At 70.1% G+C, this 922,746-nt stretch carries 750 protein-coding genes, 3 tRNA genes, 8 pseudogenes, 2 CRISPR repeat arrays and 2 riboswitches (2 of these 765 cut by a window edge); of the genes and pseudogenes, 281 read left to right on the top strand and 480 right to left on the bottom strand.

Annotated elements, in window-relative coordinates:
* The 3 genes in view from JQS43_RS12150 to JQS43_RS12140 are tightly spaced (at most 7 nt apart) and all read right to left on the bottom strand, a layout consistent with a single transcriptional unit that may run on beyond the window.
* Positions 1-90, bottom strand: the start of a protein-coding gene (locus tag JQS43_RS12150; RefSeq protein WP_239679187.1) for a serine/threonine-protein kinase. 1,368 nt of this gene lie to the left of the window's left edge; only the first 90 of its 1,458 coding nucleotides appear in the window; its start codon is at positions 88-90; its stop codon lies off the left edge, out of view.
* A complete protein-coding gene (gene hisS, locus JQS43_RS12145) occupies positions 87-1,409 on the bottom strand; it encodes a histidine--tRNA ligase (RefSeq protein ID WP_239679186.1) in 1,323 nt (440 codons plus the stop codon). Before hisS ends, JQS43_RS12150 begins: the two co-directional genes overlap by 4 nt.
* 7 nt (positions 1,410-1,416) lie before the next feature.
* A complete protein-coding gene (locus tag JQS43_RS12140) occupies positions 1,417-2,145 on the bottom strand; it encodes an MBL fold metallo-hydrolase (RefSeq protein WP_239679185.1) in 729 nt (242 codons plus the stop codon).
* Positions 2,146-2,295: 150 nt separating this feature from the next.
* Between JQS43_RS12140 and JQS43_RS12135 the strand changes: the two genes are divergently transcribed.
* The 3 genes from JQS43_RS12135 to JQS43_RS12125 all read left to right on the top strand — a co-directional run bounded on the left by JQS43_RS12135 (position 2,296) and on the right by JQS43_RS12125 (position 4,437).
* A complete protein-coding gene (locus JQS43_RS12135) occupies positions 2,296-3,114 on the top strand; it encodes a peptidylprolyl isomerase (RefSeq protein ID WP_239679184.1) in 819 nt (272 codons plus the stop codon).
* Positions 3,115-3,180: 66 nt separating this feature from the next.
* Complete coding sequence (locus tag JQS43_RS12130) at positions 3,181-4,002, top strand: peptidylprolyl isomerase (RefSeq protein ID WP_239679183.1); 822 nt, start codon at positions 3,181-3,183, stop codon at positions 4,000-4,002.
* 81 nt (positions 4,003-4,083) lie between these two features.
* Positions 4,084-4,437: a VOC family protein gene (locus JQS43_RS12125; RefSeq protein ID WP_239679182.1), complete on the top strand. Its 354-nt coding sequence runs from the start codon at positions 4,084-4,086 to the stop codon at positions 4,435-4,437.
* A 364-nt stretch (positions 4,438-4,801) separates the two neighbouring features.
* Here the strand turns inward: JQS43_RS12125 and JQS43_RS12120 are convergent, their stop codons facing one another.
* The 10 genes from JQS43_RS12120 to JQS43_RS12075 all read right to left on the bottom strand — a co-directional run bounded on the left by JQS43_RS12120 (position 4,802) and on the right by JQS43_RS12075 (position 16,368).
* Entirely contained in the window at positions 4,802-7,309 is a 2,508-nt protein-coding gene (locus tag JQS43_RS12120) for a RelA/SpoT family protein (protein WP_275581069.1), read from the bottom strand.
* Between the two features lie 126 nt (positions 7,310-7,435).
* Positions 7,436-7,993: an adenine phosphoribosyltransferase gene (locus JQS43_RS12115; RefSeq protein ID WP_239679181.1), complete on the bottom strand. Its 558-nt coding sequence runs from the start codon at positions 7,991-7,993 to the stop codon at positions 7,436-7,438.
* A complete protein-coding gene (gene secF / locus JQS43_RS12110) occupies positions 7,986-9,254 on the bottom strand; it encodes a protein translocase subunit SecF (RefSeq protein WP_239679180.1) in 1,269 nt (422 codons plus the stop codon). Before secF ends, JQS43_RS12115 begins: the two co-directional genes overlap by 8 nt.
* Position 9,255: 1 nt before the next feature.
* Positions 9,256-11,223: a protein translocase subunit SecD gene (secD, locus tag JQS43_RS12105; protein ID WP_420847696.1), complete on the bottom strand. Its 1,968-nt coding sequence runs from the start codon at positions 11,221-11,223 to the stop codon at positions 9,256-9,258.
* A gap of 87 nt (positions 11,224-11,310) precedes the next feature.
* Positions 11,311-11,703 carry a preprotein translocase subunit YajC gene (yajC, locus tag JQS43_RS12100; RefSeq protein WP_239679178.1) on the bottom strand — a complete coding sequence of 131 codons (393 nt, stop codon included), beginning with the start codon at positions 11,701-11,703 and terminating at the stop codon, positions 11,311-11,313.
* A gap of 227 nt (positions 11,704-11,930) precedes the next feature.
* Entirely contained in the window at positions 11,931-12,932 is a 1,002-nt protein-coding gene (gene ruvB / locus JQS43_RS12095; RefSeq protein ID WP_239679400.1) for a Holliday junction branch migration DNA helicase RuvB, read from the bottom strand.
* A 46-nt stretch (positions 12,933-12,978) separates the two neighbouring features.
* Positions 12,979-13,578 carry a Holliday junction branch migration protein RuvA gene (gene ruvA, locus JQS43_RS12090; protein ID WP_239679177.1) on the bottom strand — a complete coding sequence of 200 codons (600 nt, stop codon included), beginning with the start codon at positions 13,576-13,578 and terminating at the stop codon, positions 12,979-12,981.
* Positions 13,575-14,096, bottom strand: coding sequence for a crossover junction endodeoxyribonuclease RuvC (ruvC, locus tag JQS43_RS12085; protein WP_239679176.1), 522 nt, complete (start codon positions 14,094-14,096; stop codon positions 13,575-13,577). Before ruvC ends, ruvA begins: the two co-directional genes overlap by 4 nt.
* 81 nt (positions 14,097-14,177) lie before the next feature.
* A complete protein-coding gene (locus tag JQS43_RS12080) occupies positions 14,178-14,777 on the bottom strand; it encodes a TetR/AcrR family transcriptional regulator (protein ID WP_239679175.1) in 600 nt (199 codons plus the stop codon).
* Positions 14,778-14,784: 7 nt separating this feature from the next.
* Entirely contained in the window at positions 14,785-16,368 is a 1,584-nt protein-coding gene (locus JQS43_RS12075; protein ID WP_239679399.1) for an MFS transporter, read from the bottom strand.
* 207 nt (positions 16,369-16,575) lie between these two features.
* On the opposite strand from JQS43_RS12075, the gene JQS43_RS12070 reads away from it, so the two are divergent.
* Positions 16,576-16,839: a DUF4190 domain-containing protein gene (locus JQS43_RS12070; protein ID WP_338037169.1), complete on the top strand. Its 264-nt coding sequence runs from the start codon at positions 16,576-16,578 to the stop codon at positions 16,837-16,839.
* A 20-nt stretch (positions 16,840-16,859) separates the two neighbouring features.
* Here JQS43_RS12070 and JQS43_RS12065 read toward each other — a convergent pair whose 3' ends face one another.
* Positions 16,860-17,897: an aminotransferase class V-fold PLP-dependent enzyme gene (locus tag JQS43_RS12065; RefSeq protein ID WP_239679398.1), complete on the bottom strand. Its 1,038-nt coding sequence runs from the start codon at positions 17,895-17,897 to the stop codon at positions 16,860-16,862.
* Positions 17,898-18,023: 126 nt separating this feature from the next.
* On the opposite strand from JQS43_RS12065, the gene JQS43_RS12060 reads away from it, so the two are divergent.
* Positions 18,024-18,791, top strand: a complete 768-nt coding sequence (locus JQS43_RS12060) for an SIR2 family NAD-dependent protein deacylase (protein ID WP_239679174.1) — start codon at positions 18,024-18,026, stop codon at positions 18,789-18,791.
* Between the two features lie 160 nt (positions 18,792-18,951).
* Positions 18,952-20,337, top strand: coding sequence for an amidohydrolase family protein (locus tag JQS43_RS12055; RefSeq protein ID WP_239679173.1), 1,386 nt, complete (start codon positions 18,952-18,954; stop codon positions 20,335-20,337).
* Positions 20,338-20,358: 21 nt separating this feature from the next.
* Here the strand turns inward: JQS43_RS12055 and JQS43_RS12050 are convergent, their stop codons facing one another.
* The 8 genes from JQS43_RS12050 to pgsA form a co-directional block, all read right to left on the bottom strand.
* Entirely contained in the window at positions 20,359-21,243 is an 885-nt protein-coding gene (locus JQS43_RS12050) for a DUF72 domain-containing protein (RefSeq protein WP_239679172.1), read from the bottom strand.
* A gap of 41 nt (positions 21,244-21,284) precedes the next feature.
* Positions 21,285-22,034 carry a YebC/PmpR family DNA-binding transcriptional regulator gene (locus JQS43_RS12045; RefSeq protein WP_239679171.1) on the bottom strand — a complete coding sequence of 250 codons (750 nt, stop codon included), beginning with the start codon at positions 22,032-22,034 and terminating at the stop codon, positions 21,285-21,287.
* The gene (pdxT, locus tag JQS43_RS12040) at positions 22,034-22,633 is read right to left on the bottom strand and encodes a pyridoxal 5'-phosphate synthase glutaminase subunit PdxT (protein ID WP_239679170.1); all 600 of its coding nucleotides are present in this window, start codon (positions 22,631-22,633) and stop codon (positions 22,034-22,036) included. Before pdxT ends, JQS43_RS12045 begins: the two co-directional genes overlap by 1 nt.
* A gap of 1 nt (position 22,634) precedes the next feature.
* Positions 22,635-23,567 carry a pyridoxal 5'-phosphate synthase lyase subunit PdxS gene (gene pdxS, locus JQS43_RS12035; RefSeq protein WP_275581068.1) on the bottom strand — a complete coding sequence of 311 codons (933 nt, stop codon included), beginning with the start codon at positions 23,565-23,567 and terminating at the stop codon, positions 22,635-22,637.
* An 87-nt stretch (positions 23,568-23,654) separates the two neighbouring features.
* Positions 23,655-24,206 (bottom strand): hypothetical protein, encoded by a 552-nt coding sequence (locus JQS43_RS12030; protein ID WP_239679396.1) that lies wholly within the window; start codon positions 24,204-24,206, stop codon positions 23,655-23,657.
* A 22-nt stretch (positions 24,207-24,228) separates the two neighbouring features.
* Positions 24,229-25,392 (bottom strand): glycosyltransferase family 4 protein, encoded by a 1,164-nt coding sequence (locus tag JQS43_RS12025; protein ID WP_239679169.1) that lies wholly within the window; start codon positions 25,390-25,392, stop codon positions 24,229-24,231.
* A 12-nt stretch (positions 25,393-25,404) separates the two neighbouring features.
* A complete protein-coding gene (locus tag JQS43_RS12020) occupies positions 25,405-26,334 on the bottom strand; it encodes a phosphatidylinositol mannoside acyltransferase (RefSeq protein WP_275581067.1) in 930 nt (309 codons plus the stop codon).
* Positions 26,331-26,978, bottom strand: a complete 648-nt coding sequence (gene pgsA, locus JQS43_RS12015) for a phosphatidylinositol phosphate synthase (protein ID WP_239679168.1) — start codon at positions 26,976-26,978, stop codon at positions 26,331-26,333. The genes JQS43_RS12020 and pgsA overlap by 4 nt, the downstream gene beginning before the upstream one ends.
* A gap of 180 nt (positions 26,979-27,158) precedes the next feature.
* Here pgsA and JQS43_RS12010 point away from each other — a divergent pair, with 180 nt between their 5' ends.
* A complete protein-coding gene (locus JQS43_RS12010; RefSeq protein WP_239679167.1) occupies positions 27,159-29,318 on the top strand; it encodes an elongation factor G-like protein EF-G2 in 2,160 nt (719 codons plus the stop codon).
* 118 nt (positions 29,319-29,436) lie between these two features.
* On the opposite strand, the gene JQS43_RS12005 is transcribed toward JQS43_RS12010, so the two are convergent.
* From JQS43_RS12005 to JQS43_RS11995, 3 genes are read right to left on the bottom strand one after another with little or no spacing between them, the layout of a single operon-like run.
* Complete coding sequence (locus JQS43_RS12005; protein ID WP_239679166.1) at positions 29,437-29,703, bottom strand: DUF4235 domain-containing protein; 267 nt, start codon at positions 29,701-29,703, stop codon at positions 29,437-29,439.
* Positions 29,703-29,999, bottom strand: a complete 297-nt coding sequence (locus JQS43_RS12000; protein ID WP_239679165.1) for a DUF3618 domain-containing protein — start codon at positions 29,997-29,999, stop codon at positions 29,703-29,705. The genes JQS43_RS12005 and JQS43_RS12000 overlap by 1 nt, the downstream gene beginning before the upstream one ends.
* Entirely contained in the window at positions 29,996-30,493 is a 498-nt protein-coding gene (locus tag JQS43_RS11995) for a phage holin family protein (RefSeq protein WP_239679164.1), read from the bottom strand. Before JQS43_RS11995 ends, JQS43_RS12000 begins: the two co-directional genes overlap by 4 nt.
* On the opposite strand from JQS43_RS11995, the gene JQS43_RS11990 reads away from it, so the two are divergent.
* On the top strand, positions 30,485-31,012 hold the full coding sequence (locus tag JQS43_RS11990) for a prolipoprotein diacylglyceryl transferase (RefSeq protein WP_239679163.1): 528 nt from the start codon (positions 30,485-30,487) through the stop codon (positions 31,010-31,012). The genes JQS43_RS11995 and JQS43_RS11990 overlap by 9 nt on opposite strands.
* Positions 31,009-31,911 (top strand): YihY/virulence factor BrkB family protein, encoded by a 903-nt coding sequence (locus JQS43_RS11985; RefSeq protein WP_239679162.1) that lies wholly within the window; start codon positions 31,009-31,011, stop codon positions 31,909-31,911. The genes JQS43_RS11990 and JQS43_RS11985 overlap by 4 nt, the downstream gene beginning before the upstream one ends.
* On the opposite strand, the gene JQS43_RS11980 is transcribed toward JQS43_RS11985, so the two are convergent.
* Both JQS43_RS11980 and JQS43_RS11975 read right to left on the bottom strand, forming a co-directional pair.
* Complete coding sequence (locus JQS43_RS11980) at positions 31,908-32,423, bottom strand: HIT family protein (protein ID WP_239679161.1); 516 nt, start codon at positions 32,421-32,423, stop codon at positions 31,908-31,910. The two genes, JQS43_RS11985 and JQS43_RS11980, sit on opposite strands and share 4 nt — an antisense overlap.
* A gap of 40 nt (positions 32,424-32,463) precedes the next feature.
* On the bottom strand, positions 32,464-35,094 hold the full coding sequence (locus tag JQS43_RS11975) for a bifunctional diguanylate cyclase/phosphodiesterase (protein WP_239679160.1): 2,631 nt from the start codon (positions 35,092-35,094) through the stop codon (positions 32,464-32,466).
* A gap of 903 nt (positions 35,095-35,997) precedes the next feature.
* On the opposite strand from JQS43_RS11975, the gene JQS43_RS11970 reads away from it, so the two are divergent.
* A complete protein-coding gene (locus JQS43_RS11970) occupies positions 35,998-36,888 on the top strand; it encodes a carbohydrate-binding protein (RefSeq protein WP_239679159.1) in 891 nt (296 codons plus the stop codon).
* A 47-nt stretch (positions 36,889-36,935) separates the two neighbouring features.
* Here the strand turns inward: JQS43_RS11970 and thrS (JQS43_RS11965) are convergent, their stop codons facing one another.
* The 3 genes from thrS (JQS43_RS11965) to JQS43_RS11955 all read right to left on the bottom strand — a co-directional run bounded on the left by thrS (JQS43_RS11965) (position 36,936) and on the right by JQS43_RS11955 (position 41,040).
* Positions 36,936-38,957: a threonine--tRNA ligase gene (gene thrS, locus JQS43_RS11965; RefSeq protein ID WP_239679158.1), complete on the bottom strand. Its 2,022-nt coding sequence runs from the start codon at positions 38,955-38,957 to the stop codon at positions 36,936-36,938.
* A gap of 182 nt (positions 38,958-39,139) precedes the next feature.
* Complete coding sequence (locus JQS43_RS11960) at positions 39,140-40,489, bottom strand: MGH1-like glycoside hydrolase domain-containing protein (protein WP_239679157.1); 1,350 nt, start codon at positions 40,487-40,489, stop codon at positions 39,140-39,142.
* Entirely contained in the window at positions 40,486-41,040 is a 555-nt protein-coding gene (locus JQS43_RS11955) for a hypothetical protein (RefSeq protein WP_239679156.1), read from the bottom strand. The genes JQS43_RS11960 and JQS43_RS11955 overlap by 4 nt, the downstream gene beginning before the upstream one ends.
* Positions 41,041-41,075: 35 nt before the next feature.
* Between JQS43_RS11955 and JQS43_RS11950 the strand changes: the two genes are divergently transcribed.
* Entirely contained in the window at positions 41,076-41,762 is a 687-nt protein-coding gene (locus tag JQS43_RS11950; protein WP_239679155.1) for a response regulator transcription factor, read from the top strand.
* 56 nt (positions 41,763-41,818) lie between these two features.
* Positions 41,819-43,231, top strand: coding sequence for a HAMP domain-containing sensor histidine kinase (locus tag JQS43_RS11945; RefSeq protein WP_239679154.1), 1,413 nt, complete (start codon positions 41,819-41,821; stop codon positions 43,229-43,231).
* A gap of 294 nt (positions 43,232-43,525) precedes the next feature.
* On the opposite strand, the gene JQS43_RS11940 is transcribed toward JQS43_RS11945, so the two are convergent.
* The 4 genes from JQS43_RS11940 to JQS43_RS11925 are packed head-to-tail and all read right to left on the bottom strand — an operon-like array spanning position 43,526 to position 47,768.
* The gene (locus JQS43_RS11940; protein WP_239679153.1) at positions 43,526-44,404 is read right to left on the bottom strand and encodes an SMP-30/gluconolactonase/LRE family protein; all 879 of its coding nucleotides are present in this window, start codon (positions 44,402-44,404) and stop codon (positions 43,526-43,528) included.
* A 21-nt stretch (positions 44,405-44,425) separates the two neighbouring features.
* A complete protein-coding gene (locus tag JQS43_RS11935) occupies positions 44,426-45,976 on the bottom strand; it encodes an MFS transporter (protein WP_239679152.1) in 1,551 nt (516 codons plus the stop codon).
* A complete protein-coding gene (locus JQS43_RS11930; RefSeq protein ID WP_239679151.1) occupies positions 45,963-46,640 on the bottom strand; it encodes an LppX_LprAFG lipoprotein in 678 nt (225 codons plus the stop codon). Before JQS43_RS11930 ends, JQS43_RS11935 begins: the two co-directional genes overlap by 14 nt.
* A 39-nt stretch (positions 46,641-46,679) precedes the next feature.
* Positions 46,680-47,768 carry a mechanosensitive ion channel family protein gene (locus tag JQS43_RS11925; protein WP_239679150.1) on the bottom strand — a complete coding sequence of 363 codons (1,089 nt, stop codon included), beginning with the start codon at positions 47,766-47,768 and terminating at the stop codon, positions 46,680-46,682.
* Between the two features lie 85 nt (positions 47,769-47,853).
* Between JQS43_RS11925 and JQS43_RS11920 the strand changes: the two genes are divergently transcribed.
* On the top strand, positions 47,854-48,489 hold the full coding sequence (locus JQS43_RS11920) for a GNAT family N-acetyltransferase (RefSeq protein WP_239679149.1): 636 nt from the start codon (positions 47,854-47,856) through the stop codon (positions 48,487-48,489).
* Here the strand turns inward: JQS43_RS11920 and JQS43_RS11915 are convergent.
* Both JQS43_RS11915 and JQS43_RS11910 read right to left on the bottom strand, forming a co-directional pair.
* On the bottom strand, positions 48,391-49,920 hold the full coding sequence (locus JQS43_RS11915) for an MFS transporter (RefSeq protein ID WP_239679148.1): 1,530 nt from the start codon (positions 49,918-49,920) through the stop codon (positions 48,391-48,393). The two genes, JQS43_RS11920 and JQS43_RS11915, sit on opposite strands and share 99 nt — an antisense overlap.
* Positions 49,921-49,974: 54 nt before the next feature.
* The gene (locus JQS43_RS11910) at positions 49,975-50,406 is read right to left on the bottom strand and encodes an SsgA family sporulation/cell division regulator (RefSeq protein WP_239679147.1); all 432 of its coding nucleotides are present in this window, start codon (positions 50,404-50,406) and stop codon (positions 49,975-49,977) included.
* A 381-nt stretch (positions 50,407-50,787) separates the two neighbouring features.
* Between JQS43_RS11910 and JQS43_RS11905 the strand changes: the two genes are divergently transcribed.
* Positions 50,788-50,859: transfer RNA gene (locus JQS43_RS11905), tRNA-Val, on the top strand.
* A gap of 75 nt (positions 50,860-50,934) precedes the next feature.
* Here the strand turns inward: JQS43_RS11905 and JQS43_RS11900 are convergent.
* A complete protein-coding gene (locus JQS43_RS11900; RefSeq protein ID WP_239679146.1) occupies positions 50,935-52,203 on the bottom strand; it encodes an ATP-binding protein in 1,269 nt (422 codons plus the stop codon).
* A 267-nt stretch (positions 52,204-52,470) separates the two neighbouring features.
* Here JQS43_RS11900 and JQS43_RS11895 point away from each other — a divergent pair, with 267 nt between their 5' ends.
* The 4 genes from JQS43_RS11895 to JQS43_RS11880 all read left to right on the top strand — a co-directional run bounded on the left by JQS43_RS11895 (position 52,471) and on the right by JQS43_RS11880 (position 53,774).
* Entirely contained in the window at positions 52,471-52,674 is a 204-nt protein-coding gene (locus tag JQS43_RS11895) for a DUF6290 family protein (protein WP_239679145.1), read from the top strand.
* On the top strand, positions 52,671-53,051 hold the full coding sequence (locus JQS43_RS11890) for a type II toxin-antitoxin system death-on-curing family toxin (RefSeq protein ID WP_239679144.1): 381 nt from the start codon (positions 52,671-52,673) through the stop codon (positions 53,049-53,051). The genes JQS43_RS11895 and JQS43_RS11890 overlap by 4 nt, the downstream gene beginning before the upstream one ends.
* 157 nt (positions 53,052-53,208) lie before the next feature.
* Positions 53,209-53,493: a type II toxin-antitoxin system Phd/YefM family antitoxin gene (locus tag JQS43_RS11885; protein ID WP_239679143.1), complete on the top strand. Its 285-nt coding sequence runs from the start codon at positions 53,209-53,211 to the stop codon at positions 53,491-53,493.
* Positions 53,494-53,588: 95 nt separating this feature from the next.
* Positions 53,589-53,774, top strand: a complete 186-nt coding sequence (locus JQS43_RS11880) for a hypothetical protein (protein ID WP_239679142.1) — start codon at positions 53,589-53,591, stop codon at positions 53,772-53,774.
* Positions 53,775-53,823: 49 nt separating this feature from the next.
* Here the strand turns inward: JQS43_RS11880 and JQS43_RS11875 are convergent, their stop codons facing one another.
* The 5 genes from JQS43_RS11875 to JQS43_RS11855 form a co-directional block, all read right to left on the bottom strand.
* Positions 53,824-54,855, bottom strand: a complete 1,032-nt coding sequence (locus tag JQS43_RS11875) for a LacI family DNA-binding transcriptional regulator (RefSeq protein WP_239679141.1) — start codon at positions 54,853-54,855, stop codon at positions 53,824-53,826.
* A gap of 112 nt (positions 54,856-54,967) precedes the next feature.
* Positions 54,968-56,005 (bottom strand): ABC transporter permease subunit, encoded by a 1,038-nt coding sequence (locus JQS43_RS11870; RefSeq protein ID WP_239679140.1) that lies wholly within the window; start codon positions 56,003-56,005, stop codon positions 54,968-54,970.
* Positions 56,002-57,093, bottom strand: coding sequence for an ABC transporter permease (locus tag JQS43_RS11865; RefSeq protein ID WP_239679139.1), 1,092 nt, complete (start codon positions 57,091-57,093; stop codon positions 56,002-56,004). Before JQS43_RS11865 ends, JQS43_RS11870 begins: the two co-directional genes overlap by 4 nt.
* On the bottom strand, positions 57,090-58,628 hold the full coding sequence (locus JQS43_RS11860) for a sugar ABC transporter ATP-binding protein (RefSeq protein WP_239679138.1): 1,539 nt from the start codon (positions 58,626-58,628) through the stop codon (positions 57,090-57,092). The genes JQS43_RS11865 and JQS43_RS11860 overlap by 4 nt, the downstream gene beginning before the upstream one ends.
* A 31-nt stretch (positions 58,629-58,659) precedes the next feature.
* A complete protein-coding gene (locus tag JQS43_RS11855; protein WP_239679137.1) occupies positions 58,660-59,643 on the bottom strand; it encodes an ABC transporter substrate-binding protein in 984 nt (327 codons plus the stop codon).
* A 528-nt stretch (positions 59,644-60,171) separates the two neighbouring features.
* Between JQS43_RS11855 and JQS43_RS11850 the strand changes: the two genes are divergently transcribed.
* Both JQS43_RS11850 and JQS43_RS11845 read left to right on the top strand, forming a co-directional pair.
* On the top strand, positions 60,172-61,605 hold the full coding sequence (locus tag JQS43_RS11850; RefSeq protein WP_239679136.1) for a non-reducing end alpha-L-arabinofuranosidase family hydrolase: 1,434 nt from the start codon (positions 60,172-60,174) through the stop codon (positions 61,603-61,605).
* A gap of 93 nt (positions 61,606-61,698) precedes the next feature.
* Entirely contained in the window at positions 61,699-62,094 is a 396-nt protein-coding gene (locus tag JQS43_RS11845) for a dihydrofolate reductase family protein (RefSeq protein ID WP_239679135.1), read from the top strand.
* Here the strand turns inward: JQS43_RS11845 and JQS43_RS11840 are convergent.
* Both JQS43_RS11840 and JQS43_RS11835 read right to left on the bottom strand, forming a co-directional pair.
* On the bottom strand, positions 62,091-62,456 hold the full coding sequence (locus JQS43_RS11840) for a DUF4180 domain-containing protein (RefSeq protein WP_239679134.1): 366 nt from the start codon (positions 62,454-62,456) through the stop codon (positions 62,091-62,093). The genes JQS43_RS11845 and JQS43_RS11840 overlap by 4 nt on opposite strands.
* Positions 62,449-62,901, bottom strand: coding sequence for a helix-turn-helix domain-containing protein (locus JQS43_RS11835; RefSeq protein ID WP_338037168.1), 453 nt, complete (start codon positions 62,899-62,901; stop codon positions 62,449-62,451). Before JQS43_RS11835 ends, JQS43_RS11840 begins: the two co-directional genes overlap by 8 nt.
* A gap of 163 nt (positions 62,902-63,064) precedes the next feature.
* Here JQS43_RS11835 and JQS43_RS11830 point away from each other — a divergent pair, with 163 nt between their 5' ends.
* Positions 63,065-63,739 (top strand): DUF998 domain-containing protein, encoded by a 675-nt coding sequence (locus JQS43_RS11830; RefSeq protein WP_239679133.1) that lies wholly within the window; start codon positions 63,065-63,067, stop codon positions 63,737-63,739.
* Here JQS43_RS11830 and JQS43_RS11825 read toward each other — a convergent pair.
* Positions 63,703-72,900 carry a WXG100-like domain-containing protein gene (locus JQS43_RS11825; protein WP_239679602.1) on the bottom strand — a complete coding sequence of 3,066 codons (9,198 nt, stop codon included), beginning with the start codon at positions 72,898-72,900 and terminating at the stop codon, positions 63,703-63,705. The two genes, JQS43_RS11830 and JQS43_RS11825, sit on opposite strands and share 37 nt — an antisense overlap.
* Before the next feature lie 212 nt (positions 72,901-73,112).
* Between JQS43_RS11825 and JQS43_RS11820 the strand changes: the two genes are divergently transcribed.
* The 5 genes from JQS43_RS11820 to JQS43_RS11800 all read left to right on the top strand — a co-directional run bounded on the left by JQS43_RS11820 (position 73,113) and on the right by JQS43_RS11800 (position 79,579).
* Complete coding sequence (locus tag JQS43_RS11820) at positions 73,113-75,764, top strand: bifunctional acetate--CoA ligase family protein/GNAT family N-acetyltransferase (RefSeq protein ID WP_239679132.1); 2,652 nt, start codon at positions 73,113-73,115, stop codon at positions 75,762-75,764.
* 45 nt (positions 75,765-75,809) lie between these two features.
* Entirely contained in the window at positions 75,810-76,847 is a 1,038-nt protein-coding gene (locus tag JQS43_RS11815) for an Acg family FMN-binding oxidoreductase (RefSeq protein WP_239679131.1), read from the top strand.
* Positions 76,848-76,924: 77 nt separating this feature from the next.
* Positions 76,925-77,581 carry an adenylate kinase family protein gene (locus JQS43_RS11810; protein WP_239679130.1) on the top strand — a complete coding sequence of 219 codons (657 nt, stop codon included), beginning with the start codon at positions 76,925-76,927 and terminating at the stop codon, positions 77,579-77,581.
* Between the two features lie 67 nt (positions 77,582-77,648).
* Entirely contained in the window at positions 77,649-78,638 is a 990-nt protein-coding gene (locus tag JQS43_RS11805; protein ID WP_239679129.1) for an Acg family FMN-binding oxidoreductase, read from the top strand.
* Positions 78,635-79,579 carry a universal stress protein gene (locus JQS43_RS11800; protein WP_239679128.1) on the top strand — a complete coding sequence of 315 codons (945 nt, stop codon included), beginning with the start codon at positions 78,635-78,637 and terminating at the stop codon, positions 79,577-79,579. Before JQS43_RS11805 ends, JQS43_RS11800 begins: the two co-directional genes overlap by 4 nt.
* Positions 79,580-79,602: 23 nt before the next feature.
* Here the strand turns inward: JQS43_RS11800 and JQS43_RS11795 are convergent, their stop codons facing one another.
* The 6 genes from JQS43_RS11795 to JQS43_RS11770 are packed head-to-tail and all read right to left on the bottom strand — an operon-like array spanning position 79,603 to position 84,940.
* On the bottom strand, positions 79,603-80,238 hold the full coding sequence (locus tag JQS43_RS11795) for a response regulator (RefSeq protein ID WP_239679127.1): 636 nt from the start codon (positions 80,236-80,238) through the stop codon (positions 79,603-79,605).
* A gap of 45 nt (positions 80,239-80,283) precedes the next feature.
* Positions 80,284-81,282 (bottom strand): glycoside hydrolase family 130 protein, encoded by a 999-nt coding sequence (locus JQS43_RS11790; protein WP_239679126.1) that lies wholly within the window; start codon positions 81,280-81,282, stop codon positions 80,284-80,286.
* Entirely contained in the window at positions 81,234-82,556 is a 1,323-nt protein-coding gene (locus JQS43_RS11785) for a glycosyltransferase (RefSeq protein WP_239679125.1), read from the bottom strand. The genes JQS43_RS11790 and JQS43_RS11785 overlap by 49 nt, the downstream gene beginning before the upstream one ends.
* Before the next feature lie 32 nt (positions 82,557-82,588).
* Positions 82,589-83,020: a DUF2795 domain-containing protein gene (locus JQS43_RS11780; RefSeq protein WP_239679124.1), complete on the bottom strand. Its 432-nt coding sequence runs from the start codon at positions 83,018-83,020 to the stop codon at positions 82,589-82,591.
* Positions 83,021-83,069: 49 nt separating this feature from the next.
* Positions 83,070-84,506: a GuaB1 family IMP dehydrogenase-related protein gene (locus tag JQS43_RS11775; RefSeq protein WP_239679123.1), complete on the bottom strand. Its 1,437-nt coding sequence runs from the start codon at positions 84,504-84,506 to the stop codon at positions 83,070-83,072.
* A gap of 56 nt (positions 84,507-84,562) precedes the next feature.
* Complete coding sequence (locus JQS43_RS11770) at positions 84,563-84,940, bottom strand: PIN domain-containing protein (RefSeq protein WP_239679393.1); 378 nt, start codon at positions 84,938-84,940, stop codon at positions 84,563-84,565.
* A gap of 225 nt (positions 84,941-85,165) precedes the next feature.
* On the opposite strand from JQS43_RS11770, the gene JQS43_RS11765 reads away from it, so the two are divergent.
* On the top strand, positions 85,166-86,323 hold the full coding sequence (locus tag JQS43_RS11765; RefSeq protein WP_239679122.1) for a VLRF1 family aeRF1-type release factor: 1,158 nt from the start codon (positions 85,166-85,168) through the stop codon (positions 86,321-86,323).
* A gap of 52 nt (positions 86,324-86,375) precedes the next feature.
* Here the strand turns inward: JQS43_RS11765 and JQS43_RS11760 are convergent, their stop codons facing one another.
* The gene (locus JQS43_RS11760; protein ID WP_239679121.1) at positions 86,376-88,517 is read right to left on the bottom strand and encodes an alpha-galactosidase; all 2,142 of its coding nucleotides are present in this window, start codon (positions 88,515-88,517) and stop codon (positions 86,376-86,378) included.
* 94 nt (positions 88,518-88,611) lie between these two features.
* Here JQS43_RS11760 and JQS43_RS11755 point away from each other — a divergent pair, with 94 nt between their 5' ends.
* The 3 genes from JQS43_RS11755 (at position 88,612) to JQS43_RS11745 (ending at position 90,552) form a co-directional block, all read left to right on the top strand.
* Entirely contained in the window at positions 88,612-89,808 is a 1,197-nt protein-coding gene (locus JQS43_RS11755) for a cation:proton antiporter (RefSeq protein WP_239679120.1), read from the top strand.
* 160 nt (positions 89,809-89,968) lie between these two features.
* Positions 89,969-90,052 (top strand) — tRNA-Leu (locus JQS43_RS11750).
* A gap of 104 nt (positions 90,053-90,156) precedes the next feature.
* Positions 90,157-90,552, top strand: a complete 396-nt coding sequence (locus JQS43_RS11745; protein WP_239679119.1) for a hypothetical protein — start codon at positions 90,157-90,159, stop codon at positions 90,550-90,552.
* Between the two features lie 474 nt (positions 90,553-91,026).
* Here the strand turns inward: JQS43_RS11745 and JQS43_RS11740 are convergent, their stop codons facing one another.
* A complete protein-coding gene (locus JQS43_RS11740; protein WP_239679118.1) occupies positions 91,027-92,124 on the bottom strand; it encodes a DNA cytosine methyltransferase in 1,098 nt (365 codons plus the stop codon).
* 301 nt (positions 92,125-92,425) lie between these two features.
* On the opposite strand from JQS43_RS11740, the gene JQS43_RS11735 reads away from it, so the two are divergent.
* From JQS43_RS11735 to JQS43_RS11720, 4 genes are all read left to right on the top strand, one after another.
* Positions 92,426-93,787, top strand: coding sequence for a sigma-70 family RNA polymerase sigma factor (locus JQS43_RS11735; RefSeq protein ID WP_239679117.1), 1,362 nt, complete (start codon positions 92,426-92,428; stop codon positions 93,785-93,787).
* The gene (locus JQS43_RS11730) at positions 93,784-96,852 is read left to right on the top strand and encodes a helicase-related protein (RefSeq protein WP_239679116.1); all 3,069 of its coding nucleotides are present in this window, start codon (positions 93,784-93,786) and stop codon (positions 96,850-96,852) included. Before JQS43_RS11735 ends, JQS43_RS11730 begins: the two co-directional genes overlap by 4 nt.
* Positions 96,853-96,864: 12 nt before the next feature.
* Positions 96,865-98,598: a hypothetical protein gene (locus JQS43_RS11725; protein WP_239679115.1), complete on the top strand. Its 1,734-nt coding sequence runs from the start codon at positions 96,865-96,867 to the stop codon at positions 98,596-98,598.
* 227 nt (positions 98,599-98,825) lie between these two features.
* Complete coding sequence (locus JQS43_RS11720; protein WP_239679114.1) at positions 98,826-101,741, top strand: SNF2-related protein; 2,916 nt, start codon at positions 98,826-98,828, stop codon at positions 101,739-101,741.
* A gap of 26 nt (positions 101,742-101,767) precedes the next feature.
* Here JQS43_RS11720 and JQS43_RS11715 read toward each other — a convergent pair whose 3' ends face one another.
* Complete coding sequence (locus tag JQS43_RS11715; RefSeq protein WP_239679113.1) at positions 101,768-102,052, bottom strand: type II toxin-antitoxin system RelE family toxin; 285 nt, start codon at positions 102,050-102,052, stop codon at positions 101,768-101,770.
* The gene (locus JQS43_RS11710) at positions 102,049-102,333 is read right to left on the bottom strand and encodes a type II toxin-antitoxin system Phd/YefM family antitoxin (RefSeq protein WP_239679112.1); all 285 of its coding nucleotides are present in this window, start codon (positions 102,331-102,333) and stop codon (positions 102,049-102,051) included. Before JQS43_RS11710 ends, JQS43_RS11715 begins: the two co-directional genes overlap by 4 nt.
* 95 nt (positions 102,334-102,428) lie before the next feature.
* Here JQS43_RS11710 and JQS43_RS11705 point away from each other — a divergent pair, with 95 nt between their 5' ends.
* The 7 genes from JQS43_RS11705 to JQS43_RS11675 all read left to right on the top strand — a co-directional run bounded on the left by JQS43_RS11705 (position 102,429) and on the right by JQS43_RS11675 (position 120,660).
* Positions 102,429-107,141 (top strand): class I SAM-dependent DNA methyltransferase, encoded by a 4,713-nt coding sequence (locus JQS43_RS11705; RefSeq protein WP_239679111.1) that lies wholly within the window; start codon positions 102,429-102,431, stop codon positions 107,139-107,141.
* Between the two features lie 54 nt (positions 107,142-107,195).
* Positions 107,196-113,546 carry a DEAD/DEAH box helicase gene (locus tag JQS43_RS11700; protein ID WP_239679110.1) on the top strand — a complete coding sequence of 2,117 codons (6,351 nt, stop codon included), beginning with the start codon at positions 107,196-107,198 and terminating at the stop codon, positions 113,544-113,546.
* Positions 113,546-115,681 carry a UvrD-helicase domain-containing protein gene (locus JQS43_RS11695; protein WP_239679109.1) on the top strand — a complete coding sequence of 712 codons (2,136 nt, stop codon included), beginning with the start codon at positions 113,546-113,548 and terminating at the stop codon, positions 115,679-115,681. The genes JQS43_RS11700 and JQS43_RS11695 overlap by 1 nt, the downstream gene beginning before the upstream one ends.
* Before the next feature lie 38 nt (positions 115,682-115,719).
* The gene (locus JQS43_RS11690; protein WP_239679108.1) at positions 115,720-117,048 is read left to right on the top strand and encodes a restriction endonuclease; all 1,329 of its coding nucleotides are present in this window, start codon (positions 115,720-115,722) and stop codon (positions 117,046-117,048) included.
* 176 nt (positions 117,049-117,224) lie between these two features.
* Entirely contained in the window at positions 117,225-117,755 is a 531-nt protein-coding gene (locus JQS43_RS11685; protein WP_239679107.1) for a DUF4365 domain-containing protein, read from the top strand.
* A complete protein-coding gene (locus JQS43_RS11680; protein WP_239679106.1) occupies positions 117,752-118,879 on the top strand; it encodes a hypothetical protein in 1,128 nt (375 codons plus the stop codon). Before JQS43_RS11685 ends, JQS43_RS11680 begins: the two co-directional genes overlap by 4 nt.
* A gap of 425 nt (positions 118,880-119,304) precedes the next feature.
* Positions 119,305-120,660, top strand: coding sequence for a CBS domain-containing protein (locus JQS43_RS11675; RefSeq protein ID WP_239679105.1), 1,356 nt, complete (start codon positions 119,305-119,307; stop codon positions 120,658-120,660).
* A gap of 298 nt (positions 120,661-120,958) precedes the next feature.
* On the opposite strand, the gene JQS43_RS11670 is transcribed toward JQS43_RS11675, so the two are convergent.
* A complete protein-coding gene (locus tag JQS43_RS11670; RefSeq protein ID WP_239679104.1) occupies positions 120,959-122,272 on the bottom strand; it encodes an ISL3 family transposase in 1,314 nt (437 codons plus the stop codon).
* A gap of 85 nt (positions 122,273-122,357) precedes the next feature.
* Entirely contained in the window at positions 122,358-123,395 is a 1,038-nt protein-coding gene (locus JQS43_RS11665; RefSeq protein ID WP_239679103.1) for a LysR family transcriptional regulator, read from the bottom strand.
* Positions 123,396-123,685: 290 nt separating this feature from the next.
* On the opposite strand from JQS43_RS11665, the gene JQS43_RS11660 reads away from it, so the two are divergent.
* Entirely contained in the window at positions 123,686-124,594 is a 909-nt protein-coding gene (locus tag JQS43_RS11660; protein WP_239679102.1) for a DMT family transporter, read from the top strand.
* 147 nt (positions 124,595-124,741) lie between these two features.
* Here JQS43_RS11660 and JQS43_RS11655 read toward each other — a convergent pair whose 3' ends face one another.
* From JQS43_RS11655 to JQS43_RS11635, 5 genes are all read right to left on the bottom strand, one after another.
* On the bottom strand, positions 124,742-125,086 hold the full coding sequence (locus tag JQS43_RS11655; RefSeq protein ID WP_239679101.1) for a phospholipase D-like domain-containing protein: 345 nt from the start codon (positions 125,084-125,086) through the stop codon (positions 124,742-124,744).
* Positions 125,087-125,233: 147 nt separating this feature from the next.
* Complete coding sequence (locus JQS43_RS11650) at positions 125,234-127,618, bottom strand: DEAD/DEAH box helicase (protein WP_239679100.1); 2,385 nt, start codon at positions 127,616-127,618, stop codon at positions 125,234-125,236.
* Positions 127,619-128,102: 484 nt separating this feature from the next.
* On the bottom strand, positions 128,103-128,678 hold the full coding sequence (locus JQS43_RS11645; RefSeq protein ID WP_239679099.1) for a hypothetical protein: 576 nt from the start codon (positions 128,676-128,678) through the stop codon (positions 128,103-128,105).
* A gap of 236 nt (positions 128,679-128,914) precedes the next feature.
* Entirely contained in the window at positions 128,915-129,724 is an 810-nt protein-coding gene (locus tag JQS43_RS11640) for a class I SAM-dependent methyltransferase (RefSeq protein ID WP_239679098.1), read from the bottom strand.
* Between the two features lie 91 nt (positions 129,725-129,815).
* Positions 129,816-130,988 (bottom strand): S1 family peptidase, encoded by a 1,173-nt coding sequence (locus JQS43_RS11635; RefSeq protein WP_239679097.1) that lies wholly within the window; start codon positions 130,986-130,988, stop codon positions 129,816-129,818.
* A 104-nt stretch (positions 130,989-131,092) separates the two neighbouring features.
* On the opposite strand from JQS43_RS11635, the gene JQS43_RS11630 reads away from it, so the two are divergent.
* Both JQS43_RS11630 and JQS43_RS11625 read left to right on the top strand, forming a co-directional pair.
* Complete coding sequence (locus tag JQS43_RS11630) at positions 131,093-131,779, top strand: response regulator transcription factor (protein ID WP_239679392.1); 687 nt, start codon at positions 131,093-131,095, stop codon at positions 131,777-131,779.
* A complete protein-coding gene (locus JQS43_RS11625) occupies positions 131,776-132,852 on the top strand; it encodes a sensor histidine kinase (RefSeq protein ID WP_239679096.1) in 1,077 nt (358 codons plus the stop codon). Before JQS43_RS11630 ends, JQS43_RS11625 begins: the two co-directional genes overlap by 4 nt.
* A 219-nt stretch (positions 132,853-133,071) precedes the next feature.
* Here the strand turns inward: JQS43_RS11625 and JQS43_RS11620 are convergent, their stop codons facing one another.
* Positions 133,072-133,758 carry an SAM-dependent methyltransferase gene (locus JQS43_RS11620; protein ID WP_239679095.1) on the bottom strand — a complete coding sequence of 229 codons (687 nt, stop codon included), beginning with the start codon at positions 133,756-133,758 and terminating at the stop codon, positions 133,072-133,074.
* Positions 133,759-134,016: 258 nt separating this feature from the next.
* On the opposite strand from JQS43_RS11620, the gene JQS43_RS26055 reads away from it, so the two are divergent.
* The 3 genes from JQS43_RS26055 to JQS43_RS11610 all read left to right on the top strand — a co-directional run bounded on the left by JQS43_RS26055 (position 134,017) and on the right by JQS43_RS11610 (position 135,590).
* A complete protein-coding gene (locus JQS43_RS26055; RefSeq protein WP_275581066.1) occupies positions 134,017-134,139 on the top strand; it encodes a hypothetical protein in 123 nt (40 codons plus the stop codon).
* Positions 134,140-134,340: 201 nt separating this feature from the next.
* Complete coding sequence (locus JQS43_RS11615; protein ID WP_239679094.1) at positions 134,341-135,186, top strand: HipA family kinase; 846 nt, start codon at positions 134,341-134,343, stop codon at positions 135,184-135,186.
* Complete coding sequence (locus JQS43_RS11610) at positions 135,183-135,590, top strand: DUF3037 domain-containing protein (protein WP_239679093.1); 408 nt, start codon at positions 135,183-135,185, stop codon at positions 135,588-135,590. Before JQS43_RS11615 ends, JQS43_RS11610 begins: the two co-directional genes overlap by 4 nt.
* A 35-nt stretch (positions 135,591-135,625) precedes the next feature.
* Here JQS43_RS11610 and JQS43_RS11605 read toward each other — a convergent pair whose 3' ends face one another.
* The 6 genes from JQS43_RS11605 to JQS43_RS11580 form a co-directional block, all read right to left on the bottom strand.
* Entirely contained in the window at positions 135,626-136,663 is a 1,038-nt protein-coding gene (locus tag JQS43_RS11605; RefSeq protein WP_239679092.1) for an alpha/beta fold hydrolase, read from the bottom strand.
* Positions 136,664-136,853: 190 nt separating this feature from the next.
* Positions 136,854-137,228, bottom strand: a complete 375-nt coding sequence (locus JQS43_RS11600) for a hypothetical protein (protein WP_239679091.1) — start codon at positions 137,226-137,228, stop codon at positions 136,854-136,856.
* 126 nt (positions 137,229-137,354) lie between these two features.
* On the bottom strand, positions 137,355-137,567 hold the full coding sequence (locus tag JQS43_RS11595) for a VOC family protein (RefSeq protein ID WP_239679090.1): 213 nt from the start codon (positions 137,565-137,567) through the stop codon (positions 137,355-137,357).
* Between the two features lie 11 nt (positions 137,568-137,578).
* Positions 137,579-138,211, bottom strand: coding sequence for a nucleotidyl transferase AbiEii/AbiGii toxin family protein (locus tag JQS43_RS11590; protein ID WP_239679089.1), 633 nt, complete (start codon positions 138,209-138,211; stop codon positions 137,579-137,581).
* Positions 138,211-138,534, bottom strand: coding sequence for a hypothetical protein (locus tag JQS43_RS11585; RefSeq protein ID WP_239679088.1), 324 nt, complete (start codon positions 138,532-138,534; stop codon positions 138,211-138,213). The genes JQS43_RS11590 and JQS43_RS11585 overlap by 1 nt, the downstream gene beginning before the upstream one ends.
* Positions 138,535-138,770: 236 nt before the next feature.
* Positions 138,771-139,568 carry an Rpn family recombination-promoting nuclease/putative transposase gene (locus JQS43_RS11580; protein WP_338037178.1) on the bottom strand — a complete coding sequence of 266 codons (798 nt, stop codon included), beginning with the start codon at positions 139,566-139,568 and terminating at the stop codon, positions 138,771-138,773.
* A 416-nt stretch (positions 139,569-139,984) separates the two neighbouring features.
* Between JQS43_RS11580 and JQS43_RS11575 the strand changes: the two genes are divergently transcribed.
* A complete protein-coding gene (locus JQS43_RS11575) occupies positions 139,985-140,362 on the top strand; it encodes a hypothetical protein (protein ID WP_239679086.1) in 378 nt (125 codons plus the stop codon).
* Positions 140,363-140,389: 27 nt separating this feature from the next.
* Here the strand turns inward: JQS43_RS11575 and JQS43_RS11570 are convergent, their stop codons facing one another.
* A complete protein-coding gene (locus tag JQS43_RS11570; RefSeq protein WP_239679085.1) occupies positions 140,390-140,794 on the bottom strand; it encodes a PNPOx family protein in 405 nt (134 codons plus the stop codon).
* 289 nt (positions 140,795-141,083) lie between these two features.
* Between JQS43_RS11570 and JQS43_RS11565 the strand changes: the two genes are divergently transcribed.
* From JQS43_RS11565 to JQS43_RS11555, 3 genes are read left to right on the top strand one after another with little or no spacing between them, the layout of a single operon-like run.
* Entirely contained in the window at positions 141,084-141,581 is a 498-nt protein-coding gene (locus JQS43_RS11565) for a peptidylprolyl isomerase (protein WP_239679084.1), read from the top strand.
* Between the two features lie 21 nt (positions 141,582-141,602).
* Positions 141,603-144,287 (top strand): hypothetical protein, encoded by a 2,685-nt coding sequence (locus JQS43_RS26050; RefSeq protein WP_275581065.1) that lies wholly within the window; start codon positions 141,603-141,605, stop codon positions 144,285-144,287.
* Positions 144,288-144,293: 6 nt separating this feature from the next.
* Positions 144,294-145,796 (top strand): hypothetical protein, encoded by a 1,503-nt coding sequence (locus tag JQS43_RS11555; RefSeq protein WP_239679083.1) that lies wholly within the window; start codon positions 144,294-144,296, stop codon positions 145,794-145,796.
* Here JQS43_RS11555 and JQS43_RS11550 read toward each other — a convergent pair.
* Entirely contained in the window at positions 145,770-147,485 is a 1,716-nt protein-coding gene (locus tag JQS43_RS11550) for an ABC-F family ATP-binding cassette domain-containing protein (protein ID WP_239679082.1), read from the bottom strand. The genes JQS43_RS11555 and JQS43_RS11550 overlap by 27 nt on opposite strands.
* Before the next feature lie 262 nt (positions 147,486-147,747).
* Entirely contained in the window at positions 147,748-150,483 is a 2,736-nt protein-coding gene (locus JQS43_RS11545) for a tetratricopeptide repeat protein (RefSeq protein WP_239679081.1), read from the bottom strand.
* A 209-nt stretch (positions 150,484-150,692) separates the two neighbouring features.
* Here JQS43_RS11545 and JQS43_RS11540 point away from each other — a divergent pair, with 209 nt between their 5' ends.
* Both JQS43_RS11540 and JQS43_RS11535 read left to right on the top strand, forming a co-directional pair.
* Positions 150,693-150,929 (top strand): hypothetical protein, encoded by a 237-nt coding sequence (locus tag JQS43_RS11540; RefSeq protein WP_239679080.1) that lies wholly within the window; start codon positions 150,693-150,695, stop codon positions 150,927-150,929.
* Complete coding sequence (locus JQS43_RS11535; protein WP_239679079.1) at positions 150,926-151,342, top strand: type II toxin-antitoxin system VapC family toxin; 417 nt, start codon at positions 150,926-150,928, stop codon at positions 151,340-151,342. The genes JQS43_RS11540 and JQS43_RS11535 overlap by 4 nt, the downstream gene beginning before the upstream one ends.
* 34 nt (positions 151,343-151,376) lie before the next feature.
* Here JQS43_RS11535 and JQS43_RS11530 read toward each other — a convergent pair whose 3' ends face one another.
* The gene (locus JQS43_RS11530) at positions 151,377-152,024 is read right to left on the bottom strand and encodes a class I SAM-dependent methyltransferase (RefSeq protein WP_239679078.1); all 648 of its coding nucleotides are present in this window, start codon (positions 152,022-152,024) and stop codon (positions 151,377-151,379) included.
* A 152-nt stretch (positions 152,025-152,176) separates the two neighbouring features.
* Here JQS43_RS11530 and JQS43_RS11525 point away from each other — a divergent pair, with 152 nt between their 5' ends.
* From JQS43_RS11525 to JQS43_RS26295, 5 genes and pseudogenes are all read left to right on the top strand, one after another.
* The gene (locus JQS43_RS11525; RefSeq protein ID WP_239679391.1) at positions 152,177-153,091 is read left to right on the top strand and encodes a helix-turn-helix transcriptional regulator; all 915 of its coding nucleotides are present in this window, start codon (positions 152,177-152,179) and stop codon (positions 153,089-153,091) included.
* A 31-nt stretch (positions 153,092-153,122) separates the two neighbouring features.
* Positions 153,123-153,413 carry a type II toxin-antitoxin system Phd/YefM family antitoxin gene (locus JQS43_RS11520; RefSeq protein ID WP_239679077.1) on the top strand — a complete coding sequence of 97 codons (291 nt, stop codon included), beginning with the start codon at positions 153,123-153,125 and terminating at the stop codon, positions 153,411-153,413.
* The gene (locus JQS43_RS11515; protein ID WP_239679076.1) at positions 153,410-153,811 is read left to right on the top strand and encodes a type II toxin-antitoxin system VapC family toxin; all 402 of its coding nucleotides are present in this window, start codon (positions 153,410-153,412) and stop codon (positions 153,809-153,811) included. Before JQS43_RS11520 ends, JQS43_RS11515 begins: the two co-directional genes overlap by 4 nt.
* 76 nt (positions 153,812-153,887) lie before the next feature.
* Positions 153,888-155,138: an NAD(P)/FAD-dependent oxidoreductase gene (locus JQS43_RS11510; protein ID WP_239679390.1), complete on the top strand. Its 1,251-nt coding sequence runs from the start codon at positions 153,888-153,890 to the stop codon at positions 155,136-155,138.
* A pseudogene (locus tag JQS43_RS26295) lies at positions 155,065-155,364 on the top strand (P-loop NTPase); the annotation flags it as partial. The gene JQS43_RS11510 and the pseudogene JQS43_RS26295, both read left to right, overlap by 74 nt.
* Positions 155,365-155,408: 44 nt before the next feature.
* Here the strand turns inward: JQS43_RS26295 and JQS43_RS11505 are convergent.
* Positions 155,409-156,050: a DUF998 domain-containing protein gene (locus JQS43_RS11505; protein ID WP_239679075.1), complete on the bottom strand. Its 642-nt coding sequence runs from the start codon at positions 156,048-156,050 to the stop codon at positions 155,409-155,411.
* A 23-nt stretch (positions 156,051-156,073) separates the two neighbouring features.
* Positions 156,074-156,580 (bottom strand): hypothetical protein, encoded by a 507-nt coding sequence (locus tag JQS43_RS11500; protein WP_239679074.1) that lies wholly within the window; start codon positions 156,578-156,580, stop codon positions 156,074-156,076.
* Positions 156,581-156,818: 238 nt separating this feature from the next.
* Here JQS43_RS11500 and JQS43_RS11495 point away from each other — a divergent pair, with 238 nt between their 5' ends.
* A complete protein-coding gene (locus JQS43_RS11495) occupies positions 156,819-159,641 on the top strand; it encodes an AfsR/SARP family transcriptional regulator (protein ID WP_239679073.1) in 2,823 nt (940 codons plus the stop codon).
* 91 nt (positions 159,642-159,732) lie between these two features.
* On the opposite strand, the gene JQS43_RS11490 is transcribed toward JQS43_RS11495, so the two are convergent.
* Both JQS43_RS11490 and JQS43_RS11485 read right to left on the bottom strand, forming a co-directional pair.
* Complete coding sequence (locus JQS43_RS11490; protein WP_239679072.1) at positions 159,733-160,548, bottom strand: helix-turn-helix transcriptional regulator; 816 nt, start codon at positions 160,546-160,548, stop codon at positions 159,733-159,735.
* Positions 160,549-160,552: 4 nt separating this feature from the next.
* Positions 160,553-161,467, bottom strand: a complete 915-nt coding sequence (locus JQS43_RS11485; RefSeq protein ID WP_239679071.1) for an SDR family oxidoreductase — start codon at positions 161,465-161,467, stop codon at positions 160,553-160,555.
* A 130-nt stretch (positions 161,468-161,597) separates the two neighbouring features.
* On the opposite strand from JQS43_RS11485, the gene JQS43_RS11480 reads away from it, so the two are divergent.
* Entirely contained in the window at positions 161,598-162,773 is a 1,176-nt protein-coding gene (locus JQS43_RS11480) for a hypothetical protein (protein ID WP_239679070.1), read from the top strand.
* 102 nt (positions 162,774-162,875) lie between these two features.
* Positions 162,876-163,742, top strand: a complete 867-nt coding sequence (locus tag JQS43_RS11475; RefSeq protein WP_239679069.1) for a hypothetical protein — start codon at positions 162,876-162,878, stop codon at positions 163,740-163,742.
* A gap of 105 nt (positions 163,743-163,847) precedes the next feature.
* Here the strand turns inward: JQS43_RS11475 and JQS43_RS11470 are convergent, their stop codons facing one another.
* From JQS43_RS11470 to JQS43_RS11450, 5 genes are all read right to left on the bottom strand, one after another.
* A complete protein-coding gene (locus JQS43_RS11470; protein WP_239679068.1) occupies positions 163,848-165,257 on the bottom strand; it encodes an NAD-dependent malic enzyme in 1,410 nt (469 codons plus the stop codon).
* Positions 165,258-165,424: 167 nt separating this feature from the next.
* Positions 165,425-166,864 carry an endo-1,4-beta-xylanase gene (locus JQS43_RS11465; RefSeq protein ID WP_239679067.1) on the bottom strand — a complete coding sequence of 480 codons (1,440 nt, stop codon included), beginning with the start codon at positions 166,862-166,864 and terminating at the stop codon, positions 165,425-165,427.
* Between the two features lie 198 nt (positions 166,865-167,062).
* Complete coding sequence (locus JQS43_RS11460) at positions 167,063-170,170, bottom strand: C-terminal helicase domain-containing protein (protein ID WP_239679066.1); 3,108 nt, start codon at positions 170,168-170,170, stop codon at positions 167,063-167,065.
* On the bottom strand, positions 170,167-171,918 hold the full coding sequence (locus tag JQS43_RS11455) for a phospholipase D family protein (RefSeq protein WP_239679065.1): 1,752 nt from the start codon (positions 171,916-171,918) through the stop codon (positions 170,167-170,169). The genes JQS43_RS11460 and JQS43_RS11455 overlap by 4 nt, the downstream gene beginning before the upstream one ends.
* On the bottom strand, positions 171,905-173,143 hold the full coding sequence (locus JQS43_RS11450; RefSeq protein ID WP_239679064.1) for a DUF6361 family protein: 1,239 nt from the start codon (positions 173,141-173,143) through the stop codon (positions 171,905-171,907). Before JQS43_RS11450 ends, JQS43_RS11455 begins: the two co-directional genes overlap by 14 nt.
* 290 nt (positions 173,144-173,433) lie before the next feature.
* On the opposite strand from JQS43_RS11450, the gene coaD reads away from it, so the two are divergent.
* Positions 173,434-173,886 carry a pantetheine-phosphate adenylyltransferase gene (gene coaD / locus JQS43_RS11445; protein ID WP_239679063.1) on the top strand — a complete coding sequence of 151 codons (453 nt, stop codon included), beginning with the start codon at positions 173,434-173,436 and terminating at the stop codon, positions 173,884-173,886.
* A gap of 127 nt (positions 173,887-174,013) precedes the next feature.
* Positions 174,014-175,435, top strand: coding sequence for an endo-1,4-beta-xylanase (locus tag JQS43_RS11440; RefSeq protein ID WP_239679062.1), 1,422 nt, complete (start codon positions 174,014-174,016; stop codon positions 175,433-175,435).
* 56 nt (positions 175,436-175,491) lie between these two features.
* Here JQS43_RS11440 and JQS43_RS11435 read toward each other — a convergent pair whose 3' ends face one another.
* Complete coding sequence (locus JQS43_RS11435) at positions 175,492-176,151, bottom strand: acVLRF1 family peptidyl-tRNA hydrolase (protein WP_239679061.1); 660 nt, start codon at positions 176,149-176,151, stop codon at positions 175,492-175,494.
* Positions 176,152-176,267: 116 nt separating this feature from the next.
* Positions 176,268-177,692, bottom strand: a complete 1,425-nt coding sequence (locus JQS43_RS11430) for an MATE family efflux transporter (RefSeq protein WP_239679060.1) — start codon at positions 177,690-177,692, stop codon at positions 176,268-176,270.
* Between the two features lie 180 nt (positions 177,693-177,872).
* On the opposite strand from JQS43_RS11430, the gene JQS43_RS11425 reads away from it, so the two are divergent.
* Positions 177,873-178,706, top strand: a complete 834-nt coding sequence (locus JQS43_RS11425; RefSeq protein ID WP_239679389.1) for an SDR family NAD(P)-dependent oxidoreductase — start codon at positions 177,873-177,875, stop codon at positions 178,704-178,706.
* A gap of 10 nt (positions 178,707-178,716) precedes the next feature.
* On the opposite strand, the gene JQS43_RS11420 is transcribed toward JQS43_RS11425, so the two are convergent.
* From JQS43_RS11420 to JQS43_RS11365, 12 genes are all read right to left on the bottom strand, one after another.
* A complete protein-coding gene (locus JQS43_RS11420; RefSeq protein WP_239679059.1) occupies positions 178,717-180,474 on the bottom strand; it encodes an ABC transporter ATP-binding protein in 1,758 nt (585 codons plus the stop codon).
* Positions 180,471-182,195, bottom strand: coding sequence for an ABC transporter ATP-binding protein/permease (locus JQS43_RS11415; protein ID WP_239679058.1), 1,725 nt, complete (start codon positions 182,193-182,195; stop codon positions 180,471-180,473). The genes JQS43_RS11420 and JQS43_RS11415 overlap by 4 nt, the downstream gene beginning before the upstream one ends.
* A 9-nt stretch (positions 182,196-182,204) precedes the next feature.
* Entirely contained in the window at positions 182,205-182,594 is a 390-nt protein-coding gene (locus tag JQS43_RS11410; protein ID WP_239679057.1) for a VOC family protein, read from the bottom strand.
* Positions 182,591-182,764 carry a ribbon-helix-helix domain-containing protein gene (locus JQS43_RS11405; protein WP_239679056.1) on the bottom strand — a complete coding sequence of 58 codons (174 nt, stop codon included), beginning with the start codon at positions 182,762-182,764 and terminating at the stop codon, positions 182,591-182,593. Before JQS43_RS11405 ends, JQS43_RS11410 begins: the two co-directional genes overlap by 4 nt.
* 17 nt (positions 182,765-182,781) lie before the next feature.
* Entirely contained in the window at positions 182,782-184,209 is a 1,428-nt protein-coding gene (locus JQS43_RS11400; RefSeq protein ID WP_239679055.1) for an ABC transporter substrate-binding protein, read from the bottom strand.
* 148 nt (positions 184,210-184,357) lie between these two features.
* A complete protein-coding gene (locus JQS43_RS11395) occupies positions 184,358-185,065 on the bottom strand; it encodes an ABC transporter ATP-binding protein (protein ID WP_239679054.1) in 708 nt (235 codons plus the stop codon).
* On the bottom strand, positions 185,058-185,978 hold the full coding sequence (locus tag JQS43_RS11390) for an ABC transporter ATP-binding protein (RefSeq protein WP_239679053.1): 921 nt from the start codon (positions 185,976-185,978) through the stop codon (positions 185,058-185,060). The genes JQS43_RS11395 and JQS43_RS11390 overlap by 8 nt, the downstream gene beginning before the upstream one ends.
* Complete coding sequence (locus JQS43_RS11385) at positions 185,978-186,832, bottom strand: ABC transporter permease (RefSeq protein WP_239679052.1); 855 nt, start codon at positions 186,830-186,832, stop codon at positions 185,978-185,980. Before JQS43_RS11385 ends, JQS43_RS11390 begins: the two co-directional genes overlap by 1 nt.
* The gene (locus JQS43_RS11380) at positions 186,829-187,860 is read right to left on the bottom strand and encodes an ABC transporter permease (protein ID WP_239679051.1); all 1,032 of its coding nucleotides are present in this window, start codon (positions 187,858-187,860) and stop codon (positions 186,829-186,831) included. The genes JQS43_RS11385 and JQS43_RS11380 overlap by 4 nt, the downstream gene beginning before the upstream one ends.
* Positions 187,857-189,428, bottom strand: coding sequence for an ABC transporter substrate-binding protein (locus JQS43_RS11375; protein WP_239679050.1), 1,572 nt, complete (start codon positions 189,426-189,428; stop codon positions 187,857-187,859). Before JQS43_RS11375 ends, JQS43_RS11380 begins: the two co-directional genes overlap by 4 nt.
* A 77-nt stretch (positions 189,429-189,505) precedes the next feature.
* On the bottom strand, positions 189,506-191,773 hold the full coding sequence (locus JQS43_RS11370; RefSeq protein ID WP_239679049.1) for a YcaO-like family protein: 2,268 nt from the start codon (positions 191,771-191,773) through the stop codon (positions 189,506-189,508).
* A gap of 335 nt (positions 191,774-192,108) precedes the next feature.
* Positions 192,109-192,804, bottom strand: a complete 696-nt coding sequence (locus JQS43_RS11365; protein WP_239679048.1) for a response regulator transcription factor — start codon at positions 192,802-192,804, stop codon at positions 192,109-192,111.
* A 276-nt stretch (positions 192,805-193,080) separates the two neighbouring features.
* Here JQS43_RS11365 and JQS43_RS11360 point away from each other — a divergent pair, with 276 nt between their 5' ends.
* The gene (locus tag JQS43_RS11360) at positions 193,081-193,662 is read left to right on the top strand and encodes a class I SAM-dependent methyltransferase (protein ID WP_239679388.1); all 582 of its coding nucleotides are present in this window, start codon (positions 193,081-193,083) and stop codon (positions 193,660-193,662) included.
* Between the two features lie 19 nt (positions 193,663-193,681).
* Here the strand turns inward: JQS43_RS11360 and JQS43_RS11355 are convergent, their stop codons facing one another.
* Complete coding sequence (locus JQS43_RS11355; RefSeq protein ID WP_239679047.1) at positions 193,682-195,121, bottom strand: RNA polymerase sigma factor; 1,440 nt, start codon at positions 195,119-195,121, stop codon at positions 193,682-193,684.
* Positions 195,122-195,165: 44 nt separating this feature from the next.
* Positions 195,166-195,879: a hypothetical protein gene (locus JQS43_RS11350; RefSeq protein ID WP_239679046.1), complete on the bottom strand. Its 714-nt coding sequence runs from the start codon at positions 195,877-195,879 to the stop codon at positions 195,166-195,168.
* Positions 195,880-195,980: 101 nt separating this feature from the next.
* On the opposite strand from JQS43_RS11350, the gene JQS43_RS11345 reads away from it, so the two are divergent.
* Positions 195,981-196,175: a hypothetical protein gene (locus tag JQS43_RS11345; RefSeq protein ID WP_239679045.1), complete on the top strand. Its 195-nt coding sequence runs from the start codon at positions 195,981-195,983 to the stop codon at positions 196,173-196,175.
* 65 nt (positions 196,176-196,240) lie between these two features.
* Here the strand turns inward: JQS43_RS11345 and JQS43_RS11340 are convergent, their stop codons facing one another.
* The 5 genes from JQS43_RS11340 to JQS43_RS11320 form a co-directional block, all read right to left on the bottom strand.
* On the bottom strand, positions 196,241-196,477 hold the full coding sequence (locus JQS43_RS11340) for a hypothetical protein (RefSeq protein WP_239679044.1): 237 nt from the start codon (positions 196,475-196,477) through the stop codon (positions 196,241-196,243).
* A 39-nt stretch (positions 196,478-196,516) separates the two neighbouring features.
* The gene (locus tag JQS43_RS11335; RefSeq protein ID WP_239679043.1) at positions 196,517-197,344 is read right to left on the bottom strand and encodes an SseB family protein; all 828 of its coding nucleotides are present in this window, start codon (positions 197,342-197,344) and stop codon (positions 196,517-196,519) included.
* 181 nt (positions 197,345-197,525) lie between these two features.
* On the bottom strand, positions 197,526-198,548 hold the full coding sequence (locus JQS43_RS11330) for a hypothetical protein (protein WP_239679042.1): 1,023 nt from the start codon (positions 198,546-198,548) through the stop codon (positions 197,526-197,528).
* Positions 198,549-198,667: 119 nt separating this feature from the next.
* Complete coding sequence (locus JQS43_RS11325; protein ID WP_239679041.1) at positions 198,668-198,901, bottom strand: hypothetical protein; 234 nt, start codon at positions 198,899-198,901, stop codon at positions 198,668-198,670.
* A gap of 328 nt (positions 198,902-199,229) precedes the next feature.
* The gene (locus JQS43_RS11320) at positions 199,230-199,802 is read right to left on the bottom strand and encodes a CGNR zinc finger domain-containing protein (protein ID WP_239679040.1); all 573 of its coding nucleotides are present in this window, start codon (positions 199,800-199,802) and stop codon (positions 199,230-199,232) included.
* 80 nt (positions 199,803-199,882) lie between these two features.
* On the opposite strand from JQS43_RS11320, the gene JQS43_RS11315 reads away from it, so the two are divergent.
* Together JQS43_RS11315 and JQS43_RS11310 are read left to right on the top strand one after the other, a co-directional pair.
* The gene (locus JQS43_RS11315) at positions 199,883-200,578 is read left to right on the top strand and encodes a haloacid dehalogenase type II (protein ID WP_239679039.1); all 696 of its coding nucleotides are present in this window, start codon (positions 199,883-199,885) and stop codon (positions 200,576-200,578) included.
* A gap of 205 nt (positions 200,579-200,783) precedes the next feature.
* Positions 200,784-201,146, top strand: coding sequence for a DUF1622 domain-containing protein (locus tag JQS43_RS11310; RefSeq protein WP_239679038.1), 363 nt, complete (start codon positions 200,784-200,786; stop codon positions 201,144-201,146).
* A 30-nt stretch (positions 201,147-201,176) separates the two neighbouring features.
* On the opposite strand, the gene JQS43_RS11305 is transcribed toward JQS43_RS11310, so the two are convergent.
* The gene (locus JQS43_RS11305) at positions 201,177-201,884 is read right to left on the bottom strand and encodes a DUF4190 domain-containing protein (RefSeq protein ID WP_239679037.1); all 708 of its coding nucleotides are present in this window, start codon (positions 201,882-201,884) and stop codon (positions 201,177-201,179) included.
* Between the two features lie 144 nt (positions 201,885-202,028).
* On the opposite strand from JQS43_RS11305, the gene JQS43_RS11300 reads away from it, so the two are divergent.
* Complete coding sequence (locus JQS43_RS11300) at positions 202,029-203,021, top strand: Acg family FMN-binding oxidoreductase (protein WP_239679036.1); 993 nt, start codon at positions 202,029-202,031, stop codon at positions 203,019-203,021.
* Positions 203,022-203,085: 64 nt separating this feature from the next.
* Here JQS43_RS11300 and JQS43_RS11295 read toward each other — a convergent pair whose 3' ends face one another.
* Positions 203,086-205,506, bottom strand: a complete 2,421-nt coding sequence (locus tag JQS43_RS11295) for a glycoside hydrolase family 65 protein (protein ID WP_239679035.1) — start codon at positions 205,504-205,506, stop codon at positions 203,086-203,088.
* A gap of 249 nt (positions 205,507-205,755) precedes the next feature.
* On the opposite strand from JQS43_RS11295, the gene JQS43_RS11290 reads away from it, so the two are divergent.
* The 3 genes from JQS43_RS11290 (at position 205,756) to JQS43_RS11280 (ending at position 208,158) form a co-directional block, all read left to right on the top strand.
* Positions 205,756-206,586, top strand: coding sequence for a Rossmann-fold NAD(P)-binding domain-containing protein (locus JQS43_RS11290; RefSeq protein WP_239679034.1), 831 nt, complete (start codon positions 205,756-205,758; stop codon positions 206,584-206,586).
* Between the two features lie 37 nt (positions 206,587-206,623).
* A complete protein-coding gene (locus JQS43_RS11285) occupies positions 206,624-207,280 on the top strand; it encodes a hemerythrin domain-containing protein (protein ID WP_239679033.1) in 657 nt (218 codons plus the stop codon).
* 206 nt (positions 207,281-207,486) lie between these two features.
* Positions 207,487-208,158 (top strand): ATP-binding cassette domain-containing protein, encoded by a 672-nt coding sequence (locus JQS43_RS11280; protein WP_239679032.1) that lies wholly within the window; start codon positions 207,487-207,489, stop codon positions 208,156-208,158.
* A gap of 23 nt (positions 208,159-208,181) precedes the next feature.
* Here the strand turns inward: JQS43_RS11280 and JQS43_RS11275 are convergent, their stop codons facing one another.
* Together JQS43_RS11275 and JQS43_RS11270 are read right to left on the bottom strand one after the other, a co-directional pair.
* Positions 208,182-208,925 carry a 4'-phosphopantetheinyl transferase family protein gene (locus JQS43_RS11275; protein ID WP_239679031.1) on the bottom strand — a complete coding sequence of 248 codons (744 nt, stop codon included), beginning with the start codon at positions 208,923-208,925 and terminating at the stop codon, positions 208,182-208,184.
* Positions 208,922-209,392, bottom strand: a complete 471-nt coding sequence (locus JQS43_RS11270) for an anthrone oxygenase family protein (RefSeq protein ID WP_239679030.1) — start codon at positions 209,390-209,392, stop codon at positions 208,922-208,924. Before JQS43_RS11270 ends, JQS43_RS11275 begins: the two co-directional genes overlap by 4 nt.
* Before the next feature lie 136 nt (positions 209,393-209,528).
* Here JQS43_RS11270 and JQS43_RS11265 point away from each other — a divergent pair, with 136 nt between their 5' ends.
* Positions 209,529-210,518, top strand: a complete 990-nt coding sequence (locus tag JQS43_RS11265) for an AraC family transcriptional regulator (RefSeq protein WP_239679029.1) — start codon at positions 209,529-209,531, stop codon at positions 210,516-210,518.
* On the opposite strand, the gene JQS43_RS11260 is transcribed toward JQS43_RS11265, so the two are convergent.
* The 11 genes from JQS43_RS11260 to JQS43_RS11210 form a co-directional block, all read right to left on the bottom strand.
* Positions 210,494-211,207, bottom strand: a complete 714-nt coding sequence (locus JQS43_RS11260; protein ID WP_239679028.1) for a beta/alpha barrel domain-containing protein — start codon at positions 211,205-211,207, stop codon at positions 210,494-210,496. The genes JQS43_RS11265 and JQS43_RS11260 overlap by 25 nt on opposite strands.
* Positions 211,200-211,868 (bottom strand): phosphoribosylanthranilate isomerase, encoded by a 669-nt coding sequence (locus tag JQS43_RS11255; RefSeq protein ID WP_239679027.1) that lies wholly within the window; start codon positions 211,866-211,868, stop codon positions 211,200-211,202. The genes JQS43_RS11260 and JQS43_RS11255 overlap by 8 nt, the downstream gene beginning before the upstream one ends.
* Before the next feature lie 77 nt (positions 211,869-211,945).
* Positions 211,946-213,082, bottom strand: coding sequence for an acyl-CoA dehydrogenase family protein (locus JQS43_RS11250; protein WP_239679026.1), 1,137 nt, complete (start codon positions 213,080-213,082; stop codon positions 211,946-211,948).
* A 32-nt stretch (positions 213,083-213,114) separates the two neighbouring features.
* Positions 213,115-213,489 (bottom strand): ectoine synthase, encoded by a 375-nt coding sequence (locus tag JQS43_RS11245; RefSeq protein WP_239679025.1) that lies wholly within the window; start codon positions 213,487-213,489, stop codon positions 213,115-213,117.
* A gap of 10 nt (positions 213,490-213,499) precedes the next feature.
* On the bottom strand, positions 213,500-214,312 hold the full coding sequence (gene trpA / locus JQS43_RS11240; protein ID WP_239679024.1) for a tryptophan synthase subunit alpha: 813 nt from the start codon (positions 214,310-214,312) through the stop codon (positions 213,500-213,502).
* Positions 214,305-215,345, bottom strand: a complete 1,041-nt coding sequence (locus JQS43_RS11235) for an anthranilate phosphoribosyltransferase (RefSeq protein ID WP_239679023.1) — start codon at positions 215,343-215,345, stop codon at positions 214,305-214,307. Before JQS43_RS11235 ends, trpA (JQS43_RS11240) begins: the two co-directional genes overlap by 8 nt.
* A 1-nt stretch (position 215,346) precedes the next feature.
* Entirely contained in the window at positions 215,347-215,607 is a 261-nt protein-coding gene (locus JQS43_RS11230; RefSeq protein WP_239679022.1) for an acyl carrier protein, read from the bottom strand.
* Positions 215,604-217,145, bottom strand: coding sequence for an AMP-binding protein (locus JQS43_RS11225; protein WP_239679021.1), 1,542 nt, complete (start codon positions 217,143-217,145; stop codon positions 215,604-215,606). The genes JQS43_RS11230 and JQS43_RS11225 overlap by 4 nt, the downstream gene beginning before the upstream one ends.
* Positions 217,142-217,987 carry a MaoC/PaaZ C-terminal domain-containing protein gene (locus JQS43_RS11220; RefSeq protein ID WP_239679020.1) on the bottom strand — a complete coding sequence of 282 codons (846 nt, stop codon included), beginning with the start codon at positions 217,985-217,987 and terminating at the stop codon, positions 217,142-217,144. Before JQS43_RS11220 ends, JQS43_RS11225 begins: the two co-directional genes overlap by 4 nt.
* Positions 217,984-219,216, bottom strand: coding sequence for a beta-ketoacyl-[acyl-carrier-protein] synthase family protein (locus tag JQS43_RS11215; RefSeq protein ID WP_239679019.1), 1,233 nt, complete (start codon positions 219,214-219,216; stop codon positions 217,984-217,986). Before JQS43_RS11215 ends, JQS43_RS11220 begins: the two co-directional genes overlap by 4 nt.
* Positions 219,217-219,220: 4 nt before the next feature.
* Entirely contained in the window at positions 219,221-220,441 is a 1,221-nt protein-coding gene (locus JQS43_RS11210) for an aminotransferase class I/II-fold pyridoxal phosphate-dependent enzyme (RefSeq protein WP_239679018.1), read from the bottom strand.
* A 324-nt stretch (positions 220,442-220,765) separates the two neighbouring features.
* Between JQS43_RS11210 and JQS43_RS11205 the strand changes: the two genes are divergently transcribed.
* A complete protein-coding gene (locus tag JQS43_RS11205; RefSeq protein WP_239679387.1) occupies positions 220,766-224,221 on the top strand; it encodes an ATP-binding protein in 3,456 nt (1,151 codons plus the stop codon).
* An 8-nt stretch (positions 224,222-224,229) separates the two neighbouring features.
* Here JQS43_RS11205 and JQS43_RS11200 read toward each other — a convergent pair whose 3' ends face one another.
* The 4 genes from JQS43_RS11200 to JQS43_RS11185 all read right to left on the bottom strand — a co-directional run bounded on the left by JQS43_RS11200 (position 224,230) and on the right by JQS43_RS11185 (position 227,599).
* The gene (locus JQS43_RS11200; RefSeq protein ID WP_239679601.1) at positions 224,230-225,450 is read right to left on the bottom strand and encodes a hypothetical protein; all 1,221 of its coding nucleotides are present in this window, start codon (positions 225,448-225,450) and stop codon (positions 224,230-224,232) included.
* A 143-nt stretch (positions 225,451-225,593) separates the two neighbouring features.
* Positions 225,594-226,352 (bottom strand): 3-oxoacyl-ACP reductase family protein, encoded by a 759-nt coding sequence (locus tag JQS43_RS11195; RefSeq protein ID WP_239679017.1) that lies wholly within the window; start codon positions 226,350-226,352, stop codon positions 225,594-225,596.
* Positions 226,349-227,335 (bottom strand): 3-oxoacyl-ACP synthase III family protein, encoded by a 987-nt coding sequence (locus JQS43_RS11190; RefSeq protein ID WP_239679016.1) that lies wholly within the window; start codon positions 227,333-227,335, stop codon positions 226,349-226,351. Before JQS43_RS11190 ends, JQS43_RS11195 begins: the two co-directional genes overlap by 4 nt.
* Before the next feature lie 3 nt (positions 227,336-227,338).
* A complete protein-coding gene (locus tag JQS43_RS11185) occupies positions 227,339-227,599 on the bottom strand; it encodes a hypothetical protein (RefSeq protein ID WP_239679015.1) in 261 nt (86 codons plus the stop codon).
* A gap of 255 nt (positions 227,600-227,854) precedes the next feature.
* On the opposite strand from JQS43_RS11185, the gene JQS43_RS11180 reads away from it, so the two are divergent.
* The 15 genes from JQS43_RS11180 to JQS43_RS11110 all read left to right on the top strand — a co-directional run bounded on the left by JQS43_RS11180 (position 227,855) and on the right by JQS43_RS11110 (position 243,648).
* Complete coding sequence (locus JQS43_RS11180) at positions 227,855-228,736, top strand: class I SAM-dependent methyltransferase (RefSeq protein WP_239679014.1); 882 nt, start codon at positions 227,855-227,857, stop codon at positions 228,734-228,736.
* Between the two features lie 11 nt (positions 228,737-228,747).
* Positions 228,748-230,286, top strand: coding sequence for a flavin-containing monooxygenase (locus JQS43_RS11175; RefSeq protein WP_239679013.1), 1,539 nt, complete (start codon positions 228,748-228,750; stop codon positions 230,284-230,286).
* A 27-nt stretch (positions 230,287-230,313) separates the two neighbouring features.
* Positions 230,314-231,804: an FAD-binding protein gene (locus JQS43_RS11170; RefSeq protein ID WP_239679012.1), complete on the top strand. Its 1,491-nt coding sequence runs from the start codon at positions 230,314-230,316 to the stop codon at positions 231,802-231,804.
* Positions 231,805-231,893: 89 nt separating this feature from the next.
* Positions 231,894-232,400 carry an SRPBCC family protein gene (locus JQS43_RS11165; protein WP_239679011.1) on the top strand — a complete coding sequence of 169 codons (507 nt, stop codon included), beginning with the start codon at positions 231,894-231,896 and terminating at the stop codon, positions 232,398-232,400.
* Positions 232,397-233,251 (top strand): alpha/beta fold hydrolase, encoded by an 855-nt coding sequence (locus JQS43_RS11160; protein ID WP_239679010.1) that lies wholly within the window; start codon positions 232,397-232,399, stop codon positions 233,249-233,251. Before JQS43_RS11165 ends, JQS43_RS11160 begins: the two co-directional genes overlap by 4 nt.
* Positions 233,244-234,011: a thioesterase II family protein gene (locus JQS43_RS11155; protein WP_239679009.1), complete on the top strand. Its 768-nt coding sequence runs from the start codon at positions 233,244-233,246 to the stop codon at positions 234,009-234,011. Before JQS43_RS11160 ends, JQS43_RS11155 begins: the two co-directional genes overlap by 8 nt.
* 4 nt (positions 234,012-234,015) lie before the next feature.
* Entirely contained in the window at positions 234,016-234,420 is a 405-nt protein-coding gene (locus JQS43_RS11150; RefSeq protein WP_239679008.1) for an MmcQ/YjbR family DNA-binding protein, read from the top strand.
* A gap of 186 nt (positions 234,421-234,606) precedes the next feature.
* Entirely contained in the window at positions 234,607-235,644 is a 1,038-nt protein-coding gene (locus tag JQS43_RS11145) for a LacI family DNA-binding transcriptional regulator (protein WP_239679007.1), read from the top strand.
* Positions 235,637-236,572, top strand: coding sequence for a ribokinase (locus JQS43_RS11140; protein ID WP_239679006.1), 936 nt, complete (start codon positions 235,637-235,639; stop codon positions 236,570-236,572). The genes JQS43_RS11145 and JQS43_RS11140 overlap by 8 nt, the downstream gene beginning before the upstream one ends.
* A complete protein-coding gene (rbsD, locus tag JQS43_RS11135) occupies positions 236,572-236,964 on the top strand; it encodes a D-ribose pyranase (protein WP_239679005.1) in 393 nt (130 codons plus the stop codon). The genes JQS43_RS11140 and rbsD overlap by 1 nt, the downstream gene beginning before the upstream one ends.
* A 13-nt stretch (positions 236,965-236,977) precedes the next feature.
* The gene (locus tag JQS43_RS11130) at positions 236,978-238,252 is read left to right on the top strand and encodes an extracellular solute-binding protein (RefSeq protein WP_239679004.1); all 1,275 of its coding nucleotides are present in this window, start codon (positions 236,978-236,980) and stop codon (positions 238,250-238,252) included.
* Positions 238,253-238,272: 20 nt separating this feature from the next.
* Positions 238,273-239,247: a carbohydrate ABC transporter permease gene (locus tag JQS43_RS11125; RefSeq protein WP_239679003.1), complete on the top strand. Its 975-nt coding sequence runs from the start codon at positions 238,273-238,275 to the stop codon at positions 239,245-239,247.
* A complete protein-coding gene (locus tag JQS43_RS11120) occupies positions 239,244-240,083 on the top strand; it encodes a carbohydrate ABC transporter permease (protein WP_239679002.1) in 840 nt (279 codons plus the stop codon). Before JQS43_RS11125 ends, JQS43_RS11120 begins: the two co-directional genes overlap by 4 nt.
* Positions 240,080-242,506, top strand: a complete 2,427-nt coding sequence (locus JQS43_RS11115; RefSeq protein ID WP_239679001.1) for a glycoside hydrolase family 38 N-terminal domain-containing protein — start codon at positions 240,080-240,082, stop codon at positions 242,504-242,506. The genes JQS43_RS11120 and JQS43_RS11115 overlap by 4 nt, the downstream gene beginning before the upstream one ends.
* A 2-nt stretch (positions 242,507-242,508) precedes the next feature.
* Positions 242,509-243,648, top strand: a complete 1,140-nt coding sequence (locus JQS43_RS11110) for a Gfo/Idh/MocA family protein (protein ID WP_239679000.1) — start codon at positions 242,509-242,511, stop codon at positions 243,646-243,648.
* A gap of 49 nt (positions 243,649-243,697) precedes the next feature.
* Positions 243,698-244,547: direct repeats of the CRISPR family, unit length 37 nt; unit sequence GCCTCAATGAAGGGCAGCTCCCGGTAGGAGCTGCGGC.
* A 263-nt stretch (positions 244,548-244,810) separates the two neighbouring features.
* Positions 244,811-247,558: direct repeats of the CRISPR family, unit length 37 nt; unit sequence GCCTCAATGAAGGGCAGCTCCCGGTAGGAGCTGCGGC.
* A 186-nt stretch (positions 247,559-247,744) separates the two neighbouring features.
* Here JQS43_RS11110 and cas2 read toward each other — a convergent pair.
* The 18 genes from cas2 to JQS43_RS11020 form a co-directional block, all read right to left on the bottom strand.
* Complete coding sequence (gene cas2 / locus JQS43_RS11105) at positions 247,745-248,047, bottom strand: CRISPR-associated endonuclease Cas2 (protein WP_239678999.1); 303 nt, start codon at positions 248,045-248,047, stop codon at positions 247,745-247,747.
* Positions 248,044-249,636 carry a CRISPR-associated endonuclease Cas1 gene (gene cas1, locus JQS43_RS11100; RefSeq protein WP_239678998.1) on the bottom strand — a complete coding sequence of 531 codons (1,593 nt, stop codon included), beginning with the start codon at positions 249,634-249,636 and terminating at the stop codon, positions 248,044-248,046. Before cas1 ends, cas2 begins: the two co-directional genes overlap by 4 nt.
* Complete coding sequence (locus tag JQS43_RS11095; RefSeq protein WP_239678997.1) at positions 249,636-250,685, bottom strand: hypothetical protein; 1,050 nt, start codon at positions 250,683-250,685, stop codon at positions 249,636-249,638. The genes cas1 and JQS43_RS11095 overlap by 1 nt, the downstream gene beginning before the upstream one ends.
* On the bottom strand, positions 250,682-253,432 hold the full coding sequence (gene cas3g / locus JQS43_RS11090) for a type I-G CRISPR-associated helicase/endonuclease Cas3g (RefSeq protein WP_239678996.1): 2,751 nt from the start codon (positions 253,430-253,432) through the stop codon (positions 250,682-250,684). The genes JQS43_RS11095 and cas3g overlap by 4 nt, the downstream gene beginning before the upstream one ends.
* On the bottom strand, positions 253,429-254,946 hold the full coding sequence (gene csb2 / locus JQS43_RS11085; protein ID WP_239678995.1) for a type I-G CRISPR-associated protein Csb2: 1,518 nt from the start codon (positions 254,944-254,946) through the stop codon (positions 253,429-253,431). Before csb2 ends, cas3g begins: the two co-directional genes overlap by 4 nt.
* Positions 254,943-256,181: a type I-G CRISPR-associated RAMP protein Csb1/Cas7g gene (gene cas7g, locus JQS43_RS11080; RefSeq protein WP_239678994.1), complete on the bottom strand. Its 1,239-nt coding sequence runs from the start codon at positions 256,179-256,181 to the stop codon at positions 254,943-254,945. Before cas7g ends, csb2 begins: the two co-directional genes overlap by 4 nt.
* Positions 256,182-256,272: 91 nt before the next feature.
* Positions 256,273-257,571: a type III-B CRISPR module RAMP protein Cmr1 gene (gene cmr1, locus JQS43_RS11075; protein WP_239678993.1), complete on the bottom strand. Its 1,299-nt coding sequence runs from the start codon at positions 257,569-257,571 to the stop codon at positions 256,273-256,275.
* A gap of 37 nt (positions 257,572-257,608) precedes the next feature.
* On the bottom strand, positions 257,609-258,775 hold the full coding sequence (locus JQS43_RS11070) for a hypothetical protein (protein WP_239678992.1): 1,167 nt from the start codon (positions 258,773-258,775) through the stop codon (positions 257,609-257,611).
* A gap of 344 nt (positions 258,776-259,119) precedes the next feature.
* Positions 259,120-260,043, bottom strand: a complete 924-nt coding sequence (locus JQS43_RS11065; RefSeq protein ID WP_239678991.1) for a hypothetical protein — start codon at positions 260,041-260,043, stop codon at positions 259,120-259,122.
* On the bottom strand, positions 260,040-261,005 hold the full coding sequence (gene cmr6, locus JQS43_RS11060) for a type III-B CRISPR module RAMP protein Cmr6 (protein ID WP_239678990.1): 966 nt from the start codon (positions 261,003-261,005) through the stop codon (positions 260,040-260,042). Before cmr6 ends, JQS43_RS11065 begins: the two co-directional genes overlap by 4 nt.
* Complete coding sequence (cmr5, locus tag JQS43_RS11055; RefSeq protein ID WP_239678989.1) at positions 261,002-261,427, bottom strand: type III-B CRISPR module-associated protein Cmr5; 426 nt, start codon at positions 261,425-261,427, stop codon at positions 261,002-261,004. The genes cmr6 and cmr5 overlap by 4 nt, the downstream gene beginning before the upstream one ends.
* A complete protein-coding gene (gene cmr4, locus JQS43_RS11050; RefSeq protein WP_239678988.1) occupies positions 261,424-262,392 on the bottom strand; it encodes a type III-B CRISPR module RAMP protein Cmr4 in 969 nt (322 codons plus the stop codon). Before cmr4 ends, cmr5 begins: the two co-directional genes overlap by 4 nt.
* On the bottom strand, positions 262,389-263,486 hold the full coding sequence (locus JQS43_RS11045; RefSeq protein WP_239678987.1) for a type III-B CRISPR module-associated protein Cmr3: 1,098 nt from the start codon (positions 263,484-263,486) through the stop codon (positions 262,389-262,391). The genes cmr4 and JQS43_RS11045 overlap by 4 nt, the downstream gene beginning before the upstream one ends.
* A complete protein-coding gene (locus tag JQS43_RS11040; protein ID WP_239678986.1) occupies positions 263,483-265,387 on the bottom strand; it encodes a Cas10/Cmr2 second palm domain-containing protein in 1,905 nt (634 codons plus the stop codon). Before JQS43_RS11040 ends, JQS43_RS11045 begins: the two co-directional genes overlap by 4 nt.
* Positions 265,388-265,491: 104 nt before the next feature.
* Positions 265,492-268,731, bottom strand: coding sequence for an ATP-binding protein (locus JQS43_RS11035; RefSeq protein ID WP_239678985.1), 3,240 nt, complete (start codon positions 268,729-268,731; stop codon positions 265,492-265,494).
* On the bottom strand, positions 268,728-269,402 hold the full coding sequence (locus JQS43_RS11030) for a hypothetical protein (RefSeq protein WP_239678984.1): 675 nt from the start codon (positions 269,400-269,402) through the stop codon (positions 268,728-268,730). The genes JQS43_RS11035 and JQS43_RS11030 overlap by 4 nt, the downstream gene beginning before the upstream one ends.
* Position 269,403: 1 nt before the next feature.
* Positions 269,404-270,411 carry an endonuclease domain-containing protein gene (locus tag JQS43_RS11025; RefSeq protein WP_239678983.1) on the bottom strand — a complete coding sequence of 336 codons (1,008 nt, stop codon included), beginning with the start codon at positions 270,409-270,411 and terminating at the stop codon, positions 269,404-269,406.
* A gap of 232 nt (positions 270,412-270,643) precedes the next feature.
* On the bottom strand, positions 270,644-271,873 hold the full coding sequence (locus JQS43_RS11020; RefSeq protein ID WP_239678982.1) for an FAD-dependent monooxygenase: 1,230 nt from the start codon (positions 271,871-271,873) through the stop codon (positions 270,644-270,646).
* Between the two features lie 220 nt (positions 271,874-272,093).
* Between JQS43_RS11020 and JQS43_RS11015 the strand changes: the two genes are divergently transcribed.
* A complete protein-coding gene (locus tag JQS43_RS11015) occupies positions 272,094-273,056 on the top strand; it encodes a TetR/AcrR family transcriptional regulator (RefSeq protein WP_239678981.1) in 963 nt (320 codons plus the stop codon).
* A gap of 8 nt (positions 273,057-273,064) precedes the next feature.
* Here JQS43_RS11015 and JQS43_RS11010 read toward each other — a convergent pair whose 3' ends face one another.
* The 11 genes from JQS43_RS11010 to JQS43_RS10960 form a co-directional block, all read right to left on the bottom strand.
* Complete coding sequence (locus JQS43_RS11010; RefSeq protein WP_239678980.1) at positions 273,065-274,888, bottom strand: HSP90 family protein; 1,824 nt, start codon at positions 274,886-274,888, stop codon at positions 273,065-273,067.
* The gene (locus tag JQS43_RS11005) at positions 274,885-276,465 is read right to left on the bottom strand and encodes a type III secretion system chaperone family protein (RefSeq protein ID WP_239678979.1); all 1,581 of its coding nucleotides are present in this window, start codon (positions 276,463-276,465) and stop codon (positions 274,885-274,887) included. The genes JQS43_RS11010 and JQS43_RS11005 overlap by 4 nt, the downstream gene beginning before the upstream one ends.
* Positions 276,466-276,656: 191 nt before the next feature.
* Positions 276,657-277,058 carry a type II toxin-antitoxin system VapC family toxin gene (locus JQS43_RS11000; protein ID WP_239678978.1) on the bottom strand — a complete coding sequence of 134 codons (402 nt, stop codon included), beginning with the start codon at positions 277,056-277,058 and terminating at the stop codon, positions 276,657-276,659.
* 1 nt (position 277,059) lies between these two features.
* Entirely contained in the window at positions 277,060-277,320 is a 261-nt protein-coding gene (locus JQS43_RS10995) for a type II toxin-antitoxin system Phd/YefM family antitoxin (protein ID WP_239678977.1), read from the bottom strand.
* 104 nt (positions 277,321-277,424) lie between these two features.
* Complete coding sequence (locus tag JQS43_RS10990; RefSeq protein ID WP_239678976.1) at positions 277,425-279,374, bottom strand: glycerophosphodiester phosphodiesterase family protein; 1,950 nt, start codon at positions 279,372-279,374, stop codon at positions 277,425-277,427.
* Positions 279,375-279,501: 127 nt separating this feature from the next.
* Entirely contained in the window at positions 279,502-279,735 is a 234-nt protein-coding gene (locus JQS43_RS10985) for a hypothetical protein (RefSeq protein ID WP_239678975.1), read from the bottom strand.
* Between the two features lie 338 nt (positions 279,736-280,073).
* Positions 280,074-280,625 (bottom strand): MBL fold metallo-hydrolase, encoded by a 552-nt coding sequence (locus tag JQS43_RS10980; RefSeq protein ID WP_239678974.1) that lies wholly within the window; start codon positions 280,623-280,625, stop codon positions 280,074-280,076.
* A 44-nt stretch (positions 280,626-280,669) separates the two neighbouring features.
* The gene (locus JQS43_RS10975) at positions 280,670-282,448 is read right to left on the bottom strand and encodes an alpha/beta hydrolase family protein (RefSeq protein ID WP_239678973.1); all 1,779 of its coding nucleotides are present in this window, start codon (positions 282,446-282,448) and stop codon (positions 280,670-280,672) included.
* A gap of 169 nt (positions 282,449-282,617) precedes the next feature.
* The gene (locus JQS43_RS10970) at positions 282,618-283,394 is read right to left on the bottom strand and encodes an ABC transporter permease (RefSeq protein ID WP_338037167.1); all 777 of its coding nucleotides are present in this window, start codon (positions 283,392-283,394) and stop codon (positions 282,618-282,620) included.
* Positions 283,395-284,165, bottom strand: a complete 771-nt coding sequence (locus JQS43_RS10965) for an ABC transporter permease (protein ID WP_239678971.1) — start codon at positions 284,163-284,165, stop codon at positions 283,395-283,397.
* 1 nt (position 284,166) lies between these two features.
* On the bottom strand, positions 284,167-285,138 hold the full coding sequence (locus JQS43_RS10960; RefSeq protein ID WP_239678970.1) for an ABC transporter ATP-binding protein: 972 nt from the start codon (positions 285,136-285,138) through the stop codon (positions 284,167-284,169).
* A 184-nt stretch (positions 285,139-285,322) separates the two neighbouring features.
* On the opposite strand from JQS43_RS10960, the gene JQS43_RS10955 reads away from it, so the two are divergent.
* The 5 genes and pseudogenes from JQS43_RS10955 (at position 285,323) to JQS43_RS10940 (ending at position 288,820) form a co-directional block, all read left to right on the top strand.
* The gene (locus JQS43_RS10955; RefSeq protein WP_239678969.1) at positions 285,323-285,535 is read left to right on the top strand and encodes a hypothetical protein; all 213 of its coding nucleotides are present in this window, start codon (positions 285,323-285,325) and stop codon (positions 285,533-285,535) included.
* A gap of 45 nt (positions 285,536-285,580) precedes the next feature.
* A complete protein-coding gene (locus tag JQS43_RS10950) occupies positions 285,581-285,868 on the top strand; it encodes a hypothetical protein (protein WP_239678968.1) in 288 nt (95 codons plus the stop codon).
* Positions 285,817-285,954, top strand: a pseudogene (locus JQS43_RS26290) (hypothetical protein); the annotation flags it as partial. The gene JQS43_RS10950 and the pseudogene JQS43_RS26290, both read left to right, overlap by 52 nt.
* Positions 285,955-286,584, top strand: a complete 630-nt coding sequence (locus JQS43_RS10945; RefSeq protein WP_239678967.1) for a RiPP maturation radical SAM C-methyltransferase — start codon at positions 285,955-285,957, stop codon at positions 286,582-286,584. It abuts the pseudogene before it with no gap.
* 1 nt (position 286,585) lies between these two features.
* On the top strand, positions 286,586-288,820 hold the full coding sequence (locus JQS43_RS10940; RefSeq protein ID WP_239678966.1) for a peptidylprolyl isomerase: 2,235 nt from the start codon (positions 286,586-286,588) through the stop codon (positions 288,818-288,820).
* A gap of 21 nt (positions 288,821-288,841) precedes the next feature.
* Here the strand turns inward: JQS43_RS10940 and JQS43_RS10935 are convergent, their stop codons facing one another.
* Complete coding sequence (locus JQS43_RS10935) at positions 288,842-290,344, bottom strand: carboxylesterase/lipase family protein (RefSeq protein WP_239678965.1); 1,503 nt, start codon at positions 290,342-290,344, stop codon at positions 288,842-288,844.
* Between the two features lie 590 nt (positions 290,345-290,934).
* Between JQS43_RS10935 and JQS43_RS10930 the strand changes: the two genes are divergently transcribed.
* Positions 290,935-293,013, top strand: coding sequence for a cellulase family glycosylhydrolase (locus tag JQS43_RS10930; RefSeq protein ID WP_239678964.1), 2,079 nt, complete (start codon positions 290,935-290,937; stop codon positions 293,011-293,013).
* Positions 293,014-293,059: 46 nt separating this feature from the next.
* On the opposite strand, the gene JQS43_RS10925 is transcribed toward JQS43_RS10930, so the two are convergent.
* Positions 293,060-294,121: a LacI family DNA-binding transcriptional regulator gene (locus tag JQS43_RS10925; RefSeq protein WP_239678963.1), complete on the bottom strand. Its 1,062-nt coding sequence runs from the start codon at positions 294,119-294,121 to the stop codon at positions 293,060-293,062.
* 27 nt (positions 294,122-294,148) lie between these two features.
* A complete protein-coding gene (bla, locus tag JQS43_RS10920; protein WP_239678962.1) occupies positions 294,149-295,132 on the bottom strand; it encodes a class A beta-lactamase in 984 nt (327 codons plus the stop codon).
* 358 nt (positions 295,133-295,490) lie between these two features.
* Between bla and JQS43_RS10915 the strand changes: the two genes are divergently transcribed.
* A complete protein-coding gene (locus JQS43_RS10915; RefSeq protein WP_239678961.1) occupies positions 295,491-296,693 on the top strand; it encodes an ATP-binding protein in 1,203 nt (400 codons plus the stop codon).
* Positions 296,690-297,703, top strand: a complete 1,014-nt coding sequence (locus JQS43_RS10910; RefSeq protein ID WP_239678960.1) for a ParA family protein — start codon at positions 296,690-296,692, stop codon at positions 297,701-297,703. The genes JQS43_RS10915 and JQS43_RS10910 overlap by 4 nt, the downstream gene beginning before the upstream one ends.
* Before the next feature lie 64 nt (positions 297,704-297,767).
* Here the strand turns inward: JQS43_RS10910 and JQS43_RS10905 are convergent, their stop codons facing one another.
* The 5 genes from JQS43_RS10905 to JQS43_RS10885 all read right to left on the bottom strand — a co-directional run bounded on the left by JQS43_RS10905 (position 297,768) and on the right by JQS43_RS10885 (position 302,096).
* Positions 297,768-298,490, bottom strand: coding sequence for an IclR family transcriptional regulator (locus JQS43_RS10905; RefSeq protein ID WP_239678959.1), 723 nt, complete (start codon positions 298,488-298,490; stop codon positions 297,768-297,770).
* Positions 298,491-298,539: 49 nt separating this feature from the next.
* Positions 298,540-299,478 (bottom strand): PDR/VanB family oxidoreductase, encoded by a 939-nt coding sequence (locus JQS43_RS10900; RefSeq protein ID WP_239678958.1) that lies wholly within the window; start codon positions 299,476-299,478, stop codon positions 298,540-298,542.
* The gene (locus JQS43_RS10895; RefSeq protein ID WP_239678957.1) at positions 299,475-299,699 is read right to left on the bottom strand and encodes a hypothetical protein; all 225 of its coding nucleotides are present in this window, start codon (positions 299,697-299,699) and stop codon (positions 299,475-299,477) included. Before JQS43_RS10895 ends, JQS43_RS10900 begins: the two co-directional genes overlap by 4 nt.
* Positions 299,696-300,751 (bottom strand): aromatic ring-hydroxylating dioxygenase subunit alpha, encoded by a 1,056-nt coding sequence (locus JQS43_RS10890; RefSeq protein ID WP_239678956.1) that lies wholly within the window; start codon positions 300,749-300,751, stop codon positions 299,696-299,698. Before JQS43_RS10890 ends, JQS43_RS10895 begins: the two co-directional genes overlap by 4 nt.
* A 547-nt stretch (positions 300,752-301,298) precedes the next feature.
* Positions 301,299-302,096, bottom strand: a complete 798-nt coding sequence (locus JQS43_RS10885) for an SAM-dependent methyltransferase (protein ID WP_239678955.1) — start codon at positions 302,094-302,096, stop codon at positions 301,299-301,301.
* A 507-nt stretch (positions 302,097-302,603) separates the two neighbouring features.
* On the opposite strand from JQS43_RS10885, the gene JQS43_RS10875 reads away from it, so the two are divergent.
* The 5 genes from JQS43_RS10875 to JQS43_RS10855 all read left to right on the top strand — a co-directional run bounded on the left by JQS43_RS10875 (position 302,604) and on the right by JQS43_RS10855 (position 307,136).
* Positions 302,604-303,128 carry an Arc family DNA-binding protein gene (locus JQS43_RS10875; RefSeq protein ID WP_239678954.1) on the top strand — a complete coding sequence of 175 codons (525 nt, stop codon included), beginning with the start codon at positions 302,604-302,606 and terminating at the stop codon, positions 303,126-303,128.
* An 80-nt stretch (positions 303,129-303,208) separates the two neighbouring features.
* A complete protein-coding gene (locus tag JQS43_RS10870; protein ID WP_239678953.1) occupies positions 303,209-304,048 on the top strand; it encodes a DUF4097 family beta strand repeat-containing protein in 840 nt (279 codons plus the stop codon).
* 29 nt (positions 304,049-304,077) lie between these two features.
* On the top strand, positions 304,078-305,037 hold the full coding sequence (locus JQS43_RS10865; protein ID WP_239678952.1) for an ATP-binding cassette domain-containing protein: 960 nt from the start codon (positions 304,078-304,080) through the stop codon (positions 305,035-305,037).
* Positions 305,034-305,861 (top strand): ABC transporter permease, encoded by an 828-nt coding sequence (locus JQS43_RS10860; RefSeq protein WP_239678951.1) that lies wholly within the window; start codon positions 305,034-305,036, stop codon positions 305,859-305,861. The genes JQS43_RS10865 and JQS43_RS10860 overlap by 4 nt, the downstream gene beginning before the upstream one ends.
* A 60-nt stretch (positions 305,862-305,921) precedes the next feature.
* Complete coding sequence (locus tag JQS43_RS10855; protein ID WP_239678950.1) at positions 305,922-307,136, top strand: M20 metallopeptidase family protein; 1,215 nt, start codon at positions 305,922-305,924, stop codon at positions 307,134-307,136.
* Here JQS43_RS10855 and JQS43_RS10850 read toward each other — a convergent pair.
* Complete coding sequence (locus JQS43_RS10850; protein ID WP_239678949.1) at positions 307,114-307,308, bottom strand: hypothetical protein; 195 nt, start codon at positions 307,306-307,308, stop codon at positions 307,114-307,116. The genes JQS43_RS10855 and JQS43_RS10850 overlap by 23 nt on opposite strands.
* Positions 307,309-307,507: 199 nt before the next feature.
* On the opposite strand from JQS43_RS10850, the gene JQS43_RS10845 reads away from it, so the two are divergent.
* Complete coding sequence (locus JQS43_RS10845) at positions 307,508-307,945, top strand: VOC family protein (RefSeq protein WP_239678948.1); 438 nt, start codon at positions 307,508-307,510, stop codon at positions 307,943-307,945.
* Between the two features lie 751 nt (positions 307,946-308,696).
* Here the strand turns inward: JQS43_RS10845 and JQS43_RS10840 are convergent.
* From JQS43_RS10840 to JQS43_RS10815, 6 genes are all read right to left on the bottom strand, one after another.
* Complete coding sequence (locus JQS43_RS10840; RefSeq protein WP_239678947.1) at positions 308,697-309,563, bottom strand: septum formation family protein; 867 nt, start codon at positions 309,561-309,563, stop codon at positions 308,697-308,699.
* A gap of 69 nt (positions 309,564-309,632) precedes the next feature.
* On the bottom strand, positions 309,633-310,475 hold the full coding sequence (locus JQS43_RS10835) for a carbohydrate ABC transporter permease (RefSeq protein ID WP_239678946.1): 843 nt from the start codon (positions 310,473-310,475) through the stop codon (positions 309,633-309,635).
* A gap of 6 nt (positions 310,476-310,481) precedes the next feature.
* Positions 310,482-311,432 carry a carbohydrate ABC transporter permease gene (locus JQS43_RS10830; protein WP_239678945.1) on the bottom strand — a complete coding sequence of 317 codons (951 nt, stop codon included), beginning with the start codon at positions 311,430-311,432 and terminating at the stop codon, positions 310,482-310,484.
* 7 nt (positions 311,433-311,439) lie between these two features.
* Complete coding sequence (locus JQS43_RS10825) at positions 311,440-312,729, bottom strand: ABC transporter substrate-binding protein (RefSeq protein WP_239678944.1); 1,290 nt, start codon at positions 312,727-312,729, stop codon at positions 311,440-311,442.
* 12 nt (positions 312,730-312,741) lie between these two features.
* Positions 312,742-314,337, bottom strand: a complete 1,596-nt coding sequence (locus tag JQS43_RS10820) for an FAD-dependent oxidoreductase (protein ID WP_239678943.1) — start codon at positions 314,335-314,337, stop codon at positions 312,742-312,744.
* A gap of 24 nt (positions 314,338-314,361) precedes the next feature.
* Positions 314,362-315,408, bottom strand: coding sequence for a LacI family DNA-binding transcriptional regulator (locus tag JQS43_RS10815; RefSeq protein ID WP_239678942.1), 1,047 nt, complete (start codon positions 315,406-315,408; stop codon positions 314,362-314,364).
* Positions 315,409-315,668: 260 nt separating this feature from the next.
* Between JQS43_RS10815 and JQS43_RS10810 the strand changes: the two genes are divergently transcribed.
* Positions 315,669-317,111, top strand: a complete 1,443-nt coding sequence (locus JQS43_RS10810; protein WP_239678941.1) for a glycoside hydrolase family protein — start codon at positions 315,669-315,671, stop codon at positions 317,109-317,111.
* Entirely contained in the window at positions 317,036-317,911 is an 876-nt protein-coding gene (locus JQS43_RS10805; protein WP_239678940.1) for a chitinase N-terminal domain-containing protein, read from the top strand. Before JQS43_RS10810 ends, JQS43_RS10805 begins: the two co-directional genes overlap by 76 nt.
* Before the next feature lie 57 nt (positions 317,912-317,968).
* Here the strand turns inward: JQS43_RS10805 and katG are convergent, their stop codons facing one another.
* Entirely contained in the window at positions 317,969-320,230 is a 2,262-nt protein-coding gene (gene katG / locus JQS43_RS10800) for a catalase/peroxidase HPI (protein ID WP_239678939.1), read from the bottom strand.
* A gap of 275 nt (positions 320,231-320,505) precedes the next feature.
* Here katG and JQS43_RS10795 point away from each other — a divergent pair, with 275 nt between their 5' ends.
* Both JQS43_RS10795 and JQS43_RS10790 read left to right on the top strand, forming a co-directional pair.
* The gene (locus JQS43_RS10795; protein WP_239678938.1) at positions 320,506-321,783 is read left to right on the top strand and encodes a metal-dependent hydrolase family protein; all 1,278 of its coding nucleotides are present in this window, start codon (positions 320,506-320,508) and stop codon (positions 321,781-321,783) included.
* Between the two features lie 144 nt (positions 321,784-321,927).
* The gene (locus JQS43_RS10790; RefSeq protein ID WP_239678937.1) at positions 321,928-322,497 is read left to right on the top strand and encodes an RICIN domain-containing protein; all 570 of its coding nucleotides are present in this window, start codon (positions 321,928-321,930) and stop codon (positions 322,495-322,497) included.
* 76 nt (positions 322,498-322,573) lie between these two features.
* On the opposite strand, the gene JQS43_RS10785 is transcribed toward JQS43_RS10790, so the two are convergent.
* Positions 322,574-323,908: a BNR-4 repeat-containing protein gene (locus JQS43_RS10785; protein ID WP_239678936.1), complete on the bottom strand. Its 1,335-nt coding sequence runs from the start codon at positions 323,906-323,908 to the stop codon at positions 322,574-322,576.
* 163 nt (positions 323,909-324,071) lie between these two features.
* Positions 324,072-324,263, top strand: a riboswitch (cobalamin riboswitch).
* Between the two features lie 29 nt (positions 324,264-324,292).
* Here JQS43_RS10785 and JQS43_RS10780 point away from each other — a divergent pair.
* Genes JQS43_RS10780 through JQS43_RS10760 form a run of 5 tightly spaced genes read left to right on the top strand, consistent with a single transcriptional unit; the run spans position 324,293 to position 328,991 of the window.
* Positions 324,293-325,360, top strand: coding sequence for an ABC transporter substrate-binding protein (locus tag JQS43_RS10780; protein WP_239678935.1), 1,068 nt, complete (start codon positions 324,293-324,295; stop codon positions 325,358-325,360).
* An 11-nt stretch (positions 325,361-325,371) separates the two neighbouring features.
* Positions 325,372-326,466, top strand: a complete 1,095-nt coding sequence (locus JQS43_RS10775; protein WP_239678934.1) for a FecCD family ABC transporter permease — start codon at positions 325,372-325,374, stop codon at positions 326,464-326,466.
* Entirely contained in the window at positions 326,463-327,518 is a 1,056-nt protein-coding gene (locus JQS43_RS10770) for a FecCD family ABC transporter permease (RefSeq protein WP_239678933.1), read from the top strand. Before JQS43_RS10775 ends, JQS43_RS10770 begins: the two co-directional genes overlap by 4 nt.
* The gene (locus JQS43_RS10765; protein ID WP_239678932.1) at positions 327,515-328,348 is read left to right on the top strand and encodes an ABC transporter ATP-binding protein; all 834 of its coding nucleotides are present in this window, start codon (positions 327,515-327,517) and stop codon (positions 328,346-328,348) included. Before JQS43_RS10770 ends, JQS43_RS10765 begins: the two co-directional genes overlap by 4 nt.
* A gap of 34 nt (positions 328,349-328,382) precedes the next feature.
* Positions 328,383-328,991, top strand: a complete 609-nt coding sequence (locus tag JQS43_RS10760) for a sulfotransferase family protein (RefSeq protein ID WP_239678931.1) — start codon at positions 328,383-328,385, stop codon at positions 328,989-328,991.
* 584 nt (positions 328,992-329,575) lie between these two features.
* On the opposite strand, the gene JQS43_RS10755 is transcribed toward JQS43_RS10760, so the two are convergent.
* The 4 genes from JQS43_RS10755 to JQS43_RS10740 are packed head-to-tail and all read right to left on the bottom strand — an operon-like array spanning position 329,576 to position 334,796.
* Entirely contained in the window at positions 329,576-330,835 is a 1,260-nt protein-coding gene (locus JQS43_RS10755; protein WP_239678930.1) for an ABC transporter permease, read from the bottom strand.
* A 1-nt stretch (position 330,836) separates the two neighbouring features.
* Positions 330,837-332,165, bottom strand: coding sequence for an ABC transporter permease (locus JQS43_RS10750; protein ID WP_239678929.1), 1,329 nt, complete (start codon positions 332,163-332,165; stop codon positions 330,837-330,839).
* Complete coding sequence (locus tag JQS43_RS10745) at positions 332,162-333,664, bottom strand: ABC transporter ATP-binding protein (RefSeq protein WP_275581064.1); 1,503 nt, start codon at positions 333,662-333,664, stop codon at positions 332,162-332,164. Before JQS43_RS10745 ends, JQS43_RS10750 begins: the two co-directional genes overlap by 4 nt.
* A 55-nt stretch (positions 333,665-333,719) precedes the next feature.
* Positions 333,720-334,796: a BMP family lipoprotein gene (locus JQS43_RS10740; protein ID WP_239678928.1), complete on the bottom strand. Its 1,077-nt coding sequence runs from the start codon at positions 334,794-334,796 to the stop codon at positions 333,720-333,722.
* 230 nt (positions 334,797-335,026) lie between these two features.
* Between JQS43_RS10740 and JQS43_RS10735 the strand changes: the two genes are divergently transcribed.
* A complete protein-coding gene (locus JQS43_RS10735; RefSeq protein ID WP_239678927.1) occupies positions 335,027-336,664 on the top strand; it encodes a GH39 family glycosyl hydrolase in 1,638 nt (545 codons plus the stop codon).
* Between the two features lie 28 nt (positions 336,665-336,692).
* Positions 336,693-337,643 (top strand): FAD-dependent oxidoreductase, encoded by a 951-nt coding sequence (locus JQS43_RS10730; protein WP_239678926.1) that lies wholly within the window; start codon positions 336,693-336,695, stop codon positions 337,641-337,643.
* Positions 337,644-337,889: 246 nt separating this feature from the next.
* On the opposite strand, the pseudogene JQS43_RS26285 reads toward JQS43_RS10730, so the two are convergent.
* From JQS43_RS26285 to drmA, 9 genes and pseudogenes are all read right to left on the bottom strand, one after another.
* Positions 337,890-338,396 (bottom strand): annotated as a pseudogene (locus tag JQS43_RS26285) (DUF3322 domain-containing protein); the annotation flags it as partial.
* Between the two features lie 61 nt (positions 338,397-338,457).
* Positions 338,458-338,670: a DUF3375 family protein gene (locus JQS43_RS10720; protein ID WP_239678924.1), complete on the bottom strand. Its 213-nt coding sequence runs from the start codon at positions 338,668-338,670 to the stop codon at positions 338,458-338,460.
* A 171-nt stretch (positions 338,671-338,841) separates the two neighbouring features.
* Positions 338,842-339,393 (bottom strand): PIN domain-containing protein, encoded by a 552-nt coding sequence (locus JQS43_RS10715; RefSeq protein WP_239678923.1) that lies wholly within the window; start codon positions 339,391-339,393, stop codon positions 338,842-338,844.
* Positions 339,390-340,487: a helix-turn-helix domain-containing protein gene (locus JQS43_RS10710; protein ID WP_239678922.1), complete on the bottom strand. Its 1,098-nt coding sequence runs from the start codon at positions 340,485-340,487 to the stop codon at positions 339,390-339,392. The genes JQS43_RS10715 and JQS43_RS10710 overlap by 4 nt, the downstream gene beginning before the upstream one ends.
* 86 nt (positions 340,488-340,573) lie before the next feature.
* Positions 340,574-342,235: an AIPR family protein gene (locus JQS43_RS10705; protein ID WP_239678921.1), complete on the bottom strand. Its 1,662-nt coding sequence runs from the start codon at positions 342,233-342,235 to the stop codon at positions 340,574-340,576.
* On the bottom strand, positions 342,232-344,373 hold the full coding sequence (locus JQS43_RS10700; RefSeq protein WP_239679385.1) for a UvrD-helicase domain-containing protein: 2,142 nt from the start codon (positions 344,371-344,373) through the stop codon (positions 342,232-342,234). The genes JQS43_RS10705 and JQS43_RS10700 overlap by 4 nt, the downstream gene beginning before the upstream one ends.
* A gap of 69 nt (positions 344,374-344,442) precedes the next feature.
* On the bottom strand, positions 344,443-345,180 hold the full coding sequence (drmC, locus tag JQS43_RS10695) for a DISARM system phospholipase D-like protein DrmC (RefSeq protein WP_239678920.1): 738 nt from the start codon (positions 345,178-345,180) through the stop codon (positions 344,443-344,445).
* A complete protein-coding gene (gene drmB, locus JQS43_RS10690; protein WP_239678919.1) occupies positions 345,177-347,069 on the bottom strand; it encodes a DUF1998 domain-containing protein in 1,893 nt (630 codons plus the stop codon). The genes drmC and drmB overlap by 4 nt, the downstream gene beginning before the upstream one ends.
* Positions 347,066-350,857, bottom strand: coding sequence for a DISARM system helicase DrmA (gene drmA / locus JQS43_RS10685; protein WP_239678918.1), 3,792 nt, complete (start codon positions 350,855-350,857; stop codon positions 347,066-347,068). Before drmA ends, drmB begins: the two co-directional genes overlap by 4 nt.
* Positions 350,858-350,996: 139 nt before the next feature.
* Between drmA and JQS43_RS10680 the strand changes: the two genes are divergently transcribed.
* Both JQS43_RS10680 and JQS43_RS10675 read left to right on the top strand, forming a co-directional pair.
* Complete coding sequence (locus JQS43_RS10680; protein ID WP_239678917.1) at positions 350,997-351,815, top strand: Rpn family recombination-promoting nuclease/putative transposase; 819 nt, start codon at positions 350,997-350,999, stop codon at positions 351,813-351,815.
* A complete protein-coding gene (locus JQS43_RS10675) occupies positions 351,751-351,954 on the top strand; it encodes a hypothetical protein (RefSeq protein WP_239678916.1) in 204 nt (67 codons plus the stop codon). The genes JQS43_RS10680 and JQS43_RS10675 overlap by 65 nt, the downstream gene beginning before the upstream one ends.
* Positions 351,955-351,974: 20 nt before the next feature.
* Here JQS43_RS10675 and JQS43_RS10670 read toward each other — a convergent pair whose 3' ends face one another.
* The gene (locus tag JQS43_RS10670; RefSeq protein WP_239678915.1) at positions 351,975-356,078 is read right to left on the bottom strand and encodes an Eco57I restriction-modification methylase domain-containing protein; all 4,104 of its coding nucleotides are present in this window, start codon (positions 356,076-356,078) and stop codon (positions 351,975-351,977) included.
* Positions 356,075-359,272 (bottom strand): DISARM system SNF2-like helicase DrmD, encoded by a 3,198-nt coding sequence (drmD, locus tag JQS43_RS10665; protein WP_239678914.1) that lies wholly within the window; start codon positions 359,270-359,272, stop codon positions 356,075-356,077. The genes JQS43_RS10670 and drmD overlap by 4 nt, the downstream gene beginning before the upstream one ends.
* Positions 359,273-359,503: 231 nt before the next feature.
* Between drmD and JQS43_RS10660 the strand changes: the two genes are divergently transcribed.
* Positions 359,504-360,439, top strand: coding sequence for an HNH endonuclease (locus tag JQS43_RS10660; RefSeq protein ID WP_239678913.1), 936 nt, complete (start codon positions 359,504-359,506; stop codon positions 360,437-360,439).
* Positions 360,440-360,743: 304 nt separating this feature from the next.
* Positions 360,744-361,865, top strand: a complete 1,122-nt coding sequence (locus tag JQS43_RS10655) for an ISAs1 family transposase (protein ID WP_275581063.1) — start codon at positions 360,744-360,746, stop codon at positions 361,863-361,865.
* Here the strand turns inward: JQS43_RS10655 and tnpC are convergent.
* The 4 genes from tnpC to pglW all read right to left on the bottom strand — a co-directional run bounded on the left by tnpC (position 361,852) and on the right by pglW (position 373,236).
* Positions 361,852-363,285 carry an IS66 family transposase gene (gene tnpC, locus JQS43_RS10650; protein WP_239678911.1) on the bottom strand — a complete coding sequence of 478 codons (1,434 nt, stop codon included), beginning with the start codon at positions 363,283-363,285 and terminating at the stop codon, positions 361,852-361,854. The genes JQS43_RS10655 and tnpC overlap by 14 nt on opposite strands.
* Positions 363,286-363,467: 182 nt before the next feature.
* On the bottom strand, positions 363,468-363,992 hold the full coding sequence (locus JQS43_RS10645; protein ID WP_239678910.1) for a hypothetical protein: 525 nt from the start codon (positions 363,990-363,992) through the stop codon (positions 363,468-363,470).
* 14 nt (positions 363,993-364,006) lie between these two features.
* Positions 364,007-368,911 (bottom strand): RHS repeat-associated core domain-containing protein, encoded by a 4,905-nt coding sequence (locus JQS43_RS10640; protein WP_239678909.1) that lies wholly within the window; start codon positions 368,909-368,911, stop codon positions 364,007-364,009.
* Positions 368,912-369,051: 140 nt separating this feature from the next.
* Positions 369,052-373,236 (bottom strand): BREX system serine/threonine kinase PglW, encoded by a 4,185-nt coding sequence (pglW, locus tag JQS43_RS10635; protein WP_239678908.1) that lies wholly within the window; start codon positions 373,234-373,236, stop codon positions 369,052-369,054.
* 472 nt (positions 373,237-373,708) lie between these two features.
* Between pglW and JQS43_RS10630 the strand changes: the two genes are divergently transcribed.
* Positions 373,709-374,431: an Rpn family recombination-promoting nuclease/putative transposase gene (locus JQS43_RS10630; protein WP_239678907.1), complete on the top strand. Its 723-nt coding sequence runs from the start codon at positions 373,709-373,711 to the stop codon at positions 374,429-374,431.
* 164 nt (positions 374,432-374,595) lie between these two features.
* Here the strand turns inward: JQS43_RS10630 and JQS43_RS10625 are convergent, their stop codons facing one another.
* The 4 genes from JQS43_RS10625 to JQS43_RS10610 all read right to left on the bottom strand — a co-directional run bounded on the left by JQS43_RS10625 (position 374,596) and on the right by JQS43_RS10610 (position 378,296).
* Complete coding sequence (locus tag JQS43_RS10625; protein WP_239678906.1) at positions 374,596-375,081, bottom strand: hypothetical protein; 486 nt, start codon at positions 375,079-375,081, stop codon at positions 374,596-374,598.
* A 456-nt stretch (positions 375,082-375,537) separates the two neighbouring features.
* Positions 375,538-377,214, bottom strand: coding sequence for an FAD-dependent oxidoreductase (locus tag JQS43_RS10620; RefSeq protein WP_239678905.1), 1,677 nt, complete (start codon positions 377,212-377,214; stop codon positions 375,538-375,540).
* On the bottom strand, positions 377,211-377,663 hold the full coding sequence (trxA, locus tag JQS43_RS10615; protein ID WP_239678904.1) for a thioredoxin: 453 nt from the start codon (positions 377,661-377,663) through the stop codon (positions 377,211-377,213). The genes JQS43_RS10620 and trxA overlap by 4 nt, the downstream gene beginning before the upstream one ends.
* A gap of 132 nt (positions 377,664-377,795) precedes the next feature.
* On the bottom strand, positions 377,796-378,296 hold the full coding sequence (locus JQS43_RS10610) for a DUF1931 family protein (protein ID WP_239678903.1): 501 nt from the start codon (positions 378,294-378,296) through the stop codon (positions 377,796-377,798).
* A 660-nt stretch (positions 378,297-378,956) separates the two neighbouring features.
* Here JQS43_RS10610 and JQS43_RS10605 point away from each other — a divergent pair.
* The 5 genes from JQS43_RS10605 to JQS43_RS10585 all read left to right on the top strand — a co-directional run bounded on the left by JQS43_RS10605 (position 378,957) and on the right by JQS43_RS10585 (position 383,338).
* A complete protein-coding gene (locus JQS43_RS10605) occupies positions 378,957-381,257 on the top strand; it encodes a winged helix-turn-helix domain-containing protein (protein ID WP_239678902.1) in 2,301 nt (766 codons plus the stop codon).
* 215 nt (positions 381,258-381,472) lie between these two features.
* Complete coding sequence (locus JQS43_RS10600) at positions 381,473-381,817, top strand: Hsp20/alpha crystallin family protein (RefSeq protein WP_239678901.1); 345 nt, start codon at positions 381,473-381,475, stop codon at positions 381,815-381,817.
* Positions 381,818-382,001: 184 nt separating this feature from the next.
* Positions 382,002-382,607 carry an NAD(P)H:quinone oxidoreductase gene (gene wrbA / locus JQS43_RS10595; RefSeq protein ID WP_239678900.1) on the top strand — a complete coding sequence of 202 codons (606 nt, stop codon included), beginning with the start codon at positions 382,002-382,004 and terminating at the stop codon, positions 382,605-382,607.
* Positions 382,608-382,640: 33 nt separating this feature from the next.
* Positions 382,641-382,949, top strand: coding sequence for an ArsR/SmtB family transcription factor (locus tag JQS43_RS10590; RefSeq protein WP_239678899.1), 309 nt, complete (start codon positions 382,641-382,643; stop codon positions 382,947-382,949).
* Complete coding sequence (locus tag JQS43_RS10585) at positions 382,946-383,338, top strand: VOC family protein (RefSeq protein WP_239678898.1); 393 nt, start codon at positions 382,946-382,948, stop codon at positions 383,336-383,338. Before JQS43_RS10590 ends, JQS43_RS10585 begins: the two co-directional genes overlap by 4 nt.
* A 42-nt stretch (positions 383,339-383,380) precedes the next feature.
* Here JQS43_RS10585 and JQS43_RS10580 read toward each other — a convergent pair whose 3' ends face one another.
* From JQS43_RS10580 to JQS43_RS10545, 8 genes are all read right to left on the bottom strand, one after another.
* Entirely contained in the window at positions 383,381-383,524 is a 144-nt protein-coding gene (locus JQS43_RS10580; RefSeq protein WP_239678897.1) for a hypothetical protein, read from the bottom strand.
* Between the two features lie 51 nt (positions 383,525-383,575).
* Positions 383,576-384,058 (bottom strand): DUF1795 domain-containing protein, encoded by a 483-nt coding sequence (locus JQS43_RS10575; protein WP_239678896.1) that lies wholly within the window; start codon positions 384,056-384,058, stop codon positions 383,576-383,578.
* A 572-nt stretch (positions 384,059-384,630) separates the two neighbouring features.
* A complete protein-coding gene (locus JQS43_RS10570) occupies positions 384,631-384,852 on the bottom strand; it encodes a hypothetical protein (protein WP_239678895.1) in 222 nt (73 codons plus the stop codon).
* 140 nt (positions 384,853-384,992) lie between these two features.
* Positions 384,993-385,457, bottom strand: coding sequence for a hypothetical protein (locus JQS43_RS10565; RefSeq protein ID WP_239678894.1), 465 nt, complete (start codon positions 385,455-385,457; stop codon positions 384,993-384,995).
* A 461-nt stretch (positions 385,458-385,918) separates the two neighbouring features.
* Positions 385,919-386,941 (bottom strand): Kelch repeat-containing protein, encoded by a 1,023-nt coding sequence (locus tag JQS43_RS10560; protein WP_239678893.1) that lies wholly within the window; start codon positions 386,939-386,941, stop codon positions 385,919-385,921.
* Between the two features lie 291 nt (positions 386,942-387,232).
* Positions 387,233-387,982 carry a class I SAM-dependent methyltransferase gene (locus JQS43_RS10555; RefSeq protein WP_239678892.1) on the bottom strand — a complete coding sequence of 250 codons (750 nt, stop codon included), beginning with the start codon at positions 387,980-387,982 and terminating at the stop codon, positions 387,233-387,235.
* A 31-nt stretch (positions 387,983-388,013) separates the two neighbouring features.
* Positions 388,014-388,892, bottom strand: a complete 879-nt coding sequence (locus tag JQS43_RS10550) for an RNA polymerase sigma-70 factor (RefSeq protein ID WP_239678891.1) — start codon at positions 388,890-388,892, stop codon at positions 388,014-388,016.
* The gene (locus JQS43_RS10545; protein ID WP_239678890.1) at positions 388,889-390,052 is read right to left on the bottom strand and encodes an FAD-dependent oxidoreductase; all 1,164 of its coding nucleotides are present in this window, start codon (positions 390,050-390,052) and stop codon (positions 388,889-388,891) included. The genes JQS43_RS10550 and JQS43_RS10545 overlap by 4 nt, the downstream gene beginning before the upstream one ends.
* Positions 390,053-390,156: 104 nt before the next feature.
* On the opposite strand from JQS43_RS10545, the gene JQS43_RS10540 reads away from it, so the two are divergent.
* Positions 390,157-390,831 (top strand): DUF998 domain-containing protein, encoded by a 675-nt coding sequence (locus JQS43_RS10540; RefSeq protein WP_239678889.1) that lies wholly within the window; start codon positions 390,157-390,159, stop codon positions 390,829-390,831.
* 16 nt (positions 390,832-390,847) lie between these two features.
* Here the strand turns inward: JQS43_RS10540 and JQS43_RS10535 are convergent, their stop codons facing one another.
* From JQS43_RS10535 to JQS43_RS10510, 6 genes are read right to left on the bottom strand one after another with little or no spacing between them, the layout of a single operon-like run.
* A complete protein-coding gene (locus tag JQS43_RS10535) occupies positions 390,848-392,575 on the bottom strand; it encodes an ABC transporter ATP-binding protein (RefSeq protein ID WP_239678888.1) in 1,728 nt (575 codons plus the stop codon).
* 9 nt (positions 392,576-392,584) lie between these two features.
* Entirely contained in the window at positions 392,585-394,300 is a 1,716-nt protein-coding gene (locus tag JQS43_RS10530; protein WP_239678887.1) for an ABC transporter ATP-binding protein, read from the bottom strand.
* Positions 394,297-395,718: an ABC transporter ATP-binding protein gene (locus JQS43_RS10525; protein WP_239678886.1), complete on the bottom strand. Its 1,422-nt coding sequence runs from the start codon at positions 395,716-395,718 to the stop codon at positions 394,297-394,299. The genes JQS43_RS10530 and JQS43_RS10525 overlap by 4 nt, the downstream gene beginning before the upstream one ends.
* Positions 395,715-396,575 carry an ABC transporter permease gene (locus tag JQS43_RS10520; RefSeq protein ID WP_239678885.1) on the bottom strand — a complete coding sequence of 287 codons (861 nt, stop codon included), beginning with the start codon at positions 396,573-396,575 and terminating at the stop codon, positions 395,715-395,717. Before JQS43_RS10520 ends, JQS43_RS10525 begins: the two co-directional genes overlap by 4 nt.
* Positions 396,572-397,531, bottom strand: coding sequence for an ABC transporter permease (locus tag JQS43_RS10515; protein ID WP_239678884.1), 960 nt, complete (start codon positions 397,529-397,531; stop codon positions 396,572-396,574). The genes JQS43_RS10520 and JQS43_RS10515 overlap by 4 nt, the downstream gene beginning before the upstream one ends.
* A 3-nt stretch (positions 397,532-397,534) precedes the next feature.
* A complete protein-coding gene (locus tag JQS43_RS10510; RefSeq protein ID WP_239678883.1) occupies positions 397,535-399,034 on the bottom strand; it encodes an ABC transporter substrate-binding protein in 1,500 nt (499 codons plus the stop codon).
* 118 nt (positions 399,035-399,152) lie between these two features.
* Between JQS43_RS10510 and JQS43_RS10505 the strand changes: the two genes are divergently transcribed.
* Positions 399,153-399,848, top strand: coding sequence for a TetR/AcrR family transcriptional regulator (locus JQS43_RS10505; protein WP_239678882.1), 696 nt, complete (start codon positions 399,153-399,155; stop codon positions 399,846-399,848).
* A gap of 14 nt (positions 399,849-399,862) precedes the next feature.
* Here JQS43_RS10505 and JQS43_RS10500 read toward each other — a convergent pair whose 3' ends face one another.
* Together JQS43_RS10500 and JQS43_RS10495 are read right to left on the bottom strand one after the other, a co-directional pair.
* Positions 399,863-400,726, bottom strand: coding sequence for an oxidoreductase (locus JQS43_RS10500; RefSeq protein WP_239678881.1), 864 nt, complete (start codon positions 400,724-400,726; stop codon positions 399,863-399,865).
* Between the two features lie 13 nt (positions 400,727-400,739).
* The gene (locus JQS43_RS10495; protein ID WP_239678880.1) at positions 400,740-401,558 is read right to left on the bottom strand and encodes an SDR family NAD(P)-dependent oxidoreductase; all 819 of its coding nucleotides are present in this window, start codon (positions 401,556-401,558) and stop codon (positions 400,740-400,742) included.
* Between the two features lie 134 nt (positions 401,559-401,692).
* Between JQS43_RS10495 and JQS43_RS10490 the strand changes: the two genes are divergently transcribed.
* Positions 401,693-402,286: a TetR/AcrR family transcriptional regulator gene (locus JQS43_RS10490; RefSeq protein ID WP_239678879.1), complete on the top strand. Its 594-nt coding sequence runs from the start codon at positions 401,693-401,695 to the stop codon at positions 402,284-402,286.
* Here the strand turns inward: JQS43_RS10490 and JQS43_RS10485 are convergent.
* From JQS43_RS10485 to JQS43_RS10460, 6 genes are all read right to left on the bottom strand, one after another.
* Complete coding sequence (locus tag JQS43_RS10485) at positions 402,276-402,611, bottom strand: GNAT family N-acetyltransferase (RefSeq protein ID WP_239678878.1); 336 nt, start codon at positions 402,609-402,611, stop codon at positions 402,276-402,278. The genes JQS43_RS10490 and JQS43_RS10485 overlap by 11 nt on opposite strands.
* Positions 402,612-402,675: 64 nt before the next feature.
* Positions 402,676-403,617: a DUF5996 family protein gene (locus tag JQS43_RS10480; protein WP_239678877.1), complete on the bottom strand. Its 942-nt coding sequence runs from the start codon at positions 403,615-403,617 to the stop codon at positions 402,676-402,678.
* 105 nt (positions 403,618-403,722) lie between these two features.
* A complete protein-coding gene (locus JQS43_RS10475; protein WP_239678876.1) occupies positions 403,723-404,442 on the bottom strand; it encodes a flavodoxin family protein in 720 nt (239 codons plus the stop codon).
* 388 nt (positions 404,443-404,830) lie between these two features.
* The gene (locus JQS43_RS10470; protein ID WP_239678875.1) at positions 404,831-406,123 is read right to left on the bottom strand and encodes a glutaminase; all 1,293 of its coding nucleotides are present in this window, start codon (positions 406,121-406,123) and stop codon (positions 404,831-404,833) included.
* A 58-nt stretch (positions 406,124-406,181) separates the two neighbouring features.
* A complete protein-coding gene (locus JQS43_RS10465) occupies positions 406,182-406,853 on the bottom strand; it encodes an NADPH-dependent F420 reductase (RefSeq protein ID WP_239678874.1) in 672 nt (223 codons plus the stop codon).
* Positions 406,850-407,911, bottom strand: coding sequence for an LLM class flavin-dependent oxidoreductase (locus JQS43_RS10460; protein ID WP_239678873.1), 1,062 nt, complete (start codon positions 407,909-407,911; stop codon positions 406,850-406,852). Before JQS43_RS10460 ends, JQS43_RS10465 begins: the two co-directional genes overlap by 4 nt.
* Positions 407,912-408,041: 130 nt before the next feature.
* Between JQS43_RS10460 and JQS43_RS10455 the strand changes: the two genes are divergently transcribed.
* Genes JQS43_RS10455 through JQS43_RS10440 form a run of 4 tightly spaced genes read left to right on the top strand, consistent with a single transcriptional unit; the run spans position 408,042 to position 411,628 of the window.
* Positions 408,042-408,506, top strand: a complete 465-nt coding sequence (locus JQS43_RS10455) for a MarR family winged helix-turn-helix transcriptional regulator (protein ID WP_239678872.1) — start codon at positions 408,042-408,044, stop codon at positions 408,504-408,506.
* Between the two features lie 37 nt (positions 408,507-408,543).
* The gene (locus JQS43_RS10450) at positions 408,544-409,500 is read left to right on the top strand and encodes an NmrA family NAD(P)-binding protein (RefSeq protein WP_239678871.1); all 957 of its coding nucleotides are present in this window, start codon (positions 408,544-408,546) and stop codon (positions 409,498-409,500) included.
* A 60-nt stretch (positions 409,501-409,560) separates the two neighbouring features.
* A complete protein-coding gene (locus JQS43_RS10445) occupies positions 409,561-410,694 on the top strand; it encodes an NAD(P)-binding domain-containing protein (protein WP_239678870.1) in 1,134 nt (377 codons plus the stop codon).
* Between the two features lie 55 nt (positions 410,695-410,749).
* Positions 410,750-411,628, top strand: coding sequence for a hypothetical protein (locus tag JQS43_RS10440; RefSeq protein WP_239678869.1), 879 nt, complete (start codon positions 410,750-410,752; stop codon positions 411,626-411,628).
* Positions 411,629-411,670: 42 nt separating this feature from the next.
* On the opposite strand, the gene JQS43_RS10435 is transcribed toward JQS43_RS10440, so the two are convergent.
* Positions 411,671-412,576, bottom strand: coding sequence for a cyclase family protein (locus tag JQS43_RS10435; protein WP_239678868.1), 906 nt, complete (start codon positions 412,574-412,576; stop codon positions 411,671-411,673).
* A gap of 43 nt (positions 412,577-412,619) precedes the next feature.
* The gene (locus tag JQS43_RS10430; protein WP_239678867.1) at positions 412,620-413,555 is read right to left on the bottom strand and encodes a DMT family transporter; all 936 of its coding nucleotides are present in this window, start codon (positions 413,553-413,555) and stop codon (positions 412,620-412,622) included.
* Between the two features lie 82 nt (positions 413,556-413,637).
* Here JQS43_RS10430 and JQS43_RS10425 point away from each other — a divergent pair, with 82 nt between their 5' ends.
* The gene (locus tag JQS43_RS10425; protein WP_239678866.1) at positions 413,638-414,546 is read left to right on the top strand and encodes a LysR family transcriptional regulator; all 909 of its coding nucleotides are present in this window, start codon (positions 413,638-413,640) and stop codon (positions 414,544-414,546) included.
* An 11-nt stretch (positions 414,547-414,557) separates the two neighbouring features.
* On the opposite strand, the gene JQS43_RS10420 is transcribed toward JQS43_RS10425, so the two are convergent.
* The 5 genes from JQS43_RS10420 to JQS43_RS10400 form a co-directional block, all read right to left on the bottom strand.
* A complete protein-coding gene (locus tag JQS43_RS10420; RefSeq protein ID WP_239678865.1) occupies positions 414,558-415,475 on the bottom strand; it encodes an ROK family protein in 918 nt (305 codons plus the stop codon).
* Between the two features lie 49 nt (positions 415,476-415,524).
* On the bottom strand, positions 415,525-416,433 hold the full coding sequence (locus tag JQS43_RS10415) for a carbohydrate ABC transporter permease (protein ID WP_239678864.1): 909 nt from the start codon (positions 416,431-416,433) through the stop codon (positions 415,525-415,527).
* Positions 416,423-417,370, bottom strand: coding sequence for a carbohydrate ABC transporter permease (locus JQS43_RS10410; protein ID WP_239678863.1), 948 nt, complete (start codon positions 417,368-417,370; stop codon positions 416,423-416,425). Before JQS43_RS10410 ends, JQS43_RS10415 begins: the two co-directional genes overlap by 11 nt.
* Complete coding sequence (locus tag JQS43_RS10405) at positions 417,367-418,611, bottom strand: ABC transporter substrate-binding protein (RefSeq protein ID WP_239678862.1); 1,245 nt, start codon at positions 418,609-418,611, stop codon at positions 417,367-417,369. The genes JQS43_RS10410 and JQS43_RS10405 overlap by 4 nt, the downstream gene beginning before the upstream one ends.
* A 64-nt stretch (positions 418,612-418,675) precedes the next feature.
* The gene (locus JQS43_RS10400; RefSeq protein WP_275581088.1) at positions 418,676-419,953 is read right to left on the bottom strand and encodes an alpha-L-fucosidase; all 1,278 of its coding nucleotides are present in this window, start codon (positions 419,951-419,953) and stop codon (positions 418,676-418,678) included.
* Positions 419,954-420,181: 228 nt separating this feature from the next.
* Here JQS43_RS10400 and JQS43_RS10395 point away from each other — a divergent pair, with 228 nt between their 5' ends.
* Genes JQS43_RS10395 through JQS43_RS10380 form a run of 4 tightly spaced genes read left to right on the top strand, consistent with a single transcriptional unit; the run spans position 420,182 to position 424,513 of the window.
* A complete protein-coding gene (locus JQS43_RS10395) occupies positions 420,182-421,315 on the top strand; it encodes an ROK family transcriptional regulator (protein ID WP_239678860.1) in 1,134 nt (377 codons plus the stop codon).
* On the top strand, positions 421,312-422,835 hold the full coding sequence (locus JQS43_RS10390; protein WP_239678859.1) for a M81 family metallopeptidase: 1,524 nt from the start codon (positions 421,312-421,314) through the stop codon (positions 422,833-422,835). The genes JQS43_RS10395 and JQS43_RS10390 overlap by 4 nt, the downstream gene beginning before the upstream one ends.
* Before the next feature lie 8 nt (positions 422,836-422,843).
* Positions 422,844-424,181: an enolase C-terminal domain-like protein gene (locus tag JQS43_RS10385; protein ID WP_239678858.1), complete on the top strand. Its 1,338-nt coding sequence runs from the start codon at positions 422,844-422,846 to the stop codon at positions 424,179-424,181.
* 2 nt (positions 424,182-424,183) lie between these two features.
* On the top strand, positions 424,184-424,513 hold the full coding sequence (locus JQS43_RS10380) for an L-rhamnose mutarotase (protein WP_239678857.1): 330 nt from the start codon (positions 424,184-424,186) through the stop codon (positions 424,511-424,513).
* A 41-nt stretch (positions 424,514-424,554) separates the two neighbouring features.
* On the opposite strand, the gene JQS43_RS10375 is transcribed toward JQS43_RS10380, so the two are convergent.
* Positions 424,555-425,274: a copper homeostasis protein CutC gene (locus JQS43_RS10375; protein ID WP_239678856.1), complete on the bottom strand. Its 720-nt coding sequence runs from the start codon at positions 425,272-425,274 to the stop codon at positions 424,555-424,557.
* A gap of 163 nt (positions 425,275-425,437) precedes the next feature.
* On the opposite strand from JQS43_RS10375, the gene lanL reads away from it, so the two are divergent.
* The 3 genes from lanL (at position 425,438) to JQS43_RS10360 (ending at position 431,721) form a co-directional block, all read left to right on the top strand.
* Positions 425,438-428,161, top strand: a complete 2,724-nt coding sequence (lanL, locus tag JQS43_RS10370) for a class IV lanthionine synthetase LanL (protein WP_239678855.1) — start codon at positions 425,438-425,440, stop codon at positions 428,159-428,161.
* On the top strand, positions 428,158-430,083 hold the full coding sequence (locus JQS43_RS10365; protein ID WP_239678854.1) for a S9 family peptidase: 1,926 nt from the start codon (positions 428,158-428,160) through the stop codon (positions 430,081-430,083). The genes lanL and JQS43_RS10365 overlap by 4 nt, the downstream gene beginning before the upstream one ends.
* A 147-nt stretch (positions 430,084-430,230) precedes the next feature.
* Positions 430,231-431,721, top strand: a complete 1,491-nt coding sequence (locus JQS43_RS10360; protein WP_239678853.1) for an FAD-binding oxidoreductase — start codon at positions 430,231-430,233, stop codon at positions 431,719-431,721.
* On the opposite strand, the gene JQS43_RS10355 is transcribed toward JQS43_RS10360, so the two are convergent.
* The 5 genes from JQS43_RS10355 to JQS43_RS10335 form a co-directional block, all read right to left on the bottom strand.
* Complete coding sequence (locus tag JQS43_RS10355; protein WP_239678852.1) at positions 431,642-432,199, bottom strand: DinB family protein; 558 nt, start codon at positions 432,197-432,199, stop codon at positions 431,642-431,644. The two genes, JQS43_RS10360 and JQS43_RS10355, sit on opposite strands and share 80 nt — an antisense overlap.
* Positions 432,200-432,316: 117 nt before the next feature.
* Entirely contained in the window at positions 432,317-432,682 is a 366-nt protein-coding gene (locus JQS43_RS10350) for a nuclear transport factor 2 family protein (protein ID WP_239678851.1), read from the bottom strand.
* Positions 432,679-433,932: a metal-dependent hydrolase family protein gene (locus JQS43_RS10345; protein ID WP_239678850.1), complete on the bottom strand. Its 1,254-nt coding sequence runs from the start codon at positions 433,930-433,932 to the stop codon at positions 432,679-432,681. The genes JQS43_RS10350 and JQS43_RS10345 overlap by 4 nt, the downstream gene beginning before the upstream one ends.
* 117 nt (positions 433,933-434,049) lie before the next feature.
* The gene (locus JQS43_RS10340; RefSeq protein ID WP_239678849.1) at positions 434,050-435,117 is read right to left on the bottom strand and encodes an IS30 family transposase; all 1,068 of its coding nucleotides are present in this window, start codon (positions 435,115-435,117) and stop codon (positions 434,050-434,052) included.
* A gap of 117 nt (positions 435,118-435,234) precedes the next feature.
* Positions 435,235-435,840: an NADPH-dependent FMN reductase gene (locus tag JQS43_RS10335; RefSeq protein WP_239678848.1), complete on the bottom strand. Its 606-nt coding sequence runs from the start codon at positions 435,838-435,840 to the stop codon at positions 435,235-435,237.
* 265 nt (positions 435,841-436,105) lie between these two features.
* Between JQS43_RS10335 and JQS43_RS10330 the strand changes: the two genes are divergently transcribed.
* Positions 436,106-437,215 carry an erythromycin esterase family protein gene (locus JQS43_RS10330; RefSeq protein WP_239678847.1) on the top strand — a complete coding sequence of 370 codons (1,110 nt, stop codon included), beginning with the start codon at positions 436,106-436,108 and terminating at the stop codon, positions 437,213-437,215.
* 587 nt (positions 437,216-437,802) lie between these two features.
* Here JQS43_RS10330 and JQS43_RS10325 read toward each other — a convergent pair.
* Complete coding sequence (locus JQS43_RS10325) at positions 437,803-438,972, bottom strand: DDE-type integrase/transposase/recombinase (protein WP_239678289.1); 1,170 nt, start codon at positions 438,970-438,972, stop codon at positions 437,803-437,805.
* Between the two features lie 426 nt (positions 438,973-439,398).
* On the opposite strand from JQS43_RS10325, the gene JQS43_RS10320 reads away from it, so the two are divergent.
* Entirely contained in the window at positions 439,399-440,289 is an 891-nt protein-coding gene (locus JQS43_RS10320; RefSeq protein ID WP_239678846.1) for a PaaX family transcriptional regulator, read from the top strand.
* Here JQS43_RS10320 and JQS43_RS10315 read toward each other — a convergent pair.
* The 8 genes from JQS43_RS10315 to JQS43_RS10280 all read right to left on the bottom strand — a co-directional run bounded on the left by JQS43_RS10315 (position 440,286) and on the right by JQS43_RS10280 (position 448,663).
* Positions 440,286-441,806: an acyl-CoA synthetase gene (locus JQS43_RS10315; protein ID WP_239678845.1), complete on the bottom strand. Its 1,521-nt coding sequence runs from the start codon at positions 441,804-441,806 to the stop codon at positions 440,286-440,288. The genes JQS43_RS10320 and JQS43_RS10315 overlap by 4 nt on opposite strands.
* 6 nt (positions 441,807-441,812) lie before the next feature.
* Positions 441,813-442,730, bottom strand: coding sequence for an amidohydrolase family protein (locus tag JQS43_RS10310; protein ID WP_420847674.1), 918 nt, complete (start codon positions 442,728-442,730; stop codon positions 441,813-441,815).
* Complete coding sequence (locus JQS43_RS10305; RefSeq protein ID WP_239678844.1) at positions 442,727-443,188, bottom strand: MaoC family dehydratase; 462 nt, start codon at positions 443,186-443,188, stop codon at positions 442,727-442,729. Before JQS43_RS10305 ends, JQS43_RS10310 begins: the two co-directional genes overlap by 4 nt.
* 67 nt (positions 443,189-443,255) lie before the next feature.
* Positions 443,256-444,146: an SDR family NAD(P)-dependent oxidoreductase gene (locus JQS43_RS10300; protein WP_239678843.1), complete on the bottom strand. Its 891-nt coding sequence runs from the start codon at positions 444,144-444,146 to the stop codon at positions 443,256-443,258.
* Positions 444,147-444,218: 72 nt separating this feature from the next.
* Positions 444,219-445,517 (bottom strand): TRAP transporter large permease, encoded by a 1,299-nt coding sequence (locus JQS43_RS10295; protein WP_239678842.1) that lies wholly within the window; start codon positions 445,515-445,517, stop codon positions 444,219-444,221.
* Entirely contained in the window at positions 445,507-445,944 is a 438-nt protein-coding gene (locus tag JQS43_RS10290) for a TRAP transporter small permease (protein WP_239679383.1), read from the bottom strand. The genes JQS43_RS10295 and JQS43_RS10290 overlap by 11 nt, the downstream gene beginning before the upstream one ends.
* A gap of 130 nt (positions 445,945-446,074) precedes the next feature.
* The gene (locus tag JQS43_RS10285; protein ID WP_239678841.1) at positions 446,075-447,148 is read right to left on the bottom strand and encodes a TRAP transporter substrate-binding protein; all 1,074 of its coding nucleotides are present in this window, start codon (positions 447,146-447,148) and stop codon (positions 446,075-446,077) included.
* Between the two features lie 225 nt (positions 447,149-447,373).
* Positions 447,374-448,663 (bottom strand): ABC transporter substrate-binding protein, encoded by a 1,290-nt coding sequence (locus JQS43_RS10280; RefSeq protein ID WP_239678840.1) that lies wholly within the window; start codon positions 448,661-448,663, stop codon positions 447,374-447,376.
* A gap of 530 nt (positions 448,664-449,193) precedes the next feature.
* On the opposite strand from JQS43_RS10280, the gene JQS43_RS10275 reads away from it, so the two are divergent.
* Positions 449,194-449,874, top strand: a complete 681-nt coding sequence (locus JQS43_RS10275) for a class I SAM-dependent methyltransferase (protein WP_239678839.1) — start codon at positions 449,194-449,196, stop codon at positions 449,872-449,874.
* Here JQS43_RS10275 and JQS43_RS10270 read toward each other — a convergent pair.
* From JQS43_RS10270 to JQS43_RS10240, 7 genes are all read right to left on the bottom strand, one after another.
* Positions 449,867-450,247, bottom strand: a complete 381-nt coding sequence (locus JQS43_RS10270) for a YccF domain-containing protein (protein ID WP_239678838.1) — start codon at positions 450,245-450,247, stop codon at positions 449,867-449,869. The genes JQS43_RS10275 and JQS43_RS10270 overlap by 8 nt on opposite strands.
* A gap of 47 nt (positions 450,248-450,294) precedes the next feature.
* Positions 450,295-451,869 carry an ATP-binding protein gene (locus JQS43_RS10265; protein ID WP_239678837.1) on the bottom strand — a complete coding sequence of 525 codons (1,575 nt, stop codon included), beginning with the start codon at positions 451,867-451,869 and terminating at the stop codon, positions 450,295-450,297.
* A gap of 61 nt (positions 451,870-451,930) precedes the next feature.
* Positions 451,931-454,033, bottom strand: coding sequence for a 1,4-alpha-glucan branching protein GlgB (gene glgB / locus JQS43_RS10260; protein WP_239678836.1), 2,103 nt, complete (start codon positions 454,031-454,033; stop codon positions 451,931-451,933).
* On the bottom strand, positions 454,021-455,376 hold the full coding sequence (locus tag JQS43_RS10255; RefSeq protein WP_239678835.1) for a maltokinase N-terminal cap-like domain-containing protein: 1,356 nt from the start codon (positions 455,374-455,376) through the stop codon (positions 454,021-454,023). The genes glgB and JQS43_RS10255 overlap by 13 nt, the downstream gene beginning before the upstream one ends.
* A complete protein-coding gene (gene treS / locus JQS43_RS10250) occupies positions 455,373-457,214 on the bottom strand; it encodes a maltose alpha-D-glucosyltransferase (RefSeq protein WP_239678834.1) in 1,842 nt (613 codons plus the stop codon). The genes JQS43_RS10255 and treS overlap by 4 nt, the downstream gene beginning before the upstream one ends.
* 18 nt (positions 457,215-457,232) lie before the next feature.
* Entirely contained in the window at positions 457,233-459,197 is a 1,965-nt protein-coding gene (locus tag JQS43_RS10245; protein ID WP_239678833.1) for an alpha-1,4-glucan--maltose-1-phosphate maltosyltransferase, read from the bottom strand.
* Positions 459,194-461,848, bottom strand: coding sequence for an MGH1-like glycoside hydrolase domain-containing protein (locus JQS43_RS10240; protein ID WP_239678832.1), 2,655 nt, complete (start codon positions 461,846-461,848; stop codon positions 459,194-459,196). The genes JQS43_RS10245 and JQS43_RS10240 overlap by 4 nt, the downstream gene beginning before the upstream one ends.
* A 154-nt stretch (positions 461,849-462,002) precedes the next feature.
* Here JQS43_RS10240 and JQS43_RS10235 point away from each other — a divergent pair, with 154 nt between their 5' ends.
* Together JQS43_RS10235 and JQS43_RS10230 are read left to right on the top strand one after the other, a co-directional pair.
* Positions 462,003-462,590, top strand: a complete 588-nt coding sequence (locus JQS43_RS10235) for a histidine phosphatase family protein (protein WP_239678831.1) — start codon at positions 462,003-462,005, stop codon at positions 462,588-462,590.
* Between the two features lie 90 nt (positions 462,591-462,680).
* Positions 462,681-463,973 (top strand): NAD(P)/FAD-dependent oxidoreductase, encoded by a 1,293-nt coding sequence (locus JQS43_RS10230; protein WP_239678830.1) that lies wholly within the window; start codon positions 462,681-462,683, stop codon positions 463,971-463,973.
* A gap of 4 nt (positions 463,974-463,977) precedes the next feature.
* Here the strand turns inward: JQS43_RS10230 and JQS43_RS10225 are convergent, their stop codons facing one another.
* Positions 463,978-464,472 (bottom strand): general stress protein, encoded by a 495-nt coding sequence (locus JQS43_RS10225; protein WP_239678829.1) that lies wholly within the window; start codon positions 464,470-464,472, stop codon positions 463,978-463,980.
* A 197-nt stretch (positions 464,473-464,669) separates the two neighbouring features.
* Positions 464,670-465,107, bottom strand: a complete 438-nt coding sequence (locus tag JQS43_RS10220; protein ID WP_239678828.1) for a pyridoxamine 5'-phosphate oxidase family protein — start codon at positions 465,105-465,107, stop codon at positions 464,670-464,672.
* Positions 465,108-465,178: 71 nt separating this feature from the next.
* Here JQS43_RS10220 and JQS43_RS10215 point away from each other — a divergent pair, with 71 nt between their 5' ends.
* The 4 genes from JQS43_RS10215 to JQS43_RS10200 all read left to right on the top strand — a co-directional run bounded on the left by JQS43_RS10215 (position 465,179) and on the right by JQS43_RS10200 (position 466,901).
* Positions 465,179-465,346: a helix-turn-helix domain-containing protein gene (locus JQS43_RS10215; RefSeq protein ID WP_239678827.1), complete on the top strand. Its 168-nt coding sequence runs from the start codon at positions 465,179-465,181 to the stop codon at positions 465,344-465,346.
* A 42-nt stretch (positions 465,347-465,388) separates the two neighbouring features.
* Positions 465,389-465,814: a VOC family protein gene (locus JQS43_RS10210; RefSeq protein ID WP_239678826.1), complete on the top strand. Its 426-nt coding sequence runs from the start codon at positions 465,389-465,391 to the stop codon at positions 465,812-465,814.
* A gap of 466 nt (positions 465,815-466,280) precedes the next feature.
* Positions 466,281-466,448 (top strand): hypothetical protein, encoded by a 168-nt coding sequence (locus tag JQS43_RS10205; RefSeq protein ID WP_239678825.1) that lies wholly within the window; start codon positions 466,281-466,283, stop codon positions 466,446-466,448.
* Positions 466,449-466,649: 201 nt separating this feature from the next.
* Positions 466,650-466,901 carry a hypothetical protein gene (locus JQS43_RS10200; RefSeq protein WP_239678824.1) on the top strand — a complete coding sequence of 84 codons (252 nt, stop codon included), beginning with the start codon at positions 466,650-466,652 and terminating at the stop codon, positions 466,899-466,901.
* 59 nt (positions 466,902-466,960) lie between these two features.
* Here JQS43_RS10200 and JQS43_RS10195 read toward each other — a convergent pair whose 3' ends face one another.
* The 5 genes from JQS43_RS10195 to JQS43_RS10175 all read right to left on the bottom strand — a co-directional run bounded on the left by JQS43_RS10195 (position 466,961) and on the right by JQS43_RS10175 (position 476,546).
* Complete coding sequence (locus JQS43_RS10195) at positions 466,961-467,959, bottom strand: glycoside hydrolase family 16 protein (protein WP_239678823.1); 999 nt, start codon at positions 467,957-467,959, stop codon at positions 466,961-466,963.
* 102 nt (positions 467,960-468,061) lie between these two features.
* A complete protein-coding gene (locus JQS43_RS10190) occupies positions 468,062-469,273 on the bottom strand; it encodes a TIGR02679 family protein (RefSeq protein ID WP_239678822.1) in 1,212 nt (403 codons plus the stop codon).
* Positions 469,270-473,445, bottom strand: a complete 4,176-nt coding sequence (locus tag JQS43_RS10185; protein ID WP_239678821.1) for a TIGR02680 family protein — start codon at positions 473,443-473,445, stop codon at positions 469,270-469,272. Before JQS43_RS10185 ends, JQS43_RS10190 begins: the two co-directional genes overlap by 4 nt.
* A gap of 36 nt (positions 473,446-473,481) precedes the next feature.
* Positions 473,482-474,900, bottom strand: a complete 1,419-nt coding sequence (locus JQS43_RS10180; protein WP_239678820.1) for a DUF2398 family protein — start codon at positions 474,898-474,900, stop codon at positions 473,482-473,484.
* Entirely contained in the window at positions 474,897-476,546 is a 1,650-nt protein-coding gene (locus tag JQS43_RS10175) for a TIGR02677 family protein (RefSeq protein WP_239678819.1), read from the bottom strand. The genes JQS43_RS10180 and JQS43_RS10175 overlap by 4 nt, the downstream gene beginning before the upstream one ends.
* 236 nt (positions 476,547-476,782) lie before the next feature.
* Here JQS43_RS10175 and JQS43_RS10170 point away from each other — a divergent pair, with 236 nt between their 5' ends.
* From JQS43_RS10170 to JQS43_RS10160, 3 genes are all read left to right on the top strand, one after another.
* A complete protein-coding gene (locus JQS43_RS10170; protein WP_239678818.1) occupies positions 476,783-477,313 on the top strand; it encodes a DUF6790 family protein in 531 nt (176 codons plus the stop codon).
* A 112-nt stretch (positions 477,314-477,425) separates the two neighbouring features.
* Positions 477,426-479,522, top strand: a complete 2,097-nt coding sequence (locus JQS43_RS10165) for a cellulase family glycosylhydrolase (RefSeq protein ID WP_239678817.1) — start codon at positions 477,426-477,428, stop codon at positions 479,520-479,522.
* 107 nt (positions 479,523-479,629) lie between these two features.
* Positions 479,630-480,613, top strand: a complete 984-nt coding sequence (locus tag JQS43_RS10160) for an aldo/keto reductase (RefSeq protein ID WP_239678816.1) — start codon at positions 479,630-479,632, stop codon at positions 480,611-480,613.
* 67 nt (positions 480,614-480,680) lie between these two features.
* Here the strand turns inward: JQS43_RS10160 and JQS43_RS10155 are convergent, their stop codons facing one another.
* The 4 genes from JQS43_RS10155 to JQS43_RS10140 all read right to left on the bottom strand — a co-directional run bounded on the left by JQS43_RS10155 (position 480,681) and on the right by JQS43_RS10140 (position 485,143).
* On the bottom strand, positions 480,681-481,508 hold the full coding sequence (locus JQS43_RS10155) for a class I SAM-dependent methyltransferase (protein WP_239678815.1): 828 nt from the start codon (positions 481,506-481,508) through the stop codon (positions 480,681-480,683).
* A gap of 120 nt (positions 481,509-481,628) precedes the next feature.
* Positions 481,629-482,051: a hypothetical protein gene (locus JQS43_RS10150; RefSeq protein WP_239678814.1), complete on the bottom strand. Its 423-nt coding sequence runs from the start codon at positions 482,049-482,051 to the stop codon at positions 481,629-481,631.
* Between the two features lie 649 nt (positions 482,052-482,700).
* Complete coding sequence (locus JQS43_RS10145; RefSeq protein WP_239678813.1) at positions 482,701-484,041, bottom strand: hypothetical protein; 1,341 nt, start codon at positions 484,039-484,041, stop codon at positions 482,701-482,703.
* 124 nt (positions 484,042-484,165) lie between these two features.
* Entirely contained in the window at positions 484,166-485,143 is a 978-nt protein-coding gene (locus JQS43_RS10140) for a helix-turn-helix transcriptional regulator (RefSeq protein ID WP_239678812.1), read from the bottom strand.
* Between the two features lie 60 nt (positions 485,144-485,203).
* Between JQS43_RS10140 and JQS43_RS10135 the strand changes: the two genes are divergently transcribed.
* A complete protein-coding gene (locus JQS43_RS10135; RefSeq protein ID WP_476739035.1) occupies positions 485,204-486,187 on the top strand; it encodes an epoxide hydrolase family protein in 984 nt (327 codons plus the stop codon).
* On the opposite strand, the gene JQS43_RS10130 is transcribed toward JQS43_RS10135, so the two are convergent.
* The 5 genes and pseudogenes from JQS43_RS10130 to JQS43_RS10115 all read right to left on the bottom strand — a co-directional run bounded on the left by JQS43_RS10130 (position 486,170) and on the right by JQS43_RS10115 (position 490,030).
* Complete coding sequence (locus tag JQS43_RS10130; protein ID WP_239678811.1) at positions 486,170-486,628, bottom strand: class I SAM-dependent methyltransferase; 459 nt, start codon at positions 486,626-486,628, stop codon at positions 486,170-486,172. The genes JQS43_RS10135 and JQS43_RS10130 overlap by 18 nt on opposite strands.
* A 43-nt stretch (positions 486,629-486,671) precedes the next feature.
* A pseudogene (locus tag JQS43_RS26275) lies at positions 486,672-487,376 on the bottom strand (glycosyltransferase); the annotation flags it as partial.
* Positions 487,376-488,563: a glycosyltransferase family 4 protein gene (locus JQS43_RS10125; RefSeq protein WP_239678810.1), complete on the bottom strand. Its 1,188-nt coding sequence runs from the start codon at positions 488,561-488,563 to the stop codon at positions 487,376-487,378. The gene JQS43_RS10125 and the pseudogene JQS43_RS26275, both read right to left, overlap by 1 nt.
* Positions 488,553-488,735: a hypothetical protein gene (locus tag JQS43_RS10120; RefSeq protein ID WP_239678809.1), complete on the bottom strand. Its 183-nt coding sequence runs from the start codon at positions 488,733-488,735 to the stop codon at positions 488,553-488,555. Before JQS43_RS10120 ends, JQS43_RS10125 begins: the two co-directional genes overlap by 11 nt.
* Positions 488,736-488,797: 62 nt before the next feature.
* A complete protein-coding gene (locus JQS43_RS10115) occupies positions 488,798-490,030 on the bottom strand; it encodes a condensation domain-containing protein (protein ID WP_239678808.1) in 1,233 nt (410 codons plus the stop codon).
* Positions 490,031-490,356: 326 nt separating this feature from the next.
* Here JQS43_RS10115 and JQS43_RS10110 point away from each other — a divergent pair, with 326 nt between their 5' ends.
* The 8 genes and pseudogenes from JQS43_RS10110 (at position 490,357) to JQS43_RS10075 (ending at position 498,519) form a co-directional block, all read left to right on the top strand.
* The gene (locus tag JQS43_RS10110) at positions 490,357-491,547 is read left to right on the top strand and encodes an IS110 family RNA-guided transposase (RefSeq protein ID WP_239678807.1); all 1,191 of its coding nucleotides are present in this window, start codon (positions 490,357-490,359) and stop codon (positions 491,545-491,547) included.
* 78 nt (positions 491,548-491,625) lie between these two features.
* On the top strand, positions 491,626-492,552 hold the full coding sequence (locus JQS43_RS10105; RefSeq protein WP_239678806.1) for an ABC transporter ATP-binding protein: 927 nt from the start codon (positions 491,626-491,628) through the stop codon (positions 492,550-492,552).
* Positions 492,552-493,289 carry an ABC transporter permease gene (locus tag JQS43_RS10100; RefSeq protein ID WP_239678805.1) on the top strand — a complete coding sequence of 246 codons (738 nt, stop codon included), beginning with the start codon at positions 492,552-492,554 and terminating at the stop codon, positions 493,287-493,289. Before JQS43_RS10105 ends, JQS43_RS10100 begins: the two co-directional genes overlap by 1 nt.
* Before the next feature lie 22 nt (positions 493,290-493,311).
* A pseudogene (locus JQS43_RS10095) lies at positions 493,312-493,434 on the top strand (IS5/IS1182 family transposase); the annotation flags it as partial.
* Between the two features lie 680 nt (positions 493,435-494,114).
* A complete protein-coding gene (locus JQS43_RS10090; protein ID WP_239678804.1) occupies positions 494,115-494,375 on the top strand; it encodes a hypothetical protein in 261 nt (86 codons plus the stop codon).
* 331 nt (positions 494,376-494,706) lie between these two features.
* Positions 494,707-495,654: an alpha/beta hydrolase gene (locus tag JQS43_RS10085; protein WP_338037177.1), complete on the top strand. Its 948-nt coding sequence runs from the start codon at positions 494,707-494,709 to the stop codon at positions 495,652-495,654.
* 48 nt (positions 495,655-495,702) lie between these two features.
* The gene (locus JQS43_RS10080) at positions 495,703-496,692 is read left to right on the top strand and encodes an alpha/beta hydrolase family protein (RefSeq protein ID WP_239678802.1); all 990 of its coding nucleotides are present in this window, start codon (positions 495,703-495,705) and stop codon (positions 496,690-496,692) included.
* A 99-nt stretch (positions 496,693-496,791) separates the two neighbouring features.
* Complete coding sequence (locus JQS43_RS10075; protein ID WP_239678801.1) at positions 496,792-498,519, top strand: HNH endonuclease signature motif containing protein; 1,728 nt, start codon at positions 496,792-496,794, stop codon at positions 498,517-498,519.
* 309 nt (positions 498,520-498,828) lie between these two features.
* Here the strand turns inward: JQS43_RS10075 and JQS43_RS10070 are convergent, their stop codons facing one another.
* The 3 genes from JQS43_RS10070 to JQS43_RS10060 form a co-directional block, all read right to left on the bottom strand.
* Positions 498,829-500,130 (bottom strand): coiled-coil domain-containing protein, encoded by a 1,302-nt coding sequence (locus tag JQS43_RS10070; RefSeq protein WP_239678800.1) that lies wholly within the window; start codon positions 500,128-500,130, stop codon positions 498,829-498,831.
* Positions 500,131-500,416: 286 nt separating this feature from the next.
* Positions 500,417-501,172: a hypothetical protein gene (locus tag JQS43_RS10065; protein ID WP_239678799.1), complete on the bottom strand. Its 756-nt coding sequence runs from the start codon at positions 501,170-501,172 to the stop codon at positions 500,417-500,419.
* Positions 501,173-501,188: 16 nt separating this feature from the next.
* Positions 501,189-501,797, bottom strand: a complete 609-nt coding sequence (locus JQS43_RS10060) for a hypothetical protein (RefSeq protein WP_239678798.1) — start codon at positions 501,795-501,797, stop codon at positions 501,189-501,191.
* 236 nt (positions 501,798-502,033) lie between these two features.
* Here JQS43_RS10060 and JQS43_RS10055 point away from each other — a divergent pair, with 236 nt between their 5' ends.
* On the top strand, positions 502,034-502,810 hold the full coding sequence (locus JQS43_RS10055) for a hypothetical protein (RefSeq protein ID WP_239678797.1): 777 nt from the start codon (positions 502,034-502,036) through the stop codon (positions 502,808-502,810).
* Between the two features lie 63 nt (positions 502,811-502,873).
* On the opposite strand, the gene JQS43_RS10050 is transcribed toward JQS43_RS10055, so the two are convergent.
* On the bottom strand, positions 502,874-504,028 hold the full coding sequence (locus JQS43_RS10050; protein WP_239678796.1) for a geranylgeranyl reductase family protein: 1,155 nt from the start codon (positions 504,026-504,028) through the stop codon (positions 502,874-502,876).
* Between the two features lie 106 nt (positions 504,029-504,134).
* Between JQS43_RS10050 and JQS43_RS10045 the strand changes: the two genes are divergently transcribed.
* Genes JQS43_RS10045 through JQS43_RS10035 form a run of 3 tightly spaced genes read left to right on the top strand, consistent with a single transcriptional unit; the run spans position 504,135 to position 505,808 of the window.
* Positions 504,135-504,725 (top strand): molybdopterin-dependent oxidoreductase, encoded by a 591-nt coding sequence (locus JQS43_RS10045; protein WP_239679381.1) that lies wholly within the window; start codon positions 504,135-504,137, stop codon positions 504,723-504,725.
* Positions 504,695-505,492 (top strand): ferredoxin reductase, encoded by a 798-nt coding sequence (locus JQS43_RS10040; protein WP_239678795.1) that lies wholly within the window; start codon positions 504,695-504,697, stop codon positions 505,490-505,492. The genes JQS43_RS10045 and JQS43_RS10040 overlap by 31 nt, the downstream gene beginning before the upstream one ends.
* A gap of 4 nt (positions 505,493-505,496) precedes the next feature.
* On the top strand, positions 505,497-505,808 hold the full coding sequence (locus JQS43_RS10035) for a DUF6510 family protein (protein ID WP_239678794.1): 312 nt from the start codon (positions 505,497-505,499) through the stop codon (positions 505,806-505,808).
* Between the two features lie 22 nt (positions 505,809-505,830).
* Here JQS43_RS10035 and JQS43_RS10030 read toward each other — a convergent pair whose 3' ends face one another.
* The 5 genes from JQS43_RS10030 to JQS43_RS10010 form a co-directional block, all read right to left on the bottom strand.
* Positions 505,831-506,619, bottom strand: coding sequence for a LytR/AlgR family response regulator transcription factor (locus JQS43_RS10030; protein ID WP_239678793.1), 789 nt, complete (start codon positions 506,617-506,619; stop codon positions 505,831-505,833).
* Positions 506,620-506,623: 4 nt separating this feature from the next.
* Entirely contained in the window at positions 506,624-507,988 is a 1,365-nt protein-coding gene (locus JQS43_RS10025) for a histidine kinase (protein WP_239678792.1), read from the bottom strand.
* Positions 507,975-509,687: a sodium/solute symporter gene (locus JQS43_RS10020; protein WP_239678791.1), complete on the bottom strand. Its 1,713-nt coding sequence runs from the start codon at positions 509,685-509,687 to the stop codon at positions 507,975-507,977. Before JQS43_RS10020 ends, JQS43_RS10025 begins: the two co-directional genes overlap by 14 nt.
* Positions 509,684-510,007, bottom strand: coding sequence for a hypothetical protein (locus JQS43_RS10015; RefSeq protein WP_239678790.1), 324 nt, complete (start codon positions 510,005-510,007; stop codon positions 509,684-509,686). The genes JQS43_RS10020 and JQS43_RS10015 overlap by 4 nt, the downstream gene beginning before the upstream one ends.
* A 105-nt stretch (positions 510,008-510,112) precedes the next feature.
* On the bottom strand, positions 510,113-510,529 hold the full coding sequence (locus JQS43_RS10010) for a hypothetical protein (RefSeq protein WP_239678789.1): 417 nt from the start codon (positions 510,527-510,529) through the stop codon (positions 510,113-510,115).
* A 263-nt stretch (positions 510,530-510,792) separates the two neighbouring features.
* On the opposite strand from JQS43_RS10010, the gene JQS43_RS10005 reads away from it, so the two are divergent.
* The 3 genes from JQS43_RS10005 to fdhA all read left to right on the top strand — a co-directional run bounded on the left by JQS43_RS10005 (position 510,793) and on the right by fdhA (position 514,455).
* Positions 510,793-511,131, top strand: coding sequence for a DUF4212 domain-containing protein (locus JQS43_RS10005; RefSeq protein ID WP_239678788.1), 339 nt, complete (start codon positions 510,793-510,795; stop codon positions 511,129-511,131).
* Positions 511,128-512,810: a sodium:solute symporter family protein gene (locus tag JQS43_RS10000; protein ID WP_239678787.1), complete on the top strand. Its 1,683-nt coding sequence runs from the start codon at positions 511,128-511,130 to the stop codon at positions 512,808-512,810. The genes JQS43_RS10005 and JQS43_RS10000 overlap by 4 nt, the downstream gene beginning before the upstream one ends.
* A 427-nt stretch (positions 512,811-513,237) precedes the next feature.
* Positions 513,238-514,455, top strand: a complete 1,218-nt coding sequence (fdhA, locus tag JQS43_RS09995) for a formaldehyde dehydrogenase, glutathione-independent (protein ID WP_239678786.1) — start codon at positions 513,238-513,240, stop codon at positions 514,453-514,455.
* Between the two features lie 215 nt (positions 514,456-514,670).
* On the opposite strand, the gene JQS43_RS09990 is transcribed toward fdhA, so the two are convergent.
* Both JQS43_RS09990 and thrS (JQS43_RS09985) read right to left on the bottom strand, forming a co-directional pair.
* Complete coding sequence (locus JQS43_RS09990; protein WP_239678785.1) at positions 514,671-515,927, bottom strand: CehA/McbA family metallohydrolase; 1,257 nt, start codon at positions 515,925-515,927, stop codon at positions 514,671-514,673.
* A gap of 69 nt (positions 515,928-515,996) precedes the next feature.
* Positions 515,997-517,340, bottom strand: coding sequence for a threonine--tRNA ligase (thrS, locus tag JQS43_RS09985; protein WP_420847673.1), 1,344 nt, complete (start codon positions 517,338-517,340; stop codon positions 515,997-515,999).
* 184 nt (positions 517,341-517,524) lie between these two features.
* Between thrS (JQS43_RS09985) and JQS43_RS09980 the strand changes: the two genes are divergently transcribed.
* Both JQS43_RS09980 and JQS43_RS09975 read left to right on the top strand, forming a co-directional pair.
* Positions 517,525-517,920 (top strand): ArsR/SmtB family transcription factor, encoded by a 396-nt coding sequence (locus JQS43_RS09980; RefSeq protein WP_239678783.1) that lies wholly within the window; start codon positions 517,525-517,527, stop codon positions 517,918-517,920.
* Positions 517,917-518,552: an SRPBCC family protein gene (locus tag JQS43_RS09975; protein WP_239678782.1), complete on the top strand. Its 636-nt coding sequence runs from the start codon at positions 517,917-517,919 to the stop codon at positions 518,550-518,552. The genes JQS43_RS09980 and JQS43_RS09975 overlap by 4 nt, the downstream gene beginning before the upstream one ends.
* A gap of 86 nt (positions 518,553-518,638) precedes the next feature.
* On the opposite strand, the gene JQS43_RS09970 is transcribed toward JQS43_RS09975, so the two are convergent.
* A complete protein-coding gene (locus tag JQS43_RS09970; protein ID WP_239678781.1) occupies positions 518,639-521,086 on the bottom strand; it encodes a glycoside hydrolase family 94 protein in 2,448 nt (815 codons plus the stop codon).
* 247 nt (positions 521,087-521,333) lie between these two features.
* Between JQS43_RS09970 and JQS43_RS09965 the strand changes: the two genes are divergently transcribed.
* Complete coding sequence (locus JQS43_RS09965; protein WP_239678780.1) at positions 521,334-522,269, top strand: sodium:calcium antiporter; 936 nt, start codon at positions 521,334-521,336, stop codon at positions 522,267-522,269.
* Positions 522,270-522,310: 41 nt separating this feature from the next.
* Here JQS43_RS09965 and JQS43_RS09960 read toward each other — a convergent pair whose 3' ends face one another.
* The 3 genes from JQS43_RS09960 to JQS43_RS09950 form a co-directional block, all read right to left on the bottom strand.
* Positions 522,311-522,895, bottom strand: coding sequence for a hypothetical protein (locus JQS43_RS09960; protein WP_239678779.1), 585 nt, complete (start codon positions 522,893-522,895; stop codon positions 522,311-522,313).
* Positions 522,896-522,977: 82 nt separating this feature from the next.
* Positions 522,978-524,354: an MFS transporter gene (locus tag JQS43_RS09955; protein WP_239678778.1), complete on the bottom strand. Its 1,377-nt coding sequence runs from the start codon at positions 524,352-524,354 to the stop codon at positions 522,978-522,980.
* Between the two features lie 119 nt (positions 524,355-524,473).
* Positions 524,474-525,052, bottom strand: coding sequence for a TetR/AcrR family transcriptional regulator (locus tag JQS43_RS09950; protein ID WP_239678777.1), 579 nt, complete (start codon positions 525,050-525,052; stop codon positions 524,474-524,476).
* Between the two features lie 81 nt (positions 525,053-525,133).
* Here JQS43_RS09950 and JQS43_RS09945 point away from each other — a divergent pair, with 81 nt between their 5' ends.
* Positions 525,134-525,907 carry a siderophore-interacting protein gene (locus JQS43_RS09945; protein ID WP_239678776.1) on the top strand — a complete coding sequence of 258 codons (774 nt, stop codon included), beginning with the start codon at positions 525,134-525,136 and terminating at the stop codon, positions 525,905-525,907.
* On the opposite strand, the gene JQS43_RS09940 is transcribed toward JQS43_RS09945, so the two are convergent.
* Both JQS43_RS09940 and JQS43_RS09935 read right to left on the bottom strand, forming a co-directional pair.
* Complete coding sequence (locus JQS43_RS09940) at positions 525,904-526,569, bottom strand: LuxR C-terminal-related transcriptional regulator (protein WP_239678775.1); 666 nt, start codon at positions 526,567-526,569, stop codon at positions 525,904-525,906. The two genes, JQS43_RS09945 and JQS43_RS09940, sit on opposite strands and share 4 nt — an antisense overlap.
* Complete coding sequence (locus JQS43_RS09935) at positions 526,521-527,834, bottom strand: sensor histidine kinase (RefSeq protein WP_239678774.1); 1,314 nt, start codon at positions 527,832-527,834, stop codon at positions 526,521-526,523. The genes JQS43_RS09940 and JQS43_RS09935 overlap by 49 nt, the downstream gene beginning before the upstream one ends.
* Positions 527,835-527,941: 107 nt before the next feature.
* Here JQS43_RS09935 and JQS43_RS09930 point away from each other — a divergent pair, with 107 nt between their 5' ends.
* The gene (locus tag JQS43_RS09930; protein WP_239678773.1) at positions 527,942-530,194 is read left to right on the top strand and encodes an MMPL family transporter; all 2,253 of its coding nucleotides are present in this window, start codon (positions 527,942-527,944) and stop codon (positions 530,192-530,194) included.
* Here the strand turns inward: JQS43_RS09930 and JQS43_RS09925 are convergent.
* Both JQS43_RS09925 and JQS43_RS09920 read right to left on the bottom strand, forming a co-directional pair.
* Positions 530,101-531,354, bottom strand: a complete 1,254-nt coding sequence (locus JQS43_RS09925) for an MFS transporter (RefSeq protein WP_239678772.1) — start codon at positions 531,352-531,354, stop codon at positions 530,101-530,103. The genes JQS43_RS09930 and JQS43_RS09925 overlap by 94 nt on opposite strands.
* A complete protein-coding gene (locus JQS43_RS09920; protein WP_239678771.1) occupies positions 531,351-532,742 on the bottom strand; it encodes an FAD-dependent oxidoreductase in 1,392 nt (463 codons plus the stop codon). The genes JQS43_RS09925 and JQS43_RS09920 overlap by 4 nt, the downstream gene beginning before the upstream one ends.
* Before the next feature lie 83 nt (positions 532,743-532,825).
* On the opposite strand from JQS43_RS09920, the gene JQS43_RS09915 reads away from it, so the two are divergent.
* Complete coding sequence (locus tag JQS43_RS09915) at positions 532,826-533,257, top strand: ArsR/SmtB family transcription factor (RefSeq protein ID WP_239678770.1); 432 nt, start codon at positions 532,826-532,828, stop codon at positions 533,255-533,257.
* Here JQS43_RS09915 and JQS43_RS09910 read toward each other — a convergent pair.
* From JQS43_RS09910 to JQS43_RS09900, 3 genes are all read right to left on the bottom strand, one after another.
* Positions 533,199-533,573 carry a response regulator transcription factor gene (locus JQS43_RS09910; protein WP_239678769.1) on the bottom strand — a complete coding sequence of 125 codons (375 nt, stop codon included), beginning with the start codon at positions 533,571-533,573 and terminating at the stop codon, positions 533,199-533,201. The genes JQS43_RS09915 and JQS43_RS09910 overlap by 59 nt on opposite strands.
* Positions 533,570-535,636 carry a sensor histidine kinase gene (locus tag JQS43_RS09905; protein ID WP_239678768.1) on the bottom strand — a complete coding sequence of 689 codons (2,067 nt, stop codon included), beginning with the start codon at positions 535,634-535,636 and terminating at the stop codon, positions 533,570-533,572. The genes JQS43_RS09910 and JQS43_RS09905 overlap by 4 nt, the downstream gene beginning before the upstream one ends.
* Positions 535,637-535,700: 64 nt before the next feature.
* Positions 535,701-536,228: a GNAT family N-acetyltransferase gene (locus JQS43_RS09900; protein ID WP_239678767.1), complete on the bottom strand. Its 528-nt coding sequence runs from the start codon at positions 536,226-536,228 to the stop codon at positions 535,701-535,703.
* 159 nt (positions 536,229-536,387) lie between these two features.
* Between JQS43_RS09900 and JQS43_RS09895 the strand changes: the two genes are divergently transcribed.
* The 5 genes from JQS43_RS09895 to JQS43_RS09875 are packed head-to-tail and all read left to right on the top strand — an operon-like array spanning position 536,388 to position 543,501.
* On the top strand, positions 536,388-536,846 hold the full coding sequence (locus tag JQS43_RS09895; RefSeq protein WP_239679380.1) for a hypothetical protein: 459 nt from the start codon (positions 536,388-536,390) through the stop codon (positions 536,844-536,846).
* Positions 536,846-538,270, top strand: coding sequence for a hypothetical protein (locus tag JQS43_RS09890; protein WP_239678766.1), 1,425 nt, complete (start codon positions 536,846-536,848; stop codon positions 538,268-538,270). The genes JQS43_RS09895 and JQS43_RS09890 overlap by 1 nt, the downstream gene beginning before the upstream one ends.
* On the top strand, positions 538,267-539,670 hold the full coding sequence (locus tag JQS43_RS09885) for a VWA domain-containing protein (protein WP_239678765.1): 1,404 nt from the start codon (positions 538,267-538,269) through the stop codon (positions 539,668-539,670). Before JQS43_RS09890 ends, JQS43_RS09885 begins: the two co-directional genes overlap by 4 nt.
* A gap of 13 nt (positions 539,671-539,683) precedes the next feature.
* The gene (locus JQS43_RS09880; RefSeq protein ID WP_239678764.1) at positions 539,684-540,802 is read left to right on the top strand and encodes an ATP-binding protein; all 1,119 of its coding nucleotides are present in this window, start codon (positions 539,684-539,686) and stop codon (positions 540,800-540,802) included.
* Entirely contained in the window at positions 540,799-543,501 is a 2,703-nt protein-coding gene (locus JQS43_RS09875) for a DUF5682 family protein (protein WP_239678763.1), read from the top strand. Before JQS43_RS09880 ends, JQS43_RS09875 begins: the two co-directional genes overlap by 4 nt.
* A 3-nt stretch (positions 543,502-543,504) precedes the next feature.
* Here JQS43_RS09875 and JQS43_RS09870 read toward each other — a convergent pair whose 3' ends face one another.
* Entirely contained in the window at positions 543,505-544,134 is a 630-nt protein-coding gene (locus JQS43_RS09870) for a TetR/AcrR family transcriptional regulator (protein WP_239678762.1), read from the bottom strand.
* Between the two features lie 81 nt (positions 544,135-544,215).
* Here JQS43_RS09870 and JQS43_RS09865 point away from each other — a divergent pair, with 81 nt between their 5' ends.
* Positions 544,216-544,641: a VOC family protein gene (locus JQS43_RS09865; protein ID WP_239678761.1), complete on the top strand. Its 426-nt coding sequence runs from the start codon at positions 544,216-544,218 to the stop codon at positions 544,639-544,641.
* Positions 544,642-544,668: 27 nt separating this feature from the next.
* Here the strand turns inward: JQS43_RS09865 and soxR are convergent, their stop codons facing one another.
* Positions 544,669-545,118 (bottom strand): redox-sensitive transcriptional activator SoxR, encoded by a 450-nt coding sequence (soxR, locus tag JQS43_RS09860; protein WP_338037165.1) that lies wholly within the window; start codon positions 545,116-545,118, stop codon positions 544,669-544,671.
* A gap of 106 nt (positions 545,119-545,224) precedes the next feature.
* On the opposite strand from soxR, the gene JQS43_RS09855 reads away from it, so the two are divergent.
* Entirely contained in the window at positions 545,225-545,857 is a 633-nt protein-coding gene (locus tag JQS43_RS09855; protein ID WP_239678760.1) for a DsbA family oxidoreductase, read from the top strand.
* 50 nt (positions 545,858-545,907) lie between these two features.
* Here the strand turns inward: JQS43_RS09855 and JQS43_RS09850 are convergent, their stop codons facing one another.
* From JQS43_RS09850 to JQS43_RS09835, 4 genes are all read right to left on the bottom strand, one after another.
* Positions 545,908-546,618 carry an MgtC/SapB family protein gene (locus tag JQS43_RS09850; protein ID WP_239678759.1) on the bottom strand — a complete coding sequence of 237 codons (711 nt, stop codon included), beginning with the start codon at positions 546,616-546,618 and terminating at the stop codon, positions 545,908-545,910.
* Positions 546,619-547,995 carry a magnesium transporter gene (gene mgtE / locus JQS43_RS09845; RefSeq protein WP_239678758.1) on the bottom strand — a complete coding sequence of 459 codons (1,377 nt, stop codon included), beginning with the start codon at positions 547,993-547,995 and terminating at the stop codon, positions 546,619-546,621.
* Between the two features lie 284 nt (positions 547,996-548,279).
* A riboswitch (M-box (ykoK) riboswitch) is annotated at positions 548,280-548,469 on the bottom strand.
* Positions 548,470-548,558: 89 nt separating this feature from the next.
* Positions 548,559-550,076, bottom strand: a complete 1,518-nt coding sequence (glpK, locus tag JQS43_RS09840) for a glycerol kinase GlpK (RefSeq protein WP_239678757.1) — start codon at positions 550,074-550,076, stop codon at positions 548,559-548,561.
* Between the two features lie 52 nt (positions 550,077-550,128).
* Entirely contained in the window at positions 550,129-550,893 is a 765-nt protein-coding gene (locus JQS43_RS09835) for an IclR family transcriptional regulator (protein WP_239678756.1), read from the bottom strand.
* 238 nt (positions 550,894-551,131) lie between these two features.
* Here JQS43_RS09835 and JQS43_RS09830 point away from each other — a divergent pair, with 238 nt between their 5' ends.
* From JQS43_RS09830 to JQS43_RS09820, 3 genes are all read left to right on the top strand, one after another.
* Positions 551,132-551,962, top strand: coding sequence for an MIP/aquaporin family protein (locus JQS43_RS09830; protein WP_239678755.1), 831 nt, complete (start codon positions 551,132-551,134; stop codon positions 551,960-551,962).
* Between the two features lie 30 nt (positions 551,963-551,992).
* On the top strand, positions 551,993-553,507 hold the full coding sequence (glpK, locus tag JQS43_RS09825; RefSeq protein ID WP_239678754.1) for a glycerol kinase GlpK: 1,515 nt from the start codon (positions 551,993-551,995) through the stop codon (positions 553,505-553,507).
* A 64-nt stretch (positions 553,508-553,571) separates the two neighbouring features.
* Positions 553,572-555,209 carry a glycerol-3-phosphate dehydrogenase/oxidase gene (locus JQS43_RS09820; RefSeq protein ID WP_420847672.1) on the top strand — a complete coding sequence of 546 codons (1,638 nt, stop codon included), beginning with the start codon at positions 553,572-553,574 and terminating at the stop codon, positions 555,207-555,209.
* A gap of 218 nt (positions 555,210-555,427) precedes the next feature.
* Here JQS43_RS09820 and JQS43_RS09815 read toward each other — a convergent pair whose 3' ends face one another.
* From JQS43_RS09815 to JQS43_RS09805, 3 genes are read right to left on the bottom strand one after another with little or no spacing between them, the layout of a single operon-like run.
* Positions 555,428-556,330 (bottom strand): CPBP family glutamic-type intramembrane protease, encoded by a 903-nt coding sequence (locus tag JQS43_RS09815; protein ID WP_239678753.1) that lies wholly within the window; start codon positions 556,328-556,330, stop codon positions 555,428-555,430.
* 19 nt (positions 556,331-556,349) lie between these two features.
* Positions 556,350-557,393, bottom strand: a complete 1,044-nt coding sequence (locus JQS43_RS09810) for a cobalamin B12-binding domain-containing protein (protein WP_239678752.1) — start codon at positions 557,391-557,393, stop codon at positions 556,350-556,352.
* Complete coding sequence (locus JQS43_RS09805; RefSeq protein ID WP_239678751.1) at positions 557,390-558,667, bottom strand: PP2C family protein-serine/threonine phosphatase; 1,278 nt, start codon at positions 558,665-558,667, stop codon at positions 557,390-557,392. Before JQS43_RS09805 ends, JQS43_RS09810 begins: the two co-directional genes overlap by 4 nt.
* Positions 558,668-559,108: 441 nt before the next feature.
* Between JQS43_RS09805 and JQS43_RS09800 the strand changes: the two genes are divergently transcribed.
* From JQS43_RS09800 to JQS43_RS09790, 3 genes are read left to right on the top strand one after another with little or no spacing between them, the layout of a single operon-like run.
* The gene (locus tag JQS43_RS09800; RefSeq protein ID WP_239678750.1) at positions 559,109-559,714 is read left to right on the top strand and encodes a DUF4956 domain-containing protein; all 606 of its coding nucleotides are present in this window, start codon (positions 559,109-559,111) and stop codon (positions 559,712-559,714) included.
* The gene (locus tag JQS43_RS09795) at positions 559,711-560,517 is read left to right on the top strand and encodes a polyphosphate polymerase domain-containing protein (protein WP_239678749.1); all 807 of its coding nucleotides are present in this window, start codon (positions 559,711-559,713) and stop codon (positions 560,515-560,517) included. The genes JQS43_RS09800 and JQS43_RS09795 overlap by 4 nt, the downstream gene beginning before the upstream one ends.
* A 15-nt stretch (positions 560,518-560,532) precedes the next feature.
* Positions 560,533-562,686 carry a CotH kinase family protein gene (locus JQS43_RS09790; RefSeq protein WP_239678748.1) on the top strand — a complete coding sequence of 718 codons (2,154 nt, stop codon included), beginning with the start codon at positions 560,533-560,535 and terminating at the stop codon, positions 562,684-562,686.
* Between the two features lie 96 nt (positions 562,687-562,782).
* On the opposite strand, the gene JQS43_RS09785 is transcribed toward JQS43_RS09790, so the two are convergent.
* Entirely contained in the window at positions 562,783-563,310 is a 528-nt protein-coding gene (locus tag JQS43_RS09785; protein WP_239678747.1) for an MOSC domain-containing protein, read from the bottom strand.
* A gap of 97 nt (positions 563,311-563,407) precedes the next feature.
* Between JQS43_RS09785 and JQS43_RS09780 the strand changes: the two genes are divergently transcribed.
* Positions 563,408-563,770: a YkvA family protein gene (locus JQS43_RS09780; protein ID WP_239678746.1), complete on the top strand. Its 363-nt coding sequence runs from the start codon at positions 563,408-563,410 to the stop codon at positions 563,768-563,770.
* On the opposite strand, the gene JQS43_RS09775 is transcribed toward JQS43_RS09780, so the two are convergent.
* Positions 563,760-564,797 (bottom strand): LacI family DNA-binding transcriptional regulator, encoded by a 1,038-nt coding sequence (locus JQS43_RS09775; protein WP_239678745.1) that lies wholly within the window; start codon positions 564,795-564,797, stop codon positions 563,760-563,762. The two genes, JQS43_RS09780 and JQS43_RS09775, sit on opposite strands and share 11 nt — an antisense overlap.
* Positions 564,798-565,082: 285 nt before the next feature.
* On the opposite strand from JQS43_RS09775, the gene JQS43_RS09770 reads away from it, so the two are divergent.
* The 5 genes from JQS43_RS09770 to JQS43_RS09750 are packed head-to-tail and all read left to right on the top strand — an operon-like array spanning position 565,083 to position 571,019.
* Positions 565,083-566,075: an ABC transporter permease gene (locus JQS43_RS09770; protein WP_239678744.1), complete on the top strand. Its 993-nt coding sequence runs from the start codon at positions 565,083-565,085 to the stop codon at positions 566,073-566,075.
* Positions 566,069-566,995, top strand: coding sequence for a carbohydrate ABC transporter permease (locus JQS43_RS09765; RefSeq protein WP_239678743.1), 927 nt, complete (start codon positions 566,069-566,071; stop codon positions 566,993-566,995). The genes JQS43_RS09770 and JQS43_RS09765 overlap by 7 nt, the downstream gene beginning before the upstream one ends.
* 30 nt (positions 566,996-567,025) lie before the next feature.
* Positions 567,026-568,684 (top strand): ABC transporter substrate-binding protein, encoded by a 1,659-nt coding sequence (locus tag JQS43_RS09760; RefSeq protein WP_239678742.1) that lies wholly within the window; start codon positions 567,026-567,028, stop codon positions 568,682-568,684.
* The gene (locus tag JQS43_RS09755) at positions 568,681-570,264 is read left to right on the top strand and encodes a GH39 family glycosyl hydrolase (protein WP_420847694.1); all 1,584 of its coding nucleotides are present in this window, start codon (positions 568,681-568,683) and stop codon (positions 570,262-570,264) included. Before JQS43_RS09760 ends, JQS43_RS09755 begins: the two co-directional genes overlap by 4 nt.
* A 5-nt stretch (positions 570,265-570,269) precedes the next feature.
* Entirely contained in the window at positions 570,270-571,019 is a 750-nt protein-coding gene (locus JQS43_RS09750) for a DUF624 domain-containing protein (RefSeq protein WP_239679378.1), read from the top strand.
* Between the two features lie 167 nt (positions 571,020-571,186).
* Here JQS43_RS09750 and JQS43_RS09745 read toward each other — a convergent pair whose 3' ends face one another.
* The gene (locus tag JQS43_RS09745) at positions 571,187-574,270 is read right to left on the bottom strand and encodes a M36 family metallopeptidase (protein ID WP_239678740.1); all 3,084 of its coding nucleotides are present in this window, start codon (positions 574,268-574,270) and stop codon (positions 571,187-571,189) included.
* A 290-nt stretch (positions 574,271-574,560) separates the two neighbouring features.
* On the opposite strand from JQS43_RS09745, the gene JQS43_RS09740 reads away from it, so the two are divergent.
* Positions 574,561-574,863 (top strand): urease subunit gamma, encoded by a 303-nt coding sequence (locus JQS43_RS09740; protein WP_239679377.1) that lies wholly within the window; start codon positions 574,561-574,563, stop codon positions 574,861-574,863.
* Between the two features lie 32 nt (positions 574,864-574,895).
* On the opposite strand, the gene JQS43_RS09735 is transcribed toward JQS43_RS09740, so the two are convergent.
* Positions 574,896-575,552, bottom strand: a complete 657-nt coding sequence (locus tag JQS43_RS09735) for a 4'-phosphopantetheinyl transferase family protein (protein WP_239678739.1) — start codon at positions 575,550-575,552, stop codon at positions 574,896-574,898.
* The gene (locus JQS43_RS09730) at positions 575,549-576,391 is read right to left on the bottom strand and encodes a metallophosphoesterase family protein (RefSeq protein ID WP_239678738.1); all 843 of its coding nucleotides are present in this window, start codon (positions 576,389-576,391) and stop codon (positions 575,549-575,551) included. Before JQS43_RS09730 ends, JQS43_RS09735 begins: the two co-directional genes overlap by 4 nt.
* A 76-nt stretch (positions 576,392-576,467) precedes the next feature.
* On the opposite strand from JQS43_RS09730, the gene JQS43_RS09725 reads away from it, so the two are divergent.
* The 5 genes from JQS43_RS09725 to JQS43_RS09705 all read left to right on the top strand — a co-directional run bounded on the left by JQS43_RS09725 (position 576,468) and on the right by JQS43_RS09705 (position 586,164).
* Complete coding sequence (locus JQS43_RS09725; protein ID WP_239678737.1) at positions 576,468-577,067, top strand: universal stress protein; 600 nt, start codon at positions 576,468-576,470, stop codon at positions 577,065-577,067.
* Between the two features lie 135 nt (positions 577,068-577,202).
* The gene (locus JQS43_RS09720; RefSeq protein WP_239678736.1) at positions 577,203-578,057 is read left to right on the top strand and encodes a response regulator transcription factor; all 855 of its coding nucleotides are present in this window, start codon (positions 577,203-577,205) and stop codon (positions 578,055-578,057) included.
* Positions 578,058-578,215: 158 nt separating this feature from the next.
* Positions 578,216-578,761: a hypothetical protein gene (locus tag JQS43_RS09715; RefSeq protein WP_239678735.1), complete on the top strand. Its 546-nt coding sequence runs from the start codon at positions 578,216-578,218 to the stop codon at positions 578,759-578,761.
* 384 nt (positions 578,762-579,145) lie between these two features.
* Entirely contained in the window at positions 579,146-584,323 is a 5,178-nt protein-coding gene (locus JQS43_RS09710; protein WP_239678734.1) for a cupredoxin domain-containing protein, read from the top strand.
* A 26-nt stretch (positions 584,324-584,349) separates the two neighbouring features.
* On the top strand, positions 584,350-586,164 hold the full coding sequence (locus JQS43_RS09705) for a copper resistance CopC/CopD family protein (protein WP_239678733.1): 1,815 nt from the start codon (positions 584,350-584,352) through the stop codon (positions 586,162-586,164).
* Between the two features lie 52 nt (positions 586,165-586,216).
* Here JQS43_RS09705 and JQS43_RS09700 read toward each other — a convergent pair whose 3' ends face one another.
* Complete coding sequence (locus tag JQS43_RS09700) at positions 586,217-587,089, bottom strand: universal stress protein (protein WP_239678732.1); 873 nt, start codon at positions 587,087-587,089, stop codon at positions 586,217-586,219.
* Between the two features lie 192 nt (positions 587,090-587,281).
* Between JQS43_RS09700 and JQS43_RS09695 the strand changes: the two genes are divergently transcribed.
* Positions 587,282-588,028 (top strand): glucose 1-dehydrogenase, encoded by a 747-nt coding sequence (locus JQS43_RS09695; RefSeq protein WP_239678731.1) that lies wholly within the window; start codon positions 587,282-587,284, stop codon positions 588,026-588,028.
* Positions 588,029-588,079: 51 nt separating this feature from the next.
* The gene (recD2, locus tag JQS43_RS09690; RefSeq protein WP_420847693.1) at positions 588,080-590,314 is read left to right on the top strand and encodes an SF1B family DNA helicase RecD2; all 2,235 of its coding nucleotides are present in this window, start codon (positions 588,080-588,082) and stop codon (positions 590,312-590,314) included.
* 120 nt (positions 590,315-590,434) lie between these two features.
* Here the strand turns inward: recD2 and JQS43_RS09685 are convergent, their stop codons facing one another.
* On the bottom strand, positions 590,435-590,938 hold the full coding sequence (locus JQS43_RS09685; protein WP_239678729.1) for a hypothetical protein: 504 nt from the start codon (positions 590,936-590,938) through the stop codon (positions 590,435-590,437).
* Between the two features lie 172 nt (positions 590,939-591,110).
* On the opposite strand from JQS43_RS09685, the gene JQS43_RS09680 reads away from it, so the two are divergent.
* The 7 genes from JQS43_RS09680 to JQS43_RS09650 all read left to right on the top strand — a co-directional run bounded on the left by JQS43_RS09680 (position 591,111) and on the right by JQS43_RS09650 (position 599,852).
* The gene (locus JQS43_RS09680; RefSeq protein ID WP_239678728.1) at positions 591,111-592,544 is read left to right on the top strand and encodes a bifunctional phosphatase PAP2/diacylglycerol kinase family protein; all 1,434 of its coding nucleotides are present in this window, start codon (positions 591,111-591,113) and stop codon (positions 592,542-592,544) included.
* A gap of 59 nt (positions 592,545-592,603) precedes the next feature.
* Positions 592,604-593,269, top strand: coding sequence for a Crp/Fnr family transcriptional regulator (locus JQS43_RS09675; protein WP_239678727.1), 666 nt, complete (start codon positions 592,604-592,606; stop codon positions 593,267-593,269).
* A 111-nt stretch (positions 593,270-593,380) separates the two neighbouring features.
* Positions 593,381-594,220, top strand: coding sequence for a hypothetical protein (locus tag JQS43_RS09670; protein ID WP_239678726.1), 840 nt, complete (start codon positions 593,381-593,383; stop codon positions 594,218-594,220).
* A complete protein-coding gene (locus JQS43_RS09665) occupies positions 594,217-596,349 on the top strand; it encodes a hypothetical protein (RefSeq protein WP_239678725.1) in 2,133 nt (710 codons plus the stop codon). The genes JQS43_RS09670 and JQS43_RS09665 overlap by 4 nt, the downstream gene beginning before the upstream one ends.
* Positions 596,315-597,106, top strand: coding sequence for a hypothetical protein (locus JQS43_RS09660; protein ID WP_239678724.1), 792 nt, complete (start codon positions 596,315-596,317; stop codon positions 597,104-597,106). Before JQS43_RS09665 ends, JQS43_RS09660 begins: the two co-directional genes overlap by 35 nt.
* Before the next feature lie 150 nt (positions 597,107-597,256).
* The gene (locus JQS43_RS09655; RefSeq protein ID WP_239678723.1) at positions 597,257-598,753 is read left to right on the top strand and encodes a Fic family protein; all 1,497 of its coding nucleotides are present in this window, start codon (positions 597,257-597,259) and stop codon (positions 598,751-598,753) included.
* A 208-nt stretch (positions 598,754-598,961) separates the two neighbouring features.
* Positions 598,962-599,852, top strand: a complete 891-nt coding sequence (locus JQS43_RS09650) for a proteasome assembly chaperone family protein (RefSeq protein ID WP_420847692.1) — start codon at positions 598,962-598,964, stop codon at positions 599,850-599,852.
* Between the two features lie 34 nt (positions 599,853-599,886).
* Here JQS43_RS09650 and JQS43_RS09645 read toward each other — a convergent pair whose 3' ends face one another.
* The 8 genes from JQS43_RS09645 to JQS43_RS09610 all read right to left on the bottom strand — a co-directional run bounded on the left by JQS43_RS09645 (position 599,887) and on the right by JQS43_RS09610 (position 608,036).
* Positions 599,887-600,780, bottom strand: a complete 894-nt coding sequence (locus JQS43_RS09645; RefSeq protein ID WP_275581085.1) for an AEC family transporter — start codon at positions 600,778-600,780, stop codon at positions 599,887-599,889.
* 82 nt (positions 600,781-600,862) lie between these two features.
* Entirely contained in the window at positions 600,863-602,092 is a 1,230-nt protein-coding gene (locus JQS43_RS09640; protein WP_239678720.1) for an anhydro-N-acetylmuramic acid kinase, read from the bottom strand.
* Positions 602,089-603,012, bottom strand: coding sequence for an N-acetylmuramic acid 6-phosphate etherase (murQ, locus tag JQS43_RS09635; protein WP_239678719.1), 924 nt, complete (start codon positions 603,010-603,012; stop codon positions 602,089-602,091). Before murQ ends, JQS43_RS09640 begins: the two co-directional genes overlap by 4 nt.
* A gap of 34 nt (positions 603,013-603,046) precedes the next feature.
* Entirely contained in the window at positions 603,047-603,937 is an 891-nt protein-coding gene (locus JQS43_RS09630) for a carbohydrate ABC transporter permease (RefSeq protein WP_239678718.1), read from the bottom strand.
* Positions 603,934-604,911 (bottom strand): carbohydrate ABC transporter permease, encoded by a 978-nt coding sequence (locus tag JQS43_RS09625; RefSeq protein ID WP_239678717.1) that lies wholly within the window; start codon positions 604,909-604,911, stop codon positions 603,934-603,936. Before JQS43_RS09625 ends, JQS43_RS09630 begins: the two co-directional genes overlap by 4 nt.
* A gap of 7 nt (positions 604,912-604,918) precedes the next feature.
* Positions 604,919-606,172 carry an extracellular solute-binding protein gene (locus JQS43_RS09620; protein ID WP_239678716.1) on the bottom strand — a complete coding sequence of 418 codons (1,254 nt, stop codon included), beginning with the start codon at positions 606,170-606,172 and terminating at the stop codon, positions 604,919-604,921.
* Positions 606,169-607,278, bottom strand: coding sequence for a BadF/BadG/BcrA/BcrD ATPase family protein (locus JQS43_RS09615; RefSeq protein WP_239678715.1), 1,110 nt, complete (start codon positions 607,276-607,278; stop codon positions 606,169-606,171). Before JQS43_RS09615 ends, JQS43_RS09620 begins: the two co-directional genes overlap by 4 nt.
* Positions 607,278-608,036 (bottom strand): GntR family transcriptional regulator, encoded by a 759-nt coding sequence (locus JQS43_RS09610; RefSeq protein WP_239678714.1) that lies wholly within the window; start codon positions 608,034-608,036, stop codon positions 607,278-607,280. Before JQS43_RS09610 ends, JQS43_RS09615 begins: the two co-directional genes overlap by 1 nt.
* A gap of 398 nt (positions 608,037-608,434) precedes the next feature.
* On the opposite strand from JQS43_RS09610, the gene hrpA reads away from it, so the two are divergent.
* Positions 608,435-612,148 carry an ATP-dependent RNA helicase HrpA gene (gene hrpA / locus JQS43_RS09605; protein WP_239678713.1) on the top strand — a complete coding sequence of 1,238 codons (3,714 nt, stop codon included), beginning with the start codon at positions 608,435-608,437 and terminating at the stop codon, positions 612,146-612,148.
* Between the two features lie 27 nt (positions 612,149-612,175).
* Here hrpA and JQS43_RS09600 read toward each other — a convergent pair whose 3' ends face one another.
* On the bottom strand, positions 612,176-613,903 hold the full coding sequence (locus JQS43_RS09600) for a right-handed parallel beta-helix repeat-containing protein (protein WP_239678712.1): 1,728 nt from the start codon (positions 613,901-613,903) through the stop codon (positions 612,176-612,178).
* Between the two features lie 58 nt (positions 613,904-613,961).
* Between JQS43_RS09600 and JQS43_RS09595 the strand changes: the two genes are divergently transcribed.
* Positions 613,962-614,804, top strand: a complete 843-nt coding sequence (locus tag JQS43_RS09595) for a TetR/AcrR family transcriptional regulator (RefSeq protein WP_239678711.1) — start codon at positions 613,962-613,964, stop codon at positions 614,802-614,804.
* 15 nt (positions 614,805-614,819) lie between these two features.
* Here the strand turns inward: JQS43_RS09595 and JQS43_RS09590 are convergent, their stop codons facing one another.
* Positions 614,820-615,656 carry a bifunctional 5,10-methylenetetrahydrofolate dehydrogenase/5,10-methenyltetrahydrofolate cyclohydrolase gene (locus JQS43_RS09590; RefSeq protein ID WP_239678710.1) on the bottom strand — a complete coding sequence of 279 codons (837 nt, stop codon included), beginning with the start codon at positions 615,654-615,656 and terminating at the stop codon, positions 614,820-614,822.
* Positions 615,653-616,273: a cyclodeaminase/cyclohydrolase family protein gene (locus tag JQS43_RS09585; protein WP_239678709.1), complete on the bottom strand. Its 621-nt coding sequence runs from the start codon at positions 616,271-616,273 to the stop codon at positions 615,653-615,655. The genes JQS43_RS09590 and JQS43_RS09585 overlap by 4 nt, the downstream gene beginning before the upstream one ends.
* Positions 616,274-616,456: 183 nt before the next feature.
* Between JQS43_RS09585 and JQS43_RS09580 the strand changes: the two genes are divergently transcribed.
* The 5 genes from JQS43_RS09580 (at position 616,457) to JQS43_RS09560 (ending at position 624,397) form a co-directional block, all read left to right on the top strand.
* Positions 616,457-618,685, top strand: coding sequence for an MMPL family transporter (locus JQS43_RS09580; RefSeq protein ID WP_239678708.1), 2,229 nt, complete (start codon positions 616,457-616,459; stop codon positions 618,683-618,685).
* A 264-nt stretch (positions 618,686-618,949) separates the two neighbouring features.
* Positions 618,950-621,742: an aconitate hydratase gene (locus JQS43_RS09575; protein WP_239678707.1), complete on the top strand. Its 2,793-nt coding sequence runs from the start codon at positions 618,950-618,952 to the stop codon at positions 621,740-621,742.
* 172 nt (positions 621,743-621,914) lie between these two features.
* On the top strand, positions 621,915-622,616 hold the full coding sequence (locus tag JQS43_RS09570; protein ID WP_239678706.1) for a hypothetical protein: 702 nt from the start codon (positions 621,915-621,917) through the stop codon (positions 622,614-622,616).
* A gap of 73 nt (positions 622,617-622,689) precedes the next feature.
* A complete protein-coding gene (locus tag JQS43_RS09565) occupies positions 622,690-623,274 on the top strand; it encodes a TetR/AcrR family transcriptional regulator (protein WP_239678705.1) in 585 nt (194 codons plus the stop codon).
* Positions 623,275-623,410: 136 nt separating this feature from the next.
* Positions 623,411-624,397 carry a hypothetical protein gene (locus JQS43_RS09560; protein ID WP_239678704.1) on the top strand — a complete coding sequence of 329 codons (987 nt, stop codon included), beginning with the start codon at positions 623,411-623,413 and terminating at the stop codon, positions 624,395-624,397.
* A gap of 95 nt (positions 624,398-624,492) precedes the next feature.
* Here JQS43_RS09560 and JQS43_RS09555 read toward each other — a convergent pair whose 3' ends face one another.
* Complete coding sequence (locus JQS43_RS09555) at positions 624,493-624,888, bottom strand: MerR family transcriptional regulator (RefSeq protein ID WP_239678703.1); 396 nt, start codon at positions 624,886-624,888, stop codon at positions 624,493-624,495.
* Between the two features lie 76 nt (positions 624,889-624,964).
* Between JQS43_RS09555 and JQS43_RS09550 the strand changes: the two genes are divergently transcribed.
* Positions 624,965-625,735: an SDR family oxidoreductase gene (locus JQS43_RS09550; protein ID WP_239678702.1), complete on the top strand. Its 771-nt coding sequence runs from the start codon at positions 624,965-624,967 to the stop codon at positions 625,733-625,735.
* Between the two features lie 14 nt (positions 625,736-625,749).
* Here JQS43_RS09550 and JQS43_RS09545 read toward each other — a convergent pair whose 3' ends face one another.
* The 6 genes from JQS43_RS09545 to JQS43_RS09520 all read right to left on the bottom strand — a co-directional run bounded on the left by JQS43_RS09545 (position 625,750) and on the right by JQS43_RS09520 (position 632,620).
* Complete coding sequence (locus JQS43_RS09545) at positions 625,750-627,651, bottom strand: ABC transporter ATP-binding protein (protein ID WP_338037176.1); 1,902 nt, start codon at positions 627,649-627,651, stop codon at positions 625,750-625,752.
* 19 nt (positions 627,652-627,670) lie between these two features.
* Positions 627,671-628,453: an enoyl-CoA hydratase/isomerase family protein gene (locus tag JQS43_RS09540; protein WP_239678701.1), complete on the bottom strand. Its 783-nt coding sequence runs from the start codon at positions 628,451-628,453 to the stop codon at positions 627,671-627,673.
* 43 nt (positions 628,454-628,496) lie between these two features.
* Entirely contained in the window at positions 628,497-628,724 is a 228-nt protein-coding gene (locus JQS43_RS09535) for a helix-turn-helix domain-containing protein (RefSeq protein WP_239678700.1), read from the bottom strand.
* 161 nt (positions 628,725-628,885) lie between these two features.
* The gene (locus JQS43_RS09530; RefSeq protein ID WP_239678699.1) at positions 628,886-630,484 is read right to left on the bottom strand and encodes an ABC-F family ATP-binding cassette domain-containing protein; all 1,599 of its coding nucleotides are present in this window, start codon (positions 630,482-630,484) and stop codon (positions 628,886-628,888) included.
* A gap of 112 nt (positions 630,485-630,596) precedes the next feature.
* Positions 630,597-631,424 carry a hypothetical protein gene (locus JQS43_RS09525; RefSeq protein WP_239678698.1) on the bottom strand — a complete coding sequence of 276 codons (828 nt, stop codon included), beginning with the start codon at positions 631,422-631,424 and terminating at the stop codon, positions 630,597-630,599.
* A gap of 416 nt (positions 631,425-631,840) precedes the next feature.
* Positions 631,841-632,620: an HAD family hydrolase gene (locus JQS43_RS09520; RefSeq protein ID WP_239678697.1), complete on the bottom strand. Its 780-nt coding sequence runs from the start codon at positions 632,618-632,620 to the stop codon at positions 631,841-631,843.
* A gap of 241 nt (positions 632,621-632,861) precedes the next feature.
* Between JQS43_RS09520 and JQS43_RS09515 the strand changes: the two genes are divergently transcribed.
* The 3 genes from JQS43_RS09515 to bsaP are packed head-to-tail and all read left to right on the top strand — an operon-like array spanning position 632,862 to position 634,436.
* A complete protein-coding gene (locus JQS43_RS09515; protein ID WP_239678696.1) occupies positions 632,862-633,089 on the top strand; it encodes a DUF397 domain-containing protein in 228 nt (75 codons plus the stop codon).
* A gap of 10 nt (positions 633,090-633,099) precedes the next feature.
* Positions 633,100-634,221, top strand: a complete 1,122-nt coding sequence (locus tag JQS43_RS09510; RefSeq protein ID WP_239678695.1) for a phosphotransferase — start codon at positions 633,100-633,102, stop codon at positions 634,219-634,221.
* On the top strand, positions 634,218-634,436 hold the full coding sequence (gene bsaP, locus JQS43_RS09505) for a biotin synthase auxiliary protein BsaP (RefSeq protein ID WP_239678694.1): 219 nt from the start codon (positions 634,218-634,220) through the stop codon (positions 634,434-634,436). Before JQS43_RS09510 ends, bsaP begins: the two co-directional genes overlap by 4 nt.
* A 68-nt stretch (positions 634,437-634,504) precedes the next feature.
* Here bsaP and JQS43_RS09500 read toward each other — a convergent pair whose 3' ends face one another.
* Positions 634,505-635,794 carry a citrate synthase gene (locus JQS43_RS09500; protein WP_239678693.1) on the bottom strand — a complete coding sequence of 430 codons (1,290 nt, stop codon included), beginning with the start codon at positions 635,792-635,794 and terminating at the stop codon, positions 634,505-634,507.
* Positions 635,795-635,877: 83 nt separating this feature from the next.
* On the opposite strand from JQS43_RS09500, the gene JQS43_RS09495 reads away from it, so the two are divergent.
* Entirely contained in the window at positions 635,878-636,720 is an 843-nt protein-coding gene (locus tag JQS43_RS09495) for an alpha/beta hydrolase (protein ID WP_239678692.1), read from the top strand.
* Here JQS43_RS09495 and JQS43_RS09490 read toward each other — a convergent pair.
* The 11 genes from JQS43_RS09490 to JQS43_RS09440 all read right to left on the bottom strand — a co-directional run bounded on the left by JQS43_RS09490 (position 636,683) and on the right by JQS43_RS09440 (position 648,018).
* On the bottom strand, positions 636,683-637,804 hold the full coding sequence (locus JQS43_RS09490; protein WP_420847671.1) for a GNAT family N-acetyltransferase: 1,122 nt from the start codon (positions 637,802-637,804) through the stop codon (positions 636,683-636,685). The genes JQS43_RS09495 and JQS43_RS09490 overlap by 38 nt on opposite strands.
* 44 nt (positions 637,805-637,848) lie before the next feature.
* Positions 637,849-638,580, bottom strand: a complete 732-nt coding sequence (locus JQS43_RS09485; protein ID WP_239678690.1) for an ACT domain-containing protein — start codon at positions 638,578-638,580, stop codon at positions 637,849-637,851.
* A gap of 146 nt (positions 638,581-638,726) precedes the next feature.
* Positions 638,727-639,800 (bottom strand): LacI family DNA-binding transcriptional regulator, encoded by a 1,074-nt coding sequence (locus tag JQS43_RS09480; protein WP_239678689.1) that lies wholly within the window; start codon positions 639,798-639,800, stop codon positions 638,727-638,729.
* Between the two features lie 283 nt (positions 639,801-640,083).
* The gene (locus JQS43_RS09475; RefSeq protein ID WP_239679376.1) at positions 640,084-640,905 is read right to left on the bottom strand and encodes a carbohydrate ABC transporter permease; all 822 of its coding nucleotides are present in this window, start codon (positions 640,903-640,905) and stop codon (positions 640,084-640,086) included.
* A gap of 101 nt (positions 640,906-641,006) precedes the next feature.
* Positions 641,007-642,002: a carbohydrate ABC transporter permease gene (locus JQS43_RS09470; RefSeq protein WP_239678688.1), complete on the bottom strand. Its 996-nt coding sequence runs from the start codon at positions 642,000-642,002 to the stop codon at positions 641,007-641,009.
* A 110-nt stretch (positions 642,003-642,112) separates the two neighbouring features.
* Positions 642,113-643,396 carry an ABC transporter substrate-binding protein gene (locus tag JQS43_RS09465; protein WP_239678687.1) on the bottom strand — a complete coding sequence of 428 codons (1,284 nt, stop codon included), beginning with the start codon at positions 643,394-643,396 and terminating at the stop codon, positions 642,113-642,115.
* 275 nt (positions 643,397-643,671) lie between these two features.
* Positions 643,672-644,217 carry a plasmid pRiA4b ORF-3 family protein gene (locus tag JQS43_RS09460; protein WP_239678686.1) on the bottom strand — a complete coding sequence of 182 codons (546 nt, stop codon included), beginning with the start codon at positions 644,215-644,217 and terminating at the stop codon, positions 643,672-643,674.
* Positions 644,218-644,441: 224 nt separating this feature from the next.
* Positions 644,442-645,104, bottom strand: coding sequence for an HAD family hydrolase (locus tag JQS43_RS09455; protein WP_239678685.1), 663 nt, complete (start codon positions 645,102-645,104; stop codon positions 644,442-644,444).
* A 3-nt stretch (positions 645,105-645,107) separates the two neighbouring features.
* On the bottom strand, positions 645,108-646,154 hold the full coding sequence (locus JQS43_RS09450) for an NYN domain-containing protein (protein ID WP_239678684.1): 1,047 nt from the start codon (positions 646,152-646,154) through the stop codon (positions 645,108-645,110).
* A 227-nt stretch (positions 646,155-646,381) separates the two neighbouring features.
* Positions 646,382-647,422 (bottom strand): hypothetical protein, encoded by a 1,041-nt coding sequence (locus tag JQS43_RS09445; RefSeq protein ID WP_239678683.1) that lies wholly within the window; start codon positions 647,420-647,422, stop codon positions 646,382-646,384.
* On the bottom strand, positions 647,416-648,018 hold the full coding sequence (locus JQS43_RS09440) for a hypothetical protein (protein ID WP_239678682.1): 603 nt from the start codon (positions 648,016-648,018) through the stop codon (positions 647,416-647,418). Before JQS43_RS09440 ends, JQS43_RS09445 begins: the two co-directional genes overlap by 7 nt.
* 193 nt (positions 648,019-648,211) lie before the next feature.
* Here JQS43_RS09440 and JQS43_RS09435 point away from each other — a divergent pair, with 193 nt between their 5' ends.
* The 8 genes from JQS43_RS09435 to JQS43_RS09400 all read left to right on the top strand — a co-directional run bounded on the left by JQS43_RS09435 (position 648,212) and on the right by JQS43_RS09400 (position 659,326).
* Positions 648,212-648,973, top strand: a complete 762-nt coding sequence (locus JQS43_RS09435; protein ID WP_239678681.1) for a pyrimidine reductase family protein — start codon at positions 648,212-648,214, stop codon at positions 648,971-648,973.
* Between the two features lie 112 nt (positions 648,974-649,085).
* Entirely contained in the window at positions 649,086-650,855 is a 1,770-nt protein-coding gene (locus JQS43_RS09430; RefSeq protein ID WP_239679375.1) for an ATP-binding protein, read from the top strand.
* The gene (locus JQS43_RS09425; RefSeq protein ID WP_239678680.1) at positions 650,855-652,048 is read left to right on the top strand and encodes an exonuclease SbcCD subunit D; all 1,194 of its coding nucleotides are present in this window, start codon (positions 650,855-650,857) and stop codon (positions 652,046-652,048) included. The genes JQS43_RS09430 and JQS43_RS09425 overlap by 1 nt, the downstream gene beginning before the upstream one ends.
* Positions 652,045-654,537, top strand: coding sequence for an AAA family ATPase (locus JQS43_RS09420; RefSeq protein ID WP_239678679.1), 2,493 nt, complete (start codon positions 652,045-652,047; stop codon positions 654,535-654,537). The genes JQS43_RS09425 and JQS43_RS09420 overlap by 4 nt, the downstream gene beginning before the upstream one ends.
* Complete coding sequence (locus JQS43_RS09415; RefSeq protein WP_239678678.1) at positions 654,534-655,511, top strand: hypothetical protein; 978 nt, start codon at positions 654,534-654,536, stop codon at positions 655,509-655,511. Before JQS43_RS09420 ends, JQS43_RS09415 begins: the two co-directional genes overlap by 4 nt.
* Positions 655,512-655,591: 80 nt before the next feature.
* Complete coding sequence (locus JQS43_RS09410; protein WP_239678677.1) at positions 655,592-657,592, top strand: outer membrane protein assembly factor BamB family protein; 2,001 nt, start codon at positions 655,592-655,594, stop codon at positions 657,590-657,592.
* 4 nt (positions 657,593-657,596) lie between these two features.
* Positions 657,597-658,535: a TIGR01777 family oxidoreductase gene (locus JQS43_RS09405; protein WP_239678676.1), complete on the top strand. Its 939-nt coding sequence runs from the start codon at positions 657,597-657,599 to the stop codon at positions 658,533-658,535.
* The gene (locus tag JQS43_RS09400) at positions 658,532-659,326 is read left to right on the top strand and encodes a TVP38/TMEM64 family protein (protein ID WP_239678675.1); all 795 of its coding nucleotides are present in this window, start codon (positions 658,532-658,534) and stop codon (positions 659,324-659,326) included. Before JQS43_RS09405 ends, JQS43_RS09400 begins: the two co-directional genes overlap by 4 nt.
* On the opposite strand, the gene JQS43_RS09395 is transcribed toward JQS43_RS09400, so the two are convergent.
* Complete coding sequence (locus JQS43_RS09395) at positions 659,313-661,118, bottom strand: hypothetical protein (RefSeq protein ID WP_239679600.1); 1,806 nt, start codon at positions 661,116-661,118, stop codon at positions 659,313-659,315. The two genes, JQS43_RS09400 and JQS43_RS09395, sit on opposite strands and share 14 nt — an antisense overlap.
* Positions 661,119-661,260: 142 nt before the next feature.
* Between JQS43_RS09395 and JQS43_RS09390 the strand changes: the two genes are divergently transcribed.
* The 5 genes from JQS43_RS09390 (at position 661,261) to JQS43_RS09370 (ending at position 665,783) form a co-directional block, all read left to right on the top strand.
* Entirely contained in the window at positions 661,261-661,638 is a 378-nt protein-coding gene (locus JQS43_RS09390; RefSeq protein WP_239678674.1) for a hypothetical protein, read from the top strand.
* 23 nt (positions 661,639-661,661) lie between these two features.
* Complete coding sequence (gene lipB, locus JQS43_RS09385; protein WP_239678673.1) at positions 661,662-662,312, top strand: lipoyl(octanoyl) transferase LipB; 651 nt, start codon at positions 661,662-661,664, stop codon at positions 662,310-662,312.
* Between the two features lie 101 nt (positions 662,313-662,413).
* Positions 662,414-663,010 (top strand): dihydrofolate reductase family protein, encoded by a 597-nt coding sequence (locus JQS43_RS09380; RefSeq protein WP_239678672.1) that lies wholly within the window; start codon positions 662,414-662,416, stop codon positions 663,008-663,010.
* A gap of 91 nt (positions 663,011-663,101) precedes the next feature.
* Positions 663,102-664,043, top strand: coding sequence for a lipoyl synthase (lipA, locus tag JQS43_RS09375; protein WP_239678671.1), 942 nt, complete (start codon positions 663,102-663,104; stop codon positions 664,041-664,043).
* A gap of 159 nt (positions 664,044-664,202) precedes the next feature.
* Positions 664,203-665,783, top strand: a complete 1,581-nt coding sequence (locus tag JQS43_RS09370) for a sensor histidine kinase (RefSeq protein ID WP_239678670.1) — start codon at positions 664,203-664,205, stop codon at positions 665,781-665,783.
* Here the strand turns inward: JQS43_RS09370 and JQS43_RS09365 are convergent.
* Positions 665,780-667,048: a nucleotide sugar dehydrogenase gene (locus tag JQS43_RS09365; protein ID WP_239678669.1), complete on the bottom strand. Its 1,269-nt coding sequence runs from the start codon at positions 667,046-667,048 to the stop codon at positions 665,780-665,782. The genes JQS43_RS09370 and JQS43_RS09365 overlap by 4 nt on opposite strands.
* Positions 667,038-668,045, bottom strand: coding sequence for an NAD-dependent epimerase/dehydratase family protein (locus JQS43_RS09360; RefSeq protein WP_239678668.1), 1,008 nt, complete (start codon positions 668,043-668,045; stop codon positions 667,038-667,040). Before JQS43_RS09360 ends, JQS43_RS09365 begins: the two co-directional genes overlap by 11 nt.
* Before the next feature lie 141 nt (positions 668,046-668,186).
* On the opposite strand from JQS43_RS09360, the gene JQS43_RS09355 reads away from it, so the two are divergent.
* The 6 genes from JQS43_RS09355 (at position 668,187) to JQS43_RS09330 (ending at position 676,185) form a co-directional block, all read left to right on the top strand.
* Positions 668,187-668,561: a response regulator transcription factor gene (locus JQS43_RS09355; RefSeq protein WP_239678667.1), complete on the top strand. Its 375-nt coding sequence runs from the start codon at positions 668,187-668,189 to the stop codon at positions 668,559-668,561.
* A 29-nt stretch (positions 668,562-668,590) separates the two neighbouring features.
* Positions 668,591-669,619: a HEAT repeat domain-containing protein gene (locus JQS43_RS09350; protein ID WP_239678666.1), complete on the top strand. Its 1,029-nt coding sequence runs from the start codon at positions 668,591-668,593 to the stop codon at positions 669,617-669,619.
* 2 nt (positions 669,620-669,621) lie between these two features.
* The gene (locus JQS43_RS09345; RefSeq protein WP_239678665.1) at positions 669,622-671,016 is read left to right on the top strand and encodes a glycosyltransferase family 2 protein; all 1,395 of its coding nucleotides are present in this window, start codon (positions 669,622-669,624) and stop codon (positions 671,014-671,016) included.
* A gap of 120 nt (positions 671,017-671,136) precedes the next feature.
* Positions 671,137-671,838: a DUF4191 domain-containing protein gene (locus JQS43_RS09340; protein ID WP_239678664.1), complete on the top strand. Its 702-nt coding sequence runs from the start codon at positions 671,137-671,139 to the stop codon at positions 671,836-671,838.
* Between the two features lie 162 nt (positions 671,839-672,000).
* On the top strand, positions 672,001-673,425 hold the full coding sequence (gene glnA, locus JQS43_RS09335) for a type I glutamate--ammonia ligase (protein WP_239678663.1): 1,425 nt from the start codon (positions 672,001-672,003) through the stop codon (positions 673,423-673,425).
* 117 nt (positions 673,426-673,542) lie between these two features.
* Positions 673,543-676,185: a penicillin acylase family protein gene (locus JQS43_RS09330; protein WP_239678662.1), complete on the top strand. Its 2,643-nt coding sequence runs from the start codon at positions 673,543-673,545 to the stop codon at positions 676,183-676,185.
* Here the strand turns inward: JQS43_RS09330 and JQS43_RS09325 are convergent.
* The 3 genes and pseudogenes from JQS43_RS09325 to JQS43_RS09315 all read right to left on the bottom strand — a co-directional run bounded on the left by JQS43_RS09325 (position 676,160) and on the right by JQS43_RS09315 (position 681,469).
* The gene (locus JQS43_RS09325; RefSeq protein WP_239678661.1) at positions 676,160-677,914 is read right to left on the bottom strand and encodes a hypothetical protein; all 1,755 of its coding nucleotides are present in this window, start codon (positions 677,912-677,914) and stop codon (positions 676,160-676,162) included. The two genes, JQS43_RS09330 and JQS43_RS09325, sit on opposite strands and share 26 nt — an antisense overlap.
* Positions 677,907-680,678 (bottom strand): annotated as a pseudogene (locus JQS43_RS09320) (bifunctional [glutamine synthetase] adenylyltransferase/[glutamine synthetase]-adenylyl-L-tyrosine phosphorylase); the annotation flags it as partial. The gene JQS43_RS09325 and the pseudogene JQS43_RS09320, both read right to left, overlap by 8 nt.
* Before the next feature lie 32 nt (positions 680,679-680,710).
* Positions 680,711-681,469, bottom strand: a complete 759-nt coding sequence (locus tag JQS43_RS09315) for a type 1 glutamine amidotransferase (protein WP_239678660.1) — start codon at positions 681,467-681,469, stop codon at positions 680,711-680,713.
* 38 nt (positions 681,470-681,507) lie between these two features.
* On the opposite strand from JQS43_RS09315, the gene JQS43_RS09310 reads away from it, so the two are divergent.
* Positions 681,508-682,440: a S66 peptidase family protein gene (locus JQS43_RS09310; RefSeq protein WP_420847691.1), complete on the top strand. Its 933-nt coding sequence runs from the start codon at positions 681,508-681,510 to the stop codon at positions 682,438-682,440.
* Positions 682,441-682,545: 105 nt separating this feature from the next.
* Here JQS43_RS09310 and JQS43_RS09305 read toward each other — a convergent pair whose 3' ends face one another.
* From JQS43_RS09305 to glnA (JQS43_RS09295), 3 genes are read right to left on the bottom strand one after another with little or no spacing between them, the layout of a single operon-like run.
* Entirely contained in the window at positions 682,546-682,932 is a 387-nt protein-coding gene (locus tag JQS43_RS09305; protein ID WP_239678658.1) for a hypothetical protein, read from the bottom strand.
* Positions 682,929-683,276 carry a hypothetical protein gene (locus JQS43_RS09300; protein WP_239678657.1) on the bottom strand — a complete coding sequence of 116 codons (348 nt, stop codon included), beginning with the start codon at positions 683,274-683,276 and terminating at the stop codon, positions 682,929-682,931. Before JQS43_RS09300 ends, JQS43_RS09305 begins: the two co-directional genes overlap by 4 nt.
* Positions 683,277-683,326: 50 nt before the next feature.
* On the bottom strand, positions 683,327-684,676 hold the full coding sequence (gene glnA / locus JQS43_RS09295; protein ID WP_239678656.1) for a type I glutamate--ammonia ligase: 1,350 nt from the start codon (positions 684,674-684,676) through the stop codon (positions 683,327-683,329).
* On the opposite strand from glnA (JQS43_RS09295), the gene JQS43_RS09290 reads away from it, so the two are divergent.
* Positions 684,627-686,582, top strand: coding sequence for an NAD+ synthase (locus JQS43_RS09290; RefSeq protein WP_420847670.1), 1,956 nt, complete (start codon positions 684,627-684,629; stop codon positions 686,580-686,582). The two genes, glnA (JQS43_RS09295) and JQS43_RS09290, sit on opposite strands and share 50 nt — an antisense overlap.
* A gap of 114 nt (positions 686,583-686,696) precedes the next feature.
* Positions 686,697-687,494, top strand: a complete 798-nt coding sequence (gene panB, locus JQS43_RS09285) for a 3-methyl-2-oxobutanoate hydroxymethyltransferase (protein WP_239678654.1) — start codon at positions 686,697-686,699, stop codon at positions 687,492-687,494.
* Between the two features lie 68 nt (positions 687,495-687,562).
* Here the strand turns inward: panB and JQS43_RS09280 are convergent, their stop codons facing one another.
* The 3 genes from JQS43_RS09280 to npdG all read right to left on the bottom strand — a co-directional run bounded on the left by JQS43_RS09280 (position 687,563) and on the right by npdG (position 689,970).
* Complete coding sequence (locus JQS43_RS09280) at positions 687,563-688,630, bottom strand: IS30 family transposase (RefSeq protein WP_239678653.1); 1,068 nt, start codon at positions 688,628-688,630, stop codon at positions 687,563-687,565.
* 142 nt (positions 688,631-688,772) lie between these two features.
* A complete protein-coding gene (locus JQS43_RS09275) occupies positions 688,773-689,201 on the bottom strand; it encodes a CBS domain-containing protein (RefSeq protein ID WP_239678652.1) in 429 nt (142 codons plus the stop codon).
* A gap of 76 nt (positions 689,202-689,277) precedes the next feature.
* Entirely contained in the window at positions 689,278-689,970 is a 693-nt protein-coding gene (gene npdG, locus JQS43_RS09270; protein WP_239678651.1) for an NADPH-dependent F420 reductase, read from the bottom strand.
* A 135-nt stretch (positions 689,971-690,105) separates the two neighbouring features.
* On the opposite strand from npdG, the gene JQS43_RS09265 reads away from it, so the two are divergent.
* Positions 690,106-690,261: a DUF6131 family protein gene (locus JQS43_RS09265; protein WP_239678650.1), complete on the top strand. Its 156-nt coding sequence runs from the start codon at positions 690,106-690,108 to the stop codon at positions 690,259-690,261.
* Between the two features lie 91 nt (positions 690,262-690,352).
* Positions 690,353-690,574: a CsbD family protein gene (locus tag JQS43_RS09260; RefSeq protein ID WP_239678649.1), complete on the top strand. Its 222-nt coding sequence runs from the start codon at positions 690,353-690,355 to the stop codon at positions 690,572-690,574.
* A 77-nt stretch (positions 690,575-690,651) separates the two neighbouring features.
* On the opposite strand, the gene JQS43_RS09255 is transcribed toward JQS43_RS09260, so the two are convergent.
* The 7 genes from JQS43_RS09255 to JQS43_RS09225 form a co-directional block, all read right to left on the bottom strand.
* Positions 690,652-690,897 (bottom strand): DUF6458 family protein, encoded by a 246-nt coding sequence (locus JQS43_RS09255; RefSeq protein WP_420847669.1) that lies wholly within the window; start codon positions 690,895-690,897, stop codon positions 690,652-690,654.
* Positions 690,898-690,991: 94 nt separating this feature from the next.
* A complete protein-coding gene (gene clpB / locus JQS43_RS09250; protein WP_239678648.1) occupies positions 690,992-693,640 on the bottom strand; it encodes an ATP-dependent chaperone ClpB in 2,649 nt (882 codons plus the stop codon).
* Positions 693,641-693,655: 15 nt separating this feature from the next.
* Positions 693,656-694,015, bottom strand: a complete 360-nt coding sequence (locus JQS43_RS09245; protein ID WP_239678647.1) for a chaperone modulator CbpM — start codon at positions 694,013-694,015, stop codon at positions 693,656-693,658.
* Positions 694,012-694,989: a DnaJ C-terminal domain-containing protein gene (locus tag JQS43_RS09240; RefSeq protein WP_239678646.1), complete on the bottom strand. Its 978-nt coding sequence runs from the start codon at positions 694,987-694,989 to the stop codon at positions 694,012-694,014. Before JQS43_RS09240 ends, JQS43_RS09245 begins: the two co-directional genes overlap by 4 nt.
* Positions 694,989-695,531: a nucleotide exchange factor GrpE gene (locus JQS43_RS09235; RefSeq protein ID WP_239678645.1), complete on the bottom strand. Its 543-nt coding sequence runs from the start codon at positions 695,529-695,531 to the stop codon at positions 694,989-694,991. The genes JQS43_RS09240 and JQS43_RS09235 overlap by 1 nt, the downstream gene beginning before the upstream one ends.
* A gap of 5 nt (positions 695,532-695,536) precedes the next feature.
* Complete coding sequence (gene dnaK / locus JQS43_RS09230; RefSeq protein ID WP_239678644.1) at positions 695,537-697,420, bottom strand: molecular chaperone DnaK; 1,884 nt, start codon at positions 697,418-697,420, stop codon at positions 695,537-695,539.
* A 211-nt stretch (positions 697,421-697,631) separates the two neighbouring features.
* Entirely contained in the window at positions 697,632-698,801 is a 1,170-nt protein-coding gene (locus JQS43_RS09225; RefSeq protein WP_239678289.1) for a DDE-type integrase/transposase/recombinase, read from the bottom strand.
* Positions 698,802-698,944: 143 nt separating this feature from the next.
* Between JQS43_RS09225 and JQS43_RS09220 the strand changes: the two genes are divergently transcribed.
* Positions 698,945-699,898, top strand: coding sequence for an endonuclease domain-containing protein (locus JQS43_RS09220; protein WP_239678643.1), 954 nt, complete (start codon positions 698,945-698,947; stop codon positions 699,896-699,898).
* Between the two features lie 73 nt (positions 699,899-699,971).
* On the opposite strand, the gene JQS43_RS09215 is transcribed toward JQS43_RS09220, so the two are convergent.
* From JQS43_RS09215 to JQS43_RS09145, 15 genes and pseudogenes are all read right to left on the bottom strand, one after another.
* The gene (locus tag JQS43_RS09215) at positions 699,972-700,457 is read right to left on the bottom strand and encodes a GNAT family N-acetyltransferase (protein WP_239678642.1); all 486 of its coding nucleotides are present in this window, start codon (positions 700,455-700,457) and stop codon (positions 699,972-699,974) included.
* A 9-nt stretch (positions 700,458-700,466) separates the two neighbouring features.
* Complete coding sequence (gene uvrC, locus JQS43_RS09210) at positions 700,467-702,443, bottom strand: excinuclease ABC subunit UvrC (RefSeq protein WP_239678641.1); 1,977 nt, start codon at positions 702,441-702,443, stop codon at positions 700,467-700,469.
* A 74-nt stretch (positions 702,444-702,517) separates the two neighbouring features.
* Positions 702,518-703,072: a hypothetical protein gene (locus JQS43_RS09205; RefSeq protein ID WP_239678640.1), complete on the bottom strand. Its 555-nt coding sequence runs from the start codon at positions 703,070-703,072 to the stop codon at positions 702,518-702,520.
* A 157-nt stretch (positions 703,073-703,229) separates the two neighbouring features.
* A complete protein-coding gene (locus tag JQS43_RS09200; protein ID WP_239678639.1) occupies positions 703,230-703,460 on the bottom strand; it encodes a hypothetical protein in 231 nt (76 codons plus the stop codon).
* 142 nt (positions 703,461-703,602) lie between these two features.
* A complete protein-coding gene (locus JQS43_RS09195; RefSeq protein WP_239678638.1) occupies positions 703,603-704,265 on the bottom strand; it encodes a hypothetical protein in 663 nt (220 codons plus the stop codon).
* A gap of 249 nt (positions 704,266-704,514) precedes the next feature.
* Complete coding sequence (locus tag JQS43_RS09190) at positions 704,515-705,069, bottom strand: hypothetical protein (RefSeq protein ID WP_239678637.1); 555 nt, start codon at positions 705,067-705,069, stop codon at positions 704,515-704,517.
* Positions 705,070-705,223: 154 nt separating this feature from the next.
* Entirely contained in the window at positions 705,224-707,695 is a 2,472-nt protein-coding gene (locus JQS43_RS09185; protein ID WP_239678636.1) for a DUF6571 family protein, read from the bottom strand.
* Positions 707,696-707,703: 8 nt separating this feature from the next.
* On the bottom strand, positions 707,704-708,057 hold the full coding sequence (locus JQS43_RS09180) for a hypothetical protein (protein ID WP_239678635.1): 354 nt from the start codon (positions 708,055-708,057) through the stop codon (positions 707,704-707,706).
* A 177-nt stretch (positions 708,058-708,234) separates the two neighbouring features.
* Entirely contained in the window at positions 708,235-708,840 is a 606-nt protein-coding gene (locus tag JQS43_RS09175; protein ID WP_239678634.1) for a hypothetical protein, read from the bottom strand.
* Between the two features lie 157 nt (positions 708,841-708,997).
* On the bottom strand, positions 708,998-709,522 hold the full coding sequence (locus tag JQS43_RS09170) for a Rieske (2Fe-2S) protein (protein ID WP_239678633.1): 525 nt from the start codon (positions 709,520-709,522) through the stop codon (positions 708,998-709,000).
* 297 nt (positions 709,523-709,819) lie between these two features.
* Positions 709,820-712,777, bottom strand: a pseudogene (gene uvrA / locus JQS43_RS09165) (excinuclease ABC subunit UvrA); the annotation flags it as partial.
* Positions 712,778-712,894: 117 nt separating this feature from the next.
* Entirely contained in the window at positions 712,895-713,929 is a 1,035-nt protein-coding gene (gene rsgA, locus JQS43_RS09160; RefSeq protein ID WP_239678632.1) for a ribosome small subunit-dependent GTPase A, read from the bottom strand.
* Positions 713,930-714,128: 199 nt separating this feature from the next.
* Positions 714,129-714,905, bottom strand: a complete 777-nt coding sequence (locus JQS43_RS09155) for an enoyl-CoA hydratase (RefSeq protein WP_239678631.1) — start codon at positions 714,903-714,905, stop codon at positions 714,129-714,131.
* A gap of 74 nt (positions 714,906-714,979) precedes the next feature.
* Positions 714,980-715,690, bottom strand: a complete 711-nt coding sequence (locus JQS43_RS09150; RefSeq protein ID WP_239678630.1) for a class I SAM-dependent methyltransferase — start codon at positions 715,688-715,690, stop codon at positions 714,980-714,982.
* A 64-nt stretch (positions 715,691-715,754) separates the two neighbouring features.
* Complete coding sequence (locus JQS43_RS09145) at positions 715,755-716,312, bottom strand: GNAT family N-acetyltransferase (protein ID WP_239678629.1); 558 nt, start codon at positions 716,310-716,312, stop codon at positions 715,755-715,757.
* Positions 716,313-716,435: 123 nt separating this feature from the next.
* Here JQS43_RS09145 and JQS43_RS09140 point away from each other — a divergent pair, with 123 nt between their 5' ends.
* Positions 716,436-717,086, top strand: coding sequence for an MBL fold metallo-hydrolase (locus JQS43_RS09140; protein ID WP_239678628.1), 651 nt, complete (start codon positions 716,436-716,438; stop codon positions 717,084-717,086).
* Between the two features lie 163 nt (positions 717,087-717,249).
* Entirely contained in the window at positions 717,250-718,458 is a 1,209-nt protein-coding gene (locus JQS43_RS09135) for a glycosyltransferase (RefSeq protein ID WP_239678627.1), read from the top strand.
* Between the two features lie 64 nt (positions 718,459-718,522).
* Here the strand turns inward: JQS43_RS09135 and JQS43_RS09130 are convergent, their stop codons facing one another.
* From JQS43_RS09130 to JQS43_RS09105, 6 genes are all read right to left on the bottom strand, one after another.
* Positions 718,523-719,491, bottom strand: a complete 969-nt coding sequence (locus tag JQS43_RS09130) for a TIGR03557 family F420-dependent LLM class oxidoreductase (protein WP_239678626.1) — start codon at positions 719,489-719,491, stop codon at positions 718,523-718,525.
* Between the two features lie 148 nt (positions 719,492-719,639).
* The gene (locus JQS43_RS09125) at positions 719,640-720,329 is read right to left on the bottom strand and encodes a glycoside hydrolase family 11 protein (RefSeq protein WP_239678625.1); all 690 of its coding nucleotides are present in this window, start codon (positions 720,327-720,329) and stop codon (positions 719,640-719,642) included.
* A 308-nt stretch (positions 720,330-720,637) separates the two neighbouring features.
* Entirely contained in the window at positions 720,638-721,810 is a 1,173-nt protein-coding gene (locus JQS43_RS26045) for a glycerophosphodiester phosphodiesterase (protein ID WP_275581060.1), read from the bottom strand.
* An 18-nt stretch (positions 721,811-721,828) separates the two neighbouring features.
* Entirely contained in the window at positions 721,829-722,281 is a 453-nt protein-coding gene (locus JQS43_RS09115) for a helix-turn-helix domain-containing protein (RefSeq protein WP_239678624.1), read from the bottom strand.
* A gap of 3 nt (positions 722,282-722,284) precedes the next feature.
* Positions 722,285-722,956, bottom strand: a complete 672-nt coding sequence (locus JQS43_RS09110; protein ID WP_239678623.1) for a nucleotidyl transferase AbiEii/AbiGii toxin family protein — start codon at positions 722,954-722,956, stop codon at positions 722,285-722,287.
* Between the two features lie 45 nt (positions 722,957-723,001).
* On the bottom strand, positions 723,002-724,996 hold the full coding sequence (locus tag JQS43_RS09105) for a beta-galactosidase (RefSeq protein WP_239678622.1): 1,995 nt from the start codon (positions 724,994-724,996) through the stop codon (positions 723,002-723,004).
* A gap of 127 nt (positions 724,997-725,123) precedes the next feature.
* On the opposite strand from JQS43_RS09105, the gene JQS43_RS09100 reads away from it, so the two are divergent.
* Both JQS43_RS09100 and JQS43_RS09095 read left to right on the top strand, forming a co-directional pair.
* Positions 725,124-727,433 carry a TIM-barrel domain-containing protein gene (locus JQS43_RS09100; protein WP_239678621.1) on the top strand — a complete coding sequence of 770 codons (2,310 nt, stop codon included), beginning with the start codon at positions 725,124-725,126 and terminating at the stop codon, positions 727,431-727,433.
* A gap of 33 nt (positions 727,434-727,466) precedes the next feature.
* Entirely contained in the window at positions 727,467-727,694 is a 228-nt protein-coding gene (locus tag JQS43_RS09095; RefSeq protein ID WP_239678620.1) for a hypothetical protein, read from the top strand.
* Between the two features lie 19 nt (positions 727,695-727,713).
* Here the strand turns inward: JQS43_RS09095 and JQS43_RS09090 are convergent.
* Positions 727,714-727,809: transfer RNA gene (locus JQS43_RS09090), tRNA-Sec, on the bottom strand.
* A gap of 52 nt (positions 727,810-727,861) precedes the next feature.
* On the opposite strand from JQS43_RS09090, the gene selA reads away from it, so the two are divergent.
* On the top strand, positions 727,862-729,211 hold the full coding sequence (selA, locus tag JQS43_RS09085) for an L-seryl-tRNA(Sec) selenium transferase (RefSeq protein WP_239678619.1): 1,350 nt from the start codon (positions 727,862-727,864) through the stop codon (positions 729,209-729,211).
* Here the strand turns inward: selA and JQS43_RS09080 are convergent.
* From JQS43_RS09080 to JQS43_RS09070, 3 genes are read right to left on the bottom strand one after another with little or no spacing between them, the layout of a single operon-like run.
* Positions 729,201-730,139, bottom strand: a complete 939-nt coding sequence (locus JQS43_RS09080; RefSeq protein WP_239678618.1) for a carbohydrate ABC transporter permease — start codon at positions 730,137-730,139, stop codon at positions 729,201-729,203. The two genes, selA and JQS43_RS09080, sit on opposite strands and share 11 nt — an antisense overlap.
* A complete protein-coding gene (locus JQS43_RS09075) occupies positions 730,136-731,242 on the bottom strand; it encodes an ABC transporter permease (protein WP_239678617.1) in 1,107 nt (368 codons plus the stop codon). The genes JQS43_RS09080 and JQS43_RS09075 overlap by 4 nt, the downstream gene beginning before the upstream one ends.
* A 27-nt stretch (positions 731,243-731,269) precedes the next feature.
* A complete protein-coding gene (locus JQS43_RS09070; protein ID WP_239678616.1) occupies positions 731,270-732,952 on the bottom strand; it encodes an extracellular solute-binding protein in 1,683 nt (560 codons plus the stop codon).
* Positions 732,953-733,182: 230 nt separating this feature from the next.
* Between JQS43_RS09070 and JQS43_RS09065 the strand changes: the two genes are divergently transcribed.
* The 5 genes from JQS43_RS09065 to JQS43_RS09045 all read left to right on the top strand — a co-directional run bounded on the left by JQS43_RS09065 (position 733,183) and on the right by JQS43_RS09045 (position 741,894).
* Positions 733,183-734,406 (top strand): ROK family transcriptional regulator, encoded by a 1,224-nt coding sequence (locus tag JQS43_RS09065; protein ID WP_239678615.1) that lies wholly within the window; start codon positions 733,183-733,185, stop codon positions 734,404-734,406.
* Positions 734,407-734,657: 251 nt separating this feature from the next.
* Complete coding sequence (locus tag JQS43_RS09060) at positions 734,658-737,507, top strand: glycoside hydrolase family 3 protein (RefSeq protein ID WP_239678614.1); 2,850 nt, start codon at positions 734,658-734,660, stop codon at positions 737,505-737,507.
* Positions 737,504-738,541: a LacI family DNA-binding transcriptional regulator gene (locus JQS43_RS09055; RefSeq protein WP_239678613.1), complete on the top strand. Its 1,038-nt coding sequence runs from the start codon at positions 737,504-737,506 to the stop codon at positions 738,539-738,541. Before JQS43_RS09060 ends, JQS43_RS09055 begins: the two co-directional genes overlap by 4 nt.
* A gap of 47 nt (positions 738,542-738,588) precedes the next feature.
* Positions 738,589-740,418, top strand: coding sequence for a S9 family peptidase (locus JQS43_RS09050; RefSeq protein ID WP_239678612.1), 1,830 nt, complete (start codon positions 738,589-738,591; stop codon positions 740,416-740,418).
* Between the two features lie 36 nt (positions 740,419-740,454).
* A complete protein-coding gene (locus JQS43_RS09045) occupies positions 740,455-741,894 on the top strand; it encodes a pyridoxal phosphate-dependent decarboxylase family protein (RefSeq protein ID WP_239678611.1) in 1,440 nt (479 codons plus the stop codon).
* Between the two features lie 25 nt (positions 741,895-741,919).
* On the opposite strand, the gene JQS43_RS09040 is transcribed toward JQS43_RS09045, so the two are convergent.
* A complete protein-coding gene (locus JQS43_RS09040) occupies positions 741,920-742,372 on the bottom strand; it encodes a MarR family winged helix-turn-helix transcriptional regulator (protein WP_239678610.1) in 453 nt (150 codons plus the stop codon).
* An 82-nt stretch (positions 742,373-742,454) separates the two neighbouring features.
* On the opposite strand from JQS43_RS09040, the gene JQS43_RS09035 reads away from it, so the two are divergent.
* Positions 742,455-742,937 (top strand): MarR family winged helix-turn-helix transcriptional regulator, encoded by a 483-nt coding sequence (locus JQS43_RS09035; RefSeq protein ID WP_239678609.1) that lies wholly within the window; start codon positions 742,455-742,457, stop codon positions 742,935-742,937.
* 50 nt (positions 742,938-742,987) lie between these two features.
* On the opposite strand, the pseudogene JQS43_RS09030 reads toward JQS43_RS09035, so the two are convergent.
* Together JQS43_RS09030 and JQS43_RS09020 are read right to left on the bottom strand one after the other, a co-directional pair.
* Positions 742,988-743,398 (bottom strand): annotated as a pseudogene (locus JQS43_RS09030) (type II toxin-antitoxin system VapC family toxin).
* Positions 743,395-743,628 (bottom strand): hypothetical protein, encoded by a 234-nt coding sequence (locus JQS43_RS09020; protein ID WP_239678606.1) that lies wholly within the window; start codon positions 743,626-743,628, stop codon positions 743,395-743,397. Before JQS43_RS09020 ends, JQS43_RS09030 begins: the two are co-directional and overlap by 4 nt.
* A 206-nt stretch (positions 743,629-743,834) precedes the next feature.
* Here JQS43_RS09020 and JQS43_RS09015 point away from each other — a divergent pair, with 206 nt between their 5' ends.
* Positions 743,835-744,011, top strand: coding sequence for a hypothetical protein (locus JQS43_RS09015; RefSeq protein ID WP_239678605.1), 177 nt, complete (start codon positions 743,835-743,837; stop codon positions 744,009-744,011).
* A gap of 79 nt (positions 744,012-744,090) precedes the next feature.
* Here JQS43_RS09015 and JQS43_RS09010 read toward each other — a convergent pair whose 3' ends face one another.
* The 4 genes from JQS43_RS09010 to JQS43_RS08995 all read right to left on the bottom strand — a co-directional run bounded on the left by JQS43_RS09010 (position 744,091) and on the right by JQS43_RS08995 (position 748,407).
* On the bottom strand, positions 744,091-744,978 hold the full coding sequence (locus tag JQS43_RS09010; RefSeq protein ID WP_239678604.1) for an acyl-CoA thioesterase: 888 nt from the start codon (positions 744,976-744,978) through the stop codon (positions 744,091-744,093).
* Positions 744,978-746,441 (bottom strand): pyruvate kinase, encoded by a 1,464-nt coding sequence (gene pyk / locus JQS43_RS09005; RefSeq protein WP_239679373.1) that lies wholly within the window; start codon positions 746,439-746,441, stop codon positions 744,978-744,980. Before pyk ends, JQS43_RS09010 begins: the two co-directional genes overlap by 1 nt.
* A gap of 152 nt (positions 746,442-746,593) precedes the next feature.
* Positions 746,594-747,436: an ABC transporter permease gene (locus JQS43_RS09000; RefSeq protein WP_239678603.1), complete on the bottom strand. Its 843-nt coding sequence runs from the start codon at positions 747,434-747,436 to the stop codon at positions 746,594-746,596.
* The gene (locus JQS43_RS08995) at positions 747,433-748,407 is read right to left on the bottom strand and encodes an ATP-binding cassette domain-containing protein (RefSeq protein ID WP_239678602.1); all 975 of its coding nucleotides are present in this window, start codon (positions 748,405-748,407) and stop codon (positions 747,433-747,435) included. The genes JQS43_RS09000 and JQS43_RS08995 overlap by 4 nt, the downstream gene beginning before the upstream one ends.
* 86 nt (positions 748,408-748,493) lie before the next feature.
* Here JQS43_RS08995 and JQS43_RS08990 point away from each other — a divergent pair, with 86 nt between their 5' ends.
* A complete protein-coding gene (locus tag JQS43_RS08990) occupies positions 748,494-749,255 on the top strand; it encodes a TetR/AcrR family transcriptional regulator (protein WP_239678601.1) in 762 nt (253 codons plus the stop codon).
* Positions 749,256-749,258: 3 nt separating this feature from the next.
* On the opposite strand, the gene JQS43_RS08985 is transcribed toward JQS43_RS08990, so the two are convergent.
* The 4 genes from JQS43_RS08985 to lgt all read right to left on the bottom strand — a co-directional run bounded on the left by JQS43_RS08985 (position 749,259) and on the right by lgt (position 757,729).
* Entirely contained in the window at positions 749,259-750,740 is a 1,482-nt protein-coding gene (locus tag JQS43_RS08985; RefSeq protein ID WP_239678600.1) for a glutamate synthase subunit beta, read from the bottom strand.
* Between the two features lie 3 nt (positions 750,741-750,743).
* Positions 750,744-755,342: a glutamate synthase large subunit gene (gene gltB / locus JQS43_RS08980; protein ID WP_239678599.1), complete on the bottom strand. Its 4,599-nt coding sequence runs from the start codon at positions 755,340-755,342 to the stop codon at positions 750,744-750,746.
* Between the two features lie 129 nt (positions 755,343-755,471).
* Positions 755,472-756,677, bottom strand: coding sequence for an FAD-dependent oxidoreductase (locus JQS43_RS08975; RefSeq protein ID WP_239678598.1), 1,206 nt, complete (start codon positions 756,675-756,677; stop codon positions 755,472-755,474).
* Between the two features lie 11 nt (positions 756,678-756,688).
* Entirely contained in the window at positions 756,689-757,729 is a 1,041-nt protein-coding gene (lgt, locus tag JQS43_RS08970) for a prolipoprotein diacylglyceryl transferase (RefSeq protein WP_239678597.1), read from the bottom strand.
* Between the two features lie 123 nt (positions 757,730-757,852).
* Between lgt and JQS43_RS08965 the strand changes: the two genes are divergently transcribed.
* Positions 757,853-758,302, top strand: a complete 450-nt coding sequence (locus JQS43_RS08965; RefSeq protein WP_239678596.1) for an NUDIX hydrolase — start codon at positions 757,853-757,855, stop codon at positions 758,300-758,302.
* A 12-nt stretch (positions 758,303-758,314) separates the two neighbouring features.
* Here the strand turns inward: JQS43_RS08965 and trpA (JQS43_RS08960) are convergent, their stop codons facing one another.
* The 4 genes from trpA (JQS43_RS08960) to JQS43_RS08945 all read right to left on the bottom strand — a co-directional run bounded on the left by trpA (JQS43_RS08960) (position 758,315) and on the right by JQS43_RS08945 (position 761,849).
* Complete coding sequence (trpA, locus tag JQS43_RS08960; protein ID WP_420847668.1) at positions 758,315-759,118, bottom strand: tryptophan synthase subunit alpha; 804 nt, start codon at positions 759,116-759,118, stop codon at positions 758,315-758,317.
* On the bottom strand, positions 759,115-760,335 hold the full coding sequence (gene trpB, locus JQS43_RS08955) for a tryptophan synthase subunit beta (protein WP_239678595.1): 1,221 nt from the start codon (positions 760,333-760,335) through the stop codon (positions 759,115-759,117). The genes trpA (JQS43_RS08960) and trpB overlap by 4 nt, the downstream gene beginning before the upstream one ends.
* A complete protein-coding gene (gene trpC / locus JQS43_RS08950; protein ID WP_239678594.1) occupies positions 760,332-761,174 on the bottom strand; it encodes an indole-3-glycerol phosphate synthase TrpC in 843 nt (280 codons plus the stop codon). Before trpC ends, trpB begins: the two co-directional genes overlap by 4 nt.
* A 123-nt stretch (positions 761,175-761,297) precedes the next feature.
* Positions 761,298-761,849, bottom strand: coding sequence for a Trp biosynthesis-associated membrane protein (locus JQS43_RS08945; protein WP_239678593.1), 552 nt, complete (start codon positions 761,847-761,849; stop codon positions 761,298-761,300).
* 76 nt (positions 761,850-761,925) lie between these two features.
* Here JQS43_RS08945 and JQS43_RS08940 point away from each other — a divergent pair, with 76 nt between their 5' ends.
* Positions 761,926-764,106: an anthranilate synthase component I gene (locus tag JQS43_RS08940; RefSeq protein WP_275581083.1), complete on the top strand. Its 2,181-nt coding sequence runs from the start codon at positions 761,926-761,928 to the stop codon at positions 764,104-764,106.
* Positions 764,103-764,723: a DUF1349 domain-containing protein gene (locus JQS43_RS08935; protein ID WP_239678591.1), complete on the top strand. Its 621-nt coding sequence runs from the start codon at positions 764,103-764,105 to the stop codon at positions 764,721-764,723. Before JQS43_RS08940 ends, JQS43_RS08935 begins: the two co-directional genes overlap by 4 nt.
* 398 nt (positions 764,724-765,121) lie before the next feature.
* On the opposite strand, the gene hisI is transcribed toward JQS43_RS08935, so the two are convergent.
* Positions 765,122-765,526, bottom strand: coding sequence for a phosphoribosyl-AMP cyclohydrolase (gene hisI / locus JQS43_RS08930; RefSeq protein WP_239678590.1), 405 nt, complete (start codon positions 765,524-765,526; stop codon positions 765,122-765,124).
* A gap of 130 nt (positions 765,527-765,656) precedes the next feature.
* On the opposite strand from hisI, the gene JQS43_RS08925 reads away from it, so the two are divergent.
* From JQS43_RS08925 to JQS43_RS08910, 4 genes are all read left to right on the top strand, one after another.
* Positions 765,657-766,991 carry a hypothetical protein gene (locus tag JQS43_RS08925; RefSeq protein ID WP_239678589.1) on the top strand — a complete coding sequence of 445 codons (1,335 nt, stop codon included), beginning with the start codon at positions 765,657-765,659 and terminating at the stop codon, positions 766,989-766,991.
* A gap of 197 nt (positions 766,992-767,188) precedes the next feature.
* Positions 767,189-767,941, top strand: a complete 753-nt coding sequence (locus tag JQS43_RS08920; protein ID WP_239678588.1) for an ABC transporter ATP-binding protein — start codon at positions 767,189-767,191, stop codon at positions 767,939-767,941.
* Positions 767,941-768,678 carry an ABC transporter permease gene (locus tag JQS43_RS08915; protein WP_239678587.1) on the top strand — a complete coding sequence of 246 codons (738 nt, stop codon included), beginning with the start codon at positions 767,941-767,943 and terminating at the stop codon, positions 768,676-768,678. Before JQS43_RS08920 ends, JQS43_RS08915 begins: the two co-directional genes overlap by 1 nt.
* A gap of 18 nt (positions 768,679-768,696) precedes the next feature.
* Positions 768,697-769,305, top strand: coding sequence for a TetR/AcrR family transcriptional regulator (locus tag JQS43_RS08910; protein WP_239678586.1), 609 nt, complete (start codon positions 768,697-768,699; stop codon positions 769,303-769,305).
* 13 nt (positions 769,306-769,318) lie between these two features.
* On the opposite strand, the gene JQS43_RS08905 is transcribed toward JQS43_RS08910, so the two are convergent.
* Positions 769,319-771,115 carry an ABC transporter ATP-binding protein gene (locus tag JQS43_RS08905; protein ID WP_239678585.1) on the bottom strand — a complete coding sequence of 599 codons (1,797 nt, stop codon included), beginning with the start codon at positions 771,113-771,115 and terminating at the stop codon, positions 769,319-769,321.
* Positions 771,112-772,929 (bottom strand): ABC transporter ATP-binding protein, encoded by a 1,818-nt coding sequence (locus JQS43_RS08900; protein WP_239678584.1) that lies wholly within the window; start codon positions 772,927-772,929, stop codon positions 771,112-771,114. The genes JQS43_RS08905 and JQS43_RS08900 overlap by 4 nt, the downstream gene beginning before the upstream one ends.
* Before the next feature lie 224 nt (positions 772,930-773,153).
* Between JQS43_RS08900 and JQS43_RS08895 the strand changes: the two genes are divergently transcribed.
* A complete protein-coding gene (locus JQS43_RS08895; RefSeq protein ID WP_239678583.1) occupies positions 773,154-774,977 on the top strand; it encodes an AMP-dependent synthetase/ligase in 1,824 nt (607 codons plus the stop codon).
* 82 nt (positions 774,978-775,059) lie between these two features.
* Here JQS43_RS08895 and JQS43_RS08890 read toward each other — a convergent pair whose 3' ends face one another.
* The 52 genes from JQS43_RS08890 to JQS43_RS08635 form a co-directional block, all read right to left on the bottom strand.
* Positions 775,060-776,343, bottom strand: coding sequence for a hypothetical protein (locus JQS43_RS08890; protein ID WP_239678582.1), 1,284 nt, complete (start codon positions 776,341-776,343; stop codon positions 775,060-775,062).
* Between the two features lie 148 nt (positions 776,344-776,491).
* On the bottom strand, positions 776,492-777,253 hold the full coding sequence (hisF, locus tag JQS43_RS08885; protein ID WP_239678581.1) for an imidazole glycerol phosphate synthase subunit HisF: 762 nt from the start codon (positions 777,251-777,253) through the stop codon (positions 776,492-776,494).
* Between the two features lie 44 nt (positions 777,254-777,297).
* Positions 777,298-778,872: an AAA family ATPase gene (locus JQS43_RS08880; RefSeq protein WP_239678580.1), complete on the bottom strand. Its 1,575-nt coding sequence runs from the start codon at positions 778,870-778,872 to the stop codon at positions 777,298-777,300.
* Between the two features lie 23 nt (positions 778,873-778,895).
* Entirely contained in the window at positions 778,896-779,624 is a 729-nt protein-coding gene (gene priA / locus JQS43_RS08875) for a bifunctional 1-(5-phosphoribosyl)-5-((5-phosphoribosylamino)methylideneamino)imidazole-4-carboxamide isomerase/phosphoribosylanthranilate isomerase PriA (RefSeq protein ID WP_239678579.1), read from the bottom strand.
* On the bottom strand, positions 779,624-779,932 hold the full coding sequence (locus tag JQS43_RS08870) for a hypothetical protein (RefSeq protein WP_239678578.1): 309 nt from the start codon (positions 779,930-779,932) through the stop codon (positions 779,624-779,626). The genes priA and JQS43_RS08870 overlap by 1 nt, the downstream gene beginning before the upstream one ends.
* A 28-nt stretch (positions 779,933-779,960) precedes the next feature.
* Positions 779,961-780,587, bottom strand: a complete 627-nt coding sequence (hisH, locus tag JQS43_RS08865) for an imidazole glycerol phosphate synthase subunit HisH (RefSeq protein ID WP_239678577.1) — start codon at positions 780,585-780,587, stop codon at positions 779,961-779,963.
* Positions 780,587-780,757, bottom strand: a complete 171-nt coding sequence (locus JQS43_RS08860) for a hypothetical protein (RefSeq protein WP_239678576.1) — start codon at positions 780,755-780,757, stop codon at positions 780,587-780,589. Before JQS43_RS08860 ends, hisH begins: the two co-directional genes overlap by 1 nt.
* A complete protein-coding gene (gene hisB / locus JQS43_RS08855) occupies positions 780,754-781,374 on the bottom strand; it encodes an imidazoleglycerol-phosphate dehydratase HisB (RefSeq protein ID WP_239678575.1) in 621 nt (206 codons plus the stop codon). The genes JQS43_RS08860 and hisB overlap by 4 nt, the downstream gene beginning before the upstream one ends.
* The gene (locus JQS43_RS08850) at positions 781,371-782,456 is read right to left on the bottom strand and encodes a histidinol-phosphate transaminase (RefSeq protein WP_420847690.1); all 1,086 of its coding nucleotides are present in this window, start codon (positions 782,454-782,456) and stop codon (positions 781,371-781,373) included. The genes hisB and JQS43_RS08850 overlap by 4 nt, the downstream gene beginning before the upstream one ends.
* A gap of 5 nt (positions 782,457-782,461) precedes the next feature.
* Positions 782,462-783,772: a histidinol dehydrogenase gene (gene hisD, locus JQS43_RS08845; RefSeq protein WP_239678573.1), complete on the bottom strand. Its 1,311-nt coding sequence runs from the start codon at positions 783,770-783,772 to the stop codon at positions 782,462-782,464.
* 59 nt (positions 783,773-783,831) lie between these two features.
* A complete protein-coding gene (locus JQS43_RS08840; RefSeq protein ID WP_239678572.1) occupies positions 783,832-784,578 on the bottom strand; it encodes a DUF2567 domain-containing protein in 747 nt (248 codons plus the stop codon).
* A gap of 61 nt (positions 784,579-784,639) precedes the next feature.
* Complete coding sequence (locus JQS43_RS08835; RefSeq protein ID WP_239678571.1) at positions 784,640-785,839, bottom strand: MinD/ParA family ATP-binding protein; 1,200 nt, start codon at positions 785,837-785,839, stop codon at positions 784,640-784,642.
* Positions 785,840-785,929: 90 nt separating this feature from the next.
* Complete coding sequence (locus tag JQS43_RS08830) at positions 785,930-786,862, bottom strand: RluA family pseudouridine synthase (RefSeq protein ID WP_239678570.1); 933 nt, start codon at positions 786,860-786,862, stop codon at positions 785,930-785,932.
* Positions 786,859-787,377: a signal peptidase II gene (lspA, locus tag JQS43_RS08825; protein ID WP_239678569.1), complete on the bottom strand. Its 519-nt coding sequence runs from the start codon at positions 787,375-787,377 to the stop codon at positions 786,859-786,861. Before lspA ends, JQS43_RS08830 begins: the two co-directional genes overlap by 4 nt.
* Before the next feature lie 68 nt (positions 787,378-787,445).
* Positions 787,446-787,784: a TraR/DksA family transcriptional regulator gene (locus tag JQS43_RS08820; protein ID WP_420847689.1), complete on the bottom strand. Its 339-nt coding sequence runs from the start codon at positions 787,782-787,784 to the stop codon at positions 787,446-787,448.
* A 369-nt stretch (positions 787,785-788,153) separates the two neighbouring features.
* Entirely contained in the window at positions 788,154-789,650 is a 1,497-nt protein-coding gene (locus tag JQS43_RS08815) for a potassium/proton antiporter (protein WP_239678568.1), read from the bottom strand.
* Positions 789,647-789,949 (bottom strand): DUF167 domain-containing protein, encoded by a 303-nt coding sequence (locus JQS43_RS08810; RefSeq protein WP_275581057.1) that lies wholly within the window; start codon positions 789,947-789,949, stop codon positions 789,647-789,649. Before JQS43_RS08810 ends, JQS43_RS08815 begins: the two co-directional genes overlap by 4 nt.
* 45 nt (positions 789,950-789,994) lie before the next feature.
* The gene (locus JQS43_RS08805) at positions 789,995-790,624 is read right to left on the bottom strand and encodes a hypothetical protein (RefSeq protein WP_239678567.1); all 630 of its coding nucleotides are present in this window, start codon (positions 790,622-790,624) and stop codon (positions 789,995-789,997) included.
* Positions 790,625-790,724: 100 nt separating this feature from the next.
* Positions 790,725-791,483 (bottom strand): DivIVA domain-containing protein, encoded by a 759-nt coding sequence (locus tag JQS43_RS08800; protein WP_239678566.1) that lies wholly within the window; start codon positions 791,481-791,483, stop codon positions 790,725-790,727.
* A gap of 48 nt (positions 791,484-791,531) precedes the next feature.
* Positions 791,532-791,834, bottom strand: a complete 303-nt coding sequence (locus JQS43_RS08795) for a YggT family protein (protein WP_239679370.1) — start codon at positions 791,832-791,834, stop codon at positions 791,532-791,534.
* Between the two features lie 51 nt (positions 791,835-791,885).
* The gene (locus JQS43_RS08790; RefSeq protein WP_239678565.1) at positions 791,886-792,602 is read right to left on the bottom strand and encodes a cell division protein SepF; all 717 of its coding nucleotides are present in this window, start codon (positions 792,600-792,602) and stop codon (positions 791,886-791,888) included.
* 78 nt (positions 792,603-792,680) lie between these two features.
* Entirely contained in the window at positions 792,681-793,418 is a 738-nt protein-coding gene (locus JQS43_RS08785; RefSeq protein ID WP_239678564.1) for a YggS family pyridoxal phosphate-dependent enzyme, read from the bottom strand.
* Positions 793,415-794,518, bottom strand: a complete 1,104-nt coding sequence (ftsZ, locus tag JQS43_RS08780) for a cell division protein FtsZ (RefSeq protein ID WP_239678563.1) — start codon at positions 794,516-794,518, stop codon at positions 793,415-793,417. The genes JQS43_RS08785 and ftsZ overlap by 4 nt, the downstream gene beginning before the upstream one ends.
* A 144-nt stretch (positions 794,519-794,662) precedes the next feature.
* Positions 794,663-795,436 (bottom strand): cell division protein FtsQ/DivIB, encoded by a 774-nt coding sequence (locus JQS43_RS08775; RefSeq protein WP_239678562.1) that lies wholly within the window; start codon positions 795,434-795,436, stop codon positions 794,663-794,665.
* Between the two features lie 3 nt (positions 795,437-795,439).
* A complete protein-coding gene (murC, locus tag JQS43_RS08770; RefSeq protein ID WP_239678561.1) occupies positions 795,440-796,855 on the bottom strand; it encodes a UDP-N-acetylmuramate--L-alanine ligase in 1,416 nt (471 codons plus the stop codon).
* Positions 796,856-797,096: 241 nt separating this feature from the next.
* Positions 797,097-798,206 (bottom strand): undecaprenyldiphospho-muramoylpentapeptide beta-N-acetylglucosaminyltransferase, encoded by a 1,110-nt coding sequence (gene murG / locus JQS43_RS08765; protein ID WP_239678560.1) that lies wholly within the window; start codon positions 798,204-798,206, stop codon positions 797,097-797,099.
* On the bottom strand, positions 798,203-799,516 hold the full coding sequence (gene ftsW / locus JQS43_RS08760) for a putative lipid II flippase FtsW (protein WP_239678559.1): 1,314 nt from the start codon (positions 799,514-799,516) through the stop codon (positions 798,203-798,205). The genes murG and ftsW overlap by 4 nt, the downstream gene beginning before the upstream one ends.
* Positions 799,513-800,991 (bottom strand): UDP-N-acetylmuramoyl-L-alanine--D-glutamate ligase, encoded by a 1,479-nt coding sequence (murD, locus tag JQS43_RS08755; protein WP_239678558.1) that lies wholly within the window; start codon positions 800,989-800,991, stop codon positions 799,513-799,515. Before murD ends, ftsW begins: the two co-directional genes overlap by 4 nt.
* On the bottom strand, positions 800,966-802,063 hold the full coding sequence (gene mraY, locus JQS43_RS08750) for a phospho-N-acetylmuramoyl-pentapeptide-transferase (protein WP_239678557.1): 1,098 nt from the start codon (positions 802,061-802,063) through the stop codon (positions 800,966-800,968). Before mraY ends, murD begins: the two co-directional genes overlap by 26 nt.
* Entirely contained in the window at positions 802,060-803,484 is a 1,425-nt protein-coding gene (locus JQS43_RS08745; RefSeq protein ID WP_239678556.1) for a UDP-N-acetylmuramoyl-tripeptide--D-alanyl-D-alanine ligase, read from the bottom strand. Before JQS43_RS08745 ends, mraY begins: the two co-directional genes overlap by 4 nt.
* Positions 803,481-805,031 (bottom strand): UDP-N-acetylmuramoyl-L-alanyl-D-glutamate--2,6-diaminopimelate ligase, encoded by a 1,551-nt coding sequence (locus tag JQS43_RS08740; protein ID WP_420847688.1) that lies wholly within the window; start codon positions 805,029-805,031, stop codon positions 803,481-803,483. The genes JQS43_RS08745 and JQS43_RS08740 overlap by 4 nt, the downstream gene beginning before the upstream one ends.
* A 38-nt stretch (positions 805,032-805,069) precedes the next feature.
* The gene (locus JQS43_RS08735) at positions 805,070-807,253 is read right to left on the bottom strand and encodes a peptidoglycan D,D-transpeptidase FtsI family protein (RefSeq protein ID WP_239678555.1); all 2,184 of its coding nucleotides are present in this window, start codon (positions 807,251-807,253) and stop codon (positions 805,070-805,072) included.
* Entirely contained in the window at positions 807,250-807,615 is a 366-nt protein-coding gene (gene ftsL / locus JQS43_RS08730) for a cell division protein FtsL (RefSeq protein ID WP_239678554.1), read from the bottom strand. Before ftsL ends, JQS43_RS08735 begins: the two co-directional genes overlap by 4 nt.
* Complete coding sequence (gene rsmH, locus JQS43_RS08725) at positions 807,612-808,631, bottom strand: 16S rRNA (cytosine(1402)-N(4))-methyltransferase RsmH (RefSeq protein WP_420847667.1); 1,020 nt, start codon at positions 808,629-808,631, stop codon at positions 807,612-807,614. The genes ftsL and rsmH overlap by 4 nt, the downstream gene beginning before the upstream one ends.
* Before the next feature lie 166 nt (positions 808,632-808,797).
* Positions 808,798-809,223 (bottom strand): division/cell wall cluster transcriptional repressor MraZ, encoded by a 426-nt coding sequence (mraZ, locus tag JQS43_RS08720; RefSeq protein WP_239679368.1) that lies wholly within the window; start codon positions 809,221-809,223, stop codon positions 808,798-808,800.
* A gap of 287 nt (positions 809,224-809,510) precedes the next feature.
* Positions 809,511-810,890: an acetyl-CoA carboxylase biotin carboxylase subunit gene (locus JQS43_RS08715; RefSeq protein ID WP_239678553.1), complete on the bottom strand. Its 1,380-nt coding sequence runs from the start codon at positions 810,888-810,890 to the stop codon at positions 809,511-809,513.
* Between the two features lie 15 nt (positions 810,891-810,905).
* Positions 810,906-811,472 carry an acetyl-CoA carboxylase biotin carboxyl carrier protein gene (accB, locus tag JQS43_RS08710; RefSeq protein ID WP_239678552.1) on the bottom strand — a complete coding sequence of 189 codons (567 nt, stop codon included), beginning with the start codon at positions 811,470-811,472 and terminating at the stop codon, positions 810,906-810,908.
* Positions 811,453-813,201 (bottom strand): acetyl-CoA carboxylase carboxyl transferase subunit alpha, encoded by a 1,749-nt coding sequence (accA, locus tag JQS43_RS08705; RefSeq protein WP_420847666.1) that lies wholly within the window; start codon positions 813,199-813,201, stop codon positions 811,453-811,455. The genes accB and accA overlap by 20 nt, the downstream gene beginning before the upstream one ends.
* Positions 813,198-813,530: a TcmI family type II polyketide cyclase gene (locus JQS43_RS08700; protein ID WP_239678551.1), complete on the bottom strand. Its 333-nt coding sequence runs from the start codon at positions 813,528-813,530 to the stop codon at positions 813,198-813,200. Before JQS43_RS08700 ends, accA begins: the two co-directional genes overlap by 4 nt.
* A 27-nt stretch (positions 813,531-813,557) precedes the next feature.
* The gene (locus JQS43_RS08695) at positions 813,558-814,718 is read right to left on the bottom strand and encodes an acyl-CoA dehydrogenase family protein (RefSeq protein WP_239678550.1); all 1,161 of its coding nucleotides are present in this window, start codon (positions 814,716-814,718) and stop codon (positions 813,558-813,560) included.
* Between the two features lie 10 nt (positions 814,719-814,728).
* Complete coding sequence (locus tag JQS43_RS08690) at positions 814,729-815,943, bottom strand: acyl-CoA dehydrogenase family protein (RefSeq protein ID WP_239678549.1); 1,215 nt, start codon at positions 815,941-815,943, stop codon at positions 814,729-814,731.
* Entirely contained in the window at positions 815,940-816,413 is a 474-nt protein-coding gene (locus tag JQS43_RS08685) for an SRPBCC family protein (protein ID WP_239678548.1), read from the bottom strand. The genes JQS43_RS08690 and JQS43_RS08685 overlap by 4 nt, the downstream gene beginning before the upstream one ends.
* Entirely contained in the window at positions 816,397-816,675 is a 279-nt protein-coding gene (locus JQS43_RS08680; RefSeq protein ID WP_239678547.1) for an acyl carrier protein, read from the bottom strand. The genes JQS43_RS08685 and JQS43_RS08680 overlap by 17 nt, the downstream gene beginning before the upstream one ends.
* Positions 816,676-816,719: 44 nt before the next feature.
* Positions 816,720-817,952 (bottom strand): beta-ketoacyl synthase N-terminal-like domain-containing protein, encoded by a 1,233-nt coding sequence (locus JQS43_RS08675; protein ID WP_275581055.1) that lies wholly within the window; start codon positions 817,950-817,952, stop codon positions 816,720-816,722.
* On the bottom strand, positions 817,949-819,232 hold the full coding sequence (locus JQS43_RS08670; protein WP_239678546.1) for a beta-ketoacyl-[acyl-carrier-protein] synthase family protein: 1,284 nt from the start codon (positions 819,230-819,232) through the stop codon (positions 817,949-817,951). Before JQS43_RS08670 ends, JQS43_RS08675 begins: the two co-directional genes overlap by 4 nt.
* Positions 819,229-819,633 (bottom strand): cupin domain-containing protein, encoded by a 405-nt coding sequence (locus JQS43_RS08665; RefSeq protein ID WP_239678545.1) that lies wholly within the window; start codon positions 819,631-819,633, stop codon positions 819,229-819,231. Before JQS43_RS08665 ends, JQS43_RS08670 begins: the two co-directional genes overlap by 4 nt.
* Entirely contained in the window at positions 819,630-820,634 is a 1,005-nt protein-coding gene (locus tag JQS43_RS08660) for an amidohydrolase family protein (protein ID WP_239678544.1), read from the bottom strand. Before JQS43_RS08660 ends, JQS43_RS08665 begins: the two co-directional genes overlap by 4 nt.
* The gene (locus JQS43_RS08655) at positions 820,631-821,518 is read right to left on the bottom strand and encodes an NAD(P)-dependent oxidoreductase (protein WP_239678543.1); all 888 of its coding nucleotides are present in this window, start codon (positions 821,516-821,518) and stop codon (positions 820,631-820,633) included. The genes JQS43_RS08660 and JQS43_RS08655 overlap by 4 nt, the downstream gene beginning before the upstream one ends.
* On the bottom strand, positions 821,515-822,249 hold the full coding sequence (locus JQS43_RS08650; protein ID WP_239678542.1) for a SchA/CurD-like domain-containing protein: 735 nt from the start codon (positions 822,247-822,249) through the stop codon (positions 821,515-821,517). Before JQS43_RS08650 ends, JQS43_RS08655 begins: the two co-directional genes overlap by 4 nt.
* Positions 822,249-822,614 (bottom strand): antibiotic biosynthesis monooxygenase family protein, encoded by a 366-nt coding sequence (locus JQS43_RS08645; RefSeq protein ID WP_239678541.1) that lies wholly within the window; start codon positions 822,612-822,614, stop codon positions 822,249-822,251. Before JQS43_RS08645 ends, JQS43_RS08650 begins: the two co-directional genes overlap by 1 nt.
* Positions 822,615-822,626: 12 nt before the next feature.
* Positions 822,627-823,241 (bottom strand): NAD(P)H-dependent oxidoreductase, encoded by a 615-nt coding sequence (locus tag JQS43_RS08640; RefSeq protein WP_239678540.1) that lies wholly within the window; start codon positions 823,239-823,241, stop codon positions 822,627-822,629.
* A 156-nt stretch (positions 823,242-823,397) separates the two neighbouring features.
* Positions 823,398-824,717: an ATP-grasp domain-containing protein gene (locus tag JQS43_RS08635; protein WP_239678539.1), complete on the bottom strand. Its 1,320-nt coding sequence runs from the start codon at positions 824,715-824,717 to the stop codon at positions 823,398-823,400.
* A gap of 119 nt (positions 824,718-824,836) precedes the next feature.
* Between JQS43_RS08635 and JQS43_RS08630 the strand changes: the two genes are divergently transcribed.
* The gene (locus tag JQS43_RS08630; protein WP_239678538.1) at positions 824,837-825,082 is read left to right on the top strand and encodes an MbtH family protein; all 246 of its coding nucleotides are present in this window, start codon (positions 824,837-824,839) and stop codon (positions 825,080-825,082) included.
* On the opposite strand, the gene JQS43_RS08625 is transcribed toward JQS43_RS08630, so the two are convergent.
* Together JQS43_RS08625 and JQS43_RS08620 are read right to left on the bottom strand one after the other, a co-directional pair.
* A complete protein-coding gene (locus JQS43_RS08625) occupies positions 825,044-826,096 on the bottom strand; it encodes a methyltransferase (RefSeq protein WP_239678537.1) in 1,053 nt (350 codons plus the stop codon). The genes JQS43_RS08630 and JQS43_RS08625 overlap by 39 nt on opposite strands.
* A gap of 15 nt (positions 826,097-826,111) precedes the next feature.
* Positions 826,112-827,548, bottom strand: a complete 1,437-nt coding sequence (locus JQS43_RS08620) for an MFS transporter (protein WP_239678536.1) — start codon at positions 827,546-827,548, stop codon at positions 826,112-826,114.
* Between the two features lie 186 nt (positions 827,549-827,734).
* Between JQS43_RS08620 and JQS43_RS08615 the strand changes: the two genes are divergently transcribed.
* Positions 827,735-828,382 carry a DUF6875 domain-containing protein gene (locus JQS43_RS08615; protein WP_239678535.1) on the top strand — a complete coding sequence of 216 codons (648 nt, stop codon included), beginning with the start codon at positions 827,735-827,737 and terminating at the stop codon, positions 828,380-828,382.
* A gap of 21 nt (positions 828,383-828,403) precedes the next feature.
* Here JQS43_RS08615 and JQS43_RS08610 read toward each other — a convergent pair whose 3' ends face one another.
* The 10 genes from JQS43_RS08610 to JQS43_RS08565 form a co-directional block, all read right to left on the bottom strand.
* Positions 828,404-828,814, bottom strand: a complete 411-nt coding sequence (locus JQS43_RS08610) for a hypothetical protein (protein WP_239678534.1) — start codon at positions 828,812-828,814, stop codon at positions 828,404-828,406.
* Between the two features lie 137 nt (positions 828,815-828,951).
* The gene (locus tag JQS43_RS08605) at positions 828,952-830,154 is read right to left on the bottom strand and encodes a hypothetical protein (RefSeq protein ID WP_239678533.1); all 1,203 of its coding nucleotides are present in this window, start codon (positions 830,152-830,154) and stop codon (positions 828,952-828,954) included.
* Positions 830,155-830,226: 72 nt separating this feature from the next.
* Positions 830,227-831,420: a hypothetical protein gene (locus JQS43_RS08600; protein WP_239678532.1), complete on the bottom strand. Its 1,194-nt coding sequence runs from the start codon at positions 831,418-831,420 to the stop codon at positions 830,227-830,229.
* 72 nt (positions 831,421-831,492) lie between these two features.
* Positions 831,493-832,746 (bottom strand): hypothetical protein, encoded by a 1,254-nt coding sequence (locus JQS43_RS08595; protein ID WP_239678531.1) that lies wholly within the window; start codon positions 832,744-832,746, stop codon positions 831,493-831,495.
* On the bottom strand, positions 832,733-833,674 hold the full coding sequence (locus tag JQS43_RS08590) for a hypothetical protein (protein ID WP_239678530.1): 942 nt from the start codon (positions 833,672-833,674) through the stop codon (positions 832,733-832,735). The genes JQS43_RS08595 and JQS43_RS08590 overlap by 14 nt, the downstream gene beginning before the upstream one ends.
* Before the next feature lie 342 nt (positions 833,675-834,016).
* Positions 834,017-835,162, bottom strand: coding sequence for a hypothetical protein (locus tag JQS43_RS08585; protein WP_239678529.1), 1,146 nt, complete (start codon positions 835,160-835,162; stop codon positions 834,017-834,019).
* A 94-nt stretch (positions 835,163-835,256) separates the two neighbouring features.
* Entirely contained in the window at positions 835,257-836,465 is a 1,209-nt protein-coding gene (locus JQS43_RS08580) for a hypothetical protein (protein ID WP_239678528.1), read from the bottom strand.
* A 40-nt stretch (positions 836,466-836,505) separates the two neighbouring features.
* Complete coding sequence (locus JQS43_RS08575; RefSeq protein ID WP_239678527.1) at positions 836,506-837,624, bottom strand: IS630 family transposase; 1,119 nt, start codon at positions 837,622-837,624, stop codon at positions 836,506-836,508.
* A gap of 108 nt (positions 837,625-837,732) precedes the next feature.
* On the bottom strand, positions 837,733-838,731 hold the full coding sequence (locus JQS43_RS08570; protein WP_239678526.1) for a hypothetical protein: 999 nt from the start codon (positions 838,729-838,731) through the stop codon (positions 837,733-837,735).
* Positions 838,732-838,934: 203 nt separating this feature from the next.
* Complete coding sequence (locus JQS43_RS08565) at positions 838,935-841,856, bottom strand: TPR repeat domain-containing protein (RefSeq protein ID WP_239678525.1); 2,922 nt, start codon at positions 841,854-841,856, stop codon at positions 838,935-838,937.
* A 67-nt stretch (positions 841,857-841,923) separates the two neighbouring features.
* On the opposite strand from JQS43_RS08565, the gene JQS43_RS08560 reads away from it, so the two are divergent.
* Positions 841,924-842,289 carry a hypothetical protein gene (locus JQS43_RS08560; protein ID WP_239678524.1) on the top strand — a complete coding sequence of 122 codons (366 nt, stop codon included), beginning with the start codon at positions 841,924-841,926 and terminating at the stop codon, positions 842,287-842,289.
* Between the two features lie 111 nt (positions 842,290-842,400).
* Here JQS43_RS08560 and JQS43_RS08555 read toward each other — a convergent pair whose 3' ends face one another.
* From JQS43_RS08555 to JQS43_RS08530, 6 genes are all read right to left on the bottom strand, one after another.
* The gene (locus JQS43_RS08555; protein ID WP_239678523.1) at positions 842,401-843,468 is read right to left on the bottom strand and encodes an LLM class F420-dependent oxidoreductase; all 1,068 of its coding nucleotides are present in this window, start codon (positions 843,466-843,468) and stop codon (positions 842,401-842,403) included.
* On the bottom strand, positions 843,465-844,733 hold the full coding sequence (locus JQS43_RS08550) for a cation:proton antiporter (protein ID WP_239678522.1): 1,269 nt from the start codon (positions 844,731-844,733) through the stop codon (positions 843,465-843,467). The genes JQS43_RS08555 and JQS43_RS08550 overlap by 4 nt, the downstream gene beginning before the upstream one ends.
* A 6-nt stretch (positions 844,734-844,739) precedes the next feature.
* Complete coding sequence (locus JQS43_RS08545) at positions 844,740-845,303, bottom strand: flavin reductase family protein (RefSeq protein ID WP_239678521.1); 564 nt, start codon at positions 845,301-845,303, stop codon at positions 844,740-844,742.
* 5 nt (positions 845,304-845,308) lie between these two features.
* Entirely contained in the window at positions 845,309-846,826 is a 1,518-nt protein-coding gene (locus JQS43_RS08540) for a tryptophan halogenase family protein (RefSeq protein ID WP_275581082.1), read from the bottom strand.
* A gap of 113 nt (positions 846,827-846,939) precedes the next feature.
* Positions 846,940-848,280 (bottom strand): ATP-grasp domain-containing protein, encoded by a 1,341-nt coding sequence (locus tag JQS43_RS08535; RefSeq protein ID WP_239678519.1) that lies wholly within the window; start codon positions 848,278-848,280, stop codon positions 846,940-846,942.
* A gap of 42 nt (positions 848,281-848,322) precedes the next feature.
* Positions 848,323-850,245: an AfsR/SARP family transcriptional regulator gene (locus JQS43_RS08530; RefSeq protein ID WP_239678518.1), complete on the bottom strand. Its 1,923-nt coding sequence runs from the start codon at positions 850,243-850,245 to the stop codon at positions 848,323-848,325.
* 50 nt (positions 850,246-850,295) lie between these two features.
* Between JQS43_RS08530 and JQS43_RS08525 the strand changes: the two genes are divergently transcribed.
* On the top strand, positions 850,296-851,669 hold the full coding sequence (locus tag JQS43_RS08525) for an FAD-dependent oxidoreductase (RefSeq protein WP_239678517.1): 1,374 nt from the start codon (positions 850,296-850,298) through the stop codon (positions 851,667-851,669).
* A gap of 79 nt (positions 851,670-851,748) precedes the next feature.
* On the opposite strand, the gene JQS43_RS08520 is transcribed toward JQS43_RS08525, so the two are convergent.
* From JQS43_RS08520 to JQS43_RS08495, 6 genes are read right to left on the bottom strand one after another with little or no spacing between them, the layout of a single operon-like run.
* Positions 851,749-860,835: a non-ribosomal peptide synthetase gene (locus JQS43_RS08520; RefSeq protein ID WP_239678516.1), complete on the bottom strand. Its 9,087-nt coding sequence runs from the start codon at positions 860,833-860,835 to the stop codon at positions 851,749-851,751.
* Positions 860,836-860,875: 40 nt separating this feature from the next.
* Positions 860,876-866,236, bottom strand: coding sequence for a type I polyketide synthase (locus JQS43_RS08515; RefSeq protein ID WP_239678515.1), 5,361 nt, complete (start codon positions 866,234-866,236; stop codon positions 860,876-860,878).
* The gene (locus JQS43_RS08510; protein WP_239678514.1) at positions 866,233-869,652 is read right to left on the bottom strand and encodes an amino acid adenylation domain-containing protein; all 3,420 of its coding nucleotides are present in this window, start codon (positions 869,650-869,652) and stop codon (positions 866,233-866,235) included. The genes JQS43_RS08515 and JQS43_RS08510 overlap by 4 nt, the downstream gene beginning before the upstream one ends.
* Positions 869,645-872,746, bottom strand: coding sequence for a lantibiotic dehydratase (locus JQS43_RS08505; RefSeq protein ID WP_239678513.1), 3,102 nt, complete (start codon positions 872,744-872,746; stop codon positions 869,645-869,647). Before JQS43_RS08505 ends, JQS43_RS08510 begins: the two co-directional genes overlap by 8 nt.
* Positions 872,743-874,023: a beta-ketoacyl [acyl carrier protein] synthase domain-containing protein gene (locus tag JQS43_RS08500; RefSeq protein ID WP_239678512.1), complete on the bottom strand. Its 1,281-nt coding sequence runs from the start codon at positions 874,021-874,023 to the stop codon at positions 872,743-872,745. The genes JQS43_RS08505 and JQS43_RS08500 overlap by 4 nt, the downstream gene beginning before the upstream one ends.
* On the bottom strand, positions 874,010-876,178 hold the full coding sequence (locus tag JQS43_RS08495; protein ID WP_239678511.1) for a non-ribosomal peptide synthetase: 2,169 nt from the start codon (positions 876,176-876,178) through the stop codon (positions 874,010-874,012). Before JQS43_RS08495 ends, JQS43_RS08500 begins: the two co-directional genes overlap by 14 nt.
* 899 nt (positions 876,179-877,077) lie before the next feature.
* Between JQS43_RS08495 and JQS43_RS08490 the strand changes: the two genes are divergently transcribed.
* Positions 877,078-878,331 carry a MurT ligase domain-containing protein gene (locus JQS43_RS08490; protein ID WP_239679365.1) on the top strand — a complete coding sequence of 418 codons (1,254 nt, stop codon included), beginning with the start codon at positions 877,078-877,080 and terminating at the stop codon, positions 878,329-878,331.
* Complete coding sequence (locus JQS43_RS08485; RefSeq protein ID WP_275581054.1) at positions 878,321-879,052, top strand: type 1 glutamine amidotransferase; 732 nt, start codon at positions 878,321-878,323, stop codon at positions 879,050-879,052. The genes JQS43_RS08490 and JQS43_RS08485 overlap by 11 nt, the downstream gene beginning before the upstream one ends.
* A 4-nt stretch (positions 879,053-879,056) precedes the next feature.
* Here JQS43_RS08485 and phnE read toward each other — a convergent pair whose 3' ends face one another.
* From phnE to selD, 4 genes are read right to left on the bottom strand one after another with little or no spacing between them, the layout of a single operon-like run.
* Positions 879,057-879,854 (bottom strand): phosphonate ABC transporter, permease protein PhnE, encoded by a 798-nt coding sequence (gene phnE, locus JQS43_RS08480; protein WP_239678510.1) that lies wholly within the window; start codon positions 879,852-879,854, stop codon positions 879,057-879,059.
* Positions 879,851-880,609, bottom strand: coding sequence for an ATP-binding cassette domain-containing protein (locus JQS43_RS08475; protein ID WP_239678509.1), 759 nt, complete (start codon positions 880,607-880,609; stop codon positions 879,851-879,853). The genes phnE and JQS43_RS08475 overlap by 4 nt, the downstream gene beginning before the upstream one ends.
* A gap of 2 nt (positions 880,610-880,611) precedes the next feature.
* Complete coding sequence (gene phnD / locus JQS43_RS08470; protein WP_239678508.1) at positions 880,612-881,544, bottom strand: phosphate/phosphite/phosphonate ABC transporter substrate-binding protein; 933 nt, start codon at positions 881,542-881,544, stop codon at positions 880,612-880,614.
* Positions 881,545-881,598: 54 nt separating this feature from the next.
* Positions 881,599-882,672, bottom strand: a complete 1,074-nt coding sequence (gene selD, locus JQS43_RS08465) for a selenide, water dikinase SelD (protein ID WP_275581081.1) — start codon at positions 882,670-882,672, stop codon at positions 881,599-881,601.
* 177 nt (positions 882,673-882,849) lie between these two features.
* Between selD and JQS43_RS08460 the strand changes: the two genes are divergently transcribed.
* On the top strand, positions 882,850-892,368 hold the full coding sequence (locus tag JQS43_RS08460) for a carboxypeptidase regulatory-like domain-containing protein (protein WP_239678506.1): 9,519 nt from the start codon (positions 882,850-882,852) through the stop codon (positions 892,366-892,368).
* Between the two features lie 420 nt (positions 892,369-892,788).
* On the opposite strand, the gene JQS43_RS08455 is transcribed toward JQS43_RS08460, so the two are convergent.
* Positions 892,789-894,123 carry an IS110 family RNA-guided transposase gene (locus tag JQS43_RS08455; RefSeq protein ID WP_239679363.1) on the bottom strand — a complete coding sequence of 445 codons (1,335 nt, stop codon included), beginning with the start codon at positions 894,121-894,123 and terminating at the stop codon, positions 892,789-892,791.
* Between the two features lie 370 nt (positions 894,124-894,493).
* On the opposite strand from JQS43_RS08455, the gene JQS43_RS08450 reads away from it, so the two are divergent.
* The 3 genes from JQS43_RS08450 (at position 894,494) to JQS43_RS08440 (ending at position 897,126) form a co-directional block, all read left to right on the top strand.
* Entirely contained in the window at positions 894,494-895,288 is a 795-nt protein-coding gene (locus tag JQS43_RS08450; RefSeq protein WP_239678505.1) for an SAM-dependent methyltransferase, read from the top strand.
* Positions 895,289-895,394: 106 nt separating this feature from the next.
* Positions 895,395-895,622, top strand: a complete 228-nt coding sequence (locus tag JQS43_RS08445) for a cation:proton antiporter regulatory subunit (RefSeq protein ID WP_239678504.1) — start codon at positions 895,395-895,397, stop codon at positions 895,620-895,622.
* A 25-nt stretch (positions 895,623-895,647) separates the two neighbouring features.
* The gene (locus JQS43_RS08440) at positions 895,648-897,126 is read left to right on the top strand and encodes a cation:proton antiporter domain-containing protein (RefSeq protein WP_338037161.1); all 1,479 of its coding nucleotides are present in this window, start codon (positions 895,648-895,650) and stop codon (positions 897,124-897,126) included.
* A 24-nt stretch (positions 897,127-897,150) separates the two neighbouring features.
* Here JQS43_RS08440 and JQS43_RS08430 read toward each other — a convergent pair whose 3' ends face one another.
* From JQS43_RS08430 to JQS43_RS08410, 5 genes are all read right to left on the bottom strand, one after another.
* The gene (locus JQS43_RS08430) at positions 897,151-899,604 is read right to left on the bottom strand and encodes a putative bifunctional diguanylate cyclase/phosphodiesterase (RefSeq protein ID WP_239678503.1); all 2,454 of its coding nucleotides are present in this window, start codon (positions 899,602-899,604) and stop codon (positions 897,151-897,153) included.
* Between the two features lie 341 nt (positions 899,605-899,945).
* Positions 899,946-902,813: a leucine--tRNA ligase gene (leuS, locus tag JQS43_RS08425; RefSeq protein WP_239678502.1), complete on the bottom strand. Its 2,868-nt coding sequence runs from the start codon at positions 902,811-902,813 to the stop codon at positions 899,946-899,948.
* Positions 902,814-902,941: 128 nt separating this feature from the next.
* The gene (locus JQS43_RS08420; protein ID WP_239678501.1) at positions 902,942-904,363 is read right to left on the bottom strand and encodes a hypothetical protein; all 1,422 of its coding nucleotides are present in this window, start codon (positions 904,361-904,363) and stop codon (positions 902,942-902,944) included.
* On the bottom strand, positions 904,363-905,361 hold the full coding sequence (locus JQS43_RS08415; protein ID WP_239678500.1) for an SDR family NAD(P)-dependent oxidoreductase: 999 nt from the start codon (positions 905,359-905,361) through the stop codon (positions 904,363-904,365). The genes JQS43_RS08420 and JQS43_RS08415 overlap by 1 nt, the downstream gene beginning before the upstream one ends.
* Before the next feature lie 66 nt (positions 905,362-905,427).
* Complete coding sequence (locus JQS43_RS08410) at positions 905,428-907,017, bottom strand: alpha/beta hydrolase (protein ID WP_239678499.1); 1,590 nt, start codon at positions 907,015-907,017, stop codon at positions 905,428-905,430.
* Between the two features lie 207 nt (positions 907,018-907,224).
* Between JQS43_RS08410 and JQS43_RS08405 the strand changes: the two genes are divergently transcribed.
* The 5 genes from JQS43_RS08405 (at position 907,225) to JQS43_RS08385 (ending at position 912,854) form a co-directional block, all read left to right on the top strand.
* Entirely contained in the window at positions 907,225-908,265 is a 1,041-nt protein-coding gene (locus JQS43_RS08405) for an AAA family ATPase (RefSeq protein ID WP_239678498.1), read from the top strand.
* A 3-nt stretch (positions 908,266-908,268) separates the two neighbouring features.
* Complete coding sequence (locus JQS43_RS08400) at positions 908,269-909,564, top strand: DUF58 domain-containing protein (RefSeq protein WP_239678497.1); 1,296 nt, start codon at positions 908,269-908,271, stop codon at positions 909,562-909,564.
* Entirely contained in the window at positions 909,561-912,050 is a 2,490-nt protein-coding gene (locus JQS43_RS08395; RefSeq protein WP_239678496.1) for a transglutaminase TgpA family protein, read from the top strand. The genes JQS43_RS08400 and JQS43_RS08395 overlap by 4 nt, the downstream gene beginning before the upstream one ends.
* 232 nt (positions 912,051-912,282) lie before the next feature.
* On the top strand, positions 912,283-912,576 hold the full coding sequence (locus JQS43_RS08390; protein ID WP_239678495.1) for a type II toxin-antitoxin system Phd/YefM family antitoxin: 294 nt from the start codon (positions 912,283-912,285) through the stop codon (positions 912,574-912,576).
* Positions 912,573-912,854, top strand: a complete 282-nt coding sequence (locus JQS43_RS08385) for a type II toxin-antitoxin system RelE family toxin (RefSeq protein ID WP_239678494.1) — start codon at positions 912,573-912,575, stop codon at positions 912,852-912,854. The genes JQS43_RS08390 and JQS43_RS08385 overlap by 4 nt, the downstream gene beginning before the upstream one ends.
* Before the next feature lie 271 nt (positions 912,855-913,125).
* On the opposite strand, the gene JQS43_RS08380 is transcribed toward JQS43_RS08385, so the two are convergent.
* The 6 genes from JQS43_RS08380 to JQS43_RS08355 all read right to left on the bottom strand — a co-directional run.
* Positions 913,126-913,509 (bottom strand): DUF3040 domain-containing protein, encoded by a 384-nt coding sequence (locus tag JQS43_RS08380; protein WP_239678493.1) that lies wholly within the window; start codon positions 913,507-913,509, stop codon positions 913,126-913,128.
* Between the two features lie 229 nt (positions 913,510-913,738).
* Positions 913,739-914,911 (bottom strand): alkaline phosphatase family protein, encoded by a 1,173-nt coding sequence (locus tag JQS43_RS08375; protein WP_239678492.1) that lies wholly within the window; start codon positions 914,909-914,911, stop codon positions 913,739-913,741.
* A complete protein-coding gene (locus JQS43_RS08370) occupies positions 914,911-915,666 on the bottom strand; it encodes a methyltransferase (protein ID WP_239678491.1) in 756 nt (251 codons plus the stop codon). The genes JQS43_RS08375 and JQS43_RS08370 overlap by 1 nt, the downstream gene beginning before the upstream one ends.
* An 82-nt stretch (positions 915,667-915,748) precedes the next feature.
* Complete coding sequence (locus JQS43_RS08365; RefSeq protein ID WP_239678490.1) at positions 915,749-919,069, bottom strand: S8 family peptidase; 3,321 nt, start codon at positions 919,067-919,069, stop codon at positions 915,749-915,751.
* 134 nt (positions 919,070-919,203) lie between these two features.
* Positions 919,204-922,560 carry an error-prone DNA polymerase gene (locus JQS43_RS08360; protein ID WP_239678489.1) on the bottom strand — a complete coding sequence of 1,119 codons (3,357 nt, stop codon included), beginning with the start codon at positions 922,558-922,560 and terminating at the stop codon, positions 919,204-919,206.
* Positions 922,561-922,606: 46 nt separating this feature from the next.
* Positions 922,607-922,746, bottom strand: partial view of a DNA polymerase Y family protein gene (locus JQS43_RS08355; RefSeq protein ID WP_239678488.1) — the end only. Its footprint extends 1,462 nt past the window's final position; only the last 140 of its 1,602 coding nucleotides appear in the window; its start codon lies beyond the right edge, outside the window; it ends in the stop codon at positions 922,607-922,609.

Here is a 922,746-nt window from a genome sequence, read left to right as displayed (position 1 = left end):
CCGCTCCCGAAGCCGGGCCCCGGAAGTGAATGCGCTCGCCGGCTCCGGCCGGCCGCCGGCCACCCGCCGATCCGGGCCGCCGCCGGTCACGCCTGCGTGGTGATCGCCGGTGCCAGATCGGCCGCTGGCGGGGTCCAGGTCGCCGCGTCCGCCGCCACCTGCTCGCCAGAGCGGATGTCCTTCACCTCGTCACCGCCCTCCCCCGGGAACCACACGTAGGGCACCCCGCGGCGCTGCGCGTACCGGATCTGCTTGCCGAACTTGGCGGCGTCCGGCGAGACCTCGGTGGCGATGCCGCGGCGCCGCAGCGCGGTGGCGATCCGGTCCGCCGCGGGCCGGGAGGACTCGGCCGGCAACGCCACCAGCACACAGGTCGGGACGGGTCGGGAGACGCTCAACGCGTCCCGGCCGAAGAGCACGCCCAGCAACCGGGTCACGCCGATGGAGATGCCGACGCCAGGGTAGCGGTCGGCACCGGCGCTGGCGAGGTTGTCGTATCGGCCACCGGCCCCGATCGACATGCCGAAGCCAGGCAGCGCGATCTCGTAGACCGTCCCGGTGTAGTAGTCGAGGCCACGGGCGATACTCAGGTCGGCGACCACCACCCCCGGGGTGTGCTCACTGGCGGCTTCCACCACCGCGACCAACTCGGCCAGCCCTTCGTCCAGCAGCGGGTCGTCGACCTTGAGCTCCCGCACCCGATCGACGAAGCTGACGTCCTCGCTGTTGATCTCGCCGAGGGCGAGACACGCGTCGGCCTGCGCGTCGCTGGCGCCGGCGGTCTCGACCAGCAGCTTCGCCACCGCCTCCCGGCCGATCTTGTCAAGCTTGTCGACCGCCCGCAGCGCCGCCGCGGGATCGGCGATCCCCAACCCGCGGTAGAAGCCCTCACAGATCTTGCGGTTGTTGGTGCGGATCCGCACCGGCGGGATCGGCAACCGGGAGAGCGCGTCGGCGGCGGCCAGCACCACCTCGACATCGTGGTGCAGCGGCAGCTCATCCCGGTCGACCACGTCGATGTCGGCCTGCAGGAACTCCCGGTAGCGCCCCTCTTGCGGGCGCTCTCCCCGCCAGGCCGGCTGGATCTGGTAACGCCGGAACGGGAACTGCAGCTTGCCCGCGTTTTCAACCACATAGCGGGCGAATGGGACGGTCAGGTCGAAGTGCAGGCCGAGACCCGAGTCGGTGGCGTCCTCGGCGTCGGCCTGCAACCGCCGCAGCACATACACCTCTTTGGAGGTCTCGCCCTTGCGTAGCAGCTGCTCCATCGGCTCCACCGCGCGGGTGGTCAGTGGCGCGAAGCCGTGCAGCTCGAAGGTGCCCCGCAGCCGGTCCACCAACTGCGCTTCGATGATGCGCTGGCCGGGGAGCCACTCGGGAAAGCCGGAGAGCGGAGTCGGTCGAGTCATCGTCACCTCACCAGCCCCGGCCGGGGCCGCTCGGGCTCGTCGCGTCGCCGGCGAGCTGCTCGCGAATCTGCAGGAGGTACGGGTTGCCGGTGCGCTCCTGGCCGATGGTGGTGGCCGGGCCGTGCCCCGGCAACACGGCCAGCTCATCCGGCAACGGCAGGATCTTGTCTCGGAGGCTGGCGAGCATCTGCGGCATGCTCCCGCCGGGCAGGTCGGTCCGGCCGATCGAACCGGCGAAGAGCACATCCCCGGCGAAGCAGACCCCCTGCGCCTCCCACTGCGACGGCGCCCCCGCCAACCGGAACAGCACCGACCCAGGAGTGTGCCCCGGCGCGTGGTCGACCGTGATCTCCATGCCGGCGACGGTCACCGTGCCCCCGTCGGGCAGCTCCGCCACATCCTCCGGTTCCGTATACGGCAGGCGGCCCCCGAACATCTCGGCGAGGTCGACCGAGAGCCCTTTGGCCGGGTCCGCGAGCAGCGCGCGATCGCCGGGGTGGACGTATGCGGTGATCCCCCGGGCGCCGCAGACCGGCGCCACCGAAAAGGTGTGATCGAGGTGCCCGTGGGTCAACAGCACCGCCGCGGGCTGCAGGCGGTGCTCGGCGAGCAGCTGCTCAAGCCGGTCGATCACCCCGATGCCCGGGTCTACGACCACACACTGCTCCCCCGCCGCGGGCGCCACCACATAACAGTTGGTCCCGAACGCCTCCGCCGGGAACCCGGCAACCAGCACGAAAACCCCACCTTCGATAGTCTGAGAGCCGGCCCCCCGGCCAGCGCGTACCCGCCGTCCACCCTAGTCTCATGGATGGCCCGTAGACTCGCTCGGGCGGTGTGGCGCGTCACCCAGACAGCACCCAGACGTCGACCGGAGGAAGCACCCGTGGCATCGAGCAAGAGCCGGCAGCGCAAGCTGGAGCGCGACCGCTACGAGCGCAAGTTGGTCCGCCAAGCTCAGCAGCAGCGCCGCAAGCGGCAGATCCAGGCCGGCGTCGGCGCCTTCCTGGCACTGGCGCTGATCGGGGTGGGCTCTGCCTGGTTGGCCGGCGTCTTCGACCGCGACGAGAGCGAGCCGTCGGCTCAGCCGGACCTGTGCACCTGGTTGCCGCGCGACGCCGACGACCCGAACCGGGTCGACGTGGGTACACCCCCGGACAATCCGCCCACCTCCGGCCAGCACGTACTCAGCATCGACCTGGCCGCCGGTGACACCGGCGGGCAGGTGGAGGTGGCGGTGGACGCCGCCGACGACCCGTGCGGCACCGCCAGCCTGATCCACCTGTCCGAGCAGGGCTTCTACGACGAGACGGTCTGCCACGAGATCACCGACGGTGCGCTACGTTGCGGTGACCCCAGCGCCACCGGGCTGGGCGGCCCGAGCTACGCCTTCTGGGGTGAGAACATGCCGCTGCCCCCGGTCGACGCCGATCCGGAGGCTGCGGAGGCCGAGCCGCTCTACCCGGCCGGCACCGTCGCCTTCGGCGATGTCTCCGGCGAGAACGGCAGTCAGTTCCTGATCTTCTTCGAAGACTTCCACGCCGACGCCCCACTGTTTCCGGTGATCGGGGCGGTGGCCGACGGCCAGGACGTGGTCGAGGAGATCGGCGCGGCGGGCGTCGCCGAGGGCACCACCACGCCGGCCGAGGAGGTTACGGTGCGGTCGTTGACCGTCCGCGACGCCGGGACCGCGCCGACCAGCTGACCCGCCGGCCGCCACGGCCGTCGGGCACCCCGAACGAAGCTCAACAACGCCCAAGGAGGAACCCCCGTGACGTCCAGCAGGGAGCGCCAGCAGCGGGCCGCCGCGCGGGCGCGGCTCGCCAAGGAGATGGCCGAGCGGCAAGCCACGGCGAAGAAGCGGCGCCAGTTCAAGATCGCCGGGGGCGCCGCCGGCGCGGTACTGCTGGTGCTCATCGGCACGATCTGGGCGGTCACCGCCCTCGGCAACGACGACCCGCCCGCCTCCGCCGCTGATCCGGGCCCCACCGCGCCGGCGCCGACCGGTGCGCCGCCGGCCCCGGGCGAGTGCGAATGGCTGCCGGAAGACGTCAACGTCAACCCGAACCTGGAAGAGGTCGGTACGCCGGAGGTCGGCGATCCACCGGCCGGACCCGCCACGATGAGCATCACCACCAACCACGGCCCCATCGAGGTCGAGGTGGACGCCGAAGGCGCGCCCTGCACCTACGCGAGCTTCGTGCACCTCGCCGACCAGGAGTTCTACGACGACACCAACTGCCATCGGATGACCACCGAGGGCATCTTCGTGCTGCAGTGCGGCGACCCCAGCGGCACCGGCGCGGGCGGCCCCACCTACAAGTACGCCGAGGAAAACCTCCCGGTCGAGCAGCAGCCCGCCTACCCGGCCGGGACGGTGGCGATGGCTAAGACCCAGGAGCCCGCCAGCACCGGCAGCCAGTTCTTCATCGTCTACGAAGACACCGAACTGCCGCCGGAGTACACGGTGCTCGGCACCGTCACCGAAGGGCTGGAGATCGTCCAGGATGTCGCGGCCGACGGGGTCGAGGACGGCACCAGCGACGGGGCCCCCGCCACCGAGGTGACCATCGAGACGCTGCGAATCGAGTAGCCGCAGCCGGCCGCCGAGCGGAGTCTCCGTTCGGCGGCCGACGAATCTCCAATCTCGACGACGCTTGGCATAATGGGGCCGATGACCGGCCGACGTTTCGAGGTGGCGATAGACGCCAACGACCCCGGGCGACTCCGCCGATTCTGGGCGGTAGCGCTGAACTATCGCGAGCACACCACCGCCGAGGGCGCGGTGGATCTGATAGACCCGGCCCAGCAGGGGCCGATCGTCTGGTTCCAGCAGGTTCCTGAGCGCCGGACGACGGCCAAGAACCGGCTGCACCTGGACATCATGGTCCCCGCCGATGAGCGGGCGGCCCTCACCGAACAGCTCGTGGCCCTCGGCGGCACCGTTGCCGCCACCCATCAGGGCTTCACCGTCATGGCCGACCCCGAGGGTAACGAACTCTGCCTCACCGACAGCGAGCCCCGCTAGCCCCGTAGCGCCCGCTTGGTGGGCTGGGCGGGGATCTTGCATGGGGAAATGTCGGATATTCCATGACGCAAGATCCCCACCCAGCCCACCAAGCCGGAAATGTCCTGGCCGTCCCGCCGGAAATGGGGTCGCAGCGCCAGCGCGTCCAGGAATCGCTACGCCCTTGGCCCCTCTTGGTGGGTTGAGTGGCGATCCACCAGGGTCACAAATAGCGTCATGCCGACAAGTCGGGCGCCACTCAACCCACCAAGCCGGGTCGTTCGGGCGCCACTCAACCCACCAAGCGGGGTCGTCCGGGCGCCCCGGCCCACCAAGTCGAGCCGGCTGCGGGGGCGGAGAGTGTCGTGCGCGGGTCCTGGAACGACTAGGACGTGACGCGGTAGGCGTCGTAGACGCCGTCGACCTTCTTCACCCCGGCGAGCAGGTGGCCCAGATGCTTCGGGTCGGCCATCTCGAAGGTGAAGCGGCTGATCGCGACCCGGTCACGGGTGGTGGCCACGGTCGCCGACAGGATGTTTACCCGCTCGTCGGAGAGCGCCTGGGTCACGTCGGCGAGCAGCTTGTGCCGATCGAGCGCCTCCACCTGGATCGCCGCGAGGAACATCGAGGCGCTCGTAGGCTTCCAGCTCACCTCGACGATCCGGTCCGCCTGCAGTTTCAACTCCTCCGAGTTGGTGCAGTCGTCCCGGTGCACGCTCACACCGCCGGTGCGGGTGACGAAGCCGAAGACGATGTCACCGGGCATCGGGGTGCAGCACCGGGCGAGCTTGATCCAGACGTCGGAGACTCCCGCGACCTCGACCCCGGGGTCGTGCCCGCCGCGGCTCCGCGGCGGCTGGGTCGGGACGTGGGTCTCCGCGATGTCCTCGACCGCGCCCTCTTCGCCGCCGTACCCGGCGACCAGCCGCTGCACCACCGCCTGAGCAGAGAGCTGGTTCTCCCCCACTGCGGCGTAGAGGGCTGTGACGTCCTGCAGGCTGCGCTCGCGGGCGATGGTCAACAGCGCCTCGGAGGTGAGCAGCCGCTGCAGTGGCAGCCCTTGCTTACGCATGCTCTTGGCGATCGCCGCCTTGCCGGCCTCGATCGCCTCCTCCCGGCGCTCCTTGTTGAAGTACTGCCGGATCTTAGTCTTGGCGCGCGGGCTCTTGACGAAGCCCATCCAGTCCCGGCTGGGGCCGGCGGTCTCCGACTTGGAGGTGAAGATCTCGATCACGTCACCGTTGGAGAGGTTCGACTCCAGCGGCACCAGCTTCTGGTTGACCCGCGCCCCGATGCACCGGTGCCCGACCTCGGTGTGCACCGCGTAGGCGAAGTCGACCGGGGTGGAGCCGGCCGGCAACGGGATGACCTCGCCCTTCGGGGTGAAGACGAAGACCTCCTGGCTGGACAGGTCGTAGCGCAGCGCGTCCAGGAACTCGCTGGCGTCGGCGGCCTCCCGCTGCCAGTCGAGCAGTTGCCGCAGCCAGGTCATGTCGTCGATGTGCGCCGGTGGCCCCACCACCACCCGCTTGACTTCTTTGTATTTCCAGTGGGCGGCGATGCCGAACTCGGCGGTGCGGTGCATCGCCTCGGTTCGGATCTGCATCTCCACCGGGCGCCCGGTGGGTCCGATGACCGTGGTGTGGAGGGATTGGTACATGTTGAACTTCGGCATCGCGATGTAATCCTTGAACCGGCCCGGCACCGGCTGCCAGTTCGCGTGGATCACCCCAAGCGCCGCATAACAGTCCCGCACGGTGTCGACCAGGATCCGTACCCCGACCAGGTCGTAGATGTCGCTGAAGTCCCGGCCCTGCACGATCATCTTCTGGTAGATCGAATACAGGTGCTTCGGCCGACCGGTCACCTCCGCCTTGATCTTGGCGCCCTTGAGGTCGACCTGGATCTTCTTGGTGACCTGCCGCAGCATCGAGTCGCGCTGCGGCTGGTGTTCGGCGATCAGCCGGTTGATCTCCTCGAACCGCTTCGGAAACAGGGTGCCGAACGCCAGGTCTTCCAGCTCCCACTTAAGCGTGTTCAGCCCGAGCCGGTGGGCCAGCGGGGCGAGGATCTCGAGCACCTCTTTGGCCTTCTGCTCCTGCTTGGGTCGGGGCAGGAAGGTCAACGTGCGCATGTTGTGGAGCCGGTCGGCGAGTTTGATCACCAGCACCCGGGGGTCCTTGGCCATCGCCACCACCATTTTGCGGATGGTCTCGGCCTTGGCCGCGTCGCCCAGCTTCACCGCGTCGAGCTTGGTGACCCCGTCGACCAGCAGCGCCACCTCTTCGCCGAAGTCGTGGCGCATCTGATCCAGGCCGTAGGCGGTGTCCTCGATCGTGTCGTGGAGCAGCGCCGCCGCCAACGTGGTGGTGTCCATGCCGATGCCGGCGAGGATCCACGACACCGCCAGCGGGTGGGTGATGTAGGGGTCTCCGGACTTGCGGTGCTGCCCGCTGTGCCAGCGGGAGGCCACGTCGAACGCGCGCTGCAACAGCTGCACGTCGGCCTTGGGGTGGCTCTTTTTGTGCTCGGCCACCAGCGGCTCGAGCACCTCGCTGAGCTGGGCGCTCTGCCACGGGGTGTTGAACCTCGCAAGTCGGGCCCGCACCCGCCGGCCGGTGGGTGCGGTGGCGAACCCGAACGACGACGGGTGGGTCGGCGCTCCGGGCAGCACCGGGGGGACCTCATCTGGGGCCACCGGGCGCTCTGGCGGCGGCGAGACCGGGGCGGACTGGTCGACGCTCAGATCGGCGGCAGCAGCGGAATCGGCGGCAGCGGAGTCGGAGTCGGCGGCGGCAGGACGCGCGGCGTCTGCCCCGCCACCCTGCTGGTCGGCGGATTCGGTCGAGCGTGCCGGGGTGGTAGTGCCACCCGGTGCGACGTCGTGGGACACCAGGCCGCTCCTCGCAGTGTCGGCTCTGCCTAGGTGCAGCCAATGCTACCTGCACCGTCGAACCGGCATCGCCGGTAACCACCGGCGAAGCACATTCGGGCCCGAGCGTCCCGGTCGACCGGCGGTCTAAACGGTCAGCAGGGCATGCACCGGGTAGCCGTCGACCTTTGCCCTGCCGGCCAGGAAACCCAGCTCCAGCAGGACGGTGAGGCCGCTGACCGCACCGCCCGCCTGCTCGACCAGATCGAGCGTGGCGCGGGCGGTGCCGCCGGTGGCGAGCACGTCGTCGACGACGAGCACCCGCTGACCCGGCAGGAAGGCGTCCCGGTGCACCTCAAGGGTGGCTTCGCCGTACTCCAGGGAGTAGCTGGCGGCGAACGTCGCCCGGGGAAGCTTGCCAGCCTTGCGCACCGCGACCACCCCCACCTCGGCGGCGTAGGCGACCGCCGCGGCGAGGACGAACCCGCGGGCCTCGATGCCGGCGACCACCTCGAAGCCGGTCGCCCGCTGCTCGGTGACGATGGCGTCGACCACCGCGCGGAACCCGGCCGGGTCCGCGAGCAGCGGGCTGATGTCCTTGAACACCACGCCAGGCTGAGGAAAGTCCGGCACGTCGACGATCCGGCTCGCGACCAGTTTTGCGACGTGCTCCCGGTCGGTCACCGCACCCGATTCCTCAGCCACGCTTGCCTCCGCCGCCGCTCGTACTGGAGCCCCCGGGGCCACGACGGCGGCCACCCTTCTTGTGCGTGGGGCGGGCACCGACCTTCGGGGCTGCGCCAGCAAGCTCCACCAGCGACGGGTCCACCGTGATCGCCTCGGACGGGCTCGGCCCTGACTGGTCCTCACCGGACTGCCGGGACTGCTTCTGCGCCTCGCGAGTGGCCAGGGCCTCCCGCTTGGCCAGCACCCGGCGGGTGTGCTCGCGGTACTTCTTCTGCCGGGTCTTGAGCTCCACCAGCAGCGGCGCGGAGATGAACAGCGAGGTGTAGAAGGAGACCAGCATCCCGACGAAGAGCACCAGACCGAGGTCCTTCAGCGTACCGGCCCCCAGCAGCCCGGCGCCGATGAAGAGCAGCCCGCCCACCGGCAGCAACGCCACGATCGAGGTGTTGATGGAGCGGATGACGACCTGGTTGATCGCCAGGTTGGCGGCCTCGCCGTAGGTCTCGGTATTACTTGAGGTGATGTTCTTGGTGTTCTCATTGACTCGGTCGAAGGCTACGACGGTGTCATAAAGCCCGAAGCCGAGAATGGTCAGGAAGCCGATCACCGTCGCCGGTGTCACCTCGAACCCGACCAGTGAGTAGACCCCGGCGGTAACCACCAGGTCGATCACCACACCGACCACGCAGGCCAGCGCGATCAACGGCTCAAACCGGACGATCAGGTAGACGACCACCAGGGCGAGGAAGACCGAGAGTGCGATCAACGCCTGCCGGGTGATCTGGCCACCCCAGGCGGCGCTGACCCGGTCGTCGCTGATCTCGGCCGGGGCGATGCCGAACTGCGCCGCGACGTCACCGCGGATCGTTTCGGTCTCGGCGGAGTCGAGTTCGAGCGTCCGGATCATGTACTGCGGGTCGCCGCCGCCGACCTCTTGGCCGGAGACCACGGTGGCGCCGGCGCTCTCCACCGCCGCCTCGGCCTCGGCGAGAGTGCCGACCGACGCCGGGACCTGGAACGCGTTGCCACCGGCGAACTCGATGCCGAAGTCGAACCCTCGGACCGCCATGCTGGCGATGGAGACCAACACCAGCGCCGCCGCGATCACGAACAGCTTCCGCCGCCACTCGTCGACCTTGATGCCGGCCTGGCCCAGGTAGAGCTTGGCCGCCCAGGACTGCCGCTTCTCAGCGCCGACCACCGTGGTGCTGGCCAGCCGCGGGGCCGGTGCTGGCGCCGGCTCCCGCTCCGGGGAGGTCGGGTTCTCGTCGCTGCTCATCTCAGGCCTCCGCCGCTCTCGCCCGGGCCCGTATCCGGGCTTCCTGCTCCCGATCCAACTCCAGCGCCTTGCCCAGCCCGCTCATCTTGGGCGACATGAACGCCCGGGTCCGCGCGAGCAAGGTCATGATCGGGTGCCGGAAGGTAAACACGATCAAAAGGTCCAGCACCGTCGCCAACCCGAGCGCGAAAGCGAACCCTTTCACCTGCCCAGCGGAGAGCAGGTAGAGCACCACCGCCGCCAGCAGCGTCACTGTGTTGGCGGTAATGATCGTCCGGCGGGCCCGCACCCAGGCACGGGGAACCGCGCTACGGGGTGTTCGACCCTCCCGGATCTCGTCTTTAAGCCGTTCGAAGTAGATGACGAACGAGTCGGCGGCGATACCGACGGCCACGATGAATCCGGAGATCCCGGCCAGCGTCAGGGTGTAGCCGATGCCCCGGCCCAGCACCACCAGCGCCGCGTAGGTCAACAGCGACGACGCGACCAGACTGCCGAGGATCACCGCCCCCAGTAGCCGGTAGTAGAAGAAGACGTAGACCAGCATCAGCGACGCGCCGATCGCAGCCGCGAGCAGACCGGCCCGGAGATATTCCACCCCGAGCGTCGCGGTGATGGTCTGCTCCTCCTGTGGTTCGAAGGTCAGCGGCAGCGCACCGAACCGCAGCTGGCTGGCGAGCAGCTGCGCGTCCGCTGCGGAGAAATCTCCGGTGATCCGGGCGTCGGAGGTGATGACCTGCTGAATCTGCGGCGCCGAGACGTTCTGGTTGTCCAGCACCGTGGCGACCAGACAGTTGCCCAGCTCACCGGTCTCCTGACACTGGATCGGCGCGGTCGCAGCCGCCTCGGCATCGGGATCATCGCCGACCTGATACCGGTTGTTCTGCTCGATCGCCTGCTCGCTGGTGTCGAACGACCACTGCCCGGTCTCCGGGTCCGCGTCGATGTAGCTCTCCACCGCCGACGGGTCGAACGGCACCGCCGCGTCGTTCTGCACCGCCTCCCGGGTCAGGTCCGTCCACCTCGGTTGGCCCTCGCCGGTGAACGAGAGGCTCACCTCCCACCGGTTGCTGCCGGCCGGCAGGCTCGCGTTGGCGTTGTCCACGTCGGTGCCGAGCACGGTGGAGGCGTCGAGGAGATACTTGAAGACCCCGTCGGTGTCGCAGCTGGTTACGATCTCGGCAGGGTCCTGGATCGAGCCGGCCGGGCGGGCATTCAGCTGCTCGCAAGTGATCGTCGGCAGATAAAACTGCAACAGGCTCGGCAGGACCGCCACCTCGGGCCCGGTCAGGTCGGCGAACGGCCGGACCGCCTCCAGCAGCTCCTCCGGGTCCTGATCCTGCGCCTCCGGGTCCAGGATCGCCAGCGCGGCGGCCATCGCCTCGTCGTCGATCTTCTCCTCGACCGCCTGGCGACGCTCGGCCACCGTCGGGATCTCGCCCGGCGGTGTCGCCGGCGGCTCGGTCGGGTCGGCTTGACCGCCCTGGCCCCCGCCTTCGTTGTCGGCCTCCGGCTCCTGGGTGGCCTCCGGTTCCCCGGTCACGTCCGGGGCGGGCGTCCCCTCCGGGGCGTCCGGGTCCGGGGTCGCGTCCGGGTCGGGCAGCTCCTCCAGCTGGTCCAGGTCGATCTCGTCCGGCGAGCCGAACGACGCCACCCGATCGATCACCTTCCGGAACCGCAGCTCGGCGGGGTCACCCACCTGCCGTAGCGCGTTCTCCGGCTCGCCGGCGACCGAGACCACGATCCGGTCGTCGCCCTCGACGATCACCTCGGCCTCTTCGACTCCGAGCGAGTTGACCCGGCTCTCGATAATCTCGCGAGCCCGCTCCATGGCGTCCTCGGACGGCTCCTGGCCGGTCTCGGTGACCGCCAACAACGTGACCCGGGTACCCCCCACCAGGTCCATGCCCAGCCGCGGCGTGATTCGCTCCGTGAAGCTCATGCCGGCGGTGCCGGAGAAGAACATCATCCCGAACAGAAAAACCGAGATGAGCCCGAGGACGATGAGTTGCCGTCCCGGGCGTCCCGCTGATGGTGGGGTCTGGGCCACTCGTGATCAGTCCTTGCTGTCGCGGCGCTCAGTCGCCGGGTCGGAGACGTCAGAGGTGTCGGTGCTGGCTTCGGCGCCGTCCTCGGCGTCGGCCTCGCCCGCAGCCGACGAGACGACCTCTACCACCGCACCACGGGCATAACGGCTGTAGACGCCCTCGGAAGTCTCCAAGATGACGGACTTCTCATCCAGCTCCGCGACTGTACCGTACAGACCGCCGCTCGTCATCACTTCGTCACCCACGGCGAGCCGGTTCTGCAGCGAGTCCATCGCCTGCTTGCGGCGCCGGTTCGGGCGGATCAGCAGGAAATAGAAGATGGCGAACAGCCCGGCCATCATCAGCAGTGGGAATAGCAGCCCACCCTCCGCGGCTTCTTCTTGCGCCAGAAACACGTCCACGACCTTCCGGTTGGCCCGCGCGCCGCTCCAGCACGCGCAGGCAGCGTTGTCACCCCGCTCCGGCCCTGCCCGAATCGGGGTCGCGGCGAGTCTAGTCGGTGCCGCGGAGGGCGCATAATGCGGCACCGGTCACACCCGAGGGTCAACAGAGCGGGAAGCGCCCGCATGCCTGCCCCACCGACGTTGCTGTCCTGGGCCGGAACGGCGCCGAGTCGATGACGCCCGAGTCAAAAGATAGCACTCGGCGGGGTCCGCCCCAGGTGTTGCCAAGCGGCTTCGGTCGCCACCCGACCTCGGGCGGTCCGGGCCAACAGCCCGGCGCGCAGCAGGTACGGCTCGCAGACCTCCTCGACCGTGTCGGGCTGTTCGCCGACCGCCACCGCCAACGTCGAGAGCCCTACCGGCCCTCCCCCGAACGAAACCACCAACGCGGTCAGCACCGCCCGGTCGAGCCGGTCCAGGCCGCGCTCGTCCACGTCGTAGACGTCCAGCGCGGCGCGCGCCACCTCCCGGGTGACCACCCCGTCGGCGCGTACCTCGGCGTAGTCGCGGACCCGCCGCAGCAGCCGGTTCGCCACCCGTGGGGTCCCGCGGGAGCGGCCGGCGATCTCCTCAAGACCCTCCTGATCGGCGGAGATTTGTAGGATCTTCGCCGACCGCAGCAGCAGCTCCCGCAGCTCCGCCGGGTGGTAGAAGTCCAGCTGACCGACGAAGCCGAACCGGTCGCGCATCGGCCCGGTCAGCAGCCCCGCCCGGGTCGTCGCCCCCACCAGGGTGAACGGCTCCACCTCCAGCGGCACGGCGGTGGCGCCCGGCCCTTTGCCGACCACCACGTCCACCCGAAAATCCTCCATCGCGCTGTAGAGCAGCTCCTCGGCCGGCCGCGCGATCCGGTGAATCTCGTCGATGAATAGCACGTCGCCGGCGGTGAGGCTGGTCAGCACGGCGGCCAGATCACCGGAGCGCTCGATCGCCGGGCCGCTGGTCACCCGCAGCCCGCCACCGAGCTCCGCCGCGACGATCATGGAAAGGGTGGTCTTACCCAGCCCCGGGGAGCCGCACAACAAGATGTGGTCCGGCGGCGCCCCCCGGCGCAACGCGGAGGTGAGCAGCAGCTGCAGCTGTTCGCGAACCCGGTGCTGGGCGACGAACTCGGCCAGCCGGCGGGGTCGGACGCTCGCCTCGGCGTCCTGCTCCCCCGCCTCGGCGTGCGGTGATACCAGCGCCACCGACTCGTCCGGATCGGCGAACTCGGTCACGGTGCCTCAACCCCACTCACGGCATCTTGCCCAGCAGCCGGATGGCCTGGCGAAGTAGCTCGGGCACCGGCGGGACCTCCGCCCCCAGCTGCTCGGCCACCTGCTTGACCGCCTGGTCGGCCTGGCCGGAACTCCACCCGAGGCCGATCAGGCCGGTCCGTACCTGGTCGCGCCACGCCGCCGGGGCGGCGGCCGGCGCCGGCCCGTCCACCGGCTGCGGGCCCACCTTGTCACGCAGCTCCAGGACCAGCCGTTCGGCGCCCTTGCGACCGATCCCGGGCACCTGGGTGAGCACCCCCACCTCGCCGTTGCCGATCGCCTTACGCACCACATCGGGACGGTGGACCGCCAGCACCGCCAGCGCCAGCCGCGGCCCCACCCCGCTGGCGGTCTGCAGCAACTCGAACAGCTCGCGGGCGTCCCGGTCGGCGAACCCGTACAGGGTCAGTGACTCTTCCCGAACCACCAGGCTGGTGGCGAGTTCGGCGTCGGTGCCGGGGGTCAGCTCCGCCGCCGTGGCCGGCGAGCAGTGCACCCGCAGCCCCACCCCGCCGACCTCGACCACGGCGCCGTCGCCGGTCACCTCGGTGACCCGCCCCCGCACACTGGCGATCATGCTGCTCCTCCGCTCTTCGCCGCGGCAGCGGCGAACTTCGCCCGGGTGCCACCGCGCCACACGTGACAGATCGCCAGCGCCAACGCGTCGGCCGCGTCGGCCGGTCGGGGCGCTTCGGTCAGCCGCAGCAACCGGGTGACCATCGCCGTTACCTGCGCCTTGCCGGCCTGGCCGGAGCCGGTCACCGCCGCCTTCACCTCGCTCGGGGTGTAGAGCTCGACCGGGATGCCGGCCCGCGCCGCGGCCAGCACCGCGACCGCGCCGGCCTGCGCGGTGCCCATCACCGTCCGCACGTTGTGCTGGCTGAACACCCGCTCGACCGCGACGCCGTCCGGCCGGTGCGTGGCGAGCAGCTCACCGAGCCGCTCGTCCAGCCGGAGCAACCGCGCCGGCAGTTCGGCTGCGGGGTCGGTGGTCACCGCCTCGTAGGAGATCAGCTGGCAGGGGCGCCCCGGGGACCCCTCCACCACACCGATCCCGCACCGGGTCAGCCCGGGATCCACACCCAGCACCCGCACCACTGACCTCCTCGACCCCTAACGCACGTATGTACGAGGCTACGCGGCCCGGTCACACCGGCAACAGGCGACACTCCCGGCTCAGTGGGCCAGCCCGGCGAGTAGCGTATCGACCACTCGGGCCGGCAGCGACTCGTCGTCGAGACCGGGGTGCCAGCGGAGCATCCGCTGGATTAGCACCGGGGCCGTCAACGCCGCCACCGCCACCTCGACGTCGAGGTCGGCGCGGAGCTCCCCGGAGCTGATCCCCTGCCGCAGCACCTGCCGCATCACCTCTCGGCGCGGCTCCACCAGGCCCTGGTAGAGCCGGTACCGCTCGGGGCTGCGCTGCACCTCCGGCACCAGGCAGGACATGATCTGCGCGGTGCGTTCGTCGGGCTTCTTCGGGCCGACGCTCAGCAGCCGGATCAGATCCTCCCGGACCGATTCGCCGAGCGGCTCGGGCGGCGGCCCTTTCAGGCTGGCGATCGCGTCGACCAGCAGCGCCTCTTTGCCGGACCAGCGCCGGTAGATGGTCGCCTTGCCCACCCCCGCCCGGGCCGCGATCGCCTCGATCGACAGCGTCTCGACGCTGCCGCCCTCGGCGAGCAGCCCGAGCACCGCCTCGATGATCGCCTCATCGACGTGGGCGCTGCGGGGGCGGCCGGGTGCGCGGCCACCGGTGTCAACTCCGGCTGTCATGGCGCGTCTACTCTACGGAATCCCGGTTGCCGCTGCCGGCCGTCGCCAGTGCGGAGTCTCGGCGCGGCTCGGGGACAGAGCCGGGCCGCTCCCGGCCCGGTAGCCATCTGAGCACCACCAGGACCGAGATCACCGCGACCACCGCGGACACGGTCGCCGCCGTGTGCATGGCGGTGACGAACGCTTCGTTGGCCGGCGCCACGAGTTCGGTGAGCCCTTCCCGTTCGATCACCGCGTACGCGCCGGAGATCGACTCGCCGGCCTCGCCGCGGACCTCCTCGGGCACGGTCGCCAGGGTCGGCTCGATCAGCCGCCGGTAGACCGCCATCACCACCGCCCCGAGTACCGCGACACCGAGCGCGCCGCCCACCTGCCGGACGGTGTTGGTCACCGCGGAGCCGACGCCGGCCCGCTCCCGGGGCAGCGTCGACAGGATCGACTCGGTCGCTGGCGGCATCACGTTCGCCATGCCGATCCCTTGGACGAAGAAGAGCACACAGACCACCCAGATCGGGGTCTGTTCCCCGATGAAGACCCAGCCCAACAGCGCACCAGCGGTCAACGACAGCCCGACGGCGCAGACCGCCTTGGCGCCGAACCGCTTGACCATGGTGGCGCTCAGCGGTGCAAAGATCAGCTGCGCCACCGCGAACGGCATCAGCAGCAGCCCGGCCTGCAATGGACTGTAGTCGCGCACCAACTGCAAGAAGAAGATTACGAAGAAGAGCACGCCGAAGGCGGCGAAGAAGATCAGCGCGACCACTCCGGCGGCGGTGGAGAATCGCGGGTTGCGGAACAGCCGAATATCCAGCGAGGGGTAGCTGATCCGGCGCTCCCAGAGCACGAAGATGGTCAGCAGCGCCACGCCGCCACCGATCGTCAGCCAGGCCATCGGCCGGCCGAAGCCGTGCTCCCCGCCGTCGATGATGCCGTAGACCAGCGCGACCAGCCCGGCGATCGACAGCAACACCCCGACCACGTCCAGCCGGCTCGGGTTCGGGTCACGCGACTCGGGCACCAGCGACAGGATCAGCACTAACCCCAGCACCACGACCGGCGCGTTGACCAGGAAGATCGAACCCCACCAGAAGTGCTCCAGCAGCAGGCCGCCGGTGACCGGCCCGATCGCCACCCCGATCCCGACCGCGCCGGCCCACACCCCGATGGCGCGGCCGCGCTCCCGCGGGTCGAAGACGGTGGAGATGATCGACAGCGTCGCCGGCATGATCGCCGCGCCGCCGATGCCCATCAGCGCCCGGGCGGCGATCAGCTGGCCGGGATCCTGCGCGTACGCGGAGGCTACCGACGCGATCCCGAAGATCACCAGACCGATCACCAGGAACAGTCGTCGCCCGTACCGGTCGGCGACCACGCCGAACATGAACAGCAGCCCGGCGAAGACCAGGGTGTACGAGTTGAGCGCCCACTCCAGCTCCACCTGCGTCGCCCCGAGCCCCTGCACCGGGTCGGCGATCACCTTGAGCGCCACGTTCAGGATCGTGTGGTCTAGCACCACTACCAGCAGACAGACGACGAGCACGCCCAGGATGAGCCACCGCTGCGGGTGGCCGGTGTTGGGCTCCTCGTCGATCTGCGGGGTACCCGTCACCGTCGTCACGGCGGCTACGCTACGCCGGCGATTTCCGAAACGGAACAGTCTCGTATTGATATGTGGTCGGCCTCACGGCTACCGACTCGAACGGACCCGACGAATGTCGCGGCACGCCGCATCACTAACCCGGATATAGGGTATGAGTCGGTAAACCCGGACCGCGCTGCCCACCACGAAGGGGGTCACGTGCAAGAGCCGACTCCGGCGGGCCCAGGCTCGCCCAACAACACACTCGGCGTACTAGCGCTAGTGCTAGGCATCGCCTCGCTGCCGCTGGTGCTCTGCTTCGGCATCGGCCTCGTCAGCGGTATCGCCGCCGTGATCCTGGGCGGGCTCGGCATCTACCGGGTCAACCAGGGGCAGGCGACCAACCGGGGTCAGGCGATGGCCGGGCTGGTCTGCGGTGCGATCGCGGTGCTCGCGGTCATCGTCATCATCGTCGTCAACTAACCCCGGCGGCGCGACCAGCCTCAGCCGGCCAGGGCGGTGAGCGCCAGTTCGACGTCGGCGTCGGCGCTGTAGATGTGGAACGACGCCCGGACCCGACCCGCCCGCACCGCCGCGCGTACCCCCGCCCGGGCCAGCTTCTCCTCCGCGCCGGGCACGTCGACGGTGACGATCGCGCTGCGTCCCGGTGGCCGCCCAAGCCCGGCCAGGAACCGGTTCGCCAGCGCCACATTGTGGTCGTGGATCGCCGCGACGCCCAACTGCTCCACGACCGCCAGCGCCGGGTCGGTGCCGACCCACGCGAACCACGCCGGGGAGAGGTCGAAGGCTCGGGCGTCGTCAGCCAGCCGCAGCGGCGGACCATAGTAGGACGAGTGCACATCTCGCCCGGCGAACCAGTTCGCGGCCGAGGGCACCAGCCGTTCCCGCAGCTCCGGCCGTAGATAGCCGAAGGCCGATCCGCGGGGGGCCATGAGCCACTTGTACGCCCCCACCACCAGTACGTCGGCGAGCCCAGCGTCGACCGGCAACCATCCGACCGCCTGGGTGGCGTCGACCACCACCAGCGCTTCATGCGCCCGGGCGGCCGCGACTATCTCTGTGTAGTCGGCCACGCTCCCGTCCGCCGACTGCACCAGGCTGAACGCGACCAGGTCGATCTCGGCGTCGATGTGCTTGGCGAGCTGCTCCGCCGGCACCGTGGTCACACTTACCCCGCGCTGCCCCTGGACCAACCAGGGAAACAGGTTGGAGGTGAACTCGTTCTCCGGCGCGAGCACCCGGGCCCGCTCGGGCAACGCCGCCGCTACCGGTGCCAGCAGCTGCGACACCGTGGCGCCGACCGTGACGTCGGCGGCCGGTACCCCGACCAGTCGGGCGAACCGCTCCCGGCTTCGCTCGGTCGCCTCGCCCCACCCCTCCCAGGAGGTACGCCCACCCCGCCAGTCCGCCAGCGCCGCCTGCAACGCGTCCCAGGCCGGCCGCGGCGGCAGCCCGTAGCTGGCCGTATTGAGCCAGCCTGGCTCGGCGTCCCACAACTCCCCCGCCACTGACAGCTCCACGAAACCCATCCCCTTGCACCCGCCGATCATGAGCTACCCAACAGACACACCGAGCGTGTCTGTTTACCAGCTCATGATCGGCGGGTGGGGTGGGGGCGTCAAACACGACGGGCTACCGTCGCAGGCATGAGCCTGGTATCCACCGCCGAGGCCAGCACCGCCGACTGGCTCCGGCAGGCCGAACGGGTGACCGTGTTGACCGGCGCGGGCGTCTCCACCGACTCCGGCATTCCCGACTTCCGCGGCCCGCAGGGGGTGTGGACCAAGGACCCGGCGGCGCAGACCCTGTTCAGCCTCGACAGCTACCTCGCCGATCCGGACGTCCGCCGCCGCGCCTGGCAGGCGCGGCTGGCGCACCCGGTGTGGCACGCCTCCCCGAACCCGGGGCACGAGTCACTGGCCAGCCTGGAGCACAGCGGCCGGCTCCGGGCGCTGGTCACCCAGAACATCGACGGGCTGCATCAGGCCGCGGGCAGCTCACCGGAGCGGGTGATCGAGATCCACGGCACGGTGCACTGGGTTAAATGTCTAACTTGCGAGCAACGCACCCCTATGCCAGAAGTGCTCGCCCTAGTCGAAGCCGGCCAGCCCGACCCGGCATGTCCGGATTGCGGCGGGATCCAGAAGTCCGCCACGATCTCGTTCGGCGAGACCCTGGAGCGCGACGTGCTCAACGCCGCGGTCGCCGCCGCTCGAGACTGCGACCTCTTCCTCGCCGTCGGCACCTCGCTCTCGGTGCATCCGGCGGCCGGGCTGTGCGAGTACGCGCTGGTCGCTGGCGCCCGGCTGGTGATCATCAACGCCGCCCCGACCCCGTACGACGGGGCCGCCGACGCGCTGCTCCGGGACCCAATCGGTGAGGTGCTACCCCGGCTGGTCGCCGCAGCTACCTGAGTTGGCCCGGCCAGTCCGGACGCCGCCGTTTCACTCCGGTCTTCCCTGTTGGTGGGTTGACTGGTGATCCACTAGGGCGACATTTAACCCGGCCGGGGCAAATCGGTCGCCATTCAGCCCACCAAGCGGAGTCCGATCACCGGTACCTATGGTGGTCGGCGTGCCCGAAGAGACTGAGTACGACCTGGTGATCCGGGGCGGCACCGTGGTGACCGCAGGTAGCACCGGCCAAGCGGACATAGGTGTCGCCAGGGGGCAGATCGCACAGCTCGGCGGGCCGATGCGCGGGCACGCCGAGCTGGACGCGACCGGCCTGCTGGTGCTGCCTGGTGCCGTGGACATGCATGTACATCTCGCCGCTTCCGCCCCGGAGCCGGGAAAGCCGGGATTCGTGGACACCTTCGAGACCGGCACCCGGGCGGCCGCCGCCGGCGGCGTCACCACCGTCGGGGTGATGACCTTCCCGGGCGCTGATGAATCGCTCGCCGCCGCAGTGGCGCAGCAGCGCGACGGTCTGCGGCAACAGGCGGTTGTCGATTGGATCATGCATCCTGGAGTGATCACTACCCGGGACGACAGCCGGGCAGACCTGTCGGCGCTGGCACAGGCCGGCCACCGCAGCTTCAAGATCTTCACTATCTCGCTCGATCTCGGCTACCCGGACCTGGTCGGCCTGGTCGCCGCGGCCGGCTCGCACGGCATGCTTACGCTGGTCCACTGCGAGGACCAGGCCATGATCCAGTTCAGCGGCGAACAGCTGGCCGCCGAGGGACGCACCGACATCAGCCAGTACCCGGCGTCACGGCCAGAGGTCAGCGAGCTCGCCGCCGTGGACCGGGCAATCGCCATCTGTGAGCTGACCGGATCTCCGATCTACCTGGTCCACGTGTCGAGCCGGCGGGCGCTCGACTCGATCCGCCGGGCCCGGGCGCGCGGGCTGCCGGTCTACGTCGAGACCCGACCGATGTACCTCGACCTGACCGACGAGGTGCACAGCACGCCGGGCGGGGCCCGGTTCGCCGGCCAGCCGCCGCTGCGCAGCGCCAGCGACCGCGCGGCGTTGTGGGATGGGATCGCGGACGGATCGATCCACACCCTCGGCAGCGACCACGCTCCCTGGCTGCTCGCCGACAAGCAGGACCCCGCGCTGGACGCCACCACCGCCCGGCCCGGGGTCGCCGAACTGGAGACGATGCTGCCGTTGCTCTACACCAACGGGGTGGCGACCGGCCGGATCGGTCTCGAGCGTTTCGTCGCGCTGACCGCGACCGACCCGGCGCGGCTGTTCGGCCTGTACCCACAGAAGGGGACGATCGCGGTGGGAAGCGACGCCGACCTGGTACTGCTGGACCCGGCACGGGCCCGACGCGTGGCCGACGGGGTGGGCGAAACCCGAGCCGACTACTCCATCTACCACCAGCGCGAGTTCGTCGGGTGGCCGCGGTACACGATCAGTCGCGGCGAGGTGGTGTGGCGCGACGGCACCGCGGATGCGGCGGCCGGGCGGGGTCGGGAGGTTCGACAAGGACCGGTCGGGCTCCGCTGAACGTGCCCGCGACGGGTCCGGTCAGCCGTCCTCGGGCTCACCCAGCAGCGCCGTGAGCTGCGCCGCGTTGCGCTGGGCGTAGTCGGAGTAGCAGTTGTTCATCAGGACGTGGGTCTGCCGGGCCTGTGCCGTGAGGTCGCGCAGCGGACTCACCCACCCGGACAGCTCGGCCTCCGAGTAGAGGTAGCCGAACTTCTCGTAGATGTCCCGGCTGGTCCACTGATCGCTGTGGCCGTGGAACCGGACCAACGCCAGCTCGTCCGAGGTGGCGGCGACCACCGGCGGCACCGAGGAGCGGTGCCCCTGCGGCATGTCGACGCAGACGTACGGCAGCTCGTGCTCCCGCAGGAAGTCCAGCGTCTCGTGCTGGTTGTCGCCGGCGAACCAGCTCTGGTGGCGCAGCTCCACCGCCACCGGCAGCGGGCGGCAACGAGCCTGCACCTCCAGCAGGTACTGCTTGTTGTCGCGGCGGATGGTGAACCAGGGCGGGAACTGGAACAGGATCGCCCCCAGCTTGCCGGCGGCCGCCAGCGGCTCCAGCGCGCTCAGGAAACGGCTCCACACCTCCTCGTACGACTGCGCGGGGAGGTCCTTAGGGTAAATATGCCGTTTATCGGTCTCCGGGCGAAGCTCCTGGTAGAGCGCTGACGGCCGGGTCGGGTGACCGGTGAGCAGGCTGAACGCCTTGATGTTGAAGGTGAACCCGGCCGGGGTCCGGCCGGTCCACAGCTCGCTGGTGCGCTCGGCCGGCGGCGAATAGTAGGTGGCGTCCACCTCCACCAGGGGAAACTGGCTGGCATAGTAGGCCAGCCGAGCCTCGGCGTTGTCGGCGTCGTCGGGATACCAGCCGGAGGCCAGCAGGGTCCGGTCGGTCCAGGACGCGGTGCCGACCTTGATCTCGCCCATCGCCCCAGTATCGCCCGCCGGCGCCCGGTGCCGGGGTGGAACTAGACCGCGGCCATGACCTCATCGGAGACGTCGAAGTTGGCGTAGACGTTCTGCACGTCGTCGCAGTCCTCGATCGCCTCGATCAGCTTGAAGACCTTACGGGCACCCTCTTCGTCCAGCGGCACCGTCACCGAGGGCACCAGCGACGCCTCGGCCGAGTCGTAGTCGATGCCGGCCTCCTGCAGCGCGCTGCGCACCGGCACCAGGTCGCCCGGCTCGCTGACCACCTCAAACGAGTCGCCCAGGTCGTTGCACTCCTCGGCGCCGGCGTCCAACACGGCCATCAGCAGGTCGTCCTCGGTCAGCTCACCGGCCTTCGGCACGATCACCACGCCCTTGCGGGTGAACAGGTAGGAGACGCTGCCGGCGTCGGCGAGCGTGCCGCCGTTGCGGGTCAACGACGTCCGCACCTCGGTGGCGGCACGGTTGCGGTTATCGGTGAGGCACTCGATCAGGATCGCCACCCCGTTGGGGCCATAGCCCTCGTACATCACGGTCTGCCAGTCGGCGCCGCCGGCCTCCTGGCCGGAGCCGCGCTTCAGCGCGCGCTCGATGTTTTCGTTCGGGACCGAGTTCTTCTTCGCCTTCTGGATGGCGTCGTAGAGGGTAGGGTTGCCGGCCGGGTCACCCCCGCCGGTGCGGGCCGCGACCTCGACGTTCTTGATCAGGCGAGCGAACAGCTTGCCCCGCTTGGCGTCCACCGCGGCCTTGCGGTGCTTGGTGGTCGCCCATTTTGAATGGCCTGACATCATTCCTCCGTCGATGTGGCCCCGGCCACGACCAGCGTCACGAAGAACCGGTGCATCCGGGAGTCACCGGTCAACTCCGGGTGGAAAGCGGTCGCGAGGAGGTTACCCTGGCGTACGGCGACAATCTTACCGGCGGCCCGGCCGAGCACGTCGACCCCGGTGCCGGTGCGCTCGACCCACGGCGCCCGGATGAAGACCGTCCGGAGCCGGCCGACGCCGTCGATGTCGGTGTCGGTCTCGAACGAATCGACCTGCCGGCCGAACGCGTTGCGCCGCACAGTCATGTCGATGCCGCCGAAGGTCTGCTGGTCAGGGCGCCCGTCCTCGACCGTCTGCGCCAGCATGATCATGCCGGCGCAGGAGCCGTACGCGGGCAGCCCGCGTTTGATCTGATCCCGGACCGGCTCCAGCATGCCGAACTCTTCGGCGAGCCGGCTCATCGTGGTGGACTCCCCGCCGGGGATCACCAGCCCGTCGACCTCGGCGAGCTCCTCGGGCCGGCGCACCGATCTGGCCTGCGCGCCGCATTCGCCCAGCATCCGCAGGTGTTCCCGAACATCGCCCTGGAGGGCGAGCACGCCGATGACCGGGTCGGTCATGTCACCAGCCGCGCTCGGCGAGCCGGTGCGGCTGCGGAATCGCGTCCACGGTGATGCCGACCATCGGCTCACCCAGGCCGCGGGAGGCCTTGGCGATCACATCCGGGTCGTCGTAGAAGGTGGTGGCCTTGACGATCGCCGCGGCCCGCTTGGCCGGGTCCCCGGACTTGAAGATGCCCGAGCCGACGAAGACCCCCTCGGCGCCGAGCTGCATCATCATCGCGGCGTCGGCGGGAGTGGCGATGCCGCCCGCGGTGAAGAGCACCACCGGCAGCTTGCCGGTCTCGGCGACCTCCTTGACCAGCTCGTACGGGGCGGCGAGCTGCTTCGCGGCGGCGAACAGCTCGTCGGTGGGCAGCGCCGACAGCCCTTTGAGCTCGGTGCGGATCTGCCGCATGTGGCCGGTGGCGTTGGAGACGTCCCCGGTGCCGGCCTCGCCCTTGGAGCGGATCATCGCCGCGCCCTCGGTGATCCGGCGGAGCGCCTCACCCAGGTTGGTGGCGCCACAGACGAACGGCACCGTGAACGCCCACTTGTCGATGTGGTGGGCGAAGTCGGCGGGGGTCAGCACCTCGGACTCGTCGATGTAGTCGACGCCGAGCGCCTGCAGGACCTGGGCCTCGACGAAGTGACCGATCCGGGCCTTGGCCATCACCGGGATCGACACCGCCTCGATGATCGACTCGATCAGGTCCGGGTCGCTCATCCGCGCGACCCCGCCCTGGGCCCGGATGTCGGCGGGCACCCGCTCCAGCGCCATGACCGCCACCGCACCGGAATCTTCGGCGATCTTGGCTTGATCCGCGGTGACCACATCCATGATCACCCCGCCCTTGAGCATCTCGGCCATGCCGCGCTTCACCCGCGACGTCCCGGCGACGTGGTCAGGGACGGGGGTGGCGGAGACTGGCTTAGCGTCGGTGGCTTCGGACACGGTGGTGGCACTCCTTCGTCGGCTGTGCTGTCCATGGTACGCACCGGCGCCCACTGGCCGCCGACGCGTACAACTCGCCCGCCAACGCTAGCGCGCAGAGGGGTGGTCCGACCCGGCTGCGGCCCCGGCCGCTTCGTCGGCGAGGCCCGGATCATCGACATCGAAGTAGGCCGGCGTCCGGTGCCGGCGGCTGAGCCCCAGCATCCGCACCAGCACCCGCCGCCGGACCGCCAGGGCATCGCGTACGACATCGGTGTGCACCTGCCGGGCGAGCGCCACCCGGCGGCTGGCGCCGGCCACCGCCGGCCAGCCCGGCATCGGCTCGGTCACCAGCTCCGGCAGCCGACGCAGCAGCAACGTCAAGTCGTTCTCGGCCGGTTCTCGGTCGGCCGGCTCCGCGTCCAACGCCGCCCGCGCGGTCGCGTACAGGTCCTCGGCCGGGGCGGCACCGGCGGCGCTGAGCTGCTCGGCGAGCACCGCCGCGGCGGCGGCCCGACGCACCAACGCGGCGTCGAGCGCGGCGGTGGCGGTCGCCGCCCGCCGGTGCAGCCGGTTGATCCGAGCGGTCAACCACCCCAGGTACGCCGCGGCGAGCAGCCCGACCACGACCCCCAACACCCACCACCCCATGCCGGGAATCGTAGATGCCGCCCCGACCGGGTCACACCACCGGTGGCGCCGCCGGATACTCCTCGTCCACCACGGTGCCGCCGGCCGCCTCGATGGCGCTCTCGTAGACCTCCAGCACCCGCTGCGCGATCACTGGCCAGTCGTAGTACGCGACCTGCTCCTCGGCCTGCGCCGTCAGCTGCGCCCGCCGGTGCTCGTCGTCGAGCAGCTTAGCCAGCACCTGCGCCAGCGCCCCGGCGTCACCGGCGGGGAAGAGCTCCCCCGAGCCGTCGAGCACTCGCCGGAAGGCGTCAAGATCGGTGGCGACCACCGGCGCCCCGGCGGCCATCGCTTCGGTCAGGATGATCCCGAACGACTCGCCGCCGGTGTTGGGCGCCACATACACGTCGACGCTGCGAAGCATCCGCGCCTTGTCCAGCTCATCCACTCGCCCCAGAAAACTCACCCGGTCGTGCAGCCCCGGCGGGATCTCCGCCAGCGCCTCCGCGACGTCGCCCGGGCCGGCCACCAGCAGCCGCAGCCCGGGGCGGCGCGGCGCCATCGCCACGAACGCGTCCCGCAGCACCGGGAAGCCCTTGCGGGGCTCGGTGAACCGGCCCAAGAAACCCAGCGCACCACCGTGCCCGACGCCGCACGGACCCGGCCAGCCCGGCAGCGGCTCCGCTGACCGGTATCGCGCCACCGAGACCCCGTTGGGGATCTCCACCGCCCCGCCGCCGAGATGTTCGACCTGCACCCGCCGGGCCAGCGCGCTGACCGCGATCCGGGCGGTGATCCGTTCCAGCACCAGCTGAAGCGCACCCTGCGCCGCCGCCATCGCCCGGGACCGGGTCATCGCGGTATGGAAGGTGGCGACGACCGGGCCCCGGGCCGCCCACACCGCCAGCATCGACAGGCTGGGACTGAACGGCTCATGCACATGCAGCACGTCGAATTGGCCGGTGTGCAGCCAGCGGCGGACCCGGGCGGCCGAGATCGGTCCGAAGGTCAACCGGGCGACCGAGCCGTTGTACCGCACCGGCACCGCCCGCCCGGCCGGAACCACGTAGGCCGGCAGGGATGCTTCTTCCTCGGCCGGGGCCAGCACACTGACCTCGTGCCCCAGCAGCAACAGCGCCTCGGCCAACTCCTGCACGTGGCTCTGCACGCCGCCGGGCACCGCCAGCGAGTACGGGCACACCAGACCGATCCGCATCCCCCGGGCCTCTCAGCTCCGTTGCGCCGGTGAGCCGTCGGGCGACCGCACCTGCTGCTGCGGCCGGTCGAGCCACACCCGCTGTAACATGTGCCAGTCTGCCGGATGCGCAGCTATGCCCGCCGCCAGTTGGTCCGCCACCTGCTGAGTGAGCAGCCGGACCCGCTGGTCGAGCGGGCCTGTGGCCGGCGGCGACAGCGGCCCCTGCAGCTCGCCGTAGGCCGCCTCCGGCTCATACCACATCGTGACGGTAAACAACGGCGCGCCGGTGCGTAACGCCAGGATCGCTGGGCCGGCCGGCATCCGGGTCCGGCCGCCGAAGAAGGTGACGTCGATGCCGCGGGTCGACAGGTCCCGGTCGGCGAGCAGCGGCACCACGTCGCCCTGCCGCAGCCGGTCTTCCAGCAGCTCCAACGGCGGCCGCTCGCCACCTCGCAACGGGATGATCTTCATCCCGAGGCCCTCCCGGTAGGCCACGAAGCGCTCGTAGAGCCCTTCGGGCCGCAGCCGCTCCGCGACCGTGGTCAGCGACCACCCCTGCGCGGCCACCCAGGCGCCGGCGGCGTCCCAGTTGCCGGCGTGGGGCAACGCCACCACCACTCCCTTGCCGGCCGCGATCGCGTCCGCCAACAGCTGCTGGTTGGTCAGCCGGAAGCCGCGCCGGATCTGCTCGGGCGACTGCCCGGGCAGCCGGAACGCCTCCAGCCAGTATCGCGCGTACGACCGCACCCCCTGGCGCACCAGCCGGTCCAGTGCGGAGTCGGGCAGCTCGGGGCCGACCACCCGGCGAAGGTTGGCGTCGAGCCGGCGCACCGCCGGCCCCCGGCGCAGATAAGCGAGGTCAGCGGCGGTACGGAAGGTGGCCCGAGCTAGCGACCCGGGCATGCCGCGAACCAGCCGCCAGCCCGCGGCGTAGCCGAACTCGACCAGCCGACCGCTCACCGGGGGTCCGCCTCGGCCTCGGCCGGCTCCGGCCCGGCGCGTCGCTCCTGCCGGTACACGTGCACCATCCGCTGCCCGACCGTGAACAACGCGGCGGCGGCGAGCAGCCACAGCGCCGCCGGCAGCGCCCACCCCACGCCGAACCCGGTGGCGAGCGCACCGACCCCGATCAGGACCAACCGTTCGGCCCGCTCGGCGAGCCCGACGTCACAGTCGAAGCCGAGGCTCTGGGCGCGGGCCTTCACGTAGGAGGTGATCTGGGCGGCACCGAAGCAGATCAGCACCGCCACCAGCGTGGCGGGCTCCTGCTGGCTGGCGAACCAGTAGGCCAGCGCACCAAAGATCGCCGCATCGGCGACCCGGTCCATACTCGAATCCAGGAAGGCGCCGAACCGGGTGCTGTACCCCCGCAGACGGGCCATCGCCCCGTCCAGCGTGTCCACCAACGCGAACACCGCTACAAAAAGGGCCGCGACCACCAGGTGTCCCCGCGCGGCGAACCCGATCGCGCCCACGAGCACGCCGAGCGTGCCGAACACGGTCACCGCGTCCGGGGTGATTCCTAACCGCAGCAGCCCACGGGCGAGCGGTTCGACGATGCGGCCGGCGCCGACCCGAGCGGCGCCACTGAAGATCTTCGCCATGGCGCTCTCACCTTACGGCCGATCGGCGCCGGGCGCGCGCCCGGCCGGTGGGTCGCCCGCTCCGGGCGCGGATGGCCAGCGGCGGGGCGGTCAGGGTGGGATCACCACCACAGCGTGACGTATCGGGCAACCGGTGGGAGGCTATCTGTACCCAGAGAGAGAGCCGAGGAGGTGGGCGCGATGGCGCAGAAGCGGCAGGAGAAGGGGTTCACCGGCCCCGCACCGGTGGCGAGCGGACCCGATCAGGTGCGCAATGTGGTGTTGGTGGGCCACTCCGGCGCTGGCAAGACCACGTTGATCGAAGCGCTGCTGGCCGCGGCCGGCGCGATCAGCCGGCCTGGTTCGGTGGCGGAGGGCACGACGGTCTGCGACCACGATCCGGCCGCGGTCCGGCAGCAACGGTCGGTGGGGCTCGCAGCGGCGTCGATCATGTACGAGGGCACGAAGATCAACCTCATCGACACTCCGGGCTACGCGGACTTCCTCGGCGAGGTACGCGCCGGTCTGCGCGCCGCCGATGCGGCGTTGTTCGTGGTCTCGGCCGCCGACGGCGTGGACGAGGCCACCGCGGCGCTGTGGGAAGAGTGCGCCGCGGTGGGGATGCCCCGGGCCGTCGCGGTCACCTGGCTGGACCATGCCCGCGCCGATGTCGACGAGACCGTCGCGATCTGCCGGGAAGCCTTCGGCGACGAGGTGCTGCCGCTCTACCTGCCGCTGCACGGCGACGACGAGTCGGTGGTGGGGCTGCTGGGGCTGATCAGTCAGCGGCTCTTCGACTATTCGCAGGGCTCGCCGCCGGCGGTCCGCGAGCCCGACCCGGAGCACCTGCGCGCCATGGCGGAGGCCCGCAATGAGTTGATCGAAGGCATCATCGCCGAGAGCGAGGACGAGACGCTGCTCGAGCGCTACCTCGGTGGCGAGACGCTCGCCGAGTCGGTGCTCATCGACGACCTGGAGACCGCGGTGGCGCGGGGCACCTTCCACCCGGTGATCCCGGTCTGCGCACCCACCGGGGTGGGGCTGGATTCGTTACTGACGATGCTCGCCCGGGCTTTTCCCACACCCGGTGAACATCCGCTGCCGGTGGTTACCGCGCTGGACGGCTCGCCGCGGGAGACGCTGACCGCCGACCCCGCCGGCCCGCTCGCGGCCCAGGTGGTCAAGACCACAATCGACCCGTACGTCGGTCGGGTGTCGCTGGTCCGAGTCTTCTCCGGCACCCTTCGCCCGGAGAGTACCGTCCACATCGCCGGCCACGACATGGCCGCCCGCGGCCGCGAGGACCACGACGCCGACGAGCGGGTCGCCCATATCTACGCGCCGCTGGGGACCGGGCTACGGGAGATCTCCGAATGCTTCGCCGGTGATCTCTGCGCGATCACCAAATCCCACTCGGCCGAGACCGGCGACACCATCTCCGCCAAGGACGACCCGCTGCTGGTCACCCCGTGGGAGATCCCGGAGCCGCTGCTGCCGGTGGCGGTCGTCGCCCAGACCCGTTCCGACGAGGAGGCGCTCGCCAAGGCCCTCGGCAGGTTGGTCAGCGGCGACCCGACGGTCCGGCTGGAACGCAACCCGGAGACCCGGCAGCAGGTGCTCTGGTGCCTGGGCGAGGCCCACGCCGACGTGGTGTTGGAACGGTTGCGCGCCGGCGGCGCCGCGGTGGAGACCGAGCCGGTGCGGGTGGCCCTGCGGGAGACCTTCACCAGCACCGCCACCGGCCACGGCCGGCACGTCAAACAATCCGGTGGCCACGGCCAGTACGCGATCTGCGACCTGCGGGTGGAACCGCTGCCACCCGGGACCGGTTACGAATTCGCCTCCGAGGTGGTGGGCGGCGCGGTACCCAGCAACTACATCCCCTCGGTCGACAAGGGGGTCCGCGCGCAGCTGGCGCGGGGACTGGTCGCCGGCCACCCGGTGGTCGACATCCGAGTGGTCGTCTACGACGGGAAGGCGCACAGCGTGGACTCTTCCGACGCCGCCTTCCAGACCGCCGGATCGCTGGCGCTGAAGGAGGCGGCCGCCGCCGGTGAGCTGGCGTTGCTGGAACCGATCGACGAGGTGACCATCCGGATTCCGGAGGCGTACGTCGGCACCATCATGGGCGATCTGTCTGGGCGGCGCGGCCGGGTACAGGGCACCGAGGCAGACCCGGAGCACGGCGACCAAACGCTGATCCACGCCGAGGTGCCCGCGTTGGAGCTGCTGCGGTTCCTGGTGGAGCTGCGGGCGATGACCTCCGGCACCGGCAGCTTCACTCGGCGGTTCGCCCGCTACGACGCGATGCCGGCGCACGTGGCCGACCAGGTCCGCAAGGACCACGCCGCAGCCGGTTGAGCTGCATCGGGTCGCGCCGGGACACCACTGGTGGGCCGGAGGCCTGCCGGGAAGGAGATCTAGTCCTTCCCGGCAGGCGTCCGACCCACCAGTGGCGCCGAGGCCTAGCCAGGACCGGTCAATCCGGCCACTGGCCGGTGATCCGTTTCATCCCCTGCGCGCTGCCGCGGTCCACCGCCGCCTTCACCACCGCGAAGACCGCCCCCTGCAGCGCGGCCGCGAGCAGCACCGCGGCCCACCGCTGATGCTCCTCGGTTGCGCGGGGCACATGGTCGGATCCGGTGGTCGCCCGCCAGACCCGGCTGAACACCGCCCCGGCGGCCAGCCCTGCCGCCGCCCCGAGCAGTGCGCCCAATGGTTTGTACGCGAGTTTGGCCCGGTTCATCAGAGCCATCCCCGCAGCCGCCGCCGGCCGAACCCGCCCCAACCCCGGCGGGAGCGGCGGATCCGGGCCATCGCCACGATCGTCGCGACCGCCGCGGCGCCGGCGCCGACCACCAGCCACACCCCCGGACGGGAGCTGGCCACCCGCATTCGGTCGGCACCGCGCTGGGCGGACGCCCGGGCCCGGGCGGGCACATCCGCGCGGGCAGCCAACGCCTGCACCGTCTCGCCCAGCTCGGCACGGGTGTGCGCGATCTCGTCACGCAACGCGTCCGCCTCGTTGATGGACCGGTTCATAGCCTCGCCTCCTCGTCGGTCGGCCGCCGAAGCTCCCGCTCAGTGGGGATGGTCCCCGCCGTCGCACCGCGTTCACGGACCGCCTTGGTTACGGTATCCAGATCAGCCCGCAGGCTCTCCGCGCTCCCCGAAGGCATCGGCGGCGACGCCGAGCGGACCTGCTCGCGGCCGATGAGGGCGAACAGCCCCGCAATGATCAGAATCGCCACGCCGATGATCAGCGCGGCGAGCCAGCCCGGCATCACCACCGCCAACCCGAGAATCGCGGCGAGTACCAGCGCGCCCAGGCCATACAAGGCTAGGAACCCGCCGCCACCTAGCAGCCCGGCGCCCCGGCCGGCCCGCCGGCCCTTCTCCGCGAATTCGGCCCGGGCGAGCGCCAGCTCTTCCCGGATCAGCCGGGCGAACTGCTCGCTGGCGTGCTGCACCAGCTCGCCGGTGGACTGTTCGGTCACTGGACGGCCCGGGCCGCCACCGTTAACCGTGTGGGTCATACCGACCTCCTGGAACGCGCCTGTCTCGCGCACGATCTGCGGCTCGTCGTGCACGCCTGCGTACGAGCAGCCTGTACCCAGCTGGCGCCCAGCTCAATCCTGTCGGCGGCCGGCGCCCGGTGTGTGCCGGCGCCCTACGCCGGGTACCCCACAGACATGAACTCACCACACCGCCCTACCCCGGAAGATCAGGGCGTGCCCGACCACGCCGATGACACCTCGACCGCATTTCGAGAAACCGACCGGCCTCGATTCAACGACTCCCCGCCGGCGATGCCCGCCGACTCGCCGCAGGCGGTTGACGAGTACGGAACCACCCCGGCCGAAGAGCGCTCGGGCGAGCCGTTGGACCGACGGCTAGCCCGGGAGGAGCCAGAGCAGTCGACCCAGCCGGCCCAACCGGAGGAGTCTGAGGAGTCGACCGACGAAGCCGGTATCATCCCGGAAGTGGACACGCCGGAGATTCATCGCACACCCGAGGGCGGGGTGCCGGAGGGCGAGTTCCCGGACCAGCCGTGAGCCGGCCCGGCCACCCGCGGGTGCGACGGCTGTCCCAGCTGAGCCCAGCCCACTGGGGCCGGGTGGTGGTCCGGGCCGCGAAGTCCTTCTTCCGGGACAACGGCACCGACCTTGCCGCTGCGCTCACCTTCTGGAGCCTGCTGAGTCTCTTCCCCGCCGCCATTGTGGTGGTCGCGCTGGTCGAGCTGGTCATCGCCGATGAGGCCATCCTCGCCACGCTCACCGAGATCATCCAGGAGCTGGCTCCGGCGGAGATCGCCACAACCATCGAGACCCGGCTGGTCGAGGTGGTCGGCCAACGGTCCACCGCCGGGGTGCTCCTGAGCTTCGGCGTACTCGGGGCGTTGTGGACCAGCTCGGCGTACCTCCGTTCATTCACCCGCGCCTCCAACATCATCTACCGGACCACGGAGGACCGGCCGCTGTACCGGCTGGTGCCGCTGCAGCTGCTGTTGACGGTGGTGGCGCTGCTACTCATCGCCACGGTGGTGGCGGGGCTGGTGGTGAGCGGGCCGGTGGCGGCGGCGGTCGGGCAGGCGCTGGGGGTCGAAGAGACGCTGGTCCGGATCTGGAACCTCGCCAAGTGGCCGGTGCTGCTGGCGATCGCGGCCATGCTGTTGTCGTTGCTGTTCTGGGTGGCGCCCAGCGTCCAGCAGCCCCGGTTCCGGTGGCTCACCGTCGGCGGAGCGGTCGCGCTGGTGGTGTGGGCGGCGGCGTCGGCCGGGTTCGGGTTTTATGTGGCGAACTTCGGCGCCTACGACGTCACCTACGGCGCGCTCGGCGCGGTGATCGTCTTCCTCCTGTGGCTCTTCCTCACCAACTGTGCCGTGCTACTCGGAGTGGAGGTCAACGCGGAGCTACGCCGATTCCACGAGGTCGCGGCGGAGCCGGCCAGCTAATTGGCGGGCCATGCCTTTGCGAGCAGGTCCCGGGTGTCGGTCAGCAGCTGCGGCAGGACCTTGGTGGCGCCGATCACCGGCATGAAGTTGGTATCCCCACCCCACCGCGGGACCACGTGCTGATGTAGGTGCGCGGCGATCCCGGCGCCGGCGACCGCGCCCTGGTTCATTCCGAGGTTGAACCCGTGCGCGCCGCTGACCTGGCGAATCACCCGCATGGCCCGCTGGGTGAAGACGGCCAACTCGACGGTCTCCGGCTCATCGAGCTCCGGATAGTCGGCGACGTGGCGGTACGGGCAGATCATCAGGTGCCCGGGGTTGTACGGGTACCGGTTCAGCACCGCGAAGACCCGCTCGCCGCTGGCGATCACCAGGCTGTCGTCGGCGGCGCTGTGCGGCGCCACACAGAACGGGCAACCCGCCGGATCGTCATACCCCCGGTCCGGTCGATCGTCTCCGCTGATATACGCCATTCGATGCGGTGTCCACAACCGCTCAAGCTCGTCGCGCACGGCACCCCTCCCTGCTCAGTAACGCGATGCTACCGGCCGACTAGCCAACCGAACGGTTGCCCGAGCCGCGGCTCTGCCGCAACGGCACCACCCGGGGGCTCGGCGCCAACGGTGCGGCGACCGCCCCGGCCCGGCCGCCCTCGCCGCGGGTTAGCAGGCCCAACAGCTCGTCGGCCGGTTGCGGCGGGCCGAACAGATGCCCCTGGCCCGCTGGGCAGCCCAGCTCCCACAGCAGGCGCCGTTGCGGAGTGGCCTCGATCCCCTCCGCCACCACCCCGAGGTCGAGGGTGCGCCCAAGCTGGACGGTGGAGCGAACCACCGCCTTGGCCTGCGAGATGGCTACCGCGTCACTGCCCGGATCGACTGGGTCGACGACCGCCGCCGCCCCGGCCGGGCCGCCGGAGTCACCCAGGTCCGCCAATGCCTGGACGAAGCTTCGGTCGACCTTCAGTTGGTCCACCGGAATCCGGGACAGCACCGCCAACGAGGAGAAGCCCGTGCCAAAGTCGTCGAGCGCGAGCTGGACGCCGATGTCGTGCAGCTGGGTCAGCACCTGATCGACGGTGTCGAGCTGGCTGATCGCCAACGTCTCGGTGAGCTCCAGGCAGAGCCGGTCCGGCCGGGTGTGATGAGCCTCCAGCACGGTCAGAACCTGCCGTGGCAGGCTCGCGTCGAGCAGACTCCGCGCCGAGATGTTCACCGAGACCCGCAGGTCGTGACCGGCCGCTCGCCACATCGCCGCGGCCGCCAACGCGTCTTCGAGCACCGCTGCGGTGAACGCCGACAACTGCGTCGACCGCTCCAGCAGGTCCAGGAAGGCGCCCGGGCTCAGCTCACCACGGGTGGGGTGCCGCCAGCGGGCCAGCGCCTCGGCGCCGATCACCTGCCCGCTGCCGAGTTCGGCGATGGGCTGGAAATGCAGGATGAACTCCCGCTGCGACACCGCCCTCGGCAGCTGCCCGGCCAGCGCCAGCCGGTCCCGGTCGGCCGGGTCCTGCGCCAACGTGTAGGCGACCAACGGCCGGCTGTTGCGCTTGGCCTGGTACATCGCCACATCGGCGCGGCGCAGTAGCTCCGCCTGCCACCCTTGCGCAGTGCTGCGGAAGTCTGCCGCCGGGGCGTCGGCTTCGGGTTCGGTGTCCTGCGGGTCGATCGCGAGCGCCAGCCCGCCGTTCGCCTCCACCATGATCGGCAGGCCGTCGACCTCGATCGGCTCGGCCAGCGACCGCAGCACCCGCTGCGCTCGGGCACTTACCCGGGCCGGTCGCCAAGCGCTGCGGAGCAGCACCGCGAACTCGTCGCCGCCGAACCGGCTCACCAGGTCGTTCGGGCCGGCGCCGCTGGTGAGCCGCTCCGCCACCTTGGCCAGCACCCGGTCGCCGGCCAGGTGGCCGAGCGTGTCGTTGACCTCTTTGAAGTGGCGCAGGTCGATCAGCAACACCGCGATCCGGCTATCCAGGCTCGCCTGGTCGACCAGCGCCTCCGCCAGCTGCCGCTCAAGCTCCCGCCGGTTCGCCAGGCCGGTCAACGCATCGTGCGCGGCAGCGTAGGCGTGGGCCTCGGTCGCCTCCCCCAGTTGCCGGTACGCGGCGGCGTTGCGGACCGCGGTGTCGAGCGCGGCGGCGTAGCTAGCCACCATCGCCTCTTCCCGCTCGCTCATCTTCACCCGGTTCCGGAACCGAAGCCGCAAGACTCCGATGTCGCGCCGGCCCCGATAGCCATGCAGGGGGGCCGCGTAGACCCGGCTGCCGGCGGCCGGGGCCGCCGCGGGGGGCCCGTCGTAACTGATCTCGTCGGCGCCCCGGACCAGCCGCTGCTGGTCTCCCAACCAGACCTCTACCTCCAGCTCGTCGGCGGCGAACAGCCGCGACCCTTTGAGTACGGCCTGTCGAAGCACCACATCCAGGTCGACGCCGGTGAACGTCTTGGTGGCTTCGGCCAGGTGTTGCCAGGCGAGCCTTTCCTCCCGGGCACGCACCCACCGTTCATGCCAGAGGTGACCGAGGATCACCGCCAGCGGCAGCGCATACAGCAGCTGTTCGTCGATCTCCAGCAGGAACGCGGCCGCGATCGCCACCCCGAACCGCCACAGCAACGTCAGCAGCCGGATGTCCCAGTCGGCGCGGAACCGTTCCCAGATCCTGGTCCGAGACGACAACGCGATCACCGGGATCACCAGCAGCTCGTCGACCAGGGTCATGGCCAGGAACGCCACCGCCAGCGAGAGCACCCCGAGGATGTCGAGCGAGCCGGTGAATCCCAGCACGGTCAGCACCGCCCAGCCGACGCCGGCGGTGATCGTGTCTTTCGCCACGCCGAAGGCTGACTTGATCGGCTGCCGCCGACGAATGATCTTGGCGGAGAGCACCCCCGCCAACGCCGCGAGGACGGTCCATGGGCTCGGGGCGATCGCCAGGCCGATCAGGATCGCCGCGTCGGTCCAGGCCACACCGTGCAGAGTCGACCGGACCCGGACGTCGATGTTGACCAGACCGCCCACCGCCACCAGGCCGGCGATCGAGGCCAGCACTGGCCATTCGGGCGGCGGTGACGCCGGGAACTCCGTGCCGACCACCCAGCCCGCGACCCCGCCGACCAGGGCTCCAGATAGCAGAACAAGCCCGACCAGCAGCCGCAGCCGCTGGTCGGGCTTGCCCGAAGACCGTGTCAAAACAAGCGCCCGCCCGCGAAGTCCAGATGGTGGTCGGCCCCCAGACTACGGCCTCGGCGACGGAGCGCCAGCGGCGGATTAGTTCCAGTCGTTGGTACGCATTCCCTTACCTCCCGCTATAGCCGTCATACCCTACTTTTTGAGGTTCGCTCCGGTGTAGCGCCCCAAAGTCCGTATGAGAGGTACGATAGGCACCGGGAATGGCCTGGCGAAATGCCTGCCGACCAATTAAGCAGACTCTCTGAATATGGACCTTTTGCACAGCCCTGCGCGTTCGAGATTCCACGGAAGGTAACGATTGCGCGGTCCGCCGGCGGTTATGCGGCGCGACGATCACCTTACGTAGGTGGCGACCCCGGAAACTGCGCCGACTGCTACCCTCGGTGGCGCGCCAACTCCGAGTGGGTAATACCGCCGAGACACGCTCCACTATGGGCATTAGGGCACCGGCGCAGCCGTGCCACCTCGTGCGATCGCCCGACTACGACGAGACACCAGGCGGGGGCAAGGCGGCCATCAGGCCTCGACCGCAAGGGCTCCGGGGAGCACTGGCCAGCGACTCACCGACCCGAGCGACACAGCCACAAATTGTGTCGGGGCATAGCGCATCAGCACGACTCGAAAGCGCTGCGGAATTCAAGCTCACCGAATCCACAACGCATTACCCGGGCCGTCCCGAGCATTTACAGCGATCGCTGGCTCCGCGAGGCCGCGGCGCAGCCATTCGCACTGACGCAGACGATGGACACCAATATTGCGAGTCGACTCCCCCTCCGCACCAGCCACCACACGTGACCGCCCCGCGACAGGATATCGAAGGATGCCGTGCACCGCGACACGGCGCTTGCCCCGGTGGGCGGGCCACGCTAGCCTGCCACGGTCGTCCGCGACGGGGAGGTGGGCATGACCGGCGACGACCAGGTCCGGAGCGAGCCCTTCCTACCCGGCCACCGGCCCGGGGTCGATGGTCCGACCACGCCGCCGCCCGCGCCAACCCGGCAGTGGTGGGAGGACGCCCCAGACCCCTGGGATCAGCCGCAATACCAGCCGGTAGGAGCCGGCGACGGTGACCCGGCCGAGGAACCACTGACTGAGCCGGGTCGGTCGACCGAGCGACGGTTCGGACTGCGCCGTGCCACGGTCGTGATCGTCCTCACCGGCACCGTCCTCATCGGGACTGGAGCGCTCGCCAGCGCGCTCCGTCCCGAACCCACCGCGCTGCCGGCGCCGCCCAGCCCGCCCGCTCGGCAGGACGACCCGACAGCCGCCCCGCACGCCCGGCTGGGTGGTGCTCCCTCACCCACGCTGTCGCCGAGTCCAACGGCGGCGCCGAGCGCTACCGGTGCGGGCACGACCGAGCCCCCGACCACCCCACCGGCGGCGACCGAACCGCCGCCCCCTGCGCCCCCACCGCCGGATCTCCGCTCGTTTGAGGCCGAGGCGGCCGAGTTGGGTGGGCGGGCCCGCGTCTACTCCACCGAGGCCGCCTCCGGCGGGCAGGCAGTCGGTGACCTCGGCGGGTTCGGGCTGCACTATGTACGGTTCGGGGCGGTCACCGTCGAGCCCGGCGAGTACGAGCTGACCTTCCACTACCTGTCGAGCCGCGATCGACGCGGGCAGTTCTCGATCAATGGTGGCCGGTTGACCACTGTCGACTTCCCCGCCGCGGGCGACGACGCGGTGGCGACGGTCACGGTGACGGTGGAGCTGTCGGAGGGGGAGCACACCATCTGGTTCGGCAACACTGGTCGGCGCGCTCCCGACCTGGACCGGATCACCATCGTCAGCTCCTGATCTGGCGGCCGGCCTAGCCGGTCGTCAGCTCCGGAGCTGACGCCCCGTTACTCCGCGGACGGTCCCTGGTTGGTCCGGGAACGGATCACGTTCGCCACATGGGTCACGGCGGCGTCGAACGGGACCCCGTTGCGCTGGGAACCGTCCCGGTACCGGAACGAGACCGTGCCGTCGGTGACATCCGAGTCACCAGCGATCGCCATGAACGGGATCTTCTGCTGCTGGGCGTTGCGGATCTTCTTCTGCATCCGGTCGCTGGAGCTGTCGACCTCGGCCCGGACACCCTCCGCCCGCAGCCGGGTCACGAACTCCGCCAGATAGTCGGCGTGGTCGTCGCGGACCGGGATGCCGACCACCTGGACCGGCGCGAGCCAGGCCGGGAAGGCGCCCGCGTAGTGCTCGGTGAGCACCCCGAAGAACCGCTCGATCGACCCGAAGAGCGCCCGGTGGATCATGATCGGGCGCTGCCGGCTGCCGTCCGCCGCCTGGTACTCCAGATTGAACCGCTGCGGCAGCTGGAAATCGACCTGGATGGTGGACATCTGCCAGGTCCGGCCGATCGCGTCCCGTGCCTGCACGGAGATCTTCGGACCGTAGAAGGCCGCCCCACCCGGGTCGGGCACCAGCTCCAAGCCGGAAGCCTCCGCGGTTACCCGGAGCGCCTCGGTCGCCTCGGCCCACTCCTCCGGCGCCCCGACGAACTTCGCCTTCGAATCGTCGCGAGTGGACAGCTCCAGATAGAAGTCGTCGAGCCCGTAGTCGCGGAGCAACCCCAGCACGAACTCGAGCAGGCTGGTGAGCTCCCCAGTCATCTGCTCCTTGGTGCAGTAGATGTGGGCGTCATCCTGGGTCATCCCCCGCACCCGGGTCAACCCGTGCACCACACCTGACTTCTCATACCGGTACACGCTGCCGAACTCGAACAGCCGCAGCGGCAGCTCCCGGTACGAACGGCCCCGGGACCGGAAGATCAGGTTGTGGAAGGGGCAGTTCATCGGCTTGAGGTAATACTCGGCCCCCTCCATCGACATCGGCGGGTACATGCCGTCGGCGAACCAGGTCAGGTGCCCGGAGGTCTCGAAGAGGTTGGCCTTGGTGATGTGCGGGGTGTTGACGAACTCGTACCCCGCCTCTTCATGCCGGCGCCGGGAGTAGTCCTCCATCTCCCGGCGGATCACCCCGCCCTTGGGGTGGAAGACCGGCAGCCCCGAGCCGACCTCTTCCGGGAACGAGAACAGGTCCAGCTCGGCACCGAGCTTGCGGTGGTCGCGCCGGGCCGCCTCCTCCAGCAGCTTCAAGTAGCCCTTGAGCTGATCCCGGGTCGGCCAGGCGGTGCCGTAGACTCGCTGCAGCTGCGGGTTGGCCTCGCTGCCCCGCCAATACGCGGCGGCGGTCCGCATCAGCTTGACCGCCCGCGGGTCGATGAAGTGGGTGGTGGGCAGGTGCGGCCCACGGCACAGATCCGACCAGCAGATCGCCCCGCTGCTCTGATCGAGGTTGTCGTAGATGGTGAGCTCACCGTCGGTGTCCCCGCCGAGCTCCATCACCTCCGAGTCGTCGAAACCGCCACCGCGCTCGGCGAGCAGATCGAGCTTGAACGGCTCGTGGGCTAGCTCGCTGCGGGCCTGCTCGACGCCGTCGAACCGGCGCCGGCGAAACCGCTGGCCGGACTTGATGATCTCGACCATCCGCTGCTCGATCTTGCCCAGATCCTCCGGGTGGAGCGGCGGGACATCGAAATCGTAGTAGAAGCCGTTCTCCACCGGCGGGCCGATACCCAGCTTGGCCTGCGGGTAGAGGTCCTGCACCGCTTGGGCGAGCACGTGCGCGCAGGAGTGCCGCAGCACCGCCAGGCCGTCGGGAGAGTCCAGCGGCACCGGCTCCACGGTGACCTCGGTCTCGGGCACCCACGCAAGATCCCGGAGCCGGCCGTCGCCGTCCCGCACCACCACGACCGCGCGCGGCCCCTTGGTAGGGGCGCCGGTTGCGGCCACCGCGTCGGCACACGTCGTCCCGGCCGGAACCACGACGGGTGCCAGCTCGACGGCGTTGCTGCGGGATGCGGACACGGCTGCTCCTCAAGATCACGGCGGTTCGGGCGGACCCCGCCCGACTGGCTATGCTATCGCCACCCTCCCCCGAGTTGAGCAGACCACCACGGTGCTTCGCGTTGTGCTCGGGGTGGAGCTGTTGCTGGTCCCGGCGGTGCTGCTGCGGCAGGCCCGGGTCGCCGCCGGCCATCGCGGCCCGGTCAACCCTCCGGGTGAGCCAGCAGGTCCAGTGTCAGCGCCGCGGTCCAGCTGAACTCCGGCGTACCGATGCCGGCCCCGGTGGTGGTGTGGAAATACTCGTAACACCCCGACCGCCGCACCACGTCGATCATGGCTCCGCGTAGCGCCGTCGCCAGGGTCGGCTGACCATGCTGCCGCAGACCTCGCCAGAGCAACCAGTTCATGTTGATCCAGATCGGTCCGCGCCAGTATCGCTCCGGGTCCAGATCCGGCGCGGTCCGGTCGTAGCTGGGCAGCGGCAACGAAACGTGCTCATTCAGCCCGAAGGCCGGTGCGGCCGCCTCTACCAACAGCGACTTGACCTGGGCGGTCGGCAGATCCGGCAGCAGCAACGGCAGCAGCCCACCCAGATATCGCACCGGGCTGAGCTGGTCGATGTAGACGTCTCGGGCGTGGAACATGCCGGTTGCCGGGTCGAAGAGTCGGTCCACCAACACGTCGGTGAGCCGGTCGGCCCGCTCCCGATGCGGTTGCGGGTCCGCCCCCACCACCGGGGCGATCTCCGCCAGCGCCAACTCCGCGGCGATGATCAGGCTGTTGAAGCCCGGACACTCCACAAGGAACGGATAGCGCTCGCCTGGGCCGTCGTCGAGGTAACCATGGTCGCGATAACGCTGGGCAATCAAGATGTAGCGCGCATAGTCGGCGTCGGTGGGCCGGTGGGAGCGGTGGGACACCTCGAGATCCCGGCGCTGATACTTCTCCAGCAGCGTGAGGTCGGCCGGCACCGCGGCCAGCGCCGCATCCCAGGCGGGCGAGTTGTCCTGACCGGACTCCCACGGGTGCACCAGGCACGCCAGGCCAGACCCGCCGATGTCGCGGTGAGTGGTGAGATAGCGCTGCTGGGCCACGAGTCGGGGATAGAGCCAGCCGAGCTCGGCGGCGGCGCGCTCGCGACTCTCCGAATCGGGCGAGTGACGGTAGATATCCCACGCGGCGAGCGCGTGGACCGGCGGCTGCACCAGCCCGCTGGTGGGTCGCTGCGGCGCGGCCGGGACGTCGGTGGAGCGCCAGAACGCGGGACCGGGAAAATACCGCTCACGGCCAGGTTTCGGATCGGTCATCGCCGCGGCGTCGAAGACGATGTGGGGCACCCGCCCATCGGCCCACTGGGCCTCGAACAACGTCCGCAGATCGTGCCATGCCCGCGCCGGCGCCACGTGCGCCAACCCGACCGCGATGAAGCCGGTGTCCCAACTCCATTGGTACGGGTAGAGGGTGCGGGAAGGAACGGTGTGGTCGTGCCACCAGTTGTCCGCGAGCGTGGTTACCGCGAGCTGCCATAGCTGCTCCTCGGATATGCCACTCATACCGTCTCAGTTACCTCCGCATACGGTCCGTCTCGCCACATTACCCAGATTCGTGAGGTCTGCTCCACTGATTCGAACGAAAGGATGAGTGAGCTACGCGACCACCGGTTGACCGCGACCTCGTACCCTGGATTTGCGGTGTGCTCCACGACCCGTACCTCCCGCCGGTTTACGTGGAAGGTCACCTCGCCGCCCCGAACGATGAATGTCCGTTCCATGGTGCGACCATCATCTAGCTCCCGCCACTCGGAGGTCGCCGGCAACATCGGCTGCGGCGGCGGCGGTTCCGGGGGGTCGGTGGCGTCCGGCGTCGGAGTCGGAGTCGGCGACGGAGCCGGCGTCGGAGATTCCGACGGCGACTCAGTTGGGGTGGCGTCCCGCGCGGTCGGCGACGGGGGCGGCACCGCCTCCCGCAGTTGCGAGGCCGAGAGCCGGGGCGGCAGCTCCGGACTCGTCGCGGCCAGCAACGGCTGCAACCCCACCCACGAGCCGGTAACCGCGACCACGGTGGCGAGCAGCCAGGCTAAGACGTAACCAAGCGGTCTGCGCATTCCCACATCTTGCTACACCCAGTACGGTGTCCTCCATGGCGACGGTGCTACTGGTGGAGGACGATCATGTCGTGCGCAGCGCGATGCTGCGCTCATTGACCGACCGCGGGCACGCCGTCCACGCGGCGAGCACCGCGCTGGACGCGCTGCGACGGGTCGCGGCCGACGCGCCGGACCTGATCGTGCTCGATCTCGGTCTCCCCGACCTGGACGGCGCCGACGCCTTACGGATGCTGCGCGGCATCACCGACACCCCGATCATCATCGCCACCGCCCGCGACGACGAGTCGGAGATCGTTAAACTACTGCGTGCCGGCGCCGACGACTACATGGTCAAGCCGTTCAGCGGCCCACACCTGGACGCCCGGGTGGCCTCGGTGCTGCGCCGCTCCGGGGTGGCCAGCCGCAGCGAACCCACCGCCATCCAGGTGGGCGGCCTGCGAATCGATGTCGGTCAGCGACAAGCTCAGCTCGACGGGGCCCCGCTGGAGTTGACCCGCAAGGAGTTCGACCTACTGGCGTACCTCGCGGCCCGTCCCGGCCGGGTGGTGTCCCGCCGAGAACTGCTGGAGGAGGTATGGCGACAGCCGTCGATCGGCGAGGACCAGACCATCGACGTCCATCTCTACTGGCTACGTCGAAAGCTGGGCGAGACCGCGGCGAAACCGCGCTACCTGCACACCGTGCGGGGGGTCGGGCTGCGGTTGGTGGCGCCCGCCTAAGGCGGCAACTCGCCATCCACTCGGTCGCGATCGCCGCGCTGGTCGCGATCGCCTTCATGATCCCGCTCGGGCTGCTGGTGGAGCAGCTGGCCCAGGAGCGCGCGCTCGCCCAGGCCGAGCGGCGGGCCGCGATCGTCGTGTCGGTGCTCGCGGTCACGACCGACCCGAACGCGGTCGAGCAGGTGATCGCCTCGGCGCAGGGCGACACCCCCGCCGAAAACGGCGGCGGCGGCCAGCTCGCGGTGCATGGGCTGGCCGAGCAGCCGCTCGGCACCAGCTACGCCGCGACCACCGACCTCACCCGAGCCGCCCAGCAGCAACACACCGTGCTCGCCCCACTCGACGACGGGGTCGCGTACCTGGAGCCGGTAGAGATCGGCGACGACCAGCTAGCCGTGGTGGAGGTCCACGTCCCCAGCGCTGCGCTACGCGGCGGGGTGTGGGCCGCCTGGGGCGCGCTGGTAGTGGTCGCCGCCGGGCTGGTCCTCGGTTCGGCGTTGGTGGGCGACCGGCTGGCGAACCGGATGGTCCGCCCAGCGCGCAGCCTCGCCGACGCCGCCACCGCGCTCGGCGACGGTGCCCTCGACGTCCGGGTGACCCTCAGCGGCCCCCGGGAACTCGCCGAAGCCGGGTACGCGTTCAACCAGATGGCCGACCGGCTGGCGGCCCTGCGTACCGCAGAACGGGAAATGGTGGCGGATCTGTCCCACCGGCTCCGCACTCCGCTGACCGGACTGCGGCTGGACGTGGAGGCGTTGGAGGCCGCCGAGGCCGACGCGTTGGCCGCGCACGAGCCCCGGGCCGGCGGCTACGGGTACCCGGCCGCCGACGACGACGATCGCTACCGCACACTAGCCCGGGTCCGCCAAGCGCTCACCACGCTGGAGCACGAGATCGACGTCCTGATCCGGACCACCCGGCAGGCGACCCAGGCGACCGCGGACGAGCCACCGCCCCCGGGCCGCTGCGACGCTGGCGAGGTGGTCGCGGAACGGATGAGCTTCTGGTCGGCGGTCGCCGGCGACCAGGACCGCCCGTGCGAGGTGGTCGTCCCGCCGACCCCGGCCCCGGTGCGGGTGCCCGGGGCGGAGCTGGCGGCAGCGCTCGACGCGGTGCTCGGCAACGCGTTCCGATACACCCCCCAGGGGACCGCGTTGGAGGTGGCGGTCTCCCGGCACGACGGCTGGGTGGCGGTCCGGGTCGATGACGCCGGCGCCGGCATCGCCGACCCGGACCGCGCGCTCACCCGCGGCGCGAGCGACCAGGGTTCGACCGGCCTCGGCCTGGACATCGCGCGCCGGGTCGCGCAGACCGGCGGCGGTTCGGTGAGCGTCGGCAACGGCCGGCTCGGTGGCGCGAGCGTGGTGATGTTGCTCGCCGACGCGGAGGCTCCGCCGCCGTCGGCGCCCAGCCGCCGCGGCCTGATCGGCCGGCTGACCCGGGAACCCCGCCTCTCGCGCAGATCATGAGCGGGTTGACCGACACGCTCGGCGAGTCTGCTCACCCGGTCATGATCGGCCGGGATCTGTCCGGGGTCGCAAGTCTTCCTTAGGTCCGGCTTAATCCGGTCACTAGCCCATTGACCAGCGCATTGAGGCAGCTATCGTCGAGAGCGTCCCACCCGGTTTCGCCGGATCGACCAAACCGATCAGCCCACCACGATCCGGCGCGACCACCGCGCGCGCAGCGGGTTGTGCCCGCCCCCATCTCGAGCAGGCCCGCTGCCGCGCATCAACTCCCACTCCCCACTGCGAGTGGCCGGCTCAGCCGGCGAACCGTTCGACCGGTAGCCCCGTGACATCACCGGGCTCATGGACATAGATCAGACCAGCGCGGGGATCATCCCGATCCAGCCGTGCCGTCGTAATGATCAGCTGCCGGTGGTCGGGGCCGGCGAACGCACACGAGGTAACCATCGGGGTACCGACCTCCACCACCCGGTCCAGCGCTCCCTCCGGGGTGTAGCGTCGCACCGCGCCACCGTTGAACAGCGCCACCCAGACCCCGCCGGCGGCGTCCACGCACAGCCCGTCCGGGCTGCCCTCGCCGGCGACCGTCACGAACGGGCGCCGGTTGGTGATCGCCCCCGAGGCGAGGTCGAAGTCGAAGACGTCGATCCGGCCGGTGGGCGTGTCGACGTAATACATCAACCGGTGATCTGGCGACCAGCCCAGACCGTTGCTGATGGTGACCTCCCCCAACACGCGCACCGGGGCCGACGCGCCCGGATCGAGCCGGTAGAGCGCCCCCGCCCCGGGCGTCTCGTCGTACGCCATCGTGCCCAGCCACAGCCGGCCGGCCGGGTCGGCCTTGGCGTCGTTGGAACGGCGGGCCGGCGCGTCCGCCGCCGGCGGCGCCCCCGCGACCTGATCCGCCTCGGCGAAGGTGCCCAGGTGGCGCTGCTGGCCCGCGTCGTCCAGCAGCACCGGCCCGGCCGGCAGACACAGCACCATGCCGCCGCCGCGGCGAAGCACCGCCGCGCCGACATGACCCGAGGTCGTCACCTCCCCGGTCTCACCGGTGGCGAGATCCCGCCAACGAACCCGGCAGCCGAGGATGTCCACCCAGCCCACTCGGCCGGTCGCTGGGTCGTAGAAGGGCCCCTCGGCGAGCTGGCAGGGCCGGTCATCGAAGACGTCCATGCCGCCGATGGTACGTGCTGATCAACTCCGTTCGCGGCCCGGCAGGGCGAGGCTGACCACCGCGGCTACCGCGCAGAGCGCCGCGATGATCGCGAAGATCTCTGCGTACTCGGTGCGCATCGCGGCCTGTAAACCATCGGTGTAGACGGCGAGCGCACGTTGATACTCGGCCTCGGTGACGCCGATCGGCAACGGCGGCGGCGGCAGCTCTGCCGTCAACTGGTGGAACCGGTGATGCCCCCAGGCCGCGAGCGCCGCGACCCCGACCAGCATGCCGACCATCCGGGCGACCACCACCGCGGCCGAGGCCACACCATGGGCGGTGGCCGGGGCGATCCGCAGCACCGCGGCCGACAACGGCGCGATCACCAGCCCGAGACCGGCACCGGCGAGCGCCAGGTCCACATCCAACCGGGGCAGCGACAGCGGCCCGACCTCGTAACGGGCCGCGAGGAGGTCATCCGGCCAGGCCGCCACCAGCAGATAGCCCGCCGCGGCCAACGCCATGCCGGCGACCGCCACCGCCCGCTCGCCGACTCGGCGCACCAGCCAGCCACCGAGGACGGCGCCGACCGGGAGCGCGGCGAGGAACCGCACCAGCAGCAGCGCCCCGCCGACCGAGTCCCGACCCAGCACGGTCTGGGCGAGCAACTGCATGTTGACCAGGGTGCCGAGCAGAGCGGCGCCCGCGAGCAGGCTGGCGACGAGGATCGCCACCAACCGGCCAGTGTGTACCCCGGTGGTGTCGAGCAGTGGCCGCCGGCCACGGGCCTGATGCCACAGGAAGGCTGCGGTCACCACCGCTGCCGCCGCCAACGCGGCCGGCCCCCACGGCGGCAACGCCCCCTGCTCCGGTTCGTGCTGGTAGAGCCCGACCACCGCCAGGCCGAGCGCGAGCGCGAGCAGGGTGCCGCCCAGCACCGGCACCGCTGGCGGCCCGCCGTGAGCCGGTGTCGGGCGTCCGCCCGGCACCGTGCGGTGGATGACGACCGCGGCGACCGCGACCAGCGGCAGATTGAGCCAGAACACTCCCCGCCAGCTCACCAGCACCGCCAGCCCGGCGCCGTAGAGCGGCCCCAGCACCGCACCAAGCTCCTGCGCGGCGTTGACCGCACCCAACGCCACCGCGCGGCGGGCGGGGCCGCAGACATCCGCGACCAGCGCCAACGTGACCGGCAACAACGCCCCGCCGGCGAGCCCCTGCAGCAGCCGGCCTCCCACCACCAGCGGCAGCGAGGTGCCCAGCGCGGTGACCACCGAGCCGACCGCGAATCCGGCCAGGCACAGGTGGATCACCAGCCGGCGCCCGTAGCGGTCGGAGAGGCTGCCCAACAGCGGCATCCCGGCCACATAGCCGAGCAGGAAGCCGGTCACCAGCCAGGTGGCACGCTCCAGCCGGTTCACCGGGATCTGCAGGTCGGCCATGATGTCGACCAGCAGCGTGACCACTACGTACGCGTCGAGCGCCGCGACCAGCACGGCGGTGGCGCCCACCCCGACCACGGTGGCCCGACGCCCGTGCTCGGCGGCGGCCCCGGTCGGGGCCGCCGCAGCTGGTTCACGAAGGGGCACTGATCTCCACCGGCTCGTTGAACTCCGACAGCTCCACCGTGAGCACCCCCTCAGGCTCGTCCGGCACCGGCACCGGGAACTCCGCCCGGTGCAGCAGCGGCTGCTCCGCGCCGATCCAGACCGTGCCCGGCAGATCCTCCTCGACCGGCCCCGGCAACAGCACCGACAACTCGCTGGCCTGGAAGTTCGCGGTCACCTCGTACTCGTCGCCGGCGCGGCCCACCACCTCGGCGTCGGTCGCTGTCCGCAACAGGTTGGCGACGCCGCGCTCCGGATCCAGCACCGCCGACGGGTCGTAGATCACTTGCGCGTCGGCGAGCGGAAGCTCCGCCCAGGCGCCGACGAGCTGGTAGTGGAAGGTCTCGTCGACCACCACGAACTGCAGCTGCAGCTGCTGCCCCAGCTGTTCAAGGTCGGCGGTGCCCTCGGCGTCGCCCTCGTCGGTGATCACACCGTCCACGCCGTACACCGGAAGGTCAGCGAACGGCTCCTCAGTGGCCAGCCGCATCCGGACCGTGGTTACCGTCGCCATCTCATCGGCGGCATCGGCGAGCAGCTCACTGCCCTCCGGAAGCTCGCCCTCGTCGTCGGCTTCGCCGGTGCAGGCAGCCGCCAGCAGCAGCGCCGTCGCCAGTGCCGGCGCGGCGATCAGGTGTCTACGCATACGCGGCATGGTAGACCTCCCGTACCAGTGGTTACCGCGTCAGGCGCCGTTGCTCCCGTTCGGGGTCAGGTACCCGACGGGTTCCTGGTCGCCGCCGCCACCGCTGACCTCGGTTCGGGTCCGGGGCAGCGCGTACGGGTGATGGATCTGCAGCCACTCGACCAGGTGTTCCCGCACCGCGCAGCGCAGGTCCCAGGAGGCGTCGGCGTTCGCCGCGCTCACCAGCCCTCGTACCGTGACCAGACCGCCGGTCGCCTCGACCACCTGGAGGGTGGCGACCCGCCCGTCCCACCGCGGATCCTGCCGGGCCACCCGTTCCAGCTCGGCGCGCAGCTCCCGCACCGGCACCGCCCAGTCCAGTTCGAACATGACCGTACCCAGGATCTCCGCACCCCGCCGGGTCCAGATCGTGAACGGCGTGGTCGTGAAGTAGGAGGTGGGCAGCACCAACCGGCGCTGGTCCCAGATCCGGACCACCGCGTAGCAGAGCGTCAGCTCTTCGACGTGGCCCCACTCCCCCTCGACGACCACCACGTCGTCGAGGCGCAACGCACCCCCGAACGCCAGTTGCAGGCCTGCGAACAGGTTGCCGAGCGTCTGCTGGGCGGCGAACCCGGCGACCACCCCGGCGAGGCCGGCGGAGGCGAGCATGGTGGCGCCGAAGGTACGCACACCGGGGAACGTGGTCAGCGCGGTCCCGACGGTGAGCACCGTCACCAGCACCACGGTCACCCGGCGCAGGATCATCACCTGGGTCTGCACCTGCCGGGCGGTGCGGTTGTCCGGCCCGTCGGTGCGCAACCGGGACCGGGCGCCGTCCTCCAGCACCAGCAGCATGACACCGAGTAGCCACCCAGCTGCGATGATCACTGCGATCAGCAACGCGTGGAGCAGCGGATCCCGCCAGAGGCCGGTGTCCGTCGTGGCTACCACCGCGATGCGCACCAGCAACAGCGAAACCAGCAGCTGAGTGGGCCGGTAGGCGCGGCGGGTCATGCTGGCGAGAAACCACACCCGTTGGCCGGCGCGCAGCAGCATCCGGTGGCCCACCTCGACCGCGAACAGCCCGACGGTCGCCGCGCACGCCACGACGAGCAGTGGGCCCAGGCTCTGCCACAGCTCAGCCACGGTCGTACCTCCCCCCGCACGATGAAACCAGCTCGCCCAGCGTGCCCGGTTCGCCGCAATAGCGGCAATACCTCGGTGGTGGAATATGCTTCGTGTCGTCCACCACATGCCCCGGGAGGTCGGCGCCGTGCACATCCGCCGCTACCAACCGTCGGATCACGAGGCGCTCTACGACATCTGCCGCCGCACCGGCGACCGCGGCGGCGACGCTACCCAGCTGTACGCCGACCCGCGGTTGCTCGGCCACGTCTATGTCGGGCCCTACCTCGCACTCGCCCCGCAGTGGGCGTTCGTGCTCGACGACGGCGCCGGGGCGCCCGCCGGGTACGCGGTCGGCGTCCCGGACACGGCCGGCTTCGCCGCAGCCTGTGAACAGCACTGGTGGCCGCCGCTGCGGCGGCGCTACCCGGCGCCGACCGGACCGGCCGATCGGCACACCCCGGATCAGCGGCTGGCGCGGTTGATCCACGATCCGCCAACCGCCCCTGACTGGGTCCTGGCGCGCTACCCCGCGCACCTGCACATCAACCTGCTCCCGCCGGCGCAGGGGCAGGGCCGAGGCCGAGCCCTGATCGGCACGCTGCTGCCGGCCCTCGCCCAGGCCGGCGCTGCCGGCATCTATCTAGGGGTGGCGGTCGACAACCACCGGGCCATCGGCTTCTACCGGCGGGTCGGATTCGAGTCGCTCGACGACGGGCTGTTCGCCCGCCTGCTCCCCTGAGCGCCCGCCGGCGCCCGCCGGCAGCGTCGCCCGGGCGACCAGCATCCGGTCGACCTCGGCGATGTCGGCCGGCGCGCTCCGGGAAGCGCGCCAATACATCACCCCGGTCGGGATGAAGAAGAGCTGAAAAGCGGCCAGCCCCACCGCGAAATTCAACGGCGGCGGCAGCGACCGCTCCAGCGCCTCGAAGCTGCGCACCACCAGATAAGTCCCGAGCGTCCGGCCCACCCCGTTGACCAGATTGCCGGCGCTGAAGACGGTGCCGCGGTGCTCCGGCGGATTCACCTCCACTACCAGCGCGAACCAGTTCGGCGACTGGGCGGAGACCAGCGCGAGCGCGACCAGCGCGACCAGGAAGGTGGCGGCCATCGTCGGCTCGGTGACCAGGCTGCGCATGAGACCGACGACGATCTCGCCGGTGGTCGGGTCCGCCGCGGGCAACTCCAACCGAAGCGGGAAGAACACCAACGCCACAAACAACGGCGTGGCCGCCAACACCCCCACCGCGGCCACCAGCGCCCGACCCCGCGGAGTACGGCGTTGCAGCCGGTCCCCCACCAACGCCCCCACCAACGACAGCACCCCGCCGCTGAGCAGCATGACGGTGAACACGCTGCCGACCACGATCGCGGTGGACTCGGCGTACCCCAGGTCTTCGACCTTGGCCTGGAACAGTCGCGGCAACCACACCAGCGAACCGAACGCCAGCTGGGCGGTCAACCCCTGCGCCACCAGCCACAGGTTGGTCCGCCGGGCGGCGATCCGGGGGAGGTCAGCCCGACTGATCCGATGGTCGTACTCGCCGCCGGACTCGTAGAGCGCCCGCAACGCCGGCTCGCTCTGCCCCCGACGAATGTCGTAGGTGAAAAGGTAAGCGAAGGTAGCCACCAACCCGACAATGGTCAGCACCCGGAACGGGGTCCGCCAGTCGGCGGCGCCCAACACCCCCGCCAGCGCCACACCGGCCAGCGTCCCGACCCCCTGCGACAACCCCCACAGCCCCATCACCAGGCCCCGCCGCCGGGGGGTGATCAGGTCGCTGACCACGCTGAAACCGACCGAAGCGACCGCCCCGAGGCCGATCCCGGCGAACGCCTGGGCGGCGAGGAAAGCCGGGTAGCTGCCGACCACCGTGGTAGCGCCGATCCCGGCGGTCCACATCAGGGTGCCGACCAGCAGCAGGCGCTTCCGGTTGCCGCGATCCCCCACGTAGGCCCACGCCACCGCGGCTACCGCGGTCAGCAACAGGTTTACGGCGACCGCCGCCGCGACCACCGGCTCGGCCACGCCGAGGTCGCGGCTGATCGGGCTCAACAGCGGCGGCGGCAACGCGATCGCGACGTTGTCCAGCGCGGCGAGCACGATGAACACGACCACGCTGTAGACCCGGTGGGCGCAGCCGCCGCGCCAACGCCGAGGGGTGGCAGTCACGCAGGCACTTTAGCCCGCGCAGCGGCCTACCTCCGGTGAGTCTGGTCGGGCCGGTCAGCGACCGGCGAGCAGCCGGGTCACCGCCGTGTCTACGTCGAGGTGGTCGGCCTCCCGGCCGCGCGGCACCACCACATAGGTGCGGCGCAGGAACCGCACCAGCACGCTGCGGGGCACCTCGAACAGGGCGTTGCCGTCCGGCGACGACAACGCCAGCGCGACGAAGTCCCCGCGGGGCGTCGCCCACGGCCATACCCGCACGTCCCCGATCCCCGCCGGCTCGTCGAGCCCGGTGACCAGCAGTTCCCGCGCGAACGACCAGCCGACCGCCTCGCCACCGGCGGCCTCGGCATGGAATAGGACGTTCACCGCGTATGGATCGGCTGGGTCATAGCGCAGGCTGGCACGCACCGGCAAGGCGGTGGCATCCGGCGCCACCAACCGCAGCGACGTCTCGACCTCCACGGTCGTTGGCTTGATAACACTCATCGGCATACTCCCCCCGGCACCGCAGCGGGGACACGCGTACCCCGCCCTTCCCATATTCAGGCGACGCACCCCGTCACGCTCCGCCATGAGCTTATCTCACCCTGTAGTGGGAAAACACGCCATACCGACATTCCTTATTTTCCATTTTCGCGTAAGGTGTCTGTTTTGCCCTTGGCCGGGGAGAGCGCCATACGTCGGGTGCGGTGCGGACTCGACCTACCTCCGTAACGCCACCAGGGCCAAGACGGTGACGGCCGGCCGCACAGAAAACTCACACGCGTGTAAGTTGCCCGGTTTGCTCCAGAAATCGCGCGACACCCCGCCGCAGGCACCCCCTGGATGCGCCGACCGCCCTGCCTCCGGTACAGTTATGCGGCGCCCGGGCGATTAGCTCAGCGGGAGAGCGCTTCGTTCACACCGAAGAGGTCACTGGTTCGATCCCAGTATCGCCCACTTTCTCGACGTACTCGAACCGTGCCGGGTGGCATCACCCGCGGTTTCGCTGATCGATGGCGATAACGGCGTCCGTTACGGGCCGAGTAGGGCCAGCGGGATGACGGCGACGCCGTCTTGCCGACGGTAGGCGTGTTCGCCCGCGTAGATGACGGCGGCGTCAATCAGGTCATTGCCGACTCGGTCGCGCAGCCAACGCAGGTGCTTAGCATCGGCATCCTCGACTCGGTCGGCCAGCTTGATCTCCATGGCCAGAACCTTGCCGTCCGCGCGCTGTACGACAAGGTCGACTTCGTGGTCGTTGTTCCGGGTACGGAGATGACCCACCAACGCCTCGGCCGCCTCGGCGTAGGTGTGGATGCTGAGCGCCGCGAGGTGCTCGAACAGCGCGCCGAGGATCGTGCCCTCTGACAGGCTTGTGCTGCCCTGCTCGGCGCGCAACAGCGCGGCGGCATCGAGCCCGAGCAGTCGCGCAGCTAGCGCGGGGTCGGCCAAGTGGTGTTTGGAGGATTGACCGAGTCGGTCGAGGTGGTTGTGGCTAGGGATCCACGGAGGTATGGCATCAAGCAGCCAGAGAGACGACAGTGCGTCACGATAGGCGAGGGTGGTCTGCTTGGCCGGCTTGTTCGCCAGCCCGCCGGTAGCTGCGTCGAGGATCTTCGAATAGGCCGTCGTCGTCGACGTGGCGGCGGCATAGGCGCCAAGCCAAGCCCGCAGGACTGCCGGCCGGCGGACCGGATAGCCCTGCTCAGGGAACTCCCGCTGCACGACGTTGTCCAGGTAACCGTCCAGTTCCGCTCGTCGCACGCGGGCTGGTAGTCCACGGATGGCGGGAAACCCCGATGCAACGATCTCCTCGACGTAGTCCGCCAGCCGGAGTTTCGTTGTTCCACCGACATCGCGGTTGCCGGCCAGCAGCTCAGCCAGGCCAACGGTCGGGGTCTCGATGCCGCGCTCCGCCAAGCTCAGTGGACGCATCCGCATCGGCACGATCCGCCCGGCGCCCGAATGGACCACCGCGCCCCGGGGTGCTGAGCTTCCGGCGAGGAGGAAGTGGCCCGGCGGCGAGCCGGCGTCGACCGCATGCCGCACGTGGTCCCAGACCTCGGACAGTCGCTGCCACTCGTCCACCAGCACCGGCCCGGGCAGGCGGGTCAGGATAGCGGGGTCAGCCGTGACGATCTCGCGCTGGGCGGGAAGGCTGAGATCGATGACCGATGCGGCCCGCTGCATCGCCGTCGCGGTCTTTCCGACACCTTTCGGCCCGTGGATGGACAGGGCGCGAAGGTCAGGCTGAAGCTCATCCAGCGTGTCGTCGATTATCCGACGCCGATACGTGACCATTTTGCTACTCTACCAAACGCAGAATTTTTAGTCTCCCAATCGCAGAGCGTTTAGCCTGCCAATCGCAGCCTGGGCTCGGGTGGTGATCACATCCGGTTCCGGACGGCTCCGACTGTGACCGCAGGCGCCCGGACCACCGGCGCGCGGTTCGGATTCTGGGTAGTTCGGCCCCACACAGATCATGTGCTCGAACCACGGCTACGTCGGTTCGACCTGCAGCGCACTGGAACCACGGGCGGGCGGTATCACGGCTGGTATCATGGCCCCATGGCGATGACTCTACGGCTGGCCGATGACGAGGCCGACGCTTTGCGTCAGCGGGCTGAGCTAGAGTCCCGATCGATGCAGGAGGTAGCCCGGCAGGCGATCCGCGAGTACGTCGAGAACCACAGTCGGGCCGACCTACTCGACCGGGTTCTCGACCAGGAACTTCCTCGCTATGCCGAGGCGCTACGCCGGCTTGGCGAATGATCCACCTGACGCTGCCAGAACTACTCCGGATCGCCGAACGGGTCATCGACAGCGAAGTCAAGGTCCGCGACTACGGTCTGCTGGAGTCGGCGCTGGCCCGGCCGCGGGCGAGCGCCTTCGGCCAGGACGCCTACCCGAACCTGGATGAGAAGGCGGCAGCGTTGCTGCACTCGCTGGCCCGCAATCATGCGTTGATCGACGGCAACAAGCGGCTGGCATTGGGCGCATTGATCGCCTTCTACGGCCTCAACGGTCGGCGACTGACGCTCACCAACGACGCTGCCTACGATCTGGTCATGGCCGTGGCCGCTGGCGCCCTCGACGATGTCGGGGGCATCGCCGCCGCGCTCGCACGCGCCACCACCACCTGGCTCTGATCTGCTGTCCACGCGGCAACTGGGCATCCCTAACGATGCCGGCAGGAGGGGCTCACAGCCATATTCTGCGGTCGCCCGAGCCTTGGATGGTGGCATCGGGCGCCTGACGAGCGAATCGTAGGTACAATGGCACCGTTGTAGGCACAGGAGGCTGATCATGAGTGCGGTTTCGGTGCGTGAGTTCTCCTACAATCCGAGCGCGATGTTCGCACGGGTCGAGCGCGGGGAGACCATCCAGGTAACTCGGCATGGCACCGTCATCGCTGTGCTCCTGCCCGCCGCTGGCGTGCTGGACCGGTACGCCTCGCTGGTCGCAAAAGGGCTGCTTCGACTCAAGGCGACCACCACCGACGAGCTCGACTCGCTTCCGCGCTATGAGGTGCCCCCAGAGGCTGATCCGCTGGAGACGATGCTGGCCAGCCGCGCGGAGGACGATCGTTGATCTACCTGGACGCCTCGGCCATCATCACCTTGATCGCTGGACGCACGCACGCACCTGAGCTCAGGGACTTCCTGGCTGCGAAACCGACCATGCCGATGGGGACCTCCACACTCGGGTTCGTAGAGACGGTCCGCACTCTCGATCAGATCGGCAACTACCCGAGCGTCATGGCCGACCTGGTCGCAGGATTCACCGAGATCCTCGTGACCGAGGAGGTCCGCGACGCCGCCCATGCTCTCGGCATGCCAGTGGCCGCCCCCGGCGCCAGCACTCACGGCTGACCTACCTGCTCGCCCTGCCGGACCTGCTCGACGGGGAACGAACGCGTGCTCAACCGGCGCGAGGCGCCGTGCTCTGCCGTAACACCAGGGTGGGGCGCACTGCCGACGGTGTGGCGACGGTCCGGGCCCCGGCGTCGCTGTCGAGCAGGTCCAGCAACAGCGCCATGCTGCGGCGACCGACCTCGTCGAAGTCCTGCCGCACCGTGGTCAACGGGGGAAGCAGGAACTCCGCCTCCGGAATGTCGTCGAACCCGACGACGCTAATGTCGTCCGGCACCCGGATGCCCCGCTCGTGCAGCGCCCGAAGTAGACCCAACGCCATCTGGTCGTTGCCGGCGAACACCGCCGTCACCCCGGCGATTGCGGATAACGCCAGACCCGCGGCGTAGCCGGACCGGGCACTCCAGTCCCCTACCATCACCGGCGGCACGGTGGCCCCCGCCTCCGCCAGCGTTTGCCGCCAGCCCTCGATCCGGTCCCGCGCCTCCAGCCAGTCGCTGGGACCGGCGATGTGCCACACCGTCTCGTGGCCCAGCTCGAGGAGGTGGCGTACGGCCAGTCGGGCGCCGTCGACCTGGTCCACCGCCACCGAGGGCAGGGCACTGTCGTGACCGGCCTCCACCGCCACCGCGACCAACCCGTTGGGAAGGTTGTGCAGCGCGGCGGCGGCGGACATCTGCGGGGCGATGATGATGACACCGTCGACCCCCTGGTCGGCCAGCACGTTGGTGGCGTCGAGCACACTGGTGCGGTCGACCCGCTCCAGGGTGACGATGCTGACCCCGTAGCCGGCCACCCGCGCCGCCCGCTCGATGCCGAGCAGCGTCGATGCGGGGCCGAACAGGATCGTGTCGAAGCTGACCACCCCCAAGACCCGGGAGCGCCGGCTGACCAGCCCCCGGGCCATAGCGTTGCGCCGATAACCCAGTTGAGCGATCGCCCGCAGCACCCGCTCGCGGGTCTCCGGGTGCACCCGCGGGTTGTCGTTCAACACCCGCGAGACGGTCTGGTGGGAGACGCCGGCCAGCTGGGCGACGTCGGTCATCACGGCCGGCCGGGCCTGGTCTGGAGCGGCTGTCATGACGTCTCATCTGGTCGCTGTCGCACTGTGCCCCGTCCACTAGTGAGCTGCGAGTTACCAATCTAGCGCCGGGACAGCGGCGGTCGCGGCCGGCTCGACCGGTCTGCTGTGCTCACTCGCGTCTGCGGCCAATGACGCCCCGCTGCAACAGCACGAAGATCAGCAGGATGCCCCCGGTGATGATGGTGGTGGCTTCGGGCGGGATGCCGCCGTCGCGGGTGATGAGCACCGTCATCAGGCCGAGCACCAGGGCGCCCACGACCGAGCCGAGCACGAAACCGGCTCCGCCGGTGAGCAGCGTGCCACCGATCACCGTCGCGGCGATCGCATCGAGCTCCCACCCGACACCGGTGATGTTCTGCGCGGCGCCCAGCCGCGAGGTGTAGACCACCGCCGCTAGACCCGCCAACGAACCACTGACCACGTACGCGAGCAGCTTCGTCCGGGCGACCGGGAGGCCCATCAGCGACGCCGACCGTTCCGACCCGCCGATCGCGTAGATCGTGCGCCCGAACCTGGTCCGGTGCAGCACGAACACCGCCGCCACAACGACTAGTGCGGCGAGGATGACGTTCGGGGTGACGACGAGGTCGTTCACTCTGGGGCCGTCGATCAGCTTGAAACCGTGGTGGAGCAGCCGTAGCTCCGAGTCGACCGGGAGCCGCTCCGGCACGGTGCTGAGCATCGAGGCGAGCCCGCGGGCGAGGAACATCGTGGCCAGGGTGGCGATGAACGGCTGGACGTTGAAGTACTGGACCAGCGTGCCCGAGATCGCTCCGAAGCCGGCGCCCATCGCGACCATCAGTACGATCACCACCCACGGGTTCCACCCCGCGTTGATGAGGATCACCCCGGCGACCGACGAGAACGCGATCACGGCGCCGACTGACAGGTCGATCCCGCCCATGAGGATGACGAACGTCATCCCGACCGCGATCAGCACCAGGTGCGCATTGTTGATCAGCAGGTTCGACATCGTGTTGTACTGGACGATGCCGCCATAGACGAGTTCGCCGTACCCCACCATGCTGAAGAAGATCGCCAATGCGGCAAGGGTGGGGAGCGCCCGGCGGTTCGACTCCCACAGCCGGCTGAACCGTTCGACGTACTCGGCGCGGGCTTGCTGCCTCTTATTGGTCGTCGTGCTCATGCCGCCACTTCTTCTTCCTTAGCGGTGGACGGGTGGTCGGCCTGGCTGGGCGGAGGATCGTTCGCGGCACGACGGCGGCGGAAGATGCGTGCCCGCACCCGCTCCGACTGCAGCAGACACAGGATGATGATCACCACGGCCTTGAACGCCGGGGTCGCCGACGACGAGACACCGAGGAAGACGACGGTCTTGTCGAGGGTGGCGATCAGCAGCGCTCCGACCGCCGCGCCACCGATCGAGAACTTCCCGCCGGCCAGCGCCGTCCCGCCGATGACGACGGCCAGGATGGCGTCGAGCTCAAGCTGGTAGCCGGTGCGCGAAACGTCGACGGTCATGACGCTGGACACCGCGAACACGCCGGCGACGCCGGCGAGCACGCCGCTCATCGAGTAGACCGCGACGAGCAACCCTCGGCGCTTGAGGCCCGCCATCCGGCTGGCCCGCGGGTTGATCCCGATCGCCTCGATCATCAACCCCAACGCGCTGCGGCGTACGACCAGCGCCACCAGCACCACGATCGCGGCAGCGATCAGGAACACCACCGGTAGGCCCAGCAGGTAGCCGTTAGCGATCCACCGGTATGGATCGTTGGCCGCGGTGGTGTTCTGGCCGGACGTGATCACCTTGGCGATGCCGCGACCGGCGAGCATCATCACCAGGGTGCTGATGAAAGGTTGCAGACCGACGAACGCGACCAGAACCCCGTTCACCGCCCCGAGCGCGCCACTGAATGCGAGCGCGAGCCCGACCGCTGCGAGCATGGCGGTGACCGAGGTGGTGTCGCCCAGCGCGGCGAGGAACTCCATGGAGACCGCTCCGGCCACCACCATCAGCGAGCCGACCGAGAGGTCGATGCCCTTGGTGGCGATGACGAGCACCATCCCGACCGCGATCATCAGGATCGGCGCCGCGGCGCGCAGGATGTCGACGATGTTGCCGGACAGGTTGCCGGCCGGGTTGACCGTGACGGCGAGGTAGTTCGGGTCCCGGACGAGGTTGACGCCGAGCAGGAAAAGGATCGCGACGATCCCCCAGAAATACTGCCGGCGTACGAGCGCGCCGACCCACGGCCCTGCTCGATCCGTCACGACGACTCCTCCTCCGCGGCGGCGAGGCCGCGCTCGATGTTGCCCTCGTGCTCCGCGATGATCTCGACGATGCGTTGCGCCGTGACGTCCGTTCCGTTCCCGAACTCATCGATCTTGTGGTGGTCTTTGAGGACGACGATGCGCTCGCTCAGCCGTACCACCTCCTCGATCTCGGACGAGATGAACACGACGGCCACCCCGCTCTCGGCGAGCTGCGCCACCTCTTCCTGGATCTCCGCCTTGGCCCCGACGTCGATGCCGCGGGTGGGTTCGTCGAGGATCAACAGCCGGGGCTGGACCGCCAGCCACCTCCCCAGCAGGACCTTCTGTTGATTGCCGCCGGAGAGGTTCTTGATCAGTTGCTCGGGGTCTGCCGGCCGCACGTTCAGCAGGGTCAGGAATCGCCGTACGATCTGGTCCTGCTCGCGGCGCGACAGCGGTCGGGCCCAACCCCGCCGCGCCTGTACGGCGAGGATGAGGTTCTCCCGTACCGTCAGGTCGTCGACGATGCCCTCGTCGCGGCGGTTCTCGGTGGCGTAGGCGATACCGTGGTCGAGCCCGTCGACGGGCGTATGGATATGGGCAGGCTCACCGTCGATCATGACCTGGCCGCGGTCGGGCCGGTCGGCGCCGTAAATCAACCGGGCCAGCTCGGTGCGGCCGGAGCCGAGCAGCCCGGCGAAGCCCACCACCTCACCCGGGTGCACCTCGACGTCGGTGGGTTCAAGCGAGCCGGCCCGGCCCAGACCCACCACCCGCAGCAGCGGCGTCGCCGAGCGGTCCCGCTCGCTGCCCGGTTGGCTGGAGCCGAGCGCCCGGAGGGCACCCAGATCTTTGCCGATCATCTTGGAGATGAGCGTCGACCGGTCCAGTTCCCGCCGGCGGTACTCCCCTTCGAACCTGCCATTGCGTAGCACGGTCAGCCGGTCGCTGAGCGCGAAGACCTGGTCGAGGAAGTGCGAGACGAACAGGATCGCCACGCCTTCGGTACGCAGCTGCTTGATGACTTTGAAAAGCGCCGTGACCTCAGCGGCGTCGAGGCTCGAGGTCGGCTCATCAAGGATGAGCACCTTGGCGTTGACGACCATCGCCCGGCTGATCGCGACCAGCTGCTGCAACGCCAGCGAGATGCTGGCCAGCGGTAGCCGCGGGTCGAGCCGTTCGAGCCCCAGCTTGGCGAGCGCTTCGGTCGCCACCCGGTAGGTGGCGCGCCAGTCGATCCCGAGCCGCCTGCGCACCTCGTGACCGAGCATCACGTTCTCGCCGATGGTGAGGTTGGGGCAGAGGTTCACCTCCTGGTAGACGGTGGCGATGCCGGCAGCTTGCGCCTCGGCCGTACCGTGCAGCCGGCGTTGTTCGCCGTCGATCAGAATCGTGCCGGCGTCGATCGAGTAGACCCCGGTGAGCGCCTTGATGAGCGTCGACTTCCCCGCCCCGTTCTCCCCCAGCAGGCTGTGCACCTCGCCGGGGAAGAGGCGGAAGCTGACATCGTCGAGCGCTTTGACTCCGGGGAAGGCGATCGAGATTCCGGTCATCTCGACTATCGGCGGTGGTCCGTCCACTGCGCTAGAACTGCCGCTCCGGCAGCGCCGCGGCCGCGGACTCCGGCGAGTCGAAGGTCAGGCTCGGCACTATGATGTAGGAGTCGACCGGCTCATCGTTCAGCGCCTGGTCCACGGCCTCCTGCAGGGTGTCGCCGAAGAGCGGGTTGTACTCTGCGACGAAGGTCAGCCGGCCGTCGGCGAGGGCCTCCAGCGCACCCCTGGTCCCGTCGATCGTGGCGATCTTGACGTCTTCGCCGGGGGTGAGGCCCGCCTCCTCGATCGCGAGCGCCGCCCCTAGCCCCATCTCGTCGTTCTGCGCGAAGACCAGCTGGATGTCGTTGTCGTTGGCGCGCAACACGGTCTCGAAGACGCTCTTGGCCTCCTCTGCCGACCAGTTCGCGGTCTGGGCGCCGAGTTTGACGAACTCGGGGCTCGACCCGATCACCGAGTCCCAACCGCTGTTGCGCTCGTTGACCACGCCGACGCCGGCGGGGCCTTCGAGCGTGAAGTAGTTCGCCCCGTCGGGGAACTCCGTCACCGCCCACTCGGCGACGGAGCTGGCGACCTCGACATTGTCCGGCGCGATCCGGGTGACGTAGAGGCTCGGATCGTCCGGGTCGATGCCCCGGTCGACCAGGATCACCGGGATCTCGGCCTCCTGGGCACGCTGCAGCGAGGGCTCCCAGCCGGTGGCCTCGGTCGCGGAGAGCAGGATGATGTCGACGCCCTCGTCCACGAACGACGTAAAGGCGGAGATCTGAGACTGCTGGTCCAGGTTGGTCGCCGGAGCGTACCGCAGGTCGAAGCCCGCGTCCTCGGTGAACGTGTCCCGCACATCCTGCTCGTTAGCGGCCCGCCAGGCGCCCTCCGGGCCGACCGCGACGAAGCCTACCGAGACCGTATCCCCGCCACCGCCGCCGCCACCGCCGCACGCGGCGAGCGGCAGGGCGACGGCGACCGCACCAGCCGCTCCGGCGAGTGCGCGCACCGACCTTTTCCTCGACATTCGATCTCCTTCGTGGCGTCACGGCGGTCAGCGGCGCCCTCAGGCCCGCCTGGTCATTCGTTGGTTCACCCTGCAAACTAACTTCGGTGAATATTGTTAGCGTTGACACTGGCGGGTGTCAATAGCCCTGACCGCCGGACTAGCTGCGGCAGCGGTGGCCGGGGGGCGAGGGCCGGGCCACCCACCCTGCTGGCGGGCGACCGGACCCGCCCGCCCTCCTACTTGACGAAACGGCAGCTTCTCGCTCACAGTCGATGGTCAAAGGACGGCGGTGGCCGTGGCTCACCGGGCAAGCCCACGCCGCCGAGCCTTGACCTCCGGCGTGCGCCCGGGCAGCGGACGCCCTTGTTAGCGCTCACATCGCCGCGCGCCCACGCGCGGCACCTGCCTCACGGTGTACCCGGTTCGGGTAGACCGTTCGGCACTTGGTAGAGGAGGAGCATCATGTCTGCCTTAACTAGCTCAATACCGATCGCGCCGCGATCGCGATCGCGGGGGTGGTTACTGCGAGTCGTCATAGCTAGCGTGATGGCGATAGTGGTCGGTGGCGCCGGTGCGGTGGTGGCGGCGAAGCCGGCCGCCGCCGCCACGGTCGATACGGACGCCTGGTACGTGTTGTTGAACCGCAACAGTGGCAAGGCGTTGGACGTGTACAACTTGGCCACCAATGACGGGGCACGGATCACGCAGTGGACCCGAAACGACGGCGACCAGCAGCAGTGGCGGTTTGTCGACTCCGGCGGTGGCTACTACCGCCTGCAGTCCCGGCTGTCCGGCAAGGTGTTGGATGTCTACAACTGGTCCAGCTCGAACGGTGCCGAGATCGTACAGTGGGCTGACCACAACGGAGCCAACCAGCAGTTTCGGTTGGCAGACTCCGACGGCGGTCACATCCGGCTGATCAACCGCCACAGTGACAAGGTCCTGGAGGTGCAGGGCGGGTCGACCGCGGACGGCGGCAACATCGTGCAGTACGACGACTGGAACGGCCACAATCAGCAGTGGCAACTCGTCCGGGTCGACGGTGGCGGTGGCACACCACCGGGCCAGAACTGCGCGCTCCCTTCGTCGTACAACTGGTCATCGACCGGACCACTGGCGACCCCGAGGCCGGAGTGGGTCTCGCTCAAGGACTTCACCCACGCCCCCTACAACGGCAGCCACCTGGTCTACGCGACGACGCATGACCACGGCACGAGCTGGGGCTCGATGAATTTCGGGCTCTTCAACGACTGGTCGGACATGAGCTCGGCCAACCAGAACCCGATGCCGTTCTCGGCCGTCGCACCGTCGCTCTTCTACTTCGCCCCCGGGAACATCTGGGTGCTGGCCTATCAGTGGGGTGGACCCGCCTTCTCCTACCGAACATCGACCAACCCCGCCGATGTGAACAGCTGGTCGGCGCACCAGACCCTCTTCTCCGGGAGCATCAGCGACTCTAGTACGGGGCCGATCGATCAGGCGGTCATCGGCGACGACACGCACATGTATCTGTTCTTCGCTGGAGACAACGGCCGGATCTACCGGGCCAGCATGCCGATCGGCAACTTCCCGAGCAGCTTCGGTACCCAATCGACGATCATCATGAGTGATACCACGAACAACCTGTTCGAAGGCGTACAGGTCTACAAGCTCCAGGGCGAGGACCGGTACCTCATGATCGTCGAGGCGATCGGTAACCAGGGAGACCGCTACTTCCGCTCGTTCACGGCCAACAGCCTGGACGGCAACTGGACGCCACAGGCCGCGACCGAGAGCAACCCCTTCGCCGGCCGGGTCAACAGCGGCGCCACCTGGACCAACGACATCAGTCACGGCGAACTGATTCGCACCAACCCCGATCAGACCATGACCATCGACGTCTGCAACCTACAATTCCTCTACCAGGGACGATCCCCAAGTTCTGGCGGCGATTACGGCCTCCTGCCCTACCGGCCAGGCGTGCTGACGCTGCAGAACTAGTGAGGGTGCGGCACTAACGGAGGTGCGGCGGGCTCGGCGTGCGCCGGGCCCGTCCACCCGCCACGCCGACCCACCCCGACCGCTTGCATTTCGATGTTCGCCACGCCCGACGAAAACCGGGCCGAGATCGACGATGTCGTTTCGGCCGGTGCCTTCGTCATGGGACGCAACATGTTCGGCCCTATCCGGGGCGACTGGGATCTCAGCTGGACCGGCTGGTGGGGCGATGAGCCCCCGTACCACGCCCCGGTCTTCGTGCTCACCCACTACCCCCGGGAACCGCTGGTTATGCAGGGCGGCACCACTTTCAACTTCGTCACCGACGGCATCGAGTCGGCGCTAGCGCAGGCGCGCGCGGCGGCCGGCGACCGGAACGTGGCCATCGCCGGCGGAGCGGCCACCATCAACCAGTACCTTCGAGCTGGTCACATCGACGAGCTGCGCACCCACGTCGCGCCAGTCACGCTCGGCGCTGGTGGTGAGGGTTAGCTGGTGCGCAGCCGGGAGTCCAGGGTGTCCAGATCTGGCACAAACCAGATGTGGGCACCCTGATTCGACTCATGGACGAGCGCCCGGAGCGAGTCGCTCGCCGCCAGCTGGGCTGAGATATCCCCCATTACGACCAACCGAAGCCGATAGTTGACGAACTTCTGCATGATGTCGCCGGCGAACCGGGTGCCGAGACTGAAGAACCGTTCGTCGAGCCGGCCGGCGGGCATCACCACCACCTCTGCCCCTGCGAACGCGGCACCGATCAGATCCAGCGCGTCCTGAGTAGTCGCCACCGGCGGCCCGGCTGGGTCACACATCAGCACCGTCACCCCGGAGCGTTCCTGCAGCTCGTCAGGCATCAGCACCGCCCTCGGCAACCACCGCGCCGGCGTCATCGACCACCGCATCCAGCAGCTGGACCAGGCCGGCGGTGTCCGCCGCGCCCCCGATCAGCACGATCGTCATCCGCGCTCGCTCCCCCTCATAGCTCGTCTGCACCCGCAGCGGGCGCCCCAGGTCCGGTTCGCCGTAGGCGGCGGCCACCGCGAGCGTGCCCAACCGGTCGGCGGTCGCCCGGTCGACCCCGTCGACCTGCACGACGCTGGTGACCTCTACCGCTATCTCCCTGGTCGCGGGCGCCGAGTCACCGGTGAACGCCGTGAGATCACGGGCGTGCACGCGGTACTGCTTGCCGATGCGAACCGCCCGGAGCCGGCCCGTGCGGATGTAGCCCCGGACCGTGCGTACATGCAGTCCGAGCCGGTCGGCAACCTCTTCAACCGAGTAGAGATCCTTCCCTATCACCCCGCAAGATTACCTCATCAAGGCAGCATAGGGTAGTTTGCATCAGCATTGCTCAAGCTATCGGGCGTCACCGTCCAGCTGGCCAGAACGCCATAGCCCCAAGATCAGAACTTTTCGCCGATCGGCAGGGGCGTAGCGATCCCTACCGCGTCACCCTGACCACATGAACCGTTTCTCGTCCGTCCGCCCTCTGCTCTTCTGTGGAGCGCTAGCGCCTCCGGTGTTTGTGGTGGTCTTCCTCGTCGCCGGGGCGCTCCGAGCCGGGTACGACCCGACGTACCATCCGGTGAGTGCGCTGAGCCTGGGCGGCCTGGGCTGGCTTCAGATCACCAGCTTCGTGGTGACTGGGTTGCTATTGCTCGCGTTCGCGGTCGGCCTGCGGCGGGTGATGCGGCCCGGCCCAGGTTCCCGGTGGGCACCGGTCCTGATCGGAATGGTCGGCGTCAGCCTGGTGGCCTCGGGTGTGTTCGTCATGGACCCGATTCCTACCTTCCCGCCCGGCACCACCAGCATCCCGGAACCGGCCACCTGGCACCACACCCTGCACGACCTCGCCGGCGCCGGGGTGTTCGGGTTGCTGCCGATCGCGTGCTTCGTCATGGCCCGGTGGTTCGGATCGCGGCCTGGACGACCGGGGTGGATGTGGTACAGCCTGGTGACCGGGGTCGCGATGATCGTCCTGCTGATCGCCTTCGGCACCGCCTACGAGGCTGACCACGCTGCCTCCGGGCTGGTGCAGCGGGCCCAGATCATCGTCGGGTGGGCCTGGATCAGCCTGGTAGCGCTGCGCCTGTGGGCCGATCAGCGCCCGGTGTCGCCCCAGCGTTCGGGGAGCTGACCCAGCAGGTCCCGGACATACACCCCGGCCATCAGCCGGCGGGGTCCCCGCGCCATCGGCAGCGACGGCACCCGGACCCGCGCGGTGCGGCCCGGGCCTACCGCTGCGAGCGTGCCGATGCTCTGGCCAGTCGGCTCGAACCAGACCTGGGCCTCGACGCCGTCCTGGTAACGGACCCGCCACGCTAGCCCGGCCGGGTCGACCCGCCCCCCGAGCTCACTCGCCTCGACGATCTCCGCCGGCCCGACCTCCTCCGCCGCGGCCGACCGCGGACCCGGCCGGCTCAGCTGCGCGAAGAAATCGGCGAGGCCGGCCGCCAGATTCGCCGCCTGCGCCGCATCCGGTGGCGACGGTACGGAGGCGGGCTCTTCGGCCGGTGGCTGGTCAGCCGGTGGCGATGGTGGTGGACCGGCCAGCGGGTCGGCCGGATGGACCCCGCCCTCCGGGTCGATCCGGTACCCCACCGCCGCGCCATCGGCGCCGGTCACCGACAGCAACACCTCCACGGCCAACTCCGAGGCGAGACCACGCGCGGTCGCCACCGGGTCGAACTCATCGTGCGGCTGCCGGGTATCCACCTGCTCGGCGAGGGTCTGCAGCTCGGTCAGTAGCGGGAGATCCGGGTCGGGCCGATCTGCGATCACCTCCTCGATCAGCCAGATCGCCTCGCTCGCGGTGGCCACGAGTGGCTGGGTCTCGGCGGCAGCCGCCTGCCAGTCCGCGTACGCGGCGTCGACGGCGGCCCGGTCGCCGGCTCCCCTCGCCCGCGCCAGCTGCAGATTCAGCGCGAGCAACGCCTCCGCCCCGATGGTGGCCTCCGCGACCAGCACCGAAGCCTGCGCCAACCGCACCATTGTGTCCGGGTCGGTGTCGACCGCCTGGTCCCGGGCGGCGTCGAGTAGCGGCTCGACCCGGGCCATCGTCCCCGTCACCCGGGCAGCGAGCAGGTGGTGGCGCAGCAGCGACTCCCGCAACGGGTCGCTGCGCAGCCGGAGCAGCGGGGCGACCGGCCGGCCCGGGTCGACCCGGTAGCGGCGCCGGAGGAGTCTGTCGTCCACCCCCTGCCGCAGGCCGGGCAGGCGCCGCCGGGCGGCCCGGCCGGCGCCCTCGGCGGGGCGGCTCGGGTCCAAGTCCGCCACCGCCGCCGCTTCGGCGACCAGCTCTGCCAGTGGCAGCACCGGCGCTGCCCGCTCCCGATCGGCGAGCAACTGGTCGACCCGGCCGTGCTCCAGCGCCGCGAGGTCGGCGGTGGTGGCCAGCCGGCGCGGGTCGTCATCGGAGAGCCGGGACAACAACTCGGGCAGGTCCCGCTCGTAGACCCATAGATACAGCGTGCCCGGCTCGGTGTCCTGAATGGCCAGCCGCTTCGGCGGTCGGGGCAGCTCACCGTCGTAGCTCTCATGATGCCGCGACACCTCGACATCGGTGGTGTACCGCACCCGCAGTACGCGCACCGGGCCGCGTTCCTTGGCGGTGGTGTCGACGCGCTGCCCGTGGCGGGTGCCCACTCCCCGGCTGGATTGCTCGCCTACCTGCAACGAGGCGCTCGCCGCCAGATCCTCCAGCGCCGGCAGGACCTGGTTGGTGGCGGCGAGAACCCCGTCGAGCCCGGATTCTCCGTCGGCGGAGCTGGTGAGCTTCACCGCTAGCGGAGCTGGTCGGCCCCGAACGTCGGCGTGGTCGAACGTCGCCTCGTGCCGGGCTAGGACTCCCAGCGCCGCCTGCTCCGGCAGCAACGGGCCGGTTTCGAGGGCGGTCAGTCGCAGCCAGGCGTGGGCCGAGACGGTCTGATTGTCCGCCGACAGCAGCGGCGTCCGGTCAAGTGGCAACAGCTGCGCGCCGGCCGGGCTGGCCAGCGCGGAGAGCAGGCTCGGCAGCGCGTCGGCGGACATGCTCGCCGCCACCAGCGGTCGCAGCTGCTCGGCGCCGCCGCCCAGCAGTCTGCCCAACGCCCGGAGCACCGCCGACTGCATCGGCGCGGTCTGCCCGGTGGCGGCGACCCGCGCCGGCAGCCCGGTGAACCGGCGATAGCTCACCTGCTCCGCAGCCCCGGTCGGGGCGCTGGCCCGGTCGGTTGTCAGCAGGTCCGGAAGCCACAGGTCCAGCCGACCCACCAGGCTGGTCCGCACCGCGGCGCGGGAGCGCCGGCTCGCCAGGTCGGCGACCCAGGTCACGGCGTTCGCCACCGGCCGCCTCGGGAGCCGGGAACGCTGCAGCTCAAAGGTCACCGCCACCGGCACTGTCACCCCGAACGCACCCGAGAAGTGTCCCTGATGCACAGCGTGGGTGTCCGCGTAGCCGACGCTGACCGCGGTGCCACGGCTACGGCCGGTGGCGACCTCGGCGGAGTTCGACCCCAGCCCCAGGTCAGCGGCGCCGCCGACGCGTACGGGTGCCGCCGCGCTCTTGGTCTCACTAAGTTGCAGCTCGTCCTGCCGGTAGCTCTGCTGCTCGATGCCGAGCGCCGACCGGTGACTGGTGACCTCCGGACCGTCACCGCGGACACCACCCAAGGCGGAACGGTAGGCTTCGATTTGCCCCTCGTCCCAGCCCTGCGACCGCAGCTCGGCCAACGTGAGCGGGCGCAGCTTGCCCACCAGCCGCACCCGTTCCCCGGTGACCCCGAGCAGATCCCGGGGGATGGCGGTGTTGAGGAACTCCGACTCTCCCGCAAGCATCACCTCGACCGGGCCGCGCAGCCGGGGACCGCCGGTCAGCGCGGCCAACGCCCGCCGCATGCCAGGAAGCCGGCCGATGCGCGCCGCCACCGCCTCCCGCCCATGCCGGTCGACCAACCCCGGAAACGCCTCGCCGACCAGTGAGGTGACCGCGTCGGCGGCCGCGACCGGCAGCATCGCGGCGCCGTCTGAGCGGTACAGCTGCAGCTCACGCACCGTACTCAAACCAAGACTGTCGCCGTCGCGGAGGTACTCGGGGACCAGCAGATTGCTCTCCGGCCGGAGCCGCACCGGCCGCTCCAGCAGCCCTCCGAGCCGATCGGTGAGCAACGCAGCCGCCAGGTCAGCCGGCACGCTGCCGGTGTCGGCGGCCTCCGGCTGATGGTCGACCTGCGCCAGCGCCACCCGCAACAGTGCGGCGTCGACCGGCTCGCCGTGCCCGAGTTGGGCCTCCGCCAACCGGTGCACCGCCCGGGCCGCCACCTGCGGCTCAAGCTGCAACTCGCCGGTCCGCCAACGCTCCAGGCTGGCGGCGACCACATCGCGCGGCAGCTGCGCCAGCCGGCCCGCCGCGTACGCATCGACCACAGCAGACTCGGAGAGCAGCCACCCCACCGTACCGGTGCTGGTGCGGTCCGCGACCCGACCACCATCGGTGGTGGCCTCGACGGTGAAGGTGAGGTCAGTTTCAAAGTGGAAACGGCGCTCCTCATGGTTGAAGAGCATCCGCTCGATGCCGCGACGCAGGGTCCCGAACCGGGTCCGGCCGGTCTCGCCCCGGGCGGTACCCACCGCCCCCTCCGGCGACCCCGCCAGCGCCTCCGGGTCGACCCGGGCGAAGCCGCCGGTGACCAGTCGGGCGGTCGCCTTGCCGAGCCCGGCGACCGCCGACCGCAGCCGGAACATCAGCTGGCCCAGGACGGTCACCTCCGGCGTGCCGAGCAACCGGGTAGCGCCGGCCGTTGCCTGCAACGACAACCCGTACCTGGTGTGACTGGCCAGACTGCTCTGGAACAGCTGATCGTGATGCTCCCCCTCGGTGACCAACTCCGCCAGCCGTGACCGGAGCGCCGGCACCGTCGTCAACGAATCCACAGTGGCAAGTAGCTCGGGTGACAGGTCGCTCGCTCGCCGCCGGCCATCGGAGACCTGCCGCAACGCAGCCACCGCCGCCTCCCGGAGCCCACGGGCATCGACCATGGTGATGAAAGAGTCCGCCGTCGCCAACAGCTGCGGACCGGTTGCCCCGGCCACCGCCGGCCGCGGCGGCGACCGGTAACTGAACGACGCCGGGGCATGGACATCGGCCGCCCCGTGGAAGGTGAGCCGCTCGCCGCCGGGCAACGGTGCTCCCCCCTCGTCGGTGATGTGTACCGAAAGTTGATGGGGAATCCGCCACACGCCCAACGGGCCCCGGTGTTCGAGGTAGCTGATGGCTCGGGTGTGCTCGCCGCTACCCAGCGTCCACCGCCGCAGCGGCCCCCGGCCAACGCCCGCGACCGCCCCGTGCGACACGGCGTCGGTGGCCCCCGCCGCCGGCCGCTCGTACGCGGCGCGTACGTGGGCGAGCCACTGGCGGGAGACATGAGCGGCGTCGTAGGTCGCCGCGCCGGTGTCGTCGATGTTCAACGACGCCAACGTTCGATCGTGGACATACCCCCGGAACAGCGACTCCTGGTCAGCGCCGTCGAGCAGCTGGTCGAGCCGAATCTCCAGCACCGCGAACCGGAGCTCGTGGAGAGGTTGCCCGGCCGGCAACCGGGCCACGGTGAACCGCAGCCCGGACTGTGCCAACTGGTCATAGTTGGCCTGCAGCGCCGCCGCGGTCAACTGCCGTTCCACCAACAACGTGTTGAAGGCAGTCAAGTTGCGGGCCAACGCGTCCCGGTTGACGTTGCGCCACCACCGGCCCCGCAACGCGGCGGCCAGCTGCGACCTTTCCCGCCGGTCCAGCTCCGCCCCGTCCGGCAGCACAAAGCCTAGCGGCCGCAGCACTGCGAGGACGTGGCTGCGCAGCTGCCCAAGTTGGTCGACCGCGCCCGCCGGCCGCGCCGCAGCGTCGGGTTGGTCGGCCGGCGCTGGGGGGTGCGCCGAAAAGTTCCGGACCAGCGCGGGACCGGCGCCGAGCCCCACCGGCCGCCCTGCCGAATCCGTACTCACCGCGTGGCGTGGATAGGCGAGGCGCTCGCCGGTCGGATTGGTCACGACGTTGCGCCGCAGCTGGCCACCTTCGTCCACGGCTGCCGGGTCCACCGGCAGACCGAACCGGTACGCGTCGGGCTCACGGGACAGGGTCAGCATGGTGCCCGCAAAGGTGGCCGACACCGGCTCGGCGCTGTCCCCGCGCCAGAGGGTGACCTGATGGCTGACCCCGGGCCGGTCTGCTGCACCCCAGGCGTGAGCCTGCACCTCTCCGGTCCAGCGCTCGACGATGATCTCGTGGCTGGTGGCGTCGGTGTGCAGTTCATGGACGGAGCCGGACCCGCGCAGCAGAGACCCGTCCAGGCCAGCCTGGATACGCTCCAGCCAGCCGGCCAATCGGGTCGGGAGCTGGTCCCGCACCCACTGGGAAAGCCCCAGGCTGGCGAACGGCCCGTGCTCGGCTGCCCTGCCCTGGCTGGTGACACCACCGGTGCCCGCGACCACCTCCGCCGTCTGTTCCAGGTTCACCTCGCGGGTCGCGGCGCTGACCATCCGAGCTTGCTCCCGGAGCAGGTCACTGTGGATCTGCACCACCGCGACGGTGACCCCGTCGCTGATCACCGGAAATTCGTATCCGTCGGTGTTCACCGCGGCGTCGAGGCTCGCCGGCAGCTCGCTGACCCGCTGCCAGACCTGTGCTTGGACCTGCCATTTGCGGTCGCCCGCCGCAGCGTCGGGCAATCGTGCCATCACCCAGTCGACGATGCGGCTGCGGCCGGTCCACTCCAACACCATGAACTGTGGCGTCTCGGTGCCCCCAGCCAGCTGCTCGGGAGCCGCCGCCCGGACGCTCTCCGGCGGCTGGTCGGTAAAGGCGTCGGCGATCGCCACCGGCATCGACTCGGGCTGGTCGGGATCGGAACGGAACTGCGTACCGGTTTTCAGGTCTTGGATGGTTGCGGCGAGGGCGACGTCGTGTGGCGTGGCCGGGCCCTGGTTGTCGACGGCGGCGATGGTCGGTTCGACCCAAGCCTGGGAGGTCATCTCCTGCCCGAGCCAGCCTCGCAGCTGGTGCTGCCAGCCCCCGCGCAACAGCAGCGGCAGGCCAGCCTGGGCTCGGCGACCGAGCGTGAACAGGCTCGCCCGGGCAGCGACCTGCGCCTGCCCCCACTGACCACGTCCGATGTGGTGCTGGATCTGCCGGATCGGGGTGACCGGCGAGGCGACCGGCTGGACATCGGTTACCGCGTACCGGATCTGGAACTGCCGTTGCGCCCGATCGCCGAAGCTCAGCCGGGCTCCCTCCGCCGAGAGGACCTCCCGCCACCGGGCCTGCAGCCGCCGATCCAGCTCTGGCGCGGTGAGTGGGCGATGATCAACCGCATGTTCGGCGAACTGTTCGTTCAGGAACTCGGTCATGGCTTGGAGATGGGGGAATCTACCCATCGGCGCCCCGGCGAGCAGGCCCGCCCGGAACGGCTCCGCCGCGGGCTCCCTTGCTGGTCTGCCTCCCGAGGCGGGCGGTGACGCGCCGGCGGCGACGGAACCGGCGCTGGCCTGATCGACGGGTGCCAGCTGTGGTTGCTCCGCAGCGTGATCTCCGGTCAGCAACTGCGACTCGTCGAATCGGACGAGCGACTCTGTCTGCTCGGTCTGCTCGGCGGGTTCGGCTTCGGGCTTTCCAGCTCCGGTGGGCACGGAACCGGGCTCCCCAGGGTTGGGCTGCGCGGGGCCGGTCTCCTGCTCCGCGACGGTGACGCTGGCCGGGACCTCCCGCCCCACCGTCGCCATCGCCTGCCGCAGCTGACCCGACACATCCCGCGCCATCTCCGCCAACCCCGCCCGCACCTGCCCCGACACCACCACCTGCGCCGCCGCCGTCTGCACCCACCCCGCCCCGGTGAACTCGAACACCCCCGGCCGCACAAACCACCGACCCTCCGGCAACGACCGATCCACCCCAAACACCGTCTCCACCCGGCCACCACCCTCACCCCGCACAAACACCCGACCCGCCCCCTCACCACCGGCGCCACCGGCCAGCTCCACCACCCCCTGCCCCCGCAACCCCGCCAACACCCGCCCCACCGCCTGCTCCGCCGAATTGATCCCCGCCACCCCCGCCCCCTCACCTGCCACCCCACCCACCGTCAACTCCGCAAACGAACCCACCTCAGCCCCCACCACCACCCCCTGACCATCCAACTGCAACACCAACGGCACCCCCGCAAACCGCCCCTGCACCAACCACCCATCCCCCACCGGCTTCCAATGCCCCACATCCCGAAACTCCCGCGCCTGCGACACCACCGCATCCACCGCATCCGACACCCGCCCGTAATCCCAACCCACCACCTCCCGCAGATCCCCACCCCCCTGCACAATCCCCAACCGCTCCAACACCTGCCCCAACCCCCCACCGGCCGCCTGCTCCAACCCCGCCAACTGCTCCCGCGCATGCGCAAACAACCCATCCACCAACCCCTCCCGCCCCACCACCGACACATCCACACCCGACGGCGACCCGCCACCCGCCCCGCCGAACCCACCCTCACCCGCCAGCACATCCCCCACCCGCGGACCACCACCATCCGCACCCACCCCACCAGACCCGCCCGCAGCAGCACGCCCGCCTGCCGCCTGAGTAGCCGCGTCACCATTCAACAAATCCGCAACCCACACACTGCTTACCCCGAACCGATCCGCCAACCCCGACACATCCGAACCAGACAACAAAAACCCGATATCCCCCAACGTCGCCCGCACATCCCCCAACCCCGCCTGCCCCACAAACCGCTCCCACACCCCACCCACCGCCCCCTGCCCCACCGCCTCCCAAAAATTCGACGCCCCACCCGCCCGCAACAAACTCGCAAACTCCTGATCCGTCAACAACGCCTGCAACCCATTCGCCCCCACAAACCCCAACCCACCACCCACCCCACCCATCACCGCCATCGGCAACGCCCCCGACGCAAACCCCAACGGCGCCCCACCCAACCCCGCACCCACCACCGCCACCGGCAACCCCACCCAATTCACCGAATACCCACCCACCCCCATCTGCTGCAACTGCGCCGCCGTCATCACCTCCTGCAACCCCCACCCCAACGCCCCAAACCGCAACGCCGACCGCCCCCCATACGCCAACACCCGACCCCCGATCTCCCCACCCACCGTCACCCCCCGATCCACCACCTCCGCCACCAACTGCCGCACCCACACATCCTCCGCACCCAACCGCGTCACCGGCCCCGCCCCCGACCGACCCGACAACTCCCACCGCACCAACGCCTCGACATCCCCCCGCGTATCCACATTCCGCAACCGCGCCACCGTCGCCGCATCCGCCCCATTCCGCCGCGCCGCATCCACCACCTCCCGCTGCACCCGCGGCGCCGCATGCCGCGCCCCCACCTGCACCATCGACAACGGATTCGACCCCACATCCCGACCCACCGCCCGCACCCCCCGCCCCACCGCCCCACCCACCGACCGCCCCACCGACACCCCCACCTCCCGCACCGCCTGACCAAACAACCCACCCCGAACCCCCGACGGCCCCGCCACCCGCGAAACATCCGACAAACTACTCCGCGCCGTCGCCGACATAATCCGCTGCAAAAACCCCTGCATCAACGCCCGAATCGCGGTCACCTTCCCCGCCATAGACGCCGCCGCCGCCACCAACGAAGCACCCAATGTAAAAAACGCCAACGCCAACGCCACCATCAACTCAAAAAGCATCAAAATAACCTGCGCCCGAAACGCCGCCTTCGCCTGCACCGTCTGCACCGTAAACTCGGTCACCTGCGTCGCCAACGCCTGCTGCGTCTGCGCCAAACCCGCCGCCGCCCGCGCCACCTCCTGCACCTGCTGCGAAAACACCTGCGGCGCACCATCACCCAACCACGTCACCTGAATATCCTGCGCCGCCTGCACCCCCGCCACCGCCACCTCCAAGGTGACCCGCGCCTCCTCCGCCCAAAACTCCGCCAACGCCTGCAACGAATACTCATCCGCCCGCGGATTCACACCCAACAACAACCGATACGTCTCCAACCCGAACGGCGGCACCGGGAAATTCCCAGTCGTCGCCGCCACCCCCACCAACGGCGACCCCGCAAACATCAAATAATTGAGCCACGCCGGCCCGTGCTCCGCCCACCAATCATTCAACGAACGAATACCGTCGTCGAACCCCTCAAGAAACTCCTGAATCGCGTAATCGACCTCATCGAACATCACCGGGGCATCGCCACCGGGCGACAGCGCTCGGCCGGTTCGCCGGCTGCCGAACCATCCACCGGTGACGCCATCGGCTCCTCCCCAGACAGACATGGCCGCCGCATCGAGAGCCTACGTAACGGTGACGATCGTTGGCTATGGCTACCGGTGAAACCTGTAGATCAACTCGGTTACGGTTAGCCGAACACCGCGCGGCGGACGGCCCGGCTCGGGGGCTGGCCGGATCCCGGGGCTGACCAGGGGTCCCGGACCCACGTGACCAATGGCCATGTCGCCGGGGGTGTCAACCGCGCCACGCTGACTACGTGACCACCACCTATCCGCCGCCGGCCGCGGTCGACGCGCTTACCGCCGACGGCGCGATCATCACCATTCGCCCGGTCCACGGCTCCGAGGCCGACCGGGCGGCGGTGGCGGGCCTCTTCGAGCAGGCATCCGGGGCGAGTCTGCGGCTACGGTTCTTCACCAATCCGGCCGGGCCGCTGCTAGCGGCCGAGATCACTCGGCTGCTCCGTCCGCCCACCGCCGAACATGCCACGCTCGCCGCCGAACTCGCCGGTGAGACCGTCGGCGTCGCCTCCTATGAGCGGCGCGGCCCGCAGGACCACCGGGCGGAGTTCGCCGTCTTCGTCGCCGACCGGCACCAGGGTCGGGGCATCGGCACCCTGCTCCTGGAACATCTTGCCCAGTACGCCCGCCGGCACGGCATCACCGAACTTTTCGGCGAGGTGCTCGCCGGTAACGCCCGGATGTTGCGGGTAGCCGGCGATCTCACCGCGGCCACCACTCCGTACCTGGCCGACGGCGTAGTCGAGGTGACGCTGACCACCGCCGCGGACGAGGCCGCGCTGGCCGCCGTGGCGGCCCGGGACCGGGCCGCTGGCCAGGCATCCCTGCGGCCGCTGCTCGCACCCCACTCGGTGGCGATCGTCGGCGCCGGCCGCACCGGTGGGGTCGGCCACGAACTCCTCACCGGCCTGGTGAGCTATGGCTTCACCGGCCCGGTCTATCCGGTCAATCCGCACGCCACGGCGGTTGCGGGAGTGCCCGCGTACCCTTCGCTGCGGCACCTGCCGGGGCCGATCGAACTGGCGGTGATCGCGGTGCCGGCGCCGCAGGTGGTCACCGCGGTGACCGACGCGGCAGCCGCCGGAGCCCGGGCGGCGGTGGTGCTCAGCGCGGGCTTCGCCGACGCTGGCGAGGCCGGCACCCGGCGGCAGGACGAGCTGGTCCGAGCCGCCCGCGCCCACAACATCCGGCTGGTCGGCCCGAACTGCCTCGGCGTGATCAACACCGATCCGCTGGTACGGCTGGACGCCAGCTTCGCCCCGGCGACACCACCCGCCGGGGGGTTGGCGGTCGCCTCCCAGTCCGGCGCGGTCGGCATCGCCGTCCTGGACCAGCTGCGACGGGCCGGATGCGGCACCGCCAGCTTCGTCTCTCTCGGCAACAAGGCCGATGTCAGCGGCAATGACCTGATCTCCTACTGGTACGACGATCCGGCGACCCGCGCCGTCGCCCTCTACCTGGAATCATTCGGCAACCCGCGTAAGTTCGCCCGGCTGGCGCGGGCCCTGGCACGCCGCAAGCCGGTGCTGGCCGTGGTCAGCGGCCACTCCGGCGCCGGCGCCCGCGCCGGGGCCTCGCACACCGGCGCGGCCGCCGCCCCGGAGGCGGCGGTGACCAGCCTGTTCGCTCAGGCCGGCGTGGTCCAGGTGGAGCACCTCGGGGAGCTGGTCGACGCCGCCCGCATGCTCACCGACCAGCCGTTGCCGCAGGGGCACCGGCTGGGCATCGTCGGCAACGCTGGCGGTGCGAACGTGTTGGCGGCCGACGCCGCGGAGTCCGCCGGTCTGCGCCTGCCCGAGCAGGTGTCCGGGCTGCCCAACCCGCTGGACCTCGGCGCCGACGCGACTCCCGCCGGGTTGGCCGAGTCGTTGTCGATCGTCGCCGGCTCCGGCGCGGTAGACGCCGTTCTGGTGCTCCTCGCGGCTACCCGGGCCAACGACCCGCCGGCGCTGTGGCGGCAGGTGGCGAGCGTCGCCGACCGGTGGCCGGCGCTGCCGCTGGCTGGCGTGGCGCTCGGTGGTGGTGCCCCGGTCGCCCTCGGGGAACGCCGCGCCCCCGTCTTCGAGCTGCCCGAGCAGGCGACGAGGGCGCTGGGTCGGGCGGTCGCCTATGCGGCGTGGCGCCGGGAACCGCTCGGCACCCGGCCACCACTGCCCGAGGTAGACACCGAGGCAGCGCGGGCCCTGGTCGCCGAGGGTCTCGCCGAAGGCGGCGGTTGGCAGCCCTACGCCCGCATCGCCGGCATCGCCGCGGCCTACCAGCTCCCGTTGTCGCCCTCCCGGGTTGTCCATAGTGCAGCAGCGGCGGTAGCCGCAGCGGCCGAGATCGGTTACCCGGTCGCGCTGAAGGCCGCCGACCCGCAGCTGGTGCACAAGAGCGACATCGGGGCGGTCCGGCTCGACCTCGCCGACGGTTCGGCCGTCACCACCGCCTACCACGCCGTCGCCGCGGCGTTGGCCCGGCCCGACCCGCCGGTGCTGGTGCAGCCGATGGCGTCCGGCAGCGTGGAACTCGTCGCCGGGGTCTCCCACGAGCCACACTTCGGTTCGCTGGTCATGGTCGGCCTTGGCGGGGTCCACACCGACCTGCTCGCCGACCGTACCTTCCGGTTGGTGCCGCTGACCGATCTGGACGCTGGCCGGATGTGGCGGTCGTTGCGCAGCGCCCCGCTGCTCACCGGGTACCGCAATCTCCCGCCGGTAGCCACCGACGAGTTGGAGCTGCTCCTGCTCCGCCTCGGCCGGCTCGCCGAGGAGCTGCCGGAGGTGGCCGAACTCGACCTGAACCCGGTGCTGGCCGGCCCCGGGCAGGTGGTGGCGGTGGACGCCGCACTGCGCCTCTGCCCGGTCGGCGAGGAACCGGATCCGACCCTTCGGAGGCTGCGATGACCGGCAGGCTCCGCCCAGCACATCGACACCCAGGAGGTTGCCGTAATGGCTGACCAGGTCGACCTCGTCCGGGCGGTCGAAGCCGCCGTCCGCGCGCCATCTATGCACAACAGCCAACCGTGGCGGTTCCGGCTCGGCCACGACTACATCGAGCTGCGGGCCGACCCGGGACGTCGCTCCCCGGCCACCGACCCGACCGGCTGGGCGGTGCGGCTGGCCGGCGGCGCGGCCCTGCTCAACCTGCGGCTGGCGGTCGCCGTTGCGGGGGTCCGGCCGGCGGTCAGGTTGCTGCCGGAGCCGGCCGAGCCGGAGCTGCTCGCCGTCGTCACGCTCGGCGCCGCCGGCCCGCCGTCACCGGCCGAACAGCGGCTGGCGGCCGCGATCTGGCGCCGCCGCAGTCACCGGGAGGGTTTCTGGCCCGACTCGGTGCCCGCCGAGGCCCGCTCGCGACTGACCGCCGCCGCCCAGCATGAGGGCGGCTGGCTGGAGCTGCTGATCGGCACCGGGCCGGCGAACGCGGTCGCCCAGCTCTCGCAGGCCGCCGACGAGCTGCTGGTGCGTCAGCCCGACTACCGGGCAGAGTTCGCCGCCTGGGGCCGGCCACCCGGCAGCGAGGCCGCCGACGGGGTGCCGGTGCGGCCGGCGCCGCCCGAGGCGCAGCCGCAGGACTACTTCCCGGCCCGCCCGTACGCGGGTGGGGCTGGCGGCACGGCGCCGGCGGACCCGGGTTCGCAGCCGCTGGTGGCGGTGCTCGGCACCGTCGGCGACACCGCCGGCGACCAGCTCGTCGCCGGGCAGGCGCTGCAACGGGTGCTGCTCACCGCCACCGACGCGCAGCTGGTGGCGGCGCTGGTGTCGCAGCCGATCGAGGTGCCGGGGATCCAGGAGCAGCTGCGGCTGGCGCTGGGCAGCTCCGGCACGCCGCAGATGTTGCTGCGGCTCGGGTACGGCAGCCCGGGTCCGGTGACGGGGCGGCGACCGGCCGCGGATGTGATCGACGAGGCCGCGCCGGTCCGGGTGAGGTCGGCGCGGACCGGCGTGCCGGCCGGCTCCGGCCGGGAGGCGCTGCTGGCACCCAGGTGACCGCGGATCCGCCCCGGCCAGCGGATCGTCCCCCGCCCCCGGGACGGGGAGGATGCGCCACGTGGCAGAGTGTCCAGGTGCGGAAGTACGTGATCATGGGCATCCAGGGCAGCGGCAAGGGCACTCAGAGCACGCTGCTCGCCGAGGATCTGGACCTGGTCCACATCAGCGTCGGCGACATCTTCCGCTGGCACATCCAGCACCACACCAAGCTCGGTGCGCAGGTCCGCCGAATCGTCTCCGCCGGTGAGCTGGTCGACGACGAGCTGGTCGGCTCGGTGGTGCGGCAGCGGCTCGACATCCACGACTGGAACTACGGGTTCATCGTCGACGGGTTCCCCCGCAACCGGACCCAGGCCGAGTTCTTCCTGGAGAGCTACGACATCGACGCGGTGATCCACCTGGCGCTACCCGACGACGAGGTGCGTCGGCGGGTGCTGGCGAGGCGGTTGTGTTCCCGCTGTGGCCTGGACTACAACCTGATCGCCCACCGCCCCGAGACCGAAGACCGGTGTGACGTCTGCGGCGGCGAACTGGTCCGCCGCGCCGACGACACCGAGGAGGCGCTGGAACGCCGGGTGCAGGATTACCACCGCAAGATCGACCCGGTGCTGGAGCTCTTCTCCCGGAAAGAGTTCGTGATCACAGTCGACGCCCGTCCCGACCGGGACACTGTCCAGCTGGACATCCGGAAGCAGCTGGGGCTCCCACCGGCCGGCGACCGCAACCCGTAGCCGCCGACCGGTGTCGGATCGGGGAGTCGGGTGCCGACGACCGCCCAATCTCCGACATGCTGGAGAGATGACGACAGACAACCCCACGGCCCCGCAACTGGCCGAGGCCGCCCGCGCGGCCGGGCTGGCCCCGTCGGTGCACAACACTCAGCCCTGGCGCTGGCTGGTCCACCCCGACCACCTGGAGCTGTACGCCGACCGCAGCCGGCAGTTGCCGGTGGCCGACCCGGAAGGGCGGCTGTTGACCATCAGCTGCGGCGCCGCGCTGCACCACGCACAGGTGGCGTTGGCGGCGGAGGGCTGGCGTTCGACGGTCACGCCGTTGCCGGACCCGGCACAGCCAGACCTGCTGGCCCGGGTGATCCCCACCACGGCGACCGAGGACCCGAACGCCGCGCTGCGCAGGTTCCAGGCGGCGCAGCGGCGGCACACCGACCGGCGCGCCGTGACCGACCAGCCGGTGCCGCCGACGGCGCTGGCGCAGATCCGGGCGGCGGTCGAGGAGTACGGCCTCAACCTTCACGTGTTCCGGCCCGAGCAGCTCAGCGAGCTGGCGGTGGCGGCGGATCGGGCGGAGCGGCAGGCCGCCTCCCAGCCGGAGCTGCTCGCGGAGCTGGCCTACTGGACCGGCGGGCAGCAGCCCGCGGGCACCGGGATCCCCGACCGCGCGATCCCGAGCGAGCCGCCCCACACCCACGTACCGGTGCGCGACTTCGGCCACCCCGGGGAGTTGGCGCCGGGCGCCGGCACCGACCGGGCCGCCAGCTATGCGGTGCTGTTCGGCGCCGAAGACACCCCGGCGAGCTGGCTGCGGGCCGGCCAGGCGGCCGCCGCCGGCTGGCTGACCGCCACCGAGCAGGGCGTGGCGGTGCTGCCGTTCAGCGCGATCGTGGAGGCACCAGGGACCCGCGCGGTCCTGCGCCACCTGCTGGCCGAGCTCGGCCAGCCGTACCTGGTGCTGCGGCTGGGCCTGGCGGACCCGGACCATCCCGGGCCGGCGCCGACCGACCGGCTCGCTGCGGCGCAGACCGTCGAGATCGTCGGCGGTGACCAGTGACCGCGCCGGCGACACCGCGGCCGGTGGTGGTCGGCGTGGACGGTTCACCGGCCAGCCACACCGCGGTGGAGCTCGCGGCCCGGGAGGCGCACCTGCACCACTCGCCGCTGCGGGTGGTCCACGCCTTCGAATGGCCGCTGCTCGGGGTCTATCTGGGCCCGTCGCCGGAGCTGCCCGCCGACGAGGCCGGCGCCGCCGGGTTGCGGGCCGACGCGAACCGGGTCCTGGCCGAGGCGCTGGCCCACGCCCACAGCGTCAGCGGCACGCTCGGCGGCGGGACTCCGCAGATCGAGGGCGAGGTAGTCACCGGCGAGGTCTCACCGGTGCTGCTGCGGGAGGCGGCGGGGGCGGCGCTGCTGGTCGTGGGCGACCGCGGCCTGGGCGGCTTCGGCGGGCTGCTGCTGGGCTCGGTGGCGATCCAGGTGGCCGCACACGCGCCGGCCCCGGTGCTGGTCGCCAGGGGGCAGCTGCGCCGGCAGGGGCCGGTGGTGGTCGGTGTGGACGGCTCTGCGGTCTCCCAGGCCGCGGTCGGTTTCGCCTTCGCTGAGGCGGCGGCCCGGGACGCCGAGCTGCTGGCGGTCGCCGCCTGGACCGGCCGGGTCTCCACCGAGCAGGCCGAGCAGCTGCCGTTGATCTATGACGCGGATGACATCGAGGCCGCCCAGGTGACCGCGCTGCACCAGGCGTTGGCGCCGGCCCGCGACCAGTGGCCGCAGGTGCCGGTACGGGAACTGGTGCGGCGCGGCCGGCCGGCCCGGGTGTTGCTGGCGGCGGCGGAGCCTGCGCAGCTGGTGGTGGTGGGGGCGCGCGGCCGGGGAGGGTTCACCGGGCTGCTGCTCGGCTCGGTCAGCCAGGCGATGTTGCACCACGCCGGGTGCCCGGTGGCGGTGGTCAGAAAGCTGCCCGACCAGGAGGGAGCCGACGACGCCGCCGGCGGGTGACGCGGCGGCCAGTGGCCCGGTGGTCAGTGCTTACCGAGCAGCTTCGCGGCCAGCACCGCGGCCTGGGTGCGCCGCTCCAGTCCGAGCTTGGAGAGCAGGCTGGAGACGTAGTTTTTGACGGTCTTCTCGGCCAGATACATCTTCGCGGCGATCTCCCGGTTGGTGAGACCGTCGGCGATGTGGCCGAGGATCCGCCGCTCCTGCTCGGTCAGCGACTGCAGCTCGGGCGGGGCGGCCTCACCGTGCCGGATGCGTTCCAGCACCCGCTGGGTGACCGCCGGGTCGAGCAGGGACTGGCCGGCCGCCACCCGCCGGACGGTGTCGAGCAGGTCGGTGCCCCGGATCTGCTTCAACACGTAACCGGCGGCACCGGCCATGATCGCCGCGAACAGGGCCTCGTCGTCCTCGTACGAGGTGAGGATCAACCCTTTGATCGACGGGTCGACGCTGCGGATCTCCCGGCAGACGTCGATGCCGCTGCCGTCGGGGAGGCGGGCGTCGAGGATCGCCACGTCCGGCTTGAGGGCGGGGATGCGGCGGACCGCCTCGGCGGTGGTGCCGGCCTCCCCCACCACCTCGATGTCGCCGTCGGCCTGCAGCAGCTCACAGAGCCCGCGCCGGACCACCTCATGGTCGTCGAGCAGAAACACCCGGATCATCGTCGAACCCACCCATCGCCGGTCGTGGGGCCATTGTAGGCCCGCTCACCACGGCCGGCGGGGGTCAGGCTCCGGGCAGGCCAGCACATAGTCGAGCAGCTCGGAGTAGCCGGCGCTGGCCATCGCCACGCACGTGTCGGCCGCGCCGTAGTAGACCCGCAGCCGGTCCCGCCCGGGATCATGGACCAGGCCGGTCGGGAAGACCACGTTCGGCGCGTCGCCGGTACGTTCGTAGCCGGTGGCCGGGCCGAGCACCCAGTCGTCGCCGCGGCGGAGCACGATGGCCGGGTCGAGCAGGTCGAGCAGCACCACCCCCATCCGGTAGACCTTGCCGCCGGCCAACTCCTTGATCCCGTGGTAGAGCCCGAGCCAGCCGTGCGGCGTCCGCAGCGGCGGCGGCCCCATCCCCACCCGCTGGTGGTCCCACCAGGCACCGGGCCGGGTCGACAGGACCAGCCGCGGGTCGCGCCAGCTGCGCAGGTCGGGCGAGCGGGAACACCAGACGTCGGCCCGGCCGGGCGCCACCGACATCGGCCGATGGAAGATCAGATAGTCGCCGCCGACCCGTTCCGGCAGCAGCGAGGCGTTCTTGTCTTCGGCCGGCAGCACCACCCCCAGCGAGGTCACGGCGCGAAAGTCGGTCGTGGTGGCGATCGCCACCGCCGGCCCGGCCGGGCCGTACGCGGTGTAGGTGAGCGCCCAACAGGCCTGGTCGGCGAGCCAGGTGAGGCGCGGATCCTCCACCCCCCACCGGGACTGTTCGCCGTGGACAGCCGGACCGATCAGCGGCAGCGGGTCCACCCGCCACCCGGTCTCGCCGTCGCTGCTGCGCGCGACGCTCAGGTGGGAGATGCCGCGCCGGTCCTCCACCCGGCATACCAGCACGGTCTCGTCGTCGGCCTGGGCGGCGGCCGGATTCAGCACGCTGTTCGCCGGGTACGGCCAGTCGGCCGCGGTGAGCAGCGGATTGTGGCTGCTGCGGGTGAACAGGTCGGTCAGCTCGCCCGCTCCGTCGAGGCGGGCGGCGGTGGGCTCGGCGACCACGCGCGCTCCTCTCTGCCCCGGGCCGGCGCCCCAGCCACCCGGGCATCCGCCACCAGCTCGGTGAGGCTGGCCGGTCGGATCCATCCCGCGGACCGTACCCGGTGGGGCGCCGCCGCGGCGGCGAACACGTCGGCGAACCGCGCCCCGACCGCGGGCCAGGTCAGCTCCGCGCCGACCGCCTTCGCGGCCCGGCGGGTGGCGGTGAGCCGGTCCGGGTCGGCGAGCAGCCGACAGGTCGCCTCGGCGAAGCCGGCCGGGTCCTCGGCCGGCACCAGCACGCCCAGCGGCGGCCCGCCGGCACCGGTGACCAGATCCTCGGCGTACCGGTAGGGGGTGGAGACCACCGGGCAGCCGGCGGCGAGGGCGAAGGTCAACGCGCCGGAGCAGGTCTGCTCCAGGTTCCGGTACGGGGTGAGGTGGAGCTCGGTGCGCTGCAACAGCAGCGCCAACTCCGGTTCGCTCAGAAACGCGTCGACGAACTGCACCCGCTCCCCGACCCCCAGCTGCGCGGCGAGTTCGGTGAGCTGCTCGCGGTACTGCTCGCCGCGGCGGCGCAGCGTCTCCGGGTGGGTGGCGCCGACGATCAGATACCGCACATCGGGGTGCTGGGCCACGATCTCCGGCATCGCCTGGACCGCGGTCTCCAGCCCCTTACCTGGGCGGAGCAGCCCGAAAGTGGACAGGATCCGGTCGTCGGCGGCCGCGGCGAGCGCCGCCGCCAGCGCGGGTCCGGCCACAGTGGGCTCGGCGGGCCGGGACAGCGCCTCGGGAACCCCGTGCGGCACCACCACGAACCGGTCTGCTTCCACCCAGCCGGCCTCGCTGGCGATGCGGCGGGCCGTCTCGCTGAAGCCGGTGACCACCGCCGCCCCGCGGCACAGGCCGGCGAGCACGCCGGCCTGGCCCGGGGTGGCGGAGCTGAGCACGGTGTGGCTGGTGACCGCGTAGGGCGTCCCGAGCCTGGTCAGTTCGCTGGCGAAGTCGAGCACATAGCCGCCGTCCGGGCCGCCGAAGATGCCGTACTCGTGCTGGATCAGCACCAGGTCGGCGCCGGTGGCGGTGACCGCGCGGGCGGCCCGGCGGTAGTCACCCCGGTCGTCCTGCTGCAGCACCTCGATGACCTCCGGCCCGTACCGGTGGCCGTCCCGGTCGACCGCGCAGATCTCGACCCGCCACTGTGGCGCACTGACCGCTAGTGCGGTGCGCAGGTCGTCGGTGAAGGTTGCCAGGCCGCAGCGGCGCGGCGGATACGTCGAACAGACAACGATGTGCATCAGCTGAACCCCCCGCCGGCCACCTGACGTTGCTACGTACCTTGCTCCCCACCTCGCCCAGGGTCCTCGTTGGAGTATCCCAGCGCTTCCCAGATCTCGTAGACGGTTCGGTACATCTGCCCGTCGGGCAACCGGTCCAGCTCCGCCCGCAGGTCCGGCGGAACCCCCATCTCCTCGGCCCCGCGCAACAACTCCCGCCGGTCCCCCGGCAGCGACGACAACGGTATGTAACGACCCAGCCGGCTGCGGGCGGCCAGATCCTGGCCCCGCAACGGTTCCGGGGCTCCGCTCGGCCGCTGCCCGGCGGGGATCCGGTCAGCCTCCGGCTGGTCGTCGTCTGCCACCTCGGGATCGCGCCACTCGTCGACCCGGGACGGGCCGGGGGCACCCTGGGTGTAGGCCCGCGCCTCCTTGGCCAGCTCGTCGTCGAGCTGCGGACTGTGCTTGCTACTGCCACGTTCCATCGCTGTCCGATTCCCGGCGGGGCCGGACGGCAAACCCGCCGCGGCCGGTTCAGCGCGGGCGGGGCTTACCCTCGGCGTACCCCGCCGGCGTCTGCACCCCGAGCACCGCCCGCTGCCGGAACTCGGCCAGATCCCCCGCCCCGGCGTACGCACACGCGCTGCGCACCCCGGCGACGATCTGGTCGAGGATGTCCTCCACCCCCGGGCGCTGCGGGTCAAGATACCGCCGAGCGGCAGAGATCCCCTCGTCGAACAAAGCCTTCCGGGCCCGCTCGAACGGGGAATCCTCGACCGTCCGGGCGTTCACCGCCCGCGCCGAAGCCATCCCGAAACTGACCTTGTAGCGCCGCCCGTCCGAATCGACCTGCAGGTCGCCGGGGGACTCATGGGTGCCGGCGAACCAGGAGCCGACCATCACCTGCGACGCGCCGGCCGCCAGCGCCAGCGCCACGTCACGGGGGCTGCGGATGCCGCCGTCGGCCCACACGTGCGCGCCCAGCTCCCGGGCGCGCGCGGCGGTGTCCAGCACCGCCGACAGCTGCGGCCGCCCGACCCCGGTCATCATCCGGGTGGTGCACATCGCGCCCGGCCCGACCCCGACCTTCACGATGTCCGCGCCGGCCGCCACCAGATCTGCCACCCCGGCCGGGGTCACCACGTTGCCGGCCACCAGCGGCACCCCCGGCGACAACCCGCGTACCTCCTCGACTGCGGTCACCATCCGGTCCTGATGGCCGTGGGCGGTGTCGAGCACCAGCACATCGACGCCGGCGGCGAGCAACTGCTCGGCCCGGCTCACCGAATCCCCCGAGATCCCGACCGCGGCGCCGATCCGCAGCCGGCCCGCCGCGTCCACCGCCGGGGTGTAGAGCGAGGCCCGCAGCGCGCCGGTCCGGGTCAGGATCCCCACCAGCTGACCCGCCTGGTCCACCACCGGCGCCACCCGGTGATGGCCGGCGACCAGCCGGTCGAACGCCGCCGCCGGGTCGATGTCGGCCGGCAGCGTCAACAGGTCGGCCGACATCACCTGCCGCAGCTGGGTGAACCGGTCCACCTCGGCGCAGTCGGCCTCGGTGACCACCCCGCGCGGCTGCCCCGCCTCGACCACCACCACCGCGCCGTGGGCCCGCTTCGGCAACAGCAGCAGCGCATCCGAGACCGTGTCCTGCGGCCCCAGCGCCACCGGCGTATCGAAGACCACGTGCCGCTGCTTCACCCAGCCGATCACCTCGGTGACCACCTCCACCGGGATGTCCTGCGGAATCACCGCCAACCCACCGCGCCGGGCGATCGTCTCGGCCATCCGCCGGCCGGAGACCGCGGTCATGTTCGCCGCCACCACCGGCACGGTCGTGCCGCAGCCGTCGCCGGCGGCCAGACCCACCTCGGTACGGGAGTTCACCGCTGACCGGTTCGGCACCAGGAACGCGTCGTCGTAGGTCAGATCGACGGCGCCACCGAGGCCGAACTCCTCGCTACTGACCATGGGCCGAGTATTCCGCAGGTTCAGGTAGCCGGTGGCCGGCGGGGTAATCCCCAGGTTCAGGCGGCCGGTGGCCGGCGGGGCACCGCCGAGGGCCCCAGCACGGTCGCGCCCAGCGCTCGTACCCGTTGTTGCAGCCCCCGGTCGGCGGTGACGACCGCGCGGTGCCGGCGGTTGTCGGCCGCCCGGACCAGCGCCACGATCTCGTCGTCGCCCGAGCCCGGCGCCGAGACCACCCGCACCCCGGCCACGCTGGCGACATCCCGCGCCGCGCCCTCCACCACCAGGACTACCTCCAGCGGCGGCGGAACCGCCGGCAACCCGGCGACCGCCACCGGCAGCAACGCGTCCCGGAGCCGGCCCGCCGCTGCGGCCCGGTCCCGCCACCAGCCGTCGGGCACCGAGCCGATCACGTTGGCCGCGTCCACCACCAGCAGACCCGGCTCCCCGAAGGGCTCCGGGGCGGGCTCGGACGCGGGCTCCGGGGCGGGCTCGGACGCGGGCTCCGGCGCGGCAGCGGCGCGGTCGACGGACACGACGGTCATTGTGGCAAGGCGAGGTGGTCGATGGCGGGATCCGACGTAGGCTCGTCGTGTCGATGATGACCAAAGCGGCATAAGGGGGTGTCCGCTGTGGCCCTGGACCGGGCGACACTGCGAACCATGGCTGAGTTGACCGACGAGGTCGGAGTGCTCTCCATCTACGTGAACCGGGACCCGCAGGCGCGTGCCGAAGGCAGCAACCGACCACCATGGGAGGTGCGGCTGCGCCAGCAGCTGAGCCAGCTGCGGGACCGAGTGAAAGAGCAAGGCCCTCGGGAGCACTGGAAGGCGCTGGAGCAGCGCCTCGACGAACTCGGCCCGGACCTCGACGGGCTACTCGACCCCACCAGCTCAGGGCAGGGCGGCGCGCTGTTCGCCACCGTCGCCGGCGGTGAGACCCACCGGTTCGCGGTGCAGCGGCCGTTGCCGGACCAGGTGGTCCTGGAGCCCCGGGCATATATCCGGCCGCTGGTGACGGTCTGGAGCACCGCCGGCCCGGCCGGCGCGGTCTCGGTCAGCGAAGACGAACTCAAACTGGTCGACCTGCGGTTCGGGTACGCCGAGCCGGTCGGCTCGATCCCGGTGCGGCCCGAGTCGGAGGTGACCCGCACCCTGCAGGGGCCGGCCGCCAGCAATCCACAGCTGGGGCAGCACAGCGCCCCCCAGCACGACCTCTACGAGCGGCGGGAGGACGAGAAGCTGCTGCGGTTCCTCCGCACGCTCGGCCCGCACGTCGCCGAGCACGTCAGCAACCGTGAGTGGGGCTACCTCGCACTCACCGGCGACGCCACCCTGGTGCAGGCGGTGCAGGAGAGCCTGCCGGCGCAGCTACCCGCCGAGGTGGTGCCGCTGGAGTTCCGGGCCCACTCGCTGACCCCGCCGAAGCTCGCCGCGACCGTGGAGCCCGCGCTCGGCGAGGCCCGCCAGCGGCACCACCGGGAGCTGGCCGAACGGGCCCGCAGCAACGCGCTCTCGGCCAACGCCGGCGCCTACGGTCTCGGCGAGACCCTCGGTGCCCTGCAGGAGGCGCGGGTGGCGCACCTGCTGCTCGCCGCGGACGGCCGTTGGGAGGGCGGCCGGACCCGGGACGGCTTCCTCGCCCCCGCCGGCGAGATCCCGCCTGGTTTCACCGCCGACGACCTGATCCCCGAGCCCCACCTCGCGGAGCGCATGATCGAGCGGGCCTTCCTGGAGGGCGCCGATGTGACCATGCTGGACGGTGACGAGGCCGAACCGCTCGCCGACGCCGGCGGCGTCGGCGCCATCCTGCGCTGGTAGCGACCCCGATCGCGCAGCGGCTGCGCCGGGTCCGGTGGCTCGCCCGACCGACTCACCCGACCCGGCGCAGCCGGTGCACCACGCTCGCGTGGTCACCGGCCGGCAGCCCTAGCGGCAGCCCATGGTGGGCCAGCACCGCGCCGCGACGGCGCTCCCCCGTCCCGACCAGCTCGTACTCCCCCGCCGCGGCCAGCCCCGCCAGGCGTACCGGTGGGTCGGGTTGGGCAAACCGGGCGATCGGCCGCCAGGCCAGCACCACCGCCTCCGCGCCGTCGCGGCTCAGGTATTGCACCGCGGTGGTGCCCTCCACCCGGGCCGGCGTCAACCGGTAGAGCTCGCCCTGCTGCACCACCGGCCGGATCTGCCGGTAGAGCGCGACCAGCTCGGCCGCCTCCGCCCGCTCGGCCGCCGACCACTCCCGCAGCGCGCCGCTGATCCCCAACGCGCCGGCCATCGCGACGTGGAACCGGAACCGCAACGGCGCCTCCCGGCGGGTCAGCGGGTTCGGGCTTTCGCTGGCCCAGGCCCCCATGGTCAGCGCCGGGTAGACCTGGCCGCAGCCGTGCTGGATCGCGATCCGGTCCACCGGGTCGGTGTTGTCGGAGGCCCACGCCTGATCGGTGCGGGCGAGGATGCCGAGGTCGTAACGGCCGCCGCCGCTGGCGCAGGTCTCGATCCGCACCCCGGGATGGTCGGCCCGGAGCCGGTCGATTAGCGCATAGAGCGCCCGGGTGTGGTCGAACCACAGCCGCTGCGGGTCGTCGGCGCCGGGCCAACCGGCCTCGGTGAAGGCCCGGTTCATGTCCCACTTCAGAAAATCGATCTCATGATCGGCGAGCAGCCGGTCGAGCCACCCGTGCGCCCACTGCGCCACCCGCGGGTCGGCGAAGTTCAACACCAGCTGCTGGCGCAGCTCGGTGCGGTGCCGGTGGGGCTGATGCAGCACCCAGTCCGGATGTGCCCGGTAAAGGTCGCTGTCCGGGTTGACCATCTCCGGCTCCACCCACAGCCCGAACCGCATCCCCAGCTGGTGGACGTGGTCGATGAGCGGGGTCAGGCCGTTCGGGAACCGGTCCGGGTTCGGCCACCAGTCCCCCAGCGCGGCGTTGTCGCTCAGCCGCCGGCCGAACCAACCGTCGTCGACCACGTACATCTCCACGCCGAGCTCGGCGGCGATGGTGGCGAGCTCACGCTGGTTAGCCTCGTCGACGTCGAACCAGGTGCCCTCCCACGAGTTGTAGAGCACCGGCCGCAGCTCATCCGGGTGGGGCACCACATGCGCCAGCGCGTACGCGTGCCAGGCCCGGCTGGTCGCCCCGAACCCCTCGGGGGTGTAGAGCCCGGCCAGGGTGGGGGTGTGCCAGCGCTCCCCCGGCTCCAGCCGGATGCTCACGCCATCGTGGCCGGCGCCGCCGCCGATACTGACCTGCCCACCGAGGGTCCGCCAGGCGGTGAGCCGGAAGGTGCCGCTCCAGGCGAGCACGGTCGACCACACCTCACCGGTGGTCTCGGTGGCGTGGCCGTCGTCGACCATCAGCCACGGGTTGTTCTGATGCCGGGTGGTGCCGCGCCGGCCGGCGACCGTGGTCTCCCCGATCGGCAACGGGTCGCGGTGCAGCTGGAACTCGGCGCTCCACTCCCCGCCGACCTGGCTGAGCCGGTAATCCGGGCGTACCGGCAGGGTCCAGTGGGCCGAGTCAGCGCGGTCGACGGTGATCGGGGTTGCGCCGGCGCCGGTGTGGTGCAGCTCGGTCCAGCGCTCGATCACGTCGGTGTCCGGGTGGACCCGGTAATGCAGCGTCACCGCCAGCGGATAATGCCGGTCGGTAAGGGTGATCCGCAGGTGCCCGGCCTCGATGGTGTGCTCGCCGGCCCGCCACTCGACCGCGGAGGTGGTCGGGTCGAACCGCACCTGCAGCCCCGACGGGCCGAACTGCTGCCCGCTCTCGGTCGGCAGCTCCACCCCCAGCACGTCATCCTTGGCGTCGGGCCAGGTGGGTAGCGCGGCGGCGTCGGCTAGGCCCAGCCGCGGCCCCCAGTAGATGTGGCGCGGCAGCACCCCGCCCGGCCCGTCGACCAGCCGCAGCGCGTACGCGGTGGTGGGGGTGGTCAGCAGGAAGGTGCGGGTCGGCGGGTCGAAGCCCACCAGGTCGGTCTCGGGTGCGGCACGCTGGCTCACGGCTGTCTGGCTCACGCCGATGACCCTAACCGGCTGGATCACGCTCCGGCACCCCCCGATTCACGACGAAGACGGACAAAACGGCCTATCCTCAGGGTGGGGTGGGCCCATGACCAGCGGAAGCTTGACCAGCATCGTCGTAATCTTCGCGGTGGCGACGCTCACCCCGCTCGCCGCCGACCAGCTGAAACGATGGATCCGGATACCACCGACGGTGCTCGAAATCGTCCTCGGCATCCTCATCGGACCGTCACTGCTCGGCCTGGCCCACGTCGACACCATCGTCGACGCCTTCGCCAACCTCGGCCTCGCGGTGCTCTTCTTCCTCGCCGGATACGAAGTGGACGTCGGCCGGATCCGCGGCAGCCCGCTGCGCCGCGCGGCCGGCTCCTGGGGAGTCTCGCTCGCGGTCGGCCTGCTGCTCGGCGCCGGCGGGGCCATGATCATCGGCGGTGGGACGATGGCCGCCCTGGCGCTCGGCCTAGCGTTGGCCACCACCGCCTTCGGCACCATCCTGCCGATGGTCCGCGACGCCGGCCTACTACCCACCCCGCTCGGCGCCCGGATCATGGCGGTCGGCACCATCGGCGAGTTCGCCCCGATCATCGCCATCGCGATCCTGCTCAGCGGCGACCGGCCGCTCCACGCCACCACACTGCTGCTCGGCTTCGCCGCGGCCGCGGTCGCCGCCATGGTGCTCGCCGACAGACAACCCCCAGCCGCGATGACCCGGGTGATGAGCGGCACCCTCACCGGCAGCGGCCAGTTCGCCGTCCGGCTCGCCATGCTGGCAGTACTGGTGATGGTCTGGATCGCGGTAGAACTGCACCTCGACCTGGTGATCGGCGCGTTCGCCGCCGGGCTGGTGATGCGCCTGGTCCTCAGCAGCATCTCCCGGCAGGAAGCCGAGGTGGTCGAATCGAAGCTGGAAGGGATCGGCTTCGGACTGCTGATCCCGCTCTTCTTCGTCACCGTCGGCGTCCGCTTCGACCTGGCGGCGCTGCTGGGCAGCCCCACCGCGCTGGCGCTGGTGCCGATCGGCCTGGTCGGCTTCCTGCTGGCCCGCGGCGTCCCGGTGATCCTCGCCTTCCGCAGCCAACTGCCGAGCAGGGACGTGACCGCGCTGGGCCTGTACGCGGCGACGGCGCTGCCGCTGGTGGTGGTCGTCACCGACCTGGCAGTGTCGTACGAGTGGCTGGAGAGCGCGGAAGCGGCCGGCCTGGTCGGCGCCGCCATGCTCTCGGTGCTGCTCTTCCCGCTGCTGGCGCAGCTCGCGGCGAGCTCGATCACGCCGGACCGGGAGTAGACGTCGGCCGGACCCGCGCAGTCCCCCGCGAGCGCGTTGCCCGGAGGCAACGCGCTCGCGGCCGCCCCGAACGGACGTGTAAAGTATGCTGCCGTGCGGCCCACCAGGGCGGCCGCCGGCTGATGCCGGTGTGACCGCTGCGGTACGATGGGCACCACCTGTCCGGGTGGCGGAATGGCAGACGCGCTAGCTTGAGGTGCTAGTGCCCGTTAAGGGCGTGGGGGTTCAAGTCCCCCTCCGGACACATGGATTCTCTGCCGACGCTGGAGCGGCGCGTCCTAGCAATTGAGCTACGCCTCCCCACGGTCGATGTGACCATGGACGAAGCCTGAAACGGCCGCCGATTCAATGGACAGCTCGACCTGGTTCACCCTCCCATTCATCGACGAACCGCTGGCATCGGTGACACATGCCGGCAACGGCAAGGACGCCGACCTTGTCATCGAATTCGCCACCGGAAGGCGAATGGAGTTCGGGGTCTCGCACGCCCGAGTCGAGACCGGCGACGGCATCATCGTTGAGGTCCGTCCTTACGACGACGCGACGTTGACGATCACCTACACCGGCAGCGGCTTGACTCTCCGACGTGGTCGGATTCACTTCACCGACGACGAACGATGGCTGGCAGAATTCCTAGCCGACGCCCACGACTGGGTCGAGTCGGGCCAACGCACGCTGGGATATGTGGTACACGCCGAGCTGTGGCTCGGGTCGACCTCAGGGACATCGGGCGTCGGCAGCTAGCCAAGCGATAGCTCTTGATGTCACAACCGCTCGCCTGCGGCTCGCTTCCTTCGGCTATGTGACCTCAATGGTTCGAACCCATCGTGGTCGCCAGTCGAGGTGGTACCGCATCACTGATCTGTCCAGCCCGGACCAGGGCTCCGGCGAAGTGTCGGAATTTCGGTTACGGAGTGCTGATGCCGAGGATCGTGAGAGGCCGGTGAGCATCGCGGGCGTTGCGGCGTGAGGCTCTTGCGATGTTGGCCGTGCCGTGGTGTTTCAGGATGCCGGTGGTGAGGTTACGCAGTGCCGCCATGGCTCCGGGTGCGGTGCCGGCGTGGAGCTGGGAGGCGTCCTCGCCGTAGCTGATGTCTCGGATGTGGTGCAGGGCCTCGATGCGCCAGTGGCCACAGATGTAGTCGACGAGGTGAGCGGGCAGGCCAAACAGGTTGAAACCCCGATTGGCGAAGCAGCCCGGTTGTTCTCGATCCGGAGCTACTGCGCGGAAGGGGCACGCCTTCTCCTGGACCTGCCCCTACCGCTTCCCACAGCACCCACGTGCGCGACGATCGCCTCGCCCACCGCCTCGGCCAGCTTAGGTGGCACGGCATTGCCGATGAGTCGGCCAAGCGGCGCGAATTGTACAGCTGCCCCGTCCGGCACGAACTCGTAGTCAGGCGGAAAGCTCTGCAGGATCGCTGCCTCGCGAAGCGTTATAGCACGGTCCTGCTCGGGGTGGCCGAACCGGCCAGCACCGAAGTTGAAGGCGAGCGTGGTGATCGTGGGTGATGGCTCATCCCAGCGCATGCGAGCGTAGACGTTACGGAAGGTCGCCCCCGAAGCTCTGCGATGGCAGGGAGAGCGCAGCTCCTCGTCCCAGTCCTGCCAGGTCCCGCCGGGCTTGGACTGTCGTATCCGCTCAAGGTTGCGTTCGGTCAGTCTCCTACTCTTGTGGAGTGGATCATCAGGGTGAGTCTCACCATGACCAACCGGCGGCAGGCTCTTGATCTTCTGCCCCACGGTCCGGTAACCGCTGGCGGCGAGCTGCCCTGCGGGGACGGTGATCTCACCAAGCAACGATGCAACCAGAACCTTCCTTCTACGGTGCTGGGGAACGCCGTAGGCCGGGCAATAACACGACATGTGATCTACGTGGTAGCCGAGCCCTCGAAGACCAACAACGAAGTTGCGGAAGATGGGCTTGCTACCAATGCGGGGAACGTTCTCCATCGTCACCACCTCCGGCAACGTTCCTTCCACCAGCCGGTAGAACTCGTCCACCAGGGAGAACTCGTTCTCGTGGGAGGTGTCCACGCCTCGGCGATACGGAGAGAAGGGCTGACATGGCGCACAGCCCGCAAGGACGCGAACTGTGTCGGCCGGCCACATCGTGGCTAGCTCGCCAGCAGTGAGGTCCCGGATGTCACGCTGATGGAACGGTGCACCAACGTTGGTGCGGTAGGGGTAGTCGCACGCCGAATCGACGTCGACACCGGCTACGACGTCGATCCCCGCCTGTTGCAGCCCATAGGAGAGCCCGCCGACACCACAGAAGAGATCGACAACGGCTGCCCTGGCAGGTCGGGGGGTCATCCCCCAACTCTAGTCGATCAACCACAGTCAAGAGTCGCAAGGTTATGGGTACGCCACGGTCGACTAGGTTCACCCGTTCGGCCGGATTGGACACACCGTTCTACCTCGCTTCCCGCCATGTCTACTGCGGCAACGGCGCTGGCGTCGATACGGCGGGAGCACCGGGACCTGCTTGAATGGGCCGACCGGGGTGTCCTCGTCGACCCCGCAGAGATGAGGGCGAGGCAGTCCTCCGAGCCATAGAACCTGTGTTCGATTCATGCGCTTTGTCGGACTCTGGCTCTAGGCTGGTCCCATTAGGATGAAGGGGCCCGCCGTGACGACATCAGCTAGCGTTTCCCACCCCACGTCGGACATGACAACGATCGAAGATCCATGCCCCGACGCGGGCTCCGCTGCGGCCTTGTCAGACGGTCTTGGCTGGATGTTCGGCCCGGACGCCGAGCCTGCCACTCCCCTGACCAGCGACGATGTCGTCGGGCAGGCGGTCGAGGACCTGGTCGGCGACTGGACCCGCACCGGCGGGCAGCTTACCCTCGGTGACGTTGCGATGCTGGCGACCAAGCGTGCGCTCTCGCCAGCTCAGCACAGCGAGGTCCTGAGATTGTTGGCAAGGGCCGGTGTTGATCTTCCGGACACTGGCGCCCCGGGGCCGAGGCGAGCCGCCACGCCAGGTTATGAGCTGCAGCGTGACTCGATCGGCCAGTACCTGAAAACCATCGCGCGCTACCCGTTGATCGACGGCCCGCGGGAGGTGGAACTCTGGTCGTTGATTTCGCACGGAGACGCAGCTCAGCGGGAGCTCGCTACTGCGACCGCTGACGATCTCGCACCGGGTGTCCGACAGCACCTACTCGCAACCGCGCAGGCTGGCAGGCGTGCCCACAACGAACTCGTCTGCGCGAACCTTCGGTTGGTCGTGTCGGTCGCCAGGTTGGCTCAGTACCAATCGAGCGGGGTCGAGTTCGCCGACCGGATCCAGGACGGCAACCTGGGTTTGATGCGAGCGGCAGACAAATTCGACGGGTCGAAGGGGTTCAAGTTCTCCACTTATGCCACCTGGTGGATCCGCCAGTCGATCGAGCGGGGCATCGGTGACCGAGGGAGGACCATCCGAATCCCGATCCATTTCCACGAGAAGGTGCAACAAGTGAAGCGCACCATCTCGAGGCTGACCGTGCGGCTGGACCGGGATCCGACACTCACCGAGATCGCCGACAAGACCGGGCTGAGCCCAGGGACGGTGCAGTTCGTACTCGATCTCATACGCCCGGTTGTCAGCATCGACGCGCTACTCGGAGACGACGGCGATCTGCACCTGTCAGACGTGATCGGCAACCCTGCTGAGCGGGACGGACGCGCGGACCCCGCAGAGATCGTCAGCCACGCGATGCTGGCATCGGACGTCTGCCGCGCCGTCTGGACGCTCCTGCCGGGACGCGCCGTAGACGTCATCGCCCGCAGATTCGGCCTGGGCACCGACCATGAGGAGACATTGGAGGCGATCGCTGCCGACTACGGCGTGACCCGCGAGCGCATCCGACAGATCGAGGGCAAGTCGTTGACGACCTTGCGCGTGAGCGAGGAGGCGGCGATGCTGCGGGCCTACCTGATCGACGACTCGCCAGCCCCGAGAGACTTGGTGAGGAAGGGGACCCGATGAACACGACGTCCACCCAGTCAGCCGAGGAGGCCTGCTCCGCCTTCGTGACCTGGCTGGACCATCGGGTGACGGCTGCCGGCCGGGGTGATGGGCTGGACCGGTTGGAGGTCGCGCCATCCGGGACATTCTGGCTCGGCCGGCTGGCTCCGGAGGAAGAGGTGCGTCACGGCACCCCCGACGAGCGGGCGGAGCGGCTTGATCCGTGCGCGATCGCGATCCGGCTCCGGCCGGCCGGGGCCCCGCCCTGGTCGATGACGGTAACGGTACGGGCACGGGCGTGGATCGGGGATCCCAAGGAAGGGACGGACTCGAAGCGCTGGTGGTGGCGCAGCGACCTAGTCGAGGAGACCGTGACGGTGCTCGCCGACACCACCGGCGGCGCGTTCGGCGGCAAACAGCTCGCGGATGCCTTCGCCGCCGTAGGCGCGCCGGGCCGATCGGCCGAGGTACGCGTCGAGGTGGAGGACTGGCACGCCGAGACCGAGCTGGTCGTTCAGCTGGTCAACACCAGCCCGGAGCGGGCTCCGGGGGTCACCGACTCCCACCTCTACGAGACTCAACTGGAGGTCGCCGGGCTGGCAACTACGTCCTTCCAGCTCGAGTCGCTGCCCGACAGCTTCCGGTACGACCGGGAGGTGCCGGCGTACGGGATCAACGTCGGCGTCGAGGTCCTCCCGGACGGCGGAGGTTTCCGCACTACCGACACAGTCACTGTGCAGACCTATCGGCCCCACTACTGGCACGGCACTACCACTCCCCCCGACCTGTCGTTCGACACTTTGGCGCACGACCCGCTGCCCCAGCTGACCGCACTGGTGGCGGCGCTCGCCGCCTACGACGACGCCCATTGGTCCCGGGCCGCGCTGGATGCCCGGCAAGCGGCGGGGAGTTGGGACGATGCCATGCGCGCCGAGGCCGACCGGTGCGCCCAGGAGGTCTTCGCCGAGCTGGACCGGCTGCGCGCCGGCCTCGACCTGATCCGCACCGATTCGACCGTGCGTCGAGCGTTCCAGCTGATGAACCAAGCGATCGGGTTGAGCGCCAAGGGCCGGGACTATTCGCAATGGCGGCCGTTCCAGGTCGGCTTCCTGCTCTCCACGGTGCGGTTCCTAATTGCGCCCGAGGAGGAGAGCCGCTACGTCGACACGGTCTGGTTCGCCACCGGCGGCGGCAAGACCGAGACCTACCTGGGCCTGTTGCTCACCGCGGCTTTCCACGATCGGCTCACTGGCAAGATCGTCGGCGTCACGGCCTGGTCCCGCTTCCCGTTACGACTGCTGAGCCTGCAACAGACCCAGCGGTTCGCCGACGCCCTCGCTGCCGCCGAGATAGTCCGCGAGGATGAGAACATCGGCGGCGCTCCGTTCAGCCTCGGTTTCCTGGTGGGGCAGGCCGGCACTCCCAACAAGATCGTCCCGAAGACCGACAAGGATGACGAGATCACCCCGGACGGTCCCGGCATGCCGGGCAAGTACCAGGTGCTGCTGCGGTGCCCGTTCTGCCGGGACGAGGGCCTGCAGATGCGGTTCAACCGGGAGCGCTGGTTGCTGGAGCACCGCTGCTCCAATAGCACGTGCCGGCGGTACGGGCGAGCCCTGCCGATGTATGTGGTCGATCAGGAGGTGTTCCGGTTTCTGCCGACGGTAGTGGTCGGCACCTTGGACAAGGCCGCCTCCATCGGCCTGCAGCAGGCGATGCGCGGCTTGGTCGGCCCGCCCCGGAAGCTGTGCCGGGTGGATTGGCACGGCTTCACCTACGCCGAGCGTTCCTCCTCCCCGAACGGCTGCCTGGTGCCGGGCTGCCAGGGCGGCCCGGATCTCAAGCCGCTGCCGATGGAGCCCGGGCGCTTCGCCCCGTCGCTGCGACTCCAGGACGAGCTGCACCTGCTACGCGACAGTCTCGGCGCGGTCGACTCCCACTATGAGAGCCTGCTCGACCATCTCCAGCGGGAGCTGGGTGGCACCCCGGCGAAGATCATTGCCAGCAGCGCGACCCTGACCGGCTACGACCGGCAGGTCGATGTGCTCTACCAGCGGACCGGGCGGGTCTTCCCGCAGCCCGGCCCCTACGCCGGCGAATCGTTCTGGACCGCGCCGACGAGGGCCCCGCTGCGGCGATTCGTCGCGGTCGCACCGCGCGGGGTGACGCTGGAGCACGTCAGCGACCGCACCCTTGACACCTTGCAGCGGTGCGTACGAGAGTTGATCGACGACCCGGCGGGCGTATGCGCCGAGGCCGGCATCGACCCGGCGCATGCGGAGCAGCTGATCAATCGCTACGGCACCAACGTCGTCTACGGCACCACCCTCTACGACGTGGAGGCCGCCGCCCGAAGCCTGGGCAGCAACGCCACCGTCGAGGGCATCAACGTCGAGCAGCTCACGGGGCAAACCGAGTTCGACGACGTACGGGCGATCCTCGACCGGCTCGAAAAGCCTGAGGAGGAGTTCGCCGAACGGGTGCATGTGGTGGCGGCCAGCTCGATGCTCTCCCACGGCGTGGATGTCAACCGGCTCAACACCATGGTGATGCTCGGCCTGCCGCTGACCACCGCCGAGTTCATCCAGACCACCGCCCGGGTGGGGCGCAGCTTCCCGGGTCTGGTCTACGTGCTGCACAAGATCGGCCGGGAGCGGGATGCCCAGACCTTCCGCCAGTTCGGACCCTATGTGCGACAGGGCGACCGGTTCGTCGACCCGATTCCGATCACGCGGCGAAGCCGCCGGGTGCTGGACCTGACCACCGCCGGGGTGGTGAACGCCCGGACCTTGATGCTCCGCGAGCCGGCGAGCAAACAACGGCTGAGCACGCCGCCCAAGCTGCGGGAGTACGCCCGCGACTCCGGCCTGACCGCGGCCGCGGAGGCCGCGGCGGTCGCCTCGGTCCTGGACTTCGACGATGATGAGGACGCTCTGCACCGGGAGCAGATCGCCGCCTGGCTGCGAGAGTGGTTCGCCGACCTCGAGGATCCCGCGTTCAAGGGCAAATTTATCAGCGACATCGGCCCCAATCCCCCGATGCGGAGCCTGCGCGACGTCGAAGCCAGCGCCCCCATCCACGACTGACAGGCAAACGACATGGCCAAGATCGGCAGCCGCAGCGGCAGCCAGATTCTGCGTACTTTCCTCCCCGATCAGACGGTGGACCTCAACGGCAACATCTACCGGGTCGCGGAGTGGTCGGCGCCGTCCCATGTCGAGGTCGATACTGACCTGGTGCGACGGCGGCTGCTGCAGGAGGTCGGCGCATGGGTCGTGCACGGCACCGACGGCGGCGTCGGGGATGAGCTGGCCCGCGGTGCACCGGTCGAGGTCGTCGCGTTGGATGAGCAGCGTGGGGTCCTGGTCGAGCGGTATCCGCAGGTGTGGCTGTGTCGCTCCTGCAAACGGATCGGGAAGTCGGCGGACCGCCGCTGCGTGTGCGGGCAGCGCCACTGGGGGCAGCTGCATTTCGTCGGCGTCCACAGCTGCGGCGCGATCGCGGAACCGTGGGTGAAGCGCTGCCCTGACCATGACGACGTGAAGGTCGTCACCCCGAAGAGCGCGAAGGCCGCGGATATCACCTTCGTCTGCCCGGTCTGCAACCGGCAGACGATGCAGGGTCTGGGGCGCGGCCATCGGTGTCGCTGCGGCGATGGCACCGTGCGGTGGAATGTGCACAAGGCTCGGACGGTCTACACCCCCCGCAGCACAGTGATGATCAATCCGCCCCAGCCCGAGCACCGGGAGGCGCTCAAGCTGGCTGGTGGCGCCCGCAAGGCCCTGATGTGGGTGGTCGAGGGACTGACCGCGCCGCGGCCGGCGGACGTCACTGCGAAGCAGACGAAGGAAGAACTCACCGCGCAGCTGGTCGCCGGCGGGATCGACCCTGCGATCGCGGAGCAGATGGCGAGCACGGCCGAGGTCGGCGGCCAGCTCGCCACGCCCGGCGATCATCCACTCGACCAGCTGCGGGCAGATCGCCGGGAGGAGGCGGAGCAGGAGGCGGTCGACATCGCCATGGCGCTGGCGGAGAGCCGGCAACCCACCACGGACCTCCGCGGCGGCACGCCAGGCGACGCGCTCGACCAGCGCTACCGCACCGACTACCCGGCCGCCCTGAGCCGGGCCGGGGTCGACGGGATCGACCTGGTCGACCAGTTTCCGGTGCTCAACGCCGTCTACGGCTACACCCGTGGGGATGACGACCCCTCGAAGTGCCGGCTGGTGCCGTTCCGCCACAAGGGCGGCTACCGCCTCTACGGCAATCTGGCCAGGACCGAAGCCTTCCTGGTACGGCTCGACCCGACCCGCGTGGCGACCTGGCTTACCGGCCGGGGCCACACCTTGCCGGAGTGGACCCGCGGGGCCGACGACCCGGTCGCGGCCCGGGTGGCGATCTTGCAGTCCGCTGTGATCCCCAGCAAACGCGACGACCCCTCGGTGGAGTCGATCGGCACCGACGTAGTAAAGCTGGTCCACACCTACGCGCACCGGTTCATCCGGCAGGCGGCGGTCTTCTCCGGCATCGAACGGGACGCGTTGAGCGAGTATCTCGTCCCAGGTCAGCTGGCGTTCTTCGTCTACGCCGCCGCCCGGGGAGACTTCGTACTCGGCGGCATGCAGGCGGTCTTCGAGTCCAACCTCGATGATCTCCTAAGTGCCTTCTTCGACGCGGAGCACCGCTGCCCGCTCGACCCGGGGTGCAGCTACGGCAGCGGCGCCTGCAGCGCCTGTCTGCACCTGGGTGAGCCCTCCTGTCGGTTCTTCAACCGCTTTCTGGATCGGCAGGTGCTGTTCGGCCGCGACGGCTACCTGCGGACCCGCCGGTGAGGGCGTGCCGCCACGCCGCCTCGACCCGGTGGCTGCCCGCGGCATCCGACCGAACCGGGCCGAGGTCGCGGCGTCGAGCGACCGGGGCGTGGTGGACCTTTGGCCCATGTCGCTCACCCTAACCGGCGGCGTCACACACGGTCAGCCGACGATAGGCTCTCGACGAGGCGGCTACCGGACTTGTCGTCGAACGTCCCGTTGATCCCGGTGAAGGGAGAACACCCTCAGTGACGACAACCGAGCCCGCCAACCGTGGCACGTTCGCACCTGGCACGGTGGTCGTGGTCCGCGACGAGGAGTGGCTGGTCCGGGCGACCGAGGAGACCGCCGACGGCACCCTGGTGCACGTCCAGGGCCTCGGTGAGCTGGTGCGGGACACCCGGGCCGCGTTCTACGAAAGCCTCGACGCGGTCACCGCGCTGGAGCCGGCGCAGGCGTCGGTGGTCGCCGACCACAGCCCCCGTTACCGCACCGCCCGGCTGTGGCTGGAGTCGACCATCCGCAAGACCGCCGTGCCGCTCGGCGAGCGCGCCCTGTCGGTGGCCACCCGCGGCCTGGCCGACGCCCTGAGCTACCAGCAGTCCGCGGTACGGCGGGCGTTGGACCCGGACAACCTGCGGCCGAGGATCCTGCTCGCCGACGCGGTCGGGCTCGGCAAGACCCTCGAGATCGGCATGATCCTGGCCGAACTGGTGCGCCGCGGCCGGGGCGAGCGGATCCTGGTGGTGACGCCGCGGCACGTGCTGGAGCAGATGCAGCACGAGCTGTGGACCCGGTTCGCGTTGCCGTTCGTCCGGCTCGACTCGGCCGGCATCCAGCGGGTGCGGCAGAAGCTGCCGGCCACCCGCAACCCGTTCACCTTCTACCGCCGGGCGATCATCTCGATCGACACGCTCAAGTCCGACCGGTATGTCGCCAGCCTGCGCAAGCAGCGGTGGGACGCGGTGGTGATCGACGAGTCGCACAACCTGTCCAACGCCGCCACCCTGAACAACCGGCTGGCCCGGCTGCTGGCCCGCAACGCCGAGGCGCTGATCCTCGCCTCCGCCACCCCGCACAATGGCCAGAAGGAGTCGTTCGCCGAGCTGATTCGGCTGCTCGACCCGTCCGCCGCGCCCGCCGACGGCGAGCTCGACCCGGCGGAGGTGAAGCGGCTGGTGGTCCGCCGCCACCGGCACAGCCCGGAGGTGGCGCGGGTGGTGGGCGCCGACTGGGCGGAGCGGCAGGAGCCGCACAACGTGCTGGTCCCCGCCACGCCGGCCGAGGACGCGGTCGCCCAGGAGCTGGCGGAGACCTGGCTGTGGCCGGGCCGCGGCGGCAGCCCGTACTCCGGGCAGAATGCGACGCTCTTCCCCTGGACCCTGGCGAAGGCGTTCCTCTCCTCCCCGGCGGCGCTGCAGGAGACGATCGACGGGCGGCTGGGCCGGCTCGGCACAGATGACCAGGCCGCGGTCGAGCAGCGCGCGCTCCAGCGGCTCGCCGAGCTGAACGCCACGACCCTGCGCACCCCGTCGGCGAAGTACACCCGGCTGCTGGCCCACCTGCGGGAGATCGGCGTCGGCCCGGGCTCAGCCGCCCGGGTGGTGATCTTTGCCGAGCGGTTGGAGACGCTGCGCTGGCTGCACCGCAGCCTGCCCAAGGATCTGGGCCTGCCGGCCGAGGCCGTGGAGCTGATGCACGGCGGCCTCGCCGACGACGAGCAGCAGCGGATCGTGGAGGCGTTCAAGCAGGCCCACGCGCCGGTGCGGGTGCTGGTCACCGGCGACGTCGCCTCCGAGGGGGTGAACCTGCACGCCCAGTGCCACGAGCTGGTCCACTACGACATCCCGTGGAGCCTGATCCGGATCGAGCAGCGCAACGGCCGGATCGACCGGTACGGCCAGCAGCACCCGCCGCGGGTGACGGCGCTGCTGCTGGAGCCGGCCGGCGACCGGTTCGCCGGCGACGTGCGGATCCTCGCCAAGCTGGTGGAGAAGGAGAACGAGGCCCACACCGCGCTGGGTGACGCGGCGGCGCTGATGGGCCGCTACGACGTCAAGGGCGAGGAGGACGCGATCCGGGCGGTGCTCGCCGGCAGCGAGGAGCTCGACGACGTGGTCCGGCCGGTCGCCGAGGTGGCCGCCGGCAACGACCTGACGGCGCTGTTCGCCCAGCTCTTCGACGCCTCATCCGACGCCGACCCCACCCCGACCGCCACCGACGAGACCCGCACCGCCGGCGCCGCCGCCGACGCCGGCGGCACCGACCCCGGCTCCGGCCTCTACGACGACGATGTCTCCTATCTGGAGGACGCGCTGCAGCAGGCGTTCATCGACCCGACCGCGCCGCTGGCCGGGCAGGGAGTCGGATGGCGCCGCGACGCCGCCTTCGGCACCGTGGAGCTGACCCCACCGCCGGATCTGGTGCAGCGGCTGGAGGTGCTGCCGCAGAGCTACCTCGCCGACCGCCGGGTCACCGAGCGGCTGGTGCTCGCCACCACCGCCGCCCGCGGCAAGGACCGGCTCGCCGCCGCACTGCGCGACGACAGCGACTCCACCTGGCCGGACGCGCACTATCTCGGCCCGCTGCATCCGGTGCTGGACTGGGCCGCCGACCGGGCGCTGGCGGCGCTGGGCCGCAACGAGGTCTTCGCCGTCCGCGGCACGGTCGACGCCGCCACCGTGTTACTCCTCGGCACCCTGACCAACCGGCGCGGCCAGGTGGTGTCGGCCGCCTGGCTCACCGCCGAGTTCCCGGTGCCGGACGATCCGTCGTTCGCGCCGATCAACCCGTACGGCTCGGCCCGGGAGGCGCTGCAGGCGCTCGGCTGGGGCACCCGCCGCGACAACCCCGGCGCGGTCCCCGACCTCGACGCCCTGCAAGCACTTGTGGCCCCGGCGGTGCGGGCGGCCGAGCGGCATCTGGCGACCGTGTTCAAGGCGGCCGAGCAGGATGTGGCGCGCCGGGTCGAGGAGTGGTCCCGGCGGCTCGACCGATGGGAGCATGAGGCCGGCGCGCTGGTCCAACGCGATCAGGTCAAAGAGCGCCGGATGAGCGTCGCGCAGGAGCGGGCGATGGTCGAGGCGATGGCGCCCGACCGGCAACTCGTCCGGCCGCTGCTGGTGGTCGTCCCGGAGAGCGGGTCCGGCGGTGTCAAGGCATGACGACCGCCCCGAGCCCTCGGCCGAAGCTATCCCACGCCGTAGACGTCCGCCCGCCGGCGAATCGACTTCACCCGGATGAGCCGATCTTCCGGATAGACCTGATAGACGATCCGGTACTCACCCAGGTGAGCCGAGTGCTGGCCGGCGTAGCGACCGGAAAGTTCGCCACCGACACGGTAGGGATTCGCCGGAAGAACGTGTTGGATGAACTCGAGGGCCGCCGTAGCTACGCCGAGTGGAAGGTCCTCAGCAAGCGCCCGCTGCGCGGCCGCTTGAATCTTGACCTTCCATCGCCCAGACCGCTCGGTCACCCGGCGTCATGGCGCCGTGCCACCAAGGCCGCGACCTCGTCGATGTCCGCGCCGCCGCCGGCGTCGGCCTCGGCGTCGGCCTCCTGGATGTCTGCGACCGCACCGGGGTCAGCCAGAATGTCCAGCGTCTCCACGATTGAGCGCCATTTCTGTGGAGAAATCAGCATCGCGGCGAACACGCCACCATGCGTGATCTTCACCTGGTCGTCCGTCTCTGCCAGCTCGGCGACGAGGCTGGGCAGCTGGTCGGCCGCCGCCGTGTCAGCCAGTGTCCGGGTCATGGTTTCAAGTGTAGGTGATCAACAATGATCCGGCTCCGCACGGACAAGTGTCTGATTCGTGCCAGGTGCCTTCCGATCAGGAGGAGAGGAGAACGATGAGCGGGTCGGACGCGATCCTGGTCGGCGAGAGCTGGATCTCGGAGCACTACTTCACCACCGAGGCCACGAGCGAATCGTTCCGCGCCAAAGTGGTCGAGCGGCGCAAGGCGTGGGACGCCGAGGCCAAGGAGGGCCGGGCCACTCCCCGGTCCCGGTTCACCGAGGCCCGGCAGGCGCTCGAAGCCGACCTGGCGAGCCTGTCCGAGCTGCTCGACCCGACGGTGAGCCCCGACCGACAGGACAACCGGTCGGTCGACGCGGTCGCCGGAGGCGTCCACGACCGGCTGCTCGACATCCTGGAGCTCCGCGGCCACGGCCTGCACCTCGAGCAGGACGGCCCGCTGCTGCGGATCTCGTCCCCGGGCGTCACCGACCGGGCGCCGCTTGTGGTGGTCACCGCCACGCCGGTCACCGCGGTCGAGGACCTGCTCACCAAGGACGGGGTGACCCTCGCCGAGCCGGTGCGGCTCACCGACGACGGCGACGAGGTGAAGTCGGCCGCCAAGCTGGTGTCGACGCTCTTCGTCACCGAGGACGGCCCCGACTTCATACTGGTGCTCGCCGGCCGCTGGGCGTTGCTTACCGAACGGGAACGCTGGGCCGAGGGCCGCTACCTGGCGGTCGACGTGCAGCTGGTCTGCGAGCGCAACGACACCAAACGCGCCGGCGAGATCGACCGGGCGCTTACCTGCCTGTCGGCCCAGTCGATCGCCCCGGACGCCGACGGCAAGGTGTGGTGGCAGGAGGTCCTGGAAGCGTCGGTGAAGCACACCGTCGGCGTCTCCAAGGACCTGCGCGACGGCGTCCGCCTCTCCATCGAGATCATCGCCAACGAGGTGGTGGACCGGCGCCGGGCGCAGGGTCTGCCGCCGCTGCCGGCGGCCGAGGCGCAGCCGCTGGCGAAGCAGTCGCTGCGGTTCCTCTACCGGATCCTGTTCCTGCTCTACGCCGAGGCCTCCCCCGAGCTGGGGGTGCTGCCGGTCGGCGCCACCGAGTACGACCAGGGGTACAGCCTCGATCGGCTCCGCGAGCTGGTGCAGGTGGAGCTGACAAACCCGCGTACCCGCGGCGGCACCCACCTGTACGAGTCGCTGGGCGTGCTCTTCCGGCTGGTGGACCGTGGCCACTCCCCCGCCGCCGAGGCCGGCGACGAGGAGGAGGCGTCGGCCACCTCGGGGTTGACCTTCCACGCGCTGCGCGCGGACCTGTTCCGCCCGGAGGCGATCGCCCACATCGACGCGGTGGGCCTGGGCAACGTCGCGCTGCAGCAGGTGCTGACCCACCTGCTGCTCAGCAAGGAGTCCCGCGGCAAGGACCGAGGCTTCATCTCGTACGCGGAGCTGGGCATCAACCAGCTCGGCGCGGTCTACGAGGGACTGATGTCCTACACCGGCTTCTTCGCCGAGACCGACCTCTACGAGGTGGCGAAGAACGGCGACGCCTCGAAAGGCTCGTGGGTGGTGCCGGTGGACCGGGCCGGGGGCATCTCGTCGGCCGACTTCGTCAAAGCACCGGACCCGACCACCGGCGAGGAGAAGCCGGTGCTGCACCGGCAGGGCTCGTTCGTGTTCCGACTGGCCGGGCGGGAGCGGCAGCAGTCGGCCTCCTACTACACCCCCGAGGTGCTGACCAGGTTCACCGTCGGGCAGGCGCTGGAGGAGCTGCTCGACCAGGACGGCCACACCACCACCGCGGCCGAGATCCTGGAGCTGACCGTCTGCGAGCCGGCGCTGGGCTCCGGCGCGTTCGCGATCGAGGCGGTGCGCCAGCTCGCCGACCAGTACCTCAAACGCCGCCAGGTCGAGCTCAACCAGAAGATCGACCCGGACGAGTATCCCAAGCGGCTGCAGGAGGTCAAGGCGTATCTGGCGCTTCACAACGTGTACGGGGTGGACCTGAACGCGACCGCCGTCGAGTTCGCCGAGATCACCCTGTGGCTCGACACCATGGCCAAGGACCTGGCCGCCCCATGGTTCGGCCTGCACCTGCGCCGCGGCAACTCACTTGTCGGCGCCCGCCGCGCCGTCTACCGCCGCAGCCAGATCACCGACAAATCCTGGCTGAAGGCGACCCCGGACGAAGTACCGCTGACCTCACTGGTCGAGGACATGACCGCCGGTCGGGTCGACAGCACCGGCATCCACCACTTCCTGCTACCGGCCGAGGGCTGGGGCGCCGCCGCCGACGCGAAAGAGGCCGCCGCCCTCGTCCCCGAGGCGGCGAAGCGGCTAAAGGACTGGCGGCGCGGCATCAGATCGAAGCCGAACAAGCAGCAGACCGACGCGCTTGTCGAGCTGGCGCACCGCGTCGAGGTGCTGTGGCAGATCGCCTACCGCCGGCTGCAGATCGCCGAGGAACAGATCCGCCGCGCCATCCCGGTTTGGAAGGCCGGCGACCTGCCGGTCGGCGGCACGGTGTCGCGGGAGGAGATCGAGCGGGCGCTCGCCGACGCCGACGGCGCCTACCAGCGGCTGCGGCTGGTGATGGACGCCTGGACCGCGCTCTGGTTCTGGCCGCTCACCGACCAGACCACCACCGTCAACGAGGTACGGGTGGAGCCGCCCACCCTGGCCGACTGGATCACCGGGTTGCAGGCGCTGCTGGGCCGCAGCCCAGAGCTACGCAAGTCCAAACTGCCCAAGGACACGCTTGCGGCCGGGGTGAGCTGGGAGGAGCTGAACCAGGCCGAGCAACTGGAACTCGGCTTCGCCGGCGCCCACCCGGTGCAGAACGTCCTGCAGAAGCATCCCTGGCTTGTGGTGTGCCAACGAGTCGCCGCCCAGCAAGGGTTCTTCCACTGGCACCTCGACTTCGCCTCCGTCTTCGCCCGCGGCGGCTTCGACCTCCAAGTCGGAAACCCACCTTGGGTCAGACCCCGATCGGACGTCGATGCGCTGCTCGCCGAGGGCGACCCGTGGTGGCAGCTCGCGGTCAAACCCACCCAAGCACAAGTGAAGCAGAAGCGGGAGGCGACACTCGCCCTGCCTGGCATCCAGAACCTGGTGGTAGACGGCGCCACCGACATCGCCGGCCTCGCCGAGTTCGTCGGCTCGCCGGCATACCCACATCTGCAGGGCCTCCAGCCCGACCTCTACCGCTGCTTCATGGAGCAGACCTGGCGGAATGCCTCCGGTCGCGGCTCGATCGGACTCATCCATCCCGAGTCCCACTTCACTGATGAGAAGGCTGGCAAACTTCGCAGAGCGACCTACCATCGCCTAGGCCGCCATTGGCAATTCACGAACGCCCTCTTCTTGTTTGAGGTGCATGACCAGATTTCGTTCGGGGTGCACATATACGCCAGCAACCGGACAAGTCCTCGCTTCCTCATGGCGACGTCGCTCTACCACCCGGAGACGGTGCTTCGGTCGTTCGATCACGACGGCTCAGGTGCCGAGCCGGGTCTCAAGGATCCCGAGGGCAAGTGGGACCTCCGCCCTCACCGCAGCCGCATTACCACCGTCACCCAATCGACGCTAGAGACTTGGCACGCGATCCTCGAAGGGCCAGACGTTCCGGTAGGCGGAACACGAATGGTGTATGCGGTGAACCGGGCGACAGCGGCGGTACTCGACAAGCTGTCGAATGCTAGACGCATCGGTGAACTCGGCCTCCACTTCTCACCTGGATGGCACGAGAAGAACGACCGAACAAAGGGCTACTTTGAATCGGAGTGGGGGGCACCTGACTCGTGGCAGGACGTAATCTTGCAAGGTCCACACCTATTCGTCGCAACCCCTATCTACAAATCGCCGAACGAAACGATGCTGCACAACCAGGACTGGTCAGCGACGGACTTCGAGACGCTGGCGGCCAATGCGGTGCCGGTGACCGCCTACAAGCCGACCGGCGACCGGCACCGCTACGACCGCGACTACACCCACTGGGGTGACGACGAGGAACGTCGCTCTGCCCGCGACTTCTACCGCCTCGCCTGGCGCGCCATGGCCGCGAACACTGGAGAACGCACACTCATACCCGCGCTCATCCCTCCAGGCGCAGCCCATGTGAACGGAGTCTTTTGCGTCGGATCGCCGAACGTCTCGCTTCGTACCCTCGTCGAGATTGCGGGTTTCACCGGTTCGCTTGTAAGCGACCTGTTGATCCGCGCTGCACCGAAGAGCGGCATCTACCAGGGTTCATTCGAACGTCTTCCGATAGTCCGTGATCATCCGCTCCAGAAGCAGCTTTTCAGCCGTACGCTGCGGCTCAACTGCGTGACCGATGCGTACGCGGATCTGTGGCGGGAGTGTTGGTCGGACGAGTTCCTACGGGACGAGTGGACGGGCGGGTTGGCGCATGCGCGGCGGCTGCCGCTCGGCGACGTTGGGCCGGAGTGGACTGCCGATACGCCGCTGCGGATTACGGCTGACCGGCGGCAGGCGCTGGTGGAGATCGACGCGTTGGTGGCATTGATGCTCGGGCTGACCGCCGACGAGCTGTGCACCATCTACCGCACGCAGTTCCCCGTGCTCTACGGCTACGACCGGAAGCGTGACCACTACGACGCCAACGGCCGGTTGGTGCCGCAGGAGGTGTTGAAGGTGTGGCGGAAGAAGGGGGATCGGATCAGCGAGGAGGAGCGCACCGCCACCAACCAGGCCGGCAACACCTACACGTACGAGTTGCCGTTCAGGACCCTGGACCGGGAGGCGGACATGCGGCAGGCGTACGCCCACTTCGAGCGGCTGCTGGCGGAGCGGTCGTGAGCGCGAGGAGCGCAGCGAAGCGGAGCCCCGCAGTCGCGAACGTAAGGCATTCCAGTGAGTGAACTGCTCCCGACGCTGCAGGCGGCCGGCATCCGGCACAGCCTGGTGGACTACCTGACCACCACGTTCGGGTTGACCGACGGGGACGCCCGGGACGGGCTGGACCGGTTCCTCGCCGACCCGGACAACGGCATGTTCAAGGGGCCGTATGTGCGGCTGCGGCTGCCGTTTCGCCCCGCCGACACCGGCTGGCGCGACGCTCTGGAGTGGTACGAAGGCCCGGCGCCGTACGGGCATCAGGCGGCGGCGTTCGCCCGGCTCACCTCGGCGGTTGACGGCCAACGTCGCCGGCCGCTGCCGACGCTTGTCACCACCGGCACCGGGTCGGGCAAGACCGAGGCGTTCCTCCACCCGATCCTCGACCATGTGTTGCGATCGCGTCGGGCCGGCGAGACCGGGTTGAAGGCGCTGATCCTGTACCCGATGAACGCGCTCGCCAACGACCAGGCGGCCCGGTTGACGACGCTGCTCACCAGCCAACCCGCGCTGGCCGGGGTCACCGCCGCCATCTACACCGGGCAGGCCGGGCCGACCCGCACCACAGTCACCCCGGACGGGTTGATCACTGACCGGGGGATCATCCGGGACACCGCGCCGGACATCCTGCTCACCAACTACAAGATGCTCGACCAGCTGCTGCTGCGCGCCGAGGATCAGGAGCTGTGGCGGCAGTCGGCGACCAGCCTGCAGTATCTGGTGCTTGACGAGTTCCACACCTACGACGGGGCGCAGGGCACCGACGTGGCGATGCTGCTGCGCCGGCTCGGGCTGGCGCTGAAGAGCCACTGGCGCGACGACCACCCAAGCCCGCAGATCGACGAGGCGGCCCGGGCCCGGCCGCTGGGCCTGGTGACGCCGGTGGCGACCTCGGCGACGCTCGGGGATCAGGGCGACCCGACGGTGATGTGCGACTTCGCCCGGACGGTCTTCGGCGAGCACTTCGACGCCGACGCGGTGGTCACCGAGACCCGGCTGGGGCTGGCCGAGTGGGTCGGCGACGCGCCGAAGACGGTGGCCGACGCCGGGTTCACCGCGGTCAACGGCGAGGCCGTCGATGTTGCCGGGGCGCTGGCGGCGGTCGAGGCGCTCGGGCACGACCCGACCGGCGGCCAGCTCGCCCAGGCGCTGCTCGCCGCGCTGTACGGCGTACCGACCGACCGGTTGGCCGGGGCCGAGCCGGCGCTGCTGTCGGCGCTGTGCCGGGCGCATCCGCTGGTGCAGCGGCTGGCCCGGGAGGCGGAGCGGGCGGTCGCGGTGGAGACTCTCGCCGGCCGGCTCCTCCCCCACACCGGCGGCGGCGCCCAGGCCGAGGCGATGCTGGCGCACCTGCTGGCGGCGCTGAGCCACGTCCGCGCCGCCACCGGCCGCGAGGCGCTGGCGGTCGACGCGCACCTGTGGGTGCGGGAGCTGACCCGGATCGACCGGGCGGCGGTCGCGACCACCCAGTTCCGGTGGGGCGACGACGGGCCGCCGGCCTCGTCCGACGACGCCGAGCAGCTGCGGCCGTCGTTCCCGGCGATCTTCTGCCGCCACTGTGGCCGCTCCGGCTGGGGCGTCGGGCTGGCGCGGGTCGGCACCAGCCTGGCGGCTGACGACCACAAGATCCGGTCGGACCACGCCCGGCGCGAGGGCCGGTTCCGCCCGCTGCTCTACGCGCCGGTGGAGGCCGCCGCCGTGCTGGCGGAGGAGGACAAGGTCGAGGGTCTGATGTGGTTCTCGGTGCGGCACCGGGAGCTGCTCCCCAAAGTCGCCGAGGACGACCCGGAGGTGCGGGACGGGTGGGTGCTGCCGGTGCTCACGAACGTCGGGCCGGAGGCCGACAAACTGAGCCACGACGACACCTGCCCCTCCTGCGGGCAGACTGACGCGATCCGGTTCCTCGGCAGCGCCGTCGCCACCCTGCTGTCGGTGTCACTGTCCACCCTGTTCGGTTCGCCCACGCTCGACGCCGCCGAGAAGAAGGCGCTTGTCTTCACCGACTCGGTGCAGGACGCCGCCCACCGGGCCGGGTTCGTGCAGGCCCGGTCGCACACGCTGACCCTGCGGGCGGCGCTGCGGGAGGCGGTCGCCGACGGCGCGCTGACCCTCGACGCGCTTGTGGACGAGGTGATCCGGGAGGCCGGCAACGACCCGTTCGCCCGCTACCGGCTGCTCGCCCCGGAGTGCGCCGACCGGCAGTCGTTCCTGCCGTTCTGGCAGGCGGCGACGCTGCGCTCGGTGCCGGCGCGGGTGCGGGCCCGGGTGCGGCGCCGGTTGGCGCTGGACGCGGCGCTGGAGTTCGGGCTGAACTCCCGCACCGGCCGCACCCTGGAGCTGACCGGCGCGGTGGCGGTCGAGGTGGAGGCCGGCCTGCCCGAGCGGATCGCCGGCGCCGCCCGGGCGGCGCTCGAGGGCGCCTCCTGGCAGGGCACGCTCGGCGCCGACGGACCCGACGACGCCACCCTGGTGCGGTGGGTGCGCGGGGTGCTGGACCGGATGCGGGCGCAGGGCGCGATCGACCACCCGTGGTTCGACAGGTACCGGGCCTGCGACGGCAACCGCTGGTGGGTCACCGGCGGTCGGCCGCGCAGCGAGGGCATGCCGGCGTTTCCGTCCGCCGGCCGGGGGCGGACCGGCCGGCCCGCCCCGGCGTACCCGACGGTGGGTGGCTCGCCGCGGCGCGACGGGGACTTGGACCCGGTCACCTCCCCGCAGGCCTGGTACGCCCGTTGGACCTCCCGGGTGCTCGACGTCTCCCGGCAGGACGGCGGCCGGCTGGCGCGGCTGCTCTTCGACCGGCTCGCCCGCGACGGGGTCCTCACCACCACGACGAGCGACTCCGGGGCCACCATCTACGCCGTGCCCGCCTCCGGCATCGTGGTGACGCCGACCGTCGAGGCCGACCTCACCGCCGGCCGGCACCTGCTGGTCTGCGACACCTGCCGGGCCACCACCCCCGGCACGGTCGCGGCCGTCGGCCAGCTCACCGGGGCGCCGTGCCTGCACGTACGCTGCCGGGGCCGGCTGCGGACCGAGCCGCTGGCCGACAACTTCTACCGCCGGCTCTACGCCTCCCCCGACATGCGGCGGGTGGTGGCCCGCGAGCACACCAGCATGCTCGACGACGAGACCCGCCGGGCGTACGAGGATGGGTTCCGCGCCGCCGCCGCCAGTCCGCAGGCGCCGAATGTGCTTGTCGCCACCCCCACGCTGGAGATGGGGATCGACATCGGCGACCTGTCGGCGGTGTTCCTGGCGTCGCTGCCCCGCACCGTCGCCTCCTACCTGCAGCGGGTCGGCCGGGCCGGCCGGCTCACCGGCAACGCGCTGAACCTGGCCTTCGTCACCGGTCGCGGCGACCAGTTGCCGAAGCTCGGCGATCCGCTGTCGCTGCTGGACGGTGAGGTCCGGCCGCCGGCGACGTATCTGGCCGCCGAGGAGATCCTGCGCCGGCAGTACACCGCCTACCTGGCGGACCGGTTCGCCCGCGACCCGGCCCGCCGCCACCCCCGGACGGCGGTGGGGGCGATCGGCTCCACCGCGCCCGGGACCTTCCTCGGCGACCTGATCCGACACGCCGAGCAGCACGCCGGGACCGACCTCCCCCGTTTCCTGGCCTCCTTCGACGGGCTGCCGGTCGAGGTGACCGACGGGCTGCGGGAGTGGCTGGTCCCGCTCACCGGGCCCGGCAGCAGCGGCTTCGCCGCCCACGCCCGGGCCGCCAGCGACCGGTGGCGGCAGACGGTGGCGACGCTTGAGGAACGGCGCACGGCGCTCGCCGCCGTCCTGCCCGAGCTGGAGGCGCGGGCCCAGTCGCCGGCGGTCACCGACGACGACCGGCAGGCGCTGCGCTCGGCCGAGGCCACCCGCAAGCTGATCGGCGGGCAGCTGGCGCACCTGCGCACCAGCTACTGGATCAGCGTGCTGGAGGAGTACGGCCTGCTGCCGAACTACACCCTGCTCGACGACTCGGTCACCCTCGACGTCGGACTGTCCTGGACTGACCCGGACACCGGATCGTACGAGTACGCCAGCGCCCGGTTCGAGCGGGGCTCCGCGCAGGCGCTGCGGGAGTTCGCCCTCGGCGCCACCTTCTACGCCCGCGGCTGGGAGATCACCATCGACGCGGTCGACCTGGGGCTCGACGGCGCCGCGATCCGGCCGTGGGCGTTCTGCCCGGCCTGCGGCTACGGCGCGGACCTGCTGGCGACCGGCCAGGAGACCACCGTCTCCGCCTGCGAGCGCTGCGGCAGTCGCGGCATCGCCGACTCCGGCCAGCGGCTCGACGTGGTCGAGCTGACCCGGGTCTCGGCCGAGGTGCGGCGGGACGAGGTGGCGATCTCCGACCGGCGGGACGAACGCGGCCACGTCGGGTTCCAGGTGGTCACCGCCGCCGACATCGACCCGGCGCAGGTCGCCCGCCGGTGGTTCGTCGAGGGCACCGGGCTCGGCTGCAGCTATCTGCGCTCGGTCGACCTGCGGTGGCTCAACCTGGGGCCGCACGGCCACGGCACCAGCCGCGCCGTCGCCGGCGACGAGCACCAGGGCACCCTGTTCCGGGTCTGCGCCGGCTGCGGCAAGAAGGACACCGACGCCGGCCGCAACCGGCCGCACGAGCACCGACCCTGGTGTCCACACCGGAGCTCGGCCACCGAGCAGACCCGGACCATCGCGCTCTCCCGCACGCTGCGCACCCAGGGGCTGCTGATCCGGCTGCCCTACGCGGTGACGGTCGGCGACGACTTCGCCGTGCCCAGTCTCGCCGCGGCGCTGCTGCTCGGGCTGCGGGAACAGCTCGGCGGCCACCCCGACCACATCCGGGTCGAGCATGTTGTCGACCCGACGCACTCCGACGGCACCGACAACCACGAGGCGATCCTGCTGCACGACGCCGTCCCCGGCGGCACCGGCTACCTGGCCGAGACCGCGTCGCCGGAGCACCTGCGGGCGCTGCTGGTGGCGGCGTGGGAAAAGGTCCGCGACTGCGACTGCCGGCACGAGGACCGGCTCGCCTGCCACCGGTGCCTGTTGCCGTTCGTCGCCCCCGGTGCGGTGCCGCGGATCTCCCGGGCCTCGGCCGACCGCCACCTGCGTACGCTGCTGGGGTTGGCGCCGGAGGCGGAGACCGCCGATGATTCGGCCTGGACGGTGACCGACGTGCCGCCGCACGAGGAGCCGGAGTCGCATCTGGAGCGGGCCTTCCAGCGGCTGCTGCTGAGCCGGCTGCGCCGGGAGGGAGCCGCCGTCACCGAGACCCCGGGCGCCGTCGGCAACGTCGTCCGCTTCACGTTGCCCGGCACCCACCGGCAGTGGACGCTCACCCCACAGGCGAACGTCGGCGACGCCCGCCCGGACTTCCTGCTCGAGACCACCGACATGAACGTCCCCTCGGTGGCGATCTTCACCGACGGCCACGCCTATCACGCCACCGCCGCGGCCAACCGGCTCGCGGATGACGCGGCCAAGCGGGCGAACCTGCGCGACGCCGGGCTGGTCGTGCTCGCGGTCACCGCCCACGACGTCACCGCCACCGAGCAGGGCGCCGACCCGCCGCCGCACTGGTACAACCCGGACCTCGCCGGCACCATCATGAACGTCCCACTGCTCCAGGCGCCGCCGGAGGTCTACCGCCTGCTCGGCCGCGGGCCGATCCCATGGCTGGTCGACTGGGTGGCGCAGCCGCAGCCGGAGGCCGCCCGCAACGTCGCCCGGGCAATGCCGATGTTCCTCAACCGCGGCGCCCAACCGGTCCAGGTCCCGCAGGACGCGGAGCTGGCGACCGTGGCCCGGGCGGCGCTCTGCGACGAGCCGCTGCCGGCCGGACCGCGCACCGTGCATCTGCACCGCTGCGGTGGGTTGGCCGCCGTAGTGGAGATGACAGCCAGCGGGGTGGTCGAGGTCGCCGCCGTCCTCGACGACCGGGACTCGGCGCTCGACGAGGAGCACGCCGATGCCTGGCGGGCGTGGCTGCGGCTGGCCAACGCGCTGGCGCTGCGGGACTGGCCGACGACCCTGACCACCACCAGCCTGGTGGGCGCGGCCACCACCGCCGGCGGGCCCGGCCGGCCGCTCGGCGTCTGGGCCGACGTCTACGACGCCGCCGCGCCCGGGGAGGAACGGCGGCTGGTCGCCGTGCTCGCCGCCTACGACGGCATCACCCCGCCGGTGGTCGGCGCCGAGGGCCCCGACGGGATCCCGCTCGACCTGTCGTGGCCCGACCTCCACATCGCCGTCGTCTTCTCCCCCTTGTCCCCCACAGATCAGGCAGACCTCGCCGCCGCCGGGTGGCGACTCGTCGAGCCGGCACCGGAGCTCGTCGCCGCCGCACTCGCCGCCGCCACCCCCCACTCCCCCGGAGGACGCTGATGCCGACCATCATCATGGGCAAGCTCGCGAGCAAGCTTGACGGCTCAATCCGCGGCAAGGCGATGGCGTTCCTGCAGAAGCTCGGGACCGATGACACGGCCAACGGTCTGCACGTGGAACCGATCCAGCAATCCGCCGACCCGCGGGTGCGCACCGGCCGGGTCGACGACTCCTGGCGGGCGGTGATGTTCCGGCTCGACGGCGACGGCGAGACCCACTACGTCATCCACGGCATCTGGCCCCATGACGACGCGATCGCCGTCGCCCAACGGGTCCGGCTGAAGGTCAACCCGATCAACGGCCTGCCGCAGATCGAAGAGGCCATCGCCACGCCCGCGCCACCGGCGGCGGTCCCGACGCCCGCCGCGCCGGCCGTTGCGACGCTGCTGCCCAGCCTGGGGCACCGCCGCGACGACCTGGTCGCCACTCTCGGTATCCCGGAGGCGATCGCCGACGAGGCGATGCAGGCCGCCGACGAAGATGCCGTCCTTGCGTTGGCGGAACGGCACGTGGGGTGGGTGGGCAGCATCCTGGTCGACCTGGCCGCCGGTGACCCCGCGGAGGCGATCGCCGAGCGGATGCAGTTGGCGAAGGCGGCACCGGACCGGGACGCCGACGCCGATGTCCTGGAGTCGCTCAAGCGGCCGGCAGCCGGCCTGCAGTACGCGTTCATCGAGGACCAGGAGGAGCTGCGCCGGGTCATCGAACGCGGCGACTTCGGGGCGTGGCGGATCTTCCTCCACCCGGAGCAGCGCCGCTACGTGGAGCGTCGCTACAACGGTCCGTTCCGGCTCTCCGGCGGAGCCGGCACCGGCAAGACCGTGGTGCTCATCCATCGCGCCCGAGGGTTGGCCCGGCAGCATCCTGACCGGCGGATCGTCCTGACCACCTTCACCACCAACCTCGCCGACGCAATCGGCGACGGCCTCACCCAGCTCGACCCGCGGATCTCCCAGACCAAGACGCTCGGCCAACCCGGCGTCTATGTGGCCGGTGTGGACGCGCTCGCCGCCGCCGTCCTGCGCGACGCCGGCGCGGGCCTCGCCGCGGCCATGCAGGATGTACTCGGTGTGGAGCGCGCCGCCCCGCTGGCGCGCACCGCCAACACCCGGTGGCGCGAAACGATCGAGTCGACCGGCACCACCCTGCCGACCCAGCTCGCCAACGAAACCTTCCTCGCCAACGAGTACGCCCACGTCGTCCTCCCCCACAAGATCCACGACGAGGCCGGTTATCTCCGGGCGCGGCGGCCGGGTCGAGGCGTCGCCCTCGACCGCGCCAAGCGCGCCGCGGTATGGGCGCTGATCGCCGCATACCGGGCCCAGAGCCGGATCGACGGCAGCCTCGACTTCACCGAAGCCGCCGCCGTCGCCGCCGCCCACCTGGCGCAACAAGGTGAGCGCCCGGCCGACCACGTCCTGGTCGACGAAGGGCAGGACCTCTCCCCCAGCCACTGGCAGCTGCTGCGCGCCCTGGTCGCCGAAGGGGCCGACGACCTCTTCATCGCCGAGGACTCCCACCAGCGCATCTACGGCACCCGAGTGGTGCCCGGCCGGTACGGCATCTCGATCGTCGGCCGCTCCCAGCGGCTCACCCTCAACTACCGGACCACCGCCCAGAACCTCCGGTACGGGATGAGCCTGCTCGAAGGCGGCGAGTACGTCGACCTCGAAGAGGAACCGGAGGCCACCGGCTACCGTTCTGCCCGCCGCGGGCCGGCGCCGACGGTGCAGGCGGTCGACTCGCTCACCGACGAGCTGCAGGCGGTGGCGGGTCACGTCCGCGCGGTGGTCGACCGGGGAGCCGAGCCCGACACCGTGGCGGTCCTGGTGCCCGACCGGTTCCACCGCGACCGGGTCGTCACCGCCCTCACAGAGCACGGGGTCGACGCCCGCGCCGTCGACCGGGACCGGCCACCGCCCGGGCGGGTGCCGGTGTTGACCATGCACCGCGCCAAAGGCACCGAGTTCTCCACCGTCATCCTGGTGGTCGGCAAACCCTCCACCAACGAGCTGAGCCGGCTGGAGATGTTGGACTCGACGGAACGGGCCGATGCCGAGCTGCGAGCCCGCTCCCTGCGATATGTGGCGGCCACCCGCGCCCGCGACGAACTGGTCGTGGTCACCCGGCGCTGACGCCTGGCCGGCCGACCCTTCGGAAGGGAGCGCCCTCCTTGTCAGAGCATCAGCTGAGGATGCTCGAGGTGCTGCGATATGCGCGCGGCGCCAGCCAGGTCGACGCCACCATCGACGGCTATCCGAACTTCCACTTCGCCACCTCCTCTCACCTCTCCGGCAGCCAGCCGAAACTGATGCTGGAGCGCGGAATCAATCCGTCCGCGCTCGTCGCCGGTCCAGGCGACGAACACCGACGGCCGGTCATCCTGATCCGATCGAGCCCCTGGAAGGCCGGGCAGGCCAGCAACCCCTGGCACGACGAGTTCGACCTCGACCACGGCTACGTCCGCTACTACGGAGACCACAAGCCCGACACTGCCGGTCTACCCGGAACGACCGCCGGGAATCGCGCGATGCGGGAGGCATGGGAGCTGCACGCTTCGATCGGGCAACCACGGCGAGCTGCCTCACCCCCGTTGTTACTATTCCGTTCTGCCACCGTTGTCCAACATGGGCGCAGGCTAGTGAAAGGGCACGTCGAGTTCTGTGGTGTGGCGATAATCGAGCGGCTCGAGCACGTGGTGCAGCGGGATCCGGTGAGTGGCCGAGGCTTTCCCAACCTCGCCTTCGACCTGGTGGTGCTGGATCTAGCCGACTCCGGCGAGCGCCTTGACATGCGTTGGATTGCCGACCGGCGCAATCCGGCGCTCTCGCTCGCCGAGACCGAACGGCACGCCCCAGCCAGTTGGCGGCGGTGGGCCGCGGAAGGGAAGGCCGGCATCCCCCGGCTCCGCCGTCGGGTCGTCTCCTCGCGGATAAAGTCGACCGCTGATCAATCACCGCCGCCCGGTTCGGAGGCGGAACGCGCTCTCGCTGAAATCCACTCGTACTTCTCCGACCGGAGCCACACCTTCGAGCTACTCGCCGCCAAGGTTGCTGCCCGGGTGCTGGGAGGTACCGGTGCGATCTACCGCGAAGGCTGGCTCACCAGATCCGGCCGCGACGGCGGCATGGACTTCGTCGGTCGACTGGATGTCGGATCGCCCGAGAGCAACACTCCGCTCGTGGTCCTCGGGCAAGCCAAGTGCGTAGCACCCGGCACTTCAATCAGCCCGGATCAGGTGGCGCGAGTCGTCGCGCGGCTTCGCCGCGGGTGGATCGGCGTCTTCGTGACGACCGGGGTCTTCTCCAGACAGGCGCAGGCCGAGGTGGTCGACGACGAGTACCCGCTGGTCCTTGTGGGCGGTCGGGTGCTCGCGGAACAGGTAATACAGCTGGCAGCTGAGAGTTACGACGCCGACCTCGCGGCACTTCTGTGCACGATCGCCGGCTCCTACGCTGGTGCGGTCACCCACCGCCGACCAGAGGAGATCCTCGTCGGTTGATGAGCCGCCGGTCACCCCGCTTCTGCCGGGGAACAGGACGAACACGCTACGCGATCACTGGTAACGTGCGCCCCTTCGAGCGGCAGGAAGGATACCGACCGATCGGGCGATCTGCGTGCCCTAAGATGGTAGTGCCCAGTCCGTCCGGTTCGAAAGGCTACGCAGGTGCGTTTGGTATGACCCAGCAGACTGGCCTTGATCGACGGACGCACCAGGGCTACTACGGTGAAGCGTTCGTCCGGGCACTGGCTGCCTCGGCAGGGCTCATTGTCTCTCGGGCGGATCTTGACGTCACAGGTGAAGACTTCACGATCGGTTACCCCGGCCGGCGGGGGACGGCACGATACCCGAAGATCGAAGTGCAGGTGAAGTCCTGGAGTCGCCCGACGGGCAACGACACCGTCTGGCGCTACCGGATGCGGGCCAACCACTACAACGATTTGGCGGGAGAACCCTTCTACCTCCCCCGATATCTGTTCCTGGTGGTCGTCCCGGCCGAGGCCGAGCAATACACCAGCGTCGCCGACGACGCGCTACGGCTCCACCACGCTGGTTACTGGGCTTCCTTCTCCGACCGCCCTAGAGCGCTCAACGCCCAAACGGTCACGGTCGAAGTACCACGCCGCAACCTCCTCACCGCTGCCTCGCTTCGAGATCTGATACCTAACCGCCTACCAACCACCCCGCTACCACGGAGCCACTCGTGAACAGCGCTGATCTCGACGCGCTGACCCCAGCCGAGGTAGAGACCTACCTGGCAAGCGCCGGCTGGGTGGAACAGCAGCGTGCACCGCACGCCGTACTCTGGACCACCGGCGAAGGTGACGATGAGGTAGAACTGCTGCTGCCGCTCAACCCGGCATACCGTGACTACAGTGCACGTCTTCGCGAAACCGTCCGGACGATTGCGCTGGCCGAAGAACGCGACGCCCGCGAGGTGCTCGCCGATCTCACCGCCACCACAGTCGACACGCAACGCTTCCGGCTGTTGCCCGACCTTCCCTCGGGCAGCATTCCGCTTGTAGACATCGTGGATGTGACCCGCGGCGTCCGTGATCTTATGTTCACCGCTGCCCACGCGACCGTCATTGATACGCCGATGGTCGTGCAACCCCGGCCTCGCCCGCAAGAGGCGAATCGGTTCGTCCGCGGGGTCCGGCTCGTCGCACCGACACCCGGAAGTTTCGTTCTTTCCGTCCACATCCCTCTGGACCGGCAGAGAGAACCCGGTAGGCCGCCACGCCAGACGTCTCCTGACTCCTCGCCCCTGCCGTTAAGTCGGCGTGTGGCGCTGAAGCTACATCAGGCCGTTGCGGCGACCTGCGTCGCCGCGGACGAAGCTGCGGGCCGAGACTCGCTGCTGCCGTTCACGGATCGGGCAGCGGACGGAGTCTCGGCCGACCTTTGTGAGGCGATCAGCCTCGTCGGCCGCGGCCAGCCGTTCGATCTACAGTTCGCCTGGGCACAGGCTCTGCCAACACGGCTAGGAGGCAACGGCTTTGCCTTTGACCGGCGAAGGATCGACATCATCAAAGCCGCAGCAACTGACCTCCCCAGCATGGCGGCCGATTCGGACGCGGTGGTGGTCGCTCGAGTTGTCCGGCTCGACCGCACTGTTCAGGCGACAGGCACCGTAACGCTTCGCGGAGCCCTAGAAGGCCGCACTGGACCGCGCTCCGAGGTCCGACTGACGGCGTCATTGCCGTCGCACTTCTACGACACTGCCGTCGTCGCCCATCGATCACGCCGGCGTGTCCGGGTCGTGGGGAGCCTACGAGGGCGTGAGCTCCACGCAGTCACGGCAGTCCATCTTCTCGACGACGAACCTTGATCAACATGCTAGGGAAGCAACAGGCCACCCACCGCCGGCTGGCGCCGACGCGCACCTCGCTGACGGCACCGGCGATTGCGGCTACCGGCGGCGAGCGGCGCTCGGTATGCTTGGGTCTGTGATGGAGAGTCGAGCGCTCCGATAAGGTGCTTTACGCAACCATAACGGCCATCAACACGCTGATCTAAGTGGGTGCTAAGTAACCGATGGAGACCGCATGGATGGTCCGAGCCGGCCGTCGCGGCGAACGCGAGGCCGAGGCGCTTGATCAGTCCCTCGTCATCGCTGGCTGGCAGGAGATGGGAGACCTGAGTCAGTTCACTACGCGTGGAGAACTTCTTGCTGCGGTACGAGCTGCCTACCCACACCGATCGCGTACCGTCGTCGCAAATTGGACGGGGCAACTATGGCGCCTCCTGCGCGTCATGGATATCGACGACCTGGTGGCGATCCCGCTCAAGACGGTGCCTGATCACGTCGCGATCGGCCGGATAACCGCCGGATATCGATACCGCCGAGACGCTGCACCGGACCGACGCCATGTGCGACCAGTCGTGTGGCTCCAGCGAGCACAGCCGCGGTCAGCCATCCAACAGGACCTGCTGCACAGCCTCGGTTCCTTGCTGACGATATGCCAGCTGCGGCGCAACGGCGCGGCTCGGCGGATCGCCGTACTGGCCGATACCGGCGTGGATCCTGGACCCACGCCCGATGAGCTATCCAGCGACGGATGGGCCACACCCGATGACTTCATCGCACGAGCAGCGGCCACCGAGGACGGATTGGAGGTGACGATCAGGGAACTCCTGGGCGAGTGGGGAGCGGGCCGGCGGACCAGTTCGGCAGTAGCCGTCATTCAGCGAGACCTGGGCGAGAACGGACTCACCACTGTGCCGCCGTTCACTGAGGGCTGGATAGGCCGCAGCATCCGCGTCGTGAAGACCGGGGCGGAGGCCGACGACTCGACCGACGAGACCGCCACAGAAAAGCTGATCGAAGCGGAGGAGGAGCAGGATATCGCGTCGGCCGAGGACCAGGGCGACGATGGGCTCGTTCATGAGAAGCCGTTCACACTGCGATTCGGAAACCTCCTCCAGTCCGAAACCGCCGTCGAGTCAGTGCTGCCCACTGACTCGATTGTGCTGGCGCGAACGCTCATGCTTAAGCACAACTACTCCCAACTGGCGGTGACCGACGAAGACGGAGTCTTCCATGGGGCCATCAGCTGGGAGTCGGTCGCCCAGGCGCAGATGGCGCACCAGAGCGTTACAACTGTAGCCCAGGCCCAACATACCGCATCCGTAGCAGCATACGACGACCTCGTACTGCCTCGTATCGACGAAATATCCAGCCATGGCTTCGTCTTCGTACGCTCCAAAGACGGCAGGACGGTGGCCGGCATAATTACCTCTGCGGATCTGACCAACAGGTTCGGCGAGATCGCAAAGCCGTTCACCATGATCGAGGAGTGCGAACGCCGACTCCACCGCAGAGTTAAGGCCAAAATCCCATCTGAAGTCATTGCAGCCGCCACCCAGAACCGGCACAAGAACGCCGATACGTTGACCTTTGGATCCTATGCTCACCTCCTCAAAGAGGTAAGGACATTCGGCCTCCTCAACTGGCCGCTCGACCATACTGAATTTCTTCGACAGGTCCGAGGCGTGGCCGATATCCGGAACAAGATGATGCATTTCTCCCCGGACCCCATACCGACCGATGAATGGGGAGTGATTGACGGCTTGCTCGCCATGCTGCACGCAGTTGATCCCCTCCCCTGAACCGCCTCCGAAGGGCGGCCGGTGTTCCAGGGCATGACCGGCAACCCACCCAGCCCATGCGGCACACCACTGACCCGAGTCGGCTGCGGCCGCTACGGGCTGACGCCGCACGCGCCGGTCACTTCGCCGACCACCACGCCACCGGCGCCCGGTCACCAACTTGCCAGCGGACCACCTACGCCGGCCACACTCGACACCCTCTCCGCCGACCAGCTGGATTTACCTTCGGCGTGGGCGCTGCTCGTACCGGTTGGCATCATGGTCGCCGCGCCGGCCAGCGTAAACGGGCTCTACGAAGTTAGTGGGGGTCAAGGTGTCCTCGGGTCTTTCTGGTGGTGGCGCAGCGGGTGCGTAGGCGCTGGTTGACGGCGTTTCGGAAGCCGTAGGCGTCGCGGGCGACGGTCTTGATGACCCGGTTGGTGCCCTCGGATCCGGCGTTGGTGATGCCGGTGTGCAGGAACGCGAGGATCTGGGGCCACCAGGTTTCCACTGTGGCGGCGAGACGTTCCAGCTCCGCCACCCCGGCCTCGGCGCAGCGGGTGTAGAAGCGGTGCAGCCGGCGGGCGACCTGTCGGCGGTCGGGGTTGATGCGGGCCAGGGCCAGAAGGTCCAGCAGGTCCTCCTTGGCGTTCCAGGCCGCCAAGATCGGTGCGGCGATCGCCGCAGGCAGGGTGGACAGCTCGTCCACCAGGGCGTCGACGTGCTCGCCGGGCATCCGGGCAGCGCAGCGGGTCAGCCGGTTGCGTAGCTCCCATTCCCGGTTGCCTTTGCGGCCACGCCGGCCGCGGACCTGCACGGTGACCCGCCGCCGGACCTCGGTCAGGGCCTGGTTGGCCAGCTGCACCAGATGAAAATGATCAACAACGAGGGTGGCGTTGGGTAGCATCCGACCGATCGCGGACTTAAAGATCGTGCACATGTCGATGGCGACGAACTTGACCTGGTCGCGCCAGGACTGCTCACGTGCGGCCAGCCAGTCGGCCATCACCGCAGCGTTGCGGCCCTCCACCTGCCCGAGCAGACCCTGCCCACCGGACAGATCGCAGAAGCCGACATGCCACCGCTGACGCACCGTGACCCAGCTACCGGCAGCCTCGTCGAAGACCCAGCGGGGCCGGCCCCGGCGAACCTCGTCAACACCCAACACCTCAACCGGGTCAGGTTGAGCCGGCAGCACCTGCTGGGCGTGGAAGGTGAACGCGGCGGAGGCCACCGGCCACGACACATCATGATCACGCCCGGCCTGCACGACTGTGCGGCCCCGATCGGCCACCGCCGCCCCCGCCGAGGACCGCAACCGGGCGGTCAACCGCTTACGTGGCGGCACCTCGGGCACTGATTCAGTGAACGACTTACGGCGACACTCTGCCTGCTCACACAGCCAACGGCGTTTGGTCCACACCAACTGCGGACGCCGGCCACCAACCTGCAGGTCCCGCGGCCGGGTGGTCCGCCGCCCCTTCGATCTTCGCGCCCGAGTGCCGCATTCCGGACACATCCGCGCCCGCTCGTCGGCGGTGTTCACCTGCACGACCAGGCCCTGCGGCCCGTCGGTGACCCCCACGACAGCCAGGCCATCAAGGCCCAGCAACCGGGAAGTATCGTCAACCATGCCCGTGGCTCTTCTGTTGTGACCAGCTTGCTTCGACAACAGGCATGATCACCGAGAGCCACGGGCCCTCTCACGCCGGGGTCCACTAGCGACAGCTACACAGGGTGCCGACCCCCACTAACTTCGTAGAGCCCGTAAACGCCGTGGCCTGCTGCCCCTCTTCCACCCGCCGGCTGAGTTCCTCGGCGCGGATCACCCCGGAGAAGGCCGGCTCAGGATGCGGGTGAAGTTCCGCGGCGACTGCGGTAAATGCCTCCACCAACCGTCGCAGCGCCGGCCGATGCCGGGACGCCGATCGGACCGCCGCCGAGAGCCGGCGGCGAATCGGTGGCCCAGCCGGCGCCACACATTGAATGTCGTAGCGGGTCAGTGCGATCGCGACCTGCGGGACCAGGCTGATTCCCAGCCCGGCCTCGACCATCGCCTGGATCACGGCGAAGTCGTTGCTGGTGTGAGCGATGTCGGGATGGAACCCAGCTGCGGCACAGACGCTCATGATCGCGGTGTGGCAGAAGGTACCTTGCTGACAGGTTATCCAGCGTTGGTCCGCACAGTCAGCAAGCTCCAGCTGCGGCCGCGCCAGCGAGGATCCGGCCGGCACGACAAGGTACATCAGTTCGCTGAACAGCGCGACCAGGTCGATACCGGGGATGGTCAGCGCCGGCAGTGGATCGTACTGGTCCACCAGCGCCAGCTCGATCTCACCGCGTTGCAGAGCCGGCAAGCTCTCGTGCGCCTCCACCTCCCGCAGCCCGATCTCCACCGGCAGGCCCGCCTCCGCGAAACGGGCTAGCGCCCGCGGAACGACCCTTCGGGATATGCTCGGCAGCGTAGCCAGACGCAGCTGACCGACGCCGCCATGGCGGAGCTGGGACAGCGCCGTCTCGGTCCGCTCGACCTCGGCGAAGATGCGCTCCGCGTGGTCCACCAGCAATCGGCCGGCCTCGGTGAGGGCCAACTGCCTGCCGGAGCGCTGCAACAGTGTCATCCCGACCTCACGCTCCAGCCGGGCCAGCTGCTGCGAGACCGCCGACGGGGTCAGCCGAGCGGTGCGCGCCACCGCGGTGACAGTCCCCAGCGACGCGAAGAGAGTCAGCAGGCGAAGCCGCCTGAAGTCGAGCATGGATCCCTGCCTACCGATACAAAGCGGGTGGATAGGTGCTACACGATACCACTGATCGTACTTTCAGCATCGCGGAAAGTATCGACGATCAATCGCCGCCGGTCGCGTATCCTCAAAGACACCCGCCGCCACCCCCGCAACACCTTACAGCTGGATTAACAACTTCTTGACGGACAGCGAGTGTGACGGCCGGGCAGGCTGCCTACATGGGTCACCGCAAAACGAGGGCCTCGCAACGAAACTCACCACCAGCCGCTGGGCAGCACTCCCCTACTACCCTCCGAGGACCGATGCTGGTCCTCATCGCGGCCGTGCTGTGGGGTACCACCGGCACCACGCAGGCGCTCGCGCCGGCCGACGCAACCACCCTGGCGGTGGCGGCCACCCGACTCGGCATCGGCGGGTTCACCATGTTCGCCTGGGCGCTACTGGCCAAGGGCGCTGCCGGCATGCTCGCCTGCTGGGGGCGCTCCACCTGGCGGCTGACCCTGATCGGTATCGGCGCCGTCGCCGCGTACCAGACGCTGTTCTTCTCCGCGGTACGCGACACCGGCGTGGCCGTGGGCACGCTCGTCGCCATCGGCAGCGCACCGCTGGTGACCGGACTGTTGGGAATTGCGCTCGCCGAACGCGTGAACCGAGCCTGGGGCATCGCCACCGCCGTCACCATCGTGGGACTGGGAATGCTTCTCATCCCCAACGGCACGGCCGCGGTGAGCCTGCCCGGCGTCGGGTACGCCTTCGGGGCGGCGGTCTCCTACTCCACATATGTCGTCGTCAGCCGAATGCTCCTCGCCCGGGCGGTCGACGGGCAGGTGGTCGTCGGAACCATGTTCGGACTGGCGAGCATCCCGCTGCTGGTGGCGACCTCTGGGAGCGGCTATGGCTGGCTCGGCAACGGGGCCGGACTCCTGGCGGGGCTATGGCTAGGCCTGGGGGCGACCGCGATCCCCTACCTGGTGTGGATCCGCGGGCTCCGCACCACACCCGCAGCCACGGCGACCACGGTAAGCCTCGCTGAACCGCTTACCGCCAGCCTCCTCGGTCTACTGCTGCTTCGAGAGCCGACCACTATGTGGACGATAGCAGGGATGATCGTCATTGTGGCGGGCCTGGCGATCACCGGCTGGAGCGCCGCCGACCGAGCACCGACCAAGGTCAGTAGATCGCCGCGCCTGGACCAGCCGCCTCATCAATGAACACCGGAATCGCCTGAGCTTGCTCCGGCGGACTGTCCGGATGCCGGGCCCCCAGTACCAAAGCTTGCGAGAGATAGGGGCCCATCTGCCGTTCGCCGAGATTGACGCAGACGACCACGTGCGCACCAACCAGCTCCTTCTCGCTGATCAATGCGTATTGTCCCACCCGAGCCTGACAGATAGGGCAGTGGTGACCACCTGCCGCAGCTGGTCCACGTACTCCTGTGAGGCGGCCTTCTTCTGCCCCTTGTCGCTGGGGTCGCGGACGAACACCACGACGGCGATACCGCGGGCTACAACCTCGGCCAGTAAGGGCAGGACCGACCGGATCCGGCCGGCGGTCCATGGCGCCCAGATCCAGACTGAGTGCCTCGCAGCGTGCAGGTGCTCGGCGAACGTCTCATAGAACTGGCGCTCGTCGTGGATATCGGCGACCCGCACGTGCTGAGCGAGGATCTCCGACAGCTGGGTGCCGATCGGCCCGAGTGTCACCTCGCGACGGGAGTCGTGCGGCGCGTCGATCCCGGCGATCAGCTGATGGGCCTTGACCGTCCGAATAGTCGTGCCAAGCAGCGCAGCGATATGCCCGAGCGGCGTAACGGGGGCCGCATCGGCGATACGGGTGCGGCTACCGACCAGCTACAGCCGGGACTTGACCCGGGTGATCGCGACGGTAAACAGGCGAAAGCCGTCGCGCGGGAAACCGGGCCGGTCGGCGCGGGCCTGGGCCATCCACCGCCGATCGGTGTGGTCCTCGACCAGGTCGAACACCACCACGTCGAACTCGCGGCCCTGGAAGCGGTGCGCGGTGCCGACCTCGGTGGGGGTGCCGTGCTCGGACTCCTGGTCGCGGAACGCCTCCAGGGTCGCCTCGGCCTGGTGACGGTAGGGCGTGACCACACCGACACTCTCGCCGTCATTGTGGTGGAAGTCGGCCAGGGCTCGGGCCAGCAGCGCACCGACCGGCCACCACCCGGCCGTCCTGCTGGTAGCCCGTACCAGGCCCACATCGTCAGCGCCGTCGGTGTCGACCAGGACGATCTCCGGGTCGTCGGAGGCGTGCGCCCGGACTCCGGGTCCGGGCTCGAGCTGGCCGTCGTAGGCGATCGCGTTGGCCAGCTTCATTACGTCCGGCCCGAACCGGTGCTGGACGGCGAGGGTGGTGCAGCCGGGGTTGGCACGGGCGTCGGCTGCCGAGGTGTTGCCGCAGACCGCGAACACGTCGCGGCGCAGCCAGCGCTGCACAGCAGGGTCTTCGCTGCGATCGAGGCCGTTGGGGATGACCGCGCCGAGCTGGAGGAAGTCGCCGAGGAGCACGGCCGTGGTCCCGGCCCGCGACACCGCCAGCAGCACCTCCGGGACCGTCGCAGCGCCGACCTCGTCGACCAGGACCACGTCGTACGGCCCATCGAGCACGACCTTGCTCAGCCGCATCCGGGCCAGGGTCGTGGCGACCACCTTCGCCTCGGAGATGACCGTGCGCTCGGCGTTGCGGCGCAACCTGTCGAACTCCTCCTGCGCCTTCGCGTACTCCTGCTCCAGCGATACCCGGCGCGGGGCTGAGGCGGCGACCTGCTCCCGCAGCCGCAGCATCCGCTGGTACCGGCCTGGCAGATCGGCCTCGTCGGCGTGCCGGACCGCGGCCCGGTCCGACTCGCTGGCCTGCGGGCCAGCCTCCGCAGCGACCAGTGTCTCGTGCAGATCTTGGTGGCAGGCGTCGGCCTCGGCGGCCTGCTGCGCTGCCGTCGCGCGGGCCCGGCGGGCATCCTCCACTGCGGTTAGCCGCCGGTCGATCTGTGCCGCTGTGAACACGACCCGGGTCCGCAGGGTGGCGACCTGGTCCGCAGTATCGCCTCGGAAGCGTGCCAGCAACCCGCGACGCTCCTGGGCGGTGCGCTCGGCCCGGCCAGCAACCTCCCGCTGATCCCGAGCGGCGGCCTCCATCCGGGCGATCGTGTGGCGGTTCCGCCAGCGGGCCAGGCGGGAACCGGCACGTAGTTCGCGAACCGCGCCCTCCAGCCGGACCGCCTCATCGTTGGCGGTCAACGCCTGCACCGCGACCCGGTCCGCGGCCTGCTGCGCCTCGGCGACCTGACGTTGCAGCTCGGCGATGCTGGCCAGCGCGGCACGGCTGTCGTCGGTCTGGGCGAGAGCTGCCTGCGCCCCGAAGAGCACAACCTCCGATTGGCGTAGCGCCTGCCGGCAGGCGTCGCGCTGGCCGGCGGCCGTATGGGCTTGGGCGGCGAGCCCGGGAATCCGGTCGGTCGCCGCGATCAGGGCCCGGGCGCGGGCGTCGGCCTGCGGGTCGAACCCGGCGAGCGCCTCCTCCTCGGCGGCCAGTCGGTCACCGTCCTCCCGCAGCGCCACCAGCTGCCGGCTAAGCTCCTCGCGGCGCCGGTCGACCTCGGCGAGCCGGTCACGCACGAGGTGGGTCAACGACACCAGCGGGTCGCTGGCTATCTCCGCCAACTGCGGGGTACCGACCCGCACCAGGTCACCCGGTGCCTGGCTGCGCTGGCGCAGCACCCCGGCCAGGGCATTGTCGACGGCGATGTTGGTGGCCGAGACGAGCAGGACCCGTTTCCCGGCCTCGGCGAGGGCGTTGATGGCCTCGCTGAGGACATGGGTCTTGCCGGTACCCGGCGGCCCCCACACCAGCCGTACCCCAGGGGTCAGGCACGAGGTGAATGCCTCGCACTGCACGGGTGAGAGCCTGGGCACCGACCGGATCGTCCGTGGTCGCGGGGTCAACCGTCCGGCCGCCAGCTCGTGGGCCAAACCCGAGTCGCCCACGGCACGTATCCCGTCGCGCAGCTGGGTGACCAGGAAACTCTCTGGACGGCGGCTCTGCCACAGGTGCGCCTCGGGCAGGTCGACAAACTCCGCCACCCGTACCCGCAGCAGGCGGCCGTCCTGGACCACCTCCAGCGGCGAAAACCCCTCCCCGGGACCTGGCTGCGAGCCGCCGGCCAGACGCAGGTCGTCGATCTGGTCGGAGTCGATCCGCTGATCGCGGACATCCACTGCGTACCACCCCGACCCGGACTCGCGACGGGCCCGACCAATGACTTTCAGCCTTGGTCGTTCACCTCGCTCGGCGGCACCCCTGCCGCCGACGACCTCGATCCAACGCTCGACCGCCCCACAGACTTCGTCACGCCAGTCCGGCACTGCGCACCCCCATAAGGAATGTCCGGGCCGAATATCGCGCACAGAGTATCATCGATCACTAGCAGTGAGCTCCCCCTGTCGCGCTTCTGCCATTTGTGCTCCGCCGTCCGATCCGACGGGCGGGGTACCCGGACGCGGTGCTCACCTGGTCGAAACGGATCTGGCGCTGCCCTCCCCGACTGCACGGCCAAGCGTGGACCGAACGCAACCCGATGGCCGCGCCGCGCGGCGGTCCCCGCCCAGCGGGCGCGGGCATGGGCCACCAGCCGAGTCGACTGCGACGACGAGACTGTCGCGGCGGTGGCGCGGTCGCTTTCGGTGGGCCGGTGGTCAGTGATCATGCACCGCAGTTGTCACACCAGCCCGTTGCCGGAAGTTGGAGGAAGCAACTAGGACATAAGGGTCGCGGTGAAGGCTCCTGGTTCCGGCGGCGGCGCTCCCGGGTCGCCTCAAGCTTGGGTGCGAGCGCCGGGGTGCCGCCGTCCGGTGGGATCTCCGCTCCAAAGTGACGGTAACACCGGAGCCGAGCAGCTGCTGCGTGCTGCTCCCGTTCCATCTCGTCGACTATGGAGGGTAGCCCTTCGACTTTCAGGACCTCTTCGTAGCCCACTCCCACCATGCCGTCACCCGCGTGGACCACCAGCGCCGTCAGTGGTGGATCTCCCCGCCGGTGTGCCTCGTGGACCACCTTGCCCAGTACAGGTCCAATCCAGTTGTGCAGCAGCGCCGATGTGCGGACGCCGGAGGCTGCCTGGACCTTCTCCCCGACTTCGCCGTAGGTAATGATCGCATGGTATCGCCGCGCCACCGTGGTCAGCAGCTCGTAGGCGTGACCAGCCCAGATCTCCCACGACTTCGGTGCCGTCACCGGGCTCCCGTCGGACTCCCGCCAGTAGCCTCTTTGCCGAACCATGACCCCGATTGTCTCCGACGCAGTACAACCGGCGGGCATCGGGCCGGCACTTCGTATCACACCTGATCGTGCGCGACTTACGCCCACGAGGGAGCCCGTCGTCCTCCGCCCCGGTATGTTGGCGCGCCGCGTGGCCAGCGCGGTGAGGTTCTTCGTGATTGCGGTCCTCCTCGGGCGGGTGAATCGAGTGGAGGCGATGGGTCCCGAGGGTATGGTCACCAGGCATGACCTGGCTCCTAGGCTTTGCCGGTGCGCGCCAGCGCTACCTCCGCGCCCGGTCCGGCGGAGTCGCAGCACTTCTCGTAAATCAGAACATACCAGTCACTGTCCCGCCAGCTGGTCGCTACTACGGCACCGTCCTCGCCGGTGCCGCCGAAGATCCGGCGCAGTGGCAGCCCTCGGATGAGGCTGGAGGCGGCGATGTTCGGGCCGCGGTGCAGGAAGTCGTCTTCGACCGGTACGAGGTCATGCTGGTGGAGGCCGACCCAGCCCTGGCGCGTCCCTTCCGCGACCGTGCCTTCGAGAAACAGCAGCCCGCCGCCACGAAGGACGCGCACCAGCTGGCGGAGCATCTCGTGGGGCGACACGCATTCGTCGAGGGCGTTCCGGCTGTACACCACATCGAAGTGTGCCTCCGGGAACAGGTCGCACAGCTGCTCCCCGGAGCCGGTCCGGGCAATGACAGGATACTCGTAGCCATACTCCGCGAGCATCTGCGCATAAGCCTCGGCGAGCGGATCGACCGCGACAACCTCCGCCAACCGCTGCTCGCTCGCCCAGGCCAGAGTAGAGAACGGACCGGCCCCGGCGTCGAGGATGAGTGCGGGGCGGCCCGTCTGCTCGGCAAACTGCCGCAGGTGGGCCAAGAGCCGCACCGGAAACTTGGCGCGCCTTCCCTCGGGAGAGAGCATCTGCGTCAACCGGCTCCTGAGATACTCGGTCTCTCCCCGCAGCGCTGACTGCCAGAAAGCCAGCTCGTCGGACAGCCCGGCACGCCACCGTTGTCGCTCGTCGGCCTGCTCCGTTTGCTCCTGAATATCGGGCATATCAGACTCCTCTCGGGAGCGTTCGGCCGTCGAGACCGCACAGACAGGCCCAGCGTACTCGACGGATCCACTGTCGGCAGAGCGTGCTAGATCATCCACACTGCCTTGTCCCTAGTCGACCCGCCAGCGGACCGGCCGCTCCCGCTCCACCCGCCAGTCCAGCCCTGCGTCCAACTGGCGCACCAGCCGCTCCTCCAGCGCCGGTCCCGACAAATTGCTTCACCCGGTGTACGCCGGGCGGCAAGAGCGATGATCGAGAGGGGCGAGTGTGGATGGAAGATCCCGGGACTTTCGACTGTTCTGGTTGGTCGGAGCCGCCGACTCGCTCGGGTCGCGCACCTCCAGCCTGATCCTGCCGCTGTTGGTCCTGGCGGTCGGCGGAAGTCCGTTGCCGGCGGCGCCGGGTCGCCAGCAGCAAGAGCAGCGACAGCGCCGCGCCGGCCGCCAGCAGCAGCATGCTGCTTTCCAGGACGAGGTCGTCGTTCACCTCGGCCCCGGCTAGGACGTCGTCGATCCAGGGGCGCAGGGTGTCGACCCGGGCGCTGAAGTCCCAGCCCGCGTGGGGGCAGCCGGGCCCGCTGCTGACGACGGCCACCAGTTCGGCCGACCCGTTCGGCAGCTCCCGCACGTACGGCCCGCCGGAGTCGTGCGGGCAAGGGCTGGTCTCCGCCCGCGGGGCCACGCCGGCGGTCTCGATGACGGTGTCGCCGACCGCCTGGACCGTGAACTGGCCGGTCTGCAACCAGGTCGGGGACCTGGTGCCGGCGTCGTCGACCACCAATCCGTACCCGGTCAGTCGCAGGGTCTCGCCCGCGGCCGGGGCGGTGGTGCCGATTTGGAGCGGCGCGATGTCGGTGACCGCCTCGGCGAGTTCCGCCAGCGCGACGTCGCTCGCCTCGTCGCCCTGGCGTACCCCGACCACCTCGACCTCGCGCCCGGCGTCGCCGCTGAGGTCGGTGCGCCCGATGGTGGCCGTGGTCCGGCCGGCGACGGTCGCGCTCACCCGCACGCCGTCGGCGTCCCGGAAGCAGTGGCCGGCGGTGATCACCCAGCGGGGGGCGACAAGCGCGCCGGAGCAGGAGCTGTCCCGGCTGCCGCCGTCGGCGGCGGGCAGGTCGGTCATGGTGAGCAGCACCGCGTACGAGTAGGCACCCTCGGGCGCGTCCTCGCCGTACGCGATCGCCGCCGCCTCCTGCGCTCCGACGGGTACCAGCGCCGTTGCCAGCAGTAGCACGACGCACGCGTTCCGGACCGATCTCAGCATGCGCTGATGGTGGCCACCGGGCGGTCGGCGCAGCGTCAGCGCCGTCCTTATCTCGCCTTTATCCGGGCTGTGGGAGTCTGTGGGTGGCGGAGACGGAGGGGCGCGTGCGGGTGCTGGTGGCTGACGACGAGCGGCTGCTCGCCGACACCGTGGCGGAAGGGCTACGGGGACTGTCCATGGCCGTCGACGTGGTGTACGACGGCGAGGCCGCGCTGGAACGGCTCGGGGTCAACCGGTACGACGTTGCGGTCATCGACCGGGACATGCCCGGACAGACCGGCGACGCGGTGTGCCGCCGGATCGTCGACTCCGGCGCCGCGACCAGGGTGCTGCTGCTGACCGCGGCGGCCGGCATCCGGGACCGGGTGGAGGGCCTCGGGCTCGGGGCGGACGACTACCTGACCAAGCCGTTCGCCTTCGCCGAGCTGGTCGCCCGGGTACAGGCGCTGCACCGGCGGGCGGCGGCGGCCCTGCCGCCGGTGCTGGAGCGGGACGGGATCGTGCTGGACGAGGCGCGGCACACCGTGACCCGGGACGGTCAGCTGCTCTCACTGTCGCCGAAGGAGTTCGCGGTGCTGCGGATTCTGCTGCGGGCCGGCGGGGTGGTGGTGAGCGCCGAGGACCTGCTGGAACAGGCCTGGGACGAGCACGCCGACCCGTTCACCAATTCGGTCCGGATGACGGTGATGACGCTGCGCCGCAAGTTGGGTGAGCCAGAGGTGATCCATACCGTGCCGCGGGCCGGCTACCGGCTCGGGGCGTCCGGCACGCTCGGGGCGTCCGGCGCATGAACCGCCGCGCGCTGGTCCGGCGGGTCCTGCTGCTGTGCGCGGTCCTGCTGGTCCTGAGCCAGGTGGTGCCGCGGCTCGCCGAGTCGATCGTCGCGCTGGCATGGCGGTGGGGACCTGAGTGTCGCTGGTACGGGGAGTTCGCGCCGGCGGAGGACGGCTCGTTCTTCTGCGACGAGATCCTTGGGCGGACCTCGCTGATCCTGACACTCGTCGGCGGCGTGCTGCTGGCGTTCTTGCTTGCCGCGGCCTACCCGGCGGTGCGGTGGTGCCTGCGGCCGATTCTCGACCTGGCCGACGACATCGGAAACCTCGGACCGCAGAACCTCGGTTACCGGCTCCGTCCCGGCTCCAGCCGGGAGGAACTGGCCGAGCTCGGCCGGGCGATCGACGCGATGATGGACCGGGTGGCGGTCGGCTACGAAGCGCAGCGCCGGTTCGCCGCGGACGCCTCCCACGAGCTGCGTACGCCGCTGGCGGTCCAGCGGACGCTTATCGAGGTCGGCATGGCCGGTCCGCTCACCGCCGACCAGCGCGCGCTGTTGAGCGCCCAGCTGCTGGCGACGAACGAACGCAACGAGCGGCTGATCGAAGGGCTGCTGGTGCTCGCCGAGAGCGACCGGGGCCTGGTCACCCGGTCACCGCAGCGGCTCGACCGGATCGTCGCCGAGGTGCTCGACGCCCACCGGGAGCGGGCGGCCGCCGCCGGGGTCACGATCACCAGTCGGCTCCGGCCCCGGGTGGTCGAAGGCGAGCAGGTCTTGCTGGAGCGGCTGGTCACGAACCTCGTGCAGAACGCGCTCAAGTACAACCGTCCCGGTGGGACGATAGCGGTGGAGGTGGGAGAAGCCCCGGCGCTTGTGGTGACAAACACCGGCGACGATATTCCCTCGGAGGACGTGCCCGGCCTGTTCGAGCCGTTCCGGCGGCGGTCCGGCGCCCGCATCGATCACAGTGGTGGGGCCGGGCTGGGCCTCGCGATCGCCCGCTCGATCACCCGGGCGCACGACGGCGTCATCGCCGCCGCCGCGAACGAACCTGACGGTCTGCGGGTACAGGTGTCGTTTCCGACATAGGAAGACCGATAGCCGGGGTATGTGAAGGTCATCCGCCCACGCCGGCGATCGAGAGGCCGCGGACTGTCCGGATGCCGGGCCCCCAGTACCAAAGCTTGCGAGAGATAGGGACCCAGCTGCGGTTCGCCGCGGTTGACGCAGGCGACCACGTGCGCACCAACCAGCTCGTCCTCGCTGACCAATGCGTATTGTCCCACCCATCAGTCGAGCCCTTGCCAGTCAGGCCGATAGGTCACCCCCGTCGGGCCGACTCGCCGCAGGGTCCTCGCGGCGTTGGATGAGCAGGAGGTTGTCGGTGACGGTGGCGCGTTGACCGCCGGGTCCGGTCGCGAGGCGCTGCGGCATGTCGGCACGCAGCACCTGCCATTGCCCGGGTTCGAGGTCGAGCCCGGTAGCGACCTCGTCGGGCGTGGGGTAGTGGGCGTCCGGGTCCTGGTTCCACGACCAGGGGGCCTTGGAGCCGTGGTCGACGACTAGCAGCAGCCCGCCGGGCCGCAGGGCCCGCGCGGCGCTAGCCAGCACCCGGCCGCGGTCCAGCGCGAACGGCGTGTGGAAGTACTGTGCGTTGACCAGGTCGAACGTGCCGGTCGGGAAGCTGTGCGCCAGATCGTGCCGTTCGCCGGTGACCTGGTCGCCGAGGCCGAGTTCGCCGGCTTTCGCCTCGACGCGGGCCACCGCCGTACCGGAGATGTCCACGGCGGTCACCCGCCAGCCGCGCCCGGCCAACCAGATGGCGTCCCCGCCTCCGCCGCACCCCAGGTCCAGGGCCACGCCAGGGCTTAGCGATTCGGCGATCTCGACGAGTCGCGGGTTGGGCGGTCTGGCCGTGGCGGTCAGGTTGCGGTGCAGCTTCTCCCAGAAAGACTGGGGGCCGGCGTCCAACTGCGGGCCCTGCCATCCATTCATTGGTCTCCTCCTTCGACGAACGCCAGCAACTCTGCGGTGTGCGGTACAGCCCGAATCCGCCGATCACCGCTACGGACAGCCTCCCGACTGACGCGCGAAAGGTGCAAGGAAAGTTGCGGATCCGCAAAGCTCCGCCGAACCCTGGAGCAGCAGCTGCCCTGGCCCGGGCTGATGCACTTGGTAGCCGGGTGAGGAAGTAGCCGGGTGAGGAAGCGGATTACGCGACCGATCGGGCGAGTCGGTCGGCGCCTCCGCGAAATGGCCGACGCCCGCTACCTGGCGCTGGCCGAGGCACTCGACGCACCGCTCTACACCTGCGACCACGAGCTCGCCAGCGACGGACACCGCGCAGAGGTCCTCGCCTTCCCACGCACCCACTGAACCTGTACGCGTCGCGCCGATGACAAAACCAACCGCCGGATTGCGCTCCTACCCCTAGAGTCGCCGATTAAGGTGCTGCACGACTTCGCCGAGACCTGACCGCTCGACGACGCCTGCGAGCAGGCGGTCGGGGTGTCTCTCCGACAAAAGGCGGCCGGCGCGCTCTACGGACGTCCCAGTAGTTGCGTAGACTCGGTGATCATGCTGCGCACCACCACCGCTGCCCGATACGTGACCCCGTTCCGCGAGGGTGGCTCCCTGCCGGGGTTGATGGAGGCAGTGGACCTGGGCAGCTATGTGGTGAAGTTCCACGGAGCCGGTCAGGGCCGCAAGACGTTGGTCGCCGAGGTGATCAGCGGCTGCCTGGCCCAGCTGCTGGGATTGCCGGTGCCGGACCTGGTGGCTGTCGAGGTCGACCCGATACTGGCGCGCGGTGAGCCTGACCCGGAGGTGCAGGACCTGTTGCGCGCCAGCGGTGGGCTTAACCTCGGGTGTGACTACCTGCCCGGCGCCCTCGACTTCGACCCCGCCGCCTTCCCGATGGACCCGAGTCTGGCGGGGCAGGTTCTGTGGTTCGACGCGCTGGTCGGCAACGTCGACCGGACCTGGCGCAACCCCAACATGCTGTACTGGCACGGGCAGGTCTACCTGATCGACCATGGCGCCACCCTGACCTTCCACCATCACTGGCCCGGCGCCCCCGCGGCGGCGGCCCGCGCCTATGACGCCCGCGACCACGTGTTGATCGAGTTCGACCCACGAGTCGAGGCGGCCGACGCTGACCTGGCCCCGCAGGTCACCCGAGAGTTGCTGCAGGAGGCCGTGGCGCACGTGCCGGACGTGTGGCTGGCCGACGAACCAGGTTTCGCCGACCCGGACCAGGTACGCCGCGCCTACGTCGACCAGTTGGCCGGGCGTCTGGAACAGCGGGCAGCCTGGCTACCGGGCCTGGTGGCAGCCGCGGCGGCCACAGGTGCCGACCGGGACCGCACCACCCGGCCGGCGCAGAACCGTCCGAGCTGGCTGACGGGGAAGGTGGATTGGTGAGCCCGCAACGGCATCCGTTCGAGTACGCGGTGCTCCGGGCGGTGCCCCGCCCGGAGCGCGGCGAGACCCTCAACGTCGGCGTGCTGGTTTACTGCCGAGCCCTCGACTACCTCGATACGCGCATCCACCTGGACCCGGACCGACTTCGCGCGCTGGACCCCACCGCGGACCCGGCCGCCATCGCGCGGGCCCTGCAATCGGTCGCCGACATCTGCTCCGCCGCACCAGCCGCCGGTCCCGCCGCGCGCCAGGCCATGGGCGAACGATTCCGATGGCTGACCGCCCCACGCAGCACCGTGGTGCAGGCTGGCCCGGTGCACACCGGGCTCACCACCGACCCGGGCGTGGAGGTCGACCGGTTGCTGCATCTGCTGGTCATGCCCGTCACCCCGCGCGGCAGCTGATGAAGACCGGGGCTGGTGATGCGGTTGGCCTCGAGTTAGTCCACATCGTAGCTCCGGCCCGCCGGGGCAGGCGGCGACAGCCAACCGCGCACCGCTTCCACGTACGCGTCGGGCAGCTCCAGCGGTACGGTGTGTCCGGCCGACTCCAGCACATGCAGCCGCCAGTCGGGTCGCCGCGCCATCGCGTGGTCGATGACCGGGCGGGTCACCAGCCGGTCCTGGTCGCCCCAGACCAGCAGCACCGGCGCGGCCACCTGGTCGATCGCGGCCAGCGCCCGGCGCCGGGACACGAACATCGAGGCGGCGGCCGACGCGAACGCGGTCACCGCGTACCTCAGCCGGGCGGGGTGGTCGCGCAGCTCCCGCGTCTGCTCGGCCGCGAGCGCGAGGCTCTCGGGCGATATCCGGGTCAGGTCCCCGCCCGACTGCTCGCCGGCGGCGGCGAGCTGTCCCGGGTCGGTCAGGTATCGCAACTTCGCATCCACCAGCCGCCGGCCCCACACCCGTACCAGCGTGCGGGCCACCGCCGGCCCGGCGGCCAGCGCCAGCCGCCCCATCGTCTGCCAGCCGAGCCGTTCGGGCACCGACATCGGCGCCGGCAGTATCGGGTTGACCAGGACCAGCCGCTCCACGATGGCCGGATACGCGGCGGCGAACTGCAACCCGACCAGGCCACCCATGGACAGACCCTGCACGCTCAGTCGGCCCAGCCCGAGGGCGGCGGTGAGTGGGGGCAGGAACGCGACGGTGGCCGGCAGCCGGGCCTGGCGTGCCCGGCGGGTCTCGGTCTCGCCGAAGACCGACCCGGGCAGATCGGGCGCGATCACCGGCCCGAGCCGGGTCAGCGGCGCGATCACGTCCAGCCAGGCGGTGCCGCTGCCGGCCAGGCCGTGCAGCAGCAGCTGGGTGGGGGCGCCGGCCGGTGCGTCCGGGCCCGGATCGGCCCGGAGCAGGTGGACCCGCCGGCCAGCCACCCGCAGAGTCTCGCTACGGATCCCGCGCCAGCGTCGACACCGGTCACCCCAGTCGCGATAACGCACGGCAGCCTCCGGTCGCCGGTACAACTGCCTCATGACTGTACGCCTGGTCCGGCATGACTTACTGCCCGTGGTTTGAACACGCCTAATTGTGGGCCAGCGCGTCGAAGTCACCGACTGCCAGACCCTGGGCACGCGCCTGAGCCCGCAGGGTGGCGTAAGCAATTGTCGCGGTGGTGGGTCGCCTCGGGTGCGTGACGACGTGGAGAGTGCACACGAGTGTGCCCTACCTTCCGGTCCGCCGTGGGTGGAGGAAGGTCCGGATGTCGTCCAATGCGTTGTCTGCGGTCCCCCTGATGTGGGGTAACGACCGCGCCTTGTATAGGGCGGTCGTCACGCGCCGTTCGTCCAACTGACGGTAGACCCTCGCGAGATGCCCCAGGCATGTCGCGGCGAGCGCACTGACCTGGTGATCCTCGTGTTCGAGCAACCGGAGATGCAATTCCTGCAGCTCTCTCCAGTCACCGCCGCCGTACAGCGCGGTGCCGACCATGGCATCAAGCGCGGTGGACAGGTCGCCGCGCTCGAGCGCGGCGTGCACCTCGGCTGGTGTCGACGGCGCCGGGTTGTGGAAGACATGATGCTGGTGGCGCACCGTCATATCCTCCTTGGTCCGTCCATTGGTACGTGGCAGTTTGCCAGCCGGCTCCGCTACGAACTCTTAGGAGCTGCGGCTTGTTGCTGTCGCCGGTGGGCGAGGGTGATGGCGGGTGTTCAGAGTACGCCGTCAGTCGTGCTCGGGCGGTGGAACGAGGACGCAGAACTCATTCCCCTCCGGATCGGCGAGCACGGTGGTGAACCAGCCGTCATCGTCGTGCGGCTCGACCAGGATCTGGGCGCCCAGACCCCGCAGTCGGGCAACCTCGGCGACGGCGTCGGTGACGTGGATGTCCACGTGCATCCGGTTCTTGCCGATCTTCGGCTCGGCAGTGAACGCCAAGATCGACCAGTCTATCGACTGAGTTCGTGTTGCCAGCCCACGAAGTAGATGCGCATTGCCGCGATGTGTTCCTTATCCACACCATATGCCTCGAACTCGCGGTCCGGGATGCGGGTGAGGAACCCGAGCGACTCCGCGAACATCGCCCGCTCGAACCCCGGATTGTGTTCCACGAGAACCGCCTCGAGCTGCCGGCGGTCGTAGCGTCCGCTGAGGTGGATCGCGTACACGTCCAAGAAATCGCGTGGCGCCCACCGGTTGAACAGCGCATCCATCTTCCCCGCCGCGGCATCGTCGGGATGCAACACCGGCCCGACATCCAGCACGACCGGTTCCCGAGCCCGCCAGAAGATGCCGAGGTCCACCTTGCAGATTTCGCCCTCCGGCCCACATACCATCATCTGAACCAGATCGGACGTACGGCGAGTAACGTCCACCGAGAGCTGGTGGCTACGAAACGCCGCCACCACATCCGCCTCGACCTCCGCCGGCCGGCCCCGGTCGGAACTGAACAGATCAATGTCCTCGGACGGGCGGCTGGCCATGCCGTGGAGCTGCACCGCGTGGCCACCGCCCAGAACGAAGCCACGATCACCTACCGCATCCAGCGCGATCCGGGCCAGCCACTCCTGGAACGCTTCCATCAGGCGTGTCGAAGGTCAGGGAAGCGGGCTTCCCACAGCGCGCGGACCTGCCGTGCGGGGAAAAGGTTGCGCCAGTCGCGACGCAAGACCTGCCAGTTGAGCAGGCGCCGCTGGTCGGCTTCTTGTCCCTCTTCGAGCACGATCTTGTACATCGCGGCACGGTCGTACTCGTCGTCGAGGTCAAACTCCCGACGACCGCTCCAGGCGACCTCGCGAGGAAGCGTGACCAGCCCGTGATCAGGGCCCTGCAGGTCGTCAAGCCTCGCCGGCACCGCATAGGGCTTGACGTCCGCGACGCTGAAGGGGCGCTGGTCCGTGTCCATACTCCCAGTATGACCCGCCAGACAGCGAGGTTCGCGGGTGCCAAGCGACCAGCGAGGGCCGTTGTGCCGTGCGTCACACTGATCGTGGCCATACCCGGGGTCTAATCTCGTTGCAGCAGGTCAGCGCCTTGTAGGTGGTTCTTGGTTCGCCCATCTTCCCCTCGGTGGTAGCGCCCAAGATCTTCTTCCGGAGTGGCTGGCCTGGACTCCGGTTCGCGGGCCGGCTGGAGGCCGGTTTAGCGGAGAGCCTCGTCGAGTGTGTCGGCGGTGAGGGCACGGGTGGTCCAGGCAGCGAGCTGGTCGATGGAGGCGAAGCGCACAAGCTCGCAGGCGGCTGGTGGGAGCGGGCCGAACCGGTGGGTGAGCAGCTGCACGAGGGCCTCCGCGCGGCCGCGGGCCTCGCCGCGGGCCTCGCCTTCGGCGCGGCCTTCGGCGCGGAGCATTTCTGCGGTGGTCATGTACGCCTCCTCAGCCTCGGGTCCGATCTTTGCGAACAGGTCGTGTAGCTCGTCGGTGGGTGTTTCGCCCACGGTTTCAATGTACGTGACCAGCGCGACGAAGTCTTCGATGCCATCCGGCCGGTCCAGCACCGCACGCAGGTCATCGGCCCAGCGTCGCAGGTCGGCGGCGAGGTGAGGGTTGCCGGGGGCGGTCTTGAGTAGCAGCAGGGTCATCCGGGCTGGTGGGGTCAGCGGCCGGGCGCGGAGCGCCGGCTCGTCCAGCCGGGCCAGGTCATCGAGCAGGAACCGCAGTCGGGGTAGGTAGGCCTCGACCGGCTCGGCGGTGGGCGGGTCCAGGTCGAGTAGTTCCCGGATGTCGGTAGGGCCGCTCCAGGGGCGGCGGTGGTGGTGTACCACCAGTGGGATGACCGCCGGCAGCCGCCTGGCTTTGGGATGTTCGGTCAGATACCGGTCCCAGTTCCGCATCATGTACCGCAGCATCCGTAGCGGCATCAACTCGTCGGTGCCGCTCTGGTGTTCGACGAGCACGTAGATGAACGCCTCCCGGCGGTCCAGCGGGGCGGTGAACAACAGGTCTGAGTGAGACGAAGCTGCCCGGGACGCGGGTGAGTTCGGTCAGGTCGAGCTGGTCAGTCAGGCCGGCGGGGAGCACGGCTTGTAGTTGAGATGCCGCGTTGGCGGGTTCACCGAGGACCCGGGAAACACCACGTCGTGCGGGCTCGACTGGCCGGTCATGCCAGGCACCGTACAAGCCGGCACCGACACTCCACCGTCCCGGGCACGCAGCTACGGACTGTCGGCGCGTCGGCAGCGAACGAGCTTCGGGCCAGGGCCTCGGGATCGGCGTAGTCCAGGACGGTAACCAGGCGCACGGCACACCTCCGGGAACCATGGCCCGCTCGGTGTCGGGTGACCGTACCAGGCTGCCGCAAACCCCGGACGGCGGCTAGGGTCACCACCGAGGTCATCCCCCACCGAGGAGCGAGTCGATGGCGCACACGGGCTATGTGATCAGTCAGACGGTGTTCGCTCTGCCTGCCCTGATCGTCCTGGTCGCCGGGCTGGCACTGCTTACGGCCCGGCGTCGCACTGTCGGGCCGCGTGCCACCGGGCTCGCAATCGCCGGCGCCGCGGTGTTGCTCGCCGGCGCAGTGGTCAATGTGGTCTGGGCGAGCAGCCTGCCCTGGGTTCTTCAGGCAACCACGTCGACCGGCGGCTATGCCATGATGAGCGCCGGTGTCGGCATCCTCACGGCGATCCTGCACGCTACCGGAATCGGGCTGCTGATCGCCGCCGTCCTCACCCGCACCCCGGCCTCGCAGGCCGGAATCGCCCAACTTGACCCGCCAGTCAGAGTCAGCGGCTGACGAGTGAGCGGTCATGGCGGCAGATCCCTAGCCGCCCACGTCGCCGGCGACCTGGCCGCTCTCTTCTCGAAGATCCATCCGCAGCAGCTCCGACTCGTCGGAGATGCCGGGCGGAGTCTTGGTGCCGGCAGCAAGCAACGGCCAGACGTCAGCCTTGCGCACCATCCGCGGAGAATTCAACTCGATCTCCTTGCCTCCGATGGACAGCCGAGCCGTCCCGCTGGCGAGCACGTTACGGACCCAGTCGGTACGCGGGCCGTACATAGGGATGAAGACATAACCGTCAGGTAGGGGATGCGCGTCCAGCGGGGTCCGATAGGTCCGGCCCGACGACCTGCCCAGGTGGGTCAGCACCGGCCGCGCGCCGCGGCGGATCTCCAACGGGTTGAACACCCGCTTGTTGACCTGGGCCAACCAGCGTGGCAACGGCATCACGCTCTCCTCCCGGTCCCGTCGCTGGTGACATTAGCGCAGCGCAGGGCATGCTCACCCGGTCGACGCCTGCACCGGCTGGCTGAACCGCTCGATGGCGTAGCGGTGCCGGGCGCGCCGGGCCTCGTCGCGGACGCCGAGGCCGACCCACCTGCCCGGCTATGCCCTGCCCGACGCCGAAGAACGCTCATCGCAGGGCACACGCCGACGGACCATGCCCGGCAAGGCTGGCCGACGCCGATCGGATACGTTGTAGCCATCCTTGACGAATCTGCGGAGGACCAACTCGATGACCCAGGTGGCACTTACCACTAGCTACGGCATGATCAAACTGAAACTCGACCCGGAGAAGGCGCCGAAGACGGTTGAGAACTTCCTGGCCTACGTCAGAGATGGCCACTACGACGGCACCATCTTCCACCGCGTCATCCAGACGTTCATGATCCAGGGCGGCGGCTTCACGGAGGACATGTCGCAGAAGCCGACCCGTGCCCCGATCGAGAACGAGGCCAACAACGGTCTCCGTAACGATCGCTACACCGTGGCGATGGCCCGCACGTCGGACCCGCACTCGGCCTCCGCGCAGTTCTTTATCAGCACGGCCCAGAACGACTTCCTCAACCATACCGCCCCGACCCCGAACGGATGGGGCTACGCCGTGTTCGGCAAGGTCGTCGAGGGACTCGACGTGGTCGACCGGATCGCTGCCGTCCCTACGGGTCGACGCGCAGGCCATGACGACGTGCCCGTCGAGGCAGTCTCCATCGTCCGCGCCGTGGTGGAGTAGGCGTTACAACGGGGTTCAGGCATGGGCGGGCTGCAGTCTGGCGGCGGGACCAGCGCCGTCGCGGCATCCGAGCATGCCGGGTGCGAGCGGTTCCGGTTGACCGATCCGTTCCTCACTGGCCAGTCGCGTAAGGCGCTAGCTGCGCAGATCGGGCACCCGGACACCAGCGCCGGCATTCCGGTGGCCCGCTGGGTCCGGGCGATGACCTTCGAGGCGCTGGTGGGTTCTGAGCAGTTCGCTGCCGAGTTGCTCACCCGGACCATCGGGCGACTTGGCCTGCCCCGCCCGGAGGCGATCCGGCGACGTGACTGCATCGGCGCTATCCAGGCCACTGCCGAGGAGCTTGCCCAGGCACATCGCCAGGCGACCTCGGCCCACGAGGCCACGTTGTTGACCGCGCCGGCGGTGCCGTACCTCGACCTCGCGGATGTCGCGGACGCCACCCCGGTCCAGCCGGACTTCGCCATCGTCGCTCCCCGCCCGGACAGCGACGGACACCCCGCCGGGTCCTGGCTGATCATGGGCGACGCGAAAGATTACGAGCGGGTGCGCGCCCGGATCGACGACGGCCGGATGTTGAAAGGGTTCCTGCAGGTGGCGCTGGGCGCCGAGGCCGCCGCCGGGTGGCGCGAGCTGCCTGCCGGGATGCGGGTGCACCGGTTCGGCACGCTGGCGGTTCCCCGCAACGCCTTCCTGCAGCCGGAGGCGGTCGTGGAACGGTTGGACGACCACCGGGTCGAGGTGCGGGCGCGGGCCGACGAGCGGCTGGCGGCGAGGTCCGCGCTCGGCGGCCGCCCGCCGGCCGAGGACGAGCTGGCGACGTACGTCGCGGGGTTGGCCGCCAGCTTCGACCCCGGCGGCTGCGTCAGCTGCCACCTCTTCTCCTGCTGCCGGGCCGAGCTCCGCGCCGACGACGATCCGGTCGCCCTGCTGACCGAGCTCGGCGTCGACCGGCTCACCCGCCCGTTGGTCGCGGGGCTGGTCACCGGCGACCGGCCGGTGGCCACGGCGGTCCCCTACCGCGTCCGGGCCCAGGTCACGGCGACGGTCACCGGGGTTCCGCAATGGACCGGGCGGCGCCGGGTCGACCCGTGCGGCCTGCCGGGCACCATCAACGTAGTGCTGGTCAAGTCTGACGCGGCGGTGCTCGGCGTCCATGGCGTCGCCCTGCAGGCGGTGGGCATCGACGGTCCGGGCGAGTGGGTGCGACGGTCGTTTCCCGAGCCACAGTCGCAGCTGACCCGCCGGAGCCTGCTGGGCTTGATCGGCGACGCGATCCGGCGGCATCACGAGGCGGGGATCGAGCCGGTCCACGTGGTGGTTCCCGACCGGCCAACCGCCGACCTGCTCGCGACCGCCGCCGATTCGCTGGCGGGGGTGGAGCTCAGCCGGCTGCGCTGGCAGCAGGATCTGGCCAGCGGCCGGCCGGCGCTGACCTTCGACGGTGAGCCGGCCGAGCTGCCGGAGCCGCTGACCACTGCGGAGCGGACCGCGGTCAGCTTCTTCCTCGAAGAGGACCGGGCCCGGGCGATGAGCCTGCGTACGCCGGTGGTGGAGCTGCGGTCGGTGCTGGCGGCGCAGGTGGTGCCGGGCGGCCCCACGCAGGACGCCGGCCGGCTCGACTATCTGGTCACCTGGGCGGAGGCGACCGGGCCGCTGGCGCACCGCAGCGTCTCCGACGACATCGCCGAGCAGGTCGAGACGCCCGGGGCGCGGCTGTCCAACACCGCGTCGGACGCGATCTATCAGGCGCTCCGCGACCCCGAGGCCCGCTCGACGTACGAGGCGCTGGTGCGGGACGCGTTGGCGTACCGGATCGAGATCGTGGACCGGGCGCTGGCGGTGCTGGGGCGGCAGCACAGCTCGCGGCTGCGGTGGGCGCACCGGGAGCTGGAGCGCGACGCCCAGCAGATCTGGCGCCGCCGCCTGGAGCTGCAAGCCTCGGATCTGGTCCGGTTCTCGCGGACCCACCCGGGCTGGCGCAACTCCCATGTGGAGATCCTCGACGCCGACCGGACCTGCTCCACCCAGCTCAGTTGCCTGGTCGACCCTACCGTCGCCCGGGACCTGGCCAACGACGCCGGGGTGCGGGAGGTGGCGCTGGCGACCGTGGTCGAGCGGGCGCCGCTGCGGCTGCGGGTGCACTCCCGCCGGCTGGTGGCGGGCTCCCGGGTGGTCGCGTTGCACGTCAACGGCGAGAGCCTGGTCGAGGCCGACACCACCACCGTCAAGCTGCAGCGGGGGTCGTTCAAGCTGGGCGGTCTGCCGATCGCGCCGCTCGCCGAACTGCCGGAGACCGAAGGGCTCGGCTGGCAGCCGGCGGTGCCGCCGATCCCCAGCCTGCAGGTCGGCGACGAACTGGTGCTCGCCGACACCGGCTGGTTCGGCAGAGCGTTGAAGTCCGGCCACGAGATCACCGTGGCGCGGCCGCCGCTGGACAGCCGGTCCGCTCCGAAGGAGACCTGCACCGCCCAGTCGTACGCCGACGATCCGGAGACCCACCAGTGGTGCTGCCGGCCGCACCCGGTCGCCGAGGCCGAGTGGTCGGATCTGTTGGCGCAACGGCGCGCCGACGGCGAGCTCAACCCGGAGGTGTGGCCACCGTTGGTCGATCTGGAGCGGTTCGATGTCGGCCCTGGCGCCCAGGTCGCGGAGCCGGCGCCGGCCGCGGCCCCGGACCAGCTGACCCTCGACGACCTGGACTGACCCGCTGTGACCATCACCTTCACCACTCCCCCGAGTTCGGCCGACGGCGCGCGCCACCACCTGCAGGCAGCCACCGGCAACGTCGAGGCGGCCGAGCGCGCCAGCTCGGCGCTGCGGGCGAGCCTGAGCGGCGCGGCGGAGTACGACAAGATCCTGCTCCGGGCCGCCGCCGGTGCCGGGAAGTCCTACGCGCTGGTACGCATGGTCACCGAAGCCTTGGACCAGGCCGGCTGCGCCCGGGTGGCGGTCACCGCCTTCGCCAACAAGCAGATCTTTCCGCTCGCCGGTGACCTGGGCCGGACCCTCGGCGCCGACCAGGTCTGCCTCTTCGTCGCCGCCGACCGCCTGCCCGAGGTCCACCCCGAGGTACGCGCCCGGGTCACGATCGCCACCACCACCGCCGGCATCCCGGACACCTGTGCCGTGGTTCTCGGCACTTCGCACAAGCTCGGCGCCCTGGGTGAGCCCGGCCGGCTGCTCGACCACCTCGGCTGCGGCGGCAACGGCACGCTCCCGTTCGATGTGCTCTTTGTGGACGAGGCCTGGCAGCTGCCCCGCCACCGCTACTCGAAGGTGGAAGGGCTCGCCCCGATCTCGGTCGGCGTCGGCGACGTCGGCCAGCTGCCCCCCATCGACCCGAGCCAGAACCCGTGGCGGGGCGACCCCGGCTACAACCCGTACCGGGCCTGGCCCACCGCCTACGCCGACCGGGAGACCACCTGCGTGGTCGACCTGCCGGCGGTGTGGCGCCCGACCCCGCCGCAGCTTGCGCTGTGGCGCGCCTTCTACAGCGACTGGGACCAGCTCGACTGCGTGGCCGCGCCCGGTGACCGGTCGGTGGAGCTGCCGCCGCTGACCGGAGCCCCGGCGGCGGTCTGGGCTTCGGTCGCCAGCGGCGCGCCGACGCTGGTCGAGGTCGACGGTCTGCCTGCGCCCGAGGCCGCCGATGTCGACCTGCCGCTGCTCGGGGTGGTCGAGGAACTGCTCACGCCGCTGCTCGCCGGCGGCTTCACCACCGTCACCCGCCGGTACGACGGTACGGGTGCTCCGCTGGGCGAGGTCCGGACGAAGTCGGCGGCGCCCGACGGTGACCCGCTGATCGTCATTCTCGCCACCCGGAACCAGGCGGTGGACGACGCGGCCGACCTGGTGGCGCGGCTGACCGAGGCCTACGACCTGCCGCCCGGGGTGCTGGTGGCGTCGACCGTCGACTCCTGGCAGGGCCAGACGAACGCGCTCACGGTCGCCATCCATCCCCTCTCGGGGGCCGAGCAGCTGGACGAGTTCAACTCGGCCTTCGGCCGCCTCGCGGTGACCTGCACCCGCGCCACCCACGGGCTGCTGCTGCTGGCCCGCAGCGGGCTGGACGAGATGCTCGACCGGGCCCCGGCCCGACCGGGTACGCCGCTCGGCGAGCCGGGGTCACGGTCACTTCCTCGACAGACTCATCAACGCATTCTCGCGGCCTTCAGCCGCGGCGCACTATCCAGCGTCGACCTTACTGTCTGACCACTGTGGTTCTGCGGCACCCGGCGGCAGGGACACGGTCGGCCAGCCGCCGAGGTCCCGCAACAGTTGCCGATCATGAGTGGCGACGACCAGCGCGGTCGGCGTCGCCAGCATCGCCGCGGTCAACTCGTCCACCAGCGAGGCCGACAGATGGTTGCTGGGTTCGTCGAGCAGCAGCAGGTGTGGCCGCTCGGCCAACCGCAGCGCCAGGTTGAGTCGGCGTTGCTGCCCCAACGACATCCGGCCGACCGGCGTCCGCAACGCCGCTCTGTCCAGCAGGTTGCTCCCGGTCAACGAACCCGGCTCCACACCGAGGTGACCCAGCCGGGCGAGGTGCTGCTCGTACAGTTCGTGGCCGAGCAGGCCCGCCGGCCAATCCGGCACCTCCTGCCCCAGGTAGGCCACCCGGGCGCCGGCACCGCGGCGTACCTCGCCGGTAGTCGGCGTGAGTTGCTCCGCCAGCACCTTGAGCAGCGTCGACTTCCCGGCGCCGTTCTGACCGGTGACCAGGGTTCGGCCGCCGCCTGCAAGGTCGAGCGTGACCGGGCCAGGCAGCCGCCCCGCCACAGTCACATCGCGGCAGCGAAGCAGTGGTCGACCCGGACGCGAGTCGCTGTCGGGCCAGCGCAGTGGCTGCGGCGGCACCGGCACCGTGATCCGGTGGGCGTCGAGGTCTGCCTGCCGGCGGCGAAGCGCCTGCACGACACCGGGCGCCCGGGACTGCCGCTGATGCTTGCCGTGCCCCTTCTCCGGACGCCAGGCGGTGCTCAGCCGGCCCTGTGCCTCGGAGACCGCGGCCGCTAACCGCTGGTGCTCTTCCTGCTGCGCCGCGAAGTCCCGCTCCCAGGCTTCCCGCTCGCGCTGCCGCCCCTGTTGCCAGCCCTCGTAGCCACCGGCGAACCGGCGCGGTCGCCCGTCCACGGTGGGGTCGAGGTCGTAGAACTCGTCAGCGACATCGCGCAGCAACGCCCGATCGTGGGTCACGATCGCCACCCCACCGGGATGGCCGCGTAACCGGGCGGTGAGAAACGCCAGCCCGTCCGCGTCGAGATGATTGGTCGGCTCGTCCAGGAGCAACAGGTCGTACCGGGCCCCCAGCAGGCAGGCGAGGCGCACCCGGTATCGCTGCCCAACCGACAGCGTCGTCAGCGGCCGGTCCCGGTCGGCGCAGGCACCGAGCCCGGCCAACGCAACATCGACGCGGCGCTCGGCGTCCCACGCGTCCAACCTGGTGGCGGCGTCCAGCGCGGTCGAGTACGCCGCCTCCGCGTCCGCCGTTCCCTGCGCCAACGCCGTCGCCGCGGCGTCGAGTGCGGACACTGCGCGTTGGGCGTCGCCGATCGCGCCGGCGACGATGTCGCCCACGGTGCCGCAGCCGGCCACCAGGGCCTGCTGGACGAGGCCGATCGTCCCCGCCCGCTCCACTACTCCCTGGTCCGGCGGGACAACGCCGGCGAGCACGTGCAACAACGTGGTCTTGCCTCGGCCGTTCTCGCCGACGATCGCCAACCGGGATCCGGCCGAGACGGTGACGCTCGCGTCGGTCAGCACCGCCCGCCCGCCCCGGCGGACGTGCACCGCATCGGCCCGGACATGTGCGCTCTGCCCGGCCGGGAGCGAGCCACCCCAGCGGAGCGTGTGGTCGCCGGTGACGGCGTCAGCCAGCGGAGGGTTTGGTTCAGGAATCACTATGCATTCTCCGGCTCGTCAAGGGAGCCGGGCAGCATCAACGAGCCGCCCGGCGAGGACGCCTGGACGGCGAAGCAGAGCTAGCTCAAGCGAAGTGGGTCACCCTGCCGCCGTCAGCGGAGGGACCACAGCTTCCTCGACGCGGTGCCCGAATGCATCACCCGACCGTACCACCCCATCGACCGCTGGCCGCCCACCCCGTACGCGGGAATCCTCCCGGTTGCGCCGGGAACCCAAGCCCGCGTGACCGGGGGAAGAGCGCTCAGGGTTGGCCCATGGGCTGATCGGGCCGGCTACGCAGTTTGCCGGAGCCACGCAGGCGGCGCCGCCGCGAGCCGCCTAGCGCGGCGCCGGCCTGATCGCGGATCGCTTCCAGGCCCGCCCGGACCTGCGCCATATCAGGATCGGCGAGCCGCCCGTGCCGCAGGCTCCGCATGTATCTCTCCACCCGCCACCAGGCGGTCACGTGCGCGTCGGCGATCGTGCGGGAGTCGGCGGCGGCGAACCACAGCTCGTGGAGCGCTTCGTCGATCAGCGCCTCGACCAGCACCTGATGGAGGTCGTCGAGGGCCTGGTTACGGCGCCGGATCAGCGCTTCGGCGCTTCGGTGCAACGTGACTTCGGTCTCGAGCCACTCCCGGACCCGATCAACAGAGCTGCGGGGAACCTGCCCGCCCTGATGCATCGGCCGCCAGGCGACCGTCGCCCACTCCTTGTCCTGCCCGATCCCGGGCATCGCCGGGTCGAAGTCGGGGGAGGCGCGGGTGAGCATGGCGATCAGCGACAGCCGGGTGGCCCAGTCCCGGTAGTCGCGACAGAACGCACGAAGCAGCTTCCACCAGGCCGGCTCGTCCCGCATGTCTACCGGCTCCCCGGAATCGGCCGCACGTTCCCAGGCCCGCCGCCGGGTTCGGGCGTACTGCTCCACCAACCGGGCGAGGTGCCTGGTGATCGCCAGCAGGGCGGCGTTCGGGGGCAGTCTGATCAGCGGAGAGACGCCCGGCAGATATCGGTCGACGAAGGTGTCGAAGTCCCGGGTGACCCGCAGATCGTCCAGGTCCTGGTCGCCCCATCGCAGCCAGTCCGCCCGACCGGCCGCGAACTGGCTGTCGGCGCCCATCACCGCCAATCGGAGTTGATCGATCGCAAGCTTGACCAGCTGCTGGTGGTGCGCGGCAGCGGTCTCGGTGAGCGTTTCGGTGGTGACCAGTTCGTTGGTGAGCATGCCGACGGCGTAGAGGCAGGCGGCGTTGTAATGCTCCAGCCAACCCCGATGCGCCGGCAGCCAGTACGGCAACCACCGCCGTTGCTGCCGCAAAGCCTTACTGACCAGTCTGGAGACCAGCTCCGGCGGTGGCGGCCACGGCAGCCGCGCCGTCTCGTTCGGAGGTTGCCACTCGACCCCCGCCACGGGCAGACGAGCTTGCTTATCCGAGATCAACGGTAACCGCCACCACTGCGCAGGCGGGTCGCTCGACTCGTCCGCCGTAGCCTGGCTGGCCTGGACTATCTCGACATACCGGTACTGTAGTGCGGACCACGGCGGCAGGATCCGGATCGCCGATTGGCTAACGGGTAGGCCCCGCCGCCATCGACGTAGTGTCGTCCAACGGTAGTCGTCCGCGATCTCCTGCGCCTCGACCATGGCCGCGAACTGGAGTACCCGCCGCATCGCGCCCCGGTCACCCTCGATGTCCGCCGACGAGACGGCAGCTGACTTCGGGTCGGTCCAGCGCAGCATGAGCGTGCCGTAGGCGCCGAGGTGATGCCGCAACCGGTGGATCACCCGCTCCGCGTCCTCTTGGCGGCGGCCCTGCGGATCCCGACCCGGCCACGGTCCTGGCGTCGCGACGCCGGTCGGCTCCGCCATCGGTCGCCGATGCTTCTCCCACTGCGCGGTGAGCCGATTGCTCGTCGCCAGCGCCGTCACCATCCGGTATCGCGCCAGCTGCAGCGCCGCCGCTCCGTTGGGGCTCCGGCGCAGGAACCACGGTCGCCGGTGCTGATGCCGGCGATCGCCGAAGCGTTGTCGATATCGCCGCCACACCCGCCGGTCGTACCAGCTCTCCATGACCGTCACATCGACGTAGATCGCCAACGCGTCGATGTAGAGCCCCAGCTGCTCCAGGACAGTGGCCTTCTCGAAGCGAATGTAGGGATTGCGAGGATCGAGCGCGGTGGCCCGGTTGAACTCAGCGATCGCCTCTTCGAACCGCCCGCTCGCCGCATAGCGCCGGGCGTCGTGGAAGTGACAGAACACTTCGGGGTCGATCCGCACTCCGCGCCACGGGGTCCACGGCGGTAGCCGGGACAGGCTGGTCCGCGGGAGGACCTGGGCCGCGATGTGACAGGCGGCCCGGGAGATCACCTGCTCCCAGCTGTCGTCCCAGACGGTGGTGACATAGAGACCTCGACCGACCCGGCTGCGCACCTCCACTGTCAACCCCACCCGCCGCTGGTCGACCCGGATCACCAGCGCCACCTGGTACGGCAGCGGCGGTCGCAGCCAGAGCACGGCGGCCAGGGCGAGGCGCCAGCCGCGGGACGGGCTGGCAGCGGCGGTCCGGACGTCGGTGATGAAGTCCTGCGGGGCGGCCTCCCCGGGGACAGTCGACGGGCTGGTGAGGTTCATCGAGGTCAGCTCGCCCCGCAGCGCGGCGGTGATCTCTTCGGGCCGGAGCTGATCCGGCACCTCGACCGGCGGCACGATCTCGATCGTGCCGGGATGGGCCGCCTGCCGGTGACTGCGCCACAGCCGCACGCTGGCCAGCAACGACCCGACCGCGACGACGAGCGCGGCCAGCGCCCCGAGCCGCTCCCCCGCTGCCCCTGGTTCCAGCTCCACCGACCGGACGATCGCGGTCCGGACCGGCTCGGTGGCCATCGCCAGGACGAGCCCGGTGACCACCGCCGCCAGCGGCAACGCCGCTAGGCGCGGGTGGGGCAGGCGCAGCCGGGTGGGCCCGAACCGACTGTGGGTGCCAGCGCGATGGCTCATGGTGCTCCAGATCTCCGCGGACCGGGGAGCGCCACCCTCGCCGCTCGCCACTAGACAGCTACCAAGTGTAGCCGAAACTGTCCACCCCGGACAGCGGGTGATGGCGCTGGTGGGCGGCGCTGCGGCGAATCGACGGACGGCGAGCAGCCACCCAGCCCGCCTCGGCGAAGCGACTTGCCCTGTCTTACAGAGCGTCTTACCATAGTTCTATGGCCGAGACGATCACGATCCGCACCGACACCGACACCGAGCACGCCCTGGATGTGTTGACCCAGGACGGCACCAACCGATCCGAGGCGATCCGCCACGCGGTGCTTCAGGCGGCGTTGCGCCGGGAACGGCTGGCGGAGATGAAGCGTGCCTTTCTGCGCCGACCTATGCCTGCGTCCGACGGGATCAACGTTGCCGAGGAGATCGCACGAGAACGAGCGGGCGAGGGGCGTTGATTTACCTGGACTCGGCCGCGGCGGTCAAGCTCATCCACGCCGAGGCGCACTCCGCTGCTCTGCGCAGGTACCTTGACGAGCGTCCGGAACTGGACTGGGTAAGCTCCGCGCTGCTGGAGGTCGAGACGTTCCGGGCACTGGCCAGAGCCACCCCACCCGCCGAGATGCCAATCGTCATCAATGACTTTCATACGCTCCTTGACTTCGTCGACCGTATCGAGATCGACGCCGGCATCCGCATCTTCGCGCAGACCGTCAACCCACCGACCGTGCGCAGCCTCGACGCTATCCACCTCGCGACCGGCCTCCGGCTTCACGATCAAGCTCGACTCACGGTGTTCGTCACCTACGACAAGCGACTGGCCGATGCCGCCGCAGCGGCCGGTCTCACTGTCGAGATGCCGACAGACTGACCCGAGGTACCGCTCCGCCTCGGCCGCCAGCCGGTCAGGTGCCGGCGCGGTAGAAGACGTAGCGACCGAGCGGGCCCCGACGCTGGCCGCGCCCGTTCTCGGCGGCGCCGGTCAGGCCGGCGTCGCGCATCGTCGCGAGGATCCGCTCGGGAGGCTGGTCGACCAGCAGCGGGTGCTGGTGACGCTTCCCGCCGCCGCGTGGGGTGCCGTCGACGTCGAGCAGATGTAGTTCGCCGCCGGGCCGCAGCACCCGCCGGACCTCCCGCATCGCCTGCACCTTCTGGTCCGCGTCGAGATGGTGGAACATGTAGGACGACAAGACCCGATCGAGACTGCCGTCAGGCACCGGCAACGCGTCCGCGAACGCCTGCTCGACGCGCACCGGCAGGTTTCTGCGGGCCGCCTTGCGGCGGGCCCGGCGCAGCGCCGCCGGGTCGGGGTCGATGCCCAGCACGTCGGCCTGCGGCACCCGACGAGACAGCGACAGCAGCAGGTCGCCCGGGCCGCAGCCGATCTCCAGCACCCGGTGGTCCGGCTGCACCTCAGCCCGGTCCAGCAGCTCGCTGTGCACCCGCGGCAGGCCGGCGAGGCGGGTGAACGGGTCGTAGAGGAACAGCATCCAGTGGCGGCCCATCGCCGGGATGTATCGCCGCTCCGCACCTGCTCGGATGGGTCCGGTCATGTCACGCTCCTGTCGATCAGACAAAACTCGGTCGTAGTATCAGTGTCATGCAGCAGCATGGCCCGGACATCGCCCAATCAATGGCTGGCATGCGACAATCTTCGGCTCCGCAGGCCCCGGCGACCCGGCTCGCCGGACGCACCGCACAGGGCGTGCCGGTCGCCGAGTTCCGCCGCGTCCCGGGCGCCCCGCCGATGGCTGTCGAGCACCTGTCAGAGCAGCCGCTGACCGCCGATGCCCTGCCGGCTGGCCAGACCCACACCCACGACTTCCTGGTGCTCTTCTACGCTCACCGCGCGAGCGGCACGATCGGGATCGACGAGCGGAGCTGGCTGGTGACCGACGGCGACCTGTTCGTCATCGCCCCCGGGCAGGTCCTGTCCTTCACCGGCCCGATCGCCGAGTTCGTCGACGACGGCTGGGTGGTCTTCTTCCCGGCCGACGTGATCCGCGGCGGTGCCTACTCCTCATGGCGGGCCCATCCACTACTGTTCCCCTTCGCTCAGGGCATCGACCGGCCGCAGCGGCTGCGCATCCCGGCCGCCGAACGGCCCAGCTGGGTCGAGCGAATCGCCACGCTCGACACCGAGCTGCGGGCCCGGCGCGACGGCTACCAGGAAGCCGCCCTGGCCCACCTCACCCTGCTGCTGGTGGCGGTGTCCCGGCTAGCCATCGACGTCACCGGCGAGCTGCGCTCCGCCGACGAGCCACTGCTCGCCGCGGTCTTCGACGTCATCGAGCAGCGTTACCACGAGCCGATCTCGCTGACCGACATCGCCGCCGAACTCTCCCTCACCGCCGGCCACCTCACCACAGTGGTACGCCGCAAGACCGGCCGCACCGTGCAACGGTGGCTGACCGAACGGCGCATGCAGCAGGCCCGGCTGCTCCTGACCGACACCAAGCTGACGGTGGCCGCGATCAGCCGGCGGGTCGGCTACCCCGACGTCAGCTACTTCATCAAGCGGTTCCGCGCCGACCATGAGGTGACACCGGCCCAGTGGCGGCACGCCGCAGGCCCGGCTCCGCCGCTGTCGCGCAGCACCGATCGGCGGGCGAGAGGATGACACCTGTCTAACAAGTGTTAGACTCACGGCTATGGCTACGACGGTGACGCTGCGTGAATTGACTCATCGCGCCGGCTCCCTGGTCGACCGCGCTCACGCCGGCGAAGTAATCATGATCACGCGCAACGGTCGTCCTTGGGCACGACTGGTGCCGGAGCTGAGTCAGACCGGTAGTGATTACCTCGACCAACTCCTGGCTGAAGGCCGCGTTTCGAGCCCGACCGCGGACTTCAGTGACTACACGGTTCCCGCAGCCACCGGCGAATGGCGAGGCGAGGACGCCGCCGAGGTGATCTCCGACCAGCGCGACGACCGGCTGTGATCTACCTCGACTCGGCAGCCCTGGTCAAACTGGTTCATCCGGCACCACACAGCAACGCACTCGCTCTGTGGCTTGCCGAACGTGCCCAGCAGACCACCCTCACCTCGGCGCTAGCCCGCACCGAGACGGTTCGGGCGCTGCGACGCTCCGATCCGCCGGCGATCCCCCGCCTGCCTGCGGTGTTCGCGCGGCTGCTCGTCCTCCCGATCGACAACATGATCCTCGACTCGGCCACGGCGTTGCCGGACCCACTGTTGCGAACCCTCGACGCCATCCACCTCGCCACAGCACTCGCGCTCAAGGTGCCGAGTATCAGCTTCGTCACCTACGACAAGCGGCTCCTCGCCGCCGCGACAGCTCAGGGTTTCGACGCCGTCGCCCCCGCGGCTCGGAGCTGATGCCGGCTTTCGGGTGCGACCCGCCCTCACAGCGGGCAGTCTCGTACCCATGAGCACCGCCGAGACCACCCGCCCGTTGCCGACCGAGACCGACATCGTGGTGGTCGGAGGCGGCCTGGCCGGACTCGCCGCCGCCCGGCGGCTGCACCGTGCCGGGGTGCCGTGGGTGCTGTTTGAGGCCGCGGACCGGCTCGGCGGCCGGGTCGCCACCGAGACCGTCGACGGCTTTCTGCTCGACCGCGGCTTCCAGGTCCTCAACACGGCGTACCCCCGGCTCGGCACCCTGATCGACCTGGCCAGCCTCGACCTGGGTTTCTTCACCTCGGGCGTGGTGGTACGGCGCCGCGGCGCCCTACACCGACTGATCAACCCGGTACGCGAACCGGCCAGCGGCCCCCGGACGGTGCTCGCCGATGTCGGCAGCGCCCGGGACCGGCTCCGGTTCGCAGCGCTCGCCGCGAGACTCTCAGCGCTGCCGCCGAGCCGGCTGCTCTCCGCCCCTGAGACCACCACGGAGCAGGCATTGCGCCGAGCCGGGCTCTCCGACCGGATCATCGAGGAGCTGATCCGACCGTTCCTCTCCGGGGTCTTCGCCGATCGGGAGCTGGAGACGTCCAGCCGGGTCCTAAGCATGATCATCCGTTCCTTCGCCCGCGGCCGGATCGGGCTGCCGGCCGGCGGCATGGCGGCGTTGCCGGCAGCGATCGCCGTCCCACTACCCGACTCCCAGCTGCACCTGGGCCACCCAGTCGTAACGGTGGGGCCGGGCGTCGTCCGGTCGGACGCCGGCGACCTGCGGTGCCGGGCAGTCATCGTCGCGGTGGATCCCCCCGCGGCAACCCGGCTACTGCCGGCCCTCGGCGAGATTCGGACGCGGGCCCTGACCACCTACTACCATCGGACCGACGAACCGCCGCTGGACGAGCCGACCCTGGTGCTCGACGGAGACCGCCGGGAGTTGATCGCGAACACCGTGGTGATCACCCGAGCCGCCCCGTCGTACGCCCCGGCGGGGCAGCACTTGGTCGCGACCACCGTCGTCGGTCCGGCCGCGCCGCCGGAGGAGGTCGTACGCCCCGAACTCGCCCGACTCTACGGCCGCGCCACCGACGGCTGGGACCATCTCCATACCGTGTCGCTGCCGGACGCGCTGCCCGCCGCGCCTCCGCCACAGGGAAGGCTCCGGAAACCAGTCGCGCTCGGCGACGGCATCTTCGTCGCCGGCGACCACCGAGACAGCCCTTCGATCCAGGGTGCCCTCGCCAGCGGCTGGCGCGCAGCCGGAGCGGCCCTCGATCTCCTGCGCGCCCGCACCCCGCCGGGATAACGCTCCCACCAGCACCATCCGCCCCAGCTCCCGGCCGCCAGTCGGCCACCGACCAACCACAGACCAGCTGGTCTTCGCCACGACCTGGGGAACCCTGGACCGCCTCGTGATCGACCTGGCGCCCGGGACGACGCATCTGGTACATGCGGTCTTCCGGGCGCTGCCGAACGCGAGCGCAGTCATCGTCGTCACCCCGCAGGACGTCTCGCACCTGGACAACCGGCGGGTGCTGACCGCGTTGCGGGCGCGGCTGGGACAGATCCCGCTGGATCAGCGGGCAAGAAGCAGGCGCAGGGCGATCGCTGAGGCCCATGTCCAGGCGAGGATGCCGCCGGCGAGCATGAGCCGGAAGTCCTCGAGCGGGAAGCTGGCGAAGGCGAGAAGCAAGTAACCGGCGGCGGCGATCACGCTATACCACAGCCAGGCCCGTTCACCGAGCCGCGAGAACCGGCGGGCGAAGACGAAGCAGGCGGCCACGATCGCGATCGCGGCGACGGTCGGGGCGAGCCCATGCAGGATCCCGTGCCAGGTGAACTCCTCCGGGGCACCCGCCGGCGTGCCGGGCGGGAAACCGAAGGCCGGATCGGTGACGAAGACCCCACCCCAGATCAGGGCCGCACCGAAGGCGCCGAACAACCGCGGTCCCCACGTACCGGCCGGGCCGCCGCGCAGCACCCGCCGCATCCCCACCGCGCAGGCCAGGAAGAGCAGGCCGGTGACGATGAAGTTGGTGATCTGAAGCCAACCCAGGTCGCCGAGGCTGAGCTGGCTCAGCGCGTGCTGCCGGGGATCGAAACCTTCCCGGGTCAGTTGCTGGATCAGGACCACCACGATGAAGAGCGGACCGCCGATCACTCCACAGGCAAGCAGGCCCCGGGTGGTGCTCGTCGGCCGGGTCGTGGTCTCAGCCATCAATCTGTCCTTTCACTACAGTCTTACGCTTCGGTGAAGTAGTCGATCAGCACTGGCGCGATCGCCTCCGGCGCGACTGCGTGGTCCTGGCCGGCGACGGTGAGACGGCGCCCGTTCGGCAGCAGCGCGGCCAGCGCATCAGCCGCCGGCCGGAGGTACGGCTGCGGGGTCTGCTCGCCATCGGCGACCAGCGCCGGGGTGGTGAGCGTGGCCCAGTTGGCCGGTAGCGGCTTGCCCCGCTGGGTGTCGCCCATGACCGTGAAGTCGTAGACCAGCGTGTGCGCGACCGCCTCCAACCCGCGCCAGAACGGCTCTGCCCGCATCTGGGTCACCTGCTCGCCGGAGACCCCGACAAAGGTCAGGAACAGCTCGACCGCGTCGCCGGGCCGGCCGTTGGCGGTCAACTCCTTAATTCTGTCCAGATAGTCCGATGGCACCGGTGGATAGCTATCGTCCACGATAAACGGTGGCTCGTAGAGCGCCAGCCTGGTGATGCCCGGCAGCCGGCGGGCCGCGTGCAATGCGAGCACTGCCCCGGAGGAGATGCCGTAGGCGAAGGCGGCACCGTCGGCGTGCCGGCCACCAGGATGATCGCCGGCCCTTCACCCGACCGGTCGAATGCGATGCCTGTCCCGTCCCGGGACGTTACCGTACTCATGAGGCTTTTCTCCGGACTCTGCGGACGGAATCAACGGCTCGGACTCCACGATGCGGGCCACCACTTCGGGTCTGCTTTAGGTCCGCTGTAGGGCTGAGTAACCTGGCCTGGTGCTGCGATTCGGGGTGCTCGGTCCGCTGGCGGTGTGGACCGCCAGCGGGGAGCCGGTTGCGGTCGCGGAGCGGAAGGTCCGCGCGCTGCTGGCGGACCTGCTGGTGCACGTGGGCCAGCCGGTCTCGGCGAGCCGGTTGATCGATGATCTGTGGGGCGAGCAGCTTCCCGAGAACCCGACCAGCACCCTGCAAACCCGGGTCTCGCAGCTGCGGCGGGCATTGGCCGGCGCCGCACCCGAGGGCCGGGAGTTGGTCGCCTGGCAGCCGCCTGGATATCTGCTGCGGGCGGCGCCAGAGGCGGTGGACGCGGGCCAGTTCCGGGCACTGGTGGGGCGGGCACGGGCGGCCGGCGACCCCCAGACCCGGGCGGCGAGGCTCGCCGACGCGCTGGCCCTGTGGCGCGGCCCGGCCTATGCCGACTTCGCCCACCAGCCATTCGCGCGGGCCGCGATCGACCGGCTGACCGAGGAATGGCTGGCCGCGCGGGAGGAACAGGCGCAGGCCCGGCTCGCGCTGGGTGAGCACACCGAACTCATCGGCGAGCTCGGCAGCCTGGTCACCCAGCATCCGTTGCGTCAGCGACTCCGGTCGGCATACATGCTTGCGCTCTATCGCGCGGGTCGCCACGGCGAGGCCTTGGAGACCTACGGCGAGCTACGCGATCAGCTCGCCGACCAGCTCGGTCTGGACCCGGACGCCGAACTGACGGCGCTGCGGCAGGCGATCCTGCGGCAGGAGCCGCGGCTGGCTGCACCACCGGCCGAGCCCTGCCGGTCGGCCGCGCCCAGCAACAACCTGCCGACCCCGCTGACCAATCTGGTCGGTCGGGAGGAGGCGGTGGCCGAGGTGCGGTCGCGGCTGGCGGCCGACCGGCTGGTGACGCTCACCGGCCCGGGCGGAGTGGGTAAGACCCGGCTGGCGGTGGAGGTCGCCCACCAGCTCGTCGACGGGTACGACGACGGGGTGTGGCTGATCGAGCTGGCCACCATCGAGCAGCGGGCCGGCGCGGCGGGTCCAGCCAGCTCCCACGGCCCGGGGATGGCGGCCGGCCTGGTCCGGCTGATCTCCACCGCGCTCCGCCTCGATGACCGGGCGCTGGGGCCGGCCGAGGATGTCGACGAGTTGGTCGATGCGCTCGCCGAGGTGTTGCGGGAGCAACGATCCCTGCTGGTGTTGGACAATTGCGAGCATGTGATCGGGCCGGTGGCGAGCCTCACCGCGCTGCTGTTGCGGGCCGCTCCCGGCCTGCGGGTCCTCGCCACCAGCCGGGAACCGCTGGGAATCCCGGGCGAGGTCCGGTGGGAAGTGGCACCGCTGGCCCTTCCCGATCCGACGGCGCGCGAGCCGACGACGCTAGCAACCTCAAGCGCGGTGCAACTCTTTGTGGCCCGGGCAGCAGCGGCGACGGCAGGGTTCAGGCTGACGCCGGCGAATGCCGATGCGGTCGCCGGGATCTGCCAACGGCTGGACGGGATTCCGCTGGCGCTGGAGCTCGCCGCCACCCGGGTGAACGGGCTCGGGGTGCATGAGGTCGCCAGCCGGCTCGACGACCGGTTCCGGTTGCTGTCGGCCGGCTTGCGGGGGGTCCCGGCTCGACAGCAGACCCTGCAGGCGGTGATCGGCTGGAGCTGGGGATTGCTAGCCGCCGCCGAGCGGGCGGTGCTGCGCCGACTCGCTCTGCACCCGGACAGCTTCACATCGACTGCCGCTGAGGCGATCTGTGCCGACCACGAGCTAGTCGCCAGCGAGGTGCCGCAGCTGCTGGCGCGGCTGGTGGACCGGTCGCTGGTGGTGCGGGTCGAAGGGCCGGCCGGGATCCGCTACCGGTTGCTGGAATCGGTGGGAGCCTATGGTCTGGAGCAACTGCACGCCGCCGGTGAGTTTACGCCGGTCCTGCAGCGGCACATCGCCTATTACACCGGGCTCTCCACCGAGACCGAGCCGAGTCTCTACGGCCACGGGCCGTTGTTCGAATATCTCCGGGAGGTGCCTGAGCAACCGGCGGCCACCCCGGCGGCGCCGCCGCCGGCCACAAGCACCATCCACACCGTACGGTCGAGCGACGGAACCCTGATCGCCTATGAGCAATCGGGTGCGGGCAGCCCGGTGGTGTTGGTCGGGGGGGCGCTCAATGACCGGTCGTCGTTCGCACCGCTGGTGACCTGGCTGGCGTCGCGGTTCACGGTGGTCACCTACGACCGGCGGGGGCGGGGTGCCAGCGGGGACAACCCGCCATATGCGGTAGCCCGCGAGCTCGAGGATCTGCACGCGATCGTCCGCGAGTTGGATGAGCCGGTATATGCGGTGGGGTTCTCCTCCGGGGCGGTGCTAGCCGTCGAGGCGGCGCTGGCCGAGGTAGACCTTGCCGGGCTGGCGCTGATCGAGCCACCGTTTATCCTGGACGGTTCCCGCAAGCCGATGCCGGCAGACTTCGTTGACCAGCTCGACCGGTTGGTGGCGGCCGGGCGGCGCGGTGATGCGGTGGAGCTGTTCCTGACCGAAGCGGTGGAGATGCCGGTGGAGATCGTGGCGCCGATGCGCAGCGCGCCGACCTGGGCGGCGCTGGAGGCTGTCGCCCACACGATCCGCTACGACCTCGCGGCCATGGGTGATTTCCGCCCGCCAGCCCGATGGGCCGCGCTCCCCACCCCAGTGCTGGTGATCACCGGGACCGAGAGCGCCCGCTGGCGCCAGCACGCGGCCAAAGAGGTGGCGCAGCTCTTCCGGCACGGGCGCCACCGCATCCTTGCGGGCCGCTCCCACGAGGCAGCACCGGAAGTGATCGGCCCGATTCTCGCCGAGCTCTTCTCGCCGGGCTGACCCACCGTCGAACGGGCCGGCTCGCGAAGGATGGCGCTCGCCACGCTCATCGGCCTGGTGTCGGGGCAGGACCCGCGCGGGCGTTAGCCCGTCAGCCGACGACGGACAGCATCTGCAGCTTTTCGTAACTCTCGGTGCCCGGCGTGGCGGTGAAGACCAGCAGCGTCTGGGACTGGTCCGGGTCGATCAGCGTCTGGCACTGCAGCTCGAGCAGGCCCAGCTCCGGATGCGAGATCCGTTTGGCGCCCAGGTACGACTCACCTACCTGATGTTCGGCCCAGATCGCAGCGAACTCGGCACTCACCGCGAGCAGGGTCTCCGCTATCTCCGCGGCCCCGGGCACCTGTTGGCTGTACGCCTGCCGGAACTGGGCGACGAAGGCCCGGCTACGCATCGGGTGGTCCTCGCTCGGGTAGATCAGCCGGGACCGCGGGTCGGTGAACCAGCGGTAGACGATGCTGCGCATCGGCCCGGTCCACCGGCCGTCGTCGCCCATCAGCGCGATCGCCGGCCGGGTCTGCATGAGCGTCTCACCGAGTCGGTTGATCACTTGGGCCGGAGTGTCGGCGAGCCGGTCGAGGATCCGCATGATGCCCGGATTGATGTGGTCCCCGCGTGGGTGGCGTTGCGGCACCGGGTGCCCGCCGATGCGGAAAAGGTGATCCCGCTCGTCGAGGGACAGGCGCAGGCCGCGGGCGATCGCGGCGAGTATCTGCTCGGAAGGTCGCGGGCCCCGCTGCTGCTCGATGCGGCCGTAGTAGTCGGCCGACATGCCGCAGAGCCCGGCCACCTCCTCCCGGCGCAGCCCGCCCGTGCGCCGGCGCACGCCCCGGGGAAGGCCGACATCCTCCGGCTGCAGCGCCTCGCGCCGCGCCCGGAGGAAGTCGGCCAACTGGGCCCGGTCCATAGTCTCAGTGTCCCCGAACCGCGAACGTGACATCGGCAAGCTCGCGGGAGACGTCCCACAGCCGGGCGGCGTCCTGGGGGTTGCGGGCGGAGCGGTAGATCCTCTCCTCAGTTGCCGCGCCGGTGAGGTGCCCCAGGCCGCGAGGGCCGTAGAAGCGGCCACCCTCGGCAGCGGGGCTGGTCGCCGCGTGGAGCGCGGGGCGCAGGCCGCCCTCGACCTTCTGAACCGGCCACCCGAGCGGGGCGAAGAGCCGGAACATCGCGTCGAACTGCGACCTGGTGCCACCCATGGTCGGGCCCGCGGCCTGCAGGTTGGTCTGGGTGAACCCGGGATGGGCGACGTTGCTGGTGATGCCCCAGCCGTTGGCTTCGCTGCGCCGGTTGAGCTCCAGACCGAAGAGCATGGTCGCCAGTTTTGACTGGCTGTACGCGGGCCAGGGCTTGTATCCGTGCTCGAACTGCAGGTCCGTCCAGTTCATCGTGCGGGCCATGGCGGCGGCCAGGGCGGACTGGGTGGTGACTCGGGCGCGTCCGGCGATCAGCAGCGGCAGGATCCGGGCAACCAGCGCGAAGTGCCCCAGGTAGTTGGTGCCGAACTGCAGCTCGAAGCCGTCGGCGGTGGTGTGCCGGGTGGGCGGGGTCATGACTGCGGCATTGTTGATCAGGATGTTGATCGGCCGCCCCTCGTTGTTCAGCCGGTCGGCCAGGGCCGCGACCGATGCCAACGACGCCAGGTCGAGCGTACGCGTGGAAGAGTCGCCGCCGATCTTCGCGAGGGCTGCCCGGCCCTTTACCGAGTTTCGCACTGGGATGATGACCTCGGCACCGGCCTGGGCGAGGCGGCGAGCCAGGCCGAGCCCGATCCCGTCGCTGCCACCCGTGATGACGGCGAGTTTGCCGTGCAGATCTGTTCTGTTCATGACCCGATCGTGCTCCGTCCGGCGGCCCGGATGAAGGCCCTGGTTATCCGGGGACGAACGGTCCCTGGCTGGCACCCGGCAGAAGACGTAGCGACCGAACTGACTGGTTCCGCCGGGATAACCTCAAGCCATGATGGAGGCGACGCGCCGGGAGCAGCCCGGGCACACAATCACCCGGCTCACACCGCGGATTCGCCCGGCTGGTCGAGCGCTGCTCAGCGGGTTGGTCCTGGCCCTGGTCGGGGTGGTGGGTGCGCCGGAGCCGGGGATTGCTGAGCCGACCCGGCCGGACTGGGTGCAGACGCTGCCGCAACTACTCAATGACCCGGTGGGTGCCCAGCAGGTGCTCCTCGGCTCGACCCCGGAGCAGCCCGATGCGCCGGACGAGGCCGGGCGGCTCCCTCGGGTGAGCGCCTTGTTCCAGGAGTGGATCTACTACGCCGATGAGCGGTGGCTCGACGATGTCGGTGCGGTACTCGAAGCCGCCGCGACCCCGGACTCGGACCGAGAACCGGAAGCTGCGGAGTCGTTGATCATGCAGGCGTTGGTCACCGCGGCCGCGGACGCTATCCACAGTCCTCACACCGGTGGGGTGCCCGACCGGCTACGCCCCAGCATGGGGCGGCTCGCCGCGGCCTACCTGCCGGATCTTCACCTGGTGATCGATCACGACGATCTTGATGCGGTCGCCACCGGCACCTCTCTGCGCCACCTCACACCCCGCCAGGCCGGGGTCTTCCTCGCTGAGGTCGGACGCAATGAGCAGGCCCGCAGCGAGCTCCTCGAATCGATCGAGGAGTACGCCGCCGGGGTGTTCGGCTATCTGCTGTCACTGGACGGTCCACATGATGACCCTGAGGCTGCGCTACAGATGTTTGTCCTGCCAGGGATCGCCGGGCTGGTCGCCGCGGTCGACGTCGGAACGGCTGGACAGACCTACGTGGAGCTCGGGGAGAGGCATATCGGCTTGGTCAATTATCGCATCGGAAGGTTGCAGGGGGCGAGCCGACAGGCACTCATGGCCTGGGTGAGGATCAGCTACTACGACCAACTGCAGCCGGATGATTTGTCGGAGCCAACCCGGGGGGCGCTGACCGACTCTTCCGGCGAGCTGATCCCGATGGAGTCGTGGCTCCACGAGCATCACAGCCCAGAGTATAAGGCCTGGCAGAGTTATCTGTCGACCCCGGGTGCGAGGTCGCCGTCGCAGCTAGTCCTCATTGGCGTCGTCGACGACTATCTTGCTGCCTTCGATCGCTTCCGCGCTGTGATCATCGACATTTGGGGTGCCCGCGGCCGTCGCTGACGAGCGGCTGGCTGGCCCAGCCGGGTGGAGATGGCGGGCCAGTCAACCTCCGCGGCCGGTACGCTGAGGCACGACAATCTGCCCCGTTTCTGGAGGATGCTGATGCCTGTCGTCATGCCCCGCTACCTCGCCGGCGCCGTCGCGGTCCCTGCACTCGTGCTGGGCCTCGCCGCCTGCGGCTCCGACACTGGCGCCGAGCCCGGCGAGGAAGGCGTTGCGCAACTCAGCCCTGAGGAGGTCCTCCTCGCTTCCTACTCCAGTCTAGAGTCTGAGTCTTACCAGATGGAGTCGGTCGTGACCATGAACGGTATCGACTTTCTCGAGATGTCGACCGTGGTCGAGGGTGAGTCTTCGCAGTCATCGCAGTCTGTATTTATGAGCGCCATCCTCGATGCGGCCGGCGAGGACCTCTCCGGAGAGCCCGAGCTGGCCGGGATGGAGGCGATGTTCTCCGACATGCACACCACCACGATCGTGGTGGCGGGCACGGTCTATATGCAGATGTCCGGGAGCCTGGTCGACACGACTGAGGCGTACGGCGAGGATGCGTGGTTCACCATCGACCTGACCGAGCAGGGTGACCTCGACGAGATCTACGAGATGTTCGGCGGCTTCGACCTCGCCTCGCAGACCGAGACGCTGCTCACCGAGATCACCGACGTGGAGGAGACCGGTGACGGGGTCTACACCGGCACGGTGCGTGAGGACTCGGAGTTCATGCAGTCCATGGTCGGTGCCGCCGCGCCGACCGGCCCACCGGAACCGGCGAGCGACGACACCGTCGACGTCGTCATCACTCTGGACGAGAACGAGCTCCTCAGCACTGTAGAGATGATCTTCCCGGAGATTGACGGCGTCACCATGCACATGAGCAGTGAGATCGTCGACGTCGGCGGAGAGTACGGCATCGCCCCGCCGGACTCGGACAACCTGCATCCGTTCGAGGACCTCGCCGACGCTATGCCGTAACCGGCACCGCGCAGCCGGCTGACCGGCTGCCGGCCGGCGCCCCGGATCTGCTGCGAACGCGAAGATCCGGGGCGCCGGTCTTAGCCCATGGTGACCGGGCAGAGGTCAGGCGGTGGGCTCGGCCTTCGCCGCGTCGCGGACCGCCGCCGCCACCGCCGGAGCGACCCGGGCGTCGAAGACGCTCGGCACGATCACCATCGGGTTGATCTTCTCTTCGCCGACCACGTCCGCGATCGCCTGCGCGGCGGCGACCGCCATCGCCGCATTGAAGCTCCCCGCGTGGGCATCGAGCATGCCCCGGAACACACCCGGGAAGGCGAGCACATTGTTGATCTGGTTCGGCTGGTCCGAGCGGCCGGTGGCGACGATCGCGGCGTGCGCCCGGGCCTCCCGCGGATCAACCTCAGGGTCCGGGTTCGCCAGCGCGAACACGATCGCCTGGTCGGCCATGCCGGCGATGTCTGCACCGGTGAGCAGGTTGGGGGCGCTCACGCCGATGAAGACGTCCGCCCCGCGCAGCGCCCCGGGCAGGTCACCGGCGTAACCGTCGCGGTTGGTGTGCTCGGCCAGCCAGCGCCAGTCCGGGCTCAGATCGCTCATCTTCCGGTGCAGCGCACCCGGCCGGTCGTACGCGATGACGTCGCCGACCCCCTGCCGCAGCAGCAGCTTGATGATCGCCGTACCCGCGGCACCGGTGCCCGAGACCACCACCTTGACCTGGCTCAACTGCTTGCCCACCACCCGCAGCGCGTTGGTGAGGGCCGCCAGGACGCAGATCGCCGTACCGTGTTGGTCATCGTGGAAGACCGGGATGTCCAGCACCTCCCGCAGCCGCGCCTCGATCTCGAAGCACCGCGGGGCGGCGATGTCCTCCAAGTTGATCCCCCCGTACGCCGGCGCGATCGCCTTCACGATCGAGACGATCTCGTCCGAGTCCTGGGTGTCGAGCACCACCGGCCAGGCGTCCACCCCGCCGAACCGCTTGAACAGTGCCGCCTTGCCCTCCATCACCGGCAGACTGGCGGCCGGGCCGAGGTTACCCAGGCCGAGCACCGCTGAGCCGTCGGAGACGACCGCCACCGTGTTGCGTTTGATGGTGAGGCTGCGGGCGTCGGCCGGGTTATCCGCGATCGCCTGGCACACCCGGGCCACCCCCGGCGTGTACGCGCGGGACAGCTCGTCCCGGTTCCGCAGCGACACCCGGGGCGTCACCTCGATCTTCCCGCCCAGGTGGAGCAGGAAGGTCCGGTCCGACACCTTCCGGATCTCCACCCCGACCAGGCCCTCCAGCGCCGCCACCACCTGGTCGGCGTGCGCGGTGTCGGCGGTGTCGCAGGTCAGATCGGCGACCAGGGTCACATGGTCGGAGTCGACCACGTCCACTGCGGTGACCACCGCACCCGCCTCCCCCGCGGCGGTGGTGAGCCGCCCGATCGCGGCCGGGTCGGCGGTCACGCTCACCCGGACAGTGATCGAGAAGCCAGCGCTGGGTAGCGGGGTGGTCGAGCTCGGCATGCGGGGCACCCTTTCGTTCCGTCGGTGTTGGTGGCATTCTCTCGCTCACCACACCGCCGGCCATCGTCCGGGCTTCGACAGCTGGCCCAGCCAGGCTCGGGTCCGGCGCTGGACTACGCCAGCGCCGGACCTCCAGCGACCGCCGTCATGCCCAGCGGCGCCGCGCTCTACTGGCTGGTGCAGGTCACGGCCGGGACGGTGTTGGTGCCTGGGTGGGTCCCGACGAACCCGAACGTGGTGCTGGCTCCGGGGTCCAGGTTCCCGTTCCACGACGTGTTGACTGCGGTCACGTCCGGCCCGCTGGTGGTGACGATGGCGTTCCAGTGGTCGCTGACGCCCTGCCCGTCAGCGAAGGTCCAGGTGACCCGCCACCCGGTCAGCGCTGAGCTACCAGCGGTCACCGTCACCTCGGCCACGAATCCGCCGGGCCACTCGTCGCCCAACTGGTAGTCCGCGGTGCAGTCGCCAGCCGGCGGCTCGGTCGTTGGGGAGGCGGTCGGAGGCGAACCGGTCGGTGGTGAGCCGGTCGGTGGGGATGGGTCGTGCGCTGCCAGGGCGTCGTGGATCGCATGGTAGGCGGGCTTGGGCTCGTACTCCTCATCCCAGGGCAGGGCCGCCCCCTCGCCCGGGAAGAACTCCGGGATCCAGGAGTGCCGGTCGGTGAAGCTCCACACCGTCAACCCCACACAACGTTCGACCGCGAGACAGGCGTCGACCACCTCGGCGTAATCGCGCGCCTGCTGCTCCAGCTGCCCCGGGGTGACCGGGAGCTGCATCCGAATGTCGAGTTCCGTGATCGCGACATCCACCCCCAGGGCGGCGAACCGGGCGATGTTCTGCTGGAGGGTCGAGGGCACCTGGCCGAGGATCAGGTGGCCCTGCAACCCCACGCCGTCGATCGGCACACCCTGCGCCAGCAGATCAGCGACCAGCTCGTACATGGCGTCGCTCTTAGCGTTGATGCCCTCCACGTTGTAGTCGTTGAGGTAGAGTTCCGCGTTCGGGTCGGCCTGTCGGGCCAGCTGGAACGCCTCGGCGATGTACCCGTCGCCCAGCCCTTCCCGCCAGAACGAGTCCCGCAACGACCCGTCCTCCTCGAACGGCTCGTTCACCACATCCCAGTGCCCGATGCGGCCCTCGTAGCGGCCCACAACAGCGTCGATGTGACTCTCCATGGCCGCGCGCAGCTGCGCCGAGGGCAGGTCCTGCACCCAGCCCGGGGTCTGGTTGTGCCATACCAGGGTGTGCCCCCGCACGAGCTGGTCGTGCTGCTCGGCGAAGTCCACGAAGGTGTCGGCGGCGCCGAAGTTCCACTGCCCCGGGCTGGGCTGGGTCCAGTCCCACTTCAGGGTGTTGCCCGTGGTGATGGAGTTGAACTCCCGCGCCACGATGGTGCCGTAAATGGGTTCGTCGGCCAGCGGGTCCGGGTCGATTGAGGTCCCGATATACCGGTCGATCGCCGCGGCGTGGGCCCGCAACGGCGCCGACGCTTCGGCTCGGTCCGAGGTCAGTGCGGCCGGTACGGTGACCGCGGCCACGGCCAGAGCCGCAGTTACGGAAGTAAGCAGCAGGAGCCGGCGCTTGGCCGGGCGTCTGCTGGAACGCATCCGATGCTCCTTCCCGACCCGGCGCGTCCCTACGAGGACCGCGACGTGGCGTGCCTGCGACGACGCACAGCGAGTCAGAAGATTTCGATCCATGGGTGATGAACGGCGGGCCCGTGACACGCATTACTCGCCCGCGGTCGACACCCCCGTGTCACCTCACGGAGATGGTATGGCTCCCACCTGACCGTACGCCGCCCCTTAGGGCACGTCAATGTATTCAGATCGGGCGGTCTCAGGGGGCCGAAGGTCCAGGACATCGCGGGAGTCGGCGCTAGCTGCTCGACGTCGTAGGAGGGCGAGCAGGTCCTCCTGACGAGGTTGCCCGAAGGCCAACCGATACCTCGCAAGGTTCGCCTTCAACCGTTCGAGCTTCGCATGGTCCCGGCTCAACGGGTACGGCATGACGTGTCGTTCGATCTTCGCCGGCCCGGAAAACACCCAGTACGGCGCCAGGTCATCCCACGCTCCGGACATAGCGCTGGCGGCGTCGTAGAGCGCCTTCCACACGTCCGGCCCGGTGACGCGAAGCGCGTCAGCGCGGTGTGTGGTTGCGAGGTTACGGCGTACGGCATGCCCGCCGTAGCGGTGTACCCGCCCCTCACGTTGCTCGAAGTCGACCGGGTTCGTGGGTGTATTCCAGTGCACAACCGCCGAGCACCACAGATGGAAGTCGATACCTTCCTGGCCGGCGCTGGTGGTGGCTACGACGAACGGCCAGAACGGACTGTTGAAAGCCCTGCGGACGGCCATTTTACGGTCGACCTGGGACTGCTCCTCCCCTCGGCCGCCATAGCGCAGCGCGAACCGGCCGGGCAATTTGATTGGCTGACCGGGGTTGTGCGGGTCGAACGCCTCGTACGTTGATGGTCGGCTGGCGATCGCTGCCCGTGCTTCTTCGGCGAGCCTGCCGAGTTCGCTATCGTCCAAAGGCGTGTCGACGGTGGCGCTGCGCAAGGTGTGCAGGTGTTCGTCGAGGACCGCCTGCAGGCCGCCGACCGCGCAGTACCGGAGTATCGCCCGCCAGTAGGCCTGGTGCGGGTGCAGGTTTTCGAGTAGCTGAGTGGATTCGGGCCGGTTGAAGAGCGAGCGCAACCCGTTGGCGAGGGACGCGGCAGCGCGCCAGTGACCCGCTGGGGTCACCGTACTGTGCGAATCGACAAGGCGTGCCAGCGCACGCCAGGCGATGTTGCCGGGACCGTGGAGACCGATCGCCGCGATAGCGCCGATCGTTTCGTCCCGCTGGCCCACTGTCGGGTAGCTTGGCTGGTCGGCAATCTGCCGGGCTCGGGCCACGTGCCGGTCCAGGCCGGTGGCCGTCTCGTCATCGCCGGCGGAGGTACCCAGGAGGGCTGCGGCGTCCGCAACGTCGGGGTCGGCGCCTGGCCACCGAAAGACCAGCTCCCACGGCTCAGCGGGGCCCGGCCTAGTCGGCTCGGACTCGACGGATGCGTAACCGCGGAGACGTTCCTGAACTTCCCGTTCCAGGACATCGAGCGACGCGATCTCGTCGGGACGCCGCTGCGCCAACACCAGCGGGTCGCACAGGGCGGCCAAGCCGGGATGTGGCCAGAAGAGCGCGAGGGTGCTCATCGCCGCGGGGCGGCCGTGCTCCATCCGGTAGTCGAGGTGCCGATGTCCCTCCCTGGTCCGGAACATCCGGCGTTCGGTCTCGTAGCTGAGCAGTCCTGCCACCGCCGTAGGGGTGGCGTTCCAGGACGAGAACAGCAGTCGCTTGGTGATGCCCTCGCGCGCCGCGGTGGCAAACGGCTCCTCCAGCGCGTAGTACAGCAGCGATGGTGGTAGCCACAGCAGCCGCCACCATCCCCGGCCAACGGTGTCGGCGGCGAGCTGCCGCAGCCGGCTGTTGCCGAGGTCGACTGGTTCGCGGTGGCTGATCGCCTCGGCATCGAGCAGCTGCGCGGAGGCCAACAGCGGGGGTAGCTCGGGGTGCGGCTGTCCGTCGAGTGCCGCACGGACCTTGTCACCGAGCTGGTAGCCGTCGAGGAAGTTCAGGAAGTACGGGGCGGACTTCCAGTACTCGACGGTCATCGGGGCCCCGACCACCGCCGCGATCTGGCGGATCGCCGCATAGCCGCGCACGTCATCGGCGGTCAAGTCATCGGTAGGCCGGATGTGCTCGCGCAGCATCCCGTCCTGGCCCAAGGTAGGCCGTTCGGTACGGCACATCACCCGCAGCAACAGACCCCGCAGCCAGTCGCGTAGATCTCCGCAGGGCTCCCCGCGTACCAGGGCGTCCCGGTACGCCTGGAACGCCTTCGTCACATCGGCGTGCCAGGACTCGTCATCGCTGAGGAACCGCAGCACCTGCCAGAGGTCGGCGTAGTGGTCATCGCCGCCGGCAGCCTCCTCAGCGAAGGTGAACGACTTGTACGGAGTGGCCGAGAGTAACAGGACCCGGGCGTCCCGGTAGTCGAACAGGTGTTGGGCCAGTTCAGCGCCCTCGCCGCCGTTCGGGTCGAGCAGCTCCCGGAACCGTTGGAACTCGTCCAGGATGATCAGGTCGGGTTTGAGTACCTCGACCCCGGCGGTGGCCAGCGCCGTTCGTAGATCGCCGGTGATCTTGCGGGTTTGCTCCCGTAGCGGCCCTGCCGGGACGACGAGCTCGCTGAGCTCGTCGAGCAGCGCGTCGAAGCTCTCGAGTAGGCCCCGCTGGTGGGCGATGCGCAGAAACCCGTCGGTAATCGTGGGGTCGAGTGTTTCGCCCAAGTTCGCCCAGAGCCGGGTGCAGTGTCCTTCGAAGCTCTCGGGGGTCGCGACGCCTGCTTGCAGCGCCCGCAACGCCAGCCGGCTTCGCCGGCCATCCCACATGTTGGCTTGCCTGAGGATCAAGAAGAGCAGCGCCCGCTCCTCGGCGGTACCTGTCCGCCAGCCCTGGTCAAAGCTGGTACCCGGCGTGAATGCGACCAGGTTCATCGGCTTGCCTGCGGTGGCGGACGCGGCGTTGAGCTGGTCTGCGTGCTTGGCGAGCATGGTCAGCCGGCTCGACAGGGTCACTGTCTCATCGGGGGTGACCCGTAGGCGGCTCAGATTCTGCCGCGCGACATCCTGATTGGAGCAGACGTAGATGACGTCCACCCGCTCCAGGCTGTCGTCGTCCTGCAGTCGCTGCAGGGTTTGCGCGATAACGCCTCGGGCGACGACACTCTTGCCGAGCCCGGTCTCGTCAGCGACCAGGAACCGGCGGGTCGGCTCGGCGCCAAAGTACCGGTCGACGATGTGCGCGACGGTGGCGCGCTGAAAGCCTTTCAAGCCGGCCATGATCGGGCCAGCATCGTACCGCGTCACGATTTCACCGGCTCGGTCATCGAGTCACGCGCCTGGGTGATGAGCCGCCACAGGTCGCTGAAACCGGGCGGCAACAGGCGTTCGCTGTCGCCGCTGGCCTTGATGCGGGCGACCAGCCTAGCCAGGTCGTCGAGCTGCGCGGGCCGATCGACCAGCGCGTCGAGCAGCAGTTCGAGAATTCCGGTCTCGCTGCTACGCCAGCCGCCGTCTCCGCCGGCATCACCGGCGACGCCTGCGACAGGGTCGGCGCCGAGCCCGAGCATGAGCAGCAGGAACTGCAGGAACTTCTCCGGCGTGTCGATCTGCTGCGCGATGACATGGTCGAGCCGGTAGCCGGGATCGCCGATCAGGGTAGCGAGGACGACGGTCTGTTCCCGACCGGCGCCCTCCTGCGCTATGACGACGACGAATGGGGTGACCTCGACCAACGTAAGCCCACCGAACGCCGCGTCCACCGGCTCTCCCGGAGAAAGCTGAACCACCTCGCCTCGCCGCGTGTGCAGCTGCGCGGTGATCCTCACACCTGGCCCGCCGGGCAGCGGCTGCTCGGAGGCCAGCCGGATGCGGTAGCCCTGGGCCTCGTGGGTGACAGTTGCCCACAACGGAATGGCGGCGATGTCGCGGACCAGGTCACGCAGAGTAGCTGCGTCAGGCTCCTCCTCGGCGGCTTCGTGGCGCTCGTAGGGTTCGAGGATCTCCCGGAACCCTGCGCCCGGGCCGATGAGGGCGTCTATGCCCCACTGAGCGCGGCCACCGACCAGCTCCACCAACAACTCGACGTTGCCACCGAACGCGGCATCTGTCGCGTTGGCCGACCCGAGCAGGACCCGCGCCTGCCGGCCCTGCTCCACCACATACACCTTCGCGTGTAAGCCGCCGAGGACCTCCTGACTGGACGGCGACCCCTCCGCTGGCAGGCCCGCGAGGGTGCTGACCACCAACGCCTCAGATCCGACCAGGCTCTCCGCTGGCAGGCAGTCGAGCGCTTCCTGCCGGCTGACCAGTGCCGGTTGGCCGCTCGGCGCACACCGGTCCAGGCCTCCGGGAGTACAGAACGGCGAGATGATCAGGTGGCGCCGGCCATCGAAGTCAGGAGTTGAGGCGTCGGGGACGCCCAGCGCGTAGAAAGACATCTCCCGGGCGCCATCCGGACGCTGCCACACGGCCCGGTGCAGGTCCTCACCGAGAGCCTCGACCGCGGCCCGCCGGGCCCGAGGCAGCGGTGCCACCGCCAGCCGCATTCCGTGCCGGATCAGGTCGGACAAGGGCTGGTTGTCTGCCAGCGGCTGCGTACCAATGGCGCCGTCCAGCCGCAGGCAGACGTCCCAACTGCGGTCTTTGGTCAGGTTTCGGCTGAGGACGAGCAGCCGCAGGGACGTCTCCCCGGTCGCGTCGTCGTAGAAGCGCAACGCCCACAGCTTCGGATGGAACAGGTGTCCCGGCCTGGGCCGGCGCACCTGGTGCACCATCGGCTCGACGAACGCCAAGAGGGTGGACCGTCCCGGTGGCACCACGATCTGACCCGCCTGGCAGAACACGTCGATTCGGTCGGCACAGTGCCGTACCCCCTCCATCACCGCGACCGGGTCCGTCGCCTCATGTAGGCCTTGCGCGGCGAACGCTAGTGGGGCGACCAACAGGCTCTCCAGGTCCAGGGTAAAGGTCAACGCCACCGCCCGGGACATCCGCGCGCCCGCCGGCGGGCGGAGCGCATTCAGCAGCAACGCGCGGGAATCAGGCGCGAGCACCGGTAGCCTCCGGCAGCTCGGCGGTGCAGCCGTCATGGATGTCGGTGAGGATCCGGCGAACCTGCGGCCAGCGGAACACCAAGGGACGACTGCCTGACGCGCCATTCCAGGTGCGCAACAGCTTGTCGTTGACCAGCCGCGACTGGCCCTTCTTCACCGACTTCTCCCGCTCGGCCACAAGGCTTCGCAGGTTCGGGTCTGCGGCGGCCTCGCCGACCCTTCCGCTGGTCACCGCGTCCAGCCAGCGGTCGATAAACCGGCGCGCGGGGGCCTTCGCAGCTATTCGGGGGTTCTGCTGGACCAGCCGATTCCACATGTCCGCCCGGTCCCAGTCCTTGAGCCTTTCCTCCGCCGACAAGCGATCTTGCCACGACTGCAACTTGCCGCGATACCAGATCGTCGGCTCCTCATGCTCAGTCAGGCCCGCCCGCTCGTATCGCTCGGCGATGAGCAGGTTGTAGAGAAGTGAGGCACCGTGGATTGCGAGCGAGAATCGCTCCGCATGCCGCACGAGCGAGCCGATCGCTGCCGGAGCTGCGAGCGCCGCTGGCTCTCGCCACGGCTCCTCGTTCTCGGCTGCTGGGGCTTGCTCAGCCTCCAGAAGGTACGCCAAGAGGGTGTCCGGCGCCGAGGCAAGTATTCGCTCGCGAAGCCAGCGCGCCTCGCCTGGGCTCAGCTTCAGCCCACCCGCAAGCTCCGCTGGAAAGCTCGCTGGCGCTGTGGGGAGCGTCGGATGCCACGTCCCCCTCGATCGTTCGGTGAGTTCCTCCGCCTCAGCAAGGCGGCCGGCCGCCAACCGACGTCCGGAAGCGGTGTCGTCATCGCTGGTGCGGATGCCGTACCGCAGCAGCGCTGCCGCGTAGATGCTCGACGGCAGGGTCCGCACCCCGACCCCGGCCCGCCGACCGATCACGCCCTCAGCCTCCTCACCGCGCAGCAGGGCATCGACCACTTTCCGCTCGTTGCGATCGACCTCCGCGGCGAGGCGGTCACCGCGTAGCCCACGGCGCTGGGCCTCCTGATAGCACCAGGGCACGATCAGCAGGTACCGTGCCCGGGTCTGGACGACGGAAGTGCCCGGGAAGAGCAGGTCGCTGAACGCATCACGTACCTGGCCGATTCCCAACTCGTCCCGACTCTCTTTGTCGCTGAACAGTTTGAGTAGCTCCCGCATGCGTTGCTGGTCGTCGCGGGAGCTGTCCAGCCAGCTCACCCCTGAAGCCATGGACACCTTCCGCTCACGCTTCCGACGTGCTGACGAGGCAGCGTGGCGAACCCGTAGGTAGAACCAGCCAGCCCTCCGCGGGCGGGGGGATGAGAGTCCCGCATGTCCGCTGCCGCTGGGCCAACTCCGAGGGTGAGCACCGTTCCACTCTAGATACCACCGCGCCGAGCGCCCATGGTCCGATCGATGACCGCTGCCGGACGTTCAGCCGACCACGGATTGCAGTCATTGCCGGCGCAGGACGTCTCCGGCGGCGCGTAGCGCTCTGCCGACCGGTATAGGCTGACTCTGTGCCTCATGGGTCTACTGGCGACCTCGGATCGGCCCGAGCGGTCTACCCCGGGACGTTCGATCCCTTCACGCCGGGTCACTGGAGCGTGGTCGACCGGTCACGTCGCATCTTCGATCACGTCACTGTCCTGGTCGCCGTCAACGACAGCAAGCAGCCGTCCCAGGCCGCGGGAGCGCGGGCGCAGGAGATCCGGGGCATGCTTCCAGCAGACTGGCGAAACGTCTCGGTTGCTGCTTGGCATGGGTTGACCGTGGACTACTGCCGGCGGCATGGATGCGGAGTGATCGTCCGCGGGGTTCGGAATCCGGCCGATGGACTGCGGGAATCCGAGCTCGGCGCGATGAATGAGGCGCTGGGAGTGTCGACGTTGTTCGTGCCTGCCCAGCCGGAGTTGGCCACGATGTCGTCCACCGTGATCCGGACGCTGCGCGCCGGCCGGGCCGGGGGTTGACAACTCATCATATGTTTGGAATATTTCGGTAGCGCTTCCATCGACGTCCACCCTTCCTGTCTCTCTCGCATGAGGAGGACGATTAATGGATTCCGCCCGCCGACGACCCGTCGCCCGATGGCTCGTCGTGCCGATTGTCGCTGTGCTGGTCGCAGCTGGACTGACGTTCTCGGCGTCCCCCGCCCACGCCGATCACACCCTCCGGCACTCCACCGACAAGCTGGTGGGGGTCGCCATCAACCCCAGCTGGTTCAGTAACGGCACGTACTCGAACATCGTGGCCAGCGAGTTCAGCTCGATCACCGCCGAGAACCAGATGAAGCCGGATGCCCTACAGCCTCAACAGGGCAACTTCCAATTCGGCACCGCCCACCAGATCATCGACTTCGCCCAGCAGAACAACCAGAACGTCTACGGCCACACCCTGCTCTGGCACTCCCAGAGCCCAGGGTGGATGACGAGCCAGTCCGGCCAGCAGCTGCTGAACACCCTGCGGACCCACATCACCACTGTCGTCAATGAGCTGGACGCGGTGCAGCAGTGGGACGTGGTCAACGAGATCCTCGAAGACAACGGTCAGTTCCGCAACTCGCACCTGATGAACACCGGGCTGGGGCAGGGTTTCGTCGCTGACGCGTTCCACACCGCTAGGGCGGCTGGCGGCCCGAACAAGTCGTACTGCATGAACGACTTCAACACCCACAGCATCAACACGAAGAGCAACGCGTACTTCAACCTGGTGCAGGATCTGCTGAACCAGGGCGTGCCGATCGACTGCTTCGGCTTCCAGACCCACCTTTACCTGGGCGAGGACCTCAGCACCATGCAGGCGAACATGGAACGCTTCGCCAACCTCGGCCTGGAGATCTGGATCTCCGAGCTGGACATCCGGATCAACATGCCGGCCAGCCAGCAGGAGCTGCAGGAGCAGGCCCAGATGTACGCGCAGGTGTTCCAGTTCTGCCTCAACGTGCCCGCCTGCCGAGGGGTCACTAGCTGGAACCTGCACGATGGCGCGTCCTGGATCCCCGGCACCTTCCCGGGCACCGGGGCGGCCCATCTGTACGACGAAAACCTGCAGCCCAAGCCGGCCTACTACGCCGTCCTCGAGACTCTCGGTGGTAGCGGCGGCGGCCCTGGCCCCGGGCCGGGCGGAGGCGGCGAGCTGCGCGGTGCCGGGTCGAACCGGTGCCTCGACGTCCCCGACGCGAGCACCCAGAACGGCACCCAGCTGCAGATCTACGACTGCTGGGGCGGGTCCAACCAGCAGTGGACCCACACCTCTTCCGGGGAGCTGACCGTCTACAGCGGCGGCTCGGAACGGTGCCTGGACGCCGAAGGCAACGGCACCGCCAACGGCACGGCCGCGATCATCTGGACCTGCCACGGCGGCGCCAACCAGCGATGGAACCTCAACTCCAACGGCAGCATCTCCAACGTCCATAACGGGCTATGCCTGGATGTGTCGGACTTCGGGACCGCCAACGGCTCCCAGGTCCAGCTGTGGAGCTGCAGCGGCGGCTCCAACCAGCAGTGGACCCTCGGATAGGAGCAACCAGCTAGCTGACGGGGTGACCCCGACCCGGGTCACCCCCGTCAGCCCCGTTACGGCAACAGATGGATCCGGACCCGCCTGGCCGTCACCGCCGCCTCCTGCAGCACGGCCAGCCGGGGCTCCGGGACCTCCAACAGGTGCGGGTGGCGCAGCGGCACCAGCGGTTGCAGCCGGCGGTCGGCGAGCACCGCCTCGACCATCGAACGGTCACCACCACAGACCAAGGCAGCGATCGCATCGGCAGGCTCGGTTGGCGTCCCGGGAACGTACGGCAGCAGAACCCGGGCGGCGATGTCGGCGGCGTCCTGGGCAGCGGCGGCGGTCTGGTTGGTACGACGACGTGCGTACCGTTGCTGCGACCAGCCCCCAGCCGCGGTGCGGCCCTGCACATAAAAGCGTTCTACTTTGGATTTTACAAGGTCGACACCGGCGGCGACCCCGACGGCGACGGCGCCCTTGCGCGCCAACAGCAGACCGATTCGGGGCGGCCGGGTCAGACCACTCAGCAGTGCGTCGACATGAGCCACGTCGGCCAGGCCGGGGGGCGGGTGCAACCTGGCGGTGTCGCCGTTGCTCACCCCGGTCAGGAGCAGACCCTCCTCGGTAGCGCCGTCATGCCGACCGTAGAAGCCGTCGAGCCAACCGCGTAACCGCTCCGGCGAGATTTCCACCCATCGACCGCCGCCGGCCGCGGGTCGCGCCTTCACCATGTCTCCTCACCACCCAGCTACCTCGGAAAGCTCACCATAGCCCGACCGGCGGCGCGTCGGTCAGTGGCCAGCGGCACCCGAGCACAACGGCTGCGGCGAGCAGCGCAGGGTGGGAATCATCCGGTGTCGCCCTTCCCGGCTGGCGCCGCCGGCTCCGCCGGAAGCTCAGCCCACCGCCGGCGCCGGTAGCGCAGGTAGGTGACGACCATGCGGGTGAGCCAGGAGGCGAGGAGCCCCAGGTAGACGCCGAGCAGGCCGAGCCCGAGGTGCACCGCGGTGAGCCAGGCGACCGGCACCCCGACCGCCAGTTGCCCGGCGACGCCCGCGTACATCACGCTGCGGGTGTCCCCGGCGGCCCGGAGCACTCCGGCCATGATCATGCTGATGACCATGGCCGGCACGAGACCGACCAGCACGTACACCACCGACCGCGCCTCCGCGATCACCGCGTCCTCCGGGGTGAACAGCCCGAAGTAGGCCGAGGGCGCGAACAGCGCCGGCAGCACCACCAGGGAGGCCATCCCCGCCATGAGCACCCCGCCGCTTCGACGGGCGGCGTCCGCCCCGGTGAGGTCACGGGCGCCGAGCCGCTGGCCCACCAGAATGGACAGCCCGCTGCTGGCGCTGAACACGACCACCCACAGCACGGTGACAGTGGTGACCATCAGCCGGTATCCCGCCAGCGATGTCGCCCCGAGGGTGGCGACGATCGCAACCAGCAGCACATCGCCGCCGTACGCGGTGATCGCGAAGACGGTGTCGGGCCAGCCGATTCGTGACAACGGCGCGAGGATCTCCTTCGGCCGGCGCAGGTTTACCCTTCGCCAGAAGGCATACTCGTGGCCGAGCCGGCGACGGCCGAACCAGACGATATAGATCGCACCGAGCGCCGTCGCCAACGCGGTGCCGACGGCGGAGCCGACCGCGCCCAGGTCGAGACCGAACACCAACAGATAGCTGGCGGGAATGTTGGTCAGGGTGACCAGCAGCGCGACCCGCATCGCGATCCCGGTCTGGCCGAGGCCACCGAAGACGCCCCGGTAGTGCGCGGTCACCGCCGCCAGCGGCAGGCACATCAACAGGACCCGCAGGACCGTGACGCTGCCCGGCATCGGCTCGCCCTGCGCTACCAGGTTCACGATCACCGGGGCGAGCAACTGTAGGAGCAGGGCAGCGCCGAGCCCGACCAGGGCACAGAACCACAGGCCGACATCGAGGATCCGGTTGATCTGCTGGTGCTCCTCGGCTCCCCGCCACCGGGCCACCAGGATCTGCACCGCAGTCCCCCACGGCAGGATCATCGCCATGGCGAGTACGAAGATCGGCAGTACCAGGCTGACCGTGGCCAGTGCCGCTGTGGAGTACCACCCGAGGATCACGGTGTCGGCCAGCGCCAGCACGATCGGACTGAGGCTGGACACGATCAGCGGATAGGTGATCTGCCAGCTCTGTTTCAGCCGCGCCGTTGGGCTGACCGGAGACGACCCATCCGCGGGCTCGGGGTTGGTCTGGCTCTGTGGCCGACGAAATCGCAGAGACACGCCGGCCATCTTACAATGAAAACCATTATCGGCTTTCGCCGGACCCGGGCGCCGCCCGCCAGCGAGCGAGCGAGCGAGCGTTCCACGGGGCAGGCGGTCCGGATTCCACAGCTGTGGACGTCATCGGCCGGGCTGGATCACTAGGGTCATGAGCAGATGCGACGGGAGGCTAGGGTGACGATGACCTTCAACCGGGCGCTGGTGACTGGCGCCTCCGGTGGCATAGGCGCCGGCTTCGCTCGAGCACTGGCTGCCGCGGGCACCGAGGTGGTGCTCGTTGCGCGCCGCCGGGACCGGCTGGCAGAGCTCGCCGAGGAGCTAGAACAGCTACACCAGGTCTCGGTGGAGGTCATGCCGACCGATCTCGCCGACAGTGCGGCAATCGACCCGGTCATCCAGCGGCTCGCCGATTCCGACCGCCCGGTCGATCTTCTGGTCAACAACGCTGGCCAGCTCACCAACGGGCCATTCGCGGAGCTGCCGCTGGCAGGCGAGCTGCAGCAGATCCAGGTCAACGTGATCGCGCCGATGCGGCTCACCCACGCCGCACTGCCCGGCATGATCAAACGGCGGCACGGTGGAGTGATCAATGTGTCGTCGATCGGCGGTGAGGCTCCCTCGGCCTACGGCGCCGGCTACTGCGGCAGCAAGGCGTTCCTGACCCTGTTCAGCCAGAGCCTCGCCATCGATGTAAAACGCCACGGAGTCCACGTGACCGCATTGCTGCCCGGATTCACCTGGAGTGGGGACCGGCGCGACCTTTCCCCGGACGCGGCGATCTCGCGCCGGGCAGTGCAGGAGCCCGACCGGGTCGCCCGGGAGGCGTTGGTCGCGGTCGCCGCGGGCCGGGCACTCTGCGTGCCCGGCCTGCGGAACAAACGCGCGGTGGCGATCGGACGGATGGTGCCGCGTCGGGTGATGAACGCGGTGCTGGCTAGCGTGAACGCCACCATCTCCGCAGCCCCCCAGGGCCCGCCAGGCACCGCTCGGCCCCAGGACCACCCAACATCGTAGGAAGTTTGATTCACGCGGCGGTCAAGGACTGGTGGTGAAGCAACCTGGCATACTCACCGCCTGCCTGCCGAAGCTCCGCGTCCGTGCCCTGCTCAACGACCCGGCCACGATCCAGGACCACGATCCGGTCGGCGCTGCGGATGGTCGACAGCCGGTGGGCGATCAGCAACGTGGTGCGCCCCTTCCGCACTGTCCGGATCGCCGCCTGCAACGCCTCCTCGTTCTCGGCATCTAGGTTGGACACGGCTTCGTCGAGGATGAGGATCGGCGAGTCCCGCAGCAACGCGCGGGCGATCGCCAGGCGCTGCCGCTGCCCACCGGAGAGCTGGATCGCCCGCTCGCCACAGGTGGTGTCGTAGCCCTGCGGCAGCCGGGCGATGAATTCGTGTGCCCGCGCTTGCCTGGCCGCCGCCTCCACCTCCTCGTCGGTGGCGTCCGGCCGGCCGAGCCGGATGTTGTCGCGCACCGAACGATGGAAGAGGTACACGTCCTGCGGCACGATCGAGACCAGCTCCCGCACGGCGTGCTGCGGGACATCCCGTAGGTCGCGGCCACCGACGCGGACCGCGCCACCGTCGACGTCCCAGAACCGCAGCAACAGGTTGGCGCAGGTGGACTTGCCGGCACCGGAGTGCCCCACCAACGCCACCGTCTCCCCCGGCCGGATCTCGAACGTGGCACCGGACAGCGCGGGCGACCGGTCCGACGTGTACGAGAAGGACACATCGTCGAAGGTGATGCGCGGGGTGAGCTCGCCTGGCGGGGTGGTCACCCGGTCGACCACCTGGGCCCGCTGCCGGATCACCGTGAACACGCGGCGGGCGCTGGCACGGATCTGCCCCAGGCTCCGGGCGGTGCCCGTGACCTCCGCCACCGGCGCCAGCGCCGTGGCCGCGAGTACCACCGTCACCGGCAGCAGCGCCAGTGACAGCTGGCCGGCGGTCACGAGCACGGCCGCCCCGGCCAGGATCGACGCGAATCCGATGGAGAGCAACGCGTCGGCGGCCGACTGCTCGATACCGGCGCGGCGGCCGTACGCCAACTGGTGCGACTGCAGCGCGCGGGTCCGGTCGCGAAGCCGCCGCAGATAGGTCTCGCCCTGCCCGAAGCTCACCAACTCCCGTAGTCCCTGCACCCCGTCCACCACCTCGGCGGAGAGGCCGCCGAGCTCGTCGCGCAGCCGCTGCCCCTGCCGGTCGGCCCGGCGGGACAACCAGACCGGGATCGTCACCAACAGCGACACCACCACGGCCAGCGCCACCGCCAGCCCGGGATGGAAGAACGCCAGTGCGATGACCGCGCCCACCGTTGCCAACCCGGCCACCACGTAGTCGGCGATGGTGTGGGCGTAGAACCACTCGATGGTTTCCACGTCGGCCATGACCGCCCCGCCGACGTCACCGGTGCGCCGCCCGAGCAGGTACCCGGGGGCGCGCCGTTCCATTCCGTCGAACGCCTGCACGCGCAGGCCGGCCAGCAACTGGTAGGCGAAGTCGTGAGCGACCCACATCTGCCACCACTTCGCCAACGCGGCCCCGGCCACCAGCAGCATCATGATCGCGAATCCGCGGACCAGGCCCTCGGCCTCGCCGATGAAGGCACGGCCGACCAGCCACGCCCCCAGCGTCGCCGCGGCGATGCCCAAGCCGTGCGCGAGCAGCCCGGACAGCACGGTCAACAAGAACAACCGGCGGTGCGCCAGCGCTTGCGGGACCAACGTAAGGATTGGCCGACGGACCTCGTCCTCGGCGGTCGTGGTGGTACTCATCCGATGACCTCCTGAGCCGAGACCAGCCGGGCATAGTCGCCCCGCAGGTCGAGCAGATCCTGATGCCGGCCTGCTTCCTGGATCGCCCCATCCTTGATGAGCACGATTCGATCGGCCTCCCGGACCGTGGAGAGCCGGTGCGCGATGACGAGCGTCGTACGGGTAGCGGTGACGCGACCCAACGCCTCCTGGATCGCCGCCTCGCTAGCGCTGTCCACGCTGGAGGTGGCCTCGTCCAGCACCAGGATCGGCGCGTCCTTCAACACCGCGCGAGCCAGTGCGATGCGCTGCCGCTGGCCGCCGGAGAGGCTCATCCCCCGCTCCCCCACCTCGGTCTGGTAACCATCGGGCAGCTCGCGGATGAACTCGTCGGCGTTGGCCGCGGCCGCGGCCGCCCGGACCTCCTCGTCGGTGGTTTCAGGTCGGCCCAGCCGGATGTTCTCCGCGATGGTGCCAGTGAACAGGTAAGTATCCTGCGCCACCACCGACACCATGGCACGCAGCCGCGCCAACGGCAGCTGCCGCACGTCGACCCCGCCGACCAGGACCCGGCCGCCGGAGACGTCGAAGTACCGCAACAGCAGCGAGACCAGCGTCGACTTTCCCGCGCCGGAGGGCCCCACCACAGCCACCGTCTCTCCCGGGGCCACCTCCAGCGAGACCTCCCGCAGCACCGGCTCCGGCCGCTCCGGGTAGTGGAAGTCGACCCGGTCGAAGGTGATGCTGGGCTCCAGGTCGGACCCGTCTGCCGAGGGCTGGTCCTCGACCAGCAACGGCTCCTGCAACAGCGCCTCGATCTGCTTGGAGGAGGTGATACCGGTGTAGCCGGCGTGCCAGTATTTGGAGAGGTCACCCAGCGGCCGGAAGCACTCGCGGGCCAGCACCAGCAACACCAGCAGCGTGAACAGGTCCAGGGCTCCGTTGGCCACCCGGATGGCCCCCAACCCGATCGCGATCGCCGGGCCGGCCAGCAGACCGAATGCGGTGATGCTGGAGTCGAACAGCGAGACGCCCAGGTAACGCATGGTGGCGTGGTACAGCCGGCGGGCTCGGTCGGCGAGCGTCTGCCGCTCCCGGGCGACCGCGTTGAACGCCTTCAGCGTGGTCATGCCCTGCATCGCGTCAAGATAGTCGGAGCTCAGCTGACCGTAGCGCTGCCAGTGCACCTCGCCGCTGCGGGCGAGCATCCGGTCCCACAGCCGCGGCACCACCAGGACCAGCACGATCGAAACCGCGATCACCGCTGCCGAGAGTGGATCCCGGGTTGCGAGATACGCCAGGATACCGGCCGGGCCGAGTAGCGCCACCGCGACCGTCGGAAGGTACCTGCTGTAGTAGGCCTCCAGCGCCTCCACCCCGTCGACCAATGTGGTTCGTACGTCACCGCTACGGCTCCGGGTCAGGTAGCCAGGGCCCAACTGGAGCAGTTTCGCGTAGAGCCGGCCGCGGATACGTTCCTTCACCGCGTGGGCGGTGCGCTGGGCCGCGATCTCACTGACGTAGTGCAGGCCGGACCGCAGCGCGATCATCGCCAGCAGCCCGGTCAACGGAGGCAGGATCGCCGCCAGCTCGTTACCCTCCAGCAGCAGCAGGAAGATCCAGGCCACCAGCACGGCTTGGACGGCGTAGCTGGCCAGGACCAGCAGCCCGAGGATGACGTTCACCGCCAGCGCCCCGCGAATGTCGCCCGCCAACCGAAGCAGGCGCCGGTGCACCATCATGGTGTCCCCTTAGGTGTAGAGCTCCTCGTCGTGCTCATTGACTTGGATCAACAACCCGTCCGGGTCGGCCACCACCAGCGACCTCCCGAACGCCTCGTCCGCGATCCCGCGGCGGGTGGCGAACCCGGCCAAGGCCAGGCGCTGCGCCAATTCCTCCAACGGCCCGGGACAGACGAACGCCAGCGTGACCCGCCCGGCCGCCACTGCCTCCGCCGGCTCGGCGGGTGGGTCCGGCGGTGACATCCCCTCGGCCCGGTGCAGGGCGAGCTGGCCGTCGGGGCCGGACAACTCGACCCACGCGTTGCTGCGGCTGCGCGTCCGCTCGGCCAGCCCGAGGCAGCGGTAGAACCGCAGCGACTTCTCCATGTCCGAGACATACACCACCGGCAACGGGGTCACTCGGCCACCTCCGTCGGGCCGGGCGGCTGCTCCAGGTGGGCGAGATGGCGCCGCAGCGCCTCCTCCACCAGCGCGGAGAGACTCTGGCCGTGATCGATGGCGGCATGCTTGACCTGACGGACAAGATCCGGTGGCAAGTAGACGTTGAACTGTTGACGCGCCGGGGCCATGCTAGCATGCTAGCACCTCACGAACTTGGCGCAAGGTCGGCGCCGATGTGGAGCAGTTTCGAATCAGGCAGAAAACCGCCGTAACCGGTGTTCACCACCGCACCCACCGGCCAGAACGCCGCCACCACCCCGTAACCCTCCGCCCACACCAACTCTTGCGCCTGGCGGAGCAGGTCGTCACGCTCACCCTGATCAGCAGTCAGCCGTGCCTGCGCGATCACATCGTCGAGCTGCTCGTCGGCGACCTGGCCGAAGTTGAGCCCGCCCTGCCCCAGCCAGGTGTACAGCACCTGGGTCGGGTCGTTGCCGAGCCCGTCCATGGTGAGCGGATTGGCGTTGACGTGCCACTCCTCGGGCCAGCTGGCATTGTCGTAGTGAGCCTCGACCTGCCTCAGGTGCACGTCGAATCCGAGCGGAGCCAGCTGATCGCGAAGCAGGATGCCGAGCGACTCGTGGCTCGGGTCCTCCGACCACAGGTAGGTGATGCGCAGCGGCACCCCGTCCCGCTCCCCCACGCCATCCTCCCCCGGCTGGTAGCCCGCGTCGGCCAGCAGCCGCTGCGCCGCCGCGAGATCGGTGCCCTGGGTCTCGCCCGCCCACGGCATCCCCGCGGGGTAGAGCCCGGCCGCCGGCGGCCCCGTCAACCCGAGCCCTTCGGCCAGGGCCGAATAATCGATGCCCTGCACAACCGCCTGCCGCACCGCCAGCTCGTCGAACGGTGGCTGGGTCAGGTTGAACTGGAGGAAGGTGGCCTCGGCTTCCGAACCTGCCACGTAGGTGGCGCGGGGGTCGTCTGCCAACGCCGCCGCGGCATCGGGGGGCGGGGAGAGGGCGATGTCTGCCTCGCCCGCACGCACGGCCGAGACCCGGGCCTGGGCATCAGTGATGCACCGCAGCTCCAGGTTGGCCACTGCCGGGGCCGGTCCCCAGTAGTCCTCGAATCGCTCGGCGTGGATGGTTTGGCCGGTCACGGCGCTCGGTCGGAACGGGCCGGTGTAGACACCGGCCGCCACGACCTCGGCCTCGTCTTCGCCGGCGGCCTCGAGCGCCGCAACGTCGAAGATCGGGTACGAGTAGATGGAGGCCAGCGACTGCGGGGTCACCGCCAGCGGCTCACCGGTGACGATGGTCACTTCCTGCGGCCCGGTCGCCTCGACAGTGCCGGTACTGACCGGATCCGCCGCGAAGCTGCGCTCGGAGGCGTATTCCATCGCCGCGACCACCGCCTCGGCGTCGACCTCCCGCCCGTTGTGAAAGCGCACCCCGTCGCGCAGCTGAATCCGCCAGGTGTCCGGCTGCTCCTGCGTGAACGACTCGGCCAGCCACGGCTCGATGCCACCGTCGGGCAACGGGCGCACGAGCAGCTCCGCCATGCCGTAGCTCACCGTGGACAGTCCGGACATCGCCAGTGGGGTGACGGCACACCGGGACTCGGCCACCGCCACTCGCACCACCTCCGAGTCGGAGTCTGATTCGGACGTTTGCCCGCTGGCGCAACCAGCGGTGAGGGCAGCAGCGGCCACAGTGAACGCCACAGACCTCTTACCCCAACGATCGACCATAGCGTTAATGGTAACGACAATCGTTTTTAAGTCAACTCCGGGGATCGGTGAGTCTCCCATCCACCAACCGAGTCACCCGGTCCGCCAACACATCGAGCATCCGTTGGTCGTGGCTGACCACGACGATCGCGGTGCCGCCCATGGCCGCTTCCCGCAGCAGCCGGATGATCCCCGCACCGCTGGTGACGTCCAACGCACTCGTGGGCTCGTCGGCCACGATCGCCGCGGGTTGGGCGATCAACGCCCGCGCCAGTGCCACCCGCTGGCACTGGCCGACCGACAGTTGCGCTGGCATCGCCCTCGGGTCCACCTGCGCCAGGCCGACCCGGGCCAGCCAGTCCCTAGCCAGGTTTCGGCGGTCATGGCGGGACAGCCGCGGGCCGAGCGCGATCAGCGGCTCGGTGACGCTACGCCAGACCGGCCAGTACGGGTCCAGGCTGCCCGGCGGATCCTGGAACACCGCCATGACGTAACCAGGGCGGGGCACGCGGCGCCGCAGCCCACCGCCTACCCGCCGCCAGGCTGCCTCCCCGGCCAGCCACACCTCGCCACGGTCGGGTGGCTCGATCGCCGCCAGCATCCGCAGCAGGGTGGACTTGCCCGCCCCGGACGGGCCGCCGATCCCGACGATCTCGCCAGCGGCTACCGCCAGGTCGACCTGCCGCACCGCGACAAACGGGTGACCGCCGGTCCGGTACAGCTTGCTGACCTGCCGTAGCTCCAGCACCGGGTCACCCACGGCCAACCACCCAGCATGCGAGGCCGCCCGTCATGGGCGGTGTTTGGTCGTCGCACCCGTCCTCCCGCCACCGGCAGCGCGGCGCGAACGCGCAGCCGGCCAGCTCAGCCCCCAACCGCGGCGGCGACCCGGCCAAGGGTTCGGGCAGCCGCCCGCTTCCTGGTTGCGGCACCGCCGCGACCAGGGCCCGGGTGTACGGGTGCCGGGGCGCGGCGAGCACCTCCGCGGCTACGCCCGTCTCCACCACCTGACCGGCGTAACAGACCGCCATCCGGTCGGCGTGCCGGGCGACCAGCGACAGATCGTGGCTGACCAGCAGCAGGCTAGGGCTGGAGCGACGCAGGTCGGCCAGGACAGCGTCGGCCCGGTCGGCATCGAGCGCACTGGTCGGCTCGTCGGCGACCACCAGCGGCGGTCGGTGCGCGGTAGCGGCCGCGATCGTCGCCCGCTGCAGCATGCCACCGCTCCATTGATGCGGCCACTGGCGCAATCGGTCTGCCGGCTCCGGGATGCCGTGCTCCTCCAGCGCGCGCACCAGCTCACCGGCGGCCGGCCGACGACCGTGCACCCGCCAGGCCTCGGCGAGATGATGGCCGACCCGCCGGACGGGATCGAAGGCGGCGAACGGTTCCTGCGGCACGTAGCCCACGCCGAGCCCTCGCAACGTCCGCAGCGTCCCGGTGCTGGCACCGACCACCTCCGTACCCGCGACCAGCACCGACCCGGAGACGGCCGAACCGGCCGGCAGCAGGCCCAGCACCGTGCGCAGCACCGTAGTCTTGCCGCACCCTGACTCGCCGACCAGCGCGAGCGTCTCCCCGGCGGCGATCTGCAGGCTCACCCCCCGCACGGCGCGGACCTCGCCGGGATAAGTGACGTGCAGGTCGGTCACGACCAGCGCCGATGTGCCCATCACCGCCGCCTGGGGTCCGCGGAGTCCCCGAGGGCCTCTCCGACCAGGTTCGCCGCCAGCACCACCAGGCTGATCGCCACCGCCGGCGCGAGGAGCCACGGCGCCTGCGCCAGGTGAAGCCGGGAGCTGGCGAGCATCGCTCCCCACTCCGCGGCGGGGGGTTGCACACCCAGGCCGAGAAACGACATCCCCGCGATCACGATAATCGTGTGTCCAATATCTATTGTTACGACGACCAGCACCTGTAGGGTCGCGACCGGGAGCAGGTGAGTGGTGGCTGCCCGCAGCCACCCGACGCCGGCCAGCCGGGCGCTGACCACATCCAGGCGGGTTCGGCCCCCCATCACCACCCCGCGGGCCAGCCGGGCATACGGCGGCCAAGTGGTCACCACCAACGCGATCATCAGGTTGGTGAGGCCCGGGCCGAGCGCACCGACCAGGGCGAGCGTCAGCACCATCCCTGGAATCGACAGGATCACATCGACCGCCCGCATCGCCAACGCGTCGACCAGGCCACCGGCGACACCGGCGCACACCCCCACCAACAGACCCAGCGCCAGGCTCAGGAGAAGCACCAGGGCGGTCGCCTCCAGCGAGCGACGACCACCGTCGAGCAACCTTGCCAACTGGTCGCGACCGTACTGGTCGGTTCCCAGCGGGTGCGACCAACTCGGCCCCTGCAGAGCGACGGCGTGCTCCAGCGCTTCCGGATCATACGGCCACACCAGCGGCCCGAGATAGACGGCGGCGAAGAGCCCGAGCAGGAGCACCATGCCCAGCTTCGCGGTCCGGTGCCCCGCCAGTCGCTCCGGCAGGCCACGCGACCACCAGCCGGTCCCGGTAAGCGCCATCATGCGGGCTTCCTCCGCAATCGGGGATCGAGCAACATCGCCACCAGATCGGTGGTGAGACTGACGCCGACCCAGATCAGGGTGCTCACGAGCGCGAAGCCCTGGATCACTGGCAGGTCCCGGGCGGTAACCGCGTGGACCACCTCCAGCCCGATCCCCGGCCACGAGAAGACAGCCTCCACAGTGGCTGCACCGCCGAGCAACAGCCCCAACGTCAAGCCAACCGCAGTGACGAACGGCACCGCCGCGTTGGGCAAGGCGTGGACGAGCAGGATCCGTAGCCGGCTACTGCCCCGGGCGGTGGCGACCGTCGCGTATCCGGAGTGGAGGGCGTCGAGCAGGCCAGCCCGGAGCAGCCGCGACCACCGGGCAGCGGGGAACAACGCCATCGCCAAAGCCGGCATCCACACCCCCCGCCAGCCGCCGTCCGTGACCACCGCGCCCACTCCCCACCGGATCACCACGATCTCGATCAGCACCAGCCCCACCAGGAACGACGGAAGCGCCGCGGCCGTGGTGGCGAACAAGCGGGTAGCCGAGTCCGGCCACCGCCCCGGGAACGCGGCACTGGCCAGCGCGGCCGGCACCGCCACCGCGATCGCGAGCAGGGCGGTCGCCAGGGTCAGCGTGATCGTGGCAGGGAACCGCTCCGCCAGCACGCTCACCACCGGCAGGCCGGTGCGGGTGGAGGTGCCCAGGTCACCACGGAGCACCCCGAACAGCCAGTCCAGATACTGCACCGGCAGCGGCCGGTCCAGTCCGAGCTCGGCCCGGGCGGCGGCGAGTTGCTCCTCGGTCGGCGCCAACACGTGCCGCTGCTGCAGGTAGCGTCGGGCCGGATCACCCGGAGCCAGCGGCAGCAGCGCCCACACGATCACACTGGCGGCCAGCGCGGTGAGCAACGCCTGCGCCAACCTGCGCAGTACCGCGATTCCGAGGCGGACACCGGCCGCACCGCGCCAGCCTGGTCCGGTCACCTCGAAGCGGGATTCGGCGTCGCCCGACCGGGCGACCTCCTCGGCCGTGCTCATCCACCCACCGGCAGTTCAGGGGCGAGGAACAGGTACTGCGGGTCGGGGGTGAACCAGTCAAGCTCGGCCCGCACCACCGCATCGGTGGGGCGAAACGCCAGCACGACCGCGTACGCCTCGTCGGCCACGAGGTGCTGGACCTCCCGCAGCAACGGCGACCGGTCGGGCGGATCGGTCTGCCGCAGCCGCACCACCAGTTCGTCGAGGCGGTCGTCGTGCACTCCCCCGAAGTTCAGCCCGTCCCGCCCCAGCCAACCTCCGATCACCTCAGCCGGGGCGCTGCCGTCCAATGTCAACGAGACCGCGGTGATCGACCAGTCTGGTGGCCAGCCCTCGCTGTCGTACGCGTCCTCGATCTGGGTGAGCACGACGTCGAGTCCGAGTGGCCGCAGCTGGCCCTGCAGCGCCACACCGATGTCCTCATGCTCGGATCTGGTCGACTCGTACAGGTAGTTCACCCGCAGCGGCGTCTCGTCCCTGACTCGGATCCCGTCCGGACCGGGCTGCCAGCCGGCGGCGTCGAGCGCCGCCGCCGCGGCGGTGGGATCGGTCTGCTGCGTCGCCTCGGCGAATGGCAACTCGCTGGGGTAGAGCCCGCGGGCGGGGGTGTACACCAGACCGTCAGCGACCTCACCGGCCAGCCGCTCGTAGTCGACGCCGAGCATGAACGCGCGGCGCACCGCTGGGTCGTCGAATGGCGCCTGGCCCAGGTTGAGCTGGGCGAATACGCCGTGGTTGGCGGTCTCGGCGGTGCGGTACCGAACCCGAGCGTCGTCCGCCAGGGTCGCCGCGACCGCCGCCGGCGGGGTCAGTGCGATGTCCACCTCGCCGCTGCGCACCGCCGCCACCCGCGACTGCGGATCGGTCATCGGTATGATCTCGAGCTCGGACCAGTGTGGCGACTCGCCCCAGTACTCCTCGAACCGGGCAGCGACGATCCGCTGGCCGTCGGCCCGGATCGGCCGGTACGGGCCGGTATAGATCCCAGCCGCGACGATCTCTTGCTCGTTGTCACCGGCCGCGTCCAGCGCCGCGACGTCGTACACAATGTAGTAACGGAAGACTCCGGCCAGGTCCTCCGGGACGGTGGCGGTCGGTTCGGGCGTGGTAAGGGTGAACTCCAGCTGGTCGGTCACCCGCAGCTGACCGGTGCTGATCGCGTCCTGCCGGTAACTGCCTTCAGCTTGCCGGGTGAGCGCGGCCACGACCGCGGCGGCGTCAACCGGGTTGCCGTTGTGGAAGCTGACGCCGCTCCGCAGCGTCAGCCGCCACCTGGTGGGATCGTCGCGAGTGTACGACTCCAGCAGCCAGGGCGTGGCTGTGCCGTCCGGTTCGGGACGGAGCAGCTGCTCGGCGACGCCGTAACTGGCGATCGAGTAGCCGAGAAACCCACGTGGTTGCAGGGTGGGCCGAAGCTCAGGGACGGCGACTCGCAACCGCTCCTCGTCCGGGGTGGTTTCGCCCGCTTCCGCGCACGCAACCAACACCGCGACAGCCGCAACCACGGCGGCGACCATCGCCGCGACCGGGCGTCGCCGGTCCGGCCCGGAACCGTTGGCATCGCGCATCGAGACCTCCTGCACCTTGCGCACCAATACGGTGGTCGCGTTGCGCGGCGGGAAAGTTCCTCGGTCTGCGCGTCGATTCAGGCATGTGGAAGGGGAAAGTAGTTCAGCTCTTGCTCGGTGAGCGGTCCGCTGCGCCAGCCGAGCTGCACCGCCGCGTCCTGGATCCGGCGCCGGCCCAGGAAGGGGAAAGCTGCCGGAAAGTTAGGCACCAGGCCTGGGATAATGACCCTGACCACACGAAAGCCGGCCATGGCTACATCCTGGGTCGTAAGATCCACATAGATGATCTCGTAGCCGCGGGCCTCGATCAGCTTCCGGTAGGTCTGCAGGGAACGGTCGGGCAGTTGCGGCACGTCGGACATCGGCCGAACGCCCGGCGGGTCCAGCCAGGGCCGTACCACCTCGGCGGCCCGCGGGTCGAGAAAGATCTCCTGCTGGCACATGAGGTCGTTCACGTCGCTGAAGTCCGGGGCGTAGGAGTCCAGGTACGCCTGATCCTCCCGCCACGGCTTCAACGGCATGCTGACCCAGCCCTCGGCGATCGCGCTTCGAGTCAGCCCGGTGGGATCCTGGATGTCGCGGCTGCCGTCCTGCAGGGTGAGCGCCTCGGTCCACGCCTTGCGAGCCGCCTCCAGCGGGTCGTTGCGGGCCGCGAAGCCAACGTTGAGCAGGCCCTCATCATGCTTCTCTAGCACGCCAGCGATGACCGGGATGTCGAACTCGTTCTCCAGGTAAATCAGCCATGGCCGCTGACCGTGCGCCCGGGGCGCCCCGGCCCAGAGCGCGGCGAGCTCGTCCGGCAGCTCCAGTTTGGGTAGCGGCTGCCGGTTGTGCCACCAGATCATGGTGGCGTCACGCTCCACCACCTCCTCGATCCCGGAGGCGAGCGCCCACTCCAGGCTCGGGCCGGCGGCGATCCCGGGGTAGTAGAGGTAGTTGGTGGGCGGTACGTCGGCGTACTGGTCCATGTACCAGTTGACATACACCAGGCTCGCCGGCACCCACACCGCCCGCTCCCGGGTCAGCGAGTGGCCGCGTACCCAGTGGGTCGACAGCTCCGGCGTGAACCGCACAAAGGGGAACCCGGCCGAGTCGTAGAGCCGATCGGAGTAGAGCACCAGCTGCTCCGGATCGACCGCAACCTCGCCCTCGGCGCGCAGCTGCGCATAGGACGCCTCCCTGACCTGCACCGTCTCCGTCACGCAGTTGCCGCAGTACCGTTCCACCGCCTCCCCGACCGCGGCCTGCTGGGCTCCCACCAGGTCGTCGAACGCACTCCCGCCGCACACGACGTTGTTGGCCCAGGTGTAGATCCGACGCATGTCGGCGACGTTGCTCTGCACGGTCATCAGCCGACTGGGGATCGACTCGTGGTGGTCGTACCGGGGAAGATTGGTGATCAGGCCGGTGCGGGAGTCGCACAGCAGTTGCATGTCACCGCCGACCGGATCGGCATCCACCGGGCGGTCCGGCAGCGGCAGCAGCGGATGGCGAACCACGGTGAAGCCGACCGGGTCGAGCTCGACCTCCGCCCAGCTGGTCCGGGCGGCCACCCCGGCCAAGCCGCGCTCGACATCGATCAGCAGGAGATGCAGCATCCAGCTCAGCTCCGCCGCCGGCGGCAGGTACGGCCGGCCGGCGGCCAGCGGCGCGAGCAGCGCGTCATGCACGTCCACCCGCTCGGCGGCGGTCAGCCGTCGCCCAAGCAGGTCCTGGTAGTCAGGGGTATGGCCGGGCACAACGGTGGGACCGGCGAAGCCACGTCCCTGTGCCAGGTGAAACTGTGACCATCGAACTCCGTGACGGGCGCAGATCTGGTCTACGCCGAGCAGCATGGCCTGATCGGCCCGGTCCCGCAGCGGCAGCACGAACGGCTCGGCGGCGCACCGGTCCAGGGTGGTCTCCAGCCCGGGCAGGTCGGTCCGGGTGAGGGTGTGGAAGCTTGCCACGATCGGGACGGAGCAGGCCGCTTCGACCAACTCGGGGTCTCCCAGCAGCACCAGCGTGGTCCGAGCCACCCGTCCGAGGTCTGCCGGGTCGCCACCGAACCGGGTCCAGTGGACCTGCTCGTCCGGCTGGTGCGGGTCAAGCAGGCAGCCGGCGTCGCGCAGCTGGTCGATCACCTCTCGGTAGCCAGCCGGGTCGGGGGTCTCCGCTGCCAACGCAGTCAGCGATGTGGCACCGTCGCAGCGGTCCAGGAGGCCACCGAGGACTGCCACCGGTGCGGCGACCTCGAACATTGTCCCGTCCGGGGCGACGACCAGGGACTGGTCAGGCCCGAAGCGGCGCACCTCCGCGTACGCCAGGCGGGGGCCGCGAAACGGTTGGTCGGTCGGCGCTGGCACAGGCGGCTCCTCCAGTCAGCGTGGGGGCGGGCCCCGGGATGCCTCGCATCCGGGGCCCGCCGGCAGTGGCGCAAGAACGCCGAGGTCACTTCTTCTGCCAGTCGAACGTCGGCGCCAGGGCCGTGTGATGGTTGTGCAGCGCGATTAGCTTCGCGGCACGGTCGACAACCAGCTTCTTGATCATGTTTCACCTCCTCCCATGAGGGCAACGCACTCCGCCGAAGGTAGTGAAGCCGGCTCGACCCCGTCATCCACTGTTGACTGATCCTGGCCGGTTACCAGGTGGAGGTCAGGAGCAGAGAATTCCACAGCTAGCTGATTGACGCCGGCCACAGTCATCGGGTCGGGGCCGCGACCGCTAGACCGTGCTGGTAGTAGAACGCCACCGCATGCGCCCGACTGGGTACGCCGAGCTTGGTGAGTACATGGTGCAGATGGGAGCGGACCGTCGCCTTGGACACCCACAGCGCCTCGGCGATCTCGGAGTCGTTCAGTCCGCTGGCGATCAGGCCGAGCACCTCCAGCTCTCGGCGACTGAGCGCAGCGGCGACCGCAGGCTGCTGCCCCACCGGGAGGGCTCGCATGGCGAAGTCGATCAGACGGCCGACCATCGTCGGAGTCAGCGCGGGCTTGCCCGCCAGCACCGCCCTGACATCGCGCAACAGTTCAGTCGAGGAACAGCTCCGGCTGACCACCCCCCGCACTCCCATACGTACGGCGTCCAGCAGGAGCTCCTCCTCCCGCTCGGTGCACATAAGAATGAGCTGCGGAGCAGTTCCGCCAGTGGCGGCCAACCGGCGCACCGCCGCGGCCAGGTCGAGGTCGGGGACCGGCACGCCCAGCAGTACGAGGTCGGCGCGGTGAGTCCGGACCGCAGTGATCGCCTCGGCCGCGGTCCGGACCTCGCTGACGACGGCCAGGTCAGACTCCGGCGAGAGGACCGCACACAGTCCAGCCAGCACCATCGTCTGCTGATCACAGATGACCACCCGCGCGACCTTCGCCGGCGAGCCGGCCGCGTCCCGCTGCATCCACTACCTCCCCGAGTCGCGACCGCTGCGCCGCGATCGCCCGGGCCGCCAGCGTAGCGAAAACGATAATCACTTTCAGGACAGACGACAACCGGCAACCCGTCACATACACAACCCCGTCAGTGCCGCTACCGAACGTGAATACATAGTCGCTAGAACCGCCCGGCGCGTTCCCGCTGTAATCCATCCCACATCGCCGGACACAACCGATGTCCCGAAGACACCGAGGGCGGTGGCACGATTGCCGACGTGGATCAGGAAAACCAGTGGCTCAAGATGATCAGAGAGAATCCGGACCACTCCCGGTGGTACATCGAACGGTTCCGGGCGATGGCCGAAGACGGAGCCGACCTGGCCGGCGAAGCCCGGCTGATCGACGCGATGGTCGACCGCGGGTCGCGGATTCTCGACGCCGGGTGCGGCACCGGCCGGGTCGGTGGCGCCCTCGCCGCCCTCGGCCACGAGGTGATCGGAGTCGATCTTGATCCGGCCCTGATCGAAGCCGCCCGCGCCGACCACCCGGGGGCCCAGTGGCTGGTCGGTGACCTGGCCGGGCTGGACCTGCCGGCAGCCGGGATCACCGAGGGGTTCGACGCGATCGTCTGCGCCGGCAACGTCGTCACCTTCCTGGCTCCGGCCACCCGCGGCGAGGTCCTCCGCCGACTAGGTGCCCACCTGCGGGGCGACGGCCGGCTGGTGGTCGGGTTCGGCGCAGAGCGCGGATACCCGTACGAGGAGTTTCTCGGCGACGCCCGATCCGCTGGGCTGGTGCCCGAGCTACTACTCGCGACCTGGGACCTGCGCCCGTTCACCGATGGTGCCGAGTTCATGGTCGCGCTGCTGCGGCGGTCTGCCTAGGGTCCCAACCAGCCGCCGGCTAGCCGGGCGGGCAGGCCAGTAACGGCTCGGCGACCGGGTCGGTGTGGGCCTGCTCGCCGCTCGCCGCGGTTACCGCCACCGACCAGCTCACCGACCTGAACGGCTCCGCCGTTACCCGGTGGGTCGCGGTCGAACCCGCCAGCACCATCGGGTGCTCCTGCGGCGGGCCCGAATCCGCCAGGACCGTGAGGACCGCCTCGACCACCGGGGCGCTCGCCTGCGCCTCGACGCTGAGCAGGTACTGGCCTCGGACACACTCGAGGCTCGCCTCGGCGGTCACGGTCAGCGGCGCTGGCGGCCCACCCACCGCGGTGGTGCCTGGTGGAGCCGGCGGCGCCACCGGGGGCGGCGGCGGGGGCGCGTTAGCCGGCTCGGTGGTGGCGGGGACGTTCGTCGACGGACCAGTCGCCGCCGGGCCGGTGCTCGTCGCTGGCGGTGCGAGCGCCGACGCGGTGGGGAGCACGGTCGGCGCAGCCGCCGGCGCGTCGGCCGCCGACCCGACCAGCGGCAGCAACCCGCCAGCGGTGACCAGCAACGCCACTGCGGCCGCACTCGCGCCGGCCAATCGGGTACGCCGGCGCCGCAGCGCGTCCAGTGGCCGGGGGAAGCCGTCGTGCCCGAGCTGACCGGCGCGCAGATCGATCGCCTCCCGCACCGACCCGGCCTGCGGGTCGAAGCTGCTCCGTTGCACCCTCGGCCACAGCTCAGCCGGCAGGAGCAACCACGGCGCGGCCGCGTAGGCCGAGAACAAGGCGGCCGGGCGCAGCTGCCGGCGCTGCCGTTCGGCGCAGCTGTCGCACATCTCGATGTGCCGGCTCACCCGCTTACGCAGCAGCGCGGTCAGCCGACCGTCCCAGCCGCTGAGCAACGTGGCCAGCTCCGGGCAGTCACCCTGCCCGGTCCGCGCCACCAGCAGCGCCCCCAGCGCCCGCTCTAGCTGCGCACGGGCTCGCGAGAGCCGGGCGTGGGCATGGGCGACGGAGATCCCCAGCAGCACACTCACCTCTGCGGCCGGCAGGTCGTGCCGGACCGAAAGCTCGAACACCTCCCGGTCGCCCTGGTTCAACCCCTCCGCGGCGGCCCACACCAACTCCTGCAGCTCCGCCTCGCGTACCCCGGCGAGCGGGTCTTGCTCGGATTCGCCCATCTCTGCCACCTCTGCCACCGGCACCTGCCGGGCCCTCCCACGCAGCTGCCGTAGGCACTCGTTGCGGGCGATCGCGTACAGCCACGGGCGCAGCCGGTCGGGCTCCCGGAGCTGGCCGGCGCGCTGACTGGCGATCACGAACGTGTCGTGCACCGCGTCCGCGGCCGAGTCGGCGTCGCGCAGCATGCTCCGGCAGTAGGTGAGCAGACGATCCGCGTACGTGCGGTAGGCACTCTCGAGGCCGCGTTGGTCGCCAGCGACCAACGCGGCCACCAGGGCACGGTCGTCCACAGTCATCACTGTAGTGCCAGCACCCGGCCCTGTCGCCCACCCGATCAGTTGGATAGTCCGAGCTCGGTGCACGTGGGGTAGGTCACGAGGCCACTCGCGGCGGCCTGCAGGGCCAGCACTCGCAGCTGTACCTGGTTCTGGCCGGCGTCGGCCGGGAAGTCCGGCGACTGCACTGACCGTTGACCGGGCCCTTCGAAGAGAACGGCCTGCTGGCCACCGAACGGCAGCGGCAGCGGCGGCTGCCCGCCGCCCGGCGACTGCATCCGGACCCACAGGTAGACGACCTCGACCGGATACTCCCCACCCGTCAGCGTGTAGGTGCCTTGGGCCGCGCACCCCGGGTTCGGCGGCGGCCCCGCGACCGAGGCGGTGACCTGCAGCGGCGCCGGTGCCGGCGGCTCCGGATCGCCCGGGTCACCAGCGTTGCCGCCGCCGCCCGGGTTCCCCGGGTTGCCGCCGCCCGGGTCAGCGCCACCGCCCGGGTTGCCGCCACCGGTGGGCGCCGCCGCTGGCGTTGCGCTGGGGGAGGCAGCCACGCTGGTCGGGCTCGCGCTCGGGCCCGCGCCGACCGCCGCGATCGGGTCACCCGCATCGCCGCCCCGGCAGGCGACCACCACGAACAGCAGCAGCAGCAACGCGGCGACGGATACAGCGCCAACGAACAGCCAGCTCCGGTTGGTGCGCTTGCCCAGGTAGGTCAGCTCCTGGGTCGGATAGTCGGAGCCCTGGTAGCCGGGGGTCTCGTGGGTCTGGTACATGTCGGATCTCCTCACCCGGTGCCCGGCCCGGTGCCGGACACAGGTAGGAGCCGACCGACCGGCCGCCGCCAACAACTTCTCAGCGAAGATCTCGCACCGTCTTGCTCAGCGCCGATGTCGTGCTCGCCGGCGGCGACGAGGCCACTCTCGGCCGCGAAGACCACGAGCTGGGTACGGTCACGCAGGCCGGCCGCCAGGCCGGTGCCGGCCTCGCCGACCATCTGCGCCACCAGGCGAGTCAGGTCGGCCAGGCCGGGTTGCGGGCCACGCTCGTCGCTGTCGCCGAAACTGTCTAATTCGGTGCACGGTAACGCATCATCAGGATGCGATGGGCTTCCTGCCCTCCCGGCAGCAGGCGAGGTCACTCCTGGTCGCCGCGGTAACGGCCAGTCTCCGGGTCGTAGCCCATCACCTCGCTGGCACGGCGCCAGAACTCCGCTTCCTGCTCCGGGGTCGGAGGCCGGCGGCCTTGCGGAGCAGCTGCCCCGACCGGGGTGTGCTCCTCGTCGTCGACGCCGTGCTGTGCCTGCCACTCGGCATGCACGCGCGCCAGCTCCTTCAGCTTGCGTTTGCGTTCCGGGTCCATCTCGAGCGCCATACCACCCATTGTGCCGGGCTACGCCCTTCCGGGCACCGATCAGTCGGCGACTGCCCGCCGCTGCAACTCGGGGACCAGGTGGGCGGACCACCGCGCCGCCACCGGACCGTCCGGATTGACCGTGAGGCCGTGGCCGTCGGGCCAGCCAAGCATGAGCATGAGGAACGGCATCCGCGCGTACGGCGTACCCGGGTGGGCGTCGCGAAACCCGGCCTCGTGCGTGAATACTTCGATCGTGGGCTCGCCCGTGAGCCCTTCCACCACCCGCCAAGGGAAGCCGGGTTGAAGGGACTCGTCCGGGAAGTCCACGTCCCGGGTGGTCGGCACCACCACCGTTGTGTCCAGCAGCGCGGTCTCGAAAGCCTGGGTGCCCCGCTCGTATCCAGGGTCGTACAGGGCGCGGCGGTGGTCTGAGGCTGACTCCGGCTCCTGGCGGGTATCGGGCTCCTGAGTAGCGTCCCCGGAGTCGATCAGGGTGGCCTCCCTGCGGGCAGCTGCCGCCACCAGGCCCACTGTCGCCAGCGCCTCGATGGGGGAGCCTGGATTGATCTCCAACAGCCAATCGGGCTGTGCCCACCGGTCGCACAACTCGGCGAAGGTGGTCACCTCGTACTTGCCGACGATCACTTGTGATCCCATGGCGGCGAGCGACGTGAAGATCGGCAGAGCGATCTGGCCGTTGACCGCAGTGGTGAGCGGCAACCACTGCTCGGCACCCTCGGTCTGCGTCGCGGTGTCGTCTGGCACCTGTGGCAGGTACAGCTCGGCCGCGAGGAATGCCCGGAAATAAGCGGCATCGTCCGCTTGCTCCAGGGCATCTGCCATCGCCCGCTCGGCCTCGTTCTTCGGGAGCCAGAGCCTGCTCACGGTGGTCCTCACCTCGTCTCCTGCCGCAGCGTCTCCAGACCAGAGTCTCACGGCTGCGGCGCGCTGTGTCCATCCGCGAAGGGCTGCCCGTCCTTGGGCACGCCGGGGTCCGGAGATGTCCGAGGAGGAGCGGCAGCGCTGAAGCGTCCGTGTGGGGAGAATCTTCCTCTCCCGGGGCCGATCACCGACCTTCGGAACGCAATGTGTCCTCGGCCCGGAACAGACCGACGCCGTCCACGAAGGAGGCCGGTGGACCCAACCGTAGATGATTAGCCAGTGCCGGTTGCGGGGCGAGCCCGTGCTCGGCCAGGTAGTAGGCGGTCGACTCGGACCACACCCAATGGCCGTCGGTCCGGCGGGTCAGCGGCACCACCGTCCCCCGCGCCGGCTCCACCACATCCGTCCCGCGCCCCAGCGTCCCACCCACAACCGCGCCGGCGTGCAGCCGGGACACCAGGAGGTCACGCTCCTGCGGGTCGGTGAGCCGTGGATGCTCTGCCGCAAACTCTGATGGAGTCGGGGCCACTCTCACCCGGCCCGGGTGGCGTGCCCACAACAACGCCGAACCAGCCCGTGCCGCGCGATGGTACGCCGTGAGCTCCTCCCCCGACCAGTACACTTCGACCTGCGGATGCTCCTCGCCGTCATCAGCCAGTTCACGCTGCCCATCGTTCGCGATCTTCCATGCCGGCACCCCAGGTTCTACCTCGACCAGATACACCCGCCGGCCACCCGATGGCGGCCCCGTGGGCTCGAATCGCCAGGCCCGCCAGATGCCGATCACTCCTGCCCGCCGGGACAACACGACGGCGATTCCGTTGTCGGCCATGTCGGTCAGGTCATCAGCCAGATCCGTCAGCCTCGCCAGCTCTGGTGGCAGGTCCCACAACTGCTTGGATTCGCCTCCAGTCAGGTCCAGACTGGTCGGAATCCGGTCACCCGCCGCGGCCAGCACGTGCGGTGGAGTCGGGTAGAAGCGGTGTCCGGTCGGCGGTGTCTCCTCGGACACCCGTACCGAGGCCAGTCCCGGCGGCTGGTCATCACCGTGTCCAATCGCCGACAACACCTGAGGTAGAAACGCGACCTCGGCCGGCGTCAATGAGACTCCGAGCTCCAGCACGGAACCGGCGATCGTGTCGGGGAGATATGCGAGGTCCCCGGTGGCCAGCATCTGGCGGGTGTAAGCCAGCCAGTCGTCCGGCATCTGACCAGCCAGACGCAGTAGCAATCGGTGCAGGTCAGCCCAGATGCGCCAACCTTCTGCGTCCAGCCTCGACCAGTGATCAGCCACGCGGGTCCTCCTCTATCACGACGACGGGCCCGCTACGCTGCGTAGCTCCCCTGGCTGGGCCAGCGACCCTCGCTTTGATAGAACTGCAGAATCTTCCGATACACCCTCAGCAGAATCGAGTCGTCCTTCCCGTCCGGCGGCCACGCCTCCTGGGTCGCCTTCTCCACCACTATCCTCCGGTCCATCGTCTCCCCGGCGTGGCCAAAAGCGTATTCGACCTCCTGACCGTCCTCCCGGATCTTCTCGAACTTGAGCAGAATTGCCATCCCGGGCTCCCTTTTGCAACATCCGGTCCAGGTCTTCACCGGTGCGATCCGGTATGTCCTTGCTCCAGTTGGCGACCTGGTTGGCGACCGCGGGTGCCTCCTCGTAAGTCGCCTCCGGGTTGGCCAGTAGGTAGGTCGACTCGGTGAGCTCGTGCTGGCGCAGGGTCAGGTCCTGGGGCAGCCGGTGGCCTGCACGCAGCCGAATCCACGCCTCGGCAATACTCTCATCCGGATCGAACCGACGACCCACCAAGTCGGGTGAGGCGTACCACCGGCAATGCCCGCTCCGCCAGCAGCGAGCCGACGTCGGCGGGACGCGAACGAATTGCTAGTCGGTGCTCGCTCCGGATTCACCAGCCGCGGTCGTCGCCGCTCGGCGGCGGGCCCGGTAGGCCGCGGCCTTGACCCGGTTGCCACACGCTTCCATTCCGCACCAGGTACGCCGGGCGCCGCGGGACCGGTCGAGGTAGATGCGGGTGCAGGCTTCGCGACCACACTCCTTCAGCCGGACCTGCCGGTCGGCGAGCATGCCGATAGCGCTCCGGGCCAACTGCGAGAGCGCCGCCCGGAGGTCGCCTGCGACATGCAGCCCGGTGTCACTCAAGGTCATCGCGGGCAGCGGCCCCGCGGCCAGGTCGTTGAGCAGCTCGAGGCTCTCCGGGTCGAAGGGGCGATCGAGCACGCGGTCGAGCGCGAGCCGGTAGATCGCTTCTCGCAGAGAGAGCGCGGATCGGAAGCTCGCCGGGTCAGCGGTCACCTGGTCGGGGAGCCCGTCGCACTGCGCCACCCACCGCTCAAGGTCCGCAGGCGTGGCCAAGGTGTCGGTGGGCCGGTCTCGGCGAAAGCCCACGGTGCCGGCCAGATCCAGGGCCGGGCTGCCACTTACGAATGCGAAGCCCACGTCACCATCTTGACAGGTGACGCGCCGTCGGGCAACATCGTCACCTACTGAAGCGGTGACGCCGGACGAACGGGGAAAGCATGACACTGGGCCAGGACATCGAGGTAGTCGTCTTCGACGTCATCGGAACCCTCGTCGACGAGCTCGGCGGGGTGCGAGCGGCGATCCGCGAAGCCGTTCCGGCTGCTGACGATGCCGCCGTCGACGAGCTGCTCACCGGATGGCAACACCTCGTCGCACGCGAACAGCAACACATCGGGCAGGGGCAACGCGCGTACGCCAACACCGAGGTCATCGACGGTGAGGCCGCGCAACTGGTGGCCGATCGCGCCGGCGTCGCCACCCCGGAGACCGTCACCCGGCTCGCGACCGCGGCACAGCGCCTCTCTCCCTGGGGCGACTCGGTCACGGGCCTGGGACGGCTCGCGCAGCGGTTCCCCGTCGTCGGCCTGTCCAACGCCAGCCGCACCGCTCTGCTGCGACTCACCGTCCATGCCGGACTGCGCTGGCACTACACCCTGTCCACCGAGACTGTCCTGGCCTACAAACCAGCGCCAGCGGCCTACCAGCTCGCCATCGAGACCGCCGGATGTCCTCCCGAGCGGATGCTCATGGTGGCCGCCCACGCCTGGGACCTCCGCGGCGCCCAGACACAGGGCATGCGTACCGCCTACATCCACCGGCCGGGCGGGGACCCGCCGACCAACTCCGATGTCTTCGACTGGCACGGCGACGGACTGGCCGAACTGGTCACCTCGCTGACGGCGTCGCAGTGAGGGGCGAGTCCTTACCACGTCGGGAGAGCGTGCGCAGCCACCCGGGCACCACCGCTGCGGCGTACCTCGCCGGAGGTGAACAGCGAGAGTTCCACCCGGCAGCCTCCGGGTGAAAGAGTGAACTCCCGCAGATCCGGCCTCCTCGGTCCGCTCTGGGCGCGATCATGACACCGCGGTCGCCACCGAACCGGTACGAGGAGGCGGGATGGGATTCGAGTCGACGGTGCTGATCATCGGCACCGCGATCGACGCGATCGGAGTCGCCCTGATCCTGTTCGGGGTCCTGCTCGCGACCGGCATCTTCCTGCGCGAGCTGCGACGGGGCGGCGCCTTCCCGGTCGCCTACAGCAGCTATCGGCAAGGGCTCGGCCGGGCCATCCTGCTCGGGCTGGAGTTCCTCGTCGCTGGCGACATCATTCGCACCGTAGCGATCTCGCCCACCTTCGAAAGCGTCGGCGTCCTAGCGCTGATCGTCGCGGTCCGAACTCTGCTCAGCTTCTCGCTTCAGGTCGAGGTACAGGGGCGTTGGCCGTGGCAGTCGCCGAAGGAGCGGAGGCCGCAGAGTTGAGACGCGAGGGCTCAGCACTCCTGATCCGGGTTAGCCCGCTATCGAACCGGCTCGTTCACCGTCCCGGAAGTACGCCACGCAGACGACCTCACGGTCACCGCCACGCCATGAGGAACTGGTCGGATGGTAGTAGAAGATCCCCATATCCGAGTCGTCGTAGCCGGTCCGCGCGTAGTCCGCGAGCCGATCCACGCAGGACGTCTGGGCGTCCGCCGCGACGGTCTCCTCACCCGGCCAGCCGCCGTCCGCCGTCAGGTCGAAGACCGCGTAGACCTCACCCTCATGCAGCTCAGCGCAGGGCACCACGGGTACCCGGAACGAGACGCCCGGGCCGAGCTCCTTGATGCAGTCACCGGGCGCCAGCTCGTCCATCGACACCGACCCGTCGCGGACGATCTCGCCGGTGTCGTCCCGGAGCGGATCACTGTTGAGCAGCGCGAAGATCCCTCCCGTGACGGGGACGAGAACCCACACCCCGGTGATCACCAGCCCAGCGATCGCCATCCGCTTGCCCCGCTGGCCTGACTTCCGGACCTGGACCAGGGCGATGATGCCGAACACGACGCTGAACAGACCAGCTCCACAAGGGGCGACGATCCCGCAGATCAGCGAAGCAATCGAGAACGGGTTGGTACCCGGCGGCCGCACCGGGCCGCAGTCGGGCGGCGGCGCGGTGGGCGGCGACGGGTTCGACGGCGGCGGTGCGGGGGCGTCCTGCGGAGGCTGAGGAACGGACATGGCAGGGAACGTTAGCAGTAGTCGAGAAACATCCTTCTCGGAGCTGTCCAACGTCTCCGGTCCCGCACCCGCCCACCGCTACCGGCGCGCCGGCCGACCCCCGCTGGGCTTCTTTATGCCGGTTTGTCAGGGTAGATTAGTTATATGGGTAATGGCCAGCCGGTGGTTAGTCTCGCCACCGCCTTGCGGGAGGCCGCGGCGGAGGCGACGCGGGCCCCGTCGATCCTCAACACCCAACCCTGGCGGTGGCGGGTCCACGAGGACCTGCTAGAGCTGCATGCCGACTGGAGCCGGCAGGTGACCTCCATCGATCCTGCGGGGCGGCTGCTCACGCTCAGCTGCGGCGCCGCCCTGCACCACGCCCGGGTGACGCTCGCGGCAGCCGGTCACGAGCCGGTGGTGACCCGGCCGGCCGACCCCGACCGCCCGGATCTGCTGGCCGAGATCCGGGCGGGCGGCCGACACGAGGTGAGCCGGAGCGACACCTACCTGCGCCGCAGCATCCGGACTCGCCGCAGCGACCGCCGGCCGTTCCCGGCCATCGCCCCGGTGCCGGCGCAGACCACGGCGGCGCTGCACCGGGCGGCGGAGGCCGAACAGGCGCGGATCCACCGCGTCGGGCCCGAGCAGGTCGTCTTCCTGCGCGCCGCGGCGGAGCTGGCGCAGCGGGCCGAGTCGGCCGACGACGCGTACCTGCGCGAGCTTCGAGCCTGGGTCCGGCGCCACCGGGCCACCGGGGAAGGGGTGCCACCGGACACGTTCGTGGCGGCGGTCGACCGGCCGATCCCGTTGCGGGACTTCTCGCTCGACGAGGAGATCATGCTGCACCCCGGCTTCGGCGACGACCAGTACGCCGAGTACCTCATCCTCGCCACCGCCGGTGACGCACCCGCCGACTGGCTGCGGGCCGGCGAAGCCACCAGCGCGGTCTGGCTCACCGCCACCCACCGCGACCTGGCGGTCTCGGTGCTCAGTGACGTCGTCGAGGTCCCCGACGCCCGGGAGCTGCTGCGGAGCTTCCTGCACGGACGCGGGCACCCGCAGCTCGTGCTGCGGGTCGGGTTCGACATGCAGCCCGTGGCACCGAAGGCCAGCCCGCGCCGGCCACCGGAGGACACCATCGAGCCAGCCACCTGAGACCCGACCGGCGAGGTTGCTCGGCCGCCATCCGGGGCCTCGGACAAGTCCGTGGCCACACCGGTCAGGTCGCGGCCCGCCGCAACGGCACTGACGCCGGGAACTCGACCGCCTCACCTGGGCCGAGCAGCGCCACCTCGCCGCGGCAGCGCAGCCGGATCGGTGGCCGCCTCCCCGGTCCGGCAGCCACCCGAATGGTTTCGCCGGTGATCCGTAGCCGCAGCGGGTGCTCCCGATACTGGATGTCGAACTCGAGTGTGCCCAACTGAGGTGGCCAGTACGGGTTGAGCCACAGCGTGTCGCCGCGGGTCTCCACTCCGGCGAAGCAACGCTGCAGCACATCTACCGACCCGGCCATCGCCGCCAGATGGATGCCCTCGGCGGTGGTGCCACCCTGAATGTCGGCCAGGTCGCTCTCGAGCGCCTCGACGAAGTACTCCAACGCCTGGGCGCGATGGTTGCGGGCGAGTACCCAGGCGTGCACGACCGCGCTCAATGTGGACCCGTGTGAGGTACGGGCAAGGTAATACTCGATGCTCTTCGGGATGGTCCCGGGATCCCACCGGTAACCGAGCCGGTCGAACAGCTCGGCCAGCTCGTCGGCGGAGAAGAGGTAGAACAGCATCAACACGTCCGCCTGTTTAGAGGCTTGGTACCGGTTGGGCGTGTCTCCCGCCGACTCCAGGATCCGGTCCAGCCGGCGAATGTCACCGTAGCGGGCTCGATAGCTCCCCCAGTCCAACTCCGCCAGCCGCCCGTACCCCTCGAACTGGTCGAGGATGCCGTCGGGCCGGATCGGTAGATACATCCGGTGGGAGATGTCCTGCCACCGCTGCGGCTCGGCCGAGCCGATCCCGAGCGTCTCAACCAGCTCGGCGCGCCGGTCGGCCGGCAGCATGTCAAGCACCTCTAGCGCGCGCTGCATCACCCACGCCACTAGCACGTTGGTGTAGGCGTTGTTGTCGATCCCCGGCCGGGTGGAGTCAGGATAGGCGGTATGGAATTCGTCCGGGCCCATCACCCCACGGATCACATACCGGTCCCGCCCGTGGTCGTACTCCGCGATGCTGGCGAAGCACCGGGCGACCTCCAGAATCATCTCGGCACCATAGTGGGTCAGAAACTCCCAGTCCTCGGTGACTTGGTGGTATTGCCAGACGTTGTACGCCACCGCCAAACCGACGTGCCGCTGCAACCAGGTGGCGTCCGGCACCCAGCGGCCGGAGAGCGGATTCAGGTGCAGCTGCTGGCTCTCCTCCCGACCGTCGCTTCCGGACTGCCACGGATACAACGCGCCCGCCCTGCCCGCCGCCCGGGCGGCTGCCCTGGCCCAGGGCAGCCGGCGGTAGCGGTAGCGCAGCAATGCCCGGCTCAGCAGCGGCAACCGCAAGTTGAGGATCGGAAACACGAACAGCTCATCCCACAGCACATGCCCCCGGTACGCCTCGCCGTGTAGCCCCCGCGCCGGTACCCCGGCGTCGACCTCCACGCTGTTGTCGGAGACGGTCTGCAAAAGGTGAAACAGGTGCAACCGCACCGCTGGCAACGCCCGACCCTCCGCTCCCGCCAACCAGACGTGGAACCGCCGCCACAGCTGCTGCCACGCCAGCACCTGCTCCTCCAGCAGCGAGTCGAAGTCGGCCAGCCAGCCGAGCCGGGTCACCGCCTCGACGGCCGGATCCGAGGTAGCCGGGTCCCGCGAGGTGAAGACCGTCACCAGCTTCTCCACCGTGACCTGCTCCCCCGCCGCGATGTCGAGCCAGATCTCATGCCCGATCCGACCCGCCTCCCGGATTACCTCCCGCTCCCCATCCAGCTGGTACTCGGCGCGGAACACCCGGGTACGGGCAGCCTCGGCCACCCGTACGTGCGATTGGTTGGTCTCCACCACACACAGCACCGTCTCCGCACCTACCGGCTCGGCGGTCAGCCGAGTCAGATGCTGGCCTGCCAGGCCCTGATACCGGGCCACCCCGCCGTTCTCGACCCCGCCGTCCAGCTGGGACCGAACGGTCAGCGTGCCAGACCAGTTCTCCGCCAGCAGCGTGGTCTGTAGTCCGCACACGTGCTCATGCCGAAGATGCACGAATCGCCGCTGCGTCACCGCGGTGATCCGGCCACCGTTGTCGCGTACCCGCAGCCGCCGGGTCAGCACTCCCCGACGCAAATCCAGCCCGCGCCACTCATCCAGCACCGTCACGCCGGACTCGCCCAACCACGGCCCGCCCTGTGCCCGGAAGCTCAACGGTAGCCAGTTGGGGAGGTTGACCAGGCTCTCGTTCTCGACCGTCTCACCGGCCACGGTGTCGCGCAACCGGTTGTAGACTCCGGCCGCGTACGTGCCCGGATAGTGTTCACTGCCCGCCGGGTGCTCGGGTGCCGCACCCCGGGTCGCCAGATAGCCGTTGCCCAGCGTGCAGAGCGCCTCCCGCAGCCCTTCCCGGCCCGGGTCGTCGCCCTCGAACTCCAGCGTCCACGCATCCAATCGGACTCACCCCCGTCGATGCCGGCGGAGTCGCTGATCTCAGTTCTCACGGTACGCGCCGGAACCGCTGACCGCGGAGCGATGAGACCGGCGGGCGTCAGCGTGCTGCCGCCACTACCAAGACGAGACGGTTCGTCTCGCCTTGATGCGAGCCCAGCTTCGCCACCCGACCGTGGCCGTAGACGTACGGATATGCGGCTGAGTCGCTCAACTATGGCCGCCCTAGCTGCGATTTCCTTAACTGGAGGCATGACTGGAACGCATGGGAGCACTCAGACCAAGCCGATCCTGGTGACCGCCTCGTCGGGGAAGACAGGCAGCCGGGTCGCGCAACGACTCGTAGACAAAGGTATGCCGGTTCGCCTCGGCTCGCGCAACGCCTCGCCCCGGTTCGACTGGGAGGATCAGAACACCTGGCGGCCGGCGCTGGCCGACGTCTCGGCAGCGTATATCTGTTTCGTGCCGGACCTGGGTTTCCCCGGGGCGGCGGACGCGGTCGGCGCCTTCTCCAAGATCGCAGTCGACTCCGGCGTGGAACGCCTCGTCCTGCTCTCCGGCCGGGGCGAGCCCGAGGCTCGCGCCGGCGAGGAGGCGGTGCAGGCATCCGGCGGGCAGGTAACCGTGGTTCGGGCCTCCTGGTTCAACCAGAACTTCAGCGAAAACTTCCTGCTGGAGTCGGTGCTGGGTAGCGAGATCGCGCTGCCGGCGGGCAACGCCGCAGAGCCGTTTGTGGACGCCGACGACATCGCCGACGTAGCGGTAGCCGCGTTGACCGAGGACGGCCACGGGGGCCAGGAGTATGAGGTGACCGGACCGCGTCTGCTCACCTTCCACGACGTGGCGAGCGAGCTCACCGCGGTGACCGGCCGAGAGATTCGCTACACGCCGCTGACCACCGATCAGTACGCCGACATCCTGCGGGCGAACGACCTACCGCTGGACTTCCTGGAGCTTTTCACCAAGATTCTCGACGGCCGCAACGCCCAACTGACCGACGGGGTGCAGCGGGCGCTGGGCCGCCCGCCTCGGGACTTCCGAGACTACGCCCAGGCCACCGCGGCCACCGGAGTCTGGGGCTAGCGCAAGGTTCGTACGCCAGCTAACGGAAGGCCAGGCGATGACGGCTCGCAACCCGATGTCCACCGAAGATGGCGCTGCTGATCTGCCCGACCACGTGCTGAGCTTCGGGCTACTGCACGTGGCGATGCGCCGAGACGCTCGCCGCCTGGTGAATGTCGCTGCCGCCCTCTCGCCCGGCGTGACCCGCTGGTGGGAGGTGGTGCGGACCGTCATCGACTGGCACCACCGCAGCGAGGACACTGTGCTGTGGCCCGAACTTCGCCGTCGCATTCCGGGTTTCACCGCGCAGGAAGCCCGGATGCACGGCGATCACGAGGAGCTGGAGCGATCGATGGATGAGGTGTCCGCGTCCCTGAACTCCGGTCGGGACGCGGACACCCACGCCGCGGTCGCGCTTCGCTTCGAATCCGTTCTACGCGAACACCTGCGGACGGAGGAGAGCCTGGTGCTTCCGATCTTCACAGACACGCTCTCCAGATCTGATTACCTGGGTATTGAACGGCGCGTGCTGGCGACCGCGCCGTTGCCGGTGTTGTCAGTGCTCCAGCCGTGGATGTCTGATTCGGTCGACCGGCGAACGGCCGGGCGGATGGCTGCGGCGGTCCCACCGCCGGTTCGCCTGATCAGCCGGACCATCCTCCGTAGACGGTATCAGCGACTGGCCGCGCCGGTGCTGATGACACAACCCAGCTGAACCCCCCGCGTCCGCCCTATCGAAGGTTGCCGACGATGTTGGAACACCTTCTCGTTAGCCCGACGTGGCCCGGTCGCCGCCCGCCCGGCCCCGATCCTAGTCGCCCGAGCGTACGCCTTGGCCGACACCGTGACTGTGAGGACCGCCGCCCGCGATCGCCACATCTGCTCAATCACGGCGGCTACGCCCCCACGACGCAGGCTTCGTTGTTGACGTGTCAGGGCGTCAGCTACCGGATCGCCGAACGGACGCTGCTGGATCAGGTCACGTTCCGGCTCGCCCCGGGCGAGGCTTACGGGGTGGTCGGCGCCCCGGGTGCCGGCAAGACGGTGCTGCTGGCGATCAGCTGCGGCCTGCTTACTCCGACCAGCGGGGAGGTGCTGCTGTTCGACCATCAACTCGCACAGCTACACCCGGAGACCGCGGCTCGCTCAATCGGCTACATGCGACACTGCATCGCCACGGTCCCGTCGATGACGGTGGCGGAGACCCTGCGGTTCTGGAGCCGGCTCGGCGGTGGCCGGCGGGTTGCGCATGACCGCGCACAGGAGGTATTGGAGCGGCTCGACCTGCACCGCTTCGCACAACAGACCTTCGCCCGCTGCCCGGTCGGCGTACAGCGGGCGCTCCGGCTCGCGGTCGCGTTGCTGCAACGCCCTGCCCTGCTGGTGTTGGACGAGCCTTACCGCGGCATCGACGCCGGCAGGGTTCCCCAGCTCACGGAGGTGCTGCGGGATCTACGGCGCGAGGGTGTGGCGGTACTCTACGCGACCCGCGAGCTCGCGCAGGCGCAACAGGTGTGCGACCAGGTGGCGATGCTGCAACATGGTCGGCTGGTGCCGCTGGTCCAGCCAGCCGACGAGCCGGCGGCTCGCTGAGGGTCTCCGTCTCCGGAGCTGGTTCATACCCGCACCGTCACCGCGACGAGCAACAGCCCGGCGCGGTCTCGCTGCCCGGCGACCGCCCACCGGCCGGGCAACTCGCGCAGGGCGCCGCCTCCGGGTGGGCGGGCTCGCAGCCGCCCATCTTCCGGGCCGACCTCGACCGCGATGTCGGCCAGCGCGACCCACTGCCCGGTCACCGGATACCAAGCCTTGTAGGCGGCCTCCTTGGCGCAGAAGAGCAGCCGGTCCCACGGCACCTCGGGCCGCTCCCGAGCCAGGTGAGCCACCTGCGCACGCTCTGCCCGCGAACCGATCAGGCCGAGGACCCCGGCCGGCAGCGGGCCGGCCGGCTCGGCGTCGATCCCCAGGCTGCGGAGGTCCGCCGTGGCGGCAACTGCGGCCGCCCGGTAGCCGTCGCAGTGAGTCATGCTTCCGGTCACGCCGGCCGGCCAGTTGGGGGCTCGCCCGGGGCCCGGCAACACCGGCGCCGGCGGCACGCCCAGCTCGTGCAGGGCGGCCCGGGCACAGGCGCGGACCGTCGTGAACTCGCGGCGCCGTTTGTCGCCGGCGCCGGACCGGGCCAGCAGCGCTGCCTCTTCGGGATACAGCGACCCCGCCGGGGCATCGTGGTACGCCTCCACCCCGTGGGCCTGCGGCGGCAGAATCTGCGCGAGTAGGCTGCCGCCACTCGGGGTCGGCGGCGGCGACAACCGGTCGGCTTCGGCGGGGCGCGCTCCGCCAACCGGCGAGTACGCGGTCATAGCTCCGCGAGCGCGAGTGTCAGACAGCCGAAGGCGGCGACGCAGGTCAACGTCCGGACGTGGTGGGCACCGACCCATAGGCGTTCGAACGCTCGGCGGGGCGAGCGTGGATTCGCCAACCCACCCGCCGGCCCGGCCCGATCAAGGCGGTTGTTGAGCGGAATGTTGATCGCGAAAGTAATCAGCAGGGTGAGGCCGTACCCTACGGCTCCCGCTAAAATCCAGCTGAACATCTCCTCCCGGGAGGCATGAAGCCACCCAGCGACTCCGATGCTCACCACCGCCCCCAGAAACACCAGGCCAAACAGTGGATTCTGAATCGCGGCGTTGATCCGCTGCATGACCTCGACGAACGTCCGGTCACCGGTGCGGGCCAGGGCGGGCATGACCGATATCGAGAACCCGAGGAAAATCCCCGCCACCAGACCAGTGGTAACGACCGCCACAATAAGCGCTAAGCCCGACACTTTTCCCTCCTTCCGGCGCCCGCCGAGCGGGTGGTGGGTAGGCGCCGAGCTGGTTGCCTACACAGTATTGTCGCCACCGAGAACTGAGCCATCGTTCTCACGCTCGATTCCATATGCCAGCGTCTAGGATAAGAGCATGGATGCGTTCGGAGAGCTCCTCGGCCAGCTTCGCGCGAGAGGGGCGTTCGTGCTTCGCTCGATCCTCACCCCGCCATGGTCGCTGCGGGTGGTCGACCGCGCTCCGCTGTGCCTCGTGACGATGGTGCACGGCCATGCCTGGATTCTGCCGGACGGCGGCGAACCCGCGAGACTCTCCCGAGGCGATGTCGCGCTCTTCCGTGGCCCCGACTGCTACACCCTGGCCGACGAGCCGGACCGCGAGGTCCAGATTGTCATCCACCCTGGACAGCGCTGCACTACGCCGCAAGGTCGAGACATGGCCGAGGCGATGCGACTGGGTGTCCGCACCTGGGGGGATGCGCAGGAAGGCGCCGCGGTCATGCTCAGCGGCACCTACCAGCTGGATGGTGATGTCAGCCAGCGCTTGCTCCGCATCCTCCCGCCGGTGCTTACCGGCCGCACCAAACCGAGCGACGCACCACGGATCGCGCTGTTGAGCCAAGAGATCGCAAGGGACGAGCCCGGCCAGGAGCTGATCCTGGACCGCCTGCTCGACCTACTGCTGGTGAGCGCGTTGCGGCAATGGTTGTCCAGTTCGGATGCGCCGGACACCGGCTGGTACCGCGCCCAGCATGACCCGATCGTCGGGCCCGCGATCCGGCTTCTCCACGCGAACCCGGCCTACCCCTGGACGGTCGCGAACCTGGCGGCGAGGGTCGGCGTGTCGCGGGCCGCCTTGGCCCGGAGGTTCACATCGCTGGTGGGAGAAGGCCCGATGACCTACCTCAGCAGCTGGCGACTGGACCTCGCCGCCGACATGCTCCGGGAGAGCGATGCCACGGTGGCCTCGGTGGCGCGACAGGTCGGGTACAGCAGCGCATACGCGCTGAGCGCCGCCTTCAAGCGGGTGCGCGGGGTCAGCCCCAGCGAGCACCGGGAGGTCGGCCAGGCCGTGCCGGCCGAACCTCGGGTGAACGGGGCTCAGCCGCTGCTCAGCACGGCCTGATCGGCGGACCAGCCCCGGTCGAACTCCGCCAGCCAATCCGACAGCCGCTCCGCCCGCAGCAACGATGTGCCGATCAGCAGGGCGCTGAACCCCGCCTGGAGCAGTCCGACCGCCACCGCCGGCTGGTCGATCCCGCTCGCGCTCACCCGGCAGTCCACGCCAGCCCGGCGCAGCTGCGGCAGCAGCGCCAGGCTGCGACCGGGGTCGCCCGGGCCCCGTTCCCGGTTCCGGATGTCCTTGTTGTTGACGGCTACGACACAGCCGCCAGGATCCGGGATAGCCGCCACCTCGTCCGCTGTCGTGACCTCCACGAAGGGGGTGAGTCCGAGCGACAGGCAGGCATCCACGAGGTTGCCGAGCGAACTCCGGGGCAACAGCCCAGCCGTCAGCAGCACCGCCGAGGCGCCGAGGTCCCGAGCCGTACGCAGTTGATCTCGACGGGTGATGAAGTCCTTCTGGAGCAACGGCCGGTCAGTCAACCGGCGCACCTCCTGGAGTAGCTCAAGGTCCCCGCCGAACCAGCGTCCGGTAACGACCGAGAGGCAGGCCGCCGCACCGTCGAACCCCCGCACGTGGGCGGCCACGCTGCGGCCGGCGAGCAGGTCGCGACCGTGCCCATCCCGACGTTTGACCTCCATCACCAGCGGCCGTGGCGCCCGCTGGATGGCCGTGACAAAAGCGCTAGTCATCTCTCTCCTCCCGGCGGCCAACCCGCCACTGCCGGGCTAGGCCGCCAACCTGCCCGGAATCGAACCGGCCATCGCTCCCCCGCGCCCCGGTGTCGACGTCGATCCCGCACATCCGCGGGTGGCCGGCAATCCCGGCATACTCGCCGGCGTTCGCCGCGGTCAGGCCGCCCGCCAGCAGGAAACCTTGGTCGAGCGAGTCGACGAGGGGGAGCACCACCGCGGGGTCCAGCGGCACCCCGGTGCTGCCGAGCCGGCCATCCGGGGTCGCGCCGTCGACAAGAAACAGGTCGGCGCCCGCTCGGGTATATGCGGGCACGAACCGCTGCTCCACGCAGCCACCGGCACCGACGTGTAGCACCTTGACGATCGTGGCCGGCGATCCCAGCCGCCGACGCAGCTCCCGAACCACGGCGGGTGGTTGGTACGCGTGCAGCTGTAGCCAACTGATCCCGGTCTCCCGCATGGTCGAGACGATCCGCTCGATGTCCGCGCTGAAGGTGACCAGCACCGGCGCCAACTGACCGGTCCCCCGCACGGTGGTGGCCAACTCCGCGACCCGGTCACTCGACAGCTCGGCGTGGCCACCAGGTACCGCCCACCACAGGCCCACTAGGTCGACGCCCGCGTCGGCTAGCAGCTCACCCTCGTGGTGGTGGGTCATGCCGCACACCTTCAACAGGCCGCGACCGGGCGCACCAGCTCGCTGCCGGTACGGCCGGATGCCCGCGGTAGCCGCCATCACAGACCCAGCATCGCGGCGATCCGGTTGTACTGGATCTCGTTCGTGCCCGAGTAGATCGGCCCCGCCACGGCGTTCCGAACGTCACGCTCCAACCCGAACTCGGTCATGTAACCGTTGCCACCGAAGATCCGGACCGCGGACACCGCGGTCTCCAGGTTCGCCTCACTAGCTATCAGCTTGGCGATGGCGATGTCGCTGGTCGCGACCCGGTCGGCGGCTACCGTCAGCGCCGCGTCGTACAGCCACTTTCGAGCCGTCTCGGTCTGGATCTTCATGTCGACGATCCGGTTGGCGACCGACTGGTACGAGCCGATCGGTTGGCCGAACTGCTCACGCGAACGTGCGTACCCTATGCAACGCTCGACCCGGTGCCGCATCTCGCCGACGTTGACGATGAACGAGAAGAGCACCTCCCGCTTCATGACATAGTCCAGGACCAGAAACCCACCACCTACCCGGCCGACGACCTGACTCGCGGGGACCCGAACCTGGTCCAGGTAGACATCGCTCAACGGCGAGGTCGCCAGCCCCATCTTGGCGATCGGCTGCCCCACCGTCAGCCCGGGCGTGTCCCGCTCCACGAGGAACGCGGTGACGCCGAGCGCACCACCGCCCGGGCGGGTCGCCGCGTAGATCATGAGCAGATCCGCTACTGGCCCGTTGCTGACGAAGGTCTTGGCCCCATCGAGCACGAAGTGGTCCCCGTCTCGGCGGGCCCGGGTACGCATCTTGAGCGCGTCCGATCCCCCGACGGACTCGGTGATCGCATGCGCACCGATCACCGCTCCGGCGCAGATCCTCGGCAGGTACCGTTGTTTCTGCGCCGCGGTGCCGAACCGGTTGAGCGGGACGCCGACACTGCATATCGCCGTCGTCGCCGCAAAGCTGAGGCCGCCGTCCCGGCACGCCTCGCCGAGTCCCTCTAGGACGTACATCGTGGTGACGAGGTCCTGACCGAGGCCGCCGTAGGTCTCCTCGAACGGCAGCCCGAGCAGACCCAGTTTGCTCAGCAGCTGCCAATTCTCCTGAAATCGCGACGCCTCGTCGTCGACGGGGCCGTCGGCGCGCAGCGCGCTGGCGGCGGCGACGACTCCATCCCGGAGTGCGACCTGGTCGGCGTTCCACTCAATCATCGCGTTCCTCTCCGATCCCGGCCCGGCCCAACTCAGTAGTGGGAGAAGTCCGGCTCGTCGAGCCGGTGTACCTCGTCGCCCCGCAGCGCCGGCGAGAAGACGCAGACCAACCGGAGGTCCTGGTACGGGTCCGCGACGAGGTAGTGCGGGTCGTGCTGGTCCAGCGCGTAGAGCGTGCCCGGCGTGATCGGATGGGAGGTGCCGTCCATAGCGATCACTTCGCCCCTACCACCGATGCAGTAGCAGGCCTCGAGATGGTTCCGGTACTCAAGCCGGGACTTGCTCCCGGAACGGACGATCGTGTCGGTGACCGAGTAACCCATGCCGTCCGAGCGCAGCAGGAACCTCCGGCTCAGCCCGTTACCCCACTCCACGGTCTTCACGTCCGCGATGTTGCGAATGATCATGTCAACTCCCTTAGCTGTTCGTGGCCGGTGCTGGCTGCTGCAGAGAACAAACGAACTCAGATATCTCGGCCGCCACATCGCTTCGGTTCGCGAGCGACCGCTCGACCGTGGCGACCGTGGCCGACCCGACGATCGCGGCGTCGGCCCCGGCGGCGGCTACTGCCGCGACGTCCGCCCGGCTGGTGACCCCGAACCCCACCGCGATCGGCGCATTGGTGAGGCCACGCAACGACGTAATGGTTGCGGCCAGACTGGCGAACCCGTTACTCGCCCGGGTGCCGCTGCGGCCATAATGTGCGACCAGATAGAGGTAGGCGGTAGCCTGCCGGGCAGCCATCGCCATCGTCTGCGGCGTCGACACACCCTGGTAACAGGTACCCACGACCGGTAGGCCGACCGCTTCGACCGCCGCCTGCCAGGCCGGCCGCAACCGCGGCGGCAGCCCGTGCACCAGCAAGCCATCGACCCCGCTGTCGGCCACCCGCCGGGCTAGCTCGTCCGGCGCGCCGTCCTTGAGGCTGAACCGCCAATCCGCGAGCAGGGCGATCCGGGTTCGCCGCAGCAATTGGCGCGTCCGGGCCACGAACGCCAGCGTCTCGGGCAGCCCGACCCCACCCGCGAGGGCCCGGGCCGCCGACCGCCGAATCACCGGTCCGTCCGTGACCGAGTCCGGGAACGGGACAGCCAGCTCCACGCAGTCGACACCGAGCGCGTCCAGCGCCACCAATACGTCGACCAGCACCTCCAGCGGCGGGTCGCCGGCGTTCAGGAACAACGCCAACCCCGGTTGCCCATCCGCCCGGCCGGGGAAGAAGTCAGCCACCGCGCGCCTCCAGTGTGCCCGGTCTCGCGCCCGCCGACTCGCGCAGCTGCTCTGCCAACGTGCGGGCCGTACCGTCGCGGATCACCCGGTAGGCGGCCTCGACCGCCTGACCCCAGCTGGCGGCCTGCCCGCCGGCCATGGCAAGGGCGGCCGCGTTCAGACACACCGCCTCGGCCTCGGCCGGCCCGCAGTCACCCGCCAGTACGGCGAGAAAATGCGGGATCAACTCGTGCCGCCGCGCCACCGGCCGCAGGTCTGATAGCCCACCGTCGCCGGCCGTGAACTGGCCCGGACGGATCCGGTGCACGTCGCCACGATTGGTGCAGATCAGGTTGTCGGCGAAGCCCAGCAGTTCGTCCGCGCCGGCATCGTTCGAAACCAGCCAAACCTCATGCGGAAGGTCGTCGGCCAGGACCCGGAGTTGGTCCAGCGACCCGGCGGCCGAGACCCCGGTCAGCTGCGCGGTAACTGGCACCGCCGCCAGCAGCGGACCGACACCATTGAGGAACCTCCCGAACGGAGCCATGCCGACCGGTACCAGCAACCGGGCCAACTGGGTCAGCACCCGCGGGTACACCACCGCACCGGCGAACGCGATTCCGAACCGGTCCAGCGATTCGGCCGTCTGCTCCGATGAACTCGTCAGCCGAATCCCCAGCCGGTCCAACAGATCTACCGATCCGTACTGGCTGGTGTATGCGCGCGAGCCGGTCTTGACCACCGGCACTCCGGCAGCCGCGGCGACGAAGGCGGCAGCGGTGGAGATGTTGAAGGTGCGTGGCCCTCCGCCCGTGCCGACGACATTGACCGCGCCAGGCAGCAACTGCGTCATCGGCGAGCTCCGCTCCCGCAACGAGACGACCAGGTTACGAAGTGTCTCGATGTTCGGCAGCCTGCTCGTGAGCGAGGCGAGCAACGCCATCGCCTCAGCCCGGTCCAGGGCGCCCGCCTCCAGGTCGTCCCAGAGCCGGCGCCAGCCGTCGAGGTCGACCGGCGTCCGGTCCTGGAGCAACCGGTGGAGGGTCTCGTGCACCTCAGCTCCTCGATGTCTGCAGCCGGCTCTGGACAATGAACGAGGCCATCGCCGACACACTTCGGAAGTTGTTCGGGTCCAATGCCGCGTCGTCGATCGCTACTGCGAACCGGTCTTCCAACCAGGCGATCAGCTTCAGCAGGCCGAGGCTGTCGATCACTCCGTCGGCGAGCAGATCATCATCCGGTCCGAACTCGTCCGGACTGACATCGGGAAGGAACTCGTCGATGATGAAGGCCTTGATGACATCGATCTCGTTCATGCTGGATGACCTTTCGTAATGGGGGGATGCAACAGGGCACTGACGGCGCGTCGGTCGACCTTTCCGGTAGTGGTTCGGGGCAACGGATCGCCGATGATCCGCAGCGTGCTGGGTACCGCTGCCGGGGAGACTCGGCTGGCACAGTGTTTGCGAAGGGTGAGGCTGTTCAGCCGGGCATCCGGGTGGGGCCGGACGCCGGCGAGCAGGCGGTGACCGGTGACCGGGTCCGGCACCGCGACCACCGCTGCTTCCCGAACCTTCGGGTGCGCCAGCAGCACCTGCTCCACTTGTGCGGTGTTCACTGCGACGCCACGGATTTTGACCTGATGGTCGGTTCGCCCTACCAGAGTCAACTCACCGGCTGGGCCGCGCTGGACCAGGTCACCGGTGCGGAACCATTGCCGGCCGTCGGCACCGCCGGGTCGGGCGGCGAACCGGCCAGCATGGCCCGCCGTGAGGTATCCGCTGCTCTGGAACGGCGTGCACACCCATAGCTCACCGATGCCCGGGCCGGCCAGCACCGCCCCATCGCCGGTGACGATCTCCGCCGCCACGCCCGGCAACGGATCGCCGATCGGGACCGGAACCGTGGTGTCGTCGCGGATCTCGTGGCAGAAGCTGTCGTTGGTCTCCGTGCAACCGTAGACGTTCCACCGTCGAGCGTCCGGAAACAGGCACGGCAACTCGGCGAGAACCTGCTCGGTAGGCGCGTCTCCGGTCACCATTACCTGCTGGACGGAGTCGAAACCGGGCTCGCCCGACGCAGCCGCACCAGACTCCGCCTCGGCGAGCAGATGAAAGTAGATCGGGACTGCCTGCACCACCTGTGGCCGGTGCCGTCGCAGCAGGTCTGCCAGGTACCGACCGTTGGCCGCCCGGTCCGGGTCGACCAGCACTACCCGACCACCCTGGGCCAGGGTGGTCCAGACGTCCAGCAGACAAAGGTCGAAGTTGATCGGGGCATAGTTCAGCACGGTGCTCCCGGCGTCGATGCCGAATGTTGCGGCGGCCCATTCGACGAACCGCGCCACCGCCGTCGACGGCAGTGGCACGACCTTCGGTAACCCGGTGGAGCCGGAGGTCGTCAGCATGAAGGAGGTGCCGGCCGGCGGCGGCGACGGCGGGGTGTCCGGGGCGGCGGCCACCCGGCGGAAAGTCCGGTCGTCCCAGCTGGTCCGGCAGCCCGCGACGGCCGCCAGCTGCTCGGCCACGTCGTCGGGTAGGGCGGCGGCGGCCAGGAGAACCGGTCGGCCGGTGAGCAGACAGGCGAGGATGGTCGCGATGGTCTGCGGCGTCTTGGTCGCCGACAGACAGATCGGCTCGGCGGGCGCGAGCGCGGCGGCCGCCAACCGCTGTTGGGCCTGGGTGGCCAGCGCGGCAAGGTCGCGGTAGGTGACAGCGGTATCCCCGTACTGGATGGCCACCGCGGTCGGGCGGTGTTCGGCCTGGGCGGCGACGAGTAGACCGATCTCGGTGGGTGCGGGTCGCCCCGGCTCGGCGCCGTTCCTTGGCCGGAGGTCAGCCGATTGTGGGGTCATCCCGACCGCTCCCTTCCCGCGGTGGTCAGGGCGACCCAGCCGCTCTTCAGCGCCGCGCCCTGGTCGGTCGCCGAGCTGAACCGGACGACGCCGCCGTGGTCCGCGAGCGTTGTTTGGATGGTGGCCGCCGGCGACACCGGGGAGGAGAAGCGGCAGCCGATACCCTGGATCCGGGCGGGGTCACCGTCTCCGTACCGGTCGATGACCTCCTCACACACCAGTGCGAGCAGGCTCATGCCGTGCACGATGACGCCTGGGAAGCCGGCTTGCCGCGCTGCTTGCGGGTCCAGGTGGATCGGATTTCGATCGCCGGAGGCGGCCGCGTAGCGGCGCACGCTGTCCATCGTGATGGCGTGGCGAAGCGTGGTCTGGCCGATCACCGGGCCCGGTGGCCGCGGCGCCGGCCGCGCCGGGATGGTCCCGAATGGTTCCGGCGTCACCGCCCCTGCCAACAGGACCGCCGTGGCCAGCTCCGCCACCGGCGCCCCGTCCGCCCCGGTCAGTAACCCCCGCAGCGCGACCCGGACTCCGCGGGGCTCCCGGCGAGCACCCGGCACCTCGATCGTGACCGTGACCTGTTCGCCTCCCCGGACCAGCCGGGACATGGTCAGCTCCTGGCTGAGGTGGATCGGGCGAGCCGGTGCGCTCTGAGTGCTGAACCCTTCAACCACCTGTTCGAAGCGGGGGTGCGCGAGCACGAACGGGTGCAGCGGGGAGGCGTGACCGTCGGCCGCGACCGTAATCCCCAACGGTGCCCGGACCGCCCGCCGATAGTCGGCCACGTCGCCGACGTCGCACGGGAAAGACGCCGACCGGTCCGCCAGCGTGGGTTGGGCGCTCATCTCGGCACCACCACGAGGCAGGCGTTGTGGCCACCGAAGCCGAACGATTCGGACAGCGCCGGACCGGGCGCGAGCTGGCGGGGTCTGCCGTGTACCACGTCGATCTCCATCCCAGGCTCCGTTTCCTGATGGTTGGCGGTGGGCGGCACCAGCCCGTACTCCACCGCAAGTACGGTCGCGATCAGCTCAACCGCCCCAGCGGCTCCGATCAGGTGGCCGGTGACCCCCTTAGCGGCGGTCACCGGCGGCACGCGATCACCGAAGACCTCGCGGAGCGCGGCGGCTTCGATCCGGTCGTTGAGCGGCGTCGACGTCCCATGGGCGTTGACGTGGGCGATGTCGCCGGGGGTCAAGCTGGCGTCAGCGAGCGCGCCCCGAATCGCGGCGATCGCCCCGATGCCGTCGGGCGCCGGCATACTCAGGTGGTGGGCATCGGTGGTAGCGGCGTAGCCCGCCAGCACCGCGCGCCCCCGCACCCCCCGAGCCCGCGCATCACGAGCGCGTTCGAGGACGACGAACCCGGCCCCCTCCCCCATGACGAAGCCGTCGCGGGCACTGTCGAACGGCCGGGACGCCCTTGCCGGATCCTCATTCCGAACCGACAGAGCGTTGAGGTTGGCGAATGCCGCGAGGGTGACCGGGCTCAGGGTCGACTCGCAGCCACCCGCCACGACCACATCCATCCGCCCGGTGCGCAGCAGCGCCATCGCCTGACCGATCGCATCGGCGCCGCTGGCGCACGTAGTAGCGAGGCAGTACGCTGGGCCGCGCCAGCCGAGCTGCATCGCAATCGTTGCCGCGGCGGCATTCGGCATCGTCATCAACGGCATCAGCGGATTGACCGCCGCCGCGCCCCGCTCCACATAGTTTCGGGTCTCCCGATCGCTGGTGGCCCGGCCCCCGACGGCGTTGCCCACAAGCACCGCCGCCCGCTCGGGTGGCGGCGTCGGAGCACCCGCGTCCTGGTGTGCGGCGACCGCTGCCGCCAGCCCGAACCGGGCGAACGGGTCCAGTCGGCGGAGCCGCTTCGCCGGTAGCGCGTCGACCGTGTCGAGCCCGGACACCTGGCACCCGAGCCGGACCGGCAGCGGCGCGAACTCCGGGCCGTCGAGGGTCGAGGCGGTGGACTGCCCGGCAACCAGCGCCGTCCAGAAGGTGTCCAGTGAGCAACCCGCCGGCGTGACCACCCCCATGCCGGTCACGACGATCTCTTGCGCTTCGCTGGCCATCCGCTCAGCCGCCAGGAAGCAGCCGGCACTCGCGCGCCGCGGCGAGGAAGGCCTGGCCGGCCCGGTCGATGTCCTCGGCCGAGTGTCGAGCGGTGACCGCGATCCGGAGCCTCGCCAGCGTGTTCGGTACCGCCGGAGATACCACGGGCAGGCCGATCACCCCGTGCCTGCGGCAAGCGGTCGCGTAGTCGTACGCCGCTTGGTCCGAGCCCGCTACCAGCGGAATGACGGCGGTCTCGCTCGCCAGCGTCCGCATCCCGGCATCGTTCAAGAGCCCGCGAAGTCTGGCCGCCTGCTGCTGCACGAACTGCACCCGCCACGGCTCCTGGGCTAGCACCCGCAGGGCGGCTAGGGCGGCCCCCGCCTGCGGTGGCGCGAGTGCGGCGGAGAACAGGAATGGCCGCGCGTGGTAGCGGAGGTGTTGGATGAGCTGAGCGGGCCCGGCTACCCATCCCCCCATCGACGGCACGGCCTTGGAGAGGGTGCCGAGCTTGATGTCGACCAGGTCGCCCCCGCCGAAGTGCTCTTCGATCCCCCGACCGGTCGCCCCGATCACGCCGAGCGCGTGAGCCTCATCGACCATCAGCAAGGCGTCGTGATCGTCACAGACCTTGCGGAGCTCGGGCAAGGGAGCGATGTCGCCGTCCATCGAGTAGACGCTGTCGACGATGACCAGGCGCAGCCCGTCCGCGGGCGCGCTCCGGAGCCGAAGATCAAGGTGTTCGGGGTCGTTGTGCCGGAACCGATTGATGGTCGCACCACTGAGCTTGCAACCATCCACAATGCTGGCGTGGTCATATTTGTCTACGACGATGGTGTCACCCGGCCCGCAGAGGGCAGCGATGGTGCCGACGTTGGCGGCGTAGCCGGAACCGAAGACGGCGCCGGCTGCTCGCCCATTGAACCGGGCTACCTCCGCCTCCAGCTCTTCATGCACCGGCAACGACCCGGCCAACGCGCGGACCCCGTGCGCCCCGGTGCCGTACTGTTCCAGCGCGGCCTTCGCGCCGTCGACTACCCGTTGATCACCGCTGAGGCCCAGGTAGCTGTAGCCGGACATCATCAGGTACCGCTCGCCGTCGACCGTGACATACGGGCTGTCGCGTTCCACGCCGTAGGGAACGAAGCTGTTCCGGCGGCTCGGGTCGGATTCGAGCGCGGCCAGTCGATGACGGATCGCCTCGATCCTCGGCAGCAACCGCTGCCATGCTCGTGATGCAGTCACAGTCGTCCCAATCCTCCGAGCGGAATGCCGCAGACCGGCATGGGTGTCTTTCTACGGTGGCCGCCGCAAGCAGCGCGCAAGACGGCGGCTCAGGCGCTACCGCAGCAGCCGGTTACCTAGGTTTCACGGCGGTTATCTGTGATGTTCCACACCAACCAGCTATTGTCGACACAGCACCAGCGGAGCCGGAGGGGCCTCGGTGGCGGCTGTCCTCGGCGGGTCGGGCTGATCATTTACTCGCCGGTCAGCCCGCCATCGCTGCATCCTCCCCACCAGACAGAGCCGGGGTCGGGGGCAGCAGGAAAGGAACAGCCAGTGCTGATCATGCTCACCGGTGTGGTAGCCATCAAACGCCCCGACGACGAGATCCGTCACCTCTCCAGCGCGCAGGCACAGGTCGCCTTCGCCCGGCTCACTATGGAGCGGAGCACCGGCACCAGTCGTGATCAACTGGCCGACACCGTCTGGCCCGACGGGCTACCAGACACCTGGGCGTCCGCGCTTCGCAGCGTCGTCTCCCGGGTCCGCGGATTCGTCGCCGACGGCGATGCGCCGGCCGCGCCGACGGTGGTCTCGCAGGCCGGCCGGTATGTGCTGCGGCTCCCACCCGATGCCTCGGTCGACGTGGAGAGCGCCGAAGCCTCGATCGGCGAGGCTTCCCGCGCCTACGCCAACGGCAACTTCATCGAGGCGCGCCGCCTCGGCATCGCGGCGGTGACCTGCCTGCGCCGGTCGTTCCTGCCGGACCATGAGGGTGAGTGGGTCAACTCCGTCCGCCAACACCTCGACGAACTCCTGGTCGGTGCGTTAGAGACGACCAGCCGGGCCGCCGCCTCCCTCGGCGAGGACCGCGAGGCGTTGCGCTACGCCGACGAGGCGGTCGCGCGGGCGCCATTGCGCGAGAGCGCCCACCGCTGCCGCATGGCCGCCCACGTGACCGCGGGCAACCGGGCGGAAGCCCTCCGGGCGTACGACCGGTTGCGTCGGATGTTGGCCGAGGAGTTGGGGGTCGATCCAGCCCCGGAGTCGCAGGCGTTCTACCTCGAACTACTGGCCGCCCCGGCGGAGGTGACCACCGCCCCGCGGCAGCAGCTACGGGCGAAGCCCGGCGCCACCGCCCCCTTCGCGGGCCGGCGCCACGAGCTCTCGGTCCTCGCTGACTGCTGGACCCAGGCCGAAACCGGCGACAGCCACCTGGTGCTGGTGACCGGTGAACCGGGGATCGGCAAGACCCGGCTGGCGATCGCCGCCGCCAGCCAGGTCGGGCTGGACCGAGGCCTGGTCCTGCACAGCCGATGTGATCAGGCAGCGGAACAGCCGTACCAACCCTTCGTTGAGGCGCTCACCGGCTATCTGACGGTCACTCCGCCGGACATGATTCCGGACCTCGGCCCGGCGGCGGGACACACGTTGTCGGTTCTCGCCCGCGGCGAGCTTCCCGGCCGGTCCCGGGACGACCAGCTCGCCGTGCTCACCAACCTGGTGACCTCGCTCGCCCGCGCTGCTCCGATCTTCCTGGTCCTCGACGACCTCGACGTCGCTGGTGAGGAGACGATCGCGCTGCTTCGGCAGGTGCTGCGACAACGTCGGGGCACCACGCTGCTGGTGGTGGCGACGGCTGCGGACCCGGTGCAGCACCCACCGACATTCGCGGCGATGGTTCGGAGCATGGACCGGGAGGGCTACCTGGTACGGATGTCGCTGGCCGGTCTGGAAGAGCCGGATGTGGCGATCTTGACCCAGCAACTGGTAGCAACCAGGTCGGCCGGCGGGATCCCATCGCCGCGGCAGCTACTCGCCGACACCGCCGGCAACCCGCATCTGCTCCTCAATGTGCTTCGGTGGCACTGCGAGCACGATGCTCAGGAGGTGGCCGCCCGCCACGAACTCCCCCCGTGGATCCAGGAGTACGCCGCCGACCGGCTGGCCTCGTTGCCGCCCGCTCCGGTCCGGCTGCTCACCGCCGCCGCCCTCGCGGGGTCGACATTCGAACTCGATCTGGCCTCCCGGGCGGCCGAGCTCAGCCTCCCCGAGTCAATGGATGCGCTGGACATCCTGCTCGCCGCCGGGCTGGTGCGACCGGCCAGCGACAGCGGCCCCGACAAGGGCGAGTACCGATTCCGGCACGGGTTGCTGCGCCGGGCGATCCGGGAGGGTTGTCATGGGGACCGGCGACGGGCACTCCACCGGCGGTGGATCGACGCCATCGAGAGCCAGCGGCCGGCCCGGCTCGAGCGGTACAGCGAAGACCTGGCGCGGCATTACGGCCCGGTCGCCGCGGAGGCGAACGACTCGAACGCGGTGCGCTGGGGTTGGGCGGCCGGAGCCCGCGCGGTCTCCGACGGAGCGTTGAATGAAGCCGTCCGGTTGTACCGGACCGCGTTGGCTCACGTCCCCGCCGACGAACAAGGCCTACGCGGCGAGGCGCTGACCAACCTTGGGCTGGCACAGTTCGCCGCCGGCCACCCGGACGCGGAGCAGTCGCTCTTCGACGGCGCGCTACAGGCGCTGCACAGCGGTCGGCCGGAGATCGCCGCCCGCGCCGCGATCGGCCTGGCCGACGCCGTCGCGGAACGATCCCGGCTGCGGAGCGAGGCGATCGCGCTGGTGGAAGCGCTCCTCCGCCGACCTGCTCAACGGGGCACGATCGGGTCCAGCCCGCACGCTCTCGGCTCGGGCCAGCCAGCACGGCCCCTCGACGACTTGACCATGGGGCAGCTCCTGGCCAGGCACCGCCGACTCGGCGGCCGGATCAGCACCGGGCCCACCAGCCAGGCCGCGACCACCGCACTCATGTGTGAGCTGCGCCGCCTGGAAGGGCCTGCCGAGTTGCCGAAGCGGTTCGCGCTCGCGCTCGACCTGTCCGAGATCGCGGAGGCGACCGGCGACCAGCGGGCCCGACTCACCGCCGCGCACCACCGGGCCTCCGTCGCCGAACTCACCGACCAGCGCGCCGAACGGGACCAGGCGCTGGCAATACTCAGCAGCGCAGCCGATCATTCGGGCAACGAGCGCGGGCCGACCGTGGACGCCCTCCTGACCGACCACGTGGTGGCGCTGGCGATCACCGAGGGCCGGTTCTCCGACGCGGTGGCGACGGCGCAGCTAGCCGGTTCGTTTACTACGGAATCGACGCTGGACATTACGCCAACCCCCGGCGGGCTCGCCAGTCGACAGCTCCAGGTGGTCGGATGGTTGCGGGCCACGGCCTGGCCACCGACCGCCACGCCGCCCCACACCCTCACCGAGCTGTCACTCGCCGCACTGGCCGCTGGCGAACGCGGACAGTCCCATCTGACCCTCCGCGCGCTTGCTACCGGCGCAGATGAGCTGCCGACCGGTGACGAGTGGCTGCACGCGGTCGGAGTGCTGGCGCTCGGCGCGACAGAGCTCGGCGACGCGAGTACCGCGCAGGCCGTTCATACCCTGCTCGCCCCGTACGCGGATCTGGTCTGCGGGGTGGGTTATCGCAGCTTCGTAGCCCCGGCATCGTTCCACCTCGGCCGGTTGTCGCTGGTGCTAGGTGACTGGGCAGCGGCCGAACGCCACCTGACCGCCGCCCTGGCTACGCTCAGCCGGCGCCGGGCACGTCCGTGGGCGGCGCTGGCGCAGCTGTCGCTGGCGCAGGCGATGCGGGCCCGCGGCCGCGCCGGCGACCAGTCCTGGGCGCGGGCGCTCGCCAACGAGGCCCGCGAAACCCTCGACAGCGTCGGGATCTGCCCTAGCCACGGCCTGGTCGCGGGCCAGCCGACCCCGGCCCACCATCAGCTCGACAACTAGATAGCTGCCTATAGCTGCAGGTGACGAAGCGTACCCTCGTCACCTGCGGCGCCGGCGAGCAGATCCGCAAGCGCGGGCGCGGCCGGCGGTTCGGTCGCGGTGATCAGCAGCATGATCCGGCTGCTGCGGGCCGCCAACCGCAGGTGGGTCAACAGTCGGGCAGTGTCCCGATCGTCCGGGTGCAGGTCATGCAGCACCAGCAGGGTCGGGTGGCGGCGGGCCGAGGCGGTGAGCCAGCCCTCGATCGCCTCGATCGCCTCGGCGCCGTCGCGCAGCTCCGGGGACCGTTGCGGCAGGCCGAGCCGAACCCCGACTTCGGGGAGCAGACAGCTGATCACGTCGGCTCGGTCGTCGACCTCGATCCGGAGGGTCCGGGTCGAGATCCGGTCGGCGTACACCCCGAGCGCCTCCCGTAGCGCCTGGAGCGGCTCGGGGTTCTCCCGCTCCCAGCGGCCATACAACACCTGAGTTCCGGCCGCGTGCAGGCGAAGCGCCAGTTCGGCACTGACCTCGACCGGCAGTCGCGGTTGCGCCGCGGTGAGCAGCGCCATCATCAGCTCCCCCGCCCGCACCCGCCGCCAGTCCTCGCTCAGTGCCAGCACCGCTGGCTGGGTCGCGGCCGCCGACTCGGCCGCCGACTCCGCCAGCGCCCGCCGGGCCCAGTGCAGATTGGCGGGCGGCACATCGGTGCCCGGAGCCGGCCGACGCAGCTCGTACAGCGGCTGCTGCGCCCCACCCGCGCCGGCCCGCCACCGACCTCGGTAGTAGAGCTCCAGGCCACAGGGCAGGGCCGGGCCGGCCAGAATCGCGGTGGCGGCGGTGACCAGGACCTGACCGACACCGGCCTGCTCCACCAGCGCGGTGAGCCGATCCACCGCTGGCGGGCTCCCGGGCTTGGCCGTCCCGATCGCCACCCGCGGCGTCCGCAACCCGGCGGAGTCGGCTGCTAGATCGACCAGATCGGCGGCGGCGCGGGTGGCGTCCATTGCGGTGCCGAAGGTCGCCCGCACATGCAGTCGGTCGCCGTCGCGGCGGACCGAGATGTCGGCTGGATCGGCTCGGGTCATGACCTCACACACCTGCTCCCGCGGCACGCCGCTGGCATCGCACAGGTGATCGGCGACCAGCGTGGTGACGGCGCCGGCTCCGAAGAAGACCTGGTCTGGTCCGGCATCCGCCGCCACCCCGATACTGTTCGGGAAGAAGCTATCGAATCGCGTACCCGGCACAGTGACCATAATGCACCCCATTGCAGCGCCTGTCGTCCGGACGAAACGTTGGCAACCGTGAACCGCGTGCCGGCATCGGGCCGGCCATCAGTGCGCCGGCCGGCCTGCGCACAGGCCTGACTGGCACACCGATGGGCCGGCTTTCAGGTAATCGACACGCCACCATCGATACTGAGGACCTGCCCGGTCATGTAGCCGGCATCCAGTAGGAGTCCAACGCTCTGGGCGACCTCCTCCGGCGTACCGAACCGAGGCACCGGGCATTTGTTGCGAATCGCTTCGGTGACCGACTCCGAAAGGCCCTTCGTCATACCCGTCTCCATGAAACCGGGGGACAACGCGTTCACCGTGACCCCTCGTCGTCCACACTCCGCGGCCAACGACCGAGTCAAGCCGATGACCCCGGCCTTCGAGGCGGAGTAGGCGGTCTGTCCGGCGGTGGCGATCAACCCCGACGGTGAAACGACGTTGATCACTCGACCCCATCGTCGCCGGAGCATGTGCGGTACGGCGACCCGGATGGTATGAAACGAGCCGATCAGGTTCGTCTCGATCACCGCCCGCCAGTCCGCCGGCGCCTGCATCGCCAGCAACGAATCCCGACGGATGGCGCCGTTGTTGACGAGCACATCGACCGGCCCCAAGCGTTCCCCGATCGTGTCGTACATCGCGGAGACCGCTGCCCAGTCGGAGACGTCGCCGCCCACCACGACGGAGTCGTTGTGGAGTTTCTCGGCGACCGCCCGAGCCGGCTCGGGTGACCGGTGGTAATGCACGGCCACCCGGCAACCCAACGCGTCGAGCTCCTGCGCCAGCGCCTGACCCAGGCCCCCGGAGGCTCCCGTGACCAGGGCTACTGGACTCTCCGGTCGAGCCGCACCGACGGTGCCACTTCGGCTCATCTCGTCGTACCTCCCCACTCCAGCAGGACCGAACCCCAGGTCATGCCGGCGCCGAAGCCGGCCAGCAAGACCAGCTCGCCGTCCCGGATACGGCCCGCGTCCAGCGCCTCGGAGAGCGCCAGCGGGATCGACGCGGACGCCGTGTTGCCGTAGCGGTCCAGATTGCTGACCAACCGTTGTGGATCCAGCCCGGTATGACTGAGCATCGAATTGACGATGCGAATATTTGCCTGATGTGGAACGATATGCGCGACTTGCTCAGGCTGGACCTTCGCCTGCTCCAACGTTGCCCGCACCGACCGGACCGAGAATCGCACCGCGTTGAGGTAGATCTCGTTTCCGTTGATCTTTGCAAAGTGCAACCCTGCTGCCACGGTCGCGCCGGTGGTAGGCATCCGGCTCCCACCGGCGAGCACCTTCAGGCTGTCGGTGCACGACCCGTCGGCGCCGAGATTCCAGGCCTGCAACCAGTCTCGGTCGGTCGGCTCCAGGACCAACGCCGCCGCCCCGTCGCCGACCAGGATGCCGAGATCCCGGTCGGCGGGGTCGACGGTCAGGGAATGGGTGTCGGATCCGATCACCAGGATCGGGCGTGGATCGATGCGCATCAAGGCTGCCGCGCTCACCATGCTGTAGACGAAGCCGGAGCACTCGGCGTTGACATCATGGGCGCTGCCGGCGATGCCGAGCCCGTGGTGTACGAAGGCCGAGGTCGCCGGGGAAGGCTGCTCCGGGGTGGCGGTAGCGACGATCAGGTGCGCCACATCGGCACCGGTCAGGCCCGCCACCGCCAGCGCTCGCTCGCCCGCGGTGACCGCTAGTGAGGCGGTAGTCTGCCCCGGCTCGACGACCCGCCGTTCCCGAATTCCACACCGGCTGACCACCCAATCCTCGTCGACCCCGAACCGCGTCGCCAGCTCTGCACTGGTCACGACCTGTTCCGGGACGGCTGCGCCCCAACCGGTGATCTTGAACCCGCTCACCGGCTAGACCGCTGTCGTCTCGCTCGCGAGCGCTTCCAGGCGCGCATGCACCGTACGCATCGTGGTGGTCTCGTCGATGTCCTTGAACAGCGACTCGTCCGCCGGGATGCCCGGGTACTCGTTCTGGAAGTTGTACAGCCACTCCATCAGGTCGAGCGAGTCGACATCCGCGATGTTCTGGATGGAGGCGTCGGGGTGCACCTCGTCTGCGCCGGAAACGGCCTGCAACTGAGCCGCTAGTTCCTCGACGGTAGGGATCTGCATGCTCCGGTCCTTTCGAGTCGGGGCCGGCGACCTCGGATGGTTCCGGCCAACCGGTCGTAGGCAGCTAACGACGTGAGCGCAACACACACGCAACGTAGCGGTCCGCCGACGCCGACCCGCCCGACCGGAGGACGCGACGCCGGCATGATCGTCAACCGGGCTCGGCCGACATGTTGCGCGGCTGTTGCGGCCGGCGGATTACCTCGACACGACACCGAGGTCCCACCCGACGCGGAGAGAAGAAAAGGGGTCGAGATGACCATCGCCACCATGCCGGCGGCGCATCCAGAGCTTGATGCGATCCGACATCACTACGAGGTCGGCAACTCCTTCTACCGGCTGCTGCTCGGCCCGACGATGATGTACTCCGGCGGCTACTGGGCCGCGGACGAGGACCTGCACGCAGCCCACGACGAGGCTCAGCTTCGCAAGATCGACACATTCATTGATCTTGCCGGCGCCGGAGACGCCCGCCGGGTGCTGGACATCGGATCTGGCTGGGGCACGATGCTGGACCGGGTCACCCGGATCCACGGCGCAGAACAGGCCGTCGGGGTCACCCTCAGCCGCACCCAGAAGGAATGGGTAGATGCCCTAGCCAACCCGCGGGTGGCGATCCGGGTGGAGAGCTGGGAGGACCACCGGGCCGACGACCCGTACGACGCGGCGTTCTGCGTCAACGCCCTTGAGCATTTCGTCTCGGCGAGCCTGCCGGCCAAAGACCGCACCCGCCGGTTCGGGACCTTCTTCGAAAAGGTGCACTCACTGCTGCGCCCCGGCGCCGGCTTCGTCCTGCACACCATGACCGCCGAACGCCAGCCGCTCAACCGGGAACTACTGCAAGATCTGAAATTCCTGCAGCGGGAAGAGTTCAAGGACTGCCACATCCCGCACCTGCACGAACTCACCGCCGGGGTCGAGGGCCTGTTCGAAGTGGTGGAGATCCGCAACGAGCGGGAATCGTTCAGCCAAGCCTGCCGGGTCTGGTTGACCCAGCTGGCCGAGAACCGCGCCGCCGCGGTCGCCCTCGAGGGTGAGGAGGTGGTCGCCAGGTTCGAACGATACCTGGACATCTTCGCCTACACCCTCGAAGACGGGTACTTCAACAACTTCCGCATCGTACTGACGCGTCGCTGATAGGAGCCGCAATGTCGACGACGCTTGCCGAACGATCCGGCGCTGACGCTGCCCGCCCTCCCCGCCACCTCAAGGTGGCGATCATCGGATCCGGTTTCTCCGGGCTGGGAATGGCCATCCGACTCCTGCAGACCGGGATGGACGACTTTCTGGTATTCGAACGTGCCGACGAGGTCGGCGGCACCTGGCGGGACAACTCGTACCCGGGGTGCGCCTGCGACGTGATGTCCCTGCTCTACTCCTTCTCGTTCGCCCAGAACCCCCGCTGGAGCTCAACCTTCGGGAAGCGGGATGAACTCTTCGAATACCTTCGGAACTGCGCCGACGAGTACGGCGTCCGGCCGTACCTCCGGTTGGGTCACGAGCTGCTTGCGGCGCGCTGGGATGAGGTCGACCGCCGGTGGCTGCTGTCCACCAGCGCTGGTGAGTACACCGCCCAGGTCCTGGTGACCGGGACCGGCTACCTCAGCGACCCGGTGCAGCCCCGGATCGACGGCATGGCCGCCTTCAACGGCCCCGCCTTCCACTCGGCCAACTGGGACCACCAGGTCGACCTGGCCGGCAAGCGAGTCGCGGTAGTCGGCACCGGCGCCTCGGCGATCCAGTTCGTCCCGGCGATCCAGCCGAAGGTCGAGCACCTCGACGTCTACCAGCGGACCGCCCCGTGGGTAGGCCCGAAAGCCGACAAGGAGATCACCGCCCGGGAACGGTGGCTGCGCCGCAATCTTCCCGGCTACCAGAACTTCCGGCGCAACTTCAACAAGAACGGCCGGGAGATCCTCGCTTTCCTCCTCGGCAACCCGAAGCGCGCCAAGAAGACCATCCAACAGATGGCGCACAAACACCTGACGAAGAGCGTCGCGGATCCGCAACTCCGGGAGAAACTGACCCCCGACTACACCGTCGGCTGCAAACGGCTGCTCTTCTCCAACGACTGGTACCCCGCGGTCAGCTCACCGAATGTGGAGGTGGTCACCACCGGCATCGCCCACGCAACTCCAAACTCGATCGTCACCACCGACGGCGTAACGCGCCCCGCCGACGTGGTCATCTTCGGCACCGGATTCCACGCCACCTCCCGACCGATCGCCGAACGGCTCACCGGGCGTGGTGGCATCACCCTGGCCGAAGCCTGGGGGGACCGGATGAGCGCCTACCGGGGCACCACCGTGCACGGCTTCCCCAACCTGTTCATGCTGCTGGGCCCGAACACCACCCTCGGCCACTCGTCGCAGACCGTGATGATCGAAGCCCAGATCGCCTACATCCTCGACGCCCTTCGCCAGCTCGACCGGCGGGGCCTCACCAGCGTCGAGGTTCGCGAGCAGGCACAGGATGAGTACAACCAGCGGCTCGACCAGCGACTGGCGTCGACCGTGTGGCACGCCAGCAACTGCCGCAGTTGGTACCTCGACGACAACGGCCGGAACCCTTCGATCTGGCCGACCTACACCTTCCGTTTCCGTCGGCAGACCCAACGCTTCGACCTTGCCGCCTACCAACTCGCCACCTCTGCGGCGGCCGGGTACCCCGCCCACCAGTCCGCCTGAACCAACCTCGTCACCCTGGGAGAACCGATGAGCAACCATGTCAACCGGCGTACCTTGTTCAAGGGCGCCGCCGCCGGAGCCCTGGCAGTCGGGTTCAGCCAAGCTGCGGGCGGCTGGCTCACCGCGGCGGCCGCCGCGGGCCGCACCGACGTGGCCTGGGCGCCACCCTTCGACGGGCATCTGGAGACCGCCCCCGAGGTGTTGGAGAGCTTCAGCCACGACTTCGGGCGATTGACCACCCCCGGAACCCCGCGGGCGGTGCTCAGGCCAGGCTCGGTGGACGACATCGTCAAGGCGGTCAGGTTCACCCGCCAGAACCGGCTGACCATCGCGATGAACGGGCAGAGCGGCACCGGCACCGATCTGGAATCCCACTCCAACTACGGCCAGGCGGCGGTGCCCGACGGGATCTCCATCGACGCCCGCGAACTCAACCAGATCCACCAGATCGACGCCGACTCGGCGGTGGTGGACGCCGGCGTAACCTGGGCCGAGCTGGCACAGGCGACGCTGGCGCACGGCAAGACGCCGCCCGCGCTCCCCGACTACCTGCACCTCACCGTCGGCGGCACGATCAGCGTCGGCGGCATCGGCGGCACCGTGCACCAGCACGGCCTGCTCTGCGACACCGTCGACGAGATCGAGATCGTCACGGGCACCGGCAGACTGCTCACCGCCAGCCTCTCCCGCAACCCTGCGCTGTTCCTCGCCGCGCTCGGCGGTGGCGGCCAGGTCGGGCTGATCGTGCGGGCCCGGGTCAAGCTGGTCCCGGCGAAACCCAACATCATCGTGTTCAACCTCTTCTACAACGACCTCGCCGCCTACTGCGCCGACGCGGAGAAGCTGGCCCACGAAGGCCGCTTCGACCACCAGTCCGGGGAGATCGTCCGGACCCTCGACGACACCTCCTGGCGGTACAAGGTGGAGGCCGGGGTCTACTTCGACGGCGACCCGCCGGACCAGGAGCACCTGCTCCGCGGGCTCAACGATGAGCAGGCCGAGCGTGAAGTCGCGCAGATGCCGTACGCGCAGTGGATTTTCCGGATCGACCCGTACGAAGACTTCCTCAAGGACAACGGCTTCTGGGAGCAGCCGAAGCCCTGGTTCAGCATGGTGCTGCCCGCCACCCGTACCCAGCAGTACATCTCCGCGGTGGTGGACGAACTCGTCCCCGAGGACCTGGGCGCGGGGTTCGCCGGGTTCTACCCCTTCCCGGTGTCGAAGCTGACCCGGCCGATGTTCGCCAAGCCGATCCAACGCACGGCGTACCTGTTCGACCTGCTGCGGTTCCCGGTGCCCGGCGACCCGGGCATCGACCGGATGATGGACCAGAACCGTCGCCTCTACGACCTTGGGGTGTCGCTCGGCGGAAAGCGTTACCTAGTCGGGGCGATCCCGGACATGACCACCAGCGACTGGCGCCGCCACTTCGGCCTGTTGTGGCCCGGTTTCCGCGCGGCCAAGTTCGTCTACGACCCCGCCAACATCCTCACCCCCGGCCAGGGCTTCTTCTCCTGACCCGACCAGCGGTGTCCGGACAGCTCGGTGAGCCGTCCGGGCACCGCTAACAGGTGGAGCACCGGCCGGCCAACCCAGAAGGAAGCCAGATGCGCAGATACGACCTCGTCGACGAGGCCAGAATCCCGGCGCCACCGAACGTGGTCTGGGAGTCGTTGATCGCCGAACTTCGTGGCGCCGGCCGATGGTGGGTTCCCCACAACACTTTCCGCGCCGGGCCGGTCGGACCGGAACAGATCGGCGGCGAGACCGAAGTCACGGTACACCCCAAGGGCGTCGACAAAGGTGGACCGAAGCTGCGGTTCACCGCCCGCACCAAGGCGGTCGAGCCGGGCCGGCGGCTATCCGCCGACTACATCTCCGGAGCCTTCCGTGGCCGCTGCGAGTTCCTCCTCCACCCCATCGACGGCACCGGACACACCCTGATCGGGATGCGCTTCGAGGCGGACCCGCAGGGCATGCTCAAGCTGCTGTCGAAGCTCACCGACATCGGCGCCCAGCACTCCGCCGCCACCCAGCACGCATTCGCCAGCCTCGCGGCCCAGCTGGCCGACGACACCGCCGACAGCCGACCGAAACAGGAGATCCTCCAGTGAGCCAGCCGGTCCTGCGCCGGGAAGCCAGCAGCTCGCACCAGGTCGTGCCCACCGACGATGGCGCCAAGCTCGCGGTGACCGTACACCGGCCCAACGGCTACGCCTCCGGCGCTACCGTCCTACTCAGCCATGGCTGGGCCGCCGGCCGGGCAGGCTGGCGACCGGTGACGCGGCGACTGCTCGACCTGGGGCATACGGTCGTCGCCTACGACCAGCGTGGCCACGGCGAATCCAGTTTAGGCAGCGAGCCGATCGCCATCCCGCGCCTCGGCAACGACCTGGCGAGCATCCTCGCCCAGGCCGACGCCGACGGCGTCATCCTGGTCGGCCACTCCGGCGGCGGTTTCGCCGCGCTGTCGTACGCCATCGGCCACGCAGCGGACGCCCGGCGGCGGCTACGCGGCCTGGCGCTGCTCGCCACCGCGGCGCACGACCAGGACACCAAACCCGCCGAGGTGCGGATGATGGGTAGTGGCCTGTTCAGTTCGGCGCTGTCGCTGCCGGCGCTCGGCCGGCGGATGCTCCGGCAGACGATGGGCACGTGGGTCAACCCGGCCGCGTTGGAGACCCACCGGCGGCTCTTCGCGGCCACCCCCGGGCCGGTGCGCGCCGCCTGCTTCAGCAGCACCCGCGGCATGGATCAGCGCCCCGGGCTGCGCACCATCACGTGCCCGACGGTGGTGCTCGCGGGCGACTCCGACACAGTCATCGCCCCGAAACTCGGCCAAGCGGTAGCCGACGCGATTCCGCAGTCACGGTACGAGCTACTGCCGGGGGCCGGTCACATGCTGCCGCTCGAGCGCCCCGGCCGGATCGCCGCGGTCATCGACGACCTGGTCCATAGTGGTTAATCGGTCGCTGCCTGCCCCACCGTCCTGGTTCGATGGCCTCGATCCACCCGGACAGCCGGGACCGCGACTCTTCTGCCTGCCGCACGCGGGTGGCGGCGGCCGGTTCTTCCAGCCGTGGCGCCGCGCCTTGGCCCCAAAGATCGCGGTCCGCCCGGTCGTTCCGCCCGGCCGAGAGGGCCGCTTCCGAGAGCCTCCGTACGAACGCATGGCGCCGCTGGTAGCCGGCATCGTCGAGGCGCTGAGGCCAGAGCTCGATCGACCCTTCGCCTTGTTCGGCCACAGCCTCGGCGCCGCCGTCGCCTACGAGACCGCGCTCCGGCTGCGTCAGCTCAGCATGCCGGAGCCGATCTGCCTGTTCGTCTCCGGCCGGCGGGCACCTGCGCTACCAAACCCTCCCCCATATCTGCATCTCCTCGACGACCAACAGTTCGCCCAGGAGATGGTCCGGCTAGCGGGCACGCCGCCGACCATCCTCGAACGGCCTAGGGTCATGCAGTTCCTGGTGCCAACCATGCGGGCCGACTACACGATCCACGAGCTATACCAGCCCACACCCGCCAAGCCGCTGGACTATCCGGTCTTCGGCTACGCCGGAGCCGAAGACCCGATCGCCCCGCCGGCCGAGGTCGACGCCTGGCACGAGGTCACGACCGGCCAGTTCACCACCCGGGTCTTCCCAGGTGGTCACTTCTACCTAAAGGAACACCCCGACCAGGTGTTGGCCAACGTGCAGCAAGATCTAGCGGACGCCTTACCCTGAAGGTATGCCGCACCCGATCATGTTCGACGAGGCAGACCCGCTCCTGGCCCAGGTGCGCGCGCTCGCGTTGGCGTTCCCCGACGCCCGCGAGAAGATCTCACATGGGCATCCCGCCTTCTTCACCACCAAGGTCTTCGCCTACTACGGCGGTTCGGTGAAGGTCGACGGCGGCTACCGGCAACACGAACGCTCGGTGCTCGTCCTGGTCGATCCCGATGAGCGGGCGGCGCTGCTGGGTGACGATCGCTGTTATGTGCCGGCCTACCTGGGCCCGTCCGGGTGGCTCGGGATAGACCTGGCTGACAACTCCGACTGGGGCGAGATCAACGAGCTGCTCGACGCCAGCTACCGACGGACGGCCGGGCCGCGCCGAGTCGCCGCGCTCGACGCCCAGGCGGCTGGCGGATAGCGCTCGCGCTTACTCCGCCGCCCACCGGGACCTCGGCACCCACGACCACCTCGGCCGAACGGCCGATTCTGCCTCGGCGAACCAACCGGTGACCGCCGCCAGCCTTGACGGAACGTGAATAACGCTCCTATCCTCAGCCCACCTGCGTAAGCGCTTACGCAGTCGAGTGAGCGGAGGAAACCCCTGATGGTGACGGTGTACGACGTCGCGAACCGCGCGGGAGTCTCGATCGCTACCGTCTCCCGAGCGCTGAACGACCGCTCCCGGATCTCCGCCGAGACCCGCCGCCGGGTCATCGAGATCGCCCATGAGCTTGGCTACGAGCCGAACGACGTGGCACGCAGCCTGGTCGGCAAATCCACCCAGACGATCGCGCTGCTGCTGCCGGACATCACCAACCCGTACTTCCCGGAGCTGGTCAAAGGGGTGCAGACCATTACCGACCAGCGCGGACACCTGCTGTTGCTGTGCCACAACGCCGACGACGAGGAGAAAGCCCTACAGGACCTGGTGACGCTGCGCCGCAAACAGGTCGACGGCGTGATCCTGGTGGCCGGCGCGCTCAGCGGCGAACGCTTCGCCGAGGCGGCCGCTGGCCTGCCGGTGGTGGTGATGGACCGGGAGATCGCGCTGCCGCACACCGCGCTGGTCGCGGTGGACCATCGCGACGGTGCCCGCAAGGCAACCGAGTACCTGCTCTCGCTCGGCCACCGCCGGATCGCCCACGTCACCGGTCCACCGCAGTTGTCGGTGACCGCCGCCCGGCGGGCCGGCTGGGAGGACGCGCTGCGGGCCGCCGGATTCCCGCCGGACGAGCGCTTGATCGTCCCGGGCAACTTCCTAGAGGACGGCGGCTGGACCGCCGGCCGGGAGCTACTAGCTAGGGAAATCGACTTCTCCGCCGTCTTCACCGCGAACGACCTGACCGCGATCGGGTTGCTGGCGATGTTCACCGAGCACGGGATCCCGGTGCCGCAGCAGGTCAGCGTGGTCGGCTTCGACGGCATCCATCTCGCCGCCTACACCTCCCCCACGCTGACCACGGTGGCGCAGCCAATCTTCGCGCTCGGACAGCGCGCCGCCGACCTACTGCTGGACCAGCTTGAGGCGGCCGAGGCCGAGACCGCCGAACCGCCATCGCCGACGGTTCACCTGCTCGACACCACGTTGGTCGTCCGGGACAGCACCGCCCGGCCCGGCTCCGCGGAGGTGGCTCATGACTGACCCCCGGCCGCCCCGGATCGTGGTCTTCGGCAGCCTCAACGCTGATCTCTCGGTGCAGTTGCCGGAGTTGCCGCAGGCTGGGCAGACGGTGCTCGGCTCCGGGCTCTTCCGCAGCCCCGGCGGCAAGGGGGCGAACCAGGCGGTCGCCGCCGCCCACGCCACCCAGCGCCGCGGCCTGCCGGCAGCGGTACGGATGGTGGGCCGGGTCGGCGCCGATGACGAAGGGCAGCTACTCCGCGAGAGCCTGGCCGCGGCGGGAGTGGACGACAGCGGCGTCCAGATCGACCGCGAGGCGCCCACCGGCGTCGCGCTGATCCTGGTCGACGACGCCGGGGACAACATGATCGCGGTAGCGCCGGGGGCGAACCTGACCGTCGGAGAGGCCGACGTGGCGGGCGCCGTCGCCGGGTTGCGGCCAGGCGATGTCGTCGTCTGCCAGCTGGAGGTGCCGGTGCCGGCGATCCGGCAACTGGTCCGGTCGGCCCGAGCGGTCGGGGCGCGCACCGTCTGCAACGCCGCGCCCGCCGCCGCCCTCGACCCGGAGTTGCTCGCCAGCCTGACGGTGCTCGTCGTCAACGAGACCGAGGCGCGGCACAGCCTCGGGCTGTCAGTGACCACCCCGCCGCAGGCCGCGCAGGCCGCCGCGAGCGCCGGCTGCGCCGTGGTCGTCACCCTGGGATCGCGGGGTGCGGTCTACGCCACCCCCGACGGCGACGCCGGCGCCTGCCCGGCGCCATCGGTCGAGGCGGTCGACACGGTCGGCGCCGGCGACGCGTTCGTGGGCGCCTTCGCGGTGGCCCTCACCGCCGGCGACGGGGTGGCCGAGGCGGTCACGGCCGGGGTCGCCGCTGGCGCCACCGCGGTCACCCAGCTCGGCGCCCGCTACTACCCGCACCCACCCGACCCAAAGTCCGGAGACGAACGCTGATGCTATGCGACCACCCGCTCCTCCATCCGCAGCTGCTACGCGCGCTCGCCGCCGCCGGCCACACCGACCTGGTGGTGATCGCCGACGCCGGGTTGCCGCTACCGTCCGGAGTGGAGGTCATCGACCTGAGCCTGGTGCCCGGCGTCCCTTCCTTCGCCGAAGTGCTCCGCGCGGTGCTGGCGAGCCTGGTGGTGGAGGAGCTGGTGGTGGCGGAGGAGACCACCGGCGAACCCGCCGACACCGTGCTCGCCGAACACTGCGCCGGACTGCCCCGCCAGACCGTGCCGCACGCCGAACTCAAACGACTGTGCCACTCCGCTCACCTGATTATCCGTACCGGTGAGTGCACCCGCTACGCCAACGCCGCGCTGGTCGCGGGGGTGGCGTTCTAAACAGGAGGTTGAAATGTCCCGCCCACTGAACCGCCGAAACTTCTTACGCTTATCCGCGCTCGGCGCCGGTGCTGCCGCCGCCGGACCGGTCCTATCCGGCTGCGGCAACGGTGGCTCCTCGTCGTCGGACTCCGGCGACGACACCATCGTCTACGCGGTGCAGGCCTTCGCCCACGACGCTATCCGGCCGATCATCGACGAGTTCACCGCCGAGACCGGGATCACCGTCGAGCTGGAGGGCGGTCCCGCCTCCGGGCAGGACCTGCTCACCCAACTGGTTCCCGCGTTCAACTCCGGCACCACTCCGTACGACGTAGTCGATGTGGACGACCCGGCGGGTGCCGCGATGGTGGCCGGCGGCTGGCTGGAGCCGCTCGACGACGCGTTGCCGGACGAGCTCGCCGACGACCTGACCGATGGGATGGCTGAGGGCACCGCCACCTGGAACACCGTCGACGGCAACATCATGCGGGTTTATCACAACTGGGAGCTGGGCTACCACTGGCTGCGCAGCGACGTGCTCGCCGACCTGGACCTCGCCGCACCCACCTCCTGGGATGAGCTGATCACGATTGGCGAGGAGGTAAAGCAGCAGACCGGCATGTACGCGCTGGGGGACGCGGCGAGCAAGCCCGGCCTGACCTTCGTCTACCTGGCGTACCTGGCGGCGCAGTCCGGCGGCGACCTCTACGCCTTCGACTCCCGGATCGAGGAGGCGTTCGCCTTCGCCCGCGAGCTGATCGACCGGGAGCTCTTCCCCCGCGACGCCCTCACCTGGACCTACGACCAGCTCAACAGCTCCTATATGCAGGACAATCTGCTCTCGATGCGGCAGTGGACCTTCTTTGACGGGGTGGCCGCCGACAACACCGACTGGTACGCCGAGGAGAAGGTGCTGATCACGCCGCCGCCGGCCGGTCCGGGCGGCGCGTTGACCTGGGCGGGCGGCTGGGGTTACGCGATCCCGACCGCGAGCACCAAGAAGGAGCAGGCCAAGCAGTTCGTCCGGTTCATGTCCGGCAACGAGGTGGCGGTCCGGCTGGCCGAGGCGAGTTCGTTCTTCATCTCGGCCCGGACCAGCGTGCTCGACGCGCTCGGCGACTCCGGCATCGTCGCCGCGATGCGGGAGTACAGCGAGGGTGGCCACGTCGCGCCGCGCCCGTTCCACCCGCAGGCGGCCCGGGCCGAAACCATCATCGACGACATCGGCCAGGCCTACCTCGCCGGCCAGATGGACCTCGATGAGGCGATGTCCGAGGGCGCCGCCCGGATCGACGACCTGTCCTGACCTGAAAGGCCCGGAACCCTATGAATCTCGCCCGAACTGCGCCACCGGCGGCCGCCCCGGAAGGGGCGGAACGCCGGCGGTCGGACCTGCGGTGGGCGGTGGCCCGGCTGCTCGGCCGGCTTTCGCTGCCGCGTCGAGTGTGGCTGGTCGCGGCCATCCTGATCGTGCCGGCCCTCGGGCTGCGGCTCTTCACCTCGGTCTACCCGTTCCTGGCCACGGCCTGGACCAGCCTGACCGACGAGAGCGGCTACCGGGCCGAGACGACCTTCATCGGCTTGGCCAACTACACCGCCCTGCTCGACGACCGGGTGGTACGCCAAGCGTTGCTGTTCACCGTGGTCTTCGCCGGGGTGTCGACGGTGCTGGAGCTGGTGCTGGGCTTCGCCCTGGCGCTGCTGCTCAACGCCGCCTTCAAGCTGCGTGGGCTGGCCCGGGCGGTGGCGCTGATCCCGTGGGCGATCCCGGCGATCGTCTCCGCACTGGGGTTCCGGTTCATCTTCGCCGACGGCTTCGGCATGGTGCCGCATTTACTCGGGACGGTCGGGCTGGAGGTGGACTGGCTCACCCACCCGATCGCGGCGAAGGCCGCGGTGATCATCGCCAACGTCTGGCGGACCGTACCGTTTGTGGCCTTCGTGATCCTGGCGGGTCTGCAGGGGGTGCCGCAGGAGCTGTATCAGGCGGCGAAGGTCGACGGCGCCGGGTGGTTCCGGACCATCCGCAGCGTGGTGGTGCCGCTGGTCACCCCGCTCGTCATCACTATGGGGATATTTATGGTGATTTTTCAACTCGGCACCTTCGACACGGTGCTGGGCATGACCGGCGGCGGCCCCGGCACCGCCACCCAGGTCGCCCCCTACCTGGCCTACCAGGAAGCGTTCATCGGGCTCGAGCACGGCAGGGCCTCCGGGATCGCGATGCTGCTCTTCCTGATCGTGCTCGGCGTCGGGGTGGCGGCGCTGCGGCTGTTCCGTCGGACGGAGGTGCAGCTGTGATCCGGCGCTGGCTGGCCCGCGGCGGGCCGTACGCGGGGTTCGCGGTCTTCGCGCTGATCTTCGGGGTGCCGGTCTACTGGATCCTGCTCTCTGCCTTCCTGCCCTCCGACCAGCTGCTCTCGGACCCGCCGACCTACTTCACCACCCGGCCGACGCTCGACTCCGTGGAGCGCACCGTCGACCAGGTGCCACTCTGGACCTACTTGCGCAACTCGGTGGTCTTCGCGGTGGGGTCGGCGACCCTGTCGGTGGGGCTGGCGTTCCTGGCGGCGTACGCCTTCGCTCGGCTGCGATTCCGCGGCAGCAACGTGGTCCTGTTGTTGCTGCTGCTCAGCATGGCGCTGCCGCAGATCGCCACCACCATCCCGCTGTTCCGCCTCTACCAGTCGCTCGGGCTGGTCGACACCCTGCACGGGCTGGTGCTGCTGCAGGGCAGCCTGTTGATCCCGCTCACCGTGTGGCTGCTGATCTCATTCGTCAAACAGATCCCGGTCGAACTGGAGGAGGCGGCGCATATCGACGGCAGCAACTTCGTGCAGATGCTCTACCTGGTGGTCTGGCCGTTGATGAAGCCGGCGCTGGTGACGCTGTTCATCATCAATCTGATCACCGCCTGGAATGAGCTGTTCTTCCCGCTGGTCTTCAGTAACTCGGTCGACACCCGCACCCTTACCATCGGGCTGATCCAGCTGACCCAGGTCACCAGCGGCACCACCTCCCGACCGTGGGATCTGATGGCCACCCTGGCCATGTTCATGATCGTGCCGATCATCGTGCTGGTGGTGATCGGCCAGCGCCGGATCATCGCCGGCCTGACCGCGGGGTCCGGCAAATGACCCGGGACGTCTGGTACACCTTCGGCAACCACTTCCACTGGGTCGACATGCAATGGCTGTGGGGGTACGGCGTGCTCGGCGCCTCGATCCGGGACATGCTCACCTTCACCGCCGCCACCGGCGCCCGCGGCAACCTCAACTTCGACGCGGTCGGCTACGAGAAGCTCGCCGCCGAAGACCCGGCCGCGTTGGCGGAGCTGCGGGCCGCGCTGCGCCGCGGCGAGGTGGAGATCGTCGGCGGCAGCTACGGCCAGCCGTACCCACTGTTCCACCATGGCGAGTCCGCGGTACGGCAGCTCAGCTACGGCGTCCGGGGCGTCCACCGGCTCCTCGGGGTCCGCCCGCGCAGCTTCTGGGAGGAGGAGTTCGCGTTCTTTCCGCAGCTGCCGCAGCTGCTGCTCGACTGCGGGTATGAGTACGCGTCGCTGTTCTTCCAGTGGACCTGGCACACCCCACACGTGCCGGAAGAGCAGGCCCCGGCGATCTGGTGGGAAGGGCTCGACGGCAGCACCATCCTGACCGCTCCCCGTGGCCCGCTAAACCTGCACCAGTGGCCGGAGGACTTCGCCGCCCTCCAGCGACACCCGCTGCTTGCCGAGTCGCCCGCCCCGGTGATCCAGCAATGGCTGGAACTGCTGCCCTCGCCAGACTGGATGTGCCGCTCCGAGCTGCTGATCGACGGCGTACGCCGGCTGGCCGACACCCCCGGAGTGAGGCTGCGCTACGGCACTCTCGCCGAGGTCCTCGACGCGGTCCGGGACCATGCGGTGCCCCGGAGGTACTCGATGGACCAGGTCTTCCACGGCATGAGCCTGGGCAAGAACGGCGATCACGGCCACCGGGCCAGCCGCACCGCCGAGCAGACCCTGCTCGCGGCCGAAACCGTGTCGGTACTGGCCGGCCGGTTCGGTCGCCCCTACCCGCACTGGGACGTCTACCCGGTGTGGGAGCTGGAGGAGGGGTGGCGGGAACTGCTCGCCTTCCAGCACCACGACAACGACGAGTGCGAGGGCCTGTGTGGACACGTCGGGTACGCCGGGCTGGCCCGCGGGCAGGCGCTCGCCGACCATGTGCTGGACCGGACGGTGGCGCACCTGGCCGCCCGGACCCGTGGTGAGCCCGGCCGGACCGTCGCGGTCAACCCGCTCGGCTGGGCCCGGCCGGCCCTGGTCGGCGACCGGCGGGTGATCCTCCCGGCCACCGGGTATGCCGTGCTGACCGGGGAGGAGCCGCTCGCCCCACCGGTGACGGTCGAGGCCGACCCGGCGTCGGTGACGCTGCGGCGCGGCGGCTACCGGGTCATCGTGGACCGCGAACGGGGCGTGGTCAGCCAGCTCGGCGACCTGCCCTGCGGGCCGGCCGGGCTCGGCAACCTGCGGCGGGAACGCGGCGGCCAGGCCGAGACGTTCACCCCGACCACGGTCGAGGTCGACGGTGAGACGGTGGTGATCCACCACCGCTCCCCCGCCGGCGACGAGGTCACGGTCACCGTCGCGCTGGCGCCGGAGCGCAACGCGGTCGACCTCACCTTCACCGCCACCGACCTGCACCGACCCGACGGCCGGCACCACGCCGCCCTGATGACCCTGATTGAGCCCGACCTTGCGGTGGCGACGCGGCTCCACGACACCCCCTACGCGATCACCGAGGTCACCGGCCGGGGCAGCTACCAGCGGAAGTATCCGACCGGCGACTGGATGACCTCACCGCAGGTCTTCGAGACCATCGTCGACCCGCTGACCGGGCTGCAGCTGGTGGACCTGGTCACCGCCGACGGCGCCGGGCTGCTCTGGCTGCACGACGGCGGCCAGGGCTTCCTCCGGGCCGGGCACGGCGTGTGGAACGTGCTGTCCATGTACGACCCGTGGGACGAGCAACACTTCCGCCGGCAGCTGGACGCCCGGGTCCGGGTGGTGGCGCACCAGGGCCTGGACCACGCCAGCCGGTGGCGGCTCGCCCAGGAGTTCACCCGCCCGCCGCTGCTTGCCACCCCGGCCAGCGACGGCGGCGACCTGCCACCCACCGCATCACTCGCCCAGCTCACCGGCCACCCCGGCGCCCTGCTCACCGCCTGCTACCGGGAGACCGACCACGCCGCCGCCGGGCTCGCCGGGCACGCCAGCAGCGAGGTGGACCGGCCGACGCTGCTGCGGCTGGTCGAGTTCCACGGCGCCGCCGGCGAGGCGACCATCGTGGTCGACGGCACGGTCGCCCGCGCCTGGCGGGCCACCGCCCTCGGCGAGCTGCGGGAGCCCCTGCCAGTCACCCGGGAGCCCGGGCCGCTCTCCCGGATCCCCGTCCGGCTACGCGGGCACGAGATCGCCACCGTCGCGATCGACCTCGTCGAGGCCGGCAAACAGACCCGTGACCTGGACACCCACCGCGAGGTGTGGGCCACCGTCCACCGCACCGAACAGGAGTGACCATGAGCTACTTTCCCCGCGTCGCCCGCGGCGTCCACTCGTACCCGCCCGACGAGTCCGCTCCGCCAGCCGAACGGTACGGGCTGGGGGTGGTGGGGCTGCACGAGGGCCGGACCGCACTGCTGGCGGCCTACCGCACCCGCAACGTCCGCCCGGTGGTCGGCTGCGACCTGAACCCGGACACCCTCGCCGAGGTGGCCGCGGACGTCCCCGACGTCGCCATGACCACCTCCTACGACGAGTTGCTCGCCCACGAAGGCGTGGACATCGTCGGCGTCTACACCCCCGACCACCGGCACGGTGAGCAGATCATCGCCGCCTTCGAGGCGGGCAAAGATGTGGTGTGCACCAAGCCGATCGTCAACGACCTGGCGACCGCCCGGCAGGTGCTGGCGGCCGCCCGGCGGACCGGACGGCGGCTGCTGGTCGGCCAGTCGACCCGGTTCTTCGAGTCGTTCCGCCGGCAACGCGCCGCCTTCGAGCGCGGCGAGGTCGGCGACGTGGAGGTGGTCGAAGCCCACTACACCCACCGGATGGACTGGTACTACCACCGGGCACCCTGGATCGTCGCCGAAACCGACTGGGTCTACCTCGGGATGAGCCATCCGCTGGACCTGCTGCGGTGGTATCTCGGGCCGATCCACACCGTCTCGGCGCTCGGCGGCCGCTCGGCGCTCGCCCGCCGGCACGGCTGCGCCTCCTTCGACATCTACTCGGTCAACGCCCACACCGACGACGGTCGGATCGGCCGCGCCTATGGCCACTATGGAATGCACGAGCTGCCACGAGCCCGGAACTCGATCGAGTGCGTACTCTACGGCTCGGGCGGCAGCTCGCTCGCCCAATATCACGACATGCAGTACATCCACACCGCCCCGGACGGGACCGAAGTGGTCGAGGACATGCTCTACGAATACCGCCACTACCACTTCAACAATGAGGTGCACGGCATGCACTACGGCGAGTTCGCCAACTACCTTCAATACTTCGCGGAGGCGCTGGCGTCCGGCGCCGACCACTCCCCCGACCTCACCGAAGGGATCGAGACGCTGTGCCTAATGGAGGCGGTACGCCGCTCGGCCCACGCAGACGGACGACCGGTGCCGGTAGCGGAGCTCCTGGAAGAGGTAGGAATCGGCTGAGGGGCGACTCCAACGGGAGCCGGGACTGACCAGCACCACCCACACCGGCTACCCCAACAAGGGCAACTCCCGGTAGGAGCTGCGGCCTTGGTTTCGGGGTTGCACGTTACAGTCTGGCATGCCTCAATGAAGGGCAGCTCCCGGTAGGAGCTGCGGCCGGCGCACCTCGCACCGGCTCCACCACGGCCTGATCCCGCCTCAATGAAGGGCAGCTCCCGGTAGGAGCTGCGGCTCTCGCCCTCGTAGTCGCGGTTGCACAGCGCCGCGCCTCAATGAAGGGCAGCTCCCGGTAGGAGCTGCGGCCACCCTGGTGATCGTCGCGATCGTCACCGCCGGCCGGACGCCTCAATGAAGGGCAGCTCCCGGTAGGAGCTGCGGCAAGGCGGGCCGGCTCGACCGGGTGATGGGCAAAAACAAGCCTCAATGAAGGGCAGCTCCCGGTAGGAGCTGCGGCTCAGGAGGTCAGCAGCAAACACCACCACGGAGGCAAGCCTCAATGAAGGGCAGATCCCGGTAGGAGCTGCGGCAGCGGGAGTGGTGGTTTAGATGCGCTCCACAGATATCGTCGGGCCTCAATGAAGGGCAGCTCCCGGTAGGAGCTGCGGCTCTCAGGCGGGGAAGCGCAACTGGTGCAAGGGCTCAATCGCCTCAATGAAGGGCAGCTCCCGGTAGGAGCTGCGGCATTACGTATTTCAATGGATGGGTGACGGGCGGGTGCCTCAATAAAGGGCAGCTCCCGGTAGGAGCTGCGGCTTGGGTGAGGCGACAGCGGCGCTGGAATCCCTGCGGGGCCTCAATGAAGGGCAGCTCCCGGTAGGAGCTGCGGCCGTGACCACGGTTGCGGACGCGGCTGGGCGTACGAGCCTCAATGAAGGGCAGCTCCCGGTAGGAGCTGCGGCAGGCGTTCCTCAGCCGCCACCGTCTTGGACTCGCTGCCTCAATGAAGGCAGCTCCCGGTAGGAGCTGCGGCCAGCACGACGTGGAGGCGATCGACGCTCACCCGGTCGAAAGGCCTCAATGAAGGGCAGCTCCCGGTAGGAGCTGCGGCGACAGCGCGCTCGAATACGTCGCCGATCGAGTCGCCTTGCCTCAATGAAGGCAGCTCCCGGTAGGAGCTGCGGCCGCTTGCATACCGCGGCGGGCAAGGTCGGGGTCGGCGTCGAGCCTCAATGAAGGGCAGCTCCCGGTAGGAGCTGCGGCGCGGGGGGATGGTGGTGGCGCTGGACTGGTGGACCCGGCCTCAATGAAGGGCAGCTCCCGGTAGGAGCTGCGGCGTACCGGCTGATCGCCCTGCCGATCTGCCTGGTGACGCAGCCTCAATGAAGGGCAGCTCCCGGTAGGAGCTGCGGCTTGGTGGACGGCTGAACCCAGCATGGGTCGAGTGGCGCCTCAATGAAGGGCAGCTCCCGGTAGGAGCTGCGGCGATCAACTCCGCGTGCAGGTGCCCGTGATGCGAGCCGGTGCCTCAATGAAGGGCAGCTCCCGGTAGGAGCTGCGGCGCGGCTTGAGGCGCTCGCCGCCGCGGAGCTGGCCACCCGGCCTCAATGAAGGGCAGCTCCCGGTAGGAGCTGCGGCGGCGCCAGCACCGGATCAGCACGTCCGTACCGTCGCGCCTCAATGAAGGGCAGCTCCCGGTAGGAGCTGCGGCCTGTGACCTGGCCAATGGCCCTGGTGGTCGTTGTCCTGGCCTCAATGAAGGGCAGCTCCCGGTAGGAGCTGCGGCCGGGTAAGGATAACCACGTCCCCGGGCTGATAGGGCCTCAATGAAGGGCAGCTCCCGGTAGGAGCTGCGGCTGAGTTCGCCGGCTTCGCGCAGGAGCCGACCGGCTAGCCTCAATGAAGGGCAGCTCCCGGTAGGAGCTGCGGCTTCGGACCCCGCGAATGGGGCAACCGGTCGGTGTCCGGCCTCAATGAAGGGCAGCTCCCGGTAGGAGCTGCGGCGCGGAAGACTGGCCGGGGGTGGCCACCATCGCCTCGCCTCAATGAAGGGCAGCTCCCGGTAGGAGCTGCGGCGCTGGCCGTCCGGATCGCCAACTCGCCCACCTTCGTCGGCCTCAATGAAGGGCAGCTCCCGGTAGGAGCTGCGGCTGAGTTCGCCGGCTTCGCGCAGGAGCCGACCGGCTAGCCTCAATGAAGGGCAGCTCCCGGTAGGAGCTGCGGCGTCACCTCGGGGTTCACCCAGGTGTCGCAGAGCGCGGAGCCTCAATGAAGGGCAGCTCCCGGTAGGAGCTGCGGCCCTGGCTTTCCGAGATGGCCTTCAGCCCTCGGCCGTAGCCTCAATGAAGGGCAGCTCCCGGTAGGAGCTGCGGCTGGTCCGCCACCCACCCGCATGCCGGATGGCGAAAGCCTCAATGAAGGGCAGCTCCCGGTAGGAGCTGCGGCGGCCGGAACGTCGCCGAACTCGTCAAGCTGAGTGAGCCTCAATGAAGGGCAGCTCCCGGTAGGAGCTGCGGCCATCGCCGTAGACCGATCCGTACGCTTGGATGAGCCTCAATGAAGGGCAGCTCCCGGTAGGAGCTGCGGCCCGACCGGCACCACCGGCGCTGGACCGACACCGTCAAGCCTCAATGAAGGGCAGCTCCCGGTAGGAGCTGCGGCCTCCAAGCCGTACCGCTCGATGGCATCCGCAAACGGCCTCAATGAAGGGCAGCTCCCGGTAGGAGCTGCGGCCGGCGAAGCCGGAACAACCTCTGATGGTTCTCTGGTGGGCCTCAATAAAGGGCAGCTCCCGGTAGGAGCTGCGGCTTTCGGTGGAAACCCCGGTCGAGCCGGGGCGGGGCAGTGCCTCAATGAAGGGCAGCTCCCGGTAGGAGCTGCGGCCACGGTAGCGGCCTCTCGGGTCGTGGATGGGCAGGCCTCAATGAAGGGCAGCTCCCGGTAGGAGCTGCGGCGGCCTTCCATTTGGATGTCGGCCACCTCGGCGGCGGCCTCAATGAAGGGCAGCTCCCGGTAGGAGCTGCGGCCATTAAGCAGATTCTCGGTCCGGAGCAGTGGAAGCAGCCTCAATGAAGGGCAGCTCCCGGTAGGAGCTGCGGCGGCGCAGACACAACGATGGGTTGCCGCGGATGAGCAGCCTCAATGAAGGGCAGCTCCCGGTAGGAGCTGCGGCCATCCGAACTATAAGGTCCACGGAACAAAAACTGGCCGGGCCTCAATGAAGGGCAGCTCCCGGTAGGAGCTGCGGCTGGCTACGCCGCAAGCTGGGTGAGACCGGGGCCGAGCCTCAATGAAGGGCAGCTCCCGGTAGGAGCTGCGGCCCGGCCCCAGTCGTCGGCCTGCACCGCGGCGACCGCAGCCTCAATGAAGGGCAGCTCCCGGTAGGAGCTGCGGCGAGTGGCGAACAGAGATGGTGCCGACCTGCGCCAGCGCAGCCTCAATGAAGGGCAGCTCCCGGTAGGAGCTGCGGCCCTTGAGCCAGGCTCGGTCGCTCATGTCCACTAGCCTCAATGAAGGGCAGCTCCCGGTAGGAGCTGCGGCCTGGGCGGAGGTCGGCAACGGGCAAGTCAAGAAGCCTCAATGAAGGGCAGCTCCCGGTAGGAGCTGCGGCCCCGGTAGGTGACCTCATCCACGCGATGCACTGTGCCTCAATGAAGGGCAGCTCCCGGTAGGAGCTGCGGCACGGACTACGGTCCGTGGCCCTTTCTGTCTGTCTGCCTCAATGAAGGGCAGCTCCCGGTAGGAGCTGCGGCCTGCCACACCTCGGCTAGCAGTTCCCAGCCGTTGGTGGCTGCGCCTCAATGAAGGGCAGCTCCCGGTAGGAGCTGCGGCTGACCTCCAGCAGCTCGGCCCGGTCACGGGGGCGGCCTCAATGAAGGGCAGCTCCCGGTAGGAGCTGCGGCACGGACTACGGTCCGTGGCCCTTTCTGTCTGTCTGCCTCAATGAAGGGCAGCTCCCGGTAGGAGCTGCGGCTGGGTCGAAATTCTACCCGCCGTGAGCTGCGCCTGTGACGGTCTGCCGCGAAGGCTGCCCTCCGCGCCCCTAGCGTGGCACCTTGAGCGCCTGGCTCACGCTGCGTGGAGTGGCCCGCGAGCTGGGCACTTGCCCCTGCGACGGGTGAGCGCTTGTGAGCGGGACGACGAAGCCTTCGCGGTTGATCTAGAGGATCGCGGGGCCGTGGTCGGTGATGGTGCGGCTGAGACCGATCACGTCGAGCGACCGGCTCTTGCTCTCGCTGAGCGTACCCAGATTGCAGAACAGAAGCGAGTCCGTGCTCTCGTTGATCAGCTCAGTGAGCTGGGCGCGAAGCCGGAGCAGCTTGGCCGGGCGGATATCCACGATGAACACACTGTACTGCACCCGGTCGCCGTATGATTCGAGCTTCTTGGCGACCTTCGTCCGGCGTACGTCGTCCGACACGTCGTACGCGATGAGATAACGCCGTACGTCGTCCAGGCTCATCGGATCTTGATCCCTTGGTATCGGGGTTGGGTGCCGTCGATAACCCCGAGGACGAGCCGTGCCTGGATCTCCATCGCACGGAGCCAGGTTACGTCGTAACCGAACAGCGGATGGCGGAAGGTGCCGGTGACGCGGCGCTCGTAGCCGGAGATGAGCGCTCTGCGCCCACGGTCACCGAGGCGGGTGGTCCCGAGCACGGTCGAGAAGTCACGGGCGCGGATCTCGCCGTTGTTGAACGCGTTGGTGACCACCGAATCGGCCACCGCAGCCCGGAACTCCTCGACCAGGTCGAGCGCCAGCGCCGGCTTGTTGCGTCCGCTGCTGTGCAGGAACCCGGCGTGCGGGTCGAGCCCGCAGGCGACGACGGCCCGAAGCATGTCCGCGGTGAGCAGCCCGTAGCAGAAGTTCAGGGCAGCGTTGATCGGGTCGCGGGCAGGGCGGCGGGTCCGTACGGAGAAGGTGAGCTCTTCGGCAGCGACTACCCGTGGCTTGAGCATAGTGAGGAAGTGCTCGAAGTAGCGCGCCGCCGCATCGCCCTCGATGCCGAAGAGGTCGGTCAAGGATGGCGCTTCGAGCGCCTCGCGCTGCAACTCGCGCAGCCGCGTCACCGTGGCCGGGGCATCACCGTGCCGGCGTAACAGGGTCGCCTGGTTGGCGACCTTCGCGGCGACGAACTGGCGGGCCAGGTCGATCCGCCCGTGGTGGGATGCGACGTGTTGCCGCAGCCGTGGACCGCCGTTGGGTCCCTGGGCTGGCCGGGCCCACCCGCTGACCCGGCCGGAGCTGGTGCACCACACGACGGAGAGGCTGCGCCACAACACTTCCCGGATCAACCCGCTGGAGAGGTCGACGTTGCCGTGCACCACCAGGCCTTGCACCCGTTCGATCGGGTAGGTGCCGAGCTTCTCCCCGCTTTTGCTGACCTCGATCCGGCCCCGGGTGACGTAGGCTCGCGAGCCCGGCGTGGTCAGGTGCAGGATCTGGGTGTCCGGGTCGGCAACCACGATCCGGCGGGTCACCGGCGCGAGTGGGCGCTCGTCAGGAAGGCAGACGCTGATGTGGGAGCAACGGGAGCAGCGCCGGTGGTCCTCCAACGGCGGCGGCGCATCTTCAGCGGCCAGGGTACGCGCGGTGGCTGCCACCATCTCCCGGGCGAGCTCCATGTCGGCCGGGGTGAGCGGCACGTCCACCCGGGTGTGGTGGTTGGTGAAGTAGATCGCCTGCCCGGCCACCGGGTACCCCATGTCGGCCAACGCCCCGGCGAGCAACGCGACCTGGACCCGCATCGCTTCGGTGACCTCGGGCCGGCGACGTACCGGGGTGGCCTTGTGCTCGACGACCGTCATCGCGGCGTCGTCGTCGAGTTCGACGGTGTCGCAGCGGCCGACCACGCCGAGATCGTGGCTGACCACATCGACGGCCCGGTAACGGCGGGACCGCGACCCGCTCGGGTCGTCGGCCGGCACGTGGGCTTGGACGCCGACCGCCACCTGGTGGGTGTCGGTGGTCTCCCCCACCGCCTCCAGCCAGGCTCGGCGGGGGCAGAACGCCTGGTGCGCCACCATGCTGATCGGGATCAGCTCGGACATCAGCGCGGGCCGACCTTGAGTAACTCGCCGAGCATGGCCCGGCGCTCCGGTGCGCTGGCGCTGCCGAACCGGTGCACCGGGAACCGCACCACGCTGATTACCTGCCGATCCGCCAGCCATTGCCGGGCCGCCGCCACCGGAGCTTCGACACTGTGCTCCGCGGAGCGCCCCAACTCCTTCGGAGTGAGGCCGGTCGCCGCGTACTCCGCGAGTTGCTTGCTGGCCAGAATGGTCCGGTGCCGGGCAGTGCGCCACCGCCCAGCCCAGACCGGCACATAGTAGTAGCCGGCCGTGCCACGTCCGATGTGTCCAGTAGCGGTGGCGAATCCGCTCGTACGCGCAGCGATGGGGAATTGCGAGATGCCCCACAGTGCGCACCACGCCAACGCGTTGTCGGTCGGTCCGGGTGCGGCGAGGCCGGTCGGCGTACGGCTGTCGGGCTTGTCCTTGCCGACCTCGTCGCGGACGCGGCGACCCAGTAGCCCGTCGGCCACTTCACCGGCGGTCCGGGCCGCGACCGCGGCAGCCAGCGGGCGCAGTCGGTTGCCGACAAACTCGGAGCCTTGGTTGCGGGGCTGCATCTCCATCCGGTGGGCGCCGTCGTCCTGCAGGCGCTGCCCCTGCTTGTTGAGCCGCCAGTAGCTCGGCTCGCCGAGCGCGGCGATCAGCCGCAGGTCGAGCAACGCCCGCGCACCGGTGAGCCGGTCGAGGACCTCGTGCCGGCGGTCTTGCAGCTCCTGCCAGCCCTCGCGCTCGGCGATGACGCTGATCCGTGGGCTCATCAGCGCCCGCTTCTCCCGGTCGCTGATCTGTCGGCTAGGCCAGTTGTCGGGGTCGTCGCCACCGGCGGCGTGCCGGCGGACGATCTCGCCGATCCGCTCCGGGGTGGCCTGCGGCGCGCTCAGCACCGGCCGGGGCGACATGCCGCCGGTCCACGAGAGCCGAACGTCGTCGAGGCCGCCGTCTTCGACGATCGCCGCGAGTCCGTACAGCGCCAGGTGCGACAACATCACGTCGGGGGCTGCGCTCGCGAGCACGAAGTCGGTCATGATCCCTCCGCGGAGACTTGGCCGTCGGCGGCTCGGAGCAGCGCCTCCAGGTACGCGCAACCCCACACCCCCCAACGGACATGCGTACGTTCGATCAGCTCGTCCCACAGACCCTCGTCGTACAGCTCGACGGCGGTATCGCTTCTGCCGTCAACCAGATCGTCGCTGGCGTGGGGGAAGCCGTGCCGGCCGTGGCCGTGGCTGGTGCCGATCAGCCGGGCCGCCAGCTCCCGCTGCGGCGGGGACAGGCCGGACAGTTTCGACCAGGCGTGGACGACCGAGAGCTGCTCGTGCCGCCAGCGGGTCGGCAGACCGGAGGCGGCACGAAGCCGGTTGACGATCCCCGCGTCGCGGACTCCGCTCTTGGCCAGCAGGTCGTCCGGGGGTTGGCCGGAGTAGAGCGAACGCTGGAACCGTTCGTCAGCCTTGCCGTCGTCGTGGTGGCGGCCCGCGAGCTGGAAGGTCGCCACCAGCTCGGCGCCCAGGTCGAGCCGGCTGGCGACGGCCACGGCCCTCGCCGCCACGGCTTCGGCGTGGTCGCAGAGCTTGACCCGCTTGCGCTTCGGGGTCCAGGTCTGCCGCAGCTCCGCGTCCGTGGTCGCCTTGCGGATGTCGACCACGATCAGCCGGGCGAGCGCCGGTTTGTCGGGGTCCAGGTAGTCCCAGTGCAGGGTCACCTCGGCCTCGGCTCGATCATCTGCCGGCCGGTCCAGCAGGCTGGCCGCCGCCACTACCATCGGCTGCGGACCCAACTCATCTCGGTGCACCCGCAGCAGCCGGGCGATCTCGACCGGTTCCAGCTCGTCGGGGTCTGCCGCAGCAGGATCCCGCATGGCCTCGATGGCGTCGAGGAGTCGACCGTTGCCGGCGGTGTCCCGCTCGATCCGGAGCACCACCTCCCCCGGCTTCGGCTCCTCGCGCGCCTCGAGCACATCCGCGACCCGCTGGTTGCCCTCAGGATCGACGACGCGCTCGGTGAACACCGTGTTGGTGTCGTCGATGACCAGCTGGTCGCCGGGCCGGAGCCGGTCGTCCTCCGTGAGTGGGCGCGGCGCATCCTCGCTCGGCCGGACGAGCACCGAGCCGGGTTTCAGCCGGGCTCGCAGCAATGCCGCCTGCCGGATCGGGACCGAGAACACCTCGTACGCCCGCGGCGGCAGTGCCCCGATCAGCCGCACCGCGTCGGCTTCGTCGGTCGGTAGCGCGCGCCGGACGACGAGCCCGATCTCGTGGTCGAGCTGGTCGAGATCGTCGGAGAGCCACAGGTCGAGGTCGTCCTGGGGCGCGGCGAGGTCGTAGCCGGTGCGGGCAAGGTGCCAGGCCTGCGCCAGCTCCAGCCGCTGCAACAGGTCGCGCCGCAGCCTCGGCGCCGGCGGCCGGGCGTCACGCAACGCCCACGGCGCCAGGCCCACCGGGTCGGCCTGCCGCTCCGTCAGCCAGGCATGGGCCGCCGCCAGATCGTCGTAAGAGTACGGCCCGGACTGGGCACCGGCGGGCAACTCCTCGGCCGGCACCGCCACGCTGACGTGAGTGTCGCGACGCCCGAGCCGGTTGACCCGGCCGGCCCGTTGGGCGACCGCCCCGCCCGGCGCCAACTCGGTCACCGCGGCGGCCAGGTCGAGGTCGACCCCGACCTCCAGGCTCTGGGTGCTGACCAGGATGTCGACCGACCGGTCACCGTCGATGCTCAACAGAGTCGAATTCGGCGGTTGCAGCTGAGCCACGTCATAGGGCCGCATCCGGCCACAGATCAGCTCGGTGCGCAGGCCTCGAGCTCGCAGCTCCGCGGTGACCGCCGCGGCGACCGCGACCGTGTTGACGAAGCAGCCCACGGTTGCCTCGTACGCCTCCCGGAGCCGTACCGCCTCGTCGGCCAGCGCGATGATGCCGGCCTTTCGGGCAGGGCCGGTCTTCGGGATCGGCCAGGCCGGCAACGGCAGCAGGGTGACCGGCTTGGGGGCGGTCAGCCGCTGCTGCAGCGGCTCGTCGGCGGCCAGATCGTCCGGCTCCACCCCGACCGCTATCCCGGCGTCGGCGTGCGGGGTGGCGGTGGTCTCCACCACCTGCAGGATCGGCACGTCGAGCGGTTCCTCGGCGACCGCTGCGAGCTCGGCGACCCGGCGGGCGGTGGTCACCAGTTGCCGAGACAGGTGTGCCTCGTCGACCACCACAACCGTGTCGTAGGCGAGCATCCCCGCTTCGCGGGGCCGGGCCTGCGCCCGCGACCCGTACCCGGCCAGCAGCAGCCGGGAGCCCCACATGTCGGGGGTGGCGCTGAGGACCGCGCAGGCGAGCGGGTCGTCCAACCATTCGCGGTCCGGCGGCGCGCCGCCTCGCAGCAGCGCCGTGGTCAGCGGGCCGGTCTCTGCACTGGACCGGCCGGTGCGCAACCAGTCGAGCGCTTCCGCCATTCGGGCCAGGACGGTCCGGCCGCCGCGGGCGCCCGTCAGCTGTTCAGCGATCGCCTTGGCGTGGTCATGCTGGTCGTCGACGAGTGCCCGGCGGTCCACCACCAGCGCCAGCCGGCGCGGCACCCGCACCGGGTGGCCGGCGGCCATCAGCGCCACGGCGAAGACGTGTACGTCGATGACGCTGGTCTTGCCGGCACCGGTCGGGGCGACCAGTTGGTCCGGCCACCGGCCGGTGCACAGCAGGTGGTCGAGCAGCCGCTCTTGCCACCGGAACGGTCGATGTCCACCCCGGACGGCGGCGAAGAAGTCGGCGAAGTCGTTGCGGTCGAGGCTCACTGGGTCAACCTCCGGGCGATCTCGACCGGCAGGTCCCGCGGCACCAGCAGGCCGCCGCCCAGATGCCGGCTCTGCCCGATCGCGGCGATGGTCCGGGCGCCGGTCAGGTCACCGAGGTGCAACACCCCCCGGTAGGGCTGGATCACCGTGTCCGGGTTGACCTTGTGGACGTAGCGGCCAAGGTCACCACCCATCACCCGTACCGCCGACTCGACCCGGACCCCGCGCCCGGCGGCAGCCGCCGCCAGGGCCCGGTAACGGGCGTCGCCGCGGCCCGACACGGTGAACTCGTCCCGCCAGACCAGCGCGACCGAGAGAGCAGCGGCGTCGGCGAGCGACCACTTGCCACCGCGCGGCGGCCGACTGTCCGGTACGGCGACCGGCTCGGTCTGCCACCACCGCTGCGTACCTTCGGCTGGCTCCGGCCAGAACTGGTCGGCGGGGATCTCGACCGGCGGTGCGACCTTGAACGGACCGGCGCCGACCTTGACCTGCCGCAGCCGCTGCACCGCCATCCGGATCAGAGTGAGGTCGATGTCGCTCGCCTCCCGCGGCAGCAGCAGCGCCAGCGCGTTACCGCCGACGTGGGGCGCCTCGGGTCCGAGGAACTGGATCGCGCACCGGTTGCTGGGCGGGGTCGCACCTTCGCCGTACGCCCCGGTGAGGACAGCGGGGGCGCCGTCGCCGACCAGCGAAACCAGGGCGCGGTGGACCGCGACCGCGTACCGGACCCGCAGCTCCGGCGGGACCGGCCGCTCCATCGGGAACAGCAGCACCGAGGTCCACGGAGTCGGCGGTGGCGGCGGCTCCGGCCGGGTGTACCGGCCGAGTTGCAGCCCGGTCGTCACCACCGGCGGCGGCGTGGTCTTCTCACTCGACCGATGGGCGTCGGCCTTCACCGGCGGCGCCACCGACTGCTCGCGGTGCGCCGCCTCCAGCGCCGCCGCCCGGCCGGAACTCGCTACGCTCAGGTCAAGCCCCTCCCCTACGAACAGGTCGGCATCCGGGTCGAGGCGGTGGGTCGGTTCAGCCTCGGCCACCGCCAACCGCACCGGCGATTCGCTGGTCCCGAGGTAGGGCACCTCCGGACAAAGCTCGGAGAGCGCGGTCGCCACCGGCGGCGGCGGCTCCTGCTCCCAGGTCCAGGCGAACCGCCCGGTCAGCGCCACCCCGCTGACCGCCGGTTTACCGATCAGCTTGTCGGCCAACGGGTTGCGCCCTTCCTTGACGATCAGACCTTCCTTCCGGTACGCCGTAGCGTCGTCGCCGTTGCGCAGCGTCTCCGGCACGGTGATGCCGTCCGGTGGGTTCGCCTCCAACCACCGCAACGCTTCCCGGTCGGCGTCGCATGGTTGGAGGCCATCGCCGTCGGCGACCGCCCGCACGCCCTGCGCCGCCGCGCAGAGCAGGGCGGCGTGCAGCCGGGCGGGCGCCGGCAGCGGGTCGAGTTGCCCGCTGCCGACGTGTCCTCTGTAGGTGCCGAGCAGCGGCTCGGCGACGATGGCGAAGCTCACGGGGCCGCCTCGTCCGCCTCGACCGCGCCGGAGACGATGTCCGGGTTGCCGGTTACCCGCATCGCCAGCCCGGACCAGGTGACGTCGGCGACCTTCTCGGCGTGGGCGAGCGCCTCGCTGAGCAGCAGGTCGGCGGCGTCGATGCTGAGCGGCTCCAGATCGGCGAAGGCCCCACCGCGCTGGTCGAGCCGGACCTTGGGCGCCTCTGCCTCCACCAGGTCGCAGTTGGCCCGCAGGAAGAGCTCGGCGTCGGCGCGGGCGAGCGCGTTCAGCGCCAGCGCCGCCAGCAGCGCCCGGCAGGCAGCGTCGCCCTCGACCCCGGCGCCGAACCGCATCTGCCGCAGCGTGGCGAACGAGAGCACATGGGTACGCAGGATGGCGTCGCAGGCGACCCCGGCGAGCTGGTCCAGCGACGGCGGGATTCCACCGAGCCCGAGCGCGGACGCCGACTTCGCCTCGCCCGCTTTGATGCCATTGGCAGCCTTGAGAATCTCGCCGTGGGTAGTCGGACTCAGCTCGGCCTGCTGCTGGTTGGCAACTTCGGTCATCACCTTCTTGTTGAGGTTGATCTGCATGCCGACGGGGTCGACCCGGGCGCCACCTCGCAGCCCAGCCTCGGGCTTCTGCAACGCGCCCGAATGGTCGCGGCTCGCCGAGACAAAGCCGACGATCTCGCCGACCAGCGCGCTGCGCCAGCGCCCCTGCCGGCTGCGCCGGCTCGAGTCCCAACCGCCGAAGATCAGCGTCACCGGGCTGGTCTCCAGCAGCGCCCGGGCGTTGGCTGGGCTGGCGTCCCGGACCGCCCGGTACGCCGGCGTCTGGGTGGCCGGCTGCCCATCAATCGAACCAGCTCGAATATGTCCATCGTAGACTCTGTGGGGAAGTGTGAGGTCGTAGTAGTGTTCGGCTGCTCCGTCCCGTTCGTAGGACACCCGGACATGCGGCACCCGAGACAACAACGGATGCCCGTCCTCGACGGCCTGAGCCAGCGCGACCTCGGCCCGGTTGAGCTGCGACTGCTTCGAATCGATCACCACCGCGTAGCGGCTCTCGTCACCGAGGTAACGCTGCTCGTAGGCGTAGACGCCGCCCTTCTTGGCCCGGTCGGCGAACTTCGCCGGCGCCACCGAGCTGTGCCGACCACCGGCCGGCTCCAATGCCGTGGTCGAGGTGAGACAACTCGACCCACCGGGCGACCCGGCGGCGAGCAAAGTAGCAAGATCCAACGAACGCACTGCATCTTCCTTCCGTGTCTAGATCAATCCACTGCATGTGATCGTGCCGTCATCGAGATCCGTCTGAGAACTCACGCGATGCTCGTGGGTCTCACCTCGGCAATGCCCCGCGAACGAAAGACTCGTCTCTCTCCAAGCGTGCTATCCATTCTGTGCTGCGGTCGACAACGTCGGCCGTGCCGACTTCGAGCTCTCCGTTTCGATCACGGACCTCAACCTTGACCTCGTCCGGGAGAAAGCGACCGAGGAACGCGAACGAGAGCAGCCGCCACTGGTCGTTGGTGTCCTGCACCGGCCGAAGCCACAGCGGCGACGCGCGCCGCAAGGGTTCCTTCTTGCCGCCATGGGCCTTGGCCGCCACGGGACGCACGGTGTATCCCTTGAAATTGATCGGTAGTCCCAGCGCCCCGAGCCCGAACCGGCGATCCTTGCCATGAATGGTGCGCAACCACTCCGGGGTCTTGATCGGTGGATCGTACCCTGCCGCAACCGCCGTCTCGGTGGCCCGGAACCAGCGGAACTGCTCGCCGGTGTAACCAAGCACCGCTGACCAATCGGCAAAGGTGCGTTCGCTCAGTCCGGCCTTGAAGATGCTTGGACCACCGAAAACCGGATAGGTCGGCGGATCTCGCCAGCCCTCGAAGGCTACTGACGATGCACCCTCTTCCGGGCGGGCCGACGCGACGATCCGATTTAGTGCCACCCCGCACTGCGCGATCTCCGGCGGCAGGCCGTGCTCATCAAGGCCCAGTCCGTCGCTGGGCACCGCAGCCGCTGCTAGCAGCGCCTCCGGCGTCCATGGCGCGGGCAGCTCTCCGTCAACATCGACAATCCGGAGCCCGCCGAAGCCTCGACGGGTGCGGGCGCCGAGACCCCCGTAACGGCACAGCGACCATAGGGCCGCAACAGCGAGCGCGGCGGCGTCCTCGTCCGGTCCGAAGCGAAGCTGCAGCCGGAAGGTGGTGTCGGGGGCGACGAAGGCCCGGTCAAGCTCGGACCGGTTTCGGCCATCAGGTTTGGACAACCCCTGGCCGGCGAGGTAACCGATCCACCGGGCGCCCTCGCGCCGGCACCAGTCTGGTTGCCTGTTGTGGTTTGCCCGTTGCGGCTCCGGGATGCGGAGGGCGACCGTTGACGCTCGCTTAGTGCTACCGAAGATCCGGCTCTCCACGGCGGCCAGCACATCGGTCTGGTTCCCCACTTTGCCGCCGGCGATCGCACGCAGCCAGTACCGCATCGTGCCGCGGAGGGAGGAGACCCGCACTCCAGCGTCGCCAGGTGGGAGATCCCGGGCATTGTCTCGTTTCGATTCGGTGTCGGACTTGGGTGGCTGGTGGCCGCCGTTGAACAGCGGTGTGGTGACCTTAAGGGTCAACGTCGTCCAGGCCATGGCTGCCTCTCGTCGTTGTGCGGTTCGGGCCAGCGAGTCATCGGCGCCAGCGCAGGTGAGCCAGGGGTGCGGTGATCGGGCGATCGTCCCAAAGGATCTGCGCGAAGACGCCGACCGCTAGGCACCAGGCGGTGCCGATACCGAGGGTGGCCAGACCAGTGCTGGCCGGCCAGTGCAGCCAGGCGTCGCGCAGTGCTCGGCCGTCCTCGATCAGCGCTGGAGCGATCGCGACCAAGCCGATGACCACCACCAAGAACGCGTGCCCCGCTCCGACCACCGCCAGGGTCAGGGCTCGGGTGATCGATGCCCATGCGGCAACGCCGTGATTGCGCGCCTCCACAAGGAGGTAGCCGAAACTTGCGGTGGCGAGAGTGGTCGCCGCCCACCAACTACCGATCGGCGACTGCCACCACTGCGGGTGCAGTGTGAGTAGAGCGAACAGGCCGACCGCACCTGCTGCGGGCAGGCGCAACAGCCAGACTGTGGCCCAGATCCTGCCAAACCCGACAACAAGCGCCCCAAGCAACGTGTAGCTGGCTGCGGCAGCAACCGCGGCCGCTGGGAAGTCTCCGCGAACGGCTAGCGCCAAGGTAGCCCCGGCCCCGAACAGAGGCAGCAAGCCGGCCCACCGTCGCGACCATCGGAGGGCTGCTGCCGCTGCTGCCGGTCGCCGCGGTGCGGTGGCAGTGCCCGAGTAGGTGCCAGCCTGAATCGCCCGCAGCAGCCGCATCCGGGGCAGCAGGTGCCGCTCAAGGACGTTGTCGAGTACGGCCTCATCGTCCGCGGTCAGCGGTGCGTTCGCATTGTTGATCACACCCAAGTCGGTCACCAGTGGTGGGCCCGGGTGCCGAAAGACCAACGAGTCGATCTCGCTTTCGATCTCGACTGGCGCGGCGGCAGCGAGCAATGGCTGAGACTGGTACTCGTCAAGGCATCGGAGCCACTCCCAGCGCGCTTGCCGGCAGCGCAGCACCACCAAGTGAGCGGTGTCGGTGCCGAAGACCATCCCTAAGTCCACGGCGGGGTCCCCTGACCTGTCCACCCAAAGCCCGTGGTTGGCACTTGGCCCGCCACGGAACGCCTCGCTAAGCGCTAGGAACCGCAGCCGGGCCGCCACCGGGCGCAGCAGTTCGCTCTCCTCTGGAGTGGTCTCGGCGACGGCTAGCCAGGTTGCCTCTGCGATCCAGCAGGTCCACATCCACACCTGGATCGAGTCTGCTCCCGGATCTTTCAGAAGTGCGCCAATGCGCTCAGGCAGGCATCCAGGGGCTAGCAGGATGGCCAGCAACGCCGGCCGGTTCCCGCGCAGCCGATCCGCCGTGTCCCTGATAGCCTCCGCCACCTCCCCTGCGGCCAGCGCATTACCACGTGGCAGGTGCCGGTCAAGGTGCCTCAGACCGACCCAGATCGCGGGATCGGCCAGGGCAGTCAGGTCATGCGCTTCTTGGTGCGCTGGCCGCCAACGGGTTACAGCTGGGCTCAGCCCTGCGCGAAGGCGATCCGCGAGCCCGGACAACCCGATCGGCACCGCCGACGCCGCCGCCACCGCTAACCCCTGCCGATCAGTTCGGCCGGGACACCCATCAAGGTCCGCAGTCCCACACCGAAGGGGGTGAGCTCGGCGCGGCGACCCTCGGGATCGACGTTGTAGGCGTAGCCATCCATCGTCAGCTGCCTTGGCAACCTGGGCAGGGATCCGTCCGGGGCGAAGTCCGCCAGTTCCTTGCGGACCGCATCAGGGTTGAGCTTGCGCAAGGGCAGCGGGATGACCACATCGCTGGTGTCGTGCAGCATGAACGCCTCGACCCGGGCAACCTCAGACGGTGGGAAGGACCTCAGTCCTTCGGCCAGGCCGATCAGGTAAGGGATGGCCGCCTTGAAGCCCCCGGACAGGTGGAATCGGAATGTCCTGGGTAGCTCATTCACCGTCGGCAGAAGCGCGCGTCCCAGCGCCCCAAGGTTGGTCATCGCTCTGGCGAAACCAGCGTCATTGCTGGCATCCAGGTGCGGAACCCGGACGAGAGCCACTCCCGGGATCGGAGTGATCTGATCGGGTTCCGCGACGTATCGGACCCGGTGGTACGCACCACCGGCCACGCCGACCGCGGTCCACACCCCAGAGACAAGGCCGGGGACGGTGTCGGTGGCGAGCAGGACCACCAGTTCGTCGTCAGCGACGCTGCGTCGTCGGGCCACTCTGTTGAACGTCTCCAGCTCGGCGCAGACGTTGGCCGGCCAGCGATCTGCCTCGACCGCGTCGATCAGGTCACGCTGCTTCTCCGGAAGGCTGCCGGCCGGACCGAACCAACCGGTCAACCGCGTGCTAATCGCGGCGGTGCTCGTGCCGACATCAGCGAGCACATCTTGCGGCTTGTGCCGGCGGATAGTCGGGTACAGGTCGCCGAAGAGGTCGGTGCGGTTGGCGAATGCGTCAAGCAGGCTACGACCCACGGAGATGATGTGGACTATCACGGCTGCACCTCCCGTGCGGCGAGGTATCCGTAGCCGGCCGACGTCTTGGCCCCGACACCTAGTTCGTCCACCGCGGTTGCGCACCATTCGGCTGCGGCGGACACGTCTTCCGCTGGGCCAACAAGGTCGATAGCGAAGGTGCCACCGTCCACCACCAGGAAAGGGCTGGGGATGGGCTGGTGGTGCTCGCCTGGGGCATGGCTCTGCGGGGCGTTGTAGTAAGGCTGCTGGTGTGGGGTCACCACGTCGCGAGCGACGCTGACTGGCCCCGATACGGGGAGCGCGTCGAAGAAGACCACGTCTCCGCTGGTGGCGGTCTCGTCTCCATCCGCGCGATCAGGAGGCACTGCAGGTGCATCGGCGGCCGTCGGCGCACCCACATCGGAGTCCGCCCGAATCTTGATTCGCGGCAGCCCGAATATCCTGCCGAATCGCGGTGGATCGTCACGATCGATACCGCACTCGCGGGCCCAGGCGCAGGTCAGGCCCTTGAGGGTCGATCCTGGGATGATCGGCCAGCCGTACGTGCCGTGCAGGGAGAGTCCGATCTCGAATGGGTTGAGGCGGTTCCCGATGCCGACCGCCATCCGCCACTGCGGGGTGGCGTTAAGCCGCCGCCACTCCAGCCGCCCCTTGCCCTGACGTACGAGCGCCGCTATCGCTCGGGTCCGTCTTTCGGTGACCATTTGCAGCAACGCTGGTTCCTGGCCGAGTCGGTGGTCGGCTGCCCAGCGCAGCACCGCCGCCTCCGTCGTGGTATCGAAGACGCCTGCTCCGTCCACAAAGGCTGACCGGTGCAGGATAACGAGCGGATTCGCGCCATCCCTCAACTCCCCGCCGCCGCGGCCACGGGTGATCTGCAGGTCCCGGGTTCGCAACATCTTGCCGATCGGCCCGGCCGAGGCCCGACCGGGCCACTTATCCTTCGGCTCCTCTTTCGCCCCGACGCCTTGACCGGTCACGATCGCCCCTCGCTGTTCGCTTCGCCGCTGGCTGCGAGGTAGCGCGCCTCGGCAAGCCGACTCAGCCAACCCGCCAGTGCCTGTACCTCGGCTGAGGCCCGGGCATAAACCGAGGTGTCTACATCAGCGAGGGCGCGCAGCAGCTTCTCGTTGGTCGCGGCGTCCGCGGCGTCAATCAGCCCGCTGCAGGTGATCAGGTGATCGCGAATTCCGTCGGCCACTCGCTTGTAAGCCTCGCCAAGCTCGTTCTCTTTGCTCTTGCCGAGCAGGTAGGCATAGGTGGCGGCTAGCCCGGATATCCGCACCTGCACGGGAAGCTGCCGGTAACGGGTACGTAGCTCGGGGCTGACCTTCTCTTGCAGCATATTCGCCGCGGCGGCTGCCATCCGTTGGTCGACCCGACGTACCTGACCGCCGCTCACTGGCCTACTCCCGTCGACTCGTCGGCGATCTCCGGCGCCACTGCCCGCACATCGTCCGCGCGCAGCAGCCGAGCCCAGACCAGACCCTTGCCGATCGTCTCGTCGCCCCCGACTTGGATCAGTTTGTTGTGCAGTAGGTCGAGGAGGAATTCGATCACGTCCTCCGTCTTCAAACTGCCTTCGGCTGGCATCGGACGCAGCGTGAGCGAAGCGGCGAGGATCGATTCGGTGGGCAGGTACTCGCTGTGGAAGGGGCCGTGCTCTACGGTCTTCCCCTCCTTGAGCTGCACCCGGGCCACAAACTCGGTGCACTCGGCGAGCAGCATCGGCATCACGTCCGACCCGACCGCGAGCAGGTCGTCGCGGAGCTTACCGCCCAATGGCGCCAATGGCGCAGAGGCCTGGGATCCAGCGTCACCGAGCACGTCGGTTGCGAGTTGGGCCGCCCAGCGCCTCAGCTGTGGATCCGGGGCGATGCCCAACTCGACCAGGCACGGCCCGAGCACCTCGCTGCGGGTGGCGCGACCGCTACCGATCCAGGCCTCCGACGCAGCGGCTCCCGCCTCGGGGGCGAGCCGGGGTGGCTGCGGTAGCCCGGTCACGCCGAGCCGGGCATACTTGCGGACCAGCCGGAACAGCGCCAGCTCGGAAGTTGCCCAGGCAAAGGTGCGTTGCAGGGTGGGGACCGGCATCGCCACCAGCTGCGCATCGCCGACGGTGAGCCGCCCCGCGCTTAGCTCGGTCTCGCCGTCTTCGCTGGACCCCCCGAAGACCGGCACTACCAGGTCTTCCAGACCGGCGTCCTGCGCCACCTGCCGGAGCGCGCCCTTGAGACTCTGCCCCCAGATCACCGGATACCGGGTGGTGGCCTCCCGCTGCACCGGCAAATCCAGCACGCCGAGGCTGTCGGCCGCACCAGCGTGCACGGGCGACTCGGCGTACAGGTAGAGAAGCAACTCTGTCACGACCACACTCCTGTCAAGATCACTCCGAAACCTGCCGTCCGCAATCGATCGTCGGCGGGCCGGCCATATGCTGTGCCATGGACTCCTAAGCGCCCGCTGTCGCCGACCGCCCAGGCCATCGCGGCGTCGGCGCTGTCGAACTGCAACAGGTAGACCGAGCCGGCCGGGACCGCCCAACGCAGCGCCCGAGTGGCTCGCACGCCGCCCTTCGAGCGTGGCGACGCGGTCGCGATCGGCTCCGGTGGGCCGACAGCTGCAGCCACCAATCGAGCGCCGGGTACCCTGATTTGCCAGCCGCCCGGCCAGATCGCTGGGGTGGCGACATACACTAAGACCCGGCCGCCGGGATAATCCGTCGGCGGGTGCGGCCAGCTGACCCCGTCTACTTCAGCAACGTCCGCGAGCCGCCCCCGCCCTCCGAGCGCCACTGGTCCGACCGCCTCGCGCTGCCAGGTCGTCGGGAGGACGCATTCGGCGAGTAGCGCTACTCCCTCGACCGGTCGCAGATAGGTTGCCTGGTAGAGCATGCCTTCCTGCACGACCCGGGTCGGGGTACGGCTGAGTCCAACTCGTAGCTCTTGTACCAACGGTCCCGGGTCGGTGTCTGGGTCGTCACGAACGAACGCAATTTCAAGGTCGGTCATGGACCGGTGCGGTTGCTCTGGGGTGACAAGTTCACCGCGCAGGTAGGCGCCGAGGGTGTCGCCGGTTAGCCACCCTCCCAACGGGTCGCCCTCGCCGACCAACGGAAGCGCACACTCACCACCGAGATCGGTGACGGCCGACGACCCAGTTGGGCGCAGCCGCATTACCCGGGAATGGTCATTATCGGAGCGGACGAGATCGGCCGGGGCTGGGAAGTACGATGTCCACCATCCGCCGCGGTGCCGTCGGGCAAGTACCGGGCCTCGGATCTCATCAGGTTCAGCGCCCTTGACACCACCGAACGCGCTGAAGATCGCCCCGCCGACGGTGCTCGGGCTAGGTTGGACTGGCTGGTTGGCCGCGTCCTCGCCAGCATCAAACTGCCTGCCGTCGCGCACCAGTAAGGTGTCGCGCGGGGTCAGCGCCAACCATCGCCGCCCGCCGGTCACCGCTTCGCTCCGGCCGATTGGTCTGACATCTGTCCACACTCCTGACGAAGAAAGACCGCGACCCGTGCGGCCCGCTCCGGGGTACGCCGGCCATCCCCACTGGTCGGTCGACCGGCCCGCTCCAGGTATCCGAGGCTGGCCAGGTTCTTGCCATCCGCAAGGGTGCCGCCGTGCCGGACCACCAACCGAGCCAGCTCCGCCTCATAGAGCTCCTCCGGCAGGTGCTGATCGGCGAATTCCTCGGCGTCTCGGGTCAGATCACTAAGCAGCCGCGGGGAGATCCGCCGCCCCGTCTCGTCCGCGAACACCCTGAGCAAATCCGCCGCCGTATCGCCAGTCGAATAGACCGGAGCCAGCTCTGGCGCTGGCACCCACGGCTGAATGGTGCTCTCCCGCGCACCGCTACGTCGCAGGAACCCGACAGCGAGAGCATGCTTGGCTGGGTGGCTCGCCTTCGCGTCGTGCAACAGCCGACCCACCTCCGACACGGCGCGTTGCAGCGATGCTCCTCGGTGGAAGTAAAGGATTGCCGTGCTGGGGGTTGGCAGATCATCGTGTGGCACCAGATCATGGCAGGCGCGGGCCACTTGAAGCGCGGTGGCCGCTGGCGCGAAGGCCAGCAGATCGTCACCGCCGGTATAGACCGGCACTCCGAACAGTCCCGGAGCGCTCATCTTGTTGCGCTGGTCAGCAGCCAGATTGGACAGCTGCTCGGAGATTCGGCGGTGCTTCGCCGGTCCGGTCGCATTCTCAGTGAGGAACTGGCCCATGCCGTCGAGGTCCTGAGCAACAACCGCCAGGTAGGCCGGCGGCGGGATGCCACCCAGGGCTTGAGCAAGCGTGCTGGCTGCGCCGCGACCAGCAGCAGCAATCCGGCCGAAGTCCCGCTCGTCATGCTGATCACGCGCAAACCCTCGACGCAGCCGACGGCCATCCCAGACGTCCGGGTGGACCCAGTGTCCTGCCGACTCCACCAGCCAGCGGGCCAACGGCTCGTCGTCGCCGTTACAGAAGTCGTCCAACCCCGGCACCGCCGATTCCCGAACCGGAGCGATCTGCGCCAGAACCCGCCGAAGGTCCGTGACGGCTCGATAGACATCGGCCTCACCGAGCCGACCTAAGATCATCTTTCGATACGGGGCGGAGGCGATGGAGCCGGTGGACGGGAAACCGACGTATTCCCCTGGTGACTTTCGTGCCCATCGGCGTTTGACCCAGTTCGCGGCGCTAAGCACATCGGTCTCGTGGGGCGGGGTGCCAACCGGCCGAGTCTCCTCCGCTGGCCAACGAGGGCTCTGGGCGCAGAGCCGTCGGCCGAACCACTCGGACTGCCCGTCACCAGGGAAGTCGCGCACCCGCTTGCGCGCGGTAAGCACCTCCTGGGCCAACCTCCACTTCGCGGCATAGTCACCGTGGCCGGCCGGCACAGCGACCCACTGCACACTCGGCATGCCGGGGGTGGAGATGTCCCGGCCGAAGCTTTCCCGGACCCAGCCGGCCCACTCCTCGCGCACCTGCTCCGCCGCCTCGGCCGCGACCTGTGCGCCGGCGCCCGCTTGGACCAGCGCCACCACCCGATTTGGTACGGCTTTGACCAGGTCAACGGTCCCGTATGTTTCGGATGCAACGGCGTTGCCTACCGGGAAGACAACCTCGGCGCCCGCTGGTGCCGCGCATACCGCAGCGGCAGTAGATGCCAGGCGACCGACAATCTCGCTTGCCGCGTAGAGATCGGCGGTAGTACGTGACTCAGCGATGAATGACTGGACCCCGGATAGCGCAACGATCACCAGATCTCGATCATCGGCCTCGGCTGGTGCCGCAGCACCCAAAACAGACACACTCGTCCTCTCGTAATGATCCTTCGTGACCGTGGGGAAGCGTGCGGGAGGGATGATCACACACATAAGATATGAGATGCTATCGGTCCTGGCACTTCCGTCAAACGTCCTTGTCGCTTAGCCGACAGCAAGCAGACTCCAGCAAGCACGTTCCTCCCTGATTCCTAGGCTGCGCGGGCGATGACGTCTTCGGCGGGCAGTGGGCTGGCGGGGTGGTGGGAGAGGCAGAGCGGCGTCCGGGCCTTGCGGAACGGCTGGCCTTCGACCGCCATATAGAACTGGCCGCTGCTCAGCCGGGAGATGTCCGGCACATCGCCGCCCTTGAACCGGGCCATCTCCCGGGCCGCCTCGATGTGCACCGGAGCGTTCAACAGCCCGAAGAACTGGGTCGATGCGTTGCCCGGGATCTGGCTGTGCAGCCCCTTCGGCGCCTGTGTGGCGAAGACCAGACCCAGGCCGTACTTGCGGGCCTGTGAGGCGAGCATCAGGGTGCTGCGGGTGCAGGGCGTGATCGGGCCAGACGGTGCCAGCGTCTGCGCCTCGTCCATCACCAGCAGCCCGCCCAGCGGCCGGTCGCCGGCCGGGTGGCGTTTGATCCAGGAGAAGAGTGCCAACTGGAGCTGGTTGACGAAGCTCTGCCGCTTGTCGTCGCCGGGTAGCCCGACGAAGCTGATGACCGAGACCCGGGCCCGCTTGCCCGGCGCCGGGGTGAGCAGCGTACCCGGGTCGGCGGACTCCCCTGCCCCGCCGAAGAGCGGGTCGTTGATCCGGGCGGCCTCCAGGTTCTCCGCCAGGTCGGCAGCGATCGCGGCGGCACCGGCCAGTTCGCTCACCCCGTCCGGAAGGTCCCGCAACAGGTCGATGAGGCCACCCAGGTTCGCCGACCCGGCGTACCGGCCGTAGTGCCGTAGAGCCTGCCGCAGCACCGCCTGCCCCCGCATCGCCTTGGCGGTGGTGGCGGCGACCTTAGCTCGTGGCGCCAGCGCGTCCACCGCGCTGTCGACCGCCTGGCTGAATTCGTCCGGGTCGTCGCGGACGCCGCTGAATTCTGGCAGCGGCTGGAAGGTCAGCGGCCGGCCACTCTCCCGCCCCGGGGTCCAGATCACCACCTCGGTCGAGTCGAAGTAGTCGGCCGCCGCATCGGCGTCGCCGCCGCTCCACGCGGGCGGCTCATCCGGCCAGGCATCACCGAGCCGGGCGAGGTCGTTGTTGGGGTCGAGCACGATCGCGGAGACACCCAGCAGCGCGCACTCCTCAACCAACCGCCTGATCAGTACGGTCTTGCCCGACCCGGATCCGGCGAAGATGGCGACGTGTTTACGCAGCGCCGCCAACTCCAGGTAGATGGGGTCGGCTTGGTCAAAGTCGACACCCACCCGCAGATACACCCCGTCCGGTGGCGCAGCTGCCACCGGGTCGGGGGCGGTCTCGGTTGACTCCGCAGGGGTCTGTGACTGCTCCGCGGGGGTCTCCGGCTGCTCCTCCGCGGTCTCCGGCGATGCCACGGGTAGGGCCGGTGAGGCTCCGGGTAGGGCCGGTGAGGCTCCGGCGGGTGGCTCCCGGCCGGCGTCGGCGAGCGCGGTCGCCAGCAGGGCGATGTGCGAGGCCGGGCGCCGGTCGGCCAGCCAGGCTTGCAGGCCGGCCGGCTCCTCGGCGAGCAGGCTCCGCAGCGCGACCAGGCTACGCAGGTCATCCTCGCTGACCCGCAGCGTTCGCCCGCCAGCCGCGACGAAGTCGTCGACCGCGCGGCGACGCTTGGGGCTGTCCGACCATTCGTCGTTGCGCAGGACGAACAGGTGCCGCTGGTCGACCCCGTGGGCCAGGCCGGCGGTGACACAGGCGTTGCGCAACCGAGCCAGTTCGGCGTTGTAATGCTGCGAGGCGATGGCCCGGAATGCCCAGTGGGCTTCGGCGCCGGTCGCCTCGTCGAGGGTTCGCCGCAGCCGGGCGTGCAGGTGGGGCTTCCGCGCCGGGATGGTGTCCTGTTCGAACTCGCCGCCGGCGCCCTCCCTGGTCCACGCGTCCAAGCCAGCGGCGAGCAGCGGCGGCACTTCTTTGTCCTCGTTGGCCGGGTCGAGCAGCCCGGCCACCGTGGCCTGCGCCCGCAGCTCCGCGTACCGCTGGTCCAGCTTCTGCAGGGCCGAGTGGTCCGCCGGTGCCGGGGCGGGCGCGGGAGCCGGTGCCGTGGTCTCGCTGGTGGTGGTGAGCGTGGTCAGCTCAGTGACCTCGCCGGTGAGGACACACGACCGGATATGGTTCTCGACGTTGATGAGTAGCTGCCGCGGGGTGAAGTCGGCGGCGGCGGCGAACGCCTCCGGGCGCACCGGCCAGGTCGGGTGCGGGGGCGTGAACCCGACCTCGTCATAGTGCGCCGTGAGCCGCCGCTCGATCAACGCACGGCCGACGTTCGCGTCCCGGATCGGCTCGAGGATGGCGGTCTCTCGGAACCGGTCCTGCGCGGTGTCGACCGCGTTGCTCTTGATCAACGCCCAGGAGACCGGCAGTAGCGAGAGTACGGTGATTGTGCGCTGGGTCAGCTCCCGCAACTCCATCAGGCCGCTGGCGACCTGATCCAGCTGGACCGCCTCCTGCCACCGGTCCGGGTCCGGGTCCGGGTCGGGGGCGGCGGTGACGTGGCTCTGCTTCGACACCTGCGCGATCAGGCCGTCGACCTGGTCCACCGCGATCACCGCAGGTCCGGTCAGCGCCAGCAGCCGGGAGATGTCCGAGACAAGTTCCTGCGGTAGCCGCCGGGCCGGCCGGATCCCCCAGCGGGTCCGTTCGCCGGCCTCCGCCTCGTCATCGGCGAGCAGGTACGACCCGGCGATGTCCTGCCCCCGCGGGTCGGAGCTGGCGAGCAGCGCCAGCGCCCGAGCCGTCTCCCGAGCACCAAGCCCCATCTGGCGGCTTCGGCTGCCCAAAGCGGCGGCGAACTCGTCCAGTCTCTCCCGGGTGATCGGTGCCCGACCGGTCACCGCCATCCGGCTCACCACTGGCAGGTCGAGCGGGTCGGTGAGTCGTTGCAGGAACGCGTGCAGTTGGGTCGTACCGTCCTGGTCGATCGGCTGGTTCAGGCCGGCCACCACCGACGCGGCGACGCTGCGCCAGAAGGTCTTGGCGTCGAGCAGGTTGACCAGGAAGAAGTAACCTCCCCGTAGCTGAGTCAGCTCGCGCACCCGGCTGAGCAGATGGGTCTTGCCGGCGCCACGCTGCCCCGGCACCGCGACCCCGATCGGGCTGGCGTCCGGGCTTCGCTCCGCCGCGGTAAGCCCGTCGAGGATGATACGGAAGACGTCCTGGTGCAGGCCGTCGACGTGGAACCGCGGAGTACGCCAGACATCGTTCCGGGTCGGCGTGTAGTTGAAGTGGAGGTGCTCGAGCGCCTTAAGCGCCGCCCTGCTCACGACGCCGCCATCGCGATCGCGTGCTTGGGCTGGTCGCCGATCACCACCGCGGCGGCCCGGGCCCGGGCGTCGAGGGTCTTCTGGTTAGCCTCCGGGACGAGGGCGACGCCCCGGCGACGGTGCAGCCGCCGCAGCGCTGCGTCGACCTCGGCCGGCGGCACCTCGCCGACCTGGTCTCGCAGGTCGGCGAGGCTCACCAGGTCACCGGCGTGAGGCGCGAGCAGCTGGTATGCCTTGGCCAGTCGCTCTTCAATCTCCGGCTCGCCGCGCCCCGGCGCTAGCTCCGATGCAGCCGCCGCCGGGGCCTCGCCGATGGTGACGTTCGACGCGGTGACGAACTCGTCGAGGCTCAGCCGCTGCGCCGACAGGAAGCGGTCCCACCGCCGGAGCACCGCGGCGAGCGCGCCGCCGACCGAGCCCGACCGCGGCAGCGTCGCTCCGACCTCAAGCTGGGCGCGGACGCGGGCCCAGCCCTTGTCGCTGAGCGTCAGCACCAGCCGAGGCGAACGCTCCACCTCGATCAGCTTCAGCCGCTCCAGCTTCTCGCGTGATGCCTTCGCCAGGTGGCACCGGTGATCCCGGCCCAGGCTCACATTGGAGACCGGGCCCGCCTCGGCCATCAGAATCAACAGTGCAGAGGTCTCCACCGTCGTCAAGGGGTTGTTCGACAAGTCAGTTTCCTTTCCCGGCCCGCCGGCGAGTGGCGAGAAATTGTTGGAGGATCGCGAGCACGCTCTCGATATCGTCGAGCACTTGTGAGTTGGTGAAGCGGAGCACGGCGTACCCGTTGAGCTGAAGCATCACGTCGCGGGTTCGATCCTCGGTGTACTTGCCCACCGTCCGGTGGTCGTCGCCGTCGATCTCGACGATGCACCGTTCCCGCTGCCACAGCAGGTCGACTCGAACTGGGTTGATCAACGGCCCGGGGCGTACCGTTTGGTTCCACGCTCGCCCGGCCGCCCACGACCGGCCGGCCAGGGCGGTCTCCAGGGCCACCTCCGCCCGGCTCGTCGGATGAGGCTTGCCGACGAGGCTGCGGGGCCGTGGTCTGCCGACCTTGGCCGAGGCGTTGCCGACAGGCTGAGCCACCACCGCCTCCGGCGGGTGCTCGACCGCCGGCAGCGCTCCACCGCAGATCCACACCGCGAGTCGGCCGTGGTCCACCAGCCACTGTGCTGCCCGCGTCAGCGCCAGCGAACCGCCCTCGTCCAGGTCGTGGGGCGGCCGTAGCAGCAGCGCACAGGTCGACCGCCCGAAGCTGGCCGCGAGCACTCGCGCCAACCCGAGCGCCCGCACTTCGGGGTGGTGCCGCCCGGTGTACGCCACCGACCGGGCCAGTGCACCGGCCGCCAGGTCGGCCAGGAAAGGACCATACTGGGAGGTGCTGGCCGCGTGCTCGATGGCGACCGCCCGGACGGCGGCTGGTGCGGCGCCGGCCGATGTCGTGATGCCCTCGGCTGCCGGGAGCCAGGCGGGAAACAGCTGACCGGCGACCACTTCCATGTTGTCCAGGCTGCCGGCGACGATCATGCGCTGGCGCCAAGGTCCGGTCGGCCGTTGGACGATCACCGCGGGCGCGTCGGGTGGCGCGGTCGCGACAGCGCGGTCCACGTCATCCGGATAAAGGTCCTTGATCCACACCACTTGGTCAGTCGGGATCTCCGCGAGCGAAAGGACCAACGGTCTACCTAACGTCAGAGTGGCACCCATCCTCGCGAATCGCCGAGTGAGGTGGCAATCACCCAGGGGGTGCTTCAACGCCGCTGGCCGGCATCGGTCACCAGCCGATCAAGGGGCACCAGCTCAGCCGGCAGCGTGATCACGTTGCCGCAACGGCCAGGACTCATCCCAACGGGTATCCAACGCGTTAGGACCAATCGGACGGTGGCGGGGATTCGCCGATCGGCAGCAGCTACTGGTCGTAGTGCGGCAGGGTGACCGGTGCGGTGGCGGTGAGCCACCAGGGCCGCAGCTTCAGCCGCAGCCCCAGATCCAGCAGCGGAAACAGCGCCCGCAGCGACTGCTCCCGCAGCCACACGCCGGCCCGGCCGGCCCCGGGCGCCGCCATCGCGATGTCGAACTCGCCGAGGTCCTGGTTGCCCGTGGCGAAGTCACGCATTCGCTGCTCGTAGGCGGGGAAGGCCACGGCCGGGTCCCCGCCGGCCGTTTTCAGTTCACCGGCGAGGAGGTAGGCGCCGGCCAGGGCGAGGCCGGCGCCTTGGCCGGACATCGGGTCGGGGCAGTGGGCGGCGTCCCCCACCAGCGCAATCCGCCGGTCGTGCCAGCAGCCCATCCGTACCTGCAGGCAGGGCAGCAGGTGGAAGTCGTCGGCCGAGCGCATCGCCCGCAGCAGGCTGGGCACCAGCCAGCCGTCGGTGGCGAAGGCGTGCTCGATCCGCACCCGCTGCTCCGCGACGCTCAGCTTCCGGATCCCGGCCGGCTCGGTGCTGCGGAGCAGGAACGTCCCCTCAAGTTGCTCGTTGCCGGGGAACGTGGTGATGGCCGCGCCCCGATGCGGCCAGAGGTGGAAGCGGGACACGTCCCGCCAGCCCAGGTAGTTGTCGGTGGTGAAGTAGGCCTGGTCGGCGTCGAGGTAACGCAGGAAACGTTCGTGCTCGCCGAAGACGAGCCGCCGCACAGTGGAGTAGAGCCCGTCGGCTCCGACCACCAGATCAACCTGCCGGGACCCGCCGCCTTCGAAGTCGACCTGCACTCCGTCCGGCTCCTGCCGGATCGCTCGGATGGAGTCGGCGAACAGGTAGGGGACCTGGTCGCGGACGTGCTCGTAGAGGAGTTCGCCGAGCCGGCTGCGTTTGATGGCCAGCCGGCCGGTCCGGTCGGACGCGCTGCTGGCGCCCACACCGACGGCCGGGACGCGCACCGGCCGGTCGGTGGCCCCAAGGTAGATGGTGGACTGCGGCTGCGGCCCGCCCGCGGCGCGTGCCTGCTCCAGCAGGCCCATCCGGCGCAGCACCTCCTGGCCGGCCTCGGCAAGCTCGATCCGCTGCCCCTCGGTACGCAGGCCAGCAGCACGCTCCACAATGGTCGGCTCGAAGCCGTACCGCTGTAGCCAGTACGCGAGCGCCGGTCCGGCGACCCCGCCGCCGGAGATAAGGACCCGGGTGGCGCGCCGCTCGTTCATCGTTCGGACCACTCCCCCATACGGCGTACAAGTCAGTTTCCTCGTACATGGTACGGGTCGAATTGAGGCGCTGCCAAGCCGTTGTAGGCCGGCTCGTGTCCGCGCTGAACAGCGGCGACAGTTGGCCATTTCGTCACACCATTACTCGTTTCGACACGGCGGTGATACGCTTTCGACACTGGTGGTTCCGTGACGAAACAACGGATTCGGGGGTGACGTGGTGGCGTCATGCGAGCAGTGCGGGGCTCCGCTGACCACCGCTTCCCGCGGCCGCCGGCGACACTACTGTTCCCGTTCCTGCCAGGCCCGCGCCTACCGCGCCCGCGCCAAGACCCGCGGCGCGGCCCACGACGAGGTGACCACCGAGCTCACCGCGCCGGACCCTGCCGCCACCGGCCGATCCGCGGCCCGGGCGGGCGCATCCCGCGGGGAGTCGGCATCGGCCACCGAAGGGCTCTCCGTGCCGCGCATCGTCGCCGTCGCGATCCGCCTCGCCGACGCCCACGGTCTGGATGGGCTGGCGATGCGACAGGTGGCGGCCGAGCTGGGTGTGGCCACAATGTCTCTTTACCACCACGTCCGCGGCAAGGACGAGCTGGTCGAGCTGATGGTGGAGGCGGTGTTTCGCGATGGCGCGGACTCCCCCGCAGCGGCGCGTTCGGGAAGCGACGGCGCGGACCCGGCACCGGGCGCCTGGCGCGCCGGCCTAGAGAGCTGGGCGCGTCGCGAGTGGGATCTGTTGGGCCGCCACCCCTGGGTCCTGCGGGCCGTCACCGGGTATCCCCCGGTGCTCCCACCGGGAGTGCTTGCCGACGTGGGGCGGCTCCTCACCGCGCTCGTCGACGCGGGGCTGGACCCGGTCACGGCGCACCAGGCGTTCCAGAGCGCCAGCGGGTTGGCCGAAGGTCTGGCCCTGCTGCGGGCCGGCATCGCGGAGGCGGATCGGCGCGGCCTGACCGCCGGGTGGCGGGCGGTGGAACTCCCTGCCCTCCTGGCACAGCTCGACCCCGAGACCCGCCCGGTGCAGGCCGCGCTGGTGGGCTCAATGGACGCCACGATGGACGTGGAGCAGATGTTCGAGTTCGGCCTGGCGCGGCTGCTGGACGGTATCGAGCAGTTCGTCGAGTCCGACGGTGGCGGGCCAGCTGAGCCGACAGCCACCCCGCGCCGGTCAGCGACCTAGCCCGGTGACTAGTCGCTGGCGAAGGCGCGCTCCAGCAGGCCGAGAAAGGAACGGTTCAGGGCCGCACCGTCGACCGCGCGCAGCGGGTGGTGCCCAGCCAACAACGCCTGCCCGTAGAGCGCCTCGACCGCGTGCCGGAGGGTAGGTCCGGGTGGTTCGGTGGCGATCCGCCGGATCAGCGGATGCCGCCAGTTGAAGACCAGCTCCGGCCGGTCATCGGTCTCCGGCTCCCCGAACCCGGCGAAGATGCTCGACCACAGGTCGTCGGCGTCGGCCTGATTGCGCTGGCGCAGGTCCTGCTCCCGCGCGGCCTGACTCACTACGTACAACGCGGGGACGTTGATCGGGTGGAACTGGCGGACCTGCGGGACACAGCCTAGCTCGGCGAGCACGTGGCGGGCGGTGTCCAGGAAACCGGCGAGCGCGGCGAGCTGCGGCTCGGGCAGCGGCTCCAGTGTGGCCGCAAGCTCGCTCGGGTCCAGCCGACGTACCCGCAGGGACGGGTCCAGCCGGGGCAGCCGCTGCAGGATCTCGGTGTCGTAGGCGTAGCCACCGTTGACGATCGCGGCGCCGGCGGCGCTGGCGATCGTCGCCAGGCCGCGGAACTCATCCACGGTCTCGGTGTACACGATGGTCGAAGCACCCTGCCGGAAGTCGCGCAGCGGCATCGGGCCCCGGCTGGTCTCGTACGGCAGCCAGGCGTCCACCAGCCGCAGCATCTCGTCGTCGTGGCGGGCCAGCGCCTTGACTCCCAGGTGGTGCACCCGCAGAAACTCGGCGAGCCGGGCCGGATGGTGGACCGACAGCTCCCGCAGCCATTGTTGGATCTGCTCGCCGAGGCTCTGGCGCACGGCGCTGAGCAGGTCGTCCTCGTACAGCGCCTCCCGGCTGGCGGTAGGGCGCAGCAGGCTGGTGTCGACCACGCAACGTACGAAGAAGGCCCACTCTGGCAGCAGCCGGTCGGCGTCCTCGGTGAGCAGCATCCGCTTCAGGTAGACCCGGTGGCCGCCCCGTTGGCCGGCGGTCGAAGGCGAGGGGAGGATGAAGCCGACGCCGGTCAAACCCGCTTCCGGCACCCGCAGGTCGAGCAGGTCCATCGGCCGGACACCGAACAGCTCTTCGGCGTAGTCCAACAACTGCTGGCGCCGATGGTTCGGGTCCGATCGTTCGATCGCCCACGCCGGGGCCGGATCGGTCAGGGCGACCGGACCATCCTCGGTGGCCAGCGTGATCGGGACCGGCAACAGATGAGCGTAGTGGTGGACCAGCTCACTCAGCTGCTCCGGCGCCAGCCAGTGCGCCGAGTCCGGCCGGGGCCGGAGGGTCACCGTGGTGCCGATCGCTGCCCGGGCCGCGTCGTCGACCTCGGTATGGTAGGTGCCGTCGGCCCGGCCCACCCAGCGCACCGCCGGACCACCCTTGGCGGAGCGGGAGACCACCTCGATCAGGTCCGAGACCATGAAACACGACAGCAGCCCGATGCCGAACTGGCCGAGGAAATCCTGCCGGGCGAACCCGAGTTCGTCGCGCTTGGTCGTGCTCCCGACACTGGCCAGGAAGGTGTGCACCTCGGACTCGGTGAGCCCGATCCCGTCGTCGGACACCCGCACCCCGCCGTCGGGCAGCGGCTCGATCCGGATCTCTCCGGCACCGGCGGTGACCGCACCGTCGGCACCCGGATCGGCGGCGGTGAGCGCCCGCCGTGCCGCGATCGCGTCCGTGGCGTTCTGCACCAACTCCCGGGCGAACACCCGCGGGCTGGTGTAGAGATGTTGGCTGAACAGGTCGACGATGCCGCGCAGGTTTACCTGGAAGTGTTGCCCTCCCGTCACGGCAGCTGCTCCGCCGCCGCCGCGAACTGGCCACCGACGTCGATCGCCGCTGAGACCAGCAGAGTCAGCTGCCGGTGGCTCACCCCCGCGGCGAGGTCAATGTTGGTTTCCCCGACCAGGATCAGCGTCCCGTCGCCAGTGTCGTGCGCATAAGCCTTCGGCAGCAGGGTGTCGCGGTTCCAGGAATTGCAGAACTCGTACGCCTCGGCCAGCCGGTCCACGGTCAGGGTGCGGCTGGCCATGACCCGGGCATGCAGGATGGTCTGATCCTCACCGACCCGCTCGAGCTGCACAAACGCCGAGGTCCACTGGCCGGTGACGGCGCCGCTTGCCTCGACCCGGTAGCTGTCGCCCCGCTCGTCCAGCACCGCGGTGATCGCTTCGGTGGTCAGCGGCCCCAGCTGGTCGAGCTGGGCCCCGTCGCCCGGGCTCGTGATGCCCGGCTCGGCACCCGCGGCTGCGGACGCCGAGCCGGGCAGCGGAAACGGCTCCGTCAACGGTTGCCTGGCCAGATGTCGCTTGACGTCGACCGTGTTGTGGTCGCTGCCGTCGCGCTCGTCGAACCGCGCGGCGACCGCCAGGGCGGTGGCAGCGAGCCGGTCGCCGAGCGCCGCGACGGTGCCGGGGGCAGCCGGGTCATGCCCGTCACTGGGCGGGGCAATGCTGCGCTCGCCCATGCCGGCATCGGTGGCCAGCCGGCACACCAGCGCCCCGGAGGCGGCGACCCACATCGCGGTCCAGTCATCGGCGGGCTGCTTCTCCAAGTCGGGCAGCACATCGACGAGGATGTCGAGGCCCCGCTCCAGGTGACCGGAGAGCGCGCAGAAGTCGAGGTGGTCGCTGACGTGGTGGAAGCGGACCGCCCGGCCCCGCTGCGCGGAGTAGGTGCGCACGTGCGCCCGCCCCGCCTCCGCAAGTCGCCCCTGCCGCAGGTAGGGCAGCATCAGTTGGCTCAACGGCAACTCCGGCTCGCCGCCGAGTAGCCCCTCTGCCAGCACCCGCTCCAGCAACGGGATCGCGGCGGTGTCGTCCTCCCAGCCGGCTAGGAGCGCACCCTGCAGGTTCAGGTCGTAGCCGGGTGGTTCGCCGACCCTGCCACGTTTCGCGGTGCGCCACCGGTCGAACCACGGGCGGGCCTGCTGCTCACCACGGGTCATGTCGACGGCGAAACACCGGAGAGTGTAGACGTGTCGCAGGCTGTGGCCGGCGGCCCGGAACCGGCGCTCCATGTCGTCGAGCAGTGCGTCGATGTCTGCCAGTGGGATCCGCGGGGTGTTGGTCGCCGTCGAGACCGCCCAGCCGTAGAGGAACAGCAGCCGCTCGGTGTCCTCCGCCGTAAACAGTGCCGGCTCACGGTCGACAGTGCGCAGACACCAGTGGAAGGTGGGAACGAGCCGCCACGAGTCGGTGGCGTTCCAGTACGCTTCGATCAGCGAGATCCGCGCCTCGAAAGCGAGCCGTAGATCCTCGGCGGCGTCCGCGTGAGCGACCAGCCGCTCCAACTCGGCGACCTTCCCGTCCCCCTCGGGCAGGTCCTGCGCGGCGGCGAGCGCCTCCTCGACCTCGTGCAGCGCCATAGCCCCTCCGACGATCACCTCCGCCAGCTACGGGTTCGTATCTTGGCACACCCGGTCGACTCCCGGCGCCGGGCGTCCGCACCGCCCACATTCCGGGCTCCGAAAGGGCACCGGGCTCCGCGTGCCCGACCGGGCAGCTAGCGCCGAGTCAGTACTCTACGAACACCGCAAGACTCCGCCAGCGGTACTGGTCAGCCCGACAACGGCACCGCCACGACCGTCAGCAACGCGTCGAGACCGGCGAAGTCATCGGGGTTCGTGGTGTAGATCGGCAGGCGGTTGGCTATGGCCACGCTGGCGATCATGAGGTCAGCCGTGCGCGCCCTGGGCTTGCGGCCGGCTGCCAGGACGGACGCGGCGACCGTGCCGAACGCGCGTGCCGCCTCGGCGTCGAACGGTAGCGGATCAAACTCCGACTCGGCCCGCTGGAGCACGTCCATGCGGCGGGCCCGCTCCACCGGGTCAGCGGTGTGGTGCGGGCCCGCCGACAGCTCTGCCAGCGTGACCGCGCTGATCGACATCGTTTCCGGGAGCCTGGCATGGTCGATCCGGCGGCGCAGAATAAGGATGTTCGTGTCGAGCAGACCGTGCACGTCAGGAGTCATAGGGGTCCTGGAACGTATCGTCCAGGGCACTGTCAAGATCGGCGCGGAATCTTGCCGCGTCCATGACGGGCGCGTTCGCCGAGACACCCGCGAAGTGCTCACGGGTGACGACACGGTTTCGGCGCAGGGGGATCAGCTCCCCGATCGGCGTGCCGTTACGGGTGACGATGAACGTCTCGCCGTGTGCGACGGCGTCCATGATCTGCCCCGACCTCGCCCGGAGGTCCCGTTGCGTGAGCTCTGCTGCCACGGCCAATATCCTAGCATGATGTGACACCCTGTGCTACCAAGTAGCACACCTGGTCAGCCCATCGGCGCCTCAGCCAGAGAAGGGCCGTCGGGCAGCTGACCGCGTCAACCGGCGCGGGCTGGCACGGGCGCGGGATGCGCAGAGCCGTCACCGGGCTCGGTGGTCGGCGGCTCCGGCGGCAGCCGGTCGGCCAACCCGAGGCGGCGGAACAGCAACGGTGCGACGCCACCCACCCACAGCCCCACCAGCGCATACCGGACGTACCGCAGCACCAGCGCGAGCGGCTCCTCGCCGCCCGGGAACAGCACCCCCAGCCCCTGCCAGATGGCGACCACGCCGACCAGACCCACCACCAGCCGCAGCAGCCGGCGGCCGATCGGCCCCCGATGGTCGAAGCCGCCGCGGGCATGCAGCAGTGCGAGGCCGATCCCGAACCCGGCGAGCGTGGCGGCGGCCGTCACCACCCCGGACGCGCCGGCCAGCTCCGCCGCGTCGATCACCCCCGGCCACGGGAAGCTTACGTTGATCAGGCGGCTGGAGAGCAGCACCGCCGGCGCGATCAGCAGCAGCGACGCCGCTACGGCGCCCGCGATCTGCTCCCCCGTGCTCAGCCGGCGCACCCACCGCGCCCCGCGCGGGGCGAGCCACAGATACAGCACCACCAGCAGCAGGCCGACCAGCCAACCGGTGAAGATGTCCTCCAGGAAGTGAGCCCCGAGGTGGATGCGGGACCAGCCGATCGCGACGATCAGCGCCACCAGCCCGATCCGCACCGGCCAGCCGCGCAGCGACGCGGCCAACACCCCCCAGATCGCCGCCGCGTTCTGGGCGTGCCCGGACGGCAGCCCGAACGAATGCTCCCGGGCAAGCTCCAGCCCCGGATCAAGGTACGCCGGACGGGGGGTAGCGAACCCGAGTTTGAGTAGCGAGTTGACGCCTGCCGTCAGCAGCAGCATCACCCCGAGCCGGATCCCGATCCGCCGGTTGACCACCCAGTAGATGATCGGCAGCAGCAGTAGATAGGCCTCCTCGTCACCGAAGAAGGTCACTGTAGACATCACCGGCGTCAACCACCCGTACTGCTGCTGTAGATATTCGATCCGGGTGAGCTGGTCGTCGTACTGGTCTGGGTTTATGCCCCGGACATCGCCGCGGGCCGCCTCCCGCTCGGCGAGCACCTCGACCGCCCGGTCCGGGTAGTCGGTGATGATGCCGTGCGCGCCCGCGTCCAGCACCCGGTGCATCTGCTCCGGGTCGTTGACGGTCCAGACGTGCACCTCCACGCCGAGTCGTTCGGCGGCGCGGACAAACCTCGGCGTCACCACGCGCCGCCCGTCGAAATGCTCCGGGACTTGGAACAGCTGCCCCGGTGGAGTCCACCATGGATGGAGACCGAACAGCTGGCGGACGTAGAAGTCGTAGGTCTCCGACTCCGGCATGTTGGTCGCCACACCAGGCAGTTGCGCCCGCACCGGCTGCAGGTACTCCTCGCGGAACGAGGCGACGGCGACCGAATCGCCGCGGTCGTACTCGACGATCAGGTCGATCGTCGGTTGAATGATGGCCTCGCCGCCGTCGGTCTTGAGCTCGATGACCAGCGGCGTGTCGGGGAACGCCTCGAACACCTCCCGCAGGGTGGCGTGCCGCACCCCGTGGCCCCGGAACGGAGTGCCACCTTGCTCGTCCCGCCAGGTGTACCCGGCGTCCAGGGCCCGGAGCTCGGCCAGTGTCAGCTCGCTGACCGGCCCCGAGCCGTCGGTGGTGCGATCGACCGTACCGTCGTGAATGGTGACGATCTCGCCGTCGGCGGTGATCTGCAGGTCCATCTCAAGCACGTCCGCGCCGAGCTCGACCGCGGCCTGAAAAGCCTCCATTGTGTTTGGTGGCGCGTGCCCCTGCGCGCCGGCGTGGGCGATGATCGACACGTCCCGCTCGGCGAAGTGCGGCACCGGCTCGACCGGATCAGCCTGTGCCCATACAGCCGCGATCACCGCGACCGTCACGACGATGGGCAGCAGCAGCCAGAGCCGCGCCCGTCTCAGGCCTGCGCCCACCCTCTCTCCTTCAGCTTCGGTGCGAAGCCTAGATGCATGGACGTGCCGCGAGCAACAGCGGCGGCGAGTACGCCGCGCCAATACCGAGGGATAAGTGTGCGATGTCCGGTTCGCGGTTACGGCACCGTCAGGTCTGGATGGTCCACGTCCCCTCGGTGTTGACCACGAGGTCGGTGGCGGGCCCAACCGCGTACTGGCGGAGCAGCAGCGCCGAGCCGGTCAGCTCCCCGGTCTGCAGATGGTGGATGAAACCCCCTTCCTCGCCGTCGACCACGGTGTTCACCTGGAAGAAGTCCTGCCCTCCGGTGGGCGCATAGGTGAAGGTGAGGTAGAAGAACAGATGCTCCGGCAGGCTGTCCAACGGAATCTGCCCCGAGCCGGTCCCTTCTGCGGTGATCTCCCGGTCCCACGATGGCGGGCCGGAGACCTCGGCCGCGCCCTCGGCCGCCGGAGCGTCGGTCGGCCCGGCGAAGCCGGGCGATGACGCTTCGTCGGTCCCGGCCGGATCGGAGCCGGTCAGCGCTCACGAGGGTGGCCTCCAATGGGGCTGGTACGGACTGAACCACGGCCAGGTAGCTAAGGTACTCGAGCGGGGCTCACCGCCTCGACTGTGGTGCTGGCAGAATCGTCGATGGGATGGCAACCCGATGCCATATATTTATCGACCGATGTGGAGCACTAGAAGGCGACCCGCCGAGGTCACTCCGCCAGGGTGCTCTCCCCCGATCGGAGATAGCGGTAGTCGGCTTCGATCCCCCGGGACAGCCAGCCGTTTATCGAGCTGATGCCGCGGTCGTTCAGCTGGCCCTCATGTATCCCGACGCATTGCCGCGGCTGAACGGCGCGCACGAATTCAATCGCCTCCTGTGTCTTCAGCCACGCGCCCTGCATCGGCACCAGTAACGTGTCGACCGGGGCCCCGGGCAGGTGAAGTGCGTCGCCCGGGTGATAGCAGGCTCGCTCGACGACGTACCCCAGGTTCGGGCAGTCGGGCTCGCCGGCGTAGGCGGGAGCGTGGCGACCCCCTACCGCTGTCACGTTCAGGCCAGCGACCCGGAAGTTCCCCTTCGGGTGGACCGGACGGAACGCGATCCCGGGCAGCGCGGCCCCAGCCGGCGCGTAGATCGGGATTTTCTGGGCCGCCAACCTCTTACGGTCGATGTGGTCAGCGTGTTCGTGCGTGACCAGGACCGCGTCCGCTCCAGACGTCGCTGCTGGCTCGGTCCAGACTCCGGGGTCGATGACCAGCACGCGGCCGGCACGCTCAATCCGGACGCACGCATGACTATATTTGGTTATCTTAACCATGACCTGGGGGCGAGGTAGCGCGCGACGAAGTCGAGCTTCATGCCCATTTGCCGAATCCGTTCCGCGTCCGCCAGCGATCCATGTCCGGCATCGTAGTGGTACAGCTCATGAGTGATCCGATATCGCTTCAGAGCGTCGACATAGCTTAGTATTTGTCGCCATGGACAACGTGGATCAGCCCGACCCGCAGCTATCCACAGCGGCACCTGGATCTCAGGAACATACGTCAGCGGGCTGGCGTCGCGATACTTCTCCCCGACCTGCTCCGGGGAGCCACCGAAGAGCGAGCGGTCGAATGCCTTCAAGTCTTCGCTCTCGTCGGCGTAGGCGACCAGGTAGTCGGCGATCGGCGAGGTGGCCAGCCCCACCGACCATCGATCGGGATAGCGCCCGAGCCCGAGTAAGGTGAGGTAGCCGCCCCACGAGTGCCCGGACAATACGACTCGTCGCGGATCAGCGATGCCCACCCTCACCAGGTGATCGCGAACGGCTACGACGTCCGCCAGTTCGGTGTGGCCGACCCGCTCGGCGATGGCGTCGCGCCACCCAGTCCCGTACCCGGTGGAACCGCGATAGTTGATCTGGACGACGGCGAAGCCGTGATCTACCCACGCCGCCGGTCCGGCACGAAAGAGGTCACTGTCGTGGGCGGCGGGGCCGCCGTGACAGTCGATGACGAGCGGCAAGTAACGGTCGGTTCGCTGCCTGCCGAGGCTCGGCGGCAGGCGCAACAACGCGTGGACGGGCCCGCCCGGACCGTCCACCCATAGATCCGTCACCGGGACGCTGGGTGGTGCAGCGGGCCCAGGCGGCGCCACCACCGGTTCGCCAACAAGGTTGCGGATGGTCGGCGGGTCGGCGGCGGATGACCACAGAAACCATGCGTCCCCGCCAGGAGTGGTGGTGAGGGCCGAGACGGTGCCGGTGGTGGGCCCGACCGGTTGGACGGCGCTGACTGCCATGCCGCCGACGGCCAAGTCAACCCGGTGCAGGCGGGTGCGGCCGTGGTGGGAAACTGCCACCAGCACTGCGCAACCATCCTGGTACCAGGATGCCGCAGCCACCTCTCCCGGCACCGCGAGATCGAGCTCGGACTGCTCACCAGTGCCGACCCGCCAGAGCAGGAGGCCGGGTCGTCCGTGCCGGTCGTGCCGCACGAGCAGCCGGTCGTCGCCGAACGCCGGCGCGAAACCGATCGGACGTACCCCGAGACCGGGTCCATCCCAAAGGTCGCCGACGACGGCGTTGCCGGACGTGTCCAAAACGCGCACTGCCGGATGCCGGGAGTCGCCGTGTTCGCTATGGATTAAGGACAGCTGCGTGCTGTCGGCGTTGAGTGGACCAACTGACACCGCCTGCCGGTGCTGATAGAGCAGCAGCGGGTCGGCGCTGCCGTCGAGGCCGAGCCGGAGAACCCGGTACTCGTCCCGCCGGTCGACGACGCCCACGACCGCCACGTTGCGTCGGCCAAGCGCAAGACCGGCCGGCTGGGACGGCGCCAACCCGGTCGCGTCCACGGTCTGTTCACCCGGACCAGCTCCGAACCGCTGCCGGCGCCAGACTCCGCATTCGTCGCCGTCGCGGTCGTCGAACCACCAAATCCACTCACCGGCCGGCTCAATCGCGGCGCGGTGGGTGCCTTCCTGTCGGGAGGTAGCTTGGGTCAGGACCCTTGAACTGCTGTCCCAACTGTGCACTTCGATGGTGCCGTGCGCCGTAGCGATGCACACGTGTCGGTCAGGGGCGTCAAGAGCGCTGACCGGCATGCCTATCCGGGGTGCCCGAAAGCGCCTCTCCCAGCGGGACACGGGGGGTCCCTCAGGGTGCGAAAGTACGTCACCAGACACAAGGTCATGCTGCCTGAACCGCTCTCGGATCGCAATACCAGTCGATGTGTTGCCCCGCCGTGGCGGGCCCGCGGGCCGGTTCCAGGCCTCACACCAACTCCAGTTTGCCGGTACGGCGAGCTCGCCGCTCGGCGTACCGCAGGAGCACGATTGCGGCAGCCGCATATGCCAGCCCGATGAGCAACTCCATCGTGAGCAGATACGGCACACCGCTGAGGTCACCGTCGATCACCTGCCGGACCGCGAGCAAGCCGTGGGTCATGGGCAGTGCCTGCGCCGCTGTAGCCACCGGACCGGGCAGCTCCGCGAGGGGAATGTTCGCGCCGCTGAAAACGATCAAGCCATAGAACACGACGTTGAGCAGCAGGTTGGCGTCGGTGCCGAGCAGACTGAGGTTCGCCAGTAGCAAGCCAAGGCCGGACAGGGAGATCGCGGTCACCAGCAGCCCGATCAGTAACCACACGATCGAGGTGCTGCTAATGTCGAGGCCGAACAACACCACCCCGAGGCTGATACAGAAGACCCCGGTCAGGACCCCTGAGATCCCTTGCAACAGAGCACGGGCATAGAAGGTCTCCGCCACCGGCGTCGGCGCGGCGATCAGCGCGGTGAGAGTTCCCTGACCGCGCTCATTGATGATGACGGACGTCGCACCGAATAGAGCGCTCGTGGCCATCAGTCGTACCGCGTTGCCGATGATGTAGTACTCGGTGCCCTCTGGCCCGAACTGGCCCAACAGTCCAAAAAAGATGATCTGGACCGCCGGCTCGATGAACATCATGATTGCGTAGTCCAGCGGCCGGAGCCATCCGAAGAGTCCGCGGTAGGAGTAGCTGACCTGACGGAGCAACCGGACGGCGAACATCTAGGCCAGCTCCAAGCTCGCGGTGACCCGTACCCTGCGTTCGATCACTCGGAACAGCACTACCGCTGCGGCCAGGGCGATCCCCGCCGACGACAATGCCAGGCCAAGCGCCCGAAGGTCGAGCGTCCCGGTGGTGAACGCCTGCTCGGTGGCCTGCGCGGCCCACCGCATCGGGACCACTGCGGTGGCCCCTTGGGCTCCGGCCGGCAGGGCGGTGACCGGAAACAACACGCCGGAGGCGACCAACAACGGCCACTCGAGGAAGTTCTGTAGCACCGTCGTGCGTCGCGACAGCAAGAACAGCGTACCCAGCAGGAGGCCGAATGAGTGGCAGGCGAGCCCATAAACGGCGATGCCGACCAGGACCCAGGGTACTGACAGGTCACCGGGCAGCGGGACACCAAACAGCAGCACCGCGGCGACGCTGGAGATCACGATGGGGATCAACGACAGCACTAACGCACCCATCGCGCGGCCAGCAGAGACCAGCCAGAGCGAAGCGTCAGCGAGTAGGACCGGCAGAATGGTGCCGTACCTGCGTTCGCGTCCAAGATCGCCGGCCGAGGAGAACGCGGTCGCCACCCACATGCCCGCCATGCCGCTGCCCAGAACGACATAGAACGCCCCGGCTCCGTCGACCCGGCCGTAGACGTAGTAAGTCAGCAGTACCATCGTAATCGGCTGGATCAGGAGCATGACCTGGAAGATCGGCCGAGCTAGCGTGTTGACCAGGTGGACTCGCATCGAAGCGACCACGGCCTGGTGGGGCACGTTACTTCCCCTCGACCATAAGGACGTAGGCATCCTCCAACTGCGAGTCGCGAATGCTGTGACCAGCTATCCCCAGGTCGCACTGGCTAACCACGGCGGCCACCAGATGCGCTGGCCGGGAGGTGTGGACCCGGATGACTCGCCGGCCGTCAGCGCTGGCCGCCACTGCCAGGCCGAACTCCCGAGCAGCCCCACTTACGACGCCCTCGTCGGCGGCATCGGCGAGGACCAGCTCGACGACGTGGCTGCCGACCGCCGCGGTCCGGAGGGCCTGGGGCGAGTCGAGGTGGCGGATCGTACCATCGATGATCACCGCGATCCGATCAGAGAGCGTCTCCATCTCCCACATGTAGTGCGAGGTCAGCAGGATTGTCGTCCCGTGTTCCCGACGGACCCGTTCGATCAGGCTTCGGAGTTGGCGAGCAGCCACCGGATCCAGGCCTATGCTCGGCTCGTCCAGAAAGAGCACTTGCGGCCTGTTGATCAGCGACTTCGCCAGATGGAGCCGCTGTTTCATCCCCTTCGAAAAGCCCTCCACCCGCTCGTGGCGCCGATCGGAGAGGCCGACCAGCTCCAGGAGCTCCTGTGCACGTGGGCGGCCCTCGCGCGCCGGCACCCGGTAGAGGTCGGCGAAGTAGCGCAGGTTGTCCTCGGCCGAGAGCCGCCAGTACAGTCCGCGTTCGCCCCCGAAGACAAAGTTGACCTTCCGTCGAATGCTTCGAGCCTCGCTCGCCACATCATGGCCTAGCACCGAAGCGCGGCCCGATGTTGGCAGGAGCAGCGTCGTGAGGACCTTGATGAGCGTGGTCTTGCCGGCCCCATTTGGCCCGACCAACCCGAAGATCTCTCGTGGCGGGACTGCCAGCGAGATGCCGCTGAGCGCCGGCACCACCAGTCGCCGACGGCGGATCGTCCCCGTGCTCGTGCGGTACTCCCGGTCAAGCTGCACGGTCTCAATCGCGAAGGAACTCATGGGACGGTTGTCAGGCCCCTCTCCAGCAAGCGGTAACGGCCCCGGCGCCTAGCGGCCGACCACTGATTTCTACATCGCCATCGCTAACTCCGCAACTGGCTCACATCGAACATCTTGACAGTAACGAGGTGGCTGGGCACCATGGGTAACAAGTAGCAGACCACTGCCGGGACGGGGAGTCGACATGATCAACGAGCACACCGCTGACCGCGCCGGCGTAGCCGAAGATGTCGCGGACGATCTAGAAGAGCTGGAGTTCTCGCCGCTGACCCCGGACGAAGTCGCCGGATTGGACGACCGGATCTATCTGCTCGGCGTTCATGCTGACAGACACCGAAACATCGAGCACCAACTCGCCCACCGGGCAGACCCACCAGCGAGCGCAGCCGGGCTCTGAGGCCCCGCCGTGGCTGCCGCTTCCGATTCGCCAACTGTGGACGGGATGTCAGGCCCGAAGGTCGGCGACGCGTTCGGCGAGGCCCTCCTGGCGGTGCTGCGCAGTGGTGAGAAGCCGGGGATCGCCAACGAGATCGTCGAGCGAGACGACGGCTTCATCTCGGCAACCGACGCGATCCGCTACTTCGGCAGCTCGGAGTCGTTCTCTGCGCCCGTCCGGTGGGCGCTGGGTCATGCTCACGGCCGGGTCCTAGATGTGGGCTCAGACCTGAGCATCTACGACTGCTCGCTCGCGCGGGCATCAATTGGATCCAGCCCGGTATCGAGAGCCTGAGCACCCATGTATTGCAGCTTATGCGGAAGGGGTCATCCAAACTCATCAACCTACGGCTGTTGAAGTGGGCTAGATACTTTGGCCTCGTGGTGGAGTGGAACATTCTAAGCGGGTTCCCAGGTGAGACCGACGCGGATTACCACGAGCAGGCAGCGCTGGTGCCGCTGCTGCATCACCTGGAGCCGCCCGCAGGCGGAGAACGGTTCTGGCTCGAGCGCTTCAGTCCATACTTTACCGACAACACCTTCCCGATCCATGGGGTCCGGCCTCAGAGCAGCTACCGGCACATCTACCCGCACAGCCTCCAACACGACAAGATCGCCTACTCGTTTGAGTACGAGGCCGACCACATCGCCACCGCCGGAGCCAGAATGGCTCTGGACGTGGCGATCGAGCAATGGCGCCGGTGCTGGGCAGGCGAACGGCGTCCGAGCTTGACCTATCAACGGCTGCCAGAGACCCTACGCATCATCGATCGGCGCAGCGAGCTGCCGCAGCAAACCATGTTGACGGGATGGCGCGCGGAGGCCTATCAGGCTTGTGACTACACCTCGCGTTCGCCTGAACGCATCCGTGAAGAGCTCGCGTCACTCGGGTACCAAGTCACGGCCAAACAGGTACGAGGGCTGCTCGAGGCATGCTGCCGCGCGGGCGTGATGGCCTCCGAAGATGAGCAATATCTAGGACTCGCGCTGCCGGAGAACCCGGGTTGGTGACATGGAGACAAGCAAAACCACGTTGGCGGTTAGCTACCACCGCAGCAGCGTGCTGGACCTCTTCCTAGCGGTACAACGGGAGCTGATGGGCCGGTTCGCGCATGAGTCGGTCTTCCTACCGTGTCCGGTGGTGCCCGAGGTGGCGCAGTTCGTGGACGGCCTCCGCGACTGGGGACGCGCCGGACTGACCGATCTACCGATGGGGATTACTCACGCAACCAGCCCCGCCGCCCTGGTGGATGCGGTCGGTCTTACCGAGCTACGATCCGGCAGCGACCGGATCGCTGCGGCGATGGTAGCGGCGGCTCCTTCGCTGGAGCCCGTTCTCGCTGGTCTCGACGGCGTCCGGACGACCGGCGAGGCTGACTTGCGACGGCTGCTGCCGCTGGATCGGTTCGGCGAACCGCTCCGGGCCGCGCTCGGTCTGGCAACCGGTCCCCTGACCATGCAGCTGTTCCTGGTGCCGCTGGCTCCGCACTTCCCGGGAGTAGGTTTCCTCACTGTGGAAGGTCGGATCGCCGCGTGCTATGCCGACTGCCGCCGGTTTACCGGGGCCACCCTGGCGGACGCAGTTCTGGCCCTTTTCTGCTGGACGCTCCTCAAGGAATCTCCAGGGAAGGACAACCTGTTGGCCGAGTTGGGCCAGCGGATGCCCGGACAAGGCCGCCATCATCGGCGATTGCGCGCCGTCGTTACCAAGATCATGATCGAGAAACTATCGGCGCATCTGATCCGGAGCGTCGAACCGGACCACCGCCCATGCGTTGACGTGCTCGGGGCGATCTGGCGCTACCCCAGACTCGCCGCAGTCATTGATCGGCACTGGGGACGTTACCTCGCGGGCCTGGTCGCCCGGGAAGAGTGCCTCACGGACCTCGCGAACGAGCTAGGCGGGCGGCATCCGCGCTGGTACGTGGAGGATGTCGATGCCACCTCGCTCGCTGCCGATTTCTACGTGCTGGAGTGGCTGAGCGCAGCCGGCTGCGACGAGGCTCAGCGGCGTTTCGCCCAGTGGGTGCCTGGCCTGGCCGACTATTTCGCCCGCCAGATCGATCTAACTATCGGTGGCGAACTCGGCCACTTCGAGCGGGCCCGCCGGCATCGACTACCCGAGCCGGTCGGGTCGTTCATCGAGCGGGTCACCGCTGGCGACAGCCGAGTGGCCTGGTGGCGCACCCGGCGGGAGCTGGGACAGTTGCGGGCGCTGACCCTCGCCGCCGAGACCTTCAACGGACCGGGGTTGGAATATGGCGGGGAGGCGTGGGGGCCCGTCGCCGCAACGCTGCGCCGCTACCTCGAGCTTGAGATACCCCCAGCTATCTTCGTTGACCAATGCTTCTCGCTGGAGCACAACAACGGCTCGCTGTTCGACAAGTACTTCGCCACTGAAGGTCTCCGCGAATTGCTCGATGCCCAGGCGGCCGGCGATCTTCTCGCGTTGACCGCCCGGGCATCCGTGGAGGTTCGCCGACTGTGGCACCGGCACCGCGCCCGGCACCGCGCCGGGTACGACCCGCAGTGGCTTTGGGCCGAAGCCGAAGCTTTGGTGGACAGCCCAACGCCGATCCTCGCGCGGTCGAGCGCCGCACCGGTGTCCTCATCGATCGGCAGCCTAGGGTGTGGCAGTGCGTTGGCACCGGAGGTATACAGCGCCGAGGTGGGCGACGAGCCCAACGCGCCACAACCCTGGCGTGGGGTCAGCCGGCGCCGGCCACCACCGCCGCTGCACGGCGGGCAGGGCTGCCGCGGGGTCGCGGTGCTCTACACCACAGTCGGCCCGATCACGATCGAGCTGTGGCCTACGTCGGCACCCCACACCGTCGACGCCTTCGTTGGGCTCGCCCGCGGCACCCTGGCTTGGCAGGATCCCATCACCCGACAGACAGGAGTAGGTGGGTTCTACGACCACACCACCTTCCACCGCCGAATCCCCGGCTTTCTCATCCAGGGCGGCGACCGCAGCGAGACCGGGGAGGGCGGTCCCGGGTTCCGGATACCCGACGAGTTCGACTCCACATCGGTCTTCGACCGGCCGTACCTGGTTGCAATGGCCAACACCGGACCAAACAGCGCCGGATCGCAGTTCTTCATCACCCTGGCGGCGGCACCCCATCTCAACGGCGGGTACAGCCGGTTCGGGGAGGTGACAGACAGGCTCTCGCGCGAGCGGGTACGAGCGATCGCCGACGCCACTGGTCCAGTAATCAACGAGCGGGTGGATGTCACCATCTGGTGAGACCCGGTGGCGATTCTAGGCTCACAGCAACGGCAGCGCCGCGAAGGTGTGGTCCCGCCAAATCTGGCGAGAAGCCTCCTCCGGGTACGGCACGACCGCGGGCTCGGCATCGAGCAAGTGGGTGAGCCGCCGCTGCGGGTCGTACCCAGGCCAACCCGGGTCCCCGGTGCGGGCGAAGTCGGTCCAGGCGGCGCGGACCCGGTTCGACAGCGCCTCCGCCGCGGGCGGTGGCTCGGCTCCCAACAGCGTCCGGGCGAGGTCGGAGGCGAAGACGCCGAAGGTGAGCGGGACATCCAGCGCGTGGCAGGCGCCTACCTCCGGCTGCCCCGGCGCGCGCCAGGTGAGCTCGTAGAGGTGTGCCCGACCGCCGCCGGCCACCTGCGCGTCGGCCAGGTGCAGCGAGGGCATCCGGAACAACCAGTCCGAATGGACCAGGTCGAAGAGTTGCTCGGCCGTGGCGCCAGCGAACGCCGCGCGGTAGGCCCGCTCCCCCTCCGGCCCGGGGGCCAGCGCCCGCAACGCGGCGGTGGCCTGCTCATCGGTGACCCGCCCGGTCAGCCCGGTGAAGTAGTGGAACAGCCGGCACTCGTCGCGGGTGTGGCCGACGATCAGCTCCACGCCCCGCGCGGCGCCGGCGGCCAGCGCCTGCCAGGGCGTGCGAGGTAGCACCTCGCCGTCGACCACCGGCGAGTACGGGGTCAACGTATGCGCCACCGGACCCCACCGCTGCTCGTACAGGCGCATTTTGGTGGCGACCCGATCCCCGGCGGCGGCCAGCCGGCGTGGCTCCACAGCCGACAGCTCCGCCGCGGTCGCCGGTAGCTCCAGCTCGCCGGCGATCTCGGCGGCGATATCGGCGGCCAGCTCAGCCGAGAGGTAGGTCCCCGGCACGCTCTGCGCGATCGCCCGTTGGAACAGGCCGTCGGCTCGCGGCATCGACAGCAGCGCGGCGACCGAGCCGGCGCCGGCGGACTCACCGAAGATGGTGACCTGCGCTGGGTCACCGCCGAACGCGGTGACGTTGTCGCGCACCCATTCCAGGGCGGCGACCTGGTCGAGCAGGCTACGGTTGGCCGGTGCCCCGGCGAGCTGGGCGAAACCCTCGACGCCTACCCGGTAGTTGAGGGTTACCACCACCAGGTCACCGGTGCCGACGAGCTGGGCAGCGTCATAATCGGGGAAGCTGGAGCTGCCCATCGCGTAGGCGCCGCCGTAGATCCACACCATCACCGGCCGGCGGGCCGCCGGGTCCGGCTCCGGCGTCCACACGTTGACCGTCAACCAGTCGTCGGCGGCCGACTCCGGCGGGGTCGCCCCGGACAGGGTGCCCTGTTGCGGAGCCGGACCGAACGCGACCGCCTCCCGCACCCCGTCCCATCGGTCCACCGGCTGCGGCGCGGCGAACCTGGCGGAGCCGACCGGTGGCGCTGCGAACGGGATGCCACGAAAGACCGCCAGCTCGCCCTCGCGACGGCCACGCACCCGGCCGGCGGTGGTGCGGACAGTTGCGCTCTGGTCAGCCATGCGTACCCCTCACCGTCGACCGGGCAACAGTATCGAAGCCCTCAGTGTTGTCGAAACCTCAGCCGTCGCTACGCAGGGCGGCCCGGTAGCCGGCGGCCGTGAGGGCGAGCGGAGCATCGGATGGAAACTTTCTACGGCCGGACCGGCAAGGTAACGCCGAAGGCTCCCGCTGCGACCCGCGGAAGCACCCGCCATACCAGCGGCGGAACTCCCTGCGTAAGCCCCCTCTCGACCGGGTCGGCGCCGACCAACGTCGATCCCATTGACGTCTCCCCACTCGAAAGCGTACGGTACTTGGGCGGCAACTTTCCGCCTTGATAGTCCGAAAGTTGCGGCTAAGTGGGAGCCATCGGCGTCTGCGGAGTAACGGGCAAGCATTCCGCGAAGAGTCACCCCATTGCGCCCGCGCGGCCCTACCTGTGGCCCGGCACCCGGCAGCCACAAACAGCACCCCGCCGCCGGCGCCAACCCCGACCTTGGCTCCCTGGCCCGGCCCCACCAACCTCCAGCCAGCAGCGACATCGCGGCGAGGTAAGCGCGCCGTCCAGCTCCGAGCCTAGGCGAACCTGACTATGGCGAGGAGTATCCGAATGCAAGGTGTACGAAGAGCCCGCTGGCGGGCCAGTGTCATCGCCGGTAGCGTCGCCGCGCTGCTGGTCGCGGGGACGGCCGTGGCGGTCGGCGCCCAGGCGGCGACGGGTTGCCGTGTGGCGTACACGGTGCCGGCGCAGTGGCCGGGCGGTTTTACCGCCGACGTGGCGGTGACCAACCTTGGCGAGCCGCTCGATGGCTGGAGTCTGGAGTGGAGTTTCACCGCTGGCCAAGAGGTCACCCAGGCCTGGAACGCCACGGTCAGCTCGTCGGAGGGCATCGTCACCGCCGAGAACATGAGCTACAACGCGGAGCTGGGGACAGACGAGACGGTCTCGTTCGGCTTCAACGGGTCGTGGTCGGGCACCAACCCGGAACCGACGTCGTTCACGCTCAACGGGGTAAGCTGCACCGGCGACATCGCGACCCCATCGCCGTCGGTCAGCCCGTCGGTGAGCCCGTCGCCGTCGCCGACGAGCTCGCCGCGTCCGAGCGATCCGATGGCGATGGTGGCGGCGATGGAGCCCGGCTGGAATCTGGGCAACACACTCGACGCCATCCCCGACGAGACCGCCTGGGGCAATCCCCTCACCTCCGAGGCGCTGCTGCAACAGGTGCGGTCACAGGGTTACAACAGCATCCGGCTCCCGATCACCTGGAGCAACCGGCACGGCCCGGCCCCCGACTACACCATCGACCCTGATTGGCTCGACCGAGTCCGGGAGATCGTCGACTGGTCCCTGGCCGAGGACTTCTACGTGATGATCAACCTGCATCACGACTCCTGGCAATGGATCAACGCCTATCCCAACGACCCCACCACGGTGATGGACCGGTACACCGCCCTGTGGACCCAGCTCGCCGACGCCTTCCGCGACTACCCGAAGGAGCTGGTATTCGAGAGCATCAACGAGCCCCAGTTCGCCGACACCTCCGACGCTGAGGGCGACCAGTTGGTGCACGAGTTCAACGTCGAGTTCCATCGAATCGTCCGGGAGTCCGGCGGAAACAACACCGACCGGTTGCTGGTGCTGCCAACCCTGCACACGAGCACCGACCAAGCTCGGCTCGACGCGCTGCTGACCACCTTTGACCAGCTCGATGATGCCAACCTGGTCGCTACCGTCCACTTCTATGGTTGGTGGCCGTTCAGCGTCAACATCGCCGGCGGCACCCATTATGACGCCACCGTGGAGCAGGATCTGATCGACACCTTCGACCGCGTCCACGACACCTTCGTCGCCAACGACATCCCGGTGATCATCGGCGAATGGGCGCTGCTCAACTGGGACCACACTCGACCCGGTGTCATCCAGCGAGGCGAGTTCTTGAAGTTTCTTGAAGCCGTCGGCTATCACGCTCGGACCCGGGAGCTCACCACCATGGTGTGGGACGCCGGCCAGTTCCTGCACCGCGAAGAGCTGCAGTGGCGAGACCAAGGTGTCTATGAGATGTTCAAGGCGAGCTGGACCAGCCGCTCCGGCACCGCCTCAGCGGACCATGTCTACGTGCCGCAGAGCGGGTCAATCACCAGCAGAGACCTTACGCTCAACCAGAACGGCCTGTCGTTCCAAGGGTTGTGGCAGGACGACGAGCAGCTGGCGGAAGGCAGCGACTACACGGTCGCCGGCGACACGCTCACGTTGACCGGACCGGCCATGACCCGCCTGGTCGATGACCGCGCCTACGGCGTCAACTCCACTATCGAGGCCCGCTTCTCGCAGGGCACGCCGTGGCAGATCAACATCATCACCTACGACACTCCTACCCAGACCACGGCGACCGGCACCACCAGTTCGTTCGCCATCCCCACCGAGTTCCACGGCGACCAACTCGCCACCATGGCGGCCCGGTACGCCGATGGCAGCAACGCCGGACCCGCCGAATGGACCCCGTTCAAGGAGTTCTGGCAGCACTTCCAGCCCGACTACGACGCCGGCGCGATCATCCTGAAGCCGGAGTTCTTCGACGAGGTGGACGACGGCCAGGTCACCCTGACCTTCCACTTCTGGAGCGGCACCCAGATCACGTATGAAATCGTGAAGTCCGGCAGTACGGTCACCGGGAGCACCGGCTGACTGGGCAGCCGCCCGGCTCGGTCGCCGATCCGAGCCGGGCGGCTGGCTACCCGGACCGGGGCGGCGCCGTGCTCCCCCGGACCGTCAAGGTCGTCCCGATCTCCACTCCCAGCTGCGACGGTGTCTCACCGCGGCCGAGCACCAGCGCCAGCTCGGTCGCCGCGACCGCCATCTGGGTCAACGGTTGGTGAACCGTGGTCAGCGGAGGGTCCACCCAGGCCACGACCGGCAAGTCATCGAAGCCGACCACGCTAAGGTCGTCCGGGATCCGCAGCCCCGCTTCGCGGGCAGCCTGGTAGACACCGAGCGCCTGCAGGTCGTTCGCGGCGAAGACCGCCGTCGGCCGGTCGGCCCGAGACAGCAGGGACCTAGCGGCCTCGTAGCCGCCCTCACGGGTGAGCTCGGCATGGACCACCGCACCGGCCTCGGCCGGCAGGCCGGCAGCCTCCATCGCCGACCGGTAGCCGTCGAGCCGGGCGCGGCAGCACAGCACCTGGTCCGGCCCCCCGATCATCGCGATCCGCTGGTGCCCCAACCCGACCAGGTGACGCACCGCAGATCGCCCGCCGTTCCAATTCGTCGCGCCCACGAATGGCACGTCGTCCGGCAGCTCGCCGGTGGGATCGAAGACCACGAACGGGATGCCCTGCGCCCGCAGCTGCTCCCGTTCGGCCTCGGACAGCTGCGCCACCGACAACACACACCTCGGCCGCCGCGAAACCGTCTCAGCCATGGCAGCCGCTGCCACCGAGTCGTGCAGGCCGAACTCGGAGACCATCACACCGATCCGGTGTTGGCGGGCGACCCGCTCCACACCCCGAATGATCTCCACCGCCCACATGCTCTCGAGTTCACGGAACACGAGCTCGAGCACCTTGCTCCGGTTGCCAGCCGGCCGGCGATACCCGTACTGGTCGATCAAGCTTTCGATCCGCGCCCGGGTGTCGGCAGAAACTCCTGACCTGCCGTTGATCACCTTCGACACCGTCGGGACCGAAACCCCCGCCGACTCAGCGATATACGAGATCGTGACCGGCCCGGCCGGTTTGCCGGGCGAACGCTCCCGGTCCGTGGCAGGCGACCCGGACCCGCTCTCCGTCAAGATCACCCTCTCCGTCCCCATCAGCCCGCGCCGTCATTCTGTCACCTCTGGCTCCGCATCAGGTCGCAGCGCCCCGATCACCAGCTCAGTCGCCCGGGCAAGCAGCGCGTTGTCGAACTCGGCAGCTGCCTCATGCCGGTTCGACATGAGCGCGAGCACCACCGGTGCTCCCTCTCCCGGCGGCGGCCACGCCACCGCCACGACAGCGCGGGTGCCGTAGGTGCCACCCGCGCCGGTGCGATCACCAACCACCCACCCCGCTGGTACGCCGGCCCGGACCAGCTCGTCCCCGGTCGTGTTGCCCCGCATCCACTCGACCAGCAGCTCCCGATCCTCGGCGGCGAGCGCGTCGTCCACCGCGTACGCCCGCAGATTGGTGGCGAAGGCGCGGGGGCTGGTGGTGTCCTGGGTCTGCCCCGGCGCCCACTGGTTCAGCTCGGTCTCGTACCGCCGAGGTTCGGTCACCTCGTCACCGAGGGCCTCCAGCGCCGCGGCGAAGCCCTCCGGGCCGCCCAGGCGCTGCAGAATCAGGTTGGCAGCGGTGTTGTCGCTGTACCGCACCGCCGCTTCGGCGAGCGCGCGCAGGGTCATGCCGGTGTCAACGTGCTGTTCGGTGATCGGCGAGTGGCTCACCAGATCCGCCTCGGTGAAGAAGATCTCCTCCGCCAACTCCGCCGCCGTGACATCGGCAAGCATCGCGGCCACGGCGAACACCTTGAACGTCGAGGCGTACCCGAATCGTTCGTCGGCGCGGTGCTCGAGCGTGGCACCGGACTCGGTGTCGATCGCGTAGACCCCGAGTCGGGCGTCGAACTCGGCCTCCAGCTCGGCGAACTCCTCCGCCACCGGCGCGACCGTTGGCGTGCCCCCCGGTGCGACCCCCGGCGTGGTCGGCGCCGGCGGCGTGGCCGGCGGGTTCTCCTCGGTCGTGCAGGCGGCGCCGGGGAGCAGCAGCAGCGCAGTCGCGAGCCCGGCGGCGGCACGCCGCAACAGCGGCGCGCGAGTCGTTGTCGTCACAGTCATCCCTTCGTCGTCCCCACCCCATTGTGGGGCCGATCGGAGCTTGGCAGCCGACCACGACGCTGCTGCCCAAGGCCAAGCTGAGCCGATTGATGCTGATCTGGCTAGACTGCCATACCACGGACCTGGTCGCCGCCTGCCAGGCATTCGTCGCTGCTAGTAATCGCGGCAGCTTCACAGTGGGCCGCCGCCGCCCACATTCCGCTGTCCGTCGCCAGCCACCGGCTCGCCACCGCGAGCTGATGGGCACCGATCGGAGGCCGTGGTAATACGATTGGGTAGTGAACGGCGAAGACACGAACACTGCCACCAGGCTCGCAGAGATGGCGACCGCAGAGCCAGCCGAAGGAGCGTAGTGTCCCGGAGCACCAACGACCTGCTGCGCATGTTGCCTGACCTGGAGACCGACCAGGTCGAGCGGAAAGAGTCGCTTAAGGGCGGGGAGATCAAGGATCGGATCTGCCAAGCGATCTGCGCATTCGCCAACGACCTGCCCGACCACCACAGCTCCGGCGTGATCTTTGTCGGTGCCAGCGACGATGGGCGTCCGGCCGGCCTCAGCATCGACGACCGGCTGCTGCTTAGTCTGGCTGACCTGCGTGGGGACGGTCGAATCCTCCCACCGCCAGTCATGAACGTCCGCAGGCTCGAAGTCGGGGATCAGGCCGTAGCCGCGATCGAGGTGGAACCGAGCCCAAGCCCACCCGTCCGGTTCAATGGCCAAGTGTGGATCAGGGTCGGGCCACGTCGGGCCGTCGCGACAGCTGACGAGGAGCGCCGACTCGCCGAACGGAGACGCGCCGCTGATTTACCGTTTGACAGTCGGCCAGCCGACGGAGCCACGCTGGGGGACCTCGACCTTGCACTTTTCGAGAGAGAGTACCTGCCCAGCGTCCTCACCTCCGAGGTACTCGCCGCGAACGGTCGCACCACAGAACAGCGCTTGGCGTCACTACGGCTCGCCACCGTCGATGGTGTCCCCACCAACGCCGGCTTACTTATCCTCGGCACCGACCCGGCGCGATTCATCTCTGGTGCCCAGGTGCAGTTTGTTCGGGTCGAAGGCACTTCACTCAGTGACCCCATCGTGGACGAGCGACGCCTGACCTCCGCTCTGCCTGACCTGTTGCGGGAACTCGACGAACTACTGCGGCTCAACATTCGCACCTCGGTACGGATCGGCGAGGCGCTCCGCGATGTGCGACGATCCGATTATCCGTTGGCGGCGCTACAACAGCTCACTCGCAATGCCATCCTGCACCGCAATTACGAAGGGACCGCCTCACCGGTACGCCTCACCTGGTACGAAGATAGGGTTGAGATATTCTCGCCGGGTGGGCCCTATGGGACAGTGACGGTGGAGAATTTTGGCCAGCCCGGGGTAACCGACTACCGGAACCCGATCCTTGCGGAGGCGATGGGTGGTCTCGGATTTGTGCAGAGGTTCGGCGCCGGTCTCCCCATCGCTCGGCGCGCGCTCGCCGAAAACGGCAGCCCTCCGCCAGAGTTCACGCCTGACCCGTCCTACGTGGGAGTCATTATCAGGGAGGCGGCATGAAACCTCCCGTGATCGCGTTCTTCAACAACAAGGGTGGGGTGGGGAAGACATCGCTGGTCTACCACCTCACATGGATGATGGCGGAGAAAGGCCTGGTCGTCGTCGCGGCCGACTTCGATCCCCAGGCCAACCTGACCGCCAACTTCCTCGCCGAGGAGGACCTAGAGCGGCTGTGGCCGGCGGAGAAGACTCTGACCAGCCCCGGCAAAACTGTCTACGGAAGTCTGGCACCACTCGTCCGCGGTGTCGGCGACATCTCCGAGCCACCGATCGTTGACGTCGCAGACCGAATCAGCCTCCTGCCCGGTGACCTGACCCTATCCAAGTTCGAGGATGAGCTTTCCAGCCAATGGCCTGCCTGCCTCGACGGTAGTGAGCGGGCCTTCCGGGTAACATCAGCCTTCTGGCGCCTCATCGAGGAGGGTGCCGATTTGAGCGGCGCGGATGTTATCCTCGTCGATGTCGGCCCGAATCTGGGGGCCATTAACCGCTCCGCGCTTATCGCCGCCGAGCATATCGTCATCCCGCTCGCACCGGACCTGTTTAGCGTCCAAGGCCTTCAGAACCTCGGACCCGCTCTGCGTCGCTGGCGTACGGAGTGGCTGGCACGGCTCGAGCGCAACCCGAACCCAACCCTCGAACTGCCGACCGGTCAGATGCGTCCGTCCGGTTACGTCCTGATGGGCCATGGCGTCCGGCTCGGGCGCCCGGTGAAGGCGTACCAGCGTTGGATGGCCCGCATCCCGGAGGTCTATCGAACGGCGGTGCTGGACATAGACGAGCCGGCTCCCGTTGTCAGCGATGACCCGTACTGCCTCGGCCAGCTCAAGCACTACCGAAGTCTCATGCCGCTGTCTTACGAGGCAAGGAAACCAGTGTTCGCGCTCAAGCCCGCCGACGGCGCGTTCGGCGGCCACCAGACCGCGGTCACCGAAGCCCGGGGAGACTTCAGCCGCCTTGCTGACCGAATCCTGCAGGAGGTAGGACTCGCTACCGGGGATCGGTCGTAGCGAAGCCGAACCGACTCACCGGTGGGCTCGGGGCTTGCGCGCGCCCCGTAGGCATGCGCCGGAGTCAACGCCGCAGGGCTCGGGAGATGCCACGGCCCGCCGCCCGGACCAGCGGGGCCAGCGTCAGCGGGTCGGCCCGTTCGTGGGCCACCACCAGCGAGACCGCGGCGACGACCGCGTCGTCCGGACCACGGATCGGGGCGGCGACCGAGAAACTGTCCATGGTCACCTGCCGGTCGCTCACCGCGTACCCCTGGCGGCGCACGTCGGCGAGCACCCGTCGCAACGCACTCGGATCGGTGATGGTCAGCGCGGTGTACCGCCGCAGCGGCGCGGCGAGCAGCTGTTCCTGAACCTCAGCCGGGGCGTGGGCGAGGAGGACCAGGCCGACCCCGGTGGCGGGCAGGGCGAAGCGGCCACCCACCCGGGTGAGCACCGGCACCGCGTGCCGGCCGGCGATCCGTTCGATGAAGACGAGCTCCAGCCCGTCGCGGATGGCTAGCTGGACGTTCTCGTGGGTGACGTCGTAGAGATCCTCCAGGAACGGCAGGGCCTGCTCACGAAGTCCCAGCCCGCGGGGCGCGAGCGCGCCCACCTCCCACAGCCGCAGCCCGATCCGGTACCGGCCGTCCTCGCCGCGCTCCAGCGCACCCCACTCGACCAGCTCCGCGACCCGGCGATGCGCGGTGGGCAGGGAGATGCCGGCCCGTCGCGCCAGCTCGCTGAGGGTCAGCGCGGGGTCGGCCGGGCCGAACGCGCCCAGCAGCGCGAGCACCTTACTCGTCACCGACCTGCCTGGTTGGGTGTGCACTCCCCCATCATCGCGCCCCGCCAGGTCACAGCTCCAGTACCAGGCGGGGGGTACGGGAGCGGGAGACGCAGATGAGCATCACATCATCGGCGTCGCCGCCGAGCAGGCTGTCGCGGTGTTCGGGGACGCCGTCGAGCACCCCGGTCTCGCAGGTGCCGCAGGTGCCTTCCCGGCAGGAGGAGAGCGCCGGGATCCCCGCCTCCTCCACCACCTGCAGGATCGACCTGTCCGGCGGGACCGCCAGAGTTTGCCCGGTGAGCGCCAGCTCGATCTCGAACCCGTTGTCGCTCCCGCCAGCGCTGTCGGCGGCGACCGGAGCGAAGCGCTCAAGGTGCAGCACCTCCGGCGGCCACGTCCGGCAGCGCTCCTGCACCGCGTCGAGCAGCGGCTCCGGCCCGCAGCAGTAGACGAGCGTGTCGATCGCCGGGGTCCCGAGCCAGCTGTCGAGATCGAGCAGCCCGGCCTCATCCTGGGGGCAGAGCTGGACCCGGTCGCCGTACCGGCGCTGGAGTTCGCCGCCGAAGGCCATGGTGGCACGGGTGCGCCCGCCGTACAGCAACCGCCAGTCGGCGCCGGCAACGTCGGCGGCGGCGAGCATCGGTTTGATCGGCGTGATACCGATGCCGCCGGCGATGAACAGATACCGCGCCGCGTTCGCCAGTCCGAAGTGGTTCCGGGGCCCGCGCACCCGCACCACCGTGCCGGGCGTCAGCTCGTCGTGCGCCAGCCTGGAACCGCCGCGCCCGTCCGGCTCCCGCTGGACCGTTACCGACCAGCTCGAGCGGTCAGCCGGGTCGCCGCAGAGTGAGTACTGCCGGACCAGGTCCGGCCGCAGCACCAAGTCGATATGCGCACCCGGCTCCCACCCGGGCAGCGGGTCGCCGACGGGATGCCGCAGGGTCAGCTGGATCACCCCGGCCGCGACCGGCTCCCTCGCGGCCACTACCAGCTCAAGCTCGATCACACCGACGCCTCCGTCCGCGGTGACGACACCGGCGACGGTACGGGTGGTGGTCGCAGCTGGTGCCCCGACGGGTGCGCCAACAGCCAGTCCCACATCGCCGCGGGCTCCTCGGCGGTCTGCTCCGCGCCGCAGTGGCAGACCCCGAACAGCGTGTCGGTGCCCGGCAGCCAGTGGATCCGGTACACCCGGTCACCGGCGAGCATGCCGACCTGCTCGGTCATGCCAGCGCTCCCGCCGGCGCCGCCCCGACGGGGGAACCGATCATGCGAGCCAGCATCCGCCGGGCCGCCAGCGCGCCGGTGTCGATGTTGATGCTCAGCTCCTGATATGCCTCCGGTTCGGCCGCGATCACCCGCTCCAGCAGGTTCAGGGCGGTGACGTCCTGCATCACCACGGTGTGGTTGCTGGTACGCAAGTATTCGGTGACCGACTCGTCGTCGATCGCGAAGTCGCGGGCCACCGCCCAGAAGTCGTACGTGGTGTGCTCGGTGGACGGGGTGATGGCGTACACGATCTCGGCGTGGCACGCCGCGCTGTCCGGGCCTTCCGCCGGCGGATACTGGCCCTGTGGGGCGATCCGGCTGTGCAGGAGGTAGAGGCACGGTGGGTGGTATTCGATGTCTTGCCAGCGGGTGATCCGACCCTCGATCCCGGTCGACTTGGCGTAGAACGGCGGGCACTCGGCGTCATCCATGTGTCGGCTGACGTAGATCACGCCCTTCTCCTCGTCCACCTCGGTGGTGATCGGGGTGTCGGCCACCTCCGGCGTACCGATGTAGCCGCCGTGCAGGTAGGTCTCGTGGGACAGGTCCATCAGGTTGTCTACCAGCAGGCCATACCGCGCCTCGAGCGGCTCCATGCCACCGACGACTGTATAACGTGGGTCGTTGAGCCAGGGTGCCCGCGGAATCGTAGTGGCGTCGGCCCGGTCCTGGTCGCCGATCCACACCCAGACAAAGGAGTCCTGCTCCACCACTGGATACGAGGCGACCTTGGCAGAACGTGGAATGCGTTGCTGCCCGGGGACGAAGGTGCAGGCGCCGCTGCTGCCATAGGTGAAGCCGTGGTAGCCACACACGATGGTGTCGCCCTCCAACCGGCTCTCCGAGAGCGGATAGCGGCGGTGCACGCACCGGTCGGCCAGCGCCACCACCTGCCCCGACTGCGTCCGATAGAGCACCAGCGGCTCGCCGAGCACGGTGCGGGCGAGCAGGTGCCGGCCCACCTCACTGCCGTACGCCGCCACATACCACTGGTTACGCGCAAACCCCATATCGGTCAACCTCCTCGACGGCGACTGGTGTGGCCAGCATCGTTTCGCAGCCGCTCGAGCCCCGGAAAGCCGGTCTTTCAACTGGTGAAAGACCGGCTTGGTCCGCTTTAGTTGATCTTGTCGTGGGAGAGGGAGAGTGCACAGGCCCTGTTGCGTGGCCTACGAGAGCTGCAAGCACAAACGGTGCAGCGTCGGCCGAGTACCGGCACCGCGTTGGGAGACGGATCCGTCGGGGCCTCCACCAGACAGCGTCGGGAACTACCAGGGTACGTCGACTATTCGACGACCGTCGATCGCATTACTGCCACCCGGTGTGGCGGCGACAGCCGCCGGCGCACTGCACCGTTTGTGCTCGCAGCTCTCGTAGGCCAGGCAGCGGAGCCGGCATCCACCTACCCTCCACCTCGACGTGCCCGACCAGGGTGGCCGCTACGGCCCCGGTGATCAAATGCCCGCCAGCTGTAGGACACACCGCGTGTCGTACAGCTGACGGGCATTTGATCTTGCGGGTTACCAGCGGCGCGGGCGCCTGGCAGTGCCGACGGCGTCAGGGCTTACGCGCGACCGCCCCGTAGGCATCGGTCCGCTCGGCGTCCGCCTCATCCGGACGCCACTGGGTGATCGGCACAAGCCCCGGCTCGACCTGCTCGAGACCCTCGAAGCACTCGGCGAGCTCCGCCGGGCTGCGCAGAATGTAGGGAACACCGCCGCTCTCCGCCAGCGTCTCGGCGCCCTGCACCACCTCCGGGCTGGTGTCGGTGCCGTCCCACAGCACCAGATAGCTGCCGGTCGGGGCGCTGCCGATCATCCGGCCCACGATGGAGCGTACAACCGCAAGATCGGGCTCGTAGCCCATGACGCCCATGAACAGCACAGCGATCGGCTGCTGGAAGTCCAACGCCGCCCTCGCCTCGGTAAGGATCTGCTCCGGGTCGTGGTAGTCAGCGTCCACGTAGGTGATGTTCCCGCGAGACTCGGAGGTGGTCAGCAGCGCGTGCGCGTGGACCAGCACCAACGGGTCGTTGTCGACGTAGACGATCTTGGACTCGGGCGCGACCTGCTGGGCCACCTCGTGAGTGTTCTGCATCGTGGGCAGACCCGTCCCGACATCGATGAACTGCCGGATCCCCGCCTCCGCGGCCAAATATCGCACAACGCGGATAAGAAACCGCCGGGACTGCCGCGCCATGATGGCGATCTCCGGATAGACCCCGACCACCGCATCCCCGGCGTCCCGATCGGCCTGGAAGTTGTCCTTGCCGTCCATCCAGTAGTTCCACATCCGCGCCGCGTGTGGCACATCGACCTGAAGCTTTGCGGCGAGCTCGGGATCCTGCTCGGGCATGACGAGTGCTCCTGTCGTGGAGGGGCGGCCAGGCGACGCCGGCACCGCAACAGAGCCGGGCCGGAGGAACCGGATTCTATCGCGACCGATGGTCAACCCGCCGGCTCGTCACCTCGGATACGGGCATGCAGGTGCATGTCATGTCGACCGTCGGCGTGGACGGCAACGCTGCGCTTGATGCCCTCCAGCCGGAAGCCGGCCTTCGTCGCGACCCGGCAGGACGCGACATTCTCAAGGCCGGTGCGTCTTTGGGCTCCCAGGGGCGCAGCACTAGGCCCCCTGGCACGGAGAGGATCGGTTGTGGGCCGGCGGCGAGGGTTCCCGCGGGGATCGTGGGCGGCGTCGAACGGTCTCCGGTCATGCCGCCATCCTCTCCCCCGTTCCGGAGGTAGCGACGCCTGCTCCGACCTGCGCCACTGCACCCCGAACGAAAGATGGCACCCAACACGGTGCCAGCCTGAGCCAAATACACTTGTGATGGCGCCAATCTTGTGCCATTCTGGCACCATGGACCTGACCAAGCATGTGAACAACCTCGGGCGGGAGTTCGCCACGCTCGCCGAAGCCGGCGGCGAGGACGCACGGGCGCTGGTCGAGCGGCTGACCGGGGCGCTCGAGTCGGCGATCCGGATGGCGCTGCTGGAAGCGCTGTCGACCGCCGCCGACGAGATCACCCAGGACCTGGCCCCAGGCTCGGTGGAGCTGCGGCTGCACGGACGCGATCCGAGCTTCGTGGTGACGGCGCCGCCCACCGAACCATCCGAAGTTGAGGAGCCGGCAACGACTGCCGCGGCACCGGACAACGAACCCCTGATCACCGAGGACGGCCCCGCCGCCCGCATCAACGTACGCATGCCTGAGCAGCTCAAGACCGCGATCGAGGAGGCAGCGGCGAAGGAAGGACGCTCGGTCAACGCCTGGCTGGTCCGCGCCGCCACCACTTCCCTGCAGCGTCCCGCAGGCGGCGCTCGTCCCGAGCCCCGCGGCAGCGGGAAACGAGGCAGACAACACTTCACCGGCTGGGTGCGCTAGCCGCACCGGCCACTCGGCTCACCAACCACCACGCCCCCGGCCTGCGGGGACGGCTGACTACCCATTTTGTGGAGACAACCATGCCAAAATTCGAGACACCCGAACCGATCTCAGTCACGCTGGAACTCGGCGTCGCCCAGGTACGGGTCGCGGCGAGCCCACGAGCCGACACCGTGGTCGAGGTCCACCCGAGTGACGAAGCTGACGAGTCCGATGTCAAGGCCGCGGCACAGATCGACGTCGACTACACCAACGGCGTACTGCGGGTGACTGGCCCGAAGCGCCACTTCGACTTCTCCAGGAAGAGCAGATCGGTCGAGGTCTCCATCGAACTACCGGTCGATTCCCAGCTCTCCGCCCACCTGCTGCAGGGCGACCTGCGCTGCGCCGGCCGGCTCGGGCAGTGCCAACTCAAGACCACCGGCAACATCTGGCTCGAACAGACCGGTCCGCTGCGCGTACACACCGGGGCCGGTCACATCACCGCTGACCGCATCGCCGGCAGCGCCGAGGTCTCCACCGGCACCGGCTCGATCCAGATCGGAGAGGTCGACGGCGCCGCGGCGGTCAAGAACTCCAACGGCCCCACCACCATCGACGCGGTCACCGGCGACGCCCGGGTACGCGCGGCCAACGGCGACATCCACGTCGAGCGCGCCGGCGCCGGCGTCGACGCGAAGACATCCGCCGGCGGCATCCGGCTCGGCGAGGCGGTCCGCGGCGTCGTGGTGCTCGCCACCGCCGCCGGTGACCTGGAGATCGGCGTCGCCGAGGGCACCGCCGCCTTCCTCGCGGTCAACACCAGCTACGGGCTCGTCCGCAACCAGTTGGCGGACACCGCCGGTCCCGACGATGCCGCCGAGACCGTCGAGGTGCGCGGCCGCACCGCCTGCGGGGACATCACCATCCGCCGTTCCTGACCCACCGCCCGCCCATTGAAAGGTGAAGCATGCCCAGTACACAGGCCCGGCCGGCGATCGCCGTGACCGGACTCCGGAAATCCTTCGGCGACCAGGTCGTCCTCGCCGGTCTCGACCTGACCGTGCCGCAGGGGACGGTCTTCTCGCTGCTCGGCGCGAACGGCGCCGGCAAGACCACCGCCGTCAAGATTCTGTCTACCCTGCTCAAGGCCGACGCTGGTGAGGTCCGGGTCGCCGGGCACGACCTGACCCGCGAGCCGGATGCGGTGCGCGCCGCGATCGGGGTGACCGGCCAGTTCTCCGCAGTGGACAATCTGCTGACCGGCGGGGAGAACCTGCTGCTGATGGCCGACCTCCACCACCTCCCCCGCGGCCACCGCCGGCGCCGCACCGCCCAGCTTCTTGACCAGTTCGGACTCACCGAGGCCGGCGGCAAGCCGGCGTCCACCTACTCCGGAGGCATGCGGCGACGGCTCGATCTGGCGATGACCCTGGTCGGCAGCCCGCAGGTGATCTTCCTGGACGAACCCACCACCGGGCTGGACCCGCGCAGCCGCCGAGACATGTGGCAGATCGTCCGGGAGCTGGTGGCTAGCGGCGTCACCATCTTTCTGACCACTCAATACCTGGAAGAGGCCGACGAGCTCGCCGACCGGATCGCGGTGCTCGATAATGGACGTGTGGTCGCCGAGGGCACTGCGGAAGAGTTGAAGCGCCGCATCCCTGGTGGGCACGTGCGCCTGCACTTCGCGGTCTCGCCGCACCTCGACGCGGCCCTGGGGGTCCTGCCGCAGGCATCGCGCGAGCCCGACGCGCTCGCCCTGCGGGTGCCCAGCGACGGCAGCCTGCGGTCGCTGAAGGCGCTGATCGGCCAGCTCGACGACCACTCGGTCGAGGTCGACGAACTCTCCGTACACACCCCCGATCTGGACGATGTCTTCCTCGCACTCACCGGCGCCCCTCGCCACGAAGAGGTGACCACCCGATGACCGCTTCTGCCATCATCGCCCCGGCCCCGACCAACCTGCGGTTCCATCCGGTACGCGACTCGGTGACGATGTTGCGTCGCAACCTCAAGCGGATGCTGCGATATCCGTCGATGACTATCATGCTGGTGGGGATGCCCGTCGTCTTCCTGTTGCTCTTCGTCTACGTCTTCGGCGGCACGCTGGGCGCCGGACTCGACGGGAGCGCACCCGGCGGCCGTGCCGAGTACGTCAACTACGTGGCGCCTGCGATCATCCTGATGACCGTCATGGCGACCGTGCAGGGCACTGCGATCTCGGTCGCCATAGACCTGACCGAAGGCATCATCGCCCGGTTCCGCACCATGCACATCGCCCGGGTCTCGGTGCTGACCGGGCACGTCGTGGGCAGCATCATCCAGGCGACCTTCGCCCTCGCCTTCGTGATCGTCGTGGCGCTGCTGGTCGGCTTCCGGCCCGCGGCCGGACCGGTCGAGTGGCTGGTCACCGCGGGCTTCCTGCTGGCGGTGACGGTCGCCTTCGTCTGGCTCTCCGTCGCGCTCGGTCAGGTGAGCGGTAGCGTGGAGACCGCAAGCAACCTGCCGATGCCGCTGCTGTTGCTGCCCTTCGTCAGCAGCGGGTTCGTCCCGACCGACTCGCTACCGGCCGGCCTGCGCTGGTTCGCCGAGTTCCAGCCGTTCACGCCGATCATCGAAACCCTTCGCGGCCTGCTCATGGGGCAGCCGATCGGCAACAACGCATGGCTCGCGCTCGGCTGGTGCGCCGCCATCACGCTCGGCGGTTACCTCTGGTCGAAGCGACTGTTCAGCCGAGTCTCCGCTCGCTGAACCGAGCCATCATCCGCCGGGGTAGGGCAGGCAACCACCACCTGCCCTACCCTTGGCGGTATGGCATCGACATCGGACAGGGCGACGATCGACGCGGTCGCCTCCGACCTCGACGACGAACTGATTGCGCTGCGCCGCGACATTCACCGCTGGCCCGAGCTGGCCGGCGGCGAACGGCGTACCGCGGCGCTGGTCGCCGAACGGCTGCGGGCGGCAGGGCTGACGGTCTCGACCGGTGTCGGCGGGCACGGGGTGGTGGCGGCGGTCGACGGGGTTGCCGACGGGCCCACCATCGCCTACCGGGCCGACCTGGACGCCGTCGCCGGCGACGAGGAGTTCGACAGCGAGTTCGCCTCGCAGGTGCCCGGTGCCGCACACCTGTGCGGTCACGACATCCACACCACCGTCGGGGTGGGCATCGCCCAGGTGCTCGCGAAGGTACGGCATCGACTCCAGGGTCGAGTGGTCTTCATCTTTCAGCCAGCCGAGGAGACCCTTGAGGGCGCTCAGGCCATGCTCGCCGATGGTGTCCTCGCCCGGGCAGAGCCGCACGAAATCTACGCGCTGCACTGCGCCCCGCTGCCGGTCGGCACGTTCGCGGTGATGCCCGGCTCCGGACAGCCGGGGCTGGACCGCTGCCACATCGCGCTCGCCGGTCCGCACGCCGAGGCGGAGGGTGCCCGCCTGCGCGCCGAGATCGAGGCGTGGGCGACGGTGGCGTACCCGCGCACGCCCGAGGAGTCACAGCAGCTCTTCACCGACCTGCAGACGCCCGACGGTCCGCTGGCGCGGTTCGTTTTCGTCCACTCCGACCTCACCACCGACGACCAGCAGGCCGAGCTGCGGGTCAACCTGCGGGCATGGCCAGACGACCGCTACCCGCAGCTCCGGGCCGACCTGCGGCGACTGGTGGCGCCGGTCGCCGGCGCCCGGATCGACTTTCCCGAATGCCCTTTCCCCGCCATGGTCTGCTCCCCGGAGCTGAGCGAGGCGGCGGCAACCTACCTGCGCGACACGTTCGGGTCGGCGGCCGTTGTTGTCCTGCACGCCGCGTTCCCGTTCAACGGCGAAGACTTCGGGCTCTTCCTCCAGCACGTTCCAGGCGCGATGATCCTCCTTGGCGGGGCCGAGCCGGCGACCGGCCACAACGGCGCGCCGCACACGCCCGACTTCGCCGCCGACGAACGGGCGATCGGCGTCGGGGTCCGGGCCATCGCCGGTCTGCTGTCGAACCGGCTCGCAGTCCTGCCCGCTAGCGGTGCGATCCCCGGATGAATTGGTCGACGGCGGTCGCGACGAGTCCGTCGAGCAGGTCCGGCGCCACCAGGGCACCGTTGCTCAGCGCGGCGATGCCTTGCAAGGTCGCGAAGAGCACGATCCCAACTCGCGCCGGGTCGCCGCGCTCCAGCGCACCCTCCGCCTGCCCCTGCACAATCAAGTCGTTCATCAGCCAGCGCCTGCCGGTCCGGGAGGGCCTGGCGAGCACCAATCTGCTGGGCCACCTAGACCACACTCCGTCACTGTGGCACCGGCTACAACGGTTCTTCCTGAGCCGCTTTGCCCAGAGCGAAGCGGATGGCGCACTGCCCGATAACAGGACGGCGATCGCACCGCCGTTGTCGGTGGTGGCGCGTAGCTTCGAAGTCATGTCGTACACATTCCAGGTGACCGTCGACGCGGCGGAGCCGCATGTCCTCGCCGATTGGTGGGCGGAGACCCTCGACTGGCAGGTGGAGCCCAGCAACGAAGATTTCATCCGCGACATGATCGCCAAGGGCTACGCGACCGAGGAGGACACCATCCGCCATCGCGGCGCCCTCGTGTGGAAGGAAGGCACCGCGATCCGCCACCCCGATGGGCTGGAGCGTGCCCCACGGCTGCTGTTCCAGCTGGTACCGGAGGCGAAGACGGTCAAGAACCGAATGCACCTCGACGTTCTCGTCGGCGACACCGGGATCGCGGCGGCGACCGAGCGGCTCACCGCCAGGGGCGCCACCTTCTTGCACCATGGCCGCCAAGGCCCCCACACTTGGGTAACTATGGCCGACCCGGAGGGCAACGAGTTCTGCGTCGCCGCCGACTGACTCCCAGCGGCTGCGGTCAGCCGCTACAGCTCACCCCCGGTTGGAGGAGCGGGCCGGTGGCGCCCGCTTCAACGACTTGATCAACTTTACGTCTCCGCAGTTCGGGTGGGTTACCCGCCGCGTTTGCTCTGCGTACGTATACGCCTGCGCTGGTGTTTAGGAAGGGTTGTGAGCAGCGCAAAGGCGGCTACCACCGCCGCTGCGCTGCTACCCAGGCTGCCGGCGGCGGCGCAGCCGACTGTCGGCGGCCTGCGTGACCCGCCGACACCAGCAGTCGCTGCGAATCGAACAGCGCATTTCCGGCATGGTTGGGCAGGACGCCGCTCCACTCGTTCAGCAAGTCGAGCGCCGGGGTTCGGACCGCTTACCTCGCTCGACTGAGACGAAAGAGGGCCTACGATGGCCGTTACTTGGTCGCCCGAGCAGCACGAAACGGGCATAGCTGAACATAGTCGGGTCGCGGGGTCAAGATCACTAGGACTCTGCAGGCTCCTTATGCCCTCTTTCATCCGCCTACGGGTGCCCGCGCCAGCGAGCATGTATCTCTTGGTGGGGTGACTGGTGACCGATTTGCCAGGCTGAAACCATTTTGTCGCTCTAGTTGATCACCACTCAACCCACCAAGCGGGCCGACGGCGCTCCCGCCGGGTTGACCATGAGGTTTGGGGCGGGATTCAGCCCCAATCATGTACCTAAGTTCATGATCAACGCGGCGACCCAACGCGGCGGCCCCGTGGGGCCTGGGGCGGGGTCAGGCGTCGCCCGCGAGCGAACCGGTCAGGTCTTCCTCGCTGGAGAACAGGTAGCAACGGAAACCGCGATCGCCGTTGTCCCAGTCTTCGTCGCTGATGTGGTCGAAGATCGTACCTAAGGGAGTGCTCGGCGGGTCACCGACGAAGTCGCGCGCCACCTCGCTGCAGCCACGGTGGACCCGGTCGTAGTCGGCCTGGCGGTCCGGATACCGGGGCTGGTCGCTGTGCCATACGCCCACGAACTCCGCCTGATGGGGCTCTGCGCAGTCCACCGAGTCCATCGTCTCGACCTCGCCGGTGTCGGCCAGGGTCACCGTGTAGCACCCCAGCGTCAGCTTGGACGGGCCGGCGGCGAGCGCACCGCGCAGGCTCTCCGGCCAGAGCGGGGTCGCGGCGTTGGATCGCAGCTCCATCAGGTCGCACCGGAACCAGCGGGCGCCGCCGTCCCAGGCGGCGGCGGTCGGCACGCCCACCCCGAGCCACAGCCGCCCGTGCCGGAAGTCCGCCCCGAGATACTCCGCAGCCCCGTCCTCGCACTCCGCGTAGGTGTCGCGCCATGCGGGCGTGTCCTGGCGCGGCGGCGAGTCCCGCTCGGCGGTCTCCCCCGCGAAGGTGCCGACGTACGCGGTCTCTAACCGGTGCGGCTCGGTGCACTCCCGCGGCTGGTAGTAGATGCCCAGCGCAACGGTGGCCCGATAGTCGCCGTTGTGGCAGGCGCCGACCTCGGGACGCATCTGGGTGAGCTCCCCGAAGTCCGCCCAGTCGCCGGTCAGGTCACCATCCACAGGTGAGGGCGTGCATCCGCTGACCGCAAGAGCCGCGGTCGCGACGGTTGCGGCGACCACGCCGCGGAGCCAGCTGTGCATCTCCCTCCCTCCCGGGTGGACACCCTACCGGAGGGGGCCGGCCGCCGCGACCTGACCGAGTGGTGCCGGTCAGCCCTTGAGGCCGGTGTGCGACAGGCCCTCGATGAATTGCCGCTGCGCGAGCACGAAGACGATCAACACCGGGATCGCGGTCATCGACGCCGCCGCCAGCTGGACGTTCCACATCGGTCCACCGTAGGCGTCGACGAAGAGCGTCAGCGCCTGCGGCAGCGTGAAGTTGCTCGGTGTGGAGAGGAACACGATCGGTTCCAGGTAGAGGTTCCAGCTGTGCAGGAAGGTGAAGATGGCGACCGCGCCGAGCGCCGGCCGGGCCAGCGGCAGGGCGATCCGCCAGTAGATCGCGAACCGCCCCAGCCCGTCGACCCGGGCCGCCTCCTCCAGTTCCCCGGGTAGGGCCAGGAAGAACTGCCGCATGATGAAGGTGGCGAGGACGCTCGGCGCACCGAAGATCGGCACCAGGATCAGCGGCCAGTGAGTGTCGATCATGCCGAGCCGGTTGAACATCTGGAACAGCGGCACGATCGTCACCTCGCTCGGCACCAGCAGCCCGGTGAGCACCACCAGGAAGAGCAGGTTCGCGCCGGGAAACCGGATCCGGGCGAAGGCGTACCCGGCGAGGGAGGAGATCCCGAGCGTGCCGGCGGTGACCAGCAGCGCGATGTAGGCGCTGTTGAAGTACTGCCGTAGGAACGGCTGCATCTCGAAGACCTGCGGGTACGCGTCGAGCTGCGGCGAGGTCGGCAGCAGCGACGGCGGGTAGGAGAAGATCTCGCCGATCGGCTTGAACGACGAGGTGACCATCCACCAGGTCGGGAAGACGAACGGGATCATGAGGACTAGCAGCAGCGCGTAGACCGCCAGCTTCGCCCGGGGAGACAGCTTGTCGTTCATGAAAGCTCACCGTTCATGGAAGACCCACCGCTTGCGCATCTGCCACTGCACCACGGTCAGCGCCAGCACGATCAGGAACAGCAGCACCGACAGGGTGGCGCCGTAGCCGAACTGGTGGAACTGGAAGGCCTGTTGGTAGAGGTAGTAGACGAGCACCGTGGTGGAGTTGCCGGGCCCGCCCTGGGTGAGCACCGCGATCTGGGCGAACACCTGCAGCGAACCCACCACCGTGATGATCGAGGTGAGCAGGATGGTGGGGCTGATCATCGGCACGGTGATCCGCCAGAACTGCCGCCAGCGGCTGGCGCCGTCGACCGTGGCCGCCTCGTAGAGGTCCCGCGGCACGCCCTGCAGCGCCGCCAGGAACAGCACCAGGTTGAGGCCGACGTTCTTGAACACCTGCACCACGATCACCGAGAGCATGGCGGTGCCGCCGCTGCGCAGCCAGTTCGGCCCGTCGACGCCGATGCTGTCGAGTAGCCCGTTGATGCCACCGTTGTCCTGCAGCAGGAACCGCCACACGATGGTCCAGGCCACCAGTGACACCACCACCGGTGAGAAGAACAGCGTCCGGAACACGACGGTGCCGCGTAGCCGCTGGTTGAGCAGCACCGCCAGCAGCAGCGCCAGGGTGAGGTTCAGGATCACTAGGCCGACCGAGAAGAGGCCGGTGGCCCGGAGCACCCCGGGCAGGTTCGGATCGTCGCGCAGCCGCTGGTAGTTGTCACCGCCGACGAAGTCGAAGGTGCCGGCTAGCACGTTCCACTCGTGCATGCTGTACCAGACCACCAGGATCAGCGGCACGAACACGAAGATCACGAACCCGAGCAGCTGCGGCGTGATCATCAGGTATCCGGCGAGCTGGTCGCGGCGGCGGGTGGTCCAGAACCGGCTGCGGGGTGGGGGCGGGCTGGTGGACCGGGCCGGGGCCCGGTCCACCTGCTGCGGCGTAGTCACCGTCTGATCACCCGGCGAGCAGTGGGTCGATGGCTTCGCAGACGCTGTCGAGGACGGCCGGGATGTCGGCGTTGGGCAGCCACAGGTCGTCCAGCTCGGCCCGGATGATCTGGTTCAGTTCGGCTTGGCTGGTGTTGCTGGGCTTGACGACGCCGGTGGAGATGCCGTCGATCACCACGTCCTGCAGCTGCTCGGCGCTGAGCAGCGGGTTGGTCTGGGCGAGCGTGTCGGCGGTGAGCTGGGACTGCCGCGGCGGCGGGAAGTACTGTGCCAGCTTCGCCGAGTTCTCCGGGTTGGTCATGAAGGCCAGGAAGTCGGTGGCGGCCTGCGGGTTCTCGCTCTGGGTGAGCACGCCGAGCCCGGCCTGGCCGATCACCGCGTACTCCCCCGCCGGACCGGCCGGCAGCGGCACCAGATCCCAGTCGAACCCGTCCTCGTCCAGCAGCGACGCCCGGGAGATCTGGGTGACTGTGTACGCAGCCTCACCGGCGAAGAAGTCCGCGCTGGTGCCCGGGCCGGGCATCGCCTGCCGGGTGAAGATGGCGTCGTGCAGGAAGGTCATCGACTCGACCATCTCCGGCTGCGCGAAGCCGCAGGTGCTGCCGTCGTCGCTCCAGGCTTGGGCGCCCCAGCCGGTCCACTGGGTGGAGAGGTAGTCCCAGCCGGTGTAGTCGAAGTCGCGGATCACCATGCCGGCCGCGCCGGTCTGCTCCCCGACCGCTTCGGACGCGTCGATCACCGTGTCCCAGTCCCACTCGCCAGCGGCGATCATCTCGGCGGGGGCGCCCTGCCCGGCCTCGTCGAGCAGGTCCAGGTTGGCGAAGACCCCGAACGGCGAGGTGGAGAACGGGTACGCGTACAGGGTGCCCTCGTCGCGCCACAGGTCGGTGGTGGCGGGCACCAGGTCGTCGTACTCGTACCCGTCGGCGTCGCCGAGGGCGTCGTCGAGCGGGACCAGCGCGCCGGAGGTGACGAAGTCGGGGGCGTTGCTCTCGAAGATCCAGGCCAGGTCGGGCGGGTTGCCGCCGGCGATCTGGGTGGTGAGGGCGGTGGTGTACGTCTCGAACGGCAACGGGTCGAAGGCGATCTCGGTGACGTCCGGGTTGTCGGCCATATATTCGTCGGCGATCGCGTTGAACAGCGCCAGGTGGTCGTCGTTCGCCGACCAGACGGTCATCCGCAACGAGATCGGGCCCGTCGTCTCCTCGCTGTCCCCGCCGCAGGCGGCCAGCCCGGCGGCGCCGAGCGCGCCGGCCAGGCCGACGGCTAACGAGCGCCGGATCATGCGTACTCTCATGGTCTTCTCTCCTCAGTAACCGGACACATCGGGCCAGTGCAGCGCTACGCCGGCGCTGGCCAGCTGGTCCTGGAAGTCGGCCAGCAGGCCGGGGGTGTTGCGTACCGCGCGCGGCGGCACGCCGTGTGCCAGGCAGAAGTCGGCCAGCGCGCCGGCGACCTCGCCGATGTTCCACTCGACCGGGTGCAGCCGGTAGGCACCGTTGGTGATGTGGGTGGTGCCGATGTTCTTGCCGGCGGGTAGGAGGTTGTCCATCCGCTGGCAGATCAGGGCGCCCAGCGGTAGCTCGAACGGGCAGCAGCCGACGTCCAGGTAGTTGTCGCCGCCGGTGCTGGGGTGCAGGTCGATCCGGTACATGCCGACGCCGACCGAGTCGGGGTAGCGCACCGCACCGTGGTCGCCGCGGACGGCCAGCGAGAGGTCCTGTTCAACCACTGTGTACTCGGCGGCGATCCGGCGGGATTCCCGGATGTACGGCGCCTGAGCCAGCCCTTCCGGGTTGCCGGTGATGTCGCCGCGGAGCCGCAGCCCGGGCCACCCGGCGCCACCGTCGGGGCGCGGCGCCTCGGTCTGTAGCCAGTAGAGCACCGAGTAGGACAGCTCCCGGGCCCCGGCGTAATGCTTCGCCGCGTCCGGGTTGTCGATGACCGTACCCTCCAGGTAGTCGATCATCGGCCAGTTGACCAGCGTGATGTCGCTGGCGTAGGCGCCGTCGACGAAGTTGCGGCGGGCCGCGATCCGCCGGAAGGTCCACAGGTTCCGGTCGCCGCCGGAGAGTCGCTGGTCGGCGACGACCGCCAGCGGGTCGTCGTCGGGGTTGGGGGTGAAGCTGCGCTCGGCGGTCGTCAGCGTGCGCGGGTCCGGCGCCCGGAATCCCAGCAGCGGACCGCCCCAGAACGAAGGTTCGTAGCTGCGCCAGAAGTCGTAACTCTTCGGCCGGTCGATGGTGTGGTCGCCGGCCACGTGGTCGATCGCGAAGCAGACCGAGACCGCCTGCATGTTGTCGGGCTGGGCGGTGGCCGAACCGCTGGGCTCACCGGTGACGTCGCGGGATTCGAACCCGGTGACATATTCAGCCCCGGACAGCGGCAGCAGCTCCCCGGTCTCGGTGGCGTCCAGCACATACGGGGCGGCGACGGTCACCGGCTCACCGGTGTCACGATGACGCAGCTCGACCGCGGTCACCTGGTCGCCGTCGGTCTCGACCGCCGCGACCCGGTAGGGCTGCAGGACGGTCAGCTTGCCGCTGCCCCGGTACGGCGCCAGCATCGACTCGATCACCGCCACCGCCACCCGGGGTTCGTGGCAGAGTCGGCTGACGTGGCCGGCGCCCGGATTCAGCTGCCGCCACGCCCGGGAACGTTCGGTCAGCGGGTAGTGCCGCCGGTAGTACTCCCGGATGCCGTCCCGGAGCTCCCGGTAGCTCCCGGTGCACCCGAACTGCTCGATCCACGAGTGCTCGTCCGGTGGGACCGCCTGACTAGTGAGTTGGCCGCCGAGCCAGTCGTACTCCTCGGTCAGCACCACCCGGCGGCCGGCCCGCAGCGCTGCCAACGCCGCCGCCACGCCACCCAGGCCGCCGCCGACGACCAGTACTTCTGTCTCCACCACTATGGTTTCCTCTCTCTGTGTTCAGGCCCCGGCCGGGGGCGCCAACGTGGCGCCGTCGACCAGCTCGCACGGCAGCAACTGCTGGCGGGCACCGGGGTCGGCCCCGCCCTCCACCAGGTCGGTGAGCAGCTCCACCGCCCGCCACCCCATCTCCTGCCGGGGGATCCGGAAGCCGGTGAAGGCGAGGTCGGTGTCGGCGGACCGGGTTGGGTGGCCCATCGCGACCAGCGACAGGGCGCCGGGCACCGGGACGCCCCGGAGCCGGGCCGCGTCGGCCAGCGCCACGCCGTCGGCGTACTCCTCCAGGAAGACGGCGGTCACGCCGGCGGCGAGTAGCGCGTCCAGCACCTCAGCCGCTGGCCGGCCACCGACCGGCTGCCGCTGGCCGGCGACGCCGGCGGCCGCGACCGCCTCAGTGAAGCCGGTCATCCGATCCACATACGACTCCGGGCCGGCGCCCTCCCCGAGGTACGCCAGCCGTTGGTGACCGGCCGCGACCGCGCGCCGGACCAGCTCCCCGACCGCGGCGGCGTAGTCGGCCGCCACGTACGGCACCGGCCCACCGGCGTCGTCGCGGCGCCCGACGGACACGAACGGCTGCCCCTCCGACACCAGACGGCTAAGGTCGCCCCGGTCGAGCTGCCGACCGAGCAGGATGCATCCGTCGGCCAGCCGCAACCGGTTGCCGTCCTGATAGATCCGGCGCCGACCGCCCACCGCCGGGGCGCTGGTGAACAGCAACAGGTCGCAGCCGAGCCGCTCGGCGCACTCCTCGATGCCGACCAGGAACGGGTGGTAGAAGTCGGCGGTGCTGCTGGGGAACATTGGTTCGTAGGTGAAGACTCCGAGGATCCGGTTGCGCCGTTCGGCGAGCCGCCGAGCGATCGGGTCGGCGACGTAGCCGGTCTCCCGGATGACCCGCAGCACTCGATCCCGGGTCTGGACCGGGATCCGGGCGGTGTCGTCGGCGCGGTTGTTCAGGACGAGCGACACAGTGGTCTGACTGACCCCGGCCAGGCGCGCGATGTCGCGCTGGGTGATCCGCCGCGCCCGCTCGACCTCCGTCATGACCACTCCCGATAATGCGTATTACTGACCGGATGTGAGGAGATTGTTAGCCACTGGTTTCGGCCGTGTCAAGGCAGGGGCAACTGATAATCCGAATTATCAATCGCTTTGCCCGGCAACCCCCGCCGGCCGGGGGCTTGTGCGGGCCCGAAGCGGCGTCTAGTTTGTGCGTACCAGTCCCTGGTAATCCGTATTACTAACACTTTCAGTGCTGGCCTTCTTACCGGCCGCACCCACCCCCAACCTAAGGAGGTACGCGGATGAGACCACTCTTACGCCGCTGCGCCGTCCTCATCACCGCGGCCGCGCTCGCCGCCACCGGCGTCGGCGCACCTAGCCCGGCCGCGGCCGACGAACCGTTCCCCGACTTCGTCTTCCAGGGGATCATCACCGACAAAGCATCGATGATCTACAATCCGACCGACGAGTACATCTTCCCCAGCATCTTCCACGCCGGTGCCCACCTCGATGACCCGCTCGGCGAGTGGTATCTCTACCTGGCGCCCCACGACCCGCCCGCCGGCATCATGCTCATGTATTCGGACTCACTGGACGGTCCCTGGACCGAGTTCCCGGACAACCCCATCATCGCCACCGAATGGGAACCGCACTACTCGGTCTCGCACGTCTCGTCGCCGGACGCCCTCTGGCATGAGCAGACTGGCGAGGTCTTCCTCTACTTCCACGGCGAAAACTCGGAGACCCGCTACGCCACCAGCACCGACGGCGTCCACTTCGAATACGGCGACATCGCGGTGGACAACGGCATGGGCGGGCCGGGCGTCACCGAGAGCAGCTACGCGCGGGTCTTCGACCACCCAGACCCGGACTCCGAGTACGTCTACGGCATGCTCTACATGGCCAACTACAATGACGACCGCCGGCGGCTGCGGTACGCCGAGTCGTTCGACGGCATCGACTGGGACATCCGCCCAGATCCGGTGGTCGAGCCGGAGGACGGCGACAGCGGCAACGTATCGGGCGGCAACCTGTGGCAGTGGGGCGACCAGCTCTACATCATTTACCACAACTCCACCGGCAACGTGATGGCCCGGCCGGTCGATCCGACGCTCACCGAGGTCGGCCCTTCGGCACTACTGCACTCGTCCAGCGGCGTGGGTGAAGACGTCGGTCGGACCGCCGCTCCCGACATCGTCACCGAGGGCGAACACACGTACCTGTTCTACGAGGCCGGCCACCGGCTCGGCGCCACCATCGCGTACGCCAAGGCCGGCCCCGGGGTGGAGTTCCCCGACGGCCCGGAGCCGATCGACTGGCCGACCGACCCGGACAACCCGGTCTTCGAGCAGTGCGCGGCTCCCGGCTCCGACGAGTTCGACGGCGACACCGTCTCGGCCGACTGGGATCGGGTGGTTCGCGGCGAGGACGCCCGCCACCAGGTCGCCGACGGCGCCCTCACCATCCCCACCTACCTGGGTGGGGTGGCCGCGGCACCGCTGCTGCAGCAGGAGCTGCCCGAAGGCCCCTGGCAGGTCACCACGAAGCTGCACATCGAGGCGACGCAACGGTTCCAGCAGGGGGCCTGCTGCTCTACGGCACCGACGGCACCTACGGCAAGTTCGACCTGGTGCAGGCGACGCCCGGGCTACGGCTGGAGGTGGTCCAGGTGGTCGGGGCATCGAGTCGGCAGGACACCGTCGCCCCGGCAGTGGCCGGCGCCACCGATGTCTTGCTCCGGCTGACCAGCGACGGCAACACCGTCCAGCCCAGCGTCTCGTACGACGGCGGCAGCTTCGACGATGTCGGCCGCCCATTCGAGCTGCGGCACGGGTTCGACCACATTGGGCCGTTCGCGTTCCGCGGCGACGTCGGTGCTCCGGAGATCGACGCGACCTTCGACTGGTTCCGGTGGTCGCCCACTCCGGAAGAGTACGACGAATGCCTCGCCGGTCAGCTCCCGCCCGACGACGAGACCGCGCCGCCCGCGGCCGGGGTGCTCAGCTCCACCAGCGGCTGGGCCTACGGCCTCGCCGACGGCAACTATGAGCTGCGGATGAACCTCTGGTGGGGCAGCAACGCGACCCTGTTCCGGCTCTACGAGAACGACCAACTGCTCGCGACCGTACCGTTGACCGCGGCCACCCCCTCGGCCCAGTACGCCAGCGTGCCGATCACCGACCGGCCCAACGGCAGCTACACCTACCGGGGTGAGCTGGTGAACTCGCAGGGCACCACCGAGATTGGTCCGATCACCGTGGCGGTCACCGACGCCGCCCCGGCGACCCCGGTGCTCTCCCACAGTCGCCCGGACGCCGACGGCGCCACCACCGTCACCGCCAACCTGTGGTGGGGCACCAACGCCAGCCAGTGGCGGCTGCTGCGCGACGGTGAGGAGGTCGCCAGTGGTGACCTCACCGCTGACACCCCCGCGGCCCAACAGGTCGAGGTGCCGGTGACCGGCCTCGACGCCGGCCAAACCTTCGTCGTCGAGTTCAGCAACCACGCCGGGACTACCGAATCCGCACCACTGACCATCCACTGATACGACGAGGGCCCGGCCGACCAACCGGTCGGCCGGGCCCCTTCGTACGGAACCGGATCAGGCGAGGTCGAAGCGGTCGAGCTCCATGACCTTGACCCACGCCGCTACGAAGTCGGCGACGAACTTCTCGCGGGCGTCGTTGCTGGCGTAGACCTCGGCGAGCGCCCGCAGCTGCGAGTTCGACCCGAAGACCAGGTCGACCGCGGTCGCGGTCCACTTCACCTGATCGGTGGCGAGATCCCGGATCTCGTACACATGCTCGTCGGACTTCGACGCCTGCCACCGGGTGCCCGGGGAGAGCAGGTTGGTGAAGAAGTCGTTGGTGAGCACACCAGGCCGGTCGGTGAACACCCCGTGCCGGACGCCACCCACGTTCGCCCCGAGCGCGCGCAGACCACCGACGAGGACGGTCATCTCCGGGGCGGACAGGCCCAGCAGGTACGCCCGGTCGACCAGCAGGACCTCGGGCTGACCCTTCTCGCCGGCGCGCAGGTAGTTGCGGAAGCCGTCGGCCCGCGGCTCCAGCACCGCGAACGACTCCACATCGGTCTGCTCCTGGCTGGCGTCGGTGCGGCCCGGCCGGAACGGCACGGTCACCTCGACCCCGGCGTCGCTGGCGGCCTGCTCCACGGCGGCCGACCCGGCCAGCACGATCAGGTCGGCGAGCGAGATCTGCGCCCCGCCGGCCTCGTTGAACTCCCGGGCGATGCCCTCCAGGGTCGAAAGGACGGTCGCGAGCTGCTCCGGCTGGTTGACCTCCCAGCTGCGCTGGGGCTCAAGCCGGATCCGGGCACCGTTGGCGCCGCCCCGCTTGTCGGTGGCGCGGAAGCTCGCAGCGGCGGCCCAGGCGGTGGTGACCAGCTGGTCGATGCTGAGGCCGGACTTGAGCACGGTGGCCTTGAGGCTGGCGATGTCCGCGTCGCTGACCAGCTCGTGGTCGACGGCGGGCACCGGGTCCTGCCACAGCTGCGCCTCCGGGACCCACGGCCCGAGGAACCGGCTGACCGGGCCCATGTCCCGGTGCAGCAGTTTGTACCAGGCCTTGGCGAAGGCGAGCGCGAACTGGTCCGGGTTCTCCAGGAACCGGCGGGAGATCTTCTCGTACTCCGGGTCGACCCGTAGCGACAGGTCGGTGGTGAGCATCGTCGGCTTGTGCTTCTTGGCCGGGTCGTACGCGTCCGGGATGATCGCCTCGGCGTCCTTGGCGACCCACTGCTTACCACCGCCCGGGCTGGTGGTCAGCTCCCACTCGTACCCGAACAGGATCTCGAAGAACCGGTTGCTCCACTGCGTCGGCCGGTCGGTCCAGGTGACCTCCAGCCCGCTGGTGATCGCGTCCGCGCCCCCGCCGCTGCCGTGGGTGCTCAGCCAGCCCAACCCCTGCGCCTCCAGTGGGGCCGCCTCGGGCTCCGGGCCGACGTGGTTGGGGGCGGGCGCCGCACCGTGGGTCTTGCCGAAGGTGTGGCCGCCGGCGATCAGCGCGACGGTCTCCTCGTCGTTCATCGCCATCCGGCCGAACGTCTCGCGGATGAAGTGGGCCGCGGCCACCGGGTCCGCGTTGCCGCGCGGGCCCTCCGGGTTGACGTAGATGAGGCCCATCTCGGTCGCGCCGACCCCGGGGGTCATCTCCGTCTCGGAGACATACCGGTCCTCACCCAGCCAGGCATTTTCCGGGCCCCAGAAGATCTCCTCGGGCTCCCAGACGTCTTCCCGGCCGAACCCGAACCCGAAGGTCTTGAACCCCATCGACTCCAGGGCCACGTTGCCGGCGAGCACCAGCAGGTCGGCCCAGGAGATCTGCTGACCGTACTTTGCCTTGACCGGCCACAGCAGGCGGCGGGCCTTGTCGAGGTTGGCGTTGTCGGGCCAGCTGTTGAGCGGCGCGAACCGTTGCCCGCCGTCGCCGGCGCCGCCGCGGCCGTCGTGGATCCGGTAGGTCCCGGCAGCGTGCCAGCTGAGCCGGATCATCAGACCGCCGTAGTGCCCGAAGTCGGCCGGCCACCAGTCCTGCGAGGTGGTCAGCACCTCGACGATGTCCTGCTTGAGGGCATCGACGTCGAGCTTGGCGAACTCTTTGGCGTAGCTGAAGTCTGCGCCCAGCGGGTTCCCCTTGGGGGAGTGGGCGTGCAGCACCGACACGTCGAGCTGGTTTGGCCACCAGTCTTTGTTGGTGCGGGGCCGGCCACCCGTCGCCGGGGACGGCGCGGCGATCCCCGGGTTCTCGCTCTCGCTGCCGTGGGCGGTCACCGGGCAGCCGGCAGCTGCGTTCTGCGCCGCTCCCCGCGCGCTGGCGGAAGCGTTGTCGTCAATGTCGCTCATCTGGTCCCTTCCGGATATGACGGAAAAATGACGGATCACGTCAGCGATGCCGGGTCGCCCGCATCGAAGTCGCCCTCAGCTAACCCTCGAGGTCGGAGGCCACGCCCCCCACCATAGGGCCTTGTCTGGAATCATTCAAGTTTTGGCTGCGGCTCGTCGCGGCGATTCAGCCAGCGTTCACGGGCCGTTCGACGCGAGCACCCACCTCCCCCTGGGGCGTGACTGCACCGGCAGAACCCGCTCCGTGATCGGGTAATCACAGCTAGCCTCAGCTGATGGGGACGACAACCTTCACAAACGTGCGGGTCTTCGACGGCACGGCCGACGCCCTCACCGAGCCGACCACCGTGACCGTCACCGACGATCGCATAGTCGATGTCGGAGCGCTCCCCACCGGCGAGATCATCGACGGGCCCGGCCACACGCTACTGCCCGGGTTGATCGACGCACACTGGCACTCGACCCTGGCCGACATCACGATCCTGGAACTCGTCACCACGGACTCCCGGTATGCGATGCTGCGCGCCGCCCGGCAGGCGGAGCAGACCCTCCAACGCGGCTTCACCACCGTCCGTGACCTGGGCGGGCCCTCGTTCCCCCTGAAACGGGCGATCGACGAGGGCGTGGTTCCGGGGCCACGGATCTACCCCAGCGGCGCGATGATCAGCCAGACCTCGGGCCACGGCGACTTCCGGACTGTGCACGATCTCCCGCTCGACCCGTCCCGGCCGCTGCCGCTGGTGGAGCGGGTCGGCATCAGCGTCATCGCCGACGGCGCGGACGCGGTGCTCCGCGCGGCCCGGGAGCAGCTGCTGCTGGGCGCCACCCAGGTGAAGGTGATGGCCGGCGGCGGCGCGTCCACGTTGTACGACCCGCTCGACGCCACCCAGTACACCGAACGTGAAATCCACGCCGCGGTCGAGGCCGCCGCCAACTGGGGTACCTACGTCACCGTGCACGCATACACCTCGGACTCGGTCCAGCAGGCGATCCGGGCCGGGGTCCGCTGCGTCGAGCACGGCCAACTGGTTGACGAGCAGACCGTCGCGATGATGGCCGAGCACGACATCTGGTGGTCGCTGCAGCCGTTCCTCGACGACGAGGACGCCAACCCGATGCACGACCCGGCCGGTCGCGCCAAGCAGCGGCGTACGCATGAGGGCACCGATGTCGCCTACCGGCTGGCGATCGAGTACGGCATAAAGATCGCCTGGGGCACCGACACGCTCTTCGATCCGCACCTCACCACCCGGCAGGGCGCCCAGTTGGCAAAGCTCAGTCGCTGGTTCCGGCCGGCGCAGGTGCTCCGGATGGCCACCCACGACAACGCCGCCCTGCTGGCGATGTGCGGAGCCCGGGACCCGTACCCGGCGCCGCTCGGTGTCGTCGCGCCCGGCGCCTACGCGGATCTGCTGCTCGTCGCCGGCGATCCGATCGTGGAGCTCGACCTGATCGCCGACCCCGCCAACTTCGCGATCATCATGCAGGGCGGGAAGCTGGTCAAGAACACGCTGGCCGCCGGACGGCCGGGGGCAGCTCGTCCCGACTCGTGACATCTGAACGAAACCTGCCCGCCGGAGGTTTTCCGGATCACCTGGCTGGGTACCGAAGGGCTCTCCTAGTCCAATAGGGAAGGATGCCCCTTGCGAGCCCAGAGCACGGTCGCCGTCGCCGGAATCGTCGGTCTAGCACTCGCCATGGCAGCATGCGACGACGCTGAGAGTGACCAGGACGCCGCTCCCCCACCCGCCGCGACAACCGAGCCCGAGTCCACGGAGGAGCCACCGGATGACGGCACCGCAACCACCGATGACGACGCGATCCTGGCCGGCGACCGGCAGATCACCATCGAGGTGGTTGAGCATCCGGAGATGATCCTGTTAGTCGACGGGGAGGGACGCCTCGGCCCCAGCCCGGGACCTGACGACTTCGACACCTTCGTGCTGGTCCCCAGCGGCGAAGACACCCACATGATCCGAACCGCCGTCCCCGACGAGAGCGGCGAACCGGCCTGCATGGGCATCGACAACAGCGGCACCAGTTCGCTGACCGTGCTCGCGGCCGCCTGCGACGCGGGCCGGGACGGGCAGCTCTTCACCATCGAAGACATCGAGGACGGCGGGTACGCCATCAGCAACAACAGCGCCTATCTGCAGCTCTCCACCCAGTCCGGCGACCTGATCGCCGAGGAGCTGGGCCACTCACGCCTGGACACGACCTTCACCTTCACCGATGAGGGCGAGGCCCCGGCGGCGCCCGGCGAGTAACCCGCTGCCGACAGTAACCCGGCTCCCGGCCTCGCCCAGCTGAGCGAGGTCGGGAGCCGTTGCGGTTTAGGTCGACTCAGTCGCGCCGGTCGCGCGGCGTGTCGAGCAGGACGACCTCGCAGCGGTAGTGCTGGGAGGCGGTCATTGCGCCGCGGAACCAGAGCAGCGGGACCCGCCCAGGGTCGCCCGGCGCCACGATCGGCCGCAGATTGTCAACATCGGACTTTTCAGTGATCGGCCGCCACCGCCAGGTCGCCCCGCCGTCCGAAGTGTAGGCGTGGAAAATTTCGTAGTGCGGCATGACACTGCCGTCGCGCGGATCGACCGGCGTGGAGACGTAGAGCGAGCCCAGGTCGTACGGGTCGATCGCCGCCAGACCGGTGTAGTCCTGTTCGTGCGGCAGCAGCCCGGGGCCGGCGTGGGCGAGCTGGTGGACCTCCCACTCGCCGCTCGGCGACATCCGGGCGTAGAAGAACCGCAGGTCCGGCACCGGACGCCAGCTGTCGAGCCCGGCCTCCGCCGAAGCCGGCGCGGCGCCGGCCCGGGCGGTCAGCACCGCGGCGACCGTGCCGTCGGCCGAGCGCCGGATGTCGGTGGTCCAGCAGTGGGTCATCCACTCACCACCCCATTGCGAGCTGCCCGCCAGCACGGTGGTGAGCTTCTCCTGCGACGGGGCGTCACCGGTCAGCGCCGTCTCGTCGACCACGCTGCCGTCGCTGCGGTAGAGCGCGCCACCCGCAACGTAACCGTGATATACACAGTTATCGAAATCACGCGGGTGGTGATCGGTGGTGACCAGGTCGATCCGGGCGCCGTCGGAGACGTAACGGGTGTAACCGTTGACGTAACCGACCTTCGGCCGGGTGAAGAGCTTCCCCGCGTAGGTCCAGGTGGCACCCTCATCGTCGGATACCAGCGCACACGGGTCGTCGTTGACGGCGCGCACGAAACAGTAGAGCCGACCGTCCAGCGCATGCAGGTTCGAGTAGGTGACGCCGCGGCCGCCGGTCAACTCGCTCCAGTCGAAGCTGCGTTCCGGGCCCCACCGGGTCGGGTCGCCGGGCTCGCTGATCCGCCACCGGGTCAGGTCGTCGGTCTTGTGCCGGGCATACACCGCCAGCCAGCGGCCGTCGCTGCGCCGCCACAGCGCCGGCACGTTGTGGTCGTCGGCCTCCAGCCGCTCATGCAGCACCACGATGGTGCTGGTGCCCGTCCGCAGGTCAACCACGGCCAACTCGACGTTGCCCGAACGGGCCTCGCCGCCCGGCCCGTCCCCGACCGCGATCGAACCGACGACCAGGGTCTGCGTCGCCGCGTCGACGAGCGCCCGCTCGTCCTGGAACCAGCACCAGGCGCCGTTGTCGTTGACGACGCTAGGGCGACCAGCCGATCCGACTTCTGACCCTTTCATGGTGACAGGTCCCTCTCATCCCGGTTGGCCGGCGAGGCTCGGCCGTCGTCTGCGGATACACGCTCGCACACCGGCGGGTCGGGCTCAACATCAGCACATGCATCGCGATCAGCACAGTCATCGCGGTGACACTCCTCGGCGTCGACTGACGGGCGAGTCCTTGATATGGTTCGCGGGCCGTGGTGCTCGGGAAGTTCGGTGAAGAAACCGGCGCGGCCCTCGCCACTGTGATCGGGACGTGACACGTCCGTTCCGCCCTCGCGGGTGGAGCCACTGGGACCAGCGGTCCTGGGAAGGCAGGGGTGTCACAGGTGGTCCCGTTAGCCAGGAGACCGGCCACGGCACGCTAGCACCCGTTCCACGAGGACCTGGAAAGGCGGGCTTATGGCCTCCCGTATCGGCACCCTGCAACCTTTTGCTGCTCGGCCCCTGCGCGCTGGCGCGGCCTTATCGGGTGCGGCAGCGCTGCTGCTCACCGGCTGCTCGGCGGCCGAGGCCGACGGCACCGACGGCGAAGCGCGCGTCCTGCTCGAAAACTGCGGCATCGAGGTCGCGGTCGACGGCCCGCCGGAGCGAGTCTACGCGGCATACCAGCCGGCCATTGAGGTCGCCCATGCGCTAGGCATCAGCGACCGGCTGGTCCAGACCGCCTTCCTCGACTCCGAGGTGCTGCCGGAGTACACCGACGCGCAGGCCGCCGCGGACTATGTGCCCTCGCTGCCCAGCCGCGACGGGCTACTGGCGACCGAGCCGGACTTCGTACTCTCCGGCTTCAACGGCGTCTTCGCCGAAGACAATCCAAACAGCTTCGGCACCCGGGGCCGGCTGGCTGAGCTGGGCATCCAGAGTTGGATCCTGAGCCCGTTGTGCCCCAGCGAAGACGGGCTCGCCGACGAGGCGATCGACCCGGCCACGGTACGAGTGGCGACGATCTACGACGACCTGCACGACCTGGGGACCCTCTTCGAGGTGACCGACCGGGCCGAGGAGGTCATCGCCGAACTGGAAGCGCGGGTGGCTGCGGTCGAGGAGCGGGTCGCGGACGCCCCCCGGCCCACGGTCGCGATCATCTCGCCGCAGGACGACGGCGGTTTCCGGGTGGCCGGCGGGATCGACTTCGGGACCCAGATCATCGAACACGCCGGCGGCGAGAACGCGTTCGCGGACCTGACCGAGCTGCGCAACAACAACATCGACATCGAAGAAATCATCAAGCGCGACCCGGATGTGATCCTGACCAGCGCATGCTGCGACGCCAGCTTGACCGACGCCGACGCGGAGCCGGACGTCGCCAAGCTCATGGAAAACCCGGCGCTCGCCGGGGTGACCGCGGTCGCCGAGGGCAACGTCCACCCGTTCCTTTTCGCCAACCGGTCCGCCGGCGTCCGGGCAGCGCACAGCATCGAACAGGTGGCCGCCCTGCTCCACCCAGAGCTGTTCACCGAGCAGTAGGGCAGCAGCGCGTGGCAGAGGCCACGGTGGCTCGTCGGGACGAGACCACCGCGCCGCAACAGCCACCACCGCCCCGCCGACCGGCCCAGGCACCGCGCGTACTGCTGCGCGGCGGCCTCGGCCGGGGCGCCGGGTTGGTGGTCGCCGCCCTGGTCCTCGGGGTCGTCAGCGTCCTCTCCGTCCTGGTCGGCAACTTCTCGGTGGGGTTCGCCGACGTGATCGCCGCCCTCGACGGGCCCGCTGAGAGCGACCTCGACCGGGTGGTCCGGCACGTCCGGATCCCCCGCACGGTCACCGGACTGCTCGTCGGTGCGGCGCTGGGGATCGCCGGCGCGGTGATGCAAGGGCTGACCCGCAATCCCCTGGCCGGCCCCGGCATCCTGGGGGTCAACGCCGGCTCGGCGCTGGCGGTCGTGCTGGCGATGGCGTTGCTGGGGGTCGCCACGGTCAGCGGCTACATCTGGTTCGCCTTCGTCGGCGCGGCGGTCGCGGCGGTCTTCGTCTACTTCCTCGGTTCGCTCGGCCACGGTGGCGCCACCCCGGTGAAGCTCGCCCTCGCCGGGGCGGCGTTCACCGCCCTGGTCGGGGCCGTGACCACCGCGATCACGCTGCTCGACGCCTCGACGCTGGACGACTTCCGGTTCTGGGTGGTCGGCTCACTCACCCGCGCCGGCGGTACCGACCTGGTGATCGTCACCCCGTTCATCGTGGCCGGTGCGGTCGCCGCTGTGGTGATCAGCCGCGCACTGAACGCGATCGCGCTCGGCGACGACATGGCGAGCAGCCTCGGCACCAAGCTGATGGCCGTACGAGCGGTGGGGGCGTTGTCGGTGGTGCTGCTGGCCGGGGCGGCCACCGCGGTCGCCGGGCCGGTCGGGTTCGTCGGACTGGTGATTCCGCATATCGCCCGGATGATCACCGGACCGGACTACCGCTGGCTACTGCCGTGGTGTGTGCTGCTGGGTCCGATCGTGCTGCTGCTGGCAGACGTGCTCGGCCGGGTGCTGGTGGCGCCGCAGCAGCTGCAGGTCGGCATCATCACCGCGCTGGCCGGGGCGCCGTTCTTCCTCTACTTGGTCCGCAACCGGAAGGTGCCGCAGCTGTGAGCAGACCGACCCGGGACGCGGTGCTGCTCCGCTCCCCCCGCGGCGGCGTCGCGCTCCGGCTGAGCCGCAGCTCCCTGCTGCTCGGCACGACCGCGTGGACCCTGGCCGCGTTGATCGCGGCCTGCTCGCTGACGCTGGGCGAGTACCCGATCAGCTTCACCGACGCGGTATCCATCCTCGGCGGTGGCGGGACCCTGATCGAACGGGACGTGGTGATCGGCGACCGGTTGCCGCGGGCGCTCACCGGCCTCGGGGTCGGCGCCGCGTTCGCCCTCTCCGGCGCGATCCTGCAACGGATCGCCGGCAACCCGCTGGTCAGCCCCGATGTGATCGGCATCAACTCGGGCGCGGCGCTGGGTGCGCTGATCGTGCTCACGGTGCTCGGCGGCAGCGGGCTCATGACCGTCGTCGGGGCGCTGGCCGGGGCGCTGCTCACCGCGGCGCTCATCCTCGCCATCGCGTACAAGCGGGGGCTCAATGGTTTCCGGCTGGTGCTGGTCGGCATCGGCGTCGCGGCGATGCTCGGATCGGGGATCTCGTTGCTGCTGATCCGGGCCGACATCTACCGGGCGTTGGTCGCGGCCGCCTGGCTCACCGGCAGCCTCGCCAACCGGACCACGCTGCACGTCACCGTCATCGGGCTGACCCTCGCCGTAGTGGTGCCGACGCTGCTCATCCTCGCCCGGCAGCTGCGGTTGCTCGAGCTCGGGGACGATCTGGCGCAGACGCTCTCCGGCCGGGCCGGTGGCGGTCGGACCCCGCTGTTGCTGGTGGCGGTCGTGCTGGCCGCCATGGCGACCGCGGCGGCCGGCCCGATCGGCTTCGTGGCGCTGGTGGCGCCCCAGATCACCCGACGGATCCTGGCCGAACGGCAGACCGGGCTGGCGGCGTCGGCCGCGGTCGGCGCGCTGATCGTGGTCAGCGCGGACCTGGCCGCCCGACTGCTGTTCAGCCCCACCGAGCTGCCGGTCGGGGTGCTCACCGCGATCCTCGGCGCACCGATGCTGCTCTACCTGCTCGCCCGGGCCAACCGAATAGGACACGCCGGATGACCATCTCCCCGCCGCACACCGCCTCCCCGTCACACCCCGTCCCCAGCCTCGCCGCCGACCAGCTCAGCCTCGGTTATCGGGACAAACTGGTCGTCGACGGCGTTTCGGTGACGCTGCCGCAGGGCCGCATCACCACCGTCGTCGGCGCCAACGGCTGCGGCAAGTCCACCCTGCTGCGTGGCCTCGCCCGGCTGCTGCGACCACAGTCGGGCCGGGTGCTGCTCGACGGCGCGGATCTCTCCACACTGCCCGCCCGGACCCTGGCCCGGCAGCTCGGCCTGCTGCCGCAGCAGCCGATCGCCCCGGACGGCATCACCGTCGCCGATCTGATCGGCCGGGGCCGGCATCCGCATCAGCGCTGGTTCCGGCAGTGGAGCACCGCCGACGACCAGGCGGTGGCGGCGGCGATGCAGGCAACCGGGGTCGCCCAGCTCTCCGAGCAACCGATCGACGAACTCTCCGGCGGGCAGCGGCAACGGGTGTGGATCGCGCTGGCGCTGGCGCAGGACCCAGAGATCATGCTGCTCGACGAGCCCACCACCTACCTGGATCTGGCGCACCAGATCGAGGTGTTGGAGCTGCTGGTGGCGCTGAACCGGCGGCTGGGCCGGACCATTGTGCTGGTGCTGCACGACATCAACATGGCCTGCCGCTACACCCACCATTTGATCGCGATGCGGGACGGGCAGATCACCGCCGAGGGCGCGCCCGCCGAGATCGTCACCGCCGAGCTGATCAAAGAGGTCTTCTCGGTCACCTGCACGGTGATCCCGGACCCGCTCGCCGGCACCCCGTTGATCCTGCCGCAGCCCGGGGTGCTGCCGGGTTGACCTATGAGGGCCGCCGCCGTGGCAAGATGATCACATGCCCCTTCAGATCATCGGTGCCGGCTGGGGCCGCACCGGAACCGCCTCCATGCGCGCCGCGCTGGAGCAGCTCGGCTACTCCTGCCACCACATGCTGGAGGTGATCGCCGAGCCGGCGCAGGCGGCGCTGTTCACCGAGGCCCTCGACGACCCGGACTTCGACTGGGAACGCATCTACCACCGCTACACCGCGACCATGGACTGGCCCGGTTCGGTCTTCTGGCGGGAGCTCGCCGCCGCCTACCCGCAGGCCAAGGTGCTGCTGACGGTACGGGATCCGGAGAAGTGGTACGACAGCTTCCGGTCCACCATCTACCAGGGCTGGCTGGACGGCGTCCGGGACCACCTGGGTGAGGGCTGGTTGGCGATGCGGCGACGCGTGCTGGTCGAGCGCTGCTTCGATGGCCGCCCCGAGGACCGCGAGCACGCCATCGCCGCGTACCTGCGGCACAACCAGCAGGTGCAAGCGGAGGTGCCGGCCGAGCGGCTGCTGGTATACAAGCCCGGCGAGGGCTGGCCGCGGCTCTGCGAGTTCCTCGGCGTACCCGAGCCGGCGGAGCCGTTCCCACACGTCAACGATCGCGCCGAGTTCATCGAACGAGGGTGATCGGGGCCCAGCTAGCTGGGTCAAGGTTGGGCAGCTCACGCCACTCCGCTTGATGATCTTGGCGGGTGAACGAATGGGTGGGGCCTCCGGTTGTTGCCTACGAGAGCTGCTAGCACAAACGGAGCAGCGCCGGTTGGCGCCATCTGTCCACCGCACCGCGCCTGGCCCCCGCACCGCGCCATCTAGCCACCCACCGCGCCGCCAGGCCCCCGCGCCGCCCCAACCGCACCTCCGTGGGGTCAGCGGTCACCGGCCAGCTTGGTGGGTTGAGTGGTGAGCCGTGCTGCCCGTCAATCCCCATAGTCCCGGCAATTCTGGCACCACTCAACCCACCAAGCGACGAGAGCGAGCGAACAACCAGCAGCGTGGTAGATGACTGGGCCGCGTCGAGCTAGGCGCACGGACCTGGCTCCTCGGTCGGTGCCCGGCCGGCGCCGGGTGATCAACTGCTCCGTTTGTGCTCGCAGCTCTCGTAGGCCACGCAACGGGGCCCTACCGGACCCGCGGCTGAAGCCGCCGACCACTGGGTTGACGAGCAGCGGGAACCGGACTCGTTCTGGGCCTTGCGGTCCACGCCGATTGCCTCAACCTTTGACGTAGGGTTGACCGCCGGCGGCCGGCGGCCGGACGTGGCCCACCAGGCCGGCTACCGCGATGATGGTGGCGATGTAGGGCAGCATGTTGAGGAACTGGCTCGGGATCGGGCTGCCGATCGTCCCCAGATAGACCGACAACGAGCGACTGAAGCCGAAGAAGAGCGCGGCGAGCAGCACCCCGACCGGGTGCCACCGGCCGAAGATCATCGCGGCCAGGGCGATGAAGCCCAGCCCGGAGGTCATGCCCTTGTTGAAGTTGGTGGTGGCGAGCAGCGTGAAGTAGGCCCCGCCCACCCCGGCGACCGCCCCGGCCAGCAACATGTTGCGGTAGCGCAGCAGGTTCACCCGGACGCCGACGGTGTCGGCCGCGGCTGGGTGCTCCCCCACCGCCCGGGTACGCAGCCCCCAACGGGTCCGGAACAGTCCGAAGTAGAGCAGCACCACCAGCGCCAGCGCCAGGTAGACGAAGATGTTGCCGCGGAAGAGCACCGGCCCTAGCAGCGGAATCTCCGACAGCCCCGGCACCTCCCAGGTCGGCACGCGGTCCGGCTGGTTGTAGCGGCTCGGGTCGCGCGCCATCAACTGTTCGAAGAGGAACCCAGTCAACCCGAGCGCGAAGACGATCAGCACCACCCCGACCACGATCTGGTCGACCAGGTACCGGATCGCGAGCAGGGCCAGTAGCCCCGCGATCAGCATCCCGGCCGCCGCTGCGGCGGCGATCCCGACCCAGACGCTTGCGGCGAGCGTGGCCACCATCGCTGCGGCGAAGGCGCCCATGATGAACTGGCCCTCGATCGCGATGTTGATCACGCCGGAGCGCTCGCCGATCACCCCGGCGAGGCCGCCGAAGAGCAACGGCAGCGCGAAGATCACCGAGCTGCGGAGCACGTTGCCGAGCGGCATGACGTGCGCCGTGGACGCCGAGAGTTGCCAGCACAGGAACGAACCCACGACCGCGACCAGCCCGGCGCCGAGCAGCCACCGGAACCAGCGTTCCCCGATCGGCGACCACAGCGCGGCCCCGGCGAGCACGGCGACCAACGCGAACCCGAGCGCGCCGAGTCGACCGGGGACGGAGACCGCCGTACCGGTGGTGGTCTCGGCGAGCGTGAAGCTGGCTGGCTCTCCGGTGGCGAGCGCGCCGAACAGCGCCGCCGCCACCACCCCGGCGGCGGTCAGCCCCGCACCCGCCCGGCGCTGCCGGGTCCAGAACCGTTCCGGTGCGGCTACCGCGACCTCGGTCACCTCACCACCCCTTTCCGGTAGCGGCGGCGACGCTGCGGACCCGGGCAGCCCGCAGCCGGAAGATCGCCTTCACCAACGCCGGCGCCGCTACGAAGATCACGATCAGCGCCTGGATCACCTGCACCAGCTCCAGCGAGATACCGGCGCTGGTCTGCATACTCCGCCCGCCAGCCTGCAACGCGCCGAAGAGCAGCGCGGCGGCGAGGACACCCCATGGTTTGGCGCGGCCGAGCAGGCCGACCAGGATGCCGTCGAACCCGACCGAGCCGATCACCAGCGGGGTCAGCACTGTGGCCGTACCGAGCACCATGGTCATCCCACCGAGCCCGGCCAGCCCGCCGGCGACCACCATCACCAGGACGTAGGTGGTGGTGACGGAGATGCCGGCGGCGCGGGACGCGTCCCGGTTGAGCCCGACCGCCCGCAGCTCGAACCCGAAGGTCGCCCGCTTGAGCAGCCACGCCACCCCAGCCACCGCCAGCACCGCCAGTACGACGCCCAGGTGTACCCGCAGCCCGGACAGGCCGGTCCACTCCGGCAACCGAGGCAGCTGCGCCGAGCCCGCCACCCGCTGACTGATCGCGTCGGTCCGGTCCGGATCCTGGACCCAGTGCTGGATCAGCAGCCACGACAGCAGGAAGACCGCGATCCAGTTCAACATGATCGTGGTGATGACCTCGTGCGCGCCGGTGCGGGCCTTGAGGAAACCGGGGACGAACCCCCAGGCCGCGCCTAGCAACCCGCCCGCGACCACCGCCACGACCAGGTGCAGCATCACCGGCAGCGGCAGCAGGAAACCGGCCAGCCCGGCGCCGACCGCGCCGAGGATCGCCTGGCCCTGTACGCCGATGTTGAACAGCCCGCCGCGGAACGCCACCGCGAACGCCAGCCCGGTGAAGATCAGCGGGGCGGCGCTGGTCAGCGTCTCCGACAACGGCCGAAGCGCCACCGCCCAGTCGCCGGAGCCGGTCACCGCGGCAGCGACCGCCGACGGGTCGGCGATCGCACCGCGGAACAGACTGGCGTACGCGTCGCTGACCTTCGTCCAGCTGGCGCCGAGCGCATCGGTGGGGCGGGCGAAGAAGTAGCCGTAGGTGGCGCGTACCGCGGGATCGGAGATGATCATCAGGATCGCGCCGACCGCCAGCGCCAGCACGATCGCTAGGGCGGTGACCGTGACCGTGTTCATCCGCCACAGCTGGTGCAGGAAGGTGGCGATGAACGACGGCGGCGGCTCGGCTGTATTTTCAGCCGGGGTCTCGGATGGTGTTGCCGGCGAAGTCTCAGCCGGGCGCTCAGCCGGGGTCTCAGCCTGTGGCTCGGTGGTCATGCCGCTCCTCCCGGCTGGTCGGTTTCGCCCGGCTGGTTCGGGAGCACGCCCGCCATCAGCAGCCCGATCTGCTCGCGGGGCAGCTCCGGCGAGACGGTGGCGATGATCCGACCCTGGTACATCACCGCGATCCGGTCCGCCAACGCCAGCACCTCGTCCAGCTCGCTGGAGACCAGCAGCACCGCGGTGCCGATGTCCCGCTCGCGGACGATCTGCCGATGGATGAACTCCACCGACCCGACGTCCACACCACGGGTGGGCTGCGACGCCACCAGCAGGGTCAGCCGGCGGGTGAACTCCCGGGCCACGATCAGCTTCTGCTGGTTGCCGCCGGAGAGCGTCCCCACCGCCGCCTCGACCGAACTGGTACGCACATCGAACTCGGCCGCCCGCTGCCGGGCCGACTCGGCGATCGCCGCCGGCCGCAGCGCCACCCGGCTGCCGAACGGCTCGGAATCGTAAAGGTTCAGCACCAGGTTCTCGGCGACCGTAAAGTCCCGCACCAGCCCGTCGACGGTGCGGTCCTCCGGGATATAGCCGACCCCGGAACGCAGAATCTCCTTCGTACGCCGGCCCACCACCGACTCGCCCCGCAGCCGGATGTCGCCGGCCACCAACTGTCGCAGCCCGACGATCGCCTCCACCAGCTCCGACTGGCCGTTACCTTGGACGCCCGCGATCCCCACCACCTCACCGGCGTGCACCCGCAGGTCCACCCCGTCGACCACCCGGCACCGCCGGTCGTCGTCGATGGCCAGACCGGCGATCTCCAGGACCGGCGCCCCCGGGGTGGCCGGCTCCTTGACCACCTCCAGGCTGACCGTGCGCCCCACCATCAGCGCGGCGAGCTCCGCCTCGCTGGCCTGCGGCGAGGTGGTGGTGATGGTCCGGCCGCGCCGGATCACGGTGACCCGGTCGGCGATCGCCTTCACCTCTTTCAGCTTATGGGTGATGAAGACGATCGACTTGCCGGCCGCCCGCAGCCCGCGGATCACCTCCAGCAGATCCTGGACCTCGCCCGGGGTGAGGACGGCGGTCGGCTCGTCCAGCACCAGCAGGTCGACCTCCCGGGTCAACGCCTTAACGATCTCCACCCGCTGCTGTACGCCGACCGGCAGATCCCCGACGACCGCGTCCGGGTCGACCGGCAGCCCGTACCTCGTGGAGACCGCGGTCACCTCCCGCCGGGCCCGGCGGCGGTCCAGCACCCGCAGTGGACCGCCCCGGCCGGGCTCGGCGCCGAGCATGACATTTTCCGCCACGGTGAAGACCGGCACCAGCATGAAGTGTTGATGCACCATGCCGATGCCGGCGGCGATCGCGTCGCCCGGGCCGTTGATCCGCACCGGCTCGCCGTCGATGCGGATCTCCCCGGAGTCGGGCTCGACCAACCCGTACAGGATGTTCATGAGCGTCGACTTGCCGGCGCCGTTCTCGCCGAGCAGGGCATGGATCTCACCCGGTTCGACGGTCAGGTCGACGCCGTCGTTGGCGAGCACGTCACCGAAGCGTTTGGTGACGCCGCGCAGCTCCAGTTTCAGCGCAACCCCCGGCTCAACGCGGCTGCGCCGGGGACTCGACCACGATCGTGCCGTCGATGATGTCCTGCCGGAGCTGGTCCACCTCGGCCTTCAGTTCGTCGTCGATCTCGTCCTCGAACTCGTGGTAAGGCGCGATCGAAACCCCGTCGTTCTCCAGCGTGCCGTAGAACTCGCCGGTGGCCAGGTCATCGGACCCGTATGCCTCCAGCACGGCGCCCTCGACCGCCATCGGCATGTTCTTGACCACGGTGGTGAGGAAGGTCGAGCAGTACTGCTGGGCGCTCTCGCAACCGTCAACGTCCACCCAGATCACCGCGTACTCCTCGGTCTCCAGCGCGCCGTCGGCGGTGCCGAGACCGGCCCCGCCGGCCACCGGCATGACCACATCGGCGCCCTGGGCGATGAACGCGTCCGACAACGCCCGGCCCGCCCCCTGGTCGGTGAAGCTGTCGGTGAAGGAACCATCCTGGGCATCTTTGTCCCAGCCCAACACCTCGACGTCGGCGTCCTTGACATCGTTGTAGTGCGCCACCCCGTCGGCGAAGCCGTCCATGAAGATGGTCACCGGCCCGATCTTCTCGCCCCCGTAGGTGGCGACGATGCCGCTGGTGGTGTAGCCGGCCGCCAGGTAGCCGGCGAGGAACGCGGCCTGGGCGGTGTCGAACTGCATCGGGTAGACATTCGGCTCCCCGACGTCGGCGTCGACGATGCCGAACTGCCGCTCCGGGTGGTCCGCCGCCACCTGCTGGGTCTGGCTGAACATCAGCCCGCCGACCGCCAGGATGAAGTCGCAGTCCTCCTGGACGTAGCCCTCCAGGTTCGGGATGTAGTCGGCCTCCGCGCCGGAGGCGACGTAGTCGATCTCGATGTCCGACTCGGCCGCCGCCGCACCCTCCAACCCGGCCCAGGCGGAGGTGTTGAACGAGCGGTCGTCGATGCCACCGATGTCGGTCACCATGCACGCACGGTAGTCACCGGCCGCCGCCGGGCTCTCCTCCTCGTCCGGCGCCTCGCCGCACGCGGCGGCGCTCAGCACCAGCCCACCCCCTACGACCAGCGCAAAGGCCCGCTTCCAACGCCCACTGTGCACGAGGCTCCCCTTCCCGACGCCGCCGCCGGACCGGCGACACACTTCGCCGCACCTTACGCCTACTGACCCGTAACTCTGACACCCGCCGACCAAGACGTTGACGACCTGTTATCCCGCCGTGATCTATGCCCGGTGACGGCTCGCGCTCGACCGCCGAGCCCCACTGCGCGGACGTGGCCACCCTGAAACAATTACTTCCTGCCACGTCTTCTGCGAGCAGGAGTGATCGTATGACCCACGACGGTGCCCACCAGCCCCCGATCCGGATCGACGGCGAGGTGCGGGCGGAGACCCCGCTCCGGCACATCTGGTCCGAGTGTGTCGGCGCCGGCCGGGCAAACGAGGCCCTACGCGCCGACTGGCAGCAACAGTTCGCGGAGGTCGTCGATAACCTGGGGTTTCGCTACATCCGGTTCCACGGGATCTTCCACGACGACATGTTCGTCTACCGGGAGGCTCACGGCGGCGGTTTCGGCCCCGACCGACCACTGGCTTCCCCGATCTACACGTTCAGCTATGTAGACAAGGTCTTCGACTTCATCCTCGACACCGGCGCCAAACCGTTCGTAGAGTTGGGCTTCATGCCGCGGGAGCTCGCGACCAAGACCGAGACGGTCTTCTGGTGGGGAGCTCACTGCAGCCCACCCAAAGACATGGACCGCTGGGTGGAGCTGGTCACCAGGTCGGTTTCACACTGGATCGACCGCTACGGCCTCGCCGAGGTCCGGCGGTGGCGGTTCGAGGTGTGGAACGAGCCGAACCTGGTCCCCCACTTCTGGACCGGGACGAAGACCGAATACTTCGAGCTCTACCGGCACACCGTGACGGCGATCAAAACTATCGATGCCGAGTTGAAGGTTGGCGGGCCGGCGACGAGCGTGTTCGTGCCGGACGCCAGATATCAGGGCGAGGTGGAGGATCGCGCCGCGATGCACGAGACGGCCGCCGCGACCGACGTGGACGCCCTCGACTGGCGCCCGGTCTGGATCGAGGACTTCCTCAGCTGGTGCGCCGAGCGTGACCTCCCGATCGACTTCATCTCGACCCACACGTACCCGACCGACTATGCCTTCGGAGCCGACGGCGACGCGGTGCCGATCTCCCGGTATGTCGACGCGACCGCCGACGACCTGGCCCTGCTCCGGAAGATCGTGGCGAGTAGCCCCTACCCCGAAGCCGAGATCCACATCTCGGAGTGGTCGACCTCGCCGTCGTCCCGCGACGCCATCCACGACACGGTCTTCGCCGCCACCTACATCACCCGGGCGTACCTACAGTGCGCCAGCCTCGCCGACTCGATCTCCTACTGGACCTTCACCGACATCTTCGAGGAGGGCGGCGCCGGGATCGGCCCATTCCACGGCGGCTTCGGCCTGCTGACCGAAGGGGGCATCCACAAACCCACCTACCATGCGTTCGCGATGCTCCACCAGCTCGGCGACCGGCTGCTCCTCAAGACACCGGCCGGGGCCGTGACCCGGAACAGCGAGACGTCCGCGGTCGCCGCGGTCTTCTTCAACTACCCCGCCGACATGGGCAAGCGCGCTGTCGGCTCGGCAGACTCGTACGAACAGACCCGGCCGCTCGCCGAGGTCGGGCCGAGCCGCCGGATCCGCCACACGATCGGCGGCCTCGAACCCGGCCGTACCTTTCTGGTCGAGATTCTCGATTGGGCACACGGGAACGTGGCTGAAGCCCACCACCAGCTCGGGTCGCCCCGCAACCTCTCCCGGGCCGAACACGCGCATCTGAGCGGCGTCGCCGACGCGCTGCGCCGGTTCACGATCACCGTCTCCGACACCGGCGTACTCGACCTGGATGTCGAACTCGGGCCGTGGGCGGTGATGTCGCTGCGGCAGTCGGCCTAAACCCGACACCACAGGTACGCTGACCCGCGTGGCTGAGGTCGACGTACTGGTCGTAGGCGCCGGGGTCAGCGGGCTGACCACCGCGGTGTGCCTGGCCGAGACCGGGCGACGGGTGACCGTGCGCACCGCCACGGAGCCGGCCCGCACCACCTCCGCGGTCGCCGGTGCGCTCTGGATGCCCTACCTGGTGCGGCCGGTCGACAAGGTCACCGCCTGGGGTGCCGCCACGCTCACCGAGCTGCGCACGCTCGCCGACCAGCCGACCACCGGCGTACGCCGCACCAACGGGGTTGTTCTCGCCCCGACCGCGATCGCGCCGCCAGCCTGGACCGAGACGGTGGCCGCGGTGCCGTGCCCGCCGGCGGACCTTCCCCACGGGTACGAGGTCGGGTGGCGGTTCGGTTCGGTGCTGGTCGAGATGCCTATCTACCTCGGCTACCTGGCTGACCGGCTCCGCGCCGCCGGCGGCCGGATCGAACCGGGCCTCGTCACCGACCTGGCCGACGCCCTCACGGTGGCGCCGCTGGTGGTCAACTGCGCCGGGATCGGCGCCCGGGAGCTGGTCCCCGACCCGGGCCTGCGGCCGGTCCGCGGCCAGGTGGTGGTGGTCGAAAATCCGGGCATCGACGAGTTCGTCAGCGAACACCCCGGCGCGTCCCCCTGGCTGAAGTATGTGCTGCCGCACCGGGACACTGTGGTGCTCGGCGGCACCGCCGAACCGGACCGCAGCGACCCCACCCCCGACCCGTCGATCACCGCCCGGATCCTCGCCGACAGCGTCGAGCTGGTGCCGGCGCTCGCCGGCGCCCCGGTGCTGGCGGAACGGGTGGGGCTGCGCCCGGCCCGCCCCGAGGTCCGGCTGGCGGTCGAGGACCGCCCGGCCGGCCGGATCATCCACAACTACGGCCACGGCGGCGGCGGGGTCACGCTCTCCTGGGGCTGTGCCCGCGAAGCCGCCGAGCTGGCGTCCGGCACGTAGCCAGGTTGACCCGCCCGCTCGCGCGAAACTCCCCCAGCCGGAGCGTAAACTCGCTGAACCCTCCCGGCAGCGGTCGCTCATCGAGGGTGCGCAGCCGGGCGTACTGGGGCCGGCGCCGGAATCGTACCGGGCGGCGATGTCGCCGCGGGGCTGCGACTGGTCGACCCGGTCCGGGTCCAGCTGAGCGTCGAGCAGCGCAACCAGCACTGCCCGGTGGTTGTCGATGAATTTGGTATCCACTCCGGGCACATCCAGCTGCCGGAGATACTGGCTGCCATCGACGTGGATATCGATCCACTGTACGGTCGCGACCAGGCGGGACCACTGTGGCTGGTGTTCGAGCACCCGCAACGGACGTCGCAGCAGCCAATCGACCAGCCGGGGAGTCTCGGCCCTCGCGGCCGCGACCTGCGCGGCGAACCACTCGGCCTGCTGCTGCCTTCCCAGCGCTGACAAGAGTTGGGCGTAGCTGTCGACCCACAGCCTGCCGGGCAGCTGATTGGCACCGATGAGCCGCCCGCCGACAGTCTTGTACTCCAGGCGTCCGAGCCGGCTGGCGACGCGTTGCCAGCTCGCCGCCCAGCCGCGGGCCCGTTCCAGATCCGCCGCCAGCTCTGCGGCGGTCGGGCCCCGCAGCGGGATACCGAGCGGCTGCCAGGCGGCGCCTTCGCCGTACGCGGCGAGCGCTCGCCCGCTCTCCCACTGCCGGCGGAGCTTGGCCTCGACATCGGCCGGTGTGGTCCAGGCGGTCATGCCGGCGTGGCCGCCTGTGCCGCAGCGTGGGCGAGCCGGCGCTCTCGATACTCTTCGATGGTCATGCCATGCAGCCGCGAGCAGTCGCCCTCTGCCGTGTTGTCGACCAGCCCGACCGAGGCGTCAGCTCGGTCGCGGTCACCGAGCGGGCATTGCCCTCGACGAAGACCCGGTGCAGGAAGCTCAGCACCAGCGGCGCGTTGTCGGCGCAGAGCAGCCGCCACGCCGGGCTGTGCTTGCGCAGCGCGGCGATCTCCTCGTACTGCAAGGTCACGCTCCTTCCGCCGCAGCCCAGCCCGACCGGCAAAAAGAGAGGGGCAGTAGCCGCTCTCACGGCGAGTGCCCCTTTATGGAGGTTCCAGCCTACATCACCGCATCGGGGAGTCCGGCTAAGACACCCTTCCACCCACGCCGGAGCGTGGATGGGATGGGGCTTGGTCTCCCGCTAGAGAAGACCGTGCTGGCGGACGTATCGGGGAAACTCCGTCCCCGTGCAGGGAAGACGATGCCCGGTCGCACGCAGTGCCTCGACGAGGGTGCCAGCGGCAGCTTCCGTCAGCTTGCCAGCCCCGCAAGCCCGGACCAGCAGCCAGATGGTGCCGTGAACCGATAGACGGTAGGCACGACCCACCCGGGTGGCGCTCCGGTCGTCAGTTATCGCCACGGCGCCGTTGTGTTCGGCGGCCGCGAACACACTGGCTTCCCCCAGGTCGCGTCCGGTGGCACCGAGCCTCCGCACCCATACTCCGAAGCTCTTGATCTCACCCGGCCGGTCCAGTGGAAGTTGACGCACCCACTCCAGTTCCAGTGCACCTGCTAGCTCAGGCCGCGTCTTCGCTCCGGTCCGGAGTTCGTCAAGCACCACAGTGGTGGTGGCGCATGGCTGTCCCAGGAGGAGTTCACCCAGCACGTCCAAGCGATCTGCCAGTGCAAAATGGCTAAGGATCATGGTGTCGAAGATGAGCAGTTGGCTGGAGCCGAGGGGAATCACGCTCACGGAGCGAGCCCAGCGTCACTACGCGGCGGCAAGTCCTCGGGCTTGATCGTTCCGTGAAGGAGCTCAATTGCGCGAGCGTCAGTGATCAGGTCACGCCGCCAGGCGTCGAGGACCGCATGCGAATACCCGGGCGGCACTCGGAGAGCGTCGAGGTCGGGCTGAGGAGCCCAGCCAACCGCGTCGAGGAACTCGGCTCTCGTGGGGGTGATCTGGCCCCACCTGATCCGGGTCGAAGGGTCAAGCCAGCCTGCCTGCTCGGCCTGCCGGAGGGCCAGTGACCATGAGGTGCGGTACCGAGCAGCCAATCCGACGAGCTCTTCACGGATCCGAGCGTCCGAATCACCCCGAGCTCCGAAAGCGCTGGCAGGTAGGAGCAGTTCGGCCGCGAAGGCATTCACGACTGCCTCCCGGTCGTCCCGGGACAGGTGCACCGCGAGATCGGTGGCGTACTCGTCGCCCAGCACCAGGTGCCCCAGTTCGTGTGCCGCGGTGGCCCGTCGCCGACCCGGGTTGCCGCTGGCGCTGACGACCGCCACCGCAAGGTCACCTTCAATCAGTGAGGCGCCGTCCCCCTCCAACGGGGTAACGAGAACATACTGTCCGCTGCGCTCGTTGAAGTCCAGTAGGCTCTCGATCGGCTCGTTATCGATCTTGCGTACCCGGCGCAGCCAGCGGGCAGCCTCGCGCCCGTCGGCCTGGGTCTCGATCCGGCCGGGATAGTGCACCGGTGGGCTCGGGCGAAGTGAACCCCCGTCAACCATCTGCCGGATGTCACGGAGCCACCCGGTCAGGACTACCTCGAGCCGCTGCGCGCTACGGTCGAACTCCGTATCGCTGTCGTCGGCTAGCAAGTCTGCTCGGTGGGAGATGACTGACGGCCGAGGTTCGAGCAGGTAGTCGACCGGCACGTCAAGCGCGCCCGCGATCCGGATCAGCTCCATCGCGTCTATCCGTCGACTCCCGGCCTCGATCTTCGCGATCATGGTGCGATCCAACGCCACTTCTCGAGCCAACTCGTCCTGAGACAAGCCGGCGCCGCGGCGAGCCTGCCGCACCAGCTCCCCAATCATGATCCACTCACCGGAGTCGGCCATGGTGCGATAATCGCACACTTGCCGCTTCGCTGTCTTGCCAGCTGGCAGACTGGTGGCGAGCCGGAGCTAGCGAAACGGCAAGACCTTCACCCGGCCATGGCCATCCGGCCCTGAATGACGGTGGCGAGCTGGCGGCACTTCGTTGTGTTCTTGAACAGGCTGGTCACGTAGTTGTCCGGAAACGCCGCTTCCACCTCGTCAATCAGGTGGCCAAGCATCACGCGCGTCAGGTCCCTCACCCCGCGGTCGGTGCGCTCGTCCGGTTCATCGGTTGCCGCCATTGCCCGGAAAACCAGATGGGCAGTCAGCCGGTTTCCGTGAACCGCCACTGTCTTCGCTCGGCCCGCCAGTTCGGTCTTCCGCTCAGCCAGTACTGCGTCGACCAGCCGTAGCACCTCCACGTGGCGCCACAACAGCTCGGCGGCGAGATCTGAGGTAAACAACTGGCGATAATAGCCGTCCCCGGTCTCCAGCAGCATGCCCCGTTCGCGCTTGGCGAGCACCGCGAACGACGGGTCCGGGTGGGCGCACGCCAGCGCGTCCGCCGCCTCAACCACCGAGCACCCCTCCGCTCCGACCGGCTGGTCCTCGCCCCGTTTGACCGAGTACCGCTTACCGAGGCGAAGTGCGAAATCCTCCCTGAGGGTGCTCTGGAGCGAGTCCAGCGCCACAAAGTCGCGGGCCTCGACAGTGTTTTGGGTGTTGGTGGCGCGGGTGACCTGTTCGCCAAAGTCAGCCGCGACGTCATCGAGCGAGATGAGCCGAACCAGGACCTGCGCCTGCTCGACCACGGCCGGATCATGCCGGGCGGCCTCAGCAATGCTGGCGACCGTCTGGGCTCCGTTGACTACGGTGATGCCGGTGAGGCTGAACTGGCCGAAGGTCCTCATGACCCCGCCCGCAGCGGTCTTCTCAATCTTCTGGCACAGCACGGTAATGCCATTGTTGAAGTACCAGAAGTGGCCCGGAGTCTTGCGTAGGGTCGCAACGATCGACCGGTTGGCTGAAGTCAGTCCGAGGGCGCGGCGGATGTTCCCGTCGAACAGCCGGTCACCGTGCTGCTCATACCAGCCGGCCACCTCGCTGGCGGATGCCGCACCGTAGAAAGCCTGATACGGTCCGTCGAGCGGTCCCCAGTTTGCCAGGGTCACGTCAACATCTGCCTGCACCCGCATACCTTCGACCAGGAACCGGTGCACCTCCGCGAGCCCGAGAACCCGCAACTCAACCTGCTCGGTCGGATCGTTCATCTGCTCGGCGACGTCGTCGAAGACGCGCTGGCTGTGCTCACCGAGCGTGGACGCCCCAGTGGTCACGACGACGACGGTGATGCGGAGGTTCACCTCCCGCAGGGCCGCGGTGAGCTGCGCCGCGAAGGGCTTAACCTTGGCATTGAACCGTTCGAAGCGTTCCTCGGTCAGAGCCTTAAGCCCGTCGACGAACTTGTGCATGTCACCAAGGTCGATCCCGCCCCTACCGTGCTGACGCCACTTCGACTGAACCAGAACGATCCACGGAGTGGCCTCGTCAACCCAGATCGCATCGATGCCGTTGTCGTCGCCGCCATCGACGATCGCGGCGGATGCGTCGACCGGGTCTCGACCGGTCACCATCTGCACCGCCAACGCGGCGAGTCCCCGGGTGTGCAAGTGTGCCCGTTGAGCGTGCGCCCCCACGTCGGAGAGATCGATCAGGTCTTGATAGTCCCGCTCGATTTTTGCGGCAACCTGAGTGACCTGCAGACTCATGCGCACTCCTGGTTCGGCGTTTTGAACATCATCACCAGCGGCAGGACCAGCGGGCTCGGCTGTCCATGCCAGGAGACCCACAGCGCCTCTCGTGGGCGGGTGGCGGCTACGAAGACCCTTGCCCTCTCTTCGTCGTGCAGGTACCGCTGGGCTTGAGGGTCGTCGCCAACGGCTGCGATCATGCTCTTTGGCGGGACTACGCCTTCAGACATGCCGGCGATCGCGACGCAGCGGTACTCCAGTCCTTTGAGCCGGTAAACGGTCATCACGTGTACTGCCCCCTGGGCATCGTAGGTCTCGGGGGTGACGACCGCCGCCGGGATGCCACGATCGGCGAACGCTGCAGTCACCTGCTCAGCGATCTGGTGGGTACGAACGCCCACCGCGATGTCAGCCATGGTGACCCCGACATCCCGCCACGCCACCACCTGCTCAGCTAGTGCCCCCAGCTCCGCCGCAAGAGTCGGGTAGCCGGCCACAATCGGCACCGGCCCCCGCGTCAACGCCCGATAGCTGTCCAAGGTGTCGTCGCCGCCGTCGAGATCGTCGTAGTGATGGCCCTTAAGCAACGCCAGCCCGCCCCGGGCGATCTCCCGAGTCGTCCGGTAGCTGATAGTCAGCCGACGGCTCCGGCCGCGAGTGTGGATGCCGTGGTGACTCAGCACCACGTACCGCCCATAAATGCGCTGATGCGCGTCGCCGACAAGGAACATATCGTCGGTCGCCTCGGGCACTACCGCCCGCAACAACCGCCACTGCCCGACGGTCATGTCCTGCGCCTCATCGACGACCACGTGCCGGTAGGGCTTGGTCTCCCAGCCACTGACCACCGCCGCAGCCTCGTTGGTCACCTGCGGAAAGGTCGTCTGGCGATGCTCGGCGAGCCACTCGGTGAAGCCCGCCAGCACCTCCCACACCTGTTCCCGCTGGCGCAGCGAGAGTCGCCGCATCCGGGGCCGGTGCGCCGCCAGATAACTCTCCTTGCTGGTCAGGTCGAGATCCAGGATGATCCGATACCACTCGTCGCGCAGCAACTGCGGGTCCAGCTCGCTGCCGGTCCGGGCCACGAAGCCACGTAGCGCAGCGAGGCAGTCCGCGTCATTCAGAGGTGAGGGCACCGTACGCCCCGCGTCAACCAGCACCCGCCGGGCCAGCTTGTCGGTCGTCACCACGTCGACCAAGTCCCGGACCACCTTGCCGCCGAGACGCTCCAGCAGCTCTCCCAGCGCCCGGGCGAGGGTGTTCCCATAGGTGGTGAGCAGGATCCGCTCGCCCGGCTCGGCTGCCCGTGCCAGCGACACCGCCCGGTGCACCGCCACCACGGTCTTCCCGGTCCCGGGGCCGCCGGTCACCCGCACCGGGCCGGAGTACGGCTTCAGTGGGTACGCCAGGCTGCGCTGGCTCGGGTGCAGGTAGGTCCGCCACCGGTCCATCGGCCAGGCCAGTGCGTCCTTCAGCTCGGCGGCGTCGGTCACCACCAGGTACGCCGCCTGGTTGACCGGGCTTGCCAGCGCGGTGGGAATGTCATCGCTCACCGTCGGCGCCTCGATCGGGGCGATCAAGTCCGCGTACACCTGCTCGGGTGAACGGTCCACGAGCGACAGCAGAACGTCGCGCTGCAGCGGCGGCAGCGGCTCCACCAGCTCCAACAGGTCCGCCTCGTCGACCAGGGTGCGCAGCGCCGGCACCAGCTCCTCGTTGACGCCCAGCCGCTGATAGTCGCGGTCGACCACGTGCGCCAGAAGCGGCGGCTGGTCGGTCACGCGTTGTCTCGGCGCGGCCACCACCTGCTCGACCCGGTCGCTGATCCGGGCGGTCTCGAGCGCCTCCACCGCCCCGGTCGCCGGGTTGAGAGTGAGGGTGACCTGCTCGGCGTAGCGGTAGGCATCGTCGTGGGGCAACACTGTCTGCACCATGTACATCGAGTCCCCGAGGTGGAGCAGCACCGCCCGCAGGTCGTCGGTGACCCGGGCGGTGCGGACCCGGCGGTCGCGAGGGTTCTTGATCGCCTTGAGTCTCACACCGCTGGCGTGGGGCTCGACCTGAAGCTTGATCAGGAAGTCCACCACGCGCTTTCGGGCCGAGCTGTCGAGATCGGACAGGGCGCGGTGCAGATTCTCGGCCAGCACGATGGTCATCCCCACCCGCCGCCACCTCCGGATCTTGACTGCTCGACACGTCCCGCTGACGAAGGGTAGCCCTGACGGTTAGATTCGGACAAGCAGGCCGTGACGCCGCATCGCACGCAGATGTTCGGCTGCGCGACGCGCCGCCGGCCCGCCGCTGACCAGCAGACCTGCTTCGACGTTGCTGCCGATACCGGCGGCGGTGAGGTTGGCGCTGCTGACGAACAAAACCCGTTCGTCGGCGACGACCAGCTTCGCGTGCATCCGGGCACCGTCCGGTCGGCGGTCGATCGCCCAGGTAAACAGCGGAATCTTCGGCAGGTCGGCGAAGGCCTTCGCCGGCTGCTCGCCCTGCAGCGCGCTGCCCGCCCCGCCGAGCGTCTCGACCACGATCCACACTGACACTCCCCGGTCCGTGGCGGCGGCGAGCGCTGCCAGCAACGGTGGGTGGGGCCGAGCGGCATAGGTGACCAAGATCAGCTCCGAGGCCGCCTGATCCACCAGGTCGGCGAGCACCTGGGCGGTCGAGCGCACCGGGACGTCGAAGGTGGTCGGCCCCGTCCACACCAGCTCCGCGCTCACCGCCGCGGCCCGGTGGGCGTAGCCGGCGGCGAGCCCGCGCAGATAGCTGGCGGCGAGCTCCGGCGGCCCAGCGTCCAACACTGCCAACAGCTGGGCCACCGCCGGATGATCGAGACCGATGGCGCTCAGCGCATATCGGGGCTCACCGGCCTCGATCGCCTCCGCGAGCCGCCGCAGCCGGTCCGGCCCCAGCTCGGCGGCGAGCGCGGCCGACGCCGTCTCGAACGCGGCGTTCACAGCTCCGGCACCAGCGCCAGCTTCGGGTCGTCGACCGGCACCACGAACCGCCGGTCCAGGAACCGGTTGCCGCGCTCGCAGGTGGTCTCGGAGACGAACAGGCACACGTGGCAGGCGGCGCCGTGCAGGAAGTCTGCCGGCCGCTGCGGCAGCCGCTGCCCGCAGAGCGGGTCCGATGAGCAGCGCCGGGCGTCGGCCAACGCGCGGCGCACCAGCCGTTCCAGCGGCTCCGGCTCGGCCAGCGACACCAGCCCGCCCAGGGTGCCTTCGGCGTCGGGAACCGCGGTGTAGATCAGGATTCCTGCCCGTGGGTCGCCGTCGTCGGGCGGCCGGGCGTAGATCCGCTCGCCCAGGCTGGCCGAGCTGTAGCCGCACTCCAGCGCGATGGTCCGGATCAGCAGGTGCGACAGCGTGTGCAGGGCAAGATATCGGGGCCCGGGCCAGTTACGCAGCGGATCGAAGTCGACCGGCAACCGGCCGGAGTAGCGGTTGTGCTGGAACCGCTGGTACGCCTCCCGGTGGGCGGCGATCGCCGCAGAGCCGGCGGCCTCCTCCGCCCAGCCGGCGATCAGCTCCTCGTTGACCCGCAGGAAGATCCCTTCGCCCCGGACCTCGCTCGCCGGCACCCAGCTGGGCCGGTCGCCCCGGCCGAGCCGGACCCGCCGCCGCCCCGGCTCCGGGTCGTCCGGGTCGGGGGCGTCGAGCCGGGTGAAGCCGACCAGCGCCCGCACCTCCCGCAGCCGCTCCACCTCCAGTACGTCGGCGAAGAGGCCGGCCAGCGTCGCCGGCACCCCGGCCGGGTCGCGCCGCACCGCGAAGTCCTCGGTCACCGGCGGTTGCTGGTCGGCGGTGAAGATCTGCCACTCGGCGGTACGCAGGTCCGGGTGCCCCGCCGGGCCCGGAGCCGGGGTCGCCGCGCCGCGGCGCCGCTCGATCGCCTCCCACACCTGCGTGTCGGTCCACTCCCGCAACTTTGAGAAGGTCGGGATGGTCCACAGTGTCTTCAGCACCGACGGATCGGTGACCGTGCTGAGGGTGCCCCAGGCCTTCTCCACCTCATCGTCCAGCCGGCCGCCGGAGGGCTTCGGGACCGCCAGCGCGGCCAGGGTCTGCGGGAACCACTGGTTGGAGGCGCCGACCACCAGCAGCCGCGCCTGCTCCTCGCACCCGCCCGGGTCAAAGGTCTGCAGGTGCGGGTGCCGGCCCCGGCATCGTGGCAGATTCTCCAGTCCACGCTGCCCCATGGCGTCGCTGATGTTGCGCCGGGCCTGGCAACTGACACACTCCAGCTGCACGTTGGCACCCAGGTTGCCGCCGAAGTCCCGCATCACCAGCCGCGGGTTGGGCGCCTGTGGGCAGCCGTCGCCGCCGTGCAGGAACAGCAGGTACGGGAAGTCGTCGAGGTGCCCGGCGGTGCAGGCGAGCAGGAACCGGGCTGGCACCGCCAGGGCGCGGCGGCGCCGGGTCGGGCACTGGGCGTGCAGGAAGCAGGCGAGGTCGGGCCGGCGTGGCTTGTCGTTGCTGAACGTCCAGACGCTCGGGTGGTAGCTGCCGAGCTCGTCGCAGGCGGTGCAGCGCAGCCACTGCGGGAAGGGCACCACCGGCACCCCTATCTTGGCCGCCTCGCCGCCGGGCCGGTCGTCGATGCCGGGCAGCCACGGCGCCGGCCGTAGCTCGGCGACGGATGGGCCGAGCAGCTTCTGCACCGCCTCCAGCAGCCGGGGCTCGAGCAGCGGCGCGTGGTCGTGGTCGTAGCGCCACTCGTCGAGCCCGCGCACCAGCACCGAGAAGTTGGGCAGGTCCACCACCCCACCCACCCCGGCGGTGAACATCAGGTGGCTGGGGCGCACCGCGCCGACCCGACGCCCGTGGCCGCTGGGGCGGGTCATGACCGGCCCCCTCGAGTGGTGGCGGGCTCACCGAACTCGTCCCCGGCCGGTTCATCCGACTCGTCGCCCGACCCGGCCTCGACCCGGCTGAACCCCCAGGCCGGGGCCTCCATCAGCGACTCGGTTAGGTCCCCACCGGAGACCAGCAGGTTGACCTCGTTCTCGGTCTCGCGCATCGACCGGGGCACGGTCAGCACATGCCAGGGCCCGTCACCGGCAGCGTCCAGCAGGCCCACATAGGTCTGTTGCGGGTCCCGCCGGGCGGCGTATCCGAGCGCATAGTCGCCCCGCTGCCGGCTCGCCCAGGCGTCGCGCAGCACCGCCAGCCGCTCGGCCAGATACTCCCGGCCCCGCTCCCCACCGGCCGCCCGGGCCCGGGCCAGCAGCCGCTCGGTGACCTGCTGAGCCACCGGTCCGCTCAGCTCGATCCGGCCGGCACCACCGTTGGCCGAGTGCTCGGGTGCCGCGTGCCGCAACGCCGCCACCGCGGTCGCCGCCGTGCCCCGGTCCAGCGCCCGACGGGCGTACGGGGTCACCGACAGCGCCTCCACCTGCCGGTAGAAGGTGGCGTGGTAGTGCCCGAAGTGCTCGTAGTGGGCCAGGTCCCTTGGCCGGGACCAGTTGTAGAGGGTGACCACCAGCCCGGGTCGCTCGGCGTCGCGACCCACCCGGGAGGAGGCCTGGATGTATTCGGCGGTGTTCTTCGGCTGCCCGGTGACCACCATCAGCCCGAACCGGGACACGTCCACCCCGACCTGCAGCATCGAGGTGGCGAGCACGACATCCATCGGCATCGGCCCCGCACGCTCCGGGATCCGCGGCTCACGCTTGTCCTTTTTGGCCGCCCGCAGCTCGGTGGCGAGCGCCTCCCGGCGCACCGACGTGTCCAGCGCCGGGTCGAAGCCGTACTCCAGCCGTTTGAGCACGTCGGCGATGTCGGCCGAGGAGATCCGGGAGGTCAGCTCGCTGATGTTCAGCAGGCCGGTGCGGCTGTGGATGCGGTTGGCGATCCCCCGCTGCCGGCCGTTGCGGCGCACCCGGATGGTCACGTCATCGTCGAGGTAACGCCGCATCCCGGCCAGCTCCCGGGTGGCGTTGAAGTAGCCGACCATCGTCATGTACGGGTCGGCCGGCTTGCCGTACCGGTCGAAGAGGGTCTGGCCAGCCAGCAGCAGGATCTCGCCGAGCCGGATCTCGGCCGCTTTGAGCCGGACGCCGTGGGCGCACATCCCGAGGTAGCGGCGGCCCGGATGCTGCCGGGTCACCGGCACCTGCCGGGAGAAGAAGGTGTCGGCCACGTCCAGCGCCGGCGGTGGGAAGACCGCCAACTCCCGGCCGTAGAGGGCGCGGACCTGGGCGTCGGCCCGCTTGGTGGTGGCGGTGGAAGCGACGATCACCGGCCCGGCCCGCACCTGCCCCTGGTCGGGGTCCGGCACCGGCCAGGCGCACAGCTGGTCCACCGCCGCCTCGAACAGCCCGACCGTGGTGCCCAGCGCCCCGGATATCAGGTGCAACTCGTCCTGGATGATCAGATCTGGTGGCCGCAGCGGGGTCACCGGCTCGCTGGTCACCGCCGGCAGCCGGTCGGTGCGGTTGTGCCGGCCCCGGCAGCCGGTGCGGGCGTCCAGGTCCGGGTGCCGGTAGCCGTGGCGCGGGCAGCGCTGCCGCACCTCGCCGAACAGGTGACCGGCGCAGCCGAGCCACGGCAGCTGGGCCAGCTTGTCCACAGTGGCAATCACCAGGCTGGGTGGGTACCGGTACAGCTCCTCGTCCACGGTGAGGATCGGCAGCCCTTCCTGCGGCGACATCCGCCGCGAGAACGGGCAGGCGAAGGCGCCCTCCCCCCGCGGGCAGTACAACCGCACCCGCCGTTCGTCGTCGCGTGAGTCCAGGTCTCGCTCGCCGCGCAGCCGCTCACCGCACCACGGGCAAGCGAGCACCTGCAGCACGTTGACCCGCTCCCCCTTGCCGGTGGTGCGGGCGTCGTCGACCTGGCGCTTGGCCTCGTCGTACCAGTTCGGTGCGACCGCGCTGCCGACCCACAGCCCGATCCGGAACGGTTCGGTGCCGTAACGGCCGTCGGTCAGCTCCGCCTCCCGGCGCAGATACTCCGCCGCGCACACCAGCGCCGCCGCCCGCTGGAACTGCTGCGCGGTGAGCAGCCGCAGGGTGTAGCGCATCAGCACCGCCATGCCGTCCCCGCCGTTGCGGGCGTCGACCCCGGCGCCGATCATCCCCTGCCGCCGCCGTACGGCGAACGTGTACGCGGTGAGGCCGAGGTACGCCTCGGTCTTGCCCCCACCGGTGGGGAAGAAGAGCAGGTCCACAAGGGCGCTGCCGCCCTCGGCGCGCCGCTGCGGGTGGGCCGGGTCGGTCAGCGCCGGCAGGTTCAACAGCACGAACGCGAGCTGGAACGGCCGCCACGAGGCGACCTTGGCCCCCATGTCCGCCACCTCGTCCCGCGCGGTCTGGTAGTCGAGCCCTTCGCTCTCCCGCAGCCCGGCCAGGGTGGTGTGGCGCCGTTGCAGCGCCATCGCCCGGTTGGCGAACCGAAACGCCTCCAACGCCTCTGGTTCATCGACGAGCAGCGTGATGCCGGTGCCGATCCGGTCGGCGATGCTGCCGGCCCGATACAGCGCCCGGTGGGCGGCCGGCCGCAACGGCTCGGGAAGACTGTCCACCTCGGCCCGCCGCTCGGCCAGCCAGGCCCGGTAGCCGTCGGCCAACGGCCTAAGCCCGGCGGCGAGCGCGTCGGCCGGCAGCTCGGCGAGGGTGTCCATCGCCAGCTCCAGCCCGGCCAGGTGGGGCGACTCGTCCGGCGGCGGCGCGATCGTCGCCGGCACGTCGTGGGAGGGCAGCCAGTCGGTGGTCAGCCGCCAGGCCCGGCGCTCGCCGTCTCTCCGGTCGACCGCCACCGCGACGTTGCGACCGCCGGCGTGGCTGAGCTGGTGCCGGTAGAGTAGCCGCAGATGCTGCTCTTCATAGTCGGTGGTGTGCTCGGCCAGATCCTCCAGCGGGTCGTCCACCGGCAGAAACACCGCTGCCTGCCCGTCGGGCGCACTCACCTGCAGGCCAGCTTGGAACAGCCACGCCACGTCGGCCCGGCCGGCCGGCTCCGGTTGCGAGTTGATCAGCGCCAGCTCCACCACCCGGGTCGGCTCGCCGCCGGGGTTGGGCCGGCTGTGCACCTCGACGGTCAGGTAGATCCCTTCGCCGCTGCCGTCGGCGACCTCAGTAGCAGCCGGGGCGTCCTCCGGATCCTCCGGGCCGGGGTTGGTGAGCAGGAACCGTCGCTGCGGCGCCCCGTCCAGCGGCACAGTCACCCGATGCTCGACCGGCCGGCGGGTCCAGACCGCCCGCGGGTTGCCGTGCTCAGTCGCCTGCACCACCGTGTCGTAGTGCCCCCAGCCCACGGTGAGCGCCAGCGCCGGCACGTCGGCCGACACGGTGAACGACATCCCCATCGACGAGGCCCACAGCCGGCCGGCGTTCTGCACACTGAACTGCTCCGGCAGCTCCCCGTCCTCGGTGTCGGCGTCGGCACCCAGGTCGTCGGGCATCCGGTCGGCCGCCTCCTGTGTGGAGCGCGGGTTGAACTTTGGCCCTAGCGCACCGACCAGGTAGCGGTCCCGGGGCCCCCGCGCCCGGGGCGAAAACTGCTCCTCCGGCCCGTCCCACGGCCCGAGCAGATCCCGGCGCAGATAGTCGGCCAGCTCGTCGCGCACCTGGAAGGACGTGGCGGACTGGAACTCCTGCGGCACGTCCAGGATCGGGTGCGGTTCAGACATCGAACAGGCTCCCCCTGCTCCGCGGTGGCACAGCGGCTCGTCATTCAGCTCCGACAGCCGGCTTAGGCCTCTCGGCGGCCCCGGCCGATCCCACAGTGTAACGGTCACCTCTCCCGGGGTGCGGGTATGCTCGGCGGTCATGCCACCCCAGTCGGGCCCCCACGACGCGGTCTTCCGAAGGATCCTGGGCGAACCCGCCAACGCCGCCTCCGAGCTACGAGCCGTCCTCCCACCCGCCCTGACCGACCGACTCCACCTGGACCGGCTTGCCCGAGTCCCCGCCAGCTTCGTCGACGACGCGCTCCAGTGGCGCCACTCCGACCTGCTGTTCACCGCCCCCACACCCGGCGGCGAAGCGTTCCTCTACGTGCTGATCGAACACCAGAGCAGCACCGACCCCTTAATGCCGTTCCGGATGCTGCAATACATGGTCCGGATCTGGGACTACTACCTGCGCGAGCACCCCAACGCCACCCGGCTGCCGGCGGTTATCCCGCTGGTGGTGCATCACGACCGGCGCCGGTGGACCGGCCCCACCCAGCTGCGTGACCTGCTGCAGCTGGACCCCGACACCGCCGAAGCGGCCAGAGAGTTCCTGCCCGAGTTCCGCTTCCTGCTCGACGACCTGGCCCGCATCGACGAGCAGGCACTGCGCCGCCGACCGCTGACCCCACCGGTCCGGGTCACGCTACTGCTCTTGAAGATCGCCGCGGGTAACCCTCGGCTGGCCGAAGACCTGCAACCCTGGGTGGAGGAGTTGCGGGAGGTGTTAGCCAGACCCGGCGGGCTCGACCAGTTCACCTCCATGCTGCGATACATTGAGGTGGTGGGCGAGGCACCCGCTGAGCAACAAGTTGATCAGCCAGCTAGGTCCGCAGGCAGAGGAGGCATACATGACCACCGCGGAGATGCTCCGCGCCGAAGGCGAAGCCCGAGGCCGCGCCGCCATGCTCGTTGACCTGCTGACCGTCAAGTTCGGCCCAATCCCACCGCCCGCCACCCAGGCCATCCACGCCGCCTCCCGCGACCAGCTCCGCGACTGGGCCGCCCGCGCCCTCACCGCCGACACCATCGACCAGGTCCTACCCACGAGCTGAGCCAAAGGACCTGGGACGGCTCAGACGTCGAACAGGCTCCCCTGCTCGGCGGCGGCCTGCCTCGGCACCCGCTTGCCACCTGTCTTCTTGTCGTGAAGGCCGGCCGCCACCTCGGCGGCGTAGCGCTCGTGGTTCAGCTCCAGCAACCGATCCAAGATCTCCTGCCGCACCACCGGCCCGACCGTGTAGCGAACGCCCTGCCGGGTCTCGTGGTGCCCGTGGTCCAGCTCCAGGTCATCCCAGCCGTACGCGCGCATCACCGCCTGGTCGATGACCACGTGGATGCGCCGCAGCTCCGCGATGTCGGCGTCCTTGCAGGCCGGGTCGTGGACCAGGTTGTAGGTGGCGGTCAACCCGGCCTGCCGGGCCAGCATCACGCTGTCCCGCCGGTACGTGTCCAGCCGCTCACCCAACTCTCGCAGCTCCTGAGTCAACTCCGGCCGCGCAAACGTCTCAAACACATCCGTCGGCGTGTATCGGAGGTCGCCCTTCATGGTTGACGCGCGGCTGATCGCCCACCAGTAGTGTGGTGCACTGCTCAACAACCCCAACATCGCCAGATCATCCGTCGCGAACACGACTGTTGCGTCGCTGTAGACCTGCCCGGTGGGCACCATCGCCGGCATCACCGACTTGCTATGGCGAGCAATCGCGGCAACTCGCTCAAGCTCTCGAACTGCCTGGAGGAGGGCCGGGCGCGGATTCCAATACTTCCACCACTCCTGCACCATCCGCGGATATTTCTTCGCATCCTTCGATAAGCGATCCGGCTTCACCCGCTCCTCAATCCACTTCCATGGATCATGCCAAGTTCGAGCCTCACCTTCGTCGAGCTCCCCGAAGTTGACCACCCATCGACTCGCGGAACAGTCGTGACGCTGATTCAGATCCTCACCCCCAATGTACGGGAAGAGTACCATCCGATTGCGGTCGTCTTTCTCCAGCATCAGCCGCGCCATGTCGGGAGTCATCGCGAATCCCATACCGAGAACGATCGACCCCTGGAAAGCAACCCCTCGATTAGCTACCAACCGTTCAGCATTACCACTCACGCGGGATTCGGCTTCGAGCGACGACGTGATGCGACTAGTAAGCCTGCCGTCAATACGGCGCTGTCCACCCTCACCCAGCGGCGCATTAGTCATCCAGACTGCGCAATACTCGAGTGCCGCGGACCGCGCGGGCCAGGGTTTACTCTTCTCCGCTTGCCAAATCTCAACGCCAGCGGCAACAATTTGCTCCAGCCCTACCTCGCGGGTGTCGCCCTGCGCCAAAGTGTTGGTCGCTATCAGACCTGCCTGGCCATTGCCCCCCAAAAGGCTGTGTGCTCGAAGGACGAAGTAGGCGATGAGATCGGCGTTGACCTTCACACCTCGTCCCACCGCGCCGACGATGTACTCACGATACGCGCCACCGGCAGCCCCGCTGATCTTCTTGCCTCCGAGGAAGGGCGGGTTGCCGATGATGGCGGCGAAGCCGCCATCATCGGCAAAGACTTCGGGGAAGACCAGCGGCCAGTGCAGGGGTTGACGGGGGAAGGCTTCACCAGGGGCGTCGGTGGCGAGCCAGGTATCCGCCGCATCCCGCGCCTTCGCTTGCCCCTCCGGGGTGCCCTTGGCGGCCGACATTGCCTTCTCCGCTGCTTCGAGCGCCACCTGTTCGCGTGCCCGGGCACCTTTGCCGGCGGTGGCGAGTGCGGCGCCCACCACAAGGTCGGCGTAGAGCCGGGCCTGCTCAGTCTTCGCCTCGGCTTCGGCGAGCAGGCGACGTTTCTCGGGCAGGCTGGCAGCGTCGTCGGGCAGCGCCGCGATCGCGGCCCGCTGCGCCGCCACCTCGGCCGCGAGCGCCCGCACGTCGCCGGTGGCGTCGAAGAGGGCGTCCGGGTCCTCATGCAAGCGCCGGCCCTCGGCCGGGTCCAGGTGGAGATACTCCAACTGCTCCAGCGAGGTGATGCCGAGCAGCGAGTCGCCGACCGCCAGCCGGTCGTCGAGGAAGGTGAACGGGCGGTGCGGGTCCATCGAGACCAGCCACAGTGACAGCTTTGCCATCTCCACAGCCATCTCGTTGATGTCCACCCCGTACAGGCAGTGCTCGATGATCTCGCGGCGGGCGGCGACCAGCACTGGGTCGGCCTCGGTGTCGACCGCCGGGCGCTCGCCGTACTCATCGTTGTGATGCTTCCAGGCCGTCTCGTCCCCCGCCCTGGCGCGGGCCTCCACCAACTTGGCGGCCAGGTAGCGGCAGGCGGCGACCAGAAACGCCCCCGACCCCATCGCGATGTCGGCGACCTTCAGGGACAGGATCTCAGCCGGGGAGCGCAGCACCCAGGCGTCCTTGTCGGCGGTCTGCAGCGGGCCGGGCGAGTAGACCAGCGGCTCCAGCGCCCCCTCGACCACCTGCTCGGCCAGGAACCGTGGCGTGTAGTGGGTGCCGGTGTTCTTGCGCAGCCGCGACTCGGTGACATACAGCGAGTCCTGCAGGAAGACCATCGGCAGGCCGCGCAGGTCGGTGCGGAGGATGCCGGCGAACGGCAGCAGCCGCTCGGCCAGCGCCAGGTCGCCGTTGGTGACCGCCAGCAGCCGCCGCAGGGCTTCGGCCCGCTCGGCCTCGTCCATCGGCGCGAGCTTCTTGGTCAGCGCCTTCAGGGTGCCGATGCCCGAGTCCTTGTACGCCTCGGCGAGCCGGCCAGCCAGCGCCGCCGGGTCCGAGGCTCCGGCCGCGTGGGCCTCCAACGCGGCCAGCGGCACCTCCTCCTCTTTGCCGGCCTTGCCGATCAGCCCGACCACCGTGTCGCTGGCCCGCCGCCCTTCGAAGGAGAGCAGACCCTCGTAGACGTAGCCGATCTCCTCCACATCCAGCGCCCGGAACGACAGCCGGCGTAGCTCCCGCTTGATCTGGACGTACTGCACCGAGCGGAGCATGTGGAGGATGGTGCGGTCGTCCACCCGCACCCGCGCCAGCCAGGGGTAGACCTCCGGGTCGAAGATCGACCCGTCGTACGCGGGTAGGGTCAGCCGGGGGTGCCGCACTCCCCCGTGGACGGCGGTGAACAGGGCCAGCAGCCGCAGCCAGCCGGCGTGGCTGTGCTCCAACTGCTCCTCGCTGCCCTCCCGGGCGCGCTGCTCCAGCCGCTCAGCCAGCCGGCCGGCCGAGTATGCCTGGGCGTAGAGGTCGTTGTCGGCCGGCAGCAGCCCGCGCTCCTCGGCGAAGAGCAGGAAGACTACCCGCATCATCACCGCCACCGCGCCCCGGTAGACGTCCTGCGCCGGCAGGTCGCCGAGCCCGTCGGCGCCGGCCTGCCGGTCGCGGGTGTCCCACCGGCCGATCGCGTCAACCAGCAGCTCCACAGCTCGGCGTACCTGGGCGCCGAGCGCCTCGGTGACCTCCTCCTGGTTCTCCAGGCTCTTGCGCAGCAGCGGGATCAGCGTCTCGTCGTCGGGCACGCTGAAGAAGCGTCGCCGGCACAGCAGCGACCGGAACGCCCGGAGTAGGTCGCGGTCGGCCTGCTCCGGCCAGCTCACCGCGTCAAAGGTGACGGTGGTGGTGACCCCACCACGCGGCGCCCAGACCAGGGTCCACCAGCGACCGTCGGTGGCCAGCCCCAGCTCGACTCCGTGCACCCGGCAGAGATGCGCCAGCCGGTCGGCCGGGGTGGCGGCCCAGGTGTCGCCGGCGAGCCGGACCGTGGGTGCCGAGCCCGGCGGCAGGATCAGGCCGAGCAGCCGGCAGGCGTCCGGCTTGAGCCGCTCCCCCGGCTCCACCAGCGCGAACGACGGGGTGAGCGTCACCTCGTGCTCGGCCACGGTCGCCGCCAGCGTGGCCAGCTCGGCCGGGTCGGTCTCCACGTCCTCGCGCCAGTCGAGCAGGTTCCGCAGCACGTGCCAGATCCAGGTCAGGCTGGTGGCCTCCCCATCCGGATCCGTCCGCCAGGTGTCGTGGGCGGCCCGCAGCTTGTCCCGGGCCTCCGGCTCCAGCGCATCCAGCGTCGGCCAAACCTGCAGCAGCACCGGCAGGGTGAGGAACGGACCGGTCGGCTCCACCATCGCCAGCCAGCCGAGGTGCTGCTGCCGGCCATCGGTCGGAGGTGGCCCGGGGCGGCGGCCCCGGCGGGCGGTGGCGGTCATCGAGTGGCCTCCCGTTCCGGCACCACGCACACCACCGCGACCGGGAAGGTGTGGGGGGTGCGTTCGGCGTACCGGGCGTCGATCCGGGCGAGCTGCCGCGGCCGGTCGAGTTCGAGCTGGGTCAGCCGCTCCTCCCAGCCGCGCCGGTCGGCCCGGGCCTGAGCCAGCTCCTTCGGGTCCTTCAGCCAGGTCAACAGGTCATCCTCCGGCTCGTCGTCGAGCTTCGCGCGCAGGGTGGCGGCGAACCGGTCCAGGTTGGCGGTCAGCCGCTTGTGTTCGCTGTCGCGGCGGCGGTCCAGCTGGTTGGTCAGGCTCGCCTCCCGGTCCCGGACCCGCCAGTTCAGGGCGGCCACCAGGCCGTCGCGGGCGCGTGGCCAGGCGGTGACGAACCGGTCCTGCTGGCGGGGGCCGGCCGGGGTGCCGTGGGCCAGCGCGTGCCGCAGGATGCTATCCAGAGTGGACAGATTCTCCAGCCGGGCGAACCTTCCGTCCGGCCGCAGCCAGCCACCGGCGTAGAGCACCTCCTCGTGCAGCCGCAGACCGTCCGCGCCGACCAGCACGTACCGGGCGTACGCGGCGAGCAGCGGCCCTTCGGTGAGGTCCGGATGGTCGCTGATCACCGCGGCCGCCCGGTGCAGCCCGGTGTCGCCGCTCCACACCGCCGCCCGCAGCAGCTCAGTCGACATCGCCACCAGCGGGTGGTTGAGGTGGGCGAGCATGACATCCTGCTCGTCCCGGTCGCGCAGCACCGTCTGGTCGAAGGTGATCGGCCGCTGGACAGGGACGCCGCGCCGTTCGGTCTCCAGCCGGTCGATCAGCCCGTCGGCGGTGCGGGCCCACGAGCCGGTCAGTGGCGGCACCTCGTAGAGCCCTTCGGTGAGCTGGCGCTCGTCCAAGTGCGGTCGCAGCGGCTGTTGGCGGGCCAGGTCCAGGGCGGTGGCGACCACCCGGTGCACGGTGGCCGGGGTGACGCCGAGCCGGTCGACGGTCTCGTCGACCGCCGCCCGCAGCCGCGCGGTCTGTTCCCGGACGTTGCGCTCGGCGGCCACGCTGCCGCGCTCCCCGCGCCGCTTCGACGGGCGGGGGCGGGCGGCGGCCACATCGAAGCCGGGGTCGAGCCGGCCCAGCATCCGCTGTTGCACGGCGTCGGCGAGCACCGCGTTAACCGTGCCCAGGTCCTCCTCCATCGAGGCGACCTTCTTCGCCACTCTCGACAGAAACTCCAGATCCGCCTCGTACGAGTTGGCGGCCTGCCGCTGCCAACCTGCACCGACGAAGTGGTAGATCTGCGGGTGGTGGCGCTGGCCGTACCGGTCGATCCGGCCGATCCGCTGCTCCAGCTTGTTGGGGTTGAACGGGATGTCGTAGTTGACCAGCCGGTAGCAGTGGTTCTGCAGGTCGATGCCCTCGCTGGCGGCGTCGGTGGCGAGCAGGATCCGCACCGGATGCTCCGCCGGGTCCTTCTGGAACGCCAGCCGCAGCAGCTCCCGCTCGTCGGCGGCTATCCCACCGTAGAGCAGGGCCAGCCGCTCCTCCCCCAGGCCGTGCTGGCGCAGCAGACCCTCCAGCCACTGTTGGGTGTCGCGATACTCGGTGAAGATCACCACCCGCTCATTGGTCCACAGTTTGCCGTCCGGGCGGCAGACGCTCTCCAGGAAGGTGATCAGTTCGCGGGCTTTGGCGTCCGGGCGGCCCTCGTGGGCGCGGGCCCAGGTGTCCAGCTGCCGCAGCAGCGCGAGCTCGTCGTCCTCGGCCTCCGGGGTCAGCCGGGCTGAGGTGCCGAGCGCGCTGTCCTCGGCCTCGCCGAGCTGCTCGTCGTCGAGGGTGTCCAGCTCGTCGAGGAACTCGTCGTACCACCGGTCTTCATCGAAGCGGGGCGGCGGCGCCGCGCTGCCACCGGAAGCCCGGTCCCGCAGCGTCTGGGCATACACCCCGACGGTGTGGGCGAACGCCGCCGGCGAGGAGAAGAGCCGCTTCTTGAGCAGCAGCGTGATCAGGTCGGTGGCGCGCTGCCCCCGCTGCGCCCGCAGCTTGTCGCGGCGCACCTCGGCGAACCGGGTGAGCAGCGCGTGCACTTCCCGCTCGTCGTCGGGGTAGTCGACCGGCAACGACTCGGTCCGCCGCTCCCGGAACCGGGCGCTGCCGTCGTCGTTGACGATGCTGGTCTTGAGTCGGCGGACCACCGTCTCGGTGAGCGCCGCGTCATCAGGCGGCACCCCCCGGGCGAACCGACGCGGGTCCAGCACCTCCAGCAGTGCGGTGAAGGAGCTCGGGTAGCCGTTGTGCGGGGTGGCGGACAGGAACAGCCGGTGTTCGAAGTGCGGCGCCAGCCGGCGCATCAGCTTGGTCTGCTGGGAGTCCACCGCGTACTCCTGCTTCGGCGCGGCGGGGGCGACGTGGTGCGCCTCGTCCAGGATCAGCAGGTCGAAGACCGGCCGGCCGGCCAGGTGCTCCGGTGGCAGCACCTCGGCGAGCAGCCGCTGCGCCTTCGGTCCGCGCAGCCACGGCAGGCTGACGATGCTCAGCGGATAGCTGCGGAAGGGGTTCGCGGCCGAGCCGTGGCTGCGGCGCAGCGCCGCGCACTGCTCGCTGTCGATGATCGTGAAGTCGAGGCCGAACTTGTCGGCCATCTCGTCGCGCCACTTCGTGGTCAGCCCGGCCGGGCAGACGATCATGACGGTACGGGCGCGGTGGCGCAGCAGCAGCTCCTGCGCGACCAACCCGGCCTCGATCGTCTTACCGAGCCCGACATCGTCGGCGAGTAGCAGATTCACGTTCGGCGCCGCCACCGCCCGGGCGACCGGCTCGAGCTGGTAGCTCTCGATCGCCACCCCGGAGCGGAACGGCGCCTGGAGCATGGTGGTGTCCGCCGAGGTGACCGCCGACCAGCGCACCGCGTCGAGAAAGGCGGCGAGTCGTTGCGGCGGATCGAACCCGCCGCGCTCCAGCTCAGGCAGCGAGCCCACCGGCAGCACCCGGCGGCCGGGCTCGACCTCCCAGATCACTTCGAGGGTCTCGCCGTACCGCCCGTCCTCGACGCTCTGCAGGCTGACCACGGTGCTGGCCTGATCCGGGCCAGGATCAACGCCGCTGACCACCCACCGGTGCCCCCGGACCTCGACCAGGGCGTTGACCTCAACCTCCGTTGGCTGCTGTGCTATCGGAGCCGTCACCTGCATGGCTGCGCTTCCCACCACCCCACTGGATTACCTGACCTAGTGCTCACCGAGCGCACCCCGCTGGTCACCAGATCTTTTCATGGCGCAAATCCGGACGTGGATCCACGACCGTCCGGCGGATCACACCCAATGGTGCCAACCGCGCCACCGACCGGCCGAGGCAGGTATCGGGTAAACGTCGCGGTTCGGTCACGTCCGCGCGTAGCCACGCCACAGGTCGGCGTCGCATGTGGAAAACTCACCGTCATGCGGGCGTATGTGGGCGTTACCGATGGTGAGTGGTATCGGTATCTCGCTGAGCGGCCCACGCTGGACGAGGTCAACTTCTGGCGGCCAAGCGGGGCGCGACGATTCCGGTCACTGCACCCGGGCGAGCCGTTCTTCTTCAAGACCCACTACCCGCACAACCGGGTGGTCGGCGGCGGCTTCTACAGCGGCTTCGTCGCCCTCCCGGTCTCCGAGGCCTGGGAACTCTACGGCGAGAGTAACGGGGTGAGCAGCCTCGCCGCCCTGCGCCGACAGATCGCACAGTACCGGCGCACGCCGATCGAGCCGTGGGAAGACCCGGTGATCGGCTGCGTCCTGATCCGGGACACCCGGTTCTTCGAGCCGGACTACCCCAGCGACCCACCGCCCGACTTCGCCCCCAACCTGGTCCAGGGCAGACGGTACGACCTAGCCGAACACCCGGCGGTGGAGTACTTCTCGGGGCTGATCACCCGGCTACTCGGGGTGCGGATCGAGCTGGACTACAGCGAGCCGTGGCACCTGCCGGGGCCGACCTACGGTGACCCACGCCTGGCACCCCAGCGGCTCGGGCAACGCGCCTTCCAGGCCGTCGTGCTGGACGCCTACGCCCGGCGATGCGCCATCACGGGCAGCCGAATCCGACCGGTGTTGCAGGCCGCACACGTGCTACCGCTTCCCCGCGGTGGCCAGCACCGACTCGACAATGGCCTGCTGCTGCGGTCCGACATCCACACCCTCTACGACCGTGGCTATCTCGGGGTCGACCCGAAGCATCGGCTGCTGGTCAGCCCGCGGCTGCGGAGCGACTTCGGCAACGGGGAGCAGCTCTACCGGATCGCCGGGGAGCCGATCGCCGTACCTGAGCGGCCAGCGGACCGACCGAACCGTGAGTTCCTCGAACGCCACCTCGACGAGGTTTACCTCACCTCGTAACAGGCCTGCCGACCCCGCCCACCTGGTAGAGCCAGTAACGACGCCGCAGACTTCGCCTCACGCTACGGACCAGGGCTCCGGCAAGGTAGCGATTTGTCCTGGTTAGACGTTATTGGGTGAGGCGCTCCCGTAGCGTGGCGCCAGCAGAGAGCAGGCACGGTCCTCGAGATCATTTGGGTGTCGAATCCTCTGATCTTGAAGGAAGACCGTTCCTGCTGCCCCATCATCCCTGCTTGCCCGTCTGTCCGGTCGTCTGGGTCACCGTGACCGGCCCACCCCGCCCGAGCGAGGGCTGGTCGCGCATTTGGCCACGGTGCCTGACCCGCGCGATCGTCGCGGTGTGCGGCATCGGCTGGCCAGCCTGTTGTCGGTGGCGGTCTGCGCGGTGCTGGCCGGTGCCAGGTCGCTGGCTGCGGTCGGGGAATGGGCCGCCGACGCTCCGGCAGAGGTGCTTGCCGCGTTGGGTGTACGTGGTGATCCGTTGACCGGTCTGGTCCGGGCGCCGGATGAGTCCACGGTGCGGCGGGTGCTGGTCGGCATCGACGGCGACGCGTTGGACACCGCCGTCGGCGCCTGGCTGGACGGCCTGTCACCGGCCCCGGCACCGCCTGCGGTCGAGCCGCCGACCCCACGCGACCCATGGCCAGCCGTGGCCGTCGACGGCAAAACCTTGCGCGGCAGCGGTGAGAAGTCCACTCCGGCGGTGCATCTGCTGGCGGCGATGCGCCACGACACGACCGCAGTGCTCGGCCAGGTCGCCGTAGCCGGCAAGAGCAACGAGATCACCGCGTTCGCGCCGTTGCTGACCGGTCTGGAGCTGGCCAGGACGGTGGTCACCGCCGACGCGCTGCACGGCCAGCGTGAGCACGCCCAGTTCCTGGTCACCGTCAAACACGCCGCCTACGTGCTCATCATCAAGCCGAACCAGCCACACCTGTATCGGCAGCTGGGGGCCCTGCCCTGGGGTGCGGTACCGGTCGGCGACCACACCCGCGGCCGTGGCCACGGCCGCGACGAGATCCGCCGCCTCCAGGTGCTCACCACACCCGGCCTGCTGTTCCCCCACGCGACGCAGGCGCTGCGGATCACCCGACGCACCAAACCCATCGGCGCCCGCCGCTGGCGCACAATCACCATGTACGCCGTCACGAACCTGTCGGCCTACCAAGCCAGCCCTGCCCACCTGGCCGACTACATCCGCGGCCACTGGCGCATCGAGGCCCTGCACCACATCCGAGACGTCACCTACGGCGAGGACGCCTCCCAAGTCCGCACCGGCACCGCACCCAGAGCCATGGCCGGGCTACGCAACCTCGCCATCGGCATCCTGAAACACCACGGCACCGCCAACATCGCCGAAGCCTTACGCCGCAACGCCCGCGACGCTCACCGGCCTCTCAAGCTCCTCGGTATCAGCATGCCGTGAAACCGACATTCCGACACTTCGCCGGAGCCCTGATCCAAGGGTTGCCGGTGACGGCTCGGGTGAGGGCGTCGAGCATGTTGATGGCGTGTCGGGTGGCGGTGGCGGTGTAGCTGCGGATCGCGGCGAAGTGTTCGGCTCCGGTGAGGGTGCGCATGCCGCCGGAGACCTTGCCGCGGAGTTTCGGCATGCGGATGGTCTGCTCGGCGGCGTTGTTGTCGAACGGCACGGCAGGGTCGGTGATGAACCTCAGGTAGTCGGCGCGTCGGTCCCGTAGTCGCACGAACAGGGCGTGGTGCTTGCGTTGCAGCTTGTCCCCTCGGGTGGCGGTGGCCGTGGCGCCGAGCACGACGGCCGAGCGCAGCAGGTGGGCCTGTGCGGCCAGGTCGGCCGGTTGGGGTTCACCGCCGCTGGCGCGGGCGTGGCTGACCAGGTGGTGAAGTTGACGTAGGGCGCCGATGGCCTGGCCGGCGAGGTCGGCGACCTGCCCGGTGGCGGTGTCGACCACGTAGACCAGTTCCCGCAGGACGTGGGCGTTGCACAGGGCGTGGACCGCGTCGGTGTAGGTGTCGTACGGCGCCCACGCGTCATGCACCGCGACGCCGGTGAAGCGGGGCAGTACGCCGGCGTCGTCCATCGCGGCGGTGCCGCGTCGACGGTGCACGGTGAGGAGCACGTCGGTGGGTGTGGAGGCCGAGTGCAGCCAGGCGAGGCGACCATCGACGCGCATGCCGGTCTCGTCGAAGTGCGCGACCGGCGCGTGTCGGACGCGGTCACGGATCACCGGTAGCACCTTGTCGATGACACCGAGGGCGGCGCGGGTGACCCAGGCGGTGACCGTGGCCGACGCGACGGACAGCCCGAACAGGTCACGCAGCGCGTCGGCGGTCCGGCCGATGGACAGGAACTGCCCGTGCAGCAGGTAGACGCCGATCGCGGCGATCCGAGGTCCGTAGACCGCGGGCGCGGTAACCCCGGCCGGTGTCGCAGCGGTGGTCTGCTGCCCGCACTCGCAGGCGACGGTGACGACCTGGTGCTCGGTCACCACCACCTGGGGCTGCGGGATGTCGAACACCTGCCGGCGGGTGACCGCGACCTCGGCCGCGCCGGTCAGGCCGCCACCGCAGCCGCCACAGGCGTCCGGCACATGCCGGAGGGTCACGTCCGGGTCAGCCACCTGGGACAGGGTGGTGCCCTCGCCCCCGGCCGGGCGACCCGGCCGGCGACCCGAACGACCCCGCAGCGACTTCGGCGCCGGCTTGGCCAGCCCGTCACTCGACGGCGGTTTCGACGAGTTGCCAGACGACTGCTTCAACCGGGCCTCGAGCTCAGCGATCCGCGTCAGCGCCTGCTCCAGCCGTGCGGCCAGCCCGGCGTTCAACGCCACCAACTCGTCATACGACGGCGGCGGATCGGCGGGCACGGCTGATCAACCTACCAGCATCCACAGCAGACAGCCTCACCGGGACCGAGCACCTATCCAGTTACATTCATGCTTACCGCTTTCCGATTTATCAACGGAGAGCATCGAACATGTAATGCAAGACAGACCCACCGCTACTGTCCGTATCCACGGGAGTTGCAGTATCGCAGCGTCCTGAAAGACTACTTACGATAAAGGAACTTAGCTAACGGATCGGGGCCAGCAAGATCAGCCATGTCAACTACGGCTATCGCCTCGCTCCGATACCGCTCCAGATCCTCGAACCATGTTGGGTAATCGCCTCGACGGCTAAAAAATCTAATAGTGACTCCCTGCAGGAAAAAATCCTCGTCTTTCTCGTCCACCGATATGCCGACTGTCGCAGTCAAGCGATCTGCGTCCGGAAGAGCAGCGGCATATTCCAGCATACGGGTGGCAAAGGAGAAACCTCGCACCGCCGCTCTATTCAGGTACGTCGCCTGGTCCGCTGCGAGGTCGGCCAGAGAACCATAGACATCGTTCACCTCATACTCGTATGCCCCTACCTCTGAGGCATCGATGCTGGTGCGCCATCCGCGTCCCCACAAGGATTTCAGCAGGATCGCGCCGCAAGGGCCGAGCACCCATCCAGCCCTTGCGACTTGATCCAGATCAGGTGGCAGTTCGTGGCTTAGCTTCGCGGGTCCACGCATGAGAACATTGGTCATACGAGAGTTCATCTTCACGGCGGCGTAATTCCCAAGTATCGATAGGCTTTGTTGATCGCGCTTTGCGGAACCTGATTTGCAATTCTTGGGGCCAGGACCTCTCCGCTTTCTGAGATCCACTGACCCGTACTCTGATGATAGTAGTACTTGCCCGACCCACCCCGCCCCATGGGCTGTAGGTGGATATTTGCTCCCCGCTGTCCCGGGTTCTGATTCTCGACGTCGATTCGGAAGCGCCCATTCCTGTCCGTATAGACCGTCTTGCTGTTAATTACCGGAGCATTTGGGCTACTAGTAAGGCGAGCCACCTCAGGACATGTGTTGTGGACGAGGACTGGGGTGTTGCCGGCGAGTACGTAGTAGGTGTGGAGGTCGGCGACGGTCAGGTTGTGGGCGTGGTCTGTGGTGGCGGTGCTGTCCAGCTCTGTGACGTTGACCGGCCGGCCGTCGGGGGTGAGGAGTTGGTCGCCGGGTTGGAGGGTGTCGGCGCGGTCCCAGCGTTGCTCGGTGTGGTTCCAGAACGGGTGGTTGGCGGTGGTGGTGATGGTGCCGGCTTCGGTGTGCAGGTCCCACAGCGTGTCGATGTGGGCCCAGGTGTGGGTGATCTGTCGCGATCCGGTCGCCCCGGTGACCGGGTCGGTGGCTAGGACCTGGTCGCCGATCTCCAGCTCGGCGATCGGGGTGGTGTTCCCGTCGGCGAGCAGCACGAGGGTGTCGCTGGCGAAGCTGCAGGCTCGGCCGGCTGGTGGTCGGCCGCCGCCGGCCGGTGGGCGGATGTGGGTGGGTGAGGGGCGGGCGCCGGGCAGGCGGGTGGCCAGGCTGGGGGTGCGGCCGGCGAGGGTGGGTGCGGTGCGGCCGAGGCTGCCGGCCAGTGGGGCGCCGAGACCCGGCAACGGGACCGCCATGGAGGCGCCGCAGGTGGTGACGTAGGTCCAGAACGCGTCCCAGGAGCGACGGTTGAGGTGGTCGAGTTCAATCCGGTTGGCCTCGTTGAACGGGTCACCGGCCTCGGGGTCCATGATGGAGGCGAAGTTGTCGAGGATGTCCTGGACTTCGCCGAGTGCCCAGGCTCCGGTGGCCAGGCATGCCCCGATGCCGGCGGCGGCCTGGAGCCCGTGCGGGTCGGTGTGGTTGATCGGGTCGTTGAAGACGTAGGCGTAGAGGTTGGTGTCCCCGGCGGCGAACCCGAGCGGGTCTTCGGAGATGAACCGGCCCAGCTGGGGGTGGTAGTAGCGGTGGCGCAGGTAGTAGAGGCCGGTGGGGTCGAGTTCGCGGCCGGTGTAGCCGAACGGGTTCGCCTCGGGTGTGCCGGTGACGGTGGTGGCGCCGTACGGGTCGTAGTGGTATTGGGTGGTGAGGTTGCCGTCGGGGCCGACCAGCCCGAGCACGCTGCCCTGCACATCGGTCAGGTAGGTGTGGGTAATGCCGTCTACGGTGCGGGCGAAAAGTTCGTCGAGCCCGGGTCCGGTGAGGTAGGTCGCGGTCGACCCGTCCGGCAGTAGCTGCTGGGCGACGTTGTCGCCGTCGTGGACGTACCGGGTGGTGTCGCCGTCGGCGGTGACGGCGACCCGCCGGCCGAACGGGTCGTAGTCGAAGGTCGCCGAGGTTGGCCCGTCGACGGCGACCAGTTGGCCACGGGCGTTCCAGGTGTAGGTGTGGGTGCCGTCGGTGAGCAGGTTGCCAGCTGGGTCGTAGCGCAGCGAGGTGCCCTGGTGATGGGTGAGCCGGTTGCCAGGGTCGTGCCGGGTGTCTGTGTGGGCCGGGGGCAGGGTGACGCCAGCGAGTGTGCCGGAGGCGCCGGCTCGGCGACCCAGCTGGTCGTAGTCGTACCGCAGGTCGCCGAGTTGGCCGCCGTGGGTGTTGTGGTAGCTGATCTCGGCCAGCAGCCCTCGCCCGTCGTAGTCGTAGTCGGCGGTCACGCCGCCGGGCAGCGCAGCCGTCACCACCCGGCCGGTGTCGTCGTAGCTAACGGTCGTCATCGCTTGGTCGTGCCCGACCGCAACCAGCCGTCCCGCATCGTCGTAGCGGTAGCCGATCTCGGTGCCGTCGGGCAGCACCGTGGCCACCAACTGGCCATCCGGGTCGTACCGGTAGGCCACCTCGCCCTCGACAGTGGTCTCGGAGGTGAGCCGGCCGAGCGGGTCGTAGCCGAACTCGATGGTGCCGTACTCCGAGTCTTCGACCGCCAGCAGCCGGTCGGCCGCGTCGTACCGGTACTCGACCGTGGACTCGGCGGCACCCTCGTCGTCGACCCCGTAGGCGACCGCGACCAGCCGACCCAACCCGTCGTAATCGAACTCGGTGCGTACCCCCCGCCGGTCCACATGCGCCGTCAGGTGGCCCAGGTCGTCGTAGGTGTAGCGGTCGCCGGCCCCGGCCGGGTCGGTGCGGGCCAGCACCCGATCGGCCGCATCATAGGTGTACGAGGTGGTGTCGCCGCCCGGGTCGGTCAACTCAACCAGGTTGCCGCGCCCGTCGTAGCCGAAGCGGGTCTGCCCACCGGCCGGGTCGCTCACCGAAATCAGCCGGTCGGCCGCGTCGTAGCCGAAACGTTGGGTGTGCCCGGTCGGGTCGGTGACCGCCGCCAGCCGGCCACCGGCGTCGTAGAACTCCTGATACGAGTTGCCTGCCGGGTCGGTGATGGTGACCCGGTGGGCCAGCTCATAGTCGATGCGGGTGACCGCGCCGGCCGGGTCGGTCACCGAGGTCAGCCGCCCTTGCTGGTCGTAGCCGTAGCCGACACGCGAACCGTCCGGGGCAATCTCGGCGGTCAGGTTGCCGGCCTGGTCGTACTCGAACCCCCACCGGTGCCCTGCCCCGGTGGTCACCGACGCGACCTCGTGCCACACCGGTTCGTGGGTGAAGCCGGTGGCCCACGCCGCCTCGGTGTCGACCGCCTCGGTCACCGAGGTCAGGTTGCCACCCGGGTCATAGCCGTACCGGGTGCGCACCCCGTCCGGGTCGACCAGCTCGGTCACATACCCCGTCTGCGGGTCGCGGGTCACGGTCAGCGTATGGGTGTGCCCACCCACGTCGAAGCTGTCGCTGACCCAGTGGCCCCGGTCAAACTCGACCCGGCGCACGCTGCCGCCCGGGTCCACCACCTCGGCCGCGACCACCGCCGTCACCGTGGCCTGATCGTCACCGACCTCGATGGTCTGCTCACCCTCAACATAGTCGAAAGTGAACTCGGACCCGTCAGCCAGCTCCTGCCGCGACACCCGCCCACCGTCGTCGTAGTCGACACCGACCAGCAGGTCGCCAGCCTCGTCAGTGATCGCGGTGATCCGCCGCCGCTCGCCATACTCGTAGCCCAGCCCACTGCCGTCGGGCAGACTCACATGGGCCAACATGCCATCCGCGTCGTAGTCGTAGCCCACCTGGCGCCCCAGGTGGTCCCGCGCCTCGACCACCCGCTGCTCGTCGTCATACTCCAACGTGAACGACCGCCCCGACGGCGAATGCACCGAGAGCACCTCACCGTTGCGGCCGGTCTGGCTACGCTCCCGGTGGATCCGCACCTGGTTGCCGCGCCGGTCGACCACCGCCCACAGCCGGGCCCGCCGATCATCATCGGCGAAGACCAACCGCACCCCGTCCACAGTGGTCAGATCCCAGCCGTGCCCGTTCCACCGGATCGACGCACCCGCCAGCGGGCTACCCGCACCGACCGCCTCGAACACCGCACCGGCCGCGTCCGCCCCGTCGGTGACCCGCGCGAACGGCACCTCCACCCCGCCCGGCACCGCCAGATCGGCGTACTGCAACGCCGAGGAGAGCACCAGCTCGGCCGCGAAGTCGAGCTGCCCACCGATCCCGAACGGGCCGCGGTCCTGCGGCAGCGCCGCACCCACCGGATACGGCCGCCTGGTCAACGGCACCTCGACCACATCCCACAGCAACAGATCGGTGTGCGCCACCCGCAACGCCCCCGTGCCCAACGCCACCGGCGCCATCGCCGACCCGTCCAGCATCTCCTCCGCCGGCGCTGACGGCGCTGCCGTTGACGCCGCAGCCTCGGCCGGCGGCCCGGCAGCCCCGGCATCAACCAAGGTCACGCTCACCGCAGCATCCGGTGCCCGTTGGGCCGGTGTCACCAAAAGCGTGTAGGTCCCATCGGCCGGCAGCCGCACCGCACCGGCCGGATCGCCGCCACACCAACCATCCCGCCCGGACCGACCCACCACCTCCACCCCACCCGGACCGCTCAAACCGAACCGCAACCGCTCACACACCGACCCGCCACCACCGTCGGCGGACACCGTCACCGACTGCCCCGCCATCCCGTCAAAGGCCACCAACCCGACCGCGTCGTCCGCGGCCAGCGCCACCTCGGCCGGCTCACCGAACCCGGTACGCACGCTCGCGGCGACCCGGTCGGGCTCCACCTCCGCCCACGGGACCACGAACAACTCGTCCCCGCCGTGGCCGGTACCGTACGGCGTCGCCACCGACACCGCCCCGGTAGCCGCCACCGGCGGCACCCGCACCCGCAGCTCACCGGCCGCCGCCGACACCACCTCGGCATAGCTGGCCTCGCCCACCATCACCAGGTCGGTACGCGGGTCGCCGGTGAAGTGCGCCCCGGTCACCGTCACTACATCACCCGGCCGGGCAACCACCGGCGCCACCTGCGACACCACCGGCGCCGGGCCGGTCTGTCCTGCGGTGCGCCAGGCCGCACCCGGCGGGTCGACATCCCGGTCGATCTCGGTCAGGTTCCCCGCCGGGTCGTGGCGGTAGTAGGCCGACTCCCCGGCCCACGGGTCACTCACCACCTGCAGCCGACCCGCGGCGTCGTACCGATACACCACATCGGGCGGCTCAACCAACAGCGACTGTGGAGCTGCCGCCGCCAACGACAGCAGCAACACCACCGAAAGAAAACCCCCGACCCACCGCCGCACCCCACCCGGCATCGGCCACCTCCACTCACCCGCGGCGACCACCGTACCTAGTGGTGTCGATTCGAGCGAGGCCGCTGGGCCGGATCTACCCCAGTTCGTCCGGTGCACCCCGCCAAGATCTGCGCTTCTGGCCCGCGCCTCGGTCCACTAGCTCATGATCGGCCAACAACCTCGACGAGACTGACCCAGGTGTCAGGCAACCAGATCGACTGGTTGGTCGGCGAGGTCAGCGGCAGCTGCACGTCGTCGAGCATCGCCGGCACGGGCCGGCGGGCCGGCGCCAGCAGCAGCCGAGCCGCCGGCCGGGGCCGGGTCGGGTCGGCCAACTGCTGCACCACGCCGAGCGCGTCGTAGCGGGCCAGCGGCGCGGCATCGGTAAGCAGCACCGGAGCCGGGGTAGCCAGCGCCTCCTCGACCGCCGGCACCACCTCATGCTGCACCAGGTCGGCGAGGCTGCGGAAGTCCGGATCGGTCGGTGGGCCGCTGTCGGCGGCGACCACCGCCTCCCACGGGTAATCCAGCGCCCGCAGCCGCTCCAGCATGATGGCGGTGACGTTCACCTCGGTCAGCGGGAACCGGCCCAGCAGCGCCCGGCGGGCGACGGCCAGCTGCCGCAGCGGGGTGAGCACCGCCAGGAAACCGGGCCGGTCCACCGCGGCGGCGAGCTTCGCGTCGGCTTCCTCGGCGTCACCCAGCCGCAGCACCGGGGTCACCGTCGAGGTCAGCCGGGTGCTGGTGTTCCCGACGCCGACGGTGGGCGGGGCGTACTCCTGTTTGGTGCTGTCCCAGGCCAGCGGCACGTCGCAGGCGGCGAGCAGCCCATCCAGATCCAGCCGGCTGGTGGGCAGCTCCTCGGCCCGGGGGAACCTGGCCCGCACCCGCGCCCGCACCTCGTCGGCGGGCAGGCGCTGGCCAACCAGGCTGCCGGCCGCCAGCCGCAGCGTCCGCGCCACCGCCATCCCCACCGGATAGAGCTGCCCCTGGGCGTTGACGTCGGCCGCGTCATTGCTCGCCGCCGCCGCCAACTGCAACAACCGGGCGTCACCGAGCGCCGGCATCGTCTCCGGGGCGGCGATGGCGCGCAGACTCTCCACCGCCCGGGCACGGGTCGGCAACGGGTCCTGCTGCGCCAACTCCTCGGCCCGCCGCCCCAGCCGAACCGCGTACGCGAGCAGGTCGGCGGCGGTGGTCTCGGCGTCCGGGTCGTCCGGCTCCCGCCCGACCAGCACGGTGGTAGCGGCCCGGTCGCCGCCGCGGATCCGGTGGGTGGCCAGCCGGGCGTCACCGCCGCGCGTCAGCTCCGCCTCGACCGCCGCCCGGACCAGGCCGAGCGTCTGCGAGGTGCCTTTGGGCTCCACCGTGAATGAGCCGCGGGCGGCCTTCAGCGCCTCCGCCAGCTCACCGGCGGACATGACCGCGCCGCGCGCGTCGAGCAGCGCCACGATCTCGTCGCGTACCTGGGTCAGGTCCGGGTTGGCCAGCCACGATTTGGCCTGCTGGCGCAGCAGCGTGGAGATCTGGGGCTGTTTCAGATCAACGAACTTTGCGGCGTCCGACTGCGACAGCCAACCGAGGAAGCTGCCGTCGCTCGCCGGCGCCTGCCCGAGCAGCACCTCGACGTTGGCCCGATGTTTCGCCCGCTCGCCGGGCAACAAGGTCGCACAGAGCGCCTCCACCCCGTACGCGGCGGTGGTGGGCTCGGCCGGTGGGGGCGGCTCGGCGGGCAGCTGCGCACGCAGCCCCCGGGCCTGCGCCAGGATCTCCTTCCGGGTGGCGTCGGGCACCCCCTTGGCGCGGGTCAGCTCGGATGGTGAGCAGGCGAGCAGCTCGCCCACCGTGTGCAGGCCGAGCCGCTCCAATGCGGACCGGGCGCGGGCGGTGAGCCCGACGTCGTCCAGGGTCGACTCTGGAGTGACCGCCGGCTCCTGCTGCGGCTCGGGCGGCGACTCCGGGATGTCCTTGAAGATCATCCGCCAGGAGTCGGCCATCTCCTCGGCGGTGTCGAACCGTGCCGCCACCTCCCGCGCCAGCGCCCGGCTGAAGAACCCGATCAGTCGGTCGGCGATCGCCGGGTCGAACGACGCCGGGTCCAGCGACACCTCTTCGCTGATCGCGGCCGGGTTGGCGCCATCGCCCCAGCGCGGCAGGGTGCCGGTCGCCATCTCATACAGCGTCACCGCGGCGGCGAACCGTTCCGCGGCGGCGTCATACCGCAGCCGCCGCGGCGGGCCAAGGAACGGGTCGAGGTAGTGCGCGGTACCAGCGGTGATCTGGTCGGCGGGGGTGGCGGCGAGCGAGAAGTCGAAGATGCACAGGTGGGGCTGCCTATCCTTTGGGCGGGGCCGCGACGCCAGGTTCGCCGGTTTGATGTCACGGTGCCAGACCCCCTCCCCCTCCAGGAAGGTGACGATATCCATCAGGTCGCGGCCGTAACGCTCCAGCAGGTCCAGCGCCAGCCGCCGGCCACCCGCCAGGTCCTCCGCCAGCGTCTGCGTGCCCGCGCTCTCCAACAGCAGGGTGGTCCGGCCGCCGATCGCGAGCGGACCGTCCACCAGTGCGGCGACCTGCCAGTGCGAACGCATGGTGCGCAGCGCCCGCGCCTCCGCCGCCAGCCGGTCGGCGTGCTGTTCGTCCCGGGCAACCTTCAGCACCAGCTCCCGGTGGGACGCCGGGCGCTCCGCCGCCGGCACCCCGGCCTCGGCCTCCGGCGGGGTCACCAGCAGCGCGGTCGCGGTCGCCCCGGAACCGAGCCGCCGCACCACCGTGAAGCCGCCATCGAGCACATCACCCTTGCGCGCCTCCAGCGGATCCACCACCGGCTCCGGGTCCGGCGCGGTCAGCTCCTCCCAGACCGCCTCCAGCCCGGCCAGAAACTCCGCGACCGTGCGCTGCCGCTGCGCCGGGTCACCGCGGGTGGCGTCGTAGACCAGCGTCGCCAGCGACACCGGGATCGCGTCCGCGACCGCCGCCAGTTGCAACCCGCTGTCCCGGACCGCCGAGGTCAGCTCCTCCGGGGTCGAGGTTGGGGCGCTACCGGCGAACATCCGGTAGGCGATCGTGCCGAGCGAGAAGACGTCGAGCTGGGCGCCGGGGGCGTCCGAGCGGTGCACGGCCTCAGGCGCCTGATAGCGGCGGGCCTCGTCGTCGAAGAACAGCTCCAACCCGGCCCCGTCAATGGACGAGCTGAGCCGGGTCACCTTCGTCGCACCGGCCAACCGGCCGCCGGCGAGCCAGTCGGTCACCACCAGCCCAGGTCGAGAAGACTCGGGGTCCTTGACGTAGATGGCCTGCGGGTGCAGCGCCCGGTGGGCCAGCCGGCGGGAATGGGCATAGTCGACGATCTCCGCCAGGTCCTGCAGCAGCTGCAGCCGCTGCGCCATGGTCAGCCGCTCGTCGTGCTGCACCAGCCACTGGTCGAAGCGGACCCACTCTTGCTTGTGGTCGAAGACGACCGCCGGCCCCCACGGGTGATCCACCAGGTCACCGGCCCGGGCGATGCCAGGGTGGTAGATGCCCTGCAGCAGCCGGAACTCCCGCTCGGCCGCCCGCCGGATCACCGGCACCTCCTCGGAGGGCGCCCGGCTGGTCAGGTAGAACCGCACCCGGCGCACCAGCGCCGTATCCATGACATGCCCAGCGAGGAAATCTTGCCAGCCCACACCCTCGGCGAAGGGACGGGGATGCAGGATGAGCTGACCCACCTTCCGCTCCGCGACCGACGGCTTGATCTTGGCCCCGCGGACCAGCTCGACGATCTGCCGGCCCAGGGCCGCATCCACCAGGTGGTCGGAGTTGCGCGGCCGGGCGAGCAGGAAATGCTTCAGGCTCGGCAAGCCCGAATCGGACTCGCGCCCATCCAGCCCATAGACATGCTGTCGACCGATCTCGTCCAGCTGGGTGGCCCGCATATCCTCGGCGTGCAGGAAAATCGCCGCCCGGACGTACGGCGCCTGCCGGTCCTTGCCCTGCTGTCGGGCGTAGTGGCGAATCAGGCCGGCGAGCCGCTTAGCCTTCCGGTTGGCCAGAATCGACGGGTTGTCGACCGGGTTGAGCCGCCCCCGCTGCATCCGGCGCACCCAATGGCTGCCGTCGCCAGCGATCTCCCCCCGCCAGTGCTTAAGCTCCAGCACATATAGCCCGCTCGGGGTGAGCACCAGCGCGTCAACCTCGTTGATCGAACCGTCGGTGCCGACAAACTCGACGTTGGCCCAAACGTGGAACGGGTCGGTGTCCGGCAGATAGGACGCCAGCTCCCGGAGACCCTGCCGCTCATGCTCGAAGTCGCTCGGGTTGATCTGCTCCCACCGCGGTGAACTCTCATCCATGAACAACGACACACGACACTGGCTGGCCTCCCGATGACCTTCCGTAACCTCTCGCTACCCCGTGACGAACCACCACACCCGATTTTTACACCACAAACTGGGCAGGTCTACCCCCGAAGGTCGACTTCGGGTCAGCCTAGCGACCGATGCCGGCCACACGAGGGGATGCCCTGGCCCGGTGCACCCCGCGGCCAGAACTGCTCCACCGGGCCGGCGCACCGCCCGGCTAGCTCCCTGGCGCAGACCACAGTGTAACGGTCGACTCTCCCAGGGTGCGGGTATGCTCGGCGGTCGAGCCACCCAAGTCGGGCCCTCACGACGCGGTCTTCCGAAGGATTCTGGGCGAACCCGCCAACGCTGCCTCCGAGCTACGAGCCGTCCGGCGGCGAAGCGTTCCTCTACGTGCTGGTCGAGCACCAGAGCAGCACCGACCAGTTGATGGCCGTTTCGCGAAGCTTGCAAGCGAAACCGATGGTGCTGGCGGATGCTGCAGTACATGGTCCGGATCTGGGATTACTACCTGCGCGAGCACCCCAACGCCACCCGGCTGCCGGCGGTTATCCCGCTGGTGGTGCATCACGACCGGCGCCGGTGGACCGGCCCCACCCAGCTGCGTGACCTGGTGCAGCTGGACCCGGACACCGCCGAAGCGGCCAGAGAGTTCCTGCCCGAGTTCCGCTTCCTGCTCGACGACCTGGCCCGCATCGACGAGCAGGCACTGCGCCGCCGACCGCTGACCCCACCGGTCCGGGTCACGCTACTGCTGTTGAAGATAGCGGCGGGTAACCCTCGGCTGGCGGAAGATCTGCAACCCTGGGTGGAGGAGTTGCGGGAGGTGTTAGCCAGGCCCGGCGGGCTCGACGAGTTCACCCCCATGCTGCGATACATTGAGGTGGTGGGCGAGGCACCCGCTGAGCAGGTACACAAGTTGATCAGCCAGCTAGGTCCGCAGGCAGAGGAGGCATACATGACCACCGCGGAGATGCTCCGCGCCGAAGGCGAAGCCCGAGGCGAAGCCCGAGGCCGCGCCGAAGGCGAAGCTCGAGGCCGCGCCGCGATGCTTGTAGAGCTGCTGACCCCCAAGTTCGGCCCGATCCCACCCGACGTGTCCCATGCCTTCTACACCGCTTCCCCCGAGCAGCTCCGCGAGTGGGCCGCACGCGCTCTCACCGCCGAAACCCTCGACCAGGTCCTAGACCCGAGCTGAGCCGACCGCGTCCGAGTCTCGGCGATCCGCCGGCCGACTAGATGCAGAGGTGCATGGGCTACGGCGCACGTCTTGGTCGCCTCAGACGTCGAACAGTCTTGCCTGCCCACCCCGAAGATCGACTTCGGGTCAGGTTGGTCGTGACCAATGCCGGCGACACGGAGTCAGGACAGGTCATCGGCGACTACAGCCGGTACGGTCCGCAGCTGTACCCAGTCGCCCTCGGCGGCGAGCAGCAGGCTCCTGAGCTGCCCCTTGCCTTCGACCTTGACCAGGTCGACGAGGCAGGCGCACTCTGCCAGCTCCCGCTGCTGCGTCCAGCAGAAGAGGATGCCGGTGAGCTGCAGGCCACGCGCGGCGACCGTGAGCTGCTCATCCACGATCGGAAGCGGCACCCGACTGGAGATCTCGTAGGCGAACTGTCTCGCAAGTTGGTTTGCTTCGAAGATGCCGACCATGTGCGCCACCAGGCGGCCAATCCCACCGTGCAGCAGGGTCCTGCCGTCGAGGATCTCGCGTGCCACGTATGCCAGCGCCGTGCAGTTGCGTCCCCTCCAGCGGCGGGTCATTCGCGCCCATGTCTGCTCGCTGACATACTCCATGGCCCGATCGGGGACAGCGGTGAGCGCACCCTCCCGCAAGAGGATCACGCTCGCTGCCGCCGCCTGCTGAAGCTGCCGCTCCTCCGCCCGCCGAGCAGGTCGCCGACCTTGCGGGGCCTGTTCGGGTCGACGGCGAGGCCCTTGGCGCGCCGTCGCCGAGCGGGACCGAGGGCGAGTGGGTTGCCGCGGACGCAACTTCTTCGGGATCCACTCAGGCTGTCCGAGGTGACATCGGCAACGCTGTCCCGCCCGCGAAACGGGCTGCCGGCACGGCTTGTCCGCTGTCGTCGCCGCCCTGCATTTCGGGCCGCTCCGCCGCCGCTTGGCCATAGTCGAACTTAACTTTTTGCATGCGACCCGGTCACAGGATAGGAGTGACAGATCTTGGACACTGCGGACGGGATCCTCCATCAACACCATCGCCCACGCCCGAGAGGAGTGCGGCAGCGCCGCCGCCACCGATCAGCCACACCCGATCGTCAAACCGTTCGTTCCCCCGCCCGACTATTCGGTCGCGGCGAGGTGTTTGTGAATCATACGCACCGCCATCGCCCCCTCCCCCACGGCCGAGGCCAGCCGTCTGACCGATCCGCTTCGGACGTCTCCGACCGCGAGTACGCCCGGCGCGCTGGTCTCCAGTACGTCGCGGGCCGACCAGCCCGGCCGGCCGGCTGCGGCCGAGAGCTGCTGGCCGGTGAGTACGTAGCCCTGGTCGTCCAGCTCCAGACAGCCCTGCAACCAGCCGGTGTGGGGCTCGGCTCCAATAAAGACGAACAACCGGGTCGCCGGCACCCGGGAACGCTCGCCGGTATCGTGGTTCTCGGCTACGACCGCTCGCAGGACGCCGTCGTCCCCGTCCAGCTCGCGTACCGTGGTGTCGAGCATCACGTCGATCGAAGGGCTCCGCTTGACTTCCTCGACCAGGTAGCGGGACATGTCCCGGCCCAGGTCGTGGTGCCGCACCAGGAGGCGGACCGACCGCGTGTAACGGGAGAGGAAGATCGCGGCCTGGCCGGCCGAGTTACCTCCGCCGACCACTACCACCGGCTCCTGGTGACAGAGGCGGCCCTCCATCAGCGTAGCAGCATAGTAGACACTCGTACCCTCGTACTGCTCCAGGTCTGGCAGGTCGAGCTTGCGGTACCGGGCGCCGGTGGCGACCACGACGGTACGGGTACGCAGCTGACTTCCGTCGTCGAGGCTAACGATGTGATACCCCTCGTCCAGCGTCAGCGCGGTTGCCTCCACCGGCACCCGGATGGCCGCGCCGAATCGCCGGGCCTGCACTACCGCACGATCCGCCAGCTCCGCTCCGGAGATACCGGCCGGGAAGCCGAGGAAGTTCTCGATCCGGGCCGAGGCGCCCGCCTGGCCACCGGTGGCCACCGCGTCCAATACCACCGTTGCCAGCCCTTCTGAGGCGCCGTAAACCGCGGCGCCGAGACCGCCCGGGCCCGCGCCTACTACCACCAAGTCCTGGACCTCGCGGGCTGGCTGCGCCGGATCGGCAGGTGGCAGGCCGAGCGCCTGCGCCAGTTCGGCGTTGCTGGGGTCGCGCAGGACCCCGGCACCGCGGATGATCACGACCGGGGTTTCCGCCGGCGAAACCCCGAGCTGCTGGATCAGCTGCTCGGCGTGGCGATCCTCCTCGAGGTCGACCACGGTGTGCGGCAGCCGGTTGCGGGCGGCGAAGTCACGCAACCGGCGGGTGCCGGCCGAGAATCGCGACCCGATGATCCGGATACCGGTGAGCTGGTCGATCGACAACTCCCGGCGGGCCATGAAGGCACGCAGAATCAGGTCGCCGAGCCGGGGGTCCCGGGATACCGCACCCCGCAGGCCTGGCACCGGCACCGCCAAGACTTCGCCGGGTTGGGCTACCACCGCCGAGGTCAACGCCGGCTGCCCGGTCAGCAGCCCCAGCTCGTCGAGGAACCGTCCCGGACCGTGCCTGCGGAGCAGACGCTGCTCGGCGGTGCCGTACCCCTCGTAGATTGCGGCGATACCGGAGAGCACCACCAGGAAGTCGCGGTCACGGTCGCCTTCGCTGACGAGCACCTCGCCGGGCTGGGTGCGGCGCCGCCGCCCATACTGGTGCAGCAGGTCGAGCTGCTCCCGGCCGAGCCGGGGGAATGCCCCATGGGCGTCGGCAGTCTCGATCAACAGCGAGCCGGCGGTCACGGCCGGCTCCGCTCGTCCCGAGCTAGTCCCAGGTTCTCCTCCACCCACCCGCGGAGCTGGTCGGCCGGAGCCGCACCGGCTCGGCGGGCGACCACCTCCCCATCCTTCACGATCATCAACGTGGGTACGGCCTGTATCGCGAACCGCTGTGACAGCTGCTGCGCCGTGTCAACGTCGACCTTGACCAGCTTGACCGCCCCGGACAGGTCCTGCGCCACCCGCTCCAGCGCCGGGCTCACCATCCGGCAGGGCCCGCACCAGGCCGCCCAGAAGTCGACGATCGCTGGTACCCCAGACTGCTCGACCACCTCGGCGAACGTGTCGTCGTCAGCCTCAGCGAACCACGGCAGCGGCGTATGGCACTTGCCGCAGCTCGGGCTGCCCGCTCCGTGCGGCGGCACCCGGTTCGCGCTCCCACAGGCCGGGCACCTGACGATCTGGTTGGCCATGATCTTCTCCCCGCATCGGATCAGCCGGTGGCTGCTGCCGCCGCCTCGCTTACGTCCAAGGTTCAGCGTCTTGCTGGCTCGGGTTACCCGGCCTCACCCTGCCGGGCTGACCGGGTGATCAGTACCGGTGGGCTAGAGCAGGAGGTTGAAGATTTCGAACGCCTGCTCCCAGGCCTGGGTGTTCGGATTCTTCAGTGCTGGGTCGATGATCTTGAAAGTGCGAGCGAGCGCCAGGCTGAGCCCTCCGACCAACTGGGGTAGGCCGTCCAGGGTTTCCTCGGCCAAACCCCGGTCCAGTGGCGGCAGGATGAGCACCTGCTCCAGCAGCGGCGCCAGGTCGAGCTCCTGGTCGAGCTCCCGGAATGCGTGGACACTCTCCTGGAGCCCTTTGGTGACGGGTATGTCGCGCGGGAGGATGATGTCGCGCCCGTTCGCCTTCGCGGTGCCCTGCGCGATGAGCATCAGGTCGTATATCTTCTGGTTGACGAAGTCCTGATAGCGCTTGATGTCGCTCTTGTCGACATCAAGGCTCGCCGCGAGCCGGAAGAATCTTTCAAACCTAGCCACGCTCATGACCGGCATGGTCGTCTCCTTGCCTGCGGTTGGTGATGGCCGCGCGACCGCCAGGAACACGTGCGCAGATCCTGCTCGCCTGCCGCCACTCGCCTTCCCACCATGGTCGAGAGCAGGGTGAGGCGACCTCATCCTGCCAAGCTGAACGACCGCACACGCTGATGTTCTCAAGTCTAGCTACGCTGAGCATTCTGGTGACTGCGAGTGGTAACTTTGACGGCGTTGCTGACTCGCAGTGGCGAGCTGCACATGGTGATGTGGTCCCGGGTTGCTGGCAGCTCATGGCGCCGTCCGATCGCGGTTGCGCCCGTTCCGCGTCAGCTTTTCGTTAGCCCGCCCGGCTAAGGGGGTCGAGCTGGGGTGATCGGGTCTGAACCGCAGGCAACCACTGGGGGCATTCCACCGCCAGCGGCCCAGTCGAGGGTTCCCGAGCTGCCCGACGGTTTTGTCGACAGACCACGGCTGCGCGGGCTGCTCGATGCCGGCGCGCAGCGCCCGGTTACGTTAGTGGCCGCTCCGGCGGGTTGGGGCAAGACAGTGCTCCTCAGCTCCTGGGCTCGGGCCGGCAGCGAGTCGGTCTGCTGGCTGTCGATCGAACCCGGCGACGACCGATGGTTCTGGTCCTATCTGAGCTCGACCTTGAGTGCGCGCGGAGGGCTCGTACCGGACGGATCCCACCGGCCACCGGTGAGCGGCCTGCCGCTGGCCACACTTGTTGACTTGCTGAGCCAGCTTCCCGAGCCGCTGGTGTTGGTGCTCGACAACGTCGACTGCCTCCACGACCGGCGGGTTCTGCACAATGTCGAGGTTCTGCTGCGTTACGCAAGCGCCCGGTTGCGGCTGGTACTGGGAGCCCGCGCGGAGCCGGTGTTGCAGCTTCACCGCTGGCGGCTTTCCGGGGAGCTGACCGAGTTGCGGATGCCCGAACTGAGGTTCACCGCGACCGAGGCCGCGGAGCTCATGGCGCACCAAGGGCTGTCCATGCCCGACACCCGCGTAGCCGCGCTCGCGGATCACCTGGAGGGCTGGCCAGCAGGGCTGCGACTCGCCTCGCTTTCAATGCGGCAGCGTGTCGACCTTGCCGGGGCCACCGGGTTCGGCGGCGATGACCAGCGGGTCGGCGACTACTTGAGCGACGAGGTCCTCGCGACACAGCCGGCCGACATTCGCGATGCGATGGTGAGTGCCTCGATCCTGGAGTGGCTCTGCGGTGACCTCGTTGACGCGCTCACTGGCCGCGACGATGGCGAAAACATGCTGTCCGTACTGTTGCACACCAATGCGTTCGTGATTCCGCGAGCCACCCACCCGCCGACCTACCGGTTCCACCGCACCTTCGGGGAGTTCTTGTCAGGTGAACTGCGCCGCCACGGCGCTAGCTTCGGCGCCGAGCTGCACCACCGCGCGGCGGGGTGGTTGGCGGGCAACGGCCTCCCCGATCACGCGCTGCCGCACATGCTGGCAGCCGACGACTGGCCGGGCGCGGTCGACTTGTTTCTCACCCATTGGCGGGAGCTGGTGTGCCGGGTTCAGCACCCGGGCGGCGGAACGCTCGCACGACCGCCGCCGGCCGCGGCCGTCCAGTCCGATCCGGAGCTGGCGCTGGGGTACGCGGCGGAGTGCCTGCGAGTTCGCGAGCTGGAAGCTGCCGACGGCTACCTCCAGATCGCCGGTCGGCAGCAGCCGCTCATGGCGGGTGACCGGCGGGACCGGTTCGCGATCATGGCCGCCGCGCTGCGGTTGGCTCGTACCCAGCTCGGCGGTAGCCCGGCACGGCTGATGTCGGCCGCCGCTGAATTGCTCGCGCTGGTCCGCCCGGCCGACACCGACACCTCCCCGGCCGACGTCGGCGCCCGCGCGGTCGCGCTCGCTGCGCTGGGCCGTGCCCAGCTGGACGCCGGCGAGCTCGATCTGGCCGAGGCGAGCCTGACCATGGCAATGGCCAGCGCGGAGCGGGCGAGGCTGAGCTGCCTACCCGCGCTCTGCTCAAGCCGGCTGGCGCTGGTACGGGCACTTCGCGGCGAGCTGGTGGCCGCAGCTGGCACCGCCCGTGTCGCCTTAGAACTGCCACCATGCCCCGGCCAGCCTGAGGGGGTCCACTGCGCCGCCGCCTACCTCGCTACGGCGATTGTGGACATCCATCAAGACCGACCTGCTGAGGCGGAGCCACACCTGGAGGCGGCGGCGAGCCTGTGCGACCCGGAGATCGAGCCGGAGCTGGCGGCGATTGTCGCCGCCGTCCGCGGGCAGCTGTGCCAGCAGCGGGGTGACCTGGCGGCGGCCTACGCAGCGGTGCTGGCCGGGCGCCGGGTGCTCACCGAGCGCCCGTTGTCGCCCCACGTGCGGCACCGGCTCGCGATCACCGAGGCCGAGGTGCGTACCGCGCACGGCGACACCGGCGCGGTCCAGCAACTGTTGGAACCACTGCTGCCAGTAACCGGATCGACGCAGGTCGAGCTCCGGGTCGCTATCGCACGCTCGTACCTCAACGACGGCGACCCGGGCAGAGCCACCAGCATCCTACCGGTCTGGGACGGCGAGCAGGCGGAGACAACGCCGCTGCCGGTCCGCATTGAGGCCGGTCTCATCCACGCGCTCGCCGCCCGGCAACACGGAGACCGGCAGCGATGCTCGTGGGTGCTGGAAGCAGTACTGCGGTTGGCCGAGCCGGAGGGCTTCCGACGGGCCTTCACCAGCGCCGGACCCGACACCCGAGCGCTGCTCGCCGGCCACCTGGACTCCGGAACGGCCTACTGGTCGATGGTCAGTGAACTGCTGGCGGCGAGCCAGCCGCCAGAAGACCAGCCTGGGGACTTCCCTGCGCTGGATGAGCCGCTGACCCAGCGCGAGCTCACCGTGTTGCGGTATCTGCAGAGCATCCTGTCAACCGGCGAGATCGCCCGAGAGCTGCATCTTTCCATCAACACGGTCAAGACTCACCTGCGCAACATCTACCGCAAGCTGGGCACCACCCGCCGGCGGGAGGCGGTCCGCCGGGCCCGCGATCTGCGACTGCTGTGACCTGCCTGCTCGCCAACGTTTTCACCCAGGTGGGGTGAGCCCTGTTCACCCCGGCCAGGCGGACAAAGGAAGCAACAGGTACGAGGTTGAGAAGGGACTGATGAGTCATGACACTTCCCACGGTCCGGTCCAGGCCACCTTCCACGACCGCTATCGCCCGCCGGTGGGACCCTTTCTCGGAGCTTGAGGGCCTATACGACCAGATGGGGCAGCTAATGCGCAGCGTAGTCGGCGAGGTACCGACCACCGCGGCCGCGGACATCGAGGAGACCGACGACGAGTTCGTCGTCGAGCTCGACCTGCCGGGGGTGAATCGCGAGGACATCGACGTCGAGGTCCGCCAGAACCAACTACGGGTCACCGGTGAAATCAAGGAGCGGGAACGCACCGGACTACTACGCCGCCAGAGCCGGCCCGTGGGGCGGTTCGATTACCTCGTCGCCGTCCCAGGCGAGATCGACCCAGACAAGCTCGACGCCACGTTGACCAACGGTGTGCTGACCGTAAGGCTCGGCAAGGCCGCCCGCAACCAGCCGCGTCACATCGAGGTCAAGGGCTGACCAGGGCGCGGACGACGAGCGATGGCTAAGGCAGTCGAAATCGACCTGGGCACCCGGAAAGGCTCACCTGAGCCCGTCCGGCTCGACCGACTGCCGTAGCCGCCGCTCGACCGGCAGATCGTGGCCGGCATCACCGACCGTCCCGTTCCGAGCCAACGTCCCGTTCCGAGCCAAGGAGCCCCAGATGAACCACATCATCAACGTAGCGGTCATCTACTACTCGGCCACCGGCAGCGTGCATCGGCTGGCTGAGGCAGTCGCCGAGGGCGCCGGCAAAGCTGGTGCAGAGATACGGATGCACCGGGTCCCCGAACTGGCGCCGGCCAGCGCCATCGCCGCCAACCCCGACTGGCGGGCGTACGTTGAAAGCACACCCGACGCCGAGCCGGCAACCCTCGACGACCTCGTTTGGGCAAACGCGTACGCCTTCGGCACCCCGACCCGGTTCGGCATGGTCAGCGCCCAGCTCAAGCAATTCTTAGACCAGACCGGTGGGTTGTGGCGCGAGGGCACCCTGGCCGACAAACCAGTCACCGCCTTCACCTCTGCCATCAACCCGCACGGTGGCCTGGAGACCACCATTGTCTCCCTCTACAACGTATTCTTCCACTGGGGATCGATCATCGTCCCGCCTGGCTTCACTGACCCGACGGTGTATGCCGCAGGCGGCAACCCATATGGCGTCTCCTGGCCCACCGGCGTCCCCGGCAACCCACCCGACGAGAACGCGCTCGCTGCCGCCGAACATCAGGGCCGCCGATTGGCAGAGATTACCCGGCGACTCGCTTGACATGCAAGCGGCTACTTGCCTAATGTGAGACGCGTGGTCGACGTCTTCAAAGCCCTGGCCGACCCGACCCGCCGGACGATCCTGGATGAGCTGACCGCCCGCGACGGACAGACGCTCTTCGAGATCTGCGGCCGGCTGGCGACCAACCATGGGCTCGGATCGTCGCGCCAGGCGATCTCGCAACACCTGGACCTCCTCGAGGCCGCCGGCCTGGTGGAGACCAGACGCGAGGGCCGATACAAGTTCCACTACCTCAACACCGGGCCGCTCGTACCAATCATCCAACGGTGGCTCGATCCGTCCGAGAGCGACGGTCGCCCGACAGGAGAGGCAGAGTCATGAGGATTCATCTCACGAGCGTGCTCGTTGACGACCAGGCGAAGGCGGAGCAGTTCTACACCGAGGTGCTGGGCTTCGTGAAGAAGTACGACGTGCCGGCCGGCGGCGCCCGGTGGCTGACCGTGGTTTCTCCGCAGGATCCGGACGGCACCGAGCTGTTGCTCGAACCCGCCGGCCACCCGGCGGTGGCACCCTTCAAGGATGCGCTGGTCGCCGACGGCATCCCCTACACCCAATTCGCCGTCGAGGATGTCCAGGCAGAGTACGAGCGGCTGAGCGCCCTCGGCGTCCACTTTACCCAGCCGCCCACCGAGATGGGGCCGGTGACCACCGCGGTCTTCGACGACACCTGCGGCAACCTGATCCAGATCGCTACCCAGCCAAGCTTGTAGGAAGGCGCCCGACCCCCGAGTCCGCGAACCATCCCGAGGGCGTCACCGCGCCGGGGAGTCCACACCGAGCTCCACGTCGAGTCGCGGCCGGGGATCTAGACCGACCACCCGGGCCAGCATAGCCGGCAGAAACGTGGGATGGATGACGCCCAACTCGACCCGCTCCCCCGGCAGCGGCAGCAGCAACGCGGCACCATCGCCGAGGGCGCGAGAACTCGGGTTGGAACTCGATGGCGGTCACTGTCCGAACTCCGGATCAGGGCGGAAGTCGGCAACCATGGCCGCGAACATGTCGGCAACCTCTGGATACTCCAGCGAGGCCATGGAGGCCGTGAGGGTGTAGCCGAGGCGACCAACCACCAACGTCCGCTGCTCCATGGTCACCGAGGCGGCGTGGCCGTCGGTCTCCGGCCGGTGATGGGCGACCAGCCGCCGGGCCCGATAGCCCGCCACCTCGATCTCCTCCACGTCCACGAGCAGGAACTCGTTGAGCCCGTAGCGCATCAACGCCAGGGCTTCTTCCTGCCAGGTGGTCAAGTCAGGCGTTGCCAGTTGCTCCAGGGTCACCACGAGGTTGGTACGAAACCAGCCCGCTCCACGGTCGGGCGCAACCGCGATCAGGGCCACACCTGCCACGTCCGTCGCGGTCTCCCACCCTTCGGGCAGCGACAGCGTGAAGCCCGCATTGGGGTGCTGGTAGGCCTTCATGGTCGGGTTCACGATCCCGCCTCCCGCTCTGCGAGCTCCGCCCAACGGACGCTAAACCGGGCTACTGTCTTCCAAGCCTGGGTGACCACCCCGGGGGCCTCGTCGGCTAACCGGTTCGCGCTGCCGGCCCAAAGCCCAACCAGCGCGCTGACCGCCGTACTATGTCCGGGCCCATTGATAGGTTCGGGCCGCGAGTTGCCGAGCACCCGGGCGGCCAGCCGGTCACCGATTTCCGGCATTTCTCGGAGGTCCTCATCAGTAAGTCGGCGGTACCAGCGTGGGCCCCACCAGCGCCGAGGTAGGAACATCGTCACAAAACCGATCGGCGTAAGCAGCAGTCCAGCAAGGATAAAGGGGGTGCCGAGAACCGTCCCGACCGGTTCCGGGATGAGCTGACCTAGCCCAGCCCCGAAGAACATTAGCGCAGCCGGTGGGGCGAGGCAGCGGATCACCGTGTCCAACATGATCTCGCCCGCCCAGCGTCGCCAGCGACCGGTCCAGCATCGCCACAGCACCCACAGCAGGCCGCCATTCAACGCTGTGAGGCCGAGCCCAAGGCCGAACTCGCTTGTCTCCATTCGCCACTACCCTCCGAGCCAGCCTTTGACGGTGCTGGCAGCGCCCGACACCGCGCCTTTGGCGCCATTGTAGGCATTGGTAACGCCTTCAATCCCGGCATTGGCCAACGCACCTTCGGCCTCGGAGCCGAGCCAGCCACCGGCCGCGCCGCCGATGATACCGCCGGCCACGGCACCGATCGCGGTACCCGGGCCGGGGAAGACCGAACCGATCGCGGCGCCGACCACCGCCCCACCCTTGGCCCCGGCCCACGCGCCGGCAGCGGCCCCGCCGGCGCCCGACCCCCACCAACCTCGAAGAGCCGGCATTGGTCCGAGGGCACCCGGTCGCTGCGTCGCGCCGCGGACGCTGTTGCAGTTGGGGACGACTACAAAGAGTCCTTCTCAAGCTCTTTCAGAATTTGGGCAACGACACGCGAGTTCGCGCCGTCAGAACCCTCAGCGGAAGACAGAGCTACCGCCATTAGATTCGCAGATGCCATGAGAGCATTTCTCAGCTCAGCCATGGATACCTCCGTTTCCGCCTTCAAGATTTTCTCAAATTCGTCGCCTTCGGAGTAGGAAGTTATCTTGACCGACACCTCGGATACAGAAGCCGAACGTCGATAGTTCAAATCGAATGGACCATCGAAGAGATATGTGACCGCCTCGTTTGCCCCCTGCATCAACTCCAGATAAGCACCGAACGCAGAACCAAGAATCGAGAGCGGGAAGTCGAACCAATTCTCATCGGGGAAGCACACTCCATCCAACACAAACCATGCTCTGCCGGACGGCGATATAGGCACCGGCCGACGGTGCAATTCGAAGGCTTTGAATACTAGCGCTATCATCGCCCCCCCACCCTTCGGACAGTACTGCAGCACGAGTTCGCTATGTAGATGACTGACGATGCACTGGCGTGGCCGGAGTCGGTTTCGGCGTGTCGGCGGACGTGAACGCGGCCGCCGGTTGATCATGCACGGCTGTGACACCAAGTGAAGATCAAACGGCGGTGGCCGCTGGCCACAGCGTAGACGCCCACAGGTGGATGGAACTTCGAGGCCGCCTTCACGGCCCCGGGTTCTTGCTGTCGCGACCAGCACCTGGTCGGGCAGCGTTGCCACCTCGAAGCAGTTGCCGCCAGGTGTCCCCGGAGCGGGACGCCTGCGCCAGGTCAGCTCTCGCTCTGCCACGTCTCGGGGGACGGGTAAGCCGCTCGGTCGCGGGCCTTCCTACCCCATCCTCCCCGGAGACCGCGGTGACAGCCGAGCCGCCAGCCGGCGTCGGCGATGTCGGTAAGGCGCGTCGGTGGTCAGGGACGCCAGATCTCGGTGGTGTCGGTAAAGCTGATACCCAGCCGGGGACCACCGCCCACCAGCACGATGCCGTCGTCCAAGGCGGCGGCGCCGAGGCCGTGGCGGCCTTCCCGCATCGGGGTCACCGCCTGCCAGGTCCGCGTTGCCGGATCGTAGCGTTCGACCTCGTCGAAGACGCCCTGGGCGACGGACTCCCCGCCGATCACATAGATCTGCCCCTGGAAGGCCACCACCGCCACCCCGCTGCGGCCGACGGTGGGGGCGTCGGGAAGCCGGCTCCACCGCCCACTCTCGATATCGTACGCTTCTAACTCGTTGCCCTGGGCGCCGTTGCGGCCGGCCGCCACATAGATCACCCCGTCCAGGTACGCCGCGCCGTGGTGCTCGCGGCGCAGCTCCGGCGCCGGCAGGGTGTCCCAGGTCCCGGTGGTGGTGTCGTAGACCTGGTGCGCGTTGGTGACATCGGCGGCGGTGCCGCCCTCCCCCACTCCGCCGATCACGTGGACGGTGCCGTGGTCGGTGACCGTGACCGCCTGCGCCCCCACCGGATCCGGCAACGGCGGGCCCAGCCGCCAGGAGTCGTCGGCCACGTCATAGATGAACAGCGTGTCGGTCGGGTGGTAGTGGTAGGCGTGCTCGGCCCCGTGGCTGAAGCCGCCGACCACGAACACCTCGCCCCCGTAGGCGGTGAGCGGCGCGTGGTGGCGCGGCTCGGGCAGCGGAGCGAGGTCGCTCCAGCTGTCGGTGCCCGGGTCGTACCTGAAGGCCGGGGTGGGGCCACCCTGGCCCTGGTGGAACCCGCCGGCCATATAGATCTCGCCGTCCAGGACCGCCACGCTGAACTCGGTCCGCCGCTGGGGTATGTCCGCGAGGTCGGTCCAGGTGCCGATCTCGGGCTGCGGCTCCGGCGAGTGGGTGGGCGGCGACTCCGTGGCTGGCGCAGCTGGGTCGTCGGGGTCCGCGGCGCACGCGCTCAGCGTCAGCAACATCGCCGCGGTAGTCGGCAGCAGGGAGCTCACTCTCCTCATACTCGACAGACGCGTCGGGGCGCCGGTCTGGTTGTCGCGGTCCGGGTCGGCAGACCCGGGCGGCTTGGTACGGGTGGTGCGGCAGCACCCGGCGCCGGGGCGGCGTCAAAGGTCAAAGTAGGGCCAGCCGTCGCGCCACTCCATGCTGCGGATCTGCATCCGGATCACCCCGTCTGCGTCGCCGTCGTAGGGACACCCCGTCCTGGTTTACGTACGGGCCGGCGAGTGAGGTCGAGCGCCCCCGGCAGTTGCTGTGCCCTCGCCACTCTGCTCCGGACAGTGTCAACGGCGCCGGGCAAGCAGGGAGAACGCGTTCGGAAGCTGACCTTCCCACGCGGCAGCGGTGACGCCACCGGCACGCCAGAACGGCTCGGGATACTCCCTAAGGTGGAGGATCTCCATCCCCGCCCCGATCAGCGTGGTCACGATCTGCCCCAGGGTCCACTGCCACTCGACCGCGCCGTTGGCGGGAAAGGTGTCGTTGACATGACTACGGTCGAAGTAACTTCGGTCTGGTCGGATTCGCGGCCGGTCAGTGTCCCATGTCCACAGCGGCACCGCCGGGTGCGCCTCGTAGATGAACAGCTGCCCGGAAGGGCGCAGCAGCCGACCGACCTCACGGCTCCAGGCTGCCAGGTCAGGCATCCAGTTCAGGGCGCCCTTTCCGGTGTAGACCAGGTCGGCGCTCGCATCCGCCAGGGGCACCTGCGGCACCGCGGCAACGACGTACCGGCAGGCAACCCCGAGCTCTGCAGCGCGCCGCTGCGCCGCCCCCGCGGCGACGGCGCTGAAGTCGACGCCCACCACGGAGCTCGCCCCGGCGTGGACGAGCGCCGCATCCTCCAAGCCGTGGCCGCTCTGCAGATGAACGACTGCGGGCGCGTCTCGCAGCACGTCACGAAGTAACTCACGCTCCGCGTCGAGCAACGAAGAACCAGTCGCCGCCTGGTTGCGAAACTCGTCGTACTCATTGACGTACTTCTGGGATGCGTCCTCCCACACCAGTCGGTTTGCGCGGGTAGTCGGGTCCACCACCGCACTCTCACCGGGTCTGGGCCCGCCGTCAAACCATATTCTGATGTGTCAAACCGTGCAGCTTCTCCGGGTTCACGATCAACTGGATCGCGGCGATCTGGCCTTCGGCCACCTCCAGCGCGAAGAGCGCATACGGCCGCCCCTGGGCCACCGCGAGCGCCGCCGGCGCGCCGTTGACCTCGATCAGGCGCAGCTCGGTGCCGGGCCTCGGGTGGCGTCCGATCCCGACCAGGAACCGGCCCACCTTCTCCGCCCCGGTGATCACCCGTAGCGGTGCCCGTTCACGGCCGCCGCTGTCGCTGGTCAGCGCGACCTGCGGCGCCAGCATCGCCAGCAGCCCGTCGAGGTCGCCGTCGCTGGCCGCGGCGAGGAACCGTTGGGTCACCTCACGATGCTGACCCCGGTCCAGATCGAACCGGGGCCGGCGCGCCTGCACGTGGCTGCGGGCGCGGTGCCCGAGCTTTCGTACCGTCTCCTCGCTGCGCCCCAGCAACTCACCGATCTCGGCGTACCGGTAGGCGAACGCCTCCCGCAGCACGAACACGGCCCGCTCCAGCGGCGACAGAGTCTCCAGCACCACCAGCAGGCCGAGCGAGATCGTGTCGGCGTGGGTCGCCTGCTCTGCCGGGTCGTCCGGGCTGGTCAGGATCGGCTCCGGCAACCACGATCCAACGTACGACTCCCGGCGTACCCGGGCCGACCGCAGCTCGTCGACCGCCAGGTTGGTGACCGCCCGCACCAGAAACCCGGTGGGATTGGCCACCTGCGCCAGGTCGACCTCTCGCCACCGCAGCCAGGTGTTCTGCACCATGTCCTCGGCGCCGGCGACCTCACCGAGGATCCGGTACGCCACTCCGAAGAGCAGGTCGCGCTGCGCGGTGAACTCGGCCGTGTGCGGATCAGTCATCGCTGCATCGTCCGCCTCTGGGCGGCGACCCCGACCGCCAGTGCCGCCGCACGCCGGGCGCTGGCCAGCGTCACTTCGCTGAGCAGACCCGGCGCCGCCACCTGGTCGCCGACCAGGTAGACCCGGTCGCCGCGGTCGACCGCCGGCCGGTCCCGCCAGGTGTGGCCGGGCAGGTCCAGCGCGCCGCTGCGACCGTCGGCCACCGACGCGCGGCGCCAGGTCGTACGCTCCTGCCAACCCGGCAACGCCAGCTCCAGCAACGGGGCCAGCCGGGTCAACCCCTGCGCCTTGGACTCCCCGGGGCGCAGCGGCAGCTGCGCCTGCGCCAGCGACTCGCCCGCGGGCGCCAGCGAGGGGTCGGGGCTGGAGTAGCGCTCCAGGAACCCGGCCTGGTCCTGGTCGAAGACGAGGAACGCGTCACCGCGGCGCCGCCGCAACCCCAGGTCCAGCAGGACGGTGCGGCCGCTCGCCGTGGCCAGGGTGGGGTCGCCGAGCAGCCCGCGCGCCGCGGCGAGCGAGGTCGCCACGATCACCGGCGGCGGGGGCAGCTCGCCCACCCGGACCCCGGTGTGGATCTCCACCCCGAGCTGCCGGGCAAGCGCGGTGAGCCGGTCCACCACCGTCTGCCACCCGCCCCGGACATATCGGGCGGCCGGGTAGCCGGGCCGGGTGACCCGCAGGAATCGTTCCCACACGAACGCGGCGGAGAGCCGGCCCGGGTCGGCGTCGAACGTCGCCACCCCCATCATGCTGGCGATCTGCCGGGCGGTCCGCGCCCCGAACCGGCCGGTCGCCCATTCGGTGAAGCTGAGCGCCGCCGGTGCCCGTACGCCCCGCCGGGCCGAAGCGGCGAGCACCCCGGCCGACGGCAGCCGCCGCAGCGCACCGTCGCGGCGGAACCGCAGCCCCCGGGCCTCCGCCAGCCCGACTCCGGCAGCGGGGACCAGGCCTCGCTCCGACAGCCAGCGCCAGTGCGGCCCGTCGCTGTAGAAGACGTGCGGACCGTCGTTGGCGATGTACGGCGCCGGGGTGGAGCGGGCCCGGCCACCCGGGCTCGCGTGGGCTTCGAACAGGGTCACCCGGGCACCCGATTCGGCGGCGCAGACTGCGGCGACCAGCCCGCCGAGGCCGCCGCCCACCACCGTGATCTGCATCATCATGTCGTACCTCCTTCCAGATCACGACGGTGCCGAACCCGAAAACGTGACCTTCGCCGGCTACGGCGCCGGAGGGTCGGCACAGCCCGCCCGGATACGGTGGGTTGGTGACCGCTGCCGGAGTGACGCGCACTGCGGCGGCGCTGGTCATTCTCGCCGGAGCGACCACGGCGACCGCTGCGGTCGCTAGGCTCCCCGACCCACTTGGGCAGTACGTCAGCGAGGCCGGCATCCCCGGCGCCGCCACCGCCGATCTCTACCTGGTCGGGCTGCTGCTGGTCGCTGCCGGGGTCGGCCTGCTCGCCGCCGCGTTAGCCAGGCTGCCCTGGCTCGTGTGGGGGCCGTTGCTGGTTGCGGTGCCGATGACCGTTACCTCCGGCCTGGTGCCGTGCACGGCTGGATGTCCGCTGCCACCGTACGAGCAAACCACCGCCGTCGACCTGGTTCACGCCGGCGCCAGCATCCTGGCGGTCGTCGCGACGCTCGCCACCATGCTCGCGCTGGTCTTCCTCGGCGACCAGCCGGCCCTGCGCCGCGCCGCCGCGATCGGTCTACTGGTCGCTCTCCCGCAGGCAGTGGCGCTGCTGGCCGGCATGCTGGTGATCGGCCGTGACCCGTTGACCGCCGCCCTGGAGCGCACCCTGCTGGTCAGCCTGGCCGGCTGGATGCTGTGGACCGCCGGCCGATCCGCACCCCGGAACCCCGCTCCCCCGGCACCAGTGCGCACCTTGGCCGCTGCCGGGGCCGCCGGCAACGAGTATTTTCCGAAGGGGCGGTCATGATGCGTTACCACTGTGATCATGGGGACGATCCGGCGTGGTCGCGGACCAGATCCTGATACCGGCCGGGCTGCGCGGTGAGCGCGGCGTGGGTGCCGCGCTGGACGATCCGGCCCTGGTCGAGGACGAGGATCTGATCGGCGTGGGTGATGGTGTCCAGGTTGTGGGCGATCACCAGGACGCTGCCGGTGGTGGCGAGCCGACGGGCGGCCGCACTGATCAGCCGGGTGTTCTCGGGATCGAGGGCGGAGGTGGCCTCGTCCAGCAGCGTCAGCGGAGCGGCCTTGAGCAGCGCTCTGGCGATGCAGACCCGCTGCCGCTGGCCACCTGAGAGCTGCGCGCCGCCCGGCCCGGTCGGGCTGTCGAGCCCGTCGGGCAGCCCGGCGATCGTGGTGTCGAGCCCGGCCGCACCCGCCGCGGCAGCGAGCTCGGCCTCGCTGGCCTCCGGCCGACCGAGCCGGATGTTCTCACCGATGGTGCTGTCCAGCAGGTAGTCGTCCTGCAGGACGGTGGCGATCCCGCCAGCGAGCTGGTCGGGATCGAGGGTACGCAGGTCGACGCCGTCGAGCAGGATGCGCCCGCTGGTGGGGTCCCAGAACCGGGCGAGCAGTCGCACCAGCGTGGTCTTGCCGGAACCGGACGGACCGACCAGCGCGGTCAGACCTCGGCGGGGCAGTGTGAACGAGACCTCCGCCAGCACCGGGGTGTGGTCGTATCCGAACGAGACCCGGTCGGCATGGACCAGCACCGCACCGCCGCCGGGCGACTCGACCGACGGCCCGGCAGGCACCTCGGAGATCCGGGGCAGCGGCGGGGTGTCGAGGATGCCGGCGAGGCGGGTGAGGATGCCGTGCTGGAGCCGCAGACCGGCCGCCAACTCGGCGCCCGCGGCGGCGATCGCGGTGAGCCGGGCGACGACGACGATCACGCCGACGAACCCCGGAACGGTCAGGCTCTCGCCGGTCACCCGGGCGATGCCGAACGCGATCAGGCCGGCGAAGAGGATGTTGAGGGTGAGGCCGAAGAGCAGCAGTCCGGGGATCACGGTGCCGGCCGAACGCAACGACGCGCGCCGGACGCCTTCCAGGGCACTGTGGAGGGCACTGGCGTCGTCGGGGCGCTGGTCGGTACGGATGAGCGGTTGCCGGCTGGCGTACTCCAGGACCCGGTTGGTCGCCTCGCCGCTGGTGCGGTGCCGGCGGGCATCGATGACGCCGGCGAGGCGGCTGGCGTAGCGGCTGACATACCAGGCGAGGGCGGTGGCGGCCAGCACCGCCAGGGTGAACCGCCAGTCCAGCAGCGCGAGCGTCAGCGCGGCCGCCGCCGGCGTGACGAGCGCGGTGAGCGCCGGCCGGAGCAGGATCGCCGGAAACGACATGAGCTGCGGTACCCCGGTGGTGGCGGTGTCGATGATTCCCGCCTGGCGAGTGGGGTTGAACCAGCTCAGTGGGAGCTGGGCAAGATGGTCGCCGAGGCGGAGGTGGAGCGCGCGGGCGGTGCCGCTGCCGACCCGGAAGGCGGTCATCTGCGCAACCCACTGCACGATCACGAAACCGAGCGCCACGGTCCCGAGCGCCACCAGCCACGGGGTGGCCGAGCTGCCGGAGTCCAGACTGGCCGTGACCACGATGCCGACCAGGCCGAGGGCGATGCCGTGCAGGACGGCGGCCGCCGCCAACCAGGCGGTGAGGGCGGCCAGCTGCCCGGCGGCTGCGGGGGGAAGGATGCGATATAGCGTGCGGAGCATCAGGGCCTCTCACTCTCCCGGTACGGCGGTCGGGGTGGGCTCGGCTTCCCACAGCGCGCGATATGGCGGGCAGTCGGTGAGCAGTTCCCGATGGCTGCCGTCGCCGACCAGCCGGCCGTGGTCGAGCACGAGGATGCGGTCGGCGTCGGCGGTGAGCCGGAGCTGGTGGGCGATGAGCAGCACCGTGCGCTGCTCGGCCTGGGCCCGTAGCGCGGTGAACAGCCCGGCCCGGGTGGTGGGGTCGACGGCGGAGAGAGTCTCGTCGAGCACGAGCAGCTCCGGCCGGCGCAGCAGGGCTCGGGCGAGGCAGATCCGTTGCCGCTGGCCGCCGGAGAGTTCGGTCTCCTGCCCGAGCACCGTGTCATAGCCGTGCGGCAGCGCGGCGATGTCGTCGTGGATCGCTGCCGCTCGCGCAGCCTCGACGAGGTGCTGCTCGGCGAGGGCCCGGCCACCGGTCAGGTTGTCGCGGACGCTCGCCTGGCGGAGCCCGGTGTCTTGGAACACGAACCCGATCCGCTCGTAGAGGCTCGCCTCCGGCAGGTCCCGCAGCTCGGTGTCGCCGAGCAGGATCCGACCTTCAGCCGGATCGGCGAAGCGGGCAAGCAACGTCGCGACGGTGCTCTTGCCGCTGCCCGAGGCTCCCACCAGGGCCACCAGGCCACGGTCTGGCAGGGTGATCGTGACCTCGGTCAGCGCCGGCCGGTCGGCGCCGTAGCGGAAGCTCACTCGCTCCAGCCGCAGCCTGGCCCCCGGCGCCGGAGCGGCGGCGCTGCCCCACTGCAGGCGAGGCTGGCCGAGGAACTCCACAATAGAGTCCAGCGCGGCCAACCCGGTGCGAATCGCTTGTAGGCGCGGACCGGCGACCGCCACCGGCGCGCTGATCGCCGGCCCGAGGATGACGCCGGCGACAAAGGCGCCAGGGCTGACCCAGCCCATCGCCAGCCCGATCCCGCCCACCAGCGCCAGCGTGGCGGCGGTGAGGCCGGGGGCGACCACCAGCCAGGAAGCGGTGGTGACCGCCGAGGTGCTCCGGGACCAGGCCCGGAAGAAGTCGTGGAATCCGTTCACGGCAGCCGCGTACCGGGCGCCGGGGCCGCCGGGTCCACCGTAGACTTTGGCGACCGGCAGACCGCGGACGTAGTCGACGATCGCGGCGTTGATGCGCTGCTGTTGCCGGGCGTAGTCGGCGAAGTTGCCGGCCGACCCGCGCATCGCCCGTGCATACCACCACGTCCCCAACCCCAGCGGAACCACGCTGCACAGGGCGAGTCGCCAGTCGATCGCGGTGAGCGCGATCAGGCCGGCCAGCGGAGTCACCACCAGGGCGGTCGCGTCCAGCAGCGTATGCGCGACCAGGTAGTGCATGGCCGCGGTGTCGTCGTGGACGACCTTCTTGATCCGGCCGGCACCGAGCCCGGTGACGGTCGGCAGTGGAGCGCGGCGGATGGTCTCGGCGAGTTGCCGCTGCAGTCTCCAGGTGAGATCGGCGTCGGCCCGATGGGTGATCCAGGTGGCGCCGGCGGCGGCCAGGACGGCGCCGAGCGTGCCCGCCACCGCGGCGGCCACGACCTGCGCTCCCGGCAACGGATCTCCGGCGACCCAGGCGCCGGTGAAGGCGATGAGCGCCAGCAGCGGCAGCAACGCTAGCACCCCGGCGAGCGCTTGCAGCAGGATCGCCGTGATCAGCGCCGCGCGGACGGGGCGAAGTAGGTCGCGCCGGGTCATCGCAGGTCTCCTCCGGTCAGGGTGAGGACGCGGTCGGCGCGGGCGGCGACCGCGTCCTGGTGGGTGACGGCCAGCACCGGCAGGCCGGTGTGCCGGCGAAGTTCGTCGAGCGCGTCCAGCACCAGTTCCCGGGTGACGCGGTCGAGCGAGGCCGTGGTCTCGTCGCAGACCAGCACCGTGGGGGCGGCGGCGATGGCGCGGGCAAGGGCGACCCGGTGGCGCTGCCCGCCGCTGAGCCGGTCGGGGGTGCGGTCGAGTACGTCGTCGGGCAGCCCGAACCGCTTCAACAACCCGGTCAGGTCCGGGTCGACGGCGGGGCCGCGGCGGGCACCGGCGGCGAGCGCCCGAGTGAGGGTACGCCGGATCCGCTCCTGTGGGTGGAGGGCGGCGCGGGCGTCCTGGCCCACATAGGCCACAAACGGCCCGCCGGCACGGGCCCGGGTCGCCGCCTCCCAGGCGACCGGCCGGCCCTGGACCGACAGCCGTCCAGCGGTCGGCGGGGCGAGGCCGCACAGGGTACGGGCGAGTGATGTCTTGCCGCTGCCGGAAGGCCCCTGGACCGCGACCAGTTCACCGGCGTGGAGGGTCAGGGAAGCCTCGCTGAGCAGTCGGGACGCGCCACGGTGGATGGTCAGCCGGTCGGCGGCGAGCACGGCCGGGCCCACCGGTGGCACCGATGTCGGACCGGCGACCGCCGTGGCAGCAGCTGCTGGCTTGTGGGGCGGGGCGGCGGCGACGCTACGCAGCTGGCCTGCGGTCAGCTGCCACGCGCAGCCGGCGGTGTGCGCCACCAGGTCGCGGTCGTGGCTGATCAGCAGCACCGCCGGCCGCCACGGCAGACTGGCGAAGGCGGTGCCCACCCGCAGCGCCGTGACCGGGTCCAGGCCGCTGGTGGGTTCGTCGAGGATCAGCAGCTCGGGCCGGGTCACGAAGGTCCACGCCAGCAAGGCGCGCTGCGCCTGCCCGCCCGAGAGCCGGGAGGCATGCCGGTGCAACAGCTCCGCGTCGAACGCGGCGGCTTCGGCCGCCGCGCGGATCCGGTCGGACCGGGCGGCGCGGCGCTCGCCCGGGTGGCTGATCCGGGCGGCGGTGCGCAGGTGGCCGAGGATCGTCCGGCGCGGGTTGAGCGCGCTGGCCGGGTCCTGCGGCAGATAGGCGGTGACCTGCCCCCGCAGCGCCCGCTGCCCGGTGCGGGTGAACGGGTCGTGGCCCGCCACCCGGGCCGTTCCGGAGATTCGGCGCAGCCCAGGGCCGAGGTGGCCGAGCAGCGCATGCGCCAGCGTGGTCTTGCCGGCCCCGGACTCGCCGATTAGCGCGGTCACGGTCGCCGCCGGCAGCTCCAGGTCGACCCGGTCCAGAATCACCGTGCCGTCCGGGGCGGCCACGGTGAGCCCGTGCAGCGCGGCGACCCCGCTCATGCCAGCCGCCCGACGCCGGCCCGTTCCGGCCCGCCGAACCGGCCGCCGGTGGCCCGGTCGAGCAGGATCGTGATGCCGACGGCGAGGACGACGATCAGCGCGGCCGGGAGCAGCACCGGCCAGGGATTGTCGGCGATCCCGGTGCTGTTCTCGCGGACCATCCGGCCCCAGTTCGCCGCCGGCGCGCCCGCGCCCAGGCCGAGGAAGCCGGCGGTGGCGGCGAGTTGGGTGGCGGCGATGAAGCGGATGCCGGCCTCGGCGAGGGCGACCGGCACCAGGCCGGGGACGATGTCGTGGCGGACCCGGGCGAGCAGCGGGTCGCCGCGCGCCTCTGCTTCCCGGGCGTATCCGGTGCCGGCCAAGGTCGCCGTCCGCTCCCGGATCACCCGGACCGAGAACGGTGTGCTCACCAGCGCGATCGCGAACGCGACCGCGGCATCGCTGCCGGGTGCCCCGGCGGCCAACAGCAGAAGCAGCAGCAGCGTTGGCACTGCGGCGATGGCGTCGACGGCCCGCAGGACCACCCGTGCCGCCAGCCGACGGTGAGTCATCGCGGCCCAGACCCCCACGACGAGTCCGGTCAGGCTGCCCAGCACGGTCGCCACGGTCGCCTGCAGAATCAGGACACGTCCACCGGCCAGCACCCGGCTCAGCACGTCTCTGCCGAGGAAGTCGGTGCCGAGCAGGTGAGCGGCGCTCGGCGGTGCGAACGGACCTCCGACCGCGGCGGTGCTGCTGCCGGAGCCGAGCCAGGACCCAGAGCTGAGCCAGGACCCAGAGCTGAGCCAGGGTCCGGCCAACGCCAGCAGGACGACCAGCGCCACGGGCGCGGTCAGTGCCCACCGCCGGGCGGTCACGCCGGCCTCGCCGGAGCGGTGGCGTGACGGTGCAGCAGTCGCGCGGCGATGTCGCCGGTGAGCAGAATCGTCAACGTGGCCGCGCCGAGCACCAGGCTGAGCCCCTGCACCAGCGGGACATCCCGGCTGCCAACCGAGCGAGTCAGCTCGTAGCCCAGGCCCGGCACGTTGAACAGGGTCTCCACGACGATGGCACCGCCCAGCAACCCGGCGGTCATCAGCGTGAACGTCTGGATCGCGGGGCCGAGGGCGTTCGAGACGACCGTCCACACGTACCGGTGGCCGCGTACCCCGTTGAGCCGGGCGAACTCGGCGAACGGCGTCGCGACGGTCTGCGCGACCGAGGCCCGCAGCAGCCGCATGGTGGCGCCGAACCCGCCGAGTGCCAGGGCGAGCGCGGGCAGCGCCACCAGTTCGGGGTGCTGCCACAGCGACTGCCCGATCGGCACGATCGCGACCGCCGGCAGCACCGGCCACCAGAGCGTGAAGACGACCAGCAGGGCGGTGGCGATGAGGAAGTCCGGGGTGCCGATCAGCCCCAGCGTCGTGCCGGTCAGGGCCCGGTCGAGCCGGCCACCGGCGCGGATTCCGGCCGCGGTCCCGAGCCCGCCGGCCAGCAGGAGCATCAGCGCCGCGGCCGGGAGCACCACGGCCAGGCTAGCACCGAACCGGGTGGTGACGATCTCGGCGACATCGCGTCCGGTGACCAGGGAGGTGCCCAGGTCACCGCGGAACACTCCGGCCACCCAGTCCCCGTACCGCTGCGCGGCCGGCCGGTCCAGTCCTAACGCGACCCGGACCGCTTCCCGTTCCGCTTCGGTGGCATCCGGCCCGGAGACGACCCCGACCGCGTCACCAGGCAGCACCTCGGTCGCCCAGAATACGATCGCGCTGAGGATGGCGAGGGTCGCCGCCGCGACGGCGACCCTCGCCCCGATCGCACCTGCGAGCCGCATCGGTCAGCCGGAGATGCTCGCCTGCGCGAGGTCGGGGAACTGCAGCTCCCGAACCCCGGAGATGCCGTCACGGGCGGCGCTGAGGTTCGGCACGAACACCACTCCGAGCTGGTCGCCCTCCTCCCACAACAACTCCTGCGCCTGGTGCGACGCGGCTGTCCGTTCTTCCGCCGTCGGAGCGCTGCGCGCCGACTGCACCAACTCGTCCACCTCCGGGAAGGCTCCGGGGGTGTAGTTGGGTTCGAACATGGCCGGAGGGTTGAATCCGGCCCGGAACGGCATCGCCAGGTACGCCGGATAGTCGGCGAACAGCTGCCCCGCCGGCAGCTCCCGCAGGGTCGCGTCCAGGCCGACCGCCTGCAGGTCCTCGACGATCAGCGTGGCGGTCTCGACCATGCCGGGCAGCTCCGGCCCGGCGACCAGCTCCACGCTGGCGCCTTCCGCCCCGGCATCGGAGAGCAGCTGCCGTGCCTGGTCGGGGTCGTGACCGCGCTGCTCCAACCCGGTGTGGTAACTCGGGAATCCGAGCGCCGGAAGGTCGTTGCCGACGTACGCGTGACCGAAGTAGACGTTCTCGACGATCCGTTCCCGGTCGACCGCGAGCCGCACTGCGGTCCGGACCTCCGGATCGTCGAAGGGCGCCGCCTCGTGGTCCATCGTGAACTGGAGGTACGACGCGTACGGCAGCTCGCTGGTGGTCACCGCGATCCCGTCCTCGCCATCGAGGCTCTGGGCCTGGGCTGGGGTGAGGGCGCTGGTGTAGTCCACCTGCCCTTGCCGCAGCGCGTTCACCCGGGCGGTGCCGTCCGGGATGGAGATCAGCTCGATCGCGGCCAGCTGCGGCGCCTCGCCGTAGAAGTCGGGATTGCGCTCCAGCCGGGTCGACTGCCCGGGCTCGAACGCCTCGATCGTGAACGGCCCCGACGATGGCGTCTGGGGGGTGAACTCAGTGGTGCCGTCCTGGATCGCCAGCATGCTTTGACAGATCAGCTCCCGCCCGTCCGCGATCGGCGCGAGGGTCGGCAGCAGCACGGTCGACTCGTCCGGGGCCGAGGCGGCGTCCAGGTCGAAGTTGCGGGCGACCAGTAGCGTGAAGGGCAGACCGTCCAGCAGCCCCGGCGCGCGCAGCGAGTAGAGCACGTCTGCGCTGGTCAGGTCGGCCCCGTCGGTGAAGCTCACGCCGTCGCGCACCCGCAGCGTGTACTCCGCGAGATCCTCGGAGACCTCGATCGACTCCACCGCTCCGTAGGCGACGCCGTCGGCCGATCCGGGGTCGAGTTCGCACAGCGGCGCGTGCACCAGCCTGGCGCGGACGTAGTCCAGCGCGGTCGGACCCTGGAAGTAGTTCAACGTCTCGGTGGCGCCACCCGGGAACGCTGCCCGCAACGTGCCGTCCCCGGTGGCGGCCTCGTCGCCGGCGCTGGCCGTGCATCCGGTCGCGGCCAGCGCCGCGACCACCCCTGCGGCCAGCGACGCGGCCAGCCTGCGACTGGTCGTGGACACTATCGGTCACCATCACTTTCATGCGATTTGCGGGCGCAGCCAACGGCAGCCCGTTTACTATGTATACCATGGCAGTGAGAACCATTTTCACGTACGACCGGGTGGGTAAGATCACCAGATGGCGCCGCTGACGACGACGTTGAGCCGGGGGTCGATCGTCGAAGCGGCGGTCGACATCACCCGCACCGAGGGCCTGGCCGCAGTCACCATGCGCGCGGTCGCCACCCGGTTCACCGTCACCCCGATGGCGTTGTACCGTTACGTCGCCGACCGCGACGAGCTGATCCGGCTGACCGCCGACCGCATCGGCGCGCTGATCCGGCCCGCGCCGGCGGCCAGCTGGCAGGATCAGGTCCGCGCGTGGGCACATGCCCAGCGCAGCGTGTTGCGGGCGCATCCGGGCCTCGCCGCCTGGCTGATGGATAACGGCCCGGCCGGCCCGGAAGCCTACCGCCTGCTGGAGTCGCTCGCCCGGGCGTTCGCCGACGCCGGGCTCGACGACGCACACGTCGTCCGCGGCACCGCGCAGGTGATGAGCTGGACATTCTCGCGGGTCGCCATCGAGGACGCCGCCGACGCCCGGCACCGGGCCGGCCGCCCGGGCCGGACCCGGGCGTTCCTGGCCGGGCTCGATCAGATCGATCCGAACTCGCACCCGACGGCGGCCAGAATCGGTCCGGCCCTGTTCACCCTGCCGATGTCGGAGCTGTTCGAGAGCGGCCTGGACTCGATCATCGCCAGCCTGGCCGCCGCCGATCCGCACCCGGGTCCGCAGAATCCACCCGGCACGGCCTCAGGCGAGGCACCGGGCTGAGGCACCGGAATCTGCTACCCCTCGACGAGCTCCTCGGAGACCGCCCAGAGACGCTCACAGTGGGTGAGGTCCCGCGCTGCGGGGGCGATGCGCGCGTCGCCGACGGGACCGCGCAGCTCCATCAGCCGCGTAGGACCGATATAGGAGCCTCCGGCGATGTCGGAGTCGAGAGCCGCTTGGATCTGTGCGCGCGCTCCTTGCTCCGGCGTCTGCAACAGCACCCGGTTCCACATCTCGGCCAACGGTCGAAACCTGCGGGCCGTGGTGCGGGTCTGCAGCCCGGTGGCGGCGGCGCCGGGATGAGCCAGGACGCTGCGTACCGGAGACTGCGCGCGACGCAGCCGGCGGTCGAGTTCGAGCCCGAACATGACATTGGCGAGCTTGGCTCGCTGGTAGGCACGGCGCGGATGGTAGCCCCGCACCAGCTGCAGATCATCGAAGTCGATCACACCGCGTAGGTGCTCCATCGATCCCACGGTCACCACTCGGCCCGCCGGTGCCCGATGGAGCAGCGGGAGCAGCAGACCGGTGAGGGCGAAGTGGCCCAGATGGTTGATGCCGAGCTGCGCCTCGAATCCGTCTGCGGTCTCGGTGCGCGGCCCCCACATGATGCCGGCGTTGTTCACCAGCAGGTCGAGCTGACCGTGCTCAGCTTCGAAGGTCTCCGCGAACCTGCGCACGGTGCGCAGGTCGGCGAGGTCGAGAGTGTGTGCCTCCACTGAGGCGTCGGGAACGCCGGCGGTGATGCGGTCAACTGCTCGCGCGGCCCGGGCCGGGTCTCTGGCGGGGAGAACCACCCGCATCCCGAGCCGGACCAGGGCACGAGCGGTGACGAGGCCGAGGCCGGAGGTCGCTCCGGTGACGATGGCGGTCTTCACGACGGGCCGCCGGTCACCGGTCGGTGGTCGTACGGGTCATGAGCGAGCCGACCATCTCGGCCATGCGCCGGCGGCCGACGACCCTGCCGACCACCGCGGAGAGCCGATTGGAGCCGCCTGCGATGACGCCGGGGGGCGGTTTGCGCCGGTCGAGTGCCCTGAGCGCGGTCGCGACCACCACCTCGGGTCTCATCCGCCGCGCGCCGCCGCTGGCCCCCTCGCCCGCTACCTCGAAGAACTCCGTCTCGGTCGCGCCCGGAGAGAAAACGAGCACACGCAGACCCGTGCCGCGGGCTTCATACCACAGGGCCTCGGTGAGGCTGAGCACGAACGCTTTGGTGGCACCGTAGACCGCCATCGTGGCGTTCCCCTGGTAGGCCGCCATGCTCGCCACGTTCAGGAGGAACCCGTCTCCTCGCTGGCGGAGCTGGGGCAGGAAGGTGTGGCAGATCTCCACCACGGCCGTGACATCAACCGCTATCTCGGTCATGAGACTCGGCAGGTCCTGCTCGTGGAAGAACCCGAGGTTGGCGAAGCCGGCGTTGTTCACCACGCTGGTCACCTCGACCCTGCGGGCGTCGAGCTCCTGCCGGAGTGACCGGCCGACGCCGGGCTGGGACAGGTCCATCGGCAGCGCCGTCACCGCGATGCGGTGCTGTTGCTGAAGCTCTGCACCGAGCGCGTCGAGGCGGTCGGCCCGGCGTGCCACGAGCACCAGGTCACTGCCACGGGCAGCGAGCTGGCGGGCGAACTCCGCTCCGAGCCCAGCGCTCGCCCCCGTGATCAGAACTGTCTGGCCGGCGTAGTCCAGGGGTCTCTTCGATTCGCTCATCCCGGCATCGTATGCCGAACTGGCACTCGGTGTCAATCAGGCGCTTGATTCGGCATCGAGCCCCGCCTGAGCTGCGAGACGGACATCAAGTGCCAGTTGGGCATTGGTGTCACGGGCAGCGGTACGCTGAGGCCATGACCTCGGCAGACACCGAACAGACCGGACTGTGGGCGAGGACCCGACAGCGGGCCTACGCCGAGATCACGGCCGTCGCGATGGACCTGTTCCTGACCAACGGCTTCGAGCAGACCACCATCGATGAGATCGTCACGGCAGCCGGGATCTCCCGCCGGTCCTTCTTCCGATACTTCGGCACCAAAGAGGATGTTGTCCTGGGCCACTTCGTCGCTGAGGGCGCCGTCCTCCGCGGCGCGCTGGAGGGTCGGCCCGACAGCGAGGAGATCTGGACCGCCCTGTGCCGTGCGCTGTTCTCCCTTGAGGGAGCCGAAGGCGACCAGCAGCGGATCCTGGCGATCTCGAAGATGCTCTACCAGACCCCGTCCCTACGAGCACGAAGCATCGAGAAGCACCTGCGCTGGTACGACGATCTCGTGCCGGAGGTGGAACGGCGCCTCGGCCAAGGCAGCGACACGACGCTTCGCGCCAAAGTGATCGTTGGCTGCGTGATCACCTGCCTCGACCTCGCGGGCGAGGCGTGGACCCAGGACAACGGATCGAAGCCCCTCAAAGAATACTTCGACGCCGCTCTCAACGCCGTCAGGCGGTAGCACGCTTGACGAGCGCGAGGTCGCCAGGTGTCGGCTGCCGGAACTTGCCACCATCGGCGACGAACTCATCGCCATGCTTCGCCAGGTGGCGCGCGAACAGCGGGCACACCGGAACCACGGTGACACTCCTGCGAATGCTGTCTTTGAGCACCTCGCGGACCAGCAGCCCGGCGAGGCCCCGCCCCCCGAACCTCCGGTCTACTTCGGTGTGAAAGAAGACTCGCTCACCCTCCGCCTGGGGAGAGTCGACGAAGTCCACCCGGCCGACGGGCGAACCGTCGGCGAGGTCCGCGGTGTAGGTGCCGATCGGGCGAGACTCACTCATCCTCACTGTCACCGGTGCACCAGTGTTGTCATAGAGCGCCTGAGTCATCTGGTGTCCTTTCGCGCTACGCAGTAGGAGTACGGTGCCAGCGGGACGGGTTGTCCTCCAGCGCGGAGCGGTCCCAATGCCCCCGATCCGCAGCGGATTCGTAGGTGGTGCGAAGGAACTCGGCGACCGCGCGGTCGGGGTCCGGTGCGGCGCGAGCGACCTCGTAGGGCAGCAGGAACTGCTGGAACTGGGTACTGAAGAATGCGCCCTCGGGGCCGATCTCCTGCTCGGCGAACCCGTCGGGTTCGGGATAGGCGTAGGAGTAGAAGGCACCCTCCTCGCCGCCGCCGGGCCAGAACCCGCAGCTGGAGAGCTCCCGGGAGTAGCCCTCGACCATGACCCAGTCCCCGCAGTTGGGCACTCCGCCGGGGTGCGGCGGGGCCGGCCGGCCCGAGAAGCGGGTGCACGCGAGGTCCATCCCACCCCAGAAGAAGTGCACCGGACTGACCTTGCCCACGAAGTGCGACCGGAACTCGCCCATCACCCGGTTCGCCTGCAGCAGCTGTCGCCAGAACAGGGTGGCCGCCTCGCCATCGTAGGAGGCGTGGTCGTGGTCTTCGGCGAACGGGATCGCCGGGTCGACCTCGTTGGGGCGCGGCTGGATCGTCGCCTCGATCCCGAGCTGGTCGAGCAGGTCCATGATCTGGGTGTAGAACTCGGCGACCGGCATCGGCCGGAGCGGGAAGCTCCGGGCGCCGCCGTCGCTGGAGCGGACGTCGAGCTGGTGGCCGAGGAAGTCGAACTCGATCTCGAAGGCCCCCGAACGGTGCGGGATGGCCGACGTCGTCAACCCGCGCGGGCTCACGTACAGGGTTACCTGCCACCAGTGGTTGAGCAACGGGGCGTGGGCCATGCGGATCTTTCCTACGATCTGGGTCCACATGTGCAGGGTGTCGCGGGTAGGCGTCCAGTCCGAGACCCGGAGGCTCGGCCAGCTCATGGTTGCTCGGCTCGTCATCGCATCTCACATCCTTGGTGTGGTAACGAAAGGGCGGCGGTCGTCGTGATCGTTTCCGGTGGGCCTGTACCCAAAACCGGCCGCCCTACTTGCATTCTCGACATTTCAGCGGTACTCCGGGTTGGGGTCGCCGGGGCGGATCCCGGCGTCCCAGGCCGCGCGCTGGTTGCCGTAGGCCGGGAACCCACCCGCACGGCGGATCATCAACGCGACGTGGAGCAGGTTGTACGTCATGAAAGCGATGTTGCGGTTGGTGAAGTCGTTGTCCGGCCCGCCGGAGCCCTCATCGAGGTAGGAGGGGCCGGGGCCGACATCGCCGAGCCAGCCCGCGTCGGACTGGGGTGGAACGGTGAAGCCGATGTGTTGCAGGCTGTAGAGGATACTCATCGCGCAATGCTTCAGGCCGTCCTCGTTGCCGGTGATCAGGCAGCCACCAACCCGGCCGTAGTAGGCGTACTGGCCGTGCTCGTTGAGTACGCCAGAGTAGCCGTAGAGCCGCTCGATCACCCGGCGGGTCACCGAGCTGTTGTCACCGAGCCAGATCGGCCCGGCGATGACCAGGATGTCGGCTGCCAGCACCCGGCTCAACAGCGCGGGCCATTCGTCGGTGTCCCACCCGAACTCGGTCATATCCGGTCGGACGCCAGTGGCGATGTCGTGGTCGACGGCGCGGATCTGGTCCACGCTGACCCCGCTCCCCTCCATGATCGCCACACTGCGGTCGATCACCCCCTGGGTGTGGCTACGCTCGGGGGAGCGCTTGAGGGTGCAGTTGATGTACACCGCGCGCAGCCCGGTGAAGTCGGGCTTCTCGGTTGTCGCCATGGTCTAGCTCCTACTTGTCTTCATTGCGTTGACCCTTTCGGGTGGCGTCGGGCGAAGTCCCAGACGATGGCGCCTGCATCCGGGCCGGCGCGATCGGTGAACAGGCCACGGCCGGCAGGGCCTGGCCAGACGTGCCCCATATCGTGGACGAGGTACGACTCGACCACCGACGTACGGTCCGGCGTGGTGATGGTGGTGTGCGTGTAGGCATGCCGGCCCGTATCCGCCGGCACCGTCGTCGTCGCTTCGACCAGCTCCAGGCTGTCGTTGAGCAGCTGCGCGCCCGACGACCGACGCGGGCGTCCGCGGCGACATTCTCGGATGCGCGGACGCGTCCGATCGGCTGGCTGTCCATGCATCACGCCTCTCTGCCGGGCCGGCTGCTGCGTCAGGTCACCGTACGCCCTGGGCTCAGGGCTTCTTCAAGGTCGCCGATCACGGTGACGCGGCCGCCGTCGCCGGGATCGGGGTCCGGGATGATCGAATCCGGGTCGATGAGGTAGACCTCGTGTCCGTCCAGCGTGAGCCGCCGTACCACTTCCAGCAGCATGCGTCGTGACACGTCATCGATCGAGGAGACCATCGTGAGGTCGAGCGCCACCCGGGCTTGCGCCGGCGCGGCATCCATGGTCTCCCGAACGGCTCGCTCGGCTCCGGCAAACCGGATCCCACCCTGTAGCTGGAAGACCCGGATCGCGTACGGTCCTTTGCCGACGACGTGGTTGGATCGTACGGCCGCACGTGCGGCGGCCGGGACCTCCATCACATGGAGTCCCATATCGGCGGAGAATCGTTCGAAGAGTGTCACACCTCGAACGCTGTGCCCATGGGGGTCCAGCCGTGGCGAGAAGGTGGCGATGCCGATCTGGCCAGGCAGCGCGCCGATCAGGCCCCCGGCCACGCCGCTCTTGGCCGGAATGCCGACCTGGGTTGCCCAGTCACCGGCCGCGTCATACATTCCGCAGGTGGCCATGACGCTCAGGACCTGACGCACCACTGGTTCGCGTACCACCTGCTCGCCGGTGCGCGGGTTCACCCCGCGGTTGGCCAACGTCGCGGCCATCATCGCCAGATCTCGCGCCGTGACCAGGACGGCGCACTGCCGGATGTAACCGTCTACGGCGACCCTCGGATCTTCGGTGAGGATGTCGTGGCTGCGCAGCATGTGCGCGATGGCGAGGTTGCGGTGCGCGTGCTCCAGCTCCGACGCGCACACCGCCTCATCTACCGTCAGCGCACGGCCGGCGAACGCCGACAGACCCTGAACCACGCGTTCCACACGCTCGGTCGGGTTCAACTGCTCCGAACCGGCCAGCGAGTGGACTGTGATCGCACCGGCGTTGATCATGGGATTGAGGGGGCGCCCGGTGTCGCTCTCGAGCGAGATCTGATTGAACGCCTCCCCCGATGGCTCGACCCCGACCTTGGCGAGCACGGGATCGAATCCGCGATCAGACAGTGCCAATGCATACGTGAACGGCTTGGAGATCGACTGGATCGTGAACTCGGTGTCGATGTCACCGGCGCCGTAGACCGCGCCGTCGACCATGGCGAAGACCGCGCCGAGGCGCTCAGGATCCGCCGCCGCGAGCTCTGGGATGTACCCCGCGAGTTCGCCGGAGATGTCCGACTCCACATCTCCGAGCGCCTCGGTCAGGTAGTCGGGAATGATCGACCGCATCCGTCCTCCCTTCCGCACCCGTACGACCGCAACTCTGCGCTGCCGGCCAACCCGCGAGTCATCTGACCATCCTGTCGTACGGCGCCGGAGCGGGGATGCTGGTGAGCGTGCGAAGCTCGTCGGCGTCGACGTTGGCGCCGAATGCCGGGGTGCCGGGCTCCAGCCGGGCACCCGCCGCGAGGTCGCCGATAGCGAGCGGATCGAACCCGAGCGCGTCGATCAGTTCCGACACCAGGGCGAGATCCTCGGGCGAGTCGCCGGCGACCGCGATCGCCTTGCGCCCAGCGTTGCCGCCGGGGCGTGCCCCATCCTCAAGATCATGGTAGCCCATGTGGTTGAGCGCTTTGACCACTCGCGCACCCGTCAGCAGCTGCGCAACGAACTCGCTGGAGGAGGTCCCCGGCGGTACGACCGCCTCGCGCGGACCGTCGGTCTCCCACCAGTGGTTCATCGCATCCACCACCAGCTTCCCGCGCAGCTGCGAGACCGGGAGATTGTGAGCCTTACTGAGCGGGAGCGCGAGGATCACCACGTCGGCGGCGTCCGCGACCTCGGCCGGCCAGCCGGCGCTCGCGCCCGGTGTGAGGACCTCGATGGTCAGCGCGATCTTTGCGGGGTCACCGGAGCCGGCCACGAGCACCCGATAGCCGGCGGCGACCGCCAGGCGCGCCAGCACCGTGCCCACCTTCCCGGCCCCCAGGATCCCGATGGTGGCCACGGCGGTGGTCATCGGTCCGCCTCGGCAGAGTGTGCGGCCAGCAGTTCGCGGACCCGGGGTATGACCTGGGTGCCGTACAGCTCGACCGAACGGAGCCGGGCGGTGGCGGAGACGGTGCCGGCGGCGGAGTAGATCATGTCGAACCGGCCCGCATCCAACGCCCGGATCGCGCGGGCGATCTTGGTCGCGACCGTCTCGGCCGAACCGACGTACAGCGAGCCGCGTGCCACCTCGTCGTCGAACTCTCGCCGCTGCAGCGGAGGCCACCCTCGTAGCGCCCCGATCCGATCCCGGATCTCCCGGTACCCGGGGTAGAACAACTCCTTGGCCTCCTCGTCGGTGGCGGCTACGAAGCCGGGCGAGTGCATCCCGACTGGCTGGGCGGTGGTGCCCAGTTCCTCGTGCGCCCGCCGGTACAGCTCGACGTAGGGGGCGAACCGCTCGGGAGCGCCGCCAATGATGGCGAGCATGAGCCCGAACCCGTAGCGGACGGTGCGGATCACCGACTGCGGCGACCCGCCGACCCCCACCCACGTGCGCAGCCGTCCGGAATCGGTCTTCGGGTACACATCCGCATCCTGTAGCGCGGCCCGGGTGGTGCCTTCCCAGGTGACCGGTTTCTCGTCCAGGAGTCGATGGAACAGGTCGATCTTCTCCTCGAACAGCACTTCGTAGTCCTTCAGGTCGTACCCGAACAGCGGGAACGACTCGGTGAACGAACCCCGGCCGAGGATGACCTCAGCCCGGCCGCTGGAGAGCGCGTCCAGGGTGGCGAATCGTTGGAACACCCGCACCGGGTCGTCGGAGGAGAGCACCGTCACCCCCGAGGCGAGCCGGATCCGCTTCGTGGCGGTCGCGATACCTGCCAGCACGGTCTCCGGGCTGGAGATCGCGAACTCCGGTCGATGATGCTCGCCCAGCGCGACCACGTCGATGCCGACCTGATCGGCGAGGGTCGCCTCGGTCACCGCCGCGCGGATCGCCTGTGCGTGCGAGACGATCTCGCCCCGGTCGTCCCGGGGCCGGTCTCCGAAGCTGTCGATCCCGAACTCGATCTTCGAGACATCCATCTTGGGCACCACCTTCAAGGTCTTAGGTCCCGGTCTCGGTGATCAGGACGCCTTCGGCATCTAGTTGACACGTGAATAATGCCGCGATATTGTTCACGTGTCAACTACTGGCGGAGGCGGTGGGGCAGCGATGAGTCGGCGACTCCCCACGAGGGAAGAGCTCGCGATCTGGCGGGCACACCTCGAGACGTTCGAGATCGTTCGGGCCCGCATCGAGTCCCGGCTACAACAGGACTCACAGCTGTCAAGCGGCGACTACCGGGTGCTCCTCGCGCTGAGCGAGGCGAAGGGAAACGCGATGCGGTCATCGGAGCTCGCCGCGCACATCGAGTGGGAGCGAAGTCGCCTCTCCGGCCAGCTCGGCCGAATGGAGAAGCGAGGCCTGGTACGCCGCGAACCCTGCGCCGAGGACGCCCGCGGTGCCCGCGTCGTCCTCACCGAGGAGGGCTCCCGCGCCTTCCACGCGAGCACCCGTCCCCACCTTCGGGCCGTAAAGGAGGTCTTCGTCGACGCCTTCACGCCTGCGCAACTCGCCCAGCTGGGCGAGGCCGCAACGGCCATGCGCCGGCACCTGGACCTCGACGCCCGCCCCTGACCAGTTTCCGTTCGACCTTCCCGACAGGAGAATTCTCATGACCAGCAAACCGATCATCGTCGTCGCCGGTGCCACCGGAGCCCAGGGCGGGGGTACGGTCACCGCGCTGTTGGCCGACCCGCAGCAGCGCTTCGCCGTACGCGCCCTCACCCGCGATCCGCAGTCCCCGGCCGCATCGGCGCTCGCCGCCCGGGGGGTGGAGGTCGTCCGCGCCGACTTCAACGACCCCGCAACTCTCGAGGCAGCCTTCGCGGGTGCCCACGGGGCGTTCCTGGTGACTAATTTCTGGGCGCACCTCTCGGCAGCCCAGGAGACGCAGGAGATCGCGAACCTCGCCTCGGCCGCAGCTTCCGCGAAGCTATCCCATGTGGTCTGGTCCACTCTAGAGGATACCCGCGAGCTGCTGCCGATCAGCGATCCTCGCATGCCCGTCCTGCAGGACGCCTACAACGTGCCCCACTTCGATGCCAAGGGTGCGGGGAACCGCCTCTTCACCGAGGCCGGGGTGCCCACGACGTTCCTGAACACCACCTTCTACTACCAGGGCTTCATCAGCGGCGTCGGGCCCCGCCGCGGGGAGGACGGCGCGCTCGCGCTCGCGCTCCCGCTCGAGTCCGGCAAGCTCCTCGCCGGGGTCGACGTCGACGACATCGGCCGCACCGCGTTCGCCATCCTCGCCGCCGGCGACACCTACATCGGGCAGACCGTGAGCCTGGCCGGCGACCACCTCACCGGTGCCGAGTACGCGGAGATCCTCGGCGAGGTCATCGGCGAGACCGTGCGGTTCGACGCCGTCCCGTACGACACATTCCGCACGTTCCCGATCCCGGCTGCGGAAGAGATCGGGAACATGTTCCAGTACTACGGCGACTTCGAAGCCCAGTTCACCGGCGCCCGCGACCTCGACGAACTCCGCCGCCTCAACCCCGATCTGCGGGACTTCCGGACGTGGGCGACCGAGAACGCCGACGCGCTGAAGTCCGCGATCGGCTGACAAACGGCACGGGAGGTAGCCATGCCGAGCTCAACGGCATGGGCACCGCAGTCGCTCGGCGTGAGCCGAGCGACTGCGGTCGTGATCGGTGCCGGACAAGCGGGGCTGTCAGCCGGCTACCACCTGCACCGGCGCGGATTCGCCAGCGCGCTCACCGACCCAGGCGCCGAGCGCAGCTTCGTGATCCTCGACGCCGAAGACCGGCCCGGCGGAGCCTGGCTGCACCGGTGGAACTCCCTCACGATGGCGACCGTCAACGGCATCTTCGACCTGCCGGGATTTCGGCAGCCGCCCGTCGACCCGGCCACGCCGGCACGCCAGGCGGTGCCCGAATACTTCGCCGCGTTCGAGCGGCAGATGCAGTTGCCGATCCTGCGGCCGGTCACCGTCACATCGGTGACCCGCGCTGACGACCAGCCCGACGGTGAGCTCCTGATCGACTCCGACCGCGGCACCTGGGCGGCGCGAGCGGTCATCAACGCCACCGGGACCTGGACCAACCCGACGCTGCCCGCCTACCCCGGGCAAGCGAGCTTCGCCGGGCGTCAGCTCCACACCAGGGACTACACCTCGCTGGACGAGTTCACCGGCCAGCGGGTCGCCATCGTCGGCGGCGGAATCTCCGCGGTCCAGCAACTCGAAGAGATCTCCCGAGTGGCGGAAGTCTTCTGGTACACGCGCCGGGAACCGGTCTTCCGGGACGGCGACTTCTCCCCGGAGGTGGGGCGGGACGTAATCTCCAGGGTCACCGCCGACGTCGAAGCGGGCAACCTGACCGGCAGCGTCGTCTCCTACACCCACCTCTCCTGGACCCCCTACGCGCTCGCCGCGAGGCAACGTGGCGCGCTCGTCCGGCGGCCGATGTTCACGCGGATCGAACCCGCGGGAGTCCGAAACGCGGATGGCACCCTCACCCCCGTCGACACTATCCTCTGGGCGACCGGGTTCAGAGCGGCACTCCGGCACCTCGACCCGCTGGCGTTGCGCAACGAGCGCGGCGGCATCGAGCTGCGAGGCACCCAGGTCGCCGCCGAGCCACGGGTACACCTGATCGGATTCGGCCCATCGCAATCCACGGTCGGCGCCAACCGCGCGGGCCGGGACGCCGTCCACGCTCTGAGCAAACATCTCCAGCCAGCCAACACCAGCACCGGTGCCGAGCATGCGATGGTCCGGAACCAGGGTCGACCCTAGTGTCGGGACCACCGACGCCTAACCCACGACCCAACAACTTCCCCACATTGGCGCAATGCCCAGCGCCGAGCACGAAACACCCATCGCACTAGCCAAACTCGACCCCGGCCTCGTCGCCTGGCTCCTGACCAACCTCTTCGACATCAAGATCCCCGACTACCACCACGCCCGAACCCACCCCACCGACGTACGCGTCATGATCCCACGCACCTACCACGCCGACGGCATGCTCGTCTTCTGCGACCCCACCGACCAACCCATCGCTGCGGTCGTCCTCGAAGTACAACGCGGCTGGGACCAAACCAAACACCGCACCTGGCCCCTCTACGTCGCCCAACTCCAAGCCGAACTCGACACCACCGTCGCGCTGCTCGTCTACTGCCCCAACCCCGCCATCGCCGGCCGATACCGCGACTTGTTCACCTACGACGGCATCAGCCTCGTGCTACGACCCCTCATCTTCACCCCCGAACAGATACCACCCACCGTCGACACCGAACTCGCCAAGACCCACCCAGCACTCGCCGTGCTCGCCACCCTCTGCCACACCGACCACCCCGAACTCGACGCCACTTTCCCCGCACTGGCAGCAGCACTGGAAACCCTCGGCCCAAAGAACGCAATCTTGTACCATGACATCGTGCTCGCCGGGCTGCCCCAGGCACCCCGACTCCGCTGGGAGGCATTCATGACCACCGCTGTCAGCTCCGAATACCGCAGCGAACTCTTTCGCGAAATCGACGCCCGGGGCCAAGCCGCCGGCGAGGCCCGCGGCGAGGCCAAGGCGATCCTGACCGTACTCGACGCACGCAGCATCACCATCCCTGACGACCTCCGCAACCAGATCCTCGCCTGCACCGACCTGGACCAACTCGACACCTGGCTCCGCCGCGCCGGCACCGCCACCACCGCCGACGACCTCCGCAACGGATAGCTCACCCGCCGCACGCGTCCGGCGGGGCCTGGGCGACGTTTGTCAGATCAACGCGTACGCCCGAACCGGGAAGGTCCCGAAGTCACGTACCGGCGCCGGCACGGCGTGCAGCCGGGCACCGTGCACCGGCAGCTCGCCGAGGTTGGTGAGGTGTTCCAGCACCGGAATCCCGGCCCCGAGCAGGATCGAGTGCGCCGGCCGCTCCCCACCGTCGGTGCTGTCGATGTTGACGCTGTCGATGCCGACCAGCCGGGCGCCCGCATCGGTGAGGAACCGCGCCCCGTCCTCGGTCAGGAACGGCGCCGCCGACCCGTAGGTGTCGGTGCGCCAGTGCCGGTCCCACCCGGTGTGCAGCAGCACCGCTGCCCCCGAAACCGGGTACGGCGCCAGCGTCTGGGCGGTGACCCCGCGCTCGCGGCTGCCGGTCAGCCGGACCACCACGATCGGCAGGTCGGCCAACGACGTCAGCGGCAGCCCTGCCAGGTCGACCCCACCCTCGTACCGGTGGTATGGGCTGTCGACGTACGTACCAGTGTTGCCCACCATGGTGATGCGGTCGATCGCGAACTCGGTCCCCTCGGCGTACCGCTGCCGCGAATCGGCCCGGCTGACGAACCGGCTGATCTCCGGACCAGGCAGCCCGGGGTAGGTAGTCATGCCGGCTTCGATCGGGTGGCTGAGGTCGACCAGCCGTCGGCTCTCACTGGCAGTTGCGCCGGTGGCTGCCGGGCCACCGCGGGAGCCCTTATGCGCCTCCGCGAACACCTCGATATTCGACAGCCGGACCTGATCCACCATCAACAGCCCGAGATGGCTGACGAAGAGTCCAGCGAGCTCCTCCGAAGCCGGCTGGGGACCTGGCAGGTCCAGGCGGAAGCCCTGCACCTGCAACCCGCCACCGTTGCTGAAGGTCACGTCTGCGTCGAACGACGCCCGATACTCGGTCATCGCACCATCCTCGGGCACCGCCACCCGCGACCGGGCGCCCCCCTCAGCGGCGGCGGCTGATCGCCACACCGAGCAGACACAGCGCACCCCCGATCATCCCGAGCACGGTGGGCAGCTCCCCCAGCAGCAGCCAGGAGAGTCCGACCGCGATCGCCGGCACCGTCAGGGTGGTCGCGCTCAGCCGGCCGGCGTCGCTGCGCGACAGCGCGTACGCCCACAGGTTGAACGCGATCGCGGTCGGGAAGATGCCGAGGTAGACAACTCCGGCGATCGCTGCCCCGGGCGCGCTCATCGTCTGCTGTACGAAGTCGACCGAGAACGGCAGCAGCACGATGGCGCCCACCGCGCAACCGAGGAAGGTGGCGCTCAGCACGTCCACCGACCGCAGCGCCACCTTCTGGGCGAGCACGCCGGCCGCGTACAGCACGGCGGTGACGATGCCGAGCACGATGCCGATCCCTTCGTTCACCGAGCCGCCACCGGTCCCGCCGGTGGCGATGATGATGGTGCCGACGAAGGCGACCCCGATCCCGGTGAGTAGCCAGCGGGAGAACCCTTCGCCGAGCAGCAGGCCGGCCGAGATCGCCACCAGGATCGGGGCCAGGTTGACCAGCATCGCCGCGGTGCCGGCGTCCAGGTGCTGCTGGGCCAGGTTCAGCACCACCATGTAGCCGGCGAACCACGCCACGCCGTACCCGACGACCAGCAGCAGCGGCCGACCGCGCGGCAGCGGTCGGCGGTAGTAGAGCGCGATGCCGCCCAGCACCAACGCGGCGATGGTGATCCGGCCGGATGCCAGCGCGCCGGGCGAGTACGCGTCGCCGATCGCCCGGATCGCCACGAACGCCGAAGCCCACAGCACCACGGTGACCGCGGCGGCGAGCATCGCCAGCCGCGAACCGCCACGGGTACGGGTGGCGGGAGGTGGGGGCGGTGACGGGGCCGGTGGTGGTGCTGGGGAGGCGAGCGCAGCTGTCATGGCTCTATCGTGGGCACCGGGAATCATTAGCACAAGCGACTAATCCTTCACCTCTCTTAAGCCTGGCTGTATAGTGAGCCGGGTGCCCGACATTCAACGACTCCGCGTGTTCCGCGCGGTGGTCGCCTCCGGTTCGGTGAACCAGGCGGCCACCAACCTCAGCTACACCCCCTCGGCGGTCAGCCAGCACCTGGCCGCGCTGCAACGCGAGACCGGCCTGCGACTGGTCGAACGCAACGGCCGCGGGATCCGGATCACCGCCACCGGACGGCTGCTCGCCGACGAGGCAGCAGGCGTCCTCGACCGGCTGGCCACGTTCGACGGAGTCGTGGCGGACCTGCGGGCGGGCCGGGTCGGCAGCCTGTCGGTGAGCTACTTCCCCTCCGCCGGCGCGGCCTGGATCCCGCCGGTGGTAGCAACCCTGAGCCGCGAGTTCCCGGACCTGCGGGTGGAGCTCTGGGGCAATGAGCTGGCGACTGATCGCCGTGCCGGTCCCGACATCGCCGTCTTCGTGGCAGATCCGCAAGGCGACCGGGCTCCCGGATACCAGGTGCTGCCGCTGCTGGAGGAGCCCTATCTGGCGGTGCTGCCGGAGTCCCACCGGCTGGCCGGCCAGCGATCGGTCCCGCTCCGGGATCTCGCCGAAGAGTCGTGGGTGGACAACGACTTCACCCACGGACCCTGTCGGCAGGTGGTGCTGGACGCCTGCTCGTCGGTGGGGTTCAGCCCCGACTTCCGGGTCGAGACGCACGACTACCCGACCGCGATCTCGTTCGTGGCCGCCGGGGTGGGGGTCACGGTGCTCCCCCGGCTAGGGGTTGGCGCCATGCTGCCGACCGGGCTGGTCGCGCTGCCGGTGGTGGACCCGGTGCCGAGACGCCGGATCGCGATCAAGGTACGGGAATCGGTCTCCGACAACCCGGCCACCCAGCGCGTCGTGGCGCTGCTGCGGGAACGGGCCGCCCAGCCGACCGGTGTGACCCCAGCCTGACGGTCGCCCGGTCAAGCGCCGCTCTGGATCGGGATCGCGGCCTGGGAGGCGGCGCCGACCGCGGCGGCCAGCGACCCGAGGGCGGCGAAGTGGATCCGGACCGGCCGGCCGGAGACCGGCGGCTCCGCCGCGACCGCCGCCTCGATCGCCGGGCGGAGCAGGTCCGGCGACTGGGCGAGGCCACCGCCGATCACCACGTCGACCACGTCGACCACCGCGGCGACCATCAACGCCGCCCGGGCGACTCCGGCGCCCGCCTCCCGGAACACCCGCCCGGCCAGCTCGTCCCCGGTCCGGGCGCGGGCGGCGACCTCCGCGGCCCCGTCGGTCAGCGGCGCCCCGCCACCCGCGAGGTAACGGCGGGCGACGCCGCGGCCGGAGGCCAGGGTCTCCAGGTGGCCGGCCTGTCCGCAGGTGCAGGGTTCGCTGCCGAAGCCGGGCATGTGGCCGATCTCGCCGGCCGCACCGCTACGGCCCAGGTAGAGCGCGCCGTCCAGCCACACCGCTCCGCCGACCCCGGTGCCGAGGGTTACCCCGAGGACGTCCCGTTCTGCCCGTACCGCCCCGAGCGTCGCCTCCCCGACCAGGAAGGCGTTGACGTCGTTCATGACGACGGCGGGCACCCCGAGCCGGGTCTCGAGAGCGGCCCGCACCGGGTAGCCGGTCCAGTCGGTGAACGAACTGGAGGCCGCCGTCACCACGCCGTCTTCGACCACCCCGGCGACCCCGGCGCCGGCGGCGTGGATCCGGCGTTGCTGGTCGGCGGCGAGCGTTTCGCCTAGCGCGGCGGCGGCCTCGACCATCGCCTCCCCGCCCGGCGGGGTGGGGATCCGGTCGTGGGCGACGACCGACCCGTCGGCGTCGAGCAGGCAGACCTTGATCCCGATCCCCCCGATGTCGATACCGAGGACGGTTACACCGGCCGTCACCGCTCACCTCCGCCGCCGGCACACGTACGCGCTGCGGTTCGCTGTGACCTCACCGGCCGCCCAGCCCCGCGGTGGAGATGCCCTTGACCAGGTGCTTCTGCAACAGAATCACGATCAGGGTGGTCGGGATCATGGAGATAATCGTCGCCGCCATCTGCAGGTCCCACCGGGTGCCGAACTGACCGGCGAAGGTCGCCAGGCCGATCGGCAGGGTGCCGAGTGAACCGTAGTCGGAGATGACGATCAGTGGCCACAGGTAGCTGTTCCAGAAGCTGATGAAGGTGAAGACGGTCAGCACCGCCAACGCCGGCCGGGCCAACGGCAGGATGATGAACAGGAACGTCCGCAGCGGCCCGGCGCCGTCCACCCGCGCCGACTCCTCAAGTTCAAAGGGGATTCCGCGGAGGAACTGGCGCATCAGGAAGGTGCCGAAGGCCGTGAAGGCGAACGGCAACACCAGCGACTGCGGGGTGTTGACCCAGCCGAACCACAGCATCAGCTGGTACATCGGGACCACGAGGACTTCCTGCGGCACCATCAGTGTGGCGAGGAAGATGATGAACACCAGGTCCCGCCCCCGCCAGCGGAGCCGCCCGAATGCGTACCCGGCGCAGGCCGACACCACCAGTACCAGGACGGTGCCGGCCACCGAGATCAGGAAGGAGTTCCGGATGTAGGTGACGAACGGTCCATACTGGAAGACCTCAAGAAAGTTGCTCCATCGGACCTCGGAGGCGAACAGGCTCGGCGGCGAAGCGAACATCTCGTGGTTCGGCTTGAGCGCGGAGAAGAACGCCCAGATCAGCGGGGTGGCGAAGATGAGCGCGGCGATGACCACGAAGGTGTGGGCCAGGACCGAACGGGCGGTGCTCCGACCGGTGTCGCGCCGGGGGACGCCGTGCCCGCCCCGGACCGGCGCCACGCCGACGCCTTTCGCTTCGACCACATCAGACCTCATAGTGCACCCACCGCTTCTGCGCACGGAACTGGACGGCCGTGAGCGTGATGATGAAGGCGAACAGAATCCACGCCGCCGCCGCAGCCAACCCCATCTGCTGGAACGTGAACGCCTGGTTGTAGATGAACATCACCAGCGGCATCGTCGAGTTGCCGGGGCCGCCGCCGGTGAGCAGCTGCGGTTGGGCGAAGACCTGCATCGCAGTGATCATGGTCATGACCGTGGCGAAGAAGATCGCCGGGGAGATCAGCGGCACGATCACCCGCAGCAGCATCCGGTACCCGTGGGCGCCGTCGATCCGGGCCGCCTCCAGCACCGACTCCGGCAGCTGCTCCAGCGCTGCCGAGAAGATCAGCATGTTGTAGCCCATGCCGGCCCAGACCGACATCACCACCACCATGACCATCGCCCAGGTGGGGTGGGCGAGGAAGTTCGGCAGGGTCACCCCGAACAGCGACGAGGAGGCGCCGCTGAGCAACCCGTTGGGCTGCAGCAGGATCTTCCACATCAGCACGTTCGCCACGATCGGTGTGACCACCGGCAGGAAGAACAGCACCCGGAAAGCTGCCCGTCCCCGGATCCGCGGCGCCAGCGCGAGCGCGAGCGTCAGCGACACGACCAGGTTCAGCGGTACGAACAACAACGTGAAGACGATCGTGTTCCGCAGCGCCGGAATGAAGTCGGGGTGGTTCTGGAACAGGTTGACGTAGTTGTCGAGTCCGACGAACTCGCGCTCACCGATGGCGGGCCACTGGTAGAAGCTCATCGCGATCGAGAGCACGACGGGGAAGGCGGTGAACAGGGCGAGGCCCGCCAGGGCCGGGCTGATGAAGCCCAGCGCCTGGCGAGTCTCGATCCGCCGCAGCTGATTGCCGCCGCGCCGACGTTTCGTCGAGCCGGTCAGCGTAGTCACAGCTTCGCACTCACGCTCGGTCACCCGCCGAACTGCTGCTGGGTCTGCTCCAGCAGCTCAGCGGGGGTCATCTGGCCTGCGTAGACGGAGATCAGGTTCGGCTGGATCGCCTCGTTGATCTGGGTCCAGTTGTCGGTGGAGTACTGCCCTTCCAGGTCGGTGAAGGCAGCCTCGAAGGCGGCCTCGACCTCGTCGCGGATCTCGTCGTCGAGCGCCTCGAAGTAGAGCGGCTGGGAGGAACTGCGGGCCGGGTAGGAACGCCCGGACGAGGCGACCTCATCCTGCGCGGCCTCCCCCACCAGCGCACCGAGCACCTGCAGCGCGGTCTCCGGGTCGTCGCAGTCAGCGCTGATCCCGTAGCCGGAGCCGAGGACCAGGCCGAGCCGCTCGCCGCCCTGGCTCGGCAGCTCGACCATGCCGGCGCGGAAGCCGGCGTCGTTGTTCAGGTACGTCACCGCGTTCCAGGTGCCGTCCAGCGCCACGGCGGTGTTGGCGTTCTGGTACTGCTCCTCGCCCCATCCGGTGTCCGAAGCCGACCCTGGCACGGCCGCGTAGCCCTCGTCGACCAGGCCGAAGTACCACTCGCTCGCCTCGACGAACGCCGGGTTGGTCAGGTCGAGCTGCCGGTCCTCGGTCACCGGCTGGACTCCCGACCTCGCGATCGGCAACGACATCCACTGGAACTCGGCCATGCCGACGCCGAAGCCCGGCTGGGCGTCGGTGGTCGCGCCAGCGATGGTGTCCTCGAAGTCGTCGAAGGTCCAGCCGGCAGCTGGTTCGGGCACCCCGGCCTCGTCGAGCATGTCCTTGTTGTAGTAGACGATCATGGTCGCCACGTCGTACGGAATGCCGTAGAGGTTTCCTTCGTGGCTCATGATGTCCAGCGAGCCCTCGGTGAAGTCGGCCGGGTCGATCCCCGCGGTGGCCAACTCTTCCTCGCCCAGCGGCAGGAAGGCGTCGGCGTAGTCGCCGAGCCGCTGGCCGTTCATCCCGGTGAGACAGGCCATCTCACCGGAGGATGCGCGCGTGGTCAGCTGGGTGAAGAAATCGTTCCACGGCGAGGTCCGTAATCTGATCTCGACCCCGGTCTCTTCCTCGGCGATCTCGACCTGGGCGCGCAGGGCGTCGACCTCGTCGTCGCCGCCGGCCCACATGTCGAAGACCACCGTGCCGTCGCCGTCCCCGCCGCTGTCGCCACAGCCGGCGGCCAGGAGCAGCGCGGCGCCGGCAGCGGCCGCCACCGCGGTTCGCGTTCTGTTTCTCATCTCTATTTTCTTCCTCACTCTGGGTTGGGGTTGGGTGCTGTCTCGGGGTTGCGACCCGGGCGAGTCACTCGTCGGTCAGCACGAGCTCGATGACGGGTACCTCGACCGCGGGTCGCGCGGTGGGCAGGTGGAGGGTGAGGGTGCCCGGCGGCTGTCCGCCCGGCACGGTGTTCCATGCCTGCTGGCCAGGGTCGATCTGGCTGCGACGAACCTCGGAGCCGTCGTGGAGGAACCGGGCGAAGCGCACCCGGTGGGCCAGCTCGGGCAGGTGCAGGTGGCCGAACGGCCAGACCAGGAGGTGCAGGTAGAGCCGGTCGCCGCGGCGGGTGAGCACGGTGCCGGGCGGCGCGGGCAGGCCGGCGGCGCCGGCACCGACCACCGAGCGACCGTGCAGCTCCATCCACCGGCCGATCGCCGCCAAGCTCTCCTGGTCACGTGGGGTGAGTGCGCCACGACCGTCGGGCCCGACGTTGAGGAGCATGTTGCCGTCCTTGGCGACGGTGTCGACCAGCATCCGCACCAGCAGGTCCGGGGACTTGAAGTCCAGATTGTCCCGGTCGTAGCCCCAGGAGCCGTTGAGCGTCTGGCACGCTTCCCACACCACGTCCCGGCCGTCGCGGCGCATCGGCGCGTCCGGCTGGTACTGCTCGGGGGTGACCAGGTCGGCGGGGATCCCGAGCCGGTCGTTCACGACGATGCCGGGCTGGAGCTCGCGGGTCATCGCGAGCAGCCGCTCGGCGTCCCAGTCCTGCGGCCCCTTCCCCTCCCAACCGTCCCGGGGTTCAGAGTAGGTGAAGTCGTAGAAGAGGTAGTCCAGTTTCCCGTAGCCGGTCAGCAGCTCGCCCACCTGGCCGTGGAGGAATTCCCGGTAGCGGGCCATGTCGCGGTGCTGGTTGCGTTCCCGGGCGTCCGGCAGGTTACGCAGCGGATGGTGGTAGTCGATCGTGAAGTCGGGGTGGTGCCAGTCGATGAGCGAGAAGTAGAGGCCCACCCGCAGGCCTTCGGCGCGGACCGCGTCGACGAATTCGCGGACCAGGTCCCGGCCGGTCACCTTGGTGGCGTTGTACTCCGACAGCGCGGTGTCCCACAGCGCGAAGCCCTCGTGGTGTTTGGCGGTGAGGACGACGTAGCGCATGCCCGCGTCCTTGGCGGCCCGCGCGATCGCGCGCGGGTCGAACCGGTCCGGGTCGAAGAACGGGGCGTGCTGCTCGTACTCCTCCGGCGGGGTCTGCTCGCGGGTCATCACCCACTCGTGCCGCGCCAGCGGACTATAGAGCCCGAAGTGGACAAATAGCCCGAACCGATCATGGGTAAACCACCCGGCCTGCTGTGACACAGTGATGCTCTCCTCCCCTGCCTCGCCGCCGCGGCGCCGAAAGTGGAGACTTAGTTCTGGACTGGACGAAGTTCCGACGGTACTGTCATAACCAAGGCACTGCCACTATAGGGTTCCCACGGCCGGCAGGGAAGGCTTGGCCAGGGAAAAGATGCGAGATCCAGGATTGGAGCGGCGAGTAATGAGGTGGCAACACTGGGTGCCATTAGTTCGAGATCGAAGGAAGTATCGCCGGTGGTGACGCACCGCATCGTGGAGCTCGTCTCCACCGGAGCCGCGACCTCGCGCGCCGACCTGGCGCGCACGCTCGCCATCTCCCCCTCGACCGTGTCACTACGCGTCCAGGAGTTGGTCGACGCGGGCGTGCTCTACGAACACAGCCACGGGGTTTCGCGCGGCGGCCGGCCGCCGCGAACGCTGCGACTGCACGACCACGGCGGCTATGTCGGCGTGGCAGAGATCGGCAGCCATCACGCCCGGGTCGGGATCATCGGACTCACCGGCCGGCTCGACCGCAGCGCCAACCTCACGGTCGACGCCACCGCCGGCCCCGAACCCACGCTACGCAGCTTAGCCAGCACCATGAGTGAGCTAGGTGTCGACGTACCCGGCGACCTGCGGGCCGTGGCGGTCGCGCTCGCGGCACCGGTCGACGCGCAGGCGCGTACCGTCGTGCAAGCCTCCCGGCTGGCCACCTGGAACGGCTACCCGGTGGGCGACTGGCTGGAGAAGCAGCTCGACGTGCCGACCGTGGTGGAGAACGACGTCAACGCCATGGCCCTCGGCGAACACTACGAACGCGCCGAACACGGCTTCGACTCGGTGACGGTCAAGGCCGGCAGCGCCATCGGCTCCGGCCTCATCGTCGACGGTCGCATCTACCGCGGCTCCACCTCCAACGCCGGCGACATCACCCACACCCGGGTCGCCAGCGCCGGCGACACCCCGTGCTCCTGCGGGAACCTCGGCTGCCTGGAGACCGTGGCCAGCGCCGCCGGAATCATCCGGCTACTGCGAGAACGCGGGGTGGCGGTCTCCGGCACCCCGGAGCTGGTGACGGTCGCAGGCCAAGGTCACGCCCAGGCGATGAGCCTGGTCCGCTCCGCCGGCAGGCACCTCGGCGAAGTCCTGAGCACGGTCGTCAACTTCGTCAACCCCGGCGCGGTCTACCTCGGCGGGGCACTGTCCACACTCGAGCCTTTTGTGGCGGCCGTCCGCAGCCAGCTCTACGAGGGGTGCCACCCGCTGGCCACCCGCGACCTGGTCATCGAACCCACCCGCACCGGGGCCGACGCCGGCGTCATCGGCGCCGGTCGACTCGCCCTCACCGCCGCCTTCGCCGACAGCGCAGCCGAAAGGACCCCATGAGTAGCCGTGCCACCCCGCTCCCCCGCGTCGCCATCGTCGGTATCGCGATCGAGTCCTCGACCTTCTCCCCGCACCGGGCCGGCCTGGCAGACTTCGTCGTACGGCGCGGCACGGAGCTGCTCGATTACTACCCGTTCCTCACACCCGGGCAGCCGCTACGGGAACGCGCCGAGTGGGTGCCGCTGATGCAGGCCCGGTCGATCCCCGGCGGCGCCGTCCGGGCCGAGACCTACCAGCAGCTGGAGCGGGCGACCCTCGACCTGCTCGCGGCCCACGGCCCATTCGACGGCGTTTTCTTCGACATCCACGGCGCCATGTCGGTCGAAGCACAGACCGACGCCGAAGGCGGCCTGGCCACCCGGGTACGCGAGGTGGTCGGCCCGACGGCGATGGTCTCGGCCTCGATGGACCTGCACGGCAACGTCACCCGGCAGCTGCTCGACGCGGTCGACCTGATCACCTGCTACCGGATGGCGCCCCACGAAGACGCGATGGAGTCCCGCGAACGCAGCGTTCGCAACCTACTCGACCGCCTCGACTCCGGCCGGCGGCCACACCAGGCGTGGGTGCCGGTCCCGGTGCTGCTGCCCGGCGAGAAGACCTCGACCCGAGTCGAGCCGGCCAGCCGCATCTACGCCGAGGTGCCGAAGGTCGAGGCGCTCGACGGAGTGCTCGACGCCGCGATCTGGGTCGGGTACGCCTGGGCGGATGAGCCGCGCTGCCGAGCCGCCGTCGTCGTGACCGGCGACGACCCGGAGTTGGCCAGCCAGCAGGCGGAGCGGCTGGCCCGCGCGTACTGGCAGGCTCGGGCCGAGTTCAGTTTCGTCGCGCCGGCCGGAACGCTCGACGAATGCCTGGCCGAAGCGCTCGCCAGCCCGGCCCGCCCGTTCGTCCTCTCCGACTCCGGCGACAACCCGACCGCCGGCGGCGCCGCGGACGTCACCTGGACCCTCGCCCGGCTGTTGGCACACCCCGCGTTCGCCACCGGCGAGCTCACCGGGGTCTACGCCGCCATCCCCGACGCCGCCGGCGCCCGGGCCGCGGCGGCGGCCGGCGTGGCCGCTGACGTGTCGATCACCGTCGGGGCCCGGGTCGACGACCGGCACCAGGGACCAGTGACGCTGACCGGCACGGTCGCACACGTCTCGACCACCGACCCGGTGGCCGGGACGGTCGCGGTCGTCGCCGTCGGTGGGCTGCGCGTGATCGTCACCGAGCGGCGCAAGCCGTACCACACGGCGGAGGACTTCTCCCACACCGGCATCGACCCGGCGCAGGCCGACATCGTGGTCGTAAAGATCGGCTACCTTGAGCCGTACCTGTACGAGTTGGCGGCGGACTGGCGGCTGCTGCTGACCCCGGGCGGGGTGGACCAGGACCTGCTGCGCCTGGGGCACAACGACATCCAACGGCCGATGTTCCCGTTCGACCCGGACATGCCCGACCCGGACCTGACCGCCGTAGTGGTGCCGCCGCGCGACCGCCGCACCCCCGGCCTCGTCCCCAGCCAGGAAAGGTAGGCCGGCCAATGGCGACGATCAAGGCGCTCGACACCCACGACCTCAGATTCCCCACCTCCCGGCAGCTCGACGGCTCCGACGCGATGAACCCGGACCCGGACTACTCCGCCGCGTACGTCGTGCTGCGGACCGACGAGTCGACATCGGATGGTGAACCACTGGGCGGGTACGGGCTGGTGTTCACCATCGGCCGCGGCAACGACGTCCAGACCGCAGCCGTCGACGCGCTCCGCGACCACGTGGTCGGCACCGACCTCGACGAGCTCTGCGCCGACCTCGGCGGGTTCGCCCGCCGGCTCACCGGCGACTCGCAGCTGCGCTGGCTCGGCCCCGAGAAAGGCGTCATGCACATGGCGATCGGCGGCGTGGTCAACGCCGCCTGGGACCTGGCCGCCCGGCGCGCCGGCAAACCACTGTGGCGGTTCATCTCCGACCTGACCCCAGACGAGATCGTGGCGTGCATCGACTGGCGTTACCTCACCGACGCGCTCACCCCCGACGAGGCCCGGGCGATACTGACCGCCAACCTGGCCAGCCGGGACGCCCGGCGAGCCGAGTTGGCCGAGCGCGGCTACCCGGCGTACACCACCTCACCCGGGTGGCTGGGCTACTCCGACGACAAGCTGGCCGCGCTGTGCCGAAGCGCCGTCGCGGACGGCTACCGCACCATCAAACTCAAGGTGGGGCGCGCGGTCGACGAAGACCTACGACGGCTGCGGGTGGCGCGGGCGACGGTCGGACCTGAGGTGCGGCTGGCGGTGGACGCAAACCAACGGTGGGATGTGGCCGAAGCCGTCGACTGGTTGACCGCCCTGGCCGGCTTCGACCTGGCCTGGGCCGAGGAGCCCACCAGCCCGGACGACATCCTCGGGCACGCCGCTATCCGGCGCGGCGTCCAGGTTCCCATCTCCACCGGCGAGCACACCCAGAACCGGATCGTCTTCAAACAGCTGTTGCAGGCCGAGGCGGTCGATCTGATCCAGATCGACGCCACCCGGGTCGGCGGCGTCGACGAGAACCTGGCGATCCTGCTGCTGGCCCACAAGTTCGGCGTCCCGGTCTACCCGCACGCCGGCGGGGTCGGTCTCTGCGAGCTGGTGCAGCACCTGGCGATGGCGGACTTCGTGGCGATCTCCGGGTCCATGCAGGACCGAGCCATCGAGTACGTCGACCACCTCCACGAACACTTCACCGACCCGGTACGCATCGTGGCCGGGCGATACCAGGCGCCCACCGCCCCCGGGATGGGCGGCCGACTCACGGAGCGGTCGGTCGCCGAACACTCCTATCCGGACGGCCCGGTGTGGCGCGTCGCCACCACGGAGCAACCAGAAGGAGGACGGTGACTATGCGCGTCGCCCTACACACCCGGGTCAAGGCCGGCCGCGAAGACGACTACGACGCCGCCCACCGGGAAGTGCCCGCCGACCTGGTCCGGGCGATCCGGGCGGCCGGCGCCACCAGCTGGACCATCTGGCGCAGCGGCCAGGACCTCTTCCATGTCATCGAATGCGACGACTACGGCGCGCTGCTCGCGTCCCTGGTGGAGCTGCCGGTCAACATCGCCTGGCAGGACCGGATGGCCGAACTGTTGGCGGTCAGCCATGACTACTCGACCGACGGGGCCGGCGCCGGGCTACCGGTGGTGTGGGAACTCGGGGCCGAATCGGTCGACTGAGGACTCGCCCCGCCCGCCGCCCGGCCGCACCTGGCCGCCCGTCAGGTGAGCGCGTCGACCGCGGCGCGGGCAGCGGCGACCACCGCTGGGTCGGTGGTCACGAACTCATCCTCGCCGCCGCCAGGCCCGGACGGGCCGGCGCTCACCGCCCGGCCGGCGCTGAGGTGGACGGTGTCCGCACCGGCCCGGGCCAGCGCCGCGAAGTGCTCGGGGCGAACCCCGCCACCAGCCACAATCTCCAACCGCCCGGCGGCGGCCGCGGCCAGCGCGGCGATCGTGTCCCGGCCATCCGGGGCCCGCTCCGCCCCACCCGAGGTGAGCATCCCGGCCACGCCCAGCTCGAGTAGCTGCGCCACCAGCGCGGCCGGCGCCACCCAGCCCTGGCCGAGGAGCACATCGACGCAGCGGTGGACGATCACCGGCGCCCCCGCCGCGGCATGGACCAGCGCCCGCAGCACCGCCCGGTCGAGCCCGTCGTCGGTCAACGCCCCGACCACCACTCCCTCGGCTCCGGCGGCGACCGCCGTCGCCACATCTCGGACCATCGTGGCCGTCTCGGTGGCGGTATACCGGTAGCCTCCGGCGCGCGGACGGATCAGCGCCCGCACCGGCACACCGAGCGCCACCGCCTGCTCGACCAGCCCCTGGCTGGGGGTGAGCCCGCCGACCGGCAACGCCTGGCACAGCTCGACCCGGTCGGCGCCGCGCGCCTGGGCGACCCGGACACCCTCGACATCCTGGGTGGCGATCTCAAGCCGCACGATGCTCCTCACCACGATGCCGGGCTCCTCACCACAACTGCCGGGCAGCCGGCCCGGTCGGATCCGATAACCGGGGCAGCAGTCACTCGCGTGAGTCTACGCGTCCAGTCGACGTCCAGCGGTCGTCCAGCCGTCGTCCATTAAGGTGCCGGAAGGTCTTGGCATGCGTGCGAGCCTCGACCCGTTGCCGCTGCGAGAGCTGCTTGCGCTGCTGCTCGCCGGCGCGTCCGGAGACGGCTGGCAGGTGCGCGAGGACGACCACTGGTGCCACGTCACCCCCCGCAGCCACCCGGCCCGGGTGCAAGGCTGGAAGCTGCACATCTCGGCCACCTGGCTGAGCGCCCCGACCGTGCTGCACCGGGCCGCTCAGGTGCTGCTGGGCCGGTCGTGTGCGTTCAAGTTCGCCGGCTCCATGCGCCGGGTCATCGAGCTGACGAGCAAGAACGCCGAACGGTCCCAGGCGGGCAAGTTTATCACTGTCTATCCTCGCGACGACGAGGAGCTGCGGGCGCTGGCCCCGATCCTGGACCAGGCGACCGCGGGGCTGCCCGGGCCGGCGGTGCTCTCCGACCGCCCGGTGCGGCCGGGCAGCCTGGTGCACTACCGGTACGGCACCTTTCACGGCGTACCGGTGCTCACCAACGACGGCTGGTTCGAGTCGCGATTGGAGGCCCCGGACGGTGCCCTGGTGGCGGATGCCAGACGACCGTGGTTCAGCCCGCCGCCGTGGACCACACTCCCGTTCGAGGGGAGCCCGGGCCGGTCCGCCGATCGGCCCGCCAAACCAAGGCCGGTGCTACTAGATGGCCGGTTCCGGGTGGCGAAGGCGCTCACTCAGACCGCGCGCGGCGGTGTCTACCGCGCGGTGGATCAGCAGACCGGCGCGCGGGTGGTCGTGAAGCAGGCACGGGCCCACATCTCTGGGCTCAGCCACGTCGGCGACGCGCGGGACGCGTTGCGCCACGAGGCGGAGATGCTCAGCCGGCTCGCCGGGGTGGCCCCAGCGGTGGTGGCGCTCTTCGAACAGGGCGACCGGCTGTTCCTCGCCGTCGAGGAGCTGACGGGTCAGCCGCTACGCGGGTGGGTTCGAGCCCGTTGGCAGGCAGCGCCGGACACCGGGCTACCCACCGACGAGGCGGTGGCGATCGGCCGGCAACTGGCCAACCTGGTCGAGACGGTGCACCAGCAGGGCCTGGTCTTCCGGGACCTGACCCCCGGCAACGTGATGGTCGCCGACGGCGGCGAGCTGCGGCTGATCGACGCCGAGTTGGCGACCCCGCCCGGTACGTGGGTGGCGCAGGCGCACACTCCGGGCTTCGCGGCCCCGGAGGTGCTGGCCGGGCCGGCGGTCGGCCCGGCTCCGGGGCCGGCGGCGGACCACTTCGCGTTGGGCGTGTTGTTGTGCCACATCGTCACCGGCGGTCCGGCCGCGTTACCGCCGGACACCCCGACCAGCGTCACCGATGGCGATACCGCGGCCGGCCGGTCGATCACGGATCGGCTCACACTCTTGCTCCGCTACGCCGCAGTGGACAATCCGGCAGCGGCCCGGCTCGCGCCGGCGATCCTCGGCCTGACCGCGGCCGACCCGGCGCAGCGGTGGGACCTCGACCGGCTCCGCGGCCACCTGTCGGAGCCAGCGCCGGCCGCGCCCGCACCGGCCGACGGTGCCGCCGCCGCTGGCCGGCTCTGCCCCGACCGGCAGGCGCAGCTGCTCACCGACGGCGTCGCCCACCTGGTCACGGCGCTCGCCGCCGCCCCCGGCGAACGGCTAATCCGCAACTCGCCGCAGGTTGCCCGCGCCGACCCCGGCAATGTGCAGTACGGCGCCGCTGGGGTGCTGGGCGTACTGGTACGCGCGAACGAACTGCTCGACGCGGCCGACCTGGCGACCACCGTGACCCGGGTTGCCCGGTGGCTCGACGCCCGGCGGACCGCCGTACCCAAGCTCTTACCAGGTCTCTACTTTGGGCGTTCCGGCACCGCCTGGGCGCTGCACACGGCGGCCCGGCACCTGACCGACGAGGCGATGGCGGAGCGCGCCCTGGAGCTCGCCGCGGCGATCCCGGTCGAGTGGCCAAACTGCGACATCACCCATGGCACCGCTGGCGCCGGCATGGCCAGCCTGCAGTTGTGGACCCAGACCAAGGAGCCGGCGTTCCGGGCGCGGGTCGACACCGCCGTCGACCACCTGCTCGAACGGGTCGAAGTCAGCACCGATGGTGACGTCTGCTGGCGGGTGCCGGCCGACTTCGACTCCCGCCTAGCCGGCGCCGCCAGCTACGGATTCGCCCATGGCGTCGCCGGGATCGCCACCTTCCTACTCGCAGCCGCTCGCGCCACCGGCCGCGCCGACGCGCGTACCCTTGCAGTCCAAGCAGGACAGACGCTGGTACGCGCGGCGGTACGGCGGGCCGGCGCGGCATACTGGCCGAACGAGCTGACCGGCCCCACCGACGCTGACCTGCGCTACCACTGGTGCCACGGCGCCTCCGGGGTCGGCACCTTCCTGGTCCGGCTGTGGCGCGAGACCGGCGAAGAGACCTATCGGGAGTTGGCGCACGAAGCCGCGGTGATGGTGCGGCGGGGCCGCTGGCTGGTCGGCACCTCCTACTGTCACGGGCTGGCCGGCGACGGCGAATTCCTGCTCGACCTGGCCGCCGCCAGCGACCCTGGGGCTCCCTACCACGGCTGGGCAGCGGAGTCCGCGGCCTGCCTCTACGCCCGCCACGCCCGCCGCGACGGCCGGATGGTGGTCTCGGATGAACTGACAACCCGGCTACCCCTCGACTTCGGCACCGGGCTCGCCGGCGTGGTCGGATTCCTGCTCCGGCTGCGGCACGGCGGACCGCGGTGGTGGCTGTGCGACGTCCCGGAGCAGCCATGAGCGGCGCCACTCGACACCGGGTCACGATCGGGTTCGCCAGCGACGGCCGGCGCGCCGCTCGGCTCGCTGCCGACTCGGCAGATGCTGGCCGGGTAGCTTCGTGGACGCTGACTCCCCACGGGCCCCACCGCGGGTTCTCGGCGACCGTGACCGGCGCGGCGACCGGCGCCCAGGCGCTACCGCTGCCCGGCGACCGGCTGCTCTACGCGAAACTAACCCCGACCGGCCGGCAGCTACAGCTGCTCGCTCGGCGCGGGGTCCTCGCCGCCGCGCCCGCACCCGCGTTGCGCACCCTCGTCGCCGACCCCACCGGCGCAGCGATCGGCGTCGGTCCGACCGCTGGCGGCGGCACCGCGCTCTACCGGATCGCCGACGATCTCACCGGCGCCAGCGCCGACGACGGGCCGGTGGCGCGGTTTCCTGCCACGCTGCACGGCCCGGCCCTGGTCGTCGGCGCGCGGCTGCTGTTCCACGCCCGGATCGGCGGGCGGACCACCCCGGTCTGGTTCGACCCGCAGACCGCGACGCTGACCCCGTGGCTGCTGCCCGGGCCGGCTGGCCACACGGTGCCGGTCTGCGCCACCGGTGACCAGGTGGTGCTCGCGCTCTCGACCGAAGCCCGGAGCCGGCTGGTGGTGGCCGCGCCGGGCCGGCCGGGCCTGCTGCAGCCGATCGAGGATCTGGCGGTGCCGGCGGGCCGGGTGCGACCGCTCGCACTGCGCCCCGACGGTGCCGAGCTGGCGCTGCGGGTCCGCATCGGCGTCCGTTACCGGCTGCTCCTGCATCACCGGCACGCTGGCGAGACCCGGGAGGTGGACCTCCCGCCCGGGACACCGGACCAGGTGGCCGCCTGGACCGACCACGGGCTGTGGCTGGGGTTCAGCCCGACCACCGCACCGGCCGGACTTTGGTGGCTGCCACCAGGCGGCCGGACGCTGCTCCCGCCGCCGGGCACGCCGGTGGCGCGACCAGCTCAGGTGGAGTCGCTGCCGGGCCCGGCCGGGCCGATCGAGACGATCACCTACGGAGACTGGCGGGCCGCGGACCGGGTGGTGCTCGCACTGCACGGGGGCCCGGCCGAACACTGGCAGCTCCGGTTCGAACCGAAGCTACGGGCGGTGGCCGCCCGGGCCGCAGTGGTGGCGCCGAACCAGCGCGGCAGCACCGGCTACGGCCGCGACCATGAGCTCGCCATCCGCGGCGCCTGGGGCGGCCCGGATCTGGCCGACATCCTCGCCCTCGGCGCTCACCTTTCGGCGGTACGGGGCGACTGCGCCGCCCGGCCCAGCCTCTACGGGGTCAGCTACGGGGCGTTCCTGGCGCTCCTCGCGATGGCGGCCGAGCCGGAGTACTGGTCCGGTGTGGTCGCAGTGGCCCCGTTCCTGAGCGGTGCCGCGCTGCGGGCCGACGCTAACCCGCCGGTCCGGGCGCTGATCGACCGGCTCGACGGGGTGGCGCCGGTCGTCGACGAGTACGGAGCGCGGGATCTGCTACGGGTGGCAGCGGGGATGCGCGGCCGGGTGCTGCTGCTGCATGGTGCTCGTGACCAGACGGTTCCGGTGGGCCACTCTCGTCGGCTGGCGGCCGCGTTGTCGGCCGCCCCGGGTGTCGACCTGACCTACCGGGAAGTGGCCGAGGCCGGTCACGACCCGGTCCCGACCGATCCGGCGTCGCCGACGCTCGCTGAGCTCGTGCGGTTCCTAAGCCCGGACCCGTTGGACCCGCCGGACCCGCCTCACCCGGCGGCTCCGGCGACAACCGACCGACTGCCTGGCCGAGCTGCCGTCACCGACGATGATGCGGGTCGGCTGGCAGGGTGGCGGACGACTCCGGAAGGAGGTGAACAATATGGATCTCGAGCTGGAGTTCGAGCCGGAGGCGCTGGAGCTGCTGCCAGCCGAGGAGGGGCTGACCGGGGGTGACCTGAGCGGCTGCTACTTCGACAGCATGCTCTACATTCTGCCCTAGCACGTCTGGTGGGGGCCGAGCCTCGCGCACGAGCCGGTTCGGCCCCCGCCAGCCGCCGCGCCGACCACGGCGCCGGCGCTAAAATCCTGAAAGGACAGTGGGTGGCGACGACAGCCCCCGGGTGGCGCGAGCTTGCGACCACGCTCGATGGCTCGCTGGTCCGCCCCGACGACACCGAGTTCAGCTCGCTCCGTCGGCCGTTCGTCGGCGGTCTGACCGAGGTGCTGCCGCAGGCGGTCGTCCGGTGCGCCGGGGCGCCGGACGTAGCGCGGGCGGTGACCTTCGCCCGGAAACACCGGCTGCCGGTCGCCATCCGCAGCGGTGGCCACAGCTTCGCCGACCACTGCGCCACCGACGGGCTGCTGATCGACCTCGGGCGGTTGGACACGGTCGCGCTGGCCGGCGAGACAGCCACGATCGGCCCCGGCGTACGGTTGGGCCCGCTCGCCCAGCGGCTGGCTGTGCAGGGCCGGATCGTGTCATGCGGCTGGAATCCACTGGTAGCGGTCGGCGGTGCGGTGCTGGGCGGCGGGTTCGGGGTGCTGAGCCGCCGCTTTGGGTTGGGCTGCGACCAGCTGCTCGCGGCGCAGGTGGTGCTGGCCGACGGCGACATCGTTTGGGTTGACGAACAACGGGAACCGGACCTCTTCTGGGCTCTGCGAGGCGCCGGCTGGGCCGGCTTCGGGGTGGTGACGGCGCTCGTGCTGCGAACCTTTCCGGTGCAGCGGATGTGCCGCTTCGTCCACCGTTGGCCGTGGGCGGATGCCGCGGCGCTGATCGACGCCTGGCAGCGGTGGGCACCACACGCGCCGGACCACCTCAACGCCGAGGTGGCGATCCAGAGCGCGGACCCGAGCGCCGACCCGAAGGTGACCCTCTTCGGGGCGACGCTCGGTCGCGCCGATGCCGCCCGCGCCGCACTGGCGGAGTTCCTCGCCTCGGCCGCCCCTGGTCACGAGCTAGACGAACTCACCGAACTGTCACCAGCCGCCGCCCCGCTCCGGCACTCCTACGCCGGTGCCGCGGTGCTGGAACATCCGCAGCCGGGCCCGCCGGCCGGGCTGCGCCCGCTGCTGCGGGCGGTGAAGTCGGAGTTCTTCGACACAGCGCTACCCGAGCCAGCGATCACCGCCCTGCTGGCGAACTTCGCCGCCGACCGGCGGCCGGCACAGTATCGGGAGCTAGAGTTCATCCCGTGGGGCGGCATGATCGGCAAGCCCGACCCGGGGGCGACCGCGTTCACCCACCGGAATCAGCTGTTCCAGATCGGACACCACGGCATGGTGCCGAACCCAGCCGGCGACGACGCCCGCGCCGCCGCCCGCGGCTGGGCAAAGCGTTCCTGGCGATCGGTCCACCCGTGGGCCGCCGGCGGTGTCTACCCGAACTACCCCGACGCCGACCTGCCCGACTGGGCACGGGCATACTACGGGGACAACCTGCCCCGCCTGACCGAAGTGAAGGCACGTTACGACCCGGACGATGTGTTCCACTTCGCCCAGTCGATTCCGGCTACCGCCGGAGCACCCCGACATCGTGCAGATGGTGGACCGGATCGTGGAGGAAGTAACGGCCCAGCGACTCCACCGTGAACTGGGCGCCGTCGCTGCGGCTCCCGGTCCGCCGCCACTGCTCGCCGGTCACCGCCTCGAACCCGTCGGCGAGCCGGGCCGCTGCGGCCACCAACTCGGCGGCGACTCGCGCCGGCTCCTGCTCGGCGTAGCGGCCGGCGACCGCGGCCGCGTCCTGGTCCCAGTCGGCGAAGACCGGCGCTTCCTCGGCGAGCAGCTGCGCCAGCCGATCGCTGAAGCGCCGGCAGACGTCCCGGACGTGACAGCCGTACTCCAGCGGCGACCAGACATCAGGGCGGGGCCGCTGCCGCACCGCTTCCGCGGTCGCCGCGCCACCCGTCATGACCACGCCGCTCAGCACCAGCCGCCACTGGTCGGCGCAGGCCCGGAGCCGGGCCGGGATCTGCTCGCGAGGAATCGACTGGGCGGCGAAGCCGCACTCGGGACAGGCCCGCTCCAGCACCCAGGTCCAGTTCTTACGGTCGGGAATGATCGTCACAGCTAGACGGTAGTGATTAGCCGGCTCCGGCGCCTACCACCCGAACGAGACTTGGCAGGATACTTGCGAAACTCGGCAGACCGCGCGAAGACCGACCGTTGCTGGCGCTGGCGACCGCTAGTCGAGCGCGGCGAAGACCGCCGTGTTGGCGGTTATCCGCCCGTCGTGCACGGCGAAGTGGTCAGCCACCCGTAGCCTGCCGATCTCACCAGCATCGACGTCGTAGAGCAGCATGGCCTCCGCCTCATCGCCGAGCGCTGCGATGACTGTCACCGCAGTAACCGTCTCAGCGAACTGCCGCAGTTCCTCGAGGACGGCTTCCCGACCCTGCAGTCTCGACTGTGGACCTTCGAAGGTCACGTCCGGTGCGAGGAAGCTCGCGGCGGTGGCGGCATCGCGCGCGGCCAACGCATCCAGGAAGGCGCGGGCCACCTCAACTGGCCGCTCAGGCGGGCCGGGCGGCGTACCGATTGGATCGCTCATGGCGTGCTCCCCCGTTCGCTGGCGGCGCCGAGCCGGCCAGGTGACACCACCCGCCCGGCCTGGATTACCGTCCGCCGGTCGGCGCCGGCCCACAGCACCGACGGATCGGCCAGCGGGTCACCATCAAGAATGACCAGGTCCGCCACCGCCCCGACCTGGACCCGGCCCAGGTCAGGGCGGCCCAGGACCTCGGCGTTGACCGCCGTCGCCGATTGCAGCACCGCCACCACTCCGTCCACCTCGACCTGCAGTCGCAAACCAGCAAGCTGCTCATCCTCCAGCGGCCCCATCAGGTCGGTGCCGAACCCGACCGGCACCCCCGCCGCCCGCGCCAGCGTGATGGCCTGCCGGCCGGCGTCGAGCACCTCGCGGTTCTTCTGCTGCGACACCGGCGCCAGCCCGAATTCGCGGCCCCGCCGATCCATGGCGTCGTAGGTCACCAGGGTGGGCACCAGGTAGGCGCCGTGCTCGGCCATACTCCGGGCGGCGTCAGCGTCTAGCAGGTTGCCGTGCTCGATGGTGCGGACCCCGTTGCGGACCGCCGCCACGATCGCCTCGGGTGAGTACGCGTGGGCCGCCACGTAGCTGCCCCGACGGCCGGCTTCGTCGGCGACGGCCCGGATCTCCTCCGGAGAGTACTGCGGGATCCGTAGTGGATCGGTGGGCGAGACCACCCCACCCGAGGCCATAATCTTGATGGCGTGGGCGCCGCGCCGGAACCGGTCGCGCACCGCCCGTCGCAGGTTGTCCACGCCGTCCACCACCTCGGCCAGCTGGCCACCGCAGGCGCACAGCTCCAGGTCACCGGGGCGCCCGTCGCCGTGACCGCCGGTCTGCGACAGGCCAGGCCCGGTGTAGAGGTAGCGCGGCGACGCGACCAACCCTTCGTCGATCGCCCTAGCAAGCCCTGGGTCACCACCAGCGACGTCCCGCACCGTGGTGAAACCACGCGACAGGGCCGCGCTCAGCCGGCGCGCGCCGGCCAACGCGACATAGCTGCGGGGCGTCGCCTCCAACCGGAAGAGGTCCAGGCCGACCCCGTACGCGTGGAAGTGCGCGTCGATCAGGCCCGGGATGACGGTGCCGCCCCGCGCGTCGATCACCTGGTCGGCGGGGTGCGGACGACCGCCGACCGCGGTGATCACACCGTCCGAGATGTGCACCGGACCGTCGGTCAGCTCGCCGGACACCCCGTCGAAGACCGCCACGTCGACGATCGTGAGGCCGCCGGCCCGAGGTTCGTCTGCCACTCGCTCACGATAGCCACCCTCGCCGCCCGCCACCTCCGCCACACCTCGCCCCGATCCCCGCTTGGCCGATCACCTCGCGCCGATCATGAGCTTGTTGACCGACACGCCGGGGTGGTTTCAAGCGGTCGGTGCAAGGAGTAGTTGATTCAAGGCCTCCGCGGGAGTATCCCATCCCAGGGTCTCCCGCGGACGGCCGTTCAGCGACACCGCGACCGTGTCCATCTCGGCCTGGCTGACGACAGAGAAGTTGGTTTTGCCTCTCGGGTAGTACTGACGCAGCAGCCTGTTGGTGTTTTCGTTGGTGCCCCGCTGCCAGGGCGAGTGCGGATCACACAGGAACACCGGGCAGCCTGTGGCCAGGGTGAAGGAGGCATGACCAGCCAGTTCGCTTCCCTGGTCCCAGGTCAGCGAACGCACTAGATGCTGCGGCAGGCGGGCCATCAATCCGCGCACTACCGTCAATACCTCCGGGCTGGAGCGGTCAACAGGCAATGCGCCGAGCATCACAAACCGGGTGGTGCGCTCCACTAGAGTCACCATCGCCGAGGCGTTGTTACGGCCCAGGACCAGGTCACCTTCCCAATGCCCGGGCACTGCCCGGTCGTTGGCCTCGGCCGGACGCGCCGAGATATGCACCTGCTCGGTCACCCACGGCTTACCACGGATCGCCCCCCGGGCGGCCTGCGCGGCGCGGGACTGCGAACGCCGCTGCTTACGGCCGGTACGTAGCGCGTCGTTGACCAGCTCCCGCAGACTTCCCCGCGCCTGCAGATAGATGGACTTGTAGATCGTCTCGTGGCTGACCTGCATCTGGGGCATACCTGTGAAGGTACGCCGCAAGGAGTGGGTGATCTGCTGAGGCGACCAACGTTGCCGCAGCCAGGTAGCGACTTGCTCACGCAACGGTTTGTGGTCCAGTCGGCGGGGTTTAGGCCGCGCACGCCGCTTCTCGGCGTGTCGCTGCGCCCACTGGGCGGTGTAGCCCCACCGGTACAGCCCGCCCCGCACCGGCCCGAGCGGGTTTTTCGTTCCATGCCGCGAGGAATGCGACCGTGCGATTTCCCGCCATACCGACGAGAATCCCACCCCGAGCGCTGCCGCGATCCGCTCGAAGGTCGATCCCTGCCGCCATAGGTTCTCGATCACCTGCCGGTGCCCCAACGTCAACACATGCGCCCGAGCCATGCACCCACTCCGTTCAACCGGTCCATGCCGTGGTCAACGAACCACTTGCACGGACCGGTTGAACCGAAGCGGGGCGTGTCGGTCAACAAGCTCATGATCGGCCGGGTGGGGGAAGGCTCATGATTGGCCGGGGCGGGGGCGGTTGGTGCGGGCGTCGGTGAGCACCTCCGCCCACCAGATCAGCTCGGCCACAGTGGCTGCCAGGCCGCGCGCGGCACCCTCGTCCGGGGTGTAGCCGCCGTCCTCGGACAGGTGCTCCCAGGGCTGACTCAGCCCCAGCACCCGGCGGGTCGTCACCACGCTGAGCTCGGCCAGCACCCCCCGGAGGTGCTCGATCGCCGAGTGACCACCATAGACACCGTAGCCCACGATGGTAGCCGGCTTCAGCTCCCATTCGCTGTAGTGCCAGTCGATCAGGCGCTTGAGCGAAGCCGGATAGCTGTGGTTGTACTCCGGGGTGACGAAGACGAACGCCTCAGCCGCCTCGATCCGCCCCGCCACTTCACTCTTGGGTCCGCCGCCCGGGTAGAGCAGCGAGTCATCGGGCAAGGTGACCTCGGCCAGGTCGATGAGGTCCACGGTGGCGTCGGGAGTCAGCGCGCCGACGACCCAGTCGGCGATCGAGGGGCACATCCGGTCCGCGCGCACGCTGGCGGAGATAACCGCGATCTGCGGGGTGGCGACGGTTGCCGGGCCGGCGAGATGTGAGGTCGAAGTAGTCATACCGAGCAGGTTCCTGGTTCAACTTATGTTGAAGTCAACTCGGCTGACTACGCGGGAAAGGTGACCTCCACCACTGCGCCAGTTGCGGCGTTAACCGTCCGCGATATCGCGAACGCCACGGGGTCGCTTCGCCCGCCGTACAGCTTCGGCGACAGGTACGGCGAGTTTCAGGCCGTACGCACCCGCCGGTAGTAGCGCCGGCCTACGAGTTTGTTCCGAAGCGGCGCTTGACTTCAACATTGGTTTAAGCCCGATGCTGGGCGGCATGACCACGCAACCGACCCGCACCGCTGACTTGATCACCAACCTCGCCGAGCACGCCACCGTGGTCGGGCTCGGCACCAGCACCCGGGAGGCGCACGAGCTGTTCCGGCAGGTCGAAGCGACCACCTTGCGCCTCGTCGAGCGAGGCTTCCGCACGATCGCGATCCTCGACAACCAACGCGTCGGCGAACTCTACGACCAGTACCTCGGCGGCGCCGATCTCGACCTCGACAGTGTGCTCGCCCAAGCCTGGGGGCCGTGGCAGGTCGTCGAGATGCGACAGACACTGACCGCACTGCGGGAACACAACCGGCGCCACCCGAACGACCCGGTGCGGCTCCTCGGGATCGAGGGCCCGCGAGCGTTGCCGGCCGACTACGACCGGGTGCTGGAGTTGCTCGACGGCATCGATCCACCGGCGGCAGCGGCGGCCCGCGGCCCACTCGAGGTGATCCGGAGGGCGCACAGCACCGGTGAGCACGTGCTGCGCGCCCTCGGCACCCATCCGGGTACGCCGTTCGTCGAGCTCGCCCGGGCCGGCCGGGAGGCTACAGCGGCGCTGCCCGACGGCGCCGAACGGGACGAGGCGGTGCGGCTGCTCGACCTGATCGTCGAATTCCACGCCGACGCTATCGGGGTCGGCTACGACCAGGACCGGGCCGAGCAGGCCGCGGCGACCAGGCTCCTTGCGCACCATCAGGCCAGCGGTGACCGGATCGTGCTATGGGAGGGCAGCGCCCACGTCGCGGCCCACGGCGGCCCGACCCTCGGCTCGTACCTTCGGCAGGCGCTCGGTGACCAGTATGTGGCGGTCCACCTCACCTTCGGTGCGGGACGGACGCCGCGGCACGAGATTCCGCCGGCTCGGGCTGGTTCGCTGGAGGGGACCCTCACCGCCGGCGGCGGAGAGCGAGTCGTCGACCTGCGCGCTGCCGCTGCGGCTGACCCGCCCGTGGCGCTCGACCGTCGGTGGCAGATCCGGCTAATCTCCGGCCGCTACGACCCAGCCCGGGACGACGACCACTACTACGAGTTCCCGTCGCTGGCCGACAGCTTCGACGCGATCGCTTTCACCCCCACCATCACCCCGGTCGAGCCCCTTGAGCTCTGAGACCGGTCTTGCCGCCATACCCGTGAGCGGCCGGCCGGACCTGAGCTATCGGGCAGTCACGTGATCGACGATGGCTCGGCCCACGGCCGCGGCGAGCAGGGGTGGGACCGCGTTGCCGATGAGCCGACCCAGCGGGGAGAACTACACAAGATCGCCCGGTGCAACGAACCGGTAGTCCCCTCAGCTGCGGCCGCCGCGGCTGCCGAGGTGCGGGCGGCTGCAGCTCTCCGCCCGTCGCAGCAACCCCCGCCCATGTTGGTTGGCTGGGGAGGGATCTTGCGTACAGGAATGTCGGACTTATCCGTACGCAAGATCCCTCCCCAGCCAACCAATCGGGGGGCTCGTGTCGAGCGCCCTGTAGCGTGAAAATGAGGTGGCGACCGCCGGGTCGAGGGTCGTTACGGGCGGGCGTTGGGTGCCGCGGCCCGTTCGGTGTCTCGTAGCCGCCGCGGACATCTTGCCGCGCAGTGGCGGCGCATCGCCGTCGTACTCCCGCAAGGTTGTGCGATTGTTGTCGTAGCTGCGACTGTCATGTCCCGGGACATGTGTCAAGTTAATGTCCCGGGACATGTGTCATGGTTAGCTGATCATTCGGTTCTGGTGAGTGCGGCGTATCTCTTGGCAGGGTCGATGTGGACATAGCCGATGGGTTGACCGTCGGTGCTGTAGACGGTGGCGTGGTCGCCGTTGCGGACGGCGGTGACGGTGCCTCCGGCGCGGGCGATGCCGACGCTGGTGGTGTGGCGGCCGATTCGGATGTTGCCGTTGGCGGCGACGGTGCAGCGGTGCAGGGTGGCGTCGGTCTGGATGGGTGGGCTGTCGGGCCCGCCCAGGCTGGCTGCGCTGGTCCAGGCCTGCTGGGGGGTGGCCCGGCCGGGAAGGGCGCTGTGGCGACGCTGGTGGTTGTAGTGGGTGCGGTAGCGATCCAGCAGTTGCTGGAGGTCGGTGATGGTGGCCGGTGCGGGCTGGGCGCGTAGCCACTTCTTGAGGCTCTGGTGGTGGCGCTCGACTTTGCCGCAGGTCTGTGGATGGTAGGGGCTGGAGTTGATCGGCCTGATGCGCCAGTTGAGCAGGGTGCGGACGAAGCCGGACAGGGAGCCTGGGCGGGTCAGGCGGCTGGTGAAGGCGGCGCCGTTGTCGGAGAGCACCACTGCGGGGGCGCCGTAGGCGTCCACGGCTTTGGTGATCGCGGCGACCGCGGCTTTGCTGGTCTCGGCTGGCGCGGCGTGGCAGGCCACCAGGGTGCGGGTGCAGTCGTCGAGGACATCGAATATCACCGCTGTGGCGCCGGTGGCCAACTTCGTCTCGGTGGCATCGATCTGGTAGCAGTCACGGGGCCGGGCGTAGCTGAAGCGCCGGTAGGAGCTACGCGGTCGTTTGGCCGGGTTGCGTACCAGCAGGTCGTGCCGGGAGAGCACCCGGTTGATGGTTGATCGGGACGGCACCTGCCAGGTGGGGCTGGTTCGGGCGTGGATGCTTATCAGCGCGTCGCGGATGAAGTCCGCTCCGTTGTCCACCCCAAGATCGGCTCGGAGCTTGACGATCCACGCGTCCAGGTCTTCGGGGGTGGTGGTGGGACTGTGATGCGGCCGCCGTGACCGCTCCTGCCAGACTCCCTCGGCCTGGATACGCGCGCGATGCCGGTAGACCGTACGGGCCGACACTCCATGCTCTCGTGCGAACTGGGCCGCGCTGACCCTCACGCCCGCGGCGAGTTGTGCATCCAACAGCTTCATGATGTGCTGCCGAGTAGCCATGCCCAGCAGCACATCCCGGCTGCCCGGCAGGAACAGGGTGACACATGTATCGGGACACAAACTGCGACAGATGTCATGGGACTGAAGAGTCGTAGCTGCGACAAGAACCGCACAAGATTCGGCCGGGAGGTCGCCCTTCAGCCGCATAACCCCGACCGGCGATGTAAGTGATTCGTGGCAGGGCTCGAGCTGATGGGCTACGACCAGGTAGAACTCACCCCTCGTACCCAGCCAGGAACCGCCTGACCGTACGTCGTGGCCGGGGCATTTCGAGTCAAGACGCGGCCTGTGCGGTGTGTGTGGGGGCAGGTGCGGTCGGACGGCCGGCAGGATGGGCTCCCGTGACGCCGTGGGGGTGGTCACGACCGGCAACTACAGGATGCAGTAACTTAACCGCGTGTCGGTACTTCGTCATATGTCCCCGCGATGCTGATCGGCGAGGACGACGAGCTGGGGCCGCCGTCGGCGGCCGGTGCGCCCGGGCGTCCCCGGGCGGTCGGTCGCGCCCGGGCGCACCGGCTGCTGGTGACGATGCTGGGGGACTACTGGCAGCCCGGGCACGCGCCGCTGCCCTCCGGTGGGCTGGTGACGCTGCTCGGCGAGTTCGGCACCGCCCCGGCCAATGCCCGCGCCACCTTGAGCCGGCTCACTCAGCGCGGCATCCTTTCCCGCAGTAAAGTGGGCCGGCGGACCAGCTATGAGCCCACCGTCCAGGCCTGGCACATCCTGCAGCGCGGCGCCGCGCGGATCTTCGCCACCACCGACGGTGGTGGCTGGGACGGCACCTGGACCCTGATCGCGTTCACCTTGCCGCTCGACGACGGCGAGCAGCGCCGGCTGCTGCGGGCGCGGCTGCGGTGGCTGACCTTCTGGCCGCTTTACGACGCCACCTGGGTGACCCCGCACGACCGGGTGGACGCGGTCCGCGAGCAGGTCAACGAGCTCGGCATCAACGATGCGTTGGTGCTCCGGACGAAGGATCTGGAGCTGCTGCCCGGGGGCAAGCTCCGGCTGGAGTCGGTCTGGGGCATCGATGAGCTCGCCGCCAGCTATCAGGCCTTCCTGCACCGGTATCAGCTGTTGGCCGACCGGGCCGCGGCCGGCGGCGTGCCCCCGGCCGAGGCGCTGGTGCAGCGCAGCGAGCTGGTCGACGACTGGCGGGCGCTGGTACGCGACGATCCGGATCTGCCTCGGGAGTTCCTGCCGTCGTCGTTTCCGCGGGTCGAGGCCAGGGCGCTCTTTCTGGCGACCTACCGGGCGCTGGCCGAGCCGGCCACCGCCCGGTTCTGGGAGCTGATCGAGGCCCCCGGCAACTAGCCGCCCGCCGAGCGGAGCCGTTGCTTCTGCAGTTTGCCGCTAGCAGTGCGGGGCAGCTCCGCCAGCAGCACCAGCGACTGCGGAATTTTGTAGCGGGCGAGCCGGCCGGTGAGGAACTGTGCCAGCTCCGGGTGGTCCAGCTGGTGGCCGTCGTTGAGCACGATGTACGCGCGGCCGACCTCGCCCCATTGGGTGTCTGGCACCCCGATGACCGCGCACTCGCGGACCGCCGGATGGTCGTAGATGGCGTTCTCTACCTCCGCCGGGTAGACGTTCTCGCCGCCGGAGATGAACATGTCTTTTTTCCGGTCGACGATGCGCAGGTGCCCCTCGTCGTCGCGGACCGCGACGTCGCCGGAGCGGAACCAGCCGTCCTGGTCGAGTACGGCGGCGGTGGCGGCCTCGTTGCGCCAGTAGCCGACCATCACGTTCGGGCCTCGCACCACGACCTCGCCCGGCTCGCCGGCGGGCGTGGTGGCACCGGCGTCGTCGATCAGGTCGACCTCGGTGAAGAAGCACGGGGTGCCGGCGGAGCCGACCTTGCGGAGGCTGTCGCCGGCCCGCAGGAACAGCACCCCGGGTGAGGCCTCGGTCATGCCGTAACCCTGCATGAAGGTCAGACCCCGGGCCTGGTACGTGCGGATCAGCTCTTCGGGGACCGGCGCTCCCCCGGCCTCCACCGCTCGGATCGAGGACAGGTCGGCGGTGTCCCAGCCGGGGGCGGCGGCCAGCGCCTGGAACATCGCCGGCACCCCGAACATCCAGGTGATCCGATGTTCGGCGATCAGGTGCAGGCTGCGTTGTGGGTCGAACGCCGCCTCCAGGACCGCGGCGCCGCCCTTGATGAAGGTCGGCAGGAAGGTCTGGTTGAGCGCGGCGGTGTGGAACAGCGGCGCGCTGACCAGCGTCACCTCGCGCTGCGACACATCCACGTCGATCAGCACATTGAAGACGTTCCAGGTCAGGTTGGCGTGGGTGAGGGTGGCGCCGCGCGGCTGGCCGGTGGTGCCGGAGGTATACATGATCATCGCGAGGTCGTCGGTCGCGACCGGGACCTCCGGCGTGCCGGACTGCCCCTGCTCGACCAGCTGCTCCAATGTATACCCTGCCGCCTCGGAGCCGGCCCCGGCGACCACCCGCAGCTCCACGGGCGCCGCCTCGAGCACCGCCTGGGCCGTCTGTTCGTGGCTCTCGGCCCAGATGAACGCCCGTACCTGCGCGTCGCGCAGCAGGTGTGCCAGCTCCGGCGCGGCGAGCCGGGTGTTGAGCGGCACGAAGACCGCCCCGGCGGCCATGGTGGCGAACATCGCCTCGACGAAGGCCGGCTGGTTGGGCCCGAGGTAGGCGACCCGGTCACCGGGCGCCACCTCCAACTCCGCCAGCCGCTGCCGCAGCCGGTCGACCCGCTGTGCCAGCTCCCCGAAACTGCGGGGCTCACCCTGGTAGATCAGGGCGGTGTCGCCGGGTGCGATCCGGGCACGCCGCCGCGGCCAGGATCCGACGCCCTGGTCAGCCATGGCCGGTCACTCCCGCCCGGACGTGTCGAGACCTAGCACCTTGACCGCGTTCTCCTTCAGGATCAACGGTCGCACCTCCTCCTTGATCTCCAGCTGCGCAAAGTCACGCAGCCAACGATCCGGTGTGATCGCCGGGTAGTCCGAGCCGAAGAGCACCTTGTGCCGCAGAATCGAGTTGGCCTGCCGGACCAGCTGCGGTGGGAAGTACTTCGGCGACCAGCCCGACAGGTCGATGTAGACGTTGGGCTTGTGGCCCGCCACCGCCAGCGCCTCATCTTGCCACGGCACCGACGGGTGGGCGCAGATGATAGTCAGCTCCGGGAAGTCCACCGCTACGTCGTCGAGCTCCATCGGGTTGGAGTACTTCAGCCGGATCCCGCCGCCGCCCGGCAGCCCGGCGCCGATGCCGGTCTGCCCGGAGTGGAACAGCGCCGGCACCCCCAGCTCCTGGATCGCCTCGTAGAGCGGGTACGCGAGCCGGTCGCTGGGCCAGAACGCCTGTAGCGACGGGTGGAACTTGAACCCGCGCACCCCGTACTCGGTGACCAGCGTCCGGGCCTGCCGAACCGCGTCGCGCCCGCGGTGTGGGTCGAGGCTCGCGAACGGGATCAGCACATCGGGGTGGCGGGCACAGCTCTGGGCCACCTCCTCGTTGCGGATCGGCGGGTGGCCGGTGGCGGCCTGCGCGTCGACGGTGAAGACCACCGCCGCCAGCTGCCGCTGCCGGTAGTAGCTCGCCATCTCGTCGATCGTCACCTGGCCATGGTCGGTGCCGAAGTAGGCCGCCTTGCCTGCCTCCAACTCGGCGGCGAGCGACGGGTGCCCGTCGGCGGAGATCTCCGCGTGGGTGTGCACATCGATGCCGACCAGGTCGTCGAGCGCGAGCCCGGTCGCCGGTCCAGATGCGGCGTCGGCCACCGTCACGGGTACCGCCGTTCCAGGAACCGGGCTACGCACGCCGGCTTGGCGCCCCCTTCGATCTCGAAGGTGACGGTGAGCGTGGTCTGGACCCCGCCGCCCTGCTCGTCAACGGCCTCGATGACCGCGGTGGCCCGGAGCCGGCTGCCGACCGGCACCGGTGCCGGGAACCGCACCCGGTCCAGACCGTAGTTGACGCCCATCGAGAAGCCGCGAACGTCGAGCAGCTGCGGCAGCACCGTCGGGATCAGCGAGAGCGTGAGGAACCCGTGCGCGACCGTCTGGCCGAACGGACCGGTCTTGGCCCGTTCCTGGTCGACGTGGATCCACTGATGGTCGCCGGTGGCGTCGGCGAACCGGTCCACCTGATCCTGGGCCACCGGCAGCCAATCGGTGTAGCCGAGCTGCTCACCGATGAGCGCCCGCAGACCGTCGGCTCCTTCTACCACCCTGGGCTCCGCCATTATTCTCCTCCGTTGATCATGGACCTGGGTACATGGTTCGGGCAGTTCTGGGTCCGCAACCCCATGGTCAACTCGAAGGGGCGGCGACCTGGGAGAGGACCCAGTCGCCCTGCTCCGACGCGCCCCCATCGAACTCGCGGCCACCGGTGAGGTCGGTGACCGTCGACCACTGCTCGGCGATCTCCTCCGGGGTCGGCGCCGCCAGCACCAGCCCGGGCGCCTGGGTCACCGCGACCCGCCCGAAGTAGCCACCGCCAGCGGTGAAGACACCGCCGGTGTGGGTGCAGGCCTCGGATGCCAGGTAGACCACGAGCGGCGAGACCAGATCCGGGTCGAGCGCCGCGAGCGCCTCCGCCGGCAGGATCGTCTCGGTCATCTTCGAGGCGGCGAGCGGGGCGATCACGTTCACCCCGATCCCGGCCTTGCGCCCTTCGATCGCCAGGGTACGCGTGAATCCGACCAGCCCCAGCTTCGCCGCCGAGTAGTTGGCCTGCCCGAAGTTGCCGAACAGCCCGGCCGGCGACGTGGTGTTGATGACCCGCCCGTACCCCTGCTCCTTGAGGTGCGGCCAGGCGGCCTTGGTGAGGTGGAACGCACCGAGCAGGTGCACCTCCAGCACGTCGCGGAACTCCTGCTCGGTGAGCTTGACGAAGGAACGGTCCCGCAGGATGCCGGCGTTGTTGACCACCACGTCGAGCCGGCCGAACGCGGCCAGCGCTTCGCTGACCAGGCCAGCGGCGCCGGCGGGATCGGCCACCGAGGCGTCGGCGGCGACCGCCTCACCTCCCAGCGTGGTGATCTCCTTGACCACCTCGCTCGCCGACGGACCGTCGCCGGCCAGATCGTTGACGAGCACCTTCGCCCCGTGTTTGGCGAGCGCGATGGCGTGGCTGCGGCCCAACCCGCCGCCGGCGCCGGTCACGATCGCGACCCGGCCGGTCAGGTCTACTTCTGACACCGTACCTCCCATAGTTCTACTGTGGTCCAGCCGGCTGGCGCCGGCCTGGTGGTCCAGCCGGCGGGCGCCGGCTCATCGCATGGCCCCGGGCAGCCAGGTGGCGAGCCAGGGGAAGGTGATGACGAGCAGGATCGCCACACAGAGCGTGGCCCAGAATGGAGCCACCCCGCGGAAGACCTTGCCTAATGGCACCCCGGTCAGCTTCGAGACCATGAAGGTGATCAGCCCGACCGGCGGAGTGAGCAGCCCGGTCAGCAGCATCATGATCGTCAGCACCCCGAACCAGACGCCGTCGTAACCGAGTCCGGTCACGATCGGGTACATGATCGGGGTCATGATCACCAGGATCGCGATCTCGTCCATCAATGCGCCGAGCGCGAAGTAGATGACGAAGATCAGCCCGATCACCAGCCAAGGGGTGATCCCCAGGTTGTCGATGGTCTGCCCTAGCGACATCGGGATCCGGGTGATGGTGAGGAAGAACCCGAACATCTGCCCGGCGATCATCAACAGGAAGATCTGCGCGCTGACCTGGATCGTGTCGCTGACCGCCGCACCGAACTTGCGCAGGTCCAGGCGCCGGGTGACCACGCCGTAGAGCAGCGCGAGGAACGCCCCGGCCGCCCCGGACTCGGTCGGGGTGAACACGCCGGCGTAGAGGCCGCCCATGCTCACCGCGAAGATGACCGGCACCGCCCACATCAGCTGGAACGCCTTCGGGATGCTCAGATCCGGCCGCTGCTCGGCCTGCGGAGCCAGGCTGGGCCTGCGACGCACCAGCAGGTACGCGGTCAGCATCAGCAGCGCCGCAGTCATGATCCCGGGGACGAACCCGGCGACCAACACCTGCCCGATCGGTTCGGCGGTCAAGACTCCATACAGCACCAGCAACGCGCTCGGTGGGATCAGCGCTCCGAGCGTGCCGCCGGCCGCCGCCGAGGCGGCGGAGAGCCCGTCGTCGTAGCGGTACCGCTGCATCTGCGGCACCGCTACCCGGGACATGGTCGAGGCGGCGGCCACGCTCGACCCGCTCACCGAGGCGAACATCGTCGACGATCCGATGGTGGCGATCGCCAGCCCGCCCCGCAGCCGCCACAGGAACCGGTCCAGCGAACGGTAGACGTCCCCACCGAGCCCGGCGTGGGAGAGCAACATCCCCATCAGGATGAAGAACGGGATCACCGAGAGGCTGTAGACCGACGCCCCCCGGAAAGCGTCCACCCCCATCCGGGACAGCGACGCGTCCTGGCTGACGATATAGCCGTATCCGACGACCGCCACCCCGATCATCGCGATCGCCACCGGCACCCGCAGGGCGATCAGCAGCAACAGGACCGCGAAGCCGATCAGCCCGACCAGTTCAGTCGCCATCTCGGTGCCCCCTCATCAGCGCCAACAGCGACACCGCCGTGTTGGCGAAGACCGCCAGCCAGAACGCGGCCGCCCCGAGCACCGCCAGCAGCGCCACTGGATACAGCGGCAGTCGCAGAATCCCGGTGGTGTAACCGCCGGTGTCGAGCTGTCCGGCGTAGACGAACAGCCGCCAGGTCAGCACGCTGATCACCAGCAAGCTCACCGCCCCGGCGAAGACCCGCAACAGCAACCGGCCGCGTACGCCGAGCCGTTGATAGAGCAGGTCTACCGCGATGTGCGAGTCCCGGCTCTCGGCGTACGAAAGCCCTAAGTAGACCAGAATCACCACGGCGAGCTCGGTCAGCTCCACGGTGCCGCGCATCGGCGCGTTGAAGAAGGTCCGGCCGACGATGTCGACTACCGTCCAGCCGAGCAGCCCGAGCATCGTCACGCCCGCGATGATGTGCAGCGGGGTGTGGAGCCAGCGCAACCAGTGGACCAGGGGGCCGCCGTACCGGCGCTGTAGCTCAGCTACAGTCGGCCCGGCCGGCGGCACCCCAGCTGGTTCCGAAGGTTCAGCCGGCGCCGTCACGCGCGCGGATCCGATCCACCATCTCGGTCCCCGGCACGCCAGCCTCCTCCTGCTCGGAGGCCCACTGGTCGTAGACCGGCGCGACCGCATCCTGCCAGCGTTCGAACTCGGCCTCGGAGAGCTCGACGCTCTCGACGCCGTGCTCGGGCCAGTAGTTGTCCGCCACGTCGGCGGCCATCGCGTCGTGCTCACCCGCGAGCCGCAGCGCCAGGTCCGGGCCGGTGTGCTCGGTGATCACCTCTTGCTGGGCCGGGGAGAGCCGGTCCCAGCTCTGCGGGTTGATCGCCAGCACGAACGCGCCGGTGTAGCAGTTGCAGACGGTCCGGTAGCCGGTGGTGTCGCCGAGGTCGAAGACCCGGGTGGCGCTGTTGGCGAGCTTGTAGCCGTCGATGACCCCCCGCTCCACCGCGTCGTAGATCTCGGGACCGGAGAGGTTGACCGCCGAGGCGCCCATCGCCTCCAACGCCTGGCCCTGCAACGGCGCCGGGCTGCGGATGGTCAAGCCAGCCAGGTCCTCCATCGTCTCGACCGGCTGGTCCCGGGTGAACAGGTCACCGGTGTCCATCGCCCACAGCGAGAGCACCTCCACGTCGTCGTACTCGGCCTGGAACTCCTCGAACTCCTCCCAGAGTTCCCAGCCGACCTCGGTGCCCTCGACCGCGTTCGAGAAGGCGAACGGCGCCTCGATCACCTGGGTGATCGGGAACCGGCCCGGGGTGTAGCCGGGCATTGTCCAGCCGATGTCCTGCGCGCCGGCCACCACGTTCTCGTATACCTGCGGCGCGGGTGCGAGCGCACCACCAGCGTGGATCTCGATCTCGACGGTGCCGTCGGTCGCCTCGCGGATCTCGTCGACCCAGGGTTCCCAGACGTTGACTTGAATCGGGTCGGTAGGGGGGAAGGGGTGTCCAAAGGTCAGGGTCACCTGACCGCCAAAGTCGCCATTGTCGTCGGCGCTGTCCGCGCCGTCGCTACAGCCGGTCGCCAGCAGTAGCACACCGGCCAGCGGGGCCACCGCTGCCCGGGTCAGCCACCGCTTCGTACTGAAAGCTGCCATCGCGCTCCTCCATTCGCGCGGACTTCGCCGCGCGTTCGGGCCCGTGGGATTTGGGATTGTGGGGTACCGAGTATTAGATGCAATGTTTCGCTCACGTGTCAAGGGTTTGTCATACGTTCTTCGGACCAGCGGGAACGACCCGCCGACGTACCGGGCCCAGCGCGACCCCACCGGCCGGCCCGGCCCGTCGTGCCGAGCCGGCCGTGGTGGCGCGGTAGCGAGGGCTCAGTCGAAGTCGTCAGCGGCCTGCCAGCCGGCGGTAACCCTCGCGACCAGCCCTTCGGCGGTGCTCTCGGCATCGTAGAGCTGGCGCAGCTCGCGACGCAGCTCGTACATCACCTCCGCCGGCAGATCCGCTTCGAGCGTAAGCTGCCGGCCCGGCGCCGCCTGGACGACCTCCAAGTGGCGGGCCTCGAACGGGGACAGGTCCGATGGGACCGCCTCGGCTCGGACGGATAACCCCAATGGCGGCAAGAGCCGACTGTAGAACCCATCGCTGAACATATAACGCAGCAGGTCGAAAGTGGCGTCCGGGGCGTTGGCGCCGACGACGACTCCGTCCCCGCCACCGTAGGTGTCGGCAGCCGTCCCCACCCCCCGCTCCACCGTCGGGAACGGAAACCAGCCCAGGTCGTCGCCGAGGTCGTCCCCGGCCGAGAAGAGCTCGTAACCTACGTGCGCACCCTGATACCCGAGCTCCATGGCGGCCTCGGCGGCACCGATCAGATCCGTGGTCATCAGCGCCTCGTCCTCCCCGAACTCGAAGCCCGGCTGGAACGGCTCTGACCGCAGAAACTCCTCGAAGAGTTCGGTGGCGCGAAGTATGTCCGGGTTGTCGGTCAGCGACCTCGTGGTGCCTGCTGCCGCCAGGGCGTCCGACCCGGCTACCCGCGTGATCAGGTATCCGTACCAATGGTGCATCGTCCACTCTGACACCGCGACCGGGGCGATGTCGGCGGCCTTCAGGGCCGAGACCGCCGCCGAGAAGTCACCCCAGGTCTGGGGTGGGCGTGCCGGGTCCAGGCCGGCGTCGGCAAAGAGCGCCTTGTTGTACCACACCCCGAACAGCTCGGTGTGGTACGGAAGGCCGTAGACTCGACCGTCGACTGTGTAAGGTGCTAGCGCGCTCGGGGAGAGGGTCGCGATCACGTCGGCGAGGTCGTCGGTGAGGTCCCGCACCAGCCCGGCCTCAACCTGCCGCCGCAGTCTGTTGCCGCCCGAGTTGCGGTACACGTCAGGGGGGTCGTCGGCCCGCAGCCGCTCACCCAACTCATACCGGTAGTCCGAGAAGTAGACCTCTTCGATCGCCACCTCGTCGCCGCTGGCGACCGTGAACCCCTCGGCCAGTTCCCGCCACGGTTCGTCCACGCCGCCGCTCGGCTCCTCGACGAACAGCCGGATCGGCGCAGCCGACCCCCGCTGCTCGTCGCCAGCATGACCACCGCCAGCGGGCTCGTCGCCAGGGCTATCGCCGGAGGCCGCTGACGGCGCGCCGACCGTCCGCTGCACGAGCATGGCACCCACCGTCACCGTGCTCCCACATAACAGGAGGGCACCGACGGTCACCCCGGCGACGAGCGCCGCGCCCCTGCCTCGGCGGCGCGGCGCTGGCGGGCCGGGCGGATATGGATAACCAGGTGGTGCGCCTGCTTGGCCACCAGGAGGTGGATACGGATAACCCGACGGAGGGGGATATGACGAGGGCGGTGAATGCATAGTTACGGGATGCTACCAACCGTCGACAACAAGCCACTTGGGCTACCCCGACTACGGCATAGAATCGGAGATCGCACGACAGATCGGGTGTTACCTGCCAGCTTGGGCGTCCCACCCTTCGAGAAAGAGGCACAGTGGATGCTGCCGGGCAGGGAGCGGTCCGCCTCGTTGTCGACTGCGCGGTCGCGGTGCCGCCGGTAGCCAGCGGGACCGCCACTGCGGCTGCCCCGGCCACCGCTATGATTCGCCAGGTAGCGGCCCTGCGTAGCCGTTGACTGTGTGTGATCATCGGAGGCCTGCCAGCGCGCCGGAGCAAGGAAGGAACGTCGATGCCCGACGACACCAATGGCGAGACGACTCTGCGCGTCGACGAAGCCTCCGAGCGCGGGGTGTTCCTGCGCGAGTTTCTCCGGACTCCGTTTCAGGTCGGCGCGGTGGCACCGAGCTCCCGACGGCTGGCTGCGGCGATGGTCGAGCCGGTGCCGCGCGCCGGTGGCCCGGTGGTGGTCGAGCTCGGCCCGGGCACCGGTGCGGTTACCCACCACATTGGAGCGCGACTGGCTGGCCGAGGCCGGCAACTCGCCGTAGAGCTGAACCCGGTCCTCGCGGCTCAGCTCGGCCGCCAACACCCCGACCTGGAGGTCATCCAGGCCGACGCACAACAGCTGCCGACGCTCCTCCAGGGCCGGGGCGTCGCTGAGGTCGACGTCGTCGTCTCGGGTCTGCCCTGGGCCGGGTTCGACTCGGTCACCCAGCAAGCGGTGCTCGGCGCGGTCTGCACCGTCATGGCCGCCGACGGCGTCTTCGTCACCTTCGGGTACGGCCTGTCGCGCTGGACCCGCCCGGCCAGACGGTTCCGCCAGCTGCTCCGGCGCGAGTTCGATGAGGTCGTGATCGGACAGATGGTGATGTGCAACCTCCCGCCCGCCTTCGTTTACTACGCCCGCCGGCCGGCCTGCAAGATCGGGACGCCTACGCTCTCGCCAGCGGCGCAGGCTCCGTTCAACTGATCGGCACGACCCGCCGCCCCAGCGGCCAGAAGGCCACCGGCACCAGCTTGAGGTTGGCGATCCCGAACGGGATGCCGATGATCGTGATGAACTGAAGCACCGCCGTGACGATGTGCGCGAGCGCGAGCCACCACCCGATCAGCACCACCCACAACACATTGGCCAGGCCCGACGGGACGCCCGCACCGGCGTCGGTGACCAGCGTCCGCCCGAACGGCCACAGCGAGTAGTTCGCCAGCCGGAACGCCGCCACCCCGAAGGGGATGGTCACCACCAGGAGGAAACAGATCAGCCCGGCGATCGCATACCCGATCGCGAAGATGATCCCGCTGCCGAAGACGAGCCACAACACGTTCAGGATGAGTCGGATCATGCTCCCATCCTCTCCAACCCCGCCGACCTTCCGGCACCGGAGGACCCCTACGCGCGCAGGACGGTAACGGCTCGCCCGGTGGGGGTGCGCTGGGTGGAGAACTCGGTCCGGTCGGCGATCGGGCCGGCGGTCGGCCGGCGGTCGAAGATCACCAATGTGCCGGTGGTCAGCTCCAGCCGCTGCAGGTAGTCGTCGAGCTGCTGCAACCCCGCCGGCAACGGATCCGGGCGGCCCGCCCGCCACACCTTCAGCTCCATCGCTTCCCGCTGCCAGCTCCGCTGCGCCCCGGCCTGGTACGGCCATCGGACCAGCAGATCGATGCGGCCCCTTCCCACCCCGTACTCGCGGTCGATGTACCCGCCACCGTTGATCACTCGGTGCAGGAAAGCCATGATCACCAGCTGTGGCGCCACCTCGTGGTAGGCACCGTCGCGGGTGAGCACCTCCCCGTGCTGGCGCCAGAAACCGACGAACTCCGTCAACAGCCGGGGAAAGTCGAGCCGCCCGTCTGCCTGGACGAAGCTTCTAGGCTCGGCGACGATGTTCGCCTCGGCGGCGGCGCCGAGCACCCGGACTATGACCTCGCGGTAGATCGGATTCGCCACCCGCGCCTCCCGGCCCGGCGCCAACAACCCCAGATCCCGCAGGTACGCGAGATCGTCGTCGTAGGCGTCCAGCTGCACCAGCTCACCGGCGATCAGCGGCTCGACGACCCGGCGCACTCTGGGCTCCTGCAACCGCGCCACCAGCGAGTCGAGGTGGGTCGCCCGGGCCAGGATCAGGCGCTCCTTGGCCAGGTCAACATGCTCGGCGGTGACCCGTTCCGGGGCCGCCACCAGGTTGTCCACCACCTCGGCCGCGAGGGCGTTGACCAACCACGGCTGCCCAGCGGTGTACTCGAAGGCCCGGGCCAGCGCCGCCTCGCTGAACTCCTGCCCGGTCTCGGTGGTGTGCTGCGAATACAGCTCCGCCACGTCCGAAGCGGTGAAGTCGCCGATCCGTAGCGAGGCCACCTTCACATTGAACGGGCTGGCGGTGCCCAACCGGCCCGGATCGCCGCCACTGGCCGCCTTGTAGTCACGTACGTCCCGCAGCCCGCACAAGACCACGCTCGCCGGAAACGGGGCCGGCCGCGACGTGTAACCATCCCGCAGCTGCCGCAGCACACTCCGCAGACTCTCCCCCCGGAGCGCGTCGATCTCGTCGAAGAACAGCACCAACGGCCGCGGCGACCGTTGCGCCCACGCCGACAGGGCGGTGAGCAGCTGCGAGCCGGCCGGCGCCGTCGGCCAGGGATCCGGCGGTAGCGCCGCGTCCGGCAGCCCAGCAACAAGCGCCGCCTGTCGCAACGCGAAGAGGATCTGTTCCTCCGCGGCACCGTAGTCGTCCCCGGCAACCTCCCCGGTCTCAAAGGAGACCCGCAGGGCCGCGTACCGCCCTTCGGTGGTGAGGCTGCGCGCCAGCGTCGCCAGCACGGTCGTCTTGCCGGTCTGCCGGGGCGCGTGCACCACGAAGAACTGCGACCGGTCGATCAACCGTCGCGCCGCCGGCAGGCGTGGCTCCGGTGGCAGCATGTAGTGCGACCCGGGCACGCACGGACCGGCGGTGTTGAAGAACCTCACATCCACTGACCTTACCGGCGCGAAACCTAGCCACCCATGGTGGACCGCCCGGTACGCCGGGTTACGCCGGCTGCAGCCAGAGCGCACCCAGCGGCGGCAGGGTCATCACCGCGGAGGCCGGCAGCCCTTGCCACGGCACCGGTTCCGCGTACACCTGGCCGAAGTTACCGACGTTCGAGCCGCCGTACTCGGCCGCGTCGGTGTTGAGCAGCTCCCGCCAGGCGCCCTCCCACGGCAGGCCGACCCGGTAACCCTCGAACGGAGTGGCCGCGAAGTTGACCACACAGATCAGCGCCGAACCGTCCTGGCCGGCCCGTTGGAAGCCGATGGTGTTGTGCGCCGCGTCGTCGCCGATGATCCACCGGAAGCCGTCCGGCTCGGTGTCCCGGGTCCACAGCGCCGAGGTGTCCCGGTAGGCGTGGTTGAGGTCGCGCACCAGCCGCCCCATCCCGGCCCGGGCCGGGTCGTGCCGTAGCCCCCAGTCCAGCCCGCGCTGCTCACTCCACTCCTGCGGGTCGGCCAGCTCACAGCCCATGAAGAGCAGCTGCTTGCCGGGGTGCGCCCACATGAACGCCAGCAGCGCCCGGGTGGTGGCGAGCTGCCGCCAGCTGTCGCCGGGCATCTTGCCCACCAGCGAACCCTTGCCGTGCACCACCTCGTCGTGGCTGATCGGCAGGATGTAGTGCTCACTCCAGGCGTAGACGGTGGAGAAAGTGAGCTGATTGTGGTGGTACTGCCGGTGCACCGGGTCCTTGCTGAGGTAGTCCAGGGTGTCGTGCATCCAGCCCATATTCCATTTGAAACCGAAGCCGAGCCCGTCGTGGTCGGTCGGCCTGGTCACCCCCGGCCAGGCGGTCGACTCCTCGGCCACCATCAGGACGCCCGGATGATGCTTGTAGACGGTGGCGTTGACCTCTTGGAGCAGCGACATCGCGTCGAGATTTTCCCGGCCACCATGGATGTTCGGCAGCCACTGGCCATCCTCGCGCGAATAGTCGAGGTAGAGCATGGACGCGACCGCGTCGACTCGCAGCCCGTCGATGTGGAACTCGTCGAACCAGTAGAGCGCGTTGGCGACCAGGAAGTTGCGGACCTCGGCCCGGCCGTAGTTGAAGACCAGGGTGCCCCAGTCGGGGTGCTCACCCCGGCGCGGGTCGTCATGCTCGTAGAGGGCGGTGCCGTCGAACCGGGCCAGCGCCCACTCGTCGCGGGGAAAGTGGGCCGGCACCCAGTCCAGGAGGACACCGATGCCGGCGGCGTGCAGCCGGTCGACGAAGGCACGAAAGTCATCGGGGTCGCCGAACCGGGCGGTCGGCGCGTAGTAGCCGGTCACCTGGTAACCCCAGGACCCGCCGAACGGGTGCTCCATCACCGGCAGCAGCTCCACATGAGTGAAGCCCAGCTCCTGCACATACTCCGCGAGCTGGTCGGCGAGCTCCCGGTAGCCGAGCCCGGGCCGCCAGGATCCCAGGTGCACCTCGTAGATCGAGACCGGTTGCTGATGTGGGGCGCCGCCGACCCGGCGGTCCAGCCACTGCTGGTCACCCCACTGGTAGTCGGACCGGTGGATCACCGAGGCGGTCGCCGGTGGCACCTCGGCCCGGGTCGCCATCGGGTCGGCCTTGTCCCGCCAGCCGCCGTCGGCGCCCAGGATCCGATATTTGTAGCGCTGGCCCGGTTGGGCCCCGGGCACGAAGATCTCCCAGACGCCGCTGCTGCCCAGCGAACGCATCGGCCAGCCGTCGTGGGCACCCCAGCCGGTGAAGTCGCCGACCACCCGCACCCCGCGGGCGTTGGGCGCCCACACCGCGAACGCCGCTCCGCCCTCCCTCGACCGCGCCCCGAGCATCATCCACAACCGCTCGTGCCGCCCTTCGGCGAGCAGATGCAGGTCGAGCTCACCGACGGTGGGCAGATGGCGGTACGGGTCGTCGTAGACGACCCCGTCCACCCGGATCCGGTAGTCGACCACGGCGCCGGGCACCTCGGCCTCGAAGATCCCCTCCGGATGCACCCGGGTTGCCGGGTAGGCGACGTCGTCGACCACCACCGCCACGTCACCGGCCCCTCGCCGCAGCGTCCGGATCACGGTGCCGGCGCCGGCGGGGTGGGCGCCCAGCAGCGCGTGCGGATCATGTGCCTCGCCCGAGATCAGGTGTTCCATGCCGCACCTCCCGGGGTGCCGGTCGCCGGCTGCCCCAGCAACCGGGCCACCGACTGCAACGGGATCCACAACCAGCTGGGCCGGTGCCGCGCCTCGTAGGCGACCTCGTAGAAAGCTTTGTCCAACTCGTACGCGGCGAGCAGCTCCCGGGGGTGGCGCGGGTCGAAGCCGGCCGCCTCGGCGTAGCCGTCGCAGAAGGCGCTCTCGTTCCGGTCGATCCACTCCCGCGCCCGGAACAGCAGCTGCGTGTCCTGCTCTTCACCCACCAGCAGCTGGTAGGCGGCGTACTCGTAGGAGCGCAGCATGCCGGCGACGTCGCGCAGCGGGGAGTCGGGCCGGCGCCGCTCGTCGGCTGGCGACCCGGGCTCACCCTCGAAATCGATCAGAATCCAGTGATCCGGGGTCCGCAGCACCTGACCCAGGTGCAGGTCGCCGTGGACCCGTTGAATGGTGACGGGTTGGTCGGCGGCGGCGGCGAAGACCGCCCGCGCCGCGTCGGCGACCCCGGCGAGCTCCGGCACCAGCTCCACCGCAGTCTCCAACCGGCCGATCATCTGCCCCACCGGCAGCGGCGCCGGTTCGGTGCCGAGTTCGCGGGCGAGCGTCTCGTGGACCACCGCCACCGCTTCCCCCAGCCGGTACGATTCGGCCGCCAGGTCGCCACCGACCTCGTCGGCGCGCAGGTCCATCTCGGCCAGCAGGTCCCGGACGCTGGCCACCGCCATGCCCCAGCCCTCGGCGGCGTTGTCCGCGTAGTCGGTAAGCATGCCCAGCGAGAGCGGCTCACCGTCGGCGTCGGTGCTGTCGATGGCGCCGAGCAGCGTCGCCACGTAGGGGCAGCCGGCCCGGCCGAGCACCCGGTTGAGCTCCAGGTCGGGGTTGATGCCGGGCGAGACCCGCCGGAACACCTTCAGGATCGCGTCCCGGTCGTAGACCACGCTGGTGTTGGTCTGTTCGGCGTCGACCACCCGGGCCGGCGCGTCGGTGGGCAGCTCCGCCCCGGGTTCGGCGGTGAAACGCAGCGGCCCGAGCTCGGCACCGGCGTCGATCAGTCTGAGTAGATACTGGGCGGAGTCCTCGTCGAAGAGCGCGTCGTAGCCGGTGCGGCTGCCCTCGGCGCCGATCGTGGCCACGGTCGCGAACTCGTCGTTGGCCTCGTGGTCCCAGCCGACGAAGACTTGATACTGCTCGGAGCCGCCGTCCTCGTATCGCGCCGACAGCAACACATGGTCCAGATTGTCCCGCAGCGGGGTTACCGCCACCGGCTCAGCGGAGACCAGGGTGCGTTTCCGGCCGGCGTACCAGCGCTGGTGTACCAGCCAATCGGCCAGTGGCAGCATCATGTCGCCTCCTGGGTTACCTCGCGGCCACCGGACCGGGGGGCCTCTCCCCCGGCGGCGGTCGGTGACAGTTCGGGTTCGCTGAGCCGGAACCAGTAGAAGCTGTGACCCGGCAGGGTGAGCAGATAGGAATGGTCGGTGATCCGGGGGAACGGCACCCGGCCGGTCAACTCCACCGGCGTGTAGCCGGCCCAACCGGTCAGCTCCAGCTCGACCGCCTGCGGGAACCGCGACAAGTTATGGACGCACATCACCACATCATCGCCGTGTTCACGCAGAAAGGCGAAGACCGAAGGGTTGGACCCGCCGAGATCGTGGAACGACCCGAGCGCGAACGCCTCGTGCCGGCGGCGCACCGCGAGCATGGTTCGGGTCCAGTTCAGCAGCGTCGCCGAACGGTCCCGCTGAGCCTCCACATTGACCGCCTGGTAGCCGAAGACGGCGTCCTGGTTGACCGGCACGTAGAGCCGGCCCGGGTTGGCGGCGGAGAAGCCAGCGTTGCGGTCGGGGGTCCACTGCATCGGGGTACGCACGCCGTCGCGGTCCCCGAGCCAGATGTTGTCGCCCATGCCGATCTCGTCGCCGTAGTAGAGCACCGGCGAGCCCGGCAACGACAGCAGCAGCGCGGTGAACAGCTCGAACTGGTTGCGGTCGTTCTCCAGCAGCGACGCCAGCCGGCGCCGGATGCCGACGTTGGCGCGCATCCGCGGGTCGGTGGCGTACTCCGAATACATGTAGTCACGTTCCTCGTCGGTGACCATCTCCAGCGTCAACTCGTCGTGGTTACGCAGGAAGATGCCCCACTGGCAATTCTCCGGGATGGGCGGAGTCTGGGCCAGGATCTCCGAGATCGGAATGCGGGACTCGCGTCGCACCGCCATGAAGATGCGCGGCATCAGCGGGAAGTGGAAGGCCATGTGGCACTCGTCGCCGCCGACCTCCGGGTCGCCGAAGTAGGCGACCACGTCGGAGGGCCATTGGTTCGCCTCGGCGAGCAGCACCCGGCCGGGGAACTCGTCGTCGACCACCTTCCGGCAGCGCTTCAGAAACTCGTGGGTCGCCGGCAGGTTCTCACAGTTGGTGCCCTCCTCCTCGAACAGGTACGGCACCGCGTCCAGCCGGAATCCGTCGATCCCGAGGTCCAGCCAGAACCGGAGAACGTTCAGCATCTCCTGCTGGACCTCGGGATTCTCGTAGTTGAGGTCCGGCTGGTGGGAGAAGAACCGGTGCCAGTAGAACTGCCGGCGGATCGGGTCGAATGTCCAGTTCGACTCTTCGGTGTCCACGAAGATGATCCGCGCGTCGCGGTATCGCTGGTCGTCGTCGCTCCACACGTAGTAGTCGCCGTACGGGCCGTCCGGGTCCCGGCGGGAGGCCTGGAACCAGGGGTGGGTGTCGGAGGTGTGGTTCATCACCAGGTCGGTGATCACCCGGATGCCCCGCTGGTGGGCGGCGTCGAGCAACGCCACGAAGTCGTCGACGGTGCCGAACTCGGGCAACACCTTGTAGAAGTCGCGGATGTCGTAGCCGCCGTCCTTCAACGGCGAGTCGTAGAACGGCGGCAGCCACAGGCAGTCGACCCCGAGCCATTCGAGGTAGTCGAGCCGTTGAATCAGCCCCCGCAGGTCGCCGGAGCCGTCGGCGTTATGGTCGTAGAACGCCCGGACCAGCACCTCGTAGAAGACCGCACGCTGGAACCAGTTGGGGTCGGTGGGCAACACCCGCGCGTGCGAGAAGTCGTCGGCGCTCGGGTGTTCGACCGTACCCGCCGCGGTCGCGTGACTGCCTTCGTTGGGCTCATGGGGTGTCTCCGCCGGCTGCACCCTCTCGGCCTTGCCCATCATGATCCTTACTCAAACCTACGGACGGTGGACCGTGAAGACGTGGGCCGGCTCTTCCCACGGATCGAGCCGAACGGTGCTGCGCTGCCCCCAACGGTAACTAGCGCCGGTAAGCTCGTCGCGCACAGTGAAGGTCTCATGCCCCTGCATCCCCAGCTCCGGCATGTCCAGCGTCAGGTTTGCCCACTGCTCGTGACGCGGGTCGAGCGAGCAAGCCACCAACACCACTCCCCCGGTCTCGGGATCCCGTTTGGACCAACACAGTACCGCCTCGTTGTCGGATTCGTGAAACCGCAGGTTGCGCAGCCAGTGCAGGGCTGGCTGCTCGCGGCGGATGGTGTTGAGCCGGGTCAGGAACGGGGCGAGCGACTCACCGGCGGCCTCGGCCGCAGCCCAGTCCCGGGGTCGCAGCTGGTACTTCTCATTGTCCAGATACTCCTCGGCGCCCGGCCGGGCGACGTGCTCGAACAGCTCGTACCCGGCGTACATGCCCCAGGCGGGCGAGAGCAGGCTGGCCAGCACCGCCCGGACCTTGAACATCGACGGGCCGCCGTGTTGCAGATGCTCGGGGAGAATGTCCGGAGTGTTGGGCCAGAAGTTGGGGCGCATGTAGTCGGCTGCGGCGACCAGCTCCTGGCAGTAGTCACGCAGCTCCGCGGCGCTGGTGCGCCAGGTGAAGTAGGTGTACGACTGGCTGAAGCCGACCCGGGCGAGCCCGTGCATGATCGCCGGGCGGGTGAACGCCTCGGCGAGGAAGAGCACATCCGGGGCGTCCCGCTTGACCTCGGCGATCAGCCAGTGCCAGAAGTCGACCGGCTTGGTGTGCGGGTTGTCCACCCGGAAGATCCGCACCCCGAGGCCGATCCAGTACCGCACCACCCGCAGGATCTCGGCCCGGATGCCGGCCGGGTCGTTGTCGAAGTTGAGCGGGTAGATGTCCTGGTACTTCTTCGGCGGGTTCTCGGCGTAGGCGATCGAACCATCGGGGCGGGTGGTGAACCACTCGGGGTGGTCGGTGACCCACGGATGGTCGGGTGCGCACTGCAACGCCAGGTCGAGCGCGACCTCCATGCCCAGCTCCTGCGCCCGCGCCAGGAACTGCTCGAACTCGGCGCGGGTCCCCAGCTCCGGATGGATCGCGTCGTGACCCCCCTCGGCCGCCCCGATCGCCCACGGTGAGCCGACGTCGCCGTCCTCGGCGGTAAGCGCGTTGTTGCGGCCTTTGCGGGCGACCCGGCCGATCGGATGGATCGGCGGCAGGTAGACCACGTCGAAGCCCATCGCCGCCACCGCCGGCAGCCGCTGCGCCGCGGTGGTGAAGGTGCCGTGCCGCAGCGGGCGGCCGGCCTCGTCGGCCACCGCCCCCTCGGATCGCGGGAAGAGCTCATACCAGGCGGAGAAGAGCGCCCGCGGCCGGTCCACCACGATCGCGTACTCGTCGGAACGGGTCACCAGCTCCCGCACCGGCCACTGCCACAACAGCTCGGCCAGCGCCAGCGCGGGCGCCAGCCGCTCCGGCAACGGGCGGGCCTCATCCCGCAGCGCCGTCGCCGCCCGGCGCACCCGCAGCGCCGACGGCGTCGGCACCCCCACCGCCGCCCGGCCCAGGATCTGCACCCCCTCGGCGAGGTCGTTGGCGAGCTCCGCCGGCCCCTGCCCGGCGTCGACCTTCTTGCTGACGGCGTCGCGCCACTGCAGGTACGGGTCGAGAAACGCCTCGATCGCGAACCGCCACTCGCCCACCTCGTCCGGGCGCAGCTGTGCCTGCCAGGTGTCGGTGCCCGGCGGACCCGGCACCATCCGGGTCAGCGCGCGCTGCTCGCCGTCCGGGCCGAGCACCACCAGCTGGCAGCCGAGCGCCGCGTGGCCCTCCGCGAAGGCGCGGGCACCGACCGGCACCAGCTCACCGACGACCGCCTTGGCAGGGTATCGCCCACAGTTGACGGCGGGAGTGACATCGTCGATCAGGAAGCGGCCAGTCATGCCTCCCCACGATACGTGGCTTCCAGAATCAGATTCGCGGCCAGCGCCGTCCAGCCGGTCTGGTGCATCGCCCCGAGCCCCACGCCGGTGTCGCCGTGGAAGAACTCCGGAAAGTCGATCAGCTCCCGCCAGCCCGGCTGGTTACGCAGGTCGGTAGCGTCGCCGTACATCGGCCGGTTGCCCTTGGCGTCCGGCAGCAGCAGCGCCACCAGCCGTTCGGAGAGGTCGTCGGCGACCTGGGTGAGGGTCTGCTTGTGGCCGGAGCCGACCGGGTACTCCACCGTCAGGTCGTCGCCGAAGAAGTTCCCGTACCGCCGCAGCGCCTCGATGAGCAGGTAGTTCACCGGGTACCACACGGGTCCGCGCCAGTTCGAGTTGCCACCGAAGGTGCCGTCGGCCGACTCGCCCGGCTCGTAGCCGACCCGGAACTCGTGGCCGTCCAGCTCCACCTCGAACGGCTCCTCCCGGTGCGCCGCCGAGAGGCTGCGCAGCCCGTACGGGGAGAGGAACTCCCGCGGGTCGAGCATCCGGCTGAGCAGCTGCACCAGCAGCTCCTTGCCGACCAACGCCACCAGCCGCCCCTTGGGCGACTCGGCGCCGGCCAGGTCGCCGTCGGTGACCACGTGGGCGTGTTCCGGAGCGTTGGCCAGCAGCCACCGCATCCGGGCACCCAGCTCGGGCAGCCGCTGCAGGGTCGGCTCGGTCAGGGTGGTGCTCGCCGCCAACGGCAGCAGCCCCACCATCGAACGCACCCGCAGCGGCACGGTGGTGCCGTCGGTCAACCGCAGCACGTCGTAGAAGAACGCGTCCTCGTCGTCCCACAGACCATGGGTGTAGGCGGCACCGGCGATGTAGATGAAGTGTTCGAAAAACTTGCTGGCCAGATCCTCGTAGACCGGGTCGTGTTCGGCGAGCAGCAGCGCCATCTCCATCAGGTTCAGCGCGTACATCGCCATCCAGCCGGTGCCGTCCGACTGTTCCAGAATCCCGGCGACCGGCGGCCCGGCGGTTCGGTCGAACGGCCCGACGTTGTCCAACCCCAGGAAACCGCCCTCGAAAAGGTTGTTGCCGGTGGTGTCGACCCGGTTGACCCACCAGGTGAAGTTCAGCAGCAGCTTGTGCATCACCCGGGCGAGGAACTCGTGGTCGGTGCCGCCGTCGATGGCGAACACCCGCAGCGCCGCCCAGGCGTGCACCGGCGGGTTGACGTCGCCGAACGCCCACTCGTACGCCGGAAGCTGCCCGTTGGGGTGCTGATACCACTCTTTCAACAGCAGCACCAGCTGTTGCTTGGCGAAGGTCGGGTCGACCCGGGCCAACGCGACACATTGGAACGCCAGGTCCCACGCGGCGTACCAAGGGTACTCCCACGGATCGGGCATGGAGATGATGTCGCGGTTGTACATGTGTCGCCAGTGGCTGTTGCGGCCGAACCGGCGGCCTTCCGGCGGCGGCACCGCCGACGGGTCGCCGTCGAGCCACCGGGCCACATTGAAGTGGTAAAACTGTTTGCCCCACATCAGCCCGGCCACCGCCGACCGCACCACCGCCACCCGCTCCGCCGGCAGGTCGTCGCCCACCAGCGCCGCGAAGTAGCCGTCCGCCTCGCTCCGCCGGGCGGCCACCACCTGGTCGAACCCCTCCCCCAGGTCGGGAACGGTGTCGGTCGGGTCGGTCAGCTCCGGCGGCGCGGTCGCCGCGAACCGGACCCGGATCGTGGCGGTGCCCCCGGCGGGCACCTCCAGCCGGTAGTGCAGCGCCGCCTTGGTGCCACGAAGCTCCGGGTTGACCGTCTCGGCCCCGTCGACCAGGTGGTCGTTGATGCCGTCCTTCGGGAAGTCCGAACGGCCCGGCAGCCCCCACAGTCGCTGCGTGTTGGTCTCGTTGTCGCAGACCAACGGGGTCGGTTCTCCGTCTCCCACCAGCACCAGCTCGCCCAGCTTGTGGTGCCGGCCCACCAGCCGGGCGCCGTCGGCGAGGATCTCCGGCACCGGCTCCGGTTCGTCGCCGCTCCACGCCCAGGTGTTGCGGAACCACAGCGTCGGCAGCACGTGCAGCGACGCCGGGTCGGGCCCCTGGTTGGTCACGGTGATCACCGCGCACACGTCCCGGGGCGCGGCCTTGGCGTAGTCGACGGTGACCGCCCAGTACCGGTCGTCGTCGAAGATCCCGGTGTCCGGCAGCTCGTACTCGGTCTCGTCCCGCCCTCGCTCGGCGTTGACCGACCGCAGCTGCTCGTACGGGAACTCGGCCTGCGGATAGTGGTAGCGCCAGCTCAACCAGGAGTGGGTGGGGGTGGAGTCGGTATACCACCAGCACTCCTTGGCGTCCTCGCCGTGGTTACCCTCGGGCCCGGCCAGGCCGAAGATCCGCTCCTTCAGGATCGGATCGACGCCGTTCCACAGCGCCAGGCCGAAGCAGAACGTCTGCTTCTCGTCGCAGATCCCGGCGAGCCCGTCCTCACTCCAGCGGTAGGCGCGGGAACGGGCCTGGTCGTGCGGGAAGTAGTCCCACGCCGACCCGTGCTCGCTGTAGTCTTCGCGGACCGTGCCCCAGGCCCGTTCGGAAAGGTACGGGCCCCACGCCCGCCACGGTTCGAGCCCCTCGTCGGCCCGCCGTAGCCGGTTCCGCTCCGCCTGGTCATCGCTCATTCCCCCAATTGTCCTGGGCCGGCCGGCGGGTCCTGCACCGGCACACCCACCGAGTGAGAAAGGTCGGGGTTTAGGCGCTGGCTTCGCCACAATCGCGCCGGCCGGCGGCCCGGCGTGGCAAGCTGCTGCCAGGTGAGCAGAGCGGAGGCACGGCATGTCGGAGATCGTGTTGGTCCGCCACGGGGAGACCGAGTGGAGCCGCAGCGGCCGGCACACCGGCCGGACCGATCTGCCGCTCACCCCCGCCGGGGAGGCCGCCGCGACCGCGCTCGCCGCCGCCCTCGGCGACCGGCGGTTCGTAACCGTGCTGACCAGCCCGCTGCGCCGGGCCGCCGACACCTGCCGACTTGCGGGCCTGGCCGCCGACGCCGAGGTGGTGCCGGAGCTGCGAGAATGGGAGTACGGCAGCTACGAGGGGCGGACCACCGCCGACATCCGGTCGCAGCGCCCCGGCTGGTCGATCTGGCGGGACGGCGCGCCGGCAGGCGAGACCGCCACGCAGGTGGGTGACCGGGTGGACCCGCTGATCGACCGGCTGCGGGGCGTCGACGGCGATGTCGCGGTCTTCTCCCACGGGCATCTGCTCCGGGTGCTCGCCGCCCGCTGGTTGGAGCTGCCCGCGGCGCAGGGGCGGTGCTTCGCGCTCGACACCGCCGCCGTCAGCGCGCTCGGCTGGGAACGGGAGACCCCGGTGCTGCGGCGGTGGAACCAGTCGACCGCCCCGGATCCGCCATCCGGCTGACGTTGGCCGGCTCGTGTGATTCTCTCAGCAGGAGGGTGCTCGAAGCCGCGCCACCGGGCGGTGGAGCGATCCGATGGCGGGAGCGACGCGATGGCGGGCAGGCCGGAAGACGCACATGTGGTCATCGTCGGCGGCGGGTTCGCGGGCCTGGCCTGCGCCCAGCAGCTCGGCGGCCGGCGACAGATCCGCGTCACCCTGGTCGACCGCACCGGGCGCCATCAGTTCACCCCGCTGCTCTACCAGGTGGCCACCGCCGAACTCGCCCCCGCCGATGTCGGCCTCGACCTGGTGGAGTTGTTGCGCCACCACCACAACGTCACGGTCCGGACCGACACCGTCGTACGGCTCGACCCGAATCGGCGCGCCGTCCAGCTGGCCAGCGGCGATGAACTGACCGCCGATGTGCTGGTGCTCGCCGGCGGCGCCGACCCCAACTTCTTCCACACCCCGGGCGCCGCCGAGCACGCCTACCCGCTCTACACCCTCGACGGCGCGCAGGCGGTACGCGACCAGTTGATCCGGCTCTTCCAGACCGCCCGGGACCAGTCGCCGCCGGGCGATGTCCCGCTCAACCTGGTCGTGGTGGGCGGCGGCCCGACCGGGGTCGAGACCGCCGGCGCGCTCGCCGATCTGGTCGACGATGTGGTCCCGGCGGCGTTCGGGCCGCGCCTCGCCGCGCAGGCGCAGGTGATCCTGATCGACCACGGACAGACGTTGCTGACCGGGTTCACCGCCGAGTCGCAGGAGTTCGCCACCGACCGGCTGCGTTCCCGGGGGGTGCAGCTGCGCTCCGGGGTCTCGGTGACCGGGGTCGCCGCCGACCAAATCACCCTCAGCCAAGGCGGCAGCGTCGCGACCCGGCTGACGATCTGGGCCGGCGGCGTGGCCACGCCCCCGCTCGGCACCGACGCGCTGCCGCTCGGTCCCGGCGGCCGGGTGAACGTCGCACCCGATCTGACCGTGCCGGATGCGCCGCAGGTCTACGCCGTCGGTGACGCCGCGAACATCCCCGGCGGGCCCGACGGGCATCCGCTGCCGCAGCTGGCCAGCGTCGCCCGGCAATCCGGCCGGCACGCCGCCCAGAATCTGCTCGCCGCCTGGCACGGTCGACCCCGGCAGCCGTTCCATTACCACGACCGGGGGATCATGGCGATGGTCGATCGACAGGCCGCCGTCGCCGAGCTGGGTCCACACCGGCACGAACTCCACGGCCGGCTGGCCTTCACCGCCTGGCTTGGGGTCCACGCCGAGCTAATGGAGGGCGCCGGCGCCCGCGCCAGCGCCCTACTGGCCTGGGCGGACGAGTTCTACCTCCGGCCCCAGCACCGAAGCAACGCGTTGCTCGATCCGTCGACTATCGACACTCCCCGAACCCGGGCCTGACCGCCTAGCCGCGGTTCGGCTCCGCGGGCAGCGTAGCCAGCAGGCGCGACGCCTGCTCGGCGTACTCCCCGTCGACCGTCACGTCATAGTGGGCGGCGACCAGCGACCGGCGGGACGAGAAGTCGCGCTGACCGCGGGTGAAGGCTTGGGCCAGGGCCCCGAAGATCGCCCCGAACAGAGCGCCGATCAGCACCCCGGCGATCACCACCGCCAGCCAGCCCGACACCGCGAAAATGCCGAAGAGCAGGCCGATGAAGAGCCCGAACCAGGCTCCGACCGCGGTCCCCTGCAACGCGGCCCGGCCGACGGTGAGCCGACCGAGCACGGTCTCCACCAACCGGAGATCGGTGCCGATGATGGCGGTCCGGTCGACCGGAAACTGGTTGTCGGACAAGAAATCGACGGCCCGCTGGGCCGACGCGTAGTCGCCGTAGGTCGCGACCGTCACCCTCCGGGTCTGTTCGACCGGTAGATCCGTACCGCCGAGCGGAGTCACCATGACGACCTCCCAGTAACGGGCATCCTGATTTCCAAACGCTGACCCCGGGAGGATGAGCCACCCCACCCGCAGCGGGTGACGAACTGCTCACAGCCAGTGTAGCTCCGCACTCGATGTACCGCCGCCCGCGCGAGTTTGTGCCCGCCCAGGCCGCTCGATCATCGCGCCGACCCCCACGACCCACGGCGCTGACCTGCTTAAACTTGGGGATTGACCGGATAGCTGAGGTCTTTCGCCCGGAGCAGCGTGGGGTGGACCCGCAGCCAAGTGATGCCGGTGTCGGCCGGGTCGCGGTAGAGGTAACTGGTGAAGCGGTCGTCCCAGCGACTCTCATCGCTGCCGAGATATCGGGAGAGCTTGCGGCGACCACGGGGGACGTCGAAGGGCAGCAGGTCGGCCCGTCCCCGGGCGATGACCTGCCGCACCACCCCGGTGGCGAGCTGGCACTCGTCGACCACCAGCGCCACCACCGGGTCGGCACGCACCCGGCCCAACAGCTTCGTCCACGGGCCGGTGATAATCCAGAATCTCTCGTCCTCCCAGAGGAACCAGGTGGGGCGTACCGTCGGGCCGTTGGTCGCGACCCGGGCGGTCAACGGCTGGGCGAGGAACTCCGCAAGATCAAAATCTGCCATCCGGCCACTCTGCAATCTCAACCTGGCTTCAGGTCAACCCCGGCCGCCGACGACGGGGTTAGGCTGGCACGGTGGCAGTCGTCGACTGGGGCCGGCTGGCGGCCGAGTTCGGCTACCACGACCAGCCACACCTGATCCACGAGTTCCGGGCATTCGCCGGGCTGCGACCCACCGAGTACGCCCCGCGCAGCCCGGACGCCGCCAACCACATCCCGGTGACCGGCCCGGGGGTTGGTTGATTTCTACAAGACCCGGCCCCGGCGGTCGGCGAGGATGGGGCCATGGCCACCATTGTTGAAGTGCATCCGAAGCTGGTCGTGACCGACGGGGCCGGCGCGATCGAGTACTACCGCAGCTGCCTCGGCGCCCGGGAACAGACCCGGTTCACGATGCCCGACGGGAAGATCGTGCACGCCGCGCTGACGATCGGCGGCGCCACCGTGTCGGTGAAGGACGAGGGTGACGGCGACCTGGCGCCGACCAGCACCGGCGGCACCCCGGTGATCATGGAGCTGACCGTCGACGACGCCGACGCGGTCGCCGAGGCGATGGTCGCCGCCGGCGGGCGGATCGTCTTCCCGATCGCCGACCAACCCTACGGGCAGCGGTCTGGCCGGGTCGCCGACCCGTACGGTCACCTGTGGATCATTTCGCACCCGTTGGAGGAGTTGACGCCGGCGGAGATCCAGCGCCGGCTCGCCGGCTGACCCCGGCAGCCCACGCCACTCCAATTGATGAGCTTGGATTGTATTCGTGGTCGGTGGATACCCGCGTCGGAGCCTACGAGAGCTGCTAGCACAAACGGGGCAGCGCCAGGCCGGCGCCGGCCTTGTTCCGGCACCGAATTCCCGGACAACGGCCGCCCGCCGAAACGGACTGGTGGACGCTTCCGACCTGGTCACCCATCGCGGCACCCGCTCGACGCCGCGCCAGCCCTCCCGTAGGTCGAGGCGAGCCCGAGCGGCGGCGTGGTGCCATCACCCGGCCGGCACCGTTGCGTTTGTGCTAGCAGCTCTCGTAGGCAACGAAGCAGTCCCCCCGCCCGCCCGCCCGCCCGCCCGCCCGCCCCTCCTCCTCCAAGATCATCAAGTCGGGATGCGGAGAGGTCGAGATGCGGAGAGGTCGCCAGCGCTGGATGAGCCAGCAGGCTCCGCGAGCTGGCACACTGGTGCGGTGAGCGGATGGGAAGACGACGACGAGGTGCTGCCCGACACCACCCAGGATGAGCGCGGGCCCGGCTGGGGCGACGACTACCCCGGTCCGGGCTCCCACGACTCCCATGACTCCCTCACCGGCGACGACCGGCGCCTGCTCGCCGAACGGCCGCCGCACTGGGGGTAAGCCGGGCCTCCGTCACCACGGCGGCCGTCGCGCCGCCCGACAGTACCCAACTGCGACCCTTCTCACCTGGGAAGATGTGGCGTAGCACATGCTCGCGGAGGCTCCGCAACCACTCACCGGGCAGGTAGATTCGGCGCCATTGCGCACCCAGAGTTGCTGCGCACCCGAGATCACACCCCGAAATGTAGCGAGGCACCCCGAATGTCCCCCGTTGAGTGGTTGGAGCACCACTTTCACCATCGCTCCGACGAGTATTTGACCCGGTTCCGGCGGCCCGCCAACCGGAACATCGTCGAGTTTCATCCGCTGGTGAGCCAGAAGGCCCGGTGGATCTGGCGCTCCGACATGAACCCCTGCGTCTCCTGCTGGCTGGATACCGGCGACGTGGTGCCGGACACTCGGGAACACATCGCCCGTCGCCACCCGGCCCTCCCGCTCTCCCTCGCCGCGTAGCCGGCCGGCCGATCCCCGGCCGGCTGGTTACCTCCCCCGAGCTACCTACCCCCGGCCGGTCACGTCTGCTGGGCGCCGGTCTGCTGGGCACCGGTGGTCCAGACCGCCACGTAGTCGACGATCAGCGGGTGACCGGGTTGGGTCTGCGACGTCGGAGTGGTGGTTTGGGCCATCGCGTCCGGGAAGCCGCCACCGATCGCCAGGTTCAGCAGCAGGAAGTAGCCCTCATGGCCGGTGAACTGCTGCCACACGTCGGCCGGAATGTCAGCTTCGCTGACCGTGTGGAAGACCTCGCCGTCGACCGCCCACCGGAGTTCGGCGGGTCCCACCCGGGTGTCCCACTCGAAGGTGAAGGTGTGGAAGGAGCCGGCACAGGGCTCGTCCGGGCAGTCGGTGCTCGCGCTGAGCCCGTCGGGCTGCTCGCACGGCCCGCCCTCGGCCGGACCGCAGTGCAGCACCCCCCACACCTCGTCCAACCCGTTGGCGTTCTCCATGATGTCGATCTCCCCCATCGCGGGGAAGCCGTCGATATCCTCCCGGTACGGCTCGCCCAGTGCCCAGAACGCCGGCCAGTATCCGAGCGCCGCGGCACCGGTCACGTCCGGGAGCTGCAGCCGGCTCTCGATCCGGAGCGCACCACCCGGCGGCGGGCGGAAGTCCTGCCGGTTGGTCTCCAGCCGCGCGGAGGTCCACTCCCCCGCCCGGTCCCGCAACGGCGTGATCTCCAACTGCCCTTCGCCGTTGAGGCTCACATTGGCCGGATCGTCGGTGTAGACCGTGACCTCACCGGTCCCCCAGTTAGGTGGCCCGTCCGGGTAGCTGGTGCCGAGGCTCAACCGCCAGCGCTCCGACGAGGGCAACGCACCGGCCGGCCCCTCGAAGTCGTCGAGGAACTCCACTGTCCACCCGGGCGGCGTCGGCGGCGCCCCGCCATCGTTCTCGTTGCAACTGGCCAGGCCATCGCTCGCGAGCAGCGCCCCGGTGAGCGCTACGGCGCCGACGACTCGGCTGCGGAGAGCTCGGTTAACCGCCACGACTGGCCGCTGGGAAGATCGCATGGCACCTAGTTTCGCCACCCCAGCAGCCGAGGCGGCTAAGAAACCCGGCAACTCCCCCAACCGCGTGAACCGCAGCAACGCCAGTTACCCCTCAGGCAAGAACTAGCTAGACCGCAGATCGGTGAGCAGCAGATCCACCAGCCGCTCCTCCATCACTGCCCGACCAGCCGCCCGCATCGCAGCCGCCAGCGTCGGATCCCACCCGGTGGTGGCCGGCTCGCCCAGCAACGCCGGTCCGCTCCCGCCGGCCGCCGCGTAATCCTGGACCGACATCCGCCAGGGGAGCGCGCGGGGGTAGCGCGCCAGCGCGGCGGTGGTGATCCTCACCCCGGGCCAGTCGAAGTCGTTTCGCCACCGGATCACGGTCTCCGCCGGGGCCGCGGAGAGTAGCTGGTGCGCCGCCACCGACGGCACCCCCTCGGTGCAGATCAACGGCCGGGCCCGCGGTGCCAGGCCGACGGCGGCCCGCAACACCGCTGGGTTCTCGCACACGAAGATCTCGTCGACCGGCAGCGTCAACGACGCCAGCCGGAGCTGGTGCAGCGTCACCCGGAGCGGTACCCGTGCCTCCGCCGCCTCGGTGAGCCAACGGCCAAGCAGCCCACCGCTCGCCGGCAACCCCAGCACCAGCACCTGGCTGGCCAGGTCATCGGGTACCAGTCCTACCGACTCCCACAGCGCCCGTTCCTGCGCCCGGTTGCCCGGCACCGCGGTGCCCTGCCAGGCCGCCAGCGCCCGGAGTACGAGGCCACGCACGACCCCATCCGCCAGCGCTTTAGGGTCGTGGAGCACCCGGTCGGCGAAGACCGGCAGCGGTTCGCCGTCGACCGGCAGCGCGTCCAACGCCCGCACCACGGCTGCGAAGGGCACGCCGGTGCGGGCCACCCGGGCGAGCCAACCGTCGCGGCGCAGGCTGGCCAGCCACTGCTCGTACCACTGCGTCCCGGCGTACTTGCTGCTGGAGGCCACCGTCAGCACCGCCTCGCGGGCGGCGGCCTGGTCACGAATTTCGGCCGTCCGGTCCCGCAGCGGCGCCGCGGCGGCCAGCACCGCCAGCAGCCCGGCGCCGTACGCCTGCTGGAGGTAGCTGTCGACCTCGGCCAGCGGAACCCGCAGCCGGGTGGCGGCGGACGACCGGTGAGCGCCGGTGACCCCGATCACCACCAACCGTTCCGCCTCGGTCGGTGCGGTCAGCGAAACCGCGCCCGCCAGCGACCCACCGGTGCGTTCGAGGCTGCGACGAGCGGCGGCGAGCAGCCGGGACCAACCGGGCTCGCCGGTCAGCGTCTGCCACCGCGGCGCTGGTTCGGTCACGCCACCTCCGGGTACGGCAGCAACGCATCCCCGGCCGCTGCGCCGCCGGGAGCATCGACCGCCGGGTATCCGACCGCCGGAGATCGGCGGGTGCCGGGCGAACCGTACGCCTGCGCCAGGCTCCCGTCGAAGTCGGCGAGGTTGGCGGTGCCGTCCCAGACCAGCAGCACCGCCGCGACCGCCTGCTCCGCCGCGGAGTGGGACAGGTCGTAGTGCGCCGCGCCGCGTACCGACTGGTGGGTGGCCCACAGATCGAAGCCGGTCATGAACAGGTCCAGATCGAACTGCCGGGCCAGCGACATCAGCTCGCCCCGGCCGGTCTCATCGACCCCGGCGAACGCCTCGTCCATGCCCAACAGCCGGGGCGCCTCCGGCCGCGCCGAGCCGAACAACGCGTTCGCCGCCGCGAACAGCGGCAGGTGCAGCGAGACCGACTGTTCACCACCGGAGAGCTGACTGTGCCGCGCCCGGGTGAGGGCCTCGGCGCCGCCACCGGGCCGGTGCAGCGTGAACGCGAACACCCGCCACTGCCGATAGTCCAGCACCCGGCCCAGCAGTTCCCGGTACGGCAGTTCGGGGGATTCGGCGCGAGCGGTCTTGATCCGGCTGGCGAAGTGCCGGCGCAGGCTGGTCAGCTGGGCCGGGCCGAGCCGGGCCGGGTCCCGCTCCAGCAGTTTGCAGACTTCACGCTGCTCGGTCGTCAAGTCGTCGGCGAGCCGCCAGCCCACTCCGACGGTGATCCCGGAGGACATCCGCCGGGCCCGCATCTGGGTGTCCATCGCCTCGACCAGGTCCCGGGCCTCGATGGTGCGCTGATGGATCTGCCGGGCGAGCTGGCCCAGCAGCGCATCCTCCAGCACCTTCTGTTCGGCGTCGGTGAGCAACTGCTCTTGGTCGCGGCGTTCCCGGGCGATCCGTTCGGCGAAGTGTGCCACCGGGGTGAGCCCCTGCTCGTCGGCGACCCGTACCACGATCACGCCCTCATCGGTGGTCCACTCCGGCCGATGGTCCAGGCCGGTCGCGGGCAGCTGCGCCTGCAGCTCCGCCAAGGCGGTGGTGAGCCGGGTAGCGCTCTGCTTCAATGAAGTCTCGGTCGGGTTGAGTTCCCGGGTGGCCGCGAGGATCGCCTCGTGCAGGGCGACCACCGCCTCCGGCAGTTCGTCCTCCTCGGCAACTCCGACCTCGGCCGGCCAGCGCAGCTCGGTCGGGCAACGCAGCAATCCCAGCAGGTCCGGCTGTGCGTACGGGCGCAGGCGTAGCGCCTCCTGCTGCGCTTCGGCGACCGCGCCGGCCAGCGCCTCGTCGCCCAGCTCCACTCTCGCCTCGGCCGCGGCCCGCCGCCGCCCGGCCTGACTGTGGGCGGCGCGCGCACCGGTCAGCTCCGCCTCGGCGACGGTGATCTCGGCTGCTACCCGGTCGGCTTCGGCGAGCACCTGCTCCGCCTCGGCGCCGACCGCCTCCCACAACGCTTGGTAGCCGGCGTCCTTCTCCTGGTGGCGCTGGGCCGCCTCGGCCGCGGCCGACTCGGCGTCAGCGACCCGCTGCGCCGCCTCGTCGTGCCGCTCCTGCGCCGCCTGCTCGGCGTCGAGGGCCCCAGCGGCGTGCCGATGGGCTCCCTCCAGCTGCACCCCGCCACGCTCGAACCGACTGACCGCGGCCGCCACCTCGTCGACCCGATCCGCTGGCAGCGACCGTTCGGCCGTAACCCGCTGCTGTACCGCCGCCGCGGTGGAGCGCTCGGCCAACGCCTGGTCGAGCCGGGTACTCGCCGCCGCGGCCGCGTCGTGGCGGGCGGCGAGCGTCGCGGCGGCCCGGTCGAGCTCCCGCTGGGCTGCATGGACCGGTTGTAGCGACGGCAGCGCGGCGGCGGCCACTCCTACCGACGCCAGCAACTCGTCGATCGCCTGTGCCGCCGCCGCCACAGCAGTGATCTGCGCATCGAGCGCGGCGAGGCCCCGGTCGCACTCGGCGATCCGGGCGGCCCGGCGGGCGGCGCGGGCGGTAGCGCCGATGTACTCGGCGGTCGGCTTGGCGAACCGGCCGGCGCTGACCCCGTGCCGGTAGTGCCCGCCCCGGCCGACCGCTGCCACCGGGGCATCGGCCGCGGCCACCGATATCGGCAGGTCGACCAGGGCGATCGAGGCGAGCACCGCCGCCACCCGCTCCGCCGGCACCTGCTGCTGCACCTCCGGCACCAGCAGGTCGGCGAGGGTGTCGCCGGCCGGGCGGCGGGCTGCGGGCAACGGTGCCAGATGGCCGTCCTGCTCCCCATCGGCGACCGCCCTGGCGGCCGAGTCAGGGTCAGGGTGCACCCAGGCATCGAGCAGCCCGGCGGCGTGCAGCGCAGCCTCCACTCCGGCGGCGTCGCGGTCGGCCACCTGGTCGGCGAACCGCACCAGCCGCCACAGCGGCGCGCCCGGCTGTGACTCCCGCGCCGACCGGCGGGTGGGCGGGGTTGGTGGGGCGTCGTCGTGCTCGGCGGCGATCCGTTCCCGCTCCGTCGCCAGCTCGACTCGCTGCCGGTCGAGGGTGTCACGCTGCGCCGAGAGCGCCGCCGACCGGTCCCGCCGGGCCGCGACCGCGGCGGCGGTGGCGTCGCTGAAGATCTCGCGCAGGCTGGGCGCCTCGCCGGGCTCCCCCGCGGCACCGGCCGCTTCGGCCAACACCTCGGGCAGGTCCGGCACCGAAAGCTCGGCCAGCAGATCGGCGTGACCGTGCCGCCACCGCTGCACCTCGGCGACCGCCGCTCCCCGGGCGTTCGCGAGCGTCGCCTGCCGCTGCCCGACCTCCGCCTCAGCCGTCGCCACCGCCTCGTCGGCGGCGGACCGGTCGTCGCGCGCCCGGGCGTGGTCCCGCTCCGCCTGCGCCGAGCGCTGCGCGGCCTCCCGCACCGTTGCTATGTCGACCCGGCGGGCGCTGACCCGGGCGGTGACCCTCGCGGCGAGTCCGTCCGGCACCGCGTCGTCCGCGGGCCAGTCGATGCCGGCCAGCTCCGCCTCGCCGGCGAGGGCGTCGGAACCACGCTGCACCGCGGCGGCGGCGTCCCGGGCAGCGATCGCAGCCTGCTGCCGCTCCCGGCCCCGCGCCTGTTCGGCGGCGCGCTCGCCGACCACCGTGGCCTGTGCCCGCTGCGCGGCCACCGCCAGGTCGGCCACGTGTTGTTGCAGGTCGGCGAGGTCCTGCTGGGACTGGTAGGCGGGCGAGTTCTGCAGGCTCGACAGGTGGGCGCGCAGCCGCGCGGGCTCCGACTCGGCCGCCGCGAGCCGCTGCGCCGCCGCCTGCTCGTCGTCGGCCGCCGACGCCGATTCCGCCCGCGCCTGCGCCACCGCCTCGTGTTGCCGGGACACCGCCGCCCGCCGGGCGGTAGTCGCGTCGGCCGCCGCGCGGGCGTGGGTACGCAGGTAGGTCGAGTAGATCGACAGGAATCCGGTGGTCGCGGTGTCGGCGGCGACCAGGCCCTCCAGGGTGCGGGCTACCGCCTCCATGTCGTCGAACGAGTGCGCCGCCTCCACCAGGAGATGTTCGTCGACCGGTCGCAGCCCGCGCTGCAGCGTCCGGGACAACTCGGCGGGGTTGAGATCTTTCGCCAGTTGCGGCCGCCGTAGCGTCAGGACCAGGTCGAGCAGCTGCTCGTAGCGGGCCGGGCCCAGGCCGAAGAGCCGGGCGTCGATCTGGTGTCGATGCTCCTCCGGCGAGTCCCGAACCGCCTCATCGCCGAGCTCGGCCAGCAGCTGCTTACGGTTCAGCGGCCGGTCGTCGGCGTCGAGCAGGGAGAAGTCCACCCCCACCCGGCCGTCGGTGACGAAGTGCCAGCGGCTGACCCGGTCCACGTGCCGGTGGGCGCGCAGCCCTATCCCCACGGTCACATACCGCTTGCCGTCACCGAACTCCAACCATACGTACGCGTGGGAGACCTCCTGGCCACGGTAGAGCAGGTTGGACTTCATGGTCCGCTCTTCACTGGCGAACGGGTTGAGCCGGCGCGGCTCGATCCGCCCGTCCAACACGAACGGGAACAGCACCTCCAGCGCTTTGGTCTTGCCCGACCCGTTCGGGCCGCGGAGCACCAGCCAGCCGTCGACGAAGAGGAACTCCTCGTCGCGGTAGTCCCAGAGGTTGATGATGCCGGCACGGGTGGGCCGGAACCGGCCTACATCGGCGGGATCGGTCACGATTAGTCTGTCCCCATGAGTCGATGGCGGATGGCGTCAGGCGAAGAGTTCGGGGGTGGTGGCGCGCTTCTTCACCGTCGCCACGGTGTTACGGTAGCGACCCACCAGCGGCCGCACCAACACTCCACCGGGCACAATGGCCACGGCACCGAACCGCGCCAGCAGCGCCACCGCCTCGGTGCGCAGCCGCTGCGGGTCGGCGTGCCAACCGGCGCCGAAAGCCTTCCCGTAACGGCGTAGGATCTGATCGGTCGATTCCTGCAGGAAGCTGTCGGTGGCGAACGGCAGCCGACCGGGGCCGGCCTGATCATCTCGGGGGCGGCCGAAAGCATCGGGGCCGCCGTCGTCTCCGGGGCCGCCGTCGGTCGCCGCCGGCGCGAGGTCCGGCGACTCGTCGGGCAACGGCACCAGGGTGCCGGTCGGCAGCCCGGCGTCGATCTCTCGCGCCAGCCGCAACCGCTGCTCGGCTGGCTCCGGTGGCGGGAACCGCCGGACCCGCCGCCGGTCCGGGTCCACTACCCGGTCGGCCATCTCCACCGCCAACAGTACCGCCGCCTGCGCCACCGAACCGGTGCCCGGAAACCGCTCAACCGAGAAGTTGACGGTGTCCACCAGCAACACCCCTTCGGCCCGCCGCTCGACGCGTAGCCCGGTCAACCGGTACAGATCGGCCGGCAGCGCCGAACCGCGCAGGTGGTTGGCGACCGGCTCGGCGACCTCGGCCAGGTAGACCACGGGCTGTTCCACCACCGCCCGACGAGCCGCCTGCGCCGCCGCCCGCCGGGCCGCGTTCCCGCTGCTGTTGGGGTTGTCGGCGGCCCCGGAACGATCCAGCAGGGCGGTCACCGACTCGACATGCTGCAGCACCCGGCTCGGCCGGAACAACGCCAGCACCACGTCCCGGGCCACGTCGTAGAGCGCCTCCCCGGTGCCGGGGTCGCTGGCCCAGGCGACGCTCGATCCGTCGGCGGTGCGCAGGGCCCCGCGCTCCTCCAACCAGCCCACCGCATCGACGAACGCCCGCCGGTCGGCGCCCCGGTCCGGGTCCAGCCCCAGTCCGGTGATCCGGCCAGCGTCGGCCGCCACTGACTCGGCCAGCTCACTGAGGGTGATCTGGATCCCGGCGCGGCCCAACACCGCCAGACACAACGACAGGTACGCGTACCGCTGCCGGTCGAACGGGCGGCCGTTGCGGGAACGGGCGGGATGGTCGGTCTCCAGGCTGTCCCGGGTGCGCACCAGCCGGGCGGTGGCGCCGTGCAGCTCCAACCGGTAGCCGAAGGCCTCGGCCAGGTCGTGGCGGAGACTGGCGGCGAACCGGCGGACTCGCGGCAGCGCCTTCTCATCGGGCCAGCCGGCGGTGATCAACGGATGTCGCAGCACCAGCCGGACGGCCCGCTGATAGTCGGCGAGCTCCAGATCCGAGATCTCCTCGGCGAACCGGTGACCGCTCACCGGCCAGACCTTACGCTCTCCGCCGCCGGCGACGGCTGACCCGCCGCCTGAGTGGCGGTGGCGCCCGACCTCGCAGTGACGGTGTTGCCCGACCCCCGGCTGATGGTGTGGTCGGCGCGGCTCACGGTCACCTGGTAGCCGTCCAGGTGCAGCGCTCCGGCGCTGGTGGGCACAGTGGTGAACCGCCCCGGGGTCGGTGTGAGCGTGAGCCGGACCCCGTGCGCCGCGGCTACCAGCGGCGCCCGGCCGGCGCCGGGCGCCCGGGCGCCGAGCACCAGGTCGAGCATTCGCAGCAGCACCCCGGTCTGGGCATCGTCCAGCGGTTGCGCTCCGAGTGAAAGTTCGGCCAGCTCGGCGGCGGCCCGCCCCAGCCGCTGCTCCTCCGCGAGCTGGCGTTGCCGGAGCACGGCCCGCGGCGCGTCGGCCCGGTCGAGCCGGGCCGGCCGGCCCTTACCCTGCCCCGGCAGCTGGCCGGCGGTGACCAGGGTCCGGGAAAGCTCCACCGCCGGCGCGTCCCACCAGGAGTGCCGGGTGGGGATCGCCTCCGGGTCCGGAAAGGCCACGCTGACGTGCCGCGGGGCGCCGAGGCCGAAGGTCGCGTCGAACAGGGCGTGCGCGGCCGGTTCGGTCTCGACCAGGCAGAACCAGGCGGCGAGGTGCCGCAGCTGCGACTCACGACTGACCCCGCCGCGGCGCGCCTCGGTGATCCGGCGCAGCAGCGCCAACACGTCCCCGATCGCCGCCATGGTGGCGTCGGCGAGCCGATCGGCCTCGCTGATCTCGTCGGCGCCCGGCGGCGCCAGCCAGGAGCGCAGCCCGTCCCACCGGCGCTGCCAGTCGGCCAGCCGGTCGGCCGGGGTACGGAAGATTCGCTCGTCGGCCTCGGCGGCGGCGGCGACCAGCCGATCCAGGCCGGTCGCCTCCACCTCGTGTACGGCCGTGCGCAGTCGTGGGGTGTAGCGCTGCAGTTCGTCGTGGAAGTCGCGCAGGTGCGCCAGCAGGGCGTCCTTGTGCGCCAGGAAGGTCTCCGGCCGCAGATCGTTGGTGCGGCTCAGATCCCCCAGCATGTGGTAGAAGCGCGCGGCCCGCTCCACCATGTCGGCGAGCGCCCGGTCGAGCCGGTTGAGTTTGCGGTAGACCTCCTCGCTGTCGCCCGCGGCGTTCGCCGTCGCCAGCGCGGCGAGGTCGGCCAGCAGGTCGGCGAAGACCAGCCGGGAGAGCGTGCTGTCGTCCATCGTGGCGGAGAGGACGTTCTCGACCGCCCGGTGCGCCCGGTAGCCCGCCTCGGTGAACTGGTAGACCGAGTGCCGGTTGCGATACTCGGCCAGCGTGGTGGCTCGGGTGCTGTCCTGGCCCCGGTCGAGCACTCCCCACTCCACCAGCATGTCGAGCAGCCGGGACAGCTCCAGCTCGGCCGGGTCGGGACAGTCCGGGGCGCGGTCCCGCAACGCCGCGAGCGCGGCGGCCACCTCCGAGGTGTGCAGGAGGACATGATAGTTGGAGCGGGCGGCATCGAAGGCGCGTAGCACCCACAGGTAGCCGAACCGGTTGTCGGCGGTCAGATAGCTGAACAGCCGCATCCGTTCGTCGAGCCCGAAGTCGTCCAGCCCGAAGGTCGGTGCAGGTGTGTCGCCGGTCGCCACCATCGCCCCGCCTTCCCACCGTCGACAGTGCCCGCCGACGGGCGGCCCGCCGACCCATTCATCGCATGCATGGTATCGGCCGGTGCCCCCTGACCCTGGTAGCGGTGCCGCTGGCAGCAACCCGGCCTCGGCAACGGCCTTCGTTGAATACGACATCTCATTGTTAAGTCTGTAATAAGGTGATTTGATCGCCTGGAGGCCATCGGCGGCGGCGACCTCGGGAGGGAGGAGGGGACGGGATGGTCTTCTTCGTCGGCCAGTGGGCTTTGATCGTGGTCGGCTTCGTCCTGCACCTGCTGCTCGACCGGCACCCCGACCGGCGTACCGGGCCGCGTGCCGTGGAGCTAGCACTGCTGTGGGTGTTGGTGGCCGGCGGCGCCTGGGCGATCATCGGCGGGATCGCCCACATCGGACCCAACTCGACCGAGATCGCCGATCAGATCGGGTACGAGCCTTCCATGTTCCAGTGGGAGGTCGGCTGGGGTGATATCGCGCTGGGGGTGCTCGGCATTGGCTGCGCGCTTCGCCGGCTGCGCGGAAGCTGGTTGACCGCCGCGGTGGTGGCGCTGGCGATCTCTTACTTCGGCGACGCCATCGGGCATCTGATGCAGCTGGTGGCGCACGACAACCGCGCACCGAGCAATGTCTGGTCACTACCGTCGGACATCCTGCAGCCGTTGTTGGCGATCGGGCTGCTGATCGGCTACCGCCGGACGTCCCGCCGGCCGGAGCCGCGGCGGGGCCGCCACGCTCGCCCCGACTCCGGTTGACAAAGTTTATCGACCCGACTTATTCTCCTGGCAGTCCGGGCACGCCGATGTGCCGTGCGGTGAGCGGCGTAGGGCCCCGCCACCCTCGCGGCACCGCGCCTTTAGGAGTGTCATGCACGGCACGTTACGGGCCGCCCGCTGGCGGCTCGCCCTCAGCACTGTCGCCATCACCTCGTTGTTGACCGGGCTCGGTGTCGCCGCGGCCAGCACCGCCCACGCCGCCACCGGCTGCAGCGTCGACTACTCCGCCGAGCACGAGTGGCCCGGCGGCTTCACCGGCAACGTCGCGATCACCAACCTCGGCGACCCGGTCGACGGCTGGGACCTGGAGTGGACCTTCCCCAGCGGGCAACAGGTCACCCAGGCCTGGGGCGCCACGGTCGCCCAGTCCGGCGCCGATGTGACCGCCAGCAACGTCGGCTACAACGGCAGCATCGCCACGAACGGGACGGTTTCGTTCGGGTTCAACGGCTCCTGGTCGGGCAGCAACCAGGCCCCGGACCAGTTCGTCCTCAACGGAACCACCTGTACCGGCGACGTGAGTGAGCCGCCGCCCACCAGCCCACCGCCGACCACCGCGCCGCCGACGACGCCGCCCACCACGCCCCCGCCGGACGGCGAGGACCCGATGTCCGTGGTGGCTGCCATGGAGCCCGGGTGGAACCTGGGCAACTCGCTGGACGCGGTCGGCGACGACGAGACCGCCTGGGGCAACCCCTGGATCACCCAGGAGCTGATCCAGAACATCCGGGCAGAGGGCTTCAACAGCATCCGGATTCCGGTCACCTGGAGCGCCCAGCAGGGCCCAGCCCCCAGCTACACCATCGATCAGGCCTATCTGGACCGAGTCGAAGAGGTCGTCGACTGGGCGCTGGATGAGGACTTCTACGTCATGATCAACATTCACCACGACTCGTGGCAGTGGATCGTCGACATGCCGAACGACCGGACCAACGTGCTCGACCGCTACAACGCGATCTGGACCCAGGTGGCGGACACCTTCCAGGATGCCTCCCCCCGGCTGATGTTCGAGAGCGTCAACGAACCGCTGTTCACCGGCTCCGACGACGCGCTGCACACGGAGCTGCTGCACGAGCTGAACGTCTCCTTCCACGAGATCGTCCGCGACTCGGGCGGCAACAACGCCGACCGGATGCTGGTGCTGCCGACCATGCACACCGGATCCGAACAGCCGTACCTGGACGCGTTGAACCACACCATCGCCGAACTGGACGACCCGAACCTGATCGCCACCGTGCACTTCTACGGCTTCTGGCCGTTCAGCGTCAACGTCGCCGGCTACACCCGGTTCGACGACGAGGTACGGCAGGACATCGTCGACACCTTCGACCGGGTCCACAACGCCTTCGTCACCCGCGGCATCCCGGTGGTGATCGGAGAATACGGGCTGCTCGGTTTCGACCAGCACGTCGGCACCATCCAGCAGGGCGAGAAGCTGAAGTTCTTCGAGTTCGTCAACCACTACGCGCAGCAGACCCAGCTGACCACCCAGATCTGGGACAACGGCCAGCACTACAACCGCAACGCGATGCACTGGCGGGATCAGGAGTTCTACGACATGCTGTCGGCGAGCTGGTCCGGCCGTTCCGGCACCGCCTCGGCCGACCAGGTGTATGTCGAGGTCGCCGGGCAGATCACCGACCAGACCCTCACCCTCAACCGGCACGGCACCACCTTCGAAGGGCTGCGCCACGGCAGCACCCTGCTCACCGAGGGCCAGCACTACACGGTCGCCGGGGACCAGCTCACGATCACCGCGTCCACACTGACCGATCTGGTCGGCTCCCAGCAGTACGGCGTCAACGCCGACCTGCACGCCGAGTTCTCGCAGGGCGCGCCGTGGCGGATCAGTGTGATCAGCTACGACACGCCGATCCTGCAGGACGCCAACGGAGCCACCAACTCGTTCGCCGTGCCCACCGAGTTCCGCGGTGACCAGCTGGCGACGATGGAGGCGGTCTACGCCGACGGCAGCAACGCCGGCCCCCACGACTGGACCTCGTTCAAGGAGTTCAGCCAGGCATTCGAGCCGGACTACGACGCCGGGGTGATCGAGCTGACCTCGACCTTCTTCGACAGCGTCAACGACGGCGCCCCGGTGACGCTGACCTTCCACTTCTGGAGCGGCGACACCGTGAGCTACGAGGTGGTCCGCTCGGGTAGTACGGTCACCGGCACCGCCGGCTGACCGACGACCCTGCGGTCACTGGGCCCCACGATCACTGGGCCCCACGGTCTCGCCCAGGGGCGGTCGCCAGCCCGGCGACCGCCCCCACCGCCGGTTAGGGTGGCCGGATGCAGATGCGACGGTTGGGGCGCACCGGGCGCCAGGTCAGTGCGGTCGGGCTCGGGGCTTGGCAGCTGGGGGCGGACTGGGGTCCGGTGGCGGCCGACGACGCCCGGCAGGTGCTGGCCGCCGCAGTCGAAACCGGCATCACCCTCATCGACACCGCCGATGTCTACGGCGACGGCCGCAGCGAACAGTTCGTCGGCGAGGCGCTGGCGCAGCCCGCCGGTGGTGACCTTTTCGTGGCGACCAAGCTGGGCCGTCGGGTGGAGCAGCGGCCGGAGCATTACCGGCTGGACAATTTCCGTTCCTGGCTGGACCGTTCCCGCCGCAACCTCGGCGTCGACACCATCGATCTGGTCCAACTACACTGCCCGCCCCCGGCGGTCTACGCCGACGACCGGGTCTTCGACGCCCTCGACACGCTCGTCGACGAGGGCATCGTCCGGGCGTACGGGGTCTCGGTGGAGACCTGCGCCGAGGCGCTCGCGGCGATCGACCGCAAGGGCGTGGCGACGGTTCAGATCATCCTGAACTGCTTCCGGCACCGGCCGCTCGACGAGGTGCTCCCCGCCGCGCAGGCCGCCGGAGTCGGCATCCTCGCCCGGGTCCCGCTCGCCTCCGGGCTGCTTTCGGGTCGCTACGACCTGACCACTTCCTTCGCCGCCGACGACCACCGCAGCTTCAACCGGCGGGGCGAGGCCTTCGATGTCGGCGAGACGTTCGCCGGTGTCCCCTATGAGGTCGGCCTGGCCGCGGTGCGCGACCTGGCCGGGGCGGTGCCGGAGTCGATGACGATGGCCCAGTTCGCCCTCCGCTGGATCCTGGACCAGCCCGGCGTGAGCACGGTGATCCCGGGGGCACGCGATGCCGACCAGGTGGCCGGCAACGCCGCCGTCGCTGATCTCCCGCCGCTCACCGCCGGCCAGCACGAGGCGGTCCGGAGCGTCTACGACCGGCACATCCGGCCACACGTCCACCATCGCTGGTAACCAACCGCACAGGGGCGCCCGGCGAGCCGGTGCTACCCGGCCGGGCCGGTCAAGCTCGGTGGGCCGGTCAAGCTCGGTGGGCGATGGTGTAGCGCACCGCGATCGGCATTGGAAGTACGCCGTCCGGCCGCCGGAGCGGCTCCAACGCGGCTTTGGCAGCGTCGCGGGAGGCGGCGAGCTTCTCCGCCGGGATGGCGTCCCAGAAGGCCCGGGCGCCGTGCGAGCGGTTCCACTCCAACCACTGGGCTGGGTCGCGGTACTCGACCTCGTACGCCACGGTCTCGTGCTCGACCTTGCCGAAGCCGGCCGTCTCCAACGCGGTACGCAACGCGTCGTCGGAGGCGAACGCCTCCCGCTGGGGCAGCAGCCGGGGCATCGTACCCGCCGGGATCTGACCGTAGAGCGCCTCGTAGACCGGCTTCCACTCGGGGAACTCCGCACCCCAGGTCGAACAGGCGAAGACCCCGTCGGGGCGCAGCAGCCGCTGGTAGCGGGCCAACGCGTCGGTGAGGTTGGGCAGGAAGAAGAGCATGTGGGCGGCGAGAATCCGATCCCAGCCGGCTTCGTCGGCCGGTGGATCTTCGGCATCGCCGACCCGCGCCTCGGCGTGGCGGAGCCCGGCGGCGGTGAGCGCGCGATCGAGCCGCGCGACCATGCCGGGCGCCAGATCGACGCCGAGCGCCCGCCCGGCTGCGCCGACTTCGGCGGCGGCCGGAAGCAACGCCGCACCGGTCCCGCTGCCAAGGTCGAGAACCCGCATCCCGGGCCGCAGCCCGGCGCGGGCCACCAACTCGCGGCCGAACCGGTCGAAGAACTCGGGGCCGACACGTTCATAGTCGTCGGCGGCGTCCTGGAACGCCTTGGCCACCACCGACTTGGTCTCGTCCTCGCTCATGCGTCACCTTCCGTAGACACCGCACGGTGGACCACCGCCGGCCCGGCACTACATGATAACGAAAATCTGTAGCGACAAGCTAGCGGTGGTCCACCGGTACGGCCCGGGAGTGCGACCGGGTCAGGCGTCCTGCCAATCGAGGATCGAGTCGACGATCAGCTCTGCGGCGCCCTGGTGCTTGGCGTAGTGGTCGGGGAACGCACTGCCCTGCACCCGCTGGGCGGCGACGGTCACCGGGAGGTCCTCCCAGCCGCCGACCCGCTCCAGGTCGTTGTAGAACTTCATGGCGCTGTAGCGGGGATCCATGCAGTACTGCAGATCGTTGACGCAGTAGTAGCGGACCCGCTGCTGGAAGATTCCGACCGAGTCGTGGTCACGGCCGTAACCGTCCCGCGGCTCGTAGTCGAACGAGTGTGGAACGTGGACGTTGGCCAGCACCTCCAGCTGAGACTCCTGCATGGCGGTGGCGATCGCCACCACGAAGGCCTGCCGGGACAGACCCAGGTCCTGCCCGGTCTCAACGATGGTGATGGCGTGCTGCAACTGCTGCTCGTTAATGCCGGCGCGCAGTTCGGGGCGAGGAGGCTGAGTCTCCCCTGTGGCGGAAACCTTGGTGGCCGCCGCCGCCGAGCTCTTCGGCCCCGTGAATGCGGTGCCAGCAGCCAGGATCGTAAGACCAACCAGTCCTACGAGTAGGGCATGGGTAACGCGACGAATCATCAGAGGGGAACCTTTGGGTTCGGGGACAAGGGAAATACACACGCTAGGCGCCATACGGCGGCGAAAAAAGGGGGCTGGCTCGTGAGCGGGGTCACGGGATATCAGCCTAGAGAATGATTTGCCCGAAAAATCACCCTCGGTGCGTTGTTTGTGTACGGATCGCCCGGCCAACTGGTCGGCTCAGCGTGAGCACCGTCATAGCCTGCGAGCTGCCGAACCCATCGGCTGAACGGTCAATCCCGACCCGACGATCGACGGCGATCCCCGCTCCGTCGAGGCCGCCGCACCCAAACTCGTTATGACACAGTCACACAGTGTTAGCAACTCCAGGCAGTACGTCCAATCAGCCAGTCCTTGGGCCGCCTGGGCCGCTGGGCCGCTGGGCCGCTGGGCCGCTGGGCCGCTGGGCCGCTGGGCCGCTGGGCCGCTGGGCCGCTTGGGCCACCTAGCCACCGGTCACTGGGTCACTGGGTCACTGCAGGACAGCGCCGGTGGCCACCATCAGCAGTAGCCCCAGGCCCGCCGTTGCCGCCCACAACGCCCACGCGAGTCGGCGGACCCGCCCAGCGCGATCCTCGCTGATCGGCACCAGTCGGGCCCCGCCCGGTAGGTAGCGCAGCGCGATAGCCGCCAACAGCCCGAAGGCCGGGAGCAACCAGATGATCGCCGCCGAGTTCGCGAAGAACCCGAAAGCTGCCAGGAGGAACAGAACTACCATCCCGGCGAAGAGGCCGAAACCCACCGCCGCCCGCCCGCAGGTGAACGCCACCACCATGCCGACGATGACCAGATACATCCACTCCTCGGCCGGGTTCAGCCGCAGCCCGGGGCCGGCTTGCCCGAACGCGAAACAGAGCACCGCACCGACCAACGGCGCCCACCGGATGCCGTACAGCTCCGGTTCCTGGTGCCACCGCCACAGCCCGACCGCAAAGACCACCAACAGCAACACCATCCCCGCGTACCCCGCCGCGGAGATGGCCGTGCCGCCCAACCAGGCCGGTTCCGGCACCGGCAACTGCCCGCCGGGGCCAGGCTCCGGCACCGCGAGGTCGATGGCCGGGGCGAGCCAGAGCCACAGCAGGTAGCCGACGCACGCCGTCGCGAGCACCACCGCTGGGAGCAGCGGCCGCCCCGGGACGAAGCAGAGCCGCTCCCCCGGCCCGGCCCGCCACGCCTCGGGCGGCCGACCGGCCCAGGTGTCGAGGTACCGCACCGGATCCCCGCTCGCCCCCTGCTCGAACGAGCGCCGCACCAGCAGCGGGATCGGCGAGACCGCGATGCTCAACGCCAGGAACGTCGCCAGGCCCGCCGCCAGCAACACATCCAGCGCGAGGAACGAGGTCGACAGCGCACCCCCGGCGAGTGCGCCGAGCACCCCGGCCGGCAGCCCGAACAGCGCCAGCTCCACGAAGAGCAGGGCCGACGCGCCGACCCAGGCGGCGAGCCGGTGCGCCCCGGCCCCTCGGCGCAGCCGGGGCGACACCCGCAACCTCGCCCCGGCATCCCGCAACGCCACCAGCAAATCGCGCAGGCCGGCCGCGTCCAGCTCGCGAAAGAACGGCCCCAGGTGCGCCGCCTGCTGCTGGGCAACCTTCGGCACGTCGTAGCTGGCGAAGGTGAGTCGCAGCCGGTGCGGCTGATCGGCCGTGGTCAGGTGGAGCGTGCCGTATCCAAGCGTCGCCCGAACCGGCCGGAGCGCGACCGTCTGCACACCGGCGGTCAGCCACAGCTGCCCGTCCCGCACCGCGACCAGGGCGGTCTGCTCGGTCTCCGCGCCGCCGAACGGCGCGGGCGCCACCTTCGCGATCATCGCCTCGGCCACCACCATGTGCCCCCAAGTTTTGGCTGGTCACGGTGCCAAGTTCAGCGGGGCACCACGCCGGTTCGCCTGGTCGGCTCACTGTAAGGCACCCGAGCAAGCCCGCGGCGGCCCGTCAACCCGTCGGCGCCGAGCGCGCGGCCTGTTCGCAGCGGGCTGCTTGCGAGCGCAGCGCCGCCGTCACCGCCGGCTCACCGCTGACCACCGCGAAGTCGGCGTCCAGCGAGGTGATCATCCAAACCAGCGCCGAAGTGCTGTCCGCGCCCATCGAGACCAGGCAGCTTCGGTCACCCTCCGCCTCGACCACGCCCATACCCGGCCAGATCCGGGCCCCGATCGCCGCTGCCGGCTCGTAGACGCGGAACACCGCCCGACACGGCCAGGTACGCGACGACAGCTGGTTAGCCAGGTAACGTACGGCGTCTCCGTCGGGTGGTGGCCGCGGAGCGAACCGGGGCCCGGCCGGAGTGCGCAGCGTCATCCGGTCCACCCGGAACGACCGCCAGTCGGCCCGGTCGACATCCCACGCCACCAGATACCAGCGACGCCCGGCGTTGATCAGGCGATGTGGCTCGCCGGTCCGCGCGCTCGATTCGCCGCCGTGGCTGCGGTAGTCGAACCGTAGCCGTTCCTGCCGCCGGCAGGCGTCGGCGATGGTCATCAGCGTCGCCGAGGAGACCAGCTCGGCCTCCTCGGCCGGGCCGCCGAGCCGCGCGGTGGCGGCCTGCAGGGTCTGCACCCGGTACCGCAGGCGGGGCGGTAGCACCTGTTCAAGCTTGCGCAGTGCCCGCAGCGCGGTCTCCGCCAGCCCGGTCACCGAGCCCTCGGCGGCGTGCCGCAGCCCGAGGGTGACCGCCACCGCCTCATCGTCGTCGAGCAGCAGCGGGGGCAGCGCGGCTCCGGCGCCCAGTTGGTAGCCGGCGGTGCCGCGGACGGCGTGCACCGGGTAGCCGAGATCCCGCAGCCGTTCCACATCCCGCCGGACTGTCCGGGTGGTGACGCCCAGCCGCGCGGCCAACTCCGCGCCGGAGCTCTCCCGGTGGGCCTGCAGCAGCGACAGCAGCCGAAGCAGCCGAGCGGAGGTGTCGCTCATCCGCCCAGCCTAATCCTGCTTAGGACCGAACCTGGCCTAACTACCTTCTAGCGTCGAGGTATGGCTACCGCAACGCCGGAGATCCGGCCCTTTCACATCGACATCCCGCAGGCCGACCTCGACGACCTGTACGCCCGCCTAGCCAACACCCGGTGGCCCAGCGAACTGCCCGGTGTCGGCTGGAGCCGCGGCGTACCCGTGGCGTACCTGCGGGAGCTGGCGGAGTATTGGCGTACCAGCTACGACTGGCGCGCCCACGAGGCCATGCTGAACCAACACCCGCAGTACCTCACCGACATCGCCGGGCAGACCCTCCACTTCCTGCACGTACGCTCGCCGGAGCCGGCCGCCGTACCACTGCTGATGCTGCACGGGTGGCCGGGCGGGGTGGTCGACTTCCTCGACGTCATCGGCCCGCTCACAGACCCGGTCCGGCACGGCGGCGCCGCCGAAGACGCTTTCCACCTGGTTATCCCCTCGCTGCCCGGGTTCGGCTTCTCCACTCCGCTGGCCGGGCCGGGCATGAACCCGGCCCGGATGGCCGACCTGCTGGGACAGCTGATGTCCCGGCTCGGCTACCAGCGCTACGGCGTCCAGGGCTACGACACCGGCGCCTGGGTCGGTCCCCACCTGGGCAAGCAGTACCCGAAGCAGGTGATCGGACAGCACTTCAACGCACTCATCACGTTCCCCATCGGGGAACCGGGCGAGTTCGACGACCTGACCGAGGCCGAACAGCAGACCTGGCAGGAGATGCAGAACTTCAACGGCGCAGCTCCTGCAGGCATGGCGCGACGTGCTGCGCCGGCCAAGCCTCGACGCCGACGCCAACTTCTTCCTCAGTGGCGGGACATCCATCCTCGCGGTCCGGTTGGCGGAGACCGCGAGCGCGCGGTGCGGGGTGCCGGTGACCATGGGCATGGTCTTCCGTGCCGCCACGCCGCGGGCGCTGGCCGAACTGTTGCAGGGCACCGCAGCCGCGTGACCGGCCCCGGGGTGCACGACACCGGCGAACCGGCATCGCCGCTAGCGGGCCAGGTGTAGCAGGGGGACGTGGACCTCGCGGCCGATCCGGCGTGCCTCGGCCAGCAGGAGCTCGCCGTGCTGGTCCCACAGCCCGGCCAGGCGCGAGGAGATGACGACCCGATCGAAGTACTCGTCCGGGTACGGGGTGTGGATGCCGATCGCATGCACCCGGGGGGCGCCGGGCCGCTCCGCCCCGGCGCGCGCCAGCAGGTCGCTGTCGAAATCGATCAGCGCCCCGTCGGGCGGCCACGACGCCGGCACCGTGGCCCCGCAGCCGAACGCGGCGATCCGGCCCGGGGCCATCCCGGTGCTCGCGTCCGCCAGCTCCGCGCGTACGTCCATGCCTCGTGCCTGCCACTGCCAGCGCTCCAGCGCCTGGTACGCCCGGGCAGCGATGCTTGTCGAGCAGTCGCCGCAGGTTACGTAGCCAGGACACACTCGACGCGGCACTCCGGTCATGCGGCGTCTCGACGCCCCAGGCGTCACGGGACGCGGTAAACGCCACGCCGCTACGGGCCAGCCGGTAGCCGAACTCCACATCCTCGAACCCGTAGCCGGTGAAGTCCTCGTCGAAGCCGCCGACCGCCCAGAAATCGTCGGCGTGGACCGAGACGTTGACCGACCAGCACAGCGACCACGGGGTGGTGAGCCTGCCGAGGTCGAAGTCGGCCTCGGCGAGCTCGGCATGCCGGACATCCCGGAAGGACGGCTGGTCACGCAGTCGGTCGACCACCTGTTCGGGGCCATGACTAACCAGCAGCTCACCGAGGCCGGTCAGGGGGTCATCCGGGTGGTAACCGTACACATACCCGAGCACGGCCGATCCGGGCCCAGCGGACTCCCCTCCGAGGCGGTGCGCGTCGTAGTGGGCACGTGCGAACTCCGGACCGGCCAAGGTGCCAGTGTCGAGGAATACGAGCACCGGCGCGGAGGCGAGCCGGGCCCCGCCGTTGCGGGCGCTCGCGGCCCGGAAGCCGCGGTCCGCCTGGCGGTAGTAGCGGGCCGGGAGGCGATCGGCGACGGTGCGCACGACCTGCGCGGTCGCGTCCGACGACCCGTCATCGGCCACCACCACCTCCAGCATCCCCGCCGGGAACCGTTGCGCCGCCAGCGATTCAAGGGTACGGGCGAGCAACTCCGCCCGGTTGTAGGTCGGGATCACCACCGAGACGGCGGGAACGGAGCGCGACGGCGCCACGGAGGTCATCAGGCATCGACCGCGACGCTGAGCCGCGCGGCCAGCGCGTCCACCGAGTAGTGCTCCCGGACCAGGTCCCATGCCGCGCCGGCGAGCCTGGTCCGCAGCTGCACGTCGCGTAGCAGGGTGTCGAGTGCGTCGGCGAACTCGGGTGGTGACTCGGCATTCAGGTAATGCACTCCGGGAGTCACGCCGAGCCCTTCGGCACCCTTGGCGGTGGAGACCACCGGCGCCCCGTACCCGAACGCCTCAAGGATCTTGAAACGCGTGCCGCCGCCGATGGTGAGCGGCACCGCCATGATCCCTCCTGTCACCACGTCCGCGATGCTGGCGGGGCTGGAGATCAGCTCCACTCCGGGTGGCAGTGACGGACCATCGATCATCTCCTGTGCGTACGCGCCCGCGATGACCACCGGCACGTCGTGCCCGCGACCATGCACCAGCGGTGCGATCTCGTAGCCGAGCCGCAGCCCCGCGTCAGTGTTCGGGTAGTAGTCCATGCGGCCGGTGTAGCAGATGCGTGCGCGGCCGGTGGCCGGCGCCGCCGGGCCGGGCAGGTCGACCACATTGGGCACGATGGTGGTCCGGCCAGGTGCGGTGTCATCGCACAGGGCGGCCACCATCGCGCGGTCCTCGGGGCTGCAGACCCACAGCGCGTGGGCAGCCCCAACGGCGGCCCGCTCCGCCGCCTCGACCAACCGCACGCTCTCCTCGTCACAGACGATGGCGTGGTACGAGCCCGGCGGTGCCGCCCGATGGATCGCCCTGGTGAGCGCCACCTCGACGTTGTGCATGTCGTAGATAACAGTGAGCTCGGGACGCTCCGCCAACACCGGCACGTATCGGTGAGTCTCCAGCCCGCTGCACACCACCACCGAAACGCCGTCCGCCACGAGCTCACCGGCGAGCCGGGTGGCATAGTCTTCGCAGTAGCGCCGGTCGGTGAACCAGACCTCCCCGTTGTGCCGGAACGAAACCACGCCGCGTGCCCGCTCGCCGGTGAGCTGGCATGCCGAACGGCAGTGCTCCCAACGGTTGCACCCGAGCTCGCGGACTTCACAGTCGGCGTAGCGACCCAACGCCTCGCGCAGTGCCCACCATCGCATCGACATCCCGTTCCAGCCGGGGTAGGTCCGGCCGGCGAGCACCACCACCCGGCGGCGGGCTCCTGAGTGGTGGGTCACCTTAGCAGCCATGTCGGGCCACCGCAGGCTCGGCCGCGTCCAGCAGCTCTATCCGGCCGTCGTACCCCCACCGGGCGGCCTGCCCGACACCGGGGTGCAGCTTGCCCCGGACGCCGGGCGGAAGCTGTCGGCCGTGCCCGTCGACGACTCGTGCGACCTCACCGCTGCGGCGCGCGCCCGCCACCAGCGCCCGGTCAGCCGAGGTCCACCAGAGCGCAGCCGGGCCAGCGGCCGATCCGGGTCCGCTTAGGCCCGGCAGAGCAACGTCTCATACCGCTGCACCAGTGCGCGCACGTCGTCCGGATCGAAGATCTCGGTACGGTAGCGGACCCATCCGAGGAAACGGGCGGGCTCGGCACCGATGTCGAACACGAGGTCATGCCAGCTGTGTCCGGTGTCGACCGGCATCGGCCGAGCCGGAAGCGTTCCCAGCCGGGTGTAGGTGGATCGCCGACGATACCGGTAGGCATACCGGAATCGCGGTGCACCGGCGGCGTCCCCTGGGTGGGGCAGCACCAGTTGGTGCGGCACCGGGTGGGCCGCCGCGTCCCGCAGGAACCTGTGAACCCGGGTGGCCAGCCCGGCGAACGATCCGGAGAGGTCCGCCGGTGCGGGGACCGGCAGCGTGCCGGTGCGATATCCCGCGTGCGTTACCGCGGGTCGGTCGAGGTGGGTTTCGATCACGAGGTCGGGTCCGCCGCCGTGGTGGGCGAGCAGCGCGATGTACCCGGCGAGCAGCACGACCTCCTCTGTGACCGCCAGTCGCCGTGCCAAGGCTGGTACAGCCTGGCCGACGGTCGGCCCGAGTGATTGGGCGAACACCGAGCCCGCGAAGGTCGGATCGGGTGGGGCGCCGCGGCCGATCGCGAGCGCACCGAGCGCCGGGGCGACACCGGCCAACCGGTCCTGCCAGTAGCGGACGGCGGCCGGTCCAGCTGGACGTTCCAGGTACGGGTCAGCTGGCTGGTCCAGGAGAGGCGCCGCCGGTGCGCCGGCGGACAGTGCTTGGTAGCACGCCGCCAGCTCCCGGTAGACCAGGCCGGCGGTCTCCGCGTCGCCGGCCAGCCGGTGCAGCACCAGCAGCAGTGTGTCCACTCCCCGGTACCGCAGCACTGCCGCACGGACCGGCAGCTCCCCCGCCAGGTCGAACGGGCGGCCGGCGGCAGCGCCCAGTTCGTCCGCCCACACGCAATGGCCCGGCCCGCGCACCGGCAGGTCCAGCGTGACGTCCGCTGGCGGCACCGCCACCGCCGTGGGCACACCTCGCTGCAGCAGGTACCGGGTCCGCAGGGCGGGGTGGCGGCGGACCACCCGGTGGAACGCCTCGGTCAGCGCCGGGATCGCCAGCCTTCCGCCCACCACGTACACGGCGAGCGCCTCGTTCCACACGCCGGCGCCCGACACACGCCGCTGCAGCTCCCACAGCACCCGCTCCGCGCCACCCAACCGGCGAGGCGAAGCCGACGGTGCCCCGGGCACTGTAGCCCTCGTCGATCGAGTCAGCACCACCCTCCTGTGAGGACCTGTCTGGGACGCTAGGGCCCCGGCCGACGACCCGCATGCCCCGTTACCTTTTTGATCGTCCCCAGCCGGGGACTCCTCGGTCGCCCGGCCCGGTATGACTTACTGCCCCTGTCGTAGCCATGATCCGGGGGGTGTTGTCGCCGGGTCGGGTGGCGTCGGCCGACCGCTGATAGGGACCCGGCCACCCCGCACGGGGGTAGGTCTCCTCGTAACGTGGCTGCCGGCAGCCCGACGCCCAGACCCGCGACCGAGGCCGCACCGAGGCGAGAGGGCCACAGGTAGTGAACGGCCAGTACGAGGTCTTCCTGGGGTTGGACGTCGGCAAAGGCGAACACCACGCGGTCGCGCTGGGCCGCGACGGCGCCAGGCTCCACGATGCACCGCTTCCCAACAGCGAAGCCAAACTGCGGGCGCTCTACGACAAACTCGCCCGCCACGGCACCATCCTGGTGGTGGTCGACCAGCCCGCCTCCATCGGCGCGCTGCCAGTGGCGGTAGCCCGTGCCGGCGGACACCAGGTGGCCTACCTACCCGGGCTGGCCATGCGCCGTATCGCCGACCTGCACCCGGGCACATCAAAGACCGACGCCCGCGACGCCTACGTCATCGCCGACGCGGCCCGGACCCTGCCGCACACGCTGCGGCGAGTCGACACCGGCGATGACACCCTGGCCGAGCTGGAGATGCTCATCGGCTACGACGACGACCTCGCCGGCGAGGCCACCCGCATCTCCAACCGCATCCGCGGCCTGCTCACCCAGATCCACCCTCCACTCGAGCGTGTCCTCGGCCCGAAGGCCGCCCACCCGGCAGTGCTGGAACTGCTGACACGCTGCGGCGGACCGGCCGGGCTACGCAAGGCCGGACGCCGCAAGCTCACCACCATCGCCACCCGCCATGCCCCACGCATGGGCGAACGTCTCGTCGCACAGATCCTGGCCGCCCTTGACGAGCAGACCGTGATCGTGCCCGGCAGCCACGCCGCCGAGACCATCCTTCCCCGGCTGGCCAGCTCGCTACGCGACGTCCTCAAGCAACGCGAACAGACCGCGGCCGAGGTCGAAGGGATGCTCGATGCCCACCCTCTCGCCAAGGTCCTGACCTCGATGCCCGGCATCGGAGTCAGGACCGGCGCCCGCATCCTGCTCGAAGTCGGCGACGCCAGCGCCTTCCCCACCCCCGGCCACTTGGCCGCCTACGCCGGCCTAGCCCCGGTCACCCGGCGTTCCGGCAGCTCCATCCGCGGCGAACACCCACCCAAAGGCGGAAACAAGCAGCTCAAACGTGCGTTCTTCCTCGCGGCGTTCGCCGCCCTAGCCGACCCAGCCAGCCGCGCCTACTACGACCGGAAGCGAGCCGAAGGCAAGAAACACAACGCTGCCCTCATCTGCCTGGCCCGGCGCCGGGTCGATGTCCTGTTCTCCATGCTGCGCCACAAGACCACCTACCAACCACGCCCCGTCGCCGCTTGACAGAACCCATAGGGACACCCCCCCGAACCGGGGACGGGCGCCGACTGTCCCCGAGCTTGCAGGGCAATGCTAGTGTGGATGCTCATGGGGAGCGAGGCGGTCGTCCGGCTCACCGGCGTCAGCAAGCGGTTCGGTCGGGTCGAGGCGGTCGCGGGAATCGACTTGGCAGTCAGCCAAGGGGAACGGGTGGCCATCCTGGGGCCCAACGGCGCCGGCAAGTCCACCGCTATCTCGATCTTGCTCGGGTTGACGAGGCCGGACTCCGGCGCGGCAGCGCTGTACGGCGTGCCGGCGAGCGAGACCGTCCGGGCTGGCCGGGTGGGCGCTATGTTGCAGGGCGTCCAGCTGCCTTGGTACGCGACGGTCGGCGAGCTGATCGCGCTGGCGCGCAGCGTCTATCCTCGCTCGCTGCCGGCTTCCGAGCTACTGCGCACGGCGGGGTTGGACCGGCTCACCCGCCGGCGAATCGAGAAGCTCTCCGGCGGCGAAGCGCAACGGGTCAAGTTCGCCTTCGCGCTCGCCGGTGACCCCGACCTGCTCGTGCTGGACGAGCCGACGGCCGGGCTCGACGTCTCGGCGAGGGTGAGCTTCTGGGACACCGTCGGGCGCCTAGCGGCGGCCGGGCGTACGGTCATCTTCGCCACTCACTATCTCGCCGAAGCTGAAGACTTCGCCGATCGGGTGGTGGTGATCGCGCGCGGCCGAGTGGTGGCGGACGGAACCAGCTCGGAGATCCGGCGCGCCGCGGCGACCGAGCGGCGGGTCAGCTTCCGGCTCGACGGCGCCTCCGCGGCCGGGTTGGACCGGCTGCCAGGAGTGAGGACGGTGGCGGTCCGGGCCGGACGTGCGGTTCTGACCTGCGACGACGCAGACGCGGCCGTGTCCGCGCTGGTCCAGGCCCGCGGGCAGGTCACGGACCTGGAGGTCACGGTTGGCGGCCTCACAGAGGCATATCTGGCGCTCGCTCACCCCGCTGAGGCGGCCGATGAGGAGCGGGAACCGTAATGCTCGGGTACCTCGCCTTCGAGCTCCGCCGGGTCGGACGCATCCGCGGCCTGCTGGTTTTCAGCTCGCTCCTGCCGACAGCCTTCTACGTGGTGTTCACAGTTGTCGGAGGGGATGACGTGTCCGCGCTGCACCGAGGCGTTCCCATCGCCGCATTCGCGATGGTCAGCGTGGCGGGATGGGGGGCGGTGGTCGGCGTCCTGTCACACAGCTCCGGTGTCGCCTACGAGCGATCCGACGGCTGGCTACGGCAGCTGCGCACCACGCCGCTACCACCGTCGCGAGTGGTCGCCGCCAGGGGGATGGTCGCCACGCTGACCGTCCTCCCGCCGATCGTCGCGGTCGGTGCGGCAGCGGTTCTCCTACACGACGTGTCGCTGCCAGTCGGTCGATGGCTGACGCTGGTGCTGGTGATGTGGTTGGGTACCGTCCCGTTCGCGTTGCTCGGGCTGGCGTTGGGCTACACACTTCCCCGCGAGGTGACCGGAGCGGCCACGACGGCGGTGTGGCTCGCGCTGGCGGGCCTCGGCGGGTTGTTGGTGCCGGTGGAGTCCTTCCCATCCTGGCTGCAGGCCGTCTCCCGCGCGTTGCCGAGCCATCAGTACGCTGAGCTGGGTTGGAGTGCCATCGGAGCCGTCGGCGCCACTCCCGCCACAGCCGCCTATCTGGCGGTTTGGACTGTCGTGTTCGGAGTGCTCGCCGCCGCCGCGTACCGCCGGTCGTCAGCCGTCCGCTAGGTGCCGCTGCCGGCGGGTCGTGGTGGCGACCCTCAAGACCTGGAAAGTGCTGACCAAGCTGCGCTGCTGCCCGCACCGCGCCACCGCAATCGTGCAGGCAATCCTCGCCCTCCACGCCGTCGAAGCCCACCGCCACCCACGATGAAAAGGGCTCATTGACGAGCGCTTCAAATCGGAGATCGTTCTCGCTGACCGCTTGTTCTCGTTGCGCTCTGCTGAACCCGGTACCAAGCTCCTGGCAGCAGACGATGATGCTGTAGAGGAGGTCAAGGGCATCCCCCCACTGCCACTGCAGCCGTTTGTCGAACCCTCGACGGTAACGACGGTGCCGACTAATCATTGCGGGGGTCGTTCGGCGGAGTGTCCGCCCAATGCTCTGAGCCGACTGATCGACAACCTCGGGAAGCCTTTCCTCAAGGGATCCGCGGATCTTCTCGACGGCCTCTGCTTTTGGAGTGCCTCTCGCCTCCGCACGCGCCACGGCGTCGGCCACCACCTCCGCAATGCCCGGTTCACCCATTGGGTCCCAGGCTCTCCACATTGACGTAGTTCTGTCCTTGGTCATCCTTCGCCCCGAATTACTGTAGCTGGGAGCGCAGACATTGCGCGGAGCATCAACCCGGAGGGCTGGAGCGAATGCTGGCAGCGTTGGGGCCGCCCGGCGTGTGAGGTGACCACCGAGGATGACGACCCCGAGTGGGGTCGATGGCCGTCGAGGGAAAGGCGGCCTCGACCCGGCGGGATTAGTGCAGGGTTCAACAGCTCCACCGTTTCCTGATCGAGCCTAAGGCGGCCGGGATCGAGGCGACGTTCGGGGTGCGGCTGGTGTGCCCGATCGACGAGTTCGACGCCTCCCGGCATGTCGGCGACCTTCCCGAACCCGACCGGACGCAAGAGGAAGGTCGTCGGGCTGCGGCAGGCCTTCCGGGTTCGCCCACCACCGCCGGTGCCGGTAGACCCACCGCCGGGCTGAGCGCCCGCGACCCGCGCGGCTTCCACGGCACCAGCCTCGACCTGCCCCCGGCAGAAGGCATTACTCCGCCGCTGGAGCACCGGTGCCGACCCACGCCCCCCACGGAGCGCTGATCGGGTGCTCGCCCTACTGCACGGCGCAACGGTTGCCATCGCCCCCTACGAGGGATCGCAACGTCACGGGCGTGCCGGCTGGGCTTGACCCGGGATGTTAACGGACAGTGTGACCCGACTAATGAGAGTTATCGGATCGGTCGTGAGGCAGATTCGATACCGGTCGCCGCCGGCGGGTGAGCACTCGTCCTGACTGGGCCTTGGAGCCCTTCAGCCCAAGACCGTGCCCCGTCGGTGTCCGGGAGGGTTGATCGCTGCTGGGATGTCGTGCCCGCTGCTTGGCGTGAGCACTGTTCATTAGTCTGCTGATGGTTCTCCCCCCTACGGCACCCTGATCGGCCAGCAGTACGCCGAGCGTTTCCCGCACCGGGTGCGGGCGATGACGTTGGACAGCAACATGGACCACCGCCTCGGCATCCGACGATTCCTCGCTACCCAGACCGACGGGGCCCAGGGCTCCTTCGACGAGTTCGTGGCCTGGTGCGACCGGGACAGCAGCTGCCCGCTGCACGGTGACGATCTGCGTGGGGTCTGGCACGACCTGCTGGCGCGGGCCGACCGTGGCGAACTGCTCGTCGAGCCGGGGCCCGTCGCGGTCACCGCCTTCGAACTGATCAACGCGGTCTTCAGCGGCCTCTACGGGCCGCATTGGCACCAGCTGGCCGAACTGCTGGTAACCCTGGACCAGCCGGCTCCGGCGCCGACCAAAGCCGTCGCCGGTCACCAGTTGGCTACCGGCCTCGCCGCCGAAGCTGACGTGTCAGCCGCTCCGTTCCAGGCAATCTTCTGCCAGGACTGGGATCTCCCGGTCCCGGACCACCGGGAGTTTGCGCGGCAACTGCGGCAGCTCGACCGGATCGCACCGGACATGCGCTGCTCGCCGCTGGCGGTCTACGCCACCGTCGCCTGCCTCGGTTGGCCGAGCGAGGTGACCAACCCGCAGCAACCGTTACGGGTCCCGGTGGGGCCGCAACTGTTGCTGACCAGCGCCGTCCACGACCCGTCCACACCGTACGCCTGGACCCTCGGTGCCCTGTCGCAACTACGCCGCCACGCCTCCCTGCTGACCTACGAAGGGTGGGGGCACGGCGTCTACGGTCGCAGCGACTGCACCACCGGCACGATCGACACCTTCCTGGTGTCGCTGCATCGCCCGGCCCAGGGCGCCAGCTGCCCCGGGGTGGAGCCGGCTCCCGCGGCCACGCCCCACCGCGTACCGACCCCGGATGCGGTGACTGTGCCGCCTCCGGAGCAGCCACGCTGGTGGCACCGCGACTGACCGTACGCGGGTGGCGGGACCACCTCCCGCCACCCGTACAGTCGAATTGTGACGGCCACCGAGTTTCACCTACTGCACGACCCTTCCCGGCCGGCGTGGGACGGTTCGGGTGACCGGCCGATCCGGGTGCATCTGTGGCGGCCGAAGCCCGCCGACTCACCGCCCGATGTGGTGTTGCTGTCCCATGGCACTGGCGGCGCCGCGCAGAACCTGACCTGGCTCGCCACCGCGCTGGCCGATGCTGGTTTCCTGGTGGCCGGGGTCGACCACCACGGCAATACCTTCGTGGACCAATATCGGCCGCAGGCATTCGTCTGCTGGTGGGACCGCCCGCTGGACCTGCGCTACCTGCTAGATCGCCTGTCGGTGTCGGAGGAGATCGGCTCGGTCGGCGCAGCCGGATTCTCACTGGGCGGTTACTCGGTGGCTGCGCTGCTGGGCGCCCGGGTGCTGCCGGCACGCTTCGCCGCGATCGCCCACGGCGACATCGAGAGCCCGCCTACCCCGGAGTACCCGACGCTGCTTGCGGAGCTGCGAGCCGCGGTCACCGAGGAAGAACAGCGGCAGTGGCTCGACGCGGTCGGCCGAGACTACACCGACCCACGAGTCGGCGCAGGTTTCCTCATCTGCCCCTCACTGGGCGCCGTGCTCGACCCGGGTAGCCTCGCCGCGATCACCCGACCAACCCGGGTCTGGCTGGCCGAGGCCGACGAGATCGTGCCGGCCTCGGAGGTGGCCCGTTGCTACGCCGAGCCGATCCCCGCCGCCTCGTTGCGGCGCGCCACCGGCAGGGTCGGCCACTACGCCTTCTTGGGCGGCGGCACCGCACGGGCCGATGCCACCGAGACCCCCGCTGCTGCGGCGACCCGCTCCGCCACGGAAACCACCACCGCCGTAGCGCCCACCGGCGCCGTAGACGACGGCGTTGCAGAACTCACCGCCGCCGCAGCGGCCACGGGCGACCTGGGAGCCTTGACCCGGCGGCGGGTCGCGGCCGACGCGGTCGACTTCTTCCAGGGGACGCTTCGCCAAGACTGAGTACGCCCCGGCCGTACCCTCGGGCTGCGGGCCGTACCAGTGCGAGCAAGGTAACGCGAGACGGTGGATTCATCTGTCCAGCGTGGTAGAATCGAACATGTGATCGAATCGATGGAGCCCGCTTCTTCGGCGCCGCCCCCGGCAGCGGCGGGGAGTTGGCCGGGCGCCGGCTCCACCGGTGCGGCCGGCGAGTTCCCCACCGATCTGGAGACGCTAGCGCCCGGCCCGGAGCTCGCGCGGCTACTTGCCTCGATCGATCGCCGAGAGATCAGCGAGCGCGACCGGGTGCGACTGCTGCAGGCACGGCAACGGCTAATCTCGCACCTGCAGGCCGAGCTGATGGCCGATCTGACCGCAATCACCTGGGAAGATCAACCAGAGCCCGACGGCTCGGGGAGGTACGCCTGGGCCGAGACCGAGATCGCTTGCGCCCTCCGGTGGACCTCGATGGCGGCGGGACGACGACTCGCCCAAGCGCAAGAGATCATCGAGAAGTTCCCCGCGGTGGGGGCTGCGCTTTCACAGGGCTCGATCGACCTCCCCCGAGCGTTGGTGATCACCGAGTTGGTCGAGCCGCTGCCTGACCGCGCACTCGCCCGCACGTTCGTTGAGCGCGTGATCGACCGGGCCGGCCAGTGGACCACCGGACAGCTTCGGGCGCGACTCCGGGCGTTGCTGTTGGCAGCCGACCCGGCCTGGGCGCAACGGCGGGCCACCGCAGCGGTGCGAGGCCGCCGGGTGGAGGTCCGAGACAACGAAGACGGCTCCGGAGACCTGTGGGGACGCAGCCTGCCACCGCGCGATGTGGCCATGGTGTGGGAGAGACTCAGCGCCATCGCCACCGCGGCCAAGGGCGCCGGTGATCATCGCTCGGTTGACCAGCTCCGAGCAGACGCCATGGTCGATCTGCTCGCGGGCGAAGGAGTGGCCCTCGGTGGACCGGTGGGCCGCCATCACGGCGGGTTGCCCGTCCCCGACGGCGACCCTGGCGACCCTGGACCGATCACACACCGTTCCCACCACGACCGCCCGCCGGGCGATGGGTTGCCGGAGCCCGGCTTGCCGAACCCCGAGGTGCCGGACCACGGCTTGCCGGACCACGGCTTGTGGGACGAGATTGTGTGGCCGGCGGTGCTCCCCGAACCGCCGCCCGAAGCATCACCTGAGTGGATCATCGACTCGGCGGTCGCCGCAGCAGGGCGTCCGGGCGCCGGCACCGACGCTGCCGCTGCCGGTGCCGGTGCCGGTGCCGGTGCCCCCGACTGGAGCGTCACCCCAACGGCGCTGCCGGGACCCCGGGCCGGTGTGGTGGAGTTGCAGGTCCCGCTGACCACGTTGATCGGCCTAACAGAGCTGCCCGGCCATCTGCGCGGATTCGGCCCAGTGATCGCCGACATCGCCCGGCACGTCGCCGCCGAGCAGCGAGCCGGATCGTGGCGCTACTCGCTCCTGAACGACCTTGGCGAAGTGGTGTGCCACGGCCCGGTGAGGGCCCGCCCGGCCGCCTCCCGCCGACCCAGCACCAGCGTGGCTGCCCTGGTGCGCGCCAGAAACCCCACCTGTGTCGCACCGGGCTGCCGGCGTCCCGCCCAAGGTTGCGACCTCGACCACACCGTGGCCTGGGCACAGGGCGGCGCCAGCACCGCCGACAACCTCGGACCACTGTGCCGACGGCACCACCGGTTCAAAGATCACGGCGGGGCTGACCTGATCCAGCCCACCCCGGGAGTGTTCGGCTGGACCACCCCCCGCGGGCTGCAGTATGTAACCACACCCGAACCCGCGATACCCGACGGGCTGGTCCCCTACCGGGCCGGAGCTCCCTGACCCCGAAGCGGCCAGCTCCCCCCGGCCCCGCTCTCACCGTTTCCGTTGGCTACGGCCCGGGTCTCACCACCCGGCACTCACTGCGGCCGCTGCCTCCTGCCGGTACTTAACTCCGCGGCGGCTCCGCCCCCCGCTGCCCAGCCCACGCAGCCCAGCCCCCGCAGCCCAGCCCCCGCAGCCCAGCCCACGCAGCCCAGCGCCGGGCCCAGAAGTAACTGGGCTGGCCGGCTGACTCAGTGCATGGCCCGGCTGTGCCCGGCGCAGGGATAACTGGGCTGGGCCGGCTGGCTCAGTGGTGGCTCGGCTGGCTCAGTGGTGGCTCGGGTGGCCGTTCGATTCGTAGCTGAACTCCGAGGTGGGCGAATCCTCCGGCGCGTTCGTCGGACTCTTCCCCGCCGACGGCCCTGTGCCCGCCGTCGGCGAGCCCACTAGCGGTGAACTCATCGTCGGGGATTCGACCGGCGACGAATCCATCGATGGGGATTCGACCGTCGGGGAGCCCAACGTCGGGGAACCCCACATCGGAGAACCCGTCGACGGCGGGCTGACCGGTTCCGACGAGCTAACCGGGGCAGACGGGCTAACCGGAGCCGATGGGCTGAACATCGCAGACGAGCTAGCCGGGGCCGGTGAGCCGGGTTGATCGCTCGATTCCTCGGCCTCTTCCGCCATCGCCTTCGCAACGAGCTGCGAGGGCACCACCATCGGGTACTCGCCTGTTTCGCCGCCCCGCTCGGCCGCCGCCATCACGGCGGCCGCTGCCATCTGGGCGACCCGCTCGGCCTCCCGGTGCACCCTCGCGCGTACCGCGGTGGCGTGCCGCTCAGCCGCCTCGGCCGCCTGCCGGGCCTGCTCCAACCGGTCAAGTTCCTCGGTGAGCTCCTGGGTGACCTGGCTGAGTCGCTGCTGTAGCTGGCTGACCTCCTGCTCAGCCGCGGTGCCCTGCTGCCGGGTCTGGTGGAGGTGATGTTCGGCCGCGTCAAGCTCACCATGCAGCTGCGACAGCACCTCCTGCCGGGACTGCACCTCGTGTTGGGTCTGTTGCCGGGCCGACTCGATCTCCTGGTTCGCCTGCGACCGGGCAGCTTCCAGCATCTCATCCGCCTCGGCACGAGCGGTTTCAAGCTGCTGGGAACTGAGCTCGTTACTCCGCTGGGCTTCCTCTTCAGCCCGCTGGTAGGCGGCTTCGCTGTCGGCGTGCAGTTGGTCAGCACGCTCCCGTGCCTCCTGCAACGCCCGGTCGGCCGCGGCCTGCTGCTCGGCGGCGTGGGCGGCGGCGGCGTCAGTGATCTCGGCAGCTTGCTTCTCCGCCAGGGCCAGAATTTGGTCGACCGTGGGCCCGAGGTCCCGGAAGGTGGCCCGGTCCAGCTGCGCCGGCCGCGCTTTGAGCTCCACCATCTCGGATTGGGCCTGCTCCAGCCGCGCGGACAGGTCCCGCAGCTGCCGGTAGGCACGGTCGCGCTCGGCGACCAGGCTCGCAGACCGGCTGTCTGCCTGGGCAATGTAGTGGTCTACTTGTCGTTTGTCGTACCCGCGCAGCGCGAGTTCGAAGTGGGGTCGTGCGGCAGCGTCGTCGCTGCCTGACGTGAACAGCTCATCCAGGTGAGACATTCCGCATCCTCCCTACATCGCGGGCGGAGGCCGGCGGTGGCGCTCCCGCCGGGGGCGTGACGATGACGGAAGGTCGGCAGACACCACCAGCCTGCGCACTCGCACGCTACCGCCAGGCTCGTTCGCGCCATCATGCCACCCCGCGGCTGTCCGCTCGAGCCGTCAGCGGCGCCGAACGGCTCAGCTCATGATGGCTGACGCGCCCATTGGTTCACCGAACTCACCGAACGACGGCTGACGCGCCGCCGCATAGGCGACGGCGCGTCGGGGATGCCAACGATGTGGATCAACGAGCGAGCAGGTCATCAACCAGGTCGCGGTAGCTGCGGACGGCATTGCGCAACTCCTCGGTGTCTTCGCCGTCCCCGTCCGCCCACCGGTCGACCTCAGCCTTACGGGCCGACAGCGTCTCCCAAAGCTCCTGGAACAGCTCGGAGACCAGGTCGCGGGCCTCTCCGGTGGCGCCGCCCGGCTCGTCCACGAACCGGATCTGGATCTCCCGGAACCGGTCGCGGTACCGGTCGGCGGCACCGTCGCCCCACAGCCCCGGGGCAGCGGCGCCGGCCGTACCCCCGTCGACGCCGGATGTGCTCAGCTCCGATCGGTCGGCGGCAACGGGCTCGGGGGCGGGGGCGGCCCCGTCCGCAATGGGCGTCGGGTACGTTGCGGCCGGCGGGTCGGCGGCGGCCTGGCTACGGTAGACCTCACCGGCGGGTTCTCCCGCGAAGGTCCCGGCGTCGGTGTCCCCACCGTACGAGCCTCCCGGATCACCGCCCGGACTGTCACCGCCCGGACCGTCAGCGCCCAGACCATCAGCGCCCAGACCATCACCGACCAGATTGTCACCGTCCTGGGCAGCGTAATTGTCACCGCCCTGGGTAGCGGGGTCGGTGCTGTGGACCGGCGCCGGAGCGGCGGGCGGTTCCGAGGCGCCGGGTAACGCCGCCGGAGGTGGCGGCACCGACCCGGAGTCATCCGGCTTACCCGAACCGTTCGGGTACGGCGACGACTCCTGATCGGCCGACGAGGCAGCGTAGGTCATGACGTCTTCTCCCTGGTCATCCGCTGGTACTGGCAGTCTGCTGATTGTTGGGGTCAGGCTGCTGGCCGTTGTGGTCAGGCGTGGGGCGCTGCGTCGGCGCCTCCCCGAGTAGGTCCTCAAAGAGCACCCGGTAGTGCACCAGGGCCTGCCGTAGGTCTTCGGTGTTCGCCTCACCCTGCTGATGCTTCCGGTAGATCGCATTCGCGTCCCGGTAGTACCCGAGGGTGCGGGCATGGTCGACCGAAACCTGGTCGAGTTGTTCGGTCCGATCGTCGGTGGGGTAACCCTTCTCCGCGATCAGCTGCACCACCAGCGACTCAGCGTCGTTGATAGCGGTGTCGGGGGTGTCGACGAACTCCGCCTGGACCTCCCGCCATGCCGTGGCGTACCGCTGGCGAGTGGGTTCGTCGAGTTCCCGCAGCTCCAGCTTGGCGTGGCGGCGCTCGCGTTCCCGCAGCTCCTTCTCGGCGGCGAAGCGGCTGTCCCGCTCGGCGGCCAGCCGGTCGTACTCCGGCCCGAACCGGTCGCGCAAGGAGCGGCTCCGCCACCACAACGCGCCTCCGGCGAGCGCGGCCACGATGAGCAGCGCCACCGCCACGACCACAACGATCTCGATGGTTGACATGGTGGATCCCTTCTGTCCGGTCCACAGCCTTCCCCGCAGCGATGGCGGGGAAACAAGACTTCGACAACTACCTTTGGTAGTCATGCCGCCACCACTGGCGGCCGGTGGGCGATCGCCACGCCTGGCGCGAGGCTTCGGCGGGCACGCCTGGCGCGAGGCTTCGGCGGGTGAGCAGAGTGGCGGGCTGCTGTTACCGTCGCTACCAAAGGTGGGCGACCGGACGAGGTGGGCACGCTATGGGGCAGGATTACGCGCCGCCGAGCAGCCAACGGCGGCGCCCGACCACGGTGACGGCATCCTTCGTGCTGCTGTTGATCGTTGGGGTGGGTTACCTACTCGACGCGGTGGGCCTCCTCGTCGGCCTCGGGTCGTACCGGGGCCAGCTCGAGGACGCGATCCTCGAGTCTGGAGTGTCGGGTCGGGTGACCAGCGGGCTGGAGACCTTCGCCATCGTGATGGTGGTGATCCTTGCCCTGGTCACCGTGGTCATCGGCGCGACGCTGCTGGTGGTGGCGTTCATCCTGCGCCGCGGCAGTAACATCGGCCGGATCCTCAGCTGGGTGTTCGGTGGCCTCACGCTGCTGTGCGGATTCGGGGCATTGGCGGCGGGCGGATTCGCCGCCCCCAGCGGGCTCGGTTACCTCAACGCCCACAGCGGCGGCACCAGCGGCAGCGCCTCATTCGAACAGCGGGTGCCCGAAGGGTACCCGGCGGTGTATCAGTTCTACAGCTTCCTGTTGGGGCTCTTCACGATCGTCGCGTTGATCCTGGTGATGGTGCTGCTCGCGCTGCCGAAGTCCAACGTCTACTTCCGCCGGGCCGCCCCGGCCGGTTACCCCTACCCTTACCCGTACCCGGTGCCGCAACAGCCGGGCCCGTACGGCTCCTACCCACCCCCGCCGGGACCCGCACCGGCACCACCACCGGGGCAGCCGCCGCTACCCGGGCAGCCGCCACCCGGGCAGCCGCCACCCGGGCAGCCGCCACCACCGGGGCCTGGCCCAGGGGGCTGACCAGCTGCGGCAGGGCGGCAGGCGACGGGGGCGGCAGGCGACGGGGGCGGCGGCGGTGCCGGTTCAGCGGAGTCGGGGACGCAGCGCCTCGGCGAACAGGGAGCCCAGCAGCCCGGGGGTGAGTAGGCCATCGCCCAGCCCGAGCGCGACCAGTGCCTCGAAGGCCGGTTCCCGGCGCCGCGCCGCGCGCACCCCGGCGTCGACCAGCCACCGGTGGCCACCCAACCAGGCTGCGGCCCGGGTGTGGCGCAGGTGTCGCCCCAACGCCGCCGCGAGCGCCCGGGTGTACCGCTCACCTGCCCCGGCGTCGCCCGCCGCCGCCTCGGCGCCGGCCAGCTCCCCGGAGCGGACGGCGTAGTAGATCCCTTCGCCGGTGAAGGGGTTGATCAGTGACAGTGCATCGCCGGCGAGCAGCACCCGGCCCCGGCCGGGGGTCGGCCGCCGGGTAGACAGCGGCAGATGGTGGGCGCGCAGTGCGGTGACGTCGAGACCGGCCAGGTCGGGCAGCAGCGCTGCCAGCCGGTCACGCAGATACCGCCCGGTGGTCGGCGCCCCTTGCAGCACCTCGCCGTAGCCGACGTTGCGCCGGCCGTCGCCGATCGGGAAACTCCACGCGTACGCGGGCCAGCCCTGCCCGGTCATCACGATGCGCTGTGCGGGCGGGCCTGCCGACAAGTTTTCCGGCAGGCTCGGGTCTTCCGGCGGCATCGGGGCGTAGCCACGAAGCGCCAACGCCAGGTGCCCGGGTGGGTTGGGCCGGTGGCCCAGGTACCGCCGCACGGTGGACGAGGCACCATCGGCGCCGATCAGCACCCGGGCGGCGAGCCCGTCCACCGTCACATGGTCGGGGTGCTCTTCGATCCGGTGGACGGGATGCCGGCGCAGCACCGCGCCGGCGGCGACCGCGACGCGTACCAGTCGATGGTCGAAGACGGTACGCGGCACTGTGTGCGCGACCTCCGGCAGCGCTCGGTCGACCTCGTCGCCGCCGGGCCCGGTCACCCGCAGGCGCGCCACCGGCGGGTAGCCGTCCACGACCCCGCCGGCGCCGAGCCGGTCGAGCACCGCCAGCGCGTGCGGGGCGATGCCGTCGCCGCACGGTTTGTCCCGCGGGAAGGCGGCCCGGTCCAGCAGCAGCACCCGGGCGCCGCGCCCGGTCGCGGCGAGCGCGGCGGCGCAGCCGGCCGGGCCGGCACCGACCACCGCCACGTCGAACATGTTTCCAGGATCGCCGAACTACCCCGGTCATCGCCCGGAAACCGGGCCGCCGATACGCGACAATGAGGGAAGCGCTGGCGCAGAGGGGGGCTGACCAGTGGGCATTGTGTCGCCGGGCTTCTCCGGCCGCGACCGGGTCGACGACCGGCGGTTGCCGCCGGGCCAGTATCTGACCGAGGACTTCCCGGTGCTCTCGGCCGGCCCGACGCCCCGGATCCCGCCCGCCGAGTGGGAGTTCCGGATCACCACCGAGTCCGGCCAGGTGCGGCGCTGGTCGTGGCCGGAGCTGCTGGCCTTGCCGTCCGAGCGGCCCACCGTCGACCTGCACTGTGTCACCAAATGGTCGAAGCTCGGCACCGGGTGGCAGGGGGTGTCGCTGGATGTGTTGCTCGCGGAGGTCGACACCGCCGCCGACTTTGCGCTGGCCGACGCGTACGGCGGCTACACCACGAACCTGCCGCTGGCTGATCTGCTCGACGGGCAGGCCTGGATCGCTTACCGGTACGAGGGCGAGGAGTTGGCGCCGGAGCACGGTGGTCCGGCCCGGTTGCTCGTGCCCCACCTGTACCTGTGGAAGTCGGCCAAGTGGATCCACGGGTTGACGCTCGGCTTCGCCGACGAACCTGGCTTCTGGGAGACCGCCGGCTACCACAACTACGGAGACCCATGGCGCGAACAGCGGTACCAGGGCGATTGACCGGCCAGCGACTGACCGGCCGGCGGCCGACCGGTCGCCGGCTGCCCTGGCGGGTGGCCCGGCTGGCCTCGTACCGGGACGAGACCGCCACCGCCCGGACGTTGACGCTGGCAGTGCCGGGCTGGCCCGGCCATGTCGCGGGCCAGCACGTGGACCTGCGGTTGACCGCCGCCGACGGCTACCAGGCCCAACGGAGCTACTCGGTAGCCGGGGCGCCCACCGCCGACCAGGTGGAGCTGACCATCGAACGGGTACCGGGTGGGGAGGTCTCGCCGTACCTGACCGACCAGTTCCGGGTGGGGGATCCGCTGGAGATCCGGGGCCCGGTGGGGGGTTGGTTCGTGTGGCGGCCGCAGGAGGTGGCACCGGTGCTGCTCGTCGCCGGCGGTTCCGGGATCGTGCCGTTGATGTCGATGATCCGGCACCGGCACGCCGCCGGGAACTCCGCCCGCTTCCGGCTGGTGTATTCGACGCGCTCCCCCGCAGCCGCCTACTACACGGGCGAGCTGGCCGGGTTCGCCGCCGAATGGGGCGGGATCTCGCTGTCGTATGTCTACACCCGGGCGGCGCCGGCCGGGAGCGAGCGACCGGTCGGCCGGCTCACACCGGCGGATCTGGCCGCCGCGGACTGGTCACCGGTGACGGGGCCGCGCTGCTTCGTGTGCGGCCCGACCGGGTTCGTCGAGGCCGCCGCCGACGCGCTGGTGCAGCTCGGCCATGCACCGGAGCAGATCCGGACGGAACGTTTCGGCCCCACCGGAGGTTGACGCCATGGATCGGCAACCTGTGAGCACCACCGACTACCAGGACTACCAGCGCTACCAGGATTACCAGGATGGCAACGCCCTCGCCGGGCCGCTGAGTGAGATCTTCACTGTCGATGTCACCAGCGCCTCCGGCGAGTGTGTCACCTGTGGCCTGGTCGGGCCGGTCGCGTCACTGCGCCTCTACCACCGGGCCCCGGGGCTGGTGGCCCGCTGCCCCAGCTGCGACGAGGTGGTGCTGCGCCTGGTCCGCACCCCCCGCGGCACCTGGCTGGACCTACGCGGGATGGTGTTCCTGCGGCTACCGCGGACCGAGTAAGCAGGGTGGCACAGTCTCCCGGTCAGACACCGAGCCGGCGGCGCAACTGCCGGGCCTGCCGCCGGGAGACCGACACCCGGCTGCGCTGCCGGTCGTTCATGACCAGCGCCAGCGAACCCTTGAAGTCGGGCACCAGCTCCCGGACATGGTCGAGGTTGACCAGGTAGGAGCGGTGGGTCCGGAAAAAGTGGCCGCGCAGCCGGCGCTCCAGCTCGTTGAGGGAGAAGGTCACCAGCACCCGTTCCTCGGCGAGCTTCAGGTACGCGTACCCGCGCACCGCGCTGGCGTAGACGATCGCCGCCGGGTCGACCAGCACCGTCCGGCCGTCGCGCTGCACCGGGATCCGGCTCAGCGGTTCGACCCGCGGCGGCGTCGGGTCCTGGGTGGGAGGTTCGGCGAGGGCTCCGGCCGGTGGCGAGCCGCGCGGGGCCGGCTTGGGCTCCTCCGCCGAGGCGGTCAGCGCCCGGTCCAGGGCTCGGCCGAGCCGGTCGGCGTCGAACGGTTTGACCAGGTAGTCGGCCGCCTCCAGGTCGAAGGCGGCGACCGCGTGGTCCGGGTACGCGGTGGTGAAGATGACCCGGGGCGGGTTCGGCAGCCGCCGCAGCGCCGACGCAACCTCCAGCCCGCTGCCACCCGGCATCCGGATGTCGAGCAGCACCAGGTCGTAGGCGAGGGAGCGGATCAGCTCCAACGCCTCCTCACCATTTGTCGCCTCGCCGACCACCTGCACGTGGGTGAACTCTTCCAGCAGGTAACGCAGCTCGGCGCGGGCCGGGGCTTCGTCGTCGACGATCAGGGCGCGGGCGCGCATGGGGTCAGCGTAGCGGGATCCGCAGCTCCACCACGGTCCCCTTTCCGACCGTAGAGTTGACCTGAAGGGCGTACCGCTCCTTGAAGAGGGTCTCCAGCCGCTGCGAAATGTTGCGCAACCCCACGCCGCCCTCGGCGGCAGCTCCGGCGGCACCGTCGACACCAGCTTCGAGGCCACCGGGTGGGCGAGGGCCGGCCCGCGACTCGCCGAACTCGCCGCTGGTGATCCGGGCGAGGATGTCGGCGGGGATGCCGACACCGTCGTCGGCGACCTCGATCGAGGTGGTCCGGGTCAGCGGATCGACCCGTGCCTTTAGCCGGACCGTGCCGCCGGCCACCTTGTCGGCGAGCCCGTGTTTCACCGCGTTCTCCACCAGCGGCTGGATGGTCAGCACCGGTACGTGGGCGGTGAGCACCTGCGGGTCGATGTCGTAGCGGACCCGCAACCGGTCGCCGTAGCGGGCCTGCTCCAACGACAGATAGGTACGGACGAAGAAGTACTCCTGGGCGAACTCGGCGAAGTGGCCGTCCTGCCGGACCGCGTACCGGAAGAAGTCCGACAGCCGCAGCAGCAGTTGCCGCGCCTGTTCCGGATCGGTGCGGGCCTTGGAGGCGATGGTGTTGAGAACGTTGAACAGGAAGTGCGGGTTGATCTGGGCCCGCAACGCGTCCAGTTTGGCGTCGGCGGCGAGGTTGCGTTCCCGGTCTGCCTCGGCCAGCTCCAGGTGTAGCGAGAGGATGCCGGCGAGCCCGCCGACCAGGTCCCGCGGGGGTGGGTCCTCGTGGACGCGGTAGACCTGCAGGGTGCCGACTACCCGGGCGCCGATCGCCAGCGGCGCTACCACCGCCGAGTGCAGCGGACACTGCGGCTCGGGGCAGCCGAGCGAGCCGCGTCCCCGCACCACCACCGTCCGGGCCCGGGCGATCGCGCGGGCTCCGGGCCCGGAGCGTGGCTCGTCGGCGTCGTGATGGTGATCGGCGCCGGGGCCGACGAAGGCCAGCACCCGTTCCCGGTCGGTGATCGCCACCGCGTCGCCGCCCAGTAATGGCCGCAGCAGCTGCGCGGTGCGGCGGGCGGCGTCCGGGGTGAGCCCGGAGCGCAGCGGCATCGACCGGCCGGCGGCGGCGATGGTGCGTCCGGAGCCAGAGCCGGAGCCGTCAGCGCCCGGCTGCCGGCTCAGCGTCCGGGCAGCCCGCGGGCCGCGTAGCGCCGACGGATAGCCGAGCGTCAGCACGGTGGTCAGCAGCACCCCGGCGAGCAGCGTGGTGCCGACCCCCAGCGAAGGCGTCACCAGCACCTGGGTGACCAGGTAGACCACCGCCCAGGCGAGGATCAGCACCCCGGCGAGCACCCGGCTACCGCTGGGCATCGGTGGTTCCTCGCCGCCGCGGTCGGCGGGCCGGCCGCTGCACCGTCAACCGGGCCAGCCGTTCGGCCTGCCGGTCGGCGGCGGTGCCGTGCATGGTCAGCCACATCGCCTCGGTGTCGGCCGGCGGCTGACCGCGGCGCGAGACGATGATCGTGACCAGGGCGGCCACCGGCGCGGCGACCAGCGTCGGGGTCATCAGCATCTCGCCCAACCCCCGGTCGCCGGTGAGCGTGCCGGCGACGAACATGCTGACCGCGGCGGTGCCGCCGGTGAGCATGCCGGCGACGGCGCCGGCGGCGGTGGTGCCGCGCCACCAGATGGTCAGGATGAACACCGGCGTCAGCGCCGAGCCTGCTAGGGCGAACGCCCAGGTCACCATGGTCGCCACGATCGAGGGCAGCAGCGCGCTCAACGACTCCGGGCGCAGCGCCAGCGCCAGGCCGGCGGTCGCGCACGCCACCACGATCACGGTGCCGCGCCCGGCCCACACCGCCTGCCGCTGCGAGGCGCGCGGGTTGAGGTGCCGCTCGTAGACGTCGTGACCCCAGGACGCGGCGGCGGCGAGCAACAGCCCGGCGATGGTCGACATCACCGCGACCAGTGCCCCGGCGGCGACCACCCCCAGCCCGGCGGTGCCGCCGTAGAGCCGACCCAGCACCGGCAGGGCATGCTCGGGGACCCGCAGCACCCCGTCGACGGTCAGCTCCGCCAGCCACGGGTGATCGTCGATCGCCCCCGGGATCATCGACCGGGCGGCGGTGCCGAGCATCACCGCGAGGGCGTAGAAGAGGCCGGCCAGCCCGAGCACCCACACCGTGGTCATCCGGGCGGCGGTCCCGGTGGGGCTGGTGAAGTACCGGTTCATCACGTGCGGCAGGCCGGCGGTGCCCATCACCAGGGTGATGATCAGCGCGAACTGGCCGAGCCGGCCGTAGCGCGCCCCGGGCTCGCCGAAGTGGGCGGTCTCCGCCTCGTCGAGCTGGTTCGCCTCCGGGGCGAGCCGCCACTGGTCGGCCTCCTCGGCGACCGGATTGGCCAGCGGCTCGGCCGACAGGTCCGCCACCGCGCCGCCGTAGCTGAACCCGGAGCCGAGCACCGCCGCCGCCAGCCAGCACACCGCCGCGAGCAGCAGCAGGAACTGCACCGCCTGGGTCCAGGTGGTGCCGCGCATGCCGCCCATGGCGACCAGGCCGGCGATCGCCGCGGTGGAGATCAGCACCCCGGTGGCGTACGGGGAGAGACCGGCGATGCCCTGCCCGACCAGCAGCTGCCAGGTGATCCCGCTGCCGACCGCTTGCGGCACCAGGTACGACAGGATGATCAGCTGGACGACGCCGACCGCCACCAGCCGGACCCGTTCCGAGGCGAGCCGCCGGCCCAGGAAGTCGGGGATGGAGAATTCGCCGAACCGCCGCAGCGGTGCGGCGACGAAGAGCAGTACCGGCACGAACCCGGCCGCGAACCCGACCGCGTACCAGACTCCGTCCAGACCGGACACGTAGACGGCGGCGGCGACGCCCAGAAAAGAGGCGGCGGAGAAGTAGTCACCGCAGATCGCCGACGCGTTGGTCGCCACCCCCACCCGCCGGCCGGCCAGGTAGTAGTCCACGGTCGACACCCGGCGGGGGCGGATCGCCACCGCCACTCCCCCGGCCAGCCCCAGCACCACGACCAGGACCGCGACGCTGAGACTGGTCACGGAGGACCGTCCCCGGGCGGCCCAGGCTCCTCAGCCGGCCCGCCGAGCATCCGGGCCTCGACGGCGGTGGCGAGGGTGGCGGCGGCGAGCCCGATCAGGAAGAAGAACAGGTAGAGCCCGAACGCGGCCATCACGAAGCCGGGGCTCATGCCGCCGATCAGCCGGCCGGCCGACCACCAGTCCAGGGCGAGCGTCAGCGCCGGCACCCCGGTCACCGCGACCAGGAAGAGTGTGAAGTACGCGGCGGAGACCCGCCGCTGGGTCCGGAAGGCAGCGTCCACCTCTGCGGGCGTGTCGTGCTCGTCGACCTCGCGTGCCATGCGCAGCACCCTACGGAAGGCCGGCCCCCGGCGGAAGTCCAGCGGTGGACGAAAGGCCAGGCCAGCGCGTTAGGTCCGGGCAGCGCGCTGGGTCCGGGCAGCGCGCTAGGTCTTGGTGAGCACCCGGGTGCCGGTGCGGAGCAGGATCACCGCGCCGCCCGCGGCCATCACCAGCCCCATGCCGGGCAGCAGTTGCCCCCAGCTGTCGGTGGCGGCGCTCAGCTGCAGCAACCGTCCCACCTGCCACACCACGATCAGGGCGACGCCGCCGCCGGCGACGAAACAGTGCCCGATCACCACCCGTCGCCACGGGAGCAGCGCACCCGCGATGGCGATGAATCCGGCGCTCAGCGTCCACAGCCCGGGGCCATCGGTGCCGGAGAGCGAGCCGAACGGGGTCATCACCCAGGGCAGCAGCGACCCGATCACGGTGATCAGCCCACCGACCAGCATGCCGAGGCTGCCGGCGTGCAGGATCCCCCGACGGGTCGGCGCGGCCTCGGTGCCAGTGACAGCAGACATGCCCGGATGCTAGATCGAAACCTGCCGGCAACCTACTGGTGATCCACAAACGGTCGGTACGGGCCCGTGGGCGGCGGCTCCCGGGGCCCGAACGGTTCCCGGCCGGCAGTGATCACCGCTGGTCGCGCCGGCCGGACCGTTCGCGACCCGGAACCCGCCGCCGGCTCGATCCACTCTTGCGCGCCGGCGCCGGGTCGCGTTCCCTTCGCACATCACGCGGCTACGGGTGACCTACGTAACAACCCGGGAGGAGGAGCGCGGCGATGAGTGAGGTAACGCGCGAGCACGAGCAGCGCGAAGGCGAGGGCGAACCGCCACCGCCGGAGGACAACAGCTGGCGCCAGGGCTACTGGCGGCGGAACCTCCGGTTGATGGTGATCCTGCTCGTCATCTGGTTCGTGGTCTCCTTCGGGTTCGGGGTGCTGCTGGTCGAACCCCTGAACGAGATCGTGATCGCCGGCTTCCCGCTGGGCTTCTGGTTCGCCCAGCAGGGCTCCATCTACACCTTCGTGGTGCTGATTCTGGTCTACGCCGTACTCATGGATCGGCTCGACGACCGGTACGGGGTCAGCGAGCGCGACGAGGAGGGGAAGCGGCTGTGAGCGACATCCAGCTCTGGACGTTCGTCTTTATCGGACTTTCGTTCGGCGTCTATATCTATATCGCCTGGCGCAGCCGGGTGAAGGAGACCGCGGGCTTCTACGTCGCCGGCCGGGGCGTACCTACGGTGGCCAACGGCGCCGCGGTCGCCGCCGACTGGATGTCGGCCGCCTCGTTCATCTCGATGGCTGGGCTGATCGCCTTCCTCGGCTCGGACGGTTCCATCTACCTGATGGGCTGGACCGGCGGCTACGTACTGTTGGCCCTGCTGATCGCGCCTTACCTGCGTAAGTGGGGCAAGTTCACGGTGCCCGAGTTCGTCGGTGACCGGTACTCGGAACTGGTCCGGACGATCGCCGCGGTCGCCGCGATCCTGATCTCGTTTACCTATGTGGTCGGTCAGATGCGTGGTGGCGGCATCGTCTTCAGCCGCTTCCTCAACCTGGAGATCGCCGGTGGGGTGATGGTCGCCGCGGCGATCATCTTCATCTACGCGGTGCTCGGTGGCATGAAGGGGATCACCTGGACCCAGGTCGCGCAGTATTCGGTGCTGATCGTCGCCTATCTGATCCCGGCGATCGCGGTGGCGCAGCAGATGACCAACCTGCCGATCCCGCAGGTGACCTTCGGGCAGATACTCAACGAACTCAACGCGATCAGCGTCGAGTTGGGGCTGAATCAATATACCGAAGCCTTCGCGGCCCGACCTCAGATCGACGTCTTCCTGGTCACTATGTCCCTGATGATAGGCACCGCGGGGTTGCCCCACGTCATCATCAGGTTCTACACCACCAAGACAGTACGCGGGGCCCGCTACTCGGCCTTCTGGGCGCTGTTCTTCATCGCCCTGCTCTACACCACGGCTCCCGCGGTCGGCGCCTTCACCAAGCTGAACCTGCTGCGTGACGTGCAGGGCGTCGGGGTCGAAGACCTGCCCGCCTGGATCGAGAACTGGGCAGCCACCGGGCTGGTCAGCGTAGCCGACGGCGTCGACACGGTGCAGTCGGTGAGCAACGACCCCGGCGCCGGGGCCGACCTGACCGTCAACAACGACATCTTGGTGCTCGCCAGCCCGGAGATCGCCGGGCTACCCGCGCCGATCGTCGGATTGGTGGCGGCCGGCGGCATGGCGGCGGCGATGTCCACCGCGGCCGGGTTGCTGCTGGTGATCTCCTCGTCGGTCTCCCACGACCTCTACTTCCGGCGGGTCAAGAAGGCCGCCACCGACCGGCAGCGGCTGCTCGCCGGGCGGATCGCGATGGCGTTCGCGGTGGTGATCGCGGTGATCGGCGGGATCAACCCGCCGGCGTTCGTGGCGCAGGTGGTCGCCTTCGCGTTCGGGCTAGCGGCGGCGAGCTTCTTCCCGATCATCGTGCTCGGCATCTTCTGGAAGCGATGTAACGCCACCGGGGCCGCCGCCGGCATGGTCGCCGGACTGCTGTTCACGATCAGCTACATGGTCTACACATTGGATGTCTTCGGCACCTCGGCGAATCCGCACATCTTCGACATCAGCCCGGAGGCGATCGGCACGATCGGGGCGGTGGTCAACTTCGTGGTCACGATCGTCGTGTCGAAGCTGACGGCACCACCACCGGCGCACCTGTCGGAGCTGGTGGAGGAGCTGCGCTACCCAGCGGCCCGCCGCCGCCCGGCCGGGGAGGAGGCCCGCCAGGGCTGATCGCCGATCATTACGGCGCTACGCCAACGTTTCACACCGACCCGCAGTCGCCGGGCACCGCACCCACCCGCGGTGTCCGGCGACTGCGCTTGCGTTTCCAAACATGGTGAGCACAGCCGCCACGTCAGCCACACCGGCCGGCGTCGCCCGGAGCGTTTTTCGGGAGTTGTTTACGGGCAGAGTCTGGCGCAGGGGCAGGAGATGACCGGCCGGCCCCGGAGCTTTAGCCGACTTGGTGACCACTGCCCCGTTTCGGACTATTTGCGGATCATCACTCCCCGCGCCGTACACCGAAAGTAATTATAGAATTGCAATGAGTAAACAGATGGAGAGAGTCGAGCGAGCGCACTCGGCCGGCGACGGCGTCACCGCCTGCGATCCGACCGGGAGGGCTCCCCCGCACCGCACCCGAGAGAGGTGAACCGTCATGGCGGGAAACCGGATTGTCGTCTACAAAGGCCCCGGACAGGTAGCGGTCGACACGATCGACTACCCGAAGCTGGAGGTACCGAGCGCGGTCTCCCAGGCCAAGGGGCTGACCCGCAAGGCTGATCACGGGGTCATCCTCAAGGTGGTCTCGACCAATATCTGCGGATCGGACCAGCACATGGTCCGGGGGCGGACCACCGCACCGGTGGGCCAGACCCTCGGCCACGAGATTACCGGCGAGATCGTCGAAAAGGGCAGCGACGTCCAGTTCCTGGAGGTCGGCGACCTGTGTTCAGTGCCCTTCAACATCGCCTGTGGTCGGTGCCGCAACTGCAAGGAGCGGAAGACTGGAATCTGTCTGAACGTCAACCCGGACCGGGCCGGATCGGCCTACGGCTATGTGGACATGGGCGGCTGGCTCGGCGGCCAGGCGGACTATGTGATGGTGCCCTTCGCGGACTTCAACCTGTTGAAGTTCCCGGACAAGGACCAGGCCATGGCCAAGATCCGGGATCTGACGATGCTCTCGGACATCTTCCCGACCGGCTACCACGGCGCCTACAGCGCCGGCACGACCACCGGCTCCACAGTGTATGTCGCCGGCGCCGGGCCGGTAGGGCTCGCAGCTGCGCACTCGGCGCAGATCCTCGGCGCCGCGGTGGTCATCGTCGGCGACCGCAACGAAGAGCGGCTCGCCCAGGCCCGCAGCTTCGGCTGCGAAACCGTCAACATCAGCGAGGACGCCACGCTCTCCGAACAGATCGACCAGATCCTCGGCACGCCCGAGGTCGACTGCGCCGTCGACGCGGTCGGGTTCGAGGCCAGCGGCCACGGCCGCGGCGCCGGTGAGGCGCCCGCCACGGTGCTCAACGACATCATGACGGTCACTGCGGCCGGCGGGTCGCTGGGCATCCCCGGGCTCTACGTCACCGGCGACCCGGGCGGCGTGGACCCGGACGCCCAGGAAGGGACACTGAAGGTCCGGCTCGGGCTCGGCTGGGCCAAGAGCCACAGCTTCACCACCGGTCAATGCCCGGTGATGAGGTACAACCGCGAACTCATGATGAGCATCTTGCACGACCGGGCACACATCGCCGACGCGGTGAACGCCACGGTGCTACCGCTCACCGACGCCCCGGACGGGTACCGGGACTTCGACCAGGGCGCGGCAAAGAAGTACGTACTGGACCCGCACGGCGAGCTGGCCTCGGTCTGACCAGCACCGGGTCTGACCAGCACCGGGTCTGACCAGTAACAGTCGGCTGAGCCAGGACGCCCCGTGTAGCCACGGCCGCACGGGGCGTCCTGCCGCTCTGGTGGTTGCGGGCCCCGCCCGGGAGATCGCTGTCCGGGAGGTGGCCACCGGCCGAACCCGACCGCCACGCACCGGGAGCTCCCGGTGCGCCGGCTGATCGACGTCGACTCAGCATCCTAGGCCGGGTCCAACCACCACGGGCTGGTATAGGCCACGCCCCGGTTGTTGCAGGGGTGGCCGGCCGGGCCGGGCGTATCATTCGGCTCGGCCGGGTCGGCCACCCGCAGCAGCACCCAATCCCCGTCCGCCCGGTCGAGCGGAACCGTGAACTCCAGGATCTCCCCCGCCGTCAGCTCCACCACCTCGACGACCGCGGGCGCGTCAGTGCCGGGCCTCAACACCTGCACCACCAGCGGCAACCCCACCCAGTCGGGGCCGCGGTCGAGGTCGAGCCGGAACTGGACATCACCCTGGGCGATCGGCAAGCTCCCGCCCATCCGCACCCCGTTAGCGGTCGCGTCCACCCGCAGCCCGGAGACCCGGGTGGCGAAGAAGCGGCGGGCACGCATCGCCTCGTACACCGCCGCGCGGGTGTTCTCCACCACCCACAGCCCGCTGCGCCCCTTGCCCTCCGGGAAACCCCAGTCGGTGCCGTGTTCGTCGGTCACCCCGGTCAGACCGGTGCGCCAGCCGGCGTTCAGGCACGCCACCAGCGGTGAGCGCTGACCGCTCGACCAACCCCGGAACAGGTAGTCCTCCCGCCGGTTGAAGATCTCCAGGCCCACCAGCTGGTCGACCGCGGCGGGGTCGAGCCGGAAGTTCTCGAACCGGCCGGCCTCCCGGCCCGGATGGTTCAGGCTCGCCAACCCGCTACGGGAGGTCAACCACCGGTAGAGCGAGCCGACGCTGCCGGCCCGCAACAGATCGGCGAAGTCATCAGTGAACCAGACATTGACGTGCCCCAACAACGGATGGGACCACTCGAAGCCCCGGATCGCGGTGTACTGGCCGGGGTCGTCGGCGGCGTCGGCGAGGTCGCCGGTGAGCCGCCATTGGGCGGAGGTCAGGCCACCGATGCCGAACATCGTGGTGTGATCGGTCAACGCCGCCACGTCCAGCCCGGCCTCCCGCATCGAGACGAACGCGGCCTCCGGGGCGCCATCACCATCCGAGAGCACGGTGTGGTTGTGCAGGTCGGCGTGGACGAGCTGGGTGCCGTCGCTGATCCGGGAGGCACGGGCTGCGCCCTGCGACATCGGCTCGCCGGCCTCGGTCGTCGGCACGGTGGCGGCGTGCGCCGAGCCCGGTGCTGCGGCGAGCATCAGCAGCCCGCCGGCGCCGACGAGCAGTGAGCGCCGATGTACCCCGTGGACGTGCTCCCCGTGGACGTGCTCCCCGTGGACGTGCTCCGGATGGGTTGCTGCTTCGCGCATGTGGTCAGTTAACGCGACCGCGGGGAACGGCGTACGGCGTTGAGTTGACCGGGCCCCGAACTTCGGCTGTTAGCCATGGCCACCGCGCTGAGCACCGCCGAACTCAGCCAGGATCGACTCAGCCGGGATCGACTCGGCCAGGATGGGCTTTTCCCACAATCCGACGCCGCGTTGCTCGATCAGGTGTTTGATCCGGCCGAGCGCTTCGCCCACCGGCTGTGGCGCGAGCCGCCGGCCATCGCGCAGCCGCAGCGCGACCGCGTCGGCGGCGCGCTCGGCCTCCCCGATCACCGCCTGGTAGGGCACCAGCCGGTCGGCGCGCACCCGGGCGGCCAGGCTTCCCCGGTCCGGGCCGGCCACGCGTACCCGTAGGCCGGCATCATCGGCGAGGGCGGCCAGCTGGGCGGCCGCGTCCTGGTCCGGCTGCGCGATCGGCAACACCAGCAGCTGGGTCGGCGCCAACCACGGCGGGAACGCCCCGCCGTGCCGTTCGATCAGGTACGCGACGGCCCGCTCGATGCTGCCGAGCACGCTGCGGTGCACCATCACCGGCTGGTGTCGGGCCCCGTCCGGGCCGGTGTACGCCAGCCCGAACTGGGCCGGCTGGTATAGGTCGACCTGAATGGTGGAGAGGGTGGTCTCGCGGCCGGCGTGGTCAGCGACCTGCACGTCGATCTTCGGGCCGTAGAACGCCGCCTCACCGTCGGAGGCGGCGTAGTCGAGGCCGGCGGCGTCGAGCACGTCGGTCAAGAACGCCGCCGCCCGGTGCCACATCTCCGGCGCCGCGACGTACTTACCGCCCGCGGGGTTACCGCTGGCCGGCAGCGATAGCCGGTAGCTGGCCGGCTCGATGCCCAGGTCCTGGTACACCCGTTGGATCATCACCAGCGCGGCGGTCACCTCCTCGCCGACCTGGTCCAGCGCGCAGAAGATGTGGGCATCGTTGAGCTGGATCGCGCGAACCCTGGTCAACCCGCCCAGCACGCCCGAGAGCTCCGAACGGTACATGCCGCCGAGTTCGGCGAGCCGCACCGGCAGCTCCCGGTAGCTGTGGCCGCGGGATCGGAAGATTACCGCGTGGTGCGGGCACAGGCTGGGGCGTAGCACCACCTCTTCGTCCCCGAGCCGCATCGGCGGGAACATGTCCTGCTGGTAGTGGCGCCAATGGCCGGAGATCTCGTACAACTCCCGCTTACCCAGCACCGGTGAGTAGACGTGCTGGTAGCCGGCGCGCCGCTCCAACCCCCTGATGTACTCCTCCAGGGTGTGCCGGAGCAGCGCCCCGTCGGGCAGCCAGTAGGGCAGGCCGGCGCCGATCAGCGGGTCGGTGCCGAACAGGCCCAGCTCCCGGCCGAGCTTGTGGTGGTCAGGCATGGTGGTCTCCTCGTGCTCTGGTGGGACGAGTGACCACACGCCGAAGCCCCGGGGCACTCGCCCCGGGGCTTCGGTCGTCAGATAACGGTTAGCGCGCCGGGACAGTCTCCGGCGTCGTCGTCACAGCAGCGCGCTTCACGGTAACGACGATAGCAGAACCACCCGGCCGCCTTCTCTGTTACAGACTTGCCTTATATAAGCATAGGCTTCTAGAGTAGCCATCGTGCACGCGTTCGATGTCCTCGGCGATCCGGTCCGACGCCGCATCCTGGAGCTGCTCGCCGATGGTGAGCTCAGCTCCGGCGCGGTCTGCGCGGTGATCCAGGAGGAGTTCGGGATCAGCCAACCCGCGGTGTCCCAGCACCTCCGGGTGTTGCGCGAGTCCGGCTTCGCCACTGTCCGCCCCGCCGGCACCCGGCGGCTCTACGCGGTCGAACCGGACGGCCTGCGGGACATCGACGAGTGGCTGGAGAGGTTCCGTCGGTTCTGGACCCCGCCACTGACCGCGCTCGCCACCGAACTGGCCCGCGGCCAACGAGAACGCCGCCGCGCCAGCGACGACAACCCCGACAGCAAGCCCAACCCGGCAAGCAACGACAATCACGAGGAGAACCCATGATCGACATTCGCGAGCAGCTCAACGCGGTCGAGCGACGGATCGGCGACCGGAGCATCGAGGCCGGTGCGGCCAAGACCGTCACGATCAGCGAGACCTACCGGGCCAGCATCGACGATGTCTGGGACGCCTGCACCAACCCGGAACGCCTGCCCCGATGGTTCCTGCCGGTCTCCGGCGAGCTCCGGCCCGGCGGCAGCTACCAGTTCGAAGGCAACGCCGGCGGCACCATCGAAACTTGCGACCCGCCGCACAGCGTCACCGCAACCTGGGAGTACGGCGGCGCGGTCAGCTGGGTGGAGCTACGGCTGCACCCAGAGTCCGACGAGCGGACCCGGCTGGAGCTGACCCACATCATGCTCCCGGACGAGCACTGGGTCGAGTTCGGCCCCGGCGCCACCGGCATCGGCTGGGAGTTGGCGCTGATCGGGCTGGCGCGCCACCTCGACAGCGGCGCCGGGGTCGACCCGGCCGCGGCGGCGACCTGGCCCACCAGCCAGGAAGGGCTCGAGTTCGTGACGATCAGCAGTCAACGCTGGCTCGACGCGCATCTCGCCGCCGGCGCCGACGAAGCCGCCGCCCGGGCCAGCGCCGAACGCTGCACCGCGTTCTACACCGGCGCGGCACCCGCCTGATCTCCGAGCCCGCAATGGTCGAGCCGGCGCCCGGATCGCGGGCGCCGGCTCGACGGGGTGGGTACTGCGAACTGAGCCGTTGCGGGTCAGCCGATCTGGGCTTCGACCCGGACGGTGGCACCGGCCGGCGCCAGCGGCACCTGGTTGCCGGCCACCGGTGCGCCGTCCACCAGCAGTTGCTCAACCCGGCCGGTCACGCCGGCCGGCTTCCGGACGGTGATCTCGTAAGTGGCCCCCCGGAACCGCCGGGTGGCGGTGAACCCTTCCCACGCCGAGGGCAGCACCGGGTCCACCAGTAGCCCGTCGAAGCCCGGCCGCAGCCCGAGGATCCACTGGCTGATCGCCACGAAGTTCCACGCCGCGGTCCCGGTCAGCCAGGAGTTCTTCGCCTCCCCGAAGGTCGGGGCGTCCCGGCCGGCGATCATCTGGGCGTAGACGTACGGTTCGCAGCGGTGGATCTCGCTGATGGTCTCCCGCGCCGACGGGTTGATCAGCCGGTAGTAGTGGTAAGCCTCGTCGCCCCGGCCGGCCATCGCCTCGGCGATCATCAACCAGGGGTTGGTGTGGCAGAAGATGCCGGCGTTCTCCTTGTAGCCGGGCGGGTAGGAGGAGATCTCCCCCAACTCGACCCGGTAGCTGCTATACGGCGGTTGCTGCAGCACGATGCCGTGTTCGGTGGCGAGCCGCTCCCGCACGCTGTTAAGCGCCCGCACCGCGGTGCCGTCCTCCAACCCCACCCCGCCCAGCACACACATGCCCTGCGGTTCGATGAAGATCTGCCCCTCTTCGTTCTCCCCCGAGCCGATCGGGGCGCCGAAGAAATCGTACGCCCGCCGGAACCAGGACCCGTCCCAGCCATGCTCCATGATGGTGCCGGACATCTTCTCGGCGTTCGTCCGGTAGCTGGCCGCCTCCTCGCCGAGCCCACGGTAATCGGCGATGTTAGCCAGCTCCTTGGCTGCGAGCACGAACAGGCCCGCGATGAAGACCGACTCCGCCGCCCCGCCGTCGCGGTTCTCGGTGGTCTGGAACGGCTCGCCCGGAGTCTCCGAGAAACAGTTGAGGTTCAGGCAGTCGTTCCAGTCTGCCCGGCCGATCAGCGGCAGGCTGTGTGGGCCCAGCCGGTCGAGTGTGTACTTCAGCGAACGCTGGAGATGCTCGTAGAGCGGCGTCTCGGTGCCCGGCAGGTTGTCATAGGGCACCTGTTCGTCAAGGATCGAACTGTCGCCGGTCTCTCGAAGGTACGCCCCGGTGCCGACGATCAACCAGAGCGGGTCGTCGTTGAAGCCGGACCCGATGTCGTTGTTGCCCCGCTTGGTGAGCGGCTGATACTGGTGATACGCCCCACCGGTGGGCAGCTGGGTGGCGGCGATGTCCAGGATCCGCTCGCGGGCCCGCTCCGGGATCATGTGCACAAAGCCCAGCAGGTCCTGGTTGGAGTCCCGGAACCCCATCCCCCGGCCGATCCCCGACTCGTAGAACGACGTGGACCGGCTCATATTGAAGGTCACCAGGCACTGGTAGGCGTTCCAGATATTGACCATCCGGTCGGTGTCCCGGTCCGGCGTGTCGACCTGGATGCCCCCGAGCAACGACCCCCACTGCTCGCGCAGGCTCGCGAACCCCTCGGCCACCGTCTCCGGCCGGAGCCAGCGGTCGATGACCGGGCGCACCAGCGCCTTGTTGATCGTCTGCGAACCGGGTGGGTCGAACTTGGCGTCGCGCGGGTTCTCCCAGTAGCCGAGCAGGAAGACGATCTCCCGGGTCTCTCCGGGGGCTAGCGGAGCATGCACCTGGTGGCTGCCGTGCGGCGCCCACCCATGGGCGATCGAATCGGTGGAGCGACCACTCGCCACCACCGCCGGACGATCGAAACCACGGTACGGGCCGAGGAACGCCTCCCGCTGGGTGTCGAAGCCGGCCAGCGGCTCGGAACAGGCGAAGTAGGCGAAGTGGTCCCGGCGCTCCCGGTACTCGGTCTTGTGGTAGATGACGCCGTCGACCACCTCCACCTGCCCGGTGGAGAAGTTGCGCTGGAAGTTGGTGGCGTCGTCCTGGGCCTCCCACAGGCAGAACTCCACCGAGGAGAAGACCGACAGGTCCACCGGGGTGTCCCGATGGTTGGTGACCTGCAGCCGCCACACCTCCAGCGTCTCACCGACCGGAACGAAGTAGAGGGTGCGCGCCTCGACCCCCGCCCGACGGGAATTGATCTGGGTGTATGAGAGCCCGTGCCGGCACTCGTACGCGTCCAGCTCGGACTGCGTCGGTTGCCAGGACGGTGACCAGTAGTCACCGGTGTCGTTGTCTCGCAGATACAGGTAGCGCCCACCGAGGTCGAAGGGGGCGTTGTTGTACCGGTAACGGGTCAACCTACGCAGCCGCGCGTCCCGATAAAACGAGAAGCCACCGGCGGTGTTGGAGACGATGCCGAAGTAAGCCTCGGTGCCGAGATAGTTGATCCACGGCAGCGGCGTGTCCGGGCGGGTGATGACATACTCCCGCTCCTCATCGTCAAAGTACCCGTAGCGCACTACGACACCTTTTTCTCTATAAGTCCGGACCAGCCGACCGGACGCGGCGGGTTTACATATTCGGGAGCGCTCCCATGGAGCTTGCCGCGCCGGCCAGGTATGTGTCAACTCTTGGTCGCTCCGGTTTCTGTCACCTGCCCGACCGCTGTCGGTAACCGGGGCGCCCCGCGGTGGCGTACGATATGCGCTGGTCGAAGCCTGGCCAGCCGGAGCGGGCGGGCCGCTTGCACACTCGGGGGCTGGGTTGGTGCTGCTGTTGTTGCTCCTCGCCGCCGCCGGGCTGGCGTTGCTGGCGATCGCGGCAGATCAGCTCGTGATCGGCGCGAGCCGAGCCGCCACCCGGCTGCGGATCAGCCCAATCGTCGTCGGTGTCGTGATCATCGGCCTCGGCACCAGCGCCCCGGAGCTGGTCGTCGCCGGCCTGGCCGCCGCCCGCGACGAGGTGTCGCTGGCCCTGGCCAGCCTGGTCGGGTCCAACATCGTCAACGTCACGCTGATCCTCGGCGTCGCCGCGCTGATCGCCCCGATCGCGATCTCGTCGGCCACCGCACGGCGCGAAGCACCGATGTCGGTCGTCGCGGTGGCGCTACTGGCGGCGGCGGCCTGGTGGGGGCTCGGCCTCGGCGCCGGTATCCTGCTCGCGGTAACCACCCTGGTCGCGATCGCCGTCCTGGTGTTAGCTGCCCGCCGCACCGGCGACCCGGTGCCGGCCTCGGTGACCGCGCTGACCACCCGCCCGATCCGGCCCGTCCGGGAGTCGGTACGCATCGTCTTCGGCCTCGCCGGCACCGTCGGCGGCGCCCAGCTGCTCGTACTCAGCGCCAGCGACCTCGCCGGCCGGCTCGGCGTCTCCCCCGAGGTGATCGGCTTCACCCTGGTGGCGATCGGCACCTCGCTACCCGAACTCGTCACCGCGATCCAGGCGCAGCGGCGGGGCGAACCCGACCTGGTCGTCGGCAACCTGCTGGGCAGCAACCTGTTCAACAGCGTCGCCGGCGGCGCCGTGGTCGCGCTCGCCGCCGGCGGCGACCCCGACTTCCGGCTCCTGCCGGCGCTGCTGGTGGTGATGGTCGGGATCTCCGCCCTCGCCTGGCTGCTGCTCTGGCTGAACTATCGCGCGTCCCGGCGCGACGCGGTCCTGCTGCTCCTGGTCTACCTCGCCTGCCTGCCGTTGCTGGCCTGACCGGCCGGCACCCGGTTGCAGACTCCGGCACCGGCTACGGGCTAGTGCCGCTGGATCCGCCGCATCACACCCCGGGCGGTGGCGACCGGCCGGAACGACTGGGACAGGTAAGCCCCGAACGCGATGTTCGCCCCGGCCAACACCGGCACCAGCGACTGCGCCACCCGAAGCCGCCGCTGCCACCGGGCGAGCTCCGTCGGCGTACCACCGGTCGGCGTCGCGGCGTCCTGCACCTCCAGCAACCGACCCTCCTGGCTGGCCTGCTCGGCGATCTCCGCGATCTTCATCCCGCAGTATCCGGCGTACGCGGTGGTGGCGATCCCCAGCACCATGGTCACCGCCTTGGCCGCGGTGGCCTCGCCGAACCCCTTCTGCAGCGCGATCCGCCGGGTGCCGACCCGGGTCAGTTGCAGCCCGGAGACGACCGCCGCCCCGATCCCCAGCCACTCGATCGGCGCGAACCGACCCCAGGCCGAGTTCGCCACCCGAATTCGGTCGATGCTGCGGGGCAACTCATCCCCCGAACTGTTGACGCCGACCGCGCCCATCACCGACCCGCCGAACCACAACGCGCTGCCGAGATCGTGCGTCGCCTGCGCCACCGCGTGGCTGTCTGTCCTGTGCATGACCGACTCCCCCCGTTGCGACCCGTCCCGGTCACCCGTACCCCGGCTACGGCGGAGCAAACGATCGCCGCCGGCCCGGGATTCAGAGCACCCGGGGCGGGGTGTTGCCGGCCGCGATGATCGCCCGGCGCATCGGGACCAGCAACAGCAGCACGAAGCCCACCACGAAGAAGGCGATCACCGACAGGATGGCGACCCGGTAGCTTTCGGTCGCGCCCAGCGCCAACCCGAACAGCAACGGCGCCAACCAGCTGGTCGCCTTGTCGGTGATCTCGTAGATCCCGAAGTACTCGCCCTCCTTGCCCTTCGGGATCAGCTGGCTGAACAGCGACCGGCTCAGCGCCTGGGTGCCGCCGAGCACCAGCCCGATCGCCACCCCCAACGCCAAGAACGGCGGCAGCTGGCCGGGCGGCAGGAAGTAGGCGGCCGAGACGATCAGGCTCCACCCGACGAGTCCACCGAGGACGGTCTTGCGCGCCCCTACCCGGGCGGCGATCCGCCCCATCGCCAACGCTCCGAAGAACGCGACGAACTGCACCACCAGGATCGTCATCACCAGGTGGTCGGCGGAGAGCCGCAGCTCGGCGCTGCCGTAGGTGGCGCTCAGCGCGATCACCGCGGAGACGCCGTCGCTGTAGATCAGGTAGGCGACCAGGAACAGCAGCGTCAGCGGGTACTTGCGCAGCCCTTTGAGCGTATGCCACAGCTGCACGAACCCGTCGGTGAGCAGGAACCGCTGTGGGGGCCCTGCCAGCGGCGGCCGGTTGCGCAGCGTCACCATCGGCACGGTGGTGAACGCCGCCCACCAGATGCCGGCCGAGACGATGTTGTAGCGGACCACGTCGGCCTCGCTGAGCCCGAACTGGTCCCGCATCAGCAGCGCCGCGAGGTTGACCGCCAGCAGGATCCCGCCGCCGATGTACGCCACCGCCCAGCCGGTGCTGGAGAGCTGGTCCCGCTCGTCCGGCCCGGCCAACTGCGGCAGGTACGAGTTGTAGACCACGATGCTGGCACCGAACGCGACGTTGGCGATCAGGAACAGCACCGCCCCCAGCAACCACCGGTCGTCCACCAGGAAGAACATGCCCATGGTGGCGCCGGCGCCGAGGTAGGCGAAGAACGCCAGCAGCTCCCGTTTGTACGGTGACCGGTCGGCGATCGCGCCGACCAGCGGCAGCACCACGATGGTGAGGATGGCCGAGGCCGAGATCAGGTAGGGGAAGAGTTGCCCGGGCAGGATCTCCAGGAACCCGATCGAGATCCGGCCAGTGCAGTCGGGTTCGCCCACCGGGCAACGGGCCGCCTGGTCGGCGATGGCGGTGAGGTACGGGCCGAGGAAGACCGTGACGACGGTGGTGATGAAGGCCTGATTCGCCCAGTCGTAGCAGATCCAGCCGGCACGTTCGCGGCGGCTGCTCGGCGGTTGCGACGGCCCCGCCGTGCCTTCCATGATCGCCATCGGCGCCCCTCACCTCAGCTCAGGGCGCCGACGCTGCCCGGGGGGTGTCCCGGCCGTCCCGCCCGATGATCTACGTCGGCATTATGCCGCCGACCGGCAAACCGTGGGGGGCCAGCAGCTTACCGCCGGGAATCGCCAGCGCTAGGGTCGCGAAGATACTCCGGGAAGGTCGCGAGCAGCTCGACCAGCCAGGGCTGGGGCGGTTCCGCGCCCGGGCCGACCGCCCGCATCGACCCGAGCAGGGTCAGCAGCATCCCGTCGGCGAGGAACTCCCGCACCTGATCCGGGGTCGCCGCGGTGAGCTCCCGGATCGCCATAGCGATCCGGCCGAACTCGGCTCGCATCACCGCACCGACCTCCGGGTCGGCCGAGGCCGCGCTGCCGTGCAGCACGACCGCCAACAGATCCCGTTCGGCGAGCAGGTCCGCGTAGGCGACCCCCAGTCGCGCCAGTGTGGGCTCGTCGGCGGCGGCCGCCCGGAACCGCTGCTCGATCCGGTCGGCGGCGTGCCGCAGGGTGGCGAGGAAGAGCCGCTGTTTGGAGCCGAAGAGCCGCACCACATAGGCCTGCGACACACCGGCGCGCCGGGCCACGTCGTCGGTGCTGGTCCCGGCGTACCCACCGGCGGCGAAGGCGGTGACCGCCGCGGCGACGAGTTGATCGCCCCGCTCTGCCGCGGTCATCCGACCTCTGGCCATGGTTGTCTCCCTGGTGTTGGCAACCTCGTCCGGCGCTCGCTATTGTACTAGTTATCAGTTGATAACAACTTTGGAGGAGTCATGGCCACGCCGCAACCCGCCGCTCACCACCGCACCATCAAGCCCTTGGCCAGGTTCTTCGACCAGCACCGGCGAACCGGCACGGTGACCGACCGAGAGCTGGTCACCCCCAGCATGTGGCGGATCCGGGTCGCCGCCGACGAGCCGCTGCCCGCCGAGTACACCCCGGGCCAGCACATCCGGCTCCAGATCAACGACCCGCTCTCGCTCTACGGCATCTTTCGGCCGTCAGACACCCTGCGGACCTACACCATCTGGGAGTACGACCCGGCCGGCGACGCGATTGAGCTGCGCATCCACCGGTACGACGGGGACGGCATCGGCATCCGGTGGGTCGAGTCCGCAACGGTGGGCGAACCGGTGACGTTCTGGGGCCCGATGGGCGAGTTCGCCACCCGACCCGGCCCGCGCCACCTGTTCGTCGGCGACGAGACCGCCACGGCCGCGTTCGGCCCCATGATCGCCGGCCTCGACCCGGCGGCCAGCGTCACCGGGATCCTGGAGAGCGAGTCCCCCGAGGACGACCTACCGCTCCCCGGGCCGCACCAGCTGCGACGCGTACACCGGCGCGGCGCCCCGGCGGTCGCCTCCCCCACCCTGGTCACCGCACTGGCCCAGCAGGACCTGCCGGACCAGCCCGCCGTGGCGTACCTGGCCGGCGAAGCGCGTACCTGCCAGCTGCTGCTGCAGGCGCTGGTCCGGGACCGGGGCTGGCCCCGCAGCGCGGTGGTGGTCAAGCCCTTCTGGGCCGCGGGCAAACGCGGCCTGCACTAGCGGCGGGGGCCATCGGTCGCCGGATCGTGCTGGAGGTAGGCCAGCACCGCCAGCACCCGCCGGTTGTCGTCGGCCGACTCGGGCAGGTCGAGCTTGCGGAAGACATTGTTGATGTGCTTGCCGACCGCCTTCTCGGTGACGAAGAGCGCCCGGGCGATCGCCGCGTTGGTGCGGCCCTCGGCCATCAGCGCCAGCACCTCCTGCTCCCGGGCGGTCAGCGGCGCCAGCCGGTCCCGGCCCCCGCCGAGCAGCTGCGCCACCACCTCCGGGTCCATCGCGGTGCCACCGGCCGCCACCCGGCGCAGCGCGTCGACGAACTGCGCCACCTGGGAGACCCGGTCCTTCAATAGATAACCCACCCCGCCGGCCCGGTCGGCGAGCAGCTCCCGGGCGTAGAGCGGCTCGACATACTGCGAGAGCACCAGCACCGGCAGGCCGGGAATCACCTGCCGGGCCGCGATCGCCGCCCGCAGCCCTTCGTCGGTGAAGGTCGGCGGCAGCCGGACATCCACCACCGCGACGTCGGGCCGGTGGCGGGTCAGCGCGGCGGCCAGCGTAGGCCCGGTGTCGGCGGCTTCGACCACGTCGCAGTCGTGGGCGACCAGCAGTCTGGTCAGCCCGTCCCGGAGGAGGGCGTGGTCTTCGCCGAGGACAACTCGCACGGGATCTCCATGGTCACGACGGTCGGCCCACCCGCCGGGCTGGTCAGACTCACCGTACCGTCGAAAGCCGACAGCCGCCGCTCCACCCCGCGCAGGCCACCGCCGGAGACCAGCTGAGCGCCCCCGCGCCCGTCGTCGGTGACGGTTACCACCAGCCGCCCGTCGGCGTACGCCAGGCGGACCTCGACCGCGGTGGCGCCCGCGTGCTTGCTGATATTGGTCAGCGCCTCGCTGACCGCGAAGTACGCCGCCGACTCGACCGGTGCCGGCGGCCGGCCCGGCAACTCGTCCACGACCGTCACCGGCAACGGATGCGTGATCGCCAGCGCCGCCACCCCACCGGGCAGGCCACGGTCGGCCAGCACCGGGGGATGCATGCCGCGGACCAACTGCCGCAGCTCCGCCAGCGCCTCCCCGCTGTCCTCCCGCGCCTCGGACAGCAGCCGGATGGCGGCCTCCGGGTCGGTGCGGATCAGCTCCTCGGCCAGGCCGATACTCATCCCCAGCGACACCAGCCGGGCCTGCGCCCCGTCGTGCAGGTCACGCTCGATCCGCCGCAGCTCCGCGGCCTGGGCGTCGACGGTCTCCGCCCGCGACTCGGTCAGCTGCCGCACCCGGGCGGCGAGCGTCGCGGCACCGGTCGGGCCCAGCAGCGTGCCACAGAAGCGGGCGTAGCCGCGCAGCAGGTGAGGGGTCAGCAGCCACCACAGGAGCGCGAAGCCCCCGGCGATCGCCAGCCCGGCGTACGCCGTCTGCTGGCTGTCGATCGCCCAGAATCCGAAGTCGGTGCGCAGCACCCACTCGGCCATCTCGGGGCCGGCGGCGCGGTCCAGGATCGCCCACAGCAGCGGCAGGCTCGCGTACCACAGCACACCGCCGGCGAGCGCCAGCACCAGCACCGGCGCGAGCAGGCCGACCACCGCGTTGAGTAGCAGCCACAGCAGGTCCCGCCAGGTGGTGGGCGTCCGCAGCAGCTGCCACAGCTGGCTCCCCAGATGACCGCGCGGCCAGGGCAGGTACGGCCGGCCGATGGCGACTCCGAGCAGGCGGGCGAAGGCCCACCGGTAGAGGTCGGTGAAACCGCGGGTCAGCAACAGAGCGGCGAGGGTCAGCGGGATACCCACCCCTGCCACCAGCGACAGCGGCAAGCCGACGACCGTCAGCACAAACAGCGCGATGCCGACGCCGTAGAGCACGGCGAGCCCCAGCGCCAGGCCGGTCAACTGCAGCCGCCAGCGCAGCCCTCGGTGAGCAGAGATGGTCATGACCCCATTCTGGCTAGCGCCAGGCGGCGGCACAGTGGGGATTACCCCACCCCGGTTCGGGTCGCAGCCCCACTGCCGACGGGTGTTCCGGACACCAGCGTGGAGAGATGACACATACGACAACGCCACCGGCCGGTGGCGGGCCGATCCAGCGGCTGGCCACCTGGAGCATCCGGCATCCGTGGTGGGCGATCGGCGGCTGGGTGGTCTTCGTCGCGGCCGCGCTGACGATCGGGGCGACCGTGGAGACCCGGCAGGCGACCGCGGCCGACTTCGGGGTCGGCGAGGCCGGCACCGCGCAGGAGTGGCTCGCCGAAGCGGACTTCCCCGACCCGGTCACCCAACCGATCCTGATCACCGGGGAACCGGCCGACGCGCAGGCGGCGGCCAGCGTGACGGTCGCCCGGCTCGGGGCGCTACCAGAGGTGGCCGAGGCAGGGCCGGCGCTGCCCTCGGAGGTCAACGGCGCGGTGCTGGTGCCGGTCACGCTCGCCGGCGACTCCGCCGCCGACCAGCTGCCCGCCGTCCAGGGACTCGTCGATGAGCTGGACGCAGCGCATCCGCAGCTGCGGATCGAGACCGCCGGTGGCCCGGCGATGGACGCCGGCATCAACGACCAGGTCGACGCCGAGCTGGCCAGCTCGGGGGCGCTCAGCATCCCGGTCACCCTGGTGATCCTGCTGGTGGTCTTCGGGGCGCTGGTCGCCGCCGGGGTGCCGCTGCTGCTCGGCTTCTCAGCGGTGCTCGCCGCGACCGGCCTGTGGGCGCTCGCCTCCCAGTTGGTGCCCGACGTCGGGACCGTGCCGCAGGTGATCCTGCTGATCGGGTTGGCGGTCAGCGTCGACTACTCGCTCTTCTATCTCCGGCGGCTGCGCCAGGAGCGGCAGGCCGGGCACGACCAGCTGACCGCGGCCCGGGTCGCCGCGGCCACCTCGGGGCGGGCGGTGGTGGTCTCCGCGGCCACCTCGATGATTGCCCTAACCGGCGCCTACCTGGCCGGTGAGCCGGTCTTCCAGGCGCTGGGCACCGGGGTGATCCTGGTGATCGGGGTCGCCATGCTCGGGGCGATCACCGTCATGCCGGCGTTGCTGGCGACCCTCGGCCGGTCGCTGGAGCGGCCCCGGGTGCCGCTGCTGTGGCGGCTCACCGACCGCGCCGGTACGCCCCGGCTGTGGCCGGCGCTGCTCGCCCCCGCGCTGCGGGCACCCCGGACCACTGTGGCGGTGGTGCTGGCCGCGTTGCTGGCGCTGGCGCTGCCGGCGGTCGGGATGAGCATGCGCGACAGCTCCGCAGCCGATCTGCCCCGGACCATCCCGGCGGTGCAGAGCTACGACCGGCTGGCGGAGTCCTTTCCCGGGCAACGCAACACCCACCAGGTGGTGGTGACCGCGCCCGCGGACCAGGCCGAGCCGGTGCGGGCCGCGCTGGCCGCGCTCGCGGAGCGGGCCGCCGCCGAGCCGCTATTCGCCCCCGATCCGGCGGCCGAGGTGCTCACCTCACCCAGCGGCACCGTCTCCACTGTCGAGCTCGCGGTCCCGTACCCGTTCGATGATCCGCGGGCGGCGGAGTCGCTGACCCGGCTGCGGGGCGAGCTGCTACCGGCCGCCCTGGCCGGACTCGCTGGCGCCGAGGCGGCCGTCGCCGGTGTCACCGCGGACAACGCCGACTACACCGAGCAGCAGCGGCAGCGGCTGCCGTGGGCGATCGGGGTGGTGGTGCTGCTGACCGTGCTGGTGATGGCGGCGGCCTTCCGGTCCGTCGTGGTGGCGGTGGTCGCGGGCATCCTAAACCTGCTCTCGGTCGCCGCCGCCTTCGGTGTGCTGACCCTGGTCTTCCAGCACACCTGGGCCGAAGGTCTGCTCGGCTTCACCAGCACCGGCCACATCGTCAACTGGGTGCCGCTGTTCCTTTTTGTCATCCTGTTCGGACTATCTATGGACTACCATGTGTACGTCGTCAGCCGGGTACGGGAGGCAGCGGCCGCCGGGTTGGACACCCGGGCGGCGGTCGAGACGGGGATGGTCCGCGCCGCTGGCGTCGTCTGCTCGGCGGCGGCGGTGATGCTCGCCATCTTCTCGCTCTTCGCCACGCTCAGCTTCGTTGAGATGAAACAGGTCGGGGTGGGGTTGGCGGTGGCGGTGGCGATCGACGCCACGCTGGTCCGGATGCTGCTGCTGCCGGCGGTGATGAACCTGCTCGGTCGGGCCAACTGGTGGCCCGGCCGGCTCTCCCGGGGCCACGGGCGGTCCGGGACCGACCGCGCCGGTCACCGCCCGACCGAGCCGGTCGCCGACACCAGCACGGAGACCGCGGCGGCGAGCAGCATCACCACGGCCAAGGCGACAAAGACCGCCCCGTAGCTTCCGAGCCAACCGGCGGCGACGGCGCCCACCAGCGGCGCCGTCGCCATCGCCGCGGTCAGCGGCGCGTGGAAGACGCCGTTGCGGCTACCGAACCGGTGGCTGCCCCACCGGTCGCTGACCGCGGTCGCCGACAGCAGGGTGAACAAGCCGCGGGCGGCGCCGGCGAGCACCGCCACCGCGATCACCAGCGCTGCCGGGCCCGGAGCCACCGCCACCGCTGCGGTGGTCACCCCACCGGCGGCGAGGATGCCGACCGTACGGGCGCGGACGCTGGTACGCCGGACCAGCCAGCCGTATCCGATCCGGCCGAGGAGCTGGCCGGCCCCGCTCAACCCCAACGCCCACGCCGCCGTGGTGGTGCTGAAGCCCTGGTCGGTCAGCAGCGGCACCAGGAAGACCAAGGCGACGAAGAACCCGAACCCCGCCACCCCGAACGCCCCGGCCAACACCAGGAACCCCGGGCTGGTCAGCACTGCCCGGTCCCCGCCCCGGCCCGGATCGGCAGGGTCCCGGGAGACAGTGGACGGCTCCGGCTTCGGTTCCGGCCACGGGATCCGGAGCAGCGCCAGATGTAGCGGGATGGTGACCGTGGCCAGTGTTGCCGCCAGGATCAGGTAGGCCCACCGCCACGATCCGTGGTCGAGCAGGGCGGCGGTCACCGGGGCAAAGACGGTGCTGGCCAACCCGCCGGCCAGGGTCACGATGGTGAGTGCCCGCACGTGCCGGGGCCAGAACCAGCGGGTGAGGGCCGCGAACGCGGGGGGATACAGCAGCGCCGCCTGCGCCGCACCGGCCAGCAGCCAGCCGCCCAGGAACCACCACGGCCCCTGGGCCAGGGCGATCCCGACGACCGCGACCACCCCCACCACCGAGCCGGCGGTCATCACCGGACCCGGTCCGTAGCGGTCGAGCAGCCGACCCACCGGGATCCCGACCAGCGCGCTGACGCCCAGACCGGCCGAGAACGCCCCGGTGACCATTGTGGTGGACCACCCGGTGTCGGCGACAATCGTCTGCAGCATCACCGGAAAGGCGTAGTAGAGCACCCCCCAGCTGGTGATCTGCGTCAGACACAGCACGGCCAGGCCCCACCGTAGCGCCGGCCGGGTCGGCCCGGCCGGCGCTACGGTGGGAGTGACCGCAGTGGAGCCGGTCACCCGCAACAGGAGCTGGGTCGATCTGCCACGGCTACCGCTACCGGGCCTTGACCGGCCGGCTCGGCCCCGGCCTCCTCACCGGCGTACCCGTGGACCACCCCGGTGCTGAGGCCGCGGCCGCTCACCTCGGGGGCGTCGGTCGAGCACACCCCGGTCTCGGGCAGTTCGAGTCGCACCTCGTCGGCGGCGGCCCGGTCACCGGCGAGCGCGGCCACGATCGAACGCACCTGCTCATACCCGGTCGCGAGCAGGAACGTCGGGGCCCGCCCGTAGCTCTTCATCCCAGCGACATAGAAACCTGGCTCCGGGTGGGCCAGTTGCCGCTCCCCATGCGGCGGCACCGTACCGCAGCTGTGGTTGTTGGGGTCGATCAGCGGCGCCAGCGCCGCCGGTGCCTCCAGCGCCGGATCGAGGTCGAGTCGGACCTCCTGCAACAACCGCAGATCAGGCCGGAACCCGGCCGCTCCGACCACCGCGTCGACGGCGATCTCGCGCGGGCCGGCCGGGGTGATGCCATGGATCCGTACCGGGCCGGTCGCCGGACCGCCGGCGGCCGGCTCGAACCGGGCGATCTGGAACTCGGTGACCAGGGTGATGGCGCCTTCGGCCACCAGCCGCTGCAGCCTGGTGCCGAGCTCCCCCCGGGCCGGCAGGGCGTCAGCGGCCCCACCACCGTAGAGCCGACGAGGCGAGGCTGCCCGGATCGCCCAGGTGATCCGGGTGCCCGGGGCCGCCTCGGCCAACTCCGCCAGGTCGAGCAGGGTGTTGGCGGCCGAGTGGCCCATGCCCACCACCAGCGTGTGCCGGCCGGCGAACCGGTCCCGATCGGCACCGAACACATCGGGCAACGCACCGGCCACGTACCCGGCCGCCGCTCGCTCACCAGGGGCGGGCAGCCCGCCCGTTCCGAGCGGGGCGGGCTGACCCCAGGTGCCGGAGGCATCGATGACCGCCGGTGCCATGAGGTCGTGGACCGCACCGGTTCGGTCCACCGTCCGCACCAGCAGTGGCCGCCGGTCCCGACCAATGCTGCGGACCTTGTCCACTCCAGCCCGGGAGACCGCGGTCACCCTGGTGCCGGTGCGGATCCGGCCGGCCAGCTCCGGCGTCTCCGCCAGCGGGGAGAGGTACCGGGCGACCAGGTCAGCCCCGGTCGGCAGCTCGTCCGGCTCGGGCTCAGTCCAGCCCCGGGCCGTCAGCAGCCGGCCGGCGGCGGGGTCGATGTTGAACCGCCACGGCGAGAACAGGCGCACCTGCCCCCATTGGCGCACCGCCGCCCCGACCTCGTCGTCGGCCTCGAGCACCAGTGGTTCGAGGCCGCGCTCGACCGCGTGGGCGGCCGCCGCCAGGCCGACCGGCCCGGCGCCGATGATCACTACATCCGTCATGATGCCTCCATCCGTTGAACCAACGGATGCGATTATTACCAGTACTTGTTGGTGATGACAAGGAGGTGTGGTTGAATAGTGACATGACCCTAGCCGGACGAGAGCTCGACGTAGAGCTGTGGGACGTCAGCTCCGCCGCGCCGATCGCCGCCCAAGCCCGGCGACTGGCGCCCAAGCTCAAGGCGATGGCCGACGAGACCAGACTCCACCTCATGCTGCTGATCGCCGAGCGACCGCGGACGGTGCGGGAGCTGACCGAGGCCACCGAGCTGGGCCAGACCCTGGTCAGCCACCACCTCACCGCGCTACGGGAGCAGCAGCTGGTCACCGCCTCCCCCAAAGGCCGCAGCAACGTCTACTCGTTGTGCTGCGACGCGCTCGCCGCCCCGGTGCAGCTGTTGGCGAGCCTGGCCGCCCTCACTCCAGAGGGCGCCCGCGCCTGCGGAGCCAGCAGCACTATCGACGCGCCCTCGCCTCCAGGGCGTGGATCCGGGTCACCAGCTCGCGAGGGCTGAACGGCTTGACCACATAGTCGTCGGCGCCCGCGTCGAACCCGGTCTCGACATCCTGCTCCTGGGCCTTCGCGGTCAACAGCAGGATCAGCATCCGGGAGGTGGCGGGTTCGGCCCGCAACAGCCGACAGACATCCAGCCCGGACAGCCCGGGCATGGCGATGTCCAGCACCGCAATGTCCGGCAGCTGATCCCGCGCCGCCGTCAACGCGTCCCGACCATCCTCGGCCATGGTCACGTCGTACCCGGACTGCGCCAATTTGAACGCCACCAGGTCGCGAATGTCCGCGTCATCCTCCGCCACCAGAACTGCAGTCATGCCGGCTCCTTCGCTGTTGACTCCGCCGCGGTCAGCCGCGGCAACACCACCACGAAGGTGGTGCCGCCGCCGGGCGTGGCGGCCGCCCGGATCGTGCCGCCGTGCTGATCGACGATCGACTTGCTGATGGCCAGCCCCAGCCCGGTGCCCTGAGCCTGCTGCTCCCGCGACCGCGACGACCGGAAGAACCGGTCGAACACGTGCGGCAACTCCGCCTCCGGAATCCCGATCCCGTTATCTGCCACCGAAAGGTCGACATAGTCGCCGTCACTGGTCGCCCGGACGGTCACCGTGCCACCGGGCGGGGTGAACTTGAGCGCGTTGCCGACCACGTTGGTGACCATCCGTTCCAGCTGGGCCGGGTCGCCCAACACCCGCAACGGGTCGGCCGGGACCTCCAGGCGTACGGCGATGTCGGCTGACCGCTTACTCGCCAGCGCCTCCAGCGCTCCGTCGATGACCTGACCCATCGTCACTGGCCGAAGCTGCAGCTGCAGCTTTCCCGATTCAACACCAGAGAGCAGCAGCAGGTCGCTGACCAGATTTTCCAACCGCCGCGCGTTGCGGTCGACGGCGCCGAGCAACTGCCGCTGGACCGTACTCAGCTCGCCGGTCTCGTCGAGCAACAGTTCGGTGTTGCCGATGATGCTGGTGAGCGGGGTGCGAAGGTCATGCGAGACCATCGCCACGAAATCCCCCTTGACCCGATCCAACTCCCGGGCGTGCTCCGTGGCCGCCTGCTCCTGGGCCAGCGCCGCCGCCGTCGCCGCCTGGACCTCGCGCTGTCTCGTGATGTCCCAGGCAACTCCGACATACCCCGTCAGGGTGCCGTCGTCGTCCCGCATCGGGTTGATGGTCATCGACACCGGCACTTCGCTGCCGTCCTTGCGGATCAGCTGCCACTCCTGGGTAAACGCCGACTCATCCTTCGTCGCCGTAGCGAGGACCTCCCGGAAGCTGTCCATGCCGTAGTGCCGGGCGCGGGCGGCGAGCTCGTCCGGCCGGTGCATGATCTCCACGGTCTGCACACCGACCAGCTCCTCAGCCCGATAACCCAGTAGCCGCTCCCCGCCAGGGTTGAAGGCGGTGAACCGGCCAGTCGTGTCGGTGGCGAAGATCATCTGTTCGGTGGCGGCGGACAGGACATGGGCGAACAAACGTTGTGCCGCCCGCTCTTCAGTGACATCCACCCCGGCTGCGATGACCGCCCACGCCCCGCCGTCGTCGCGAGTCAACGCGCTGAGCACCCAGGAGATGTGGCGGCGTACCCCGGCGGCGGTTCGGATATCGGACTCGAACTTCACCGGCTCGAGGCTGGCCAGCGCCCGGGTCAACCGCTCCCGAAAGCCGTCCGGGTCGGTACACATCTGCCACGGCTCGCCGCCCACCATCGACGCCGCCGAGAAGCCGGTCACCTGTTCGCTGCGGTTGTTGAACAGCTCCACTCGCCCCTCCGGGCTGAGCACCAGCACCAACGCCCCCACCGTCTGCAGGTAGGCGCGGGCCAGGTCCCGGTCGAACCGGGCTCGCTCCAGCGCATCCGCCACCGCCCGCTGGCGGCCCACCAGCTCATGCAGCGCCACCCCCAGCAGCACCGCGAGCGCGAAGGCGGTACCGAGCGAGGCCCACGGCCGGATCGGGTACTCGGCGGGTAACAACAACGGGGGCACGAACAGCACCGCCCCGAGGACCGCCAGCCCCGCAACCAGCAGCCGCCGGCTGTGGAAAAGGGCCAGCCAGACGACCGGCAGGATCGCCACGAAGATCGGGGCGTTTTCCCGGCCACTGCCGTAGTCGAAAAGCAGCAGCACCCCCAGGTAACCGAAGGCCGGCGCGGCCTGCCAGGCCGGTGGCCAGCGGTGCCACGGTAGGGCGGTGCTGAGCACGATGACGGCGACGAGGAGCCAGGCCGCCTCCAGCGCCCTGGGCGCGGCGGCGGGCAACAGGCCAGCGGCGACCGCCCCGGCCAGCGCCACCGCCCCGAAGAGCAGCGACCGCCGCCATCGACCCGGCCCTTCCAGCGGTCGGGTGGTGTCAACCAGGCGGGCCAGCGGCAACCGCATGAATCCAGCTTAACCGAATTTTCGGGTATTTCAGACTAGTGACCTTGGTGGTCGGGTGGTGCGGTCAAGTGGCACCCCTCGGTGCCTCACCGCACGTCACGCGCATCACCACCCGCGGCCACCGGTCCAGACCATGCGCCGCCTCGCGGCGACGCACCTCCCGCAGGCCCGGGGTCAGCTCCTCGACGGGCACCTCTCGGAAGCCGCAACGCCGGTAGTACGGTCCGTTCCACGGCACCTCGGCGAAGGTGGTCAAGGTCAGCGCGGGCAGGCCCGCCGCCCGGGCGTGCTCAGTCGCCCGCGCCAGCAGCAGCCGACCGACCCCTTGCCGAGCCTGCTCGGGGTGGACCGACACCTGCTCGATGTGCAGGCAGCCGTCGAGCGGCTCGGCGATCAGATAGGCCACCGGCGCCGCGTCGGCCGCTGCTACCCACGCGCGGCCGGCGCGTTGGTAGCGCCCCAACTCCTCGACCGACAGCGGCTCGTCGTCGGCGATCGCCGCCATGCCGATGGCCCGGAACGACTCCCCGGCTGCCCGTTCGATCTCCCGCAGCACCGGGAGGTCCGCGGGCCGGGCGGTGCGGATCTGCATTCCCGCATCCTCCCCCACCGCCGTACCGCAATGTCCGACCGGTGCGATAGAAATACCCGGTCCTGATCATCCACAGGCGCCGGTGCTCAACCGTGCCCTCGACCCGTCCGAGAGGTGAGCCGCGTGACCGCTGACGCCGGCGACCAACGCCGCCGCAGCATCGTCCAAGTGCTGCCGCCGGTCCACCCCCGCAAACTGGCGAAGGTCCCATTCGTGGAGCTCGCCGAGGGCCGGTTGCAGGGAGTGGTCTCCAGCGGCTCCGACCTCGCCCGGGTCTACGTCTCCACGGTCGCCGCCGGCAGCCACAACTTCTCCTGCCGGACAAACCACAATCGACCTTGTGGTGGCGCCGCGGACGATGCCTGCCGGCACCTGGAGTCGCTGGCCGACGAGGCGGTCCGACAGTACGGGTTCGACCGGGTGGCGCGTTACCTACGGGTCACCGACGGCGACCCGCACCGAAACCTCATGTGGCAGTTGGCCGGCGAGCGGGAAGAATCCCCCGCCGCGGCGGTGTTCAGCCGGTTCCTGCACCATCTCGCCTATCTGGAGCTGCCCGGCGACGCAGCGCCGCTGCCCGAGCTGGCCTGGTTCCCCGCGACCGGGGCGGTGCGGTGATGCTGGCCCACCAGTGGGCGGCGCTGGCCACCGCGGACGATCCGACCGTGACCAGCGCCCTGGAGCTGGTCACCGGGCTGGACGAGCTGCTGGTGGGTGGGGTCGGCCGGCGCGGTGGTGGCGGGCCGGCGGCGCTTACCGCCCTGGCCCAGGCCCATACCGACACTCCGTTGGCCGACCCGCTGGGCCAGGGGGTGACGCAGCTTGCCGCCGGGTCCGTCACCGACGCCGCGCTGGCGGCCCTGGCGGCCGGCCGGGCCGGCCTCTGGGGTGCAATCCACGACGCACTGCTCGACCGGGTCGACACCGGGTTGGGCCGGCCCCGGGAGCAGTGGCCGGCCACCGCCCCGGCGGGCGCGGCCGGGCAGACGGACCCGCCCGGGCTGGCCGGGTGCCGGGCGTGGCTGCGGGACCTGGCGGTCGCCGGATGGCGCGGGGTGGAGCCGGCGCTGGTCACCGCCGCCGACCAGACCCGACAGGCGCTGTGGGCCGAGCCGACCCGGCGCCGGCTGGCGGTGTTGCTCGACGGGTTCGCCGCAGAGCTGCAGGCGGTCTGCCCAGCCGGGCCGGGTGACCCACTGCCGGTGCGCCGGTGGGCCGACCTGTGGACCCGGGCGGTGCTGTTGTCGCAGCCGGGAGCCTGGGCCGACGCCGACGCGGCGCCGCCTACCCCGGTCACCGGCACGCTGCAGCCGCTGGGAGCGGTCGTCCACGAGCACGGCACCGTGGTCGCAGTGCAGGTCCACGCGCTGCTCGACGTCTCCGGCGAGCCGAGCCCGCGGCTAGTGCGAACCTCGGTCAACGCCGCCAAAGTGGACACTATCGTCGGCCCGGCGGTGTGGGGCCTGCTCGACACGCACCCCACGCTGCTGCGTGCCCTGGCCGAGCGTCGTGCCCTGTCGGTGACCGACGCTCCGCTGCACGCCAGCGGCGACCTGCGCTGGCACGACGAGCAGGCCCGGCTGGCCGACCCGGTAGATCCATTCACCGCCGCCCGGCTGCGACTGTCGGAGGCGGTGGCCGCCGCCAGCCCACCATGGCAGCGACACCCGGCCGGCATCGCGGTGCCGGTGCTGGTCGAGGGTGAGCCCACGAAGCCCTCACCTGCCGGGGAGGAGCTGCTGTGGCGGGTCGGGGACCACCCGCTACCGGTGGATCTGGCGTCGCTGCCCCGCTGCGGCCCGCTCACGCCGACCCTGGTGGCCGGCGCCTGCGCCATGCTGGGGCTGCTCGGCTGGGACGACGGCCGCTGGGCGCTGCGGCCGATGGCGGTTCAGACCACGGTCAAAAAGAAGCCGGCGGTGGTCGCTACCGCGGACTGGGCCCAAGGGCCCACCGACCCCAAGATATTCAAGGCCGCAGCCAAGGCCGGCGACCCGGTCGCCGTGCTCCGGGAACGGGCAGGACGGTTGCTACGAAAATGACAGACCACGAACCCGACCACCACGACGACCCGGTGCGACACACCCAGCGGCGGCAGCTGCTCTACTGGCGGCTGCTGGCCCGGCTCTTCGACCCCGCCGAGCAGCCGGGCCTGGAGTCGGTCAGCGTGTCGATCGCCGAAGACATCGGCCTGCCGAGCACCGTGCTCGACCCGGCGGTGACCGTAGACACGCTGGTGCAGCGCCACCCCGCCCTCGCCGAGGAGCTCACCGGGCTGCTGGCCGGCGGCCAACCAGCCACTGCCGAGCAAGCCAATACCGGGCAAGCCAATGCCGGACCAACTGCTAACGAGCAGGCGGCGACCGACCAGCCAATCACCAGCGGCGAGGTTCGCCGGGCAGCCCTGGCCGGCAAGCTGCTGCTCAATGTGTTCGGCACCGGTTCCAGCGAGGTGACCGCGGCCGGGTTGGCCCGCTGGCAGGCCGACGCCGGCTGGTTCGAACGCTCGCTCGGCGTGGAGCCGGGCCAGCTTCGCCACCACCCGGACCACCGGGAGCTGGGCACCACCCTCGCCGACCTGGAGGGCGACCTGGTGCGCCGGATGCGGCTGCGGGAGGTGCTGGCCGACCCGGCCCTGGCGGCGCAGCTGACGCCGAGCATGTCGCTGATCGAGCAGCTGCTGCGGGACAAATCCCACCTCTCCGGGGTGGCGTTGGCCAACGCCAAGGCCCTGATCCGACGCTTCATTGACGAGGTCGCCCAAGTCCTGCGTACTCAGGTAGCGAAGGCGAGCGTCGGCGAGATCGACCGGTCGGTCCCGCCCAAGCGGGTCTTCCGCAACCTCGACCTGCAACGGACGGTGTGGCGGAACCTGCCGAACTGGAGCCCGGCCGACCAGCTGCTCTATGTGGACCGCCTCTACTTCCGGCGGACCGCGCGGCGCACCACCCCGGCCCGGCTGATCGTGGTGGTGGACCAGTCCGGGTCGATGGTCGACTCGATGGTCAACTGCACCATCCTCGCCTCCATCTTCGCCGGCCTGCCCAACGCCGATGTCCACCTGATCGCCTACGACACCCAGGCGCTGGACCTGACCCCATGGGTCCACGACCCGTTCGAGACGCTGCTACGCACCCAGCTCGGCGGCGGCACCGACGGCCGGGTGGCGCTCGAGGAGCTCCGGCCGAAGGTCGCCGACCCGCGGCAGACCGCGGTGGTGTGGATCTCGGATCTCTGCGAGTGGCACATGCAAGCGGTGCTCGACGGCCTGACCGCCCTGCACCGCTCCGGGGTGAAACTGATCCCGGTCGGGTCGGTGACCAGCAGTGGCCGAGGCCACACCCACCCGTGGTTCGCGCAGCGCCTCAAGGAGCTGGGCACCCCGGTGCTGTCGGGCCACATCCGCAAGCTCGTGTCCGAACTCAAGAGTTTTCTCAGCTAGGAGACCCCACCTGATGACCGATCAGCAGCCGCTGCGCGCCCCGGCCGAGGCCACCTACGCCGACGAGCTGGACTACCTGGAAAGTCTCGACCGGGGGCCCAAACCGTTCTCGTGGCGGCTCAGCCCGCAGCTGGTGCGCATCTTCATCCTCGGCGCCGACAAGTCCGACGGCCTGGACCGGCCGGTGGCACAGAAGTGGTTCGGCGACCGCAGCTTCGTCGAGCGCAGCATCGTCACCCTCGCCTCCGACCGGGGTCTGCTGCTGATCGGCGACCCCGGCACCGGCAAGAGCTGGCTCGCCGAGCTGCTCGCCGCCGCCATCTGCCGGGACTCCACCCAGGTGGTCCAGGGCACCGCCGGCACCACAGAGGACCATCTGACGTACTCCTGGAACATCGCCATGGTGATCGCCAAGGGGCAGTCGCGGGAGTCGATGATCCCGTCGCCGATCATGACCGCGATGGCCGAGGGGACGATCGGCCGGTTCGAGGAGCTCACCCGGGCCACCAGCGACGTGCAGGACGCGCTGATCTCGATCCTCTCCGAAAAGTACGTGACCATCCCGGAGCTGGACACCGACAACGTGGTCTTCGCCCAGCCAGGGTTCTCCATCATCGCCACCGCCAACAGCCGCGACCGCGGCGTCAACGAACTCTCCTCGGCGCTGAAGCGACGGTTCAACTTCGTCCGGATCCCGGTAGTGACCAACAAACGCAGCGAAACCGAGATCGTCCGGTTCCGCACCACCGAGCTGCTCCGGCGACACCGGATCGAGCTGGAGGTGCCCCCAACCCTGCTGGACATCCTGCTGCAGAGCTTCGCCGACCTGCGGGCGGCGGCCGAGGCGGCCAACAGCGACGAAGAGAAGCTCGAATCGGCGCTCTCGACCGCTGAGCAGATCGGGGTGCTGGAGGACGCGATCCTGCACAGCCACTTCTTCGGCGACCGCACGCTGCGGGCCGAGACGCTCGCCGCCTCGCTGGTCGGGACGCTGGCCCGGCGTACCCCAGAAGATCTGGCGATCCTCAACAAATACTGGCACGGGGTGGTGGAGCCGCGCAGCCGAGCCGATGGCGAACCGTGGCCGGCCTTCCTCGCCGGTGGCCGCGACGCCATCGCCACCCTGTCATGAGCCTGCCCGACCGGTTCGCCGCCCTGCGGACCCAACTGACCGAGGCGGCCACCGCGTTCACCGACGGCTCGAACGGACTCGCCAGCATCCTGGCCGGAATGGTCGACGACGTCGACCGGGCGCTCACCGAACCGTTGGAGATCCTCCCGGTCTGCCACCACTCCCCCGCCTCCGGCCTGGCGATGGTACGCCGGCTCCGGCAGCGGCCCCCGAAGGTGATCTACCTTGAGCTGTGCGAAGACCTGGGCCCGCTGCTGCCCGAGCTAGCCAACTGCGAGCTGCCGGTGGCGCTGCAGGCGTTCGCCTCCGAGCTGGTCGACTTTCCGGCCCGGTGGGGACCGCTGAGCGTCGTCGCCCCGATCACCGAGGCGTCGGCGGAGTACCAAGCCATCGCGTACGCGATGACCACCCCCGGCGTTACGGTGGTGCCGGTGGACCGATCGGCCGACCACATCTTCCAATGGGCCCCGCCGGAGCACGACCCGGAGACCGACCCTGACCCGGCCGCCGCCACTTCGCCCGGGACTGGCCTGCACGGCGACGCGGTCGGGGTGGAGATCGGCGAACTTCGCCCCCGGTTCGCCGATCTGGAGGCCCATCTGCTGCACCACGGCAGGGTGCGACACTGGTCAGAGTGGTGGGACCAGTACGTCGAGCAGCCGCTGGCCGGGGCCGACTACGCCACTTACCGGCAGGTGATGCTGCTGGTCGGTAGCCTGTTCCGGCGACTGGCCCCGGAGCGACCCGACCGGTTGGCCCGCGACGAGGACCGGGAGCGGTTCATGTGGACCCGGATCCGCCACCATCTCGCCGAGTCGGGGGTGGACCGGTCGGAGTGCCTCTACGTCTGCGGGGCGTTCCACGCGGTCAGCCCGGTCACCGGGTTCGGAGTGGCCGCCGCCGACGACTTCGAGATCACACCGTCGACCGGGACCGGCTGGCGCTACGGTCTGATCCCCTCCAGCCACTCGGCGATCGAGGCCCAGTTCGGCCTCGCCGGCGGGTCGGTCTCGATCGCGGCGGCGAACTGGCGCAAAGAGCTCGACCGTAGCCGGCTCGCCCCGTTCCGGCTGGCCAAGAAGGCAGCCAAGGGCGGCCGGCGGCGGCCGGTCGCCCCGACCGACCCGGCGGACACGCCGGCGGCCGACCGGCTCTCCGACTTCCTCGCGGCCCCGCCGGAGCTCGACCCGCTCGACGAGGCGGAGCTGCGGCAGTGGTGTGTGGAGATCGTCCGACTGGCCCGCCGCAATGGTTATCTCGCCAGCACTGCCGACGCGATCGCGGTCTTCGAAACCTCGATTCTGCTGGCCGGCCTGCGCAACCGGGCCCGGCCCACGCCGTACGACTTCCAGGACGCGGCGGTCACCTGTATCGAGAAGGATGCGGTGCCCGGCCGGCGCGACGTCGCCCGGCTGTGCGAGATCCTGCTCGGCGGCGACCGGATCGGCACGGTCGGCTACGACGCGCTGCCGCCGCTGGCCCGGGACGTCCACGACCGGCTCGCACCGTTGGGGTTGGAGCTGACGAGACGGACAGTCCAACGGGCCCTGCTCGACCTGTCTGCCCAGCCCGACCTGCGTGCCTGCTCGGACCTGCTGTGGCGGCTGCATCATCTGCTGCCGACCGGGACGGTGCGGCCGGTGATGGGCGACCGAGGGTTAGGTCAGCACTCCATCCAGGAGAGTTGGGATCTGGCCCTGGGTAAGCAGCAACGGGCCCTGATCGAGCTGGGCCACCAGGGCGTCACGGTGGAGCAGGTGCTGGAGCAGCGGCTGCGGAAGGCGGCCTGGGAACCAGCCGCAACCGCCGCCCAGGCGTTGACCGCCGTCATCGACGCCATCCGGCTGCTGGACAGCCCCCGGTTCGCCGACGAGCTGGGAGCCCGAGCGGTGGAGTTGCTCGCCGCAGAGCGCACCGTGGCCGACGCTCCGCAGGTGCTGGCCCAGATCCGGGCGCTGCTGGCGTACTACCGGGCCCACGAGCCGACGCTACCGAGCTGGTGTGAGACGTTCATCAAGACCGGTTACGCCCACTACTGCACGCTGCTGCCCACCGCGTTCGCCGACGACTCGACCAGCCTGCGGCAGGTCGCCGCGATGCTGGGATTCCTGTGCACACTGGAGGATGTGGCGCTCTCGGTGGGGTGCGACCGCACCCAGCTGGAGCTCGCGGTGCGGCAGGCGGCGCCGCAGGCCCCGGCACGGATCGCGCTGTGGTGGGGGGCCCAGGTCCACCTAGGCATGTGGCCGCTGGTCGAGCTACGGGACTGGTGCGACTCCCTGCTGGCCAGCCCGCTGACCGTGCCGGCGGTGCCGGCGTACATCAGCGGCCTGGTCCAGGCGTTGGAGCCGGCTCCGGAGCTGGCGCCGTTCGTGGTCGAGGTGATCTCGAAGGCGTTCGGCCGGCTCCCCGACCCGGTGCTGCTGCCGTGGCTGCCCGCCCTGATCCGGACCTTACGGGCGGAGGCGGCCGAGCTGGTGCCGGGCCTGGTGCGCCAGGCCGGCCGGGTCTTCCCGCCCACCCTGCCGGAGCTGGACGCCTGGCAGCCGCCCTGGTCGGCGCCGGCAGCGACCGAGCCGGCCGACGCCGCCGCGGCGGCCGAGCCGCCGTCGGTAGCCACCGAGCCGGTGGCGACGCTGCTGGCGGCCCACCCGGCGGCTTCGGCTGCCCTGGCGGACCTGCTTCGGTCGGGCCGGTAGCCCTCAGCTCGGGTCGCCCGCGTGGGTACGCAGGCCGGCCAGCAGCCGCCGGAGCGCAGCGGTGGTAGCGGCGAGGTCGGCCGACCCGGTGGACTGAGCCAGCCACAGGGCGGCCTCGTTCATCGCGCCGGAGAGCAGCCGGGCCAGCGGCGGCACCGGCTGCGCCGGGAGGGTGCCGTCGCCGGTCAGCACGGTGAGCACATCGACCAGCAGCCGGCCAGAGGCGGCCTCATCCATCGCCCGCCACTCATGCCAGCCCAGCACGGCCGGGGCATCGATCAGCATGATCCGCTGGATGTCGGGGTCGGCGCTGGCGGCCAGAAACGCCTCGCAGCCGGCCACCAGCTGCCGCCACGGGTCGTCGGGGTGGTGCTCGGCGGCGGCCGACACCCGGTCGGCGACTTCCTGCTGCACCTGGGCGACGACCGCCCGGAACAGCCCGGCCTTGCTGCCGAAGTGGTGGTAGAGCGCGCCCTTGGTGACGCCGACCGCTGCGACGAGATCGGCGAGCCCGACATCGGCGTACCCCTGGTGGGCGAACCGGCGCCGGCCTTCGGTGATCAGGGCGGCCATGGTCGCTTCCCGTTGCGCGGCCTTCGTACGGGGGGTGTTGGGGCGGGGGGTGGCGGTCATGACACCTCCGAAGTTTGACATACCGCTGGTACGCGTCTAGCGTTGTTCACATACCGATGGTACGTGTCTTGGAGGCATACGATGAACCTCACCAGCTTCTACCCGGTGATCGGCACCCGCCGACTGGCCGAGTCGACCGCGTTCTACACCGAGTGGTTCGGGTTCGAGCGAACGTTCGAGGCGGACTGGTACGTGAGCCTGCGACAGCCGGCGGCGCCCCACTACGAGTTGGCGCTGCTCGACCCCGACCACCCGAGCATCCCTGCGGGGCACGGCCAGCCGACGGCCGGCCTGCTGCTCAACTTCGAGGTGGCCGATGTGGACGCCGAACACCGGCGGCTGATCGAGGAGGGTGGTCTGCCGGTGCTGCGCCCGCTGCGCACCGAGGAGTGGGGGCAGCGGCACTTCATCACCGCTGACCCCAACGGCGTGCTGATCGACGTGATCACCGTGATCCCACCGTCAGCGGAGTTCGCCGCCGCCTACGCCGAGTCTCCTGCCCACTGACCCGTCGACAGCTCGGCCGAGCTGCGGTCAACGCAGGCGCCGGGCGCCCTGGCCGTCGAGGCCGAGCACATCGTCCGGGTTGGAGTAGGGGCAGGACTTCAGCGACAGGCACCCGCAGCCGATGCAATCGGAGAATCGGTCCCGCAGCGCGACGAGGTGTTCGATCCGCTCGGTCAGCTCATCCTGCCATTGCCGGGCGAGGCGGGCCCAGTCACGTTTGGTCGGCAGCCCGGCTTTGGGGAGCTGGTCCAGCGCCTCCTTGATCTGGTCAAGGGGCACTCCGACGCGTTGGGCGGCCCGGATGAAGGCGAGGACCCGCAGCGTGTCCCGCCGGTACTCCCGCCGGTTGCCGGCGGTGCGCCGGCTCTCGATCAGACCGACGCTCTCGTAGTAGTGGAGCGTGGAGACAGCGACCCCGGCACGGTCCGCGACCTGTCCCGGCTTCAGCCAGATGACATCGTCGTGAATCTGTGGCACTCGACACCTCCAGCGGCTCATCGCACCGCCGCCCTTGACATTAAGTCAACTTGACGTAGTCGACTCTACATCACGTTGACTTGACGAACGGAGAGGTGACAGACGCGTGCTCGACGTGATGATGTGGGCCGATATCAGGTGCCCCTGGTGCTGGATCGGCCTACGGCGGCTCCAGGTCGCGGCCAAGGAGATCCCCGGCGGCCTGCGGGTACGCCACCGCAGCTTCCTGCTGGAGCCAGCCGGTCCGGCCTCCCCGGGCCGGCTGGTGGCCGACATAGCCGTCAGCGAGTGGGGGATGACGGCCGAACAGTGGCGGGCAAAGAGCGCGGCGATCCGTGCCCAAGGGCGCCAGGAGGGCCTCGACATACGCATCGACACCACAGCGGTCGTCGACTCCCGGCCCGCCCACCGGCTGCTCCACGCCGCGGCCGACAACGGTGTGGACCCGACCACCGCCTGGGAGGCGGCCTTCGACGCCCACCTGCGCCGCAATGTGGACCTCGCCGACCCAGCGGCCCTCCTCGACCTGGCCGACCAGATCGGCCTCCCCCGGCCGGCGGTGCGGTCGCTGCTGGCCGGCGAGGACTACGCCGACGCGGTGGTCGCCGACCATCAGGCGGCGGTCAGCCGGGGAATCCACGGCGTACCCACCATCGTGGCCGGTGACCACACCCTGACCGGCAGCCGCTCGGTAGCCGAACTCGGCGACTTCCTCATGACTGCCGGGAGTGGCCAGTGACCGGAGGTCGCGGCCCTACCTGATCGCGATTACCCGGCGGGCGGCGCCAGCTACGGCAGCGGTCGGGCCGGGTCGAGCGCCCGCCACTGGACAGCCGTGACCCCAGGTTCGAGGCTGAGCCGGCTGACCGCCTGCTCCAGCTGGCTGTCGACCCGCCCGGCGGCCACCAGCTCGGCCTCCACGTGGACCCGCCCGTTGGGTTCGACATCCTCGCTCCGCAACGCGTGGAGGGCGAAACTGCTGCCGGTCAGAGTGTGCAACAGCAACGCCCGGACGTGGGCCTCTTGATCCTCCCGGCAGGTGATCCGGAGCCGGTAGGTGGTCTCGACCTCGCTACCGGCGTCGGTTGGCAGCCGTTCGATCCGGCGAGCCACCGGCCGGAGGGCCAGGTTGGCGACCAGCACCACGGCAGCCCCGGCTGCCGCTCCGGCGTACATGCCGGACCCGGCGAGCACCCCGACCGCGGCGGCACACCACAGGGTGGCGGCGGTATTGAGACCCCGCACGTTGATGCCGTCCCGGAGGATCACTCCGGCCCCCAGGAACCCGATGCCGGATACGACCTGGGCGGCGACCCTGGTCGGGCTGATCTCGTCGACGACATCGAACGACATCAGCACGAACAGGGCCGCCCCGGTGGCCACCAACGCGTTGGTGCGCAGACCGGCCATCCGGGCCCGCCACTGCCGCTCCACTCCGACCAGCGCGCCGAGGCTGACGGCGCACAGTAGCCGCAGGGCGAACTCCCAGAATTCAAGCACCTATCCCACCCCCAACAGCGCGCCCACCAGCAGGAAGTACACCGCCAGGCCGGTGAAGTCCTTGATGGTGGTGATGAACGGGTCCGCCCCCGGGGCGTGGTCAAGACCGATCTTGACCATCAACCACGGCAGGGCGAAGCCGAGGAAGGTCGCGAACGTCACCGACACGAACAGCGACAATCCGACAGCCAGCCCCAACAGGGGTACGTCGTTCGGGGCACCCTGCCAGGCGTAGGCGACGAACCCGCCGATGGTGGCCAGGGCGACCGCCATGGTTGCCCCGACCGTTACCTCCCGACCGAGTTGCCGGCCGAACCGCTTCGGGTCGACGTGGCCCAACGCGAGCCCACGGGCGAAGATCGTTGTGGACTGGGTGCCCACGTTCCCGCCCATGTCCATGATCAGCGGCACGAAGATCGCCACCGCGACCACCGCCGCCAACACGTCCTCGAAGTAGTCGATCACGCCGCCGACGGCGAGCCCGCCAACCAGGGTGACCATCAGGAAGGCGATCCGGACCCGTACCGGGTACCAGATGCTGCCCCGGGTCAGCTTCTCGCTTCGCAGCAACTCCTTGGCGTGGGCCGGGTCGCCCAGACCCGCCTTGCGGTACATCGTCTCCGACGCCTCGTCCTCCAAGGTGTCCATGGCATCGTCGAAGGTGACCGCCCCGACCAGTCGGCGCTCCCGATCCACCACCGCCAACGCCCCGAGGTCGCGCCGCTGCAGCAGTCGGGCGGCGTCGGCAGCGTCGTCTCCGGTGTGGACCGCCAGGTCGGCGAGCCTGGCCATCTCGGTGACGATGGTCTCCGGGCCGGCCTTGACCAGCTCGGCGACGCTGACCAGGCCCTGGTAATGCCGCTCGTTGTCGATCACGAACACGGTGGTGACATCTTCTGGGCCGAGCGCGGAGGCGCGGACCGCGGCCAGCGCTTCGGCCGCGGTGGCGTCCCGGCGTACCGCGACGTAGCGAGGATTGGCCAACCGGCCGGCACTGTCGTGCCGGTAGGCGAGCACCGCGCCGACCCGCTCCCGGTCGGCCACCGGCATCGCCGCGAGCAGCCGCTTGGCGACCTTCGCCGGTGCCTCGTCGACCAGCCGGGCCGCGTCGTCCACATCGAGCTCGGAGAGCACGGCCACGGCCTGAGGGCTGGTCATCGCCTCGAGCAGCGTCAACTGCTCCTCGTCGTCAAGCAGCTCGAACACGTCGATGGCGAGCTGCTTCTCCAGCAACCGGTAGGCCAGCGCCTGCTCGGTGGGCGGCAGGCTACGCAGCACCCCGGCCGCCTCGTCGAGGAACAACTGGGACAGCAGCTGCTTTGCCTGGGTGAGGTTCCGGTTGGTCAGGTGGTCCTGCAGGGTGGTGTAGGTCATCATGATGGGTCTCCTGGTGCGGGCGCAGACCCTCACCCGCGCACGCCTGAGCACAGGCTGGCAGCACAAGCTAGCCGTGCGGCAGCATCGGCGGCGCGTCCGGGTGAGGGCAGGGTGAACAGGGGTCGTCGCTGGCGGTCCGGCTACTGTCGCCGGGCTCCGCCACGGTCGTGGTAGATCGACCAGGCACTGCCCTCACCCCCTCCCTCGGTCGCGCGGCCACGAAAAAAGCCTCCCGGCAGGGGAGGCTTTGTGCGGGCTCGTGGCAGGGCAGCCGGGGGTAACCCGGAGCGTTCCCTACGTCAGAGCTTCAGCACTGCGCGTCTAGGAGAGCCAGCCGGGTCACCCGACCGGTCGCCGGTCCGCATTATGCCGGGCCTTGATTCGGCTCCGGCCTGTTCAACCCGTGGGGGTCTCTCGACCTTTCTGGGCAGCGGACGCATACACACGCAGGAGCCTCACCTAACGGGACACCTACTGGCGTAATGCCGGCGGCAACGTTAGCCGGAGCCGCCCAGGACGTCAACCCTGGACCCGCCCCGGATTCCGCGCTCAGATTGGCATGCTCATGATCGGCGCGAGTGGGGGGCGGCCCAGCCGATGGTCAACTCCACCGCCCGCTTCCAGTTGGCGTACTCCTGGTCGCGGTGGGCGGGGTCCATCTGGGGCAGCCAGCGGGCCGCCAGATGCCAGTTGCGCCGCAGGCCCGCCAGGTCCGGCCAGTACCCGACCGAGAGGCCGGCGGCGTAGGCCGCGCCCAGCGAGACCGTCTCGGCCATCATCGGTCGCATCACCGGAACATCGAGCACGTCGGCGAGGAACTGCATCAGCAGATGGTCGGCGGTCATGCCACCGTCCACCTTGAGCATCGGGGTCTGCGCACCCAGATCGGCGGTCATCGCGTCGACCACCTCGCGGGTCTGCCAACCGGTCGCCTCCAGCACCGCCCGAGCTAGATGCCCCTTGGTGATATAGGAGGTCAGGCCGACGATGATGCCGCGGGCGTCGCTGCGCCAGTGCGGGGCGAACAGCCCGGAGAACGCCGGCACCACGTAGCAGCCGCCGTTGTCGGTCACGCTCCGGGCCAGCGTCTCGATCTCCGGGGCGCTGCTGATCAGACCGAGGTTGTCCCGGAACCACTGCACCAGTGAACCGGTTACCGCGATCGACCCCTCCAGCGCGTACGTGACCGGCTCTCCGCTCATCTGGTAGCCGATCGTGGCCAGTAGGCCGTGGGTGGAGCGGACCAGCGTGCTGCCGGTGTTCATGAGCAGGAAGCTGCCGGTGCCGTAGGTGCACTTCGTCTCGCCGCGGTCGAAGCAGGTCTGGCCGAACAGCGCCGCGTGCTGGTCGCCGAGCGCCGCCGCGATCCGGATGCCTGGGACCACCCGCCGGGTGGTGCCGTAGGTCTCGGTCGAGGGCCGGATCTGCGGCAGCAGCTGCCGCGGGATGTCGAAGAAGGCGAGCAGCTCGTCGTCCCAGGTGAGCGTGGCCAGGTTCATCAGCAGGGTTCGGCTGGCGTTGGTGGCGTCGGTGACGTGCACCCCGCCGTCCGGCCCACCGGTGAGGTTCCAGATCAGCCAGGTCTCCATGGTGCCGAAGAGCAGATCGCCCCGCTCGGCCCGCTCCCGCAGACCTGGCACGGTGTCGAGCAGCCACCGCAGCCGGGGGGCGGTGAAGTAGGTCGCCAGCGGCAGCCCGCACCGGTCCCGGATCTTCTCCGCCCCGGGAAGCTGGGATAGCTGCTGCACCAGCTGCTCGGTCCGGATGTCCTGCCACACGATCGCCCGACCCACCGGCGTACCCGTGTGCCGGTCCCACACCACCGCCGTCTCCCGCTGGTTCGCGATGCCCAGGGCTACCACCTGGTCGCCGGTGACCCCCGCTTCCCGCAGCGCCTTCGGCATGGTGCGGTCGACGTTGCGCCAGATCTCCAGCGCATCCTGCTCCACCCAGCCGGGTTGCGGAAAATACTGATGGTGTTCACGCTGCGCTACCGAGACCATCCGGCCGGCGTGATCGAAGAGGATGCAACGGGTCGAGGTCGTACCCTGATCGATCGCCATCACGTAACGCTGGGCCATAGCCGTGCTGCGCTCCTTCGCTGGTACCGGAGAGGACGAGGACGCGGGGCGGTCAATCGGCGGCGGCGAGGTCACGCGAGACCGCCCGGGCGGCGTCGCGTACGAAGCCGACCAGCGTAGAGCGGGGTTGGTTACCGCGGTCGCAGATCCGTTCCACGGCACCGGTGATCCCCATCGCGCCCTGCACCAGCCCGCCGTGCGCCCGGATCGGCGCGGCGATACTCGCCTGGCCGGGTAGATACTCCTCCACCTCGTCGGCCCACCCGCGTTCCCGTACCCCGGTGAGGACCTTGGCAAGCACCGCCGGGGTGACGATGGTCCGGCGAGTCAGTGAGGTGAGCGGGGTGTGCTGCGCCGCCCCCGCCAGGTCGGCGTCGTAGGCGAGCAGCACCTTCCCCAGCGCGGTGGCGTGCAACGGCAACAGCGCGCCCACGTCCAGGGTCTGCGGCGAGTCGTCGGGGCGGAAGACGTGGTGGACCACCACCACCGCACCCTCCAGCGGCATCCCGATCCGGACCGTCTCGCCGCTGCGGGCGGCGAGCATGTCCGCCCAGTTCAACGCCCGCGATCGCAGCTCATGCGCGTCCAGGTAGCTGGTGCCGAGGTGCAGCAGGGCGGCGCCGAGCTGGTACTTGCCGGTAGCACGATCCTGTTGCACGAAACCCACCCCCTGCAGGGTCCGCAGGATGCCGTGCGCGGTCCCCTTCGGCAGCCCCAGCGAACTCGCGATGTCGCCCAGCCCGAACTGACCCGAACCGTGGGCGAGTAGCCGCAAGATCGCGGCTGCCCGCTCGATCGCCTGTATCGCCCCTGGCACCCCGCCCAACCTATCCCCGACGACCCGAGTCGACGATGTCGAACAGCCGACCACCGACTAACCGCCGGTGAACTGCTGTGATCTAGCCCATAGTGGCGGAGACTAACGCCGTTCGCCAGCCCTCACCAGGACCCCGGGTCGACATTGTCGAACGCTACCTATTGTCGTACCCGAAACACTCTCGTAACTTCTCGCCATCGCGCACCACCCCCGCACAGGTGCGACGAAGGGAGAAGAGATGGACCTCGGGATGATCTTCGTCAGCGAGGTACTCGGCACCGGCATGCTGATCCTCCTCGGAGCCGGCGTCGTTGCCAACGTACTGCTGACGAAGTCGAAAGGATTCAACGGCGGCTGGTTACTGATCAACTTCGGCTGGGGCTTCGCGGTGATGGCTGGCGTCTTCGTCGCGTACAAGTCCGGCGGCCACATCAACCCGGCGGTCACGCTGGGCATCTGGGCCAGCGGCGCCGACGAGTACGCCCCGGAGGTGGCGATCACCGTCGGCTCGACCCTGGTCTACCTGGCAGGACAGCTGCTCGGCGCGTTCCTCGGGGCGTGCGTGGCCTTCCTCGCCTACCGCAAACACTTCGAGGCCGAACCGGACGAGGCGAAGAAGTTGGCGGTCTTCGCCACCGGGCCGGAGATCCGCAGCTACGGCTGGAACGTCGTCACCGAGGTGATCGGCACCTTCGTGCTGGTGCTGGTGGTGCTCTCGTTCGCGAACACGCCGCATGAACTCGGCCCGCTGGCGGTAGCGCTGCTGGTGGTCGGGATCGGCGCCTCGCTGGGTGGACCCACCGGGTACGCCATCAACCCGGCCCGCGACCTCGGGCCCCGGATCGCCCACGCCCTGCTGCCGATGTCCCACAAGGCTCCGGCCCGTACCCCGGACCTGGTCGGTGCCGGAGCTTCGGGTGAGGGGGCAGGACCCGGGGCCGGCGGCGACGCCGAGCCGCCGCTGCCGGCCAGCCGGAAGAACTCCGACTGGCGGTACGCCTGGGTGCCGGTGGTCGGCCCGTTCATCGGCGGAATCCTGGCCGGAGTGGCCTCCCGGTTCCTGTTCTGACCTACCCCGACCACGTCGAAGGAGCACACCATGCAGTACATCCTCGCCATCGATCAGGGCACCACCAGCACCCGCGCAATCGTCTTCGACCACGCCGGCACCATCGTGTCGGTCGGGCAACGGGAACACCAGCAGATCTTCCCCCGGGCCGGCTGGGTCGAGCACGACCCGATGGAGATCAGCGCCAACACCCGCGACGTTGTCGGCGAAGCCCTCGCCCGGGCCGACCTGAATCTGGGCGACATCGCCGCGGTCGGCATCACCAACCAGCGGGAGACCGCGGTGGTCTGGGATCGCACCACCGGCAAGCCGGTCTACAACGCGATCGTCTGGCAGGACACCCGTACCCAGTCCATCGTAGATGATCTGGGAGCGTTGGGCGGTGGCGCGGAGCGCTACCAGGCCCGCACCGGGCTGCCGCTGGCGACCTACTTCTCCGGCCCGAAGGTGAAGTGGATCCTCGACAATGTCGAGGGTGCCCGGGCCAAGGCCGAACAGGGCGAGCTGCTCTTCGGCAACACCGACACCTGGACCCTGTGGAACCTGACCGGCGGCGTCAACGGTGGGGTGCACATCACCGACGTCACCAACGCCTCCCGCACCCTGCTGATGGACCTGGACACCCTCGACTGGGACACCGACATCGCCGCCGAGATGGGCATCCCGATCTCGATGTTGCCGCAGATCCGTTCTTCCTCCGAACGGTACGGCAACGGCGGGCCGGGGGGCGTCCTGAAGGGAGTTCCGATCGCCGGCATCCTCGGCGACCAGCAGGCGGCCACCTTCGGTCAGGTCTGCTACGAGGTCGGCACCGCCAAGAACACCTACGGTACTGGCAACTTCATGCTGCTCAACACCGGCGAAGAGAAGGTCCCCAGCCGCAACGGGCTGCTCACCACGGTCTGCTACCAGCTCGGGGCGAACAAGCCCGTCTACGCACTGGAGGGGTCGATCGCGATCACCGGCGCGCTGGTGCAGTGGCTACGGGACAACCTCGGCATGATCGGCTCCGCCCCGGAGATCGAGGTGCTCGCAGCCGATGTCGACGACAACGGCGGTGCCTACTTCGTACCCGCCTTCTCCGGCCTGTACGCGCCGTACTGGCGAGCCGACGCCCGCGGCGCGCTGGTAGGCCTGACCCGGTATGTCAACAAGGGACACCTGGCCCGGGCGGTGCTGGAAGCGACCGCGTTCCAGACCCGGGAAGTGTTGGACGCGATGAACGCCGACTCAGGGGTGGCGCTGACCGAACTCAAAGTAGACGGTGGGATGGTCGGCAACGAGCTGCTGATGCAGTTCCAGGCGGACATCCTCGACGTGCCGGTGATCCGGCCGAAGGTCGCCGAGACGACCGCGCTCGGGGCCGCTTACGCCGCCGGGCTGGCGGTCGGTTACTGGCAGGGCCTGGATGAGCTACGGGCCAACTGGTCCGAGGACAAGCGGTGGACGCCCGGGCTGGCCGCCGCCGAACGGGAGCGTATCTACCGCAACTGGAAGAAGGCCGTGACCCGGACCTTCGACTGGGTCGACGACGACGTCAACTGACCAGAAGCCACTGACCGCAAGCCCACTGACTGAAATCCGCTGACTGAAATCCGCTGACGGAGGCATGGTGTCGACACGACTGGATCCGCAGTACCGCACCGCCGCGCTCACCACCCTCGGCGACGGTGAGGTGGACGTACTGGTGGTCGGTGGTGGGGTGGTCGGGGCCGGAGCGGCCCTGGACGCCGCTTCCCGCGGACTGTCGGTGACGCTGGTCGAGGCCCGGGACTGGGCGGCCGGGACCTCGAGCCGGTCCAGCAAGCTCATCCACGGCGGGCTGCGTTACCTGGAGCAACGAGACTTCGGGCTGGTGCGCGAAGCGCTCCGGGAACGCAGCCTGCTGTTGACGAAGCTGGCTCCGCACCTGGTAAGGCCGGTGCCGTTCCTGTACCCACTGCGGCACCGGGGCTGGGAACGCGCCTATGTGGGCGCCGGGGTGCTGCTCTACGACACGCTCGGCGGGGCGCGAGCGGTGCCGAGACATCGGCACTTCTCCCGCCGGCAGGCGCTGCAGCTCGCCCCGGCGCTGCGGCCGGACGCGCTCACCGGCGCGGTCGGCTACTTCGATGCCCAGGTCGACGACGCCCGGCACACCATGATGCTGGCCCGCACCGCCGCCCGGCACGGGGCCACGGTGCTGACCCGTACCGAGGTGACGGCGCTGCGCTACGACGGCCCACGGGTGGTCGGTGCCCAGGTAAGAGACCTGACCTCCGGTCACGACTACGAGGTCCGGGCTCGCCGGGTGGTCGGCGCCGCCGGGGTGTGGACCGGTGACCTGCACCGGCTCGCCGGAGTGCCCGGCCCATTCGAGGTCCGCACCTCGAAGGGAGTCCACCTGCTGGTGCCACGGGACCGGATCGAGCTCTCCACCGGCCTGATCATGCGGACCGAGCGGAGTGTCCTGTTCGTCATCCCGTGGCACCGGCACTGGATCGTCGGCACCACCGACACCCCGTGGGCGGGGCAGCTGGCCGAGCCGACGGTTACGCAGTCCGATGTCGACTACTTGCTCGACCACGTCAACGCGGTATTGCGGACCCCGCTGACCGAGGCCGACATCGACGGCGCCTACGCCGGCCTCCGGCCGCTGCTCGCCGGCGACACCGACGAGACCACGCAGCTGTCCCGGGAGCACGCGGTGGCCGAACCGGCCCCGGGCCTGTTCGTGGTGGCGGGCGGCAAGTACACCACGTACCGGGTGATGGCCGCCGATGTGGTCGGCGCGGCGGTGGCGGGCCTGGGTCGGGCGGTGCCGCCGTCGCTCACCGACCGGCTACCGCTGGTCGGGGCGGTCGGATACGAAGAGCTGTGGCGGGACCGGCGGCGCTTCGCCCGGGAGACCGGGCTGCCGGTGCCGACCGTGGCCCGGCTGCTGCGCCGGTACGGGTCGGCCATCACCGACCTGGTCGAGCTGGTGCGGGCGGACCCGACGCTCGGCGAACCGATCCCCGGGGCGGAGGGGTACCTACGGGTGGAGGCGGTCTACGCGGTGACTCACGAGGGGGCGCTGGACCTGACCGATGTGCTGGCCCGCCGGCTGCGGGCCGCGGTGGAGACCGGGGATGGGGGGCACGCGGCGGCGGAGCCGGTGTCGGAGCTCATCGCCCCGGTGCTGGGCTGGGACGCGCAGACCCGGCGTACGGAGGTAGCGCGTTATCAGGAAGCAGCCAACTCGTCGGTTTCGCCGCTTCCGGCGTGAATCCACCGTTCCTCGGTCGACGGCCAGCTGGCCGCGGTTCTAGCCTCTCTCGGGGTGGGCTACACACTCGCCGGGCTGGTGCCGCTGCCCTTCACGGTCAGCGGCCTGTTGCTCGGCATCGGCACCTCGCTGGTGGTCTGGCGCCGGCCCTTGACTCGGCCTAGGCGCAGCTAGACCGGCGAGCCCGGCATCGCTGACCGCCGCGCCGGGGCCGCGGGTCACCGGTTCGGCAACCCGCCGCCCCGCCGGTCGGCACGGGCCCGGAGCCAATTGAAGCCGATCACCGCGGCTGAGAGGTAGACCACGAAGAAGACCAGCAGGGCGACCTCTGGGAGCTCCACTTCGACGCCGGTGCCGGAGGTCAGGACGATCCGGTTGATCGTGAGAAATGCCAGGTGGGCGCCGATGCAGGTCCACACTGTCGCGGTCACCGTCGCCTCACGGGCGTAGCAGAGCATCGTCCCGAAGGCCGCGATCATCACGTAGTAGACGATCGGGTCCTCGCCCGACGGAGCCACCTGCAGGCTCACGTCTCCGGCGCCGGCCAACAGTTTGAGCAGCGACTCGGTGGCCAGCGCGATCGGTGGCACGAGCAGGAACGTCACGATCGCCAACGCCGTGGCCACCGGCCGCCGATACCGGGCCCGCAGCGCGGTCAGCGCGTAGCCGCGGATCGCGACCTCTTCCGGAATCGCCTCCAGCAGCAGCGCGATCACCGCATTCGTGGCGAGGAAGACCGCGAACCGGGTGAGGTCGAAACCCTCCCACCGGACACCGCCGACCAGTGAGAGCACGCCGAGCACGACCGCCCCGGAGGCCGAGACCATGCCGAGCCCCAGCAGGAACCCGCGGGTGTCCGATCGCGGGCCGGTCAGGCCAATCCCCCGCAGGTCGGCCCGATCCCAGCGGCGGCGCAGCAGCAGGATCACCGCGACCACGACGGCGCAGACGGCGGTCGCCGTGACCAGTCGGCCGACGAACGGTTCGGTCGACGCGGCCGAGGTCCCCAACACCGCCGCGACGAAACTGGCGACGGCGAGGGCAACGCCCATCACGAACGCGGCGGCGACCGCCCGCGCCAGCGCCGTACGGGTCGTGGCCCGCCGGTCGATCATGCTCATGTTGCCCCTTCGTACCGCGTCAGCGGGTCACCGCCACCTTGCCCGCCGTCAGCATCGCAGCCGCCTGCGGACAGTCCGGCAACAGGTCCCGGTAACTGTCCAGGCCGGTAGTGAAAGCGGCCACCGGTACGCCACGGGCCGCCAGGATCTCGGCGGTCCACTCGGCGAACTCGGTGAAGACCGTGGCATCCTCGACATACAGCGCCGCTGCCAGGAAGTCCAGAATGTACGCCAGATCCTCCTCGGTAGAGCCGAGCTCTTCCTGGCTGAAGCTTCCCGCTGGCGGAAACGCCTCGGTCAGCCGATGCTTCGCCGCCGCGATCAGCCCGGTCCGCCGCCGCTGGAGCTGCGAATACTCCGCACCCCCGGGCGCCGGGACCGGGAGCCGTCGCCCGGCACGAACCGGCGGCCAGTCCGGGCCCGCCAGCCGGTCAGCTGCGGCCGTGGCGCTCGGCGCCCAGGCGTCGGCGCCGAGCATGGCGGCTCGCCGACCATCGAAGCCGAATCCCCGGCCGCCGACGATCACCGGCACCCCGGCCGAGGTGGCGGCGACGATCGCGGCGTGGGCGCGCGGTAGGCGGCTGGGCAGCATGCAGCTCAGGGCCAGCGCGTCGGCGTCGGTCTGCTGCAGATGGGTGGCCAAGTGCCGGCCGGGGACGCTCGCCCCCAGGAAGTCGATCCGCCACCCTCGCAGCCGAAGGACCTCCGCCAGGATTCTGGCCGGCAGGGCGTGCCACTCGCCGTCCACACAGGCAACGGTGAGCCGACCGTGGTAAGACCGGGTCGGGGTCCGCTCCGCCACCACCGCGACCGCCCGCTCGCTGATCGCGGTGGCGGCGTGTTCCCGCGCCACCGACCAGTTGTCCGCCGCCCACAACTGTCCAACCGCCGCCTGAGCCGCCGCAATCACGTCGAGCAGCACCCGCTCGGCCGGTGCTCGGTCGCGGAGCAGCTTGGTCACCAGCGCCACCGCTCCGGGTTCGTCACCAGCCTCGAGTAGCGCGAGAAACGCGGCGGACAAGTCCGGCCACGACCACACTCGCAGGGTCGCCGAGGTGGTCATGCCGGCGCCCCGACCGGCAACGCCCTGATCACCAGCAGCGCGACGTCGTCATGCTCTCCCTCGCCGACCCACTCCGAGCTCAGTTGCTGCAACCGGTCGACGGTCGCCCCGGCCGGCATCCCCCGGCAGCTGCCTAGGGCTTGCCGCAGCCGCCGATCGCCGTACTGTTGCCGTTCTGCCGGCCCGCCGCGGGCCTCGGTCAGTCCGTCGCTGTAGAGCAGGCACATCTCGCCGGGCGCCAACTCGACCGTAGCCGGCCGCATCCGCAAGTTTTTGGTGACGCCGATCAGCGCCCCGGCCACCGCTACCTCGGTTACGGTGCCGTCGCTACGCAGCACCAGCGGTGGCGGATGGCCACCGGTGGCGAGGGTCAGTTCGAGTGGTGCCGAGTTGTGTCCGCTCGGCCGCATCGCCCCCACCACCATGGTGACGAACCGGTGTCCGTCACCGTCGCCGGACTGCAGGAGCGCGTCGTTCAGGACTCGTAACAGCTCCGTGGGCCGCTGCTCCACCAGCTGCAGCGCCCGCAGACTCTGCCGGACCTTGCCGGTCAGCACCGCCGCTGGGGCCCCCTTGCCGGTGACATCCCCGAGCACCACCACGCTGCGGGCCGGGTCTCCGGCCGGTGGGAAGACATCGAAGAAATCACCACCGATGCGCAACCCCTCCTCCGCCGGCCGGACGGCGCCGGCCACCTCGACTCCCTGGATCTCGGGCAGCGGCAACGGCAGCAGCTCTGCCTTTAGCACCGCCATCGCTTCCCCCTGCTCGCGGTAGAGCGCCGCGGCGGTGAGCGCCTGACCGGCCTGGACGCCGAAGGTCCGCAGCATGGCGCGCTCCTCGTCACGAAACGGCGGCCGGCCCGGGCCGCGGGCGAGGATCAGCGCGGCTCCAACCCCGACCGCGAGCGGCATCGCGACCAGCACCAGCTCCCCTGCCGGGCGAAACTCCGGCGGCCACAACCAGGCGGGCGTTGTCGCGGCCGGTACCGATTGTCCGAACGGCGGATCGAGGCCACCGCAGACCTGCGCCAGCCCCGGCACCGCGTCGAGGTCGGTCCGATACGCCTGGAAGGTCGCCGCTCGGCCGCCGTGGGCCAGCCGGGCGCAGTCGACCTGCTGGCCGTCGCCCGGCCCCACCGCCACCGCCGCATCAGCGACCTCGGCGACCACCAGCTCCACCACCGTACGCAGGATGCGCCGCTGGTTGAGCGACCCGGTCAGCGCAGTCCCGGCGGCCGCGAGGAGCCGGTCAGGGCACGGCCGTTCGTCCACAGCATCCAGGCTAGGAGTTGCCATCACGGTCAACAACCAAACCAGCCCCGGGGGCATCTCGCTCCGCCCCGACCGGCCACCAGGAGTAGCTGACAGGTTGACCCCGGTCGATTGCATTCCGTAAACTTTCCGGGAACAGCGCGCCAACTTTCGGGTTTCGATCGGGACGAGACTCCGGGCACTCGACCCCAATCGGACCGGGCGCGACCCAGCGGGGCAGAGCGGGCAGGGCGACCCGCCGTAAGGGCGAATCCCCGCACTCCGGGCGCTTCACACCAGGGCAGATTACGCATACTCCTGCGTAAGTCGCGCCGACACCCAGTGTCTCATAATCCGGGAGAATCCGGCTGAAACCTTGCGATTGAGATAACTCGATATAGTGTCCAGTTCGACAGCCGTTCGATGATCGGACACCTTCCGTACACCTGGAGGACATCGAAAATGTCGGGGCTCGCCCTGGTTGGAATCGACATCATCGCGGTGAGCGTGCTCGTCTTCGGGCTCTACTTCCCGCGGCACCGCCGGCGCGACCTGGTCGTCGCGTACCTGGGCGTGAACATCGGCGTGATGGCGGTCGCCATCGCCTTGATCAGCAGTGACGCCGGCATCGGCCTCGGCCTCGGCTTCGCGCTCTTCGGCGTGCTCTCGCTGATCCGGCTGCGATCCACAGAGCTGGACCAGCACGAGGTGGCGTACTACTTCTGCGCGCTGGCGCTGGGCATCCTCGGAGCGATCAGCAGCATCCCGCTCTGGCTCTCCGCCGGTTTGATGGCGCTGATCCTGGTGGTGATGTTCATCGGGGACAATCCCCGGCTCTTCCGCAGCTACCGGCGGCAGGTGCTGGTGCTCGACTCGGCGATCGCCGACGACACCATGCTGATGGCCCACGTCGAACGGCTGCTCGGCGCCCGGGTCCACGCCGCCCGGATCCAGCGGGTGGACCTGGTAAACGACACCACCACCGTCGAAGTTCGATTCTCACACGCCGGCCAGCGGACGAGCCTGATTCCGGCGGTCGCCAACACCGGAGGGGAGCTGAACCGATGAGCGTACTCACCGTGGATTCGCCACTGCACACCCTGGCACCGATCGGCCTGACCGAGCTACTCGCCCAGGCCGAGCTGCAGACCCGGACCGACCGCAAGTATGTCCTGCCCATCGCCGAACTACCCGACTTCCTCACCGCGATCGGTTCCCGGGCCCGCGTCCTCGAGATCGACGGCACCCGTTCGTTCGGGTATGAGTCGGTCTACTTCGACACCCCGGAGCTGACCAGCTACCTGCTCGCCGCGCACCGGCGGCGCCGCCGGTTCAAGGTCCGCACCCGCACCTACCTGGACTCCCACCAGTGCTGGCTGGAGGTGAAGACCCGCGGCCGGCGCGGCAGCACGGTCAAGCACCGCCACCCATACGACCCGGCGCACCGCGCCATGCTGGCGCCGGGCCGGGCCTTCGTCGACGGCGTACTGGCGGGTGAACGGCTCACCGACTACCACCGGCTGCGATTCGCCCCCAGCCTGACCACGCGGTACCAGCGGAGCACCCTCTTCCTGCCCGACAGCGCCAGCCGGGTAACCATCGACACCGAGCTGACCTGCCACGACCAGGCCGGTGAACTCGCCGTACCGCACCTGGCGATCGTGGAGACCAAGACCAGCTCCGCGGCCTCGGATATCGACCGGCTGCTCCGGGACCACCGGCACCGCCCGGTGCGGATCTCCAAGTACGGCACCGGAATGGCCGCGCTACATCCGGACCTGCCGGCGACACCTTGGCGTCGCACGCTACGCCGGCACTTCGCCGCCACCCCGGCGGCCCACCCCCACCCCCGCTGGCTGCCGGCCAGCTGATCCGAGAACGGGACGATGCCCATGTTGCAGAGATCATCCCCGGGTAGAGCCTCCTCACCTGGCAGGCACGCGGTCCGCGCCCTCGGCGTCGCCGCGGCGCTCGCCGTCCTTATCGGAGGGACCCCGCTCGCTTCGGCCGACATCGACGAGGCCGCCGCCCCCGCCGCCTACCCCGGGCAGCACTCCGAGCAGCCGGCGCCACAGGACCACGTCGAGCCGAACGAGGCCGCCGACGACCTGGTCGGCGACATCGACTTCTCGGTGCCGGGCGGCACCTTCCAAGGTCAGCAGTCGGTGTCACTCAGCACCGATGTCGACGGTGCGGAGATCCGTTACACCACCGACGGGCAGCTGCCCACCGCCAGCTCACCGGTCTTCGACGGCGCCCCGATCACCTTCAGCAACACCACCGAGGTACGCGCGCAGCCGTTCGTGGGCGGGTCGCCGGCCGGTGACCCGGGCACCGCGGTGTATGTGGCCAACAACATCACCACCAACCACGACCTGCCGGTGCTGCTGATCGACTCGTACGGCAACGGGTTGCCGCAACGGGACTACTACGACAGCGCCATGGTGCTCTTCGACAGCGACGGCGGAATCGCCAACCTGAACGGCGAGCCCGACTGGGCCACCCGGGCCGGGTTCCGGCTCCGCGGGCAGTCGTCGGCGAACTTCGACAAGCGCCCCTACCGGGTGGAGCTGTGGGACAACGACGACGAGGACGCCCGGTACCCGCTGCTGGGGATGCCGGCCGAGGCCGACTGGGCGCTGCGCGGCCCGTTCAGCGACAAGTCCCTGATCCGGGACGCGTTCATCTACTCGCTGGGGCCGGAGATGGGGCTTTACGCGCCCCGGTTCCGGTTCGTGGAGGTCTACGTCAACAGCGACGGCGGTTCGGTCAGCAACAGCGACTACCAGGGCGTCTACATGATCGTCGAGACGATCAAGAACCGTAGCTGGCGACTGGACCTGAGCCGGCTGCGCGCCAACCGCCCCGAGGACCTCACCTACCCGCGGATCACCGGCGCCTACATCTGGTCCTTCGAGTGGATGGGCGCCGACGAGCCGACGTTGCCCTGCACCGGCGCGCCCAACACCTGCTGGACCGACCTGGAGCTGTCGGACCCGCATCCGAGGAACCATCTACAGCCGGAAATGCAAGATTGGATTACCAATCATCTGAACGAATTCAACGACGTGTTGCATAGTCCTGGCTGGAACGACCCGGAGACCGGTTACCGGGACTGGATCGATGTCGACTCCTGGATCGACATGATGATCATCCAGGAGTTGAGCCGGGAGATGGACAGCTACTACCGCAGCCAGTACTTCTACAAGGACCGGGGTGAGAAGATCACCGCGGGTCCGTTGTGGGATTTCGACCTGTCCTTCGGGGTCGGCGGATTCTTCGGCAACCAGTCGACCTCCGGCTGGCAGTGGCAACAGGATCGGCAGCCGGTCGCCAACAACTGGTATCCGCGCCTGATGGAGGATCCCGCCTTCGTCGACGACCTTCGGCACCGGTGGGCGGAGCTCCGCGAGGGCGTGCTCTCCGACGCGGCGCTGCAGGCCCGGATCAACGACCTGTCGGCGCCGCTGACCAACGGCGCCGACCGCAACTTCCAGCGTTGGCCGAACCTGACCGATCCGTACATCTGGTTCTTCCAGACCCCGACCGCGCCCACCTGGCAGGGCCACCTGGACCACATGCGGGACTGGATGCTGGACCGGGCGGCCTGGCTGGACTCCCCCGCCGGTTGGGACATCAACAACCTGCCGCCCACCACCCCACCGACTACGCCGCCCACCACGCCACCCACGACTCCGCCCACCACGCCGCCCACGACTCCGCCGACCACCCCACCCGGCGAGTCCGGCTGCACCGCCTCGTACACGGTGGTGAGCGAGTGGGGCGGCGAGTTCCAGGGTGCAGTATCGGTGACGGCCGGCTCCCAACCGATCAACGGCTGGACGGTCACCTGGACCTTCGGCCAGGGGCAGTCGATCCAGCAGGCCTGGGGTGCGGTCGTCAGCGGCTCGCCGACGGTCACCGCCACCAATGAGACCTGGAACGGCAATCTCGGCGCCGGCGCGAGCGCCGAATTTGGGTTCATCGCCTCCTGGAGCGGCAGTAACAGCGTCCCGACGGTCAGCTGCACCGCCACCTGACGGCCCGCCACCCCCGGGCCCACGGGGCGCTGATCATGAGCGTGTGGGCCGACTCGCCGAGCGGGTCGGTTCACACGCTCATGATCGGCGCTGTGGTCAGCCGACTTTGGTCACCGGGTCGCCGGTGCGGATCGTGCCCGCCGTGACCACCTTGGCGTTCACTCCCCGCAGCTTCAACGCGTATCCGGTCTCGGAGTTGACGAAGCGTAGCGCGTCCAACCCGTAGCGGGCCGCGAACTTCTTGCACCCCCGGTGCGGGGCGGCGGTCACCTCGACCACCGCCTCCCCGATCGCCAGTCGGGTGCCGGCCGGGACATTGTCGGCGCTGAGGTCCAGCTCGACATAGAGCTGGTCGCCGGCGAGCGGCCACCGCTCCGGCGACCCGGCCAGCAGCGCCACCGCCCGCGAGTTCATCAGCGTAAGCTGCCGCTCCGGATCCGGGGTACCGCGCTGCTGCCAGGAGTCGCCGACCAGGCCGGCGCTAGGGTCGAGGTCGGCTTCGGCGACGACCTCCCGTTCATCGATGTCGGGGCGACGGACGATCATCTCTAGCCGGCCGTGGTCGCCCGGGGCTTGCCGCAGCTGCGGCAGGGCCGCTTCCAAGGTCGCGAGGTCTAGATGCATGTTTCGAGCCTCGCCGCCGCCGGGCCGCCGGTCAAGGCCAATCCCGCTGGCCGCGCCGCGCTAGGCTCGATGTGCCCGGCACAGGCGAGGAGGTTGGATGGATTCGCCGCTCACCATAGCGTTGATCATCCTGGGGGTGGTCGCGGTCGGGTTCTTCGTGGCCGCGATCGTGCTCATCGTCAAGCTGCTCAAGCTCTACTCGGCGGTGAAGAGCGGGGCGATGCCGTTGCAGGGCAAGGTGGCCTTCTGGGCCGCGTTGATCTACGGCATCTCCCCGGTCGACCTCCTCCCGGCCCCGGTCTACCTGGACGACGTCGCGATCCTGGCCGGCGCCGTCGCGTACGTCGGCAACCTCGCCCGCAAATACGTCCGAGTTGATCATGGACCTAGGGATCAGATCGACGCTGAATCCGGTCCCAAACTCCATGATCAGCTCAAGGGGTATGAGCTCAAGAGGTAGCCGCTCCTAGCGGGGGGTGGCGCGGGGGCGCGGTGCTTTCCCGCACGACCAGCTCAGTTACCAGGTCGACCCGGGACGCCAGCAGCTCGCTGCCGCGCGCCAGGTCGAGCAGCATCCGGGTCGCGGTGCCGGCCATGTCGCGCAACGGCTGATCAACGGTGGTCAGGGCCGGACCGGTCCAGGCGGAGAGCGGCAGGTTGTCGTACCCGACCACCGAGAGATCCCGCGGAACCTCCAGCCCGTGCTGGCGAGCCGCCCGAAGCACCCCCATCGCCTGGATGTCCGCCCCGGCGAAGATCGCGGTGGGACGGTTCGGCCCGGCCAACAGCCGCATCGCATGCTCGTACCCGCTGTGGGCGGCGAAGGCTCCGTACTGCACCAGCTCCGGGTCGACCGGCACGCCGGCCTGTTCGTGCGCGGACCTGAACCCGGCGACCCGGTCCTGGCTGCACAGCACATTCTCCGGGCCGGAGATCACCGCGATCCGGCGGTGCCCCAGCTCCAGCAGATGTCGGGTCGCCAGCAGGCCGCCGTTCCAGTTGTTCGACCCGACCGTCGGCACCGCCGCCGAGGTTGCGCTGTCGGTGTCGATCACGACGAACGGGATCTGCTGGCGTTGTAGCCGCTGCCGTTGCGTCTCCGCCAGGTGGCACATCACCAGCAGGACCCCGAGCGGGCGGCGGGTGAGGACGCCGGTGAGCCACGGCTGGGAGGGTCGGTAGGCGCCGCCCAGTTGGGAGAGCACCACGTTGACCTCCGCCGTGGCGGCCTCGGCCTCCACCCCACGGATGATCTCCATGGCCCACACGGTGTCGAACCGGGAGAACACCAACTCGAGCTCGTTCCGGACCGGCTGCCGCCGGGAGCGAGGGCGGTAGCTGTGGCGTTCGAGGCTGGCCTCCACCCGGGCGCGGGTCTCCGGCGCCACGTCCGACCGACCATTGAGGACCTTGGAGACGGTCGCGGCGGATACGCCGACCTCGCTCGCGATGGTCGCGATCGTGGCCGAACTTGGTCTCGTTGCCACGCAGCACCCCGCCTTCGAAACCTAACCCAGTCTGATCGCAACTTTCGGCGAAACTCTAGCAGTGGTTTCGACGGCCCTGTCCAGCCCCGCTTCCATAGCTGAGCCCTTACCGGCTGGTGTGGCGGGCTCATGCGCCGGCACCGGGTGGCTGATGTGGGCCTTGACACGTTGTTGCGGCGCGATTAAGTTGCGAATTCACCGGTGCCATTACCGAAACTTTCGGAGTCGAGGGCCGAAGTTTCGGAGCCCTGGTGGGATACACCCTCGGCCGACCGAAGGGGTGGCATGGCCTTAGCAGCAACGCCCGAGCCGCTGAAGCCGCGGCGCGACGGATCGGTCTACCCGGAGCCGCCTGCGACCCCAATCCGCCCGCGCAGCCACACCTGGCGGCGTGCGCTGCGTCGGGACTGGCAGCTCTACTCGCTGGCCGTGCTGCCGCTGGTCTTCTTCCTGATCTTCCGGTACCTCCCGATGGCCGGCAACGTGATCGCGTTTCGGCGCTACTTCCCCGGCGGCAACCTGTTCGGGGAAGAGTGGGTGGGGCTGCAGTACTTCATGATGTTCCTGAACGACCCCACGTTCTGGCGGGTCTTCACGAACACGCTCATCCTCGGGTCGCTCACGCTGCTCTTCCTCTTCCCCGCGCCGATCATCCTGGCGCTGCTGCTCAACGAGGTCCGGACCCGCTATCTCAAACGGTTCGTCCAGACCATCTCCTACCTGCCCCACTTCCTGTCGATCGTGGTCGTCGCCGGCATCATCTTCCAGACCCTGTCCATCGACGGGGTGGTGAACCAGGCGATCCAGGCGACCGGCAACGAACCCATCCCCTTCCTGCGGCAGTCGGAGTGGTTCCGGACCATCTACATCTCCTCGGAGATGTGGCAGACCCTCGGTTGGGGCACGATCCTCTACCTGGCGGCGCTGACCACCATCGACCCCAACCTCTATGAGGCGGCCCGGATCGACGGCGCCAACCGGTGGAAACAGACCTGGCATGTGACCCTGCCCGGGATCCGACCCACCATCGTCACCCTGCTGGTCCTCAACACCGGCACGTTCATGGCGGTCGGGTTCGAAAAGATCCTGCTGATATACAACCCGCTGACCTACGAGACGGCAGACGTCATCGCCACCTACGTCTACCGGGTCGGGGTCCAGAGCGGGTTCTTCAGTTACGCCGCGGCGATCGGCATGTTCGAAGCCCTGATCGGGCTGATCCTGGTGTTCTCGGTGAACGCCATCGCCCGCCGCACAGTGGGGACGAGCCTATGGTGACCATCGCCGCCGAACAACGCGCGAACCGCGAGTTTCAGCGCCCGCGCGGGCCGCAGCCGACCCGGGGTTACCGGGTCTTCCAGGCGGTCAACGCCGTCATCCTGACCATGGTCGTGGTGGTGACCCTCTACCCGTTCGCCAACATCATCGCCCGCTCGTTCAGCGCGACGAGCTACATCCGGACCGGGCAGGTCAACCTGTGGCCCCGGGGGTTCAACCTCACCACCTACGGCTACGTGATGTCCGACTCGACCTTCTGGATCAACTACCGCAACACGGTGATCTACACGATCGTCGCCACCCTGATCGCGATGGTGCTGACCACCTGCTACGCCTACGTGCTCTCGAAGAAGCACCTCAAGGGCCGGAGCCTGCTGATCTTCGTCGCGGTCTTCACCATGTTCTTCAACGGCGGCCTGATCCCCAACTACGTGCTCATCAGCAGCCTCGGATTCCGCAACACGATCTGGGCGATCGTCCTCCCGAACGCGATCAGCGTCTTCAACCTGCTGGTGATGAAGGCCTTCTTCGAGAGCCAACCCCCCGATCTGGAAGAGGCGGGCTCGGTCGACGGGCTCAACACCTACGGCATCCTGCTCCGGGTGGTGCTGCCACTGTCCAAGGCGGTGATCGCGACGATGGTGCTCTTCTACTCGGTGACCTTCTGGAACTCCTGGTTCCAGGCCTTCCTGTATTTAGATCGCAAAGAACTCTTCCCGGTCACGATCTATCTCCGAAATCTGCTCGCCGGGTCCGCCGCCACCTCCGACCCCGGCGCCACAAGCGATGTCTCCCTCCAGACCGCGGCGAACATCCAGGCGGTCGCTATCGTCCTCACCGCCTTGCCGATCATGTTTGTCTATCCCTTCATCCAGCGCTACTTCGTCTCCGGCGTGATGCTCGGCTCCGTCAAGGGTTAGCGCCAACCAATTTCGATCCGGAGGTAACACATGAAACGCTACCTATCCCGGCGTCGGGTCTCCCGGCGTAGCCTGCTCGCCGGCGCCGGCGCGGTCACCGCGGGAAGTCTGCTGGCGGCGTGCAGCAGCAACGGCGGATCCGGGAGCAGCGACCTGTCCGAACACCAGGTCGGCGCCATGGACGACTACGGGGTCGGTGACCAGTTCCGGGCAAGCGAGCCGGTCGAGTTCTCGATCCTGATGCAGGACCACCCCGGGTACCCGCACGACCCGGACTGGCTGTTCTGGTCGGAGCTGGCGGAACGCACGAACGTCACGTTGGAGAACGTCATCGTGCCGCTCGCCGACTACAACGAACGACGCGGGGTCATGATCGCCGGTGGCGACGCCCCGATGATCCTGCCCCGCACCTACCCTCCGGACGAGGAGCAATTCATCGCCGGCGGCGCCATCCTGCCGGTCAGTGACTACTTCGACCTGATGCCGCACTTCCAGGAGAAGGTCGCCCGGTGGAACCTCGACGCCGACCTCGACACCCGGCGGCAAGACGACGGCAAGATCTACGTCCTGCCCGGACTGCACGAGAACGTCTGGATCGACTACTCGCTGGCGATGCGCACCGACATCCTCGACGAACTCGACCTCGACGAACCCACCACCTGGGATGAGGTCGCCGATGTGCTGCGGGAGATGCGGCGGGCCTACCCGGACCGGTACCCGTTCTCCGACCGGTGGAGCACGCCGCCGCAGCCAGGAGCCAACAACCTGCTGGCGATGGTCAGCGACGGCTTCGGCACGTACGCGGGCTGGGCCTGGCAGCCCACCTACTTCGACCGTAACGCCAACCGGTTCGTCTTCCCGGCGGCGATGGACGAGTACCGGCAGGTGCTCGAGTACCTCAACATGCTGGTACGGGAGGAGCTGATCGACCCGGAGAGCTTCACCCAGAGCGACGATGAGGCGATCGAGAAGTTCGCCTCCGGCCGCTCCTTTGTGATCAGCGCCAACGCCCAGACGGTGATCGAACACCGGGAAGATCTGGAAGGTCTCGCCGGCGCCACCGTCCGCAAGGTACGGCGGCCCCGCGGGCCGATGGGCCACCTGGTCCACAACGATCGGTTGGAGAACGGCATCATGATCTCCTCGCGGGCGCGGGAGAGCGAGAACTTCGTCGCCATGATGCAGTTCATCGACTGGCTTTGGTATTCCGACGAGGGCAAGATGTTCGCCAAGTGGGGCATCGAGGGGGAGACCTACACCGGTAGCGTCGAGGACGGCTCCTTCGAACTCGCCGACGATGTCGACTGGGCCGGCCTCAACCCCGACGCGGACCAGCTACTCAACGCGGACTACGGCTTCTTCAACGGCATCTTCGTCTACGGCGGCAGCACCGAGCTACTCCACTCCCAGTTCACCGAGGAGGAGCAGGAGTTCCAGGAGACGCTCGCCGACATCGAAGGTATCGCCGGGCCGCCGCGGCCGCTCAACCCGCAGGAGCGGGAACAGGCGTCGCTGATGGAGACCGGGCTGCGGGACTACACCGATCAGGAGACCCTCAAGTTCATCCTCGGCCAGCGCTCCTTCGACGAGTGGGATTCGTTCATCGAGGAGCTGCGCGGCCGGAACATGGATCAGTACCTCGACATTGTCAACGGCGCTTACGAGCGCTACCAAGAGGAGCACGGCTGATCCGCGTCGCCGATCACCCGACCGGCCGGTTGCCCGACGCCTGGCGCGCCTGCGTCGGCACCGGCCGGTTCGACCTGGCCCTGCGGCAGGACTACCAAGAGTCACTGGCGCTGGTCCAGCGGGAGATCGGCTTCCGGCACATCCGCGGTCACGGGCTGCTCAGCGACGGGGCCGGTGTCTACCAGCCGTACGAGTACCAGGACAGCCAGCGGGTCCGGTACGGGTTCAGCTACGTCGACCAGGTGATCGACGCGTACCTCTCCCTGGGCATCGCGCCCTTCGTCGAGCTGGGGTTCATGCCGTCGCAGCTCGCCGCCGGCGACCAGACGGTGTTCTGGTGGCGAGGCAACGTGACCCCGCCCCGGTCCTGGCGCGAATGGGGCGAGCTGGTCCGGGCCACAGTGGCGCACCTCGTGGACCGGTACGGGATCGAGCAGGTCCGCCACTGGCCGATCGAGGTGTGGAACGAGCCCAATCTGCACAACTTCTGGCGCGACGCGGACCCGGACGCCTATCACCGGCTGTACGAGGTGGCCGCGCACGCGGTCAAGGAGGTCGACGCCTCGCTGCAGGTCGGCGGGCCGGCTATCTCACCGGGTTCGGACGAGTGGCTGGCCCGGTTCGGCGAGTTCGTGGTCGATCGTGGCGCCCCGATCGACTTCGTCAGCCGGCACGCGTACAGCTCGGGTCCGCCGCAGCACGAACCGTTCGGGGTCCGCCAGACGTTGGCGCCCGCCGCCAGCTTGTTGGAGCAGTTCGCCCAGCCGCGGGAGGCGCTACGGGGCACCCCGCTGGCCGAGCTGCCGGTGCACATCACCGAGTTCAACTCTTCCTACCGGCCGGACAACCCGATCCACGACACCGCCTTCCACGCCGCGTACCTGGCGCCGGTGGTGGCCGGCGGGGGTGACCTGGTCGACTCGTTCTCCTACTGGACCTTCTGTGACGTGTTTGAAGAGATCGGCGTGCCGACCTCGATCTTCCACGGCGGCTTCGGACTGTTGACCCACCGGCAGATCAAGAAACCGACGTACCACCTGTACGCGTTTCTGGCCCGGATGGGTGAGCAGATCCTGGCCCGCGGCGAGGAACATCTGGTCACCCGCGACGGTGCGGGTCGGGTGACCGTGCTGGCCTGGGCGCCGGTCGAGGTCACCGGGGAGCAGCCAACCGGGCGGCACGAGCTGCGGCTGTCGGTGCCGGTCGCGCCGGCGGTGCCGCGGCGCGCGTTCGGGGACCCAGATCCGCCGCAGGTGTCCCCTTCGGCCTTTGTGGTGCGCTCGTCGGTGAGCGAGCGGCAGGGCAACGCCTGGGCGGCGTGGTGCGACATGGGGTGCCCGCGGTCGCCCTCGTCGCGGCAGCTCGAGGTGTTGCGGGAGGCGGCCGAACCGGCCCGCAGCCACCGGCGGGCGCCGATCGTGGCCGGCCGGGTCGAGTTGGAGCTGACCCTGGAACCGCACGAGGTGACGCTGGTGGAGCTCGAGGCGGTGGTCGAGGAGACACCGCCGTGGCAGCTCCCCCGCCCGGCCGGCGTACCCGCGGCGACGGACGGCCCAAGCGCCGAGCAGGAGGTAGCGTGAGCAGCATGGTCGGCACCCGCGATCGCGGCAACCGGGCCGGCGGTCCACCCGGCCGCGGCGATGCCGAGGCGGGTGGCCCGCGGGAGTATCAGTGGGGATCGGGCCCGCTCGCCCGGGGCTGCGCCTACGTCTACACAGTGTTCCTGACCCAGCTGCTGTTCCTGCTCTTTACGGTGCCCGGGCTGGTGCCGCTGGTGCTGCTACTGGACCGCGACGTGAGCAACCTGCCGCTGGCCGCGGCCGGGCTGATCCCGCTCGGTCCGGCGCTGGCGGCCATGGTGTTCGCGTTCCACCACCGCAGTAACGACCTGACCGAGCTGCACCCGGTCGCCACCTTCTGGCGCGGCTACCGGCTGAACTTCGTGCCGGTGCTGCGGATCTGGGTGCCGTGGCTGGCCGGGATGACCATCATCGCCGTCAACCTCGCCTACCTCGGCGCCGCCGGGATCCCCGGGTGGTGGGCGGGGCTGCTCGTCGTCATCGCGGTCGTCGCTACCTTGTGGATCGTCAACGCCCTGGTGATCACTTCGTTGTTCACCTTCCGCACCCGCGACATCGCCCGGCTCGCCGGATACTTTCTGGCCCGCACCCCGGGCGCCACGCTCGGTAACGTCTGCCTGCTGGTGGTGATGGTCGGCCTCACCTACGCCGCTTCCGAGGCGGTGCTGGCACTGGTGGCGTGGGCGTTCGCCCAGTTTCTCCTGCTGACCAGTCGGCCAACGATCACGGTCGTCGAACGGGAGTTCACCGCATGACCCTTCCGGCAACCACCAGCGTCCGGTTCGGCGGAGACTACAACCCGGAGCAGTGGCCGGAGCCGGACCGCCCCACGGATTAGCGCCGATCATGAGCGTGGGGACCGACACGCCGCGCGTGTCGGTCTCCACGCTCATGATCGACGCCGGCAAGTGCCTGGGCGGCGTCAGTCGACCAGGGTCGCGCCGGTCACCTCGGGTTCGCTGGTGAGCAGCTGCAACGATGCCGCCCGCACCTCGTTCGCGCCGGCCGCGGTGCTGCGGCAGTCCGGATCCGGCGCCGCCGGATCGGCGTGCTGCACCCCCTGATAGCCGCGGTAGCCGGTGCACTGGTTGTGCACCACCACGAACTTCACGTGAGTCGCGCTGATCTCCGGGATCTCGAACGAGCGCAGGATCAGATCCGGGGACGACGGGCGCGGGTTCGGTGCCGGGAAGGCGTTCCGGTCGCTGCGGAGGAACCGATCCCAGCCGGCGTCGCTGGCCCCATCGCAGGTCGGGTTGTCCGGGTTGCCGGCGGTGCAGGCGTAGAGCTCGAACTGCCGGACGCCGGTAAAGCGATGCTGACCCGGCAGCAGCATCGCGCTCGCCTTGGCCAGCGTGAAGCTCTGCTCACCGGCGAGCGCCACCGTCACCTGCGCGTCGCCGACCGGCCCAGTGACGCTTTCCCAGTTCGTCGCCTCGGTGTCGTCGAGCAGCGCCGCGTGCCGTTCGCCGTCGCCGGCCGCGGTGGCTCCCTGGGCTTCGGCGGCGACATTGGTCGGGAAGTGGATGGTGACCGTGCGCTCCTCCCCCGGGCTCAGATCGTCAACGAGGAACCGGACGTGGCCGTGGCCCTCGGCCCGGGCGACGAACTGGTACCCCGCAGGCTGGGGGATGAACTGCTCGGTCGGTTGGAGGGGCGTCGCCCGCGCCTCGTAGTTGCCGACGAAGACCTCCGCCTCGATCGGTACGCCGGCTGCATCCTTGGCGATCGCTTCGAAGTGGAGGGTCGCTGGTTCGTGCAGCGGCGAGGTGAAGCTGGGCACCGGGTCGCCGTCCTGGGTACCGGTCACTGACGCGTGCTCGCCGAACCCGCGCTGCGCGAAGCCGCGCCACAGCAGGTCCTGGTTGTCGCCGTCGAAGCGGAGCAGGTCCGCGGCGAGGTAGGCGTCGCGGGCGTCGAGCATCGTCGGGGCGGTCGGCATCAGCAGCATGGCGTCGAAGACGAGCTGCAGCCAGTGGTGGTTGCCGGGGCACTGCCCGACCGGCCGCCGCCCGTCGGCGCACTCGGCCTGCCGGACCGCGCCCTGGTTCGGATACCGGTCGAGGAAGAGCTGCCGCAGGTCGTAGTTGGTCGCGCTCCAGATCTGGCTGTCGGCGTGGACCTGCGGTCCGACGATGTCGTACCCCATTGATCCGAACTGGAGAGTGTTGACCCGGACGTCGGCGCCGCCGCGCGGGAACTCGCCGGCCGGCGGGAAGGACATGTTGTAGTTACGGATCCCCCGCAACGGGTTGCCGGTGGCGTAGGCGCCGGTGGTCCAGGCGCTGAACCCGCCCGGCGTGAGATCGTACTGGTTGAGATATTCCTGGCCGATGAAGTCGGCGAAGCTCTCACCCATCGCGCCGGCGTGGAAGCCGGAGCGGTTGCTGCCCTTGCCGATCAGCCGGTTCTCGATCATGTGCACATACTCGTGGGCGATCACCGACATGTCGAAGTCCCCGACTACACATGGCCCGTGGAAGGCGCCGGCCGCCGGCTGCCACAGAAACATGCTCATGATCGACGAGGTGCCGTCCGGCCGGGTGGCCATGGTGGCGTTGTTGCGGGAACCCGGTGACTCCGCACCGGCCTGGGCCCGGGCGATCACCGGGTCGCCCTCGCCGGCAGGGTTGACCCCGAAGTTGTACTCCTGGGCGTTCCAGGTCTCCTCGGTGAACCCCCGGTGGTAGGACCAGGTGTGCATGCGCCAGTTCTGGGCGAAGAGGTTGGTCACCGAGGCGTCGATGTCGTTGCCGCCTTCGGTGAGGTTGTCCGAGTGACAGCCGCTCTCATACCAGCTGTTGGTCCACGGAAAGCGATAGTCGCGGTCGGGGCTGACCGGGCGGTGCCCGGCCGGGGCCCCACCGCTGGTGGTCCACCACTCGGCCGCCTCCACCGCGTTGCCGATGGTGGTGTGGGTGGGCTCGCCGGTGCGGGCATCGACATCCCAGGCCACACCGGTCGCGTCGGCGCCGACTAGCAGGTCGCAGCCGGGCTGCCCCTGCCAGCACCAGCGCATCCGCTGGTCGGCGCTGGGGAAGCCCCACGGCGGCTGGCCGAGCCGGGTCATCGGCGGGTGCGCCGGGTAGACCGACCACTGCGCGGCGTCGTCGAGCTCGGCCACGATGCTCTCCCGGAACTGGACCTCACCGGTCTCGGCGTCCACGATGTGCCGGTAGCCGCGCTCCCCGTCGTAGAAGTTGGTCTCGTACGCCGGGCGTACCTCACCGGTGGTCAGTGGGAAGGCGACCGGCCGGACCAGCTGCTCGAAGCCGACCCCGTCGACCTGCAGCACCTGCCAGCCGCCCTGCTGCCCGGCAAAGCTGGTAGCGGCGGCGACCAGCGGGGCCTCGACGTCCGCGGCAGCGGCCAGCAGTGCGCGCCGGGCGTCGAGCCGGGCAGCCGCCGGCAACGGCGCCGCGGGCACCAGCGCACCGGCGGTGTGGGCGATCCGCCAGCCGTCGTCGGACGCTCCGGTGAGTCCGACCGTTACCAGCCCGTCCGGGGAGACCGGGCGACCGCCGAGGTACTGCTGGAAGGTCACCGCGTACGCCTCGGAACCGAGCGGGATCTCGGCGTGCAACCGCAGGTCGGTGGCGTCGGTGACGGCGAAGAGCTCCGGTTGGCTGCGCAGCCAGCTCCGCGCCGCCTCGACCGGGCCAGCCGCGCCGACCCCGGTGGCGAGGAACTCGCCGGGACGGGTGAGCGAGGCGACGGTGCCGAAGCGGTTCCAGCGCACCGTGGCGTCGAGCTGATCGGCGGCGGCGAGAGCGGCCGCGGCCGGCGTCCGAGCTGACTGGTCGCCCCGGCTGTCCAGCTCCGGCAACTGGTGGTCGGCGGGGCCGTCGTCGGAGTCGAGTTCGGGTTGGCCGGCGTGGGCGCCGGCCGGGGTGAGCACCAGGGCGAGGGAGGTGGCGATCGCGAGAATCGCGACATACCAGGGGCGATGGGGGCGATGGGGGCGATGGGCCGGTCGGGCAACGAACGGGGGCCTGGGTAGGTCCATGGTGGGGCCTGCCTTCGGGTCTCCGGCGGGCGCACGCGTGGCGCGAAGGGTTGCGGACGGTGACGCCCAACCGCACGGGGGGTGAAGGGATCTTCGCAGAGCAATCGATCAACGTCAAGTGGAGACCGGACCATCCCGACCGTAGCGACGCCTCCACGATCACCCTCCGATGGGGCGCCGATGACCCTCCGCATCACAGTGGATACGATCACCGTCGATAGCGCGAGGCAACGCTGCCGAACCCGGTGGTTGCCATCTCCGGGCAGCCACCCTGGACAACGGAGGTCAGTGTGCTACTCACCCAGCACGAACAGGAACGACTGCTGGTCCACGTCGCCGCGGACGTGGCCTGGCGGCGACGCGAGCGAGGGCTGCGACTCAACTATCCGGAGGCGGTCGCGGTGATCACTGCGTTCCTGTTGGAGGGCGCGCGCGACGGCCGTACCGTCTCCGAGTTGATGGACAGCGGCCGGCGGGTGCTCGGCCCGGAGGATGTCCTCGACGGCGTCCCGGAGCTGTTGGACCGGGTTCAGGTCGCGGCGGCCTACCCGGACGGCACCAAGCTGATCACCGTCCACGACCCGATCAGCTGACCCGGCCGCGGAACAGCCAGTCGGCGGGAAGGTCAGGCGGCGGGGATCGCGATCGCGGTCAGCAGCACCCCGTCGGCCACCGCCCACCGGCCTTCCAGGACCGAGCACGCCCGGTCGGCCACCACCAGGCCGGGCACCAGCAGCTGCGCGGAGAATCCGCCGTCGGGCCGCAGCGTCACCGAAGCATCCTGGAAGTCCAACCAGCGGCCGGTCAGCGGGTACCACACCTTGTAGACGGACTCCTTAGCGCTGAACAGCAGCCGGTCCCACGCCACCGACCCGTCACCGGCGGCCAACTCGGTGAGCCGGGTCGCCTCCTCCGGCCGGACCACCAGCCCCGCCACCCCCTCGGGCAGCGGGCCATGCGGCTCCGCGTCGATGCCGACCGACGCGACCGCGGCGGAGTGGGCCACCGCGGCGGCCCGATAGCCGTCGCAGTGGGTCATGCTGCCCACCACCCCGGCGGGCCAACGCGGCGCCCCCCGCTCGCCGGTGAGAATCGCCGCCGGCGCCACTCCGAGCTGGGCCAGCGCGCGCCTGGCGCAGTGCCTGGCGGTGGTGAACTCGCGTCGCCGCTTCGGCACCGCCCGGGCCACCAGCTCCGCCTCGCCGGGCCAGAGCGAGGTCTCCGGCGCGTCCTCCCGCGCCTCGGCGCAGACGACCGGGTCCGGCAGCAGCTGGGCGATCACTCGGCGCCGCCCGCCGGCAGCACCGGCCGCAGCAGTGGCTCTGGCATCCCCCGGACCCGCCACTCACGTGGGTAACCCAGCGACACCTCCAGGTGCGGAACGCCGTCATGGTAGGTGGTGCGGGGAATGTGGAGATGCCCGTAGACCACCGCGGCGACCCGGAACCGCCGATGCCAGTCGGCGGTCAGCTCGGTGCCGCACCACTGCGCAAACTCGGGGTAACGCAGCACCCGGGTGGGCGAGCGGACCAGCGGCCAGTGGTTGACCAGCACCAACGGGATCTCCGGGTCGCAGGCGGCCAACCGTTGCTCGGTCGCGGCCACCCGCGCCCGGCACCATTCGTCCCGGCTCCGGTACGGGTCGGGGTGCAGGAGGTACTCGTCGGTACAGACGACACCGGTCTGGTGTGCGTAGGCTAGCGACTCCTCCTTGTTGGCGGTGCCGGCGACTCGGAAGGTGTAGTCGTAGAGCAGAAACAACGGCGCGATCCGGACCGGACCGCCGGGGCCGGTCCAGACCGGGAATTCGTCCTCCGGGGTGTACACCCCCAACTTCCGGCACAACTCCACCAGGTGCTGGTAGCGGGCGACGCCGTTGAGCCGGACCGGGTCCTTGCCGGTCGTCCACAGCTCGTGGTTGCCCGGCACCCACACCACCGTCTCGAACCGTTCCCGGAGCAGCTCCAACACCCAGGCGACCTCGTCTGGTCGCTCCGCGACGTCACCGGCGACGATGAGCCAGTCGCCGGGAGCACCCCGGAGCTCCTTCACCACCGGTTGGTTGTCCGGGTGGCTAACGTGCAGGTCGCTGATGGCCAGCAGGCGGGGGGTAGCAGTCATCAAACCGACCCTACCGCCGGGTGGCTACCCCGCCGATCGGCGCATGACCTCCGGCCCGGCGGGGTACCCCCGAAATATGACCTTCCGCAACGAGGAGGGCACGGGGCCCGGCCGGGTGGTGCTCGGTGTCGATACCACCCTGTCTGGGCTACAGGCAGTGCGGTCGGCGGTGGCGGAGGCGCGACGTCGCGGCGCGGCGTTGCACGCCGTCCGGGCGTGGGGCGCCGGTCCGGTGGAGCCGCCCGCTAGCTCGGCCGCGGCGGGCCTGGCCGGCCCGATGGCTTTCGGCCACGGCCGAACCGATGAGCTGCCGGACGCTGGCGGCGGCCTCGCCCGGGAGGCCGAGGCGCTGATCGTCCGCGCCTTCGTGGAGATCATGGGGGGTGAACCGCCCGACGTGACGGTGCAGCCGGTGGTGCTGCCCGACGCCGCCGGCCCGGTGCTGGTCGAGTACGCGTGCCGGGCGGGCGACCTGCTGGTCATCGGGGCTGGCCACCGGAGCTGGTGGCGGCGGCCGCGGGGTAGCCCGGTGGTGCGCTACTGCCTGCGGCGGGCTAGCTGTCCGGTGTTGGTGGTACCGCCGCCGCCGTTGACCCGGGCCGGATCACCCCGGTCGTTGCTGCGGCAGCTACGACGGGAGCTTGATCAGCTCACCGATGGGGGCGGCTCCCGGTAGCCGATCAGCCAGTAGGTCTCACTGAAAGTCGCCGATCCGCCACGAGAGCTTGCAGCCGGCTGTTAGGCCACTCTAGAATCATTTGTTCGCGGCTGGCTGCCCACCGGGGGCCTGTCCGTGCCGCAGGAGCACGCCATGGCCAACGAGGGTCACCATCCGATCCGGATCGTGGTGCACTCCGACCGACGGTTGGGGCGGGAGGCGATCGTCGCCTACCTCGCGCAGGAACCCGATTTTACCGTGGTCGGACACACCGGCACCGCGCACGGTCTCCGGTCACTGTGCGCGCTGGGCCGGCCCACCCTGTGCCTGGTGGACGTCCCGGCGCTCACCACCGCGACCGTCCGGATGCTCCAAGACCTGCGGGTGTCGTTTCCCACGGTGACCCCGCTGGTGGTCTATGGCAACCTCACGCTGGAGATGCTCGCCGCGGCGTTGCAGGCCGGAGTGCCGGCGTTCACCCCGAGCTCACGAGGGCTGCTGGAGGTGGTGCGGCTGCTGCGACAGCTAGCCGCCGGGCCGGCCGCCGGTGGGACCGCCGGCGGGGCCGGCTTGACCGAGCGGGAACTCGGGGTGATCTCGCTGCTCAGCACCGGCCACTCGGTCTCCGACATCGCGCACCTGTTGCAGATCAGCCCACACACGGTCGACAACCACAAACGCCGACTCTTCGCCAAGCTCCACGCCGACAGCCAACAATTGGTGGTCTCCCGCGCCGCCGCGCTGGGCCTACTCGAAGCCGACGATAGGCAGCACCCCGCCGCCGCTGCCGACCCGCCCGAACTCACCGTACGGGAGCAACAGATCCTCGCCCTGCTCGCCCGCGGGCGGACGATCCGACAGGTGGGTCGGGCCCTGGGGATCGCCGCCAAGACCGTGGAGAACACCCAGACCCGGCTGTACCGGAAGCTCGGCACCCACAACCGCGCGGAGACGCTGGCGGTGGCCTTCCGAGTCGGCCTGCTCGACCCGGCAACCACGGACGACTAACCCCGTCCCTACCTACCACTAGGGGACTCACGTCATGTCCCGACATGGCCGGGCAGCCGTACAGTTCGGAGAGTCAGCCGCAATTGTCCACGTTGCGCAGCTACCCCGGCACCGCCGGCGCAGAGTCGCGAGGTGGACCACCCTTGCTGGGGGACACCATGAGACCTGCTTATCACCGGGTAGCCGCCGCTCTGTTGACGCTGCTCACCGTGGCGAGCCTTGGTCTCCTCGGGTGGCGGCAGTTGGCGCCTCCCCCGATCGTGGTCGCCGAGACGGCCACTCTGGCTGGCCTGACCACACAGGTGCAACGGGCCGAATGGGTGCCGCTGGATCATGTCCACGATGGCGAGGGCGGGTTCCTGATGCCGGATCAAATGATGCCCGGCGCGCCCGCCGGAGATGAGGTCCGGCTCGGAGTTTCGCTCACGATTTACAACCGCAGCGCCCGCCCGCAGACCCTGCACGTGCTCGACGAGTACACCGTCGTCGGCGGACGTACCAGCACTCCGGCGGCGCTTCGCGCGGACACTGTCAGCGACCTGCCCCGGCTCGCCGCCGGGACGGCGGTAGCGGGAGTGCTCTACTTCGATCTGGTGGTGCCGTCGGCCGCCGACCCACCGCTGCACCTGCAGTGGCGGCGCGGTGGCCGGATCATCCAGCTGCCGATCCCGCTGTCGGGGACCGGAACTGACCATCATTCATGACCGACCAGCGTCATAACTGACCACATTATTGCGACAACGCCGATCGATCGGGCAGAAAGGAACGAGCGACACCACGGGGACGAGTCGACTCAACGTTAGACGGCCGCCGGTGGCCCTAACCACCGACGGAGTCGCGGCCCGTCGCCGTGCCCCACCCTCGCGCCATCAACGGGAGGTTGCACCATGCGCGAGTTCAGAACACGGGACCTCACGGCCAGAGCCCGGGATCCCATCACCAGGGCCCGAAAAGCAGGCCCAATCGGGACCCCGATAGTGGGCCCGACAACGGGCTCCGGCCCACGGGCCGTCGACCGCATCCATCGTACCCGATCTGTATGGCTGCTGGCGATACCGGCGGCGGCGATCGTCACCCTCTGGGCGCACATGGTTGTCGCACCGGCGGTCGGCGCTGCTCTCCCCCACGGCCATTACCTGCTGCTGGACGCAGTGATGACGCTGCCGGTCGCGGTGGTCGCCGGGTTGGCGGCCAGCCGGTGGCCTCGGCAGCTACCGCCGCGCTGGCGGCTGCCGGCGTTCGCGGTTGTCTTCACCGCGCTGCTGGTGCCGCTGGGCATGGTCCAGCCCTATGCCCACCAGCTGGTCGGCGGTGCCGCCGGGCACCAGCACCCCGGCGGCGGGGTCGCGGCGCTCGCCATCGCCAGCGCCGTCGCCGCCCTCGCCGCCTGGCCGGTAGTCCTGCTGACCGCGCTCGGCGGCGGCTGGCTGATCCGCGCCTGCGGAGACCGACGCAGCCGGCGGCGCACCCTCCACCGGCTCCGCGCCGCCCGCCGGCCGCTGGTCTCGGTGGCGGCCGGCGGAGCCCTGCTCGCTGGCGTCGGCGCCGCCGCCTTCCTACCGGCGAGCCCGGCCCTGGCGCAACCCAACGGCTGCGACACCGCGCCGCAACGAACCTACGACGTCGCGGCGATCGACGTGGAGATCACCGTGAACCGGTTCGGTGACAACGACCCGTTCGGCTACATGTATGTGCTGGAGCGCAACCTCAATGCGGTTCGGGCCGAGGAGGCGGCGCTGCGCCGCGGCGGCGAACTCGGGGCGATCCCGGGCGGCATCGACCACGACTGGCCAGACCTCGTCGCCGCCGATCCGGCGGCCGACCAGGTCACACCCGGACTCCGCGACGACCTGATCCAGCCGCTGGTGGTCCGGGCCCGGCTCGGCGAGTGCATCATCTTCAAAATGCGCAACGCGGTGCAGCGGGCGCCGGTAAGCGGACCCAACAACAACACCATGTTCCGGTTCCCGAGCGGCGCCCCCCGGGTCTCCATCGACCTGCAGGGCGTCGCCTACCACCCGCAGGGTGGGCAGGGTGGCCAACAGGTCGGGCAGACCGCAGCCACGATGGCGAACCCCGGCCAGATCGTGGAGTACAAGTACTTCCTGGACCCGGCGATGGGAGAGGGCACCAGGGTGTTCCGCAGCGGCGGCGAGAGCACCCAGCTCACCGCCCACGGGCTGTTCGGGGCGGTGATCGTGGAAGCGCCTAATGCCCGCTGGTACGACCCGGTCACCGGCGAGGAGCAGACCGGCACCCAGTGGAGCAATTGGGAGGCGATGGTCGCCCCCGGCGGCGGCAACCCCACCTTCCGCGAATTCGCATTGCTTTACCACGAGATCGGCGACGAGGACTTCAACCTGCGCCGGCCCCGCCGGGAAGGGAGCGCGGTGATCCCGGGCTTCCCCGAGTACGGCGAGGTGGGCAACCCGCTGCCGATGGTCGACGGTGGCCCGAACGTCGACAACCCCACCGGTTCGGGCGCCAACACCAGCGCCTACCGGCCGGGCAGCCGGGCGCTCAACTACCGGGCCGAATCGTTCTATCGGCGGCTCCAACTGGAGACGGTGCTGGTGGCCGAGGCCGGCGGCGACAACGCCGACGCGACCCAGGCGCAGAAGGACAACAAGTCGCTCGCCTACAGCTCCTACACCTACGGCGATCCGGCGACCCCGATCCCGCGCTCCTACCTCGGTGAGCCCACCAAGACCAGGTTGGCGCACGTCGGCTTCGAGCAGCTGCACGTCCACCACCTGCACGGCGGGGCCACCCGGTGGCGGCAGAACCCGGACGCCGACGACACCGACATGGCCGGTGGGCTACGGAAGGTGCCGATCCAGAACGCCAACTCGATCCGGCTAGACTCACAGACGATCAGCCCGGAGGAGGCATTCACACTGGAGCACGAGTGTGGGGCCGGCGGTTGCCAACAGGCCGCGGGCGACTTCCTCTACCACTGCCACGTGGCGCACCACTACATCGCCGGCATGTGGGGCCTGTGGCGGGTCTTCGACACCGCCCAGGACGGCTTGGCCCCGCTGCCGGGGGCGAACGCCCCACCCGCCGGCGTCACCTCCGCACAGCTACTCGGCACCACTCTCGACGATGGTCGTACCGTGGTGCTCGACGCTGAGGTCGCCGACCCGGCCACCCAGGCGGGCCTGGAGACGCTGGTGGAGAGCCAGCTGCCGCCACAGGGCCAGCGTTGGGATCTGGGCGGCGGCGAACTCGACCCACAGGACGCTACGGTCTGGGATTGGCTGCGGACCGGGCCGGCCAACGCGCCGGTCTACGTCGGTGAGCCGGAGACCGACCGGGTCTGGGCGAACTACCGGTCGGCGAATCCGGGCCAGCGGCCCGCGCTGCGGTTCAACCCGGGCAACGGCCGGCCGGCGTACCCGCTGTTCACCCCGCACCTGGCGCAGCGGCCACCGTTCTCGCCCAACCAGCACTCCGGCGCGCCGTGGTTGGGTGACACCGCCACCGCCCAACGCCCCGACGGGCTGTGTCCCAGCTCGGCGGAGGTGCGCGAGTTCGACATCACCGCGGTGAGCGTGCCGATCGCGATGACCCATCGGGAGGTCGACCCGGACGGCATGCTCTACGTCCTCAACGAAGACAAGGAGGAGCTGCTCGCCGGAGACCGGCCGACCGAGCCGCTGGTGGTCCGCTCCAACGTGGGCGACTGCGTGGCGATCACCTTCGGCAACGAGACCGACCACGACGACCTGCACAAGGCAAACATGCACACCCACTTTGTGCAGTTCGATCCGCTCGCCTCCGACGGCGTCATCACCGGCTACGCCTACGAGCAGTCGGTCTTCCCGGCCCACCGGGACGGTCGGGAGCTGGTGAGCGTGGCAGATCCGACCACCATCACGGTCAGCCAGGTCGACCGGCTCCGGCCGGGGATCGCGGTCGCGGTGGGGTTGGGCACCCCCGAGATCGAGATCCGCACCATCGAGGCGATCAATGGCAACCAGCTCACCCTGGACCAGCCGTTGGCCAACAGCCACGCGGCCGGCACCCCGGTCACCGTCGAGTTCACCCAGCACCGCTGGTACTCCGACGTCGACTCGGGCACGGTGTTCTGGCACGACCACGTCGACGGGATCGTCTCGTGGGCGCACGGCCTGTTCGCGGCGCACATCATCGAGCCGCCCGGCTCGGAGTATCGGGACCCACAGACCGGTGACCCGGTGCGCAGCGGCACAGTGGTCGATGTCGTCAACCCCGATGGCTCGGTCGGAGTCGGGCAGAGCGGACCGTTCCGGGAGTTCGTCATCTTCCTGCACAACGGCCGACCCGGGCAGAGCAACCTGGCGCTGAACTTCGGCCAGGAGTGTGAGGAGGGCTCGATCAACCTGCGGGCGGAGCCGTTAGGCGAACGGACCCCACCCGGGGACACCTCCGAGGCGTCGATCCACACCGATCCGGACACCACCGACCTGCGGTTGGAGTACAACGGTGCCCGCTGCCTGAACGCCTTCGACCGCAGCCCACCGCAGAACCCGAACGACGGCACGGTGCCGGCCACCGTCACCACGGTCGACCCGCACGTCTTCTCCTCGGTCACCTACGGCGAACCGATCACCCCGCTGTTCCGGGCGTACGCCGGGGACGATGTGGTGATTCGGACCATCGGGGTCAATGAACGGGCCGAAGGGCTGCGGATCCAGGGGCACCAGTTCCGCACCGAGCGGTTCCATCCCGACGGGGCGTTGCAGGACACCGCGGTGACCGGGATCTCGGAACGGTTCGACTACGTGCTCGACGGCGGTGCCGGTGGCCCCCAACGGTTCGCGGGCGACTACCTGTACCACAGCACCCGTACCTTCGCGTTGGAGAGCGGTGCCTGGGGCATCTTCCGGGTGCACGACCGCCAGCAGGGCGACCTGGTGCCGCTGCCGGACAACGCACCGCCGGCCGGTAGCGGCTTCCCGGTGCTCTCACCGCACACCGCGGCGAACCCGCAGGCCGATCCGGGACCAGCGCCACCCTCGTCGATCAACCCGAACGGGACGGTCAACCAGAGCGTGGTCAGCAACGGCAGTCACGTCTGTCCGCCAACCGGACCGGTACGCGTCTACCAGGTGACCGTCTTCGACCAGCCACTGCCGACGACGCCGTTCGGTGACGCCGAGGGGATCGTCTACGCGCTCAACGCCGACGTGGCAGCGATCCGCAGTGGCCAGAAGCCGGTGGAGCCGCTGGTGCTTCGGGCCAACGAGGGCGACTGCGTGCGGCTGCGGCTGACCAACGACATCGACCCCGACAGCCGCGTCGGCGGGACCCGGGCCGGTGTCGACCTCGGTCAGCTGCTTCGCAACCCGCAGCTGGCGGCCGGCTCGGCGGTGGGGCTCAACCCCGACACGACGGTGCCGATCGGCGGCACGATCGAGTACCGGTTCCGGGCCAATCGGGAGGTCGGCACCACGATCTTCCAGAACCTGGGCAGCCCAGCGTCGCTGCGACACGGCGCCTACGGGCTGCTGATCGTCGAACCGCGCAACTCGCAATGGTTCGACTCTTTCACCGGCGCTGCGCTGGGGCCCAACCGCACCAGCACCCAGGCGGTGATCCGGGTGCCCGGCCAGCCGGACTTCCGGGAGTTCGCGTTGACTATGCAAACCACCGACCAGCAGTACGGGCGCAGCATCATCCCGTACATGGACACGATCGCCGGCAACGGGATCAACGGACCCCGGGCGGCGAACCGGCCATCACCCCCGGTGGCGGGCGCGCCGCCAGGCACCGAGCAGGACGAAGGGTCGTTCAACAAGGGGTTCAACCACATCAACTACCGCACCGCGCCGTTGACCTCGCGGATCGGGTTGACCAACGCCCCCGGACCGAACGACAGCCCGAACTGGTGGGAGCCCGGATTCACCCCGGCTGCGCCGTATCACAACGCGCTGAGCTCCAACCTCCACGGTGACCCGGCGACCCCGGTGTTCCGGGCCCGGGCCGGTGACCGGGTGGTGTTCCGGATCGGCATCGGCGCCTCGGACCACCTGCACTCGGTCACCATCTCCGGGCACGCCTTCCCGTTGGAGCCGGGCATCACCGGCTCGCAGCTGATGGCGTCGCGGACGCTGACCGCCGGGCAGAGTCTGGACGCCTGGCTGGTGGGCGGCGCCGGGGGCACCCGGGCCTACGCCGGCGACTACGCCTACCGGGACAGCCGGCAACCGTGGACCGCCGCCGGACTGTGGGGCGTGTTCCGGGTTCAGGTCACCGGCAGCGGCGGCATCATCCCGCTGTAGCCGGATACCACAGAGGAGGTTGAGCAATGCCGACGCGGCGGCGAGCCCAGCGGGGGCACCCCTGGCTCGCCGCCGCGCTTCGGCGTACCACCGTGGTGCTCTGGGTCGCGGGGTGGTTGCTGATCGCCTCGGCCAGCCCCGCGGCCGGCCACGCCTCGCTGGTCGGCAGCAGCCCGGAGCCCGGCGCCCAGCTCGACGCGCCACCGGCCGAGATCCGGCTCTGGTTCAACGAGCGGGTCTCGCTCGCCGTCGACGGGATGGCGCTGCGCACCGGTGCCGGGGAGGTGGTCGAAACCCCGCCGGCCGAGGTGGACCCGCAGACCCCCACCGCGGTCGTGCTGCCAGTGCCACCGGGGTTGCCCGACGACACCTATGTGGTCACCTTCCGGGTGGTCTCGGCCGACTCCCACCCGGTCGCCGGCGCCCTCGTCTTCGGGGTCGGCGCACCGGCGCAGGACCCCAGTGAGCTCGACCTAGCCACCGACGACCCGGCGGTGGCCGCCGGCTTCACACTGGTCCGGGGCGCCGGATACGCCGGGCTGGTGTTGCTGATCGGCCCGCTGCTGGTGCTCGGGTGTTGCTGGCCCGGCGGCTGGCAACGACCCCGGGCCTGGACCGTGATCCACTGTGGCTGGTGGCTCAGCCTGCTCAGCGCGGCCGCCGCGCTGCTGCTGCAGGGGCCCTACCTCGCCGGGCGTGGTCTCTCGGCGACGACCGACCCGGCGCTGTTGTCGGCCACCCTCGGCGGTGAATTCGGCCAGTTCCAACTCGCCCGGATCGGCCTGCTGGCGGCGGCCGCCGGGATCGCCCTCGGGCTGCGCCGCCACGGCGAGCGGATCCGCCCAGTCGCCGCCGTCGGCCTGGCCGTGCTGTTCCCCGCGACCTGGCTCGGCACCGGCCACAGCCGCCTCGGCAGCCCGGCGCTGCTGGTCGCCGACTACCTTCACCTGCTCGCGATGACCGGCTGGTTCGGCGGCCTGGTGCTGCTCGGCTGGTGCCTGCTCACCCCCCGCCACCGACCACCCGCCGCCGAGCTGACCCCAGCGCTGGGCCGCTTCTCCTGGCTCGCGACCCTCTCGGTGCTGGTGCTGGTGCCGACCGGCGGCTACCTGGCCTGGCAAGAGGTGGGGTCGTTCGCCGCGCTCGCCGGCACCGACTACGGTCGGCTGCTGGCGCTCAAGCTCGCCGGGGTGGCGCTGCTGCTCTGCCTCGGCGCAGGCTCCCGCTCGCTGGTGCAGCGCGCCGGCCGGGCCGGACCGGCAGCCAAGACCCCCACCCGGGACGCCCCCGCCGCCGCGGTCCGGAACCCGGTGAGCCGGTCCACCCGCCGCCGCGCCCGCGCGGCCGCCGCCACCACCGACCGGCTGCACGCCCGGCTCCGTCGCAACGTGCAGCGCGAGGTGGTGCTGGCGACGGCGGTGCTGGCGCTGGTGGCGATCCTGGTCGCCACTCCCCCCGGGGTTTCGGCGACCGCCGTCGCCACCGGCGCAACCGGTGACCCGGTGCTCATCTCCGAGCCGTTCGGGGAGCGCGACGAGGCGCTGCTGCAAGTGCTGGTCGACCCGGCCCGGCCCGGCGACAACCGGGTCGCGATCTCGGTACGTGACGCCGCTGGCGAGGCCTGGGACATCCCCGAGCTGCGGGCCGACTTCTCGCTGCCCGGCCTGGACTGGGGACCGGTACCGGTGGCGCTCCGACCGGTCGCGCCGGGCGAGTTCGAGGCGCGGGCGACACTGCCGGCAACCGGAGTCTGGCGGTTGACGGTCACGGTACGCACCGGTGAGGTCGAGAGTCATCGCCGGCAGCTTGAGATCCCGGTCGGTGGCGATCTCGGCCAGTGACACCACACCGGGCACGGCGTCGGGCGGGTCAGCCCGCCCGACGCCGGGTGCCTCAGCGCACCACCGCCACCGGCCCTTCCGCGTGCCGGATCACCTGCTGGCTCACCGAACCGAGCAGCATGCCCTTGAAACCACCCCGGCCGCGGGACCCGATCACCAGCAGCCCTGCCCGTTCGGCGGCGTCAACCAATCGCTCGGACGGCTGCCCGGTCAGCAGCTTCTCCTCGACCGTGACGTGTGGATACTTGTCCCGGATCGGCTGCACCCACTGGCGCAGGCGCTGCCGCTCCGCCCGCTCCACCCGCGCCGGATCGACCTCGTCCGCCCGGGAGGGCATGAGCGGCACCTGGTAGACGTGCACGGCGTGGACCGGCACCGACCGCAGCTCCGCCTCCTCGAAGGCGAAGCTGAGCGCCGCCTGCGCGGTCGCCGAGCCGTCGACGCCCACCACCACCGGGGCGTCCCGCAGCTGCGCGTGGTCGACCCCCGGGCGTACCACCACCACCGGGGCGTGCGCGTGGGCCGCCACGGTCGAGGCGACCGAACCGAGCAGCAGCGAGCGGAACCCGCCGTGGCCCCGGTGGCCGACGACCACCTGATACGCCTCCGCGGACAGGTCGACCAACAGCTGGTTCGGCGCACCGGCGACCGCCCGCCCGGTGACCTGCACCGTCGGCTCCTGCTCCCGGACCTGGGCGACCGCCTGGGCCACCAACTCTTCGGCCTCCTCCTGCATCGCCGGCGGCAACCAGTCGTACGGCGGGGCCATCAGCGGCACCGCCAGCGCCGGCCCGATGTAGCCGTAGACCAGCTCCAGCGGGTGTCCCCGCAGCCGCGCCTCGGTCGCCGCCCACCGGCAGGCCGCCCGGCTCGGCTCCGACCCGTCGACCCCGACCACGATCGGCAGTTCTTCCACGGTGGCCATGGCTGCTCCCCTCGCTGGGCGGGGCGGTCGACTGACCGACCCCGACGCGGCCGGCTTGCCGCGCAACACCAGCCTGCGCCGCCCTACCCGCCAGCGGCAGGGGCGGTAGCCCTGCCCGGTACGGGACCTTCGACCCTGGGTGAGTCAGCCGCCGCCGACGTGCAATAGAGGCGAAGCTGAGGAGGCGAACCCATGACACTGACGAACCAGACCGCGATTGTGACCGGTGGGGCGCGTGGGATCGGTGCGGCGATCACCGAGACGCTGGTCGCCGAGGGAATGCAGGTGATGATCGCCGACATCCTCGACGATGACGGCAAGGCGCTCGCGGACCGCCTCGGCGAGCGCGCCGCCTACGTCCACCTGGACGTCACCAACACCGACCAGTGGGCTGCCGCGGTCACCGCCGCGGAGCAGAGCTACGGCCCGGTTTCGGTCCTGGTGAACAACGCCGGCGTCCTCGACTTCGGGGCCATCGCCGACCAGGATCCGGCGAGCTTCCGGCGGGTGATCGACATCAACCTGTACGGCGCCTGGCTGGGCATGCACCAGACGGTGCCCTCGATGCGCCGAGCCGGCGGCGGCTGCATCGTCAACGTCTCGTCCACGGCCGGCCTGATGGGTTACGGCAACCTGGGGGCGTACGTCGCCAGCAAGTGGGGGCTGCGCGGCCTGACCAAGACCGCCGCGATGGAGCTGGCGCCGGATCAGATCCGGGTCTGCTCGGTGCACCCGGGACCGATCGCCACCCCGATGACCGCCGGCTTCGAGGACTCGGTCGTCGCCGGGCAGCCGATTCGCCGGTTCGGCCGGCCGGAGGAGGTGGCCCGGATGGTGCGGTTCGTGGTCGGCGAGGCGACCTACTCGACCGGCACCGAGTTCGTCGTGGACGGCGGCGCCACCACCGGAGTCACGCCGGAGGTCCACGAACCGCAGTAGCCCCGGCGCCAGCGGTCCCCGGCTGGTTGCCATCATGGGGTCGTGACCAGCATTCCGCCCCCCGCGTCCAGCGAAACGCGGCCGCGGGGGGCGGTGCTGGAGGCGGTGCTGGAGCGGATCACCTACGCCAACGACGAGACGGGTTACACGGTCGCCCGGGTGGCGACCGGCCGCTCCGGCGACGACCTGCTGACGGTGGTGGGTTCGCTGCTCGGGGTGCAGCCCGGGGAGAGCCTGAAGCTGGTCGGCCGGTGGAGTTCCCACCCTCGCTACGGCAAGCAGTTCGAGGTCCACTCGTACACCACTGTGCTGCCGGCGACCGTGCAGGGCATCGAGCGTTACCTCGGCTCCGGGCTGATCAAGGGGATCGGACCGAAGACCGCCGCCCGGATCGTCGCCACCTTCGGCGCGGACACGCTGCGGGTGATCGAAGAGGAGCCCGCGCGGCTGCGCGAGGTGCACGGGCTGGGCAACAAACGGACCGCTGCGATCGGCGCCGCCTGGCTCGAACAGCAGGCGATCAAGGAGGTGATGCTCTTCCTGCAGGGGGTCGGCGTGTCCACGTCGCTGGCGGTGCGGATCTACAAGCAGTACGGCGACGGGTCGATCTCGGTGGTCCGCAACGAACCTTACCGACTCGCCAGCGACGTGTGGGGCATCGGATTCAAGACCGCCGACACTATCGCCCAGGCGGTGGGCATCCCCCACGACAGCCCGCAACGGATCCGCGCCGGGCTCCGCTACACCCTCTCGGAGGCGGCCGACAACGGCCACTGCTTCCTGCCGGAACCGAACCTGGTCGCCGACGCCGCCGAGATCCTCGCGCTCGCGGCCGAGCTGGTCCGCCCGCAGCTGGCGGCCCTCGCCGACGAGGACGGGGTGGTCCGGGAGGCGGTGCCGAACCCCAGCGATGAGCACGGGACCATCCCGGCGGCCTATCTGGTGCCGTTCCACCGGGCCGAGCAGGCGTTGGCGAACGGGTTCCGGCGGCTGCTGCACAGCCGCGACGACCGGCTGCCCCACTTCGCCACGGTCGACTGGGAGAAGGTCTTCCGCTGGCTGCAGCTGCGCACCGGCGCCGAACTCGCCGCCGGTCAACGGGCGGCGGTGCGGCTCGCGCTGACCGAGAAGGTGGCGGTGCTCACCGGCGGGCCCGGCTGCGGCAAGTCCTTCACGGTCCGGTCGATCATCGAGGTGGCGGCGGCGAAGCGGGCGAAGATCGTGCTGGCCGCCCCGACCGGCCGGGCCGCGAAACGACTCACCGAGCTGACCGGTCACCCGGCCGCCACCGTCCATCGGCTGTTGGAGCTGCGACCCGGCGGTGACGCCGCCCGCGACGCCGACAACCCGCTCGACGCGGATCTGGTGGTGGTCGACGAGGCGTCCATGCTGGATCTGTTGCTGGCGAACAAGCTCACGAAGGCGGTTCCCGCCGGAGCCCACCTGCTGCTGGTGGGCGACGTGGATCAGCTCCCCTCGGTGGGCGCCGGGGAGGTGCTGCGGGACCTACTCGCCGCCGAACCGATCCCCCGGGTCCGGTTGACCGAGATCTTCCGGCAGGCCCAGGAGTCGGGGGTGGTGATCAACGCCCACCGGATCAACCACGGGCAGTCCCCCGAGTTCGGCGCCCACCCGGACTTCTTCCTCTTCCCCAGCGACGAGCCCGAAGCCACCGCCGAGCAGGTGGTGGACATCGTGGCGAACCGGATCCCCCGCCGGTTCCGCATCCACGCCCGGGAGGTGCAGGTCCTCGCCCCCATGCACCGGGGAGTCTGCGGCGCCGGCGCGCTCAACACCGCGCTGCAGCAGGCGCTGTCACCACCCCGCGAGGGCCAGCCGGAGCGGCGCCACGGCGCCCGGGTCTTCCGCGCCGGCGACAAGGTGATCCAGCTCCGCAACAACTACGAGAAGGGCGCAGCCGGGGTCTTCAACGGCACCGTCGGCGTGGTTACCACCGTCGACCTCGACGACCAGCGCCTGCTCGTCCGCACCGACGAGGATGAGGAGATCGGCTACGACTTCGATGAGCTGGATGAGCTTGCCCACGCGTACGCGATCACGGTGCACCGGTCGCAGGGCAGCGAATACCCTGCGGTGGTCATCCCGGTGACCACCAGCGCGTACCCGATGTTGCAGCGGAACCTGCTCTACACCGCGGTGACCCGGGCCAAGCGGCTGGTGGTGTTGGCCGGCGCGCGCAAGGCGATCGCGATCGCGGTGCGCACCGCCGGGGCCGGCCGCCGCTACACCGCGCTTACCCATCGGCTGGCCGACCCCGCCGGGTAAGCCCGAACCCGCCGAGCAACCGAGAATCCCTCACGTCCCTCGCTCCCCTTCGGTACGGTCAACAGGAGACCGACCCCCGGCCATCCCCCGTCCCTGGCCGATGGGCTTCTGTAAGGTCAATTAGCGAACGATGATCAGCTGGTCGATCTGCAACGTGTAGGTGTCAGCGGCCGGTTGCGGGTTCGCCACTGGATAGCCGACCGCCACTGGGTAGCCGACCGTCACCGGGTAGCTGACGACCACCGGGTAGCCGCCGGGGTAGTGCGACAGTAGATACGGATGCAGCGCCACCGGTGTCAACCCTGGGCCGGGCGTGGCCGCCGCGGCAGCCTCGGCGATCCACCACGGGTAGCCCGAGTCCAGCACCGGGCCGCTCGGCGCAGGCGGGGCCCACTCCACGGCGGTCGCCTGATCGCTGCGACGCACATCGTTCTGGACCAGGACCTCGAGGTCGAGCTGCTCGATCAGCTCCGCGAGGGTGGTGCTCTCCTCGACCACCACGGCGTCGTCGGCAACCTCGGCATCGGCAGACTCCGCTGCGAAGACCGGCGCCACCGGCCCCAACCCGGCGACCACCCCCAACATGGACGCGGCGGCGACGCCGCCAATCCGTCTGACTCCCATCGGTTTACTCCGTCTCTTGTGAACTCGATCCCGCCGCAACGTCAGACAGCTTTTCACAAGGTTTATCCGGTTTATGGTGTTTAGCGAAGATTCCTCCTCTCGCGGCGCTGCCAACATCAACGCCTTGATCGGGACAGGTGAGAACCGCCCACTGACTGGGTAGTGTGCCTACATGACCGCCACCGGAACCCGGCTCGACCACACAATGCGAATGCTGAGCAACTCAGCCAACTACAGCCGGCTCTGGTTGGCGGTGGCCGCCGCCGGCCTGCTGATCCCTGGCCGCACCCGCCGCGCCGCCATCCGCGGACTCGGAGCCCTCGCCGCCACCAGCCTGATCACCAACGCCGTCCTCAAGCCGCTCGCCCAGCGGCAACGCCCAGCCGTGGACCGGACCCCGGTGGTGCGGCAACTGCGCCGCACCCCGACCAGCGGCTCGTTCCCGAGCGGCCACGCCGCCTCGGCCGCCGCCTTCGCCACCGGAGTAGCCCTGGAGAGCCCGCTCGCCGGCGCCGCGGTGGCGCCGCTCGCCGCCGCAGTCGGCTACTCCCGGGTCCACGTCGGAGTCCACTACGCCAGCGACGTGGTCGCCGGGGCCGCGCTCGGCGCCGGCCTCGCCCTCGCCACCCGTCGCTGGTGGCCGCTGACGGTCGCCGGCCCGCCCCGGCTCCGCCCCTACCTGCCGGCTCCCCGGATAGAGCAGGGCGAAGGTCTCGTGGTGGTGCTCAATCCCCGCTCCGGCCCGAACGGGGACCCCGGCCCCCAGCTCAAGGCGGCACTGCCGGCGGCGAGCTTCATCGAACTCACCGACGAAGTCGACCTCGACGCCGAACTCGCCGGCCAGGCACCGGACGCCCGGGCGCTCGGCGCGGCCGGCGGCGACGGCACCGTGGCCTCGGTGGCGGCGGCGGCGCTGCGGCACGGCCTGCCACTAGCGGTCTTCCCCACCGGCACCCTCAACCACTTCGCCCGGGACGCCGACATCTCAGCCGTCCAGGACACGCTGCAGGCGCTCGCCAGCGGTGAGGCGGTGGCGGTCGATGTCGCCACGATCAACGGCCGGCCCTTCCTCAACACCGCGGTCATCGGCGCCTACCCGGAGATGGTCCGCCGCCGGGAGCAGCTGGAGCCACAATGGGGCAAGTGGCTGGCGATGGCGGTCGCGGCCGGCCAGGTGCTCCGCCGGCACGAACCGCTGCGGCTACGGATCGACGGCGAACCGGCCACCGTGTGGACCCTGTTCGTCGGCAACGGTGAATACCGGCCACAGGGCAATACCCCGGCGTGGCGACCGCGGCTCGACGACGGCTGGCTCGACGTGCAGTTTCTGCGCGCCGACGCCCGCTTCTCCCGAGCCCGCGCGGTGCTGTCGACGTTGGCCGGCCTCAGCGGCCGCGACGGGCTCTACCACGCCCGCCTCGCTAAGACGGTGCATGTGGACTCGCTCGACGGCGCGCTGCCGGTGGCCCACGATGGCGAAGCTGGTGGTCGCACCGACACGCTGAGCTTCGGCAAGCTCCCCGGCACGCTGCTGGTCTACCGCCCGAAGCGCCCGGCACCGGCCTCGTCGCTGGTGAGGCGGCGGCCGGGCGGGGTGAACTCCTAGCGGCCCGGTTCGGGTCGCCGGGGTGCCCGGCGGACACTATCCTGTCCCCGTGAGCGGGCGTGCGCGGTGAGTCAGCGGGCGAGCGCGGGCTCGCTGGCCTGCTGCCGGCAGCGCAGTGGTCGGCGCTCGCCCGCCTCGGGGTCGGGGTGTCCTTCCGCCAAGGGCAGATCTTCTTTCAGCAAGGCGAGTCGGGCAGACACGCGTACGTGCTGCTCCGAGGCGCGGTGAAGATCCAACGTTCGGAACCCACCGGGGGCCAGACCATCCTTACGGTCCGCGCCGGCGGAGACGTGATCGGGGAGCTGGCGGCGCTGGACGGTCAACCGCGCTCCGCCACCGTGACCGCGATCAGCGCGGTGACCGCCCGCCTACTCACCGGTGAACAACTGCGCCGGTTCACCGCCGACCCGGCGGTCTCGGCCAGTTTTCTGCACTACACCATGGCTCGGGTCCGGGAGTCCGCCGAGCTGCGCGGGGAACTCGCGTTGCTGCCGGTCCGGTCCCGGTTGGCCCGGGCGCTGCTGCGGCTCGGAGCGGGCAACGGTCCGGGTGACCGGCCCGAGGTGCAGCTGTCGCAGCAGGACCTGGCACAACTCGTCGGCGCCTCGCGTAACGCGGTAGTGGTGGCGCTGGCTGAGCTTCGCACCGCCGGGTTGCTCACCACCCACCGCAAAACGATCATCATTCGCGACCGCTCCGGGCTCGCCGGGTACGCACAGCCGTAACGCTCCTCGATGCGATAGGTCACAGCAGATCTGCCCAGTAATGGGCGGAAGCGGCTCCCGAAGGGGCCCATGCTAGCCACACCAGACACTATCGACAGATAGGGGTACGTGATGGCGACCGAACTCCCCCCGTTCTCCGGTGCTCGGGACCTACCCGACTACCTGGGAATCCTGGCAGTGGACGCGAAGGACTTCACGGCCGAGCCGAGCGTCGCGCACCAGCCGATCAGCGGGTTAATCCCGCGACTGACCGGCACCGCCTTCGAGAACATCGGCCTGGCAGAGGTGTGGAACCAGCCCGCCTTCTTCGGCCCCACCGGCGACGGATTCGCCGTCGGGGTCCCGCCCCGGGCGCTGCCGTACCTGGTAGACCCGCTGCTCGCCGAGCTGCAACAGGTGCTGGCCGCCCACAACAGCGGCTCTCGCCGCGCGGAGGCGCTACTGCGGCTGCGGGTGAGTCTGCATGTCGGGCCGCTGCCGGCCGACCCGGCGCAGCCCTTCACCGGCGGGGGCGGCACCCCCCGCAACGACACCCACCGGCTACTCGACTCGACGCCGGTCCGCGCGATCCTCTCGGCCGCCAGCCCGCGGGTGACCTTCGTCGCCGCCATCCTCTCCGACCGGATCTTCCAGGATGTGGTGGCCGCCGGCTACACCAGCCTGCACCCGGACCACTTCATCGAGGTCCCGGCGACCGTCCCAGGCAAAGGGTTCACCCAACGGGCCTGGCTGCGGGTGCCCGCGCCGTCGGGGAACCTGCTGACGGTCGGCTCACCCGCGGTGGCCCCCGAGCCGTGCGCGCCGCCCCCGGCTGCCGATCCAGGCGCACCCGAGCAGCCGGTGGCAACGCCGGAGGGCGCGGTCCAGTCCGGCTCCAACTATGGCCAAGTGGCGGGGGTGGTCCACGGCGGCATGTCGATGCACCGGCCCGAGACGGGGAGCCACCGATGACCTCCACCTCGCTCGCCTACCCACCGGCCGAGTGGATCGACGAACCAGCCGCCAGTCACGTACCGACGCTCGCCCCGACCGTGGCCCGGGACAACCTCGGGCAGGCGGCCAACACGGTCCACGGCGGCATGCACCTGCACCGCCAGACCATCACCAACGTCTACCAGCAAGCAGCCCGGGCACGCCCGACCCCGCGAGGGCGCGCGTATCTGGCGACGGTGGCGGCTACCTTCGTGGCGCGGGAGTACCGCAGCGACGCGGGAGCGTGCCTCGACCGGGTCGGTGCCGGCGAACTACTCGCCGCCGCCGGGTCGCTGGTGCTGCTCGGTGAGCCCGGCACCGGGCGGCACACCGCGGCGGTCGGGGTGCTCGCCACGCTCGACCTGCCGATACAGGAGATCCCGATCGAGCCGTACGGCACACAGTGGTTGTCCGTCACCGAGCTGCCCACCGAGAGCGCCCACGGTTACCTGCTGGAGCTCCCCGACAGCGGGGGCCGGACCCTGGGCGACAGCTTCGCGCGCGACCTCCAGTCGTACCGCGAAGAGCTAGCCACGCACAGCTCCTACCTGGTGGTCGTCGCCAGCCCGGAGACCTGGCGCATGATCGGCGGTCAGCGGGACAAGACGGTCTTGTCGGTCCAGCCCCCGGACCCGCTGGCCCTGCTGGCGACGGAGGTGTCCCGGCTCAACCCAGACTCCGCTGCCCGGGCGGTGGGCCGCCACGCCACCGTCACCGCGCTGGTGACGGCCGCGCCACCGCGCGAGGTGGCCCGGCTGGCCGAGTTGGTCGTAGCTACCAGCCAGGACGCGGACCGGTCGACCGCCGCACTCGCCCAGGAGGTTGCGGACGCCTTCAGCCACTGGTACCGCCAGCTCACCGAATGGTTCCGCGACCACCCCGACCAGCGCAGCCGACTGTTCCTGGTGGCGACCGCCTTCCTGGCCGGCTGCCACGGGCAGCTCATCCTGCACCTCGGGGAGTTCATCGGCCGGGCGCTCGCCACCCGGGCCGAGTGGGACGGCCTCGGCGGCAACGGGCTGCACGCCCTCGCCAGCGCAGCCGGAGCGCGGATCGACACGGCGGGCCGGGTCAGCCTGCCGAAACCGGGCTACGGCCCCGCGGTGCTCGACTTCGTGCGTACCGACCGCACCAAGGTCTGCGCCTACCGCACCTGGCGGGCGGCGATCGAGTTTCCGCTGGAGCTACCCGCGGTGGCTCGGGCGGAGGTGGCCGCCCCGATCGCCGGTTCCCTCCTACACGGGCTCTACCAGGATCGGCACGAGCGACTGCTGCACCTGGTGATCGGGGAATGGTCGGGCAACGACCAGCTACGCCCCACCCTGGTGCAACTGCTCACCACCGCGGGCCTGAGCCGGGAGGTGGGGCGGACGACCCGCTCGCTGCTGTACGAGTTGGCGCGCTCCAACCGGCCCTTGCCCGTCCACCAGGCCGTCATCGAGGTTTGCCAGGGCGATCTCGCCGACGCGTACCCGGAGATCGCGCTCACCCGGCTGGGCCACCTCGCCGGCCGCGACGACCCGGCCACCCGCGAGCGGGTGGCCGCGGCGGTGGCGCAGCTGTGGCGCCGGCCGCCGCTGCGCCGGCCGGTGCTCCGCCGCCTGTGCCGGTGGCTGACGACCGGCGACGAACCCGCCGCCGCGACGGCGGCGACGGCGCTGGCCCGCATCGGTGAGTCCCCGGAACCCGCCGGTTGCCCGCTCGTGGTGGCCGCCGCCGATCGACCGGATTGGCACGCGTTGGTGACCGCGATCACCACCACGCTGGACCGCCCCGGGACCACTGCCGACCTGGCCGACGCGGCGTTCGCCTGGCTAGAGCTGGCTATCAGCGACGGCGCCTGCTGGCGAGCAGTGGCGGCGTTGTGGCGGGAGGCGGCACAGGGGACGACGGCGGCCCCGCGCACCGCCCGGCTCTACACCCTGGTGCTTCGCTGGCACGCCAGCACCGACCCCGGCACGCCCGCCGCGCAGCGAGCCACCCGCGATCGGCTGCGGGAACGGCTGCTCACCACGCTGCGGCTGACCGACCGACTACCAAACGCTGGCCCCGACGACAAGGAAGGTGGAATCGATGACGCAGAGTACGTGGCGACAGTGGTGGCATGACTGGTGGTCGCCGCCGGTCGCCGAGCCGACCCCCACCCGGCAACTAAGCGCGTCCAGTTTCGAGTCAAGGCTGCCCAGCGCGCTGCCGGGAGCGCCGTTCGAGGCGTGGTTCACCGTCGAGTGGTACAACACCACCCCGGCGGAGGCAACGGACCATGAGCAGCTCGCCGAAGCGGTCCGAGCATGGGCCGCCGCCATCACCGCCCGGGACGTGCCGAGCGACGTGCCAGCGGTGCAGACTCGACTTGCGCAGCGGCTCGCCGCTACCCGCTCGCTGCCCGGCACCGACCTTGTCCTGGTCGCCGGATCGGTGACGTTGGATGCGCCAGCAGCGAGCAGGCGTGCCGCCCTGCAATGGGAGGAACTGCACCGGGAGCTGGCATTGGATCGGCTGCGCCGGGAGGTCGAACGCAACGAGCTCCGTTACCTGCGAGAGGTCTTCACCCGTCCGGAGGTGGCCCGCAGCTACTGGCTCCGGCACCACCCCGAGGCCCTCGACGAGCTGCTCAGCGACCGGTTCGAACAGATCGCCGAGCGGCTCGGGCAGACCCCTGAGGACCCGCAGCAGACCATCGCCACCCTGCTCCGGGAGTTCCTCACCGGGTTGGGCCAGGAGGAACGGCGGTACCTGCTGGACCAGTTGGCGGCGGTCTTCGCGGCCTTCCGGCGCAGCGACCTGGGCGATCGGCTCGGAACCGTAGGGCAGATGACGGCAGCACCGCCCACCCCGAACGGCCCGCTGGCAGGCCACACCTAGCGCTGGGACCCGCAACCGAGTGCGTAGCTGGATCTGGCGACTTCCTGTCCGGCACCGGCGCGGGCAGTAAGTCGCCCAGATCTCTAACTTGGTTTCCTCCTCGCAGACCTGCTCCGCTGTCCCGCTCTGCCATTGACCTACACTCAGGGAATGTCGGTGGAGGCCGCCCGGTGGGTTGACGTGGAGCCGTTGCCTGAGGTCAACGGTGCCCTCGACTCGGTGCTGGCTCCAGTGCATTCCCTCCAGCGGGCGTGGCAGGCGGTGGTCTCGGCGAACACCGACGCCTTTCACGAGGCCCGCCGTCGGTCGCTGCGCCGGCACGCGATCGAGACCGGGATCATCGAGCGCCTGTACGATGTCGACTGGGGCGTAACCCATGCGCTCGTAGCCGAAGGACTGACCGCTGACGCCGTAAACCGGTCTGTCGATGGCTCGATATCCGAGGACGTGCTGCGGCTCATCCGGACCCAGTATGAAGCGCTAGAGTTCCTTGCGGATGTGGCTAGGCAAGGCCGGGAGCTGTCCACCTCGCTGATCCGGGAGCTTCACGTCGCGCTCACTCGAAACCAGTCCACGTTCACCGCGATGTCGCCAGCCGGTATGGTCTTCGAAGCCACCCTCCATCATGGCGAGTGGAAACGACAGGCAAACTGGGTAGAGCGATCTGATGGGTCCGTGCTGGACTACACGCCACCGGAGCAGGTCCAGCCGCAGATCGAGCGACTGGTCGAGTTTTACCACCGCTACCGGCACGTCGACCCGGTAGTTCGTGAGGCCTGGCTGCACCATAGATTCGTCCGCATTCATCCGTTCGAGGACGGCAATGGGCGGGTAGCGCGCTGCCTGACCCTGTTGGGCCTGCTGCGGCACGACTTCGCACCGATGGTGATCGACCGCCGCGAGCGCGATCGTTACCTGCGAGTCCTCGACCGGGCCAACGATGGGGATCTCCGACCGCTGGTGCGGTTTTTCGCAGAGTTGGAGATCGTCGCGCTGCGCAGCGAGCTGGAGCAGCCGGTCGCCGCCGAACTCGCCGATGCCGGACGGGGCGCCATCGGCGTCCTCGACGCCGGCATCGAACGACTTCGCGGGCTACGTGGCACCGCTGGGGCGGCCGAACGGGCCGCGGCCGTGCAGCGGCTCGGTAGCAGCGTGCAGGACCAAGTCGTGACCTGGCTGTCGGAGATGGCGGGTCGGATTGAGAACCGGCTCCGCGAGGGTATCGACCCGGCCGCCCGGACATCGGTGCTCTCCGCCGCCCCTCCGGAGGAGGAAGCCCGTTACTGGCGGCGACAGGTAGTCCAGGCCGCGAACAGCGTTGACTTCTACGCGAATCTTCAGGAGGGGGTGTGGTGGACCCGACTTCAAGTGGACGTGCTCGGTCAGACGCTGCGCTATCTCACCTTCCTCCAGAAGGTGGGCCGCGGTGAGACCGGAGTGCTGACCCTTACCGCCTATGCGGAGATCCTTGGCGCCCGCAACGACGACAGCCGAGGTGAACCCGAACTAGCGGTGGTGTCCACCCCTACCGAGACAGTCACCTGGGTTCACACCGACCCTCCCAGCGCCCAATGGGACAATGTCGAGCATGTGCTCGACGCGACGCTAGCTCAGGCGCTGTCTCGGTTCACCGCGAGTCTTGGCTGACCGGCGGCGCGCCTAGTCGGCCACCGCCGCGGTCGCCACCCAGCCCGACATCTGCCACGACGTACCATGGTGCGAACGTCTGTTCCAGTCGGCGCCACCGCTGTCCGGCGGTCGGCGGTCGCCACCGGAATGGGGTATCAATGGAGGGTCTGGTCGAACACGGGAACAGGGGGCATCACCGGTGCGCGATCCGCACGAGCTGTACGAGATGGTCGGGGAGCTTGCAGAGCTTTCGGAGCCGGTGCTCATCCAGGGCATGAGCGGCTTCGTCGACGCCGGCAACGCGGCCAAGCTCGCCCGCGAGCACCTGCTCAGCATCGGCGACCCCGCCCCGGCCGTCAGCTTCGACCTGGACCAGCTCTTCGACTACCGTTCCCGCCGACCCACCATGCACTTCGTCGAGGACCACTGGGAGTCCTATGACGCGCCGTCGTTGACCCTGCAGCTGCTGCATGACCACGCCGGCACACCGTTCCTGCTGCTCAGCGGGCCCGAGCCGGACCTGCAGTGGGACCGTTTCACTGCGGCGGTGACCGCCCTGGTGGAGCACCTCGGGGTCCGGCTAACCGTCGGCATGACCGCGATTCCGATGGCGGTGCCGCACACCCGGCCGCCGGGGGTGACCGCCCACGCCACCCGTACGGAGCTGATCGCCGACTATCAGCCCTGGCTGCAGCGGGTGGAGGTGCCGGCGAGCGTCGGCAACCTGGTGGAGTTCCGGCTCGGTCAGGCCGGGCACGCCGCCGCCGGGTTCGCCGCCCACGTGCCCCACTACCTGACCCAGAACGACTATCCGGCGGCGGCGGAGATCCTGCTCACCTCGGTGTCCCGGTTGACCGGGCTGGCGCTGCCCACCGACGAGCTGCATCAGGCGGCGGAGACGATGCGCGCCAACATCGACGCCCAGGTGGCCAAGTCGGATGAGGTCGCCAGCCACGTTCAGGGGTTGGAGAGTCAGTACGACTCGATGCTGCAGTCGCGGCAGCGGCCGAGCCTGCTCGCCGACCCATCCGGGCTGCCCACCGCCGAGGAGCTGGGCGCGGAGCTGGAGCGGTTCCTCGCCGAGCAGTCCGGGCCGGGCGAGCAACCGCCGCAGTAGCCACCGGCGCCGCCGCGACCGCCAGCGGGTCAATTCACCCGAGCCAGAGCGCCACCAGCACCAGCGTCACCGCCGCCAGGACGGTGGAGAGGGTCACCGCATCCCGGGCCAGCCGGGTGCCCTTGCCGAACCGGGCGGCGTAGACAAAGATGTTCTGCGCCGTCGGCAGGCCCGACATCACCACCGCCGCGAGCAGCAGCTCCCCCTCCAAGCCGAGCAGCAACGCCACCAGGTAGGCCACCAGCGGCTGCAGCACCACCTTCGCCGCCACCACCGCGTACCGGGGTTCGGCGTCGGCGCCACCGCCCCACGGCCGGGCGCCGCCGAGCGAGAGCCCCAGCGCCAGCAGCGCCAACGGCACCGCCGCCGAGCCGGTCAGTTCAAACGGCCGCAGCACCTCCGCCGGCAGGGTCCAGCCCACCGCGGTCACCACGAATCCGAGTACGCAGGCGGGGATGATCGGGTTGCGTAACGGCAACGACAGCAGGCCTCGGAGCCCCGGCCGAGAGTCGAGCAGCCACAGCGCGACCGGGCTGAACAGCAGCGTCTGGAACAGCAGCACCGGTACCGCGAACGACACATCACCGAGCACGAACGCGGCGATCGGGATGCCGAGGTAGCCGCCGTTGACGTAGGAGGCGCAGAGGGTGGCTACTGTGCCGTCGCCCCGGTCGAGCCGCCACCGCCAGCGGGCGACCGCGGCGGCCGCGATCGCCACCACCACCGTGCTGGCCAGGAACGGCACGAACGCCGGGGTAAAGACGCCGCCGACCGGGGTGGTGGCGACGGTGGCGAACAGCAGCGCCGGGGCGGCGACGAAGTAGACCACTCGCGCCAGCACGGTCTCCGCGCCGGCGCCGAGCAGTCCGGACCGGCCGACCAGCCACCCCACCAAGGTGATCACCCAGAGGGCCGCGAACGCCGCCAGAATGTCCCGCAGGGTGCCCTCCCCGTTTGCGCTGCTAGATCATTCTGGCACGGTCGGTGGCCAGGTCACCGGTGACGGGCGGTCAGCGCCGGACCAGCGCCCGCCGTGGCGGGGTGGGCAGCGGCGGCGGCAGCCGCAGCGGTTCCCGGCCCGGGGTGATCGACCCCAACACCCGGGCACCGGTCGCGCCGGTACAGCTGGGGATGGTTCCCGGCAGCCCGTGCCAGGTCAGCCAGCCGAGCACCGCGAACGCGTACGCCTCGCGGGCGTCGACCGGCAACCCCCACTGCGCCGTCGTCAACAGCTGCGCCCCGGCGGCGGCGAGCCGGCGCCGCAGCGCCGCCAGCAACCCGGCGTTGTGCACCCCGCCACCGGCGGCGAAGACCCGGCGCACCCGGTAGCGGGCGACATCGGCGGCGACCGCGGCGGCGGTGAACTCGGCCAGGGTCGCCAGTAGGTCGGCCGGCGCGAGGACCGGCGCGACCGCGAGCGCGGCGTCCAGGTAGCCGGCGTGGTACCGCTCGCGGCCAGTGGACTTCGGCGGCGCCGCCGCCAGGTACGGGTCGGCGAGCAGCACCGCCAGCAGCCGGTCGTCGACGGTGCCGCGGGCGGCCAGCGCACCACCCTCGTCGTACGGCTCGCCGGTGGCGCGGGCGACCGCCACATCGAGCAGCGCGTTGGCCGGGCCACAGTCGAAGGCGAGGGTAGGCGCGGCCGGCCGGACCACGGTGAGGTTGGCGATCCCGCCGAGGTTCAGCGCGGCCACCGGCTCGTCGCCGCCGGGCGGCCCGCCCGCGTCCGCCGACCCCACCAACAGCAGCTCGTCCACTATGCTCACCAGTGGCGCGCCTTGCCCACCGGCCGCCACATCCCGGGTACGCAGGTCGGCCACGACCGGGACGCCGGTCTGCTCGGCCAGCTGGGCCGCCGCCCCCAGCTGCAGGGTGCTGTGGACGGCGCCGTCGGGGCCGACCTCGTGGTGGATGGTCTGGCCGTGGCTGACCAGCAGGTCGACCGGCCCGTACTGGTCGATGGCGCCGACCGCCACCTCGCCGAGCGCCGCCCCGAGGTCGCGGTGCAGCCGACACAGCTCCGCCGCCCCGGCCTCGGGCGCGGCCAGGATCCGTCGCCGCAGCTCCGGCGGCCACGGGTCGGTGTGCGCAGCCAGCGGCGTGAGTTCCAGTGTGTCGCCGGCGAGCGCGAGTTGGGCGACCGCGGCGTCCACGCCATCGGCTGAGGTGCCGGACATCAGCCCGAGCACCCGAATCGGGGTGGTGCGGACCGGCGGCGCCGGCCCACCCACCGGGGTCACGGCGCGGCGCTGCCGGCCACCGCCGCGCGGACGTGGCCGGCAGCGGCCGTCAGTCGGGAACGGGCGGTCGCCGCGTCCACCCCGGCGAGCAGCATCACGGTCGCTACCTTCGCCTGGCCGCCGGCCTCGGTCAGGGCCTCGGCCGCCTGTTCGGTGTCGACCCCGGCCGCCTCCGCGACGATCCGCTGGCTGCGCCATCGCAGCTTGGTGTTGCTGGCCCGGACGTTGACCATGAGGTCGCCGTAGGTGTGGCCGAGCTTCACCATCAGCAACGTGGAGAAGGTGTTCAGCACCAGCTTCTGGGCGGTGCCCGCCTTCAGCCGGGTCGAGCCCGAGATCACCTCGGGGCCGGTGAGCGCCTCGACCGCCAGGTCGCACTCGGCGGCGATCGGCGAGTCCGGGTTGTTCACCACCGCGATGGTGAGCGCCCGCACCGCCGACGCGGCGGCGATCGCCCCCCGGACGTACGGCGTACGACCGGAGGCGCTGACCGCGAGTACGACATCGTCGCTGGTGAGCGAGGCCGCGACCAGGTCGGTGGCGCCGGCCCGGTGGTCGTCCTCGCCGTTCTCCGCCGCCTTGGGCACCGCGTCGCTACCACCGGCCATGACCCCGATGACCTGGCCCTCTTCGACGCCGAAGGTGGGGCCGCACTCGGCCGCGTCCAGCACCGCCAGCCGCCCCGGGGTGCCCGCCCCCACCTCGATCAGCCGGCCGCCGCGCCGCAGCCGTACCGCGGCGGCGTCGATCGCGGTGACCAGTTGCTCGCTGGCCGCCTGCACCGCCCGCACCGCCCGGTGGTCCTGCTCGCACAGCAGCGCCACCTGGGCGCTGGTCGGTAACAGGTCCAGGTCGGCCGCCTCCGGTAGTCGCCCTTCGGTAGCCAACCCGTTGAGGGTCCCGTCGTTGCGCGTGCTCACCGTCCCACCTTCACGATCGTCGTATGGCTGCTGATCAACCCTTGACCGCACCGGCGACCAGACCGGTGGTCAGTTTTTTGTGGACAAATAGGAAAAAGATCACCACCGGCAGCGTGAACATGACGCTGGCGGCCATGATCGCGCCGTTGTCGGTGGCGTCCCGGCCGGCGAACTGGGTGAGGCCGACCGGCAGCGTGCGGAGCGAGTCGCTGCGGATGAAGGTCAACGCGAAGAGGAACTCGTTCCAGGCGGCGATCCACGCGAAGATCGACACCGCCGCCACCCCGGGCCCGGCCAACGGCATGATCACCCGCCACATCGCCCCGAACCGGGTACACCCGTCGATCAACGCGGCGTCCTCCAGCTCGTTCGGGATGGAGAGGAAGAAGCCGCGCAGGATCCAGATCATCAGCGGGGTGATGAACGCCAGGTAGGCGATGATCAGCCCCCACAGGCTGCCCAGCAAACCGAGGTTGCGCATCACGATGAAGAACGGGATCAACAGCACGACCACCGGGAACATCTGGGTGGCGAGCACCACCAGCACCAGATACCGCCGCAGCGGCAGCCGGAACCGGGCCAGCGCGTACCCGGCGAAGATCGCCACCAGCAGTCCGAGGCCGGTGGTGCCGACCGCCACCAGCAACGAATTGCGCAGGTAGGTGGTGAACCCGGCGTCCATCACCCGCTGGTAGCGGCCCCACTCGAACTCCGAGGGCCACCACACCGGCTGCGGAGTGATGATCTCGGCGGTGGGCTTCAACGAGGTGATCACCATCCAGTAGACCGGGAAGAGCGCGAAGAGCGCCACCAGCCCGGCCGCCAGGTAGGTGAAGACGCTCGCGGTCACTCGGCGGCGGCGCGCCTGCGCCGAGGTCATCATCCGCACCCGGTCCCGGCGGGCCGGCCGCTCGGTCGTGGTCACGGCTGCTCCTCTCGCGCCATTCGCACGTAGACGACGGTGAACAGAATCAGGATGGTGAAGAGCACCATCGCCAACGCCGAACCGAGCCCGAAGTCGAGCTGCAGGATCGCCTCCCGGTAGACGCTGATCGCCAGGATCTCGCTCTGTCTAGCCGGCCCGCCCTCGGTCAACACCCAGACCTGGTCGAAGATCTTGAAGTTCCAGATGGTGGAGATCACGACCAGCACCAGCAGCAACGGCTTGAGCATCGGCAACCGGATCAACAGCAGCTGCTGCCAGGCGCTGGCACCGTCCACCTTGGCGGCGTCGATCACCTCGCTGGGGACCGTCTGCAACCCCGCCAGCAACGCGATCGACACGAACGGGAACGACTGCCAGATCACCACCAGCCCGATCACGATGAACGCGGTATACCACCGGTTGAACCACGCGAACCCGGTAAAGTCCACCCCCGGTAGCTGGGTCAACGCCCAGTTGAGGATCCCGTACTGGTCGTTGAAGAGCCACTTGTAGACGTACGAGGCGGCCACGTGCGGGATCGCCCACGGCAGCAGCACCAGCACCGCCAACACACCGCGGCCGTGGAACTTGCGGTTGAGCAGCAACGCCACCGCGATCCCGACCAGCATGGTGCCGGCGACGCAGGCCAGGCCGAACACCACCGTGACGATCGCCGACCGGCGCAGAATCGGATCGCCGATGATCTCGCGGTACTGCGCCAACCCGACGAAGTTGATCTCACCACCGGTGAGCGCGGAGAGGCCCGCCGCGTCGGTGAACGACAGCACCGCCGTACGGATCACCGGGTAGCCGACCAGGCCGGCGATGACCACCACCGCCGGAGCCACCAGCAGCAACGGCAGCAGCTTGTCGTCGAAGAGCTTCTGCGCCGACCAGCGGCGGCGGGCGCGAGGTGGGGCGTCCGGGTGGCCGGCGGGGCTCCGCCGACCACCCTTCCGCAGGGTCGTACTCACCAGTCGACTACCCGATGGCGCCGGCCAGCGCGGCGTCGATGTTGGCCGCCGCCTCCGGCACCGTCACGTCGCCGAGCATCAGCTTCTGGAACTCATCCGGGATGGCGCCGGTGCCCTCCACGCTGCCCCACCAGCCGGCGACCGGGTAGGCCCGGGAGTGGTCGACGAACTGCTCGCCGAAGACCCCGAAGAGCGGGTCGCCGCCGACCGCCGCGTCGACACCCTCCACCGTTCCGGGCAGGAACCCGATCTGGTCGGCGAACTCGGTCGCCTGCTCAGTCTCGATCATGAACTCGGCGAACTCCTTCGCCAGGTCCTGATTCTCCGACTCCTCGAAGACCGCCAGGTGGCTGCCGCCGGCGAAGACATCCCGGCTGCCGCCCGGGCCGGCCGGCATCAACGCCACCCCGACGTTGCCGTCCAGATCCGGATTGTCGTCCAGGATCACCCGCAGGTCCCAGCCGCCACCGACCATCATCGCCGACTGCTCGTTGGCGAACGCCTCCCGGACATCTGCGGAGTTCCAGGTGACCGCGCCCTCCGGCGACCAGTCCCGCTCCCACAGCTCCACAAAGAACTCCAGCGCCTCGTGGCCCTCCGGGGAGTCGTAGCCCGGCACCCACTCGTCGCCCTGCTGGGCGGCGATCTCGCCACCGGCGCCCCACACCAGCGGCTGGTTCATGTGCTGGTAGGCACCGGCCACGTGGATCGGGGCGATGTCATCCACCTCGTCGGCGATCGTGTCGCCGACCTCGAGCACCTCGTCCCAGCTCTGGGGCACGTCCACCCCGGCCTCTTCGAAGACGTCGGTGCGGTAGATCAGCGCCCGGGCCCCGGCGTACCACGGGTAGCCGTAGTTCACGCCGTCGACGACGCTCGACGCGGCCAGCCCGTCCACATACTCGGCCCCGTCCGGCGACTCCACCTCTGCGAACGCGCCCGCCTCGGCGAACTCCGGCGTCATCGTGTTGCCCAACTCGGCCACATCCGGCACCTGGCCACCGGCGATCGCGGTGGTCAGCTGCGTATGCGCGTCCGGCCAGGGGACATACTCGATGGTGACGCTGACCCCGTGCTCCTCCTCGAAAGTCTCGCCGAAGCCATCGATGGTCGCCTGCACCTCCGGGTTGCCCGGCTCCATGATCCAAACGGTCAACGAGTCGCTGTCACCACCGTCACCGTCGCCGCAGCCCGCCAGCACCAAGGCCAGCGCGGCGGCGCCGCTGACCAGCCCTGCCCCGGTTCTCCGTCGGTAATTCACCCGATCTCCCTCCTCGATTCCGCAGTTCCGGCCGCTGCCCGCCCCGGCACGTCCAGCCCGAGAGCCGGCGCCCCATCCGGGTCGGCGGGGGCGCCGACCGCACAAGAACGCAACAGCGGGTCGTACCCACCCACCGGACGCCGAGCAAGCCGGGCCGCGCCGGCCAGGCCATCACCGGCACCCGTACGTACCTCGACGTCGCCGACCCGCTCCGCCAGCCGCCGCCGCAGCGGCGCGGTGAGCAGATCCGCAACCTCGAACATCGACCCGACCAACGCCACCCGGCGCTGCTCCGCCGGCAGCACCACGCACCCGGCCGCCGCGGTCTCCGCCAGCTCGGCGACGGCGTCCCGCCAGATCGCGGCCGCCACCTCGTCCCCGCCCCGAGTAGCGACGGCGACAGCCGGTGCGAACGACGCCACCCGAGCCACCCGGCTCGTCGGGTCAGCCTCCCCGTACAGCGCCGTCACCCCGTCCCGCAGCGTGCCACCGGGCGGAGCGAACGAGGCCGTAGCCGCCTCGGCCAGCGCCGCCGACCCGCCAGCCCGGCCCTCACCGTGGCGTAGCGCCGCCGCCAGACCCGACCGACCGATCCAGAAACCGCCGCCGGCATCGCCGAACAGGTAGCCGGCGCCGTCGACCACCGTGTGCTCCCCGTTCTCCGCCACCGCCAGCGCCACCGCCCCGGTGCCCACCGCCAGCACCACACCGGCGGCGCCCGCGAAGGCGCTGGCGTGGGCGGCGACCACATCGCTCGTGACCACGATGTCGGCAACCACGAGCCGATCCGTGCCGGCGCCCAGCCCCCACCGGGACGGGGTCGCCAGCGCCCCCGCCAGCTGCTCGGCAAGCCCGGCCGCCGCGGCCGGCCGCGAGAGGCAGCCGGCGGCCGCCACCACCAGGGTGCTCGGGGTCTCGTGCGGCCACCGCCCGAGGGTCGCCAACGCGGTCACGACTCTCGCCGCGACCCGGCTTGCCCCCGCCGGGTCGGCGAGCGTGCCCTCGCTGGCCACGGTCACCACCGACTCCGGGTCGCACGCGTCCGGGGTGGGAAAATACGCCGCCCGGCAGTGCGTGCGGCCGGCATCCACCGCGAGCACCGGCATCAGGGCCCCCCAGCCGCGGGGGCCGGCGACCGGTCGGCCCGCTCCAGCCGCCCCCGGTCCGGGTGCAGATCCAGCGCGAACTGGTACCGGTCGCCCCGGTAGACCGACCGGACGAACTCCACCACCCGACCGTCGGTGGCGTGGGAGATCCGCTCGAAAAGGAAGGCGGGCGAGTGCAGCGGCACCTCAAGGATCTCCGACTCCGCCTCGTCGGTGACGGTCGCCTCGATGGTCTGCCGACCCCGCGCCAACGCCACTCCGTACCGGGCGCCGAGCAGCTCGTAGAAGGACTGGTTGTCGAGCATCTCGCCGGTCAGGTCGGGGGCGACCGACTGGGGCACATGCAGCGTCTCCAGCGCCATCGGCGCGTCGTCGGCCAGCCGCAGCCGCGCCACCCGGGTCACCCGGTCGCCGGGGGAGATCTCCAACCGGCGGCCCAGCTGGGCCCCGGCGAGCACCTCGTCCACGGCGAGGGTGCGGCTCGCCGGCACCGAACCGCGCTGCCGCATGTCCTCCGAGAACGAGGTGACCGCAAGCCCCTGCGCAATCTTGGGCTCGGCGACGAAGGTGCCGGCGCCGTGCCGGCGTTCCAACCGACCTTCTCGCACGAGCTCCTCCACCGCCCTCCGCAGCGTCATCCGGGAGACGGCGAATCGCGGTGCCAGCACCCGTTCGGGGGGCAACGCGTCTCCGACGTTGAGCTCCTCGACGAGATCGAGGATCTCGTCACGGATAGAGTGATACTTGGCGTTGCGCACCGCGCCTCCCGGTCCTGCGCCCGCCGAACCAGCGAGCCAGTGGTCTAGGACAGTACCGGCGCTACCTCCTTGTAGAACGCCGCTGGTCTAGGAATTTATCAAACTGTGATCCTGGACCTCACCCCCACGAACGGCCAATTGGTCTAGCCCACACAGCCCACCAGACCCCGCCACCCACCGCGCCGATCATGAGCGAGTTGACAGAAACGCCGGGCGTGTCGGCTGCCACGCTCATGATCGACGCGAAAAGGGCGCGGTGATCGACGCGACACTTACGATGTCCAGCCCTACTTCACAAGACCTGATCCGGGCGGCGGCCCCCGGTAGCCGGGCCCGCCGCGACCACCTGCCGAAATAGTTTGGCCACCAGATGTCGCCCGCATATTCTGGCGGGCGACATGGACACGGCGCTGAAGATCACCTACCCGGAGCAGCTGCCGATCACCGAGCGGGTCGACGAGATCGCCGCGGCGATCCGCGACCACCAGGTCGTGGTGGTGGCCGGGGAGACCGGCTCCGGCAAGACCACCCAGCTGCCGAAGATCTGCCTCCAGCTCGGCCGCGGCGAGCACGGGCTGATCGGCCACACCCAGCCGCGTCGGCTCGCTGCCCGCACCGTCGCCGACCGGGTCGCCGACGAACTCGGCGAGCAGCTCGGCGAAACCATCGGCTACCAGGTGCGCTTCACCGACCAGGTCAGCGACGGCACCCGGGTGAAGCTGATGACCGACGGCATCCTGCTCGCCGAGCTGGCGAAGGACCGGTCGCTGCGCCGCTACGACACCCTGATCATCGACGAGGCCCACGAACGCAGCCTCAACATCGACTTCATCCTCGGATATCTAGCCACCCTGCTCCCCCGCCGACCCGACTTCAAGCTGATCATCACCTCGGCGACGATCGACCCGCACCGGTTCGCCCACCACTTCGGCGCCGACACCCCGGTCATCGAGGTCTCCGGTCGCACCTACCCGGTGGAGGTCCGCTACCGGCCCCCCGCCGACGATGTCGACCAGCCGCGCGCGATCTGCGACGCGGTCGCCGAACTCGCCGCCGAAGGCCCCGGCGACATCCTGGTCTTCCTCTCCGGCGAACGCGAAATCCGGGACGCCGCCGACGCGCTCACCGGCGCCATCACCCGCAACCGGCGGCTGCACGGCACCGAGGTGCTGCCGCTCTACGCCCGGCTCTCCCTCGCCGAACAACACAAAGCCTTCGCACCCCACACCGGACGGCGGATCGTCCTCGCCACCAACGTCGCCGAGACCTCGCTCACCGTCCCCGGCATCCGGTATGTAGTGGACCCCGGGACCGCCCGGATCTCCCGCTACAGCGCGCGGCTGAAAGTGCAGCGGCTACCGATCGAGCCGATCTCCCAGGCCTCCGCCACCCAGCGGGCCGGCCGCTGCGGCCGGGTCGCCGACGGCATCTGCATCCGGCTCTACGAGGAGGACGACTTCACCACCCGGCCGACGTACACCGAACCGGAGATCCTGCGGACCAACCTCGCCTCGGTGATCCTGCAGATGGCCGCTCTGAAACTGGGCAACGTCGAGCGGTTCCCGTTCCTCGACCCGCCCGACCGGCGGCAGCTCACCGACGGCCGGCGGCTGCTGGTGGAGCTGGCCGCCTTCGACACCGACCACCGGATCACCGCGCTCGGGCGCAAGCTGGCCCGGTTGCCGGTCGACCCCCGGCTGGGCCGGATGATCCTGGAGGCTGACCGCAACGGCTGCCTGCGCGAGGTGCTGGTGATCACCGCCGCACTCTCCATCCAGGACCCCCGCGAGCGGCCGGCCGACGCCAAGGAGGCCGCCGACACCCAGCACGCCCGGTTCGTCGACCCGCAATCGGACTTCAGCGCCTACCTGAATCTGTGGCACTACCTCCACGAGCAACAGCAGGCCCGCTCCGGCAGTCAGTTCCGGAAGATGTGCCGCGACGAGTATCTAAACTATCTGCGGGTCCGGGAGTGGCAGGAGGTCCACCAGCAGCTGCGCCGGCTGGCCCGCAGCCTCGGCGGCCCGCTCAACCGCGAACCGGCCGACTCCCAACAGGTCCACACCGCACTGCTGGCCGGTCTCCTCTCCCACCTCGGCACCAAGGACGTCACCAGCAAAGATCCGCGCCGGCGCCACGAATACATCGGCGCCCGCGGCGCCCGGTTCGCGGTCGCGCCCGGGTCCGCACTGTTCAAGAAGTCTCCCCAGTGGGTGATGGTCGCCGAACTGGTCGAGACCAGCCGGCTGTGGGGGCGTACCGCGGCCGGGATCCAGCCCGAATGGGTCGAACCGGTCGCCGGCCACCTGATCAAGCGCGAGTACAGCGAACCCCACTGGGACGCCGAGCGCGGCGCGGTGATGGCGTACGAGAAGGTCACCCTCTACGGTCTGCCGTTGGTGGCCCGGCGGCGGATCAACTTCGCCCGGGTCGACCCGGCGCTGTGCCGGGAGCTGTTCATCCGGCACGCCCTGGTCGAGGGCGAGTGGCAGACCCACCACCAGTTCGTCCAGGACAACCAGGCGCTGCTTTCCCGGTTGGAGGAGCTGGAGCGTAAGGCCCGCCGCCGCGACATCCTCGCCGACGACCAGGTCCGGTACGACTTCTACGACCAGCGGATCCCGGCCGAAGTGGTGTCGGCCGCCCACTTCGACAAGTGGTGGAAGCAGACCCGGCGCAGCCAGCCCGAGCTGCTGCACTTCACCCCGGAGCTGCTGCTCAACCCGGAACGCGCGGACGCCGCCACCGAAGCCGACTACCCCGACCACTGGCGGTACGGCGAGCTGAGCTTCCCGCTGACGTACCAGTTCGAGCCCGGCACCGCCGCCGACGGGGTGACCGTCACGGTGCCGCTGCCGGCGCTGGCCCAGGCCGCCGGCGCCGGCTTCGACTGGCAGGTGCCGGGGCTGCGGCACGAGCTGCTGGTGGCGCTGATCCGGACCCTGCCCAAACCGGTACGCCGGCAGCTGGTGCCGGCGCCGCAGGTCGCCACCGAACTGCTGGCGATGGTCACGCCCCACCAGCAGCCGCTGGCGGAGGCGCTGTCGCAGGCGGCGCGCACGCTGACCGGCGCGGTGGTCGCCAGCGAGGCATGGTCGGTCGACCAGGTCCCGGACCATTTGCGGATGACCATACGGGTCACCGACGACGCCGGTGCGGTGCTCGCCGAGGGCAAGGACCTGGCCGCGTTGGCGCGCCGACTGGCCCCGGCGGCCCGGGCCAGCCTCACCGCCGCAGCCTCCCATGTCGAGCGCCGCGGGCTGACCGACTGGACCATCGGCGAACTGCCCCGACGGGTAGAGCTGTCGCGGGCCGGCCACCCGGTCACCGCGTACCCGGCGTTGGTGGATGCCGGCGACCGGGTAGATGTTCGGGTCTTCCCCACCGAGGCCGAGCAGGCCCGGCACATGCCGGCCGGCACCCGCCGGCTGCTGTTGCGGGCGCTGCCCTCCCCCGTCGGGTACGTCTCGGACCGGCTGGCGCCGGAGGCGAAGCTGGCGCTGCTGCGCAACCCGCACGGCGGCGTGCGGCCGCTGCTCGACGACTGCGCCGGCTGCGCCGTCGACGCGATCGTCACCGAGCACGGCGGACCCGCCTGGGACGAAGCCGCCTTCGCCACCCTGCGCGACCAGGTCCGCGGCAAGCTGAACCGGGCCACCCTCGGGGTGGTCACGGAGATCTTGCCGATCATGAACCTGGCGAACGAGCTGAGCCAGCGGCTGGCCACGATCGGCGACGGCGCCCGCGCCGACGCCATCCTCGACATGCGGGAACAGCTCTCGGCGTGGATCCGGCCCGGCTTCGTCACTGACGTCGGCTGGCAGCTGCTGCCCGACCTGAACCGCTGGCTCCAGGGCATCGACCGGCGGCTGGCGAAGCTCGGCGGCAATGTCGAGCGCGACCGAAAGTCGATGACCGTCATCCACCGGGTCCAGGAGGAGTACCGGCAGCTACGTTCGGCGCCACCGCCGGGCGTCAGCGACGCCGCTCTCGACACCATCGGCCGGATGATCGAAGAGCTGCGGATCAGCCTCTTCGCCCAGCAGCTCGGCACCCGCTTCCCGATCTCGGAGCAGCGGATCTACCGCACCATCGACCAGCTCACCGGCTGATCGCCGACCGCCGTCAGCCGCGCCGGCTCACCGGCGAGGGCCACGCAGCCCTGCCCGTTGCTGGATCGTGGCCGTGGCGGCGGCCAGCTCCGCCGGATCAGTGAGGGTGGTGTTGCCCTCATAGCGGACCCCGGCGGGTGGCGCCGCTGCCCCGACCGGGTCGGCGTCCCAGAAGTTACCCCGGTAGACGACGTGTTCCAGCGGCGGCGAGACCTCCAGCACCGCCGAGTTGTCCGCCCCGGTGACCACGTTCTCCTCGATCGTGACCCACGCAGCACCGTAGTCGGTGTAGAGCCCGAAGTTGTACGGCGTGCGGGTGTCCGCGATGACGTTTCCGCTGATCACCGCGGCCCGGTCGGGCGAGCCCCCCTGGTCTCCGGCGAGGTAGATGCCGCCACCGTCGGCCAGCACGCTCATGGTGCCGGTGGTGCGGTTGCGGAGAATGCGGGTCCCCTCGCCCGGCCCGGCGACGATGCCACAGTGCGGCACCTCGCTGACCTCGTTCTGCGCCACCACGCAGTCACGGGTGTCGGTCAACTGGATCCCGGGGCTACCGGAGTAGTCGAGCCCGACGTGGCGGATCCGGTTCTCCTCGAAGTGGACCGTGGCGGCAGCGGTGATGGTGACCGCACCGGCCGACAGCCCTTCGAAGTCACAGCCGCGGACCGTCAGGTCGGCGCCGGCTTCGATCGCCAGACCGGCCGCGCCGATCCGGGTGAACCGACAGCCCTCGATCTTCACGTGGCGGCAATCGGTGAAGACCACCCCGGCCGGGATGGTGCTGGCTTTGCCGGGGACCGTCACCCACGCGCCCTCCCCTAATGTCACCTGCTCGACCGGCCCACCTTCATAGAACGAGTTGCCGTGATAGTGCAGGAACCCGTTCCGGTCTCCGGGGCCGGACCAGGTCGCGTCGGCGAAGGTCAGGCCACGGAAGGAGACACCGCGCAGCCGCTCGGCGCGCAGCAGCGTCGCCACCGCCGGTACGACCGCCGGAGTGTGCTCGGGGTCCTCGTCCGGCCTCGGCAGATAGTGAAGCAGGTGCCGGCCGGGGCGAGCGCGCTCCACCACGAAGGTGCCCGGCTCGGTGAGGAAGGTGGGGTCGTTCTCCACCCGGCTGGGCAGTCCCGGCCCGTACTGGGTCACCTCCCCGTAGGAGAAGTTGTAGAGGTCGATGGCGAGGGCGAAGGCCGGCTGCACCATAGTGATCGCCACCGGGCCCTCGCCCGAGACTTCGGCGACTGGACACCGGGCCTCCGTCCAGGGGTAGACCCCCCGATAGACGAACTCGACGTCGGCCGGGCTCCGCCAGGAGCGGGGCGCGGCGCTCTCGGTGGTGTAGCCGGTCTCGGTCCTGGCAGCGTCCGGCGGCAGGCCGTCGATGCCCGCCCGCTCGGCCCGGCGGCCGGCGACGGAGAGCTGACGGGGGGCCAGATCGCCAATCTCTGCCAGCCACACCCCGTCGACCACCTGCCAGTCGCTTATCTCTCGGCCCCCGCTGATCACCACCTCCTCCTGGTCCGCGGTGCCGAAGCCGTACGCCTGGTAGCCGATCCGGCGGCCCTCGCTCGCTGAGTCGTCGCCGGTCAGCACCCATGGCTCGGAGATGGTGTGGACTCCGCCGCGGAGGTGGACGACGACCTCGCCGCCGACGTCCCGCGCCGCATCGCGGGCTCGGGTGAGGGTCCCGAACGGCCGGTCCAGGCTGCCCGGGCCGGAGTCGTCGCCCCCGACCGCCACGTAGAAGTCCTGCATTGATGCCTCCCTGTTTATGGCGTACACAAGGTGTACAGTACACACCAAGGAGGCGACGATGGCGAGGGGTTTAGCGGGAGACCCGGATCACGGGGTTGAGCTGCTCTGGGGTGACCGACCGCGGCCAGCCGCGCCACGGCGAGGGCTCACCCTCGACCAGATCGTGCCGGCCGCCATCGCGGTCGCCGACGCCGACGGGCTCGCCGGGCTCTCGATGCGCCGCGTCGCCGACCGGCTCGGCTTCACCACCATGTCGCTGTACCGCCACGTCCCGGGCCGGGACCAGCTCGTCAACCTGATGTGTGACGCCGTGATCGAGCCACCACCGGCGAAGACCGCGGACGGCTGGCGGCCCCAACTGGCGGCCTGCGCCCGCGCCGGTTGGCAGCTGCGCCGGCGCCATCCGTGGCTGGCCGAGGTGCGGGGCACCCGGCACGTACCCGGCCCCCGCGCCGTCGCGTACTTCGAGCACATGCTGAGCGTCGTCGCCGACACCAACCTCACCCCGTCCGAGATGGTCGCCGCCGTGGAGCTGGTGGGCCGGTTCGTGGACGCGGAGGCGCTGCGGCTGGTGGAGGCGGCACAGGAGGAGCGCCGCAGCGGGGTGACCGAGCAGGAATGGTGGAGTTCACGGGAGACGCTCTTCGCGCGAATGGACCGCTACCCCACCCTGAGCTGGCTGTGGGAGGCCGGCGCGTACGACGAACCGGCGGACCCGTTCGAGTTCGGCCTGGAGCGGGTGCTCGACGGCGTCGAAGTGTTGGTCAATCGACGTGACGAAACGCGTAACGAAACTTGCCCGACCTGCGGTGGTCCGGTAGCTCAGCCGACCAACGGCCGGCGCCGGGCGTACTGTTCACCGGCCTGCCGGCAGCGCGCCTACCGCAGCCGACGGTCATGACCAGCCGGGGGCGGGTCAGATCGCGGCGGTCACAGTGTGGGCGAGCAGCAGCGCGGTGGTGACCGGGCCGACCCCGCCCGGCACCGGGCTGAGCGCGTCCGCGTGCGCCGCCACCGCCGGGTCCACGTCTCCGGCCAACCCGCCGTCGGGAGTCGGGTTGGTCCCGACGTCCACCACTACCGCACCCGGCGACACATACTCGGGTCCGATCAGGTGGGTCCGGCCGACCGCGGCCACCACCAGCTCCCCGGAACGGGTCACCGCCACCAGATCCGCGGTGCGCGAGTGGCACACGGTCACGGTGGCGTCCCGGTCCAGCAGCAGCTGCGCCAGCGGCTTTCCCACCACTGTGGAACGCCCGACCACCACCGCCGGCCGCCCCGCCAGCGGCACCTCGTAATGCGCCAGGAGCCGGACCACCGCCTCGGCGGTCGCCGGGGCGAAGGCCGGCCGGCCGGCGGCGAGCCGGCCCAGCGACCACGGATTCGCACCGTCGACGTCCTTCTCGACCGCGATCGCCTCGGCGAGCTCGGCGGCGGATGCGCCCGGCGGCAGCGGAGTCTGCAGCATCACCCCGCTGACCTGCGGGTCGGCGCTGCGCCCAGTCAGCTCGCGGCGGATCGTGGCGGCGTCGGCGGCGGGCCCGAGGTCGACCACCTCGCACTCCACCCCGACCCCGCTCGCCGCCTTCGCCAACGATCGGACATACCAGCCGCTGGCGTCGTCGTCGGTGGCCGTCACGATCACCAGCCGGGCGGGCCGCCCGGCCGCGGCCAACGCGCTCGCCTGCGCCGCGGTCTCCTCGCGGATCGCGCGGGCGAGGGCTCGCCCGGCCAGCTCCCGTGCGCTCACGCGGAGATCCGCACCCGCACTGCGGCGGTGATCCGCTCGGCCCGGGCCGCCACGGTGTCGACCACCGCCATCTCGGTGGCGAGCTTGACCCGCAACACGTCGTCGGTCACGCCCGCCAAGTTGACCTCGACATTGACCCGGGCGGTGCTGGCCGCCGCCCGGGCCGCCTCCGCGGCCGCGGCGACATCGGGCAGCACATTCGGGTTGCCGACCGGGAGCAGCTCATCGGCGAGACCGATCAGCTGGCCGGCCAGCGTGGCGACCTCAGCCGGCGGCTCGGCGGCGCCGGCGAGCGCCCGGGCGATCGCCGCCGACCGGGCCGCCTGCTCGCCCGGGGTCGCCTTCGGCATCGCGTACGCCTCGGCGACCGCGCTGAAGGCCTTGGCATCCGCCTCAGCCAACGACAGTGCGGTATCGCGCAGCCGGTCGGCGGTCTCCCGCACCCGCGTGATCACCGGCTCATGGTCGGCGTACTTCGCGCCTTCGCTGTAACGGGCGACCATCGCCAGCAGCGCCGCCGACTGTGCGGCGTGCAACGCGGCCGCCGCGCCGCCACCGGGAGCCGGCATCCGGGCGGCGAGCTGACTCAAGAACTCGCTTATGGGCTGATTACGCACCTTGGCCTCCTAGCCGCCACGGCGCCCCCGCTCGTGGTCTGCCATCCGGGCCAGCATAGTGGGTCCTGGTTCTCAGGAAGCTCTCAGCACCGGCTGGGTACACCAGGGTGCCATAGGCCACAACGTCTTTAAGCGACGGTCGCAGCTATCCAGCTCCGGCTTAGGCTGACGCTGACCCACTCAGTGACGGGAGATTCTCGGTTGTCCACGCTGCTCTACCGGCTCGGCCGGTCCGCGTTCAGACGGCGAAAGACGGTCGCCGCCCTCTGGTTGGCGTTGCTGGTGCTGATGGGCGTCGCCGCCGCCACCCTCGCCGAGGAGACCACCGACTCCTTCGACGTGCCGGGCACCGAATCCGTGGACGCGCTCGCGATGCTGCAGGAGCGGTTCCCGGAGGCGGCGAACGACGGCGCCACCGCCCGGGTGGTGTTCGCGGTCGACGAGGGCGAAGCCCTTACTGACCCAGAGCACCAGGCGACCCTCGCCGCCACCCTGCAGGAGCTGGCGCAGGTGCGCGACGTGGTGGCGGTCACCGATCCGTTCGAGGCGCAGACGGTCGCGCCGGACCTGCGGATCGCCTACGCCGAGGTGGCCTTCAACAACTCCTTCCCGGCCGCGAACGAGGAGCTGACCGAGGCGGTCGAGCCCGCGCGAGACGCCGGGATGACCGTGGAACTCGCCGGCGAAGCACTGATGGAGGAGTTCGAGAACCACGCCGCCGAGCTGATCGGACTCGGGGTGGCGGCCATCGTTCTGGTGATCACCTTCGGCTCGTTCGTCGCCGCCGGCTTGCCGCTGCTCAACGCGATCATCGGCATCGGTATCACCATCGCCGCGCTCACCGCGGCGACCCGATTCTTCGATCTCTCCAGCTCCAGCCCCACCTTGGCGCTGATGCTGGGGCTGGCGCTGGCGATCGACTACTCCCTGTTCATCGTCTCCCGCTACCGCCACGAGCGCAGAGTCCTCGCCGATTCGGGAGACCAGGACCCGGGCCCGGAGGCGATGGGCCGGGCGCTCGGGACGGCTGGTTCCGCGGTGGTCTTCGCCGGCCTCACGGTGATGATCGCGCTGCTCGGCCTCTCGGTGGTCGGCCTGGACATGCTCACCGAGATGGGCCTGGCGGCGGCGTTCGCGGTCGCCATGGCGGTGCTGATCGCGCTGACGATGCTTCCGGCGCTCTGCGGGATGGTCGGCCGCCGGATCACCGGCGGCCAGGTGCCCGGCCTGCGCGCCCGCGACCCGGAGGCGCAGGAGGCCGACGGCAACCCCAGCCTCGGCACCCGCTACGTCAAGTTCATCACCCGTCGGCCACTGCCGGTGCTGCTGCTGGTCGGCGTGGGCATGGTGGCGTTGGCGATCCCCGCCGCCGACCTGCGGCTCGGCCTGCCCGACGACGGACAGATGGGCGAGGACACCACCCAACGGCAGGCGTACGACCTGATCGCGGAGGGCTTCGGGGCCGGGGCGAACGGCCCACTGATGGTGGTCGTCGACACCCTCGGCAGCCCTGACCCGGAGCCGGCCGCCCAACGCGTCTTCCAGACCGTCAGCGAGCTGGACAACGTGGTGTTCGCGCAGCCTCCGGTCTTCAACCAGGCCGGCGACACCGCCCTGGTGACGGTGATCCCGCAGACCGGCCCCAGCAGCGAGGCGACCGAGGAGCTGGTCGAGGCGATCCGGGGTGGCACCACCGCGATCGAGCAGGAGGCCGGTGTCGCCGTGGCGGTGACCGGCCAGACCGCGATCATCATCGACTTCAACGAGCAGATGGGCCAGGCGCTGCTGCCGTACCTCAGCGTGGTGGTCGGGCTGTCGCTGCTGCTGATGTTGCTGGTCTTCCGGTCGATCCTGGTGCCGATCAAGGCGGCGCTGGGCTTCCTGCTCACCATGGGCGCGACCTTCGGTGCGGTGGTCGCGGTCTTCCAGTGGGGCTGGTTGACCGACCTGCTGCCGGTGACGCAGTCCGACCTGGTCGTCAGCTTCCTTCCGATCATCCTGATCGGCGTGGTCTTCGGGCTGGCCATGGACTACCAGGTCTTCATGGTCACCCGGATGCGGGAAGAGTACGTCCACGGCGCGGCACCCAAGGCAGCGGTGGTGACCGGTTTCCAGCACGGTTCCCGGGTGGTGGCGGCCGCAGCGATCATCATGATCAGCGTCTTCGCCGGGTTCACCCTCTCCGGCATGGACTTCATCCTGCAGATCGCCTTGGCGCTGGCGATCGCGATCGCGCTGGATGCGTTCGTGGTGCGGATGACCCTGGTACCAGCACTGCTGGCGCTGCTCGGCCGGGCTGCGTGGTGGCTGCCCCGCTGGCTGGACAAGATCCTCCCCAACGTGGACATCGAGGGCGAGAAGCTGCGGCACGAACTCTCCGAGCGGGAGGCCGAACCGGTCGGCACCCGCTGACCCCACGTCACCCCGAGCGCCGATCATGGACCTAGGTCCATGATCGGCGCTTTTTTGGACCCCTAAGCCCATGATCAACTCACCGGGGGGCCTTGACGTAGATAGCAAGACGGACGTACGGTTTGGTTAGCGGCACCGGGGTCGGGGGTAACGCCCACGAAGTGGGGTAAGCCTCGCCTAACCCGGCCGCACCCGGCTGGATGCGACAGACTTTGCCGTGACCAGTCCGATCCGTCCCACCTCCGAACACACCAGGGAGAAGCCGTGGCCAGCCTCGACACCTTCGGAGCCCGCAGCCAACTACGCGTCGACGACGCCGAGTACGAGATCTTCCGGCTGGACGCGGTCGCCGGCCAGCAACGGCTGCCGTACAGCTTGAAAATCCTCCTGGAGAACTTGCTGCGCACCGAGGACGGGGCGAACATCACCGAGGGCCACATCCGCGCCCTGGCGGACTGGGACCCCACCGCGGAGCCGAGCGTCGAGATTCAGTACACCCCGGCCCGGGTGCTGATGCAGGACTTCACCGGCGTCCCGTGCGTGGTCGACCTGGCCACCATGCGCGAGGCCGTCCGTGACCTCGGCGGCGACGCCGCGAAGGTCAACCCGCTCGCCCCCGCCGACCTGGTCATCGACCACTCGGTGGTCGCCGACGTCTTCGGCCGCCCCGACGCCTTCGAGCGCAACGTCGAGTTCGAGTACCAGCGCAACCGCGAGCGGTATCAGTTCCTCCGCTGGGGCCAGAACGCCTTCGACGAGCTCAAGGTGGTGCCGCCGGGCACCGGCATCGTGCACCAGGTCAACATCGAACACATCGCGCCGGTGGTGATGGCCCGCCGTGGCCAGGCCTACCCGGACACGCTGGTCGGCACCGACTCCCACACCACCATGGTGAACGGGCTCGGGGTGCTGGGCTGGGGCGTCGGCGGCATCGAGGCGGAGGCGGCGATGCTCGGCCAGCCGGTCTCGATGCTCATCCCCCGGGTGGTCGGATTCAAGCTCGACGGTGAACTCCCCGAGGGCGCCACCGCCACCGACCTGGTGCTCACCATCACCGAGATGCTCCGCCAGCACGGGGTGGTCGGCAAGTTCGTCGAGTTCTACGGGCCCGGGGTGGCGGCGGTGCCGGTCGCCAACCGGGCCACCATCGGCAACATGTCCCCGGAGTACGGCTCGACCGTGGCGATCTTCCCGGTCGACGCCGAGACCGTGAACTACCTCCGGCTCACCGGCCGCGACGCACACCAGCTGGCGCTGGTCGAGGCGTACGCGAAGGCGCAAGGGCTGTGGCACGACCCGGCCGCCGAGCCGGCCTACTCCGAGCAGCTGACGCTCGACCTGTCCACCGTGGAGCCGTCGCTCGCCGGTCCTCGCCGGCCGCAGGACCGGGTGCCGGTGGGCAGCGCCAAAACCCTGTTCCGAGGCGCGCTCAACGACTACGTCGCCGACGGTGACCACGGCGACACCGGCTCGGCCGACGAGGCGGCGGAGGAGTCCTTCCCCGCCAGCGACGCGCCCGCCATTGGGCACGCCGACGACCCGGCCGACGCGCCCCGGGATCTGATCTCGGCCGCCGTCGGCGCTAACGGTCGCCCCTCCCGGCCGGTGCGGGTGACCGGCGAGGACGGCAACAGCTACGAGCTCGACCACGGCGCGGTGGTGATCGCGGCCATCACCTCCTGCACCAACACCTCCAACCCGCAGGTGATGCTGGGGGCGGCGCTACTCGCCAAGCACGCGGTCGACAAGGGGTTGGCCCGCAAGCCGTGGGTGAAGACCAGCCTTGCCCCCGGGTCCAAGGTGGTCATGGAGTACTACGAGCGGGCCGGGGTCACCCCGTACCTGGAGAAGCTCGGCTTCCACCTGGTCGGCTACGGCTGCACCACCTGCATCGGCAACTCCGGGCCGCTGCCGACCGAGGTTTCGGAGGCGGTCAACGAGCACGACCTGTCGGTGGTGTCGGTGCTGTCGGGCAACCGAAACTTCGAAGGCCGGATCAACCCGGACGTGAAGATGAACTACCTCGCCTCGCCGCCGCTGGTGGTCGCCTACGCGCTCGCCGGCACCATGGATATCGACCTGGCCAACGAACCGCTGGGCACCGGCTCCGACGGTCAGCCGGTCTACCTGCGGGACATCTGGCCGAGCACGCGGGAGATCGAGGAGACCATGGCGGCGGCGATCGCCAGCGAGATGTACCAGAGCGGGTACGCCGATGTCTTCGCCGGCGACGAGCGGTGGCGCAATCTGCCGACGCCCAGCGGGGACACGTTCACCTGGGACCCGGAGTCGACCTATGTGCGCAAGCCCCCGTACTTCGACGGGATGAGCCCGCAGCCGCAGCCGGTCGGTGACTTCGACGGCGCGCGGGTGCTGGCGATGCTGGGCGACTCGGTGACCACCGACCACATCTCGCCCGCCGGGGCGATCAAGCCCGACTCGCCGGCCGGCCAGTACCTGTTGGACAAGGGCGTGGCCCGGCACGAGTTCAACTCGTACGGTTCCCGGCGCGGCAACCATGAGGTGATGATCCGCGGCACCTTCGCCAACATCCGGCTGCGCAACCAGCTCGTGCCCGGCGTCGAAGGCGGCGTCACGGTAAACCACCTCACCGGCGAACAGACCAGCATCTACCAGGCCGCCGAGGCGTACGCCGAGGCCGGCGTGCCGCTGGTGGTGTTGGCCGGCAAGGAGTACGGGTCGGGCTCGTCTCGGGACTGGGCGGCGAAGGGCACCGCGCTGCTCGGCGTGAAGGCGGTGATCGCCGAGTCGTACGAGCGGATCCACCGCTCCAACCTGATCGGGATGGGAGTGCTGCCGCTGCAGTACCCGTCCGGTCAGAGCGCCGCCTCGCTCGGCCTCACCGGCCGGGAAACCATCGCCATCGCCGGGGTCGAGGAGCTGAACGACGGCACCACTCCGGCGACGGTCCGGGTCACCACCGACACCGGCGTCTCCTTCGACGCGCGGGTGCGGATCGACACGCCGGCCGAGGCCGACTACTACCGGCATGGCGGGATCCTGCCGTACGTGCTGCGGAAGATGCTGGCTGCCTGACCTGTTTCTTGCCGAAGCCGACCGCCGGCGCCGCTCCCACTATGTGGGAGGGCGTCGGCGGTTGCATGTGGTTCGCAGGACTGCCGGAACGGCTGACCGGTCCGGGCCCGGTCGGACAGTTGCGCAGACCGGGCATACTCCCACTGGTCTTTTAGAATCGAGGAGGGTACGCGTGACCAACCCCCACCCGCCGGGCCAGTACGGCCAGCAGCCCGGTGTGTACGGGCAGTCGGCGCCGCCGCCACACGGCGGTCAGCCGCAACCGGGCCAGTATCCGCAGCAACCCCAGTACGGCCAGCAACCGCAACCGGGCCAGCAGCCTCCGTACGGGCAGCAGCCGCAGTACGGCCAGCAACCCCAGTACGGGCAAGAACCGGCCGGCCAGTATGGGCAATCGGGCCAGTATGGCCAACCAGGACAGTTTGAACAGCAGGCGGCTTACGGGCAGCAGCCGCCGTACGGACAGGCCGGCGACGGTCAGTCCGCGATCGCACTGACCACCAAGTACCAGTGGGCCTTCTTCATGCTGGCCTTCTTCAAGCCGAAGGTCTTCCTCAACGGCCAGGAGATCGCCACCAACGCCTGGGGCCGACAGGTCTGGACAGTCTCGCCGGGCCAGCACCAGCTGCACGTCCACGTGCCCTATATCATTCCCTCCCAGATCGGGAAGGCTGACGTCACCGTACCGGTCAGCCCGGGGCAGACCGTCGAGGTGGAGTACAAAGCCCCGCTGTGGGTCTTCAGCGGTGGCGCGCTCGGCCCGCCGCCCCAGAAGTACCCAGCCGCCGGCATCACGATCGGACTGCTGATCGCGTTCGTCGTCTTCATCTGTGGCTGCTGCTGCCTCAGCCTCCTGGTGTCGACTTCTGCCTGACCGCTCAGGCCGGTGGGATGCAATCCGTACGTACGGATTGCATCCCACCGGCCTGAGCTGGCACGATCTCGGTGTGCCGAGAGTGAGCCAGGACCAACTCGATGCCCGGCGCCGGGAGATCCTCACCGGCGCCCGCGCCTGTTTCGCCCGCCACGGGTACGAAGGCGCCACCGTCCGGCGGCTCGAACAGGAGACCGGCCTCTCCCGCGGCGCCATCTTCCACCATTTTCGCGACAAAGAGTCACTGTTCCTCGCGGTGGCCGAGGACGACGCGGCCGCCATGGTGGCGACGGTAGCCCGCAACGGCCTGGTACAGGTGATGCGGGAACTACTGGCGCGCGCCGGCACGACCGACACGGTGGGCTGGCTCGGCACCCAACTGGAGGTGGCCCGCCGGCTGCGCACCGACCCGGCGTTCGCCAAACGCTGGGCCGCCCGCAGTGAAGCGATCGCCGAAGCGACCCGCGACCGGCTGACGCGGCAGCGAGAGGCCGGAGTCCTCCGGGACGATGTGCCCATCCCGGTGCTGGCCCAGTTCCTCCAGCTGACCTACGACGGGCTGGTGCTCCACCTGGCGATGGACCACCCCCCGAGCCCGGAGTTGACCCAGGTGCTCGACCTGATCGAGGCAGCGGTCCGCAGACCCCCAGCTCCGTGACCCTTCCCCCGCTTCCGTGATCAAAGTGATTGGTTGGCTGCTATGGCAGCCGCACGGTCACCTTGATCACGGGCGAGCGTCAGCGGTTGGTTCGGGTCCGGCGTTGGTTGCGACGGAACAGTCATCCTCGATATTCGTGGACACCTTCGCGCGGCTCGTAGCCTCCCAGGACGGCCTCATCACCCAGGCGCAGGCGTACCAGTGTGGGCTCACCCGGGCGGCGCTCCGGTGGCGGCTCGCCAGCGGCGACTGGCGGGAGATCTTGCCGCACATCTATGCGACCGTTACCGGCGACCCGACCGCCCGCCAACGCGCCCTCGCCGGTCTCCTGTACGGCGGCGCCGGGGCGCAGCTGACCGGCGGCGTTGCGCTACGCGCGCACGGCTTCCGCTACCTGCCGACCGACCCGTACGTGCGGATCCTGGTGCCACGCGGGCAGCAGCGCCGGTCGGTGAGCTTCGTGGCGCTCCACCGTACCGACCGGCCTGATCCCCGACCGGTACGCGTCGACCCGCTCCTGCTCGCCTCGCCCGCTCGGGCCGTCGCCGACGCCGCCCGCTGGTGCCGGAGCCGGCGGCAGGTCCGGGCGATGGTCGCCGACGCCGTCCAGCGGCGCCTCACCACTGTCGCCGCGTTGCAGGAGGAGACTGCTCGCGCCGCGCGGCAGCATTCGGCGCTGCTGCGCGCGGCGGTAGCCGAGATGGCCGACGGGGTCCGCTCGGTCGCCGAGTCCGAGCTCCGGCAGGTGCTCGGGGCTTCCCGCATCCGGCCGCCGATCCACTGGAATCCGCACCTCGTCTCCGCCGAGGGCGGCGAGACATTACCGACGCCCGACGGCTACCTCGCGGATGTCGGGGTGGCGTTGGAGGTCGACTCGCGAGAGTTTCACACCTCACCCGGGGCCTGGAGCCGAACGATGGCCCGACACAACCTGCTCGCCCGCCACGGCGCGGTAGTGATTCACCTGCCGCCTTCGCGGATTCGGGGCGCGCCAGCTTCCGTCCTTGCCGAGGTGGAGCAGGTCTACCTGACCCGACGCGCCACCGGGGCGACCGCCGCGATCCGGTTTGCGGAGTCAGATCCCTTGCCCACCCGGGCGCCCAATCGTCGGAGATCAAGGTGAGCGAGTGGCTGCTATAGCGACCACTCAGTCACCTTGATCACGGGGGTAAGGCGGCGCGGTGGGGCGCGGCGCGGCGCTGGCGGGTGCGCGGGCCGCTATGGTTCCTGGTCGGCAACGATCTTGCGGTAGATATCGACCTTGTAGGTGATGGTGTCGAGGTCCCGCTGCAGCTCCGACATTCGGGCCCGCACCCGCTCCTGGTGCTCCTCGAACAGCTGCAGCCGCTCCGGCAGCGTGTGCTCACCCTCCCGGGCCAGCTGCGCGTACCTGCGCATTTCGCGTACCGGCATGCCGGTACGCCGCAGTTTGATCAGCAACTCCAACCAGCCCAGGTCGGTCTCGCTGTAACGGCGGCGGCCCGCGCTGTCCCGGCCGATCTGCGCGACCAGGCCCTCCTGCTCATACCAGCGCAGGGTGTGGGTGGTCAGGCCAACCCGGGCCGCCGCCTCCCCGACGCTCAACCACACCTGCTCTGCCGCCATCTGGGTCATGACGCCTCGCCTTCTCTTCGAGCGGACTCGAAGTCAAGGATGCCACTTTCTGGGGTAACTGGCAGGATGGCCAGTTATGGACCTTGGACTGCGTGATCGGGTGTATCTGCTGACCGGCGCGTCCCGCGGCCTCGGCCTCGCCACCGGCGAGCAGCTGGTCGCCGACGGCGCCCGGGTGGTCGTCTCCGCCCGCGACGAGCAGCGGGTGGCCGCGGCCGTGACGACACTGGAGCAGCGCGGCGGCGCCGGCTGCGCCGTCGGCGTCACCGCCGATCTGGCCGACCCGGCCACCCCGGGCCGGCTGGTGGCCACCGCCACCGCCGAGTTCGGGCGGCTCGACGGGGCGTTGCTGTCGGTCGGCGGGCCGCCGCCGGGCAGCGTCGCCCAGGCCGACGACGCGCAGTGGCGGCAGGCGTTCGAGTCGGTCTTCCTGTCGGTGGTGCGCACCGCCCGGACGGTCGCCGCGGAGCTGGGGAGCGGCGGCGCGATCGCGCTGGTGCTGTCTTCGTCGGTGCGGGCGCCGGTGCCCGGCCTGGGGTTGTCCAATGGGCTCCGGCCGGGGCTCGCCGGGGCGGCCAAAGACCTCGCCGACGAGTACGCCCCAGCCGGGATCCGGGTGGTGAGCCTGCTCCCGCACCGGATCATGACCGACCGGAACCGGGAGCTGTTCGCCGCCACCGGTGACCCGGCGCAGGCGCAGGCACAGGTGGAGGCCCAGATCCCGATGGGGCGGCTCGGGGAGCCGGCCGAGTTCGGTCGGGTCGCGGCGTTCGTGCTCTCCCCCGCTGCTAGCTACCTGACCGGGATCACCGTGCCGGTCGACGGCGGCGCCGGCCGCGGGCTCTAGCGCACCGGCCGGTTTCAGCCCACCGCCCGGGTGGGGGAAGCGTCGGTCGCGAACTGGGTCCGGTAGAGCTCAGCGTAGAGCCCGCCAGCGGCGACCAGCTCCTCGTGCCGGCCCCGTTGCACGATCCGGCCGGCCTCCAACACCAGGATCTGGTCGGCGTTGCGGACCGTGGAGAGCCGGTGGGCGATGACCAGCGAGGTGCGGCCGGTCAACGCCACCGACAGCGCCCGCTGCACCGCCGCCTCGGATTCGGAGTCAAGGTGGGCGGTGGCCTCGTCGAGGATGACGATCGACGGGGACTTGAGCAGTAGCCGGGCGATCGCGATCCGTTGCTTCTCGCCGCCTGAGAACCGGTACCCCCGCTCCCCCACCACGGTGTCGAGCCCTTCTGGGAGAGTCCGGACCAGGTCGGCGATGTGGGCACCGGCCAGCGCCTCCCACAGCTGGTCGTCGCTGGCCTCGGGCCGGGCGTACCGCAAATTCTCGGCGAGCGTCTCGTGGAACAGGTGCGCCTCCTGGGTGACCACCCCGACCGCGTCCCGCAGCGAATCCAACGTTACGTCCCGGACGTCGATCCCTTCGATCGAGACCTGCCCGTCGGTGACGTCATAGACCCTCGGCACCAGCATCGAGGTGGTGGTCTTCCCAGCACCGGAGGGGCCCACCAGCGCAACCAACTGGCCCGGCTCGACCGTGAACGACACCCCCCGGAGCACCGGGTCGGAGACGGTCCGGTCCAGCACCGCCACGTCCTCCAGCGAGGCGAGCGACACCTCCGCCGCCGACGGGTAGCGGAAGTGGACATCCCGGAATTCGATCCGTCCGGCCGCCGCCGGCAGCGGCACCGCGTCCGGGCGCTGCGAGATCGCCGGGGCGAGGTCCAGCACCTCGAAGACCCGGTCGAACGAGACCAGCGCGCTCTGCACATCCACCCGGACGTTGGCCAACTCGGTGAGCGGCCCGTACAACCGGACCAGCAGCAGCGCCAGGGTGACCACGGTGCCGGCCGAGAGCTGCTCGTTGACCGCCAGCCAGCCACCCAGGCCGTAGGTGAGCGCCTGCGCCAGCGAGGCGACCAGCAGTAGCGCCACGAAGAAGGTACGGGCGTACATCGCCTGCCGGATGCTGATGTCGCGGACCCGGGCGGCCCGGTCGGTGAAGCGGGCCGACTCGGTCTCCGGGCGGCCGAAGAGCTTCACCAGCAGCGCCCCGCCCACCGCGAACCGTTCAGTCATGGTCGCGTTCATCTTCGCGTCCAGGTTGTAGGACTCGCGGGTGATCTCGGCCAGCCGGCGCCCGACCCGCCGCGCCGGGATGATGAACGCCGGCAGCAGCAGCAGCGACAAGGTGGTGATCTGCCACGACAGGGTGAACATCACCACCGCGGTCAGCGTCAGCTGGATCACGTTGCTGACCACCCCGGAGAGGGTGGTGGTGAACGCCCGTTGCGCCCCCAGTACGTCGTTGTTGAGCCGGCTCACCAGCGCCCCGGTCTGGGTACGGCTGAAGAACTGCAGCGGCATCCGCTGGATGTGGTCGTAGACCCGGGAGCGGAGGTCGAGGATCACCCCCTCGCCGATCTTGGCGGAGAAGAACCGCTGCGCCAACTGCAGCAACGCGTCGGCGAGCGCCAGCCCGGCGATCGCCGCGGCGAGGATGATCACCGTCCGCCCGGCCTCCGGACCGCCACCGCCGATGGTGTCGACCACCCGGCCGGCGAGCACCGGGGTGGCGACCGCGGCGCCGGCCGCGATCATCACGGTCAGCAGGAAGACCGTGATGGTGCCGCGGAATGGCCGGGCGAAGGCGATCACCCGGCGTATCGTCCCGCGGCGGGTCTGGTGCCCGCTCAGCTCATCTTCACGGCGCAGCGAGCGGAGGGTACCCCAACCCCCGCCGCCACCCATGCCGCCCATTGGTGGGGCCACTGCGTGTCTACTCCCCGGATCCGGCCAACTCGCGGAGCCGGCGGACCTGGGCCTGCCGCTCTGCGCTCTCCTGTTCAGGGTACGAGCGGCCGGATGCCGCGCTGAGCAGGGCCTTGATCTCGATCACCGCGTCCCGGGGACCGGCCAGCACGGCGGCGGTCAGGTCGGCGACCGCCGGGGTGAGTTCGGCGCCGGGGACGACCAGGTTCGCCAACCCCAGCTGGTGGGCTTCGGTGGCGTCGACCCGGCGGCCGGTGACGCACAGTTCGAGGGCCCGGGCGTAGCCGATCAGCTCGACCAGGCGTTTGGTGCCGCCGAGATCCGGCACCAGGCCGAGGGTCACCTCGGCCATGGCCAGCTGGGCGTCCTCGGCGAGCACCCGGAGGTCACAGGCGAGCGCCAGCTGAAACCCCGCCCCGACCGCGTGGCCGTGCACCGCCGCCACCGTGATCAGGTCGGGTCGACGCAGCCAGCTGAAGGCGCCCTGGAACTCGGCGATCCGCGCCGCCGCGGCCGCCGGTGGGGTGTTGGCCAGCTCCGCCGCCAGGCCCGAGGTGAGCACCGTCCGATCCAGGCCGGCGGAGAAGACCGGCCCGTCGCCGCGCACCACTACTATCCGCACATCACCGGGGAGGTCCCGGCCGATCCGCCGAAGACGTTGCCACATCTGCGGGGTCTGGGCGTTGCGCACCTCCGGTCGACACAACGTGACCGTCGCTACTGGCCCGTCACGGTCCAGTCGGACGGCCGCCGCTTCGTCGTGGCCCGCCCGCACCCCCGGCGACGTCACGTGCGGGTCCGTGACCGGGGGCGAGGGTACGCGTCGGGCCGCGTCACGCCTTCTTACGGCGGCGGGCGCCACCGCGTTGCCGAAGCTGCACTCCGGACTCGGTCAACACCCGATGTACGAAGCCGTACGACCGACCGGTGGAGGAGGCGAGCGCACGGATGCTCTCGCCGTCCGTGTAACGCTTGACCAAATCCTTCGCGAGCGTCTGCCGCTCCGAACCGATGATCCGGCGGCCCTTTTCGGAACTGGTTGTGGTGCCGGTGGCTGTCATCTTTCTTCCTCACGTCCCTGACATGCGGCTACATCACGTTGGTGTGCGGAAGTAGTCCCTATCTATTGGACCACCTACGACGATCATGCGCCAGTTGTGACCCACACGCCAACCGACACGCTCTTTGTGTCTGGTAACCGACTAATCGATGGGACTCCCGCTCAGGCGAGCTCCACCAGCTCCAACAGGTCGTCGCTCCAGGCGTCCTCGGCCCCGTCCGGCAACAGGATCGCCCGATCGGGTTTAAGCGCGCCCACCGCCCCCGGGTCGTGGGTGACCAGCACAATCGCGCCAGGGTAGCGGGCGATGGCGTCGAGCACCTGCTCCCGGCTGGCCGGATCCAGATTGTTCGTTGGCTCGTCCAGCAGCAGGACGTTGGCGCCGGAACAGACCAGCGACGCCAACGCCAACCGGGTCTTCTCGCCGCCCGAGAGCACACCGGCCGGTTTGTTGACGTCCTCCCCGGAGAAGAGAAAAGCCCCGAGCAATTTTCGCAACTCGCCGTCGGTCTGGGTGGGCGCTGCCGACCGCAGATGCTCCAACACCGACCGATCGACATCGAGGTGTTCATGCTCCTGGGCGTAGTAGCCAATCCGCAGCCCGTGCCCGGCCTCGACCGTGCCGGTGTCCGGTGTCAACTCACCCGCGAGCATCCGCAGCAGGGTGGTCTTGCCGGCACCGTTCAGGCCGAGGATCACCACTCGGGAGCCCCGGTCGATCGCCACATCGACATCGCAGAACACCTCGAGCGAACCGTACGATTTGGATAGCCCGGCCGCGGTCAGTGGGGTACGTCCGCACGGCTCCGGCGTCGGCAACCGGACCTTCGCGACCTTGTCCGCCACCCGCTCGTCGGCCAGTCCGGCGAGCAGCGCATCGGCTCGGCGGGCCATGTTCTTCGCCGCCACCGCCTTGGTCGCCTTGGCCCGGAGCTTGTCAGCCTGCGACTTGAGCGCGCCCGCTTTTCGCTCGGCGTTCGCGCGTTCCCGCCGCCGACGCCGCTCATCGGTCTCCCGCTGATCGAGGTAGGCCCGCCAACCGACGTTGTAGACGTCCAGCTCCGCCCGGGTGGCGTCCAAATACCACACCTTGTTGACCACCGCCGCGAGCAGCTCGGTGTCGTGGCTGATCACCACCAGCCCACCCTTGTGGCCGGCGAGAAACCCTCGCAACCAGGAGATCGAGTCGCTGTCCAGGTGGTTGGTGGGCTCGTCGAGCAACAGCGTGCCGGTGGCGCCGGCATCCCGGAACAACAGCCGGGCCAGCTCGATCCGGCGCCGCTGCCCGCCGGAGAGGGTGCCCAGGGTCTGGTTGAGCACCCGGTCCGGCAGTCCAAGGTTGGCGCAGATCCGGGCAGCCTCGGCCTCCGCCGCGTAGCCGCCGAGGCTCGCGAACTGGTCCTCCAACGCCCCGTAGCGGCGCAGCAGCTTCGGCTCCTCGCTGGTCTCCAGCCGGGCCTCCAGCTCACGCAGCTCCGCGAGCAACGTGTCCAGCCCGCGGGCGGAGAGCACCCGGTCGCGGGCCAGCCCGGAGAGGTCGCCGGTGCGGGGGTCCTGCGGGAGATAGCCGACCGGCCCGCGGCGGGTGACCTCACCCGCGTAGGGCGCACCCTCGCCGGCCAGCACCCGCAGCGAGGTGGTCTTACCCGCACCGTTGCGCCCGACCAGCCCGATCCGGTCGCCCGGCTGGACGCGCAGCTCGGCCCCGTCGAGGAGGATCCGGCTGCCGACGCGCAGCTCCAGGCCGGTCGTTGTGATCACGGGTCACCATCCTATCGGCCGCCGTCGGGCTCGACGAGGCGAATAACCACCGGCCGGCCGCCACGGTACCCGGTCGCCGCCGGCCACCAGCGCGGCCGGCCGCGGCCGCTCGTCACGACCGGCCGGAGCGAGTCGGCGGCTCCGGCCCGTTCGGTGGGGTCGGGGGCGGCGGGTCGGGCTGGTTTGGCGCCCCGGCGATGACGTTCTGCACCCGGTCCCAGGCCCGGTTGACCGGTTCCCGCCAGCGCGCCTCCCGCCGCTGCGCGCGAGTGAGCTTCTGCGTGCCCCGCCGCCGCCCATCTCGGTACCGCCAGCGCGCCCACGGCGACCTGGGCCGCGCCAGCCGGGCCGCGCCCACGATCAGCAGGATGGGCACGAACAGCCCCACCAGACCGGTCCAGGTCTTGCCCTTCAGCACGGTGACCACCGCGAGCGCCAGCAGGCCCAGCAGCGGCGCCGCGGCCCAGAATCGGGCGGCCGGTGCATCGTGGAGCACCAGGTTGAGATCTTCGACCACAAACGGCTGGAACCCGACCAGCAACAGGCCGGTGACCGCCGTCACCACGAAGAGCGCGTTGACCGAGGCCCGGCCCTCCTCGCTCCAGTAGACATCCTGCAGGTGCAGGATCAGCGCAAACTCGTCGAGAACCAGGGCGGTGCCGACGCCGAACCCGGCGGCGGCCACCGCCCGCCACCCCGCCAGGTCGTCCGGGACCGCGAGGCTCACCACCCCGAAGAAGATCATGAATGCGACGCCGAAGACCACGTGGTGGATATGCAGCCCGCCCGGCTCAACATTCCCCGGCCACCAGCGGACCTGCGCCCGGATCAGCCGGGTGGAGGTCCGGATGAAGACGAACCCGACCACCATGCCGGCGAAAAAGCAGAACAGCGGCAGCCGGCCGGTATCGATGATCCGCTCAGCGAACCACGCCGCCATCAGCCAGCCCTCTCCATAGCTGCCAGCATGCGAGATACTACCGACGGTACGCAGGCGATCGGCGTACTTGGGTGTGGACCCCGGTTCGGGGCCTACGAGACCTGCTAGCACAAACGCAGCGGCGCCGGCCGGGTGGCGGGACCGCGCCGCCGCCCGGGCACCCGCCTCGATCCACCCGAGGGCTGCGGCGATGCCGCGGTAGGTGACCAGGTCAGAAGCGCCAACGCTTCGGGTCCGCCGGTGCTGGCCAGGCGCGGTTGCCCAAGGGGTCACCGCGGGAAGCTGGCTGGCGCTGGCCGGGCACTGCCCCGTTTGTGCTAGCAGGTCTCGTAGGCCAGGACACGAGCCCCGATCCACCCGCAACCACCAACCGAAGCGTCGTGAGCTGCCGGCGGGTGGCAGGCAGAGTCGGCCCGCTATGCAGTCTCCGGCTCGCCAGCCCAACCATGCTGGTCGAGGAGGTGGCTGAGCTCGACCGGATCGGCGACCACCGCGTCGGGCGCCACCCCGTCCGGGGGCGCCGCCGGCTCGCTGCGCTGCGAGCGCATCAGCACCGCCGCCCCGAGGTTGGCCCGGCGGGCGACCAGGATGTCCCGGGTGAGCGTGTCCCCCACGAACCAGCACCCTTCGGGCGGGACCGACACCGCCGCCACCGCCTTCGCCACCAGCTCCGGATTCGGCTTCCGGACACCATGCTCGTCGCTGTAGAACTGCCCGGTGAACCGGTCATCGAGCCCCAGCCGGGTCAGGAACTCCCGGTGTGGCCCGGCGCAGAGCGTGTTGCTGACGATCGCCACCGGCAACCCGTGCTGATCCGCGTTGGCCAGCAGCTCGGCCATCCCGGGGCGCAGCTGCCAGGTCAGGGCATGCTTGTGCTCGATGAACCGACGGGAGAGCAGCTCACCGGAGTCGGCCAGCGCGGTACGGGCAGCCGCCGACCATCCGGCGGCGACGATCTCGCCCCACATGGTGGCGTGGTCTGGCTGCTCCGGCGCCGGTTCCTGCCAGAAGTGATCCGCCGCCTCCTCGCCGTCGACCGCCGCGAGGATCTCCGCCGGCGGCAGCGGCGTCACTCCGGCCTCGGCCAACACCTCGTTCACATCCTCGGCCAGGCGCGTCCGCCACTCGGGGTGGGTCGGGCCATCGGCGATCACACCGCCGAAGTCGAGTAGCAGGGCCTGCGGGGATGGCAGCATACGAACGATTCTCGCACGACCGGGCGCTCCCCGGATCCGGCGATTAAGGGACATTCCCGTACTTCGATGCAACCAGCTGCCTTGTTCGCGGATCAACAGCCCTGGCGTGAATTCAAACTCGTTTGGCCGCTGCCTTTATAATGTGGACGTGAGGCACGCCACACCGACACTCCATGGCCCTCACCCATACGGCAGCGACGCCGTGTCCGCGACCGACCTCGCTGCTGATGGGAGGACTGGCATGAGCGACACCGGCTGGCCGGTACAGACCTGGCGCAAGAGTTCACGCAGCAGCCACCTCGACTGTGTGGAGGTGGCCCGTGCCGCCGACCGGCGCCACATCCTGGTCCGCGACTCAAAGTGCCCGGACGGCCCGCAGCTCTCGATGACCTGCGACGACTGGCGATACTTCGTTTGCGCGCTGATCGGCGGGCTCGACCCGCCGGCCTACGCCGACCGCCCGACGTAACCTGACCGCGATGGCGATCCCCATCCCGGCCGCGCCGGCCGATGTCACCGCCGGCTGGCTCACGGCGGTCCTCCAAGACAGCGGGGACCTTCCGCACGGCCGGGTCAGCCGCGTCGATCGCCAGGTCATCGGCGCCGATCACGGATTCACCGGCGTGGTAGTCCGGGTCCGGCTCCACTACCGCGACCTGGCCGATGGCGGGGCCCCACCAGCCTCGGTGGTGGTGAAGCTGCCGATGGCCACCCGCGCCAGCGCCTCCGCGTACCGGTCCCGGGTGTCGGAGCAGGCACACTTCGACCGGTCCAGCACTGAGGTCCACAGCTACCGGCAGTTGGCGATCGCCGGCGACACAGCTCCCTGGTGCTACTTCGCCAGCGCCGATCCGGATCAGCGGCGACTGGTGCTGGTCCTAGCCGACCTCGATCGCGGCCTGCCGGGCGACAACCTCGCCGGCGCCGACCCGGGGCAGGCCACCGCCGTGCTCACCGCGATCGCGCGGGTCCACGGCCGGCACTGGGCACGCCCCACCCCCGACTGGCTCCCCCCGTTCATCACCGATCCCGGCCAGCATCAACAGCGGTACGCCGAGCGGGTGACGCCCTTTCTCACCCGTTACGGTGCCGCGTTGCCGGCTCCGATAGTCGAGGAGGTCCGCCGACTCGCCGACGAGTACGCCCACGTGCTCACCGAACTCAACCAGGCACCGAAGACCGTGATCCACGCGGACCTGCACCTGGACAACGTCATCTTCACCGGCTCACCGGGCGACCGGGCGGCGGTGCTGCTCGACTGGCAGGGTCCCCGTACCGGCCCGGCCGTGGTCGACCTGGCGAGCGTGCTGGGGAGCACGCTGCACCGCGACACCGACGGCGCTGCCCGGTCGGCGGTGCTGGCGAGCTACGCCGCCGCGGTCGCCAACCAGGGCGCCACCGGCTACCCCATGGCGCAGCTGTGGCACGACTTCCGGCTCGCGCTACGCCACCGGTTGGCGCTGGTCGTCGGCTGGTTGGCGACGGTCGACCTCGACCACTTGGCCGGGCGGGAACGGGCGTTGGTGACCTCCGCGATCGGCGACGGTCGGCTGGTCGCCGCCCTCACGCACGCGACGGCCGGGTATCGTACGCAATCGTGAACGAGGTTACCAGGGCGGAGGCCACGGCGGCGGCTCGCTGGTGCGGCCGGTGCGGGGAGCCGGAGTCCGGTGCCCCGCATCCGGGGTGCGCCGCGGCGCTCACGCTGGAGCCGCCCCGGTTCTGCACCGCCTGCCGGCGCCGGATGAAGGTGCAGGTGCTACCGGGCGGTTGGCGCGCCAGCTGCGTGGCCCACGGCGAACTCACCGGCGCCTGACCGGTCCAGATCGAGGCCGCCGAACGCGGCGACCGCGTCGGCGACCTCGATCGATGGGAAGAAGCGGGTCAGCCTCGCTTCTCCAAGGGTTGGTACGGCCGGCGCTGCGGGCCCACGTAGACCTGACGGGGCCGGCCGATCCGGGTAGCCGGATCGTCGATCATCTCGCGCCACTGGGCGATCCAGCCAGGCAGCCGCCCGATCGCGAACAGCGCCGTGAACATCTTCGCGGGGAAGCCCATCGCCCGATAGATCAGCCCGGTGTAGAAGTCGACGTTCGGGTAGAGCTTGCGGGAGACGAAAAAGTCGTCCTTCAGCGCGACCTCCTCCAGCTCCATCGCCAGGTCGAGCAGCTGATCCGACTGGGAGAGCCGGGCCAGCACATCCTGCGCCGCCTGTTTGACGATCTTGGCCCGGGGGTCGTAATTTTTGTAGACCCGGTGCCCGAAGCCCATCAGCCGGGCACCGGCTTCCCGGTCCTTCACCCGCCGGACGAAGCTGGCGACGTCCCCACCCTCCTGGCGGATCTGCTCCAGCATCTCCAGCACCGCCTGGTTGGCACCGCCGTGCAGCGGGCCGGAGAGCGCATCGATACCCGCCGACACCGAGGTGAACAGGTTCGCCTGGCTGGAACCGACCAGCCGCACCGTCGAGGTGGAGCAGTTCTGCTCGTGGTCGGCGTGCAGCACGAAGAGCACATCCAGCGCCCGACTCAGCACCGGGTCGGATTGGTAGGTCTCAGCCGGCACCCCGAAGGTCATGCGGAGGAAGTTCGAGACATACTCCAGGGAGTTGTCCGGGTAGAGCAGGGGCTGGCCGATCGACTTCTTGTACGCGTACGAGGCGATCGTCGGCACCTTGGCCATGAGCCGGATGGTCGACGCCTCCACGTGCTCCGGATCGAACGGGTCGAGACTGTCCTGGTAGAAGGTGGAGAGCGCACTGACCGCCGAGGAGAGGACCGCCATCGGATGAGCGTCGCGGGGGAAGCCGTCGAAGAACCGCCGCAGGTCTTCGTGCAGCATGCTGTGTCGGCCGATCCGGTCGGTGAACTGGTCCAGCTGTTCTCGGCTGGGCAGCTCACCGTAGATGAGCAGATAGGAGACCTCCAGGAACGAGGACCCCTCCGCGAGCTCCTCGATCGGGTATCCCCGGTACAGCAGCACCCCGGCGTCGCCATCGATATAGGTGATCTCAGACGTGCAGGCGGCGGTGTTACCGAAGCCCGGGTCGAGGGTCACGCGTCCGGTCTGCGGGAGCAGCTCGCTGATGTCCAGCCCGGAGGGGCCTTCCACGGCCTCCCGCATCGGCAGGGGCAGCTGCTGACCCTCGTGGTCAAGTACGTACTCGTCGGCCATTCTTTCACGTTATCGGGCCGTACAGTTCCCTGTCAGTAGCCACCCTCCTGGTGTGGCAAACCTGGCGCGATCCGGAGGAGGCGATGAACAGAGTGACGGCGGTGATCCGACCCGCGCTGGTGGTGCTGCTGGTGCTGGTGTTGCTCTGCGCGCTGTTGGTGACGCTGGCGGTGCTGGCGCAGCGGCGCCTGGTCTACCTGCCGGACGCTTCGGCGGTGGCGCCGGTCGAGCAGTACTTCCCGGCTGGCCGCGAGGTCACGCTCCACACCGACGACGACCTGGAAATCGAAGCCTGGTTCGTCCCCGCGGAGCGAGCCGAGGCCGAGCACACGATCCTCGTCGCCCCCGGCAACGCCGGCAACCGGGAGTCTCGGGTGCCGCTGGCGCAGGCCCTGACCCGGGCCGGCTTCGACGTCCTGCTCCTGGAGTACCGCGGGTACGGCGGCAACCCGGGCCGGCCGACCGAGACCGGCCTGCGCGCCGACGCCCGGGCCGCCCGCGAGTACCTGGTGACCGAGGCCCGGGTCGAACCCCGGCAGATGATCTACTTTGGAGAGAGCTTGGGCGCCGGTGTGGTGACCGGGCTCGCCACCGAACACCCGCCAGCAGGGCTGGTGCTGCGCTCACCCTTCATCGACCTGGCCGAAGCCGGCGCCGCCCACTACCCCTTCCTGCCGGTGCGCACCATGCTCTGGGACCGGTTCCCGGTCGCCGAGCAGATCGCCGACGTCGACGTCCCGGTCACGGTGATCTACGGGACGCAGGACACGATCGTGCCGCCGGAGCAGAGTCGCAGCGTCGCCGACCAGGCGGCGGGGCCCACCACGGTGGTCGAGATCCCGGCGGCCGACCACAACGACCCGGCGATGTTCAGCGGCGACCGGCTCGTCACCGCGGTCGAGGAGCTTGCGGCGCAGCTTCGCTGACCAGCAGCGGCAAGGTCACCGTCACCAGGTCACCGTCGGTCTCGCGCCGCCGCGGCCCGGGCAGCCGCCGCAGCGTACGCTGCATCGCCAGGTTGTGGGTGTGGCTATGGACCAGCAACGCGTCCAGCCCGGCCGCGCGGGCCAGCCGGACCGACCGCCGCAGCAGCGCGGTCCCGATGCCGCACCGCTGCCACCCGTCCTCCACCAGCAGCGCCAACTCGGCCTGCGCGCCCTCCTCGAAAACGTTCGCCATCGCCACCACCTGCCCCGGCGGAGCACCCCGCCCGGCCGGTCCGGCACCAGCTGGCTCCTCTCCCCCGGAGCTGGTCTCGACCAGCAACGTCCAGCCCTGCGCCGGGGTCAGAAACCGGGCGACCTGCGCCTCGGTCGGGCCCCGGGCACCGGTGAGATACCGAAGGTGACGGGTGGTCGGGCTACACCGATCATGCATCCGGCGCACCGCGTCGACATCGCCCGCGCCTGCCCGGCGGACCGTCAACTCCCGACCGTCGGGCAACACCAGCGCCGCCGGCCCCGGGTCGGCGCACGCCGCCGTCAACGCCAGCAACGCCTGGGCCCGGGCGTACTCGGCCGGCGTGAAGTCGGGCGCGTCGCGCGTCGCCGACCAGCCGCCCCCACCCGGCGCCGGCACCCGCATCACCGTCCCGGCCAGCCCATACTCGGGTGCGCCGTCACCCTCGCTGGCCAGTGGGCCGGTCGCCGGCTGCCAGGTCACCGACGCGTCGAGCAGCTCCGCCAACGCCTCGGCGACCGCGCTCGGCCGGCGCACCACCAGCGTGGCCAGGTCCAACGCCCGGGTCGGTGCGTCGACCAGCCGGTGGGCGTGCGCGGGAGCCACCCAAGCGTCCCGCCCCCGGCCCCGCTCGATCGCCGCCAACAGTTGCGCCTCGGTGACCTCTTCCGGCGCATCGACCAGGAAGTCGTCAATCGCACCGGCCTCGGTGACGTGCACCCCGACCGACAGAATGTTGATCGAACGCAGCGCCAAGCTCGCCGCCAGCACCGCCAGAAACCCGGGGCGATCATCGACTGTCGCCCGTACCTGCCACAACGCCACGGCCATCTCCTCCTCGGCGTGGTGTCTCGACGGCCAGCTCGGCCGTCCGGTCAACGCGAAAGCGCCGGCGGCGCTGCCGGCACCGGATCGAGCCCCGCCGCTTCGAGCTGCACCGCATCGAGGTGATCACCGAGCACCACCGCGGCGGCCCGCACCAGCTGCGCCAGCCGATCCACCTCGCTGCGGTGGAACGAGGCCGGTGGCAGGTGGTCACCGTAGGCTCGGGCCGCGACCAGCACCATGCCGGCCCGCTCAAAGGGCGCCACCGCATACCGGACCCCGCCCGGGCCGGCGAGCGCCCGCGACCGCAACGGCGACACCTCCGGGATCGGCAACGGCTCCGCCGCCTGCCAACTCGCCCGCAGCACCACCGAGCCGGCGGTCCGGTACCGGTCTGCCCAGTCCGGCGGCACCGCCACCGCCGCCGCCCAGTCGGCGGCCAACAGCCCGGGCACCGCGTCGACCAGCGTCGCCACCCCGTCGGTGGGGTTGCTGGCGAGCTGGGCCAGGAGTTGCGCGTCGTGCCCGCCCGCCATCGGCGCTCCCGACACACTCCACAGCCCGTCGACCCGCACGCCGGGCACCGCGCCCAGGCCCGCCAGCAACCGCTCCACCCGCGCGGCCTGCGGCCAGACCACGGTGAAGTCGTCCACCGCCCGACCGCCCAACCGTTCCAGGACCACCACCTGCACGATGTCGGCCCCGGAGACCCCCAGCGTGCGAGCGACCTGCCCCAGCGCCCCTGGTCGGTCTGGCAGCGTCACCCGTACCCGTAGCAGCATCCCCGGTCTCCCCTCACCAGCAGCGTCGGCCGTGGCGGCCCGTGCTGACTATGCTGGCCGAGGAGCGTTTCTCGTTGATTTCGGTGACATAACCCGGCGACGAAGATTACGCAGCGGCGCGAACCGCCGCCGACCCACCCGGCCGATCACGCCGACTTGCGTACCACCAGGTGGGTTTCGAGCAGCGAGTACGGGCGAGGGGGTTGCTCGCGACGGATCCGCGAGACGAGCAGCCGGGCCATCTCGCGGCCCATCTCCTCCACCGGCTGGTGCACGGTGGTGAGCGGCGGATCCGTCTGCCGGGCCACCGCCGAATCTTCGAAACCGACCACCGCGACATCTTCCGGCACCCGCCGCCCGGTCTCCCGGAGCACCCGCAACGCGCCGGCGGCCATCAGGTCGGAGGCGACGAAGACCGCGTCCAGATCGGGGCGCCGCGCCAACAGTTGCCGCATCGCCGCCGCGCCGCTGGGTTCGCTGAAATCCCCGTACGCGATCAGCGCCTCGTCGGCGGGCAGGCCGGCGGCGGCGGTCGCCTCCCGGTAACCGGCGAGTCGGGCCACCCCCACGCCCATGTCCTGCGAACCGGCCACGGTGGCAATCCGGCGCCGGCCCGCCGCCACCAGATGGGCCACCGCCTGCCGGGCACCGCCGGCGTTGTCGACATCGACGAACCAACCGCCGTTACGGGTCGGCTCGCCGGAGTCGGGCGCGAACTGCTCCGGCATCATCCGGGCGGGCCGGCCGCCCAGCACCGCCGGCAGCTCCCGCTGCTCCAGCAGATGCGGCAGCGGGTCGTCGTCGTGCAACGAAAGCAGCAACACCCCGTCGACGTGCTGACTGGTCAGGTGGTGCTCGACCCGCTCCCGTTCGGCGGGTGACTGGGCCATCGCCAGCCAGAGCTGCAACGGGGTGTCCTGCAGGCCGGAGCTGATGCCCCGCACGATCCCGGCGAAGAACGGCTCACCGAAGACCCGCTCCTCCGACTCGGAGACCACCAACGCCACCGAGTCGGTCCGGCGGGTCACCAGCGCCCGCGCGGCGCGGTTCGGCACGTAACCGAGCTTCACGATCGCTCGTTCGACCGCCGCTCGAGCGGCCGGGCTAACCTGTGGCGAACCATTGACCACACGCGACACTGTGCCCCGGCCGACCCCGGCCAGCGCCGCGACCTCGTCGAGGGTGGGGCGCCCCGCTGACCGCGCCCGCTGCGTCGTCATCTCCTGCTCCCGTCGCCCACCAGCCCTAACTGGGAAGCGTAACGGGTCCACCGGTGTCATTGATCCGCAGCCACTCCGTTGCACCCGACCCTCCGAACAGCCCATCCGTTACCCACCGTCAGGGTGCCTGACGGTGTCAAATGGCCTGCCCCACGGTCACCGGACCGCGCCGACACCCCACCCGTCCGCGCTACTGAAGCGCACCGGCAGAACCAGACCAGCCGGTCCTTACCTCGTGACGGGAGCGCTACCGCTCGGCTGCGGCCCGGTGACCGTAGGTCGCTCACTGTTTGACGGCGCCTTCCATGATCCCGCTGATGATGTGGCGGAAGAACAGGACGAAGATCACCACCAACGGTACGGTCGCGATGAACATGCCGGCGAAGATCTGCGACATGTCCTGGTGGTACGCGGAGTTGAGCGACCGCAGTGAGATCTGCACCGTCGGGTTACTGGGATCGGCCAGCACGATGAACGGCCAGAAGAACTCGTTCCAGTGCTGCATGAAGGTGAGCAGGCCCAGCACCCCGGCGGCGGGCCGCAGCGCCGGGAAGACGATGTGCCAGAAGATCCGCCAGGTCGAGCAGCCGTCCACCCGGCCGGCCTCGATCAGCTCGTCCGGCACCGACTGGATGGTGTACTGCCGCATCAGGAAGATGCCGAAGCCGCTGATCAGGAACGGCGCGATCACCGCCCGGATGTCGTTCAGCCAGCCCAACTGGATCATCAGAATGTAGAGCGGCACCACGCCGAGCTGAATCGGCACCATCATTGTCAACAGCACCGACAGCAACAGCGCGTTGCGGCCCTTGAAGCGCAGCTTCGCGAAGGCGAACCCGGCGAGCGCCCCGAAGAAGACCGTCGCGACGGTGATCGTGCCGGCGACGATGAAGGAGTTCAGAATCCCCTTGAGGATCGCGGCGTCCGGGTTGCTGATGACCCGCTCGATGTTCTCGCCCAGGTTGCCGCCGGGCAGGAACGCCGGCGGCCACTGGTAGGCGGCGGCGCTGGTCCGGGAGGCCACCACCACCATCCAGTAGAGCGGGAAGAACGACAGGATCGCGGCGAAGATCAGCCCGATCACGGTGAGCGGGCCGGCCCGCATCACCCGCGGCCCGGGGCCCTGCCTCCCCCGCCGACGGGGGCTGTCCGGCTCGGCCTCGGTGGCCCGCTCGCTCAGTGTCGTAGTCGCCATCGGCCCCCCTCTCACTTATCCGAGCTGATCCGACGGATCAGCCAGTAGTTGATCGCCGAGACGACCACGGTCAGCAATATGAGCAACAGCGCGATCGCGCCCGCCCGGCCCCACTCATGGAAATCTCGCAGCGTCTGCACCAGGTACATATTCATGGTCTGGAACTGACCGGTGGAGCCGCCGCGCAGCGCTCCGGAGCCGCTGGTGAACATCAGCGGCTCAACGAAGAGCTGCAACCCACCGATAGTGGAGATGATGACCGTGAAGATGATGGTCGGCTGAAGCAGCGGGATCGTGATGGTCCAGAACTGCCGCCCACGGGAGGCGCCGTCCAGCTCCGCCGACTCGTAGAGGTCTTTGGGGATCGCCTGCATCGCCGCGAGGTAGATCAGCGCGTTGTAGCCCGTCCAGCGCCAGTCGACCATGCTGGCGATCGCCAACCAGGAATGACCCTGGCTGGCTCGCCAATCCACCCGGTCCAGCCCGATCGTCTCCAGCAGGTAGTTGACCAGACCGTAGTCGCGGGCGAAGAACATGCCGAAGATGAGCGCCACCACCGCGGTGGAGGTGACGATCGGCACCGCGATCGCCATCCGGAAGAAGCCCATCCCCCGCATCTGCCGGTTGAGCCAGTTCGCCAGCATTAACGCCAGCACCAACTGGGGCACGGTCGCGATGACGAAGATGCCGAGCGTGTTGATGACCGAACCCCAGAAGCGGTCATCGCCCAACAGCGTAATGAAATTGTCGAATCCGACGAATTCGGTCTCGGCCCGCAGCGGCGACCGGTTGGTGGCCGAGAGCCAGATCGTATAAATGATCGGGTACGCACCGAAGATCCCGAACAGGATGAAGAAGGGCGCGATGTAGAGGTACGGGGACCCTTTGAGGTCGAGCCTGTTCAACGTCAGGCGCCAGCCGCCGTTGGGGGGCTTGCCTGACGGCGCTGAGCCAGCCCGCCGACCGGTGTCGGTCGGCGGCGGCTCCGTGACATCCAGCTTGGTCATCGCCTTCGATCTCTCCTGCGGGGTGCGTCGCGGTGGGTGGGCACGTGGGGTTCAATCCGCGGTTGCGGTGGCGCCCGGGGAACCGGGCGCCACCGCAACCACCCTGATGCCTAGCCGCCAGCGGCGAGCTGGGCGTTGGAAGTCGCCGCCTCCCACGCCTCGTCGGGGGTCATCTCGCCCTGCTCGACGGCCTGCAGCGCGCCCTCGAACTCAGCACGCACGGCCTCGTGCTGAGGACCGAAGTGGACCGCCCGGAACTCCTCGACGCCGGCGGCGAAGATGGCGCCGGCCGGGGCGTCGCTGAAGTACTCGTTGGTCGACTCCTGCACTTCCTCGCTGGCGAGACCCTCCAGGGTCGACGGCAGGTTGCCGAGCTCCTCGAAGGCCACGATGTGGGCCTCCGGCGAGCTCAGGAAGTTCACCAGCTCGGCCGCGAGCTCCGGGTGGTCGGTCTCGGCCGGCACCGCCAGCCAGGAACCGCCCCAGTTACCGCCGCTGCCCGGCGCGTCGGCGATGTCCCACAGGCCCGGCTCGACGGCGCCGTCGGCGCCGCCCTGGATCACGCCCGCCAGCCAAGCCGGGCACGCCACCGCGGCGAACTGGCTCTGCTGGATGCCGGCGTTCCACTCATCGGAGAAGGTGTTCAGGTTCGCCGAGAGGTCGGACTCGATCATCTCGATGGTCAGGTCCCAGGTCGTCCGCAGATCCGGGTTGTCGACGTCCAGGTTGTCATCGAGGTCGAAGTAGGTGTAGCCGGAGCTGCCGCCGGCGATGTCGAGCGACACCGCGTTGAAGAAGTTGGTGGCGGCGTCCAGGAAGCTGGCGTCGGTGCCCGCGGCGGCGAAGTCCCGACCGACCTCCAGGAAGTCCTCCCAGCTGTCGTAGAGCGCCGAGACCTCATCCCGGTCGCCGGGCAGACCCGCCTCCTCGAAGAGGTCGCCCCGGTAGCAGAGCGCCATCGACCCGACGTCGGTCCCGAGCCCGAGCACGAAGTCGTCCACGACGCCCTTGTCCCACTTCCAGTCCGGGAAGTCGGCCTGGCGGGCGTCCAGGCCGTGGTCGGCGAGGTTGACGAACCGCTCCAGCTGGGCGTAGTAGAGCGGGATCGTGCCGTCCTCCAGCGCCACTACGTCACCGGCGCCTTCACCGGCGATGATCTGCTGGAACAGCCGGTCGTCGTAGTCACCGACTCCGAGGCCACGGCCCCGCTCCTGAATCGTGACCCCGTGCTCTTCCTCGAACTGAGCGTAGAGCGCGTCGTAGCCGAAGCCCTGCTCGCCGAAGACGTCGATGACCAACGTGATGTCGCCGTTGTCGCCGCTGCTACCGCTGTCTGAATCATCGTTACCGCAGGCTGCGGCACCCAGCAGCCCGCCGACGGCCAACACAGCCACGGCCGTCCGCCCGTGGCGCGTGAGGACTCTCATCGTGACCCCTCTCAGGTCTTGATGTCGTTATTGGGGGATCTAGGCGCTGACCGCGCAAACGTGGCGTACGCCACACCTGACACGGGAGCGCTCCCACTGGACTCTCCCGTGAGGTTAACGGCTTGTCAATAGCTTCTTGGGAGCGTTCCCATTTCGTTACCTGCCGGCCGACGCGTATTTCCGGTCGCCCCGACCAGCAGCTTCAGCAGCAGCGTCGATGGCGCAGCGCAGCGGTTAGCAGGTCAGACGAGCCGGCGCAACAAAGTCGTAACCGGACCGGGATCGAAGTGCTCCGGATCGTGCCCCGGCCCGTACCAGTTAAGGAGTCGGTCATGCTCCGGATGCGCGGGGTCGGCCATCGCTTCCAGATAATCCCGGTAACCTTCCGGTCCGCCGACGTCCTCGATCGGGCACGCGCGGGCACCCTCGACACAGAGCGGGTACCGCTGGTCCGGCTCGGCGCCGAACACGTCCTCCACCACCAGGTCGTGCTCCCACCAGTCACCGTAGTCGTAGGTGTAGGTGAAGCCGTCGCCCTTGCCGACGAGCTGATCCAACCGGAGCTCGATCTCATCCCACATGTCCAGGTCATCGATGAGCTCACCGGGGCCGTACTGCTTACCATCGATGTCGAACGAGTGCAGGTGCGCATCCCGCCAACCCATGGCCAGCTGCACCACCCGGTGGACCCGGTCCAGGGTGAAGGCGCCGGGCAGCAGCACTCGGCGCCACACGGTCGGCGTCACCTCGGTCAACGTGATCCGCAGGTCGTAGATCTGGCGAGGCATGGTCCCATTCTTAGCGGAACACCGGCGGCCGCACATAGAGTTTCCCCATGATCTGCTCAGCGTGTCGCGAGCAACGTCATGATCGATGCCGCGGCCGTTCCTGGTGCGACTGCCAGCACCGTCCACCGGCCCCGACCCCACCGGTCACCGGACCCCCGGGAGACTGACCGCAGCCGGCCGGACATGTATCCGACTCCGGCCCGTCCTCGGCCGTTACTCGGGCCCTAGCCCGCAGCTGCCCCGGGCCAGTTGACGATCGCGGCGACCGCGGTCGGCACATCGTCCACCGCCGCCTGCGGCGGCGGCTGCCCAGGCACCCAGGGCCGGCCCCGCCGCAACCACACCGTCTTCAGCCCGACCGCGTGACCACCCGCGATATCCCGGGCCGGGCAGTCCCCCACCATCCAGCCGTCCACCAGCTCCGCCCCGCACCGCGCCGCCGCCACCTCGAACATCCGCCGGTCCGGCTTCTTCACGCCGACCTCCTCCGAGATCGCGATCGCGTCGACGGCATCCGCCAGCCCAGCCTTTTCGATCTTGGCTTGTTGTTGGTACGTCCCGCCGTTCGTCGCGATCGCCACCCGCCACCCCGCGGTACGCAGACCCGCCAACGCCGCCGGCACGCCGGGATCAGGCACCAACGACTCGACTATGCGCGGTTGATAGTCGGCGACCAGCCTCGAAACCGGGGTGGCCAGTCCGTACCGGTGGCGCACCGCGGCCATGAACTCCGCACGCGGGACAAACCCGTCCCCGTCGGCTTCGGTCAACCACTCGACCTCGGCCGGATCCAGCCCCTGCTCGGTCACCCAGGCCCGCGCCCAGCGGGTGAACGACCCGGCCCGGTCGACCAGGGTGTTATCCAGATCGAAGATCGCCAACGGCATGGGTCAGCCCACCGGCTCGGCCGACTCGGCAGCCGTGACCAGATAGTCACCCGCGTCCGAACGCCACTGCAACGCCACCGCACCGCTGGTCGCGGCGGCCTTACAGAACTGGAGGAAGCTGCTGTAGCCCAGCTTCTTCTCGCTGAACTCCGGCCGCACCCGGCGCAGCTGATCCTTCAGCCCGGAGAGCGCCACCGGCCGATCCGGCTCGGTCAGCTCCGCCACCACCGTCGCCAGCAGGCCGAACGCCACCTCGCGGTCGCCGTGCTCTGGCAGGCCGACCTCCGGGTCGCCCTTGGCCGGGCCATCCGACAGCTCGATCACCCGCCGCTCCGCCAGATGCCGCAGCAACTCGCCGAAGGCCCGGAAGCCATAATCGGCCTCGCTGAAGGTGGGATCTTTGCGGAGCAAGGTCCGTTTCAAGGTCGAGGCGGTGACCTCACCGCTGCTGCGCTGCACCCCGGCGACGGTCTGCGCGACGAGTTTCGCCAGCTGGTCGCCGCTGATCTGCTGCTTGACCGGGGCGTCGTCGGTCGCCGGCCGCTCCTCATCGACGGTGGCGGGCTCCGGCGGCCCGACCCCCTCAAGCCGGTCGTAGTAGAGGAACTCGTCGCAGGCCGGCGGCAACAACCCAGAGGTGGAGGCCGCCACCCCCACCCCGATCACCCGCTTGTTCAGCTCCCGCAGCTTGTGCACCAGCGGGGTGAAGTCGCTGTCGCCGGTGCCGAGCACGAACGTGGAGATATACCCCCGCTCGAAGGCCATCTCCAGCACATCCACCGCCATCTTGATATCGGCGGCGTTCTTGCGGGAAGCGCCCATCTTCTGCGGAATGTCGATCAGCTCGACATGCGACCGGGTCAACGCCCGCCGGTCCTGGTCGAAGTACGACCAGTCGGCGTACGCCCGGCGGGCCACCACACGGCCTCGTTCGGCGAGCGCATCGGCGATCGGCCGCAGGTCGAACGCGGCGCCGCCGAGATGGTCCCGCGCACCCAGCGCCAGATTCTCGTAGTCGAGAAACAGCGCGATCCGCTCCTCCTGGTCCATACCTGTCAGGCTACGGCAGCGTTGATCACCCGGTGCCGGTGAGGACCTGCACCTCGCCGAACTCCCGCTGCTCCCTCGAATCTTCGCGGCTGGCCAGACCTCGATGTGGCCTACCGGTAAGGGGACCTTCGTACGGGTGGCCACATACTCACCGTTGTGGGCCACAACGGTGAGTATGTGGCCCCGAAATAACAGGCCCGCTCTCGGTGGTGCGCACTCTCGCGTAGTCACCCGGTGCCGGTGAGGACCTGCACCTCATCGACCTGGTATGCGGTGGTCGACCCCACCGGCAGCTCGACCTCTCCGTCGAAGACCCCGTTGATGTCCCACCAGACTCGCCATGTGGTCACCGCCGTGATCTCGTACTGGCCGTCGGGCTGATGCCGGCTGGCCCGGACATAGACGTGGTGGCACTCGCCGGGCACCCGCAGGTCCAGCCCGGGCTCCCAGGCCTGGCCAGGGTCGCGGCACACCACCGGGTCGCGCCCGTCGCCCATGTCCCACTCCATCCCCACCGGCTCGGCGAACGCGTCCACCCAGTCGGGCAGCACCGGGTCGCTGGCGGTGGCGGCGAGCGGACCGTCCTGCGGCCAGACCGCGCCGCCGGTCTCGGTCCAGAGCCACACCGGCAGGTTGACCAGCGCGGACCCGGTCACCGGCGGCGCCGTGCCGATCTCCGGCCCGAGCATCCCGAGCGCGTTGACCGCCTCCACCCACAGCGCCACAATGTCCGGCCCCGCCTCCCCGAACCCCTCCGGCGGCTCAGCCAACACCACCAGCGTCGGCGCCAACCAGATGCCCGCCGACGGATGCCAGTGCTGCAACCCGTGCGGGTTCGTGGTGACCGCCCAACACAGTGCCCTGAAGACCTGCCCGTCGTCACCGTGCCGCTCGTACCCGGGCATCCCCGCCGCCGGTAGGTCATCGGCTGAGTCGAGGAAGCAATCCCAGTCATGGCTGTACCAACCAATGTTGCTATGGCACCGCACCTCGGTCGGGCCGTGGTATTGCTGGCCGCCGATCGGTCGGGGGCACATGCTTCGGCCCCCGCCTCCGCCGCCACCTGGCTCGCCCAGCTGGGCCGCTTCGCCGTGCGTCACCGGTCCGGTTACCCAAGGGATGCACTCCGCCTCGCCATCAATGACCACGCTAGTGCCGGCCGCGCACTCGACGCCGCCGGGCTGCACCCGCGGCACCGCCGGAGATGTTGCGAGTGCCAGCGCCACGGTGACCGCAATCGACCCGCTTAGCAGCGCGCTGCCTAGCACGGTGTCTCCTCGTTGTCCCAGCCCGCGATTCGCCAGCCCTGTGCCCCGGTGTCGCTCCGTTGTTCGGAGTACCTGCCGGTGATGAGCGCGGTGTGCTGCCCGAGGGGCTCGGTGACGGTCGCCCCGCCGTCTCTCTCCACCACTCGCCAATCGGTGGCGTCGAGGCAGTAGCGAAGTTGAATCTGTGGCGACTCGCGATCCGCCACTATCCGGTCGAAATCGACCTCGACCACCTCGAGGAACTCCCAGTCCAGCGTACCGTCGGCGACCTGGTCGGCCAGAAAGTTGTCAACGATCTGCTCGTGAACGTCGATCGAAGCCTGATCGGCGGCGTAGCGGTTGACCTGGAAGATGGTGTCGATGTCGGCGCCTTCGCCGGCGGTCAGGACGTCGACGTAGGCGGTCATGAACTCGTCGAAGCGTTCCCGCACCTCATCGACCGCGTCCTGCTCCTCCGCCGTCAGCTCCAGCTCCACCGGCTCCTGCTCCGATGTGCCCTGCGGGGCCGGGGACGCCGGTGCTGGGGGCAGGTCATCCGTGTCGTCGCCACACGCGGCGCTCGTCGCCACCAGCAACGACGCCGTCAGCAGTGCCAACCCGCTCCGCCTCACCACGTTCAAGAGGACCCTCCAAAACTGATCATAATCATGACAGAGATCGATGTAACTCCCGGCGAAGTCAGTGTAACTGGCTAGTACTACGTGCTCACTCGGCGCGGTTGGCGCTTGGTATCACGGGTTTGGCCAGGTCGGAGGGGGCACCGACCCCCGGTCATGGTGTGCTGTCCGGATGACGACACACCCGACCAGCGGCGCTCGCATCATCACCGGTGGTGAGCAGCTCTCACCGGACGAGCTGGCCGACCTCTACGCCCCGGTCGACCCCGCCGCTCCGATGCTGCGGGCGAACATGGTGAGCAGCCTCGACGGGGCGGTGACCATCGAGGGCCGTTCCCGCGGGCTGTCCAGCCCGACCGACCAGCGGCTGCTCGGGCTGCTCCGGATGCGGTGCGACGCGCTGCTGGTCGGCGCCGGTACCGTACGGGTCGAGGGGTATGGGCCGATGCGGATGTCGGCGGAACGCCGGCAGTGGCGGCGCGGGCACGGGCTCCCCGACGATCCGCTGCTGGTGGTGGTCTCCGGCGGGTTGGCGCTGGACCCCACACATCCGCTCTTCACCGAGGCTCCGCGCCGGCCGGTGGTGCTGACCCACGAGGGCGCGCCGCCGCAGCGCCGCGCCGCCCTGGCCGAGGTCGCCGACGTGCTCACGGTCGGCGACACCACCGTCGACCTGGCCGCCGGCGTGGCGACGTTGCACGACCGCGGGCTGCGGCAGCTGCTCAGCGAGGGCGGGCCGCAGTTGCTCGGCTCGCTCACCGCCGCTGACCTCGTGGACGAACTCTGCCTGACGCTCTCACCGCTGCTGGCCGGGCCGGGCGCCGGCCGGATCACCGCCGGAGCAGCCAGCCCGGTCCGCGACATGACCTTGCACCAGCTGATCACCGCCGGTGATGCCCTGCTCCTGCGGTACCTCCGCAGCTCCGGGAGCTAATCCCCCGTACCTGTGGACAGACTTGTGGACAACTCGCCGTAGCTGTGGACAGCCGGTGGATAGCCCGAAGATCCGCGCGGCGTACATGCGTTCGGGTGGCGAGTACGGCACCATGCTCAGGGTGACCCCTGACGACCCCACGCTCTCACCCGATTCCGGCCCGCCGGTTGGCCGGGTCCTCGGCACCGCCGACGCCACCCCGCTGCAGTTCTGGACCGCGGTGGACCCCGATGCGTGGCTCCAGCTGGACGATGTCGTCGTCACCCACCGGCGGTTGCCGGATGCGCCCGAGCCGGTGACGATCGCCGGGGTGGTCACCGCCATCCGGGCCCGCCACGAGGGTGCCCAGTTCGACTCGGACGTGTTCGCCATCGCCGAGGGGATGCTGCCCGCGCAGGTGCAGGAGGCGGCCGAGATCACCACCACCCGGGTCACCCCGGAGATCTACGTGCCGCCGAGCCCGGGTGGCCCGGTGCACCGGGCCACCGGCGAGGCCCGTGCGGCGGCGCTGCACTTCGACCGGATGGCCCGGCAGATCCCGCTCGGCACCGGCCGCGACGGCTTGCCGGTCTTCCTCAACGCTGACTTTCTCGACGGCACCTCCGGCGCGCACGTGTCGATCTCCGGCGTCTCCGGCGTCGCCACCAAGACCAGCTTCGCCACGTTCCTGCTCTACTCGGCGTTCCACTCCGAGGCGCTCGGCGCCGACCGGGTCAACTCCCGGGCGTTGATCTTCAACGTCAAGGGTGAGGATCTGAACTTCCTCGACTACCCGAACAGCCACCTCGACGAGCCGACCGCCGCCACGTACGGAACGCTTGGGTTGCCGGCGAAGCCGTTCGCCGATGTGCATGTCTACGCCCCGGCCCGGGCCGGGGACCCCACCGGTACGCCGGATGTGGCCAGCCGCACCGCCGGGGTGGACGCCTTCTACTGGACGCTGGCGCAGTTCTGCCAGGAACGGCTGCTGCCCTACGTCTTCGCCGACGCCGACGACGAGCGGCAGCAGTACACCATGGTGGTGCACGCGGTCGCCGCGGCGCTGGCGAAGCTGGCGCAGCCGCTGGACTCCGGCGGGGTGGCGATCGAAGGCGCGTCGCTGCACAGCTACCCGGATCTGGTCGACTATCTGGTCGACCAGCTCGCCGATGAGGAGACCCGGGCGACCTGGGCCGGCTCGTCGTTCGGGCTCGGCACCGTCAACGCCTTCTCCCGGCGGCTGATCGCCAGCAAGCGGGACCTGGCCCGGTTGATCCGGGGCGATCTGACCAGCCGCCGGCCGCACACCATAAACACCGCCGAGAGCGCCCGGGTCACCGTCGTCGACCTGCACAATCTGCCGGACCGGGCGCAGCGGTTCGTGGTCGGGGTGACGCTGCGGAGCGAGTTCGAGCGGAAGGAGAAGTCCGGCACCGCCCGGCCGCTGCTCTTCGTGGTGCTCGACGAGCTCAACAAGTACGCCCCGCGGGAGGGCGACAGCCCGATCAAGGAGGTGCTCCTCGACATCGCCGAACGGGGCCGCTCACTTGGGGTCGTGTTGATCGGGGCGCAGCAGACCGCCAGCGAGGTGGAGCGGCGGATCGTGGCGAACTCGGCGGTGAAGGTGGTGGGCCGGCTCGACCCGGCCGAGGCCTCCCGCCCGGAGTATGGTTTCCTGCCGCCGGCCCAACGGCAGCGGGTGCTGCTGGCCAAGCCGGGGACGATGTTCGTCAGCCAGCCGGAGATCCCGGTGCCGCTGTGTGTCGAGTTCCCGTTCCCGGCCTGGGCCACCCGGCCGCAGGAGGCCGGGGCGGCGCCAGCGGCCACGATGCGTTCGATCACCCAGGCCGCCGACCCGTTCACAGTGGTCGGGGCAGATCAGGAGCAGGAGTTCCCCTTCTGATGAAGATCTTGCATACGTCGGATTGGCATGTCGGCAAGGTGCTCAAGGGAGCGTCTCGGGCGGACGAGCACGCCGCGGTGCTGGCGGAGCTGGTCGAGATCACCCGCGCCGAGGCGCCCGACCTGGTGATCGTCGCCGGTGATCTGTTCGACACCGCCGCACCCACCCCGGCGGCCACCCGGCTGGTGACCGGGGCGCTGACCGCGCTGCGCGGCACCGGCGCCGAGGTGGTCGCGATCGCCGGTAACCACGACAACGGCGCCGCGCTGGACGCGTTGCGGCCGTGGGCCGACGCCGCCGGGATCGTCCTGCGCGGCACGGTCCGCCGCGCCGAAGACCATCTGATCACCGGGGAGACCAGCGGCGGTGAGCGCTGGCGGCTGGTGGCGTTGCCGTTCCTGTCCCAGCGGTACGCGGTGCGGGCGACCGAGATGTTTGAGCTGTCGGCCGCCGAGGCGACCCAGACCTACGCCGACCACCTGAGCCGGCTGCTGGCCGCGTTGACCGCCGGCTTCGCCAGCGACGACCACGTCAACCTGATCACCACCCATCTCACCGTGGTCGGCGCCACCACCGGCGGCGGCGAGCGGGAGGCTCACACCATCCTGGCGTACGCGGTGCCGGCGACCATCTTCCCAGCGAGCGCCCATTATGTGGCGCTGGGCCACCTGCACCGGGCCCAGACCGTGCCCGGCCCGGCGCCGGTGCGCTACAGCGGCAGCCCGCTCGCGGTCGACTTTGGGGAAGGCGGGGAGCTCAGCCAGCAGCTGGCGGCGGGTTCTGGTGGCGCGGGCGAGCCCAGCTCGAGCGTGACCATCGTGGAGGTGGCGGCCGACCGGGCCGCCCGCACCCGGGAGGTGCCGGTGACCGCTGCGTTGCCGCTCCGGACGGTCCGGGGCACGCTGGCGGAGCTGGCCGAGCTGACGCCCGGCGACGCGTGGCTGCGGGTGTTCGTGCGGGAACAGCCCCGCGCCGGGCTCCGGGAGGAGGTCCAGGACCTGCTGCCCCGGGCGTTGGAGGTGCGCATCGACCCGGAGTTGCTGCCGGCCGGCGGTGGCGGCGGGCAGGTCGCCGCCCGGGCCGGCCGTTCCCCGTCGGAGCTGTTCGCCGAGTATCTCAACGTCCGCGGCCACGACGACGCCCCGGTGCAGGCGCTCTTCGAGGAGTTGTACGACGAGGTGGTGAGCGGATGAGGCCGTTGCGGCTGGACCTGGCCGGGTTCGCGGTCTTCCGCGACGAGACCAGTGTCGACTTCACCGACGCCGACTTCTTCGCGCTGGTCGGGCCCACCGGCGCCGGGAAGTCGACGCTGCTGGACGCGATCTGTTTCGCGCTCTACGGCACCGTCCCCCGGTGGCGGGATCCTCGGTCGGTGGCGAACGCGCTGGCTCCGTCGGCCACGGAGGCTCGGGTGCGGCTGGTCTTCGAGACCGCCGGCGCCCGCTACGTCGCCACCCGGGTGGTGCGCCGGGACGGCAAGGGGCGGGTCAAGACCGCCGCCGCCGGGCTGCAGCGGATGCCCGACGGCTTCGACGTCCGCCGGCTGGACACCGGACTGACCCCCGACGACCTCGGCGAGGTGCTCGCCGGCACGCCGACCGAACTGGACCAGGCGGTGCCGGAGGTGCTGGGCCTGCCGTACGACCAGTTCGTCACCTGTGTGATCCTGCCGCAGGGCGAGTTCGCCGAGTTTCTGCACGCCAAGCCCGCCACCCGGCAGCAGATTCTGGTCAATCTGTTGGGCCTGCACGTCTACGAGCGGGTGCGGGAGCAGGCCACTACCCGGGCGACCAGGGCGGAGGCGGAGCTCGCCGCGACCGACCGGCTGCTCGACGACCTCGGTGTGGTCGAGGAGTCGGAGCTGACCGCGGCGCAGCAGCGGGTGGCCGACGCCGAGCAGTTGACGGCGCGGGTGGCGGAGGTGTTGCCGCGGCTCGCCGCCGCCCGGGACGAGCAGGCGCGCGCCGAGGATGAGCTGCAGCTTCGGCAGCGGCAGATCCGGCAGCTTGGGCAGGTGCGGCCACCGGCCGAGGCGACCGTGCTGGCCGCGGCGGCGACCACCGCCAGGCAGGCCCGGTCGCAGGCCAGCGAGGTGGTGACCGCCGCCGAGGAGCAGGAGGAGAAGCTGCGCAGCGAGCTGGCCGCCGCCGGTGACCCGGCTACCCTGCGGGCGTTGCTCGGCCAGCATCAGGAGCACGAGCAGCTGACCGGGCAACGGGATGAGCTGCGGGGGCAGGCGACGCAGGCGGAGCGGGAGTTCGAGGCGGCGACCGAGGCGCTGACGACCGCGCAGGCCGAGGCTCGGCAGGCCGACGCCGAGTTGGAGGCGGCCCGGGCGGAGTACACCCGGGCGCAGACCGCCGACCAGGCGACGGCGCTGCGCGCCCAACTACACGCGGGCGACCCCTGTCCGGTGTGTACTCAACCGGTGGCCGAGGTGCCGCCGCTGGCTGAGGATTCGGCGGTGGCCCGGGCGGAGGCGGCGGGCAAGCAGGCGCGGGCCGCGGCCGACCGGGCCGAGCGGCGGCTGGCGGAGCGGGACGTCGCGGTACGCGACCTCGACCGGGCGTCGACCGCCGCGCGTACCCGGGCGGAGTCGCTCGACGCCCAGGTGGCGGAGCTGGCGGCGACGCTGGCCGACGCGCCGCCGGTGGCGACGCTGCGGGCCGACCTGGCGGCGATCGCCGCCACCGAACAGCGGGTGCAGGAGGCCGCCACCGCTGTCCGCCAGGCCCGGGAGGCGTACCGCCGGGCGGTGACCGAGGCCGAGCAGGCCGATGCGCAGCTGAGCACGGCGTGGCGCAGCTTCGAGTCGACCCGGGACTCGCTCGCGCCGCTCGGGCCGCCGCCGGCCGACCGGGAGGATCTGCAGACGGCGTGGCGGACGCTGGCAGCATGGGCGAGCGGCCGGTCGGATGAGCTGGCGGCGGGCGAACCGGCGGCGACTGCGGCGGTGGCCGACGCTGAGGCGGCGGTGGCGAAGCTGCGGGCCGAGCTGACCGAGGCGTTCACCGGGGCGGGGCTGCCCACCCCCGCCCTGGGGGCGGACGCAGCGGCGGCGAGCGGGGCCGCGTCGGTCGCCGCCGAACGCGCCCGGGCCGAGCTGGACCGGCTGCAGCAGCGGCGGGACCAGGCGCAACGGCTGCTGGAGCAGCGGGCCGATCATGTTCGCGCCGCGCAGGTGGCCCGGGCGTTGGCGCAGCATCTGCGGGCCAACAACTTTGAGGCATGGCTGCTCGCGGAGGCGCTGGACCGGCTGGTGGCCGGCGCGTCGGCGATCCTCCGGGAGCTCTCCGGCGGCCAGTACGACCTGGTACATCAGGGCCGCGACTTCTTCGTCATCGACCACCACGACGCCGGCCTGCGCCGACCGGTGCGTACCTTGTCCGGCGGCGAGACCTTCCAGGCTTCGTTGGCGTTGGCGCTGGCGCTGTCGGAGCAGCTCGCCGGGGTGTCGACCGCGTCGGCGAGCCTGGAGTCGATCGTCCTCGACGAGGGCTTCGGCACCCTGGACGCTGCCACGCTCGACGCGGTCGCCGCGACGCTGGAAAATCTCGCCGCCCGCGGCGACCGGGTGGTGGGGGTGGTCACCCACGTGCCGGCGCTGGCCGAACGCATCCCGGTCCGGTACGAGGTGTCGAAGGATGTCCGGTCGGCGCGGGTGACCCGGGTGGGGTTGTGAACGCGCCGCCGGCCGGACTGTGGGTGGACGCCTGGGATCCGGCCTACCTCGACGGAGCCGACGCGGGTCCGGCCACCCCCAGCAACGCCGACCTGGAGCTCGATGTGGAGCTCCCCCCGGACCAGTGGCGGGCGCTGCCGCCGCCGCCGGATCTGCTCGCCCCGGAGCATGTGCTGCTGGTCGATGGGGTCCGCCGCCGGGACGCGGTGGTGTGGACGGCCGACGCGGACGGGCCGCACCCCGGCCTCGCCGCCTCGTACGCCGCCGGGGTGGTGCACTGTGACCTGGGGCGGGGGGCGGCTACGCTGCTCACCGCCACAGTGGAGCGGGGCATCTTCACCACCAGCCCCACCGCGCCGCCGATCACCTGGGGGCAGATCCACTATCCGGTCCACCGGGTCGACTCCGGCGAGCTTCCGCAGCTGGACGGCGTCGCCCAGCAGTCGCTGACCGAGCTGGAGATCCGGGTGGCTGAACGGGCCCGCGACCAGGTGGCGGACCCGGGTGACCTGCTGGTGCTGGACGGCCCGCTGCGGCAGCGCGGCCATCTGCCCCGCGCCGTCGGCTACGTCAAGAGCCACCGCAGCCAGTATCTGCCCGCCGATCAGAACCAGGTGGTGACCGGGCTGGCGCCTGGACAACGCTCGCCGGTGTTCCGGGGCACCAATTGGCGGCTCTACACGTGGTATCTGCGGCTGCCCGGCGCCTCCGGCGCCCCCTGGTCCGGGCTCGCCCGGGTGGAGTGTTCGCCGCAGCTGTCCCCGTCGGCGGCGGTCGCGCTGGCGGACCTGTCGGCGGTGACCCTGCCCCGGTTCGCCGCCAGCGCGTACAAGGACTCCCGGGCGCCGCAGAATCTGGTGCCGATCGCCGGGCTGGAGCAGCGGCTGCGGGCGCGGCTGGGCGATCGGGCGTTGCTCCGTCGCGGGCTGACCCGGGCCGCGGCACTGGCCCGCGGCGGCGCCGCCGGCCGGTAATCTCGACGCCGGACGCGCCACCCGCCGGGAAGAACGCCGCTGGGATTGCATAAAAGGTCCGAACTGCGGATAGTGGGGCGGTGGCACGCGACAAGGTAGAAGACACCGACCACCCCGCCGCCGATTCCGAGCCGACGGAGGCGGCCGGCACACCCGCCAAGGCGAAGCAGACTGCGCCGGCCAAAGACAAACCTGACGGCGGGGCTGCGGCCGGCCGCGGCACGTCCGGTACGGCGACCGCCGCCGCCCGGCACCGGACGGTGATGCAGCGCCGGCACGTACGGATCGCGCTGGCCATGACCGCCGCGGTCGGGGTCGAGATCGCCGGCGCCGCCGGCCTGGTCGCGGCGAGTCTGCTGAGCTGGCAGTGGGGCGAAGCGTTGTGGGGCCAGTCGGAGATGGTGTGGGTGGTGCTGCAGGCGGCGCTGGCGCTGGTCCTGCTGGCGCTGGTCGCGGCGTGGCTGGTGCGCTCGGAGCAGCTGCGGGCCCGGCTGCGGGTGCCGCTGCTGGTGCCCGCCGGCGCGGTGGCGGTGGTCTCGCTGGCGTTGCTGTGGCAGACCGAACCGGCCGGCCGGGGCCCCGGCCCGCTGGTGGCGACGGTCGGCGCCGTGCTGGTCCTGGCCGGCGCGACCACCTGGCTGATCGGGCTTCGCCAACTACAGGCGCTGTTCCCCTTCGGACTGGGCGATGCCCGCAGCCGGGGCTTCGGCAACCTCCCCACGGTCCGGCGGGCACAGTTCGTGGGCGGGCCGGCCGGCGCGGTCGGCGGGGCTGCGCTGGTCGCCGGGGCGTTGCTGGTCACTCCCGGCTGGGTGACCACCGTAGACTCCAGCACCGCCGATCGGCTGGCGCTGGGCGAGCACCCGTCGGCGGAGACCGCGGGCGAGCCGGCATGGACGGTCGAGCTGGCGGCTGCCCAGGAAGGGCGGCCGACCCAGGTGTGGGGCACCCCCGGTGGGCTGATCATCGAAGAGGAGTCCGGGGTCCGGGCGGTCGACCCGCGGACCGGTGAGGATCGCTGGCACTGGCGGGACGACACCTACCAGCGGGTGGCCGGGGTGGTCACCGGCGGCGGCGACACGGTGGTGCTGGCGCTGGAGTACGACGGCGGCGGCACCGGCCGGGACCGGGTGATCGCGCTCGACACCGGCACCGGGGAGCTGCAGTGGGACCGGTTCGATGACGAGCTGGTGGCGGCGATGAGCAACATCGTCGTCGCCCATGAGACCGGCGACTGGTTCGTGGTCCCCGACCAGCCGTCGTCGCCAGCGGTCGAGGAGGAGTCCTCGCTGTCGCTGGTGGCGATCGATGCCGAGAGCGGCGAGGAGAGCTGGCGGGTAGAGGAAGACGAAGGCTGCGGCTTCATCGCCGCCACCGGCGGCACCGCCGGGCTGCTGGTCAGCACCCAACAGTGCGCGCCGCTGCCGGGTGACAACGGTGAGGCGGTGGAGCCGGCGGGCAGCTGCCTGGTGACCGGCACAGACCCGGAGACCGCTGAGGCCCGCTGGTCCTGGCCGGACGCGGAGACGGTGGTCGCCGACTGCCAGGTCGCCGCCGCCGAGGAGGTCGTCGTCGTCACCTACCAGGCCGACGACGGCCGGGAAGGGGTGGCGCTCGATCCGATCACCGGGGAGGTCCGGTGGCAGATCGAAGACGAGGCGGAGCTCGACGGGATCCGCAACCATGTGCAGATCGGCGAGGAGCTGATCGGCACCGAGTGGCAGGACGACGGCGCTGGCGGCGGTGCTGGCGAGCTGATCATCCGGAGTGCCCAGGACGGCGAGGTCCGGGAGCGGGTGGAGCTGCCGGAAGGGCAGCCGATCGAGGTGGCTGCGGCGGCGCCGGGCACCGCGGCGGTCGCCCACTACCGGCCGGAGACCGCCGAGGTCGTGTTGCTGACGGTCGACCTGGCCGAGGCCGAGATCAGCTCCGAGGCGGTGGTCACCGGCAGCCCCGGCGACGGGCAGTTCCGCCAGGTGACGTTGTCGTCCGGGCCGGCCGCGTTGGCGCTGTCCACGTTGGTCGGCATCGGCACCGAGGTCGAGAGCGCCACCTACCACCTCCACGTCTACGGCTGGTGACCTGATGCGGGTCCTGGTCGCGGGCGGCTCCGGCTTCCTCGGGGCCGCCCTGGTCGGGTGGCTAACCGGCCACGGCCACCAGGTGCTGCGGCTGGTTCGACGCCAGCCGGCGGCCCCGGACGAGCGGCGCTGGCAGCCCGGGGCCGCTCCGCTCGACCCCGCGACCGTCGCCGACGTGGACGCGGTGGTGAATCTCGCCGGCAGCTCGCTCGGCACCCGGGTCGGCCCGGTACGGGTGCCGGTGCGGCTGTGGACGCCCAGCTACCGCCGGGAGTTCCGGGCCAGCCGGGTCGACGCCACCGCCACCCTGGCGGAGGCGATCGCCACCGCCGATCCGAAACCGCGGGCCTTTCTCGCCGGCTCCGCGGTCGGTTGGTACGGCGACACCGGCGACACCGTCACCGACGAGTCGTCTCCGCCCGGCGACAGCTACTTCGCCGCCACCAGCCGGGACTGGGAGCAGGCCGCGGCACCGGCCGAGGCCGCCGGGGTCCGGGTGGCGTACCTGCGCACCGGGATGCCGTTGCACCGTAGCGGCGGCATGTTCGCCCCGCTGCGGCAACTGTTCCGGCTCGGGTTGGGCGGCCGGATCGGCGACGGCCGGCAGTGGCAGCCGCTGCTCTCGCTCGCCGACTGGCTGGCGGCGGTGGACTTCGTGCTGCACACCGACACGGTCGCCGGCCCGGTCAACCTGGTCGGCCCGCAGCCGGTGACGAACCGGGAGTTCACCGCGGCGATGGGCCGGCTGCTGCGGCGGCCAACCGTGCTGCCGGCACCGGCGCCGTTGCTGGTGGCGGCGTTGGGCGAGTTCGGCCGCGACGCGCTCGGCAACCACCGGGTGGTGCCCAATGTCCTGACCGGCGCCGGGTTCACCTTCGAGCATCCGGAGCTCGAGGCGATCCTCCAGGCCGCCCTCGCCCCTCTCCCCACCGGCCGACCATGAACCCCGACCAAGCGGCCGATCATGACCGCCCCGCGACCGCCCGATCGGCCGATCATGAGCTTGTTGACGGACACGCCGGGCGTGTCGGCCAGTTAGCTCATGATCGGCGCGGGGTCTGGCGCGGGATTCGGCGCGGGGGCGGGCCGCTGGTCCGGTTCGGCGTGCTCGCCGTCGGCGTCGCGGCGCTCGGGGCGGCCGTCCTGTGGGCCGGGATCCCGTCGCCGGAGACCTGGTCGACGCTGGTGAACCAGGCCGGCGGCTGGGCGCCGATCCTGGCGGTGTTGACGACCGCGGTGCTGGCCCTCGCGGTGGTCCCCCGTCCGGTGATGGCGGCGATCGCCGGGGTGCTGTTCGGCCCCTGGCTGGGCGCGGTCGTGGTGCTGACCGGCGCGTGGACCGGCGCGATGGCCGCCTACGCCGTCGGCCGCTGGCTCGGCCGGGACCTGATCCTCACCTACTCCCGCACCACCCGGGCGGACCAGTGGATCGTCCGCCAAGGGCTGCTCGGAGTGGTGGTCGCCCGGGTGCTTCCGCTGGCGCCGTTCGGGCTGATCAGCTACGGGTACGGCCTCACCGGCGTACCCGCCCGGGTGTTCGGCCTGGGCACCTTGATCGGGACCGTGCCCAGCACCGTGGTGTATGCGAACGTCGGCGCCGCCGCCCTCTCACCGGGCTCCCCCGGATTCTTCGTATCGCTCGCCGCGGCCGGCACGCTCGCCGCCGGAGGGTTGGTCGCCGGCCGCTATGCGCGGCGCCGCCAACAGCCGGCCTCGCCGGTCACGACCAGGTAATCCGGCGGCCGATCATCGGCTCGCCGTTGCCCCCGGTTGGTGACCCGGCCGAGTCCGGGCCGGTCGAGTCCGGGTCAGCCGGATCCGGGCCGGCCGAGTCCGGGTCGGCCGAGTCCGAGCCGGCCGAGTCCGGGTCGGCCGGATCCGGGAACTCCCGCGCCGCCACCGCCAACATCCGCACAACCGCGTCGTCCGCGGTCGCCACCCCGAGCCGGTGATGCAGCGCCGGTGCCACCTCGGCCGCCGGCAACACCGCCCGGACGTTTTCGGTGACCTCCGCCAACTCGTCCTGCACCCGCTGCGCCGACTCCGCCAGCGACCGGGTGAAGAGCGTGCCGCCCTCGACGCTCGCGTGCTCCAGCAGCCGAGCCAGGCCGTCGTATCGGGCCAGCCCTGCCACCGTGAAGTCCGGCGGGTCGGTGGCGGCGAAGATCGGCCCTCCGCCGGCCGGGTCTAGCGCCGGCCACCGCTGCCCGGTCACCGGGTCGATCTGGCCGACCGGGGCGGTCAGCAACTCCCGCACCGAGGTCGGCAGGTCGGCTGGATCGACCAGCCCACCCCGGTCAGGGTGCGACAAGTGCATGATCACGTCGGCGATCGGAGCCAGCTGCTGGGTGATCTGGGCGGTGCGGATCACAGCGGCGTCCGCGGGCGGGGTGCCTGCCGGCACCGCCACGGCCGCCTGCACATAGTCGGGAAGCGCCGCCAGCCCGTGGCTGCCGACGTGCTCCAGCCAGGCGGCCAGGTACACCCGTTCGGCTTCGGTCAGCGCTTCACCGGGGGACAGTCGCTCGCCGATCTCCGCGAGGTGCTCGGTGGCGGCCTCGATCCGCTCCAGACCGGCCGGGGACGGGTACATCTCCAGCGCCCGTTGCAGCTCCCAGGCGTGGTAGCGACCGAGCGCCGTCAGGGTTGTCTCCTGCCCGTCCGCGAGCGCCCCGGCGCCTGGCAGCAGCGCGGCCGTCGCCTGCGCCGCCTCCGCCGGGTGGTTGGTGAAGTACTCGAACTGCGCGTCTTCGGTCATCGGCTGAGTTCCGGAGATCGCGCCGGTGACCAGCCGGCGACCGCCCATTTCGCCACCATCGGCATCGGGGCCCGCCGGGGCGACGCCACCAGTAGGCGGCCCGGGCGGTGAACCAACCTCGGCGGGCGGCGGCGACGCTGGCGGCGGTGACGCTGGCGGGGGCGCGCCCGGCGGTGGTCCGGCGGGCTCCAGCACCGGAAAGATCAGGCTGGCGTCCGGCGGCAGCAGGCCCGCCTCGTACAACTCCCGCACCGCCGCCGGATCGTCCGGGCCCTGCCGCAACAACCGGGCCGCCTGCCGGGCAACCCGCTCCAACGCGGGCGACAGGCCGTAGTCACGCTCATGCCCCAGCGCTCGGATCAGCTGCCGCTCGGCCTCGGCGATCTCCGCCCGGTGATCGAGGATCGCGGGCGGCGGACCGGGTCCAGGGCCGGACCGTGGGAAGTAGCCGAACTCCGGCTCTGGTAGTAACACATCGAAATCCCGCGCTTTCGCCTCAAGATACCGCTCGTTGAGCCGGTCGATGCCCCGGTTGTACTCTTCGATCCCTTCGGCCCACAGTCGAATGGCGGCGCCGCCGACCACCGCCGCCTGCAGCCACAGCAGCAGACTGCGGTGGACCGGTTCGGCGGCGGCGACCATCGGATCATGCAGCAGACCAGCCACGTTCGACACCGCGCCCTGATGTCCGCCGGAGACCTCCTCATCCAGCTGGTCGACCCGGATTCCCACCCGACCCACCTGTTCTGCCGCCGTCCGGACCGCCACCGGACTGGCTCCATAGTGATCAAATGGGCCGGAGCCACTCCCCGCACTGCCGGGCATGCCGTCTCCCCAGTCCTCAGTAGTTGCTCGGTTGCCGTACCGTGTCTATCAGACAACCGCCACCCAGCGTGCGAGGCGATGCGAGATGAGTGACCGCAGCTGGCCCTTCCTCGGGATCAACCTGGTCGAGGCCTACCAGGCCGGGCAACGGGTCGGGAACGAAGCCACCCCGGCGGGCCGGCTGGCCAACTGGTTCCGGGAAGAGCTGCTGACCGCCGAGAATGTGGTCCGGCATCACGTGATGGTGACCGCGATCGACGAGTATCGAGAGGTCTGGGTGGCCCACGCCAACGAGGCCGCGCGGCAGGTCCGGCGGCTCGGTGACGGCACCTGCGCCGCCACGGCCACGGTCGAGGGGGCCGACGTGGACGCGTCGTGCCAGCAGCAGCCGGTCGGCGCCGCCGTGGCCGGTCAGCAGAGCCTGCTCTCCCGGCCGGTCGACGGCGGCTCGGTGGTGACCTGACCGCCCCGCAGTAGGCTGGTCCGGTGACCAGCACCCTGCCCGCGCTTGCGACCCGCCATCTGAGCGTTCTCGATTATGAGGTGGCCTGGGACGAGCAACGGCGACTGCACGCCGCGGTGGTGGCCGGCGAGGCCCCCGACACGGTGCTGCTACTGGAACATCCGAGCGTCTACACCGCCGGCAAACGGACCCAACCGTGGGACCGGCCGACCGACGGCACGCCGGTGGTGGAGACCGACCGGGGCGGTCAGATCACCTGGCACGGCCCGGGGCAGCTGATCGGCTACCCGATCGTCCACCTGCCCGCCGAAGGCGGCCGGCCCCGCGACGTGGTGGCGTACGTGCGGCGGGTGGAGCAGGTCCTGATCGATGCCTGCGCCGACTTGGGCGTGACCACCACCCGGGTCAAGGGCCGCAGCGGGGTGTGGGTGCCGGCGGACGGCCGCGGCCCGGAGCGGAAGATCGCCTCGATCGGGGTCCGGGTCTCCCGGGGGGTCTCGATGCACGGTTTTGCGCTCAACTGCGACTGTGATCTGTCATACTTTGGCCGGATCGTCCCTTGCGGCATCAGCGACGCCGGCATGACCTCCCTCACCGCGGAGCTGGGCCGGCCGGTGCCCGTCACCGAGGTGACCCCGGTGGTCGAAGGCCACCTGCCCACCCTGCTCAGCTGACCCCACGCCGCCCGCCGCCGATTCTCCGCCCGCCTGTCCTGCCGCCACCGCCGGCACCGACGTTCCAGGGACGCACCAAGCATGGCGACGGGAGTGAACCTATGACCACGGTCTACGCCGCAGCGAGCATGTCGCTGGACGGCTACGTCTCCGGACCGGCAGAAGCCGGCTTCGACCAACTCTTCGACTGGTACGGCAACGGCGACGTCGAGGTGACGACCGCCGACCCGGCGCTCACGATGCGCTTGCGCGAACCGAGCGCACAAGTATTTCGGCAACTGCTCCAGGAGACCGGAGCACTGGTGGTCGGCCGGAAGACCTTCGACCTCACCGACGGCTGGGGCGGACGCCACCCCATCGGATGCCCGGTGGTGGTGCTCACCCACCAGGTGCCCGAGGGGTGGCCACGCCCCGACGCGCCGTTCACCTTCGTCACCGATGGGATCGAGCCCGCGGTGGCGACCGCCCGACAACTCGCCGGTGACCGGCTGGTCGGAGTGAGCGGCGGCAGCATCGCCCGCCAGTGCCTCGACGCCGAGCTGCTCGACGAGATCCGGATCGACCTGGTGCCGGTCCTGCTCGGCGGCGGCACCCCGTTCTTCGACCACCTGCGCACGGCGCCGGTGGTGCTCGACGGGCCCTCCCCGGTGATCGAGGGAGACCGGGTCACCCACCTGCGCTACCGCGTACGCAGGTGACCCTGGTCCCCGCCGGGGCTCGTCGCCGTTGCGGGGTATGGCGTGACCGAGCGCACGGGCACCCGATTTTCCTGCCGCGTACGGTAGGGGGGTGACCGTCGCACCTGAAGGCCGGCGCCTGCTACGAGTCGAGGCGCGCAACGCGGCCACCCCAATCGAGCGCAAACCGCCGTGGATCAAGGTCAAGGCCACCATGGGCCCGGAGTACGCACAGCTGCGTTCGCTGGTCGCCAAGGAGGGCCTGCACACGGTCTGCCAGGAGGCCGGCTGCCCCAACATCTTCGAGTGTTGGGAGGACCGGGAGGCGACCTTCCTGATCGGCGGCGACCAGTGCACCCGGCGCTGCGACTTCTGCCAGATCGACACCGGCAAGCCGGCCGAGTTCGACGCCGACGAGCCGCGCCGGGTGGCCGAGTCGGTGGCGACCATGCAGCTGCGCTACGCCACCATCACCGGGGTGGCCAGGGACGACCTGCCCGACGGCGGGGCCTGGCTCTACGCCGAGACGGTGCGGCAGATCCACGACTCGGTCCCGGGCTGCGGGGTGGAGCTGCTGATCCCCGACTTCGACGCCAAGCCGGATCAGCTGGCGGAGGTCTTCGGGGCGCGGCCGGAGGTGCTCGCCCACAACGTCGAGACGGTGCCGCGGATCTTCCGCCGGATCCGCCCAGCCTTCACCTACGAACGCTCGCTTGAGGTGATCACCAAGGCCCGAGAGGCCGGGCTGGTCACCAAGTCGAACCTGATCCTCGGCCTGGGTGAGGAGCCGGCGGAGGTGTCGGCGGCGCTGCGGGATCTGCACGCGGCCGGCTGCGAGCTGATCACCATCACACAGTATCTGCGGCCGAGCCCGCGCCACCACCCGGTGGCCCGGTGGGTGAAGCCGGAGGAGTTCGTGGCCTTCGCCGCCGAAGCAGAGGAGATCGGGTTCGCCGGGGTGATGAGCGGCCCGCTGGTGCGCTCGTCGTACCGGGCCGGCCGGCTCTACCAGCAGGCGAAACAGGCCCGCGAGCAGCTCCCCGAGCTTTGTTGAGCAGCCGATCATGAGCCTTTGAGCGGACACGCTCGGCGTGTCTGCTTACAGGCTCATGATCGGCGCTGGTCAAACGAGCTCATTTCTGGTGCGCAGAACCAGCGCCGGAGTAGCGTGGGGAGATGGAGCAGGCCGCCCACTAATCGGCCGGAGCACGCGATGTCGAGACTTCAGGTCCTGATTCTGGAGGACAATCCCGACGACGCCCAAGCACTGGTGTTGGAGCTGCGCCGGGCGGGGATCGAATGCAACTGGACCCGGGTCGACACCTTCGACGCGTTCCAGGCCGGGCTGGCGCATCGACCTGACATCATACTGTCCGACTTTGCGCTGCCTGGATTGGATGCGCTCGATGCGCTCACCATGCTCGACGACAGCGATCTCGACATCCCGTTGATCGTGGTGAGCGAGGTGATGAACGAGGAGGCGTGTGTCGAGTGCCTGCGCCGCGGCGCGATCGACTACCTACTCAAGGACCGGCTCTCCCGGCTGGGGCCGGCGGTCGAGCACGCGCTCGCCGAACAGCAGTTGCGGGCCAGCCGGCGGCGCGCTGGTCGCGCTGAGCGGCGCGCCACGCTCCTACTCAATGGGGTGGTGGACAATGCACCATCGGCTATCTATGCCAAGGATGGCGCTGGTCGGTACGTCATCGCGAACGGGCGGATGGAACAACTCCTGGGGGTCGCAGAGGGCACCGCGCTCGGGCGGACCGACCGGGAGCTAGTCGCCGCGCCGCTGGCGGACCGGCTCACCGCGCTGAACCAAGTCCGCCCCGATCGGCCGGCCGAGGGCCGGCCGGAGGAGTTCGGCCACGGTGCTGACCGGCGAATCTACCTGTCGGTGCGGTACCCGATCCGGTTGGAGAACGACGACGGGGATCCCGGCGAGGCGGTCGGCGGGATCCTCACCGACATCACCGAGCAGAAGAAGCGGGTCGAGGCTGAGCTCCGCACCGCTCGCGCCAAGCTGCGGGACCAAGCCGCTGACCTCGAACGGGACATCCTCGATTTCCGCGAGCTCAACGAGATGAAGGCGAAGTTCATCGAAGCAGTCAGCCATGAACTGCGCTCCCCGCTGTCCCTGATCAACGGCACCATCGAGACATTGGTGGAGGACTCCGAGGGTAGCCTCGGCCCGGAGGAGCAGCAGCTGCTGGCGACGATGAGCCGGGCCGGCAGCCGGCTCCAGGCGACCATCATGGACCTGCTGACTGTGTTCCAGATCGACCGCGGCGGGTTCAACGTGACCCTCCGTCCGGTCCGGCTCGCGGAGGTGGTCTATCGAGCGCTCCACACACTTCAACGGGTGTACGAGCCGCTGGGGCACCAGCTGACTATCATTGTCCCCGATGATCTGCCACTGGTAACCGCGGACCGCGACCAGCTCGGCCGGGCTCTGACCGACCTAGTATTGAACGCTATCAAATTTACTCCGTCCGGCGGTTCAATCACGGTCTCCACGGAAGCGACGGACGGCGAAGTAGTAGTCAAGGTACGCGACACCGGGATCGGGATCCCGAACAGCGAGCAAGCGAAGGCGTTCCTGCGGTTCCGCCGCGGCGCGGCCGCCCGACAGCGGGCGAGTCAGGGGGTCGGGCTCGGGCTGGCCATCTGCAAGGAGATCATCGACCAGCACCACGGCTGGATCGACCTCGACTCCGAGGAGGGTCGCGGCACCACCGTCTCCTTCGGCCTCCCCCGGTACGGCAGCCCCGACCGCGACGAGTCCGAGCGCGGCTAGAGGTACTCCACTTGCCGGCCGTGGACCCGGTGCCGAGTATCCAGGACCCGCCGGGCGCTGTCGGCGATCAGGTCGTAGTCGAAGTCGTCGTGGTCGGTCAGGATCACCACCAGATCGGCGGAGAGCAGCTCCTCCCGGGTCAGCTGGACCCGAGCGACCCGCTCGTCCAGGTCAACCTCGCCGACCCGCGGGTCGCAGGCGTGCACGTCGGCCCCGAACCTCAGCAGCCGCTCGGCGACCGCAAATGAGGCCGACTCCCGGACATCGCTGGTATTCGCCTTGTAGGCGAGCCCGACCAACAGAATCCGGGCGCCACGCACCGCCCGTCCGGCGGCGTTGAGGGCACCGAAGACCCGACCCACCACATAGCCGGGCATCCCGGTGTTGATCTCGTTGGCCAGGTTGACGAACCGCAGGTGCACGTTCAAGCGACGCATCACCCACCAGTCCAGGTAAGAGGGGTCAATCGGGAGGCAGTGGCCCCCGACCCCCGGCCCCGGCACGAATTTCATGAACCCGTACGGCTTGGTGGCGGCGGCGTCGATCGCTTCCCAGACATCGACATCGAGGTCGCTGGCGAGCATCGCGATCTCGTTCATCAACGCGATGTTCGTGTGCCGGAAGGTGTTCTCCAGCAGCTTCGTCATCTCCGCGACCTGGGTGCTGCTGACCGAAACCACTTCCTCGACAATCGTCCGGTAGAACGCCTCGACTGCGCGCAGCGATGCGGCGCCCACTCCGGAGATCACCTTCGGGGTCTGCCAGAACGGGCCCCGATCCCGGCCAGGGTCGATCCGCTCCGGGCTGAACCCCAGCGAGAAGTCGAGATCCGCCCGCAGGCCGGAACCCGCTTCCAGGATCGGGCGCACAATCTCCTCGGTGGTGCCGGGGTAGGTAGTGGACTCCAGCACCACGAGGGCGCCCGGGCGCAGACAGCCGGCGAGGACGGTGGCAGCCTCCCGGATGAACGAGAGGTCGGGGATCCCCTCGCTCAATGGTGTCGGCACGGTGATCAGCGCGACCTGGAACACACCGCAGTCGTTCGGATCGGTGGTCACCCGGTACCGGCCAGTGGCGTTGACCTCCGCCAGCTCAGCATCGGAGATGTCGTCGGTGAACGACTCGCTGGCGGTAATCTGCTTGACCCGATCGTGGTCCAACTCGAGCCCGACTACGTCGTAGCCGCACTCCACCGCACGGACGGCCAGCGGGAGCCCCACGTACCCCTGACCGACCACGACCACCCGGGTCGGCTCATTCTCCATGTCCCGACACTCCCCCCTGCGCCAGTTGGCCGGTGCGGTGACGTTCGTGCTCCAGCACCGCCTCGATGATCGCGTCCAGGTCATAACGGGGGCGCCAGCCCGTCAGCTCCCGCACCCGGCTGGTCTCCGGCCGACGGCGCGGCACCTCCTCGAAGCCATCCGGGTGGGCGGCCTGGAAATCCACGAACCGCACCGAGCTGGCGGATCCGGCGGCACGGAGAACCCGGTGCGCCAGGTCCAGGATGGTGACCTCCTCCTCGGAGCCCACGTTGACCGGCACCCCCACCGCTGCCGGTTGGTCGGTCAGCGCGAGCAGCGCCGCTACGACGTCGGTGACGTAGCAGAACGACCGGGTCTGTCGACCATCGCCGTAGACCGTCAGGTCCTCCCCCGCCAACGCCTGCGCCGCGAACCGGGGCAGCACGGCCCCGTACGCCGACGACTGCCCGGGCCCGACGGTGTTGAACAGTCGCGCCACGATCACCGGCAGGCCCAGTTCGCGCCAGTAGCCGAAGGCGAGGAACTCGTCCACCGTCTTGCCGGCGCTGTAGCTCCAGCGGCTGACCGTGGTCGGCCCCAGCAGCCGGTCCGCGTCCTCGTAGAGGGTGCCGGTGTTGCGCCCGTACACCTCTGAGGTGGAGGTGAGCAGCACCCGCTGATGGTGGTGCCGCTGTGCGGCGGCGAGCACATGCTCGGTGCCGAGCACGTTGCCACGCAGTGACGCCAGGGGCCGGTCGAGGATCCGGCGGACCCCGACCGCAGCGGCGAGGTGGGCGGTCCAGTCGCACTCGGCGCTGACCTGCTCGACCAGCGACTGGTCCAGGACGCTGCCTTCCTGGAGCGTGAGCCCGGGTTGGTGGCGGAACTCCGCCAGGCGAGCCGCGTCCGAGGTGGTGAAATCGTCCACCACCACTACCGAGTCACCGCGAGCCAACAGCGCCGCAGTCAAGTAGCGCCCGATGAAACCCGCGCCGCCCGTCACCATGACTTTCGACATCGCAACCCCCGAACCGGCGGTTTCCTCCACCCTACTGCGGCTACGCTAGAACTTGTCGTGCTATAGGACGAGAAAGCTGGATAATGAAGGACTATCGCGCCTGAAGCCGAGGGGCCACCACCAGCTGGAGGTGGTAGGGGAATGTCACGAATCCTTGTGGTGGATGATGACCCTGGAATTGTGCAGTTGATCTCCTTTCGGCTGACTCGCTCGGGCTTCGAGGTCGATACCGCCGCCGACGGCGAGTCCGCCCTTGGCCGGATCCGCGACACACCGCCCGACCTGGTGTTGCTCGATATCCTGATGCCGGGTCTGTCCGGTCTTGATGTGCTGGCCGAGATCCGCGCCTCCGAGCAGACCGCCCAGCTGCCGGTCATCATGCTCACCGCCAAGACCCTCGAGGGCGATATCGAACTGGGCTTCGAGCGTGGCGCCACCGACTACATCGTGAAACCCTTCAGCCCACGAGAGCTGGTGAGCAGAGTCAACGCAGCGATAGCCCGGACCGGAGGCTGATGGACGCCGGAGGCCAGGGGTTCCTGGGCATGCCGACCCGCATCTTGTCAGTTGCCCTGATAGTGCTCCTGCTGACGCTGGCCGCGCTGCTGGTCACCTTGGCGGTGCGGCGGCTGGCACGACTGTCGGCGGAACGTCACCGCGACCGCGTCCTGCCCGAGCTGCGGCTGCTCGCCGCCGCGCTGATCACGGACGGGGAGTTCCCGCCGCCGCTCCCGCCGAGGGACAGCGCGCTTCTCGCCAGCGTCCTGTGGGAGTTCTCCCGGCAGATCACCGGCACCAGCCGGGAGGAGATCGCCGCATACTTCGAGTCGGTCGGGCTGGTCGACCGGGAGCTGCGACTACTCTCGTCCCGCCGGGGTTGGCGCCGGGCAGAGGCCGCCTACGTGCTCGGGGACGCCTGCTCCAATCGGGCCGTGCCGGCCTTGATCGAGCGGCTGGACGACGCCGACCCGCAGGTGGTCGCCGCGGCCGCCCGCAGCCTGGGTCGGCTGCGGGCCAGCCAGGCCGTCGAACCGTTGGCGTCGACGATGGCGGCCGGCCGGTTGCCCTACCCGCTCGGTGGCACCATCCTGATCGACATCCGAACCGGGGTCGTGCCCACGCTCTCGTGGTTGCTGCACCACCCGGAGCCGCGCGCCCGAGCCGGCGGGGTAGAGCTATTCGGGGTCCTCGGGTCGGCCGACGACACGGGCTGGGTCTATCCGTTGCTCACCGACCCGGCCCCGCAGGTGCGCTCCCAGGCGTGCCGGGCGCTGGGGCGGCTGGGAGACGCCGAGGCGCTTCCACCCCTGCTGGCGAGGCTGTCGGATCCCGAACCAGAGGTACGGGCGGCCGCCGCCGACGCGCTCGGCGAGGTCGGGGATCCGCGGGCTCTCCCCGAGCTGCTCGCGCAGGCCAGGCAGGATGTGTTCGAACCCGCCCAGGCGGCGGCGAACGCGGTGGCGCGTACCGACGGCGCGCGGCTGCTCGAGGCCGCGGCCGATCCAGACTCCGGCCCGCACCTCGCCGAGGCCGCCAGTCGGGTAGGCGCCGCCAGCACGCGCAGCGAGGGGTAGAGATGACTACCGCACTGCTGGTCATCGTCATCATCGTGCTCAGCACCTTCCTGGTCACCAACGGCATCTACCTGCTCAACTCGATCCTGGCCGCACGCAAACTGCGTGACATCAGCCGGGAGCTGCGGCGCTCGACCGCCCCGGAGGCGTTCGCTTCGCAGCTGACGCCCGGTGTGTCGATCCTGGTGCCGACCCGCAATGAGGAAGCGGCCATCGTGGATACCGTGCAGTCGTTGCTCGCCCTGCGCTATCCGAGGTTCGAAGTGATCGTGGTGGAAGGCGGCTCCACCGACTCGACCAGGCAGCGGCTGATCGACGAGTTCGAGCTGGTGCCCGCGCAGCGGGCCAGCCGGGACGCTATTCCCACCGGTCCGGTAGGGCCGTGCTTCCTCTCCAGCCGCTACCCGGACCTGTGGCTGATGTGCAAGCCCGAGGCCGGAAAGGCGGACGCGCTCAACGCCGGTGTGAACGCTGCCCGCTACCCCTACTTCGCTACCGTGGACGGTGACGCGATCCTGGAGCCGGAGGCGCTACTCAGAGCGATGCAGCCGGTCCTTGCCGACCCGTCGGTGATCGGCTCGGGCGGCATGGTCCGGGCGGTCAACGGCTCGGTGGTGGAGCACGGCCGGGTGGTCACGGTCGGCTTCCCCGACACCTACGTGAGCGGCCTCCAGATTGCCGAGTATTTCCGGTCGTTCCTGCTGATGCGCACACCGCTGAGCGGGGCCGACTCGGTGCTGATCATCTCCGGCGCGTTCGGGCTGTTCCGCCGCGACCTGGTGGAGCAGGTAGGCGGCTACTACACCGAAACCGCGGCCGACGACGTCGAGATCGTGATCCACCTGTACCGCTTCGCCCGCGAAACCGGCCGCCGGAGCCGCATCGTCTTCCTGCCCGACCCGGTGTGCTGGACCGAGGTCCCCGACACCCTCAGCGGGCTACTGCGGCAGCGCCGGCGCTGGCACCGCGGCCTGGCCGAGGCGATCTGGCGCCACCGCCGAGTGGTGTTCCGCCCCAGCTACGGCCGGCTGGGCTGCTACGCGATGCCGTACCTACTGCTGGAGCTGCTAGGCCCGCCGGTGGAGGTGTTGGCCTGGGTGACGGTGATCGTCGGAGCGTTGCTCGGGGTGCTGTCGCTACCGGTCTTCCTGCTGTTTCTGGCGGTGTCGATCTCGCTGAGCATCAGCGGTTCGCTAGCCGCGCTGACGCTGGCCGAGGCGGACTATCGACGGCACGCACCAGGGCCGGAGACCAGCCGGCTGGTGACCTATGCGCTGTCCGAGACCTTCGGCTACCGCCAACTGGTGTCCGTCGCCTGTCTGGCCGGCCTGATCGACTTCGTGCGCGGGCGCCGCTACTACACCCAACCCACGCGGCGCGGGCACACTCGAAGGTAACGCCATCGCGGCCACGGCACGAACGGGTCGGCTGACAGGCTCATGATCGGCCGGGAAGTCGGCCGGAGAGAGCGGCGGGCGGTGGGCGGCTGGTGGGGCGGTCACGGCTAGACTGGCGGGATGGCCAAGGCTGAGCAGGAGAAGGTGGGGTTCTTCGGCCGTCTCAAGCAGATCGGGATGGTCTTCAAGTTCACCGCCAAGCAGGACAAATGGTTCGTTCCGTGGGCGGCTGCCGCGGTCCTGCTACCCATGTCGCTGGTGGTCCTCGCCCTGCTGGCGGGGCTGGGGTGGTTGTGGCTGCCGGTGGGGCTGATGACGAGCCTGTTGGCGCTGCTGATCGTGCTCAACGTGCGGTCCAGCAAGGTGTTCATGAAGGCCGCCGAGCAGCAACCGGGCGCCGCCGCCTCGATCGTGGAACGGATGCGGGGCGACTGGCGGGTGACCCCGGCGATCTCCTCCACCACCCAGATGGACATGATCCACCTGGTGTTGAGCCGGCGCGGCGTTATCCTGCTCGCCGAGGGTGACCGGCAGCGGTTGAAGCCGATGCTCGGTCAGGAGAAGCGGCGACTGTCGAAGGTGATCGGCTCGGCGCCGCTACACGACTTCATCCTCGGCCACGGGGAGAATGAGATCCCGCTGGGCAAGCTGCGGATCAAGCTGATGCAGCTGCCGAAGAGCATGTCCGGGCGGGACGTCAACTCGCTGGACAAGCGCTTGAAGGCGCTGTCGGCGCGACCTCGGATGCCGAAGGGCGCCATCCCGAAGGAGATGGTCCCCCGCAACATTCGGCCGCCGAAGGGCGCCACCCGCGGCCGCTGACCGGCCCGGATCCCCCGCCGGGATGCTGTAACAGACCAGAAACAGTCGAGACACGCTAGGGCAACCCCTCGGCCATAGGCTAGGTGCAGAGCCGGCCACCTGTGCGCGACGTTGCGTCCGGCCGGATGTACCCGATCCGCACGCCAGCGCCAGGAGGAAGTGTTGTTCGCCAACCCTGATGAGCTGCTCCGTTACATCAGCAGCGAGGGTGTCAAGTTCATCGACGTCCGGTTCTGCGACCTGCTCGGGGTCATGCAGCACTTCGTCGTCCCGATCGAGTCGTTCGACGACTCGGTCGCCACCGACGGGCTCGCCTTCGACGGTTCGTCGATCCGCGGGTTCCAGCAGATCCACGAGTCGGACATGCTGCTGCTGCCGGACGTGGCGACCGCCTTCGTCGACCCGTTCCGGGCTGAGAAGACGCTCGCGATGAACTTCTTCATCCACGACCCGTTCACCCGTGAGCCGTACAGCCGGGACCCGCGGAACGTCGCGAAGAAGGCCGAGGCCTACCTGATCTCCAGCGGGATCGCCGACACCGCGTACTTCGGGCCCGAGGCCGAGTTCTACGTCTTCGACTCGATCCGGCACGAGACCAGCCCGCACCAGAGCTACTACTACATCGACTCGGTCGAGGGCGCCTGGGCCACCGGGCGGGAAGAGCCGGGCGGCAACCGGGGATACAAGACCGCTTACAAGGGCGGCTACTTCCCGGTCCCGCCGACCGACCACTACGCCGACCTGCGCAACGCCATGGTTACCAACCTCGGCAAGGTGGGCATCACGGTCGAGCGGGCCCACCACGAGGTCGGCACCGCCGGCCAGGCGGAGATCAACTACCGGTTCTCCACCCTGCTGCACTGCGCCGACCAGACCCAGCTGTTCAAGTACGTCATCAAGAACACCGCCTGGGCCAACGGCAAGACCGCCACCTTCATGCCGAAGCCGCTCTTCGGCGACAACGGGTCGGGGATGCACACCCACCAGAGCCTCTCGCTCAACGGTGACGCGCTCTTCTACGACGAGACCGGCTACGCCGGCCTGTCGGACATGGCCCGCTGGTATATCGGGGGGCTGCTCACCCACGCGCCGAGCCTGCTGGCGTTCACCAACCCGACGGTCAACTCGTACCGGCGGCTGGTCCCCGGCTTCGAGGCCCCGGTGAACCTGGTCTACTCGCAGCGTAACCGCTCCGCCTGCATCCGGATTCCGGTCACGGGCGCCAGCCCGAAGGCGAAGCGGGTCGAGTTCCGGGTGCCGGACGCGTCCGCCAACCCGTACCTCGCCTTCTCGGCGATGTTGATGGCCGGCCTCGACGGGGTCAAAAACAAGATCGAACCGCCGGCGCCGATCGACAAGGACCTGTACGACCTGCCGCCGGAGGACTACGCCAACGTCACCCAGACCCCGGGCTCGCTGCCTGAGGTGCTGGAGGCGCTCAAGGCCGACCACAACTACCTGCTCGAGGGCGGGGTGTTCACGCCGGACCTGATCGAGACCTGGATCGACTGGAAGAACGAGAACGAGATCGACCCAGTTCGGCTGCGTCCGACGCCGCACGAGTTCGAGATGTACTTCGGGGTCTGACCCAGAAGACCACCACGGCGAGGGCCGCCCGGAGATTCTCCGGGCGGCCCTCGCCGTCTGCCGCCTCTGATCAGCGCCGGGCCGACACGGCGGCCTACCCGCAAGTACGCTGCCGGGATGAACTCCGCTGCGCGCTGGCCCCGCCGAACGTTGAAGATCGGCATCTGGACGCTCGCAACCCTGCTGGTCGTCGCGCTCGTCGCCAGCCTCCTCGGGGTCTGGACCGTCCGCCGCGCCTTCCCCAGCCACGACGGGGAGCTCGCTCTGCCCGCGCTGGACTCCCCGGTCACCGTCTACCGTGACCAGCACGGCGTCCCCCAGATCTACGCCGAAACCGTGGAGGACCTGTTCCGCGCCCAAGGGTTCACCCACGCCCAGGACCGGTTCTGGGAGATGGACTTCCGCCGGCACCTCACCAGTGGCCGGCTCTCGGAGCTGTTCGGCCCCGATCAGGTGGAGATGGACACGTATCTGCGGACCATGGGCTGGCGCCGGGTGGCCGAGGCCGAGTGGGAGCTGCTCAGCGCCGAAACCCAGCGCTACCTCACCGCGTACGCCGAAGGGGTGGACGCCTGGGTGGCGGAGACCGGCGGACCGGCCGCCACCGGCCGCAAGTCACTGCACTACCGGGTGCTGGGCCTGCAGAACTCCGGCTACGAGGTGGCGCCCTGGGACCCGATCGACAGTCTCGCCTGGTTGAAGGCGATGGCCTGGGAGCTGCGCGGCAACCTCGACGCGGAGGTGGAACGCGCGGCGCTGCTCGCCGCCGGCCTGCGCCGGGACCAGATCGATGAGCTCTTCCCCGGCTACCAGTACCAGGAGCAGCCGCCGATCGTCGGTGACGGCGATCTGGTCGACGGTGAGTTCGTCCCCGGCGACGACGAGCCGGCCGAGTCGGGTGCGGCCGCCGGCCGCGGCGGCGAGGCCGACAGTCAGGGCGGAGCCGGCAGCGCCGCCCCGGCCGGAGGGTTCGGCCCCGCCGGCAGCGACGCCGGAGTGGGGTCGAACTCCTGGGTGGTCAGCGGTGCGCACACCGAATCCGGCGCCCCGATCCTGGTCAACGACCCGCACCTGGGGGTGACCATGCCCGGGACGTGGTACCAGGTCGGGCTGCACTGCGACTGCGGTTACCGGGTCAGCGGGTTCAGCTTCACCGGCGTCCCCGGGGTGGTGATCGGCCACAACGACCGGATCGCGTGGGGCTTCACCAACCTCAACCCGGACGTGACCGACCTGTACCTGGAACGGCTCGCCGACGACCGGTACGAACTCGACGGGCAGTGGCAGGAGCTGTCGGTACGCACCGAGACGATCCGGGTCGCCGGCGGTGACGATGTCACCGTCGAGGTGCGGCAGACCCACCGCGGGCCGCTGCTCTCCGACGCCGATGATGAGCTGGCACGGCTCGCCGACGCCGGCCCGGTGCAGGATGAGGTGATCGACACCGCGGGTGCGGCCCCGAGCGCCCCCGGTGGTGAGGAGTTCGGCTTCTCGCTGGCCTGGACCGCGCTGACCCCGGGCACCACCATCGAGGCGCTGTTCGTGCTGAACCAGGCCACCGGCTGGGAAGACTTCCGGGAAGCGGCGGCGCGCTTCGAGGTGCCGTCGCAGAACCTGGTCTACGCCGACGTCGACGGCGCCATCGGTTACCAGGCGCCGGGCCGGGTGCCGGTGCGGGCCGCCCACGACGGGCAGTGGCCGGCGCCCGGCTGGAGCTCGGAGTTCGACTGGGGCGACGATGTGCCGTTCGAAGCGCTGCCACACACCTACAACCCGCCCGAGGCACTGATCGTCGCCGCCAACCAGGCCGTCGTCGGGCCGCAGTACCAGCCCGCCCTCACCGAAGATTGGGGGGTCGGCTACCGCAGCAACCGGATCTACGACCTGCTCGACGAGGCGATCGCCGCCGGACCGATCACCGTGGCCGACATGGAACGGATGGTCTTCGACAACTACCAACAGTTCGCACCGACGCTGGTGCCGGCGCTGCTAGCCGCCGCACCCGCCCCCGACCGCGACGGCCCGGAGCAGGCCGCGGTGGAGCTGCTGCGGGAGTGGGACCATCAGCAACCCGCCGACGGCGACCCGGGGTCGACCGAGGCGCACAGCGCGGCCGCCGCGGCCTACTACAACGCGGTGTGGCGACACCTGCTCCAGTTGACCTTCGACGAGCTGCCCGAAGACCGGCAACCGACCGGCCGGGGCCGCTGGTTGGACGTGGTGGCGGCGCTGCTCGACGAACCCGACTCGCCGTGGTGGAACCGGCTCGACACCGGAACCACCGAAACCCGCGACGACATCCTCGCGCAGGCGCTCACCGACGCGTACCAGGATCTCGCGGCTGAGTTCGGCGAGGACCCCGCCCAATGGCGCTGGGGGGACCTGCACACGCTGCACCTACGCGACGCCACCTTCGGCAGCTCCGGGATCGGTCCGGTGGAGTCGCTGTTCAACCGGGGTCCGTTCCCGGTCGCCGGCGGGTCGGACATCGTCAACGCGACGTCGTGGGACGCCCGCACCGACGGCTACGAGGTGACCGTCCTGCCGTCGATGCGGATGGTCATCGACATGTCTGACCTGGACAGTGCCCGCTGGATCCAGGCCACCGGCAACTCCGGGCACCCCTACCACGCCAACTACGTCGACCAGCTGGAGCCCTGGCAACGGGGCGAGATGCTGCCGTGGCGGTGGGAACGCGCCACCATCGAGGCGGAGGCGGTGGCCGAACTACGGCTCAGCAGCGCGGGCCCGGCCGGGTGACCACCCCCAGCACCTCATACTCACCCGGCTCGGCGACCTGCACCTCGGTCCACTCCCCCGCCGCGGTCAAGCAGGCCTCACCGTCGCCCACGATCGCCAACCGGCGCGACCACCACACCCGCAGCAACACCTCCGCATCGGCCTCGGTGACCTCGAACACCACCGACTGCGGCGTCATCTCCAGCAGGGTCGCCGGCCCCTCCAGGATCGCCGGGGCGTCGATGACCTTATACAGCACCCAGTCGTCGTCCTCCCACACCGGATCGAGGTAAGGCAACCCCTCATCGATCAGCTCCGCCTCCGGGCGGCCCACCCACGACACCGGCCCTTGCGGGAGCACCACGTACGCGACCCCGTTATCGGTGAGCCACTGCTGATATGAGTCGGCGTCGAGGGTCCCGTCGAAAAAGAGTGGATGCCGGTCGAGGTCGGCCTGGCGCAACCAACCCCGGGCGAGCGGGGCGGTGTCCAGGTGCGCCGCCTCCCAATAGTTGACGGTCGGCACCACCTCGACCCGCCCCTCCAACTGCCGGCCGGCGAGCTCCTCCCGCAGCGCCGCATAGTGCTCCGGCGCCGCCGTCGGATCGCCAGCACGGGCCAGATCCTGGAAGACCACCGGCGGCTGCCACACCGCCAAGCCCGCCAGCACCGCGGTCAACCAGCCCACCGGCCGCCGCAGCTGCCACCCGTGCGCCCGATGGATGAACCTGCCCAGCGCCGACCTGGTCAGCCGCCAACCGATCCACACCCACTGCGGCACCATCGCGTACGCGCCCACCAGCGGCAGCGCGAACAGCGCCGCCAACCGGGTAGCGTTCAGCCCCACCGGCGTCGGCACCAGGTAAGCCGCCGCTACCCCGGCCGCCGACAACAGCGCCCCGGCCCGGACCACCCGGTGCGGCACCAGCAGCGCCACCACCAGGCTGGCCACCACCGCCTGCCACAGATCGGCGGCGCTCATGTTCATCCACCCACCGGTGCCGAACCAGCCACCCATCACCAGCACCGGTACGCCCGACCCGGCGATCAGCATCAGCCCACCGAGCGCCGGGTCGGTCGGGCGAAACGAACCACGCCACACCACCGGCCGGGTCCCGCCGCCCGGGGTGGGGTCGCGCCGCCGCCAGCCGTGGCAGAGCAGCGCTACCCCGGCGAGGCCGACGAACAGGCCCGCCACCGGACTCGCCGCCGCCGCCACCGCGGCCAGCACCAACGCCCCGGTCCATCGCCGCAGCTGCGGCCCGTGGCCGGTCAGGGCGACCAGCGCGAGCAGGCCGAACGCCACCCCCAGCGCGAATGTGACCCGACCCGAGACCAGGTTGCCGGCGAAACCCACCGCACCCAACACGCCGCCGAGCAGCGGGCGCGGCGCGCCGGTCCGCCGCAGCAGCACCACCAGGGCGAGCGCGGAGACAACAGCCGCGATCGCACCCACCGGCCGAGGACCCAGCCACGCCATCAACGGCGGCGACACCATGCTGTAGCCGTACGGCACCACCCCGCCGTACCAGCGGAAATCGACCGGCGCCCAGCCGTGCTCGGCGAAGAAGTCGGCCCGGGCCACCTGCGCGGACAGGTCGGTGCCCATCGGCGGCGCCAGCAGCCAGGCGACCACCAGGGCCACCGCCAGCGCTCCGGTGACCAGCAGCGGCCGCCGATCGGGTCGGGTCAGTGCGGCGACCGCACCACCCGGCACCAGGCCGCGCCCGGTGCCCACCGGACTAGCCATCGAAGACCCGCTCCATCGCCGCCCGGCTGTGGCGCGCCACCCGCAGGTAGTGGTCGTAGAACTCGTGCGGGTCCGGCTCGGCCAGCAACTGGGCCACCCCGGCCAGCTCCGGACCGTGCGCCGGCAGTTCGTCGGCGGGTCGGCCACGTACCAAGGTCAGGGCGTTACGCACCTGCGCTGCCAGCCGCCAGCCGGTGACCAGCGCGGTGGCGTCGGTCGCGCCGATCAGGCCCGCGGTGCGGGCGGCGGCGAAGGCCGGCAGCGTCTGCGGCGTCCGCAGCTCGGCCACCTCCGCCCCGTGCCGCAGCTGCAACAGCTGGATCGTCCACTCCACATCGGCCAACCCACCGCGGCCCAACTTGGTGTGGGTACGCGGGTCCGCGCCGCGGGGCAGCCGCTCCGCCTCCACCCTGGCCTTGATCCGCCGGATCTCCACCACCTGCTCTCGGGTCAGCCCACCAGCTGGGAACCGCACCCGGTCGGCCATCGCCAGGAATCGGGTGCCCAGGTCGGCGTCGCCAGCGACGAACCGGGCGCGCAGCAACGCCTGCGCCTCCCAAACTCCCGACCAGCGGGCATAATACTGGGTGTACGCGGCGAGGCTGCGGACCAGCGGCCCCTGCCGCCCTTCGGGTCGCAGGTCGGCGTCGATCCCTAGCGGCGGGTCTGGCGCCGGCGCGGAGAGCAGACCGCGGAGCTGCTCGGCGACCCGGCGGGCGCTGGTGGCGGCCAGCTCGTCGGTCAGCCCACCGGAGGTTTCGTAGACAAAGAGCACATCGGCGTCGGATGGGTAGCTCAGCTCCCGGCCACCGAGCCGGCCCATGCCGATGATCGCGAACCGCAGGGTCTCCGGCGCCCCCGCCGCCGCCCGTGCCGCCGCGAGCGTCGCTCCGATGGTGGCGTCGGTCAGATCGGCGAGCGCCGCACCGACCGTGTCGATCTCGACCGGGCTGCCCGGCGCCAGCTCGCCAGCGGCCAGCACATCGGCGCAGGCGATCCGGAGCAGCTCCCGGCGCCGCAGCGCCCGTACCGCGGTCACCGCCCCGGTGGCGGCCCCCACGGCACCGCCGCTGAGATGCCGGGAGGCCGCGGCCGCGAAACCTTCCCGCAGCACCGAACCGGACCGGGGGACGAGCTCCTCGTCGTCGGCTAGCAGCCGCACCGCCTCCGGGTCCCGCGCCAGCAGCTCCGTGACGTAGCGGGACAACCCCAGCACCCGGGCCAGCCGCTGCGCCACCGGGCCGGTGTCGCGCAACAGCCGCAAATACCACGGCACCGCCCGCAGCGCCTCCGAGACCTGCCGGTAGGCCAACAACCCGCGGTCGGGCTGCGGCGCGGTCGCGAACTCCTCCAGCAGCACCGGCAACAAGGTGCGTTGAATCGCCGCCGAGCGGGACACCCCGCCGGTGAGCGCCTCCAGATGGCGCAGGGCGCCGGGTGGGTCGGCGAAGCCGAGCAGCTCCAGCCGGGCCGACGCCGCCGCCGGAGTCAACCGCAGCGAGTCGGTCGACACCCGCGCCACCGCGGTGAGCAGCGGTCGGTACAGCAGTTTGGCGTGCAACCGTCGCACCTGGGCCGCGTGCCCGACCCACTCCGCCCGGAAGGCGCCGACCGCGTCGCCGCGGGCGTCGCCCCGGTAGCCCAGAGCGGTCGCCAGCCACGCGAGCCCTGCCGGATCATCCGGCACCAGGTGGGTGCGGCGCAGCCGTTGCAGCTGCAGCCGATGCTCGACCCGGCGCAGGAACCGGTACGACGCGACCAGCGCCTCGCCGTCGTCCCGGCCCACATACCCACCGGAGACCAGCGCCCGCAGCGCCGGCAGCGTACCCGGCACCCGTAGGCTCTCATCGGCCCGGCCGTGGACCAGCTGCAGTAGCTGCACCGCGAACTCGATGTCGCGCAGGCCGCCGGGGCCCCGCTTGATCTCCCGGTCGAGCTCCCCCGCGGGTACGTTGTCGATGATCCGCTGCCGCATCGCCCGGATGTCGGCGACCGCGTCCGGCCGAGTCGCCGCCGCCCAGATCAACGGCTGCAGCTCCGAGCGCCAGCGCTCGGTGAGGGCGGCGTCGCCAGCGGCCGCCCGGGCCTTGAGCAGCGCCTGAAACTCCCAGGTCCGCGCCCACTTGTGGTAATAGGCCAGATGGCTGGCGAGGGTCCGCACCAGCGGCCCCCGGGCGCCCTCCGGCCGCAGCGCGGCATCCACCTGCCAGGCCACCTGACCACAGATCTGAATCATGGTCGCCGCGACCGTGGTGGCCGCCGGCAGATCCGCCCCGTCGTCGGCTACGAAGATGACGTCCACGTCGGAGACGTAGTTGAGTTCTCCGCCACCACACTTGCCCATCGCCACCACCGCCAGCGACGGCGCGACGGCGGGGCCGTCGGCGAGCCGGTACGCCGCCGCCAGGGTGGCCTCGGCCAGGCCGGTCAGCCGCGCCATCACCTCCTCCAGGTCGACCATGCCGGTCAGGTCGTCGGCCGCGATGCGCAACAGGCTGCGCTGATACGCCACCCGTAGCTCGGCGACGTCGGCGCCGGAGACCGGCGGTTCCGGCGGTGCGTCGGGCAGCAGGCACCGCCACTGCTCCGGCTGGGCGACCAGGTAGTCACCGAGCGCGGAGGAGGCGCCGAGCACCGCCAGCAGCCGGGAACGCACCTCCGGATGCTCGGCGAGCGGATCGATGCCAAGCGCCTCGGTGAGCCGGTCAAGCTGCCGCTGCGCCAGCTCCGGATCGGCCGCCCCGGCCAACCGCCCGGCCCGCTCCTGCCGATTCCGGGCCGGCCCCCGCGAGTCGTTCACTGCCCGAGCAACGGCAGATCGGGCGGGGCGGTGACGAGCTCCCCGCGAACCACGGCGGCGAACCGGGCAGCCACCGGTTGCCACACCTCGGCCAGGTCGTCGCCGACCGCGGCCACCCCGGCGACCAGCACATCCGGGTCCACCCCGGCGGCCAGCAGCAGCTCCGGGTCGGCGACCGCCCACTCGGCGAGCTGCCCCGGATCGGGCTCGATGTGGAACTGCAGCCCCCAGGCGGCCGAACCGATCCGGAACGCCTGATGCGGATGGTGCACCGACGCGGCGAGCAGCACGGCGCCGGCCGGCAACTCGGAGATCTCGTCCCGCAGCCACTGCACCACATCCGGGGTGAACGGAACCCGTTCGAAGAGCACGTCGGAGTCGGCTGCGTCCCGGCGGGCAGCCAGCGCCGCCCCGGCCTGCGCGCTGCTGGCCGGGGCCACCGCACCGCCGTGGGCGAGCGCGAGCAGCTGCGCCCCCCGGCCGATCGCCAGCGTCGGCACCCGGTATCGGACCGCCTTACGCAGCAGCGACTCGGCCCCCGCCGGCCAGGGTGGGGCGTCCGGGTGCTGTCGCCCGAACACCACCATTCCGGCGTACTCGGTGGGGTCGGCGGGCAGCGGCTCACCGGCCGCCGGCTTGACCCGCTGCAACCGGAGGCCGGCTCCGGTCAGCCAGTCGCCGAGCCGGCGCAGGTCGGTAGCCACGTCAAGTTCAACCACCAGCACCTCGGCGGGTGGTTGCGGGTTTTCTGCCACGCTCCGAGGCTATCGACTCGGTCCGCCGGCTACGCTTCCTGCCCGTGGATTCGATAGCGACAGTTCGTGGTCCGGTCCTGCGGCCAGGCGACACCGTGGCGGTGGTGTCCCCGGCCGGGCCGGCCGAGCCGGAGCTGGTCGAGGTCGGTCTCGACCTGTTCCGGTCCTGGGGGCTCAACCCGGTGCTGGGGGCGCATGCGCTGGACCGGGACGGCTTTCTGGCCGGCCGCGACGAGGACCGGGCCGCCGACCTCAACGCCGCTCTGCGGGACCCGCAGGTGCGGGCGGTGGTAGCGACCCGGGGTGGGTACGGCGCCCAGCGCATCGTGGACGAGATCGACCTGGCCGCGGCCCGCCGGGATCCGAAACCGGTGGTGGGCTTCTCCGACATCACCGCGCTCCAGCTGGCGCTGTGGCGCGGCGCCCGGCTGGCCTGCGTACACGGCCCCGGCCTGGCTTGGCGACCGTCGCGTACCGGCGACCTGTCGGCGGAGTCGCTGCGCGACGCGCTGTTGACCACCCGGCCGGTGGTGGTGAAGCAGGACCCGGCGGCGCCGACCGCGCCGGTCACCTGCGGGGGTAGCGCCGCCGGCACCCTGCTCGGCGGGAACCTGTGTCTGCTCACCACTTCGCTGGGCACGCCGGACTTTCCGGATCTGGCCGGGGCGGTGCTGCTGATCGAGGATGTGGCCGAACCGCCGTACAAGGTGGATCGGATGCTGACCCAGCTACGCCGGGCCGGGGCGCTGGCCGAGGTGGCGGCGGTGGCGGTGGGTCAGTTCGTCGGTGCGGACGCGGACCCGGCGACCACGACCGAGGTGCTGACCGATGCGTTGGGGCAGCTCGGCGTGCCGGTGCTGGGTGGGTTGCCGATCGGGCACGGCGACGGCCAGTTGACGGTGCCGGTCGGGGTGCCGGCCACACTGGACGCCGAGGCCGGCACCCTGACCGCCAGCGCCGCGGTCTGCTGACCTCCCTGACCCATGAGTGTTGACCATGGAGTTTGGCACCCGTTTTGGCCCCCACCATGTACCTAGGTCCATGATCGCGCGGGGGAAGCGGGCGCGGGTGGGGGGTTAGACGGGTTCGATGAGGAGATCGCGGGCCGCGGCGGCGAGCTGATGCGGCCGATCGGAGAGCACCGGCCACCGGCGAGCCGCCGCCAACTGCGCCACATGCGCCGCGGTCACCTCGCCGCCGGCGAGCTTCACCTGGGCGCAGAGCACCGCGACGTCGTGCGCCCCCGGCTCTGCCAACACCGTCCCAGCGTCGTGGAGCAGCTCGGTCAACTGCTCGCTGCCGGGCCGGCTGGCGAGCGCTTCCCGCAGCGACAGCGTCGAGACCAGCAGGGTGCGACCGCGGCGGCGGCACGACCGGACCACCGACTGAAGATAGAGGTCGTCGTTGGCGTAGGCGAGCAGCGCGCCGGTGTCCAGCACCCACCCGCCGGCGTCAGCGATCATGCCGCCGGGTACCGGGCCAGCAACTCACGGTCCGCTTCGACCATCCGGCAGGCTTCGGCCCTCGCCTGCTCGGCGGGCATCCCCTCGATCTGGAAGACCCGCTGGTAATGCTCCACGGTCGGGCACCCGCCGCGGCGCATGATCCGGGCCTGGACCTCGTCGGATTCGGCCGCCGGGTGGGGGCCGGCGGCCCGGCACTGGGCCAGGAACCGCCGGCTCTCGTCGATGGCGGCGAGGATCCGGTTACTCAGCGCCCCCTCCGGCGCCGGATCAGGCTCCCGCCGCATCGGGGGCACCAGCAGGTGGGGATCGGTTACCTCGGAGCGCGACTGAGCATCAGGCATAACCTCATGGTATTTGCCTGACTACTAAGAGTCACCGCGCCACTCGTCCACTACAGGTTGAGATACCGGCGTCGCTCGTACGGGGTGACCTCCCGGCGGTACTGCTCCCACTCGTCCCGCTTGTTGCGGAGCACATAGTCGAAGACATGCTCCCCGAGCACCTCAGCCACCAGCTCCGAGTCGGCCATCACCGCGATCGCCTCGGCGAGGTTCTCCGGCAGCGGCTCGTACCCGGCAGCCTTCCGCTCCTTCGGCGACAGCGCCCAGACGTCGTCCTCCGCCCCCGGCGGCAGCTCATAGCCCCGCTCGATACCGGCCAGCCCGGCACCCAACATCACCGCGAAGGTGAGGTACGGGTTACACGCCGAATCCAACGAGCGGATCTCCACCCGGGCCGAGTTCGGCTTGCCGTACGCCGGCACCCGCACCAGCGCGGATCGGTTCTGGTGACCCCAGCAGACATACGCCGGGGACTCGGTGATGCCCTGCGCCAACGGCTTCGGGAACAGCCGCTTGTACGAGTTGACCCACTGATTGGTGATCGCGGTGAACTCCCGGGCGTGCATCAACAGCCCGGCGATGAACGCCCGCGCCACCTTGGAGAGCTTCATCTCGTCGTCCGGATCGTGGAAGGCGTTCCGCTCGCCCTCGAACAACGACAGATGGGTGTGCATACCGTTGCCGGGCTGATCGGTCACCGGCTTCGGCATGAAGGTGGCGTGCACCCCGTGGCTGAGCGCCACCTCCTTCACCACATGCCGGAAGGTCATGATGTTGTCGGCGGTGGTGAGCGCGTCCGCGTACCGCAGGTCGATCTCCTGCTGGCCGGGCGCCACCTCATGATGGCTGAACTCGACCGAGATGCCGATCCGCTCCAGCGCCAGCACCGCCTGCCGCCGGAAGTCCCGGGCCACCGCGTGGGTGGTGTGGTCGAAGTAGCCACCGGTGTCTACCGGCATCGGCTCGGCGCCGTCGGCCGGATTCTCCTGCAGCAGGAAGAACTCGATCTCGGGGTGGGTGTAGAAGGTAAAGCCCTGCTCGGCCGCCTTCGACAGCGCCCGACGCAGCACATGCCGCGGATCGGCCCAGCTCGGCGAGCCGTCAGGCATCAGGATGTCGCAGAACATCCGCGCGCTCTCGCCGTCCGAACCACCCTCCAGCGGGAAGATCTGGAAGGTCGTCGGATCCGGCATCGCGATCATGTCGGACTCGTGGACCCGGGCGAAACCCTCGATCGCCGAACCGTCGAACCCGATCCCCTCCGAGAAGGCCGCCTCCAGCTCCGCCGGCGCCACCGACACGCTCTTGAGGGTGCCGAGCACATCGGTGAACCACAACCGGACGAACCGGATGTCCCGCTCCTCCAGCGTACGAAGGACGAACTCTTGCTGCCGCTCCATGTCTTCCTCTCCAGCCGGCTGCGCGTCACCGGCGCCTTCGCCCCCGCCAGCGCGTCGACACCATCCCCCAGTCTCCTCTTCCCCGGTTACCGCCACATTACGGGCCCCCATCCGGGTGCGCGATGATGGAACCATGCCCCAGCTTCGACTCGCGCTCGCCCAGCTGAACCCGACCGTCGGCGACATCACCGGCAACGCCGCGCTGATCCGGCAGTGGTGCCGGCGCGCCGCCGACGCCGACGCCCAGCTGGTGGCCTTCCCGGAGCTGGCGCTGACCGGTTATCCGGTAGAGGACCTGGTGTTCCGGGAGGCCTTCGTCGCCGCGTCCCGCGCCCAGCTCAGCCAGCTCGCCGCCGACCTCGCCGCCGACGGGCTGGGCGGCCTGCCGGTGATCGTCGGCTACCTCGACGCCGACGGCCCGGCCCGGCTCGGCGCCGAAGCGGTCCGCACCGCCGGACCCCGCAACGCGCTGGCGCTGCTGCACGAGGGCGCCGTCGCCGCCCGGTACTTCAAACACCACCTCCCCAACTACGGCGTCTTCGACGAGGACCGATACTTCGTCCCCGGCGACACGCTGACCGTGGTGCGGGTAGGGCCGCCCGCCGAGCCGGTGGACGTGGCGCTCACCATCTGCGAAGACATCTGGCAGGCCGGGGGCCCGTTCGCCGCCGCCCGGGCCGCCGGGGTCGGGCTGGTGGTCAATATCAACGGCTCCCCGTACGAGTTGGACAAAGACGACGTACGCGCGCCACTGGTCGCCCGGCGGGCCCGGGAGGCGGGCGCCGCGGTGGCGTACGTCAACCTGGTCGGCGGCCAGGATGAGCTGCTCTTCGACGGCGACTCGATGATCGTCGACGCGACCGGGCAACTGCTGGCACGCGCCCCGCAGTTCGAGTCACACCTGCTCGTCCATGACCTGCCGCTGCCGCCCGCCGCGGGCGGTGGCGACGCGCCGGCACCCGCGGCGCTAGCCGGGCTCCGGCTGGCCCGCACTGAACTGCCGATCCCGTTGCCGGCCCCGACCGGCCCACCGCGCGAAGGCGGGGTGGCGCCCCGGTTGGCCACCGAGGCGGAGGTGTGGCGCGCGCTGGCCCTCGGCCTGGCCGACTACACCCGCAAAAACGGGTTCACCTCGGTGGTGCTCGGCCTCTCCGGCGGCATCGACTCCAGCGTGGCCGCGGCGCTCGCGGTCGACGCACTCGGCCCGGAACGGGTAGTGGGGGTCTCGCTACCCAGCCAGCACAGCTCCAGCCACTCCCGGGACGACGCCGCCGAGCTGGCGAAACGTACCGGCCTGGACTACCGGATCGAGCCGATCCAACCGATGGTCGACGCCTTCCTGGCGAACCTGTCGCTGTCGGGCGTGGCGGTGGAGAACCTGCAGGCCCGGGTCCGCGGGGTGATCCTGATGTCGCTGTCGAACCAGGAGGGGCACCTGGTGCTGACCACCGGCAACAAGAGCGAGCTGGCGGTGGGTTATACAACCCTCTACGGCGACTCGGTCGGCGGCTTCAACCCGCTCAAGGATGTGCCGAAGACGCTGGTCTGGCAGCTGGCTCGCTGGCGCAACCAGGCCGCCGTCGACGCCGACGAGCTGCCGCCGATCCCGGAGAGCTCGATCACCAAGCCGCCGAGCGCGGAGCTGCGGCCGGGGCAGCGCGACACCGACTCGCTGCCGCCGTACGAGCAGCTGGACGCGATTCTCGCCGGCTACATCGACGGTGACCTGGGCCGCGACGGGCTGGTCGCGGCCGGGCACGACCCGGCGGTCGTCGACCGGATTCTCCGCCTGGTCGACCAGGCCGAGTACAAACGCCGCCAGGCCGCACCCGGCACCAAGATCTCGATCAAGGCGTTCGGCCGGGACCGCCGACTACCGGTCACCAACCGCTTCCGCGACGCCTGACCGGTGTGAGATCTTCCACCGGCTCCTCCCCCCACCTCCCGATGAGTGGGACGATCAACGGAGTTGGACACCCGGGGACCGCCGCGGGCGGCCTCGAGGCGAGAGGAGACCCAAATGCCCGGTCGGGTACGCACCCACCAGCTGCGAGCGCTCAAGGAGCGCGGCGAGCGGTGGCCGATGCTCACCTCCTACGACCAGTACACCGCCGCGATCTTCGACCGGGCGGGGATACCGGTGCTGCTGGTCGGCGACTCCGCAGCCAACAACGTCTACGGCTACGGCAGCACCCTGCCGGTGACCGTGGACCAGCTGCTGCCGCTGGTCCGGGCGGTGGTCGGAGCGACCGAGCAGGCGATGGTCGTCGGTGACCTGCCGTTCGGCTCCTACGAGGAGGGCCCGACTCAGGCGCTGCGGACGGCGGTCCGGTTCATGAAGGAGACCGGCTGCCACGCGGTGAAGCTGGAGGGTGGTGCGCGGTGCGCACCGCAGATCGAGACGATCACCAAGGCCGGGATCCCGCTGATGGCGCACATCGGCTTCACCCCGCAGAGCGAACACCAGCTCGGCGGCTTCCGGGTGCAGGGGCGGGGGGACGCCGCCGAGCAGGTGCTGGCGGACGCCCACGCGGTCGCCGAAGCGGGAGCCTTCGCGGTGGTGCTGGAGATGGTCGCCGGTGACGTCGCCAAGCAGGTCACCCACGAGTTGCCGATCCCCACCATCGGGATCGGCGCCGGAGTCGAGACCGACGCCCAGGTGCTGGTCTGGCAAGACATGGCCGGGCTCAACACCGGCGCCGCGCCGCGGTTCGTGAAGCGGTACGCCGACCTGGCCGGAGTGCTCACCGAGGCGACCACCCGGTACGCCGACGAGGTCCGCGCCGGCACCTTCCCGGCCCCGGAACACTCCTACTGACCTGCCCGCTCCACCCGCCCCACCATCGCGCCGATCATGAGCGTGTTGACCGACTCGCCGGGGTGGTTTCAAGCGGTCGGTGCAAGGAGTAGTTGATTCAAGGCCTCCGCGGGAGTATCCCATCCCAGGGTCTCCCGCGGACGGCCGTTCAGCGACACCGCGACCGTGTCCATCTCGGCCTGGCTGACGACAGAGAAGTTGGTTTTGCCTCTCGGGTAGTACTGACGCAGCAGCCTGTTGGTGTTTTCGTTGGTGCCCCGCTGCCAGGGCGAGTGCGGATCACACAGGAACACCGGGCAGCCTGTGGCCAGGGTGAAGGAGGCATGACCAGCCAGTTCGCTTCCCTGGTCCCAGGTCAGCGAACGCACTAGATGCTGCGGCAGGCGGGCCATCAATCCGCGCACTACCGTCAATACCTCCGGGCTGGAGCGGTCAACAGGCAATGCGCCGAGCATCACAAACCGGGTGGTGCGCTCCACTAGAGTCACCATCGCCGAGGCGTTGTTACGGCCCAGGACCAGGTCACCTTCCCAATGCCCGGGCACTGCCCGGTCGTTGGCCTCGGCCGGACGCGCCGAGATATGCACCTGCTCGGTCACCCACGGCTTACCACAGATCGCCCCCCGGGCGGCCTGCGCGGCGCGGGACTGCGAACGCCGCTGCTTACGGCCGGTACGTAGCGCGTCGTTGACCAGCTCCCGCAGACTTCCCCGCGCCTGCAGATAGATGGACTTGTAGATCGTCTCGTGGCTGACCTGCATCTGGGGCATACCTGTGAAGGTACGCCGCAAGGAGTGGGTGATCTGCTGAGGCGACCAACGTTGCCGCAGCCAGGTAGCGACTTGCTCACGCAACGGTTTGTGGTCCAGTCGGCGGGGTTTAGGCCGCGCACGCCGCTTCTCGGCGTGTCGCTGCGCCCACTGGGCGGTGTAGCCCCACCGGTACAGCCCGCCCCGCACCGGCCCGAGCGGGTTTTTCGTTCCATGCCGCGAGGAATGCGACCGTGCGATTTCCCGCCATACCGACGAGAATCCCACCCCGAGCGCTGCCGCGATCTGCTCGAAGGTCGCTCCCTGCCGCCATAGGTTCTCGATCACCTGCCGGTGCCCCAACGTCAACACATGCGCCCGAGCCATGCACCCACTCCGTTCAACCGGTCCATGCCGTGGTCAACGAACCACTTGCACGGACCGGTTGAACCGAAGCGGGGCGTGTCTGCTTACCCGCTCATGATCGGCCGCGAGGTGGGCGCGATGGTCGGCGCGATGGTGGGCGGCGTCAGCCGTTGGACGGCGCCGAGTAGATGCTCCGGGCGAACTCGGCCACCTCATGCTCGGGCAACCGGGTCGCGACGTCAGCTTCGCTGATCATCCCGACCAACCGGTGTTGCTCAATCACCGGCAGCCGCCGAATCTTGTGCTCACTGAGCAGCTGGAGCACCTCCCGGTCGGCGGCGTCGGCGGACACCCACACCGGGGTGCCGTTGGCGAACTCGGCCGCGGTGACCGTGTTCGGGTCACCGCCGTTGGCGATGCACTTGGTGACGATGTCGCGGTCGGTGATGATGCCGTGGAGCCGGTCGTCCTCACCACAGATTGGGAGCGCCCCGACACCTAGGTCCCGCATACGGCGGGCGGTGTAGGCGAGCGTGTCGTCCATGTCGACGCACTCGGCACCCGGGTGCATGATCTCGCGCGCGGTAGCCATGGTGGCTCCTTTCGGACGCGGTTGCAGTGCCACCCTGGTTCGTTCCCAGCCCCGCGACCGGAAAACGTTCCGCGGCTCATAGCTGGGTGATGCGTACCCCGGCGTGCACCTTGTAGCGACGGTTCAACACCAGCAGGTTGGCGGTGAACGCCTCCACCTGAGGAGCGTTGCGGAGCCGACCGGCGTGGACGCCGCGGCAGCCGGGGATCTGCCCGGCCAGCGCCTGGACCACCCGGACCGCCTCCCGGTCCTCGCCGAGCACCATGATGTCCAGCTCGATCTCGGCGACCGCCGGGTCGGTCAGCAGGACGGAGCTGACGTGGTGGAAGGCGCCGCAGACGCGGGAGTTGGGCAGCAGCGCAGCGGCTTGTTGGGTGGCGCTGCCCTCGGGTACCGGCAGGGCGTAGGGGCCGCGGGAGTCGAAGCCGAGCGGGTTGACGCAGTCGACGACGATCTTGCCGGCCAGGTCGTCGGCGAGCTCCGCCAGCGTGTCGGCGTGACCATCCCACGGCAGGGCGATGATCACAATGTCGGCCTGCTGGGCCGCCGGAGCGTTCAGCATCCCCCGGATCGGCGCGGCGACGCCGGGTAGATCGGCGAGCTCGGCGGCGGTCGCCTCGGCCCGGGCAACGGTCCGCGAGCCGATGGTCACCGGATGCCCGGCGACCGCGAACCGGTAGCCCAGGCCGCGGCCCTGATCCCCGGTGCCACCGAGGATCGCGATTGTGACTCCGGTCACATCTGGCAGGTTGTTCGCGTCGAACGCCATGCCATCATCCTGGCAGATCACCACCCGGCCCCAAACTCCCGGCCGCCGCGCCAGATACTCGCCGACTCACCGGCGTTATCCTGCCTCGAATGTGGGTAGTGGAAACAGCAGTATCAGAAAGGATCGGAGCAACCGATGTTCGTACTAGGTGTAATCCTACTTATTCTCGGCGCCATCTTCGGAGTCAATATCCTCTGGACGATCGGCATCATCCTGATCGTCGTGGGCGCCTTGCTGTTCCTGTTGGGCGCCCTGGGTCGCCCGCTCGGGGGGCGCCGGCACTACTTCTAGAGCTGTTTAGGCCCGAAGCGCATCGGGAACCCAGTTACCGTGGCCCGGCCGATGATCCGCCGAGGCGCACCCCGAGACGGAGGAATCGACCATGGATGACAAGTTCGAGAACAAGTCAGAAGAGGTAGCGGGCAAGATCAAGCGGAAGACGGGCGAGGTTACTGACGACCCGGAGCTGCAGGCCGAAGGCGGCATGCAGGAGGGCAAGTCCAAGGCGAAGCAAGCGGCCGACAAGGCCGCGGACTCCGCGCGCGACGCCGCGGACTCGGTCCGGGAGAAGGCCCGCCAGGCCTTCAACCGCGACGACAAGTAACTTCGCGACATGCGGGCGGGCCGGCGCGATTCGCGCCGGCCCGCCCGCATGTGCCGTGCCGCGGCTCCGGGCCCCGTCTACGGGACCGGGGGACCAGGCTCGTCACGGTAGCCCCGGACCCGCGGCGGGGGCTCCGGCTCGACCAGAACGCGAGACCGCCGACGACTCCACAACAGCAGCGTCAACAGCAACCCCAGCGCCCCGACCGCCATCAGTACCCAGCCGGCGACGGTGATGTCCAACCACCCCAGCTGGTAATCGACGGCGAACGCGAGCAGGGCACCGACGGCGATGAGAAAAATACTCACCCCGATGCCCATCATGCTCACCTCCTCGTACCGGCAACAATTCCGACTGCTCTTACCCGCCCAGCACCACGGATACGCGTACGCCCCGGACGCAAACCACGGCTTCTGGTCAGGGCACCGGCTCCGGCGTCGGCTGGGTCGCCGGGGTAGGCGCCTCGTAGGTCGCGAGCAGCTCGCCGTCGACCACGTCCACCAGGATCGTGGAGCCGTCCGGCACCTCGCCGGAGAGCAGTGCCCGCCCGATCCGGGTCTCCACCTCCCGGGAGATGAACCGGCGCAGCGGCCGAGCGCCGTACACCGGGTCGAAGCCCTGCTCGGCGATGTACCGACGAGCCGGCTCGGTGACCACCAGCCGCAGCCGGCGGTCGGCCAACCGGCGCCGCAGATCGTCGAACATCAGCGACACGATCTGCTCGATCTCCGCCTGGGTCAGCGGCGTGAAGAGCACGATGTCGTCGACCCGGTTGAGGAACTCGGGCAGGAAGTGCCGCCGCAGCTCCCCCATGACCGCGTCGCGGCCCGCCGCCGTCACCTCACCGGTCTCCGTCACCGCCTCCAGCAGATACTGCGATCCGATGTTGGAGGTCATGATGATCACGGTGTTGCGGAAGTCCACCGTCCGGCCCTGGGCGTCGGTGAGCCGGCCATCGTCGAGCACCTGCAACAGGGTGTGGAAGACGTCCGAGTGGGCCTTCTCGATCTCGTCCAGCAGCACCACCGAGTACGGCTTGCGCCGCACCGCCTCGGTCAGCTGCCCACCCTCCTCGTACCCCACGTAGCCGGGGGGCGCACCGACCAGCCGGCTCACCGTGTGCCGTTCCTGGTATTCGCTCATGTCCAGCCGGACCAGATTCTCCTCAGTGTCGAACAGCGCCTCGGCCAACGCCCGCGCCAGCTCGGTCTTACCCACACCGGTGGGCCCGAGGAAGATGAACGAGCCGATCGGCCGCCGCGGATCCTTGACCCCGGCCCGGGCCCGGATGATCGCGTCCGCGACCAGCCGCACCGCCTCGTCCTGCCCGACCACCCGCTCATGCAGCACCCGATCCAGGCGCAGCAGCTTCTCCCGCTCCCCCTCGGTCAACCGACTGACCGGAATCCCGGTCCACCTGGCGACGATCGAGGCGATCTCCTCCTCGGTCACCACCTCCCGCAGCAGCCGGTGCCCGCCCTGCTTGGCAGCGAGCTGCTCCTCTTCCCGTCGCAGCCGGCGCTCCAACTCGGGCAGCTTGCCGTGGCGCAGCTCCGCCGCCCGGGTCAGCTCATACCGCCGCTCCGCCTCCTCCGCCTGGTGACGTACCTGCTCCAGCTCCTGCCGCAGCTCCTGCACCCGGCGCAACGCCCGCCGCTCCGCCTCCCACTGGGCCCGCAACGCGTCGGCCTGCCCGCGCAGATCCGCCAGCTCCCGCCGCAGCTCCGCGAGCCGGGCCATGCTCGCCTCGTCGGACTCCTTCGCCAGCGCCGCCTCTTCGATCTCCAGCCGCATCACCCGCCGGCTCAGCTCATCCAACTCGGCAGGCATTGAATCGATCTCGGTACGGAGCATGGCGCACGCCTCATCGACCAGGTCGATGGCCTTGTCCGGCAGGAACCGGTCGGTGATGTACCGGTGGCTCAACACCACCGCCGCGACCAGCGCCGAATCCTGGATCTTCACACCGTGGTAGACCTCCAGCCGTTCCCGCAGCCCACGCAGGATCGAGATAGCGTCCTCCTCGCTCGGTTCGTCGATCAGCACCGGCTGGAACCGGCGCTCCAACGCCGCATCGGCCTCGATCCGCTTGCGATACTCGTCCATAGTGGTGGCGCCGATCAGGTGCAGCTCACCCCGGGCCAACATCGGTTTGAGCATGTTGCCGGCGTCCATCGCACCCTCGGCCGCACCGGCACCGACCACCGTGTGCAGCTCGTCGACGAAGAGCAGAATCCGCCCCTCCGCCGCGGCGACCTCGGCGAGCACCGCCTTCAGCCGCTCCTCGAACTCCCCCCGGTACTTCGCGCCGGCCACCAGCGCGCTGAGATCCAACGCAAAGATGGTCTTGTCCCGCAACCCCTCCGGCACGTCACCACGGTGGATCCGCTGCGCCAACCCCTCGACGATCGCGGTCTTACCCACCCCGGGGTCCCCCACCAGCACCGGGTTGTTCTTGGTCTTCCGGGACAGGATCTGCACCACCCGCCGGATCTGCGAATCCCGACCGATCACCGGGTCGAGCCGGTCGTCGCGGGCATCCGCGACCAGGTCCCGGCCGTACTTCCGGAGCGCCTCGTAGGCGCCCTCGGGCGTGGCCGACGTGACCCGCTGATTACCCCGCACCTCGGTGAGCGCCTGCAGAAACCCGTCCCGGGTCACACCGTGGCCCTGCAACAGGCGCCCGGCGCCGCTCCGGTCCCCCTCGTCCAGCAGCGCCGCCATCAGATGCTCAACCGAGACGTACTCATCGGTCAGCCGGCTCGCCTCCTGCCCGGCCGCGTCCAGCAACCTGGCCACCCGCTGGGTCAGATAGACCTGGCCGGGAGCAGCGCCCGGGCCGCTGACCCGCGGTCGCCGCGACAACTCCGACTCCACCTCGCCGCGCAGCTGCGCCGGGTCGGTCCCGGCCCGCTCCAGCAGCCGCGGCACCAGCCCATCGTCCTGTGCCAACAGCGCCAGCAACAGATGTTCGCCATCCACTTCCGAGTGCCCGTAGCGGGCCGCGCTCGCTTGGGCCTGCTGCAATGCCTCCTGTGACCGCTGGGTCAGTCGGTTCGGGTCCACAGTAACCTCCCGGAGCTAGCGGTGGAGCGCGGCACGACGTCGGTGACGCGCCGCCGCCTCCAACTCGGCTACCCGGTCGAGCAAGTCCATCACCAGCCCGACCGCGGCGTAGTTGAGAGCAAGCCCACAGCGCAGCCGCTGGATCCGGGCCAGGGTCCGCAGCTGCTCCGGGGCGAACGAAAGGTCGCCGGTCGGCTCGGCCCGCGCTTCCAGCAACCCCAACCGCACCAACCGGTAGACCAGCTCAGGGTGCACGCCGCTGCGGCGCGCGAAGCCCTCCACGCTGAGGTACGACTGGGGTACGCGGACCAGCGCGAACTGCGGCCCCGGCGAGTCGGCGCTGGTCCGCCGGTGAGCCGTCTGGTCGTCGCTCACGTTTCCCCCCTAGGATCGAATGTGGAGCTGGCGGCGAGCTGTTGGAGCAGCTCCCGCTCCCGATCCGTCAGCTGCTCCGGCACCACGATGCGGACCTCGGCGTAGAGATCGCCGTCCGGCCCCCGCGGGTTGGGCAGCCCCCGACCACGCAGCCGCAGCCGCCGGCCGCTGGAGGTGCCCGGCGGCACCTTCACCTTCGCCTCCCCGCCGGGGGTCTCCAGCGACACGGAGGCACCCAACGCCGCCTCCCACGGCGCCAACGGCAACTCCACCAGCAGATCCCGGCCGTCGACCCGGTACCGCGGATCGGGCCGCAACCGGACCACCAGCAACAGGTCACCCGGCGGACCGCCGTCGCTGCCCTGCCCGCCTTGGCCGGCCAGCCGGATCCGTTGCCCGTCGGTCACCCCGGCCGGCACCGTCACCTCGTAGCTTCGCGGCCCACCCGGCCCCTGCAGGGTCACGCTCCGACGGCCGCCCCGATACGCGTCCGCGACTGAGAGCGGCAGCTCTGCCTCCTGGTCCGCACCGCGCAACGGCCCCATCCCCGGGATCGGCCCGGTCCCCCGGGCACCCCCACGCGGCGCCCGGCCGCCGAACAGCTCACTGAGCAGATCCGCGAGCTCGGTTTCGTCGACACCGGCTCCGGGGCCGGCCCCGCCGCCGGAACTCGGCCAGCCGGCAGCGCCCGCGCCCGCCCTCGTACGGGAACCGGCGCGGGCGAAGTCCGCCGGGTCGGCCCCCTCAGGCACCTGCCGGAACTGCGGGCCGAACGCGTCGTACCGGCGCCGGGTCTCCGGATCGGAGAGCACGTCGTACGCCTCGGAGATCTCCTTGAACCTGTCCTCGGCCGCCGGGTCGGCGTTGACATCCGGATGGTGGGTCCGCGCCAGCTGACGGTAGGCCCGCTGAATCTCCTCCTGCCCAGCGCCCCGCGGGACCCCCAGCACTTCGTAGAAGTCCCGGGCCGCCATTACTCATCCTCCCGGGCCACCACCACCGCGGCCGGCCGGAGCTGCCGGGCCGCGCCGCCGTAGCCCGGGCGCACCACCTGCACCACCGTGCCGGCGGGACGGTCGTCGTCGGGGACCGCCGCGACGGCTTCGTGCCAGGCCGGGTCGAACTGCGTCCCCTCATCGTCGCGGCGGGGGTAGCCCAGCTGGTTGAGCACCTGCAGCGCCTGCTCCCGCACCGCCGCCACCCCGGCGACGATCGAGGCCGGGTCGGCCTCGGCGTGCGCCAACGCCAGATCCAACGTGTCCAGCACCGGCAACCAGGAACTCGCCACCTGGACGCGTTCTTCCTCCCGCGCCAACGTCAACTCCCGGGCGTGCCGCTTCCGGAGATTGTCGAGGTCGGCCATCGTACGCAGGGACTGGTCCTCCAGTTCGGTGATGCGCTGGCGGAGCGCCGCCGAGTCGGGCTCCGGCTCGACCACTGCCGGCATCTGCTCCGGCGGCGGTTCGGGCTCCGGCCCTGGCGTATCACCCCGTGGCTCCGGCGAAGTATCGGGCATCGGAATCACCTGGGGGTGAAGTCGGCGTCGATGACATCGTCGTCGCCCGCACCCGGCTCCGCCTGGGCACCCGGCTCCCCGCCCGCCGCGGCCCCGCTGCCGGCTGCGCTGAGCCCGTGGTAGACCTGTTGTAGCTCGCCGGTCAGCGACCGCAGCCGGTCCAGCGGCGCCTCATCCTTGATCGCCTGCCGGGCATCGGTCACCAGCATCTCGGCCCGCGCCCGCTCGTGGCTGGGTGCGGCCTCACCGACCTCCCCCAGCCGGCGATCCACCTGGTAGGCGACGGCGTCAAGCTCGTTGCGGGCATCGATCTGCTCCCGCAACCGGGCGTCCTCGCTGCGGTGGGTCTCGGCGTCGCTCACCATCCGCTCCACCTCGGTAGAGTCCAGGTTGGAGCTTTCGCTGATGGTGATCCGCTGCTCGGCTCCGGTCTGCTGATCCCGGGCCGAGACGTTGAGGATGCCATTGGCGTCGATGTCGTAAGTGACCTCGATCTGCGGCTCGCCACGCGGTGCGGGACGGATACTCTCCAGCCGGAACCGGCCCAACACCCGGTTGTCGGCGGCGCGTTCCCGCTCCCCCTGCAACACCACGACATCCACCGCCGGTTGGTTGTCCTCGGCGGTGCTGAAGGTCTCGGTCCGCCGCGCCGGGATGGTGGTGTTGCGCTCGATCACCTTGGTCATCACACCACCGAGCGTCTCCACCCCCAGCGACAGCGGGGTCACGTCGAGCAGCAGCACATCGCGGACCTCGCCCTTCATGACCGCCGCCTGCAGCGCCGCGCCGAGCGCCACCACCTCATCCGGGTTGACGGTCATGTTCGGGTCCTTGCCGCCGGTCAGCCTGCGCACCAGCGCCTGCACCGCCGGAATCCGGGTCGACCCGCCGACCAGGATCACCTCGTCGATGTCGTCCACACTGACCTTCGCGTCGGCCATCGCCCGCTGCACCGGGCCCTGCGTCCGCTCGACCAGGTCACCGGTGATCTGGTCGAATGTGGAGCGCATCACGGTGGTATTGAGATGCTTCGGGCCGCTGGCGTCGGCGGTGATGAAGGGCAAGTTGACCGTCGTCTGGGTGACCGAGGAGAGCTCGACCTTGGCCTTCTCGGCGGCCTCGAAGAGCCGCTGCAACGCCTGCGGGTCGCGCCGAAGGTCGATACCCTGCTCCCGCTGGAACTCGTCGGCCAGATAATCCACCAGCCGCCGGTCGAAGTCGTCGCCGCCGAGGTGGGTGTCGCCCGCAGTGGCACGGACCTCCACCACCCCGTCACCAACGTCCAGCAGACTGACGTCGAAGGTGCCGCCGCCCAGGTCGAATACGAGCACCGTCTCGTGGCCCTTCTTGTCCAGCCCGTAGGCGAGGGCGGCGGCGGTCGGCTCGTTGATGATCCGCAGGACCTCCAGGCCGGCGATTCGGCCAGCGTCCTTGGTCGCCTGCCGCTGGGCATCGTTGAAGTACGCCGGCACCGTGATCACCGCCTCGGTGACCCGCTCCCCTAGGTACTTCCCGGCGTCGTCGGCGAGTTTCCGCAGCACCTGGGCGGAGATCTCCTCCGGCGCGTACTGCTTGCCGCGGACGTCGAACCGCACCGCCCCGTCAGGGCCGGCGACCACGTCGAACGAGACCGCCTCCAGTTCGCTGCCCACCTCGTCGAAGCGCCGGCCGATGAAGCGCTTGGCCGAGTAGATCGTGCCCTTGGGGTTGAGGATCGCCTGCCGCCGGGCCAGCTGCCCCACCAGCCGTTCCCCCTGGTCGGTGAAGGCCACCACCGATGGGGTGGTCCGAGCGCCTTCCGCGTTGGGCACCACCTCGGGCTGGCCGCCCTCCACGGCGGCGATGACCGAGTTGGTGGTGCCGAGATCGATGCCGACTGCCTTCGCCATGGTCGCCTCCCCGCACACGCTGACCAGTTGGCATTTGCCCCCAATGCGCCAGACTACCATCGGTTATGATCGACTCACTCGGAGTCGCGACGATCGCCCTCGCCGCCGTACCTCCGGCGCAATCTTGTGCGGTTCTTGTCGCAGCTACGACTGTCATGTCCCGGGACATGTGTCAAGTTAATGTCCCGGGACATGTGTCATGGTTAGCTGATCATTCGGTTCTGGTGAGTGCGGCGTATCTCTTGGCAGGGTCGATGTGGACATAGCCGATGGGTTGACCGTCGGTGCTGTAGACGGTGGCGTGGTCGCCGTTGCGGACGGCGGTGACGGTGCCTCCGGCGCGGGCGATGCCGACGCTGGTGGTGTGGCGGCCGATTCGGATGTTGCCGTTGGCGGCGACGGTGCAGCGGTGCAGGGTGGCGTCGGTCTGGATGGGTGGGCTGTCGGGCCCGCCCAGGCTGGCTGCGCTGGTCCAGGCCTGCTGGGGGGTGGCCCGGCCGGGAAGGGCGCTGTGGCGACGCTGGTGGTTGTAGTGGGTGCGGTAGCGATCCAGCAGTTGCTGGAGGTCGGTGATGGTGGCCGGTGCGGGCTGGGCGCGTAGCCACTTCTTGAGGCTCTGGTGGTGGCGCTCGACTTTGCCGCAGGTCTGTGGATGGTAGGGGCTGGAGTTGATCGGCCTGATGCGCCAGTTGAGCAGGGTGCGGACGAAGCCGGACAGGGAGCCTGGGCGGGTCAGGCGGCTGGTGAAGGCGGCGCCGTTGTCGGAGAGCACCACTGCGGGGGCGCCGTAGGCGTCCACGGCTTTGGTGATCGCGGCGACCGCGGCTTTGCTGGTCTCGGCTGGCGCGGCGTGGCAGGCCACCAGGGTGCGGGTGCAGTCGTCGAGGACATCGAATATCACCGCTGTGGCGCCGGTGGCCAACTTCGTCTCGGTGGCATCGATCTGGTAGCAGTCACGGGGCCGGGCGTAGCTGAAGCGCCGGTAGGAGCTACGCGGTCGTTTGGCCGGGTTGCGTACCAGCAGGTCGTGCCGGGAGAGCACCCGGTTGATGGTTGATCGGGACGGCACCTGCCAGGTGGGGCTGGTTCGGGCGTGGATGCTTATCAGCGCGTCGCGGATGAAGTCCGCTCCGTTGTCCACCCCAAGATCGGCTCGGAGCTTGACGATCCACGCGTCCAGGTCTTCGGGGGTGGTGGTGGGACTGTGATGCGGCCGCCGTGACCGCTCCTGCCAGACTCCCTCGGCCTGGATACGCGCGCGATGCCGGTAGACCGTACGGGCCGACACTCCATGCTCTCGTGCGAACTGGGCCGCGCTGACCCTCACGCCCGCGGCGAGTTGTGCATCCAACAGCTTCATGATGTGCTGCCGAGTAGCCATGCCCAGCAGCACATCCCGGCTGCCCGGCAGGAACAGGGTGACACATGTATCGGGACACAAACTGCGACAGATGTCATGGGACTGAAGAGTCGCAGCTACGACAACAACCGCACAACCTTGCGGGAGTACGACACCATGCGACCGTGCAGCTACCCGCGTACAACGCCGATCCCTTCGAGTGGCTCACCTTCGAGCAAGCCGGAGTGGTGACCTGGCACCAGGCGACCAGCCACCTCAGCCCGAGCAAGGTCCGGCACCTGCTGGCCAGCCGCCGATGGCGGCGGCTCAGCCGTGGCCTGCTGATCACCTTCACCGGGCCGCTCGGGCCACCCCAACATCACTCGGCAGCGGTCCTCGCCGCCGGTTCCGGCGCGCTGCTGGCCGGCCTCGCCGCTGCGGAAGCTGGCGGGCTGCGCGCTCGCTGGCGCCGCCGGCGGGAAGTGATCGACGTGCTGATACCGGCTGGCCGGCGAGCCCCAGACCTGTTGCGGCGGCTCCCCGCCGAGCTACCCGCAGTCAAGGTGCACCGCACCACCGCATTGCCTGAGCAGGACCGGCAACGCGGCCGGCCAGAACGCACCGCGTTACCACGATCGGTGGTCGACGCGGCGCAGTGGGCACTCACCGAGGACGAGGCCCGGATGACTGTGGCCGCGGCCTGCCAGCAACGCCTGCTACTCCCGAGCGAGATCAACTCAGTGCTGGAGCGGATGCCCACCGTCCGGCGGCGCGCGTTGGTCCGGCGGACCGCGGAGGACGCCGCCGGGGGCGCCCACAGCCTGGCTGAGATCGACCTGGATCGGCTATGCCGCCGGTTCGGATTACCTCGGCCAGAGCGGCAACACCAGCGCCACGACAGCGCTGGCCGACTTCGCTACCTCGACGCCTACTGGCCACAGTTTCGGTTAGTGGTGGAGGTCGACGGCGCCCACCACACCGATGTTGCCCAGTGGGAAGCCGACCTTCGCCGACAAAACGCGATCTGGGTCCAGGGCGAGCGGATTCTGCGCTTCACCAGCTACCAGCTGCGCCATCGGCCAGCAGAGGTGGCCGATGTGATCCGTCAGGCACTGGTCGCCGCCGGCTGGCGCCCCTGACCGTTCGAATCTTGTGCGGTTCTTGTCGCGTCGCGACTACGACAAGAACCGCACAAGATCTGGCAGGAGCCGGTCAGTCGGGCAGCACCAGCTTCAGGGATGGCGCCGACGAGTCGACGAAGCCGAGCGACCGGTAGAGCGGCTCCCCGATCGGGGTCGCCTTCAGATCCGCCCGGACCACCCCGCGCTCCCGGAACCAGGCCAGCACCGCCTCCGTACCGGCGCGGGAGAAGCCACGCCGCCGGTACGCCGGGTCGGTGGCGACGTTGAACAGATAGCCGAACTCGCCGGTCGGATTCTCCGGACCGCCCAGCCGCCGCTCGATCGTCCCGATCGCGCAGGAGGCCAGCCCCGGGGCCCCGTCGGGCGGATCGACCACGAACGCGGCGAGCCGGGCCGTCCCGGCCGGCTCCGCCAACCGCTCCCGCAACATCTGCTCGGCGGGTGCCGCCCACTCCCCCGGCGGCACCGGCTCGCCGGCCATCTCCGAAAGCATGATGGTGCGCAGCCGGACCAGCTCCGGGGCGTCCGCCGGCACCGCCCGCCGTACTTTGATCATGAGCGAAGCCTATCCAGGTGGGTTCAGCGCGGCCACGATCGCCGCCGCCGTCCGCGGGCCGACCCCTGGCACCTGGGCGATCTCTTCCGCGCTCGCGGCGGCGAGCTTCTTCACCGAACCGAACTCCCGCAGCAGCGCCTTGCGCCGCACCTCCCCCAGGCCGGGCACCGAATCCAGCGCCGAACTGGTCATCCGCTTGGACCGGCGCTGCCGGTGGAACGCGATAGCGAACCGGTGCGCCTCGTCCCGGATCCGCTGCAGCAGGTAGAGACCCTCCGACTGGCGCGGCAGGATCACCGGCCACTCCTGACCCGGCAGCCACACCTCCTCCAGCCGCTTCGCCAGCCCGCACACCGCCACCTCGGTGATCCCCAACTCCGCCAGCACCGCCGCCGCCGCATTCGCCTGCGGCTCGCCGCCGTCGACCACCACCAGCTGCGGCGGGTACGCGAACTTGCGGGGTCGGCCGGTCTCCGGGTCCAACCCGGGCCGCTCGCCACCCGCCTCCGCGGTCTCCTCCGCCGGGTCGCCGTTGCCGGTGAGAATCTCCAACTGCACCCGGCCGGCGTCGTCCCCATCCGCATTGCCAGCGCCCACGGCAGCGGCCAGATATCGGCTGAACCGCCGTCGCAGCACCTCCGAGAGCGCCGCCACATCATCTTTGTCCTCACCCCGGACCATGAACCGGCGGTACTCGGACTTCCGCGGCAACCCGTCCTCGAAAACCACCATGCTGGCGACCACATCGGTGCCCTGGATCTGGGAAACGTCGTAACACTCGATCCGCAACGGACCGGTGGCCAACCCCAACGCCTCGGCGATCTCGTCCAACGCCCGGCTGCGAGCGGTCAGGTCACCGGCCCGGCGCAGCTTGTGATGGGTCAACGACTCAGCGGCGTTGCGGGCGACCGTCTCCAGCAACGCCCGCTTGTCGCCGCGCTGCGGCGTCCGCAGCCGCACCCGGGCGCCGCGCCGCTCGGCCAGCCAGTCGGTGAGCGCGTCGGCGTCGGCGGGCAACTCCGGCACCAGCAACTCCCGCGGCACCTCGGTGGCCTCGCCGTAGATCTGCCGACAGAAATGGTGCACCAGATCCCCTGTGGAGAGCGGTTCGGTCTTCTCGACCACCCAGCCCCGCTGCCCACGCACCCGACCCCCGCGCACATGGAACAGCTGAACCGCCGCCTCCAGCTCGTCATCGGCGAAGGCCAACACGTCCGCGTCGGTGCCGTCGGGCAGCACCACGGCCTGTTTCTCCAGCGCCCGCCGGACCGCCGCCAGGTCGTCGCGCAGCCGGGCGGCCCGTTCGAACTCCAGCGCCTCGGACGCCGCCTGCATCTCCCGCTCCAGCCGCCGGACCAACGGATCGGCCCGGCCGGCCATGAAGTCGCAGAAATCGTCGACGATCTGCCGGTGCTCGGCCGCGTCCACCCGGCCCACACACGGCGCGGCACACTTGCCGATATCGCCCAGCAGGCACGGCCGGCCGATCTGGGCGGCACGTTTGAACACCCCGGCCGAGCAGGTGCGGGCCGGGAAGACCCGCAGCAGCAGGTCCAGCGTCTCCCGAATCGCCCAGGCGTGCGAATATGGCCCGAAATAGCGGACCCCTTTGCGCTTCGCGCCGCGCATCACCTGCAGCCGCGGATACTCCTCGTTGAGAGTTACCGCCAGGTACGGGTACGACTTGTCGTCGCGGTACTTCACATTGAACCGCGGGTCGTACTCCTTGATCCAGGCGTACTCCAGCTGCAGCGCCTCCACCTCGGTGCGCACCGTCACCCAGTCCACCGCGGCGGCGGTGGTCACCAGCTGCTGGGTCCGCGGATGCAGCGACCACAGATCGGCGAAGTAGGAGTTGACCCGGCTGCGCAGGCTCTTCGCCTTGCCGACATAGATCACCCGGCCGGACTCATCCCGGAACCGATACACCCCCGGGGCGTCGGGGATGCTCCCCGGCGCCGGCCGGTACGTCGTCGGGTCTGCCACGAGCCTCAACATTACCCGCGACCTCGGACAGGGTTGCAGGCCCAAACCTGCGGGCGCATACCCAGCTGAATCTTCTAGTCAAGATCATCCGGAGTGTGGCTCGCCCAAGCGTCGCACTCATCACGGTACTCAGGACCCAGCGCCGAATCCTGATTCCAAATCCCGTCCACCACCCACCGAAACTCCCCGTCCGCCCCCGCTTCCCAAACCAAATCGTGCGATTCCAACCCGGCCCGAGAAACCCGCGGCAGAGTGTCCACACCCGGCCGGCCACTCCACCCGTAATCGACACAGTACGACACCCGCGCCTGCAACTGCGACACCCCGACCACCTCCAGCACCCAAATCCACACCGGTCCGCTGTTCGGGGGATCGTTCCGAAGGCCGGTGTGAGGACCATCCGGAAACTGGACATCCACCATCCGCTCGGTCATCACGTAACGATAGAGGTGGGAATACTCGGTCGGATCAAACATCGAGGCGCGATAATGGTCCAACGCCATCGTCAACCGCGACACCCGCAGCGCATCAGCGAGATTCGCATCGTCGACCTCAGGCAGCCGCCACACCAACGGCTTCTCGGCCGCCCCTTCGGTAGGGATCTGCTCGAAAGCCTGCTCATGACTCAATTCAGGACCCCACGGCGATGCCGACGGCGACGGCGACGGCGACGCCGCAGCATCAGACGAAGGGCCATCACCCGAACAGGCCGAGAGCAACCCCGCCACCAGCCCCGCTACCAAACCCACACCGAGCCAACAACGACGACGACACTCGGCTACCACATCAACTCCAAAGCCCGTTGACGACGACATTGGCCTGACTTATACCCTCGTCATAACTGGTAGCGGCACTCGCGGCCAGATGCACCACCGAACTCTGCCCCTCCTCGTCCAGATACCGTTGCCAGGCCGAGATCTCGCGCTCTTCCCAGCTATCCATCGGCTTGGGTTCGCCACCTTCTTCGAGGACTGACGGCAGGTCGGGAAGCTCGCCGCTGTGGTAAAGCGCGGACATGGCCAGGTTTCCCACGGACTGACGCCCGTCGCTGAAGAATTCGCCTCTTCCAGGATCAGACTCGCGAACTGACCGGCGATTACCCGCGACCTCGGACAGGGTTGCAGGCCCAAATCTGCGGGCGCATACCCAATTGAATCCTTTAGTCAAGGTCATCCGGAGTGTGGTTCGCCCAAGCGTCGCACTCATCACGGTACTCAGGACCCAGCGCCGCATCCTGATGCCGGATCCACCCCACCAGCCACCGAAACTCTCCGTCCGCTGCCTCTTCCCTAACCAACTCGTGTGATTCCAACCCGGCCCGAGAAACCCGCGGCAGAGTGTCCACACCCGGCCGGCCACTCCACCCGTAATCGACACAGTACGACACCTGCGCCTGCAACTGCGACACCCCGACCACCTCCAGCACCCAAATCCACACCGGCCCGCTGCGCGGGGGATCGTTCCGAAGGCCGGTGTGAGGACCATCCGGAAACCGGACATCCACCATCCGCTCGGTCATCACGTAACGATAGAGGTGGGAATACTCGGTCGGATCAAACATCGAGGCGCGATAATGGTCCAACGCCATCGTCAACCGCGACACCCGCAGCGCATCAGCGAGATTCGCATCGTCGACCTCAGGCAGCCGCCACACCAACGGCAGCTCGACCGCCCCTTCGGTAGGGATCTGCTCGAAAGCCTCCTCATAACTCAGCTCAGGACCCCACGACGATGCCGACGGCGACGCCGCAGCATCCGACGCAGGACCATCACCCGAACAGGCCGAGAGCAACCCCGCCACCAGCCCCGCAATCAAGCTCACGCCGAGCCAACGACGCCGGCGCCACCGCTCGGCCACCACAACAACCCCCAAGCCCTTTGACGACGACATTGGCCCAATTCCTACCCTTCTCATAACTGGTAGCGGCACCCGCGGCCAGATGCACCACCGAACCCTACTCCGCTCGCCGCATCCAAGATCAGACTCGACACCTGACCAGCAAGCTACCAACACCGGCACCTTCACGCTGCCTCGCTCGGCCGAGGTCGACAGCAGGCCAATGATGCGCGTCTAGTCAAGGTCATCCGGAGTGTGGCTCGCCCAAGCGTCGCACTCATCACGGTACTCAGGACCCAGCGCCGAATCCTGATTCCAAATCCCGTCCACCACCCACCGAAACTCCCCGTCCGCCCCCGCTTCCCAAACCAAATCGTGCGATTCCAACCCGGCCCGAGAAACCCGCGGCAGAGTGTCCACACCCGGCCGGCCACTCCACCCGTAATCGACACAGTACGACACCCGCGCCTGCAACTGCGACACCCCGACCACCTCCAGCACCCAAATCCACACCGGCCCGCTGCGCGGGGGATCGTTCCGAAGGCCGGTGTGAGGACCATCCGGAAACTGGACATCCACCATCCGCTCGGTCATCACGTAACGATAGAGGTGGGAATACTCGGTCGGATCAAACATCGAGGCGCGATAATGCCCCAACGCCATCGTCAACCGCGACACCCGCAGCGCATCAGCGAGATTCGCATCGTCGACCTCAGGCAGCCGCCACACCAACGGCAGCTCGACCGCCCCAGCGGTAGGGATCTGCTCGACAGCCTGCTCATAACTCAACTCAGGACCCCACGGCGATGCCGACGGCGACGCCGACGCCGCAGCATCCGACGAAGGGCCATCACCCGAACAGGCCGAGAGCAACCCCGCCACCAGCCCCGCAATCAAACCCACGCCGAGCCAACGATGCCGGCGCCACCGCTCGGCCACCACATCAACTCCAAAGCCCGTTGACGACGACATTGGCGTGACTTATACCCTCGTCATAACTGGTAGCGGCACTCGCGGCCAGATGCACCACCGAACTCTGCCCCTCCCTGTCCAGATACCATTGCCAGGCCTCAACCTCGTCTTCCCCCCAGCTATCCATCGGCTTGGGTTCGCCACCTTCTTCGAGGACTGACGGCAGGTCGGGAAGCTCGCCGCTGTGGTAAAGCGCGGACATGGCCAGGTTTCCCGCGGACTGACGCCCGTCGCTGAGAAATTCGGCGAGCTCGTAGGTGGCGAGGGCTGAACGATCCGCCGCCACCGCTTCGCTCGCTTCTTCCAGGATCAGACTCGCGAACTGACCGGCGACGCTGCCCACGCCCGGCACCTTCACTGAGGTGTCCACGAGCTGCTCCACCACAATTCCGGCGGTCCCGAACGCCGCCCCGCGTCCCCAGCCGTCCCCCTGACCCGATTCGACCTGTTCGAACCAAGCCTCGCGGCCGGCGCCGTAGTCAAGCGCACCCATCACCGACCCGTACCTGCGGGCGACCTGTTGGGCGGCGATGATCCGCTCAGACAGGTCTTTCTCTGGGTAGTCCTCGCTGGAGAGAAAGTGCTGATACGCCACCGCGGAGTGCACCGCCTGGGCTTCGCGAATCGTTTCGTGTGCTCCCTCGTCTCGGCCGAGGTCGACGAGCAGGCGAAAAATGTCGTCCCTGCCGAACCGAGCCCCCAGCCCACCAGACATGTTGGAGTTCACGACGTCGACCGCGCGATTAACGTCCCAGATGTAGTCGGCCATGATGTTGCCGACCGACTGACGCAGCACCGGGTGCATCAGATCTTCGTCAGGACCAGAACGTGCGGCGGGGGTGGCGTTGAGTTCATAGACGATCGACTCGACCAGCCAGATTGCCCGCTGATCCTCCACCCGGGCCGCGTTCTCAAGGACGTTACCGAAGGCCGGCAGACCGGTCACCAGTTCTTCCGGATGGTCAACAAAGTAGTCACGAACCTCTGGCGAACTGACGACATCTACGGGCCAGTCTCGCTCAGTCAGCAAATACTGGACCCGCGACAACCGATGGCCGCTGATCGGGTCAGCCACATTGTCGGGGACATCACCCCAGGTCCGCTGACTGGTCAGGATCTCAAGAGCGGCGGTGGGGCTGGTCTCCAACGCCGTCATCAGCCCGATCATCGGGTCGAACCCGGCCGGTTGAGTGGGTCCGCCGCCCCCGGTCCAGTCGAGCCGCATGCCATCCCATTGCCCGCCCACCGGAAGATCTCGGGTCCAGACCTCGCTGCCACCGTGCAGAACTTCGAAGTCGATCATGCCGGCACCGACCTGCCGAAGAAAGCTGTCGTCGTAGTCGCCATGATTCAACAGCGGACCGATCAACTGGTACCCATACAGTGGGACTGGCCCCGGAACCGCCAGGTTGTCGCCTTCGAAGTCGAACTGGGTCTCCAACGCGATTAGCAGGTCCGCTCGCCACGCCTCGTCTACCTCGTAAGGCCCCGGGATGTAAGGTTCGCCGGGCCCGCCGCCGCTGCCGCGCCGTGTGGTCGCCGTCGCCAGTGCCGTCCCCAGACCAGCCTGGATCGACCCGATCAGATCGGCGAGTTCGCCGTCGCCCGCCTCCGGGGGATCGACGGTCAGGAATGCGAGGTTCCCGTTGAGCTCCAGGGCCGCAGCGGGTCCCAACTCGGTGGCTAGGTAGTAGGCGAAGGCCTCGTCCTCGGCGTGGGCGGAGAGTAACTCTTCCAACCGCTCCAACTCCGCCTGGCTGACCTCCTGATCTGGATCATTGATCCGTTGAGTGAGTTCGCCGACCTCGCCAGCAAGTTCCTTCATCGCCCGGTCGTGCCACAGCGGCAAGAACACCTCGACCGCTCCAGCGGGTGAACCCCACACGCCCGACTCCGTGAGCAGGTCGAGATGTGCCGCGCTCGGGCCTTCCCGCAGCATCGCCGCCGCGGTCCGCGAACCTTCATCGATGAACATGTGGTGCGCGTCCCACCACCGTTCTCGCGCCCGCCGGTCGTGTTCGGTCCGGGCCAGGGCGAACTCGTGATCGAACTCCTCACCAAGCGGAACCCCGAATCGATTGCCCTGTGCCTCGGTTCGTTCATCATCAATCAGCCGCACCTGGGTGTTGAAATCCTCCACCTGGCGCCGCCAATACCAGACCACCCCGGCCAGCCAGACTGTGGCATCACCAGCCACCAGGGCGTCCTGGCGCACTCCCGCCGGGGCCGCCGCCAACTCCTCCGCCGCCAGCCCGTCCCAGCTCACCTCAGCCGGATGAAACCGCCGGTCAGTAACGATCCGTAGGTCTACTGTCCGGCCCGCCAAGCCTTCGAGCCGCAGGGCGATCGCCTCCAACTCACCGGGCAGGGAGGGGTGTCGATCGAACGGCTCGATCGCGACGTCGGTGCCGCCCCCACCGGCGCCGGTCGGTGTATTCACCATCACAAGTCCTAGAAGTTCACCGGGCGATTGAGCACAGTGCTCTGCCCGGCGGCGGCCCCATGTTGAGCGACCAGCACCGCCTCGGCATCCTGGTCCGCACTGTTGACCGTGATCGCGGCGTCGGCCGTAGCACCGCCAAGGGTGGCTACCCGGCCAGCCATCCGCTGGGCAATCGGATTGACCTCGGCGGTGTAATTGGTGACCGCCACACCAAGGCGGCTATTGCGCACCGCTCTCGACGTGTCGGCGAAGCAGAGCTGGACGTGGGTTCCCCACTGCTGCCAGCTCCCCGACATCGCGTCAGTCTCTTTGGCGGCCGAGTGAACGACGTCGACGTCGGCTTCAAGGTGCTCCGGTGGCAAGTTCCCCCCTCAGCAATCGTGATCATCGGCAGCTCGCTACCCGACCAATTAGGGTAGCAGCGCCCGCAAGCCGAAGTGGACGCCGATGACCGCGACCATAGCTGGATCCACAACTCCGACTGTGTGGATGCCGCCCAAGATCACGCCGGCCATGTGCTCAAGCGGTTGAATCGTCGCTCAGCTGATTGACTCGAAGCGGTCGCGGAGGACCTCGGCGACGTCCGGGTCGAACCCGTCGGCGGCGATCACCTGCTCGTGGTACTCCTCCGGGAGGATCGAACGCACCCGGTCGGCGTGGGTGACCCCTTCCTCCCCCACCAACGCCTGCTCCGGCAGCATGATCGAGGCCGGTGCGGTGTCCAGCTCCACCACCAACGGCCCGGAAGCGCGCAACGCATCGGGCCAGTACAGGCCCGGGCCGTACTCGGCGCACATGTGGTGGGCGTAGATGGTCTCCACCTCGTCGACCGTGCTGGCGGTGGTGGGTTCGAAGCCGAGGGTGTCGGCGGCGCACACGATGCCGTGTGCATCTTCGTCGAAGTGGTGGCCATGAGCGGCATGCTCGGCGAGGCTGGCCCCCTCCAACAGGGTCACCACCTCGTCCGCGAGCTGCTCAGGCAGGGGTCGGTCGTCGCCGCCCGCGACCGGCGCGGCCGGTTGGTCCTCCGCTGGCCCCACCAGGCGTAGCCCGACCGCGACCACGACGGCCGCCACCACGACCAGCAGCGCCGCCAGCTGGAGTCCGCGCCGGCGACGCTGGTCGATATTCGTACCCGTCTGCATAGGCAGATCCTGGCATCGACGGCGACGCTTACGCTAGCCTCTGCCCGCTCGGTGGGACCGCTCCCACCGCACTCTGAGACGGACCGATCATGAGCTGGTTGCCCCGACACGCCAGCGTGTCGGGGCAACCAGCTCATGATCGGCGGTTAGGGCGGGGTCAGACGAGCCGGATCTCCGACCCGTCGACCTCGATCTCGACCTCGGGTAGCGGGTCCTGACCCGCCGGGTCACCACCCTCGGCCGCCTCGACCACCGAGCCGTCCTCGATCGAGAAGCGGCTGAAGTGGCAGTTGCAGTTGATCGTGCCGTCCTCAACGTCGCTGACCAGGCACCCCTGATGGGTGCAGACAGCGCTGAAGCAGCGGAACTCGCCCTCGCTCGGCTGGGTGACCACCACGTTCTGGTCCGCGACGATCAGCCCACCGCCGACCTCGACCTCTTCGGCGCTCGCGAGCACTTCGCCGCCGCTGCCGCCGGTGTCCTCCTCGGTGTCCCCGTTGCTGCCCTCGGGTGCGCCCGGGTCGTCCGCTGGCGGCGCTGGCTCGAACGGATCGCGGTCGTCGTCGGGCTCAGTGCCGCAGGCGGCGAGCACCGCGGTGGCGCCCAATGCGCCGGCTCCCGCCAGCACCGCACGCCGGCTGCTCGTACCCGATGCTTCGCTCGCCAACCGTTCGTCACTCATGGGCAGACCTCTCTGTACTGTTTGTGAGCTTTGGCTAGGTTAGCCATGCCAGGACATACGGGTCCGGCGGCAGGCTGGTTCAACCTCGACCGATCTTGACTCAACCCGGGCCGGTCATTGACGACCGGACGCCGCAGCCCTCGAGGATCTGGCCGATTTGGCCGCTTTGGGTGCCTTAGCTGGTTTAGCCGACTGGTCCGAGTCGCTGCCGTTCACAGGCTTCGCAGCGGCCTTAGCAGACTTGCCAACCTTCGTAGCCTTCGTAGCCTTCGTGACTTTCGTGGCCTGCCCAGCCCGCTTGGCCGGTGCGGCCTTCGCAGCGGAGCCGGCCCGACCAGTCGCACCCGCAGCGTCCGCGCCGTTAGCCTGCGCCGCCCGGGCCGCCGCCTCGGTCGACGCCATCACCGCCGCCTCGGGCAGCCCGAGCACCGGACGCAGGAACTGGCCGGTGAAGCTCACCGCCGTCTCGGCCACCTCCTCCGGGGTGCCGACCGCCACCACCCGGCCACCCTTGCTGCCGCCGTCCGGACCCAGGTCGATCAACCAGTCAGCCGTCTTGATCACATCGAGGTTATGCTCGATGACGATCACCGTGTTGCCCTTCTCGACCAGCCCCTCCAGCACCCGCAGCAGCTTGCGGATGTCGTCGAAGTGCAGCCCGGTGGTGGGCTCGTCGAGCACATAGACGGTCCGGCCGGTGGAGCGGCGCTGCAGCTCGGAGGCGAGCTTCACCCGCTGCGCCTCGCCCCCCGACAGCGTTGGCGCGCTCTGCCCGAGCCGGACATAGCCCAGCCCGACATCGACCAGCGTCTTCAGGTGTCGATGGATCGCCGGGATCGCGGAGAAGAACTGCTCGGCCTCCTCGATCGGCATGTCCAGCACCTCGGCGATGGTGCGGCCTTTGTAGTGGACCTCCAGGGTCTCGCGGTTATACCGCGCGCCCTGACACACCTCGCAGGGGACGTAGACGTCGGGCAAGAAGTTCATCTCGATCTTGATCGTCCCGTCGCCGGCGCAATTCTCGCACCGCCCGCCCTTGACGTTGAACGAGAACCTGCCCGGACCATACCCACGGACCTTCGCCTCGGTGGTGCCGGCGAACAGCTTCCGGATGTGGTCGAAGACGCCGGTGTAGGTGGCGGGGTTGGATCGCGGCGTCCGCCCGATCGGCGACTGGTCCACCCCGACCACCTTGTCGACCTGGTCGATGCCGCTGACCCGGGTATGCCGCCCCGGCACCAGCCGGGCGCCGTTGATCCGGTTCGCCAACACCGCGTACAGGATGTCGTTGACCAGCGTCGACTTGCCGGAACCGCTCACCCCGGTGATCGCGATCAACTGCCCGAGGGGGAAGCTGACGGTCAGGTTGCGCAGGTTGTTGGCGCGGGCACCGTGCACCACCAGCTCCCGACCCGCCGTCACCGGCCGGCGCTGCGTCGGCACCGGGATCGACTTCTGACCGGCCAGATAGGCGCCGGTTACCGACTCCTCCGCCGTCAGCAGCCGATCGTACGGGCCGCTGTGCACGATCCGACCGCCGTGCTCACCGGCGCCGGGCCCGATGTCGACGATCCAGTCGGCGGTGCGGATGGTGTCCTCGTCATGCTCCACCACGATCAGCGTGTTGCCGAGGTTACGTAGCCGCACCAGGGTCTCGATCAGCCGGTGGTTGTCTCGCTGATGCAGCCCGATCGACGGCTCGTCCAGCACATACAGCACGCCGACCAGACCGGAGCCGATCTGGGTGGCGAGCCGGATCCGCTGTGCCTCACCGCCGGAGAGGGTGGCGGCCGCCCGGTCCAGCGACAGGTAATCCAGCCCGACATCGACCAGGAACCGCAGCCGGGCGTTGATCTCCTTCAGCACCCGCTCGGCGATCAGCCGCTCCCGGTCGGTCAGCGTCATGCCGGCGACCAACTCGGCGCACTCCCCGACCGAGAGCGCGCACATCTCGGCGATGTTACGGCCGTGCACGGTGACCGCCAGCACCTCGGGCTTGAGCCGGGCCCCCGCGCACACCTTGCACGGGACCTCCCGCATGTAGCCCTCATACCGGTCGCGCGACCACTCCGAGTCGGTGTCGGCGTGCCGGCGTTCCAGCCACTGCACCACCCCTTCGAACCCGGTGTAATACGAGCGGGTCCGGCCGTAGCGGTTTCGGTAGCGGACGTGGATCTGATCCTGGGCGCCATGCAGGATGGTCTTCTGCGCCCGGGAGCTGATCGCCCGCCACGGGGTGTCGAGGTCGAACCCCTCCTGCTTACCGAGCGCCTCCAGTAGCCGGAGGAAGTAGTCGAGGGTGTGACCGCCAGCCCATGGTTGCAGCGCACCCTCGCGCAGTGTGCGCTCCGGGTCCGGCACCACCAGCTCCGGATCGACCTCTTTCTTGGTGCCCAGACCGGTGCACTCCGGGCAGGCGCCATACGGCGCGTTGAACGAGAAGGAACGCGGCTCCAGCGCCTCGAAGCTCAGGTCGCAGTAACCGCACGCCAGGTGCTCCGAGAAGGTCCGCTCCCGCTGCTCGTCGTCCTCGTCAAGATCGACGAAGTCGAGCACCACCAGACCGCCCGCCAGGCGCAGCGCGGTCTCGATCGAGTCGGTCAACCGGCGCTTGGCGCTCGCCTTCACCGTGAGCCGGTCCACCACCACCTCGATGGTGTGCTTCTCTTGCTTCTTGAGCTTCGGTGGCTCGGTCAGCTGATGCACCACCCCGTCGACCCGGACCCGGGCGTAGCCCTTCGACTGGAGTTCGGCGAAGAGGTCGGCATATTCGCCCTTGCGGCCCCGCACCACCGGCGCCAGCACCTGGAACCGGGTGCCTTCGGTCATCGCCAGCACCCGGTCGACGATCTGCTGCGGCGTCTGCCGGCTGATCGGCCGGCCGCAGTTGGGGCAGTGCGGCTCACCGATCCGGGCGTAGAGCAGCCGGAGGTAGTCGTAGACCTCGGTGATCGTGCCGACCGTCGAGCGCGGGTTGCGGGAGGTGGACTTCTGGTCGATCGAGACCGCTGGCGAGAGACCCTCGATGAAGTCGACGTCGGGCTTGTCCATCTGACCGAGGAACTGTCGCGCATAAGAGGAGAGGGACTCGACATACCGTCGCTGCCCCTCCGCGAAGATCGTGTCGAACGCAAGGCTGGACTTACCCGACCCGGAGAGCCCGGTGAACACGATCAACGCGTTCCTCGGCAGGTCAAGGTCGACATCGCGCAGGTTGTGTTCCCGCGCCCCGCGCACAATGAGTCGGTCGGCCACGGCGCACACTCTAGCCCCGCACCCTGACAACTCGGTCCGAGGAGGGCGCCCCTGTCACACAGTTTTCTGTGATCAGGGGCACCCAATGCTCGGTGCGGCCGAATCAGTGCGGCCGAATCAGCGGCGGCCGGATGAGCGGACCCGGCTGCGGGCCCGGCGGCGGCCCGACTCGTAGGCCACCTCCCGGTGCAGCCGCAGCCAACTCTCCCACCGCCGCGGCGACAACTCCCCCGACGCCAGCGCCGCCCGAACCGCGCAGCCCGGCTCGCTGGCATGGCCGCAGTCGCCGAAGCGGCACTGCTCGGTCAAGGCCACCACCTCCGCGAACGCGCGGTCTAGGCCGCCGGAACCGTCGAGCAGCCCGACCGCCCGTACGCCAGGGGTGTCCAGCACCGCGCCGCCGCCGGGCAGCGGCACCAACTCCCGGTACGTGGTGGTGTGCCGGCCTTTGCCGTCCACCCGGCGCACCGATTGGGTACCCATCACCGCCGCCCCCGCTAGCGCGTTCACCAACGACGACTTGCCGCAGCCAGAGGGTCCCACCAGCCCTAATGTGCGCCCCACTCCGAGGTACGGGCGCAGCGCGGGCAACCCGTCGCCGCGCTCCGCGCTCACCGGCAGGACCGGCACCCCGGCGGTAGCGTCGGCCACCTGGTCGGCGACGGTCGGAGCATCGGCCGCCAGGTCGGCCTTGGTCAACACCACCACCGGCTCAGCGCCCGACTCCCACGCCAGCGCCAGCAGCCGCTCCACCCGGGCCAGGTCGGGCGAGGGGTCGATCGCCTCCACCACCGCGACGGTGTCCAGGTTCGCGGCGAGCAGCTGACCGCTCGCGTCCTTGCCGGCCGTCCGCCGGATCAGCGAGGTCCGGCGCGGCAGGACCGCCTCGGCGGTGATCCGCTCGTCGGGCCACTCCCGCACCACCACCCAGTCGCCGGCGCCAGGTAGGACGGTCGGGTCGCCGCCAGCGGCCGACAGTACCGCCCCGGCCACGCTGGCACGGACGATGCCGGACGCGGTCAGGACAGTGCAGACGCCGCGGTCGGCTCGGAGCACCCGCCCCGGGTAGTGGTCCGAGTCGGCCGACACCCGCGCGGCGTACTCGTCAGTAAAGGTCGCGTCCCAGCCCAGGGACGTCAGATCGTACGTCATGGGAAACCTCGATCAAGAAAGGTGGAGGGTGGTGTGGAGCCATCGTTCCGGCATCGTGACCACCCCCTTTCCGAGCTCCGGTGACGCGCGTCTGGATAGACAGTAAGCCTGGAGACCGCTCAGAAGAAACCGAATATCGGCCTACCGCCGCCGATCATGAGCGTGTTGACAGACACACCGAGCGTGTCTGTCAACACGCTCATGATCGACCGGGAGGGGTGGTGAGTTTGGCGACCGCGGCGCGGATCTGGTCGCCGGTGGCGGTGCTGGCCTGCGCCCACGACTCGAACTCCAGCGTCGGGCCGAGCCCCGCCGTCTCGGCCAGCTGCACCGAGCGCTTGATGTCTCGAACCAGCTCCGGGTCGAGCGCCGCATACTGGGCCGCCGCCGCGGTCGCCGTCGCCACCGGGTCCGCCGCCACCGACAAAGCCAGCCCCCGCTGCACCGCCTCCTCCGCGGTCAACGTGCCGCCGTCGAGCAGCATCGCCAGCGCCCGCTGTGGGCCCAGCGCCCGGACTAGGAAGTGGGTGCAGCCACCGCCGGGGTGCAGCCCCAACCGCGTGAACGTCGCCGCGAAGGTCGCCTGCGGCCCGGCGATCCGCAGATCGCAGCACATCGCCAGGTTCAGCCCGGCACCGACCGCGGGCCCTTGCACCGCGGCGATGGTCGGGATCGTCAATTCGGCCACCACCAGAAAGGACCGGTAGATCGCCTGGAGGTCGCGCCGGATCTCGGCGACCGGCCGATCCGGCTGGCCGAAGACGGCGGGCAGGTCGGCCCCGGCGCAGAAGGCCCGACCGGCCCCGGTGACCACCAGCGCTCGCGCCTCACCGTCGGCGGCGACCGCGGCGACCGCGGCGGCTAGCTCGTCGCGCAGCTGCGGGCCGATGGCGTTACGCCGGTCCGGGTCGGTGAGGGCCAGGATGCGAACGCCCGGGTGGTCGCCGTGGGTCAGGGTCACCTTCTCGCCAGCCATGGTGGTCGCTCCTCTTTGTAGTGGGCGGGGCCATGGTGATCCTCCCCCGCGGCCACGCGGCGGCGGACCTCGGGTCAGGCCTTGCGTAACGCGAAGACCACGAAGACGGGCCGGTTGGCCAGCTCCTCGGCGAGCTCCGGGTAGCGCCCCCGCAGCGCCGCCGCCGGCGCCGGCTCCTGGATCCCTTCGATCAGGAACCCGGCGGCGGCGAACTCGGCGCAGGTCGCCGAGAGCGGCTGCTGCCAGTACGCGACCTGCCAGCTGCTGTTCCACTCCTCCTCGATCCGGCGCACCGCGAAGTAGCTGCCACCCTGCCGGAGCCAGTCGTGGACCGGGTGAGCCGTGGAGACCACCAACCGGCCGCCGGGCCGCAGCGCCCGGGCCGCCTCCCGCAGCGCCGCCACCCGGTCGTCGAGATGGTGGATCACTAGCGGCATCACCGCCGCGTCGAACTCGCCGTCAGCCGCCCAGGACAGCGGCGACTGCAGGTCCTGGCAGTGGAAGGTCGCGGCGTCGGTAGCCACCTCCGCCCGAGCCAGCCGAACCATCTCGGGGCTGACGTCCACCCCCACCACCCGGGCGGCACCGCGCGCCAGTAGCTCCGCGGCGTAGAGACCGGGACCGCAGCCCAAATCCAACACCGTCAGGCCGGCCACCGGACCGAGCGCCGCAAGCACCGCCGGCCGATCGTAATGGGCGTTACAGGCACCATCCCGGGCATGCTCCAGAAAGCCCGCGGCGAACGCGTCGTACATCGGGGCTTCGCTGTCCTTAATCTCCGTCATCGCACCAGGATAAGGCCGAGGCCGAACTCTGCTAGGTTACGATGTCTTTCGATAGAAGCCAGGGTCATCCGGTCGCTGGCGGCAGCAGTGGGGATGGCGCTGACGGCGAGCCGCTCGCGCGGTACGCCATCTCCAACTCCAGATAGCGCGGGTCGGGCGGGTAACGCATGGTGCCACCGGTGGCGACGAACCCGCACCGTCGATAGAAGGCTTGCGCCCGTTCGTTCTCCGCCAACACGAACAGCCGAATCCGCTCCGCGCCCGCTTCGGCGGTCGCCCAGTCGACCACGCCCGTCAAGAGCGGTTCGGCGACCCCGGAGCCCCGGTGCCCAGGGCTCGCATACACCCCGACCACCATCACCGAAATCTGCTCGGTGATCTCCTGCTCCACGAATCCGCCGACGGTCGCCACCAGCCGACCGTCCCGCTCAGCCACCAGCAGGCACCCCTCGCCGCCACTCGCCGCCGACGTGACCCGCTGCCGCCACTGCGCATCCGAGCGCATCCTCGCCTCGGCGTACTGCTCGGTGAAGGCGAGGGGTGAGTCCTGCAACGCCTCCAGCCGCAGCTCTCGAAACGCCAGCCAGTCGGCGGGTGTCACCCGCCGCACCTCGTAGTCCATCCACCCATCGTCGTCGGAGAACGGTACCGCCACAAATTCAACCCCACCGACCCTCCTGGCTGGTCGCTGCTACGCCTATCGGCTGCTCGCTCCGGCCGGGGTGGGGCGGCTAGGGTCGGCCGCATGGACTACAGCGGAGCGGTAACCCCCGGCGGTCCGGCGGCCGTGCGCGAGCTGCCCGACCTGACCATCAGCAAGCTCTCGGTCGGCCCGATGGACAACAACGCCTACCTGCTGCGCTGCCGACAAACCGGCCAGCAACTACTAGTCGACGCGGCCAACGACGCCGACCAGCTGTTGAGCCTGGTCGGCGACGGCGGCCTCGACACGGTCGTGACCACTCACCGCCACCAGGATCACTGGCTGGCCCTCTCCGAGGTACTGCAAGCCACCGGCGCCGACTCGGTCGCCCATCCAGCCGACGCCGACCCGCTCCCGGCGGTGACTCGAACGGTCTCCGCCGGCGACACCGTACGCGTGGGCGAGTGCTCGCTGGAGGTTATCCACCTGGTGGGCCACACCCCCGGCTCGATCGCCCTGCTCTATCAGGATCCGGCCGGGGTAGCGCACCTGTTCACCGGCGACTCCCTCTTCCCCGGGGGTCCTGGTCGGACAACAAACTCCACCGACTTCGAAACCCTCATGGACGACCTCGAAGCCAAGATCTTCGGCCGGTTGCCGGACGATACGTGGTTCTACCCTGGCCACGGCAACGACAGCACCCTCGGCTTCGAACGCGCTGCGATCCCGGAGTGGCGCGCCCGCGGCTGGTGACCGCGACCAGATCGGCCGACCGCCCCCTGTGGCCGCACTCCGGGCTGCCTCCGAGGTGAGTCCGAGGTAGACTCCGCGCTAACCCACACACGCTGCGTGAGGAGGGTGAGGCGGTGGCCAAGGCCTGAGTCGAACCCGCGCATTCAGGCTGGAGGTCGGTTTGATGAAAGAGCCCAAGGTGTCTGTTGTGGTCCCGACCTACAACCGCGAAGATATGCTTCGGCTGACGCTCACGAGCCTGTCGGACCAGACTCTCCCTACCGAGGACTTCGAGGTCATCGTTGCTGATGACGGATCGAGTGACGGCACCTCCGATGTGGTCCGTTCTTTTGACCATCGCTTGCGCCTCAAATACACCTTTCAGGATGACCTGGGCTTCCGTGCTGCAGCGGCGCGAAATGCCGGTGCCAGGTTGGCGGACGCGCCGATTCTGGTGTTTTTGGATACCGGTGTCCAAGCCGCTCCTGGTCTGGTCGGTGGTCATGCTAGAGCAGCCGAGCACCGGCACACGATCATCGGATACACGTATGGGTCACAGTCTGATACGAAACTGACCGGTCTCGCGCAAAGCATGACCAAGCTGACCCCGCAAGAGGTTCGCAGTCGGTTTCTCGAGAATTGGTCATTCCACGATTCTCGGCATTTTCTGTTTGGGCCCGTCGGATTCGACGTCAACCGTTATGCGGTGCCGTGGTTACTCCTGTGGTCGCTGAACTTCTCGATTCAATCTGCTGACTTCTGGTCCGCGGGAGGCTTCGATGAGGACTTCTGCGACTGGGGAATGGAGGACCTAGAGCTCGGATATCGGCTACACAAGCAAGGAACCCGGTTCACCGTGAGTCGCGATGCATGGGGCATCGAGTTTCCGCACGAGCGTGACCGGAAAGCCAACCAAGCAAGCAATAGCCGCAATATTATCAAGTTCCTACTCAAACACCGCGATCCAATCCTGGAACTTTATTGGGCCTGGGATCTCGACTACTATTCGTGGTCATTGGACGACGAGTACGAGGCGCTCCAGGAGTGGACGCGGACGGCTCGTAACCTGACGGTTGCGGACGAAATACGCACGGCCCTGCAGACGCTGTCGACAGGGGGCAGCGCTGCTGTCTTCGGCTGCGGTGACTGGCGGCCAGAGTCGCCGCAACCGCACTCTTTATTTGATTTCGACCCGGAGTACGTTGATCGCGACGCTTCCCAACGGAACGCGCGGCAACGGGCAGTCGGGATCCGAACCCCGTTGCCCGACGAATCAGTCGACCTAGTGGTCATAACCTCACGGCTGCGGGGTCTTTGGGAGAGTCACGGCTCGCGAATTCTCGCCGAGGCGAGGCGAGTGGGACGGTCGGTATGGCTACCACCCGACTGGTGAGCGGTTGGCGTCCGAGGCCACCGAACCGAACGCCTGTGCAACCCTCGACTAGAGCTGTGGCCCGCTAGTCATCGAGGTTACGTAGCGCCGGCAGCAGGGTCTCGGCGGCCCACGGCAGGAACTCCCGTTGCCGGTCGCCCCCGACCTGCACCAGGGCGATGTCGGTGAATCCGGCGTCGCGGAACTTCGCGACCGCCGCCACATGCTGGTCCAGGTCCGGTCCGCACGGGATGATGGCGGCCACATCCTCCTCCCGCACATACTGCGTGGCGGTCTCGAAGGCCGGCGGGTCCGGCAACTCGGAGAGCGCCTTCCAGCCCAGCGCCGCCCACCGGAACTGGTCCCGGGCCACCCGACGGCATTCTTGCTCGTCCGGGCCGTAGGAGACCGGCACCTGACAGTATCGCCGACCACCCTCGCCGCCGGCTTCGGTGAACATCCGGACCAAGTCCGGGTCGGGGTGGGTGGCCACCATGGCTTCGCCGTACTCGCCCGCCAGCGCACAGGAGTGCGGGCCGGAGACGGCCACCGCGACCGGAACGGTGGCCTCCGGCAGGTCGAACAATTCGGCGCCACCCACGTCGTAGTAGTCGCCGTTGAAGCTGATCGAGTCGCCGTCCAGCAGCGACCGGATGATCTCAAGGGATTCTTCGAACATCTGGTGCCGGTGGGCCACTGCCGGCCAGGCCCCCACCACCCGTTCGTTGAGGTTCTCACCGGCCCCAAGTCCGAGGGTGAACCTACCGCCGGAGAGCACCCCCATCGTCGCCGCCTTCTGCGCCACCACCGCCGGGTGATACCGCCGGATCGGACACGTTACGAACGACATCAGCCGCAGTTGTTGGGTGGCCTGGGCGACCGCGCCCAGCACCGACCACGCGTACGGCGAATGGCCCTGCGCGGTGAGCCATGGGTAATAGTGGTCGGAGACGGTGGCGAAGTCGAACCCTGCCTCCTCGGCACGCGCGGCATCGGCGACCAACTGGTCCGGTGGCGCCTGTTCAGACAGCAGCGAGTATCCGTAGGTCGTCATGCCGTCGCCGTTCCCCGTCTCGCGGCCGGTCACACCCCGCCGCGAGCGGTCACCGCCCAAGCTGGCCTCGGGTCAGGGCCCGCGGCAGGGTGGTGCGGTGGCGCCGGAGACCGCCGCCGCACCACCCTTCCCCCGTGGGATGTGGCGATCAGCCGCTCACCGTGATGTTGGAGTTGCCGCTGCTCTGATACCCCTCGGTAGCCATGATCATGTAGTAGCTGAAGGATCCGAGGTTCATACCGGCGGCCGCCCAGGCGTCGAAGTGGTTGCCGGTGGTGATCGTGCCACCGGTCCGGGTCGCCTGCCGGACGCTCCAATACTGCGGGAAGGTCTGGGTTCCCTCCACCGACGGCGCGTCGTAGCGCATGGTGTGGTACATGTCGTACTCGCCACCGTCGCTGTAGACCGTACCCCGGAACTCGCCTTCGGGGCGGTAGGTGCCGAAATTGTCGACGATGTAGTACTCGACCAGCGGGTTCGAGGTCCAACCGTAGAGACACAGGTAACCGTTGCCGAGCGGATTGAAGCTGCCGGAGTAGTTCACACTCCGCCGGCCGCCGTTACTCCAACCTTTACCGCAGACAAAATTGCCGGTGTCGGTCCAGGACATGCTGTAATTGCCACCTGGACCCATGGTCATGGCGACCGACCCGCCACCATCGGTCCAGAATGAATAGTAGAAGCCGTCATGGGTACCCTCTTGGTTCTCGGTGATGACTTCTTGCGCGTTGGCGGTCCCGGGCAGCATCAGCCCGGATGTGACCAGCGCCAATGCGCCGGCACCGCCGATGAAGTTTCTGCGGCTGATCCCGTGGGCGGGGGCTCTGTCCTTAGACATGCTTCCTCCTCGTGAAGGCCGTGGCAACCGATCGCCGTGCGGTCGGCGACCGATGGTCCAGGTCGGACTGATGACCTGGATCGACAGTGTTGAGGCGTCGATGCCCGCCAATGTAGGGGCGCCTCGATCAAGGTGTCAACATTTTCCGGAAATACCCCTGTAACCTCCTCGTTACAGCAGGTTTCTACCGCAACATTGTCGCTGCACACCGCGCCATATCGGGAAATCTGCCCGAACATCCACCGAAAAACTCGGCCAGTTCCGGCCGCTGCCCGGAGCCCTGTTTCCGGAAACTCTGGCCGAAGCCGCTACCCCGAGCAGACCACGCCGACGTAGTGTCCGAGCTGGTCGGTGAGGTCGGTCAGGATCACATCGCAGCCGTCACGCCGGGCCGCCTCCAACGCCCGCCAACTGTTGATTGTGGAGGCGCCGGCGCGGAGCCCGGCGTGGCGCGCCGTGCCCACCGCTGCCCGGTGGGTCAGGTAACGCCGGCCGCCCGGAGCCACCAGCAACAGTTCCGCCCGATAGTCGCCAGCGGCGGCGACCCGCTCGTCGACGTTCTCGCTGGTGGTCGCGAACCAACCGAGCCGCACCCGGTCACCCGCCACCCGGCGGGCCAGCGCCAGCTCCGGCTCGTCCCGCAGCATCAGCAGGCACCCGTCGGCCACCGGCGACCGGCGTACCACCTGGACGATCTTGGTTAGCCCGGCGCCGTCCGGGCTGACCGGCGGTTTGATGTCCAGCAGGATCTGCCGCAGGCCGCGACCCGCGCAGGCGTCCAGGTAGGCGGCCAACGTCGGCACCGGCGCTCCCCCGGCCCCCTTCATCCGGCGCAGCCGCCAATGGCGCAGCTCCGACACCTCCCCCTCGCCGCTGGTAGTGCGGTCCACCCGGCGGTCGTGCATCAGCACCGGTACGCCGTCGCGGGAGAGCCGCACATCCACCTCCACTCCGCCGACGTACGGCGGTAGCGCGGCCAAGCCCTCGATCGCGTTCTCCGGGTGATCACCGCAGCGACCTCGGTGCGCCACCAGGGTGCCCCGGAACGGCCGGAACTCCGCCGCCGACCGCTCCGCCGCGGCCAGCCGGCTCGCCCAGCTGGTACGCGACGGGTCCAGCTCGATCGCGGCCGCGTATGACCGGACCGCTCCGGGATAGTCCCAACACTGCTCCCGCGCCCGTCCGAGCCAGTAGTGCCGCACTGGCCGGTCCGGTTGCAGCTCCACCGCGCGCTGCAGCGCGGCCACCGCCGCCCGCCACTGTCGGGTGCGCAGCAGCCATCGGCCCAACCGCTGGTGCCAGCTGGCGTTGCCGGGGTCGTGCCCGATCGCGGTCGCCAACGCCGCGGTCGCCGCCGGCAGGTCGCCAGCGGCTTCGGCCGCGACCGCGGCGTCGTACCAGCGCCGCCCTTCCGCCCGGTCACCGCGGAGGGCGGCCGGGTAACCGGCGGACGGCGGAGGGGGACGGCGGTCGGTCGGCACCGGCCGAGGATAGACGAGCTAGCTGTCGCCGCCTTCGGCCGATTCCTCGCCCGCCCGCCGGATTCTGACCATCAGCGCGGCTGAGGGCACCACCTTGCCGGTCAGATAGGTGGAGAGTCGGGAGGTCGAGGTACCGATGCGAGCCGCGAATTCGGTCCGGGTGAGCCCGGACTCGTCGACTACCTGCCGGATCTCTTCCGCCACCTCCTGGCGCTCCCCCCGCTCGACGCGTTCCCTGGCCTCAGCGATCAGCGTCTCCATAGCTTCAGCCACTCCGAAAGGTCGGGAGTACCCGAGCACCTCCTCGATCTGGCGGGCGGTCCGCCCCCATGGGCGGCGGTCTACCTCCGCGGCCAGCCGGTGCCAGTCGGCGAGGTCTCCCCGCTCTAGTGCGGTCTGAACCGCCTCAGTCGGCCAATCAGCGACCGGTGTGGTCGGATCGATCGTGAGATTACGGAAAGACAGCGTCACGGCTCAGACCTCCGCTCGCAGGATGGCTGCTGACAGCCGCCGACATACCGCGCGGACCTGGCGCCAATCGTGCCATCGTGGCGCCAGATTGCGATAGGCGTCAAGCTGTTGCGTCGTGGAGGCGTCTGCCGGCCGCGGGTCACCTAGCTGCCTGGCCACCTGGGCTGCCACGCCGCGGCCGCCACCGTGCTGGTCGGCGTAGTAATCGTCGATCCGCGCCAGCACTTCGGCGGCGGCGCCGATGTCGTAGCGGTCGGCCAACGCCGCGACGTCGAGATAGTCCCGGGTCTGGTTACGCCGAACGATCAGGAACGCTTTGATTCGCAGCGTTTCTTCGGCGGTCGGTACCCGCAGGCTGCGCCCCGACGGGAGTTGCACTTCGGTTGTCTCTAATGGACGAGAACGAATGAGCTGCCGGACGCCCGCTTCGATATCGCCGAGCCGGCCGAGGATGATCTTTCCGGGCCGGACCCGGTTGGTCACCCATTCGCCCTCGGACTCGAGCGCCTCCAGCACCAGGTCGAACCGATCTCGAAGATCCCCCACCACATGATCGTGGTCAAAGGAGTCGCGGTGGGATGCGTAGAGCGCGGCCGCCGACCCACCGACCAGAACCGCATCGGGCACCAGCTCTTGCAGGCGGGACGCCGATTCGAGCACCGCCGCCAGCTCCACGCTGCCCTTCTCTACCATGACGTGATCTTATCAGATCCGATAACACTAGCTGCCGTCCGAGCGGACGACCGCGAGGCCGCCGGCCGGGATGGTGACGGCACCGGTCACGGTCGCGCCGGTGACCAGGTCCACGCCGTCGGCCGGCACGGTCGCCGGGCCGTCGGTGTGGTTGAGCAGGAACCGCCACCGTTGCTGGTCCGCCCGCCGCTCGACCACCTCCACCCCGGGTGGCGCGCCGCCGCGGTCGACCCCGGCCGCAGCCAGCGCCGCCCGCACCAACTCGTGGTACGTGTCGTCGGAGAGCTCGGTAGAGACATACCAGGCGGTGCCCTCGCCGTACCGGTGCCGGGTCACCGCCGGTTCCCCGGTGAGCGGCCCGCTGGCGTACCGCAGGACCGGTTGGGCTCCGGTGAGCTGCACCAGTTCGCTCCAGCGGGTCGCTTCGGTGCCGCCGGTAAGCGCGACGTTGGTGGCTGCTGGCAGCGGCTGGAACTCGGTGACCCGCACCCCGAGCACCTCCCGGAAGGCGCCCGGGTAACCGCCGAGCCGCACCCGGCCGGCCTGGTCGGCGACGCCGGAGAAGTACCACACCACCAGGTGCCCGCCGCCGGCCACATAGTTGCGTACTGTCTCGATGACCGCGTCGCTGGCCAGGTAGTGGCTGGGGATCAGGATCAGCCGGTAGCCGCGCAGGTCGCCAGCGAGGTCGGCGAAGTCGGTGGTCACCTGCTCGGTCCAGAGCGCGGCGTGCGCCCGGCTCAGCGCCGCCCAGTAGTCGAGCTCGGGTGACGGCAGGTGCGGCGCCTGCAACGCCCACCAGCTCGCGGCGTCCCAACCGATCCCCACCTCGGCCTGGACGGCACCGACCTCCGCCTCGGCCAGCCGAGGCAGCAGCGCCCCCAGCTCCCGCACCTCGGCGAAGATTCGGCTCGCTGGACCGGCGTGCGGGACCATCGCCGAGTGGTACTGCTCGGCCCCGGCCGCGGACGCGCGCCATTGGAAGAACATCACGCCCCGGGAGCCGCGGGCCAGGTGGCTGGTGGAGAGTCGGGCCATCCGCCCCGGCGCCTTGCTCACCTGGACGCCGTGCTCGCCGAGCCCGCCGGGCGACTGTTCCATCAGCAGCCATGGCCGCCCGCCGGCCCAGTGCCGGGCCAGGTCGGCCAGGAGCGCGGTCTGCTGTTCGGCCTCGATTCCGACACCCTCCGGGTACGCGTCGAGGGCGACCAGGTCGAGTTCGGCTGCCCACCGACGGTGGTCGACCGGCACCCAGGCTCCGACCGGGAAGTTGGTGGTGACCGGCGCGTCCGGGTTGGCGCGGCGGAGCAGGTCCCGTTGTTCGCAGCAGGCGGCGAGCAGTTCGTCGGAGAGGTAGCGCCGGAAGTCCAGCAGCTGGTGCGGGTTGGACAGGTACTGGGTGGCCCGGGGCGGCTCGATCTGCGCCCAGTCGCTGTAGTGCTGGCCCCAGAAGGCGGTCCCCCAGGCGTCGTTGAGCGCGGTCAGGTCGCCGTAGCGGGCGGCCAGCCAGGCCCGGAACCCGACCGCGGCGTGGTCGCAGTGGCACCCGGTGCCGTACTCGTTGTGGATGTGCCACATCGCCAGCGCCGGGTGGTCGGCGTAGCGGTCGGCGAGGCGCTGCGCGATGCTGCGGGCGGCGCTCCGGTACGCCGGGGCAGCGACGCAGTAGGTGTCCCGGGAGCCGTGCCGCAGCCGGACTCCGTCCGCGCGTACCGGCAGGGCGTCCGGATGAGCGAGGCTGAACCAGGGCGGTGGCGAGGCGGTGGGGGTCGCCAGATTGGCCCGGATGCCGGTGGTGTGGAGGAGCTCGAGCGCCCGGTCCAACCAGTCGAAGGTGTAGCGGCCGGGTTCGGGCTCCAGCCACGACCAGCTGAACACCCCGACCGAGACCAGGTTGACGCCGGCCTCCCGCATCAGTGAGACATCTTCGCGCCACACCGGCTCCGGCCACTGTTCTGGATTCCAGTCACCGCCGAAGCACCAGCGGTCGCCGGTCGCCGGCCAATGTTTCTGCCCTCGCATGCCCGCCACCTTAGCCGGTTGACGTTTGTTGGGTTAGACGCAAAACTAAATGCCAGGAGCCAGCGTCGGCTCTGACCGCGCCGAAACTATCGGCCCGACCGGGCCGGCCACCCAGGGGAGCTACCGCATGCCGTACCGACCGCCGTTGGTGTCGTTCGAGACCTTCGTCGCCGACCCCCCTGACCTCCCGGTCCGCGGCCCCGGCGAGCAGGGCCTCTCCGCCCTCACCCGGGCGGAGCTGATCGGCACCGACCCGCAGGGGACGGTGACCATCAAGGGGTCGACCAGCAGCGGCGAGATGCTGGTGGCACAGGTAGCGATCGCTGGTGAAGGAGTGATCCGGGTCAAGCTCAGCCAAGACCCCGATGCCCGCAGCCGGTCCGCGGCCGCCACCCAACTGGTCAGCCCGGGGCACTTCTACGCTGGCCGGGTCGAGGTCGACGGGGGCACGATCCGGGTGCACGCCGGGTCGGTCTGCGCCGAGCTGACCCTCGACCCGTGGCATCTGCGCTTCGTCGACCTCACCGGACGGGAGTTGCTCGCCCAGCACCCGGGCGAGCACGACATCAGCGGCCGGCTCCGCACCTTGCCGTTCGGCCGCTCCACGGTGGATGGCGAGGCGGTGGCCTACCACGAAAGCTTCGCCGCCCCGGCCGAGGAGAAGTTCGTCGGCTTCGGCGAGAAGTTCACCCCGCTGGACAAACGCGGCCAGCGCCCGTTGATGTGGAACTTCGACGCCTTCGGCGCCGAGTCCGACCGCTCACACAAGGCGGTCCCGTTCTACCTCTCCAACCGCGGGTACGGGATCGTCGTCGACAGCGGCACCCCGATAGAGTTCGATGTCTGCCAATCGACCCACAGCTGCGTGCAGATCGTGGTCCCCGACGACCTGCTCGACTACTACGTGATCGCCGGGCCCACCCCGGTGGAGGTGCTCCGCCGCTTCCACCGGCTCACCGGCGCGCCGCAGCCGCCGCCCAAGTGGTCCTTCGGCACCTGGATCTCCTCCGGTTTCTTCGCCGACACCCAGGAGCAGGTGCTGGCCCGGGCGGCGAAGATCCGGGAGCTCAACATCCCGTGCGACGTGCTGCACCTCGACTGCTACTGGCAGACGGTCGGGCACTGGTCAGACATGCAATGGGACAGCGAGCACTTCCCCGACCCGGCGCAGCTGCTCCGCACCCTGGCAGATCAGGGTTTCCGGGTCTGTCTGTGGATGAACCCCTACCTGAGTCGGCAGAGCCCGCTGTTCCAGGCTGCCGCAGACGCCGGCTACCTGTTGAAGCGGCCGGACGGATCGACCTATGTGGCTGATGTATGGCACGGCACCCACCCAGCGTCCGGAATCGTCGACTTCACCAACCCGGCCGCTGCCCGATGGTTCGCGGAGCTGCTGCGCCCGCTGTTGGAACAGGGAGTTGCGGTGTTCAAGACCGACTTCGCCGAAGGCGTGCCGGCCGACTCGGTCGCCCACAACGGGATGACCGGGGTAGCCCTACACAATGTCTACACTCTCCTCTTCAACGACGTGGTAAGCGACATCACCGCCGAGGTAGCCGGGCACCGGATGGTCTGGGCCCGCTCCAGCTACCTGGGCGGGCAACGGCACGCTGCACAGTGGAGTGGCGATGTGAAGTCCAGCTACCCGGCGATGGCGAGTACGCTGCGCGGCGGGCTCTGCCACGGGCTCTCGGGGGTGCCGTACTGGAGCCACGATGTGGGCGGGTTCAACGGCCCGCCCAGCCCCGACCTGTACGTCCGGTGGGCCCAGTTCGGCGCGCTCTCGCCGCTGGTCCGGTTCCACGGCACCAGCACCCGACTGCCGTGGGAGTTCCCGGAGACCGCCCAGCAGGGCGCGGTCGACGCGCTCCGGCTGCGCTACCGGCTGATGCCGTACCTCTACTCGACGGCGATCGAGGCCGCCCTCGGCAGCGCACCGATGCTCCGGGCGTTACTGATCGACTCGCCCGACGACCCGGCCGCCTGGCGGGAGGAGCTGACCTACCGACTCGGCCCGGATCTGCTGGTCGCCCCGATCTTCGACCCGTCCGGGGAGCAGACCGTCTATCTGCCGGCCGGCGAGTCCTGGGTCGACTGGTGGACGGGCGAGGTGCACGCCGGCGGCGGGTACCTGCGGGTGACCGTACCGTTGGGACAGATCCCGCTCTTCGCCCGGTACGGTGCGCTGATCCCCACCGCCGAGCTTGGTGACACCGTGGGTGAGGCGCCCTTCCCGGCGCTGACGCTGCTCAGCTTCGGCGGTGAATCTGGCCGGATGCTGCTGCACGACGTCGATGGTGACACGGTGATCAGCACGGCGCGAGACGGAGACACCTTCACGGTGACCACTACCGGGCCGGCGCGGGTAGCGGCGGTCGAGTTCCCCACCACCGCCGGGACCACCCCACCGGTCTACGTCAACCTGCCAAAACTCTAGGCTCGCTTACTCCGTGCGGCTACTATCGGCGATGTGCGTATCACCGTCGACTCATCGCCACTCATCTCGCTGGCATGGGCCGGGCAACTGGGGAGCGGCAGGGTGACGTTGCGCGACTTTGCCCGGGCGCTCCGATTGGACATCTGGGCGGCGCACGACCTGCTACGGGCAGAGGGCGTCGCGGTGGCGCAAGGGGATCGCGCAGAGACCGAGGGGTCGCTACGGGCGATGCTCGATGAGCTGGCGGTGGAGTCCGACTAGCCTGGTCATACGGGCGCAGTGGCGGAGGCGGACGGGAATCGAACCCGCCTGACCGAGCTGCTCGGTCACGTCGGTTTTGAAGACCGCGGGGGCCACCAGGCGCCCAGACGCCTCCACCGGCAGTCTACGCGCCGGAGGCGGGCCGGGCCGGCAAGAGAGGACGCATGGTGAGCGAGGCCGATACCCGACGGCGGATCCCCGGGACCGATCGAGCGCTGGCCGACCCGGTGCTCGCACTCGCCGCCGAGCGGGTAGGCCGGGCGACGGTCAAGGCGGCGGTGGTCGCCGCCGCCGACCGGGCCCGGCGTGGGGAGATCCCGCCCGAACGAGTGATCGCGGAAGCGGCGGCCGCGCTGCCGGACCGGCTGCGGCCGCTGCGGCGGGTGATCAACGCGACCGGAGTGGTGGTCCACACCAACCTCGGTCGGGCGCCGCTCTCCCCCGCCGCGATCAAGGCGGTAGTCGAGGCCGCCGGGTACACCGATGTGGAGCTCGACCTAGCCGACGGACGCCGGGCCCGGCGCGGCGCCGCGGTGCTCGCCGCGCTCGCAGCGGCCGTCCCCGAGGCCGAGGCCGCGCACGTGGTCAACAACAACGCCGCCGCGCTGTCGCTGGTCGCCACCGCGCTCGCTGCCGGCCGGGAGATCATCGTCAGCCGCGGTGAGCTGATCGAGATCGGCGACGGTTTCCGGCTGCCGGACCTGCTCACCGCCACCGGCGCCCGACTCCGCGAGGTCGGCACCACCAACCGGACCACGGTCGCCGACTACCGGGCTGCGGTGGGACCGCAGACCGGTCTGATCCTGAAGATCCACCCCTCCAATTACCGGATCGAAGGGTTCGTCGGCGAAGCCAGCATCGGTGAGCTGAGCACACTCGGACCACCGGTGGTGGCCGATATCGGCTCCGGGCTGCTCGCCCCCGACCCGGTCTTGCCGGCCGAACCGGACGCCGGCACGGCGTTGCGGGCCGGCGCCGACCTGATCACCGCCAGCGGCGACAAGCTACTCGGTGGGCCGCAGGCGGGGCTGCTGCTGGGCAAGGCCGAGCTGGTGGAACGGCTACGCCGGCATCCGCTGGCGCGGGCGCTGCGGGTGGACAAACTGACCCTGGCGGCGCTCGCCGCCACGCTGAGCGGCCCGCCAGCGCCGGTGCCCCGTTCACTGCACGACACGGTGGCGGCGCTGCACCAGCGGGCCGCGGCGATCGTCGCGGCGCTGCCCGGAGTGGAGCTCACCGTGGCACCGAGCGAGTCGGTGGTCGGCGGCGGTGGTGGTCCGGGGGTGGTGCTGCCGAGCGTCGCCCTGGCCGCCCCGGCCAGCTTCGCCGCACCGCTGCGCCTCGGTGACCCACCGGTGGTCGGCCGGGTCACCGATGGCCGGCTGCTATTGGACTTACGGGCCGTCGATCCGGCCCAGGACGCGGAGCTGACCGCGGCCATCGCCCGGGTGGCCGGCAGTGTCACCCGGGTAGCCGGCGATGGGGCGCCGGCTCCCCCCGGCTCGCCTACCCCTTGACCGCCCCGATGATCACACCCTTGACGAAGTGCCGCTGCACGAACGGGTAGATCACCACGCACGGAACGATCGTCACCACCACCACCGCCATCTGGATCGCCAGGCTCGGCGGCACGCTGGCCACGCCTGGCAGGTTCGCGACGTCACCGCGCAGCGGCGGCGCCTGCCCGGCGAGCACGTACTGCTGCAGCACCCGCTGGATCGGGTCGAGATCCCGGTTCTGGATGTAGAGCATCGCGTTGAAGAAGGCGTTCCAGTAGCCCACCGCGTAGAACAGCGAGATCACCGCGATCACTGCCCGAGACAGTGGCATCACGATCTGCAGGAGGATCCGCAGCTCGCTCGCGCCGTCGATCCGGGCGCTCTCGATCAGATCCTGCGGCAGGTTCATGAAGAAGGCGCGCATCACGATCAGATTGAAGGCGCTCACCGCGGTGGGCAGGATCAGCGCCAGCAGGTTGTCCCGCAGCCCCAGCCCGGTCACCACCAGGTAGCTAGGGATCAGACTGGGGTAGATGAAGAAGGTCAGCAGAAAGACGAAGAGCAGCGTCCGGTGACCGAATGAACCCTGCCGGGACAGGCCGTAGGCGGCGAGGATCGTCAGCACCACGCTCAACGCGGTGCCGGCGGTGGCGAGGAACATGCTCACGCCCAGCGCCCGGGTCACCCGCCCCCCGGAGAAGATCGCGACGTAGGCGGAGAAGTCCAGTCCCTGCGGGACGATGACCAGCCCGCCAGCGTTGTTGATCGCCTCCCGCGGCGAGAGGCTGGTGACGACGATGACCCACATCGGGAAGAGCACCGCCAGCACCACGAAGGTGAGCACCGCCCCCTTGCCGGTCTGCCCGGCCGCCGACGGCTTCTCTTCCCACGGTTGGCGCCGGCCCCGCGGCGGCGGCACCTTGGTAACGATCGGTGTGGTGCTCATGTCTTCTTGTAGATCCCTTGCTCGCCGAGTCGGTGGGCAACCTTGTTTGCGATGAGCACCAGCGTCAGCCCCACCGCGCCCTTGAACAACCCGGCCGCGGCACCCACGCCGAACTGTTGGGTGAGCAGGCCGTGGTAATAGATGTAGGTGTCGAGGACCTCGGCGGCGGCCGGCCCGACCGCGCTGCGTTGCAGGATGAACTGCTCGAAGCCGACGGTCAACGAGTCACCGAGCCGCAGGATCAGCAGCAGGACGATCACCGGCCGGATGCCGGGCAGGGTGATGTGCCACAGTCGCCGCCAGCGGCCGGCGCCGTCGGCCGCCGCCGCCTCGTAGAGGTTGGGGTTGACCGCTGAGAGCGCCGCCAGAAAGATGATCGTGCCCCAGCCCACGTCTTTCCAGACGATCTGGGAGGTGACCAGGAAGATAAAGGTGTCCGGGTTGGTCATGATCGTCGGCGGCTCCAGCCCGGCCGAGCGCATATGCTGGGCGAGCAGCCCGGCACCGCCGAACATCTGCTGGAAGAAGGTCACCACGATCACCCAGCTGAAGAAGTACGGCAGGTAGACCACGCTCTGGATGAAGACCTTGATCTTCTCGTGCAAGATGCTGTGCAGCAGGATCGCCAGCGCGATCGGCAACGGGAAGAAGAGAATCAGCTGCGCGAACGAGAACCGCAGGGTGTTGAAGAGCGCCCGCCAGAACAGGTAGTCGCCGAAGAGGACTGCGAAGTTGCCGAAGCCGATCCAGTCGCTGTAGATGAACGCCTGCAGCGGGTTGTCGCCCAGGAATGGGTTGTAGTCCTGGAAGGCGATGATGTTGCCGAGCGTCGGCAGGTAGTGGAAGACCGCCAGGAACGCTACCGCCGGCAGGGTCATTGCGATCAGTGGCCAGTCCCGCCGGAAGTGCCGGGCGAGCCGAACCCGCCGCGGCAGCGGAGCGGCCGCCGGGCGGTGCCGCGTGCTCGCCGGCGGGCGCCGCGAGGGCGGGACCACGCCGCCCAGCGGCGGGCCGTCTCCCTCGCCCGGGCCGGAGGTCTGCCCCGGCTCACCGGGGCCGGGCGCGGCGGATCCTTCGGACCGGGCGGGGTGGACGGTGCTCATGTAAACCTTTCGGTCAGCTAGCGCGGATCAGTTGTCGTCGTCCTCGAGCGCGCCGGCGAGGAAATCCCGGCCGCGGTCGCCGCCGGTGCGCCGCCACTGGGCGATCACGTCGTCCAGATCAGACAGATCCCGCCGGCCGCGCAGGAGGTCGTGCTCGGTGTCCTCCAGGAACTGCCGCGCTTGTGACATCGCCGCCGGCTGTTCGAGCTTGAAGGCTGCCCACGGGTTCTCCGGGATGTGGGGCGCGGCCTGGCTGGCCCACTCGGCGTACGACTCCACCCAACCCGGGATCTCTGGGCTGCCGATCTGGACCGGGTTGCGGCCGCTCAGGAAGGTGAACTGCTCGGCGTACTCGTCGTGGAAGGTGTCGTTGTTGACCGGGGTGCCGTCCTCGGCCCGCTCGTCGAAGTGGACGCCCTCGAAACCGTGCTGGCGCTCCTCCCACTCCTCGGTGCCGAAGGGCGCCGCGCACCAGTTGAGCACGCCGAGGATCTCGCGGACCCGGTCCTCCCCGAGCCCTTCTTTGATGAAGGTGTAGAAGATCGGCTCGCCGCCGCCGTAGACCACCGGCGCGCCGCCGTCGTGGGCGAAGACCGGCACCGCCTGCATGTCGAAGCCAGAGGTGGCCCGCTGCTCCTCCAGCTGCATCCCGCGCCAGGCCCCCAGCCCGTCCTGCATGAACATCACTTGGCCGCTGGCGAAGCTCGGCTTCGGGTCCGTGCTCGGGTCGGCGACCGAGTCCGGGTGGATCAGCCCTTCGTCGAAGAGTCGGCGGGCAAATTCGAGCGCTGCCGCGTACTCCTCGGTCTCGACCTCGTGCACTACCTCGCCGGCGGAGTTGATGCTGTAACCCTCTTCGTCGTTGGGCACCCCGAAGACCATCTTGACGTACCGCCAGATGTCGTTGAAGGCCCAGACATTGTTGCCCGGGTCGGTGACCTCGCGCCCGATCTCGTAGAGCTCTTCGGCGGTGGTCGGCAGCCCGAGGCCCATCGGCCCGAACAGATCGGCGCGGTGGAAGAGCACCCAACCGAACGGGTTGTCGTTGACGAATGGCACCGCCCGCAGCCGCTCGCCCCAGAAGCAGTGCTGCCACTGGTCGGTCGGCAGCGTGGCGAGCATCGGGAAGTCGAGCACCTGGTCGCCGCTGAGGTATTCGCTGAGGTCGGCGAAGAGCAGACTGGCCGCGTCGGAGAACCGCGGCACGTTGGTGTTCCACGAGGGCACCACCAGCACGTCGGGCACGTCCCGGGCGGCGAGCATGGCGGTTAGTGGCTCGTCGTAGGTGTTGCCGTCCTGGATGCTGAACTGGCAGGTCACCCCGAGCCGCTCATCGTTGATGGTGTCGAGGTACGCGTTTCGCCCGGAGCCCGGCGGGGTCGGCCCCCAGTAGAGGGTGGTGGCCTGGATCGGCGGGCCGCCCCGGCCGGGCTGCTCCGTGATCGCTCTGGTGAGTTCGCTGGGGTAGCGGGTGAAGGCGGAGGCGGCCGGCGGGGGCACCACCAGGTCGGGGGTGACCAGGTCGAGGGGTTGGTGGGTGGGGAGTTGGTCGGCGAGCCGGTCCAGCTGGGTCGCTGCGCCGCCAGCCTCGGGGTCCCGGCCGCAGCCGCTGAGCAGGGTGCCGCCGCCGAGGGCGGCGGCGGCACCGAGGCCGGCCATGGTCAAGAACCGCCGGCGGGAGGCTGCCAGCGGGCGGAACGGTGGTCTCACGGGATCATCCTCCGTAGGTGGTCAATCGCGGTGGTGAGGCTGGTGGCCGGCACGGTATGGTTAGTTGGTCTGCTGGCTAAACAAATTAGCGGACCTGGCCCGGCGCCACAACCAGCGGATCGGCCAACGAATCGGACCCGGGTGGTCCCCCGGGAAGATATAGAGCACCGGCAGCCCTCCGGCAAGATGGAGGACGACACCAGACAGCACGGGACGGAGTGGGGCCGACCTTGATCACACCGCTGAGCACACCGCAACCGGCCGACTTCGCCGATGTCCGGGCCACCAACCTGGCGGTGGCGCTGCGCTACGTACGGGCGCACGCGCCCTGTTCCCGCGCGGATATCGCCGCCGCGACCGGCCTGAACAAGGCGACCGTCTCCAGCCTGGTGACCGATCTGTTGGAGCGACGGCTGGTCACCGAGACCGGGCTGACCGAACACCGGATCGGTCGGCCGGCGACCATGTTGATGCTCGACAACACCTACGCCGCGGTCGGGCTGGAGGTGAACACCGACCACCTGACCGCGGTCGCGCTCGACCTTGCAGGTGAGCGGCTCCTCAGCTGGCGACGTTCCTTCCCCGGCGCGACCGCCACCCCCGGCAAGACGATCTCCGCGCTGACCGCCCTCGCCCGCCGGGCGTTGAACCGGGTAGCGGCCGAGGACCGCCGGCTGCTCGGCGTGACGGTCGGCGTACCAGGGCTGGTGGAGCCAGACGGCGTGGTCTCGGTCGCCCCCAGCCTCGGGTGGCGCGACGTCGATCTTCGGGGTCAGCTGGCGCGATCGCTGCCGACCGACACCACCTTTCCGGTCAGCGTGGACAACGACGCGAACCTCGCCGCCACCGCCGAGTACCGGTGGGGGGACCACGCCGGCGCCGGACACCTGGCGTACCTCACCGGCCAGACCGGCATCGGCGCCGGCATCATCGTCGACGGCCAGCTACTCCGGGGCGCCCGGGGTCTCGCCGGCGAACTCGGCCACCTACCGCTCGATCCGGCCGGTCCGGTCTGCGGCTGCGGCCGGCGCGGGTGCCTGGAGGCGCTCACCGGGGTGGGGGCGCTGCTTCGGCGCGCCGACCCGGAGAGCTTCATCGACGGGGTCCCCAGCGACTGGGAGCCGGAGCTGACCGAGTTGATCCGACGCGCCAAGGCGGAGGAGAAGGAGGTCACGGCGGCGTTGACCGAGGTCGGCGGATGGTTGGGGCACGCCGCTGGGGTACTGGCGAACCTACTCAACCCGGAGGTGATCATGCTCGGCGGGTACTTCGTGCCGCTAGCGCCCTGGCTGCTGCCGGCGGCCCGAGCGCAGCTGGCGCTGCGGGCATTGGCCCCGGACGCGGGCGGGGCGCAGCTGGTCGCGGGGACGCTCGGCCACGACGCCACGGCGATCGGCGGCGCCGCCAAGATCCTGGCCGCCGTCGATGCCGGCCACCTCCCGACGGCCGAATGATAACGAATTGGTAACCGTGCTTCGGTGAACGATTGACCTGACGGGCCGGCGGTGCCAGCCTCAAACCACTCCGCTCGTAACAAGCCGTTAATTGTCCGGAGACTGTGGCGGCACGCTTTCGAAGCGCTTCGACTCGTCGTACCCATGGCCCTGCGGGGTGCTCGGCGACAGCGAGAGAAGCGCTTCGACGCCGGCTAGCGAAACGCTTCGACGCTCCGCATCCGCCACACCCGGCAGAGAGGTGGTCCGCTATGACCGGCGACACCGCACCCACCAGCCGTGCCGCCTGGGCAGCCACCCAAGGCCGCCTCCGGCGGCTGCTCGACCAGCTCACCACCGCGGAGAAGATCGCGCTGCTGCACCAGTACCAACCCGCGATCGACCGGCTCGGGCTGCCCGCCTTCCGCACCGGCACCGAAGCCCTGCACGGGCTGGCCTGGCTCGGCGAAGCCACCGTCTTCCCACAAGCGATCGGACTGGCCAGCAGCTGGGACCCGGAGCTGGTCGAAACGGTAGGCAACGCCGTCGCCGACGAGGTCCGCGGCTTTCACCACAAGGACCCCAGCCGGGGCAGCCTCAACGTCTGGGCCCCAGTGGTCAACCCGCTGCGGGACCCCCGGTGGGGGCGCAACGAGGAGGGCTACAGCGAAGACCCGTGGTTGACCGCGATCATGGGCACCGCCTACGCCAGCGGGCTACGCGGTGGCCACCCCGAATACCTCAAGACCGCGCCCACGCTCAAGCACTTCCTCGGCTACAACAACGAGACCGACCGGGACACCACCTCCAGCAACCTGCCGCCCCGAGTGCTGCGGGAGTATGAGCTCCCGGCCTACCAGCGGCCCATCGCCACCGGCGCCGCGGTAGCGGTGATGGCGGCGTACAACCTGGTCAACGGCCGCCCCGCCCACCTCACCCCGCTGATCAACCAGGAGTTACGACGGTGGAGCGAGCAGCCGCTGGTGGTGGTCAGCGACGCTGAAGCCCCCTCGAACCTGGTCGACCCCCAGCACTACGTCGACGACCACCCCGCCGCCCACGCCGCCGCGCTCCGCGCCGGTCTGGACAGCTTCACCGACCACGGCGAAGACTCGCAGGTCACCATCGGCCGACTGACCGAAGCGTACGAGCGGGGGCTGCTCGACGAGTCCGACCTCGACCGGGCGGTCAGCCGACTGCTACAACTGCGGATCCGGCTCGGTGAGCTCGACCCCGACGCCGACCCGTACGCCAGCATCACCGAGCAGGTGATCAACTGTCCGGAGCACCAGCAACTCGCCCGCCACGCCGCCCGCCGCGGCATCGTCCTGCTGACCCACCGCGGCCTGCTCCCGCTGCGCCGGGACCGCGACCGCACCGTCGCCGTGATCGGCCCGCTCGCCGACACCCTGCACACCGACTGGTACAGCGGCACCCTGCCCTACCAGGTCACCGTCCGCGACGGGCTGGCACAGCGGCTCGGCGCCGAGGCGGTGCGCTGGTGCGAGGGGGTCGACCGGGTCGCCTTCCGAGTCCGCGGCACCGACCACTACCTACTCGCCGCCGAGTCGCCAGGGTCCGCCCCGATCGCCGCCGGGCCGGCCGGCGCCGGTAACGCCAGCCACCTCGATCTGTTCGACTGGGGCGGTGGCAGCTGCGCGCTGCGGGCAGCGGCGAACCAGGCGCATCTGCGGGTCAACGAAGCCGCCGAACTCGTCAACGACTCGGCCGGCCCCGGCGAATGGGTGGTCCGCGAAACCTTCCGACTGGTGGAGAAGGCCGGTGGCGAGGTCGCCCTCCGCCACCTCGCCACCGGCCGTTACCTGCGGGCCGACCCAGACGGGCAGGTCCGGGTAGACGCCGCCGACCTCAACGACGCCACCGGGCTGATGGTCGAGCTGGTCGAGAGCGCGGCAGCCACCGCCGCCCAGCTCGCCGCCGAGGCCGACGTAGCGGTGGTGGTGCTCGGCAACCATCCGATGGTCAACGGCCGGGAGACCGAGGACCGGACCGACCTGAACCTGCCAGCCGCCCAGGAGGCGCTACTCAAGGCGGTACACACCGCGAACCCGAACACCGTCCTGGTGGTCACCAGCAGCTACCCGTACGCGCTCGGCTGGGCGGCGGAGAACCTGCCGGCCGTGCTCTGGTCCGCCCACGGCGGCCAGGAGCACGGCCACGCCCTCGCCGAGGTGCTGCTCGGCGAGGCCGAGCCGGTCGGCCGGCTCACCCAGACCTGGTACCGCTCCGCCGCCGACCTGCCCGACCTGCTCGACTACGACATCATCGGCACCGACGCGACCTACCTGTACTACCGCGGCGAGCCGGTCTACCCGTTCGGGCACGGACTCAGCTACACCACCTTCGGGTACGAGCAGCTGGCGCTCTCCGCTTCGGAGGTGGCCGCCGACGGGACAGTGACGGTCAGCGTCGAGGTCGTCAACACCGGCGACCGCCCCGGCGAAGAGGTCGTCCAGCTGTACACCCACCAACTACGCTCCCGGGTGAAACAGCCGTTGCGGGCGTTGCGGGGGTTCGCCCGGGTACGCCTCGACCCCGGTGAACGCACCACTGTGACGCTCCAGCTCGCCGCCCGCGACCTCGCCTTCTGGGACGTGACCCGGGGCAGGTTCACCGTGGAGTCTGCCCGCCACCGGATCATGGTCGGCCGCTCCGCCACCGACCCAGCCCTCTCCGCCGTCCTGACCGTGCGCGGCGAGCAGATCCCTGCCCGTCCGCCGCAGCTGGCCGCGATCGACTACGACGAGGCGCACGGCGTGACCATCTGCGACCAGCACCCCGTCGACGGCGACGCGATCCGGGCGGTAGAACCAGCCGCCTGGTTGGAGTTCCGCGATGTCGAACTCGCCAGCCAGCCCCGCCGGCTGCGGCTGCGCGCTGCGAACCCGACCAACGCCCCCGCCACCGTCACGCTGCGCCGCGACGACCCGCTCGCCGGCGAACTACTGGCCACGGCCACCGTCCCGGTCACCCCGGACCGGCACAGCTACGTCGACCTCACCGTCGAATCCGCGGTGCCGGCACCGGAGCCGGCCGACCTGTATCTAGTCTTCGACGATCCCGGTACGATCGTCGCGGAGCTGGGGTTGGAGGCGGCGTGACGGTCACCATAGCCGATGTCGCCCGCCACGCCGGGGTCGCGGTGAGCACCGTCTCCTATGTGTTGAGCGGCAAGCGCGCGATCTCCGCCAGCACCCGGGAGCGGGTCATGGACAGCATCCGCAGCCTCGGCTACCACCCCAATGCCGGCGCCCGCGCGTTGGCCAGTAAACGCGCCAACGTGATCGCCCTGGTGCTGCCGCTGCGGGCCGGCATGCACCTGCCGGTGCTGATGCAGTTCGCCACCACCGTGGTTACCACCGCCCGCCAGTACGACCACGACGTGTTGCTGGTAACCGCCGACGAAGGCGAGGCCGGGCTCCGCCGGGTCGCCGCCAGCGCGATGGTCGACGGGCTGGTGCTGATGGATGTCGAGCTGGACGACCGTCGGGTGCCGCTGCTACACGAGCTACCGCGACCCAGCGTCCTGATCGGATTCCCTGCCGACCCGCAGGGGCTGACCTGCGTCGACCTCGACTTCGCGGCGGCCGGCGGCCGATGCGTCGAGCATCTCGCCTCGCTCGGCCACCAGGAGATCGCGCTGCTGGGCGCGCCGCGGGTGGTCTACGACCGGAACACCGGGTACGCGGTACGCACCCGCAACGGGTTCACCGAGGCCGCGGCGCAGTGGGGACTCCACGCGACCGCCCTGCCCTGCGAGGAGACCGCCGACGCGGTCCACGCCGAGGTGGCACAGCTACTACGCGACCGGCCGAACCTGACCGGGCTGGTGGTTCACAACGAGGCCGCGGTCAGCCACGTCCTGGCCGCGCTGCACGCACTCGGCCGGCAGATCCCGCAGGACATCTCGGTGGTCGCGATCGGCCCCGATGAACTCGCCGAACGGACCAGCCCCGTCCTCACCTCGGTGGTGGTGCCGGCCGAAGAGGTCGGACACCACGCGGTCACGTTGCTGATGCGGAAGATCGCCGGACCGCCGGCGGAGGTGCCGGCGGCGACCCTGCTCGCGCCCCGGCTGACGGTGCGGGCCAGCACCCGCCAGCTGCTGCCAGCGCCGGCCAGCGCGATCCGCTAGCGATAAGGTCAAAGAGCTCGCCCCGCCCCGAGAAGGAGCTCAGACCGATGTCCGACGCGCCCCGGCCACCGCGGTTCGAACAGTTCTTCGCCGTGCGCCGATTCCAGCCGACGCTGGCGTTCACCGCCGCCGGCGACGGACTGTTGTTCAGCACCAACATCTCCGGCCAGTTCAACCTGTGGCGGCTGCCGGTGACCGGCGGCTGGCCGCACCAGCTCACCAGCTTCGAAGACCACACCGTCCGCGGCATCGCGCCGGCCCCGGACGGGTCGACCGTGCTCTTCGCCGCCGACCACGACGGCGACGAATTCCACCAGCTGTACGCGGTCGACCCCGACGGCGGCTGGCCGGTGGCGTGGACCGAGGCGTGGCAGGTGCAGCATCTGCTCGGCGACGGCGCGTGGCACCCGGACGGCCGGCGGGTGGTCTACTCGGCCAACTCGCAGACGCCGACCGCGATGGACGTCTGGCTGCGCGACACCGACAGCGGCGAGGTCCGGAAACTCTTCGGCACCGGCCGCTTCTGCGTCCCGGCGGGTTTCTCCCCCGACGGCGCCAGCCTGGTCTGCGTCGAAATGCTCGCCAACGACCACCACCAACTCCACGTGGTGGAGCTGGAAACCGGCGAAGCCCGGCTCGTCACCGACCATACCGAGCCGACCAAGTTCTACCCTGGCCCCTGGGCCGCCGACGGCTCCGGGCTGTGGGTCCGCACCGACCTGGGTCGCGACTTCACCGGGCTCGCCTTCCTCGACCTCGCCACCGGCAAGCTGGAGTGGGTCGCCACGCCCGAATGGGACGTGGAGGAGGTCGCCGCCGACGACGCGGGCACGGTCCTGCTGTGGCTGGTCAATGAGGATGGTTGGGGTCGGATCTACGGCCGCGACCTGCGCACCGGCGAGGACCTACCCGCCGCCGACCTGCCGCCCGGCTGCGGCACAATCTTCGGCACCGGGCTCACCGTCTCCCCCGACGGGCAGCGGGCCGCGCTGCTCTGGTCCCAGCCCCGCCGCGCCCAAGAGCTCTATCTGCTCACGCTCGCCACTGGCGAGGCCACCCGGCTGACCGACAACATGCTCGGTGGGCTCGCCCCGGAGCAGCTCGTGGCCCCCAGTCTGATCCGCTACCGCAGCGCCGACGAGCTCGACGTACCCGCCTGGGTGTACCGGCCGGACCGGCCCGGCCGGCTCCCGGTGGTGCTGTCGATCCACGGTGGCCCGGAGGCGCAGGAGCGGCCCCTCTACGCAGGGCTCTACCAGTATCTATGCAGCCGCGGCATCGCGGTGGTCGCCACCAACATCCGGGGCAGCACCGGCTACGGCACCAGCTACCAGCGGCTCATCCACCGCGACTGGGGCGGCGGCGACCTCGCCGACTGGGAGCACGCGGTGCGGTGGCTGCACGCCCAGGACTGGGTGGACCCGGACCGGATCGGAGTCTACGGCGGGTCGTACGGCGGCTTCGCCACGCTGTCGTGCGTCACCCGACTGCCGCAGTACTGGGCCGCCGCGGTCGACATCGTCGGCCCGAGCAATCTGGTCTCGTTCACCAAGGCGGTCCCCCCGACCTGGCGGGCGTTGATGGCCCGGTGGGTGGGCGACCCGGAGACCGAGGCTGACTTCCTGATGGAGCGGTCGCCGATCAGCTACGTCGACAACGTCCGGACCCCGCTGTTGGTGATCCAGGGGGCGCAGGACCCTCGGGTGGTCAAGGGCGAGTCGGACCAGATGGTGGCGCGGCTGCAGGAGCTCGGCCGGGAGGTGGAGTATGTCGTCTTCGACGACGAGGGGCACGGCTTCACCCGGCGCAGCAACGAGGTGCGGGCGATGCGGCTGACCGCCGACTGGTTCACCGACCGGTTGGCCGGCGACAGCTAGCGCAACTGCGGCGTCCGCACGCCGTAACATCGGAGCGTGGCCTCGCACATGACCCCGGAGGATTTTCGGGCCTACGGACACCAGCTGGTCGACTGGGTGGCGGACTACTGGCGACGACTCGCCGAGCAGCCCGCCACCCTCCCGGTCCAGCCCCCGGTCAAGCCGGGGCAGGTGGCGGGCCAGCTGCCCAGCAAGCCGCCCGCACACGGTGAGCCCATCGAGGCGGTGCTCGCCGACCTCGACCAGATCATCACCCCGGCGACCACCCACTGGCAGCATCCGGGGTTCTTCGGCTACTTCCCCGCCAACACCTCCGGCCCCAGCGTGCTGGGTGACCTGATCAGTTCAGGGCTGGGCACGCAGGGGATGCTGTGGTCCACCGGGCCGGCCGCCACCGAGCTGGAGACGGTGATGCTGGACTGGTTGGTCGACCTGCTCGGCCTGCCGGCCAGGTTCCACAGCCACGGGCCCGGCGGCGGCGTCATCCAGGACTCCGCCTCGTCGGCCGCGCTAGTGGCGACCCTGGCGGCGCTGCACCGGGCCAGCGACGGCGCCTGGCGCACCGCCGGCGTGGACCGCCGGTACACGGTCTACACCTCCACCGAGGGCCACTCGTCGATCGAGAAGGCGGTCCGCATCGCCGGCCTCGGCGAGTCGGCGCTGCGGCTGGTCGAGGTGGATCCGCAGACGTTGGCGATGCGGCCGGATGCGCTGCGCGACCAGCTCGCCGCCGACCGGGCCGCCGGCGCGACCCCAGCGCTGGTCGTCGCGACGATCGGCACCACCTCCACCACCGCGATCGACCCACTGCCGCAGATCGGTGAAATCTGCACCCAGGAGCAGGTGTGGCTGCACGTCGACGCGGCGTACGCCGGCTCAGCCGCGGTCTGCCCGGAGCTGCGCTGGACCCACGCCGGGGTGGCGCACGCCGACTCGTACTGCTTCGACCCGCACAAGTGGCTGCTCACCGGCTTCGACTGCGACGCGTTCTGGGTAGCCGACCGGGCAGAGCTGGTCGCGGCCCTGACCGTGCTGCCGGAGTACCTTCGCAACGCCGCCACCAGCACCGGCGCGGTCATCGACTATCGGGACTGGCAGGTGCCGCTGGGCCGGCGGTTCCGGGCCCTGAAGCTGTGGTTCGTGCTTCGGTGGTACGGAGCCGAAGGGCTCCGGGCGCACATCCGCCACGGCGTTGCGCTCGCCGCCCGCTTCGCCGACCTGGTCCGCGCCGACGACCGCTTCGAACTGGTCACCGACCATCCGTTCGCACTGGTGTGCTTCCGGCTGCGCGGCGGTGACGACGCCAGCAATGAGCGACTGCTCACCCGGCTCAACGCGGCCGGCGAGGTGTTCCTGACCCACACCCGGGTCAATGGCCGCTACACGTTGCGGCTGGCGGTAGGCTCCCCCCACACCACCGAGGAGACGATCGACGCGCTCTGGCGGGACCTGCGACGGCTCGCCGAGCTGGCGTGACCCCCGGGCCCCGCCAGCCACCGGGTCATGTCGTGGCGAGCATGGCATCTGCGCGGGCCAGGATGGTGTTCAACACCCGGCTCGCAACTTTCAGCTCGGTCTCGGCGAGGTCGCCCCACAACTCTTCGGTCAGCGGGACGATGCCGGCGCGGACCGCACGCCAGCGCCGCTCGCCGGCCTCGGTCGCGACGATCACTCCCGCCTCGGTCGTCCGCACCAGGTCGACGGCGGCCAGCTCCCCGACCAGTCGATGAGTCGTAGCCTGGTCGACCTTCAGGGCGCCGGAGATCCGGTCGACGAGCGTCTCGCCGGGCACCGCCCCGCCGCTCCCGACGGTGAGCGTCAGCGCCACCCACTGCGGTTCGATCAGTCCGGTGCCGGCGAGCTGCCGATCCAGGAGGGCGTTGAGCGCCTTCTCCGTTCGGCCGATCAACTGCGGACCGAAGGCGATGGCGCTGGTTTCGGTTGTCTGTCCCATGGACACTCCAAATGATTAGTGGCACTAACGTTTCACTCCAGGCTAGTTCGTTAGTCCCACTAACGCAAGGTACGCTCGCCACGTGAGCGACCACGAACCCGATCGAAGTGACACCGCGGGCGAATCCACCGGCGGGCACCGGCTACGGAACCTGCGAACCCGGCTACTGTCGCTGGCCGCCATGCACTCGGACCGCCGGGTGAACGAAGAACTCGCCCGCGCCGACGCCCGGAAATGGCACTACGCCGTCCTCGCCACGCTGGCCGAGCAGGGCCCTGCCAGCCAGGCGCAGCTCAGCGACCGGACCGGCATCTACCGCAGCGATGTCGTCTCGGTCGTCAACGAACTGACCGCCCGGCGACAGGTGGAGCGCTCGCCCAATCCTGCCGACCGCCGCCGGAACATCATCACCATTACCGCAGCGGGAAGCCAGCAACTGGCCACCCTGGACACGATCCTTGCGCAAGTGGAAGGTGAGGTCCTCGCGCCGCTGACCGCACCGCAACGGGAGCAGCTCGCGCGGTTGCTCACCACTCTCGTCGACCACCACGGACAACACCCGTGATCTTGGGAGACCTCGTCTCGCCAAACGCGGTGGACGCCTCGGCAGCGGACTCAGGGCAACAGCGTCAGCGATCTGACGTGCGACGGTCGCACGACCGTGAAGTGACGCAAATCCAGGGTCGCAACCTCGGCCACTCCGAGTCGCTCCGCGATGGCGATCACGGACGCATCCACCCCGCCGAGCGGCAGGTCGGCATACCGACGCACCAGCTCGGCCATGCGCTGCATATCCGCCGTGGTCACCGCGACAAGATCGAACTCGCCCTGTGCCAAAGCCTCGAGGAACGCCGCTTCAGCCTCGGTCCCCCGTTCCCGCTCAAGCAGTCAGCAGACCTCCGTTAACACGGGACCGGGCACAAGCAGCCGGCCTTGGTGGGTCTCCAGCAGCCGCAGGCACCGTTCGTGATCCTTGTCGTCCGAGTTCAGGGCCGCCACCAGCGGGCCGGTGTCGACGACGATCACCCGACGTCGCCCAGCTCCGCGCGGATGATCTCCTCGGACCGGGCAGCAAGATCATCTTTTCCAGTCTGCAACGTCCCCGCGAACGAAAGTCTACGCACCCGCCCACCGCCGGCCGGCGTTTCTCCTTCGCCAGCGCCCACTAGGTGCCGGACCAGCGCGCGCAGTGCGTCCGCCTGCTCCGGCGTCAAGCGGTCCACCAACTGGTGGAGGTCGAGGTAGGGCGCGGCCATACCAGCATTCTAATCGACCCACCGGCTGGTTGGACACGCCCGAGTCGCGCGCTGGTCGACTTCAGAACCGCTGCCGATGTTGAACCGCGCGGACGACTTCCCCTGCCGGGAAGCAAGGTCATCGCTACCCGCCCGCAAGACGCTCGCGAGTGGGAATCTGCACCCGAGGTAAAGTAAGTAAGTGCTCACCAACTTCGGAGGTGACCATGACTCAACTGACGCATCCACAGCTCGCTCCGACAGGGGCGACGCCGCGTACCCGGGTGGTCCTCATCCTGGTGGCGGCGGCCGTCACGATCGTGGAGATCGCAGCCGTCCTCGCCAGCTTCGGGGCAGAGCCCTTCGCGCGGCGAGCTCGCCCGGGTGAGGAGACAGCTCCGTAACGCGACCATGCCCCATCTCCCGGGTGAGTTCGGCGCGATAGCCCGTGGGGATGACGCATCGCGGCCAGCGGAGCGCGGTTCAGGCGCCGACCCGACGCAGCAGGCCCTCCTGCACGGCGGTGACGATGTGCCGGCCTTCGCGGTCGAACATCCGGCCGGTGGCCAGGCCGCGGGCACCGCTCGCCGACGGGCTCCAGCAGTCGTAGAGAAACCACTCGTCGGCCCGGAACGGGCGGTGAAACCACATCGCATGATCCAGGCTGGCACCGATCACCCCGCCGGGGCCCCAGACTTCACCGTGGACCGAGAGCACCGAGTCCAGCAGGGTCAGGTCCGAGGCGTACGTGAGTAGGCAGGCGTGCAGCAACGGGTCGTCCGGCAGCTCGCCGTCGATGCGCATCCACACCCGCTGATGCGGGTCGGCGGGCCGGCCGCCCGGCGGCACCAGCCCGGGCTCGCCGACGTAGCGGACGTCGATCGGACGCGGGATCATCGCCCAGTGGCCCGCCCGGTCCGGATACCTGGCCAACCGCTCGGCCATCGTCGGCACCTGCTCCGGTGGTGGCACCTCGACCGGCGCCGGGGCGTGATGGTCTAGCCCTTCCTCGGCCCGCTGGAACGACGCGGACATGAAGAAGATCGTCTTGTCGTGTTGCTGGGCCACGCACCGGCGTACCGAGAACGAACGACCATCGCGGATGTTCTCCACCGAGTAGTGGATCGGTTCGGCCGGGTCGCCGGGCCGGACAAAGTAGCCGTGCAGCGAATGGACCGACCGGCTCGGGTCGACCGTGCGCCCCGCCGCCACCAACGCCTGGCTGGCCACCTGGCCGCCGAAGACCCGCTGCGGCCCGACCTTTGGGCTGACCCCGCGGAAGCTGTCCTCCCCCAACGGGGTCAGGTCCAACAGGTCGAGCAGGTGGTCGACCGCGGCCTGGCCGGTGACCGGACGCCCTTGCTCAGCCATCAGCCGCCGTTCGGGAGCGACCCGGCGAGCGAGCCCAACTGGTGGACCCGCAGCGTGTTGGTGGAACCCGGGGTGCCGGGTGGGCTACCCGCGACGATCACGACGATGTCGCCCGGCTGCCCCTGCCCCAACGCCAGCATCTCCTGGTCGACCTGCCGGAACATCTCATCGGTGTGGTGGACCAACGGCGCCTGGTACGCCGCCACACCCCATGAGAGGGAGAGCTGGTTGCGGACGTCGTCATCCGGGGTGAACGCTAGCAACGGCAACTCGCAGTGCAACCGGGAAAGCCGGCGCACGGTGTCGCCGGTCTGCGTGAACGCCACCAGCGCGCTGGCCCCGATCGAGCGAGCCACCAGCGACGCGGCGTTGGCGATCGCTCCGCCGGTGGTGCGGGGAGCATGCTCCAGGCCCGGACGCTGCCGATCGCGCGGCAGCCCGGTCTGGCCGGCCTCGGTGGAGGAGATGATCCGGGCCATGGTGGCGACCGTCGGCACCGGGAACCGTCCGACGCTGGTCTCGCCGGAGAGCATCACCGCGTCGGCGCCGTCGAGGACCGCGTTGGCCACGTCGGAGGCCTCCGCCCGGGTGGGCCGGGAATTGTCCATCATCGACTCGAGCATCTGGGTGGCGACGATCACCGGTTTGGCGTTCTCCCGGCACAGCTGCACCGCCCGCTTCTGCACCAGCGGCACCTGCTCCAGCGGCAGCTCGATGCCGAGGTCGCCGCGGGCCACCATCAGCCCGTCGAAGGCGGCGACGATGCCGTCGAGCTCCTCGACCGCCTCGGGCTTCTCCAACTTGGCGAGCACCGGCCGGCGAACCCCCATCGACTCCATCACCGCCCGGACGCCGTCGACATCCGACGGGGCCCGGACGAACGACAGGGCGATCAGGTCCACGCCGAGCCCGAGCGCGAAGCGGAGATCTTCCACATCCTTGTCGGAGAGCGCCGGCACCGACAGCGCGACGTTCGGCAGCGAGACGCCCTTGTGGTTGGAGACCGGGCCGCCCTCGACGACCAGGCAGTTGACGTCGGGCCCCGCCACTCCGGTCACCTCGACCGCGACCTTGCCGTCGTCGATCAGCAGCCGGTCGCCGAGCTTGACCTCCGCCGGCAACTCCCGGTAGGTGCAGGAGACCCGGGCCGCGGTGCCGGTGATCTCGTCGCCAGTGATCACCACCTGGTCACCGGTGCGCCACTCGACCGGCGGCTCGGCGAACTCGCCCAGGCGGATCTTCGGACCTTGGAGGTCGGCGAGGATGCCGATCGGCCGGCCCGCGGACTTGGCCGCCTCGCGTACCAGTCGGTAGATCTGCTCGTGGTCCTCGTGGCTGCCGTGGCTGAAGTTCAGCCGGGCCACGTCCATGCCGGCTTCGACCAGCCCTCGCATCCGTTCCGGACTAGCGGTGGCCGGGCCGATCGTACAAACAATCTTCGCGCGTCGCGTCACGCCCCTCAGGCTAGTCGGCTCCGGTGACCCGGCGGATAACGAGTCGGTATCCAGCCGGCCAACGTCACCGCCCCTCACCCCCGGATGATCATGGGTCTAGGGGCGCGAAAAGGCTCCGACCACGCCCTTAGGTCCATGATCATCCGGGGGTGGGGGTGGGGTTACCGGCTGAGGCGCTGGTAACGCCGCACCGCCAGCGGCAGGAATATGACGATGATCACCGCTGGCCAGATGAGCGCCGCCGCCATCGCGTGGTCCTCAATCCAGTAGCCGCTCACCACCGGTGGGGACTCGAACAGACTTCGGATCGCGGTCGCGGTCCCCGAAACCGGGTTCCACGCCGCCACCGCCCCCAACCACCCGGGCATCAGGTGCGGCGGCGCGAAGACCGACGAAACCATCCCGAACGGGAACGCCAGCGCAAACAGGTTCCCCGCGCCCTCGGTGTTCTTGACGAGCAGGCCAATGTAGATCCCGACGAAGATCAGCGCTAGCCGCAGCCAGAGCAGCAACACGAACGCGGTGAGGGTCGCCACCAGGGTGCCCCCGCTCCGCCACCCCAGCACCAATGCGATCAACACCAGCACAACCAGATCGACGGCGGCGTGGATGATGTCGGCCACGCCACGGCCGGTGACCACCGCCGAGGAGGCCATCGGCATCGACCGGAACCGGTCGATAAACCCCTTCTCCTTGTTGAGTACGACCGCGAAGGCGGTGTTCATGAACCCGAACGCCATAGTCATCGCGAACAGGCCCGGCATCGCGTACTCCATATACCCCTCGCCGGCACCCTGCCCGGTCACGTCCATCGCACTGCCGAAGACGTAGACGAACATCAACACCATGACGATCGGGAAGCCGAGTTGCCAGAGGAAGGTCGTGGGCTGCCGGATCAGGTGCACGAGCTCCTGGACCACCACGGTCCAGCAGTCGGTCACCGCCCACCGGGCGCGGGAGACGACGGTGTCGTTCTCCGCTGGGATCAGATCGAGCGAGCTCATGCGGCGACCTCCGTCCGCTCAGCAATGGACTGACCGGTCAGGGCCAGGAACGCCTCATCCAGTGTCGGCCGGCGCAGCCCGAGGTCGGCAACGGTGACCTCCTGCTCACGTAGCCGAACCGCGACCTCGGTGAGCGCACCGACCCCATCGACGGCCACGCTGACCGACAGGTCCGCCGAGTCGACCGTCGGCTCTCCGGCATCCATCCCCACCTTCGCCAGCAGCGCGGCGACCGCCGGCAGGTCCGACGGGTCGGTGACCACCACACGCAGCCGCTCGTTGCCGATCCGGCGCTTCAGCCCATCCGGTGTGTCCTCCACCAGGTTCCGACCCTGGTCGACCACCGCGATCCGGTCACAGAGCTGGTCGGCCTCGTCGAGGTAGTGGGTGGTGAGCAGGACGGTGGTCCCGCGGGCGGTGAGGTCCCGGATCGCCTGCCACACCTCCCGGCGGCCCGACGGATCCAGGCCGGTGGTGGGTTCATCCAGGAAGAGCACCTGCGGAGCCAGAATCATACTGGCCGCCAGGTCCAGCCGGCGGCGCATACCGCCGGAGAACTTCTTCGGTGCCTTGTTCGCCACCTCGCTCAAGCTGAACTGGGCCAGCAACTCGTCGGCCCGACGTGCCGCGGCCTTCTTACCGATGTGGAACAGCCGGCCGAAGATCATCAGGTTCTGTTTGGCGGTGAGGATGTCGTCCACCGCCGCCTGCTGGCCAGTCAGGCCGATCCGGTGCCGTACCTGCCGGGGCTGCTTCGCCACGTCATAGCCGGCCACCACGGCCCGCCCGCCGTCGAAACGCAGCAAGGTGGTCAAGATCCGAACCGCGGTGGTCTTTCCGGCGCCGTTGGGGCCGAGCAGCCCGAAGACGGTGCCGTACGGCACCGTCAGGTCAAGTTCGTCGAGCGCCACCGTGCCGGGGTACCGCTTGTGCAATCCTTCCGCCAGGATCGCGGGTTCCGTCGCGGGCACACTTCCTCCTAACAACTGGGTACGTCGTACGCACATTAGCGTACGTCGTACCCAGAAACAACCAGGTTCGCTAGAATGGTGTCACCATGACAAGTCAGGACACTGAACCCCGCGAATTGCTCCGGGTCCTGGAGCAGACCAACGAGCTGCTGTGGGCCGGCGGCGAGCGGGCCACCCGCGGGCCGAAGCCGGGGTTGAGCCTCGACCAGATCGTGGCAGCGTCGATCGACCTCGCCGACACCGAGGGGATCGACGCACTCTCAATGCGGCGGGTCGCCGCCGCGCTCGGGGTCGGCGCCATGACCCTCTATCGCTACGTGCCCAACAAGGCGGTGCTGCTCAACCTGATGCTCGACCGGGTCTACGACCCGACCGAGGAAGCGAAGCTGATCGAGGGCAAGGATTGGCGGGGAATGCTGGAGGCCATCGCCCGCAACGGGTTCCAGCAGTATCTCGCCCACCGGTGGCTGCTGCAGGTCAACTGGTCGCGCCCGGTGCTCGGACCGAACTCGCTCGCCGGCATGGAGCTGCTGGTCACCGGATTGACCGACACGCCACTCACCGACCGCGAGAAGATCATGGTGATCACCCTCCTCGACGGCTACTGCAGCGGCCTCGCCCGCCACCAGGTCCAGTACATCGCAGCGGCAGCCGAGACCGGCATCAGCGACGAAGACTTCTGGCAGACCCAGCTGCCGACGCTGGAGCGGGCGATGGCCACCGGCGCCTATCCGGTCATGGCGACGTTGGCCGAAGACTCCTTCGACGCCAGCTGGGAATCGACCTTTGAGTTGGGCCTGCGCGCGATCCTCGACGGTCTGGAGCAGCTGGTCCGGTCCCGCCGGTAACCGTCAGCGGGCGCCGGGCACCGCCAACGGTTGGGTCGCTGTCCCCACCGGCGCCGGCAGGTCCCCCGCGCCGCCCAGGTAGTCGTGGATCGCGGCCGCGGCGGCCCGGCCCTCGGCGATCGCCCAGACGATCAGCGAGGCACCCCGGTGGGCGTCACCAGCCACGAAAACTCCCTCGGCGCCGGTCTGCCAGTCCGGGCCACAGTCGAGCGCACCCCGCGGGTTGCGCGGCAGCTCGAACTGGTCCAGCAGCGGCCCCGGCTCGGTCCCCTCGAACCCGATCGCCAGCAGCACCAGGTCGGCAGGCAGGTCCCGCTCGGTGCCGGGGACCGGGGTAACGACCCGGCGGCCGTCCCGCCGCTCGACGCTCACCTCCGCGATCCGCACCGCGCGTACCCGGTCCTCGCCGACGAACTCCTGCACCGCCACCGCGAAGACTCGTTCGCCGCCCTCCTCGTGGGCTGGGTACTCGCGCAGGACCCAGGGCCAGGTCGGCCAGGGGTCCCGCGCTTCGTCCCGCCCTTTCGGCGGCAGCGGGTACTGGTCCAGCTGGGTCACCGAGGCGGCGCCCTGCCGGTGCGCGACGCCGAGGCAGTCGGCGCCGGTGTCACCGCCACCGATGATCACCACATGCTTGCCGGCCGCGGTGATCGGGGCCGTCTCGTCCAGGCCGGCGACCACCCGGTTGGCGGCCACCAGATGGTCCATCGCCAGGTGAACCCCGGGCAGCGCCCGGCCTGGAGTCTCCGGAGTGTCCCGACCCGCCAGCGCCCCGGTCGCGAGTAACACCGCGTCGAACTCAGCCCGCAGCTGCTCCGCGGTGACGTCGACGCCGACGTTCACGCCGGTGCGAAACTGCACCCCCTCCGCGCTCAACTGCCCGATCCGCCGGTCGATGTGCGACTTCTCCAGCTTGAAGTCCGGGATGCCGTACCGCAGCAGGCCACCGATCGCGTCGTCGCGCTCGAAGACGGTTACCGCGTGACCGGCCCGCGCCAGCTGCTGCGCCGCCGCGAGCCCGGCCGGCCCGGAGCCCACCACCGCCACCGACCGGCCGGAGGAGGTCGCCGCCGGCTGCGGGTGGATCTCGTCCGCCGCGACCGCCCGGTTGATGATCTCGACCTCGACCAGCTTGATACTGACCGGATCGGCGTTGCCGATCCCGAGCACACACGCCGCCTCACACGGCGCCGGGCAGAGCCGGCCGGTGAACTCCGGGAAGTTGTTGGTGGCATGCAGCGACTCGCTCGCCGCAGACCAGGCGCCGGTCCGGACCAGGTCGTTCCAGTCCGGGATGCGGTTGCCCAACGGACAACCCTCGTGGCAGAACGGCACCCCGCAATCCATGCACCGGGTGGCCTGCTCCCGCACCAACGGCTCGTCGGCGACCGGGTAGACCTCGTGCCAGTCCAGCAGTCGCAGCGGCACCGGGCGACGCTCGGGCAGCCGACGCTCGTGCTTCAAGAAACCCTTCGGGTCAGCCATCGCTCAACTCCCCGCCCCGGCGGTCGCCATGACCGCGGCGTCCACATCCTCGCCGGCCGCCTCGGCGGCCCGGATCGTCTCCAGCACCCGCTGATAATCGCGGGGCACTACCGCGGTGAACTCCGACGCGGCCCGGTCCCACTGCGCCAACAGCTGGTGCGCCTGCGCCGAATCGGTCTCGACGGCGTGTCGCTCGACCAGCGCCCGGACGGTCGCCCGCTGCTCGGCGTTGAGCGGCGCCAGGTCGACCAGCTCCCGGTTCACCATCGCCGGGTCGAGCCGCCACACGAAGGCGTTGCCGCCGGACATGCCGGCGGCGAAGTTGCGCCCGGTCGGGCCGAGCACCACCACCTGCCCGCCGGTCATGTACTCGCAGCCGTGGTCACCGACGCCCTCGACCACCGCGGTGGCCCCGGAGTTGCGCACGGCGAACCGCTCCCCCACCTGCCCGCGGCAGTAGAGTTCGCCACCGGTCGCTCCATAAAGGATGGTGTTGCCGGCGATGATGTTCGCCTCGGCGGCGAACGGGGCCGACTCATCGGGACGCACCACCAGCCGGCCGCCGGAGAGCCCCTTGCCCACGTAGTCGTTGGCGTCCCCGTAGAGCCGCAGGGTCATCCCCCGGACCGCGAACGCGCCGAAGGACTGGCCAGCGCTGCCCCGCAAGGTCACCCGGATGGTGTCGTCCGGCAACCCTTTCCCGCCGACCCGGCGGGTCACCTCACCGGCGAGCATGGCACCGACGCTGCGGTGCTCGTTGCGCACCGGCCGGCTGATCGCGGTCGGCGTCCCCTCGGTCAGCGCCGGGGCAGCGGCCGCGATCAGGTCATTGTCGAGCGAGCGGTCCAGGCCGTGGTCCTGCTCCCGGATCCGGCGTAGCGCCGTACCCGGCGGCAGCGGGGGCACATGAAGGACCGGGCCGAGATCCAGCCCCCGGGCCTTCCAGTGGTTGATCGCCGGCGTGAAGTCGAGCAGTTCGGCGTGGCCGATCGCCTCGTCCAGACTGCGGAACCCGAGCTCGGCCAGGTAACCGCGGATCTCCTCGGCCAGGAACCAGAAGAAGTTCTCCACGAACTCTGGCCGCCCGGCGTACCGCTCCCGCAGCACCGGATTCTGGGTGGCGATCCCCACCGGGCAGGTGTCCAGGTGGCACACCCGCATCATGACGCAGCCGGCGACGATCAGCGGCGCGGTCGCGAAACCGTACTCTTCGGCCCCGAGCAGCGCCGCCACGATCACGTCCCGGCCAGTCTTCAGCTGCCCGTCGACCTGCACCGTCACCCGGTCCCGCAGCCCGCTGCCGAGCAGCGTCTGCTGGGTTTCGGCCAACCCGAGCTCCCACGGCGTACCGGCGTGTTTGAGCGAGTTCATCGGTGAGGCGCCGGTCCCGCCGTCGTGGCCCGAGATCAGGATGACATCGGACTTGAGCTTGGCGACGCCGGCCGCGACCGTCCCCACTCCGCTGGCCGAGACCAGCTTGACGTGGATCCGCGCGGCCGGATTGACACACTTCAGGTCGTGGACCAGCTGCGCCAGGTCCTCGATCGAGTAGATGTCGTGGTGCGGCGGCGGGGAGATCAGCCCGACCCCGGGAGTGGCGTGCCGGGTCTTGGCGATCCACGGCCACACCTTGTTACCCGGCAGCTGGCCGCCCTCACCGGGCTTGGCCCCCTGCGCCATCTTCACCTGGATGTCGTCGGAGTGGACCAGATACTCGGTGGTGACCCCGAACCGACCGCTGGCGATCTGCTTCACCGCCGACCGGCGCAACGGATCGTAGAGCCGGTCTACCTCCTCACCACCCTCGCCGGTGTTGGAGCGGCCACCGATCCGGTTCATCGCGATCGCGAGCGTCTCGTGCGACTCGGCCGAGATCGCGCCGTAAGAAATGGCGCCGGTGCCGAACCGCTTCACAATCTCCGTCGCCGGCTCCACCTCGTCCAGCGGCACCGGCGGTCTCGCGCCGGTGCGCAAGGCGAACAGTCCACGCAGTGAGCCTGAGTCGGCCGCGAGCTGATCCACAGTAGAGGTATAGCGTTGGAAGACCTCGTACTGGCGGCTCTTGGTGGCGTGCTGCAGCAGAAAAACCGTCTCCGGGTTGAACAGGTGCAGCTCACCCTCGCGCCGCCACTGGTATTCGCCACCGGGGTCGAGCACCCGGTGCGACCGCTCAGCCGGGTTCGCCGGGTAGGCCCGGGCATGCCGGGCGGCGACCTCCGCGTGGATCTCCGCCAACCCGATCCCGCCGATCTTGCTCGGCGTACCGGTGAAGTAACGCCGGATCAGCTTGTCGTCCAGGCCAACCGCCTCGAAGACCTGCGCACCGCAGTAGGAAGAGACGGTGGAGATGCCCATCTTGGACATGATCTTAAGGACGCCCTTGCCCAACGCCTTGACGTAGTTGCGGACCCCCTGCACCGGGTCGAGATCCGGCAACAGCCCGGTCGCGGCACCATCGACCGCGCGGGACCGGGCGATCAGATCCTCCACCGTCTCGAAGGCCAGGTACGGATTGACCGCCGCGGCGCCGTAACCGATCAGGCAGGCGGCATGGTGAACCTCCCGGCAATCCCCGGACTCCACCACCAGCGCCACCTGGGTACGGGTCTGCTCCCGCACCAGATGCTGATGCACCACCGCGGTGAGCAGCAACGACGGCACCGGCCCCAGCTCCGCGGTGGAGTCCCGGTCGGAGAGCACCAGGATCCGCACCCCGTCCTCGATCGCCTCCGAGACGTGCCGGCAGATCTCCACCAGCCGGCGCTTCAGCCCGGCAGCGCCGTCCCGCAGCGGGTACAGCCCGGAGACCCGGACCGACTTGAACCCCGGCAGGTCGCCGTCGTCGTCGATGGAGAGCAGCTTCGCCAACTCATCATTGTCGATGATCGGGTAGGGCATCACCAACTGCCGGCAGCTCGCCGGTCCCGGGTCGAGCAGGTTGCCCTCCGGCCCCATAGTGGTGGCGAGGCTGGTTACCAGCTCTTCCCGGATAGCGTCCAACGGCGGGTTGGTGACCTGCGCGAAGAGCTGGTGGAAATAGTCGTAGAGCAACCGCGGCCGGGTCGACAACGGCGACACCGGGGTGTCGGTCCCCATCGAACCCAACGGCTCCACCCCGGTCCGAGCCATCGGGGCCAGCAACACCTTCAGTTCTTCCTCGGTGTAGCCGAAGGTCTGCTGCCGGCGCTGCACCGAATCGTGGGTGTAGACGGTGTGTTCCCGCTCGGGCAGGTCAGCCAACTCGATCAGGCCGGCGTGCAGCCAGTCGTCGTACGGCGCCGCCGCGGCCAGCTCCGCCTTGATCTCGTCGTCTTCCACGATCCGACCAGCGGCGGTATCCACCAGGAACATGCGCCCCGGCCGCAGCCGGCCCTTCGCCACCACCTCGGCCGGATCCACCGCCAGTACGCCGGCCTCGCTGCCCAGCACCACCAGGTCGTCGCGGGTGCGCCACCAACGCCCCGGCCGCAGGCCGTTCCGGTCCAGCACCGCGCCCGCGAGCGTCCCGTCGGAGAAGGCGACGCTGGCGGGGCCGTCCCACGGCTCCATCAGACAGGCGTGGAAACGGTAGAAGGCCCGCTGCGCCGGGTCCATCGCCGGGTCGTTCTCCCACGCCTCCGGGATCATCATCAGCACCGCGTGAGGCAGGCTACGGCCGCTGAGATGCAGCAGCTCCAACACCTCGTCGAAGTTGGCCGAGTCGGAGCCGTCCGGGTTGCAGATCGGGAAGACCCGCCGCAGATCGCCCGGGATACTGGCGGTGCGCAGCAGGGCCTCCCGCGCCGCCATCCAGTTTTTGTTGCCCCGGATGGTGTTGAATTCACCGTTGTGGGCGACCAGCCGGTACGGGTGGGCCAACGGCCAGGAAGGAAAAGTGTTGGTGGAGAAGCGCGAGTGGACCAGCGCGATCGCCGACTCGACCCGCGGATCGCTCAGATCCGGGAAGTAGGAAGAAACCTGGTCGGGGGTGAGCATGCCCTTGTAGACGATGGTGCGCCCGGACAGGGACGGAAAGTAGGCCGGGGCGCCGCGTTGCCGGCTCTCCCGCTCGGTCTGCTTCCGGATGCACCACGCCATCCGCTCCAGCTCCAAGCCGGCCAACGACTCCCCGGCGGCGCCGTCGATCGAGCTGGTCAGACGCTGGCCCGAGAGGAAGACCTGCCGGATCCGCGGCTGCGCCGCCAGCGCCGTCTCGCCAAGCCCGGTCGGGTCGGTAGGCACGTCCCGCCAACCCAGGATGGTCGCGCCCTCCACCAGCGCGTACTTCTCGAACACCCGCACCGCGGTGGCGGCGGCCGTCGCATCGGCGGGCAGAAAGACCAGGCCGGTAGCGTACTCACCGGGCGGCGGCAGATCGAAGTCCACCACCGCGCGACAGAACAGGTCCGGCACCTGCAACATGATCCCGGCGCCATCACCGGTGTTCGGCTCGGCGCCCCGAGCACCCCGGTGATCGAGCCGACGCAGTGCGGTCAACCCATGCTGCACCACCTGGTGGGCGCGCCGACCGTGAAGGTCGGCCACCATCGCCACGCCGCAGGAGTCATGCTCCTCGCGTGGGTCGTACAGCCCTTGGGGTAGCGGAAGATGCCGGTGCGCCACAAGGCCTCCTGACGTCGCTGCTAATGGTGCGGCAGGGACGTCATCGGCCCTGGAAGATGCAGTCTAGAGGGGGTCTCCTAGTCTACGGTAACGTGCTCGGCGGCCAGCCTACCCGGCTTCGACGGCTGCTCACGACGGGTCAGCAGCCATCGGCGGCTGCCAACTCGTTGTCGCGGCCACCGCTTGGTCCCGCCGGCGAGCCTGCACCAGCCCGAGCCGCGCCACCGGGCCGGTGGCGGCCAACCGGCGGGAACGCCGCTGCACCTGCGCCAACCGCGGCCGGCGGGCGGCGCTGTACGCGGCCACCGCCGTCTGTAGCGGCGCGCCGGGCGCCGCCCCCTGCACCTTCGCCACCAGCGTGGCCGCGTCCTCCAGCGCCAGGCAACCACCGAAGCCCAGATGCTCGGGCAGGCTGTGGCCGGCATCGCCGAGCAACGCCAAGGCTCCGGCCCCGAGCGCGGTCGCATACCGCGGCGGCATCGGATGCACCGTCCGTAACTCCTGCTGGACCAGGTCACCGGGCTCGGTGGCGGCCAACAACTCACCGACCGGCTCGTGCCACCCGGCGAACCAGCGACGCAGCAACGTGAGCTGAGTCTCCGGCGGCTCCGGCCGCGGGGCACCGACGACGGTGGCGCGCCAGTAGCGGCCACCCCGGCTGCCCGCGCCCGCAGCGCCCCGGCGGCCGAGCGAGGCCATGAAGAATTGGTAACCGCCGGTGGCCGGACCGCCAGCGGAGATGGTGAGCCCGCCAGCGGCGAGATCAGGCGGCAGCTCGGGAGCTCTGAACCACGGGATCATCGCCCGCCACGCGGTGGCGCCGGCAGAGACGGTCCGGCACCGGGGGGCTACCCGCTCCCGCAGCACGCTGTCCACGCCGTCGGCGGCGACCACCAGATCCGCGCCCCAGGTCTGATCACCGTCGGTGACCGCAGCCGTCGCGCCGGGGGCCACGCCCCGGACCCGCACCCCGGTACGCAGCTCCACGCGGTCACTGAGCCCAGCCACCAACGCGTCGTGCAGATCCTCCGCGTGCACCAGTTGAGCGCTACCCCGATCACTCGCGGGGTCCGGCTCGACCAACCACCGCCCATCGGGGCGCCGCAGCCCCCGGTCAGGCACCGGCGTGGCGATCGCATCCAGGCCGGAGGCGAGCCCGAGCGCCTGCAACGCCTGCACCCCGGAGGGCCAGAGCAGCATGGCGGTCGGCGCGGCCCGCAGCCGGTCCTGGCGCTCCAGCAGGGTCACCCGCCAACCGGTGCCCGCCAGCGCGCCAGCGACCGCCAGCCCGGCGATCCCCGCGCCGACCACTACCGCCGATCGTGTCGAAGCCATCGAGCAGCCCGCTAGTCTCGGTCGGGGCCGGGACTTGTGGGTTCGGACGACTCCGCGGTCGCCGCGTCGCGCTGCCCCGGCGGGCCGCCGTGGGTCTCCGCGGCCACCTCCGGATCGCCGGCGGCAGCCTGATGGGCGCGGAACTCCTCCTCGGTGACGACCTCGAAACCCTCGCCCTCCGCTCGCTGCACCAGGAACTCCTGCGGGCCGCGCACCATGATGAAGTAGACCAGCGCGGCGAGGAACACCCCTGCCGCCACCCAGACGTTGACCCGCAGACCCAGCACGGTCATCACGGTGTCGGCGGCGCCGGGCACCGGCACCTCGCTGGTGTCGTCGATCCGCAACATCTCGATCCAGGCCCGGCCGGCGGTGTAGGCCATCACATAGAGCGCGAACTGGCGTCCGGCGCCCAGCCGCAACTGCTTGCCCACCAGCCACACCAGGACCGCGACGCCGACACACCAGAGCGCCTCGTAGAGGAAGGTGGGGTGGTACAGCCCGGGCAGCGCGCTCTCGCCGGTCACCGGGTCAGGCACCGCCTGACCGTTGACCATGCGGTGGACCTCCAGCCCCCAGGGGAGGGTGGTCTCGGCGCCGTATAGCTCGTTGTTGAACCAGTTGCCGATCCGGCCGACCGCCTGCGCCAGCGGAATCCCCACCGCGGCGGCGTCGGCGACCATCAGGAACGGCAGTTTCAGCTGCCGGCAGGCCAGCCAGGCACCGAGCGCACCGCCAGCGATCGCGCCCCAGATGCCGAGCCCGCCTTCCCACACCCGGATGATGGCGGCCAGCTCGCCGTCTTCGCCGAAGAACCGGTCGGGCGAGGTGATGACGTGGTAGAGCCGCGCGCCGACGATCCCGAACGGAACCGCCCAGACCGCGATGTCGAGCACCGCCCATCGCGGCGCGCCGCGAGCGCGAAGCCGGAGCTCGGTCACCACGCAGGCGAGCACAATGCCGAGCACGATGAAGAGCGCATAGGCACGAACGGGGACCGGGCCCAGATCCCACACGGCGGTGGTCGGGCTGGGGATCGACGCGAGTGTCACGGCTCCATACGCTACCTCGCGAGCAGGGCACTGTGGGCCACCAGGCCATCGCCACACTACGCAGATGCAACAGTTACTCCGAGTGGCGTACCGGCGGGCCCGTAGACCACCTAGGCTGGCCCCATGAGCAGCTTGGCATCGGCGGTCGGCGCCGTACTCACCGACCCGGCCGGTCGGGTGCTGCTCTGCCAACAGCGGCAGGGCCACCGGCTATGGGTCCTTCCCGGCGGTCGGATCCGCAACGACGAGACTCCGATGGCCGCCGCGGTGCGGGACATCCGCGAAGAGACCGGCATGGAGACCCAGATCGTCGACCTGGTCGGCCTCTATCAGGTGACCGGAGACAGCGACGACGCCCGCGGCGAAGACCTGCCAGACGTGCTGATGCACGTCTTCCGTGGGCGCTGCACCGGCGACGCGACCGTCAACGCGCCGGCATGGATCTCTCGACTCTCCTGGCATGAGGCGGCGATGCTGCCGGAGCCGACTACCGCCACCACCCGTGCCGCCATCGAAGACGCGCTCGCCGGCCGCTCCGGGGTGCTGCGCACGCTACGCCGCGACGGGCAGTGACGCGGGGCCCTACTACGGCCGCGCCGCCCTGACCCCGGCGGCGAGTTCCTCGCTCAATTGCCTCAGCGACGCCACCCCGCTCGCCGCATCCGGGGCCGACAGCAGCCGGTCCACCAGCGCACTGCCGACGATCACGGCGTCGGCGTACCGCCCCACCGCCGCGGCCTGGACCCCGTCCCGGACCCCGAGGCCCACCCCCACCGGCAGCGCCGGAGCCGCCGCCCGGACCCGGCCGACCAGCTCCGGAGCGGCGTCCGAGACCTGGTCACGAACCCCGGTCACCCCCATCAACGCCGCCGCATAGACGAACCCGCGACAGTGCCGGGTAGTCAGCGCCAGCCGCTCATCGGTCGAGGACGGCGCGACCAGGAAGACCCGGTCCAGGCCGTACGCGTCGGCCGCGGCCAACCACTCCGCTGCCTCCTCCGGGATCAGATCCGGGGTGATCAAGCCGGCGCCGCCGGCGGCCGCGAGATCCCGGGCGAACCGGTCCACCCCGTACCGCTCCACCGGCGCCCAGTAGGTCATCACCAGCACCGAAGCACCCGCGTCCGCCACCGCCTCGACCGTCCGCAGCACGTCGGCGGTGCGCAGCCCGGCAGCGAGCGCCCGCTCAGTGGCGCGCTGAATCACCGGGCCGTCCATCACCGGGTCCGAGTAGGGCAACCCCACCTCGACCACGTCCACCCCGGCGCCGACCATCGCCCGGATCGCGGCGATCCCGCCGTCGACACTCGGGAACCCCGCCGGCAGGTAGCCGACGAGCGCGGCCCGTTGCTCGGCCTTCGCCTTCTCGAACGCCACCGATACGCTCATGATTCGCCATCCAGCAGCTGGAACCACCGGGCGGCGGTGGCCATGTCTTTGTCTCCCCGGCCCGAGAGGGTCACGATCACGACCGGCGGCCGGCCCAGCTCCGCGGCGAGCTCCGGGATGATCCGCCGGGTGCCGGCGAGGGCGTGCGCGCTCTCGATCGCGGGGATGATCCCCTCGGTACGGCACAGCAGCGCGAACGCGTCCATCGCCTCGGTGTCGGTCACCGACTGGTAGATCGCCCGGCCGGTGTCGTGCAGCCAGGCGTGCTCCGGCCCGACCGACGGGTAGTCCAGCCCGGCCGAGATCGAGTGCGACTCGACCGTCTGCCCGTCCTCGTCCTGCATCACGTAGCTACGGGCGCCGTGCAGCACCCCGGCGCCGCCAGCGCCGATCGCGGCGGCGTGGCGGCCGGTCTCCACCCCGTCGCCACCGGCCTCGAAGCCGTAGAGCCGCACCTCGGCGTCGTCGAGGAAGGCGTGGAAGGCGCCGATCGCGTTCGAGCCGCCACCGACGCAGGCGGTGACCGCGTCCGGCAGGTCGCCGGTGAGCGCCACGCACTGCTCCCGCGCCTCCACCCCGATGCCGCGGACGAAGTCGCGCACCATCGTCGGGAACGGGTGCGGGCCGGCCACCGTACCGAGCAGGTAGTGGGTGTCGGCGACGTTGGTCACCCAGTCCCGCATCGCCTCGTTGATCGCGTCCTTGAGCGTGCGCGAACCGGTGCGCACCGGCACCACGGTGGCGCCCAGCATCCGCATCCGGGCGACGTTGAGCGCCTGCCGCTCGGTGTCCACCTCACCCATGTAGACCGTGCACGAAAGGTTCAGGTAGGCCGCGACCGTGGCGGTGGCGACACCGTGCTGGCCGGCGCCGGTCTCGGCGATCAGCCGCGGCTTGCCCATCCGCTTGGCGAGCAGCCCCTGCCCGAGCACGTTGCGGAGCTTGTGGGCGCCGGTGTGGTTGAGATCCTCCCGTTTGAGCAGCACCCGGCCGCCGAGCTCGGCGGAGAGCCGGGTCGCCTCGTAGAGCCGCGACGGGCAGCCGGCGTAGTCGCGCAACATCGCCGCGAACTCCACCTGGAAGTCGGTGTCGGCCTGCGCCGCCCGGTAGGCGGTCTCCACCTCCTCCAGGGCAGCGATCAGCGCCTCCGGGACGAACCGGCCGCCGTACCGGCCGAACCTGCCCTCGGCCTCGGCCAGGCCCAGCGCGGTGCTCATCGGACCGGCCTCGGGGTTGCAGGGTGGCTACCGGCGGTGACCAGCTCGGCGACTGCGTCCCGCGGGCTCTTGTGCCGCACCAGCCCCTCGCCGACCAGCACCGCGTCCGCGCCGGCGGCGGCGTACCGGATCAGGTCGTGCGGACCGCGCACACCGGACTCAGCGATCTTGATGACATGGTTGGGCAGGCCCGGCGCGACCCGCTCGAAGACCGACCGGTCCACCTCCATGGTGCTGAGGTTACGGGCGTTGACCCCGATCACCCGGGCACCGGCCTCCAGCGCCCGGTCCGCCTCGTCCTCATCATGGACCTCGACCAGCGCCGTCATGCCCAACGACTCGATCCGCTCCCGCAGGCCGATCAGCACCGGCTGCTCCAGCGCCGCCACGATCAACAGGACCAGGTCGGCGCCGAAGGCACGGGCCTCGTGCACCTGGTAGCTGGAGACGACGAAGTCTTTCCGGAGCACCGGCACATCGACCGCCGCGCGTACCGCGGACAGGTCCTCCATTGAACCGTTGAACCACTCCGGTTCGGTCAACACACTGATGCACCGGGCGCCGCCGGCGGCGTACTCGCCGGCCAGCATCGCCGCATCTGGAATCTCCGCCAACGCACCCGCGGACGGGGACGCACGCTTGATCTCCGCGATCACCCCCACCCCCGGTCGCCGCAGTGCGCTGTACGCATCGCGAACGCTGGGGGCCGCGGTCACCTTCTCCCGAAGGGCCTCCAGCGGCACGCGCTGCGCACGGAGCTCGACCTGCGCGCGTACCCCGGCGACGATCTCGTCGAGTGTGCTCGCCGATGGCGGATCTGACTGCTCAGCCGCGACCAAGAGACTCCCCTCTCCGGGTGCCGTTGCGCCTGATGCTAGGCCTCAGCCCCATCACCGCTCATCGGGGGTATGGCGGACCTCACGCTCAGCAGTGAGGCATAATGCCGCGCCGCACCCGCAGTCCTACCGGGAGGTCGGGTCTTCTCCCTGGTCAAGGGCGTCCCACAGCTCCTCCGGACGGGCCGATGTCGATCTCGCCGGGTCAGCCGCGAGGTCACCCCGGCGGGCACGCCGAGCGGCCGGGCTGCGTTCGTACCGGGCCCCCATCGAGGGCCACTGGTGGCCGCGTGCCGCGGCGATCACCCCGGCGACCGCCACCGCCGCGCCGCCGGCCAGCGTCGCCCACGGCCACCCGGACGACAGCTCCGGCTCCGCCAGGCTCGCCACCGCCCCGGCGACCAGCAGCGCACCAGCGGTCGCCAGCAACGCCCCGACCAGTCGGCGCGGCCAGCCCCGGATCGCGAGCAGCGCGCCTGCCCCGGCCAGCGCCACCCAACCCGACGCCGGCAGCCACGGTCGGAGCTGACCGCCGGTGGTCTCGGTCCGGATCTCTGACAGCGGCGCCGGCCGCGGGGTCACCTCCACCAGCCAGGTACGCCCGACCGCAACCAGGACTAGCACCGCCCCGAGCGCGCAGAGCAGTACGGTGAGGGTGAGGAGTCGGCGTGGAGTCACTGACTCTGATGCTATCCACCTGGTGGACAGGTGGTAACGAGACCCCTTCGCGTCGTGGCGACGTTGATAGGCTGCGATCGTCCCCGCGAGCACGGCGGCGCAGACCGGAGAGCGAGTCATGATCGAGGTTATTCACAGCGCAGAGGCGACCTCCCCTGACCAGCTGGATGAGATCATCAGCGCGCTGGATGTCCGGCGCGGTGTGGTGCTCAGCTCCGGCATGGACTACCCCGGTCGATACACCCGATGGGACATCGCCTTCGTGGATCCGCCGCTAGCGCTGGAGGCGCGTGGCGAGGAGGTCTGGCTCACCGCCCTCAACGAACGCGGCCGGGTCCCGCTGGCCGGGCTGGCGGCGGCGCTCTCGGAGCATCCACACCTGGCCGCGGCCACCGTCGGCGACGACCGGGTGGAGGTGACGATCCGCCCCCACGACCAGGGCGAGCGCGACTTCGCCGAGGAGGAGCGCACCCGGCAACCGTCCATCTTCTCGGTGGTGCGGGCGGTGCAGGCGGCGCTGCCCGACGACATCGCCCATCTCGGCCTCTACGGCAGCTTCGGCTATGACCTGATCCGACAGGTCGAGGACCTCGCCGCGCGTCCCCCCGGAGACCACCGCGACCTGGTGCTCTACCTGCCGGACCGGCTACTGGTGATCGACCGCCACTCGGAGACCGCGCAGGAGCACCGTTACGAGTTCCGCTACGCCGGGCGCACCAGTGAGGGCGCTCGGACCACCGCCGACGCACCGTTCGTGCCGGTCGAGTCGATGCCGGGCGAGGCCCGGGACCACCAGCCGGGTGAGTACGCCGCCCTGGTCGATGTGGCGAAGGAGTATTTCCTGCGCGGCGACCTGTTCGAAGTGGTCCCGAGCCAGTCGTTCCGGCAGCCGTGCCGGCGCCGACCCAGCGAGCTGTTCCGGTGGCTGCGGGACCACAACTCGGCGCCGTACGGCGCGCTGATGAACCTCGGCGACAACGACTTCATCGTCTCCGCCTCGCCGGAGATGCATGTCCGGGTGACCGGCCGGCGGGTGGAGACCTGCCCGATCTCCGGCACCGTGACCCGGGGCGCTGACCCGATCGAGGACGCCGACCAGATCCTGCAGCTGCTCTCCAGCGACAAGGACCGCAGCGAGCTGACCATGTGCACCGATGTGGACCGCAACGACAAGTCGCGGGTCTGCGAACCGGAGTCGATCCGAATCATCGGCCGGCGGCAGATCGAGATGTATTCCCGGGTCATCCACACCGTCGACCACGTCGAGGGCACCCTGCGCGCCGGTTACGACGGGCTGGACGCCTTCGCCAGCCACATGTGGGCGGTCACCGTGACCGGCGCCCCGAAGCTGTGGGCGATGCGCTTCATCGACGAGCACGAACGATCGCCGCGCCGGTGGTATGGCGGCGCGATCGGCGCGGTGCTCGCGAACGGGGATGTCAACACCGGGCTGACCATCCGGACGATCATGATCAAGGACGGCGTCGCCGAGGTCCGCGCCGCGGCCACCTTGCTGTTCGAAAGCGACCCGGCCGCCGAGGAGGCAGAGACCGAAGCCAAGGCCTCGGCCATGCTGGAGGCCTTGGCACCGCCCTCCGCCCCGGCCGCGGCCGCACCGGCCCGACGCGCCAGCAGCTGCCGGGTGCTGCTCTTCGACCACGAGGACTCGTTCGTCCACACCCTCGCCGGCTACTTCCGGGTCGCCGGAGCCGAGGTGCTCACCGTCCGGGTTCCCCGCGGCGGGCTCGGTGAGGCGGTTGGCCGGCACCTCGCGGAGTTCGCGCCGGACCTGGCGGTCCTGTCTCCGGGGCCGGGCAGCCCCACCGACTTCGATACCGCCAAGGTGATCGACCGGCTGATCACGGCCGGGGTGCCGATCTTCGGCGTGTGTCTGGGCCATCAGGCGATCGCCGAGTATTTCGGCGGCCCACTCGGGCTGCTGCCCGACCCGCTGCACGGCAAGGAGCGGGAGGTCCGGGTGGTCGGCAACGGCTTCCTCGACCAGTTGCCGGCCGAGTTCCTCGCCGGCAGATACCACTCCATCTTCGTCCCGGCCGGGCAGCTGCCCGAGCAACTGGTCACTGTGGCCACCGACGATGCCGGGGCGGTGATCGCGCTGCAACACCGGGAGCTACCGATCTACGGGGTGCAGTTCCATCCCGAGTCGCTGATGTCCAAACGGGATGAAACCGGCCAGGCGGTGATCGACGCGGTGGTGGCCCGGGCGGTCGCGGCCCGCGCCGGTTCGGCGCGATGAGCTCCGGGCCCGGGCTTCGCCTAGCTGCCCTTCCGGCTTCGCTGACGTGGCAGGAAACCCCGGTCAGCAGTGAGCTTCGCGGCGACGCCGGTCTGGCGGTCACCGCCAGCGGCGGTACCGACCTGTTCATCGACCCCGCCGGCGGCGAACCGACGCTCACCGCCCCACGGCTGCTCGGTTCGCCGCCGCCCGGCGACTTTCAGCTCTCGGCCCGGGTGGGCGCCTCCCTCGCCACCACCTTCGACGCCGGCGTGCTGATGGTGTGGTTCGACGAGCGCCACTGGGCGAAGTTGTGCTATGAGCTGTCGCCGGCCGGCACCCCGATGGTGGTCTCGGTGGTTACCCACGGCTGGTCGGACGACGCGAACGGCTTCGTCGTCGACACCGACCAGGTGTGGCTGCGGATATCGAGAGTCGGCGCCGCCTGGGCCTTTCACGCCCACACGGACGGCGAGTCTTGGCAGTTGATCCGGTACTTCCGGCTCACGGGCCCGCCCGACACGACGGCGCTGGTCGGTTTCGAAGCGCAGTCACCGCTCGGACCCGGCTGCCAGGTCACCTTCGAAGAGGTCAGCTTCGTGGCGCAGGCCCCGGGCGACCTGCGCGACGGCAGCTGACTGCCCGACCTGGCGAGGGACGGGGCTCGCTGCCGCCACGCCTAGTGCGCCCGCTTGATTGCTCGCCGGTCAGCGGTTGCTCGGCCCGCTCGACTGAGACGAAATCGGGCTACGAGGGCCGTTACCCGGTCGCCCGGACAACACGAATCGGTCATATGCCCACTTTCGTCCACCGGTGAGCGCCCGGGCCAGCGAGCATGTCCTTCTTGGTGGGTTGAGTGGCGCCCAATTTGCCAGATTAGGCCCATTTGCCACCCTAGTTGATCACCACTCAACCCACCAAGGTGGCCGCAACGGCGCCCCGAAGGTGTTGACCATGAGGTTTGGGGGCCGAATCCCGCCCCATCATGTACCTAGGTCCATGATCAACTCAGCGGGCGTGGGGTTGGGCCGATCTTCTATACCGCCGAGCGGTGGGTCATCGGCAATGCTCGGTGGAAGCAGCTGTGTGCCCCGGTGTGGCACGCCGGGCCGACCTGCTCGACGCTTACCAAAAGTGCGTCGCCGTCGCAGTCGAGCGCCACCGACCGCACGTACTGATGGTGGCCGGAGGTTTCGCCCTTCACCCAATACTGCTGTCGACTTCGCGACCAATAGGTGGCCCGGCCGGTCTGCAGCGTGCGGCGCAACGCCTCGTCGTCCATCCACGCCAGCATCAACACCTCGCCGGTGTCGTACTGCCGCACCACCGCCGCGACCAGGCCGTGCTCGTCTCGGCGCAGCCGGGCGGCGATCTCTGGATCGAGGCGTGCTCCAGGCGCCGATCGCGAATCCGACTCATTTGCTTTACTCACACCGATCATCTTGGCACGGGCGGCACCTTCGGAGGGCTGTGCGGGTAACGCCCGAGCGGTAGGTTGTCGCAGGAATCACCGACCGGAGGACGTCATGTACCCCTATCCCCCTCGCCGTACCCATGACGAAGAACCGACCATGCGAGACCTGCGTGGAGTGGCGCCCCAGCAGCGCCCTCCGGCTGACGCGGCGATTCTCGACGAACCAACCTCCGAAGTCCCCGTAATCGCCCCGGCGATGACGGCGGTCACCGAGGAGGCAGCGGAGCAGACCAGCGCCGAGGACGCACCCGAACCCACCGCGGCCGCCGACCCCGCCGACCCCGCCGACCCCGCCGACCCCGCCGCTGACGCCACCGACACCGACACCGACACCACCGATTCCCCGGGCTCCGAGGTGGACGCCATCGAAGCCGGCGACATCGAGTCGACGGAGCCCGGCTCGGATGAGATCGAGGCCCGCGACAGCCAGGAGGAGACGAATCAAGAGGTCGCCGCCCAGCCGGACCTCGCGGAAGCAGAAACAGCAGCGGAAGCGATAGAGCCGGTCGACGACGGCTCCGACACCGGCGGCGAGACCGCGCTCGCTCAGCCGGCGCCCACCGGCGATCCGGAGACAGCCGAGGTCGACCGGGCGGCAGCGGAGATGCTGGAGGTTGCGACCGAAGCCACCGAGGACCCGACCGACCCGGCCGACACACCCATCTCGGTGGTGGTCGAGGAGTCGACCGTCGGCGCCGGCGGAGGCGCCGAGGCCAAAGAGGTCAACGACATCAACGACATCGAAGAGGTCGACGAGGAGCTTGACTCGGACGCTACCGCCGACCCGGAGGAAGACCTTCCGGCGACGGTTGTGGACACCGCCGAGCCACCAGCCGTTACGGCGTTGCCCGGCATCCCGCCCCGCCCCGCGGACTGGCCGCCCACCCAGGCGATCCCGCCGGTCGCCGCGGCGCCGATCGGACCCACCGAACCGACCGAGCGGGCAGCCGCCGTTGCGCCCGACGAACTGGCGAAGGCCGAGTCGACGGCCGAGCCGCAGACCGATACGGAGACACCCATGGTTACCCCTGACACCCGCCCGCTGCCCGCCACCACGCCACCGGTGGTCTCGTCGTTCGAGCCTCCGATGTCGAGCGATAGCCCGGAGGCGGCGGAGCGCGAGGCCCCCGCCGCCGCCCCGGCGCCGATGGCGGCTGCTGGCGGGCCGATCGTCCTGTGGTCGGCCGCGGACGCCGACCGGATCCGGCAGCAGCTGCGCGAGGTGCAGGACAGCTTCTTCGACGACCCGGCCGCCGCGGTCGTCGGCGCCAAGTCGCTGGTCGATGACGCGGTCCAGCAGCTCGCGTCGAATCTGCAGGCGGCCGGGGACGACCTCGACCCGTACCGCGGCACCGAGCAGGTGGACACCGAGGCGATGCGGTTGGCGATGCGCCGCTACCGGGAGTTCCTGGAAAAGGTGCTCGCCCTGTAGAGCCGTCCCGAGCGACGCCCCGATAGCAGGAGGCGCCGGCAGCCGATGGGCTGCCGGCGCCTCCTGCGTCTGCGCCCAGCCGCCAAGCCACCCAGCCACCCAGCCACCCAGCCACCCAGCTACCTGGCCCTGCTTGCCACTGGCTTAGATTTCATCTAGCGTTGAGTTCATCGGTTGTTGAATTGTGGGGAGTAGCGATGAAGACCGCTATCGAGGTCTGCGACCTCGTCGTCGAACGCGGCAAGCGACGCGTGCTGCACCAGGTCAGCGCCCGGGTGGCCGGTGGCCTGATCACCGGGCTGCTGGGGCCCAGCGGCAGCGGCAAGACCACCCTGATGCGGGCTGTCGTCGGGGTGCAGGTGGTGAAATCCGGGCAGGTCACGGTGTTGGGCCAACCGGCCGGTTCACCGGCGCTGCGACGAACCGTCGGCTATGTGACGCAGAATCCCAGCGTCTACCCGGACCTCACCATCCAGGAGAACGTCCGGTACTTCGCCAGCCTGTACGGGCTGGGGAAGCAGGCCGCCACCGAGACCATCCGCAACGCCGGCCTCAGCAGGTACGCCGGACAGCTGGTCGGCGACCTCTCCGGCGGCCAACGCAGCCGCGCCTCGCTCGCCTGCGCGCTCGTCAGCCGGCCGGAGATCCTGGTGCTCGACGAGCCGACCGTGGGGCAGGACCCGGTGCTGCGGGACGAGCTGTGGGCCTGGTTTCGGGAACTCGCCAACGGCGGCAGCACCCTGCTGGTCTCCAGCCACGTCATGGATGAGGCCAACCGGTGCGACCGGCTGCTGCTGGTCCGGGACGGGACGATCATCGCCGACGACACCCCGGCGGCGGTCAAGGCCACCGCCGGCACCGACGACCTCGACCAGGCGTTCCTGCGGCTGATCCGGGCCCGGAGCGCACACCAGTCCGACGGCCCGACGACCCCGGCGGAGGTGGCGTGATGTCGCTGTCCATTCTCAGCAGCACCACCCGGCGGGTGTTGCGGCAGCTACGGCACGACCGGCGCACCATCGGATTGGTACTCGGGGTTCCGGTGATTCTGCTGACGCTGCTCTACTTTATGTTCGAGGAGCAGGAGCCGATGTTCCAACGGGTGGCGCTGACCATGCTGGGAGTCTTCCCGTTCATCCTGATGTTCCTGCTGACCAGCATCGCGATGCTGCGGGAACGGACCAGCGGCACGCTTGAGCGACTCTTCACCACCCCGGTCGGCAAGCTGGACCTGCTCTTCGCGTACGGGTTGGCGTTCGGGCTGGCCGCAGCGGTGCAGGCGGTGGTCGCGGCGGCCTTGGCCTACTGGGTGCTGGGGTTGGCGACCGCCGGCAGTGCCTGGCTGGTGGTGCTGATCGCGGTCGCCAACGCCGTACTCGGGGTGGCGTTGGGCCTGTTGTGCAGCGCCTTCGCCCGGACCGAGTTCCAGGCGGTGCAGTTCATGCCGGTGGTGGCCATCCCCCAACTGCTGCTCTGCGGCCTGTTCGTCCCCCGCGACCAGATGGCTGGCTGGTTGGAGGGGGTCAGCAACGCCATGCCGCTGTCGTACTCGGTCGCCGCACTGCAGGAGGTGGGCGCGACGGCAGAACCGACCGGCGAGCTGTGGCGAGACCTGCTGATCGTGGTGGGGGTGGTGGTGTTGGCGCTGACGGCGGGCGCCACCACGCTTCGGCGGCGCACCGCCTGATCCGTACCCTGGACCGTTGTGACCCGACGCAGTGGCCGGCGACCCGGCAAGCAGGACACCCGGGAGACGATCCTGACCGCCGCCCGGGACGCCTTCGCCGAGCACGGATACGACCGGGCCACCGTGCGACAGATCGCGACCAGCGCCGGGGTCGACCCGGCGCTGGTCCACCACTACTTCGGCAGCAAAGAGAAGCTCTTCGCCGCCACCATCGACTTTCCGTTCTCCCCGGCGGAGATCCTCGACCGCGCCTTCGCCGACGGCCCCGACGGCGCCGGTGAGCGACTCGTCCGTACCTTCCTGACGGTGTGGGACTCCCCGGCCGGCGCCGCCGGGGTGGCGCTGTTCCGATCGGCGGTCAGCAACCCGCTCGCCGCCCGGCTGCTTCGCGAGTTTCTCACCACCCAACTGCTACGCCACGCCATGGCGCGGCTCGGCATCGACCCCGCGCAGGCGCAGCTCCGGGGCGCGCTGATCGCCTCGCAGCTCTCCGGACTTGCCGTCACCCGGTATGTGTTGCAGCTTGAACCGATCGCGACCGCCCCCGCCGAGACGGTCGTGGCCGCGATCGGCCCTACCGTGCAGCGCTACCTGACCGGCGAGCTACCGTCACCGCCGCCGGAGTAACCACCCGGCCGGGTCAGCGGGTCTGTTCCAGCCAGGAGGCGTAGAGCCGGGCGTAGATCGAGTCGGTATCGGTCAGCAACTGCGCGTGCGACCCCCGCTGGACCAGCTCGCCGGAGTCGAAGACCAGCACCTCGTCGGCGGATTGCGCGGTGCTGAGCCGGTGCGCGATCGCCACTGTGGTCCGACCGCGGGTCACCGCGTCGAGGGTGCGCTGCAGCCGCACCTCGGTGGCCGGGTCGACGGCGCTGGTCGCCTCGTCAAGCACAAGTAGGTCCGGGTCGGCCACGTAGGCGCGGACGAGCGCCACCAGCTGACGTTCGCCGACGCTCAGCGCCTCACCCCGCTCGCCGACCGGGGTCTGCACCCCGTCGGCGAGCCCGGCGACCCAGTCGGCGAGGCCCAACTCGGCCAGCGCCAGGTCAAGGTCGGCGTCGGAGAGTTCGGGCCGGCCGAACCGGATGTTTTCGGCGACGGTGGTGTTGAAGAGGAAACCATCCTGGGGCACCATCACCACGCGGGACCGCAAGGAATCGAACCGGATCTCAGGCAGCGGCACGCCGCCGAGCCACACCTCGCCCCGGGTGGGGTCCATCAGCCGGGTGAGCAACTTGGCGAAGGTGGTCTTGCCGCTGCCGGTCTCCCCCACGACCGCTACCCGGGTCTGGGCGGCGATCGACAGGTCCACGTCGCGCAACACCTCGGGGCCGCCCGGGTAGGCGAACCCGACCGATCGGAAGCGCAGATCCAGTGGCCCCGGCGGCAGCGCCTGGCCCTCGTCGCCCGGGTCCGCGACGTCGGGCGCCATGTCGAGCACATTGAGCACCCGCCGGTAGCCGGCGACGGCGTTCTGCGCCTCGTTCAGCACCTCGGTGAAGATCTGCACCGGTTGGATGAACAGCGTGGTGAGGAACAGGAACGCGGTCAGTTGGCCGACCGTGAGGCTGCCGTCCACCCCCAGGTAGACCCCGAGCAGCACCACCGAGGCGAGCGCCAGCCCGGCCGCCAGCTCACCGGTGGAGAAGCTCATCACGCTGGTACGGATCGCCTTCTGCTGGGCACGTTGGTGATCGTCGATGGCGGTGTCGACCCGCCGGGCGGTCCGGTCGGACACCCCGTAGGCCCGGATCACCTCGGCGCCGACGACGCTCTCGCCGACCGCGGCGAGCATCTCGCCGACCCGCCGGCGCACTGTCCCGTACGCGGCGGCGAGCTTGCGCTGGAAGATCCGGATGACGAAAGCCGCCGGCACGAACGCCGCGAGCACCACCAGCGTCAGCTGCCAGGAGTAGAACGCCATCACCAGCGCCGCGACCGTCAGCTGCCCCAGGCTGATCAGCAGGATCACTCCGCCGAACTGGAGGAACTGGGTGACGATGTCGACGTCGCTGGTGACCCGGGAGGTTAGCGACCCGCGCCGCTCCGACTGTTGGTGCAGCATGGACAGGTTGTGTACGTGCCGGAACGCGCGTACCCGCACTCCGGCGAGGGCGGTCTCGGTGACGGTGAACAACCGCACCATCATCTGGTAGCCGCAGAAGGTGGTTACGGCCAGCACCGCCAGCGTGATCCCGACGATCCACCCGACCGTGCCCACATCCGGGCCGCCCTCGGCCAGCAGGCCCCGGTCGATCCCCTGCTGGATGGCGACCGGCGCCGCCACCCGGCCGGCCATCGACACGACGGCGAAGGCGAGGGTGCCGGCCAGGCCGGTGCGTAGCTCCGGCGAGAGCGCCAGCCCTCGCCGGGTGGTCCGCAGGATCGACTCGTCGGGCTCGGGCAGACCGGCAGCGGGCGGGGCGGCGGTGCTCATCGCGTCACCTCGCTCGTGGTCTCGTCGAACGCCTGTTGCCGTTCCCGCTCGGCCTCCGCCTGCTCATACGCGGTGACCAGGTTGCGGTAGCCCGGCACCTCGGCGAGCAGCTCGACGTGGCGTCCCCGGGCCGCGACCACCCCACCCTCCAGGTAGACCACCTCGTCGGCGAGCGCGATCGTCGCCCGCCGGTAGGCCACCACCAGAATCGACGTGCCGCCGCCGCGCAGGCCGGCCAGGATCGCCGCCTCCACCCGCGGATCGACCGCGCTGGTGGCGTCGTCGAGGATCAGCAGCCGGGGCTGACCGGCCAGCGCACGGGCGAGGGTGAGGCGCTGCCGCTGCCCGCCCGAGAGGCTGGTGCCACGCTCCCCCACCACCGTGTCCAGTCCGTCGGCGAGGCCGGCGACGTAGCCGTCGGCCTGGGCGAGCCGCAGCGCCTGCCACACCTGGGCGTCGTCGATGCCCGACCGGTCGAGGCTGACGTTGGCCCGCACCGAGTCGTCGAAGCCGAACGGCACCTGGGGCACGAGCGCGACCGTCCGGGCGAGCGATGCGGCTGAGAGTTCCCGCAGGTCGACCCCGTCGATGCTGACGGCGCCGGTGCCGGGGTCCACCAACCGGCAGGCGAGGTTGACCAATGTCGACTTGCCGGCTCCGGTAGCGCCGACCAGGGCCACGGTGCGGCCGGCCGGCACCTCGAAGGAGATGTCACGCAGCACCGGTTGTCGGTCGGCGTGGGCGAAGCCGACCTGGTCGAAGCGTAGGCTCGCCGGGGCGGTCGAGGTGTCCACCCGCTGCTGCCCGTAGGGCATCTCACCGGTGGCGCTCAGCACCCGCTGCACTCGGTCCCAGCCGGCGACGCTGCGCGGGAGTTCGGCCAGCACCCAGCCGATCGCCCGGACCGGGAAGGCCATCACGGTGAACAGGTACGCCACGCTGACCAGCTCGGTCACGTCGATCGCACCCTGCCGCACCCGGGCGGTGCCGACCAGCAGCACCGCCAGGGTGCCGAGGTGCGGCAGCGTCTCCAGCAACGGGTCGAACATGCCGCGGAGCCGGCCGATCCGGATCAGCGCGTCCCGCAGCTCCTTGGCCTTGCCGTCGAAGCGCTGGGTCTCCTCGGCCTCGCGGCCCATGGTCTTGACCACCAGCGCGCCGTCGAAGCTCTCGTGCCCGATCGCGCTGACCGCGGCCCGGAGCTGTTGGGCCCGCGCCTGCCGGGGGGCCATCCGTCGGGAGTAGAAGACGTTCAGGGTCAGTAGCGCCGGGAAGATCGTCAAGGCCACCAGGCCGAGCGCCGGGTCGGTGGCGAAGACAACCCCGATCGCGGTCACCAACATCACCGCCGTGCCCACGGCGAACGGCATCGGGGCGATCGGGAACCAGGTCGCCTCGACATCGGAGTTGGCGTTGGAGAGCAGGGTGCCGGTCGCATTCCGCTGGTGCCAGGAGACCGGCAGCCGCAGGTAGCGCCGGGTCACCTGGCGCCGGAGGCTGGCCTGCAGCCGGTACTGCATGTACCCGGCACCGATCCGGCGGGCGAAGATGCTGACCACCCGCAACACACTCAGCCCGATCAGGGCGGCCGCGGCCAACAGGAGCGCACCGAGTCGCAGGTCGCCGCTCTCGATCGCCGGCAACGCCACCTCGCCGACGACCGCGCCGATCACGTACGCGTTCGCGATGATCAGCAGCCCGAAGGCACAGCTGCCGACGAGGGCGACGACGAAGATGCGGGGTTGGCGCCGGATGCCGATGCCGAGTACGCGCAATCCACGCAGCAGCACGTCCCGACTCGTCTTCAAGGCCACCCGTCCCCACCCACAAGGTTCGCGTTACTTCCCCATCCTTACCGGGAGAAACATATGTTGACCATCGAATATTCGCTGTGTTAACCATCACACAACAGTCCGTGACGAATCCCGTGCGGTGCGGGGTTCGATGCAGTTGCCCCGGCTCTGGTATGAACCATAGGCTTCAGGAACGCGCATCCGACGTGATGGCGGTCACTCGTTTACCGGAGGCTGGCTCCACCATGACTAACATCCCATACCGCTCGATTCCCGACATGTTCTTCAAGCGCGTCGAAGCCACACCTGACGCTCGCGCCTTCGGGGCTCCCACCCCGGACGACAGCGGCCAGGTCTGGCTGACCTGGGCGCAGGTAGGGGAACGAGCCAAGGCCATCGCCGCCGGACTCCGCGGCCTCGGCATCAACGCCGAGGACCGGGTGGCGATCGCTGCGAACACCCGCCTTGAGTGGGTGCTCGCCGACCTCGGCATCATGTGCGCCGGCGGCGCGACCACCACGGTCTACCCGACGACCGAGGCTGAGGACGCCACCTACATCGTGCGCGACTCCGGCTCCAAGGTGGTCGTCGCCGAGGACCACGACCAGGTGGCGAAGCTAGCCGGCGCGGACCTCCCGGAGGTCACCCACGTCGTGCTGATCGAAGGCGAAGCGGACCCGGCCGCCACCCCCGCCCAACTCACGCTGGCCGAGCTGGAGCAGCGCGGGGGCCGGGCCCTCGCCGAGGACCCGGAGATGATCTCCAAGATCGTCGAGACCGTGGCGCCCGAGCACCTCGCCACCCTGATCTACACCTCCGGCACGACCGGCAAACCCAAGGGTGTCGAGCTGTTGCACCGCGGCTGGTGCTGGGAGGGGGTCGCCCAGGGCGACCTGGAGATCCTGCGCCCCGACGACCTGCATTTCCTGTGGTTGCCGCTCTCCCACTCCTTCGGCAAGACGCTGATCTGCGGAATGATCCACGTCGGCCTGCCTACCTACGTCGACGGCCGGGTCGACAAGCTGGTGGACAACCTCGGGCTGGTCCGGCCGACGCTGATGTGCGGCGCCCCCCGGATCTACGAGAAGGTCTACAACCGGGTGGTCACCACCGCCCAGAGCGCCGGCGGGGCCAAGGCCAAGATCTTCTCCTGGGCCACCTCGGTGGGCCGGCAGAAGGTCGCCAAGGAGCAGGCCGGCCAGTCCGTCGGCGGGTTGCTGGGGATCCAGTACGCGATCGCCAACAAGCTGGTCTTCAGCAAGATGCAGCAGCGGCTGGGTGGGCGGATCCGGGTGCTGGTCTCCGGCGCCGCGCCGCTGTCCCGAGAAATCGCCGAGTTCTTCGCCGGTGCCAGCCTGCCGATCTGCGAGGGTTACGGGCTGACTGAGAGCAGCGCCGCCAACTTCGTCAACCGGCCCGGCAAGGTCAAGATCGGTACGGTCGGTCAGGCGCTCGGCGACCTGGAGGTGAAGCTCGACGAGGACGGCGAGATCCTGCTGCGCGGCGCGCCGGTGATGCGGGGCTACCGCAACCTGCCGGAGGCCACCCAGGAGTCGTTCACCGAGGACGGGTTCTTCCGCACCGGCGACATCGGCGAACTGGACCGCGAGGGCTATCTGAAGATCACCGACCGGAAGAAGGACCTGGTCAAGACCTCCGGCGGCAAGTACATCTCGCCCAGCACCATCGAGGGCCGGTTCAAGGCGATCTGCCCGTACACCTCGCAGGCGGTGGTGATCGCCCACACCCGCAACTTCTGCACCATGCTGGTCACGCTCGACCCGGACGCGATCAGCGACTGGGCCAAGGGCGGCCCGCTCGAGGGCAAGCCGTACGAGGAGATCGTCACCTCCAAGCAGGTGCACGAGCTGGTCGGCGGCTACGTCGAGGAGCTGAACGGCAAGCTCAACCGGTGGGAGACGATCAAGAAGTTCGCGGTGCTGCCGCGGGATCTGAGCATCGAGGACGGGGAGGTCACCCCCTCGATGAAGATCAAGCGGAGAGGCGTCGAGGAGAACTTCTCCGACACCATCGACAAGCTCTACGAAGACGCCGTCGCCCAACTCTGAAGTGCGAGTTGATCATGGGGTTAGGTACATGGTCAGGGCCAAATCAGACCCCTAACCCCATGATCAACGTACGGGGGCGGCGTTACGCGGTCTGGCTGATGATGTCGTTGAGGATCTTGATCACGTCGTCCACGGTGTCGTGCGGCGACTCGACATAGACCCCCACCATCCACTCAAGCTCCGAACCACCACCCGCCGGGTCGGCGATAAAATGACTCAAATCGATGTCGTAGTTGTCGCGGGAGTTACTGTCCTGCTCCACGTAGATGATGTTCGGCCAGCCGGGCGGGCTGACCGCCGCCTCCGGCTGATCCAGCCAGACATCCAGCAGCTCCGCCCGCTCCTCGGAGTCGCAGCCTCGCTCGCACTCCAACAGCAACACGTCCACCCGCTGCCCCGCGCCGGCGTCTCCGCGGCATGACCACGCCGGATCGTCCGGCCGGGGCTCGAACGTGCCGCCAAAGCAGTCCCAATCAATCGGCGTGCGGAACGCGAACGGAAAGCCGTTGAGCTGCATCGTGTAGGTCTCGTCGGCGCGGCCGAAGTTCTGCGGACCGAACAGATCCAGCTGCTCCACCGGACGCAGCTCGAGCTCGTCGCCGCCGCTGGTCTCGGTCGGGGCAGGATCCGGATCCGGGGTGACGGTGGGGGCGAAGGTCGGCCCGGCGACCGGCTCCCGCGGCTGCTCCCCCGAATCCCGGTCCAGCAGCCGCAGCCCGATCACCGAACCGACCACCACCAACACCACGACCATCGCCGCGCCGCCCAGGCCCAGCAGCCACGGCAGCGCCCCACCCCCACGCCCGCCGGTCGAGGGCGGTGCCGGTGACGGCCACTGCTGGCCGCTGGCGGTGGGCGGCGAGCTGAAGGTCGGGGTAGGGGTCGTGCCGGAGGTCGGCGACGACGAGCTGAAGGCCGGCGCCGGAGCGAAGCCCGGACCCGCGCCGAAGCCGGGAGTCGACGGCGCCCCCGAGCTCGGGGCCGGCGGCGCCGAGTCCGGACCCGGCTGCTGCAGCACGGGATAGCCCAACGGGGAGGTCGGCGCGACCCCAGGCAGGTCGTCGAGTAGCTGTTCGGCACCGGGTTCGGCCCCCGCAACCCGCACCGCTGCCCACGGCAGCGGCGCGTGCAGGTCCGCCGCGTACACGATCGCCCGGCTGGACTCGGACCCGACGCTGCGCTGCCACACCGACTCGGCGAACGCGTTCCGCAATGTGGGATCGGCGGCCGCGGTCGCGCTCAGCACCGCAATGGTCACCTCGACCCCCAGCGAGTCCCGGCCGACGAAGACCTGCCCGTACGCGCTCTCGCGACGTACCCACAGCCCGGCGAATTGGGAACTCAGCTGTTGCAGCGGATCGGTCATGGCCGTCACCTTAACCGGCGCTGTCACCCCGCGCGGGAGCGCGAGCCGGTTTCGCGCCCTGCTACCAGCCGATTACAGGGTCTGACTGAGCACATCGTTGAGAATCTTCCAGACATCGTCCGCAATGCCCGGATAGCCCTCCCGCACGCTAACGGACCGGGTGGCCGGCGGCGTGCAGCGACTCCTTCACCGCCCCGATGGTCAACTCACCGAAGTGGAAGACGCTGGCCGCGAGCACCGCGTCGGCGCCGGCCGACACCGCCGGGGGAAAGTCCGCGACCGAACCGGCGCCGCCAGAGGCGATCACCGGGATCTCCACCGCCCGCCGCACCGCCTCGATCAGCGGTAGGTCGAAGCCGTCCTTGGTGCCGTCGGCGTCCATCGAGTTCAGCAGGATCTCGCCGGCGCCCAACTCGGCGCCGCGGCGCGCCCACTCGACCGCGTCGATGCCGGTGCCACGGCGACCGCCGTGGGTGGTCACCTCGAACCCACTGGGCGTACCGGCCGCGCGCCGCACATCCAGCGACAACACCAGCACCTGCCGGCCGAACCGCTCGGCGATCTCGGCGATCACCTCCGGTCGCGCCACCGCCGCGGTGTTGACGCCCACCTTGTCGGCACCGGCCCGCAGCAGCCGGTCCACATCATCGGCGTTCCTTACGCCGCCGCCCACAGTCAGCGGGATGAACACCGATTCGGCGGTGCGCCGGACCACGTCGAACATGGTGTCCCGGTCGTCCGACGAGGCGGTGACGTCGAGGAAGGTCAACTCGTCGGCGCCGGCCGCGTCGTAGGCCGCCGCCAGCTCGACCGGGTCGCCGGCGTCCCGCAGATCCTGGAACCGGACTCCCTTGACCACCCGACCGGCGTCCACATCCAGACAGGGGATCACCCGCACCGCCACGCTCATGCCTTGAGCCTAGCGGTCGGCGGGCCCCGGCCGCCCGGGCACGCTCACCCTCGTAGCAGGGTGACCGGCCGCCCCGCCGGACTGTGGTGCTCGGCGAAGCCGGTCCGGTCGGTGATCGGCGCGGCCTCGGCGCGCCGGTCGAAGACCACCAGCACACCGTGGTCGAGGCCGAGCCGGTCCAGATAGCCATCGAGCTGCGCCAGGCCCCGGTCGAGCGGATCCGGCTCACCGGTACGCCAGACCTTCAACTCGATCGCCTCCCGCTGCCAGCTCCGCTTGCCATCCGCAGTCCGGTACGGCCACTCAATGAGCAGGTCGATCCGACCCCGACCAAGCCCGTACTCCCGGGTTACGGTGCCACCACCGTTGACCACCCGCTGCAGGTAGCCCATGAGCACCAACTGCGGGGCCACCTCGTGGTAGATCATCCCGGCGGTGAGCAGCTCACCATTTTCCCGCCAGAACGCCGCGAACTCCCGGAGCAGCAGGTCGATGTCGAAGCGGCCGTCGGGCAGCACGAAGCTGCGCGGATCGGCCAGCACGTTCTCCTCCACGGCGCTGCCCAGGACCCGCACGATCACCTCGTGATAGATCGGGTTGGCGATCCGGACCGGCGGGCTCGACGCCACCAGCCCCAGATCGCGCACGTAGCGGGTGTCATCGTCGTATGGCTCCAACTGAGCGAGGGTCCCGGCCAGCACCGGCTCGATGACCCGACGGACCCGCGGTTCGGCCAGGCGCGCGGCGAGCGAGTCCAGGTGGGTGGCGCGGGCCAGGATCAGCCGCTCCTTGGCAGCCTCCACATGCTCCACCGTGATCGGCTCCGCTGTGGGCACACTGATCTCTTCGACGATCTCCTTGGCGAGGGCGTTGACCAGCCACGGCTGTCCGCCGGTAAGTTCAAACGCCCGGGCCACCGCATCCGCTGTGAACTCCTGCCCGGTGTCGGCGGTGTGCTGCCCGTACAGCTCGGCCACCTCGGCGGCGGTGAAGTCCCCGACCCGTAGGCTCTTCAGCTTGATATTGAATGGGCTGGCGGTGCCCAGCCGGCGCGGGTCGCCCCCAGCCGCCGCCTTGTAGTCCCGAACGTCGCGCAGCCCGCACAGCACCACCGAGGCGGGAAAATCGGCCGGCCGCTCGTTATAGCCAGCTCGCAACTGGCTCAGCACGCTGATCAGGCTCTGGCCCCGCAGCGCGTCGATCTCGTCGAAGAACAGCACCAGCGGCCGCGGGCACGCCCGCGCCCACGCCGCGAGCGCCTCCTTGAGGAGATTCTCACCGTCCTGCGGCCACGGCGGCGGTCGGAGCTCGGGAGGTAGTGCTACCTCCGCCCGACTGCGGATCTCCTGCACCACCCCCTGGATCGCCGCGTGGTAGTCATCCCCGGCCGCCCGGCCGATCTCGCACGTAAACGCCATCGACACGTACTCGCCGGAGGCGGTGAGGTCGTCACCGAGCGCTCGGACCGCGGTGGTCTTCCCGGTCTGCCGCGGCGCGTGGACCACGAAGTAGCCGAGCTGCGACACCAGCCGGGGGGCCTCCGGCAGCCGGCGCAGCGCCGGAATCATGTAATGGTATTCGGGCAGGCACGGCCCGGCGGTGTTGAACCAACGACCCATGCCGCGATTGTCCGGCAGCCGGGTCAGCTGGGGGCCGCGAGGGTGGCGAGCGCTTCTTCGATGGTGAACGCGCCGGCGTAGAGCGCCTTGCCGCAGATCACGCCCTCCACTCCCAGCGGCGCCAGGCCGGCGAGCGCGCGCAGGTCATCCAGTGTGGAGACGCCGCCGGAGGCGATCACCGGCGCCGGGGTACGCGCACACACCTCCCGCAGCAGGTCCAGATTGGGGCCGGTGAGGGTGCCGTCGCGGCGGATGTCGGTCACCACGTAACGGGCGCAGCCGGCGGCGTCCAGCCGGGCGAGGACGTCGAAGAGGTCCCCACCGTCGCGGGTCCAACCGCGGGCGGAGAGGGTCCGGTCGCGCACGTCCAGGCCGATCGCGATCCGGTCGCCATACTCCCCGACCACCTTGTCGCACCAGGCCGGGTCCTCCAGCGCGGCGGTACCGATGTTGACCCGGGCCGCGCCGGTGCCCAGCGCCGCCCGCAGCGACGCGTCGTCCCGGATGCCGCCGGAGAGCTCGACCGCCACATCCAGCTGCCGGACCACGTCGGCGAGCAGGTCGGCGTTGCTGCCCCGGCCGAACGCGGCGTCCAGGTCCACCAGGTGCACCCACTGCGCGCCGGCCCGTTGCCACGCCAGCGCCGCCTCCAGCGGATCGCCGTAACCGGTCTCGGTGCCCGCTTCGCCCTGCACCAGCCGCACCGCCACCCCGTCGGCCACGTCGACCGCCGGCAGCAGAGTTAGTGTCATCAGTATCGACGTCCCATCGTCAGCACTACGAACGCGGGCAGCACCAGCAGCACCAGGGCGCTGAGCCCGATCGCCAGCTGCCACTCCACAAACAACCAGATCAGCGCGAGCGCCACCAGCGCCACCGCGGCGATGCCGAGCCGCTGCGTGCGGGTACGGCGCATGCCGGCGAAGCCGGTGCGACCGCGGCCGCCGTACCTGCCGCCGCGGCGGCTGGCCGGGTGCTGCTTGCCTGAAGCCTTCTTCGACTTGCCGGTCGCCTTCGACATGCCACCCGACGACTTGTTGGCGGTGCGCTGCTTGCTCACGGCGACTCTCCCGTCCCTGTGCGGTAGGTCACAGCGTACCTACCCATGAGCGCAGCAGGGTGGCCCCGGCGTCGCTGGATTTTTCCGGGTGGAACTGGGTCGCCGACAGCGGCCCCCGCTCCACCGCGGCGACGAACGGCCCGCCGTGCTCGGCCACGCTCACCAGCGCCCCGGTGGCGACCAGCTCGGAGGTGGGGCGGGCGGCGTAGGAGTGGACAAAGTAGCACCGGGTGCCCGGCGGCAGCTGGGCGAAGAGCACCGAACCAGCCGGGGCACGCAACTCATTCCAGCCCATATGCGGCACCCGGGCCGCGGCGAGCCGGGTGACCCCGCCGGGCAGCAGCCCCAGCCCCGGGGTGACCTGCCCATGCTCGTCGCCGTACTCGAACAGGATCTGCGCGCCGACGCAGATGCCGAGCACCGGCCGGCCGGCGGCGACCCGGGCGGCGATCACCGGCGGCGCGCCGAGCTTGTCGATGCCGGCCATACAGGCGGCGAACGCTCCGACGCCCGGGACGACCAGCCCATCAGCGGCCTCCGCCGCAGCCAGGTCGTCGGTGACCCGCACCCGCGCGCCGGCCCGCGCCAGCGCACGTTCGGCGGACCGGAGGTTGCCGGAACCGTAGTCCAGCACCACCACAGTCGGCTCACCCATCAGTCACCTCCCGGCCACAGCCACAAAATCCCGCCAGCGAGCGCCAACAGCGCCAGCACCACGGTCACCCCGATCGCGAACTTGCCCGACCCCTGCCGGTAAAGCGACCAGGCGCCCCCGACCAGCACCCCGGCGATGCCGAAGAGCAGCACCGGCAGGAAGCTGCTCACAGCGTCCCTTTGGTGCTCGGGACCGTCCCGGCCCCCCGCGGGTCCAGCGCCACCGCCGTCCGCAGCGCCCGGGCCACCGCCTTGAACTGCCCCTCCACCACGTGGTGCGGATCCGGGGTGGCCCCGTCGCGAGCGGCCCGCAGCACCGACACGTGCAGCGTCAGCTTCGCGGTGTGCCCCAGCGACTCCCAGATGTGCCGGGTCAAGCTGGTCGGGTAGGTAGCACCGGTGCCCACAATGTACGGGGCGAGCGGCGGCTCGTCGTGCACCACATAAGGGCGGCCGGAGAGGTCCACGGCCGCCTGCACCAACACCTCGTCCATCGGCACCACCGCGTCGCCGTACCGGTTGATGCCGGCCTTGTCGCCGAGCGCCTCCGCCAGCGCCGCCCCCAACGCCAGGGTGGTGTCCTCCACAGTGTGGTGTGCGTCGATCTCCAGGTCGCCGTCGGTGTGCACCGACAGGTCGAAGCCGCCGTGCCGGGCGATCTGGTGCAGCATGTGGTCGAAGAAACCGACCCCGGTGGCGATCTCCGCCTGGCCGGTGCCGTCCAGCGCCAGCGCGACGCTCACCTTCGTCTCCGCGGTGGTCCGCTCGATCCTCGCGCTCCGGCTCATCGTTGCTCCTTCAACACGTCATCCAATGCGGTCAGGAAGGCATCGGTCTCGGCCGGGGTGCCGGCGCTCACCCGCAGCCAGCCGGCGATGCCGACATCGCGGACCAGCACCCCCCGGTCGACCAACGCACGCCACACCGGCTGCTGCTCACCCAACCCGCCGAACAGCACGAAGTTGGCGTCGCTGTCGGCGACCGCCAGGCCACGCGCCCGCAGCTCGGTCACCAACCGGTCCCGCTGCTCCTTCAGCGCCGTCACCGACGCCAGCAGGGCTGGCGCGTGCGCCAGCACCGCCCGGGCGGCCGCCTGAGTCAGCGCGGAGAGGTGGTACGGCAGCCGGACCAGCTGCACCGCCGCCACCACCGCCGGGTCGGCGGCCAGATAGCCCAGCCGGCCACCGGCGAAGCCGAACGCCTTGCTCATGGTCCGGGTCACGACCAGCCGCCGGTGCTCCGGCAACAACGTCAACGCGCTCGCGGTGCCCGGCCGGGCGAACTCGGCGTACGCCTCGTCGACCACCACGATCCCCGGGGCCGCGGCGAGCACCGCGGAGACCACCGGCAGCGGCAGCGCGGTGCCGGTGGGGTTGTTCGGAGAGCAGAGGAACACCACCGCGGGCTGGTGCTCGCGCACCTGCGCCGCCGTCGCCTCGGCGGTGAGGTCGAACTGCTCCCCCCGCTGGCCGTCCACCCAGGTGGTGCCGGTGCCGGCGGCGAGCAGCGGATGCATCGAGTAGGACGGGGTGAAACCGAGGGCGGTGCGGCCGGGGCCACCGAAGACCTGCAGCAGCTGCTGCTGCACCTCGTTGGAGCCGTTCGCCGCCCACACCTGGTCGGCGGTGAGGCCGTGGCCCAGGTAGTCGGCGAGGTCGGTGCGCAGCGCCACCGCGTCCCGGTCGGGGTAGCGGTTGAGCCCGGCCAGCTCGGCAGCGACCGCCTCGGCCACCTGCGCGACGACCGGCGCCGGCACCGGATAGGGATTTTCGTTGGTGTTGAGCCGGACCGGGACCGCCAGCTGCGGCGCCCCGTACGGGGAGCGGCCGCGCAGCTCCTCCCGCACCAGCTGGTCGATCTCCCGGTCGATGGTGGTCACGACTCGAACCTCGCGCTGATCGCCTGCCCGTGCGCGGGCAGATCCTCGGCCTCGGCGAACCGCACCACCTGGGCAGCGACCTCCCGCAGCGCGGGCTGGTCGTACTCCACCACCTGCACCGCGCGCAGGAAGGTCTGCACCGACAGCCCGCCAGCGTGCCGGGCGCAGCCATCGGTGGGCAGCACATGATTGGAGCCAGCGCAGTAGTCACCGAGCGAAACCGGCGCGTGCGGCCCGACGAAGATCGCCCCGGCATGCCGCACCCGGTCCGCGAGCTGCCGGGCATCCCGGGTCTGGATCTCCAGGTGCTCGGCGGCGTACGCGTCGGCGACCCGCAGCCCGTCGGCGAGATCATCGACCAGCACCACGCCGGACTGCTGACCGGTCAACGCCGCGGTGATCCGCTGCTGATGCTTGCTCGCCGGCACCCGCCGCGCCAGCTCCTGGTCGACCTGCCCGGCCAGCGACTCGGCCGGTGTGATCAACACGCTCGCCGAGAGCTCACCGTGCTCGGCCTGGCTGATCAGGTCAGCAGCCACATGCGCCGGGTCGGCGGTCTCGTCGGCGAGGATCGCCACCTCACTCGGGCCGGCCTCCGCGTCCACCCCCACCACGCCGCGGACCAGCCGCTTCGCCGCGTTGGTGTAGACACTGCCGGGGCCGGTCACCACATCCACCGGCGGACACTCGCCCGGAATCCCGTAGGCGAACATCGCCACCGCCTGCGCGCCACCCACCGCGTACACCTCGTCGACCTCCAGCAGCCCGCAGGCGGCGAGGATGGTCTGGTCGGGCAGCCCGGTGCCCCGCTGCGGCGGGCTCGCCAGCGCGATCGACGACACCCCGGCGACCAGCGCCGGCACCACATTCATGACCACGCTCGACGGCAGCGTGTTGGCGCCGCCGGGGGCGTACAACCCCACTCGGGTGACCGGTCGCCAGGTCTGGGTGACGGTGGCGCCGGGGGCGACCGTGGTGGTCGCCGCAGCCGGCAGCTGGGCGGCGTGGGCCAGCCTCGCCCGCCCGATCGACTCGACGAGCGCCGCCCGCAACTGCGGGTCGAGCGCCGCCACCGCGTCGCTGATCGCGCTCGCCGGCACCCGCAGCTCGGTCAGCTCCACCCCGTCCAGCCGGGCGGTCGCCTCCCGGACCGCCGCCGCACCATGGTCGCGGACGGCGGTGACGATCGGGCGGATCTGCTCCACCGCGGTTGAGACGTCCAGGGCAGCGCGGGGCAGCAGGGTTCGCAGGTCGCGCTCGGCGAGCGCCGCCACCCCTCCGGCACGCAGGTCGATCCGGTTCAGCACGCCGCCAAGTCTAGGTCGCCGCCGGTAGGGAGGTCGGCGGCGTCCCAGAGTTTGTCACCTCACCGGTGGTACGGGTCACCGCCCGGGTGCTCGGCGGTGCCCCGGTGCTCGGCGACGCCCGGGTGCTCAACGACGCCCGGGCCCACGAACGGTTCCGGTTCGTCCTCGCCCCGAAGGCTGGGAAATCGGGACCACGCCGCGAGCAGGGTGTAGGCCGCCGCTGCCACGGTCGCGGGCACCAGCAGGACACCGGTTATCCGGGGCGGCCACCAGCCGATTTCGGCTGCCGCGAGGTCCGGCGGCCGGCCGAGCTGGTCACCCGGCTCCGCCGCCGCCAGCGTCGACTCGTAACCGGCGAGCCCGACCTGCCGCCCCAACCACCAGGCGGCCAGCGCCGCGAGGACCGCTCCGACCGTGACCGCCGCCAACCCCGCGCTCCCCCGCTGCCGGCGCGCCAACAGCCAGCCGGCGGCCGCGACCGCCACCCCGAACGGGACGCTGAGGATGGCAAACCAGCCATCCGCGGCGATCTGCTGTTCGGGCTGCGTCTCGGCGTAGGCCAGGCCGCCTTCCACCAACACCAACGGCACATCCGGCGCGATCAGCGACCAGAGCAGGCCGAGCGGGAAGCCGGCGACCGCCACGGCGGCGACGAAGACCAGCCACCCGAGCACGGGTCGGCGCCCGGCGGGCATCGGCCCGGGCGCCGGCATCGGCAACGACGTCGAAGCCAACGATGCGGACAGCGGTGACGGCGGCGACGGCCAGGCGTCGGTGGCCGGTGGTGGGTCCCCAGGTTGACTCACCCATTGATCCTCTCACGGGCACGCATCCGCGCTGATCTCCTTCACCCCGGCGCGCAGCGGGTCAGCGGGTCAGCGGGTCGATCAGCGTGGCGGCCGCCTGCAACCAGGCCTGCCGGGTGGCGGGCTGCAGCATCGCCGGCTCGATCGACGAACCGCTCTCCAGCGCCGGGTCATACGGCACCACCGCGACCGCCCGGGTACGGGTGGCGAAGTGGGCCTGCAGATCCTCCAGCAACGGCTGCGGAGTGGGCGACGCGCACGACAGCAGGGTCACCGCGCCCGCTACCAGGTGCCCCATGCCGGACTCGTCCAGTAGGTCGAGCATCCAATCGGCGGTGAACGCGGCATCTTCGCGCGGCACCGTCGTCACCACCAACTGGTCTGCGGCCTGCAGCACCGTCCGCCAGTTGGTGCTCTCCACATTGTTACCGGTATCGACGCAGATCACATCGTGGGTACGCCGCAACAGCTCCAACACCCGCCGGACGGTGTACTGGTCGAGGTGCTGGGCGAACCGGGGGTTCTCCTCGCCGGCGAGCACGTCGTAGGTGCCGTCGGAGGCGTGGCGAAGGTAGTCGTCGACCTTGTCCGCCAACTCCAGGCCGCTGGTGGCCTCCACCTCGGCCAGGTCGGTGATCAGATGGCGGATGGTCCGCGCGTGGCGGGCGCTGCCGGCCCGCAGCCCGAGCGTGCCCCGGAGTTCGTTGTCGTCCCACGCGATCACCCCCCGGCCCCGGACGCTGCCGATGGTGGCGGCGGCGAGCGCCGTGGCGGTGGTCTTGTGGACCCCGCCCTTCGGGTTAGCGAACGCCAGCACCTTCGGGCCGGCCAGCTCCCGCCGCAGGGTGGCGATCGCCCAGCCGGTGGAGTCGTCCGGCCGGGCCGCCTGCCGCCACTCGATCTGCCCGGGATCGAGCTGGTTCGGGTACTGGCCCGGCTGGTGGAACTGGCCGGGATGGACCGCTGGCTGAGGTTGCGGAGCGTACTGCCCCGGCGGGACCCCCGGCCGCGGCGGTGCCTGATACTGCTCTCGGCGCGGGCCGGGACGCTCATCGGGGTAGTAGCCGGGATGCTCATCGGGGAGGTGGTCCGGATAGCCGGTCCGCCGCTCGTCCACGGTCGCCGACGCGCCGCCCTGCTGCCCCGCGCGAGCCCGCGGCACCTGTTGGTGCTCACCGCTGCGACCGAGCAGCGCCCGGTCGAGCAACGCTCGCCACCGCGGCGCCGGCTCGGCGGGTTGGCCCCACTCGCTGCGCTCCACGCTCGCCTCCAGCGCTGGTAGTCGCGGTCTAGAGACCCTGGGCTGGCTGTGACTCCGGGTTCACAGGCTATCGGGTCACGTCGTTGGGACCTAGTGCGCCTGCGGCCCGTCTCGCAGACTTTCGAGGGCCTGCGAAAGGTCCGCCGGGTAGTCGCTGACGAAGGTCACCCACTCGCTGCTACCCGGATGGGTGAAGCTCAACGACCGGGCATGCAGCCACTGCCGCGCCAGCCCGAGCCGGGACGCCAGGGTGGGATCGGCGCCGTAGGTCAGGTCACCCACGCAGGGATGCCGGACCGCCGCCATGTGCACTCGGATCTGATGGGTGCGGCCGGTCTCCAGCTGGATGTCGACCAGGCTGGTGCCCGGGAACGCCTCCAGCGTGTCGTAGTGGGTGACGCTCTCGCGGCCCCCCGAAACGACCGCCCACCGGCCGTCGTGGTGTGGATGCCGGTCGATCGGGGCATCGATGGTGCCACGTAGCGGGTCCAGCTGCCCCTGCACCACCGCGTGGTAGCGCTTCTCCACTTCGCGCGCTTTGAAGGCCCGTTTGAGCAGCGAATACGCTCGCTCGCTCTTCGCCACCACCATCACCCCGGTGGTGCCGACATCGAGTCGATGCACCACGCCCTGGCGTTCAGCGGCACCGCTGGTGGCGATGGTGTAACCGGCCGCGGCCAGCCCACCGACCACGGTCGGGCCCCGCCACCCCGGACTGGCGTGGACCGCGACCCCGACCGGTTTGTCCACCACCACGATGTCGTCGTCGCTGTGCAGGATCCGCAGCCCGGGCACGGGCGCGGGCTGGGTCGGCACCGGCGGTCCCGGCAGCGTCACCTCCAGCCATGCGCCGCTGGCCACTCGCGCCGACTTGTTGCCGGCGCTGCCGTCGAGCCGAGCATCGCCCGCCTCCACCAGCTGCGCGGCCGCCGCCCGGGACAGGCCGAAGAGCCGCGAGACCGCGACATCCAGCCTGATCCCGTCGAGCCCTTCGGGGACCGGCAGGGACCGGGTAGCGCTCATGACTGCCCCTCCGCCCCGGCTCGGGTGCCGTCCCGCCGGCGGCCGGTCAACTCCAGCCAGATCGCCAGGATCACGCCGACCACCAGCACCGAGTCGGCCAGGTTGAAGACCGGCCAGACGCTGCCGTCCGGAGCGAAGACACTGACCATGTCGACCACCGCGCCGCGGAACGGGCCCGGTTCCCGGAACAGCCGGTCGAACAGGTTGCCGACCGCACCGCCCAGCACCAGCCCGAGGGCGAGCGCCCAAGCGCCGGAGCGCAGCCGGACCGCCATGACCGAGATCCAGGCCATCACCGCGAAGGCGACGATCGGGAAGACCCAGGTGTAAGAGCTCCCGAGGTTGAACGCCGCGCCGGTGTTGGTCGTGTAGGTCAGGTAGACGGCGCCGCCGAGGAGGCGCACCGGTTCGGCCCCGGCTAGGTGGTTGACGGCCAGCTGTTTGGTTAGCTGGTCGAACAGCACCAACACTCCGGCCAGGCCGAACAGCCAGGCCCGGGCCCGCCACGCACCCAAACCACCGGAGCGGGGGCGGGGTGGGCCCTGCTCCCCGCTCTCGCCGCCGGCTGGCGTCTGTTGACCTATCAGCGCCGTTCCTCCAGCTGCTTACAGGTGACGCAGCGGGTCGCCGATGGGAAGGCCGCCAGCCGCTCGACCGGAATGGCATCGCCGCACCGCTCGCACCAGCCGTAGCTGCCCTCGTCGAGCCGCTCCAGCGCGCGCTCCACCTGGGTGGTGCGCTCGAGGATGCTGTTCGCCAGCGAGATCTCCTGCTCGCGCTCGAAGGTCTTGCTGCCGGTGTCGGCCTGGTCGTCACCGGCAGAGTCGGTGAGCCGGTCCCGTTGCAGCTCGGCGATCTCCGCGAGGTGGAGTTGGTACTCCTCGCGAAGCTCGTCGAGCCGGGCCGCCAACGCCGCCCGGATCCGCTCGGTCTCATCCGCCGACCGGGTCGGCTTCGGCTTTTCCGCCTTCTTTGGTGGCGCCTTCTTGGCCGGAGTCGACTTCGCCGCAGCCGTAGACTTTGCCGCGCTGCCGGCCTTCGCCGGCTTCGCGGCCGTGCCGCTGCCCGCCGACTCCGAGGCGGGCTTGGTCTTCGCCGCCGGAGCAGCCTGGCGCTTCTCCTTCGTCCGCTCAGCCATCGCGTCCCCCAGATACGGAAATGGGCGCGCAGCGGGTCGCTGCGCACTCCATAGGGTGGCAAGGATACGGAACGTACTGGGTTCCGACAACTACGCCACACCAATGTCACGATCATCAGCCCGGATAAACTAGGATTTTAACCCTTAAAACCCTCATCCTTCTCGCAGTTCGCCATCCTCGCCGAACCAACGGGCCAGCCGGCCGCGGCGGCTGACCGCCCGCAGTCGCTTCTCGGCCGCGTCCCGCACATCGGCGGTGGCGACCACCAGCAGACTGTCGCCGACCCGGATCCGGGTCGTCGGGCCCGGCACGAACCCGTTGCCCTCCCGCAACACCAGGGTCACCGCCGCGCCGGTCGGCAGTCGCAGCTCGTCGATGTGCACTCCAGCCAGCCGGGACCCGGCCGGCACCTGCAGCTCCAGCAGATCGGCGTGGAGCCGGTCCAACGGCGCGGTCTCGACCGGCAACTCCGACGCCTCGGTCGGAGCCGTCACTCGCGCCCACCGGGCGGCCGTCGGCAGCGTCGTCCCCTGCACCAAGGTGAAGATCACCACCAGCACGAACACCACGTTGAACAGCCCCTGCGCGCCGACGACCTGCTCCGAGAGCGGGATGGTCGCCAACACGATCGGCACCGCCCCCCGCAGCCCAGCCCAGGCCAGGAAGGACTGCTCCCGCAGCCGCACCCGGAAGCCGGTCACGCTGACCGCGACCGAGACCGGTCGAGCCAGAAATACCAGCACCAACCCGACCACGATCGCCGAGGGCAACGCAGCCGGCAGCTCCGAGGGCGAGACCAGCAATCCCAGCATGACGAACAGACCGATCTGCGCCAACCAGGCGATACCCTCGGCGAAGCTGAGGATCGCCTGCCGGTGGGGCAGCCGGGAGTTTCCCAAGATCACCCCGGCGACGTAGACCGCCAGGAACCCGGATGCTTGGACAATCGTCCCCGCCGCGTAGGCGAGAATGGTGAATCCCACTACCGCCAACGGGTACAACCCCGCCGCTGGTAATGCCGCACGGCGCAACACCGCCGCGCCCACCAGCCCGGCCACCGCGCCGATCAGGCCACCGACGACGAATTGGTAGAGGACCGAGAAACCCTCCTGCCACCAGGTGGTGAACGCGGCTGTCGACAGCAGCATGACCGCGATCACCGCGGCCGGGTCGTTGCTGCCCGACTCCGCCTCCAGCGTCGCCGCCACCCGCGGGCGCAGCTTCAGCCGCCGGAGAGTAGCGAAGACCGCCGCCGCGTCGGTGGAAGAGAGCACCGCCCCGTAGAGCAGAGCCAACTCCAGCCGCATCCCGAGCAACCAGTGCAGGGCGAAACCGACGACCAGGATGCTGGTCAGCACCCCGATAGTGGAGAGCACCGCGGCTCGGGCGGCCACCGGCCGCAGCGCCGACCAGCGTACGGTCAGCCCACCCTCAGCGATGATCACCACCAGCGCCAACAGCCCCAGGTTGCGGGTCAGCTCGGCATCCTCGAACTGCAGCCCAAGCCCGGCCTCGCCCAGCCCGACTCCGATCGCCAGGTAGATCAGCAGCACTGGTAGGCCCAACCGATTCGACAGCCGCATCACCGCCACCGAGATCAGCAGGACGACGGCGCCGATCAGCAGCGCCAGGACCAGTTCGTAGGTCACCGGGCACCACTGTCGCGCAGCTCTGCGATCCGGGAGGCCAATCCGTCATCGCCCGGCGAGGTGACCGCGAACAGTTTGTCGCGGCTAGCGGCGCCCCGGCGCAGCACCACCGCACTCCGGCGTACCTTGAGCGCGGCTGCTAGTGCCCTACGGGCGGCCTCGGTCGCCCGGCCGTCTACCGCCGGTGCGGCGACCGAGATCACCAGCGCCGCACCGAACGGCCCGGAGTGATGACCGCCCACCATGGCACGCGAGGCGCCGGGTTTGACCCGCACCGCCACCGTCACCTCGTCAGACACGTACCCATTCTGCCGTGCGCAAGGTCAGCACCCGATCGCGACCGGTCAGACCCGGCGAGCATCCGCCAACAACGCGCTGTCCGGCTCACAAAGACCGCACGGGGTGAAGCCAAGCTCCATCGCCTCGGCGACCGGCAACGGCTCGCTCTCCCGGGCCATCAGGTGGACGCAGCCCGGCAGATGGTAGCGGGGTCGGCCGTCCACCACGAGAACGTCGGTGTGCATCCGACTCACCCGAGCGGCGTCGGCCGCGGACACCTGCTGCGGCGCCGGCTCATCCGACGGCTCCTCGTCATCGACCTCCGCCGCCTCGGGCAGGTCACCGCTCGGAGCCGAAGGCGGCGACTCGGGGCCGGCGGCGGCGGTCGGCGGGCCACCGAGCATCTGGCTGGGGATGGCGACGGTGGACCCGGCTGCGGCGACTGGCGCCGGGTCGGGCAAGGCCGGTGGCGCGTCGGCCACCCGGGCCATCGGCGCGGTAGTCGCCGCAGCAGACCCGTGGCGGGCCGCGGCGGTCGGCGCGTCAGCCGCCCGCCGGGCCCCCACCACCAGCGTCACCGCCGCCAGCAGACTGGCGGCGATCGAGCCGCTCAGCAGCACGCTCGACGATTGCCACAGCCCGAGCACGAGCAACGTGGCGGCTCCCGCGATCAGCAGGAGACTTGCGACGATCACGGCACATCACTCCCAGTACCTGGGGGTGGTCCAGCATCGACTGCGGCGGCGAGGAGGGGCGCAGCGGGCTGGGGGGCGTCGTTGCGGGCTTGGCCGGTTGCTAGTGACCCTCATGCCCGTACGCGCCCGCACCCGCGAGCGCACCGCCGGACCGGTTGCCTTCCGTGCGGTTCATCTCGACCTCCAGGCCCTGGCCACGACCCTCGAGATCCCGAAGCTGGCTCTCCAGGTACGCCTTCAACCGGGTCCGGTACTCCCGCTCGAACTGCTTCAGCTCCTCGATGTGCTTCTGCAGTGCGGAGCGTTTCGCGTCCAGCCCGCCCATCGCCTCCTGGTGCCGCTGTCGCGCGTCCCGCTCCAGCGCCTCCGCCTTGCTGCGGGCCTCGCGGGTCAGCTCTTCGGCCTTGCTGCGAGCCTCCGAGAGCACCTTGTCGGCCTCCCGGCGGGCGTCCGAGACGTGGTCGTCGGCGGTGCGCTGGGCCATCATCAGCACCCGCAACGCCTGCTGTTCGCCGTCCGGGCCGACCGCCTCCGCGCCAGCGGCCCGGAACTGCTCCAGCTCCGCCTGCATGGTGCGGGCCGCCTGCTCGGCGGCTTGCTTGTCTCGCTGGATCCGATCCAGTTGGGACTTCAGATCGGAATTCTCCTGGGCGAGCCGTGGGTCTCCACCCCCTGATGCGCCGCGGCCTCCGCCGCGCTCAAGGTTGGCTCGCAGTTCGTTGTTCTCCTCGATGAGGCGGGCAAGCTCGCGCTCGACCTCGTCCAGGAAGGCGTCGACCTCTTCCTCGTCATACCCTCGCTTGCCTATCGGCGGCTTCTTGAAGGCGACATTGTGAACGTCAGCCGGGGTTAGCGGCATCGAAACTCCTCCGGTCAAGTGCGGCGGCGCAGACCGCTGGCCACCTGCCTAAGCGCTGCTCAGGCCGGCGATCAGGCTCCCTACCACGGCGAACAACACGAACAGCATAACCAGCAGCACCAGGGCGGCGAGGTCGATGCTCACGCTACCAATCCGCAACGGTGGGATCACCCGCCTCAACGCCTTGAGGGGCGGATCGGTGACGGTCCACACGGACTCCATCGTCGCGGCCGCCCCCCGACCGGGTTGCCACCGCCGCGAGTAAGCCAGCACCCAACTCATCACAAACCGGGCGAACAGTAGGAGGAGGAACAGGTACAGCAGGACATAAACCACCTGCAGCACAAGCACGAAGCCCACTGGCACATCCCTCGTTCGGATTAGGCGGAGCTGGTGGCGGACTCACCGGTGGTGAAAGAACTCACCCTCCGCGATCTTGGCTTTGTCCTCCGCGGTGACGTGGACATTTGCCGGCGAAAGCAGAAACACCCGGTTCGTCACGCGCTCCATAGTACCGCGCAGTCCAAACGCCAGACCGGCACCGAAGTCCACCAGCCGGCGGGCATCGGCCTCCTCCATCTCGGTGAGATTCATGATCACCGGAGTGCCTTCCCGGAAGTGTTCGCCGATGGTGCGCGCCTCCCGGTACGTGGTCGGATGCAGCGTCGTGATCTGGTAACGCCGCTCCTCCTCGCTGGCGGCGCGCTCGTTCGGCACGACCGGTGACGGCGCCAATGCGAGGTTGTCCCGGGTGAGGTGACTCACGCCGCCGTCACGGCTCGCCGACTCCCGCGTGATCGAACGCACGTTGCTGCGAGCTTCCTCACTCCGCTCCGGTCGGCGGGCTCCACCCCGGTCAGCGGACCGCTCCGGGGCCCGCTCGGGGGCGCGCTCAGACGCCCGCTCTGGTGCCCGCTCCGCGGGCCACAGACTCTCCCGCGAACGGGAGGGCGGTGCCTCGTCCTCGTCCCCGTAGTCATCGTCGTACTCCGCCGCGGACTCTGTACGCCGCGGCCGGGCACGGTCACGGCCGGCCTGGGTGAACTCACGCTCGTCGTACGCGTCGCTCTCATCCTCGATGAGACCGAGCCACACCCCCGCCTTTCGCAGTGCGCTCATGGCTGACCCTCCGTCCGGAGCGACCGTTCCCCCGCGAACCCGGAATGACACCCGTGTAATTTGGCCGCCCAGCTCAGGTTACCGCAGGCTGTCACGCTTTCCGAGCAAGGCGGAGCCGATCCGTAGGTGTGTCGCTCCACAGGCGAGCGCAGCCTCAAGGTCCCCGCTCATCCCGGCAGAGACCATGGTCGCCGCCGGATGCTCCGCCCGCAACCGGGATGCGATGTCGGCAAGCTGACCGAACGCCTCCGTCGGCGACCACGACATCGGCGCCACCGCCATCACCCCCCGCAGCCGCAGCGACGAGGCGGTCACCACCGCCGCCACTACGGCCGGCAGCCCGGCCTGCGAAATCCCGCCCCGTGACTCATCATCGTCGATGCTCACTTGGACCAGCACCTCGAGCGGCTCGACCCGCTCCGTAGCGGCGGCCGCGGCGAGCGCCCCGGCGAGCCGCACACTGTCGACGGTGTGCACGACATCGGCGTAGCGCGCCACCGAACGGCATTTGTTGCGCTGCAACCGCCCGACGAAGTGCCACCGGACCGACGCACCGACGGCCGCGGTCTCGGCGGCCTTCGGCGCGGCCTCCTGGTCCCGATTCTCACCAATGTCGGTTACCCCGAGCCGGGCCAACCGAACCACATCCGCGGCCGGATATGTCTTCGTGACCGCGATCAGCGTCGCCTCAGCGGGATCCCGGCCAGCCGCCCGGGCCCCCTCGGCGATCCGCTCCCGAACCGCCGCCAGGGACGCCGACAACTCGGCGAGCCGAGGGTCACCCCCCGCGTCGAGATCCTCCCGGAGCGTACTCACGATCCGTTCTTGAGGAACTCGGGCACATCGACGTCGTCGAACAACACCCGACGCGCCGTCGGCGGCGGCGAGGTCGGCGCCGCTGGCGGGGCCGAGGTCGGCGGCTCCGGCGGCGTGGCGGGCTTACGCGGCTCCGCCGGCTTATACGCGGGCGTGCCGCCGTCGAACCCGGCGGCGATCACCGTCACCCGGACCTCGTCGCCGAGGGCATCGTCGATCACCGCCCCGAAGATGATGTTCGCTTCCGGGTGGGCCGCGTCGGTAACCAACTGAGCCGCGTCGTTGATCTCGAAGAGCCCAAGGTCCGAGCCGCCGGCGATAGACAGCAGCACGCCCCGGGCGCCGTCCATACTCTGCTCCAGCAACGGACTGGAGATGGCGGCCTCCGCCGCCTCCACCGACCGGCTGTCGCCCCGCGCCCCGCCGATCCCCATCAACGCACTGCCGGCCCCGCTCATCACGCTCTTCACATCGGCGAAGTCGAGGTTGATCAGACCCGGTGTGGTAATCAGGTCGGTGATGCCCTGGACACCCGAGAGCAGCACCTGATCCGCCTGCCGGAACGCGTCCATCATGCTCATGCTGCGGTCCCCGAGCGCCAGCAGCCGGTCGTTAGGGATCACGATCAGCGTGTCGCACTGGTTGCGCAGCTCGTCGATGCCGGTCTCCGCCTGCACCTGGCGCCGCTTACCCTCGAACGAAAACGGACGGGTCACCACGCCGATGGTCAGCGCGCCGAGTTTACGGGCGATATTGGCCACCACCGGAGCGCCACCGGTACCGGTGCCGCCGCCCTCACCGCACGTGACGAAGACCATGTCGGCGCCCTTGAGCACCTCCTCGATCTCGTCGCGGTGATCCTCGGCGGCGTGCTTGCCGACATCCGGATCAGCACCCGCCCCCAGCCCACGGGTCAATTCCCGGCCCACGTCCAACTTGACGTCGGCGTCGCTCATCAACAATGCCTGGGCATCGGTGTTGACCGCGATGAACTCAACCCCCTTGAGTCCCACCTCGATCATTCGGTTCACGGCGTTGACGCCGCCACCGCCGATGCCGACGACCTTGATGACCGCGAGGTAGTTGTGCGGATGCGTCATCGGTCAGCCCTCCCTTCGATCGAGGCGACTCGCAAGCTACCACCCTCTACTAGAGGCCAACAGTAAAGTCAACCTTCTCACGCAGCGTAGGCGCCGGGCCCGCCAGAGCCGGGCACCACGCTCCCGGCGTGTCGGACTTTTGAATCAGCGTACGCTGACCACCTGCGGCGCGCTCACATCGATAATCTCACCCTCCTGGTCCAGCAGTGCAGCCACCACCCGGGCTTTGAGTTCGCTATCGTGCTCATCACCCCAGATCACCGTCCAGCCTGAGGAGAGCTCCAGCTCGATACTGACCGGACCGGTAACCGTCACCGTCAACAGCTGTTCACGCAACGGCGGTGCCAACGCCGCAAGCACCGTCAGCGCCGACCGGATCTGCTCGCCAGCGTCACCGGTGTCGGATACCACCACCTCCGGCAACCCCGCCGGCGCCCGCGGCACCTCATGAAACAGCAGCCCCTCCGCGTCGACCAAGGCGAACTCCCCACCGGTCGACACCGCGGCGACCGGCTCCCGCTCCACCACCTCGATCACCACGGTGTCCGGAAACCGACGATGCACCTGCACCGACGCCACCGCCGGCAACTGCCCGACCCGTTCGACGACGTCGGACTCCCGGACCCGCAACAATGGCGTCCGGCGATCCACCCCGGCCACCGCCACCACCTCCTCGGCAGCGACCAGGTCAGCGCCGGCCACCTCGACCGAACGCACCCCCAGCAGCGACGTTCCCCACAGGAGCCAACCCGCGAGCATCGCTGTACCGAGCAACGCCCCCGACCCGAGCCACCATCGACGGCGACGCACCGCATCCCGGCGGCGGGGTCGACGCGCCATAAAGAACCGCCGCACCGACGCCGGCACCGCGTCGGTACTGGCCCGGACCAACCGCCAGCGCCGCGGGGTGGTACTCATCGACTACCGCTCCGCGAAGGCGGCGAGCAGCTCCTCACCCAGCAACGAGATCGGTGGCGCGCCCATCGTCACCACCACATCGCCCGGCCGCACCCGCGCCACTACCTCTGCCGTGACCGCCTCCCAATCCGGCACGAAGACCTTCTGCGGGTCCGGCAGCTCAATCGCCGCGGTCAACGACGTGCCGCCCTCGCCGGGCTGGCGAACCTCCCCCGGGCCGAAGACCTCCATCACCACCGCCTGATCGGCCAGCGCCAGCGCGGCCGCCAACTCGGCCTGCAACTCCCGGGTCCGGTAGACCCGGTACGGCTGGAAGACCACGAGCAGTCGGCCCGCTCCGGCGATCTCCCGGAGCGTCCGCAACGCCAAGGTCACCGACGTCGGGTGGTACGCGTACTCGTCATAAACCCGGACCCCCGCCTCGGTGCCCTTCAACTCGAACCTACGCCGGACCCCGGGGAAGGCCGCCAACCCGCCAGCGATCGCCGCCGGCGGTACGCCCAGCCGCAACGCCACCAACGCGGCAGCGGCGCTGTTCAGCCCCAGATGCGCACCGGGCATCGGCACCGAGACCTCACCGACCCGGACCCCGTCCAGATAAGCGACGTACTGCGCACCGGCGACGCTCGATCGCAGCTGCTCCACTCGCAGGTCCGCGTCGGCGGCCTCGCCGTAGGTGTGGACGGTGCGGCCGGTGGCCCGCAGCCGCCGGGTCAACTCCCGGGTACGCTCCTGATCGGCGGAGGTGACCACGAACCCCGCCGGATCGACGGTCTGGCCGAACTCGAAGAACGCCTCGGCCAAACCCTCAAGGTCACCATAGGTATTGAGATGATCAGCGTCGATATTGGTCACCAGACCGGCGTACGGGGCGTACCGCAGAAACGAACCGTCGGCCTCGTCGGCCTCGATGACGAAATCCTCACCGGTGCCGTGATGGGCACCGCCCCCGCTCTCGGAGACCTCACCGCCGATCACGAACGACGGGTCCCGCCCGGCATGCTGCAGAATCGCGGTCAGCATCGAGGTGGTGGTGGTCTTGCCGTGAGTACCCGCCACCGCGACCGTACGGTGGCCGCTGGTGGCAGCCACCAACGCCTCCGAGCGGTGCAACACCCGCAGGCCGCGGCGACGAGCCTCCACCAACTCCACATGGTCGGCGGGGATCGCGGTGGAGTAGACCACCGTGTCCGCGCCGTCGAGATTGGAGACCTCGTGGTCGGGGAAGATGGTGCCGCCCAGCGCCCGCAGCGCGGCAAGCACCGGCCACTGTTTCAGCTCGCTACCGGTAACCGGGATCCCCCGGGTCAACAACAGCCGGGCGAGCTGGCTCATGCCGACACCGCCCACGCCGATCAGATGCACGGTCCCGAGCTGCTCGGCCGTGAGCGCCTCAGGCTGCGCCGGTGCGGTCGTCACCGTTCCCCCTCCGTCTGCTGCGATCCACGCCCGCTCGCTGCGGTCCTCGCGCTCACCGCAGACCACTGTTCGCGACTGCGGTCCTCACTCGCTCCGCTCGCTGCGGTCCTCGCGCTCACCGCACCACCAAGTTCACGACTGCGGTCCTCACTCGCTCCGCTCGCTGCGGTCCTCGCGCTCACCGCAGACCACTGTTCACGACTGCGGTCCTCACTCGCTCCGCTCGCTGCGGTCCTCGCGCTCACCCTGGCACCACTTCGAGGACGAACTCTCGCAGCGCCTCGTCACCGTCACGGCGACCGTAGGCGGCCGCGGCAACGCCCATCGCGGCGAGCCGGGCCGGATCGCCCAACAACGGCAAGACGTGCTTCTCGATCCAGTCCGGAGTGAGCTGGTCGTCGTCGACGAGCAACCCGCCGCCGGCCTCCACCACCGGCAGCGCGTTACGGCGCTGCTCCTGATTGCTGTGCGGGTACGGCACATAGACCGCTGGCAGCCCCACCGCCGCCAGCTCGGCACAGGTCATCGCCCCGCCGCGGGAGAGCACGAGATCCGCGGCCGCATACCCCAGCTCCATCTCATCCAGGAACTTGACGCTCACGTACGGCATCGGCAGCCCCGCCGGGATCTCAACATCCTCATTGCGAGCGCCGATCACGTGTAGCACCTGCACCCCGGCGGCGGTGACCGCCTTCGCCGCACCGGCCATCGCCAGGTTGATCGACCGGGCGCCCTGGGAGGCACCGAAGACGAAGAGCACCGGAGCGTCCGGGCGCAGCCCCAACCTGGCCCGGGCCTCCGCCCGCCGGGCGGCCCGATCGAGCCCGGTGATGCTGCGCCGCAGCGGCACCCCGACCAACCGGGCGTTACGCAGCGATTTGACCTGGTTCAGCTGGTGCGGGAAGCCGACCGCGACATGCGGGGTCAGCTTCATCGCCAACCGGTTCGCGACGCCGGGCGGCACGTTCACCTCGTGGATCACCGAAGGCATCTCCCGGCGCCAGGCGGCGAGGTAGGCGGGGACCGCCACGTAGCCGCCGAAGCCCACCACCACCTGCGCCTCGACCTCGTCCAGGATCTCGCCGGCCGCCTTCGCCGACCGCCACATCCGGTCCGGCGTACGCATCAGGTCAAGACTCACCGACCGCGGCAACTGGTAGGCAGGCACGTGTCGCAGATCGTAGCCGCGCGGGGGGATCAACTCGTTCTCCAGACCTCTGGGCGTGCCCAGGCAGGTGATCCGGATCTCCGGGTTGTGCCTCCGCAGACAGTCTGCGAAGGCCAGCAGCGGGAAGACGTGCCCACCGGTGCCGCCACCGGCGAGCACCACGGAGCTGATTACCCTGCTCAACGTACCTCCTGACGGGGAGTCCCTCGATTGCTGGGATCGGACGCGGCGGCCGCTGGGTCCCGCGGCAGCGGCGGCAACGGCGCCCAGAGTAGCTGGACCCATTTCGCCGGCGGTCGGGCGTGTAGGGCACGGGCGGCGGCCGGCTCGACCCGGGCGAACGACAGCAGCATCCCCACCGCCGCCATCGTGACGATCAGCGCGCTGCCGCCAGCGGAGATGAACGGCAACGGCAATCCGGTGATCGGCAACAGCCCGACCACCCCACCGATATTGATCACGGTCTGTCCGACGATCCAGGCAGCCACCCCGGCGGCGGCCAACCGCCGGAACCGGTCCGGCACCCGCCGGGCAATCCGCAGCGCGGTGTAGGCGAAGACGGCGAACAGCCCCAACACAACCAGGCAGCCCACTACGCCGAGTTCTTCGCCGATCACCGCGAAGATGAAGTCGTTGTGCCCCTCCGGCAGCCAGCCCCAGCTGTGGCTGGCGTTGCCGAGCCCCACCCCGAACCAGCCGCCGTCGCCGAGCGCGCTGCGGCCCTGCATCGCCTGATAACACTCGTCCAGCACGTCGCAGTCTGGATTCAGGAACGCGGTCAGCCGCTCCATCCGGTAGCTGCGCTGGAGAAAAACCAAGAACGCAACGCCGGCCAGGCCGATCACCGCCATCACCGCGAACACCTGCAGCCGCACCCCGGCCGCCCACAGCATGCCCACGAACAGCACCACCAGACACAACATGGTGCCGAGGTCCTGGTATCCCACGAGCGCGAGCATCAAACCCACCACTGGGAACAGCGGCCGGGCCAGTTCACGCCACCACCCGACCGCCGACCCCTTGCGGGCCAACACATCCGCCACCCACACCACGAGGGCGAACTTCGCCAACTCAGACGGCTGCACCGACAACGCGCCGATCTCCAGCCATCGCACGTTCGCCCCGATCGGACCGAGCTGCGGCGTCCCGATCAGCCCGACCCGGGAGGCGACGGAGAGCAGGTCGAGCAGCCCCTGCAGGGTGAACGCCACCAACAACAGCGGCAGGCCCAGCGCCCGGAAGGTACGGGCCGGGAGCCGCTGGCAGACCCAGAACGCCCCGAGCCCGAACACCGCGTAGGTGGCCTGCTCGGCGATGGCGGCGAAGGCGTTACCGTCAGTGGCGAAGGCATACACACTGGTCGCCGAGAAGACCATGGTCAGGCCGATCACCAGCAACAGCCCGGTGCTGGCCAGCAGCAGATGGTACGAGGTAAGGGGCCGGTCCAGTAATCCCCGCAGCACCGCCGCGGGGCGGCCGAGCAGGGCTCTCATCGGGCACCACCGGCCGGGTCGAGCCCGGTCACCGCAGCGACGAACGCCGCGCCCCGGGCGGCATAGTCGACGTACATGTCCCGCGAGGCGGCCGCCGGCGCCAACAGCACCGTGTCGCCGGGCCGGGCCAGCCCGGCAGCCGCCCGTACCACCTCTGCCATGGCTCCATCATCGGTGCTGGCGACCTCACGCACCGGCACCCCGGGCGCGTGTCGCGCCAACGCCGCCGCCAGCTCCGCCCGATCGACCCCCAGCAGCACCGCGCCGGCCAACCGGTCGGCCACCCGTGCGACCAACTCGTCGACCGCCACACCCTTCAGCTGACCGCCCGCGACCCACACCACCCGCGGATAGGACAGCAACGACGCGAGCGCGGCGTGCGGATTAGTGGCCTTACTGTCATCCACGTAACGGACCTGTGCCAGCGTCGCGACCTCGGCGTTGCGGTGCGGTTCCGGCTGGTACCCGGCGAGCCCCGCGGCAACCGCCGTGGCGGGCACCCCGTAGCCGAGCGCCACCGCCGCAGCGGCCAGCGCATTGGCGAGGTTGTGCGCCCCGGCCGGCCGGACCGCGTCGGCCCGGATCAGTTCGCCGCCGCCGAAGGCGCGGTCGACCAGGGCCCCGTCGGCGACACCGAGCTGGCCCGCGGCCGGTGGCCGCAGGGTGAATCCGACCCCACCAGCCGGCAGCCGCTCCGCCACCGCCGGATCGTCCAGATTGCCCACCGCGACTCCACCGTTGCCGGCCGACCGCCAGATCGCGGACTTCGCCTCGGCGTAGGCGGCCCGGCCGCCGTGCCACTCAAGATGGTCATCGGCGAGATTGAGCCAAGCCCCGATCTGCGGCGCCAACGTCTGCGACCAGTGCAGCTGCTGGCTGGACAGCTCCACTGCCAACACCTCATGGCCGGTGAGGTCGACCAGTGGGGCGCCGATGTTGCCCACGGCGGCGGCGCGCAGACCGGCCGCCCGCAGCATCGCCGCCAGCATGGTGACCGTGGTGGTCTTGCCGTTGGTGCCGGTCACCGCCAACCAGGCCGGGCTCTCCGGCGAGCGCAGCCGCCACGCCAGCTCTGGTTCGCTGTAAACCGCCACCCCGGCGGCGTAGGCCGCCGCCACCAGCGGATGGTGGGGCGGGAACCCGGGCGAGACGACCAGATCGGTGACCCCGTCGAAGAGCCCGGTCGGCGGCTCCGGCGCGACCACCACCCTCGCGCCCTCGGCCGCCAGCGCATCGGTCGCCGCCGACGCCCGCTGGTCGATCACGGTGACGGTGGCCCCCCGTCGCAGCAGACTCCGGGCGGCGGCGGCACCGGCTACCCCCGCGCCGGCCACCACCACCGGCCGCTGCCAGTCGCGGGCCCCAACATCGGGCCGCTGCCAGTCGCGGGCCCCAACATCGGGCCGCTGCCAGTCGCGGGCCATCATCCCCTCCCCGGCCATGCCCGCCTCACCCGGTGGCGGCGAGGAAGTCACCGTAGAAAATCCCCAGCCCCGCCGCGGCCGCGATCCCGGCGATGATCCAGAACCGGATGACCACGTTCACCTCGCTCCAACCGGCGAGCTCGAAGTGGTGGTGCAGCGGCGACATCCGGAAGACTCGTTTGCCGGTGGTCTTGTAGGAGACCCGTTGAATGATCAGCGACATGGTGATGATGACGAACAGCCCGCCCAGCAGCGGCAGCAGCATCACGGTGCGGGTGGCTACCGCCATGGCGGCCACCATGCCGCCGATCGCCATCGACCCGGTGTCGCCCATGAAGATCTTCGCTGGCGAGGCGTTCCACCACAGGAACCCGACCAGCGCGCCGACGACCGCCCCGGCGAGCAGCGCCACCTCCAGCGGGTCCCGGACCGCATAGCAGTAGTCCAGGTTGTAGCTGGGGTCGGCGCACCAGTGGCGGTATTGCCAGAACGCGATCAGGCCGTACGCGCCGAGCACCATCACCGAGGTGCCGGTGGCCAGCCCGTCCAACCCGTCGGTGAGGTTCACCGCGTTGGTCGTGGCCATCACCACCAGGATGAAGACGACCACCGCCCCGACCTGGGTGATGTTCAGCCAGTCGATGTCCCGCACGAACGAGAGGGTCTCGCTGCCGACGGTCTCGCCGTTGGTGCTCTCGAAGGTCAACGCCACCACGCCGAAGACCGCGCCGACCAACAGCTGACCGATGAGCTTGCTGCGTTCGGAGAGCCCGAGACTGTTGCGCTTGCGCACCTTGAGGTAGTCGTCGATGAAGCCGATCGCGCCACAGAAGACGAACAGCCCCAGAATCACCAACGCGGTCATGGTCGGCCCGACCTGCGCGATCTGTGCCGAGGGCAGGGTGGTCAGCGTCAGGTGACCCGCCACGTAGGCGATCAGCGTGGCGACGATGAAGACCACCCCGCCCATGGTCGGGGTGCCCTGCTTGGGCAGGTGACTCTGTGGACCATCACTGCGGACCGGCTGCCCGGCCCGCAGCCGCGAAAAGGCTCGGATCGCCCACGGGGTGCACAACAGTGACACCAGGAAGGCGACCGCGATAGCGACGACAACGGCTCTCATCCGCGCGCCACCTCCGCTCCCGCGACCGGGGCCGCCGCCGGCCGCAGCCAGTCGGCAACCTCCCAGGTCCGGTACCGGGAGCCCTTGACCAGCACCACGTCACCGGGGTCCAGATGGTCCCGCAGCCAGGCCACCGCCGCGTCCTGATCGGACACCAACACTGACTCTCCTCCCCACACTCGCCGCGCCCGGGCGAGGTCGGCGCCGGCATGGATCGGCGCCGCTTCGTCACCGACCACCACCAGCGCGTCCACACCGAGTTCGGCGGCGAGGGCGCCGACCTGCTCGTGCCCGGAACGCTCGTGCTCACCCAACTCGGCCAGGTAGCCGAGCACCGCCACGGTACGCCGGCCGCTGCCGAGGCTTACCAGTGCCCGCAGCGCCGCCTCGGTCGAGGCTGGGTTAGCGTTGTACGAATCGTCGATGACGGTGATCCCGTCGGGGCGGTCGAAGACATCCATCCGGCGCGCCGAGGTGACCCGCAGCGTCCCCAGTGCCGCCGCCAATTCGGTCACCGGCAGGCCCAGTTCCCGGCCGACCGCGGCCACCGCCAGAGTGTTGCCGACCTGATGGGCTCCGGTCACCTGCAGCCGCACCGGCGCGCTCCCCTCCGGAGTGACCAAGGTGTAGCCCGGCCGACCCCGGTCGTCGAGCGTGACGTCGGCGGCCCGAACCTCGGCGGCGGCCGACTCCCCGACGAGCACCACCCGGGCGGCGGTCCGGGCGGCCATCGCCGCGACCGCCGGATCGTCGGCGTTGAGCACCGCTAGCCCGTCGGCCGGCAGCGCCTCCACCAGTTCGCCCTTGGCCTGCGCGATCGCCTCGACGCTGCCGAATTCGCCGAGATGCGCGACGCCGACGTTGAGAACCACCCCGATCTGGGGTGGCGCCACCCGGCACAGGTAGGCGATGTGCCCCAGACCGCGGGCGGCCTTCTCCAACACCAGGAAGCGGGTGTCGGGGTCGGCCCGCAACACCGTGTACGGGTGTCCGAGCTCGTTGTTCAGCGAGCCGGCCGGCGCCACCGTGGCGCCGAGCGCGGTGGTGAGCTGGGCGAGTAGATCCTTGGTGGTGGTCTTGCCGGAGGAGCCGGTCACCCCGATCACCCGCAGGTCCGGGGTGAGCCGGTCGCAGACCGCCCGGGCCAGCGCCGCCAACGCCGCCAACGGGTCGTCAACCAGCACCATCGGCGCCCCGTCGAGCGGCCGGGTGCCCAGCACCGCGACGGCGCCGCTGGCCAGCGCGGCCGGGACGAAATCGTGCCCGTCGACTCGTTCGCCGACCAGCGCTACGAACAGCCCGCCCGGTCCGACCCGTCGCGAATCGTGCTCGACCGAGCCGGTCACCCGGACCTCCGGGGCCACACCGGTGAGCGTGCCGCCGGTGGCCGCGGCCACCTCCGCCATCGTCAACCCGATCACGTCGCCGCCTCCGTGAGCGCCTGGGCCAACAGTTCCCGGTCGTCAAACGGCCGGATCTCGCCGTCGATCTCCTGACCGCGTTCGTGGCCCTTGCCGAGCACCGCCACCACGTCGCCGGGGGCGGACCGGCCCACCGCCTCGTAGAGGGCCCGGCGGCGCCCCGCCACCTCCACCACGGCGGCGCCCGCCACCGTTCGGGCCCCCTCGATCACCGCTGCCCGGATCGCCGCCGGGTCCTCGGTACGCGGATTGTCGTCAGTGATGACCACCAGGTCCGCGCCGCGTGCCGCCGCCTGCCCCATCAGCGACCGCTTGCCGGGGTCGCGGTCCCCGCCGGCGCCGATCACACAGATGAGCCGGCCCCGGCGGGCGGCGGCGACCGGACGCAGTGCGGCGAGCGCCGCCACGATGGCGTCAGGTTTGTGGGCGTAGTCGACCACTCCGAGCACCGGGCCGTCGCCCACCCGCTCCAGCCGGCCGGGCACGCCGGGGCAGCCGGCGATCCCGTCCGCCGCCACCGCCGGGTCGATCCCGAGCGACGTCAGCGCGGCCATCGCCAGCAGTGCGTTGGCGACGTTGTGGCGGCCCGGCAGGCGTACCCCGGCGGTGACCGCCCCAGCCGGCCCGTGCGCCAGGAAGCTCTGCTCGACCGCGCCGGTGATCTTGCTGGCGTACCAGCTTGCGGCCGGGTCGCCGGCGGCGGAGTAGGTAACCGTCTGTGGTTTCATCAGCGAATTGAGCGCGGGGTCGTCGGCGTTGAGCACCTCGACCTCGCACCGGCCGTCGAACAGCTTCGCCTTCGCCGCGAAGTAGGCCGCCACGTCCGGGTGGAAGTCGAGGTGGTCCAGGCCGAAGTTGGTCCACCCGCCGACGGCGAACCGCACCCCGCCGACCCGGTCGAGCTCCAGCGCGTGGCTGGAGACCTCCATCGCCACCGCGTCCACCCCCCGTTGCTCCGCCAGCGCGAACAGGGCGTGCAGATCGGTCGCCTCCGGGGTGGTGCGGACGCTGTCGACGACCAGGTCATCCAACCGGGTCTCCACGGTGCCGAGTAACGCCGGGGTCCGGCCGGCGGCTCGCAGACCGGCCTCGACCAGGTACGCGGTGGTGGTCTTGCCGGCGGTGCCGGTGATGCCGATGACTGGTAGCCGGGCGGTCGGGTCGCCGTAGACCCGGGCCGCGACCAGCCCGAGCACCGCCCGGGGATTCGGGACGATCAGGGCCGGTAAGCCTGCCGTCGCAGCGGCGTCGGCGCCAGCCCGGTCGGTGAGGACGGCCCGGGCGCCCGCGGCTGCGGCGGCGGCCACGAACTCGGCACCGTGCCGGCGTTGCCCCGGCAGGGCGGCGTACAGGTCTCCCGGCTGCACCGCGTCGCTGGCGTGGGTTACCCCGGTAACCAGCACCGGCGCTGCAGGTCCGCCGGTGACCGGCACCGGCGCTGCGGGGCCGCCGGTGACCGGCACCGGCTCTGCGGGAAGGCCGACCACGGCGGCGAGTTCGGCCAGCGGACACGGCAGCAGCCGTGGTGGCCGGGGCAGCGTTGACACCACGGCGCTAGACGTTACCGTGCGGCCGCGGACCCCGCTCACGGGTACAGCTCGAAGGTGGGCGGCTCGGTGGCGGCCGGCGGCACCCGGTAATGCTTGAGCGTGAAGCCCATCATTTCCTGGAAGGCGGGGGCGGCGACCGCGCCACCGCCGCCGTTGGGGGTGTGCGCCACCACCGCGATCACATAGCGCGGGTGGTCGATCGGCGCCATGCCGACGAAGGTCGCCACATCGCCGTCGGCGTACTCCCCCTCTTCGACCACCTTGCCGGTACCGGTCTTGCCGCCGACCCGGTAGTCGGGCACCGCCGCGGTCACCCCGGTGCCGTTCGGCACGGTCACCACCGCCTCCAACAACTCCCGGACGTACGCGGCGTTGTCGTCGCTGAGCACCCGGCGACTCTCGGGATCACCGGTGACTGTTTCGCTACCGTCCGGCGCCACCACGGACTGGACCAGCCGTGGCTGCACCCAGACCCCATCGTTGGCGATCGCCCCGTACGCCGCGGCCAGCTGGAGCGTGGTCACATCCACGCTATGGCCGATCGGCACCGATCCGTACGACGAGCCGTACCAGTCCGACGGCGGCAACAGCGCGCCAGCGGCCTCGCCCGGCATCCCCACCCCGGTCGGCTGCCCCAGCCCGAATGCCTGCTGGTACGCGTACAGCTGGTCGCTGCCGAGGTCGTCGGCGACCTGGATGGTGCCGACGTTGGAGGAGAAGGCCATCACCGCCGGCAGGGTCAGCTCGGTGCCGTGGGCATGTGGATAGGTGTCCTGGAAACTCTGGTCGCCCCGAGTGGTCGACGGGTCGACCACCAGGGTGTCGCCGGGCGCGATCACGCCCTCTTCCAGGGCCGCGCCGAAGACCAGCGGCTTGTGCGTGGAGCCCGGGTCAAAGACCGTGGCGGTGGCGGCATCTACCCGCTCCTCGGGCGGCACGCTCTGCGGGTCGGCTGCGTTGTAGGTCGGGTAGCTCGCCTGGGCGAGCACCTCGCCGCTGCGCGGGTCGAGCACCACCGCCGCCCCGAAGCTGGCGTCCACCGCCCGCAGCTGGTCGGCGAGGATCCGCTGCGCTTCATACTGCAGATCCATGTCGATGGTGAGGCGCAGATCGCTGCCGGGCTTCGGCGGGGTCTCGGTCAGGTAGCCACCGGGAATCTGCCGACCCGAGCTGACCCCGGCCCCGCCCTCGTACTCCCGTTCGCCATCTACTCCCCGCAACACCTCGTCGTAGGCGGCCTCCAGCCCCTCGAGCCCGGTCAGGTCGGTGCCGGTGAAGCCGATCAGGTTGGCGCCCAGGTCGTGGCCGGGGACGATCCGCTGCTCGTCCTGCCCGGTACCGATGCCGGGCAGGTTCAGCGCCATGATCTCTTCCGCCCGGGCGACCTCGATCCCGCGGGCAAGCCACTCGAACCGGGAGACCGTGCCGTCCTCACCCGGCTCCGGAGTCAACCGCTGCGCCAGCTCGGAGGCGGGGATGCCGAGCAGCGGACGAAGCACCTCGGCGGTGTACTCAGGATCGTCCACCATCGACGGATCGGCGAAGACATAGCGCGCCTCGGTGCTGATCGCCAGGACGTTGCCTTCCCGGTCGTAGATCGCCCCCCGCGACGCGGGCAAAGTCACCTTCTGCAGCCGATTCTCCAGGCCGCTGGCGGCGTACGCCGGGCCGTCGGTCAACTGCATCTCGACCAGCCGGAGCCCGATCAGCGAGAACATCACCATGGCGAGCGCCGTAGCCAGCCGCAGGCGCTGCTTGGAGTTGGCCAGCCGCGGCGGCCCGCTCCGGCCACGCTGGCCACCTCGGCGCGGGGCGGGCTTGCTGCCCTTGCCACCCGCGCCCGGCTTCGAGCGCGAAGCCGGCTTGCCACCGGGCTTACTGCGGACCGGTGACCCGCCGCGCCGCGCCGGCTTCGCCGGACCACCGGGCTTGGCCGCGCCAGCGCTCTTGGCCGGACCACCGGTCTTGGCCTGGCCGCTGCTCTTCGCCGGACCACCGCTCTTGCCTGCGCTGTCGTTACTGGCGCTGCCCTTACGCTCGCCGGCTTCCTCGCGCTGCCGGGTGACCTCCGCCGGCTCGGCGAAGACCTGCAACACGCTGCGGTAGGGATCGCCGGTACGGCCAGCCCGGCCAGCCGACTGCTGGTCGCGCACGGTCCGCCCGCGGGGATGGTACGCCCGGGCCTCCCCGAGCCGGCTGTCGCTGCGTCGCTTACTCATCCCTGCGCCTCCAGCTGCTGCGCCGGCTCGTCGTGGGCCGGAGCGGCGGGTAGCCGCAGGTGCACCACGTCGTCCCGCAGATCCACCAGCCCGATCTGCCGCGCCGCCGCCTCCAGCTGCGCCGTCGAACTGGACTGCGCGATCTCCCGGTCGAGCTGCTGCTCCCGCTGGTCCAAGGTGGCCTGTTCCTGACGCAGCTCGTACAGGACGAAGGCGTTCTCGTTGATTTTGGTGTTGAGTAGCAGGATGCCGAGCACGCCACCGGCCACCGCTAACAGCACCAGCACCACGAACGGGGTCCGCGGCACCGCCACCACCGGTGGTGGCGCCACCTCTGCCCGAACGGACACAGTATCCGTCATCTCGTCGTTCCCCCCTTGTCGTGCCGGCCGGCCGACGATCCCCCACCGTCGGCCGCGATTCGCTCCGCCGCGCGAAGCTTCGCCGAGGCTGCTCGGCGATTGGCGGCCACTTCGGCCGCCGTCGGCAGCTCCGCTCCCCTGGTGAGCAGCCGCAGAGTTGGTTCGGTGCCGGGCGGCGCCACCGGCAGGTCCGGCGGCGCGCTGCTGCGGGCGCGGCGCGCCAGCTCCTGCTTGGCGATCCGGTCCTCCAACGAGTGGTACGAGAGGATCACAATTCGGCCGCCCACCGCGAGCGCGTCGATCGCCTGCGGCAGCGCCGCCCGCAACGCTGCCAGCTCGCTGTTGACCTCGATCCGCAGCGCCTGGAAGGTGCGCTTCGCCGGGTGCCCGCCGGTCCGCCTCGCCGGCGCCGGAATCGCCTCCTGCACCAGGTTGGCGAGCCGCTCGGTCGAGGTCAACGGCGCCCGCTGCCGCTCCCGGACGATCCGGCCCGCGATCCGGGCCGCGAAGCGCTCCTCGCCGAAGTCCCGCAGCACCCGGGTCAACTGGCCCGCAGAGTAGGTGTTGACCACCATTTCGGCGGTCAGCTCCTGCCCCGGGTCCATCCGCATGTCCAGCGGGGCCGGTCGGGCGTAGGCGAAACCGCGGTCGGCCAGGTCCAACTGCAACGAGGAGACGCCGAGATCGAACAGGACTCCGTCGACCCGGCGGTGGCCCCGCGCGGCGAGCACCTCGGCCAACTGGTCGTAGACCGCGTGCGCCGTGGCGACCCGGGGACCGAACTCGGTCAGCCGGGCCGACGCAGCCGCCAGCGCCTCGGGGTCCCGGTCGATACCGACCAGGGTCAGCTCCGGATGCGCCGACAGCAGCGCCGCCGCGTGCCCCCCCAGGCCAAGCGTTGCGTCCACATAGACCGGTTGCCGGCCGGCTGCGAGAGCGGCCAGGAACGCCGGTGCGAGCAACTGTTCACACCGTTCCCACAGCACCGGTACATGCGCACCGCGCGGCTCAGCCAAAACTGTTCGACCCCCTGTTGCAGCCCCCTGGTCGCAGCCGCCGTACCGCCAGCTCCCCATCCGCTCGGGCCCTGGCACCGGGGAAGAGGTGTCAGGACAGTCGCAAGCGGCTGGAGAGCTCGCGGTACGGCGAGTGTGATTCGACAGTCCGGTGCGGACTGGCGCCTTACACGGGCAGCACCCCCTGCTCGATACTGGCAAAATCGTCTTCACTGTCTGTCAGGTATGACTCCCACGCCTGCCGATCCCAGATCTCGACATGCGTGCTCGCCCCGATCACGGCGAGTTCGCGGCCGAGGCCGGCGTACTCCCGCAGGTGACTCGGGACCATGACCCGCCCCTGCTTGTCCGGCACCTCGTCGTGTGCCGACGCGAAGAACACTCGACTGTAGGCGCGGGCGGCCTTGTGCGTCATCGGCTGCTCGCGCAGCCGAGCCGCGATCGCGGCGAACTCGGCGACCGGGAACACGTACAGGCACCGCTCTTGCCCCTTCGTGATCACCACGCCACCGGCCAGCTCGTCGCGAAACTTGGCCGGCAGAATCAGCCGGCCTTTCTCATCCAGTCGCGGATGGTGGGTGCCGAGAAACAACGGACCCCACCCCCTTACGACCGGGCGAGTCATGGACCGCCACCGCCCACCACTCTACTCCACTTCACTCCACAGACAACCAGTTACCTGCACGCGGGTCACCACACCGCGTGACCTATCCGGTGTTTTCGCAGGTAGCGGGCTCGGGCCCGGGCGACGCGCCGAGGCCCGCGGTCGGCTACCGGACACCCGTTCGCGGGACGACCTCACCGCGACGACCAGCACCGGAGCCCGTTGCGCCGGGGCTGGCGGCGGCCTGGTGGAGGAGAGTGGAGGACCGCCGCGCCCTAGAAGCCCTGCTCGGCGAAGCCGGCCGCCCGGGCGGTGGTCATCTCGTCGACCAGCGACGTGGTGTAGGTGCCGGCCCGAAACGCCGGCTCGGCGAGCACCTGCCGCAGGAATCCGGCGGTGGTCGCGACCCCCGGGCCGGCCACTCGCAGCTCCCGCAGCGCCCGGTCCATCCGGGCCACCGCCCCCGGCCGGTCCGGTGCCCAGACCACCACCTTCGCCAGCAGCGAGTCGTAATCCGGCACAATTCGGAAGCCGGCGTACCCGTGGGTGTCAACCCGCACGAACGGGCCACCTGGCGGCCGGAAGTCGACGATCTGCCCGGGCGTCGGGACGAATCCCCGCTCCGGGTCCTCGGTGTTGATCCGGCACTCGATCGCCGACCCGCTCGGTGCGATCTCCGCCTGCCGCAGCGAGAGCGGGTATCCGGCGGCGACCACCACCTGTTCCCGGACGATGTCGATGCCGGTCACCATCTCGGTCACCGGATGCTCCACCTGCACCCGGCAGTTGACCTCCATGAAGTAGAACCGCCCGTCCCGGTCGACCAGGAACTCGAAGGTGCCGGCGCCGACATACCCCACCGCCCGGGCACCGCGTACCGCCGCCTCGGCCAACTGGGCAGCCACCTCCCGCGGCAGCCCGGGCGCCGGGGTCTCCTCCAGCAGCTTCTGCTGCCGGCGCTGCACCGAACACTCCCGCTCCCCCAGATGCACCGCGTTGCCGACGGTGTCGCAGACGACCTGCACCTCCACATGCCGAGCCGGTGACACTAGCCGCTCCAGGTACACCCGGCCATCGCCGAACAAGGCCTGGGCGTGCGCCCGCACCTGCTGATAGCTGGTGAGAAAGTCGGCCGGGTTGCAGACCGCGGTCATGCCCATCCCGCCGCCGCCCGCCGCCGCCTTGATCATCAAGGGGAACCCGATCTGCCGCGCCACCTCCCGGGCGTCGGCCAGCGTCTCCACCGTGCCGGTGCTGCCCGGAACCACCGGCAGTCCGGCCCCGGCCATCACCGCTCGGGCACTAGCCTTGTCACCCAGCCGTTGCATCACCTCCGGCGGCGGCCCCACCAGCACCACGCCGTGCGCGCGGCACGCCTCGGCGAAGTCCGGGTCCTCCGAGAGGAAACCGTAGCCGGGGTGGATCGCCTCCGCACCACACTGCAACGCCGCCGAGAGGATCGCGGACATATCCAGGTAGCTGCGGCGCGGCGCCGCCGGCCCGATCCGGATCGCCTCGTCGGCCACCCGGAGCACCTCGGTGTCGGCGTCGGCGTTCGAGTACACCGCCACCGTCCGGATCCCCAGCTCGCGGCAGGTACGGGCGATCCGGAGCGCGATCTCGCCCCGGTTGGCGATCAGCAGGGTGGAGAACATCGATAGCTCCGCGGGTCAGGTCGCCGGGTCGGCGGTAGTGATGGCGATCAACCGCTGGTCGTACTCGACCGGGGCGGCGTTGGGCACAAGCACCTCGACCACTCGGCCGGCCTGTTCGGCTTCGATCGGGTTCATCAGCTTCATCGCCTCCAGGATCCCGATCTGCTGCCCCGCCTCGACCACGTCGCCGACCCGCACGAGGGGCGCCGCGTCCGGCTCCGGGGCATGGTAGAAGGTGCCGACCATCGGCGCCCGCAGGTACGTCACCGCCAACTGCTCGGCGGTGGCCAACTCGTCGACGCTGGTCAACTCCTCACTCAGCATGGTCGAGGTAACCGCGGCGGGCATCGATCCGCCAGCGACCGGCTCCGCCGGCCAGCGCAGCTCGACCGAGACCTCGCCGCACCGCACCCGCAGCCGCGCCATGGGTCCGCCGGCCTGCGCCAGCAGCGTCCCCGCCGCGGCACAGACCGCGGCCAACACCGACTCATGGCTCCCGTCACCGCTCGTTCCGGCGCCCGGCCCGGCGCCCGGCCCGGCGCCGACGGCGACCGGCGGTGCTTCAAAGTGCTGCGGCGTCATCGTCGCTCACCTCTTCACTGCCCGTCCACATCGCGGACGGCAAGGTCTGTCCGAACTCCCGGAAGCGGGCCCGGCGCCGCCGCACCAACGCCGCCGGCGGCACCCCGGTGAGCTCCCGTAGCGCGTGGTTCAGCACCTCCCGAAGCAGCTCCACCATCGCCACCGGGTCGCTGTGCGCGCCACCGTCCGGCTCCGGGACCACGCCATCGATGATCTCCATCCGAAGCAGATCCGGAGCGGTGAGCCGGAGCTGCGCCGCGGCCTGCGGCGCGGCGGCCGGCCCCCGCCACAGGATCGCCGCGCACCCCTCGGGGCTGATCACCGAGTAGGTGCTGTTCGCCAACGCGTACACCCGGTCGGCCACCGCCAACGCGAGCGCCCCACCGCTGCCACCCTCCCCGGTCACGACCGCCACCACCGGCACCGGCAGGCCCGCCAGCAGCCGCAGGTTCTCGGCGATCGCGAAGGCCTGCCCCTGGTCCTCCGCGGCCACATCGGCGGCGGCGCCCGGGGTGTCGATCAGCGTGACCACCGGGACCCCCAGCTTGGCCGCGAGCCGCAGCAACCGCGCGCTCTTACGGTAGCCAGCCGGTGACGCCATGCCGAAGTTTCGGTCCACCAGCTCCCGGGTGGTCTGCCCCTTCTGGTGCCCGATCAACATCACCGGCGCTCCACCCAGCCGGCCAAGACCACCGACGATCGCCGGGCAGTCCCCGGTCAGCCGGTCTCCGTGCAGCTCGTAGAAGCCGTCCAACAACTGGCTGGCGTAGGCGAGGGTGGTGGGGCGCGCCCGCTCCCGGGCCAGCTGCACCACCCGCCACGGATCGATCGCCGGCAGTTCGCTAGCCTCCCGCACCAGCATCAGCGGCGTACTGTGCCCGGGGCTCTCGGGCGCCGCCGCGGCGGGGACGGCCGCCCGCAGCAGCTGGCCGAGCGCCGACCGCAGCGAACCCCGGGGCCGTACCTCGTCGAGCAGGCCCTGCGCGTGCAGTCGCTGCGCGGTCTGGAACCCCTCCGGCAGCCGCGTCCGCAGCGTCTGCTCGATGACTCGAGGCCCGGCGAAGCCGAGCCTGGCGCCGGATTCGGCGATGATGATGTCGGCCAGGGTCGCGAAGGAGGCCGCCACCCCGCCGTAGGTGGGGTCACTGATCACCGCCACGGTGAGGATGCCCGCCTCGTCCAGCTCCGCGAACGCCTGGCTGGTCTTGGCCATCTGCATCAGGGACAACGCCCCCTCCTGCATCCGGGCGCCGCCCGAGGCGGTCACGACCACCAGGGGCAACCGGTGCGCCCCGGCGTACTCGGCGGCGGCGGTGATCCGCTCCCCCTCGGCGGCGCCGAGGCTGCCGCCGATGAAGCCGAAGTCCATCGCCGCCACCACCACCGGCTGACCCTCGATCGTGCCGTGGGCGCCGGCGACCCCCTCGGACAGCCCGGTCGCGGCGCGGGCCGCGGCGAGCCGCTGGGCGTACGGCTGCTCGTCGACGAAGCCGAGCGGGTCGGTGACCGACCGGATCGGCGGCAACGCGAGCTGGCTACCGGGGTCCAGCAGCTGGGCGAGCCGAGCATCGGCGCTGAGCCGCCGGTGGTGGTGGCATTCGGGACACACGTCGAGGTGTCGCTGCAACCGGCGGCCGAAGATCAGCCGACGGCAGCCGGGACAGGCCAGCCAATCTGCGGCGGAGGGCCCTCGAACCTGGGTCGACCGGTGGTCAAGCGTCTCCGTCACGACGACCGCCGTTCCCACCGGTAGAACTCGTGCGCCATCGCGTCCTTCGGCTCCCGCCAGGTCTCCGGATCGTACGCCGCCACATAGGGCCGCAGATCGTTGCTGATCTGCCGGAACGCCGGGTGCCCGGCGACCTCGGCCACCGCCGCCGCGATCGGCCGGTCCCCCTCGATCAGGTGCAGATACACCTCGTTGAACTGGAAGAGGCTGCGGGCGCGGACGCCCACCAACGCTGGCAGGTCGGTGCTGGTGTCGGACTCCCCGAACACCTCGGCGATCGGCTTGGCGGCGTCCGGCCGCATCTTCGCAACGATCATGGTCCGGTACATCACTGTCTCCTTTCGGTGAGCCGGTGGTCAGATAAAGGCGAGTGGGGCCTCCTGGCCCAGCAAGGTCGCCCCCACGCGCCGCTGCGCGTCGAGCCCGAACGCGATGTGCTGGGCGGCTGCCTGCAAATCCCGGTAGCAGCGCTGCAACGGTGCGTGGTGGTAGAGCTGGCTCGCGCCACAGGCACGCAGGGCGGCGTCCGCCACCTCGACAGCGGTCCGCATCGCGTGCTGAACCGACCCGGTGAACAGCGCCCGGGTGACCGGCGTGGGCACCCCTTCCTGCGCCTCCCCCCAGACCTCGACCATCGCGGCCAGCACCCCCGCCCGGGCCGCCCGCACCGCGCTCTCGCACCGCGCGAGATCCTGCTGAATCAGCGGCGTCTCGGCCAGCACCTGGCGCTCCACGTTGCGCTTGACCTGCACCACCGCCGCGTACTCGTCGAGCACCCGGCGGGCCACCCCGAGCGGGAAGCCCGCCATCGCGGTCAGCAGATAGGTCAGGTACGGCAACCGGTAGAGCGGACCGGGCTCGGTCGCCGCCCCGAACGGGTCGAAGGTGCGCTCCATCGCGACCGAGACATCGCTCGCGGAGAGGTCGTGGCTGCCGGTCCCGCGCAGCCCGGCCACCCGCCAGGTGTCGTGGATCTCCACCTGACCCGGCTCGAACAGCGCGAATCGGAACGGCGCGCCGCGCTGCTCGCCGGTCTGGAAAGCGCCGAAGACCAGATCGGCCGCTTGACAGCCGCTGCTGTACGGCCAGCGGCCGGTGATCCGCAGCGCCGCCCCGTCGCCGCCGGCGGCCGCCTGCCCGAGTGGGGCCATCGACCCCACGATGATCGGATTCGGCACCCGGCGCACGATCGCCGCGGCCACCTCAGCGTCGAGCCAGGCGAGGTAACCGCCCCCCTGACCGATCAGGACAGTCCAGCCGGTGGCGGCGTCGGCCCGACTCAGCTCCGCGATGGTCTCCAGGATGACGCTCGGCTCACACTCCAGCCCGCCCAACGACTTGGGGGTCAGCAAGCCGAACAGACCGGCCGACCGCAGCTGCTCGGTCAGCTCTGGGGAGATGCCGCGCTGCCGTTCGGTATCGCGGGCCTGCGCGGTGATGTCGTCGGCGAGCCGGCGCGCCTCGGCCACCGGGTCCAGTGCGGCTACCGGCGTGGCCTTCTTAGCTAGTTTGGACATGAGATTCTCCCTACACTCCGAAGAAGACCGGATGCTGTTGCCGACCCAACAACGCGTTGGCAACCCGCTTGCGCGAGTCGACCGAGAAAGCCACATGCTGCGCGCCGGCCACCAGATCGCGCAGGCATCGCTGCAGCGGGTTGTCGTCGAAGAGCGCCGCCGCCCCCGCCAGCCGGAAACAGTCCTGCACCACCTCCCGACCAACGTCGTACGCGTTGATCACGGCGGCTGCGAGGTGAGCCCGCTCGGCCACCGCCACCGGCCCCCGACCCAGCTCGTCGAGCAGCTCGGCGAGCGTGTCCAGGACGTGACGACGCGCCGACCGCAGCGCGGTCTCCTGCCGGAGCAGCGTCACCTGCACCGCCGGATCAGCCAGCCAGCCCTCCTCGTGGCCCGGCCGACCGCGCTGCTCAAGCTGGCCGTAGACCTCGTCCAAAGCGCGCCGCGCCACCCCGAGCGGGAACCCGCTCATCAGCGTCAGCAGCAGGTTGTAGCCGGTGAGCCGGAACAACGGATCCGGGTGCTGGTCGGCCGGCGCAAAGTAGGGCACCGAGGTGTAGCGCGCGGGCACCAGCGCCTGCTCGACCACGATGTCGTGGCTGCCGGTGCCGGCCAGACCGGCCACATCCCAGGTGTCCTCCACCCGGGCCTGGTCCGCCGGGAAGTGCCCGATCCGCATCTCCGGCACGCCCCACTGGTTAGTCTTCGGTCGGCCGCCTTCCATGACCATGAAGCCGCCCATCAGCAGGTTTGCGTGTAGACACCCGCTGGCGAACGCCCACCGGCCGGTCAGCCGGAAGCCGTCCGCGACCTCCTCGGCCTGACCCAACGGGGCCTGACCACCGGCGATCAGCAGGTCGGGTTGCCCCGCCAACAGCTCTGCCGCGGCGTCGCGCGGCAACCAGGCGAGGAAGGCCGCGCCGATATTGGCGATCAGCACACACCAGCCGGTGGCGGCGTCCGCCCGCGAGATCTCGGCGATCGTCTCGACCAGCTCGGTGGGCGCGGCGCCGGGGCCGCCGAGACCGCTCGGGAGCGCGATCCGGAACAACCCGGCCTGGTTCAGGTCGGTCACCAGATCCGGCGGGAGCGTGCGGGCTCGTTCGATCTCGCTGGCCCGGGCGGCGATCGCCGGCGAGCGCTGCTGCGCGGCCGCCAGCGGCGGGCCGCCGGCCGGCTCGCCACGTCCGTGGTCGACCCCGGTAGGAGCTACTGTGCTGGTCATCGTGGCTCCCCCGCTACCAGTTCGGCCGCGGCCGCCTCGACCTTCTCCTTGATCAACGCCATCTGAATCTTGGAATTCTTATTGATCCGGTCGGTCATCCACGCGTCGTCGACCGGGGCGTCCGGCTTCATCGCGAAGTTCTGCGTCCACCTCATCCTGGTGCCCGCAGCGGTCTCCTGATAACTCCAGTGGATCTGCATATAGGCGAACGGCCCGGTCTCGATCCGGTGCGCCCGCACGGTCCGAGTGATCGGGTCGGCCACCCGCTCCGAAACCCAGCTCCACACCCGACCGTCCGGCTCCGGGTGCATGGAAAGCCGGAAGACCACCCGGTCGCCGTCCCGCTCCAGCACCTCCACCGCCGCGTACTCGCTGAACAGCTGCGTCCAACGCTCGATGTCGTTGGTCATCCGCCAGGTCAGCTCCAGCGGCGCCGCGATCTCGATCTCATTCTCAGTGTGCCCGGGCATCAGTCGCCTCCTCTGTGATGAGCCGGCCCACCAGGGCCCGCAGCTGTTCGGGACGTTCGCACTGCTCGCCGTCGGCGCCGAGCCGGACTCCGTACCGGTTCTCCACCGCGGCGACGACGCCGAGCACCCCCAGCGACTCGACCCCCAACTCGGCGAAGGTCAGCTCGGGCTGTGCAGACATCGTCTCGGGAGCCACGGTGACCCCGGCGCACTGCCGAATCATCGCCGCGAGCTCGGCATAGGTGAATGGACCCTCCGACATTCCAACCTCACTTCCGTTCGCATCTACATGTCCAGCTCGGCCGGTCACCCACAGGCCCGGATGACCAGTGCCGAGTTCGTGCCGCTCAAGCCCCGCGCCCAGATCAGCGCGGTGCGGGCATCGAGCACCCGCGGCTCGCCGATCACCAGGTCCAGGTCGTACGCGAGCTCCGAGACGTTCGGGGTCGGCGGCACCACCCCGTGCGCGACCGTGAGCGCTGCGGCGGCCACATCGATCGCCGCGGCTCCGGCATATGCCCGACCGGTGCCGGCCTTGGCGGCGGTGACCGGCACCTGCGCCGCCCGGGCGCCGAACAGTTCCCGCAACGCGGCCACCTCGGCCTGATCCGCCGCCGGCACCCCGAGGGCATCGGCGAAGACCACATCGACCTCCTCCGGGGCGATCTCGGCCTGTGCCAACGCCTGCCGGGCGGCCAGCACCAACCCGCCCGCGGTCGCCGCCGGCCCGCCGCCACCGGTGAAGGTGGTGCCGTAACCGGCGACCGCCGCGTAGCCCCGCAGGCCTCGGGTACGGGCGGCGGCGGCGGTCTCCAAGACGACCATCGCACCGCCCTCAGCCGGCACGAAGCCGGCCGCGGTCGCGGTGAACGGGCGGTATCCCTGCACCGGGTCGGTTGCCGTGCTCAGTAGACCGGTCCCGTACTGGCAGGTCATCGAGAACGGGGCGAACGGCGCCTCGGCGCCCCCGGCCAGCATCGCTACCGCGCCCGCCCGAAGATCACGACGGGCGTGCGCGATCGCGTCGAGGGCCCCTGCCTCGTCGGTGACGAGCACCCCGCACGGCCCCTTCAAGCCGTGCCGGATCGAGATCTGGCCGGTACTCGCCGCATAGAACCAGGCGATCGACTGGTATGGCCCCACGAAACGGGAGCCTTGCCGCCACAACGCTTCGATCTCCTGCTGCCCGAACTCCACGCCACCGGCGCAGCTGGCCGTAACGACGCCGATCTCAAACGGTGGCAGGTCCGCCGGGTCGAGCCCGGCGTCCTGCAGCGCCAACTCGGCGGCGGCGAGCGCGAACTGGGTGAACCGGTCGGTCTGCACCACCAGTCGAGACTCGATCAGCTGCTCGGCATCGAAACCCTTCACCTCGCCCGCTAGCGCCAGCGGGTAGCCACTCGGGTCGTAGCGTTGCAGCCGACCGATCGCGCACTCCCCGGCCAGCGTGGCCTTCCAGTACACATCGGTGGTCGCACCGGTCGGGGCGATCACCCCCAGGCCGGTAATGACCGCCGCCTCCGCGGCCACGCCGGTCATGACGACTCCCGCTGCAACACCAGAGCGGACTGGAAGCCACCGAAGCCGCTACCCACTGACAGCACCGAGCCCAGCCGCCGCGCTCGGGCCTGGTGCGGGACATAGTCCAGATCGCACTCCGGGTCGGGGGTGTCCAGGTTCGCGGTCGGCGGCACCACCTGCTCGGTCAACGCCAACACGCAGGCCGCCGCCTCAATCGCGCCGATCGCCCCCAACGAATGCCCCACCATCGACTTGATCGAGCTGATCGGAACCGCATAGGCGTGCTCCCCCAGCGCCCGTTTGAACGCCGCGGTCTCGTGCCGGTCGTTCTGCCGGGTGCCGGAGCCGTGGGCGTTTACGTAGTCCACATCGGCCGGATCAAGCCGGGCATCGGCGAGCGCCCGGGTGATCGCCTCCGCCATCTCCACGCCCTCGCGGGTCAATCCGGTCATGTGGTAGGCGTTGCCGCGGGTCGCGAACCCGGCCACCGTGCAGAGCACCGGCGCACCCCGACGGCGGGCATACCCCTCCTCCTCCAGCACCAGCACCGCCGCGCCCTCGCCGAGCACGAATCCGTCCCGATCGGCGTCGAACGGCCGGGAGGCGTGGGCGGGGTCGTCGTTGCGGGGCGACGTGGCCCGGATAGCGTCGAAGCAGGCCACCGTGATCGGCGAGATCGGTGAGTCGGCCGCCCCGGCGATCACCACGTCCGCCTGGTCTTCCTGGATCAGCCGATGGGCGTAGCCGACCGCGTCCAACCCCGACGTGCAGCCGGTCGAGACCGTCTGCACCACGCCTTTGGCGCCGACCCGCTGGGCCACCTCGGCGGCGAGCGGCGCTGGCGAGAAGGCACGGGGCAGAAACGGCGACGCGTACCGGTGGTCGACCAGCCACTGCTCGCCCCGATTGGAGGTCACCACATAGTCCGACTCCAGCAGCATGGTGCCGCCCACCGCGGTCCCCATGCACACCCCCACCCGCCACGGGTCCAGCGGGTCGAGCGAGAGCTCCGCCGATCGCACCGCCTCATCGGCCGCGACCAGGGCGAACTGCACGTACCGGTCATTGCGCGCCACCTCCTGCGGCGTCAACCCGACCGCCGCCGGCGAGAAGTCGCACTCGGCGGCGATCCGGGACCGGAACTCGGCCGGGTCGAAGAGGCTGATCGCCCGGGTCGCGGTCCGCCCGCTGGTGAGCAGCTCCCAGAAGGCAGGCGCCCCGGTGCCGCCGGGGGCTACCACGCCTACCCCGGTCACGCAGGCCCGCCGCCCGCCGGCGCCCGGGGCGCTCCTGGTCACGCCGGCTCCTGCTCAGTCAGCGTCTCGGTGTCGACATGGCCGAGCTCCGGGCGGGGGGCCAGCGGGCAGAGGTGGAAGACGATCCGGGCCGTCACCGCACCGGTGTTGCGCACCCGGTGCCGCATGTTCCGCGGGATCATCACACCCTGGTCGGCACGGAGCGAATGCGCCACCCCGTCCAGGTCCACAGTAACCTCGCCAGCCACCGCGAACAGGTACTCGTCTGAGTACGGGTGGTAGTGCTCCACCACCCGCTCGCCCGGAGCCAGGATGGCCAGGCCCATGAAGCCCGAGTCGCCGCCGACGGTGCCCGGGCTGAGCACCGTCCGCAGGTCCCCGCCCCGGCGGCGGTTCGCCGGCACCTCGCTGATGTCTACGATTCGAACGGTCTGAGTCGTCATTGGTCACTCCTCGCGGTCTCACCCACGGCCGCCGGGATGGCCGCCGACGGGTCGCCCAACCGGGCTCCGAACAGCTCGCGGGCGTTCCCAGCGAGCACGCCGTCTCGGGTCTGGGCCGGGATCGCGGCGTCACCGATCGTCTTCAGCAGCCCACCGACGCTCTCCGGCGGGAGCGGCGGCGAGTCGGTGCCGAAGACCACCCGCCGCGGCCCGACCGTGGCCAGCGCCAGGGTCAGCGCGGCCGGACTGGGCGTGGCGGTATCGACCCAGATCCGATCGAGGTAGCTGCTGGGCGGCCGCGGCAGCGGCGACTCGACCGCCCCGGGCCGGCCGCCCCAGTGCGCCGGCGCCCACGCCTGGTCCAGCTTCTCGGGGAGCAGGCCCAACGCGCCCCCGCCGGCGCTGGCCAGGATCCGTAGGCTCGGGTACTTCTCCAACCAGCCACCCAGCACGCAGCACGCCAACCCGATGGTGATGTCGCAGAACCGACCCAGTTGCTCGATCAGCGGCAGGTCCTGTAGGCCGGTCCCGGCGGCCGGCGAGGCCGGCGGGTGCAGGAACAGCGGCAGGTCCAGCTCCGCAAGGAACCCGAAGAAGGCATCGGCCTCCGGGCCGAGCAGGTAGCGCCCCGAGATGCTGCTGTTCGCGATGACCCCGACGAACTCCGGCTGCCGGGCCCACTCCGCCGCGTTAGCCAGGTGCGCATCGCCCCCGAACGGGTTGACGTAGACGTACGACCGGAGGTGTTGCGGGTGGTCGGCGACGACCGAGGCCAGCCACTCGTGCAGACCGCGGAGCTGGTCCTCGCTCTGGGCGTAGTTGTCCACCCCCGGGATCGGCACCATCGCACCGGCCCCGACCGGGCTGCCGATGACCGTCATCGACACGCCGAGCGCCAACTTGGCCTCGATCATGCCGGTCACGTCCCCCAACCGGGGCGGCATCGGGAAGCGCCGCAGCGACTCCGGTGGGCTGAGGTGGCCGTGCACATCGATCGTCATCGCCGGCTCCGGCGGGGGCCGGCAACCGCGTGGGCGATCGCGGCACAGTCGAGGTCGCCGTGCCCGAGCGCGACCGCCGTGTCGTGGCTGCGCAGGGCGGCCTGGGCCAGCGGCAGCTCCAACCCCACCTGGTCCGCGCCGGCCAGCGCGAGCTGCAAGTCCTTGGCCATCAGCCGCAGCCGGAAGTCGGGAGCGGAGTAGTCCTGGGAGCTGAGCCGGCGGGCCTTGAAGTTCATCACCGGGCTGGCGAAGCCGCTACCGGTGATGGTGTCCAACACCAGCTGGCGGTCCAGGCCGAGGCCCTCCCCCAGCGTCACGGCCTCCGCGAGCACCTGCACCTGCACCCCCATCAGCAGGTTCATCAGCACCTTCAACCGCATGCCGGCGCCTAGCTCGCCCACGTAGATGACCTCCCGGGCCAGCAGGTCGAGGGTGTCGTACACCCGGTCCAGCAGCGCCCGGTCACCCCCGACCAGCAGCCGCAGCTCCCCCTGGGCGGCGTGCTGGTGATTGCCGAGCAGGCCCACCTCCAGCACCGCTGGCGTCCGCTCGGCCAGCAACGCCATCTCTTCCGGCGCCAGCGTGCTGGTCGAGACCAGCACCCCGGCGAGCGGTCCGCCGCTCAGCACCCCGTCCGGGCCGTAGAGCACCTCCCGGGTCGCCGCGGCGTCGGCCAGCGACAGCAGCACCAGTTCGCTGTCCTTGGCGGCGGCCGCCGGGGTCGCCGCCGCAGTGGCGCCCTGGCCGGCCAACTCGGCCACCGCCTCCGGGGTGCGGTTCCACACCGCGACTGAGTAGCCCCGGGCCAGCAGGCACTGCGCCATGCCGCTGCCCATCCGGCCCAATCCGATCACCGCTACCGGCGGTGGCGCGGTCGGGTTCATGCCGGCACCTCCACTCGCCGGTCAGTGACCAACTCCAGCCGGCTCCCGGCGAGGAACGCCCGGAAACCCGCCTCGGTGGTCAGGTCGAAATCGGTCTCCATCAGCTCGGCCAGCTCCGCCGCCGCCGGTGCGGCGGCAGCGGTGCGGGCCAGATACGCCAGCACGTCCGAGACGCGTCCGGCCACTTCGAACATTCGCAGCAACACGTCGTCGTGGTAATAGACGCTGCTGGCGACGATGGCGGTCTGGGCATCCACCCGGACCGGCAGCGGCGCGGCGTTGGCGAGCAGTTGCGCCGCCGGCTTACCGCAGCCCGGACGGACCGGGTAGAGCAGCCCACACCGCGCTACGGCGTCGTCGGTCACCTCCGGCAACTGCTCCTGCGGGGTCTGCCGATGCACCGCCTCGGTCAGCAGCGCCCGCTCCAGAAAGTCCTGCACGCCGGCCGCAGTCCGCAGGTCCCGCCGGATCGCCAGGTACGGATCGAGGGCCTCCTCCACCGCCCGGATCTGCGGCTGGCTGGAGAGGTGCCGCATCACCTCATCGATCTCACCCGCTACCGTCATCACCCGGACCACCCGGTCCGCTCCAACGAAGACCGTGGTACGCCGCAACAAGGGTGGGCCGCCGGGGGCCGCCCCGGCGCTCGGACGGCGGTAGCTACGGAGGATCTCCGCCACCTCCGACGCCGTTCCGGGCCGGATCGGAAAACTCAACGCGTACCGGTTCATCACCGCCACCCCCGCTGCGCGGCCCCGCTGGTCTGGTGCCGCACCAGAAACCGCAGCGACCGGCGGTCGGTCGTACAAGCCACCAGCGGACCCGCGAGTTCGCGGTGCCCGGCGGTACGTTCCCAGGCGAGGAAGTGCTCCGGGCTCTCCCACTCGCTGGTTATCATCCACTGTGATGGGTCGGTGGTCGATTGGCAGAGTTGGTCTGCCAGGTGACCGTCGACCGCCGCGACCCGGTGCCGAATCGCCTCATACGCGGCGACGAACCGGTCCTCGGCGCCCTCGGCGACGGTGAGCAGGAAGACCACCCGCAATCGGCCGGTCGCAGCGTCGACTCGCTCGGGCTGAACCTGTTCCAGAGTCATGGCTGGCCCCCCCTATGCCCCGCCGGCCGGAACCGGTTCGCGGGCCGGCTCCGGGACGGGTTCGGCCAGCCGGGCGCCGATACCGGCCAACCGGACCCCGAAGAAGCGGGCGGCGACGACCTCCGCGGGCGACAGCGAGCCGTCGTGCCGGGCGGTCACGGACAAGCCGTACGGGTTGCCGCCGATCTCCCGCAGCGACGGATCGGTGTAGCCGGTCGGGACGATCACGGCGCCCCAGTGGCACATCGTGTGGTAGAGCGCCAGCAGGGTCGCTTCCTGCCCACCATGCGGAGACGCGGCGCTGGTGAAGCCGGAGACCGCCTTGTCGGCGAGCTTGCCCCGCAGGGCCAGCGGCCCGGTCCGGTCCAGGAACTCCTTCAGCTCCGCAGCGAGGTTGCCGAACCGGGTCGGGGAACCGAACGCGATGGCGTCCGCCCACTCCAGGTCGGCCATGCTCGCCGGTTCCGGAGCCAGGCCACCGCCACCACCACCCTGGTCCGGGCTGGCCACAGTCCGAAGCCGCACTTCGGCGCCGTGAGCCGCCGCGCCTTCGGCTATGTGCCGCGCCAGCATCGCGATCGTGCCACTTCGACTGAAGTAGATGACCGCTAATCTGCTCTCAGACACCTGTCCTCCTCACACGCTTCGCCGACCCCACTGACAAAACCGGCAAACCGGTCATTGGGTCGGATTTAGCGTATGTGGCGTCTGAAACCTTTGCTGATTTTCCGGTGACTTGATCCCGCTACCGGCCGAACATGCTAGGCGGCAACTCGCGGCCGATCAGGCTGGGTCGAACTCCGCCCACACCTGAGCGGTCAGCTCACGGCAGACTCGGACGAGTTCGTCCCGATCGGTGAACCCGGCCAGCACCAGCCCGGCCACGTCGACCTCGTACTGCTCGGTCAGCACATCGCCCGGCTCGGCCGCCGCGACCGTGGCCAGCACATCCGGATGGTCTGCCAACTCGGCCAACCCATGCACCGCCCGGACCCGGCCACTGCCCTGCGCGAACACGTTCACCGCGGCGACCGGAGCCAGGGTCCGCGGAGCCGCCACCGGACGGTCGGCCCCGCAGTGCACCGCCAACAACTCCGCGGCCGGGTCGATGCCGGTAGTGAGGCGATTCAGGAACGCCGGGCCCATCCCGCCGGGCCGCCCCGCGTTCACCTCCACCACCGTAGGCCCCAGCCACTGGTCGTCAATCACCTCGACGTGCGCCATGGTGTTGGCCACCCCCAGCGCAGTCACCGCCGCCACCGCCGCGGCGCAGATCAGCTGCTGCCGCGAACTGTCGAGCGCGAACGGCGGCGCGCAGAACCCGAGTTCGAAGAAGTGGTCGTCCATCAGGAACTTGTCGACCAACGGGTACTCGATGACCTCGCCGTCCCGGACGACCAGGTCCAGGCAGAACTCCCGACCCACCAGCGCCCGCTCGACCAGCAGCACCCGACCCGGGTCCAGCGGATCACCACCGGCGGTGGGCAGCGGCCGCTGGTAGAGATGCGCCAGCGGCCCGCTCGCCAACCCGGCGGTCACCTCGTCGTACGCCGCGGCGAGGCCGGCCACATCCCAGACTCGCCGGACCAGATGACTGCCGGTGCCGTTGAGCGGCTTGACCACCGCCGGCAGACCCACCGCCGCCGCGACCGCGGCAGCCTCATCGGCGGCGGCGAACAGTTGGAACGCCGGACCCGGCAGACCGGCGGCCCGAAGCCGGCGACGAACCTCGGCCTTGTTTCGGGAGCGGATGATCGGCGCCGCCGGGGTCCGACCCAGCCCCACCGCCTCCGCCGCCTGCGCGGCCACCGCCACACAGCCATCGGTGATCGACAAGACTGCTCGGGGTCGCCGGCCCGCAGCAAGCCTGGTAACCGCCGCCGTCACCGGTTCGGGGTCGGTCGGGTCGGCCACGATGACCACCTCGTCGGCGGCGCTGGCCAGGCGATCACCGGCCACCGGATCGGGACCGGACACCACCGCCACCCGGTCACCAAGCGCGTGGACCACCGCCGACATGTGCTCCACCCAGTTGGTGCCGACATCGCGTACCAGCACCACCAGCTCGCCACCGCCACCGGTGGGCGGTTGAGGTCGGACCACCGTGCCTCCTTCGGTGCAGTGTGGAGATATCGTCGCCTGGACAGCTGGTGGTCTCAGCTCCGCAGGCGCCATACTATTACGCCGAGAACCCCGAACCTACGGCGATGTAAGGGTGTGCGATGCAGGACGAAGAGGACACCAACACCTACGCGGTGGTCGTCAACGACGAGGAGCAATACTCCATCTGGCTCGACGACCAGCCACTTCCGGACGGTTGGCGGCGCGAAGGAGTCGTCGGCGGCAAGGCCGAGTGCCTGGCCCACATCGAACAGGTCTGGACCGACCTCCGGCCGTTGTCGTTGCGCCGCTGGATGGATGAGCAGCAGTCAACCGCGGAGCGCGGTGATCAGGTGGTCCGTGGGTGACTTCTGGAACGTGTGGCGATCGAGGTCGGTGAAGCCGGCCTCGGTCAACCACTCGGCCAACTCGGCGTAGCCATAGACCTGCCCGCCCTGCCCGTGGAAGAGATTGAGGCTGAAGGTCCGCACGAACGCCTCACCCACCACCCCACCACCGGCCGCGAGGTCGGACAGTGGCTCCAACACCAACACCCGGCCCCCCGGCCGCAGCGCCGCGGCTACCGCGGCGAGCAGTTGCCGCACTTCTGCCGGCGGCATCCCGTGCACAATGTTGAAGAGCAACGCCACGTCGAACTCTGCCGCGTCGAACGGGTCCGTCCGCAGATCCCCCTCGCGCATCGAGACCCGGCCGGTCAGCCCGGCGGCAGCGACCGCCTCAGAACCGACCGCCAACGCCCCCGGCAGGTCGAGCACGGTCGCCGACAGCTCCGGATAGCGCTGGCAGAAGCCCACGGCGTAGGTGGCGTGTCCACCCCCGATGTCCAGCAGCTTCGTCGCCCCTTCGGGCAGCGTCACCGCCGCCAGCACCTCCGGACACAGGAACCCGGCCAGCCGGGTCAGCATCGTCTGGAAGCGCCGCATCGTCGCGGGCCGTTGCTCCAGCCACTGGTAGAAATCGACCGCCGGCTTCCCGGTGCGCACCGAATCCTCCAGCTCCGACCACAGCTCGAAGAGCACCGTCTGCCAGAACGAGAAGACCGTCGCATAGCTGCCGGGCGTGTCCAGCAACCACTTCTGCGCCTTCGCGGTGTTGACATATCCATCACCGGTGACCGTGAGGTAGCCGAAGCTCCGCAACGCCGTCAGCAGCAGCCCCAGCCCGCGGGGGTCGACCTGCAGCCGCTCCGCCAGCACCTCACCCGGCAGTGGGCCCTCGGCCAGAGCATCGAACACCCCTAGGCGTACCCCCGCGCCCGCCGCCCGATAGGAGGCGGTGTGCAGGAAGTCCAGGTGGGGTGCGGGAGCATCATCGGTCTCCAGGAACCGGCGGTACTCCTGCTCGGAGAGCGATAGTGGCATGGCTCGCGGCCTCCTTCATCGACTGCCGGTCCCGGCGCGCGGATCGCGCTGGGCTTCGGGCTCCCGCTCGGGCGCTGACTCCAGCTCGGGCTCCGGCTCCGGCTCCGGCGCAGCCGGCGGGGTCGCGGGCGCGGTGTGGTCGGCATCGGGGAGGTCCTCTTCCAACCGCCGCAACTTGCTCGACGCCGCACCGGCGATCGCCAGCAGGATCAGCATCAAGCCGACCACCCAGAAGATCAGTGCGATGCCCCGCCCCGGCCCGGCACCGATCACCGACCCCACGCTGTCACCCAACGGCGCCCCGTCGGCCATCGCCGGCTCCGCCACCCGATCCGCCAGGGGGCCGGCCAGCACATACGCCAACGGCATCGCCGCCTGGCCCGCCATCCGGACCGCCGCGATCACCCGCCCCATCGCCTCGCCCTCGACCTTGGTCTGCACCAGGGCCATCGAGGTCCCCATCAACAACGGCAGGGTCACCAGGAACAACGGCGCCACCACCGCGATCAACCACGGCGAGGGGGCGACACCGTGCAGCGCCAGCACCACCCCGCCGATGGCGAGAATGATCAGAATCCCCCGCACCCGCCGTTTCGGCCCACCCCAGGTGCTCATCAGCACACTGCCGGCGAAGAACCCGGCGCCGCCGCAGAACATCAGGATGCCCAGCGTCACCTCGTTCGAAAACGAGAGGATCAGCGGCTGCACCAACACCCCGGCGATGGCGTAACAGAAGTTGAACCCGGTGAAGAGCAGCACCAGCGCCATCAGCCCGGAGCGGCTCCGCAGATAGGTCCAGCCATACCCCAGGTCGCTCAGGAACGAGCGGTTGGTGTCCGCACCCGGTGCGTTGGTCAGCTCCTTGCGCAACGGGACCAGCACCAGCACCAGGATCGCGAAGATACTGGCGGCGAGGTCGATCAGGATCACTCCACGCAGCCCGATCGTCGCCAACAACAGGCCCGCCACCAGCGGCGCCGCGATCCGGGCGGCCTGAGTGATCTGCAGCAGCCCGTTGGCCTTGCCGAGCTTCTCCTTCGGGACCAGCTGCGGCGTCACCGCGTAGAAGGCGGTCATGTGCAGGGCACCGAAGACGGCCGCGGCAGCCGCGGTCAGATAGACATGCCAGACCTGGATGATGTCGGTCCAGAGCAGCGCCGCGAGGACCGCGATGACGACGCCGCCCGCGGCGTTGCTGATCACCATCAGCATCCGCCGGTCGTACCGGTCGACGATGGCGCCGGCGAACGGCGCGACGATGACGCCCGGCAGCGTCGAGGCCATGAAGATGATGGCGAACTGGGTGGCCGAGCCGGTCGACTGGAAGACCCACACCCCGAGCACGAAGCCGGTCAGGCTGGAGCCGATCGCCGAGCAGAGCTGACCCGCCCAGATCATCTGGAACTTACGGACATTGCGCCTGGTATCGGCGGCGCTCGGCGCGGCATCCATAGTGTCCTCCTGGTTCGGGCTTCGCGAAGTATACAAGTGCTAACCAGAACCGGGCGGGGGCTCGCATCGCAGCGCAGCCAGGTCACCGCCGGTTGAAGTCCCACCGATAACGCCCTGATAATCGCGAACCGGCGCCACGACCTATGGTACCTACGAGATAACCACTGTGGAGCTGTGAGGTTACTGATGTCCGTTCCTGTGGAGGAGCCGGTGCTCGACCCGGCCGCGAAGGAGCGTCTCGACCTGGCCTGGCGCTGGCTACGCGACTTCCCCATCAACCCCCACCCCGATCTTGGGCGGTCCGGGCCAGTATGCCCCTATATGGGGCGGGCGTTGCAGCACCAGGTGGTGCAACTGTTCCCCTTCGACGCCACGCTCGGCGACGACGCGCTCGCCGGCTACGCCCGCGAGATGCGGACCCGGTTCGTGCAGCACTGCCAGGAGCACCCCGAGGACCGCAGCTACCTGGTGTACTTCATCATCCCCTACGGCCTGGCCGAGTCGGCCCTGAAAGCCCTGGTGGAGCGGGTCCACGCCCAGCTGCGGCCCGAGTTCGTCGCCGGCGGCATGCTCGCCGGCGACTTCTGGCCCGCACATGAGACGCCTGGCCTGCACAGCCCGACCTTCCGGCCGTTCGCCAGTCCGATGCCGATCCTGGGGATGCGCAACATGGTCCCCGGCGACCTGGCGTTCTTCGCCGCCCCGGAGACCCCAGCACAGGTACGGCTGACCTACCTCGGCTACTACCGTGAGTTCTTCGGCGACACCCTGTCGGAGTACTGGCAGCAGCAGCTCGTCGCAGCCGAACAGGCGGCCCAGGCTGCCCTGGCCTGACCCGAGACAGCCGATGCGGGCTTACGGAGCTGCGACGGTGACCCGCTCTCGTTCACCGTCACGGAGGTAGGAGATCTCGATCTCGTGTTCGGGTAGTGCTACCACGATGACGTGCGGCTCGGCGGCGAGCAGCGTGGCCTCCGCCGGCACTTCGACGTCCCGAAACTCCCGCTCCGGGGTGATCGCGATGCCGTGGTGATACATCAGGACCGCGAGTGGGCCTTCGTCAGTGTGGAAGCTGAACGTGACCGATTCGTAGCGAAGTAGCTCCTGCTCGACCCTCGAGAAAATCGGCGGACCGGATTCGGGACGCCACATCACCACGATCGCCCGCTGTTCCCGCCCGGAGCCATCGATGAGGATATCCTCCAGCGCACCGTCAAATCCTCCAGTGTTGATCTCGACCCCCGTGCCGACTGGCTGAGCTGGCACCCCGAGACCGCCACCACCAAGGCCGCCGCCACCGCGCAGACCATGCTCTGCCGCACCCAGCTCATGTCACACAACCATCACTCGACGAGACGACCCGAACAAGCACAATCGCAATCTGACAATCGCCCTCGGGTGCATTACGGAGCTTCAACACCGACCTGCTCCCGTTCACCGTCACGGGTGTAAGAGATCTCAACCTCGTGATCGGGTAGAGCCACCACGATGACGTGCGGCTCGGCGGCCAGCAGCGCGGCCTCCGCCGACACTTCGACGTCCCGAAACTCCCGCTCCGGCGTGACGTTTACCCCGCTAGGATACATCAGAACCGCGAGCGGGCCCTCGGTGGTCTCGAACACGAACGTCAGGGAACGGTGACGCGGCTCGTTCAGCTGCGCAGTAGACAGTACCGGCGGACCAGCCTCAGGGCGCCACATGATCACGATCGCCCGTTGGTCATACCCGGAGCCGTTGACGGGAATCTCCTCCAACGAGCCACGAAAATCCTCTGAGTTGATCTCGATTAGCTCGACCCAGCTCAACACCGCTGGAATCTCGGGTTCGAACAGCTCGTGCAGCGATCCCAACCATTCGCTCCTCGCAGCGGCGCAGGTATCTACTCCTGCTCCTTGTAGCCGAGCGACGTCGGTTATTTCTTCTGGCCCAAGACCCCGTGCGTAGAACAACGGATACAGCGGAGGCTCGACGTTGGTCCCCAGGTCGCCATAGACCAGTCGCTCGTCTCCGATCGCCGCGACCAACTCGACCAGCTCACACCGGCCCACCTCGACCTCTTCGCTCAAACCGTCAACTAGCTGAACCTCCGCGCCGTCGGCGGTCAGCCAATCAACCCGGGCTGACACCAGGTATCGAGGGCCGATCCCCTCCGAGCGGATCGGTACCAGCTCCGTGTCCTCGATAGAGTTCCCGATCCGGGTGCGAATATCGCGTGCCTCGGTAACCGCCATGTCACCCGGCTGGCCAGTCACCTCGACGATCCACCGGTCGTTGGACGTGCCTTCGGGAGCAAACGCCACGACCGCGAGGACCTGCCCGTCGATCTCTCCTAGCCAGGCGATCGAGGTGAGTGCCGAGCGAGTGTGGCGACCTACCCCGTCGGTGGTCTGCCATTGGTCCACAACCTGGCTCACCTCTGCGATCAGTTCCGCGTCCTCGGTCAGTGACCCCCGGGCTGGCCACTGCTCGTCGGGGTTGAGCTCCCCACGCAGATTGAGTAGCGGAACATCATCCCCCCCGCCATCAGGATTCTCGCCCTGACACCCCGCCATCAGCACCAACACCGTCGCGACCGCACAGACCACGGTCGGCCGCAGCCAGCTCATGTCACACAACCATCACTCGACGAGACGACCCGAACAAGCACAATCGCAATCTGACAATCGCCCTGGACTGCATCACGGAGCTTCAACACCGACCTGCTCCCGTTCACCGTCACGGGTGTAAGAGATCTCAACCTCGTGATCGGGTAGCGCCACCACGATGACGTGCGGCTCGGCGGCCAGCAGCATGGCCTCCGCCGGCACTTCGACGTCCCGAAACTCCCGCTCCGGGGTGATGCTTACCCCGCTGGGATACATTAGGACCGCGAGTGGGCCTTCGTCAGCGTGAAAGGCGAACGTCAGAGACTCAGGACGCAGCCAGTCCTGCTCGGCAGTGGACAGCACCGGCGGGCCCGATTCGGGCCGCCACATGATCACGATCGCCCGTTGATCCCGCCCGGAGCCATCGATAAGGATCTCCTCCAGCGTGCCCTCAAATCCTCCCGTGTTGATCTCCGCGAGCTCCCGCCAATACGTCACCGCGGGGATGTCGGGCGCGAAAAGTTGCCGCGCCGAACCCAGCCATTCAGTCTCGGACACGCTGGCGCAGGTGTCGACGTCTTGCAAACGTGCCACGTTGGAGATCCCGCTGCGTGGTAGGACGCGGGCGTAGAACAGTGGGTAGAGGGGTGCTTCGACGCCGGTGCCGAGGTCGCCGTAGATAAGGTCCTCGTTGCGGACCTCTGCCATCAGCTCGACCATTGTGCATTGCTCTACCTCCACCGGCCCGCTCAGTCCGTCGGTGACCGTCAGCTCGACGCCGTCGGCGGTGAGCCGGTCGATCCTGGTGGATGTCAGGTAGCGGGGTCCGATCGCGTCCGAGCGGATGGGCACCAGCTCCGTGTTCTCGATAGAGTTGCCGAACACAGTACGGATGTCGCGGGCCTCGGTGACGGTGAGGTTGCCAGGTTGGCCGGTTACCTCGAGCAGCCATTCGTTGGTGTGGTCATCCTCGGGTGCGAACACGACGACTGCGAGCACCTGCCCGTCGACCTCGCCCAGCCAGGCGATCGAGCTATAGACCCTACTGGGATAACGACCGACCCCGTCGGGCGTCTGCCACTGGTCCACCATCTTGATGACCTCGGCGACCAACTCCGAGTCGCCGGTCAGCGACCCGCGAGCGGGCCACGTGCTGTCGGGGTAGAGCTCCCCACGCAGGTGGAACAGCTCAACATCCCGTGCCGACTGGCTGAGCTGGCACCCCGAGACCGCCACCACCAAGGCCGCCGCCACCGCACAGACCGAGCTCTGCCGCACCCAGCTCATGTCACACAACCATCACTCGACGAGACGACCCGAACAAGCACAATCGCAATCTGACAATCGCCCTGGACTGCATCACGGAGCTTCAACACCGACCTGCTCCCGCTCACCGTCACGGGTGTACGAGACCTCGATCTCGTGATCGGGTAGCGCCACCACGATGACGTGCGGCTCGGCGGCCAGCAGCATGGCCTCCGCCGACACTTCGACGTCACGAAACTCCCGCTCCAGCGTGACATTTACACCGCTGGGATACATCAGAACCCCGATCGGGCCTTCATCGGTGTGAAAGCCGAATGTCAAAGACTCAGGACGCAGCCAGTCCTGCTCGGCAGTGGACAGCACCGGCGGACCCGATTCAGGCCGCCACATGATCACGATCGCCCGCTGATCCTGCCCAGAGCCATAGAGAGCAATATCCTCAACCGTACCGCGGAATTCCCCTGCGCCGATCTCCGCCAACTCTCCCCAACTCATCGCGGCTAGCATGTCGGGCGCGAACAGCTCCCGTACCGACCCCAGCCATCCGGTCTCGGCCGCACCGGCACAAGTGTCGACATCTTGCAGACGCGCCACGTCGGAAACACCGCTAGGTGGGATGACTTGGGCGAAGAAGAGCGGGTAAAAAGGAGCCTCAACACCGGCGCCGAGATCACCATAGACCAGATGGCCGCCGTCGACCTCAGCCACAAGTTCGACCATCCCACACCGGCCAACCTCCACCGGCTCACTCAACCCCTCGGCAACCGCAACCTCAACACCGTCAACGGTCAACCGGTTAATCCTCGCAGAAGTCAGATAACGCGGACCAAAGCCCGGCGAACGAATCGGCAGCACTTCAGCATCCTCAATCATATTCGTAACCCGGGTGCCAAAATCACGCCATTCGGTCACCACGAGATCACCAGGTTGCCCAGTTACCTCAAGCACCCACCGATCGGTACGGTCATCCGCAGGCGCGAACACCACCACCCCCAACACCTGACCATCGACCTCACCGAGCCAAGCAATCGAACTGTAAACCGGGCTAGGGTAACGACCGACCCCCTCGGGAGTCTGCCACTGGTCCACCACCTGGGTGACCTCCGCCACCAACTCCGCGTCACCGGTCAGCGACCCGCGAGCCGGCCACTGATGGTCCGGACGGATCTCCCCGCGCAGGTGGAACAGCTCTGCCTCGCCTGCCGACTCCGCCGGCTGGCTGGGCTGACACCCCGACACCGCCACCACCATCACCGCCAGTACCGCGCAGACCCATGGCGTCCCGTTCGTGAGTGCGCGAACCAGCGCAACCTGAGGATTGCCCGGGACCGCGTTACGGAGCTTCAACCCTGACCTGCTCTCGTTCGCCGTTACGGGTATACGAGATCTCGATCTCGTGGTCGGGCAGCGCCACGACAATCACTCCTGGTTCCGCAACCAGCAGGTCGGCTTCGGTCGGGATGTCCACCTCGGTGAACTCCCGCTCGGGTGTGACACTCACCCCGGTTTGATACGTCACTACACCGAGCCTCCCCTCCGGCGCGTCAATGGTGAAAATCATTGGATTGTCGACGGAGGAGGGAGTGAGCTGCGCCGTGGAGAACGCGGGCGCGTCACCCGACTCTGGCCGCCACATCACCACGATCGCACGCTCCCGGTTACCAGAGGCGATAAGCCTAAGGGCGGCCAACGTTCCCCCGAGCAGCCCGCTATCGATTCTTGCCACCTCCCGCCAACCCACCACCGCGGGAGTCTCTGGAGCCAGTACCTCGCGTGCCACGGTTAGCCAACCGCCCGACTCAGCCTCGGCGCAGGTATCGAATCCTTGCACCCTTGCCACATCGGTGATTTCCGGGCCTTCTGCTCCTCGGGCGAAGAACAGCGGATAGATCGGGGATGGGACGGCGGCTCCCCAGTCTCCATAGGCGATGGGTCTGCTGCCGCGGATGTCGAGCACTACCTCGACGAGTTCGCAGTCGGGCACCCGCACCGGCTCCGTAAGCCCATCATCGACAGCCGCCGTCACACCATCGACGTAAACCTCGTCAACGAATGCTGACACGAGATAGCGAGGGCCCACTCCAGCAGACCGGATCGGCAACACCTCGGTGTCTTCGATGAAGTTGGTCACCCCAGCCCGAAAGTTCCGGGCCTCGGTGACTTCTAGGTCCCCCGGCGCTCCGGTGATCTCCACGATCCAGGTATCGCTGTACTCATCCGCAGGGGCAAACGCAACCACACCCAACACCTGGCCAGCCACCTCACCCAGCCACACAATCGAACTGAAGACCGGGCTGGGGTGACGAGGAACCCCATCCGGAGTCTGCCAGGCGTCAGCCACCTCGGTGACCTCATCAACCAGGTCCTGGTCCCCGGTCAGTGACCCGCGGGCCGGCCACTGCTCATCCGGGCGGACCTCCCCACGCAGGTGGAACAGCTCTGCCTCGCCTGCCGACTCTGCCGGCTGACTAAGCTGACACCCCGACACCGTCAGAACCAGGGCCGCCGCCACCGCGCAGACGACGGTCTGCCGCAGCCAGCTCATGTCACAAAACCATCGCTAGGCGAGACGACCCGAACAAGCACAATCGCAATCTGACAATCTCCCTGGACTGCATCACGGAGCTTCAACACCGACCTGCTCTCGTTCACCGTCACGGGTGTACGAGACCTCAACCTCGTGGTCGGGTAGTGCCACCACGATGACGTCGGGCTCGGCGGCCAGCAGCGTGGCCTCCGCCGGCACTTCGACGTCCCGAAACTCCCGCTCCGGGGTGATGCTTACCCCGCTGGGATACATTAGGACCGCGAGTGGGCCTTCGTCAGCGTGAAAGGCGAACATGAGCGATTCGGGGCGTAGCCAGTCCTGCTCGGCGGTGGACAGGACCGGCGGACCGGATTCGGGCCGCCACATGATCACGATCGCCCGTTGATCCCGCCCGGAACCATAGACAGCAAACTCCTCAACCGTGCCGCGGAATTCCCCTGCGCCGATCTCCGCCAACTCTCCCCAGCTCATCGCGGCCGGAATGTCGGGCGCGAACAGCTCCCGTGCCGACCCCAGCCACTCGCCCTCGGCCGCGCCGGCGCAGGTGTCGATGCCTTGTAGCCGTGCCACATCGGAGACGCCGCTGGCAGGGACGCCTTGCGCATAAAACAGCGGGTAGCGGGGGGCTTCGACGTCGGTGCCGAGGTCGCCGTACACGAGATCCCGGTTGTCGACTTCTGCGACGAGTTCGACCGTTCCGCACCGGTCTACCTCCACCGGCTCACTCAACCCGTCGGTGACCACAAGTTCTACGCCGTCGGCGGTGAGTCGGTTGATCCTCGCGGAGGTCAGATAGCGCGGCCCAATGCCTGGCGATCGGATCGGTAGCACCTCGGAGTCCTCGATCATATTGGTGACCCGGGTGCGAAAGTCGCGCCACTCGGTCACCCTGAGATCTCCAGGTTGCCCAGTGATCTCAAGCACCCACCGGTTGGTGTGGTCATCCGCTGGCGCGAACACCACCACCCCCAACACCTGACCATCGACCTCACCGAGCCAAGCAATCGAGTTGTAAACCGGGCTAGGGTAACGACCGACCCCATCCGGAGTCTGCCACTCATCCGCCACCTGGGTGACCTCAGCGACCAGGTCGCCGTCGTCGGTCAGCGATCCGCGAGCCGGCCACTGGTGGTCCGGACGGATCTCCCCGCGCAGGTGGAACAGCTCTGCCTCACCTGCCGACTCCGCCGGCTGACTGGGCTGACACCCAGACACCGCCACCACCATCACCGCCAATACCGCGCAGACCCATGGCGTCCCGTTCGTGAGTGCACGAACCAGCGCAACCTGAGGATTGCCCGGGACCACATCACGGAGCTTCAACCCTGACCTGCTCTCGTTCGCCGTTACGGGTATACGAGATCTCGATCTCGTGGTCGGGCAGCGCCACGACAATCACTCCTGGTTCCGCAACCAGCAGGCCGGCTTCGTTTGGAACGCCAATATCCGAGAACTCGCGCTCAGGCGTTATGCTTCCCCGCACGTAGGTCACGACCCCGAGTGGCCCTTCCGGTGTGCTCAGGCTGAACACCATCGGGTTGCTAATCGGCGACGGCTCCAGATGTGCGCTGGAGAACGCGGGCGCCCCGCCGGACTCCGGCCGCCACATCACCACGACGGCCTGGTCGCGATTGCCCGACCCGAGGATCCCGATGTCGTCCACCGCGCCCGCCAGTGGACCGCTGTCGATCCTCGCAAGTTCTCCCCAGCCGATCACCGCTGGTGTCTCCGGGGCCAGCACCTCCCGGGCAGCGGCTAGCCAACCACCTGGCTTCGCCTCGATGCAGGTGTCCATGCCCTGTATCTTCGCAACGTCGGAGACTTCTGGAGGCTCTGCTCCTCGGGCGAAGAACAGTGGGTAAACCGGGTAGGGGACCGCGGCTCCCCAGTCACCATAAGCGATCAGTCTGCCCTGGCGGATGTCGAGCACTACCTCTACAAGTTCGCACTCGGGCACCCGCACCGGCTCCGTAAGCCCATCATCGACAGCCACAGTCACACCATCGACGTAAACCTCGTCAACGAATGCTGACACGAGATAGCGAGGGCCCACTCCAGCAGACCGGATCGGCAACACCTCGGTGTCTTCGATGAAGTTGGTCACCCCAGCCCGAAAGTTCCTGGCCTCGGTGACTTCCAGGTCCCCCGGCTCTCCGGTGATCTCCACGATCCAGGTATCGCTGTACTCATCCGCAGGGGCAAACGCAACCACACCCAACACCTGGCCAGCCACCTCACCCAGCCACACAATCGAACTGAAGACCGGGCTGGGGTGACGAGGAACCCCATCGGGGGTCTGCCAGGCGTCAGCTACCTCGGTGACCTCATCAACCAGGTCCTGGTCCCCGGTCAGTGACCCGCGGGCCGGCCACTGCTCATCCGGGCGGACCTCCCCACGCAGGTGGAACAGCTCTGCCTCGCCTGCCGACTCTGCCGGCTGACTAAGCTGACACCCCGACACCGCCAGCACCAGGGCCGCCGCCACCGCACAGACCAAGCTCTGCCGTAGCCAGCTCATGTCACACAACCATCGCTAGTGTTCCGTAACTCTGTTTGCGTTACTTTGAGTTGTTCGCTACGAGTTGCTTGACGTTGGACTCGGCCCAGCGGACCTTGGCGAGGATCTGGCCGGCGGTGGCGGTCCATACGAACGGCTTGGCGTCGGTGTTCCAGTGCTCGACGTAGGCACGGATACGGGCGATCAGAGCGTTGACCGAGGCGAACGTGCCCCGCCGGATGGCCTGCCTGGTGATGAGCCCGAACCAGGCCTCGATCTGGTTGATCCAACTCGACCCGACCGGGGTGAAGTGCAGGGTGACGTTCGGGTTGCGCTCCAGCCATGCCTTCACCTCGGGGGTGGTGTGGGTGGACAGGTTGTCCAGCACGACGTGGATCTGCTTGCCAGCGTGCGGCTTGACCGCCTTGCGCAGGAACGCCAGAAACGCCTCGCCGGTGCGGCGCGGGTAGCAGCCGGCGGTCACCTGCCCCGTGCCGACATCGAGTGCGGCGAACAGGTTCGTGGTGCCGTGCCGGACGTAGTCGTGAGTGCGTTTCTCGGTCAGCCCGAAATCGATCGGCAGCATCGGCTGGGTACGGTCGAGCGCCTGGACCTGCGTCTTCTCATCGATCGACAAGACGACCGCTCCGGCCGGCGGGTCCAGATACAGCCCGACCACGTCGGCGACCTTCTCGGTGAACCGTGGATCCTTCGACAGCTTGAACGTGCCCTGCAGGTGCGGCTTGAGGTCATGCTCACGCCACAGCCGGGCCACGTAGTGCCAGGACACCGGCACACCCTCAGTCTGCCTGATGTAGCCGGCCATCTGACGACTCGACCAGTGCGACAGCCCGGTTTCGGGCGGCGGACTGGTACGGCTCAGCGCCAGGATCCGGGCACGCACCCGGGCCGGAACCTGATCCCTGGGTCCGCCCCGCTTCTGATCCTCCAGACCCGCCAGCCCTTCGGCCTCGTACCGACCCACCCAGCGATCCACAGTAGGCAACGACACGCCAGCCAACGCCGCCACGTCCTTGCGCCTTCTTCCCTCGGCCATCCACAACACGATCCGAGCCCGGGTCGCGACCGCTCCGGACACGTCCCGGCTGTTGATCACAGCCCGAAGCTCAGCTGTCTGTTCCTGCGTCAACCCCACCCCACCAGCATCGACCACCCACATCACAACCGAGTCAACGACACATCAAGATAACGCTAACAGGATCACGAGACACTAGGCTAGACGACCCGAACAAGCACAATCGCAATCTGACAATCGCGATGGACTGCATCACGGAGCTTCAACAGCGACCTGCTCTCGTTCACCGTCACGGGTGTAGGAGATCTCGATCTCGTGATCGGGTAGCGCCACCACGATGACGTGCGGCTCGGCAGCCAGCAGCGTGGCCTCCGCCGACACTTCGACGTCCCGAAACTCCCGCTCCGGCGTGACGTTTACCCCGCTAGGATACATCAGAACCGCGAGCGGGCCTTCATCGGTGTGAAAGGCGAACGTCAGAGACTCAGGACGCAGCCAGTCCCGCTCGGCGGTGGACAGCACCGGCGGGCCCGATTCGGGCCGCCACATGATCACAATCGCCCGCTGATCCTGTCCAGAGCCATCTACCGGAATCTCCTCAACCATGCCGTGAAACTCTCCCGCGTTAATCTCCACCAGGTCCCGCCAACTCATCACGGCAGGCATGTCGGGCGCGAACAGTTCCCGCAACGACCCCAGCCACTCGGTTGCTGCCGCGCCGGCACAAGTGTCGACATCTTGCAGGCGCGCCACGTCGGAGATCCCACTGGGTGGAGTGACGCGGGCGTAGAACAGCGGGTAGACGGGAGCCTCAACGCCGATACCGAGATCACCGTAGATCAAATGATCGTCATCGACCTCGGCCATAAGTTCGACCATCCCGCATCGGCCTACCTCCACCGGCTCGCTCAACCCGTCAGTGACCGCAACCTCAACACCGTCAACGGTCAACCGGTTAATCCTCGCAGAAGTCAGATAACGCGGACCAAAGCCCGGCGAACGAATCGGCAGCACCTCAGTGTCCTCGATCATATTGGTGACTCGGGTACGGAAATCACGCCATTCGGTCACCGCGAGGTCGCCAGGTTGCCCAGTTACCTCAAGCACCCACCGATTGGTGTGGTCGTCCTCAGGCGCGAACACCACCACCGCCAACACCTGCCCGTCGACCTCACCGAGCCAGGCGATCGAGTTGTAAACCGGCCTGGGATAACGACCAACACCATCCGGAGTCTGCCACCGGTCCACCACCTGAGTAACCTCCGCCACCAACTCCGCATCACCGGTCAACGACCCACGAGCCGGCCACTGATGGTCCGGACGGATCTCACCACGAAGATGAAACAACTCAGCCGCCCCCTCCGACCCGCCGAGCTGACACCCCGACACCGCCACCACCATCGCCGCCGCAACCAAGCAAACCCCTGCCCGATGCTGCCAGCCCATGCCCCACCTCACCTGTTCGCCTCTACAATTCCATTCCGATACAGCTCATCCGGATCGGTGAAGGGAGACTGCCGGCGCAGCTCGTCGTGGTAGTCGTCACCGTAGAGTCTCCCCCTGGCGGTGTCGCCGTCACCCCAACCGGAATTGCGCGGCGGATCCGGCCGGACGCTCTCCCCGTGACTGTTTACCTCCCAAGCACCACTGTCGATCGTGTCTCGCTCCTCAGTGTAGGAGTTCATCTCAAATTGCTGACCGTTGCGGTCACTCCACTCACGGCGGGTAACGTTCTCGGCATCCGCGAAAGCGTCCCGTTCTTCGGCGGACACTTTGACTCCCTCGTCGGTCGGCTCGCCGATATCCTTCAGCGGCCGCAGTCTCCCCTCGTCGTCGTAGAGGAGATCGACGCGCGCCTGGGTACCGCCGGTTTGAAGGTCCAGATTCGGTTCGATGCCGGCCTTCTCATAGGCAGCGAGGAGGAAATAATTGCGCTCGAGGTCCTTCTCGAGGTCGCGGTCCTGCCTCATGACCAGGGCCTCGTAGTCGCGGTAGTCCCCACGGTCGTCAGGATCGAAGACCGTTTCGATCAACGACGACACCGCTGGGCTTGCGGCGGCGGTCACCACCGATGCCAGGCCACCGGAGTTGAGGGTGGCGGCGGTGCTGGCGCCGTCCCAGGCCATCTCCGCCGCCAATGCGTACCCGGCGTTGCGCCGGGTCTCGGTCTGCCACGCCGCCTCGTTCTCGGCCTGGTCGTGGGAGACCTGGTCCATGACGTAGGTGTACTCGGCCGCGTTGATCGCGCCGTCGAGCCGGCCGGCCACCGCCAGCGCTCGATCCACGTCCACGGCGTTGCCTCGCTGCAGCGCATCCACGAGCAGGTCCTCGGCGTACAGTGCCGATGCGGCGCGAAACCGGATCGACTCCTCGTCACTGGTCCCGGCGATGAACTGAAGGAAGTTCTGCCGCTCGTCGTGTTTAATCTGGATCCCAAGCCGTAGGTCGTCGTCCAGATTGTAAAGGTACTGGCCAACCTCTGTGTTCATGTTGTTGCTGAGATTGCGGCCAAATGTGTCCATCCAGCGGATGCCCATGTCGACGATAGCGGTCTGCATGTTGTCGGTGGTGCGGTCGAGGTAGAAGTCTCGGTCACCTCCGAGTTCCTTCATCAACGCCATGGCGGCCTTGGCTTGCTTCTCCATGCCGGCGCCGTCGCCTTCGAGGTCGCGCCCGGTGCCGGCGTCGATGATGTCCACCACGCCCCGGTCGTCATACCAGTTCATACCCAGCAGTATGCTGCGGGTCTCGTTCTCGTTATCGAGCAGCAGCTTCGCCGATGCGTCCTCATTCCGGGCCACTACCGACAGCATCCGACTGACCTCATCATCATGAGTGGCCAGCCTTGCATCCGCCCAGGCGCGTTCGATCGCGTCCCCGTCATTCACCAGGTAGATGTCCGGAGTCTCCAGAATATCCGTGATGTTGGCCGCGATCGTGTTCAGCTCCTGCTTGACCCGCAGCGCCGACTGACCGAGTTCGCTTGTGAACTTTTCGCCGCCCTCCACGGTCGAGGCCTCCAACAGGCTGACGAAGCCCTCATACTGCGCGAGCCCGTCGATGGTCAGATCCCACTCGGCTAGGTCCCGATGGAGATTGCCGTGCTCATCGAGCAGCCCGGAGGGCAGCCGGTGGGGTGGCTCACCGATCGAGCCCATCGGTGTGTTGACGAGATCCTGGATCGCCTGCGGCATATTGTCCAGGCCGCCCACCTCGTGCGACAGGTTCATAATGCCGTCGGCGATCGGGGACAGATACTGCTCCCGATAGGTCTCCAACAGGACATTGCCGGTGCCGTAGTCGATACCCGGATACATCCCCTGGCTGGCGGCGGTGACATACGCCGGCAGAGCAGCCAGGTTGTCCGCGCCGACCCCGTCATACCAGGCCTCCAAATAAGCCCGCTCCGCCGCCGTCATGCTCCCGGTCTCGGCGTAACCGGCGTTGATCCCGGCCAGCCGCTGACTGCCCGCCCCGATCTGATCCAGACCCGGCCGGCCCGGCGGCATCTCCATCCCCCGATCCACCTGCCAGGCGTCGTAGCGACCCAACGCCTGCGCCACCCGCTCCTGCCCCGGACTCAACGGGCCGGTGACCGCCAACACCACCTGCAACTGATCCGCCTCAGCCGGATGATTACGCAGCCACTCATCCAACTCCTGGTCGCTCATCGACTCCAGATCCGGCAACCGCCCACTATTCAGCAGATTCTCATACATCTGGTGAGCGTCGACCGAACCGAAATCGACCGTCGGAAACACCAGCGGGCTGGCCAACGGCAACGCCCCCGCCTCAAACAACGCCAACACCGACTCGGCATCATCCGGCCCAGCGTCCAACATCTGAGCAACCTGCCGGGCGGACTCATCCAGCGCTTCCTCCCACTGGGTCACCCGCTCCTGCTCCAGCTTCCGCCAATACGCCTGCCGCTCAACGGCCACCGCATCGCCGTGCTCCTCCAAAATCCGCGACTCCTCCACCGCACCGGCGGCGCCGCTGGTGTCCGGGGCCGGCACCCCGAACCGGTTGTCCACAGCCTCCCGCCAGCGACGATTCAGATCATCGATCCCACTGTTGTAGGTGTGGACCGCGTCACCGAAGTGCCGGATCGCCCCACCGGCGAACACCACCGACCCCAACCAGCCGCCAACCTGCCTCGCCACCGGCTGCTCGGCAGCCACCATCGGATGCTCCAACAACCCCGCCACACCCTGCTGAGCCCGCTGATGAGCACCGTGGACGTCATCACCGAGCCGCTCCACATCCCCGGCGTGACCGCCGACCACGTCGGCATGCTGCCACACCGTCTCGGGCGAGATTGGATAATGCTCGAACTCCCCCACCACGACCCGGCCCTCCCCCAGCCTCGTCACCATCGATTGCGGTACGTCTGTAGCCTTCCTATCACCAGCAGTCAACTGACGACGATGAAGGGTGACCTCGGTGCAGAACGATCACCTGACCAGCCACACCGAACAGGTCCACGCCGCCGGGCAGCAGGTCGCCAATCAGCACACCGACGCCGCGGGCCTGGCCAGCCGCTACCTGTCCCACCTGGCACTGGCCTCCGGCGGGCTCCACCACCAGCGGGTCACCGCCGCGGTCGCCCGCTACCGCGACCGCTGGCGGCCGGTGGTCAACGAGCTCTCCGACAATATCGAAGCCCTCGGTACCAACACCGGCTCCGCCGCGGTCACCGTCGCGGTCGCTGACGACGAGGGAACCGCGCTACTGAGCGACCAGACCACCGTCGCCCAGAATCAGACCAGCGTCCTATCCCGCAACCCCAACGCAGCCACCTACGTCTAAGCGACCCGGGCCCCCGGCCCGCCGCCCGGCGGCGGGCCGATCATGAGCTAGTTGACCGACACGCCCGGTGTGTCGGTCAACTAGCTCATGATCGGCGGGGCAGGCGGGGGCTCATGATCGGCGGGGCAGATCGACTTCCCGGATCAGGTCGAGTAGTTGCCCGAGGGTGTCCAGGCGGTCGGCTACCGTCTGACCGCGCAGGCTGGCCCGGAAGGTGGTCACGCCGGCGTCCCGGTAGCGGCGCAGCCGCTCGCGCACGTCCGTTGGGGAGCCCACCAGGTTGGTGGCGAGCACCAGCTCCAGCGGCACCCGCTCGATCGCCTCGTCGCGGTCACCGGCCAGCCACAGTCGCCGTACCTCTTGGACGTCGTCTGCCCACCCCTGGCGGCAGTAGGCCGCGTGGTAGAAGTTGTGGCGCGACGACCCCATGCCACCCAGCACAAACGCGGCGTGCAGCTTTAGCTCATAGGCGGCGAGTTCCACGTCGTCGGTGAACCAGACCTGTCCGCCGACCATGATGTCGACGTCGCGCAGGCTGCGTCCGGCCGCCTGCGCACCGGCCCGGATCGGGTCGAGAAACACCTGCGCGCTCTCCGGGAGGAAGGACGTGCCGATCCAGCCGTCGGCCAGTTCGCCGGTGAGGCGCAGGTTCCGTGGCCCCAACGCGGCCAGGTAGATCGGCAGCTCGGGGGTGGGTGGGGCGTCGCTGCTCAGCACCTTGCCCTCGCCGCTGCCGCCGTGTGCCGCGTCGAGCGGCAGCTGGTATAGCTGACCGTCGTAGCGCAGCGGCTCACCGGCGAAGACCCGCCGGCAGATCTCCACCACCTCCCGGGTACGCTGCACCGGCCGGTCGAACGGGACACCGTGCCAGCCCTCCATCACCTGCGGACCGCTGGTGCCCAGCCCGAGGATGAACCGCCCGCCAGACATCGAGTGCAGCGTCATCGCGGTCATCGCCAACAGTGCCGGGCTGCGGCTGCCGACCTGCAGCACGCTGCTCACCAGTTTGAGGGTGCTGGTCTTGGCCGCCAGGTACGCCAGCGGAGTCGCACCGTCGTGCGCCCAGGTTTCTGCCGTCCACAGTGAATCTGCTCCGAGCCGTTCGGCCTCCACCGCCAGCGTCGACAGGTCCGCCCAGTCGGTCACTTTGTGGCCGCCCGCGCTCACCGTTACTTTCACGCTTTGCTTCCTCCTCCGGTCTGGCTGGACGCTGGCGGTTCCACCGGCGCGGGTTCGCGAGGCCATCGTTCGAAGGCTCGGACCAACGGGGCGGTCAACGCGGTCGTGATCAGCGCCATCAGCACCAGTGTGGTCAGCCCCACCGAGTTGATCAATTGATACTCGAACCCGACTGAGATGACCACTAGCTCGGTCACTCCCCGACAGTTCATCAACGCCCCGACCTGCCAGGACTCGCGGGCGGAGAGCCCCGACAGCTGGGCCCCGCTGGCCGCTCCCAACAGCTTGCTGCCGACCGCCACCAGCAACACCGCGCCGAAGAACAGCCAGGCCCAACCGTCGGCACCCAACGCGCCAACGGTGGTGTCGAGGCCGATCCCGGCGAAGAACAGCGGCAACAGGATCATCACCGCGAAGCCTCGCAGATGATGGTTGACCTCAGCCACGGTCTGCGAGCCGCGGGGCACTACGAGTCCGAACAGGAACGCGCCGATCACCGGGTGCAGCCCCGCCAACTCTGCCAGGCCGGCGTAGGCCAGCGCGCCCGCGACCAGAAGTGGCAACAGGAGTCGGATTGCGCTCGGCGAGCGTTCCACCCGTGCCACCAGCATCCGTAGCCCGGGCCGCACCACCGCGACGGTGACCGCTAGTAGGCCGAGCGGCAGTAGGATGCTCGCCATCGCGCCACCGCCAGCGACGCCGAGCATGCCGAACATCACCGCCAGCACCGCCCAGGTGAGCCCGTCACCGGTGGCGGCGCAGGCGAGGGTCAGTGTCCCTAACGGGGTGTTCTCCTTGCGTAGATCGCCCAGCATCCGTGCCAGCACCGGCAACGCGGTGATCGACATCGCCAGACCGAAGAAGAGGATGTGTGCCGCGGGCGCGTGTGCGGCCCCGCCGATCAGGCCGTGCCCGGCCCACGCGAGCCCGGCCCCAGCCAGGAACGGTAGCCCCATGCCGCCGGCGACGATCAACGCTACCGAGCGACGGCGGGCGCGGATCTGACCGAGTTGCAGCTCACAGCCGAGCAGGAACATGAACATGACGACCCCGAGCTCGGCCGCCATCTGGATGCCGCTCACCACCTCCGGGGTGAACAGCCAACCACGGGCGGCCGGCAGCAGCAGACCGAAGGCGGACGGCCCGAGCAGCAGCCCACCGAGGATCTCCCCGACCACCCGGGGTTGGCGGAGGCGTACCAGCAGCGCGCCGGTGAGCTGGCAGGCCAGCACCACCACCGCCACCGCCAGCAGGAAGTGCGCCATCCGCGGTCAGCCGGCGTGGCCGGGCCAGCTGGCGAACTGCCGCAGCCCGTAGAGCAACGGGGTGTCGGGACGCTGCTGGATGTTTACCACCGCTCCGATCACCAGCGTGTGATCGCCGACCGGGACGAGCTGGCTCACCCGGCACTCGGCCAGTGCGAACGCCGCCTCGGTCAGCCACGGCGCCCCCACCACCGGCGACGGCTGCCAGGTCGCCCGACCGAACCGGTCCGGATCCCGGGAGGCGAACAGCTCGGCGGTGCCCTGCCCCTGCGCGTGCAGCAGATTCAGCGTGAACGAGCCGCGCTCGCGCAGGGCGTGCAGGGTTCCGCTCGCCACCTGCAGGCTCACCAGCAGCGTCGGCGGGTCGACCGTCACGCTACACAACGAGGTGCAGGTCATGCCGTGCGGCCGCTGCTGCTGATCCACCGCACAGACCACCGCCACCCCGCTGGGGAACCCGCTCATCAGCGTTCGGAACCCCAGCGTGGTGACCGGGTCGGCAGAGTCGACCGGGAGGACCTCACGGACCTCGGCGGGCGCCGCGACGGTGCCGGGTTGCCGGATGGCCATCGCGATCAGTTGATCGACGCGAGGTAGTCGTAACAGCTCGGCATCGTCGAGATGATCCGAGCCGCGTCTGCTTCGATCCGCGCGAACTCCTCCCGAGCCCCGGCGGGGTCAGCCAACGCCAGCGCCGGGCGCGGCGTCTGCGGCTCGTGGCCCAACCCCAGCAGCATCGTCACCCACGAGTACAGCTCGAAGCCGTGGTAATAGGGGTAGATGGTCTCCTCGTCCAGCAGCAGCGAGGAGGCGAGCGTGAGCTTCTCGGCCAGCCCGTCCGGGATCGGCCTTACCTTGGCCTCTTTCCAGTACGGGGTGTCGTCGCGCTGCGCCGCCCGGTAGTGCAGGACCAGGAACTCCTTGACCCCGTCGATGACATGGTTGACCCGATCGTTGTAGGCGTCGATCAGCGCCTGGTCGAACCGCTCGTCCGGGAAGTGCCGCACCAGCTGCTCCACCCCGTGCTGGATGAAGAAGATGCCGGTCGACTCCAATGGCTCCACGAACCCGCTGGAGAGTCCGATGGCGACACAGTTGTTGACCCAGGAGCGCTGGTTGCGGCCGATCCGCATCCGGATGTGGTTGGCCGACAGGTCGTCCTGCCCGGGCGCGGCGTACTGCCGCAGCGTCGCCTCGGCGTCCTCCGGGGTGCAGTACTGGTCGGAGTAGACGTAACCGGTGCCGTCGCGGCCGAAGAGCGGGATCGTCCAGATCCAGCCGGCGCCCATCGCGGTCGCGGTGGTGTACGGCTTCATCCCTTCCCGCTCCTGATCCTTCGGGACCCGCAGCGCCACTGCCCGGTTGTTCGGCAGCACATCCTGGAAGGATTCGAACTGCTCACCCAACGTCTGGTTGATGAGCAGCCCACGGAAACCGGTGCAGTCGATGAACAGGTCTCCGCGCAGCTCACCATGCTCTTTGGTGGTGACGTGGCTGATCCAGCCCCGCTCATCCTGCCCGATCTGCACCACATCGTCGGTCACATGCCGGACCCCGCGCTGCACGCCGTATCCGGTCAGGAACTCCGCCAGCTTGGCGGCGTCGAAGTGGTACGCGTACGGGAACTGGTCGCGCTGTTCGGCCAGGGTCGAGCGGCCGAGCGGGCCGTCCAGCTCGTTGGCGAACAGGCTGCCGCCGATGGCGCGCGGGGAGGCCTTCGCCTCGCAGAGCGCCGAGGTGACGTAGCACTGCCGGTCGAACGGCTGGCTCCGGTCACCGATCTGCAACCACCAGTCGGCCACGTTGAACCCGTCTACCACCCGCAACCGCTCGAACGGGTGGTAGAAGTGATGCCCGGGCCCACGCCAGTCCTGGAAGCGGATGCCGAGCTTGTAGCTGCCGCCGCAGTGCGGCATCCACTCCCGCTCATCCAGGCCGAGATAGTCGAAGAAGTGGCGGACGGTGCTGAACGTCGCCTCCCCGACTCCGATCGTGGACACCTGGGCCGACTCCACCAAGGTGACCGAAAGCCGGTCACCGAAGGTAGTCTTCAGGTATGTCGCGGTCATCCATCCGGCCGTGCCCCCGCCCACGATCACCACAGAACTGATCAATGTGTCCCTCCTCCGACTCGCTGTCCACGTTAGTCGGCAGGGTTTTCAACCCGTTATCGAGTTGATTTTCGCGGTGAATGCGGCCCCGGTGACTAGTCGCGATCCGCGACGAGCCGGATCGAGCCAGCGAGCTCGTGGTAGGTCTTGACCAGGTCTTCCCGGTCGACGAAGCCGGCCAGCACCGCGGTCGCCACGATCACCTCATGTTCGTCGGTCAACAGGTCCCCCGGCTCCAGCGACGAGTTGACCGAGAGCACGTCAGGGTGGTTGGCCACCTGGTCAAGCCCTTCCACGGCCCGCAGCCGCCCGCGGCCGTGGGCGTAGAAGCACATCGACGCCAGCGGGACCGGCACCTGCTCCGGCAGCTCGCCACCGGGGGTGCCCCGGTGCACCGCGATCAGCTCGGCGACGGTGTTCACTCCCGCCGCCGAGTAGAGCGTCATCGGCCCGGGCCCGCCCGGTCGGCCCGGGTTGACCTCGACGATGGTGGGTCCGAGCACCGGATCGTCGATCACCTCGACGTGGGCGACCGTGTTGTCCAGGCCCAGCGCGGTTACGGCGGCGTCGACGCACTCCCGGATCGCCTGCTCCCGCTCCGGCGGCAGATCGAACGGTGGGCTGACGAAGCCGAGCTCGAAGAACCGCTCGTCCAGCAGGAACTTGTCGACCAGGCCGAGCTGGCTCACCTCACCGTCGCGGACCACCAGGTCGACACAGTATTCGCGCCCCTGCAGAGCCGCCTCGACCAGCACCGTGCGCAGCGGATCCACCCGCTCGCCGGCATCATCGGCCAGCGGCTGCCGGTACAGCTGGCCCAGCGGGCGGGCCGCCAGCCGCGCCACCGTGGTCTGATAAGCAGCCGCCAGCTCAGCCTCGCTGGCGACGGTGAAGACCAGGTGACTGCCGGTGCCGGTGACCGGCTTCGCAACCGCGGGCAGCCCCACCTGCGCTGCGACCGAAGCGACCTGCCCCTCGCCGGAGAGCAGCGCATATCCGGGCACCGAGGCGCCACACCGGCGCAACCGTTGCCGGGCAGCAAATTTGTTGCGGGTGAGGACGATCGGCTCGGCGGGCGTGCGGGTGAGCCCCGCCGCCGCGGCGGCCTGCGCCGCCAGCGAAACGCAGCTGTCGGAGGTGGCGAGCACCGCGCTGAGCCGCTGCCCGACGGCGAGTCGGTGTAGCGCCGCGGTCACTGCTGGCAGGTCGCCGAGGTCCGCCACCACCTCTACCTCATCGAAGCCCGCGGCCAGGCGCGCCTGCACGGCCGGGGTGTCCGGCCCGGTGACGAGCGCGACCCGGCAGCCGGCCTGCCGGACCACCTCGGCCATGCGGATCACCGCCACAGTGCTGATGTCGCGGATGAGCACCACCAGCTCGGGCGTGGTGACGCCAGAGCCGGCGGCGGGGGCAGCGTTTACGGACAGTCCAGACATCGCCACTCCATTGTGGTTTTCGTGTGATTCCCACCCGCCAGATTACCCGGCCTCCGCCGGCGACAATCGTTCCTGCACGTCCCGGTGGTCACTCGGGCTGTCGTCGAGCCCCGCCCGCTGTTGTGCGTAGAGTCGGCGCAGCCCACGCAGGCGGAATCGGCGGCGGCCCTGCTCGTCTCGGCGCCCCACCTCCAACAGGTGCGCGTCGACCAGCCGCTCCAACAGGTCCTCCGCGGCCGATGGCCCGATCGCCAGCAACGGAGCTGCGTCGGCGGCCGCCACCTCGTGCGCCGAGAGCAACGTCAGCCGCCGGAACATGCTCGCGGCGTCCGCTGGCAGCGACTGGTACGTCAGCCAGAACCCGGCGGTCAGCCCAGTGTCGCCGGGGTCGAGTTCGGTGAGCCGCCGCTGACCGTCGGCGAGCCGGTGGGCCAGCTCCCCCACGCTCCAGTGCGGCTTGGCGGCGAGCCTCGCCGCCGCCGAACGCAGCGCCAGCGGCAGACCGTCGCAGAGCTCCCCCAGCCACGCCACCGCCGTTGCGTCCGCCGCTACCCGGGCATCGCCCACCGCCCGCCGCAGCAAGGCCGTCGACTCGCCACCGTCCAGCTCCGCCAACCGGATCCGGACCGCCGCCGGACCATCCAGCGTCTCCCGTCCGGTGACGATCACCCGACAATTGCCGGAGCCCGGCAACAATGGCTGAATCTGGGCGTACGAACGCGCGTTGTCCAGCACGATCAGCATCCGACGCTCGGCCAGCAGACTGTGGTAGAAGGCGACCCGGGCATCGATACCCTCTGGTACCTGCTCCGGCGGGCGCCCGAGCGCCCGGATGAAGTCGTCGAGCACCGCCGCGGCCCGGACCGGTTCGCGGTGCGGGTCATAACCCCGCAGGTCGACGAAGAGCTGGCCGTCCGGGAACTCCGCCGCCACCCGGTGCGCCCAGTGCACCGCCAGCGCGGTCTTACCGACTCCCACCCCGCCGCTGAGCTGACCCCATCGTAGTGGCCGGTTCCGGCCACGGTCGCCGAGTAGGGCGTCGTCGAGCTGGTCGAGTTCCCGGCGGCGGCCGGTGAACGCGGGCTCGTCGGGCGGCAGCTGGGCCGGCACCACATCGACGGCTGCGCTGACCACCGCTGGGCCGCTGGGCATCGCCAGGCCCGGATCGTCCCGCAACACCGCGGTGTGCAGGTCGCTGAGCACCGGCCCGGGCTCCAGCCCGAGCTCGGCGATGGAGTAGGACCGGCCCTGCCGGAACACCTCCAGCGCCTCGGCCCGCCGACCGCAGCGGTAGTGGGCCAGCATCAGGTGCGCTCGCGCCTGCTCCCAGGTCGGTTGCTGCCGGACCAGGTCGGTCAGCTCGCCGATCAACGCCCGGTGCTGCCCCAGCTCTAATCGGAGCGCTGTGTACTGCTCATACGCGCTGAGCCGTTCCTCCTCCAGCCGCGCCGCCGCCGCCCGGACCAGTTCGCTGCGGATGTTGACCAGGGCGCGGCCGCGCCACATCGCCAACGCCTCCCGGAACGCGGCGACCGCCCGTTCCACCCGCTGTGCCCGGGCGAACGAGCGCGCCTGCTCGACCCGCGCACTGAACTCGGTCGCGTCGAGCCGGTGCGGGTCGGTAACCAGCCGGTACCCGGGTGACGCGGTCACCACCACTTCGCCCGCGCCCGCCGCCTTGCAGGTCTTGCGGAGCCCGGCCACGCAGATCGCCACCTGGGTGCGGCCGGTGACCGGCGGATGCCCGTCCCATACCGCCTCGACCAGAGTGTCCACCGGCACCACCCGGCCGGCAGCGGTGAGCAACATCGCCAGCACCGTACGCTGACGCGCCCCCGCGATCGGCAACACCACCTCCCCCGCCCGCATCTCCAGCGGACCCAGCACCCGGAACTCCAGCGACCGGAGCTGGTCGGGAAGCTCGGATTCGACAATGGTCGGATCCGACATCAAAGCGTTATTCATTGCGGGCACCTCCGTTGACAGATGTGCCGGGTCACGGCATCATGTCGCACATGAGCGCGACCACACCGGACGGACGCCTCGGTCGGGTCGCGGTCGTGGGGGCCGGGCTCGCCGGCTCCTTGTTGGCTGTCCTGCTCGGCCGCCGCGGTTTCGCGGTCGATGTCTTCGAGCGGCGCGGCGATCCCCGCGCCGGCGGCGAGGCTGAAGGCCGATCCATCAATCTCGGGATCTCCGCCCGGGGCATCCGGGCGCTGCGGGCGGTGGGCCTCTGGGACGGGATGGCGCCGAGCCTGGTGCCGATGCGAGGCCGGGTGATCCACCAGCCCGGGGCACCGCTGCGGTTCCAGCCTTACGGCACCCGGCCGGAGGAGATCCTGCACTCGATCCGCCGCAACGAACTCAACGCGGTGCTCGTCGATCGCGCTGAGAAGGAGCCGGCGGTCCGATTCCACTTCGGATGGCGAGGCAGCGAGCTGGATCGCGACGGCGGTAGACTCACCCTCACCAAGCCGGGCACGGGCGAGCGTCGCACCGTCGAGGCGGATCTGATCATCGGGGCGGACGGGGCCTTCTCCGAGGTCCGGCAGTTGATGCACCGCGGCTTGCCGGTCAACTATCGGCAGGATTTCCTCGACTGGGGTTACCGGGAGCTGACCATCCGCAGCAATCCCGACGGCAGCGCCCGCACCCCGATCGAGGCGCTGCACGTGTGGCCGAGCCGCCGCGGTCTGGTCGTGGCCCACCCCAACACCGACAACTCGCTCACCTGCACGGTTCTGCTGCCACACCACGACGATCCGCAGCGTCCGGACCAGCCCAGCTTCGATTCGTTGACCACTGAGGCGGCGGTGGCGAGCTTCTTCGCCACCGAGTTCGGCGATCTGCCGGAGCTGGTGCCCGATCTGGCCGACCAGTACTTCGCCCATCCGGTCAGTCAGCTCGTCACGATTCGGACCGCCCCGTGGCACCACCGCGACCGGGTGGTGTTGGTCGGCGACGCGTGCCACGCCATCTACCCCTTCTACGGGCAGGGCATGAACTCGGCGTTCGAGGACTGTCTGGTCCTCGACGACTGCCTGGCCCGCTACGGGGTCTCGGAGACCGCGCTCGCCACCTATCAGCAGTCGCGGAAGCCGCACACCGATGTGCTTGCCGACCTGGCGACCGACAACTTCATCGAGCTGCGGGACCGGGTTCGCAATCCGTTGCACATGCTGCGGGCCCAGGCCGATCTGGCGCTGCACCGGCTGGCGCCGCAGCTGTGGCAGCCGCTCTACCGGATGGTGTCCCACACCGCGATCCCCTACGCCGACGCACTGCGGCGTGCCCAACGCCAGGACCGGCTGTTGACCTGGGGCGCGGCGGCGGCCACCGTCGGCACGGCGCTGGTGGCCCGGGCAGCCTGGCGCCGGCGGCGCGGCTGAGGCTACGCGCGCCGGCGCGACTGCGGCTGCCCGCGGCAGCCGTGCCGGCGCCGGCCTCCGCGACCGCGGCCTGACCATGTCAGCTCCCGGGCCGCTCGAGGTAGCCGGTCTCGACAAAGTAGTCGACGTAGCGGCGCAGCAGCGCGCCGTCGGCCGGTGGGCAGGGAACCCCCGCCGCCGCGGCATACTCCTCGGCTCGGGAGCAGTCGAACGTAGGCAGCGAATCCGCCGGTTCCTCCTCCGGCATCAACGGCGCGAACGACGCCAGGGCCAGGTCCTCCCCCTGGGAGACCCGGGTCAGCAGCTCCTCCCGCCACTGCGGATAACCGAGCCGGCGAACCGGGAAGCCGGCCCGCCGCAGCGTCACCGCGATCTCGTCGAAGCTGATGGTCGCGTTGTTGAAGTAGTGCAGTCCGCTGCCGTCGGGCTCCTCGCCGGCCGCGAGTCGCCGGGAGACGTGGCCGATGGTCGCGCTGACCGAGTCCACCGGGTACAGGTCGGTCTCGGCCTCCCACAGCGGCACGCTGCCCAGCTGGACATAGGTCTTGAGCAGCCGACTGAAGTAGTCGTCGACGTTGGTGGCGCCGGTGCGGCTGTCGCCGCTGATCCGGGCCGGCCGGTGGATGGTCACCGGCAGGCCCCGCTCGGCCGCCGCCCGTACCATCGTGTCGGCCACCCACTTGCTCTGGTTGTAGGCCGAGGTCATACCCACCGGCTCGGCCGGCACATCGGCCTCGCTTACCTGCCCGGAGCGGTACTGCTCCGAGAGGAAGACTCCCAGCGTGGAGACGAAGTGCACCGGCGTGGTTCGACCCGTCCCGGCGAGCCGGAGCACCGCTTCGGTGCCGGTCACGTTCGCCGGGCGGAGCCACTCGTAGGGCTGCAGAAAGTTCACCAACCCACCATTGTGGTAGATGGCATCGAGTTGCTCGCCGAGCGCGGTGAACTGGTCCGCCGACCACCCGAGCCCGGGTTCGGCGAGGTCACCGGCGACCGGCGTGATCCGCCCGGCCAGCTCCGGCCGCCACAGCTGGTAGCGCCGGAGGTTCTGCTCGATCCGCTCCGCCCCGGCGGTGGCCGAGCCCGCCCGGACCAGGCAGTAGACCGTGGCGTTGGTGTGCCGCAGCAGGTCGTCGAGCAGGTAGGCGCCGAGGAAGCCGGTCGCGCCGGTCAGCAACACCTGCGACAGCGGCCCGGGCCGGTACGGCGCCAGGTCGGCGCAGACGTCGTCGGGCAACCTAGCCTCCGCCCGCAGGTCCGGTGCCGCGACGGTAGCTCCGGTGGCGGGGTTGCCCGCCTGGTCGATCAGCTGCGCCAGCTCCGCCAGGGTTTCGGCCTGGAAGAGCAGCTTCGGCGAGGGTTGGTGGCCGAGCCGCCGACCCAGCCGGGTCGCGACGGTGATCGCCAGCAACGAGTGGCCGCCGAGGTCGAAGAAGTTGTCGTCGCGGCCGACCGGGTTGGGCAGCTCCAGCACCTCCGCCCACACCTCCGCCAGCACCGACTCGGTCGGCCCCGCCGGCGCGGTGTAGGCGGGCCGGCCGTCGTCGTCGGCGGCGGGCTCCGGCAGCGCGGTACGGTCCACCTTGCCGTGTCTGGTCAGCGGCAGCGACTCCAGTAGCAGCAGCCGGGCCGGCAGCAGGTACTCGGGGAGGCGGTCGCGCAGGTGACTCCGGAGCCGCTCGATGTCCAGCTCGACCGCCGGATGCGGTGCCACATATCCGATCAGCCGATCTCCGCCGACTCCGGCACGGGCGACCACCGCCGCCTCGCGTACCTCGGGGTGACTGGTGATCGCCGCTTCCACTTCGCTCAGCTCGACCCGGTGGCCTCGGATCTTGACCTGGGCGTCGGTCCGGCCGAGGAACTCCAGCTGCGGGGAACCGGCGGCGTGATGCCAGCGGGCCCGGTCACCGGTGCGGTACAGCCGCGCCCCCGGCTCTTCGCTGAACGGGTCGGGGACGAACCGGTCGGCGGTCAGCCCGGACCTACCCAGGTAGCCGCGGGCGACTCCGGCGCCGCCCAGGCAGAGCTCCCCTGGTACGCCGTCGGGGACCGGTCGCAGCCGCTCGTCGAGCACGTAGCAGCGGACGTTCGGCACCGGCGTACCCGCCGGGAGGTGACCGGCGCCAGCCACCTCGGAGCCATCTACTGTGGCGTATGTGGTGGCGCAGACCGTCGCCTCGGTCGGCCCGTAATGGTTGACCAGCCGTACCGAGCCGCCGGTGGCGCGCGCCCAGCCGGCTGCCTTACCGGCCGGGACCGCCTCGCCGCCGACCATCAGCTGGGTGAGTGGCCCCGGGTCGGGCACCTCACCGGCGGCGAGGTCGTCGACCCACTGCTGCCACAGCGCCGACGGCGCGTCGACCGCGGTGACGCCCTGTTTGGCGCAGCTGCGCAGCAGGTCCTTGCCAGCGAGCGCCGCCGGTTCCGGATGCAGCACCAGCGCGGCACCGCTGACCAGCGCGGGGAAGATGTCCCCCACCGAGGCGTCGAAGCTCAGCGGCGGGATCATCAACAGCCGGTCAGCGGCGGTGAACCCGTGCAGGTCCACAAACGACTGGGTGAGGTTGCTCAGGGCTGCGTGCGAGACCACCACACCCTTGGGCGCGCCGGTCGACCCGGAGGTGTAGATGACGTACGCCGCGTTGAGCGGGTGCAGCGGGGCGGCGGCCGGCACCGGGCCGGCCGCCGGGGGCAGCTGGTCCAGCAATACCAACCTACGGTCGAGGCCAGCGAACTGATCGGCGTGGCCGGAGGTGGTCACCAGCACCTCCGCCCCGGCGTCGGCGACGATCCAGCTCAGCCGCTCCACCGGATGCCCCGGGTCCAGCGGCAGGTAGGCGCCGCCCGCCCGCATGATGCCGAGCACCGCCACCAACGCGTCGGCACCGGCCGGGAGCGCTAGCGCGACCCGCTGGTCCGGGCCCACCCCGAGCGCGTGAAGCTGTTGCGCGAGTTGCCCGGCCCGCTGCACCAGCTCCCCGTAGGAGAGCGTCTCGCCTTCGGCGAGCAGCGCTGGCGCCGCCGGATGGTCGGCGGCGACCGCCGCCACCAGGTCCGGAACGAACCGCTGCGGGTACGCCCGGACCGGTTGCCGGTCGAGCAGCAGCTCCTCGCGCTGCGCCGGGGTGAGCAGCGGCACGTCCCAGCTGCGCTGCTCCGGCTCGGTGGTGAAGGCCGCCAGCAGCCGCGCCAGCTGGTCGGCCATCGCGGCGATGGTCGACTCGTCGAAGAGGTCCTGGTTGAAGTCGAACATCAGCTGGAACCGGCCCCGCCGCTGGCCCACCGAGAGGGTCAGGTCGAACCGGGCCGCCGGCACCGGCACCCGCAGCTGCCCGAGGTCGTCGAGCCCGGCCTCGGCCCCGGCCGCGCCGACGAGCTGTGACACATCATTGTAGACGAACATCACCTGAAAAACCGGTGAGTACGAGGCGCTCCGGTCCGGCCGCAGCGCCTCGGCCACCCGGTCGAACGGGACATCCGCATTGCTGAGGGCGGCCACGTGCTCGGCACGGGTCGCCGCCACTAGTTCTCGTAGCGTCGGATTGCCCGACAGGTCGCCGCGGGCGACGACGGTATTGACGAACAACCCGACCACCTGGTCGAGCTCCTCGGTGGGCCGGCGGGTCACGGCAGTGCCGACCAGCACCTCCCGCTGACCGCTGTAACGCGCCAGCAGCAGCTGGAAAGCGGCGAGCACGGTCGGATAGGGCGTGCTCCCCTCCCGCCGGGCGGTCGCCAGCAGGGCGCTGGTGACCTCGGCGGTCAGCGGTCGCTCGTAGCTACCACCCCGGAAGGTCTGCACCGCCGGCCGGGGCCGGTCGGTAGGTAGCTCCAGCAACGCCGGCGCGCCCGCGAGCCGGTCCCGCCAGTACTCGAGCTGCTCGGCGAGGCGCCGCTCCCCGGCCGCGTCGGTCTCGGCGCGGGCGTACTCGCCGTAGCTGGTAGGTAGCGGCGGCAGCGCCGCCGCGACGCCTTCGGTCTCTTCCCGGTAGCAGCGCGTGAACTCGCTGCGGAGCAGTTCGACCGAGGTGGCGTCGGCGATCAGGTGGTGGAGGTTCAGCAGCAGGACGTGTTCGTCGCCGGCGCGCAGCAACCGCAGCCGTACCAGCGGACCGGCGGTCAGGTCGAAGGGGCGGTGCAGCTCCTCGGCGAACGCCTGTTGGGCAGCTGCCGCCCGGTCCGCCGCGGGCTGGCCGGAGACGTCCACCACGGTCAGTTCGGCGGAGCCCCCGGGCGGGGCCACCACCTGTACCGGTTCCTCGTCGATGACGGTAAAGGTGGTCCGCAGGGCGGGGTGCCGGGCGATCAGCGCGTCCGCCACCCGTTGCACCGCCGCCGGGTCGACATCCGGGCCGAGCGGCCAGTGGTTGTGCACTGTGTAGAGCGGTTCGTCCGGGGCGAGCTGCTGCAGGAACCAGAGCCGCCGCTGGAACGGCGACAACGGGTACTGGAGCGGCGCTGCGACCGCTTGCCGGGACTCCCGCTCCCGCAGGGCCGCCGCGAGCAACGCCTCGATGTCCTGGTCAGACATCTGCGCCAGCCCGGACCCGCCGGCCGCGGTCGGGCTGGCCGGGGCGGTCGGGCTGGCCGGCGCCGGTGCGGCGGTCGGAGCCGGCGGGGCGGCCGTGGCCAGCGGCCCCGGCCCGGCCGCGGCGGCGCGTCCGTAGTCGGGGTGGGCCACGATCGCGGTCGCCAACTCGGCGATGGTGGCGCCCGCGAAGACGTCCCGCAGCGACAACTGCGGCCCGAACATGCCGCGGATCCGGGCGACCAACCGGGTGGCGGTCAGCGAGTGCCCGCCGAGCGTGAAGAAGTCATCGTGCACCCCGATCGGGTCGGTGATCGCGAGCAGCTGCGCCCAGGCGGCCGCGAGCTTCTCCTCCACCTCGGTACGGGGCGCGACGTGACTGACGGTGCTGGTGGCGCCCCAGGTCGGCGCCGGCAATGCCCGCCGGTCGATCTTGCCGTTGGGGGTGAGTGGAAATTCGGGCAGCACCACCAGCGTCGCCGGCAGCATGTAGTCGGGCAGGCTGGCGCGCAGATGTGGCCGCAGCTGTGGCCACAGCTGCGCCGGGGTCGCGTCGACCGCGACGGCGACCAGGTACCCGACCAGGCGGGTTTCGCCGGCGGAGGTGTCGGCGGTGACGACGGCCTGGCTCACCGCCGGGTGCTCGGCGAGCACCGTCTCGATCTCCCCGGTCTCGATCCGGAACCCGCGGACCTTCACCTGGTTGTCGGCGCGGCCGAGGAACTCCAGGCAGCCGTTGGGGAGCCGGCGGGCAAGGTCGCCGGTGCGGTACATCCGGGCACCGGCGACCCGGCTGAACGGGTCCGGCACGAACCGCTCGGCGGTCAGCCCCGGCCGGCCGTGGTACCCGCGGGTCAGCCCGTCGCCTCCGATATAGACCTCACCGACTACACCTAGCGGGACCGGCAGCAGGCGCGGGTCGAGGACGTAGAGCGCGGTGTTGCCCACCGGCGGCCCGACCTCGATCGCCGGCGGGGAGCCGGTCACCTGACCGGCCGCCGACCACACCGTGGTCTCGGTCGGCCCGTAGACGTTCCACAGCGAGATCTCGGGCCCCACCAGCTCGTCGGCGAGATCGGGTGGCAACGCCTCGCCGCCGCACAGCCGGGTTCGCACCCAGGCCGGCACGCCGCCGGCGGAGACCAGCATCCGCCAGGTCGCCGGGGTAGCCTGCACCACCGTCGCCTGTGCGTCGTCCAGCAGCCGCCGGAGCAATCGGGGATCGGTGCTCTGCTCCTGGGTAGCGATTACCAGCCTGGCACCGGTCCACAGTGGCAGCAACAGCTCCAGCACCGCGATGTCGAACGAGAGCGTGGTCACCGCGACCAGCGTGTCGGAACCAGCCAGCCGCAGCGACCCGGCGAACCAGTCGAGCAGGTTCACCACCGGCCGGTGCGGCACCTCGACGCCCTTCGGCCGGCCGGTCGACCCCGAGGTGTAGATGACGTACGCCAGGTTGTCGCCCCGGACTCGAACCGGCTGCGGCTGCGGCGGGGCCGCGGCGACCGCCGCCCCGTCCAACCGCAGCACCACCACGCCCGGGCCGGCGAGCTGCGCGGCGAGCCGGTGCTGCGCTTCGTCGGTGACGATCACCCGCAGGCCGGAGTCTGCCACCATCATCCGCAGCCGGTCCGCCGGGAACGCCGGGTCCAGCGGTACGTACGCCCCGCCGGCCCGCCACACTCCGAGCATCCCGGCGAGCATCCCGGCTGAGCGGTCCACGCAGAGCCCGACCAGGGCATCGGGACCGACCTCGTGCTCGGCGAGCACGGTGGCGAGCCGGGCCGCGTGTTCCCCCACCGCCGACAGCGGCGTGACCGTCTCCCCGACGGCGACGGTGCCCGCTCCGGCGAGCGCCGCCACCAGCCGCTCGACCGCCGCGTCGGCCGAGATCGGCGCCGCGGTGCGGTTCGGCGCCCCGATCACCTCGTCGCGCTGCCCGGCCGGCAACAGGTCGATGTCGAAGACCGCGCGGTCCACGTTGTCGGTGACCGCCTGCAGCACCTCGGTCAGGCAGCCGGCGAACCGGCGAGCCCAGTCGGCGCTGAACAGGTCGGTCTTGTACTCCACCGCGACCCCGGTCGCACCGCCCGCCAGCGGCACCACCTCGACGGTCAGGTCGAACTTGGCGCTCCGGGTGTGCCGGCTCTCGGCGGTCAGCGTCAGGCCCGGCAGCCGCAGCTCCGCCGGGGGTGTGTTCTGCACGATCAGCTGCACCTGGAAGACGGGCGAGTGGCTCAAGCTACGTTCGGGCTGGAGCGTCTCGACCAGCTTCTCGAACGGCACCTCCTGGTTGCTCAGCCCGGCCAGCGTCGCCTCCCGGGCCTGCGCCAGCACCTCCCGGAAGCTGGGGTTGCCGGCCAGCCGGCCCCGCAGCGCCAGGGTGTTGACGAACAATCCGACCAGTTGGTCCAGTTCCGGATGGGTCCGCCCGGCGATCGGGGTACCCACCACGATGTCCCGCTGCCCGGTGTAACGGGCCAGCGTCACCTGCAGCGCCGCCAGCATCACCATGAACTGGGTGGTGTCGGTCCGGGCGGTCAGCCGGCTGATCTGGTCACTCAGCGCCTCCGGCAACGGGAAGACGGTCCGGTCGCCAGCGAACGTCTCGGTGGCCGGACGTGGCTGTTCGGTCGGCAGCTCCAGCAGCGCCGGCGCCCCGGCCAGATGCTCCCGCCAATGCTCGAGTTGGCGTGCCAACTCCTCCCCCGCGAGTTGCCGGCGCTGCCAGGCCGCGTAGTCGCCGTACCCCAGGGGTAGCTCGGGCAGCCGCGGCGCCTCCCCGGCCACACCCGCCCGGTACGCCTCGCTCAGCTCCGCCGCCAGCAGGCCGATCGACCACCCGTCGGCGACGATGTGGTGCATCGTGATCAGCAGGAAGTGGTCGTCGTCGGCGAGCCGCAGCAGCTTGACCCGCAGCAACGGTCCGGTCGTCAGGTCGAACGGGGCCCGGGCTTCAGCGGCGGTCACCTCCCGGGCGACCGGGAGCCGCTCCGCCGCTGCGACCGCGGTGAGATCTTCCACCAGGATCGCCGTCGGCTCCGCCGGCCAGACCAGCTGGTACGGCTCGCCCTCCAGCTCTCCGAAGGTGGTGCGGAGGGCACCGTGGCGGCCGACCACGGTATCGAGCGCCTGCTGCAGCGCCGGTCGGTGGAGCTCGCCGCGTAGCCGCAGCGCCATCGGCATGTGGTAGACGGGGTCTCCGGGCGCCAGCCGTTCCAGTACCCACATCCGTTCCTGGCTGAACGAGACCGGGTACCGCTGCGCCCCGGCGGTCGCCGGCAGCGGTGCGGGCTCCTGGCCGGTGGCGGTGCCGCCGGCGGCCTCACTCCGGGCGCTGCCGGCGAGACTCCGGGCGGCGTCGGCCAGCTCGGTCAGGCGCAGCTCCGGCTCGGCCAGCGCCTGACCGACCAGGCTTACATACCGTTCGGCTAGCCGCTCCACGGTCTCGCGCCGGAACAGGTCGGTCCGATACTCGATCCGCCCTTCGTCGTCGGCGGCCACCAGCAGCAGCTCGTCGCGGGCCACCCCGTGGGCCCGGCCCCGGTCGAAGCTCTTGAGGTGGTTGAAGCCGAGTTGGTACAGCGGCCGGTAACTCGGGTCCCGCTGCGAAACCAGATGCTTGACCAGCGTCTGGATCGGCAGATCCTGGTTGTCCCAGGCTTCGAAGAGCCGGTCCCGAACCCGGCCGAGCAGGTCGACGAATCGAGGGTCGCCACCGGCGTCCACCCGGATCACCAGCGTGTTGACGAACATGCCGATCAGCGGTCGCAGCTCGGCTCGGTCCCGGCCCATCGCCGGCACCCCCACGACCACGTCCGGCTCACCGCTCGTCTCCGCCAGCACCGCCACGTAAGCGGCGAGCATCACCGCCAGCTCGGTGGCGCCGTGCGCCCGGGCGAGCGACTGCGCACTATGGCCGGTGCCGGGCGGGAGCGTGAAGAGGACATCGTCACCCTCGTGGGCCTGTGCCGGCGGCCGCGGTGAGTCCAGCGGCACCGCGTGCACCGGGGGCGCCCCCGCCAGCTGCCGCAGCCAGTACGCCAACTGCTGCCGCCCGGTGTCGCCCGCGACCAGCGCCCGCTGCCAGGCGGCGAAGTCGGCGTACTGGATCTCCAGCTCGGGCAGGGTCGGCTCCCGGTGCTCGCGCGCCGCCGCCGCCAGCTCCGCCAACTCCGCGTAGAGCACGGTCGCCGAACCACCGTCGTAGATGGCATGGTGCACCGCGAACACCAGCTGCCAGCCGGTGCTCAGCCGCACCAGTCGGGCCCGCCACAACGGCGCGGTCGCCAACTCGAACGGGGTGGCGGCTTCGACCTCACAGATCTGGCACACCCGCCGCTCCTGCTCGGCCACGGGGGCCGCGGACAGGTCGGTCACCGGCAGCGACGGCACCGGCAGCTCCGCCGCGACCACCTGCATCAGCTCGCCGTCGCGTAGCTGCAGCGAGGTCCGCAGACCCTCCTGCCGCGCCACCAGCCGGGCGAGCATCTGCTCGATCTGCCCGTGGGTCAGGTCACCGGGCAGGTCCGCGGTGGTGACGAGGTTGTACGCGGTCAGATCGGGTGTGGCCTGGCAGTCGAGCCACACCCGCTCCTGCGCAAAGGAGGCCGCCGCCACCCACTCCGTCGTCATCTGGTTCCTCGCTCTCGCCACCGTGCTCGGTCTACTCTGGTCAGCCGCGTTGGATTCGGGTGATCTGCGATTCGCCGCCGGCAGCCTCGGGCTTCCGCAACGACTCCACCTGCTCGGCCATCCCCGCCACCGTCGGGTGGGCGAACAGGCTGCGCATCGGCAGCTTCACCCGCACCGCGCTGCGCACCTGGGCGATCAGCTGCACCGCCACCAGCGAGTTGCCGCCGAGCGTGAAGAAGTCGTCCTCGGCGCCGACCCGCGACACCCCGAGCACCGAGCTCCACACCTCGGCCAGCTGCGCCTCCAGCTCCGTCCGAGGCGCCACATATCCGTCGTCGTAGCCGGCTTCGTCCGTCGACACCGACCCGGCCGCCGGATCGTCGCCGGTGGCGCCGGCCGCCGCGGCGGCGGTCTCGGTGTCCAGCCGGCGGGTCTTCTCCCGCAACACCGCCAACGGGCTGGCGGCCACCACCACCTGCGGGCCGAGATCGGCGGCCAGCAGTCGCCGCAGCGCCTCGGCGCCCTCCTCGGGGCTGATCGCGTCACCGCTGGCGGCGGCGTCGAGGGCCACGCTGGCGGGCGCGGTGAGCCCGGCGCTGACCGCGGCCGGATCGATGCGGCGCAGCATGAAGTCGGTGATCTCGACCAGCACCTGCCCGTCCGAGTCGACGAGCGTGACCTCCGCGCTCATCACCTCGCCACCGTCGGGGTGGTAGCGGAGATGGCTGAAGCAGACCGCCGGCAACGGCGCCCGCACCAGCACCCGGCCGTACCCCATCGGGAGGTAGGTGCCCTCGGCTGCCCGGAAACCGAACGAGGTGGCGACGTCGAGCAGCGCCGGGTGCAGGCCCCACCGGGCCAGGTCACCGGTGGCTGCCGCCGGCAGCTCCAACCGGGCCAACTCTTCCCGGTCGCCGCGGTACACCTCGCGCAGGCAGTCCCACCGAGGTCCGAATGAGACGATGCTGCCGCGCTCGCCGGCCGCCGGTGCGCCGGCCCTGGTGCACCGGGCAGTGACCGCGGCGAGGTCGACGCCGGCCGCCGGTGGCGGGGTGACCCACTGGCCACGCCCCTGCGCGTGGGTTCGTTGCCGGCCAGCCAACCCGCTGCTGATCCGGAACTCACCATCCGGGGAGACATCGACCTGGTAGCGCGCGGCCAGGTCAGCGGGGACCGACAGCGGTTCGGTGAAGACCACGTCCTGCAACGAGATCACCTGCCCCGGCTGCGGCGCCGGCAGCAGCTGGGTCAGCGCCTCCCGGGCACACTCCACATGACCGGTGCCGGGCACCACCGGCACCTCCGCGATCCGGTGCTGGTCGACCAGCCAGTGGCTGTCGGCGCTGATCCGGCCCGAGACGCTGCGGGAGGTACGGGCGGTCAGCACCGGGTGGGACAACGGGGTGACCGCGGCGTCGCTGGCCCGCAGCCCTTCCGGTGCGGCCACCTCCGCGGCCATCCCGACCTCCGACCAACCACCCCAGTTGACCGAGACCACCCGGGTCGACCAGCCGTGCTCGCTGCGGGCATAGGCGTCCAGGAAGGCGTTCGCCGCGCAGTAGTCGAGCTGCCCCAACCCACCGGTTACCGCCGTCACCGAAGAGCAGAGCACCACGAAGTCCAGCGCCAGGTCGCCGTAGGCGGCGCGCAGCGCGAGCGTGCCGGCGAGCTTGGGCCCGAGCACCGCCTCGGCGTCGGCGCGCTGGCGGACCTCGGCGAGGCCGCCGCCGGGCAGTCCGGCGGCGTGGACGATCCCGTGCAGACTCTGCAGGGGTCCCGACCGCCGGAGTTCGCGGAGCTGCTCCGGGTCGGTGATGTCCACGGCGCGCACGTGCACGGTGGCGCCGGCGCGCTCCATCCGGCGGATCGCGGCGATCGCCCGGCCGGTCCGGTCGCCGAGGCCGTGCTCGGCTAGGTACTCCTGCCACTGGTCCCGCGGCGGCAGCCCGGTCCGCGCGACCAGCAGCAGCTCGCCACGGGTACGCCGGGCCAGGTCCTCGGCGATGGTGATCCCGATGCCCCCGAGCCCGCCGGTGATCAGGTAGCCGCCCCCCTCGCGTAGCCGCGGCTCGCCGCCGGGGAGACTGACCTGCTCGTAGCGCAGCGCCCAACGGCGACCGGCGCGCAGCGCCACCTCGGCGGCGGGCTCGCCCGGGTCCGGCGCGGCGCGGCGCAGCTCGCCGACTATCTCATCGGCCGCCGTCTCCGGGCCGGTGTCGATCCGCCGCACCGCCAGCTCGGCGACCTCCAGCGGCGCGACCCGGGCCACGCCGGCCAACGTGGCGTGCTCGGGCCGGCGCAGCCCGCCCGGGACCGGGTCCTCGGTCTCGCTCGTGATCAGGTCGAGCCGGATCGGGCCGGCGGCCTCGGGCCGGGCCGCGACCGCCTGCACCAGCGCCAGCGCGCTGAAGAAACCCTCCTGCTGGGCGGCCCAGCCACCGGAGACGTCGGTGACCGGGGCGCCGTCGAGAGCGGTCGCGTGGATCACGTGCGACGCCGCGGCCACCGCGGCCGGCTCCTGACCCGGCGGGAACTCGGTGACCGCTGCGCCACCGAATCGCAGCGCCGCGGCCAACGCCCGCCCCCGCGCCCCGGCGACCACCACTGCACAGGCCCCGAGCTGCTGGTCGGCCGGCGCGCCGGGCAGCTGCCGCCAGGTCGGCACCGCGAACCGGTCCGGCACCGGCAGCGGTCCGGCGGCTGCCGATACCTCCTCGTCGGCGCCGCGCCGACCAGCGCTCTGCGCACCGGCCCCGCCCGCGCCGTCCCCGGTCACCGGGTCCGGGTCCGACCAGTGCCGCTGGCGCTCGAACGGGTAGGTCGGTAGCGCCACCCGGCGCCGGCCGGCTGCGCTGGCGTCCAGCGTCACCGGCGAACCCGCGGTCCACAGCCGGCCGGCGGCCGCGTAGAGCGTGGCTAGTTCGCTGCCCGGCTGCGAGGGCAGGCTCGGCAACGGTGCTGGCTGGCCCTTGGCGAGCTGTAGCCGGACCAGGCCGGCGAGCTGGCGGCCCGGCCCGCACTCGACAAAGTGCCACGGCCCGCCGCCGGCCTGCGCCAGGATCGACGCCACCGCGTCGCCGAACCGCACCGGCTGCCGCAGGTGCGCCGCCCAGTACCCGGGGTCGGTCGCCTGCTCGTCAGTGATCGGCGCACCAGTGACATTGGACCAGAACCTTGCCTGGGGGGCCGATCTCGGTACGGCGGCCACCGCAGCCTCGAAGTCGGCCAGGATCGGCGCCATCATCGGCGAGTGGAAGGCGTGTGACGTACGGAGCCGGCGGGCACCCACCCCGTCGGCCTGCAGCGCCTCGGCGAACTGCGCCACCGCCTCGGTCGGCCCAGCCACCACACACGTACCCGGGCCGTTGACCGTCGCCACCACCAGCTCCGCCGGCAGCCGACCAGACACATCAGACTCTGCCAGTGGCACCGCCAGCATCGCCCCGGCGGGGACCGACTGCATCAGCTCCCCGCGCCGGGACACCAGTCGCAGCGCGTCCGCCAGCCGGAAGACCCCGGCGAGGGTGGCTGCTACGTACTCGCCGACCGAGTGTCCGAGCATCGCCGCCGGCTCGACTCCCCAGCTCCGCCACAACATCGCCAGCGCGTACTCGAGTACGAAGAGGGCGGGCTGGGTGTGCCGGGTCTCCTGCAGCCGTTCCGCGGCGGCCGGGTCGAAGAGCAACTCCCGAAAGTCCGGGCCCAGCACGGCCAGGCACTCGTCGACCGCTGCCGCGAACGCCGGCTCGGCACCGTACAGCTCCGCCCCCATCCCGGCGTACTGCGAACCCTGGCCGGAGAAGAGGAAAGCCACCCGCGGCGGCTCCCCGGCCACACCGGTGACCAGGCGCTTGCCGGAACGCAGGCCGGTGACGGCGTCTCCGGCATCGGTGGCGACCACCGCCGCCCGGTGCGCCCGAGCGGTGCGCCCCACCCGCAACGTGTGCGCCACGTCGGCGAGCGGCAGCTCCGGCCGCTGCGCGAGATGGTCAGCGAGCTGCCGGGCGGCGGTCTGCAGCGCGCTGGGCGTCCGGGCGGAGAGCTGCAGCACCTCGGCGCTGCGGGCCGGGGCCACCCGGCCCGGCTCCGGCACGGGCGCCTCTTCCAACACCACATGGGCATTGGTGCCGCCCACGCCGAACGAACTCACCGCGGCGCGACGCGGCCCGCCAGCCGGCTCGAACTTCGCCGGCACACTCGCCACATAGAACGGGCTCTGCTCGAAGTCGATCTCCGGATTCGGCCGCTCGTAGTGCAGCGACGGCGGGATCATCCCGTGTTCCAGCGACAGCACCGCCTTGACCACCCCGACGATGCCGGCGGCCTGGCTCAGATGCCCGATGTTGGACTTCACCGAACCGATCGCGCACCACTGCCGGTCGCTGGAGCGGGGACCATAGACCGAGGTGAGCGCGGCGACCTCGATCGGGTCGCCGAGCGCGGTGCCGGTGCCGTGGGCCTCGACATAGGTGATGCTGCGGGGGTCGATGTCGGCCACCTCGACCGCTTGGGCGATCACCGCCGCCTGGCCGGAGACGCTCGGCGCGGAGAAGCCGACCTTACTGGTGCCGTCGTTGTTGACCGCGTTGCCGCGCACTACCGCCCGGATCCGGTCACCGTCGGCGATCGCGTCCGCGAGCCGCTTCACCACCACCACCCCGGCCCCGGAACCCCAGACCGTGCCGGCGGCGTCGGCGTCGAACGGCCGGCAGTGCCCGTCCGGTGAGACGTAGCCTTCCATCCCCAGGTAGCCGACCCGGTGCGGCAGCTCCACCGACACCCCACCGGCCAGCGCCAGCTCACACTCTCCGTTGCGGAGCGCCTCACACGCCAGGTGCAGCGCCACCAGCGAGGTCGAGCAGGCGGTGTGGATGGTCAAGCTCGGCCCTCGCAGGTTCATCCGGTAGGAAACCTGCGTCGCCACATAGTCCGGCGAGTTCACTGTGGTCACCGAGAGCTGGCCGGCGTCACCGGCCCACAGCGAACGGTTGGTACGCAGATTCAGCCACTCGTAACGGACATGGCCGCTGCCGGCGTACACGCCGATCGAACCCGGGTACCGGGCCGGGTCGTACCCGGCGTCCTCCAGCGCGGTGTGGGCGCTCTCCAGGAACAACCGATGCTGCGGGTCGGCCAGCTGCGCCTCCCGGGCGGTCATCCCGAACAGCTCGGCGTCGAAGTGCTCCAGTTGATCGAGCACCGGCGCGGCCGACACCCAGCTCGGATTGCTCAGATCCGCTTCGGTAGCCCCGGCCGCGAGCTGCTCCTCCCGGGACAGTTCCCGCACCGACTCCCGGCCGTCGATCAGGTTCCGCCAGAACTCCTGCGCGTCGGCCGCCCCCGGGGCCCGGACCGCGAGCCCTACGATCGCGATCGGTTCCACGCTGTGCTCGTCGGTCATGTCGGCCTCCTGCGTCGGCTACGGGATCGTCGGGCCGCGGCTACCTGGGCGGCCCGGGACAACTCGGGATCGGGCGCGTCGCCATCGAGGTGGGCGGCGAGCGCGCGGACTGAGGGGTAACGGAACAGATCGACCACCGGCAGCGACCGGCCGGTCAGCTCGGCCAGCCGGTGCTGCACCGCGACCAGGGCGAGGGAGTGTCCGCCCACGTCGAAGAAGTTGTCGGTGGCCCGGACCGCGGTGAGTCCGAGCACCTGCCGCCAGACATCGGCGACGAGCCGTTCGGTCGGGGTGACCGGGTCGGCGGGCAGGACCGGACCACCGGCCGGCGCCGGGGTCACCGCCGCCACCTCCGGCACCCGGTCGGTGCGGAACTCGCCCGGGACCTCCGCCACCGGCCGGTCCGGGGCGGAGACCAGATTCGCCAGCAGCGCCGGCAAATCGGCGGCGAGCCTGCTCATCCGGTCGGCGTCGTACAGATCCCGGTTGTAGAGCAGGTCGAGCACCAGCTCACCGTCCCGCTCCAGCAGGTAGACGGTGAGGTCGAACGGCGACCCGGGCGGCGCCACCGGCACCGGCGAGGCGGTAACCCCGGGCAGCGCCAGTTGTGGGCTGCCGAAGGTGTACGCGTTGAAGATCACCTGGATCAGCGGTGACCGGCTCGGGTCCCGCGCCACGCCGAGGTCTTCCACGATCCGCTCCAACGGCGCGGCGGGGTGGCCGGTGGTGGCGAGGAACTCGTCCCGGGCGGCCCGCACCGCGTCCGCGAAGCTGCGGTCGTCGGCGATCCGCAACCGGAGCGGGACGATATCCACAAAGAACCCGACGACCGGTTGCATGGCTGCCAGCCGACGGTCGGCGTGCACGGCGCCGACCACGAGGTCGGTCCCGCCGGTGAGCCGCCGGAGCGCCTGGCCGAGCCCGGCGAGGACCAGCTGCGGCACGGTCGCCCCGCACTGCCGCGCGAGCGCCCCGATCGCTGCCTCGTCGCCCAACCGCGCGGTCACCAGCGCTCCGGCGTACCGCTGCACCGGCGGCCGCGGATGATCCCGCGGCAGGTCGAGTGTGGTGGGTGCGCCCGCGAGGTGATCGGCCCACCAGCTTCGATCGGCGCTGCCGGCGCGCTGGTCGCGGCGCGCCAGCCAGTCGGCGTAGTCGGCGTAACCGTACGGCAGCGGCGCCAGCTGCGGTGATTCGCCGGCCAACGCGGCTCGGTAGGCGGCGGAGAGGTCGGCGTAGAGCGGAGTCTGCGACCAACCATCCACGATCGAGTGGTGAAACGCCAGCGCCAGCACGTGTTGCCGTTCGCCCAACCGGAACAACCGGGCCACCCAGAGCGGCCCCTTCGCCAGGTCGAACGGGTGCGCCGCCAGCTCCGCCACCAACTCCGGCAGCTCCGCCTCGGTGGCCGGCTCCACCACCAGCGCGACCTCACCGGGTGGGTCGCAGACCGCGTACGGCTCGCCCCCGGCGTCCGCGATCCGCCAGCGCAGAATGTCCTGCCGCTGCGCTACGGCGGCCAGGGCGCTGCCGAGCGCGGCCACGTCCAGCTCACCGAGCAGCCGTTCCGCGAAGACGATGTGGTAAGCGGTGAGCCTCGGGGCAAGCTGGTCGAGGAACCACATCCGGCGCTGCGACGGCGCCAACGCCGGTGGGTGCCCCCCGGTGAGCTCCGCAGCGGCGAGCCCCGCCGCCGCCGCGACCCGCACGGTCAACGCCGCCAGAGTGCGGGCGGCGAAGACATCCTCGACGCTGACATCCCGGCGGAGCTGCTCCCGGATCGCCGCCACCAGCCGCATCGCGGCCACCGAATGGCCACCCGCGGCGAGGAAATCCGCCGCCGGTTCCGGTGGAGGGCCACCGAGCACGCGTTGCCACAGCGCCGCCAGCGAGTCGCCATCGGCCACAGCGGGCGCCTCGACCAGCCGCCCCGCCCACTCCCGCAGCGTGCTCCGATCCACCTTGCCGCTGGCGCCGAGCGGCAGCTGCGGCAACCGCTCGACGAACCGGGGCACCATCGCCGCGGGCACCCGCTCCCCGGCGAACTCCCGCAGCGCCGACCGGTCCGGCGCGCTCTCCGGCGCCACGAAGGCCGCCAGCTCCACCCCGTCGGGGCCGTCGACCGGGGTTACCGCCGCGTCGCCGACCGCCGGGTGTGCCCGCAGCACCGCCTCGATCTCCGCCAGCTCGATCCGCTGACCGCGCACCTTCAGCTGACCATCACGCCGGCGGAGATACTCCAGGTCGCCGGAGGGCAGTTGACGCACCAGATCGCCGGTGCGGTACATCCGCGCCCCCGGCTCACCAGCGAACGGGTCCGGCAGGAACCGGGCGGCGGTCAGCCCTGGCCGGCCCAGGTAGCCGCGGGCGATGCCGGCCCCGCTGAGGTAGAGCTCCCCCACCTCCCCGGTGGGCACCGGCGCGCCGGCCTCGTCGAGTACGTACACCCGGTGGTTCGGCAGTGGCGCACCGATCGGTAGCGGCTCCTGCCAGCTGCCCGACAGCTCCTTGACCACCTGGCAGACAGTGGCCTCGGTAGGTCCGTAGACATCGAAGAAACGGTGCCCGGGCTGGCTCGTCCAGGGCCCGACCAGCGTCGGCGGCACCACGTCGCCGCCGGAGAGCGCAACCGCGAACTCCGGCAACCCGGCTGGGTCGAGCAACCCCAGCACCGCCGGGGTCACCACCCCCCAGGTGACCTGGTGCTCGGCGGCGAACCGCTGCAGTCGCGCCGGATCGGTCCGGTCGCTGTCGCCCGCCAACGCCACGCACCCGCCGTGCGCCAGGGTGACATACACATCGAAGGTCGCGGCGTCGAAGCTCAACGAGTTGACCCCGAGGGTGCGCATCTGCGGCCCCACCCCGGGCAGCCACCGGCGGCAACCGGTGACGAACTCCACGACGTTGCGGTGGCTGGTCAGCACCCCCTTCGGCGCGCCGGTCGAACCGGAGGTGTAGATCACGTGCGCGACGTTGAGCGGGGCCGCTGGCCCCGCCGGCAGCAGCCCGGGATCCACAAGCGACGTGGCTGCCGGCACCGGCAGGAACTCGGCGGCGTCCTCGCCCAGCAGCTCCCGACCGGCCGCGTCGGCGACCACCAGCTCCACCCCGGCGTCGGCGAGGATGCTGCGGCAACGCTGGCGCGGCTGCGCCCGGTCCAGGGGTAGATACCCGGCGCCGGAGAGCAGCACCCCCAACACCGCCACCACCAGCTCGGGGGTCCGCCGTGCGCAGACTCCGACCACCCGCTCCGGCCCGGCACCACGCCGGCTCAGGTTCGCGGCCAGCGCCGCCGCCCGACTCACCAACTCCTGGTAGGTGAGCACGGTCGACCATTGGCGTACGGCCGGGTCACCGGGGCGAGCCCGGGCCTGGGCCAGGACCAGCGCCGGCAACGTCGCCGGTTGCTCAAGCATCGGGTTCCCCCACGTGTAGCCGCAGCTCGCTGAAGTATCGGTTGCCGGCGGCGTCCGGCACCCAGGCCTGATCGGGCGTAGGCAGCATCTCGCTGACCACCACGGCCACCTCGCCGCCGCCCTCCGCCGCTGCGGCCCGCGCGAAGGTCGCCAGCGACCGGACATAAAGCACACTGCGAAAGTCCACATAGATCGGCTTGGTCTCGGTGCCGATCCGCAAGAAGACCTGCTCCGGCAGGCCTAGTCGGCGCCGCCACCGCCGGGCGGCCAGGAACCGCTCCCGGTCCCCCGCCGCCTCGGCCAGCCCGGTCTCGGCGACCGTGGTCCGCCAGGTCTCCCGGCTGACAATCAACTGGTCGACCGCCACCCGGGGGGTGTGCGCCCGGGTGTCGAGCAACTTGAACGAGTCGAGCGTGTGCAGCGCCAACAGCCGAGAGAAGACCTCAAGGAGTGGGTACTCCCGGCCGTCGGCGGTGACCACCCGCAGCTCCTCACCCCCGGCCGGCCCGCTGGCGGGACCTCCACCCGGCGCCGGCCGGACCCGCATCGAGGCGGCCGGCATCAACCGTCGCCGGTCCGCGCCGGGGGCGGGGGCGAACCCGAGCTGCCGGTCAGACGGTGCGGCGAGGGTCGGCGCCAGCCGACCCCCGATCCGGGGCCAGTCCGGCGGATAGAGCAGCCGCACTTGATCCGGCCCGAGATCCCGGGCGAGCTCCGCCACTAGCCGCTCCGGCTGCGGATGGAACCCGGTGAAGAGTGCGTTGTCGAAGACCGGCCACCCGACGTGCAGCTCCCCGAGCACCACGGTGAACTCGCCCCGGTTGACCGCCGCCACGTCCGGCGCACAGATCTGCAGGTCGGGGCTGTGCAACCGGCCCGCCGACCAGCCGGTCCCGCGGTCCGGGAAGACCCGCGCCACCGGGCCGGCTAGCTCTTCGGCGCGCAGCTGTAGCACCCGGGTGCCCGCTGGCGCCTGGGCCAGCCCCAGCAACTCAGCCCACCGCCGCTGGAACTCGCCGACCACCGCGTCGACCGGCCGCTCGGCCGCCCCGAAGAGCATGCCCTGCGCCAGGAACCACAGCTCGGCCAGATTGACCTCGTCACCCGGGCCGGTGGCCAACTCCTCATACAGCTCCCGCAGCGCCGACCCGTACGCGGCGGCGAGTTCGGCGCAGAGCCAGCGCGCGGCGCGCAGCAGCAACCCCATCGGCGCGTTGAGCGCGGCGAGCAGCGGCTCTCCGAAAGCGACGGTCAGATCACGGGCAGTATCTTCGAAGCACACCCGTCGACCGGCGTAACTCTGCCCCGGCCGGCGCTGCGCCGGCTGGCCGGTCAGTTCGGTGAACTCCCCGTCGAGCGCGGCGAGCGCCCCGGCCAACGCGGTCGGGTCTCCGGCTGCGCTTGCCACCCGGCCCCGAGCCGCCCGTAGCCGGTCCAGGCCGGTTCGGGCGCGCTCCCGCACCGGCTCATCGCCGATGCCGGCGATCCGGTCCGCCAACACCGACTCCGCCTGCGGCCCGATCGGCAGGTCGACATCCCACCGCAGCAGCCCCCGCTCGGCCAGCCGTTCCAGCAGCAACAGGCCGTCGGCCGCGCGGGGCAGCGCCAGCTCGGCCACCACCTGGTCGGCGGTACGACTACCGTCGCAGGCAGACAGGGCTAGATACTCCGGTCGGGAGAGCCGCTCCGGCGGGCGCGGCGGCGCGATCACCGCGCCGTCGGCGAGGTGCAGGTGCGGCTGCCGGACCGGCCGCAGCCACCGGCGGATCTCCGGGTCTGCGGCGAGCCGCTGGCCGAACTCGGCCAGTGCCCACGACTCAAACGACACCCGCCGCTCCTGCAACAGCCCCGGCCCCGGTCGCACCTGGATCGCCTCGGACTGGCCACCGTCGATCCGGGCCCAGCAGACCGGCCCGAAGAAGCCGATGGTTTCGTTCTTGGCGCAGTAACGCTGCCAGTACCGCACCACCGTGAGCTCCCGGTGCCGAGCGACGCTCGGGCGATACTTGTCGCCCGCGACCAGACCGTCCAGGGTCGCCAGCACACTCGGCGTCTGCCAGGTGACCGCCTCCCGGAACCGGGGGTCCGCCGCGATCTTCCGGATCTGTGCCGACCCCTCCGCCTGCGCCACCGCCAGCTGCTTGTCGAGCTGCGTCGCGTGCTCCTCGGTACCGGCCACGAGGTAGGAGTCGGCGGCCGTGGCGCACTCGGCCGTGACCAACTGGTCCAGCCCGTCGGCGGGGAAACCGGTGGTGCGCAGCAGCGCGTCGCGCCACACCGACCAGCCCGTCAGCACCTCCCGATCACCGGCGCCGGCGGTCGCGCCCCCGCCAGCCGGTCCGGCAGCGTCGGCCAAACCAGCACCGGCGACGCCGGTCAGGTGCTGGCGCACCTGCTCGGCCACCTCCGGCAGCCGCTGCTGGGGGAAGAAGTGCCCACCGTCCAGTTGGTGCAGTGTGAACCCGGCGCTGGTGTGGCGTCGCCATGCCGCCACCTCGGCTACCGGCACCGCGGCATCGCCCAGCCCGGCGAGCCCGACGATCGGCACCGGCAGCGGGGCACCGGGCGTGAACTGGTAGCTGTCGATCCAAGCGAAGTCGGCCCGGAGCGTGGGCAGGAAGACCTCTCGCAGCTGCGGATCAGCGGCGACGGCCGGCGGCAGGCTGCCGTGCTCCGACAACCGGGACAGCAGCTCGTCATCGGGCAGCCGGGACAACCCGTCCAGCGGGCCCTGGCCGGTCAGGTCCGGCGCCCGGCAGGCGGCCACGAAGAGCACGCTCGGCAGCGGCCCGGCCACCGCCATCAGCCCACGCACGAGTTCGAAGCCGAGCCGCCCGCCCATCGAATGACCGAACAGCGCGTACGGCCGGTCGACCTCCCCGGCCAACGCCGCGACCAGCGCCGGCACATCCACCTCCGCCGGCTCGGCGATCCGCTGTTCCCGGCCGGGTAGCTGCAGCACGCGTACCTCGGCGGCGTCGCCGATCGCGTCCGGCCACGCGGCGAAGCTGCCGGCACCGACGCCCGCCGGCGGCAGGCAGATTAGTAAGGCCCGGGCGGTAGGCCGCGGCTGCGGAGTGCGGAACCAGCTCATGCCACCACCGCCACCGCGTCGTCCCAGCAGCGCTGCCGGGAGAAGGGCTGTGCGGCGGTGGGCAGCCGCGACCAGCCCGGCGTCGGCGGCTGGGCCACCACGACGTGGGCGTTGGTGCCCCCGACGCCGAACGCGCTCACCCCAGCCACCCGGAGCGTGCCCGGCGGCTGCTCCGGCCACGGGGTGGTCTTGGTCGGCACCACGAACGGGCCGAAATCGATCTCCGGGTTGGCTTCCCGGAAGTGCAGGTTCGCGGGGATCATGCCCTGGCCCACCACCAGCGCCGTCTTGATCAGGCCGGTGATCCCGCACGCCGCGTCGAGATAGCCGAGGTTGGTCTTCACCGAGCCGAGCGCCACCGGCCCGGCCACCCGGTCGTCGAAGATCCGGCGCAGCGCCGCCACCTCGATGGCGTCCCCGAGCCGGGTGCCGCTGCCGTGCGCCTCGATGTAGCCGACCTGGTCGGGGGCCAGCTCGGACACGGCGAGCGCCTCCGCTACCGCGGCGGCCTGGCCGTCGACCCCGGGGACGGCGAACCCGCCCCGGTTGGCGCCGTCGTTGCTGACCGCGAAGCCCCGCAGCACCGCGTAGACCGACTCGCCGGCGGCGATCGCGTCCGCCAGGCGCCGCAGCACCACCGCGCCCCCACCGCTGGCGAACCCCGACCCCTGCCCGGCCGCGTCGAACGCCCGGCATACCCCGTCCGGTGACCGCAGCCCGTCGCTCGGGTGCCGATAATCCGGCAGGTCGACGTTGGTCCCGCCGGCGATCGCCACATCGCAGCGGAAGTCGAGCAGGCTCTGGGCGGCGAGGCAGACCGCCACCAGCGAACCGGAGCAGGCGGTCTGCACCGCCACCGCCGGGCCGGTCAGGCCCAGCCGGTAGGAGACCTGGCCCGGCAGGTGGTCGGCCGACTGGAACGGCGCCGGGTCACGGCCGGCCGCGACCCGCAGGCTCTGGTACTGGTTGGCGGAGGCGGACGCGAAGACTCCGACCGGCCCTGGCGGTGCGGCCGGGTCGTGGCCGCTGTCGGTCAACGCCTGCCAGGCGAGCTCCAGGAACATCCGGTGCTGCGGATCGGTCGCCACCGCCTCGGCCGGAGTGAAGCCGAAGAAGTCAGGGTCGAACTCGGTCAACCACGGGGTCGGCTGCCCCGTACTATCTACTGTGTCGAGCAGTTGGGTCCAGAAGGCGCCCACATCACCAGCGCCGGGGAACCTCCCGGCCATGCCGACGATCGCGATCTCATCCCCGTACGACGTCTCATCTCCGGTCACCGATCCACCTTCCGTTCCGCCCCCGCTGCCGTTCCTGCTCGCTGCGGGCCCTACGGGCACCGCGGCGTTGCGCCATCCGGCCAGCGACCGCATCCAGCGCGGAGACCTCCGGAGCCGCGGCGGCATCGTCCACCACGGACGAACGGGCGCCAGCGGTAGCGCCGGAGTCGAGATGGGCCGCCATGGCCGCGACCGTGGGATACTCCAACAACCGGACCAGTGGCACGGTTACCCCGGTGACCGCGGTCAGCCGGTACTGCAACCGGTTCAGCGACAACGAATCGCCGCCGGCGTCGAAGAAAGTCACCTGCCGGCCCACCGCGGCCACCCCGAGGACGTCGCACCAGGCCCGGGCCACCAGATCTTCGGTACGCCCGACCGGGCGGGACTGCACCGGCACCGGCGCCGGGACGGCGGTCGGGTCAGGCAACGCACGGACATCGACCTTGCCGGAGATCGTCAACGGCAGCGCCGGGACCACCACGACCCGGTGCGGCAGCAACGCCGACGGGAGCTGGGCAGCGAGGTCGGTGCGCAGCCGGGCCGGGTCGAGCGCCTCGGTCGCCACCCCCCGGGCCGGCTGCACATAGCCGTAGAGCTGCACCCCGCCGGCCGGGCCGGCGGTCGCCGCGGGCCGGGCCACCGCGACCGCCCGCGCCACCCCGGGCAGCGCCGCCAACTGCGCCTCCACCTCGCCCAGCTCGACCCGGTGGCCGTTGACCTTCACCTGCCGGTCCACCCGGCCCCGGTAGCACAGCGTCCCGTCCGGCAGCCGCTCCGCCAGGTCACCGGTGCGATAGAGCCGGCCGCTGTCGAGGAACCGCTCCGCGGTCTGGGTCGGCTCCCCCCAGTACCCCAATGCCAGGTAGTCGCTGCGAATCGCCAGCTCGCCCGGCCCCGACTCGGTCTCCGGCATCGGTTGCCCGGCCCCATCCAGCAACACCGGTTGGTAACCGGCGAGCGGGGTGCCGATCGGCAACACCTGGCTGCCCGGATCGCCGGGGGGCTCCGCCCCGACCGGCAGATGCAGCTGGACGGTGAAGCTCACCTCGGTGGCACCATAGCCGTTGACCAATCGGCAGTCGGGCGCGAAGTGACGGCGCACAAGGTTCAGGTCGTCCCGGGTGGCGGGCTCGCCGCCGAGCAGCACGGTCCGCACATCGGGCAACCGATGCTCCGGACCGCCGGTCTCGATCAGATAGTCCACCAGGTACCGGAAGACCGTCGGGGTCGAGTGGTAGATGGTCACCCGCGCCCGCGCGAGCGCGTCGGCGAGCCTGGCCAAACCGTCGCGCCGCAGGTCCACCGGGGCCACCGCCGCCCCAGCGAGCAACGCCCCGTAAAGGTCGCTGACCGACATGTCATAGCTGAACGGGGTCACCAGGCTGGTGCGGTCGGCCGGTCGGAGGGCAAAATTCTCGATATGGTTACCGAGACCGTGCAACACGCTCCGGTGGCCGTGGGTGACGCCTTTGGGTCGGCCAGTCGAGCCAGAGGTAAAGAGGATATAGGCCGGTTGTTCCGCGGCTACCTCGGTGATCTCCAGCGGGCCGGGCGCCACCTCGTCCAGCTCGATCACCACCGCGCCCGGGACGGGCTCGGCCACCGCCGCGGCCAGCTCTCGCAGCGAGCTGTGGGTCACGATCGCCGACAGCCCCGACTGGGCGGCCATCACCCGCAGTCGCTCCGGTGGATAGGTCGGGTCGAGCGGCACGTAGCACCAGCCGGCCGCGAGCCCGCCGAGGATGGCGGCGATCATCGGTTCGCCGTGCGACAGCAGCAGCCCCACTCGAGGCGCCAGGTCGAAGCGCCCGGCGAGCGCCGGCCCGCGCGGGTCAGCGCCCGAGACGTCGACGGGCCGGTCGGCCGGGTGGCCGGTCTCGATCGCGCGCAGTCGCTCGGCGATCCCGCCAGCCGCCGCCGCCAACTCCTGATAGGTGACCGAGCGGTCCGGGCCGAGCACCGCCGGCCGGCCCGGGTAGCGCCGGGCGACGTCGGCGAAGGCGGCACCCAGCGTGGCGTCTCGATAGGGGAAGTGGATCGGCGTCGCCGGCATCCGGCCGGACTCCACCACCGTGGCAGCGCCGACCGGCGCTCCGTTGGCGGCGGTGTGCCATGCCTGCACCAACACCTCCAAGCCCAGACGCGCCCTCACGGGGGCACAGAAAGTGCCGCCGTGACTTCGAAACGGATGGCCGAAGTATACAAGCCGGTCGCCAGTTGTCCACTCACTCAAGAATTGCTGCACCCATTGGTGCGCAACGGATTGAGCGGACCTGTTGGACCGAGCGAACGCCCCCTATCAATTCGCCTTTATGACCATTAAGGGGCGTTTCACCGGGACTGGCACCTGATAGCGGTTGATGTGGATTCACCAGGTTCCCGGCGGGTAACCAGACGAACGGACTACCCTGCGTAAAACTCCTGTCCATCGTAGCCTGGCCAGTCAGCCTCCGCTAGCTGACAGCTAACTCGCGCACTTCAGACGAAGCGACCATGAGCGCCCTCCCGCGGCCACCCAGGCGCCGGCTGATGCAATTCTATCGATTGACCGGAACGTCCGCTTCCGGTTTGCGCGTGGCGACCTATTCATCGATTACCGCGAGGTAATCGATCTAGTTTTCAAAGGTCACCGATCCGGGTGACCCCGACCGTCGGCAGCGCCCTGTTTCCCGAAGCTCCGGTATCGATTGATGAAGGCAGAATTGCCGACCTCGGCCCGACACCGGACCGGTAAATAGTTGCCTAGGCAAAAATCCCCATTGCAGCAGTTAACACAATAGACAGCTGCCCGGGCGGAGCCTGCGTGTGAGATCTTGGAGATTTATCGTTCGCTCCGGACGGTAAGTCTCCAAGATCTCCCCGGCGACTCGGCCGGTCGCCAGCCAACGCGCCAACGGTGATGGGACGGACGGGGCGCCGGACGGGCCGGAGCTAGCTCCGAGCGGGGCCGGCGGTGGGTAGGGGCTGGCCGGCTCGGCCGCCGGGCCGGGCCGGTAGGCTTTCCGCGTGAGTGACGGGACACGCAGCCACCCGGGCGCCGAGGCGGTGCGCATCGCCGACAAGCGGCTTCCCCTGCGGACCAAGTTCGCCAGCGCGGTGTCGCGAGGCGCCGCCGCGCTCTCCAGGGCGACCGGCCGGGGCGACGGTTCGGTCATCGGGGGCCGACTTGGCCTCATGATCGACCCAGATCTGCTCCGCAACCTCGCCGCCGGCCGCCGAGTCGCGCTGGTCTCCGGCACCAACGGCAAGACCACCACCACCCGGCTCACCACCGCCGCGATGGGGGTGCTCGGGCCGGTGGCGACCAACTCGTTCGGCGCGAATATGCCCACCGGGCACACCTCCGCACTCGCCCGGGCCGGCCGCACCCCGTACGCGGTGCTGGAGGTCGACGAGCACTACCTGGCGCAGGTGCTGGTGGCGACCGAGCCCGCGGTGGTGGCGCTACTCAACCTCTCCCGCGATCAGCTCGACCGGGCGATGGAGGTCACGATGATGGCCACCCGGTGGCGGGATGCGCTCGCCAACCATCCCCGAGTGCATGTGGTCGCCAACGCTGACGATCCGATGGTGGTCTTCGCTGCCTCCTCCGCCTCCGAGGTCACCTGGTTCAGTGCCGGACAGCGCTGGCAGGACGACTCCTGGGTGTGCCCGGCGTGCGGGTCGGCGATCCAGCGGGTCGGCGACGCCCCCGACGGCGGCCAGCAGTGGGCCTGCTCCAGCTGCCCGCTGCAGCGGCCACAGCCGGACTGGATGGCCGACGATCACGCCGCCATCGGCCCGGACGATGCCCGGTACGAAGTCCGGCTGGCGTTGCCGGGGCGGGTAAATGTCGGCAACGCCGCCACCGCGTTGGCGGTCGCCGCCCGGTTCGGGGTACGCCCCGCCGACGCGGTGCCCCGACTCGCCGAGGTCGCGTCGGTCGCCGGCCGGTACGCCCAGGTGGAGCGGGACGGTCGACAGATCCGACTGCTGCTTGCCAAAAACCCGGCCAGCTGGTTGGAGGCGTTCGACATGGCCGAGCCCGGCCCGACCCTGCTGTCGGTGAACGCCCGGGGCCCCGACGGCATGGACACCTCGTGGCTGTTTGACGTGGACTTCTCGCCGTTACAGGGCCGGCCGGTGATGATCACCGGGGACCGGGCGTACGACCTGGCGGTACGGTTGGAGGTCAACCAGGTGCCGTTCACCCACGTGACCAGCTTCGCCTCGGCGGTGGCGGCGACGCCGCCGGGCAAGCTGGAGGTGATCGCGAACTACACCGCCTTCCAGGACATTCGAGCGGAGCTGGATCGTGTCCTCTGAGCTACCCCCGAGCGAGTCGACGCTGCGGATCGTCTGGGTCTACCCGGACCTGATGTCCACCTACGGCGATCGCGGCAACCTGCTGATCCTCGCCCATCGGGCCCGCGCCCGCGGCATCCCGGTCGAGCCGATCGAGGTGCGCTCCACCGAGCCGCTGCCCCGCCACGCCGACATCTACCTGCTCGGCGGCGGTGAGGACGGCCCCCAGTCGCTCGCGGCGCAACGGCTCAACACCGACGGGGCGCTGCACCGGGCGGTCGAGTCCGGGTCGGTGATCTTCGCGGTCTGCGCCGGCTACCAACTGCTCGGGGCGTCGTTCTACGCCAAAGACCAGCAGCACGCCGGGCTGGGCCTGCTCGACCTGCGCTCCGACCGGGGCCCGTCCCGGGCGGTCGGCGAGCTGGCGGGGCCGGTCGATCCGCGGCTGTCGCTGCCGACGCTTACCGGTTTCGAGAACCACGGCGGGCGTACCCACCTGGGGCCGGAGGTCTACCCGCTGGCCGAGGTGACCACCGGCGTAGGCAACGACGGCAGCACCGAGGGCGCGTTCCGGGGCACTGTGCTGGGCACCTACAGCCACGGCCCGGCGTTGGCGCGCAATCCCGCGCTCGCGGATCTGCTGCTGCGGTGGGCCACCGGCAACAATCAGCTCGCCCCGCTGGACGATTCGTGGAGCGAGCGGCTGCGCGGCGAGCGGCTGGCGGCGCTGACACCCCAGTAGCTACTCACCCACACCAGTCGGGGCGGCGGCTGGCCGCGCCGTAGTGGGCGCGGATCCACCGCGAGAGCTGGTCCTGGCTGGCGATGATCAGCAACACCGCGATGATCAACGTGGCCAGCTCCTGGTAGCGGAACAGCCGGAGCGCCACCCCCAGCTCCTGCCCGATGCCGCCGGCCCCGACGAAGCCGACGATCACCGACGCCCGCACGTTGCACTCCCACTGGTAGAGCAGCTGCGAGAGCAGATTCGTCCGGGCCTGCGGCAGGATCGCCAGCGATGCCACCGCAGCGCGCGGGGCCCCGGTGAGCCGCAGCGCCTCCACCGGCGCCGGGTCTACCGCCTCCAGCTGCTCCGACCACAATTTCGCCAACATGCCGGCGGCGTGGAGGCTGATCGCGTACACCCCGGCGGCCGGGCCGAGCCCGACGGCGGCGACGAAGAGCAGTGCCCACAGCAGGTCTGGTACGCCCCGCAGCACGGTCGCGGTGGTCCGGGCGGCCCCGGCCAGCCAACGGGGGGCGGCGACGTTGCCGGCGATCAGCCCCGCCAGCGGCACCGCCAGCACCGCACCGAGCACCAGCGAAGCGACGGCGATCTGCAGGGTCTCTATGCTCGCCCGCCCGACCTGGGCCAGCAGCGGCCGGTCGAGCGCCGGCGGGAACAGCCCAGCCAGGATCCGGCCGGCTCCGTCTCGGCCGGCGATCACGCTGCCGAACCCGACCCCGGTCCCGACCAGCGACCAGGCCACTACCGCGACGACCAGCGAGGCGGCGGCCAGCCGCCACCATCGCCGTCGGCTCACCACGATGTCGGTGGCCCATCGGCGGCCACCGGTGACCGGTAGATCTCGGCGGTGGCCGCGCTGTCCAGACTGGGCCCGTCGGCCACCAGCCGGCCGTCCCGCAGCGCCACGATCCGCGGGAACTGCCGGGCGATCTGCAAGTCGTGTGTGGTCAGCAGCAGGGTGGCGCCGGCGCTCCGCAGCTGACCGATGACGACCGCCGCTCGCTCCGGGTCGAGCCCGCTGGTGCACTCGTCGGCGAGCAGCAGCGCCGGGGTCGGCAACAACGCCCGCAGCAGGGCGACCCGTTGCCGCTGGCCACCGGAGAGCTGGTCGACCGGGGCGTCGAGCAGCTGCTCGATGCCGTGCTGCTGGGCCAGGTGTCGAAGCCGGCGCCGGTACTGGTGCGGGATGCCCCCGCGAACGATGGTGAACCAGTCCCGCAGGCGCCACCGACCGGCGTCGCCCATCAGAATATTAAGCCGGGCGGAGACGCCCCGGACCAGGTCGTCCCGCTGCCGGATCAGCCCGGTGCGGCGGCGCAACCAGGCCAGCTCGGCACGGCTCCGGTACGGGTCGCGGCCCCCCACGGTGACCAACCCGGCGGTCGGAGCTACCGCCCCCAGCAACACCCGGAGCAGCGTCGTCTTGCCGGCACCGGAGCCGCCGACCAGCGCCACCTGCTCACCGACGTCGATCCGCAGCGACAGCTGATCGACCGCGCGCAGCGCTCGGGCCGGGAAGTCGACTGTGACCTGGTCGAGTCGAATCTCCACGGTCAGCCCGCCGTCAACAGGCCGAGCTGCTGGGCGGCCTGCTCCAGCTCCTGGTAGTCCGCTGCGGTGACCGGGGTGTACCGGACGGCGCGTAGCAGCGACAGCAGCTCCGGATCGTCGATCCCGGTGAAGACGTGTACCAGCTCGGCTCGCGCCGGCTCGGAAAGCCCCGCCCGCGCCACCCACGGGTAGCCGATCACCTCGCGGGTCTCGACCGGCCGCAGCGCACCGGCGGGGACGGCGCCTTCGGCCTCCAACCGACGCAGGATTCGCAGCTCGACCCCGGCGGCATCGGCGCTGCCCTGCAGCACCGCCTGGGCGGCGGCGTCGTGGCCCCCGGTGAAGACGACCGACCGCAGCGGCGGGCAGGCTGACAGGTCGCGGGGCTGGCACTGGGCACCCGCGTCGATCACCATCTGTCGGGGATAGAGGCTCCCGGAGGTGGAGCTGACGTCCCCGAACGCGAAGGTTCCGCCGGCCTCGACCACGTCGGCGGTCGACTGGTGCGGCGAATCCGCGGGCACCACCACCGCCGCGTGGTAGAACTCGGTGCCGGTCGCCTCATCGACCTCGGTGACCAGCGGCTCCACTGGCGCCTGCGTCCTCGCCTGGGCGTAGGTGAGCCCGCCGACGTAGGCGAGGTCCACTTGGCCGTTCACCAGCGCCACCACCACACCGGCGTAGTCGGTCGCCACGACCAGCTCCACGTCGACAGCGAGCCGGTCGGCGAGGTAGGCGCGGAACGGCTCGTACCGTGCCCGCTGCTCGTCGGGCGCCACGTTGGGCACCAGCCCGACCCGGAGCGGGTTCGGCACCTCGGCGGGCGACTCCGCCGAGCTGGCGCCGCATCCGGCGACGGCGGCGCCGGCCAGCACCAGCGCGGTGTTCAGCAGCAGCGGCAGGAGCAGCGTGGTGATCCGGCGACCTCGAGGCATTCCGACAGGTTATAGGGTTATTTGTCCGGATTGTCGTAACAACCCGGCGACGGGTCACCCCGGTTCGACGACGATCTGACCCGGCTCCCCCGCGCGCACCTGCCCGATGGCGGCGGCCGGCACCCCCCGGCCGGCCAGCTCACGGAGCAGCGCGTCGCCGCCGCCCGGGGCACCCAAGAGCAGCCCACCGGAGGTCTGCGCATCATGCAGCAGGTACCGCAGCGCTGCCGGCAGCTGCGCCGGCAGCGTGACCGAGCTCTGCAGATAGTCGATGTTGGCCCGGGTGCCGCCGGAGATGTGCCCGCCGTCGGCCAGCTCCCGGGCTCCGGGCAGCAGCGGCACCTGCTCGGCCGTCACCGCCGCGGCGAGCCCGCTGGCCCGCAGCATCCGGTGCAGGTGCCCCAGCAGCCCGAACCCGGTGACATCGGTGGCGGCCCGGACCCCGGCGGCCCGCCCGGCCTCGCTCGCCGCCGCGTTCAGCGTGGCCATCGTGGCCACCGCGCCGGCCAGCTGATCCGAACTGGCGGCCCCCCGCTTGCACGCCGTGGTGATCACACCGGTGCCGAGCGGCTTCGTCAGCACCAGCGTGTCGCCGGCGGCGAGCTGATCGATCGCGAACAGCCGCCCCGGCTCGGCCAGGCCGACCACCGCCAGCCCGTACTTCGGACCCGGGTCGTCGATCGTGTGCCCGCCCACCACCGCGGCACCGGCATCGCTCACCACCTCGGCCGCGCCGCGCAGCACCTCGGCGAGCAACTCCATCGGCAGCGTTGCCGACGGCCAAGCCGTAAGGTTCAACGCCAGCAGCGGCGCGCCACCCATCGCGTAGACATCGGAGAGCGCGTTCGCCGCGGCGATCCGACCCCAGTCGTACGGGTCGTCCACGATCGGGGTGAAGAAGTCGGTGGTGAACACCAGCGCCCGGTCGGCGTCGAGGCGCACCACCGCCGCGTCGTCGCCTTCTCGCGCGCCCACCAGCAGCTCGCCGCCGGCGGCGAGCCGGCCGCTCGCCGGTGCCAGACCGCCGCCGGCGGCCGCCAGCAGCTCCTCCAGTTTGCCCAGCGGCAGCTTGCAGGCGCAGCCGGCGCCGGGCGAGAACTCGGTCAACCGCCACCCGGAGTCGGTCATGGCGCCCATCGGCGAACCTCGCAATCATCATCTTCGCGACAGTGGAACCAGCAACATAGGACAGGGTATCCAGCAACATTAGGTCATCCGACGCAGTGCTAAGCCTGTTCAGGCTGAATACGATGACGATCGGTCAGGGGAGGCCTCACCCGTCGTGCGTCGGAAAGGCCGTCCTTCGTGTTCAGACCGAACGCTTTTCGCCTCCTCGTCCCCGGCGCCGCCGCCGCGCTGATCCTCGGCCTGGCGCCAGCACCGGCCGCCGCCGGCCCCGCGCCGGCAACCCCCGCGGCGGTCGCCCCCGCGACGGTTGGCTCGTCGCCACCAGCCGCCGACGCCGACGCCGACGCCGACGCCGACGCGATTACCGCCCCGACCGGTCCGGTCCCGACCACCGACGAGCGGCGGGAACTGCCGCCGGTCACCGGCGACTCGGCGGACCCGCCCACGATGGCTGCCGGCGGCGAACGGGTCGATGTCTACTCCGGCCTGGACGGGGCGGAACCGGCGCCGGAGCCGGCGCCCGCCGAAGGGCACAGCGGGCACCCGGACGGGGTGGCCGAGGAGGTGACCGCGGCGGTCGACGCCGCTGGCCGGGCACCGGTGATCGTCCGGCTGCACGACCAGCCCGACCTACCCGCCATCGAACAGGAGGCCGCGCAGGCCGGGCTGGCCGCTGCCGCGGCGACCGCCCGGGAACAGCACGGTGCCCGCAACGCCGGCCAGTGGGCGCGGGACGCCGAGCGGGCCGCCCGCGGCCGTACCGTGGTGGCGGCGTTGCAGGACTTCGCCGACCAGCATCAGCCCGCGGTGGCGACGCTACTGTCCGAACAGGCCACCGCCGGGCAGGTCTCCGACGTACGCTCGTTCTGGGTCTTCAACGGCTTCGCGGCCACTGTGGATGAGACAGCGCTGGCCACGCTCGCCGACCACCCGGACGTGGCGAGTGTGTCGCTGGACCGCAGCATCGAGCTGGCCGATCCGTTCCCCGCCGACCCCGGTGAGCCGCATCAGCCAGTGTGGAGCCTGGAGAGCGTCAACGCTCCGCAGGTGTGGGGCGACTACGGGGTCCGCGGCGAGGGCATCGTCGTCGGGGTCATGGACTCGGGCGTCGACGGCGGCCACCCGGCGCTGGCGGACTCCTGGCGCGGCCACCGGGGTGACCCGGCCGCCAGCTGGTTCGCCCCCACCGGCGAGAACTACCCCACCCCGGGCGACGGGCACGGCCACGGCACCCACGTAACCGGCAGCATCGTCGGCGCTCCGCCCGGCGAGGTCACCGGTGTCGCCCCGGACGCGCAGTGGATCGCGGCGAAGATCTTCACCGATGGCGGCGGCACCACCGACAGCATCATCCACGCCGCGTTCGAGTGGATGCTCGCCCCCGGCGGCGACCCCGCCGCGGCACCGCACGTGGTCAACAACTCCTGGGGTTCGGACGCGACCTACCGCACCGAGCACTGGGACGCGGTCGACGCCTGGGTCGCCGCCGGCATCGTGCCGATCTTCGCCAACGGCAACAACGGCCCCGGCGCCGGGACCGTCGGCTCGCCGGCCAGCTTCCCCAACTCGATCGGGATCGGCGCCACCGACCGCGAAGACCGGATCGCCTGGTTCTCCAGCCGCGGCCCGGTGGTCTGGGACGGCGTGGAGCACGCGAAGCCGATGCTGAGCGCACCGGGCTACGACATCTACTCGGCGTGGCCGACCCACCTGCCCGATGGCCCGTACCACACCATCTCCGGCACCTCGATGGCCGCGCCACACGCCACCGGTGTAGTGGCGCTGTTGCTCGCCGCCGCCCCACAGCTCACCATCGACGACGTCCGCGAGGTGCTCACCCGCACCGCCCGCGGCGAGTCACACATGACCGCGCTCCCCCACGCGTACGGGGCCGGGGTGGTCGACGCCTACGCCGCGGTGACCGAGGTTGCGCACGCCGGGGCGGTGCTCGGGACGGTGACCGGACCGGACGGCGAACCGGTCGCCGCCACCGTGTCCTCCGCCGACCCCGGCGCCGACCTCAGCGTCGAGACCGACCCAGAGACCGGCGGGTACGCGCTGTGGCTGCCGCCCGGCGACCACGAACTCACGGTCGCCGGCTACGGCTACCAGACCTGGACCGGCCCGGTGACGATCACCACCGGCGAGACCACCACGGTGGACGTTTCGCTCCCGGTCGCCGCGGAGCAGACCCTCTCCGGCACCGTAACCGGCGCCGACGGCCCGGTCACCGGCGCCCGGATCGCGCTGCCCGGCACCCCGCTGGAGCCGGTCCGCACCGGCACCGACGGTGGCTTCCGGCTGACCATCGCCGAGGGCGAGTACGCCCTGTGGGCGAGCGCGGCCGGACACGAACCAGCCACCGTGCCGATTACTGTCGACGGCGACACCGAGGTTTCGGTACCGCTGGCCGCGACGGCGGTGGCGCCCGACCCGGAGTGGGCGCTGTACCAGAACAACCCGGCCCGGACCGGAGTGAGCACGGAGAATCTGGCCGCCGAGACGCTACAGCCCGACTGGCAGACCAGCGCCGGCGGCGCGGTCACCTTCAGCTCGCCGGTGATCGACGACGGCCGGGTCTTCGTCAACGCCGACCCCGGTCAGCTGGTCGCGCTGGACCTCGACACCGGCGAGCAGCTGTGGGCCTACGATGTCGGCGCCGCCGGCCTGCGCGGGGCACCGGCCGTCGCGGACGGCGTCGTCTACACCGGCGGTGGGGAGGCCGGCGGCTTCCACGCGGTGGACGCGGCCACCGGGGAACCGGTATGGAGCTTCCCCACCCCCGACCAGCGCACCATCTACAGTGTCCCCGCCGTGGCCGACGGCGTGGTCTACGTGAACACCGGCTTCACCCAGGACCGGCCGGACACCCTCTACGCACTCGACGCCGCCACCGGCGACGAGCTGTGGTCGGCCGACCTCGGCTCCCGGGCCTTCTTCGGCCCGGCGGTCGGCGACGGGCTCGTCATCGCCACCAGCGCCGGCGACCGGCGACTGGTCGCATTCGACGCCGCCACCGGCGCCGAGGTGTGGACGCTGGCCCGGGATGCGGACGAGTTCGTCACCGGGCCCAGCATCGCCGACGGCAGTGTCTACGTCACCACCTCGGTGCCGGGCGGGTCGGGCCAAAGCTTCCAGGGCAGCCTGCTCGCGGTCGACGCCGCCACCGGCGAACTGCGGTGGGAGAACACCAGCCACGGCGACGGCCAGGGCAGCGTCCCCGCCGTCCACGGTGACCTGGTCATCGCCGGCTCCCACGGGCTGGGGGTGGTGGCCGCCTACCACCGCGACACCGGCGCGGCGGTGTGGCACTACGGCCTGCCGACCAGCGGCGGCGTCAGCTCCTCGGTGCTGGTCAGCGGCGACGGCTACGTCATCGGCGGGTCGCAGCTCGACCAGCGGGTGTTCGCGCTCGACGCCGCCACCGGTGAGCTGGTCTGGGAGCAGCCGGCCGGCGCCAATGTGCTCTCCTCCCCCGCCTACGCCGACGGCCGGCTGGTGACCGCCGACGGCAACGGCGCCGTCCGCGCCTTCCACCCGACCGGTTCGGTCGCCGGCACCGTCACCGGACCGGACGGGCCGCTGCCCGCCACGGTCTCGGTCCCCGAGGCCGGGTTGACCGCGGAGGCGGACGCCGACGGTTCGTACCGGCTCGATGGCCTGCTGCCCGGCGAGTACACGGTGGTCGCCAGCTACTTCGGCTACACCACCGAGACCACGACGATCACGGTCACGGTGGCGCAGACCACGACCGCCGAGTTCACTTTGAGCCCGGTCGCCGACGGCGCGCTCGCCGGGACCGTCACCGACGAGGCCGGTGACCCGCTCGGTGGTGCCCAGGTCACTATCTCGGGCACGCCGCTGCCCCCGGCCGTCACCGACGAGGCCGGTGGCTACCGGTTCGACCAGGTCCCGGCCGGCAGCTACCCGGTCGTCGTCGATGCGGACGGCTACGCGCGTACCGAGGAGACGGTGGTGATCGCCGCCGGCGAGACCACCGTGGCGGACTATGTGCTCTCCCGGTACGACATCGCGGTCGTCGCCGACTACGAAGGGCGGGTTGCCGCGGCGCTGACCGACGCCGGCTGGCGGGTGGACGAGGTCTCGTTCGCCACGATCGACGGCGCCCTCGACCACTATGGCGCGGTGGTGCTCGCCGGGATGGGTGACGACCGGGCCGACGCCGACCTGGAGCGGTTCGGCCGGATCGTCGAGCAGGCTGACCAGGCCGGCACCAGCCTGGTCTTCCTGGACACCGGCGGCCCCAGCTACGGCTCGATCCGGACGCTCTCCCAGGTCACCGGCGACCCGGCGAGCGAGGCGGCGGAGTTGAGCAACCGAGGTGAGGTCTGGTTGGCCGACCCGGTCGATCATCCGATCACCGCCTCGCTGCCGGCGACCGGCCGGGCGCCGGTGCTCACCAGCGGCAGCTGGCACGCCTGGTTCGACGACTACAGTGGATACTCGCTCGCCGCGCTCGGCAACGACCGCGACGGCGAACGCGGCGCCGGCGTCGGCTACCAGCCCCGCACCCTCGACAGCAACCACGTGCTGTTGCCGGCGACCGCCGCCTCACCCTGGTCCACCTGGCAGCCGGCCATGGCCGAACTGCTGGTCGACGCGGTCGACCACGCCGCCCAGGCCAGCTACGGGGAGGCGACCGGCCCGGTGACCGACGCCGACGGCGAGCCGGTGACCGCCACCGTCGAACTCATCGGCGGCCTGGCCGAGACGGTCACCGACGAGCACGGCCGGTGGCGGCTGCTGCTCGACCCCGGCGAGCACACGCTGCGGTTCACCGCCCTCGGCTACGAACCGGTCGAGCGGGCGATCACCGTGGTCGGCGGGCAGAGCCACGAGATCGAGGTATCGCTGCCCACCGCCGCGCTGGCCACCCTCACCGGCCAGATCACCGAAGACGGCGGCGGCGCCCCGGTCACCGGCGCCACCGTCACCCTGCCCGAGACCGGCGCATCGCCGGTCAGCACCGACCCCGACGGCCGGTACCTGGTGACCGACCTGCCCGGCGGTCAGTACCGGGTCGAGGTCAGCGCCGACGGGTACGAGCCGCTGACCATCGACGAGGTCGAGCTGGTCGAGGGCGCGGTCACCGAACTCGACGCCGCGCTCACCCGGGCACCGGGAGTGGTGGTGCTCGGCGACCGCAACGACGAGATCAGTGACTTTCTGGAGGGCCACTCGATCCCGGTCGAACAGGCCGGTTGGGAGGTCGTAGACGACCTCGCCGGGATCGAGGTGGTAATCCTCCACAACCCGTCCGACCTGGGCCGCGACGACTTTTTGGCGGCGCTCGCCGCCTTCGACGCAGCCGGGGTCAGCGTGATCTTCCCGGCCGACGGCTGGGCCACCCGTACCCGGGGGGTGGATCTGCTGGTCCGCCACACCGGCAACCCGGGCAGCTTCGGCCGGCTCGGCGGGGTCAACGGCCCGCCGATCTTCCTGCACGACCTCGCCGACCACCCGGTCTTCGCCGGCGTCGACGATGACCCGGCGCAGCTGCTCAACCCCGCCAGCGAGGCCGGCTACTTCCCCGCGTATGAGGGCGTGACCCTGGCCCAGGTCGGGGAGTCCGACGCCGACCCGGCCGGGATCGGCGTCGCCTACGACGTGCGTACCCCGGACAACGTGCACCTGTTGCTGAGCGGCCTCGCCGCCACCCTGCGCAACACGCCGACCGGCAACTGGACCCCGGCCGGGCAGCAGATCTTCGTCGACGCGGTGCGCTGGGCGGCGGACCCGGCCCAGAGCGGGCTGGCCGGCACGGTCACCGACCCGGACGGGGTGCCGATCCCGGACGCGGTGGTCGAGGTCGCCGACAGTCACTGGCAGGCCGTCACCGACGACGCCGGCCGGTTCGAGATCGGTGTCCCACCCGGCGAGCACACGCTGCACTACACCGCCTTCGGTTACCAGCCGGCTCAGCGGACCGTGACCGTCGCGGCCGGCACCACCGTGGACGTCTCTGCCGAGCTGGAGCTGGGTGAAGTGGGCACGATCGACGGGGTGGTGACCTCCGAGATCGACGGCGCCCCGCTGGCCGGCACGACAGTGGAGCTGCTCGGCACGCCGCACCAGACCGTCACCGGTCCGGCCGGCGAGTACGAGTTCACCCGGGTCGCCGCCGGCTCGTACGAACTGGAGCTGGAGATCGACGAACACGTGCGGACGCTGTCGCCGGTCTCGGTCGACGCCGGCGAGACCACCCGCCACGACGTCGAGCTGGTCAGCTCGCCGCTAGTGGGGATCATCGACGACTCCGACTTCAGCAACTCCCGCGACCGCGGCAAAGAGTTCCTGGCCGACTGGGGGTACGAGGTCGAGGAGATCGGCTTCGGATCGCTGGACCGGATCGGCGAGCTGGACCTGGTGGTCGCGAACGTCTCCGACTTCGGCCTCTCGCTGACCGACGGCGAGCTGCGGGCCTTCGAGGAGGCCGTGAACCGGGCCGGCGTACCGGTGCTGTGGCTCGGGCAGCATGGTCGAGGGGCGATCCAGTTCCTGCACGAGCACGACGACGACCCGGCGGTGCTGGGTGAAGGCTTCAACGACGGGCCGGTGACCGCAGCTGTCGCCGAGCCGCACCCACTGGTGGCGGGCCTGGACAGTGAGTTCCCGCTGATGGTCGACGGCGGCCGGTACAGCTTCTTCGACGAGTTCGCCGGCGAAACCGTCGCCGCCCTCACCACCGGCGATCACGGTGAGCGCGGCGCCGCGGTCGCCTACCGGGGCCGGACCACTGCGGCGGTGGACGTCCTGCTCGCCACCTCGTCGATCACCACCCACGGGGCCCCGGGTACCCGAACGTCGGCGGCGCTGAACTGGACCCCGCAGGCCGAGCGGCTGCTCGTCAACGCCCTCGCATGGGCGCTGACCGCCGACCAGCTCGGCGCCGAGGTGCGAGGCACCGTCGACAGTGACCTGGGGGGCCGAATCGCCAGCGAGGTCCAGGTGGTGGAGACCGGCCGGACCTACCAGGGGCGTGAGGGCGACGGCAGCTTCCTGGTGCCGCTCGCACCGGGCAGCTGGACGTTGCAGGTCAGCGCCTTTGGTCACGCCACCGAGACGGTCGAGGTGACGGTCGCCGCGGGCGAGACCCGCAGCGCGCCGGTGACCCTGCCCGCCGATCCCGCCGGCGGCATCGCCGGCACGGTCACCGGCCCGGACGGCGCCCCGGTGCCCGACGCGGAGGTGACGGTGCTGGGCACGCCGCTGACCGGCGCCACCGACGACAGTGGTGACTACCTGGTCGACGCGGTGCCGGCGGGCGACTGGACGGTCCGGATCACCGCCGACGGGTACCGGACCGCGCAGCTGCCGGTGACCGTCCCGGACGGCGGCACCGTCACCGCCGACGTGCAGCTGGCGGCGGGAGCCACGGTCGCGGTGGTGGACACCACCGGCTCCAGCACCCACGGTGAATCGCTGGCCGGCCTGCTCACCGCGGAGGGGTACGAGGTGGAGCTGGTGCCCCGCGCCGAGCTGCCGGAGCTGGTCGACCGGGTCGACGACTACCAGCTGGTGATCGTCAACGCGTCGCTGCTGGCGGCGCAGCAGGACGACTTCCCGGTGCTGGTGGACGCCGCCGCCGACGCCGGCGTGTCGATGATCCACAGCAGTCAGCACGGCGGCGGGTACGCGATCCCACAGCTCGCTGCCCAACGCGGTGACCCGGCCAGCGCCGACTGGGGCTTCGTCAGCGTCGGCGTCGACTACGTACCGACCGTCGCGCATCCGATCTTCGCCGGGTTCGAGGTGGGGGAACCGATCGAGCTGATCACCAGCACCCTCAGCAACCAGAACCAGCAGTACGGGTCGTTCGAAGGGTACGGCGGCGAGACCATCGGGCAGCTGCACGGCCGCACCGACGGCGCCGACCTGGGCGCCGGCGTCGGCTACCAGTTCACCTCACCAACCAGTGTGGAGCTGCTGCTCGGCGGTCTCGCCGCCAGCGGCCACGGCTGGCCAGACGAACGGTGGACCGACGACGCCCGGCAGCTCTACCGCAACGCGGTGGCGTGGACACTCGACGCCCGGCAGGCCGAACTGACCGGGGTGGTCACCGGCGGCGGCGAGCCGCTCGCCGGCGCCACCGTCACCTCGTCTGCGACCGGCGCGACGGCAGTGACCGGCACCGACGGCGGTTACGCCCTCGGGCTCACCACCGGTGAGCACACCATCGAGGTCGAGGCCTTCGGCTACGCCACCGTCGAGGAGCAGGTGGAGATCCCGGAATCCGGCACGGTCACGCTCGACGTAGACCTGACGCCGCTGCCCCGCAGCACGGTCTCCGGCACGGTCTCCGCAACCACCGGGGAGCCGGTCGCCGGCGCCGAGGTCAGCGGCGCCGGGCCGACCAACTGGTCGACCACGACCGGCGCCGACGGTGGTTACATCGCCGCCGACCTGCTGCCCGGCGAGTACCAGGTGTCGGTGCGGGCCGACGGCTTCCAGTCGGCGACGGCGACGGTGACGGTCACCGCGGACGAACCGGCCCAGCTGGACATCACCCTGCAGCCGACCGACATCGGCGTGCTCGGCGACGCCGGCGGCGCGCTCACCGGGTATCTCCAGGAGGCCGGGGTACCCGCCGCCGAGCTCACCTGGGACGCCGGGTTGGACCTGACGCCGTACCAGGTGGTGGTGGTCAACGGCGGCAACCCCGACGGCGAGACCTTCACCGCGGTGCTCGACGCCGCCGACGAGGCCGAGGTGTCGCTCATCTTCACCGGCACCTGGGGCGTCGACCGGGGCGGGGTCCGGCTGCTGGAGCGGCACACCGACCGGGTCACCGTCGGCGCCCAGGGGTACGGCGACGGGCCGGTGCAGTTGACCGGTTTCGACCCCGAGCATCCGGCCTTCGCCAGGCTCGGTGACGACCCGGCCACGCTGATCGTCGAGGGCGGCTACTACAGCGTGCTGGCCGAGTATGTGGGCGAGCCGCTGGCCGAGCTGACGGTGGCCCGCGACGGCGACGACCCGGTCACCGGGCCGGCGGTCGGCTGGGACCGGCGCACCGCCGGCAGCGTGGAGGTGCTGCTCTCGGCGAGCGCGGTCACCGAGGCGGTCGGGCCAGGCCTGGGCTGGACCGATGAGGCCGGCCGGCTGCTGGTCGACACCATCGACTGGGCCCGCGACCAGGCGCTCGCCCCGCCGGAGGCGCCGTCCTTGACGGTCGAGGCGCCGCTGGTGGTGACCGAGACGGTCGAGGCCGGCGGCGAGGCCGCGCCGGGGTCCACGGTCACCGTCCTGGCGTCGGGCGAGCCGGTAGCGAGCACCGAGGCGGACGTCGACGGGGCCTGGTCGGTAGCGGTGCCGCTGCCGGTCGGGCAGACCGAGCTGACCGCGGTCGCCAGCAACCCGGCTGGGGAATCCCCGCCCTCGGAACCGGTGACGGTAAGCCGCTGGCAGGCCGAGTGGGAGGTGCGCGGCGGCGGTGGCAACCATCCGGTGACGCTGACGTTGACCGGCCCACCGGTTCGACCCGCCCCCGCCGAGTTGGCGGAGCTGGTCGTGCGGGACGGCGACGGCGAGGAGGTCGCCCGAGTGCAGCCCGCCTGGGCCGGCGGGTTCTATCTGGGAGTCATCCGCGACCTGCCGCCCGGTGAGTACACGCTGTCGGCAGAGTTGCTGGTCGACGGTCACCTGCTGGTGATCGACGGCCCGCCGGTGGGCTGACCCACCACGGTGGCTCCGGTGTTGTCGCCCACCGGAGCCACCGACAACGCAACCGCAAGGGAAGACTGGGGTCGCCACCGCCAGCCCCTTGACCTGCGCAAACTCAGGAGGCCCGCGCACGGCGGGTCGGTCGGCCGGGCCGGGCAACCCAGCGGGTTGCTCCAGGTCGGGGCAGCTCACGCGCGACTCAGGGGGCCTGCCTTCTGAGACGAAACTCGGGCCCAGCCACAAGCGCGGCAGCTTCGCGGCGAAGCCGCGAATCATGTGGGTGGGCATGCTGAAGGGCTTGCCAAGCGATGATGGCTGCGGCAAGCTGTGGTGTCGCGGGAAGAGCGACCACGTTGTCGGGCCGCTTGAGCCCTGACCTTCGCCGCAAGATCGGCATTGTCGGCGCTCTTCCCGCCCATATGGGGCGGCGGATCAGGCGGTGGCCTCACCACCATCGTCCACGAAGACGATCTTCTTGCCCGACAGCATCTCCAGTTGGGCGACCAGCTTCTTCGTCTGCATGTGCGGGTCGAGACGGCGGGTGTAATAGTCGTGACCCAGATCCTGATAGGCCACACCGGTGCTCAGCACACTCCAGATGACCTTGATCAGAGTGTGCGCCACAGCGAAGGCAGCCTTCTTCGCCGCGCCCGGACTGGTTCTACCGCCGAAACGGCGGTGCAGCCGGTGGAAGCGGGCCCCAAGCCTGGTCCGGGTCCGCGACACCGACAAGGCCGCCTCCACGAGGATCGACTGCACATGGCTGTTGCCTTTACGGTGACGACTTCTACGACGCCGCCCAGCCGACTCATTGTTACCCGGAGCCAGCCCAGCCCAGGCAGCCAAATGTTTCCCGGTGGGAAACCTGCCCATATCCACACCGATCTCCGAAATGATCACCGTGGCGGCACGTTCACCCAGACCGGGGATACTCATCAACAACCGCGCCTGAGCAGCAAACGGGGCGACCAGCCCACCGGGTTGCTCACCACCAAGACGACCAATCTTGTCTTTGACCTGGCCCACCATCTGCTCGAGATGATCGATACGGGCAAGGTGCAGCCCGACCATCTCCCCATGATGAGCGGTGAACCGCCCCGCCAAAGCCAGCCGCAGATCAGAAGCCTTGTTACGCAGCACTCCACGAGCCAACCCCGCCAACACCTGCGGATCACGCTCGCCAGCCACCAACGCCTCAAGCATCAACCGGCCAGAGACCCCGAACGTGTCCGAGGCTACGTTGTCCAGCTTGATCCCCGCCGCTTCCAACATCTTCAACAGCCGCTGCTTCTCCCGGCTACGTTCCTGGGTCAGCTTGGTCAAGTACCTGCTCCAGTCCCGCATCACCCGAACCTGTTCCGGGGGCACAAAGCTGCCCCGCAGCAAACCCACCTCCATCAACTGGGCCAGCCACGCAGCGTCCTTGACATCGGTTTTACGCCCCGGAACCGCTTTGACGTGTGCGGCGTTGACGACCTCAATGGTCAGCTCAGGGCCGGCAACCTCCCGCAACGCCGAGTACACCGGCCACCAGTACGGGCCGGTCGACTCCATCGCCACATGCCGGACCCCCCGCTCCACTACCAACCACGAGGCCATCTTCAGCAGATCGGCGTAGAAAGCACGAAACGTGCGGGTGGTCTCCCACCGTCTGTCCCGCTTCGGGTCCGGCGTACGCGCGGTCACCGTGACCTGCTTCTTGTGCACGTCTATCCCACCCACATGGGTGTAAATAATCTCCAAACGGGCCTCCATCCGATCGCGCACCAATCAGACGGCGTCGCCCGCGGAGCCCGTCATAGACTCATGACACTGAGACACGTGCTCGGGGGCAACAACCTGGGGTACCAGGGACGGGCTCCCGCGCCATTCTTGGTTTCAGGCACCGAAAGGGCACCAAGCGTAACCGGCGACGGCGAGCGACACCGCCGACCGAGTTTCACCTACCTACGGGCGGTCCCGCCAGGGGCCATGTATTTCTTGGTGGGTTGAGTGGTGATCCACTAGGTTCACAGAACTGATCGAACCTGGCAAATCTGGCGCCACTCAACCCACCAAGAAGGACATGCTCGCTGGCGCGGGCGCCCGCCGGTGAAATCAGGGTGCACCGCCCATCGCCCGCTGCCAGACTCGCCGGATGTCGTCACCAGCTCTGCGCGCCGCCCGGTACGCCCGGATGCGGTGGAACACTCCGCTCTCGGACAGCCACGCCGAACTACTGCTACAGCGACTGGACCTGCCGGCCGCCAGCCACCTGCTCGACCTGGGCTGCGGGTGGGGTGAGCTGCTGCTGCGCGCGGTTGACGCGGCGCCCACCGAGGTGACCGGCACCGGGGTCGACGTGGACGAGGCGCTGCTGACGCAGGGTCGCGCCCTCGCCGCCGACCGGTCGCTCGACGCCCGGGTGCGGTTCGTGGCCCACGACGCCGCGGACTGGCGCGAACCGGCCGACCGGGTGCTCTGCGTCGGCGCCGCCCACGCCCTCGGTGGGACCGTTGACGCGCTGCGCGCGCTGACCCACCTGGTCAGCCCCGGGGGCCGGTTGCTGTTCGGGGAGGTCTTCTGGCAGCAGTCGCCAACCGCCGAGCTGATCGACCTCTTCGGCGACCAGACCGGCTCGCTCGCGGACCTGGTCGAGCAGGCCCGGGTAACCGGTTGGCGGGTGCTGCACCTGAGCACCGCCGACCAGCGGGAATGGGACGACTTCGAGTCGAGCTGGTTGGCGGGCAGCCAGGAGTGGCTGCTGGCGAACCCGGCCGACCCGCAGGCCACCGAGGTCGGCGACGAGCTCGACTCCCGGCTGCGCCAGTACGTCGGTGGTTACCGGGGCATCCTCGGCCTCGGTTATCTCGTACTCGGCCGGCCCCGGGCCGCGGCCCAACCGGGGAGCGGCGATGAGAGCTCGCCGGTCCTCGAGGTGGCCGAGCAGTAACGCCGCTGTGCCCGCGAACGCCGCCCGGCTTGCCGCCGAATAGCGACAGACGCTGGGCACCGCGCCGTAAGCTGGAGATAGTCCGACCCTCACCAAGGAGCGCAGGATGGGTCATGGCGTGCACGTCCAGGAGCTACCGGGGATCGGCCGGCGCTACGACCTCGACCTTGGCCGCGGCGAGCGCCGGCTCTCGGTGGTGGTCCGTAAGGACCGCACCCGCGATCTCTACGTCTTCGCCGACACCAGCGATGAGCCGACCGCGGTGGTTGAGCTGACCGAGGAGCAAGCCCGCAAGTTGGGGGCGCTGCTCGGCGGCACCTTCTTCGAAGAGTGAACACCGCGGCGGCGGGGGGCGCGGGGTGGAGCATGTCGACCTGATCGGGATCGGGGCGGTGGTCCTGGTCGCCGGGCTGGTGGCACGCATCGGCCGCCGCTTCGGCCTACCAACGATCCCCTGCTACCTGATCGTGGGGATCCTCCTCGGACCGGGTACGCCCGGGCCGGTCTTCGTTGCGCACCCCGGTGATCTGTCGCTGCTGGCGGCGCTTGGGCTGGTGCTGCTGCTGTTTCACCTGGGTCTGGAGTTCCCGGTCGAACAGGTGCTCAGCAGCGGTCGGCGGCTGTTTCTTGCCGCCGGTTTCTATATCGGCCTCAACATTTCGGCCGGTTTGGCGCTCGGGTTCGCGCTCGGGTGGGGGGCAGCGGAGGCGCTGGTGATCGCCGGTGCGATGGGAATCTCCTCCTCCGCTATCGCCACCAAGCTGCTGATCGAGCTACGCCGGCTAGCCAACGTCGAGACCCCGGCGGTGCTGGGGATCATCGTCATCGAGGACATCTTCCTCGCCTTCTATCTGGCGCTGTTGGCGCCGGTGCTCTCCGGCGCCGGGTCGCCGTTGGGCTTCGCCCGGGACATCGCGATCAGCTTCGGGTTCCTGCTGCTGCTGTTCACCATCGCCCGTTACGGCGCCCGGGTGATCGGGACGGTGATCGGCAGCCGGGAGGACGAGCTGCTGGCGGTGCTCGCGATCGGCCTGGTGGTGCTCGTCGCCGGGCTCTCCGAGGAGGTCGGGGTCTCCGACGCGATCGGGGCGCTGCTCATCGGCCTGGTGGTCTCGCGTACCGCGGTCCGGGAGCGAGTGGAACGCGTGGTGCTGCCGATGCGGGACCTGTTCGCCGCGGTGTTCTTCGTGACCTTCGGACTGAGCATCGACGTGGGCGACTTCGGGGCGGTGGCGATTCCGGTCGCGATCGCGGTAGTCGTCACTGTGGCCTGCAACGTCATCGCCGGGGTGTGGACCGCCCGGCTGTTCGGGCTCAACCAGCGGGCGGCGGCGAACATCGGGTTGACCATCCTCGGCCGGGGCGAGTTCTCCCTGATCCTGGTGACGCTGGCGCTCGCGGCCGGGCTGGATGCCCGGATCGGACCATTCGTCGCTCTCTACGTCCTCATCCTGGCCATCTTCAGCCCGTTGCTCGCTGCCCGCTCCCGGCTGCTGGCCCGGGTGCTGCCGGATTGGCTGTTTCGCGAGAACTGGCGTTACGTACGCGAGGAGACGATCAGCACCGCCTGCACCCATCTGGACCAGATCAGGGTGACCGAGACCGACCAGCAAGAATGCGCGGAGTGCGTCGCTACCGGAGACGACTGGGTGCAGCTGCGACTGTGTCTTAGCTGTGGTGTGGTGCGATGCTGTGACGACTCGATCAACAAGCATGCAACTGCTCATTTCCGGCAGACCAACCACCCGATCGTGGAGTCGCTGGAGCCGGGTGAGCACTGGCGCTACTGCTACATCGACAACACGCTGGTCCGGCCTCCACTCGGCCAGCGCAGCTAGCCGACGGCTGGGCGACCAGCGCGGTTAGCCGACGGAGTCGGCTCGGGCCAGCTGCTGCAGCTTCGGCGCCAACGTCCCCTGCTCGCCGTCGAAGCCTTGCCGCAGCGAGCGCAACAGCGCATCGCTGGTCTGCGGCGGCCACCCGAACAGGCTCCCCTGAGCGGCGACGCAGCCCAGCTCCCATAAGGTCTGCCGCTGCTGCACCTCCTCGACGCCCTCGGCGACGACCAGCTGCCCGAGTTCCCGCCCGAGTTCGAGGATCGAGCACACCAGACCTTTCGCCTCGCGGGAGGTGCCCAGCGCGGAGACGAAGGTACGGTCGATCTTCAGCTGGTCGACCGGGAGTTGGAAGACGGCTGAGAGGCTGGAGTGCCGGGTGCCGAAGTCGTCGAGCGCGATCCGGATCCCGGCTTCCCGCAGCGTCGCCACCGCGCACGTCACCACCTCGAGGTAGCCGATCGCCGCCGACTCGGTCAGCTCCAGGGTCAGCCGCTGCGGCGGCACCCCGTGCGCCTGCAGCGCATCCAACACCATCGCCGGTAACCGTGGGTCACCGAGGCTGCGTGGCGACACGTTCACTGCGATCTGCAGCTCGAAGCCCTCCCGGCGCCAGTACGCCGCAGCGGCCAGGGCGCGGTTCAGCACCGTCTCGGTGAACGGGGCGAGCAACCCGGAGCGTTCGACCAGGCCGAGGAAGGTGGCGGGCGGCAGGTCACCGAGGTCGGGATGTGCCCACCGGGTGAGCGCCTCGGCGCCCAGGACGCGCCCGCTCGCCAGGTCCACAATGGGCTGATAGTGCACCGCGAACTCGCGCCCCTCCACCGCCCGGGGCAGCTCTCCGGCGAGCGCCAGCCGGGTACGGTCGGCGCTGTCGCTGGTGCGCGCGTAGACCGCCACCTGCCGGCCAGAATCCTTAGCCTGGTACATCGCCACATCCGCGCGGCGCAGCAGCTCCGTAGGGTCGGTCGGGTCGCTCGCCACCGCCAACCCGGCGCTGGTGTGGAGGCTGATCAACACTCCCCGCAGGTCCATCGGGTGGCGTAGCGTCGCCAACACGTCCCAAGCCCGACCGGAGGCCGCCGCGGGGTTCGCCAGTCCGTCGAAGAGCACGGCGAACTCGTCCCCACCCAGCCGGATCACCATGCTGTCGCCGGCGGCTGCGCGCAGGCGCTGACCGACCTCCACGATCACCTGATCACCCGCGTCATGCCCGAGCGTGTCGTTGACCTCTTTAAAGTGGTCGATGTCGAGCAGCATCAACGCGACGGTGCCCGGCTCGCCGCGTTGCCACAGCTGGGTGACCCGGCCATGGAGCTGTCGACGGTTGGGCAGGTCGGTCAACGCGTCATGGCTCGCGTCGTACGCGTGCCGTTCGGCGAGCCGGGAAACCTCGGCGTACGCTGCCGCGTTGCGGATCGCGGTGGAGAGACCGGCGGTGAAGGTGGCGAGCATGTACTGCTCCCGGTCGGAGAGCCGAGCCTCCACCCGGAACCACAGCCGTAGCATGCCCAGCGGCTCCTGGTCGGTGTCGAGGCCGAGCGGCACCGACAGGCACGGACCGGCCTGGGTGGGCGCCTGCCGGGGGTCCCCGTCGTAGTGGACGCCGTGCCGATCGCCCCGCACCACCCGGCGAGGCTCGGAGTCCGCCAGCTCCACCTCGATCTTCAGGTCCGGGAAGAGCCCGGCCGCGCCCCGGATCGCGGTGTAGAGGACGTTGTCCACCCCGACACTGCTCAAGGCGTCGGTGGAGGCGGCGAGCTGCTGCCAGGCTCGCCGCTCCTCGCGCAGGTGCAGCCGGTGCCGGTAGGCCAGGTAGGCGACCAGCACCCCGAGCGGGGCGAGCGTCACCAGCACCGGGTTGATCGCGTGCAGAGTCACCGTCGCCAGTGCCAGCGCCAGGCTGGTAGCCCGGACCACCGCCAGTATCAAGGCGTTGCCCCGGACAAGCCGCCACCATGAGGTCCGGCTGGCCAGGGCGATGACCGGCACGCTCACTAGCTCGTCGACGAGCGCATAGGCCACCATCGCGACCACCAGCGCCACCAACAGCGTCAGCAGCGACCGGTCGGCGACCGTGATCGGGGCGCCGCCGACGGCGTGGAACGCGGCCGAGGCGGCGCTGACTCCGAGCGTCTCGGTGGCGGTGTTGAAGGCGGCCTTACGCAGTGGCCGCCGGTGGGCGGCCTGGCCGATCAACACGGCCACAGCGACCGCCAGGATCGCCCACGGCGGCGGCAGGAGCACCACCGCGACCAGGATCGCGGCGCCACCGGAGGTGATGGTGAGCTGCTGCCGGAGGTTGAGGTGGATCCGGCGGCAGAGGCCCGCGAGCGTCAGCAGCGTCGCCACCACGAGCAGATACACCGCTGGCGGCGTCTCGCCGATGCTGACGACGGCCCAGCCCAGACAGCCGAGTGCGGCCAACACGACGAGACCGACGAGGCGGTCGAGCCACCTGTCGGTCTCGTTCGTACGCACGGAGGCGCTCCCTCCCGGACACCGATCGCCGCGGCAGCGCGACCGCTGCCAGGCTACCGCAGTCTGGGGTCCGAGGGGTCCTGCGCTGGCCTCAGGCCCAGTCGATGTGCCGCATCGCTAGCCTCCTTTCGTTGCCCTGCCGCGCTCCACACTAGAGACGACCGAGCCCGGAGTTCGCGTATCCGTGCCACTTCTCGCAGTAATCAGGAAATGAGGTATTTCTACGCTTAAGTGCGCTAACAGCACCCCGCCCTTGGTTGGCTGGGGAGGGATCTTGCGCACGGATAAGTCGGATTTATCCGTGCGCAAGATCCCTCCCCAGCCAACCAAGCTGCCGCGGCTCAGGGGACGATGCTGACCATCTTCCCGGGGACCACGATGACCTTGCGCGGCTCCGCGCCACCCAGCTGGTCGGCGACCGCGGCCAGCGCCGCCGCCCGCACCTCGGACTCCGGCGCGTCCGGGTCGATCTCGATCCGGGCCCGCACCTTGCCCTTGACCTGCACCGGATAGGTGACCGTCTCGGCCACCAGCGCCTCCGGGTCAGCCTGCGGGAACGGGGCGTACGCCAGCGAGTCGTCGTACCCCAGCTGGCGCCACAGCTCCTCCGCCAAGTGCGGGGCGAACGGCGCCACCATCAGCACCAGGGGCTCCACCACCGCCCGCGGCGTGCCCGGGCCGGAGATCTGGGTGGCCCGGTTGGTCAGCTCGATCAGCTTGGCGATCGCGGTATTGAACCGCAGGTTGTCCATGTCGCCACGGACCCCGTCGATCACCTTGTGCAGCAACTTGTAGGTCTGCTCGTCCAGCTCCGACTCGGTCACCCGGACCGCGCCGGTGTGCTCGTCCACCACCAGCCGCCACAGCCGCTGCAGGAACCGCTGCGACCCGACCACCGCCCGGGTCTCCCACGGCCGGGACACGTCCAGCGGCCCCATCGACATCTCGTAGACCCGGAACGTGTCGGCACCGTACTCGGCGCACATGAAGTCGGGCGTAACCACATTCTTCAGCGACTTACCCATCTTGCCGTACTCCTGACGGACCGGGGTGTCACCGTAGAAGTACTGGCCGTCGCGCTGCTCCACCTCGTGCGCGGGGACGTAGACCCCGCGCGGGTCGGTGTAGGCGTACGCCTGGATGTAGCCCTGGTTGAACAGCCGGCGGAACGGCTCGTGGCTGCTCAGGTGCCCCAGGTCGTACAGCACCTTGTGCCAGAACCGGGCGTACAGCAGGTGCAGCACCGCGTGTTCCACACCGCCGACGTACAGGTCGACCCCGCCGCTGTCCCGCTCGTGCCGCGGCCCCATCCAGTACTTTTCGTTCGCCGGGTCCACCAACGCCTGGTCGTTGGTCGGGTCCAGGTAGCGCAGCTCATACCAGCAGGAGCCGGCCCACTGCGGCATCACGTTGGTCTCCCGGGTGTAGACCTTCGGCCCGTCCCCCAGGTCCAACTCCACCGTCGCCCACTCGTGGTTGCGCGACAGCGGTGTCTCCGGCGTCGACCCGGCGTCCTGCGGGTCGAAGGTCTTCGGCGAGAAGTCGGCCACCTCCGGCAGCGCCACCGGCAACTGGGACTCGGGCAGCGCCACCGGCAGGCCGGTCTCGTCGTAGACGATCGGGAACGGCTCCCCCCAATACCGCTGGCGGCTGAACAGCCAGTCCCGCAGCCGGTAGGTGATCGCCTCCTCGCCGTGGCCGTGCTCGGCCAGCCAGGCGATGATCCGGGCCTTCGCCTCGGTCATCGCCAGCCCGTCCAGGGTGATCCCGGCGGCCGGGTTGGCGGAGTTGATCGCCGGACCGTCGCCGGTGTACGCCTGGCCGTCGAAGTCGGCCGGCGGCTGCACGGTCCGGATGATCGGCAGGTCGAAGACCTCGGCGAACTCCCAGTCCCGCTCGTCCTGCCCGGGCACCGCCATGATCGCCCCGGTGCCGTAGCCGGCCAGCACATAGTCGGCGATGAAGATCGGGATCTGACCCCCGGTCACCGGGTTGGTGGCGAACGCGCCGATGAACACGCCGGTCTTCTCCCGGGATTCGGCGGTGCGCTCCGACTCGGTCTTGGCCGCCGCCTCGCTCCGATAAGCGGCCACCGCCGCGACCGGGTCGGGGTGACCGCCGGTCCACGCCGGTTTGCTGCCCGCCGGCCACTGCTTCGCCGTCAGCTCGTCGACCAGCTCGTGCTCGGGCGCCAGCACCATGTAGGTCGCCCCGAAGACGGTGTCCGGCCGAGTGGTGAAGACCCGCAGCGCACCGGCCTCGGTCGGGAAGTCGATGTGCGCGCCGGTGGAGCGGCCGATCCAGTTGCGCTGCATCAGCTTGACCTTCTCCGGCCAGTCCAGATCATCCAGATCGGACAGCAGCCGGTCGGCGTAGGCGGTGATCCGCATCATCCACTGCTTCAGGCTGCGCTTGAAGACCGGGAAGTTGCCCCGTTCGGAACGGCCCTCCGGGGTGACCTCCTCATTGGCCAGCACCGTCCCCAGGCCGGGGCACCAGTTGACCGGCGCCTCGCTCACGTACGCCAACCGGTAGCCGTCGATGATCTCCCGTCGCGCCACCTCGGACAGCTCCGACCAGGGCCGACCGTCGGGAGTGGTCCGCGCCCCCGACTCGTACGCCGCCACCAGCTCGTCGATCGGGCGGGCAGCGCCACGCTCCGGGTCGAACCAGGAGTTGAAGATCTGCAGGAAGATCCACTGCGTCCACCGGTAGTAGTCGACGTCGGTGGTGGCGAAGGAACGGCGGTCGTCGTAGGCCAACCCCAGCTGACGCAGCTGCCGCCGGTAGCGGGTGACGTTCGCTTCGGTGGTCTTACGCGGGTGGGTGCCGGTCTCCACCGCGTACTGCTCGGCCGGCAGGCCGAACGCGTCGAAGCCCATCGGGTGCAGCACGTTGTAGCCGGTCATCCGGGCGTACCGGGTGTAGCAGTCGGTGCCGATGTAGCCCAGCGGGTGCCCGACGTGCAGCCCTTCCCCGGACGGGTAGGGGAACATGTCCATGACCATCAGCTTCGGTGCGCCGGCGCGAGGATGCGAAGGGTCGTGCAACGGACCGGCCGGGTTCGGGGCGTGGAAGGTCCCGTGCTGATCCCAGTAGTCCTGCCACCGCGCCTCGATCCGGTTGGCGGTCTCGGCGTTGTACCGGAACGGGGGGACCTCCCCCTCCGGCTCCGGGGCCGCCGCCGACTTCGCCGCCACCTCGCTCATGGTCGCCACCTCACTGTCCTGGCTATCCGGGGGTTGTTCTGGGCATAAGAAAGCCCCTCCGCAGAGGGGCTGCCGTGCGGACGCGAACTCGCGTCAGCACGGCCTGGTAAGGAGAACAACGCTCCCGGTCATGCGGGCATTGTAGCGCGTTGGGACGCCGCCACGCCGCCCCGTTCCCACCGCACCTCCGGGTAGTCACCCTGGGCGGCGAGGAAGTCGTCCAACTCGGCCAGCGTGAGCGGGCCCGGGAGCGGATACCGGGCCGGCAGCTCCTTGAGCGCATCGTCGTAGCTCGCCAGATGGCCCAGATCCCGCGGATGGTGCTCGGGGCTGAGGCCCGCGAACCAGCCGGCCCGGCGAGCCCGGCTAAGCACCTGCTCGCGCCAGTCGTCGACCGAGGGCAGGCCGATCATCTCTACCGCGTTCTGGAACAGGGCCAGCATGATCTCGTCGAACGGTTCCCGGTTAGCCAGGTACTCCGCCAGCCGCGCCAGCGACGGGTCGGTGTTGAAGGTCATCCAGTACGGCACGGAACCGGTCCGCAGCGTCCAGTACGGCTCCAGGATGATGAAGGACTCGGCGAACAGCCGGTTCGACGGCAGGTTGCGCTGCCGGTACCACCACCGATACAGGTCAGCCACCATCGGGCTGATCGACTCCGGCTCGTCGAAGATCAACCGGCGGACCTGGAACTGGTGCTGCCCAGCGAACCGCTCGATGTCGTCCCGCAGCGCGGGTGCGAACCCCCACTCGGCCTCCGGGCTGACGCCGTCGAGCTCCGGGCCGGACCACTGGCGGACCGGGGAGTCATGGCGGGCTAGGTAGTCGACGACCCGCGGCCCGCCGTAGTGGAACTCCGCGTCGGTGGCCCCGCCAACGGCCCCGTGCTGGAACACGTGCCGCGGCCCCACCGTGGTGGTGTCCCAGGTCCGGGCACACTCGCTGATCAGAATGGTCCCGCCCGGGGCCAGGTGGTCAAGCAGGAACCGCTCGTACGCCTCCCCCAGCTCGCGCCGCTTGACCCGAAAGTAGGTCAGCGCCCGCACCATGATCCGGTCCTGGTTGGCGTCGTGCATATGGTGCAGTTGCAGCGTCGGGTTGTTCGCCACCAGCTCCCGGCCCGGCTCCAGCCCCTTGGCGAATGCGGCGTCGACGTCGTCCGGGTGGACCCGCTGCCGGACCGGGATCAAGAAGGTCTGCGGCAGCCACGGCACCCCCAGCGCCGCGCACAGATGCACCAACGCGCCGCTGGCCGACCCGATCACGATCACCGGGTATTTCCGCTTCGGGTACTGCTCCACCACCCACTCGGAGATCTCCTCCGGGTCGATCCGGGCAGCCCGCCGGGAGCTGACCGTCTCGGCCGCGCCACCGAGCAGGAACGCCGACTCTCGCAGCCGCTGCGGCAACCGCCGCGTGGCGCGGGCCGGCCCCTTCAGCCCCGGCGGATGCCCGGCGGCGGGGAACGGTTCGCCCCGCAGGCAAGCCGCGGTGGCTTGCAGCATGCCGGTGGTGGAGTCGAATCCGGCGACGAAGCTCGGCTTGGACATCAGTTCCCCTCTCGCAGTCGGCGGACAGCCAGGGCACCGGCGGCGGCGACGGCGGTCGCCGCCGCGGCCCCCGCCAACCAGCGACGGCCCGGTGGCGACGGCGGCTGCCAGCCGTTGTGTCGCCAGCCACCGTCCACGGACCCGCCGTCGCCGCTCGGTGTGAACACATTCCCCTCGGTACGGGCGGCCGGCTCGTCGAGGAAGTGGGCGCGCTCCACCAGCCGGCCGAAGACTCGTTCGGTCAGGCCGGGCACGAGCCGGGTGGCGGCCAGACCGACCCGGGTGGCCGCGCCGACCGCCACCTCGCGGCGGTGGGGCCGGCGGGCGCACCGGACGATCGCGCCCGCCACCCGGCGGGCGTCGATCGGTGGCCCGGCCGGCTGGATCTGGTAGCCGCTCACGTTCGCCCCGGTCCGGAAGATCGGCGTGTCGATCGCGCCCGGGAGCACCGTGCAGACCGAAATTCCGGGTAGGTCCGCGACCTCCTGCCGGACACAGTCCGACAGCGCCCGGATGCCCTGTTTGCTGACGACGTAGGCGCTCTGGTGCGGCGACGGGGTCTTGCCCAGCATCGAGGAGACGTTGATGAGCACCCCGTGCCCCTGCTCGCGAAACCACGGCACCGCTGCCCGCACCCCGTGGTAATAGCCGAAGAGATTAACCTCGATCACCCGGTGCCAGACCGGCACCGGGGTCTCCTCGGTGCGTCCGTACGCCACCACCGCGGCGTTGTTGACCCACACATCCAGGCTGCCGAACTCGGCGACGGCCCGCTCGGCGACCTGGGCGACCGCCGCCGCGTCGGTCACATCGGCCGGCGCCACCAGCACCTTCGCTCCTCGGCGCCGGCAGTCGGCGGCGAGCTCGTCAAGCGCCTCCCGGCGCCGCGCGGTGAGCACCAACTGGTAACCCTTGTCCGCGAACGCCAGCGCGCTGGCCCGGCCGATGCCGCTGGAGGCGCCGGTGATCACCACGCACTTACTCCGGTGATGCGACACGTCATCCCTCCTCACCCCGTTTGTGGTGAGTTACCCGCCACCAGTCACCAGAAAACGTCCAACGGGTCAGTACCGGGCCGCGGGTGGCCCGAACGGACGGGCCGCCGCGGCCCCCCAATCCCGCCACGGCGGGCATGGGTCGGTTGGGGACCCAGCCAGGAACCGGTTCACCTCCCGATAGAACGCCGGCGTGACCGGCAGGTCTGGATGGGCCTCCCGGATCGGGCAACCGTCCTGCGCGCCGGCCAGCCGCCGCCCACCGGGCATCAGCGGCAGATCCGCGGAGCTGGGCAGGCTCAGCGCCGATACCTCCGGCGGCAGCGGCCGGGCGTACAGCTCGGTCGCCCGGTCCGGCTGGGCGAGCAATTCCCGCGCGGCCGGCGCGTCCGGTACGAAGTGGAAACCGAGTTCGCGGACGAGCGGCGCCATGGCCCGCAGCGCGTCGCCGGCAACCCGGCCCGGACCGTCGTGATTCGCCGGTGGATAGCCGACCGGGCTGTCCGGAAACGGTCCGAGCAGCACCACCCGGTCCACTTGCGGAGCTACCCCGGTCGCCACCGCATGCCAGACCACCCACGCCCCCAGCGAGTGGCCGACCACGGTGACCGGCGCCGGCAGCTCCCGGACCTGCGCCGCGAAGGAGTCCACCTGCTCACCGAGCGGACGCAGCGTGTCGGCCTGGACGTACGGCGCGCCGGTGCGGATCGGACAACGCGCCTGCCCCTGCGGCGCGCCATCGCCCGGGCCCGCGTACGAGAAGTAGTAGGTCTGCCCGCAGTCGAACCCCAACGCCGCCACCTCGGTCTCGAAGATCGCCCCATTGCCGGACGAGGAGTTGATCCCGGACATCAACACCAACGAGCCGGCGCGGGGCGGCGCGGGCGGGGCGGGCGCCACCGTCCGGGTGGTGACGAACCCCGCGGCCACCAAGGCTGCGGCCACCGCGACGGCGGCGGCCAGCCGCCCCGAGTGAGCCGGGGCGGGCGCGGCCAGCAGCCGGACCGCCACCGCGGTGGCTAGCGCCGAGACCGGCACCAGCAAAACCGTCACGGTCTCTCCGCCCGCGTCGGCGAGCCCCCCGAGCAGCACCAGCACCAGCCCGTAGGGCAGCAGTACCGCCAGCCGGAGCCCTTGTCGGAGATTGCGCATCAGGCCGGTCCGCAGCCGCCATCTGCCAGCTGGGTCCCGGGCCAGCCACGGCACCGGCGCCAGCAGCAGGCCCAGCCCGGCTACCACCCCCACCACCGGCCAGAACAGCCGCGAGTACAGCACTGCGTACGCGGCGAAGTCGAGCAGCGCCAGGACCAGCACCACCGGGGTCAGCAGTAGATAGAAGCGGGCCGCCAACCAGAGCCGGTCCGGGGTGAACCCGCCGAGCAGCAGCGAGAGCACCAACACCCGGATCGTCCAGACCGCCGCCAGCAGGATCAGGAAGACCGGAAGCGAGACCGCCTCGGTCGCCAGCAGTCGGAGATCGCCGAACAGCTCCAGCGGCGGCAGCGCCACCAGGTGCACCAGGCCCGGCCAGCGGGGCAGCGCGCCGGCGACGGCTAGCAGCACCACCACGGCCGCCACCACCGCCAGCGGCCACAGCTTGACCCCGCTGGTCGAGGTGGCCCCCCGCAGCCGGTCGACCACCGCTCTCGTCCAGGTCACCCGGACCGGGTTCCCGGATCCGACCGGGGCGAACCATGTGCGAAACTCGGCAAGGTCCGCGGGCGCCGGTTAGCCTGTGTGGCAGAAGTGACGCGTTCGGTACGGGGGACGGCACGGCTCGGGCGACCGGTTTGGCGAGTCGACGAACCCGGGAGTGGGTCGACAGCGTCCTAGTTGGCAAGCCGAGGCACCACCAGGAGGATGCCAGTGACCGTTCCACGCACCGGCGAGGAGCTCGGCGCACCCCTGCCGCTCGCGGAGTTCCGCACCGCCACCAACGCGATCGTCGACAATATCGAGCAGATCATCGAGGGCAAGACCGCGACCGTCCGGCTAGCGCTGGCGGTGCTGCTCGCCGAGGGGCATCTGCTGATCGAGGACGTCCCCGGCGTCGGCAAGACCAAGCTCGCCAAGGCGCTGGCCCGCTCCATCGACTGCTCGGTACGCCGGATCCAGTTCACCCCCGACCTGCTGCCCAGCGACGTCACCGGAGTCAGCGTCTACAACCAGGAGACCCACGACTTCGAGTTCAAGCCCGGCGCGATCTTCGCGAACCTGGTGGTCGGCGACGAGATCAACCGGGCTTCGCCGAAGACCCAGTCCGCCCTGCTGGAGTGCATGGAGGAGCGGCAGGTCACCGTCGACGGCACGTCGTACGGGCTGCGGGTGCCGTTCATGGTGGTCTCCACCCAGAACCCGATCGAGATGGAGGGGACCTACCCGCTCCCCGAGGCACAGCGCGACCGGTTCACCGCCCGGATCGGCATGGGCTACCCTCACGCCGGCGCCGAACTGGCCATGCTCGACGCCCACGGCGCCTACGATCCGCTCTACGACCTCAAACCGGTCTCCGACGCCGAGACGGTCCGCCGCATGATCGCCACCGTCCGGCAGATCCACGTCGCCGACGCGATCAAGCAATACGCCGTGAATCTGGTCAACGCCACCCGGGAGGCCTCCGAGCTGCGGCTCGGCGCCTCGCCCCGGGCGACCCTGCACCTGCTCCGCACCGCCCGGGCGATCGCCGCCCTGGACGGGCGGGACTATGTGCTCCCGGACGACCTGCAGTCGTTGGCGGTCCCGGTGCTCGCTCACCGGGTCATCTCTACCCCCGAGGCGCAGCTGTCCCGCCGCACCACCGACGCGATCATCGCCGAGCTGGTGCATCGATTGCCGGTGCCACAGGACCGGACCCGCACCGCGCACGACCGGTCCGACCACGACCCCAGCTCCATCCAGCGGGGATAACCGGTGCTGCAGGCGTTGCGGGGGCTGACCACCCGGGGCCGTTGCTTTCTCGCCGCCGCCGCGGCGGCGGCGCTGTCCGCGGTGGTGCTCGGCGAGAACGACCTACTGCGGGTGGCGGCGCTGCTGGCCGCGCTGCCCTTGCTCGCGGCGTGGTATGTCGGGCGGAGCCGGTACCGGCTGGCCTGCACCCGGCAATTGACCCCCGGGCGGGTGCCGGTCGGCGGTCGCGCCGGGGTTCAGTTACGGATGCAGAATCTGTCTCGGCTGGTCACCGGCACCCTGCTGTTGGAAGATCGACTGCCGTACGCGCTGGGCACCCGTCCCCGGCTGGTACTGGAACGGCTCGCCGGCCACCAGGCCAGCTCGGTGACGTACTCGGTGCGGGCGGAGGTTCGCGGCCGGTACGAGGTCGGCCCGCTGATGGTTCGGCTGACCGACCCGTTCGGCCTGTGTGAGCTGGTGCGTTCGTTCCCCAGCGTGGACCGGCTGACGGTGGTCCCGGAGGTGGTGCCGTTGCCGCCGATCCGGCTGGCGGGCGAGTTCACCGGCAGCGGCGAGAGCCGCGCCCGCTCCGTCGCGGTTCACGGCGAGGACGACGCCGCCACCCGGGAGTACCGGCACGGGGACGACCTGCGCCGGGTGCACTGGCGCTCCACCGCCCGGGTCGGCGAGCTGATGGTCCGCCGCGAGGAGCAGCCCTGGGAGAGCCGGGCGACGGTGGTGCTCGACACTCGGATGTTCGGCCACCGGGGCGAGGGCCCGACCGCCAGCTTCGAATGGGCGGTGTCGGCGGCCGCGAGCATCTCGGTCCACCTGCGCCAGACCGGGTACCGGGTCCGGCTGGTCTCCACCACCTTCGACGTGGACGCAAACGACCGCACCGGCGACGGGGTGGTGCTCGACCAGCTCTCTGAGGTACGCACCCGGGGCCAGGCCGATGTCGCCAAACTCGTCGACCAGGTTCGCGCGCGCCACGACGGCGGGCTGGTGATCGGCGTGTTCGGCGCCTTGACCAAGGCCGAAGCCGAGGTGCTGGCCGGGCTGCGCGGCAGTGGGCTGACCTGTCTCGCATTCCTGATCGACAGCGCCAGCTGGGTCGAGCTGCCACCGCACCCCCGCCAACAGGCCGAGCAGGGGCACCAGACCGCGGTGGGGACGCTACTTAGCACCGGGTGGCGGGTGATCAGCGTCCGTCACGGGGATCGGCTGGCCGGTTTGTGGCCGCAGGCGGCCCGTGGCGCCCAGGGGTTCGCGCTGCGGGCGGCGTTGGCCGAGACGGTCGCCGGAGGTCGCCGATGACCGCCCCAGCTAGCGCCCCCCGGGCCGGCGGCGCGCTCGGCGGCCGGCACCACCTCGGGCTGGTCGCCGCCGCCGCCACCTTGCTCGCCACCGCGCCGCTCTCGGTGATCTTCGAACTCTGGACCTGGCTGGTGCACGGCGTAGTAGCGGTCGTCGCGGTCGCCGCCGCTGCCGCCGCGGCCCGGGCGCTCCGGCTACCGAGCTGGCTACAGCCGCTGGCGATGGCCGCTGGCTTGCTGCTCGCCGTCACCTTCCAGTTCCGCAGCGGCGATGAGCTGCTGCTCTTCCCCACCACCGCCACCTTTCAACACTTCGGGACGCTGCTCGGCGGCGTGCCCGACGCGATCGCCACCCAGGCCCTCCCGGTGACCGACCACGACGGCCTGCTGCTGCTGGCGATGCTCGGCATCGGCGTGGTGGCGATCCTGGTCGACACCATCGCGGTGATTCTGCGCCGGCCCGCCCTCGCCGGGCTGCCGATGCTGGCCATCTACTCGGTGCCGGTGGCGGTCAGCCAGCAGAGCGTTCCCGCGCTCACCTTCGCCATCGGCGTGGTCGGTTACCTGTGGCTGGTCGCCACCGACAGCCTGGATCGGGTACGCCGGTTCGGACGGCGGTTCACCGGCGACGGCCGGGGCATCGAGGCTTGGGAACCCTCACCGCTAGCCGCAGCCGGTCGCCGGCTGACCGTGGTCGGGGTAGTGATGGCGATCGCGCTGCCGCTGGCCGTCCCCGGCATGACCGGCGGAATGATCGACCGGTTCGGCTCCGGGTTCCTCGGCGGCGGCGACGGCTCCGGCTCCGGCGGGACGCCCACCTCGGTGAACCTCTTCGCCCATCTGGACGGGCTGCTCAACCGAGACGAGACGGTCGACCTGCTGGAGGTCACCACCGACGACCCCGACCCGTTCTATCTGCGGGTCGGCACCGCCGATCAGATCTCCGACCGGGGCTTCGACCACCGCGCCCCCCGCGGCTCCCGGGCACCGGTGTCACTCCCGCTGCCGGTGCCGCCCTCCGGCGTCACCCACCACCGGCACACCGCCGAGGTCGAGGTGCTCGGCTGGGACATGAACCGGCTGCCGATCTTTGCCGAGCTGATCGGCATCACCGGCGCGGACGAGTGGCGCTACGACAACGAGCAGCAGGTCGTCTTCGCCGACGAGACTCGCGCCAGCGGGCTGACGTACGAGTTCGAGTTCGTCCGGCGAGAGTACGACCCGGCGGCGCTCGGGCGGGCCGAGCTGCTGCCGGAGGACGACCCGATCCAGCGCCGGTTCGGTGCGGTGATCGACGAACCGCGGGTCACCGAGCTGGTCGACGACCTCACCAGTGACGCCGACACCCCCTACGACCGGGTCCGCGCCGTGCACGGCCACTTCACTAGCGACAACGGCTTCCGCTACAGCCTGGAGACCGGGTCGGAGACGACCGGCTCGGCGATCGTGGACTTCCTGTTCGAGCACCGGGCCGGCTTCTGCGTCCAGTACGCCGCCGCGATGGCGTGGATGGTGCGGGATGCCGGGCTCCCTTCCCGGGTCGCGACCGGGTTCACCCGCGGCAGCGAACGCTCGGACGGCACCTACCTGCTGACCAACCACAATCTGCACGCCTGGACCGAGGTCTTCTTCGACGGCTTCGGCTGGGTTCCGTTCGACCCCACCCCGAGCAGTTCGGTCGCCGGATCGGCGCAGCGCGACTGGGCACCCGACCCGAACGTGCCGGACCTACCCGACACCGACCAGGACAGCTCCGGCTCCGACGCCGAACCCCTGCCGCCCGGCGACGGGCCGGACGACGGCCTGGCCGATCTGGCGCCAGAGCCCGGCGGCGCGGTGACCGGCCTATCCGACACCGAGCCGCGCAGCCTCACCCCGTGGCTGATCGCGGGGCTGATCGGGCTGCTCGCACTACTGGCGGCGCCGGCGCTGAGCCGGGTGCTGCTGCGGCGTCGACGGGTCCCGGCCCGACTCGCAGACCAGCACCCCACCGCGAGCGCCACCCCCGCGGATAGCGGCGGCACAACACCGGCCGGCGATCCGGCCGCGACCGCCCGCCATCGGGCCCATCGGGCCTGGGACGAGCTACTCGACACCATGGTCGACTATCAGGTCCGAGTCGATCCTGCCGAGAGTCCACGGGCCACCGCCGGACGGCTGGTCCACGAGTGCGAATTCACCGGCGGTGACCGGACCCCGGTCGGGGAGGCGGTGCGGCTACTCGGCCGGGCGGAGGAGCGCGCCCGCTACGCCCCGACCCCGGACGCCCCGGTCGACCTGCGCGGGGCGGTCCGCACGGTCCGCCGGGGGATCTCGACACAGGCGCCCCGCATCGTCCGGCTCCGCGCGGCGCTCCTGCCCACCTCGACCGTGCAACGCTGGCGGGCCGCTGCCGGGCAGGCGGCGAGTTGGGCGATCGGCCGGCGGCAACGCTGGAGCGCCCGGATGGCCCGGCTATCCCCCAGGCGACTCCTCAGCTCTTCCTGAGTTTCCCCTCAGCCAGTAGTCCCACCCGACAGAAGGGGGACGTATCCTCCTCGGTCCGAATCTCTAGATTCTCCCGGGCTGGAAGATCGGCAGACTGAAGCAAGTGGCGCTGTTGGGGTTGAGGGTTCCAAGGGACCGCGTCGTAACCTCAGCTTCCAGCGAGTAGCGGATGCCGTGCCGGTCCGGCGGCACGACCTTGTGGTCTAGATTCTGGTCAACTAGAATTAAGACCATGACGATACTCCCGCTCAACGAGGTCAAGACTCGGTTCTCCGCGATCGCCGACGAGGTCGCGGCCACCCATGACCGAGTTGTGGTGACCCGCAACGGGAAGCCGCACGTCATGGTGATCTCGGTAGACGAATTCGAATCCCTGCAGATGACTCGCGAGATCCTTGCGACGCCCGGTGCGCTCGAGGACATCCGTCAAGGAGCAAGGGACATCGAGGAAGGGCGCTACCGTACGCTCGCCGATGCGCGCGCGACACTGGAGGCCCGGCGTCGGGATGAGGATGACGGCTCGTGAGCGATCTCTATGACGTGAGGTTGTCGCCAGGGGCCGCCCGCGCGCTGGAGGTCGGACCGCCCCGCGGCCTGCCAGTAGCGGCTGCGTTCGCTGTGTACGAGTTCCTTGATGGGCCGCTGCGCCAGGACCCGTGGCGCGTGTCGAAGCCGTTGGGGGACGAGCTGGAAGGGTTCCGTGGGGCACGTCGGGGCGAGTACCGGGTCATTCTCTCTGTTGACGAAGAACTCCGGGTTATCGATGTCGTCCGGATCGACCACCGCGCCAACGTCTACCGATAGCTGTTCTGCCACCGCCAGACCAAGGTCAGCACCTGTTCATCACGTTTCCCCATGGGGACATCTGACACGAATCAGACATCGCTAACATGGACGCCGAGGGCAGCATCGACGAAGAAAGAGCCGCCTCAGTCCCTCTCACGCCAGCACGGCAGGAGCGTGCGTCGGGTCGGTAGGCCGGCGCAGGGTCCCGCCCTTGCGGCGGTCTTGGAGAGTTATTGGTTCGCTGTTCGCTGCGAACAGTAACTCTCCAAGATTGACACCTGGCGGTCGGTCAGCGGTTGCCCTCGGGACGGTTCCGCCAGCGCCCCTCCAGCCGATCGACGAACGACGACCGGCGGCGAGTCTGACGGCTCGCCTTGCCATCAACCGCCTGCAACGGCGGGTTCTTCGCCCGGCGCTGCGACTGCATGGCGAAAGCGGCACCCGCCAGCATCACCACGAACCCGCCCGCCCCCAGCGGCAGCAGGTTACTGACGGTGCCGACGACGACCAGGCCGAGACCGGCCAGGATCACCAGCACGGCCAGAACCAGCCGGCGGCGCGCATGCACCTTCGGGTCGCTGGACCGCACTGCGGAGGCAAACTTGGGGTCCTCGGCGAACGCCCGCTCCATCATCTGGTCGAACGCCCGCTGCTCATGTTCGGAGAGCGGCACAGTACTCCTCCCCGGTCGTCAAGAGCGCGGCAGCCGGCTAGCTGCTTAACCGCCAGTCTACGAGCAGCCGGCCCGCTCGGAAAGCCGGACCGGAGGCGTCACCGCCACATTTTGTCCACTCACCCACCGGCGACCGCTGCGAACGCGTCTCACTTCCATCGTACGGCTGGCCACCACCGTACCCTGCGCCGGCCACCGCTAACCGCTGGGGAGCCGCGACCGTCAACGATCAGTCACGCGCAGGCACCACCAGCAACGGCACCAGCATCTCCGCCGCCGTCCACGAACCGTGAAAAGCGACCAGCCGCGCCAACTCGGGAGGCTCCCGGTCGGTGGCGAAGACCGCGTACCGGTCCCGGCAGACCACCACCACATCACCGATCCGGGGGGTATGCGCCGACGTGACCACCGGACCGAACCAGCCGTCGGCGATCGCCTCCTCCCGGGTGGCCACCCACGCCGCCTCCCCCAGCACTGCCTGCCAGGCGGCGACCACATCGGCCACGGCGCCGGGCTCAGTGTGCAGGTAGCGCACCCGCGGTTCGCCCGCCAGCACCCGCACCCCGGCCCGCAGCGCCGGCTTCGCCGCCACATCAAACCGCTGGGCGGCCGGCACATCGAGCTGCCCGTGGTCGGCGATGACCACCAGCGCGGCGTCGGCCGGCAGGCCGTCCAGCACCCGGGTCAGCAGTTGATCAACCTCGACCGCGGCCGCCCGCCACTGCGGTGAATCCACCCCGAACCGGTGCCCCTGCGCGTCCAGATCCGGGTGGTAACCGTAGACCAACGCCGGCGACGACGCCTCCCGCAGCCCCCCGAGCATCCCCTCGGCCACGCTCAACCAATCGTCTGCCGGCCGGTAGGCGCCGCCCCGCCACGCCGAACGGGTCAGCCCACTACCGACGTACGCTCCGGCGGCGACCACCCGCACCGCCACCCCGGCCGCCGCCGCCCGCGCGAACTGCGTCGTCAGCGGCTGCCACACGAGCGGGTCCGGATCGTCGTACCAGTCGATATGGTTGAGCACCCGGCCGGTACCGGGGACGTTGACGGTGAAGCCCAGCAGGCCGTGCCCGCCCGGCGCGGCACCGGTGCCGAGACTGGTCAGGCTCGTCGGCGTCGTCGACGGGAAGGTAGCCGTCAACGAACCCAGCTGACTGCCGCGGCCGGCGAGTGGCCGGCCCGCGAGCGCGTCGGCGAACACCGGCGCCACCGGTGCTGCCACCGGCAACAGCTCCCGGCCCAGCCCATCCACCAGCAGCACCGCGACCTTACGGGCACCGGCCAGCTGCCCGGTCAGGCCCAGCAGGTCCACCGCACCCGGCACCGACCAGGTCGCCAATATGCTCGGGAAGACCTCGGCGAGGCTGCCCTGCCCGTACGCCGGCCGGACCGGCGTCACTACCGCTCCCCGCTCCGGCGGGCGAGCAGGTGCAGCTGGGCGGCGATGTCCCGGTACGGCAGTTGCTGGGACAGCCTCGCCTCCAGCGTCACCAACGCCGCCGGGTCAGCCTCCGCCAACGAGGCCGGGATCAAGTCGTAGAGCACCCGCACCCCGTGGATCGCCTCCAACGTCAACCCCGCACCGGCCACCAACGCCGCCGCGGTCGCCGGATCGAACCGGCGGCGCAGCGTGTCGCGTGCGTCCACCCGCCCGTCCGGGTCGTCCAACAGGGCAGCGGCGGCGGCCAAGTGCCCGTTGGCAGCCCGGGTCAGCAGCGCCGAAGCCCGATTCGCCACCAGCACGCTAGCCACTCCGCCCGGACGCAGCGCCGCGGCCACCGACCGCAGCACCTCCGCCGGCTCGTCGACCACTTCCAGCAGGCTGTGACACAGCACCATGTCGGCCGCCCCGGGCGCCACCAGCTCGGCGAGCCGGTCACCGTCCCCCTGCAGTGCGCGGACCCGCTCGGCGACCCCGGCGTCGGCTGCCCGCCGGGTCAGCGCCGCCAGCGCGTCCGGGCTGGGATCGACCACCGTTACCTGGTGGCCGGCCTCGGCCAGCGGCACCGCGAAGCCGCCGGTGCCGCCGCCGACATCGATCACCACCAGCGGGCCAGCACCCTGCCGGTCCAGCTCAGCGGTGAGGACATCCCAGAGCACCGCGGTACGCGGTGAGGTGTGCGGCCCGGCCGACCGGGTCGAGGTGTGCTCCACCAGAGCCAGCCTAGCGGTTGGCCGGTCTGCCCTTCGCCGGGACAGGCCCGGCGAAGGGCAGACCGGTCGACCGCCGCGGCCGTCACCCGATGGCGTACGCCCGGATGATCGTCTGCTCCACCGAGTTGCCGTCGGCGTCGACGGCGACCGCACGCAACGACCCGAACCCGGCCTCCGTCGGATGCGGCACCGACACGTACTGGCCGGCCGGCCCTGTCTGCACTTCAAGCTCCTGCCAGGTCTGGCCATCGTCGAAGGAGGCCGCCACCGACAACTCCACCGGCTCACCCGCCGCCGACCCCGGCTGCGGAACTACCGCCACCGGCACCTGCAACGACTGCCCGGCCGGCGCGGTGTTGTGCTGGTCCAGCTCGGGCGAGAACCGCACCGCCGAGGCCGGTAGCACCACCTCCCCGTCGGTAGGCCGCTCGGAATGGAAGGTCCAGACGACCTCGGTAGCGGTCGACAGCGAGAACCATTCGTCCCGCTCGGCCTCGATCTCCACTCGGTACTCACCCGGCTCTGGTGGCACCGTCACGGCCCCGCCCGGGCCGTCGGGGAGCTCGGCCACCAGCTCACCGTTGTGGTAGACCAGCGCCGACCCGGTGGCGAGGCTCTGCCCCGGCCGGCCGGCCGCGTCACCGTAGAGGAACGCGAAGAGCTGCAGCTGGTCGCCCTCACGCGCCAACGTCGGGATAGCGGGGTGGAAAGCCGGACCGAAGACAGCATGGTTCCACTGCTCCCGGTAACGCTCGCCCGCCTGGTAGGCGATCGGCTCGGACTCGGTGAAGCTGAGGAACTCCGGAAAGTCGTCATCCCGGAAGACGAGCTCCTCGAACCCCTTGCTCCACTGCACCCCGCCGTCGGTGTTGTGGAACTCCCACCGCTGGAACGGCGTCTCGACGGGCAACATCAGGCTCCAGCCGGACTCCACGACGCCGGGCAAGGTCCCGAAGGTCACCTTCGCCGCCTCCGCCTCGGCGTGCCGGGCATGTTCGGCGCGAACCACCGCCAGGTCCCGATGCCTGACCTGCCGCTCCAGCCCGGTCAGCAGCTCACCCTCGGCGAACCAGGCCAGGTCGTAGGTGTACGGGGTGTCCGCGAAGTCCCCCGCCGCACCCGGGCGGGCGAAGGTGCCGGTGACCGCCGAGGCGAAACCCGGCACCGGCGCCGACGGCGCAAGCTGGCCGCTGGAGAGTGCATCGAAGCTCGTCCCGAGCAGGCTGCTGCCTACGGTGAAGTTGTCAGTGTTCAGCTCCGCGCCGACCGTCGCCATCGCCGCCTGCGCCCCCGGCTGGGGCACCGACACCGAGACCGGCTCGGCCAACCGCGCGTCCACCTCGATGGTCAGGTCGCCATCCACCACGACCCGGGGTTGCGCCAACAGGCTCGTCTCCTCCTCGGTGGTAGAAACGAAGCTGGTGAGGGCATACTCGGCGGCCGGCACCCGCATGGTGACGGAGTCCTGCTCCCCGAAGAAGTCGACGTACCCGAACTCGTCCCACCGGTAAAGGGTGGTGGAGTAGCCCATCGGCGACCCGCCGTCCCGGTCGATGTGCTCCAGGGTGACGTCGTAGCTCTCCACCTCCCGGTCGACCCCGAACGGGGTGGTGACCCGGGCGCCGTCGCTGGTGGCGGTCAACCAGCCGCTGTAGTAGCCGTCCACCTCGCCGATGGCGGTGTCGACGGTCAACGCCACCACGGCCGAGCCGCCGGCCGGAACCGTCACCGACGACACGTCGGTGACGGCGAAGCCGGCCGGCAAGGGCTGCCCGGCCGGGTCGACCCCGGCCACTGCCAGCTCGAGTACCAGCTCCTCGTCGCCGTGGTTGTGGTAGGTCACGGTCTCGGTCTGCGGCGGATTCTCCTCGTGCGGCCACTGCTGCCGGTCGAAGCTGACGCTGGCTGGTTCGCTGACCGCGGGCTGGGCCACCGCCCGGGCCAGGTCCAGCCGGCCCGCCCCCTGGGCGTCGGCGCCCAGGTCGGGATGCGGCTGCGCAGCGGCCATGAGCACCGCCTTCAGCTGCTCCGGACCCCACTGCGGATGCTGCTGCCGCAGGATCGCGGCGGCCCCGGCGGCGTGCGGCGCCGCCATCGACGTCCCGGACACCGCGGTGTAGGCGTCTCCGGGCTCGCCGAGGAAGCCGTCTGCGCTGTTCGCCGCGACGATCTCGACGCCCGGCGCGGTCAGGTCGGGCTTGAGCCCGCCGTCGAGCAGCGGCCCGCGGCTGGAGAACGGCGCCAACTCGTCGTCGCTGGCTACCGCGCCGAGAGTCAGCGCCGCCGACGCGGTCCCCGGCGAGTTGATCGACCCGAAACCGCCGTCGTTGCCGGCCGAGATCACAAACAGCGTCCCGTACTCGTCGGTGAGCTCCCCCACCGCCAGCTCCACCGGGTCCTCGTCGAGAAAGGCCGGACCGCCCAGACTCATGTTGATCACATCGGCGCCCTGCTCGGCCGCCCACTGCATCCCGGCGAGAATCCACGACTCGGCGCAGCCATACTCCACGCAGACTTTGCCGTCCAACAGATCCGCGCCCGGCGCCACCCCGATGTGGGCACCGCCGGGCGCGCCATCGGACGCCTCGCCGGAGCCGGCGACGATCCCCGCCACGTGGGTGCCGTGCCCCACCAGGTCCCGGTCGTCCTCTTCCCCGTCGGTGAAGTTCTCGGCTCCGACCACCCGGTCGGCCAGGTCCGGGTGGGTCGCGTCGATCCCGGTGTCGAGCACCGCCACCGTCGCCCCGGCGCCGTCGAGCCCCAGGTCCCACGCGGCGGGGGCGCCGACCTGCGGGGCGCTCTCGCTCAACGTCGGCTGCCGCAGCCCGTCCAACATCACGGTGGCGACCCCGGCGGTGAGGGTCCGGGGCGGGTCGGCACCGCCACCGGTCAGGTCCTGCCAGAACTGACCCGCCGCTGCTTTGTCGAGTTCGGCGGCGACTCCGTCGATCACCGGCAACGCCCGCTGCACCTCGACCCCGGCGGCACCGGCCGGCGCTCCGTCCACACCGGTGAGCAGCAGCGGCAGCTCCCCCCGGCGGTCGTCGTACCCGAACTCGCGCAGCGCGGTCAGGTTGAACAGTCGCCGGTCGAGCTGGCCGGCGACGACCAGCTCTGCCGCGTCGCTGGGGATCACAAACTGGTCGTCACCCAGCTGCTGGGTGAGGAAGGTGACGTGGTCCCGGCCGGGCGCCGGGGCCACCGCGAACTGCCGCTCGCCGACCGCGGTCACCCGGTCGCCGGTGATCAAAGTAACCGTCCAGCTGGGAACGGTGGGGTAATCGGTCGAGGTGGTAGCGGGTGGATAGGTGGCGCTCGCTGGCGCGGTCGCCGCAAGGGTGGCGGCGAGGACGAGAGCCAGCGCCGCCGAGGCCACGCCGGTGAGGGATCTTCTGGTACGCAACTGTTTCCTCCAGTCCGGTGGACAACACGTACTCCCTGACAGACGTGATGAGACAGGCATGAAGTTGCCTGTGTCAGGATAAGAATCGGATATCCGTCAATCGACAACGAGCTGACCGGGGCTGGGCGAATCGATCAGCGGAAGTCGCGGGAGCGGGTCCGGGCCGGCGGGGTGACCGGCTCCAGCCGATCCGCCCGCAGGTTGGTCACCCCCTCCGACCGCTCCAGGATGCCCCGCACCAGCAGCGCCGGGCTGGTGCGAGCCACCCGCCGGTAACGCAGCCACAGCCCTGGTGAACAGGTCACATTGAGCATCCCGGTCTCGTCCTCAAGATTCATGAAGGTAACTCCCCCGGCGGTTGCTGGCCGTTGCCGATGGGTGACCACTCCGCCGACCCGGACCCGCCGGCCAGGCTCCACCTCGCAGAGCCCACCGATCGGCACCGCCCCCCGCTGCGCCAGCTCCGCCCGGATGAACTGGGCCGGGTGGCTGTCCGGAGACAGCCCGGTGGCCCACACGTCGGCGACGTGCCGCGCCACCTCGTCCATCCCCGGCAACGGCGGCGCGACCGCGCCGGTGACCGTGCCGGGCAGCCGGTCCACCGCCTCCTGCGCCGCCGCTCCGGCCGCCCACAACGCCGCCCGCCGGGTCAGCCCGAAACAGCCGAACGCCCCGGCGGTGGCGAGCGCCTCCAGCTGCGCCGCGCTCACCGGGGTGCCGGCCACCGCCAACCGGCGCGCCACCGCCACCAGATCCGGAAACGGCCCGCCCCGCACCCGCTCCGCCTCGATCGCCTCGGCCACCGCCGACCCCACCGTCCGCACGCTGGCCAGGCCGAGCCGGACCACCGGACCGCCCACCCCCCAACTGGCCGGCGACGCCCCAGAGCCGTGCCGCGGCCCGCCCGCCACCTCCGGCGGCTCCAACGCGGCACCGGCCCGGCTGGCGTTGATGTCCGGGCCCCGCACCACCACCCCGTGCCGCCGGGCATCATCCACCAACGTCTGCGGCGAGTAGAACCCCATCGGCTGGGCGTTCAGCAACCCAGCGCAGAACGCGGCCGGGTAGTAGCGTTTCAGCCACGAGCTGGCGTACACCAGATAGGCGAAGCTGATCGCATGGCTCTCCGGAAAGCCATAATTTGCGAAGGCCGACAGCTTCCGGAAGATGTCGTCGGCGAGGTCGCCGACGATCCCGTTGCCGGCCATCCCGGCGTAGAGCCGATCCCGCAGCCGCGCCATCTGCTCGGTTGAACGCTTGGCCCCCATCGCCCGGCGCAGCTGATCGGCCTCCACCGCGCTGAACCCGGCCACGTCGATCGCCAACTGCATCAGCTGCTCCTGAAACAGCGGCACCCCCAAGGTCTTGGCCAGCGCCCCGCGCATCAACGGATGCGGGTAGGTCACCGGCTCCTGCCCGTTCTTACGCCGAATGTACGGGTGGACGGAGCCGCCCTGGATCGGCCCCGGCCGGATCAACGCCACCTCCACCACCAGGTCGTAGAAGGTCCGGGGTTTCAGCCTCGGCAGCGTCGCCATCTGCGCCCGACTCTCCACCTGGAACACCCCGACCGAGTCGGCCCGGCAGAGCATGTCGTACACCTCGGGGTCCTCCTGGCCGATGGTGTGCAGCTGCCAGCCCTCGTCGACCAGGTCGAACGTATACCGCAACGCCGAGAGCATCCCCAACCCGAGCAGGTCGAACTTGACCAGGTCCACCGCGGCGCAGTCGTCTTTGTCCCACTGCAACACGGTGCGGCCGGGCATCCGGGCATGCTCCACCGGGCACACTTCGACGATCGGCCGGTCGCAGATCACCATCCCGCCGGAGTGGATGCCCAGATGCCGAGGAAAGGTCTGCACCTCGTCGGCGTACGACACCACCTGCGGCGGGACCCCCGCCACATCGGCGACCGCCGCGCCGTGCCAGTGGTCGATCTGTTTGCTCCAGGCATCCTGCTGCCCCGGTGAGAACCCGAACGCCCGAGCGATGTCCCGCACCGCCGACCGGGGCCGGTAGGAGATGACGTTGGCGACCTGGGCGGTGTGCTGCCGCCCGTACCGTTGGTAGACGTACTGGATGACCTCTTCCCGGCGATCCGACTCGATGTCGATGTCGATGTCGGGCGGTCCGTCCCGCTCCGGCGCCAGGAACCGCTCAAACAACAGCTCATGCGCGACCGCATCCACATTGGTGATGCCTAGGGCGTAACACACGGCCGAATTGGCGGCGGAGCCACGCCCCTGGCAGAAGATCCGCTGCTCCCGGCAGAAGGTCACAATGTCGTAGATGACCAGAAAATAGCCGGGGAAGCCGAGCTGCTCGATCATCGCCAGCTCGTGGGCGAGTTGCCGCCGGGCCCGCGGGTCGTCGCCGTAGCGCACCTGCGCACCCTCCGCCGTGAGCTGCCGCAGCCAGCTCATCTCGGTGTGACCCGGCGGGGTGGGATATGCCGGCAGCTTCGGCGCCACCACCTTCAGGTCGAAGGCGAGCTCCCGCCCATACGCGGCGGCCCGGGCCACCGCCTGCGGCCATGCCGCGAACCGGGCCGCCATCTCGCTCCCACCGCGAAGATGCCCGGTCCCCGCCGCCGGCAGCCACCCAACCTGGTCGTCCAGGCTGCGCCGGGCGCGGACCGCCGCCAGCGCGGCGGCGAGCCGATGCCGCCCGGGGGCGTGGTAGTGGACGTTGTTGGTCGCCACCACCGGCACGCCCGCGGCGCGGGCCAACTCCGCAAGCTGTTCGTGCCGCTCGTCGTCGCCCGGGTCGCCGTGGCTGGTCAACTCCACCGCCACCCGCTCAACCCCGAACAGCGAGATCAGCCGGGACAACTCCCGGGCCGCGGCGGCCGGGCCGGCCGCGGCCAACGCGGCCGGCACATGACCCTTGCGGCAACCGGTCAACACCAGCACCTCCCCGGCGAGCGACTCCGCCACCGCCTCCAGCTGCTGGTAGTCGGGTTTGCCCTTCTCGCCGCCGCGCAGCTGCGCCTCGGCGATGGTGCGCGACAACCGGGCATACCCGGTGGGCCCGTCGGCGAGCACCAGCAGATGCCGCCCGGCCGGGTCCGGCACCCCGGTACGGGGGCCGGGCAGCTCCACCGACAGCTCCGCCCCGAACAGGGTGGGCAGGCCATGCTCCCGGGCGGCCTCGGCGAACCTCACCACCCCGTAGAAACCATCGTGGTCGGTGAGCGCCAACCCCGACAGGCCCCGCTGGGCCGCCTCCGCCACCAACTCCTCGGGGTGACTCGCCCCGTCCAGAAAACTGAAATTGGAGTGGCAGTGCAGCTCTGCGTACTCGATCGGATCGGCGGTCCGCAGCAGCGGCGACGCCCGGTACGGCGGACGCCGACGCCGGTGCGGCGACTCCGGTGCCGCCTGCTCACCCGGCTCGACCGCGAGTGGATCCACCACCGCCGGGGTGCCGGGGCGTCCAGACAGCACCCGTTCCAACTCCGACCACGGCACCGCCGGGTTGTTCCATCCCATCGCCGATCAGCTCCGGACTCTTGCCCTGGCCGGTCGCGGTCGCCGGCTAGTCATACTCGGCCTCCACCAACCACTGGCCCGCCGAAAGGCTCACCAGCATCGCCCGCCCGTCCGCCAGGCACAGCTGGAACCGCGCCACCCGGTACGCCTCGGCGGGTGCCCACCATCGTTCGTCTACCGGCCACG

This window comes from Natronosporangium hydrolyticum (assembly GCF_016925615.1).
GTDB lineage: Bacteria > Actinomycetota > Actinomycetes > Mycobacteriales > Micromonosporaceae > Natronosporangium > Natronosporangium hydrolyticum.
Note: the sequence above shows the minus strand (reverse complement) of the source record. Positions and strands in the feature narration are given on the sequence as shown.

Coding starts and splice junctions, on each gene's coding strand:
- JQS43_RS09235 (WP_239678645.1), bottom strand. CDS start 695,531: ATGCCCGATACTTCGCCGGAGCCACGGGGTGATACGCCAGGGCCGGAG.
- JQS43_RS09865 (WP_239678761.1), top strand. CDS start 544,216: ATGAACCTCACCAGCTTCTACCCGGTGATCGGCACCCGCCGACTGGCC.
- glpK (WP_239678757.1), bottom strand. CDS start 550,076: ATGGCCCAGCGTTACGTGATGGCGATCGATCAGGGTACGACCTCGACC.
- JQS43_RS09720 (WP_239678736.1), top strand. CDS start 577,203: ATGGCCAACGAGGGTCACCATCCGATCCGGATCGTGGTGCACTCCGAC.
- JQS43_RS11645 (WP_239679099.1), bottom strand. CDS start 128,678: ATGGTTCGGCAAAGAGGCTACTGGCGGGAGTCCGACGGGAGCCCGGTG.
- JQS43_RS09265 (WP_239678650.1), top strand. CDS start 690,106: ATGTTCGTACTAGGTGTAATCCTACTTATTCTCGGCGCCATCTTCGGA.
- JQS43_RS09945 (WP_239678776.1), top strand. CDS start 525,134: ATGGCCACGCCGCAACCCGCCGCTCACCACCGCACCATCAAGCCCTTG.
- JQS43_RS09100 (WP_239678621.1), top strand. CDS start 725,124: ATGCCGTACCGACCGCCGTTGGTGTCGTTCGAGACCTTCGTCGCCGAC.
- JQS43_RS09910 (WP_239678769.1), bottom strand. CDS start 533,573: ATGACTGCAGTTCTGGTGGCGGAGGATGACGCGGACATTCGCGACCTG.
- JQS43_RS09330 (WP_239678662.1), top strand. CDS start 673,543: ATGAACTCCGCTGCGCGCTGGCCCCGCCGAACGTTGAAGATCGGCATC.
- JQS43_RS09425 (WP_239678680.1), top strand. CDS start 650,855: ATGAAGATCTTGCATACGTCGGATTGGCATGTCGGCAAGGTGCTCAAG.
- JQS43_RS10225 (WP_239678829.1), bottom strand. CDS start 464,472: ATGGTGACTCCGCTCGGCGGTACGGATCTACCGGTCGAACAGACCCGG.
- JQS43_RS09360 (WP_239678668.1), bottom strand. CDS start 668,045: ATGTCGAAAGTCATGGTGACGGGCGGCGCGGGTTTCATCGGGCGCTAC.
- JQS43_RS08895 (WP_239678583.1), top strand. CDS start 773,154: ATGACTAACATCCCATACCGCTCGATTCCCGACATGTTCTTCAAGCGC.
- JQS43_RS09870 (WP_239678762.1), bottom strand. CDS start 544,134: ATGACCGCCACCCCCCGCCCCAACACCCCCCGTACGAAGGCCGCGCAA.
- JQS43_RS10970 (WP_338037167.1), bottom strand. CDS start 283,394: ATGTTCGCCGTCCGGTTGCTCCGTCAGGTCAGCTACTCCTACCGCGGA.
- JQS43_RS09155 (WP_239678631.1), bottom strand. CDS start 714,905: ATGGCTGGCGAGAAGGTGACCCTGACCCACGGCGACCACCCGGGCGTT.
- JQS43_RS10930 (WP_239678964.1), top strand. CDS start 290,935: ATGCAAGGTGTACGAAGAGCCCGCTGGCGGGCCAGTGTCATCGCCGGT.
- JQS43_RS09170 (WP_239678633.1), bottom strand. CDS start 709,522: ATGAGTGACGAACGGTTGGCGAGCGAAGCATCGGGTACGAGCAGCCGG.
- JQS43_RS10240 (WP_239678832.1), bottom strand. CDS start 461,848: ATGAGCGATGACCAGGCGGAGCGGAACCGGCTACGGCGGGCCGACGAG.
- JQS43_RS09485 (WP_239678690.1), bottom strand. CDS start 638,580: ATGCTGCTACGGGTACGGGTGACGCTGCCAGACCGACCAGGGGCGCTG.
- JQS43_RS09240 (WP_239678646.1), bottom strand. CDS start 694,989: ATGGCGGCCCGGGACTTCTACGAAGTGCTGGGGGTCCCGCGGGGCGCT.
- JQS43_RS09075 (WP_239678617.1), bottom strand. CDS start 731,242: ATGAGCACCGTCCACCCCGCCCGGTCCGAAGGATCCGCCGCGCCCGGC.
- JQS43_RS11145 (WP_239679007.1), top strand. CDS start 234,607: ATGGTGACGGTGTACGACGTCGCGAACCGCGCGGGAGTCTCGATCGCT.
- JQS43_RS11115 (WP_239679001.1), top strand. CDS start 240,080: ATGACCCGGGACGTCTGGTACACCTTCGGCAACCACTTCCACTGGGTC.
- JQS43_RS10875 (WP_239678954.1), top strand. CDS start 302,604: ATGGACCTGACCAAGCATGTGAACAACCTCGGGCGGGAGTTCGCCACG.
- JQS43_RS09820 (WP_420847672.1), top strand. CDS start 553,572: ATGGTGTCGACACGACTGGATCCGCAGTACCGCACCGCCGCGCTCACC.
- JQS43_RS09765 (WP_239678743.1), top strand. CDS start 566,069: ATGGTGACCATCGCCGCCGAACAACGCGCGAACCGCGAGTTTCAGCGC.
- JQS43_RS08565 (WP_239678525.1), bottom strand. CDS start 841,856: ATGGTGACGAGGCTGGGGGAGGGCCGGGTCGTGGTGGGGGAGTTCGAG.
- JQS43_RS09175 (WP_239678634.1), bottom strand. CDS start 708,840: ATGCAGACGGGTACGAATATCGACCAGCGTCGCCGGCGCGGACTCCAG.
- JQS43_RS10015 (WP_239678790.1), bottom strand. CDS start 510,007: ATGGCACGCGAGGTCGACGAGCACGACACGCCCGCAGAGGTGGACGCT.
- JQS43_RS08905 (WP_239678585.1), bottom strand. CDS start 771,115: ATGAGCACCGCCGCCCCGCCCGCTGCCGGTCTGCCCGAGCCCGACGAG.
- hrpA (WP_239678713.1), top strand. CDS start 608,435: ATGGACACGGCGCTGAAGATCACCTACCCGGAGCAGCTGCCGATCACC.
- JQS43_RS10640 (WP_239678909.1), bottom strand. CDS start 368,911: ATGCCGGGTGGGGTGCGGCGGTGGGTCGGGGGTTTTCTTTCGGTGGTG.
- JQS43_RS11255 (WP_239679027.1), bottom strand. CDS start 211,868: ATGACCCACCACCACGAGGGTGAGCTGCTAGCCGACGCGGGCGTCGAC.
- JQS43_RS08655 (WP_239678543.1), bottom strand. CDS start 821,518: ATGAACCCGACCGCGCCACCGCCGGTAGCGGTGATCGGATTGGGCCGG.
- JQS43_RS11570 (WP_239679085.1), bottom strand. CDS start 140,794: ATGCCGTTGCCACGCTGGTTGGCCCAGGTCAACAAGCGGGTGTTCAAC.
- JQS43_RS09815 (WP_239678753.1), bottom strand. CDS start 556,330: ATGAGCATGATCGACCGGCGGGCCACGACCCGTACGGCGCTGGCGCGG.
- JQS43_RS11350 (WP_239679046.1), bottom strand. CDS start 195,879: ATGTACCAGACCCACGAGACCCCCGGCTACCAGGGCTCCGACTATCCG.
- JQS43_RS08605 (WP_239678533.1), bottom strand. CDS start 830,154: ATGAGCTGGCTGCGGCCGACCGTGGTCTGTGCGGTCGCGACGGTGTTG.
- JQS43_RS09810 (WP_239678752.1), bottom strand. CDS start 557,393: ATGACCACCTCGGCGACCCTGCGAGTGTGGTCGTGGCCGGACTTGTCC.
- JQS43_RS09020 (WP_239678606.1), bottom strand. CDS start 743,628: ATGGCCGCGCCCTACCTCGACCTCCACCAGTTGGTGGACCGCTTGACG.
- selD (WP_275581081.1), bottom strand. CDS start 882,672: ATGACCGACTCCGGGTGGCGGTTGACCGAGTTCTCGCCCGGCGCCGGC.
- JQS43_RS09450 (WP_239678684.1), bottom strand. CDS start 646,154: ATGGACCAGGAGGAGCGGATCGCGCTGTTTCTCGACTACGAGAATCTG.
- JQS43_RS09730 (WP_239678738.1), bottom strand. CDS start 576,391: ATGACTGCTACCCCCCGCCTGCTGGCCATCAGCGACCTGCACGTTAGC.
- JQS43_RS10450 (WP_239678871.1), top strand. CDS start 408,544: ATGACCAGCAAACCGATCATCGTCGTCGCCGGTGCCACCGGAGCCCAG.
- JQS43_RS26050 (WP_275581065.1), top strand. CDS start 141,603: ATGGGCGGGCTGCAGTCTGGCGGCGGGACCAGCGCCGTCGCGGCATCC.
- JQS43_RS09340 (WP_239678664.1), top strand. CDS start 671,137: ATGGCCAAGGCTGAGCAGGAGAAGGTGGGGTTCTTCGGCCGTCTCAAG.
- JQS43_RS11390 (WP_239679053.1), bottom strand. CDS start 185,978: ATGGGCACATCGGCGCTGGTCGTGACCGACCTGCACGTCACTTATCCC.
- JQS43_RS09420 (WP_239678679.1), top strand. CDS start 652,045: ATGAGGCCGTTGCGGCTGGACCTGGCCGGGTTCGCGGTCTTCCGCGAC.
- JQS43_RS10530 (WP_239678887.1), bottom strand. CDS start 394,300: ATGACCCGGCGCGACCTACTTCGCCCCGTCCGCGCGGCGCTGATCACG.
- JQS43_RS11375 (WP_239679050.1), bottom strand. CDS start 189,428: ATGCGCGATGCCAACGGTTCCGGGCCGGACCGGCGACGCCCGGTCGCG.
- JQS43_RS11095 (WP_239678997.1), bottom strand. CDS start 250,685: ATGACCGACTTCGTGCTCGCGAGCGCAGCCCCCGACGTGATGTTGTCG.
- JQS43_RS09880 (WP_239678764.1), top strand. CDS start 539,684: ATGACCGATCAGCAGCCGCTGCGCGCCCCGGCCGAGGCCACCTACGCC.
- JQS43_RS09830 (WP_239678755.1), top strand. CDS start 551,132: ATGGACCTCGGGATGATCTTCGTCAGCGAGGTACTCGGCACCGGCATG.
- JQS43_RS11725 (WP_239679115.1), top strand. CDS start 96,865: ATGGCCAAGATCGGCAGCCGCAGCGGCAGCCAGATTCTGCGTACTTTC.
- JQS43_RS09185 (WP_239678636.1), bottom strand. CDS start 707,695: ATGGTGAATACACCGACCGGCGCCGGTGGGGGCGGCACCGACGTCGCG.
- JQS43_RS11290 (WP_239679034.1), top strand. CDS start 205,756: ATGACTGGAACGCATGGGAGCACTCAGACCAAGCCGATCCTGGTGACC.
- JQS43_RS09790 (WP_239678748.1), top strand. CDS start 560,533: ATGCCCATGTTGCAGAGATCATCCCCGGGTAGAGCCTCCTCACCTGGC.
- JQS43_RS09650 (WP_420847692.1), top strand. CDS start 598,962: ATGGTCGGGGAGCTTGCAGAGCTTTCGGAGCCGGTGCTCATCCAGGGC.
- JQS43_RS09545 (WP_338037176.1), bottom strand. CDS start 627,651: ATGGGCGGCATGGGTGGCGGCGGGGGTTGGGGTACCCTCCGCTCGCTG.
- JQS43_RS11520 (WP_239679077.1), top strand. CDS start 153,123: ATGGCTACGACGGTGACGCTGCGTGAATTGACTCATCGCGCCGGCTCC.
- JQS43_RS09015 (WP_239678605.1), top strand. CDS start 743,835: ATGACTCAACTGACGCATCCACAGCTCGCTCCGACAGGGGCGACGCCG.
- JQS43_RS11310 (WP_239679038.1), top strand. CDS start 200,784: ATGGGATTCGAGTCGACGGTGCTGATCATCGGCACCGCGATCGACGCG.
- JQS43_RS08990 (WP_239678601.1), top strand. CDS start 748,494: ATGACAAGTCAGGACACTGAACCCCGCGAATTGCTCCGGGTCCTGGAG.
- JQS43_RS10140 (WP_239678812.1), bottom strand. CDS start 485,143: ATGAGCGACACCTCCGCTCGGCTGCTTCGGCTGCTGTCGCTGCTGCAG.
- JQS43_RS11020 (WP_239678982.1), bottom strand. CDS start 271,873: ATGAACGAGCGGCGCGCCACCCGGGTCCTTATCTCCGGCGGCGGGGTC.
- JQS43_RS11275 (WP_239679031.1), bottom strand. CDS start 208,925: ATGACCGCGTACTCGCCGGTTGGCGGAGCGCGCCCCGCCGAAGCCGAC.
- JQS43_RS11755 (WP_239679120.1), top strand. CDS start 88,612: ATGACCAGCGGAAGCTTGACCAGCATCGTCGTAATCTTCGCGGTGGCG.
- JQS43_RS08615 (WP_239678535.1), top strand. CDS start 827,735: ATGTCCGTTCCTGTGGAGGAGCCGGTGCTCGACCCGGCCGCGAAGGAG.
- JQS43_RS10780 (WP_239678935.1), top strand. CDS start 324,293: ATGGCCTCCCGTATCGGCACCCTGCAACCTTTTGCTGCTCGGCCCCTG.
- JQS43_RS09435 (WP_239678681.1), top strand. CDS start 648,212: ATGACGACACACCCGACCAGCGGCGCTCGCATCATCACCGGTGGTGAG.
- JQS43_RS11705 (WP_239679111.1), top strand. CDS start 102,429: ATGAGCGGGTCGGACGCGATCCTGGTCGGCGAGAGCTGGATCTCGGAG.
- JQS43_RS10280 (WP_239678840.1), bottom strand. CDS start 448,663: ATGCTCGTGCAGCGGACGGTCGGCGCGCCGTCAGCGGCCTCCGGCGAT.
- JQS43_RS11245 (WP_239679025.1), bottom strand. CDS start 213,489: ATGATCATTCGCAACATCGCGGACGTGAAGACCGTGGAGTGGGGTAAC.
- JQS43_RS09680 (WP_239678728.1), top strand. CDS start 591,111: ATGACCGCCACCGGAACCCGGCTCGACCACACAATGCGAATGCTGAGC.
- JQS43_RS11920 (WP_239679149.1), top strand. CDS start 47,854: ATGCTTCGTGTCGTCCACCACATGCCCCGGGAGGTCGGCGCCGTGCAC.
- JQS43_RS10630 (WP_239678907.1), top strand. CDS start 373,709: ATGCTGCAGTACATGGTCCGGATCTGGGATTACTACCTGCGCGAGCAC.
- JQS43_RS09305 (WP_239678658.1), bottom strand. CDS start 682,932: ATGATCGCTGACGCCGGCGGGTGGGTGCTGGACACCGGCGCGCTGCTC.
- JQS43_RS11825 (WP_239679602.1), bottom strand. CDS start 72,900: ATGTCTGTCTGGGGAGGAGCCGATGGCGTCACCGGTGGATGGTTCGGC.
- JQS43_RS09350 (WP_239678666.1), top strand. CDS start 668,591: ATGCCGACCCGCATCTTGTCAGTTGCCCTGATAGTGCTCCTGCTGACG.
- JQS43_RS10550 (WP_239678891.1), bottom strand. CDS start 388,892: ATGACTGATCCGCACACGGCCGAGTTCACCGCGCAGCGCGACCTGCTC.
- JQS43_RS08550 (WP_239678522.1), bottom strand. CDS start 844,733: ATGGCGCACTTCCTGCTGGCGGTGGCGGTGGTGGTGCTGGCCTGCCAG.
- accB (WP_239678552.1), bottom strand. CDS start 811,472: ATGACGCCGCAGCACTTTGAAGCACCGCCGGTCGCCGTCGGCGCCGGG.
- JQS43_RS11250 (WP_239679026.1), bottom strand. CDS start 213,082: ATGATTGAGTGGAACGCCGACCAGGTCGCACTCCGGGATGGAGTCGTC.
- JQS43_RS10315 (WP_239678845.1), bottom strand. CDS start 441,806: ATGGCTGACCAGGGCGTCGGATCCTGGCCGCGGCGGCGTGCCCGGATC.
- JQS43_RS12080 (WP_239679175.1), bottom strand. CDS start 14,777: ATGACAGCCGGAGTTGACACCGGTGGCCGCGCACCCGGCCGCCCCCGC.
- JQS43_RS11855 (WP_239679137.1), bottom strand. CDS start 59,643: ATGTCGAGGAAAAGGTCGGTGCGCGCACTCGCCGGAGCGGCTGGTGCG.
- JQS43_RS10275 (WP_239678839.1), top strand. CDS start 449,194: ATGCCCGACGACACCAATGGCGAGACGACTCTGCGCGTCGACGAAGCC.
- JQS43_RS10785 (WP_239678936.1), bottom strand. CDS start 323,908: ATGAAAGGGTCAGAAGTCGGATCGGCTGGTCGCCCTAGCGTCGTCAAC.
- priA (WP_239678579.1), bottom strand. CDS start 779,624: ATGACACTAACTCTGCTGCCGGCGGTCGACGTGGCCGACGGGGTGGCG.
- JQS43_RS10155 (WP_239678815.1), bottom strand. CDS start 481,508: ATGAGCGAGGACGAGACCAAGTCGGTGGTGGCCAAGGCGTTCCAGGAC.
- JQS43_RS10380 (WP_239678857.1), top strand. CDS start 424,184: ATGCGCGTCGCCCTACACACCCGGGTCAAGGCCGGCCGCGAAGACGAC.
- JQS43_RS11480 (WP_239679070.1), top strand. CDS start 161,598: ATGATGGAGGCGACGCGCCGGGAGCAGCCCGGGCACACAATCACCCGG.
- JQS43_RS09000 (WP_239678603.1), bottom strand. CDS start 747,436: ATGAGCTCGCTCGATCTGATCCCAGCGGAGAACGACACCGTCGTCTCC.
- JQS43_RS10210 (WP_239678826.1), top strand. CDS start 465,389: ATGGCCACCATTGTTGAAGTGCATCCGAAGCTGGTCGTGACCGACGGG.
- JQS43_RS11625 (WP_239679096.1), top strand. CDS start 131,776: ATGAACCGCCGCGCGCTGGTCCGGCGGGTCCTGCTGCTGTGCGCGGTC.
- JQS43_RS11300 (WP_239679036.1), top strand. CDS start 202,029: ATGGGTAATGGCCAGCCGGTGGTTAGTCTCGCCACCGCCTTGCGGGAG.
- JQS43_RS09145 (WP_239678629.1), bottom strand. CDS start 716,312: ATGGACTACGAGGTGCGGCGGGTGACACCCGCCGACTGGCTGGCGTTT.
- JQS43_RS10505 (WP_239678882.1), top strand. CDS start 399,153: ATGGCGCCGCTGACGACGACGTTGAGCCGGGGGTCGATCGTCGAAGCG.
- JQS43_RS08935 (WP_239678591.1), top strand. CDS start 764,103: ATGAGCTCCGGGCCCGGGCTTCGCCTAGCTGCCCTTCCGGCTTCGCTG.
- katG (WP_239678939.1), bottom strand. CDS start 320,230: ATGAGCGACATTGACGACAACGCTTCCGCCAGCGCGCGGGGAGCGGCG.
- trpA (WP_420847668.1), bottom strand. CDS start 759,118: ATGAGCGTATCGGTGGCGTTCGAGAAGGCGAAGGCCGAGCAACGGGCC.
- JQS43_RS10145 (WP_239678813.1), bottom strand. CDS start 484,041: ATGATCGCGAAGGTGGCGCCCGCGCCGTTCGGCGGCGCGGAGACCGAG.
- JQS43_RS10230 (WP_239678830.1), top strand. CDS start 462,681: ATGGCGGGCAGGCCGGAAGACGCACATGTGGTCATCGTCGGCGGCGGG.
- JQS43_RS09920 (WP_239678771.1), bottom strand. CDS start 532,742: ATGACGGATGTAGTGATCATCGGCGCCGGGCCGGTCGGCCTGGCGGCG.
- JQS43_RS11450 (WP_239679064.1), bottom strand. CDS start 173,143: ATGGCTTCAGGGGTGAGCTGGCTGGACAGCTCCCGCGACGACCAGCAA.
- JQS43_RS09615 (WP_239678715.1), bottom strand. CDS start 607,278: ATGCCGGTGCTCGCGGTGGATGCCGGCCGCACGCACTGCCGGGCGGCG.
- JQS43_RS09345 (WP_239678665.1), top strand. CDS start 669,622: ATGACTACCGCACTGCTGGTCATCGTCATCATCGTGCTCAGCACCTTC.
- JQS43_RS11110 (WP_239679000.1), top strand. CDS start 242,509: ATGAGCTACTTTCCCCGCGTCGCCCGCGGCGTCCACTCGTACCCGCCC.
- JQS43_RS10645 (WP_239678910.1), bottom strand. CDS start 363,992: ATGACCAATGTTCTCATGCGTGGACCCGCGAAGCTAAGCCACGAACTG.
- JQS43_RS08880 (WP_239678580.1), bottom strand. CDS start 778,872: ATGGGTCGTTGGTTCAACACCGCCGGGCCGTGCCTGCCCGAATACCAT.
- JQS43_RS09405 (WP_239678676.1), top strand. CDS start 657,597: ATGCGGGTCCTGGTCGCGGGCGGCTCCGGCTTCCTCGGGGCCGCCCTG.
- JQS43_RS08505 (WP_239678513.1), bottom strand. CDS start 872,746: ATGAGCTGGTTCCGCACTCCGCAGCCGCGGCCTACCGCCCGGGCCTTA.
- JQS43_RS10870 (WP_239678953.1), top strand. CDS start 303,209: ATGCCAAAATTCGAGACACCCGAACCGATCTCAGTCACGCTGGAACTC.
- JQS43_RS09510 (WP_239678695.1), top strand. CDS start 633,100: ATGGCGATCCCCATCCCGGCCGCGCCGGCCGATGTCACCGCCGGCTGG.
- drmB (WP_239678919.1), bottom strand. CDS start 347,069: ATGACCCGCCCCAGCGGCCACGGGCGTCGGGTCGGCGCGGTGCGCCCC.
- JQS43_RS11485 (WP_239679071.1), bottom strand. CDS start 161,467: ATGAACAGAACAGATCTGCACGGCAAACTCGCCGTCATCACGGGTGGC.
- JQS43_RS10100 (WP_239678805.1), top strand. CDS start 492,552: ATGCTCGGGTACCTCGCCTTCGAGCTCCGCCGGGTCGGACGCATCCGC.
- JQS43_RS08685 (WP_239678548.1), bottom strand. CDS start 816,413: ATGCCCGGGCACACTGAGAATGAGATCGAGATCGCGGCGCCGCTGGAG.
- JQS43_RS10200 (WP_239678824.1), top strand. CDS start 466,650: ATGTCCCCCGTTGAGTGGTTGGAGCACCACTTTCACCATCGCTCCGAC.
- JQS43_RS11675 (WP_239679105.1), top strand. CDS start 119,305: ATGGATATCGACGACCTGGTGGCGATCCCGCTCAAGACGGTGCCTGAT.
- JQS43_RS08650 (WP_239678542.1), bottom strand. CDS start 822,249: ATGAACCGGTACGCGTTGAGTTTTCCGATCCGGCCCGGAACGGCGTCG.
- JQS43_RS09130 (WP_239678626.1), bottom strand. CDS start 719,491: ATGACGACCTACGGATACTCGCTGCTGTCTGAACAGGCGCCACCGGAC.
- JQS43_RS08665 (WP_239678545.1), bottom strand. CDS start 819,633: ATGACGACTCAGACCGTTCGAATCGTAGACATCAGCGAGGTGCCGGCG.
- JQS43_RS10825 (WP_239678944.1), bottom strand. CDS start 312,729: ATGAGAGTACGCATGATCCGGCGCTCGTTAGCCGTCGGCCTGGCCGGC.
- JQS43_RS11005 (WP_239678979.1), bottom strand. CDS start 276,465: ATGGCGCTGCACGAGGTCGAGGAGGCGCTCGCCGCCGCGCAGGACCTG.
- JQS43_RS11125 (WP_239679003.1), top strand. CDS start 238,273: ATGAATCTCGCCCGAACTGCGCCACCGGCGGCCGCCCCGGAAGGGGCG.
- JQS43_RS10125 (WP_239678810.1), bottom strand. CDS start 488,563: ATGGCTGCTAAGGTGACCCACCACTCAGGAGCCCGCCGCCGGGTGGTG.
- JQS43_RS11740 (WP_239679118.1), bottom strand. CDS start 92,124: ATGACCCCCCGACCTGCCAGGGCAGCCGTTGTCGATCTCTTCTGTGGT.
- ftsW (WP_239678559.1), bottom strand. CDS start 799,516: ATGAGAGCCCTGCTCGGCCGCCCCGCGGCGGTGCTGCGGGGATTACTG.
- JQS43_RS08830 (WP_239678570.1), bottom strand. CDS start 786,862: ATGAGCGCTACCCGGTCCCTGCCGGTCCCCGAAGGGCTCGACGGGATC.
- JQS43_RS10860 (WP_239678951.1), top strand. CDS start 305,034: ATGACCGCTTCTGCCATCATCGCCCCGGCCCCGACCAACCTGCGGTTC.
- JQS43_RS10525 (WP_239678886.1), bottom strand. CDS start 395,718: ATGAGCGGGGTCGCCGCGCTGCACGGGCTCACCGTGGCCGCCCCGGAC.
- JQS43_RS09365 (WP_239678669.1), bottom strand. CDS start 667,048: ATGGAGAATGAGCCGACCCGGGTGGTCGTGGTCGGTCAGGGGTACGTG.
- JQS43_RS10465 (WP_239678874.1), bottom strand. CDS start 406,853: ATGACCACCGCCGTGGCCACCATCGGGATCCTGGGGGCCGGGAAGGTG.
- mraY (WP_239678557.1), bottom strand. CDS start 802,063: ATGAGAGCCGTTGTCGTCGCTATCGCGGTCGCCTTCCTGGTGTCACTG.
- JQS43_RS10475 (WP_239678876.1), bottom strand. CDS start 404,442: ATGGCGACAACCGAGAAGCCCGACTTCACCGGGCTGCGCGCGGTGTAC.
- JQS43_RS10025 (WP_239678792.1), bottom strand. CDS start 507,988: ATGCCCAGCGGTAGCCGGGTGCTCGCCGGGGTGCTGATCCTCGCCTGG.
- JQS43_RS10130 (WP_239678811.1), bottom strand. CDS start 486,628: ATGACCGGAGTGCCGCGTCGAGTGTGTCCTGGCTACGTAACCTGCGGC.
- JQS43_RS11870 (WP_239679140.1), bottom strand. CDS start 56,005: ATGAGCACGACGACCAATAAGAGGCAGCAAGCCCGCGCCGAGTACGTC.
- panB (WP_239678654.1), top strand. CDS start 686,697: ATGCCCGGTCGGGTACGCACCCACCAGCTGCGAGCGCTCAAGGAGCGC.
- JQS43_RS11895 (WP_239679145.1), top strand. CDS start 52,471: ATGGCGATGACTCTACGGCTGGCCGATGACGAGGCCGACGCTTTGCGT.
- JQS43_RS08715 (WP_239678553.1), bottom strand. CDS start 810,890: ATGTTCTCCACCCTGCTGATCGCCAACCGGGGCGAGATCGCGCTCCGG.
- JQS43_RS10365 (WP_239678854.1), top strand. CDS start 428,158: ATGAGCGGCGCCACTCGACACCGGGTCACGATCGGGTTCGCCAGCGAC.
- JQS43_RS10295 (WP_239678842.1), bottom strand. CDS start 445,517: ATGGCGACTGAACTGGTCGGGCTGATCGGCTTCGCGGTCCTGTTGCTG.
- JQS43_RS08965 (WP_239678596.1), top strand. CDS start 757,853: ATGAGCAGCTTGGCATCGGCGGTCGGCGCCGTACTCACCGACCCGGCC.
- JQS43_RS09400 (WP_239678675.1), top strand. CDS start 658,532: ATGAACCCCGACCAAGCGGCCGATCATGACCGCCCCGCGACCGCCCGA.
- JQS43_RS11225 (WP_239679021.1), bottom strand. CDS start 217,145: ATGACCCCACAATCGGCTGACCTCCGGCCAAGGAACGGCGCCGAGCCG.
- JQS43_RS12125 (WP_239679182.1), top strand. CDS start 4,084: ATGACCGGCCGACGTTTCGAGGTGGCGATAGACGCCAACGACCCCGGG.
- JQS43_RS09225 (WP_239678289.1), bottom strand. CDS start 698,801: ATGGCTACTCGGCAGCACATCATGAAGCTGTTGGATGCACAACTCGCC.
- JQS43_RS11900 (WP_239679146.1), bottom strand. CDS start 52,203: ATGGTCACGTATCGGCGTCGGATAATCGACGACACGCTGGATGAGCTT.
- JQS43_RS10305 (WP_239678844.1), bottom strand. CDS start 443,188: ATGGCGGAGCCCAGGGTGGTAGAAGGAGCCGACGGTCTGCGGGCGCTC.
- JQS43_RS09905 (WP_239678768.1), bottom strand. CDS start 535,636: ATGCGGTTGCCGCTGGCCCGCCTGGTTGACACCACCCGACCGCTGGAA.
- JQS43_RS08395 (WP_239678496.1), top strand. CDS start 909,561: ATGACCGCCCCAGCTAGCGCCCCCCGGGCCGGCGGCGCGCTCGGCGGC.
- JQS43_RS12045 (WP_239679171.1), bottom strand. CDS start 22,034: ATGTCAGGCCATTCAAAATGGGCGACCACCAAGCACCGCAAGGCCGCG.
- secD (WP_420847696.1), bottom strand. CDS start 11,223: ATGATGTTCTTCTCCGGCACCGCCGGCATGAGCTTCACGGAGCGAATC.
- JQS43_RS09960 (WP_239678779.1), bottom strand. CDS start 522,895: ATGCACAGGACAGACAGCCACGCGGTGGCGCAGGCGACGCACGATCTC.
- JQS43_RS10330 (WP_239678847.1), top strand. CDS start 436,106: ATGACCACGCAACCGACCCGCACCGCTGACTTGATCACCAACCTCGCC.
- JQS43_RS11405 (WP_239679056.1), bottom strand. CDS start 182,764: ATGGCCCCGGCGCGTCAACAGTTCAACGTCTACTTGCCACCGGATCTT.
- JQS43_RS09700 (WP_239678732.1), bottom strand. CDS start 587,089: ATGGCCACCGTGGAAGAACTGCCGATCGTGGTCGGGGTCGACGGGTCG.
- JQS43_RS11970 (WP_239679159.1), top strand. CDS start 35,998: ATGACCGGCGACGACCAGGTCCGGAGCGAGCCCTTCCTACCCGGCCAC.
- JQS43_RS11380 (WP_239679051.1), bottom strand. CDS start 187,860: ATGAGCACGGCCGAGGAGGTCGCCCGGTCGGGCGACGCCGAATCCCGC.
- JQS43_RS11640 (WP_239679098.1), bottom strand. CDS start 129,724: ATGCCCGATATTCAGGAGCAAACGGAGCAGGCCGACGAGCGACAACGG.
- drmA (WP_239678918.1), bottom strand. CDS start 350,857: ATGTCTGAACCGCACCCGATCCTGGACGTGCCGCAGGAGTTCCAGTCC.
- JQS43_RS08525 (WP_239678517.1), top strand. CDS start 850,296: ATGAGCGCGACCACACCGGACGGACGCCTCGGTCGGGTCGCGGTCGTG.
- JQS43_RS11660 (WP_239679102.1), top strand. CDS start 123,686: ATGCTGGTCCTCATCGCGGCCGTGCTGTGGGGTACCACCGGCACCACG.
- JQS43_RS09495 (WP_239678692.1), top strand. CDS start 635,878: ATGAACAGAGTGACGGCGGTGATCCGACCCGCGCTGGTGGTGCTGCTG.
- JQS43_RS11340 (WP_239679044.1), bottom strand. CDS start 196,477: ATGGCGCTCGAGATGGACCCGGAACGCAAACGCAAGCTGAAGGAGCTG.
- hisS (WP_239679186.1), bottom strand. CDS start 1,409: ATGACTCGACCGACTCCGCTCTCCGGCTTTCCCGAGTGGCTCCCCGGC.
- JQS43_RS11590 (WP_239679089.1), bottom strand. CDS start 138,211: ATGGAAGCGTTCCAGGAGTGGCTGGCCCGGATCGCGCTGGATGCGGTA.
- ftsL (WP_239678554.1), bottom strand. CDS start 807,615: ATGACGGATACTGTGTCCGTTCGGGCAGAGGTGGCGCCACCACCGGTG.
- JQS43_RS11710 (WP_239679112.1), bottom strand. CDS start 102,333: ATGACCCGGACACTGGCTGACACGGCGGCGGCCGACCAGCTGCCCAGC.
- JQS43_RS10435 (WP_239678868.1), bottom strand. CDS start 412,576: ATGACCGAGTATCGGGCGTCGTTCGACGCAGACGTGACCTTCAGCAAC.
- JQS43_RS09875 (WP_239678763.1), top strand. CDS start 540,799: ATGAGCCTGCCCGACCGGTTCGCCGCCCTGCGGACCCAACTGACCGAG.
- fdhA (WP_239678786.1), top strand. CDS start 513,238: ATGGCGGGAAACCGGATTGTCGTCTACAAAGGCCCCGGACAGGTAGCG.
- JQS43_RS09550 (WP_239678702.1), top strand. CDS start 624,965: ATGGACCTTGGACTGCGTGATCGGGTGTATCTGCTGACCGGCGCGTCC.
- JQS43_RS11325 (WP_239679041.1), bottom strand. CDS start 198,901: ATGGCAATTCTGCTCAAGTTCGAGAAGATCCGGGAGGACGGTCAGGAG.
- JQS43_RS11695 (WP_239679109.1), top strand. CDS start 113,546: ATGCCGACCATCATCATGGGCAAGCTCGCGAGCAAGCTTGACGGCTCA.
- JQS43_RS09260 (WP_239678649.1), top strand. CDS start 690,353: ATGGATGACAAGTTCGAGAACAAGTCAGAAGAGGTAGCGGGCAAGATC.
- JQS43_RS08775 (WP_239678562.1), bottom strand. CDS start 795,436: ATGAGTACCACCCCGCGGCGCTGGCGGTTGGTCCGGGCCAGTACCGAC.
- JQS43_RS10565 (WP_239678894.1), bottom strand. CDS start 385,457: ATGATAGCGCTAGTATTCAAAGCCTTCGAATTGCACCGTCGGCCGGTG.
- JQS43_RS08660 (WP_239678544.1), bottom strand. CDS start 820,634: ATGACGATCGATGTGCACGGCCACCTCAGCCCACCGGAGTCGCTGCGG.
- JQS43_RS09215 (WP_239678642.1), bottom strand. CDS start 700,457: ATGATCAAAGTACGGCGGGCGGTGCCGGCGGACGCCCCGGAGCTGGTC.
- JQS43_RS10750 (WP_239678929.1), bottom strand. CDS start 332,165: ATGACCACCGAGCCACAGGCTGAGACCCCGGCTGAGCGCCCGGCTGAG.
- JQS43_RS11205 (WP_239679387.1), top strand. CDS start 220,766: ATGCTCACCGGTGTGGTAGCCATCAAACGCCCCGACGACGAGATCCGT.
- JQS43_RS10385 (WP_239678858.1), top strand. CDS start 422,844: ATGGCGACGATCAAGGCGCTCGACACCCACGACCTCAGATTCCCCACC.
- JQS43_RS09760 (WP_239678742.1), top strand. CDS start 567,026: ATGAAACGCTACCTATCCCGGCGTCGGGTCTCCCGGCGTAGCCTGCTC.
- JQS43_RS11665 (WP_239679103.1), bottom strand. CDS start 123,395: ATGCTCGACTTCAGGCGGCTTCGCCTGCTGACTCTCTTCGCGTCGCTG.
- pdxT (WP_239679170.1), bottom strand. CDS start 22,633: ATGACCGACCCGGTCATCGGCGTGCTCGCCCTCCAGGGCGATGTTCGG.
- JQS43_RS09715 (WP_239678735.1), top strand. CDS start 578,216: ATGAGACCTGCTTATCACCGGGTAGCCGCCGCTCTGTTGACGCTGCTC.
- JQS43_RS10335 (WP_239678848.1), bottom strand. CDS start 435,840: ATGACTACTTCGACCTCACATCTCGCCGGCCCGGCAACCGTCGCCACC.
- JQS43_RS09040 (WP_239678610.1), bottom strand. CDS start 742,372: ATGGGACAGACAACCGAAACCAGCGCCATCGCCTTCGGTCCGCAGTTG.
- JQS43_RS11385 (WP_239679052.1), bottom strand. CDS start 186,832: ATGATGGCGCTTACCGGGACCGGCTGGTGGTCGCGTGGCCTGCCGGAG.
- JQS43_RS11880 (WP_239679142.1), top strand. CDS start 53,589: ATGGGGACCTCCACACTCGGGTTCGTAGAGACGGTCCGCACTCTCGAT.
- JQS43_RS08985 (WP_239678600.1), bottom strand. CDS start 750,740: ATGGCTGACCCGAAGGGTTTCTTGAAGCACGAGCGTCGGCTGCCCGAG.
- JQS43_RS10040 (WP_239678795.1), top strand. CDS start 504,695: ATGGCGCGAACAGCGGTACCAGGGCGATTGACCGGCCAGCGACTGACC.
- hisF (WP_239678581.1), bottom strand. CDS start 777,253: ATGAGCGTGGCGGTGCGGGTGATCCCCTGTCTGGATGTGGACGCCGGT.
- JQS43_RS12010 (WP_239679167.1), top strand. CDS start 27,159: ATGGCGCAGAAGCGGCAGGAGAAGGGGTTCACCGGCCCCGCACCGGTG.
- JQS43_RS10220 (WP_239678828.1), bottom strand. CDS start 465,107: ATGGCAGATTTTGATCTTGCGGAGTTCCTCGCCCAGCCGTTGACCGCC.
- JQS43_RS10010 (WP_239678789.1), bottom strand. CDS start 510,529: ATGTCTGCTGTCACTGGCACCGAGGCCGCGCCGACCCGTCGGGGGATC.
- JQS43_RS10170 (WP_239678818.1), top strand. CDS start 476,783: ATGGTCTTCTTCGTCGGCCAGTGGGCTTTGATCGTGGTCGGCTTCGTC.
- JQS43_RS11465 (WP_239679067.1), bottom strand. CDS start 166,864: ATGCGTTCCAGCAGACGCCCGGCCAAGCGCCGGCTCCTGCTGCTTACT.
- JQS43_RS08450 (WP_239678505.1), top strand. CDS start 894,494: ATGTCGTCACCAGCTCTGCGCGCCGCCCGGTACGCCCGGATGCGGTGG.
- JQS43_RS10670 (WP_239678915.1), bottom strand. CDS start 356,078: ATGACCGCCACCGCCCGCCGGGGCCGCCGCCCCGGGCCACCTCCGACC.
- JQS43_RS10955 (WP_239678969.1), top strand. CDS start 285,323: ATGATCAACGAGCACACCGCTGACCGCGCCGGCGTAGCCGAAGATGTC.
- JQS43_RS10005 (WP_239678788.1), top strand. CDS start 510,793: ATGAGTGAGGTAACGCGCGAGCACGAGCAGCGCGAAGGCGAGGGCGAA.
- JQS43_RS10455 (WP_239678872.1), top strand. CDS start 408,042: ATGAGTCGGCGACTCCCCACGAGGGAAGAGCTCGCGATCTGGCGGGCA.
- JQS43_RS10235 (WP_239678831.1), top strand. CDS start 462,003: ATGTCGGAGATCGTGTTGGTCCGCCACGGGGAGACCGAGTGGAGCCGC.
- JQS43_RS08790 (WP_239678565.1), bottom strand. CDS start 792,602: ATGAGCGCACTGCGAAAGGCGGGGGTGTGGCTCGGTCTCATCGAGGAT.
- JQS43_RS10160 (WP_239678816.1), top strand. CDS start 479,630: ATGCAGATGCGACGGTTGGGGCGCACCGGGCGCCAGGTCAGTGCGGTC.
- JQS43_RS09470 (WP_239678688.1), bottom strand. CDS start 642,002: ATGACCAAGCTGGATGTCACGGAGCCGCCGCCGACCGACACCGGTCGG.
- pgsA (WP_239679168.1), bottom strand. CDS start 26,978: ATGGCGAAGATCTTCAGTGGCGCCGCTCGGGTCGGCGCCGGCCGCATC.
- JQS43_RS09705 (WP_239678733.1), top strand. CDS start 584,350: ATGCCGACGCGGCGGCGAGCCCAGCGGGGGCACCCCTGGCTCGCCGCC.
- JQS43_RS10105 (WP_239678806.1), top strand. CDS start 491,626: ATGCTCATGGGGAGCGAGGCGGTCGTCCGGCTCACCGGCGTCAGCAAG.
- JQS43_RS10495 (WP_239678880.1), bottom strand. CDS start 401,558: ATGAGCGAATCGAAGAGACCCCTGGACTACGCCGGCCAGACAGTTCTG.
- JQS43_RS09885 (WP_239678765.1), top strand. CDS start 538,267: ATGACAGACCACGAACCCGACCACCACGACGACCCGGTGCGACACACC.
- lanL (WP_239678855.1), top strand. CDS start 425,438: ATGCGTGCGAGCCTCGACCCGTTGCCGCTGCGAGAGCTGCTTGCGCTG.
- JQS43_RS09525 (WP_239678698.1), bottom strand. CDS start 631,424: ATGGCGGCGTGGTTCGCTGAGCGGATCATCGATACCGGCCGGCTGCCG.
- cas2 (WP_239678999.1), bottom strand. CDS start 248,047: ATGAGCCTGGACGACGTACGGCGTTATCTCATCGCGTACGACGTGTCG.
- JQS43_RS10680 (WP_239678917.1), top strand. CDS start 350,997: ATGCCACCCCAGTCGGGCCCCCACGACGCGGTCTTCCGAAGGATCCTG.
- JQS43_RS10030 (WP_239678793.1), bottom strand. CDS start 506,619: ATGCGCGCCCGCGCCCTGATCGTCGACGACGAAGCCCCGGCCCGCGCC.
- JQS43_RS11685 (WP_239679107.1), top strand. CDS start 117,225: ATGACCCAGCAGACTGGCCTTGATCGACGGACGCACCAGGGCTACTAC.
- JQS43_RS09955 (WP_239678778.1), bottom strand. CDS start 524,354: ATGGCGATCATGGAAGGCACGGCGGGGCCGTCGCAACCGCCGAGCAGC.
- JQS43_RS11285 (WP_239679033.1), top strand. CDS start 206,624: ATGACGGCTCGCAACCCGATGTCCACCGAAGATGGCGCTGCTGATCTG.
- JQS43_RS10950 (WP_239678968.1), top strand. CDS start 285,581: ATGTCAGGCCCGAAGGTCGGCGACGCGTTCGGCGAGGCCCTCCTGGCG.
- JQS43_RS09460 (WP_239678686.1), bottom strand. CDS start 644,217: ATGCCTCGCCAGATCTACGACCTGCGGATCACGTTGACCGAGGTGACG.
- JQS43_RS09480 (WP_239678689.1), bottom strand. CDS start 639,800: ATGACGACGCAGCGGGCGCGGTCAGCGGGGCGCCCCACCCTCGACGAG.
- JQS43_RS10290 (WP_239679383.1), bottom strand. CDS start 445,944: ATGCTCGGGCTGCTCGGCTGGACGGTAGTCGACATCGTCGGCCGGACC.
- JQS43_RS11885 (WP_239679143.1), top strand. CDS start 53,209: ATGAGTGCGGTTTCGGTGCGTGAGTTCTCCTACAATCCGAGCGCGATG.
- JQS43_RS10255 (WP_239678835.1), bottom strand. CDS start 455,376: ATGATGCTGCCACTGGCCGATTGGCTGGTACACCAGCGCTGGTACGCC.
- JQS43_RS08530 (WP_239678518.1), bottom strand. CDS start 850,245: ATGAATAACGCTTTGATGTCGGATCCGACCATTGTCGAATCCGAGCTT.
- JQS43_RS11875 (WP_239679141.1), bottom strand. CDS start 54,855: ATGACAGCCGCTCCAGACCAGGCCCGGCCGGCCGTGATGACCGACGTC.
- glgB (WP_239678836.1), bottom strand. CDS start 454,033: ATGGAACACCTGATCTCGGGCGAGGCACATGATCCGCACGCGCTGCTG.
- JQS43_RS08975 (WP_239678598.1), bottom strand. CDS start 756,677: ATGGCTTCGACACGATCGGCGGTAGTGGTCGGCGCGGGGATCGCCGGG.
- JQS43_RS10865 (WP_239678952.1), top strand. CDS start 304,078: ATGCCCAGTACACAGGCCCGGCCGGCGATCGCCGTGACCGGACTCCGG.
- JQS43_RS09595 (WP_239678711.1), top strand. CDS start 613,962: ATGGCGAGGGGTTTAGCGGGAGACCCGGATCACGGGGTTGAGCTGCTC.
- JQS43_RS10470 (WP_239678875.1), bottom strand. CDS start 406,123: ATGCGGTCGATCATTCCCGACTACCTGACCGAGGCGCTCGGAGATGTG.
- JQS43_RS10885 (WP_239678955.1), bottom strand. CDS start 302,096: ATGCCCGAGCAGGATCCCGAGCTCGCCGCAAAGCTTCAGGTCGATGTG.
- JQS43_RS12005 (WP_239679166.1), bottom strand. CDS start 29,703: ATGAACCGGGCCAAACTCGCGTACAAACCATTGGGCGCACTGCTCGGG.
- JQS43_RS09300 (WP_239678657.1), bottom strand. CDS start 683,276: ATGCCTGATGCTCAGTCGCGCTCCGAGGTAACCGATCCCCACCTGCTG.
- JQS43_RS11785 (WP_239679125.1), bottom strand. CDS start 82,556: ATGCACATCGTTGTCTGTTCGACGTATCCGCCGCGCCGCTGCGGCCTG.
- JQS43_RS09930 (WP_239678773.1), top strand. CDS start 527,942: ATGACACATACGACAACGCCACCGGCCGGTGGCGGGCCGATCCAGCGG.
- JQS43_RS11775 (WP_239679123.1), bottom strand. CDS start 84,506: ATGGTCAGTAGCGAGGAGTTCGGCCTCGGTGGCGCCGTCGATCTGACC.
- JQS43_RS10815 (WP_239678942.1), bottom strand. CDS start 315,408: ATGACGGAGGTCGAGCGGGCGCGGCGGATCACCCAGCGCGACATCGCG.
- JQS43_RS11930 (WP_239679151.1), bottom strand. CDS start 46,640: ATGCGTAGACACCTGATCGCCGCGCCGGCACTGGCGACGGCGCTGCTG.
- JQS43_RS11305 (WP_239679037.1), bottom strand. CDS start 201,884: ATGTCCGTTCCTCAGCCTCCGCAGGACGCCCCCGCACCGCCGCCGTCG.
- JQS43_RS10765 (WP_239678932.1), top strand. CDS start 327,515: ATGACCATCTCCCCGCCGCACACCGCCTCCCCGTCACACCCCGTCCCC.
- JQS43_RS08515 (WP_239678515.1), bottom strand. CDS start 866,236: ATGACCGACGAGCACAGCGTGGAACCGATCGCGATCGTAGGGCTCGCG.
- JQS43_RS09555 (WP_239678703.1), bottom strand. CDS start 624,888: ATGACCCAGATGGCGGCAGAGCAGGTGTGGTTGAGCGTCGGGGAGGCG.
- JQS43_RS10675 (WP_239678916.1), top strand. CDS start 351,751: ATGACCACCGCGGAGATGCTCCGCGCCGAAGGCGAAGCCCGAGGCCGC.
- JQS43_RS08690 (WP_239678549.1), bottom strand. CDS start 815,943: ATGACCAGCACAGTAGCTCCTACCGGGGTCGACCACGGACGTGGCGAG.
- JQS43_RS11830 (WP_239679133.1), top strand. CDS start 63,065: ATGAACCGTTTCTCGTCCGTCCGCCCTCTGCTCTTCTGTGGAGCGCTA.
- JQS43_RS11475 (WP_239679069.1), top strand. CDS start 162,876: ATGCCTGTCGTCATGCCCCGCTACCTCGCCGGCGCCGTCGCGGTCCCT.
- JQS43_RS09900 (WP_239678767.1), bottom strand. CDS start 536,228: ATGCAGATCCGCACCGCCCGGCCCGCGGACCTCCCGGTGCTGCGGGAG.
- JQS43_RS11435 (WP_239679061.1), bottom strand. CDS start 176,151: ATGGTGAAGGCGCGACCCGCGGCCGGCGGCGGTCGATGGGTGGAAATC.
- JQS43_RS09890 (WP_239678766.1), top strand. CDS start 536,846: ATGCTGGCCCACCAGTGGGCGGCGCTGGCCACCGCGGACGATCCGACC.
- JQS43_RS10600 (WP_239678901.1), top strand. CDS start 381,473: ATGCGCAGCGTAGTCGGCGAGGTACCGACCACCGCGGCCGCGGACATC.
- JQS43_RS10960 (WP_239678970.1), bottom strand. CDS start 285,138: ATGAGTTCCTTCGCGATTGAGACCGTGCAGCTTGACCGGGAGTACCGC.
- JQS43_RS11765 (WP_239679122.1), top strand. CDS start 85,166: ATGGCTGAGTTGACCGACGAGGTCGGAGTGCTCTCCATCTACGTGAAC.
- JQS43_RS11605 (WP_239679092.1), bottom strand. CDS start 136,663: ATGAGGCAGTTGTACCGGCGACCGGAGGCTGCCGTGCGTTATCGCGAC.
- cas1 (WP_239678998.1), bottom strand. CDS start 249,636: ATGTCCGAGCTGATCCCGATCAGCATGGTGGCGCACCAGGCGTTCTGC.
- JQS43_RS08680 (WP_239678547.1), bottom strand. CDS start 816,675: ATGTCGGAGGGTCCATTCACCTATGCCGAGCTCGCGGCGATGATTCGG.
- JQS43_RS11910 (WP_239679147.1), bottom strand. CDS start 50,406: ATGAGTGTTATCAAGCCAACGACCGTGGAGGTCGAGACGTCGCTGCGG.
- JQS43_RS09655 (WP_239678723.1), top strand. CDS start 597,257: ATGTCGGTGGAGGCCGCCCGGTGGGTTGACGTGGAGCCGTTGCCTGAG.
- JQS43_RS11890 (WP_239679144.1), top strand. CDS start 52,671: ATGATCCACCTGACGCTGCCAGAACTACTCCGGATCGCCGAACGGGTC.
- JQS43_RS11795 (WP_239679127.1), bottom strand. CDS start 80,238: ATGATCCGGGTGTTTCTGCTCGACGACCATGAGGTGGTCCGGCGCGGG.
- JQS43_RS10035 (WP_239678794.1), top strand. CDS start 505,497: ATGGATCGGCAACCTGTGAGCACCACCGACTACCAGGACTACCAGCGC.
- JQS43_RS10065 (WP_239678799.1), bottom strand. CDS start 501,172: ATGACCTACGCTGCCTCGTCGGCCGATCAGGAGTCGTCGCCGTACCCG.
- JQS43_RS11180 (WP_239679014.1), top strand. CDS start 227,855: ATGACCATCGCCACCATGCCGGCGGCGCATCCAGAGCTTGATGCGATC.
- JQS43_RS08580 (WP_239678528.1), bottom strand. CDS start 836,465: ATGAGCTGGCTACGGCAGAGCTTGGTCTGTGCGGTGGCGGCGGCCCTG.
- JQS43_RS10070 (WP_239678800.1), bottom strand. CDS start 500,130: ATGTCTCACCTGGATGAGCTGTTCACGTCAGGCAGCGACGACGCTGCC.
- JQS43_RS11850 (WP_239679136.1), top strand. CDS start 60,172: ATGGCGATAGTGGTCGGTGGCGCCGGTGCGGTGGTGGCGGCGAAGCCG.
- JQS43_RS08700 (WP_239678551.1), bottom strand. CDS start 813,530: ATGTACCGGACCATGATCGTTGCGAAGATGCGGCCGGACGCCGCCAAG.
- JQS43_RS08675 (WP_275581055.1), bottom strand. CDS start 817,952: ATGACCGGCGTGGCCGCGGAGGCGGCGGTCATTACCGGCCTGGGGGTG.
- JQS43_RS10910 (WP_239678960.1), top strand. CDS start 296,690: ATGAAACCTCCCGTGATCGCGTTCTTCAACAACAAGGGTGGGGTGGGG.
- JQS43_RS10660 (WP_239678913.1), top strand. CDS start 359,504: ATGCGGGCGTATGTGGGCGTTACCGATGGTGAGTGGTATCGGTATCTC.
- JQS43_RS09280 (WP_239678653.1), bottom strand. CDS start 688,630: ATGGCTCGGGCGCATGTGTTGACGTTGGGGCACCGGCAGGTGATCGAG.
- JQS43_RS08800 (WP_239678566.1), bottom strand. CDS start 791,483: ATGCCGCTAACCCCGGCTGACGTTCACAATGTCGCCTTCAAGAAGCCG.
- secF (WP_239679180.1), bottom strand. CDS start 9,254: ATGAGCAGCGACGAGAACCCGACCTCCCCGGAGCGGGAGCCGGCGCCA.
- JQS43_RS09670 (WP_239678726.1), top strand. CDS start 593,381: ATGGCGACCGAACTCCCCCCGTTCTCCGGTGCTCGGGACCTACCCGAC.
- JQS43_RS11730 (WP_239679116.1), top strand. CDS start 93,784: ATGAACACGACGTCCACCCAGTCAGCCGAGGAGGCCTGCTCCGCCTTC.
- JQS43_RS08545 (WP_239678521.1), bottom strand. CDS start 845,303: ATGGCCATCCGGCAACCCGGCACCGTCGCGGCGCCCGCCGAGGTCCGT.
- JQS43_RS11215 (WP_239679019.1), bottom strand. CDS start 219,216: ATGGCCAGCGAAGCGCAAGAGATCGTCGTGACCGGCATGGGGGTGGTC.
- JQS43_RS09750 (WP_239679378.1), top strand. CDS start 570,270: ATGGTCGGCACCCGCGATCGCGGCAACCGGGCCGGCGGTCCACCCGGC.
- JQS43_RS08695 (WP_239678550.1), bottom strand. CDS start 814,718: ATGTCCAAACTAGCTAAGAAGGCCACGCCGGTAGCCGCACTGGACCCG.
- JQS43_RS08890 (WP_239678582.1), bottom strand. CDS start 776,343: ATGACCGATCCGCTGCAACAGCTGAGTTCCCAATTCGCCGGGCTGTGG.
- JQS43_RS11470 (WP_239679068.1), bottom strand. CDS start 165,257: ATGCCGAGCTCGACCACCCCGCTACCCAGCGCTGGCTTCTCGATCACT.
- JQS43_RS11505 (WP_239679075.1), bottom strand. CDS start 156,050: ATGGCTGAGACCACGACCCGGCCGACGAGCACCACCCGGGGCCTGCTT.
- JQS43_RS10390 (WP_239678859.1), top strand. CDS start 421,312: ATGAGTAGCCGTGCCACCCCGCTCCCCCGCGTCGCCATCGTCGGTATC.
- JQS43_RS10060 (WP_239678798.1), bottom strand. CDS start 501,797: ATGTCAACCATCGAGATCGTTGTGGTCGTGGCGGTGGCGCTGCTCATC.
- JQS43_RS11530 (WP_239679078.1), bottom strand. CDS start 152,024: ATGACCGGACCCATCCGAGCAGGTGCGGAGCGGCGATACATCCCGGCG.
- JQS43_RS09725 (WP_239678737.1), top strand. CDS start 576,468: ATGACCTTCCGCAACGAGGAGGGCACGGGGCCCGGCCGGGTGGTGCTC.
- JQS43_RS11575 (WP_239679086.1), top strand. CDS start 139,985: ATGGCGCACACGGGCTATGTGATCAGTCAGACGGTGTTCGCTCTGCCT.
- JQS43_RS10485 (WP_239678878.1), bottom strand. CDS start 402,611: ATGAGTGAGTCTCGCCCGATCGGCACCTACACCGCGGACCTCGCCGAC.
- JQS43_RS11230 (WP_239679022.1), bottom strand. CDS start 215,607: ATGAACGAGATCGATGTCATCAAGGCCTTCATCATCGACGAGTTCCTT.
- JQS43_RS09665 (WP_239678725.1), top strand. CDS start 594,217: ATGACCTCCACCTCGCTCGCCTACCCACCGGCCGAGTGGATCGACGAA.
- JQS43_RS11315 (WP_239679039.1), top strand. CDS start 199,883: ATGACACTGGGCCAGGACATCGAGGTAGTCGTCTTCGACGTCATCGGA.
- JQS43_RS10320 (WP_239678846.1), top strand. CDS start 439,399: ATGCTGATCGGCGAGGACGACGAGCTGGGGCCGCCGTCGGCGGCCGGT.
- JQS43_RS10855 (WP_239678950.1), top strand. CDS start 305,922: ATGGCATCGACATCGGACAGGGCGACGATCGACGCGGTCGCCTCCGAC.
- JQS43_RS08620 (WP_239678536.1), bottom strand. CDS start 827,548: ATGGATGCCGCGCCGAGCGCCGCCGATACCAGGCGCAATGTCCGTAAG.
- JQS43_RS11860 (WP_239679138.1), bottom strand. CDS start 58,628: ATGACCGGAATCTCGATCGCCTTCCCCGGAGTCAAAGCGCTCGACGAT.
- JQS43_RS09430 (WP_239679375.1), top strand. CDS start 649,086: ATGCTCAGGGTGACCCCTGACGACCCCACGCTCTCACCCGATTCCGGC.
- JQS43_RS09950 (WP_239678777.1), bottom strand. CDS start 525,052: ATGGCCAGAGGTCGGATGACCGCGGCAGAGCGGGGCGATCAACTCGTC.
- JQS43_RS11840 (WP_239679134.1), bottom strand. CDS start 62,456: ATGCCTGACGAGCTGCAGGAACGCTCCGGGGTGACGGTGCTGATGTGT.
- JQS43_RS09150 (WP_239678630.1), bottom strand. CDS start 715,690: ATGACGGAGATTAAGGACAGCGAAGCCCCGATGTACGACGCGTTCGCC.
- JQS43_RS09935 (WP_239678774.1), bottom strand. CDS start 527,834: ATGACCATCTCTGCTCACCGAGGGCTGCGCTGGCGGCTGCAGTTGACC.
- JQS43_RS10940 (WP_239678966.1), top strand. CDS start 286,586: ATGGAGACAAGCAAAACCACGTTGGCGGTTAGCTACCACCGCAGCAGC.
- JQS43_RS09685 (WP_239678729.1), bottom strand. CDS start 590,938: ATGGGAGTCAGACGGATTGGCGGCGTCGCCGCCGCGTCCATGTTGGGG.
- JQS43_RS08600 (WP_239678532.1), bottom strand. CDS start 831,420: ATGAGCTGGGTGCGGCAGAGCTCGGTCTGTGCGGTGGCGGCGGCCTTG.
- JQS43_RS11330 (WP_239679042.1), bottom strand. CDS start 198,548: ATGCCGGACGACTGGCTGGCTTACACCCGCCAGATGCTGGCCACCGGG.
- JQS43_RS10585 (WP_239678898.1), top strand. CDS start 382,946: ATGAGGATTCATCTCACGAGCGTGCTCGTTGACGACCAGGCGAAGGCG.
- JQS43_RS11600 (WP_239679091.1), bottom strand. CDS start 137,228: ATGACGGTGCGCCACCAGCATCATGTCTTCCACAACCCGGCGCCGTCG.
- JQS43_RS10705 (WP_239678921.1), bottom strand. CDS start 342,235: ATGAGTCTGCAGGTCACTCAGGTTGCCGCAAAAATCGAGCGGGACTAT.
- JQS43_RS10055 (WP_239678797.1), top strand. CDS start 502,034: ATGGGGCAGGATTACGCGCCGCCGAGCAGCCAACGGCGGCGCCCGACC.
- JQS43_RS09515 (WP_239678696.1), top strand. CDS start 632,862: ATGAGCGACACCGGCTGGCCGGTACAGACCTGGCGCAAGAGTTCACGC.
- JQS43_RS08925 (WP_239678589.1), top strand. CDS start 765,657: ATGCGAGACCTGCGTGGAGTGGCGCCCCAGCAGCGCCCTCCGGCTGAC.
- JQS43_RS11670 (WP_239679104.1), bottom strand. CDS start 122,272: ATGGTTGACGATACTTCCCGGTTGCTGGGCCTTGATGGCCTGGCTGTC.
- JQS43_RS10760 (WP_239678931.1), top strand. CDS start 328,383: ATGCCCCTTCAGATCATCGGTGCCGGCTGGGGCCGCACCGGAACCGCC.
- JQS43_RS08520 (WP_239678516.1), bottom strand. CDS start 860,835: ATGACGACGGAGTGGGTGGCGGCGGCCTCCTTTGCGCAGGAGCGGGTG.
- JQS43_RS10440 (WP_239678869.1), top strand. CDS start 410,750: ATGCCCAGCGCCGAGCACGAAACACCCATCGCACTAGCCAAACTCGAC.
- JQS43_RS11950 (WP_239679155.1), top strand. CDS start 41,076: ATGGCGACGGTGCTACTGGTGGAGGACGATCATGTCGTGCGCAGCGCG.
- mgtE (WP_239678758.1), bottom strand. CDS start 547,995: ATGATGACCTACACCACCCTGCAGGACCACCTGACCAACCGGAACCTC.
- JQS43_RS08535 (WP_239678519.1), bottom strand. CDS start 848,280: ATGTCTGGACTGTCCGTAAACGCTGCCCCCGCCGCCGGCTCTGGCGTC.
- JQS43_RS09125 (WP_239678625.1), bottom strand. CDS start 720,329: ATGTCTAAGGACAGAGCCCCCGCCCACGGGATCAGCCGCAGAAACTTC.
- JQS43_RS10895 (WP_239678957.1), bottom strand. CDS start 299,699: ATGACCGAGCAGGTCGGCATGCTCGCCGGTGACCGGGTGTACCGGATC.
- JQS43_RS09370 (WP_239678670.1), top strand. CDS start 664,203: ATGTCGAGACTTCAGGTCCTGATTCTGGAGGACAATCCCGACGACGCC.
- JQS43_RS10195 (WP_239678823.1), bottom strand. CDS start 467,959: ATGCGATCTTCCCAGCGGCCAGTCGTGGCGGTTAACCGAGCTCTCCGC.
- JQS43_RS09140 (WP_239678628.1), top strand. CDS start 716,436: ATGGACTACAGCGGAGCGGTAACCCCCGGCGGTCCGGCGGCCGTGCGC.
- JQS43_RS11960 (WP_239679157.1), bottom strand. CDS start 40,489: ATGAGTGGCATATCCGAGGAGCAGCTATGGCAGCTCGCGGTAACCACG.
- JQS43_RS10845 (WP_239678948.1), top strand. CDS start 307,508: ATGTCGTACACATTCCAGGTGACCGTCGACGCGGCGGAGCCGCATGTC.
- JQS43_RS09795 (WP_239678749.1), top strand. CDS start 559,711: ATGAGCGTACTCACCGTGGATTCGCCACTGCACACCCTGGCACCGATC.
- JQS43_RS08735 (WP_239678555.1), bottom strand. CDS start 807,253: ATGAGTAAGCGACGCAGCGACAGCCGGCTCGGGGAGGCCCGGGCGTAC.
- JQS43_RS11735 (WP_239679117.1), top strand. CDS start 92,426: ATGAAGGGGCCCGCCGTGACGACATCAGCTAGCGTTTCCCACCCCACG.
- JQS43_RS10460 (WP_239678873.1), bottom strand. CDS start 407,911: ATGGATGTCTCGAAGATCGAGTTCGGGATCGACAGCTTCGGAGACCGG.
- JQS43_RS11945 (WP_239679154.1), top strand. CDS start 41,819: ATGATCCCGCTCGGGCTGCTGGTGGAGCAGCTGGCCCAGGAGCGCGCG.
- JQS43_RS09600 (WP_239678712.1), bottom strand. CDS start 613,903: ATGCAGGACTTCTACGTGGCGGTCGGGGGCGACGACTCCGGCCCGGGC.
- JQS43_RS11365 (WP_239679048.1), bottom strand. CDS start 192,804: ATGCAGCGGGACGCGGCCGGCTCGCCGGCGAAGGTCGCGCGGGTGGTC.
- JQS43_RS09105 (WP_239678622.1), bottom strand. CDS start 724,996: ATGCGAGGGCAGAAACATTGGCCGGCGACCGGCGACCGCTGGTGCTTC.
- JQS43_RS11955 (WP_239679156.1), bottom strand. CDS start 41,040: ATGCGCAGACCGCTTGGTTACGTCTTAGCCTGGCTGCTCGCCACCGTG.
- JQS43_RS11845 (WP_239679135.1), top strand. CDS start 61,699: ATGTTCGCCACGCCCGACGAAAACCGGGCCGAGATCGACGATGTCGTT.
- JQS43_RS10430 (WP_239678867.1), bottom strand. CDS start 413,555: ATGACAGCTGCGCTCGCCTCCCCAGCACCACCACCGGCCCCGTCACCG.
- JQS43_RS12025 (WP_239679169.1), bottom strand. CDS start 25,392: ATGCGGATCGGTCTGGTGTGCCCGTACTCGCTGGCGGTGCCCGGCGGC.
- JQS43_RS11150 (WP_239679008.1), top strand. CDS start 234,016: ATGCCGCACCCGATCATGTTCGACGAGGCAGACCCGCTCCTGGCCCAG.
- JQS43_RS08445 (WP_239678504.1), top strand. CDS start 895,395: ATGGGTCATGGCGTGCACGTCCAGGAGCTACCGGGGATCGGCCGGCGC.
- JQS43_RS10350 (WP_239678851.1), bottom strand. CDS start 432,682: ATGAGCGATCCAATCGGTACGCCGCCCGGCCCGCCTGAGCGGCCAGTT.
- JQS43_RS11635 (WP_239679097.1), bottom strand. CDS start 130,988: ATGCTGAGATCGGTCCGGAACGCGTGCGTCGTGCTACTGCTGGCAACG.
- JQS43_RS10480 (WP_239678877.1), bottom strand. CDS start 403,617: ATGACGAGCCGAGCAACCATGAGCTGGCCGAGCCTCCGGGTCTCGGAC.
- JQS43_RS09975 (WP_239678782.1), top strand. CDS start 517,917: ATGATCGACATTCGCGAGCAGCTCAACGCGGTCGAGCGACGGATCGGC.
- JQS43_RS09475 (WP_239679376.1), bottom strand. CDS start 640,905: ATGCGGGCCGGCCCGCTCACCGTGATCGGGCTGATCTTCGCCGCGATC.
- JQS43_RS09275 (WP_239678652.1), bottom strand. CDS start 689,201: ATGGCTACCGCGCGCGAGATCATGCACCCGGGTGCCGAGTGCGTCGAC.
- JQS43_RS09915 (WP_239678770.1), top strand. CDS start 532,826: ATGACCCTAGCCGGACGAGAGCTCGACGTAGAGCTGTGGGACGTCAGC.
- JQS43_RS08360 (WP_239678489.1), bottom strand. CDS start 922,560: ATGGGATGGAACAACCCGGCGGTGCCGTGGTCGGAGTTGGAACGGGTG.
- JQS43_RS12060 (WP_239679174.1), top strand. CDS start 18,024: ATGAGCCTGGTATCCACCGCCGAGGCCAGCACCGCCGACTGGCTCCGG.
- JQS43_RS10835 (WP_239678946.1), bottom strand. CDS start 310,475: ATGAACGACAAGCTGTCTCCCCGGGCGAAGCTGGCGGTCTACGCGCTG.
- JQS43_RS11815 (WP_239679131.1), top strand. CDS start 75,810: ATGGCTGACCAGGTCGACCTCGTCCGGGCGGTCGAAGCCGCCGTCCGC.
- JQS43_RS10325 (WP_239678289.1), bottom strand. CDS start 438,972: ATGGCTACTCGGCAGCACATCATGAAGCTGTTGGATGCACAACTCGCC.
- JQS43_RS09500 (WP_239678693.1), bottom strand. CDS start 635,794: ATGGCCGACGAGTACGTACTTGACCACGAGGGTCAGCAGCTGCCCCTG.
- wrbA (WP_239678900.1), top strand. CDS start 382,002: ATGAACCACATCATCAACGTAGCGGTCATCTACTACTCGGCCACCGGC.
- JQS43_RS09060 (WP_239678614.1), top strand. CDS start 734,658: ATGACCGGCGACACCGCACCCACCAGCCGTGCCGCCTGGGCAGCCACC.
- JQS43_RS11565 (WP_239679084.1), top strand. CDS start 141,084: ATGACCCAGGTGGCACTTACCACTAGCTACGGCATGATCAAACTGAAA.
- JQS43_RS12000 (WP_239679165.1), bottom strand. CDS start 29,999: ATGAACCGGTCCATCAACGAGGCGGACGCGTTGCGTGACGAGATCGCG.
- JQS43_RS09800 (WP_239678750.1), top strand. CDS start 559,109: ATGTCGGGGCTCGCCCTGGTTGGAATCGACATCATCGCGGTGAGCGTG.
- JQS43_RS09745 (WP_239678740.1), bottom strand. CDS start 574,270: ATGGACCTACCCAGGCCCCCGTTCGTTGCCCGACCGGCCCATCGCCCC.
- JQS43_RS09695 (WP_239678731.1), top strand. CDS start 587,282: ATGACACTGACGAACCAGACCGCGATTGTGACCGGTGGGGCGCGTGGG.
- JQS43_RS09050 (WP_239678612.1), top strand. CDS start 738,589: ATGTCCGACGCGCCCCGGCCACCGCGGTTCGAACAGTTCTTCGCCGTG.
- JQS43_RS09535 (WP_239678700.1), bottom strand. CDS start 628,724: ATGACAGCCACCGGCACCACAACCAGTTCCGAAAAGGGCCGCCGGATC.
- JQS43_RS09490 (WP_420847671.1), bottom strand. CDS start 637,804: ATGGCCGTGGCGTTGTGGCAGGTACGGGCGACAGTCGATGATCGCCCC.
- JQS43_RS10545 (WP_239678890.1), bottom strand. CDS start 390,052: ATGATGATGCAGATCACGGTGGTGGGCGGCGGCCTCGGCGGGCTGGTC.
- JQS43_RS09990 (WP_239678785.1), bottom strand. CDS start 515,927: ATGCGCGAAGCAGCAACCCATCCGGAGCACGTCCACGGGGAGCACGTC.
- JQS43_RS10890 (WP_239678956.1), bottom strand. CDS start 300,751: ATGGGGTTTGCGCGTAACCAGTGGTATGTGGCGGCGTACGGCAGTGAG.
- JQS43_RS11360 (WP_239679388.1), top strand. CDS start 193,081: ATGATCAGAGAGAATCCGGACCACTCCCGGTGGTACATCGAACGGTTC.
- treS (WP_239678834.1), bottom strand. CDS start 457,214: ATGGGCAAGGCCGAGAGGGTGCAGCCGGCGGAGACACCCCATGAGCCC.
- JQS43_RS11490 (WP_239679072.1), bottom strand. CDS start 160,548: ATGGACCGGGCCCAGTTGGCCGACTTCCTCCGGGCGCGGCGCGAGGCG.
- JQS43_RS09785 (WP_239678747.1), bottom strand. CDS start 563,310: ATGCATCTAGACCTCGCGACCTTGGAAGCGGCCCTGCCGCAGCTGCGG.
- JQS43_RS09520 (WP_239678697.1), bottom strand. CDS start 632,620: ATGCTGCCATCCCCGCAGGCCCTGCTACTCGACTTCGGCGGTGTGATC.
- JQS43_RS11420 (WP_239679059.1), bottom strand. CDS start 180,474: ATGAGTACCACCACGACCGCCGAGGACGAGGTCCGTCGGCCAATCCTT.
- JQS43_RS08625 (WP_239678537.1), bottom strand. CDS start 826,096: ATGCCACTATCGCTCTCCGAGCAGGAGTACCGCCGGTTCCTGGAGACC.
- rbsD (WP_239679005.1), top strand. CDS start 236,572: ATGCTATGCGACCACCCGCTCCTCCATCCGCAGCTGCTACGCGCGCTC.
- JQS43_RS10050 (WP_239678796.1), bottom strand. CDS start 504,028: ATGTTCGACGTGGCGGTGGTCGGTGCCGGCCCGGCCGGCTGCGCCGCC.
- JQS43_RS11260 (WP_239679028.1), bottom strand. CDS start 211,207: ATGACTAGCGCTTTTGTCACGGCCATCCAGCGGGCGCCACGGCCGCTG.
- glpK (WP_239678754.1), top strand. CDS start 551,993: ATGCAGTACATCCTCGCCATCGATCAGGGCACCACCAGCACCCGCGCA.
- JQS43_RS11165 (WP_239679011.1), top strand. CDS start 231,894: ATGCGCAGATACGACCTCGTCGACGAGGCCAGAATCCCGGCGCCACCG.
- JQS43_RS08510 (WP_239678514.1), bottom strand. CDS start 869,652: ATGCTTGAGCAACCGGCGACGTTGCCGGCGCTGGTCCTGGCCCAGGCC.
- JQS43_RS09380 (WP_239678672.1), top strand. CDS start 662,414: ATGACCACGGTCTACGCCGCAGCGAGCATGTCGCTGGACGGCTACGTC.
- JQS43_RS10340 (WP_239678849.1), bottom strand. CDS start 435,117: ATGGCTCGGGCGCATGTGTTGACGTTGGGGCACCGGCAGGTGATCGAG.
- JQS43_RS09710 (WP_239678734.1), top strand. CDS start 579,146: ATGGTTGTCGCACCGGCGGTCGGCGCTGCTCTCCCCCACGGCCATTAC.
- JQS43_RS12050 (WP_239679172.1), bottom strand. CDS start 21,243: ATGGGCGAGATCAAGGTCGGCACCGCGTCCTGGACCGACCGGACCCTG.
- JQS43_RS09200 (WP_239678639.1), bottom strand. CDS start 703,460: ATGTCCGCGCTTTACCACAGCGGCGAGCTTCCCGACCTGCCGTCAGTC.
- JQS43_RS11415 (WP_239679058.1), bottom strand. CDS start 182,195: ATGATGGTGCACCGGCGCCTGCTTCGGTTGGCGGGCGACATTCGCGGG.
- JQS43_RS26055 (WP_275581066.1), top strand. CDS start 134,017: ATGGCCGACGCCCGCTACCTGGCGCTGGCCGAGGCACTCGACGCACCG.
- JQS43_RS11140 (WP_239679006.1), top strand. CDS start 235,637: ATGACTGACCCCCGGCCGCCCCGGATCGTGGTCTTCGGCAGCCTCAAC.
- JQS43_RS09660 (WP_239678724.1), top strand. CDS start 596,315: ATGACGCAGAGTACGTGGCGACAGTGGTGGCATGACTGGTGGTCGCCG.
- JQS43_RS11130 (WP_239679004.1), top strand. CDS start 236,978: ATGTCCCGCCCACTGAACCGCCGAAACTTCTTACGCTTATCCGCGCTC.
- JQS43_RS08645 (WP_239678541.1), bottom strand. CDS start 822,614: ATGACTCTGGAACAGGTTCAGCCCGAGCGAGTCGACGCTGCGACCGGC.
- cmr1 (WP_239678993.1), bottom strand. CDS start 257,571: ATGGCCTGGACGACGTTGACCCTTAAGGTCACCACACCGCTGTTCAAC.
- JQS43_RS09455 (WP_239678685.1), bottom strand. CDS start 645,104: ATGCCGTTGGCGATCTTCGATCTGGATAACACCCTGGTCGACCGGGCC.
- JQS43_RS10285 (WP_239678841.1), bottom strand. CDS start 447,148: ATGGCAGCTTTCAGTACGAAGCGGTGGCTGACCCGGGCAGCGGTGGCC.
- JQS43_RS11995 (WP_239679164.1), bottom strand. CDS start 30,493: ATGACCCACACGGTTAACGGTGGCGGCCCGGGCCGTCCAGTGACCGAA.
- JQS43_RS09080 (WP_239678618.1), bottom strand. CDS start 730,139: ATGAGCACCACACCGATCGTTACCAAGGTGCCGCCGCCGCGGGGCCGG.
- hisI (WP_239678590.1), bottom strand. CDS start 765,526: ATGATCGGTGTGAGTAAAGCAAATGAGTCGGATTCGCGATCGGCGCCT.
- JQS43_RS10135 (WP_476739035.1), top strand. CDS start 485,204: ATGGCTACCGCAACGCCGGAGATCCGGCCCTTTCACATCGACATCCCG.
- JQS43_RS08575 (WP_239678527.1), bottom strand. CDS start 837,624: ATGTGGGTGGTCGATGCTGGTGGGGTGGGGTTGACGCAGGAACAGACA.
- JQS43_RS11195 (WP_239679017.1), bottom strand. CDS start 226,352: ATGAGCCGAAGTGGCACCGTCGGTGCGGCTCGACCGGAGAGTCCAGTA.
- JQS43_RS11780 (WP_239679124.1), bottom strand. CDS start 83,020: ATGGAACGTGGCAGTAGCAAGCACAGTCCGCAGCTCGACGACGAGCTG.
- JQS43_RS09010 (WP_239678604.1), bottom strand. CDS start 744,978: ATGGCTGAGCAAGGGCGTCCGGTCACCGGCCAGGCCGCGGTCGACCAC.
- ruvA (WP_239679177.1), bottom strand. CDS start 13,578: ATGATCGCCAGTGTGCGGGGGCGGGTCACCGAGGTGACCGGCGACGGC.
- JQS43_RS10700 (WP_239679385.1), bottom strand. CDS start 344,373: ATGACCATCGTGCTGGCCGAGAATCTGCACCGCGCCCTGTCCGATCTC.
- JQS43_RS10515 (WP_239678884.1), bottom strand. CDS start 397,531: ATGCGGCTCGCAGGTGCGATCGGGGCGAGGGTCGCCGTCGCGGCGGCG.
- JQS43_RS10840 (WP_239678947.1), bottom strand. CDS start 309,563: ATGCACAGCTGGCTCCGCGGCGTGGTCGCCGCAACCGTCGCGACCGCG.
- JQS43_RS11745 (WP_239679119.1), top strand. CDS start 90,157: ATGGACAGCTCGACCTGGTTCACCCTCCCATTCATCGACGAACCGCTG.
- JQS43_RS11220 (WP_239679020.1), bottom strand. CDS start 217,987: ATGAGCGCCCAACCCACGCTGGCGGACCGGTCGGCGTCTTTCCCGTGC.
- trpB (WP_239678595.1), bottom strand. CDS start 760,335: ATGAGCACCGCGCTGGGCCTGGCCGAGGCCGAGGGCAGGTTCGGCCGG.
- JQS43_RS08920 (WP_239678588.1), top strand. CDS start 767,189: ATGAAGACCGCTATCGAGGTCTGCGACCTCGTCGTCGAACGCGGCAAG.
- leuS (WP_239678502.1), bottom strand. CDS start 902,813: ATGAGCGAGGTGGCGGCGAAGTCGGCGGCGGCCCCGGAGCCGGAGGGG.
- JQS43_RS09255 (WP_420847669.1), bottom strand. CDS start 690,897: ATGATGGGCATCGGGGTGAGTATTTTTCTCATCGCCGTCGGTGCCCTG.
- JQS43_RS10535 (WP_239678888.1), bottom strand. CDS start 392,575: ATGCTCCGCACGCTATATCGCATCCTTCCCCCCGCAGCCGCCGGGCAG.
- JQS43_RS10165 (WP_239678817.1), top strand. CDS start 477,426: ATGCACGGCACGTTACGGGCCGCCCGCTGGCGGCTCGCCCTCAGCACT.
- JQS43_RS11265 (WP_239679029.1), top strand. CDS start 209,529: ATGGATGCGTTCGGAGAGCTCCTCGGCCAGCTTCGCGCGAGAGGGGCG.
- JQS43_RS11540 (WP_239679080.1), top strand. CDS start 150,693: ATGGCCGAGACGATCACGATCCGCACCGACACCGACACCGAGCACGCC.
- JQS43_RS10810 (WP_239678941.1), top strand. CDS start 315,669: ATGAGACCACTCTTACGCCGCTGCGCCGTCCTCATCACCGCGGCCGCG.
- glnA (WP_239678656.1), bottom strand. CDS start 684,676: ATGGAGCGGCAGCAAGAGTTCGTCCTTCGTACGCTGGAGGAGCGGGAC.
- JQS43_RS10850 (WP_239678949.1), bottom strand. CDS start 307,308: ATGAACGACTTGATTGTGCAGGGGCAGGCGGAGGGTGCGCTGGAGCGC.
- JQS43_RS10490 (WP_239678879.1), top strand. CDS start 401,693: ATGACCTCGGCAGACACCGAACAGACCGGACTGTGGGCGAGGACCCGA.
- JQS43_RS10405 (WP_239678862.1), bottom strand. CDS start 418,611: ATGAGAAACAGAACGCGAACCGCGGTGGCGGCCGCTGCCGGCGCCGCG.
- JQS43_RS10975 (WP_239678973.1), bottom strand. CDS start 282,448: ATGCCGGTCAGCGCTCTTGACGCCCCTGACCGACACGTGTGCATCGCT.
- JQS43_RS10175 (WP_239678819.1), bottom strand. CDS start 476,546: ATGGTGGCGACCGGCGACACACCTGCACCGACCTTCGGGCTGGACGAC.
- JQS43_RS09135 (WP_239678627.1), top strand. CDS start 717,250: ATGAAAGAGCCCAAGGTGTCTGTTGTGGTCCCGACCTACAACCGCGAA.
- JQS43_RS10935 (WP_239678965.1), bottom strand. CDS start 290,344: ATGGCTGACCAGAGCGCAACTGTCCGCACCACCGCCGGCCGGGTGCGT.
- JQS43_RS09355 (WP_239678667.1), top strand. CDS start 668,187: ATGTCACGAATCCTTGTGGTGGATGATGACCCTGGAATTGTGCAGTTG.
- JQS43_RS10415 (WP_239678864.1), bottom strand. CDS start 416,433: ATGAGGTCTGATGTGGTCGAAGCGAAAGGCGTCGGCGTGGCGCCGGTC.
- JQS43_RS11185 (WP_239679015.1), bottom strand. CDS start 227,599: ATGCAGATCCCTACCGTCGAGGAACTAGCGGCTCAGTTGCAGGCCGTT.
- JQS43_RS09770 (WP_239678744.1), top strand. CDS start 565,083: ATGGCCTTAGCAGCAACGCCCGAGCCGCTGAAGCCGCGGCGCGACGGA.
- JQS43_RS08630 (WP_239678538.1), top strand. CDS start 824,837: ATGCAGGACGAAGAGGACACCAACACCTACGCGGTGGTCGTCAACGAC.
- JQS43_RS11585 (WP_239679088.1), bottom strand. CDS start 138,534: ATGGACACGGACCAGCGCCCCTTCAGCGTCGCGGACGTCAAGCCCTAT.
- npdG (WP_239678651.1), bottom strand. CDS start 689,970: ATGGCGTTCGACGCGAACAACCTGCCAGATGTGACCGGAGTCACAATC.
- JQS43_RS11545 (WP_239679081.1), bottom strand. CDS start 150,483: ATGAGCCATCGCGCTGGCACCCACAGTCGGTTCGGGCCCACCCGGCTG.
- JQS43_RS11615 (WP_239679094.1), top strand. CDS start 134,341: ATGCTGCGCACCACCACCGCTGCCCGATACGTGACCCCGTTCCGCGAG.
- JQS43_RS09325 (WP_239678661.1), bottom strand. CDS start 677,914: ATGGCTAGTCCGGTGGGCACCGGGCGCGGCCTGGTGCCGGGTGGTGCG.
- hisB (WP_239678575.1), bottom strand. CDS start 781,374: ATGAGCCGGAGCGCGAGGATCGAGCGGACCACCGCGGAGACGAAGGTG.
- JQS43_RS10270 (WP_239678838.1), bottom strand. CDS start 450,247: ATGATCCGACTCATCCTGAACGTGTTGTGGCTCGTCTTCGGCAGCGGG.
- JQS43_RS11805 (WP_239679129.1), top strand. CDS start 77,649: ATGACGACAGACAACCCCACGGCCCCGCAACTGGCCGAGGCCGCCCGC.
- JQS43_RS08915 (WP_239678587.1), top strand. CDS start 767,941: ATGTCGCTGTCCATTCTCAGCAGCACCACCCGGCGGGTGTTGCGGCAG.
- ftsZ (WP_239678563.1), bottom strand. CDS start 794,518: ATGACGCATCCGCACAACTACCTCGCGGTCATCAAGGTCGTCGGCATC.
- rsgA (WP_239678632.1), bottom strand. CDS start 713,929: ATGACGTACGATCTGACGTCCCTGGGCTGGGACGCGACCTTTACTGAC.
- JQS43_RS10795 (WP_239678938.1), top strand. CDS start 320,506: ATGGGGACGACAACCTTCACAAACGTGCGGGTCTTCGACGGCACGGCC.
- JQS43_RS11175 (WP_239679013.1), top strand. CDS start 228,748: ATGTCGACGACGCTTGCCGAACGATCCGGCGCTGACGCTGCCCGCCCT.
- JQS43_RS10710 (WP_239678922.1), bottom strand. CDS start 340,487: ATGGCCGACTCCGGTGAGTGGATCATGATTGGGGAGCTGGTGCGGCAG.
- JQS43_RS09780 (WP_239678746.1), top strand. CDS start 563,408: ATGGATTCGCCGCTCACCATAGCGTTGATCATCCTGGGGGTGGTCGCG.
- JQS43_RS11620 (WP_239679095.1), bottom strand. CDS start 133,758: ATGAATGGATGGCAGGGCCCGCAGTTGGACGCCGGCCCCCAGTCTTTC.
- JQS43_RS08390 (WP_239678495.1), top strand. CDS start 912,283: ATGACGATACTCCCGCTCAACGAGGTCAAGACTCGGTTCTCCGCGATC.
- JQS43_RS09390 (WP_239678674.1), top strand. CDS start 661,261: ATGAGTGACCGCAGCTGGCCCTTCCTCGGGATCAACCTGGTCGAGGCC.
- JQS43_RS09290 (WP_420847670.1), top strand. CDS start 684,627: ATGTCCCGCTCCTCCAGCGTACGAAGGACGAACTCTTGCTGCCGCTCC.
- JQS43_RS10790 (WP_239678937.1), top strand. CDS start 321,928: ATGGCAGCATGCGACGACGCTGAGAGTGACCAGGACGCCGCTCCCCCA.
- JQS43_RS08420 (WP_239678501.1), bottom strand. CDS start 904,363: ATGTCCAAGCCGAGCTTCGTCGCCGGATTCGACTCCACCACCGGCATG.
- hisH (WP_239678577.1), bottom strand. CDS start 780,587: ATGGGTGAGCCGACTGTGGTGGTGCTGGACTACGGTTCCGGCAACCTC.
- JQS43_RS10245 (WP_239678833.1), bottom strand. CDS start 459,197: ATGACTGGCCGCTTCCTGATCGACGATGTCACTCCCGCCGTCAACTGT.
- JQS43_RS11940 (WP_239679153.1), bottom strand. CDS start 44,404: ATGGACGTCTTCGATGACCGGCCCTGCCAGCTCGCCGAGGGGCCCTTC.
- JQS43_RS11170 (WP_239679012.1), top strand. CDS start 230,314: ATGAGCAACCATGTCAACCGGCGTACCTTGTTCAAGGGCGCCGCCGCC.
- phnD (WP_239678508.1), bottom strand. CDS start 881,544: ATGCCTCGAGGTCGCCGGATCACCACGCTGCTCCTGCCGCTGCTGCTG.
- dnaK (WP_239678644.1), bottom strand. CDS start 697,420: ATGGCGAAGGCAGTCGGCATCGATCTCGGCACCACCAACTCGGTCATC.
- JQS43_RS10735 (WP_239678927.1), top strand. CDS start 335,027: ATGACCCACGACGGTGCCCACCAGCCCCCGATCCGGATCGACGGCGAG.
- JQS43_RS11425 (WP_239679389.1), top strand. CDS start 177,873: ATGACCTTCAACCGGGCGCTGGTGACTGGCGCCTCCGGTGGCATAGGC.
- trxA (WP_239678904.1), bottom strand. CDS start 377,663: ATGGCCAACCAGATCGTCAGGTGCCCGGCCTGTGGGAGCGCGAACCGG.